Annotated in this window: 868 protein-coding genes, 14 tRNA genes, 3 rRNA genes, 1 other RNA gene, 2 pseudogenes and 2 riboswitches (2 of these 890 cut by a window edge); of the genes and pseudogenes, 360 read left to right on the forward strand and 528 right to left on the reverse strand. The window is 71.8% G+C overall.

What is annotated here, in order from left to right:
* Positions 1-47, reverse strand: partial view of a hypothetical protein gene (locus I8920_RS10170; protein WP_198656246.1) — the beginning only. It extends 2,443 nt beyond the left edge of the window; the window shows 47 of its 2,490 coding nt (coding positions 1-47); the start codon lies at positions 45-47; its stop codon lies beyond the left edge, outside the window.
* Between the two features lie 50 nt (positions 48-97).
* Positions 98-679, reverse strand: coding sequence for a hypothetical protein (locus I8920_RS10175; RefSeq protein WP_198656247.1), 582 nt, complete (start codon positions 677-679; stop codon positions 98-100).
* A 189-nt stretch (positions 680-868) separates the two neighbouring features.
* Here I8920_RS10175 and I8920_RS10180 point away from each other — a divergent pair, with 189 nt between their 5' ends.
* The 5 genes from I8920_RS10180 to I8920_RS10200 are packed head-to-tail and all read left to right on the forward strand — an operon-like array spanning position 869 to position 6,139.
* Positions 869-1,771, forward strand: coding sequence for an ABC transporter permease (locus tag I8920_RS10180; protein WP_198656248.1), 903 nt, complete (start codon positions 869-871; stop codon positions 1,769-1,771).
* Positions 1,772-1,774: 3 nt separating this feature from the next.
* On the forward strand, positions 1,775-3,004 hold the full coding sequence (locus I8920_RS10185; RefSeq protein ID WP_198656249.1) for an ABC transporter ATP-binding protein: 1,230 nt from the start codon (positions 1,775-1,777) through the stop codon (positions 3,002-3,004).
* On the forward strand, positions 2,923-4,062 hold the full coding sequence (locus I8920_RS10190) for a glycosyltransferase family 2 protein (protein ID WP_198656250.1): 1,140 nt from the start codon (positions 2,923-2,925) through the stop codon (positions 4,060-4,062). The genes I8920_RS10185 and I8920_RS10190 overlap by 82 nt, the downstream gene beginning before the upstream one ends.
* Positions 4,059-5,288: a glycosyltransferase family 4 protein gene (locus I8920_RS10195; protein ID WP_198656251.1), complete on the forward strand. Its 1,230-nt coding sequence runs from the start codon at positions 4,059-4,061 to the stop codon at positions 5,286-5,288. The genes I8920_RS10190 and I8920_RS10195 overlap by 4 nt, the downstream gene beginning before the upstream one ends.
* Positions 5,285-6,139, forward strand: coding sequence for a glycosyltransferase family 2 protein (locus I8920_RS10200; protein WP_198656252.1), 855 nt, complete (start codon positions 5,285-5,287; stop codon positions 6,137-6,139). Before I8920_RS10195 ends, I8920_RS10200 begins: the two co-directional genes overlap by 4 nt.
* A gap of 429 nt (positions 6,140-6,568) precedes the next feature.
* Here the strand turns inward: I8920_RS10200 and I8920_RS10205 are convergent, their stop codons facing one another.
* The 3 genes from I8920_RS10205 to I8920_RS10215 form a co-directional block, all read right to left on the reverse strand.
* On the reverse strand, positions 6,569-8,269 hold the full coding sequence (locus tag I8920_RS10205) for a glycosyltransferase family protein (protein WP_198656253.1): 1,701 nt from the start codon (positions 8,267-8,269) through the stop codon (positions 6,569-6,571).
* A gap of 109 nt (positions 8,270-8,378) precedes the next feature.
* The gene (rfbA, locus tag I8920_RS10210; protein ID WP_198656254.1) at positions 8,379-9,242 is read right to left on the reverse strand and encodes a glucose-1-phosphate thymidylyltransferase RfbA; all 864 of its coding nucleotides are present in this window, start codon (positions 9,240-9,242) and stop codon (positions 8,379-8,381) included.
* A 10-nt stretch (positions 9,243-9,252) separates the two neighbouring features.
* Positions 9,253-9,861, reverse strand: coding sequence for a dTDP-4-dehydrorhamnose 3,5-epimerase family protein (locus tag I8920_RS10215; RefSeq protein ID WP_198656255.1), 609 nt, complete (start codon positions 9,859-9,861; stop codon positions 9,253-9,255).
* An 87-nt stretch (positions 9,862-9,948) separates the two neighbouring features.
* Between I8920_RS10215 and I8920_RS10220 the strand changes: the two genes are divergently transcribed.
* The 6 genes from I8920_RS10220 (at position 9,949) to I8920_RS10245 (ending at position 17,451) form a co-directional block, all read left to right on the forward strand.
* On the forward strand, positions 9,949-10,890 hold the full coding sequence (locus I8920_RS10220) for a glycosyltransferase family 2 protein (RefSeq protein ID WP_198656256.1): 942 nt from the start codon (positions 9,949-9,951) through the stop codon (positions 10,888-10,890).
* Positions 10,880-12,505, forward strand: a complete 1,626-nt coding sequence (locus tag I8920_RS10225; protein ID WP_198656257.1) for a glycosyltransferase family 39 protein — start codon at positions 10,880-10,882, stop codon at positions 12,503-12,505. Before I8920_RS10220 ends, I8920_RS10225 begins: the two co-directional genes overlap by 11 nt.
* Positions 12,502-14,271 (forward strand): glycosyltransferase family 39 protein, encoded by a 1,770-nt coding sequence (locus tag I8920_RS10230; RefSeq protein ID WP_198656258.1) that lies wholly within the window; start codon positions 12,502-12,504, stop codon positions 14,269-14,271. Before I8920_RS10225 ends, I8920_RS10230 begins: the two co-directional genes overlap by 4 nt.
* Positions 14,268-15,254 (forward strand): dTDP-glucose 4,6-dehydratase, encoded by a 987-nt coding sequence (gene rfbB / locus I8920_RS10235; RefSeq protein WP_198656259.1) that lies wholly within the window; start codon positions 14,268-14,270, stop codon positions 15,252-15,254. Before I8920_RS10230 ends, rfbB begins: the two co-directional genes overlap by 4 nt.
* 11 nt (positions 15,255-15,265) lie before the next feature.
* Positions 15,266-16,117 (forward strand): dTDP-4-dehydrorhamnose reductase, encoded by an 852-nt coding sequence (rfbD, locus tag I8920_RS10240; protein WP_198656260.1) that lies wholly within the window; start codon positions 15,266-15,268, stop codon positions 16,115-16,117.
* 191 nt (positions 16,118-16,308) lie between these two features.
* Positions 16,309-17,451, forward strand: coding sequence for a glycosyltransferase family 4 protein (locus I8920_RS10245; RefSeq protein WP_198656261.1), 1,143 nt, complete (start codon positions 16,309-16,311; stop codon positions 17,449-17,451).
* Between the two features lie 15 nt (positions 17,452-17,466).
* Here I8920_RS10245 and I8920_RS10250 read toward each other — a convergent pair whose 3' ends face one another.
* The 6 genes from I8920_RS10250 to I8920_RS10275 form a co-directional block, all read right to left on the reverse strand.
* On the reverse strand, positions 17,467-18,222 hold the full coding sequence (locus tag I8920_RS10250) for a glycoside hydrolase family 16 protein (RefSeq protein ID WP_225558296.1): 756 nt from the start codon (positions 18,220-18,222) through the stop codon (positions 17,467-17,469).
* A gap of 183 nt (positions 18,223-18,405) precedes the next feature.
* Positions 18,406-18,762 carry a hypothetical protein gene (locus I8920_RS10255; protein ID WP_198656263.1) on the reverse strand — a complete coding sequence of 119 codons (357 nt, stop codon included), beginning with the start codon at positions 18,760-18,762 and terminating at the stop codon, positions 18,406-18,408.
* On the reverse strand, positions 18,759-19,226 hold the full coding sequence (gene purE, locus I8920_RS10260) for a 5-(carboxyamino)imidazole ribonucleotide mutase (protein ID WP_198658713.1): 468 nt from the start codon (positions 19,224-19,226) through the stop codon (positions 18,759-18,761). The genes I8920_RS10255 and purE overlap by 4 nt, the downstream gene beginning before the upstream one ends.
* Before the next feature lie 54 nt (positions 19,227-19,280).
* Positions 19,281-20,378: a glycosyltransferase gene (locus I8920_RS10265; protein WP_198656264.1), complete on the reverse strand. Its 1,098-nt coding sequence runs from the start codon at positions 20,376-20,378 to the stop codon at positions 19,281-19,283.
* A 57-nt stretch (positions 20,379-20,435) separates the two neighbouring features.
* Positions 20,436-22,121, reverse strand: a complete 1,686-nt coding sequence (locus I8920_RS10270) for a glycoside hydrolase family 6 protein (protein ID WP_198656265.1) — start codon at positions 22,119-22,121, stop codon at positions 20,436-20,438.
* Between the two features lie 248 nt (positions 22,122-22,369).
* On the reverse strand, positions 22,370-23,506 hold the full coding sequence (locus I8920_RS10275) for a 5-(carboxyamino)imidazole ribonucleotide synthase (RefSeq protein ID WP_198656266.1): 1,137 nt from the start codon (positions 23,504-23,506) through the stop codon (positions 22,370-22,372).
* A 112-nt stretch (positions 23,507-23,618) separates the two neighbouring features.
* On the opposite strand from I8920_RS10275, the gene I8920_RS10280 reads away from it, so the two are divergent.
* Both I8920_RS10280 and I8920_RS10285 read left to right on the forward strand, forming a co-directional pair.
* Positions 23,619-24,122 carry a GtrA family protein gene (locus I8920_RS10280; RefSeq protein ID WP_198656267.1) on the forward strand — a complete coding sequence of 168 codons (504 nt, stop codon included), beginning with the start codon at positions 23,619-23,621 and terminating at the stop codon, positions 24,120-24,122.
* 15 nt (positions 24,123-24,137) lie between these two features.
* Positions 24,138-25,700 (forward strand): DUF2142 domain-containing protein, encoded by a 1,563-nt coding sequence (locus I8920_RS10285; protein WP_198656268.1) that lies wholly within the window; start codon positions 24,138-24,140, stop codon positions 25,698-25,700.
* Positions 25,701-25,849: 149 nt separating this feature from the next.
* On the opposite strand, the gene I8920_RS10290 is transcribed toward I8920_RS10285, so the two are convergent.
* Together I8920_RS10290 and I8920_RS10295 are read right to left on the reverse strand one after the other, a co-directional pair.
* A complete protein-coding gene (locus tag I8920_RS10290; protein ID WP_198656269.1) occupies positions 25,850-26,956 on the reverse strand; it encodes a lysylphosphatidylglycerol synthase domain-containing protein in 1,107 nt (368 codons plus the stop codon).
* A gap of 9 nt (positions 26,957-26,965) precedes the next feature.
* Positions 26,966-28,837, reverse strand: a complete 1,872-nt coding sequence (locus I8920_RS10295; protein ID WP_198656270.1) for an ArnT family glycosyltransferase — start codon at positions 28,835-28,837, stop codon at positions 26,966-26,968.
* Between the two features lie 107 nt (positions 28,838-28,944).
* Here I8920_RS10295 and I8920_RS10300 point away from each other — a divergent pair, with 107 nt between their 5' ends.
* Complete coding sequence (locus I8920_RS10300; protein ID WP_198656271.1) at positions 28,945-30,297, forward strand: acyltransferase family protein; 1,353 nt, start codon at positions 28,945-28,947, stop codon at positions 30,295-30,297.
* A gap of 102 nt (positions 30,298-30,399) precedes the next feature.
* Positions 30,400-31,488 carry a GH25 family lysozyme gene (locus I8920_RS10305; RefSeq protein ID WP_198656272.1) on the forward strand — a complete coding sequence of 363 codons (1,089 nt, stop codon included), beginning with the start codon at positions 30,400-30,402 and terminating at the stop codon, positions 31,486-31,488.
* Between the two features lie 167 nt (positions 31,489-31,655).
* On the opposite strand, the gene I8920_RS10310 is transcribed toward I8920_RS10305, so the two are convergent.
* Complete coding sequence (locus tag I8920_RS10310) at positions 31,656-32,879, reverse strand: polysaccharide pyruvyl transferase family protein (protein WP_198656273.1); 1,224 nt, start codon at positions 32,877-32,879, stop codon at positions 31,656-31,658.
* Between the two features lie 48 nt (positions 32,880-32,927).
* Here I8920_RS10310 and I8920_RS10315 point away from each other — a divergent pair, with 48 nt between their 5' ends.
* On the forward strand, positions 32,928-34,130 hold the full coding sequence (locus I8920_RS10315; RefSeq protein ID WP_198656274.1) for a glycosyltransferase: 1,203 nt from the start codon (positions 32,928-32,930) through the stop codon (positions 34,128-34,130).
* On the opposite strand, the gene I8920_RS10320 is transcribed toward I8920_RS10315, so the two are convergent.
* From I8920_RS10320 to I8920_RS10335, 4 genes are all read right to left on the reverse strand, one after another.
* The gene (locus tag I8920_RS10320) at positions 34,097-35,617 is read right to left on the reverse strand and encodes a hypothetical protein (protein WP_198656275.1); all 1,521 of its coding nucleotides are present in this window, start codon (positions 35,615-35,617) and stop codon (positions 34,097-34,099) included. The genes I8920_RS10315 and I8920_RS10320 overlap by 34 nt on opposite strands.
* An 8-nt stretch (positions 35,618-35,625) precedes the next feature.
* Positions 35,626-36,933 (reverse strand): UDP-glucose dehydrogenase family protein, encoded by a 1,308-nt coding sequence (locus I8920_RS10325; RefSeq protein WP_198656276.1) that lies wholly within the window; start codon positions 36,931-36,933, stop codon positions 35,626-35,628.
* Between the two features lie 70 nt (positions 36,934-37,003).
* The gene (locus tag I8920_RS10330) at positions 37,004-37,549 is read right to left on the reverse strand and encodes a PH domain-containing protein (RefSeq protein ID WP_198656277.1); all 546 of its coding nucleotides are present in this window, start codon (positions 37,547-37,549) and stop codon (positions 37,004-37,006) included.
* A 4-nt stretch (positions 37,550-37,553) separates the two neighbouring features.
* The gene (locus I8920_RS10335; protein ID WP_198656278.1) at positions 37,554-38,354 is read right to left on the reverse strand and encodes a biotin--[acetyl-CoA-carboxylase] ligase; all 801 of its coding nucleotides are present in this window, start codon (positions 38,352-38,354) and stop codon (positions 37,554-37,556) included.
* A 74-nt stretch (positions 38,355-38,428) separates the two neighbouring features.
* On the opposite strand from I8920_RS10335, the gene I8920_RS10340 reads away from it, so the two are divergent.
* Together I8920_RS10340 and I8920_RS10345 are read left to right on the forward strand one after the other, a co-directional pair.
* On the forward strand, positions 38,429-40,024 hold the full coding sequence (locus tag I8920_RS10340; RefSeq protein ID WP_198656279.1) for an acyl-CoA carboxylase subunit beta: 1,596 nt from the start codon (positions 38,429-38,431) through the stop codon (positions 40,022-40,024).
* A 28-nt stretch (positions 40,025-40,052) separates the two neighbouring features.
* Complete coding sequence (locus tag I8920_RS10345) at positions 40,053-40,307, forward strand: acyl-CoA carboxylase subunit epsilon (protein ID WP_198656280.1); 255 nt, start codon at positions 40,053-40,055, stop codon at positions 40,305-40,307.
* A gap of 714 nt (positions 40,308-41,021) precedes the next feature.
* On the opposite strand, the gene I8920_RS10350 is transcribed toward I8920_RS10345, so the two are convergent.
* The 4 genes from I8920_RS10350 to I8920_RS10365 all read right to left on the reverse strand — a co-directional run bounded on the left by I8920_RS10350 (position 41,022) and on the right by I8920_RS10365 (position 45,526).
* Complete coding sequence (locus I8920_RS10350; protein ID WP_198656281.1) at positions 41,022-42,071, reverse strand: hypothetical protein; 1,050 nt, start codon at positions 42,069-42,071, stop codon at positions 41,022-41,024.
* Positions 42,068-43,321, reverse strand: coding sequence for a sensor histidine kinase (locus I8920_RS10355; RefSeq protein WP_198656282.1), 1,254 nt, complete (start codon positions 43,319-43,321; stop codon positions 42,068-42,070). The genes I8920_RS10350 and I8920_RS10355 overlap by 4 nt, the downstream gene beginning before the upstream one ends.
* Before the next feature lie 5 nt (positions 43,322-43,326).
* Positions 43,327-44,046 carry a response regulator transcription factor gene (locus tag I8920_RS10360; RefSeq protein ID WP_198656283.1) on the reverse strand — a complete coding sequence of 240 codons (720 nt, stop codon included), beginning with the start codon at positions 44,044-44,046 and terminating at the stop codon, positions 43,327-43,329.
* Between the two features lie 220 nt (positions 44,047-44,266).
* Positions 44,267-45,526 carry a class I SAM-dependent RNA methyltransferase gene (locus I8920_RS10365; RefSeq protein ID WP_198656284.1) on the reverse strand — a complete coding sequence of 420 codons (1,260 nt, stop codon included), beginning with the start codon at positions 45,524-45,526 and terminating at the stop codon, positions 44,267-44,269.
* Between the two features lie 14 nt (positions 45,527-45,540).
* Here I8920_RS10365 and I8920_RS10370 point away from each other — a divergent pair, with 14 nt between their 5' ends.
* Positions 45,541-46,347 carry a Maf family protein gene (locus I8920_RS10370; RefSeq protein ID WP_198656285.1) on the forward strand — a complete coding sequence of 269 codons (807 nt, stop codon included), beginning with the start codon at positions 45,541-45,543 and terminating at the stop codon, positions 46,345-46,347.
* A 79-nt stretch (positions 46,348-46,426) separates the two neighbouring features.
* A complete protein-coding gene (locus I8920_RS10375; RefSeq protein ID WP_198656286.1) occupies positions 46,427-48,208 on the forward strand; it encodes an acetyl/propionyl/methylcrotonyl-CoA carboxylase subunit alpha in 1,782 nt (593 codons plus the stop codon).
* A gap of 251 nt (positions 48,209-48,459) precedes the next feature.
* Here I8920_RS10375 and I8920_RS10380 read toward each other — a convergent pair whose 3' ends face one another.
* The 13 genes from I8920_RS10380 to I8920_RS10440 form a co-directional block, all read right to left on the reverse strand.
* A complete protein-coding gene (locus tag I8920_RS10380; RefSeq protein ID WP_198656287.1) occupies positions 48,460-49,275 on the reverse strand; it encodes a hypothetical protein in 816 nt (271 codons plus the stop codon).
* A 191-nt stretch (positions 49,276-49,466) separates the two neighbouring features.
* Positions 49,467-51,140 carry a phospho-sugar mutase gene (locus I8920_RS10385; protein WP_198658714.1) on the reverse strand — a complete coding sequence of 558 codons (1,674 nt, stop codon included), beginning with the start codon at positions 51,138-51,140 and terminating at the stop codon, positions 49,467-49,469.
* Between the two features lie 95 nt (positions 51,141-51,235).
* Complete coding sequence (locus I8920_RS10390; RefSeq protein ID WP_198656288.1) at positions 51,236-52,063, reverse strand: purine-nucleoside phosphorylase; 828 nt, start codon at positions 52,061-52,063, stop codon at positions 51,236-51,238.
* Between the two features lie 53 nt (positions 52,064-52,116).
* A complete protein-coding gene (locus tag I8920_RS10395) occupies positions 52,117-52,395 on the reverse strand; it encodes a PTS sugar transporter subunit IIB (RefSeq protein WP_198656289.1) in 279 nt (92 codons plus the stop codon).
* Complete coding sequence (locus I8920_RS10400) at positions 52,392-52,838, reverse strand: PTS sugar transporter subunit IIA (RefSeq protein WP_198656290.1); 447 nt, start codon at positions 52,836-52,838, stop codon at positions 52,392-52,394. The genes I8920_RS10395 and I8920_RS10400 overlap by 4 nt, the downstream gene beginning before the upstream one ends.
* A gap of 3 nt (positions 52,839-52,841) precedes the next feature.
* On the reverse strand, positions 52,842-53,954 hold the full coding sequence (locus I8920_RS10405; RefSeq protein ID WP_198656291.1) for an adenosine deaminase: 1,113 nt from the start codon (positions 53,952-53,954) through the stop codon (positions 52,842-52,844).
* A 288-nt stretch (positions 53,955-54,242) separates the two neighbouring features.
* Positions 54,243-55,538: a thymidine phosphorylase gene (locus I8920_RS10410; protein ID WP_198656292.1), complete on the reverse strand. Its 1,296-nt coding sequence runs from the start codon at positions 55,536-55,538 to the stop codon at positions 54,243-54,245.
* 1 nt (position 55,539) lies between these two features.
* A complete protein-coding gene (locus tag I8920_RS10415; RefSeq protein WP_225558344.1) occupies positions 55,540-55,962 on the reverse strand; it encodes a cytidine deaminase in 423 nt (140 codons plus the stop codon).
* Between the two features lie 130 nt (positions 55,963-56,092).
* A complete protein-coding gene (locus tag I8920_RS10420; RefSeq protein ID WP_198656293.1) occupies positions 56,093-57,385 on the reverse strand; it encodes an ABC transporter permease in 1,293 nt (430 codons plus the stop codon).
* The gene (locus I8920_RS10425) at positions 57,382-58,737 is read right to left on the reverse strand and encodes an ABC transporter permease (RefSeq protein WP_198656294.1); all 1,356 of its coding nucleotides are present in this window, start codon (positions 58,735-58,737) and stop codon (positions 57,382-57,384) included. The genes I8920_RS10420 and I8920_RS10425 overlap by 4 nt, the downstream gene beginning before the upstream one ends.
* Positions 58,734-60,254, reverse strand: a complete 1,521-nt coding sequence (locus I8920_RS10430) for an ABC transporter ATP-binding protein (RefSeq protein WP_198656295.1) — start codon at positions 60,252-60,254, stop codon at positions 58,734-58,736. The genes I8920_RS10425 and I8920_RS10430 overlap by 4 nt, the downstream gene beginning before the upstream one ends.
* A gap of 87 nt (positions 60,255-60,341) precedes the next feature.
* Positions 60,342-61,406, reverse strand: a complete 1,065-nt coding sequence (locus I8920_RS10435) for a BMP family lipoprotein (RefSeq protein WP_198656296.1) — start codon at positions 61,404-61,406, stop codon at positions 60,342-60,344.
* Between the two features lie 201 nt (positions 61,407-61,607).
* Positions 61,608-62,723 (reverse strand): mannose-1-phosphate guanylyltransferase, encoded by a 1,116-nt coding sequence (locus tag I8920_RS10440; protein WP_198656297.1) that lies wholly within the window; start codon positions 62,721-62,723, stop codon positions 61,608-61,610.
* A 226-nt stretch (positions 62,724-62,949) separates the two neighbouring features.
* Between I8920_RS10440 and I8920_RS10445 the strand changes: the two genes are divergently transcribed.
* The 6 genes from I8920_RS10445 to I8920_RS10470 all read left to right on the forward strand — a co-directional run bounded on the left by I8920_RS10445 (position 62,950) and on the right by I8920_RS10470 (position 68,494).
* A complete protein-coding gene (locus tag I8920_RS10445) occupies positions 62,950-64,197 on the forward strand; it encodes a glycosyltransferase family 4 protein (protein ID WP_198656298.1) in 1,248 nt (415 codons plus the stop codon).
* Between the two features lie 78 nt (positions 64,198-64,275).
* On the forward strand, positions 64,276-64,725 hold the full coding sequence (sdhC, locus tag I8920_RS10450; protein ID WP_269802227.1) for a succinate dehydrogenase, cytochrome b556 subunit: 450 nt from the start codon (positions 64,276-64,278) through the stop codon (positions 64,723-64,725).
* An 11-nt stretch (positions 64,726-64,736) separates the two neighbouring features.
* Positions 64,737-65,183 (forward strand): succinate dehydrogenase, hydrophobic membrane anchor protein, encoded by a 447-nt coding sequence (gene sdhD, locus I8920_RS10455; RefSeq protein ID WP_198656299.1) that lies wholly within the window; start codon positions 64,737-64,739, stop codon positions 65,181-65,183.
* Positions 65,184-65,232: 49 nt separating this feature from the next.
* Positions 65,233-67,026, forward strand: coding sequence for a succinate dehydrogenase flavoprotein subunit (gene sdhA, locus I8920_RS10460; RefSeq protein WP_198656300.1), 1,794 nt, complete (start codon positions 65,233-65,235; stop codon positions 67,024-67,026).
* Between the two features lies 1 nt (position 67,027).
* The gene (locus I8920_RS10465) at positions 67,028-67,801 is read left to right on the forward strand and encodes a succinate dehydrogenase iron-sulfur subunit (RefSeq protein ID WP_198656301.1); all 774 of its coding nucleotides are present in this window, start codon (positions 67,028-67,030) and stop codon (positions 67,799-67,801) included.
* A 51-nt stretch (positions 67,802-67,852) separates the two neighbouring features.
* Positions 67,853-68,494, forward strand: coding sequence for a TNT domain-containing protein (locus I8920_RS10470; protein WP_198656302.1), 642 nt, complete (start codon positions 67,853-67,855; stop codon positions 68,492-68,494).
* 69 nt (positions 68,495-68,563) lie between these two features.
* On the opposite strand, the gene I8920_RS16325 is transcribed toward I8920_RS10470, so the two are convergent.
* The 8 genes from I8920_RS16325 to ptsP form a co-directional block, all read right to left on the reverse strand.
* On the reverse strand, positions 68,564-69,343 hold the full coding sequence (locus tag I8920_RS16325; RefSeq protein ID WP_198656303.1) for a DUF805 domain-containing protein: 780 nt from the start codon (positions 69,341-69,343) through the stop codon (positions 68,564-68,566).
* 43 nt (positions 69,344-69,386) lie between these two features.
* On the reverse strand, positions 69,387-69,944 hold the full coding sequence (locus tag I8920_RS10480; RefSeq protein ID WP_198656304.1) for a DUF805 domain-containing protein: 558 nt from the start codon (positions 69,942-69,944) through the stop codon (positions 69,387-69,389).
* An 83-nt stretch (positions 69,945-70,027) separates the two neighbouring features.
* Positions 70,028-70,678 carry a DUF805 domain-containing protein gene (locus I8920_RS10485; protein WP_198656305.1) on the reverse strand — a complete coding sequence of 217 codons (651 nt, stop codon included), beginning with the start codon at positions 70,676-70,678 and terminating at the stop codon, positions 70,028-70,030.
* 103 nt (positions 70,679-70,781) lie between these two features.
* Complete coding sequence (locus I8920_RS10490) at positions 70,782-71,726, reverse strand: NADP-dependent oxidoreductase (RefSeq protein ID WP_198656306.1); 945 nt, start codon at positions 71,724-71,726, stop codon at positions 70,782-70,784.
* Between the two features lie 147 nt (positions 71,727-71,873).
* On the reverse strand, positions 71,874-73,037 hold the full coding sequence (locus I8920_RS10495) for a mannitol-1-phosphate 5-dehydrogenase (protein WP_198656307.1): 1,164 nt from the start codon (positions 73,035-73,037) through the stop codon (positions 71,874-71,876).
* Positions 73,034-73,471, reverse strand: coding sequence for a PTS sugar transporter subunit IIA (locus tag I8920_RS10500; RefSeq protein ID WP_198656308.1), 438 nt, complete (start codon positions 73,469-73,471; stop codon positions 73,034-73,036). Before I8920_RS10500 ends, I8920_RS10495 begins: the two co-directional genes overlap by 4 nt.
* An 89-nt stretch (positions 73,472-73,560) precedes the next feature.
* Positions 73,561-75,120, reverse strand: coding sequence for a PTS mannitol transporter subunit IICB (locus I8920_RS10505; protein ID WP_198656309.1), 1,560 nt, complete (start codon positions 75,118-75,120; stop codon positions 73,561-73,563).
* Between the two features lie 68 nt (positions 75,121-75,188).
* Complete coding sequence (gene ptsP, locus I8920_RS10510; protein WP_198656310.1) at positions 75,189-76,844, reverse strand: phosphoenolpyruvate--protein phosphotransferase; 1,656 nt, start codon at positions 76,842-76,844, stop codon at positions 75,189-75,191.
* 251 nt (positions 76,845-77,095) lie between these two features.
* On the opposite strand from ptsP, the gene I8920_RS10515 reads away from it, so the two are divergent.
* From I8920_RS10515 to I8920_RS10560, 10 genes and pseudogenes are all read left to right on the forward strand, one after another.
* The gene (locus tag I8920_RS10515) at positions 77,096-77,866 is read left to right on the forward strand and encodes a DeoR/GlpR family DNA-binding transcription regulator (RefSeq protein ID WP_198656311.1); all 771 of its coding nucleotides are present in this window, start codon (positions 77,096-77,098) and stop codon (positions 77,864-77,866) included.
* 69 nt (positions 77,867-77,935) lie between these two features.
* Complete coding sequence (locus I8920_RS10520) at positions 77,936-78,208, forward strand: HPr family phosphocarrier protein (RefSeq protein ID WP_017888725.1); 273 nt, start codon at positions 77,936-77,938, stop codon at positions 78,206-78,208.
* A gap of 126 nt (positions 78,209-78,334) precedes the next feature.
* Positions 78,335-79,177 (forward strand): exodeoxyribonuclease III, encoded by an 843-nt coding sequence (locus I8920_RS10525; protein ID WP_198656312.1) that lies wholly within the window; start codon positions 78,335-78,337, stop codon positions 79,175-79,177.
* Between the two features lie 40 nt (positions 79,178-79,217).
* Positions 79,218-80,228: a tryptophan--tRNA ligase gene (gene trpS / locus I8920_RS10530; protein WP_198656313.1), complete on the forward strand. Its 1,011-nt coding sequence runs from the start codon at positions 79,218-79,220 to the stop codon at positions 80,226-80,228.
* A 2-nt stretch (positions 80,229-80,230) separates the two neighbouring features.
* Positions 80,231-80,788: a GNAT family N-acetyltransferase gene (locus I8920_RS10535; RefSeq protein WP_198656314.1), complete on the forward strand. Its 558-nt coding sequence runs from the start codon at positions 80,231-80,233 to the stop codon at positions 80,786-80,788.
* Between the two features lie 92 nt (positions 80,789-80,880).
* Positions 80,881-81,978, forward strand: a complete 1,098-nt coding sequence (gene ribD / locus I8920_RS10540) for a bifunctional diaminohydroxyphosphoribosylaminopyrimidine deaminase/5-amino-6-(5-phosphoribosylamino)uracil reductase RibD (protein ID WP_198658717.1) — start codon at positions 80,881-80,883, stop codon at positions 81,976-81,978.
* A gap of 29 nt (positions 81,979-82,007) precedes the next feature.
* Positions 82,008-82,631 (forward strand): annotated as a pseudogene (ribA, locus tag I8920_RS10545) (GTP cyclohydrolase II); the annotation flags it as partial.
* A 206-nt stretch (positions 82,632-82,837) separates the two neighbouring features.
* On the forward strand, positions 82,838-84,220 hold the full coding sequence (locus I8920_RS10550) for an MFS transporter (RefSeq protein WP_198658718.1): 1,383 nt from the start codon (positions 82,838-82,840) through the stop codon (positions 84,218-84,220).
* Between the two features lie 277 nt (positions 84,221-84,497).
* Positions 84,498-84,713: a helix-turn-helix domain-containing protein gene (locus I8920_RS10555; protein WP_017888718.1), complete on the forward strand. Its 216-nt coding sequence runs from the start codon at positions 84,498-84,500 to the stop codon at positions 84,711-84,713.
* Positions 84,714-84,720: 7 nt separating this feature from the next.
* Positions 84,721-86,574, forward strand: coding sequence for an ABC transporter ATP-binding protein (locus I8920_RS10560; protein ID WP_198656316.1), 1,854 nt, complete (start codon positions 84,721-84,723; stop codon positions 86,572-86,574).
* 22 nt (positions 86,575-86,596) lie between these two features.
* Here I8920_RS10560 and I8920_RS10565 read toward each other — a convergent pair whose 3' ends face one another.
* The 16 genes from I8920_RS10565 to I8920_RS10640 form a co-directional block, all read right to left on the reverse strand.
* Positions 86,597-88,075, reverse strand: a complete 1,479-nt coding sequence (locus tag I8920_RS10565) for an NAD-dependent succinate-semialdehyde dehydrogenase (protein WP_198658719.1) — start codon at positions 88,073-88,075, stop codon at positions 86,597-86,599.
* A 95-nt stretch (positions 88,076-88,170) separates the two neighbouring features.
* Complete coding sequence (locus I8920_RS10570; protein ID WP_198656317.1) at positions 88,171-88,791, reverse strand: isochorismatase family protein; 621 nt, start codon at positions 88,789-88,791, stop codon at positions 88,171-88,173.
* Positions 88,792-88,814: 23 nt separating this feature from the next.
* Positions 88,815-90,320, reverse strand: coding sequence for a D-alanyl-D-alanine carboxypeptidase/D-alanyl-D-alanine-endopeptidase (locus tag I8920_RS10575; protein WP_198656318.1), 1,506 nt, complete (start codon positions 90,318-90,320; stop codon positions 88,815-88,817).
* 73 nt (positions 90,321-90,393) lie between these two features.
* Positions 90,394-91,389, reverse strand: coding sequence for a Gfo/Idh/MocA family protein (locus I8920_RS10580; protein ID WP_198656319.1), 996 nt, complete (start codon positions 91,387-91,389; stop codon positions 90,394-90,396).
* 40 nt (positions 91,390-91,429) lie between these two features.
* A complete protein-coding gene (locus I8920_RS10585; RefSeq protein WP_198656320.1) occupies positions 91,430-91,870 on the reverse strand; it encodes a BLUF domain-containing protein in 441 nt (146 codons plus the stop codon).
* 129 nt (positions 91,871-91,999) lie between these two features.
* Complete coding sequence (locus tag I8920_RS10590; RefSeq protein ID WP_232832717.1) at positions 92,000-92,764, reverse strand: glycoside hydrolase family 16 protein; 765 nt, start codon at positions 92,762-92,764, stop codon at positions 92,000-92,002.
* 226 nt (positions 92,765-92,990) lie between these two features.
* Positions 92,991-93,063: transfer RNA gene (locus tag I8920_RS10595), tRNA-Thr, on the reverse strand.
* Positions 93,064-93,107: 44 nt separating this feature from the next.
* The gene (locus I8920_RS10600) at positions 93,108-93,743 is read right to left on the reverse strand and encodes a TetR/AcrR family transcriptional regulator (RefSeq protein WP_198656322.1); all 636 of its coding nucleotides are present in this window, start codon (positions 93,741-93,743) and stop codon (positions 93,108-93,110) included.
* 82 nt (positions 93,744-93,825) lie between these two features.
* Complete coding sequence (locus I8920_RS10605; RefSeq protein ID WP_198656323.1) at positions 93,826-94,968, reverse strand: DNA polymerase III subunit delta'; 1,143 nt, start codon at positions 94,966-94,968, stop codon at positions 93,826-93,828.
* A 25-nt stretch (positions 94,969-94,993) separates the two neighbouring features.
* Positions 94,994-95,629, reverse strand: coding sequence for a dTMP kinase (gene tmk, locus I8920_RS10610; RefSeq protein WP_198656324.1), 636 nt, complete (start codon positions 95,627-95,629; stop codon positions 94,994-94,996).
* The gene (gene topA, locus I8920_RS10615) at positions 95,626-98,448 is read right to left on the reverse strand and encodes a type I DNA topoisomerase (protein ID WP_198656325.1); all 2,823 of its coding nucleotides are present in this window, start codon (positions 98,446-98,448) and stop codon (positions 95,626-95,628) included. Before topA ends, tmk begins: the two co-directional genes overlap by 4 nt.
* Positions 98,424-98,900: a hypothetical protein gene (locus I8920_RS10620; protein WP_198656326.1), complete on the reverse strand. Its 477-nt coding sequence runs from the start codon at positions 98,898-98,900 to the stop codon at positions 98,424-98,426. The genes topA and I8920_RS10620 overlap by 25 nt, the downstream gene beginning before the upstream one ends.
* A 1-nt stretch (position 98,901) precedes the next feature.
* Positions 98,902-99,204 carry a TadE family type IV pilus minor pilin gene (locus tag I8920_RS10625; protein ID WP_198656327.1) on the reverse strand — a complete coding sequence of 101 codons (303 nt, stop codon included), beginning with the start codon at positions 99,202-99,204 and terminating at the stop codon, positions 98,902-98,904.
* 10 nt (positions 99,205-99,214) lie between these two features.
* Positions 99,215-99,442 carry a DUF4244 domain-containing protein gene (locus I8920_RS10630; RefSeq protein WP_232832718.1) on the reverse strand — a complete coding sequence of 76 codons (228 nt, stop codon included), beginning with the start codon at positions 99,440-99,442 and terminating at the stop codon, positions 99,215-99,217.
* A gap of 85 nt (positions 99,443-99,527) precedes the next feature.
* Positions 99,528-100,544 carry a type II secretion system F family protein gene (locus I8920_RS10635; protein WP_269802228.1) on the reverse strand — a complete coding sequence of 339 codons (1,017 nt, stop codon included), beginning with the start codon at positions 100,542-100,544 and terminating at the stop codon, positions 99,528-99,530.
* The gene (locus I8920_RS10640; RefSeq protein ID WP_442873558.1) at positions 100,541-101,620 is read right to left on the reverse strand and encodes a CpaF family protein; all 1,080 of its coding nucleotides are present in this window, start codon (positions 101,618-101,620) and stop codon (positions 100,541-100,543) included. Before I8920_RS10640 ends, I8920_RS10635 begins: the two co-directional genes overlap by 4 nt.
* A gap of 558 nt (positions 101,621-102,178) precedes the next feature.
* On the opposite strand from I8920_RS10640, the gene acs reads away from it, so the two are divergent.
* Positions 102,179-104,131, forward strand: a complete 1,953-nt coding sequence (acs, locus tag I8920_RS10645) for an acetate--CoA ligase (RefSeq protein WP_198656329.1) — start codon at positions 102,179-102,181, stop codon at positions 104,129-104,131.
* Positions 104,132-104,210: 79 nt separating this feature from the next.
* Here the strand turns inward: acs and I8920_RS10650 are convergent, their stop codons facing one another.
* Both I8920_RS10650 and I8920_RS10655 read right to left on the reverse strand, forming a co-directional pair.
* A complete protein-coding gene (locus tag I8920_RS10650) occupies positions 104,211-104,672 on the reverse strand; it encodes a RidA family protein (RefSeq protein ID WP_198656330.1) in 462 nt (153 codons plus the stop codon).
* Entirely contained in the window at positions 104,669-104,827 is a 159-nt protein-coding gene (locus I8920_RS10655; protein ID WP_017888699.1) for a DUF4177 domain-containing protein, read from the reverse strand. The genes I8920_RS10650 and I8920_RS10655 overlap by 4 nt, the downstream gene beginning before the upstream one ends.
* Positions 104,828-104,877: 50 nt before the next feature.
* Here I8920_RS10655 and I8920_RS10660 point away from each other — a divergent pair, with 50 nt between their 5' ends.
* The 5 genes from I8920_RS10660 (at position 104,878) to I8920_RS10680 (ending at position 110,364) form a co-directional block, all read left to right on the forward strand.
* Positions 104,878-107,439, forward strand: a complete 2,562-nt coding sequence (locus I8920_RS10660) for a transglycosylase domain-containing protein (protein WP_198656331.1) — start codon at positions 104,878-104,880, stop codon at positions 107,437-107,439.
* Entirely contained in the window at positions 107,436-108,392 is a 957-nt protein-coding gene (locus I8920_RS10665; RefSeq protein WP_198656332.1) for a metallophosphoesterase, read from the forward strand. Before I8920_RS10660 ends, I8920_RS10665 begins: the two co-directional genes overlap by 4 nt.
* A gap of 93 nt (positions 108,393-108,485) precedes the next feature.
* Positions 108,486-108,559, forward strand: a tRNA-Pro gene (locus tag I8920_RS10670).
* A gap of 156 nt (positions 108,560-108,715) precedes the next feature.
* Positions 108,716-109,750: a sensor histidine kinase gene (locus I8920_RS10675; RefSeq protein ID WP_198656333.1), complete on the forward strand. Its 1,035-nt coding sequence runs from the start codon at positions 108,716-108,718 to the stop codon at positions 109,748-109,750.
* Entirely contained in the window at positions 109,747-110,364 is a 618-nt protein-coding gene (locus I8920_RS10680) for a response regulator transcription factor (RefSeq protein WP_232832720.1), read from the forward strand. The genes I8920_RS10675 and I8920_RS10680 overlap by 4 nt, the downstream gene beginning before the upstream one ends.
* 100 nt (positions 110,365-110,464) lie before the next feature.
* Here the strand turns inward: I8920_RS10680 and I8920_RS10685 are convergent, their stop codons facing one another.
* The 13 genes from I8920_RS10685 to ffs all read right to left on the reverse strand — a co-directional run bounded on the left by I8920_RS10685 (position 110,465) and on the right by ffs (position 132,464).
* Positions 110,465-111,508 carry an LLM class flavin-dependent oxidoreductase gene (locus I8920_RS10685; protein ID WP_198656334.1) on the reverse strand — a complete coding sequence of 348 codons (1,044 nt, stop codon included), beginning with the start codon at positions 111,506-111,508 and terminating at the stop codon, positions 110,465-110,467.
* A gap of 363 nt (positions 111,509-111,871) precedes the next feature.
* Positions 111,872-112,498 carry a thymidine kinase gene (locus I8920_RS10690; RefSeq protein WP_198656335.1) on the reverse strand — a complete coding sequence of 209 codons (627 nt, stop codon included), beginning with the start codon at positions 112,496-112,498 and terminating at the stop codon, positions 111,872-111,874.
* Positions 112,498-113,199, reverse strand: a complete 702-nt coding sequence (locus I8920_RS10695) for a response regulator transcription factor (RefSeq protein ID WP_225559162.1) — start codon at positions 113,197-113,199, stop codon at positions 112,498-112,500. Before I8920_RS10695 ends, I8920_RS10690 begins: the two co-directional genes overlap by 1 nt.
* The gene (locus I8920_RS10700; protein ID WP_198656336.1) at positions 113,186-114,352 is read right to left on the reverse strand and encodes a hypothetical protein; all 1,167 of its coding nucleotides are present in this window, start codon (positions 114,350-114,352) and stop codon (positions 113,186-113,188) included. The genes I8920_RS10695 and I8920_RS10700 overlap by 14 nt, the downstream gene beginning before the upstream one ends.
* On the reverse strand, positions 114,349-115,572 hold the full coding sequence (locus tag I8920_RS10705; protein ID WP_198656337.1) for a sensor histidine kinase: 1,224 nt from the start codon (positions 115,570-115,572) through the stop codon (positions 114,349-114,351). The genes I8920_RS10700 and I8920_RS10705 overlap by 4 nt, the downstream gene beginning before the upstream one ends.
* 153 nt (positions 115,573-115,725) lie before the next feature.
* A complete protein-coding gene (locus tag I8920_RS10710) occupies positions 115,726-116,832 on the reverse strand; it encodes an Rv2578c family radical SAM protein (RefSeq protein ID WP_198656338.1) in 1,107 nt (368 codons plus the stop codon).
* Positions 116,833-116,890: 58 nt separating this feature from the next.
* Positions 116,891-118,378, reverse strand: coding sequence for a malate:quinone oxidoreductase (locus tag I8920_RS10715; protein WP_198656339.1), 1,488 nt, complete (start codon positions 118,376-118,378; stop codon positions 116,891-116,893).
* Between the two features lie 147 nt (positions 118,379-118,525).
* Complete coding sequence (locus I8920_RS10720) at positions 118,526-119,578, reverse strand: aspartate-semialdehyde dehydrogenase (protein WP_198656340.1); 1,053 nt, start codon at positions 119,576-119,578, stop codon at positions 118,526-118,528.
* A gap of 25 nt (positions 119,579-119,603) precedes the next feature.
* The gene (locus tag I8920_RS10725; protein WP_198656341.1) at positions 119,604-120,869 is read right to left on the reverse strand and encodes an aspartate kinase; all 1,266 of its coding nucleotides are present in this window, start codon (positions 120,867-120,869) and stop codon (positions 119,604-119,606) included.
* Positions 120,870-120,985: 116 nt separating this feature from the next.
* Entirely contained in the window at positions 120,986-121,585 is a 600-nt protein-coding gene (gene recR / locus I8920_RS10730; RefSeq protein ID WP_198656342.1) for a recombination mediator RecR, read from the reverse strand.
* Complete coding sequence (locus I8920_RS10735; RefSeq protein ID WP_198656343.1) at positions 121,585-124,434, reverse strand: DNA polymerase III subunit gamma and tau; 2,850 nt, start codon at positions 124,432-124,434, stop codon at positions 121,585-121,587. Before I8920_RS10735 ends, recR begins: the two co-directional genes overlap by 1 nt.
* Positions 124,435-124,597: 163 nt before the next feature.
* Positions 124,598-132,136, reverse strand: a complete 7,539-nt coding sequence (locus I8920_RS10740; RefSeq protein ID WP_198656344.1) for a choice-of-anchor G family protein — start codon at positions 132,134-132,136, stop codon at positions 124,598-124,600.
* 231 nt (positions 132,137-132,367) lie between these two features.
* Positions 132,368-132,464: signal recognition particle sRNA small type (ffs, locus tag I8920_RS10745), an RNA gene on the reverse strand.
* A 37-nt stretch (positions 132,465-132,501) separates the two neighbouring features.
* Here ffs and I8920_RS10750 point away from each other — a divergent pair.
* Entirely contained in the window at positions 132,502-133,176 is a 675-nt protein-coding gene (locus I8920_RS10750) for an SDR family oxidoreductase (protein WP_198656345.1), read from the forward strand.
* Positions 133,177-133,301: 125 nt separating this feature from the next.
* Here I8920_RS10750 and I8920_RS10755 read toward each other — a convergent pair whose 3' ends face one another.
* Together I8920_RS10755 and pta are read right to left on the reverse strand one after the other, a co-directional pair.
* Positions 133,302-134,498, reverse strand: coding sequence for an acetate/propionate family kinase (locus tag I8920_RS10755; protein ID WP_198656346.1), 1,197 nt, complete (start codon positions 134,496-134,498; stop codon positions 133,302-133,304).
* 95 nt (positions 134,499-134,593) lie between these two features.
* Positions 134,594-136,699, reverse strand: a complete 2,106-nt coding sequence (gene pta / locus I8920_RS10760; RefSeq protein WP_198656347.1) for a phosphate acetyltransferase — start codon at positions 136,697-136,699, stop codon at positions 134,594-134,596.
* A 121-nt stretch (positions 136,700-136,820) separates the two neighbouring features.
* Here pta and I8920_RS10765 point away from each other — a divergent pair.
* Together I8920_RS10765 and I8920_RS10770 are read left to right on the forward strand one after the other, a co-directional pair.
* Positions 136,821-136,908, forward strand: a tRNA-Ser gene (locus I8920_RS10765).
* A 281-nt stretch (positions 136,909-137,189) separates the two neighbouring features.
* Complete coding sequence (locus I8920_RS10770) at positions 137,190-137,834, forward strand: hypothetical protein (protein ID WP_198656348.1); 645 nt, start codon at positions 137,190-137,192, stop codon at positions 137,832-137,834.
* A gap of 13 nt (positions 137,835-137,847) precedes the next feature.
* Here the strand turns inward: I8920_RS10770 and I8920_RS10775 are convergent, their stop codons facing one another.
* Entirely contained in the window at positions 137,848-139,104 is a 1,257-nt protein-coding gene (locus I8920_RS10775; RefSeq protein WP_198656349.1) for a multidrug effflux MFS transporter, read from the reverse strand.
* 224 nt (positions 139,105-139,328) lie between these two features.
* On the opposite strand from I8920_RS10775, the gene I8920_RS10780 reads away from it, so the two are divergent.
* Complete coding sequence (locus I8920_RS10780; RefSeq protein WP_198656350.1) at positions 139,329-139,910, forward strand: TetR/AcrR family transcriptional regulator; 582 nt, start codon at positions 139,329-139,331, stop codon at positions 139,908-139,910.
* 91 nt (positions 139,911-140,001) lie between these two features.
* Here the strand turns inward: I8920_RS10780 and I8920_RS10785 are convergent, their stop codons facing one another.
* The 5 genes from I8920_RS10785 to I8920_RS10805 all read right to left on the reverse strand — a co-directional run bounded on the left by I8920_RS10785 (position 140,002) and on the right by I8920_RS10805 (position 146,715).
* Positions 140,002-140,574, reverse strand: a complete 573-nt coding sequence (locus tag I8920_RS10785; RefSeq protein ID WP_198656351.1) for a substrate-binding domain-containing protein — start codon at positions 140,572-140,574, stop codon at positions 140,002-140,004.
* A 31-nt stretch (positions 140,575-140,605) separates the two neighbouring features.
* Entirely contained in the window at positions 140,606-142,012 is a 1,407-nt protein-coding gene (locus I8920_RS10790) for an MFS transporter (protein ID WP_198656352.1), read from the reverse strand.
* Positions 142,013-142,135: 123 nt separating this feature from the next.
* Positions 142,136-143,281 (reverse strand): cystathionine gamma-synthase, encoded by a 1,146-nt coding sequence (locus tag I8920_RS10795; protein ID WP_198656353.1) that lies wholly within the window; start codon positions 143,279-143,281, stop codon positions 142,136-142,138.
* Positions 143,282-143,293: 12 nt separating this feature from the next.
* Positions 143,294-144,658 (reverse strand): cystathionine beta-synthase, encoded by a 1,365-nt coding sequence (locus tag I8920_RS10800; protein ID WP_198656354.1) that lies wholly within the window; start codon positions 144,656-144,658, stop codon positions 143,294-143,296.
* A 185-nt stretch (positions 144,659-144,843) separates the two neighbouring features.
* Complete coding sequence (locus I8920_RS10805) at positions 144,844-146,715, reverse strand: ABC transporter ATP-binding protein (protein WP_198658723.1); 1,872 nt, start codon at positions 146,713-146,715, stop codon at positions 144,844-144,846.
* Between the two features lie 125 nt (positions 146,716-146,840).
* On the opposite strand from I8920_RS10805, the gene I8920_RS10810 reads away from it, so the two are divergent.
* On the forward strand, positions 146,841-148,265 hold the full coding sequence (locus I8920_RS10810; protein WP_198656355.1) for an APC family permease: 1,425 nt from the start codon (positions 146,841-146,843) through the stop codon (positions 148,263-148,265).
* 170 nt (positions 148,266-148,435) lie between these two features.
* Here I8920_RS10810 and I8920_RS10815 read toward each other — a convergent pair whose 3' ends face one another.
* From I8920_RS10815 to I8920_RS10835, 5 genes are all read right to left on the reverse strand, one after another.
* The gene (locus tag I8920_RS10815; RefSeq protein ID WP_198656356.1) at positions 148,436-149,353 is read right to left on the reverse strand and encodes a hypothetical protein; all 918 of its coding nucleotides are present in this window, start codon (positions 149,351-149,353) and stop codon (positions 148,436-148,438) included.
* 320 nt (positions 149,354-149,673) lie between these two features.
* Positions 149,674-150,057, reverse strand: coding sequence for a 50S ribosomal protein L7/L12 (rplL, locus tag I8920_RS10820; RefSeq protein WP_027466380.1), 384 nt, complete (start codon positions 150,055-150,057; stop codon positions 149,674-149,676).
* A gap of 51 nt (positions 150,058-150,108) precedes the next feature.
* Positions 150,109-150,624: a 50S ribosomal protein L10 gene (rplJ, locus tag I8920_RS10825; protein WP_198656357.1), complete on the reverse strand. Its 516-nt coding sequence runs from the start codon at positions 150,622-150,624 to the stop codon at positions 150,109-150,111.
* A gap of 266 nt (positions 150,625-150,890) precedes the next feature.
* Entirely contained in the window at positions 150,891-152,327 is a 1,437-nt protein-coding gene (locus tag I8920_RS10830) for a sensor histidine kinase (RefSeq protein ID WP_198656358.1), read from the reverse strand.
* A complete protein-coding gene (locus I8920_RS10835) occupies positions 152,324-153,064 on the reverse strand; it encodes a response regulator transcription factor (protein ID WP_198656359.1) in 741 nt (246 codons plus the stop codon). The genes I8920_RS10830 and I8920_RS10835 overlap by 4 nt, the downstream gene beginning before the upstream one ends.
* 103 nt (positions 153,065-153,167) lie before the next feature.
* Between I8920_RS10835 and I8920_RS10840 the strand changes: the two genes are divergently transcribed.
* The 5 genes from I8920_RS10840 (at position 153,168) to I8920_RS10860 (ending at position 158,773) form a co-directional block, all read left to right on the forward strand.
* Entirely contained in the window at positions 153,168-154,202 is a 1,035-nt protein-coding gene (locus I8920_RS10840) for an acyl-CoA dehydrogenase (RefSeq protein ID WP_198656360.1), read from the forward strand.
* Positions 154,199-155,569 carry a bifunctional PIG-L family deacetylase/class I SAM-dependent methyltransferase gene (locus I8920_RS10845; RefSeq protein WP_232832721.1) on the forward strand — a complete coding sequence of 457 codons (1,371 nt, stop codon included), beginning with the start codon at positions 154,199-154,201 and terminating at the stop codon, positions 155,567-155,569. Before I8920_RS10840 ends, I8920_RS10845 begins: the two co-directional genes overlap by 4 nt.
* Complete coding sequence (locus I8920_RS10850) at positions 155,566-156,276, forward strand: glycosyltransferase (RefSeq protein ID WP_198656362.1); 711 nt, start codon at positions 155,566-155,568, stop codon at positions 156,274-156,276. Before I8920_RS10845 ends, I8920_RS10850 begins: the two co-directional genes overlap by 4 nt.
* A 128-nt stretch (positions 156,277-156,404) precedes the next feature.
* Positions 156,405-157,961, forward strand: a complete 1,557-nt coding sequence (locus I8920_RS10855; protein ID WP_198656363.1) for an ABC transporter permease — start codon at positions 156,405-156,407, stop codon at positions 157,959-157,961.
* A gap of 134 nt (positions 157,962-158,095) precedes the next feature.
* Positions 158,096-158,773, forward strand: a complete 678-nt coding sequence (locus I8920_RS10860) for an ABC transporter ATP-binding protein (protein WP_198658724.1) — start codon at positions 158,096-158,098, stop codon at positions 158,771-158,773.
* A gap of 93 nt (positions 158,774-158,866) precedes the next feature.
* Here I8920_RS10860 and I8920_RS10865 read toward each other — a convergent pair whose 3' ends face one another.
* The 6 genes from I8920_RS10865 to I8920_RS10890 form a co-directional block, all read right to left on the reverse strand.
* Positions 158,867-159,793 carry a biopolymer transporter Tol gene (locus I8920_RS10865; RefSeq protein WP_198656364.1) on the reverse strand — a complete coding sequence of 309 codons (927 nt, stop codon included), beginning with the start codon at positions 159,791-159,793 and terminating at the stop codon, positions 158,867-158,869.
* 106 nt (positions 159,794-159,899) lie between these two features.
* Positions 159,900-160,739 (reverse strand): carbohydrate ABC transporter permease, encoded by an 840-nt coding sequence (locus I8920_RS10870; RefSeq protein WP_198656365.1) that lies wholly within the window; start codon positions 160,737-160,739, stop codon positions 159,900-159,902.
* Positions 160,732-161,727, reverse strand: a complete 996-nt coding sequence (locus tag I8920_RS10875) for a carbohydrate ABC transporter permease (protein ID WP_198656366.1) — start codon at positions 161,725-161,727, stop codon at positions 160,732-160,734. The genes I8920_RS10870 and I8920_RS10875 overlap by 8 nt, the downstream gene beginning before the upstream one ends.
* Positions 161,728-161,904: 177 nt before the next feature.
* Positions 161,905-163,206, reverse strand: a complete 1,302-nt coding sequence (locus I8920_RS10880; protein WP_198656367.1) for an ABC transporter substrate-binding protein — start codon at positions 163,204-163,206, stop codon at positions 161,905-161,907.
* A gap of 81 nt (positions 163,207-163,287) precedes the next feature.
* A complete protein-coding gene (locus I8920_RS10885) occupies positions 163,288-164,439 on the reverse strand; it encodes a Gfo/Idh/MocA family protein (protein ID WP_198656368.1) in 1,152 nt (383 codons plus the stop codon).
* Positions 164,436-165,182, reverse strand: a complete 747-nt coding sequence (locus I8920_RS10890; protein WP_198656369.1) for a sugar phosphate isomerase/epimerase family protein — start codon at positions 165,180-165,182, stop codon at positions 164,436-164,438. The genes I8920_RS10885 and I8920_RS10890 overlap by 4 nt, the downstream gene beginning before the upstream one ends.
* A gap of 143 nt (positions 165,183-165,325) precedes the next feature.
* Here I8920_RS10890 and I8920_RS10895 point away from each other — a divergent pair, with 143 nt between their 5' ends.
* On the forward strand, positions 165,326-166,537 hold the full coding sequence (locus tag I8920_RS10895) for an ROK family transcriptional regulator (protein ID WP_198656370.1): 1,212 nt from the start codon (positions 165,326-165,328) through the stop codon (positions 166,535-166,537).
* Positions 166,538-166,603: 66 nt separating this feature from the next.
* On the forward strand, positions 166,604-167,290 hold the full coding sequence (locus tag I8920_RS10900; RefSeq protein ID WP_198656371.1) for a YqaJ viral recombinase family protein: 687 nt from the start codon (positions 166,604-166,606) through the stop codon (positions 167,288-167,290).
* Between the two features lie 13 nt (positions 167,291-167,303).
* On the opposite strand, the gene I8920_RS10905 is transcribed toward I8920_RS10900, so the two are convergent.
* The 6 genes from I8920_RS10905 to I8920_RS10930 all read right to left on the reverse strand — a co-directional run bounded on the left by I8920_RS10905 (position 167,304) and on the right by I8920_RS10930 (position 170,937).
* Positions 167,304-167,912 (reverse strand): Pr6Pr family membrane protein, encoded by a 609-nt coding sequence (locus I8920_RS10905; RefSeq protein ID WP_198656372.1) that lies wholly within the window; start codon positions 167,910-167,912, stop codon positions 167,304-167,306.
* A gap of 102 nt (positions 167,913-168,014) precedes the next feature.
* Positions 168,015-168,704, reverse strand: a complete 690-nt coding sequence (gene rplA, locus I8920_RS10910; protein ID WP_071261187.1) for a 50S ribosomal protein L1 — start codon at positions 168,702-168,704, stop codon at positions 168,015-168,017.
* A gap of 90 nt (positions 168,705-168,794) precedes the next feature.
* Positions 168,795-169,226 (reverse strand): 50S ribosomal protein L11, encoded by a 432-nt coding sequence (rplK, locus tag I8920_RS10915; RefSeq protein WP_017888638.1) that lies wholly within the window; start codon positions 169,224-169,226, stop codon positions 168,795-168,797.
* Positions 169,227-169,384: 158 nt separating this feature from the next.
* Positions 169,385-170,425 carry a transcription termination/antitermination protein NusG gene (nusG, locus tag I8920_RS10920; RefSeq protein WP_198656373.1) on the reverse strand — a complete coding sequence of 347 codons (1,041 nt, stop codon included), beginning with the start codon at positions 170,423-170,425 and terminating at the stop codon, positions 169,385-169,387.
* 134 nt (positions 170,426-170,559) lie between these two features.
* Complete coding sequence (gene secE / locus I8920_RS10925) at positions 170,560-170,829, reverse strand: preprotein translocase subunit SecE (protein WP_372454465.1); 270 nt, start codon at positions 170,827-170,829, stop codon at positions 170,560-170,562.
* Positions 170,830-170,864: 35 nt separating this feature from the next.
* Positions 170,865-170,937 (reverse strand) — tRNA-Trp (locus tag I8920_RS10930).
* Positions 170,938-171,134: 197 nt separating this feature from the next.
* On the opposite strand from I8920_RS10930, the gene I8920_RS10935 reads away from it, so the two are divergent.
* A complete protein-coding gene (locus tag I8920_RS10935; protein ID WP_198658725.1) occupies positions 171,135-172,316 on the forward strand; it encodes a pyridoxal phosphate-dependent aminotransferase in 1,182 nt (393 codons plus the stop codon).
* 102 nt (positions 172,317-172,418) lie between these two features.
* Here the strand turns inward: I8920_RS10935 and I8920_RS10940 are convergent, their stop codons facing one another.
* The 3 genes from I8920_RS10940 to I8920_RS10950 are packed head-to-tail and all read right to left on the reverse strand — an operon-like array spanning position 172,419 to position 174,321.
* Positions 172,419-173,435 carry a UDP-N-acetylmuramate dehydrogenase gene (locus tag I8920_RS10940; protein ID WP_232832722.1) on the reverse strand — a complete coding sequence of 339 codons (1,017 nt, stop codon included), beginning with the start codon at positions 173,433-173,435 and terminating at the stop codon, positions 172,419-172,421.
* 14 nt (positions 173,436-173,449) lie between these two features.
* Positions 173,450-173,875 carry a MaoC/PaaZ C-terminal domain-containing protein gene (locus I8920_RS10945; protein WP_198656376.1) on the reverse strand — a complete coding sequence of 142 codons (426 nt, stop codon included), beginning with the start codon at positions 173,873-173,875 and terminating at the stop codon, positions 173,450-173,452.
* Positions 173,872-174,321 carry an FAS1-like dehydratase domain-containing protein gene (locus tag I8920_RS10950; RefSeq protein WP_198656377.1) on the reverse strand — a complete coding sequence of 150 codons (450 nt, stop codon included), beginning with the start codon at positions 174,319-174,321 and terminating at the stop codon, positions 173,872-173,874. The genes I8920_RS10945 and I8920_RS10950 overlap by 4 nt, the downstream gene beginning before the upstream one ends.
* 125 nt (positions 174,322-174,446) lie before the next feature.
* Here I8920_RS10950 and I8920_RS10955 point away from each other — a divergent pair, with 125 nt between their 5' ends.
* On the forward strand, positions 174,447-174,845 hold the full coding sequence (locus I8920_RS10955) for a hypothetical protein (RefSeq protein ID WP_198656378.1): 399 nt from the start codon (positions 174,447-174,449) through the stop codon (positions 174,843-174,845).
* A gap of 232 nt (positions 174,846-175,077) precedes the next feature.
* On the opposite strand, the gene I8920_RS10960 is transcribed toward I8920_RS10955, so the two are convergent.
* From I8920_RS10960 to I8920_RS10980, 5 genes are all read right to left on the reverse strand, one after another.
* A tRNA-Met gene (locus I8920_RS10960) sits at positions 175,078-175,154 on the reverse strand.
* A 32-nt stretch (positions 175,155-175,186) separates the two neighbouring features.
* Positions 175,187-175,258, reverse strand: a tRNA-Thr gene (locus I8920_RS10965).
* Between the two features lie 93 nt (positions 175,259-175,351).
* Positions 175,352-176,491, reverse strand: coding sequence for a M23 family metallopeptidase (locus I8920_RS10970; protein WP_198656379.1), 1,140 nt, complete (start codon positions 176,489-176,491; stop codon positions 175,352-175,354).
* Positions 176,492-176,640: 149 nt separating this feature from the next.
* On the reverse strand, positions 176,641-177,471 hold the full coding sequence (locus I8920_RS10975) for an inositol monophosphatase family protein (RefSeq protein WP_198656380.1): 831 nt from the start codon (positions 177,469-177,471) through the stop codon (positions 176,641-176,643).
* A gap of 107 nt (positions 177,472-177,578) precedes the next feature.
* Positions 177,579-177,663, reverse strand: a tRNA-Tyr gene (locus I8920_RS10980).
* A gap of 137 nt (positions 177,664-177,800) precedes the next feature.
* On the opposite strand from I8920_RS10980, the gene I8920_RS10985 reads away from it, so the two are divergent.
* Complete coding sequence (locus I8920_RS10985; protein WP_198656381.1) at positions 177,801-178,289, forward strand: YajQ family cyclic di-GMP-binding protein; 489 nt, start codon at positions 177,801-177,803, stop codon at positions 178,287-178,289.
* 44 nt (positions 178,290-178,333) lie between these two features.
* Positions 178,334-179,794, forward strand: a complete 1,461-nt coding sequence (gene cls, locus I8920_RS10990; protein WP_198656382.1) for a cardiolipin synthase — start codon at positions 178,334-178,336, stop codon at positions 179,792-179,794.
* Between the two features lie 36 nt (positions 179,795-179,830).
* On the opposite strand, the gene I8920_RS10995 is transcribed toward cls, so the two are convergent.
* The 4 genes from I8920_RS10995 to I8920_RS11010 form a co-directional block, all read right to left on the reverse strand.
* Positions 179,831-180,946: a heparan-alpha-glucosaminide N-acetyltransferase domain-containing protein gene (locus I8920_RS10995; RefSeq protein WP_198656383.1), complete on the reverse strand. Its 1,116-nt coding sequence runs from the start codon at positions 180,944-180,946 to the stop codon at positions 179,831-179,833.
* 7 nt (positions 180,947-180,953) lie between these two features.
* Entirely contained in the window at positions 180,954-182,327 is a 1,374-nt protein-coding gene (locus I8920_RS11000) for an FAD-dependent oxidoreductase (RefSeq protein ID WP_198656384.1), read from the reverse strand.
* A gap of 80 nt (positions 182,328-182,407) precedes the next feature.
* On the reverse strand, positions 182,408-183,484 hold the full coding sequence (locus I8920_RS11005; protein WP_198656385.1) for a polyprenyl synthetase family protein: 1,077 nt from the start codon (positions 183,482-183,484) through the stop codon (positions 182,408-182,410).
* Positions 183,485-183,515: 31 nt separating this feature from the next.
* Complete coding sequence (locus I8920_RS11010) at positions 183,516-184,304, reverse strand: demethylmenaquinone methyltransferase (protein WP_198656386.1); 789 nt, start codon at positions 184,302-184,304, stop codon at positions 183,516-183,518.
* A gap of 140 nt (positions 184,305-184,444) precedes the next feature.
* On the opposite strand from I8920_RS11010, the gene I8920_RS11015 reads away from it, so the two are divergent.
* Positions 184,445-185,704 carry an isochorismate synthase gene (locus I8920_RS11015; protein ID WP_198656387.1) on the forward strand — a complete coding sequence of 420 codons (1,260 nt, stop codon included), beginning with the start codon at positions 184,445-184,447 and terminating at the stop codon, positions 185,702-185,704.
* Positions 185,705-185,906: 202 nt separating this feature from the next.
* Here the strand turns inward: I8920_RS11015 and menD are convergent, their stop codons facing one another.
* Complete coding sequence (menD, locus tag I8920_RS11020) at positions 185,907-187,652, reverse strand: 2-succinyl-5-enolpyruvyl-6-hydroxy-3-cyclohexene-1-carboxylic-acid synthase (protein ID WP_198658726.1); 1,746 nt, start codon at positions 187,650-187,652, stop codon at positions 185,907-185,909.
* The gene (locus tag I8920_RS11025) at positions 187,645-188,001 is read right to left on the reverse strand and encodes a PLDc N-terminal domain-containing protein (RefSeq protein ID WP_198656388.1); all 357 of its coding nucleotides are present in this window, start codon (positions 187,999-188,001) and stop codon (positions 187,645-187,647) included. The genes menD and I8920_RS11025 overlap by 8 nt, the downstream gene beginning before the upstream one ends.
* A gap of 64 nt (positions 188,002-188,065) precedes the next feature.
* On the opposite strand from I8920_RS11025, the gene I8920_RS11030 reads away from it, so the two are divergent.
* Positions 188,066-188,332 (forward strand): DUF4229 domain-containing protein, encoded by a 267-nt coding sequence (locus I8920_RS11030; RefSeq protein WP_198656389.1) that lies wholly within the window; start codon positions 188,066-188,068, stop codon positions 188,330-188,332.
* 43 nt (positions 188,333-188,375) lie between these two features.
* Here I8920_RS11030 and I8920_RS11035 read toward each other — a convergent pair whose 3' ends face one another.
* From I8920_RS11035 to I8920_RS11050, 4 genes are read right to left on the reverse strand one after another with little or no spacing between them, the layout of a single operon-like run.
* Positions 188,376-189,377, reverse strand: coding sequence for a 1,4-dihydroxy-2-naphthoate polyprenyltransferase (locus I8920_RS11035; RefSeq protein WP_198656390.1), 1,002 nt, complete (start codon positions 189,375-189,377; stop codon positions 188,376-188,378).
* A 39-nt stretch (positions 189,378-189,416) separates the two neighbouring features.
* Positions 189,417-190,553 (reverse strand): AMP-binding protein, encoded by a 1,137-nt coding sequence (locus I8920_RS11040; RefSeq protein WP_198656391.1) that lies wholly within the window; start codon positions 190,551-190,553, stop codon positions 189,417-189,419.
* Positions 190,553-191,482, reverse strand: a complete 930-nt coding sequence (locus I8920_RS11045; protein ID WP_198656392.1) for a 1,4-dihydroxy-2-naphthoyl-CoA synthase — start codon at positions 191,480-191,482, stop codon at positions 190,553-190,555. The genes I8920_RS11040 and I8920_RS11045 overlap by 1 nt, the downstream gene beginning before the upstream one ends.
* 44 nt (positions 191,483-191,526) lie before the next feature.
* A complete protein-coding gene (locus I8920_RS11050; RefSeq protein WP_198656393.1) occupies positions 191,527-192,012 on the reverse strand; it encodes a hypothetical protein in 486 nt (161 codons plus the stop codon).
* A 127-nt stretch (positions 192,013-192,139) separates the two neighbouring features.
* On the opposite strand from I8920_RS11050, the gene I8920_RS11055 reads away from it, so the two are divergent.
* Positions 192,140-193,123 carry an o-succinylbenzoate synthase gene (locus tag I8920_RS11055; protein ID WP_198656394.1) on the forward strand — a complete coding sequence of 328 codons (984 nt, stop codon included), beginning with the start codon at positions 192,140-192,142 and terminating at the stop codon, positions 193,121-193,123.
* 198 nt (positions 193,124-193,321) lie between these two features.
* Here I8920_RS11055 and ccsB read toward each other — a convergent pair whose 3' ends face one another.
* From ccsB to I8920_RS11085, 6 genes are all read right to left on the reverse strand, one after another.
* Positions 193,322-194,338, reverse strand: coding sequence for a c-type cytochrome biogenesis protein CcsB (gene ccsB / locus I8920_RS11060; protein WP_198658727.1), 1,017 nt, complete (start codon positions 194,336-194,338; stop codon positions 193,322-193,324).
* 5 nt (positions 194,339-194,343) lie between these two features.
* On the reverse strand, positions 194,344-196,068 hold the full coding sequence (resB, locus tag I8920_RS11065) for a cytochrome c biogenesis protein ResB (protein ID WP_198656395.1): 1,725 nt from the start codon (positions 196,066-196,068) through the stop codon (positions 194,344-194,346).
* Positions 196,052-196,750, reverse strand: coding sequence for a cytochrome c biogenesis CcdA family protein (locus I8920_RS11070; RefSeq protein ID WP_198658728.1), 699 nt, complete (start codon positions 196,748-196,750; stop codon positions 196,052-196,054). The genes resB and I8920_RS11070 overlap by 17 nt, the downstream gene beginning before the upstream one ends.
* Before the next feature lie 45 nt (positions 196,751-196,795).
* Positions 196,796-197,488 carry a TlpA family protein disulfide reductase gene (locus I8920_RS11075; protein ID WP_332873159.1) on the reverse strand — a complete coding sequence of 231 codons (693 nt, stop codon included), beginning with the start codon at positions 197,486-197,488 and terminating at the stop codon, positions 196,796-196,798.
* Positions 197,485-198,141 (reverse strand): histidine phosphatase family protein, encoded by a 657-nt coding sequence (locus tag I8920_RS11080; protein WP_198656396.1) that lies wholly within the window; start codon positions 198,139-198,141, stop codon positions 197,485-197,487. Before I8920_RS11080 ends, I8920_RS11075 begins: the two co-directional genes overlap by 4 nt.
* Positions 198,142-198,209: 68 nt before the next feature.
* A complete protein-coding gene (locus I8920_RS11085) occupies positions 198,210-199,703 on the reverse strand; it encodes a SulP family inorganic anion transporter (protein ID WP_198656397.1) in 1,494 nt (497 codons plus the stop codon).
* A gap of 69 nt (positions 199,704-199,772) precedes the next feature.
* On the opposite strand from I8920_RS11085, the gene I8920_RS11090 reads away from it, so the two are divergent.
* A complete protein-coding gene (locus I8920_RS11090; protein ID WP_198658730.1) occupies positions 199,773-200,147 on the forward strand; it encodes a MerR family transcriptional regulator in 375 nt (124 codons plus the stop codon).
* Here I8920_RS11090 and I8920_RS11095 read toward each other — a convergent pair.
* Both I8920_RS11095 and I8920_RS11100 read right to left on the reverse strand, forming a co-directional pair.
* On the reverse strand, positions 200,124-200,351 hold the full coding sequence (locus tag I8920_RS11095; protein WP_198656398.1) for a hypothetical protein: 228 nt from the start codon (positions 200,349-200,351) through the stop codon (positions 200,124-200,126). The genes I8920_RS11090 and I8920_RS11095 overlap by 24 nt on opposite strands.
* Positions 200,348-200,686 (reverse strand): hypothetical protein, encoded by a 339-nt coding sequence (locus tag I8920_RS11100; protein ID WP_198656399.1) that lies wholly within the window; start codon positions 200,684-200,686, stop codon positions 200,348-200,350. The genes I8920_RS11095 and I8920_RS11100 overlap by 4 nt, the downstream gene beginning before the upstream one ends.
* A 172-nt stretch (positions 200,687-200,858) precedes the next feature.
* On the opposite strand from I8920_RS11100, the gene aspS reads away from it, so the two are divergent.
* A complete protein-coding gene (gene aspS / locus I8920_RS11105) occupies positions 200,859-202,199 on the forward strand; it encodes an aspartate--tRNA(Asn) ligase (RefSeq protein WP_198656400.1) in 1,341 nt (446 codons plus the stop codon).
* 86 nt (positions 202,200-202,285) lie between these two features.
* Here aspS and I8920_RS11110 read toward each other — a convergent pair whose 3' ends face one another.
* From I8920_RS11110 to I8920_RS11130, 5 genes are all read right to left on the reverse strand, one after another.
* Positions 202,286-202,579 (reverse strand): Dabb family protein, encoded by a 294-nt coding sequence (locus I8920_RS11110; protein ID WP_198656401.1) that lies wholly within the window; start codon positions 202,577-202,579, stop codon positions 202,286-202,288.
* On the reverse strand, positions 202,576-202,830 hold the full coding sequence (locus tag I8920_RS11115; RefSeq protein ID WP_198656402.1) for a glutaredoxin family protein: 255 nt from the start codon (positions 202,828-202,830) through the stop codon (positions 202,576-202,578). The genes I8920_RS11110 and I8920_RS11115 overlap by 4 nt, the downstream gene beginning before the upstream one ends.
* Positions 202,831-202,935: 105 nt before the next feature.
* Complete coding sequence (locus I8920_RS11120; RefSeq protein WP_003792170.1) at positions 202,936-203,034, reverse strand: 30S ribosomal protein bS22; 99 nt, start codon at positions 203,032-203,034, stop codon at positions 202,936-202,938.
* A gap of 109 nt (positions 203,035-203,143) precedes the next feature.
* Positions 203,144-203,338: a helix-turn-helix domain-containing protein gene (locus I8920_RS11125; protein ID WP_022902482.1), complete on the reverse strand. Its 195-nt coding sequence runs from the start codon at positions 203,336-203,338 to the stop codon at positions 203,144-203,146.
* A gap of 100 nt (positions 203,339-203,438) precedes the next feature.
* Positions 203,439-203,990: an ArsR/SmtB family transcription factor gene (locus I8920_RS11130; protein ID WP_198656403.1), complete on the reverse strand. Its 552-nt coding sequence runs from the start codon at positions 203,988-203,990 to the stop codon at positions 203,439-203,441.
* 75 nt (positions 203,991-204,065) lie between these two features.
* Between I8920_RS11130 and I8920_RS11135 the strand changes: the two genes are divergently transcribed.
* Positions 204,066-205,499: a TrkH family potassium uptake protein gene (locus I8920_RS11135; protein WP_198656404.1), complete on the forward strand. Its 1,434-nt coding sequence runs from the start codon at positions 204,066-204,068 to the stop codon at positions 205,497-205,499.
* Entirely contained in the window at positions 205,492-206,187 is a 696-nt protein-coding gene (locus I8920_RS11140; protein WP_225559035.1) for a potassium channel family protein, read from the forward strand. Before I8920_RS11135 ends, I8920_RS11140 begins: the two co-directional genes overlap by 8 nt.
* Positions 206,188-206,272: 85 nt before the next feature.
* Here the strand turns inward: I8920_RS11140 and proC are convergent, their stop codons facing one another.
* Positions 206,273-207,103, reverse strand: coding sequence for a pyrroline-5-carboxylate reductase (proC, locus tag I8920_RS11145; RefSeq protein WP_198656405.1), 831 nt, complete (start codon positions 207,101-207,103; stop codon positions 206,273-206,275).
* Positions 207,104-207,166: 63 nt separating this feature from the next.
* On the opposite strand from proC, the gene I8920_RS11150 reads away from it, so the two are divergent.
* On the forward strand, positions 207,167-208,123 hold the full coding sequence (locus tag I8920_RS11150) for a cation diffusion facilitator family transporter (RefSeq protein ID WP_198656406.1): 957 nt from the start codon (positions 207,167-207,169) through the stop codon (positions 208,121-208,123).
* Here I8920_RS11150 and I8920_RS11155 read toward each other — a convergent pair.
* Positions 208,104-208,538, reverse strand: a complete 435-nt coding sequence (locus I8920_RS11155; RefSeq protein ID WP_198658732.1) for a nucleoside deaminase — start codon at positions 208,536-208,538, stop codon at positions 208,104-208,106. The genes I8920_RS11150 and I8920_RS11155 overlap by 20 nt on opposite strands.
* Positions 208,539-208,614: 76 nt before the next feature.
* Between I8920_RS11155 and upp the strand changes: the two genes are divergently transcribed.
* The 5 genes from upp to I8920_RS11180 all read left to right on the forward strand — a co-directional run bounded on the left by upp (position 208,615) and on the right by I8920_RS11180 (position 214,070).
* A complete protein-coding gene (gene upp / locus I8920_RS11160) occupies positions 208,615-209,250 on the forward strand; it encodes a uracil phosphoribosyltransferase (protein WP_111041054.1) in 636 nt (211 codons plus the stop codon).
* A gap of 504 nt (positions 209,251-209,754) precedes the next feature.
* Positions 209,755-210,522 carry a winged helix-turn-helix domain-containing protein gene (locus tag I8920_RS11165; RefSeq protein ID WP_198656407.1) on the forward strand — a complete coding sequence of 256 codons (768 nt, stop codon included), beginning with the start codon at positions 209,755-209,757 and terminating at the stop codon, positions 210,520-210,522.
* A 256-nt stretch (positions 210,523-210,778) separates the two neighbouring features.
* A complete protein-coding gene (locus tag I8920_RS11170) occupies positions 210,779-211,291 on the forward strand; it encodes a MarR family winged helix-turn-helix transcriptional regulator (RefSeq protein WP_225559036.1) in 513 nt (170 codons plus the stop codon).
* On the forward strand, positions 211,288-212,637 hold the full coding sequence (locus I8920_RS11175; protein ID WP_198656408.1) for a cryptochrome/photolyase family protein: 1,350 nt from the start codon (positions 211,288-211,290) through the stop codon (positions 212,635-212,637). Before I8920_RS11170 ends, I8920_RS11175 begins: the two co-directional genes overlap by 4 nt.
* Positions 212,634-214,070 (forward strand): serine hydrolase domain-containing protein, encoded by a 1,437-nt coding sequence (locus I8920_RS11180; protein WP_198656409.1) that lies wholly within the window; start codon positions 212,634-212,636, stop codon positions 214,068-214,070. Before I8920_RS11175 ends, I8920_RS11180 begins: the two co-directional genes overlap by 4 nt.
* 34 nt (positions 214,071-214,104) lie before the next feature.
* Here I8920_RS11180 and I8920_RS11185 read toward each other — a convergent pair whose 3' ends face one another.
* Positions 214,105-215,076: a carbohydrate kinase family protein gene (locus tag I8920_RS11185; RefSeq protein WP_198656410.1), complete on the reverse strand. Its 972-nt coding sequence runs from the start codon at positions 215,074-215,076 to the stop codon at positions 214,105-214,107.
* 142 nt (positions 215,077-215,218) lie between these two features.
* Here I8920_RS11185 and I8920_RS11190 point away from each other — a divergent pair, with 142 nt between their 5' ends.
* Positions 215,219-215,794 (forward strand): TetR/AcrR family transcriptional regulator, encoded by a 576-nt coding sequence (locus I8920_RS11190; RefSeq protein ID WP_198656411.1) that lies wholly within the window; start codon positions 215,219-215,221, stop codon positions 215,792-215,794.
* A gap of 131 nt (positions 215,795-215,925) precedes the next feature.
* On the opposite strand, the gene I8920_RS11195 is transcribed toward I8920_RS11190, so the two are convergent.
* The 5 genes from I8920_RS11195 to I8920_RS11215 form a co-directional block, all read right to left on the reverse strand.
* On the reverse strand, positions 215,926-216,540 hold the full coding sequence (locus I8920_RS11195) for a superoxide dismutase (RefSeq protein WP_198656412.1): 615 nt from the start codon (positions 216,538-216,540) through the stop codon (positions 215,926-215,928).
* Between the two features lie 44 nt (positions 216,541-216,584).
* Positions 216,585-217,094: a flavin reductase family protein gene (locus I8920_RS11200; protein ID WP_198656413.1), complete on the reverse strand. Its 510-nt coding sequence runs from the start codon at positions 217,092-217,094 to the stop codon at positions 216,585-216,587.
* 143 nt (positions 217,095-217,237) lie between these two features.
* Positions 217,238-218,761 carry an MFS transporter gene (locus I8920_RS11205; RefSeq protein WP_198656414.1) on the reverse strand — a complete coding sequence of 508 codons (1,524 nt, stop codon included), beginning with the start codon at positions 218,759-218,761 and terminating at the stop codon, positions 217,238-217,240.
* 256 nt (positions 218,762-219,017) lie between these two features.
* Positions 219,018-220,025, reverse strand: a complete 1,008-nt coding sequence (locus I8920_RS11210) for a LacI family DNA-binding transcriptional regulator (RefSeq protein WP_198656415.1) — start codon at positions 220,023-220,025, stop codon at positions 219,018-219,020.
* Positions 220,004-222,040 carry an aldo/keto reductase gene (locus I8920_RS11215; protein ID WP_198656416.1) on the reverse strand — a complete coding sequence of 679 codons (2,037 nt, stop codon included), beginning with the start codon at positions 222,038-222,040 and terminating at the stop codon, positions 220,004-220,006. The genes I8920_RS11210 and I8920_RS11215 overlap by 22 nt, the downstream gene beginning before the upstream one ends.
* A 155-nt stretch (positions 222,041-222,195) precedes the next feature.
* Here I8920_RS11215 and I8920_RS11220 point away from each other — a divergent pair, with 155 nt between their 5' ends.
* Complete coding sequence (locus I8920_RS11220) at positions 222,196-222,744, forward strand: TetR/AcrR family transcriptional regulator (RefSeq protein ID WP_198656417.1); 549 nt, start codon at positions 222,196-222,198, stop codon at positions 222,742-222,744.
* Between the two features lie 66 nt (positions 222,745-222,810).
* Positions 222,811-222,981: a hypothetical protein gene (locus I8920_RS11225; protein WP_017888559.1), complete on the forward strand. Its 171-nt coding sequence runs from the start codon at positions 222,811-222,813 to the stop codon at positions 222,979-222,981.
* 254 nt (positions 222,982-223,235) lie between these two features.
* Here the strand turns inward: I8920_RS11225 and ribH are convergent, their stop codons facing one another.
* The 5 genes from ribH to I8920_RS11250 form a co-directional block, all read right to left on the reverse strand.
* On the reverse strand, positions 223,236-223,715 hold the full coding sequence (gene ribH, locus I8920_RS11230) for a 6,7-dimethyl-8-ribityllumazine synthase (RefSeq protein WP_198656418.1): 480 nt from the start codon (positions 223,713-223,715) through the stop codon (positions 223,236-223,238).
* Complete coding sequence (gene ribB / locus I8920_RS11235; RefSeq protein ID WP_332873160.1) at positions 223,712-224,428, reverse strand: 3,4-dihydroxy-2-butanone-4-phosphate synthase; 717 nt, start codon at positions 224,426-224,428, stop codon at positions 223,712-223,714. The genes ribH and ribB overlap by 4 nt, the downstream gene beginning before the upstream one ends.
* Complete coding sequence (locus I8920_RS11240) at positions 224,428-225,066, reverse strand: riboflavin synthase (RefSeq protein ID WP_198656419.1); 639 nt, start codon at positions 225,064-225,066, stop codon at positions 224,428-224,430. Before I8920_RS11240 ends, ribB begins: the two co-directional genes overlap by 1 nt.
* Before the next feature lie 94 nt (positions 225,067-225,160).
* Positions 225,161-225,295: riboswitch (FMN riboswitch) on the reverse strand.
* Positions 225,296-225,567: 272 nt separating this feature from the next.
* Complete coding sequence (locus tag I8920_RS11245; protein ID WP_198656420.1) at positions 225,568-227,562, reverse strand: beta strand repeat-containing protein; 1,995 nt, start codon at positions 227,560-227,562, stop codon at positions 225,568-225,570.
* Positions 227,563-227,649: 87 nt separating this feature from the next.
* Positions 227,650-228,909 (reverse strand): hypothetical protein, encoded by a 1,260-nt coding sequence (locus tag I8920_RS11250; RefSeq protein ID WP_198658801.1) that lies wholly within the window; start codon positions 228,907-228,909, stop codon positions 227,650-227,652.
* A gap of 111 nt (positions 228,910-229,020) precedes the next feature.
* On the opposite strand from I8920_RS11250, the gene I8920_RS11255 reads away from it, so the two are divergent.
* Positions 229,021-229,452 carry a GNAT family N-acetyltransferase gene (locus I8920_RS11255; RefSeq protein ID WP_198656421.1) on the forward strand — a complete coding sequence of 144 codons (432 nt, stop codon included), beginning with the start codon at positions 229,021-229,023 and terminating at the stop codon, positions 229,450-229,452.
* Positions 229,453-229,497: 45 nt separating this feature from the next.
* Here the strand turns inward: I8920_RS11255 and I8920_RS11260 are convergent, their stop codons facing one another.
* A complete protein-coding gene (locus tag I8920_RS11260) occupies positions 229,498-230,034 on the reverse strand; it encodes an Lrp/AsnC family transcriptional regulator (protein WP_198656422.1) in 537 nt (178 codons plus the stop codon).
* A 99-nt stretch (positions 230,035-230,133) separates the two neighbouring features.
* On the opposite strand from I8920_RS11260, the gene I8920_RS11265 reads away from it, so the two are divergent.
* Positions 230,134-230,583, forward strand: coding sequence for a phage holin family protein (locus I8920_RS11265; RefSeq protein ID WP_198656423.1), 450 nt, complete (start codon positions 230,134-230,136; stop codon positions 230,581-230,583).
* A 55-nt stretch (positions 230,584-230,638) separates the two neighbouring features.
* On the opposite strand, the gene I8920_RS11270 is transcribed toward I8920_RS11265, so the two are convergent.
* Entirely contained in the window at positions 230,639-231,145 is a 507-nt protein-coding gene (locus I8920_RS11270) for a hypothetical protein (RefSeq protein WP_198656424.1), read from the reverse strand.
* Positions 231,146-231,178: 33 nt separating this feature from the next.
* Positions 231,179-231,568: a DUF5997 family protein gene (locus tag I8920_RS11275; RefSeq protein WP_225559051.1), complete on the reverse strand. Its 390-nt coding sequence runs from the start codon at positions 231,566-231,568 to the stop codon at positions 231,179-231,181.
* A gap of 33 nt (positions 231,569-231,601) precedes the next feature.
* Between I8920_RS11275 and I8920_RS11280 the strand changes: the two genes are divergently transcribed.
* Together I8920_RS11280 and I8920_RS11285 are read left to right on the forward strand one after the other, a co-directional pair.
* A complete protein-coding gene (locus I8920_RS11280) occupies positions 231,602-232,384 on the forward strand; it encodes a LysR family transcriptional regulator substrate-binding protein (RefSeq protein ID WP_198656425.1) in 783 nt (260 codons plus the stop codon).
* The gene (locus tag I8920_RS11285) at positions 232,381-232,851 is read left to right on the forward strand and encodes a GNAT family N-acetyltransferase (RefSeq protein WP_198656426.1); all 471 of its coding nucleotides are present in this window, start codon (positions 232,381-232,383) and stop codon (positions 232,849-232,851) included. Before I8920_RS11280 ends, I8920_RS11285 begins: the two co-directional genes overlap by 4 nt.
* A 40-nt stretch (positions 232,852-232,891) precedes the next feature.
* Here the strand turns inward: I8920_RS11285 and I8920_RS11290 are convergent, their stop codons facing one another.
* Both I8920_RS11290 and I8920_RS11295 read right to left on the reverse strand, forming a co-directional pair.
* A complete protein-coding gene (locus I8920_RS11290; RefSeq protein WP_198656427.1) occupies positions 232,892-233,521 on the reverse strand; it encodes a DNA-3-methyladenine glycosylase I in 630 nt (209 codons plus the stop codon).
* 37 nt (positions 233,522-233,558) lie between these two features.
* A complete protein-coding gene (locus I8920_RS11295; protein ID WP_198656428.1) occupies positions 233,559-233,975 on the reverse strand; it encodes a VOC family protein in 417 nt (138 codons plus the stop codon).
* Positions 233,976-234,070: 95 nt separating this feature from the next.
* On the opposite strand from I8920_RS11295, the gene I8920_RS11300 reads away from it, so the two are divergent.
* Positions 234,071-234,604: a DUF3800 domain-containing protein gene (locus tag I8920_RS11300; RefSeq protein ID WP_198656429.1), complete on the forward strand. Its 534-nt coding sequence runs from the start codon at positions 234,071-234,073 to the stop codon at positions 234,602-234,604.
* 194 nt (positions 234,605-234,798) lie between these two features.
* Positions 234,799-235,254, forward strand: coding sequence for a type II 3-dehydroquinate dehydratase (gene aroQ, locus I8920_RS11305; RefSeq protein WP_198656430.1), 456 nt, complete (start codon positions 234,799-234,801; stop codon positions 235,252-235,254).
* Between the two features lie 51 nt (positions 235,255-235,305).
* On the opposite strand, the gene I8920_RS11310 is transcribed toward aroQ, so the two are convergent.
* The gene (locus I8920_RS11310; RefSeq protein WP_198656431.1) at positions 235,306-235,902 is read right to left on the reverse strand and encodes an NAD(P)H-dependent oxidoreductase; all 597 of its coding nucleotides are present in this window, start codon (positions 235,900-235,902) and stop codon (positions 235,306-235,308) included.
* 88 nt (positions 235,903-235,990) lie between these two features.
* Between I8920_RS11310 and I8920_RS11315 the strand changes: the two genes are divergently transcribed.
* Positions 235,991-236,458, forward strand: a complete 468-nt coding sequence (locus I8920_RS11315; RefSeq protein WP_198656432.1) for an MSMEG_6728 family protein — start codon at positions 235,991-235,993, stop codon at positions 236,456-236,458.
* Positions 236,459-236,684: 226 nt separating this feature from the next.
* On the opposite strand, the gene I8920_RS11320 is transcribed toward I8920_RS11315, so the two are convergent.
* The 6 genes from I8920_RS11320 to I8920_RS11345 form a co-directional block, all read right to left on the reverse strand.
* Complete coding sequence (locus I8920_RS11320) at positions 236,685-236,951, reverse strand: hypothetical protein (RefSeq protein WP_198656433.1); 267 nt, start codon at positions 236,949-236,951, stop codon at positions 236,685-236,687.
* 79 nt (positions 236,952-237,030) lie between these two features.
* Entirely contained in the window at positions 237,031-238,170 is a 1,140-nt protein-coding gene (locus I8920_RS11325; protein WP_198656434.1) for a cysteine desulfurase family protein, read from the reverse strand.
* Between the two features lies 1 nt (position 238,171).
* A complete protein-coding gene (gene nadC / locus I8920_RS11330) occupies positions 238,172-239,056 on the reverse strand; it encodes a carboxylating nicotinate-nucleotide diphosphorylase (RefSeq protein WP_198656435.1) in 885 nt (294 codons plus the stop codon).
* Entirely contained in the window at positions 239,053-240,720 is a 1,668-nt protein-coding gene (locus tag I8920_RS11335) for an L-aspartate oxidase (RefSeq protein WP_198656436.1), read from the reverse strand. The genes nadC and I8920_RS11335 overlap by 4 nt, the downstream gene beginning before the upstream one ends.
* Positions 240,721-240,751: 31 nt before the next feature.
* The gene (nadA, locus tag I8920_RS11340) at positions 240,752-242,023 is read right to left on the reverse strand and encodes a quinolinate synthase NadA (protein ID WP_198656437.1); all 1,272 of its coding nucleotides are present in this window, start codon (positions 242,021-242,023) and stop codon (positions 240,752-240,754) included.
* 8 nt (positions 242,024-242,031) lie between these two features.
* Positions 242,032-242,739, reverse strand: coding sequence for an NUDIX hydrolase (locus I8920_RS11345; RefSeq protein WP_198656438.1), 708 nt, complete (start codon positions 242,737-242,739; stop codon positions 242,032-242,034).
* Between the two features lie 138 nt (positions 242,740-242,877).
* Here I8920_RS11345 and I8920_RS11350 point away from each other — a divergent pair, with 138 nt between their 5' ends.
* From I8920_RS11350 to I8920_RS11360, 3 genes are all read left to right on the forward strand, one after another.
* Positions 242,878-243,159: an acylphosphatase gene (locus tag I8920_RS11350; protein ID WP_198656439.1), complete on the forward strand. Its 282-nt coding sequence runs from the start codon at positions 242,878-242,880 to the stop codon at positions 243,157-243,159.
* 180 nt (positions 243,160-243,339) lie between these two features.
* Positions 243,340-244,821, forward strand: a complete 1,482-nt coding sequence (locus tag I8920_RS11355) for an MDR family MFS transporter (RefSeq protein ID WP_198656440.1) — start codon at positions 243,340-243,342, stop codon at positions 244,819-244,821.
* Positions 244,822-244,941: 120 nt separating this feature from the next.
* Complete coding sequence (locus I8920_RS11360; RefSeq protein WP_198656441.1) at positions 244,942-246,189, forward strand: D-arabinono-1,4-lactone oxidase; 1,248 nt, start codon at positions 244,942-244,944, stop codon at positions 246,187-246,189.
* 87 nt (positions 246,190-246,276) lie between these two features.
* Here I8920_RS11360 and I8920_RS11365 read toward each other — a convergent pair whose 3' ends face one another.
* On the reverse strand, positions 246,277-246,768 hold the full coding sequence (locus tag I8920_RS11365; protein WP_198656442.1) for a 2'-5' RNA ligase family protein: 492 nt from the start codon (positions 246,766-246,768) through the stop codon (positions 246,277-246,279).
* A gap of 193 nt (positions 246,769-246,961) precedes the next feature.
* Here I8920_RS11365 and I8920_RS11370 point away from each other — a divergent pair, with 193 nt between their 5' ends.
* Genes I8920_RS11370 through I8920_RS11380 form a run of 3 tightly spaced genes read left to right on the forward strand, consistent with a single transcriptional unit; the run spans position 246,962 to position 249,620 of the window.
* Complete coding sequence (locus I8920_RS11370; protein ID WP_198656443.1) at positions 246,962-247,912, forward strand: MetQ/NlpA family ABC transporter substrate-binding protein; 951 nt, start codon at positions 246,962-246,964, stop codon at positions 247,910-247,912.
* Entirely contained in the window at positions 247,912-248,952 is a 1,041-nt protein-coding gene (locus tag I8920_RS11375; RefSeq protein ID WP_198656444.1) for a methionine ABC transporter ATP-binding protein, read from the forward strand. The genes I8920_RS11370 and I8920_RS11375 overlap by 1 nt, the downstream gene beginning before the upstream one ends.
* A complete protein-coding gene (locus tag I8920_RS11380; RefSeq protein WP_232832724.1) occupies positions 248,949-249,620 on the forward strand; it encodes a methionine ABC transporter permease in 672 nt (223 codons plus the stop codon). Before I8920_RS11375 ends, I8920_RS11380 begins: the two co-directional genes overlap by 4 nt.
* Before the next feature lie 182 nt (positions 249,621-249,802).
* Here I8920_RS11380 and I8920_RS11385 read toward each other — a convergent pair whose 3' ends face one another.
* Together I8920_RS11385 and I8920_RS11390 are read right to left on the reverse strand one after the other, a co-directional pair.
* Positions 249,803-250,579, reverse strand: coding sequence for an endonuclease/exonuclease/phosphatase family protein (locus tag I8920_RS11385; RefSeq protein WP_198656445.1), 777 nt, complete (start codon positions 250,577-250,579; stop codon positions 249,803-249,805).
* Between the two features lie 133 nt (positions 250,580-250,712).
* Positions 250,713-252,122 carry an MFS transporter gene (locus tag I8920_RS11390; RefSeq protein ID WP_198656446.1) on the reverse strand — a complete coding sequence of 470 codons (1,410 nt, stop codon included), beginning with the start codon at positions 252,120-252,122 and terminating at the stop codon, positions 250,713-250,715.
* 139 nt (positions 252,123-252,261) lie between these two features.
* On the opposite strand from I8920_RS11390, the gene I8920_RS11395 reads away from it, so the two are divergent.
* The 5 genes from I8920_RS11395 (at position 252,262) to I8920_RS11415 (ending at position 257,729) form a co-directional block, all read left to right on the forward strand.
* Complete coding sequence (locus I8920_RS11395; RefSeq protein ID WP_198656447.1) at positions 252,262-253,467, forward strand: alanine racemase; 1,206 nt, start codon at positions 252,262-252,264, stop codon at positions 253,465-253,467.
* Positions 253,467-254,312, forward strand: coding sequence for an IclR family transcriptional regulator (locus tag I8920_RS11400; RefSeq protein ID WP_232832883.1), 846 nt, complete (start codon positions 253,467-253,469; stop codon positions 254,310-254,312). Before I8920_RS11395 ends, I8920_RS11400 begins: the two co-directional genes overlap by 1 nt.
* Complete coding sequence (locus tag I8920_RS11405; RefSeq protein WP_198656449.1) at positions 254,309-255,283, forward strand: sugar kinase; 975 nt, start codon at positions 254,309-254,311, stop codon at positions 255,281-255,283. Before I8920_RS11400 ends, I8920_RS11405 begins: the two co-directional genes overlap by 4 nt.
* A 173-nt stretch (positions 255,284-255,456) precedes the next feature.
* Positions 255,457-256,134, forward strand: coding sequence for a bifunctional 4-hydroxy-2-oxoglutarate aldolase/2-dehydro-3-deoxy-phosphogluconate aldolase (locus tag I8920_RS11410; RefSeq protein ID WP_198656450.1), 678 nt, complete (start codon positions 255,457-255,459; stop codon positions 256,132-256,134).
* Entirely contained in the window at positions 256,131-257,729 is a 1,599-nt protein-coding gene (locus I8920_RS11415) for an N-acyl-D-amino-acid deacylase family protein (protein WP_198656451.1), read from the forward strand. The genes I8920_RS11410 and I8920_RS11415 overlap by 4 nt, the downstream gene beginning before the upstream one ends.
* Positions 257,730-257,744: 15 nt before the next feature.
* Here I8920_RS11415 and I8920_RS11420 read toward each other — a convergent pair whose 3' ends face one another.
* Positions 257,745-258,131, reverse strand: coding sequence for a RidA family protein (locus tag I8920_RS11420; protein WP_198656452.1), 387 nt, complete (start codon positions 258,129-258,131; stop codon positions 257,745-257,747).
* A gap of 320 nt (positions 258,132-258,451) precedes the next feature.
* Between I8920_RS11420 and I8920_RS11425 the strand changes: the two genes are divergently transcribed.
* A complete protein-coding gene (locus I8920_RS11425) occupies positions 258,452-259,702 on the forward strand; it encodes a hypothetical protein (RefSeq protein ID WP_198656453.1) in 1,251 nt (416 codons plus the stop codon).
* Between the two features lie 90 nt (positions 259,703-259,792).
* On the opposite strand, the gene I8920_RS11430 is transcribed toward I8920_RS11425, so the two are convergent.
* The 3 genes from I8920_RS11430 to I8920_RS11440 form a co-directional block, all read right to left on the reverse strand.
* Positions 259,793-260,284 carry a pyridoxamine 5'-phosphate oxidase family protein gene (locus tag I8920_RS11430; RefSeq protein ID WP_198656454.1) on the reverse strand — a complete coding sequence of 164 codons (492 nt, stop codon included), beginning with the start codon at positions 260,282-260,284 and terminating at the stop codon, positions 259,793-259,795.
* A gap of 358 nt (positions 260,285-260,642) precedes the next feature.
* The gene (locus tag I8920_RS11435) at positions 260,643-261,272 is read right to left on the reverse strand and encodes a hypothetical protein (RefSeq protein WP_198656455.1); all 630 of its coding nucleotides are present in this window, start codon (positions 261,270-261,272) and stop codon (positions 260,643-260,645) included.
* 82 nt (positions 261,273-261,354) lie between these two features.
* Positions 261,355-262,464 carry an LLM class flavin-dependent oxidoreductase gene (locus tag I8920_RS11440; RefSeq protein ID WP_198656456.1) on the reverse strand — a complete coding sequence of 370 codons (1,110 nt, stop codon included), beginning with the start codon at positions 262,462-262,464 and terminating at the stop codon, positions 261,355-261,357.
* 131 nt (positions 262,465-262,595) lie between these two features.
* Here I8920_RS11440 and I8920_RS11445 point away from each other — a divergent pair, with 131 nt between their 5' ends.
* Positions 262,596-263,504 carry an SDR family oxidoreductase gene (locus I8920_RS11445; protein WP_198656457.1) on the forward strand — a complete coding sequence of 303 codons (909 nt, stop codon included), beginning with the start codon at positions 262,596-262,598 and terminating at the stop codon, positions 263,502-263,504.
* Between the two features lie 71 nt (positions 263,505-263,575).
* Here the strand turns inward: I8920_RS11445 and I8920_RS11450 are convergent, their stop codons facing one another.
* On the reverse strand, positions 263,576-264,367 hold the full coding sequence (locus tag I8920_RS11450; RefSeq protein ID WP_198656458.1) for an NRDE family protein: 792 nt from the start codon (positions 264,365-264,367) through the stop codon (positions 263,576-263,578).
* 64 nt (positions 264,368-264,431) lie between these two features.
* Here I8920_RS11450 and I8920_RS11455 point away from each other — a divergent pair, with 64 nt between their 5' ends.
* From I8920_RS11455 to I8920_RS11485, 7 genes are all read left to right on the forward strand, one after another.
* A complete protein-coding gene (locus I8920_RS11455) occupies positions 264,432-265,700 on the forward strand; it encodes a bifunctional phosphopantothenoylcysteine decarboxylase/phosphopantothenate synthase (RefSeq protein WP_198658736.1) in 1,269 nt (422 codons plus the stop codon).
* Positions 265,701-265,768: 68 nt separating this feature from the next.
* Positions 265,769-266,167: a DoxX family protein gene (locus I8920_RS11460; RefSeq protein ID WP_198656459.1), complete on the forward strand. Its 399-nt coding sequence runs from the start codon at positions 265,769-265,771 to the stop codon at positions 266,165-266,167.
* Positions 266,164-266,955 (forward strand): YqjF family protein, encoded by a 792-nt coding sequence (locus I8920_RS11465; protein WP_198656460.1) that lies wholly within the window; start codon positions 266,164-266,166, stop codon positions 266,953-266,955. The genes I8920_RS11460 and I8920_RS11465 overlap by 4 nt, the downstream gene beginning before the upstream one ends.
* Entirely contained in the window at positions 266,952-267,404 is a 453-nt protein-coding gene (locus tag I8920_RS11470; protein WP_198656461.1) for a DUF1810 domain-containing protein, read from the forward strand. The genes I8920_RS11465 and I8920_RS11470 overlap by 4 nt, the downstream gene beginning before the upstream one ends.
* Before the next feature lie 130 nt (positions 267,405-267,534).
* Positions 267,535-268,185, forward strand: a complete 651-nt coding sequence (locus I8920_RS11475; protein WP_198656462.1) for a GntR family transcriptional regulator — start codon at positions 267,535-267,537, stop codon at positions 268,183-268,185.
* 175 nt (positions 268,186-268,360) lie between these two features.
* Positions 268,361-268,816 (forward strand): MarR family winged helix-turn-helix transcriptional regulator, encoded by a 456-nt coding sequence (locus I8920_RS11480; protein ID WP_198656463.1) that lies wholly within the window; start codon positions 268,361-268,363, stop codon positions 268,814-268,816.
* A 286-nt stretch (positions 268,817-269,102) separates the two neighbouring features.
* Positions 269,103-269,975 carry a phospholipase gene (locus tag I8920_RS11485; RefSeq protein ID WP_198656464.1) on the forward strand — a complete coding sequence of 291 codons (873 nt, stop codon included), beginning with the start codon at positions 269,103-269,105 and terminating at the stop codon, positions 269,973-269,975.
* Positions 269,976-270,062: 87 nt separating this feature from the next.
* On the opposite strand, the gene I8920_RS11490 is transcribed toward I8920_RS11485, so the two are convergent.
* The 5 genes from I8920_RS11490 to I8920_RS11510 all read right to left on the reverse strand — a co-directional run bounded on the left by I8920_RS11490 (position 270,063) and on the right by I8920_RS11510 (position 272,343).
* Positions 270,063-270,377, reverse strand: coding sequence for a hypothetical protein (locus I8920_RS11490; RefSeq protein WP_198656465.1), 315 nt, complete (start codon positions 270,375-270,377; stop codon positions 270,063-270,065).
* Positions 270,374-271,105 (reverse strand): hypothetical protein, encoded by a 732-nt coding sequence (locus tag I8920_RS11495; protein ID WP_198656466.1) that lies wholly within the window; start codon positions 271,103-271,105, stop codon positions 270,374-270,376. Before I8920_RS11495 ends, I8920_RS11490 begins: the two co-directional genes overlap by 4 nt.
* Positions 271,102-271,656 (reverse strand): RNA polymerase sigma factor, encoded by a 555-nt coding sequence (locus I8920_RS11500; RefSeq protein ID WP_198656467.1) that lies wholly within the window; start codon positions 271,654-271,656, stop codon positions 271,102-271,104. Before I8920_RS11500 ends, I8920_RS11495 begins: the two co-directional genes overlap by 4 nt.
* Before the next feature lie 9 nt (positions 271,657-271,665).
* A complete protein-coding gene (locus I8920_RS11505; RefSeq protein WP_198656468.1) occupies positions 271,666-271,815 on the reverse strand; it encodes a hypothetical protein in 150 nt (49 codons plus the stop codon).
* 132 nt (positions 271,816-271,947) lie between these two features.
* Positions 271,948-272,343 carry an MmcQ/YjbR family DNA-binding protein gene (locus I8920_RS11510; protein ID WP_198656469.1) on the reverse strand — a complete coding sequence of 132 codons (396 nt, stop codon included), beginning with the start codon at positions 272,341-272,343 and terminating at the stop codon, positions 271,948-271,950.
* A gap of 139 nt (positions 272,344-272,482) precedes the next feature.
* Here I8920_RS11510 and I8920_RS11515 point away from each other — a divergent pair, with 139 nt between their 5' ends.
* A complete protein-coding gene (locus I8920_RS11515) occupies positions 272,483-272,782 on the forward strand; it encodes an excalibur calcium-binding domain-containing protein (protein WP_198656470.1) in 300 nt (99 codons plus the stop codon).
* 298 nt (positions 272,783-273,080) lie between these two features.
* Here I8920_RS11515 and epsC read toward each other — a convergent pair whose 3' ends face one another.
* From epsC to I8920_RS11535, 4 genes are all read right to left on the reverse strand, one after another.
* A complete protein-coding gene (epsC, locus tag I8920_RS11520) occupies positions 273,081-273,665 on the reverse strand; it encodes a serine O-acetyltransferase EpsC (protein ID WP_232832725.1) in 585 nt (194 codons plus the stop codon).
* The gene (gene cysK, locus I8920_RS11525; protein WP_198656471.1) at positions 273,662-274,600 is read right to left on the reverse strand and encodes a cysteine synthase A; all 939 of its coding nucleotides are present in this window, start codon (positions 274,598-274,600) and stop codon (positions 273,662-273,664) included. The genes epsC and cysK overlap by 4 nt, the downstream gene beginning before the upstream one ends.
* A 142-nt stretch (positions 274,601-274,742) precedes the next feature.
* Entirely contained in the window at positions 274,743-275,759 is a 1,017-nt protein-coding gene (locus tag I8920_RS11530; protein WP_198656472.1) for a PDDEXK nuclease domain-containing protein, read from the reverse strand.
* Positions 275,760-275,840: 81 nt separating this feature from the next.
* A complete protein-coding gene (locus I8920_RS11535; protein WP_198656473.1) occupies positions 275,841-276,878 on the reverse strand; it encodes a dipeptidase in 1,038 nt (345 codons plus the stop codon).
* A 74-nt stretch (positions 276,879-276,952) separates the two neighbouring features.
* Between I8920_RS11535 and I8920_RS11540 the strand changes: the two genes are divergently transcribed.
* From I8920_RS11540 to I8920_RS11550, 3 genes are all read left to right on the forward strand, one after another.
* Positions 276,953-277,474: an SRPBCC family protein gene (locus tag I8920_RS11540; RefSeq protein WP_198656474.1), complete on the forward strand. Its 522-nt coding sequence runs from the start codon at positions 276,953-276,955 to the stop codon at positions 277,472-277,474.
* Between the two features lie 96 nt (positions 277,475-277,570).
* The gene (locus I8920_RS11545) at positions 277,571-278,134 is read left to right on the forward strand and encodes a VOC family protein (protein ID WP_225557346.1); all 564 of its coding nucleotides are present in this window, start codon (positions 277,571-277,573) and stop codon (positions 278,132-278,134) included.
* A 128-nt stretch (positions 278,135-278,262) separates the two neighbouring features.
* On the forward strand, positions 278,263-279,066 hold the full coding sequence (locus tag I8920_RS11550; RefSeq protein ID WP_232832726.1) for an SGNH/GDSL hydrolase family protein: 804 nt from the start codon (positions 278,263-278,265) through the stop codon (positions 279,064-279,066).
* Here I8920_RS11550 and I8920_RS11555 read toward each other — a convergent pair.
* The 3 genes from I8920_RS11555 to I8920_RS11565 all read right to left on the reverse strand — a co-directional run bounded on the left by I8920_RS11555 (position 279,051) and on the right by I8920_RS11565 (position 281,599).
* Positions 279,051-279,542, reverse strand: a complete 492-nt coding sequence (locus tag I8920_RS11555; protein ID WP_198656475.1) for a GNAT family N-acetyltransferase — start codon at positions 279,540-279,542, stop codon at positions 279,051-279,053. The two genes, I8920_RS11550 and I8920_RS11555, sit on opposite strands and share 16 nt — an antisense overlap.
* Positions 279,543-279,546: 4 nt before the next feature.
* Positions 279,547-280,950, reverse strand: a complete 1,404-nt coding sequence (locus I8920_RS11560; RefSeq protein WP_198656476.1) for an LLM class flavin-dependent oxidoreductase — start codon at positions 280,948-280,950, stop codon at positions 279,547-279,549.
* 280 nt (positions 280,951-281,230) lie between these two features.
* Positions 281,231-281,599, reverse strand: a complete 369-nt coding sequence (locus I8920_RS11565) for a VOC family protein (RefSeq protein ID WP_198656477.1) — start codon at positions 281,597-281,599, stop codon at positions 281,231-281,233.
* 61 nt (positions 281,600-281,660) lie between these two features.
* Between I8920_RS11565 and I8920_RS11570 the strand changes: the two genes are divergently transcribed.
* From I8920_RS11570 to I8920_RS11580, 3 genes are all read left to right on the forward strand, one after another.
* The gene (locus I8920_RS11570; protein ID WP_198656478.1) at positions 281,661-282,110 is read left to right on the forward strand and encodes a MarR family winged helix-turn-helix transcriptional regulator; all 450 of its coding nucleotides are present in this window, start codon (positions 281,661-281,663) and stop codon (positions 282,108-282,110) included.
* 102 nt (positions 282,111-282,212) lie between these two features.
* The gene (locus I8920_RS11575) at positions 282,213-282,668 is read left to right on the forward strand and encodes a GNAT family N-acetyltransferase (protein WP_198656479.1); all 456 of its coding nucleotides are present in this window, start codon (positions 282,213-282,215) and stop codon (positions 282,666-282,668) included.
* 78 nt (positions 282,669-282,746) lie between these two features.
* Positions 282,747-283,562 (forward strand): hypothetical protein, encoded by an 816-nt coding sequence (locus tag I8920_RS11580; protein WP_198656480.1) that lies wholly within the window; start codon positions 282,747-282,749, stop codon positions 283,560-283,562.
* On the opposite strand, the gene I8920_RS11585 is transcribed toward I8920_RS11580, so the two are convergent.
* The 5 genes from I8920_RS11585 to I8920_RS11605 all read right to left on the reverse strand — a co-directional run bounded on the left by I8920_RS11585 (position 283,555) and on the right by I8920_RS11605 (position 287,623).
* Positions 283,555-284,025 (reverse strand): GNAT family N-acetyltransferase, encoded by a 471-nt coding sequence (locus I8920_RS11585; protein WP_198656481.1) that lies wholly within the window; start codon positions 284,023-284,025, stop codon positions 283,555-283,557. The two genes, I8920_RS11580 and I8920_RS11585, sit on opposite strands and share 8 nt — an antisense overlap.
* Positions 284,026-284,150: 125 nt before the next feature.
* Positions 284,151-284,600: a Fe-S cluster assembly sulfur transfer protein SufU gene (sufU, locus tag I8920_RS11590; protein ID WP_198656482.1), complete on the reverse strand. Its 450-nt coding sequence runs from the start codon at positions 284,598-284,600 to the stop codon at positions 284,151-284,153.
* Positions 284,597-285,889 (reverse strand): aminotransferase class V-fold PLP-dependent enzyme, encoded by a 1,293-nt coding sequence (locus tag I8920_RS11595; protein ID WP_198658740.1) that lies wholly within the window; start codon positions 285,887-285,889, stop codon positions 284,597-284,599. Before I8920_RS11595 ends, sufU begins: the two co-directional genes overlap by 4 nt.
* A 143-nt stretch (positions 285,890-286,032) precedes the next feature.
* Positions 286,033-286,245: an Rv0909 family putative TA system antitoxin gene (locus I8920_RS11600; protein ID WP_198656483.1), complete on the reverse strand. Its 213-nt coding sequence runs from the start codon at positions 286,243-286,245 to the stop codon at positions 286,033-286,035.
* 94 nt (positions 286,246-286,339) lie between these two features.
* Positions 286,340-287,623: a chloride channel protein gene (locus tag I8920_RS11605; protein WP_198656484.1), complete on the reverse strand. Its 1,284-nt coding sequence runs from the start codon at positions 287,621-287,623 to the stop codon at positions 286,340-286,342.
* Positions 287,624-287,787: 164 nt separating this feature from the next.
* Here I8920_RS11605 and I8920_RS11610 point away from each other — a divergent pair, with 164 nt between their 5' ends.
* Positions 287,788-288,606: a helix-turn-helix domain-containing protein gene (locus I8920_RS11610; protein WP_198656485.1), complete on the forward strand. Its 819-nt coding sequence runs from the start codon at positions 287,788-287,790 to the stop codon at positions 288,604-288,606.
* 104 nt (positions 288,607-288,710) lie between these two features.
* Here the strand turns inward: I8920_RS11610 and I8920_RS11615 are convergent, their stop codons facing one another.
* Both I8920_RS11615 and I8920_RS11620 read right to left on the reverse strand, forming a co-directional pair.
* A complete protein-coding gene (locus tag I8920_RS11615; protein WP_198656486.1) occupies positions 288,711-290,822 on the reverse strand; it encodes an alpha-galactosidase in 2,112 nt (703 codons plus the stop codon).
* Positions 290,823-290,899: 77 nt separating this feature from the next.
* Positions 290,900-291,883 carry a magnesium and cobalt transport protein CorA gene (locus I8920_RS11620; protein ID WP_198656487.1) on the reverse strand — a complete coding sequence of 328 codons (984 nt, stop codon included), beginning with the start codon at positions 291,881-291,883 and terminating at the stop codon, positions 290,900-290,902.
* A gap of 164 nt (positions 291,884-292,047) precedes the next feature.
* On the opposite strand from I8920_RS11620, the gene I8920_RS11625 reads away from it, so the two are divergent.
* Entirely contained in the window at positions 292,048-292,824 is a 777-nt protein-coding gene (locus tag I8920_RS11625) for a tryptophan-rich sensory protein (RefSeq protein WP_198656488.1), read from the forward strand.
* 104 nt (positions 292,825-292,928) lie between these two features.
* Here the strand turns inward: I8920_RS11625 and ald are convergent, their stop codons facing one another.
* From ald to I8920_RS11640, 3 genes are all read right to left on the reverse strand, one after another.
* Complete coding sequence (ald, locus tag I8920_RS11630) at positions 292,929-294,029, reverse strand: alanine dehydrogenase (RefSeq protein ID WP_198656489.1); 1,101 nt, start codon at positions 294,027-294,029, stop codon at positions 292,929-292,931.
* Between the two features lie 126 nt (positions 294,030-294,155).
* Complete coding sequence (locus I8920_RS11635; protein ID WP_198656490.1) at positions 294,156-295,115, reverse strand: helix-turn-helix transcriptional regulator; 960 nt, start codon at positions 295,113-295,115, stop codon at positions 294,156-294,158.
* 48 nt (positions 295,116-295,163) lie between these two features.
* A complete protein-coding gene (locus I8920_RS11640; RefSeq protein ID WP_198656491.1) occupies positions 295,164-296,105 on the reverse strand; it encodes a sugar-binding transcriptional regulator in 942 nt (313 codons plus the stop codon).
* Positions 296,106-296,317: 212 nt separating this feature from the next.
* Here I8920_RS11640 and I8920_RS11645 point away from each other — a divergent pair, with 212 nt between their 5' ends.
* Positions 296,318-298,057, forward strand: coding sequence for a glycerol-3-phosphate dehydrogenase/oxidase (locus tag I8920_RS11645; RefSeq protein ID WP_198656492.1), 1,740 nt, complete (start codon positions 296,318-296,320; stop codon positions 298,055-298,057).
* 80 nt (positions 298,058-298,137) lie between these two features.
* On the opposite strand, the gene I8920_RS11650 is transcribed toward I8920_RS11645, so the two are convergent.
* Positions 298,138-298,794: a histidine phosphatase family protein gene (locus I8920_RS11650; protein WP_198656493.1), complete on the reverse strand. Its 657-nt coding sequence runs from the start codon at positions 298,792-298,794 to the stop codon at positions 298,138-298,140.
* Positions 298,795-298,822: 28 nt separating this feature from the next.
* The gene (gene ykgO / locus I8920_RS11655) at positions 298,823-298,945 is read right to left on the reverse strand and encodes a type B 50S ribosomal protein L36 (protein WP_056224971.1); all 123 of its coding nucleotides are present in this window, start codon (positions 298,943-298,945) and stop codon (positions 298,823-298,825) included.
* A gap of 45 nt (positions 298,946-298,990) precedes the next feature.
* Here ykgO and I8920_RS11660 point away from each other — a divergent pair, with 45 nt between their 5' ends.
* A complete protein-coding gene (locus I8920_RS11660; protein ID WP_198656494.1) occupies positions 298,991-300,019 on the forward strand; it encodes a GTP-binding protein in 1,029 nt (342 codons plus the stop codon).
* A 22-nt stretch (positions 300,020-300,041) separates the two neighbouring features.
* A complete protein-coding gene (locus tag I8920_RS11665) occupies positions 300,042-300,566 on the forward strand; it encodes a DinB family protein (protein WP_198656495.1) in 525 nt (174 codons plus the stop codon).
* Positions 300,567-300,662: 96 nt separating this feature from the next.
* Here the strand turns inward: I8920_RS11665 and I8920_RS11670 are convergent, their stop codons facing one another.
* Positions 300,663-301,625 (reverse strand): sugar-binding transcriptional regulator, encoded by a 963-nt coding sequence (locus I8920_RS11670; RefSeq protein ID WP_198656496.1) that lies wholly within the window; start codon positions 301,623-301,625, stop codon positions 300,663-300,665.
* A gap of 111 nt (positions 301,626-301,736) precedes the next feature.
* Here I8920_RS11670 and I8920_RS11675 point away from each other — a divergent pair, with 111 nt between their 5' ends.
* The 4 genes from I8920_RS11675 (at position 301,737) to I8920_RS11690 (ending at position 305,272) form a co-directional block, all read left to right on the forward strand.
* Positions 301,737-302,219, forward strand: a complete 483-nt coding sequence (locus I8920_RS11675; protein WP_198656497.1) for a ribose-5-phosphate isomerase — start codon at positions 301,737-301,739, stop codon at positions 302,217-302,219.
* Between the two features lie 143 nt (positions 302,220-302,362).
* Positions 302,363-303,439, forward strand: coding sequence for a LolA family protein (locus I8920_RS11680; RefSeq protein WP_198656498.1), 1,077 nt, complete (start codon positions 302,363-302,365; stop codon positions 303,437-303,439).
* Positions 303,440-303,456: 17 nt separating this feature from the next.
* Entirely contained in the window at positions 303,457-304,434 is a 978-nt protein-coding gene (locus tag I8920_RS11685; protein WP_198656499.1) for an ABC transporter ATP-binding protein, read from the forward strand.
* Positions 304,421-305,272 (forward strand): ABC transporter permease, encoded by an 852-nt coding sequence (locus I8920_RS11690; protein ID WP_198656500.1) that lies wholly within the window; start codon positions 304,421-304,423, stop codon positions 305,270-305,272. Before I8920_RS11685 ends, I8920_RS11690 begins: the two co-directional genes overlap by 14 nt.
* Before the next feature lie 41 nt (positions 305,273-305,313).
* Here I8920_RS11690 and I8920_RS11695 read toward each other — a convergent pair whose 3' ends face one another.
* Positions 305,314-306,375, reverse strand: coding sequence for an NADP-dependent oxidoreductase (locus I8920_RS11695; RefSeq protein WP_198656501.1), 1,062 nt, complete (start codon positions 306,373-306,375; stop codon positions 305,314-305,316).
* Between the two features lie 172 nt (positions 306,376-306,547).
* Positions 306,548-307,462, reverse strand: a complete 915-nt coding sequence (locus I8920_RS11700; RefSeq protein WP_198656502.1) for a metallophosphoesterase family protein — start codon at positions 307,460-307,462, stop codon at positions 306,548-306,550.
* Between the two features lie 59 nt (positions 307,463-307,521).
* On the opposite strand from I8920_RS11700, the gene I8920_RS11705 reads away from it, so the two are divergent.
* Entirely contained in the window at positions 307,522-308,532 is a 1,011-nt protein-coding gene (locus tag I8920_RS11705) for a threonine aldolase family protein (protein WP_198656503.1), read from the forward strand.
* 28 nt (positions 308,533-308,560) lie between these two features.
* On the opposite strand, the gene I8920_RS11710 is transcribed toward I8920_RS11705, so the two are convergent.
* Positions 308,561-308,839, reverse strand: coding sequence for a hypothetical protein (locus I8920_RS11710; protein WP_198656504.1), 279 nt, complete (start codon positions 308,837-308,839; stop codon positions 308,561-308,563).
* 311 nt (positions 308,840-309,150) lie between these two features.
* Between I8920_RS11710 and I8920_RS11715 the strand changes: the two genes are divergently transcribed.
* Together I8920_RS11715 and I8920_RS11720 are read left to right on the forward strand one after the other, a co-directional pair.
* Positions 309,151-310,344, forward strand: a complete 1,194-nt coding sequence (locus I8920_RS11715; RefSeq protein ID WP_232832885.1) for an alpha-hydroxy acid oxidase — start codon at positions 309,151-309,153, stop codon at positions 310,342-310,344.
* Positions 310,345-310,574: 230 nt separating this feature from the next.
* On the forward strand, positions 310,575-311,558 hold the full coding sequence (locus tag I8920_RS11720; protein WP_198656506.1) for a glycoside hydrolase family 16 protein: 984 nt from the start codon (positions 310,575-310,577) through the stop codon (positions 311,556-311,558).
* Between the two features lie 92 nt (positions 311,559-311,650).
* Here I8920_RS11720 and I8920_RS11725 read toward each other — a convergent pair whose 3' ends face one another.
* Complete coding sequence (locus I8920_RS11725; protein ID WP_198656507.1) at positions 311,651-312,013, reverse strand: hypothetical protein; 363 nt, start codon at positions 312,011-312,013, stop codon at positions 311,651-311,653.
* Positions 312,014-312,113: 100 nt separating this feature from the next.
* Between I8920_RS11725 and I8920_RS11730 the strand changes: the two genes are divergently transcribed.
* Positions 312,114-312,509, forward strand: a complete 396-nt coding sequence (locus I8920_RS11730) for a hypothetical protein (protein WP_198656508.1) — start codon at positions 312,114-312,116, stop codon at positions 312,507-312,509.
* A 40-nt stretch (positions 312,510-312,549) separates the two neighbouring features.
* On the opposite strand, the gene I8920_RS11735 is transcribed toward I8920_RS11730, so the two are convergent.
* Positions 312,550-313,014: a hypothetical protein gene (locus tag I8920_RS11735; protein ID WP_198656509.1), complete on the reverse strand. Its 465-nt coding sequence runs from the start codon at positions 313,012-313,014 to the stop codon at positions 312,550-312,552.
* Between the two features lie 104 nt (positions 313,015-313,118).
* Positions 313,119-313,685: a hypothetical protein gene (locus tag I8920_RS11740; RefSeq protein WP_198656510.1), complete on the reverse strand. Its 567-nt coding sequence runs from the start codon at positions 313,683-313,685 to the stop codon at positions 313,119-313,121.
* A gap of 118 nt (positions 313,686-313,803) precedes the next feature.
* Between I8920_RS11740 and I8920_RS11745 the strand changes: the two genes are divergently transcribed.
* On the forward strand, positions 313,804-314,496 hold the full coding sequence (locus tag I8920_RS11745) for an NUDIX hydrolase (protein ID WP_442873559.1): 693 nt from the start codon (positions 313,804-313,806) through the stop codon (positions 314,494-314,496).
* Here I8920_RS11745 and I8920_RS11750 read toward each other — a convergent pair.
* Positions 314,408-315,637, reverse strand: coding sequence for an ROK family protein (locus I8920_RS11750; protein WP_198656511.1), 1,230 nt, complete (start codon positions 315,635-315,637; stop codon positions 314,408-314,410). The genes I8920_RS11745 and I8920_RS11750 overlap by 89 nt on opposite strands.
* 132 nt (positions 315,638-315,769) lie before the next feature.
* On the opposite strand from I8920_RS11750, the gene I8920_RS11755 reads away from it, so the two are divergent.
* The 6 genes from I8920_RS11755 (at position 315,770) to I8920_RS11780 (ending at position 322,958) form a co-directional block, all read left to right on the forward strand.
* Complete coding sequence (locus I8920_RS11755; protein WP_198656512.1) at positions 315,770-317,068, forward strand: ABC transporter substrate-binding protein; 1,299 nt, start codon at positions 315,770-315,772, stop codon at positions 317,066-317,068.
* Positions 317,069-317,079: 11 nt separating this feature from the next.
* Positions 317,080-318,048 (forward strand): carbohydrate ABC transporter permease, encoded by a 969-nt coding sequence (locus tag I8920_RS11760; protein ID WP_198656513.1) that lies wholly within the window; start codon positions 317,080-317,082, stop codon positions 318,046-318,048.
* The gene (locus I8920_RS11765) at positions 318,048-318,965 is read left to right on the forward strand and encodes a carbohydrate ABC transporter permease (protein WP_198656514.1); all 918 of its coding nucleotides are present in this window, start codon (positions 318,048-318,050) and stop codon (positions 318,963-318,965) included. The genes I8920_RS11760 and I8920_RS11765 overlap by 1 nt, the downstream gene beginning before the upstream one ends.
* A gap of 62 nt (positions 318,966-319,027) precedes the next feature.
* Positions 319,028-320,686, forward strand: a complete 1,659-nt coding sequence (locus I8920_RS11770) for a glycoside hydrolase family 13 protein (protein ID WP_198656515.1) — start codon at positions 319,028-319,030, stop codon at positions 320,684-320,686.
* A 125-nt stretch (positions 320,687-320,811) separates the two neighbouring features.
* Positions 320,812-321,741 carry an ABC transporter ATP-binding protein gene (locus tag I8920_RS11775; protein ID WP_198656516.1) on the forward strand — a complete coding sequence of 310 codons (930 nt, stop codon included), beginning with the start codon at positions 320,812-320,814 and terminating at the stop codon, positions 321,739-321,741.
* Entirely contained in the window at positions 321,738-322,958 is a 1,221-nt protein-coding gene (locus tag I8920_RS11780) for an ABC transporter permease (protein WP_198656517.1), read from the forward strand. Before I8920_RS11775 ends, I8920_RS11780 begins: the two co-directional genes overlap by 4 nt.
* Positions 322,959-322,980: 22 nt before the next feature.
* Here the strand turns inward: I8920_RS11780 and I8920_RS11785 are convergent, their stop codons facing one another.
* On the reverse strand, positions 322,981-323,613 hold the full coding sequence (locus I8920_RS11785; protein ID WP_198656518.1) for a TetR/AcrR family transcriptional regulator: 633 nt from the start codon (positions 323,611-323,613) through the stop codon (positions 322,981-322,983).
* Between the two features lie 142 nt (positions 323,614-323,755).
* Positions 323,756-324,421: a nicotinamide riboside transporter PnuC gene (gene pnuC, locus I8920_RS11790; RefSeq protein ID WP_198656519.1), complete on the reverse strand. Its 666-nt coding sequence runs from the start codon at positions 324,419-324,421 to the stop codon at positions 323,756-323,758.
* Between the two features lie 393 nt (positions 324,422-324,814).
* Here pnuC and I8920_RS11795 point away from each other — a divergent pair, with 393 nt between their 5' ends.
* The 7 genes from I8920_RS11795 to I8920_RS11825 are packed head-to-tail and all read left to right on the forward strand — an operon-like array spanning position 324,815 to position 330,923.
* Positions 324,815-325,369: an alternate-type signal peptide domain-containing protein gene (locus I8920_RS11795; RefSeq protein ID WP_198656520.1), complete on the forward strand. Its 555-nt coding sequence runs from the start codon at positions 324,815-324,817 to the stop codon at positions 325,367-325,369.
* A gap of 45 nt (positions 325,370-325,414) precedes the next feature.
* Positions 325,415-325,993: a hypothetical protein gene (locus I8920_RS11800; RefSeq protein ID WP_198656521.1), complete on the forward strand. Its 579-nt coding sequence runs from the start codon at positions 325,415-325,417 to the stop codon at positions 325,991-325,993.
* Positions 325,990-326,883: a hypothetical protein gene (locus I8920_RS11805; RefSeq protein ID WP_198656522.1), complete on the forward strand. Its 894-nt coding sequence runs from the start codon at positions 325,990-325,992 to the stop codon at positions 326,881-326,883. The genes I8920_RS11800 and I8920_RS11805 overlap by 4 nt, the downstream gene beginning before the upstream one ends.
* Entirely contained in the window at positions 326,871-327,653 is a 783-nt protein-coding gene (locus I8920_RS11810) for a signal peptidase I (protein WP_198656523.1), read from the forward strand. The genes I8920_RS11805 and I8920_RS11810 overlap by 13 nt, the downstream gene beginning before the upstream one ends.
* Positions 327,592-328,050, forward strand: coding sequence for a hypothetical protein (locus I8920_RS11815; protein ID WP_198656524.1), 459 nt, complete (start codon positions 327,592-327,594; stop codon positions 328,048-328,050). The genes I8920_RS11810 and I8920_RS11815 overlap by 62 nt, the downstream gene beginning before the upstream one ends.
* A gap of 49 nt (positions 328,051-328,099) precedes the next feature.
* Entirely contained in the window at positions 328,100-329,575 is a 1,476-nt protein-coding gene (locus tag I8920_RS11820; protein WP_198656525.1) for a cryptochrome/photolyase family protein, read from the forward strand.
* A gap of 28 nt (positions 329,576-329,603) precedes the next feature.
* On the forward strand, positions 329,604-330,923 hold the full coding sequence (locus tag I8920_RS11825; protein WP_198656526.1) for a GNAT family N-acetyltransferase: 1,320 nt from the start codon (positions 329,604-329,606) through the stop codon (positions 330,921-330,923).
* Between the two features lie 108 nt (positions 330,924-331,031).
* On the opposite strand, the gene I8920_RS11830 is transcribed toward I8920_RS11825, so the two are convergent.
* The 10 genes from I8920_RS11830 to I8920_RS11875 all read right to left on the reverse strand — a co-directional run bounded on the left by I8920_RS11830 (position 331,032) and on the right by I8920_RS11875 (position 344,506).
* Complete coding sequence (locus tag I8920_RS11830; protein WP_198656527.1) at positions 331,032-332,036, reverse strand: ABC transporter permease; 1,005 nt, start codon at positions 332,034-332,036, stop codon at positions 331,032-331,034.
* Entirely contained in the window at positions 332,033-332,968 is a 936-nt protein-coding gene (locus I8920_RS11835; RefSeq protein WP_198656528.1) for an ABC transporter permease, read from the reverse strand. The genes I8920_RS11830 and I8920_RS11835 overlap by 4 nt, the downstream gene beginning before the upstream one ends.
* Positions 332,965-334,686 carry a dipeptide ABC transporter ATP-binding protein gene (locus I8920_RS11840; RefSeq protein ID WP_198656529.1) on the reverse strand — a complete coding sequence of 574 codons (1,722 nt, stop codon included), beginning with the start codon at positions 334,684-334,686 and terminating at the stop codon, positions 332,965-332,967. Before I8920_RS11840 ends, I8920_RS11835 begins: the two co-directional genes overlap by 4 nt.
* Positions 334,683-336,350: an ABC transporter substrate-binding protein gene (locus tag I8920_RS11845; protein WP_198656530.1), complete on the reverse strand. Its 1,668-nt coding sequence runs from the start codon at positions 336,348-336,350 to the stop codon at positions 334,683-334,685. The genes I8920_RS11840 and I8920_RS11845 overlap by 4 nt, the downstream gene beginning before the upstream one ends.
* A gap of 204 nt (positions 336,351-336,554) precedes the next feature.
* On the reverse strand, positions 336,555-337,463 hold the full coding sequence (locus tag I8920_RS11850; RefSeq protein WP_198656531.1) for a cation-transporting ATPase: 909 nt from the start codon (positions 337,461-337,463) through the stop codon (positions 336,555-336,557).
* A gap of 118 nt (positions 337,464-337,581) precedes the next feature.
* Positions 337,582-338,856, reverse strand: coding sequence for an FAD-binding protein (locus I8920_RS11855; RefSeq protein WP_198656532.1), 1,275 nt, complete (start codon positions 338,854-338,856; stop codon positions 337,582-337,584).
* Positions 338,857-338,873: 17 nt separating this feature from the next.
* Entirely contained in the window at positions 338,874-340,409 is a 1,536-nt protein-coding gene (gene araA, locus I8920_RS11860) for an L-arabinose isomerase (protein WP_198656533.1), read from the reverse strand.
* Positions 340,406-341,116, reverse strand: coding sequence for an L-ribulose-5-phosphate 4-epimerase (locus I8920_RS11865; protein WP_198656534.1), 711 nt, complete (start codon positions 341,114-341,116; stop codon positions 340,406-340,408). The genes araA and I8920_RS11865 overlap by 4 nt, the downstream gene beginning before the upstream one ends.
* On the reverse strand, positions 341,113-342,816 hold the full coding sequence (locus I8920_RS11870; RefSeq protein ID WP_198656535.1) for a xylulokinase: 1,704 nt from the start codon (positions 342,814-342,816) through the stop codon (positions 341,113-341,115). The genes I8920_RS11865 and I8920_RS11870 overlap by 4 nt, the downstream gene beginning before the upstream one ends.
* 691 nt (positions 342,817-343,507) lie before the next feature.
* A complete protein-coding gene (locus I8920_RS11875; protein WP_198656536.1) occupies positions 343,508-344,506 on the reverse strand; it encodes a LacI family DNA-binding transcriptional regulator in 999 nt (332 codons plus the stop codon).
* A 173-nt stretch (positions 344,507-344,679) separates the two neighbouring features.
* Here I8920_RS11875 and I8920_RS11880 point away from each other — a divergent pair, with 173 nt between their 5' ends.
* Complete coding sequence (locus tag I8920_RS11880) at positions 344,680-346,689, forward strand: glycoside hydrolase family 127 protein (protein WP_198656537.1); 2,010 nt, start codon at positions 344,680-344,682, stop codon at positions 346,687-346,689.
* A 198-nt stretch (positions 346,690-346,887) separates the two neighbouring features.
* Here the strand turns inward: I8920_RS11880 and I8920_RS11885 are convergent, their stop codons facing one another.
* Positions 346,888-347,937, reverse strand: a complete 1,050-nt coding sequence (locus I8920_RS11885; RefSeq protein WP_198656538.1) for a LacI family DNA-binding transcriptional regulator — start codon at positions 347,935-347,937, stop codon at positions 346,888-346,890.
* 181 nt (positions 347,938-348,118) lie between these two features.
* On the opposite strand from I8920_RS11885, the gene chvE reads away from it, so the two are divergent.
* From chvE to mmsB, 3 genes are all read left to right on the forward strand, one after another.
* On the forward strand, positions 348,119-349,252 hold the full coding sequence (gene chvE, locus I8920_RS11890) for a multiple monosaccharide ABC transporter substrate-binding protein (protein WP_198656539.1): 1,134 nt from the start codon (positions 348,119-348,121) through the stop codon (positions 349,250-349,252).
* 104 nt (positions 349,253-349,356) lie between these two features.
* Complete coding sequence (gene mmsA, locus I8920_RS11895) at positions 349,357-350,907, forward strand: multiple monosaccharide ABC transporter ATP-binding protein (RefSeq protein WP_198656540.1); 1,551 nt, start codon at positions 349,357-349,359, stop codon at positions 350,905-350,907.
* Entirely contained in the window at positions 350,894-352,075 is a 1,182-nt protein-coding gene (gene mmsB / locus I8920_RS11900) for a multiple monosaccharide ABC transporter permease (protein WP_198656541.1), read from the forward strand. Before mmsA ends, mmsB begins: the two co-directional genes overlap by 14 nt.
* Before the next feature lie 72 nt (positions 352,076-352,147).
* On the opposite strand, the gene I8920_RS11905 is transcribed toward mmsB, so the two are convergent.
* Positions 352,148-353,485: an alpha-amylase family glycosyl hydrolase gene (locus I8920_RS11905; RefSeq protein WP_232832727.1), complete on the reverse strand. Its 1,338-nt coding sequence runs from the start codon at positions 353,483-353,485 to the stop codon at positions 352,148-352,150.
* A gap of 81 nt (positions 353,486-353,566) precedes the next feature.
* On the opposite strand from I8920_RS11905, the gene I8920_RS11910 reads away from it, so the two are divergent.
* The 3 genes from I8920_RS11910 (at position 353,567) to I8920_RS11920 (ending at position 355,398) form a co-directional block, all read left to right on the forward strand.
* Entirely contained in the window at positions 353,567-353,965 is a 399-nt protein-coding gene (locus I8920_RS11910) for a DUF3253 domain-containing protein (protein WP_198656542.1), read from the forward strand.
* A gap of 37 nt (positions 353,966-354,002) precedes the next feature.
* Positions 354,003-355,103, forward strand: a complete 1,101-nt coding sequence (locus I8920_RS11915; RefSeq protein ID WP_198656543.1) for an SDR family oxidoreductase — start codon at positions 354,003-354,005, stop codon at positions 355,101-355,103.
* A 118-nt stretch (positions 355,104-355,221) separates the two neighbouring features.
* Entirely contained in the window at positions 355,222-355,398 is a 177-nt protein-coding gene (locus tag I8920_RS11920; RefSeq protein ID WP_198656544.1) for a CsbD family protein, read from the forward strand.
* Between the two features lie 66 nt (positions 355,399-355,464).
* Here the strand turns inward: I8920_RS11920 and I8920_RS11925 are convergent, their stop codons facing one another.
* Complete coding sequence (locus I8920_RS11925) at positions 355,465-356,538, reverse strand: spore photoproduct lyase family protein (protein WP_232832728.1); 1,074 nt, start codon at positions 356,536-356,538, stop codon at positions 355,465-355,467.
* 44 nt (positions 356,539-356,582) lie between these two features.
* Between I8920_RS11925 and I8920_RS11930 the strand changes: the two genes are divergently transcribed.
* Entirely contained in the window at positions 356,583-356,915 is a 333-nt protein-coding gene (locus I8920_RS11930; protein ID WP_198656545.1) for a biopolymer transporter Tol, read from the forward strand.
* An 85-nt stretch (positions 356,916-357,000) separates the two neighbouring features.
* Here I8920_RS11930 and I8920_RS11935 read toward each other — a convergent pair whose 3' ends face one another.
* The 4 genes from I8920_RS11935 to I8920_RS11950 form a co-directional block, all read right to left on the reverse strand.
* Complete coding sequence (locus tag I8920_RS11935; protein ID WP_198656546.1) at positions 357,001-358,830, reverse strand: glycoside hydrolase family 35 protein; 1,830 nt, start codon at positions 358,828-358,830, stop codon at positions 357,001-357,003.
* Between the two features lie 87 nt (positions 358,831-358,917).
* Positions 358,918-360,252 carry an ABC transporter substrate-binding protein gene (locus I8920_RS11940; RefSeq protein WP_198656547.1) on the reverse strand — a complete coding sequence of 445 codons (1,335 nt, stop codon included), beginning with the start codon at positions 360,250-360,252 and terminating at the stop codon, positions 358,918-358,920.
* Positions 360,253-360,350: 98 nt separating this feature from the next.
* A complete protein-coding gene (locus tag I8920_RS11945) occupies positions 360,351-361,334 on the reverse strand; it encodes a carbohydrate ABC transporter permease (RefSeq protein WP_198656548.1) in 984 nt (327 codons plus the stop codon).
* The gene (locus tag I8920_RS11950) at positions 361,331-362,266 is read right to left on the reverse strand and encodes a carbohydrate ABC transporter permease (protein ID WP_198656549.1); all 936 of its coding nucleotides are present in this window, start codon (positions 362,264-362,266) and stop codon (positions 361,331-361,333) included. The genes I8920_RS11945 and I8920_RS11950 overlap by 4 nt, the downstream gene beginning before the upstream one ends.
* Before the next feature lie 226 nt (positions 362,267-362,492).
* On the opposite strand from I8920_RS11950, the gene I8920_RS11955 reads away from it, so the two are divergent.
* Positions 362,493-363,482, forward strand: a complete 990-nt coding sequence (locus I8920_RS11955; protein WP_198658744.1) for a LacI family DNA-binding transcriptional regulator — start codon at positions 362,493-362,495, stop codon at positions 363,480-363,482.
* A 320-nt stretch (positions 363,483-363,802) separates the two neighbouring features.
* Here the strand turns inward: I8920_RS11955 and arfA are convergent, their stop codons facing one another.
* Entirely contained in the window at positions 363,803-365,308 is a 1,506-nt protein-coding gene (arfA, locus tag I8920_RS11960) for an arabinosylfuranosidase ArfA (RefSeq protein WP_198656550.1), read from the reverse strand.
* Between the two features lie 302 nt (positions 365,309-365,610).
* Between arfA and I8920_RS11965 the strand changes: the two genes are divergently transcribed.
* From I8920_RS11965 to I8920_RS11975, 3 genes are all read left to right on the forward strand, one after another.
* Positions 365,611-366,966, forward strand: coding sequence for an extracellular solute-binding protein (locus I8920_RS11965; protein ID WP_198656551.1), 1,356 nt, complete (start codon positions 365,611-365,613; stop codon positions 366,964-366,966).
* An 81-nt stretch (positions 366,967-367,047) separates the two neighbouring features.
* Positions 367,048-368,019 carry a carbohydrate ABC transporter permease gene (locus tag I8920_RS11970; RefSeq protein WP_198656552.1) on the forward strand — a complete coding sequence of 324 codons (972 nt, stop codon included), beginning with the start codon at positions 367,048-367,050 and terminating at the stop codon, positions 368,017-368,019.
* A gap of 1 nt (position 368,020) precedes the next feature.
* Positions 368,021-368,932, forward strand: coding sequence for a carbohydrate ABC transporter permease (locus tag I8920_RS11975; RefSeq protein WP_198656553.1), 912 nt, complete (start codon positions 368,021-368,023; stop codon positions 368,930-368,932).
* 84 nt (positions 368,933-369,016) lie between these two features.
* Here I8920_RS11975 and I8920_RS11980 read toward each other — a convergent pair whose 3' ends face one another.
* Positions 369,017-369,847 (reverse strand): siderophore-interacting protein, encoded by an 831-nt coding sequence (locus I8920_RS11980; protein WP_198656554.1) that lies wholly within the window; start codon positions 369,845-369,847, stop codon positions 369,017-369,019.
* 19 nt (positions 369,848-369,866) lie between these two features.
* On the opposite strand from I8920_RS11980, the gene I8920_RS11985 reads away from it, so the two are divergent.
* Genes I8920_RS11985 through I8920_RS12000 form a run of 4 tightly spaced genes read left to right on the forward strand, consistent with a single transcriptional unit; the run spans position 369,867 to position 373,928 of the window.
* A complete protein-coding gene (locus I8920_RS11985) occupies positions 369,867-370,955 on the forward strand; it encodes a FecCD family ABC transporter permease (RefSeq protein ID WP_198656555.1) in 1,089 nt (362 codons plus the stop codon).
* On the forward strand, positions 370,952-372,034 hold the full coding sequence (locus I8920_RS11990) for a FecCD family ABC transporter permease (RefSeq protein ID WP_225557278.1): 1,083 nt from the start codon (positions 370,952-370,954) through the stop codon (positions 372,032-372,034). Before I8920_RS11985 ends, I8920_RS11990 begins: the two co-directional genes overlap by 4 nt.
* Positions 372,031-372,897, forward strand: a complete 867-nt coding sequence (locus I8920_RS11995) for an ABC transporter ATP-binding protein (protein ID WP_198656556.1) — start codon at positions 372,031-372,033, stop codon at positions 372,895-372,897. The genes I8920_RS11990 and I8920_RS11995 overlap by 4 nt, the downstream gene beginning before the upstream one ends.
* Positions 372,898-372,908: 11 nt before the next feature.
* Positions 372,909-373,928, forward strand: coding sequence for an ABC transporter substrate-binding protein (locus I8920_RS12000; RefSeq protein ID WP_198656557.1), 1,020 nt, complete (start codon positions 372,909-372,911; stop codon positions 373,926-373,928).
* An 81-nt stretch (positions 373,929-374,009) separates the two neighbouring features.
* Here the strand turns inward: I8920_RS12000 and I8920_RS12005 are convergent, their stop codons facing one another.
* Positions 374,010-376,064, reverse strand: a complete 2,055-nt coding sequence (locus tag I8920_RS12005) for a transglycosylase domain-containing protein (RefSeq protein ID WP_232832729.1) — start codon at positions 376,062-376,064, stop codon at positions 374,010-374,012.
* A 166-nt stretch (positions 376,065-376,230) separates the two neighbouring features.
* Between I8920_RS12005 and I8920_RS12010 the strand changes: the two genes are divergently transcribed.
* The gene (locus tag I8920_RS12010) at positions 376,231-376,410 is read left to right on the forward strand and encodes a hypothetical protein (protein WP_198656558.1); all 180 of its coding nucleotides are present in this window, start codon (positions 376,231-376,233) and stop codon (positions 376,408-376,410) included.
* Positions 376,411-376,540: 130 nt separating this feature from the next.
* Positions 376,541-378,307: a hypothetical protein gene (locus tag I8920_RS12015; RefSeq protein WP_198656559.1), complete on the forward strand. Its 1,767-nt coding sequence runs from the start codon at positions 376,541-376,543 to the stop codon at positions 378,305-378,307.
* Between the two features lie 78 nt (positions 378,308-378,385).
* On the opposite strand, the gene I8920_RS12020 is transcribed toward I8920_RS12015, so the two are convergent.
* The gene (locus tag I8920_RS12020; RefSeq protein WP_198656560.1) at positions 378,386-378,880 is read right to left on the reverse strand and encodes a MarR family winged helix-turn-helix transcriptional regulator; all 495 of its coding nucleotides are present in this window, start codon (positions 378,878-378,880) and stop codon (positions 378,386-378,388) included.
* A gap of 104 nt (positions 378,881-378,984) precedes the next feature.
* Between I8920_RS12020 and I8920_RS12025 the strand changes: the two genes are divergently transcribed.
* Together I8920_RS12025 and I8920_RS12030 are read left to right on the forward strand one after the other, a co-directional pair.
* Positions 378,985-379,917, forward strand: a complete 933-nt coding sequence (locus I8920_RS12025) for an NADP-dependent oxidoreductase (protein WP_198658746.1) — start codon at positions 378,985-378,987, stop codon at positions 379,915-379,917.
* A gap of 40 nt (positions 379,918-379,957) precedes the next feature.
* Positions 379,958-380,947 carry an alpha/beta hydrolase gene (locus I8920_RS12030; protein ID WP_198656561.1) on the forward strand — a complete coding sequence of 330 codons (990 nt, stop codon included), beginning with the start codon at positions 379,958-379,960 and terminating at the stop codon, positions 380,945-380,947.
* Between the two features lie 27 nt (positions 380,948-380,974).
* On the opposite strand, the gene bla is transcribed toward I8920_RS12030, so the two are convergent.
* The gene (gene bla / locus I8920_RS12035; protein WP_232832730.1) at positions 380,975-381,898 is read right to left on the reverse strand and encodes a class A beta-lactamase; all 924 of its coding nucleotides are present in this window, start codon (positions 381,896-381,898) and stop codon (positions 380,975-380,977) included.
* 429 nt (positions 381,899-382,327) lie between these two features.
* Here bla and I8920_RS12040 point away from each other — a divergent pair, with 429 nt between their 5' ends.
* The 5 genes from I8920_RS12040 (at position 382,328) to I8920_RS12060 (ending at position 387,791) form a co-directional block, all read left to right on the forward strand.
* A complete protein-coding gene (locus tag I8920_RS12040; RefSeq protein ID WP_198656563.1) occupies positions 382,328-382,987 on the forward strand; it encodes a TetR/AcrR family transcriptional regulator in 660 nt (219 codons plus the stop codon).
* Between the two features lie 83 nt (positions 382,988-383,070).
* A complete protein-coding gene (locus I8920_RS12045; protein WP_198656564.1) occupies positions 383,071-385,728 on the forward strand; it encodes an MMPL family transporter in 2,658 nt (885 codons plus the stop codon).
* Positions 385,729-385,924: 196 nt separating this feature from the next.
* Positions 385,925-386,368, forward strand: coding sequence for a MarR family winged helix-turn-helix transcriptional regulator (locus I8920_RS12050; RefSeq protein ID WP_198656565.1), 444 nt, complete (start codon positions 385,925-385,927; stop codon positions 386,366-386,368).
* 57 nt (positions 386,369-386,425) lie between these two features.
* Entirely contained in the window at positions 386,426-386,638 is a 213-nt protein-coding gene (locus tag I8920_RS12055; RefSeq protein ID WP_110892521.1) for a hypothetical protein, read from the forward strand.
* Between the two features lie 58 nt (positions 386,639-386,696).
* Complete coding sequence (locus tag I8920_RS12060; protein WP_198656566.1) at positions 386,697-387,791, forward strand: alkene reductase; 1,095 nt, start codon at positions 386,697-386,699, stop codon at positions 387,789-387,791.
* 60 nt (positions 387,792-387,851) lie between these two features.
* Here I8920_RS12060 and I8920_RS12065 read toward each other — a convergent pair whose 3' ends face one another.
* The gene (locus I8920_RS12065) at positions 387,852-388,934 is read right to left on the reverse strand and encodes a hypothetical protein (RefSeq protein ID WP_198656567.1); all 1,083 of its coding nucleotides are present in this window, start codon (positions 388,932-388,934) and stop codon (positions 387,852-387,854) included.
* Positions 388,935-389,018: 84 nt separating this feature from the next.
* Here I8920_RS12065 and I8920_RS12070 point away from each other — a divergent pair, with 84 nt between their 5' ends.
* Positions 389,019-391,136 carry an acyltransferase family protein gene (locus tag I8920_RS12070; RefSeq protein ID WP_198656568.1) on the forward strand — a complete coding sequence of 706 codons (2,118 nt, stop codon included), beginning with the start codon at positions 389,019-389,021 and terminating at the stop codon, positions 391,134-391,136.
* Between the two features lie 259 nt (positions 391,137-391,395).
* Here the strand turns inward: I8920_RS12070 and I8920_RS12075 are convergent.
* The 3 genes from I8920_RS12075 to I8920_RS12085 all read right to left on the reverse strand — a co-directional run bounded on the left by I8920_RS12075 (position 391,396) and on the right by I8920_RS12085 (position 393,818).
* A tRNA-Arg gene (locus tag I8920_RS12075) sits at positions 391,396-391,468 on the reverse strand.
* Between the two features lie 114 nt (positions 391,469-391,582).
* Positions 391,583-392,368, reverse strand: a complete 786-nt coding sequence (locus I8920_RS12080) for a dienelactone hydrolase family protein (protein WP_198656569.1) — start codon at positions 392,366-392,368, stop codon at positions 391,583-391,585.
* Positions 392,369-392,396: 28 nt separating this feature from the next.
* A complete protein-coding gene (locus I8920_RS12085; protein WP_198656570.1) occupies positions 392,397-393,818 on the reverse strand; it encodes a glucose-6-phosphate dehydrogenase in 1,422 nt (473 codons plus the stop codon).
* A gap of 75 nt (positions 393,819-393,893) precedes the next feature.
* On the opposite strand from I8920_RS12085, the gene I8920_RS12090 reads away from it, so the two are divergent.
* Both I8920_RS12090 and I8920_RS12095 read left to right on the forward strand, forming a co-directional pair.
* Positions 393,894-395,048: a Gfo/Idh/MocA family protein gene (locus tag I8920_RS12090; protein ID WP_232832731.1), complete on the forward strand. Its 1,155-nt coding sequence runs from the start codon at positions 393,894-393,896 to the stop codon at positions 395,046-395,048.
* 82 nt (positions 395,049-395,130) lie between these two features.
* The gene (locus tag I8920_RS12095) at positions 395,131-397,494 is read left to right on the forward strand and encodes a bifunctional metallophosphatase/5'-nucleotidase (RefSeq protein WP_198656571.1); all 2,364 of its coding nucleotides are present in this window, start codon (positions 395,131-395,133) and stop codon (positions 397,492-397,494) included.
* A 307-nt stretch (positions 397,495-397,801) separates the two neighbouring features.
* On the opposite strand, the gene I8920_RS12100 is transcribed toward I8920_RS12095, so the two are convergent.
* From I8920_RS12100 to efeU, 3 genes are read right to left on the reverse strand one after another with little or no spacing between them, the layout of a single operon-like run.
* Positions 397,802-399,250: a Dyp-type peroxidase gene (locus I8920_RS12100; RefSeq protein WP_232832732.1), complete on the reverse strand. Its 1,449-nt coding sequence runs from the start codon at positions 399,248-399,250 to the stop codon at positions 397,802-397,804.
* The gene (efeO, locus tag I8920_RS12105; RefSeq protein ID WP_198656572.1) at positions 399,247-400,473 is read right to left on the reverse strand and encodes an iron uptake system protein EfeO; all 1,227 of its coding nucleotides are present in this window, start codon (positions 400,471-400,473) and stop codon (positions 399,247-399,249) included. Before efeO ends, I8920_RS12100 begins: the two co-directional genes overlap by 4 nt.
* The gene (gene efeU, locus I8920_RS12110) at positions 400,460-402,064 is read right to left on the reverse strand and encodes an iron uptake transporter permease EfeU (protein WP_198656573.1); all 1,605 of its coding nucleotides are present in this window, start codon (positions 402,062-402,064) and stop codon (positions 400,460-400,462) included. Before efeU ends, efeO begins: the two co-directional genes overlap by 14 nt.
* A gap of 69 nt (positions 402,065-402,133) precedes the next feature.
* Here efeU and I8920_RS12115 point away from each other — a divergent pair, with 69 nt between their 5' ends.
* Positions 402,134-402,907 carry a trimeric intracellular cation channel family protein gene (locus tag I8920_RS12115; protein ID WP_198656574.1) on the forward strand — a complete coding sequence of 258 codons (774 nt, stop codon included), beginning with the start codon at positions 402,134-402,136 and terminating at the stop codon, positions 402,905-402,907.
* 223 nt (positions 402,908-403,130) lie between these two features.
* Positions 403,131-403,730: a TetR/AcrR family transcriptional regulator gene (locus I8920_RS12120; protein WP_198656575.1), complete on the forward strand. Its 600-nt coding sequence runs from the start codon at positions 403,131-403,133 to the stop codon at positions 403,728-403,730.
* A 46-nt stretch (positions 403,731-403,776) separates the two neighbouring features.
* Here the strand turns inward: I8920_RS12120 and I8920_RS12125 are convergent, their stop codons facing one another.
* From I8920_RS12125 to I8920_RS12155, 7 genes are all read right to left on the reverse strand, one after another.
* Positions 403,777-406,134, reverse strand: a complete 2,358-nt coding sequence (locus I8920_RS12125; protein ID WP_198656576.1) for a transglutaminase family protein — start codon at positions 406,132-406,134, stop codon at positions 403,777-403,779.
* Positions 406,131-407,414: a DUF58 domain-containing protein gene (locus tag I8920_RS12130; RefSeq protein WP_198656577.1), complete on the reverse strand. Its 1,284-nt coding sequence runs from the start codon at positions 407,412-407,414 to the stop codon at positions 406,131-406,133. Before I8920_RS12130 ends, I8920_RS12125 begins: the two co-directional genes overlap by 4 nt.
* Before the next feature lie 47 nt (positions 407,415-407,461).
* Positions 407,462-408,466, reverse strand: a complete 1,005-nt coding sequence (locus I8920_RS12135; RefSeq protein WP_198658748.1) for an AAA family ATPase — start codon at positions 408,464-408,466, stop codon at positions 407,462-407,464.
* A 203-nt stretch (positions 408,467-408,669) separates the two neighbouring features.
* A tRNA-Ser gene (locus I8920_RS12140) sits at positions 408,670-408,759 on the reverse strand.
* Positions 408,760-409,112: 353 nt separating this feature from the next.
* Positions 409,113-410,423, reverse strand: coding sequence for an LCP family protein (locus I8920_RS12145; protein WP_232832733.1), 1,311 nt, complete (start codon positions 410,421-410,423; stop codon positions 409,113-409,115).
* Between the two features lie 239 nt (positions 410,424-410,662).
* Positions 410,663-411,343: a GntR family transcriptional regulator gene (locus I8920_RS12150; protein WP_198656579.1), complete on the reverse strand. Its 681-nt coding sequence runs from the start codon at positions 411,341-411,343 to the stop codon at positions 410,663-410,665.
* 162 nt (positions 411,344-411,505) lie between these two features.
* Positions 411,506-412,960, reverse strand: a complete 1,455-nt coding sequence (locus tag I8920_RS12155; RefSeq protein WP_332873162.1) for an MFS transporter — start codon at positions 412,958-412,960, stop codon at positions 411,506-411,508.
* A gap of 226 nt (positions 412,961-413,186) precedes the next feature.
* On the opposite strand from I8920_RS12155, the gene I8920_RS12160 reads away from it, so the two are divergent.
* Together I8920_RS12160 and I8920_RS12165 are read left to right on the forward strand one after the other, a co-directional pair.
* The gene (locus I8920_RS12160) at positions 413,187-414,572 is read left to right on the forward strand and encodes an AAA family ATPase (protein ID WP_198656580.1); all 1,386 of its coding nucleotides are present in this window, start codon (positions 413,187-413,189) and stop codon (positions 414,570-414,572) included.
* Positions 414,565-416,586 carry a vWA domain-containing protein gene (locus I8920_RS12165; RefSeq protein WP_198656581.1) on the forward strand — a complete coding sequence of 674 codons (2,022 nt, stop codon included), beginning with the start codon at positions 414,565-414,567 and terminating at the stop codon, positions 416,584-416,586. The genes I8920_RS12160 and I8920_RS12165 overlap by 8 nt, the downstream gene beginning before the upstream one ends.
* 71 nt (positions 416,587-416,657) lie before the next feature.
* Here I8920_RS12165 and I8920_RS12170 read toward each other — a convergent pair whose 3' ends face one another.
* The 3 genes from I8920_RS12170 to I8920_RS12180 are packed head-to-tail and all read right to left on the reverse strand — an operon-like array spanning position 416,658 to position 418,738.
* A complete protein-coding gene (locus I8920_RS12170) occupies positions 416,658-417,416 on the reverse strand; it encodes an SCO1664 family protein (RefSeq protein ID WP_198656582.1) in 759 nt (252 codons plus the stop codon).
* The gene (locus I8920_RS12175; protein ID WP_198656583.1) at positions 417,413-417,958 is read right to left on the reverse strand and encodes a DUF3090 domain-containing protein; all 546 of its coding nucleotides are present in this window, start codon (positions 417,956-417,958) and stop codon (positions 417,413-417,415) included. The genes I8920_RS12170 and I8920_RS12175 overlap by 4 nt, the downstream gene beginning before the upstream one ends.
* A 33-nt stretch (positions 417,959-417,991) precedes the next feature.
* Positions 417,992-418,738 carry an MSMEG_4193 family putative phosphomutase gene (locus I8920_RS12180; RefSeq protein ID WP_198656584.1) on the reverse strand — a complete coding sequence of 249 codons (747 nt, stop codon included), beginning with the start codon at positions 418,736-418,738 and terminating at the stop codon, positions 417,992-417,994.
* A 68-nt stretch (positions 418,739-418,806) separates the two neighbouring features.
* Here I8920_RS12180 and I8920_RS12185 point away from each other — a divergent pair, with 68 nt between their 5' ends.
* From I8920_RS12185 to I8920_RS12195, 3 genes are all read left to right on the forward strand, one after another.
* Positions 418,807-420,024 carry an MFS transporter gene (locus I8920_RS12185; protein ID WP_182066772.1) on the forward strand — a complete coding sequence of 406 codons (1,218 nt, stop codon included), beginning with the start codon at positions 418,807-418,809 and terminating at the stop codon, positions 420,022-420,024.
* A gap of 10 nt (positions 420,025-420,034) precedes the next feature.
* Complete coding sequence (locus I8920_RS12190; RefSeq protein WP_198656585.1) at positions 420,035-421,189, forward strand: AI-2E family transporter; 1,155 nt, start codon at positions 420,035-420,037, stop codon at positions 421,187-421,189.
* Between the two features lie 76 nt (positions 421,190-421,265).
* Positions 421,266-421,697 carry a BLUF domain-containing protein gene (locus I8920_RS12195; RefSeq protein ID WP_198656586.1) on the forward strand — a complete coding sequence of 144 codons (432 nt, stop codon included), beginning with the start codon at positions 421,266-421,268 and terminating at the stop codon, positions 421,695-421,697.
* Positions 421,698-421,731: 34 nt separating this feature from the next.
* Here I8920_RS12195 and I8920_RS12200 read toward each other — a convergent pair whose 3' ends face one another.
* From I8920_RS12200 to I8920_RS12220, 5 genes are all read right to left on the reverse strand, one after another.
* Positions 421,732-422,340: a ScbR family autoregulator-binding transcription factor gene (locus I8920_RS12200; RefSeq protein ID WP_198656587.1), complete on the reverse strand. Its 609-nt coding sequence runs from the start codon at positions 422,338-422,340 to the stop codon at positions 421,732-421,734.
* Positions 422,341-422,437: 97 nt separating this feature from the next.
* Positions 422,438-422,908 carry a BLUF domain-containing protein gene (locus I8920_RS12205; RefSeq protein ID WP_198656588.1) on the reverse strand — a complete coding sequence of 157 codons (471 nt, stop codon included), beginning with the start codon at positions 422,906-422,908 and terminating at the stop codon, positions 422,438-422,440.
* Positions 422,909-423,041: 133 nt separating this feature from the next.
* A complete protein-coding gene (locus I8920_RS12210) occupies positions 423,042-424,418 on the reverse strand; it encodes an ABC transporter substrate-binding protein (protein WP_198656589.1) in 1,377 nt (458 codons plus the stop codon).
* 25 nt (positions 424,419-424,443) lie between these two features.
* Positions 424,444-425,385, reverse strand: coding sequence for a carbohydrate ABC transporter permease (locus I8920_RS12215; protein WP_198656590.1), 942 nt, complete (start codon positions 425,383-425,385; stop codon positions 424,444-424,446).
* An 11-nt stretch (positions 425,386-425,396) separates the two neighbouring features.
* Positions 425,397-426,371: a carbohydrate ABC transporter permease gene (locus I8920_RS12220; protein ID WP_225557245.1), complete on the reverse strand. Its 975-nt coding sequence runs from the start codon at positions 426,369-426,371 to the stop codon at positions 425,397-425,399.
* Positions 426,372-426,570: 199 nt separating this feature from the next.
* Here I8920_RS12220 and I8920_RS12225 point away from each other — a divergent pair, with 199 nt between their 5' ends.
* Complete coding sequence (locus I8920_RS12225; RefSeq protein ID WP_442873560.1) at positions 426,571-427,857, forward strand: Gfo/Idh/MocA family protein; 1,287 nt, start codon at positions 426,571-426,573, stop codon at positions 427,855-427,857.
* Positions 427,858-427,921: 64 nt separating this feature from the next.
* A complete protein-coding gene (locus tag I8920_RS12230; RefSeq protein ID WP_198656591.1) occupies positions 427,922-428,944 on the forward strand; it encodes a LacI family DNA-binding transcriptional regulator in 1,023 nt (340 codons plus the stop codon).
* A 110-nt stretch (positions 428,945-429,054) separates the two neighbouring features.
* On the opposite strand, the gene I8920_RS12235 is transcribed toward I8920_RS12230, so the two are convergent.
* The 6 genes from I8920_RS12235 to melA are packed head-to-tail and all read right to left on the reverse strand — an operon-like array spanning position 429,055 to position 435,835.
* Positions 429,055-430,068, reverse strand: a complete 1,014-nt coding sequence (locus I8920_RS12235; protein WP_198656592.1) for an N-acetylglucosamine kinase — start codon at positions 430,066-430,068, stop codon at positions 429,055-429,057.
* On the reverse strand, positions 430,065-431,216 hold the full coding sequence (locus I8920_RS12240; protein WP_198656593.1) for an SIS domain-containing protein: 1,152 nt from the start codon (positions 431,214-431,216) through the stop codon (positions 430,065-430,067). Before I8920_RS12240 ends, I8920_RS12235 begins: the two co-directional genes overlap by 4 nt.
* Positions 431,217-431,258: 42 nt before the next feature.
* Positions 431,259-432,161, reverse strand: a complete 903-nt coding sequence (locus I8920_RS12245; protein ID WP_198656594.1) for a carbohydrate ABC transporter permease — start codon at positions 432,159-432,161, stop codon at positions 431,259-431,261.
* Entirely contained in the window at positions 432,161-433,117 is a 957-nt protein-coding gene (locus I8920_RS12250; RefSeq protein WP_198656595.1) for a carbohydrate ABC transporter permease, read from the reverse strand. Before I8920_RS12250 ends, I8920_RS12245 begins: the two co-directional genes overlap by 1 nt.
* Positions 433,118-433,125: 8 nt before the next feature.
* Positions 433,126-434,472 (reverse strand): ABC transporter substrate-binding protein, encoded by a 1,347-nt coding sequence (locus I8920_RS12255; protein WP_198656596.1) that lies wholly within the window; start codon positions 434,470-434,472, stop codon positions 433,126-433,128.
* A gap of 46 nt (positions 434,473-434,518) precedes the next feature.
* The gene (gene melA / locus I8920_RS12260) at positions 434,519-435,835 is read right to left on the reverse strand and encodes an alpha-galactosidase (protein WP_198656597.1); all 1,317 of its coding nucleotides are present in this window, start codon (positions 435,833-435,835) and stop codon (positions 434,519-434,521) included.
* Positions 435,836-435,919: 84 nt separating this feature from the next.
* Between melA and I8920_RS12265 the strand changes: the two genes are divergently transcribed.
* Positions 435,920-436,759, forward strand: a complete 840-nt coding sequence (locus tag I8920_RS12265) for a DeoR/GlpR family DNA-binding transcription regulator (protein ID WP_232832734.1) — start codon at positions 435,920-435,922, stop codon at positions 436,757-436,759.
* A gap of 197 nt (positions 436,760-436,956) precedes the next feature.
* Positions 436,957-438,525, forward strand: coding sequence for a glycoside hydrolase family 36 protein (locus I8920_RS12270; protein WP_198656598.1), 1,569 nt, complete (start codon positions 436,957-436,959; stop codon positions 438,523-438,525).
* Positions 438,526-438,808: 283 nt separating this feature from the next.
* On the opposite strand, the gene I8920_RS12275 is transcribed toward I8920_RS12270, so the two are convergent.
* From I8920_RS12275 to serS, 5 genes are all read right to left on the reverse strand, one after another.
* Complete coding sequence (locus tag I8920_RS12275; RefSeq protein WP_198656599.1) at positions 438,809-439,372, reverse strand: GrpB family protein; 564 nt, start codon at positions 439,370-439,372, stop codon at positions 438,809-438,811.
* Positions 439,373-439,382: 10 nt separating this feature from the next.
* On the reverse strand, positions 439,383-439,901 hold the full coding sequence (locus I8920_RS12280) for a GNAT family N-acetyltransferase (protein WP_198656600.1): 519 nt from the start codon (positions 439,899-439,901) through the stop codon (positions 439,383-439,385).
* A gap of 2 nt (positions 439,902-439,903) precedes the next feature.
* A tRNA-Ser gene (locus tag I8920_RS12285) sits at positions 439,904-439,988 on the reverse strand.
* 72 nt (positions 439,989-440,060) lie between these two features.
* Positions 440,061-440,924 (reverse strand): HAD family hydrolase, encoded by an 864-nt coding sequence (locus tag I8920_RS12290; RefSeq protein ID WP_198656601.1) that lies wholly within the window; start codon positions 440,922-440,924, stop codon positions 440,061-440,063.
* Positions 440,921-442,189, reverse strand: a complete 1,269-nt coding sequence (serS, locus tag I8920_RS12295) for a serine--tRNA ligase (RefSeq protein ID WP_198656602.1) — start codon at positions 442,187-442,189, stop codon at positions 440,921-440,923. The genes I8920_RS12290 and serS overlap by 4 nt, the downstream gene beginning before the upstream one ends.
* Before the next feature lie 142 nt (positions 442,190-442,331).
* On the opposite strand from serS, the gene I8920_RS12300 reads away from it, so the two are divergent.
* A complete protein-coding gene (locus I8920_RS12300) occupies positions 442,332-443,417 on the forward strand; it encodes a diacylglycerol/lipid kinase family protein (protein ID WP_198656603.1) in 1,086 nt (361 codons plus the stop codon).
* A gap of 66 nt (positions 443,418-443,483) precedes the next feature.
* Here I8920_RS12300 and pheA read toward each other — a convergent pair whose 3' ends face one another.
* The 4 genes from pheA to I8920_RS12320 form a co-directional block, all read right to left on the reverse strand.
* Positions 443,484-444,440, reverse strand: a complete 957-nt coding sequence (pheA, locus tag I8920_RS12305; RefSeq protein WP_198656604.1) for a prephenate dehydratase — start codon at positions 444,438-444,440, stop codon at positions 443,484-443,486.
* Between the two features lie 88 nt (positions 444,441-444,528).
* Positions 444,529-445,074: a MarR family winged helix-turn-helix transcriptional regulator gene (locus I8920_RS12310; protein WP_198656605.1), complete on the reverse strand. Its 546-nt coding sequence runs from the start codon at positions 445,072-445,074 to the stop codon at positions 444,529-444,531.
* 29 nt (positions 445,075-445,103) lie between these two features.
* On the reverse strand, positions 445,104-445,556 hold the full coding sequence (locus I8920_RS12315) for a hypothetical protein (RefSeq protein WP_198656606.1): 453 nt from the start codon (positions 445,554-445,556) through the stop codon (positions 445,104-445,106).
* Entirely contained in the window at positions 445,553-447,058 is a 1,506-nt protein-coding gene (locus I8920_RS12320; RefSeq protein WP_198656607.1) for a molybdopterin-dependent oxidoreductase, read from the reverse strand. The genes I8920_RS12315 and I8920_RS12320 overlap by 4 nt, the downstream gene beginning before the upstream one ends.
* Before the next feature lie 63 nt (positions 447,059-447,121).
* Between I8920_RS12320 and I8920_RS12325 the strand changes: the two genes are divergently transcribed.
* The 3 genes from I8920_RS12325 to I8920_RS12335 are packed head-to-tail and all read left to right on the forward strand — an operon-like array spanning position 447,122 to position 449,705.
* Entirely contained in the window at positions 447,122-448,375 is a 1,254-nt protein-coding gene (locus I8920_RS12325) for a glycosyltransferase family 87 protein (RefSeq protein WP_198656608.1), read from the forward strand.
* 1 nt (position 448,376) lies between these two features.
* The gene (moaA, locus tag I8920_RS12330) at positions 448,377-449,462 is read left to right on the forward strand and encodes a GTP 3',8-cyclase MoaA (RefSeq protein WP_198656609.1); all 1,086 of its coding nucleotides are present in this window, start codon (positions 448,377-448,379) and stop codon (positions 449,460-449,462) included.
* A gap of 3 nt (positions 449,463-449,465) precedes the next feature.
* The gene (locus I8920_RS12335; RefSeq protein ID WP_198656610.1) at positions 449,466-449,705 is read left to right on the forward strand and encodes a MoaD/ThiS family protein; all 240 of its coding nucleotides are present in this window, start codon (positions 449,466-449,468) and stop codon (positions 449,703-449,705) included.
* 91 nt (positions 449,706-449,796) lie between these two features.
* On the opposite strand, the gene I8920_RS12340 is transcribed toward I8920_RS12335, so the two are convergent.
* The 6 genes from I8920_RS12340 to I8920_RS12365 all read right to left on the reverse strand — a co-directional run bounded on the left by I8920_RS12340 (position 449,797) and on the right by I8920_RS12365 (position 455,132).
* Positions 449,797-450,897 carry a calcium:proton antiporter gene (locus I8920_RS12340; RefSeq protein ID WP_198656611.1) on the reverse strand — a complete coding sequence of 367 codons (1,101 nt, stop codon included), beginning with the start codon at positions 450,895-450,897 and terminating at the stop codon, positions 449,797-449,799.
* 12 nt (positions 450,898-450,909) lie between these two features.
* Complete coding sequence (locus I8920_RS12345; RefSeq protein ID WP_232832735.1) at positions 450,910-451,992, reverse strand: ABC transporter ATP-binding protein; 1,083 nt, start codon at positions 451,990-451,992, stop codon at positions 450,910-450,912.
* Complete coding sequence (locus tag I8920_RS12350) at positions 451,989-452,795, reverse strand: ABC transporter permease (RefSeq protein ID WP_198656612.1); 807 nt, start codon at positions 452,793-452,795, stop codon at positions 451,989-451,991. The genes I8920_RS12345 and I8920_RS12350 overlap by 4 nt, the downstream gene beginning before the upstream one ends.
* Positions 452,792-453,598 (reverse strand): molybdate ABC transporter substrate-binding protein, encoded by an 807-nt coding sequence (gene modA, locus I8920_RS12355; protein ID WP_198656613.1) that lies wholly within the window; start codon positions 453,596-453,598, stop codon positions 452,792-452,794. The genes I8920_RS12350 and modA overlap by 4 nt, the downstream gene beginning before the upstream one ends.
* Positions 453,595-454,011, reverse strand: a complete 417-nt coding sequence (locus tag I8920_RS12360) for a TOBE domain-containing protein (protein ID WP_198656614.1) — start codon at positions 454,009-454,011, stop codon at positions 453,595-453,597. The genes modA and I8920_RS12360 overlap by 4 nt, the downstream gene beginning before the upstream one ends.
* 65 nt (positions 454,012-454,076) lie before the next feature.
* On the reverse strand, positions 454,077-455,132 hold the full coding sequence (locus I8920_RS12365; RefSeq protein WP_198656615.1) for a HesA/MoeB/ThiF family protein: 1,056 nt from the start codon (positions 455,130-455,132) through the stop codon (positions 454,077-454,079).
* Between the two features lie 95 nt (positions 455,133-455,227).
* Here I8920_RS12365 and I8920_RS12370 point away from each other — a divergent pair, with 95 nt between their 5' ends.
* Positions 455,228-456,880, forward strand: a complete 1,653-nt coding sequence (locus I8920_RS12370; RefSeq protein WP_198656616.1) for a glycosyltransferase family 39 protein — start codon at positions 455,228-455,230, stop codon at positions 456,878-456,880.
* Between the two features lie 42 nt (positions 456,881-456,922).
* Here the strand turns inward: I8920_RS12370 and I8920_RS12375 are convergent, their stop codons facing one another.
* The 5 genes from I8920_RS12375 to I8920_RS12395 form a co-directional block, all read right to left on the reverse strand.
* On the reverse strand, positions 456,923-457,855 hold the full coding sequence (locus I8920_RS12375) for a 4-(cytidine 5'-diphospho)-2-C-methyl-D-erythritol kinase (protein WP_198656617.1): 933 nt from the start codon (positions 457,853-457,855) through the stop codon (positions 456,923-456,925).
* Between the two features lie 9 nt (positions 457,856-457,864).
* Positions 457,865-459,169, reverse strand: coding sequence for an O-acetylhomoserine aminocarboxypropyltransferase/cysteine synthase family protein (locus I8920_RS12380; protein ID WP_198656618.1), 1,305 nt, complete (start codon positions 459,167-459,169; stop codon positions 457,865-457,867).
* The gene (locus I8920_RS12385; protein ID WP_198656619.1) at positions 459,169-460,215 is read right to left on the reverse strand and encodes an LLM class flavin-dependent oxidoreductase; all 1,047 of its coding nucleotides are present in this window, start codon (positions 460,213-460,215) and stop codon (positions 459,169-459,171) included. The genes I8920_RS12380 and I8920_RS12385 overlap by 1 nt, the downstream gene beginning before the upstream one ends.
* Before the next feature lie 86 nt (positions 460,216-460,301).
* Entirely contained in the window at positions 460,302-461,300 is a 999-nt protein-coding gene (locus I8920_RS12390) for an ATP-grasp domain-containing protein (protein ID WP_198656620.1), read from the reverse strand.
* 106 nt (positions 461,301-461,406) lie between these two features.
* Entirely contained in the window at positions 461,407-462,249 is an 843-nt protein-coding gene (locus I8920_RS12395) for a helix-turn-helix transcriptional regulator (RefSeq protein ID WP_182065106.1), read from the reverse strand.
* 101 nt (positions 462,250-462,350) lie between these two features.
* Between I8920_RS12395 and I8920_RS12400 the strand changes: the two genes are divergently transcribed.
* Positions 462,351-463,091, forward strand: coding sequence for an SDR family oxidoreductase (locus I8920_RS12400; protein WP_198658754.1), 741 nt, complete (start codon positions 462,351-462,353; stop codon positions 463,089-463,091).
* 15 nt (positions 463,092-463,106) lie between these two features.
* Here I8920_RS12400 and I8920_RS12405 read toward each other — a convergent pair whose 3' ends face one another.
* From I8920_RS12405 to rsmI, 7 genes are all read right to left on the reverse strand, one after another.
* Positions 463,107-463,598 carry a hypothetical protein gene (locus I8920_RS12405; RefSeq protein WP_198656621.1) on the reverse strand — a complete coding sequence of 164 codons (492 nt, stop codon included), beginning with the start codon at positions 463,596-463,598 and terminating at the stop codon, positions 463,107-463,109.
* 53 nt (positions 463,599-463,651) lie between these two features.
* Positions 463,652-464,191 carry a hypothetical protein gene (locus I8920_RS12410; RefSeq protein WP_182065109.1) on the reverse strand — a complete coding sequence of 180 codons (540 nt, stop codon included), beginning with the start codon at positions 464,189-464,191 and terminating at the stop codon, positions 463,652-463,654.
* 41 nt (positions 464,192-464,232) lie between these two features.
* Positions 464,233-464,769: a type II toxin-antitoxin system VapC family toxin gene (locus tag I8920_RS12415; protein ID WP_198656622.1), complete on the reverse strand. Its 537-nt coding sequence runs from the start codon at positions 464,767-464,769 to the stop codon at positions 464,233-464,235.
* A gap of 367 nt (positions 464,770-465,136) precedes the next feature.
* On the reverse strand, positions 465,137-465,988 hold the full coding sequence (rsmA, locus tag I8920_RS12420; RefSeq protein ID WP_198656623.1) for a 16S rRNA (adenine(1518)-N(6)/adenine(1519)-N(6))-dimethyltransferase RsmA: 852 nt from the start codon (positions 465,986-465,988) through the stop codon (positions 465,137-465,139).
* 2 nt (positions 465,989-465,990) lie between these two features.
* Positions 465,991-466,923 carry a TatD family hydrolase gene (locus tag I8920_RS12425; protein ID WP_198656624.1) on the reverse strand — a complete coding sequence of 311 codons (933 nt, stop codon included), beginning with the start codon at positions 466,921-466,923 and terminating at the stop codon, positions 465,991-465,993.
* Positions 466,920-468,488 carry a methionine--tRNA ligase gene (gene metG, locus I8920_RS12430; protein WP_198656625.1) on the reverse strand — a complete coding sequence of 523 codons (1,569 nt, stop codon included), beginning with the start codon at positions 468,486-468,488 and terminating at the stop codon, positions 466,920-466,922. Before metG ends, I8920_RS12425 begins: the two co-directional genes overlap by 4 nt.
* Positions 468,489-468,610: 122 nt before the next feature.
* Entirely contained in the window at positions 468,611-469,432 is an 822-nt protein-coding gene (rsmI, locus tag I8920_RS12435; RefSeq protein ID WP_198656626.1) for a 16S rRNA (cytidine(1402)-2'-O)-methyltransferase, read from the reverse strand.
* Between the two features lie 65 nt (positions 469,433-469,497).
* Here rsmI and I8920_RS12440 point away from each other — a divergent pair, with 65 nt between their 5' ends.
* Complete coding sequence (locus I8920_RS12440; protein ID WP_198656627.1) at positions 469,498-471,129, forward strand: dolichyl-phosphate-mannose--protein mannosyltransferase; 1,632 nt, start codon at positions 469,498-469,500, stop codon at positions 471,127-471,129.
* Positions 471,130-471,254: 125 nt separating this feature from the next.
* Here the strand turns inward: I8920_RS12440 and I8920_RS12445 are convergent, their stop codons facing one another.
* Positions 471,255-471,914, reverse strand: coding sequence for a TetR/AcrR family transcriptional regulator (locus tag I8920_RS12445; RefSeq protein ID WP_198656628.1), 660 nt, complete (start codon positions 471,912-471,914; stop codon positions 471,255-471,257).
* 168 nt (positions 471,915-472,082) lie between these two features.
* Here I8920_RS12445 and I8920_RS12450 point away from each other — a divergent pair, with 168 nt between their 5' ends.
* The 7 genes from I8920_RS12450 to I8920_RS12480 all read left to right on the forward strand — a co-directional run bounded on the left by I8920_RS12450 (position 472,083) and on the right by I8920_RS12480 (position 482,731).
* Positions 472,083-473,624, forward strand: coding sequence for an MFS transporter (locus tag I8920_RS12450; RefSeq protein ID WP_198656629.1), 1,542 nt, complete (start codon positions 472,083-472,085; stop codon positions 473,622-473,624).
* Positions 473,625-473,937: 313 nt separating this feature from the next.
* Positions 473,938-474,804 (forward strand): sulfurtransferase, encoded by an 867-nt coding sequence (locus I8920_RS12455; protein ID WP_198656630.1) that lies wholly within the window; start codon positions 473,938-473,940, stop codon positions 474,802-474,804.
* A 124-nt stretch (positions 474,805-474,928) separates the two neighbouring features.
* Positions 474,929-475,996, forward strand: coding sequence for an NAD-dependent epimerase/dehydratase family protein (locus tag I8920_RS12460; protein ID WP_198656631.1), 1,068 nt, complete (start codon positions 474,929-474,931; stop codon positions 475,994-475,996).
* A gap of 4 nt (positions 475,997-476,000) precedes the next feature.
* Positions 476,001-476,528 carry an ATPase gene (locus I8920_RS12465; protein ID WP_198656632.1) on the forward strand — a complete coding sequence of 176 codons (528 nt, stop codon included), beginning with the start codon at positions 476,001-476,003 and terminating at the stop codon, positions 476,526-476,528.
* Positions 476,529-476,619: 91 nt separating this feature from the next.
* On the forward strand, positions 476,620-478,452 hold the full coding sequence (locus tag I8920_RS12470; protein WP_198656633.1) for a thioredoxin domain-containing protein: 1,833 nt from the start codon (positions 476,620-476,622) through the stop codon (positions 478,450-478,452).
* A 39-nt stretch (positions 478,453-478,491) separates the two neighbouring features.
* Complete coding sequence (gene hrpA / locus I8920_RS12475; RefSeq protein WP_198656634.1) at positions 478,492-482,343, forward strand: ATP-dependent RNA helicase HrpA; 3,852 nt, start codon at positions 478,492-478,494, stop codon at positions 482,341-482,343.
* Positions 482,344-482,362: 19 nt separating this feature from the next.
* Positions 482,363-482,731 carry a VOC family protein gene (locus tag I8920_RS12480; protein WP_198656635.1) on the forward strand — a complete coding sequence of 123 codons (369 nt, stop codon included), beginning with the start codon at positions 482,363-482,365 and terminating at the stop codon, positions 482,729-482,731.
* Here the strand turns inward: I8920_RS12480 and I8920_RS12485 are convergent.
* On the reverse strand, positions 482,712-483,269 hold the full coding sequence (locus I8920_RS12485; protein ID WP_198656636.1) for a YbaK/EbsC family protein: 558 nt from the start codon (positions 483,267-483,269) through the stop codon (positions 482,712-482,714). The two genes, I8920_RS12480 and I8920_RS12485, sit on opposite strands and share 20 nt — an antisense overlap.
* A 41-nt stretch (positions 483,270-483,310) precedes the next feature.
* On the opposite strand from I8920_RS12485, the gene I8920_RS12490 reads away from it, so the two are divergent.
* The 6 genes and pseudogenes from I8920_RS12490 (at position 483,311) to I8920_RS12510 (ending at position 487,506) form a co-directional block, all read left to right on the forward strand.
* On the forward strand, positions 483,311-483,964 hold the full coding sequence (locus tag I8920_RS12490; RefSeq protein ID WP_198656637.1) for a CatA-like O-acetyltransferase: 654 nt from the start codon (positions 483,311-483,313) through the stop codon (positions 483,962-483,964).
* 32 nt (positions 483,965-483,996) lie between these two features.
* The gene (locus I8920_RS12495; RefSeq protein ID WP_198656638.1) at positions 483,997-484,377 is read left to right on the forward strand and encodes a VOC family protein; all 381 of its coding nucleotides are present in this window, start codon (positions 483,997-483,999) and stop codon (positions 484,375-484,377) included.
* 39 nt (positions 484,378-484,416) lie between these two features.
* Positions 484,417-485,439 (forward strand): Gfo/Idh/MocA family protein, encoded by a 1,023-nt coding sequence (locus tag I8920_RS12500; protein WP_198656639.1) that lies wholly within the window; start codon positions 484,417-484,419, stop codon positions 485,437-485,439.
* A gap of 68 nt (positions 485,440-485,507) precedes the next feature.
* A pseudogene (locus I8920_RS16330) lies at positions 485,508-485,690 on the forward strand (Gfo/Idh/MocA family protein); the annotation flags it as partial.
* A gap of 106 nt (positions 485,691-485,796) precedes the next feature.
* The gene (locus I8920_RS16335) at positions 485,797-486,450 is read left to right on the forward strand and encodes a Gfo/Idh/MocA family protein (RefSeq protein ID WP_332873163.1); all 654 of its coding nucleotides are present in this window, start codon (positions 485,797-485,799) and stop codon (positions 486,448-486,450) included.
* Between the two features lie 42 nt (positions 486,451-486,492).
* On the forward strand, positions 486,493-487,506 hold the full coding sequence (locus I8920_RS12510) for a LacI family DNA-binding transcriptional regulator (RefSeq protein ID WP_198656640.1): 1,014 nt from the start codon (positions 486,493-486,495) through the stop codon (positions 487,504-487,506).
* A 62-nt stretch (positions 487,507-487,568) separates the two neighbouring features.
* Here I8920_RS12510 and I8920_RS12515 read toward each other — a convergent pair whose 3' ends face one another.
* On the reverse strand, positions 487,569-488,369 hold the full coding sequence (locus I8920_RS12515; RefSeq protein WP_332873164.1) for an esterase/lipase family protein: 801 nt from the start codon (positions 488,367-488,369) through the stop codon (positions 487,569-487,571).
* Positions 488,366-489,139 (reverse strand): alpha/beta fold hydrolase, encoded by a 774-nt coding sequence (locus I8920_RS12520; protein WP_198656641.1) that lies wholly within the window; start codon positions 489,137-489,139, stop codon positions 488,366-488,368. The genes I8920_RS12515 and I8920_RS12520 overlap by 4 nt, the downstream gene beginning before the upstream one ends.
* A gap of 119 nt (positions 489,140-489,258) precedes the next feature.
* Between I8920_RS12520 and I8920_RS12525 the strand changes: the two genes are divergently transcribed.
* Complete coding sequence (locus I8920_RS12525) at positions 489,259-489,807, forward strand: dihydrofolate reductase family protein (protein ID WP_198656642.1); 549 nt, start codon at positions 489,259-489,261, stop codon at positions 489,805-489,807.
* Between the two features lie 107 nt (positions 489,808-489,914).
* Positions 489,915-491,213 carry an NAD(P)/FAD-dependent oxidoreductase gene (locus tag I8920_RS12530; RefSeq protein ID WP_198656643.1) on the forward strand — a complete coding sequence of 433 codons (1,299 nt, stop codon included), beginning with the start codon at positions 489,915-489,917 and terminating at the stop codon, positions 491,211-491,213.
* Positions 491,214-491,478: 265 nt separating this feature from the next.
* Here I8920_RS12530 and I8920_RS12535 read toward each other — a convergent pair whose 3' ends face one another.
* On the reverse strand, positions 491,479-492,399 hold the full coding sequence (locus I8920_RS12535; protein ID WP_198656644.1) for an SDR family oxidoreductase: 921 nt from the start codon (positions 492,397-492,399) through the stop codon (positions 491,479-491,481).
* A gap of 94 nt (positions 492,400-492,493) precedes the next feature.
* Between I8920_RS12535 and I8920_RS12540 the strand changes: the two genes are divergently transcribed.
* From I8920_RS12540 to I8920_RS12550, 3 genes are all read left to right on the forward strand, one after another.
* Complete coding sequence (locus I8920_RS12540) at positions 492,494-493,066, forward strand: TetR/AcrR family transcriptional regulator (protein ID WP_198656645.1); 573 nt, start codon at positions 492,494-492,496, stop codon at positions 493,064-493,066.
* Between the two features lie 64 nt (positions 493,067-493,130).
* Complete coding sequence (locus I8920_RS12545; RefSeq protein WP_198656646.1) at positions 493,131-494,321, forward strand: acyltransferase family protein; 1,191 nt, start codon at positions 493,131-493,133, stop codon at positions 494,319-494,321.
* A gap of 155 nt (positions 494,322-494,476) precedes the next feature.
* Positions 494,477-495,670 carry an FAD-dependent oxidoreductase gene (locus tag I8920_RS12550; protein ID WP_232832736.1) on the forward strand — a complete coding sequence of 398 codons (1,194 nt, stop codon included), beginning with the start codon at positions 494,477-494,479 and terminating at the stop codon, positions 495,668-495,670.
* Positions 495,671-495,698: 28 nt separating this feature from the next.
* Here the strand turns inward: I8920_RS12550 and I8920_RS12555 are convergent, their stop codons facing one another.
* From I8920_RS12555 to I8920_RS12565, 3 genes are all read right to left on the reverse strand, one after another.
* On the reverse strand, positions 495,699-496,568 hold the full coding sequence (locus I8920_RS12555) for a UbiA family prenyltransferase (protein WP_198656648.1): 870 nt from the start codon (positions 496,566-496,568) through the stop codon (positions 495,699-495,701).
* Between the two features lie 64 nt (positions 496,569-496,632).
* Complete coding sequence (locus I8920_RS12560; protein WP_198656649.1) at positions 496,633-498,216, reverse strand: long-chain-fatty-acid--CoA ligase; 1,584 nt, start codon at positions 498,214-498,216, stop codon at positions 496,633-496,635.
* A gap of 58 nt (positions 498,217-498,274) precedes the next feature.
* Positions 498,275-499,207 carry a DMT family transporter gene (locus I8920_RS12565; RefSeq protein WP_198656650.1) on the reverse strand — a complete coding sequence of 311 codons (933 nt, stop codon included), beginning with the start codon at positions 499,205-499,207 and terminating at the stop codon, positions 498,275-498,277.
* 70 nt (positions 499,208-499,277) lie between these two features.
* Between I8920_RS12565 and I8920_RS12570 the strand changes: the two genes are divergently transcribed.
* From I8920_RS12570 to I8920_RS12595, 6 genes are all read left to right on the forward strand, one after another.
* Positions 499,278-500,126, forward strand: coding sequence for a LysR family transcriptional regulator (locus tag I8920_RS12570; protein WP_198656651.1), 849 nt, complete (start codon positions 499,278-499,280; stop codon positions 500,124-500,126).
* Positions 500,127-500,204: 78 nt separating this feature from the next.
* A complete protein-coding gene (locus tag I8920_RS12575) occupies positions 500,205-501,428 on the forward strand; it encodes a sensor histidine kinase (RefSeq protein ID WP_198656652.1) in 1,224 nt (407 codons plus the stop codon).
* Entirely contained in the window at positions 501,416-502,111 is a 696-nt protein-coding gene (locus I8920_RS12580) for a response regulator transcription factor (protein ID WP_198656653.1), read from the forward strand. The genes I8920_RS12575 and I8920_RS12580 overlap by 13 nt, the downstream gene beginning before the upstream one ends.
* 45 nt (positions 502,112-502,156) lie before the next feature.
* A complete protein-coding gene (locus tag I8920_RS12585; RefSeq protein WP_198656654.1) occupies positions 502,157-502,969 on the forward strand; it encodes a fructosamine kinase family protein in 813 nt (270 codons plus the stop codon).
* Between the two features lie 169 nt (positions 502,970-503,138).
* Positions 503,139-503,405, forward strand: coding sequence for a hypothetical protein (locus tag I8920_RS12590; protein WP_198656655.1), 267 nt, complete (start codon positions 503,139-503,141; stop codon positions 503,403-503,405).
* Positions 503,406-503,636: 231 nt separating this feature from the next.
* Positions 503,637-504,128 carry a hypothetical protein gene (locus I8920_RS12595; protein ID WP_198656656.1) on the forward strand — a complete coding sequence of 164 codons (492 nt, stop codon included), beginning with the start codon at positions 503,637-503,639 and terminating at the stop codon, positions 504,126-504,128.
* Positions 504,129-504,167: 39 nt separating this feature from the next.
* On the opposite strand, the gene I8920_RS12600 is transcribed toward I8920_RS12595, so the two are convergent.
* Positions 504,168-504,986, reverse strand: a complete 819-nt coding sequence (locus I8920_RS12600) for a helix-turn-helix transcriptional regulator (RefSeq protein WP_198656657.1) — start codon at positions 504,984-504,986, stop codon at positions 504,168-504,170.
* Positions 504,987-505,297: 311 nt separating this feature from the next.
* Here I8920_RS12600 and I8920_RS12605 point away from each other — a divergent pair, with 311 nt between their 5' ends.
* Together I8920_RS12605 and I8920_RS12610 are read left to right on the forward strand one after the other, a co-directional pair.
* A complete protein-coding gene (locus I8920_RS12605; protein ID WP_198656658.1) occupies positions 505,298-510,880 on the forward strand; it encodes a glutamate synthase-related protein in 5,583 nt (1,860 codons plus the stop codon).
* Positions 510,877-512,667: a sulfite reductase subunit alpha gene (locus I8920_RS12610; RefSeq protein ID WP_198656659.1), complete on the forward strand. Its 1,791-nt coding sequence runs from the start codon at positions 510,877-510,879 to the stop codon at positions 512,665-512,667. The genes I8920_RS12605 and I8920_RS12610 overlap by 4 nt, the downstream gene beginning before the upstream one ends.
* Before the next feature lie 364 nt (positions 512,668-513,031).
* Here the strand turns inward: I8920_RS12610 and I8920_RS12615 are convergent, their stop codons facing one another.
* From I8920_RS12615 to mvk, 7 genes are all read right to left on the reverse strand, one after another.
* Positions 513,032-513,427, reverse strand: coding sequence for a DUF7882 family protein (locus I8920_RS12615; RefSeq protein WP_198656660.1), 396 nt, complete (start codon positions 513,425-513,427; stop codon positions 513,032-513,034).
* An 8-nt stretch (positions 513,428-513,435) separates the two neighbouring features.
* Positions 513,436-514,599, reverse strand: a complete 1,164-nt coding sequence (locus tag I8920_RS12620; RefSeq protein WP_198656661.1) for an alpha/beta hydrolase family protein — start codon at positions 514,597-514,599, stop codon at positions 513,436-513,438.
* Between the two features lie 375 nt (positions 514,600-514,974).
* Complete coding sequence (locus tag I8920_RS12625; RefSeq protein ID WP_198656662.1) at positions 514,975-516,138, reverse strand: hydroxymethylglutaryl-CoA synthase; 1,164 nt, start codon at positions 516,136-516,138, stop codon at positions 514,975-514,977.
* Positions 516,135-517,199: a hydroxymethylglutaryl-CoA reductase gene (locus tag I8920_RS12630; protein ID WP_198656663.1), complete on the reverse strand. Its 1,065-nt coding sequence runs from the start codon at positions 517,197-517,199 to the stop codon at positions 516,135-516,137. The genes I8920_RS12625 and I8920_RS12630 overlap by 4 nt, the downstream gene beginning before the upstream one ends.
* Positions 517,192-518,274, reverse strand: coding sequence for a phosphomevalonate kinase (locus I8920_RS12635; protein ID WP_198656664.1), 1,083 nt, complete (start codon positions 518,272-518,274; stop codon positions 517,192-517,194). The genes I8920_RS12630 and I8920_RS12635 overlap by 8 nt, the downstream gene beginning before the upstream one ends.
* Entirely contained in the window at positions 518,271-519,269 is a 999-nt protein-coding gene (gene mvaD / locus I8920_RS12640; protein WP_232832737.1) for a diphosphomevalonate decarboxylase, read from the reverse strand. Before mvaD ends, I8920_RS12635 begins: the two co-directional genes overlap by 4 nt.
* Positions 519,269-520,249 carry a mevalonate kinase gene (mvk, locus tag I8920_RS12645; protein WP_198656666.1) on the reverse strand — a complete coding sequence of 327 codons (981 nt, stop codon included), beginning with the start codon at positions 520,247-520,249 and terminating at the stop codon, positions 519,269-519,271. The genes mvaD and mvk overlap by 1 nt, the downstream gene beginning before the upstream one ends.
* Positions 520,250-520,405: 156 nt before the next feature.
* Between mvk and I8920_RS12650 the strand changes: the two genes are divergently transcribed.
* The 4 genes from I8920_RS12650 (at position 520,406) to I8920_RS12665 (ending at position 524,003) form a co-directional block, all read left to right on the forward strand.
* Positions 520,406-521,962: a Mur ligase family protein gene (locus I8920_RS12650; RefSeq protein WP_198656667.1), complete on the forward strand. Its 1,557-nt coding sequence runs from the start codon at positions 520,406-520,408 to the stop codon at positions 521,960-521,962.
* 36 nt (positions 521,963-521,998) lie between these two features.
* Positions 521,999-522,463, forward strand: coding sequence for a MarR family winged helix-turn-helix transcriptional regulator (locus tag I8920_RS12655; RefSeq protein ID WP_198656668.1), 465 nt, complete (start codon positions 521,999-522,001; stop codon positions 522,461-522,463).
* 115 nt (positions 522,464-522,578) lie between these two features.
* Positions 522,579-523,001, forward strand: coding sequence for an organic hydroperoxide resistance protein (locus tag I8920_RS12660; protein ID WP_198656669.1), 423 nt, complete (start codon positions 522,579-522,581; stop codon positions 522,999-523,001).
* A 27-nt stretch (positions 523,002-523,028) separates the two neighbouring features.
* Positions 523,029-524,003 (forward strand): zinc-binding dehydrogenase, encoded by a 975-nt coding sequence (locus tag I8920_RS12665; protein ID WP_198658756.1) that lies wholly within the window; start codon positions 523,029-523,031, stop codon positions 524,001-524,003.
* Between the two features lie 158 nt (positions 524,004-524,161).
* Here I8920_RS12665 and I8920_RS12670 read toward each other — a convergent pair whose 3' ends face one another.
* The 7 genes from I8920_RS12670 to I8920_RS12700 form a co-directional block, all read right to left on the reverse strand.
* A complete protein-coding gene (locus tag I8920_RS12670; protein WP_198656670.1) occupies positions 524,162-524,902 on the reverse strand; it encodes a ZIP family metal transporter in 741 nt (246 codons plus the stop codon).
* Positions 524,903-524,972: 70 nt separating this feature from the next.
* The gene (locus tag I8920_RS12675; RefSeq protein ID WP_198656671.1) at positions 524,973-526,403 is read right to left on the reverse strand and encodes a sugar porter family MFS transporter; all 1,431 of its coding nucleotides are present in this window, start codon (positions 526,401-526,403) and stop codon (positions 524,973-524,975) included.
* A gap of 10 nt (positions 526,404-526,413) precedes the next feature.
* Positions 526,414-526,914 (reverse strand): hypothetical protein, encoded by a 501-nt coding sequence (locus I8920_RS12680; RefSeq protein ID WP_198656672.1) that lies wholly within the window; start codon positions 526,912-526,914, stop codon positions 526,414-526,416.
* A gap of 212 nt (positions 526,915-527,126) precedes the next feature.
* Positions 527,127-528,848 (reverse strand): glucose-6-phosphate isomerase, encoded by a 1,722-nt coding sequence (pgi, locus tag I8920_RS12685; protein WP_198656673.1) that lies wholly within the window; start codon positions 528,846-528,848, stop codon positions 527,127-527,129.
* 164 nt (positions 528,849-529,012) lie between these two features.
* Positions 529,013-531,250, reverse strand: coding sequence for a heavy metal translocating P-type ATPase (locus tag I8920_RS12690; RefSeq protein ID WP_198656674.1), 2,238 nt, complete (start codon positions 531,248-531,250; stop codon positions 529,013-529,015).
* A complete protein-coding gene (locus I8920_RS12695; protein ID WP_198656675.1) occupies positions 531,247-531,465 on the reverse strand; it encodes a heavy-metal-associated domain-containing protein in 219 nt (72 codons plus the stop codon). The genes I8920_RS12690 and I8920_RS12695 overlap by 4 nt, the downstream gene beginning before the upstream one ends.
* A 44-nt stretch (positions 531,466-531,509) precedes the next feature.
* A complete protein-coding gene (locus tag I8920_RS12700; protein ID WP_198656676.1) occupies positions 531,510-531,800 on the reverse strand; it encodes a metal-sensitive transcriptional regulator in 291 nt (96 codons plus the stop codon).
* A gap of 81 nt (positions 531,801-531,881) precedes the next feature.
* On the opposite strand from I8920_RS12700, the gene I8920_RS12705 reads away from it, so the two are divergent.
* The 10 genes from I8920_RS12705 (at position 531,882) to I8920_RS16205 (ending at position 537,820) form a co-directional block, all read left to right on the forward strand.
* Positions 531,882-533,111, forward strand: a complete 1,230-nt coding sequence (locus I8920_RS12705) for an AraC family transcriptional regulator (protein ID WP_198656677.1) — start codon at positions 531,882-531,884, stop codon at positions 533,109-533,111.
* 162 nt (positions 533,112-533,273) lie between these two features.
* Complete coding sequence (locus tag I8920_RS12710) at positions 533,274-533,744, forward strand: Asp23/Gls24 family envelope stress response protein (protein WP_198656678.1); 471 nt, start codon at positions 533,274-533,276, stop codon at positions 533,742-533,744.
* Positions 533,741-533,932: a DUF2273 domain-containing protein gene (locus I8920_RS12715; RefSeq protein WP_198656679.1), complete on the forward strand. Its 192-nt coding sequence runs from the start codon at positions 533,741-533,743 to the stop codon at positions 533,930-533,932. The genes I8920_RS12710 and I8920_RS12715 overlap by 4 nt, the downstream gene beginning before the upstream one ends.
* Positions 533,929-534,243: a hypothetical protein gene (locus I8920_RS12720; RefSeq protein ID WP_198656680.1), complete on the forward strand. Its 315-nt coding sequence runs from the start codon at positions 533,929-533,931 to the stop codon at positions 534,241-534,243. The genes I8920_RS12715 and I8920_RS12720 overlap by 4 nt, the downstream gene beginning before the upstream one ends.
* A gap of 9 nt (positions 534,244-534,252) precedes the next feature.
* The gene (locus I8920_RS12725; RefSeq protein ID WP_198656681.1) at positions 534,253-534,828 is read left to right on the forward strand and encodes a DUF6286 domain-containing protein; all 576 of its coding nucleotides are present in this window, start codon (positions 534,253-534,255) and stop codon (positions 534,826-534,828) included.
* Positions 534,825-535,388: a hypothetical protein gene (locus I8920_RS12730; RefSeq protein WP_198656682.1), complete on the forward strand. Its 564-nt coding sequence runs from the start codon at positions 534,825-534,827 to the stop codon at positions 535,386-535,388. The genes I8920_RS12725 and I8920_RS12730 overlap by 4 nt, the downstream gene beginning before the upstream one ends.
* An 83-nt stretch (positions 535,389-535,471) precedes the next feature.
* Complete coding sequence (locus I8920_RS12735) at positions 535,472-535,645, forward strand: CsbD family protein (RefSeq protein ID WP_198656683.1); 174 nt, start codon at positions 535,472-535,474, stop codon at positions 535,643-535,645.
* 72 nt (positions 535,646-535,717) lie between these two features.
* Positions 535,718-536,680 (forward strand): Asp23/Gls24 family envelope stress response protein, encoded by a 963-nt coding sequence (locus I8920_RS12740; RefSeq protein ID WP_198656684.1) that lies wholly within the window; start codon positions 535,718-535,720, stop codon positions 536,678-536,680.
* Entirely contained in the window at positions 536,677-537,093 is a 417-nt protein-coding gene (locus tag I8920_RS12745) for an MFS transporter permease (RefSeq protein WP_198656685.1), read from the forward strand. The genes I8920_RS12740 and I8920_RS12745 overlap by 4 nt, the downstream gene beginning before the upstream one ends.
* Positions 537,094-537,166: 73 nt before the next feature.
* Positions 537,167-537,820, forward strand: coding sequence for a gamma-glutamylcyclotransferase family protein (locus tag I8920_RS16205; protein WP_232832738.1), 654 nt, complete (start codon positions 537,167-537,169; stop codon positions 537,818-537,820).
* 129 nt (positions 537,821-537,949) lie between these two features.
* On the opposite strand, the gene I8920_RS12755 is transcribed toward I8920_RS16205, so the two are convergent.
* The 4 genes from I8920_RS12755 to I8920_RS12770 all read right to left on the reverse strand — a co-directional run bounded on the left by I8920_RS12755 (position 537,950) and on the right by I8920_RS12770 (position 544,102).
* The gene (locus I8920_RS12755) at positions 537,950-538,942 is read right to left on the reverse strand and encodes an NAD-dependent epimerase/dehydratase family protein (protein WP_198656686.1); all 993 of its coding nucleotides are present in this window, start codon (positions 538,940-538,942) and stop codon (positions 537,950-537,952) included.
* A gap of 133 nt (positions 538,943-539,075) precedes the next feature.
* Positions 539,076-541,784, reverse strand: a complete 2,709-nt coding sequence (locus I8920_RS12760; RefSeq protein ID WP_232832739.1) for an alpha/beta fold hydrolase — start codon at positions 541,782-541,784, stop codon at positions 539,076-539,078.
* Entirely contained in the window at positions 541,781-542,827 is a 1,047-nt protein-coding gene (locus I8920_RS12765) for a 3-oxoacyl-ACP synthase III (RefSeq protein ID WP_198656687.1), read from the reverse strand. Before I8920_RS12765 ends, I8920_RS12760 begins: the two co-directional genes overlap by 4 nt.
* A 96-nt stretch (positions 542,828-542,923) precedes the next feature.
* A complete protein-coding gene (locus I8920_RS12770) occupies positions 542,924-544,102 on the reverse strand; it encodes a RimK family alpha-L-glutamate ligase (protein ID WP_198656688.1) in 1,179 nt (392 codons plus the stop codon).
* Between the two features lie 87 nt (positions 544,103-544,189).
* On the opposite strand from I8920_RS12770, the gene I8920_RS12775 reads away from it, so the two are divergent.
* Positions 544,190-544,672, forward strand: a complete 483-nt coding sequence (locus I8920_RS12775; RefSeq protein WP_198656689.1) for an ATP-dependent zinc protease family protein — start codon at positions 544,190-544,192, stop codon at positions 544,670-544,672.
* Positions 544,673-544,732: 60 nt separating this feature from the next.
* Here I8920_RS12775 and I8920_RS12780 read toward each other — a convergent pair whose 3' ends face one another.
* Entirely contained in the window at positions 544,733-545,290 is a 558-nt protein-coding gene (locus tag I8920_RS12780) for a TetR/AcrR family transcriptional regulator (RefSeq protein ID WP_198656690.1), read from the reverse strand.
* A 53-nt stretch (positions 545,291-545,343) separates the two neighbouring features.
* On the opposite strand from I8920_RS12780, the gene I8920_RS12785 reads away from it, so the two are divergent.
* From I8920_RS12785 to I8920_RS12805, 5 genes are all read left to right on the forward strand, one after another.
* Positions 545,344-546,504: an MFS transporter gene (locus I8920_RS12785; protein WP_198656691.1), complete on the forward strand. Its 1,161-nt coding sequence runs from the start codon at positions 545,344-545,346 to the stop codon at positions 546,502-546,504.
* 10 nt (positions 546,505-546,514) lie between these two features.
* On the forward strand, positions 546,515-547,786 hold the full coding sequence (locus I8920_RS12790) for a sensor histidine kinase (protein ID WP_232832740.1): 1,272 nt from the start codon (positions 546,515-546,517) through the stop codon (positions 547,784-547,786).
* On the forward strand, positions 547,768-548,472 hold the full coding sequence (locus I8920_RS12795; RefSeq protein WP_198656692.1) for a response regulator: 705 nt from the start codon (positions 547,768-547,770) through the stop codon (positions 548,470-548,472). Before I8920_RS12790 ends, I8920_RS12795 begins: the two co-directional genes overlap by 19 nt.
* 208 nt (positions 548,473-548,680) lie before the next feature.
* Positions 548,681-549,562, forward strand: coding sequence for an ABC transporter ATP-binding protein (locus tag I8920_RS12800; protein ID WP_198656693.1), 882 nt, complete (start codon positions 548,681-548,683; stop codon positions 549,560-549,562).
* On the forward strand, positions 549,559-550,635 hold the full coding sequence (locus I8920_RS12805) for an ABC transporter permease (RefSeq protein ID WP_198656694.1): 1,077 nt from the start codon (positions 549,559-549,561) through the stop codon (positions 550,633-550,635). Before I8920_RS12800 ends, I8920_RS12805 begins: the two co-directional genes overlap by 4 nt.
* Before the next feature lie 79 nt (positions 550,636-550,714).
* Here the strand turns inward: I8920_RS12805 and I8920_RS12810 are convergent, their stop codons facing one another.
* The 3 genes from I8920_RS12810 to I8920_RS12820 form a co-directional block, all read right to left on the reverse strand.
* On the reverse strand, positions 550,715-550,942 hold the full coding sequence (locus tag I8920_RS12810) for a helix-turn-helix domain-containing protein (RefSeq protein WP_198656695.1): 228 nt from the start codon (positions 550,940-550,942) through the stop codon (positions 550,715-550,717).
* On the reverse strand, positions 550,942-551,553 hold the full coding sequence (locus tag I8920_RS12815) for a hypothetical protein (RefSeq protein WP_198656696.1): 612 nt from the start codon (positions 551,551-551,553) through the stop codon (positions 550,942-550,944). The genes I8920_RS12810 and I8920_RS12815 overlap by 1 nt, the downstream gene beginning before the upstream one ends.
* Before the next feature lie 77 nt (positions 551,554-551,630).
* Positions 551,631-552,662, reverse strand: a complete 1,032-nt coding sequence (locus I8920_RS12820; protein WP_198656697.1) for a YeiH family protein — start codon at positions 552,660-552,662, stop codon at positions 551,631-551,633.
* Positions 552,663-552,719: 57 nt separating this feature from the next.
* On the opposite strand from I8920_RS12820, the gene I8920_RS12825 reads away from it, so the two are divergent.
* The 4 genes from I8920_RS12825 (at position 552,720) to I8920_RS12840 (ending at position 555,480) form a co-directional block, all read left to right on the forward strand.
* Positions 552,720-553,385, forward strand: a complete 666-nt coding sequence (locus I8920_RS12825; RefSeq protein WP_198656698.1) for a hypothetical protein — start codon at positions 552,720-552,722, stop codon at positions 553,383-553,385.
* A 16-nt stretch (positions 553,386-553,401) separates the two neighbouring features.
* Entirely contained in the window at positions 553,402-554,067 is a 666-nt protein-coding gene (locus I8920_RS12830; RefSeq protein WP_198656699.1) for a hypothetical protein, read from the forward strand.
* Positions 554,068-554,164: 97 nt separating this feature from the next.
* Positions 554,165-554,992: an alpha/beta hydrolase gene (locus I8920_RS12835; RefSeq protein WP_198656700.1), complete on the forward strand. Its 828-nt coding sequence runs from the start codon at positions 554,165-554,167 to the stop codon at positions 554,990-554,992.
* Between the two features lie 146 nt (positions 554,993-555,138).
* The gene (locus I8920_RS12840) at positions 555,139-555,480 is read left to right on the forward strand and encodes a hypothetical protein (RefSeq protein WP_198656701.1); all 342 of its coding nucleotides are present in this window, start codon (positions 555,139-555,141) and stop codon (positions 555,478-555,480) included.
* Between the two features lie 61 nt (positions 555,481-555,541).
* On the opposite strand, the gene I8920_RS12845 is transcribed toward I8920_RS12840, so the two are convergent.
* The 4 genes from I8920_RS12845 to I8920_RS12860 all read right to left on the reverse strand — a co-directional run bounded on the left by I8920_RS12845 (position 555,542) and on the right by I8920_RS12860 (position 559,396).
* Entirely contained in the window at positions 555,542-556,678 is a 1,137-nt protein-coding gene (locus I8920_RS12845; RefSeq protein ID WP_198656702.1) for a Gfo/Idh/MocA family protein, read from the reverse strand.
* Positions 556,675-557,496 carry a sugar phosphate isomerase/epimerase family protein gene (locus I8920_RS12850; RefSeq protein ID WP_198656703.1) on the reverse strand — a complete coding sequence of 274 codons (822 nt, stop codon included), beginning with the start codon at positions 557,494-557,496 and terminating at the stop codon, positions 556,675-556,677. The genes I8920_RS12845 and I8920_RS12850 overlap by 4 nt, the downstream gene beginning before the upstream one ends.
* 109 nt (positions 557,497-557,605) lie before the next feature.
* The gene (locus I8920_RS12855; protein ID WP_198656704.1) at positions 557,606-558,985 is read right to left on the reverse strand and encodes an MFS transporter; all 1,380 of its coding nucleotides are present in this window, start codon (positions 558,983-558,985) and stop codon (positions 557,606-557,608) included.
* A 240-nt stretch (positions 558,986-559,225) separates the two neighbouring features.
* Entirely contained in the window at positions 559,226-559,396 is a 171-nt protein-coding gene (locus I8920_RS12860; RefSeq protein ID WP_198656705.1) for a hypothetical protein, read from the reverse strand.
* Positions 559,397-559,589: 193 nt separating this feature from the next.
* Between I8920_RS12860 and I8920_RS12865 the strand changes: the two genes are divergently transcribed.
* The 4 genes from I8920_RS12865 (at position 559,590) to I8920_RS12880 (ending at position 562,237) form a co-directional block, all read left to right on the forward strand.
* Positions 559,590-560,360 carry a LamB/YcsF family protein gene (locus I8920_RS12865; protein WP_198656706.1) on the forward strand — a complete coding sequence of 257 codons (771 nt, stop codon included), beginning with the start codon at positions 559,590-559,592 and terminating at the stop codon, positions 560,358-560,360.
* Entirely contained in the window at positions 560,357-560,989 is a 633-nt protein-coding gene (locus tag I8920_RS12870) for a 5-oxoprolinase subunit B family protein (protein ID WP_198656707.1), read from the forward strand. The genes I8920_RS12865 and I8920_RS12870 overlap by 4 nt, the downstream gene beginning before the upstream one ends.
* Positions 560,986-561,870 carry a biotin-dependent carboxyltransferase family protein gene (locus I8920_RS12875; protein WP_198656708.1) on the forward strand — a complete coding sequence of 295 codons (885 nt, stop codon included), beginning with the start codon at positions 560,986-560,988 and terminating at the stop codon, positions 561,868-561,870. Before I8920_RS12870 ends, I8920_RS12875 begins: the two co-directional genes overlap by 4 nt.
* Before the next feature lie 64 nt (positions 561,871-561,934).
* The gene (locus tag I8920_RS12880) at positions 561,935-562,237 is read left to right on the forward strand and encodes a putative quinol monooxygenase (RefSeq protein WP_198656709.1); all 303 of its coding nucleotides are present in this window, start codon (positions 561,935-561,937) and stop codon (positions 562,235-562,237) included.
* Positions 562,238-562,274: 37 nt separating this feature from the next.
* Here I8920_RS12880 and I8920_RS12885 read toward each other — a convergent pair whose 3' ends face one another.
* Genes I8920_RS12885 through I8920_RS12900 form a run of 4 tightly spaced genes read right to left on the reverse strand, consistent with a single transcriptional unit; the run spans position 562,275 to position 565,352 of the window.
* Positions 562,275-562,457: a hypothetical protein gene (locus tag I8920_RS12885; protein WP_198656710.1), complete on the reverse strand. Its 183-nt coding sequence runs from the start codon at positions 562,455-562,457 to the stop codon at positions 562,275-562,277.
* Between the two features lie 60 nt (positions 562,458-562,517).
* Complete coding sequence (locus I8920_RS12890; RefSeq protein ID WP_198656711.1) at positions 562,518-563,582, reverse strand: DUF2891 family protein; 1,065 nt, start codon at positions 563,580-563,582, stop codon at positions 562,518-562,520.
* The gene (locus I8920_RS12895; RefSeq protein WP_198656712.1) at positions 563,569-564,648 is read right to left on the reverse strand and encodes a DUF979 domain-containing protein; all 1,080 of its coding nucleotides are present in this window, start codon (positions 564,646-564,648) and stop codon (positions 563,569-563,571) included. Before I8920_RS12895 ends, I8920_RS12890 begins: the two co-directional genes overlap by 14 nt.
* Positions 564,645-565,352 (reverse strand): DUF969 domain-containing protein, encoded by a 708-nt coding sequence (locus tag I8920_RS12900; RefSeq protein WP_198656713.1) that lies wholly within the window; start codon positions 565,350-565,352, stop codon positions 564,645-564,647. Before I8920_RS12900 ends, I8920_RS12895 begins: the two co-directional genes overlap by 4 nt.
* A 96-nt stretch (positions 565,353-565,448) precedes the next feature.
* On the opposite strand from I8920_RS12900, the gene I8920_RS12905 reads away from it, so the two are divergent.
* Positions 565,449-566,093, forward strand: a complete 645-nt coding sequence (locus I8920_RS12905) for a GntR family transcriptional regulator (RefSeq protein WP_198656714.1) — start codon at positions 565,449-565,451, stop codon at positions 566,091-566,093.
* Positions 566,094-566,163: 70 nt separating this feature from the next.
* Here the strand turns inward: I8920_RS12905 and I8920_RS12910 are convergent, their stop codons facing one another.
* Positions 566,164-566,742: a TetR family transcriptional regulator gene (locus tag I8920_RS12910; RefSeq protein ID WP_198656715.1), complete on the reverse strand. Its 579-nt coding sequence runs from the start codon at positions 566,740-566,742 to the stop codon at positions 566,164-566,166.
* Positions 566,743-566,795: 53 nt separating this feature from the next.
* Complete coding sequence (locus I8920_RS12915; RefSeq protein WP_198656716.1) at positions 566,796-567,335, reverse strand: hypothetical protein; 540 nt, start codon at positions 567,333-567,335, stop codon at positions 566,796-566,798.
* Between the two features lie 142 nt (positions 567,336-567,477).
* Here I8920_RS12915 and I8920_RS12920 point away from each other — a divergent pair, with 142 nt between their 5' ends.
* Positions 567,478-567,999: a hypothetical protein gene (locus tag I8920_RS12920; RefSeq protein ID WP_198656717.1), complete on the forward strand. Its 522-nt coding sequence runs from the start codon at positions 567,478-567,480 to the stop codon at positions 567,997-567,999.
* A gap of 445 nt (positions 568,000-568,444) precedes the next feature.
* On the opposite strand, the gene I8920_RS12925 is transcribed toward I8920_RS12920, so the two are convergent.
* The 8 genes from I8920_RS12925 to I8920_RS12960 all read right to left on the reverse strand — a co-directional run bounded on the left by I8920_RS12925 (position 568,445) and on the right by I8920_RS12960 (position 581,066).
* On the reverse strand, positions 568,445-569,221 hold the full coding sequence (locus tag I8920_RS12925) for a phosphate ABC transporter ATP-binding protein (RefSeq protein ID WP_232832890.1): 777 nt from the start codon (positions 569,219-569,221) through the stop codon (positions 568,445-568,447).
* A gap of 98 nt (positions 569,222-569,319) precedes the next feature.
* Complete coding sequence (locus I8920_RS12930; protein ID WP_198656719.1) at positions 569,320-570,366, reverse strand: sortase; 1,047 nt, start codon at positions 570,364-570,366, stop codon at positions 569,320-569,322.
* Between the two features lie 92 nt (positions 570,367-570,458).
* On the reverse strand, positions 570,459-572,525 hold the full coding sequence (locus I8920_RS12935) for an Ig-like domain repeat protein (protein WP_198656720.1): 2,067 nt from the start codon (positions 572,523-572,525) through the stop codon (positions 570,459-570,461).
* Positions 572,526-572,590: 65 nt separating this feature from the next.
* Positions 572,591-575,194 (reverse strand): hypothetical protein, encoded by a 2,604-nt coding sequence (locus I8920_RS12940; protein ID WP_198656721.1) that lies wholly within the window; start codon positions 575,192-575,194, stop codon positions 572,591-572,593.
* Complete coding sequence (pstS, locus tag I8920_RS12945) at positions 575,191-576,924, reverse strand: phosphate ABC transporter substrate-binding protein PstS (RefSeq protein ID WP_232832741.1); 1,734 nt, start codon at positions 576,922-576,924, stop codon at positions 575,191-575,193. The genes I8920_RS12940 and pstS overlap by 4 nt, the downstream gene beginning before the upstream one ends.
* Positions 576,921-578,285 (reverse strand): phosphate ABC transporter permease PstA, encoded by a 1,365-nt coding sequence (gene pstA / locus I8920_RS12950; protein WP_198656722.1) that lies wholly within the window; start codon positions 578,283-578,285, stop codon positions 576,921-576,923. The genes pstS and pstA (I8920_RS12950) overlap by 4 nt, the downstream gene beginning before the upstream one ends.
* A gap of 2 nt (positions 578,286-578,287) precedes the next feature.
* On the reverse strand, positions 578,288-579,271 hold the full coding sequence (gene pstC / locus I8920_RS12955; RefSeq protein ID WP_198656723.1) for a phosphate ABC transporter permease subunit PstC: 984 nt from the start codon (positions 579,269-579,271) through the stop codon (positions 578,288-578,290).
* Between the two features lie 301 nt (positions 579,272-579,572).
* Positions 579,573-581,066, reverse strand: coding sequence for a CitMHS family transporter (locus tag I8920_RS12960; protein ID WP_198656724.1), 1,494 nt, complete (start codon positions 581,064-581,066; stop codon positions 579,573-579,575).
* 153 nt (positions 581,067-581,219) lie between these two features.
* On the opposite strand from I8920_RS12960, the gene I8920_RS12965 reads away from it, so the two are divergent.
* Complete coding sequence (locus tag I8920_RS12965; protein WP_198656725.1) at positions 581,220-582,929, forward strand: sensor histidine kinase; 1,710 nt, start codon at positions 581,220-581,222, stop codon at positions 582,927-582,929.
* Positions 582,926-583,582 (forward strand): response regulator, encoded by a 657-nt coding sequence (locus I8920_RS12970; RefSeq protein WP_198656726.1) that lies wholly within the window; start codon positions 582,926-582,928, stop codon positions 583,580-583,582. Before I8920_RS12965 ends, I8920_RS12970 begins: the two co-directional genes overlap by 4 nt.
* 77 nt (positions 583,583-583,659) lie before the next feature.
* Here I8920_RS12970 and I8920_RS12975 read toward each other — a convergent pair whose 3' ends face one another.
* Positions 583,660-584,925, reverse strand: a complete 1,266-nt coding sequence (locus tag I8920_RS12975; RefSeq protein WP_198656727.1) for an endo-1,4-beta-xylanase — start codon at positions 584,923-584,925, stop codon at positions 583,660-583,662.
* Positions 584,926-585,105: 180 nt separating this feature from the next.
* On the opposite strand from I8920_RS12975, the gene I8920_RS12980 reads away from it, so the two are divergent.
* Entirely contained in the window at positions 585,106-585,726 is a 621-nt protein-coding gene (locus I8920_RS12980) for a hypothetical protein (protein ID WP_198656728.1), read from the forward strand.
* Between the two features lie 38 nt (positions 585,727-585,764).
* Here the strand turns inward: I8920_RS12980 and I8920_RS12985 are convergent, their stop codons facing one another.
* Positions 585,765-586,310, reverse strand: a complete 546-nt coding sequence (locus I8920_RS12985; RefSeq protein WP_198656729.1) for a GNAT family N-acetyltransferase — start codon at positions 586,308-586,310, stop codon at positions 585,765-585,767.
* 70 nt (positions 586,311-586,380) lie between these two features.
* Positions 586,381-587,691, reverse strand: a complete 1,311-nt coding sequence (locus I8920_RS12990) for a fibronectin type III domain-containing protein (protein ID WP_232832891.1) — start codon at positions 587,689-587,691, stop codon at positions 586,381-586,383.
* A 152-nt stretch (positions 587,692-587,843) separates the two neighbouring features.
* Between I8920_RS12990 and I8920_RS12995 the strand changes: the two genes are divergently transcribed.
* Positions 587,844-588,248 carry a hypothetical protein gene (locus I8920_RS12995; RefSeq protein ID WP_198656731.1) on the forward strand — a complete coding sequence of 135 codons (405 nt, stop codon included), beginning with the start codon at positions 587,844-587,846 and terminating at the stop codon, positions 588,246-588,248.
* A 39-nt stretch (positions 588,249-588,287) separates the two neighbouring features.
* On the opposite strand, the gene I8920_RS13000 is transcribed toward I8920_RS12995, so the two are convergent.
* Both I8920_RS13000 and I8920_RS13005 read right to left on the reverse strand, forming a co-directional pair.
* Positions 588,288-588,923 carry a class F sortase gene (locus I8920_RS13000; RefSeq protein WP_198656732.1) on the reverse strand — a complete coding sequence of 212 codons (636 nt, stop codon included), beginning with the start codon at positions 588,921-588,923 and terminating at the stop codon, positions 588,288-588,290.
* Complete coding sequence (locus I8920_RS13005) at positions 588,916-591,678, reverse strand: DUF7927 domain-containing protein (protein WP_198656733.1); 2,763 nt, start codon at positions 591,676-591,678, stop codon at positions 588,916-588,918. Before I8920_RS13005 ends, I8920_RS13000 begins: the two co-directional genes overlap by 8 nt.
* Before the next feature lie 387 nt (positions 591,679-592,065).
* On the opposite strand from I8920_RS13005, the gene I8920_RS13010 reads away from it, so the two are divergent.
* Positions 592,066-592,926, forward strand: a complete 861-nt coding sequence (locus I8920_RS13010; protein WP_198656734.1) for a helix-turn-helix domain-containing protein — start codon at positions 592,066-592,068, stop codon at positions 592,924-592,926.
* A gap of 48 nt (positions 592,927-592,974) precedes the next feature.
* Here the strand turns inward: I8920_RS13010 and I8920_RS13015 are convergent, their stop codons facing one another.
* A complete protein-coding gene (locus tag I8920_RS13015) occupies positions 592,975-593,286 on the reverse strand; it encodes a putative quinol monooxygenase (RefSeq protein WP_198656735.1) in 312 nt (103 codons plus the stop codon).
* A 98-nt stretch (positions 593,287-593,384) separates the two neighbouring features.
* On the opposite strand from I8920_RS13015, the gene I8920_RS13020 reads away from it, so the two are divergent.
* From I8920_RS13020 to I8920_RS13035, 4 genes are all read left to right on the forward strand, one after another.
* Entirely contained in the window at positions 593,385-594,056 is a 672-nt protein-coding gene (locus I8920_RS13020) for a TetR/AcrR family transcriptional regulator (protein WP_198656736.1), read from the forward strand.
* Positions 594,057-594,082: 26 nt separating this feature from the next.
* On the forward strand, positions 594,083-594,748 hold the full coding sequence (locus tag I8920_RS13025; RefSeq protein WP_198656737.1) for a response regulator transcription factor: 666 nt from the start codon (positions 594,083-594,085) through the stop codon (positions 594,746-594,748).
* Complete coding sequence (locus tag I8920_RS13030; protein ID WP_198656738.1) at positions 594,745-596,043, forward strand: sensor histidine kinase; 1,299 nt, start codon at positions 594,745-594,747, stop codon at positions 596,041-596,043. Before I8920_RS13025 ends, I8920_RS13030 begins: the two co-directional genes overlap by 4 nt.
* An 89-nt stretch (positions 596,044-596,132) precedes the next feature.
* Positions 596,133-597,110, forward strand: coding sequence for a glycoside hydrolase family 26 protein (locus tag I8920_RS13035; protein WP_198656739.1), 978 nt, complete (start codon positions 596,133-596,135; stop codon positions 597,108-597,110).
* Between the two features lie 131 nt (positions 597,111-597,241).
* On the opposite strand, the gene I8920_RS13040 is transcribed toward I8920_RS13035, so the two are convergent.
* Positions 597,242-598,183, reverse strand: a complete 942-nt coding sequence (locus I8920_RS13040) for a LysR family transcriptional regulator (protein WP_198656740.1) — start codon at positions 598,181-598,183, stop codon at positions 597,242-597,244.
* Positions 598,184-598,302: 119 nt separating this feature from the next.
* Between I8920_RS13040 and I8920_RS13045 the strand changes: the two genes are divergently transcribed.
* Both I8920_RS13045 and I8920_RS13050 read left to right on the forward strand, forming a co-directional pair.
* Complete coding sequence (locus I8920_RS13045) at positions 598,303-599,280, forward strand: putative oxygenase MesX (protein ID WP_198656741.1); 978 nt, start codon at positions 598,303-598,305, stop codon at positions 599,278-599,280.
* Positions 599,281-599,300: 20 nt separating this feature from the next.
* Positions 599,301-600,350 carry a methionine synthase gene (locus I8920_RS13050; protein ID WP_198656742.1) on the forward strand — a complete coding sequence of 350 codons (1,050 nt, stop codon included), beginning with the start codon at positions 599,301-599,303 and terminating at the stop codon, positions 600,348-600,350.
* 160 nt (positions 600,351-600,510) lie between these two features.
* Here I8920_RS13050 and I8920_RS13055 read toward each other — a convergent pair whose 3' ends face one another.
* Positions 600,511-600,750, reverse strand: a complete 240-nt coding sequence (locus I8920_RS13055; RefSeq protein ID WP_198656743.1) for a PLDc N-terminal domain-containing protein — start codon at positions 600,748-600,750, stop codon at positions 600,511-600,513.
* A gap of 445 nt (positions 600,751-601,195) precedes the next feature.
* On the opposite strand from I8920_RS13055, the gene I8920_RS13060 reads away from it, so the two are divergent.
* Positions 601,196-601,933 (forward strand): carboxypeptidase-like regulatory domain-containing protein, encoded by a 738-nt coding sequence (locus tag I8920_RS13060; RefSeq protein WP_198656744.1) that lies wholly within the window; start codon positions 601,196-601,198, stop codon positions 601,931-601,933.
* Between the two features lie 76 nt (positions 601,934-602,009).
* Complete coding sequence (locus I8920_RS13065) at positions 602,010-602,435, forward strand: hypothetical protein (protein WP_198656745.1); 426 nt, start codon at positions 602,010-602,012, stop codon at positions 602,433-602,435.
* A 25-nt stretch (positions 602,436-602,460) separates the two neighbouring features.
* Here I8920_RS13065 and I8920_RS13070 read toward each other — a convergent pair whose 3' ends face one another.
* Positions 602,461-602,715, reverse strand: a complete 255-nt coding sequence (locus I8920_RS13070; RefSeq protein WP_198656746.1) for a hypothetical protein — start codon at positions 602,713-602,715, stop codon at positions 602,461-602,463.
* Between the two features lie 548 nt (positions 602,716-603,263).
* Between I8920_RS13070 and I8920_RS13075 the strand changes: the two genes are divergently transcribed.
* The gene (locus tag I8920_RS13075) at positions 603,264-604,367 is read left to right on the forward strand and encodes an ImmA/IrrE family metallo-endopeptidase (protein ID WP_198656747.1); all 1,104 of its coding nucleotides are present in this window, start codon (positions 603,264-603,266) and stop codon (positions 604,365-604,367) included.
* Here the strand turns inward: I8920_RS13075 and I8920_RS13080 are convergent.
* Positions 604,351-605,289 carry an alpha-glutamyl/putrescinyl thymine pyrophosphorylase clade 3 protein gene (locus tag I8920_RS13080; RefSeq protein WP_198656748.1) on the reverse strand — a complete coding sequence of 313 codons (939 nt, stop codon included), beginning with the start codon at positions 605,287-605,289 and terminating at the stop codon, positions 604,351-604,353. The genes I8920_RS13075 and I8920_RS13080 overlap by 17 nt on opposite strands.
* Complete coding sequence (locus I8920_RS13085) at positions 605,279-606,247, reverse strand: thymidylate synthase (RefSeq protein ID WP_198656749.1); 969 nt, start codon at positions 606,245-606,247, stop codon at positions 605,279-605,281. Before I8920_RS13085 ends, I8920_RS13080 begins: the two co-directional genes overlap by 11 nt.
* 713 nt (positions 606,248-606,960) lie before the next feature.
* Between I8920_RS13085 and I8920_RS13090 the strand changes: the two genes are divergently transcribed.
* Positions 606,961-607,431, forward strand: a complete 471-nt coding sequence (locus I8920_RS13090; RefSeq protein WP_198656750.1) for a GNAT family N-acetyltransferase — start codon at positions 606,961-606,963, stop codon at positions 607,429-607,431.
* Positions 607,432-607,467: 36 nt separating this feature from the next.
* Here the strand turns inward: I8920_RS13090 and I8920_RS13095 are convergent, their stop codons facing one another.
* Entirely contained in the window at positions 607,468-608,550 is a 1,083-nt protein-coding gene (locus tag I8920_RS13095) for a hypothetical protein (protein ID WP_198656751.1), read from the reverse strand.
* Between the two features lie 30 nt (positions 608,551-608,580).
* Between I8920_RS13095 and I8920_RS13100 the strand changes: the two genes are divergently transcribed.
* Entirely contained in the window at positions 608,581-609,087 is a 507-nt protein-coding gene (locus I8920_RS13100) for a hypothetical protein (RefSeq protein ID WP_198656752.1), read from the forward strand.
* Positions 609,088-609,355: 268 nt separating this feature from the next.
* The gene (locus I8920_RS16380; RefSeq protein ID WP_198656753.1) at positions 609,356-609,589 is read left to right on the forward strand and encodes a transposase; all 234 of its coding nucleotides are present in this window, start codon (positions 609,356-609,358) and stop codon (positions 609,587-609,589) included.
* Between the two features lie 612 nt (positions 609,590-610,201).
* Here the strand turns inward: I8920_RS16380 and nrdF are convergent.
* The 4 genes from nrdF to nrdH form a co-directional block, all read right to left on the reverse strand.
* Complete coding sequence (nrdF, locus tag I8920_RS13110) at positions 610,202-611,203, reverse strand: class 1b ribonucleoside-diphosphate reductase subunit beta (protein WP_232832744.1); 1,002 nt, start codon at positions 611,201-611,203, stop codon at positions 610,202-610,204.
* Positions 611,204-611,300: 97 nt separating this feature from the next.
* Entirely contained in the window at positions 611,301-613,406 is a 2,106-nt protein-coding gene (gene nrdE, locus I8920_RS13115) for a class 1b ribonucleoside-diphosphate reductase subunit alpha (protein WP_198656754.1), read from the reverse strand.
* Positions 613,407-613,423: 17 nt separating this feature from the next.
* Entirely contained in the window at positions 613,424-613,840 is a 417-nt protein-coding gene (gene nrdI, locus I8920_RS13120) for a class Ib ribonucleoside-diphosphate reductase assembly flavoprotein NrdI (RefSeq protein WP_132100952.1), read from the reverse strand.
* A 112-nt stretch (positions 613,841-613,952) separates the two neighbouring features.
* Entirely contained in the window at positions 613,953-614,186 is a 234-nt protein-coding gene (gene nrdH / locus I8920_RS13125; protein ID WP_017886897.1) for a glutaredoxin-like protein NrdH, read from the reverse strand.
* A 401-nt stretch (positions 614,187-614,587) separates the two neighbouring features.
* On the opposite strand from nrdH, the gene I8920_RS13130 reads away from it, so the two are divergent.
* From I8920_RS13130 to I8920_RS13140, 3 genes are all read left to right on the forward strand, one after another.
* Positions 614,588-615,793, forward strand: coding sequence for an MFS transporter (locus tag I8920_RS13130; protein WP_198656755.1), 1,206 nt, complete (start codon positions 614,588-614,590; stop codon positions 615,791-615,793).
* A 233-nt stretch (positions 615,794-616,026) separates the two neighbouring features.
* Positions 616,027-616,845 (forward strand): aldo/keto reductase, encoded by an 819-nt coding sequence (locus I8920_RS13135; RefSeq protein ID WP_198656756.1) that lies wholly within the window; start codon positions 616,027-616,029, stop codon positions 616,843-616,845.
* A 54-nt stretch (positions 616,846-616,899) separates the two neighbouring features.
* Positions 616,900-617,472, forward strand: a complete 573-nt coding sequence (locus tag I8920_RS13140; protein ID WP_198656757.1) for a hypothetical protein — start codon at positions 616,900-616,902, stop codon at positions 617,470-617,472.
* Positions 617,473-617,477: 5 nt separating this feature from the next.
* Here I8920_RS13140 and I8920_RS13145 read toward each other — a convergent pair whose 3' ends face one another.
* Positions 617,478-617,816 (reverse strand): hypothetical protein, encoded by a 339-nt coding sequence (locus I8920_RS13145; protein ID WP_198656758.1) that lies wholly within the window; start codon positions 617,814-617,816, stop codon positions 617,478-617,480.
* A gap of 118 nt (positions 617,817-617,934) precedes the next feature.
* On the opposite strand from I8920_RS13145, the gene I8920_RS13150 reads away from it, so the two are divergent.
* The 3 genes from I8920_RS13150 to I8920_RS13160 all read left to right on the forward strand — a co-directional run bounded on the left by I8920_RS13150 (position 617,935) and on the right by I8920_RS13160 (position 620,188).
* Positions 617,935-618,759, forward strand: a complete 825-nt coding sequence (locus I8920_RS13150; protein ID WP_198656759.1) for a LysM peptidoglycan-binding domain-containing protein — start codon at positions 617,935-617,937, stop codon at positions 618,757-618,759.
* A complete protein-coding gene (locus tag I8920_RS13155; protein WP_198656760.1) occupies positions 618,759-619,580 on the forward strand; it encodes a hypothetical protein in 822 nt (273 codons plus the stop codon). Before I8920_RS13150 ends, I8920_RS13155 begins: the two co-directional genes overlap by 1 nt.
* Positions 619,581-619,666: 86 nt before the next feature.
* Positions 619,667-620,188, forward strand: coding sequence for a ribonuclease H family protein (locus I8920_RS13160; RefSeq protein WP_198656761.1), 522 nt, complete (start codon positions 619,667-619,669; stop codon positions 620,186-620,188).
* 28 nt (positions 620,189-620,216) lie between these two features.
* Here I8920_RS13160 and I8920_RS13165 read toward each other — a convergent pair whose 3' ends face one another.
* A complete protein-coding gene (locus I8920_RS13165) occupies positions 620,217-620,468 on the reverse strand; it encodes a DUF6458 family protein (protein WP_182064916.1) in 252 nt (83 codons plus the stop codon).
* 138 nt (positions 620,469-620,606) lie between these two features.
* Positions 620,607-623,177 carry a DEAD/DEAH box helicase gene (locus I8920_RS13170; protein ID WP_198656762.1) on the reverse strand — a complete coding sequence of 857 codons (2,571 nt, stop codon included), beginning with the start codon at positions 623,175-623,177 and terminating at the stop codon, positions 620,607-620,609.
* 122 nt (positions 623,178-623,299) lie between these two features.
* On the opposite strand from I8920_RS13170, the gene I8920_RS13175 reads away from it, so the two are divergent.
* The gene (locus I8920_RS13175; RefSeq protein WP_198656763.1) at positions 623,300-624,313 is read left to right on the forward strand and encodes an LLM class flavin-dependent oxidoreductase; all 1,014 of its coding nucleotides are present in this window, start codon (positions 623,300-623,302) and stop codon (positions 624,311-624,313) included.
* 436 nt (positions 624,314-624,749) lie between these two features.
* Here the strand turns inward: I8920_RS13175 and I8920_RS13180 are convergent, their stop codons facing one another.
* The gene (locus I8920_RS13180) at positions 624,750-627,233 is read right to left on the reverse strand and encodes a beta-glucosidase (RefSeq protein ID WP_198656764.1); all 2,484 of its coding nucleotides are present in this window, start codon (positions 627,231-627,233) and stop codon (positions 624,750-624,752) included.
* A gap of 145 nt (positions 627,234-627,378) precedes the next feature.
* Between I8920_RS13180 and I8920_RS13185 the strand changes: the two genes are divergently transcribed.
* Both I8920_RS13185 and I8920_RS13190 read left to right on the forward strand, forming a co-directional pair.
* Entirely contained in the window at positions 627,379-627,981 is a 603-nt protein-coding gene (locus tag I8920_RS13185; RefSeq protein WP_198656765.1) for a TetR/AcrR family transcriptional regulator, read from the forward strand.
* 120 nt (positions 627,982-628,101) lie between these two features.
* On the forward strand, positions 628,102-628,965 hold the full coding sequence (locus tag I8920_RS13190; RefSeq protein ID WP_198656766.1) for an NAD-dependent epimerase/dehydratase family protein: 864 nt from the start codon (positions 628,102-628,104) through the stop codon (positions 628,963-628,965).
* 3 nt (positions 628,966-628,968) lie between these two features.
* On the opposite strand, the gene I8920_RS13195 is transcribed toward I8920_RS13190, so the two are convergent.
* The 3 genes from I8920_RS13195 to I8920_RS13205 form a co-directional block, all read right to left on the reverse strand.
* Positions 628,969-630,528: a DUF7059 domain-containing protein gene (locus tag I8920_RS13195; protein ID WP_198656767.1), complete on the reverse strand. Its 1,560-nt coding sequence runs from the start codon at positions 630,526-630,528 to the stop codon at positions 628,969-628,971.
* Positions 630,529-630,573: 45 nt separating this feature from the next.
* A complete protein-coding gene (locus tag I8920_RS13200; RefSeq protein WP_232832745.1) occupies positions 630,574-631,017 on the reverse strand; it encodes a TIGR02611 family protein in 444 nt (147 codons plus the stop codon).
* A gap of 131 nt (positions 631,018-631,148) precedes the next feature.
* Positions 631,149-631,481 carry a TraR/DksA family transcriptional regulator gene (locus tag I8920_RS13205; protein ID WP_198656768.1) on the reverse strand — a complete coding sequence of 111 codons (333 nt, stop codon included), beginning with the start codon at positions 631,479-631,481 and terminating at the stop codon, positions 631,149-631,151.
* 56 nt (positions 631,482-631,537) lie between these two features.
* Here I8920_RS13205 and I8920_RS13210 point away from each other — a divergent pair, with 56 nt between their 5' ends.
* Both I8920_RS13210 and I8920_RS13215 read left to right on the forward strand, forming a co-directional pair.
* The gene (locus tag I8920_RS13210; protein ID WP_442873561.1) at positions 631,538-632,569 is read left to right on the forward strand and encodes an LLM class flavin-dependent oxidoreductase; all 1,032 of its coding nucleotides are present in this window, start codon (positions 631,538-631,540) and stop codon (positions 632,567-632,569) included.
* 128 nt (positions 632,570-632,697) lie between these two features.
* Positions 632,698-633,144 carry a DUF2510 domain-containing protein gene (locus tag I8920_RS13215; RefSeq protein WP_198656769.1) on the forward strand — a complete coding sequence of 149 codons (447 nt, stop codon included), beginning with the start codon at positions 632,698-632,700 and terminating at the stop codon, positions 633,142-633,144.
* A gap of 95 nt (positions 633,145-633,239) precedes the next feature.
* Here the strand turns inward: I8920_RS13215 and I8920_RS13220 are convergent, their stop codons facing one another.
* The 29 genes from I8920_RS13220 to infC form a co-directional block, all read right to left on the reverse strand.
* Positions 633,240-634,250, reverse strand: coding sequence for a site-specific tyrosine recombinase XerD (locus I8920_RS13220; protein WP_198658763.1), 1,011 nt, complete (start codon positions 634,248-634,250; stop codon positions 633,240-633,242).
* A 38-nt stretch (positions 634,251-634,288) separates the two neighbouring features.
* Positions 634,289-634,885, reverse strand: a complete 597-nt coding sequence (locus I8920_RS13225) for a DUF1349 domain-containing protein (protein ID WP_198656770.1) — start codon at positions 634,883-634,885, stop codon at positions 634,289-634,291.
* Positions 634,882-635,457: an NUDIX domain-containing protein gene (locus I8920_RS13230; RefSeq protein WP_071245128.1), complete on the reverse strand. Its 576-nt coding sequence runs from the start codon at positions 635,455-635,457 to the stop codon at positions 634,882-634,884. Before I8920_RS13230 ends, I8920_RS13225 begins: the two co-directional genes overlap by 4 nt.
* A 100-nt stretch (positions 635,458-635,557) precedes the next feature.
* Positions 635,558-637,273, reverse strand: coding sequence for a CTP synthase (locus I8920_RS13235; RefSeq protein ID WP_225558630.1), 1,716 nt, complete (start codon positions 637,271-637,273; stop codon positions 635,558-635,560).
* Between the two features lie 200 nt (positions 637,274-637,473).
* A complete protein-coding gene (gene recN, locus I8920_RS13240; RefSeq protein WP_198656771.1) occupies positions 637,474-639,168 on the reverse strand; it encodes a DNA repair protein RecN in 1,695 nt (564 codons plus the stop codon).
* A 97-nt stretch (positions 639,169-639,265) separates the two neighbouring features.
* Positions 639,266-640,189: an NAD kinase gene (locus I8920_RS13245; protein ID WP_198656772.1), complete on the reverse strand. Its 924-nt coding sequence runs from the start codon at positions 640,187-640,189 to the stop codon at positions 639,266-639,268.
* Complete coding sequence (locus I8920_RS13250; RefSeq protein ID WP_232832746.1) at positions 640,186-641,019, reverse strand: TlyA family RNA methyltransferase; 834 nt, start codon at positions 641,017-641,019, stop codon at positions 640,186-640,188. The genes I8920_RS13245 and I8920_RS13250 overlap by 4 nt, the downstream gene beginning before the upstream one ends.
* Complete coding sequence (locus tag I8920_RS13255) at positions 641,012-641,179, reverse strand: hypothetical protein (protein ID WP_198656774.1); 168 nt, start codon at positions 641,177-641,179, stop codon at positions 641,012-641,014. The genes I8920_RS13250 and I8920_RS13255 overlap by 8 nt, the downstream gene beginning before the upstream one ends.
* A 10-nt stretch (positions 641,180-641,189) precedes the next feature.
* On the reverse strand, positions 641,190-642,236 hold the full coding sequence (locus I8920_RS13260; protein ID WP_198656775.1) for an HAD-IIA family hydrolase: 1,047 nt from the start codon (positions 642,234-642,236) through the stop codon (positions 641,190-641,192).
* Positions 642,193-643,041 (reverse strand): hypothetical protein, encoded by an 849-nt coding sequence (locus I8920_RS13265; protein ID WP_198656776.1) that lies wholly within the window; start codon positions 643,039-643,041, stop codon positions 642,193-642,195. The genes I8920_RS13260 and I8920_RS13265 overlap by 44 nt, the downstream gene beginning before the upstream one ends.
* A complete protein-coding gene (locus I8920_RS13270; RefSeq protein WP_198656777.1) occupies positions 642,930-644,174 on the reverse strand; it encodes a hypothetical protein in 1,245 nt (414 codons plus the stop codon). The genes I8920_RS13265 and I8920_RS13270 overlap by 112 nt, the downstream gene beginning before the upstream one ends.
* 139 nt (positions 644,175-644,313) lie before the next feature.
* Positions 644,314-644,430, reverse strand: a 5S ribosomal RNA gene (gene rrf / locus I8920_RS13275).
* A gap of 156 nt (positions 644,431-644,586) precedes the next feature.
* A 23S ribosomal RNA gene (locus I8920_RS13280) occupies positions 644,587-647,712 on the reverse strand.
* A 427-nt stretch (positions 647,713-648,139) separates the two neighbouring features.
* A 16S ribosomal RNA gene (locus tag I8920_RS13285) occupies positions 648,140-649,661 on the reverse strand.
* Together the 16S, 23S and 5S rRNA genes form the textbook arrangement of a ribosomal RNA operon.
* A 570-nt stretch (positions 649,662-650,231) precedes the next feature.
* A complete protein-coding gene (gene tyrS, locus I8920_RS13290; protein WP_198656778.1) occupies positions 650,232-651,545 on the reverse strand; it encodes a tyrosine--tRNA ligase in 1,314 nt (437 codons plus the stop codon).
* Between the two features lie 64 nt (positions 651,546-651,609).
* Positions 651,610-652,308, reverse strand: coding sequence for a DNA-3-methyladenine glycosylase (locus I8920_RS13295; RefSeq protein WP_198656779.1), 699 nt, complete (start codon positions 652,306-652,308; stop codon positions 651,610-651,612).
* Positions 652,305-653,741 carry an argininosuccinate lyase gene (gene argH / locus I8920_RS13300; RefSeq protein WP_198656780.1) on the reverse strand — a complete coding sequence of 479 codons (1,437 nt, stop codon included), beginning with the start codon at positions 653,739-653,741 and terminating at the stop codon, positions 652,305-652,307. The genes I8920_RS13295 and argH overlap by 4 nt, the downstream gene beginning before the upstream one ends.
* A 73-nt stretch (positions 653,742-653,814) precedes the next feature.
* The gene (locus I8920_RS13305; RefSeq protein WP_198656781.1) at positions 653,815-655,008 is read right to left on the reverse strand and encodes an argininosuccinate synthase; all 1,194 of its coding nucleotides are present in this window, start codon (positions 655,006-655,008) and stop codon (positions 653,815-653,817) included.
* A 17-nt stretch (positions 655,009-655,025) separates the two neighbouring features.
* The gene (gene argF / locus I8920_RS13310; protein WP_198656782.1) at positions 655,026-655,949 is read right to left on the reverse strand and encodes an ornithine carbamoyltransferase; all 924 of its coding nucleotides are present in this window, start codon (positions 655,947-655,949) and stop codon (positions 655,026-655,028) included.
* Positions 655,946-657,184, reverse strand: a complete 1,239-nt coding sequence (locus I8920_RS13315) for an acetylornithine transaminase (protein WP_198656783.1) — start codon at positions 657,182-657,184, stop codon at positions 655,946-655,948. Before I8920_RS13315 ends, argF begins: the two co-directional genes overlap by 4 nt.
* Positions 657,181-658,209: an acetylglutamate kinase gene (gene argB, locus I8920_RS13320; RefSeq protein ID WP_198656784.1), complete on the reverse strand. Its 1,029-nt coding sequence runs from the start codon at positions 658,207-658,209 to the stop codon at positions 657,181-657,183. Before argB ends, I8920_RS13315 begins: the two co-directional genes overlap by 4 nt.
* Entirely contained in the window at positions 658,209-659,408 is a 1,200-nt protein-coding gene (gene argJ, locus I8920_RS13325) for a bifunctional glutamate N-acetyltransferase/amino-acid acetyltransferase ArgJ (protein WP_198656785.1), read from the reverse strand. Before argJ ends, argB begins: the two co-directional genes overlap by 1 nt.
* Positions 659,405-660,502, reverse strand: a complete 1,098-nt coding sequence (locus I8920_RS13330; protein WP_198656786.1) for an N-acetyl-gamma-glutamyl-phosphate reductase — start codon at positions 660,500-660,502, stop codon at positions 659,405-659,407. The genes argJ and I8920_RS13330 overlap by 4 nt, the downstream gene beginning before the upstream one ends.
* Before the next feature lie 77 nt (positions 660,503-660,579).
* Complete coding sequence (gene pheT / locus I8920_RS13335) at positions 660,580-663,072, reverse strand: phenylalanine--tRNA ligase subunit beta (RefSeq protein WP_198656787.1); 2,493 nt, start codon at positions 663,070-663,072, stop codon at positions 660,580-660,582.
* Positions 663,072-664,112 (reverse strand): phenylalanine--tRNA ligase subunit alpha, encoded by a 1,041-nt coding sequence (pheS, locus tag I8920_RS13340; protein WP_198656788.1) that lies wholly within the window; start codon positions 664,110-664,112, stop codon positions 663,072-663,074. Before pheS ends, pheT begins: the two co-directional genes overlap by 1 nt.
* Before the next feature lie 54 nt (positions 664,113-664,166).
* Positions 664,167-665,024, reverse strand: coding sequence for a TrmH family RNA methyltransferase (locus I8920_RS13345; protein ID WP_198656789.1), 858 nt, complete (start codon positions 665,022-665,024; stop codon positions 664,167-664,169).
* 65 nt (positions 665,025-665,089) lie between these two features.
* Positions 665,090-665,473: a 50S ribosomal protein L20 gene (rplT, locus tag I8920_RS13350; protein ID WP_017887975.1), complete on the reverse strand. Its 384-nt coding sequence runs from the start codon at positions 665,471-665,473 to the stop codon at positions 665,090-665,092.
* Positions 665,474-665,500: 27 nt separating this feature from the next.
* Positions 665,501-665,695: a 50S ribosomal protein L35 gene (gene rpmI, locus I8920_RS13355; RefSeq protein ID WP_056120818.1), complete on the reverse strand. Its 195-nt coding sequence runs from the start codon at positions 665,693-665,695 to the stop codon at positions 665,501-665,503.
* 61 nt (positions 665,696-665,756) lie between these two features.
* Positions 665,757-666,413, reverse strand: coding sequence for a translation initiation factor IF-3 (infC, locus tag I8920_RS13360; RefSeq protein ID WP_198656790.1), 657 nt, complete (start codon positions 666,411-666,413; stop codon positions 665,757-665,759).
* A 285-nt stretch (positions 666,414-666,698) separates the two neighbouring features.
* Between infC and I8920_RS13365 the strand changes: the two genes are divergently transcribed.
* Positions 666,699-667,055 (forward strand): DUF1844 domain-containing protein, encoded by a 357-nt coding sequence (locus tag I8920_RS13365; protein WP_198656791.1) that lies wholly within the window; start codon positions 666,699-666,701, stop codon positions 667,053-667,055.
* A gap of 125 nt (positions 667,056-667,180) precedes the next feature.
* Here the strand turns inward: I8920_RS13365 and I8920_RS13370 are convergent, their stop codons facing one another.
* Positions 667,181-668,497, reverse strand: a complete 1,317-nt coding sequence (locus tag I8920_RS13370; protein WP_232832747.1) for a phosphotransferase — start codon at positions 668,495-668,497, stop codon at positions 667,181-667,183.
* Positions 668,498-668,611: 114 nt separating this feature from the next.
* Here I8920_RS13370 and I8920_RS13375 point away from each other — a divergent pair, with 114 nt between their 5' ends.
* Positions 668,612-670,474: a glycoside hydrolase family 2 TIM barrel-domain containing protein gene (locus I8920_RS13375; protein WP_198656792.1), complete on the forward strand. Its 1,863-nt coding sequence runs from the start codon at positions 668,612-668,614 to the stop codon at positions 670,472-670,474.
* 125 nt (positions 670,475-670,599) lie between these two features.
* On the forward strand, positions 670,600-671,829 hold the full coding sequence (locus I8920_RS13380) for a hypothetical protein (RefSeq protein ID WP_198656793.1): 1,230 nt from the start codon (positions 670,600-670,602) through the stop codon (positions 671,827-671,829).
* 68 nt (positions 671,830-671,897) lie between these two features.
* Here I8920_RS13380 and I8920_RS13385 read toward each other — a convergent pair whose 3' ends face one another.
* Positions 671,898-672,938, reverse strand: a complete 1,041-nt coding sequence (locus I8920_RS13385) for an amidase domain-containing protein (RefSeq protein WP_198656794.1) — start codon at positions 672,936-672,938, stop codon at positions 671,898-671,900.
* Positions 672,939-673,059: 121 nt separating this feature from the next.
* On the opposite strand from I8920_RS13385, the gene I8920_RS13390 reads away from it, so the two are divergent.
* Positions 673,060-673,443, forward strand: coding sequence for a hypothetical protein (locus tag I8920_RS13390; RefSeq protein ID WP_198656795.1), 384 nt, complete (start codon positions 673,060-673,062; stop codon positions 673,441-673,443).
* A 73-nt stretch (positions 673,444-673,516) separates the two neighbouring features.
* On the opposite strand, the gene I8920_RS13395 is transcribed toward I8920_RS13390, so the two are convergent.
* The 5 genes from I8920_RS13395 to galU all read right to left on the reverse strand — a co-directional run bounded on the left by I8920_RS13395 (position 673,517) and on the right by galU (position 677,563).
* Positions 673,517-674,344 carry a hypothetical protein gene (locus I8920_RS13395; protein ID WP_198656796.1) on the reverse strand — a complete coding sequence of 276 codons (828 nt, stop codon included), beginning with the start codon at positions 674,342-674,344 and terminating at the stop codon, positions 673,517-673,519.
* 239 nt (positions 674,345-674,583) lie between these two features.
* Positions 674,584-674,659, reverse strand: a tRNA-Ala gene (locus I8920_RS13400).
* Positions 674,660-674,731: 72 nt separating this feature from the next.
* A complete protein-coding gene (locus I8920_RS13405) occupies positions 674,732-675,826 on the reverse strand; it encodes a hypothetical protein (RefSeq protein WP_198656797.1) in 1,095 nt (364 codons plus the stop codon).
* Positions 675,827-675,925: 99 nt separating this feature from the next.
* Positions 675,926-676,585, reverse strand: a complete 660-nt coding sequence (locus I8920_RS13410) for a GNAT family N-acetyltransferase (RefSeq protein WP_198656798.1) — start codon at positions 676,583-676,585, stop codon at positions 675,926-675,928.
* An 87-nt stretch (positions 676,586-676,672) separates the two neighbouring features.
* On the reverse strand, positions 676,673-677,563 hold the full coding sequence (gene galU / locus I8920_RS13415) for a UTP--glucose-1-phosphate uridylyltransferase GalU (protein WP_198656799.1): 891 nt from the start codon (positions 677,561-677,563) through the stop codon (positions 676,673-676,675).
* Positions 677,564-677,676: 113 nt separating this feature from the next.
* Here galU and I8920_RS13420 point away from each other — a divergent pair, with 113 nt between their 5' ends.
* The 3 genes from I8920_RS13420 (at position 677,677) to mscL (ending at position 679,138) form a co-directional block, all read left to right on the forward strand.
* A complete protein-coding gene (locus I8920_RS13420) occupies positions 677,677-678,261 on the forward strand; it encodes a 5-formyltetrahydrofolate cyclo-ligase (protein ID WP_198656800.1) in 585 nt (194 codons plus the stop codon).
* A gap of 1 nt (position 678,262) precedes the next feature.
* Complete coding sequence (locus I8920_RS13425) at positions 678,263-678,562, forward strand: FmdB family zinc ribbon protein (RefSeq protein ID WP_198656801.1); 300 nt, start codon at positions 678,263-678,265, stop codon at positions 678,560-678,562.
* Between the two features lie 75 nt (positions 678,563-678,637).
* The gene (mscL, locus tag I8920_RS13430) at positions 678,638-679,138 is read left to right on the forward strand and encodes a large conductance mechanosensitive channel protein MscL (protein WP_198656802.1); all 501 of its coding nucleotides are present in this window, start codon (positions 678,638-678,640) and stop codon (positions 679,136-679,138) included.
* 158 nt (positions 679,139-679,296) lie between these two features.
* Here mscL and I8920_RS13435 read toward each other — a convergent pair whose 3' ends face one another.
* Positions 679,297-679,884: a CDP-alcohol phosphatidyltransferase family protein gene (locus I8920_RS13435; RefSeq protein ID WP_198656803.1), complete on the reverse strand. Its 588-nt coding sequence runs from the start codon at positions 679,882-679,884 to the stop codon at positions 679,297-679,299.
* Between the two features lie 420 nt (positions 679,885-680,304).
* Complete coding sequence (locus I8920_RS13440; RefSeq protein ID WP_198656804.1) at positions 680,305-684,162, reverse strand: AAA family ATPase; 3,858 nt, start codon at positions 684,160-684,162, stop codon at positions 680,305-680,307.
* Between the two features lie 108 nt (positions 684,163-684,270).
* Here I8920_RS13440 and I8920_RS13445 point away from each other — a divergent pair, with 108 nt between their 5' ends.
* The 3 genes from I8920_RS13445 to I8920_RS13455 are packed head-to-tail and all read left to right on the forward strand — an operon-like array spanning position 684,271 to position 686,560.
* Entirely contained in the window at positions 684,271-685,143 is an 873-nt protein-coding gene (locus I8920_RS13445) for an HpcH/HpaI aldolase/citrate lyase family protein (protein ID WP_198656805.1), read from the forward strand.
* A 10-nt stretch (positions 685,144-685,153) separates the two neighbouring features.
* Entirely contained in the window at positions 685,154-685,627 is a 474-nt protein-coding gene (locus I8920_RS13450; protein WP_198656806.1) for a DUF6264 family protein, read from the forward strand.
* A 54-nt stretch (positions 685,628-685,681) separates the two neighbouring features.
* Positions 685,682-686,560: an aldo/keto reductase gene (locus I8920_RS13455; protein ID WP_198656807.1), complete on the forward strand. Its 879-nt coding sequence runs from the start codon at positions 685,682-685,684 to the stop codon at positions 686,558-686,560.
* A 100-nt stretch (positions 686,561-686,660) separates the two neighbouring features.
* On the opposite strand, the gene I8920_RS13460 is transcribed toward I8920_RS13455, so the two are convergent.
* Together I8920_RS13460 and I8920_RS13465 are read right to left on the reverse strand one after the other, a co-directional pair.
* The gene (locus tag I8920_RS13460) at positions 686,661-687,131 is read right to left on the reverse strand and encodes a hypothetical protein (protein ID WP_198656808.1); all 471 of its coding nucleotides are present in this window, start codon (positions 687,129-687,131) and stop codon (positions 686,661-686,663) included.
* Positions 687,131-687,538 (reverse strand): hypothetical protein, encoded by a 408-nt coding sequence (locus I8920_RS13465; protein ID WP_198656809.1) that lies wholly within the window; start codon positions 687,536-687,538, stop codon positions 687,131-687,133. The genes I8920_RS13460 and I8920_RS13465 overlap by 1 nt, the downstream gene beginning before the upstream one ends.
* Before the next feature lie 112 nt (positions 687,539-687,650).
* Here I8920_RS13465 and I8920_RS13470 point away from each other — a divergent pair, with 112 nt between their 5' ends.
* Entirely contained in the window at positions 687,651-688,616 is a 966-nt protein-coding gene (locus tag I8920_RS13470) for an NAD(P)H-quinone oxidoreductase (RefSeq protein WP_198656810.1), read from the forward strand.
* On the opposite strand, the gene I8920_RS13475 is transcribed toward I8920_RS13470, so the two are convergent.
* The 6 genes from I8920_RS13475 to I8920_RS13500 all read right to left on the reverse strand — a co-directional run bounded on the left by I8920_RS13475 (position 688,613) and on the right by I8920_RS13500 (position 694,880).
* Complete coding sequence (locus tag I8920_RS13475; RefSeq protein WP_198658766.1) at positions 688,613-689,374, reverse strand: amino acid ABC transporter ATP-binding protein; 762 nt, start codon at positions 689,372-689,374, stop codon at positions 688,613-688,615. The genes I8920_RS13470 and I8920_RS13475 overlap by 4 nt on opposite strands.
* 50 nt (positions 689,375-689,424) lie before the next feature.
* On the reverse strand, positions 689,425-690,303 hold the full coding sequence (locus tag I8920_RS13480; protein WP_198656811.1) for an amino acid ABC transporter permease: 879 nt from the start codon (positions 690,301-690,303) through the stop codon (positions 689,425-689,427).
* 4 nt (positions 690,304-690,307) lie between these two features.
* Positions 690,308-691,135 carry an ABC transporter substrate-binding protein gene (locus tag I8920_RS13485; RefSeq protein WP_198656812.1) on the reverse strand — a complete coding sequence of 276 codons (828 nt, stop codon included), beginning with the start codon at positions 691,133-691,135 and terminating at the stop codon, positions 690,308-690,310.
* Between the two features lie 81 nt (positions 691,136-691,216).
* Positions 691,217-691,735 (reverse strand): cupin domain-containing protein, encoded by a 519-nt coding sequence (locus I8920_RS13490; protein ID WP_232832748.1) that lies wholly within the window; start codon positions 691,733-691,735, stop codon positions 691,217-691,219.
* A complete protein-coding gene (locus I8920_RS13495; protein ID WP_225559138.1) occupies positions 691,732-693,117 on the reverse strand; it encodes an amidohydrolase family protein in 1,386 nt (461 codons plus the stop codon). Before I8920_RS13495 ends, I8920_RS13490 begins: the two co-directional genes overlap by 4 nt.
* Positions 693,114-694,880, reverse strand: a complete 1,767-nt coding sequence (locus tag I8920_RS13500) for an adenosylhomocysteinase (protein ID WP_198656813.1) — start codon at positions 694,878-694,880, stop codon at positions 693,114-693,116. Before I8920_RS13500 ends, I8920_RS13495 begins: the two co-directional genes overlap by 4 nt.
* 49 nt (positions 694,881-694,929) lie before the next feature.
* On the opposite strand from I8920_RS13500, the gene I8920_RS13505 reads away from it, so the two are divergent.
* The 6 genes from I8920_RS13505 (at position 694,930) to I8920_RS13530 (ending at position 699,046) form a co-directional block, all read left to right on the forward strand.
* Entirely contained in the window at positions 694,930-695,202 is a 273-nt protein-coding gene (locus I8920_RS13505; RefSeq protein WP_198656814.1) for a glutaredoxin family protein, read from the forward strand.
* 125 nt (positions 695,203-695,327) lie between these two features.
* Entirely contained in the window at positions 695,328-696,182 is an 855-nt protein-coding gene (locus tag I8920_RS13510) for an amidohydrolase family protein (RefSeq protein WP_198656815.1), read from the forward strand.
* A 42-nt stretch (positions 696,183-696,224) separates the two neighbouring features.
* Positions 696,225-697,088 carry a fumarylacetoacetate hydrolase family protein gene (locus I8920_RS13515; RefSeq protein WP_198656816.1) on the forward strand — a complete coding sequence of 288 codons (864 nt, stop codon included), beginning with the start codon at positions 696,225-696,227 and terminating at the stop codon, positions 697,086-697,088.
* Positions 697,088-697,897, forward strand: a complete 810-nt coding sequence (locus I8920_RS13520; protein ID WP_198656817.1) for an SDR family NAD(P)-dependent oxidoreductase — start codon at positions 697,088-697,090, stop codon at positions 697,895-697,897. Before I8920_RS13515 ends, I8920_RS13520 begins: the two co-directional genes overlap by 1 nt.
* A 100-nt stretch (positions 697,898-697,997) precedes the next feature.
* Positions 697,998-698,675 carry a FadR/GntR family transcriptional regulator gene (locus I8920_RS13525; RefSeq protein ID WP_198656818.1) on the forward strand — a complete coding sequence of 226 codons (678 nt, stop codon included), beginning with the start codon at positions 697,998-698,000 and terminating at the stop codon, positions 698,673-698,675.
* Between the two features lie 95 nt (positions 698,676-698,770).
* Positions 698,771-699,046, forward strand: coding sequence for a GlsB/YeaQ/YmgE family stress response membrane protein (locus I8920_RS13530; protein WP_056071734.1), 276 nt, complete (start codon positions 698,771-698,773; stop codon positions 699,044-699,046).
* A gap of 92 nt (positions 699,047-699,138) precedes the next feature.
* On the opposite strand, the gene I8920_RS13535 is transcribed toward I8920_RS13530, so the two are convergent.
* From I8920_RS13535 to I8920_RS13570, 8 genes are all read right to left on the reverse strand, one after another.
* A complete protein-coding gene (locus I8920_RS13535) occupies positions 699,139-700,101 on the reverse strand; it encodes an aldo/keto reductase (protein ID WP_198656819.1) in 963 nt (320 codons plus the stop codon).
* The gene (locus I8920_RS13540) at positions 700,098-700,418 is read right to left on the reverse strand and encodes an L-rhamnose mutarotase (protein ID WP_198656820.1); all 321 of its coding nucleotides are present in this window, start codon (positions 700,416-700,418) and stop codon (positions 700,098-700,100) included. The genes I8920_RS13535 and I8920_RS13540 overlap by 4 nt, the downstream gene beginning before the upstream one ends.
* Positions 700,418-701,743: an alpha-L-fucosidase gene (locus I8920_RS13545; protein WP_198656821.1), complete on the reverse strand. Its 1,326-nt coding sequence runs from the start codon at positions 701,741-701,743 to the stop codon at positions 700,418-700,420. The genes I8920_RS13540 and I8920_RS13545 overlap by 1 nt, the downstream gene beginning before the upstream one ends.
* 121 nt (positions 701,744-701,864) lie before the next feature.
* Positions 701,865-702,380: a carbohydrate ABC transporter permease gene (locus I8920_RS13550; RefSeq protein WP_198656822.1), complete on the reverse strand. Its 516-nt coding sequence runs from the start codon at positions 702,378-702,380 to the stop codon at positions 701,865-701,867.
* Positions 702,353-702,766 carry a carbohydrate ABC transporter permease gene (locus tag I8920_RS13555; protein ID WP_198656823.1) on the reverse strand — a complete coding sequence of 138 codons (414 nt, stop codon included), beginning with the start codon at positions 702,764-702,766 and terminating at the stop codon, positions 702,353-702,355. Before I8920_RS13555 ends, I8920_RS13550 begins: the two co-directional genes overlap by 28 nt.
* Complete coding sequence (locus I8920_RS13560) at positions 702,759-703,727, reverse strand: carbohydrate ABC transporter permease (RefSeq protein WP_198656824.1); 969 nt, start codon at positions 703,725-703,727, stop codon at positions 702,759-702,761. The genes I8920_RS13555 and I8920_RS13560 overlap by 8 nt, the downstream gene beginning before the upstream one ends.
* A 90-nt stretch (positions 703,728-703,817) precedes the next feature.
* Positions 703,818-705,053, reverse strand: a complete 1,236-nt coding sequence (locus I8920_RS13565) for an ABC transporter substrate-binding protein (RefSeq protein WP_232832749.1) — start codon at positions 705,051-705,053, stop codon at positions 703,818-703,820.
* Positions 705,054-705,122: 69 nt separating this feature from the next.
* The gene (locus I8920_RS13570; protein WP_198656826.1) at positions 705,123-706,460 is read right to left on the reverse strand and encodes an enolase C-terminal domain-like protein; all 1,338 of its coding nucleotides are present in this window, start codon (positions 706,458-706,460) and stop codon (positions 705,123-705,125) included.
* Between the two features lie 193 nt (positions 706,461-706,653).
* On the opposite strand from I8920_RS13570, the gene I8920_RS13575 reads away from it, so the two are divergent.
* On the forward strand, positions 706,654-707,115 hold the full coding sequence (locus I8920_RS13575) for a hypothetical protein (protein WP_198656827.1): 462 nt from the start codon (positions 706,654-706,656) through the stop codon (positions 707,113-707,115).
* Between the two features lie 33 nt (positions 707,116-707,148).
* Here the strand turns inward: I8920_RS13575 and I8920_RS13580 are convergent, their stop codons facing one another.
* Positions 707,149-708,594 (reverse strand): SPFH domain-containing protein, encoded by a 1,446-nt coding sequence (locus I8920_RS13580; protein ID WP_198656828.1) that lies wholly within the window; start codon positions 708,592-708,594, stop codon positions 707,149-707,151.
* A gap of 118 nt (positions 708,595-708,712) precedes the next feature.
* Complete coding sequence (nadE, locus tag I8920_RS13585) at positions 708,713-709,540, reverse strand: ammonia-dependent NAD(+) synthetase (RefSeq protein WP_198656829.1); 828 nt, start codon at positions 709,538-709,540, stop codon at positions 708,713-708,715.
* Positions 709,541-709,646: 106 nt separating this feature from the next.
* Between nadE and I8920_RS13590 the strand changes: the two genes are divergently transcribed.
* Positions 709,647-710,084 (forward strand): MarR family winged helix-turn-helix transcriptional regulator, encoded by a 438-nt coding sequence (locus I8920_RS13590; protein ID WP_198656830.1) that lies wholly within the window; start codon positions 709,647-709,649, stop codon positions 710,082-710,084.
* 301 nt (positions 710,085-710,385) lie between these two features.
* Positions 710,386-711,828 carry an MATE family efflux transporter gene (locus I8920_RS13595; protein ID WP_198656831.1) on the forward strand — a complete coding sequence of 481 codons (1,443 nt, stop codon included), beginning with the start codon at positions 710,386-710,388 and terminating at the stop codon, positions 711,826-711,828.
* A gap of 98 nt (positions 711,829-711,926) precedes the next feature.
* Here I8920_RS13595 and I8920_RS13600 read toward each other — a convergent pair whose 3' ends face one another.
* From I8920_RS13600 to argG, 3 genes are all read right to left on the reverse strand, one after another.
* Positions 711,927-712,526, reverse strand: a complete 600-nt coding sequence (locus I8920_RS13600; RefSeq protein WP_198656832.1) for a copper resistance CopC family protein — start codon at positions 712,524-712,526, stop codon at positions 711,927-711,929.
* A gap of 41 nt (positions 712,527-712,567) precedes the next feature.
* Complete coding sequence (locus I8920_RS13605) at positions 712,568-712,735, reverse strand: hypothetical protein (protein ID WP_198656833.1); 168 nt, start codon at positions 712,733-712,735, stop codon at positions 712,568-712,570.
* Between the two features lie 266 nt (positions 712,736-713,001).
* Positions 713,002-714,444: an argininosuccinate synthase gene (gene argG / locus I8920_RS13610; protein ID WP_198656834.1), complete on the reverse strand. Its 1,443-nt coding sequence runs from the start codon at positions 714,442-714,444 to the stop codon at positions 713,002-713,004.
* A gap of 225 nt (positions 714,445-714,669) precedes the next feature.
* Here argG and I8920_RS13615 point away from each other — a divergent pair, with 225 nt between their 5' ends.
* The gene (locus I8920_RS13615; protein WP_198656835.1) at positions 714,670-714,954 is read left to right on the forward strand and encodes a hypothetical protein; all 285 of its coding nucleotides are present in this window, start codon (positions 714,670-714,672) and stop codon (positions 714,952-714,954) included.
* Between the two features lie 114 nt (positions 714,955-715,068).
* On the opposite strand, the gene I8920_RS13620 is transcribed toward I8920_RS13615, so the two are convergent.
* From I8920_RS13620 to I8920_RS13635, 4 genes are all read right to left on the reverse strand, one after another.
* Positions 715,069-715,140, reverse strand: a tRNA-Arg gene (locus tag I8920_RS13620).
* A 162-nt stretch (positions 715,141-715,302) separates the two neighbouring features.
* Positions 715,303-715,797, reverse strand: a complete 495-nt coding sequence (locus tag I8920_RS13625; protein ID WP_198656836.1) for an HNH endonuclease — start codon at positions 715,795-715,797, stop codon at positions 715,303-715,305.
* Between the two features lie 352 nt (positions 715,798-716,149).
* A complete protein-coding gene (locus tag I8920_RS16300) occupies positions 716,150-717,187 on the reverse strand; it encodes a C40 family peptidase (RefSeq protein ID WP_198656837.1) in 1,038 nt (345 codons plus the stop codon).
* Between the two features lie 177 nt (positions 717,188-717,364).
* Complete coding sequence (locus I8920_RS13635; RefSeq protein ID WP_198656838.1) at positions 717,365-718,060, reverse strand: metal-dependent transcriptional regulator; 696 nt, start codon at positions 718,058-718,060, stop codon at positions 717,365-717,367.
* Positions 718,061-718,267: 207 nt separating this feature from the next.
* On the opposite strand from I8920_RS13635, the gene serC reads away from it, so the two are divergent.
* Positions 718,268-719,386, forward strand: a complete 1,119-nt coding sequence (gene serC / locus I8920_RS13640) for a phosphoserine transaminase (RefSeq protein WP_198656839.1) — start codon at positions 718,268-718,270, stop codon at positions 719,384-719,386.
* A gap of 99 nt (positions 719,387-719,485) precedes the next feature.
* Here the strand turns inward: serC and I8920_RS13645 are convergent, their stop codons facing one another.
* Positions 719,486-720,247 carry a DUF3027 domain-containing protein gene (locus I8920_RS13645; RefSeq protein ID WP_198656840.1) on the reverse strand — a complete coding sequence of 254 codons (762 nt, stop codon included), beginning with the start codon at positions 720,245-720,247 and terminating at the stop codon, positions 719,486-719,488.
* A gap of 4 nt (positions 720,248-720,251) precedes the next feature.
* The gene (locus I8920_RS13650; RefSeq protein ID WP_198656841.1) at positions 720,252-720,629 is read right to left on the reverse strand and encodes a cold-shock protein; all 378 of its coding nucleotides are present in this window, start codon (positions 720,627-720,629) and stop codon (positions 720,252-720,254) included.
* A gap of 55 nt (positions 720,630-720,684) precedes the next feature.
* On the opposite strand from I8920_RS13650, the gene I8920_RS13655 reads away from it, so the two are divergent.
* From I8920_RS13655 to I8920_RS13680, 6 genes are all read left to right on the forward strand, one after another.
* Entirely contained in the window at positions 720,685-720,984 is a 300-nt protein-coding gene (locus I8920_RS13655) for a hypothetical protein (RefSeq protein WP_198656842.1), read from the forward strand.
* Between the two features lie 28 nt (positions 720,985-721,012).
* A complete protein-coding gene (locus I8920_RS13660; RefSeq protein ID WP_198656843.1) occupies positions 721,013-722,776 on the forward strand; it encodes a helicase-associated domain-containing protein in 1,764 nt (587 codons plus the stop codon).
* Between the two features lie 46 nt (positions 722,777-722,822).
* Positions 722,823-724,517 (forward strand): DNA repair helicase XPB, encoded by a 1,695-nt coding sequence (locus I8920_RS13665; RefSeq protein WP_198656844.1) that lies wholly within the window; start codon positions 722,823-722,825, stop codon positions 724,515-724,517.
* Positions 724,518-724,679: 162 nt separating this feature from the next.
* A complete protein-coding gene (locus I8920_RS13670) occupies positions 724,680-725,375 on the forward strand; it encodes a response regulator transcription factor (RefSeq protein ID WP_079237230.1) in 696 nt (231 codons plus the stop codon).
* A gap of 66 nt (positions 725,376-725,441) precedes the next feature.
* Positions 725,442-727,139 carry a sensor histidine kinase gene (locus I8920_RS13675; RefSeq protein WP_198656845.1) on the forward strand — a complete coding sequence of 566 codons (1,698 nt, stop codon included), beginning with the start codon at positions 725,442-725,444 and terminating at the stop codon, positions 727,137-727,139.
* Between the two features lie 202 nt (positions 727,140-727,341).
* Positions 727,342-728,295, forward strand: coding sequence for a hypothetical protein (locus tag I8920_RS13680; protein WP_198656846.1), 954 nt, complete (start codon positions 727,342-727,344; stop codon positions 728,293-728,295).
* A gap of 94 nt (positions 728,296-728,389) precedes the next feature.
* Here the strand turns inward: I8920_RS13680 and groL are convergent, their stop codons facing one another.
* The 6 genes from groL to I8920_RS13710 all read right to left on the reverse strand — a co-directional run bounded on the left by groL (position 728,390) and on the right by I8920_RS13710 (position 733,266).
* Entirely contained in the window at positions 728,390-730,012 is a 1,623-nt protein-coding gene (groL, locus tag I8920_RS13685) for a chaperonin GroEL (RefSeq protein WP_198656847.1), read from the reverse strand.
* Positions 730,013-730,302: 290 nt separating this feature from the next.
* Positions 730,303-730,506 carry a cold-shock protein gene (locus I8920_RS13690; protein ID WP_017888049.1) on the reverse strand — a complete coding sequence of 68 codons (204 nt, stop codon included), beginning with the start codon at positions 730,504-730,506 and terminating at the stop codon, positions 730,303-730,305.
* A gap of 182 nt (positions 730,507-730,688) precedes the next feature.
* A complete protein-coding gene (locus I8920_RS13695; RefSeq protein WP_198656848.1) occupies positions 730,689-731,306 on the reverse strand; it encodes a LytR C-terminal domain-containing protein in 618 nt (205 codons plus the stop codon).
* Positions 731,303-731,617, reverse strand: a complete 315-nt coding sequence (locus I8920_RS13700; RefSeq protein WP_225557913.1) for a DUF3263 domain-containing protein — start codon at positions 731,615-731,617, stop codon at positions 731,303-731,305. The genes I8920_RS13695 and I8920_RS13700 overlap by 4 nt, the downstream gene beginning before the upstream one ends.
* Before the next feature lie 96 nt (positions 731,618-731,713).
* Positions 731,714-732,793, reverse strand: coding sequence for a DUF2332 family protein (locus I8920_RS13705; protein WP_198656850.1), 1,080 nt, complete (start codon positions 732,791-732,793; stop codon positions 731,714-731,716).
* Positions 732,793-733,266 (reverse strand): GNAT family N-acetyltransferase, encoded by a 474-nt coding sequence (locus I8920_RS13710; protein ID WP_198656851.1) that lies wholly within the window; start codon positions 733,264-733,266, stop codon positions 732,793-732,795. Before I8920_RS13710 ends, I8920_RS13705 begins: the two co-directional genes overlap by 1 nt.
* 65 nt (positions 733,267-733,331) lie before the next feature.
* Here I8920_RS13710 and msrB point away from each other — a divergent pair, with 65 nt between their 5' ends.
* Both msrB and I8920_RS13720 read left to right on the forward strand, forming a co-directional pair.
* Positions 733,332-733,739 (forward strand): peptide-methionine (R)-S-oxide reductase MsrB, encoded by a 408-nt coding sequence (gene msrB / locus I8920_RS13715; protein WP_198656852.1) that lies wholly within the window; start codon positions 733,332-733,334, stop codon positions 733,737-733,739.
* Between the two features lie 45 nt (positions 733,740-733,784).
* A tRNA-Thr gene (locus tag I8920_RS13720) sits at positions 733,785-733,860 on the forward strand.
* 182 nt (positions 733,861-734,042) lie between these two features.
* On the opposite strand, the gene I8920_RS13725 is transcribed toward I8920_RS13720, so the two are convergent.
* Together I8920_RS13725 and I8920_RS13730 are read right to left on the reverse strand one after the other, a co-directional pair.
* Positions 734,043-735,074 (reverse strand): aldo/keto reductase, encoded by a 1,032-nt coding sequence (locus I8920_RS13725; protein ID WP_198656853.1) that lies wholly within the window; start codon positions 735,072-735,074, stop codon positions 734,043-734,045.
* A gap of 53 nt (positions 735,075-735,127) precedes the next feature.
* A complete protein-coding gene (locus I8920_RS13730; protein ID WP_198656854.1) occupies positions 735,128-735,913 on the reverse strand; it encodes an alpha/beta fold hydrolase in 786 nt (261 codons plus the stop codon).
* On the opposite strand from I8920_RS13730, the gene I8920_RS13735 reads away from it, so the two are divergent.
* Complete coding sequence (locus I8920_RS13735) at positions 735,912-736,709, forward strand: NAD(P)H-hydrate epimerase (RefSeq protein ID WP_232832750.1); 798 nt, start codon at positions 735,912-735,914, stop codon at positions 736,707-736,709. The genes I8920_RS13730 and I8920_RS13735 overlap by 2 nt on opposite strands.
* 26 nt (positions 736,710-736,735) lie before the next feature.
* Here the strand turns inward: I8920_RS13735 and I8920_RS13740 are convergent, their stop codons facing one another.
* Positions 736,736-737,878, reverse strand: coding sequence for a glycerol dehydrogenase (locus I8920_RS13740; RefSeq protein WP_198656855.1), 1,143 nt, complete (start codon positions 737,876-737,878; stop codon positions 736,736-736,738).
* 100 nt (positions 737,879-737,978) lie between these two features.
* Here I8920_RS13740 and ypfJ point away from each other — a divergent pair, with 100 nt between their 5' ends.
* A complete protein-coding gene (ypfJ, locus tag I8920_RS13745; protein ID WP_198656856.1) occupies positions 737,979-738,869 on the forward strand; it encodes a KPN_02809 family neutral zinc metallopeptidase in 891 nt (296 codons plus the stop codon).
* A gap of 65 nt (positions 738,870-738,934) precedes the next feature.
* Here the strand turns inward: ypfJ and I8920_RS13750 are convergent, their stop codons facing one another.
* Positions 738,935-739,855, reverse strand: a complete 921-nt coding sequence (locus tag I8920_RS13750; protein ID WP_198656857.1) for a DsbA family protein — start codon at positions 739,853-739,855, stop codon at positions 738,935-738,937.
* Between the two features lie 242 nt (positions 739,856-740,097).
* Here I8920_RS13750 and I8920_RS13755 point away from each other — a divergent pair, with 242 nt between their 5' ends.
* Both I8920_RS13755 and I8920_RS13760 read left to right on the forward strand, forming a co-directional pair.
* Positions 740,098-741,198, forward strand: a complete 1,101-nt coding sequence (locus I8920_RS13755; RefSeq protein ID WP_198656858.1) for an ABC transporter ATP-binding protein — start codon at positions 740,098-740,100, stop codon at positions 741,196-741,198.
* A gap of 84 nt (positions 741,199-741,282) precedes the next feature.
* A complete protein-coding gene (locus I8920_RS13760; protein WP_198656859.1) occupies positions 741,283-742,587 on the forward strand; it encodes a DUF4032 domain-containing protein in 1,305 nt (434 codons plus the stop codon).
* 287 nt (positions 742,588-742,874) lie between these two features.
* Here I8920_RS13760 and rlmB read toward each other — a convergent pair whose 3' ends face one another.
* The 4 genes from rlmB to I8920_RS13780 form a co-directional block, all read right to left on the reverse strand.
* Positions 742,875-743,885 carry a 23S rRNA (guanosine(2251)-2'-O)-methyltransferase RlmB gene (gene rlmB / locus I8920_RS13765; protein WP_198656860.1) on the reverse strand — a complete coding sequence of 337 codons (1,011 nt, stop codon included), beginning with the start codon at positions 743,883-743,885 and terminating at the stop codon, positions 742,875-742,877.
* 28 nt (positions 743,886-743,913) lie between these two features.
* A complete protein-coding gene (gene cysS / locus I8920_RS13770; RefSeq protein WP_198656861.1) occupies positions 743,914-745,323 on the reverse strand; it encodes a cysteine--tRNA ligase in 1,410 nt (469 codons plus the stop codon).
* A gap of 17 nt (positions 745,324-745,340) precedes the next feature.
* Entirely contained in the window at positions 745,341-746,510 is a 1,170-nt protein-coding gene (ispD, locus tag I8920_RS13775) for a 2-C-methyl-D-erythritol 4-phosphate cytidylyltransferase (protein WP_198656862.1), read from the reverse strand.
* 61 nt (positions 746,511-746,571) lie between these two features.
* A complete protein-coding gene (locus I8920_RS13780) occupies positions 746,572-747,054 on the reverse strand; it encodes a CarD family transcriptional regulator (protein WP_017888066.1) in 483 nt (160 codons plus the stop codon).
* A 157-nt stretch (positions 747,055-747,211) separates the two neighbouring features.
* Here I8920_RS13780 and I8920_RS13785 point away from each other — a divergent pair, with 157 nt between their 5' ends.
* Positions 747,212-747,850, forward strand: a complete 639-nt coding sequence (locus I8920_RS13785) for a hypothetical protein (RefSeq protein ID WP_198656863.1) — start codon at positions 747,212-747,214, stop codon at positions 747,848-747,850.
* A 100-nt stretch (positions 747,851-747,950) separates the two neighbouring features.
* On the opposite strand, the gene I8920_RS13790 is transcribed toward I8920_RS13785, so the two are convergent.
* Both I8920_RS13790 and I8920_RS13795 read right to left on the reverse strand, forming a co-directional pair.
* On the reverse strand, positions 747,951-748,631 hold the full coding sequence (locus I8920_RS13790) for a response regulator transcription factor (protein WP_198656864.1): 681 nt from the start codon (positions 748,629-748,631) through the stop codon (positions 747,951-747,953).
* Positions 748,628-749,794: a sensor histidine kinase gene (locus I8920_RS13795; RefSeq protein WP_198656865.1), complete on the reverse strand. Its 1,167-nt coding sequence runs from the start codon at positions 749,792-749,794 to the stop codon at positions 748,628-748,630. The genes I8920_RS13790 and I8920_RS13795 overlap by 4 nt, the downstream gene beginning before the upstream one ends.
* A 147-nt stretch (positions 749,795-749,941) precedes the next feature.
* Here I8920_RS13795 and phoU point away from each other — a divergent pair, with 147 nt between their 5' ends.
* Complete coding sequence (gene phoU / locus I8920_RS13800) at positions 749,942-750,610, forward strand: phosphate signaling complex protein PhoU (RefSeq protein ID WP_198656866.1); 669 nt, start codon at positions 749,942-749,944, stop codon at positions 750,608-750,610.
* Positions 750,611-750,749: 139 nt separating this feature from the next.
* Complete coding sequence (locus I8920_RS13805; protein WP_198656867.1) at positions 750,750-751,298, forward strand: AAA family ATPase; 549 nt, start codon at positions 750,750-750,752, stop codon at positions 751,296-751,298.
* Between the two features lie 62 nt (positions 751,299-751,360).
* On the opposite strand, the gene I8920_RS13810 is transcribed toward I8920_RS13805, so the two are convergent.
* Positions 751,361-752,107, reverse strand: coding sequence for a phosphoglyceromutase (locus tag I8920_RS13810; protein ID WP_198656868.1), 747 nt, complete (start codon positions 752,105-752,107; stop codon positions 751,361-751,363).
* Between the two features lie 44 nt (positions 752,108-752,151).
* Between I8920_RS13810 and I8920_RS13815 the strand changes: the two genes are divergently transcribed.
* Complete coding sequence (locus I8920_RS13815; RefSeq protein ID WP_198656869.1) at positions 752,152-752,925, forward strand: class I SAM-dependent methyltransferase; 774 nt, start codon at positions 752,152-752,154, stop codon at positions 752,923-752,925.
* 25 nt (positions 752,926-752,950) lie between these two features.
* Here I8920_RS13815 and ygfZ read toward each other — a convergent pair whose 3' ends face one another.
* From ygfZ to I8920_RS13830, 3 genes are all read right to left on the reverse strand, one after another.
* The gene (ygfZ, locus tag I8920_RS13820) at positions 752,951-754,033 is read right to left on the reverse strand and encodes a CAF17-like 4Fe-4S cluster assembly/insertion protein YgfZ (protein ID WP_198656870.1); all 1,083 of its coding nucleotides are present in this window, start codon (positions 754,031-754,033) and stop codon (positions 752,951-752,953) included.
* Entirely contained in the window at positions 754,033-754,635 is a 603-nt protein-coding gene (locus I8920_RS13825; protein ID WP_198656871.1) for an FABP family protein, read from the reverse strand. The genes ygfZ and I8920_RS13825 overlap by 1 nt, the downstream gene beginning before the upstream one ends.
* A gap of 137 nt (positions 754,636-754,772) precedes the next feature.
* A complete protein-coding gene (locus I8920_RS13830) occupies positions 754,773-755,054 on the reverse strand; it encodes a hypothetical protein (RefSeq protein ID WP_198656872.1) in 282 nt (93 codons plus the stop codon).
* 202 nt (positions 755,055-755,256) lie between these two features.
* Between I8920_RS13830 and I8920_RS13835 the strand changes: the two genes are divergently transcribed.
* The 9 genes from I8920_RS13835 to pstB all read left to right on the forward strand — a co-directional run bounded on the left by I8920_RS13835 (position 755,257) and on the right by pstB (position 765,247).
* Positions 755,257-755,940: a response regulator transcription factor gene (locus tag I8920_RS13835; protein WP_198656873.1), complete on the forward strand. Its 684-nt coding sequence runs from the start codon at positions 755,257-755,259 to the stop codon at positions 755,938-755,940.
* Positions 755,940-756,773, forward strand: coding sequence for a mycothiol synthase (gene mshD / locus I8920_RS13840; protein WP_198656874.1), 834 nt, complete (start codon positions 755,940-755,942; stop codon positions 756,771-756,773). The genes I8920_RS13835 and mshD overlap by 1 nt, the downstream gene beginning before the upstream one ends.
* A gap of 145 nt (positions 756,774-756,918) precedes the next feature.
* On the forward strand, positions 756,919-757,512 hold the full coding sequence (locus I8920_RS13845; RefSeq protein WP_198656875.1) for a hypothetical protein: 594 nt from the start codon (positions 756,919-756,921) through the stop codon (positions 757,510-757,512).
* A 108-nt stretch (positions 757,513-757,620) separates the two neighbouring features.
* Positions 757,621-759,786 carry an RNA degradosome polyphosphate kinase gene (locus I8920_RS13850; RefSeq protein WP_198656876.1) on the forward strand — a complete coding sequence of 722 codons (2,166 nt, stop codon included), beginning with the start codon at positions 757,621-757,623 and terminating at the stop codon, positions 759,784-759,786.
* Positions 759,783-760,730 carry an NUDIX hydrolase gene (locus I8920_RS13855; protein WP_198656877.1) on the forward strand — a complete coding sequence of 316 codons (948 nt, stop codon included), beginning with the start codon at positions 759,783-759,785 and terminating at the stop codon, positions 760,728-760,730. The genes I8920_RS13850 and I8920_RS13855 overlap by 4 nt, the downstream gene beginning before the upstream one ends.
* 365 nt (positions 760,731-761,095) lie before the next feature.
* Positions 761,096-762,196, forward strand: coding sequence for a phosphate ABC transporter substrate-binding protein PstS (locus tag I8920_RS13860; RefSeq protein ID WP_198656878.1), 1,101 nt, complete (start codon positions 761,096-761,098; stop codon positions 762,194-762,196).
* Positions 762,197-762,367: 171 nt separating this feature from the next.
* Positions 762,368-763,318, forward strand: a complete 951-nt coding sequence (gene pstC, locus I8920_RS13865) for a phosphate ABC transporter permease subunit PstC (RefSeq protein ID WP_198656879.1) — start codon at positions 762,368-762,370, stop codon at positions 763,316-763,318.
* Between the two features lie 14 nt (positions 763,319-763,332).
* Complete coding sequence (gene pstA, locus I8920_RS13870; RefSeq protein ID WP_198656880.1) at positions 763,333-764,418, forward strand: phosphate ABC transporter permease PstA; 1,086 nt, start codon at positions 763,333-763,335, stop codon at positions 764,416-764,418.
* Positions 764,419-764,467: 49 nt separating this feature from the next.
* Positions 764,468-765,247 carry a phosphate ABC transporter ATP-binding protein PstB gene (gene pstB, locus I8920_RS13875; RefSeq protein WP_198656881.1) on the forward strand — a complete coding sequence of 260 codons (780 nt, stop codon included), beginning with the start codon at positions 764,468-764,470 and terminating at the stop codon, positions 765,245-765,247.
* A 205-nt stretch (positions 765,248-765,452) separates the two neighbouring features.
* Here pstB and I8920_RS13880 read toward each other — a convergent pair whose 3' ends face one another.
* The 3 genes from I8920_RS13880 to I8920_RS13890 form a co-directional block, all read right to left on the reverse strand.
* Positions 765,453-766,316: an anti-sigma factor gene (locus I8920_RS13880; protein ID WP_198656882.1), complete on the reverse strand. Its 864-nt coding sequence runs from the start codon at positions 766,314-766,316 to the stop codon at positions 765,453-765,455.
* Positions 766,313-766,912, reverse strand: a complete 600-nt coding sequence (gene sigK / locus I8920_RS13885; RefSeq protein ID WP_198656883.1) for an ECF RNA polymerase sigma factor SigK — start codon at positions 766,910-766,912, stop codon at positions 766,313-766,315. The genes I8920_RS13880 and sigK overlap by 4 nt, the downstream gene beginning before the upstream one ends.
* A gap of 701 nt (positions 766,913-767,613) precedes the next feature.
* The gene (locus I8920_RS13890) at positions 767,614-768,243 is read right to left on the reverse strand and encodes a DNA-directed RNA polymerase subunit beta (protein ID WP_198656884.1); all 630 of its coding nucleotides are present in this window, start codon (positions 768,241-768,243) and stop codon (positions 767,614-767,616) included.
* 126 nt (positions 768,244-768,369) lie between these two features.
* On the opposite strand from I8920_RS13890, the gene I8920_RS13895 reads away from it, so the two are divergent.
* Positions 768,370-768,531, forward strand: a complete 162-nt coding sequence (locus tag I8920_RS13895; protein WP_146249745.1) for a DUF2207 domain-containing protein — start codon at positions 768,370-768,372, stop codon at positions 768,529-768,531.
* Positions 768,532-768,584: 53 nt separating this feature from the next.
* A tRNA-Lys gene (locus I8920_RS13900) sits at positions 768,585-768,657 on the forward strand.
* A 1,086-nt stretch (positions 768,658-769,743) separates the two neighbouring features.
* On the opposite strand, the gene I8920_RS13905 is transcribed toward I8920_RS13900, so the two are convergent.
* Positions 769,744-770,259 (reverse strand): ImmA/IrrE family metallo-endopeptidase, encoded by a 516-nt coding sequence (locus tag I8920_RS13905; RefSeq protein ID WP_198656885.1) that lies wholly within the window; start codon positions 770,257-770,259, stop codon positions 769,744-769,746.
* A 130-nt stretch (positions 770,260-770,389) separates the two neighbouring features.
* On the opposite strand from I8920_RS13905, the gene I8920_RS13910 reads away from it, so the two are divergent.
* The 5 genes from I8920_RS13910 (at position 770,390) to I8920_RS13930 (ending at position 773,709) form a co-directional block, all read left to right on the forward strand.
* On the forward strand, positions 770,390-770,953 hold the full coding sequence (locus I8920_RS13910; RefSeq protein ID WP_198656886.1) for a hypothetical protein: 564 nt from the start codon (positions 770,390-770,392) through the stop codon (positions 770,951-770,953).
* Between the two features lie 37 nt (positions 770,954-770,990).
* Positions 770,991-771,305, forward strand: coding sequence for a hypothetical protein (locus tag I8920_RS13915; RefSeq protein ID WP_198656887.1), 315 nt, complete (start codon positions 770,991-770,993; stop codon positions 771,303-771,305).
* 102 nt (positions 771,306-771,407) lie between these two features.
* Entirely contained in the window at positions 771,408-772,115 is a 708-nt protein-coding gene (locus tag I8920_RS13920; RefSeq protein ID WP_198656888.1) for an SGNH/GDSL hydrolase family protein, read from the forward strand.
* Between the two features lie 259 nt (positions 772,116-772,374).
* On the forward strand, positions 772,375-773,208 hold the full coding sequence (locus I8920_RS13925; protein WP_198656889.1) for an SGNH/GDSL hydrolase family protein: 834 nt from the start codon (positions 772,375-772,377) through the stop codon (positions 773,206-773,208).
* Between the two features lie 180 nt (positions 773,209-773,388).
* Positions 773,389-773,709, forward strand: coding sequence for a hypothetical protein (locus tag I8920_RS13930; RefSeq protein WP_198656890.1), 321 nt, complete (start codon positions 773,389-773,391; stop codon positions 773,707-773,709).
* 91 nt (positions 773,710-773,800) lie between these two features.
* On the opposite strand, the gene I8920_RS13935 is transcribed toward I8920_RS13930, so the two are convergent.
* Both I8920_RS13935 and I8920_RS13940 read right to left on the reverse strand, forming a co-directional pair.
* A complete protein-coding gene (locus I8920_RS13935) occupies positions 773,801-774,733 on the reverse strand; it encodes an aldose 1-epimerase family protein (RefSeq protein WP_198656891.1) in 933 nt (310 codons plus the stop codon).
* On the reverse strand, positions 774,730-775,575 hold the full coding sequence (locus I8920_RS13940; protein WP_198656892.1) for a DeoR/GlpR family DNA-binding transcription regulator: 846 nt from the start codon (positions 775,573-775,575) through the stop codon (positions 774,730-774,732). Before I8920_RS13940 ends, I8920_RS13935 begins: the two co-directional genes overlap by 4 nt.
* 64 nt (positions 775,576-775,639) lie before the next feature.
* Between I8920_RS13940 and galT the strand changes: the two genes are divergently transcribed.
* Positions 775,640-776,737: a galactose-1-phosphate uridylyltransferase gene (galT, locus tag I8920_RS13945; protein WP_198656893.1), complete on the forward strand. Its 1,098-nt coding sequence runs from the start codon at positions 775,640-775,642 to the stop codon at positions 776,735-776,737.
* On the forward strand, positions 776,734-777,873 hold the full coding sequence (gene galK, locus I8920_RS13950; protein ID WP_198656894.1) for a galactokinase: 1,140 nt from the start codon (positions 776,734-776,736) through the stop codon (positions 777,871-777,873). The genes galT and galK overlap by 4 nt, the downstream gene beginning before the upstream one ends.
* Before the next feature lie 14 nt (positions 777,874-777,887).
* Here galK and I8920_RS13955 read toward each other — a convergent pair whose 3' ends face one another.
* The 4 genes from I8920_RS13955 to glyA form a co-directional block, all read right to left on the reverse strand.
* Complete coding sequence (locus I8920_RS13955; protein WP_198656895.1) at positions 777,888-778,424, reverse strand: hypothetical protein; 537 nt, start codon at positions 778,422-778,424, stop codon at positions 777,888-777,890.
* On the reverse strand, positions 778,421-778,873 hold the full coding sequence (locus tag I8920_RS13960; protein ID WP_198656896.1) for a hypothetical protein: 453 nt from the start codon (positions 778,871-778,873) through the stop codon (positions 778,421-778,423). Before I8920_RS13960 ends, I8920_RS13955 begins: the two co-directional genes overlap by 4 nt.
* A 223-nt stretch (positions 778,874-779,096) precedes the next feature.
* Positions 779,097-780,008: a tetrahydrofolate dehydrogenase/cyclohydrolase catalytic domain-containing protein gene (locus tag I8920_RS13965; protein ID WP_182066614.1), complete on the reverse strand. Its 912-nt coding sequence runs from the start codon at positions 780,006-780,008 to the stop codon at positions 779,097-779,099.
* A gap of 23 nt (positions 780,009-780,031) precedes the next feature.
* Complete coding sequence (glyA, locus tag I8920_RS13970; protein WP_198658769.1) at positions 780,032-781,339, reverse strand: serine hydroxymethyltransferase; 1,308 nt, start codon at positions 781,337-781,339, stop codon at positions 780,032-780,034.
* 78 nt (positions 781,340-781,417) lie between these two features.
* Positions 781,418-781,503, reverse strand: a riboswitch (ZMP/ZTP riboswitch).
* 38 nt (positions 781,504-781,541) lie between these two features.
* Between glyA and clpS the strand changes: the two genes are divergently transcribed.
* Both clpS and I8920_RS13980 read left to right on the forward strand, forming a co-directional pair.
* The gene (gene clpS, locus I8920_RS13975; protein ID WP_198656897.1) at positions 781,542-781,829 is read left to right on the forward strand and encodes an ATP-dependent Clp protease adapter ClpS; all 288 of its coding nucleotides are present in this window, start codon (positions 781,542-781,544) and stop codon (positions 781,827-781,829) included.
* Complete coding sequence (locus tag I8920_RS13980; RefSeq protein ID WP_198656898.1) at positions 781,826-782,299, forward strand: DUF2017 family protein; 474 nt, start codon at positions 781,826-781,828, stop codon at positions 782,297-782,299. The genes clpS and I8920_RS13980 overlap by 4 nt, the downstream gene beginning before the upstream one ends.
* Positions 782,300-782,398: 99 nt before the next feature.
* Here I8920_RS13980 and I8920_RS13985 read toward each other — a convergent pair whose 3' ends face one another.
* The gene (locus tag I8920_RS13985; protein WP_198656899.1) at positions 782,399-783,271 is read right to left on the reverse strand and encodes an NAD(P)H-binding protein; all 873 of its coding nucleotides are present in this window, start codon (positions 783,269-783,271) and stop codon (positions 782,399-782,401) included.
* A gap of 73 nt (positions 783,272-783,344) precedes the next feature.
* On the opposite strand from I8920_RS13985, the gene I8920_RS13990 reads away from it, so the two are divergent.
* From I8920_RS13990 to nagA, 4 genes are all read left to right on the forward strand, one after another.
* Positions 783,345-783,803, forward strand: coding sequence for a MarR family winged helix-turn-helix transcriptional regulator (locus I8920_RS13990; RefSeq protein ID WP_198656900.1), 459 nt, complete (start codon positions 783,345-783,347; stop codon positions 783,801-783,803).
* A gap of 77 nt (positions 783,804-783,880) precedes the next feature.
* On the forward strand, positions 783,881-784,741 hold the full coding sequence (purU, locus tag I8920_RS13995; protein WP_232832751.1) for a formyltetrahydrofolate deformylase: 861 nt from the start codon (positions 783,881-783,883) through the stop codon (positions 784,739-784,741).
* Between the two features lie 8 nt (positions 784,742-784,749).
* On the forward strand, positions 784,750-785,157 hold the full coding sequence (locus I8920_RS14000) for a YrdB family protein (protein WP_198656901.1): 408 nt from the start codon (positions 784,750-784,752) through the stop codon (positions 785,155-785,157).
* Complete coding sequence (gene nagA / locus I8920_RS14005; protein ID WP_198656902.1) at positions 785,154-786,320, forward strand: N-acetylglucosamine-6-phosphate deacetylase; 1,167 nt, start codon at positions 785,154-785,156, stop codon at positions 786,318-786,320. Before I8920_RS14000 ends, nagA begins: the two co-directional genes overlap by 4 nt.
* Before the next feature lie 65 nt (positions 786,321-786,385).
* Here the strand turns inward: nagA and I8920_RS14010 are convergent, their stop codons facing one another.
* From I8920_RS14010 to I8920_RS14020, 3 genes are all read right to left on the reverse strand, one after another.
* The gene (locus tag I8920_RS14010) at positions 786,386-786,844 is read right to left on the reverse strand and encodes a hypothetical protein (RefSeq protein ID WP_198656903.1); all 459 of its coding nucleotides are present in this window, start codon (positions 786,842-786,844) and stop codon (positions 786,386-786,388) included.
* Positions 786,845-786,918: 74 nt separating this feature from the next.
* A complete protein-coding gene (locus I8920_RS14015) occupies positions 786,919-789,366 on the reverse strand; it encodes a GH92 family glycosyl hydrolase (protein ID WP_232832752.1) in 2,448 nt (815 codons plus the stop codon).
* Between the two features lie 101 nt (positions 789,367-789,467).
* The gene (locus I8920_RS14020) at positions 789,468-790,358 is read right to left on the reverse strand and encodes an SDR family NAD(P)-dependent oxidoreductase (RefSeq protein WP_198656904.1); all 891 of its coding nucleotides are present in this window, start codon (positions 790,356-790,358) and stop codon (positions 789,468-789,470) included.
* Between the two features lie 77 nt (positions 790,359-790,435).
* On the opposite strand from I8920_RS14020, the gene I8920_RS14025 reads away from it, so the two are divergent.
* Both I8920_RS14025 and I8920_RS14030 read left to right on the forward strand, forming a co-directional pair.
* On the forward strand, positions 790,436-791,008 hold the full coding sequence (locus I8920_RS14025) for a TetR/AcrR family transcriptional regulator (protein WP_198656905.1): 573 nt from the start codon (positions 790,436-790,438) through the stop codon (positions 791,006-791,008).
* 44 nt (positions 791,009-791,052) lie between these two features.
* Complete coding sequence (locus tag I8920_RS14030; protein ID WP_198656906.1) at positions 791,053-792,228, forward strand: MalY/PatB family protein; 1,176 nt, start codon at positions 791,053-791,055, stop codon at positions 792,226-792,228.
* A 15-nt stretch (positions 792,229-792,243) separates the two neighbouring features.
* On the opposite strand, the gene nagB is transcribed toward I8920_RS14030, so the two are convergent.
* The gene (gene nagB, locus I8920_RS14035) at positions 792,244-793,029 is read right to left on the reverse strand and encodes a glucosamine-6-phosphate deaminase (RefSeq protein WP_198656907.1); all 786 of its coding nucleotides are present in this window, start codon (positions 793,027-793,029) and stop codon (positions 792,244-792,246) included.
* Between the two features lie 59 nt (positions 793,030-793,088).
* On the opposite strand from nagB, the gene I8920_RS14040 reads away from it, so the two are divergent.
* Entirely contained in the window at positions 793,089-793,568 is a 480-nt protein-coding gene (locus I8920_RS14040) for an NUDIX hydrolase (RefSeq protein WP_198656908.1), read from the forward strand.
* 127 nt (positions 793,569-793,695) lie between these two features.
* Here the strand turns inward: I8920_RS14040 and I8920_RS14045 are convergent, their stop codons facing one another.
* The 6 genes from I8920_RS14045 to I8920_RS14070 form a co-directional block, all read right to left on the reverse strand.
* The gene (locus I8920_RS14045; RefSeq protein ID WP_198656909.1) at positions 793,696-794,559 is read right to left on the reverse strand and encodes an NAD(P)H-hydrate dehydratase; all 864 of its coding nucleotides are present in this window, start codon (positions 794,557-794,559) and stop codon (positions 793,696-793,698) included.
* The gene (locus I8920_RS14050) at positions 794,549-795,289 is read right to left on the reverse strand and encodes a histidine phosphatase family protein (RefSeq protein WP_198656910.1); all 741 of its coding nucleotides are present in this window, start codon (positions 795,287-795,289) and stop codon (positions 794,549-794,551) included. The genes I8920_RS14045 and I8920_RS14050 overlap by 11 nt, the downstream gene beginning before the upstream one ends.
* A gap of 220 nt (positions 795,290-795,509) precedes the next feature.
* Entirely contained in the window at positions 795,510-798,554 is a 3,045-nt protein-coding gene (locus I8920_RS14055) for an alpha-mannosidase (protein ID WP_198656911.1), read from the reverse strand.
* Between the two features lie 37 nt (positions 798,555-798,591).
* Positions 798,592-799,485, reverse strand: a complete 894-nt coding sequence (locus I8920_RS14060) for a carbohydrate ABC transporter permease (RefSeq protein WP_372454434.1) — start codon at positions 799,483-799,485, stop codon at positions 798,592-798,594.
* Positions 799,486-799,492: 7 nt separating this feature from the next.
* Positions 799,493-800,443, reverse strand: a complete 951-nt coding sequence (locus I8920_RS14065) for a carbohydrate ABC transporter permease (RefSeq protein WP_198656912.1) — start codon at positions 800,441-800,443, stop codon at positions 799,493-799,495.
* A 110-nt stretch (positions 800,444-800,553) separates the two neighbouring features.
* Positions 800,554-801,912 carry an extracellular solute-binding protein gene (locus tag I8920_RS14070; protein WP_198656913.1) on the reverse strand — a complete coding sequence of 453 codons (1,359 nt, stop codon included), beginning with the start codon at positions 801,910-801,912 and terminating at the stop codon, positions 800,554-800,556.
* A 239-nt stretch (positions 801,913-802,151) separates the two neighbouring features.
* Here I8920_RS14070 and I8920_RS14075 point away from each other — a divergent pair, with 239 nt between their 5' ends.
* On the forward strand, positions 802,152-802,664 hold the full coding sequence (locus I8920_RS14075) for a hypothetical protein (RefSeq protein WP_198656914.1): 513 nt from the start codon (positions 802,152-802,154) through the stop codon (positions 802,662-802,664).
* 99 nt (positions 802,665-802,763) lie between these two features.
* Here the strand turns inward: I8920_RS14075 and I8920_RS14080 are convergent, their stop codons facing one another.
* The gene (locus I8920_RS14080; protein ID WP_198656915.1) at positions 802,764-805,214 is read right to left on the reverse strand and encodes a lamin tail domain-containing protein; all 2,451 of its coding nucleotides are present in this window, start codon (positions 805,212-805,214) and stop codon (positions 802,764-802,766) included.
* A gap of 269 nt (positions 805,215-805,483) precedes the next feature.
* Positions 805,484-806,734, reverse strand: a complete 1,251-nt coding sequence (locus tag I8920_RS14085; protein ID WP_198656916.1) for an ROK family transcriptional regulator — start codon at positions 806,732-806,734, stop codon at positions 805,484-805,486.
* An 85-nt stretch (positions 806,735-806,819) separates the two neighbouring features.
* Here I8920_RS14085 and I8920_RS14090 point away from each other — a divergent pair, with 85 nt between their 5' ends.
* Both I8920_RS14090 and I8920_RS14095 read left to right on the forward strand, forming a co-directional pair.
* Positions 806,820-807,275, forward strand: a complete 456-nt coding sequence (locus I8920_RS14090) for a GNAT family N-acetyltransferase (protein ID WP_198656917.1) — start codon at positions 806,820-806,822, stop codon at positions 807,273-807,275.
* 14 nt (positions 807,276-807,289) lie between these two features.
* Positions 807,290-807,667 (forward strand): MGMT family protein, encoded by a 378-nt coding sequence (locus I8920_RS14095; protein WP_232832753.1) that lies wholly within the window; start codon positions 807,290-807,292, stop codon positions 807,665-807,667.
* A gap of 55 nt (positions 807,668-807,722) precedes the next feature.
* On the opposite strand, the gene I8920_RS14100 is transcribed toward I8920_RS14095, so the two are convergent.
* Entirely contained in the window at positions 807,723-808,148 is a 426-nt protein-coding gene (locus I8920_RS14100; RefSeq protein WP_198656918.1) for a DUF805 domain-containing protein, read from the reverse strand.
* Between I8920_RS14100 and I8920_RS14105 the strand changes: the two genes are divergently transcribed.
* Both I8920_RS14105 and I8920_RS14110 read left to right on the forward strand, forming a co-directional pair.
* Positions 808,147-808,770 carry a helix-turn-helix domain-containing protein gene (locus tag I8920_RS14105; RefSeq protein ID WP_232832754.1) on the forward strand — a complete coding sequence of 208 codons (624 nt, stop codon included), beginning with the start codon at positions 808,147-808,149 and terminating at the stop codon, positions 808,768-808,770. The genes I8920_RS14100 and I8920_RS14105 overlap by 2 nt on opposite strands.
* Before the next feature lie 26 nt (positions 808,771-808,796).
* Entirely contained in the window at positions 808,797-809,387 is a 591-nt protein-coding gene (locus tag I8920_RS14110; RefSeq protein ID WP_198656919.1) for a PIN domain-containing protein, read from the forward strand.
* Positions 809,388-809,435: 48 nt separating this feature from the next.
* On the opposite strand, the gene I8920_RS14115 is transcribed toward I8920_RS14110, so the two are convergent.
* The 8 genes from I8920_RS14115 to sucC all read right to left on the reverse strand — a co-directional run bounded on the left by I8920_RS14115 (position 809,436) and on the right by sucC (position 823,379).
* Entirely contained in the window at positions 809,436-811,340 is a 1,905-nt protein-coding gene (locus I8920_RS14115; protein ID WP_232832755.1) for an ABC transporter ATP-binding protein, read from the reverse strand.
* Positions 811,337-813,145: an ABC transporter ATP-binding protein gene (locus I8920_RS14120; protein WP_198656920.1), complete on the reverse strand. Its 1,809-nt coding sequence runs from the start codon at positions 813,143-813,145 to the stop codon at positions 811,337-811,339. The genes I8920_RS14115 and I8920_RS14120 overlap by 4 nt, the downstream gene beginning before the upstream one ends.
* Positions 813,146-813,663: 518 nt before the next feature.
* Positions 813,664-815,301, reverse strand: a complete 1,638-nt coding sequence (gene purH, locus I8920_RS14125; RefSeq protein WP_198656921.1) for a bifunctional phosphoribosylaminoimidazolecarboxamide formyltransferase/IMP cyclohydrolase — start codon at positions 815,299-815,301, stop codon at positions 813,664-813,666.
* Entirely contained in the window at positions 815,298-815,891 is a 594-nt protein-coding gene (gene purN, locus I8920_RS14130; RefSeq protein ID WP_198656922.1) for a phosphoribosylglycinamide formyltransferase, read from the reverse strand. The genes purH and purN overlap by 4 nt, the downstream gene beginning before the upstream one ends.
* Before the next feature lie 41 nt (positions 815,892-815,932).
* Positions 815,933-817,987, reverse strand: coding sequence for a cell division protein PerM (locus tag I8920_RS14135; protein WP_198656923.1), 2,055 nt, complete (start codon positions 817,985-817,987; stop codon positions 815,933-815,935).
* A 208-nt stretch (positions 817,988-818,195) separates the two neighbouring features.
* Positions 818,196-821,114 (reverse strand): IPT/TIG domain-containing protein, encoded by a 2,919-nt coding sequence (locus I8920_RS14140; RefSeq protein WP_198656924.1) that lies wholly within the window; start codon positions 821,112-821,114, stop codon positions 818,196-818,198.
* Between the two features lie 196 nt (positions 821,115-821,310).
* Positions 821,311-822,198, reverse strand: a complete 888-nt coding sequence (gene sucD / locus I8920_RS14145; protein ID WP_198656925.1) for a succinate--CoA ligase subunit alpha — start codon at positions 822,196-822,198, stop codon at positions 821,311-821,313.
* Positions 822,199-822,209: 11 nt separating this feature from the next.
* A complete protein-coding gene (gene sucC, locus I8920_RS14150) occupies positions 822,210-823,379 on the reverse strand; it encodes an ADP-forming succinate--CoA ligase subunit beta (RefSeq protein WP_198656926.1) in 1,170 nt (389 codons plus the stop codon).
* Positions 823,380-823,604: 225 nt separating this feature from the next.
* Between sucC and I8920_RS14155 the strand changes: the two genes are divergently transcribed.
* From I8920_RS14155 to I8920_RS14180, 6 genes are all read left to right on the forward strand, one after another.
* Positions 823,605-825,236, forward strand: coding sequence for a RecQ family ATP-dependent DNA helicase (locus tag I8920_RS14155; protein WP_198656927.1), 1,632 nt, complete (start codon positions 823,605-823,607; stop codon positions 825,234-825,236).
* A 207-nt stretch (positions 825,237-825,443) separates the two neighbouring features.
* The gene (locus I8920_RS14160) at positions 825,444-825,731 is read left to right on the forward strand and encodes a hypothetical protein (protein ID WP_198658802.1); all 288 of its coding nucleotides are present in this window, start codon (positions 825,444-825,446) and stop codon (positions 825,729-825,731) included.
* Between the two features lie 50 nt (positions 825,732-825,781).
* Positions 825,782-826,147 (forward strand): hypothetical protein, encoded by a 366-nt coding sequence (locus I8920_RS14165; RefSeq protein WP_198656928.1) that lies wholly within the window; start codon positions 825,782-825,784, stop codon positions 826,145-826,147.
* A gap of 65 nt (positions 826,148-826,212) precedes the next feature.
* A complete protein-coding gene (locus I8920_RS14170) occupies positions 826,213-826,983 on the forward strand; it encodes an oxygenase MpaB family protein (RefSeq protein ID WP_198656929.1) in 771 nt (256 codons plus the stop codon).
* Between the two features lie 5 nt (positions 826,984-826,988).
* The gene (locus tag I8920_RS14175; RefSeq protein ID WP_198656930.1) at positions 826,989-827,597 is read left to right on the forward strand and encodes a hypothetical protein; all 609 of its coding nucleotides are present in this window, start codon (positions 826,989-826,991) and stop codon (positions 827,595-827,597) included.
* Positions 827,597-828,205, forward strand: coding sequence for an FHA domain-containing protein (locus I8920_RS14180; protein WP_198656931.1), 609 nt, complete (start codon positions 827,597-827,599; stop codon positions 828,203-828,205). Before I8920_RS14175 ends, I8920_RS14180 begins: the two co-directional genes overlap by 1 nt.
* A 32-nt stretch (positions 828,206-828,237) precedes the next feature.
* Here I8920_RS14180 and I8920_RS14185 read toward each other — a convergent pair whose 3' ends face one another.
* Positions 828,238-832,653 (reverse strand): FtsK/SpoIIIE domain-containing protein, encoded by a 4,416-nt coding sequence (locus I8920_RS14185; protein ID WP_198656932.1) that lies wholly within the window; start codon positions 832,651-832,653, stop codon positions 828,238-828,240.
* A gap of 104 nt (positions 832,654-832,757) precedes the next feature.
* On the opposite strand from I8920_RS14185, the gene I8920_RS14190 reads away from it, so the two are divergent.
* From I8920_RS14190 to I8920_RS14230, 9 genes are all read left to right on the forward strand, one after another.
* Positions 832,758-833,054 carry a WXG100 family type VII secretion target gene (locus I8920_RS14190; protein ID WP_071404660.1) on the forward strand — a complete coding sequence of 99 codons (297 nt, stop codon included), beginning with the start codon at positions 832,758-832,760 and terminating at the stop codon, positions 833,052-833,054.
* A 105-nt stretch (positions 833,055-833,159) separates the two neighbouring features.
* Complete coding sequence (locus tag I8920_RS14195; protein WP_198656933.1) at positions 833,160-833,489, forward strand: hypothetical protein; 330 nt, start codon at positions 833,160-833,162, stop codon at positions 833,487-833,489.
* A gap of 2 nt (positions 833,490-833,491) precedes the next feature.
* Positions 833,492-835,378, forward strand: a complete 1,887-nt coding sequence (locus tag I8920_RS14200) for a WXG100 family type VII secretion target (RefSeq protein ID WP_332873165.1) — start codon at positions 833,492-833,494, stop codon at positions 835,376-835,378.
* A complete protein-coding gene (locus tag I8920_RS14205; protein ID WP_198656935.1) occupies positions 835,375-836,238 on the forward strand; it encodes a hypothetical protein in 864 nt (287 codons plus the stop codon). Before I8920_RS14200 ends, I8920_RS14205 begins: the two co-directional genes overlap by 4 nt.
* Complete coding sequence (locus I8920_RS14210; RefSeq protein ID WP_198656936.1) at positions 836,238-836,918, forward strand: hypothetical protein; 681 nt, start codon at positions 836,238-836,240, stop codon at positions 836,916-836,918. The genes I8920_RS14205 and I8920_RS14210 overlap by 1 nt, the downstream gene beginning before the upstream one ends.
* A 160-nt stretch (positions 836,919-837,078) precedes the next feature.
* Positions 837,079-837,741 carry a hypothetical protein gene (locus I8920_RS14215; RefSeq protein ID WP_198656937.1) on the forward strand — a complete coding sequence of 221 codons (663 nt, stop codon included), beginning with the start codon at positions 837,079-837,081 and terminating at the stop codon, positions 837,739-837,741.
* 424 nt (positions 837,742-838,165) lie between these two features.
* Positions 838,166-838,909 carry a hypothetical protein gene (locus I8920_RS14220; RefSeq protein WP_198656938.1) on the forward strand — a complete coding sequence of 248 codons (744 nt, stop codon included), beginning with the start codon at positions 838,166-838,168 and terminating at the stop codon, positions 838,907-838,909.
* Complete coding sequence (locus I8920_RS14225; protein ID WP_198656939.1) at positions 838,902-839,321, forward strand: hypothetical protein; 420 nt, start codon at positions 838,902-838,904, stop codon at positions 839,319-839,321. The genes I8920_RS14220 and I8920_RS14225 overlap by 8 nt, the downstream gene beginning before the upstream one ends.
* Positions 839,322-839,389: 68 nt before the next feature.
* Complete coding sequence (locus I8920_RS14230; protein ID WP_198656940.1) at positions 839,390-840,028, forward strand: pyridoxine/pyridoxamine 5'-phosphate oxidase; 639 nt, start codon at positions 839,390-839,392, stop codon at positions 840,026-840,028.
* A gap of 194 nt (positions 840,029-840,222) precedes the next feature.
* Here I8920_RS14230 and I8920_RS14235 read toward each other — a convergent pair whose 3' ends face one another.
* Genes I8920_RS14235 through I8920_RS14245 form a run of 3 tightly spaced genes read right to left on the reverse strand, consistent with a single transcriptional unit; the run spans position 840,223 to position 845,452 of the window.
* A complete protein-coding gene (locus tag I8920_RS14235) occupies positions 840,223-842,616 on the reverse strand; it encodes a GNAT family N-acetyltransferase (RefSeq protein ID WP_198656941.1) in 2,394 nt (797 codons plus the stop codon).
* Positions 842,613-844,034, reverse strand: coding sequence for a lysine N(6)-hydroxylase/L-ornithine N(5)-oxygenase family protein (locus tag I8920_RS14240; RefSeq protein ID WP_198656942.1), 1,422 nt, complete (start codon positions 844,032-844,034; stop codon positions 842,613-842,615). Before I8920_RS14240 ends, I8920_RS14235 begins: the two co-directional genes overlap by 4 nt.
* Entirely contained in the window at positions 844,031-845,452 is a 1,422-nt protein-coding gene (locus I8920_RS14245) for a pyridoxal phosphate-dependent decarboxylase family protein (RefSeq protein ID WP_198656943.1), read from the reverse strand. Before I8920_RS14245 ends, I8920_RS14240 begins: the two co-directional genes overlap by 4 nt.
* 110 nt (positions 845,453-845,562) lie before the next feature.
* Here I8920_RS14245 and I8920_RS14250 point away from each other — a divergent pair, with 110 nt between their 5' ends.
* Entirely contained in the window at positions 845,563-846,057 is a 495-nt protein-coding gene (locus tag I8920_RS14250; RefSeq protein ID WP_198656944.1) for a GNAT family N-acetyltransferase, read from the forward strand.
* 8 nt (positions 846,058-846,065) lie between these two features.
* Here the strand turns inward: I8920_RS14250 and I8920_RS14255 are convergent, their stop codons facing one another.
* Entirely contained in the window at positions 846,066-848,513 is a 2,448-nt protein-coding gene (locus I8920_RS14255; RefSeq protein ID WP_198656945.1) for an ATP-dependent helicase, read from the reverse strand.
* A 12-nt stretch (positions 848,514-848,525) separates the two neighbouring features.
* Positions 848,526-849,536: a glycerophosphodiester phosphodiesterase family protein gene (locus I8920_RS14260; RefSeq protein ID WP_198656946.1), complete on the reverse strand. Its 1,011-nt coding sequence runs from the start codon at positions 849,534-849,536 to the stop codon at positions 848,526-848,528.
* Positions 849,537-849,642: 106 nt separating this feature from the next.
* Between I8920_RS14260 and I8920_RS14265 the strand changes: the two genes are divergently transcribed.
* Together I8920_RS14265 and I8920_RS14270 are read left to right on the forward strand one after the other, a co-directional pair.
* The gene (locus tag I8920_RS14265; protein ID WP_198656947.1) at positions 849,643-850,623 is read left to right on the forward strand and encodes a DUF817 domain-containing protein; all 981 of its coding nucleotides are present in this window, start codon (positions 849,643-849,645) and stop codon (positions 850,621-850,623) included.
* A 36-nt stretch (positions 850,624-850,659) separates the two neighbouring features.
* Positions 850,660-851,526, forward strand: a complete 867-nt coding sequence (locus tag I8920_RS14270) for a Bax inhibitor-1/YccA family protein (protein WP_198656948.1) — start codon at positions 850,660-850,662, stop codon at positions 851,524-851,526.
* A gap of 352 nt (positions 851,527-851,878) precedes the next feature.
* Here the strand turns inward: I8920_RS14270 and guaA are convergent, their stop codons facing one another.
* Genes guaA through I8920_RS14295 form a run of 5 tightly spaced genes read right to left on the reverse strand, consistent with a single transcriptional unit; the run spans position 851,879 to position 856,659 of the window.
* On the reverse strand, positions 851,879-853,459 hold the full coding sequence (guaA, locus tag I8920_RS14275; RefSeq protein WP_198656949.1) for a glutamine-hydrolyzing GMP synthase: 1,581 nt from the start codon (positions 853,457-853,459) through the stop codon (positions 851,879-851,881).
* Positions 853,456-853,902: a DUF3817 domain-containing protein gene (locus I8920_RS14280; RefSeq protein WP_198656950.1), complete on the reverse strand. Its 447-nt coding sequence runs from the start codon at positions 853,900-853,902 to the stop codon at positions 853,456-853,458. The genes guaA and I8920_RS14280 overlap by 4 nt, the downstream gene beginning before the upstream one ends.
* A 10-nt stretch (positions 853,903-853,912) precedes the next feature.
* Positions 853,913-854,689, reverse strand: coding sequence for an SURF1 family cytochrome oxidase biogenesis protein (locus I8920_RS14285; RefSeq protein WP_198656951.1), 777 nt, complete (start codon positions 854,687-854,689; stop codon positions 853,913-853,915).
* Positions 854,690-854,694: 5 nt separating this feature from the next.
* Entirely contained in the window at positions 854,695-856,125 is a 1,431-nt protein-coding gene (locus tag I8920_RS14290; RefSeq protein ID WP_198656952.1) for a cation:proton antiporter, read from the reverse strand.
* 3 nt (positions 856,126-856,128) lie between these two features.
* Entirely contained in the window at positions 856,129-856,659 is a 531-nt protein-coding gene (locus I8920_RS14295; protein ID WP_198656953.1) for a cation:proton antiporter regulatory subunit, read from the reverse strand.
* Positions 856,660-856,734: 75 nt separating this feature from the next.
* Between I8920_RS14295 and I8920_RS14300 the strand changes: the two genes are divergently transcribed.
* A complete protein-coding gene (locus I8920_RS14300) occupies positions 856,735-857,238 on the forward strand; it encodes a hypothetical protein (RefSeq protein WP_198656954.1) in 504 nt (167 codons plus the stop codon).
* A 275-nt stretch (positions 857,239-857,513) separates the two neighbouring features.
* Here the strand turns inward: I8920_RS14300 and I8920_RS14305 are convergent, their stop codons facing one another.
* The 10 genes from I8920_RS14305 to I8920_RS14350 all read right to left on the reverse strand — a co-directional run bounded on the left by I8920_RS14305 (position 857,514) and on the right by I8920_RS14350 (position 867,873).
* Positions 857,514-859,400, reverse strand: a complete 1,887-nt coding sequence (locus tag I8920_RS14305) for a glycerol-3-phosphate dehydrogenase/oxidase (RefSeq protein ID WP_198656955.1) — start codon at positions 859,398-859,400, stop codon at positions 857,514-857,516.
* 62 nt (positions 859,401-859,462) lie between these two features.
* Complete coding sequence (locus tag I8920_RS14310) at positions 859,463-860,581, reverse strand: GuaB3 family IMP dehydrogenase-related protein (protein ID WP_198656956.1); 1,119 nt, start codon at positions 860,579-860,581, stop codon at positions 859,463-859,465.
* A 9-nt stretch (positions 860,582-860,590) separates the two neighbouring features.
* Complete coding sequence (locus tag I8920_RS14315) at positions 860,591-861,628, reverse strand: D-alanine--D-alanine ligase family protein (protein ID WP_198656957.1); 1,038 nt, start codon at positions 861,626-861,628, stop codon at positions 860,591-860,593.
* Complete coding sequence (alr, locus tag I8920_RS14320; RefSeq protein ID WP_232832756.1) at positions 861,625-862,809, reverse strand: alanine racemase; 1,185 nt, start codon at positions 862,807-862,809, stop codon at positions 861,625-861,627. Before alr (I8920_RS14320) ends, I8920_RS14315 begins: the two co-directional genes overlap by 4 nt.
* On the reverse strand, positions 862,806-863,429 hold the full coding sequence (locus tag I8920_RS14325) for a M15 family metallopeptidase (protein ID WP_198656958.1): 624 nt from the start codon (positions 863,427-863,429) through the stop codon (positions 862,806-862,808). Before I8920_RS14325 ends, alr (I8920_RS14320) begins: the two co-directional genes overlap by 4 nt.
* 79 nt (positions 863,430-863,508) lie before the next feature.
* Positions 863,509-863,688 carry a hypothetical protein gene (locus tag I8920_RS14330; RefSeq protein ID WP_198656959.1) on the reverse strand — a complete coding sequence of 60 codons (180 nt, stop codon included), beginning with the start codon at positions 863,686-863,688 and terminating at the stop codon, positions 863,509-863,511.
* Positions 863,689-863,874: 186 nt separating this feature from the next.
* Positions 863,875-864,687: an ABC transporter ATP-binding protein gene (locus tag I8920_RS14335; protein WP_225558661.1), complete on the reverse strand. Its 813-nt coding sequence runs from the start codon at positions 864,685-864,687 to the stop codon at positions 863,875-863,877.
* Positions 864,684-865,571 carry an ABC transporter ATP-binding protein gene (locus I8920_RS14340; RefSeq protein WP_198656960.1) on the reverse strand — a complete coding sequence of 296 codons (888 nt, stop codon included), beginning with the start codon at positions 865,569-865,571 and terminating at the stop codon, positions 864,684-864,686. The genes I8920_RS14335 and I8920_RS14340 overlap by 4 nt, the downstream gene beginning before the upstream one ends.
* The gene (locus I8920_RS14345) at positions 865,564-866,550 is read right to left on the reverse strand and encodes a branched-chain amino acid ABC transporter permease (RefSeq protein WP_198656961.1); all 987 of its coding nucleotides are present in this window, start codon (positions 866,548-866,550) and stop codon (positions 865,564-865,566) included. Before I8920_RS14345 ends, I8920_RS14340 begins: the two co-directional genes overlap by 8 nt.
* Positions 866,551-866,562: 12 nt before the next feature.
* The gene (locus I8920_RS14350; protein WP_198658778.1) at positions 866,563-867,873 is read right to left on the reverse strand and encodes a branched-chain amino acid ABC transporter permease; all 1,311 of its coding nucleotides are present in this window, start codon (positions 867,871-867,873) and stop codon (positions 866,563-866,565) included.
* A gap of 326 nt (positions 867,874-868,199) precedes the next feature.
* Here I8920_RS14350 and guaB point away from each other — a divergent pair, with 326 nt between their 5' ends.
* Positions 868,200-869,702 (forward strand): IMP dehydrogenase, encoded by a 1,503-nt coding sequence (gene guaB / locus I8920_RS14355; protein WP_198656962.1) that lies wholly within the window; start codon positions 868,200-868,202, stop codon positions 869,700-869,702.
* A 72-nt stretch (positions 869,703-869,774) separates the two neighbouring features.
* Here guaB and I8920_RS14360 read toward each other — a convergent pair whose 3' ends face one another.
* Positions 869,775-870,575, reverse strand: a complete 801-nt coding sequence (locus I8920_RS14360) for an SDR family oxidoreductase (protein ID WP_198656963.1) — start codon at positions 870,573-870,575, stop codon at positions 869,775-869,777.
* A gap of 237 nt (positions 870,576-870,812) precedes the next feature.
* Here I8920_RS14360 and I8920_RS14365 point away from each other — a divergent pair, with 237 nt between their 5' ends.
* Complete coding sequence (locus I8920_RS14365) at positions 870,813-872,141, forward strand: ABC transporter substrate-binding protein (protein WP_198656964.1); 1,329 nt, start codon at positions 870,813-870,815, stop codon at positions 872,139-872,141.
* A gap of 123 nt (positions 872,142-872,264) precedes the next feature.
* Here I8920_RS14365 and rarD read toward each other — a convergent pair whose 3' ends face one another.
* The gene (rarD, locus tag I8920_RS14370) at positions 872,265-873,227 is read right to left on the reverse strand and encodes an EamA family transporter RarD (RefSeq protein WP_198656965.1); all 963 of its coding nucleotides are present in this window, start codon (positions 873,225-873,227) and stop codon (positions 872,265-872,267) included.
* A 131-nt stretch (positions 873,228-873,358) separates the two neighbouring features.
* Positions 873,359-873,655, reverse strand: a complete 297-nt coding sequence (gene groES, locus I8920_RS14375) for a co-chaperone GroES (protein WP_017885484.1) — start codon at positions 873,653-873,655, stop codon at positions 873,359-873,361.
* 160 nt (positions 873,656-873,815) lie between these two features.
* Between groES and I8920_RS14380 the strand changes: the two genes are divergently transcribed.
* Entirely contained in the window at positions 873,816-875,018 is a 1,203-nt protein-coding gene (locus I8920_RS14380) for a class I SAM-dependent methyltransferase (protein ID WP_198656966.1), read from the forward strand.
* Between the two features lie 27 nt (positions 875,019-875,045).
* Here the strand turns inward: I8920_RS14380 and I8920_RS14385 are convergent, their stop codons facing one another.
* The 10 genes from I8920_RS14385 to glmS all read right to left on the reverse strand — a co-directional run bounded on the left by I8920_RS14385 (position 875,046) and on the right by glmS (position 883,841).
* Positions 875,046-875,795, reverse strand: coding sequence for a DUF4190 domain-containing protein (locus I8920_RS14385; RefSeq protein WP_198656967.1), 750 nt, complete (start codon positions 875,793-875,795; stop codon positions 875,046-875,048).
* Between the two features lie 113 nt (positions 875,796-875,908).
* Complete coding sequence (gene tsaD, locus I8920_RS14390; RefSeq protein ID WP_198656968.1) at positions 875,909-876,964, reverse strand: tRNA (adenosine(37)-N6)-threonylcarbamoyltransferase complex transferase subunit TsaD; 1,056 nt, start codon at positions 876,962-876,964, stop codon at positions 875,909-875,911.
* On the reverse strand, positions 876,951-877,496 hold the full coding sequence (gene rimI / locus I8920_RS14395) for a ribosomal protein S18-alanine N-acetyltransferase (protein WP_198656969.1): 546 nt from the start codon (positions 877,494-877,496) through the stop codon (positions 876,951-876,953). The genes tsaD and rimI overlap by 14 nt, the downstream gene beginning before the upstream one ends.
* Positions 877,493-878,128 carry a tRNA (adenosine(37)-N6)-threonylcarbamoyltransferase complex dimerization subunit type 1 TsaB gene (gene tsaB, locus I8920_RS14400; RefSeq protein WP_198656970.1) on the reverse strand — a complete coding sequence of 212 codons (636 nt, stop codon included), beginning with the start codon at positions 878,126-878,128 and terminating at the stop codon, positions 877,493-877,495. Before tsaB ends, rimI begins: the two co-directional genes overlap by 4 nt.
* A 40-nt stretch (positions 878,129-878,168) precedes the next feature.
* Positions 878,169-878,768: an NAD(P)H-dependent oxidoreductase gene (locus I8920_RS14405; protein ID WP_198656971.1), complete on the reverse strand. Its 600-nt coding sequence runs from the start codon at positions 878,766-878,768 to the stop codon at positions 878,169-878,171.
* A gap of 69 nt (positions 878,769-878,837) precedes the next feature.
* Positions 878,838-879,299, reverse strand: a complete 462-nt coding sequence (tsaE, locus tag I8920_RS14410) for a tRNA (adenosine(37)-N6)-threonylcarbamoyltransferase complex ATPase subunit type 1 TsaE (RefSeq protein WP_198658779.1) — start codon at positions 879,297-879,299, stop codon at positions 878,838-878,840.
* A 50-nt stretch (positions 879,300-879,349) separates the two neighbouring features.
* On the reverse strand, positions 879,350-880,516 hold the full coding sequence (gene alr, locus I8920_RS14415; RefSeq protein WP_198656972.1) for an alanine racemase: 1,167 nt from the start codon (positions 880,514-880,516) through the stop codon (positions 879,350-879,352).
* Positions 880,513-881,616: an alanine racemase gene (gene alr, locus I8920_RS14420; protein ID WP_198656973.1), complete on the reverse strand. Its 1,104-nt coding sequence runs from the start codon at positions 881,614-881,616 to the stop codon at positions 880,513-880,515. The genes alr (I8920_RS14415) and alr (I8920_RS14420) overlap by 4 nt, the downstream gene beginning before the upstream one ends.
* Positions 881,613-881,987 carry a holo-ACP synthase gene (locus tag I8920_RS14425; protein WP_198656974.1) on the reverse strand — a complete coding sequence of 125 codons (375 nt, stop codon included), beginning with the start codon at positions 881,985-881,987 and terminating at the stop codon, positions 881,613-881,615. The genes alr (I8920_RS14420) and I8920_RS14425 overlap by 4 nt, the downstream gene beginning before the upstream one ends.
* Before the next feature lie 6 nt (positions 881,988-881,993).
* Entirely contained in the window at positions 881,994-883,841 is a 1,848-nt protein-coding gene (glmS, locus tag I8920_RS14430) for a glutamine--fructose-6-phosphate transaminase (isomerizing) (protein ID WP_198656975.1), read from the reverse strand.
* Positions 883,842-883,911: 70 nt separating this feature from the next.
* Here glmS and I8920_RS14435 point away from each other — a divergent pair, with 70 nt between their 5' ends.
* Together I8920_RS14435 and coaA are read left to right on the forward strand one after the other, a co-directional pair.
* The gene (locus I8920_RS14435) at positions 883,912-884,397 is read left to right on the forward strand and encodes a glutathione peroxidase (RefSeq protein WP_198656976.1); all 486 of its coding nucleotides are present in this window, start codon (positions 883,912-883,914) and stop codon (positions 884,395-884,397) included.
* 101 nt (positions 884,398-884,498) lie between these two features.
* Positions 884,499-885,443 (forward strand): type I pantothenate kinase, encoded by a 945-nt coding sequence (gene coaA / locus I8920_RS14440; RefSeq protein ID WP_198656977.1) that lies wholly within the window; start codon positions 884,499-884,501, stop codon positions 885,441-885,443.
* A gap of 178 nt (positions 885,444-885,621) precedes the next feature.
* Here the strand turns inward: coaA and glmM are convergent, their stop codons facing one another.
* The 12 genes from glmM to infA form a co-directional block, all read right to left on the reverse strand.
* Complete coding sequence (gene glmM, locus I8920_RS14445; protein WP_198656978.1) at positions 885,622-886,995, reverse strand: phosphoglucosamine mutase; 1,374 nt, start codon at positions 886,993-886,995, stop codon at positions 885,622-885,624.
* Positions 886,996-887,017: 22 nt separating this feature from the next.
* On the reverse strand, positions 887,018-887,503 hold the full coding sequence (gene rpsI / locus I8920_RS14450) for a 30S ribosomal protein S9 (protein ID WP_111083442.1): 486 nt from the start codon (positions 887,501-887,503) through the stop codon (positions 887,018-887,020).
* Between the two features lie 38 nt (positions 887,504-887,541).
* Complete coding sequence (rplM, locus tag I8920_RS14455) at positions 887,542-887,988, reverse strand: 50S ribosomal protein L13 (protein WP_017885500.1); 447 nt, start codon at positions 887,986-887,988, stop codon at positions 887,542-887,544.
* Positions 887,989-888,309: 321 nt separating this feature from the next.
* Positions 888,310-891,426 (reverse strand): ExeM/NucH family extracellular endonuclease, encoded by a 3,117-nt coding sequence (locus tag I8920_RS14460; protein WP_198656980.1) that lies wholly within the window; start codon positions 891,424-891,426, stop codon positions 888,310-888,312.
* Between the two features lie 111 nt (positions 891,427-891,537).
* Positions 891,538-892,449 carry a tRNA pseudouridine(38-40) synthase TruA gene (truA, locus tag I8920_RS14465; protein WP_442873563.1) on the reverse strand — a complete coding sequence of 304 codons (912 nt, stop codon included), beginning with the start codon at positions 892,447-892,449 and terminating at the stop codon, positions 891,538-891,540.
* Between the two features lie 70 nt (positions 892,450-892,519).
* Positions 892,520-893,638 (reverse strand): FUSC family protein, encoded by a 1,119-nt coding sequence (locus I8920_RS14470; RefSeq protein ID WP_198656981.1) that lies wholly within the window; start codon positions 893,636-893,638, stop codon positions 892,520-892,522.
* Between the two features lie 141 nt (positions 893,639-893,779).
* Positions 893,780-894,352, reverse strand: coding sequence for a 50S ribosomal protein L17 (rplQ, locus tag I8920_RS14475; RefSeq protein ID WP_198656982.1), 573 nt, complete (start codon positions 894,350-894,352; stop codon positions 893,780-893,782).
* A gap of 63 nt (positions 894,353-894,415) precedes the next feature.
* Entirely contained in the window at positions 894,416-895,411 is a 996-nt protein-coding gene (locus I8920_RS14480; RefSeq protein ID WP_198656983.1) for a DNA-directed RNA polymerase subunit alpha, read from the reverse strand.
* A 190-nt stretch (positions 895,412-895,601) separates the two neighbouring features.
* Positions 895,602-896,000, reverse strand: coding sequence for a 30S ribosomal protein S11 (rpsK, locus tag I8920_RS14485; protein ID WP_017885507.1), 399 nt, complete (start codon positions 895,998-896,000; stop codon positions 895,602-895,604).
* A 9-nt stretch (positions 896,001-896,009) separates the two neighbouring features.
* Positions 896,010-896,384: a 30S ribosomal protein S13 gene (rpsM, locus tag I8920_RS14490; protein ID WP_058728274.1), complete on the reverse strand. Its 375-nt coding sequence runs from the start codon at positions 896,382-896,384 to the stop codon at positions 896,010-896,012.
* A gap of 186 nt (positions 896,385-896,570) precedes the next feature.
* Positions 896,571-896,687 carry a 50S ribosomal protein L36 gene (gene rpmJ, locus I8920_RS14495; RefSeq protein WP_022903266.1) on the reverse strand — a complete coding sequence of 39 codons (117 nt, stop codon included), beginning with the start codon at positions 896,685-896,687 and terminating at the stop codon, positions 896,571-896,573.
* Between the two features lie 70 nt (positions 896,688-896,757).
* Positions 896,758-896,979, reverse strand: coding sequence for a translation initiation factor IF-1 (gene infA / locus I8920_RS14500; protein ID WP_017885509.1), 222 nt, complete (start codon positions 896,977-896,979; stop codon positions 896,758-896,760).
* Between the two features lie 291 nt (positions 896,980-897,270).
* On the opposite strand from infA, the gene I8920_RS14505 reads away from it, so the two are divergent.
* A complete protein-coding gene (locus I8920_RS14505; RefSeq protein ID WP_198656984.1) occupies positions 897,271-898,569 on the forward strand; it encodes an LCP family protein in 1,299 nt (432 codons plus the stop codon).
* A 401-nt stretch (positions 898,570-898,970) separates the two neighbouring features.
* Here the strand turns inward: I8920_RS14505 and map are convergent, their stop codons facing one another.
* The 19 genes from map to rplB form a co-directional block, all read right to left on the reverse strand.
* A complete protein-coding gene (gene map / locus I8920_RS14510) occupies positions 898,971-899,750 on the reverse strand; it encodes a type I methionyl aminopeptidase (protein ID WP_232832898.1) in 780 nt (259 codons plus the stop codon).
* Between the two features lie 58 nt (positions 899,751-899,808).
* Positions 899,809-900,399, reverse strand: coding sequence for an adenylate kinase (locus I8920_RS14515; RefSeq protein WP_198656985.1), 591 nt, complete (start codon positions 900,397-900,399; stop codon positions 899,809-899,811).
* On the reverse strand, positions 900,396-901,718 hold the full coding sequence (secY, locus tag I8920_RS14520; protein WP_198656986.1) for a preprotein translocase subunit SecY: 1,323 nt from the start codon (positions 901,716-901,718) through the stop codon (positions 900,396-900,398). Before secY ends, I8920_RS14515 begins: the two co-directional genes overlap by 4 nt.
* 147 nt (positions 901,719-901,865) lie before the next feature.
* Positions 901,866-902,330: a 50S ribosomal protein L15 gene (gene rplO, locus I8920_RS14525; protein WP_110893938.1), complete on the reverse strand. Its 465-nt coding sequence runs from the start codon at positions 902,328-902,330 to the stop codon at positions 901,866-901,868.
* Positions 902,327-902,512, reverse strand: coding sequence for a 50S ribosomal protein L30 (rpmD, locus tag I8920_RS14530; protein ID WP_173168934.1), 186 nt, complete (start codon positions 902,510-902,512; stop codon positions 902,327-902,329). The genes rplO and rpmD overlap by 4 nt, the downstream gene beginning before the upstream one ends.
* Positions 902,512-903,300, reverse strand: coding sequence for a 30S ribosomal protein S5 (rpsE, locus tag I8920_RS14535; RefSeq protein ID WP_198656987.1), 789 nt, complete (start codon positions 903,298-903,300; stop codon positions 902,512-902,514). The genes rpmD and rpsE overlap by 1 nt, the downstream gene beginning before the upstream one ends.
* Positions 903,297-903,671, reverse strand: coding sequence for a 50S ribosomal protein L18 (gene rplR, locus I8920_RS14540; RefSeq protein ID WP_031259041.1), 375 nt, complete (start codon positions 903,669-903,671; stop codon positions 903,297-903,299). The genes rpsE and rplR overlap by 4 nt, the downstream gene beginning before the upstream one ends.
* Positions 903,672-903,673: 2 nt before the next feature.
* Positions 903,674-904,210 carry a 50S ribosomal protein L6 gene (gene rplF, locus I8920_RS14545; protein WP_198656988.1) on the reverse strand — a complete coding sequence of 179 codons (537 nt, stop codon included), beginning with the start codon at positions 904,208-904,210 and terminating at the stop codon, positions 903,674-903,676.
* A gap of 6 nt (positions 904,211-904,216) precedes the next feature.
* A complete protein-coding gene (rpsH, locus tag I8920_RS14550) occupies positions 904,217-904,615 on the reverse strand; it encodes a 30S ribosomal protein S8 (RefSeq protein WP_017885519.1) in 399 nt (132 codons plus the stop codon).
* 179 nt (positions 904,616-904,794) lie between these two features.
* Complete coding sequence (rplE, locus tag I8920_RS14555) at positions 904,795-905,385, reverse strand: 50S ribosomal protein L5 (RefSeq protein WP_198656989.1); 591 nt, start codon at positions 905,383-905,385, stop codon at positions 904,795-904,797.
* Complete coding sequence (gene rplX, locus I8920_RS14560; protein ID WP_198656990.1) at positions 905,385-905,744, reverse strand: 50S ribosomal protein L24; 360 nt, start codon at positions 905,742-905,744, stop codon at positions 905,385-905,387. The genes rplE and rplX overlap by 1 nt, the downstream gene beginning before the upstream one ends.
* Before the next feature lie 3 nt (positions 905,745-905,747).
* Positions 905,748-906,116 (reverse strand): 50S ribosomal protein L14, encoded by a 369-nt coding sequence (gene rplN, locus I8920_RS14565; protein ID WP_017885523.1) that lies wholly within the window; start codon positions 906,114-906,116, stop codon positions 905,748-905,750.
* A gap of 31 nt (positions 906,117-906,147) precedes the next feature.
* Complete coding sequence (gene rpsQ / locus I8920_RS14570; RefSeq protein WP_017885524.1) at positions 906,148-906,432, reverse strand: 30S ribosomal protein S17; 285 nt, start codon at positions 906,430-906,432, stop codon at positions 906,148-906,150.
* Positions 906,432-906,752 (reverse strand): 50S ribosomal protein L29, encoded by a 321-nt coding sequence (gene rpmC / locus I8920_RS16305; RefSeq protein ID WP_017885525.1) that lies wholly within the window; start codon positions 906,750-906,752, stop codon positions 906,432-906,434. Before rpmC ends, rpsQ begins: the two co-directional genes overlap by 1 nt.
* Positions 906,752-907,171, reverse strand: a complete 420-nt coding sequence (rplP, locus tag I8920_RS14580; RefSeq protein WP_198656991.1) for a 50S ribosomal protein L16 — start codon at positions 907,169-907,171, stop codon at positions 906,752-906,754. The genes rpmC and rplP overlap by 1 nt, the downstream gene beginning before the upstream one ends.
* 2 nt (positions 907,172-907,173) lie before the next feature.
* Positions 907,174-907,986: a 30S ribosomal protein S3 gene (rpsC, locus tag I8920_RS14585; RefSeq protein WP_198656992.1), complete on the reverse strand. Its 813-nt coding sequence runs from the start codon at positions 907,984-907,986 to the stop codon at positions 907,174-907,176.
* Positions 907,986-908,378 (reverse strand): 50S ribosomal protein L22, encoded by a 393-nt coding sequence (gene rplV / locus I8920_RS14590; protein ID WP_198656993.1) that lies wholly within the window; start codon positions 908,376-908,378, stop codon positions 907,986-907,988. Before rplV ends, rpsC begins: the two co-directional genes overlap by 1 nt.
* 25 nt (positions 908,379-908,403) lie before the next feature.
* A complete protein-coding gene (gene rpsS / locus I8920_RS14595; protein WP_071276761.1) occupies positions 908,404-908,685 on the reverse strand; it encodes a 30S ribosomal protein S19 in 282 nt (93 codons plus the stop codon).
* Between the two features lie 11 nt (positions 908,686-908,696).
* Positions 908,697-908,840 carry the end of a 50S ribosomal protein L2 gene (rplB, locus tag I8920_RS14600; RefSeq protein WP_027466728.1) on the reverse strand. Its footprint extends 696 nt past the window's final position, so 144 of the gene's 840 nt are visible here — the last part of the coding sequence; its start codon lies beyond the right edge, outside the window; it ends in the stop codon at positions 908,697-908,699.

Genomic DNA, 908,840 nt, shown 5'->3' on the forward strand with positions numbered 1-908,840 from the left:
ACGGTGCCGAAGGTCAGCCCGCTCGCCGCCACGGCGAGGGACGCCACCAGGGCGAGGGAACTCCGGAGTCCCCTGCGGGGAGAACGGGTCGAGCGCATCACGGCACCTCCGCCGGAAGGGGGTCGGACGTCGTCGACGCGGAGCCGACGGCGTAGGTCAGGGTGACGTCCCAGGTGCCACTGCGCATCTGCGACGCGGGGAACGCGACCTGCGCGCAGTTCACCGAGGACGCGCTCGCCTCGGCGGAGCTCGTCGCGGTGCGGGAGACTCCGCCCTGCTCCGCGGTGAAGGTGCACGTGCCGCTGGTGTCCGTCGTGCCGGAGACGAGGCCGCCGGCCTGCAGGGTCTTCGAGCCGGTGTCCCAGCCGGCGTAGGTGACGACCGCGGTCGCCGGGAAGTCGGACGGGTCGGCGTCCGGCTCGTTCGTCGCGCCGGATCCGGGGAACGGACCGGGGGTGTCGTCGTCGTCCGGCTCGGCGGCGCCGTCGTCGGACGTCGGTGCCGAGGCGCTCGGCTCGGCGGTCGCGGCGTCGTCGGTCGGTGCCGGGCTCGCGGTGCGCGAGGTCGACGCGGACGGCGTCGGGGTGGCGTCGTCGCCACCACCGGAGCAGCCGGCCACGAGGAGACTGAGTGCACCGACCACCGCGAACGCAGCGATCGGCCTGGATGCGAGGAGCATGCTGACGGGCCGTCCTGTGGGAGTTGACAAGGGTCCGGGTTGCGACAACGGTAACTCGAAAGTCAAGGTTGAGGGTTGGATCGACCGGAATCACCCCCACTCGGGGTGCACGACGGCCGTCGTCCAACCCCGTCGCGCGGGCCCGGTGAGTATGCTGTTCCGGTCCTGCCCCCACGAACGAAGAGACACATGGTCGATCAAGCCCGCATGACGGCGCTCGCCAAGGAACCCCTCGTCGTGATCGGCGCCCCGACGAGCGCCTTCCGAGGAACCTGGCGAGAGCTGCGCGACGTCTTCCGGCAGCGCGAGATGCTCGGCATGCTCGTCCGCCGCGACCTGAAGGCGCGGTACAAGGACTCGGCACTCGGGTTCGTGTGGACGCTCGTGCGCCCGCTGACCCAGCTGCTCATCTACTACTTCGTGATGGGCCAGGTGCTCGGCGCCGCGAAGGGCATCGACAACTTCGCGATCTACGTCTTCACCGGACTGACCGCGTACACGCTGTTCAGCGAGATCGTGGCCGGGTCGACCAGCTCGATCGTCGGCAACAGCGGCCTGATCAAGAAGGTCTACGTGCCGCGCGAGGTGTTCCCGCTCGCGAGCGTCGGCGCCGCGCTGGTCAACTTCACCATCCAGTTCGCCATCCTGCTCGCGGCGACCGTGGTCATCGGGGTGTTCCCGTTCCACGAGGGGCTGCTCTACCTGATCCCGTCGCTCGCCGTGATCCTGGTGTACGGCGCGGCCATCGGCCTGGTGCTCTCGGCGCTCAACGTCTACCTGCGCGACGTGCAGTTCGTCATCGACGTCGGCCTCATGGTGCTGCTGTGGGCGTCGCCGATCGTCTACTCGTACTCGATGGTCGTCGCGCGCCTGAACGTCGACTGGCTGCTCGCGATCTACACGAACAACCCGCTCACCCTGGCCGTGCTCGGCATGCAGAACGCGATCTGGCTGCACGACCCGGCCGACGTGGCGTACCCGTCGCACCTGCTGCTGCGGCTCGCGATCGCGTTCGTGATCGGGGTCCTGCTCCTCATCGGGGCGCAGCGGATCTTCTCCCGCCTGCAGGGCAACTTCGCGCAGGAGCTCTAGACCATGGCCATCAGCACCCCCGTCGCACCGGCGACCACCGACGGCACCGCGGACCGACCCGACGTCATCGTCGTCGACCACGTGCGCAAGCGCTTCACCGTCCGCAAGGACAACACGCTGCGCGAGCGCATCGTCACCCTGGGCCGCGCGGGCCGCAAGCACCGGCAGGACTTCTGGGCCCTGAACGACGTCACCGTGTCGATCCAGGCCGGCTCGACCGTCGGGCTCATCGGCCAGAACGGCTCCGGCAAGTCGACGCTGCTCAAGGCGATCGGCGGCATCATCCAGCCGACGTCCGGCACCGTCTCGCGCCGTGGCCGCCTGGCCGCCCTGCTCGAGCTCGGCGCCGGGTTCCACCCGGACCTGTCCGGCCGCGAGAACGTCTACCTGAACGCAGCCCTGCTCGGCCTGAGCCGGAAGCAGACCGACGAGAAGTTCGCCGACATCCTGGCGTTCTCGGGCATCGGCGACTTCATCGACACCCAGGTGAAGTTCTACTCGTCGGGCATGTACGTGCGACTCGCCTTCGCCGTCGCCGTGCACACCGACCCCGACGTCCTGCTCGTCGACGAGGTGCTGGCCGTCGGCGACGAGGCCTTCCAGCGCAAGTGCCTCGACCGCATCCGCACCTTCCAGGAGGCCGGGAAGACGATCATCATCGTCACGCACTCGCTCAGCCAGGTGCAGGAGATGTGCGACCGCGTGGTCCTGCTCAACAAGGGCACGGTGCTGCACGACGGCGACCCGGTGGCCGCGGTGAGCAAGTTCCGCGAGGTCCTCGAGGAACGCCGGCTCGGCGAGTCGAGCACCGACGTCGCCGTGGGCCGCGGCAAGGTCCTCGGCGCCAGCGTCCACGTCGACGGCAAGGCCCCCCGCGCCGAGGTCCTGCCCGGCGACGACCTGGTGGTCGAGATGGAGTTCGAGCACCTGGACGGCATCACCGACTGGGAGGCCGCGGTCCAGATCAACAACGCGTCCGGCCAGGTCGTGTACGGCACCACCACCGGCATCATGGAGCAGACCCTCCAGCCCCTGCACGGGCGCCGGAAGCTGCGGATGCGGATCGCCGACACCGCGTTCGGCACCGGCAAGTACTTCATCAACGTCTCGATGATGGACTCCGCCGGACGCCACCTGCACGACATGCCGGAGTGCGACTCGTTCGAGGTCCCCTCGTTCGGCAACGCCGTCGGCACCGTGTACGCCCAGCCCTCGATCGAGGAGCTCGACTGAACCCGGCCGACGGCGCCACCGGCAGCGCGGCCGACGGCACGCCGCGCACCGCGGTCGTCGTCGTCAACTGGGAGCGCGCCGACCTGACGACCGCCGCCGTCCGCGCGGTGCTCGCCGAGGGCACCGCCGACGAGGTCGTGGTCGTCGACAACGGCTCGTCCGACGACTCGGTCGCCGTGCTGCGCCGGGAGCTGCCCGAGGCGACCGTCCTGACGCGGCAGCACAACGGTGGGTTCGCCGCGGGCGCCAACACGGGCATCCGGCACACCGACGCCGACGTCGTCGTGCTCCTCAACAACGACGCGGTGCCCGCACCGGGCTTCGTCCGGGCGCTCCGTGACCACCTGGCGCGCGCCGCGCCCGAGGTGGCCGCGGTGACGGGCCGCATCGTGCTCGCCGGACGCTGGACGGGCCTCCCGGCCGGTGCGACGCCGGTACCCGGCCGACGCGTGCTGCGCGACCACGACGGCCACCTGTGGACGCCGTCCGCGGACGGCGAGGTCCGGCTCAACTCGACCGGCGTCCGCGTCGACCGCGACGGCAACGGCATGGACCGCGACTGGTTCGCCCCCGCCGACCGGGTCGCCGACGTCGACGTCTTCGGGTTCTCGGGCGGCGCGTCCGCGTTGCGACGTGCAGCGCTCGACGACGTCGGTCTGCTCGACGAGTCGCTCTTCATGTACTACGAGGACACCGAGCTCGCCTGGCGGCTCCGCCGGCGCGGGTGGCGCGTCGAGCACGCCGCGGACGCCGTGGTCGAGCACGACCACTCGGCGTCGTCCGGCGTGCAGAGCGACCTGTTCGTCTTCCGCAACGCGCGCAACCGGATGGTCGTCGCGCTCTGGCACGCGCCCTGGCCGACCGCGCTGCGGGCGAGCGCCCGCACCCTGCTCCGCGGCCTGGTGGGACTGCGTTCCGGTTCCACCCGACGGGAGGCCCGGCTCGTCCTGGCAGCGTTCGCCGACGTCGTCGGGACCCTCCCGGCGCACCTCGCGCGCCGGCTCCACGAGACGCGTCGCGCGTCCGTCCCGCGCCGGACCGTGGACCCGGGCGCATGAGCGCCGCGGGCTATCCTGGACACTCCCCCGTCGACGAACCCGGTCTCGACGTCCCCGCCCGGAAGGACCACCGCGTGCCGCAGCTCACCGTCCTGGTCGACGGCACCGCGGTCCCGCAGGCGCTCGGCGGCGTCGGGCGCTACGTCGAGGGGGTCGTGTCGCACCTGACGGACCCGACGCTCGACGTGCACCTGGTCGTCCGTCCCGTGCACGCCGCGCACTTCCGCGCCCTCGCACCGCACGCCACCGTGCACACCGCGCCGGGCTGGACCGACTCGGTGCCGCTGCGCTTCCTGTGGGAGCAGACCGGGCTGCCGGCGCTCGGGCGTCGACTCGGCGCCGCGGTGCTGCACTCGCCGCACTACACGTTCCCGTTCGGCTGGCGCGGCGGATCCGTCGTCACGCTGCACGACGCCACGTTCTTCTCGAACCCGGAGTGGCACTCGCGCCTGAAGCGCACGTTCTTCACCTGGTGGAGCCGTCGGTCGCTGCGCACCCGGCCCGTCGTCGTCGTGCCCAGCGAGGCGACCGCGACCGAGGCCGCACGGGTCGTCAGCGGCATCCGCGCCGAGGTGCGGGTCGCGCCGCTCGGGGTGGACCGGGCCGTGTTCCACGAGCCGACGACGGCCGAGGTCGAGGACGCCCGGATCGCCGCGACCCTGCCCGAGGGCGCGCCGTGGATCGCGTTCCTCGGCACGATCGAACCGCGCAAGAACGTCACGGCGCTGCTCGACGCGTACGCCTCGGTGCGCGCCGCGCGTGCGGCCGCCGGCGCGGAGACCCCGTGGCTCGTGCTGTCCGGGGCCCGCGGCTGGGACGAGTCGGCCGTCGCACGCCTCGACGCCCTGCAGCCCGACGACCACGTGATCGAGGCCGGGTACCTGCCCCTCGAGGACCTCGCCGGCTACCTCGGCGGTGCGGAGTTCGTCGTGTACCCGTCGCTCGGCGAGGGCTTCGGCCTGCCGGTCGTCGAGGCGATGGCGTCCGGCGCGTGCGTGCTGACCACCCGGCGGCTGTCGCTGCCCGAGGTCGGTGGCGACGCGGCCGTCTACAGCGAGCCGTCCGCCACCGCGCTGGCCGCGGCGATGACGACGCTGCTCGACGACCCGTCGCTCGTGACGTCGCACCGTGCGGCGGCGCTGACCCGGGCGTCCTCGTTCACCTGGGAGGCCACCGCCGCCGTGCACGTCGCGGCGTACGAGTCCGTCGGTCGGGGTGTGCGGTGACCCGGGTCGCGGTGCTGACGGTCACCTACAACACCGGCGAGACCATCCGGCCCTTCCTGGCGAGCATCGCGGCGGCGTCCACCGAGCCCGTCGCCGTCGTCATCGCCGACAACGGTTCGACCGACATCGACGCACTCCGGGCGATCGGTGAGTCGTACGGCGCCGTCGTGGTGTCCTCCGGCGGCAACCGTGGGTACGGCGGCGGCATCGATGCGGCACTCGCGGCACTCGACGACGTCCTGCCCGACGTCCGCCCGGAGTTCCTGCTCGTCACCAACCCCGACGTCGTGCTCGCGCCCGGGTCGATCGACGAACTCGTGGCCGCTGCCGACCGGTTGCCGTCCGGCGGGTCGTTCGGACCCCGGATCCTCGACGAACACGGCGAGACCTACCCGTCCGCCCGACAGCTCCCCTCGCTGCGCACCGGGCTCGGGCACGCGGCGTTCTCGCGGTTCTGGCCCGCGAACCCGTGGAGCCAGCGGTACTGGTCGACCACGCGTGTCGTCGAGCGCGAGGCCGGTTGGCTCTCCGGCGCGTGCTTCCTCATCCGCACGTCGTTGTTCCGCGAGCTCGACGGCTTCGACGAGTCGTACTTCATGTACTTCGAGGACGTCGACCTCGGGCAGCGCGTCGGCCGCTCGGGTCGGGCGAACGTGTACGTGCCGACCGCCGTGGTGACGCACACCGGGGCGCACTCGACGTCGTCGAACCGGCGCCGGATGGAGATCGAGCACCACCGCAGCGCCTACCGGTTCCTGTCGCGGAAGTACCGGGCGTGGTGGCTCTGGCCCCTCCGGGTGGCCCTGCACGCCGGCCTGTCGCTCCGCGCCCGCTGGGTGACGCGGAAGTAGCCCGGGGGCGCGGGGGCGCGGAGGCGCGGGTTTGCGGTGCGCATCTGCCGTTGCGCCCGCGCACGGTCATCGCGCCCCGACTCTTCGGGGCGCAACGACTGTGGCGGGGCGCGCGCGTCGGGCGTGGTGCGGAGGCCCCGGTGCGATCGCGCTCCGCACAACCGAAGTGCACGCGAACCGCGGGATCGCGCGGCTCGGACGCACTCCGATTGTGCGATGCAGCGGCGGCTCCTCCGCGTCGCGCCCCCGAACGGGCATCGCGCCCCGACCCCTCGGGGCGCAACGACCGCAGCGGGGCGCGCGTCGGGCGTGGCTTCGAAAGCCCCGGATCGATCGCGTCCCGCACAACCGGAGTGCACGCGAACCGCGGGATCGCGCGGCTCGGATGCACTCCGGTTGTGCGGCGGGCGCGGGCGGGCGGGCAGCGGGTCAGCGGTGCAGGCGGGCGCGCTCGGCACGGGCCGCCGCGACGAGCACGGCGGCCCGGGCGTCGAAGGAGTGCTCGGCGGCGATGCGTGCAGCCACCGACGCCCGCTCGGCAGCGGTGGGCCACGGGTGCGAAGGGTCAAGCAGGACACCGAGCTCGTCGCGGGACCCCGCCACCGCCAGCGTCGGGACGTCGAGCACGTCGGACAGCCCGGCGACCGGGTCCGTCACGACGACGCCCCCGGACGCCAGCACGTCGAACACCCGGTTCGACACGAAGCCCCCGTCGGCCATGTCCGGCCAGTGGTCGTTCAGCACCACCCGAGCCGAGGCGTACGCCTGCGCGACGGCGTCCCGCGAGAGCGACGCTCCGCCGAGCGACTCCGGCGGCACGAGCTGCTCCCACCCGGGACCGTGCACCCGCAGGTCCGCGCCGAGTGCGACCGCGTCCGCCACCACCGGCCGTCGGGCACCCCGGGTCGAGCCGACGAACACGACGCGGTCCGCATCGGCACTCGTGGCCGAGCGCGCCCCCGGGTGGAACACCGCGGGGTCGGTCGCCTGCAGCAGGGGACGTACGGGAACGCCCGCGCGCGCAGCAGCGGCGTCCGCCCACACCGGTCCGGCCGCGAACGCCGCGTCGAAGGACCGCAGTTCGGTGTCGGACACGTCGTCGGGGTGGCTGATCACCCAGAGCAGGTTCACCGACGCGGGGTTCGGCGGCACCCGGTCGAGCCCGCGGATCACGAGCGTCACGTCGTCGGCGGCGTCGTCCCCCCGCACGTGGGCGTCCCGCCGATCGATTCGCACGCGCTGCCCGAGCCGCTCGAGTGCCCCGGCGAGCTCCGCGGCGAAGTGCACGTCGCCCCAGCCGTCGCCCTCTGCCCCGGCGGGCGCGGCGATCTTGAGCGACCAGGTGAGGTGGTCGTCCGTCGCAGCCGACCGGCGCGCGGGCCGCACCGGACGGGCGCCCCACGGTGGCAGGGGCGCGCCGGCGTCGACCCCGTCCCCGTCCGACTCGCGATCACGCCAGGCCGCGAACGCGTCGACGGTCGCGGCGTCGACCGTGCGCCCGGCCTCGACCGAGCGGGTCGCCTCGCCGACCACGCGCACCGGTCCGCCGTCGACGTCGGCGACCGCGCGGCTCCAGGCCGTCAGGGTCATGCGTTCGTCCGGGAGGCCCGGTGCCGGCACCAGCGCCGCCCCCGGCACCGAGAGCACCGGCTGGTCCGCCGCGAAGACGATGGCACCGTCGGTCGCAGTGTCCGCGCGGTCGTCCGACCACGGCAGGGCGCCGGGGCGCAGCAGCCGGGCACCGCCCCGCAGCGTGCCGTCCGGCATCCGGACCCGGGCCTGCGCGACCGAGCCGGCCGCCGCGAGGGCGTGCAGCGTCGGTACCTCGACCGACACCGAGGTGTCGAGCACGACCAGCGTCCGGCCGACGCCGCCGGCGACACCGGCGTTGATCGCCGGGCCGAGGCCGTCGACGGGTTCGGGGCGGACCCAGGGCAGCCGCCGGCCGAACGGGTCGATCGGCGAGGCGTCCGCCACGTAGCTCACCGCGCGGACGTCGACGGCACGGCCGAAGGCGCCGCGGGCGACCGACACGAGCCGAGCGACCTCGGCGTGCCGGTCCGACCGGGTCGTGACGAGCACCGTGACGTCGTGGTCCAGCCGCGGCAGCGGGTCCGCGGACCCGGTCACGGGGACGACCGACGTCGACGTCGGGGACGCGGGGCGGGCCTCCCGGGCGACGTCGGGACCGGCCGTGTCGACACGGCGACGGCCACGACGGAAGAGGGCCACCGGCGGGTCAGGCGCCGAGGAGTCGCTGCAGGTAGACGCCGTAGCCGCCCTTGACCAGCGGCGCGGCGAGCTCGGCGAGCTGCGCGTCGTCGATCCAGCCGTTCCGCCAGGCGATCTCCTCGATGCAGCCGATCTTGAAGCCCTGTCGGTCCTCGATCACCTTGACGTACTCCGACGCCTGCATCATCGACTCGAACGTGCCGGTGTCGAGCCAGGCGGTGCCGCGGTCGAGGACCTGGACGCCGAGTTCGCCGGCCTCGAGGTAACGCTCGTTGACCGTGGAGATCTCGAGCTCGCCGCGGGCGCTCGGCTCGATGGTCTTGGCGATCTCGATGACCTTGTTGTCGTAGAAGTACAGGCCCGGGACGGCGTAGTTCGACTTCGGCTCGGCCGGCTTCTCCTCGATGGAGACGGCGGTGAAGTCGTCGTCGAACTCCACGACGCCGTACGCCTTCGGGTCGGCCACGTGGTACGCGAAGATCGTGGCGCCCTGCACGTCGGTGTTCTTCCGCAGGTTCGTGCCGAGGCCCGTGCCGTGGAAGATGTTGTCGCCGAGGACGAGTGCGACGCTGTCGTCGCCGATGAAGTCCTCACCGATGACGAAGGCCTGCGCCAGGCCGTCCGGCGAGGGCTGCACGGCGTACTGGATCTCCATGCCGAGCGCGGAGCCGTCGCCGAGCAGGGCCTTGAACTGCTCGTTGTACTCCGGCGTCGTGATGACGAGGACCTCGCGGATGCCGGCCATCATGAGCGTCGACAGCGGGTAGTAGACCATCGGCTTGTCGTAGATCGGCATGAGCTGCTTGCTGATGCCCTTGGTGATGGGCCAGAGGCGCGTGCCGGAACCGCCGGCGAGGATGATGCCCTTCATCGCTTTCCCCTTACTTCTTCGTCCGGAGCGACTCGGTGTACGCGATGCACTCCTCGTAGGTCGGCAACAGGCCCTGGGCCGCAGCTTCCTCGAGGGTCGGCGCGGTCGTGTCCTTCTCGGACAGCACCGGCTCGCCGATGCCCTCGGGGAGCTCGAGGCCGACGGTCGGGTCGAGGATCGTGATCCCCTTCTCACGCTCGGGGTCGTAGTGCGCGCTGACCAGGTAGCTCACGGTCGACCGGTCCTCGAGCGCGACGATCGCGTGCCCGAGCCCCTCGGACAGGTAGACGGCCTTGCGGTCGACGTCGTCGATGCGGACCGAGTCCCACTGGCCGAACGTGGGCGAGCCGACGCGGATGTCGACGATGTAGTCGATGAAGGCCCCGCGCACGGCGGTGACGTACTTCGCCTGGCTCGGCGCGACGAGGGCGTAGTGGATGCCGCGCGCGACTCCGGCGGCGGAGATCGACATGTTGACCTGGCGGAGGTCGAGCGGGTGCCCGACGGTCTCCTCGACCACGTCGGCGCGGTACGACTCGAGGAACGCTCCTCGTGCGTCGCCGTGCTGGACGGGCGTGAACTCCCACGCGCCAGGGATCTTCAGTTCGCGGATCTGCACCGGGGAATCCTAGCAAGGCACGAGTTCGCATAGGCTGTCATGGTTCTGCGCACAGCCGACTCCTGAACCGAGAGACCAAGCGAGCCCGTGAAGCTATTCGTCCAGATCCCCTGCCTCAACGAGGAGAACACCCTCGCCAGCGTCATCGACTCCATCCCGCGGGAGATCGACGGCATCGACGAGATCGAGATCCTGGTGATCAACGACGGCAGCACCGACCGCACCGTCGAGGTCGCCAAGGAGCACGGCGTCAAGCACTTCGTGCACCACAGCACGAACATGGGGCTCGCCCGCTCGTTCCGCGACGGCGTCGACTACGCCCTGCTGCACGGTGCCGACATCGTCGTGAACACCGACGGCGACAACCAGTACCCGCAGGCGCAGATCGCCGAGCTGGTCCAGCCGATCCTGCGCAAGGAAGCCGAGATCGTCATCGGCGACCGGCAGACCCGGACGATCGAGCACTTCTCCGGCTTCAAGAAGCTCATGCAGCGCTTCGGCTCGTGGGTCGCCAGCCGTGCGGCCGGGCTCGACCTGCCGGACGCCGCGAGTGGTTTCCGCGCGTACTCGAAGTACTCGCTCATCCGGCTGAACATCGTGACGCGCTTCAGCTACTGCATGGAGACCATCGTGCAGGCCGGCTACAAGCGCCTGGCCATCGCCTCGGTGCCGATCACGACGAACCCGAAGACCCGCGAGTCGCGGCTGTTCAACAACATCTTCCAGCACATGTTCGAGTCCGGGTCGGCCATCGCCCGCGTCTACCTGATGTACCGCCCGATGGCGCTGTTCCTCTGGGTCGCCGCGGTGCTCGGCGCGCTCGGGCTCTGGCCGCTGGTGCGCTACCTGGTGCTGCTCGCCATGGACACCGGCGGCAACCACCTGCAGTCGATCATCCTCGGGGTGGTCCTGCTCATCACGGCGGTGCTCTCGATCGTCATCGGGGTCGTGGCCGACCTGACCCGTCTGAACCGCACGCTGGCCGAGGAGCAGCTCGACCTGCAGAAACTGCAGCGGTATGGCGACTGACACGGCCCCGGCCGTGTCGCGCTCCGCCGTCCACCCCCGGGTCGGACGCGCGGAGCGTTCCGTCGTGATCGCGCTGACGATCGCGTTCGCCGCCGTGCTGGCCGTGTGGGCCGTGGTCACCACGACCTACAAGGCGCCGGACGAGCCGACCCACGTCGACGCCGTGCTGCACCTGGCGATCGGCAACGAGTGGGCCGCGCCCGGCGAGATGCACTACCTCGCCGCGACGCAGGCCTCGCTCGACGCGAACCTCGCCGAGCCCGCGTCCCGCCACCAGACGTGGGGCGCGCTCCTCGAGCAGTTCCCCGGGCTCACGGCGACGAGCATCGACCAGATGTCGCAGCACCCGCCGACGTACTACGCCATCGCGGCCGGGGTGCTGCACCTGGTGCACTTCGAGGACCTGCGGTGGGACCTCGGCGTCCTGGTGCTCCGACTCTTCGACGCCCTGCTCGTGCTGCCGATGCCGTTCCTGGCGTGGGCGACCGTGCGACGACTGACCGGGTCCCCGCGGGCCGCCCTGGTCGGCGGCGCGGCGATCATCGGGATCCCCGAGGTCGCCGCCATCGGTGCCTCGGTCACGAACGACGCCCTGATGCTGCCGCTCGCCGGCACCCTGGTGTACCTGGTCGTCCGGCTGCTCACCGGTGACCGCCGCGTGCGCACCACGATCTGGATCGGACTGCTGCTCGGCGCGATGCTCCTGGTGAAGGGCACCGCCCTGCCTGCCGTGCCCTTCGTCGGCATCGCCGTGCTGGCCGCCGGGTTGACCCGCGCCACCGCCCTGCGGAACGCGCTCCGCGCCCTGTGGACCCTGGCGATCGCCGCGGTCGTCGGCGGGTGGTGGTGGCTGCGCAACCTGATCGTGTACCACGACATCCAGCCGGACGGCCTGGCGAAGTACGCCCGTCCCCCGAAGCCGTTCCCGGCCGACACGGCTGCGAACCCCGAGGTCTTCCTCCGCGACTACTGGAACGGCGTCAGCCGGACGTTCTGGGGCAGCGTCGGTGGGCTGACGCAGTTCCAGATCGCACAGGTGCTCATCGACGGGCTCACCGTGGTGTGCCTGCTCGGGATCATCGTGTGGGCGTTCCGCCGCGGACCGTCCCTGCGCCCCGCGATCGTGCTCGCGTCGTTCCCGGTCATCCTGATCGCCCTGCACATGCAGAGCGGCTGGAGCGGGTACATGAAGAACACGATCGTCGCGGGTACCCAGGGTCGCTACTACTACCCGACCCTGCTCGTCCTCATCGCGTTGAGCGCCCTGGCCTGGCGACGGGTGACGGTGACCGCCGCCGGCACGACCCGGTTGGCCGTGGGCATGTCGGTCGCGGCGACGGCGATGGGGCTCTACGGGGTCGTCTACGCGCTGCGGGCGTTCGGACAGGACGCCGCGTTCTGGATCGACGACGCCGTCGTGCAGCAGTTCGACCAGACCGGAGCGCTGGCGGCAGGGGGTGCGTTCACCCTGGCGTCCGTCGCGGCCGTGGCGCTCGTCGGCACCGCGGTCCTGCTCGTGCGGTTCATGCGGCGTCCCGAGTTCACCGCGGCCCGACCGACGGTCGACGAGTCCCAGCCACCGGCCGCCGCGCCCCGACCGGGGGTGGAGGCATGAGCCGCCGTCCCGCCGCCGGCCGCCCCGCAGCCCGCCGCCCCGCGGCCCGCCGCCTCGCGGTGCCGCGCTCCGAGTGGGTCCTGCTCGGCACCGTGACCCTCGCCTGGTTCGCCTTCCTGCTCACCTTCGCCCTGGTCACCCCGGCCTTCGGCGCCCCCGACGAGCCGGCCCACGTCGACGCGGCGTTCCGGCTCGCCCTCGGTCTCGGCTGGCCCCAGGCCGGCGAGATGCACTACCTCGCCGCGGTCCGGCAGATCGTCGAGCACCCCGTGCCGAGCGTGGACCGTCCGACGGTCGACGCGCTCCTCGCCGCGGTGCCCGGTGACTCCCCCGCCGTCGACCCGATGTCCCAGAACCCGCCGACGTACTGGCTGGTCGCTGCGGGCATCCTGCGCCTCGTCCGGTTCGGCACGCACGACTGGGCGACCTCGGTGCTGGTGCTCCGCATCGCGGACGTCGTCGTCGTGACGGCCCTGCCGGTGCTCGTGTGGGCAACCGTCCGACGGGTGACCCGGTCGCCGCGGACGGCACTCGTCGCCCCGCTGCTCCTGTTCGCGGTGCCGCAGCTGGCACAGGTGACCTCGGGCGTGACCGTGTGGTCGCCGGTCGTCCTGCTCGGCGCGGTCCTGGTCTGGCTGAGCACCCGCGTGCTCACCGGCGACCGGTCCTGGTGGACCACCGCGGGCATCGCCGTCGCGGTGACCGGGATGTGCGCGCTGAACGCCGTCGGCCTGCTCGCGGTGCCGTTCGCCGTGCTCGTGCTGGCCCTGGCCCCCGGTCGACCCTGGACGGGACGGGCCCTGCACGCGGGCGTCGTCGTCGTCGCGGCCGCTGCGGCGACCGGCTGGTGGTGGGTCCGCACGCTGCTGGCCAGCGGGACGCTCCTGCCGGACGCCCTGCGCGCGGTCACGACGGTGCAGCCGTACCCGGAGGGCGGCGCGAACCCCGGTGCGTTCGCCGGCCGGCAGTGGGACGGCCTGACGGCGTCGTTCTTCGGCGCGCTCGGCGCCAACCAGTGGCCGCTCCCGCCGACGGTGATCGACACGCTCGCCGTGGTCGGGCTCGCCGTGGTCGCGTGGTCCTCCGCCCGCCGTGCACCGGGGCGGCGCGTGATGGTGGTCACGCTCGTCTGGCCGGCGCTCGTGCTGGTCGCCACGCTCGCGTACAACTGGCGGAACTACCTCGGCACGCACCAGGGGAACGGGCTGCAGGGCCGGTTCCTGTTCGTGGCGGTCGTCGCCCTCGTGCTGGCTCAGGCCGTCGCCTGGCGAGCGCTCGTGGTCCGTCCGGAGCTGCGCCGCCGACTCGCGCGATTCGCCACGATCGGTGCACTCGTGATCGGTGCGTACGGCCTCGGTCTGACGTACCGCGGCGGGTGGGAGAACGCCCAGTTCCGGGTGACCCCCGGAGGCCTGTCCGCGATGGCGGGTGCCGCGGTGGCCGGTCCGCGTCCGATCCTGGCCGCCGTGGCGCTGTTCGCCGTCACGGCCGTCGCGACGGTGGTGCTGGTCTGGCGCGCCACGACGACCGCGACGGCGACCCCCACTGCGACCGCGCCCGCGACGGCGACCGCCACTGCGACCGCGACCGCGACCGCCCACGACGCCGACCCCGGGACCGGTACCGCGACCGCGCCCCCGACCGCCGCCGACACCGACGCCACCGCCGCCCTCCACAGGAGCGCGCGCCCCGGCCCCGACGACACCGGGGTCCCGCTAGAATCGCCGCCGACCCACGAACCGACCGTCAGGAAAGAGAACTCGTGAAGATCCTCGTCACCGGAGGGGCCGGCTTCATCGGCTCGAACTTCGTCCGCCGCACCCTGGAGGACGCGTACCCCGGCCTCGAGGGCGCCGAGGTCGTCGTCTACGACGCGCTGACCTACTCGGGCAACGAGGCGAACCTCGCTCCGGTCGCGGATTCGCCGCGCTACTCCTTCGTGCACGGCGACATCCGCGACGCCGCCAAGCTCGACGAGGTCGTCCCGACGGTCGACGCGATCGTGCACTTCGCCGCCGAGTCCCACGTCGACCGCTCGGTCCGCGACTCCGGCATCTTCGTCGAGACCAACGTCGTCGGCACCCAGCGCCTGCTCGACGCGGCCCTGCGCCACGGCACCGAGCGCTTCGTGCACGTCTCCACCGACGAGGTCTACGGCTCCATCAGCGAGGGCTCGTGGGACGAGGAGCGACCGCTCGAGCCGAACTCGCCGTACTCGGCGTCGAAGGCCGGCAGCGACCTGCTCGCGCGCAGCTACCACCGCACGCACGGGCTGAACCTGTCGATCACCCGCTGCTCGAACAACTACGGGCCGTACCACTTCCCCGAGAAGGTCATCCCGCTGTTCGTCACGAACCTGATCGACGACGTGCACGTACCGCTGTACGGCGAGGGCAACAACATCCGTGACTGGCTGCACGTCGACGACCACACCCGCGGCATCGCGATGGTCCTGACCCGTGGCCGCGCCGGCGAGATCTACAACATCGGCGGCGGCACCGAGCTGACCAACAAGGAGCTCACGCAGCTGCTGCTCGACGCCACCGGCAAGGACTGGTCGTACGTCGACCGCGTCGCCGACCGCCTCGGCCACGACCTGCGCTACTCGGTCGACATCTCGAAGATCCAGGCGGAGCTCGGCTACGAGCCGCTCGTGCCGTTCGAGCAGGGCCTGGCCGACGTCGTGCAGTGGTACCGCGACAACCGTTCCTGGTGGGAGCCGCTCAAGCAGCGTGCGGCCTTGAGCTGAGCGCGCACACCGTGACCAGGTACCTCATCACCGGCGCCGCCGGCATGCTCGGCCGTGACCTGCAGGCCGCGCTGGCCGGCCGCGACGTCACCGCGCTGTCGCGTGCCGACCTCGACATCACCGACCCGGCCGCTGTGGACGCCGCCGTCGCCGGGCACGACGTCGTCATCAACTCGGCCGCGTACACGAAGGTCGACGACGCCGAGGACCACGAGGACGACGCCTACGCGGTCAACGCGACCGGGCCGAAACTCCTGGCCGAGGCCGCGGTCCGCCACGGGGCGAAGCTCGTGACCGTGTCGACGGACTACGTGTTCGACGGCAACGGCACCGCCCCGTACGCGGAGGACGCCCCGACCGACCCGATCAACGCCTACGGCCGCACCAAGGCCGCCGGCGAGGCGTTCGTCCGTGCGATCGCCCCGGACACCTCGTACGTCGTCCGCACCGCGTGGATCTACGGCGCGCACGGGCCGAACTTCGCCGCGACGATGCTCCGCCTGGCCGGGTCGCACGACACCGTCAGCGTCGTCACCGACCAGGTCGGGCAGCCGACCTGGACCGGCGACCTCGCCGCCCGGATCGTCGAGCTCGTCGACGGGGATGCCCCCGCCGGCACCTACCACGGCACGAACGCCGGCCAGGGTTCCTGGTTCGACTTCACGCAGGCGATCTACCGCGAACTCGGGCTCGACCCGGAGCGCGTGCTGCCCACCGACAGCGCCGCCTTCGTCCGCCCGGCGCCGCGTCCGGCCTACAGCGTGCTCGGCCACGACGGCTGGTCGCGCGCCGGCCTCGCGCCGATGCGTGACTGGCGCGACGCGCTGCACGCCGCCGTCGCCGCGGGTGCGCTGACCGCGTAGCCACCGCAGTCGGCCTGGAGGCGCGGGTCGGGTCACCGACGTCGGGAACCCGACCCGCGCCTCCCGGCCCGCGCCTGGCGACCCGCGCCTCCCGGTCCGCCCAGGGGGCGCCCCGATCGCCCTGCTAGGGTCGGGCAGCCGGGCGCCGGGCCGGCCCTCGGCCCCATCACCACGACGAGGAGACCAGCACCATGACCACCCTCCACGTCGTCGTCGACCAGATCGTCGCACCGGTGCCGGGTGGCATCGGTCGGTACGCCGAGGAACTGGCACGCCACCTGGTCGAGCAGGCCCCGAACGGCTGCGACGTCGTCGGCGTGGTCTCCGCCGTCGGCTCCGAGGACATGGCTCGCCTGCGCACCCTGCTGCCCGGACTGGCCGAGCTGCAGCGGCTCCCGCTCCCCCGTCGTGAGCTGTCGCTCGCATGGCAGGGCGGGATCGTCGGCGGGATCGCGAAGGGCATGGTGCACGCGCCGAGCGTGCTCGCGCCGCTCGTCAAGCACGACCGCTTCCAGGACCCCGGTCGGCAGACCGTCGTGACCGTGCACGACGTGGTGCCGTGGACCAACCCGGAGACGCTGACGCCGCGCGGTGTGCACTTCCACAAGGCGATGGTGAAGCGGGCGTGGAAGCACGCCGACGCCGTCGTGGTGCCGACGCACGCCGTCGCGAGCGCGCTGAACGAGATCCACCGCTTCGACGACCGGATCCGCGTGATCGGAGGCGCGCCGAGCGGACGGCTCCGGCTGCCCGTCGACGCCGACCTGCGCGCCGAGCGGCTCGGTCTGCCGGACCGCTACGTGCTCGCGGTCGGCACGCTCGAGCCCCGCAAGGCGCTGTCGTCCCTGATCGAGGCGATGGCCCACCCGGACGCCCCCGCCGACATCCCGCTCGTGATCTCGGGGCCCGACGGCTGGGGCGACGTCGACGTGTACGGCACCGCGGAACGCGCCGGTCTGTCGCGCGAGCGGGTGAAGGTGCTCGGACGCATCGACGACGCCGACCTCGCGGTGGTCTACGACCGCGCGACGGTGTTCGTGTTCCCGAGCCTGGCCGAGGGGTTCGGCCTGCCGGTGATCGAGGCGATGAGCTTCGGCACCCCGGTGATCCACTCCGACGACCCCGCCGTGTCCGAGGTGGCGTCGGACGCCGGGGTCACCGTGGCTCGCGGCCCGCGCGAGTCCTACCCCGAACGGATCGCCCAGGCGGTGTACCAGGTCGTGAACGACCCGCTGCTGGCCTCCCAGCTGGCGGTGGCGGGGCCGGACCGTGCCCGCATGTACGACTGGTCCGACTCCGCCGCCGAGACCTGGCAGCTGCACGCCGACCTCTGACGGGCGGCGCCGGCGTCAGGGCCGGTACGCGTAGGTGCTGACCCAGTCGATGTACAGGTGGCCGGTCGCGCCCCAGTCGCCGACCTGGAACATGTAGCGGTGCGCCGTCTTCGGCACGTCCCAGGTCACGGTCTTGATGATCCGGCCGTCCACGCGGTACCGCACCGACTTGCCGGGGATCCACTCGATCGAGTACGTGTGCCACTGGCGCCACGAGACACCGGTGCCCATGCTCGTCGCGTTCGCTTCACGGCCGGGGGTCATCGAGTGGTGGTGGAGCATCGGCTCCTGGTCGAAGTTCGCCTCGGGGTAGTCGATCTCACCGTCCGCCCATCGGTCCGACGAGGGCCAGAGCATGAAGGCGGCGCCGTTGCCGGCACCACCGGTCGCCTTGGCGCGGACGATGAACTTGCCGCCCTTGTGGCCCCAGGCACCGGTCGGGGTCCCGAAGGTGCCGGCCGCGCCGTGCTTGCCGTCGAGTCGCACGTCCATGTACCCGTCGTGCGAGCTGATCTGCGAGCCGGAGTAGTACATGCCGCCGGTGCCGTCCGGGTACGGCTGCCACGACTTCGCGTAGGTCTTGGCGAACTGGCCCTTGGCCGACGCGGCGGTGCTGAACTGCTCGCGGTACGTCTGCTTGAACGCGCCGACGTCACCCCGTGGTGCGGAGGTGGCGGATGCGGTGGTTCCCTGCCCGAACGGCCCGGCGACGAGTGCAGCTCCGAGGAGCACGACGGCGAGCGCTGCCCTCCTGGTGGAACGTTTCTGCATGGGGTCGGTCACTCCCTGACGTGACGGTTCGCGCCCGTCGGGTCGGGCGCCGGGCGACCGGATCTCGGTGGCCCGGCGTTCACGGTAGTTGCTGTCCGCAATTCCCGCGCGGGGGTTGACAAGACCTCGCACCCCCACTTCTCGGGGGTTGCGGGCCGGCGCTCCGGCTGCAGGAAGCCCCGGTCAGACCGAGTGTCGCGGTGTGTCGGCACCCGGGACGACGTGACCGTCGGGCCGGGCGCGCCGGCGGGCGCCGAGCACGACGGCGACGATCGAGACCACCGCCGCGACGGCTGCGGTCACCGCCGAGACCACGATGCGCGAACGCGCCGCGAGCATCGTCTCGTACTGGGACTTCGTGGACACGAAGCCGCCGGTCGGACTCCCCTGCCCCGGCAGCCGGGGCGCGAGCGGGCCCGCCTGCTGGAAGGCGAGGACGCAGACGACGGTCGCGGCGACGACCACGACGGCGGCGACCACGGCGACGACGACCAGCAGCCCGCCCGGGATCGCCCGCCCGCGACGCGGTGCGTGGTTCACAGCGAGTCGCGCAGCCGCGCGGCCTTCTCGTCGACCAGGCGCTCGAGCCCCTCGGCGTACTCGACGAGGCGCGCCGCGACGGCGGGCTCGGAGGACCCGATGATCCGTGCGGCGAGCAGCCCGGCGTTCGCGGCGCCGTTGATCGCCATCGTCGCCACCGGGATCCCCGCCGGCATCTGCACGATCGACAGCAGCGAGTCGAGCCCGTCCAGGCGGGCGAGCTGCACCGGGACGCCGATCACCGGCAACGTCGTCATCGAGGCCACCATGCCCGGCAGGTGCGCCGCGCCACCGGCACCGGCGATCACGACGCGCACGCCGCGGTCGGCTGCTCCGCGGGCGAACCGCGTCATCTTGTCGGGGGTGCGGTGCGCCGACACGACGTCGGCCTCGAACGGGATGCCGAGTTCGGCGAGGATGTCCGCCGCGGCCCGCATCGTCGGCCAGTCGGAGTCCGACCCCATGATGATCGAGACGAGCGGCTGTGCGGGCGCGGCGGAGTCGGTCACGGGACGAGCCTAGCCGAGCAGCACGCGGCGCCAGGCGTCGCCGTCCCGACCGATGGTGCGTTCCTCTGCGACCCAGCGCGCGGCTCGTGCGTCTGGCGCTCCCCGGTCGACGGCGGCCCGGACGGCCGTGCGCCAGGCGTCGGTGTCGTCGGGCACCGCGACCGCACCGTGCGTCCGGGCCACCGCGTACGACGGGCGGTCGGAGACCACGGCGGGCAGGCCGAGCGCGGTGTACTCCAGGAACTTCAGGTCGCTCTTCGCGTGGTTGAACGGCTCGTCGCGCAGCGGGGCGACCCCGGCGCTCCAGCGCTCGCGGTGTGCCACGAGCCACCGGGAGAACGCCGGGTAGTGCCCGTCCGGCACCTCGACGCGGCGGAACCAGTCGGACTCGCCGTCCTCGGTGACGCCGATCACCTCGAGCCGGATCGGCGTGCCGTCCTCGGCGGTGAGGTCGACGAAGACGTCGTGCAGCAGCTCGAGGTCCGCCGCGTGGGTGAGCGTGCCCATGTACAGCACGCGGTGCTCGTCACGGGGTCGCTCGTCGTCGTCCTCGGTGGCGCCGGCGGTCCAGAGCGCGGGGTCCAGGGCGTTCGGCACGATCGTCACGGCCCGCGCGACCGGTCGGACGACGTCGGCGAGCTCGGGCGTGCTCACCACCACGGTGTCGGCGCCGCGCACCAGCGCGTCGATCGAGGCGAGCCGGTCCGGGTCGTACTCGGCGCGGGCCAGTCTGCTGCGACCCGACTCGGTGAAGAAGTCGTCGTCGACCTCGGCCACCACGCGGATCCCCCGGGCCGCAGCGGCGTCGAGGAACGGCTGCACGGCGTCGAGCGGCAGGATGTCGCGCTGCACCAGGAGTGCCGCGTACGGGGTCGTGTCGGTGCCGTCCAGGAACGCCGCGGGGTCGACCTGACGCGCCTCGGCCACACCGCTCGCTGCCAGGTGCTCGGTCCGGCGCACGACGCGGACGTGCGCCGAGGCGGGGTGCGCTCCCCCGGCACCGGCGACGACGTACCCGAGGACGGGAAGGGGCGCCGGCTGCGGAGGGGTGCCCGCGACCGTCCGGCGCAGGCGGCTGGCGGCACGGCGGAGGAGATCACGCGGCATGCGCCCATCCTCTCGCACCGCCCGGCGCACCGCGGCGTGCCCGCCCGGCCCGGTGCGTCAGCGCCGAGCGACCGTCACCGTCCGGCAGGGACTCGCCTTCCGGTCCGTCCCGGCCCCGGCGTTCCGGGCGACGGCGCAGACGGTGTGCTCGCCGGCGCGCACCCGCACCGTGGCCGCGAAGCCGTGCGTCGCACCGGACCCCCAGGTCTCGTCGACGTCGGCACGCTTCCGGTCGGCGGACACCGTCGTCACCCGCTTGCCGTCCACCGTCACCGCCACGCGGCTCGCCGATCCCGCGGCGTCGCCGTCGAACGCCCAGCCGCGCACGCGGATGCCACCGGTGGTGGCCGTCGCCGAGTCGAGGCGCACGTAGGGATCGTGCCGGTAGGAGCGGACGGTCGCGCACCCGAGCAGCCGGTCCGAGCCGGCGCCGATGTTCTCCGCGGTGACGCACACGCGTCGGGGTCCGGCCGAGGCTGCCAGCACGGCGTCGAATCCGTGGGTCGCGCCGACCCCGGCCGCGCGGTCCACGTCGGGCCGGTCGAGCACGGCGGGCGCGCTGCCCGCGGACCGTCCGTCGACCGTGGCGCGCACCCGCACCGCCTGGGTCGGGTCGTCCTCGTCGTACGCCCACCCGGACACCCGGACGCCGCCGCCGGTCCCGGCGACGACCTCGAGCAAGCCGCGGGGCGCCGCGTCGACGGCCGGGGCGCCGAGCTGCGCGTTGGCGACCAGCGCGCGGGCGTAGGGGGACCACCACTTGCCGGCAGCCGGTGCGCCGTCGCAGGTGCCGTCGCTCGCCCCGGGGGTCTTCACCCAGAGCAGCGCGTCGAGCGCGGTGCCGTCCGACACCACGCGGGGCGACGTGCCCAGTCCGGCGCCGGGGCCGTTGCACCAGGTGCCCCGCCAGCCCTGCCCGTTCCGCGAGGTGTCGATGACGTAGTGCGAGCCGCCGGTCGCGGCGGACACCTTCTGCGCGTACGCCTGCTCCTGGGCGGTCGGGTAGTAGTTGGCCACGTTCGTGAAGAAGCCGCGCGCCTGCCGGACGCCCGCGCGGTCGAGCCGCTGCGCCATGACCGCGGGCTGCACCCAGTTCGAGTTGCCGGCGTCGAGGTACGACGGCACCCCCGCCGCGGTCAGGCCGGAGACGGTGCGCGACAGGATGCGGAAGCGCTGCTCGTCGAGGCTGTCGCTGCACTTCGCGTTGCTGAGCATCGCGAGCGAGTCCGGTTCGACGACCACGGCCGCACGGTGCCCGGCGAGTGCCGCGGTCACCTGGTCGACCCAGGCGTCGTACGAGCGTTCGTCGAACCCGCCCGCCGAGTAGCCGCCGCAGTCACGGTCCGGGATCGCGTAGAGCACGAACACCGGGGTGGTACCGGCCTGCTCGGCGCCGCTCAGGGCGGTGGTGATGGTCTTGGAGAGCTGCGTGCCCTGCGTCCAGTCGCCGAGCCAGGTCGCGACCGGGTAGCGGGCGATGGTGCCCGCGGCGGTCGCCCCCGCGGGGTCGGTGGCGGCGAGTGCGGCCTGGGCCTTCGCCGCCTCGCTCGTGGGCGACCGGTACGGCCCCGCCCCGTACAGCGAGGCGGACGTCGCGGACCGGATCCCCGTCGCCGTCGTTGCCGTCGTGGTCGACGGCGCCGCCTCCGCAGCGGTCGCCGCGGTCGCGGGCAGCAGCCCGACGACGGAGGCGACGAGGACGACGGCAGCACAGACGGCGGCACGGCGCTGGCGGCGGCGCATGGGGGCTCCCCTGGTCGATCGGCACGGAAGGTCCCAGGGGAACACGCGCTGTGCCGCCGCGACCAGTCTCCCGACCGGGTGCCACCCGAGGGGGTGTCGGCGGTCCGGCGGACACGCGACGCCGGTGGCGCCGGTGGCGCGGTGGCGGACGGGAGGCCCGTGGCGGCGTCTCCACGGGCCTCCCGTCCGACTCGACCGGACCGGCACCGGCGCACCGGGCCGTCACCCGTCGCGTCGGGCGCGCGGGGTCAGTCGTCGAAGTGCGCGGCGGCGGCGCGGGCGCGGTAGACGACGTCGTCGACGTCCTCGCCGAGCACCGTGACGTGGCCGATCTTGCGGCCGGGTCGCGGCGACTTGCCGTAGAAGTGGTACTTCGCCTCGGGGAACGCCTCGAGCGCCGCGGGGTACCGGGCCGCGAGGTCGCCGTCCGCGGGCCCTCCGAGCACGTTGACCATGACCGCGGCCGGGGCGAAGGCGCCCGTCGCACCGAGGGGCAGGTCGAGCACGGCACGCAGGTGCTGCTCGAACTGGCTCGTGGTCGCACCGTCGATGGTCCAGTGCCCGGTGTTGTGCGGGCGCATCGCGAGCTCGTTGATGAGGATGCGCTCGTCGTCGGTCTGGAACAGCTCGACCGCCAGGACCCCCGTGACGCCGAGCTCCTCGCCGATCCGGACCGCGATCGACTCGGCCAGGTCGGCGATGCGGCCCGCGCTGGCCGGGGCCGGCGCGATGACCTCGGCGCACACGCCGTCACGCTGCACGGTCTCGACGAGCGGCCAGGCGACGACCTGCCCGGAGGGGCGACGCGCCACGGACTGCGCGAGCTCGCGGGTGAAGGGGACGAGTTCCTCGACCAGGAGCGCCTGGTCGCCGCCCGCCTCGGCCACCGCGATGAACCAGTCGTCGACGTCCGAGGCGTCCGAGACGACCCGGACCCCCTTGCCGTCGTAGCCGCCTCGGGGCGTCTTCACGACGGCACGGCCACCGTGGTCGTCCAGGAACGCGCGGAGTTCGTCGGCGTCGTGCACCGCGGCCCAGTCCGGCACCGGCAGGCCGAGCTCGCTGAGCCGCGAGCGCATCGTCAGCTTGTCCTGGGCGACGGCGAGCGCGTCGGGGCCGGGATGGACCGCCACCCCGGCCTCGACCAGGGCGCGCAGGACGTCCTGCGGCACGTGCTCGTGGTCGAAGGTCACGACGTCGACCTGGCGGGCGAACTCGAGCACCGTGGCGGCGTCGTGGTAGTCGCCCTCGGCGGTCGCGGCGATGGCGGCGGACATGTCCGGCCCCTCGGCGAGGACCCGGATGTCGATCCCCAGCTCGATCGCCGCCGGCACCATCATCCGTGCCAGCTGTCCCCCACCGACGACCCCGACGCGCAACGTCATGCTGTGTGATCCTTCCGGCGTTCACACCGGGCGGTGCGGACGCGTTGTCTAGAATGGCTGATCGGTCGCGTGGTGCGCGGCCGTTCCCAACTCTACGGATCCTGGAGGCCACGTGCGGCGCCTCATCGCCCAGCTGGCACGCTTCGGCGTCGTCGGCGCCGTGGGCTTCGTCGTGGACACCACGGTGTTCAACCTGCTGCGGCTCACCGTCCTCGACCCCGAGCAGATCCACTCGGGGCCGTTCTGGGCGAAGGTCGTCTCGACGGCGGTGGCGATCTTCGTCAACTGGATGGGCAACCGGTACTGGACCTTCCGCGAGCAGCGTCGGTCGGTCGCGACGCGCGAGGGCATCGAGTTCGTCATCGTGTCGATCGGCGGCATGGTCATCGCGCTCGCCTGCCTCGGGGTGTCGCACTACGCGCTGGGGTTGACCTCCGTGCTCGCCGACAACGTCGCGAACATCGTCGGCCTCGTGCTCGGTGCCGTGTTCCGCTTCTGGCTGTACAAGGTGTGGGTGTACCACCCGGAACGGACCGCCGCGCGGACGGACCCCGCCGAGGACCCGGCGTCCGGCCGACCGACGTCCGGCCAGCCCCGGGTCCGCCACGACGCCTGACCTAGGATCGGTGGCGTGACGGCCCACGAGACCACCACCCCCGCTCCGCTCCGCGCCGCCCGCTGGGAACGTGTCGCGATCGCGGTGATCACGGCGACCTTCGGCCTGTGGTTGGTGGCGTGGGCGTTCATCGTGCCGGCGTTCGAGGCGCCGGACGAGACCGCGCACGTCGACGCCGCCGTCCATCTGGCCCTCGGCGATCCGTGGGCAGATCCCGGCGAGCTCTTCGTCACGAACGCCGTGCAGGCCGCGAAGGTCGAGCAGGCCACGAAGCCGTCCGACGAGTGGTCGACGGTGAGCGCGCTGCTGCAGGACGCTCCGGGTCCCTCGGCGACGGTCAACCAGATGACCCAGCACCCGCCGACCGCGTACCTGGCCGGTGCGGCCGTCCTGCGCGCGGTCGACTACGGCGACCTGCGCTGGGACCACGCCGTCGTCGCACTGCGCCTGGCCGACGTCCTCGCGGTGACCGCCCTGCCGCTGCTCGCCTGGGCGTCGGTGCGTCGGGTGACCCGGAGTCCGCGCGCCGCGCTGGTCGGTGGGCTCGCCGTCTTCGCGACGCCGGAGCTCGCGTCGATCGGGTCGTCGTTCTCGAACGACGCCCCGGTGCTGCTGGTCGCCGGTGTCGTCGTCTGGCTCGCGACCCGGCTGCTCACCGGCGACACCCGATGGCGGACGACCATCGCACTCGCGGTGACGCTCGGGGCCCTGGTCTGGATCAAGGGGACCGGGCTGCCCGCGGTGCCGTTCGTGGCGGTCGTCGTGCTGTTCGCCGGCGCGGGTCTGCTGACCCTGCGGCAGCGGATCCTCCGCACCGTCGTCGCGATGGCGGTCTCGGGCGGCATCGGCGCCTGGTGGTGGCTGCACAACGTCGTCGCCTACGGCCGGGTCCAGCCGAACGGTTACACGGCGATGCGCCCACCCAAGGACTTCCCGCCGGGCGAGGAACCGACCCTCGGGCACTTCCTCGACGTCAGCTGGGGCACGCTCGCCCGCACCTTCTGGGGCAGCTTCGGCGGTCGCGCGCAGGTCAGCATGGGCGACCTGCTCACCGCCGTCCTGACGGTGATCGTGCTCGTCGTGCTCGTCGGCTGGGCGTTCCGTCGCGGCCCCGACCTGCGTGTCGCGCTGTGCCTGGCGGTGTTCCCGGCCCTGCTCATCGGCATCCAGAACCGCACGAGCGCGCACTCGTACCTCACCACCACCGAGGTCGCCGCGACCCAGGGCCGCTACTACTTCCCGGCGATCGTCTGCCTCATCGTGCTCAGTGCGATGGCGTGGCGACGCCTGGTGCCTGCTGGCCGTACCCGGCGCTGGGCGGCCGTCGCCCTGGCCGTGCTGCTGCCGGCCGTCGGTGTGTACGGGTTCGCGGTGGCGTCGGCGTGGTTCTGGAACGCCGCGGTCTTCCCGGTGACCGGCCGCGGACTGCTGCGGTACTCCGAGATCGGGCCCGTGCCGCCCGCGGTGCTCGTGGTCGTCGTGGCGCTGGTCGCGGTGGGCCTCGTGGTGTCCGTCGTGCAGGTCGCGCGCGCCGACCGGCACGCGGCGCGACTCCCCGCGACGGTCCCCGTCCCCTGACCCGCCCGGCCGCACGACGGACGGGAGGCCCGGTGCCAGCTGGCACCGGGCCTCCCGTCCGTCTGCGGGGGCGTCACGCGCCCCCACCGTGAGCAGGAATGGTCGAGTCCGGCATCCGGACCCGACCATTCCTGCTCACGAAGGGCGGGTCAGGCGGCGGGGACGCCACCCTCGACCGCGGCGGGGTCGTCCGTCGGGCGGTTGCGCCGGAACCACGTCGGGACGGCGGCGCAGAGCAGGAAGAGGCCGTCGACCGCCAGGCTCCAGACGCGGGTGACGACGACCACCACGAGGGCGATCGGCGCCGGCATCACGATCGCGAGCAGCAGGGCCTGCACGCCCTCGCGCACGCCGAGCCCGCCGGGGGCGAAGACGGCGAGCATGCTGATCGCCGAGGCCATGCTCGCGGCGCCGATCACGAAGGCTGCGTCGGTGATCTCCAGCGACGGGTACACGGCCAGCGTGATGAAGTAATACGCCGTCCCGGAGAGCACCGCACCGGCGACGTACAGGCCCGCGCCGCCGAGCACCGTGCCGAGGTTCGGGCGGACGTCGGCCTCGAGCGGCTTGCGGCGCAGGATCTTCAGCGCGATGCCGATCAGGAACACGAACACGCGCGGGATCAGGCACACGACGCAGCCGACGAACGCCGCGATCATGAGCACGATGAGCCACGGGTCGAGCTCGTGCGTCCGCGGGTCGATGAGCAGCAGCACGAGGGCCAGGGCGAGCGTCGCCGCGATCTGCAGGGCGCCTTCGAGCAGGCCGCTCACGCCGAGCCGGGCCTTGGAGACCCCGTGCTTCGAGGCGAAGTACACCTTGCCGATGATCCAGGTGGCGGCCCCCGGGATGTAGCGGCCCATCCAGGACTTCGCGTACACGTAGGTCAGGGTCACGCCGCTGCCCTTGAGCCCCGTCGCACCCAGTCGGCGCAGCAGGTAGAACCAGATGCCGACGCCCCAGTACCGGAAGCCCAGGCTGATCAGCGTCGCGACGACGACCCACGACCACTGCCAGTCGAGCCCGGCGAGCTGCCCCCAGTCGACGCTGCGCACGTACAGCACGAGGAAGACGGCGAGCAGGACGTAGAAGACGATCGGGATCGCCTTGCCCAGGAACCGTCGCCAGGTGAACGGACGCTTCCCCTCGGCTGCGGGGCGGTCGGTGGCGCTGTCGGACAAACGGGACTCCTGCTCGGGTGACGGGCTCAGGTCATGGTAGACGGTGGTCCGCGCCGCTCCCTGCGGCACGGTCACCGCCCGCCGCTACCGGGCGAGCCGGACGATCTGGACGCGGCAGGGGACCTCCGGGTCGGTGGACCGGTCGGCGCTGCAGGCGATCGTCGCGTTGTACGTGCCGACGAGCTTGCCGGCGACGGAGTAGTCGCGTGCCGGCGCGTTCGCGGGGTCGAACTGCACGAAGTACTGCACGCCCTGGTCGATGAACAGGTTGCGCATCGCGTCGGAGTGGTACGTGTAGCCCTGACCTGAGCGACCGTACACACGGGTGTCCGTCAGGAACGCGAGCGAGGACAGCGACCGGTAGTTCGAGCCGATCACCGTGGCGTCCTCGGGCAGCGCGCCGCTCGCCCGGATCTGGTCGGCGAGCCGGACGATCTCCGGTACCTCGGTGGGGCCGAACACCCGCAGGGGCTCGGTGCGGTTCACCGAGGGGTAGAACGGCGCCGGCGAACCGAGCCAGTTCTGCGTGTACGACGCCACCGGCACGACCGCGATCGCCAGGCAGGCCACCACGGTGCGCACCACACCGCGGCGACGCACGAGCCGCCAGATCGCCGGCAGCATCAGTGCGCCGATCATCGCCGTCAGGTAGAAGAGCGGCCAGTAGTAGCGGGCGTTGCCACCGCCGCTCGACGACGACGTGATCATGCCGTAGCCGACGAAGTACACCAGGGTGGTCGCGGCGACGATGCAGGTGAACGCGTAGCGGCGGAACCGCACGACGCCGATGACGAGTGCGGCCGCGAAGAGCAGGGCGATCGGCGCGGCGAACGGCGCGAACGTGCTGATCTTCTGCAGGTAGTACGGCAGGGCGAGCATGCGCTCGTGCAGGTAGTAGCCGGCGCGGGCCGCGATGCCCGACTCCTTCGTGACCCTCGGGGCGGTGTCCTCGGTCGTCGACGCCGCGGGCGGCGGGACGACCTCGGGGTCCGGGTTCTCCATCGGGCCCTGCTTGTAGACCGACGGGGTGAAGTCCTCGTTCGGCGAGAACGCGTGGTCGTTCGGCGGCACCGGCAGGAACGGCCAGTCCGTGGCGCGCCCGCCGTCGTCGAACTTCGAGCCGATGTTCACGGACAGCGACGAACCGAGGGTGACCGTGCCGTACTTGACGGTCAGGGCGCCGACCCACGGGGCGATGACGACGGCGAACACGACGATCGTCGCGACCGGGGCCGTCCACCAGTGCCGCACGGGCTCACCGCGGCGGCGGGCGGACCAGACGCGCAGCAGCAGCCAGAGGATCACGGCGCCGACGGCGACCGGCAGCAGGAAGAGCTTGGTGAAGTAGCCGAGGGCGGCCACGACGCCGAGCACCGCCCCGGAGACGAGCCGGGCACGCCTCGAGCCGTGCAGCGCCTGGTCGGCCCAGCGGAGTGCCCACAGGAACCCGACGACCCACGCGACGACCAGCAGGTCCGGGGTCTGCACCGAGACCGCGCTCATCAACGCGGGGATCGCGGTGACCATGAAGAGCACGGCGGGGACGATGCGGTGGTTCTGCGACCAGACGAGCCAACCGCCGATGCCGAGCACCACGGCCACGGCGAAGCAGTTCACGATCGCGAAGGCCGTCTGCAGGCCGAGGCCCGCCGCGACGAACGGCGCCATCATCCACGACACCATCGGCGACCAGTAGGCGTTGATCGCGTCGGGCAGCCAGCCGTTGGCGTACTCGCGGGCGATGCCCATGTACGAGATGCCGTCGACGTTCGTCACGCCGAGGCGGTTGTGGTACGCCACGGCGGCGCTCAGGGCGACACCGACGACCACGAGCACGGCGAGGATCAACGGCGCGATGACGTGCCGGTACCCGCGCGGGACCACCCGTGCGTGCCGTCGCGGGACGTCGTGGGCGATCTGCGGTGCTTCGGGCGTCGTCACGGTCACGTGCTTCATCATGACATCCGTTCGCGTGTCGGACCGCACCGACGAGGATCGCGTGCCCCCGCTCGGCGTGTGGGAGACTGCCGGGGACCCCGCTCCGACCACCTCGAGGACGTTCGTTGGCCACCGAAACCCGCGCAGCCGAATCCGCAGCCGAACCGACGGCCGCCGCTCCCCGCGCCGGGGGCCGGATCGAGTTCCCGTACCTCGACGGGCTCCGCGGCCTCGCTGCCCTGGCGGTCGTGCTCTACCACGCCTACCTGTTCACCGGGATGCGCGGCACCGGCCCGGCCGAGCTGCCGTGGCTCCGTCCGATCGTCGGGTGGGGCTACCTCGGTGTCCCGCTGTTCATCGTGCTGTCCGGGTACGTGCTCATGCTGCCCGTCGTCACCCGCTTCGACCGCTACCGGTTGCCCGGTGGCTTCTGGAAGTTCATCTGGCGCCGTGCCCGACGGATCCTGCCGCCGTACTGGGCGTCGCTCATCGTCTTCGCCCTGGTCATCCTGTTCGTGCCGGTCATGGCGCAGCCGGGCGGCACCCAGTGGGACACCAAGCTCCCGATGGGCTGGGGCACGTTCCTGACCCACCTGTTCCTGGTGCACGACTTCTTCCCGCAGTACATCGGCAAGATCAACGGACCGATGTGGACGGTCGCCGTCGAGTGGCAGATCTACTTCCTCATGCCGCTGGTCATCCTGCCGCTGTGGAAGGTCTTCGGCGGCTGGGCGACGGCGTCGTCGCTGGTCCTCATCGGCATGTGGATGGGCGCCGAGAGCCGGTACTCGTGGATGCACCCGTGGTTCGTCGGCCTGTTCGCGGTGGGCATGCTCGCCGCCGAGCTCACGGTCAAGGCGCGCGACGAGCACCTGACCGGCACGCTGAACGCCTCGAAGCTGGGCGGGTCGCGCCGACAGGGGGGCATCTTCGTCGCCGCGTTGTTCATCGGCATGCTCCTGGTGTTCTTCCGCAACCGCGACTACTGGCAGCACCAGACCTGGCCGTCCGAGGTCGTGCTCGGGATCTTCGCGGGCGTCCTGCTGACGTGGATGGGCCGTCGCGCCGTCACCGGACAGCACACCTGGCTCGCCCGGTTCTTCGCCTGGAAGCCCTTCGTGCTCGCGGGGTTGGTCTCGTACACGATCTACCTGTTCCACAGCCCCCTGCTCGGACTCGGCAACCTGCTGCTCCTGCCGATGGGGCTGACCCCGAAGTACCAGTTCCTGATGATGGTGTTCGTCGTGATCCCGGTCACCCTGGCGATCTGCGTCGGCTTCTGGTGGCTCGTGGAACGCAACTTCCTGAACCGCCGGCAGAAGCACGCCACCCGCGAGGTCTCCTCGCGCGGCCGCCTGCCCGAGGTCGAGACGGTCGACGCCCCGGTCGCCACGACGAGCGCCGCAGACCCGCGGGCCGCGGCGGACAGGGACGAGGACGCACCGGGCACGGAGACGCGGCGGCGCACCCGGCGTTGATGCTGCGCCTGGCGGACATCGGCGTCTCTGCCGGTTAGCATGCTCGGACCGCGGCGTGGGAGATCAGGCCCCACGGCATCTCGACAGGGAAGACGAGACCACATGCGCGCACCCATCAGCAGGCTCCTCGGACTCGGCACCGCTGCCGTCGTCGCCGGGGCGATCACCTTCGGCAGCGGCCCGGCGGTCGGCGTGACCGCGACCGACCCGGGCACCGCGACACCGACCCCGTCGGCCCCGGCGCCGTCGTCCCCGACCCAGCCGGCGACGACGGCCACCACCGCACCGGGCACCACGGCACCGGAGACCGCCGCGGAGCCGCCCGCTCCCGAGTCGACGGACCCCGCTGCGGCCCCGTCCGGTGTCGACCAGCTCTCCATCGCCGAGATGGACCGAACCGGCAACCACACCATGGGTGCCGGGATCGCCGCCCACGCCGGCGCCTCGCACGTCACCACCGCCTCGCCCGACGCCCTGGCCGTCGGCGGCGCGAGCGCACAGGCCTTCAGCGCCGCCTCCGCAGCACGGGCCGGTGGCCCGCCCCCCGGACGCGTGCAGGGCTTCGACATCAGCGCTTGGCAGCCCAGCGTCAACTTCCTGCAGGCGTACCGCAACGGCGCCCGCTTCGTGTACGTCAAGGCCACCGAGGGCACGTCGTACGTCAGCTCGACGTACAAGCAGCAGTACGCCACCGCGAAGCAGCGCAACCTGTACCGCGGCGGCTACGTCTACGCCCAGCCGAGCCAGGCCAGCGGCGCCGCGACGGCGAACTACTTCTTCAAGCACGGCGGCCAGTGGAGCAAGGACGGCAAGACCCTGCCCCCGCTGCTCGACATCGAGTACGGCAGCGCCGCCCAGGGCACCTGCTACGGCAAGTCGTGGTCGTCCATGCGCAGCTGGATCAAGGACTTCAACCGGACCGTCGTCGCCAAGACCGGGCGGTACCCCGCGATCTACACCACGACCGACTGGTGGAAGCGCTGCACGAACAACAGCAACCAGTTCTCGAAGAACCCGCTGTTCGTCGCGATCTACCCGGTGAAGAACTTCACCACCCCCGGCACCCTCGGACGCAGCTGGTCGAAGTGGACCTTCTGGCAGTGGGCGGCCAGCGGCACGCTCCCCGGCGACCAGGACGTCTACCGCAACGACATCACGTACCTGAAGCGCTTCGCGTCCCGGACGAGCTGACGCCGTCCAGAGATGCCGCCGGCGATGGAGGGGGCCCGACCTTCGGTCACGGCGTGAGCCTCCCACAGGGCGTCACCACGAACGGACGGGAGGCCCGTGGCGGCGTCGCCACGGGCCTCCCGTCCGTCAGGGGCGAGCGTCCGCGCCCGCCGTGTCGGTCTCCGACGTCAGCGCACGTCGCGCACGGCCTCGGCGAAGTCGGCGTCGAGCGCCGTCGCCATCGTCGCGACACCAGCGGCCAGCTGCGCGCGGACCGCGTCGCGGTCCGCGTCGAGCGCCTCGAGCTGCGCCGTGACGTCGTCGACGAAGGTGGGCTCGAGTGCCGCCTCGATCGGCTTCGAGTAGGCCTGCTGGCCCATCTGCTCGAAGAACAGCCGACCCTTGTCGACGTAGTAGAGCACTGCGGCGGGGACCCCGGCGATGGTCGCGACGATCGCGGAGTGCAGGCGGCTCGCCAGGAACAGGCGGCTGCGGGACATCAGCCCGGCGTACTCGGAGGGCGAGAACTCGTCGGCCTCGACCACGTGGGTGCGGTCGGCGTGCCGCATCAGGGCGATGACCTCGCGGGCGAACGCGGCGTCGCCCTCGGACGCCTCCATGTGCATCGGGTAGAACACCACGTCGGCGTCCCAACGGTCGATGACCCGGTCGGCCAGGTCGGCGACGGCCTGTCGGTACGTCACGAGCTTGTCGCTGTCGACACCCGTCTGGCGGAAGCGCTTCGGCAAGAACCGGAACGGGATCCAGCCGCTGCGCTTGTAGTGGAACCAGCGGCGGACGCCGAAGCCGATCGAGCCCTCGAGCCGCTCGGCGGTCAGGCCCGTGGTGCGCTCGAGCCGCTCGAGCACGTCGGCGTCGGGCGCGGTGACCGTCCCGACGACGGCGGGGTCGAAGGACGACACGACCGGCGTCCTGACCCCCCACGACAGGAGCTTGTCGCGGGACTCGTCGTCACGGACCGCGAAGGAGCGGCACAGGTCGACGGTGGCGCGGATGAGGCGCTTGCTGACCCCGGCGGTGGTCGGGCCGATGCCCTGGAACGCCCCGACGAGGTTCTTGTTGACCGCGCGGACGAGCAGCATCTTGCCGAACCAGTACACGAGGCCGAGCTTGTTCGTGTAGTCCTTGAGGATCTCGCCGCCGCCCCAAAGCACCACGTCGGCGCCCCGCGCGGCACGGAGCAGGGCGAACAGGTCGCCGATCCCGGTGCTGTACGGCGACACGGGCAGGAAGCGGATCCCGAACCACGCGGCGTCCCGCTCGGGGTACTGCGACAGGGACACGATCTCGGCGTCCGGCCACCGCCGGCGGACGAGCTCGATGTTGCCGGCGAGGATCGCCCGGTCCCCGCGGTTGTGGGGGGAATCGCTATTGTGGATCAGTACGCGCACGGGTGGAGAGCCTACCGGACCGTCCACCGCCAGCCCCGGAAAGGCACGATGTCCCGCAGCACCCGCTCCGCCCGTCCCCACGCTCCCCGGCCCCGCCTGCTGGTGCTCGGATCGACCTTCCCGGCCCGTCCGGACGACGGTGTGCCCGCGTTCGTGCTCGACCTCGCCCACCAGGAGGCGACCGAGTTCGACACGATGGTGCTGACCCCGCGTGTGCCGGGCGGCGCCACCACGGAGCGCATCGGCGAGGTCGGCGTCCGGCGGTTCCCGTACTTCCCGAAGGCGTTCGAGGACCTGGCCGACGGCGCGATCCTCGACAACCTCAAGGAGAAGCGCTCCCGCATCGTGCAGGTGCCGGCGCTCGTCCTCGCGCAGTACCTGGCCGTCCGACGCGTGGTCCGCTCCGCCCGACCGGACGTCATCCACGCACACTGGGCGATCCCGCAGGCCCTGGTCGCCACGCTCGCCGCCCCCGGGGTGCCGATCGTGGTCACCACGCACGGCGGCGACATCTACGCCCTCCGAGCCGCACCGCTCGTGCGGCTCAAGCGATGGGTCTTCGGGCGGTCCGCCCACGTCACCACCGTCAACTCCGAGATGCGCGAACGCCTGACGGAGTGGGGCGTGCCCGAGTCGCGGTCGACGGTGATCCCGATGGGCGTCGACCTCGGCCCCGCGCGCGACACCCGCTCCCGCGTACCCGCGCAGGAGCACCACGTGGTGGCCGTGGGCCGCCTGGTCGAGAAGAAGGGCTTCGGCAACCTGATCGAGGCGCTGCGCGGACTCGGCGACGACGTGCCGTGGCGCCTGACGGTGGTCGGCGACGGTCCGTACCGCGCCCAGCTGGAACAGCAGGCGTCCGGTCTGCCGGTGACCTTCCTGGGGCAGCGCGGTCGCACCGAGGTGCTCGAGACCCTCGCGTCGGCCACGGTCGTCGCGGTGCCGTCCATCCCCGCGGCGAACGGCGACCAGGAGGGCCTGCCGGTCACCCTGCTCGAGGCCGCCGCGGTCGGTGCCGCCATCGTGGCGAGCGACCTGCCCGGCATCCGCGACGTCGTGCAGGACGACGTGTCCGGCGTGCTCGTGCCCCCGGGTGACGTCCCGGCGCTCCGTGCGGCGCTCCGGCGGGTGCTCACCGACGACGCGGCACGGACGCGCTACCAGGAGCAGGCCGTCGTCTCGGCGGCGGAGTTCTCCACCGAGCGGATCGGCGCGCGCTACCGCTCGGTGCTGCGCGCAGCGATCGGCTGATCCTCGGCGGGGTCCGCCGCCGGCTCGACGTCGCGGCGGCGGATCGCGCGGACCTCGCCGAGCACGAACAGCACGAGCGTCACGAGCGTCAGCAGTCCGGCCACGATCATCGCGCCGAGCACCAGGGTCGCCGCGTGCGGGACCAGCGTCGCCCCCTCGGCGTGCACCAGGGTCGACATCGGCACGAGTGCCAGGAGCACCCACGCCGGCACGAGCACGACGGCGGCGTACCGCGACACCCGGAGCCCGGCGGCGATCGCCAGCGCGAGCGGGACCCAGACGGTCAGCGTGTACCGGTTGATCGGCGCACCGCCGCCCGCCATGTAGCGGATCTCGACGAGGACGAACAGCACGGTGACCGTGGCGAGCATCGCGACGACGAGCGCCCGCGGCCAGGCCTCGGACGGTCCGACCGGCTCGACCGGGGCCGCTCCGGACCGACGCCGGACGACGCCACGGCCGACGAGCACCAGGGCGAACACCACCGCGAGCAGCAGCGGCACCAGGAACAGGGTCCACGGCACGGGGTCGCGCAGGTCGAGCGCCCCGCGGTACAGGGCGAACAGCTGCTTCCAGAACGACGGCATCGTGACGACCTCGCCGTCGGTGAAGTGGGGACGGGGCACCCACCCCGGCCACGGCTTCGGACGACCGCTGAACGAACCGGCGACGATCGAGTTGCGGATCCAGAACCACCCGGAGGCCGCGGCGGCCGCGACCACCGGCACGAGGGCGACGAGCAGGCGTGCCCCCACCCCGTGGAGCCGACCGACCCGCACCGTCCGGGCCAGCAGGAAGGCGACCGCGATCGCGACGAGCCACAGGGCGAACGACAGGCGCGTCGTCATGCCGGCCGCGGCGACGAGTGCTCCGCCGACGAGCAGACGCGGACCGACCCCGGTCCGCAGTGCGGCACCGGCGACGCCGCAGGCCAGGGCACCGAGCAGCGCCGCGAGGGAGTCGTTGTACACGACGCCGGCCTGCACGACGAGGACGGCGGTGAACGCGGACACGACCGCCACGGTCGCGGGCAGCCGGCGTGCCTCGGGGAAGCAGCGCGAGGCCGCCCACGCCGCGGCGGGCACGATGCCCGCGACGACGACCGCGTTCACCAGCCGCGCGGCGACGACCGCCTGCACCGGGTGCCCGGAGTCGACGAGCGGCCCGACGAGCGGCGCGAGCAGGACGTAGTAGAGCGGCGGGTGCTGCGCCACCCACTGCACGGGCGGGGTGTGCCCGAAGCCGGGCCGGAAGCGGACGCCGTCCAGCAGCACGGGCAGCTGGCCGTGCCACACCCGGAGCGCGTAGTCCACGTGCGCGGACTCGTCGGTGCTGCTCAGCGGCTCCGTCGAGGCAATCCGTGCGACCGCGGCGACGAGCAGGAAGAGCGTGGCGGCGAGGACGACCGGGGTCGCCCACGACCGACCCCGGATGCCGCCGAGGTCGCGGAGGCTGTCGAGCAGCCGCTGTCCGGGTCGGTCCGCCACCGTCGGGGTCAGCGCCCCATGCCCCGGTACGTGAAGCCGGCGGCCGTCCAGGCGTCGCGGTCCAGGCAGTTGCGACCGTCGATGACGACCGGCGACGCCACGAGTGCGGAGGCCGCCGCTGCGTCGAGCTCGCGGAACTCGGTCCACTCGGTGAGCACGAGCACCAGCTCGGCGCCGCCCAGTGCCTCGGCGGCGCTCTCGACGTAGTCGAGCTCCGGGTGCACGCGGCGCGCGGTCACGACGGCCTCGGGGTCGTACGCCGACACCACGGCACCGAGCTCGTGCAGACGGGCCGCGATGTCGAGGGCCGGCGAGTCGCGGACGTCGTCGGAGTTCGGCTTGAAGGCCAGGCCGAGCACCGCGACGCGCTTGCCGCTGACGACGCCGTCGAGCAGCTCCTGCGCCAGCTCGACCACGTGCGCGCGGCGCCGCAGGTTCGTGGCGTCGACGTCGGCCAGGAACGCCAGGGACTCCCCCACGCCCAGCTCGTTCGCGCGGGCCTGGAAGGCACGGATGTCCTTCGGCAGGCAGCCGCCGCCGAAGCCGAGCCCGGCGTTCAGGAACCGGCGGCCGATGCGGGCGTCGTGGCCGATCGCGTCGGCGAGCGCGGTGACGTCGGCACCGGCGACCTCGGCGATCTCGGCCATCGAGTTGATGAACGAGATCTTCGTGGCGAGGAACGCGTTCGCGCTGATCTTCACGAGCTCGGCGGTGGGCAGGTTGACCACGAGCCGGGGCGTGCCGGTGGCGAGTGCCTCCGCGTAGACCTCGTCGAGCACCGCGACGGCCTGCTCGCCGGCGTCGCCGTCCGGGACGCCGTAGACGAAGCGGTCCGGCGCGATGGTGTCCTGCACGGCGAAGCCCTCGCGCAGGAACTCGGGGTTCCAGACGAGCGTGGCACCGGGGACGGCCTCGCTGACCTCGGCGGCCAGACGTGCGGCGGTACCGACGGGCACGGTCGACTTGCCGACGACGAACTCGCCGGCGGACAGGTGCGGGGTGAGCGCGGCGACGGCGGCGTCCACGTAGGTCAGGTCCGCGGCACCGGTGGGCCCCTGCGGGGTGCCGACGGCGAGGAAGTGCACGCGGGACCCGGCCACCTCGGCCATGTCGGTGGTGAAGCGGATCCGACCGGACTCCAGGGCCTCGGTCAGGATCTCGGGCAGCCCGGGCTCGAAGAAGGGGGCCTCGCCCGCGGCGAGCCGCTCGATCTTGGCAGGGTCGACGTCCACAGCGACGACCTCGTGTCCGAGTTTGGCCATGGAGGCGGCGTGCACGGCACCGAGGTAGCCGCAGCCGATGACAGAGATACGCACGGGACGACGGTACCGGTTTCTCGCCGAAGTCTCACGACGGCCCCCGCAGGGGGTGTCGCGGCGGCCGTCGTCAGGCCCGCACGTCGCCCCACGGCGGGCGGTCCGGGCCGCCCACGATCTCGTCCCAGTCGGGCTCGCGGTGTCGGCGTCGGGCCTCGTACGCCTCGACCAGGTCGTGCAGCACGGCCACCACGAGGTCGGCGTGCGCCACGTCGGCGAGCACCACGGCCGGGTCGTCGCCGGGGAACACGAGCACGTCGCCGGAGCGGAACAGTCCCTGCAGGCCGCGGCGTCGCACCGTGACGTCGTACCCCCGGGAGTGCAGGAGCTCGCGCCGGGTCCGGGTGCCGAGGCCGTGCACCACCACCAGGCGCCGGGTCGTGACGACGTAGCGCTCGGACATCCACCGGAACAGCGGGACCGCCCCGCCGAGCACGACGAGCACCACGACGACGAGCGCGACGACGGCGTTCAACCAGGCGAGCTGTGCCCGGAACACCCCGAAGCCGAAGCCGCCGGCCGCCGTGACGAGCACGACGAAGACCGCCGGCCGCACCAGCCGACGCGCGTGCGGCCGCAGCCGTGCGACGACGCGTTCGGGCGGGGGCTCGGTCATGCCGTCATGCATACCGCAGGTGGGTGACGTCCCCCACCGCGACGCCCCTGGTGGTGCCCGCTCGGTCCCGGATCGTGATGCGACCGGCGTCGTCGATCCCGGTGGCGTCGGCCTCTTCGACGGTGCCGTCGGGGAGTTCGAGCCGGATGCGGCGACCGATCGTGCCGCACGCCGTCCGGACGTGGGACCGGACCGTCTCGGCGGCGGGACCACCAGCGACCAGGCCGGCCACGGCCTCCAGGACGGCGGCGTGGAAGACCGACAGCACCGCGTCGGCCAGGGCGGGTGCGTCGTCGGCTGCGCCGGCGAGCAGCAGCGAGGTGGACGTCGGGGTGGGCAGTCGGTCGGCGGGGACGGTGAGGTTCACGCCGGCGCCGACCACGACGCTGCCGTCGGCGGCGACCTGGCACAGGATGCCGCACACCTTGTCGCCGGCGACCTGCACGTCGTTCGGCCACTTCACGGTGACGTCGGCGCCTCCGGGCAGCACCGTGACGATCGCGTCGCGCATCGCGGCGCCGGCGACCAGGGGCAGCCAGCCGCGGTCCCGGTCGTCCAGGTCGGTGCGGACGAGCATGCTCGCGGCGAGGGCCTGCCCGCTCGGGGCGGTCCAGGTGCGGTCGAGGCGGCCTCGCCCGGCGGTCTGGTGCAGGGTCGCGACGACGCTGCCGTGCTCCTGCCCGGGGGCCACGGCGAGCAGGTCGGCGTTCGTCGAGCCCGTCTCGGCCGGGGTGGTGATCGTCGCGCCCGCCGCCGCGACCGCTGCGCTGGTGGCGGGGAACGACGGCGACGGGGATGTGGACATGCACGCAAATGTACGGGCAGGAACCGTGGGGGTCCTCCAACCGGCCCCGTCGTGCCCGCCGGTAGGGTGAGCGGGTGACTTCAGGAGACACCCCCGATCTGTCGACGACGGCCGGCCGCCTGGCCGACCTCCGCGACCGGTACCACGAGGCCGTGACCGCCGCGGGCGAATCCGCGATCGCCAAGCAGCACGCGAAGGGCAAGGGCACCGCGCGCGAACGCATCGAGCAGCTGCTCGACGAGAACTCCTTCGTGGAGTTCGACGAGTTCGTGCGGCACCGCACCACGTCGTTCGGCATGGACGCCAAGCGGCCCTACGGCGACGCGGTCGTCACCGGCGTGGGCACGATCCACGGTCGGAACGTCGCCGTGTACGCGCAGGACTTCACCGTGTTCGGCGGGTCCCTCGGCGAGGTCGCCGGCGAGAAGATCATCAAGGTCATGCAGCACGCGCTGAAGACGGGCGTGCCGATCATCGGCATCCTCGACTCGGGCGGCGCCCGCATCCAGGAGGGCGTGGTCGCGCTCGGCAAGTACGGCGAGATCTTCCGCCTGAACACCCAGGCCTCCGGCGTCATCCCGCAGCTCTCCATCGTCATGGGCCCGGCGGCCGGCGGCGCGGTGTACTCCCCCGCCCTGACCGACTTCGTGATCATGGTCGACAAGACCAGCCACATGTTCGTCACCGGCCCCGACGTCATCAAGACCGTCACCGGCGAGGACGTCGGCTTCGAGGAGCTCGGCGGCGCCCAGACCCACAACGCGGTCTCCGGCGTGGCCCACTACCTGGCCGAGGACGAGACCGACGCGCTCGACTACGCGCGCTCGCTCATCGGGTTCCTGCCGGACAACAACCTGTCCGACCCGCCCGCGTACGACGTCGCACCCGAGCTCGAGACCACCGACGCCGACCACGAGCTCGACGTCGTGATCCCGGACTCGACGAACCAGCCCTACGACGTCACCACGATCATCGAGCACATCGTCGACGACGGCGAGTTCCTCGAGGTCCAGCCGCTGTTCGCGCCGAACATCCTGATCGGGTTCGGTCGGGTCGAGGGCCGCACGGTCGGCATCATCGCGAACCAGCCGCAGGCGATGGCCGGCACGCTGAACATCGACGCCGGCGAGAAGGCCGCGCGCTTCGTGCGGTTCTGCGACGCCTTCGGCATCCCGATCCTGACCCTCGTCGACGTGCCCGGGTACCTGCCCGGCACCGACCAGGAGTGGACCGGCGTCATCCGCCGTGGCGCGAAGCTGCTCTACGCCTACGCCGAGGCCACCGTGCCGCTCGTCACCGTCATCACGCGCAAGGCCTACGGCGGTGCGTACATCGTCATGGGCTCGAAGCAGCTCGGTGCCGACATCAACCTGGCCTGGCCGACCGCCGAGATCGCGGTCATGGGCGGCCAGGGCGCCGTGAACATCCTGTACCGCGCCGAGATCAAGCGCGCCGAGGAGTCCGGCGAGGACGTCGCCGCGGTCCGGACGAAGCTCGCGAACGAGTACACGTACAACGTCGCGTCGCCGTACCTGGCGGCCGAGCGCGGTGAGCTCGACGGCATCATCCAGCCGCACGCCACCCGCGTGGCCGTGATCAAGTCGCTCCGCTCGCTGCGGGGCAAGCGCGCCTCGCTGCCGCCGAAGAAGCACGGGAACATCCCGCTGTGACCGGACACGCACCGACGGGCGGCCGCTGATGGGTCGCCACGCCGCCCCCGTGCCGGCCGACGAGCCGACCGCGGTGGCCGACGTCCGGGTCGTCTCCGGCGAGCCGACGCCCGAGGAGCTCGCGGCCGTCGTCGCCGTGCTGCAGCGCCAGGCCGACGAGGCCGCCGCTGCCGGACGCGCCGAGGTCGTCGACCAGCCACGCGCCGGCTGGGACGCATCGGCGCGCGGCGTGCGTCGCCCGCTCGAGCACGGGCCGGGAGCCTGGGGCCGCTCGCTGCGCTGATGTACCCCTGCCCGGACGACGTCCCGGGTGGGTGCAGCGGGCACATCCCGGTCGGTATCCCCCTGAACGGGGGGCCAAGAAGTGCGCGTCCCCAGCGGAACTGCCAGGATTGTCCCCCATAATGACGACTGACACGCCACACGTGCCTCGGCATAGTTGTTGGTGTTCGGTGTCCTTCGACAGAAGACATCGCAGGTCGGTGGCCGACTAGGGTACGACGCCACCGTCCGGAGCGAGGCAGGGCGACATTCGGGTTGCCGCTCAGCCTCGGGTCGTGAACGGGCCGGTCGCATCGACCGGCCCGTTCCCCCGTTTCCGGGGTGTGGTCGGCCGGCGGTGCGGGGAGGCGCGTGCCACTCGCACGACTATGTCGACGTCGTACGACACCGACATCGTCGCCCCGGCAGACGCGTTCCGCTCGCACGACGATGTCGACGTCGTGCGACACCGACATCGTCGCCGCGGCACGCGCGCGCCAGCCCGACGCGACCACGCGGCGGCCGGGAGGCCCGTGGGGACGCCGCCACGCGCCTCCCGTCCGTCCCCCGGCGCGTGTCGATGCCGGACGACACCGTCGCTGTCGCACGACACCGACATCGTCGCCCCGGCACGCGCGCGCCAGCCCGACGCGACCACGCGGCGGCCGGGAGGCCCGTGGAGACGCCGCCACGCGCCTCCCGTCCGTCCCCCGCCGCGCCGCGCGCGGCGCGGGCGTCAGGCGGGCTCGTGCCGCGGGATCTCGAGCCAGAGGGCGACCGAGTCGTCCTCGTCGCCGTCGTCGTCGTCCAGCCCCGCCCCGAGGGCGGCGGACTCGCTCGCAGCGCCGTCCAGCCGCAGGCCCACGACGGTCACGGCGGAGTCGGAGCCCTCGGCGACGGTCCGCACGATCACGTTGTCGGCGTCCCGGGCCTGCCGGAGGGCATCAGCGACGTGCGCGTGGATCCGGCGGATGTCCGGTGCGTCGAGTTCGTCGAGCCCGCCGTCGTCGTGCAGCTGCACGGTGGCGCCCCGGCGACGCAGGCGCATGACCTCGTCGCGGACGTCGTCCGACAGCAGCGAACGGCCGCGGATCTCGTCGCGGATGGCCTGTTCCAGGTGCAGGCACTCGGCACGGTCGGCCTCGTCGAGGTCGCCGCACGAGTCGATGATCCGCTGCAGCATCGGCAGGGCCATCCGCGTCGTCTGGCTCAGGCGGAACTGGCGCTCGAACACGTGCGCGTCCTGGGCAGCCTGCCAGTCGGCGGTCTCCTGCTCGGCACGCACGAGTTCGCGGGTGTTCCGGATCGCGCGGCTCATCGCCGCCGCGAACACCGTGGCGATGGCGACCCAGGCGACACTGCCGAGCACACCGAGTTCACCGAGCGCGCCGAGCCCGGCCCAGGCGACCGTGTAGACGGCGAGGAACAGCACGCCCGCCCAGGCGAACAGCCCGCGCCCGCGCACGACGAGCACCACCATGAGCGTGCCGACCGCGGCGATCCACCACGTGGAGGAGCCGGGGCCGGTACCGGTCTCGACGACCGGAGCGGCGATCACCGGCATCACCACCGCGGTCGCGAGCGCGAAGCAGGCGGTCCACACCGGGACGACCCGACCGGGCACGAACAGCGCGAGACCGGTCGCCGCCGCGTAGAGCACCATGCACGCGACGATCGGGGCGACCTGGTCCACGCGCGGCAGCGTCGCGACGGCGAGCACCAGGTGGTAGACGGAGAACAGCGAGGCCAGTCCGACGGCGATGCTGGCCGGCAGCGAGACCTTCACGCGCTCGTCTCCGTCGTCGGCGTCCAGGTCAGCACCACGCGGGTGCCCTCGCCGGGTGCGGTGCGGACCTGCGCCTCGCCACCGACGGTCGCGACGCGCTCGACGATGGAGCGTCGGACGCCCAGCCGCTCGGCGGGGATCGCGGCCACGTCGAAGCCGCGGCCGTCGTCACCCACCTCGACGAGCACGCCGTCGTCCTGCTGCTCGACACGCACCCACCGGGTGACGTCGGGCCCGCCCGCGTGCTGGACGCTGTTCACGGCGGCCTGCAGCGCCGCCGAGGCCAGCGCGTCGGCGACGGCCGCGGGCAGCCGTGCCGGTCCGTCCGGGGCCGGGACGAGCCGGACCGGTGCGGTCAGTGCGCCGACGGCGTCGCCGATCCGGGTCCGGAGCTCCGCGAGGGACACCGGGGTCCGGTCACCGGGGCCGTCCGACGCCGCGGCCTCGAGGTGGTCGATCGCGTTCCGGGCCATCCGTGCCGCCAGCGTCTTCGCCTCGAGCGTGTCCGCCCGCGCGGCGGAGAGAAGCGTGGTGAGGACGCTGTCGTGCACGATGGCGTCGACCTGCACGCGCTCGACCTCGGTGGCGTGCTCGCGGATGGCGAGCGAGTACCGGCGGACCGCGGTGGCCTGTGCTGTGTCGACCGCCGTGGCCGCCCGCCGCAGGACCACCGCGATGACGAGCACCGCGCCGCTGAGCAGCGCCGTGTACACCCCGTCCAGCAGCGCCCGCACGAGCCCGACGTCGCCGCCGACCGGGCTGAGCCGGACGACCACGTACACGGCGGGCACGAGCGCGGTGTAGACCGTCGCACGCCACGCCGCGAAGCCCATCGCCGCAGCGGTGCAGCCGACGGTGCAGAACCACCACGGCCACGGCTGCTGCGTGTCCGGGATCGCGTCCTGCACCGTCACCGGCCAGGTCACGAGCGCGACGAGGAAGAGCAGCGCGCACACGATCTGCGCGAGCTGGGCGATCCGCTGCACGAACGCCGAGACGCCGACGAGCACGAACGACGCCGCGAGCGCGAGCGCCACGACCGGCCCCCAGAACGGGTGCAGGTACGGCAGCTGCTGCAGCACCGCCGGAGCGTCCACGATGCCGAGCCCGACCGCGGCCATCGCGAGGAGGATCGCGAAGGCACGCTCGACCGAGGCCTGCGTGATCGAGGTGCGGACGCTCCGCGCGGGGTCGGCGCCGAACGGGGTCGGCTCGACGGCCGTCCGCACCGACTCAGCCGCGGTCGCCATCCGTGTCAGCGACCGTCGCCGTCGGGGTCGATGCCCGAGTCGAGCCCGGGCAGGATGCCGTCCTCGACCGCACGACGCAGCAGGTCGACCTTCGTCGGCGCCGGGCGACCGACCTCGACGTACTTGACCCGGATGCGGTCGAGGTACTCGCGGGCGGTGGAGTAGCCGATGCCGAGCTGCTGAGCGGCGAGCTTGAGCGGCAGCCCCGACGCGTACAGGTGCAGGATCTCGCGCTCGCGTCGGCCGAGCTGCGCCTTGGCGAAGTCACGGTCGGCGTCGATGGCGCTCGCCCACTCGAGGTTGTTGAGGACGTCACCGCGGGCGACGGTCGCGACCGCCGCCATCACGGTCTTGGTGGCGGAGGACTTCGGGATGACGCCGGCAGCCCCTGCTGCGAGCGCCTCGCGGACGTTGGCGACGCGGTCGGCGATCGAGTGCACGAGCACCGCGGATCCGGTGCCCTGGACGCCCTTGACGTTCTCGGTCACGGTCGAGCCGTCACCGAGGGACAGGTCGAGGACGACGACGTCGACCTCACGCCCGTCGAGGTGCTGGACGTACTCGGGGACGCTGGCGGCGGTGAGCACCACCTCGAACCCCTCGTTCTGGCACGCCGCCTGGATCCCGAGTCGGACGGACTCGTGGTCGTCGACGATCGCGACCCGGACGGGCCTCGCGGCCGCCCCGGACGTCTCGGTGCTGGTGGTTGTCGTTCCTGCTGCCACAGTGGCCTCTCGTTCCGATGTGCGACGCCGGCCCCTGAAACCGGTGTGCCATCAACGACTCAGGATACCCAGCCCGGACTCAGGTGCGGGGGTTCTCGGCCACGGCGCGCAGACGGGTCCACCGAAGAGCGGACACGGCTGCGCACGGGCCGGTCCACCGAAGCGCGGACACGTCGACACGACGGCCCCGTCGGGCGTGCGCCGACGGGGCCGCGTGCGGTCAGCGCGCGGGCACCAGGCGAGCGACGGCCTCCATGTGGTGCGTGTGCGGGAACAGGTCGAACGCGCGCAGCGCCTCGAGCCGGTACCCGAGGTCGGCGAAGGTCGCGACATCGCGGGCGAGCGCGACCGGGTCGCACGCCACGTAGACGACCTGCTCCGGCTGCAGCGCCGCGATCTGCACGACCACGTCACGACCGGCACCGGCGCGCGGCGGGTCGAGGACGATCGTGCCGGCCCGGAAGCGGTCCTTCTCGGCCCGCGAGGCGTTCGCCACCGTGTTCGTCAGCCAGCGGTCGACCCGTCCGGTCTCGGCGCGCGCACCGATCCACTCGGACAGGTTCTCCTGCGCATGCTCGGTGGCGCGGCCGGCGCTCTCGACGCTCGTGATGCGCGCCTTCGGGCCGACCAGGTCGCCGAGCGCCGCTGCGAGCAGGCCGACGCCGCCGTACAGGTCCAGGTGCGTGCCCTCGGGGTCGAGCCGGTCGCGGTCGACCAGGTCCTGCACGGCCTCGGTCAGCACGGAGGCCGCCGCCCGGTGCACCTGCCAGAAGCCGTTGTCGTCGACCTGGAACGTCCGCTCCCCCACGACCTCGGTGACGACGGTGGGCTTCTGGTCGTCGATGACGAGCCGCGCCCCCTCGGAGCCGCTCGGCGCGAGGACGTCGATCACCGACGACCCGGGCACCGCGCCCCGGCCGAGCGGGGCGCTCTGCTGCACGACCGCGGTCGCGAGCGGCAGGCCGGTGACCGGGATGACCGAGTGCGAGCGGGCCGCGAACGGACCGGCGGTGCCCTGCTCGTCGACGTGCAGGCGAACGCGGGTGCGCCAGCCGAGACCGTTCGCCGCGTCGTCCCCGGGAGCGGGCTCGACGACGACGTCGTGTCCGAGCACCTCGGCGAGGTCGGTGCGCGCGAACCGCGCGAACGAGTCGACGAGGACGTCGTGCTTGAGCGTGCGCTGGTGCGGCAGGGCGATGTGCCCGAACTCGGCACCACCCGGGCGCGTCTCGGGATCGCGGTCGAGCGCGGCCTCGGCCCAGACGTGGTCCACGCGGTGCTCGCTCGGCGTGAGGACGCTGACCGTGTCGGCGCGCCAGAAGGACTTCTTGCGGTCCTCGGTCACCCGGGCGACGACGCGCTCACCGGGGATCGCGTCCGAGACGAACACCACCCGCCCTTCGTGCCGTGCCACCGAGATGCCGCCGTGGGCGATCCCGGTGACGTCGAGTTCGAGCAGCGTGCCGACGGATTCACCCATGGTGAGATGGTCCCATGCGTCTGTACCTCGCGAGTACATCCCCCGCCCGCCGCGCACTCCTCGCCCAGTCCGGGATCGAACCCGTGCTCGTCGCGCCCGGGGTGGACGAGGACGCCGTCGGCGCCGCCGCGGCCGCGTCCCTCGGCCGCGCCCTGGCCGGCCCGGAGCTGGTCTCGCTGCTCGCCGTCGCCAAGGCGTCGGCCGTCGCGGACTCGGCGGTCGCCGGCGCTCCCGTGGACGGCGTGGTGTTCGGCGGCGACTCCGCGTTCGAGGTCGACGGGCAGCTGTACGGCAAGCCGCACGACCCGGTGGTCGCCCGCGAGCGCTGGCGGCAGATGCTCGCCGCCGGCGGCGGCACGCTGTGGAGCGGGCACTGCGTCGTCGACCGGCGCCGGGACCCGGACCCGGCCACGGATCGGACGGGAGGCGCGGCTGCGGCCCGCCCCGCGCCTCCCGTCCGACCGGTGGACGCGCCGGGCGGCGGGCCGCTGGGGCTGGCCGGGTCGCTCGCCGACGTCGCGCCCGGCGGGTCGGCCATCGTCGTCGACGGCGACCGCGTGGTCGCGGTCGACAGCGCGGTGCTGACCTTCGCCGACGACGTGTCCGTCGACGAGATCGACGCGTACGTCGCGACGGGCGAGCCCCTCGAGGTCGCGGGGGCCTTCACGATCGACGGGCGGGCCGCGGCCTACATCACGCGCATCGACGGCGCACCGTCCGCGGTGATCGGGATGTCGCTCCCGATGCTCCGGACGATGCTCCTCCGGGGCTTCGGCATCGCGTGGCACGACCTCTGGGGACACCAGACGCGCGCACTGTAGACATCCGCACCTGTTGGACACAGTTCTTTGTGGATGCCGGTCAATTCCCGGCCCCGTGGCGCGAATACGCTGACTTACCATGCCCCGTATCAGCAAGGTCCTCATCGCGAACCGCGGCGAGATCGCCGTCCGCATCATCCGCGCGGCCCGCGACGCAGGCAAGGCATCGGTCGCCGTCTACGCCGACCAGGACCGTGACGCCCTCCACGCCCGCCTCGCTGACGAGGCCTACGCGCTGAACGGCACCACGAGCGCCGACACCTACCTCGTCATCGACAAGATCATCTCGGTCGCCCGCCGCTCCGGCGCGGACGCCGTGCACCCGGGCTACGGGTTCCTCGCCGAGAACGCCGACTTCGCCCGTGCCGTCATCGACGCCGGGCTCGTCTGGATCGGCCCCTCGCCGGAGTCGATCGAGCGCCTCGGCGACAAGGTCTCCGCGCGGCACGTCGCCGAGAAGGTCGGCGCACCCCTCGCCCCCGGCACGATCGAGCCCGTCTCGGACGCGGCAGAGGTCATCGCGTTCGCCGACGAGGTCGGGCTCCCGGTCGCCATCAAGGCGGCGTTCGGCGGCGGTGGGCGTGGCCTGAAGGTCGCTCGCACGCGCGACGAGGTCGCCGCGCAGTTCGAGTCGGCGACGCGCGAGGCGATCGCCGCCTTCGGTCGCGGCGAGTGCTTCGTCGAGAAGTACCTGGACAAGCCGCGCCACGTCGAGACCCAGTGCCTCGCCGACGAGCACGGCAACGTGGTCGTCGTCTCGACGCGCGACTGCTCGCTGCAGCGTCGACACCAGAAGCTCGTCGAGGAGGCGCCCGCGCCGTACCTGTCCGACGCGCAGCAGGAGCGCCTGTACGAGTCGTCGAAGGCGATCCTGCGCGAGGTCGGCTACGTCGGCGCCGGCACGTGCGAGTTCCTCATCGGAGCCGACGGCACCGTGTCGTTCCTCGAGGTGAACACCCGTCTGCAGGTCGAGCACTGCGTCTCGGAGGAGGTCACCGGCATCGACCTCGTACGCGAGCAGTTCCGCATCGCCGAGGGTGGCGTGCTCGACTACTCCGACCCGGAGCCGCGCGGGCACTCGTTCGAGTTCCGCATCAACGGCGAGGACCCGGGCCGCAACTTCTTCCCCGCGCCCGGCCCCGTGCACGCGTTCAACGCGCCGTCCGGCCCCGGTGTCCGTGTCGACTCGGGTGTCGTCTCCGGCGACGTCGTGTCCGGTTCGTTCGACTCGATGCTCGCGAAGCTCGTCGTCACCGGTGCCACGCGCTCCGAGGCCCTGGAACGTTCGCGTCGGGCACTCGCCGAGTTCGAGGTCACCGGCCTGCCGACCGTGCTGCCGTTCCACCGTGCGGTCGTGTCGGACCCGGCGTTCGCCACCCCCGACGACGAGCCGTTCAGCATCTACACGCAGTGGATCGAGACCGACTTCGTCAACGACATCCCGGCGTGGAGCGGCTCCCCCGAGGAACTGCCGGCGCCGACCTCGCGCGACACCGTCGTGGTCGAGGTGCAGGGCAAGCGCATCGAGGTCACCATGCCGTCGATCGTCGGCGGCGGGTCCGTCGGCGCCGCGGGTCGTCGTCCGGCCGGTCCCTCCGCTCCTCCGAAGCGCCGCTCGTCGGCGGTGCGCGGGGGCATGGCGAAGTCGGGCGGAGCCGTCGCGTCGCCGATGCAGGCCACCGTCGTCAAGCTCGCCGTCGCCGAGGGTGACACCGTGGTGAAGGGCGACCTGCTCGTCGTGCTCGAGGCCATGAAGATGGAGCAGCCCGTGCAGGCGCACAAGGACGGCGTCGTGACCGGCCTGAACGCCCCGGTCGGCCAGACGATCTCCTCCGGCCACGTCCTGCTCGAGCTCGCGTAGGCGCGCGCGGCGTGTGCGGTCGCGCGGCTCGCGCCGCGTGCGGTCGCGCGGCCGTTCCGGATTGCGCCCCGCTGTGGTCATCGCGCCCCGACTCTTCGGGGCGCGATGACCGTCAGAGGGCGCGGTTCGCAGCCTGACGCCAAGCCGTGCCCCAGTTCGGTCCGAGCGGCACCCCGGCGTCGTGCAGGATCCGCGGGAGCTGCCCCGCGGGCATCGCGTCCGACCACATCACCCGTGCGAAGCCGTTGACGTCACGGCGGCGGCGGAGACGGTCCTCCCGGCGCTTCTCGTCGATCAAGGCGGCGGTCGGTGTCCGCCCCCGCAGTGGGTCGTCGTACTTCACCCGCCCGTCGAACTCGACGATCACACCAGCTTCCGCGAACCACAGGTCGACCCGGGTCGCGGAGCAGGCCGTCGTGCGTGAACTCCTGCTGCAGGACCGGGTCGGGAGCGCCGAGCACGTGCGCACCCCACCGTGTGATGCTCTCCCCCGGTGACTCGGCGAGTGGATCCGCGTACTCGACCAGTTCCCGCGCGCGTCGTTGCCCCCGAGCACGGCGGCTCCGGAGCGCTTCGAGGATCGTCGCCCGCTCCACGCCGCGCCGCAGGACCGCGTCGAGCACGACGATGGCCCGCCACGGGTGTTCGCGGAGGGCGACGTCGACCGCGGTCTCGGTCAACGTCGTGACGGGCACCCCGTCGACCTCGACGGAGGATGGCTGACGGCCGGCGCCGCCGATCCGCTGGATGCTCCGCTTGACCTGGCCTCGGTCCCGCATCGGGTCGGTCACCGTGACGCGCTCGCCGAACGCCCCGATCCACGGGAGCCCGAGCACGGCGACCGCCGACCCGTGCGACACCACGACGGAGTCGGACCCGCCGGCGAGCACACTCCGCACGAGCACGCGATGTCGTTCGCGTCCCGTCATCGACGCCCACTCGTCCGACCCGACGTACGTGCCACGGCGCACCCGGACGAGGGTGCCGGCGTCCGCTGCGCGACGGATCGCCGACGCGCGTCCGGGCTCCTGCGCGAGGCCGACGGTCGAGATGGGGACGTGTTCCATGCTCCGATGATCGCGTCGCACCAGTGATTGAGGGCCGGGCGTGCATGATCTGTGGACGGACCACGCGCATCGCGCCCCGCTGCGGGCGTTGCGCCCCGGAGAGTCGGGGCGCGTTGCCCGCAGCGGGGCGCAGCACGAACCAGCGGCGCGTTCCGGCGGACCGGCGGAACGGCGGACCGCGCATCGCGCCCCTAGGACACCAGGGGGCGCACGGACTCGGCGAGGGCGTCGACCAGGCGCCGGGCCTCGGTCGGGGTGTCGGCGACGGTGTCGATGTAGACCTTCACCTTGGGCTCGGTGCCGCTCGGCCGCACGATGACCCGGGCGTCGCCGGCCAGGTCGTAGCGCAGGATGTCCGAGGGCGGGAAGCCGTCGACGCCGTCCACGTAGTCGGTCACGTTCTGCACGGTCAACCCACCGAGCGACGTCGGCGGCGTGGAACGCAGTGCCGCCATGACCTCGCCGATGCGCGACAGGTCGTCCACGCGGGTCGCGACCTGGCCCGAAGCGAAGGCCCCGAACTCGGCGGCGAAGGCCTCGAGCTGGCCCGCGATCGACGAGCCCGACGCCGCGAGCTCGTCGGCAAGGGACAGCAGTTCGAGCGCGGCGGAGATGCCGTCCTTGTCGCGGACGACCGTCGGATCGACCAGGTAGCCGAGTGCTTCCTCGTAGCCGAACAGCAGCCCGGGTACCCGTGAGACCCACTTGAAGCCGGTCAGGGTGTCGCGGTACTCCAGGCCGTGCCGGGCGGCGACACGGGCCAGGGCGGGCGACGAGACGATCGACGCGGCGAGCGTACCGGTCGTCCCCGCGGCGGCGGCCCGTGCGGCGGCACGCCACCCGAGCAGCCAGCCGACCTCGTTGCCGGACAGCCGACGGTAGCCGGGAGCACCCGCGTCGGCGACGACCGGGATCGCGAGCGCGAGCCGGTCGGCGTCGGGGTCGTTCGCGATCACCAGGTCCGCGCCGACCTCGAGCCCGCGGGCGATCGCCAGGTCCATGGCGCCCGGCTCCTCCGGGTTCGGGAACGACACCGTCGGGAACGCCCCGTCCGGTTCGATCTGCTCCGGCACGACGGCCGGCTCCGCGAAGCCGGCTGCGGCGAAGACCGCGCGTGCCGTCTCCCACCCCACGCCGTGCATGGCCGTGTAGACGACGGTCGGCTGGTCGTCGACCGGGAGGCCCGGGGCCGGCACCGTCGCGGCCGTCGCGGCCACGTACGCCTCGACCAGGTCGGACCCCGCCACCGTGTAGTCCGTCGCGCGGACGAGGTCGCGCACGTCGCCGGCGGCGACGGCGTCGATCGCCGCGGCGATCTCGCCGTCGACCGGCGGCACGATCTGCGACCCGTCGTCGTCCTGGCCGAGGTAGACCTTGTAGCCGTTGTCCCGCGGCGGGTTGTGGCTCGCGGTGACCATGACCCCGGCGCCGACGTCGAGGTGCCGGACGGCGAACGCGAGCACAGGCGTCGGCAGGGCCGAGGGCAACAGCGTGACCTCGAGCCCGAGACCGCGCATGACCTCGGCGGAGTCCCGCGCGAAGACGTCCGAGTTGACCCGGCCGTCGTAGCCGATCACGACGCTGCGCGCGCGCCCGGTGTCGATGAGGAAGCGGGCCAGCCCGGCGGCTGCCTGCGTCACGACGACGCGGTTCATCCGCTGTGGTCCGGCGCCGAGCTCGGCGCGGAGACCGGCGGTGCCGAAGGTCAGACGGCCGGAGAAGCGCTCGCGCAGCGAGGCGACCGCGTCCCCCGACTCGGCGGACGCGCCCGAGGCGGCGGCGACGAGCGCGTCGAGCTCGGCGCGGGTCTCGTCGTCGGGATCCTGGGCCGACCAGGACCTGGCGGCGGCGAGCAGCGCCTCCAGACCGGTGTCCTGCGCCGTGCCGGCGTCCTGCGCAGCGCCGCCGTCGCCCAGGTCGCCGTCCGCGATCGCGCCGTCGGACGCGCCCTCGTGCCGGGTCACAGCGCCGCCACCACGCGGGCCAGCAGGTCCGCGATCACCGGCTCGGCCTGCTTGCCGGCCTCGAGGACCTCGGTGTGCGACAGCGGCGTCGTCTGGATGCCCGCGGCGAGGTTGGTGATGAGCGAGAAGCCGAGCACCTCCATGCCCGCCTGCCGCGCCGCGATCGCCTCGAGCGCGGTGGACATGCCGACGATGTGCCCGCCGATGGTCTTGGCCATCTGGACCTCGGCCGGGGTCTCGTAGTGCGGCCCGCGGAACTGCGTGTAGACGCCCTCGTCGAGCGACGGGTCGACGGACTTCGCCACGGCGCGCAGTCGGGCCGAGTACAGGTCGGTCAGGTCGATGAAGGTCGCGCCCTCGAGCGGGCTGTCGGCCGTCAGGTTGATGTGGTCGCTGATGAGCACGGGGGTGCCGGGCGTCCAGTGCTCCTTGATGCCACCGGCACCGTTCGTCAGGACCATGACCGTCGCGCCGGTCGCCGCGGCGGTGCGGACGCTGTGCACGACGCGACGGACGCCGTGGCCCTCGTAGTAGTGCGTGCGGGCGCCGATGACGAGCGCGTGCCGACCGTCGGGCAGCCGGATCGACCGGATCGTGCCGGAGTGCCCGGGCACGGCCGAGGCGCTGAAGCCGGGGACCTGGTCCGCGGGGATCTCGGACACGGTCTCGCCGATGATGTCGGCGGCCTTCCCCCAGCCGGACCCGAGGGTCAGGGCGATGTCGTGCCGGTCGATCCCGGACTTCGACGCGATGACGGCGGCGGCGTCCCGCGCGACCTCGAACGGGTCGGCAGCGGGGTCGTTCAGCGGGTTCTCGGTGCTCATGTCCCCATGCTAGAGCGCACAGCCGACGCACCGTGCGACGCGCGCGACCCGCCTCAGTGCTCGCCGAGCGCCCGGTCGACGGCGGCCGTGATCTCGCCCTGGTCGAAGTGGTTCCGGATGACGATGACCTCGGCGTAGGTGTCCCCGATCGCCTCGACGAACTCCTGACTCGTCAGGATCACGTTCGCGTCGTCGGAGACGTCACGGACCGAGGCGACGTCGGCCGCCACCACCTCTGCCGAGAGCCCGAGGGCGACGAGCGCCTTCTCGGCGTTCACCTTGAGGATCCCGCTCGCGCCGATGCCCGCGCCGCAGATCGTCACGATCTTCACGCGGAGACCCCCGTGATCGCCCGGACCTCGTCCGCCGTGGTCGCCGCCGCGATCCGCCCGGTCACCGTCGCGTCGTCGAACAGGTTCGCGATCTCGCCGATGGACTCCAGGTGCGTGCCGACCTCGGCCACCGCGAGTCCGAGCACCACGCGCACGGGGTCGTTGTGCGGGTGCCCGAACGCCACCGGGGACGCGAGGGTCACGATCGCCAGGCCGTCGCGCAGGACCGCACCGCCGGGCCGGGCGTGCGCGAACGCCAGCCCGGGCGAGATGACGATGTACGGCCCGTGCTCCTCGACCATGCCGATCATGGCGTCGGTGTAGTCGTCGGTGGTGGCGCCGGACGCGACGAGCGCTCCGCCGACCAGCCGCATCGCGTCACGCCACGTGGGCGCGTCCGCTCCGAGGAGGACGGCGGTGTCCGGCAGCGGTGGGAGTGGCATGCGTCAGGCCTCCTGGTACCCGGCCGTGATGGTGGCGATGATCTCCTCGCGGTCCTCGAGCGGCAGGAAGGACCCGAGCGCGGCGTTGATCTGGAACGCTGCCAGGTCGTCGAGGTCGTAGCCGAAGGTGCCGGCGAGCAGCGCGAGCTCGCGCGACAGCGAGGTCCCGCTCATCAGGCGGTTGTCGGTGTTCACCGTGACGCGGAACCCGAGCTGGTAGAGCACGTCGAAGGGGTGGTCGGCCAGGTCGTCGCCCCACGCGGCGATCGCCCCGGTCTGCAGGTTCGACGACGGCGCGACCTCGAGCGGGATCTCGCGGTCCCGCACCCACGACGCGACCTCTCCCAGGCTGGCGAGGGTCGAGCCGTCACCGGCGTCGGAGAGGGCGACGTCCTCGAAGATGCGCACGCCGTGCCCGAGGCGGAGCGCCCGACCGTCGACCAGCGCGGAGCGGATCGAGGCGAGCCCGTCGGCCTCGCCGGCGTGCACGGTGACGGGGAACAGCTCGGACGCCAGGTACTCGAACGCCGCCCGGTGGTTCGCGGGCGGGAACCCGGCCTCGGCCCCGGCGATGTCGAACCCGACGACCCCGGCGTCACGGTGTCGCACGGCGAGCTCCGCGATCTCGAGCGACCGGTCCGCGTGGCGCATCGCCGTGACGAGCTGGCCGACGCGGATGCGCCCACCGGCGGCGTCGACGGCTTCCTCGATGCCGGCCTGCACGGCCTCCACCGCCTGGTCGAGCGTGAGCCCGCCCTGCAGGTGCTGCTCCGGGGCCCAGCGGATCTCGCCGTACACGACGCCGTCGGCGACGAGGTCCTCGACGAACTCCTTCGCGACGCGGTGCAGCTGCGGCGCCGTCTGCATGACCGACGTCGTGACGTCGAACGTCTTCAGGTACTCGACGAGCGACCCGGAGTTCGACTGGTCGGCGAACCACTGGCCGAGCTCCGCCGGGTCGGTGGTCGGGAGCGACACACCGGCCTCGGCCGCGAGCTCCACGATCGTCGCGGGACGCAGCCCACCGTCCAGGTGGTCGTGCAGCGAGACCTTCGGCAGGTCGTTGATGACCGCTCCGGCGTCGGGCAGGCGGTAGGTCGGGGCGTCGGCGCTCATGCGCACCAGGTTATCGGTGGTCACCGACGACGCGCAGGCACCTGTGCACGACACACCGCGAGGCGGGCGGGAGGCTCCCCCTGGCCCGACGACGCGCGTCGGCCCCTCCAGGTGGCGGTCCGTGTGCACGTGCGAGCGCCGGCCACGCCAGCTGACGGTCCGCGCCCGCGTACGGGCATCGCGCCCCGGTGTGTCGGGGTGCGATGCCCGTACGGGGGCGCGCAACGCAGACGCGAGCACGAACCACGCAACGCACGAGCAACGCGCGCCCGTGCCCCGCCCCGGACGTCAGCCCGTGATGCGCTCCCGCACGATCGGCCCGCGGTCGACCACGGCGTCGGGAGCGCCGATCGCCCAGGCCCCCTCGAGCGACTCGAGCGCCCGGTCGAACCGCGCCGGCTCGTCGGTGTGCAGCGTCCAGAGGGGCTGTCCCTCGGTCACGGTGTCGCCCGGCTTGACGTGCAGCTCGATGCCGGCGCCCGCCTGCACCGGGTCCTGCGCGCGCGCACGACCGGCACCGAGGCGCCAGGCGGACACGCCGAACGGCAGCGCGTCCTGCTGCACGAGCACCCCGGACGACGGCGCGGTGACGACGTGCTGCTCCCTGGCGACCGGCAGTGCGGCGGACGGGTCACCGCCCTGCGCCTCGATCATCCGGCGCCAGGTGTCCATCGCGCGGCCGTCGGCCAGTGCCGCGGCCGGGTCGGCGTCGGGCAGGCCGGCGAGCGTGAGCATCTCGGTCGCCAGCGCCACGGTCAGTGCGACGACGTCGGCGGGCCCGCCGCCCTCGAGGACCGCAACCGACTCCCGCACCTCGAGCGCGTTGCCGATCGTCAGCCCGAGCGGGACCTCCATGTCGGTCAGCAGTGCCGAGGTCGCGACCCCGGCGTCGTTGCCGAGGTCGACCATGGTCTGCGCGAGCTCCCGGGACGCCTCGTAGGTCGGCATGAACGCGCCGGACCCGAACTTCACGTCGAGCACGAGTGCGCCGGTGCCCTCGGCGATCTTCTTCGACATGATGCTCGACGCGATGAGCGGGATGCACTCCACCGTGCCGGTGATGTCGCGCAGGGCGTAGAGCTTCTTGTCCGCGGGGGCCAGGCCGGAACCCGCCGCGCAGATGACCGCGCCGACGTCCTGCAGCACCTGCATCATGCGGTCGTTCGAGATGGACGCCTGCCACCCCGGGATCGACTCGAGCTTGTCGAGCGTGCCGCCGGTGTGGCCGAGACCGCGGCCGGACAGCTGCGGCACGGCGACCCCGAACGAGGCGACCAACGGCGCGAGCGGCAGCGTGATCTTGTCGCCGACCCCGCCGGTGGAGTGCTTGTCGACGGTCGTCTTGCCGAGCGAGCCGAACGACATCCGCTCCCCCGACGCGATCATCGCGAGCGTGAGGTCCTTGATCTCCCGCCGTTCCATCCCGTTCAGGAAGATCGCCATCGCCATCGCCGCCATCTGCGGGTCCTCGACGTACCCGCGCGTGTAGGCGTCGACGAGCCAGTCGACCTCGGCGGTGCTCAGGACTCCGCCGGAGCGCTTGGTGCGGATGAGGTCGACGGTGTCGAACGGCTCGACGGCCATGTCAGTGCTCCTGCTGGTAGGTGGCGAGGGTGCGCGGTCCGAAGGCGTCCGGCAGGACCTCGTCCATGGTGCGGATGCCCGAGACCGTCTCGAGCAGCATGCCCTCGGACGAGTGCTCGAACAGCAGCTGGCGGCAGCGCCCGCACGGCATCAGGGTCGCCCCGTCGCCGTCGACGCACGTGAAGGCCACGAGCTTGCCGCCGCCGGTCATGTGCAGCTGCGACACGAGCGAGCACTCGGCGCAGAGCGTCACGCCGTAGGACGCGTTCTCGACGTTGCAGCCGGAGACGATCCGACCGTCGTCGGTGAGCGCAGCGGCCCCCACCGGGAACGACGAGTACGGCACGTAGGCGTGCCGCATCGCGGCCGTGGCGGCGTCCCGCAGGGCGCTCCAGTCCACGTCGTCGGTCGGGAGGCTCCCCACCGGCACGGCCGGAGCGACGCCGGTCGCGCCCAGGGCCGTGGCCGGGTCCGTCCAGGCCGTCGCGTCGGTGGTCGCGGGGGTCTCGTCGCCCGCAGCGTGCGTGTCGGTCATGTGCCGTGCCTCCTGGCCGTCAGCTCTTGATGTAGGGCTTGCCGGACGCGGCGGGACCGCGCGACTGACCGACCAGGCCGGCCACGGCGAGGATCGTCACCACGTACGGCAGCATGAGCAGGAACTCGCTCGGCACCGGCGAGTTCGGGATCACGCCGAGCGCGTTCTGCAGGTTCGACGCGAAGCCGAACAGCAGCGCCGCGAGCGTCGCCTTGATCGGGTCCCAGCGGCCGAAGATCACGGCGGCCAGGGCGATGTAGCCCGCGCCGGCGGTCATGTCCTTGGTGAACGGCCCGACCGCGTCGAGCGTGAAGTACGCACCGCCCAGACCGGCGATCGCCCCGGCGAGCGAGACGTTCCAGAACCGCGTGCTCGTGACGTTGATGCCCACCGTGTCGGCGGCCTGCGGGTGCTCGCCGACCGCGCGGAGGCGCAGGCCCCAGCGGGTCTTGAACAGACCGAAGGTGACGACCGCGACGGCCACGTAGGCCAGGTAGACCACGACCGTCTGCTCGAACAGCACCGGTCCGATGATCGGGATCTGGTGCAGCAGCGGGATCTCGAGCCGCGGGAAGCGCACGCCGATGTTCAGCGTCTGCTCGTTCGGTGACAGCACCTGCGAGTACAGGAAGCCGGTCAGGCCGGAGACGAACGCGTTGATGACGACACCGACGATGACCTGGTCGACCAGGTACTTGATGCTGAAGGCCGCGAGGATGAACGACACGAGCACACCCGCGACGAGCGCACCGACCAGGCCGACCCACGGCGACCCGGTGATCGAGGCGATGAGTGCCGAGGTGAACGCCCCGGCGAGGAACTGGCCCTCGATGGCGATGTTCACGACGCCGACGCGCTCCGAGATGACGCCGCCCAGGGCACCGAACACGAGCGGGACGCTCAGGCTCAGCGCGCCGAGGAGCAGACCCGGGATGGCCAGCGACGCACCCGCGGCGGACCACGCGAGGAAGCCGATCACGAACACCACGGCGAAGGCCGTCGTGACCCAGAGCGGGACCCGGCGGTACGAGCGGGTCTCGACCACGGCGTAGACCGTCAGCATCGCGAGCAGCACGATGACGACGATGCCGGTGGCCGTCGCCGGCAGCGGGACGTCCGGCAGCGCGAAGAAGTCACCGCCGTTCGCGAGGCGGAACGTGGTCGTCCCGGAGCGCGGCAGCAGGCCGAACAGGACGATCGCGACGAGCGTGAACACGCCGTACCCGATCGCGAGCTTCCAGCTGCGGGTGGTCTCGACCGGACGACCGGCGAGCGGCGACGCGGGGGCCGCGGTGGGGCTGAGGGTGCTCATGCTGCGACCGCCTTCTTGCTGTTCTTGCTCGTCTTCGCGCGACCGCGGGCACCCGGCTGCGGGATCCGGAAGATCGCGCGGACGAGCGGCGGCGCCGCGATGAAGAGGACGATGAGGGCCTGGATCACGCCGACGATGTCGATCGGGATGCCGTTGGCGGCCTGCATGGCGTAGCCGCCGTTCTTCAGCACGCCGAACAGGATCGCCGCCCAGAACACGCCGAACGGCTTCGACCGGCCGAGGAGCGCGACCGTGATCGCGTCGAAGCCGATGCCGGCGTCGATGCCCGACGTGAAGCCGGAGGTCACCGCGCCCTGCACCTGGTACGCCCCGGCGATGCCGACGAGCGCACCGGAGATGACGAGCACCCAGATGGTCAGGGACGGCACGCTCATGCCCGCGACGCGGGCCGCGCGGGGGTTCTCGCCGATGGTGCGGAACCGGAAGCCGAGCGACGACTTGTTGACGAGCCACCACACCACGACGACGGCGATGATCGCCACGACGAAGCCGAGGTCGACGCCGTACCGCGGACCGAACAGCGCCGGGAGCAGGGCGCTGTCCTTCGTCGCCGGCGAGATCGGGTTGCTGCTGCCCGGGGCCTGCAGCAGGCCGGGGGTGCGGAGCAGGTAGCTCACCAGGTACAGCGCGATGTAGTTGAGCATGATCGTGACGATCACCTCGTGCGCACCGGTGCGGGCCTTGAGCACGCCGACGATGCCGCCCCAGACCGCGCCGCCGACGATGCCGGCGACGATGGTCAGGGGGATGTGGACCGCGGCGGGCAGGTCGAACGAGAACCCGACCCACCCGGCGGCCGCGGCGCCGATCAGGATCTGTCCCTGACCGCCGATGTTGAACAGGCCGGCGCGGAACGCGAGCGCGACACCGAGGCCGGCCGCGACGAGCGGGACCGCGTAGTCGACCGAACGCGTGAGCGGGGCGATCGCCTGCTGGAACGAGTCGGCGCCGAAGTTGACGACCGAGCCCTGGAACAGCGAGGAGTACGCGCCGCCGACCGCGGTGCCGACGGCCTGCAGCATGTCCGTCGGTCGGGCGAAGAAGTACCCGGCCGTGGTGCGGACGGTCTCGTCCGTCAGGGCGATCAGCACGCCGCACGCCACGAGGGCGAGCACGACGGCGAGGACGGTGACGAGCACCGAGCCGTTCAGCACGCTGTGCAGGGCCGCCTGCCAGCGGTCGCTGCCGTCGGCGCCGTCGCGACGCTCGGAGTCGTCGGCCGAGTCGGTCATCAGGTGCGGGGTGGACTCGACCTCCTGCAGGCGGTCGTCGGTGACGGGCGCCTCGGGGGTCGCGGGCTGCTGCGCGTCGTCTGGCCGTGGGGTGGTCACGCTGCCAGCTCCGTTCCTTCTGGGACCTCCCCGGCCATCATGAGGCCGAGGACGTCGCGGGGGGTGGTCGCGGGGACGATGCCGACGATGCCGCCGCGGTACATCACCGCGATGCGGTCGGCCAGCGCCACGACCTCGTCGAGCTCGGTGGAGACGACGATGACGGGCACACCGGTGTCGCGGGTGGCGACGATGCGCTTGTGCACGAACTCGATCGAGCCGACGTCGATGCCACGCGTGGGCTGGGCGGCGACGAAGAGCCGCAGGTCACGGCTCAGCTCGCGGGCGAGCACGATCTTCTGCTGGTTGCCGCCGGACAGCCGACCGGCAGCGGTCGTGCGGGCCGGCGTGCGGATGTCGAACTCGGCGATCTTCTCGTCGGCGAAGGCGTCGCGCTCGGCCGGCCGGATCGTGCCGGCGCGGACGAACTCGGCGTGGTCGGCGCGGTCGAGCATGAGGTTCTCGGCGATCGTGAACTCGCCGACCAGGCCGTCCTCCTTGCGGTCCTCGGGCACGAACCCGACGCCGGCGTCGAGCACCTGCTTGACGCTGCGACCGGTGAGCTCCTTGCCGTCGAGCGTGATCCGGCCGGCGTGTGCGGGTTCGAGGCCGATGATCGCCTCGGTGAGCTCGGTCTGGCCGTTGCCCTGCACCCCGGCGATCGCGAGCACCTCGCCGCGGCGCACCGTGAACGAGACGTCGTCGACGAGCACGATGCCGGACGGGTCGGTCACCGTCAGGTTCTCGACGACCAGGGCGTCCGCCCCGCCCGTCGACGGCTCCTTGTCGACCACCAGGGACACCGCGCGGCCGACCATGAGCGCGGCGAGCTCGTTGTTCGTCGCGGTCGGTGCGGCCTCGCCGACGACCTTGCCCAGGCGGATGACCGTGATGCGGTCGGCGACCTCGCGGACCTCGCGCAGCTTGTGGGTGATGAAGACGATCGCGGTGCCGGCTTCGCGGAGCTGGCGCATGATGCCCATCAGCTCGTCGGTCTCCTGCGGCGTGAGGACGGCCGTCGGCTCGTCGAACACCAGCACGGAGGCGTCACGGGACAGCGCCTTGATGATCTCGACGCGCTGCTGCACGCCGACGGGCAGGTCCTCGACCTTGGCGTCGGGGTCGACGTCGAACCCGAAACGGTCGGAGATCTCCTGCACGCGGCGGCGGGCGCCGGCCAGGTCGAGGCGACCGCCGAAGGTGGTCTGCTCCTGGCCGAGCATGACGTTCTCGGCCACCGTGAACACGGGCACGAGCATGAAGTGCTGGTGCACCATGCCGATCCCGGCGCGCATGGCGTCACCGGGGCCACCGAAGTCCTGCACCACGTCGTCGAGGAGGATCTCGCCCTCGTCGGCCTCGTACAGGCCGTAGAGGACGTTCATCAGGGTGGACTTGCCGGCACCGTTCTCGCCCAGCAGGCAGTGGACCTCACCCGGCTCGACGGTGAGCGAGATGTGGTCGTTGGCCACGAGGGCGCCGAACCGCTTGGTGATGCCGCGGAGTTCGAGCTTCATGTCGGGAGTCTATTTCTGTCTCGCGTGCGCCACGCGGGCACACGAGAACGCGGGCGAGGGATTCCTCCCCCGCCCGCGTCCAACGGGTTAGGACTGCGTCTTGACCTTGATCGAGCCGTCGATGATGCCGGCCTTCACGTCGTCGAGCTCGCCCTGCAGGCCCTTGTCGACCTTGGACTCGAAGTCGTGGAACGGGGCGATGCCGACGCCGTCGTTCTCGAGGGTGCCCACGTACGGGTCCTTCGAGAACTTGTCGTCAGCCGCCTGCTCGACGACGTCCTTCACGGCCGGGCGCATGCCCTTCTCGACCGAGGTGAAGGCGATGTCCTTGTAGCGGGGGTCGGCCTCGTAGAGGTCGCTGTCCGCACCGATCAGCACGGAGCCGTTGTCGGCGTCCTTGATGGCCTCGGCAGCGGACTGGTAGATCGGACCACCGACGGGCAGGATCACGTCGGCGTCCTGGTCGAGGAGCGTCTGCGCGACCGACTTGGCCTGCGTGCCGGCCTCGAAGCCACCGGTGAAGGAACCCTTGCCGGTGTCGACGTTCCAGCCGACGACCTTGACGTCCTCGTCCTTCTGCTCGTTGTAGTACTTCACACCGTCCGCGAAGCCGTCCATGAAGATGGTGACGGTCGGGATCTGCATGCCACCGAAGGTGCCGACGACGCCGGTCTTCGAGTAGGACGCCGCCGCGTAGCCGGCGAGGAACGCCGCCTGCGAGGTGTCGAACGTGATCGGCTTGACGTTGTCCGCGTCGATCGAGTTGTCGTCGATGATCGCGAAGTTCGTGTCGGGGTTCGCCGCGGCCTGCTTCTTCGTGGCGTCGGCCAGGTTGAAGCCGACGGTCACGACGAGGTTGCAGTTCTGGCTGATGAGCTGCTCGATGTTGGCGTCGTAGACGGTCGCGTCCTTCGACTCGGCCTCCTTGACGGTCGCGCCGATCTCCTCGGCGGCGTCCTTCATGCCCTCGTAGCCGAGCTGGTTGAACGACTTGTCGTCGAAGCCTCCGGCGTCGGAGACCATGCAGGGCTGGAAGTCGGTCTTCTTGGCGGTCGTCGACTCGGAAGGCGCCGATGCGCATCCAGCGAGGACGGCGACGGTGCCGGCGAGCGCGAGGCCGCTGAGGACGACCTGTCGGGTACGAGATGTCACGGGTGTGTTCCTCCGGGGAGCGGTGCCCGGACCACGTGCGTTCCGGGCGATCGTGGCGACAGTACACGACCGTCGAGCCGGTACAGGACCCGTTGCGGGGGTCCCGGACATCGGTTACGGGATCGCGACCCCGCCGAAACGCGCCCGTAACGCAGGGTCACCCACGGACCCCCAGTTCGAGGGGGGGGTGTCGATGGAGCGCTACAGGACGTCGCCGCGGCCGCTGATCTTCAGTGCGTCCACCACACCCTTGACCCGCTGCGCGTTCGCGCTGGTGGTCACGAGCAGGGCGTCCGGGGTGTCGACGACCACGATGTCCTCGACGCCGATGAGCGAGATGAGGCGCTGGCTGTGCGACACCACGATGCCGCTCGACGAGTCGGCGAGGATGCGGGCACCGTCCCCCAGCACGGCGAGGTTGTTCGGCCGACCGCCGGACTGCAGCTTGGCGAGCGAGGCGAAGTCGCCGACGTCGTCCCAGTCGAAGTCGCCCGGGACGACCGCCATGCGCCCGGCGGCCGCGGCGGGTTCCGCCACGGTGTAGTCGATCGCGATCTTCTCGAGCCCGGGCCAGACGGCGTCGACGACGGCGCCACGGGCCGAGGTGTCCCAGGCGTCGGCCAGTTCCTCGATGCCGGCGAGCAGCTCCGGCTTGGTCCGGCCGATCTCGGCGAGCAGCACGTCGGCGCGGGCGATGAACATGCCCGCGTTCCACAGGTAGGTGCCCTGCTCGACGTAGGACCGCGCGGTGTCCAGGTCGGGCTTCTCGACGAAGGAGCGGACGGCGTGCGCGGTCGGTGCGCCCTCGATGCCGAGCGTGTCGCCGTGCGCGTGGATGTAGCCGAAGCCGATGGCCGGCTCGGTCGGCGTGATGCCGATGGTGGTGACGTAGCCGGCCCGGGCGGCGGCGACCGCCTCGCGCACCGACCGACGGAAGCCCCTGGCGTCGCCGATGACGTGGTCGGCGGCGAACGACCCGATCACGACGTCGGGTTCGCGCCGCACGAGGATCGCCGCGGCGAGGCCGATGGCGGCGGTGGAGTCCTTCGGCTCGCTCTCGAGCACGACGTTGTGGTCCTCGACGCCGGGCAGCTGCGACTCGACGGCCACCCGGTGCGCGCGTCCGGTCACGACCATGATGCGTTGGTCGCCGGCGAGCGGCGCGAGGCGGTCCCACGTCTGCCGCAGCAGCGAGGTGCCGGAGCCGGTCAGGTCGTGCAGGAACTTGGGTGCGTCGGCGCGCGACAACGGCCACAGTCGCGATCCGATGCCCCCGGCGGGGATGATCGCGTAGAAGTCCTCGAGTGCGTCTGCCACGTGCTCACCGTACCGGTGCCGCCGGGCGGCACCTGGGTGCTTCCCGCACGCTTCCCGCACGTGCGGTGCGGGAGCCCGCACACGTGCGCCGTGACCCGCCCGCCGGGCGCGCACCGTGCCTCCAGTGCGCCCACCGACCGCCTGCCCGTCCGCCGCCCGCTTGTTCACCGCCTGCGTGCTCGGCGTTCACGTCGGCGGCCCCACGACGACACACCGTGCGCGGAACATGGCCATCGCCATGAACGCACGCAGCGTGGAGCGCGGCACGTCCCCCCGGACCGTCGCCGTCGTGACCGAGAGCTTCCTGCCCACCCTCAACGGCGTGACCACCAGCGTCCTGGCGGTCCTCGACCACCTGGAACGACGTGGTCACCGCGCGGTCGTCATCGCGCCGGACACCCCCGGACTCGCGCAGTTCCGGTCCCGCAGCGCCGTCGAGCGCTACCGCTCCTTCGACGTCCACCGCGTCCCCGCGGTCGCGTACCGGCAGTTCCCGGTGGCGCTCCCCCACCCGGTGCTCGACACGATCCTCGCCGCCTCCGGCGCCGACGTGCTGCACGCGGCGAGTCCGTTCCTGTTGGGTGGGCGCGCCATCACGGCGGCCGGGAGGCTCGGCATCCCCTCCGTCGCCGTCTTCCAGACCGACGTGGCCGGGTTCGCCCGCCGCAACGGTCTGACCGCGACCGTCCCGTTGGTGCGGAAGATCCTCGGCCGCATCCACGCCGGCGCCTCGCTGACGCTCGCGCCGTCGAGCGCGACCGCCGCGATGCTCGCCGAGGACGGCGTGCCCCGCGTCGCCCGCTGGGGCCGCGGGGTCGACACCGAACTGTTCCACCCCGCACGCCGCACGTCCGGGCACGTCCGGGCGCTCCGTCGCCGTCTCGCCCCGAACGGCGAGACCATCGTCGGCTACGTCGGCCGCCTGGCACCGGAGAAGGAGGTCGAGCGGCTGGCCGGACTCGGCGGCATCCCGGGCATCCGCGTGGTGGTCGCCGGCGGTGGACCGTCGCGGGCGGTGCTCGAACGCCGCCTCCGGCACCTCGACGTGACGTTCACCGGTCCGCTGCGCGGTGCCGCGCTGGCCGACGCGTACGCGGCGCTCGACGTCTTCGTGCACACCGGTCCCGCCGAGACCTTCGGACAGACGCTGCAGGAGGCGCACGCCTCGGGGCTCCCGGTCGTCGCCCCGGCGTCCGGTGGTCCGCTCGACCTCGTCGCGCCCGGACTCGACGGCGAGCTCTACGACGCCGACGAGCCCCAGGGGTTGCGGCAGGCGGTCCTGCGGCTGCACCACGACCGCGGCCTCGCCGAGCGCATGGGGTCCGCGGGTCGACTGCGCGTCGAGGACACCACCTGGGAGGCCGTCGGCGACCAGCTCCTGGCGCACCACGACACGGCACGGACCATCGGCGCGCCGCCCGTCGGACGGGGCCTGCGGACCGGTCGGGACGAGAAGGTCAGCGCCCGCGCATAGGATGGGTCGTGTTCCACACGAACACGAACGGCAAGGGCTCGCCGATCGGGCGAGCCCGTCCTATGGAAGGACGAGCTCATGGCTGAGCACTCCGGCGGTGGCACGGCGACCGCGGTGCCCGACGTCTCGATCGAAGCCCCGCGGGCTTCTCGGACGCCGCAGGGCACGCTGTACCGCGGTTCCACGGGCATGTGGTCCTGGGTCCTGCACCGGATCACCGGTGTCGCGATCTACTTCTTCCTGCTCGTGCACATCCTCGACACCGCGCTGGTGCGCGTGTCCCCCGAGGCGTACAACGCGGTGATCGGCACCTACAAGACCCCGATCATGAACCTCGGCGAGATCGCCCTCGTCATGGCGATCGTGTTCCACGCGCTGAACGGACTGCGGATCATCCTGGTCGACTTCTGGTCGAAGGGCCCCAGGTACCAGCGCGCCATGTTCTGGATCGTGATGGTCGTGTGGGCGATCCTCATCGCGGGCTTCCTCCCGCGCCAGCTCATGAACCTCGTCGCGGACTTCAACTGAGGGGCACGAAGATGACCACACAGATCGTCGAACCTCCCCGCTCGGCAGCAGCAGCCCGACGCACCACCAACTGGGAGAAGTGGGGCTGGATCTACATGCGCGCCTCGGGCGTCCTGCTCGTCGTGCTGATCTTCGGCCACCTCTTCGTCAACATGGTGGCGGGCGAGGGCGTCAAGCAGATCGACTTCGCCTTCGTCGCCGGCAAGTGGGCCGACCCGTTCTGGAAGGTCTGGGACTCGCTCATGCTGGTCCTCGCCCTGATCCACGGGTCGAACGGCATGCGCACGATCGTCAACGACTACGTGTCGAAGCCGGGCGTCCGCAAGACCCTGCTCGGCGCGATCCTCGCCGCGTGCACCGTGCTGATCGTCCTCGGACTGCTCGTCTGCTGGACCTTCGACCCGTGCCCCGCCGGCGCCGCCGCTGCAGACCTGCCGTCCTTCTGCCCGGCGCAGTAGCACCACCACCGCTGCTGACCGCCCGCCCACCGTCTACGGAAAGACCCCTGTGACCGAGACCACCGTGCACCACCACCAGTTCGACATCGTCATCATCGGCGCCGGAGGCGCGGGCATGCGTGCCGCGATCGAAGCCGGCCCGAAGGCGAAGACCGCCGTCATCTCGAAGCTCTACCCCACGCGCTCCCACACGGGTGCCGCGCAGGGCGGGATGGCCGCGGCCCTGGCGAACGTCGAAGAGGACTCGTGGGAGTGGCACACCTTCGACACGATCAAGGGCGGCGACTACCTGGTCGACCAGGACGCCGCCGAGATCCTGGCGAAGGAGGCGATCGACGCCGTCATCGACCTCGAGAACATGGGCCTGCCGTTCAACCGCACGCCCGAGGGCAAGATCGACCAGCGGCGCTTCGGCGGCCACACCCGCGACCACGGCAAGTCGCCGGTGCGTCGTGCCTGCTACGCCGCCGACCGCACCGGCCACATGATCCTGCAGACGCTGTTCCAGAACTGCGTCAAGCTCGGCGTCGAGTTCTACAACGAGTTCTACGCGCTCGACCTCATCATGGTCGACGTCGTGGGCGAGGACGGCGTGACCCGGAAGCAGCCGGCCGGTGTCGTCGCCTTCGAGCTGGCCACCGGCGAGCTGCACGTCTTCCACGCCAAGGCGATGATCTTCGCCACCGGCGGCTTCGGCAAGATGTACAAGACCACGTCGAACGCCCACACCCTGACCGGGGACGGCGTCGGCATCGTCTGGCGCACGGGTCTGCCGCTCGAGGACATGGAGTTCTTCCAGTTCCACCCGACCGGGCTCGCCGGGCTGGGCATCCTGCTCACCGAGGGTGCCCGCGGTGAGGGCGCGATCCTGCGCAACGCCTCGGGTGAGCGCTTCATGGAGCGCTACGCGCCCACCATCAAGGACCTCGCGCCCCGCGACATCGTCGCCCGGTGCATGGTGCAGGAGGTCGCGGAGGGCCGCGGCGCCGGCCCGAACAAGGACTACGTGCTGCTCGACTGCACGCACCTGGGTGCCGAGGTGCTCGAGACGAAGCTGCCGGACATCACCGAGTTCGCCCGCACCTACCTCGGTGTGGACCCCGTCGTCGAGCCCGTGCCGGTCATGCCGACCGCCCACTACGCGATGGGCGGCATCCCGACCAACACCGACGCCCAGGTGCTCTACGACAACACCACCGTCGTGCCCGGCCTGTACGCCGCCGGCGAGTGCGCCTGCGTGTCCGTGCACGGTTCGAACCGCCTCGGCACGAACTCGCTGCTCGACATCAACGTCTTCGGCAAGCGGTCCGGCAACAACGCGGCCGAGTGGGTCAAGACCGCCGAGTTCCTCCCCCTGCCCGAGGACCCGGCAGCGAACGTGCGCGGCATGCTCGACCAGCTCCGCGCCTCCACCGGCACCGAGCGCGTCGCCGCCCTGCGCAAGGAGCTGCAGGACGAGATGGACCGCAACGCGCAGGTGTTCCGCACCGACGAGTCGCTCGCCCGTGTCACCGAGACCATCCACACGCTCCGCAACCGCTTCATGCAGGTCTCGGTGCAGGACAAGGGCAAGCGCTTCAACACCGACCTGCTCGAGGCGGTCGAGCTCGGGTTCCTGCTCGACCTCGCCGAGGTCGTGGTCTACTCCGCGCGCAACCGCAAGGAGAGCCGTGGCGGGCACATGCGCGACGACTACCCCAAGCGCGACGACGAGAACTACATGCAGCACACCATGGCGTACCTGACGGGTGACCCGCACTCGTCGCTCGCCGACGACCACATCACGCTCGACTGGAAGCCCGTCGTCGTGACGCGCTACGAGCCGATGGAGAGGAAGTACTGAGATGACCGACACCCTGGTCTCCGACGCACCCCGCACCGACACCGTGCAGGACGCCCCTCCCGGATCGTTCCCCGTCACGGTGATCATCCGCCGCTTCGACCCGGACGTCGACGACGAGCCGCGCTGGCAGGACTTCGACGTCATGATGCTGCCGACCGACCGCATCCTCGACGCCCTGCACAAGATCAAGTGGGAGCAGGACGGCTCGCTCACCTTCCGTCGTTCCTGCGCACACGGCGTGTGCGGCTCCGACGCGATGCGCATCAACGGGCGCAACCGCCTGGCGTGCAAGACCCTCATCAAGGACCTCGACGTCTCGAAGCCGGTCTACGTCGAGGCGATCAAGGGCCTGCCGCTCGAGAAGGACCTGGTCGTCGACATGGAGCCCTTCTTCCAGTCGTACCGCGAGGTCCAGCCGTTCCTGCAGTCGTCGTCGGCGCCCACCCCGGGCAAGGAGCGCGTGCAGTCCGTGGCCGACCGCGCCCGCTTCGACGACACCACGAAGTGCATCCTCTGCGCGGCGTGCACCTCGTCGTGCCCGGTCTTCTGGACGGACGGGCAGTACTTCGGCCCCGCCGCGATCGTCAACGCGCACCGGTTCATCTTCGACTCCCGCGACGACCAGGCGAACGTCCGCCTCGACATCCTCAACGACAAGGAGGGCGTCTGGCGCTGCCGGACGACCTTCAACTGCACCGACGCATGCCCCCGCGGGATCCAGGTGACGAAGGCGATCTCCGAGGTCAAGCAGGCCATCATGCGGGGTCGGGCGTAGTCCCGGCCCGGTCCGGGGTCCGGCTGCGGGTCGACCGGTAGGCTCCCGTCCATGACGTTCGCGGACACCCGCCCCATCCTGGACCAGCTCGGCTACACGATCCGGTACGTGCAGCTCCCCGGCGAGACCCTCCACGAGCCGCCGGTCGAGGGGGCGCTCCGCGTCGTCCAGACGGACGCCACCGGCTACGCCCTGGAAGTCGTCGACTACGGCACCGCCCGCCGGCTGGCCCAGGCCACCGGCGAGGAGGACGCCGTCGAGATGCTGCGTCGGTTCCTCAACCGGCCGTTCCCGGAGCCGCGGGACATCCGGCGGCACGAGCTCGACGGGCTGCGCGACCGTGCGGCGAGCACCTACCCGCAGCTCGCCCAGCAGGTGGCCCAGGCGGGCGCACAGGGTTTGACGATCCAGATCCCGGCCGGCGTGCCCGTCGACCGCATCGGCGGTCCCGACGGCTACCTGCTGCACCCGCTCGACACCCCGCTGCCGAGTCGCTCGCTGCCGCCGCACGTGGCGCAGTCCCCGGAGACCCACCGCTACGTGGTCGACCGCCCGTTCCTGGTGGTCGTCCGGTTCGTGCAGCCCTGGTTCGAGCAGCCGGGCGGCGCGCTCCGCTTCGAGGTCGCCGACCCGTCGACCACCGTGCGCGACCTGGTGGTCGACGGCTCGCTCGTCCGCCTCCGCGTGGTCTGACCCCTCCGACACACGAGGACAGCCCGCTCCACGCTCGACGCGTGGGGCGGGCTGTCCTCGTTCCGGCAGCTACTGCTGGTCGGGGCGGTCGTACTGGGCGCCAGCCGGGTTGGACGGCAGGCAGCCGAAGACGATGGCGGCGGCGCCGACGAACAGCGCGATGAGCCAGAACGGACCGGCCAGGTTCGCGTCGTGCACACGTCGCCACCCGAGGGCGATGCTCGGCACCAGGGTCGCCAGGGACCACAGCACGAACAGCCCGAGCAGGACGAACGCGAACGGCGACGGCGCGGCGCTGCCCGAGGGGTTGCCGTACTCGTCGACGGTGGAGCTCGACACCAGCGACGCGATGAGGATCGCGTAGAAGCCGCCGAACAGCACGATGGTCACGATCGCGTTGGCGAGGATCCAGTACCAGAACTCGCTCCGGCTGGCGCGGCCGTCGAACCGGGCGTACTTCTTGAAGAACCGGACGAACGCGTCGAGGAACCCGATGCCGTACCACGGGGCCCAGAGCGGCGGTGCGCCGTCCGGGCCGACCGGGATCGGCTGCTGGAACTGCGGGTACGGGTCGGCGTAGGGCTGCGCGTACGGCTGCTGCGCGTAGGGCTGCTGGCCGTACCCGGGCTGCTGCTGCCCGTAGCCAGGCTGTTGCCCGTACCCGGGCTGCTGGCCGTACTCGGGCTGCTGGCCGTACTCGGGCTGCTGGCCGTACTCGGGCTGCTGCTGGCCGTAACCGGGCTGCTGCCCGTAGGGCTGCCCGTACCCGGGCGGCGGACCCTGCGGCTGCCGGTCGTCCTGCGGCTGCTCGTCCGGACGCTCCTGCCCGGGCGTCCCGGCGGTGCTCATCGGCTGCTCCCCTGGCGCGTCGGCGTCGCGTTCCTGGCTCCACTCATCGCGAGCCGGCGGGACGGTCGAACCGCGCGCCCTCGGGAGCCGACGGCAGGAACATCATCACGAACACGGCCAGCGGTCCGAGGACCGGGATGAGCAGGAGCAGCGCGAGGAAGCCGCTGAAGTTCGCATCGTGCAACCGACGCACGATGAGCGCGAGGGTCGGGATCAGCAGGACGAGACCGACGATCCAGATGGGCACGCCCGCTGCGGGGTTCGACGAAGTCGACGAGAACCCGGCGTAGGTGGACGACGTGGTGGTGGTCGTCGTCCCGGTCGCGGCGATGAGGATCCCGGAGAGGACGGAGACGACGACACCGATGATCGCGCTCCACAGGTACCACCACCAGTACTCGCTGCGGCTGGCACGGCCGCTGAACGTCGCGTACTTCTTGAAGAACCGCACGAACGCCTTGCCGAACGAGATCCCGTACCACGGCGCCCAGAGCGGCGGTTCGCCGTTCGGACCGGTCGGCGGCTGCTGGCCGTACTGCGGTGCGCCGCCGAACTGGGCGTTCGGCTGGTTGTTCGGATCCTGCGGGTACTGATCGCTCACCTGGTCCCCCTCGAGTGTTGGCTGATGTTCACGTTCGAGTCAACCAGAACCCCTGAGCGGCCGTCAGGACCGTTCCGACGACGTCACCGCTGCAGCGGACGGTCGTACTGCTGCCCCTGCGGGTTCGAGGACATCAGCCCGATGATCAGCGAGAACAGGATGCCGATCGGCGGGATGATGAAGAACAAGGCGAACAAGCCGCTGAGGTTCACATCGTGCAGCCGTCGCACGGTCAGCGCGATGAACCCGAGGGCGCACGCGAGGCTCCAGAGGCTGCCGAGCCCGTCCGAACCGTCGTCGACGAACGGCAGCACGTCGAAGCCACTGCCGAAGATGCCGGCGGCCGCCGAACCGATGAGGTACCAGAGCGCCCAGAACCAGTACTCCGACTGGCTGGCCCGACCGTCGAAGCGCACGTACTTCTTCCAGAACCGCACGAACGCCTGAGGGAAGGGGATGCCGTACCAGGGCGCCCAGAGCGGTGGCCCGGCCTTCCCACCACTCGGCTGTCCCGGCACGGGCTGCGCGGACTGCCCGGACGGGCCCGGAGGCTGCTGGCCCCACGGCTGCTGGCCGTACGGACCCGGCTGCTGGCCGTACGGACCCGGCTGCTGGCCGTACGGACCCGGCTGCTGGCCGTACGGGCCCGGCTGCTGGCCGTACGGGCCCGGCTGCTGCCCGTACGGATCCGGCCGCTGGCCGTACGGGTCCCGGGGCGGGTACTGGTCACTCATCGGGCGTTCCTTCCGGCGCGGGTTGTCGGTCCACACAGAGTGTGGCACTCCCCCGGCCCGCAGAGCGTCATCCGCCCGGACGACACCTGACCCGACCGCCCGGTCAGGGCAGGAGCGCGAGCTTGCCTCCGGGGTGCCCGGACTCCAACAGCGCCGCCGCTGCCTTCGCCTCGGACAGGGGGAACGTCCGCGCCACCGGGACCTCGAGGTGCCCGGCACCCGCGAGGTCGATGAGCCGCTGCCGAACGGAGTCACGGAACGCCTTGCTCTCCGGCTGTGCGCCGCCGATCGCCCGGATGCCGTCGGACTCCGCCCGGCCGGGTGCCGCGATGGTCACGATGCGCGAGCGGTCTGCGACGAGCGCGAGGGAGACGTCCACCGCCTCGTCGGTGCCGACGCAGTCGAGCGCCACGTCGACGCCGTCGCCCGTGCCGTCCGCGACCAACGCTCGGACCCGCTCCTCGAGCCCGTCCCCGTAGGCGATCCACTCCCCGCCGAAGTCCGCGACCACGTCGGCGTTCCGTTCGGACGCGGTCCCGATCACCCGGGCACCGAGCAGGCGAAGCTGCTGGAGCAGGCTGACCCCAACGGCTCCGGCGGCGCCGTGCACGAGGACGGTGTCGTTCCCGGAGGCCTGGGTGACCCGGAGCATGTCGGCTGCGGTGGTCCCGGCGAGGAGGAGGTTCGCGGCCTCGGGGAAGCCGAGCGACGCGGGCTTCGCGAACACGTCGCGCGCGGGCACCGTCAGTTCCTCGGCCCACCCGCCCTGGACGCGGAACGCGAGGACCTCGTCACCGACGGCTCCCCCTCCGGAGGCGATCTCCGTGTCGGGCCCGATCGCGCTGACGGTGCCGGCGATCTCGTAGCCGACGGCGATCGGCAGGTCGGACGGGTCACCCTGGCGGGTGTGCTTCGTGTCGGCGGGGTTCATGCCGGCGGCGCGGACCCGGATGGTGACCTCGCCGGGACCGGGCGCGGGGACCGCTGTGTCGGTGTACTCGAGGACCTCGCTGCCGCCGAACCGCGGTGCCACCCAGTGCTTCGTCATGCACCGGACGGTACGCGCCGCCTCCCGCGGACTCTCGGGGTGCGCCCCACCCGCGGCACCGCGGATGGGTGTGTCGCGACCCCGTGACGGACTGGAGGCCCGTCACCAGCTGGTGACGGGCCTCCAGTCCGTGGAACGCGGACGTCGTCAGGCGCGCGCCTGGCGCACCCGGTCGGCGAACGCCGCGTGCAGCGGGTGCTGCGCGTCGAGCCCGGTGATCTGGGTGACCACGTCGGCATCGGATGCGTCCGAGGCCAGCAGTGCCTGCAGTTCGACGCTCTGCTCGTCGTCCGCGACGTCGAAGCGGAGTGCCGCACCCATCGCGTCCAACAGCGCAGTCGGTTCCGTGCCGTCCTCGGCCAGCGCGGCGGCGGGCGAGACGAAGCGCTCGTCGCGCGACAGCTTGCGGAGCGGCTGTCGGCCGACGCGCGTCACGGTGTCGGGTAGGTGCTCGTTCTCGAACCGCGCGATGATCGCCCGCACGTAGGCGCGGTGCACCTCGGGGTCGAGCTCGTGCCGGCGGACGAGCAGGTCGCTCGTCTCGGCGAGCACGGACTCGAGCGCGGAACGCACCGCCGGGATCGCGATGGCGTCCGAGATCTTGTCCGCCCCAGCGAGGAACCCGTGGTACGCGACGGTGGCGTGCCCGGTGTTCACCGTGAAGAGCTTGCGCTCGATCGACGCGGCGAGCCCGTCGACGTAGTGCGCACCCGGGATCGCCGGCTCGTTGCCACCGAAGGGGGTGCGGTCGATGGCCCACTCGAAGTAGGTCTCGACGGTGACGTCGAGTCCGCCGCCCTCGGGCTGCGCGGGCACGATGCGGTCGACGGCGGTGTTCGCGAAGACGGCCTTGGCCAGGGCGGCGTCGCGGCCGTCCTCGGGCAGGGCGTCGACGATGAACTCACGCAGCCGGTCCGTGGCGTTCAGGGCGTTCTCGCACGCCATGACGGCGATGGGCGCGGCGTCGGCGTCGCGTGCGACGAGCGCACGGGCGATGACGGGCGCGATGAAGCGCAGGACGTTCGGGCCGACGGCACACGTGACGACGTCGGCGGCGGCGATCTCCGCCACGACGCCGTCCTCGTCCTGCGCGCTGTTCAGGGCGCGGAAGCCGGTGACCTCGTGGTCCTGGGCACCGGCGCCGACCTCGTGCACGGTGTACGAGTCGGCGGCGGCCAGGGCGTCGATGAGCGGAGCGGCGACGTCGGCGAAGACGACCTCGTACCCCGCCTGGTGCAGCAGGAGCCCGACGAAGCCACGACCGATGTTGCCCGCGCCGAAGTGGACCGCGGTGCCGTGTTCCGCGCTCACTCGTTGACCTCGCCGAGGATCGACAGGATGGCGCTCGTGTCGGCGGCGTCGGTGAGCTTCTGGACCTCGTCCTCGTCGGAGAACACGATCGCGATCTTGGACAGGATGTCGAGGTGCTCGTTGTTCACGCCGGCGATGCCGACGACGAACCGCACGGGGTTGCCGTCCCAGTCGATGGGGGTGGCGTAGCGGATGAACGACAGGGCGGACGACTTGATGGCGTCCTTCGCGTCGTTGGTGCCGTGCGGGATGGCGAGGAAGTTGCCCATGTAGGTGGACACGCTCTTCTCGCGCTCGAGCATCGCCGGGTAGTAGTCCGCCGTGACCGCGCCCGCAGCCTCGAGGATCTCGGCCGCCTCCTTCATCGCTTCCGACTTGGTCGGAGCGGTGTCCTCGGTGTGGATGCGGATCTGGCTCTCCTGCAGGACGGGCATCGGGGGTTCTCCTTGTGTTCGAGGACGTGATGGAGGGGACGGGTCAGACCCGTCCCCTCCGATACTGCACTTCGTTACTGGTTGTGGCGTTACTGGTTCTTCAGCTGCTCGACGACCTGGTCGTACTGCGGCGCGTTCATGAAGTTGCCGACCGACACGTGCTGCGCGTTCGGGTTCTTCTGCTTGGCGCGCTCGGTGAGCTCCTCCTGCGTGATGATCAGGTCCTCGTCACCGGACAGGTTCGCGATCGCCTTGTTGGAGACCGTCACCCCTTCGATGCCCGCCTTCTTGATCTTGTTGCGCAGGACGCTGGCACCCATGGCGCTCGAGCCCATGCCGGCGTCGCAGGCGAAGACCAGGTTCTGGACCTTCGTCGCGGTCGCCGTGCTCGCCGAGCCGACGCCACCGAGGGAGGCCTCGGCCTCTTCCTCGTTGGCCGGCGAGTTGTTGCCGAGCAGGCCGGCGGTCGCGGCGTTGGCCTCGCGGCCCTTGTTCGCCTGGAGCTTCGCCATCGCGGCGCTCATGTCGCCACCGTTGCCCGACGCCAGGTCACGCTTGCGGCTGGCGAGCAGGAAGAAGGACGCGACCGCGAAGGTGACCGCGGCGGACAGGACGACCGACAGGATGACGCCGACGTAGCTGTCCTTCGACGTCGCGGTCAGCACCGCGAAGATCGAACCGGGCGACGCCGGGGCGACGAGACCGGAGTTGAAGAGCACGTTGGTGCCGACGCCCGTGGCGCCACCGAGGATGACGGCGACGAACAGGATCGGCTTCTGCAGCACGTACGGGAAGTAGATCTCGTGGATGCCACCGAAGAACTGGATGAGGATCGCGCCGGGAGCGGTCGAGCGGGCGATGCCGACACCGAAGAAGGTGAATGCGAGCAGCAGACCGAGACCGGGGCCGGGGTTCGCCTCGAGCAGGAACAGGATGGACTTGCCCGACTCCTCGACCTGCTGCGCACCGAGCTGGGACAGCACGCCGTGGTTGATGGCGTTGTTGAGGAAGAACACCTTCGCCGGCTCGATGATGACGCTCGCGAGCGGCAGCAGGGAGTTGTTCACCAGGAACTCGACGGCGACGCCCAGGCCCTCGGCGATGGCCTTGAAGACCGGCGCGAGCCAGAAGAAGCCGAGGAGCGCGAGGCCGAAGCCCAGGATGCCGGCCGAGTAGTTGTTGACGAGCATCTCGAAGCCGGGCTTGATCTTGCCGTCCCAGATCTTGTCGATCTGCTTGATGAGCCATGCACCGAGGGGGCCGCAGATCATCGCGCCGAGGATCATCACCGTGCCGGCGGCACCGAGGATGACACCCATCGCCATGATGGCGCCGACGACGGCACCGCGGGTCTCGTAGACCATGCGGCCGCCCTGGAAGGCGATCGCGAGCGGGATGAGGTAGGTCAGGATCGGGCCGACGAGGCCGACGTTCGCGACGCCGTCCGTCTCTCCGAACCCGCCGAGGATGCCGACGGGGGTCCAACCGGTCTCGATGAAGAAGGCCGTGATCAGACCCCACGCGATGAAGATCGCGATGTTGGGCATGACCATGCCGGAGAGGAACGTGCCGAACTTCTGAACGGCGACGCGTGCGCCGCCCCGCGACTTCGCGGGAGCGTCGGGCGCTGCAACGGACGACGTTGTCATGTGCGGTGACTTTCTGTGTGGTGGAGCTGCTGCGTGGTGATGGGAGGGGTGGTGCCGGGGGTGGTGGGTCAGGCGGCGTGCGCTGCGGCCGCGGCGGACCTGGCGGCCGCCGCCGTGCTCGCGGCGAGTGCCGCCGTCGCCATCTCGCGGGCCTGCTCGAGCGTGTGACGACCGAGTTCGGCGCGCACGTCGGCCAGGGCCGCGGGGGTCATGGACAGGGTGGTGGCGCCGAGACCGACCAGGACGACGGCGAGCAGCGGGTCCGCTGCCGCCTCGCCGCAGATCCCGACGGCCTTGCCGGCGGTGGCCCCGGCGGTGCCGAGCTGCGCGACGAGGCGCAGGACGGCCGGGTGCCACGGGTCCTGGTAGGACGCGACGCTGCCGAGCATGCGGTCGGCGGCCATCGTGTACTGGGTCAGGTCGTTCGTGCCGATGGACACGAAGTCCGCGTTCTGGAACACCTGCTCGGCCATCAGGGCGAGCGACGGCACCTCGGCCATGACGCCGGCGGTGCGGATGCCGAGCTCGCGGGCCAGGGTGACGAAGTACTCGGTCTCCTCGGCGTCGGCGACCATCGGGGCCATGACCCACAGGTCGGCCTCGGTCGCGGCGTCGGCCTGGGCGAGCGCGGTGAGCTGGTCGCGCAGCACCTCGGGGTGGTTCCGCAGGGCACGGAGGCCACGACGACCGAGCGCCGGGTTCTCCTCGTCCTTGTCGGTGAGGAACGGCAGCGGCTTGTCGGCACCGGCGTCGAGCGCGCGGACGACGACCTTCTTGCCGGGGAACGCCGCGAGGAGCTGGCGGTACGACTCGGTCTGCTGCTCGACCGTGGGGGCCGTCGGCGAGTCGAGGAAGAGGAACTCGGTGCGGAAGAGCCCCACGCCCTCCGCACCGAGAGCAACGGCGCCGGCGGCGTCGGCGGGGCTGCCGAGGTTCGCGAGCAGCGGCACGACGTGGCCGTCGGCGAGGGCGCCGGCGGTGAGCGGGGCGGCAGCGGCGGCGAGCCGGTCCGCGATCCGCTGGTCGACCTCGGCCACGAGCGACTCGGACGGGTCGGTGACGACCGTCCCGGCGGCGGCGTCGACGACGACGTGGACGCCCTCGGCGAGCTCGTCGGCGCCGGTCACGCCGACGATGGCGGTGATGCCCTTGGCGCGGGCGAGGATCGCGGTGTGCGAGGTCGGACCGCCGTCACGGGTGACGAGCGCCAGCACCTTGTCGAGGTCGAGCAGCGCGGTGTCGGCGGGAGCGAGGTCACGTGCGACGAGGACGAAGGGGGTGTCCGACTCGGGCACACCGGGAGCGGGGACGCCCCGGAGCTTCGCGATGATGCGCTGGGCGACGTCGTCCAGGTCGGCCGCGCGCTCCCCCATGTAGCCGCCCATGCCGACGAGCAGGTCGCGGAACTGGGCGAAGGCCTCGAACACCGCGCGCTCGGCGTTGGTGCCGCCGGCGATGCGGGTGTGGACGTCGTCGAGCAGCGTCGGGTCCTGCGCCATGAGCGCCTGCGCCTCGAGCACGGCCTGGGCGTCGCCACCGGCGAGCTGTCCGCGCTTGTTGAGGTCGTCCGCCACCGCGGCGAGCGCGTCGTGCACGGCCTGCTTGGCGTCGTCCGCCGACCCTGCGAGCGCGTCCTTCGACGGTTCGCCGAGCGGGTCAGCCATCCGGAGCACGGGGCCGTGGGCGACGCCACGGCCGACGCCGGTGCCGAGCAGTTCGGACATTCGAGACTCCTTCATCTCACACGCGCTTGCGGTGGGGTGGTTCGTTCGGTGCGCAGCGGCACGGAAGCGGACCACGCCCGTGCGGCTGAGAGCACACTACCCCGATCCGCGTTGACAAACAAACACATCCGGGGATAAAAATGCAGAAACAGATGCCCGTTTGCGTCTGGCGGATCGACCGCGGCCGTCGTCGTCGCCGACCACGTGCCCGAGCATGTCCGTTCCGTTCCGACCCGAGACGACGAGGTCCGATGTACGCACCAGAGCGCCACCAGCGCATCGTCGAACAGGCGCGCGCGCACGGGCGGGTCGACGTCAAGGACCTGGCCGAGCTGTTGGCCGTGACGCCGGAGACCATCCGGCGCGACCTGACCAGCCTCGAACGCCGCGGACTCGTCCGCCGTGCCCACGGTGGGGCGATCCCGGTGGAGCGCATCACCCTGCACCCGGGCGTCGGCGACCGCGGCGGCATCAACCAGACCGAGAAGATGGTCATCGCCGAGGCCGCGCTCGAGGAGCTGCCGGAGAACGGCTCGGTGATGATCGACGCCGGCACGTCGACCATCTGCCTGGCCGAGATGCTGCCCACCGACCGCGGGCTCACCGTGGTCACGCACTCGCTCCCCGTGGCCTCGGCGGTCGCGAACCGTCCGGGCATCGACCTGCACCTGCTCGGCGGGAACATCCGCAGCGACTCGCTGGCCGGCGTCGGCACCTGGACGCACCAGCTCATCGGGATGGTGAGCGTCGACGTGGCCTTCATCAGCATCAACGGGATCACCCCGGAGCGCGGACTGACGACGCACAACATGGCCGAGGCCGCCGTGAAGTCCGCCATGATCAAGTCCGCTCGCCGGAGCATCCTGCTCGCCGACCACACCAAGTTCGGGCGCGAGGAGTTCGGCCGCGTCGCCCCGCTCGCGGCGATCGACACGATCATCACCGACCCCGCCGTCAACCTCGACCTCGTGCGCGAGGTCGAGGCCGCCGGCACCGAGGTCTTCTGGCCCGGTCGACCCTGACCGCGCGCCGGACCCGTCCACCACGCGCTCGCTAGCATGAGCGCACCACCCATCGACAGGAGTTCATCGATGTCCGAAGCCACCCGCACCGTGACCGTCGCCAGCGCATCCGGCCTGCACGCTCGCCCCGCCTCCCTCTTCGTCCAGACCGTGACGGCGTCCGGGCACCAGGTCACGATCGCCAAGGGCGACAAGTCCGGGAACGCCGGCAGCATCCTCGCCCTGCTCGGGCTCGGCATCGAGCACGGCGACGAGGTCACCCTCACCGTCTCGGGCGACGACGCCGAGACCACCGCGGACAGCCTGGTCGAGTTCCTCGGGACGGACCACGACGCGGCCTGATCGCGCAGGTCGCGTCCGGGACGCGACCACCGGACGCACGGGAGGCACGGTGCCGGCTGGCACCGTGCCTCCCGTGCGTCCTGGGGGCGTCCAGGGCTGTCGGCACCCGCCGATAAGGTGTTCTGCATGACACGCCTGCGCCTCGCATCCGTCAACGTGAACGGCGTCCGCGCCGCCTTCCGCAAGGGAATGGGCGACTGGCTCGCCACCCGTGACGTCGACGTGCTGGCCCTGCAGGAAGTGCGCGCGTCGAGCGACGACCTGGCGGCGCTGCTCGGCGACGAGTGGGACATCGTGCACGACCCGGCGACCGCGAAGGGTCGGGCCGGCGTCGCGATCGCCTCACGTCACAGCGCACACGTGCACCGTGTCGCGCTGGGTGCGGACGACTTCGACTCCGCCGGGCGCTGGCTCGAGGCCGACTACGAGATCGGCGGCACGACGGTCACCGTGGTCTCCACCTACGTGCACTCGGGCGAGGTCGACACCCCCAAGCAGGACGAGAAGTGGACGTTCCTCGACGCGATGACCGAGCGGCTGCCCGCGCTCCGCGAGCACAACCCGCTCGCCGTCGTCGTGGGCGACCTCAACGTCGGCCACGACCAGCGCGACATCAAGAACTGGAAGGGCAACGTCAAGCGAGCCGGCTTCCTGCCGCGCGAGCGTGCCTACTTCTCCCGCTTCTTCGGCGAGCAGGGCACCGAGGTCGAGGGTGCCGACGGTTCCACCGGCCCCGGGCTCGGGTGGGTCGACGTGGGCCGCGCCCAGGCCGGTGACGTCGAGGGCCCGTACACGTGGTGGTCGTGGCGCGGTCAGGCCTTCGACAACGACACCGGCTGGCGCATCGACTACCAGATGGCCACACCCGACCTCGCCGCGAAGGTCACGGAGTACACGGTCGACCGCGCTGCGGCGTACGACCAGCGATGGTCCGACCACGCCCCCGTGGTCGTCGACTACGAACTCTGACCCTCTTCTCTCGCTTCACCTGACGCACCGGAGCACCACCATGACCACCACCCGCATCTTCTCGGGCATCCAGCCGTCCGCCGGCTCGCTGCACCTCGGCAACTACGTCGGGGCGCTCATGCAGTGGAGGACGCTGCTCGACGACCACGACGCCATCTACTGCGTCGTCGACATGCACGCGATCACCTCGCCGCAGGACCCGGCCGAGCTCCGGGCGAACACCCGGGCGACCGCCGCGCAGTACATCGCGTCCGGCATCGACCCCAGCCGGGCGACGCTCTTCGTGCAGTCGCACGTGCCCGCGCACGCCGAGCTCGCCTGGGTGCTGAACACCCTGACGGGCTTCGGCGAGGCCAGCCGGATGACCCAGTTCAAGGACAAGTCGGCGCGTCAGGGCGCGGAGACCGCGTCCGTCGGGCTCTTCACGTACCCGATCCTGATGGCCGCGGACATCCTGCTCTACGACACCAAGGTGGTGCCGGTCGGCGACGACCAGCGCCAGCACGTCGAGCTGACCCGCGACCTGGCCGGCCGCTTCAACTCGCGGTTCGGCGAGACCTTCGTCGTGCCCGAGGCGCGGATCCTCACCGACACCGCGCGCATCTACGACCTGCAGGACCCGACCAGCAAGATGAGCAAGTCGGCCGCGTCCGACAACGGCCTCATCCGTCTGCTCGACGACCCGAAGCGCACCGCGAAGAAGATCCGGTCGGCCGTGACCGACACCGAGCGCGAGATCCGGGCGGACCGGCAGGCGAAGCCCGGCATCACGAACCTGCTCTCGATCCTGTCCGCGTTCACCGGTACGTCCGTCGCCGACCTCGAGACGTCGTTCCAGGGCAAGGGCTACGGCGACCTGAAGGGCGAGGTCGCCGACGCCGTCGTGGCCGAGCTCGAACCCGTGCGCGCACGGACCCTCGAGCTGCTCGACGACCCGGCCGAGCTCGACCGGCTGCTCGCCGTGGGCGCCGACCGCGCCGAGTCGATCGCCCGCGAGACCCTCGCCCGGGTCTACGACCGCATCGGCTTCGTGCCCCGGGCGCGCGGCTGACGATGCAGCCCGTCACGCTGGAGTCCGCGCGGGTGCGGCTCGACGTCCCCACCCGCGCGGACACCACCGCGATCACCGACGCCTGCCAGGACCCGGACGTGGTCCGCTGGACCACGGTGCCGACGCCGTACCGCGAACAGGACGCCCGCACGTTCGTCGACGCCCTCGTCGGTCCGGGTTGGGCGTCCGACCGCGAGTACACCTGGGCGATCCGTCGCGCCGGCTCGACCTGGCTCGAGGGGGTCATCAGCTACCGCACGGCCGGGCGCGACCTCGGCTTCTGGTTGGCGCCGTCCGCCCGCGGCGCCGGTCTGATGCACGACGCCGTCGAACTCGTCGTCCAGTGGGCCTTCGCGGGTGGGGCACCCGACGTCTACTGGGAGTGCTACGCGGGCAACACCGCATCGGCCGCCGTGGCCCGTGCCGCCGGGTTCTCGTTCACGGGGACCGGCACGGCCCGCATCCCCGACCGCGACGGCGGCCCGACGACCGCGTGGACCGGACTCCGTCGCAGCGACGGCGCTCCGGCGTCGGACCTCCCCTGGCCGTCCGCGTCCTGAGGGTGCCCGCAGGCCGTGGTGACACGTCACCCTTCCCCCGCCGGTAGGCTCGGCCCGTGAGCGACACGGCACGACCCTCCGAGGTCCGGGCGATGCGCCGCGGGCTCGAACTCGCGGCCCTCGGGCCCGCCGTCGGTGACCACGCGCGCGTCGGTGCGGTGCTCCTCTCCCCCGACGGCGACGTCCTCGCCGAGGGGTGGCACAAGGGTGCCGGCACACCGCACGCCGAGGTGGACGCGATGGCGAAGGTCGACCCGGAACGCCTCCGCGGCGCGACCGCCGTCGTGACGCTCGAACCCTGCAACCACACCGGCCGGACCGGGCCGTGCGCGCTCGCCCTGCTCGAGGCCGGGGTCGCCCGCGTCGTGTACGCGATCGACGATCCCGGTGCCGAGGTGCACGGCGGTGCCGATCGCCTGCGCGCCGGCGGCGTCGACGTCGTGTCCGGGGTGCTCGCCGACCAGGCAGAGTCGTTCCTGGAACGCTGGCTGCTGTCGGTGCGGCTCGGGCGTCCGTGGGTGACGGTGAAGTGGGCGTCGAGCCTCGACGGTCGGGCCGCCGCGCCGGACGGCACGAGCAAGTGGATCACCGGGGCGGCCGCTCGGCAGCACGTCCACGAACAGCGCGCCGCGCACGACGCGATCCTGGTCGGCACCGGGACCGTGCTCGCCGACGACCCGAGCCTGACCGCCCGCGGGGACGCCGGTGAGCTCCTCGCCGACCAGCCCCTCGCCGTCGTGCTCGGCGACCGGCCCGTCCCGGCCGACGCCGCCGTGCGTCGACACCCACGCGGACTCGTCACCCTGCGCGGCCACGACCTCGGTGCCTCGCTCGCCGCCCTGCGTGGGTACGGCGTGCACTCGGTGTTCGTCGAGGGCGGCCCCACCGTCGCCTCGGCGCTCATCGCCGCCGGGCTCGTCGACGAGTACCTGGTGTACGTGGCCCCGGTCCTGCTCGGCGGACCCCGAGTGGCCCTCGGTGACCTCGGGGTGGGAAGCATGCCGGACCGTCGTCGGTTGGACGTACTATCGACCACCGCCCTGGGCCCCGACCTGCTGGTCCGTGCTCGACCGCAGGGCGACCCGCACCACCGGCTCCCGCACGAGCCGAGCCAGCAGCAGCAGCAGCAGCAGCACCACGCGACACCCGGGTCGGCAGACGGCCCCACGAACGACCGGAGCACCACATGAGCGACGCGCTGACCTCCCCCACGCCCGGCAGCCCGGTCCACTTCGAGGTGTCGACGAACGTGCCGACCACCCACGGCACGTTCGAGATGCGCGCCTACCGCGACCTCGTCACCAGCGCCGAGCACGTCGCGATCATCGCGCCCCTACCCGACGGGTCGCTCCCCGCCGACGGCACCCTCGTCCGGGTGCACTCCGAGTGCCTGACCGGCGAGGCCTTCGGATCGCTGAAGTGCGAGTGCGGTCCGCAGCTCGACGCGGCGCTCGACACCATCGCGGCGGAGGGCGGCGTGGTCGTCTACCTGCGCGGCCACGAGGGGCGCGGCATCGGCCTGATCAACAAGCTCAAGGCCTACCGCCTGCAGGAGGACGGTCTCGACACCCTCGACGCGAACCTCGCGCTCGGGCTGCCCGCCGACTCCCGTGCCTACGGCGGTGCGGCCGGCATCCTCGCCGACCTCGGGATCACGAGCGTCCGGCTGCTGTCGAACAACCCGGAGAAGCGCCGGCAGCTCGAGGAGCACGGCATCGCGGTGGAGTCGCTCGTGCCCCTCGTCGTCGGCGTCCAGGCGCAGAACGCCGGGTACCTCGACACCAAGCGCGACCGGATGGGGCACCAGCTGCCGGCGCACCTCGAAGCGGGTGCCGGCGCCTGAGTCCCGACCACCAGGCGACTCCGGGCTGATTCGCAGCCATCCGGCATCTGCCGTATGATCGGGTCTCCCGTCACGAGCGGGTCCCTCCCCACCGAACGCACCCGACCGGTGTCCGCGCCACCCCGCGCGAACTGGTCGGTGTCCGCCGTTCCGGCCCCCTGCGCTCCCGTCCGGGAGTGCGCAGCACGGAAGACCGCACCGCACCCATGACCGCCGCACCGGCACCAGCACACCCCACCCCCGACGGCCAGGCACCGGCCGGCAACCCCCGTTCCCGCGTCGTCATCGCCAGCCTGGTCGGCACCTCGATCGAGTTCTACGACTTCTACGTCTACGCGACGGCCGCGGTCCTCGTCTTCCCCACTCTGTTCTTCCCGAACGAGGACCCGACGGCCTCGCAGCTGTCGTCCTTCGTCACCTTCGCGCTGGCCTTCTTCGCCCGCCCGATCGGTTCGGTCGTCTTCGGCCACTTCGGCGACCGCGTCGGCCGCAAGACCACGCTGGTCGCGTCCCTGCTCGTCATGGGCACCGCCACGTTCCTGATCGGCTGCCTGCCGACCTTCGACTCGATCGGCATCTGGGCCCCGGTCCTGCTCGCCGTGATGCGCTTCGCCCAGGGTGTCGGGCTCGGTGGCGAGTGGTCCGGCGCGGCCCTGCTCGCGACCGAGAACGCGCCGAAGGGCAAGCGCGGCGTGTTCGGCTCGATGCCGCAGCTCGGCGCCCCGATCGGCTTCCTGCTCGCCAACGGCCTGTTCATCGCGATCAACGCGGCGATGCCGGCCGCTGCCGACGGCACCCCGAACGCCGACTTCCAGGCGTGGGGCTGGCGCATCCCGTTCCTGCTCTCCGCCGTGCTCGTCGTGGTCGGCCTGTACGTGCGCTTCAAGCTCGTGGAGTCCCCCGTGTTCCGCGGTGTGCAGGAGTCCGGCACGGTCGCGAAGGTCCCGCTCGGCCGGGTGTTCCGCACCTCGTGGAAGGCGCTCATCGTCGGCACCTTCGGCATGGTCGCCACCTACGTGCTCTTCTACTTCATGACGACGTTCACGCTGTCCTACGGCACCACCGGCGCCGAGGCCGGCCCGCTGGTCCCGAAGGTCGGCCTCGGCTACACGCGCGGCGAGTTCCTGACGCTGCTCATGATCGGCGTGGTGTTCTTCGGCATCTTCACCCCGATCGCGGGCATGCTGGCCGACCGCTTCGGCCGCCGCCGGACCCTCATCCCGACCACGATCGGCATCGCGCTGTTCGGCCTGACGTTCCAGATCTGGTTCGCCGCCTCGACCGGTCCGCTCACCGTGGTGACGTTCCTCATCGTCGGCCTGTCGCTGATGGGGCTCACGTTCGGCCCGATGGGCGCACTGCTGCCCGAGCTGTTCCCGACCAACGTGCGCTACACCGGGTCGGCGATCGCGTACAACGTGGCGTCCATCCTCGGCGCCTCGCTCGCGCCGACGATCGCGCTGGCGCTCTGGCAGCCCGACGGCACGATCTTCCTGGTCGGTCTGTACCTGACGATCGCCGCGGTCGTGACCCTGGTCGCGCTGCTGTTCGTGCGCGAGACGAAGTCGCAGGAGTTCACCGACGCCTGAGGCGTCACCACCTGACGGACGGGAGGCCCGGTGCCAGCTGGCACCGGGCCTCCCGTCCGTCGCGGCGCACGTCCACCCCCGCCCCGCGCAACACGCCGTCGTGTCAGCGAGACGCCGCGGGCCCGCCGGGACGCCGCCGAGTTCGGCGGCGTCTCGCGCGCGTGGCGGCGTCGAGCGGAGACGCCGGCGTCTACCAACCCCGCCACACCCCGCCACCGACCCGACGCGCGTCAACGCAGGTTGACAGATGTCAGCGCGTCAATGTACGTTGACACCCATGGACCGACCGACCATCACGAGCCTGGCGGCCGGCGCATCCGGGGACGACCCGTTCTCGGCGCTCGCCAGCGTGCGCGAGCTGCGCCGCGAGCTCGACCGCGCCGAGGAGCTCGCCGCCCGCCGGGCCCGCACCGCCGGCGCGTCGTGGCAGGAGATCGCGACCCTGCTCGGCGTCAGCCGACAGGCAGTGCACAAGAAGTACGGCAGAAACTAGGAGCACGATGAGCTTCCCCTTCGCACGCCCGAAGACCACCGACGGCCCCCGCGCCACGTTCGGTCGGCTGCTGTCCTACCTGTTCGAGAACAAGCCCGCGATGGTCGTCATCATCGTGCTGAGCGTCCTGGGCGCGGGGGCGTCGCTCGCCCAACCCCTGTTGGTCAACCAGGTCATCACCGCCGTGCAGCAAGGGGACACGCTCAGCACGCTCGTGTGGCTGCTGGTGGGGCTCGTCATCGTGGCCGGCGTCCTCAACGGCGTGCAGCACTTCCTGCTCCAGCGCGCCGGCGAGGGCGTGGTGCTCTCCACCCGCCGCAAGCTCATCGGCCGCATCCTCAACCTGCCGATCTCGGAGTTCGACACCCGCCGCACCGGCGACCTCGTGTCGCGCGTGGGCAGCGACACCACCCTGCTGCGCGCCGTCCTGACCCAGGGCCTCATCGAGTCGATCGGCGGCGCGCTGACCTTCGTCGGTGCGATCGTCGCGATGGCGGTCATCGACCCGCTGCTGCTCGGCATCGTCGTGATCATCGTCGTCGTCGCCATCGTCGTCGTCGGCGGGCTCAGCCGTCGCATCCGCGTGGCGTCGAAGCGCGCGCAGGAGAAGGTCGGTGACCTCACCGCCGCGGTCGAGCGCGGCATCGGCGCCGTCCGCACCATCCGCGCGGCGGGCGCGACCGACCGCGAGGTGCGCGAGGTCGACGGCCACGCGACCGAGGCGTACCGCCGCGGCCTCGACATCGCCCGGATGTCGGCACTCGTCGTCCCCGTCGCGAGCATCGTCATGCAGGTCGCGTTCATCGTCGTGCTCGGGGTCGGCGGGGCGCAGGTCGCCGCGGGCACGATCACGATCGCCACGCTCATCACGTTCATCCTGCTGCTCTTCATGATGATCATGCCGCTCGGCCAGGCGATGGGGGCGGTCGTCGCCGTCGCGCAGGCGCTCGGTGCCCTCGGGCGCATCGAGGAGATCCTGCACCTGCCCACCGAGTCGCAGGACGACAAGTCGGTCCGGCCCGCAGCAGCGGTGGCCAGCGACGACGCCATCACGTTCGAGCACGTGTCGTTCCGGTACAACGCCCAGGCGGACGCATCGGGCGCCGACGGCGCCGTCGCGTCCGACCCCGCAGATCGTCCGGGAGGCCCGGATCGCGTCGACGACGCGCGTCCGGCCGACGACGTGGTGCTGCAGGACGTCTCGTTCCGGGTGCCCCGCGGGTCGCGCGTCGCGCTCGTCGGCCCGTCGGGTGCGGGCAAGTCCACGACCCTCGCGCTCATCGAGCGGTTCTACGACCCCACCGAGGGCGTGATCCGCCTCGGTGGCATCGACGTCCGCGGCATGGACCGGCAGGAGCTCCGCGCCCAGATCGGCTACGTCGAGCAGGACGCACCGGTGCTCGCCGGCACGATCCGCGCCAACCTGCTGCTCGGCTCGCCGGACGCCACCGAGGACGACTGCGTCCGGGTGCTCGAGGCCGTCAACCTCGGCGAGGTGCTGCACCGCGATCCCCGCGGGCTCGACGCCCAGGTCGGCGAGGACGGCGTGATGCTCTCCGGCGGGGAACGGCAGCGTCTGGCCATCGCCCGCGCCCTGCTCGCCGCTCCCCCGATCCTGCTGCTCGACGAGTCGACGTCGTCGCTCGACGGGGTCAACGAGCAGAAGATGCGGCTCGCCATCGACGCCGTCGCCGAGGACCGCACGCTGCTCGTGATCGCGCACCGGCTGTCGACGGTGGTCGACTCGGACGTCATCGTCGTGCTCGAGCACGGCCGGGTGGTCGGTGCCGGCACGCACTCCGAGCTCGTCGAGTCGACGCCGCTCTACCGCGACCTGGCGAAGCACCAGCTGCTGGTGTGAGGCAGGCCCGTCCTCCGCGGGGTCAGGCGGCGAACGGGTCCGGGGTCAGCACGTAGACCGACTCGAGGTACTCCTCGATGCCCTCGTGCGAGCCCTCGCGGCCGAGGCCGGACGCCTTCACCCCGCCGAACGGGAAGGCCGCGTTCGACACGACGCCGGTGTTCAGCCCGAGCATGCCCGTCTCGAGCCGCTCGGCCAGCCGCTGCCCCCGGCGGAAGTCGGACGTGAAGGCGTAGGCGACGAGCCCGTACTCGGTGTCGTTCGCCAGCCGGATGCCCTCGTCCTCGGTGCCGAAGCGCGTGATCGAGGCGACCGGCCCGAAGATCTCGGTCGTCAGGATGTCCGACCCGGGCTGCACGTCGTCGACGACCGTCGCCTCGTAGAACGTGCCCGGGCGGTCGATGCGGTGCCCGCCGGTGACGAGCCGGGCGCCGCGCAACAGGGCGTCGTCGACCAGACCGGCAGCCTTGTCGACCGCGCGGTCGTCGATGAGCGGCCCGAGCGTCGTGCCGTCCTCGGTGCCCCGTCCGACCCGCAGGGCGTCGACCTTCGCGGTGAGCGCCGCGACGAACGCGTCGGCGATGCCGTCCTGCACGAAGAACCGGTTCGCCGCGGTGCACGCCTCGCCGACGTTCCGGAACTTCGCGAGCATGGCTGCGTCGACTGCGGTGTCCAGGTCGGCGTCGTCGAAGACCAGCAGCGGGGCGTTGCCGCCGAGCTCCATGCTCGTCTTCAGCACGTTGTCGGCGGCCTGCTTGAGCAGTGCCGAACCGACCGGGGTGGACCCGGTGAAGGTGAGCTTGCGCAGCCGTCGGTCGGCGATGATCGGCTCGGACAGGCCCTTTGCGTCACTCGACGGCACCACGTTGAGCACACCGTCCGGCAGCCCGGCGCGGCGGAACAGCTCCGCCAGGAACAGGGTCGTCAGCGGCGTCAGGTCGGCGGGCTTCAGCACGACCGTGCAGCCGGCGGCGAGCGCGGGTCCGACCTTGCGGGTGGCCATCGCGAGCGGGAAGTTCCAGGGCGTGATCGCGTAGACGGGGCCGACGGGGCGCTTGAGCACGATGCCGCGACCGGTGCCCTCCGGGTTGGTGCGGTAGTCGCCGCCGATCCGCACGGCCTCCTCCGAGAACCAGCGGAGGAACTCGCCGCCGTACACGACCTCGCCGCGGGCCTCGGCCAGGGGCTTGCCCATCTCCAGCGACATCAGGGCTGCGAGGTCGTCGGTGTGCTCGCGGACGAGGTCGAACGCCCGCCGCAGCACGTCGGACCGTTCGCGGGGAGCCGTGGCCGCCCAGGACGACTGCGCGGCGACGGCGGCGTCGAGCGCGGCCGTGCCGTCCTCGGGGCTCGCGTCGGCGACCTCGGCCAGGACCGCCCCCGTGGAGGGGTCACGCACCGCGAAGGTCGCACCGGTCGACGCCGCACGCCAGACGCCGCCGATGGACAGCCCCGTGGGGACGCCCACGACGCTGACGTGCTCGTCGGCGACGGTCGTCACGAGGGCGGGGTCGGTCGCCGCGTCGGACGTGGCGGTGGCGTCCGTGCTGGTCGTGCTGGTCGTGCTGGTCGTGCTGGTCGTGCTGGTCGTGCTGTTCACAGTTGTGCTCCTCCGGGGTTGGCGAGCCCCTCGTCCATGTCGCTGCGATCGACGTGGCCGCCGACCGCCCGGATCTCGTCGAGTGCTCGTGCGCTGCGCTCGGCGTCGACCCCGGCCACCAGGTCCTCGTAGACGGCGACGTCGAATCCGGCCGCACGCGCGTCGAGCGCCGATGCCCGGACGCAGTGGTCCGTGGCGATGCCGACGACGTCGACCGTCGTCACCCGACGCTCCGCCAGCAGCTCGGGCAGCGGGACGCCGTCCTCGGTCCGGGCCTGGAACGCCGAGTAGTCGGGGGTCCCCTGTCCCTTCAGGACGCCGACGTCGATCATCGCCGTGTCGAGCTTCGGGTGGTAGTCGGCGCCCGGGGTGCCGGCCACGCAGTGCACGGGCCAGGTGTCCACGAAGTCGGGGCCGTCCGGACCGGCGAAGTGGCCGCCGTTGTCGTCGTCGCCGTGGTGCCAGTCACGGGACGCCACGATGAGGTCGTACTCGTCCCCGTGTCTGCCGAGGAACGCGGTGATGCGCTCCGCGAGCGCCGCACCCCCGGTGACCGCGAGCGCACCGCCCTCGGTGAAGTCGTTCTGGACGTCCACGACGAGCAGTGCTCTTGCCATGGGTCCATCCAACACCCGGTGGCTCAGGACCCGGTGAGCCTGCCCCCGCACGAGTAGGTCGCGGCGGTCACGGCGTCGAGTGCCGGCAGCGCTGCGGCGCGCTGCGAGCCGATGGCGTAGAACGCGAAGGTCAGACGGGTGCCGTCGGCCGCGTCGATCCAGCCACCCAGGGTGTTCGCGCTGTCGATCCAGCCGGTCTTCGCGTGCACCTTGCCCCGGGCCACCGCGTTCGCGCCGGTGAACCGGCTGGCGAGGGTGCCGGACTGTCCCGACACCGGCAGGGCGTTCCCCAGCGTCCCGAGTCCGTCCGCGCCGGAGGCGACCTGCACCATGAGGTGCGCGACGAACTCCGGCGACACCGCGTTCGCGGCGCTCTCGCCCGAGCCGTCCTTGATCACGATGCCGACCGGGTCGAGGCCGTACGAGCGCAGCGCCGACTGGTACACCGACGTCAGCGATGCCGCCGAGCCGTTCGACCCGGACTCCTTCGAGGACACCCGCGCGAGCATCTCCGCCAGGGTGTTGTCCGAGTTCGGGATCATCTGCCCGATGAGCGCCGAGACCGGCTGCGAGGACACCGTCGCGATCGTCTCGGTCCCCGTGGTCGCCCGCTGGACGATCTGCGCCGACGCCGCTCCCGCGACCCCCGCGTTCGCCAGCGCCGTCCGGAAGGCGGTGCCGGCGCGTCCGACGGGGTCCTCGGACCGGGGCGACGTCGCCGCGGCGGGGTCCGCACGGTCGCCGTCGACCATCAGGGCGGTGACCTTGGGCTGGTACCCGATGGTCCGCTCCGACACCGGCCACGTGGGGTCCCAGGCGTCGGCGGAGCTCCAGTAGGTGCCGTCGGCCACGATCGTGGTGATCGGGGTGCTGCCGACCTTCGTCTTCACCTGCTCCGCCAGCTGCGCCAGGGTGGGGGCGCCGGGGTAGACCGTGCCGCCACCGGCGGACAGCGTGGCGTCCCCGTGGCCGACGAGCGCCACGGTGTCCGGCGACTCCCGCGTGACGGTCGTCGGGATGCGGTGGTCCCCGCCGAGGACGGAGAGCGCGGTCGCCGACGTGAGCGTCTTCATCACGCTGCCGGTCTGCGCGGCACGCTCGCCGTGCTCCGAGAACAGGACCTTGCCCGTCTTCGCGTCCATCACGTACCCCTCGAAGTCGCCGAGGCCGCTCGCCGAGGCGGCCGTGGCGATCGAGCAGGTCCGGAGCGCGGACGGTCCGGCGAGGTCCTCCGGTACCGCGCGGGCAGCGGGGGTCGGCGTCGGCGTCGCCGTCGGACGCTTCGTGGTGGTCGTCCGCTCGGGAGCCGAGGACGCACTCCGGGTCGGGCCCGGTGCGGCGGCCGTCCGGGTGTCCGGGGTCGTGGCCGCGGCGACCGCCACCGCACCGCCGGATCCGAGCACGAGCAGCCCCACGAGTCCGCCGGCGATCCACGGCACCGGTCGTCGAGCGGCCGAGGCGCGCGCCGCGGCGACGGCGGCGCGGAGTCGCGCGGAGACGGGACGCGGGGTGGGCTGCGGCTCGGACATCGTGACCGATCCTACGGAACCGCGGCAGGAGCCTCCAGGCCGGATCGGTGACCCGTGCGTGCGGCGGGCCCGCTCAGGGAGCCGTGGCGGGGCCGTCGGCCAGGTACCGGACGCCCACCTGGCGGCGTGCCTCGTCCATCACCGCCATGATCGCGACGGTCTCGTCCGGGTCCATCGGGCCGCCGTCGCGGTGGCCCGACGTGATCATGGCCTCGAAGGCGCGGGCCTCGTGCGCGTAGCCGGCGAGCTCCTCGCGGCCGTCGAACTCCTCGACCACGGCGCCGTCGCGGTCGCGGATCCGCCAGGTGGTCGGCGTGTACCAGGTCGTGTCGAGGTCGATGCGGCCGGTCTCGCCGATGATCGATGCCGTGTTCGGGCTCCGCAGGTCCATCCCGAAGTGGATCACCGACTGCGCACCGCCCTCGTGCGTCATGACGAGCCCCATCTGCTCGTCGACGCCCTGCTCGCTCAGCGTGCCCGCGGCCACCAGCGAGGTCGGCACCCCGAGCACGTCCACCGCGAACGACACCGGGTAGACCCCGAGGTCGAGCATCGCTCCCCCGCCCAGCGCGGGATCGCGGAGCCGGTGGTCGGGGTCGGTGGGCAGGGCCTGGTGGTGCGTGGCCTCGACGACCATCGGCCGTCCGATGCGGCCCTCGGCGAGGACCTCGCGGATCATCGCCATCTGCGGCAGGAAGCGCGTCCACATCGCCTCCATCACCGCCACGCCGGCCTGCCGGGCTGCGTCGACGACGGTGCGGGCCTCGTCCGCGGTGATGGTGAACGCCTTCTCGACCAGGACGTGCTTGCCGGCGCGGATCGCGAGCAGGGCGTCCTCGGCGTGCCGGACGTGCGGCGTCGCGATGTACACGGCGTCGACGTGGTCGTCGGCGACGAGGTCCTCGTAGGAGCCGTGGGCCCGCGGGATGCCGAACTCGGACGCGAACGCCTCGGCGTGCTCGAGCGTGCGGCTGCCCACCGCGCTGAACGCGATGCCCGCGGCAGTGCAGTCGCTCACGAAGGACCGGGCGATGCCGCCCGTGCCGATGACTCCCCAGCGAACCGTCATGGCCCCTGTCTACCAGGGCGGGGTCGGCTCCGGCCCGGCGTCAGCGGCGGTGCTTGCCGAGGGCCGCGTCCGGTGCCGCCATCGGGTGGTTGCGGAACCAGCGCAGGAGCTCGCGCGCCCGGCTGCTGTCCGCGCTGGCATCCCCGTCGGTCAGGAAGGCGTCGAACCCGTCGGGCAGTTCCGCGTCGGCTTCGCGGTGGAACGCCATCGTCCACTCGCCGAACCGCGGCGTGTGGATGCGCTCCTCGACCAGCAGGCCGACGTCGGTGTGACGCGGGTCCTCGATGATGCGCTGGTAGGTCTCGAGCACGGCGGACTCGGGTCCCTCGAGCAGCTGCATGAAGCGGCCGTCCTTGTAGACGAGCATCCCCGACAGGCCGGCGGCACCGTTGCGCTGCCGCGAGTACTCCAGGAGCGCGTCGAGGCGTTCCTGGTCGAACACCTGGTTCGCGGCGCTCATGTAGACCAGGGACAGCAGCATGACGACCTCTCCTCGTGACGCGACGGGACCGTCCCACGCGACGGGAGCGGGACCGCCTCCCATCGTGGCGTGCGCCGTTCGACCGCGGCATCCCCAGAACGGGGATCGCCGACCGAGCGGGCCGCCGGGTCACTCCGGGTCGTAGGTGCGGACCCAGTCGATCTGCAGGTGGCCAGGGTCGCCCCAGTTGCCGACCTGGAACATGTAGCGGTGCGGCGTGGTCGGGACGTTCCGCGGCACGGTGAAGACGAGCTTGCCGTCCAGGTAGTACCGGATGATCTTCCCCGGGACCCACTCGGTCGTGTAGGTGTGCCAGTCCTGCCACGACACGCGCGTGTTGTAGTGCTCGGTGTCACGCTCGGACCCGGGGGTCATCGAGTGGTGGAACACCCGAGGCGATCCCTCGAACTGTCCCTCCGGGTAGTTGAGCTCGCCGTCCACCCACGCGTCGGAGGTCGGCCAGAGCATCACGGCCACCCCGTTGCCCTCGCCACCGGTCGCCCGGGCCCGGATGCTGAACGTGCCCCCGACGTGCGACCACGCCCCGGTCGGCGTGCCGAAGGTTCCGGCGGCGCCGTGCTCGCCGTCCATCGCCACGTCCATGTACCCGTCGTGCGCGCTGATGAGCTTGCCCGACCAGTACTTGCCGCCGGTGCCGTCCGGGTAGGGCTGCCACGAGTCGCGGTAGGTGGCTGCGAACGGCCCACCTGCCGACGCCGGGGTGTCGAAGTCCTCGGAGAACGTCGGCTCGCGGTCCGACAGGTACGACGGCATGGTCGGGGCCGGGGTCGGACTCGCCGTCGTCACACCGGCGTCCAGGTCCGTCGCCGAGGTCGCACGGTCGCCGGGCACCGCGGCCGCTGTCACCGCGAGGGCTCCGGCGGCGGCTGCCACGACGACGACCGTCAGGACCCGCCTCAGCACGACGGCACCGCCGGTGTCCTGCCGACTGCGGCGTCGCTGGGCTGGTGCTCGGTCACGTGGTCCCCCGTATCGCGGACAAGGGTAGCCCCTCGGACGAGCCGGCGTCTGTCCCTCGGTCGAGGGGCGTCCGTTCCGTCCGGAATGCGAAAACCCCGGTCAGCGCCGTGTTGCACGGAGCTGACCGGGGTGTTGTCCGAGCCGCCTGTCGGAATCGAACCGACGACCTATTCATTACGAGTGAATCGCTCTACCGACTGAGCTAAGGCGGCGCGCGCTCCGGTTCCGGAGCGGCACGAGCAATGACTATACAGGTTCACACGAGCGAACGCGAAACCAGCGCGTCGAGCTCCGCGAAGGAGCGTTCGAGCTCGTCGACGAGCTCCCCACCGGCATCGGAGGCCGACCACTCCCACCACGCGTGCCGCAGTGCGGCGAGGGCGATGACCGCCGCGAGACCGGCCCGGCGTCGGAGCCCCTCGGGGTCCGCGGCGAGCACCGGGTCCGCGCGTTCGAGACGTCGTGCGACGGCGGCCTGCACCTCCGCCTGGAACTCCTGCATCGACGCCATCCGGCGGCTGAACAGTTCCGGGTTGGCGCGGAGCACCTGCTGCCGCTCCGCGACCAGGCCGCGTTCCGTGAAGAACGCCTGCGCCGAGTGCACCAGCAGGGCGCCGATGTCGGGCACCAGCTCACCGCTCGGCCCACCGTCCACGAAGGCCTGCAGTGCGGCGTCGTCGGGCAACCGAGGGTCGTCGCCGAGGATCGCCTGTTCCTTGTTCGCGAAGTAGTTGAAGAACGTGCGGGGCGACACGTCGGCGCGGCGGGAGATCTCGTCGACGGTGACGGCGCCGAGGCCGTCCTCGACGGCGATCCGGAGGGCGGCCTGCTGGATCGCGAGTCGGGTGGCGTGGCGCTTCCGTTCACGCAGACCGGGTTCGGGGTCGGGCATGCCGTGATTGTCGCATGCGGCCCCGTGGACGGGGGCGCCGGCCTGGAGGCACGGGTCGCCTCGCCCGGGTCGCCGCCGCCCGTCAGCGGCGCGCGCGGGCGATCGTGACGAGCAGGGCTTCCAGCGCCAGCAGCGCAGCGACGTTCGCAGCGATCCGCTGCCGGGCGAGGGCGACGGCGTCGAGCACCTCGAGCGCCGCGGCGGGCGGGACCGTCGGCAGCGCGTGGTCGAGTTGGTCCCGCATCGCGAGGTTCACCGGCTCGGCCGGGGCCCCGAGACCGAGCAGCAGCAGGTCGCGGTAGAGCGACGAGACGTCGACCAGGATGCGGTCCAGACCGTCGCGCAGGCTGCGGGTGGCCCGGCGCTTCTGGTCCTCCTCGAGGGCACGCAACTGGGAGCGGAGCGCCGGCGGGATGGTGCCACCGGGTTCGACGCCGAGCGACCGCAGGGCGGCGTCGCGCTCCTCGGAGTCGCGCTGCTCGGTGATCGACTTGGCGTCCTCGTCGGCGACCGCGAGCAGGTCGGCGGCAGCCATGACGGCGTCGCCGACGCTCCGCACGCCGAGCACCGTCGTCAGCGTGCGACGTCGGCGGTCGCGGGCGTCCTCGCTCGTGGCGAGTCGCTGGGCCATCCCGATGTGGCTCTGGGCCTGACGGGCCGCGTCCATCGCGAGCACCCGGTCGACACCGGTCCGTGCGACGAGGAGGTCGGCGACGGACTCGATGCCCGGCACCCGGAGACGCACCGAGCGGACGCGCGACCGGATCGTCGGCAGCAGGTCGGCCTCGCTCGGGGCGCAGAGGATCCACACCGTGCGCTCCGGCGGTTCCTCGAGCGCCTTGAGCAGCAGGTTCGAGGTGCGCTCGGTCATGCGGTCGGCGTCCTCGATGATGACGACGCGGTAGCGCCCGACCGACGGCGAGTAGTGCGACGAGGTGACGAGCTGCCGGATCTCGTCGATGGTGATGATGACGCGCTGCGTGGTGAGCACCGAGACGTCGGGGTGCGTCTTCGCGGTGATCTGCCGGAGGGTGTGGTCGTCGTCCGGGCCGTCACCCACGAGCGCCGCGGCGAAGGCCGTCGCGACGTTCGAGCGGCCCGATCCGGGCGGGCCGGTGATGAGCCACGAGTGGGTCATGCCCCCGGTGCCGTCGGTGGACTCCGCGGCGTTCCGGAGCGATGCGACCGCTTCTTCCTGTCCGGTCAGGCCGTCCCACACGCTCACGGGACCATCCTCGCAGCGACCACCGTCATGCGGGGTCGACCTCGACGAGCGGTGCGACCGCGGCACGGATGCGGCGCTGGACCTCGTCGGTGGACTCGGCGGCGTCGACCACCAGGAAGCGCCCGGGCTCGGCGTCGGCCATGGCGCGGAACGCATCGCGCACCGACTGGTGGAACGCCCCGGCCTCGGACTCCAGCCGGTCGAAGGTGTCGCCTCGGGCAGCGGCCACCCGCGCACGCCCGACCGTGACGTCGAGGTCGAGCAGGATCGTCAGGTCCGGGGCCAGACCGTCGGCCGCCCAGGTCGACACCGAGCGGATCTGGTCGGCACCGAGGCCGCGGCCGACGCCCTGGTACGCGACCGAGGAGTCGATGTAGCGGTCCTGCAGGACGACCTCGTCACGCGCGAGCGCCGGCCGGACGACCGTCTCGACGTGCTGCGCGCGGTCCGCCGCGTAGAGCAGCGCCTCGGCACGGGGCGCCACGTGGCCGCGCTCGTGCAGCACCATCTCGCGGATGCGGACCCCCAGGTCGGTGCCGCCGGGTTCACGGGTCCGCAGGACGGTGCGACCGTGTCCGACGAGCCACGCCGAGAGCAGTTCCGCCTGGGTCGTCTTGCCCGCGCCGTCGCCGCCCTCGAGCGTGATGAACCGCCCGGTCACTTCTTCTTGGCCGCCGTCCGGCGGGCCGGGGTCTTCTTCTTGACCGGCCCCTTGGCCCGCTTGTCCGCGATCAGCTGCACGGCACGCGCGTGGTCGACCGCCTCGACGTCCTCGCCCCGCGGGATCGTCGCGTTCGTCTCGCCGTCGGTGACGTAGGGGCCGAACCGGCCGTCCTTCATCTTGATCGGCTTGCCGGAGACCGGGTCGGCGTCGAACTCCTTGAGCGCGGCGCTGGCGGTCCGGTTGCCGCCGTACTTCGGCTGTGCGAAGAGCTCGAGCGCGCCCGGCAGGTCGATGTCGAAGATCGCGTCCTCGCTGGGGAGCGTCCGGGTGTCCGTCCCCTTCTTCAGGTACGGACCGTACCGGCCGTTCTGCGCGGTGATGTCGTTGCCCGTTTCCGGGTCCTGCCCGACGACGCGCGGCAGGTCGAGGAGCTTGAGCGCGGTCTCGAGGTCGACGGTCTGCGGGTCCATCGACTTGAAGAGCGACGCGGTGCGTTCCTTCGGAGCGGCGGCCTTCTTGGTCGTCTTCTTCGCCGGAGCCTTCTTCGCCGGAGCCTTCCCCGCCGTGGCGGTCGTGCCCGCGGCGGCCTCGGCCGTGGCAGAGGCGTCGGTCGTCTCCGCTGCCGCGGGGGCCGCCTCGATGACCTCGCCGGTCTTCGGGTCCACCGTCGGCTCGGGTTCGGGCGTGCGCTCCGTGACGTAGGGACCGAAGCGGCCGTCCTTCGCCAGGACCTCCTTGCCGGTCTCCGGGTTCACACCGACGACGCGGTCGCCGAGCACAGGGGCGTCGACGAGTTCCTTCGCCTTGTCCACGGTGAGCTCGTCGGGGGCCAGGTCCTCGGGCACGTTGACCCGACGGGGCTTCTCCGGGTCGTCGCTCGGCACCTCGATGTAGGGGCCGTAGCGACCGATCCGCAGGGTGAGGCCCGGCGCGAGTTCGACCGAGTTGATCTCACGCGCGTCGATCTCACCGAGGTTGTCGATGACCGTCCGGAGGCCGCGCTGGTCGTCGTCGCCGCCACCGAAGTAGAAGCCCTTCAACCAGTCGACTCGGTCTGCGTCACCGCGCGCGATGCGGTCGAGGTCCTCTTCCATCTCAGCGGTGAAGTCGTACTCCACCAGCTCGCCGAAGTACTCCTCGAGCAGACGCACCACGCTGAACGCGATCCAGTTCGGCACGAGCTGGGTGCCGCGGAGCGACACGTAGCCACGGTCGATGATCGTCGGGCTGATGGTGGGGTAGGTCGACGGGCGCCCGATCCCCAGCTCTTCCAGCGTCTTGATCAGGCTGGCCTCGGTGAAGCGCGGCGGCGGCGTGGTGTCGTGGCCCTTCGCCTCGACGTCCGTCACGGCGAGGTGCTCGCCCTCGGACACGTTCGGCAGGGCGACGTCCTGGCCCGCACGCTCGGAGGACTCGTGGCGGTCCTCGTCACGGCCCTCTTCGTACGCGCTGAGGAAGCCACGGAACGTGATGACCGTGCCGGAGGCGGTGAACTCGGCGTCCGTGCCGTTCGCGGTCGAGGCGATGCCCTCCACCGACTCGGTCGACGCGATGCCGAGCACGATCGACGCGGTCGATCCCTTGGCGTCCGCCATCTGCGACGCGATGGTGCGCTTCCAGATGAGGTCGTACAGGCGCCACTCGACACCGGTCAGGGTGCCCTGCAGGTCCTGCGGGGTGCGGAACGAGTCACCGGCGGGGCGGATGGCCTCGTGTGCCTCCTGCGCGTTCTTGCTCTTGCTGGCGTACAGCCGGGGCTTGTCCGGCACCGTCGCCGCACCGTACAGGTCGGCCGCCTGCTTGCGCGCCGCGTCGATCGCCTGCTTCGAGAGCGAGACGGAGTCGGTACGGATGTAGGTGATGTAGCCGTTCTCGTACAGGGTCTGCGCGGCACGGGCGGTCTGCCGCGGCGACAGCCGGAGCTTGCGCGCCGCCTCCTGCTGGAGGGTCGAGGTGGTGAACGGCGCCGCCGGGCGACGCGTGTACGGCTTCGAGTCGACGCTGCGGACCGTGGCGTCGCCGGCGCGCTCGAGGACGGTCGTCAGCGACGCCGCTGCGGCCTCGTCGAGACGGACGACGTCACCGCTGAGCGTGCCGCGGTCGTCGAAGTCACGGCCGGACGCGACCCGGGTGCCGTGGATCCGCGCGAGCCGGGCGGAGAAGGAGGACTCGCCGGCCTTCTCGAACCGGGCGGAGAGGTCCCAGTAGTTGGCGGAGACGAAGGCCAGACGCTCGCGCTCGCGGTCGACGACCAGACGCGTCGCCGCGGACTGCACGCGGCCGGCGGACAGGCCCGGGGCGACCTTGCGCCACAGCACCGGTGAGACCTCGTACCCGTACAGGCGGTCGAGGATGCGGCGGGTCTCCTGCGCGTCGACGAGGGAGGTGTCGAGCTCGCGGGTCGCCTCCTGCGCGCGCTGGATCGCCTCCTTGGTGATCTCGTGGAAGACCATCCGCTTGACGGGGACCTTCGGCTTGAGGACCTGCAGGAGGTGCCACGCGATGGCCTCACCCTCGCGGTCTTCATCTGTTGCGAGGTAGAGCTCGTCGGCGTCCTTCAGGGCACGCTTGAGTTCGGAGACCGTCTTCTTCTTGGCGTCGGACACGACGTAGTACGGCTCGAAGCCGTTGTCGACGTCCACCGAGAACTTGCCGAGCGAGCCCTTCTTGAGCTCGGCCGGGAGGTTCTTGGGCTCGACGAGGTCGCGGATGTGTCCGACCGAGGCCTGGACGTCGTATCCGTCACCGAGGTATTGCGCGATCGTCTTCGCCTTCGCAGGGCTCTCGACGATCACGAGCTTCTTCGTGCCTGGCACGTGTCTCCTTGATCGATGGTGCTGGTCGGCCCTGTCCACGAACGTGTCCGGGTCGACCGTGACATCGGTGACCGCGGGCCGACAGGCACACCATACACATAGTGTTCGGACGGGTCGCCCGCCGGACCGGCCACCGCGACCGCGCTGGGTGCGAACGGACCGCTGCCGATCCGGACGCGCACGCGGGCGGTCGTCGCGGCGACGTCGCAGGCGTCGAGGGTCGCTCCGTTCGCGCCGGCGACACGGGACGCGACGGCGCACGGCGCGCCGGGGACGAGCCCGATGGCGGTGGCCGCCGCCCCCGTCGCCGCTGCGTCCGCCGCGGCTGCTGCCCGCTCCGCGAGGACGCGGTGCCCGGCAGCGGCGAGCGCCGTCGAGGCGAGCAGGACCGCCACCCCGAGCACCGCCGCGAGCAGGACGGTCGCCGAACCGTCCTCGCCGCCGCGTGCCACGTCACCCTCCCCCGGCGGCCGCACAGCCGGTGGCGCGGAGCGTCAGCGCCGCGAACGGACCGGCACCCGTGCGAGCGGCGTCGACGCAGACCAACCCGCTCTCGCGGCGGACGCCGAGCGTGGCGCCGGGCGCGATCCGGGAGGCCACGGCGAGTCCGGTGTCGTCCCCGCGTCCGACCGCCCGGGCCGCGGTCGCCGCCGCCGTCGTGAGCCGCCCCTGCCCGTCGACGACGAGCACCGCCGCGACGAGCGTGGTGAGCACGACGGCCACCACGGGGAGCGCGACGGCGAACTCGACGGTCACGGAGCCGCGTTCACGACGAGAGGGCGCCACGGACGAGGTCGGTCAGGATGGTCTGCACCTCGCCGGAGCGCATCACGGCGACGAGGACCCCGGCGAAGGCGACGGCGGCGAGGATGACGACGGCGTACTCGGCCGTCGCCGATCCCTGCTCGTCCCGCATGCGTGACCGCCAGCGGGCGCTCCAGCCGTCGCGCCGGCTGCTCGGTGCGGGGTGGGTGCGGTCCGGTGTGCTGTTCATGGGTTCCGTCCTTCCTGTTGCGGTGCGACCAGCCTGTCCGGGGTACCGGGTCGGCCGCGTGCGCCGTGGGCGTTCTGTGGAGAGGTCACCCGGTGCCCACCGTGGTGGAGGACAGGACGCCCACCACGACGGGCACCACCCCCACCAGGACGAAGGCCGGCAGCACGCACACCCCGAGCGGCAGCACCAGTCGGACGGCGAGCCGCTCGGCGGCGGCCAGCCCGTCGGCGGCTGCCTCGTCCCGCACGTCCTCGGCGGCGCGTCGGAGCAGCCCGGCGGCGGGGACGCCGGCGCGGCGGGCCAGGTCGAGGACGTCGTGGAGCCGGGCGGCCTCCCCGGGTGGCGGTGCGGCACCGCCGGACGCCTCGGCGACGGCCGCGCCCGCGGTCGTCCACGATCCCCCTCCGGCGACGGCGACAGCCCACGCGTCGAGGAGCACGCCGGGCACGTGGCCGTCGGGGGTGGCAGACCGCACCAGTCGTGCCGTCCAGCTCCGGCCGACCGTGACCAGCACTGCGGCGAGCGCCGTGCACGCCCAGCCGGCCGGTGAGCCGACGAGCACCTCGATCGCTCCTGCGCCCCAGGCCGCCCCGAGCCCGAGGCCGAAGAGCGGCAGGGCGAGCACGACCCGCGCGCTCGTCCGCGGTCCGGCGAGCGCGACGCGGACCGCGCGGTCGGACGCCGCCGTGCGGCGCAGCGCCCCGGCGAGCGCGCGGAGCGTGTCGGCCACCGGCGCTCCGGTGCGGTCGGCGACCCGCAGCACGACGGCGATGTCCCGCTCGGCGGGACCGCCGTGCGTCGGGAGGCCCCCGACGAGCTGCCAGGCCCGCGGTGGCGGCACGCCGGCCGCGACCAGGGTCGCGACCCGATCGAGCGCCCCCGCGACGACCGACGCACCAGAGGGCCCCGAGGGCCCCGATGCAGCTGAGCGGGGCCGACGTCCCGCGGCGGCCGCGCGAGGCGCAACCGGTGCGCGGGGCGCGCGGGGCGCACCCGACGCGCGGGACGCGCGCACCGCACCACGCACCCGGCCCACGCCGCTCCCCCGAGCCCGAGCCCGAGCCCGAGCCCCAGCCTTAGCCCGACGCTCCCCGCCGCTCACCCGCGCCCGCCCGCCGGACGCACCTCGAGCCTCCCGTCCGCCCCCACGCGCAGCGTGCCCACGCCGCCGAGCACACGCCCGCCCTGCCGTCGCTCCACGTGCAGGACCAGGTCGAACGCGCTGACCGCCTGGCGCGCGAGTGCCTCGGCCCCGAGTCCGGCCAACGCACCGAGCGCCTCGAGCCGTGCCGCCACGTCTGCGATGCCGTTGGCGTGCACCGTCCCCGCGCCGCCGTCGTGACCGGTGTTCAGCGCCGACACGAGCTCCCGCACCTCGGCCCCGCGGCACTCCCCCACGACGATCCGGTCGGGACGCATGCGCAGCGCCTCGCGCACGAGCCGGTCGAGCCCGAGCGCACCGGCGCCCTCCGCGTTCGCCTGCCGTGCCTCGAGCGCGACGACGTGCGGGTGGGCGATGCGGAGCTCGGCGACGTCCTCGACGGTCACGATGCGCTCGTGGGTCGGCACCGCCCCGAGCATCGCCGCGAGCAGTGTCGTCTTGCCGCTGCCGGTCGCCCCCGTCACCAGGACGTTGCGGCGACGGTCGACGGCGTCCTTGACCACCGCACGCGACACCGTCGAGAACGTCCCGGACCGTTCCAGGGCGGCGAGGGTGGGGCGGTGCACCTGGGGCAGTCGGATCGACAGGGCCGTGCCGGCGACGGAGACCGGGGCGAGCACCACGTGCACCCGCACCCCGTCGCCGTGTCGGACGTCGGCACACGGTGTGGTCTCGTCGACGTGTCGGCCGCCGAGCGCGACCAGGCGGGTCGCGAGTTCGCGGACGCGCCCCTCGGTCAGCCGCGGCCGGACCGCCACGAGCCCGGCACCCCGGTCCACCCAGGTCCCGACCCCACCGACCACGAGCACGTCGGTGACGGAGGCGTCCGCGACGAGTGCGGCGAGCTCCTCGAACTCGACCAGGCGGTCGGTGCGTCGACGCCGCGAGGGCACCGCACCGGGCAGGAAGGGTCCGCTGGCGTCGTGGGCCGCGTGCGCCGGCCCCGGCGGAGTCGACGGCGGACCGGATCGGGACGGCGGGGATGGCGGGTTCGGCGGGGCGCGATGCAGGGGCACACGCCGACCGTACGGACGAACGGGATCCCACCAGCCGCCCCACACATGCGCGGTGGACAACTCCCTCCAGCCAGCACCAACGGTCCGATGTGTACCCCGAAACGGAAAGCCGTACCCCGGTCGGTGACGCGACACCAGGCACGACCGAGCGCGGCGGATCGAGCATCCCGGAGCCGCGGAAGAAGGGTTCAGCGCGCCACGCTCGCGCAACCGAGTTCATCCCTCGTCATGGACCGTTCTGTCCACGACGACCGCATACCCGCGCGGATCGTAGCGCGTCATCGGAGTCCGAACAGCGACGATCACTCGCATCAGACCCCGGGAAACAGAAGAGGCGGCACCGGTTGGGGGGAACAGGTGCCGCCTTGACATCGAGGGATTGGGGGGAATCCGATTCGATGCCGCCGGAAACGAGTCCAGCGGGATCTACTGTACCCCATGATCGGCCTCCCGGGGCAACCCCGGACACGACCGCCGGGCGTGCCGCCGTGCCACCGCCCGGTGGGGTGAGGGGTAGCATCCCGGTGCACCCCGCCGCAACGACGCGAAAGGACATCGATGTCCACTCCGACCCAGACCGACTCCCGTGGCGACGACGGAGCGACCTTCGCGCCGCCGCCCGAGTTCGTGGCCGACGCGATCGCCGGCGAGGACCTCCACCACGCCGCGACGGCCGACCGCGAGGCGTTCTGGGCCGGGCAGGCGCGGGACCTCGTCGACTGGCGCACGCCCTTCACGCAGACCCTCGACTGGTCGGGTGCCCCGTTCGCGAAGTGGTTCGCCGACGGCACCCTCAACGTCGCCGAGAACTGCCTCGACCGGCACGTCCGCGCGGGCAACGGCGACCGGGTCGCGATCCACTTCGAGGGAGCACCGGGCGACACCCGCCGCATCACCTACGCCGAGCTCACCGCCGAGGTGCAGCGCGCCGCGAACATGCTCACCGACCTGGGCGTCGGACAGGGCGACCGTGTCGTGGTCTACCTGCCGCTCATCCCCGAGGCCGTCGTCACGATGCTGGCCGTGGCCCGCATCGGCGCCGTGCACTCCGTCGTGTTCGGTGGGTTCAGCGCCGAGAGCCTCCGCGCCCGCATCGAGGACGCCGGCGCCAAGCTGGTCGTCACCGCCGACGGCGGCTGGCGTCGCGGTGCCGTGTCCGCGCTCAAGCCCGCCGTCGACGAAGCCCTGACCGGCGACGGCACGGACAGCGTCGAGCACGTGCTGGTCGTCAAGCGCGGCGGCAACGAGATCACCTGGAACGACCGCGACCTGTGGTGGCACGACGAGCTGGCGAAGGCCGCGCCCGAGCACGTGGCCCGGGCCTTCCCCGCCGAGACCCCGCTGTTCATCCTGTACACCTCGGGCACGACGGGGAAGCCGAAGGGCATCGTGCACACCTCCGGTGGGTACCTGACCCAGGCGGCGTACACGCACAAGAACGTGTTCGACATGCACCCCGAGAAGGACGTCTACTGGTGCACCGCCGACATCGGCTGGATCACCGGGCACTCCTACGTCGTGTACGGGCCCCTCGCGAACGGCGTCACCCAGGTGCTCTACGAGGGCACCCCGGACGAGCCGCAGCCGGGGCGCTGGTGGGACATCGTCGACTCCTACGGCGTCACCGTCCTGTACACGGCGCCCACCGCGGTGCGCGCCGCGATGAAGGCCGGCCGACAGATCCCCGAGGCGCGCAGCCTGCAGACCCTCCGCCTGCTCGGCAGCGTCGGTGAACCGATCAACCCCGAGGCGTGGCAGTGGTACCGGCAGGTCATCGGCCACGACCGCACCCCGATCGTCGACACCTGGTGGCAGACGGAGACCGGCGCGATCATGATCTCCGCGCTGCCCGGCGTCACGAAGCTCAAGCCCGGCGCTGCGCAGACACCGCTGCCCGGCATCGTCGCCGAGATCGTCGACGACGACGGCAACCGCGCCGACCCGGGCGAGAGCGGCTACCTCACGATCACCGAGCCCTGGCCGTCGATGGCGCGCGGCATCTGGAACGACCCCGACCGCTTCGTCGAGACGTACTGGTCACGGTTCCCGGGCCGCTACTTCGCGGGCGACGGCGCTCGGCTCGACGGCCAGGGCGACATCTGGATCCAGGGCCGCGTCGACGACGTCATGAACGTCTCCGGTCACCGGCTGTCGACCGCGGAGATCGAGTCCGCCCTGGTCGGGCACGAGGGCGTCGCCGAGGCGGCCGTCGTGGGCGCCGCCGACGAGACCACGGGCCAGGCTGTCGTCGCGTACGTGATCCTGACCGCCGAGGCCGCTGCGGACGTCGACCGTCAGGCCGTCGCCGCGGAGCTCCGGAACTGGGTCGGCAAGCGGATCGGCGCGATCGCGAAGCCCCGGCAGGTCGTCATCGTGCCCGAGCTGCCGAAGACGCGCTCCGGCAAGATCATGCGCCGTCTGCTCCGCGACGCGGCGGAGGGCCGCCGCATCGGCGACACGACCACGCTCGCCGACCCGACGATCATGGCGACCATCGCGGATCTCATGTAGCGGGAACGACGCGAGCCGCGCCTCCCGACCGGGTCGGACGGGAGGCGCGGCTCGCGTGACGTGTGCAGCTGACGGTCCGTCAGGCGGTGAGCTCAACCACCAGCTCGACCTCGACCGGTGCGTCCAGCGGGAGCACCGCGACGCCCACCGCGCTGCGCGCGTGGACGCCGGCGTCACCGAAGACCTCGCCGACCAGGGTCGACGCGCCGTTCGCGACACCGGGCTGGCCCGTGAAGGACGGGTCCGACGCCACGAACACCGTGACCTTCACGACACGGGCCACGCGATCGAGCGAGCCGGCGACCGACTGCACGGCGGCCAGGGCGTTCAGCGCGGCCACGCGCGCCTGGGCGGTGGCGGTCTCGGCGTCGACCGACGCCCCGACCTTGCCGGTGACGGGCAGCGCGCCGTCGACGAACGGCAACTGGCCCGCCGTGTAGACGTACTGGCCGGTGACGACTGCCGGGACGTAGGCGGCGACGGGCGCGGCGACCGGCGGGAGCGTCAACCCGAGCTCGGCGAGCCGGTCGGCGATGCTCATGCGTCGGCCTTGGGGCGCTTCAGGTAGGCGACGAGGCCGCCCTCGGGACCGGTGACGATCTGGACCAGCTCCCAGCCCTCGTCCCCGTAGTTGTTGAGGATCGCGGTGGTGTTGTGGATCATCAGGGGCGTGGTGAAGTACTCCCAGCGAGTCATGCGGTTCCTTGCCAGCCTTTCAGTCGTGGGTGTCGTTTAGGCTGCATCCTATGTCTGCCCAGAAGACGTCTGCATCGCGGACCAAGCCCGTCTCAGCAGTCGGCGCCTTCATCGGATTCGTCGGGTTCAGTGCCCTCGCCGGCCTGCTCGTGACGATCGGTGTCACCCCCGCGATCGCGGTCGCCGGCGTGACGACGACGTCCACGATCGGTGTGTTCGAGTCGCTGCCGGAGTACATCGAGATCGGTGACCTGCCGCAGCGCAACGAGATGTACGCGTACTCGGGCGGCAAGTCGGTGCACTTCGCCACGCTGTACGACCAGAACCGCCAGGAGCTGAAGTTCGACCAGATCAGCGACCAGCTGAAGAACGCGGCGATCGACGGCGAGGACAAGCGCTTCTACGACCACGGCGGCGTCGACATGACCTCGCTCATCCGCGCGGGTGTCGGCAGCATCGCCGGCGGGCTCGGCGAGTCGGGCGGTGGGTCGACCCTGACCATGCAGCTCGTCCGCAACATCAAGATGCAGCAGGCCCTCGAGCTCCCCACGAAGAAGGAGCAGGTCAAGGCCTACAACGAGGCCGTGGAGCAGACCATCCCCCGCAAGCTCGAGGAGATGAAGCTCGCGATCGGGCTGGCGAAGAAGTACTCCAAGAAGGAGATCCTCACCGCCTACCTGAACATCGCCTACTTCGGCGACCAGACCTACGGCGTGCAGGCCGCCGCGCAGCACTACTACAACAAGAGCGCGACCGACCTGACCCCGGCCGAGGCCGCGTCGCTCATCGCGATCGTGCAGTACCCCGAGGCGCGCAACCTGTCGAGCCCGAAGAAGTACGACGCGAACGTGGCCCGACGCAACGTGGTCCTGCGCTCGATGTACGCGCAGAAGAACCTGACCGAGGAGGAGTACCGCACGGCGCGCCAGTCGAAGCCGGCGGACTACGTGCACCTGACGCAGCCGTCGCAGGGCTGCCGGGCATCGGTCGGCGACGGTTCGCAGTTCTTCTGCGACTACGCCAAGAAGGTCGTGCTCGAGATGCCGCAGCTCGGCTCGTCGCAGAAGGCGCGTGACACCGCGTGGCGGAACGGCGGCTACAAGATCCAGACGTCGCTGAACATCGACCTGAACGCCGAGCAGAAGCGTCTGTTGAACACGTACGACAACAAGGCCGAGACGAACATGGCGCTCGGCGCGACCCTCAACTCCATCGAGGCCGGGTCGGGGCGCATCATCACGATGGCGCAGAACAAGGACTTCGACGAATCGCTGAAGTCCGCCCCCACGTCGACGTCGCTGAACTACAGCGTGGACGAGAAGTACGGGAGCTCGAAGGGCTTCCAGACGGGCTCCACGTACAAGCTCTTCACCCTGCTCGACTGGGTGAAGCAGGGGCACGGCCTGAACGAGACCGTCAGTGGAGCGGAGCGAACGGTCTCGCCGTGGACCATCTGCGGCCAGACGGACTACACCGCGTTCCCGGTGTCGAACGATGCTCCGGGTGAGGGCGGCAATTGGAGCGTCATGGGTGCCACCGCTGGTTCCATCAACGGCGCGTTCGCCTCGATGGCGCAGAAGCTCGACCTCTGCGACATCCGCGACGTCGCGAAGTCGCTCGGCGTCCACCGTGCGGACGGCGACGAGCTCCAGTACATGAACCCGTCCGCGATCCTCGGTACCAACGAGATCGCGCCGATGACGATGGCCTCCGCCTACGCCGCGGTCGCGAACAACGGTGTGTACTGCAAGCCGATCGCGATCGACCAGATCACCTCGCCGTCGGGCAAGAAGCTCGGCGGCCAGACGAAGGACTGCAAGCAGGCCGTCGACCCGGCCTTCGCGCAGGCCGCGGTCTACGCCATGAAGGGCACGATCAGGAGCGGTACTGCCCAGGGCGCGCAGACCCCCGACGGTACGCAGCTCTTCGCGAAGACGGGTACCACCGACGAGGCCGACCAGATCTGGCTCGTCGGCGCGAGCTCGCGTGTCGCCACCGCCTACTGGCAGGGCAACACCGACGGCCGGAAGATCAACCTCCGCCACTTCAGCAACGGCGTGAGCAACACCTACGCCGGCGCTCGCGCTGACGTCTGGCGTCAGGCCATGACCCCGATCAACGCCCTCTACCCGGCGGGCCCGTTCACCGATCCGCAGCAGTCGTCCATCCGTGGCAACGCCAAGTCGCTGCCGAACCTGCAGGGCAAGACCGCCGACGAGGCACGCTCGGCGATCTCCGGCGCCGGCTTCACCTACGTCGACGGCGGAGTTCGCCCGGGCACCGGCGAGCCCGGCCGTGTCTCGACGACCTCCCCGGCCGCCGGCGCGCTGCTCTCCAGCGGCGCGAGCGTCACGGTCTACACGTCGGACGGCAGCCAGGCGACGGTCCCCGACATCGGCGGTGCGTCCGTCGGCAGCGCCCGCTCGGCACTGAACGACGCCGGCTTCACCAACGTCAGCCTCACCGAGGACTACGCGAAGGGCGGCGGCGGCAAGACCTGCAAGGTCGCGGCCGTCGAGCCGGCCGCCAACACCGACGTGGCCAAGGACGCCGAACTCCGCGTCCAGCTCTACGGCGACAAGAACGGCAAGGCGCCGAAGGACTGCAAGTGACACGCGGTCGCGCCGCGCTGGGGGTCCTCGCAGCGGGCGCGGCCGTCGGTGCAGCTTCGGCGGCCTGGGGCTCGCTCGTCGAGCGCCGTCGCTTCGGGATCCGGTGGGAGACCATCCCGGTCCTCCCGCCGGGGTCGCGCGACGTCACGGTCCTGCACCTGTCGGACATCCACATGGCCCCGTGGCAGGCCGACAAGCAGCAGTGGATCCGCGACCTCAGCCTGGTCGAGCCCGACTTCGTCGTGAACACCGGCGACAACCTCGGCCACGCCACGGCCAACGCCGCCGTCGAGTACGCGCTCGAGCCGTTCCGCGGGGTGCCCGGCGTCTTCGCCTACGGGTCGAACGACTTCTTCGGCCCTTCCCCCCGCAACCCGCTGCGGTACTTCTCGGGCCCGAGCAGCACGCACGCCACCGCCACACCCGTGGAACTCGACATCGACCGCCAGACGGCGTTCTTCGAGTCCCTCGGCTGGCTCGACCTGAACGACAAGGCGCACGCCGTCGAACTGCGCGGCTCGCGCTTCGAGTTGTTCGGCACGTCGGACGCCCACCGCGACTGGGACCGGCTCGACCTGCTGCCGACGAACGTCGACGAGATGCGCAGCGACGTGTCCTGGTCCGACGACGAGGACGGCCCCGCCCCGGTGTCGATCGCGGTCACGCACGCGCCCTACCGGCGGGTGCTCGACGCCTTCGTCACGCAGGGTGCCGACGTCATCTTCGCGGGACACACGCACGGCGGCCAGGTCGCGGTGCCCGGGGTCGGTGCACTGCTCACGAACAGCGACCTCCCCCGCCGGTTCGCCAGCGGGCTGCACAAGTGGGAGCACCGCAACCACTGGTCGTGGCTCGAGGTCTCGGCCGGTCTCGGCACGTCGATCTACGCCCCGGTCCGGTTCGCGTGCCGTCCCGAGGCCGTCGTCGTCACCCTGACTGCACGGACCTCCTGATCCGACGCGCCCGGGAGTTCACCCGATGGTCGTGAGCATCCCCGAACATCGGATAGACTTCTGGGGTTGCTCCGACACGGAGTGACCACACCGCGGGGTGTGGCGCAGCTTGGTAGCGCGCCTCGTTCGGGACGAGGAGGTCGCAGGTTCAAATCCTGTCACCCCGACACTGTGTTGAGACAGTACGAAGAAGGCCCTGGTTCTCCGGAACCAGGGCCTTCTTCTTTGCCCCGGCGCGCTTCGACCGTCGGATGGGTCGCACGACCCATGCGCGACCTCCTCCCCCACCGCGAGCACGCCCTCCCGCTACGCTCGCAAGCGCCATGCAGAACGACCATCCCCTCGCCGCCGTGCTCACCACGATCGCCGCGGAGTTCCCCGACGTCGCGGACGACCCGGTCCTGACGCAGAACCTGGTCGACAACGTGACGTCGATGATCGCCGAGGCCCACGAGCGGTACGCGGCGGGCACCGACGGCAGCGTCGTGAGCCACGCGTTCCTCGACCCCGAACACCTGGCGACCGGGAGCCTGCACGCCGAGCACGCCCAACACCCGGCGGGTGCCATGCTCGCCGCCGAGATGCTGTTCGACGCCTACCTGCCGGTCTTCGTCGACGAGGTCGGTGCGACGTCCACCGTCGAGGTCCTGCGCGCCACCCGGGCCCTGCACGCCGGCATCTGGAGCCGGTTCCCCGCCGGGGCGGTCGCCTACACCGAGGCACTGCGCCAGCGCGTCACGACGGCGCACCTGGACTCCCGTACGCAGATCGCGCGGGACCTGCACGACCGCGTGGCACACGGCATCCTCGCCGGGTTGCAACGCCTCGACCTCGTCCTGTTGACGGACCCGCCGGCGGACGAACGAGCCGACCAGCTGGACGACGCCGCACGGCTGCTGCGCCGAGCCCTCGGCGACGTACAGGACCTGGCGGTCAGCCTGCACGCCCGGGTCGGGGACGCACTGCTCGACGACGCGCTCCGTCGGCACGTGCGGGACCTGTTCCCCGACGACGACCGGCTGTCGGTCGGGTCGACGGGCACGCCCGCTCCGCTGCCGAACTGGCAGGCCGAGGAAGCCCTGACGATCCTGCTCGAGGCGCTGACGAACCGCAGCAAGCACGCTCCCGGATCGACGACGTCGGTGCACTTCGACTGGTCGCCCGCTGCGGTGGTCGTGACCGTCTCCGACGACGGTCCGGGCTTCGACCCGAGCGCCGACGCCGACGGACGCCTCGGGCGACAGACGATGCGCGAGCGAGCCGCGGTCATCGGCGCCCGACTCGACGTCGAGAGCGTCGAGAGCGGTCCGGACACCGGCACCACCGTCCGGCTGACGATCCCGAGGGGCACGCTGTGACCGTCACGCACGTGGCCGTCGTCGATGACCACCGGCTGTTCCGCGAGGGGCTCGTCACGATCCTCGGTTCGGTGCCGACGGTCCGGGTGGTCGCACACGGGGAGCGGCCGTCCGACGTGCTCGACTCCCCCGAGGCCGCCGCGATCGACGTCCTGCTGCTCGACGTCGAACTCGACGGACCACCCGCACGCACGACGATCGCCACGGTCCGCCGCACCCGGCCGGACATCGCGGTCGTGGTGCTCACCATGCACCGGGACGCCGTGCTGCGCCGGACCCTGCTCGACGCCGGCGCGGTCGACTTCGTGACGAAGGACACCCCGAGCCGCGAACTCGTCGACCGCATCGCGCGCGCAGCCCACGCCGACGCCGCCTCCGTCACCTTCCCGGTCGACCTGGTGACCGAGGCCCGCGCGGGCTCACCGCTGAGCGACCGCGAACTCGAGGTCCTGCGACTGATCGCCGCCGCCCGAAGCAACGCCGAGATCGCCGCCGACCTGCAGCTCGCGATCGGCACGGTGAAGCGCCACGTCTACAACGTGTTCCGCAAGCTCGACGTCGGTTCCCGCGTCGGCGCGGTCGCCGCTGCGACGCGCCTGGGCTTGCTCCCCTGAGGCAGCGCCCCACTGGGTGAGCAGGAATGGTCGGGTGCCCAGCGGCGACCCGACCATTCCTGCTCACCAAGCACGAACGCTCGACCGTGCGAGCGAACGACTAGACCGCCGCGGCCGCCCCGGCCGGCACGAGCCGCCCCTCGCCGTGCAGCCGCGCCACGACCTCGAGGGCCTGGTGCCGGTACCTCGCCTGGGCGGCCCCGGGCGAGACGATCACACCGTCCGCCCCCGTCGACGCCACGAGCGCGTTGATCTTGTCGGCCACCTGGTCCGCGGTGCCGTAGGCCTGCCGCTCGGTGCGGGCGGCGATGAACCGACGCTCGAGGTCGGAGAACTCGTACGCCCGTGCCTCGTCCATCGACACCGGCTCGGGCTTGGCCCCCTGGCGCATCCGGATGAACGAGATCATGCCCGGGGCGCTCTGCTCGTCCACGACGGCCGGGTCCTCGTCGGTGACGACCTGCACGCCGATCAGCGCGTTCGGCGTCTGCCGGAAGCGCGACGGGCGGAACGAGTCGCGGTACAGCGCGAGCGCCGCCTCGGTGTTGTCGGACGCGAAGTGGTGCGCGAAGGCGAACGAGACGCCGAGCGCACCCGCGACCTGCGCGCTGTAGCCGGAGGACCCGAGCAGCCAGAACTCGGGCACGTCGCCGTACCCGGGCACCGCCTGGATGCGCGACAGCGGGTTCGCGGGGTCCATGCCGGTGAAGAACCCGATCAGGTCGGACAGGCGCTCCGGGAAGTCGTCGACGTCCAGTCGGTCGGTGCGACGCAGGGCCATCGCCGTGGCGCCGTCCGTGCCGGGGGCACGCCCGAGCCCGAGGTCGACGCGGTCGCCGTACAGCGCCCGCAGCGTGCCGAACTGCTCGGCGACGACGAGCGGCGCGTGGTTCGGCAGCATCACCCCGCCGGACCCGATGCGGATGGTCGAGGTGGCCGCGCCGACGGCGCTCAGCAGCACGGCGGGTGCCGAGGACGTGATGCCGGGCATGCCGTGGTGCTCGGCGACCCAGAAGCGCTCGTACCCGAGCTGCTCGGCGCGCACCGCCATGTCGATGGAGCCCTGCAGGGCCTCGGTGTTGGTCTGGCCGTACTCGCGGGTCGCCAGGTCGAGGACGGAGAGGTGCAGGGTGTCGTCGGTCATGTGGGCACCAACCCGTGCGTGCCGCCGCACATTCCAGCGGAGACCGGTCACGACGTGCCGTCGCCCGGTCGCCGGGCGGTCGCCGGGCGGTCGCCGGGCGCCCGCGGGGGCGACGCTTCGCGACCACTCGGCGGACGGGCGTGGCGCGCCCTGGAGAGGCGGCGCGGCGGCCGGGAGGCGCGGGGCGGGGCCGTGCCGCGCCTCCCGGCCGCCGTCCGGTCACGTCTCGGGCGCGCACGGTCACGACGTGCCGTGCGCACCTCGCGGACCGGTCACGTCCGGTCGCCTGACGGGCGCACCGCCGACGGAACGCGACCGCTCGCCGGACCCGGGCGGGGTGTCGTGACCGACCGCCCCGACCGCTCAGGCGCCGTCGAGGCGTCCGCCGGACTCCGTCAGGTAGCAGTTGGCGCAGAGCGACTCGTACGCGACGTCGACGCCGTCGATCGCGACCTGCGACCCGTCGAAGACGAACCGCCCGTCGACGGTCCGGGCGTTGAACACGGCCTTGCGACCGCAGCGGCAGATGGTCTTGAGCTCCTCGAGGGAGTGCGCGACCTCGAGCAGGCGGGCGCTGCCGGGGAACGCCTCGGTGCGGAAGTCGGTGCGGATGCCGTAGGTGATGACCGGGATCTCGTCGAGTACCGCGATCCGCAGCAGGTCGTCGACCTGGCGCGGGGTGAGGAACTGCGCCTCGTCGACGAGCACGCAGCTGACCGGACGCACCATGCCGTCCAGGCGGTCCGACTCCGGGTCGACGGCGCCCGCGGCGGTGACGGCCTGGCGGACGTCCGCGTCGGGGCCGAACACGATGTCGACGGTGCGCGTGACCCCGAGCCGCGAGACGATCTCACGGTCGCCCTTGGTGTCGATCGCCGGCTTGGCCAGGAGTACCCGGTGCCCGCGCTCCTCGTAGTTGTACGCCGCCTGCAGGAGTCCGGTGCTCTTCCCGCTGTTCATCGCGCCGTAGCGGAAGTAGAGCTTCGCCACTACGCGAGGAACCCGTCCTCGGCGGCCCGACGGATGAGGTCGGACTTCTTCGAGGCGGGTCGACCGACCTTGCTGTACTTCTCGCGCACCCGACGCAGGTAGGTCTTGGCGGTCTCGTACTGCACGTTCATCTGCGCGGCGACCTCGTTCGTCGAGTAGCCCGACACGTACAGGCGCAGCGCTTCCTCTTCGCCGGCGCTGAGCTTGGGCCGCTGGTGGGCGGCCGCTCCGGTCGGCAGCGGTCGCCACTCCCGCGGCTGCGGGGTCTCGCGGGCGACGCCCATGATCTCGCGAGCGACGTCCATGACCTCGCGCATCGGGAGCGACTTCGACAGGAACGCCGCAGCTCCGGCGGCCAGGGCACGGTCGCGGGACTCGCGGCTGTCGACGCTCGACAGGACGATCACCTTGGCGCCGGCAGCACGGCAGGTGCGCACGCGGGCCTCGATCGAGACCGGCTCCTTGAGCTGGAAGTCGAGGAACACCAGGTCGGTCGGGAAGCTGTCGCTGTGCACCATCTCGAGCCAGGTGTGCGCGGTCAGGGCGAGGTCGAAGTCGAATGCGTTGACGGCGATCCAGCTCGACAGGCTGTCCAGCAGCACCTCGTGGTCGTCGAGGATGGCCAGCCGCACACGTCGTGCTCCCGGGTTCGGGACGGCCGGGAGCCCCTCCGAGAGCCGGTTGGGGTCAGTGCTGGTCATACGAGAACCTTAGTGCGAGGGCGGACGGACGGACCGAGACGTCGAGGTCGGGGAACGTCACACGGAGGACGGCGAGGTAGGGGTCGAACGTGCGGTGGATGCCGATGTCGGAGTCGGCGACGACGAGGTCGAGCGCGACGACCACGCCGGCCGATCCGTCGTCTGCGCGGCGCACCGTCGCCCGGAACCCGGCCGGGTCGACGGTGACGGCACGGAACGCCGCGCGGACGAAGGTGCGCACGACGGTCCGCTGGTCGGTGTCGAGCGTCGCGATGAGTCCGTCGGGGTCGTCGACCACGGCGGCGGCACCGCCCTCGACCCGGACGGCGTACTCGAACCAGGTGCGGTCGGCGTCGGCGACCATGGACCGACGGATGCCGTCGGCGATCTCGCGGGCTCGCTCGCGGTCGGCGTCCGTGATGCCGTCGCGGGTGCGCAGCTCGGCGAAGAACGGTGCGACGTCACGGGACAGGATGGTCGATCGGTCCTGCTGCACGCTCGCCGCGATGCCGTCGCGTTCGGCCCGCGCCACCGAGTAGGAGCCGGCGCGGATCTGCACGCGTTCCGCCAGGCCGGCGAACGTGCGGGCGAAGACCGCCGACGCCGCGGTGAGCACCAGGGTGGGTGCCGCGGCCAGGAAGGCGGCGACCGCGACGGGGACCTCGTGCGGGAAGACCGCGGCCCCGATGCCCCACGTCACGGCGTTCACCACGGCGAGCACCACACCACCGACGGCCAGGTCGGTCCACGGGCGGTACGGCGCGACCATCACGATGCCGGTCGCCGTGATGAGCGACATGAAGTCGTTCAGGGCGCTGCGGTCCGGGCCCCACTGCGCGGCGACGCTCGTCATGGAGGCCAGGCCGAGCAGCCCGACGTGCGCGATGTACGCCCAGCGCGGGAACGGTGCACGGAAGGGGCTCGACGCGACGAAGACGACGGCGGCCGACGCGGCGACGAGCAGCACGGTCAGGGCGCTCAGCGTGGCGCTCCCCTCGACGTCGCGGTCGAACACCGACACGAGGAGCGCCCACACGATCCCGGCGGCGCCGAGCACGACGGCGAGCGGCCGGGAGCCCATGGCGCCGAGGGGGTCGTACTGCTGGGCCGTCCGACGGACCTCGGGCACCCGACGGCCGCGCACCGCGCTCACCGCCCGGCTCCCTGGCCGTCGCCGCTCCCGACCGGCACGGTGACCGCGCCGGTGACGGGTCCGTACGGGACGGTCATCATGACGCTGGTACCGGAACCCGGCGACGACCAGATCTGCACCTCGCCGCCGACCCGACCGATGCGGTCACGGACGGATCCGCGGAGCCCCATCCGGTCCGCCCCGGTGGCGTCCTCGTCGAACCCGCGGCCGTCGTCCACGACCATCACCGTGCACGAGGCGCTGTCGTCGAACACGCTGACCTCGGCGGCGTCGGTGCCGGCGTGCTTCCGGACGTTCGCCAGGCACTGTCCGACGGCGCGGACGAGCGCGGCGAGGGCTCGCTGGTCGAGTCGTTCGAGGGTCGAGGTGTCGCCGGAGACGGTGACGTCGAGCCCGAGTGCGCGGTGCTCGTCGACCATGGCGTCGAAGACCGCTGCCCCGGCGCCCGGCTGCGGTCGCACCACGGGGGCGAGCCACCCCTTGCCGGTGAGGACCGCGACGTCGGCGTCGACGGTCTCGGCCAGGTGCGGGTCCATCGGGCCGTCGGGCGCGACGGCGATCGCGCCGAGGTGGTTCAGGACGGTGTCGTGCAGGATCGCGGCGGCCTCGGCCTCGACCCCGGCGCGGTACGCCGAGACGTGCTCCTCGCGCGCCGACCGCAGGAGCTCCGGCTGCACCTGCTCGGAGCGGGTGGTGCTCCGGCTCGTGGCGAGCACGAGCGCCACCACGAAGCCGAGGGTGACCCAGGCGAGCACGAGCGGCCGCAGGGTCGCACCGGCCTGCTCGATCGCGATCCAGGTGGCGGCCCGGCCGACCACGAAGCCGACGAACGACCACAGGGCGACCCCGCGCGGCGCGGCACCGGCCCCGCCGACCAGGATGAGCGGGATGACGACCAGGGACAGCAGGTACGACGTCACCCAACCGGTCGGCACCTGCTCCTGCACCCCGAGGGCGAACCACCAGGCACACACGCCGCCGACCACCAGGAACGCGCCGGCCGACCGCGAGGTACCGAACTGCACGTGCACGCCGACCATCGCCAGCATCGGCAGGAGGGCCAGCACGGCGGGCAGGACCTGCACCTCCGGCTCGGACAGCCGGTAGAGCACCAGGGCGATCCCCGCGGCGACGATGGACCCGATCGCACCGGCGTGGAACGCACGCACCGTCGACCACGCGTTCACGCGCGGCGCGAGGTGCGTGGGGATGCCGAGCACGAGGTGGATCCTTCCGGGTGGCGTTGGCGCCGTCCACGATCCAACCACCGCGGCGGCGACCGTGTACCCCGAAAGCAGGGACTCTCGGCGACTGGCTCGATGATAGTCGCCCGCGCCGGGGGCCTGCTGTCCCCCGAAGACGGACCGCCGTGGTCAGAAGAGCGTCTGCGCCGCCACCGGGCGGAGGAGCCGTCGGTCGAACCCCGGATCGGCGCGTTTGAGCGGGGAGACCGTCGGTACGGACTGCTCCTGCGGGAGCGCCCGCGGCTCCGAGAACCCCATCGACCCGGTGGCCGGGTCGACGCGACCGATGCCGACCCCGTGCGCGGCCAGGATCGGCCGGATGCGCTCGGTCAGCCAGCGCCGGTAGTCCTTCGGCGCGTAGGTGTTGTCGAGGTACATCGCCCGGTAACGCTGCACCAGGTCCGGGTACTCGCGACCGAGCCACTCGAACCACCACGGCTTGACGCCCGGCCGCAGGTGCAGCGCCGAGTACGTGATGCTCGTCGCGCCGGCCGCGGTGGCCCGCCCGACCGCATCGTCGAGGTGCGCCGTGGTGTCGGTGATGTACGGCAGGACGGGCATCAGGAAGACCGTGCAGTCCAGCCCGGCGTCGCGGATGGCCCGCACGGTGGCGAGCCGCGCGGCCGTCGTCGGTGTCCCCGCCTCGACGGACTGCTGCAGGCCGTCGTCGTACACGGCGATCGACATCGCCAGGTCGACCGGCACGACCTTCGCCGCCTCGACCAGCAGGGGCAGGTCACGACGGAGCAGCGTGCCCTTCGTCAGGATGCTGAAGGGCGTGCGCGACTCGGCCAGTGCCTCGATCACGCCGGGCATCAGCCGGTACCGACCCTCGGCCCGCTGGTACGGGTCGGTGTTCGTGCCGAGCGCGACCGGGTGGCGGTCCCACGTGGGCTTGCCGAGCTCGCGGCGCAGGACCTCGGCGACGTTCGTCTTCACCACGATCTGCTGGTCGAAGTCGGCGCCGCCGTCGAACTCCAGGTAGGTGTGCGTCGGCCGGGCGAAGCAGTACACGCAGGCGTGGCTGCAGCCCCGGTACGGGTTGATCGTCCACCCGTAGGTGCCGGAGCCGTCGGCGCTGGGGACCCGGTTCAGGGCACTCTTCGCCAGGACCTCGTGGAACGTGACCCCGGCGAACTCCGGTGTCGTCACGCTCCGCACGAAGCCGCTGTTCGACTCCATGCCCGGGAGCGCGTCGTCCTGTGACGCGTCGATCGCCTGTCCACTCCACCGCATGCCGTCATTCGAACACATGTTCGAACGGGCCGCAAGCCGTGATCGGTCGTGGCGGCCGTCAGTGGTGCAGCCCGAGCACCTTCGCCGTGCGCTCGAGCGTAGCGTCCGCCAGGGCCGCGTCGTCGCCGAGGTCCTGCCCGTAGGTGGGGACCATCGCGCGGATGTCGTCCTGCCAGCCGTCCCAGCGGTCCGGGAAGCACCGGCGCAGCAGGCCGAGCATGATCGGCACGGCCGTCGACGCCCCCGGCGACGCGCCGAGCAGCCCGGCGATCGACCCGTCGGCCGAGGTGATGACCTCGGTGCCGAACTGCAGCACGCCGCCCTTGTCCTTGTCCGGCTTGATCACCTGGACGCGCTGCCCGGCGGTGATGCGGTGCCAGTGCTCCGGCTGCGCGCTCGGCATGAAGTCGCGGAGCGCGTCGAACTTCGTGCGCTTCGAGGCGAGCAGCTGCCCCACCAGGTACCGCACCAGATCGAAGTTCGAGAACGCGACGCTCAGCATCGGCCGCAGGTTGTGCGGCCGGATCGACCGGAACAGGTCGAGCAGCGAGCCCTGCTTGAGGAACTTCGGGCTGAACCCGGCGTACGGCCCGAACATGAGCGAGGCACTGCCGTCGACGATGCGGGTGTCGAGGTGCGGCACGGACATCGGCGGGGCGCCGACGCTCGCCTTGCCGTACACCTTGGCCGCGTGCTTCTGCACCACCTCGGGGTCGTCCGTGCGCAGGAACTCCCCCGAGACCGGGAAGCCGCCGTAGCCGCGGATCTCCGGGATGCCGGACTTCTGCAGCAGGTGCAGTGCCCCGCCGCCGGCGCCGACGAAGACGAACTTCGCGGCGATCCGCTGCGTGGAGCGACCGATCTCGTTGCGGACGTCGAGGACCCACCCCTCGGACACCTTGGACCGGCTGAGCTTCGTGACCTGGTGCGAGGGCTCGAACTCGACCCCGTCGATCTCGAGCTGGTCGAACAGCTGCCGGGTGAGCGAGCCGAAGTCGACGTCCGAACCGGCCGCCGAGTACGTCGCGGCGATCGGCTGGTCCTTCTTGCGACCGGGGATGAGCGCGGGGGCCCACTTCCGGATCTGCTGCGGGTCGTCGGAGAACTCGATGCCGGCGAAGAGCGGGTGGTCGCGCATGGCTTCGTACCGGGCACGCATGTACGCGACGTTCGCCTCGCCCCAGACGAACGAGATGTGCGGCGTGGGGTTGATGAAGTTCGACGGCTCCGGCAGCACACCGGTCTCGACCAGGTGCGCCCAGAACTGGCGGGACACCTGGAACTGCTCGTTGACCGTGACGGCCTTCGCGATGTCGACGCGGCCGTCGGGCAGCTCGGGTGTGTAGTTCAGCTCGCAGAGCGCGGAGTGACCGGTGCCGGCGTTGTTCCACGGGTTCGAGGACTCCTGCGCCACGGTGCCGAGCCGCTCGTACACCCGGATCTTCCAGCTCGGTTCGAGCCGGTGGATGATCGCGCCGAGGGTGGCGCTCATGATGCCACCGCCGATCAGGACGACGTCGATGGGGTCCACCTGCTTCTCTGCCACCCGTCGATCCTACCGACGTCGGCCGACAGGCCGGTCGGCGGACGCTCCGTCGCCCAGGCGGCGGAGCACGCGCAGCCGATGCGGGACGGACGGGAGGCCCGTGGCGGTGTCGCCACGGGCCTCCCGTCTGCTGGTCGCGTCGCTGCGCTACGCGGCGACCGAACGCCGCGCGACGATCGTCTCGGCGATCTGCACCGCGTTCAACGCGGCGCCCTTCCGCAGGTTGTCGTTGCTGACGAAGAGCACCAGGCCGCGGCCCTCGGGCGCGGACTGGTCGGCACGGATGCGACCGACGAACGCCGGGTCCTGACCGGCGGCCTGCAGCGGGGTGGGGACGTCGGAGAGCTCGACGCCGGGAGCGTCCGCCAGGATCTCGGTCGCTCGCTCGGGCGACAGCGGGCGCTCGAACTCGGCGTGCACCGAGATGGAGTGGCCGGTGAAGACGGGGACGCGCACGCACGTGCCCGCGACGAGCAGGTCGGGCAGCTCGAGGATCTTACGGCTCTCGTTGCGGAGCTTCTTCTCCTCGTCGGTCTCGCCCAGGCCGTCCTCGACGATGCTGCCCGCGAGCGGCACGACGTCGAACGCGATCGGGCGGATGTACTTGACGGGCTCGGGGAAGGTCACGGCCGACCCGTCGTGGGTGAGCGCCGCGGTGTCCTGCTCGAGCGCGGCCTTCGCCTGGCCGAGCAGTTCGTCGACCCCGGCGAGCCCGGAGCCCGACACGGCCTGGTAGGTCGTGGCGACCAGGCGGCGGAGTCCGGACTCGGTGTCCAGGACCTTGAGCACCGGCATGATCGCCATCGTCGTGCAGTTCGGGTTCGCGATGATCCCCTTCGGCGCCTGGTCGATGGCGTGCGGGTTCACCTCGCTCACCACGAGCGGCACCTCGGGGTCCATGCGCCAGGCGCTGGAGTTGTCGACGACGAGTGCCCCGGCGGCGGCGAACTTCGGCGCGAGCGCCCGCGAGGCGGTGGCCCCGGCGGAGAACAGCGCGATGTCGATGCCGGACGGGTCGGCGGTCTCGGAGTCCTCGACCACGATCTGCTCGCCGCGGAACGGCAGCGTCGTGCCGGCGGACCGTGCGCTGGCGAAGAAGCGGACCCGGTCGGCCGGGAACGCGCGTTCCTCGAGCAGACGGCGCATGACGGCGCCGACCTGGCCGGTGGCGCCGACGACGGCGACGGTGAGGGTGCTCATGCGGTGCTCCTGATCGGTGGTCGGGTCAGCGGCCGGTGCCGGCGTAGACGACGGCCTCGGCGTCGGCGTCCAGGTCGAACGCGCTGTGCACGACCCGCATCGCCTCGTTGAGGGTGTCGGCGCGCGTCACGACGGAGATCCGGATCTCCGACGTCGAGATCATCTCGATGTTGATCGACGCGTCGTGCAGGGCGCGGAAGAGCTTCGCGGAGACACCGGCGTTCGTGCGCATGCCCGCGCCGACCAGGGCGAGCTTGCCGATCTGGTCGTCGTACTGGATGCTCTCGTACCCGATGTCGGCCTTCGCGACCTCGAGCGCGGTGAGCACCGACTGTCCTTGGTCCTTCGGCAGCGTGAACGAGATGTCCGTCCGACCGGTCGACGCCGCCGACACGTTCTGGACGATCATGTCGATGTTCGCGCCGGCACGAGCGACGTTGGTGAAGATCTCGGCGGCCTTGCCCGGCTGGTCCGGGACCCCCACGACGGTGATCTTGCCCTCGGAGAGGTCTCCGGCGATCCCGGTGATGATCGGTTCTTCCACGGTTTCCCCCTCTGCAGGGTTGTAGACGATGGTGCCCTCGGCGTTGTTGAACGAGGACCGGACGTGCAGGGTGACGCCGTGCCGCCTGGCGTACTCGACGGCGCGGATGTACAGGACCTTGGCGCCCGAGGCGGCGAGCTCGAGCATCTCCTCGCTCGTGATGCGGTCGACCTTGCGGGCCTTCGACACCACGCGCGGGTCGGCCGTGAAGATGCCGTCGACGTCGGTGTAGATCTCGCACACGTCGGCGTCGAGGGCTGCGGCGAGGGCGACGGCGGTGGTGTCCGAGCCGCCGCGGCCGAGCGTGGTGATCTCGCCCGTGGTGCGGTTGAAGCCCTGGAAGCCGGCGACGATCGCGACGTGGCCGGAGTCGAGCGCCTCGCGCACGCGCTTCGGGGTGACGTCGACGATGCGCGCCTTGCCGTGCTGGGCGTCGGTGAGCATGCCCGCCTGGCTGCCCGTGTACGACGACGCCTCGACGCCCAGGCTCTTGATCGCCATCGCGAGCAGAGCCATCGAGATGCGCTCCCCCGCGGTCAGGAGCATGTCGAGCTCACGACCGGCGGGGATCGGCGTGACGGAGTGCGCCAGGTCGACGAGCTCGTCGGTGGTGTCGCCCATCGCCGACACCGCCACGACGACGTCGTTGCCGGCCTTCTTCGTCTCGACGATCCGCTTCGCCACGCGCTTGATGCTCTCGGCGTCCGCGACGGATGAACCACCGAACTTCTGCACGATCAAGGCCACTGGCTGGTACTCCCGGGGACGGCGACACCGCGCGGTCACGCGGTGTCCCAATCGTAGAGGGTGTTCCGGGGATGTTGCGTGCGAGCGGCCCCGGACGCAAGGAAGCTGCGCGGCGCTCAGCCGCCGACCACGCGCCGCCCCTCGAAGGCCCGGCCGAGCGTGACCTCGTCGGCGTACTCCAGGTCACCGCCGACGGGCAGCCCCGAGGCCAGTCGGGTCGTCCGGATCCCCATCGGCACGAGCAGCCGGCTGAGGTACGTCGCCGTGGCCTCGCCCTCGAGGTTCGGGTCGGTCGCGATGATGACCTCGTCGACCGTGCCGTCGGCCAGGCGCGTCATGAGCTGCTGGATGCGCAGGTCGTCCGGACCGATGCCGTCGATCGGGCTGATCGCGCCGCCGAGCACGTGGTACAGCCCACGGAACTCCCGGGTGCGCTCGATCGCTGCGACGTCCTTCGCCTCCTCGACCACGCAGATGACGGAGGGCGAGCGACGCGGGTCGCGGCAGATGCTGCAGCGCTCGGACTCGGTGACGTTGCCGCAGACCTCGCAGAACCGCACGCGCTCCTTGACGTCCGCGAGCAGTTCGGACAGGCGTGACGGGTCGAAGGACTCGGTCTGCAGGATGTGGAACGCGATGCGCTGCGCCGACTTCGGGCCGATGCCGGGCAGGCGGCCGAACTCGTCGATGAGGTCCTGGACGATGCCGTCGTACATCAGGCGCCGTCCTCGTGCAGGGCGGTCTCCTCGATGAACTGGGCGTTGAGGATCTCACGCACCACCGCCTCGCCGTAGCGACCGGCGACCGGGGCCCGGCGCGCGGGCGGTGCGGTCCGCGGGGCAGCGGCGGTTCGCTGCTGCTGCTGCGGTGCTGCCTGCTGCGGTGCCGTCTGCTGCGGTGCTGCCTGCGCGGGCTGTCGCGCCGCCGTGGGCGCTGCCGCCGGACCGCCGCGACCGGGATCGGGGAACGGGGCACCGTCGTCGTACGGTTCGTCGTCGAGCGGGTAGTCGTCGACGGGGACGCCCGGCGCGCCCGCTCCGACGCCGGGAGCGGCTGCCGTACCGGACGCCTGCGGTGCCGGCGTGGTGGGGCGGTCGTGCTCGGGTGCGGTCGGACCGTCCGCACCCGTGGCCGCGGGCTGGTCGGGCTGCTGGACGGTCTGCGCGGGTGCGACCGGGGCCGAGGCTGGAGCGGTGCCGAACGGGGCGGCCCAGCTCGGCTCGACGGACTCGGGCACGGCATCGGCGGTGGGGTCGCTGGCGGGGATCGTCGCGACTGCCCACTCCGTGACCGGCGCTCCCGGGGCAGCGGCGGCTGGCCTGTCGGACGCGGTGTCCGGCGTCGGCGCTGCGTCGGTGGCTGGCTTCGACGACGGTGCGGTCGCGGCCGGTGCCGATGCCGGCGCCGGTGCCGGTGCCGCCGGCTCCGACGCCGGTGCGGTCGCGGCCCGAGTCGCGGTCGGGGCGTCCGGCGTGGGGGCCGACGCCGGGGTGGGCGCGGCGCTGGCCGCGGGTGCGTCGACCGGCTGCCGGTCTGCGACGGGGGCAGTCCCACCCGACGGCGCTGCCGGGGCGGACGGACGCTGCGGCGCGGCGCTCGTCGGAGCCGGTGCCGGCGCCTGCGTCTGCTGCTGCTGCTGCTGCTGCCGCTGCTGTCCCGGCCCGCGGGCGACGAACTTCACCCGGATCCCGAGCACCTCGACGATCGCCGCGCGCAACAGCTCGCTGACGCTGGCCGACGGGTCGGACATCTCCTTGAACGAGGCGACGTCCTGCTGGCTCGGGAACGTCAGCGTCAGGACGTCGTCGCGCAGCGCGGTGACCTGCGCCGTGACGACGACCGACCAGGCGGAACGCTTGGCGTGCTGGACGTGCTCGACGATCTGCGGCCACGAGTCCCGCATCTGCTGGAACCCGACGGTGCTGACGCTCCGCACGGCCGGCTCGTCGCCGATCGTGGTGCCCTGCCCGGTCGACGATGCGCTGACCGGCTCGTCGGCGCTCGGGGTCGGGGTCGGGGTCGGGGCGCGCGTGGGCGCCGGCGCGGCGGACGTCGACGGAGGTACGGCCGGGGCGGCCGGCTCGCTCGGGGCGACGGCGGCCCAGGACGCAGCGGCGTCACGTGCCACGGCACCGGCGTCCGGCCGGGGCGCGGTGGACTGCTCGTCGGGCTGCTCCGGCGCTGCCGACGGCGCAGCGGCGGGAGCTACGGATGCCGCCTGCGGCACGGACTGCTCCGGTCGTGCGGAGCCGGCAGCCGTCGTCGGTGCTGCGGCCCCGGACGCCGCGGACCCGCGTGCGCCGGTCGCGGAGTCCCTGGGCGCGGCGGCCCTGGGCCCGGTGGACGCGGGTGCGGCAGCCGTCGGAGCGGCGTTGCCGTCGGCCTGGTGTCCGCCGGCGTCGCCGACACCGACGCGTCGCTCGAGCCGCTCGACGCGTGCGAGGGCGCCGCGCTGGGTGTCGTCGACCTCGGGCACGAGCATGCGCGCCGTCATGAGCTCGAGGTGCAGCCGGGGCGAGGTGGCTCCGGTCATCTCGGTGAGGGCACGGTTCGCGATGTCGGCCGCCCGGGACAGCCCGACAGCCCCGAACACGCCGGCCTGCCGGCTCATCGTGTCGAGTTCTTCGGGCGAGACGCCCCGCAGGACCGCCGCGGCGCTCTCGTTCGTCGCCGCGACGACGATCAGGTCGCGCAACCGCTCGAGCAGGTCCTCGACGAAGCGCCGGGGGTCCTGACCGGTCTGCACGATCCGGTCGATGGCCGCGAAGGCCGACGCGGGATCGGCGACGGCCAGGGCGTCCACGACGTCGTCGAGCAGCGCGGCATCGGTGTAGCCGAGCAGGGCGACCGCACGCTCGTAGGCGATCGCGCCGTCCTCGCTGCCGGCCATCAGCTGGTCGAGCAGGGACAGGGTGTCGCGGACGGAACCGCCGCCGGCACGGACGACCAGCGGCAGGACCCCCGGCGCCACCGACACCGACTCCTGCGTGCACAGCTGCTCGACGTACTCGAGCATCGCGGCCGGCGGCACCAGACGGAACGGGTAGTGGTGGGTGCGCGACCGGATGGTGCCGATGACCTTCTCGGGCTCGGTCGTCGCGAAGATGAACTTCACGTGCTCCGGCGGCTCCTCGACCAGTTTGAGCAGCGCGTTGAACCCCTGGGGCGTCACCATGTGCGCCTCGTCGAGGATGAAGATCTTGTAGCGGTCACGAGCGGGCGCGAAGACCGCCCGGTCGCGCAGGTCGCGCGCGTCGTCGACACCGTTGTGGCTGGCGGCGTCGATCTCGATCACGTCGAGCGACCCGCTGCCGTCGCGGGCGAGCTCCACGCAGCTCGGGCAGACACCGCACGGGGTGTCGGTCGGGCCCTCGGCACAGTTGAGGCAGCGCGCGAGGATGCGGGCCGACGTCGTCTTGCCGCAGCCGCGCGGGCCGCTGAACAGGTAGGCGTGGTTCACGCGGTTGGTCCGGAGCGCCGTGCGCAGCGGGTCGGTGACCTGCGACTGCCCGATCAGCTCGGCGAAGTTCTCGGGCCGGTAACGGCGATACAGGGCGGTGACCACGCGACAAGGGTAGCCGCCGCGACCGACAACCCGCGTGCCCGTCCACAGGGGGCACCGCCGGGCCGGACCGCCCGTCAGCGGCGAGCCGGGCGCACGGACGGCACCGCGCCTCCGGTCCGTCTCGACGACGGGCCGGAGGCGCGGTGCGTGACGCGCTGCGGACTCAGCCGCGCGTGCGGCGGCGGACCCCGCGGGCCAGGCGGGAGAGGCCCAGCAGCAGGAACCCGAGCACCACGAGCGCTCCCGCGGAGCCGGCGATCGGCGCGATGTCGGCGCCCGTGAAGGCGAGGTCACCGCTGCCCGGTCCCGTCACGGTGCCGTTGCCGGCCCCTGCCCCGCCGCCGACCCCCGGTGCACCGGGCGTTCCCGGCGTCCCCGGCAGGCCGGGCGCTCCCGGCGTACCGGGCGTGCCCGGCGCCTCCGGGTCGGCGGTGTCGGCCATGACGACGACGCGGACCATCTGCGCCCGTGAGGTCGCCCCGTCCACGGTCTGGGTCACCCGCAGCACGTGCTCGCCGACCGGCAGCCAGACCATGACGGACCACTCGCCGGACGCGTCGGCCGTGGTCACGACGCCGTCGCGACCCATCGGGACGACCGTGACGGTCGCTCCGGGCTCGGCGGTCCCCGTGATCATCCACTCGACCCCGCCGTCGTCGCCCGCCATCTGCCGCTCGCCCGGGGTGGGCGAGGTGACCGCGAGCGGTTCGACGGCGTCGACCACGATCGGCACCGCCGGTGCGTTCGAGGTCGTGCCGTTGACGGACTGGGTGGCGCGGATCGTCCACTCGCCCTCTGGCACGCGGTCGAAGGTGACGCTCCAGTCGCCCTCCGCGTCCGCGGTGGTGGTGCGCACCTGTCCGGTCGACAGCGTGACCGTGACGGTCGCCCCGGGGGTCGCCTGTCCCGTCACCGTGAACGAGCCGGTGTCACCGAAGCCGTCGGCCGGGATGAGCTCCCCGGCCTCGGGGCTGGTGATGGTGATGTCCGTCACGTCGGCCGCCACCACGGTGATGTCGGTGGTCACCGGGTCGGAGGTCCGCCCGCCGACCGTCTGCGTGACCGACACCGTGTGGTCGCCCACCGGGACGCCGCCGACCGTGACCGTCCACGAGCCGTCGTCGCCGGCCGTCGTCGTGGCCGTGCGGCCGTCGACGTCCACCCGCACCGCGGCGCCGGGCTCGGCCGTGCCGCTCACCGGCACCGACGTCGTCGATCCGGTGGTCGGGAAGCGCTGCCCGTCGGTCGGGGTGGTGACCGTGACCGGTGCGACGGCCTCGACCCGGAAGCCGACCTCCGGAGCCTCGGTCGTGTCACCCGCCACCGTCTGGCTGGCGGCGATGGTGTGGGCACCCTCGGCGACGTCCTCGACGGTCACGGCCCATGCGCCGTCGCCGTCCGCGGTCGTGGTGACCGCGCGGCCGCCGTCGATGCGGACGCTGACCGCTGCGTCGGGTGCGGCGGTGCCGACCACGCGCACGTCGGTCGTCCCGCCGAGCACCCGGTAGACCGTGCCGTCCGCCGGGGCGGTGACGACGATCGCATCCTCGGCGGCCACCGCGACGGTGACGTCGCGCTCGACCGGGTCGGACGTGGTGCCGTTCACCACCTGCTCGACGGTGAGCGTGTGCTCGCCCTCGGGAACGGTGACGCTGGTCTCCCACCGGCCGTCGGGGCCGACACGGACCGTGATCGGGTCGCCGTCGTCGACGACGACGCGGACGGTCGCGCCGGGCTGGCCCTCGCCGCCGACCGGCACCGTCGCGCTCGACTCGGTGCTCGGCACCGTGAAGGTGGTGTCGTCCGCCGGGGCGGTCACCGTCAGCGCTGCCCCCGGAGCCACGGTCACGGTCGTGCGGACCGGGCTCGAGGTCGAGCCGTCCACCGTCTGGGTGGCCCGGACGACGTGCTCGCCCACCGTGGTGCCCGGCAGGTCGACGCTCCAGGTGCCGGCGTCGGTCGCCGTCACGGTCACGGGGTCGCCCCCGTCGATCGTGACCCGGACCTCGGCACCCGGCTCCGCCGCACCAGCGGCGGTGAGCGTCAGGACCGAGTCGGCCTGCGCGACGCGCACCGTCGACCCGTCCGCCGGGGTGGCGATCGTGATCGGGTCGGCGACGAGGACGCGGACGCCCACGGTCACCGGCGCGGACTCGGTGTCACCGACGCGCTGCGTGACGCTCACCGTGGTGGTGCCCGCCGGGACGCCGGGGACGCTGACGTCCCAGTCGCCGCCGTCGTCCGCGGTGGTCGTCTCGGTGCGGCCGCCACCGAGGTCGACGACGATCGTCGCCCCGGGCTCCGCGGTGCCCGCCACGTCCACCGTCGTGGTGGCGTCGCGGTCGGCGACCGTGTACTGCTGGCCGGCCGTCGGCTCGGTGACCCGGACGGGCGCGCCCGCCTCGACCACGAACGTGGTCTCGGCCGGGACGGTCGAGGTCGACCCGTCGACCGTCTGCGTCACCTCGACCGTGTGCTCGCCGACGCCGAGGTCGGGGACCCGGACGCTCCACGAGCCGTCGTCACCGGCGGTCACCTCGACGGTGTCGCGGTCGTCGACCGTGACCGACACCGTGGCACCGGGCTGGGCGTCGCCGGCGACCGTCACGGTCGTCGTGGCGTCGTCGCCGGCGACCGTGATCGGGTCGTCGCCGGGCTCGCGGATCGTGAGCGCCGCGGCCGCCACCACCGACACCGGTCGCTCGACGGCTGCGCTCGTGGTGTCGTTCAGCGACTGCGTCACCGAGGCCGTCCACGAGCCGGTCGGCACGACCTCGACCGTCGTCGCCCAGCGGCCGTCGTCGTCCACCGTCGCCGTGGCGGTCCCGCCGTCGCCGAGGTCGACCGTGACGGTCGCGCCCGGCTCCGCGGTGCCCCGGAAGTCGACGTCGGTGGTGGCGTCGTCGTCCGCCACCGTGACGGTGGCGGTGCCCCGCGGGGTGGACACGACGAGCGGAGCGCCCGCGCGGACCGACACCGCAGCCGTGACCGGCGTCGACGGCTGGCCGTCGACGACCTGCGTCGCGGTGACGCGGTGGTCGCCGACCGGGACGTCCTGGAACGTGGTGGTCCACCGGCCGTCCTCGTCGGCCGTCACCGTCTCGGTCGCACCGGTCGAGAGCCGCACCGTCACCTCGGCGTCGGGCTGCGCCCGACCGCTCGCCACGACGTCGGCCGTGCCGGCCGTGTCCGCGACGGTCAGGACGTCGCCGTCCTCCGGGGTCGCGATGGTGAGCGCGTCCGCCGCCCGCACCGTGACGGTCTGCTCCGGACTGGAGGCGGTGGTCCCGCCGACCGTCTGGCTGGCGGTCAGCGTCGGGGTGCCGACACCGACCCCGCCGAACGTGACCGTCCAGTCACCCTCGGCGTCCGCGGTGGTGGTCAGCTCGTCGTCGCCGAGCCGCACCGTGACCGGGGCGCCCGGCTCCGCCGCGCCGGAGACCACGACGTCGCGCGTCGCGTCACCGTCCGGCACGAGCAGGACCACGTCGGCCTCGGGCGCCGTGATCGTCACGGCGTCGGCCGCCGCGATCGTGACGGTGCGCTCGACCGGGTCGGAGGTCCGCGGGTCGGAGACGGTGCCGGCCAGGGTCTGGGTGACCGCGATCTGGTGCACGTCGACCCCGAGGTCGGGGAACGTGACCGACCACGTGCCGTCCGCGCGGACCGTCGTCTCCTGGTCGTCGGCCCCGGCGAGGGTCGCGGTCACCGTGGCGCCGGGCTGGCCGGTGCCGGTGATGGTGAGATCGCGTTCGACGTCCGGGCCGGCGACCGTGATCGGGTCGGTGTCCGGGCCGGTGATCGTCAGGGCGTTCGCCACGACGACCTCGATGGCGACCGGGACGGCGCTCGTCACGACGTCCTCGACCTGCTGGCTCGCCGTCACCGTGTACACGCCGGTCGGGGCCAGGCCGGTCGCGTCGACCGCCCACTCCCCCTCGGCGTCCGCGGTGGTGGGGAACTGCGTACCGGGGCCGACCGAGACGCGCACGTCGGCGCCCGGTTCGGCGGTGCCGGTGATCCGGACCGTGGCGGTCGCGTCCTCGTCGACCACGACGAAGCGTGCGCCGCTCGCCGGGGTGTCGATGACGATCGCGTTGCCGGGCACCACGGTGAAGGCACGCGTGACGACCGGGCCGTCGGTGCCGTTCACGGTCTGCACGGCCTCGACGGTGTGCTCGCCGATGCCGAGCTGCGTGGTCGGCAGCTCCCAGTTGCCGGCGGTGTCCGCCGTCACGTCGACCGGGTCGGCGTCGTCGATGGTCACGGCGACGTCCGCACCGGGTTCCGCCGTGCCGCGGACGACCACGTTGGCCTGCCCACCGGTGCCCGCTGGCACCTCCTGCGCGTCGCCCGGGGCCACGATCACCAGGTCGTCGCCGGCTTCGACCGTGAAGTCGCGGTCGACCGGGGTCGAGGTCGCGCCGTCGACGGTCTGGGTCACGGTCGCCGTGTGCTCGCCGGTCCCGACGCCCTCGAGGACGACCGACCAGTTGCCCTGCGGGGTGACCGTCGTGGTGACCGCGTCGCCCTCGTCGAGGACGACCGCGACCTGCGCACCCGGCTCGGCGGTGCCACGCACGGTGACGTCGAGCGCGGAGTCGTCGGTCGCGACCGTGAGCGTGTCGTCCTGGTCCGGCGCGGTGACGGCGAGCGGTGCGCCCGCCTGCACCGTGACGACCTGGCGGACCGCCGGCGAGGTGGTCCCGCCGACCGTCTGCGTCGCGGTGATCGTGTACCGACCGACCGGGACGTCGGTGACGGTCAGCGTCCAGGTGCCGTCGGCGTCGGCCGTCGTGGTGGCGGTCAGCCCGTCGCCGAGCGAGACCCGCACCTCGGCGTCGGCTTCGGCCGTGCCGGCCAGGTCGAGGTCGGTGGCGGTGTCGGCATCGAGGACGGTGACCACGTCGCCGGCGTCGGGCGAGGTGATCGCGAGCGGGTCGCCCGCCTCGACGGTGAAGGTGGTCTCGACCGGGCCGGACGTGGTGCCGTCGACGCTCTGACGCGCCGTGACGGTGCGCTCCCCGACCGGGACGTCGGCGAAGGTCGTCGTCCAGGCGCCGTCCTCGTCGGCGGTCACCGCGGCGGCGAAGGAACCACCGATGTCGATGGTGACCCGGGCGTTCGGAGCGGCCGTCCCGGACACCGTCACCTGCGTCGTCGCGGTCTCGTCGGCGACGGTGATGGTGCTGCCGTCGGCCGGCTCGTCGATGATGAGCGCGGGGGCCGCGGTCACGGTGAGGTCCCGGGTGACCGGGGCGCTCGTGGTGCCGCCGACGGTCTGGGTGACGTCGGCCGAGTACTCGCCGGCCGGGACGTCCGTGACGCTGGTGGACCAGGTGCCGTCGGCGTTCGCCCGGGTGGTGGCCGTCAGCCCGTCACCGAGGTCGACGTCGACCCGCGCCCCGGGCTGGGCGCTGCCGGCGAAGGGCACGGAGCGCGTGTCCGCCGCGAGCGGGAAGTCCTGGTCGGCGGTGGGGGTGTCGACGGTGAGTCCTGCCGCTGCGACGACCCGGAAGTCCCGGGTCACGGGGGCGGAGGTCGAGTCACCGACGGTCTGCGTCACGCTGGCCGTCCGGTCGCCCAGGGGGACCTCCGGGACGGTGACGCTCCACGCACCGGTCTCGTCCGCGGTGCCCGTCGCGGTCACGCCGTCGCCGAGGTCGACGCTGATGGTCGCGTTCGCGGTCGCCGTGCCGGTCAGGGTGACCGGGGCGGTCTCCCCCGTCGTGGTGAAGGTCTGGCCGGTCGTGGGGCTGGTGACGGTCAGCGCACGCTGGGCGACGACGGAGAAGTCCTGCGTCGCGGTGCCGGCCGCGGTGCCGCCGACCGTCTGGGTCGCGGTCGCGGTGTACTCGCCGGTGGGGACGTCGGCGATGGTCGTCGTCCAGGTCCCGTCGGCGCCGACGGTCGCCGTGCCGGTCCGGTCGTCGCCGAGGCGCACGACGACGGTGGCGCCGGGCTCACCGGCACCGCGGACGACGATGCTGCGGGTGGCGTCGGCCGAGGGCACGGTGAACTGCTGCCCCGCCGTCGGCGCCGTGATGGTCGGGGCCGCGAAGGCCGTGGCCCGCACCGTCGAGGTCGCGAGGTCCACGGTGGCGACGTCCGCCCCGGGCAGCACCGAGAGTCGCAGGGCGTGCACGCTCCGCGATCCGGTGTCGGTCCCGCGGGGGTCACGGAAGCCGACGGTGTCCTGCGCATTGACGGTGAGGTCGATCACCTGGCGGAGCAGCAGGACCACCGGGCTGAGCAGCCTCGAGACCGCCGAGGTCGTGGCGGTCAGCGTCGTGCCGAGCTCCGTCAGCGCGGTCCCGGAGACGAGCGGCCGCACGGTGTCCTGCAGTGCCGGGATGACGATCGAGTTGACCGCCGGGGCGAGCAGCGTGCCCAGCGCGGCGAGTCCGAGCGGACCACCCGTCGCGGTGACGGTGGCGCGGGCCGGCGAGGTCCCGGCGAGGGCGCCGAGCGTGGTGTCCGCCCGGAGCGCGAGACCCGCGAGCGGCAGTCCGGCCGCGGTGACGTTCGCGGTCACGTTCACGCGCACGGCCGTCGAGTTCACCGTGTTGACGACCGCGGTCTGCAGTGCCGTCGGGAGCTGGGTGCCGAGGATCGTCGTGATGCTCCGGTTGATCGAGCTCACGGCTGCCTCGGTGAGCACCGGTGTGTTGGCCGGCTGACCGTTGAGCGTGGTGAGGCGGTCGAGGTCGACCGAGATCGCGCCCGTCGCCGGGGTGATCGTCACCGCTCCGTCCGTCAGCGGCTGCTGCAGCACACGGGTCAGCGTGTCGTCGAGGTTCAGGTCGACGGTGGCGGTGACGTTCGTCCCGTTGACGGTCACCAGACCGAGGCTCGTCGTCCGGAGCAGCCGCTGGATCTCGGCGGTCAACGCCGTGGTCGTGCCGGAGAGTGCGCCGTCCGCACCGACCGCCGAGTTCACGGTGCCCGAGAAGGTCCGGAGGTCGTTCCGCAGCGCGGTGGAGAGCCCGGCGACGGCGGGGCTCGTCAGGTCGAGCGTCGCACCTGCGATCCGGTAGTCGCTCGTCGTGCTGACCTCGGTGCCGCGCGTCGCCTGGATGCGGGACGCCAGTGCGCCGATGCGCAGCTGCGAGGTGGAGAGCACCGTGGCGTCGGCTCCGACCCGCGAGAACAGCGGGGCGAGGTCGAGCGTGGCGGCACCGGTGCCGGCCCCTGTGCCGACACCGATGCCGCCGTCGTTCGTCAGCAGCCCGGAGGACGCCGTCGCCCCGTTCGCCGAGGTCGTGGCGTACTGGCCGTCCACGCCCAGGGTGAGGATGCCGTTCGCCCCGAGCAGGTCGACGTCGTTGCCCAGGTCCACCCCCACCGTCTCGAGGGCCGTCAGGTTGAGCGGCTGGGAGGTGGTCCCGCCGCCCGAGGTCGTCCCGCGGGCCGAGTAGGCCCCGCCGAGTTGGGCGATCGCGTCGGCGTCGACGATGCCGGAACCGCTGAGCAGCAGCCCCTCGGCCTCGGCGACGTCGGTGGGGGCGGCCGCCGCGGGTTGGATCGCCACGGTGGCGGCGACGAGCGCCGTCACCGTGGCGACGACGCCGCCGCGCAGCAGGAGACGCCGTCCGTTCGGTGCTCGTCGTCGAGCTCCTCGGTCGGCACCGGTGGTCCGTCGTTCCTGGTCGTACGCTGCGGCGGGTACGCGGGTACCGAGCAGCGACGCAAGCCTGCGCATGCGCGTCTCTTTCCTGGCGGGCACGCCCGCCACCTGATCCTCGGAACTCCCCCGCTGGTGAGGCGGTGGAGGGTCGGGATCCTGGTTGGGGATCCCTGATGGTGATCTTTACACATGATCAGGATCGTGTCCGCAGGCGTCCGCAAAAAACCGACCTCCCCGAACGGGGGACAGCGACGGAGCGCAGACACGAGGTGCGTGGGCGAGGTCCTGGGACGACGGGCCGCAGACGAAGAAGACTCCCCACGCACCCGCCAGAGCCTGGTTACCCTTGCTGCGTTTCCGCCCTGGGGGAGTTGGCCTGGATGGCGTCACGTGAGGAGCCGCCGAGAAGTCTACCGGATGCGACGGGCAGGATCGGACACATGAAGATCGCCATCGCCGGAGGACACGGCCAGATCGCCCTGCTCCTCGCCCACCAGATCACCGAGGCCGGCCACGACGCCGTCGCCATCGTCCGCAACCCCGCCCACGTCTCCGACGTCGAGCAGCAGGGCGCCCGCGCGATCGTCGCCGACCTGGAACACCTGAGCGACGACGAACTGGCGCTGCGACTGCGCGGTGTCGACGCCGTGGTCTTCGCGGCCGGAGCGGGGCCGAACAGCGGCGCCGAACGCAAGCTGTCGGTCGACCGTGACGGGGCGATCCTGCTCGCCGACGCCGCCGAGCGAGCCGGCATCGAGCGCTACGTGATGATCTCGGCGATGGCCGCGGACACCTACGACCCGGAGCTCGCGGTCGTGCCGGCGCAGGACGACCGTGCGGTGTTCCAGGTGTACCTGCGCGCGAAGGCCGAGGCCGACGCCAACCTGCGCGCACGACGGCTCCGCTGGACCATCGTCCGCCCGGGGGCGCTGCTCGACACGCCGCCGCAGGGCACCGTCGACGTCGGCAGGACGGTCCCCCGCGGTTCGATCCCCCGCGCCGACGTGGCGACCGTGGTGCTGCACGCGCTGCTCGACGACGCAGCGGTCGGCGTGCAGTTCGAGGTCACGAGCGGGGACACCCCGATCCCGGCCGCACTCGACGCCCTGAGCTGATCACCGCCCGCGCCCCGCTGCGGTCATCGCGCCCCGGTGGGTCGGGGCGCGACGACCGCAGCGGGGCGCGGAGCGGCGGAGCGGAACGGCGGAGCGGCCGCCGCCGCGGGCCGACCGCCCGACGCTCAGAGCGCGACCGCAGCCGACTGCCGGGCGATCTCGAGCTCCTCGTTCGTCGGGATGACGAGCACCGCGACACGCGACGTGTCCGTGGAGACGAGCCGGGCCTCCCGGGAGGCCAGCTCGTTGCGGTCCGCGTCGATCTCGATGCCCAGGTGCTCGAGCCCGGCGAGCACGCGCCGGCGCAGCAGCGCGTTGTTCTCGCCGACCCCCGCGGTGAAGACGACGGCGTCGAGCCCGCCGAGCTGCGCCGTGTAGGCGCCGACGTAGCGGCGGATGCGGTGCCGGTAGACGGCGAGCGCCGCCTCGGCGACCTCGTCGCCGTTCAGGGCGGCGTCCTGCACGTCGCGCATGTCGCCGTTGCCGGTCAGGCCGAGCAGCCCGGACTGCTTGTTGAGCATGGTGTCGAGTTCGTCGAACGACAGCCCGGCCTCGCGGTGCAGGTGGACGAGCACGGCGGGGTCGAGGTCGCCGGAGCGGGTGCCCATGACGAGCCCCTCGAGCGGCGTGAGCCCCATCGAGGTCTCGATCGACCTGCCCCCGTCGATCGCGGCGGCCGACGCCCCGTTGCCCAGGTGCAGCACGATCGTCTTGAGCTCGGCCAACGGGCGTCCGAGGAACTCGGCGGCCTGCTCGGAGACGTACTTGTGGCTCGTGCCGTGCATGCCGTACCGGCGGATCCCGTACCGCTCGGCGAGGTCGGCGGGGATCGCGTAGGTGTACGCGTGCGGCGGCATCGTCTGGTGGAACGCGGTGTCGAACACCGCGACGTGCGGCACGGTGTCGAACACCTGCTGCGCGGCGCGGATCCCCTCGAGGTTGGCCGGGTTGTGCAGCGGCGCGAGGCTGCTGAGGTCGTCGATCTGCTGCGCGACCTCGTCGGTGACCACGGTCGCGCGGTCGAAGGTGGTGCCGCCGTGCACGACACGGTGGCCGACGACGGCCGGCGGGTGCTCGTCGAAGGACGGCCCGACCTTCGCGAACGCGTCGATCATCGCCTGGAACCCGGCGGCGTGGTCGGGCACGTCGGCCGCGTCGTTCGACGACGACTCCCCCGTCAGCGCGTTCGTGTGCTTCCACGCGCCGGCGGACTCGCCGATGCGCTCGACGAGTCCGGACGCGAGCGTCCGTTCGTCCTCGAGCTCGATGAGCTGGTACTTGAAGGAACTCGATCCGGAGTTCACGACGAGCGCTGCGGTCACTGCTGGGTCACTCTCTGTCGGCACTGCTGGTGGGTGGCTGGTCCGGCGACCACGTCGCCGTCGGCCTGGAGGCGCGGCGCGCGTCCGTCGGTCGGCTACGCGTCGGTCGCGGTGCCGGCCTGGATCGCGGTGATGGCGACGGTGTTCACGATGTCGCCGACGAGGGCGCCACGGGACAGGTCGTTGATCGGCTTGCGCAGGCCCTGCAGGACCGGGCCGATCGCGACGGCACCGGCCGAGCGCTGCACGGCCTTGTACGTGTTGTTGCCGGTGTTCAGGTCCGGGAAGATGAACACGGTCGCCTTGCCGGCCACCGGGGAGTCCGGCATCTTCGTGCGCGCGACGGTCGGGTCGGCGGCGGCGTCGTACTGGATCGGCCCCTCGACGAGCAGGTCGGGCCGGCGTTCGCGGACGAAGGCCGTGCCGGCCCGCACCTTGTCGACGTCGGCGCCGGAGCCGCTGTCGCCGGTGGAGTAGCTGAGCATCGCGACGCGCGGGTCGATGCCGAACTGCGTCGCGGTCTCGGCGGACGAGATCGCGATGTCGGCGAGCTGTTCGCTCGTCGGGTCCGGGATGACGGCGCAGTCGCCGTAGACGAGCACGCGGTCGGCGAGCGCCATCAGGAAGACGCTCGACACGATCGAGGTGTCGGGACGGGTCTTGATGATCTCGAACGACGGTCGGATGGTGTGCGCCGTGGTGTGCTTCGCACCCGAGACCATGCCGTCCGCGAGCCCGAGCTGCACCATCATCGTGCCGAAGTAGGACACGTCGGTGACGGTGTCGCGGGCGAGCTCGATCGACATCCCCTTGTGGGCGCGGAGCCGGGTGTACTCCTCGGCGAAGCGCTCCCGCAGCTCGGGGTCGAACGGCGAGACGAGCTGCGCGGCCTCGAGGTCGAGGCCGAGCTCGGTCGCGCGGGTGCGGATGGCGGCGGGGTCGCCGAGGATCGTCAGCTCGCAGACCTGGCGCTGCAGCAGGGTGGAGGCGGCACGGAGGATGCGGTCGTCCTCGCCCTCGGGCAGGACGATGCGCTTGCCGTAGCCGCGGGCCCGGTCGAGCAGCCCGTGCTCGAACATGAGCGGCGTGACGACCCCGGACGGGGCGAGCTGCAGGCGGTCGCGCAGGGCCTCGGCGTCGACGTGCTGCTCGAACAGCGCGAGCGCCAGGTCGGCCTTGCGGGGCGAGTCGGCGGCCAGGCGGCCACGCGTCTGGGTGATCCGGAGCGCGGTGTCGTACGTGCCGAGGTCGTTCTGCGCGATGGGCAGCGAGCTCGACAGGCCCTCGAGCAGCCGGGACACCGGCGGGGCGATCTCGAACCCGCCGTTCAGGATGACGCCGGCCAGGCTCGGGAAGGTCTCGGACTGGTTGGCGAGCAGGGTCGCGATGAGGACGTCGCTGCGGTCGCCGGGGACGACGACGATGCCGCCCTCGATCAGGCGGGGCAGGACGTTCTCCATGCTCATGCCGGCGACGACCGTGCCGAGGGCCTCGCGGTCGAGCAGGGCCTCGTCGCCGCGCACCAGGGTGGCACCGGTGGCCTGCAGCAGGGCGCGGACGGTCGGGGCGACGAGCACGCGGTCCTCAGGGATCGCCCACACCGGCACGTCGGGGTGGTCGTCGTGCACGGCCCGCTCGACGCTCGAGACGATGGTCGCGAGGGCGTCCGGGTCGGCGCGGTTCACGACGACGCCGAACAGCTGCGCGTGTGCCGCCCGCAGCTCGCTCGTCGTGACGTCCGCGACCTGTGCCATGCCCTCGGGGGTCCGGGCACCGCGCTCGGCGGTGTCCCGGCCGCCGAGGACCAGGAGCACCGGCGCACCGAGGTTCGCGGCGACCTTGGCGTTGAAGGAGAGCTCCGTGGGGCTGCCGACGTCGGTGTAGTCGGAGCCGAGCACCACGACGGCGTCGCACTGCCGCTCGACCTGCGCGAAGCGGGTGACGATGGTGCCGAGCGCCGCCTCGGGGTCGGCGTGCACGTCGTCGTAGGTCACGCCCACCGCGTCGTCGTACGAGATGCCGACCGCGGTGTGCTGCAGCAGCAGTTCGAGCACGTAGTCCGGCTCCACCACCGACCGGGCGACGGGGCGGAACACGCCCACGCGGCCGACCGACCGCGCGAGGGTCTCGAGGACACCGAGGGCGACGGTGCTCTTGCCCGTGTGCCCTTCTGCTGACGTGATGTAGATGCGGGTCGACACCTGGCCCAGGGTAGTCGCCGGACACGTCGTGCCGACTGGGAGCGGGCGGCTCCACGACACGCGGTCGTGAGCACCCCGGAGAACCTGTACCATTGGGTGTCGCCGTCGCGAGACGGTGCCAGGAGAATTCGCCTAGTGGCCTATGGCGCACGCTTGGAAAGCGTGTTGGGTGCAAGCCCTCGGGGGTTCGAATCCCCCATTCTCCGCCAGCAGGACGAAGGACCCGTACCGGATCGGTGCGGGTCCTTCGTCGTTCCACGGGCGTCCGGTCCCCCGGTCGGCGGACGAGCGCGTACCCGGCTGTGCGGCGCTGGCCGGGACACGCCGACGCGGGGTGGAACGGGCTGTCCTCGGCGCCGGTCGGTCACCTATGCTGTCCGAGCGAACGGCTCCGGGACGAGCCGACCGCGGTGCATCGAGCGGCAGGGGCGTCGCTCGGAGGGCGTGCCGATCGGCGTGCCCGGGTACCCGAGGGGACGAGGAGACGCGCATGGGGGATCGCTCTGCGCCCGCGACACCGGCCGCCCGCGCACCGGAGTACGACACGGTGCTCCGCCCGCGCCGGTCCCTGGTGCGGTCGACCGCGCTCAGCGTCGTGTTCTCGGCCGTGCCGTTGGCCGTCGCCCTGCTCTGGGTCTCGTTCCCGTTCCGGACGTGGGTCCTCGTCGCCGGCGCGGTCGTCGCGATCGCCGCGGCGCTCGGCGTCGTCTTCGTCCGCCTGCAGACGGCCTTCATCGGCATCGACGAGCACGGCATCACGGTGCGCAGCGTCCTGACCCGTCGTCGCCGCTTCCCGCGCGACCACGTGCACAGCCTGGTGCTCGCCACCACCTACGGGTCGTCGGTCGACCGGGCCGTGCGCGAACTGGTGGCCTTCGACGCGACGGGCGCCCACCTGTTCCGCGTGCGCGCCGACGTGTGGGGCGACGACGGGATCGACCGTGTGGCCGACGCCCTCGGCGCGCAGATCACCGAGGAGCCGCGGCCGGTCTCCGCACGGGCGTTCGTGAAGCGCTACCCGTCGAGCCGCGCGTGGTACGAGCGTCGGGTCGCGGTCGTGCTCGCCGCCGGGCTCGTCGTCGTGGTCGTCGGCGGGGTGCTCGCCGTCGAGCTCGCCGGGCTGCTCGGCCGCTGACCTCGCCGACCGGTCAGTGCGACAGGGCCGGGACCGTCCGGGGGCGCACCACGACCCAGAGCACGACGATCGCGACCGCGGCCGTCGACGCCATGACCATCGCCATCGGCGAGGCGGTCGTGATGCCGAGCCACCCGACGACGGGCGAGATGAGCCCGGCGACGCCGAAGTTCAGGGCGCCGAGCACCGAGGCGGCGGTGCCGGCCTCCTTGCCGTGCGCGGCGAGGCCGATGACCTGGACCAGCGGGAACGAGAACCCGCACGCCGCGATGAAGAACCACAGCGGCACGAGGACGCCGACCAGCCCGGCGCCCAGCTGGTCGAGGACGATGATCGCCACCGACGACAGCAGCAGGGTCCCCGTCGAGCAGGCCAGGATCCACTGCGGGCCGACGCGCTGGGCCAGCCGCGCCGAGATCTGCACCCCGAGCACCACGCCGACCGAGTTGACCGCGAAGAGCAACCCGTACTGCTGGGCGTCGAGCCCGTAGACCTGCTGGAACAGGAACGGTGACGCGCTGAGGTACGAGAACAGCCCGCTGAACACCATGGCGCCGATGAGTGCGACGCCGACGAAGATCCGGTCCGAGAACAGCGCCTTGTAGCGCTGCCCGATGGTGGAGTGCCCGGCCTCGCGGCGACGGGCCGGCGGCAGCGTCTCGACGATGAGCAGGATCGACGCGATCACCACGGCGAGGCCGTAGCAGGCCAGGAACACGAAGATGCCGCGCCAGCTGGTGAACTGCAGCATCTGCGAACCGATGAGCGGCGCCAGGATCGGCGCGAGCCCGTTCACCATCGCCAGACGGGACAGCATGCGCACCAGGGGCTTGCCACCGAACAGGTCGCGCACGGTGGCCATCGCGACGACACCACCGGCCGCAGCGCCCATGCCCTGCAGCACCCGGAAGACCGCGAGCAGCTCGATGTCCGGAGCCGTGGCGGCACCGATCGACGCCGCGATGTGCACCGTCGTGGCGATGATGAGCGGCAGCCGGCGCCCGACCTTGTCGCTCCACGGACCCACGAGCAGCTGGCCGATGGCGAACCCGAGCGTCGTCGCCGTGAGCGTCAGCTGGACCGCGCCGTCCGTCACGGCGAACTGGTCCTTGATCGCCGGGAACGCCGGCAGGTACAGGTCGATCGTGAACGGACCGAGCGCCGTCAGGGCGCCCAGGACGAAGACGTAGACGAGTCGCTGCCCACGGGAGAGCGAGTCTCCGGGGTGCAGCACGACCCGGAGCGAACCGGTGGTGGCGGGCGCGGTCACGAGGAAGGGGTCCTTCGGCGAGGGGTGGGAGCGGGCGGCGCGACGTCGATCGAATCGATTCGTGCGCGGAACCATCCTACGGCCGGGTGAGCGCTCTCACGGCCGGGCGTCCGGCGGGACCGCGTGTTGCGGCTCGTGCGACCGCCCGCCACGGGCACGCCATGGGGTAGCGTCGGACTGCTCGGGTGCTCCCGGGCGGACCGGACCAGAAGGGGGTGGGTGTCATGGTGGACGCCCGGATCCTGCACACGACCGCTGCGCTCCGCGAGGCGATCCTGCGCCTCGCGGCGGAACGTCCGGTCTCCGAGATCACCGTGGCGGACGTCACCCGCGCGGCCGGCATCAACCGGGCGACGTTCTACTCGCACGCGGTCTCCCCCGGCTCGCTGCTCGCCGACGTCCTGACGCCGGAGCTCGACCGCATCCGACAGGACGACGCCGACGAACGCCGTGCAGCCGCCGCCCGCGGGGCCGGTGCCGACGAGCTCGCGGCCGTCACGCGGCGAGGGATCAACGCCGTGGTCGAGCACGTCACCGCGCACCGCGACATCTACTGCCGGGCACTGCCCGACCCGAACGACGCCTCGCTGCACCGGTTGCTCGTGGAGCACTTCACGGTGTCCAGCGCCCTGCACATCCGCGAGCTCGGCGCCGAGCAGCGTCCGGAGCTGCTCGCCGACGTCGCCGCCGGTTTCGTGGCGCAGGGGTTCGTCGGCGCGATCGAGGCGTGGTTGGCGGGACCGCGACGGTCGCGCAGGGCGCTGGTCGAGACGATCACGCTCTCGTTCCCGGCCTGGTGGCGCTGAGCCGGATCGACGCGAGCGTCGACCGACGCTGAGCCAGACCGGATCGGACCGAGCCTGGGTCGGACCAACGCGCCCCGGTCCGTCCGTCCGCCTACTCGGCGTCCGTCGTGTCGCCGTCGGTCACGTCGGTCTCGGGCTTCTCGCCGCGCTGCAGCGACCGCACCATCTCGACCGCCGTCGCCGCCACGTCGGCGTCGTCCGCCCCCGCGGGCACCCGGTAGTCGGCGGACACCCCGTCCCCGCCGGTGCCGGCCGCGGGCAGCTGGTCGCCCAGGGACACCACGACGACCCCGGAGTCGTGGGCGGTCTGCACCACACCGGTGAGCGTCGACGGCCGTTCGGCGTGCACCAGGAGCGCCTTCGCCCCCTTCCGCACGAGCTGCGCGACCGCGGCCCGCTGCGACGAGGCCGCTCCGGACGCCGGCGCGACCCGCACGTCGGGACGGAACCCGGCGTCGGACAGGCCGGTCCGGAGTTCGTCCGCCAGCGCCGCGTCGTCGTGCACCAGGACGACGCCGATCACCGCCTGCTTGTCGAACCCGCCGTCCGAGCTGGTCAGGTCCGTGCTCTGGACGGGCGTCGGCGCGGCGGACGTCGTGCTCTGACACCCGGCGAGGGTCAGTGCCGCCGCCAGTGCGACGGTCACGGTGACGATGCGCAGCACGGTGTCTCCTCTCCGCTCCGGGACTGCCACGCTACCCGGCGTCCGCCCCGCGCGGCGACGATCCCGCCGTGGTGGGTGCCGGGACCGGACCGAGACGGCGCACCGCGGCGACCGCCAGCAGGGCGAAGCACACCATCGCCGCGAAGACGAGCGGGAACGACACCGCACCGTCGGCACCGCCCGTCGCGGTGAAGAGCAGTCCGGTCACCGCGAGCCCGACGACCGTGCCCGCCGCGTCCGCGATCGTCAGCGCCGAACTCGCGAAGCCGTCGTCCCCCTCGCCCGAGAACCGCAGCGTCAGCATCGAGGCACGCGGGTAGATCGCCCCCATGCCGGCACCGCCGACGAACCAGCCCGCCACGAGCACCCACCACGACAGGTCGAGCGTCGCCACGGCGAGCGCGGTGAGCAGGCTGACGAGCACGAGCGCCAGGCCCGCCCCGAAGGTGCGCCGGGCGGTCAACCGCTGCTCGCCCAACCGCCCGTGCGCCCAGCTCGACGCCGCCCAGCTCAGCGCGGCGACGGTCAGCGCGAGCCCGGCCGCCGACGCCGACAGGTCGTGCTCGGCCTGCAGCAGGAACGGCACGTAGGCCTCGCTCCCGAAGAACGACGCCGCCACCAGTCCCCGCAGCAGCACCACCGAGGGCAGTCCCGCGGCGGCGCGGAAGGTCCCGGCGGGCAGCAGCGGACGGAGCGCGGACCAGGTGCCGACCAGGCCGACGAGCACCGCTGCCACCATCCCCCACGGCGGCAGGTCGGGTGCGACGTTGAGGAGCAGGACGGACGCGGCCGCCGCCACCGACCACCCGATGCGCACCCGTTGCCACGGCGGACGGACGGCGACCGGCGGGGCGTGCAGGCGCCCGAGCGTCGGGACGAGCAGGGTGAAGGCGCCGACCGCGATGACGAGCGCCCCGGCGAACACCCAGTGCCAGTTCCACAGGTCGGTGACGATGCCGGCCAGTGCCGGGCCGATCAGCGCGGGCACGACCCACGCCGCGGCGAAGCCGGCGAACACCGGCCCGTGCAGGTCGGCGGGGAAGATCCGGGCGACGAGCACGTAGAGCACGACGTCGATCGCGCCGGCACCGAAGCCCTCGATCAGCCGCCCGGCCAGGAACACCTCCATGGTCGGTGCGAGCATCACCACGGCCGTCCCGACCGCGAACAGGGCCGCCGAGACCCAGGCGACGACCCGGCCGCCCGCGCGGTCGGACCAGTTGCCCGCGAGCACCATGCCCGGCACCCCGGCCGCGAGCGGGGCGGCGAACGCCAGCGCGTACAGGGTCTCGCCGTCGAGGTCGTGGCTGATCACCGGCATGATCGTCGTCATCGCCAGGTTCTGGAACGCCGCGACCCCGACGATCGCGACCATGCCGATCGTGGCGAGCGCGTACGGCCCGCTCAGCAGTCCCACCCGCGACGCCGTCGTCCTCACCCGTCCATCGTAGGGGCGGCCACCGACGCGACGGGCGACGGACGGGAGGCACGGTGCGGGCCCGCACCGTGCCTCCCGTTCCGTCGGCGCGTCAGCGCACCGACGTGTCAGCGCATCGATGTGTCAGCGCGCGAGCGCCTGTTCCAGGTCTGCGACCAGGTCGCCGGCGTCCTCGATGCCGACCGACAGGCGCACCACGTTCTCCGGCACGGCGAGCTCGGTGCCCTTGACCGAGGCGTGCGTCATCTCGCTCGGGTACCCGATGAGCGACTCGACACCGCCGAGCGACTCGGCGAGCAGGAACAGCTCCGTCGACTCGACGAACCGCTTTGCCGCCGCCGGGCCGCCCGTGAGCGCCACGGAGAGCATCCCGCCGAACCCGCGCATCTGGCGGGCGGCGACGTCGTGGCCCGGGTGGTCGGGCAGGCCCGGGTAGTAGACGCGCTCGACGCCCGGCGCGACGACGAGCGCCTCGGCGACGGCCTGCGCGTTCCGCGAGTGCCGCTCCATCCGCACCGCGAGCGTCTTGATGCCGCGGGTCGTCAGGTACGAGTCGAACGGCGACGAGATCGCGCCGGCACCGAACTGCAGGAACTGCACCTTCGCCGCGAGCTCCTCGTCCGCCACGATGATCGCACCGCCCACCACGTCGGAGTGCCCGCCGAGGTACTTCGTCGTCGAGTACGAGACGACGTCGGCCCCGAGCGCGAGCGGCTGCTGCAGCGCCGGCGACGCGAAGGTGTTGTCGACGACGACGAGTGCGCCGGACTCGTGCCCGAGGGCCGCGAGCGCCGCGATGTCGGCGATCTTCATGAGCGGGTTCGTCGGGGTCTCGACCCACAGGACGGTCTTCGCCGGGGCACCCTGCAGCGCCGCGCGCACCCGGTCGAGGTCGCTCATGTCGACCACGACGAGCTCGACACCCCACGGCACGTGCAGCCGGTCCACCAGGCGGTGCGTCCCGCCGTAGACGTCGTTGCCCATCACGACGCGGCCGCCGGGCTCCAGGTACGCCCGGAGCAGCGCGTCCTCGGCCGCCAGTCCCGACGCGAACGAGTACGCCGCGACGCCGCCGTCCAGGTCGGCCAGCAGCGTCTGCAGCGAGTCGCGGGTCGGGTTGCCGGCGCGGGAGTACTCGTACCCGTTGCGCATGCCGCCGACGCCGTCCTGCACGTACGTCGACGTCAGGTGGATCGGCGGGATGACGGCGCCGGTGGTCTCGTCGGGCTCCTGGCCGGCGTGGACGGCCCGGGTGCTGAACTCGGTCATGCTCGGTGTTCCTTACTCGGAGAGGGACGTCAGGAGGTCGTGCCGCGTCAGCACGGTGACGGGCTTGCCGTCCGCGACGACGAGCAGCGCGTCGGCTGTCTGCAGGGCACGTCGGGCCGCCGACACGGACTCGCCGACGCCGATGAGCGGCAGCGGATCACCGACCGCCCCGGACACGGCGTCGGACATCTTCGCCGCGCCGGTGAATACCAGCTCGAGCAACGCCTTCTCCTCGACGGCACCGACGACCTCGCCGATGACGACGGGCGGCTCGGCGCTGAGCACGGGCATCTGCGAGACGCCGTACTTCGACATGATGTCGACGACGTCCCGCACGGTGTCCGCGGGGTGGGCATGCACCAGGTCGGGCAGGCGGCCGTCCTTGCCGGCGACGAGCGAGCCGACGGTGCGCTCGTCGTCGGTCTCGGCGAAGCCGTAGGAGCGCATCCAGCGGTCGTTGAAGATCTTGCCGAGGTACCCGCGGCCGCCGTCGGGCAGCAGCACCACCACGACGTCGTCCTCGGTCAGGTCGCGGGCCGCGCGGAGCGCCGCGACGACGGCCATGCCGCTCGACCCGCCGACGAGCAGCCCCTCCTCGCGTGCGAGTCGTCGGGTCATGGCGAACGAGTCGGCGTCCGACACCGCGATGATCTCGTCCGGCACGCCGGCGTCGTACGCGCTCGGCCAGAAGTCCTCGCCGACGCCCTCGACCAGGTACGGGCGACCGGTCCCGCCGGAGTACACGGAGCCCTCGGGGTCGGCGCCCACGATGCGCACACGGCCGTCGGAGGCCTCCTTGAGGAACCGCCCGGTGCCCGAGATCGTGCCGCCGGTGCCGACGCCCGCGACGAAGTGCGTGATCTGCCCCTCGGTGTCGCGCCAGATCTCCGGACCCGTGGTCTCGTAGTGGCTGCGCGGACCGTTCGGGTTGGCGTACTGGTTCGGCTTGTAGGCGCCGGGGATCTCGCGCACGAGCCGGTCCGACACCGAGTAGTACGACTCCGGGTGCTCCGGTGCCACCGCGGTCGGGGTGACGACGATCTCGGCGCCGTAGGCCGTCAGGACGTTCCGCTTGTCCTCGCCGACCTTGTCCGGCAGCACGAACACGCACCGGTAGCCGCGCTGCTGCGCCACGAGGGCGAGCCCGACACCGGTGTTGCCCGAGGTCGGTTCGACGATGGTGCCGCCGGGGCCCAGGTCGCCGGACGCCTCGGCGGCGTCGATGATCCGCGTGGCGATGCGGTCCTTGGCCGATCCCCCGGGGTTCAGGTACTCGACCTTCACCAGGACGGTCGCCCGGACACCCTCGGTCACCCGGTTCAGCTTGACGAGCGGAGTGTCGCCGACGAGGTCGACGACGGAGTTCGCGTAACGCACGCGCCGATCCTAGGCGGCGCCACCGTCAGCGTGCTGGTGTGTGTCGTCCGCGGACATCGGGCGCTGCACGCGCCCGCGGTGGCGGACGCGCCGGCGGACGGACGGGAGGCCCGTGGCGGCGGCCCCACGCGCCTCCCGTCCGGTGTGCACCACGGCCACCGCGTGGCCGGGCCGCCGCCCTGGCGTCAGGACCGGACCGTGTCGGCCGAGGTGTTCTGCTGCCGGTGCAACTGCGCGTAGGTGCCGTCGAGCGCGAGGAGTTCGTCGTGCGTGCCCTGCTCGGTGATCCGACCGTGGTCGAGGACGAAGATGACGTCGGCGTCCCGGACGGTCGACAGCCGGTGCGCGATGGAGATCGTCGTGCGACCGGCCGCCGCCGTGTCGAGGGCCGTCTGCACCACGTGCTCCGAGATGGAGTCGAGGGCGCTCGTCGCCTCGTCGAGGACGAGCACGGGCGGGTCCTTCAGCATCACCCGGGCGATGGCGATGCGCTGCTTCTCGCCGCCGGACAGCCGGTACCCCCGCTCCCCCACCACGGTGTCGTAGCCGTCCGGGAACGACGCGATGGTGTCGTGGATGTTCGCCGCACGGGCCGCTCGCTCGAGTTCCTCGGCGGTGGCGTCGGGCTTGGCGTACCGCAGGTTCTCGGCGATGGTGGCGTGGAACAGGTACGTCTCCTGGCTGACGATGCCGACGTGCCGCATGAGGTCCTCGTGCACCAGGTCGCGGACGTCCTGTCCGGCGAACCGCACCGACCCGGCGGTCGCCTCGTACAGGCGGGGCACCAGGTAGGACACCGTGGTCTTCCCCGCGCCCGACGGCCCGACGAACGCCGCGAACTGTCCGGGCTGCAGCTCGAACGACACCCCGCGCAGGGTGGGCTTGTCGGGTTCGCCGTCCGGGTAGACGAACGTGACGTCCTCGAAGGCGACGTGGCCGACCTTCGATGCGTCGACCGGCTTCGCGGTGGGGGCGTCCGTGATGGCGGGCCGGAGGTCGAAGTACTCGAAGATGCGGGCGAACAGCGCGCCCGAGGTCTGCAGGTCGAGCACCACGCGCAGCAGCCCCACGGTCGGGAACAGCAGCCGCGACTGCACCGTCGTGAACGCGACGATCGTCCCGGCCGTGATGGGCACGTCGCCGATGATCAGGTACGCCGCGACGACGTAGATGATCGCCGGGATGATCGACAGGAAGATCTGCACGATCGCGAAGAACCACTGCCCGGACATCTGCTGCCGCACCTGCAGGGTGATCTGGTTGCGGTTCTCGTCGCCGTAGCGACGCGTCTCGCTGGCCTGCTGGTTGAAGCTCTTGGCGAGCAGGATGCCGGAGACGCTCAGGGCCTCCTGCGTGATCGCGGTCATGTCCGACAGCGACTCCTGGGTCTGGCCGGCGATCCGGGCGCGGACCTGGCCGACCCGGCGCTGCGCGATCACGAGGAGCGGCAGCAGGACGACCGCGACCAGGGTCATCTGCCAGCTCAGCAGGAGCATGGCGACGACGGCGGCGATCACGGTGACGGTGTTGCCGAGCACCGACGAGATCGTGTTGTTCAGCACGCTCGCCACGCCGCCGACGTCGTTCTGCAGGCGCGACTGGATGACACCCGTCTTGGTGCGCGTGAAGAACGCGAGCTCCATGCGCTGCAGGTGCGCGAACAGCCGCATCCGCATCGCGCCCATCACCTTGTTGCCCACCGTCGCGGTGAGGTACGTCTGCCAGACCCCCACTCCGGCGCTCGCGATCCACAGCAGCACCATCGCGCTCACGAGTTCGACGAGCACCGGCACGTCCGGACGCCCCGACGGCGGGAACAGCCCGCGGTCGAAGGCCTGCTGGGTGAGCAGCGGCGGCACGACCGAGATGGCGGCACCGACGAGCACGAGCACGACGGTCAGGGCGATCGCGTTCCGGTGCGGCCGGAAGAGTTCAGCGATCCGGCGGACCAGGTGCGGGATCTCCGGCGCCTCGGCGTTGGCGGCCTTCTGCGCGCGGACGTCACCGCTCGAGATGCGCCCACCGCCGCGGGGACCGCCCCGCACACCGTGTCCCATGCTCATGGAGCAACCGTAGCCCCGCCGTCGGACATCGCCGTGCCGCTGCCGCCGCGCCCGTATTTGACCCCGTTCAGGGGCCGTGCGAGCATGTGCCGTCCACGTCCCCGCACCACCGAGGTCCCATGTCGTCCGCGCCGTCACGTCCCACGTCCCTGGGGGCGCAGCTCGCCCGCCGCAAGCCCGTCGCCCAGCTGCAGGCCGAAGCCGGCACCGGCGTCGACGGCGCACCCCTCCGCCGGTCGCTCGGTGTCTGGCACCTGACGATGATCAGCGTCGGCGCGACGCTCGGCACCGGCATCCTCGTGGTGCTCGGGACCGCCGTGCCGCTCGCCGGTCCCGCCGTGTGGATCTCGTTCGTCGTCGCGGGGATCGCCGCGCTGCTGTCGGCGCTGTCCTACGCCGAGATGGCGGGGGCCGTCCCGACCTCGGGGTCGAGCTACTCGTACACCTACGCCACGATGGGCGAGGGCATCGCGTGGGTCTGCGGCTGGTGCCTCGTGCTCGAGTACGCCGTCTCGGTGGCCGCGGTCGCGGTGGGCGCGAGCGAGTACGTCGACGAGACCCTCCGCGTGTTCGGGCTGCACCTGCCCACCGCGCTGTCCGCTCCCCCGGGTGAGGGCGGCGTGGTCAACCTGCCGGCAGCGGTGCTCGTGCTCCTCGCCACCGTCGTGCTGCTGCCCGGCGCCCGCGAGAGCGCCTGGGTCAACACCGTCATGGTGATCGTGAAGATCGCCCTGCTGGTCTTCTTCGTCGTGGTCGCGTTCACCGCGTTCCAGGCGCAGAACTTCGAGCCGCTCGCCCCGATGGGTGCCGCCGGGGTCACCGCCGCGGCGTCCCGACTGTTCTTCTCGTACATCGGCTTCGACGCCGCGTCCACCGCCGGCGAGGAGGCGAAGGACCCCCGCCGCGACCTGCCCCGCGCGATCATCGGCTCGATCGTCATCATCACCGCGCTGTACATCCTGGTCGCCATCGCGGCGATCGGCGCCCGCTCGTGGACCGACTTCTCGTCGACCGAGGCCTCGCTCGTCCGCATCGTCGTCGACGTCACCGGCCAACCGGTCGTCGCGCTGGTGTTCTCCATCGGCGCGGTCGTCGCGATCGCGAGCGTCGTGCTCACCGTGCTGTACGGCCAGACCCGGATCCTGCTCACGATGTCCCGCGACGGGCTGGTGCCGAAGGTGTTCGGTCGGGTGTCCCGCCGCACCGGCACCCCGATCGCGAACACGCTCATCGTCGGCGTGGCCGTGACGGTGGTCGCCGCCCTCGTGCCCCTCGGCGAACTCGCCGACGCCACGAGCATCGGGACCCTGGTGGCCTTCGCCCTGGTGAACGTGTCCGTCATCGTGCTCCGTCGCTCGCAGCCCGACCTCGAGCGGTCCTACCGTGTGCCGCTGTTCCCCGTCGTCCCGGTCGTCGGCGCCCTGAGCTGCGCGCTCCTCGCGGTGTTCCTCGGCGCCACGACCTGGATCGCCTTCGGCATCTGGATGGTCGCCGGTGCCGCGCTCTACCTGGCCTACGGCCGCCGCCACAGCACCCTGCGCTGACGCGCTATCGCTCTGTCCGCTCCGGCCGGACAGCGCGGCTTGCGTCCGCGAAGACGACAGATTCCGACAGAAGGTTCGCGGAATCCTGTCGCTCTGCCATGAGGCTCCGCGCGGCCTCGGCGCACACCGTCGTCTTGGGCACACTCACCGTCCACTGCGCCCGGTCCGCATCATCGACACGGCACGCCGTGCTGGCGGAAGAGGGTCCTGAGCCGCTCCGGGTCCACGAGGTGCTGCCAGTACACACGGACGAAGCCGTTCACCTCTCGCTGACGTCGAACGCGGTCCTCTCGCTGTTTCTCGCGCCAGAGTGCCTCGCCGCCGCTCCGCCCCTGGAGCATCGCCGGGTCCTCGTACTTCTGGCGACCGTCGAACTCGATGACGATGCCCTGTCGAGGCAGCCAGAAATCCACGCGATCCACCCGCCCGTCCGGCGAGACGAACTCGTGCTGCGGCTCGACGTCCGGGCAGCCGAGCTCAGCAGCGCGTGCCGCTAGGTAGGACTCGCCTACCGACTCGTGACGCTCGTCCGAGATCTCGAGCGCGTGTTCGAGCTGCACCGATCCCCAGGGCCCGGCTCTCGAGGCGAACTGTTCGAGTTGCGACCGACCCACGCCACCGCGGAGTGCATGGTCCACCACGACGACAGCACCAGCGAGAGTCCCGCGGCGTGCCACCTCGACGGTGGTCTGCGGGAGCGACGTGTACCGGACACCATGGAAGAGGCGTTCCGCGTACTCCGGCTCACCGACATGCGTCGTCAGTCCGACCCGGTGCACATCGTGCTCGAGGGTGGGGTCGACCGCCTGGACGCGCTCCGGCCATCCGTTCAGCCTCGGGATCCCGAGGATCGCTGCGGCCGAGTCGAGGGCGAAGACCGCGGTGGGCCTGAGGAGCGGAGCGACCGCACGCATGCGAACGAGGTGCCGAGCGCGGCCGTCGAGCGCCTCCCAGGCTGCTCGTTCCGCATACACGCCGTGCCTGACACGCACGAGTTCGTCGGCTCGCTGACGGCGCTGCAGGTGACGTGCCGCCGCGCGGTCGAGGCTGGTCGTCCGGAAGAGGCTGATCGCGTTCGCGGGGTGCATGCCAGCACTCTGTCGCCAGAAGAGATCAACATGGACGGCAGGGATCGATCTGTGGACAACGCGCACGCCTACCGACCTTCGACCGTGCCCCTCGAAAGCGACAGTTCTGCGTGAACGGGCGGGAATTGTCCCGCGTCGCCGTCACTGTGCCACGAACAGTTGCCAGCACCTTGTCGCTTTGCCGGAGCCCGGCCGAGACTCGGCGAAGGCCGGCCCGCCCCGCCCGCCCCGCCGCCGCGCCAACCCCGCCCCCGCGACCCGCACACGACGAAGGCCGCCACCCCGAGGGGCAGCGGCCTCCGTGACCGGAACGGTCGAGACTACGCGAGCTCGATCGTGGCGCCAGCGGCCTCGAGGGTCGCCTTCGCCTTGTCGGCGGTCTCCTTGTTCGCACCCTCGAGGATCTTGGCGTCGGCGGTCTCGACGAGCGCCTTGGCCTCACCGAGGCCGAGCGACGTCAGGCCACGGACCTCCTTGATGACCTGGATCTTCTTGTCACCAGCGGACTTGAGGATGACGTCGAACTCGGTCTTCTCCTCAGCGGCCTCGGCCGGGGCAGCTGCGCCGGCGGGGGCGGCAGCGGCGACCGGGGCGGCCGCGGTGACCTCGAAGACCTCTTCGAACTTCTTCACGAAGTCCGAGAGCTCGATGAGCGTGAGCTCCTTGAAGGCCTCGATGAGCTCGTCCTGCGAAAGCTTCGCCATGATTTTCTCCTACTACTAGCTAGTACGTGTGGTTGATGAACGCGTGCCTGATCAGGCCGCGGACTCCTGCTTCTCGCGCAGGGCGTCCACGGTGCGGACGGCCTGCGAGAGGGGTGCCTGGAACAGGTACGCAGCACCGAACAGCGAGGCCTTGAGCGCGCCGGCGAGCTTGCCGAGCAGCACTTCACGGGACTCGAGGTCAGCGAGCTTGTCCACCTCGGTCGCGGTGAGCGGGTTACCGTCGAAGTAACCGCCCTTGACCACGAGCTGAGGGTTCGCCTTGGCGAATGCACGCAGCGACTTCGCGACGGCGACGGTGTCACCGTGCACGAAGGCGAGAGCGGACGGACCGGCGAGCTCGTCGTCGAACGACGTGATGCCGGCGTTGTTCGCCGCGATCTTGGTCAGCGTGTTCTTCACCACGGCGTACGTGGCGTGCTCACGGATCGAGTTGCGGAGCTCCTTGAGCTGCGCGACCGTGAGACCGCGGTACTCGGTGAGCAGAACGGCGTTCGAGCTACGGAAGGACTCCGTGAGCTCGGCGACCGCAGCTTCCTTGTTCGCCATGGTTCTCCTTGGGGGTCTTGCCGGCAGCCCCAGGCCCACGAACGAGAAAAGCTCCGGCGCAGAGGCTCGGAGCTGCTCCCCCGAGAACGGGAGGAGTGGTTCGGAACACCTGCGCTGGATGCCTCACCGAGTGAGGACCTTCGGTCACGCTGCGAGCAGCGCGACAACCGGCGGTCTTTGGCTTCGAGAACTGTACCAGACGCCGTGGCCGTCACCAAGCACCGGACGGGAGGCCCGTGACCGGCCCGCCCCGCGCCTCCCGTCCGTCACGGGCGTGCGCCCACCGCCGCCGCGGGATCCCGCGGCAGGTGCACCGTGAACACGGTGTCGCCCGGCTCGCTCGTCACGTCGACGCGACCGCCGTGCGCCTGCACGACCGCGTCGACGATCGCGAGCCCGAGCCCCGTCGACCCGACGGCGCGCGAGCGCGAGCCGTCGCCACGGGCGAAGCGCTCGAACAGCTTCGGCAGGAAGGCGGGGTCGATCCCCTGGCCGGTGTCCCGCACGGTCAGGTCCACGCCGCCGTCGACGGGTGCCAGCCCCACCGTGATGCGGGTCCCCTCGGGGGTGTGCGTCCGCGCGTTCGTGACCAGGTTCACGATGACCTGGTGCAGTCGAGCGGCGTCGCCGACGACCGCAACCGGCTCCGGGGGCACGTCGACCTCGATCACGTGGTCGGGCGAGGCGGCGTGCGCGTCGTTGACGGCGTCGAGCACCAGGCCGGTCAGGTCGACCTCGGCGAGCTGGATCTCGCGGCCCTCGTCCAGGCGGGCGAGCAGCAGCAGGTCCTCGACCATCGACGTCATCCGGATGGACTCGGACTCGATCCGACTCATCGCGTAGACGACGTCCGGCGGCAGGTCGCCACCCATCCTGCGGGTGAGTTCCGCGTAGCCGCGGACCGATGCCAGGGGTGTGCGGAGCTCGTGCGAGGCGTCGGCCACGAACTGCCGGACCTGCTGCTCCGATCGCTCGCGGGCCTGCATGGCGCCCCCGATGTGGCCGAGCATCCGGTTGAAGGCGCTGCCGACCCGGCCGACCTCGGTGCGGGGATCGGTGTCGGGGACCCGGACGCCGTCGAGCGCGTCGCTGCGGTCGAGGGGCATGCGTGCCACCGTCGACGCCGTCTCGGCGACGCGCTCGAGCGGACGGAGCGACCGCCGGACGACGACCGCGGCGACGATCGATCCGGTGAGCAGCGCACCCGCGAGCACGGAGACGACGACCCAGAAGAGCTTCCAGACGCTGTCGTACACCGGGGCCATCGGCAGGCCGACGACCAGGACGGCCGGGCCGACGGTCACGGCCGCGACGCGGTAGTCGCCGAGTCGCGACCCGAGGTCGACGGTCGCGGGGGCCGCCCCGACCCGCACGGTGCCCAGCGCGTCCGCACTCGTCCGGGTGATCGCGCTCGGGCGCCCGTAGTCGTCGAGCACGTTCGCGATCACGACCTGCCCGTCGATGAAGTACGCCGTGAGGGTGCCGACGGACTGGCCGGACGGCCGGGTCAGGTCGATGTCCGGCTGCCCGGACGGGTTCTGCTCCAGGTAGCGCTGCGCCCGGTTCGTGGCGCCGGTGATCTGCTCGTCGATCGCGCCCGTCTGGATCGAGGCCAGCGCGATGATGCTGCCTGCGCCGATCACCGCGCTGACGGCGACGACGAGGGCGACGATGCTCAGGACGAGGCGGCGCCGGAGCGTCACGACGTCGGCTTGATGACGTACCCGACCCCGCGCACCGTGTGGATCATCGGCGTCTCGCCGGCGTCGATCTTCTTGCGCAGGTAGGAGATGTAGATCTCGACCACCGAGGACTTGCCCCCGAAGTCGTACGACCACACCCGGTCGAGGATCTGCGCCTTCGAGAGCACGCGCCGCGGGTTGCGCATGAGGAAGCGCAGCAGTTCGAACTCGGTGGCGGTCAGCTCGATCGGCCGCCCCGCACGGTGCACCTCGTACGACTCCTCGTCGAGCACCAGGTCACCGACGACGATGCGCGAGTCGCCGGATTCCCGGGTGGCGATCTGCGACCGGCGGACCAGGCCCCGGAGTCGCGCGACCACCTCCTCCAGGGAGAACGGCTTCGTGACGTAGTCGTCGCCGCCCGCGGTGAGCCCGGTCACGCGGTCCTCGACGGAGTCCTTCGCGGTGAGGAACAGCACCGGGGTGTCGTCGTCGTTCTGTCGCAGCCGACGCAGCACCTGCAGCCCGTCGAGGTCGGGCATCATCACGTCGAGCACCATCGCGTCGGGCTGGAACTCGCGGGCCGTCGCCAGGGCGTCCTGCCCGCCGTTCGCGCTCTTGACGTCCCAGCCCTCGTAGCGGAGCGCCATGCACAGCAGGTCGGTGAGGCTCGCTTCGTCGTCGACGACGAGGATGCGCAACGGGGTGCCGTCGGCACGGGTGAGGCGCGGGGCCGGTGCGGGCTGGGAGATGGTCACGTCTTCGAGTATCGAGAAGTTCCTATGAGCGGTCTGTGGGGCAACCCGGTGCGTTCTGTGGATCGAGGACGCGTCCACACCTCCCCCTCCGTACGGTGGGGGCATGTTGCGATCTGCAGCCTGGCCCGCGTCGGCCCGGCACCTGGACACCGCGCGGATCGAACGGACGACCGGGAGGCCCGGGTCGGCACCGACGGACCGCCTCGCGGTCGCGCGAGCGGTCGCCGCCACCACCCCGCCCCTGTCCGCCGGCACGGCCGGCGGCTTCTTCGGCACGCTCGCCGCGCTCGCCGCGGCGGACGTCGCCACCGCCCGCACCGTCGAACCGCACCTGGACGCGCTCGGCATCCTGGCGCAGGCCGGGGTCGACGCTCCGGACGGCTCGACCTGGGGCGTCTTCGCGGCCGAGGGGCCGGGCCTCCGGCTCGACGCCGCGCCGCAGCACGACGGCTCGGTCCTGCTGCACGGCACGAAGCCGTGGTGCTCGCTCGCCTCGACGCTCTCGCACGCGCTGGTCACCGCGCACCTGGGCGACGAGCGGGTCCTCGTCGCCGTGGACCTGCGCCAGCCCGGGGTCACCGCGCACGACGAGGCCTGGGTCGCACGCGGCATGCCGGACGTGCCGAGCGGACCGGTCGACTTCGACGGGGTCCGGGCAGACCCCGTCGGCGCACCGGGTTGGTACCTGCGACGTCCGGGCTTCGCCTGGGGCGGCATCGGTGTCGCGGCCTGCTGGTGGGGCGGCGCGGTCGGGCTCGCCCGGGTGCTCCGGGACACCGCGGCAGCGCACCCGGAGTCCGAGCTGCTGCAGGCGGCACTCGGTGCCACCGTGGCCGACCTCGCCGACGCCGAGGACGCCCTCGCCGACGCCGCCGCCCGGATCGACGGGTCGGACCCGACCGCAGACGACACCGACTGGCGGCTGCTCGCCCAGACGACCCGCTCGCGGGTGCGCCGATCGGTCGACGCCGTGCGCGAGCGGGTGGTCGCGACGATCGGGCCGGCACCGCTGACCGCGGACCCCGCCGTCGCCGCGCGGGTCGCCGACCTCGAGCTCTACGTCCTGCAGGACCACGGCGCACGCGACCTCGCCCGCATCGGCCGGATGGTGCTCGAGCGGGGCGGCGTCGCGTGGTGAGCTTCGACCACCGCGAGCCGGGCACCGACCCCGACGCGTGGACCCGCTTCCTCGACCGCCAGGACGCTCCGGCGGTCGACCTGGCCGGCACCGGGTCGGTGGTGGTCGTTGCACCGCACCCCGACGACGAGACCCTCGGCGCCGGTGGCCTCATCGCGGCCGCTGGCCGGGCCGGCATCCCCGTGCACGTGCTGCTCCTCACCCGCGGCGAGCGCTCCCACCCGGACTCCCCCACGACGACCTCGGAGGCCCTCGCCGCCGCCCGTGACGACGAGTTCGTGGCAGCCCTGCGCAGCCTGCACCCCGGTGCCGCCTCGACCTCGGTGGGGATCCCGGACGGCGCGACCCGCGAGCACCGGGACCGGGTCGTCGAGACCCTCGATGCCGCGCTCGCCGGGGCTGCTCGCCCCGCACTGCTCGTCGCACCGTGGCGTGGGGACGGGCACCGCGACCACCGCATCGCCGGCGAGGTCGCCGAGGTCGCCGCGGCGAGGGCCCCCGACGTGGACCTGCTCGCGTACCCGATCTGGGCCTGGCACTGGGACGACCCGGACCACTCCGTCGCCCCCTGGGACGATGTCCGGGCCCTGTCGCTGCCCGACGACCTCGTCGCCCGGAAGCGTGCTGCCCTCGACGCCTACTCGTCGCAGACCCGCGCGCTCTCCCCGGCTCCGGGCGACGAGGCGATCATCGACGAGCGGCACGCCGCCCACCACCTGCGGACGACCGAGTGGTTCTTCGCGCCGGGTGCGGAGGCGGTGTCGGCGCCGTCCTCGCGGTCGCGGGAGTCGTTCGACGCGCACTACGACCGGAAGCCCGAGGGGTGGGACTTCGAGGGATCCTGGTACGAGCAGCGCAAGCGCGCGGTGACCCTGGCCGCACTCCCCCGCCGGCGGTTCCGGTCCGCACTCGAGCTCGGCTGCGCGACCGGGGTCCTGACCGCCGCCCTCGCCGAACGCGCGGACGACGTGCTCGGCACCGACATCTCGGCGGCGCCGTTGGAGCGTGCTGCCCACCGTGCGCCGACCGCGCGGTTCGTGCAGGCGGCGCTGCCGTCGGAGTGGCCGGACGGGCGCTGGGACCTGGTGGTGATGTCCGAGGTCGGGTACTACCTGTCGCCCGCCGACCTCGACGCGACGATCGACCGTGTGCTCGACAGCCTCGACGACGACGGCGTGCTCGTGGCCTGCCACTGGCGGCACCCGGACGACGAGGCGGTGTCGAGCGGCGACACGGTGGACGCGCGGCTGACCGAACGGTGGCCGCGGCCCGCCCTCCTCCGCCACGTGGAAGAGGACTTCGTCCTGAGCGTCCTGCCCGGCGCGGCGGTCACCTCGGTGGCCCGGGCCGAGGGGATCATCCGGTGACCCGACCGGAACCGCGTGCACGCATCGACGTGGTCGTCCCCGCGCACGACGAGGCGGACCGGATCGCCGCGTGCCTCGACGCGCTCCTGGTGGCCGTCGACCGGCTCGCCACGGAGCGACCCGGGGTCGACGCCGCGGTCACGGTGGTGCTCGACGGCTGCACGGACGGCACCGCTTCGGTGGTCGAGCGGTACCCGGTCGACGTGCTGACGACGGACCGTGTCGGGGTCGGCCGGGCACGGACCATCGGGGCGACGCACGCACTCCGTGCGCACGACGGCGCACCGGCAGCGCGGTGGCTCGCCCACACGGACGCCGATTCGCGTGTGCACGAACGGTGGCTCGTGCAACAGTCCGACGCCCTCGCCGCTGGTGCGCAGGTGCTCGTCGGCGCCGTCGTGCCCGATCCCGACGACCTCGAACCGGTCGTGCTCGAACGGTGGACCCGGGCGCACCCGCCCGGCGCCGCCCTGGGGCACGTGCACGGCGCGAACCTCGGCGTGCTCGCCGCGGCGTACGTCACGCTCGGCGGGTTCGACCCCGTTCCCGAGCACGAGGACGCGCGTCTGGTGGCCCGGGCGCGGGCGCTCGGCTTCCGGGTCGACGCCACCGTCGACCTGCCGGTGGTCACGAGCGGGCGGTTCGAGGGCCGGACGCCGGGCGGGTACGCCGAGCACCTGCGACAGCAGTACGGCGACGCGAGTTGACACCCTCACGCGCCTCATAGCGAGCAGCAATCCTGCGCAGAAGGTCGCTCCCTAGGTTCTCCTCCGTCGGCCCCGCCGCGTGCTCCACGCGATCGGTGACCCCAGCCGGCCACCACCCGAGGAGACCCATGTTCCTGACCTACCTCAGGCGCGAACTCACGAACCGCAAGAAGCAGACCGTCATCATCGCGATCGGCATGGCGCTGGCCATCGCCCTCGTCGTCATCGTGTCGTCGATCTCCGGCGGGGTGCAGGCTGCACAGAAGAGCGTCCTGCAGTCCGTGTACGGCGTCGGGACGGACATCACCGTGACCAAGACCGCGACGGCGTCCTCCGGCGGCGGACGACCGGCCTTCGACTTCGGCAGCCAGGGCGACAGCAGCGGGGACGACAGCGGCTCGACGGACCTGTCGCAGTCGCGGCTCGCGGTCGCGCGCGGCACGAGCACCCTCGACGCGTCGAACCTCTCGACGATCACCGGGACCGACGGGGTCGAGGCCGCGACGGGTGTGCTGACGCTCGAGAACAGCACGTTCTCCGGCCAGGTGCAGCAGCAGTCGACCGACGACAGCAGCACGGACAGCAGCAGCGACTCCAGCAGCGACAGCACGACTCAGCAGGGACCGCCGAGTGGGGACACCGGCGGCGGCTTCGGCGGTGGCTCGTTCAGCGTCGACTCGTTCACGGTCACCGGCATCCCGGTCTCCGGCGACACGGTCGGCCCGCTGACGAGCACCGAGCTCACGAAGGGGCGCACCTTCACCACGAAGGACGCCGGCAAGGACGTCGTCGTGCTCGACGCGTCGTACGCGAAGAGCGAGGACGAGGCGGTCGGCGACACGATCGACATCGGCGGCACCGACTTCACCGTCATCGGCATCGTCAGCTCCACCGGCTCGGCCTCGACCACGGGCTCGAACACCTACATCCCGCTCGACACCGCGCAGGCGCTGGCCGACCTCAACGGCAAGGTCACCTCGATCTCCGTCTCGGCCGGGTCGTCCTCCGACGTCAGCACCATCAAGGCCGCGCTGCAGGCGAAGCTGCCGAGCGCCACCGTCTCCACCGAGGCCGACCTGGCCTCGAGCGTCTCCGGGTCCCTCAGCACCGCGTCGAGCCTGGTCTCGAACCTCGGCAGGTGGCTGTCGATCGTCGTGCTCGCCGCGGCGTTCCTCATCGCGATCCTCTTCACGATCTCCGGCGTGACCCGCCGCACCCGCGAGTTCGGGACCCTCAAGGCGATCGGCTGGTCGAACGGCCGCATCACCCGGCAGGTTGCCGGTGAGTCCCTGGTGCAGGGCCTCATCGGTGGCGTGCTCGGCGCGGTGGCCGGACTCATCGGCATCCTCGTCGTCAACACCATCGCCCCGACCGTCTCGGCGAGCGCCTCGAGCACGACGGGCGGCGGCGCCGGCGGCGGTGGCGGTGGCGGTGGCGGGATGCCCGGCGGCGCGGCGACGGCAGCAGCGGGCAACGGCACGACGGGCGGCGCCCCGGCCGGCGGCTTCGGCGGCGGTGCGAGCACCGCGTCGACGACCGACGTGGTCCTGCATGCCCCGGTGACCGTCGAGATCATCCTGCTCGCGATCGGCCTCGCGATCCTCGGTGGCCTCATCGCCGGGGCGCTCGGCGGATGGCGTGCGAGCCGGCTCCGTCCGGCCGAGGCGCTCCGGAGCGTGGCCTGATGCCCGGCCCGTCCACCGGTGCGACACCGATCACCGGACCCGCACCGGCCCCGAGCACCCGACCAGGAGGACCCACCGTGACCACCACCGACACCGCGACCGGCGAGGCGGAGGCGACCCGTGCCTCCAGTCCGATGTACCGGCTGACGAACGTGAGCAAGACCTACCGGCAGAAGAACCGGACCGTCACCGCCCTGACGAACGTCGAACTGACGATCCCGCGGGGGCAGCTCGTGGCGATCCAGGGGCCGACCGGCGGCGGCAAGTCGACGCTGCTGCAGATGCTCGGCGCGCTGGACCGCCCGAGCGCCGGGTCCGTCCACCTCGGTGGGGACCGCGACGTGGCGGAGCTCGGCGACCGCGCGCTGACCGATCTGCGGGCGACCGAGATCGGCTTCGTGTTCCAGAGCTTCAACCTCATCCCGACCCTGACGGCGCTCGAGAACGTCGAGACGGCGTTCGCGGGGGCCCTGGCGGAGCGGTCGCGCGGTGCGGTCCGGCAGCGGGCGAAGGCGGCACTCGCCGAGGTCGGGCTGGCCGAGCGACTCGACCACCTGCCCGCGGAGCTCTCCGGTGGTCAGCAGCAGCGGGTGGCGATCGCCCGCGCGCTCGTGAAGGACCCGAGCGTGCTGCTCGCCGACGAACCGACCGGGGCACTCGACGAGGCGACGCGCGACGAGATCATGGGCCTCATCGAGAGGCAGTGGCGGGAGCGCGGGCTGACCGTCGTCATCGTCACGCACGACTCGTGGGTCGCGAAGCGTGCCGAGCGGCGCCTGCACATCGGGCAGGGGCGGGTCCGCGAGGCGTAGCCGGGCGGGCCGTCGACCCGCGTTCCGCGCCCAGCGACTGTCCACGCGTCCGGCGGCGCGTGGACTGTCGCTCAGCGCGTGAAGACGCCGCCGCTACCCCGCCACCGGGTAGTCGCAGTACGCGAACCACCGCGAGTCCGGCGACCACGGCGGCACGTTGACCGTCCCCTGCCCACCGTCGAGCGTCACGAGGGTCTCCGGCTGGACCGCGATCCGTGCGCCGCGGACGAGCGACCCCGGCAGCAGTCGGAGCTCCACGCGGTGGTCGGCGGGGTGGCCCTGCACACCGGGCTCGTACGACAGGTAGAGCAGGTGCGCACCGTCGGGCGAGACGTGCGGGAACCAGTTCACGCGGTCGTCGTTCGTGATCCGCACCGGGTCGGTCGCCCCCGGCCAGAGGGCGACGAGCTGCGCGGTGCCGGGGGTGAACCGCTCCGAGTTCCACACGAGCAGGTCGCCGGCGAACGAGACGCCGTCGTCCGGGTGCTCGTCGCGGGTCAGGAAGGTCGGGTCCCCGGTGGCGGGGTCGACGAGTGCGACGTCGGTGGTCCAGGTGCCGTCCTCGGCATGCTCCCCGACGATCGCCGCGAGGGTCTCGCCGTCGGGTGCGATGCCGTGCAGGTAGAACTTCCGGACGACCGGCAGCGCGGTGGTGACGTCGGTGAGCGTCGCCGCGGCTCCCCCGAGCGGCACCGGGACCCGGTACAGGTCGCCGTCCCGCCCGCTCACCACGACCGAGGTGCCCGAGGGGTCGAGCACGTGGTCGTTGTTGATCTCCGGCACGCCGGGCATCGGGACGGGCACCAACGCCGACTCGTCGACGGCCGTCCCGCCGTGCTCGAGCAGCCAGAGGTCACCACCGCCGTTCAGCAGGAGCCTGCCGTCGGGCAGCACGTTCGGCGCCTCGACGAGCAGCGTGCTCGACTCGAACACGAGCCGGCTCGTCCGGCGCTCGAGGTCGTACACGTGCACCCGGCTGGTCTGTCCCGGCAGCAGCTGCCGTCCGCGCGGTTCGTTCATGGGTCCCATCCTGTCGTGGTGTCGCTCACGTGCGCACCAGCGCACGCACGGACGGGAGGCGCGGTGCGGGTCCGACCCGCACCGCGCCTCCCGTCAGGGGGTCCGCCTACTTCACCGCGCCGGCGGTCAGGCCGGCCACGAACTGGCGCTGCACCACGAGGAACGCGGCCACGACCGGGATCGACACGACGAGCGACGCCGCCATGACCTGGTTCCAGTACACGTTCGTCTGCGTGGAGTACTGCTGCAGACCGACCGAGAGCGTCGAGCCGAGACCGTTCGTCATGACCGAGGCGAAGAGGACCTCGCCCCACGCCGTCATGAACGAGTAGATGCCGACCGCCACCAGACCCGGGCGGGCCGACGGCAGGATGACCCGGAACAGGGCACCCATCGGACCGGAACCGTCGACCATCGCGGCCTCGTCGAGCTCGCGCGGGATGGTCTCGAAGTAGCCCGCGAGCATCCAGATCGAGAACGGCAGCGTGAACGTGAGGTACGTGATGATCAGGCCGAGCCACGACCCGACGAGCTGGATGCCGAGGGTGTTCCCGAGGTTCGTGAAGATCAGGAACAGCGGGAGCAGGAACAGCACGCCGGGGAACATCTGGGTGGAGAGCACCGCGGTGGTGAAGGTGCTCTTGCCCTTGAAGTTCCAGCGCGAGACACCGTAGGCGGCGAACGTCGCGATGATGAGCGAGAAGACCGTCGCGACCGTGCACACGACCAGCGAGTTCACGAAGTACCGCGCGAGCGGCACCGTGGACCACATGTCGATGAACGGCTGGATCGTGACCGTCGACGGGATCCACGTGAAGTTGTCCTGCACGTCGCCGAGCGGCTTCATGGCCGTGGTGACCATGACGTAGAGGGGCACGATCGTGAACAGGGTCAGGACGACCAGGGTCACGATCTTGAAGGACTTGGCGCCAGCTGTCTCACGCACGGACGGACCTCCGGTTGGTCACGGCGAGGTAGATGCCGGTGACGACGAGCAGGAAGAGGAGGAGCAGGACGCTCATCGCGGCACCCGAACCGAAGTTCCAGGTGATGAACGACGCGTTGTAGATGTGGAAGCTCAACAGGTCGGCGGCCGGGGGCTGCGCGGTCGACCCGAACAGCACGAACGGCGTGTTGAAGTCGTTGAACGTCCACAGGAACATCACGAGCACGAGCGTCACGTTGACGGGGCGGACCATCGGCAGCGTGATGGAGCGCCACTGGCGGAACGGCTTGGCGCCGTCGACCGAGGCGGCCTCGTACACGTCGTTCGGCACGGACTGCAGTCCGGCCATGAGCATGAGGAAGGCGAAGGGCCAGGTCTTCCAGATGGCGACGACCACGACCGCGACGAAGGCGTTGTTGCCGATGAGCCAGAACGGGGCGTTCCCACCGAACAGCCCGAGCTGGTCGACCAGCAGGTGGTTGAGCGCACCGGTGTCGCGCTGGAACATGAACTTCCAGGTGATGACGCCGGCGTACATCGGCAGCGCGTACGGCACGAGGAACAGGGTGCGGAACAGCCCGCGGCCGGCGAACGGCTTCTGCAGGGCGACGGCCGCCGCCATGCCGAAGGTCCAGGACAGCCCGACCACCAGCACCGTGAAGGCGCAGGTGATGAGGAACGAGTTGAGGACCCCGCGGCCGATCGCCTGGTCGAAGTCGACGACGACGGCGTAGTTCCCGAACCCGGCGAACGGAGCGGCGCCCCAGTTGGCGATGAAGTACTTGGTGAGCTGGATGAACGAGATCCAGATGCCCACGAGCATCGGGACGATGTGGATGAGCAGCTCGAAGAGGATGGCCGGCGCGACGAGCGCGTACGGCAGCCAGTGGACCTTGCGCTTGCGACCCGGCGGACGGCCCGACATGGTCGGGGCCTTCGTGTGCGTCAGGTCGATGCGCTCCGAGTCGGGGAGGACCGAGGTGGACATGAACGGGGCCTTTCGGCAGGAGGGGCGTACGGGTGCGGTCCTCCGCGGCCGGGGCAGCGGCGGGGAGGCGCGGGGTGCGTGGGGCGGGAGCCTCACCGCCGACCCGTGGTCGGCTCTGGAGCGAGGGGCGGAGGCCCGGGCGCGTCCTGACGGACGCGACCCGGGCCTCCAGGCGGATCAACCGGCGGCCTGGGACACCTGGTCCTGGGCGGTCTGCAGAGCCGACTCGATGTCGGACTCGGAGACCGTGGAACCGGTCGCGATCTTGGCGAACATGTCGTTCATCGCCTTGCCGACCGTGGACTCGAACTGGTCCTCGGCGGGCACCAGCGGGAGCGGCTTCGCCTTGTTGTTGTAGATGTCGAGGAACGTCTTGGTCTGCTCGTCCTCGACGGATTCGGCAGCCTCGGCGAGCACCGGCAGGGCCGAGTACGGCTTGTCGAGCGTGGTCTGCGTGTCCATGCTCGTCATGTACTTGACGAACTCGAGCGCGCCGTCCTTGTTCTTCGTGTTCTTGAAGATCGACAGGTTGATGCCGGCCGGGAACGAGGCGATCTCCTCGCCGCCCTCGGGGGCGGGCAGGGCGACGACGCCGTACTCCGACGACTTCATGCCGAGCGACTCGATGGTCGCGTTCGCGTTGTTCTGGTTGAGGATGAACGCGGCCTTCTTCTTGGCGAAGTCCGTGGTGGACTGCGTCGCGTTGTCGTACTGCGCGTTCGACGGGTTCGCGACCTTCGCATCCTGCATGAGGTCGAGGTACCGCTTGATGCCGTCGACGTTCTCCTTCGACGTGAAGGTCGGCTTGCCGTCCTCGTCGAACCACTCGCCACCGTTCTGCGCCGAGTTGATGAACGCGAAGTGCGAGTTCTCGGTGTACGAACCGCCGGCCAGGCTGAAGCCGTACGTGTCGCCCTTGGTGAGCTTCTCGGCGGCGGAGACCATCTCCTCCCACGTGGTGGGCGGGGTGATGCCGGCGTCGGCGAGCATCTTCTTGTTGTAGTACAGGCCGTAGGCGAGACCGTAGAGCGGGACGCTGGTGACCGTCTTGTCCGGTGCACCACCGGTGGAGAGCGCGACCTTGCCGAACTTGTCCGCACCGCCGATCGCCTTCATCTCGGCGTCACCGAACTCCTGGAAGGCGCCGGTGGCCTGGAGCGAGGTCGCCCAGGTGTTGCCGATGTTGACGACGTCCGGGCCCTGGCCCGAGGTGACGGCGGTCTGGATCTTGTTCTGCAGGTCGTTCCAACCGATGACCTGGAGGTCGACCTTGATCCCGGTCTCCTTGGTGAACTTCTCGAGGACGGGGGTCAGCACCTCCTTGTCGTTCTCCAGGGACGTGCCCTGGTTCGACGCCCAGTAGGTGAGCGTCTTGGAGTCGCCGGCGTCGCCGGACGATCCGGAGGAGCAGGCTGCGAGGCCGGACACGGTGAGTGCGGCGGCCGCGGTGATGGCCAGTGCGCGGATGGCAGTGCGCATGACTCTCTACTTTCTCGTCGTTGAGGTGATGCAGGGATGGTGCTGGTCGGGTGCTGCTGTGGTGCGGAGCCGTCCGGGCCGTCAGGCCAGGGTGGACTCCGCGGGGTCCCAGCCCTCGGGGAGGGTCGGGGAGGGCGACACGGTGCTCTCGACGAGCACCGCCTCGCCACGTTCTGCGGACTCGGCGATGGAGACCATCACGTCGAGCACGTGGAAGGCGAGCGCACCGGGGACCCGGTTCTCGTCGCCGGCGCGGAGCGAGCGGGCCAGGTCGACCACGCCGGTGCCGCGCGAGTACGTGGAGCCGACCGCGGGGATCGTCTCGGGCTCCGTGGCGCCGAGCGTGTACAGCACGGTGTCGCCGTCGAACTCGTTCGGGTCGGGGAACACGACGGTGCCGGTCTCCCCCGCGATCTCGACGAAGCCGGTGCGCCCCCGGTCGGACTCGAACGAGAAGACGCTCTGCGCGCTCCCGCCGTTCTCGAACTCGATGAGCGCGGAGTGGTTCGTCGGCACCTCGACGGGGAACTCGGTGCCGGCCTTCGGACCGGAGCCGATGGTGCGCGTGGCGCGCGACCGCGACGCCGTCGCGGTGACCTTCTGCACCGGGCCGAACGCCTGCACCAGCGTGGTGATGTAGTACGGGCCGATGTCGAAGAGCGGGCCGGCGCCGTGCGCGAACAGGAACTCGGGGCTCGGGTGCCACGACTCGGGGCCGGGGCTCTGGAACAGCGTCAGGCCGTTGAGCGGCGTGCCGATGCGTCCCTCGCGGATGGTGCGCAGGGCGGTCTGCAGGCCGGCGCCGAGGAAGGTGTCCGGTGCCACGCTGACCGTCCTGCCCGCAGCGGCCGCGGCGTCACGCAGCTGCGCGGCACTCTCGCGGTCGAGCGCGTAGGGCTTCTCGCCCCAGACGTGCTTGCCGGCGGCCAGGGCCTGCACGGCGACCTCGACGTGGGCGGCCGGGATGGTCAGGTTGACGACGATCTCGACGTCGTCGGCGGCCAGGAGCTCCTCGACGGTGCCGGACCCGGGCACGCCCCACTTCTCGGCCTGCGACGCCGCGCGGGCCAGGTCGATGTCGGCGATGAAGCGGACCGAGACGTCGGGGAACACGGTGAGGTTCGACAGGTACTGGTCGGAGATGACCCCGGCGCCGATGACCCCGACGCCGACCGGGCCGGTGCGGGGGGCGCTGTCGGTCGCCGTCCCCGCGGCGGTGGTGGTGTCGGTCATGCGCGGACGCCCTGCAGGAACGTGTACGAGTCGGCGACGGCCTGGAACACGTCGCCCTCGTGGTCGTCGAGCTCGACGACGTGCTGGGCGTCGGGGGCCGCGGCGACGATGTCCCGGATCGGCATGATGCCGTTGCCGACGGCGACCTGCTGCTTGTCGTCGTGCGAGCCGTCGCCGTCCTTGACGTGCAGGAAGCGGACCTTGTCGCCGTACTTGCCGAGGATCGCGACCGGGTCGTCGCCGCCGACCGTCACCCAGTAGGTGTCGAGCTCGAGCACGACGTCGTCGGACAGGGCGTCGGCGAAGACCTCGTAGGCGCTGACGCCGTCGATGCGGTTCGAGAACTCGAACGCGTGGTTGTGGTAGCCGAGCACCAGGCCGTGGTCGGCGGCGCGGGGGGCGAGGGCGCTGAGTTCGCGGGCGATCGCCTCGACGTCCTCGCGGGTGGTCCAGCGGGCCTCGTCGATGTGCGGGTCGATGAGGGTGGTGAGGCCGACCGTGACGCTCGCGTGGAAGATGCGGTCGAGGTCCGGCGCTCCGGCGTCCAGCAGGCGCGCGTGGCCGCTCGGAGCGACGAGTCCGGCGCCGTCGAGCGCGTCGCGCAGGGCCTCGGGACCGTCGACGAAGCCGAAGGCCTCGACGTCCGTGTAGCCGATGTCCGCGATGCGGCGCAGCGTGCCGGGCAGGTCCGTCGCGAGCGCATCACGCACGGTGTAGAGCTGGACCGAGAGCGGTTGGGTCACCAGGGTTCTCCTCGTCGAGATGGTGCGGTCGTCACTGACCGAGCGTCACACTATGACCCCTTCTGTCGGCGGTCAAGCAGAAGTCCGAGGAATGTCGACGGACTTCGTTGCGTGCCGTGTTCGATGTGTGCTTCACTCCCCCCATGGTCGACTTGAACCGGACGGCAGCGTCGCCTCCGGTCGGGACGAGCGAGCTCTTCCAGATCCTCCGCGACGGCGTGCCGCGCACCAGGGCCGAGCTCGCCGCCCTGACGGGACTCGCACGCTCCACCATCGGCGTGCGCCTCGACTCCCTGATCGAGATCGGGCTCGTCGGCGCCGTCGACACCGCGGTCTCGACGGGTGGGCGTCCTCCCGCGCAGGTCGCACTGAAGCCGCGCTCCCGGCTCGTGGTCGCCGCCGACCTCGGTGCCTCGCACGGCCGCGTCGCCGTCACCGACCTCGTCGCCGCACCGCTCGCCACCCGCGAGGCCCGGATCGACATCGCCGCCGGACCGGTCCCGACGCTGACGTGGCTGGTCGAGACCGTCGACGAGCTGCTCGCCGAGGTCGGGCGCAGTCGGCAGGACGTCATCGCGATCGGCATCGGCGTCCCCGGGCCGGTCGAGTTCTCCACGGGCCGTCCCGCCAACCCGCCGATCATGCCCGGGTGGGACGGCTTCGACGTGCCCACCTGGCTCCGTCAGCACATCCCCGCCCACGTCCTGCTCGACAACGACGTGAACATCGCGGCCCTCGGCGAACGGGAGCACGGCTGGCCGGCCGTCGACCACCTGCTGTTCGTCAAGGTGGCCACCGGCATCGGGTCGGGCATCGTGTCCGAGGGTCGACTGCAGCGCGGCGCCCAGGGCACGGCGGGCGACATCGGTCACGTCCGGGTCGCGCGCGCCGGGGACGTGCCGTGCCCGTGCGGCAACACCGGCTGCCTCGAGGCCGTGGCCTCCGGTCCCGCCATCGCCCGCACGCTGCGTGCCAAGGGCCACGACGTGCACACCAGCGCCGAGGTCATCGACCTGGTGGACCGGTCCGACCTCGACGCCATCTACGCGGTGCGCCAGGCGGGCCGGGACATCGGCGAGGTCCTGGCCACCTGCATCTCGCTCATCAACCCGTCCGTGATCGCCCTCGGTGGATCGATCACGCAGGCCGGCGAACACCTGCTCGCCGGCGTCCGCGAGGTCGTCTACTCCCGCTCGATGCCCCTGGCCAGCGAGCACCTCGTCATCGTGCAGTCCCGCGCGGGATCGCTCGCGGCACTGCAGGGCGCCGCCGCCCTCGCGATCGGCTACGCGCTGTCCCCCGTCGGCGTCGACGAACTCGTCGCCTACGCCGAGGGGCGGCAGCTGGTCTCCTGACCGACGCCGCGCATCGGTGAGCGCGTCGGTTTCGGTTGTGCCGGTGGTCGGGGGGAGAATCGTCGGGTGACGATCGTGCAGCCCACCCTGTGGGGCGACCTGGACCCCGGCCTGGAGGCAGCGCCTGCCTCCGCCACGCCGGCTGCGGTCCCCGGTCGCGACGCGTTCACCGCCCTGCGCGGCCACACCGAGCGCATCGTCGCGCACTCCTCGGACCGCGTCGCGTGGCTCCGCGCTCGCGCCATGGGCATCACCGCCACCGACGTCGCCCGGCTGGCCTCGCTCCACGCGGTCGAGGCGGTCGTCGCCGACAAGCGCTACGGCTCCCGGTTCTCCGGCAACGCGTTCACCGAGCACGGCAAGGACCGCGAGCCGCACATCGCCGCGTGGGTGGCCGCGACCCACGGCATCCAGCCCTCGGCGCACCTGTTCCACGCCGCGTCGAACCGGGCGCACCTGGCCACCCCGGACGGCGTCGGCGTCGATGCGTCCTCCCGCGTCGTCCTCGCCGAGATCAAGACCACCGGCAAGGGGTGGCGGAGCATCCCCCGGCACTACCTGCGCCAGGTGTGGTGGCAGCAGTACGTGCTCGGGGCCGACCGCACCCTGTTCGTGTGGGAACGGCACGACGGGTTCGTGCCGGTCGCCGACGAGCCCGAGTGCCGGTGGGTCGACCGCGACGACGACCAGATCCGCGGGCTCGTGCAGCTCGCCGACCTCGTGCTCGACAAGCTGCGCGGCTTCCGCTCCTAGCCGTCGACCAGCGCTAGACCCGCACCAGACGCAGGCGGCTCATCGCGACGACGAGCACGCCGAGCAGGGCGATCGACACGGCGATGCCGACGACGTAGATCGCCACGACGCCGGAGCCCTGCGCCGGGTCGAGGAACGGGTAGGGCACCCACCCGTCGGTCGCACCCCGGATGAGCACGACGGTGGTCCACACCGCCGGGTACAGCAGGAACCACCACACGTGCCGGAACAGCAGCCGTGCGCGGTCGGAGAACAGCAGCCAGTCGAGCACGACGTACGCCGGGACGACCTTGTGCACGATGTCGTTCGACCACGGCACCGAGGCCGAGACGTTCGCGCCGGTGAGCAGGGTGTTGTAGACGATGCCGGTCGTGGCGATGTACACCGTCGCAGCACCGCGGAGCAGGCTCACCCGCAGGTCCGACCGCTTCCGGTTCGCCGCCGCGACGAGCGTCACCGCGAGGGCCACGGCGACGATCAGGTTCGACTGGATCGTGAAGTAGCCGAAGAAGTCCCAGGGCGAGTACGTCGGTGACCGAGCGCTCTCGAGCCACTGCGCGACGACCGCCACGACGACGGCGACGACGGCGATCAGTCGGAGCGAGTTCACGAGGGTGCGCACGGCCACAACGCTAGCTGCACCCTGGCCGGAGGTGCACGAAGGGCCCGTGCCGTTGCCGGCGCGGGCCCTTCGGTGAGTCCGGGGACTCGTGAGTCAGCGGACTCAGATGCTGTTGACGTCCAGCGGGATGCCGGGACCGAAGGTCGTCGAGACGGCGCCCTTCATGACGTACCGGCCCTTCGAGGACGACGGCTTGAGGCGGTTGATCTCCTCGAGCGCGGTCGAGATGTTCTCGTCGAGCTGCTCCGGCGTGAACGAGGCCTTGCCGACGACGAAGTGCACGTTGGCGTGCTTGTCGACGCGGAACTCGATCTTGCCGCCCTTGATGTCGTTGACGGCCTGCGCCACGTTCGGGGTCACGGTGCCGGTCTTCGGGTTGGGCATGAGGCCACGCGGGCCGAGCACCTTGCCGAGACGACCGACCTTGCCCATGAGCTCCGGGGTCGAGACGGCGGAGTCGAAGGCGGTGTAGCCCTCGGCGACCTTCGCGATGAGCTCGTCGCCACCGACCTCGTCGGCACCGGCGGCGATGGCGGCCTCAGCAGCCGCACCCGTCGCGAACACGATGACACGGGCGGTCTTGCCCGTGCCGTGCGGCAGGATGACCGTGCCGCGGACCATCTGGTCGGCCTTGCGGGGGTCGACGCCGAGCTTCAGCGCGACCTCGACCGTGGAGTCGGTCTTCGAGGAACCGGTCTCCTTGGCCAGGGCGACGGCCTCGGTCGGGGTGTAGAACTTGTCGGCCTCGATCTTCGCGGCCGCGGCCTGGTAGGCCTTGGACTTCTTCGCCATGGTGGTCTCCTTGCGAGATACGTGGTTGGCGAGCCGGCGAGGCTCTCCCACGGAAAGGTGTCTGGTGGTGGGCCGGAGCCCGATCGGTGCTTAGGCCTCGACCGTGATGCCCATCGAGCGTGCGGTGCCGGCGATGATCTTCGCGGCCTGCTCGATGTCGTTGGCGTTGAGGTCGGCCTGCTTGGTCTCGGCGATCTGACGGACCTGGTCCATCGAGATCTTCGCGACCTTGACCGTGTGCGGGGTCGAGGACCCCTTCTGCACACCAGCAGCCTTCTTGATGAGCTCGGCGGCCGGCGGGGTCTTCAGGACGAACGTGAACGAACGGTCCTCGTAGACGGTGATCTCGACCGGCACGACGTTGCCACGCTGCGACTCGGTCGCCGCGTTGTACGCCTTGCAGAACTCCATGATGTTGACGCCGTGCTGACCGAGCGCCGGACCGATCGGGGGGGCCGGGTTGGCGGCTCCCGCGTTGATCTGCAGCTTGATCAGGCCCGTGACCTTCTTCTTCGGTGCCATGACTTGTCTTCCTCCTGGAATCGAACGCACGGGGACCCGTGCACTCTCCCGCTGGCCCGGCGGTTCCGGACAGCGGTGAAGGCCCGCTCGCACGAGGCGCGCGGGCCCAAACCCGTTCAGTGTAGTCGATCTCGGTGATCGCTACAGGATCGTGGTCGCTAGAGCTTGGTGACCTGGTCGAAGCTGAGCTCGACCGGGGTCTCCCGCTCGAACAGCGAGACGAGCACGGTGAGCTTGCCGCTCTCCGGCTTGATCTCGGAGATCGAACCCGGCAGGCCCGCGAACGAGCCTTCCTTGATGGTGATCGTCTCGCCGATCTCGAAGTCGACCTCGGCCGCGGGCTGCGCCTGCAGCGAGCCGCCGGACTTCGCGCCACCCTTGGTCGGGGCGGCCTCGGCGACCTGCACGAGGGACTTGAGCATGCCGAACGCCTCGTCGAACCGGAGCGGCGTCGGGTTGTGGGCGTTGCCGACGAAGCCGGTCACACCCGGGGTGTGGCGGACGACCGACCACGAGTCCTCGTTGAGGTCCATGCGGACGAGCACGTACGAAGGGATCCGGACGCGCGTGACGAGCTTGCGCTGACCGTTCTTGATCTCGACGACGTCCTCCATCGGGACCTCGACCTGGTAGATGTAGTCCTCCATCGACATCGAGACCATGCGGTTCTCGATGTTCGACTTCACGCGGCGCTCGAAGCCCGCGTAGGAGTGGATGACGTACCACTTGCCCGGCTTCATCCGCAGCTCGGCCTTGAACGCCTCGTACGGGTCGACCTCGGCCGGCTCGTCGTCCTCGAGCGCCTCGTCGGCGGCGAGCGTCTCGTTCGCCTCGGCAGCGGTCTCCGCCTCGAGCTCGACTTCTTCCTCGTCCTCGACGGCCTCGACGGCGGCCTCGGCCTCGTCGGCGGAGTCGATCTCGAGCGCGTCGTCGACCACGGCGTCGGCCTCGGGGTCGCGGGCCTCCTGCAGCGCGGTCAGGGCCTCGTCGAGACCGACGTCGACGGTGCCGTCGTCGGGCTCGGAGCTGAGGCCGAGCGACTCGTCGTCCTCGCCCTCGATCGAGACGGCGCGCTCTTCAGCGGACTCGACGGAGCGTCCCTCGCCGGTCTCGACGTCGCCTTCCTGGTTCTCCTCGACCTCCGAGGACTGCTCGGCAGCCGTCGCGAGGTCGATGTCGTCGCGGGAGTTGTCAGACACAGTCGGTTCTTTCCGTTCGGTGGTGCTGGTCGGGGTGGCGTGCGGTCGTGGTCGTGATCGACGCCGTCACGATCGATGCCGTCTCGGGCGACCGTACTCCTCGGGCCGGCCACGAACGGCAGCCGACACCCGGGTCAGGCTGTGGGCGTGGGCCCGTTGCCGAAGACGTACCCGACGCCGAGACCGAACACGAAGTCGAGGATCGACACCAGGATCATCATCACGACGACGAACACGAGCACGACGCCCGTGTAGCTGAAGAGCTCCTTGCGGGTCGGCGTGACGACCTTGCGCAGTTCGCCGAGGACCTGGCGGATGAAGAGCACGATGGCGGCGATGGGACCGCGGCGCTCGGCCCGGTCCTGCTTCGCCTTGGCGACGACGTCGTCCGCCGTCGTCTCCATGTCTTTGCTCGCCAACTTCTACCCTTCCAGATGTGCAGGGCGGACAGGACTCGAACCTGCAACCTGCGGTTTTGGAGACCGCTGCTCTACCAATTGAGCCACCGCCCTTCGGGACACGGTTCGTCGCCGTCCCGTGTTCCGGTGGTCGAGTCTACGGGAGTCCGTCACACGGTGTCCACTTGACCGGCTCCCCGGCGTGCCGCGCCGGTAGGCTGGCCCCCGTGAGCACCGCAGCGCCCGGCCCCGAGTCCCCCGCCCACGAGTCCGTCGACGCCCTCGCCGACGCACCGACCGACCGTCCGCGCATCGCGTCCCGCATCGCCGCGATCGCCGAGTCCGCCACGCTCAAGGTCGATGCCAAGGCGAAGGCACTCAAGGCCGCCGGCCGCCCGGTCATCTCGTTCGCCGCCGGCGAGCCCGACTTCGCGACGCCGCAGCACGTCGTCGACGCCGCCGTCGCCGCGGCGCAGGACCCGAAGAACCACCGCTACACGCCCGCGACCGGGCTCCCCGAGCTGAAGCAGGCCATCGCCGACAAGACGGCGCGCGCGTCCGGCGTCACCGTCGACCCCTCGCAGGTCATCGTGACGAACGGCGGCAAGCAGGCGGTCTACCAGGCGTTCCAGACCGTCGTCGACGCCGGCGACGAGGTCCTGCTCCCCGCCCCGTACTGGACCACCTACCCCGAGGCCATCCGCCTGCCCGGTGGCGAGCCCGTCGAGGTCTTCGCCGGCAGCGACCAGGACTACCTGGTGACCGTCGAGCAGCTCGAGGCCGCACGCACGCCCAGGACGAAGGCGCTGCTGTTCTGCTCGCCCTCGAACCCGACGGGCGCCGTGTACTCCGCCGAGCAGACCCGGGCCATCGGCGAGTGGGCGCTCGAACACGGCATCTGGGTGATCAGCGACGAGATCTACCAGGACCTGGTCTACGACGGCATCGCCTTCACCGGGATCCTGCAGGCGGTCCCCGCCCTCGCCGACACCACGATCCTGGTGAACGGCGTCGCGAAGACCTACGCCATGACCGGCTGGCGCGTCGGGTGGTCCATCGGCCCGGTCGACGCCGTGAAGGCCGCGTCGAACCTGCAGTCGCACCTGTCGTCGAACGTCTCGAACGTCTCGCAGCGCGCCGCGATCGCCGCCCTGACCGGTCCGCAGGAGCCCGTCGCCGCGATGCGCGAGGCCTTCGACCGTCGCCGCCGGGCCATCGTGGACGGCCTCAACGCGATCCCGGGCTTCCGCACGCCCACGCCGCAGGGCGCCTTCTACGTGTACCCGGACGTCACCGCACTGCTCGGACGCGAGTGGGCGGGCTCGACCCCGACCACGACGCTCGAGCTCGCCGACCTGATCCTCGAACAGACCGAGGTCGCGGTCGTGCCCGGTGAGGCCTTCGGCCCGTCGGGCTACCTGCGCCTGTCGTACGCACTGGGTGACGACGACATCGCCGAGGGCGTCGCACGCCTGGCGGCGTTCTTCGCGTAGTCCTCGCGGATGCACGGAACGGGCCACCTCGTCGAGGTGGCCCGTTCGCTTGTCCTGGAGGCCCGTGGTGCGTCGTGCTCGTCCGTCCCGTCACGCGGACGATCAGCCGAGCAGGTCCCCCACCACGACGGGCTCCGGCACGAGTGAGACACCGAACCGGTTCAGCACGGTCACCTGCACGAACCGTGCGAGCTCGGCCACCTGCGCCGCCGTCGCGCCGCCCCGGTTCGTGAGCGCGAGGGTGTGCTTCGACGAGATCGCCGCGAGCGATCCCGGCACCCGGTACCCGCGGTGGACACCGGCGTGCTCGATGAGCCAGGCGGCACTGAGCTTGACGTCGTCGCCCGCAGGCCACCGGGGCGCGTCGGCGGGGAGCGTCTCGGCGAAGGCCGGCGACACGATCGGGTTGGTGAAGAACGAGCCGGCGCTCCAGGTGTCGGGGTCCTCGGCGTCGAGCACCATGCCCTTCGACCCGCGCAGCCGCAGGACCTCGGCACGGACGGTCGCCGGCGGCACGAGTGCGCCGAGCTCGACCCCGAGCGAACCGGCGAGCTGCGCGTACCGCACGGGCACGCCCTGCTCGCCCGCCAGGCCGAAGCGGAACTCGACCGTCAGCACGACCCCCCGCCGACCGTGCTTCAGCGTCGACGTGCGGTAGCCGAGCGCCAGCTCGGCCGCCGGGACCCACGCGCGCTCCCCCGTGGCGGCGTCGAGGAACTCGACCCGGGTGAGCACGTCGGCGAGTTCGACCCCGTAGGCGCCGATGTTCTGCACGGGGGACGCACCGACGGTGCCCGGGATGCCACTGAGGGCCTCCAGGCCGGTCCAGCCGTTCGCGACGGTGGTGGCGACGAACGCGTCCCAGGGTTCACCGGCCGCGACGCGGACGGTGACGCCGTCGGCGTCCTGGTCGGCGTCGACGCCGGTGGTGCGGACGAGCACGACGGCGCCGTCGAAGCCGCCGTCGGCGACCAGCAGGTTGCTGCCGCCGCCGAGGACGAGCCACTCGTCGTCGGCGAAGGCGTCGAGCGCGCGCGCCACGAGTTCGTCGGTGGTCGTGGCCGTGAGCAGCCGGGCGACGGGACCGCCGACGCGGAGCGTCGTGAGGTCGGCGAGCACCGGCTCGGACACGGTCAGCGGAACACCACCGTGACCTGCGCCTTGCCGAGCACGGTCTGCCCGGCGGCGGTCACGGTGAGGTCGATGCGCTTCGGCCGGCCGTCGTCGTCGACGGTGCCGACCTTCGCGACGATGCCGATGGTCGCGCCCTGCTCCGGGTCGACGACGACGGGGCGCGTGAAGCGGACGCCGTAGCCGGCGACCCAGCCGCTGTCGCCGAGCCACTCGGCGACCGGCTGCACCGCGATGCCCATCGTGAGCATGCCATGGGCGAGCACGCCCGGCAGGCCGACCGAGGCGGCGACGTCGTCGCGGTAGTGGATCGGGTTGAAGTCACCCGAGGCGCCGGCGTAGCGGACGAGCGAGTCACGGGTGACGTGCACCTCACGCTCGGCGACGACGGTACCGACCTCGAGCGCGGTGGCGGGTGCGGCGGTCATGCGTCGTCTCCTCGGACCACGAGGGTGGAGGTCGCCGTGACGACGTGCTCCCCCGTGGCGTCGTCCATCGTGCTCTGGGCGGTGACCATGGCGTTGCCGCCGAGGGTCTTCACGCTGGTGACCGTCAGGGTCGCGGTGAGCTCGTCACCGGCGACGATCGGCCGGTCGTAGGTGAAGGCCTGCTCGCCGTGGACGACGCGGGAGAAGTCGATCCCGGCGTCGGGCTCGTCCAGCAGCTGCGCGAGCGTGGCCTCCTGCACGACGACGGCGAAGGTCGGCGGGGCGACCACGTCGGCGTACCCGGCGGCGCGCGCGGCCTCGGGGTCGTGGTGGACCGGGTTGGTCGCGAACACCGCGCGCGAGAACTCACGCACCTTCTCACGACCGACCAGGTAGGGCTGGGCCGGCGGGAACGTCCTGCCGACGAGCTCGGGGTTCACTGACACCACGGCAGTCTACCGACGCCGGTCCGGGGTCTGTCGTCCTCGAGCACGCATCGGTTATGCTGCCGAGGACCGGTTCGGGGGAACCGGCGCGTGTTCCGACACGCGGTTCCGGGAGGGGAGGACCGATGCACACCACGACCGAGTTCGCCGTGCACACAGGAGACCGGTGCACGGCCATGGAGGTCGCGGGAGCGGCACTGCGGCGGAGCGGCCACCACGTCGAGTCGACCGGCGGAACGCTCACCGCGACGACCGGCAACCGGCTGCTGACCATCCTGCTCGGGGCGCTCGTGCACCCGTCGCGGGAGTTCCGCCGGTACGAGCTGTCGTCCATCGTCAGTGGCGCCTCGACGACCATCATGCTGCGGCACGCCGGGCACCCGACCGCCGTGTCCGGCGGCAGCATCGGAGCGAGCCGACGGCGGACCGCGTGGCGGGAGGTCACGGCCGGGCTCGAGCACGCGCTGCAGGCGGCCGGGGTGCTGCAGGCGCGGACGGACACGGGGCCGCTCCGCACGCATTGAGCGGCGGCTTGATCGTCGGCTTCGTCGGCCCCGTCGGCCCCGTCGGCCCCGTCGGCTTCGTCGGCCCCGTCGGCTTCGAGTGAGCAGAACACGTCGCCTTCGCGGAAGCGACCCGGCGTCTTCTGCTCACTCGAGCGCTCGGCGGCCGGAGGTCGGGCGTCCGGCGCTCGGTCGCCCGGTACTCGTGCGCCCCGGGAACGACGAAAGCCCGGCGATCAGATCGCCGGGCTCGTGGTAGCGAGGGCGGGACTTGAACCCGCGACCCCACGATTATGAGTCGTGTGCTCTAACCAACTGAGCTACCCCGCCAGAGATCCGGAGCGACACGCGCGCCGGGTCGGAGCCCCGAGTCAGGATTGAACTGACGACCCCTTCCTTACCATGGAAGTGCTCTACCACTGAGCTATCGGGGCGATGTGCCGCGAACGGCACCACACGAGGATAGCAGACCTCCGACGCTGCTCCGGAACCGGACGAGACGCCCGGGCGTGCCGCGCCGTCGACCGCTAGTTCGCGTTGGTCTCGAGCCAGGTCTGCGGGTCCACCGGGACCCCGTCGACGTGCACCTCGAGGTGCAGGTGCGGGCCGGTGGAGTTCCCCGTGCTGCCGACCAGACCGAGCTCGTCGCCGACCTCGACCTGCTGGCCGGTGACGACCTTGAAGGAGTTGTCCTCCATGTGGCCGTACACGCTGACGATGTCCTTGCCGTCGATCTCGTGCTGCACCCAGACGTCGTTGCCGAAGCCGCCGTCGCCCGCCTGCACCTTGATGACGGTGCCCGAGGCGATCACACGGATCGGGGTGCCCTCACCCGGGGCGAAGTCGACGCCCATGTGGTTCGTGGAGCAGAACGAGCACCCGGCGACCTGGCGCCCGCCGAAGCCCGAGGTGATGGGGACACCGGTCAGGAACGGCCACTGGATGGTGCCCGTCGGGTCGTTCGTGAAGCTCGAGGCGTCGACGTGGGCGTACTGGGTGGCGTCCGACACCGTGTACTGGTCGCGCGGGTCGGTCCCGTCGACCCCGGCGCCGACGCTCATCGACTGGGTCGCACCGCCCGCCGCCGTGGCACGTGCCGCGGTCGAGCCGGACTCCGGGACCCACAGGGCCTGTGCGGGGAGCGAGGTGGAGACGACCAGCCCGGCGGCGAACAGCAGCGCGCCGACGGCCGTGACGCGCGAGGCCGCGCGTCCGAACGACGTGCCCTGCTTCGGCGTCGCGGGGGTCCGGACGGTGCTCGCCGGGATGTGCCGGGTCGCGCGGTCGACGTGCAGGCTCGGAGCGGTCCGTGCGGGACCACCGGCACGGCGACGCGACGCGTGTGCCTGCGCTGCGACACGGGGCGAGCGGGCACTGCTGCCTGCGCCGGGCGCCACCTGGACGTCGGGCGACGTGGGGGCCGGCGGGGTCACGATCCGTTCCGCGGGCCGCACGGGCGAGGCCGGCGCGGCGTCGACGGGCGAGACGGGCGTCCCGGCTCCGACGACCTCGTCGAACGACGGGCGAGCCGCTCGTTCCGTCTGGACGGCGCCCTTCGCCGCTGCACGCTCCGCCTCGATCCGCGCTCGTCGGGTCAGGTGGACGGCCGGGGTGGCGGCGTCGACGGAACCGTCGGTGGGAGCGGACGACAGAAGGGGCTGCTGCATGCGTTCGGTGGCGATCCTGATCGAGGCGGGGCGCGCTCGTTGGTAACGAGCAGATAACGGGACCTGAGCACGCTAGCAAAGGTCGCCGTGGGTCGCCAGTCGTGCACGGCCGCACGGGGTGCCCCCAGACCGAGGGGACGCGTGCTGCGTCAGTCGCGCCGCGCGCCGAGCACCTCGGCCTCGAGCCGGCGCACCAGTGCCTCGAGCTCGTCGGCGACGGCGGGACTCGCGAACAGGAAGGACCGCGTCCCCCCGGCCTCCCAGATCCGGATCGTCGCGCCGGCCTCCTGCGCGACGAGGGCGCCACCCGCCATGTCCCACGGGTTGATGCCGCGCTCGTAGTAGGCGTCGACCACGCCGGCTCCGACCGCGCAGCAGTCGAGCGATGCCGCTCCCCCGCGTCGGATGTCCCGCACCTCGCCGATGAGCCCGGCCAGCACCGCGACCTGGTCACGGCGGCGGTCGGCCGTGTACCCGAACCCCGTGGCCACGAGCGTCTCGGCGAGCGAGGCCGGCGAGCCGACCGTCAACGGGACCCCGTCGCGGGTCGCACCCTGGCCGACGGCAGCGCGGAAGACCGTGCCGGTCGCGGGGGCGACGACGACGCCGGCGACGGGCTCCCACGTCATCGGGTCCGGGTCGCCACGGACGACACCGATGCTCACGCCGTAGTCGCTGCTGCCGTACAGGTAGTTGACCGTGCCGTCGATGGGGTCGACCACCCACGTGAAGCCCGAGGCACCACGGGCGGACCCGGACTCCTCGCCGTGGAAGGCGTCGTCGGGGCGGGTCTCGGCGATGCGGGCACGGATGAGCGCCTCGACCTCGCGGTCGGCGGCGGTGACCACGTCGACGATGCTCGACTTCCGGTCCGCGACCTCGACCCCCTCGGCCCGTCGCCGTGCGGCGAGGGCGGCGGCTTCGAGCGCGATCGACTCGGCGAGGTCGGCGAACTGTACGGGCGTGGGTTCGGTGGGCATGTGCCCATCCTCGCGGAAACGCGACGGCCCCGTCCCTGCGGAAACACGACGGCCCCGTCCCTGCGGAAACACGACGGCCCCGTCCGTGTGGACGGGGCCGTTCGATGTGGTGGCAAGTGAGGGATTCGAACCCCCGAAGGCTACGCCGGCTGATTTACAGTCAGATCCCTTTGGCCGCTTGGGTAACTTGCCATGCGCACCCAGCCGGTGTGATCACCAACCGAAGGCGCGCATGAAAGCATAGCGGATCGCAGACGATGGTCGTGACCACCGTGTGCCTGTCCACAGGACCGGAACCGGCCCTCCTGTCCGCCGTTAGGCTGTCCTGCATGGCAGACAGTTCCTTCGACGTGGTCAGCAAGGTCGACAAGATGGAGGCGGAGAACGCCCTCAACCAGGCCGCCAAGGAGATCGAGCAGCGGTACGACTTCAAGGGCGCGGGCGCCTCGGTGGCGTTCAGCGGCGAGGACGTCCTCATCAAGGCGAACTCCGAGGAGCGCGCGAAGGCCGTGCTCGACGTGCTGCAGAGCAAGGTCATCAAGCGGAACATCAGCCTGAAGAGCCTCGACGCCGGCGATCCCTACCCCTCGGGCAAGGAGTACCGCATCGAGGTCAAGTTCAAGAACGGCATCGAGCAGGACGTCGCGAAGAAGATCGGCGCGTTCCTCCGGGCGAACGCACCGAAGAGCGTGAAGAGCCAGATCCAGGGCGACGAGCTCCGTGTCTCGTCGAAGAGCCGGGACGATCTGCAGAACACGATCCAGCTCCTCAAGGGTGAAGAGTTCGACGTCCCGTTGCAGTTCATCAACTTCCGCTGACGCGCGGCCCACCCGACGTCCCCCGAACCCGACACCGGCACCCCGTGGAGCACTGGCTCAGCGTCGCGATCACCGTCCTGCTCGTCCTGCTGGACCTGGCGATCCGCGTCTTCTCGATCATCTACGTCCCGATCAACCGGAAGCCGCAGACCGCGACGGCCTGGCTGCTCGCGATCTTCCTCATCCCCTACATCGGCTTCATCGTCTTCCTGGTCATCGGGTCGACGAAGCTCCCCCGAGCCCGGCGTGAGAAGCAGACCGAGATCAACGCGTACATCCTCGAGCAGACCGAGGGCATCGAGCGGGTCCGCCGCGACCACCCCTGGCCGCTCTGGCTCGAGAGCATCACGAAGCTGAACCGTGAACTCGGCGCGATGCCCCTGGTCGGTGGGAACTCGGCCGAGCTCTACCCGGACACCGAGGAGTCCATCGCCGAGATGACCCGCGCGATCGACCAGTCGCGCCGGTTCGTGCACGTCGAGTTCTACATCGCGACGCTCGACGACACCACGCGGCCCTTCTTCGACGCCCTGGCCCGGGCGCAGGCACGGGGCGTCACGGTGCGGTTCCTGCTCGACCACTGGGCGAGCCGCGGCTACCCCGGGTACCAGGACACGCTGGCGTTCATGGACCAGGCGGGCATCGCGTGGCACCTCATGCTGCCGCTGCAGCCGCTGCAGGGGAAGTTCCAGCGCCCCGACCTGCGCAACCATCGCAAGATCATGGTCATCGACGGATCGGTGGCCTTCACCGGCTCGCAGAACCTGATCGACGCGTCGTACGACCTCAAGGCGCACGTCGAGAAGGGCATGGTCTACAAGGACCTGTTCGCCCGGTTCGAGGGTCCTGTCGTCGCCGGGCTCAACGCACTGTTCGTCACCGACTGGTACAGCGAGACCGACGAGCTGCTGCTGCGCGAGAGCGACCCGGTGCAGCGCGCCGACCGTGGTGACGCGCTCGACTGCCAGGTCGTGCCGTCCGGCCCCGGGTTCGACGGTGAGAACAACCTGCGCTTGTTCAACGCGCTGCTCTACTCGGCGCAGCAGAAGGTGTCGATCACCTCGCCGTACTTCGTGCCGGACGACTCCATGCTCTACGCCATCACCACGACGGCCCAGCGCGGCGTCGAGGTCGAGCTGTTCGTGGGCGAGATGGGCGACCACGCGATGACGTGGCACGCCCAGCGCTCGTACTACGAGGGACTCCTGCGCGCCGGCGTCAAGATCTGGCTGTACCGGGCGCCGACGATCCTGCACGCCAAGCACTTCACGATCGACGACGAGGTGTCGGTCATCGGGTCGAGCAACATGGACATGCGCTCGTTCAGCCTGAACCTCGAGGTGTCCGTCATGGTGCGTGGGCACCGCTTCGTCGACGCCCTGCGCGAGGTGCAGGACGCCTACAAGCAGCACAGCTTCGAGCTGACGCTCGACGCGTGGCTCGACCGACCGCGGCGGTCGCAGGTGCTCGACAACGTCGCGCGGCTCACGGCGGCGCTGCAGTAGCGGTCTGGAGGCGCGGCGCAGGCCCGCCAGGTGCGCTCAGCGCACCGGGACGAGCGACGCCAGGGCGCCGACCACCCGCTCGAGCGGGCCGCGGCCCAGGAACCGCCGCCACAGCATCGCGAAGACCACCGAGCCGAGGGCGAACCAGCCCCAGGCCTCCGCCGACTCGGGGTAGCCGGGCAGCAGCGCGATCACCACGAGGTGACCCGAGTAGATCGTCAACGGCATCGACCCGACCGCCGCGAGCGGGTACGCGACGCGTTCGGCGGTCCGACCGCGACCGTCGAACACGAGCGTGCAGAGGGCGATGACGGCGACGGCCACCCCCGCGGTGCCCGCGACGTCGACGACCGACGACGAGTGGTCCCGCGGGGACAGGAACAGCTGCGCGAGGGCCTGGCCGGGGGTCGAGGCCTCGCCCGCGTACGGGACCCCGGGGAACGCCAGGGCCGCGTCGTCGGGAAGCGGGGCGAGGACGGACCCGACGACGTACGCGGTGGCGGCGACCAGCGCGCCGGACGCGAGCAGCACGACCTGCCGGCTCCGTGCCTCCAGGCCGGCCCGGGCGACCGCGAGCCCGACCAGGACGTACGCCAGGAAGGTGACCACGGGGTAGACCAGGCCGAGCTGGACGCCCACCATGCCGGCGCCGGCGTAGGCCGGCGCGACGAACAGCGCGGCGACCGGTGACAGGACGGCGCACACGGCGGCGATCACGAGCAGGGGCACCGGGCGGAGCCGGAGCACCGGCACCACGAGCAGGAACAGCGCGCCGTAGGTCGGCAGGATCACGTACACGGGCGTGTCGAGGGCGATGAGGCCGAAGCCGATCACGACGACGACCACGGCGCGGATCGCCAGTCGCGCCCGGATGCGTCCGATCAGGGGTGGGCCGGGCGGGTCCGTGCGTCCGCTCGTCAGCCCGATGGACACCCCGGCGAGCACCGCGAACAGGGTCGACGGGCGTCCGTGGGCCACTGCGGACCAGCTGGTCGGGTCAGCCCAGTCGAGCTGCTCCGCGATGCCGCCGATGTGGGCGGCCATCATGCCGAGCAGGGCGAGCGCGCGGGCGACGTCGACGCCCTGCAACCGGACGCCGGACGCGGGCACGCCCCGCACCGCGGTCGGCGGGACGGGGCGCGTGCCGGTCATCGGTCGGTCAGTTCGACGGTGTGTCGACGCGGCCGAGCGACACGTCGATCATCTCGTCGCGCGGGACGACCTTGATGCGCTCGCGCCCGTCCGCCGCACCGAGCGCCTGCTCGTGGGTGTCGAGGGCGTGCCAGCCGTCGAGGTCCGTGTAGGCGACGCCACGTTCGCGGAGCAGGGCCGGGATCGCCTCGGCGGAGGGGTCCTCCGGGGTCCACCAGTTCGCCTGGTCGTTGACGATGTGCTGCACCGTCTCCATCGCGTCGGACTTGGTGTGCCCGATCAGGCCGACCGGACCGCGCTTGATCCACCCGGTGGCGTACACGCCGGGGACCTGCTGGTTGTCGTCGTCGAGCACCTGGCCCTCGTGGTTCGGGATGACGCCCCGGCGCTCGTCGAAGGGGACGCCGGGCAGCGGGGACCCGAAGTACCCGACCGCGCGGTAGGCGGCCTGGACCGGGATCTCGCGGATCTCGCCGGTGCCCTCGACGCCGCCCTCGCCGTTCGGGCGGGTGCGCTCGTAGCGGATGGCCGTGAGCTTGCCCTGCTCGTCACCGACGAACTCGACGGGCTTCGCGTAGAAGTGCAGGTGCAGGCGACGGCTCGCCTGTCCGACCTCGCGCGTGCGCCACTGCTCGAGCACGCGGTTGATGACCATGACCTGCTTGTTCGTCGCGATCGCGGTCTTCGACGCCTCGTCGTGGTCGAAGTCCTCGTCGTACACGACCATGTCGACGTCGCGCACCTCACCGAGCTCGCGGAGCTCGAGCGGCGTGAACTTGACCTGTGCCGGGCCGCGGCGGCCGAACACGTGCACGTCGGTGACGGGCGACGCCTTGAGGCCCTCGTACACGTTCGCCGGGATCTCGGTGGGCAGCAGGTCGTCGGCGTGCTTCGCCAGGATGCGCGACACGTCGAGTGCGACGTTGCCGACGCCGATCACCGCGACGCTCTCGGCGTCCAGCGGCCAGGTGCGCGGCACGTCGGGGTGGCCGTCGAACCAGCTCACGAAGTCGGCGGCGCCGTACGAGCCCTCGAGCTCGACGCCCGGGATGTCGAGGTCGGCGTCCTTGATGGCACCCGTCGAGAAGACGACGGCGTTGTAGTGCTTCTTGAGGTCCTCGAGGGTGATGTCCTCGCCGAAGCGCACGTTGCCGAACAGGCGCACCACGCCGCGGTCGAGGACGTCACGCAGCGCGTTGACGATCCCCTTGATGCGCGGGTGGTCGGGGGCGACGCCGTACCGGACCAGGCCGTACGGGGCGGGGAGCTGCTCGAACAGGTCGATCGCCACGTCGTGCCCGTGGGCCTCGCGCAGCAGGATGTCCGCGGCGTAGATGCCGGCGGGGCCGGCGCCGACGATGGCGAGTCGGAGGGTGGGCACTGATCGTCTCCAGTTCGTTCGGGTGGGGGTTCCCGGTGGCGTTCCGCGCGGCGGCCGTCCGGCCTCGTCGCGCGACGTGGTCAGCGGCTGCGGTCGACGACGGAGTCGGCGAACCGGGTGAGCGCCTTCTTCACCGTGCCGTCCGGCAGCGGAGCGAGGGCGTCGACGGCTTCGCGGGCCCAGGCGACGGCCACGGCACGGGTGGCCGCGGTGGCCTCGTGCTCGCGGAGCGCGGCGACGGCCGACTGGTACGGCGCGGAGTCGACCACGTCGTCGGGCGCACCGTTGACGTCGCGCTCGATGCGCTCCACCAGGTGCTGCGCCGACGGGTCGGTCGCGGCCATCCGGCGCAGCTGGAGCACCGGCAGTGTGTCGACGCCGGCGCGCAGGTCGTTGCCGGCGATCTTGCCGGTCTTGTCGGTCGCCGGGGCGAGGTCGATGACGTCGTCGACGAGCTGGAAGGCGACGCCCACCTTCTCGCCGAAGGTGCCGACGGCCTCGAGCCAGGAACGGTCGGCGCCGGAGAACATCACACCGGCACGCGCGGCCGTCGCGATGAGCGATCCGGTCTTGTCGCTGAGCACCTGGATGTAGTGCTCCACCGGGTCGTCGTCGGGCTGCGGGCCGGTGGTCTCGTGCAGCTGCCCCATGCAGAGCCGCTGGAAGGTCTCGGCCTGCATGCGGATCCCCTCGGTGCCGAGGTCGGCCGTGATCAGGCTCGCGCGGGCGAAGAGCAGGTCGCCGGTCAGGATCGCCACGTTGTTGCCGTAGGTGATCTGTGCGGCGGGCACCCCGCGGCGGACCGGAGCCTCGTCCATCACGTCGTCGTGGTACAGCGATGCCAGGTGCGTCGTCTCGATGCTCACCGCTGCCTTGACCACGGCGTCGGTCACGCCGTCGCCGAGCTGCGCGATGAGCAGCGTGAGCGTCGGGCGGATCCGCTTGCCTCCCGCGGACAGCAGGTACCGGCTGGTCGTGTCGGCGAGGGTGTCCGTCGACCGCATGGCCTCCTCGAGGCCCTGTTCGACGAGCTCGAGCCCGTCGTCGACGGCGGCGATGAAGCGACGGTCTGCGGGCGTGGCGAACAGCCGCTCGCCGATGCCCAGCGAGGCGCGGAGGCTCGGCGCACGACGTGCGACCGGGACGCTCGGGTTCAAGTGCTGCTCCGTCTTCGGGGGTGGGGACCGGTCAGTCGGCCGGGTCGACGCGCGGCTGCTCGCCGGTGGTCTGGTGGTCGCGGCGGGCCTTCGCCCGGCGGGCGGCGGACTCGCGCACGGTGTCCGCGACGGGCTTGCGGCCACGGTGCAGTGCGACGATACCGGCCGTCAGGTTGCGGTAGGCGACGACCGAGAAGCCGACCCCGCGCAGCCACTGGGTCAGCACCTGCTGCTCCGGCCAGGCGTCGATCGACTCGGCGAGGTACCGGTAGGCGGCGGGGTTGCTGCTCGACAGTCGTGCGATGCCCGGCAGGACCCGCTTCAGGTAGGTGCCGTAGCCGACGCGCAGCAGGGCGCGGGGCGGCGTCGAGAACTCACAGATGACGACACGGCCACCGGGCTTGAGCACGCGCAGCATCTCGGCGAGCGCCTGCTTCGGGTCGTTGACGTTGCGCAGGCCGAACGAGATCGTCACGGCGTCGAACGAGTCGTCGTCGAAGGGCAGACGCTCGGCGTCGCCCTCGACGAAGGTGATCTCGGGGTGGCGCTCGCGGCCCACGGCGATCATGCCCGCGGACAGGTCGAGCGCGGTGACCTCGGCGCCCTTCTTGGCGAAGGCCGCCGCGCTGGTGCCGGTGCCGGCGGCGATGTCGAGGACCTTCTCGCCGGGCTGCGGGTCGACGGCCCGGACCGTGGCGACACGCCACAGCGGGGCGTTGCCCGCCGACAGGATGTCGTTCGTGAGGTCGTACTTGGCCGCGACGTCGTCGAACATCGCCGCAACCTCGTCCGGCCGCTTGTTCAGGTCCGCTCTGCTCACGCGCTCAATCCTAGAGGTCTCGACCGAGCGTTCACCGGACCCACAGCCACCCGGGTGGTGCGCGGCGGGTGCTGGACGACCGCGCGGGCGGGTACCGACGGCGCGCGGCCCGTCCACCGACCGCGCGTAGCATCGGGACCGTGACCCGAACCACCACGGCGGCGCCCCCGCTGACGGTCTCGACCCGGATCCTCGACGACCCGGGCACCGTCCTCCGCCACACCCTCCGCGACCGACCGCTGGCCTTCGTGCGGAACGGCGACGGCATCGTCGGCATGGGCGAGGCGCTGCGGTTCACGTTCACCGGGCCGGATCGGATGCGGGAGGCTGCGGCGGTGTGGCGCGGTGTCGTCGAGGCCGCCACGGTGGACGACCCGGTGCAGCTGCGCGGCTCGGGGCTCGTGGCGTTCGGGTCCTTCGCGTTCGCCGACGACTCCGCCGACGAGAGCGTGCTCATCGTCCCGCGCGTGGTGATCGGCCGGCGTCGGGGCAAGGCCTGGCTCACCGCCGTCGACACCACGGTCGGCGCCGAGCCCCTCGGGTTCACCCGGACATCGGTGCCGGTCCCCCACGTGGGCCCGCACGTCTCGGTCGTGCTCCGGCCCGGGCGCATCGACGAGACCGCCTACGCCGACGGCGTCACCGAGGCCGTCCGCCGCATCGTCGCCGGGTCCGCGCAGAAGGTCGTGCTGGCACGGGACCTGGTCGGGACGCTGCCCGACGGTGCCGACCGCCGCGCCGTGCTGCTCGACCTGGCCGCCGCGTACCCGCAGTGCGTCACGTTCGCCGTCGACGGGCTCGTCGGCGCCACCCCGGAGACCCTCGCACGCACGGACGGCACCCGGCTGAGCGCCCGGGTCCTGGCCGGCAGCGCGGCCCGGGGCACCGACGAGGTGTCCGACCGCGCCGCGGCGGAGGCCCTCGCGTCGAGCACGAAGGACGTCGAGGAGCACGCGTTCGCGATCGACAGCCTGCTCGCAGCCTTGCGTCCCCTGGCCACCGACCTGCGCGTCGACGCCGAGCCCTTCCGCCTGCAGCTGCCGAACCTGTGGCACCTGGCGACGGACGTGCAGGCCACGCTGCCACCGGACACCACCTCGCTCGACGTCGCCGACGCCCTGCACCCGACGGCCGCGGTGGCCGGGACCCCCACCGACGTGGCCGTCCGGCTGGTGGCCGAGCTCGAGGGCGTGGACCGCGGCCGCTACGCCGGACCGGTCGGCTGGATGGGGGCGACGGGCGACGGCGAGTGGATGCTCGCGCTCCGCAGTGCGCAGATCGACGACGACGGGACCGTCCGCGCCTGGGCCGGCGCGGGCATCGTGGCCGGGTCGGACCCGGCTCGCGAGGTCGCTGAGACCGCGCTGAAGTTCCGACCGGTCGTCGACGCGCTGGCCTGAGGCAGCGCCGGTCCGTCCGCTGGGACGGCGCCGGCTCCGGCGGCCGGACCGCGCCCCGGCACACGGATCGCGCCCCGACACCGTCGTCGCGCCCCGACTCCCCGGGGCGCGATGCCCGCAGCGGGGCGCGCGGCATCGAGAGCACCGGCAGCGCCCGCGAGACGGCAGCGCGCGCCCGGAACACGCGCCCGTCGGCATCCGCTCAGTCGGCCAGCGGGACCTCGATCACGACCCGTTCCGCGGGATCGGTGAGCACCTGCTCCAGGTCACCCCAAGTCGCGGCACGGCGGTACTCCCACCCGAGACCGGTGACGACGCGTTCGACGTCGACGTGCTGCGGGGTGGACATCATCCGGCGCATGTCGTGCGCGGGCGTGGTCGCCGCCACCTCGAGGCCGCGGAAGATCGCCCCGCCGTGGTCGTTGCCGACGACGACCTGCACCCGGTGGGTGCGTTCCTCGGTGCCGGTGACGAACGCGCCGAGGTCGTGCAGCAGCGTCAGGTCACCGAGGAGCACACGCGTGGTGCCCACCGACGCCGAGGACTGCTCGAGCGCCGCGGCGATGCCGAGCGCGGTCGAGACGGTGCCGTCGATGCCGGCGAGCCCCCGGTTCGCGTGCACCCGGATCTTCTTGCCGAGCACCCGGGCGTCGGCTTCGCGGATGAGCTGCGACGCGCCGAGCACGAGCCGGTCGTGCGGCCAGGTCACACCCCAGACGGCGTCGGCGAGCATGGCCCGGTCGACGGGGCGACGACGGAGCGCGACCTCGTCACGGAGGAACTTGTTCCGCTCCGCGCGGTCGGCCGAACGCTTCGCGTCGAGGTCCGGTCCGGCGTCGCCGTCCCCCGTGATCCGTCGGCTGGCGCCGACCCAGCGGCCCACCCACGCACGGTGCTCCGGGCGGGTGCGGCCCGTCACGCGGACGTCGGACACGAAGGTGGTGTCGGAGGGCCGGGAGGCGCGGGCCGGGTCGAAGGGGTCGGCCGCCGGTCCGCGGACCACGATCGTCTCGACCCCGTCGCGCTGCAGGAGCGCGGGGACCTCGCGACTGAGGGTGGGGTGGCCGAGGACGACGGCCCGTCGGACGGCGCCGCCGTGGCCCGGGTCGCGCAGGAGCTCGCGGTACGCCACCACCAGGTTGCGCCCGAAGCGCGCGCCACTCGAGACCTCGGCGAGGAGCGGCGCGCCGAGCTCCCACGCGATCCGCTCGGCGTCCTCGCCGGCGTCGTGCCCCGCGATGACGACGGTGCCCGGTTCGTCGTCCGGGCTGAGTTCGGCGACCGGCAACCCGGTGTGCGCGCGGCGGGTGGCGAACGCGAGGTCGATCTCGTCGTCGGGCACGCCGGTGACGTGCTCGTCCGACAGCCCTGCGGAGAGCGGCTCGCGGAACGCGACGTTGAGCTGCGCGGGTCCGGGCTGGCCGGAGTGGCCCGAGGCGGCTGCGACCGCCTGGCGCGCGAGGCTGCGGAGGGTGTCCCGGACGGTCGCGTCGACGCCGTGGGTCGACGGCGCCTCGACGTCCCGCACGAAGGCGACGGCCGGTCCGAACATGCCCGGCTGCACGGTCGTCTGGTTGCTGCCGATGCCGCGCAGTTCGTCGGGGCGATCGGCGCTGAGGACGATCATCGGCACACCGGAGTGGTGCGCCTCGAGCACGGCGGGGTGCAGGTTCGCGACGGCGGTGCCCGAGGTCGTGACCACGGCAGCCGGTCGGTGGGTCTCGACGGCCAGTCCGAGCGCGAAGAACCCGGCGGTCCGCTCGTCCAGCCGCACGTGCACCGTCAGCCCGCCGGCGCGTTCCAGGGCGGCCGCGGCCAGCGCCAGCGCCTGGGACCGCGAGCCGGGGCTGACGACCACGTCGGTCACACCGGCGCGGACGAGTTCCTGCAGCAGCGCGAGGGCGGTGTCCGTCGCCGGGCTGCCCGACCCGGCGGGGCCGTCAGCGATCGGTGCGGCCGTCGTCGTCGCGGTCGTGGAACTGGTCTTCGAGGTCTCGGAGGGTCGCGTCGTCCTGGTCCTTGTCCGTGAGGGTGTCGCCCGGCTCCGGCGTGGTACCGAGGAAGTCCGGGTCGTCTTCCGGTCCACGGTACCGGGCAGCGGGGGCCGGGGGCACCGGTGCGCGGCCGAGCAGGAACCACAGGACGCCGCCCAGGACGGGCAGGACGATGACGAGCAGGAGCCACACGCCGCGGCGCAGGGAACGGACGCGCTGACGGGGCATCGTGCCGCAGTCGATGGCGGCGTACACCGTGAAGGCGACGGCGGCCACGGCGACGATCAACCACAAGCGGACCATGCGGTGAAGTCTAGGTCGCGACCCTGTGATGCCCCTGCCGGTCGGCCGTCCGTAGACTCACCGTGTGAAAGCGTGGCTCCTGTACACCCTGGCCCGACTCGGCATCTTCGCCGCGGCGCTCGTGCTCCTGCTCGTCCTGACGCCGATGCGCTGGTACTGGGCGACGATCGTCGCGGCCCTGGTGGGTCTGCTCGTGTCGTACATCGCGCTGTCCGGCCTGCGCACCCAGGTCGCGCTGAGCCTGGCGAACCGCCGTGGTGTGCGGGACCGCGACGCCGACTCGGACTTCGAGGACGACTTCGTCGAACGCCGGGACACCGACGCCGCCTGAGCCGACCCGACGGCCCCTCCGGCCGGGAAGCCGGCCCGCGTGGCTACGGCTGGACGGCCAGCGTGATCCCGAGCACCACGCCGTACGCGAGCGATGCGAACGACGACAGCTGCAGGGCCGTGATGAGCTCCCGCGGCTTCCGCGACGAGACCCCGATCGCCAGGGCCGGCAGCGCCAGCAGCAGCGAGAAGTACGTCAGGCCGGTGCGGAAGTAGAGCAGCACGAACCACAGCAGCACGACGTACGGCAGCATCAGGAACAGGCCGAAGAGCACCCGTGCCACCGGACGGCCGACGACCACCGCGAGCGTGCGCTTGCCCGCCAGGTGGTCCTCGTCGATGTCGCGGATGTTGTTCACCATGAGGACGGCGCAGGCGAAGAACCCGGCGGCGACCGCGGCGGCCCATCCGCTGACGGTGACCGCGCGGATCTGCACGAACTGCGTGCCGAGCACGGCGACCAGCCCGAAGAACACGAAGACGAAGACCTCGCCGAGGGCGTTGTAGCCGTACGGCTTCTTGCCGCCGGTGTAGAACCAGGCGGCGACGATGGCCGCGGCGCCGACGAGCAGCAGCCACCACAGCTGGGTGAGCAGCACGATCACGAGCCCGGCGACCGCCGCCAGGCCGAAGAACGTCAGCGCGACGGTGAGCACCGTGCGGGGCTTGGCCAGACCGGCACCGGTGAGCCGCGCGGGGCCGACGCGGAACTCGTCGGTACCGCGCACGCCGTCGGAGTAGTCGTTGCTGTAGTTCACGCCGATCTGCAGGAACAGGGCCACGGCGAGGGCGAGCAGCGCGACGGCGAGGTGGCCGTCCTGCGCCAGGTAGTCGCCGAAGTCGCCGGGCTGCCCGCTGTCGACGAACGCGACGGCCGTGCCCAGCACGACCGGGACGACCCCGAGGGTCAGGGTCCGCAGGCGTGCGCCGCCGATCCAGTCGCGGGCGGTCGCCTTCCGCTTGCCGCGGGCGGGGGCAGCGGCCTTCGCCGGGTTGCCGGACCGGCCCTGCTTCTGCGTCGAGTTCTTCGTTCGTGCCACGAGCACCGATCCTATTGCCGCCGCGGCGCCGCGCGGCTCGCGGCCCTACCGGCCCGGGTCGACGAGGGCACGCACGGCCAGGCGGTCCGGCTTGCCCGACGCCAGCGCCGGCAGCCGCTCCACCAGGACCACCTCCGCGGGGCGGGCGGCACGTCCCAGGGCGTCCCCGACCACGGAGCGCACGGTGTCGAGGTCGAGCGGCTGCTCGGTCACGACGACCGGGACCTCGCCCCACTCCCCCGCCGTGCGACGCGTGACGACCGCGGCCTCCTGCCCGGGCATCCCCCGGACGATCCGCTCGACCGCACCGAGCTGCACCTTCTCGCCGCCGGAGATCACCACGTCGTCGAGGCGCCCGAGCACCTGCACCACGCCGTCGGTCAGCCGCGCGGCGTCACCGGTGCGGTACCAGCGCAGTCCGTCCCGCTCGACGAAGGTCGCCGCGGTGCGGTCGTCGTCGCCCAGGTACCCCTCGGCGAGCATCGGCCCGGCCAGCTGGAGTTCCCCGTCGACCAGTGCCGTGCGGACGGTGCCGAACGGGGTCCCGTCGTACACGCAGCCGCCGCTCGTCTCGCTGGCGCCGTACGTCGTCACGATCCGGACCCCGGCGTCGGCCGCCCGCTGTCGCAGCGGCGCGGGGGTGGCCTGGCCGCCGACGAGCACGGCGTCGAAGCGCGCGAGTGCCCGGGTGGCGTCGGGGTCGTCGAGCACCCGGGCGAGCTGCACCGGCACGAGCGATGTGTAGCGCCGGGGTGCTGCTGGACCGGTCACGAGCCGGTCGGCCGCGTCGGTGAACGCTCTCGCCGCGAAGTGCCCCGGGGCGACGACGACCGGGTCGGTCCCCGCGGTGATGGACCGGGTCAGGACGTTGAGCCCGGCGATGTAGTGCGTCGGCAGGGCGAGCACCCAGCGCCCCGGGCCGCCGAGCGCCGCGTCGGCAGCGGCCGCGCCGGCCAGGAGCGCCTCGGACGACAGCGCCACGCGCTTGCCGGTGCCGGTGGACCCGCTCGTCTCGACCACCAGGGCGACCGCCTGCCGGACCTCGGCCGGAGGTGGTGTCGGCAGCGCCGGGGCCCCCTCGGCGACGGGGAGCAGTGCGGGGCCGCCGCCGAGTGCCGCCTCCAGGCCGCGCAGGACGGCCGACGGGTCCGACGTGCCGGTCGCGACCAGCGGGCGGGGCATCAGTAGTGCCAGGGGAAGGCGGTCCACTCGGGAGCGCGCTTCTCGAGGAACGAGTCGCGACCCTCGACCGCCTCGTCGGTGCCGTAGGCCAGGCGCGTGGCCTCGCCGGCGAACACCTGCTGGCCGACCATGCCGTCGTCGACGGCGTTGAACGCGTACTTGAGCATCCGGATCGCCGTCGGGGACTTGCCGAGCACGATCTCGCCCCAGCGGATCGCCTCGCGCTCGAGGTCCGCGTGCGGGACGACGGCGTTCACGGCGCCCATCTCGTACGCGCGCTGGGCGGAGTACTCCTGGGCCAGGAAGAAGACCTCGCGGGCGAACTTCTGCCCGATCTGCTTGGCGTAGTAGGCGCTGCCGTAGCCGCCGTCGAACGAGCCGACGTCGGCGTCGGTCTGCTTGAACTTCCCGTGCTCGGCGCTCGCGATGGTGAGGTCGCAGATGGCGTGCAGCGAGTGCCCGCCACCGGCCGCCCAGCCGGGCACGACGGCGATGACGACCTTCGGCATCATCCGGATGAGGCGCTGGACCTCGAGGATGTGCAGGCGACCCATCGACGCCTGGGCCGCCGCGGGGTCGACGCCCTCCGGCGGTGCGCCCTCGTCGCCCACGTACTGGTACCCGCTGCGCCCGCGGATGCGCTGGTCGCCGCCGGAGCAGAAGGCCCAGCCGCCGTCCTTCGGGCTCGGGCCGTTGCCGGTGAGCAGGACCACGCCGACGCGGGGGTCCTGGCGGGCGTCGTCGAGGGCGCGGTACAGCTCGTCGACGGTGCGCGGGCGGAACGCGTTGCGGACCTCGGGACGGTCGAAGGCGACCCGGACGATCCCCTTCGAGACGTGCTTGTGGTACGTGATGTCCGTGAACTGCTCCGCGATCGGAGCCGCGGTCCAGACGTCGGGATCGAACAGGTCGGAGACGGGAGCAGCCATGCCCCCAACGTACCGCCGGCTGCACCGGCGGCGGTCGGGTCAGGTCAGGCGCCCATGCCCGTCAGGACCTCCGGCGCGACGAACACCAGGATCACGATCAGGATGACCGGGTTCGCGAAGAACGCCACCACGACCCCGACCGCGCCGTACCACCGGCCGAACGACCCCACCGCCGCGACGAAGCCGAGCACCGCCGCGATCAGGGTCAGGAACACGACGACGAAGCAGATGCCGAACGCGAAGTTCGTGTCCCCGCCCATGAACACCGCGAACGCGCTGGCGTCGACCGCGGCCGAGACCACGGCGAGCCCGAGGGCGATCTTGCCCACGACGGGGTTGCGGCGTCGGGGTGTACCGGTCTGCCGGACGTCGACGGTGTTGCGGTGCATGAGCCGGGCGAACTCGTCGGTACCGGACGCACCCGCCGCGGCCGGGCGAGCGGCACCGGACGGACGACCGCCACCACGGGACGGGTCGGACGGGCGTTGCGTCGCGCGCTGCGACGCGCGCTGCTGCGGATCCGCCGCCACCGAGCCTCCATCGTTCCGGGTCGTTCCCCTCGCCGACCGAGGCCGACCGGTGCATGCTAGTGCCCCGCCCTGGCGGTCCCCTCCGAGGAACCGGCAGGTCGACTGGGCGCGGTGGGAGGATGGCGACGTGCTCCCCGACCTCGCCGACCTGCTCGCCGACGCGCACGTGGTCGCCCTGCCCATGCGGGTGCGGTTCCGCGGCATCACCACGCGTGAGGCCGTCGTCCTCCGCGGCCCGTCCGGGTGGACCGAGTTCTCGCCGTTCGTCGAGTACGACGACGCCGAGGCCGCCGCGTGGCTCCGTGCGGCCGTCGACTTCGGCTGGACCGACCACGAGCCGACCGCCGGGTCCGTCCCGGTCAACGCCACCGTCCCGGCGATCGTGGCCGACGACGTCGCCGACCTGCTGCGCCGCTACCCCGGCTGCACCACCGCCAAGGTCAAGGTCGCCGAGCCCGGCACCACCGTCGACGACGACGTCGCCCGGGTGGCGGCGGTCCGGCGCGCGATGGGGCCGGACGCCGCCGTCCGCGTCGACGCCAACGGGCTGTGGAGCGTCGACCAGGCAGCGGCGGCCCTCGAGCGCCTGGCACCGTTCGACCTGCAGTACGCCGAGCAGCCCTGCGCGACGGTGCCGGAACTCGCCGCGCTGCGGGACCGGATCGACGGGCTCGGCGTACGGATCGCCGCCGACGAGAGCGTCCGCAAGGCCACCGATCCGCTGGCGGTCGCCCGCGCCGGTGCCGCGGACGTCCTCGTCGTCAAGGCGCAGCCCCTCGGTGGCGTCACCGCCGCCCGACGGGTGATCGCCGAGGCCGGGCTGCCCTGCGTGGTCTCCAGTGCGCTCGACACGTCGGTGGGACTCGGGATGGGGGCATTCCTCGCTGCGGCGGCGATGTCCCCCGGGTACGCGGCGGGGCTCGGCACCGCGGTGATGTTCACGGGTGACGTCACCACGGCGCCGCTGCTGCCGGTCGAAGGGCGGGTCCCGGTGCGTCGTGTCGAGGTGTCGCCGGAGTTGCTGGCGCGGTACGCGGCGTCGCCGGAGCGTTCGGCGTGGTGGCGTGAGCGGGTGGCCCGCGTGCACGCACTGCTCGCCGCCGCCGGGTAGCGCCGGCGTCTCCGTTCGACGCCGCCAGGTCAGCGAGACGCCGCCGGGATCAGCGGCGTCTCGCCGACGAGACGGCGTCCCACCGACACGACGGCGTCTTCCTGGCCTCGGACGCACCCGGACGACGGACGGGAGGCGCGGTGCCAGCTGGCACCGCGCCTCCCGTCCGATCGTGGTCGCGTCAGCGACCCACCCAGCTCACAGTCCGGAGTAGCTGTGCAGACCCTTGAAGAAGACGTTGACGACCGAGAAGTTGAACATCACCGCGGCGAAGCCGATCAGGGCCAGCCACGACGAGCGCGCTCCGCGCCAGCCGCGGGTCGCACGCGCGTGGATGTACCCGGCGTAGACGACCCAGATGATGAAGGTCCACACCTCCTTGGTGTCCCAGCCCCAGTAGCGGCCCCAGGCGCGCTCCGCCCAGATCGCACCGGCGATGAGCGTGAAGGTCCAGAGCACGAAGCCGACGAGCAGGACGCGGTAGGTCAGCACCTCGAGCCGGTCGGCGTCGGGCAGCGTCGCCATGAAGCGGAGCTTGCTCGACGGTCCGCGGCCCTGGCGGTACGTCTGCACGAGCTGCGCCACCGCCAAGCCTGCGCCGAGGGCGAAGAAGCCCGTGCCGGCGATCGCCACGAAGACGTGGATGACGAGCCAGTACGACTGCAGCGCCGGCTGCAGCGGGACGACGGGGACCCAGTAGTTCACCGTCGCGACGCCGAGCAGGATGATCGTGAGCCCGGTGATGAAGACGCCCAGGAACTTCAGGTTCTGCCAGAACTGCACGAGCAGGAAGATCAGCGTGATCAGTGCCGTGCCGGTGAGCGAGAACTCGAACATGTTGCCCCACGGCACCCGGTCGGCCGCGATCCCGCGGAACACGACCGAGGCGACGTGCAGCACCAGCGCCAGGATCGTCATGGCCATGCCGACGCGCTCGAACTTCGTGCCGCGCCCGGCGGAGCCGCCCGACGGAGGCGTCGCCACCTGCTCGAGGACGACGGTCCCGCCGCGGACGGTCGCGACCGTCTTCGCACCGCGGGCCGACGCCGCTGCGGAGCCCGCGGTGTCGCCGGCACCGGCACCGGCGGCAGCCGCCGCGGTGACCTCACCGGACCGTTTGGCCATGTCGAGGGCGAACGAGATGAACGCGATCACGTACACCGCCATCGCGGAGTACGTGAGCACGACCGAGTAGGTCGCCAGGTTCGTGGTCATGTCGTTCACTGGGGCATCCTAACTCCGAGGTCCGACGTGTGGCGCTGGGCGATGTCCGCGACGGCCCGCTCGAGGTTCGGGTCCTCGCCACGGGCGAGCCCGGCGTACTCGAGGTCGTACTCGCCGTGCTCCGCTCCCGTGCGCGGGACCACCTTCACCCACACGCGGCGGCGCGGGACGAACAGCGAGGTGAGCAGCCCGAGCGTCGACAGGAGCGCGAACCCGCCGACCCAGAGCTGCGAGGGGTCGTGGTGCACGTCGAGCGAGACGTACCGCTTCACCCCGTCGAAGGTGATCGACCCGGCGCCGTCGGGCAGCTGCTCGGTCTGTCCCGGCTTGAGCTCCAGGCTCTTCGTCGCCGCGTCCGTCCCGGCGATCTGCTGCAGGCCGCCGGTGTTCAGCGTGTAGACGCTCTGCGGGACCCCGTCGTCGAGGCCGAGGTCGCCGGTGTAGACCTGCAGCGTCAGGAGCGGGTTCTCGGCGTCCGGGTACGCCGAGGTGTACGCGCCGCGCTCGTTCTTGACCGCCGTGGGGTAGAAGAACCCGCGGATGCCGAGCTGGTCCGGCGAGGCGTCCGGCACCTTCACGACGCCCAGCGAGGTGTAGTTGTTGTCCTGTGGCAGGAACGGGACGACGTCCTGGAACGCCACGTCGCCCTTGCCGTCCCGCACCGTGAGCTGCATCGCGTAGCCGTTGCCGAGCAGGTAGACGTTCGTGCCGCCCACGTGCAGCGGCTCGTTCACGCCGAGCCGGCTGGTCTTCGGCTCGCCGCCCTTCTCGGTGCTCGTGACCGTCGCCGAGTAGTCGAGCGCCTGGCCGAGGGCGTCGAGGTTGCGCTCCTCGTAGGTCGTCGTGAACTCGTCGAGTCGCAGGTTGTAGCCCTTGAGGTCCGTCTGCTGGAACCACCGACCCGGGTTGAACGAGTCGTACGAGCCGAGCACGTTCGAGAAGGTCTGGCCCTCGACCAGCAGGCGCTGGCCGGTGAACCCGAACCCGCCGCCGACGCCGACCGCCAGCAGCACGCCGACGAGCGCCGAGTGGAACACCAGGTTGCCGGTCTCGCGCAGGTAGCCGCGCTCCGCGCTCACCGAGTCGCCGAACCGCTCGACGCGGTACCCGGACCGCTTGAGGATCGCGGTGGCGCGCTGGACCGCCTGCTCGGCGGACGGGAGGCCCGTGGTGACGTCGATCCCGGTGGTCCCGTCGATCATCGCGTCACGCTCGACCGCCACCCGGCGGAACCCCGCCAGTCGCGTCAGCCGCGCCGGCGTCCGGGGCGGACGCGTGCGGAGCGCCTGCCAGTGGTGCTTCGTGCGGGGCACGATGCAGCCGATGAGCGAGACGAAGAGGAGCAGGTAGATCGCCGAGAACCACACCGAGGTGTACGTGTCGAAGACCTGCAGGGCGTCGAGGACCGGGAACAGCTGCGGGTGGTCGGCCTTGTACTGCACCACGCCGTTCGGGTCGGCGGTGCGCTGCGGTACGAGCGAGCCCGGGATCGCCGCGAGGGCGAGCAGCATGAGCAGGAACAGCGCCGTGCGCATGCTCGTGAGCTGGCGCCAGAAGAACCGCAGGTACCCGACGAACCCGAGCTTCGGCTGGTTCGGGCCGCTGTCGACGGGGGCGGAGCCGTCGACGTGGTCGGACGGTCGCTGCGGATCGGCGGCCCGGTCGGTGCCGGCCGCCTCGGCACCGGTCGTCGTGTCGTCGGGGTCAGATCGCGGGGACAAAGCTCTGGATCACCGCCCCGACGCTCGACATGACGGCCGACCAGATACCGGTGACCATGAGCAGACCGATGACGATCAGGATCGCTCCTCCGATGATGTTGACGGTGCGCATGTGGCGCTTCAGGGCAGCGATGGCCCCGGTGGCCCAGCCGGCCCCCACCGCGACCAGGACGAACGGCAGGCCGAGTCCGATGCAGTACGCGACGCCGAGCCACATGCCCTGCCAGGCGCTGCCGGACTGCACGCTGAGCAGGTTGATCGCGGCGAGCGTCGGGCCGAGGCACGGCGTCCAGCCGAGGCCGAACACGATGCCGAGCAGCGGGGCGCCGACGAGCCCGGTCGCGGGTGTCCAACCGGGCTTGATCGTGCGCTGCAGGAAGGTGAACCGGCCGACGAAGACCAGGCCCATCAGGATGACGACGACCCCGAGCACCTGCGTGATGAGGTCACGCCACCGGACGAGCCAGAAACCGAGCGCACCGAACACCGTCGTGTACGCCACGAACACCGCGGTGAACCCAGCGACGAACAGCAGCACCCCGACCACCACACGACCGCGGCGCTGGCCGCCCTCGGCGATCCCGCCGACGTACCCGAGGTACCCCGGCACGAGCGGCAGCACGCACGGCGACAGGAACGACACGAGACCGGCGAGCGCCGCCACGGGCAGCGCGACGGCCATCTGGCCGCTCAGGATCGCGTCGGCGAAGGGGTTGGAGGCCACCGGTCAGGAGGCCTTGCCGGCGTCGAGCTCGTCGCTGACCAGGGTCTTCAGGATGCTCGTGCCGTCGATCGCACCGAGCACCCGGGCGGCGACGCGGCCCTTCGTGTCGAGGACGATCGTCGCGGGCACGGCGTTCGGGGCGATCTGGCCGGAGAGGGCGAGCTGCATGGTGCCCGTCCGCTGGTCGAGCACCGTCGGGTACTCGACACCGAAGGTGCGCTCGAACGCGGCGGCGGTCGCTGCCTCGTCGCGGACGTTGACCCCGATGAACGCGACGTCGTCGGAGTCGGCGTACGCGTCGTGCACCTGGTTGAGGTACTTCGCCTCGGCGCGGCACGGCGGGCAGCTGGCGTACCAGAAGTTCAGGACGACGACCTTGCCGCGCAGGTCCTCCGACGAGACGGTGTCGCCGTTCGCGTCCTCCGCCCGGAACGTGACCGGGTCGCGGCGGTCCTCCGCCGAGACCTCGGTCACGGCGCCGTCGCCGGAGATGTAGTTCTGGGTCGTGCCGTTGCCGTACTGCTTCGCGAGGTCGCCGCTGTCCGACGAGCAGCCGGACAGCACGAGTGCTGCGGCGATCGCCGTCGCCGCGAGGACCGCGAACCGCTTGCCGGTGCCGTGCACACTGCTCGTGCGCTCCACACCGCTCGTGCTGGCCTCACTGCTCGTGCTGGTCACACTGCTCGTGCTGGTCACACTGCTCCTTCGTCGACGGCGGTCGCGCGCAGGTCCTGCGCGGGGTCCGCGTACCCGACCTCGGTGAACCGACCGGTCGACGAGGCGGGTACCCGTTCGACGGTGGTGATGCTCGACAGGTCGCACCGACGCTTGCGCGGGTCGTGCCACAGGGGCTCCCCCGCGAGCCTGCGGTGCACCATCCAGATCGGCAGCTGGTGGCTGACCAGGACGACGTCCCCGCCGTCGACGCTCTCCCACGCCGTGGTCATCGCCGCGAGCATGCGGTTCGCGATCGACTCGTAGGCCTCGCCCCAGCTCGGACGGAGCGGGTTGGCGATCCACGGCCACTCCGCCGGACGGCCGAGCGAGCGCTTCGTGAACCCCGGGGGCTGCCCCTCGTACCGGTTCGTCGGCTCGATCAGCCGCTCGTCGAGGCGCACGTCGAGCCCGAAGGCCTCGGACCAGGGAGCGGCAGACTCCTGCGTGCGCTGCAACGGCGAGGCCACGATCCGACGGACGTCGACGCCGGCGTCCTTCCAGGCGGTCGCGGAGGCCTGGGCCATCCGCGTGCCGAGGTCGCTCAGTCCGAAGCCCGGCAGCCGACCGTAGAGGACGCGGTCGGGGTTGTGCACCTCACCGTGCCGGACGAGGTGGAGTCGGGTGGCGGGCATGGGTTCCAGTCTAGGTCGCTCGTGCGTTCCCACCGCCCCCTCAGGGGATTCACCGGATGCGGAAGCGCTCAGCCGCCGAGCTCACCGGAGAGCCGCCCGTGGATGGCCACCGAACCGGTGTTGAGGTTGACCACCTCGACGGTGGAGCCGTGCCTGGCGAAGCGCTGCTCCACGCCGTCGAGCGCGGCGACGGTCGAGGCGTCGAAGACGTGCGCGTCGGACATGTCGATGACCACGTGCTCCGGGTCGTCGGCGTACGAGAACCGGGTGACGAGGTCGTTCGACGAGGCGAAGAACAGGGCGCCGCGGACGCGGTACCGCACGGTCCGGTCGTCGACCGGCTCGCGGACGACCTCGACGACGTGCGCCACGCGGCGGGCGAAGACCAGGGCCGCCACGACCACGCCGACCAGCACCCCGGTCGCGAGGTTCTCGGTGACGACGACCACCACGACGGTGATGAGCATCACCGCGGTCTCGCCGAGGGGCATCCGGCGCAGGGTGCGCGGTCGGACGCTGTGCCAGTCGAACGTCGCGACGCAGACCATGAGCATCACGGCCGTCAGGGCGGCCATGGGGATCTGGGCGACGAGGTCGTGCAGGACGATCGTGAGCACGAGCACCGAGGCGCCGGCCACGAAGGTCGACACCCGGGTGCGGGCTCCGGCGGTCTTCACGTTGATGACCGTCTGGCCGATCATCGCGCAGCCGCCGGTGCCGCCGAAGAACGCCGACGCGATGTTCGCGACGCCCTGCCCCCACGACTCCCGCCACTTGCTCGACCCGGTGTCGGTGAGCGAGTCGACGAGCTGCGCGGTCAGCAGCGTCTCGATGAGTCCGACGATCGCGACGCCGAAGGCGTACGGCGCGATGATCTGCAGGGTCTCGAGCGAGAACGGCGTCACGATCGGGTTGAACCCGGGCAGCGCGGTGGGCAGCTCGCCCTCGTCACCCACCGTCGGGACGACGATGCTGAAGAGCATCGTGATCCCCGTGATGACGACCACCGCGACGAGCGGCGCCGGGACCGCCTTCGTCAGGAACGGGAACCCGACGATGATCGCGATGCCGAGGGCGGTGAGCGGCCAGACGACGAACGGGACGTCGTCGCCGAGCAGGTTCGGCAGCTGCGCGGTGAAGATGAGGATCGCCAACGCGTTGACGAAGGCGACGTTCACGCTCCGCGGGATGAACCGCATGAGCCGCGCGACACCGAGGAACCCGAGCACGAGCTGGAACACCCCGCCGAGCACGACCGCGGGGACCAGGTACTCGATGCCGTGCTCGCGGACGAGCGGTGCGATGACGAGCGCGACGGACCCGGCTGCCGCGGACACCATCGCCGGTCGGCCGCCGACGATCGAGATGACGATCGCGATGATCACGCTCGAGAAGAGCCCGACGGCCGGGTCGACGCCGGCCACGACCGAGAACGAGATGGCCTCGGGGATGAGGGCGAGCGCGGTGACGACACCGGCCAGGACCTCGCGGGTGAGCATGCGGGGAGAGCGGAGGGCGGCGAGGACGCTCGGGGCCGTCGGCGCGTGGGTGATCACGGACATCGTCGTGAACTCTACCCTCACGTGAGAGTAGAGTTGCGCACCGTGAGCACCAGCGACGTCCCCGACACGATGCACATCGGCGAACTCGCCGACCGCGCCGGCATGTCCCTGCGCACCATCCGGCACTACGACGAGGTCGGGTTGCTCGTACCGAGCGGCCGGACCACGGGCGGGTTCCGGGTGTACACGGCGCAGGACCTCGAACGCCTGCTCGTCATCCGCCGCATGAAGCCGCTCGGGTTCACGCTCGACGAGATGGCCGAGCTGCTCCGGGTCGTGGACGCCCTCGCCACGAAGGACCCCGACGGCGCTCCGGCCCTGGCGGCACGTCTCGACGAGTGGCTCGCCGACGCCCGGGCCCGGCACGCGAAGCTCGTCGAGCGGGCCGGGATGGCCGAGGAGTTCATCGGCACCCTGGGGTCACTCCGCGCGTCGCTCCCCTGAGCCGTCGAGCACGCCGGCCGCGACGAGGCGACTGCGTTCCCGCTTGGCCTCGGCCATCTCCGCCATCATCTCGCGCAGCCGATCGTGCTCGGCGATCACCCGACGTGCCCGCCACGGCCGGAACCGGTGCCGCCGACGCACGTTCGCCTTCCACTCCTCGTCCCGCCGCGCGAACAAGGCCTTCACCGGGTCCTGTTGCGTCATGTCTGCTCCTCTTCCGTCACCAGTTCCAGCACGAGCTTGCCGATGACCTCGTCGGCCTCGCGAAGGATCTGCATGTTGTACATCGCTGCCGCGACGAGTCTCCCGATCTCGGCGCGACCCACGTCCGCGTCCGTGACGTGGTCGACCGTCCAGACGAACCGCGCCCAGGCCCGATCGCGCTGTTCCCGCGCGACGTCCCGACGCCACCGGACGACCGCCCACAGCCCACCGACGACCGCCACCAGCACCGTGAAGCACGCCGTGCACAACGCGGCGACGACCACCGCCACCGCCGCCGGCGGCCAGGCCGCGAGCTCCCCCGTCCCCGTCCCCACCCGGTCCCCCTCTCGTCCCGCGACCCGGCCACGTCGAGAACGCTACGGAGCCCGAGCACGCCGCCACGGGCCTCCCGGCCAGCCGGTGGACGACACGACAGGCGAGCCGCCCTGTGGAGGGATGAGGAGACGGACCGACGCCGCCGGACGCAGGCCGGTAGACTCGACCACCGTGATCGAACGCACCCGCATCGCCGACCTGGCAGCCCTCCCCGACGGCCCCGTCTCCGTGGCCGGATGGGTCGAGACCGTCCGAGACCAGAAGAAGGTGCAGTTCGTCGTGCTGCGCGACGAGTCCGGCGCCGTCCAGCTCGTGAACCCGGCGACGCGCGAGGCCGAGGACGGCGACGACGCCGCACAGGTCGCGCTCGCGACGACCAACGAGATCTCCGGCCTGGCGCACGGCACCTTCGTGCACGCCACCGGCACGCTCAAGCACGACGAGCGCGTCAAGCTCGGCGGGCTCGAGGTCAAGATCGGCTCGCTCCAGGTCGTCAGCGCGGCGATCCCGGAGACCCCGATCGCCGACGACTCCTCGCTCGACAAGCGCCTCGACTGGCGCTTCCTCGACCTGCGCAACCGCAAGCAGAACCTCATCTTCCGCATCCAGACCACGCTGGAGCACGCGTTCCGCACGTACTGGGTCGACCGCGACTACATCGAGATCCACACCCCGAAGCTCATGGCCTCGGCGTCGGAGTCCCGTGCCGAGCTCTTCCAGCTCGAGTACTTCGAGACGACCGCCTACCTGGCGCAGTCGCCGCAGAACTTCAAGCAGATGGCGCAGCCGGCCGGCTTCGGTGCCGTCTTCGAGATCGCCGACGCGTTCCGTGCCGACCCCTCCTTCACGAGCCGTCACGCGACCGAGTTCACGAGCGTCGACGCCGAGTTCTCGTGGATCGAGTCCCACGAGGACGTCATGGCGATGCACGAAGAGGTCCTGGTCGCCGGCATCACCGCCGTCAAGGAGAAGTACGGCAAGGACATCGAGGAGGTCTTCGGCTTCGAGCTGCAGGTCCCCGCGACGCCGTTCCCCCGCGTGACCCTGGCCGACGCCCGCAAGATCGTGGCGGACAGCGGCTACGACGTCGTCCGTGCCGACGGCGACCTGGACCCCGAGGGTGAGCGCCGCGTCGCCGCCTGGGCCAAGGAGACGCACGGCTCGGAGTTCGTCTTCGTCACCGAGTACGACGCCTCGATCCGGCCGTACTACCACATGCGCAAGCCGGGCGACCCGTCGGTCACCAACAGCTACGACCTCATCTTCAACGGCGCCGAGATCTCCACGGGTGCCCAGCGCGAGCACCGCGTCGACGTGCTCGAGGCGCAGGCCGTCGAGAAGGGCCTCGACCCGGAGGAGCTCGGCTGGTACCTCGACTTCTTCCGCTACGGCGTCCCGCCGCACGGTGGCTTCGGCATGGGCCTGGCTCGCGTGCTGATGCTCATGCTCGGTGAGCCGTCGATCCGCGAGGTCACGTACCTGTTCCGCGGCCCGACGCGCCTGACCCCGTAGTCACCGGCGAACGAGCAGAAGACGCCGCCTCCGAGTTCCGGAGGCGGCGTCTTCTGCTCACGGAGCGACGGGACAGGAGGCCCGGCTCAGCTCCGCCAGTCGATGGCGGCCCGCGCCGTGACCAACTCGCGGATCTCCGCTGCCGCGGCCTGGTGGTCCGGGTGCACCTGGTACGCGTCGAGCCCCGCGAGGTCGTCGAACGTCGCGACGACGGCGACGTCGTGGTTCTTGTCGGGGTAGGCGACGTTCTCGACGACCTCGAGCGTGCGGATCGCGTCGATCGTGCCGACCAGGCCGGTCAGCAGCTCGCGGATGCGCGCGATCGACGCGGCGCGGTCGAGGTCCTCGCGCAGGGACCAGGAGACGACGTGCGAGATCATGCGCGGGCCTCCGCCTGCTCGAGTGCGCGGGCGAGTCGGTCGGCGTCGACGTGCCAGGTGCTGTGGACGCGCCCGTCGACCAGCACGACGGGGATGTCCTCCGCGTACTCGAGGCGGAGGGCGTCGTCGTCCAGGATCGAGCGCTCCTCGATCGTGACGCCGGGGTGGTCGGCCACGACGCGTTCCACGACGGGGCGGGCGTCGTCGCAGAGGTGGCATCCGGGCTTCGTCAGGAAGGTCACTGCTGGCATGCCCCCAGCGTAGCCCGGTGCCGTCCGACGCCCGGGAACGGAAAAAGCCCCGGCGGACCGGGGCTTCTCGTGCAGGTCCTCCGACCTGCGTAGACCGTGTTCGGTCTACTTCTTGTTGCGGCGCTGGTGACGCGTCTTGCGAAGGAGCTTGCGGTGCTTCTTCTTCGCCATGCGCTTGCGACGCTTCTTGATGACAGAACCCATGTGGACCTCGCTCGGACTGATGCTGATGTACGGACACCGGGCCGAAGAGACCGCGGAAAATCAACCTGCCCGATCCTACCGGCTGCCCGCTGCGATGTCGAACGCGCGGTCAGCCGACGTCGGCGATCCCGCCGCGCAGCACGTCGGCGACGGCCGACTCCGGCACGCGGAACGACCGCCCGAACCGGATCGCGGGGAGCTCACCGGCGTGCACCATGCGGTAGACGGTCATCTTCGAGACGCGCATCATCTCGGCAACCTCCGCGACGGTGAGGAAGCGCACGTCGTCGAAACTGCCGGTCATGATCCGCCTTCGCCGAGCTCGCACGCGCCTGCGTACGGGAGTGGTGTGACCCGTGTGGTCTGTGGCAACTGTAGATGGGCGCGCGAGCCGGTGTCCAGGATCAGTCCGTGCCCTGCGCCCGGTCCGCGTCGCGGGGTCCGTCCTCGTCGCCACGACGCGTGAACCGCTTGCGGCTGCGGTCGACCACGCGCTCCCACCCCTGCTGCGCGCCGGAGATCGCGGCGGTCGCCCGGAAGGACGCCTCGGCCATCACCCGGCCGAGCTCCGTGCCGACCTCGACCGTGGTCGTGCCCGCCGCGCCCGAGCGTCGGACCGACACCGGCTGCCCGTCCGGCGTCCAGGCGGTCGTGGCCGGTCGGCCGTCGGCGTCGACCGCGGTCGTGAACGGCAGCACCCACTCCTCCAGCTGGACGAGCGGTTCCGGGTCGAGCCGGTAGAAGCGGTGCTGGCCCTCCTCGCGACTCGTCACGAGCCCGATGTCGCGCAGGACCCGCAGGTGCTTCGACACCGTCGGTTGGCTCACCCCGAGGCGCGCGACCAGCTGGCCGACGCTGAGTTCGCCGCCCGTGACGTCCGATCCGTAGGCGGCGAGCAGGGTCCCGAGCAGCTCACGCCGGGTGGGGTCCGCCACGACGGAGAAGATGTCGGCCATGGTGGCAAGGCTAGCCGGGGCACCACGGATGTACCATGTCGAACCGTCCCGGCCCCTGTCCTCGGAGGCATCCGCATGCTCGACCGAACCGAGCCGCCCGCGCACCGCGTGAGCGCCAGCCGCCGACGGGTCGGACGCGTCGCCACCGTGCTCCGATCGTCGCCGTCACGACTGGCGATCCTGGTGTTCATCGCCCTGATCTTCCTGTTCACCGTGCTGTTCATGACCCCGTGGGCCTCGGCCGACGGGTCCGGCACCCACTTCTCGGACGCCCTGTTCACCGCCGCGTCGGTGGTCTGCGTCACCGGGCTGGCGACGGTGGACATGGCCACGCACTGGTCGGTGTTCGGCAAGACCCTCGTGGTGATCGGCACGCAGATCGGCGCGGTCGGCGTCCTGACCTTCGCGTCGATCCTCGGGCTCTTCGTCACGCGCCGCCTCGGGCTCCGGGCGAAGCTGATGGCGGCCGGCGACTCGAACCCGCTCCGGACGCACCACGGTGCCGTGCCGGAGGGGCAGGCGGTGCGCCTCGGCGAGGTCGGCACGCTGCTCGCGACGGTCGCGGTGAGCACGCTGACGATCGAGATCGTGCTCGGGCTGCTCCTCCTGCCGTCGGTCCTGCTGGCGGGCATCCCGTTCTGGACCGCCGTCGGCGACTCGTTCTACTACGCGGCCATGGCGTTCACGAACACCGGCTTCTCGCCGAACGCCGACGGGCTCGACCCCTTCGCGCACGACTACTGGTTCCTCTCGCTGCTCATGGTGGGCGTCGTCGCGGGGTCGATCGGCTTCCCGGTGATCCGCGCCGTGACGAAGCAGTTCCGGACGCCCCGACGGTGGCCGATCCACGTCAAGCTCACCCTGGCCACCAGCGCCGTGCTGCTGCTCGGCGGGATGGCCGCCTACATCGCGCTCGAGGCGTCGAACCCGACGACGTTCGGCGAGGAAGGAGCGGGCCGCACGGCGTTCCAGGCCCTGTTCCTGTCGACGATGACGCGGTCCGGCGGCTTCTCGCTCGTCGACTTCGACCAACTGAACGGTTCGAGCCTGCTCGTCACGGACATGCTCATGTTCATCGGTGGTGGCTCGGCGTCGACCGCCGGCGGCATCAAGGTGACGACGCTCGCGGTGCTGTTCCTCGCGGCGGTCGCCGAGGCCCGCGGACGCCAGAGCATGGAGGCCTTCGGCCGTCGGGTCCCGAGCGACGTCCTGCGCGTCGCCGTCGCGGTCGTGCTGTGGGGCGCCACGATCGTCGCCGTCGCGACCGTCGTGCTCCTGCAGATCACCGACGACTCGCTCGACCGCGTGCTGTTCGAGGTGATCTCGGCGTTCGCGACGTGCGGCCTGTCGTCCGGCGTCTCCGCGGACCTGCCGGAGTCCGGCAAGTACGTGCTCGCCGCGACCATGTTCCTCGGCCGGGTCGGTACAGTGACCATCGCCGCTGCACTGGCCGCCAGCCAGAGCCGGCAACTGTTCCGTCGTCCCGAGGAGAGGCCGATCGTTGGCTGACCGCACCCGTCCGCCGCACCCGCTCGGTGCGATCAGTCACGACGCCCCGGTGCTGGTGATCGGCCTCGGTCGGTTCGGCGCGGCGACCGCCGGGCAGCTCGAGCGGCAGGACCGCGAGGTCCTGGTCGTCGACACCGACCCCGGTCTCGTGCAGAAGTGGTCCGACCGCGTCACCCACGCGGTGCAGGCCGACGCGACCGACATCGACGCGCTCCGGCAGATCGGCGCGCAGGACTTCGCGATCGCGGTGGTCGGCACGGGCAGCGACCTGGAGTCCAGCGTGCTCATCACCGCCAACCTGGTCGACCTCGGCATCCCGCAGATCTGGGCGAAGGCCATCAGCCGGTCGCACGGCACGATCCTGTCCCGCATCGGGGCGAACCACGTCGTGTACCCGGAGCGCGAGGCCGGCGAGCGGACGGCCCACCTGGTGTCCGGTCGGATGCTCGACTTCATCGAGTTCGACGACGACTTCGCCGTGGTCAAGATGTTCCCGCCGCGGGCGGTACGCGGGAAGGACCTGGCGACGACGGTGATCCGCACGCGCTTCGGCCTCACGGTGCTCGGCATCAAGCCGCCCGGCAGCCCGTTCGTGCCGGCTACCCCGGAGAGCATCATCGGCGAGGACGACGTCATCATCGTCTCGGGGTCGGAGACCGACCTGGAGCGCTTCGCCGCCTACGAGTAGCGAGCGCGGCCCGGGTCGCGACCAGGGCCGGACAGGAGGCCCGTGGCAGCGTCGCCACGGGCCTCCTGTCCGCCTCGGGGTGCGTCTACGACGCGGCGATCTCCTCGGCACGCGCGATCGCGGCGCGCGACGCGCGCAACAGCGTGTCCGCCAGGTCGGCGTCCTGCAGCACCGCGACGGCACGCTCCGTCGTGCCCTTCGGGCTCGTCACTGCACGGCGGAGGTCGGCGGGCGCACGGCCGGACCGCTCCAGCAGCTCGACCGCGCCGCGCACGGTGCCCTGCACCATCGTCGCCGCCTGGTCGGGCGTGAAGCCGAGTTCCTCGGCGGCGCGCTGCCACTGCTCGACGAGCAGGAAGACGTACGCGGGGCCGGAGCCCGAGACGGCCGAGAGCGCGTCGAGCTGCGACTCGGGCACCTCGATGACCTCACCCGAGGCGGTGAACACCGACGACGCGAGCGCGACGGCCTCGGCGTCGGCCGAGGCGCCGGCACTGATGCCGGTGACACCGTGCCCGACGCCGATCGGGGTGTTCGGCAGTGCGCGGACGACACGGACGCCCTCCGGCAGCCGTGCCTCCATGCTCGCGGTGGTGGTGCCGACGGCCACGCTGACCAGGACGGCACCGGGCTCCAGGTCACCGGCGACCTCGTCGAGCAGGTCCGCGATCACGTACGGCTTCACGCCGAGCACCACGAGTGCCGCCCCACGGACCGCCGCCCGGTTGGCGTCGGGGTCGGTGTCGCTCGCGGTGGCGGTGAGCGCGCGGTCGCGGAGGGCCGCCGCGGACTGCTCCGACTTCGTGGTCAGGGTCACGGTGGCCGGGTCGAGTCCGGCGGCGAGCAGGCCGTCGAGGACCGCGCCGGACATGGAGCCGACCCCGAGCAGGGCGGTGCGGGGCAGGTCGATCGTCATGCTCCCGACCCTACCGACGCCGCCCGCCTAGGATCGTGTCGCAGACCACGAGGAGGGACACCTGTGAGCGCTTCGGGAGGCACGAAGGCGATCTTCGCCGCACTCGGTGCCAACATCGGCATCGCGATCGTGAAGTTCATCGCGGCGGCGATCAGCGGATCCGCGTCGATGCTGGCCGAGGGCGTGCACTCCCTGGCCGACTCCGCGAACCAGCTCCTGCTCCTGCTCGGTGGCCGGAAGGCCCGACGCGCGGCGGACCAGGAGCACCCGTTCGGCTACGGCCGGGAGCGCTACGTGTACGCCTTCGTGGTGTCGATCATCCTGTTCTCGGTCGGCGGCGTCTTCTCGCTGTACGAGGGCATCGAGAAGCTCACCCACCCGCACCCCCTCGAGAACTGGTGGCTGCCCCTCACCGTGCTCGTCATCGCGATCGGCCTCGAGGGCTTCTCGCTCCGGACCGCGTTGCGTGAGGCCCGACCGCAGAAGGGCTCGCAGAGCTGGGTGCAGTTCGTCCGCCGGGCGAAGGCCCCCGAGCTCCCCGTCGTCATGCTCGAGGACACCGCGGCCCTGCTCGGCCTCGTCTTCGCCCTGTTCGGCGTCGGGCTGACGGCCCTGACCGGCAACGGCGTGTTCGACGCCGTCGGCACGATGTTCATCGCGGCGCTGCTCATCGCCGTCGCCGTGGTGCTCGGCATCGAGACGAAGAGCCTGCTCGTCGGCGAGGGAGCGAGCGCGGCCGACGTCGAACGGATCAAGCGCGCCGTGCTCGACGGTCCCGAGGTCGACGAGATCATCCACCTGAAGACCCTGTACCTGGGCCCCGACGAGCTGATGGTCGGCGTGAAGGTCGCGGTCGACGGCGACCGCCGTCTCGGTGACGTCGCCGCCGGCATCGACACCGTCGAAGAGCGTGTCCGGAGTGCCGTGCCGATCGCCCGCGTGATCTACGTCGAGCCGGACGTCCTGCGCACCGGGCCGCAGCCGCCGACCGAGGCGATCGTCATCCTCGCCGCTGACTGAAGAAGTCGTCGAGCAGTTCGGCGCACGCGGCCTCGAGCACGCCGCCGACGACCTCGGACCGGTGCGGCAGCCGGCGGTCCCTGGCGATGTCGTAGACGCTGCCGCTGGCACCGGCCTTCGGGTCCCACGCGCCGAACACGACCCGGGGCACCCGTGCGGCCATGACGGCGCCGGCGCACATCGGGCACGGTTCGAGCGTGACCACGAGCGTGTGCTCCTCGAGGTGCCAGTCCCCCGTCACGGCCGCCGCGGCCCGCAGCGCGAGCACCTCGGCGTGGGCCGTCGGGTCCTGGCGGGCCTCGCGCTCGTTCCGGCCGGTGGCGACGACGACGCCGTCACGGTCGAGCACCACCGCGCCGACCGGGACGTCGTCGGTGTCCAGGCACCGCCGGGCCTCGTCGAGTGCACGCTCCATCGCCGGGACGAACGGGCGGGCTGCGGGCTCCTCCACGGGACCTCCTGACGGTCGGCGGCACGCTAGGCTCGACCCTATGCGAGTCCACGTCGCCGACCACCCGCTCATCACCCACAAGCTCTCGGTGCTCCGCGACCGGACCACACCCTCCCCCACGTTCCGCGCCCTCACCGAGGAGCTCGTCACGCTGCTGGCCTACGAGGCCACCCGCAACGTCCGCGTGACCGCCACGCCGATCGACACGCCCGTCGCGCACACCATGGGCGTCGCGATCGCGAAGCCGCGTCCGCTCGTCGTGCCGATCCTGCGTGCCGGCCTCGGCATGCTCGAGGGCATGGTCAAGCTCGTCCCCACGGCCGAGGTCGGGTTCCTGGGCATGGCCCGCAACGAGGAGACCCTCGAGCCGCAGACCTACGCCGAGCGCCTGCCCGACGACCTGTCCGGCCGCCAGTGCTTCGTGCTCGACCCGATGCTGGCCACGGGTGGCACCCTCGCCGCCGCGATCGACTTCCTGTTCGCCCGTGGGGCCGAAGAGGTCACGTGCGTGTGCATCCTCGGCGCACCCGAGGGGCTCGCCATGGTCGAGGAGGCCGTGGGCGACCGCAACGTCTCGATCGTGCTCGGGGCCCTCGACGAGAAGCTCGACGAGAACGGGTACATCGTGCCCGGTCTGGGCGACGCCGGCGACCGCCTGTACGGCCTGGCCGAGTAGCCGGCCCGGGTCGCGTCAGCGACCACCTGACGAACGGGAGGCACGGTGCCAGCTGGCACCGTGCCTCCCGTCGGTCCCAGGGCACTGTCCGGAACCCGGCGCGCTGTGCCCGACCGTCCGTGCGGACGGTTGACACCGCGCTGGTATCCCACCCATACTCGTGCCATGACTGCAACCGTGTCCGCCCGCGTCCTCACCGAGGCACAGGGGACTGCCGGCATGATGATGCCGGTCGCCGTCATGCGTTGTCGAATGTGTGCCTGATCGGCACCCGTTCCAGCCGGATCCCCCGCGACACCATCCCCGTCGCGAGCGCGTGATCCCCGGGTGACGGACACCGTCGGCGACGCGCACCACGTCACGAGGTCTGTCTCCCGTTCCCCCGGGTCGGCCCCGGTCCGCAGCAGGACCGCAGGGCATCGGCGTACCGCCGTACCCGGGATGACGCATTCGACACCGACCGCCCGCGCCACCCCGCGCCCGGTCACCGCCCGGAGGACCACCATGTCGCTCACCATCGCCCAGCCCCGCACCGTGCTCCGCAGCGCAGCCCCCGTCTCCACCGACCTCGGGACGGTCACCCCGATCCGTCCGCGTCCGACCACGCCGGCGGCCGGTCCGTCCACCGTGCCGACGAGCCCCGTCGTGGCCCCGCAGCGCAACCGCGGGCTGCCCGAGGGCACCGAGGCGCGCGGCTTCGCGCTCTACGTCGGGCTCGACGAGGCCAAGGCCGCGGCAGCCGGCACGACCCTGGCAGCCGTCGTCGAGCAGCTGAAGGCGCTCACGGCGCAGCTCGTGCCGTCCGCCGAGACGTACGCCGCCGTCGCGGTCGCCGCCGAGCAGTCCGGTGGGCGCGACGTCGACGTCGTCCGGCTCGCCCTGCAGGACCGCTCCGCCGTCGCCGCCCGCAAGCAGGCGGACAAGCCCGAGCCCGAGGAGACCGGGGTCGTCATCGACATCTCCCGCAAGCGCGTGACGCTCGACGGCGAGGCCGCCCCGCTGACCTTCAAGGAGTTCGAGCTCCTGCAGTTCCTGGTGCTCCGCGAGGGGCAGACCGTCGACCGGTCCGCGATCATCGAGGGGCTGTGGTCGGACGGCGAGGACGAGACCCCGAACGAGCGCACGATCGACGTGCACGTGCGGCGGCTCCGTTCGAAGCTCGGTGCCTTCGAGGAGATCGTGCGCACGGTCCGGGGCGTCGGCTACCGGTTCGACCGGCACGCCGACGTCGCGGTCCGCTACGCGTCCACCCCGTCACCCGACCTGTTCTGACGGTCAGCGCGGTCTCGGCGAACTCGCAGCGAACAGCAGCGGGAGAGGCTGGCGCGCCGTTACCCGCTCGTTATACAGTCGGCGGTGCAGACGGTGTTTGCTGTGGCACCGGCTGCGGAATGTGATTGCAGGAAACTCTTGGTGCAAGGGAGAGGGCCGGTCGCCGTCAGGTGACCGGCCCTCGTGCATGTCGGCAGCCCCTGTCGGACCCCCGTCGGTAGTGTGGACAGACCGTACGACCGGAGGGATCGCGACCGTGACCGAGACACGCCGCAGTGACAAGGCGACCGCCGTCGCCGCCTGGGAAGCGCTGTTCCGCGCCCAGGTCGCCGTGATGCGGAGTCTCAACGCCGACTTCCCCGGCGACGAGATCTCGTTCAACGAGTACGACGTCTGCTTCAACCTGTCGACCCAGCCCGGCCGTCGGTGCCGCATGCGCGACCTGACCGGCCACCTGCTCCTGACCCAGCCGAGCGTCAGCCGCCTGGTCGACCGTCTGCAGGCCCGCGGGATCGTCGAGAAGCAGCCGGACCCGACTGACGCCCGCGGGGTGATCGTCGCGCTGACCCCGCACGGCTTCGACGTCTACCGCCAGGTCGCGGTGCAGCACGCCGCGAGCATCGCCCGACAGGTGGGTGCCGGCCTGTCCGACCCCGAGCTGCGGACCCTGACCGAACTCTGCACGAAGCTCCGCCTGGCGGCCGGTGCCGACCAGGGGCGCCGTCCGGCCGCACGCGCGGTCGCCGAGCGGGACACGGCCGCGGTGTGACCGGCGCACTGGTCTGGTTCCGCGACGACCTGCGGCTCGCGGACAACCCGGCGCTCCGGGCGGCGATCGACCACGGCGGCGACGTCACGGTGGTCTACGTCCTCGACGACGAGTCCCCCGGCGTCCGACCGGCCGGTGCGGCCAGCCGGTGGTGGCTCCACCACTCGCTGACGTCGCTCGACGCCGGACTGCGCGAGCGCGGGTCCCGCCTGGTGCTCCGCCGTGGCCCGGCCGCACAGGCGATCGATGCCCTCGTCGCCGACACCGATGCCGACGCGGTGTTCTGGAACCGTCGGTACGGACCGGCGGAGCGCACGGTCGACGCCGGCATCAAGAGCGCGCTGCACGACCGCGGGATCGAGGCCCACAGCTTCGCCGCCACGTTGCTCTGGGAACCGTGGACCGTGCTCACCGGGCAGGGCGAACCGTTCAAGGTCTTCACCCCGTTCTGGCGCGCGGCGCAGGCGATGCCCGAGCCACGGCACCCGCTGCCGGACCCCGACGAGCTCCCTGCCCCGGCGAGCGTCGCGAGTGACGACCTCGACGCCTGGGACCTGCTGCCGACGCACCCCGACTGGGCCGGTGGCCTGCGCGAGGCATGGCGACCGGGCGAGCAGGGCGCCCACGAGCGACTCGAACACTTCGTGACCCACGCGCTCGAGGACTACGACCAGCGGGACGAACCCGCCATGGCGGCCACGAGCGACCTGTCCCCGCACCTGCGCTGGGGCGAGGTCAGCCCGTACCAGGTGTGGCACCGACTGCACGGGCAGCTCGAACCGGAGCAGCGGCGGAACGCCGCCGCGTTCCTGCGCCAGCTCGCCTGGCGCGAGTTCAACTGGAACGAGTACTTCCACTGCGAGGACATCACCACGGTGAACGTGCGCCGCCAGTTCGACGCGTTCCCGTGGCGGGACGCACCGGACGCCGAGGTCGACCGCTGGCGCACCGGCACCACCGGGTTCGACCTGGTCGATGCCGGGATGCGCGAGCTGTGGCACTCCGGCGCGATGCACAACCGGGTCCGCCTGGCGACCGCGAGCTTCCTCGTCAAGAACATGCTCGTCGACTGGCGGGTGGGCGAGCAGTGGTTCTGGGACACCCTGGTGGACGCCGACTCCGCGAACAACGCCGCGAACTGGCAGTGGGTCGCCGGGTCCGGGTTCGACGCCGCCCCGTACTTCCGGGTGTTCAACCCGGACCGGCAGCTCGAGCGCTTCGATCCGCACCGTGAGTACGTGCGCCGGTGGGTGCCCGCCGACGAGGACCGCCCGGAGCCCATGCTCGACCTCAAGGCCACGCGGCAGCGAGCGCTCGACGCCTACGAGACGATGCGCCGGTCGTGACCGCCGGATCCGCCTTCCCCACCGCGGTCGTCGAGCAGGTCGAGGCCGTCTTCCGCGAGCGCGTCGAACGCGGCGTCGCACCGAGCAGCGCGTGGGGTGTGTTCGACCGGAGCGGCCTGGTGGCGTCGGGCGGCCACGGCGATCGCGGTGACGGCCGCAGCCCCGACGCCGACACGGTCTACCGGATCGCCTCGTGCACGAAGAGCGTGACCGCCGCGACCCTGATGACACTCGTCGCCGACGGCGCGCTCGACCTCGACGCCCCCGTCACCGACTTCGTGCCGGCCTTCCGCGCCGTGCCCCTGCCGACGCCGGACTCCCCCGTACCGACGGTGCGCATGCTGCTGACGATGTCGGCGGGCTTCCCGACGGACGACGCGTGGGCCGATCGGCAGGAGTCGATCACCGACGACGAGCTCGACGACGTGCTGCGCGGTGGACTGCTGTTCGACTCCGTCCCCGGCACGCGGTTCGCGTACTCGAACCTGGCGTACGCGCTGCTCGGGCGGGTGGTCGCCGTGGTGACGGGACGCCCCTACACCCAGGTCGCCAGCGAGACCGTGCTCCGACCACTCGGACTGACGGACACCGTGTTCCGCGCCGACGAGGCCCGCGGACACGTCGTCACCGGGTTCCGCCCGTACGACGGCACCTGGGAGCCGCTCCCGCTGACCGGACCGGGCGCCTTCTCACCGATCGGCGGCCTGTTCTCGACGGTCCGCGACCTCGCGCGGTGGGCGACGCACCTGGCGTCGGCGTTCACGGCGTCGCCGGAGCCCGGCCCGGTGTCCCCGGCCGACCGGCGTCTGCTGCAGCAGGCGATGCGGGTGGTGCCGACCACCGTGGTCCCGGGTTCGACCCGGCCGACGGCGTACGGGTTCGGGGTGTTCGTGGAGCAGGACGACCGCTTCGGCGAACTCGTGTCGCACTCCGGCGGCTACCCGGGCTTCTCGGCCCACATGCGGTGGTCGGTCCGTGACGGCATCGGGGTCGTCGCGTTCGAGAACGCCACGCAGGCGAAGGTGTCCGTCGCCGCGCAGCAGGCCCACGACCTCGTGCTCGACTCCGCGACGGGCTCGACCGGGGTCCTCGGCGGCCCGGCGACGACGGTGTCCGCGACGCGTGCGGCGCAGGCGGCGGTGACCGGCCTGCTGCGGGACTGGCGTGACGACCTGGCCGACGCGATCTGCACGCCGAACGTCGCGATGGACGTGCCCTACGAGCGCCGTCGCCGGGCGGTGGCGCAGGCCGTCGCGGCCGTCGGCGCCGACCTCGGTGCCGACCCGGTCGCCGAGTCCTCCTCGGCGCCGTCGCACCTGCGCTGGTGGGTGCCGGGCTCGTGCGGCCGACTGCGGGTCGAGATCCGGCTGGCTCCGTCGGCGGCGGGGCTCGTGCAGACCCTGACCGTCGAGCCCGAGCCGACCGAGCGCTGAGCGCGGGCTCGTCCCCGGCACCCGCGGCAGCGGTTCAGACCGGCGGCCGACCGCCCACGACCCCGAGTGCGCGCGCGGCGACCCGGGTGCCCTCCTGCGCGGCGGCCCCGACCCGCACCGGATCGGTCGCCCAGGCCCGCACGAAGCCGGCGGCGAAGGCGTCACCCGCGCCGACGGTGTCCACGACGGCCGCCGGGGTGGCCGGCACGCGGTGCACGCTCCTCCCCCGTCGCCCGATGAGCGCACCGTCGGCCCCGGCCGTCACCACGACGAGCGGCACGACCTGCGTCAGGCGGCGGACCGCGGTGTCCAGGTCGGTCTCGCCCGTCAGTGCGAGCGCTTCGGGACGGTTCGGGAGCAGCACGTCGACACCGGCGAGGGCGTCGAGGAACCGCGCGGCGCCGACGGCGTCGACCGCCACGGCGGAAGACGGGTCGACCGACACCCGCGCCGGACCGGACCGAGCGCAGGCCACCAGCTCGGCGAGCCGATCGGCACCCGCACCGAGCATCGCCGCCCCGGTCAGGTGGACGATGTCGGCACGGGCGACGAGCGACGGCGGGACGTCCTCGGCGCTGATCCGTCCGCTCGCGGCCGGATCCGTCATCGCGGTCAGGCCGTCGTCGTTCCGGACCGACACCACGACCCCGGTCGAGGTCATCGCGTCGTACCGCAGGTGGGCACGGACGCCGGCGTCCTCGAGGGCACGCTCGTGACGGTAGACGTCGTCCACCCCGACCCGTGCGACGACGTCCACCTCGGCGCCGAGCCACCCGAGCCACGCGGCCGTGTCGCCACCGCCGCCGGTCGGACGGTGCCGGATCACCGCGGTCGGGTCGTGCACGCCGATCCGGTGCGCGGCGGTGTGCACGAGCACCCCGTCCAGCACGTCGCCGACCACCAGGAAGCGCTTGCCGGCGCCACGACGACGCCCCGCGACCGCCCGTCCGGCACGGGCGTCCCCGGGACCTGGCGCGGGCACGGAGCCCCCCTGCGGCGTGGACATCCCGGACAGTCTAGTCGGATCCGAGTATTGCTCCGTTTTGAGCCACTCGAACGGCCCCGGCTCCGTGCACAGTCGGTGCTGAGCTGATATTCCTGCTGCTAACATACGGAGACTGATCGCCGACCGACGACGCGGAGATGCCATGCCCAGGAAGCCCGATCCGACGATCAAGCCCGCGATCCTCGAGAAGGTCACCGCGCACCTCGCGACCACCCGCATCGAGGACGTGTCGGTCCGGAGCCTCGGCCGGGTGCTCGGGACGAGCGCGTACCCGATCGTCTACCACTTCGGCTCGCGGGACGGCCTCATCGAGGCCGTCGTCGAGCACCTCGCGGCGTGCTGGCCCGCGTCCGCGCTGGACCCGTCGGCGGACGGCGCAGCGCTCGCCGACCACCTCGTCGCGACGTTCGGCGGGCTCGACGACCCACAGCGTGCACTGTCCGCCCGGCTCGCCTTCGAGCTGGGGTCGGTCGAGGCGCTGGGCGGCCGCGACCGGCAGCGCCGCTTCCACCGCGCACACGTCGCGGCGCTCACCGCCTGGTGCCGCGCGCACGGCTACGACGGCCCGGCAGCCGACCGCGCGGCACGGTTCGCCGTGATGACGGCCAGGGGCGCGCAGTGGAACGCCGTCGTCGACGGAGCGCACGCCGACACGGACGCCGCGCTGCGACGGATCGCGCACGACCTGGCGGCGCGCTCCGCGTTCGCCGCGGCCTGACCCGGGCGCGCGCGTCCCGGCCGGGCACACGGCGCCGTCGACCGCCCCCACGACGAACGGGAGGCACGGTGCCAGCTGGCACCGTGCCTCCCGTTCGTCAGGTGGTCACCGTGGCGACCCGCCCGCGTCGATCAGAGCGTGACGAACTGCTGCGACTTCGCGTTGGCGAAGCGCGCGGCCACGTTCTCCCAGTCGACGATGTTCCACACGGCCTTGACGTAGTCCGCCTTGACGTTGAGGTAGTCGAGGTAGAAGGCGTGCTCCCACATGTCGAGCATGAAGATCGGCACCAGGCCGAACGGGATGTTGCCCTGCTGGTCGAAGAGCTGGAACGTGGTCAGCTTCTGGCCGACGACGTCCCAGGCCAGCACGGACCAGCCGGAGCCCTGGATGCCGTTGGCGACGGCGGCGAACTGCGCCTGGAACTTCTCGAACGAGCCGAAGAACTCGTCGATCGCGGCGGCGAGCTCGCCCTCCGGGACCTTCGTGTCCGGGCCGAGGTTGGTCCAGAAGATCGAGTGGTTGACGTGGCCACCGAGGTGGAACGCGAGGTCCTTCTCGAGCTTGTTGATCGCACCGAAGTTGCCCGACTCGCGCGCTTCGCCGAGCTGCTGCAGCGCGGTGTTCGCACCGGTGACGTAGGCCTGGTGGTGCTTGTCGTGGTGCAGCTGCATGATCTTGCCGCTGATGTGCGGCTCGAGTGCGGCGTAGTCGTACGGCAGCTCCGGCAGGGTGTACTCAGCCATGTGAGGTCCTTTCGATCAGTGGGTTGGGCGGCGGGCTCCGCGGCTCACGAGAGCCGGGAACGATCGGTGAGGGAGTGGAATTCCCGGTTGTGGTAGACCAGCGGCTCGCCCCGGTCGGCGCCGACGACGATGTCGAGCACCTCGGCGACGACGACGGTCGAGCTGCCGATGGGGGTCGTCGACAGCGGACGGCAGCGCAGGGCGCTGGCGGCGCTGGGCAGGTAGCGGTCTCCCGACGGGAGCGTCCCCCAGATCGGGTCGTCGGCGGCGGGGCTGCCGGTGCTCGCGAAGCGCTTCGCGAGACCGACGCCGAGCGAGTCGACCAGGTGCACGACGAACAGCGGCGCACCGAGCACGACGCCGGCCGACCCGGAGTTGGTCGACAGCGAGAAGACCAGCACCGGCGGGTCGACCGCGACGCTGGCCACGCTCGACGCGGTGAGGCCGGTCGGGCCGTCCGGGCCCTCGGCGGTGATGACGGCGACACCGGCAGGGTGCGCGCGGAACGCGGACTTGTACGCGTCGGCGATGGTCGCCGGTGCTTCGTCGGGCATGGTGATGGTGGTCGTTCCTTCGGGAGGGGTCGCCGTCACTCGGCGGCTGCCACCCAACGTATGACCTGAACCCTGGTTGAGGTCAACGATTCACAGGTTCGGACGCGGCCGGGCGTGCCGTGGGACGGCTCCGCGCGCGGCGCTCAGCGGCGCTTGAGCATGACGACGGCACCAGCGGCCGCCACGACCATGAGCACCGCGGCGACCCCGGCGGTGATGGTGACGCCCGAGTCGAACGCGGCCCGCGCCGACTCCAGGAGCGCCTGCCCGGCGCCGCCGCCGAGCTGACCGGCGGCCGTCACGGCACCGCCGAGGGTCTCCTGCGCCGCGACGTGCGCCGCCGAGGACAACCCGTCGGGCACCACCACGTGCGACCGGTAGGCCGTCGCCAGGATGGTGCCGAGGACCGCCGTGCCGAGGACGGCGCCGATCTCGTACGCCGTCTCCGACATCGCCGAGGCCGCGCCGGCCTTGTCCGCCGGTGCCGTCGAGATGATGAGGTCGTTCGTCACCGTCTCCGACGCACCGATGCCGATGCCGAGCAGGACGAACGCGAAGGCGAGCGCCGCGATCGACGCGTGGTGGCCGAGCACCGCGACGAGTGCGTAGGCCGCCGCCGAGAACAGCAGCGCCACCGACACGACCCAGCGCGGGGCCACCCGGGCGACGACCGGCACGACCGCCAGACCGGCGACGATCGTCAGCACCGAGCCGGGGATGAGTACGACACCCGAGGCGAACGGGTCCAGGCCGGCGACGAGCTGCAGGTGCTGCGCGATGAAGAACAGGAACCCGGTGAGCGAGAACATCGCGGCCAGGTTCATGAGCACACTGCCGGTGAAGGCCGTGCTGCGGAACAGCCGCAGGTCGAGCATCGGCGTCCGGGACCGCAACTGCCGACGCACGAACGCGATGCCGCAGACCACGCCGACGGCGAGCAGCGCGATCGCGAGGCCGCGCTCCTCCGGGTGCACGACGGACTTGATCGCCCACACGGTCGGGGCGAGGGCGCCGAGGGACAGCACCATGCTCGGCACGTCGACCGGCCCGGGCATCGGGTCACGCGACTCCGGCACGCAGAACGGCACAGCGACGAGCATGAGCACGAGGATCGGCACCGCCACCATGAAGACGCTGCCCCAGTGGAAGTGCGCGAGCAGGGTGCCGCCGACGAGCGGGCCGAGCGCGTTGCCGGCGGCGAACATCGTCGACCAGACGGCGAGCGCCATCCGCCGCTCCCCCGCGTCGACGAACACGTTGCGGATGATCGACAGGGTCGCCGGCATGAGCATCGCGCCGAACACGCCCATCGCGACCCGGGCGGCGACGAGCATCCACGCGTCGGTCGCGAAGGCAGCGGCGACCGAGAACAGGGCGAAGCCGGTCGCGCCGATCACCAGGATCCGGCGCCGACCGATGCGGTCACCGATGCTGCCCATCACGACGAGCAGGCCAGCGAGCACGAGCGGGTAGGCGTCGACGATCCAGAGCTGGGTCGTGGCGTCCGGCCGGAGCGCCCGGGCGATCGAGGGCAGCGCGAAGCTCAGCACGGTGTTGTCCACCGAGATGAGCAGGACCGGCAGCATGAGCACGGCGAGCGCGAGGAAGCGTCGGGCGCGGCTGCCCGTGACGCGGGTGGCGACGGGGCTGGTGAGCAGTGCGGACACAGCGGACTCCTGGGACTTCGAGCCGGACCGGGTCGACGGCGGTGGTACGTGGGGCAGACGAGACGGGACGCGGAGTGGACACGCGTCCCGTCAGGACTCCGTAAGTGTACCGTCTGGACGGTTTTGGTTGCAACTGCAACCACGCCGGTCCCGCCTGGTCACCCGTTCCCGTCGCTGACGGTCCGGACGCACCACGTGACGGACGGGAGGCGCGGTGCGGGCCGGCACCGCGCCTCCCGTCCGCCGGTGGGTGCGGCTAGGCCGACTCCCGCACCAGCAGGCGGTGGCGCACCACGCGCTCGACCGCGCCGCCGGAGCGCGGCAGCTCCCCCGCGAGCATCCCGAGGGCCAGGTCGAGCGCCTGTCGGGCGACCTCGTCCAGGTCGACCGCGAGGGTCGTCAGGGTCGGGGCGACGAGCTCCCCGAGCGCCAGGCCGTCCACACCGACGACCCGGACGTCGCCGGGCACGTCGACGCCGGCACGGCGGCAGGCCGAGAGCACGCCGAGCGCGAGCACGTCGTTGAACGCCAGGACGGCGTCGACCCGCCGGTGCTCCGCCAGGATCCGGGTGGTGTGCTCCGCACCGGCCTCGGCGGTGGGTGCTGCCGCGACGACCAGCTCCGGCAGGTACCCGCGGCGTCGGAGCGACTCGACCATGCGGGCACCACGGTGACTCGGCGTGCCGTCCGCGGCCGCGTCGAGGACCACGGGGTGCTTCACCCCGACGGCGACCAGGTGGTCGGCGAGCTCCTCGATCGCCGCGGTCGGGTCGATCCGGACGGCGGCACGGGTGACGGGGCCGGACGGGTCGAGTTCCACCACCGGCACCGAGCCGAGGCGCTCGATCCACTCCGGTGCGCGGGCGCCGAGGTAGCCGATGACGACGTCCGTCTGCGCGCCGAGCGACTCGACCATCCGGTCCGAGTCGCTCGCCAGGCCGACGTCGGCGAGCATGACGTTCCACCCGCGCCCCGCCGCCAGCCCGAGCACCGCCGACGCGAGTGCCGGCGAGTACGGGTTCCGCAGGTCGTTGACGACGAGCCCGAGCTGGTGGTCACCACCGGTCACGAGCCCGCGCCCGAAGCGGGACGGTCGGTAGTCGAGCGCGGCGGCGGCGGCCAGTACCCGCTCCTTGGTCGCCGCGCTGATGCCGGGCATGCCGTTCATGGCCCGGGTGACGGTCTGCCGGGACACCCCGGCGGCCGCGGCGACGTCGATGATCGTCGCGCGGCCGCCCGGGGTCAGGCTCGGAGGTCCAGCCATGCCACCTGCTCGGGCGTGAGGTCGACGGAGAGCCCCAACATCGAGGACCGGGCCTCGCCGATGGTGCGCGGTCCGAACAGCGGGAAGGTCGGGAAGGGCTGGTTGAGCACGTACGCCAGGGCGATCGCGGTGGCCGGCACGCCGAACTGCTCGCCGAGCTCCCGCGCGCGACGGAGCCGCTCGAAGTTCTCGTCGCTGTAGTAGCAGCGGACGAGTTCGGCGTCGCTCGTGTCGTCCGGCCGGGCCCGACCGGTGAAGAACCCGCGGGCCTGCGACGACCACGGCAGCAGCGGGACCTGGCGCTCCTCGAGCCAGGCCTTCGACGCGGCGTCGGTGGCGTGCTCGCAGCCGTCCCACGGCACGTCGTACGCCTCGGCCAGGCCGAAGTGGTTGCTGAGGACCTCGAACCCGTGCTTGCCGTTGGCGCGGGCGTAGGCGTTCGCCTCGTCGAAGCGGGCGGGGGTCCAGTTCGATCCGCCGTACACCCGGATGCGGCCGGCGCGACGATGCTCGTCGAGGACGTCGACGAACTCCCCCACCGGGATGTCGGGGTTGTCGCGGTGCATCATGTAGATGTCCGCGTAGTCGGTGCCCTGGCGCTCCAGGCTCTCGAGCAGCTGGCGCGACAGCGACTCCGGGTCGCAGTACGGGGTGTGAGCGCCCTTGGTGATGACGACGACGTCCTTTCGGATGCCGCGGTTCTGGATCCACCTGCCGAGTCGGCCCTCGAGCACACCCCCGCCGTAGACGTACCCGGTGTCGAAGACGTTGCCGCCCTGCTCGACGAACAGGTCGAAGATCGCGCTGGCGTGCGCCAGGTCGGGCTGGTTGTCGACGCCCATCACCAGGCGGGACATCCGCTTGCCCACACCGGGCACCTCGCCGTACCGCATCGGGTTGCCGTCCTGCACGGTGACCGGCCGGCCGGACACCGTGGGGATGTCGGCGGTCTCGGCCTCGAACGGGTAGCGCAGGCCGATCGCGGCGCGCCAGCGGTCGAGGGTGCGGGCGGTGGCGAGCGTCTCCTCCAGGGTCATCTGCGACGCCTCGACCGTACCGGCCCGCAGTGCGTCGGTGGTGGCGTCGGCCTCACGCGCGTAGGGGTGTTCACCGGCGAAGGACAGCGTGCGCGGGTCCTCGTCCACGGTGCGGACCTCGATGGTCGGGTCGTCACCGAGCGTCCACGGGTCGGTGAGGACGATGCGCCCGCGCGTGCCGTGCACGGTGACGGCGTTGTCGTCCTGCACCCTGACCCCGGTGCGGACGGACGCCGTGATGCCGCCCCGGTAGGTGAGCTGCGCGACGGTCCACTCGTCGACGCCGGTCGGGCCGAGGGTGCCCGTGGCGGTGAGGTCGACGGGTTCGGCGACCGCGACCCCGGTGGCCGCCTGCACGATCGCGGCCGTCATGGTCACCGGGTAGCCGCCGACGTCGAGGATGCCGCCGCCGGCGGTGTCGACGTCGAACAGCCGCCCGGTGCGCTCGCCCGCCCGGAAGGCGAAGGACGCGTCGACGTGGGTGACGTCGCCGACGGCACCGTCGCGCACCAGGTCGAGCAGGGCCGCGGTCTGGGGGTGGAAGCGGTACATGAACGCCTCGACGAGCGGCAGCCCGGCCTGGCGCGCTGCGTCGGCGAGCGCCATCGCCGTCCCGTGGTTCACGGCGAGCGGCTTCTCGCACAGCACGGCCTTGCCGGCCTCGAGCGCGGCGAGCACGAGCCGGGCGTGCCCGGTGTGCACGGTCGACACGTAGACGGCGTCCACCCGCGGGTCGGCGAGGGCCTCGTCGTAGGTGCCCGCCGTGACCCCGGTGGTGCCGGACGCAGCGGCCTCGTCGGCGAACGCCCGGGCACGCTCGGGCGCCGAGCTGCCCGCCGCGACGAGCACCCCGTTGCTCGCCGGGAGCTGGGACAGGAACCGTCGGGCGATGCTGCCGGGGCCGAGGACCGCCCATCCGGGACGGTCCGTGGTGGGGGAGGTCGTGGTGGTGGCGGTGTTCGCCGTCTGCGCTGACATGCGGATCCTTGTCGTCTCGTGAACCTTCACGGTCGCGTCGACGCTAGCGTGCACCAGCGGGGAGGGCAATGGTCGGGCAGCGGTCCGTGAGCGTTCACGGTGCGGCGCGTCGTCACGGGGGCCGCGGCGTCCGGAAGTGCTCCTAGACTCTCCGCATGGCCAGTGCCCGCGACCGTGTCCTCGACAGCTTCGTCGCCATCGTGTGCGAGGAGGGCGAGCGTCCCGCCACCCTCGACGCCGTCGCCGCGCGCGCCGGTGTCTCGAAGGGTGGCCTGCTGTACCACTTCGGGTCGAAGGCGGCCCTGGTCGAGGGACTCTGCGAGCGGCTCTCCGACCTGTCCGCGATCGACGTCGAGCGCATGCGCGAGGCCGAGGACGGCGCAGCGCGCTACTTCGTCCGCAACTGCCTGTTCGTCGGCAGCGAGCTCGACCTCGCCCTGCTGGCGGCGAGCCGACTGCAGCAGGCCGGGCACGAGGAGGCCGGTCGGACGCTCGACGACACCGAGAACGCGTGGCTCGCGACCCTCGTCGACGCCCTCGGTGACGAGCCGACCGCACAGGCCGTCAAGCTGCTCGGTGACGGGCTCTACCACCAGGCCTCGCTCGGTGCCGCCAGCGAGGTCCGACCCAAGCGCGGGACCGTCGACATGGAGGCGCTGCTCGCCGTCGTCGACCGGTTGATCGCGACCCGACCGGGCGCGTGAACCGCTGCCCCCGCTCCTGGGGATAGACTGGGCGACGATCCACTCGTCGACACCCGGAGGTATCCCGTGGGCCGCGTCATCGCCGCTGTTTTCTCGATCCTGCTGCTGCTGGTGTCGATGTACCTGTTCGGGTTCGCCTTCCAGGTCGAGTCGGGCCAGGCCTTCGTCTTCATGGCCGGCGTGCTCCTGATGAGCCTCTCGTTCTTCCTGCCGATCCACGTGTTCGGCAAGCGCTGACCGTCACGCACCACGAACGGCCCCGTACCTCGTCGAGGTGCGGGGCCGTTCTGCGTCGTCAGTCGGGTGTCGTGCGCCGGGTGTCGTGCGTCGTGCGTGGGTCCGCGCTCCCCGAGGACGCGGGAGACCGCGCGTGGACGACCGCGCCCCCTGGCGGTCGTTGCGCCCCGGAGCACTGGGGCGCAACGACCGCACAGGGGCGCGATCCGGGCTGCCCGGGCGACCCGAGCGACTCGGGCAGCCCGGATGACCGACTAGAGCAGGACGCGCAGCTTCCGCAGCGTCACCGCGGTGCTGATCGCGGCGTGTGCGGCCTCGGCACCCTTGTCCTCCTTGGAGTCCGGCAGGCCGGCGCGGTCGAGGCCCTGCTGCTCGTCGTCCAGCGTGAGCACGCCGAACCCGACGGGCTTGCCGGCCTCGACCGCCACGCGGGTCAGGCCGCTGGTGGCCGCGTCGGAGACGTACTCGAAGTGGGGCGTCCCGCCGCGGATGATCACGCCGAGCGCCACCACCGCGTCGAACCCGGCCTCGAGCGCGGTCTTCGCGACCACCGGCAGTTCGAAGCTGCCCGGCACCGGGAAGACGTCGGCCGTGGCCCCGAGCCGTTCGACCTCGCGCTGGGCGCCGGCGAGCAGCCCGCCGGCGATCGTGTCGTGCCACTGCCCCGCGATGATGGCCACCCGGATCCCGGTGCCGTCCACGTGGTCGCGGTCCGCCGCGCCTGCTCCGCTCATCGTGTCGTTCCTTCCGTGGGCCCGGCATCCGCTGCCGCCGCCCGGTCTGCCGCGTCCAGCCAGTCGGCGAGCGCGGCGATGGTGATGACGGGCACGCCCTCGCGCGCCCCGAGTGCGACGAGCGCCGGCAGCCGCATCATGCTGCCGTCCTCGTCGACGATCTCGCAGATCGCCGCGGCGGGCCGGAGTCCGGCCGCGGTGACGAGCTCGATCGCAGCTTCGGTGTGTCCTGCGCGTTCGCGGACGCCGCCCGGACGGGCCCGCAACGGCACCACGTGCCCGGGGCGGTGCAGGTCGTCGCGCACCGATGTCGGGTCGGCGAGGACCCGGAGCGTGCGTGCCCGGTCGTGGGCGCTGATGCCCGTGGTCACGCCGACCGCCGCGTCGACCGTCACCGTGTAGGCGGTCCCCCGGACGTCCTCGTTGTGCGCCACCATCGGCGGCAGGTCGAGCGCGTCCGCGATCTCGACGCTCACCGGGGCGCAGATGAACCCGGACGAGTGCGCAACGGTCCACGCGATCCACTCCGGGCTCGCCAGCTCGGCGGACAGGATGACGTCCCCCTCGTTCTCGCGGTCCTCGTCGTCGACCACGATCACCGGTCGCCCCGCCGCGATGGCGGCGACCGCGGCGTCGACGGTGGCCAGACCCGCGTCGGCGGGTCCGGCGGCGGTCGCGACCACGTCGGGGCGGTGACCGGTCCCGGCGACCATCACCGGGCCTCCAGGACGGACGCCGCAGCGTCAAGCCGCAGCATCCGCCGCACGTGGCGGGCGAGCACGTCGGTCTCGACGTTGACCCGGTCCCCCGGCACGCGGGAGCCGAGGGTCGTCGCCTCGAGCGTCTCGGGGATCAGGCTGACCTCGAACCAGGCCGCGTTGGGTGCGGTGTCCTCGGCCGAGACGGCGCTGACCGTCAGGGAGACGCCGTCGAGGGCGATCGACCCCTTGTCGACCACGAGCGGGCTGAGCGCCGGGCTGAGCGAGAAGCGCACGCGGCGCCAGCCGTCGCCGTCGGCGGTCTCGAGCACGGTCGCCGTTCCGTCGATGTGGCCCTGGACGATGTGGCCGCCCAGGCGGTCGCCGACCGAGGCGGCGCGCTCGAGGTTCAGGCGGTCCCCCACCCGGAGCGAACCGTGGGCGCTCATGTCGAGGGTCTGCTTCATGACGAAGGCGGTGAAGGTCTCGGGGGTCTGCTCGACGACGGTCAGGCAGACGCCGCTCGTCGCGATCGAGTCGCCGTGACGGGCGTCCTGCACGACGACGGGGCCGTGCACGGTGAGCGCGACGGAGTCGCCCTGCTGCTCGACGGCGGTGACGGTGCCGAGTTCCTCGATGATGCCGGTGAACACTGGTGTCCTCTCAACGGGACTCCGGGGGCGTTCGACGATCGTCGGCATCGGCGGACGGGCCGCACCCCACGGGTCGTGGGGTCGTCCTGTCCGCCAAGCGCGCCTCCCATCCGGACTCTCACCGTCGGTCCCGGAATCCCACCGGGTCAACATCAGTCGGGTTCGCACCCGTCATCAGTTCGTGGACTGTCACCACCGGCTCGGATTTCCACCGACCCCGGAGCGCTTGCGTAGTCGGAACGATACCCCAGGCCGCTGACGGCCGCGCTGCGGGAGCCGTCACGGGGCGTCACGGGTGCGGTCGTGGGGCGCGCGTGCTCCACGACGATCCACGCGGCGATCGACGCGTGCCCTGTCGGAAGGTGCACACGCATCCGGTGCGCCGGCATGTTCCGACAGCGCACCGGTCGATCGACCGGTGTGCTGTCGGACGGTGCGGACGCACCACCGGGCACGGGGACGAGGGGCGCCACCACGGTGACGCCCCTCGTCCCCCCGCTGTCAGTGCCGACGTCGGAGCACGAGTGTGCCCGCTCCGGCGAGGAGCAGCAGGAGCGCGAACCCGGCCGGCAGGATCGGCGAGGGCGCCCCGGTGTAGGCGAGCTCCGACTGTCCGTCGGCCGCCGCGGTGGTCGCCGCGACGGTGCTCGTGGTCGCCGTGGTCCCGCTGGTGACCGCTGCCGCGGTGGTCACGACACCCGCCGTGGAGGCCCGGGTCGGCTCGACCGTGTCGGCCTGCTCGACCGGGGTGGTCACGATCGCGGGCGTGGTGCCGGTGCCGGTGTCGGTCCCGGCTCCGGGCGTGGTGCCGGGGTCGGTGCCGTCGCCGGGAGTGGTGCCCGGGGTGGTGCCGGGGTCCGTGCCGTCACCGGGGGTGGTGCCGGGCTCGGTGCCGGGGTCCGTGCCGTCACCAGGGGTGGTGCCCGGCTCGGTGCCGGTCCCCGGGGTCGCGGAGGTGCCGTCGCCGACGATGCCGATCCCGTTGCCGCCGATGGTCACGGGCAGCGAGATCACCGGGGTGATCTGGGTTCCGGAGAGCAGACCGTCGTCACCGGAGGTCGTCCCACCCGTCGCCGGGGTCGAGGTCCCCGGGGTGGTCGAACCCGTGCCGGTGCTGGTGCCGTCACCGAGGACGCCGACCCCGTTGCCGCCGACCGTCACCGGGACGTCGATCACCGGAGTGACCTGCGTGCCCGAGGCCGTGCCGTCCTCGCCGGAGGTCGTCCCACCAGCCGCCGGGGTCGAGGCCCCAGGGATGGTCGAACCCGTGCCGGCGCTGGTGCCCTCACCGAGGACACCGATCCCGTTGCCACCGACCGTCACCGGGACGTCGATCACCGGAGTGACCTGCGTGCCCGAGGCCGTGCCGTCCTCGCCGGAGGTCGTCCCACCAGCCGCCGGGGTCGAGGCCCCAGGGATGGTCGAACCCGTGCCGGCGCTGGTGCCCTCACCGAGGACACCGATCCCGTTGCCACCGACCGTCACCGGGACGTCGATCACCGGAGTGACCTGCGTGCCCGAGGCCGTGCCGTCGTCACCGGAGGTCGTGTCACCCGCCGCCGGGGTCGAAGTCCCCGGTGTGGTCGAACCGGTGCCGGCGCTGGTGCCGTCACCGAGGACACCGATCCCGTTGCCACCGACCGTCACCGGCACGTCGATCACCGGGGACACCTGCGTCCCCGAGGCCGTGCCCTCCTCGCCGGAGGTCGTCCCAGCCGTCACCGGAGTCGAGGCCCCCGGTGTGGTCGAACCGGTGCCGGTGCTGGTGCTGGTGCCCTCACCGAGGACGCCGATCCCGTTGCCACCGACCGTCACCGGCACCGAGAGCACCGGGGACACCTGCGTCCCCGAGGCCGTGCCGTCCTCGCCGGAGGTCGTCCCACCGGCCGCCGGAGTGGTGCTGCCCGACGTGCCCGCGGCCGGAGCCGTCGAGCCGGAGCTGGTGCCCTCACCGAGGACGCCGATCCCGTTGCCGGACACCGTCACCGGCGCCGTCACGGTCGGGGCGACCTGCGTGCCGGACGCCGTGCCGTCCTCGCCCGAGGTGCTGGGTGCGGCAGCCGGAGCAGCCGGAGCCGGAGCCGGAGCCGCAGCCGGCGCCGGAGCAGGTGCCGAGGTCGACACCGCGTCCCCACCCACCGCGACGGCGTTGCCGCCGACGGTGACCGGTGCGGAGACGTCCGGCACCACCTGCGTGCCGGAGGCCGTGCCGTCCGCGCCCGACGTCGTCGGTGCGGACGCCGGGGCAGGTGCCGGAGCAGGTGCAGGAGCGGCCGCCGGCGTCGCTGCCGTCGCCGCCGAGGTCGCACCACCGAGCACCGCGATCGCGTTGTCGGTGAGGGTCACCGGAGCGTCCGCAGCCGCGGCCACCTGGGTGCCGGACAGGACGCCGTCGGCGCCCGAGGTCGTGGCTGCGTTCGCCGCAGCCGTGCCGCCGAGCGTGAGCCCGCCGACGAAGAGGGTGAACCAGAGCCCTCTCGAGACGTACTTGTTCATGGTCGTACTCCCTGATCGAGATCGTCACCGACCGCGGTCGCGGTCGGGATGTGTGCGTTCCTGCCGTGTCGGACAGGTGCACCGATCTCAGTCGGGGGCGACGTCGTGCTCGCCGACGACGGATGCGGGGACCGCGTCGTCGGAGAGCGTGCCGCGTGACCCCGCGGCGAGGGAGGTGGTGCCGTCGGTCGAGCCGACGATGCCGACGGCTGCGACGCCGCCGGTGGTCGAGGAGCCGCCACCCAGGGCGCCGGTGTGCTGTGCGGGGAACGGGGTGCGGTGACCGTCACGGTCGGCGGGCACGAGCGACGCCCGCTCCACGAGGGTCGCGTCCTGCACGCCGTCGACGGCGGCGACCGGGCCCGTGGTCGAGGCCACGCTGGTCCGGGCCGCCGGAGCGCCCGTGACCGAGCGGTCACCCGCGCTGGACGGGCCGGCGGACGCGGCCTCCTGGCCGCTGTGCGCCGGACCGGCGGCGGGCCGTGCGGGCGCGACCGGAGTGGACGGGACGGGCCCGGTGGACGGGTCCGTGCCGCCGCCCACCGGGAGTGCGGGGACGTCGACGACGGGAGCCGTGCCTCCAGGCAGGGTGCCGCCCACCGACGGGACGACGCCGGTGACGACGTCCGGGACGCTCCCGACGGTCGTGCCGACCGGGCCGAGCGTGTCGTCGACCAGGTCCGTCACCGGTCCGGTGACGGTGCTCAGGGTGTCGTCGCCCAGGACGGTACCGACGACCGGGACGGCGCCGACCACGTGGTCGACGGTCTCCACGACGGTCGTGGTCGGGCGAGCGTCGGTGACGCGCTCGACGGTCTCGGTGACGGGGCGCACCACCGTCGCGACGGTGTCCGTCACCGGCCGGGAGGCGGTGCTCACCGTGTCGACGACGCCCTGCGTCGGACGAGTGGCCGGTCCCGGAGCGGGGCTGGTGGCGACCGGAGCGGAGCTCGACGGCGCAGGTGCTGCTGCGGGGGCCGGGGCCGGGGCTGCTGGAGCAGGCGCGGGAGCCGCCGGGGCGGGCGCCGGGGCTGCCGGAGCAGGTGCCTGCGGTGCGGGTGCCGGTGCCGGTGCCGGTGCCGGTGCGACTGCCTTGCGGACGGGTTCGACGACGCCGCCGACGACCTTCCCGACCTCGCCGGTCGCGCCCTGCACGGTCCCACCGACCCCGTCGACCACGTTGCCGACCAGGCCGCGCGGTTCGCTCGCGAGCGGTGCCGCCGGCGCAGCCGAGGCCGGCCGCGCACCGAGCAGCAGGGACAGCAGCACGAGGGCAGCGAGGGTCCCGACGCCCAGCAGGACGATCCGGAGTGCGGCGCGCCAGGGTGCGCGCAACGCCTTGTCCATGCGCTCACCTCCTGATCTCGGCCGCGCACGTAGAGTGGTTGACCGGCAATGTACGCCGGTCCGGTCCGGGACACACCCTGTTTCGGAAGATATTCTCAGGAAAGGCCGCCCGTGGTCTCGATCTTCAACGCTCCGACCCGCAACCTGGACATCGTCACGCTGCACGAGATCCTCCGACTCCGGCAGGACGTGTTCGTCGTCGAGCAGGAGTGCGCGTACGGCGACATCGACGGACGCGACCTCGAGCCGGGCACCGTGCAGTTCTGGGCCGGCAACGGTTCGGTGGACGCCACCCTGCGCCTGCTCCGCGAGCCCGACGGCACCGAGCGCATCGGTCGGGTCGCGACGGCGAAGCACGCCCGTGGGCAGGGTCTCGCCGGGCAGCTCATGGAGGCGGCGATCGGCGAGGCCCGTTCGCGCAGCATCGCCCTCGGCGCCCAGGCCCACCTGGAGCAGTGGTACGCGCGCTTCGGGTTCGTGCGCTCCGGTGACGAGTACGTCGAGGACCGGATCCTCCACGTCCCGATGACCCGCACGCGCTGAGCGGTCGGCCGCACGCCCGGGTCCGGGGCACTGCTCGGACCGGGCTCAGGCCCGCCAGCGGCGCAGTTCGTCGAACGACCGGCCCTGCGCCGCACGGTCGGCGACCAGGCGTTCGAACACGATGTTCGTCTGCGTGGTCGCCACGGACGGGTCGCCGCTGAGCTCGTCGGCGACGAAGTCGCGCAGCTGCTCGGTCGACTCGCACGCGATGTGCACGAGGAAGTCCTTGTCGCCCGCCAGGAACGACACGTCCTGCACGACGGGCACCCGGAGCAGTCGCTTCGCGAAGTCACGCAGTTCGTGCCGGGCGGCGGCGTGGACGCGCACGGACACCATCGCCTCGATCGAGAACCCGAGCCGGGCGACGTCCACCTCGGCGCGGTAGCCCCGGATCACGCCCGCGTCCTCCAGGGCACGCACCCGCGCCAGACAGGTGGACGGCGCGATGCCGACCGCTGCCGCCAGCCGGTTGTTCGGGATCCGGGCATCGGCGGCGAGCGTCCACAGGATGCGTTCGTCGACCTCGTCGAGGCGCGGAGCGGGGTCGGGGCGACGGACGGGGCGGTCGGCACGGTCGGACACGGCCCCGACGCTACCGTGACCGCTCCCGGGCGGACGCGACGATCATCCAAGAGACCGTGTCCGGCAGGGACACGACCGCCGTCCCCGACGAGGAGCCCCATGAGCAGCACCGACCACGACGACGCCACCCCGCACGCCCGACCGTCCTTCCGCGACGGCATGGCCGCCGGGCTCGTGCAGAAGGTGGTCGAACCGCTGCTCCGTGCCGTGCGCGAGGAGATCGCGTCGGCACGGCGGGAGATCGGCGCCCGCGCCCGCAGTGCCAGGACCGGCCTGCTGCTCACGGGTGCGGCCGTGGCCTTCGCACTGACCACCCTCGTCGCGCTCGCGGGCTTCGTCGTGGTGCTGCTCGCACTGGTGCTGCCGCTCTGGGCGGCGGCCGGGATCACCGTCGCCGTGTTCGCGATCGTGACCGCGGTGCTGTTCGTCGTCGGGCTGCGCGGGATCCGGCGCGGTGTGCCGCCGGTGCCGAAGGACACGATCCAGGCCGCGAAGCAGCGGGTGTCGCACGCGTCGGACGCACCGTCGGACGGCGCGGCGCGCGGCTGACGGAGCCGACGGGACGACACCGGGGTCGCGACGGCCGGCGGCAGACCGGGGTCCGCTACATCGCCAGGGTCATGCCGACCACGGCCACCGTCATCGCGAACACCTCGCCGCTCCGGACCGCGCGCCGGTCCTCGCGCGCCCACTCGTACCGGAGCAGCCAACCGCTGAAGGCGCAGTAGCCGATCACGCCGGCACCGAGCACCGCCGACAGGGCGATCCCGTGCCCGGCGTGCGGGTCGGCGACCCCCGTCGCGTGCCCCATCAGCAGCATCCCCGCCATCACGACAGCGGAGAGCGCACGGTGCACGTCCATCGGTTCACCCCGGCGGCCGTCGGCTCGACGGCGGCGCATCACGGGCAGGGGCGCCAGGAGCAGTAGCAGGGTCGCGGCGAACAGGGTCCACACCGCTCCGGCATCGACGACGGGCATGAGCATCGCGACGAGCATCACTCCCGCCGGCACGATCACACCGGGCCGCGGGCGGTAGCGGTCGCCGACGATGCAGCACACCGACGCGAACTGCGGCACGACGAGCATGGCGTCGGCGACGGTCTCGTGCACGGCGGGTACTCGGCGCGGGCGGTGCGGCTCGGGTCAGTCCTCGGCGCGGGCAGCGGCCTTGGCGGCGCGCTCCTGCTTCACGCGGGCGTTCTCCGCGTGCACGGCGGCCTGCGTCGCGCGCTCGCGGACGAGCCACTCCGGCTTCTGCTCGAGCAGCGTCTTGATCTCGGCGGTGGTGAGGGCGTCGTCGATCCCCGCGCGGGACAGGCCCGAGATGGAGACGCCGAGCTTCTGTGCCACGACGGGTCGCGGGTGCGGGCCGTCGCGACGGAGGTCCTCGAGCCAGGTCGGCGGGTCGGTCCGGAGCTCGTCGAAGGCGGTCCGCGTGAGGGGAGCGCTCTGGAAGGACTCCGGAGCGGCCGCCAGCAAGATGCCGAGCTTCTTCGCAGCCGTCTCGGGCTTCATGGTCTGTTCCTGCGCCATGGTGACAAGGGTACGGCCCCTATGCTCGTCTGCATGACCGCGGCACTGACCATCGCCTTCGTCCCCGGGGTCTCCCCCGCGAAGTGGGCCCGTGTCTGGCGGGAACGGTTCCCCGGGATCGAGCTCCGCCTGCGCCCCATCGGGCCCGACGACGTCGACGCCGCCCTGGCGGACGAGGCCGACATGGCCTTCGCCCGGATGCCCGTCTCCACGCAGCACAACGCCATCCCGCTCTGGACCGAGACCGCGGTCGTCGCGATGCCGAAGGACTCCCCCCTCGCCGAGCTGGCCGAGGTGGACCTCGCCGACGCCGAGGTGCACGTCGTCGACGCCGGTCCGGTGCCGGCGGACATCGACGGCTCGCTCGACCTGGTCGAGGCGAACGTCGGCGTGGTCGTCCTGCCCCAGTCCCTGTTCCGGGCCGCGAGCCGTAAGGACCTCGTCGCCCGCCCCCTGGTCGGCGCCGCCGGAACCCGGGTCGCGCTGGTCTGGCGCGACGCCGACGCCAGCGACACGACCGAGGAGTTCATCGGCGTGGTGCGCGGACGCACCGCCAACAGCTCGCGCAGTCAGCCGGACCGGCCGGGAGGCACCGATCGCGACGGGACCGACGGCGCGCGTCCGCCTCGTGGCGGCGCCAAGACCGGGGGCGGCTCCGGCGGGGCCGCCGGCTCCGGCGGCGGCAAGGCGAAGGCGAAGTCGCCCGGCAGCGGCAAGTCCGGCGGCGGCAAGAAGTCGAACACCGGCAAGGGCCCCACGCCGGGGCGGGGGAAGATGCGCGGCAAGCCGAGCCGCGGCTCGAAGGGCAACCGGTGACGGACACGCGGCTGGTCGCGATGCCGGCCACGCGCCTCCCGGCCTGGCTCGACCGCACGATGACCGAGTACGTGGCGTCGCGGATGCAGGCGGGTGAGACCCGCGAGCAGGCCGAGGCGAATGCGCAGGCAACGCGCGACCGGTGGTTCCCCGGCGGCACCCCGGCCGCGGGGCACCTCGTGTGGGACGTCGTCGACCAGGACGACACCGTCGTCGGGTACCTGTGGATCGGGCCGTTCGAGCCGGGCAGCACCGCCTGGTGGGTGTTCGACGTCGAGATCGACGACGCACACCGTCGCCGGGGGCACGCGCGGCGTGCACTCGAGGCGGGCGAGCGGGCTGCGGCGGACCACGGCGCGACCAGCATCGGCCTGAACGTGTTCGGCTACAACACGGGTGCCCAGGAGCTCTACGCGTCGCTCGGGTACGGGGTCACCGCGACGCAGATGCGCAAGGCCCTGGCCTGATCGGGGCCCGTCGTCGCAGGACCACCGCGACGATCGGCGGTCACTGCCAGACGCCGGAGGTACCGCGGCGGTGACTGCCGACCAGGTGGGTGTCGACGACGCCGAGTGCCTCCATCAGGGCGTGCATCGTGGTCGGGCCGACGAACGCGAACCCGCGCTTCCGCAGCGCCTTCGACAGGGCGGTCGACTCGTCGGAGGTCGTCGGGACCTCGGCGGCCGAGCGCGGCTCCGGCGTGGACGCAGGACGGAACGACCACACGAGGTCGGCGAGCCCGCCGTCCGCGCGCAGGGCGACGGTGGCCCGGGCGTTCGTGATGGTGGCGAGGATCTTCGCCCGGTTCCGGACGATCCCGACGTCGGTCATCAGCCGGGCGACGTCGTCCTCGCCGAAGGTCGCCACGGTGTCCGGGTCGAAGTCGGCGAACGCCGCACGGAACGCCGGCCGCTTGGCCAGGATCGTGCGCCACGACAGGCCGGACTGGAACGCCTCGAGCGAGAGCCGCTCGAACACACCACGCTCGTCCCGCACGGGCACGCCCCACTCGGTGTCGTAGTACTTCCGCAGCATCGGGTCGGCGGACGCCCACACCGGCCGGGCCAGGCCGTCGTCGCCGATGACGAGGTCGGCGTCGGCGGGCGTGGTGCTGGTGGGCGCGGCGTCGGTCGTCATCGGTCCATCTTGACGGCCGGCGCCGACACCCGCCAGGTCACTCGACGGGCGGACCGTCCTGCATCGCCTGCTCGTCCATCCACACGTACTCCCAGCGGTGTCCGTCCGGATCGGTGAAGCTGCGCTGGTACATGGAACCGAGGTCCATCTCCGGACGGTCCTCGGTGCCACCGGCGGCGACGGCTGCGTCGACGATGCGGTGGACCTCGTCCTTCGACGGCGCCGAGAGGGAGTTGATCACCTCGATGGTCTCCGCGTCGGCGATGGTCTTGTCGGTGAACTCGGCGAACTTCGGCAGGGTGAGGACCATGACGAAGATCGTGTCGCTGACGACGACGCACGCGGCGGTGTCGTCGCTGAACATCGGGTTGATCGTGTACCCGAGGGCTTCGTAGAACGCCTTCGAGCGCTCGAGGTCGGCGACGGGCAGGTTGATGAAGACCATCGTTTCCATGAGGGGTTCCTTTCGTCGTGCTCAACCTGGCCCGAGGGCGGGCCGAGCGCAACTGTTCCTCGGTGGAAGCAACTGGAACACAATGTGCTGGTCCGATGCGGACCGCCTACGTCGACGAGTCGGAACCCGGTGGAGGCCTCGACCACACCGTGTACGTCCTTGCGGCAGTGGTCATCGCGACGGGTGCGAGCGAGATCGCCCGTGACGCTGTGCGATCGGCGACTCCGAAGCGGATGAGGAAGCTGCACTGGTACGAGGCACTCCCGGCGCAACGCATCTCGTGGCTCGACCTCCTGCGACACGCAGTCGACGTCGTCGTGGTCCGGTACGAGGGCGCGGCGGCGAGGGCAGAGCGGCGACGACGACGCTGCATCGAGCGGCTCGTGCACGAGCTCACGCTGCGCGACGTCCACCACGTGGTCCTCGAGACGCGCGGAGCGGCGCGGGACAAGGACGACCGAGCGATGTTCGACGCCCTGCGAGACCGAGGGGCCGCACGCGGGATGCACTTCGTGCACGTCACGCCGTCCGAGGAGCCGCTCCTGGCCCTCGCCGACATCGCATGTGGCGCACACGTCGCCGGCCTCGAGGGCGAGCACGCGCCGACGACGCCGGTCCAGGTCTCCTGATCCGGCCCTGGAAAGCGCGAATCCCCGGGCCCGCGCTGGCTGCAGGACATCCAAGGATCACTTCCGACCGAGCAGCACGCGATCGACATATCAATGCTACGGAGCACCGTCCCCCTCCGTCAAGCCCGGTGCAGGACCTCGCTGGTGCGACCCTGGCGAGGCCCCGCCATCCACCGGTTCACTAGGATCAGGCCATGACCGAGCCGTCGCGCATCCTCGTCCTCAACGGACCGAACCTCGACATCCTCGGGCGTCGCGACCCGGAGCAGTACGGCACCGTGACGCTCGCCGAGATCGAGGCGATCGTGCACACCGAGGCGGCGGTGCACGGTCTCGAGGCGGACTTCCGGCAGACCAACCGCGAGGGCGAACTGGTCGAGTGGCTGCACGAGGCGCTCGACGCCTTCGTCGCGGTCGTCATCAACCCGGCCGCGTACGCGCACACCTCCGTCGCACTGCACGACGCCGTCGAGGCACTGTCCGTCCCCGTCGTCGAGGTCCACCTGTCGAACACGTGGAAGCGCGAGCCGTTCCGGCACGTGGACCACGTCGCCACCGCCGCGACCGCGGTCATCGCCGGCGCGGGTGCCGACGGGTACCGCCTGGCGGTCGCGCACGTGGCGTCGTTGGTGACGGACGTCACCGACTGACGGGAGGCCCGTGGCGGATCCTCGCCGCGGCGCCGTGACCCGGGGTGGCGGCTAGAACTCGTCGGGGCGCCGCACCTCGGCGAGCCCTGCGGAGACGAAGCCGCCGCGGACGATCGGGACGGCTCGGCGGACGGCCTGGTCGATGCGGAGCTCGAGGTCGACGCTGCCGATGTCGTAGCCGCCCTCACGCTTGACGAAGTCCCGCTCGTTGCCGAAGACCCCGAGCGGCAGCGTCGTCGACTGGAAGAAGCCGAACAGCGGTCGCATCTGGTGCTCGACGAGCAGGGCGTGCCGGTCGCTGCCGCCGGTCGCGGTCAGGAGCACCGGAGTGTCGACGAGGTCGTACTGCCCGACCCAGTCGAAGAACAACTTGAACGCGCCCGAGTACGCGGCGCGGAACGCCGGGCTGCCGACCACGAGCACGTCGGCGGCCTCGACCGTCTCGAGCGCGCGTCGGGTGCGCTCGGACATCCCCGCCCGACTCGTCGCGGCCCCGAGGTCGGCCAGGAGCGGCCCGATCTCGATCGTCTCGGTGCGGGCGCCGTCGATCTCGTCGGCCATCCGCGCGACGGTGGCGGCCACCAACGTCGACGTGCGTGATGGGTCCGATGGGCTGCCGCTGACGCCGACGACCAGTGCTCCGCTCATGCGGTCGATGCTCACACGGCCCTGGGTGGCGCCGCGCGTTCGTGACGACATGTGTCGGGTGCCAGCGCCGGCGGGTACGGTCCGGCGCATGCAGACGTTCCTGCCGTACGCCGACTTCCGGGCCTCAGCCGAGGTGCTCGACGACCGGCGGCTCGGCAAGCAACGTGTCGAGACCCTGCAGGTGATGCGGGCACTGACGCTCCCCGACTACGGCTGGCAGCACCACCCGGTCACGGCGATGTGGCGCGGCTACCGCCCGGCGCTGATGGCGTACCAGGAGGCCACGTGCCGGGTCTGGACCGAGCGGGGTCACGCGGACACCTGCCTCGAGAAGACGCTGCTCGACCTCGCACGGGTGCCCGAGGACCTGGCGGCGTACGAGCGCGGTGACGTGCCGATCCCGCCGTGGAACGACGACGAGGCGCTGCACGAGTCGCACCGCTCGAAGCTCGTGCAGAAGGCGCCCGAGCACTACCGCGGGCTGTTCCCGGACGTGCCGGACGACCTCGCGTACCTGTGGCCGGGCACGCCGGAACCGGCTCCGCACCGGGTCTGACGTGCACCGCGTCGGAGCACCAGGGAGGACCGGAGCCCGCCGTGGGCTGCAGGGGAACCGACGCCGCTGACAGGGGGTGCGGACGTCGACCCACGGCGGGATCGCGGTGTACGGCGGGACACGACGACAGGGGACGTCGCGCCCCGCGCCGGGTGCCGATCAGGGGTCGACGCCCGGTCTGGGGCACCACGCGGTCCGGTTCAGGAGAACCGCGGGGTGGTGGACCTCAAGGGTGTTCGGTGTCCTCTCGGTACCGGTCCGTCTCGGTCGGTGCGGGCATCGACCGGTGGGCTGCGGCAGGGCGGACCATCGGGAGCAGGGCACTCCCGGCGGTCGCGAGCGCACCGACGACGGCGATGAACCCGAGCGGGGCCGTGCCGAGATCGTGCTGCGCTGCCAGGGCGAGCGCGACGAGGGTCGCCGGCGCGGGCAGGAGCTGGATCGCTCGGAAGCGGTCGTCCTGTCGCGTCGGGGACACCATCACGTTGGCCATGCCCCCACTCTGACGCAGAACGGTTGTCCGCAGAAGGGGGGACACGTACCCAGAGATGGAGTAGAACGTCTAGTACACCTCAGCCGAGGGCGCGGACGGTCGCCACGGATTCGGTCACGGCCCGCACGACGACCGGGACGTCGTCGGCCGTGAGCGTCGCGTCGAACGTCAGACGGAGCGCAGTCCTGGCCACGTCGTCGGGGATCCCGAGCGCCGTGAGCACGTGCGAGGCCTCGGTGCTGCCCGCGGCGCACGCGCTGCCCGAGGACGACACCACGTCACGCTGCTCGAGCTCGAGCAGCACGGTCTCGCCGTTGACACCCGGGAAGCAGAACGACGCGTGCCCGGGGAGCCGGTGTTCCCGCGACCCGGTGACGAACGCACCGGGGACCGCGGCGAGCACGCCGTCGAGCACCGCGTCGCGCACGGTGGTCGCCGTGCCCTCCCCCGACCGAACCGTCTCCGCAGCCAGTCCGAGCGCGGTCGCCACCGCGACGGCCCCGGCGACGTCCTCGGTACCGGACCGACGACCGCGCTCCTGTCCCCCGCCGTGCAGCAGCGGTTCGAGCGGGACCCCGGACCGGATCGCGAGCACCCCGGTGCCCTTCGGGGCGCCGAGCTTGTGCCCGGACAACGACAGCGCGTCGACCCCGAGCACGTCGAGGCCGATCGGCAGCCAGGGCGCGGACTGCACGGCGTCGGTGTGGAACCGGGCTCCGACCTCGTGCGCCACCGCCGCGAGCGCCGGCAGGTCCTGCACGGTGCCGATCTCGTTGTCGGCGTGCGCGATCGACACGAGCGTGGTGTCGGGCCGGAGCGCTGCCCGCAGCACGGCCGGGTCGACGCGCCCGTCCGGGTCGACGGGCAGCACGGTGACGTCGAAACCGTGGAAGCGGGCGAGGTACGCACAGCTCTCCAGCACGGCCTCGTGCTCGACGGCGCTCGTGACGACGTGCCGGCCGCGGGGCGTGGCGAGGGCGATCCCCTTGACGGCGGTGTTCGCCCCCTCGGTGCCGCCGGTGGTGAAGACGACCTCGGCGGGTCGGCAGCCGAGCACCCGTGCGACGGTGGCCCGGGCGGCGGCGAGCCCCCGAGCAGCCTCGTCCCCGACCCCGTGCGTCGACGACGGGTTGCCGAACACGCCGGTCAGGTACGGCCACATCGCCTCGAGCACCTCGCGTCGGACCGGGGTGGTCGCAGCGCGGTCCAGGTAGAACACGTCAGTCCCGCACCGGCGCCGCGACGTCGATGTCGAGCCCGAGGTCGAGCGCCCGTGCCGAGTGGGTCAACGCCCCGACCGAGATGACGTCGACGCCGGTCGCCGCGATGGCCGCGACGGTGTCGAGCGACACCCCGCCCGAGGCCTCGACGAGCGCGCGACCGGCGACGATGCCGACCCCGGTCACGAGTTCGTCCGGCGTGAAGTTGTCGAGCATGATCGTGTCCACCCCGGCCGCGACGACGGGCTCGATCTGGTCGATGCGGTCCACCTCGACCTCCACGTGCACGGTGTGCCCGAGCCGCTGGCGCGCCTGGACGATCGCCTCGCCGATGCCGGTGCCGCCGGCCAGCAGCACCGCCAGGTGGTTGTCCTTGGCGAGCACGGCGTCGGACAGCGAGGTGCGGTGGTTGTGCCCGCCGCCGCACCGCACCGCGTAGCGCTCGAGCGCGCGGAGGCCCGGCGTCGTCTTGCGGGTGTCGACGATCCGCGCGGACGTGCCGGCGGCCGCCGCGACGTGGGCTGCGGTGGTCGTCGCGATGCCCGACATCCGCTGCACCAGGTTCAGGGCGACCCGTTCGGCCCGCAGTACGGCCCGCGCCGACCCGGTGACGGTCGCGAGGACGTCGCCCGCCACGAAGTGCGTGCCGTCCTCTACGTGCACGACGGCCTCGATCGACGGGTCGACGGCGTGCATCACCGCGACGAACACCGGACCGCCGCTCAGCACGCCGGGCTCACGCGCGCCGAGGGTGGCGGTCGCGGTCGCCTCGGCGGGGATCAGCGTCTCGCTGGTGACGTCGCCCCAGGGCGCGTCCTCCTCGAGCGCGGTCTCGATCACGCGACGCAGCGCGTGCGGCGGGATGGTTCCGGGGTCGGTGGTCATGCGGGTACCTCCTGCGGGACGACGGCGGGGTCGTCGGTGTGTTCGCCCGTGCGTTCGGCGGGGCGTGCGTCGGTGTGGTCGGCGACCCAGGCGTACGAGGCCGGGGCGGCTGGGTCGGTGTCGGGGTGGTCCGTGCGGGCGTGCGCGCCGCGGGACTCGGTGCGGGTCTCGGCGGCGAGCGCGACGAGTCGGGCCAGGTCGAGCAGCGCGCGGTCCTCGTGCTCGCGCACGCCGCCGCCGGCCGGCGCGGTCAGCGCGTCGAGGTCGCGGCGCGCGCTCGCCAGTCCCGCGGCGTCGCGGAGCAGCCCGACGCGGTCCGTCATGACGGACTGGACCGCCTGCCGGACCGTCCCTGCGTCGTCGGGGTGGGTCGCGCCTCCCGGCAGGGTCGGGTGGGAGGCGCGGATCGCGTCGGCCGCTCGGGGCACGCTGGTGACGTGGAGATCGGCGTCGCCGCGCAGGCGGAGCAGGCCGGGTCGCGGTCCGGCGACCGCGTCCGCTGCGCGGACCGCGAAGACGAGGCCCTCGAGCAGCGAGTTCGATGCGAGCCGGTTGGCGCCGTGGACGCCGGTGCAGGCGGCCTCACCGACGGCGAGCAGGCCGGGCAGGCTCGTCCGTCCTTCGGCGTCGGTCGCGATGCCGCCCATCGAGTAGTGCGCCGCCGGTGCGACCGGGACGCCCTGGCGGGTCCAGTCGTAGCCGGCGTCGCGTGTGGCCCGGGTGAGTCCGGGGAACCGCCCGACCAGGAAGTCGGCGTCGAGGCCGGTGGCGTCGAGCAGGACGGGTGCGCCGCCCTGGTCGCGCACGGCGGCGGCGATGCCACGGGCGACGACGTCGCGCGGAGCGAGCTCGGCGTCCGGGTGCACGGCGGTCATGAAGCGGTGTCCGGCGGCGTCGCGGAGGACGGCGCCCTCGCCGCGGACCGCCTCGGAGACGAGCCCGCCGCCGGGGACCGCGAGTCGGGTCGGGTGGAACTGCACGAACTCCAGGTCGGCGAGGACGGCGCCGGCCCGCCAGGCGGCGGCCACCCCGTCGCCGGTCGCGACCAGGGGGTTGGTGGTCTCGCGGTACAGGTGTCCCGCTCCCCCGGACGCGATGAGGACGGCGTCCGCGTCGATCCGCCGGGGTTCGCCGAGCAGGTCGAGGACGTCGACGCCGACGACCGTGCCGTCGCGGACCACGAGGTCGGTCAGGCTGGTGCGCTCGAGGATCGTCACGTGCCGTCGGTGCAACGCCGCGATGAGCGTGCGTTCGATGGCGGCACCGGTCGCGTCGCCGTCGGCGTGCAGGACCCGCCACCGCCCGTGCGCGGCCTCGCGACCACGGGCCAGGTCGTCGCCGTACCGGTCGAGGGCCGTCAGGTCGGACGACCGGTCGAAGGGCACCCCGAGGGCGAGCAGGTCGCGCACGCGTGCCGGGCCGTCGGTGCACAGGACCTCGACCGCACGGGCGTCGGCGCTGCCGGCCGCGGCGACGTGGGTGTCGGCCTGGTGCAGCGCCGCGGAGTCGTCGGCACCGAGCGCCACCGCGATGCCGCCCTGGGCGTACGCGGTGGCGCTGTCGGTGAGCGCCCCCTTCGTCACGAGGGTGACGTCGTGCAGGGTGCTCGCGCGGATCGCTGCGGTCAGGCCGGCGATGCCGGACCCGACGATGACGACGTGCACGGTGGTCTCCTCGAACGCTCGGAGTCGGCGGTCAGCCGCGCGGCTTGGCGGCGAGCATGCGCTCGAGCGCGACCTTGGCGTCGGCCTGCACGTCGGCGGGGACGACGATCTCGTTGAGGACCTCGCCGCGCACGAGCGCCTCGAGCACCCACGCCAGGTAGCCCGGGTGGATCCGGTACATCGTCGAGCACGGGCAGACCACGGGGTCCAGGCAGAAGATCGTGTGCTGCGGGTACTCGGCGGCGAGCCGGTTCACCATGTTGATCTCGGTGCCGATCGCGAAGGTGGTCGGCTCGGTGGCGGCCGCGACGGTCTTCCGGATCAGGTCGGTGCTGCCGGCGTGGTCGGCGGCGTCGACGACGGCCATGGGGCACTCCGGGTGCACGATGACCTGCACGCCGGGGTGCTCGCGGCGGGCCTGGTCGATCTGGTCGACGGTGAAGCGTCGGTGCACGGAGCAGAAGCCGTGCCAGAGGATGACCTTCGCCTCGAGCAGGTCGGTGGCGGTGTTGCCCCCGCCCGGCAAGCGCGGGTTCCACATGGGCATCACGTCGGTGCTGATGCCCATCGCCTTCGCGGTGTTGCGGCCGAGGTGCTGGTCGGGGAAGAACAGGACCCGCTGCCCGCGCTCGAACGCCCACTCGAGCACCGTCGCGGCGTTCGACGAGGTGCAGACGATGCCGCCGTTGCGACCGCAGAAGGCCTTGAGGTCGGCGGCGGAGTTCATGTAGGTCACCGGGATCACCGGGACACGGCCGTCGGCGTCGGGCTCCGTGCCGTACACGGCGGTCAGTTCGGCCCAGGCAGCCTCGACGCTGTCGATGTCGGCCATGTCCGCCATCGAGCATCCGGCGGCCAGGTTCGGCAGGATCACGCGCTGGTCGTCGCGGGCCAGGATGTCCGCGGTCTCGGCCATGAAGTGGACACCGCAGAACACGATCGCCTCGGCATCGGGCTTCGTCAGGGCGGCGTTCGCCAACTGGAACGAGTCGCCGAGGAAGTCCGCGTGCCGCACGACCTCGTCGCGCTGGTAGAAGTGGCCGAGCACGACGACGCGGTCGCCCAGGGTGGCCTTGGCCCGCTCGATGCGCTCGTGCAGTTCCTCGGTCGGGGCCGTCTTGTACTCGTCGGGCAGCACGCCCTGGCGCGGGGCGCTCGTCGGGATGACGTCGGACATCGACGATCCGGGACCGTACCCGGGGCGGGCGTCGAAGTCCCACGTCGGCATGGCGAGGTCCGGCGTGCAGGTGCTGCCGCCGGCCTGGCCGTTGGAGATGAGCTCGATGGTCGTGGCGATGGACACGGGGTTTCCTATCGGTTCCGCTGCTGGTGCTGATCGGCCCCGGTCTGCAGCGGGCCGTTGTCCGCGTAGGCCAGGTCGGGGTTCGAGCGGTACAGCCGAGCCGGACGGTGCCGGCCCCCGCTCGTGGTCTCGTCGGTCGGCAGGACCGCGTCGGTCTTCTCGACCTGCCGACGGAAGTTCGCGGGGTCGAGCGCCCGCCCGAGCACCGCCTCGTAGACCCCGCGGAGCTCGGCGAGGGTGAACCGGTCGCCGAGGAACGCCTGCGCGATCCGCGAGTAGGACATCTTGTTGCGCAGCCGCCACAGGGCGTACTCGACGATGCGGTCGTGGTCGAAGGCGAGCGGCGGGTGCTCGTCGGCCAGGAACCACCGGACGTTCCAGTCGTCGGGCACGACGTTCGCCTCGTCCGGGTGCACGAGCGCCCAGTACACGATCGACACCACGCGGCTCGGGGAGCGTCCGACGTCACCGAACGCGTAGAGCTGCTCCAGGTACCGCGGCTGGACGTTCGTCGTCTCGCGCAAGCGGGCGGCTGCCGAGTCCTCGAGGCCCTCGTCCACGCCGACCCACCCGCCGGGCAGCGCCCAGGACCCCTCGAAGGGTTCCGCGACGCGACGGACGAGCGGCATCCACAGCGCCGGGGCCCCGGTGTCCGGGTGCGGACGGAGCGCGACGATCACCGTGGAGACGGCGACGCGGATGTCGGGTTCGCTCACGTTAGTGTCATCCTGACTCGAAGTGTTCGGGTTGCGATGACACTATCACTGCTGCCGCGGTCCGCTCGTCACGAGTCGGAAACAAACCGTCACGGGGACGAAAACTGCCGAGCGGGTGACGCCGTTACCGTGGACGACATGACGACGGTGACGAGGGTGCACGCCGTGGTGTCGGGGACCGTCCAGGGTGTCGGCTTCCGGTACTGGACCGCCACGAAGGCCGACGGGCTCGACCTGGTCGGCTACGCCAGGAACCTCTGGGACGGCACGGTCGAGGTCGAGGCCGAGGGGCCGTCGGACGCCGTCGACTCGCTGGTCGCGTGCCTGCGGACCGGCCCGCCGTCGGCGACCGTGACCGACGTGACGCTCCGCAGCGTCGCACCGCGGGTCGACGCCGACGAGTTCGCCGTCCTGCGCTGACCGACAGGCCCAGCACGCCCGGCCCGGCACCCTCGGCACCGCTCGCTCCGACCGGCACCGATCGTTCACCTGCGGATGTCGGCACGAAGCGGAATAATCGCATCCACTCAGGCGGTTGCCCTGTCTGCGCGACCTGCGCCACCCCAGTTCCACCAGTCGTGAACCACCAGGAGCCCCCGCATGACCCAGGCCGTCGATTCCGCCCCCCGCACGGGAAGCGTCTCGCAGCCGTCCGCTGCCGAGACCCGACTCGTGATCGGGCTGCTGCTCGTGTCCGCGTTCGTCGTCATCCTCAACGAGACGATCATGGGTGTGGCACTGCCCCGCCTGATGCAGGACCTCGGGATCAGCGCCGCCACCGGGCAGTGGCTGACCACGGGCTTCCTGCTCACCATGGCCGTCGTGATCCCCATCACCGGCTTCCTGCTGCAGCGCTTCAACACCCGGCCCGTCTTCCTCTGGGCGATGGGGCTGTTCTCCGCAGGCACGCTCATCGCCCTGCTCGCCCCCGGCTTCACGCTGCTGCTGGTCGGCCGCATCGTGCAGGCCAGCGGGACCGCGATCATGATGCCGCTGCTCATGACGACCGTCCTGACGCTCATCGACCCGGCGCACCGCGGCCGCATCATGGGCAACATCTCGATCGTCATCTCGGTCGCCCCCGCGATCGGTCCGACCATCTCCGGCCTCATCCTCAACGCGTTCTCGTGGCGCTGGCTGTTCGGCTTCGTGCTCCCGATCGCGATCGCCGCGCTGATCCTCGGCCTGGTCAAGGTGCAGAACGTCTCGACCCCGCGCCGTGCCCCGATCGACGTGCTCTCGGTCGTGCTGTCCGCCTTCGCGTTCGGCGGCATCGTCTACGGGCTCTCGAGCCTGGGCGAAGCCGGCACCACCGGCCCGCTCGTCCCGATCACCGCCCTGGTCGTCGGCGCCGTCGCACTCGCGGTCTTCATCGTCCGCCAGACGCGGCTGCAGCGTGCCGACCGCGCCCTGCTCGACCTCCGCACCTTCCGCACCCGCGGCTTCACGGTGCCGATCGTCGCGATGGGCCTGAGCTTCATGGCGATGTTCGGCACGCTGATCCTGCTGCCGATCTACCTCGAGCGGGTCCTCGGGCTCGAGGTGCTCCAGGTCGGCCTGCTCCTGCTGCCCGGCGGTCTGCTCATGGGGCTGCTCTCCCCCATCGTCGGGCGCATCTACGACCGCCACGGCCCGCGCGTGCTCCTGATCCCCGGATCGATCATCGTGAGCGGCGTGCTCTGGGCCCTCTCCACGGTCGGTGTCGACACCAGCGTCGGGTTCGTGCTCGCCGCGCACGTCGTGCTGAGCGTCGGCCTGGCACTGACCTTCACCCCGCTGTTCACCGCGGCGCTCGGCGGCCTGCCCCCGAAGCTGTACTCGCACGGCAGTGCGGTGCTCGGCACGGCGCAGCAGCTGGCGGGTGCGGCCGGCACCGCCCTGTTCGTCACGCTCCTGACCATCGGCGCCGCGACCGCGGTCGAGGGTTCGGGTGCCGAGGGCGCCGCCGTGGCCACCGCGTCCGGCGTGCAGACGGCGTTCCTGGTCGGTGCGGTGATCTCGCTGTTCGGCATCCTGGCGTCGGTGTTCGTCCGCCGCCCGGCCGTCGCCGAGGGTGCACCCACGCCGCCGCCCGTGCACTAGCGGACGCGCACCAGCGGACGCGCACACCGAGTGCGTAGGAGACGTCGGGTCGGCAGCCGCCACCCGGCGTCTTCTGCGTCCTCCCGTCCCGTCCCGTCGGCGGCGTGGCAGGCTGACGGCATGCGGTCGACGGCGCGCGAGCTGAACTGGTCCGGCACGGTCACCTACACGGCCGAGCACGTGGCACGTCCGGGGTCCGTCGACGAGGCCGCCGAGCTCGTCGCACGCTCCCGACGGGTGCACGGCCTCGGCACCCGGCACTCGTTCAACGACGTCGCCGACGCCCCGGGGGTCCTGCTCGACCTCACCGCGATCCCCACGGACCTGGTCGTCGACCCCGACCGGCAGACCGCGACCCTCGGCGCCGGTACCCGGTACGGCGTCGTCGCGCCTGACCTCGACCGCGCCGGCGCCGCCCTGCACAACATGGGGTCGCTGCCGCACATCTCCGTGGGCGGGGCGGTCGCGACGGGCACACACGGCTCCGGCACCGCCCTCGGTTCCCTGAGCACGGCGGTGCGCGCGTTCGAGGTGATCGGCCCCGACGGATCGGTGCGGACCGTCGACCGCGACGACCCCGCCTTCGACGGCGCGGTGCTGCACCTGGGCCTGCTCGGGATCGTCACCCGGGTCACGCTCGACGTCGAGCCCGCCTACCGCATGCGACAGGACGCCTACGGTTCGATCCCGTGGGACACCTTCACCGCCCTCGTCGCCGAGGTGCACGCCGCAGCGGACTCGGTGTGCTCGTACACGGTGTTCGGCGACGAGGTCAGCGAGGTCCTGCTCAAGACGCGCGTCCCCGTCGACGCCGACGACGTGCCGGTGCCCGAGGAGCTCTTCGGCGCGCCCCGGCTGCCGGGAGCGCCCGGTGACGACCACCGCACGGCCCGCGACGGCAGCGTCGGTCCGTGGTGGGACCGCCTGCCGCACTTCCCCATCGGCTCGGTGCCGAGCCACGGTTCCGAGGTGCAGAGCGAGCACTTCGTCCCGCTCCGGCACGCGGCCTCCGCGCTCGACGCCCTGCGCGGCCTGGCCGACCGGATCCAGCCGCACCTGCACGTGTCCGAGCTGCGGACGATGGCCGCCGACGACCTGTGGCTGAGCCCGAGCCAGGGCGAGGACGTGCTCTGCATCGCCTTCACCTGGAAGAAGCACCCGGCGGAGGTCGCCGCGCTCCTGCCCGACCTCGAGGCCCGGTTGGCACCGTTCGGCGGCCGACCGCACTGGGGCAAGATGAGCTCCCTCGACGGGGCCGCCATCGCCGCGCTCTACCCGCGCCTGGCGGACTTCCGCGACCTCGTGGCCCGCGCGGACCCGGAGCGGACGTTCGCATCCGCGTTCGGCGAGCGGGTGCTCGGGACCTGACCCGGGCCTCCAGGCAGAGCCGCGTGGACCGGCGCAGCTGCGCGCCGCGCGCCGGCCGGGAGGCCCGCCACCCGCCGGCCCCGACGGTCACGCCACGGGCGTGACCGTCTTCGACACCCCGTCCCAGTGGCGCACGCCGCCCACGGTCAGCACCTCGGGCAGCGGCGCGCCGCGGAGCGCGGCCACCGCGGCGCCCAGGTCCTGGTCGCGCACCCGGCGGGCGAACGAGACGTGCGGCGACCACGCGCCGGGCAGCGAGGTGTCGACCCCACCCGGCGCGGTGCGGTGCACGGCACGGTGGAAGTCCGCGAGCGCCGGATCGACGACCACGGCCCGCACCAGCACCGATCGGTCCGGTCCGGCCGGGAACAGCAGGACCCCGCCGAGCCGCAGGGTCGTGGGGACCGGGACGTCGAAGCCGCTCGGGACCGGCAGGCCGTCGCCGGCGGCCAGCGTGACGTGCGGGCTGTTCGTGGCGGACCGCCCCAGGCTCGGCAGGTCGGCGTCGACCAGTGCCTGCCACGCCGTCCGCACGGCGGCGTCCGACTCCTGGTCGAGGACGAGTTCGATGCTGCGCACGGACCGAGTCAACCAAGCTGCGCCGTGACGCGGACGCATCCCGTCGTGGCTGCGTCCGTGACGGGATGCGTCCGTGCCGCGGATGTAACACAGCGGAACGGAACTCGCACCGTCGCCGGGCGCGCGTCACACTCGACTCCACGCCGCGGACCACCGCGGCTCCCCCACCGCACGGCCCACGAGGAGCACCAGCATGTCCGCAGCCCCCACACTGCCCGAGAAGCCGAAGGGCAAGCGCCCGATCGGCTGGATCGTCGCCGCCGCGATCGTCGTGGTGGCGATCGTCGTCGCCGTCGTCGTCGGAGCGCTCCGCTCCGGAGGCAGCAGCGGTGCGGCCGCCGGGGACGGTGCCGGCAAGACCGTCACGATCGGCGTCGCGGACAAGTCGCTCGGCTACTGGGACACCTACACGGAGCTCGCGAAGGAGCGACTGGGCGTCACGGTGAAGCTGACGAACTTCTCCGACTACTCGCTGCCGAACCCGGCGCTGAAGGACGGCCAGCTGGACATCAACCAGTTCCAGCACATCCAGTACCTCGCGGACTACAACGTCACCTCGAACGACGACCTGCAGCCGATCGGCTCCACCGCCGTGTACCCGCTGCCCCTCTACTCGACGAAGTACGACGAGCCGTCGGAACTGCCCGAGAACGCGAAGGTCGCGATCCCGAACGACTCGATCAACCAGGCCCGCGCGCTGCTCATCCTGCAGGCGGCCGACCTCATCACGCTCGAGGACGGCGGCTCGGCGTTCTCGACCACCGACGACATCGAGACGAAGCAGGTCGACGTGCAGACCCTCGACGCCTCGCAGACCGCGAACGCCCTGCAGCAGGGGTCGGTCGACGCGGCCGTCGTGAACAACAACTTCGCCACCGCCGCCGGCCTGCCGATCTCGGACGCGATCTACCAGGACGACCCCTCGAGCGCGAGCGCTGCCCCGTACGTCAACGTGTTCGCCGTCCGTGACGAGGACAAGGACGACGAGACCTACCTGGACCTGGCGGAGCTGTTCCAGGACGACGCCGTGCAGCAGGCCTTCGCGAAGGACCTGCCCGAGGCCGTCGCCCGCGACGAGAGCGCGGAGACCCTGCAGGACGAGCTCGCCGAGGTCGAGCAGGACGCGAAGGCGGCCAAGCAGTAGTGCCGGTCCTCGTCGAACTCCGCGGCGTCTCGAAGCACTACCGCCGCGCCGACACCGGCGAGAGCGTGGTGGCCGTCGAGGACGTCTCCCTGGACGTGCACCAGGGCGAGGTCCTCGGCGTCATCGGGTACTCCGGCGCCGGCAAGTCCACCCTGGTCCGCCTGGTCAACGCGCTCGAGCTGCCGAGCGCCGGCACGGTGACCGTCGCGGGCCGCGAGCTGACGGCGATCCCGGAGCGGGACCGCCGTCTGGCGCGTCGCAACATCGGGATGATCTTCCAGCAGTTCAACCTGTTCCGGTCCCGCACGATCGCCGGCAACGTGGCGTACCCGCTCAAGGTCGCCGGCGTGCCGAAGGAGGAGCGGAACCGTCGCGTGGCGGAACTGCTCGACTTCGTCGGCCTGCTCGAACGTGCCCACGCGTACCCGGAGCAGCTGTCCGGTGGGCAGAAGCAGCGTGTCGGCATCGCCCGTGCGCTCGCGGCGTCGCCCGACCTGCTCCTGGCCGACGAGGCGACCAGCGCCCTGGACCCCGAGACGACGTCCGAGGTGCTCGGGCTGCTCCGTCGGGTGAACCGGGAGCTCGGCGTCACCATCATCGTCATCACGCACGAGATGGACGCCGTCCGGCAGATCGCCGACCGCGTCGCCGTGATGGAGCAGGGCCGGGTGGTCGAGGTCGGCGACGTGTACGACGTGTTCGCGAACCCGCAGACCGGTGCCGCACAGCGCTTCGTCCGCACGGCGCTGCACGACCGCCCGTCCGCCGAGACGCTCCGACGCCTGCGCGACCGCCACCCGGGTCGCCTCGTCACCGTGCAGATCACCGACGAGGCCGGCCTGCAGAACCGCGTCGACGCGGCCTTCCGCGACGCCGGCGTCACCGCCGAGCTCGTGTACGGCGGGGTGGGCGAGATCCGGGAGCGCCGGATCGGCTCGCTCACCTACGAACTGACCGCACCCGACCCCGCAGCCGCCGACCGTGCGGTCGGGGCCCTGCGGTCCGGCGGCATCACCGTCGACGAGGAGGTGGCAGCGTGAACGACGGCTTCCAGAGCGTGATCGACACGTCCGACGTGTTCTTCGCCGCGATCCGTGACACCCTCGTGATGACGCTGGTCTCCCTCGTCGTCGCCGGGGTCGTGGGCCTCGCACTCGGCCTGGTCCTGTACGCCACCCGGCCGGGCAACCTGCTGGGCAACCGGGCGGTCTACACGATCGTCAACGTGCTCGTGAACATCGTCCGGCCGATCCCGTTCGTGATCTTCCTCGCCGCGATCGCGCCCCTGTCCCGCGTGGCCGTGCAGACCACCATCGGCGTGCCGGCGGTGACCTTCGCGATCTCGTTGGCGGCATCGTTCGCGGTGTCCCGCATCGTCGAGCAGAACCTGCTCGCGGTCGACCCGGGCGTGGTCGAGGCGGCGCGGGCGTCGGGCGCACACCCGCTCTCCATCCTGCTGACGGTGCTCATCCCGGAGGGCGTCGGACCGCTCATCCTCGGGTACACGTTCATCTTCGTGGGGATCGTGGACATGACGGCGCAGGGGGCGCTCATCGGCGGCGGTGGCCTCGGCGAGTACGCGATCGTGTACGGCTCGCAGCGGTACGACTGGTGGATCGTCTACGTCTCGGTGGCGGCGATCGTGGTCATCGTGCAGCTCGGCCAGTTCATCGGCAACCGTCTGGCCCGGGCGACCCTGCGTCGTTGACGCCGGGGCGGGGCGACCGCCTGGAGGCCCGGTGCCGGTCCACGAGACCGGCACCGGGCCTCCCGTGCGTGCGTCGGGCGCGGGGCGCCGGGTAGTCGAGATCGCAGTTCGTCCCGGCTCACCGGCCGGGAGACCGGCCGAAGTGCGATCTCGCGGGCGCCGCGGCGCCCGCGCCGTGCGCGTCAGGCGGCCGGGGCCTCGACGGTGGTGACGGCGCCGGTCTCGCCCGGGTGCTCGTAGTGGGCTCGCACCAGGATCGGGCGGTGGTCGGAGATGCCGGCCGGCAGGGTCTCGACGCCGGCGATGTGCAAACCGACACTCGTCGCGAAGTCGAAGTGCCCCGTGAACTTGCGGTAGCGCAGGTACGTCGGCTGGTCCGACAGCGAGAGCGCGAAGCCGTGCTGCTCGATCTTGCGCCGCAGGTTCGTCTGGAACCACGGGTAGTTGAAGTCGCCGACCATGATCGCCGGCACGTCCTTCGCCAGGTCGCGCAGGAACTGGTGCGCCGCCTCGATCTGCTTGCGGCGGAGCGAGTTGGTGGCGGTCAGCGGCGAGGCGTGGAACGAGGCCACGACGACCTCGGCGTCGGCCTCGGTGTCGCGCAGGTGCATCGCGATGAGCCGCTCGTGCGCGGGGGCGAGCACCCGGTCGTGCAGGGACTTCTGCAGCGAGTGGATGCTGAAGTCCTGCACCTCGAAGCGGTCGTCGCGCTTGTAGATCGCGAGCCCGAGGCGGTTGGTGCGGGTGGAGGCGGCGAGCGAGAGGCCACCGATCGACGGCGCCAGGTCGTTGCTGTCGCACTCCTGCACGCACAGGACGTCGGCGTCCGACGCCTCGGCCAGGGCGGCGAGCTCGCCGTTGGCGGTGTGCTCGCGGAGGTTGTAGCTGACGACACGGAGCTGGATGGGCTGCACGGACTGGTCCGTCGCGATCGTGCTCTGCTGCTCTGGCGCGGCCATGCTGCCTTCCTGTCCGGGCGGTCCGGTCACCCTGCCGCGGTCACCGTACTCGGCGTTCGCAAGCGGATGCTGAGACTGTAACGCCTGGCGGGTCCCCTCCGTGTGACCGTGACGAGAACGGACAGCGCCCCGGTCAGGCGCGGACACGGCGTGCCGGGCGGATCGTCTCGCCCGCTGTACGGCTCATCAGGACGCCCTCGAGGCAGGCGACCGCGAGCAGGGCGGCGATGACCCAGAACGCGACCGCGTACGGTCCGTCGCCGCCCAACCCGGAGGCCGCGCGGATGACGACGGCGGCGACGGCGACGCCGAACCCGGCGGCGGTCTGCTGCAGCGTCGAGGACAGCGTGTTGGCCGGCGTCATGTCCGCCTGCTCGACGTCGGCGAAGGCGATGGTGTTGTAGGCCGTGAACCCCACCGACCGGGCGGCACCACTGACGACGAGCAGCACCGCGAGCACCCAGAACGGCGTCTCACGGGTCATGAACGCCATCGCGACGACACTGAGCGCTGCGACCGCCGACGACACGATGATCACCGGGCGGTAGCCGAACCACCGCAGGAACGGCGTGGTCATCGGCTTGATGCCGAGGTTGCCGACGAAGACCCAGAGCACGGCGGACCCGGCGAGCACCGCGCTCCAGCCCCAGGCGTCCTGGAACAGCAGCGGCAGCACGAACGGCACGGCCGACACGGCCAGACGGAACAGGCTGCCGCCGGCGTGCGACACCCGGAAGGTCTCGAGGCGGAACGCGTCCAGTCCCATGATCGGGTGCGGTGCGCGGCGGAAGTGCCGGACGGCGAACCAGCAGCACACCGCGCCGAGGACACCGGAGACGACCACGGCGACGACCGGCACGACGTCGAGCGCGAGCAGCGACGCCATCACCACGAGCGACCCGAGCCCCACGCAGGCGAGCAGCGACCCGAACCAGTCGAAGGGCACGCGCTGGGCGGCGCGTTCCTGCGGCACGAGCACCAGGGCCGCGACGAAGGCGACGACCCCGAGCGGGATGTTGATGAGGAAGATCCAGTGCCACGTCAGGGTCTCGACGAGCACACCGCCGAGGAACGGGGCGATGATCGGGGCGGCGAGGGCCGGCCACGTCAGGATCGCGATGGCGGTGACGAGCTGTTCGCGTCCGGCGCTCCGGAGCACGACGAGCCGGCCGACGGGCACCATGAGTGCGCCACCGAGCCCCTGCAGGATGCGCCACAGCGTCAGCTCGACCAGGCCGGTCGACATCGCGCACAGGGCGGACGCGATGGTGAACAGGGCGATCGCGCCGGCGAAGACCGTGCGGGAGCCGATCCGGTCGGTCAGCCAGCCGGACACCGGGATGAAGACCGCGAGGGTGACGAGGTACGCGGTGATCGCGACCCCGACCGCGGCGGAGTCGACCCCGAGGTCACGTCCCATCGCCGGGGCCGCGGTCGCCAGGATCGTGCCGTCCAGGAGCTCCATGAAGAAGGTCCCGGCGACGAGCACGGCGACCGCCGTGCTGCCCGTCCGCCGTCTGGGTGTCGTCGCCGTCGTCGTCATCGCTGTACGAGCCTATGCCCGTGCGGCAGCCCACCCTGGCAGCCGGTCCTTCTGCATTGCAGAATGAGCGCGACGGAGCCGTTGCCCCGCGACCCGTCGGGGCGGGAGCGTGGTGGCACCACGACGACCAGGAGGACCGATGCCGATCGCACCCGCCACGGTGACCGCCAAGGGCGCGTGGTCCCCGGCGGCCCCGACGCCGCACCATGTGCTCGACGACGCCCACCTGCCCGTGATGACCCTGCGTGCCTCCGCGCTCGCGCACAACACCGCGGTCATGCAGGCCTACGTCGACCGACACGGCCTGCTCTTCGCGCCGCACATGAAGACGCACATGGCGCCGGAGCTCGCCGCGGACCAGATCGCCGCGGGCGCCTGGGGCGTCACGGTCGCCTCCGTGCAGCAAGCGATGGTCGCCTGGGAGCACGGCGTGCACCGGATCCTGGTCGCGAACGAGGTCCTCGATCCCGCGGGGCTCGCCTGGCTGGCGTCGCGCCGGTCGGTCGACCCCGGTGCCGACGTCCTCTGCTGCGTCGACTCGACGGCCGGCGTCGCCGCCGGTGTCGCTGCGCAGGAGGCCGTCGACGGCGAACTGCACGTCCTGGTCGAGGTCGGGTTCCCCGGCGGACGCACCGGGGTCCGCTCCCCCGCCGAGGCACGCGACCTGGCCGAGCGCGCTCACGCCGCCGGGCTCGTGCTCCGCGGCGTCTCCGGCTACGAGGGCGGGCTCCCCGGCGTCGACGCCGCCCGCACGTACGTCGCCGGTGTGCTCGCCGTCGCCCTCGCCGTCCGCCCCTTGGTCCCCGGCCCCCGCGCCCTGCTGAGCATGGGCGGCAGCGCCTGGTTCGACGCCGTCGTCGACGCGGTCACCGCCCGTCCGGACGACCTCGACGTGCTGCTGCGCTCCGGTGCGTCACTGGTCCACGACGACGGCTTCTACGCCGAACGCACACCCTTCGGGCGGCAACCCGCCGAGGGCTCGCTGCGCGCCGCCATCGAGGTCTGGGGGCGTGTCACCAGTTGCCCGGAACCCGGGCTCGCCTTCGTCGCCGTCGGCAAGCGCGACATCTCGTTCGACGAGGGACTGCCGGTGGTCCGACAGGTCCGGCCGGGAGGCACGGCTGCAGCCGCGCCGGTCGTCCCACCACCCGGGGCGGTCACCGTCACCCGCCTCGACGACCAGCACTGCTACCTGGCGTCCGGCGACGGGGCACCGACCCTCACGCCCGGGGACGTCGTCGTGTTCGGGATCTCGCACCCCTGCACGGTGTTCGACAAGTGGCGGCAGGTGCACGTGCTCGACGACGACGACACCGTGGTCCGGACGATCGCGACGTGGTTCTGATGGGTGCCGCACCCGGGTCCGCCGAGCCCCTCGACGGCGGGACGCCGGTCCGGAACGCCGCGCTGTCGCTGCGGCGGGCGCTCCGGTTGCTCGACTGCATCGCCGAACGCACCCGTACGGGGGAACCGTCGGTGAGCCTGACCGAACTGGCCGCGGAGCTCGGCACGGCGAAGTCGACCGTGCTCCGGCTGACGGCTCCGATGCTCGAGAACGACCTGCTGCGCCGCACGCCGGACGCCGGGTTCACGCTGGGGCTCGGAGCCCTGCTGCTCGGCCAGAGCTACCTGGAGGGCATCGACCTGCGCTCGGCCGCCGCGCCGTTCCTGCGGCGGACCGCCGAGCAGACCGGCCTCACCTGCCACCTGGTCGTGCCCGACGGCACCGACATCGTGTACGTCGACAAGGTCGAGACCCGCGGCACCGTGCGGATGGGGTCGAGGATCGGCAACCGCCTGCCGATGCGCAACACCGCCTCGGGCAAGGCGATCGTGGCGTTCGGCGAGCCGGAGCTGCTCGGCCGCGTGCTCGCGGAGCCGGCACGGGCCGTGACCGAGCACACCATCACCGACGACGACCGCTGGCGGACCGAGGTCGACCGCACCCACGGTCGGGGCTACGGCATCGACGACCGCGAGAACGAACCGGACATCCGCTGCGTCGCGGCGCCGGTGTTCGACCACGCGAACCAGGTCGTCGGCGCGATGAGCATCTCGGGGCTCGCCTCGCGCTTCCCCGCAGCGGCGGTCCGCGAACTCGGCGACGGGGTCGTCCGGACGGCCCGCGAGATCTCGGTGGCGCTCGGGTCCTCGTCGGCGCAGCTCGCCCTCGCCCGGGGTGCCCGATGACCGGTTCGGTGTTCACCTTCGGCGAGACCATGCTGCTCCTGACCGGTCAGGACGTCGGTGCCGTGCCCGACCTGCGACAGATGCGGGTCGACACGGGTGGGGCGGAGAGCAACGTCGCGATCGGACTCGTCCGGGCCGGCGTGCCCACCACCTGGTTGGGACGTGTCGGCACCGACCCGGCCGGCGACCGTGTGGCGGGCGACATCGGCGGCGAGGGCGTGGACGTCGTCGCGGTGCCCGACCCGGAGCGGTCGACCGGGATCATGATGAAGGAGCGGCTGCACGACGGCCGCACCCGCGTGACCTACCACCGCCGGGGGTCGGCAGGCGCGGCACTGACACCGGACGACCTGCCCGCCAGCATCGTCGAGTCGGCGGCGCTCCTGCACCTGACCGGCATCACGCTCGCGCTCTCCGACTCCGCGCGGGAGACCGTGGCCGCGGCGGTCGACCGCGCGACGGCAGCAGGTGTCCCGGTGTCGTTCGACGTCAACCACCGTCCGAAGCTCATCGACGCGGAGGCGGCCCGCACCCACTACCGACGGGTGGCGAGCCGTGCCGCCGTGGTGTTCGCCGGCGACGACGAAGCCCGGCTCGTGCTCGGGCGCGACGAGCACGACGGTGACGACGAGGCACTCGCGCACGGGCTCGCGGAAGTCGCCGGCGGCCGAGCGATCGTGAAGCTCGGGTCGCGCGGCGCGGTGGCCTCGATCGACGGCGTGCTCCTGCGCCGCCCAGCGACCCCGGTGCACGTGGTCGACCCCGTCGGTGCCGGCGACGCGTTCGTCGCGGGGTGGCTCGCCGCGACCCTCGCCGGAGTCAGCCCGGCCGAGGCGCTCGACCGCGCCGCCGACACCGGGGCGCTCGCCTGCACGGTCGCGGGTGACTGGGAGCGGCCGGACGCCGGTGCCCTGCACCGCGGGGCGCCTCCGGGCAGCGACCACGCCGTGCACGACCGGGTCGACCGCTGAACCGCCGCACCGCACCGCACACCCCCTCACCGCCGCACCACCGCCACCACCACCACCACCACCACCACTACCGCCCGCCACCGCCACCGCCACCGCCACCGCCACCACCACCACCGCACCACCCACACGCCGTCCGGGCACCCGCCCGTCGTCCCACGAGAGGGAGCGTCCCGATGACCGACCGCACCACGACCAGCGACAGCACCGGGGTCCCCGGGCCGCGGGACGACGCCCGCCACCGCCACCAGGCCGGCCCGGCCGTCGCGATCCTGCGCGGCGGCACCGGTCCGCACGTGCACGACGTCGTCGACACCCTGGTCGGGTGCGGCGTGACCGCCATCGAGATCACGACGAACACCCCCGGCTGGCGCGACGGCATCGAGCGCGCGGTCAGCCAGCACGGCAGCGCGGTGTCGGTCGGGGTGGGCACGGTGCTGGACGTCCGGCAGATCGACGAGGCCGCCGCAGCCGGGGCGAGCTTCGCGGTGAGCCCGCACCTGGACCCCGACCTCGCGGAACGGGCTCACGAACGCGGCCTCGGGTGGTACCCGGGCGCCGCGACACCGACCGAGATCGTCCGCGCCTGGCGCCTCGGGGCCCGCGCCGTCAAGGTCTTCCCGGCGGCACAGCTCGGTGGCCCGGCGTTCCTGCGGCAGGTGCTCGCCCCGCTCGACTTCGTGGACGTCGTCCCCACCGGCGGGATCGGTGTCGACGACGCCGCCGACTACCTGGCAGCCGGCGCCGTCGCGGTGGGACTCGGCTCGCCGTTGGTCGGTGACGCGCTGTCCACCGGCGACCTCGACGCCCTCCGCAGCCGCGCGGAACGCCTCACCGCGGCGCTCCGCCGATGACCACCGCCGTCCTGCTGCACGGCGGCGCGGTGCTCGGCCCCGACGACGAGCGGGTCCGGGCGGACGTGCTCGTCGTCGACGGCGTGGTGCGAGCGGTCGGCACCGGACTCGACGTCCCCGTCGGGGCACAGCGGGTGCGGTGCGACGGTCGGTTCGTCATGCCCGGGTTCGTCGATGCGCACTCGCACGCCGGGTCGTCGGTGTCCGACCCTGCGGTGCAGCTCGCGCTCCTGCGCCAGGGCGTCACCACCGTCGTCACCGGGCAGGACGGCGTCGGACCGGCACCGGGCGACGGCAGCTACGCCGACCGGTACTTCGCCGCGATCGACGGCCCGCACCCGACGTACCGGGGCGGTGGCATCGGCGCGCTGCTCGACGGGTACGACGGCACGACACCGATCAACGTCGCGACCCTCGTGCCGGCCGGCACGGTCCGGCACGAGGTCATGGGCGACGACCCGGCACCGGCGAGCGCCGACCAGATCGACGCCATGCGCGGCCTCGTGCGCGACGGACTCGCCGCCGGGGCGGTCGGCCTCTCGACCGGGCTCGACTACGTCCCTGGGCTGTTCGCCGACACCGACGAGATCGCCGCCCTGTGCACCGAGGTGGCTGCCGTCGACGCCGTCGCCGTCTCGCACATGCGGGGCGGGTACGAGGGGAACGCCCGCGCCGGCCTCGACGAACTGGCCGAGGTCGCTCGGCGAACGGGCGTCCGGACCCACGTCTCCCACCTGCACGCGCCCGTCGACCTCGCCGTGGCGGCACTCGCCGACCTGGCAGCAGACGGTGCGCCGATGACGTTCGACGCCTACCCGTACTCGCGGGGGTGCACGATCCTGTCGATGCTGCTCCTGCCGGCGGCCCTCGCCCGCCCCGGCACCGACGACCTCGCACGAGCGCTCGCGGACGCCGGTGGCCGTGACCGAGTCCGGGCCGAGGTGCTCGCCCGCGTGACGTCCCGCGCGGACCTCGGGACCGACTGGGCCGAGCAGGTCACGCTCTCGCACGTGCCCGCGGCCGCCTTCCACGCCTTGCAGGGCCGGACCCTCGCGGCCGCCGCCGCCGCGACCGGACGCGCCCCCGTCGACCTGGCCCTGGACGTGCTCGTCGCCGCGCGGTCGCAGGTCACCGCGGTGATGCGCGTGCCGCGTCCCCGCACGGCCGACGAGCTCGCGCCGCTGTTCCGGCTGCCGGCGCACACAGCCGGGTCGGACGGCATCTTCGTCGGGACGCACCCGCACCCGCGGGCGTACGGCACCTTCGCGCGGTACCTCGAGCAGTACGCCGTGACCGGCCGGTCCACGTGGGCGCAGGCACAGCGGCACCTGTCGACGTCGGCGGTCGAGCACCTGCGGCTCGGTCGTCGGGGCTCGGTCGCGGTCGGCGCGGTGGCCGACCTCGTGGTGGTCGACCCGGGTCGGGTCCGGGCGAACGCGACGTACGAGCACCCGATGCAGCTGGCCGACGGCATCGACGACGTGCTGGTCGCAGGCGTCCCGGTCCTGGCGGACGGCGCCCTGACGCACGCGACCCCCGGCGCCGGGATCCGTCGCGACCGAGGTCACGTCGGGTCGGGCACCGGGGGCCGGTGAGCCGGCGGCCGCCGGTCACTCCGTCCCGGGCAGCACCGCCACGACGTCGATCTCGACCAGGATGCCCGCCAGGTGCGACTGCACCGTCGTGCGGACCGGGTACGGCTGGGTGAAGTGCTTCGCGTACTCCTCGTTGAACGCCGCGAAGTCACGGTCGGAGTGCTCGAGGTGCACGGTGGCCTTGACGACGTCGTCGAGGGTGGCCCCGTGCTCGGCGAGCACCGCGGCCACGTTCGCCAGCACCTGCGCCGTCTGCCCGGCGACGTCGTCGGCCATGGCCCCGGTCGTCGGGTCCTGCGGGCCGAACCCGGCGGTGTAGATGAACCCGTTCGCCACGATGCCCTGGCTGTAGGGCCCGGCGGGCTTGGGGGCGTTGTCGGTCACGATGGCGGTCTTCGGCACGGTGGCTCCTCGCGGTGTCGGTGGGTGGGCCTCCAGGCTAGGCGGCACGCACCGGGTGGACCCGGGCACCCGCGCGAGGCGTTGCGGCCTGCACAACGCACGCCGCGCCTCCAGACCGTGCCCGAACCGTTGCGGTCCGCAGGACGCACGCCGCGCCTCCAGACCGTGCCCGAACCGTCGCGGCCTGCAGGACGCACGCCGCGCCCCGACGCCGTCCGCCGCGTGACGCGGTCGGTGGCCCACCGGGCGGGTTCCCAAGCCGGGGACGACTACCCTGGGCGGGTGTCGACCCGCCTGCCCGAGCGCCGAGGAGCCCACGCGTGAGCCGGCTCGACGACGCCGGCGTGGTCGTCGGCGCCGGCACCGCCTCGGCTCGCCGACGGGCGATCGACCTCGCCACCTCGCTGCCCGCGTGGGCCGCGGTCCTGCTCGTCTGGGCCGGCGGACGGGTGTTGTCGACGTTCTGGCTCCTCATCGCGTTCCCGCTCGCCGCCCGTGCGATGCCCGAGAACGGGGTCTGGGGCGACGGCCACGGCTTCGGGGCGTTCCTGGTGGCGTGGGACGGGCAGTACTACGAGCAGATCTCGTTGCACGGGTACCCCGACACGCTCCCCCTCGACGCCGCAGGCAACGTCGCGCAGAACGCGTGGGCCTTCCTGCCCGCGTTCCCCTTCGCCATCCGCCTGCTGACCATCTCGACCGGGCTGCCGTTCGAGGTCGGCGCGCCGATCGTCGCCACGGTCGCCGGCCTGGTGGCGACCGCCCTGCTGTACCGCCTGGTGCGCGATCGGACGGGGCACGCGGCGGCGATGTGGGCGGTCTTCTTCTTCGCGTGCGGTCCGCTGTCGTTCCTGCTGCAGGTCGGCTACGCCGAGAGCACCTTCCTCGCGCTGACGTTCGGTGCGCTGCTCGCCCTGGAGCGACGGCGGTACGGACTCGTCACCGTGCTCGGGGTCGTCGCCGCGTTCACCCGTCCCGGTGCGTTGGCGATCCCCCTCGTGCTCGGCGTCGTCGCACTCGTCCGCTGGATCCGTGCCCGGCGTGCTGACGGTCGGGTGCTCGAGACGTTCCCGCTGCGGGAACAGGTCCGGGTCGTGGCCGCCGGTCTGACGATGGTCGCCGCCGGGCTCGCCTGGCCGGTGATCGCCTCGCACGTGACCGGGACGCCGGACGCCTACCTGGAGACCGAGATGTCCTGGTGGGTGAACTTCATCGGTCGGGTGGAGTTCGTGCCGATGACCCCGTGGTTCCTGATCGCCGTACGCTGGCTCGGGGTGGGCGGCGTCCTCATCGTGGTGTTCCTGCTCGTGGCCTACCCGGTCTGGCTGCTGCGGCGGTCGACGCTGCGGCTCGGGTCCACCACGGTGCTGTACTCGGCGGCCTACGCGCTGTACATCTTCGCGGTGTCGCTCCCGATGGCGTCGACCCCGCGGCTGCTCATGCCGCTGGCACCCCTGTTCGGCTCGCCCGAGCTGGTGGCGAAGCCGTGGATGCGCCGGACCTTCGTGACGGCGGCGCTCGCCGGGCAGCCGGTGCTCGTGGCGGTGCTGTGGTTGCTCGGCCCGCCGTAGGGCGACGGGCGCGGGACGCGTGCAGACGCGGGACGACGGAGCCGGTGTCGTGCGACACCGGCTCCGTCGTTCCGCGTCAGCGGCTGGCGGTCAGAGCTCGACCGTGCCGTGGTCGCCGGTGTCCGGCTGGCTCTGCTTGCCGATCGCGGCCTTGAACATCTGCACCAGGCTGCCGACCGGTCCGGTGTCCTGGGTCCAGTACTCGACCGACACCCCCTCGACCGTCAGGAGTCGGATCGACGGGTCCTGACGTCCCTGGGGGAACCAGGCCTCGGCGAACGGGGACCACAGTTCGTCGACCACGGAGTCGTCCCGGGTCACGGTGGCCGTGCCGGCGATCGACAGGTACCCGCCCTGCGACTCGATGGCGACGTTGACGTGCGGGTTCCGCGCGATGTCCTCGACCTTCTCGCTGCCGTCCTGCACCAGGAACCGCAGGGTCCCGTGGAAGGTCTTGTCCTGCACGGCGAGGGGTCTGGCGTGCAGGTTGCCGTCCTCGCTCACGGTGGTGAGCAGTGCCGTGCGGGCGCCGTGGACGATGTCCGAGATGGCGGCGCGCTGGTCGGTCTGGGTGTCGGTCATGGTGCTCCTTTGCGTCATGCGCCCCGCTCCGCCGACGTGCGACCGTCGGTGCACGGGGCCGTACCGTTCCGACCAGTCTGCCCCTCGAGCGCTGGACGCGTCAGCCCGGCGTGGCGAGCGGGTCGGTCTGGAGGCCCGGCGCACGTCCGCCGGTCGGCTCCCGCCCGGCGCGCGCCGGCTCCCGAGCCCGCACGCTGCCGATGCGTGTGCACCGGGCGACGATCCACGCGTCGATCGCCGGGTGGATCGTCGATGCATGCACCCGCACCGGATGCAGGTGCACGGAGCGACGGGACACGAGACGTTCGACGCGTCGATCGTCGGGACATGCGCGCGCACGCACCCGGCGCGACCGGGGTCAGGCGGGCTCGCGGATCGTGGTCTCGACGTCGACGACCTGCGGGATCCGGGGCATCGAGGCGAAGCCGAACGCCACGGGTGGGTCGAGCGGCGCGAGTTCCCCGAGCGGCTCCCCCGCCCAGCTGCCGCGCACACCGGTGACGTCGTGCGCCCCGGTCACGCCGTAGTACTCGCGGCGGCCGTTGCCCGCCGAGCCCGCGGTGCCGGAACCGGGCGCGACCAGACGCGCGACGGGGTCGATCGCGGCGAGCCAGCGCGGGTCCCGCGCGACGGGCTTCGGCACGATGCGCAGGATCCGGCCGAGCGGCGAGATGCCGCCGACGTCGATCGACGCCTCCAGTGCCCCGGCCGACAGTTCGAGGCCGCTGGCGGTCCGGCGGGCACGGACGTCGACGACCGAGACGGTGTCGAAGCGGTAGGTGCCGGAGACGTACGCGGCGACGATCTCGTCGGGGGCGAGCAGCACACTCGTGCCGTCGGGCAGCTCGAGGAACACGTCCGTGAACGCGCCGAACGGCGACTGCTCCCACATGCCGACGACGATCCGCACGCCCGAGGTCGTGCCGACGCCCATGATCCGGCCGCGGAACCGACGCTCGACGTGGGAGGTGCTGGGACGTGAGGGCATGCCGTGGACCGTACCCGGCGCCGCCGTGAGGCGATCACGGCGGGCCGGTGCGGGCCTCCCGGCTGGCGCGCCCGCCGCGCGGCTAGGCGACGGGGACGGGCTGCGCCAGCAGCTCGCGCACCCGCGGCGCGACCTGCGTGCCGTAGAGCTCGATCGAGCGCATCATGTCGGCGTGCGGCAGACGCCCCGTGGCGTACCGCATGTCGAAGCGCGAGGCGCCGAGGATCCGCATGTTGCGCGCGATCTTGCGGGCGACCGTCTCCGGAGACCCGACGTAGAGCGACCCGCCGGCCGACAGGCTCGCGCGGTAGCCGGCGACGTCGAGGGGCGGCCAGCCGCGCTCCCGGCCGAGCTGGTCGGTGACGGCCTTGTGGTACGGCCAGTAGCGCTCGGCGGCCTCTTCGTCGGTGGCGGCCACGAAGCCCGGCGAGTGCATCGCGATGGGCTGCTGCGGAAGCTCGAGCTGTGCCAGTGCCTGGCGGTACAGGCGCGAGAACGGGGCGAACTGCGCGGGCTGCCCGCCGATGATGGCGAGGAACAACGGCAGGCCGTACGAGGCCGCACGGATGACCGACTGCGGGGATCCGCCGACGCCGATCCAGGTGGGGATGGCGCCGTGCTCGAGCTTCGGGAAGACGTCCTGGTCGACCAGGCTCGCGCGCTTCGTGCCGGACCACGTGACGGCGTCGCCGCCGCGCAGCGCTGCCCAGAGCTGGAGCTTCTCCTCGAACAGGACCTCGTAGTCGCTCAGCTCGTAGCCGAACAGGGGGAACGACTCGGTGAAGGAGCCACGACCCAGGATGACCTCGGCGCGGCCGTTCGACAGGGCGTCGACGGTGGCGAACCGCTCGTACACGCGGACCGGGTCATCGGAGGACAGTACGGTGACCGCCGATCCCATGCGGATCTTCGAGGTCGACGCGGCGATCGCGGCGAGGACGACCTCGGGCGCGCTCACCACGAAGTCGGCGCGGTGGTGCTCCCCGACGCCGATGAAGTCGACGCCCACCTGGTCGGCGAGGACGGCCTGGTCGACGACGTCGCGGATGCTCTGCGCGTCGGACTGCAGGCTGCCGTCGGCACGCTCGGTGACGTCGCCGAAGGTGTCGAGCCCGAGCTGCAGGGGGCCGACCCGGTCGGGTGCGGGCGGCGGCACGTCCGAGGGGCGGTCGGTACCGAATGCGTTGCTCATGGTCTCCTCCTGGTCGCACTTCCATGCGTTTGCATCAAACTACCACGGACGCGGCCGCGGCGCACGCACCAGCGGCCGCACCCCGCAGCCCGCGCGGCTGCGACGCACGTGGCGCGTGTACGGTCACCGACATGCCGATCCTCCCTGACCAGACCGGACGCCGCATCGTCGTGACCGGCGCCAACAGCGGCACCGGCCGAGAAGCCGCGCTCCGCCTGGCGACCGCCGGCGCGAGCGTCGTGCTCGCGGTGCGCGACACCGGGAAGGGCGACGCCGCCGCGGCCGACATCCGCGCGGCCCACCCCGACGCCGACCTCGAGGTCCGTGAACTCGACCTCGCCGACCTCGCGAGCGTGCGGCGCTTCGCCGCCGGCATCGCCGACGAGGACCGCCCGGTCGACGTCCTGGTGAACAACGCCGGCGTGATGGCCCCGCCGCGCCGCATCGAGACCGTCGACGGCTTCGAGCTGCAGCTCGCGACGAACTTCCTCGGGCCGTTCGCGCTGACGAACCTGCTGCTGCCCGCACTGCTCCGCGCCGAGGCCCCGCGGGTCACGACGATGTCGAGCCTGGCGGCGATGGGCGGCAGCATCCGGTTCCGCGACCTGCAGTGGGAGCGCGGCTACAACGGCTGGCGTGCCTACGGGCAGTCGAAGCTCGCCGACCTGCTCCTCGCGCTGCACCTGCACCGCCTGACCGTCGAGGCCGACGTCCCCTTGCTCAGCACCGCCGCGCACCCCGGCATCACCCGCACGAACCTCATGGCGAACGGCCGGTCGCTCGGACGGTCCGGGTCGGGTCGCTCCGGTGACCGGCAGATGCCCTTCGCGCAGAGCGTGGAGCAGGGCACCGAGCCGCTGCTCTACGCCGCCGTCGGACCGAACGCGGTGGGCGGCGCCTACTACGGTCCGTCCGGCGCGTTCGGCATGTCCGGCCCCGCCACCACCGTGTCGATCCCCGGCTCGGCCCGCAGCGCCGACCTCGCCCGCTCCCTGTGGGCGGTCGCCGAGGACCTCACCGGGACGCGCGCGCCGTTCTGACCCCTCGCGCCGCCGGGACGGTGCGGTCGCGCGGACGGGAGGCCCGGCCCGGCTCCGCCCCGCGGCGCCCGTCAGGCCCGGTGCAGCTCCACCGACCCGTCGAGCCGACCGGGGTCGGCCAGCCGGGCGTGCTGCAGCACGGTGCGGTCGGGACCGATCGCCGCGGCGACGATCGACAGGGTCGTCATGTGTCCCTCGGCCTCGTGCGCGTCGCGCAGGATGGCGTCGGGGTGGTCGGTGGGCAGCGCGGCCGAATCCGCCAGCACCCCGAACCAGCCGCTCCAGCCGTCCCCCGCGTCGGTGCCGGCATCGGCGGCCCGCAGCTCGTCGAACGGGCCGAGCTCGGGCGGACCGACGGGCGCGTCGACCGCGCGGAAGGCACCGAGCCACCGGCCGATCCGCGGAGCCGCCGGGTCGTCGGCCTCGCCGTGCGTGACCATGTGGACGCCGGGTCCGAGCTCGGTGGTGCGCACCCGTTCGCCGTCCCAGGTCAGGACCGACGCGCCCTCGGCCGTCGCGCGCACGAGGTTGAACGCCCGGGTGGTCGGCAGCACGCCGTCGTCACCCGGCAGGTGGTCGTCGGCGAGGGCGTCGACCGGCAGCACGCCCCGGGTCGTCCACGTGCCGTCGTCGCTCGGCACCGCCTCCGACCGGTTGAGCACCACCGCCAGGCCGGCCCGGTCGGACGCCGCGAGCCACGCGCCGCCCGCGGAACGGTCACGGACACCGCGCACGCTCGGGTCGCGGTCCGGCCACCAGGCCGCCGGCGGGTCCCAGGGACGCTCGGGCGACTCGTCCCGCAGGGCGAGCACGGTGACGGGCCACGCGGCCCCGGGGTCGACGCGGACGACGACGGTGCACATGCCCTCGATCCTCGCACGTGGTCCCGGTAGCGTGAGCCGGGTGAACGCACCAGCTGAGCGCGCCCTGACCGTCATCGTGGGGATCACCGGGGGCATCGCCGCCTACAAGGCCGTCGGGGTCGTCCGCGACCTCGTCAAGCGCGGCCACGACGTGCACGTCGTCCCGACCGAGGGCGCCCTGCGCTTCGTCGGCCTGCCGACGCTCGAGGCCCTCAGCCGCAACCCGGTCACCACGAGCGTCTGGGACGACGTCGCCGAGGTCCGGCACGTCGCACTCGGCCGCCGCGCCGACCTCGTCGTCATCGCCCCGGCCACCGCCGACTCGCTGGCGCGGATGGCGGGCGGCCTGGCGAGCGACCTGCTCGGCACGACGCTGCTCGCCACCGAGGCCCCCGTCGTCGTCGCGCCGGCGATGCACCCGCAGATGTGGGAGCACCCGGCCACCCGGGCGAACGTCGCCACCCTGCGCGAGCGCGGCGTGCACCTGGTCGGGCCGGTCGTCGGTGCGCTCACGGGCGACGACGCCGGCATCGGTCGGATGGCGGAGCCGGAGGACATCGTCGCCGCGGCACTCGCGGTGCTCGACCACCCGACCGACGGGGGCCGACGCGCCGGGGTCGACCCGGGCCTCCAGGCCGGCACCGGTGCCCGCGGCGAGCAGGGCGACCTGGCGGGCGTCCGCGTCGTCGTCAGCGCCGGCGGCACGCGGGAACCCGTCGACCCGGTGCGCTTCGTCGGCAACCGGTCGAGCGGACGGCAGGGCCTGGCGATCGCAGCCGACGCCGTCCGTCGCGGCGCAGCCGTGACCCTCGTGGCGGCGAACATCGACGCCGCGACCACCGACGCGCTGGACGCCACCGTCGTGCCGGTGGGATCGGCGCTCGAGCTCGCCGAGGCCGTGCACCGCGCGGCGGAGCAGGCCGACGTGGTGGTGATGACGGCCGCCGTGGCGGACTACCGGCCGGCCGAGGTGCACGCCGAGAAGCTCAAGAAGGACGCGCAGGGCGAGCACATGACGCTCGAGCTCGTGCGGAACCCGGACGTCCTGGCCGAGCTGGTCGCGGCGCGGCGGACGGGGCAGATCATCGTCGGGTTCGCCGCCGAGACCGAGCCCGACCGCGCCGCCCGGATCGAGCTCGGCCGCGCCAAGATCGCCCGCAAGCCGGCCGACCTGCTCGTCGTGAACCACGTCGGCTGGTCGGCGGGGTTCGAGCGCGAGGAGAACGCCATCGAGGTCCTCGTGCCCGGTGGCGAGGTGGTGCGGGAGACCTCCGGCACCAAGGCCGAGGTGGCGACGGCGGTCCTCGACCTGGTGGCGACCGCCCTCACCTGAGCCCGACGCGCCCGCCGCACCCGCGACACCTCCGGCCGCTCCCGAGCAGGGGCGAGCACGATGGGGCCATGCGACGACGTGAGCGGGCCCGGCGTGCCGACCGCACGGCCACCATCCTCGCGGTGATCCTCGGCGGGGCCGGCGTCACCCACTTCCTGCGCCCGCGCGGCTACGACCGGATCGTCCCCGACGCCCTGCCGCCGCGCCTGACGACCCTGGCCTCGGGCGTCGCCGAGCTCGCCATCGCCACCGGTCTGGTGGTCCCGGCCGCGCGACGGACCTCGGGGTGGGCGGCCGCTGCACTGTTCGCGGCGGTGTTCCCGGCCAACCTCAAGATGGCGAGCGACCTGCTCGACCACCCCCGGTCGAGCCGGACGATGCGGATCGTCTCGGTGCTCCGGCTCCCCCTGCAGGCGCCTCTCGTGCTGTGGGCCGTGCGCGTCGCCCGCCACGCCTCGAAGCCGTGAACCAGCCGTCGTGGACCCGTGCGGCGGTGCCGTTGCTGCACCGGCCGGTCACGCAGCACGCCTGGGAGGACATCGTCTTCGCGCACTGGCGGTCCGACCCGGCGGCGCTGCAGCGGCTCGTCCCGCGCGGGACGCGGCCGGACGTGGTCGACGGCAGTGCGTGGGTCGGCCTGTCCGCCTACGTGTTCCGCGAGACCCGGGTGCCGCCGTTCCCGTCCGCCGGCCGGCTCGGCACGATGAGCGAGGTGACGATCGAGGTCCTGACGGTGGACGACGACGGCCGTCGCGGAGTGACCTACCGCACCGTGGACACGGCGAACGTCCCCGCCATCGTCGCGGCGCACGCGCTGCTCGGCGTGCCGTACACGTTCTCGCACGCCCGGTCCGGCCGCCGCGGTGACACCGTGGCGCACCGGTCCGTCCGGCACCCGGCCCGCGCACTGCACCCGGTCCGGTGGGCACGCTCCCTGCGCCCGGGCCGGACGACCGGGACGGCACGACCCCGGCACGCGGCGACCGTCCGGGTGACCGCGGGCGAGGTCGTCGACACCCCGCTGGCCGCCGAGCTCACCACGCGCGCGGGCATCCACGCCCGGTACCTGACGCAGACGCTGTTCTGGCAGCGCCAGCACCCGCCGCTGACCACGCGGGCCGGTCGCCTGGACCGGCTCGAGGGCGACCTGCCCGACGCGGTCGGGATGCCCGGCCTGTTCGACCGCGAGCCGGACTCGCTGCTCGTGGTCGACGGCACCACGGTGCGGTACGGCTGGGGCGGGGTGGTCCGGTGACCGACCCGTTCGACCTGGAGCGCTTCGTCCGGGCGCAGGACGGGGTGCACGAGGTCGCACTCGACGAGCTCCGCCGCGGCCGCAAGACGTCCCACTGGATGTGGTTCGTGTTCCCCCAGCTCGCCGGACTCGGGCGGAGTGCGACCGCCGAGCGGTACGGGATCTCGGGTGCCGACGAGGCTCGGGCGTACCTGGCGCACCCCGTGCTCGGCACCCGGTTGCGGACCGCCGCCGAGGTCGTCGCGGCGGCGCCTGGACGGTCGGCGGACGCGGTGCTCGGCGGCACCGACGCGGTGAAGCTGCGGTCGTCGGCGACCCTGTTCGCCGCGGTCGCCGACGACCCGCGGCCGTTCTCCGCGGTGCTCGACCGCTGGTACGGCGGCGCCGTCGACCCGGCGACGACGCGACTGCTCGGCGGGTCGTCCCAGGCGGCGGACGACGACCGCTGAACCGCGGCCGGACCAGGCGCCGGAGCGAGCGCTGGGTCGAGGGCACGGCGGGCCTCGAGCCGAGCGCAAGACCGGTCCCATATCAGGTACGGTGAGGCGGGCAGCCCGCCCCGTCCCCGAAGGAGAACGCATGCCGGTCCCCCGCAGCGCCCCGACCGAGCACCAGCTGCTCCGCGACACCGTGCGGCACAAGATCCACGCGGCGATCATGGACGGCACGCTGCTGCCCGGTGAGCGGCTCAACGACGACGAGCTCATCTCGTGGCTCGGCGTCTCGCGCACCCCCATCCGCGAGGCCCTGAGCCAGCTGTCCCGGGCCGGCCTGATCGAGATGGCACCGAACCGGTACACCCGCGTCACCACACCGGACCCGGCCGAGGTCGTCGAGGCGATGCAGACGCTCGGCGTGCTGTTCGGCGGCGTCGTCCGCCTGGCGGTCCCCCGTCTCGGCGCAGCGGCCCGGAAGAAGATCCTGGCGCAGCTCGACACCACCATCGCCGAGCTCGAGGCGCACGACGTCCCGGCCGTCAACCACGACGCCCTCGACGTCTTCGCGCTCTACGTCGCCGAGTGCGGCAACGAGAACCTGCAGCGCGTCTGCCGCGACACGATGGACGGTCTGGCCTTCCGGCTGCGCCTGCCGAACCTCGACGAGCTGGTCGACTGGGACCGGATGACCGAGGACTTCCGCCGCCTGCGCGCGGCGACCGAGTCGGGCGACAACGTGGCGGCCGAGCTGGCGACCGAGGCGATCCACCAGCTGCCGGGCGAGAAGCGCTGAACGTTCCTGTACCGCCGTACAGGAACAGGCGCTCCGAGGGCGTTGGACGCCGCGGAGCCCGGTGCGCGGCGACCGGCCGGACCCGGCGCACCACGACCGCGACGCTCCCAGACTGGGGCGCTCGGGAGCCGATAGCATCGCGAGCGACCACCCGAACCCCCACCCGGAGCCACACATGAGCACCCGCCCGACGGACCGCACCGAGGTCGCCGCACGCCTGGCCGCCGCGGTCGGACGGATCAACCGTCGGGCACGCACCGACTCGGCGTCGCTCGGCTACGGGATCGTGTCGGCGCTCGCGTCGATCCAGCGTCACGGTCCCCTGCGCCCCGGCGACCTGTCGCGGATCGAGGTCGTCACGAAGCCGACCATGACCCGCATCCTGACCGAGCTCGAGCAGCGGGGGTTCATCGAGCGCGAGGCCGACCCGCGCGACGGCCGGGCGTTCATGGTCTCGGCCACACCGGAGGGCATCGCGGCGGTCGAACGCGCCCGCGCGAACCGCACCGGCATCGTCGCCGAGCTGATCGGCGAACTCGACGACGACGACGTCGAGGCCATCGCGAGTGCGCTCGGCGCCCTCGAGCGCGTCGCGCAGGGTGAGCACGCCCAGGAACCTCACACCTTCTGACGCCTCTCCGGCCGTTACCGAACCGTTACCAAGCAGGTGGACGGACCGTTCTGCCAGTGTTCCTGGACGGGCCGCCCAGGCTGCCCGGTCATGGTGTCCGCTCCGCCTGACGGCGACCACCCCACGGTCGCCCGGCGGACGGACGGGCCCCACCCCACCGTCCGGTCCCCACCGGCCCGCGGCCTCCCCCGATGACGACGTCACCGACGCCCGTCACGCCCGCACGATCGACCACCCCCGACGTGTCCCGGAGCGCCACCCGCGAGCCGCCGACCCACCGGAACCGATGCGACACACCCCCGAGCTCCCCAGCACCACCGCCTCGACCCGACGTCAGGCGCTGAACACCCCGTCCCGGCGGCTGCGCCGTGCCCTGCGGCACCGGGCGACCCTGGTCGCCGGCGGCGTGGCCGTCCTGGCCGTCGCCGGCGGTGCGCTGACCGTCGGCACCCAGCCCGCCATCGGCGAGGCCCTCGGCGTCCCGTCCGGCACCGCGAGCGCGTCGTCGACCCCGCAGCCGGCGCTGCACGGCACCGCACTCGACCGCGCGCAGGCCGCCGCGACGATCACCACGGCGAAGACCGTCATGCAGACCGCGAACGACAAGGTCGACACCTCGGCGCTCGAGCGCCGCGTCGACGCCCTGCGGGACTACCCGGAGCTGTCCGGTGCCGCCCTGACCACGCGGATCTCGACGACGGTCGCCTCCACGACGCACGTCGCCCAGGCGAGCGCCACCCAGGACAAGCGGGACGTCGATGCGAAGGCCGCGGCGGCAGCGAAGGCCGCCGCCGACGAGCGCGCAGCAGCCGAGGCCGCCGAGGCCGCGCGCAAGCTCGCCGCGGGCAACACCGTGGCCGGCGCGAAGGCGACGGCGACCTCGATGGCGTCCGCCGAGTACGGCTGGGGGGCCGACCAGTTCCAGTGCCTCGACAACCTGTGGACCAAGGAGTCCGGGTGGGACTACCAGGCCGTCAACGCGAACGGCGGCGCGACCGGCATCCCGCAGGCGCTCCCCGGCTCGAAGATGGCGACCGCCGGCTCGGACTGGCGCACGAACGCGACCACCCAGATCACCTGGGGCCTGCAGTACATCAGCGCCGCGTACGGCACCCCGTGCGCCGCGTGGGCGCACTCGCAGGCGAACAACTTCTACTGATCCCCGCGGTCGCGACCGCGACCGGTGACGGACGGGAGGCCCGTGGCGGATCCGCCGCGGGCCTCCCGTCCGTCGGTGTGGTCCGGTTCACCCCACCCGCGCGACGCGCACGTCGACGCGGCTGAGGGACAGGCCGAGGGCCGTCGCGGTCGCGAGGGCGGCGTCGTGCACGGCGCGGGCGACCTCGGGGGCCGGGCGGACGCCGTCGGTGCCGATGACCACGCGCAGGACGCCGTCGTCGTCCACGACGGTACGGAGGAGCGGGCCGGCGTTCGTGGCGATGCTGCGGACGGCCTGCACGGCGCTCGCGACCGTCGGGCGGGCGCGGTACAGGTCGGTGACGCCCGGGACCTCGGTGACGGCGGCCTCGATCGCGGCGAGGGTCTCGTCGGTGGCGCTCATCGGGCCTCCTCCTGATCGCTTCCGTGGGTCGTCTCGTGGTCGTGCTCGGCTCGCTGGTGGGCCTGGTGCTCGTGCTCGGCCGGGTGCTCCGGCAGCAGGTCGCGCACGACCACGTCGATCGCCTCGACGAGCAGGTCGGTCTGCTCCGCCAGGGTGCCGGCGACCGCGGTCCGCACGAGCTCGGCGGTCGCGGGGATCGACGGGCCGGTGGCGATGGCGATCTCGACGACCACCCGGACCGGCGAGGCCAACTCGGTGACGTCGCCGTCCAGGTGGCACCGGGCCACGAGCACACCGGGCACGCCGTCACCCGTGCGCCGGATGAGCGAACGGATGGCACCCTCGGTCATCACGGGGTGCTCGGTCTCCGACAGCGGCCGCAGCGGCACGTCACGACCGGAGCGGGACTCGATCGAGATGTTCGCCAGGACGTTGCCGATCCACGACTCGTCGGCCGGGGCCTCGTCGCGAGCCGCCGCCTCGAGCGATCGGAGCGAGGCGTGCCGGACGCGGATGATCGCCGCGAGGGCGTTCTGACAGGCCGGCGAATCGTCGATGCTGGGGTCGGCCGGCTGCATGCCGGCGTCGAGGTAGTCGGCGAGCTCGTCGATCGAGTGGCCGTCCAGGTCGCCGGGCTCGAGCGCGTCGAGTGCCTCGGGGCTGTCGGGCAGGTCCGTCGTGTCGGAGGCGTCGGGGCCGTCCGGTCGGATGCCGTCGTGGTCGCTCATCGCCATCCCTCCATGAGTCGGATCATGTTCTTCCTCGCTCGGGACAGCAGGCCCCGGACCGTCGACGGTGGCAGGTCGAGTTCGGCGGCGATCTCGTCGTACCGGTACTCGAGCACCTCCTTCATGATCCAGCACCGTCGCTGCGCTTCCGGGAGTTCGGCCAGCGCCCGCTCGGCGGCCTCTTCGCGGGAGCGCGCCTCGGCGACCCGCTCCGGGGCGTCGTTTGCCGGCGCGGCGACCTCGAGCTCCGTGACGTCGTCGTGGACGCGGCGGGCACGGATGCGGTCGAGGCACTTCCGGCTGAGGATGCGCATCAGCCAAGCCTTCACGCGCGCCGGGTCGTCGAGGCCGTCCAGCCGGTCCCAGGCGGTGATGAAGGTCTCCTGCACCACGTCGTCGAGCTCGTCGGTCGAACCGAGTGTGCGACGGGCGTAGGCGCGGAGCAGCGGGGTGTGGCGGCGGATCAGGACCTCGAAGGCCCGGACGTCGCCGTCGGACGACCGGCCGGCGAGGACCGCGTCGTCGAGCTCGGCGAGGGACTGCTGGTGCACGCGTTCCTTCTACTGGTGACGGGTGGTGATCGGCTGGGTGCGCCCGGCGGCCGGGACCACGCGCAGCGGACCGACGGGCCGCGCGGCGAGGGACCGGACACGGGTCTGCGCCAGCGGGTGGGAGCGCGTGCTCCTGGTGACGGGGTCGGTGCGTGCCATGTGGTCTCCTCGGTCGGGTGGTCCGGTACCGATGAGACGGAGGCCGCGGCCCGTTCGTCACACGCGCGTTCGGGATCTGCTGTCGGACGGCCGCTCGGGGCTTCCGGCCGGTCAGCCGCTCGGGGCTTCCGGTCAGTCGGTCGCTCGGGCCGGCGGCGTGCCCCGGGACGGGTCGATCGGACGCTTCGCCACGGGCAGCCCGGCGACCACCAGGTCGTACGCGTTGGCGACGAGGTCCTCGACCAGGGTCTCGTCGATCCCGTCGCCCGGCGACAGCGTGATCCAGTGCCGCTTGTTCATGTGCCAGCCGGGGGTTATCTCGGCGTGGTCGCGCACCAGGGCGGCTCCGTGCGGCGGCGCGCACTTGAGGTTGACGATCGGGACGCCGCGGACCTCGGTGACCATCACGAACATCTTGCCGACGACCTTGTGCACGATCGCCCCCTCGCCGAAGGGCTGGGTCTCGACGGCCGCCGGCAGCCCCGCCGCCGTGCGGATCGCGACCTCGTGCAGCTGCTCGCCGTCCATGCGCACAGCCTGCCGCAGGCCGCCGACACCCACCCGTTCGGGGGCGGGTCGTGAGGACCGATCACGTCGTAGGATTCCCACGCCGCGCACCCGACGCGGCGGTCGCCCCGGCGATCACCACCAGTTCCAGGGGGAACCCGTGCGCATCACCCGAACCCTCGGCCTCGCCGCCGCCACCGCTGTCCTCGCGACCTCCGTCGTCGTCGGCGGCGCCACGACCGCGCAGGCGGCCCCGAAGGCGTACGCCAACTGCTCCGCCGTCCACAAGGTCTACTCGGGCGGCATCGCGAAGAAGTCCGTCAAGAAGAACAAGGTCGTCTCCGGCGGCAAGGCCACCTACCGCGCGCTCAAGGGCACGGTGAAGAAGGACGACGCGCTGTACAAGGCGAACACGAAGCTCGACCGCGACAAGGACGGCATCGCCTGCGAGAAGAGCTGACCCGCTCTCCACCGCACATGACGCCGTCGTGGGCGTGAGACGCCGTCGTCGTCGTGTGACCGAGACGCCGTCGTCGTCGTGTGACCGAGACGCCGTCGTCGTCGTGTGACCGAGACGCCGTCATGCGCTCGAGACGCCGTCAGAACCGGCGGCGTCTCGGGCCTTCGGCGGCGTCGATCCGAGACACCGGCGTCATCTCGACGCGACGGACGGCCACGACGCCGGCGTCATCTCGACGAGACGTTCGTCGCGCTGACACGACGGCGTGACGCTGCCACGACGGCGTCTCCCGGACCACTCAGAGCGACGGAACGCCCTCGTGCCCCGTCCGCGGCCGCGCGGTACCAGCCACCCCGGTGACCACCGACCCTGCCGGCACGTCCTTCGTCACGACGGTGTTCGCTCCGACGACGGAGTCCGACCCCACGGTGATCGCCCCGATGAGCGAGGACCCGGCACCGAGCACCACGCGGTCCCCCACCACGGGGTGCCGTCGTGTTCCCGGACCGTGCTCCAACCCGCGACCGCCGAGCGTCACGCCGTGGAACACGAGCACGTCGTCGCCGACCACTGCGGTCTCGCCGATCACGACACCCATCCCGTGGTCGATGAAGCAGCGGCGACCGATGCGTGCCCCGGGGTGGATCTCGATCCCCGTCACCGCCCGGGCGACCTGCCCGAGCAGCCGCGCGACGAAGCGTGCTCCGGGCAGCCCCTCGGCGATCCACAACCGGTGCGTGAGCCGGTGCGTCCAGACGGCGTGCAGGCCCGGGTACAGGAGCGCGTTCTCCAGGTCGCCCCGGGCAGCGGGGTCGCCGCGGCGTGCTGCGGCCAGGTCCTCGCGGACCGTCCGCAGCACACCCCGGCGCCCGGTTCGACTCACGCAGTGAGCCCCTCGAAGAGCACCGTCGACAGGTAGCGCTCCCCGGTGTCGCACACGATGGCGACGATCCGCTTGCCGGCGTTCTCGGGGCGGGCCGCGATCTCGAGCGCAGCGTGGATGATCGCGCCGGACGAGATGCCGGACAGGATCCCCTCCTCCGTCGCCAGGGCGCGGGCCACGCGGAGCGCGTCATCGAGCTCGACGTCGAACACCTCGTCGATGACGCTGCGGTCGAGCACCTCGGGCACGAAGTTCGCGCCGATGCCCTGGATCTTGTGCGGCCCGGCCTTGCCCTCGGTGAGCAGGGGCGAGTCCTTCGGCTCGACCGCGACGATCTGCACGCCGGGCACCCGCTCCTTCAGCACCTGGCCGACACCCGTGATCGTGCCGCCGGTGCCGACGCCCGCGACGAACACGTCGACGTGCTCCTCGGTGTCGCGGAGGATCTCCTCCGCCGTCGTCTTCCGGTGGATCGCGGCGTTCGCTGCCGTCTCGAACTGGTGGGCGAGGATCGCGCCCGGCGTCTCGGCGACGATCGACTCGGCCTTCGCCACCGCACCCTTCATGCCCTCCGGCCCGGGGGTCAGGACGATCTCGGCACCGTAGGCGCGGATGACCGCACGGCGCTCGACGCTCATCGTCTCGGGCATCGTGATGACGACGCGGTAGCCGCGGGCGGCACCGACCAGGGCGAGCGCGATGCCGGTGTTGCCCGACGAGCCCTCGACGATGGTGCCACCGGCCTGCAGTTCGCCGGACTCCTCGGCCGCGTCGATGATCGCGACGCCCAGACGGTCCTTGACGCTCGCGCCGGGGTTGTAGAACTCGAGCTTGGCGAGGACCTCTGCACCGCCGGCCTTCGGCAGGCGGTTCAGCTTGACGAGGGGGGTGTTGCCGAACGCCTGGGAGATGTTCTCGTAGATGGTGCCGCTCATCCGGTCCGTCCTCTGCGGGTCAGTCGCGCATCGCTCTTCCTGGAGGCGCGGTGTGCGCCCGATCCTAGCGACCGGACCCAGCGTGGTCCTGTCCGTGACGGGCGCTCCGCGCCGGACGCGGGTCGCGCCTCCAGGCCGGGTCTCACGCGCGTCCGCGCAGCGCACGCTGCAGCTGCGCCTCGGTCGGCAGCGCCTGCCGGATCTCGGGTGGAAGGAGGTCGTACGACGCGACGCCGACCGGCGCGTTCGAGGCGCCGAGCGAGTACCGGACCACCGCGTCGTTCTTGCCGGCGACGAGCAGGAGCCCGACGGTCTCGGCGTGCCGCGCTCGGCGCAGTCGTGCGTCCACGAGGGCGACGGAGAAGGAGAGCTGACCCACGTGATCGGGGCGGAACTCCCCCCTCTTGAGTTCGACGACCACGTAGCGCAGTTGCTCCACGTGGAAGAAGAGCAGGTCCACGAAGAAGTCGCTCCCGTCGACGTCGAAGTGCACCTGGCGGCCGACGAAGGCGAACCCCGAGCCGAGCTCGCGGAGGGTGTCCGCGATGCGGTCCACCATCGCGGACTCGATGGCGCGCTCGTCGCGGTCGCCGTCCACGGCCAGGAAGTCGAGGACGTACGGGTCGCGGGTGATCTGCTGCGCGAGCGTCGCGTCGTCCTCATCGAGGAGACGACTGAAGTTCGTCGTCTGCACCCCCGACCGCTCGAGCGCTTGGGACCGGAGGTTGTGGACCAGGACGTTCCGCGACCAGCCGTTCTCGACGGCAGCCTCGACGTACCGAGCGCGTCGGTCGGGGTCAGTCTCCGGGAGGAGCGCTCGGATGTGCCCCCAGGGCAATTGGTCCACACGCTGTGGACCGATTGCCGCTTCGTCAGGCCACGTCGCCGCGAACTGCCGCATGTACTTCAGGTTGGTCGCCGAGAGCCCCTTCATCGAGGGGAACTCGGTGCGCAGGTCCGCAGCCAGCCGGTTGAGCACCCCGCTCCCCCAACGTCCGGCCCTCGACCGCTCGAGCAACACCGAACCGATCGACCAGTACAGGTGGACGAGGTGAGCGTTCGCCGCGAGCTGCACCCGCCCTCTCGTCGCCGTCACGCGGTCTCGGATCGACCGGAGGGTCTCGGCGTACTCGTTCGGCAGTGCGGCGTCATCGGTCATCCGCCGATGGTGGACGGGCGACAGGCTGGCTGTCCACGAATCGGTATGGACGACGGATGCGAGGCATTCGCCCGGTCCGGGTCAGCGCGCGAGCGACGTCCGCACGAACCGCTCGTCCGTCGCCTCGAGCACCCGCAGCACGTTGCCCCCGGCGAGCGCCCGCAGGTCGGACCCGCCCCAGCCACGTCGTTCGAGCTCCGCCGCGAGCACCGGGTACCGCGACACGTCCCGCAGGTCCGGCGGCAGCACCGGGGTGCCGTCGTAGTCGCCGCCGAGACCGATGTGCGCCGCACCGGCGACGTCGCGGGCGTGCTCCACGTGGTCCGCGACGTCGGAAACGGTCACCAGGGGCGGTTCCCCGACCGAGCCGCCTTCCTCCCAGTCCGCCCACGCCCGCGACACGAACTTCGGCACGAAGGTGATCATGACCACGCCGCCGTTGTCGGCCAGCCGGGCGAGCACGTCGTCGGGGACGTTCCGCGGGTGGTCGTCGATCGCGACCGTGGACGAATGGCTGAAGACGACCGGCTGGGTCGCCACGTCGAGTGTGTCCCGCATGGTCGTCGGCGCCGTGTGCGACAGGTCGACGAGCATGCCGATCCGCTCCATCTCGGCGACGACCTGGCGTCCGCGGTCGGTGAGGCCGCCGTGCGCGCGCTCCCCCGTCGCGGAGTCCGCCCACGGGGTGTCGTCGTTGTGGGTGAGCGTCATGTACCGGACGCCGAGCCGGGCGAGGGTGCGGAGCACGGCCAGGTCGTCACCGATGGAGTGCCCGCCCTCGGCTCCGAGCAACGACGCGATGCGACCGGTGTCGATTGCGGCACGCACCTCGGCGGCGGTCCGGGCGAACGCGAGGTCGTCGGGGTACCGCTCGATGATCCGGTGGGCAAGGTCCACCTGTTGCAGGGTCGTGCGCACCGGGTCGGGGTCGTCGGCGGGGACGAACACCGACCAGAACTGGCCCGCGACGCCACCGGCGCGGAGCTTCGGGATGTCGGTGTGCAGCGAGTCGGCCTCGGTGTCGATGCCCTCCACGCCGGAGTCGTGGGACTCGCGGCGCTCCCACGGCAGGTCGTTGTGGCCGTCGATGACCGGGAACGGGAGCGCGTCGAACGTCATGCCTGCGACGCTACCGCCCGTCGCTACGATCTCCGGGTGACCTCCACGAACACGTCGACGGACCGGCCGGTCCGGTGACGGTCTCGTTCCGGTGCGAGACGGAGCTCGCCTGCTCCCCCGAGCGCGCCTTCGCGCTGTCGCTCGACGTCGGCGCGCACGAGCGGTCGATGGCCGCGAGCGGTGAGCGCGCCGTGGCCGGCACGACCTCCGGGACGATCGGCCTGGGCGAGACCGTGACGTGGCGTGCGCGGCACTTCGGGGTCGTCTGGCGGATGACGAGCCGGATCACCGCCCTGGAGGCCCCACACCGGTTCGTCGACGAACAGGTCCGTGGTCCGTTCGCCCGCTTCCACCACGAGCACCGGTTCGAGCCGTCGGCCGGCGGCACGCGCATGGTCGACACGATCACGTTCCGCGCTCCGCTCGGCCCGTTGGGTCGCCTGGCCGAGGTGCTCGCACTCGGTCGGTACATGCCACGGCTGATCGCCGACCGGAACGCCTCGCTCGCTGCCGAGCTCCGCGCCGACGGCCACGGTGGTGCCAGTGGCTCGGACGGCTCGGGGGGCTCCGGCGGCCCGGGCAGCTCCGGTCAGTAGCCGCCAGACCGTTGCTCGCTGCGGCTTGCCGCACCGATGACGCACGCCCACCGGACCGAGCGGATCGCGAGCCCGCCGCGATGGTAGGAATCGACCATGAGCAGGGGAATCAGGATCGACCACGTGGGCGTCACGGTGCCGGACATCGACGCGGCCACGGCGTTCTTCGAGGCGGCGTTCGACGCCGTCGTCCTGTACGACATGCGGCGTCGTGACGAGGCTCCGAACGGCACGGCCGAGGCGCACGGCTACCTCGGCATCCCGAGCACGATGGCGCAGGGGGCCATGCGGATGCTCGCGCTGCCCGAGGGCCCGGGCCTGGAGCTGTTCGAGTACCTCGGCCCGGAGCAGCGGACCGCGGCGCACCCGTCGGACCTCGGCTGGCAGCACCTAGCGGTGTACGCCGACGACCTGGACGAGACCCTCGCCCGGGTCGAGGCAGCCGGAGGGACCAGGAACTCCGACCCGCGTGACCTGCGCGGCGACGAGGCCGGCACCGGCAACCGCTTCGTCTACACGCGGACGCCGTGGGGGTCGACCCTCGAGCTGGTGAGCTACCCGACGCCGCAGCCGTACCTGCTGTACGCACCGCGCCCGAAGTGGGCACCGTGGCCGATGTCGGACGACGTCTTCCCGGTGCCGGCCCCCGCCGTGCACTGACGCGACGCAAAGACGAGCCCTTCGTGAGCAGAAATGGTCGGGTGCCGAACGGCGACCCGACCATTCCTGCTCACGAAGCTCGCGGCGACACAGAGAACGTGCACAGCCATGTGCACGATGATGCACCCATGCACGAGACCATCCGCTACGTCGCGATCGGCGACAGCTTCTCGGAGGGCATCGGCGACGCCGGTCCCGCTCCGCTCCCCGGCTGGACCGGACGACTCGCGAGCGGGATGGCCGCGGCGCCGGACACCGGCGTCTCGTACGCCAACCTCGCCGTGCGCGGGCGGTTGCTCGCGGGCGTCATCGACGGGCAGCTCGAGGCCGCGCTCGCGCTCGACCCCGCGCCGACGCTCATCACGTTCTGCGCCGGCGGCAACGACATGCTGCGCCCCGGCTACGACGTCCCCGCGCTCCTCGCCCTCGTCGAGGCAGCGGCCGACCGGGTCGCCGCCACCGGTGCCCGCCTGGCACTCCTCAGCCCGGCCGACCCGAGCGCTCGACTGCCGCTCGGGTCCCTCATCAACCGCCGTGGCAACGCCTGGGCCGAGGCGCTCGGCACGCTCGCCCGGCGTCGTGGCCTGCCGTTCGTCGACGTCTCGCGCGACCCGCACCTGCGGCGGGCGGAGTTCTGGTCGGACGACCGGCTGCACATGAACGCCACCGGCCACCAGCGCGTCGCCGAACTCGCCCTGCACGCCGTCACCGACGCGCCCGCACCGGTCGAACCGACCGACGACGGCAGGTCCCGGGCGAGGCTCGGCGAGGAGCTGCGCTACTACCGGGAGCACGTCCTGCCGTGGGTCCGACGCCGGGTCACGCGGCGGTCGTCCGGCGACGGCCGCTCCGCCACCTTCCCCACCTGGACCCCGGTCGGACAGCCCGCAGGACCGCAGTCGGGCGGCCGCCGGGATCAGCCCGCGACGTAGACCCGGGTCGTGACGCCGCTCAGGGCGTGTGCGAACTCGTCGCCCGTCGCGACGAAGCCACCCGCCTCGTACAGGCGCACCGCCCGGTCGTTGTCGCCGAGCACGTGCAGCACCACGCGCGGGTGACCGGCAGCTCGCGCGTCGTGCACCGCCTCGGACAGCAGGGACCGCCCGAGCCCCCGCGCCTGCACGCCGGGTCGCACCGCGAGCAACGACAGGTAGGCGGCGTCCGTCGGGTCCGTCGAACGCCCGGTGCCCGGCGCCGTCACGAGCACGAAGCCGTCGACCGTGCCGTCGTCACCGGGCGCCACCAGCCAGGCGACGTGCTCCGCCGCGAACTTCTGCCGGGCGCGCTCCCGCACCGCGGGGTCCTCGCCGACGCCGTCCCGTGCGGCGACCGCGGCAGCCCACAGGTCGATGCAGGCGTCCGTCTCGTCGGGGCTCGCAGGACGCACGACCACGGACGATTCGATCATCCGTTCAGCCTACGGCGGCGCGGCTCCCGATCCTGAACGAGGCCCCACGGTGCTCCTCGGGCAGCCGGTCGCCCCGTCCGTGCAGCTTCTGCCGGAGCGAGCCCTGCGCGTACTCCTCCGGGTAGGCCCCGCGGGCACGGAGCTCCGGGATCACGAACTCGATGACGTCCTCCCACGTGCCCGGGGTCACCGCGTACGCCAGGTTGAAGCCGTCGACGTCGGTCAGCTCCTGGATCTCCTGCAGCCGGTCGGCGATGGTCGCTCCCCCGCCGACCGCCACCGGGCCGAGACCACCGATCGCCGTGTGACGGGCCAGGTCGCGGATCGTCCACGACGACCCGTCCTCGCCGGTGGCTGCCGCGATGTTCGCCGCGGCGGACTGGATCGCGTTCGACTCGACGTCGCCGAGGGGCTCGTCGAGGTCCCACTGCGACAGGTCGACGCCCATCCACCCCGAGTTGAGCACCAGGGCGCCGAGCTCCGAGGCGTACGACAGGTAGTCCTCGTACTTCGCCTGGGCCAGCTCGTCGGTGGCGTCCGTGATCACGGTGAGCAGTGTGTAGACGCGGGCGGCGTACCGGTCGCGACCAGCTGCCTCCAGGGCGTCACGGACCTTCGCGACGGTCGACGCGAGTTGCTCGACGGTCGGTGCGCCCACGAAGACCGCTTCGGCGTTCTCGGCGGCGAAGCGGATGCCGCGCGGTGACGCGCCCGCCTGGTAGATGACGGGCGTGCGCTGCACGGACGGCTCGGACAGGTGGATCCCGGGGACGTCGAAGTGCGTGCCGTGGTGCTCGATCGGGTGCACCTTCGCGGGGTCCGTGAAGATCCCGGCGTCGCGGTCCGCGACGACGGCGTCGTCCTCCCACGAGCCCTCCCACAGCTTGTAGAGGACCTCGAGGTACTCGTCGGCCACGTCGTAGCGGTCGTCGTGCGACAACTGGTCGGCCTGCCCCATGTTCCGCGCCGCGCTCGGCAGGTACCCGGTGACGACGTTCCAGCCGACCCGGCCCTTCGTCAGGTGGTCGAGCGTCGACATCCGTCGGGCGAACGGGTACGGGTGCTCGTACGCGGTGCCGGCCGTGATGCCGAAGCCCAGGTGCTCGGTGACCGAGGCCATCGCCGACACGAGCAGCACCGGGTCGTTCACGGGCACCTGCGACCCGGTGCGGAGCGCGGCCTCGTTCGACCCGCCGTACACGTCGTAGGTGCCCAGGACGTCGGCGATGAAGATGCCGTCGAACGCCCCACGCTCGAGCGTCTTCGCCAGGTCCGTCCAGTAGCTCAGGTCGCGGTAGTCCCGCGAGCGGTCGCGCGGGTGCCGCCACAGCCCGGAGGACTGGTGCGCCACGCAGTTCATGTCGAACGCGTTGAAGCGGATCTGCCGGTGCTCGCTGCTGCTGCTCACGGGTCGAGACGCTACGTCGGTCGCGCGCGTCCGTCACGGACCGTGACGAAGCGTGACGGGCCGGCTCCGGCACCGGCCTGGAGGCCCGCCCCGCCTCCGCCCCGCCGCCCCGGCCGGGCGGGTGGCCGGCCGCGCCGGTCGCCGGGTCCCCGGCGCGGTGCGGGTGTCTCCGCCGGCCCCCCGGCGCGGATGCGCGTCGCACAACCGAAGTGCTCCGGAACCGCGCGATCGCACGGCGCGAGCGCACTTCGGTTGTGCGACGTGACATCGCTCCCGCGGCTCAGGCCCGGTCGTGGAGCGTGACGTGGTAGCCGTCGGGGTCGGCGAACGTGAAGGTCCGACCGAAGGGGCCGTCGATCGGCGCCGAGACGATGCGGTGACCGTCGGCTGCCAGGGCGTCGTGGATCGCCTGCACATCGGTCGCGTGCATCCAGATCGCGGCACCGATGCCCGGCTGCGACACGTCGTCGAGATCGGTCCCGGGCACCAGGTCGCGCAGGGCGAACGCGATCGGCGAGGTCTCGAACACGACGGCGTGCGGCGGCCCGGCCTGGGCGCGGACGAGACCGAGGTACTGCTCGTAGAACGCCTGCGACGCGGCGAGGTCGCGGCTCTGCAGGGAGATGAAGTCGGGGCCGGTGACGGGCATGTGGTGCTCCTTCGGTTGTGTCAGTCTTCTGACACACACCAACGTATGTCAGACTACTGACATGCGTCAAGACGGAGACGGCATCGACCTCGAGACGTCGATCGGTTACCTGCTCAAGGAGACGGCGAGCGCCCTGCGCGCATCCATGGAAGCCGTCCTGCGACCACTGGGCATGACGATCACGCACTACTCCTGCCTCGAGCTGCTGGCGCAGCGCCCCGGTTTGTCGAACTCCGAGCTCGCCCGCGGCACCTTCGTCACCCGGCAGTCGATGAACGTCCTGCTGCAAGCACTGGAGCGGGACGGCTTCGTCACGCGAGCCAGTGAGCCGTCCGTCGGCAAGGCGCTGCCGACGCAGCTGACCGCGAGCGGGCGTCGGAGCCTGGAGCAGGCGAGCGCCGCGGTCCGCGGTGTCGAGCAGCGGATGCTCGAGGGGCTGACCGAGCAGCAGCAGGCGGACGCCCGTCAGGTCCTCCGGAGCATGGTCACGGCACTCCGCCGGCAGGACTGACCCACGGGTAGGCACGCATGCGGAACCGTTCCGCCTGGGCCTGGCCCTGCTCGCCGGCCCGTGGGCCAGACCGTGGGCGGACGTGGTCCCTAGGCTGATCGGATGGACGTCGCACTGCGGGACAGCACCACCGAGGACCTCGAGTGGCTCGTCGAGCTCCGGGCCGTGGTGCTGCGCGACGACCTGACACGCCTCGGTGTCTTCGACGAGACGCGCGTCCGGCAGCGACTCCGCAACGCGTTCCAGCCGCAGCTGACCCGCATCGTCGTGGTCGACGGCCGCGACGTCGGGTCGATCACCGTCCGGGTCGAGGGCGACGTCCGCTGGGTCGAGCACTTCTACCTCGCGCCCGACGTCCAGGGGCGAGGGGTCGGATCGAGAGTGCTGCGCACCGTCCTCGACCAACTGCACGACGGCCCGACGCGCCTCAACGTGCTGGTGGGCAGCCCCGCTCGCCGACTCTACGAACGCCACGGCTTCGTGCTCGACACCGACGACGGCGTCGACGTGTTCATGACGCTGCGGGCCGCCGATCGAGCATGCCAGGGAGCGCACTGAGCTGCTCGTCGACGACCTCGGCCGTCCGGCGCGCGGAGGCTCGTCGCCACGCTCCCCTGAGCCGGTAGCGTCAGCGACGTGACCGAGACCGGCGAACACGACGACGAGACCTTCAGCTTCACGATGTCGAGCGGCGGCACGCCCCGCGGCCACCTGCAGGACCCGAGCGCGGTCACACTGCACCTGGACCCCCGGCTCCTCGGTGACACCGCCCGGGGCAAGGAGATGTTCGCCGGGGCGGTCGACAAGCAGCACACCGCGCTGTCCGGCTACGCCAGGGCGCTCGACGACGCGGACGGCGACGTGACCGCCCCAGCGGTGCAGGACGCCGCCACCGCACTCCACGAGGCGCTCCAGTTCCTGCCGATCGCCCACACCGTCTACGCCGGGGTCGGTTTCCCGTCGGCGCGGGTCAGCGACGACCCGCGTGCGACGTCGTCGACGCCGGACCGGGGCGAGCGCGGCTTCGGAGTCCACCCGGACATGCTCACGGCGATCCAGGGCGACACGAGCCAGCGCTGGGAACTCGCCGGCACCGAGGACCTCCCGCTGGCCGTCGAGATCGCCCTCGCGACAGACCCCGACGCGAACGTCCGGTCGGTGTTCCTGTCCGGGACGACCCGGTCCCGGACCGTCGTGCTGCTCATGGAGGCCCGTGAGACCGACCCGGACGTGCTCGAGCAGCTCGCCCAGCAGGGCTACGCCAGCCCCGATCGGAAGTTCCCCCTACCGCTCGCGGACCTGGTTCCCCGAGAACTCGACGGCCTGTACGAGCTCCTCGGCCTCGACGCCGCCACCGTCCGCCTCGCACACGAGCGGTGGGCGCGGGCGCAGGAACACGACGAGCGCATCACCGTCGGCGACGCGCTCCGCGACATCGGCGCGGTCAGCTGAGCCGCTTGGCGTACCAGCGGTCGGAGTACGGATCGTCGTTGAACGGCGCCACCCGGACGAACCCGAGCCGTTCGTAGAGCGCACAGGCCTCGGCGAGCTCGGCGCGGGTGTCCAGGCGCAACGACGCGAACCCGCGTTCTCGGCAGACGCCCTCGACGTGCCGCAGCAGCGCCGAACCGATGCCTCGGCCACGGTGCTCCGGCAGCGTGAACACCTTCGTCAGCTCGCCGATGCCACCCACGAAGCGCACGCCGGCACAGGCGACTGCCGCTCCCCCGTCCGAGACGACGACGAACGCCCCGGTGTCCCCCTGCAGGTCGTCGTACGGCTCCTCGGCGTGTGCCTGGTCGATCTCGGCCGACGTCGCCGCCCGCCCATACCACCTCGACGCGACCTCGGTCAGGTAGGCCCGCACGATCGCGTCGGCGCGCGCTGCGCCGGGTCGCTCCGTCTCGAAGATCATCACGCCCCCTGCGTGGTCGTCCTGTCCGAGCCCTGCGGGCGACCAGCTGCTGACGGGAGGCGCGGGGCGGACCCGCACCGGGCCTCCCGTCCGTCAGGTGGTCGCGATCGCGAGCCGCACCTGGCTCAGCGGGACGCGGTCGCCTCGCGCGCGGCGGCTTCCGCCGCCACCCAGGCGAGCATGCCGCACTTGACGCGCATGACGAACTTCGAGACGCCGTGGAAGGCGACGAGGTCCTCGAGGACGTCCTCGTCGGGCTCGCCGACGCCGCGCGAGCGCATCATGGTGCGGAACTCGTCGGTGAGCGCGAGGAGCTCCGGGACGGTCCGGCCCACGGCCATGTCGGTGAGGACGGACGCCGAGGCCATCGAGATCGAGCAGCCGTCGCCCTGCCAGGCGAGCCCGGCGATGCGGTCCGTGCCGGGCTCGAGCCGCAGGCTGACGGTGATCTCGTCGCCGCACGTGGGGTTGCGCTCGAAGTGCGAGGCGTCGGCGTCGGGCAGTTCGCCGTCACCGTGCCGGGCCTTCGCGTGGTCGAGGATGACCTGCTGGTACAGGGAGTCGAGGGTGTTCACGCGGATGCTCCGAAGTAGTCGCGGACCTCGGCGACGGCTGCGATGAACCGGTCGACGTCGTGCTCGGTCGTGTAGACGTAGGTGCTCGCGCGGCTCGTGGCGGTCAGGCCGAGGCGTCGGTGCAGGGGCTGGGCGCAGTGGTGCCCGGACCGGACGGCGATGCCCTGCGCGTCCAGGTACTGGGAGACGTCGTGGGCGTGCACGCCCTCGACGTCGAACGCCGCCAGGCCGGACCGTGGCACGCCGGCGGGCGGGCCGACGACGCGGATGCCCGGGACGGCGGCGAGACCGTCGAGCATGCGACGGGCGAGGTGCTCCTCGTGGGCGCGGACACGTTCCATGCCGATGCCCTGCAGGTAGCGGACGGCCTCGGCGAGGGCGACGGCCTGGGACACGGGCTGCGTGCCGGCCTCGAACCGCTCGGGCGCGGGCATGAACTCCGAGCCCTCCATCGTCACGGTGGTGATCATCGAACCGCCGGTGCGGAACGGTGGCAGGGCGTTCAGCAGGTCGCCGCGACCCCACAGCACCCCGATCCCGTTCGGGCCGAGCATCTTGTGCCCGGAGAACGCGGCGAAGTCGACGCCGAGCTGCTGCACGTCGAGGGGACGGTGCGGGGCGGACTGGCAGGCGTCGAGCACGACGAGGGCACCGCGGGCGTGCGCGAGCCCGACGATCTGCTCGACGGGCGCGACCATGCCCGTGACGTTCGAGACGTGCGAGAACGCGACGACCTTCGTGCGGTCGGTGATGAGCGCGGCGGCGTCGTCCGCGGTCCACGTGCCGTCGTCGGCGACCGGGATCCAGCGCAGCGTCGCACCGGTCAGCGCGGCGAGCTCCTGCCACGGCACGAGGTTGGCGTGGTGCTCCGCCTCGGTGACCAGGATCTCGTCGCCCGCACCCAGGCGGAAGCGCGCGGCGTCCGGCCCGCCGCGGCCGGCACTGGCGCTCGCCATGCCGTGGGCGACGAGGTTCAGGGCATCGGTGGCGTTCGCCGTCCACACGACCTCGGTCGGGGCGGCGGCACCGATGAACCCGGCGACGGTGGCACGGGCGTCCTCGTAGGCGTCGGTGCTGAGCGCCGCGAGCGTGTGGGCCCCACGGTGCACGGCCGCGTTGTCGTGTTCGAGGAACCGACGCTCGGCGTCGAGGACCTGGCGCGGGCGCTCAGCCGTCGCGCCGGAGTCCAGGTACGCCAGCGGCTGCCCGTTCACGTCCTGCGCGAGGATCGGGAAGTCCCGCTTGATCGCTGCGACCTCGGTCTCGGTGAGCGGCTGGTTCGGCGCCACGACTGTCACGTCTCGTCCTCCTGGTGTTGCCGTCCACGACAACCCGTCAATGGTGGCCGTTGTTCCCGACGCCGTCCAGTCGGCACGGCGCAGCCCCGGGCCGGAGCGGTCCGGGGCAGCGCGCGTCGACGGTGGGCCGTCGGCTACTCGTTGCCGAGCTTCTTGTCCGCTGCGTCGCGGGCGCCGTCGATCTTCTCGTCGTACTTGCCGCCGGTCGCCTTCTTGACGGCGTCGGCCACGCCGCCGAGCACCTTGTCGCTGACGCCCTCGGCGCGCTCGCTCTTCAGGGCGTCCTGGACCTTGCCGTCCTGCAGGAACGCCTGCGCCTTCTTGGTGATGTCATCGAACGCCGCCATCGCTGCTCCTCGTGTCGGTGCGGAGCCCGTCGCTCCGTCGTGCCGCCGAGCGTAGGCCGAGCCCACGACGCGCGTACCGGAACGTTCGGGGTCTTCACACCATCTGGGCGCTGCGGCGGCGGGCCAGGACGTGGCCGACGGCGACGGCACCGGAGATCGCCAGCAACGAGGGCACCAGGATGTCGACGCCCTGCTGCGTGAACTCGACGACGAGCACGAGCGCCGTGAAGGGTGCGCGCATCGTCGTGGCGAGGAACGCCGCAGCACCGACGAAGGCGAATGCCGCCAAGCTCGGACCGTCGGCGGGCCAGAGCAGCAGCCAGGCACCGCCCAGCCCGCCGCCGATCGCCGCGCCGATCGCGATCGAGGGCGTCAGGGTGCCGCCCACCGCGCCCCCGCCGATGGTGGCCGTGGTCGTCACGGTGCGCAGCACACCGAGCAGCAGGAGCAGGACGATCGGCGAGAGCCCGGCGAACGGGTCGTCGTCGAGCGCGGTGTTCATCGCCACGAGCCCGAGCGCGCGGCCGTTGCCGAGGATCTCCGGGAACGGGATGGCGATGAGCCCGACCAGCGCGAAGACGACGGGCAGCACGACGAGCAGGTGCCAGCCCTTCGGCGCGATCCCCTGCAGCCGGTTCGTCAGCTTGACGAACCCGACCCCGGCCAGCCCGAGCACGGGGCCGACGACGATCGCCCACACCAGCAGCGACGGGGTCAGGTGCATCGTCGGGACGTCGTAGAGCACCTCGTCCGGGATCACGAGTCGGGCGACGATCGCCGCGACCGCACTCGTCGCGAACGCGGGCAGCGCGGTCGCCAGGCTGATCTCGCCGAGCAGGACCTCCACCGCGAACAGGGCGCCGCCGAGGGGCACGTCGTAGACCGCCGCGAGACCGGCGGCCGCTCCGCACGCCACGAGGATCCGGGTCTCGCGTGGCGTGAGGCCGGCGCGGCGCGTGACGAGCTGGGCGAGCCAGGCCCCGACCTCGCGCGGCGCGACCTCCTTGCCGATGGACGCGCCGAGCCCCACGGCGAGGATCTGGATGCCCGCGTTGGCGAGCGTTGCGAGTGCCGGCATCCGGGCCCCGTCGACCGCGGCGGTCACCGAGACGATCGACCGCCCCCAGCGTCGGAGTGCCCACCACGCGACCCCCGTCAGCACACCGGCGGCGGTGATCGCCAGGAACCGGTTCAGGCCGGACGGCGCGTCGGCGGCCTCGAGGTGCCCGCCGAAGCCGTACCCGAACGCGACGAACTGGATGAGCTGCAGGGCGAGCCAGACCGCGATCCCCGCGATGCCGCCCGAGATGCCGACCAGGGCGGTGATGACCGCGAGCTTGACCGCCCAGACAGGGGTCGCGAGACCGGAGTGCGGCATGCCGGAAGCCTAGTGGGTGGGCTCACCGGGGAGCGCCGGAGGCCACCGCGTCGGCGCTCGGACACGCCGACGGCCCGCGGACCCGCGCCCTGTCGGGTGGATTTCGGCTCTCTGTCGGGTCGCGAGCGTGGGGCCGGACGCGCGTCGCTCGTACTGTGGGCGACATGAGCGAGACACGGATCGTCGGGCTGCGGACCGAGCGGGGCTGGACACAGGAACGCCTGGCCGAGGTCAGCGGGGTGACGGTCCGGACCGTCCAGCGGCTCGAGGCGGGGAACGACGTGAGCCTCGACACCCTGTCGCGTCTGGCCGGGGCACTCGAGGTCCCGCTCCGTGACCTCGTCGCGGAACGCGCCGAGCGCGACGACACCGGCAACGCTGGCAGCACCGACGACATCGACGACACCGGCGGTCCGGCCGCCGGGGACGACGCTGCTGCTCGGCACTTCGCCGACGCAGCGCGGAGTGCCTGGCGCGACATCGCCCTCGGGGTGGCCCTGCTCGTGACGTCGCCGGCCCCGGTCGTGCTGCTGATCGCGGGGGCCGACGCCGGCCTCGTCCCCACGAGCGTCGAGGTCGCCATCGCGATCGGGCTCGGGGCGCTGCTCGCGATCGCCCTGGTCGCGACGCTCCACCTCGTCCGGGCGTCCGGCCGGCTGTCCCCGTTCCTGCCGATCCGCCAGGAACGGGTGCGGTTCGGCGCGCGGGCGCTGCGGTGGGCCGAGCGCCTCGAGGGCGTCCACCGACGGCAGCGCACCCGGGCGACGGCGGTCGCCTGCGCGATGTGGGTGTCCTCGCCGCTGCCGCTCATCGTCGTCGCGCTGATCGAACCCGGCCGGGGTCAGGGCCTCTGGATCGCCGCCGCGACCGCCGTCCTGCTCGTCGTCGTCGCCGCGGGGGCGTTCACCGCGCTGCGGACCGCGTGGGCCCCGTACGTGCAGGCGAAGCTGGCCCCGGCAGTCGAAGCTCGCGCGACCGTCTGAGGAGGGGCCGCCACAGCCGAGCCGTCGACCGGGCCGCCCACCCGGCCCGAGCGGTCCCCGCGGAGCCGCACCGTGCCTCCAGACCGCGCACCGACCGCCCGCGGTCAGACGGCCGTCACCCGGAACGGGACCACGCAGTCGGCCGGCATGAGCGGCGGCTGCAGACCGACGGTGCCGAGCACCCGTCCGCGGAACACCCGCTCGCCGGACCACCACGGCGGTCGGACCAGCCCGTGACCGTCACCGATGACGACCGGGTCGACGCGGTACTCGGCGTCCGGGTCGAGGTCGCGGAACGTGACCCGGCCCGTGCCCGACACGTCGGAGCGGCCGGTGCTCGCCAGGAAGAACACCGCGCTCCGTCGGTCGGGGGCGACGGAGCCGTACACCAGTCGGGACGGGTCGGTCTCGTCCGAGCGCACCAGGTCGCCGCCGTGCAGCAGACCGCGGACCTCGCGGTACAGCGCGATCCACTCGGCGAGCTCCGCGGACTCGGCCGGGCTCGCCCGGGCCAGGTCCCACTCGATGCCGAGGTGCCCGACCAGGGCGGTGCCGGCACGGAACGCGAGGTCGTGGACGCGGCCGGTGGTGTGGTTCCGCCCGCTCGCGACGTGCGCGCCGAGCATCTCCGGCGGCAGGAGCTGCTGCGTCCACCGGTGCATGTGCTGCCGCTCCAGGGGGTCGATGTCGTCGGACACCCACACCCGGCTGGTGTGCTCGATGACACCCAGGTCGACGCGGGCACCACCGGACGAGCACGACTCGATCTCGAGCGACGGGAACCGCTGTCCGAGCGTCGCCATGAGGCGGTAGGTGGCGAGCGTCTGCTCGTGCACGGCGGCGCCGCCCCCGGGGAACCCGGCGTCGACGAGGTCACGGTTGTGGTCCCACTTGACGGCGTCGACGCCGTACTCGCCGATGATCGCGGTCATGCGTTCGAGCACGTACTCGTACGCCTCGGGGATCGCGAGGTCGAGCACCTGCTGGTCGCGCGACCGGACGGGCAACCGGCCGTCCGCCTGCATGAACCACTCGGGGTGGGCGCGGGCGAGGTCGCTGTCCTCGTTGACCATCTCGGGCTCGAACCACAGCCCGAACTGCATGCCGAGTGCGCGGACGCGGTCGACCAGGGGGCCGAGGCCGTCCGGCCAGACGTCCTCGTCGACGTACCAGTCGCCGAGGCCCGCGTGGTCGTCGCGCCGACCGCGGAACCAGCCGTCGTCGAGCACGTACCGCTCCACGCCGAGTGCCGCAGCCCGCTCGGCGAGGTCGACCAGCCGGGCGAGGTCGTGGTCGAAGTAGACGGCTTCCCACACGTTGATCGTGACGGGGCGCGGGGAGCTGGGGTGCTGCGGACGGCTGCGCAGCCAGCGGTGGAAGCGCCGCGCCTGGTCGTCGAGGCCGTCGCCGTGCGCGAAGTACACCCACGGCCCCTCGTACGACTCGTCGCGTCCGAGCCGCACCTCGCCGGGCAGCAGGAGCTCGCCGCCGCCCACGACCTGCCGACCGGTGCTGAGCCGCTCGGCGTGGTGGCGGTGGTTGCCGCTCCACGCCGTGTGTACGCCCCACACCCGGCCGTGGGCGAACCCGAAGCCGGGCTCCCCGACCGTCAGCACCGTGGCGGCGTCCGCACCGGTCCGGCCCTTCCGTCCCTCGCGCTGGTGGGTGCCGACGACGAGTTCGCGGCGCTGCGGCGTCCGTTCCTTGCCCCAGCGCCCGGCGAAGTCCAGGATCTCGCGCGCACCGGACGGGATCGGCATCGCCACGGTGAGGTCGTCGACGGTGTAGACGCCCGCGGCGGTGTTCGTCACGGCGGCCCGGGCGCGGACGAGTCCGGAGTCGAGCATCTCGACCGTCAGCCGGACGGCCAGCCCGGCGGTGGTGTCGACGGCGTGAGCGGTGAGCGTGGTGTCGGTCACGTCGAGCGCGGTCACGGTGAACGCCGGTGCCCAGTCGTGGCCGTCACGGTGTCCGGCGAGACCCGGTCGGCCCGTCCAGCCGCGGTGCGGTTCCGGCAGCAGCGCCAGGCGGACGGGCTCGTCCATCTCGTTCGGGGCGACCGGGGCGACGTCGGCGTCGGCGAGCGCGGTGAGGGCCGCCTCGTCGAGTGGTCCGAGCGCAGCGCCCCAGTGCACGACGGCGGGCAGGGCGGCACCGCGGCAGTCGAGGACCAGGGACACGCCCCCGGCGGTCAGGTGGACGAGGTCGTGCGGCATGCGGGCTCCAGTCGGCGTCGTTGCACCCCGAGCCTCGCCGGTCGGGGTGCCCGTCGCAACTCCGCGGGCGGCGCGGCTCAGAACCAGCGCTTGACCTTGAACACCACGTACAGGATCGCCGCGAACAGGATCATCGCCAGGATCGACAGCGGGTAGCCCCACGTCCACCCGAGCTCGGGCATGTGGGTGAAGTTCATGCCGTAGATCGCGGCGATCAGGGTCGGTGCGAACAGGATCGCCGCCCAGCCCGAGATCCGCTTGGTGTCGTCGTTCTGCTTCTGCGCCGCCAGGGTGGAGTCGACCGTCAGCGCGTTCTGCAGCAGCTGCCGGAAGGTGTCGAGCCGCTCCACGGTCCGGATGGCGTGGTCGAGGACGTCGCGGAACCGGCGTTGCATCTCGACCGGTAGGTGGTACTTCTCGGCGCCGCGGTGCAGGTTCTCGATGATGTGGATGAGCGGTCGGGCGGCCCGCTGGAAGTCGACGACCTCGCCGAACAGCTCGTACACCCGGCGGGACACCCCGGCCTCACCGGAGAACAGCTGGTCCTCGATCTGGTTGATGTCCTCCTCGAGCCCGTCGATGACCGGGACGTACCCGTCGACGATCGAGTCCATGAGTGCCCAGAGCTGCGCCTGCGGCCCCACCGTCACCAGCCCCGGCTTGCCGCTCATCCGCTGCAGCGCCCGCGGCACGGTCTGCGGGCCACGGGGGTCGGCCTTGACGACGGCCAGGAAGAAGCGCTCCCCCACGAAGGCGTGCACCTCGCCGAAGGCCACTTCTTCCTGCCGGTCGTTGTACAGCGCCGGCTTCAGCACGACGAACAGCGTCGAGCCGTAGCGCTCGAGCTTGGGGCGCTGGTGGCCCTCGGCGGAGTCCTCGACGGCCAGTTCGTGCAGGCCGAGGGCGACCGCGACGTCGCCGAGCTCCTGGGCGTCCGGCTCGTGCAGCACGATGCACGCGCTGGCGCCCTGCTCGTCGAGCATCCGGAAGGTGTCGTCGAGGGACGGGCTCGCGATCGGGGCGATCCGGTCGATGTAGACGGTGTTCAGTTCGACGCTCACGCGACCACCGTACGCAGCACATCGCGTGGACGGACGGGAGGCGCGGCGCGGGCCCGCCCCGCCGCCTGCGGCCCGTCCCCCGCTCCGCTGGACGCGCGGTGCGCGCGGTCCCCCGGCCGGCGTCTACCGTGCAGGTCATCAGCATGCTGACGAAAGGGAGTGTCATGAAGCGCATCTGGAAGCGGATCGCCGTCGCGGTGAGCGCGGTCGTCGCCGTCGTCGGGGCGTACATCGGCTCGGGAGCCGCCGGTGGGACGCCGATCGCCGACGCCGCCGGAGGCGCACTCTCCGCGTCGTCGACCGCGATCGCCCCGGGCGGCCCGGCCTTCTCGATCTGGAGCGTGATCTACGCCGGACTCATCGGCTACGCGGTCCTGCAGCTCGTCCGCACCGCGAACGACGAGCGACACGACCGCCTGGTGCTGCCGGCCGTGCTGTCCCTGCTGCTCAACGCGGCGTGGATCCTGTCGGTGCAGTTCGGGCTGCTGTGGGCCAGCGAGCCGATCATCGTCGCGCTGCTCGTCGTGCTGGTCTGGACGTTCTCGATCCTGCGCCGGACCCGCTCGCGAGGCGTCGTCGAGGCGATCCTGGTCGACGGCACGTTCGGCCTCTACCTGGGGTGGGTGTGCGTCGCGACGGCGGCGAACACGGCCGCGGTGCTGACGGCGGCAGGTTTCCGGGGCTTCGGCCTCGGGCAGGACGTCTGGGGTGTGGTGGTCGCGGCCGTGGCCGGGCTCGTCGGGGTGCTGCTGGCGTCCTGGGGGCGCGGTCGCCTCGCCCCGGCGGCCTCGCTCGCGTGGGGCCTGGCGTGGGTGGCGGTCGCCCGGTTCGAGGGACCGCTCGTCTCCGTGCCGACGGCGGTCACGGCCGTGGTGGCCGCGGCGGCGGTGGTCGTCGTGACCGTGGTCGTGCGGGCGCGCGCCGGGTGGGTGGCTGCCTGACGCACGAGCCCCGGCACGTCGTTTCGTGCTGAGCGACACCTCACGCAGCCGCTGGGCCGTGAGGTGTCGCTCAGCGCGAAGACTCGGGGGGCGTCAGCGCGGCCTCAGCGCGCGGCGGCCACCAGGTCGTGGGCGGCGGCGACCGCGGCGTTCGTGACCGCTCCCCCGTGCACGTTCAGGCCGGCGGCGAGCGCGGGATCGGCCTCGAGCGCGGCCTGCCACCCGCGGTCGGCGATCGCGACGGCGTAGGGCAGCGTGGCGTTCGTCAGCGAGATCGTGCTCGTGCGCGGCACGGCCCCCGGCATGTTCGCCACGCAGTAGTACACGGTGTCGTGCACGGCGAAGGTCGGGTCGTCGTGGGTGGTCGGGTGCGACCCCTCGAAGCAGCCGCCCTGGTCGATCGCGATGTCGACGAGCACCGACCCCGGTCGCATGTCCGCGACCATGGCGTCGGTCACGAGCTTCGGCGCCGACGCCCCGGGGATCAGGACCGAACCGATCACCAGGTCGGCGTCGCGCAGTGCCTCGCCGATGGCGTGGGCCGACGACCGCAGGGTCGTGATGCGGCCGTCGAACCGGGCGTCGAGTGCGCGCAGCCGCGGCAGGCTGATGTCGAACACGGTGACGTCGGCACCCATGCCGAGCGCCATCGTCGCGGCGTGCTCGCCCGCGACGCCGCCGCCGATCACGACGACCCGTCCCTTCGGTGCGCCGGGGACCCCGCCGAGCAGCAGCCCCCGCCCGCCGTTCGCGCGCATCAGGTGGTGGGCGCCGACCTGGGCGGACAGGCGGCCGGCGACCTCGGACATCGGCGACAGCAGCGGGAGCGAGCGGTCCGGCAGCTGCACGGTCTCGTAGGCGATCGCGGTGGCCCCGGAGTCGACGAGCGCGTCGGTCAACGGGCGGTCGGCGGCCAGGTGCAGGTAGGTGAAGAGCACCTGGCCCGGTCGGATCATCGGGTACTCCGACGCCACGGGCTCCTTGACCTTCAGCACGAGTTCCGCGCGGTCCCAGACCTCGGCGGCGGAGTCGACGATCGTGGCACCGGCAGCGCGGTACTCGTCGTCGGTGAAGGCCGAACCCACACCGGCCCCGGCCTGCACCAGGACCTCGTGCCCGTGGGCGCTCAGCTCGGCAGCCCCCGCCGGCGTGGCCGCCACGCGGTACTCGTTGTTCTTGATCTCGGTCGGGACGCCGATGCGCATGCGGACTCCTTCGTGGGCGGTGCGTTCGTCTCCACCATTGAGCCGCGGATTCGCTCCGAGCACCGTCCCACCGAAGATCCGAGCAGGATCAGCCGGATCCGTGCGACGTGATTCGGCGGAGCGCCGTCAGCTGCCGCGCAGGGACTCGCTCGGCAGCTCACCGAACCGGGTGCGGTACGTCGCCGAGAAGCGGCCGAGGTGTCCGAACCCCCAGGTGCGCGCGACCTCGGCCACCGTCGTCTCGTCGAAGCCGCTGCTCACCAGGTCGGTGCGCGCGCCGTCGAGCCGCACGCCGCGCAGCAGCTCGCCCGGCGTCTGGTCGAGGTGCCGCCGGAGCGACTGCTGCAGGCCGCGCGGACTCAGTCCCGCGGCACTCGCGATCTCCGGCGTGCCGATCGACTCGCGGGCGTGCTCGTGCACGAACTCCAGGGCACGGCGCAGCCGCTCGTGCTCGGGACCGCTGCCGGACACCGCGGCGCGCCAGCGGTCGCGGCGGGGGAACGCCCGGATCGCCGCGGTCGCGAACGCCTCGGCGATGTCGCGCTGCTCGATCGGACTCATCGGACGCTCGACGTCGAGCCAGGTCGACGAGTGCCGGCGCACCACCGACTGCCAGAGCGCCGCGCCCTCGGACGTCGGCCGCCGCATCGTGTCGAAGGCGAAGTCGTCGTCCCCGGCGATCGCCCGGACGAAGTCGCGGTCCAGGTGCACCAGGTTCAGGGCGATGTCGCGGTGGTGCAGCTCGTAGGGCTCGGCGAAGGGCAGCACGACGGGCACGCCCGCCTGCAGCTCGTGTTCCTCGCCCCCGGAGGTGATCCGGCTCGAGCCGTGCCGCAGCCAGGCCACCAGGAACTGGTCGTCGACGCGGCTCTCGCTCCGCAGGTCCACCAGGAACCGCGAGGAGCGGAGCGACATGCGCTCGTCACCGACCCCGGCGAAGTCCCAGTACGCGTTCTCGTGGGTGCGCCGGACGACCGGGGCCCGGAAGTCGTAGTCGCCCGTGAAGAACGCGAGCGCCTCGTCCACGTCGTTGCCGACGAGCCGGCGGCGGTACCGCTCGGAGGGCAGTTCGAGAGAAGGCAGCATGGTCCTGAACTTATTGGTACCCACCGACAATCTGCTTCAGATGCTGACTCAGGGCTGCAGGATGGCCTGTCCGACGCTCTCGTCCAGGATCAGGTCGGTCACGAGTCCCGAGGCCAGTGCCCCGCGCAACGATGCGGCCTTCGAGCGACCGGCGACGACGCACACCCGTCGTGGCGCACGCTTGATCGTGTCCAGGTCGGGTCCGCCCGCGCGGGCGTTCACACCGATGTCCCGCCACGACCCGTCGGCCCGGTAGAACACCGTCGACACGTCGCCGACGACCTGTGCCCGGGTGAGCTCCTCGCGGTCCGCCGGGTCGAGGTACCCGCCGGAGTACACGTGCGAGGGCACCGGCGCCTGCGGGGCACCCACACCGAACACGACCAGGTCCATCCGCTCGTGCATGTCGAGCAAACGGCGGATCGAACGCTCGCGGAACAGGGCCTCCTTGGTGGCGGGGTCGTCGAAGAAGGCCGGCACGGGGAACTGCTGCACGAAGGCGCCGTACGCCTCGCCGAACCGCCGCAGGATCTCCGAGGCGTACACGATGCCCGTCGTGCGGGTGTTCGCGGCCCCGTTGATCTGCACGATCGTCGACCCGTGCGTGGTCTTCGGCACGAGGTACCGGCTCACCGCGCTCACCGTCGAGCCCCACGACAGCCCGATCACCATGTTCGACTCGACGTACTGCGTCAGGATCCGGGCGGCCGACAGCGCGACCCGTTCGAGCCGGTCGACGTCGCTCGTGTGGTCGGGCACCGGCACGACGTGCGCGTGCACCCCGAACCGCGACCGGATCGACCGGCTGAGCGCCGCGGCCTGGTCCAGGGGCGACCGGATCTGGATGTCGACCAGGCCGGTGTCGCGCGCGTACTTGAGCAGGCGGGACACCGACGAGCGCGACGTGCCGAGCTCGTCGGCGATGGCGTCCATCGTCAGGTCCTGCAGGTAGTACAGGTGCGCAGCGCGCAGCGCCTGCTGGGTGCGCATGGGCTGACCCGCATCGCTCATGGTGCTCCGATCTGTCGAACGCAACCATGCACGGACGTGCAGGGCGTCTGCAACCCCGGCCGAGCCTCCAGACCGCCCGTTCGCACTGCGCGACACCTGTTCTGCACGTTCGTGCACCCAGGTTGCCCGCAGTGCGCGACGAGCGCACGATCGTTGGTGACCCCACGAACGGACGAAGGAAGCGACGAACCATGTCGAAGAAGACACAGCCCCGGAACACGGTGACCGCCCTCACCGAGCGCCCGAATGCACAGGTCCTCGTCGTCGGCGGCGGCATCAACGGCATCGCCACCTTCCGCGACCTCGCGCTGCAGGGTGTCGACGTCGCCCTGGTCGAGCGCGGCGACTACGCCTCCGGCGCCTCCGCGGCATCGAGCCACATGATCCACGGCGGCATCCGCTACCTGGAGAACGGCGAGTTCCGCCTGGTGCGCGAGAGCGTGCAGGAGCGCAACGGCCTGATCCGCATCGCGCCGCACTACGTCAAGCCGCTGCAGACGACGATGCCGATCTTCTCGACGTTCTCCGGCATCATGAACGCCCCGCTGCGCATGCTGACGCACAAGCAGCGCTCCACCAAGGAGCGCGGCGCGATGCTCATCAAGATCGGCATGACGATCTACGACTCCTTCTCGCGCGACGGCGGCTCCGTCCCGAAGCACGTCTTCCGCACCAAGAAGGCGGCGCTCGAGGACATGCCAGCCCTCAACAAGGACCTGAAGTACACGGGCACCTACTACGACGCGAGCGTGCACGAGCCGGAGCGTCTGGCCCTCGACGTCCTGAAGGACGGCCTGACCGCCGGCACCGGGACCGGCTCCGCGGCGACCGCCCGCGCGACCAACTACGTCGAGGCCGCCGGCACCCGTGACGGCGGCGTGCTGCTGCGCGACCGCGAGACCGGCGATGAGTTCGTGTTCACCGCCGACGTCGTGATCAACGCATCGGGCCCCTGGACCGACCTGACGAACGAGGCGTTCGGCGGCGAGACGAAGTTCATGGGCGGCACGAAGGGCTCGCACATCGTCGTCCACAACGACGAGCTGCTCGAGGCCACCAAGGGCCGTGAGCTGTTCTTCGAGAACGACGACGGCCGCATCGTCCTCATCTACCCGCTCAAGGGCCGGGTGCTCATCGGCACGACCGACATCGACGCCGACCCCGCGAAGCCGGTCACGACGACCGACGAGGAGATCGACTACTTCTTCGGGCTCGTCAAGCACGTGTTCCCGCAGATCGAGGTCACCCGCGACCACATCGTCTACAGCTACTCCGGCATCCGCCCGCTCCCCCGCCACGAGGACACCGCCCCCGGCTTCGTGTCCCGCGACTACCGGATCGTGGACACCCAGATCGCCGGCCTGCCGGAGTCGACCGTGCTGTCGCTCGTCGGTGGCAAGTGGACGACCTTCCGCGCCCTCGCCGCACACCTGTCCACCGAGGCGACGACCAAGCTCGGCATCACCCGCAAGGTCGACACCACCGGCATGCCGATCGGCGGCGGCAAGGACTTCCCGGCCACCGACGCGCAGCGCGCCCTGTGGATCAAGTCCCACCGCGACGGCCTGGACGAGTCCCTCGTCGAGGGCCTGCTCGAGCGCTACGGCACCCGTGCCGCCGAGGTCGTGGACGTCCTGACCGACGGCCCCGTCGAGGCCCTGGAGTCGGACCCGTCGCTCACCCGCGCCGAGGTCGCGTACTTCGCCCGCCACGAGCAGGCCGTCCACCTGGTCGACGTCGTCCTGCGCCGCACGAACCTGGCGTTCGTCGGCGGCGTCACGATCGAGCTGCTCGACGAGCTGGCCGACGTGCTCGCCGGTGCGCTCGACTGGACGACCGAGGAGCGCGCGGACGAGGTGCAGCGCACGCTCGACGTGCTGCGCGAGTCGCACGGCGTGATCGTGCCGCTGACGTCGGCGCAGCTCGCGTAGTCGACGCGACAGACGGGAGGCGCGGTGCCAGCTGGCACCGCGCCTCCCGTCCGTCTGCTGGTCGCGTCAGCGCCCGCGCGTCAGAACCGCTCGCCGGTGGGGTCGAGCGCCGTGCGGTCGATGAGCTGGTCGCCGCCGACCGGCTCGCCCTCCCAGTCGACCAGGCGCCAGCCGTCGGCCGAGGAGCCCTCGAGCTCGACGATGCCGGTGTTCTCCAGGTTCCGCTTCGTGCCGAAGTGGTCCGGCGTGTTCTGCGCCGCGGCGCTCGCCCAGGTGCGGATGGCGGCACCGTGGCTCACGGCAGCGGCGACCGCGACCCCGGAGGCCTCGATCTGGCGCACGGCGTCGTCGTACCGCTCGAAGAACTCGGTGCCGCTCTCGCCGCCCGGCATCCGGGTGGTCCGGTCGCCGCCGGACCAGCCGTGCACGGTGGAGATGTAGGTCTGCACCGACACCGTGTCGTTCTTGCCCTGGGTGTCGCCCGCCTCGATCTCGCGGAGCCCGGGCAGGACGACGGGTTCGAGCCCGAGCGCGGTCGCCAGCGGTGCCGCCGTGATCTGCGTCCGGACCATGGTCGACGCGAACAGGCGCTCGATCCCCCGGTCGGCGAGCGCCGCCGGCAGGGCGTCGGCCTGCTGCTGCCCGAGCTCGGTCAGCCCGGGTCCGGGCACCACGGCATCGAGGATGCCGTGCACGTTCGCGGGGGTCTGGCCGTGGCGGATGAGCAGCAGTCGCATGCCGCCACCCTACGGACCGCCGCCGACGTCAGCCCTGACGCGTGTTCCAGCGGGGGTCCTTCTTGTTGATGACGTAGACGCGGCCCCGGCGCCGGACCACCTGCGAGCCGGGGATCTTCTTGAGTGCCTTGAGCGAGTTGCGGACCTTCACGTCGAGCCTCCTTGTTGAGAACGGTTGTCAGTTACAGTAGCCCACATGCGTGCTGCTGCCATCACCCTCGTCACCGCCCTGCACCAGGTCGACACCGACCGTCTCGCCGCCCGGATCACCACCGGGCACCGCATGCTCGCCGGGGGCAGTGCCCTCGCCGCGGCACGGGCGATCGCCGACCGTGCGGACCGACTCGACCAGGTGTGCGGACCGACGGCGGACCACGGCCTCGTCGTCACCATGACCCCCGGCGCCGACGCACGAGCGGTCGGCATGATGCTCGCGAACGCCGCCCGTTCCGAGACCGGAGACGACCGGGTGCTCCGCCACGTCGTCGGGGTGTTGCGCGCGGACGACGTCGCGCACCTGCTCTGGTCGGACGTCGACGACGCGTTCGTGGCCGCCGACCGGGTGACGGCACTGGTGGAGTACGCGACCGTCATCGCCCTCGACCGGGTCGAACCGCTGTCCGGACGCCGCCGTCGCGCCCTCGTCTCGCTGCTCCACCGCCTGGCTCCCCAGGCCGTGATCGTCGCACTGCCCGCGATCCGGAGCGCCGCCGACCTGCCGGCGTCGAACGGCGGCGCGGCACGGGTGCTCGCCACCGGAGCGGGTTGGATGCGGGCCCTGTCGAGCGGTGCCGACGCCGGTCGCGAGGCCCGCGACGACCTGGTGTCGATGCGCTACCGCGAGCCCCTGCCGTTCCACCCCGTGCGGCTGGCGACCGCCGTCGAACGGGACCTGGCTGCCGGGGCGAACGGTCGCGTACTGCGGTCGAAGGGGTTCTTCCGCCTGGCGTCACGCCCCGACCACGTCGGCTCGTGGTCGAGCTTCGGCGCGATGCTGGCGCTCGACCCGACCGCGAACCCGTCGTGGGACGCCGACGCCCCGATCGGTCAGGCGCTGTGGTTCGTCGGTGAGCGGTTGGACGTCCGGGCGATCGAGCGGGCACTGGACCACGCACTGCTCAGACCGTCGGAGCTGCTGGCCGGGCCCGACGTCTGGCGCGGCTGGGCCGACCCGTTCCCGGTGTGGCCCGCGGCGGACCCGGCGCCCGGGCACCGGCACGAGTGACCGAGGCCCTACCATCGGCAGCGTGGCGATCGAACCCGAGACGAAGAACTGGACGTGGGTCATCGAGTCCGCGTGTCCCGAGTGCGGCTACGACGGCAGCGTGGTGACCGTCCGCGACGTGCCGGGCATCATCGACGAGAACACCGCCGCGTGGCCGGAGGTCCTCCGGCGCGACGACGTGCGCGACCGTCCGGACGACCACACCTGGTCGCCGCTCGAGTACGGCGCCCACGTGCGGGACGTGCACCGGAAGATGGCCGAGCGCCTCGAGCTCATGCTCACCCAGGACACCCCGACCTTCGCGAACTGGGACCAGGACGCCACCGCCGTCGAGGACCGCTACTCCGAGCAGGACCCCGCGGTCGTCGCCGAGGAGCTGCGCGAGTCGGCCGACCGCGCGGCCCGGGCCTTCGCGGCGGTCCCCGACGCGGTGCTCGAGCGCACCGGGCTCCGGTCCGACGGCAGCGCCTTCACCGTCGCGACGCTCGCCACCTACTACGCGCACGACCCGGTGCACCACCTGTGGGACGTGCGGCGCACGCCCTAGACGCGGGGATAAAGGGCCGGGAGGCGCGGCGCGGCCCCGCACCGCGCCTCCCGTCCGGCGACGGTCACCACCGGATCCGGCACCGACCGGGGTCGGTCAGGCGAGGGCGTCGAGCACGGCCCGCGCGGTCGCGGCGTCCGTGACGAGCTCGTTCACGAGCCCGCCGTGCACCGCGCCGATGATGCTCGGGACCTTCGCGCTGCCGACGGCGACCCCCACGGCGTGCGGCACCGACGCCAGGATCTCGCGCGAGGTCCGCACCATCCGGTCGCTGCCGGGGAACTCGATGGCCGAACCGTCGGCGGCGTAGAAGTTCAGGCAGACGTCACCCGCGGCGTGGTCGAACACGGCGTCGTCGGTCGGGATGCCCCTCGCCAGGGCGTCGCGGGTGGGGGTGGGTGCGCCGATCCCGAGGATCGCACCCTTCGCGCGGCTCCAGAGTCCGACGACGTGCTGGAACGCCGGGTCCTCGTCGAGGGTCGACCGCATCGCGGGCGAGGGCAGCGCCTGCGCGAACAGGAACGCCGGGATGGCGCCCGAGTGCTCGGCGGCGGTGCGCGTGATCTCGTTCGTCTGGAACCACGGCATCGGGTCGGTCTGCCCGCCCACGGTCGGCACGAGCTGGACGCCCGGCATCGTCGGCATGCCGGACCGGGCGACGTCGTGGACGGTGCGACCGGACGACATCAGGACGGCGTCGCCGGGGACCAGGCCCATGCCCTCCACCGCCGCAGCGATCGGACCGGCCAGGTCGGCGCCGAGCGTCGCGGCGTGGGTGACCGCGGCGAGGTGCACCGCGCGCAGGCCGAGCACGACCTGCAGGCGTTCGGCGAGCGCCACCGTCTCGTCCTGGAACGGGTCGACGACCTCGATGCGGACGAGTCCGGCCTTGCGGGCCTCGGCGACGAGCCGCGAGACGGTCGGCCGCGAGACCCCCAGGCGGGCCGCGATCTCGACCTGCGTGGCGTCCTCGAGGTAGTACATGCGCGCCGCCTGGTAGACGGTGTCGAGCGGGAAGCGGGTCCGGGCAGCCTCGGCGGTGGGGACGTCGGCGGACATGGGGCGATGCTACCGCCTCTGCTCGGGCAGAAATTGTGTGCTGGACAGATGTCCAGGTGCCGCGCACACTGGGACGGGGCCCGGTGCCACGGGCCGGGAAGGAACACACGCATGACGTACCGTCTCGTGATCGGGTCCGACGACGCCGGGTTCGACTACAAGGAGATCATCAAGGCCGACCTGCTCGCCGACGAGCGCGTGTCGGACGTCACCGACGTCGGGGTGGACGCCGACGGGCACACCGCGTACCCGCACGTCGCGGTGGACGCCGCACGACTCGTGGCGAACGGCGAGGCCGACCGCGCGATCCTGGTCTGCGGCACGGGTCTCGGCGTCGCGATCAGCGCCAACAAGGTGCCCGGCATCCGCGCGGTCACGGCCCACGACTCGTACAGCGTGGAGCGCTCGGTGCTGTCGAACGACGCCCAGGTGCTCTGCATGGGGCAGCGCGTCGTCGGCATCGAGCTCGCGCGCCGCCTGGCGAAGGAGTGGCTCGGCTACGAATTCGACCGCACCAGCGCGAGCGCGTCGAAGGTCCAGGCGATCTGCGAGTACGACGGCAGCGCGCCCGCCGGCGTCGACGCGCAGGGCTAGCCCCGCGTCCGCAGATCATCCTCCGGGTGGATGGTGGTGCTGCGCGGCGGGGAGCACTGTGGGAACAGGTGGGACGCCCAGCTGCCTGTCGGCGGGCGGACGTACCGTGCTCACGTCTCTGATGCTCCACGATGGGAATCCCGATGAAGAAGTCAGCCTGGCTGCCAGCCGTCATCGCACCGGTCGTCGTCGCCGGCGCCGTTGCCGCCCCGATGATCGCGAACGCCGCGAACGACCCGATCGCGGGGAAGAACCCCACCGCCGCTGACGTCATCGCGAGCATCGCCGAGTCGTCGGACGCCCAGTACTCCGGCAAGCTCGCGCAGACGAGCGCACTCGGGCTCCCCGAGCTCCCGACCGGCTCCGGTGGTTCGTCGCTCGAGGGCGACGCGTCGGACGTCCTCGGTCTGCTCACGTCGTCGCACACCGCCCGGGTGTACGTCGACGGCCCGGACAAGCAGCGCTTCCAGCTGACGCAGCAGCTCGCCGAGCAGGACGTCGTCCGCAACGGGTCGGACGTCTGGACGTGGGACTCGAAGGACCGCACGGCCACGCACGTTACCCTGCCGAGCGACGCGCCCGAGGACCTGCGGGACGGCACGACCACCCCCGCCGACGTCGCGCGGCAGGCCGTCGACGCGATCACCCCGACCACCGCTGTGTCGGGGCCGACCGCGGTGCGCGTCGCCGGGCACGACGCCTGGCAGATCACCCTGACGCCGAAGTCGTCGGACACCCTCGTCGGTGCCGTGCGCCTGGCCGTCGACCAGCAGACCGGACTCCCGCTCCGGGCGACCGTCGAGGCCGCCGGCTCCGACGACCCCGCGGTGCAGGTCGGCTTCACGAGCCTCGACTACGGCGCTCCGGCCGCTCGACTGTTCGACTTCACCCCGCCGTCCAACGCAGAGGTGACCGAGAAGGACCTGTCCGACGCCGGCACGCACGAGCAGCGCGGACACGGCGGCCACGACCGTGCACGCAGCGGCGACGAGCCGACGTTCTCCGGCACGGGCTGGGGCACCATCGCCGAGCTGCCCGCCGGCACGGTCGACCGGTCCGATCTCGAGGGCGATGCCTCGGGTCTGCTCGACCAGCTGACGAAGCCGGTCGACGGCGGACGCGCCGTGCAGACCGCCCTGGTGTCCGTCTACCTGACCGACGACGGCCGCGTGCTCGCGGGTGCGGTGCCAGTGTCCTCCCTGGTCGCCGCCGCGAAGTGAGCACGGACGACCCGAGCGTGGGGACGGCCGTCCCCGACGCACCCACGACCCCGACCGCATCTGACCTCGCGATCCGCACCACGGGCCTCCAGAAGGTCTTCCGCAGGCAACGCGCGGTCGACGGCATCGACCTGGCGGTGCCGCGCGGGGCCGTCTTCGGGTTCCTCGGACCGAACGGTTCCGGCAAGACCACCACGATCCGGATGCTCCTGGGCCTGTCGAGCGCGACGGGCGGCACGATCGAGGTGCTCGGCCGCTCGATGCCGAAGGCGCTGCACGACGTCCTGCCGCGGGTCGGAGCACTGGTCGAGGGGCCGGCGTTCTACCCGTACCTGTCCGGCCGGGCGAACCTGCAGCGCTTCGACGCCGCCGACCCCACCTCGGACCCGCGCACCCGGAAGGCTCGCGTGGCGAGCGCCCTCGACCGCGTCGGACTGACCCACGCCGCCGACAAGAAGGCGCACGCGTACTCGCTCGGCATGAAGCAGCGGCTCGGGCTCGCGAACGCCCTGCTCTCGCCGCGGGACCTGCTGGTGCTCGACGAGCCGACGAACGGCCTCGACCCGCAGGGCACCCGCGAGGTCCGCAACCTCATCCGGTCCCTGGCGGACGACGGCACGACGGTGTTCGTGTCGAGCCACCTGCTCGCCGAGATCGAGCAGGTGTGCACGCACGCCGCGGTGATGCGGACGGGTCGGATCGTGGCCCAGGGTCCGCTCGACGAACTCCGGGCCGCCGGAGCCCGCACCGTGACCGTCCGCACGCCGGACGTCGGGCAGGCCGCCACGGTGCTGACCCGGCTCGGACTCGCACCCCGGCACGACGGCGGGGCCGACGTCCTGGTCGCCGACCTGCCGCACGAGCTGCTGCCGGAGACCATCACCGCCGAACTCGTCCGCGCCGACGTGCGGGTGCGTGGCGTGGCGGTGGGCGGCGGCACCCTCGAGGACCTGTTCGTCGCGCTCACCGGAGAGGGATTCGATGTCGCAGCCTGACGCCGCCGTGCCGACCGCACGCCGGCAGCGCCCGTTCGCCCTGCTCGGATCCGAACTCGCCCTGGTCTTCCGACGCCGGCGCACCTGGGCGATGCTCGGGGCGCTCGCGCTCGTGCCGATCCTGATCGCCGTCGCCGTCAAGCTGACGACCGACGGCGACGACGGCGGGCCGGCGTTCCTCGGCGACATCACCAACAACGGCCTGTTCGTGGCCTTCACCGCCCTGACGGTGTCGATCCCGCTGTTCCTGCCGCTCACGGTGGGCGTGGTGGCCGGTGACACCGTCGCGGGCGAGGCGAGCCACGGCACCATCCGCTACCTGCTCGTCGCACCGACGGGCCGGCTGCGGTTCGTGCTCGTGAAGTTCGCCGGGGCGGTGGCGTTCTGCCTCGCCGCCACGCTGCTCGTCGTGCTGGTCGGGGCCGCGATCGGCGCGGTCCTCTTCCCGATCGGCCCGGTGACGCTGCTGTCCGGCACGCAGGTGGGCGGCTGGTCGTACGCCGGGCGCGCGCTGCTGCTGGCGCTGTACGTGGCGATGTCGATGCTCGGACTCGTGGCGATCGGCATGTTCGCCTCGACCCTGACGAACGTGCCGGTCGGGGCGATGGCCGCGACCGTCGTGCTCGCCGGGGCGTCGCAGGTGCTCGACCAGCTCCCCCAGCTCGACTGGCTGCACCCGTTCCTGTTCTCGCACCAGTGGCTCGGGTTCGGCGACCTGCTGCGTGACCCGATCGCGTTCGACTCGTTCGGCGCGAACGCCGTCCTGCAGCTCGGGTACGTCGTGGTCTTCGGGGCGCTCGCGTTCAGCCGGTTCGCCTCGAAGGACATCCTGAGCTGACGCAGCGCGGCCGGCACCGTGGTGCCGACCGCGCCCACACCTCAGCTCGCGGGCGTCGCCGATCCACCGGCCATCGTCTCCGTGTCGGTCCCCCGCGCCTCGGCGTACCGGTCGCGCAGGTCACGGGCCTTCTCGGAGCGGTACCAGTCCAGCCGCGCCCCGGTCTCGACCGTCTGCATGCCGATCACGACCTTGCCGCGGGACTTCATCTCGGCCAGGTCCTCGTACGCCTCGACGATGTACTCGAACGGGTAGAAGCCCGAGATGAGCACCTGCACGCGTCGGTCCTGCACGGCCTTCGTCAGCAGCGTCAGGAGTTCCCGGGTCTCCTCGTCCTCGGCGGGGGCGCGGAGGAACCGCACCTCGATGTCGCGGCGCTCCTCGGATGACACGAACCGCTTCTCGCTGACGCCGAGTCGCTCGGCCAGCAGTTCCGCGTTGCTCTCGCCGTGGTTGTCGATGAAGGCCGTGATCGGGCGCCCGCCGGCGATGGCGCGGATGCGGTCCTCCTCGCCCTCGCCGTACACGACGGGCAGCGTCCCGATCTGGCGCAGGTAGTCGTGGTTGCGTGCGCTGCCGAGGGCGATCACGGTCGCTCCGGCGTCGTGCGCCAGCTGGCACTCGATGTGACCGACCCCGCCGGCGGCCGCGGTGACGACGACGGTGTCCTCGGGCCCCAGGCGGAGCGATCGCACGACCGACACCGCGGTGCACCCCGCCAGGTACAGGCCGCCGGCGACCTCCCAACCGACGTGTTCCGGCTTCTTGATGACGGCGCCGCGCGGCACGACGATCCAGGTGGCGTGCGCTCCGCCGTTCGGCGCGTGGCCCATCACCTCGTCACCGACCCGCAGGTCCTTCACCCCGTCGCCCTTGGCGCGCACGATGCCGGCGAAGTCCACACCCTGGCGGGCGGGGAACTCGAGGTCGACGTGGTCGCGCAGCTTCCCCTCGCGCAGGAACCGCTCGATGTGGTTCAGGCCGGCGGCGACGATCTCGACGACGATCTCTCCGGGGCCGGCCGACGGCTTCTCCTGGGGGACGAGTTCGACGACGTCGAAGTCGCCGTACCGGTCGTACTGGACTGCACTGCCGATCCGCATGGCTGCTCCTCTGCTCCGTGTCGCTCCGGCCTACTCGGTGTTCCCGCGTGCAACCCGAACAGGCGGGGTACCGACACGGGGACGGGACCCGGTGACGGACGGGAGGCCCGTGGCGGACACGGCCCCGGGCCTCCCGTCCGTCACGGCGCACGTCCGGCGCGCAGGCGTGCGCTCAGTGTTTGCCGGCCGCCGCGATGACCGACGCGACCGTGGCGGCGTCGATGTGGAACGCGAGCGGTTCGCCCTCGGGACGCGGTGCGCGCACCGGTGTCGACCAGACGGAGCCGTCCGCGGCGACGTCCACGACGAGCGCGCCGCTGTCCAGGGTCGCCGACTCCTCGTCGTGGGCGCCGGTGACGTCCGTGTCGTTCGCGACCCCGGGTGCGACCAGGACCGGCACGCCGGCCAGTGATCCCGCGAAGTGGTGGTGGTAGTGGCCGCCGAGCACGACGCGGACGTCCGAGCCGCGCAGAGCGTCGGCGAGCGCGTCGGGGTTCTGCAGCCGCAGGGCCTCGTGCAGCTCGGTCGGAGCCGGCAGGGGCGGGTGGTGGAGGACGACGACGGTGCCGTGCGGAGCGGGTTCCGCGCCCAGCGCCGCGCGGAGCCGCTCGAGCGACGTCCCGTCGATCTCGCCGTACCCGGCGCCGGGGACGCTCGTGTCGACGGTCACGATGCGGCGGCCGGCGACGACCGACTGCCCGGACACCGGGACCTCGGGCGGCAGGTACTCCATCGTGTGCGCCAGCGGCTGACCGCCCTCGCCCAGCACGTGACCGTTCGCGAGCACCTGCCGGAAGCCCTCGCGCAGGTCGTGGTTGCCCGGCACGGCGACGAGGGCCGCTCCGTGTCGCTCGGCCCAGCCACCGATCCGCTCGCGCACCGCGGTGTACGAGGCCGGGCTGCCGTCCTCGGACACGTCGCCCGACACCACGACGAGCCCGACGCCGGGCAGGTCGTCGAGGTGGCCGAGCAGGCGGTCGAGCGCGGCGGTGGTGTCGACCGATCCCTGGTGCAGGGCTCCGTCGCCAGTCAGGTGGGTGTCGGACAGGTGGAGGATCCGGAGGGTCCCGGCGGCGGGCGGCTGCATGTCCACCACGGTAGCCACGGCGGTCGTGCGCCGCACCGGTCGCGGGTTAGCGTTGCCTGGTGACCGACGCGTTCATCGACCTCCGCTCCGACACCGTCACCCGTCCGACCGCCGCGATGCGCGCAGCGATGCTCGACGCCGAGGTCGGCGACGACGTCTTCGGCGAGGACCCGACGACGAACCTGCTCGAACAGGACGTCGCGGCACTGCTCGGGCACGAGGCCGGCCTGTTCACTCCGACCGGTTCGATGGCGAACCAGCTCGGGCTGCGGCTGCTGGTCGGCCCCGGCGAGGAACTCGTCGCCGACCAGCAGGCCCACGTGGTGCGGGCCGAGCTCGGCGCCGCCGCGGTGTTCTCCGGCATCACCACCCGCACCTGGGCGTCGGATCGCGGGCGGCTCGTCGCCTCGGCCGTGCGGGACATCGCCGAGCCGAACGCCGGCGCCTACTCGGTGTCGACCACCGCCATCGCGGTCGAGAACACGCACAACTTCGGCGGCGGCACGGTGCAGCCCGCGTCCGAGGTCTCCGCCGTGCAGGCCTTCGCTCGGGAGCACGGGATCGCGGTGCACCTGGACGGCGCCCGGCTGTGGAACGCGCACGTCGCCTCGGCCACCCCGCTGCACGATCTGGCCGCCGGGTTCGACACCGTGTCCGTCTGCCTGTCCAAGGGCCTCGGCGCACCGGTCGGCTCGGTGCTCGTCGGGTCGACGGAACGCATCGCGGCGGCGCGGATCTGGCGGAAGCGGTACGGCGGCGGCATGCGGCAGACCGGGTTCCTCGCGGCGGCGGCGCGGTTCGCGCTGACGCACCACGTCGAGCGGCTGGCCGAGGACCACGCGAACGCCCGGGTGCTCGCCGCGGCACTCGACGTCGATCCGGACACCGTCGAGACGAACATCGTGTTCGCCGAGGTGTCCGATCCGCCGGCGTTCGTGGCCGCTGCGGCCGCCGCCGGGGTCCGGGTGATGCAGCTCGGTCCGCGTCGGGTGCGGTTGGTGACGCACCTCGACGTCTCCGGCGACGACGCTGCCCGCGCGGCGGAGGTGCTGGGCCGCCTGCCGCGGTGACGCGCGGTACGACGACCTGTGCAGGGCCTCAGTCGGCCGTCGTGTCGGTATCCGGGGTCCGGCGCGGGCCCCACAGGAGTGCCCCGACCACGAGCCACGCGATGGTCGCCAGCACCGCCATGAACCCGAACAACGCCACCAGCGTCGATGCTCCTGACGCGTACCCGCCCGCGACGTACGCGTAACCGGAGTCCGACGGTGGCGCGACCATCTGCACCAGGACGTTCAGCACGATGAGCGCACCGCCCACCACGGCGATGGCGCCGAGGGTGAACTGGTAGGGGTTCCGGCCACGCAGGTGTCGCATGCGTCCACCGTAGGGTTCCGGACGCCGCCGGCCCATCCCCCGATGGCGGGGCGGGTGGTGGTGGTGGACGACAGCAGCCGACGGCAGCGACGACCGGGAGAGGTCCGACCGCCTGCTCGCTCTGACGGGACGGCGGGTGGTCCTTCCTCGTCCAGCCAGCCGAGACGTAGGATGTCTCCATGGCCTCGAGCGACGACCAGCACCGCGTCGACCCCGCCACCGGTGCCCCGGCACCGACGACGGGTCCGGCCTCGACCGCCCGGACGCGGGTCCGACGCCAGCTGCCGACCGTCCGCGACCTCGCGCCGTTGATGCAGTTCAAGAAGCCCTCGCTGCCGGGTCGGCGCCAGCGGCTCGAGTCCGCGCTCACCATCTGGGACCTCCGCCGGATCGCAGCCCGCCGCACCCCGAAGGCGGCGTTCGACTACACCGAGGGTGCCGCCGAGGCGGAGATCTCCCTCGCCCGTGCCCGGCAGGCGTTCGAGGACATCGAGTTCACCCCGGCGATCCTCCGCGACGTGTCGACGGTCGACACCTCCCGCGACGTGCTCGGCGCGCCCACAGCTCTGCCGTTCGGGATCGCCCCGACGGGCTTCACCCGGATGATGCAGACCGAGGGCGAACGCGCCGGGGCGCGGGCTGCGGGGAGGGCGGGCATCCCGTTCTCGCTCTCCACGATGGGCACCACCGCGATCGAGGACGTCCAGGGCGCGAACCCGCACGGCCGGAACTGGTTCCAGCTGTACATGTGGAAGGACCGCGACAAGTCGATGGCGCTCGTCGACCGGGCCGCGCGCGCCGGCTTCGACACGCTGCTCGTCACGGTCGACGTCCCAGTCGCGGGTGCACGCCTGCGGGACAAGCGGAACGGGTTCTCGATCCCGCCGCAGCTCACGCCGAAGACGGTGATCAACGCGATCCCGCGGCCGTGGTGGTGGTTCGACTTCCTCACCACCGAACCCCTCGCGTTCGCGTCGCTCGACCGGTGGTCGGGGACGGTCGGGGAGCTCCTCGACCACATGTTCGACCCGACCGTCACCTACGAGGACCTCGCGTGGATCCGCGACCAGTGGCCCGGCAAGGTCGTCGTGAAGGGCGTGCAGTCCCTCGCCGACGCGAAGCGGCTGGCGTCGATGGGTGTCGACGGGATCACCCTGTCGAACCACGGTGGCCGGCAGCTCGACCGCGCCCCCGTCCCGTTCCACCTGCTCCCGACGGTCGTCAAGGAGGTCGGCGGGGACACCGAGGTGCACCTGGACACCGGCATCATGTCCGGCGCCGACATCGTCGCCGCGGTCGCCCTCGGCGCACGGTTCACGATGGTCGGCCGCGCCTACCTCTACGGGCTCATGGCCGGCGGCGAGGCCGGCGTCGACCGGGTGATCCAGATCCTCACCGAGCAGATCGAGCGCACCATGCGCCTGCTCGGCGTCTCCACGCTCGACGAGCTCGAACCGGGACACGTCACCCAGCTGCAGCGGTTGCAGCCGATCCCCCGCCCCTGAGGACACCGGACCCCGTCCTCCGATTTCCGTGACACCCCCCGAACGGGGCACGCATGGTGCAAGATGTCCGTGGACGCGTCAACGATCCCCTCGGCACCCGGCCGGCTGACGCGCCGTCCCTCCCCGCATCCTGCGCCCGAAGCACCCGAGGAGCCCGTCATCACGACCCGAAGCACGTGCACGCCCACGCGCGGCACGACCCCAGACACCCGTCCCTGCCGGAGCCCGCGGTGAACCGCCGGCGTCGCGCCGTCCTGGTGGCAGCCGCCGTCAGCGCCCTGGTCATCGGCGTCCCCACCGCCGCCGCCGCCCACCCGTGGTGCGACTGGCGCGACGGCGGACACCGACCGCCGAGCGCCACCCCGGTCCCCGCACCGACGGACTCCCCGGAGCCTGCAGACGAGTCGACCGCGACCGCCGAGCCCGCTCCGCCCGCCGACGAACCGACGCCCGTCGACGACGCCGCCTCGGCGCCGGTCGAGGACACCGTGCAGCCCGACGAGGAGCCCGCACCCGACGAGGCCGAACCCGCCGCCGACGCCCCCGAGGCCGACCCGGCCCCGGAACCCGCGTCGCTCGCCGACCTCGCGGCGATCGCCCCCGACGTCTCGTTCGTCGAGGACTTCGACGTGCCGGCAGCGACCGGTCTCGTCACCGCGGCCTACCCGCAGTCGTGGCAGCCCTACCCCGACGGCACCTCCGGCATCTACGCCCCGAGCCGGACCGTCTCCGTGCACGACGGCGTCCTCGACGTCGCGCTCGGCACCGGTGCCGGTGCGGCGGGCACGTTCGGCTCCGCCGACGGAGCGTGGGACCACGTCGGCGGCTCGTTCTCCGTGCGCGCGAAGGCGACCGGCGGCGACGGCAACGGTGCGGCGTTCATGCTGTGGCCGACGTCGAACGTGTGGTCCGACGGCGAGATCGACTTCCCCGAGGGCAACTTCGAGTCGAACCCGTCCGTGTTCCACCACTCGATGACGCCGGGGCGGGAAGCCGAGCGCGTCCAGGTCGACACCGGGGTCTCGTGGCGCGACTGGCACACCTACACGGTGAACTGGGTGCCCGGCGAGTCGGTCACGTACAGCGTCGACGGCACCGAGTTGCGGACCATCACCGAGGACGTGCCCACCACGCCGCACCGGTTCATGTTCCAGGTCGGCAACTGGGGCGACGAGGGCAACCTGCTCATCGACTGGGTCTCGACGACCGAGTAGCGTCCGCAGGTCCGCACGTCCGCACGTCACGGACGGGAGGCCCGGTGCCAGCTGGCACCGGGCCTCCCGTCCGTCACGTGGTCGCGACCGGCTCAGCGACGCTCGTCGACGAGGGCGACGAAGCGGCTGCCGATGCCCTCGACCTCGCGCCGGGTCAGCCCGGCGGTCGGCTCGGGCGCCTGGTACGGCGCGTGGTAGTCGCACATCAGGTGGTCCCAGTCCGGCCACCACTTCTTCGGCCGCGCGGTCTCGGCGTAGTGGCAGACCACGCATTCCAGGCGCACCCAGACCTTCTTGGTGCCGGTGCGGTTCGCGCGCGACTGCACGAGCCAGGCGGGCGGGTCCTGCTCGATCGCCTCGAGCTCGGCTTCGCTGAGGCGGACGGGCAGGCCGTGGTGGGTCGCCATCTCGAGGGGGATGTCGAGCCGGATGGCGGCGTCGCGGCGGGAGAGCATCCGTCCAGGGTAGGTCCTGCGCGGCTCTCGCCACGGCGGCGGTCGACCGGATCGGCTCGACGTCCTGGGTCCCGCCCGCGCCGCCGCCTAGGCTGCGACGGTGACCAGGCGGCGGACGACCACCCGACGAGCGATCGTCGCGACCGTCCTCATCGTCGGCGCCGCGGCCCTGTTCTTCGGTCTGCGCGCCGCCGTCGTGTTCGCGGGCGCGACCGAAGGCGACGTCCCGGCGACCTCGTCGATCCCCCTGCCGGCAGGGAGCACGGTGGTCGACGAGGACGAGGGGTGCGCCTCCGGCGGGTGTTGGGTACTCGTGTCCGTGCAGCCGCCAGCGGGCACGACCCCGGCCGAGCTGTCGACGAGGTTGGGCACCGAGCCGTTCGCGAGGCTGCCCGGGACGCTGTGGGATCCGCGCGTCGTCAACCTGACGTCGGAGGTCCAGGGCGAGCTCCTCGTGATCCGAGCGGACTACTGGTCCCGCGACGCCCCGCCCTGATCCGCGGGCGGTCCGCCGCACGCGCCGCCACCGACGGTGGTCAGTGGCTGTCGGTCATCCCGCTGCTGACGTACGAGGAGTCGACCGTGTCGTCGGTGAGCGTGCAGTTGTAGATGGCGTACGGGTCGGTGTGCCCGTCGTCGAAGGTGAAGGGGTAGATGAGCTGGTAGGTCCCGTCGCTGCCCGTGTACCCCGACGGGTCCTCCGTGAACGTCAGGGTGACCCCGGCGTCCGCGGCCCCCTTGCTGCACTCGTCGTGGATGTGCTGCGCGAGCGCCGGTGTCCCGGACCCCTGCGACGGAGACGACGACGGAGTCGACGGGGTCTCGGGAGTGGGGGCGTCCGTCGCGGTCGGAGACGTGGACGGGACCGGGGTCTCGTCCCCGGCGATCGCCGTGGTGGCGGACGGCGACGGAGTCGGGGCGCTCGCTGCGCAACCGGTGAGGGCGGCGACCGTGACGCAGGCAGCCAGTACGGTGACGCTGAGGCGGGTTCGGGTGTTCATGGGTGTCTCTCCTTCGGTCGGAGCAGGGCGCGCTCACTGAGAGATGTCGTGCGACGGCCGATCCTGACACGGTGCCCCACAGCGGGGCGACGGCCGGGCTCGGATCAGCCCGCCTGGTTCGCCGGCGAGTCGGTCCGGGAAGCGTCGGGCTGGTCGATGGTCCAACTGCCGCGCAGTGCCGTCAACAGGTGCTCGATGTTCCGCAGTGCCCGTCGGGTCTCCCACACCGAGTAGGCGCACGCCCCGACGAACAGCACCAGGATGAGCCACCAGAACGGGCTGACGGTGGCCGCCGCCCAGACGGAGAACACCGCGAACAGCACCACCATGACCGGCACGACGACCCGGTTGTTGCGGTACCGCTTGCGCGTCGACTCGAGCTCGCGCGTCCACACGACGTGGTCGACGTGCTCGGGCAGCTCGCCGCTCCGGACCGCACGCTGGATCGCCGCCGCCGTCTCCGTCCCGCCTGCGCGACGGCGCCGGTGTGCGATGAGGAACCCGAAGAAGGTCGTCATGACGAGGGCGTAGAAGAAGGAGCCGACGGCCCGCGCGACCGGGGAGTCGGTGTCCTGGTCCGACACGAGACCGATGGCGAAGTACAGGCCACCGACCAGGACGAACAGGATCGGCAGCAGCGCCGGGAGGGGCAGTGAGCGGAAGCGGTCCATCGTGTCTCTCCTGGTTGTCCGAGTGATCCTCGCTCTGCTCAGCCTGCCCACGCTGCCCGGGAGCACCCTGGGCGGGTGCACCGACCGGAGGGCTCAGCGGCACGCCTAGGGTGAACGGGTGGCGCAGGACGGATCAGCACGGGCAGCACTCGCGGCGGTGGCAGCGGCCGGCTGGGGCGACGCCGCACCACCCTCCGAGCCGGGCGACACCGTCTCGCCCCGACGAGCGGCCGTGCTCATGCTCTTCGGCACGCTCGACCACACCCCGAGCGATCACCCGGCGCTGGCCTCCGCGGTCCCCCGCGAGCTCGACGTCCTGCTGCTCGCCCGTGCCGCGACCCTCCGCTCGCACGCGGGCGAGGTGGCCTTCCCGGGCGGCCGCGTCGACCCGGGTGATGCCGATGCCGTCGCTGCTGCGCTCCGCGAGGCGCAGGAGGAGACAGGCCTCGACCCGAGGGGCGTCGAGGTGCTCGGCACGCTGCCGTCGGTACCGCTGGCGTTCTCGAACCACCTGGTGCGACCCGTCATCGGTTGGTGGCGGGACCCGTCACCGATCCGGGTCGTCGACGACCAGGAGTCGGCCGCGGTGTTCCGGGTACCGGTCGCCGACCTGCTCGACCCGGCGCACCGGGGCGTCACCGTGATCCGGCGCAGTGGTCAGGAGTGGCGCGGCCCGGCGTTCACCATCGAGGCCGACGGCGACGAGCACCTGGTGTGGGGCTTCACCGCGATGCTGCTGGATGCGCTGTTCGACCGGCTCGGCTGGACGGAGCCGTGGGACCGCGATCGGGAGATCCCGCTGCCCGGCTGAGCAGGGGGAACGACAGCGGGTCGGCCCGCACCGCGTCGACCGCGTGGGCCACGGCCCCGATGACGACGACGTCAGCCCCGAGCGAGGACGCGACGAGTTCGGGGACCGGGTCGAAGTGCCCCTCGGCGAGCAGGTCGCGTGCGCGGTCGATGACGGCGACGGCGGGCTGGGCGATCGCCCCGGCGACCACCACGCGGTCGATGTCGAGCAGGCTCGCGAGCAGGATGCAGACCCGGGCCAGGCGGTCGCCCAACCGGTCGACGATCGTGCGGGCGACCGGATCACCGCTCCGTGCGGCCGCGAACACCAGGGCGGCGTCGGCGGCGAGCGCGGTGTCGGCGGGGATGTGCCCGGCGGCGACGGCGTCGGCCACGAACGTGCGGGCGACGGCACCGATGCCGTCGGACGAGCCGACGCCCTCGACGAGTTCGAGCACCCGCATCTCCCCCGCGCCGCCGTGGGCACCGCGCAGCAGGACCCCGTCGACGACGAGCCCGGCTCCGAAGCGTTCGCCGGACAGCAGCGCGGCGAACGAGGCGTCTCCCGAGGACGGCCGTTCGGCGAGCGCTGCGAGGTTCGCGTCGTTCTCCACCAGCACCCGCCCGTCCGGGACCGCGTCGGCGAACCCCGGGTTCATCCGGACCCAGAAGCCGCCGTCGTCGGGTGACGCCCCGGCCGCGTCGACCGGTGCGGGGATGCCCACGACCGTGACCAGGACCCGGGCGCGGTCGACGTCGGCCGAGGCGAGTGCGGCGGCCACGGTGTCGGCCAGGACCCCGAGCCGCACGGGCACGTCGAGGCCCGATTCGCCGAGCGCCCCCTCGGCACGACCCAGCACGGCGCCGCGCAGGTCGGCGACGAACGCCGTCACCCGGTGCTGCCCGGCGTCCACGCCGACGACGACGCCGGCGACCGTGTCGAGCGCGTAGCGGCGTGCCGGGCGCCCCATCCGGTACTCCCCCGCGGCGCGGGCGTCGTCGAGCTCGCACAGCCAGCCGAGCCGGACGAGTTCCTCGGCCGCGCTCAGCACGGTGGACCGGGTCAGGCCGGTGGCGTCGATCGCCTCGGTCGCGGTGAACGCCGACGAGTCGAAGGCGTACGCGAGCAGCGTCTCTGCGCTCGTTCCACGGGGTGGCGGCATGCCGCGACCCTATCGCGCGACGAGTTCCTTGCGGAATTAGATTTTCTCGCTATATTTAGTCATGCGAGCGACAGCGGAGCCGTTCGCAGGTCGGAACGGCAGGGACGCCGGGTCCGGACGGACGGAGACGACGTGCAAGCACACGCCACCGCCAGGAGCACGGCATCGGTGAGCCGACGCGGGTTCCTGCTCGGAGCGGGCGGCATCGGGGCGGGCCTCGCGCTCGCCGGGTGCGCCCCGATCGGGTCCTCGAGCGCCAAGCCGGAGACCATCACGTTCTACGTGTCGAAGCCCGAGGTCATCGGCTACTTCGACGACGTCATCGCGCGGTTCCACCAGACCCAGTCGAAGGTCCGGGTCGTCCGCGACTCGACCTCGAGCATGTCCGCGAACTTCGTCCGGAACCGGCCGCCGGACCTCGGCTGCTGGAACTACAACTTCTCGGTGGTGCCCTTCGTGGAGCACGGCGCACTGTCGGACCTGTCCGACATGCCCCAGGCCGACACCATCAACCCCGACCTGTGGCCGCTCATGGAGCAGACCGCGGACTACCCCGGCCGGAAGAGCGCGCTGCCGTACTCGGTGACCGCCGCGTCGGTGATCTACAACAAGGCGCTCTTCGCGGAGCAGGGACTGGACGTCCCGACGACGTGGAGCGAGTTCGCCGACGTGTGCGAGCGCCTGACCAAGGCCGGCATCGCGCCGATCTACGGCACGTTCAAGGACAACTGGACGATCGCCCAGGGCATGTTCGACTACTCGATCGGCGGCATGATCGACACCCCGCAGGTGTTCGAGGCGCTGCGACGCGAGGGCACGAGCGTGGGGAAGGACTCGTCGGTGTCGTTCGCGCGGGACTTCCGGGAGCCGATGGAACGCATGGTGCAGCTCCGCGCCTGGCACCAGGACGGGGCCGCGAGCCGCGGGTACGGCGACGGCAACCTCGCCTTCGCGCAGGGCAAGGCCGCGATGTACCTGCAGGGGCCGTGGGCCCTCGGCGAGATCGCCAAGACCACGAAGGACATGGACCTCGGCACGTTCCCGCTGCCCGTCACCGACGACCCGGCCGACCGCAAGGTGCGCGTGAACGTCGACCTGGCGCTCTGGATCCCCGAGGCGTCGCGCAAGCAGGAGGCCGCCCGCGAGTTCCTGTCGTTCCTGATGAGCACGAAGGTCAACGACCGGTACAACGCCGACAACAACGGCTTCGGGGTCCGCAAGGACGCTCCCCCGGCGTCGAACCCCGCCCTGCGCGGCATGCAGTCGTACTACGACGACGCCGCCTTCTACCTCGGCGCCTCGCAGCTCATCCCCGCCGAGATCCCGGTCGCGAACTACGCGCAGTCGATCGCCTTCGGCGGCGATCCGCAGCGCCAGCTCCGCACCCTCGACGCCGACTGGGCGCGTCTCGCGCTCCGTACGGCCGCGTAAGGAGACGTCCCATGGCAACCACGACCACCGAAGCCGTCACGACGGCGGGCCGCCGCCGACGGGGCGGAGCCGCGCCGGGCCTCCAGGCCGGACGACGGGACGGACTGCGGGACGGACGCCGCAAGCCCCGCGTCGACCCGCTCTTCCTCGCCTTCCTGCTCCCCACCCTGCTGTTGTTCACCCTCGCGATCACGCTGCCCGCGGTGATGGGCATCGTGCTGAGCTTCACGAACTCCGTCGGCTTCGGCGAGTTCCGGTTCATCGGCCTGACGAACTACGTGGCGGTGTTCTCCGACCCCGCGATCCTGCAGGCCTACCTGTTCACGCTCGGGTTCTCGCTCGTCACCGTGATCGTCGTGAACGCCGTCGCGTTCCTGCTCGCCATCGCGCTGACGTCGAAGATCCGCGGCAAGATCGCGCTGCGCGCGGTGTTCGTCCTGCCGATGGTGATCTCCGGCATCGTCATCGCGTACGTGTTCTCGTTCCTGTTCGCGAACAGCCTGCCGGCCTTCGCGACGGCGATCGGGTTCGGGCCGCTCGAGCAGAGCATCCTGGCGGACCCCGACCTCGCCTGGATCGCGATCGTGATCGTCACCGCGTGGCAGGCGATCCCGTCGACCCTGCTCATCTACATCGCCGGGGTGCTCTCGATCCCCGGAGAGGTGTACGAGGCAGCGGCCCTCGACGGCGCGAGCGCGTGGCGGCAGCTCGTCTCGATCACCGCGCCGCTGACGGCGGGCTACATCCTGATCAACCTGGTCATCGGGTTCAAGAACTTCCTGAACTCGTACGACATCATCGTCGGCCTGACCGACGGCGGCCCCGGCACCTCGACCACCAGCGTCGCGATGAGCATCTTCAAGGGCTTCAACGGCGGCGACTACGCCTACCAGATGGCGAACGCCACGATCTTCTTCGTCATCGCGGTCGTCATCGCCGTGATCCAGCTGCGGGCCACCCGCGGGAAGGCAGCGCTCTGATGTCCCTGCAAGCACCCCTGCGCCCCGGTACGACCGCCACCGGCAGCATCCGCTCCGTCGACGCCGACCGCTCCGCCGGCGGGTCCGGCGGATCCGGGCGCGGCCGTTCCAACTGGCCCGTCACCGTCGTCCTCGTCCTGTGCGCCCTGTCCGTCCTGGTGCCGCTGTACGTGACGCTGACCATGGCGTTCAAGACCACCGGACAGGCCGTGGACGGCAACGCGTTCTCGCTGCCGGCACCGTTCAGCGTCGACGGCTTCGTGCAGGCGTGGGAGCTGACGGACTTCCCGCGGGCGTTCGCGGTGTCGGTGTTCGTCGCGGCGATCACCGTCGTCGGCACGATCCTGCTCGCCTCGTTCACGGCGTACGCCATCGCCCGCAACTGGGACCGCCGGCTGTTCCGCTGGTCGTTCTTCTACCTGCTCGCCGCGATGTTCCTGCCGTTCCCGGTGCTCGCGCTGTCGCAGGTGAAGCTCACCGGGCTCGCGCACCTGGACAACCCGCTCGGCGTCGCGATCCTGCACGTCATGTTCCAGCTGTCCTTCAGCGTGCTGCTCTTCACGGCCTTCCTGCGGTCGATCCCGGCCGAGCTGGAGGAGAGTGCACGCATCGACGGTGCGAGCACGGGGCAGGTGTTCTGGCGACTCGTGTTCCCGCTGCTGGCACCGATGAGCGCCACCGTCGGCATCTTCGCGTTCCTGGCGTCGTGGAACGACTTCGTGATGCCGTCGCTCATCACCTCGGACCCGGCACTGCAGACCCTGCCGGTGCTGCAGCAGATGTTCCAGACCCAGTTCAGCAACAACTACAACGTGTCGTTCGCCTCGTACCTGATGGCGATGGCCCCGGCGATCATCGTCTACCTCGTCACCCAGCGGTGGGTGATGGCCGGCGTGACCCAGGGCGCCATCAAGTGACCGCCGCCGGCACCGCCACCACCGACACCGCCACGCATCCCACGATCAACGAAAGGCCCGACGTGACCGACACCCTCGCCCAGACCGCCACCACCACGAACGACGAGACCTGGTGGCGCCAGGCCAGCGTCTACCAGATCTACCCCCGCTCGTTCGGCGACGCGAACGGCGACGGCATCGGCGACCTGCCCGGCATCACCGAGCGGGTGCCGTACCTGGCCTCGCTCGGCGTCGAGGCCGTCTGGCTCAGCCCCTTCTACCCGTCCGCCCTGGCCGACGGCGGCTACGACGTCGACGACTACCGCGACGTCGACCCGCGCCTGGGCACCCTGGACGACTTCGACCGGATGGTCCAGGCGCTGCACGCCGCCGGCATCCGGGTGATCGTCGACGTCGTCCCGAACCACACGAGCGACCGGCACGAGTGGTTCCGCGAGGCCCTCGCCGCCCCCAAGGGCTCACCGGCCCGCGACCGGTACGTGTTCCGCGACGGCAGCGGGCCGTCCGGCGAGGACGCCCCCGCCGACTGGGTCTCGATCTTCGGCGGCCCGGCCTGGACCGCGGTCGGCGACGGTCAGTGGTACCTGCACAGCTTCGCGAAGGAGCAGCCCGACCTGAACTGGGCGAACCGGCAGGTGCGCGACGACTTCCTGCACACCCTGCGGTTCTGGTCGGACCGCGGCGTCGACGGGTTCCGCATCGACGTCGCCCACGGTCTGGCGAAGGACCTGGGCGAGACGCTGCCGACCTGGGCCGAGCTCGCCGAGATGCCCAAGGACGGCACGCACCCGCTGTGGGACCGTGACGACGTGCACGAGATCTACGCCGAGTGGCGGACCGTCTTCGACGAGTACACGCCGGCCCGCACCGCGGTCGCCGAGGCCTGGGTCCCCGCCGACCGACGCGCCCGCTACGCCAGCGCCGAGGGGCTCGGACAGGCGTTCAACTTCGACCTGCTCGAGGCCGACTTCGACGCAGGCCAGTTCCGCACCATCATCGAGTTCAACCTCGGCCTCGCCGAGCAGTCCGGCTCGTCGACCACGTGGGTGTTCTCGAACCACGACGTCGTCCGGCACGCCACCCGCTACGCGCTCCCCGCCCGGAACGGCGACGAGCAGAAGCAGGGCGCCGCGTGGCTGCTCGCCGGCGGCTCGCAGGACGCGCTCGACCGGTCGCTCGGACTCCGTCGCGCGCAGGCCGCCACGCTGCTCGAGCTCGCCCTGCCCGGCTCGGCGTACCTGTACCAGGGCGAGGAGCTCGGTCTGCACGAGGTCGGCGACGTCCCGGACGCCGAGCGGCAGGACCCGGCGTTCTTCCGCAACCCGGGCGTCGACGTGGGCCGCGACGGCTGCCGCGTGCCGATCCCGTGGACCCGCTCCGGCCCGTCGTTCGGGTTCGGGCCCGCGGGCTCGCACCTGCCGCAGCCGGCGTGGTTCGCCGACTCGAGCGTCGAGGCCGAGGACGCCGACCCCGACTCGACCCTGAACCTGTACCGCACGGCGCTCGGCCTGCGCGGCCAGCTGCAGTCCGAGGAGCACCTCGAGTGGCTCGAGACCGGGCGCGACGACGTGCTCGCGTTCCGGCGGCCGAACGGCTGGACGAGCGTGACGGTGTTCGGCGACGAGTCGTACGTGCTGCCGGCCGGCGAGCTGCTGCTCGCCTCCGCCCCCGTGGTCGACGGCGCCCTGTCGGGCGTGGGGACGGCCTGGTTGCGTTCCTGACGGAACCGGGTGACGGACTGGAGGCGCGGTGCGGGCAGGTACCGCGCCTCCCGTCCGTCGTGGCGGTACCGTACCGGGCCGCGACCGACAACCGCGACGTCGCCCGGTCCCGGTAGGGTCGCCCCATGAGCGGGGCGAGCATCGACGTGCAGGACTTCGTGATGCGGTTCGGGGACCGCACCGTCGTCGACGGGTTGTCGTTCGACGTCGCCCCCGGTGAGACCTTCGGCCTGCTCGGCAGCAACGGGTCCGGCAAGACCACCACGATCCGCGCCCTGCTCGGCATCACCACCCCGACGGCGGGGACCCTGACGATCGACGGCGAACCGTACCGGCCCGCCACCGGCGGCATCGGCTACCTGCCCGAGGAGCGCGGGCTGTACCGCAAGGAGTCCGTCATCGACGTGATGACCTACTTCGGGCGGCTCCGTGGTCTCGGCCGAGCCGAGGCGACCGCGTGGAGCACGGACTACCTGGCCCGCGTCGGGCTGGCCGACCGGGCGAAGCTGCGCGTCGACAAGCTCTCCGGCGGGCAGCAGCAGAAGGTGCAGCTCGGCATCACGATCATGGACCGGCCCCGGCTGCTCATCCTCGACGAACCGACGAAGGGCCTCGACCCCGTCAACCGTCGGCTGCTGCTCGACCTGGTCGACGAACGGAAGGCCGACGGCGCCACGGTGATCCTGGTCACGCACCACATGGACGAGGTCGAGCGGCTGTGCGACCGCATCCTGCTGCTCAAGGACGGCGCCGCCGCCGCGTACGGCACGGTGCCCGACGTACAGGACGCCTTCGGCGGCGCCGTCGCCCGGGTCGGCCTCGTCGGCGCCGTGCCGCCGTCGCCGCTGTACCGGCTCGCCCGGCACGAGGGGCACGTCGCCCACCTCGTGCCGACCCCGGCCGCCACGCCCGACGGCGCCGACATCCTGGCGTCGCTCGTCGCCGCAGGTGTGCACGTCACCGCGTTCGAGATGCGGCGGATCCCGCTCGACGAGATCTTCGTGCAGGTCTACGGGCACGACGCCCTCGCCGCCGCCGAGGGGGTCGCCGCGTGAGCACCCTCGGCACCGTGGTGCGCTTCGAGTTCGTCCGCGCCGTGAAGAAGCCCGCCTTCTGGATCGGCACGCTCGCACTGCCCGTCGTGATCGTCGTGGTGTCGCTGCTCGTCGGCATCGGCCAGGCGGCCGGCACCGACTCGGTGGTGTCCGGGTCCTCGGCGACGAAGACCCCGTTCCACTACGTCGACGAGTCCGGGCTCGTGTCCGAGTCGGTCGCCGCACGGTGGGGCGGGTCACCGTCCGACGACGTCGCGGCCGACCGGGCGGCGGTGCGCGACGGCGAGCTCGACGCCGTCATCGTGTTCCCGTCGTCGCCGTCGAGCACGGCGATCCGCATCGACGCCGCCGACCGCGGCCTGTTCGCCAACGGGGTGTACTCGTCGCTCGCCGAACGGGTGCTGGAACAGAGCGTCGCGGCGTCGGTCGACGACGCCGAGACGGTGAAGCTGCTCCGCACTCCCCCGGACACCGACCTCACGACCTACGCCGACGGCCGGGTGGCACCGGGCTGGCTGTCCGTCGTCCCGCCGTTCCTGTTCGTGGCGGCATTCTTCGGCCTCGTGGTCCTGTTGGCCGCTCGCATGGTCACGGTCGTGGTCGAGGAGAAGGAGAACCGCATCTCCGAGATGATCCTGACCGCGGTCACCGCCGGCGACCTGATCCGCGGCAAGGTCGTCGCGATGCTGCTGGTCGGCCTGGTGCAGGTCGGGGTCTTCCTCCTGCCCGGCCTGGTCGGCCTGCTCGTCGCGCTGCCCTTCATCGCGTCGCGCCTGGGTGGCGTCACCGTCGATCCGTGGCGGATGGTCACCGGCGCCCTGCTGCTCGTCGGCGGGGTGCTCCTGGCATCGGGACTCTTCGTCACCGTCGGCGCCGCGGTGCCGTCGATCAAGGACGCCTCGGCGCTGCAGTCCGCGGCGATCTTCGCGCTGATCATCCCGCTCTACGCGGCGTTCTTCGTGGCGACCAGCCCGTCGTCGCCCGTGGCGCAGTTCTTCACGTACTTCCCGACGTTCACGCCCGTGTCGGCCATGGTCCGGAACGCGGTCGGGGCGCTGACGGTGACGGAGTCGGTGATCTGCATCGTCGAGGTGTTCGTCGTCGCCGGGCTGCTGCTCTGGTTCGCCGAGTACCTGTTCCGGCACTCGGTCGCGCAGTACGGGTCGAAGGTCACCGTGCGGCAGGTCCTGTCGTGGCGGCGGGGGCGTCGGGGCTGAGACCGCCGGACACCGTGCGGCGTCAGACGCGGACCGGCACCTCGTCGAGGTCCCACGAGGGGACGTCGTGCCGCTTCCACCCCTGCCGCAGCGTGCCGACCGCCCGGTCGAACTCCACCAAGACGTCGATGTAGGGCCGGACGAGCATCTGGATCTGCATGCCCTCGTACACGGCCAGCAGCTGCGTGGCCGCCTGGTACGCGGGGATGGACGACTCCTCGACGCCGCGGTCGAAGTCACGCTGCAGGCCGACGGTCAGCTCCTCGACGTACTCCTCGAAGCGCTTGCGGAACAGGTCCGAGAACCGGGACTCCGAGCTGGCGATCGTGACCACACCGGCGAGCACCCGGACGAGCCCCGGATCGGCGACGTCCTCGGCCAGGGTGAGCCGGACGTGGTCGATGGTGCAGGACGGCTCGGTCACGCGCCGTGACCCCCGCAGCTGCGCCCACCGGTCGTAGGTGACCAGGAGCAGGGCGTCCCACGTGGGGAAGAGCCGTTCGACGGTCTCGAGCGGCACACCGGCCACCTCGGCCACGACCGAGGCGTCGACGGCGTCGAACGGGTGCAAGCGGTACGCACGGATCGCCGCGCGCACGGTACGTTCCGCGAGGGACTCGTCGTCCGCCACGCGCTCGCCCTGCAGGGGTTCCATCCCCCAACTACACCGCATGTGCGCCGGTTTGTCTCGTCCCAGACCGGGGGCCGTGCGCCGTCGGGCTCCTGGGATCCTCCTCGGGTCCTCCTCGGGTCCTCCTCGGGTCCTGCTCGGCTCCTCCGGACGGCGGGTGCGACCGTCAGCCGACGGTCACCGGAGCCGCGGACGGGCGGACCCGCTGGCGCATCCAGACGAAGAACCCGGCGAGCGTGAAGACGCCGTAGAACACGTACATCAGGCCGGACGCGTAGTAGCCGGCCGAGAACAGCAGCGGCACGCCCACCAGGTCGACCGCGACCCAGATGAGCCAGAACTCCACCCACCCCTTCGCCATGCCGTAGGTGGCGAGCAGGGAGCCGACGAAGATCCACGCGTCGCTCCACACCGGCTCGTACGAACCGAGCGCACGGAACAGCGGGGTCAGGGCGGCGGTGCCGCCCACCATCCCCAGGACCAGCAGTCCGCGGGTCCGCCAGGAGGCCCAGTGCGGGTCGATCACGGTGGTCGCGTCGTCGGGACGGTGCGTCCAGCGGTACCAGCCGTAGATGCTCACGATGATGAACATGACCTGACGCCCGGCCTGCCCGAGCAGGTTCACCGGGTTCGGGGTGTCGAACAGGGCACCCATGAAGACCGTGAAGAGCAGGGCGTTGCCGACCAGGCCCACGGGCCAGGCCCACACCTTCCGGCGCATGCCGCCCAGCGCGCTGAGCAGGCCGAAGACGTTGCCGATCACCTCGCGCCAGAGCACCGTCTGGTCGCCGATGACGATCTGCGCGTCGAACAACCAGCGCACGATGTCCATGGGTCCTCCTCGTTCCGGGACAGTGCAACGACGCATCACCGACCGGCATTCCTGCTGGACGACCATCGATCATGCTCGCCGGCACCGTGAAAACGGGGTACAAACTGTGTCCTCCTTCTCGGGGACTGAAATGACCCCCGTTCTGGGGCCGTGGTGAACGCTCGTTCTCGCTTGTCCGCACTTTGGGGGACAGCTAACGTCGAAGCCAGAGCGAGTCCAGCCCGCCCGAGCAGCAGCACATGCGCTCCGAGGCCCGGCGACCGTTCTCGGCACCGGTCAGCCGCGACCCCCTCCAACCCCTGGGTCGATGACGAAGTCCCCCACCGGACACGACGCCCGAATGTCCCCGGTGGGCTTCAGCGTGCCACGAGCACGCAGGAACGGATCAACCCCATGCACAAGATCGTCACCGGCGCCATCGCCGGCGCAGCAGGCGTCGCACTCCTCCTCGGCGGTGCGGGCACCTTCGCCCTCTGGAACGCGAGCGCCTCGAGCGCCGCGTCGTCGGTCAACTCGGGCACCCTGACGCTGAGCGCCAACAACGACGGCGCCTGGACCGACATCACGAACGGTCGTTCCACCGCGATCGACCCGACGAAGGCCCTGATGGTCCCGGGCAACACCTTCCAGTTCACGCAGACGCTGACGATCGGCGCGACCGGGCAGGACCTCAAGGCCAACCTGACCTACGCGAACCAGAGCATCACCGGCGACGCCGCCCTGCTCGCCGCCACCACGAAGACGCTGGCCGTCACGTCGACGAGCGCCTCGGTCGTGCAGTCCTCGTCCGCCGCGAACACCTTCGTGGTCTCGCCGTCGTCGTCCACCTCGACCGTCAAGGTCGTCTTCACCGTGACGCTGCCCGCCTCGGCGACCACCGGTCAGGGCGGCTCGATCAACCTCAGCGCGCTCGCCTTCACGCTGACCCAGACCGCGATCGGTTCCTGATCCACCGATCGCCACGAGCCGACCACGACGACCAGGAGCACACGCATGACCGCCACACCGCGGACGACGGGACGCCACCGCGCAACCCGACGACACCGCTGGGTGTGGCCGGTCGCGCTCGGCCTGGTCGTCGCGGTCGGCACCGCCCTCCTCGGGACCGGTGGGACCTACGCCCTCTGGAACGGGACCGCGAGCACCGCGGCCACCAGCGTGCGCTCCGCGACCGCGACGATCACCGTCGGCACGCTCTCCTCGATGAACACCACCGTGCTCGGACCGGGGACCAGCACCAGGGGCACCTTCACGGTCCGGAACACCGGGTCGATCCCCCTGTCGATGCGCGTCGCCACGACGTCCGCGACGTCGTCGTCCACGGCCGCACTCGGTGAGCTGACCCTCCGACTGGCGACCGTGTCGTCGGCCGCGGACTGCGCCGCCGGTCTCGCCGGTGCGAGCGGCCGTCTCGCGACCTTCGACACGGGCAGCAGCTCGTTCACCCTGCCGGCCGGCGCGAGCGGTGTCGGCTGCGTCGAGGTCGTCCTCGACGCCGACGCCCCGCAGAGCGTCGCCGGTGCCACCACCGACTTCACCCTCACCGTCACGGGAACGCAGGTCTCCGCATGAACCGCCGCCTCCGGCTCGTCGTCGCCGTGCTCCTGGCCGCCGTCTTCGTCGGTGGCGGGTCGAGCGCCGCGTGGGCACTGTGGAGCGCGTCCGGCACCACCACCGCGACCACCCGGGTCGGCACGGTCGCGGGCACGATCAGCGGTACCAACGCACTGACCACGACGTTCTCGTCGGGCGTCACGGCGATCACGAAGCCCCTCACGCTGACCGACTCGGGCACCCTCGGCGGAACGACCACCACCACGGTCTCCGTCGCGGCCGGCAGCTCGACCGCCCTGGCGCGAGCCGTCACCGTCGTCGCCTGGCCCGTCGTCTCGACCGCTGCGTGCACCACGAGCACGGCCGTCGGCGGCGGCTCCGTCACCGGGACGTGGGCGTCGCTGCCGAGCATGAGCTCGAAGCTCGCCGCCGGTGCCTCCGCCGTCTGGTGCACCCGCAGCACCCTGCAGTCGTCGGCCCCCGCGGGTTCGACCGCGAAGGTGGTCGTCGCCCTGACCGTCACGAGCGGGACCTGGACCTCCGCCGTCGTGTCGGGCGGGTTCACCCTGACCACGCCGGCAGCGGTGGCCGACACGCCGTCACTGGTCTGCACCGACCACGGCGGCTGGTACGTCGACGTCCGGTGGGACGCCGCGAACCGTCCGCAGGACACCTGGTACGGGGCCTTCGTCGGCTCGACGCCGGTCGGGCAGAAGGCGCAGGACTACTCCGCGTTCATCACCATCTCGCCCGCGGACATCCCCGCGAGCGCCGGCACCTCGGGCACGCTGACCGTCACCGTCAAGGTGCTCGACAGCACCGGTACGCCCACGACGACCGTCGCGGGCACCGGCAAGGTGACGCTCTTCACGCAGGACAACGGGGCGGCGATCCGATGCGGCGTCTGACCCCCACGACGCCCAGGACCGGCTGGCGTGCGGTCGTCCACGCGGTCGCGTTCGGACTCAGCACCGGACTGCTGCTCATCGTCGCGGGCCTGGCCGTCGTGCTGATCGTCGTGCCGAAGGCCACGGGCTCGATGCCGCTCACCGTCCTGACGCGCTCGATGGAGCCGACCTTGCCCCCGGGCACCCTGCTCGTCGTCCGGCCGGTCCCCGTCGAGGACATCCGCGTCGGCGACGTCGTGACCTACCAGATCGTCTCCGGACAGCCGGCGGTGATCAGCCACCGCGTCGTGTCGGTGGCCTCGTCGTCGGACGGCGAACGGACCTTCGTGCTCAAGGGCGACGCCAACGCGAAGGCCGACCCGGCCCCCGTCACCGCGGTGCAGATCCGCGGTGTGGTCTGGTACTCCCTGCCGGAGATCGGCATCGTCAACCAGGTCGTGAACGGGTCGCGCAGCTGGCTCATCCCCGCGGTCGCGGGCGTGCTGCTGACGTACGGCGCCGTCATGATCACCGCTGGCGTCGTCAGCACCGCTCGACGCCGACGGGCCAGGACCGGGCACGGACGCCGGAGCGCGGCGCACCGGGTCGCACACAGCAGCACCGAGACCACGGACACGAGCCGGTCTAGGCTCGGTGGACGTGACGGACGGCGTGCAGCGGGCGCAGGAGCTCCTCGACGAGGCGACTCGACGGCTCCGCGCGGCAGACGTGCCGGACGAGGCACTCGGCGAGTACGTGCAACCGAAGGCCGTCCTGGGGATCCGTCGTGACCCGACGATGCGACCGCTCGGCCGGGTCTGGCGGGTCGGCGCGCTGCTGATCGGGTCGTCGCCCGAGACCACCGGCCGGGTCTGGGCCACGGGAGCGATCACCCGGGTGACGGAACCCGGCCGGGCGCAGTACCAGTCGGTCTCGGCCGAGGTGCGCCGCGCCTACCGTGCCGCGGCGGCCAAGGGGCACTTCGCCCCCGGCGACACCGTCAACCACGGTGCCGTGCCGATCCCCGTCGACGACACCCTGGTCGGCGGCGACGGGGTGCTCTTCGTCGCCGACGACGTGCCGTCCGTCCGCTGGTCCCCCGCCGCAGGCACCGCCGTCCCGCTCGCCGACTACCTGGCCGACCGCGTCGGGCTCCTCGTCGACCCGCCGCGGGGCGCGACCGACTGAGCCCGCGGGCTCCCAGCTGTCGCCGCACCGCCTCGGTAGGTTCTGCGGCATGCACGCCGAACGCCGCCGCATCGTCCTGCCCGGGCAGTACGGCCCCGCGTTCGACGACGGCGGGCCGGCCCTGGTGGTCGAGTCGCGCGAGTTCTTCACGGCGCGACCGGTGCACCGTGCGAAGGCCCACCTGTGGCTCAGCGCGCTGCGCCACCGCGTCCGCGAACTCGGCGACCGGGCCGAGCACGTCCAGGTCGACACCCTGCGCGAGGCGCTGGACGGGCGGGCCGGGCTCGACGTGGTCGATCCCCCGTCGAGCACGCTGCGGGCACAGGTCCGGCACTGGGGCCAGGACGTCCTCGTCCTGCCGAGTCGCGGCTTCGTGACCGACGAAGCCGAGTTCGCCGAGTGGGCGGCGCAAGGCACCGGGCGCTTCCGGATGGAGCAGCACTACGAGCGGGTCCGGCGGCGCGAGGGCTGGCTCATGGAGCAGGGGGCACCGCTCGGCGGCGCGTTCAGCCTCGACGCCCAGAACCGCCAGCCACCGCCGAAGGGTGCGACGACCCTCGGGCTGCCCGAACCGTGGTGGCCGGTCGAGGACGACATCGACGAACAGGTCCGACACGATCTGGACCGGTGGGAGCGGGACGGCGTCGCCCGGTTCGTCGGGCGCGACGACCGACGCCGCTTCGCGGTGACCGCCGACGAGGCCCGCCGCGCCCTCGACGACTTCGTCGCGGTGCGGCTCGGCGACTTCGGCCCGTTCGAGGACGCGACGCTCACCGACGACTGGACGATGGCGCACTCGCTGCTGAGCGTGCCGATGAACCTGGGTGTGCTCGACCCCGTCGAGGCGATCGACGCCGCGCTCGAGGCACACCGGACCCAGGCGGCACCGCTGGCCAGCGTCGAGGGTTTCGTCCGGCAGATCGCCGGGTGGCGCGACTACGTCTGGCACCTCTACTGGTGGTTCGGCGACGACTACGGTGCCTCCGAGAACGCGCTCGGGGCCCACGAGCTCCTGCCCGACTGGTGGCGGGAGCTGGACGCCAGCGAGATCGACGCCGTCTGCCTGCGGACCGCGGTCCAGGGCCTGCACGACCACGGGTGGCTGCACCACATCCAGCGCCTGATGGTCCTCGGCAACTGGGCGCTCCAGCGCGGGTACGACCCGGTCCGGCTCACGGAGTGGTTCACCGACGTGTTCGTGGACGGCACCGACTGGGTGATGCCGGCGAACATCATCGGCATGTCGCAGCACGCCGACGGGGGCATGGTCGCCACGAAGCCGTACGCCTCGGGCGGTCGGTACATCGACCGCATGTCGGACCACTGCGGTGGGTGCCGGTTCGACCCGACCAAGCGCACCGGGGACGACGCCTGCCCGTTCACCGCCGGCTACTGGGCCTTCCTGTCCCGCGCCGAACCGGCACTCCGCGACAACCACCGGATGGTCCGCCCCCTGCAGCAGATGCGGCGGCTGCCGGACCTCGACCAGGTCGTCGCCCAGGAAGCCGCCCGCCACTCGCCGTGACGGCACCTGGTCCCGGTAGTGTCGGAACGTGAGCAACGAGGCATTCGACGACCGCTACGAGCTGCGCGAGTTCGCGCCCGGGACGGACGACAAGGGGGCACCGAACGCCGAGACGGCAGCGTGGATGCAGGCCGTGGGGATGGGGTTCCACGAAGCCGACCCCGACGCCGAGGGCGCGGCCCGCATGGTGTCGCACTTCATCGCCGACGACGAGACGTTCCTCGGCGTGTACGTGCGCCAGCCGTTCCCGGGCTCCGTCGACGAGACGTGGCCGGCGGGCACCTTCACCTGGTTCCGCAAGGCGCTGAGCTGGGGCGACGGGTCCGCGATCGACACACAGGCGATCTCGGCCGTGACCGTCCGCCCGACCGAGCGTCGCCGCGGCATCCTGCGCCGGATGATGACGCACGCGCTCGAGCGCGGTGTCGCCGAGGGGTACGCCGTCGCGTCGCTCACGGCGTCCGAGGGCACCATCTACCGCCGGTTCGGCTTCGGCTGCGCCATCCGTGAGCGCGCGGTGCACGTCCGCCGCGAGCGCGCACTCCCCCTGCTCGCACCGACCTCGGGCACCGTGTCGGTCGTCACGCCGCAGTGGCTCGCCGACGGCCCGGGCAAGGCGCTGTTCGAGCGCTTCCACGCCCGCACGCCGGGCTCCATGGTCCGCAACACCGGGACCTGGCCGATCGTGTTCGGCCTGGTCGGTCCCGACGACAAGCCCGCAAAGGACGTCCGTGCCGCCGTGCACCGCCCCGACGGCTCGGACGAGCTCGACGGGTACGTCACGTGGCGGATCAAGGAGTCGAACGGCGCCGACACCGCGCTCGAGATCGTCGACCTGGTCTACGCCGACGACGCCGCCTACACCGCGCTGTGGGAGTTCCTGCTGTCGATCGACCTCAACGACGTCGTGAAGTACAACCGCTCCCGCCTCGACGACCCGATCGTCGCGGCGCTCGGCGACAACCGTGCGTACGACGTCGACCACGAGGAGGACCACGTCTGGCTGCGCGTGCTCGACGTGACCGCGGTGCTCGAATCGCGCCCGTTCGCCGTCGACGGGTCGCTGACCCTCGCGGTCACCGATGCGCTCGGCTTCACCACCGGCACGTACCGGCTCGACGTCCAGGAGGCCCGTGGCACGGTCACGCGGATCGCCGACGACGTCGACGTGGCCGGGTCCGACATCCAGCTCGACGTCGCGGAGCTCGGCGCGCTGCTCATCGGCTCGGTCTCCCCCGGCACGCTGGCCGCGGCCGGACTCGTCCGTGCCGCGGACCCGACGTCGGTGCAGCAGCTCGGGGCGATGCTGACGCCGCCGCGGACGCCGCACGGCATCACGTACTTCTGATGACGGTCGCCGACACGCTCGGTCGGGCGCGCCAGGTCCTGTCGGTCCTGGCGTCCCCGACCCTGTGTGACCGGTCGGCGGCCGGGCGCTCCTGACCGGCCCCGTGCCCTACGCCCGGCGCCGCACCCGGGGGTCGACGATCGCCGAGACCATGTCGACGATCACGTTGGCGGTGACGATGAGCAGCGCCGAGAACACCGTGAACCCGACGACCACCTGCAGGTCGAGCGTGTGCACCGCGTCGATCAGCAGCGCTCCGAGTCCCTGCATCGAGAACACCTTCTCGGTGATCACCGCACCGCCGAGCAGCGACCCGAGGTCGAGCCCGAACAGCGTCACCACGGGCAGGATCGCGGTCCGCAGACCGTGCCGTACGACGACCTGGCGCTCCTTCAGGCCCTTCGCGCGGGCCGTCCGCACGAAGTCCTGCGACATCGACTCGAGCATCTCGCCGCGGGTGAGCCGGGCGTAGATCGCCGCGCTGATGAACGCGAGCACGCTCCACGGCAGGATCAGGTGCGTGAACCAGCCGACCGGGTCGTCGGAGAACTCCACGTAGCCACTCGTCGGCAGGATCCCGAGCACGAAGCCGAACAGCAGGATGCCGAGCAGCCCGACCAGGTACGCCGGCGAGGACACCCCGGCGACCGCGACCGTCATGACCGCCCGGTCGACGAACGTGCCACGCCGCAGGGCCGACACCGCGCCGCCGAGGACCCCGGCGACGAGCCAGAGCACGGCGGCCCCGACGGCGATCGACGCCGTCACGGGCAGGCGCGACAGGATCAGGTCGGTGACGCTCTCGTGCAGCTGGAACGAGTAGCCGAAGCAGGGTGCCGCGCACTCGATCACGCTGTTGCCGCTGCCGAACGTGCGTCCGGCGAAGATGCCGGCCAGGTAGGCGCCGAACTGGGCGATCCACGGCTTGTCGGTGCCCAGGAACGCCTGGACCTCGCGCAGCCGGTCGGGCGTGCAGGGCTTGTCGCAGATCGCGCGCGCCGGGTTCGTCGGCAGCAGCATGAACAGCGCGTAGGTGATCGCCGCGACGACGAGCAGCACGACGGCGGCCCCGAGCAGGCGGATCGCCAGGAACCGGAGGGTGGCGGCGTTCACCTGGTGCCCCCTCGCGGGTCGAGGGCGTCGCGCAGGGCGTCGCCGAGCACGTTGAAGGCGAGGGTGATGAGGAACAGTGCGGCTCCGGGGAACACGAGGTACATGGGGTCGGTCTGCACCCAGCCGATGGCGTCGCCGATGCTGCGGCCCCACGACGGCGTCGGCGGGTTCACCCCGACGGCGAGGAAGGACAGCGCAGCCTCGGCCCCGATCATCGAGGGGATCGAGATCGTGGCGTAGACGGTGATCGTCGCGGCCAGGTTCGGCAGCAGCTGCGTGCGGATGACGTGCCAGCGACCGGCCCCCATCGCCGTGGACGCCACGACGTAGTTCCGGCTGACGAGCGACAGCGTCTGCCCGCGGACCACGCGCGCCACGGCCGGCCAGCCGAAGAACCCGATGACGAGCACGACGAGCAGGGGCTTGGGGAACGAGGTCGGCACGATCGCGGTGAGGGCGATCATGAACACGAGCGACGGGAACCCGAAGATCACGTCGACGACCCGGGACAGCACCCGGTCGTACCAGCCGCCGAAGAACCCGGTCGTGACGCCGACGAGCACGCCGATGACGATCGACAGCAGGGTGGCCGCCAGTCCGATGCCCAGCGAGGTCCGTGCGCCGTAGGTGACGATCGAGAACAGGTCGCGGCCGGTCAACGGCTCGACCCCGAACCAGTGCTCACCGCTGATGCCACCGCCGGCGCCACGCGGCGCACCGAAGTCGTTCAGCGCGTCGATGTCGTACGCGTACGGGTCCTGCCCGGACAGCTTCGCGATGAGCGGAGCGGCGACCGCCACCACGATGAACACCGCGATGACGACGGCGGCACCGACGGCCCAGCGGTCCTGCCGGACCCGACGCACGACGGCGCGGAACCCGGTGGCGCGGCCGGACGGTGCGACCGGTCGGTCGACGACGTTGGCGGTCACGAGGCCGCTCCTTCCCACGCACGCCACGCTTCGCGGCGGGCGGCCTGTCGCTCGGGGTCGGCGACGGGCGCTGCCGCGAGGAGCATGCGCGTGTAGTCCTGTTGCGGGTCGTCGAGCACGGCGTCGGTGTCGCCCCGCTCGACCACGCGGCCGTCGTGCAGCACGATCACCTGGTCGGCGAGCTGGCGGACGACGGCGAGGTCGTGGCTGATGAGCAGCATGCCGAACCCGAGGTCCTGCTGCAGCTCGGCGAGCAGGTCGAGCACGGCGGCCTGCACCGTGACGTCGAGCGCCGAGGTCGGTTCGTCGGCGATCACGAGCGCGGGCCGGAGCGCGAGTGCCCGGGCGACGGCGACGCGCTGCCGCTGCCCGCCCGAGAGCTGGTGCGGGAAGCGCTCGGCCCACGACGGGTCGAGCTGCACGGCGGTCAGGAGCTCGCGCACCCGCTCGGCGCGGTCGGCGGCGGAATCCGTGCCGTGCACGAGCAGCGGTTCCGCGATGCTCCAGCCGATGGTCTGCCGTGGGTTGAGCGACGACGCTGGGTCCTGGAACACGATGCCGACCCGGCTGCGCAGCTCGCGCAGGCGTCGGCCGCGTGCGGTGCGCAGGTCGCTGCCGTCCACCTCGACCGAACCGGCGACGACGGGCACCAGGCCCGCGAGCGCACGTCCGATCGTCGACTTGCCGGAACCCGACTCCCCCACCAGGCCGACGGTCTCGCCGGCGTGCAGGTCGAGGTCGATCCCGGACACCGTCGGTCCGCCCCGGCGCGAGTACCGCACCGCGACGTCACGCAGGCGCGCGACGAGCGGACTGGAGGCGCGGTTCCCGTCCGCCCCGTCGGTCACCGCAGCCGTGTTCGCGCTGGGCGACACCGCACGCGCCCCCGCAGACGTGAGGTGTCGCTGGGCGCGTGAGCCGGGCTCGCCGGCCCGCGCCTCCAGGCTGGGGACGGCGGCGAGGAGCTCGCGTGTGTAGTCGGCGGTCGGGTGGGCGAAGACCTCGGCGACGGTGCCGTGCTCGACCGGGTCGCCGCGGCGCAGCACGAGCAGGTCGTCCGCGACGTCCGCCACCACACCCATGTCGTGCGTGATGAGCAGGACGGCCAGGGAGCGCTCGCGGCACAACCGGCGCAGCAGGTCGAGGATGCCGGCCTGCACCGTCACGTCGAGGGCGGTCGTCGGCTCGTCGGCGAAGAGCGCGACCGGGTCGCCGGCCAGGGCCATCGCGATCATGGCGCGCTGGAGCTGGCCGCCGGAGAGTTCGTGCGGGTACGCCTTCCGGATGCGCTCCGGGTCGGGCAGCCCGGCATCGCGCAGCAGCTCGTCGACGCGCGTCCTGACCCCGGAGCGGTCGATCCCGGACGGGTGCGCGCGGACGGCCTCGGCGATCTGGGTGCCGATCGACAACACCGGTGTGAACGAGTTCATCGGCTCCTGGAACACCACGCCGATACCAGCACCCCGCACGGCGCGGACGGCCTCTGCGGGGGCACCGACGAGCTCCTCGCCGCGGAAGCGGGCGCTGCCCGACACCGTGGCCTGCGGCGGGAGGAGCCCGAGCACGCTCATGGCGCTGACGGACTTGCCCGAGCCGGACTCGCCCACCAGGGCCAGGACGCGGCCGGGTGTCAGGTCGAAGGAGACGTCACGGACGACGGGCTCCGCGTCACCGAACGCGACGCGGAGCCCCTCGACCTGCAGGATGGGATCGGTCACTGCTCGAGCGAGACCTTGAGGTAGTTCGGGTACGCGGGGAAGTCGGCGATCTGGAAGTTCTGCACGTTCGAACCCGCCAGGAACGACTGCTTCGCGTAGATCAGCGGCACGACCGGTGCGTCGGCCATGATCTTCTGGTCGGCCTCGGCCCACAGCTCCTGCGCGTCGTCCTGGTCGACCGTGGAGCTCGCCTTCGCGATGAGGGCGTCGACCTCGGCGTTGCGGTACTTCGAGATGTTGTAGCCGCCGCCACCGATCTGCGACGAGTCGTACAGGGGCTGCAGGTTGGCGTTCGCGCTCGGGAAGTCGGGCTGCCAGCTCGACAGCGACAGGTCGAAGTCGGTGCCGTTCGTGGTCGCCTGGGTGAACGAGTCGTAGTCGAGCGGCTTGAGCGTCACGGCGATGCCGGCACGCTTCAGTCCGGACTGCAGCGCCTGCGCCTGTGCGAGGTAGGTCGGGTCGTTCTGCGTCACGAGGGTCAGCTTCAGGTTGCTGACGCCGGCCTCCTCGAGGAGCTGCTTCGCCTTGTCGACGTCACCGGTGGGCTTCGTCTCGTACAGGTCGTAGTCCTGGCGACCGGCGATGCCCGGGGTGATCAGCGTCGAGGCGTACGACCCGGCGATGGCACCACCGGCGGCGATCCGGAAGGACTTGCGGTCGACGGCGTACTGCAGCGCCTGGCGGACCTTGAGGTCCTTGAGTTCCCCGCGCTGGGTGTTGATCGCCATGTACGAGATCGGGCCGGCCTTCGAGGTCGCCAGACGCTCCTGCGCCGCCGGGTTGCTGCGGACCTGGTTGAGCTCGGCGGCACCGAGGTAGATCGCGCCGAACGAGTTCTTCGCGTCGCCGTTGTCGGCGATGAGCGTCTGCGTCACCGTGGACTGGTCCTGGCTCTCCTTGAAGACGATCTTCGAGGGGCCGGCCGTGCGGACCTCGTCGGTCTTCGCGCTCCAGTTCTTGTTCCGGACCAGGGTGACCTGCGAGCCCTGGGTGTTCGACTGCACCTGGTACGGCCCGGAGGCGACGGGCTCGAGGTCGTAGGCACCGGTGTCCTTGCCCTCGCCCTCGGGGACGGGGGTGAACGCCGGCATCGACGCGAGCCACGGCCAGTCGCCGTACGCGTCGTTCAGCTTGAAGACGATGGTCTTGTCGTCGGGGGTCTCGATGCTGTCGAGCGACTTCCCCTCGAACGGACCCTTGTAGTCACCGCCGCCCACCAGGAGCGACTTGTGGTAGCTCAGGCCACCGCTCAGCGTCGGCGCGAACGAGCGCTCGATGCCCCACTTGATGTCCTTGGTGGTGATGGGCGTGCCGTCCTGGAACTCGACGCCGTCCTTGAGCGTGTAGGTCCAGGTCTTGCCGCCGTCGCTGGACGTCCCGGTGTCCGTCGCCAGGTCGGGGACGACCTTCGCGGTCTTGCCCGGCTCGACGTCCCACGTGGTGAGTCGGCGGGCGACGAGGCCCATCGAGGTGATCCCGAGGCTCTGGCTGGTCGCCGGGTCGAGGTGGAACGAGGTCTGCGGCGTCAGGATGTTGAGCGTGCCGCCCTTGGCCGTGCCCTCGGCGCCGTCGCCCGATGCGTCCCCGCCCGAGCAGCCGGTCAGCACCAGGGCTGCTGCTGCGGCGACGGCCGCGGTGATCGTCAGGCGGTTGGGGCGTCTCATGACGGTGCTGCTCCTCGGGAGGGGTGGTGGTGACCGGGGTGGCGGTCACTCCGACGACGGAACGGTCCGGTCGCCGGGCGGCGTCCATCCTGACACCGCGACGGTGACCCGTCCGAATCTCGCGCGTCCGGGACGACGCACGACGAAACATTGCAAGCGTCGGACGCCGTCCCGCTATTCCCGGTGCAGCAACACCGCGTGCCCTCAGCGGTCGAAGAGCCCGCCCAGGAAGTCGTTGCCGAGGTTCGACGCCTGCTCGCCGAGGCCGGACGCCTGCTCGCCGAACCCGGCGGCCTGCTCACCGAACCCGCCGAGCAGCTGCTCGCCCTCGCCGACCAGCCCCTCGACACCGCCGCCGAGGTCGCTCAGCCCGAGGTCGCCCATGCCGGACGCGATCCCCTCGAAGTCGACGCCGAGGTCGGCGGCACCGGCCAGCACCGGACCGGCGGCGGCGCTGAGCACCGCTCCCCCGGCGACCGCTGCGGCGAGCCCGCCGAACGCCATCGCGCCCGCACCGACCGCGGCACCGCCGGCGAAGGCCCCGCCGCGGCCACGTCCGCCGCCCGGACGGCCGGAGCCGCCGAGGACCCGGCGGATCAGACCCGGACGCGACATCTCGCCGCGGGTCATCGCACGCGCCATGCTGCCCGCCGAGTCGTCGCGCAGGTGCTCGTGGGGCGGGAGCTCCGAGTTCAGGCGGTCGCGGACCTGCTGGCGCTGCGCCGGGGTGAGCCGGGCGAAGGCGTCGTGGTGGACCTGCTCGAGCTGCTCCGGCGACGAGGTCTTGAGCAGGTAGTCGTACTTGGCGATGGCCACCTTGTCGGCGTCCGCCTGGCCGCGCTGGGGCTGACCGGTGTGCTGCTGCGGCTGCGCGTACCGGGGCGGCTGCGGCTGGCCGTACTGCTGCTGGCCGTACTGCGGCGGCTGCCCGGCCTGGGGCGGCCGCTGCTGCTGGCCACGGTCGTCGCCGGTCAGCTTGTCCGCGGCCGTCCGCACGATGTCCCGCCAGTCGGTGCCGCCGTGCTGCTGCGAACCGCCCTGACCCCCGCGCTTCTGCATCTGCTTGTCGATCGCCTTCGAGGCCATGCCCAGGATCCGGTTGAAGTTCGCCATGCCCCCACCTTTGCGTTCTCACATGTGCAGGCCCGGCGACCACCCAGCGCGTCTCCCGCACGTTCGGTGGGCATCGCCTGAGAGCGGTCCCTGACAGTGAGCGTGCCGACGGTGCGCGTCAGGACAGGATGCGCGCGAGGAACGCGTTGCGGAACCGACCCGTGGGGTCGAGGTCACGGGCGAGCGCCGCGAAGTCGGACAGCCGCGGGTACGCCTCGTGCAGCCGCTCGGCGCTCGCGGCGGACACCTTGCCCCAGTGCGGCCGCGGGTCGAACGGCGCGAGCACCTCCTCGATCCGCTCGACGGCGGCCGTCACCGCGGCGGCGTCCCGGCGGAACGTGAAGTGCAGGCCGACCGACTGCCGGCCTGCCGAGGGTGCGAGCCACGCGGTGTCGGCGGCGATGGTGCGGACCTCGGAGGCGATGAGGATCGGGGCGAACAGCGACGCCAGCGGGCGGAGGGCCTCGAGCGCGGGCACCGCCGAGGCTGCGGGGATCAGGTACTCCGCCTGGATCTCGGCCCCGGTCGACGGGGTGAACGAGGACCGGAAGTGCGGCAGCCGTTCGGACCACGGTCCGGGCACGCCACCCTGCTCGGTCACGCCAGCGGGGTCGTTCTCGCCCGGGTGCACGGGTCCGGTCGCGGGGCGCGCTCCGAGTCCGACGAGGTCGACCGCGGGTGCGGCCTCGTCGACACGGTGCTTCACCCAGACCTGCCGGGCACCGCGGTCGTCGAACGCGGTGAACATCGACACCGAGTAGGCGTCGGACATCACCTGGTCGAACCGCGACGCGACCGCGTCCCAGGGCAGGTCGAGGTGCACCGTCGTCGCGACCTGGAACGTCGGCTCGATCGCGAGCTCCACGGCGGTGACGACGCCGAGGGCGCCGATCCCCACCCGGTGGGCGTCGAGCAGGCCGTCGGGCGACGCGGCGTCCACCCGCACGAGCGAGCCGTCGGCGCGGACGACGTCCAGACCGACCACCGCCTGCGCGAGCGACGGGTTCCGCACGCCGGAGCCGTGCGTGCCGGTGGCGACGGCCCCGGCCGTGGAGATGTGCGGCAGGGACGCGAGGTTCCCGAGTGCCCAGCCACGGGCCTCCAGGCCGGCGGCCACCTGGCTGTGCGTCATCCCGGCGGCGACCCGGACGACACGACGCGCGGTGTCGATGTCGAGCACGGGCGGCAGGTCGGCCAGCGACACCTGCACGGCGTCGGTGTCGGCGATGGTGTTGAACGAGTGTCGCGAGCCGAGCGCCGTCAGGCGCGGCGTCGAGGCGACGAGCTGCTGGAGCTCGTCCACCGACGTCGGCCGGGCCAGCGCCGAGGCGCGGTAGGTGACGTTGCCCGCCCAGTTGGTGCGGGTGCGCTCGGCCGCGATCACGTCGTCCATCGTGGGTCCTGACTCCCCTAGAAGCCGCGGTCGAGACGGTGCCACGTCTGCTGGAGACGCAGCTCGTCGCGGAAGCCGCGGGAGGTGGTGTGCTCGTCGATGACCAGGAACTCCGTGCCGACCATCGTCGCGAAGTCCTCGACGACCTGCAGGCCGACCGCGGTCGTCATGACGGTGTGGTGGGCGGCACCGGCGGTGAGCCAGGCCTCCGCGGCGACCGGGAACGACGGACGCGGCTCCCAGACCGCGCGACCCACGGGCAGCTTCGGCAGGGCCTCGGTCGGCGGCACGACGTCGACGACGTTCGCGGTGAGGCGGAAGCCGTCGCGGGTGTCGGACAGCGCGACCACCACGGCCTCGCCGGCGTCGGCCGTGAAGACCAGGCGGACCGGGTCGTCCTTGCCGCCGATGCCGAGCGGGTGGATCTCGAGCGTCGGCTTCGTCGACGTGAGCGTCGGCGAGACCTCGAGCATGTGCGCGCCGAGGATCTTCTCGGCACCCGGGGTGAGGTCGTACGTGTAGTCCTCCATCAGGGAGGCACCACCGGGCAGCCCCGCGCCGGCGACGGCCATCGCGCGGACCAGGACGGCGGTCTTCCAGTCACCCTCGGCACCGAAGCCGTAGCCGTCGGCCATCAGGCGCTGGACCGCCAGGCCGGGCAGATGCTTGAGCGTGCCGAGGTCCTCGAAGTTCGTGGTGAACGCGGCGCTGCCGTTCTGCTGCAGGAGCGTGCGGAGGCCGAGCTCGATGGCGGCGCCGTCGCGGAGCGCGGTGTGCCGCTCGCCGCCGTCGCTGCGGAGCGACGGGTCCACGTCGTAGTCGCGCTCGTACGTCGCCACGAGCGCGTCGACCGCTGCCGTGTCCGCTGCTGCGGCGTCCACCGCTGCCGCGAGCTCGTTGACCGCCCACGTGTTGACCTGCACGCCGAGCTCGATCTCGGCCTCGGTCTTGTCGCCCTCGGTGACGGCGACGTAGCGCATGTTGTCACCGAAGCGGGTCAGCTTCAGCTCACGGACGGCCGCGGCGCCGGCGGCGGCACGGGTCCAGTCGGCGACGCGCTGCTGCACCCGGGGATCGGACACGTGCCCGATCGCCGTGGCGTGCCGGACGCCGAGGCGGGCGAGCATGTACCCGAACTCGCGGTCGCCGTGCGCGGCCTGGTTGAGGTTCATGAAGTCGAAGTCGATGTCCGCCCAGGGCAGCGCGACGTTCGCCTGCGTGTGCAGGTGCAGCAGCGGCTTCGTCAGCGCGGTGAGCCCGCCGATCCACATCTTGGCCGGGCTGAACGTGTGCATCCACGTGGTCACACCGATGACCTTGTCGTCGGCGCTCGCCTCGATGAGGGCACGACGGATGCCGTCGGCGTCCTTGAGGACGGGCTTCCACACGAGCTTCACCGGCAGGTGCCCGGCGAGTTCCGCGTGGACCGCCCTGCTCTGCTCCTCGACCTGGCGCAGGGTCTCCTCGCCGTAGAGGCCCTGGGAGCCGGTGAGGAACCAGACCTCGTGGCCGTCGAGTGTGGCCTGGGGGTCGACGGTGGTCTCCTGCGTCATCGCATGGCTCCTTCGGGGTTCTGTCCGTAGACGTTCTGGTAGCGATCGAACAGTCGATCGATGTTCTCGGGGGCGATCGGGACGACCTCGCCGCCCTGCTTGGCGATGTGCACGGTGCGCGCGACGTCCTCGCACATCACGGCGGCCTTGACGGCGTCCTTCGCGTCCTTGCCGATCGTGAACACGCCGTGGTTCTGCATGAGGACCGCGCGGCTGCGGTGGCCGCTCAGCGTCTCGACGATGCCGTGGCCGATCGAGTCGTCGCCGATGATCGCGAACGGGCCGACCGGGATCGGTCCGCCGAACTCGTCCGCCATCGCCGTGATGACGCAGGGGATCTCCTCGGCGCGTGCGGCCCAGGCCGTCGCGTAGGTCGAGTGGGTGTGCACGACGCCGCCGACCTCGGGCATGTTCCGGTACACGTAGGCGTGCGCGGCCGTGTCGGAGGACGGGCCGTGCTCGTTGCCCCAGCCTTCGGCGGGGACCCCGTCGAGGGTGCACACGACCTGGTTCTCCGGCGTCAGGTCGTCGCTGGACACGCCGCTCGGCTTGATGACGAACAGGTCCGTGCCGGGCACGCGCTCGGAGACGTTGCCGCCGGTCCAGATCACCAGGCCGTAGCGGACGAGCTCGCCGTGCAGGCGTGCGACGCGCTCCCGCGTCGCCGCCACAGCCTGGCGGGTGGTCTCGTCGATCGCGTCCGTCATCGGGTCACTTCCTCTGTCTGGAGGCGCGGGTCGGCGCCGTCGGTCTGCTCGGTCGGTCCGGTGGTCGCGCTGGGGCGGGTCGCCGCCGCGGCGACGTCCTGCACGGGCAGAGCGGCCCGGTAGCGCTCCAGGTACGTCTGGAACCCGGCGACGTCCGTCGGCTCGGGTTCGGCCACGTGCACGGCGTCCCCGCCGAACACGGTGTCCGACAGGTAGTCGGCGAGCTGCTGGTCGGTGTGCTCGAGGTACGCGGCCAGCACGGCGATCCCCCACGCGCCGCCCTCGCCCGCGGTCTCCTCGAGCGCGATCGGCACGCGCAGGGCCGCCGCGAGCAGCCGCTGCGGGGCACCCGGCGTGCGGAAGAGCCCACCGTGCGCGGTCATCCGGTCGACCTGCACCTGTTCGCCGTGCAGGACGTCCATGCCGATGGCCAGGGTCGCGAAGGCGCCGTGCACCTCGGAGCGCACCAGGTTGCCGAGCGTGAACCGTGCGCCGGGGGTGCGGAGCAGCAGGGGTCGGCCGTCCTCGACGCGGGTGACGGGTTCGCCGGCCAGGTAGTTGAAGGACAGCAGGCCACCGGCGTCGGGGTCGGTGTCGTCCGCGACGGCCTCGGCGAGCAGGGTGGCGTACACGTCGTCGATGCCGATCGCGGCCGTGCCCGATCGCGCACTCGAGGCCTCGGCGAACCGCCCGAACACGCGGGCCCAGCTCGCGATCTCGCTCGCGCCGTTGTTGCAGTGCACCATCGCCACGGCGTCGCCGGCCGGGGTGGTGACGACGTCGAGTTCCTCGTGCGCGGTGGTGAGCGGCTGCTCGAGCACGACCATCGCGAAGATGCTCGTGCCGACGCTCACGTTGCCGGTGCGCGGGGCGACGGCGTTCGTCGCGACCATGCCGGTGCCGGCGTCGCCCTCGGGCGGGCAGAGCGGGACGCCGGGTTCGAGCGTGCCGGTCGGGTCGAGCCAGGCCGCACCCTCGGGCGTCAGCGCACCGGCGTCGGCACCCGCGACGAGGACCTCGGGCAGCAGGGACCGCAGGTCCGGCAGCCCGATCAGGTCCTGGGCGGTGGCGAGCATGGCGTGGTCGAAGTCCTTGGTGCCCGGGTCGCCGGGGCCGCTGTCGACGGGGCCGCCCTCGATCGGGAACACCCCGGAGGCATCGCCCACACCGAGCACGTCCCGACCGGTGAGGCGTCGGTGCACGTACCCCGCGAGCGTCGTGACGCCGGCGAGCTCGGCCACGTGCGGCTCGTCGTCGAGGACCGCCTGGTACAGGTGCGCGATCGACCAGCGGAGCGGGATGTTGAACCCGAGGGCCTCGCTGAGCCGTTCGGCCGCGGGACCCGTCGAGGTGTTGCGCCACGTGCGGAACGGCACGAGCAGCTCGCCCGACGCGTCGAACGCCAGGTAGCCGTGCATCATCGCGCTGACGCCCGCCGCCCGGAAGGTGGTCGGGCGGACGCCGTACTGCGACTCGACGTCGGCCACGAGGGCGGCGTACGCGGCACGGAGTCCGGTCTCGACGGCCTCGAGCGAGTAGGTCCAGCGGCCGTCGACGAACTCGTTCTCCCACTCGTGTGAGCCGGCGGCGATCGGCACGAGGGCCTCGTCCACCAAGCAGGCCTTGATGCGGGTGGAGCCGAGCTCGATCCCGAGCGTGGTGCGGCCGTCCACGACCTGCTGTCGGCGGTCGTCGCCCATGCGTTCCTCCAGAACCTCGTCGTCCTCAGTGAGCGCTCACATCCTGGCACGTGAGCGCTCACACGTGCAACGTGCGGCGCGCCGGGGGCCGCGCGTCCCACTCGTCCGCCCGCCTCCCCCAGCGGTCGGAACACCCCGCTCACTTCCCCCGACCGGTCACCAACCGTCGTCCGGTACATCCGCAGTCGACCGTTCCCGACCACTCGACGTCCCACCCACGGCAGGTCGTGACCGCTCGACGGATGAGAGTGACGACGTCGATCGGCCGCCGGGCGCCCCACACCCGCGCGAGTCCCGCCCACCCGACGCCCGCACCCGCGCGAGTCCCGACCACTCGACGCCCCACCCACGGCAGGTCGTGACCGCTCGACGGAAGAGAGTGACGACATGGATCGACCGCCGGGCGCCCCACACCCGCGCGAGTCCCGACCACCCGACGCCCCACACCCGCGCGAGTCCCGACCACCCGACGCCACACACCCTCGCGAGTCCCGATCCTCCGCACCACGACACGCCCAACGACCGCACCCCGGACGGTCACGACGCCCCGCTGCCGCACCGTCGAGCGGTCAGGACCTGTCGGCTGGGGGTGCGCCGAGCGACGAGTCGTGACCGCTCGGCCGCTGGTGGCGGGGAGTCGTGACCGCTCGGGAGCAGACGCACCGCCACCGGCACCCGCCGACACCGCGCGCTACGCGCCGACGGTGCTCTCGCGGATGACGAGCGACGGGGTGACCGACGCCGACGAAGCCGTCCCGCCGTCGATGAGCGCGAGCAGCGCCTGCCCCGCCACACGCCCGAGCTCCTCGAGCCGCAGGTCGACAGTGGTCAACGGCGGCCGGCTCGCCAGCGCCATCACGTCCCAGTCGTCGAACCCGGTCACCGCGACGTCCCCGGGGACCGTGCGACCGAGCTCCCGCAACCGATCACACACACCCCGCGCGATCTGGTCGCTGCCGCACACGATCGCGTCGACGTCGAGCGACTGCCGCGTCAGCACGTCCACGGCCTGTCGTCCCCACCGCTCGGACCACTCGCCGTACAGCGGTTCGCCGACCAACCGGCTCCCGAGCACGGCCGTGGCGCCCTCGACCCGTCGGACCGCGGACCGAGCCCGGGCCGGACCGGTCACGATCGCCACCCGCGACCGCCCGAGCGACAGCACGTGCGACGCCACCGCCGCCGAGCCCGCGGCGTCGTCGAGCGTGACGGAGACGTCCTGCGCCGAGGTCGAGGGGGTGAACGCGTAGACGACCGGGATCGACACGTCGATCGGCGGCCGGGCGTCGGCGGAGCGGCCCGTCACGATGATGCCGTCGACCCCGCGGGCCGCCAGGGAGCGCAGGTAGTGGGCCTCACGCACGTGGTCGTCGCGGGTGTCGCACAGCAGCACGGCCATCTGCCCGGCGGACAGGGCGTCCTCGGCACCGAGCAGCACCGGGATCGAGAACCGGCCGAACGAGTCGGTGGTGATCATGCCGACCGTGTAGGTCCGGCCGGACGACAGGGCGCGGGCCCGAGCGTCGCCGACGAACCCGAGGCGCTCGGCGGCGTCCTTCACCCGCTGCCGGGTCGAGTCCCGGAGCTGCCCCGTCCCGTTGAGCGCCTTCGACGCGGTGCCGATCGACACCCCGGCGAGCGCCGCGACGTCGGTGATCCGGACGGGCTGCCCGGTGCGCTCCAGGGTCACGGCAAACCCCTTTCCGGTGATCGAGAAGTGACCACGATCCTACGGAACCGGTGCGACGGAGCCCTTGCGCGCCTCCTGGCCGTGTCGTACCGTCAGTGCAGAAACCGTTTTCCGCAGCGCGGCCCACCGGGTCCGGCGTCGGAGGCGGCGCCGTCACATCGCAAGGAGGCGACATGACCACCACGCTCGCGACCGACCGCGGGGCGCGCACCGCGACGCCGGTCCTGCCGACCGCCGAGGCGCACCTGGCGCTCCGCCCGCTGCCGGCCGGCGACGCCCGGATCACGGGCGGGTTCTGGGCGCTGCGGCAGGAGCGCAACGGTCGCGACGCCGTCCGCAGCGGCTACCAGCAGCTCGACGCGGCCGGCAACTTCCGGAACCTCCGCATCGCCGCGGGGGTCGAGGAGGGCGAGGCCGTCGGCCCGATCTTCATGGACTCCGACGTGACGAAGTGGCTCGAGGCCGTGGCCTGGGAGTACGGCCGCGCCCCGGCGCAGGACCTGCTCGACCTGCAGCGCGAGGTCACCGCCCTGGTCGCGCAGGCGCAGGCGGACGACGGGTACCTCGACTCCGTGCAGCAGGTGCGCGGTGGCGGCGAGCGCTACACGGACCTCAAGTGGAGCCACGAGATGTACTGCGCCGGGCACCTGTACCAGGCGGCCGTCGCGCAGCACCGTGCCACCGGTGACACCGGACTGCTCGACGTCGCGGTCCGGAACGCCGACCACCTGGTCCGCACGTTCGGCCCCGGTGCCGACCGGACGCAGGACATCGACGGGCACCCCGTCGTCGAGATGGGTCTGGTGGAGCTGTACCGCGAGACGGGGACCCGCGCCTACCTCGACCTGGCGCACTGGTTCGTCGACGCCCGCGGGCACGGCATCATCGAGCGCGCGGGTGGCGAGCCGACGTACTTCTCCGACCGGGTGCCGGCCCGGCAGGCCACCACCGTCGAGGGGCACGCCGTCCGCGCGGTCTACCTGGCCGCGGGTGCGGTCGACGTGGCGATCGAGACCGGCGACACCGAGCTCCTGGCCGCGAGCGAGCGCCAGTTCGCCGACATGATGGCGACGAAGGCGTTCATCACCGGGGGCCTCGGGGCGCGCTGGGACTGGGAGGCCTTCGGCGACCCGTACGAGCTGCCGACCGACCGCGGCTACGCCGAGACCTGTGCGGCCATCGGCGGGGTGCAGTGGGCCTGGCGCCTGCTCCTCGCGACCGGCGAGCCCGGCTACGCCGACGCGATCGAGCGCCTGCTGTACAACGCGTTCCTCGCGGGCGTGAGCCTGGCGGGCACCGAGTACTTCTACGTCAACCCGCTGCAGCAGCGTGATCACGCGCACCAGGACGAGAACCGCTCCCCCGCGCACGGCCGCCGAGGCTGGTTCGACTGCGCCTGCTGCCCGCCGAACATCATGCGGACGTTCGCGAGCCTCGACGGGTACCTGGCCACCGCGACCGACGGCGGGCTGCAGGTCCACCAGTACGCCACCGCCGACCTCGGCCCGGTGCGGGTCGAGACCGACTACCCGCACGACGGTCGCGTCGTGGTCACCGTGACCGAGGACGGGCCGCTCGCCCTGGGCCTGCGGATCCCGGCGTGGTCGGACACCACGACCGTCACGGGACCGGACGGGTCCGCGAACCCTGCGGCGGGCACGCTGCACGTCGTCGACCGCGAGTGGTCGGCGGGCGACACGGTCGAGCTCGTCTTCGACACGACGCCGCACCGGTACGTCGCCGACGCCCGCATCGACGCGGCCCGCGGGCAGGTCGCCATCGAGCGCGGTCCCCTGGTGTACGCTGTGGAGCAGGCAGACCAGCAGGGCTTCACGGTCGACGACCTGACGGTCGACGCGACCGCGACGATCACCGAGGAACGCCGCGACGACCTGCTCGACGGCGTCGTCACGCTGCGCGTGCCCGGGTTCGCCCCGTCGGCACACGAGCAGCCGGCGTGGCCGTACCGACGGCTCGAGGCAACCCGGGAGGAAGGCGCGGCTCCCGCCGTGCACGCGACCAGCGTCGACGACGTGGCCGGCTCCGGCAGGGCGGCCACGGGCCTCCGGTCCGGCGCGGGTGCGGAGGCTGCGTCACCCGTGACGGCGGTCGCCGTGCCGTACTACGCGTGGGCGAACCGGGGTGCGGCGCCGATGCGGGTCTGGTTGCCGCTGGCGCGTTAGCCGGCGTCGCGCTGAGGCGAGTCGACGGCCGGGAGGTTCGGTCAGGTCGCAGGACACCCCGCTCACGTCCGTCGAGGTCGCACGAACCGTCGGCCGCGGGCGTCCGGGGCGACAGGACGTGCGACCTCGGCGACTGGCAGGCGGCGCGTCGTGCCCCTTCGGCCGCGCGCGTCAGCCACGACCGGCGTCCGCGCGGCGCTACGCGCTCCGGCGCACCACGAGCTCGGGCGCGAGCAGGGTCTCGTCGCGGGGCTCCCCCTCGACCAGCGCCCGCACGGCGTCGAGCACCCGCTCCCCCATCGCCCGGAAGTCCTGCCGCACCGTGGTCAACGGCGGGGTGAAGTGCGCGGCCTCGGGGACGTCGTCGAACCCCACCACCGCGATGTCGTCGGGGACGCGCAGCCCCTCGTCGGCGAAGGCGTGCAGCACCCCGAGCGCCATCTGGTCGTTGCCGGCGAACACCGCGTCGACCGTCGTCACGTCGATGTGCCGTGCGGCCGCGAACCCGCTCGCGGGGGTCCAGTCGCCCTCGAGCACGACCGGCTCGAGCCCGGCGTCCTGCATGATCCGCACGTAGGTGGCACGGCGCACCTCGGACTCCTGCGACACGTGCGGCCCGGCGATGTGCACGATGCGTCGGTGCCCGGAGTCGAACAGGTGCTGCATCACGAGCGAGGTGCCCGCCGCCTGGTCGATCGCGACGGCTGCGACGCTCGGCGCGACCGGGGCCCGGGCGGCGTCCCGCTGCACGGCGTTCGCCACCACGACGGGCACCGTGACCGGCACGGTGAGCGAGGCCAGGGCGTCGAGCACCCGGTTGTCGGCGGCGACCAGGACGATCGCGGCGACGTCCTGCGCGAGCAGTGTCGTCAACGCGCCGGACAGGTCGGACGGCGTCGGCTCCTCCGGCAGGGTGGAGAGCAGCACGTGGTACCCGGCCGACCGCGCGGCCCGCTCGAACCCGATCGCGGTGCTCGACGGCCCGTACAGGGCGTCGCCCGCGGTGATGATCCCGAGCGCGCGGCTCCGACCACCGGCGAGCGCCCGGGCGGCGGCGCGGGGCCGGTACCCCAGCGCGGTGACGGCGTCGGCGACCTGGCTGCGGAACTGCTCCCGCACCGTCGGGTCGCCGTTGATCACCCGCGACACGGTCTGGTGGGACACGCCGGCCCGTTCGGCGACGTCGAAGATCGTCGGCGCCTTCCGGCGCTTGCCGCCCTTGCCCCCGGGGGCGGTCGTGGTGGTCACGTCGCCAACCGTACCGCCCGGCCCCGCCGACGCGACACGACCGCGGTTCGGGTACGCGAGTTGACACCCCGGTACGGAACCCGCAGTATGTGAGCGCTCACACGAGCGCATCCCGCGGGGCACAGCAGCCCCGGCACCCGAGCGCGTCGAGGACGACGCGAGAGGAAACAGAGGTACTTCGATGATGAAGCGCAGGATCATCGCGGGGGTCGCGGCCCTCGGCATCGCGTTCTCCCTGGCAGCGTGCTCGGCCGGTGGCCGTGCATCCACCGAGGGCGGCGGTGACGGCGGCGGCGCCAACAAGGGCGCCCTCGTCGGCGTCGCGATGCCGACCAAGGTCTCCGAGCGGTGGATCAAGGACGGCGACGCCGTCAAGAGCGACCTCGAGAAGGCCGGCTACAAGGTCGACCTCGAGTACGCGGACAACAAGATCCCGCAGCAGGTCCAGCAGGTCAGCAACATGATCACGAAGGGCGCGAAGGTCCTGATCGTCGCGTCGATCGACGGTGGTTCGCTGTCCGACCAGCTCGACGCCGCCGCCAAGGCCGGCATCAAGGTGATCTCGTACGACCGCCTGCTCACCGGCAACAAGAACGTCGACTACTACGTGTCGTTCGACAACGAGAAGGTCGGCGTCGACCAGGCGAACAGCCTGCTCACCGGCCTCGGCGTGCTCGACGACAAGGGCGAGAAGACCGACGAGAAGGGTCCGTTCAACATCGAGGTGTTCGCCGGTTCGCCCGACGACAACAACGCCACGTTCTTCTTCAACGGCGCGATGAAGACCCTCAAGCCCTACATCGAGGACGGCACGATCACGATCGGCTCCGGCCAGGACGGCTTCACCCAGGCCGCCACGCAGCAGTGGGACCCGGCGACCGCCAAGGCCCGCATGCAGAACCTCGTCGCCAAGTCGTACTCCGGCGGCACGAAGCTCGACGGCGTGCTCTCGCCCTACGACGGCATGTCCATCGGCATCATCTCGGCACTGCAGGGCGCCGGCTACGGCACCGACAGCCGTCCGCTCCCGGTCATCACCGGGCAGGACGCCGAGGCGGCCAGCGTCAAGTCGATCATCAAGGGTCAGCAGTACTCGACGATCTACAAGGACACCCGCCAGCTCGCCGAGAAGTCGGCGCAGATGGCCGAGGACCTGCTCGCCGGCAAGGAGCCGGAGGTGAACGACACCGAGACCTACGACAACAAGGTCAAGGTCGTCCCCACCTTCCTCTTCCAGCCCACCGTGGTCACGAAGGACAACTACCAGAAGGTCCTCGTCGACTCGGGCTACTACACCGACGCCGACCTGAAGTAGGTCGCAACCCATCTGTCGGACAGGAGGCGCGGTGCCGGACCGCACCGCGCCTCCCGTCCGTCCCCACCTGCGCGCCCTGGCGCGCACTACGGAAGGCGGTCGACGTGACGGACACCATCCTCGAGATGCGTGACATCACCAAGACGTTCCCCGGCGTCAAGGCGCTCCAGGGGGTCTCCATCGAGGTCGAGCGTGGCCAGGTCCACGCGATCTGCGGTGAGAACGGCGCCGGCAAGTCGACGCTCATGAAGGTGCTGTCGGGCGTCTACCCGGCCGGCTCCTTCGAGGGCGAGATCCTGCTCGACGGCCAGCCCGTCCGGTTCTCGGACATCAACGACTCCGAGGCAGCCGGTGTCGTCATCATCCACCAGGAGCTGGCGCTCAGCCCGTTCCTGTCGATCGCCGAGAACATCTTCCTCGGCAACGAGCGCTCCACGGGCGGCTTCATCGACTGGAACAAGACGAACCTCGCCGCCGCCGAGCTCCTGCAGCGCGTCGGGCTCAAGGACAACCCGGTCACCAAGATCGTGGACATCGGTGTCGGCAAGCAGCAGCTCGTCGAGATCGCGAAGGCGCTGTCGAAGCAGGTGAAGCTCCTCATCCTCGACGAGCCCACCGCCGCGCTGAACGACGACGACTCCGCGCACCTGCTCGAGCTCATCCGCTCGCTGCAGGCCGAGGGCATGACGGCGATCATCATCAGCCACAAGCTCAACGAGATCAAGGCGATCGCGGACAAGGTCACGATCATCCGCGACGGCAAGACGATCGAGACCCTCGACATGCACGCCGACGACGTCTCCGAGGACCGCATCATCCGCGGCATGGTCGGTCGCGACCTGTCCACGCGCTACCCGGAGCACGAGTCGAAGGTCGGCGAGGAGCTCCTGCGGATCGAGGACTGGACCGTCCACCACCCGCTCGACGCCTCGCGCGAGATCATCCACCAGGCGAACCTGACCGTCCGTGCCGGCGAGATCGTCGGCATCGCGGGACTCATGGGTGCCGGACGCACCGAGCTCGCGATGAGCGTGTTCGGGCAGTCGTACGGCACCGGCATCAGCGGCACCGTCTACAAGCGGGGCACCCCGATCAAGACGAACACGGTGACGCAGGCCATCGACAACGGCATCGCCTACGTCACCGAGGACCGCAAGCGCTACGGCCTGAACCTGATCGACGACATCAAGCGGAACGTGTCCGGCTCGGCGCTCGGCAAGCTCGCCAAGTGGGGCTTCGTGAACGCGTCCCACGAGACGACCGTCGCCGGCAAGTTCCTGCGGGACCTCAACATCAAGGCCCCGAACGTCGACGTGCTGACCGGCAAGCTGTCCGGCGGCAACCAGCAGAAGGTCGTGCTGTCGAAGTGGATGTACGCCGACCCCGACGTGCTCATCCTCGACGAACCCACCCGCGGCATCGACGTCGGCGCGAAGTACGAGATCTACACGATCATCAACCAGCTCGCCGACCAGGGGAAGGCGATCATCGTGATCTCCTCCGAGCTTCCCGAACTGCTCGGCATCTGTGACCGCATCTACACGCTCTCCGAGGGCACCATCACGGCTGATGTGCCCCGCTCCGAGGCCACACCCGAGGTCCTCATGCAGTACATGACCCAGGAACGGGAGACCCCTGTCAATGAACGCGCTTAAGTCCGCCGCCGGCTACCTCACCGGGCAGCTCCGACAGATCGGCCTGTTCATCGCGCTGATCGTCATCGTCATCTTCTTCCAGGTGACGACGAGCGGCATCACGCTGGCACCGATCAACGTCACGAACCTGGTCGTCCAGAACAGCTACATCCTGATCCTCGCCATCGGCATGGTGATGGTCATCATCGCCGGGCACATCGACCTGTCCGTCGGGTCGGTCGTCGCCTTCACCGGCGCCATGGCCGGCGTGATGATCACGCAGTGGGGTCTGCCCTGGCCCGTCGCGGTGGTCCTCTGCCTGGTCCTCGGCGCCCTGGTCGGCGCCTGGCAGGGCTTCTGGATCGCCTACTTCGGGATCCCGGCGTTCATCGTGACCCTGGCCGGCATGCTCGCCTTCCGCGGTGCCGCGCAGATCGCCCTGCAGAACCAGCAGATCTCGCCGTTCCCGGACGGGTTCCGCTCGCTCGGCTCCGGCTTCCTGCCCTCGTTCGGTACCTCGGGCTACGAGCCGCTCACGATGATCCTCGGCATCGCCGCGGCGGCCATCATGGTCGGCGTCGCCTTCCGTGGCCGTGCGACCCGTCGCAAGTACCAGCTCGAGAGCGAGCCGTTCGTCTGGTTCATCGTCAAGCTCGCGTTCGGCGTCGCGCTCGTCATCTACGTCGCGCTGCTGCTCGCCAGCTACAACGGCACCCCGATCGTGCTCGTCATCCTCGGCCTGCTCGTCGTCGTGTACTCGGTGATCATGCGGAGCGCCGTGTTCGGCCGCCACATCTACGCGATCGGTGGCAACGCCCTGGCCGCGCAGCTGTCCGGTGTGAAGACGAAGCGCGTGACGTTCCTGCTGTTCGTCAACATGGGCGTCATCTCGGCGCTGGCCGGCGTGGTCTTCACCGGCCAGCTCAACCTGGCCTCGCCGAGCGCGGGCAACGGGTTCGAGCTCGACGCCATCGCCGCGGTGTTCATCGGTGGTGCGGCCGTCACCGGCGGTATCGGCACCGTGCCGGGCGCCATCATCGGTGGTCTCATCATCGGCATCCTGAACAACGGCATGTCGATCCTCGGTGTCGGCACCGAGTTCCAGTCCCTGATCAAGGGCCTGGTGCTGCTCGCCGCCGTCGCGTTCGACGTGTTCAACAAGCGCCGGGCGGCGTCCGCGCGCAAGTAACGCGTCGGAGTCACCCCCGCCGAAGCGACAGAAGTGCACGGAACAGCCGTGCACTTCTGTCGCTTTCGCGTTTCAGCGGGACAGGACGGCCCAACCCCCGGCCGGGAGGCGCACGGTCCCGTCCCCGAGATCGGCCCCGCCCGCCTCCACCTGCGTCGCGTCGGCCGCGGGCACCTCGACGGGGTCGTCCGACAGGTTCAGGGCGGTCACCACGGCGGCGTCTGCCGTCGCGGTGCGCAGGACCACGGCGGCGTTGGTCAGGTGCACGACGTCGGTGTGCGCCCGGTGCAGCCAGGGGTTCCGGCGGCGCAGGGCGACGAGGGCCTCGTACACGTGGGTCAGGTCCGTCGGTGCCGGCGGCTCGGCCGGGAACTCCGGACGGACCGCGTCGTCGCCGCCCTCGCGTTCCTCCTTCACCGCGGTCCAGCCGTACTCATCGCCGGCGTAGACCACGGGCGTGCCCGCCACGGTGAACAGCACGGCGGCGGCGTGACCGGCGAACCGCTCCCCCACCGCGCTCGCGATGCGGGTGACGTCGTGGTTCCCGACGAAGGTGGTCGGGGCGAAGGTGGCGAGCAGGGCGTCGTGCCGCTCGATGGCGTGCGCGAGTTCGTGGCCGTTCCGGTCGGCGATGCCGTGCCAGATGCCCTGCCACAGCTCGTACTGGGTCAGCGAGTCCATCGTCGACTCCTGCGCGATCGCCGCCGCGTCGCCGTGGATGACCTCGCCGCTGAACCAGGCCTCCGGGAACCGTTCGCGCACCCGTGGCAGGACCCGCGCCCAGAACGCCGGCGCCACCGCGTACGCCGCGTCGAGCCGCCAGCCGTCGACCCCTCTGGCCAGCCAGTGCGTCATCACCTCGACCACCAGGTCCTCGGTCGCCCGGCTGTCGTGGTCGAGCGCGACGAGGATGTCGTGCCCCTCGAACAGCCCGACGGGCACGGGCTGCCCCGGCTGCCACCCGGACCAGTCGATCGAGAACAGGTCGGCGGTGGGTGCGTCGGGACCCTGCTCCGCGAGCGCCCGGAACGCGGGGTGCTCGCGGCCGACGTGGTTGAACACGCCGTCGAGCAGCACCCGCACGCCACGCTCGTGCGCGGCGGCCACCAGGGCGTCGAAGTCGGCGTCGTCGCCGAGTCGCGGGTCGATCCGGAAGTGGTCGACCGTGTCGTAGCCGTGCGACGAGCTGGCGAACACCGGACCGAGCAGCAGGCCGTTCAGGCCGAGGTCGACCACGTGGTCGAGCCAGCCGGTCAGACGGTCGAGGCGGTGCTCGACCGGGCGCTCCCCCACCGGGGTGGCCGGCCGGACCTCGGCGCCGACGAAGCCGAGCGGGTAGACGTGCCACCACATGACGTGCTCGACCCAGGCGGGCTCGGACGGACGGGCGGGGGCGGTGTCGGGGTTCACCACCCCGATGCTGCCAGTCGGACCTGGGCCGCGCGCCGCCGACCTGGGGACGGCCGTGGTCGGCAGGACCAGGATGGACACATGGGACGGGCGATCAGGACGCAGGCGGACGCGACGGCGTCGGAGTCGGCGCACGCGGAACGCACCTGCGCCTCGTGCGGACGGCGGATGCCGTCGTCGGCGGCACCCGAGGCGAAGTGGTGCTCCGGTGCCTGCCGCAAGCACGGCCTGGACGACACCGACCGGGCACTCGAGCAGCGGATCGACGAGTTGCTCGCCGCCCGGGCGCGGACTTCGAGCATCTGCCCGTCCGAGGTGGCCCGCTCGATCGCCCCCGACGACTGGCGACCCCTGATGGAACCGACAAGGCGAGCCGCGCGGCGCATGGTGGCCCGGGGCGAGGTCGAGATCACCCAGGGTGGGTCCGTGGTCGACCCGTCGACGGCGAAGGGGCCGATCCGCATCCGCCGTCCGCGGTGAGGGAACACCTGTCGCGCATCGTCGGTTGCAGCCACGGATGACCTCCACCGGATCGACCCCATCGACCCCTGCCCGCCGCGAAGCCCTGGTCGTGGGAGCCAGCGGCATCACCGGCTCCGCGCTGGTGACCCACCTGCTCGACCTCGGCTGGGACGTGACCGCACTGTCCCGTCGACCGCTCGCACAGCAGGGGGTCCGCACCGTCGCGGCAGACCTCCGCGACCCGGAGGGCGTGGCGACGGCACTCGCCGACGAACGCCCCACGCACGTCTTCTTCACGGCGTGGCAGCGCCAGGAGACCGAGGCCGAGAACATCCGCGTCAACGGCGGCATGGTGCGTGACCTGCTCGCCGCACTCGCCCCGGCGCCGCTGGACCACGTCGCCCTCGTCACCGGGCTCAAGCACTACCTCGGCCCGTTCGAGGCGTACGCCGCCGGCGAGATGCCCGACACGCCCTTCCACGAGGAGGAGCCGCGGCTCGACACCCCGAACTTCTACTACGCCCAGGAGGACGAGCTCGTCGCCGCCGCCGAGCGCCAGGGGTTCACCTGGTCCGTGCACCGCTCGCACACCGTGATCGGCCACGCGGTCGGCAACGCCATGAACATGGGCCTCACGATCGCCGTGCAGGCCACGCTGGCGAAGGAGCTCGACCTGGACTTCGTGTTCCCGGGCAGCGAGGCGCAGTGGAACGGCCTGACCGACATGACCGACGCCGGGATCCTCGCCGAGCACATGGTGTGGGCCGCGACGTCACCCGAGGGAGCGGACGAGCCGTTCAACATCGTCAACGGCGACGTCTTCCGCTGGCGCTGGATGTGGCCGCGCCTGGCGGCACACCTCGGCGTCGACCCGGCGCGGGTGGTCGGGTACCAGGACGCGCCCCGTCCGCTCGAGCAGCAGATGGCCCCGTACGAGTCCGCGTGGGCCGGCATCGCCGAACGGCACGGGCTGGTCGAGCCGGACATCACGCGGCTCGCCTCGTGGTGGCACACCGACGCCGATCTGGGCCGCGCGATGGAGGTCGTCACCGACATGGGCAAGAGCCGCGAGGCCGGGTTCACGGCCTTCCGACGCACCGAGCGGGCCTTCGCCGACCTGTTCGCCCGGTACCGCGCGGACCGCCTGGTCCCCTAGCGGGCGACCGGGGTACGTGGTTCCTCGGACCCGGCCGCGAGCGTCGACGACCCGCGTGGTTGTCTCGTGGGCACACACGCCGGGAGCCCTCGGCGGTTCCCGGAGGAAGGAAGACACCATGTCGCTCGGAGACAAGGCCAAGGACGTCACGCAGAAGGTCGCCGGCAAGGCCGAGGAGACCGTCGGCAAGCACACGGACGACGCCGAGCTCACGCACCAGGGCCAGAAGGACCAGGTCATGGGCGAGGGACGCCTCGACAAGGAGAAGGCGAAGGACGCCCTCGACGGCAAGTAGGTCGACCTGCGGAACGGCCCCGACGCGGACACGCGTCGGGGCCGTTCCGCGTCGTGGAGCGCCGTGTCAGAACGCGTACCGGATGCGGCAGCTCGGCAGGTGTTCGGCCACGAGCTCACGGAAGCGCTCGACGAGCTGCCCCTTCATCCCGGACCGGTAGCGCACGTTGACGGCACCGTTCTGCGACACCTTCTGCTCCTGCAGGTCCGGCCGCCACAGCAGGTCCTCGGCCTTGGGGTGCCACCCGAGGTTGACCTCGTGCAGCGGCTGGTTGTGGGTGAGGAAGATCACCTCGGCCGCGAGCTGCGCCTTGGCGGCCGGGGACAGCACGTCGTCGACCTGGCGCAGCAGCTCGGCCCAGTCGGACTCCCACGTGGGCGTGAGGATGACCGGCGAGAAGTTGAGGTGGACCTCGTACCCGGCGTCGACGAAGTCGTTCACCGCGGCGATCCGCTCGGCGATCGGGCTGGTGCGGATGTCGGTGACCTTGGCGGTCTCGTGCGGCATGAGCGAGAAGCGGATGCGCGTGCGGCCCATCGGGTCCCAGTCGAGCAGGTCGCGGTTGACGTACTTCGTCGCGAACGAGGCCTTGGCCGTCGGGGTCATCCGGAACAGGTCGCAGAGGTCGCGCACGTTGTCGCTGATCATCGCGTCGACCGAGCAGTCGCTGTTCTCGCCGATGTCGTAGACCCAGGACTCCGGGTCGCACTGGTTCGGTTCGGTCTTCGGCCCCTGCTTCGCGATGTTCCGAGCCACGTGCTTCGTGATCTGGTCGATGTTGGCGAACACGGTGACCGGGTTGCTGTAGCCCTTGCGCCGGGGCACGTAGCAGTAGGCGCAGGCCATCGCGCACCCGTTCGCCGTCGACGGGGCGATGAAGTCGGCGGAGCGGCCGTTCGGTCGGGTGACGAGCGACTTCTTCACCCCGAGCACGAGCGCCTCGGTCTTGATCCGGACCCAGCGCTGCACGTTGCGTTCGTCGCCGTGCACCTCGGGGATGTTCCAGTGCGAGTCGACCGGGACGATCTCGGCGTCGGGCCAGCGCCCGACGATCTCCTGCCCGCGCTGCAGCTCGAGGGCGGCGGGCTCGGCGTAGATGCGGTGGACGTCGAGCATCGGGCGGACACGTGCGTTGCTCATCGACACCTGTCTACCGGTGACCACCGACGGTGCAGACTCGGGGCATGACCGCAGAGCCCGACGACCACTTCTTCGTCGTGGACGGACGACGCTGGCGCCGCACCGACCCGGCGCTGCCCGAGGACCTAGCGGCCGCCCTCCGCTCCCACCTGGGCCGCGGTCGCAACGCCGTCAAGCAGGCGAAGCGTGCGGGCGACGACGCTGCCCTCGAGGCCGCGCGACACCGCAACGGTCTCGCCAAGCACGGCCTCGGCGAACGGGGTCCGGAGTGGTGGACCCGCCCCGAGGCCGACCGGATCGCCGACGCCGAGCGCGCCCTGGCCGAGCTCGACGGCCTCGACGAGGTCTCGACGCCGGCCCCGCAGCACACCGAGTGAGCAGAAGACGTCGGGTGGGTGGGGCGCGCTCGACGTCTTCTGCTCAGTCGGCGCCGAACCGCAGCGGCCGAGCGCTCCGCCCCAGCTACGCCTCGGTGTGGCCCAGGTCGGGCTCGACGAGCAGGTGCGCCGTCCGGGACGCCGACGCGTGCAGCTCCAGCACGACGAGCTCGTTCCGCCCGGCACGCAGCACCGGCCCCGGGATCGCCAGGGTCCGCTGCGGCCCGCGTGACCAGTACCGGCCGAGGCAGAACCCGTTGACCCAGGCGACCCCCTTGCGGAAGCCGTCGAGGGACAGGTACCGGTCGTCCGCCGAGTCGAGGTCGAACGTCCCCGCGGCGAACGTCGGACCCGCGAGCACGTCACCGCCGGTGGAAGCGACCTCGGCCAGCGCCCGCACGGCCGCCGGGGCGATCGGGTCGAGCGCGAGCGGGGACGCCGTCCAGCGGGCGACCGGAGCGCCGTCGATCGACACGCCCCCGATCAGGCCCTTCGGTTCACCGATGCGGACGCCGTAGTCGACGCGACCCTGGTCCTCGACGAGCAGCTCGAGCGTGCCGGTCACGGGCGGCAGGGCGATGGCGCGGTCGTGGTGCTCGCGCTCCAGGACCCCGACGACGACGCCGTCGACGGCCACGATCGCGCGGTCGCGCACCTCGGTGCCGACGGTCAGCACCCCGCCGGTGGGCAGGTCGACCTCGGCGCGGTGGACGACGAAGCCGCTCGCGGCCCCGAGCGCGTCGAAGGTCGGCGGCTCGTCGTGCGCCGTCCACGTCGTCAGCGTGGGCAGCAGGGAGCGGAGCGACGCGACGCGGTCCAGACGGACGGCAAGGTCCGTGGCGGTGGCGATCCGGGCCTCCAGGCCGACCCCGTCCGTCGCACCGGACGCGAGTCGACCGGACCCACCCGGCTCCATCGACGCGGGCAGCGGCGGGACGGGCGCGTAGCGCGCGATCACCGAGCGGAACGCGTGGAACTTCTCCGTCGGGCGGCCGGCCTCGTCGAGCGGGGCGTCGTAGTCGTACGACGTCGCGATCGGCCGGTAGACGCCCTTGTCGTTCGCGCCGTTCGTGAAGCCGAAGTTCGTGCCGCCGTGGAACATGTAGATGTTCACCGACCCTCCGGCCGCGAGCAGGTCGTCGAGGTCCGACGCCGAGGCAGCCGCAGGGGTGGTGTGGTGGTGCTCGCCCCAGCTGTCGAACCAGCCGTCCCAGAACTCCGAGCACATGAGCGGACCCGTCGGCTGCGCCTGGCGCAGGCGGGCGAGGCGTTCGGTGGAGCGCGACCCGAACGAGCCGGTCTTGTGCAGCGAGGGCAGGGAGCCGTCCTCGAGCATCGTGCCCATCGGCTGGTCGACGCTCGTGAACGGGACGGTGAGCCCGATCGACCGGTGCATCGCCTCGAGCTCCCGCAGGTACTCCGGATCGGAGCCGTAGGCGCCGTACTCGTTCTCGACCTGCACGAGCACGATGGGTCCGCCGTGGTCGATCTGCCGCGGGACCAGAACCGGCGCCAACGCCTGCAAGTACGAGGTAACCGCGGCGAGGAACCCCGGCTCGTTGCGCCGGACACCCACGGTGCCGTCGGCGAAGAGCCAGTACGGCAGGCCGCCGTTGGTCCACTCGGCACAGATGTAGGGGCCGGGTCGGACGATGGCGTGCATGCCCTCGGCCGCGACCAGGTCGAGGAACCGGCCGAGGTCCAAGCCGCCGGTCAGGTCGAAGACGTCGGGCGACGGCGCGTGCGCGTTCCAGGCGACGTAGGTCTCGATGGTGTTGAGGCCCATGAGCTTGGCCTTGCGGATCCGGTCGGCCCACAGGTCGGGGTGCACGCGGAAGTAGTGGATCGCGCCGGACAGGATCCGGTGCGGCTCACCGTCGAGCAGGAAGTCGGTGTCGCCGATGGCGAAGCGCATGGTGTGACCTTCTCGTTGCCGGCCGGAGCCGGGCGTGGAGCGGGGCCGTGCGGAGGTGTCCGCACGGCCCCGCGGGGGTACCGGGAACTACTTCGACGTGACCGTGAAGCCCTGGTCCTCGCCGTACTTCACGAGGGCCTTCTGCCAGGCCTCGAGACCGGCGTCGAGCGAGGTGCCGTTCTCGTACGCCTGACCGACGGTGTCGGCGTAGACGCTGTTCGCGTACACCTGGTACGGCAGGTAGGTGAAGTCGTTGTCCGAGGACTTCGACGCGTCGACGAGCACCTCGTTGATCTGCTGGCCGCCGAAGTACTCCGGCTTCTCCTGCAGGAACGCGCTCGACTCGAGGTCGGCGGTGGTGGAGGGGAAGCCGCCGGACTCCATGAAGACCTTCGTCGACTCCTTCGACGAGTTGAGCCACTTGAGGAAGCCCGCGGCGAGTGCCTTGTTCTTCGACTGCTCCATGACGACCTGGGCGCTGCCGCCGTTGTTCGCGGTCTGCGCGGCGCCACCGTCGTAGGTCGGCATCGGGGCGACGCGCCAGTCACCGGACGCGTCGGCGACGCTCGCCTCGAGGTTGCCGGGCATCCAGGCGCCGGTGATCAGCGTGGCGATCTGGCCGTTGCCGAGCTGCTTGTACCAGTCGTCGCTCCAGCCGACCGTCTTCGACAGCAGGCCCTGCTCGACGAGCTCGTCCCAGGTGCTCGTCCACTTCTTCGAGCCCTCGTCCTGCAGGTCGATCGTGACCTTGTCACCCTCGGTGGTGAACGGGGTGCCACCGGCCTGGGCGATCATGCTCGTGGTGAAGCCGGCGTCGCCGGAGTCCGCGGCGATGTAGGCGTCCGGGTCGGCCTCGTGCAGCTTCTTCGCGGCGGTGACGTACTCGTCCCACGTCTTCGGCACCTCGATGCCGTGCTCGTCGAAGACCTTCTTGTTGTAGAACAGCGCCATGGGGCCGGAGTCCTGCGGCAGGCCGTAGACCTTGTCGTCGATGGTGACCGAGTTCCAGGTGCTCGTCGCGAAGTCCTTCTCGAGCGAGTCGAAGCCGTAGCCCGACAGGTCGAGCAGCGACTCGGACAGGGCGAACTGCGGCAGGGCGTAGTACTCGACCTGGGCGACGTCGGGGGCACCCGAGCCGGCCTTGATGGTGTTCTGCAGCTTGGTGTACTGGTCGGCGCCGGTGCCGGCGTTGACGATCTTGACCTTCACCTTGGGGTACTGGTCCTCGAAGGCCGCGACCTGCGCCTTGGCGGACGGGGTCCACGACCAGTAGGTCAGGGTGCCGCCCTCCTTGAGGGCCTTGTCGATGTCGTCGGCCGATCCGCCGGCGGACGAGCCACCGGAGGCGCAGGCGGCGAGGGCGATCGTGGCGGTGACGCCGATCGCGAGGGCGCTGAGCCCGCGCCGGAGACGCTTGTGCATGGGAGTGCCTTTCACTTCTTCGTGGAGGGGGTGGTGGTGCTGCCGTGTGTCGGACGGGAGGCGCGTGGCGGGGTCGCCCCGTGCCTCCCGTCCGCAGGTCACGCCTTGACCGACCCGGCCGCGAGGCCGGACTGCCAGAAGCGCTGGAGGAAGAGGAACGCGACCACGATCGGGATGATCGTGAGGAGCGAACCGGTGACGACGAGGTTGTAGATCGGCTCCGCGCCGGACCCGGTGGCCTGCGCGTTCCACTGGTTCAGGCCGACGGTGAGCGGGTACCACTTCGGGTCGCTCAGCATGATGAGCGGCAGGAAGTAGTTGTTCCAGGTGGCGACGACCGCGAACAGCAGGACCGTGACGACACCCGGCGCGAGCAGGCGGAGCGCGATGGTGAAGAAGATGCGGAACTCGCCGGCGCCGTCCATGCGGGCGGCCTCGAGGAGCTCGGCGGGGATGGCGTCGACCGCGTAGGTCCAGATGAGGTACATGCCGAACGGGCTGATGAGCGAGGGCAGGATGATCGCCCAGGGGGTGTTGGTGAGCCCGGCCTGCGAGAACAGCAGGAACGTCGGGACCGCCAGGGCCGTGCCGGGCACGGCGATCGCACCGAGCACGACGGCGAACACCGCGCGACGGCCGGGGAACTGGAACTTCGCCATGCCGTAGCCCGCGATCGTGGCGAGCAGGGTGGCGCCGCCGGCTCCGACGACCACGTAGAGCAGCGTGTTGCCGAGCCACTGCACGAAGATGCCGTCGTTGTAGGTCAGCGTGTCGACGATGTTCTGCCAGAGCGTGAACTCCCCGCCGAACCACAGGCCGAAGGTGGACAGCAGGGACGCCTGCGTCTTCGTGCTGTTCACGAGCAGGTAGAACAGCGGCGCGAACGAGTACACGACGAAGACGACCATGACCGCGGTCAGCAGGCCGGAGCGCTTGACCTTGCGTCCGTCGACCGGCTTGCGGGTCCGGGCCGACCGGGAGGCTCGGCTCGCGCGGTCGCGCGGATCGCGCTGGGTCGTGGTCGCCTCGGTGCCGGTGGCCGGCCCGGTGGGGCCGGCGGCGGGGTGCTGCAGGGTGCTCATCGGTTCTCCTGGCGGGTTCCGCGGACCTGGACGACGTACGCGATCACGGCGGTGATGACACCCATGACGATGGCGACGGTGGCGGAGTAGTTGAACTGCTGACCGCTGAAGGACAGCGAGTAGGCGTACATGTTCGGGGTGAAGGCGCTGCCGATGACGTTCGGGGCGAGCGTCTTGAGCAGGTTCGGCTCGTTGAAGAGCTGGAAGCTGCCGATGATCGAGAAGATCGTCGCGATGACCATCGGGCCGCGCAGGGCGGGGAGCTTGATCGAGAACACGGTGCGCATCGGACCGGCGCCGTCGAGCTCGGCGGCCTCGTACAGCTCGCCGGGGACGGTGCGGAGTGCCGCGTAGAAGATCAGCATGTTGTAGCCGAGGAACTCCCACGTGACCACGTTGCCGATCGACGTGAGGACCCAGGTCGGGCTGAACGGCTGCAGCAGGTCGATGCCGAGCGCGTCGTTCGCGGCGCCGGTCAGGCCGAACTGGTTGCCGTAGATGAAGCCCCAGATGAGGGCGGCGACGACACCGGGGACGGCGTACGGCAGGAAGACCGCGATGCGGAAGAACGACGTGCCCCAGAGCCGGGCGCTGTCCAGGGCCAGCGCGGCGACGAGGGCCAGGCCGAGCATGATCGGCACCTGCACGACGAGGAACAGCGTGACGCGGAGCAGGCCCTCCCAGAACTCGGCGTCCTGGAACAGCTGCACGTAGTTGGCGAACCAGACGAACTGGTTGCCGCCGATGAGCTGGTCGCGGAACAGGCTGAGCCAGAGCGCGTAGCCGATCGGCACGATGAGCATCGCGATCAGCACGACGACGAAGGGACCGACGAAGAGCCAGCCGGTGTACCGCCCTCGGGGCTTCCGACGGCGAGCGGTCGGCCGCGAGGCGGGGGCCGCCTCGGCCGGACGCGCTGCGAGCGTGCTCATGTGACTCCCTTGTCTGCTGCGTTCGGGTTCCGGACCGGGCGCCTGACAGCACCCGCGGGTCGTGCCCTGCCTGCGCTGGCACGGATCCGGAAACGTCGATGTTGACGTCAACATCGAACGACGTCACCGTAGCATGGCAACGTCAACATGCACTAGCGTTCGGTGAAGTCGAACGGAGGGAACAGCGTTGTCAACCGATCTGACCGCACCGCGTCGTGCGCCGTCGATGGCTGCCGTGGCCGATGCCGCCGGCGTCTCGATGCAGACCGTGTCCCGCGTCGCCCGCGGCTTCGACAACGTCAGCCCGGACACCCGCGACCGGGTCCAGCGCGCGATGGACGACATGGGCTACCGGCCGAACCGTGCTGCGCGGGCCCTGCGGTCCGGGCGCTTCCGGACCATCGGCGTGGTCATGTTCACGCTCGCGTCGTTCGGCAACATGCGCACGCTCGAGGCGATCGCCGACGCCGCCGGAGCCGCCGACTTCACGATCACCCTGCTGCCGATGGCCTCGCGCACCGAGGAGGGCGTCCGGTCGGCGATCTCCCGCCTCGACGAGCAGGCCGTCGACGGGGTCGTCATCATCATCGAGTCGCACATCATCGACACCGCCGAGGTCGCGCTCCCCGACGGCGTCCCGATGGTCGTCGTCGACTCGACCGGCACCACCGAGCACCCGGCGATCGACACCGACCAGGCCGACGGCGCCCGCCAGGCCACGCAGCACCTGCTCGACCTCGGGCACGAGACCGTCTGGCACGTCGCCGGGCCCGAGTCGTCGTACTCCGCCGCCCGGCGGCTCGCCGCGTGGCAGGACACCCTCGAGCGGGCGGGACGGGTCGTGCCGCCGGTGTTCCACGGCGGGTGGACGACGGAGCACGGCTACGACGCCGGCCTGGAGATCGCCGCCCGGCCGGAGGTCACCGCCGTGTTCGCCGCGAACGACCAGACGGCGCTCGGGGTCCTCCGCGCCGCACACGAGTCCGGACGCCCGGTGCCGTCGTCGCTGAGCGTCGTGGGCTTCGACGACTCCCCCGAGTCCGACTCGTTCTGGCCGCCGCTCACGACCGTGCACCAGTCGTTCGACGAGGTCGGTCGGCGCGCGGTCGCCAACCTGCTCGACCAGATCGAGGGCTCCCCGGTCCGCACCACGACCGACCTCGTGCCGGTGCGCCTGGTCGAGCGCGCGAGCACGGCGCCGCCGCCCGCGCGCTGAGGCGGCGCGGCGCGCCGCGGCTTTTCGCGCTGAGCGACAGCTCACGCGCGCGCGTTCCCGTGAACTGTCGCCCAGCCCGTGGAGTCGCCACGCGCCGGACGGGAGGCCCGGTGCCAGGCCGCCACGGGCCTCCCGGCCGCCGCGCGGCGCAGGTTTCGTGCCCGGCGACACCTCACGCGCGCCGCGCCCCGTGAGGTGTCGCCCAGCGCGTGGAGTCGCGCCCGCCCCGCGCCCGCAACGAGCAGAGGACGTCGGGCGCGAGCGCCCGACGTCCTCTGTGCTCACTCGACGCCCGCCGTGGCGTGCGCCGAGGCGTCTTCTCAGCCGATCGAGACGGCGGTCCAGGAGACCGGAGGGAGCTCGATGGTGATCGTGTCACCCTCGCGGCGGACCGACTCGTTCGTCCGCAGGCCCACGCGCGAGGTGTTCTGCAGGTCGTTCACGGCGTGCAGGTCGTCGTCCCACACACCCTCGGCGTGGACGTCGCCGGTCGCACCGATGCCGGCCAGGTCGATCGTCACCGTCGTCGGCTCGGACGGGTGGCGGTTCACCAGGAACACCGCGGCCTTGCCGTCCTCGGACACCGTCGCGGCCGAGTCGACCACCGGGACCTCGCCGTGCTTGCCGCCGTCGACCGTGTCACCGGAGGCCTTGACCTGCAGCGACGTGCCCTGCGCCAGGCGCGAGGTGACCGAGAACGGGAAGAACGTGGTCTGGCGCCAGGCCGGACCGCCGGGTTCGGTCATGATCGGGCCGATCACGTTGACGAGCTGGGCGAGCGAGGCCGAGGCGACACGGTCGGCGTGGCGGAGCAGCGAGATGAGCAGGCCGCCCACGACGACGGCGTCCGCCACCGTGTAGACGTCCTCGAGCAGACGCGGGGCGACGGGCCACTCGTCGAGCGTGAAGGTCTTGGCCTTCGCCTCCCACTTCTTGATCGACCAGACGTTCCACTCGTCGAACGAGATGTCGATGCGCTTGTCGGACTTCTTCTGCGCCTGGACGTGGTCGGCGGCCGTGGTGACCGTCTTGATGAAGTGGTCCATGTTGACGCCCGAGGCCAGGAACGACGGCAGGTCGTCGTCCTCCTCGTAGTAGGCGTGCGCGGAGATGTAGTCGACGTCGTCGTAGGTGTGCTCGAGGACGGTGCGCTCCCACTCACCGAACGTCGGCATCGACGCCCCGGACGAACCGCAGGCGACGAGCTCGAGGTCGGGCTGGATCTGCCGCATGGCCTTCGCGGTCATGGCGGCGAGCTTGCCGTAGTCCTCGGCGTTCTTGTGGCCGAGCTGCCACGGGCCGTCCATCTCGTTGCCGAGGCACCACATCTGGATGGCGAAGGGCTCCTGGCGGCCGTTCGACCGGCGGTACTCGCTCAGGGCGGTGCCGGCGTCGATGTTGGCGTACTCGAGCAGGTCGAGCGCCTCCTGCGTGCCGCGGGTGCCGAGGTTCACGGCGAGCATCAGCTCGGAGCCGACCTTGTCGAGCCAGTGCTGGAACTCGTGCAGGCCGACCTCGTTCGTCTCGGTCGAGTGCCAGGCCAGGTCGAGGCGACGGGGGCGCTGCTCGACGGGGCCGACGCCGTCCTCCCACTTGTAGCCGGAGACGAAGTTGCCGCCCGGGTAGCGGATGGCGGAGACGCCGAGTTCCTTGACGAGCTCGACGACGTCCTCGCGGAAGCCGTGCTCGTCGGCGGTCTCGTGCGCGGGCTCGTGGATGCCGTCGTAGACGTGGCGACCGAGGTGCTCGACGAACCCACCGAAGAGGCGACGTCGCACCGGCCCCACGGTGAACGCGGCGTCGAGGACGAGGTGTGTGCGGGGCATGGATCTCCTTCGATCGTTGCAGTGCGGTTCGTGGGGGCGAGCTGGTCGGGCCGTCACGGGCGCTCCGGGTAGTGGAGCGGGCCGTCACGAAAGTGAGCGCTCACCTACGGGAAACGCTACCCGGTTCGACGGCGACGCGGAAGGGGTGGTGGATCATCGGACCGAGCGCTAATGTGAGCGCTCACGGGGCACCCGCAAGCCGCCCCGTGACGGAGCGATCCCTGCTCCGCCCGGGGCAGAGCTGCCCCGGCGGGAACACCGACCCTGTTCCCGAGTCCGGCCCATCCCGATGGAGTGATGCCATGCCGACCCCACCCGCAACCTCCGCGTCGCGTCTCTCGCGCCGCGGCTTCCTCGCCGCCGGTGCCGCGGCCGCGACGGTCCTGCCGCTCGCCGCCTGCTCCAGCCCCCTGGCTGCCGGTCTCGCCGGCAGCGCGCTCAACCCCGAGACGCTCGTCTTCTGGAACCTGTTCGGCGGCGGCGACGGCGTCCGCATGCAGGCGATGGAGGACGGCTACGCCGCGCAGCACGGCGGTTCGAGCGCCCTGCAGGGCACCACGTTCGCGTGGGGCAACCCGTACTACTCGAAGCTGACACTGGCCACCGTCGGGAACAAGCCGCCGGACGTCGCGGTCGCCCACCTGACCCGGGCGAAGCCGCTCTGGGACGGCGACCTGCTCGACCCGATCACCTCGGACGACCTGGCGAGCGTCGGACTGAGCGCAGCCGACTTCAACCAGAAGGCCTGGGCGGCGCAGAAGACCGACGGCAAGAACATCGCGATCCCGCTGGACACCCACCCGTTCGTGCTGTTCTACAACGTCGACGTCTGCAAGAAGGCGGGTCTGATCGACGGCGACGGCAAGCTCAAGGACCTGTCCGGCATGGACAACTTCGAGAAGGCCCTCGCCGCGGTCGCCAAGGTCACCGGCGGCACCGCGCTCAACGTCGCGAACGTCGTGCCCGAGACCGCGACCCCGTGGCGCTTCTTCTGGACGATGTACAACCAGCTGGACGGTGCCACCCCGTTCCTCAGCAAGGGCGGCGCTGAGCTCACCCTCAACGAGGACGCCTACACCGAGGTCACGAGCCGGACCCAGAAGTGGGTGAAGGAGGGCTGGCTGAACAAGGCCCTCGACTACGCCACCGCGCAGTCGCTCATGTTCGACGGCAAGGCCGGCTTCTTCATGCAGGGCGAGTGGGAGATCAGCACGGCGCAGTCGATCAAGGGGCTGGAGTTCGGCATGGTCCCGATCCCCCAGCTCTACGACAAGCCCGCGACGCAGGCCGACTCGCACACCTTCGTCCTGCCGAAGAAGGCGCGCACGCCGGAGCAGCGCAAGCAGCACATGCTCTTCATCAAGCAGATGCTCGAGCAGAGCCTGACGTGGGCCGAGGGCGGGCACGTGCCGGCCTACATGCCGACGTTCGACAGCACCGCCTACAAGGAGCTCAAGCCGCAGTCGAACTACGCGGCCGCAGCCGAGACCGCCGTGTTCGACGACGCCGCCTGGTACGGCGGTTCCGGGTCGACCTTCGAGGGCACGGTCGGCGCCCAGCTCGCCCTGGTACAGCAGGGCAGCTCGACGCCGGCGCAGGCGCTCCGGGCGATCAAGAGCCAGCTGTCCACCTACCTCAACACCCCGAGCCCGCTGTGACCGGGCAGGCGCACGCCGAGGACGCACGCTCCCGGCAGACGACACCCGCGATCGTGAACACCGCGCGAAAGGCACGATGACGTGACCACAGCACCTGTCCTCGACCGGCCGACGGACGCGACGACCGCGCCGCGTCCCCGCCGGACACGCTCCTACCGGACCAGCCTGACGAGCGGCCAGGGCCGCAGCGGCTGGTTGTTCCTCGCCCCCTTCGGCCTGTTCTACGTGGCCTTCCTGCTCGGCCCGACGGTCTGGATGCTCGTCACGAGCTTCTTCAACACCTCGACCGTCCGCACCGGACTCGGCAGCTTCGCCGGGTTCGCGAACTACGCCGAGATGCTCGGGCGCTCGGACTTCTGGTCCTCGCTCTGGCACACGCTGCAGTTCACGCTCTACACGACCCCGCCGCTCGTCATCCTGGCGTTCGTGTTCGCGGTGCTGACGAACCGGATGAACCGCGGCCAGTGGTTCTTCCGTCTGGCGTTCTTCCTGCCGTTCATCCTGCCGTCGGCGACGATCTCGCTCATCTGGGTGTTCATCTTCACGCCGTCGACCGGTCTGTGGGCGAGCCTGCAGTCCGCGATCGGCATGACGCCCGGCTCGGGCATGCTGTCCAGCCCGAACACGGCCATGATCGGCGTCGCGATCGCCACGGTGTGGTGGACGCTCGGCTTCAACTTCGTGCTGTACCTGGCCGGCCTGCAGGAGATCCCGCGGGAGCTGTACGAGGCCGCGGCCGTCGACGGTGCCTCGAACTGGCAGCAGATCAAGTCGATCACGCTCCCCCTGCTCGCCCGCACGACGACCCTGGTCATCCTGCTGCAGATCATCGCGAGCCTGAAGATCTTCGACCAGGTCTACCTGATGACGAACGGCGGACCGGGCATCTCGACCCAGGTCTCGCTGCAGCTCATCACCGGCGTCGGCTTCACCGACAACCGACTCGGTGCCGCATCGGCCGCGTCGGTGCTCCTGTTCATCGTGATCGTGGCGATCGCGGTCATCCGGCAGCTCGTCGAGCGCGCTGCCGCCAAGCGAGAGATCGGGGCCTGACATGACCGCCACCGAGAGCATCACCACCGGCCGCAAGCTCCGCACCGGCGTCTCGTCGGCCGCTCCCACGAGCGCCGCGAAGATCGGCGTCTCCGGTAAGGGGTTCAACCTGGTCGCCGGCATCGTGCTGGGCGTCTTCGCCGTCATCTGGCTCATCCCGAGCCTGTTCGCCCTGAAGACGTCGCTGTCCGACAACGGTGTCGCCGCCCTCGGCGCGAACGCCATCCTGTCGAACTGGAACCCGACGCTGCACTCGTACGCGTCGTTGTTCCAGGCCGGCGACATCTGGAACTGGTACCTGGCCAGCGCCATCACGAGCGTCGTCACGGCGGTGCTGACGGTGCTGTTCGCGTCGATGGCGGCGTTCGCGCTGTCCCGCCTGGTGTTCCGCGGTCGGAACGTCGCGTTCCTGCTCATCATCCTGGGGATCATGATCCCGACGCAGGTGCTGATCATCCCGATCTTCCAGGAGCTCAACGCCGTCGGCCTGCTCAACACCTACTGGTCGGTCATCTTCCCGCAGGTGCCCGCCGTGATCGCGGTGTTCATCTTCAAGCAGTTCTTCGACGGCATCCCGAAGGAGCTGGAAGAGGCCGCGCGCATCGACGGCGCCGGCATCTGGAAGGTCTACTGGTCGGTCATCCTGCCGCTGTCGCGTCCGGTGATCGCGGCGGTGACGATCCTGACCTTCGTCGGGGTGTGGAACAACCTGCTGCTGCCGCTGTTCGTGCTGTCGAACCCGGACCTCATGACGATCCCGGTCGGGCTCGCCACGGTGCAGGGCAGCTTCGGTCAGCGCTACGCCGACATCCAGGCGGGTGCGATCCTGGCGGCGCTGCCGCTGATCATCCTCTACCTGATCTTCCAGCGGCAGATCGTGGAGGGCGTGACCGGGTCCGGCCTCAAGGGCTGACGCGACCCCACCACGGACGGGAGGCCCGGTGCCAGCTGGCACCGGGCCTCCCGTCCTGCGTGTGGTCGCGACCACCGGTGTCGATCAGGCGTGCGCGTGCTGCCGGACGTCGTGCTTCCAGAAGCCGGAGAACGTGATGCGCGACTTCGGCAGCCCCGCGCGGTGCAGGTGGCGTCGGCCCTCGGTGGCGAGTCGCGACTCCCCCACGACGAATGCGTAGCCCCGGTCGTCGGACGGCACGTGGCGCTGCAGCTCGGCGAGCGCCGCACTGCCGGGCACGGCACCCGGCTGCCGGACGAGCCACGTCACCTGCACGCCGGTCGGGGCGTCGAGGTCGCGGATGTCGGCGGCGGTCGGGACCTCCTGGATGATCCGGCCGACGGTGTCCCGCGGCAGCGAGGCGGCGATGCCGACGACGCCGGGCAGACCGGTCTCCTCGGCGGCGACGACGACCTCGCTCGTGCCGGCCGGGACGTCGAAGATGCAGCCCTGGTCGAGCATCGCGAGCTCGTCACCGGGGCGGGCGGCACAGGCCCAGATCGCGGCGCGGCCCTCGAGCTGCCCGCGGGGGTCCAGGTGCACGACGAAGTCGATGTCGATCTCCGCGGTGCCGTCGGCGAGCAGGCGGTACGCGGCGACGGTGTAGTTCGCGCAGTGCGGTCGGACGTCCTCGGGGATGGCGAGGAACGTCGGCCACCACTTCGTGCCGTCCAGGTCGGGCATCCGGAAGCGGTCCTGGTCGGGGCGCTGGACGAACAGGCGGAACCAGTGGTCGAAGCCGAGGTACCCGAACTCGTGCAGGTCGTCGCCGGTCACCGTCACGCGGTGCATCGACGGGGTCACCCGCTCGGTCCGCAGGACCCGGGCACGGAAGAGCCGGGGGTTCGTGGGCAGGAGCCGCGGGGTCTTCGCCATGAGGCAAGGCTAACCTAAGATGATCTCCGTGCCACCCCCTGCCCCCACCCTGGCCCCCACGCCGGACGCCCGTCCGACCGACGCCTCCCGCGCCCTCGGCGTGCACCGGAGCGCCCTCCGTCGGCGCACCGCCGTCGTCGTGGTGCTCGTCGTCGCGCTGGTGCTCGTGGCGGTCGCGAGCATGCTGCTAGGCAGCAACCGCATCGGTGTCGACCACGTCTGGGCCGGCCTGACGCGCACCGGGACGACCACCGACGAGGCCATCGTCTGGGGCTCCCGCGTCCCGCGCACGCTCATCGGCGCGGCCGTCGGCGCAGCGCTCGGCATCGCCGGACTGCTCATGCAGGGGCACACCCGCAACCCCCTCGCCGACCCCGGTCTGTTCGGCGTCTCGTCCGGCGCCGGCCTGGCCGTCGTGCTCGGTGTCTACGTGTTCGGGGTGACGAGCACGGGCGCGACCGTGTGGTTCGCCCTGGTCGGCGCCCTGGTGGCGAGCGTCGTCGTGTTCTCGGTGACCATCGCCGGCAGCGGGACGGCCAGCCCGGTCCCCCTCGCCCTCGCGGGTGCCGCGGTCTCGGCGCTGCTCGCGGCACTGACGTCCTTCGTCGTGCTCACCGACCAGGAGTCGCTCGACGCGTACCGCCTGTGGGTCGTCGGGTCGCTCGCCGCGCGACAGCTCGACGTCCTCGCGGCGGTGTGGCCGTTCCTGGTGGCCGGGCTCGTGCTCGCCGTCCTGAACGTCCGCGCCCTCGACGCCCTCGGCCTGGGGTCCGACTTGGCGAAGGGCCTGGGCGAGAACGTGCTCGTCGCGCGGCTCGTGGGCCTCGGCGGGATCACGCTCCTCGCCGCCGGGGCCACGGCGGCCGCCGGCCCGATCGGCTTCGTCGGCCTGACCGTGCCGCACGTCGCCCGGGCCCTCGTCGGCACCGGGCACCGTTGGACCGTGCCCGTCTCCGGGCTCGTCGGTGCGGCGCTCGTGCTGCTCGCCGACGTCGTCGGACGCCTGGTCGGCGGGTTCGCCGAGGTCGAGGTCGGCATCGTCCTCGCCGTCATCGGCGGACCGGTGTTCGTCGCCGTGGCCCGTCGCCGATCGCTGGTGTCGCTGTGAGCGGCGCAGCGGTCCAGAGCCGCGCGCCCGGTCGTGCCGGCGTCCGCATCGGGCCGATCGGACTCGCCTGGCGTCCCCGGGTGTTCTGGTACACCGCCGCCTCGCTCGGTGCCGTCCTGGTGCTCGTCGTCATCGGGGTCGCGGTCGGCTCGACCTTCATCCCGCCCGTCGTCGTCGTGCGCTCGCTGCTCGGCCTGGAGTCCGGCCCCGACGCCTTCATCATCACCACGCTCCGGCTGCCCCGGGTCCTGACCGGCGCACTCGTCGGGCTGACCCTCGGCGTCGCCGGGGCGCTCACGCAGACCTTCACGCGCAACCCGCTCGGCACCCCGGACATCATCGGGGTCACCGCGGGGGCGAGCGTCGGTGCGGTCGCCGCGATCGTCCTGGGCGGCGGGACCTACTCGGTGTCCTCGATCGCCCTCGGCGGCGGCATCCCGGTGGCGGCCACGATCGGTGCACTCGTCGCGGCGGTGCTGGTCTACGGCCTCGGGTGGCGCGGCGGCGTGCAGAGCTACCGCCTGGTGCTCGTGGGCATCGGCGTCGGCGCGACGCTCGACGCCGTCACGAGCTACCTGCTGGTCCGCGCGAAGATCACGGTCGCCGCGGCCGCGTCGCAGTGGCTCGTCGGCAGCCTGTCGAGCACGTCGTGGGCCAGCGTCTGGCCGCTGCTGGTCGTGGCGGCCGTCGCGGTGCCCATCGCGCTCGCGACGAGCGCCGCCCTGGGCATCGGACAGCTCGGCGACGAGGTCGCGACCGGCGTCGGACTCGGCGTCCAGCGCCACCGCCTGCTCGTCATCGGGCTCGCGGTCGTGCTGACCGCCGCCGCCGTGGCCGCCGCAGGGCCGGTCGGCTTCGTGGCGTTCGTGGTGCCGCAGGTCGGACTCCGGCTGGCGGGCACGAACCGTCCACCCCTGCTGCTCGCCGGTGCCCTCGGTGCCGCGCTCGTGCTCGCCGCCGACCTGCTGTCCCGCTCGGCGTTCCCGTGGCAGGTGCCGGTCGGCATCATCACCACCGTGATCGGGGCGCCGTACCTGATCTGGCTCCTCGTCCGTCACCGCAAGGAGATGTCCCGATGACGACCCACCACACGAACGACACCCCCGTCCTCGAAGCCAGGGCCCTGTCCGTCGGCTACGACCGGCACCCGGTGCTGCGGGACCTGGACCTGCGCGTCGAGCGCGGCACCGTCACGACGTTCCTCGGGGCGAACGGCTGCGGCAAGTCGACCCTGCTCAAGGCGTTCGGCCGCGTGCTCAAGCCGCAGTCGGGCGAGGTCCTGCTGGACGGCGTGCCGATCCGCCGGGAACCGAACCGGCAGGTGGCCCGGAAGCTCGCGATCCTGCCGCAGTCCCCCGTCGCCCCGGCCGGCACGAGCGTGCTCGACCTGGTGATGCGGGGCCGGAACCCGCACCAGTCGTGGGCGAAGCCCTGGACCGCCGAGGACGCCGCCGTCGCCGAGGAGGCGATCGCCGCGACCGGCCTGACCGAGGTCGCGCACCGCGACGTCGCCAGCCTGTCCGGCGGGCAGCGCCAGCGCGCCTGGATCGCCCTCGTCGTCGCGCAGCAGGCCGAGACGCTCCTGCTCGACGAGCCGACGACCTACCTCGACCTCGCCCACCAGCTCGAGGTGCTGCGCCTGGTCCGCCGCCTGAACCGCGAGCAGGGATCGACCGTCGTCATGGTCCTGCACGACCTGTCCCTGGCCGCGCGGTACTCCGACCGGCTCGTCGTGCTGCACGACGGCGGGATCGCTGCCGACGGCGCACCGGACGAGGTCCTGACCCCGGCCCTGCTGGAGCACGCGTTCGGGCTGCACGCCCGCGTGGTGCCCGACCCGGTCACCGGCGCTCCGATGATCGTGCCCGAGGCCGACGAGCACGACCGGCTGCTGCACACCGATCGGCACGACGCACTGGCGCCGGCCGGGAACTTAGGTTAGCCTCTCCTAACGTGAAGCACTCCCGACGTGGCCACCTGCGCGCCGCCCTCCTGACATCCGTGACCGTCTCGGCCCTCCTGCTCACCGGCTGCTCGAGCACCGGCGGCACGGACGACTCCGACACCGACGGCGGCGCCGCCGCGTCGAAGGCCTGGTCCTACGAGGACGCCACCGGCACGACCGTCAAGGTCGACCACACGCCGGAGCGCGTCGTCGTCCTCAACGACATCGCGCTGTCGTTCATCGAGTACGGCCTCAAGCCCGTCGGCACCTTCGGGCAGCTGACCATGGCGAAGGACGCCCGGTTCGACGACCTCGACACCGACGGCATCACCCAGCTCGGTACCGCCTACGGCGACATCGACCTCGAGCAGCTCGCCGCACTCAAGCCCGACCTCGTCGTGACCTCGGTCTACCCCAAGGACGAGAAGGGCACGCTCGACACCACGCAGCCCGGCTACGGGTTCAAGGACAAGGACCAGCAGGCGCAGATCGAGGCCATCGCGCCGGTCGCCCAGGTCAAGTGGGGCGGCAAGGGCGAGGACGTCATCGAGGAGATCGCGGACCTGTCCGAGTCCCTCGGTGCGAAGGAGTCGACGATCGACGCCGCCGAGCAGCGCTTCGACACCGCCTCGGAGGAGCTCGAGCAGGTCACGAAGGACAAGGACCTGTCGGTCGTCTCGATGTTCGCCGACGGCAGCGGTGCCTACGTGACCCGCCCGAGCGACGAGCCGTCGCTGCAGATGTACTCGTCGTTCGGCGTCGACTTCGTGGACCCGAAGCCGAAGGGCTTCTACTGGGGCATCTACTCGTGGGAGAACGCCGGCCAGATCACCGGTGACGTCCTGCTGCTGTCGCAGCAGGGCTACCAGGTCGCCGACCTCGAGAAGCAGCCGACCTTCGCCGACAACGCGGCGCTCGAGGCCGGTCAGGTCCACAGCTGGACGTTCCCGGCCCTCGACTACGCGTCGCAGGCCGACTACATGACGAAGATGGCGGGCTGGCTCGAGGACAGCAAGAAGCTGTCCTAGGACGCACCCGACGAACGGACGGGAGGCACGGTGTCAGCTGGCACCGTGCCTCCCGTCCGTTCGTGGTCACCTGCCGGACCGTCAGCCGACCGGCAGCGCGGCGTTCACCGCCGTCTGCGCCTGGCGCCACACGGCGGCGCGCGATCCCGCGTAGGTGCCGCCCTGGCCGTTGGAGAACGACCGCAGGTTGTGCTTCGCACCGTCCGTGTTGCCCTGCCAGTAGGCGGTGACGGCCCGCGAGGTCCCGCCCACCAACCACACCTGGTCGGCCGCGTCCGTGGTGCCGGTCTTGCCGAACAGGGTCGCCCCGTCCGGGGTCTGCCCGCCGTCCGCCGTGCCACCACGGAAGGCGCCCTGCATGACGTCGAACGCGGTGGCCGCGGTCTGCGGCGACACCGCCTGCGTGCAGTGCTGCGGTTGCCCGCCGAGCTCCTCGCCGTCGGGGGCGGTGACCTGGTCGATGACGATCGGGGAACAGAAGCGCCCGCCGTTCGCGATGCCGGCGTAGGCCGACGCCATGGTGAGCGGCGCGATGCTCTCGGTGCCGAGCAGCGACGCCGGGTTCCACGGCAGCTCGCCGCCCGTGGCCAGGTGCACGCCGAGTCGCTGCGCCACGTCGCGGATGTCGCACAGGTCGAGCTGCTCCGCCATCGACTGGTACGCCGCGTTGACCGACTGCGCCGTCGCCGCGCGGACGGTGTACGGGCCGCGCTGGCCGGGTGAGTCGTTCTTCGGCTGCCAGAACGCCGAGGCGGGTGCGCCGCACGCGGTCCACTCGCTGTGCGGGTGGGGCGTGCCGTCCACCACGGTGTCCGGACTCCGGCCCGCCTCGATCCAGGCGAGCAGCGTGAACATCTTGTACGTCGACCCGGTCTGGAACCCGGTCGAGCTGCCGTCCGCCTCGTCGGTGGCGTAGTTCAGCGAGGTGGCGGTGTGGGGTGCCTGGGGCGACCGGTCGTGGTCGGTGTTCTGGGCCATCGTCAGCACGCGGCCGGTCCGGGCCTCGACCGTGTCGAACGTGGCGCCGAGCGCCAGCCGGGTCTCGGTCTTCGGGTCGTACTGGTCGAGCAGCCGCTTCTGCTCGGCGTTCAGGTCGAGGTCGAGCGTGGTCTGGATCCGGTAGCCGCCGGTGCGCCACGCGTCCGCACGCTGCTGCTCCGTCGCGCCGAGCTGCGGGAGCCGCTGGGCGATGGTCACCGCGTGGTCGCAGAAGAACTCGGCGCCGAGCTCGACCGCCTGGCACCCCTGCTGCGGAGCCGTCAGGTGGACGGCGTCGGCGACGCGGGACTGCCGCGCGGTGCGGTACTCCGCCGTCGACAGGTGCCCCTGCTCGTGCATCGAGCGCAGGATCACGTTCCGCCGGGCGGCGTTGTCGCGGTGGTGGTCCGGCGTCGACAGGTCCCGACGCTCCGGCCACTGCACGATCGCGATGAGGGACGCCGCCTCGGCCGGGGTCAGGTCGGACGCCGACCTGCCGTAGTAGTGCTGCGCCGCCGACTGCACGCCGTAGGTCTGGTCGCCGAAGTAGGCGATGTTCAGGTACGCCGCCAGGATCTCCTGCTTGCTGTACTGCTCCGCCAGGCTGATCGCGAGCTTCATCTCGGCGAGCTTGCGCTGCGGTGTCCGCCGGGTCGCGTCCTCGTACGCGGCCTCGCGCTCCTCGGCGGTGGGCAGTTCGCTCGCCTGCTGGATCTTGATGTTCCGCACGAGCTGCATCGTCAGGGTCGAACCACCCGACCCGCCCTCGCCCCGAGAGGCAGCGATGCTCACGAGCGACCGGACGACGGACGTGGCGTCCACACCGCCGGTCTCGAAGAAGCGCTTGTCCTCGCCGTCGACCGCCGCGTGCTCCAGGTCGTCGTCGATCTGCTCGAGCGTGAGCTCCTGCCGGTCCTGGGCCCAGACGTCCGCCAGGTGCACCGGTTCACCGCCGCGGTACGCCCAGATCTGGTTGCGCTGCGGCAGTTCGCCGATCTCGATGTCCTCCGGCAGCGACTCGAACAGCCCGATGGCCGAGGTCGTGCCCACGCCGGCGACCGCGATGACCGGTGTCACCCCGACGCTCACCAGCAACCCGGCGAGCACGCTGCCGCCCACGAAGCCGAGCGCGGCTCCCCCTGCACGTCGCATCCTCATGTCGTCCTCCCCCTCGGCCGCACCCCCACGGGTCCGGCTCGAGGAGCGTCCCAGCACTGCTCGGACGTCTGCCGGGACTCCCCCGCGGAACACCGCCACGTCCGCTGGGAAAGTGCCGGTGCGCGCGCGACAGGAGGCCCAGGGCCGGGCCTGTACCGTGGCAGCGGTGACACGCTCCCCGCACCGACTCGCGCTCCTCGGCGCCGCGATCGCCCTGGTCGCCGGTGTCGGCCTGCTGTTCACCCCGTGGGACGGCCCCGTGATCGTCGTGGCGTGGGTGCTCATCGTCGGCGCGGCCGTGCTCGGCGCGATCACGCTGTTCCTGGTGCGCGCGCCCCGGAGCTGATGCCGCGGCGCCGGCCGTCCGCCGCTTGTCCGCCGTTCGTCCGACTGTCCGGACGCTCGATCGGGGCTAGCGTCGCTCGCGTGCGGCAACGACGCCGCACGATGACGAATCGAGCATCATGCAACGACGGATGAACCGGATCCTCGCGCTCGCGCTGAGCGTCGGTGTCGTGGGGGCACTGGCACCGGCGGTCTCGGCCCAGGCGGTCGCCACGAGCGACACCCCGGACTTCGGCAGCAACGTGAAGATCTACGACCCCTCGGTCCCCGCCTCGACCATCCAGGCCGACGTCGACGCCGCGTTCACCAGCCAGCTCCGCAGCACCACCGCGCAGTTCGGCACGCAGCGGCACGCCTTCCTGTTCAAGCCCGGCAACTACGGGCGGGTCTGGGCGAACCTCGGCTTCTACACCTCCATCGCCGGGCTCGGGAAGAACCCCGACGACGTGACCATCAACGGCGCCGTGAACGTCGACTCCGGGTGGAACGCCGGCGACGAGAAGAACGCGACGCAGAACTTCTGGCGGTCGGTCGAGAACGTCGCCATCGCACCGGAGAGCGGCACCGACCGGTGGGCCGTGTCCCAGGCGGCACCGATGCGCCGCGTGCACGTCAAGGGCAACCTGACGATGGGTCCCTCGAACCAGGACGGCGGCCAGGGCTACTCCTCCGGGGGCTACATCGCCGACAGCAAGGTCGACGGGACGGTCACCTCCGGGTCCCAGCAGCAGTGGTACACGCGCAACTCGACGATCGGCTCGTGGCAGGGCGGCAACTGGAACATGACGTTCTCCGGCGTGCAGGGCGCACCGGCGAACGACTTCTCGAAGAGCTACACGACGCTCAGTACCACCCCGACCACGCGCGAGAAGCCGTACCTGTACGTGGACTCGTCGAACAAGTACCACGTGTTCGTCCCGTCGCTGCGGCAGGACTCGAGCGGCGTCACCTGGCCGAACACCGCCGGCACCGACATCCCGATGCGGAACTTCTACGTCGCCCACCCGGGTGACTCCGCGGCGACGATCAACAGCGCGCTGGCCCAGGGTCTGAACCTGTTCTTCACGCCGGGCACGTACCAGCTCGACGCGGCGATCACCGTCACCCGACCGGACACCGTCGTCACGGGCATCGGGTTCCCGACCCTGGTGCCCACCAGGGGCAACGCGGTGCTCACCTCGACGGACGTCGCCGGTGTGAACGTGTCGAACCTCGTCGTCGACGCGGGCACGCAGAACAGCGCGCAGCTCGTCCGCCTCGGCACGTCCGGGTCGCACGTCGACCACGCCGGTGACCCGCAGAGCATCCAGGACGTGTTCTTCCGCGTCGGCTCGAGCGTGCAGGGCAGGGCGACGACCACGCTCCAGGTCAACGCCGACGACACCCTCGTCGACCACATCTGGGCCTGGCGCGCCGACCACGGCGGGGCACCGACCGGGTGGACCGTCAACACCGGCGCGACCGGCGTCGAGGTGAACGGCAACGACGTGCTGGCGACCGGGCTCTTCGTCGAGCACTACCAGCAGTACGAGGTGCTCTGGAACGGCAACAACGGGCGGACGATCTTCTTCCAGAACGAGATGCCGTACGACGTGCCGGACAACGCCTCGTGGCGGAGCCCGACGGGCGACGGATGGGCCGCGTACAAGGTCGCGTCGAACGTCACGAAGCACGAGATCTGGGGCGGCGGCGTCTACTCGTTCTTCAACGTCAACCCGAGTGTCCACGCCGACCGCGCGTTCGAGGTCCCGCAGACCGCGGGCGTCCGGGCGCACAACCTGGTCACCGTCTCGCTCGGTGACACCGGCACGATCTCGAGCATCATCAACGGCGTGGGCGGTGCGGTGCCGACGCCGGCCGGCAACACCGCGCCGAACCGACTGACCGCGTACAACTGATCGGCGCCCGTGGGAGCGACCGCTCCTGACGGCGTGACGGCCGACCGCTCCCCCGAGCGGTCGGCCGTCGTGCCGTGGTCAGCTGCGCCGTCGGGTGCCCGCCGACCGCGGGGGGTCGGCCCGGAGGTGCTCCGCCGCCCTGCCGAGGATCCGCGCGAGGTCGTCGACGTCGGCGTCCGACATCGTCGCGAACAGCAGCTCGTGCACGGCGGCGATGTGCCCGGGGAACACGTCCGCGAGCACGGCCCTGCCGGCGTCGGTGACGGTGACGACGGTGCTGCGTTCGTCGTCCGGTGACGGCGCCCGGGTGACCAGACCACGCTTCTCGAGCAGCTGCGCCTGGTAGGTCAGCCCGCTCCGGCTGTAGACGACGCCGTCGGCCAGGTCCGTCATGCGCTGTCGCCCGTCCGGGGAGTCGCCGAGCCGGGCGAGCAGCTGGAACTGCACGGAGCTCAGGCCCCCGGCGTCGCGCAGCTGCTGCTCGACCGCGTGGCGCAGCAGGTTGCTCACCTCGGTGAAGGCGAAGTACGCCCCGAGCTGCGTCGGGGACAGGGACGTCGGCGCTTCCGTCATGTCTCCATCCTACCTGTTGCTTCGAGTTCGAAGCAGTGGTAGCGTCCTCACCAGTTGCTTCGAACTCGAAGCACACGATGCACCACACGACGAAGGGCACGATCATGCAGGCAGTACGGTTCCACGAGGTCGGCGGTCCCGAGGTGCTCCGCACCGAGGACGTCGACCAGCCCACCCCGGCCGCCGGGCAGGTGCGACTCCGCATCGCCGCTTCGGCCTTCAACGCCGCCGACGACGGGATGCGCGGCGGGTTCCTGCCGATCCCGGTCCAGCTGCCGCACGTCCCCGGCTACGACGTCTCCGGCACCGTCGACGCGCTCGGCGAGGGCGTCGACGGGATCGCCGTCGGTGACGCGGTCATCGCGTTCCTGCCGATGGAGCGCGACGGCGGCGCCGCCGAGTACGTGGTCGCTCCGGCGGACGCGGTCGTCCCGGCACCGACGACCATCCCGCTCACCGACGCCGCGGCGCTGCCGTCCGTGGCACTCACCGCCTGGCAGGCACTGTTCGACGACGGGCAGCTGCAGGCCGGCCAGCGCGTCCTGGTCATGGGCGCCGGCGGCGTCGTCGGGAAGTACGCGATCCAGCTCGCCGTCCGCGCGGGCGTCCACGTGATCGCGACGGCCAGTCCCCGCAGCATCGACGCCGTCCGGGCCGCCGGTGCGGACGAGGTGGTCGACCACACCACCACCGACGTGCGCGAGGTGGTGTCCGAGCCGGTGGACGTGCTGCTCAACCTCGCCCCGATCGACCCGGAGGAGTTCGCCGCCCTCGTCCCGCTCGTCCGCGACGGCGGCGCGGTCGTCAGCACCACGGCGTTCATGGCGACGCCGAGCGACGAGTCCCGCGGGGTCCGAGCGGCGACCGTCTTCGTGCTGCGGAACCGCGAGCGACTGGCGGAGCTCGTGTCGCTGGTCGACGCCGGCGCCCTGACCGTCGAGGTCACCCGACGGATCCCCCTCGCCGAGCTCCCGGCACTGCACGCCGAGGCCAGCGAGGGACGCATCGCCGGCAAGGTCGTGGTGACCGTCGCGTGACACCGCACCCGGCGCCGCCCGCCGCGGATACGCTCGGGGCATGACGGACCGGGGGTGGCACGAGGACGTGCTCGGCGCACCGTTCGAGCGCCTCGAACTGCCGCTCGGCTCCGACGCCGAGGGGCCGGTCGTCGCCACCCTGGTCCGCCGCCGGCACACCCCGACGGACCTGCTGCTGCACGGCCGCGGTCCGCTGCACGGCGTCGACGTGCTGTACGTGCACGGCTGGTCGGACTACTTCTTCCAGATCGAGCTGGCCGAACGGCTCGAACGGCTCGGTGCCCGGTTCCACGCCCTCGACCTGCGCAAGTACGGCCGGAGCCTGCGGCCACGCCAGACACCGGGCAACGTGGACGACCTGGCCGTGTACGACGAGGACATCGCCGCCGCCCTCGACGCGATCTCCGCCGAACACCCCGGCCCGGGGTCCCGCCGGCTCGTCCCGATGGGCCACTCCACCGGCGGGCTGACCCTGTCGCTCTGGGCGGCCCGGCACCCGGAGCTCGTCGACGGCCTGATCCTGAACAGCCCGTGGCTCGAGTTCCAGGCCACCGCGGTCGGGCGGGCCGTCGTGGCTCCGGTCATCAAGCTCGGTGCGCGACGGAACCCGCTCGCACCGATGCCCGCGGTCGACCCCGGCTTCTACACCCGCACGGTCTCGGCCGAGGGCGAGGGGTCGTGGACGTACGACCAGCGGTGGCGCCCGGAGCGGGGCTTCCCGCTGCACCCCGGGTGGCTCGCCGCGGTGTTCGACGGTCAAGCACGGGTCGAGAAGGGGCTCGGCATCCGGGTGCCGACCCTCGTGATGCTGAGCGACAAGAGCATGCTCCAGCCCCGGTGGGACCCGGGGATGGCCCACGCCGACGTCGCGCTGAACGTCGACACGGTGGCGCACCGGGCGCTGTCGCTCGGCGACGAGGTCACGGTCCGGCGTCTCACCGGGGCCCTGCACGACGTGGTGCTGTCCGCGCCGGACGTGCGGGAACGGGCGTACGACACGATCGGGCGCTGGGCCACGACGCTCCGCTGAGCGCCCGCTGGGCCGCCGGCAGGCGCGTCAGCCGGACAGCCCCGCCACGGCGGCCCGGGTCGCCGCTGCCACGAGGGCGTCCGACGGTTCGTCGTCGGGGCCGGACCGGCTCGTCATGACCACGAGCACGATGGGCTCCCGGCCGGGCGGCGTGACGATCGCGATGTCGTCCCGGACCCCGTACGACGCCGTCCCCGTCTTGTCGGCCACCCGCCACGACGGGTCCACCCCGGCGCGGATCGTGTCGTCGCCGGTGGTGTTGCCGAGCATCGCGTCGCGGAGCACCCGCCGGTCGTCCGCGTCCAGTGCGTCGCCGAGCAGCACGGCCCGGAGGTCCGCCGCCGACTGCTCGGGCGTCGTCGTGTCCCGCGGGTCGCCGGGCGTCGCTTCGTTCAGGTCGGGTTCGACCCGGTCGACGTGGGTCGTCCGGTCCCCGGTGCCGCGCAGCCACCGCTCGACGGCGTCCGGCCCGCCGAGCCGTTCCACCAGCAGGTTCGCCGCGGTGTTGTCGCTGTACCGCAGTGCCGCGTCGACCAGCTCGCGCACCGTCATCCCGGAGTCGACGTGCTCGCTCGTCACGGGGGCGTACTCGAGCAGGTCGTCGCGGTCGTAGCGCACGACGGTCGACAGGTCCGCCGTCGAGGACGCGTCGAGCACGGCCGCCGCGATGGCCACCTTGATCGTCGAGGCGAACGCGAACCGCTCGGACGCACGGTGCGCGACCGTCCGACCGCTCCCGGTGTCGATCGCCGTGACCCCGAGCCGCGCGTCGTACCGCCGCTCGAGCGCGTCGAACGCCCGGGTCGTCGCCGTGTCGTCACCGGCCGGCACCGCCGACCGGGTCGCGGAGGCCGAGGTCCCTGCCCCACTCGCGGTCGCCGGCCCGCCGTCGGGCGTCCCCGAACACGCGGTCAGTCCGGCCAGCACCACGGCCACCAGGGCCGCCGTCATCGTCCTCGTCCCACCTCGCACACCCCGAGCCTGCCCGACCACTGTGCGATCACCCTGAGCGGCACGTCCCTGCCAGCCGCCCGACCCACCCGCCCGGCGTGGCCCGTCGACGGTGGCCCCGCTGTCGGGGCGGTCGGCTCCGGCGTGCTCCGCCGCGACCGGGAGACGGGCGAGACCACCCCGCTGCCGTGGGACGACGTCGCGCGCTGAGCGCTTGACGGTCCTGGTTCACGATCCTCGGGGTCCACGAACCGGAACCGACAGCGCGCGGAGACCGAACCGTCGTCCCGCGCCCGTCACGTGCGCAGACGACGGACGGGAGGCCCGTGGCGGCGCCCGCACGGGCCTCCCGTCCGCCACCCGGCCCGGTGCACCGCACCGGGGGACGAACCTGGGGAAGTCCCCTGTCTCGTTGCACCGAGTGCATCGATGCACCTAGTGTTCGACACCGTGACCATCGTGACCGACCGCCGTGCTGCCCTGAAGGCGAAGCACCGTGCGGCGATCCTGCAGGCGGCACGCGACCTGATCGACGAGCGCGGCGGGCGTGACTTCGGCGTCGACGACCTGGCCGCCCGCGCGGACATCGCCCGGCGCACGGTCTTCAACCACTTCGCCTCGCTCGACGAGGTCCTGCTGGCCGTCTGCGAGCAGGAACTGTCGGTGATCATCGACCGGTTCCTCGCCGACATGAGCAGGACCCCGGTCGGTGACGGCAGTCGCGCGTCGATGTTCGACGAGCTCGAGTCGGCGGCCCGCGGCGCCGACCTGGCCCCGGCGATCGCCAGCATGTACCGGATCCTCGGCGCGCCCGGCAAGGACGACCCGAAGGCGGCGGTCCTGACCCAGACCGCGTTCTCGCGCGTGACGGAACGGCTCCGCGCGGAGGTCGCGCGACGCTACCCGGCCGCCGACCCCCTGGACGCCGCACTGCTCGTCGAGTCGCTCATGAGCGGCATCGTCGTCATCGCGGACCACTGGCTCGCGACGTCCGGCCCCGAGCTCGACCGACCGGCGCTCGACGCGTGGGACCACCTGCTCGCCCGACTCGTGCACAGCGTCCGCAGCGGCTACATGGCCGACGGCTGACCCTGCCGCCTCCTCATCCCCAGGGGTCCACCGGCGCACCCCGCACCACCAGCACCTGACAGCGAAAGGACGCAGACCACAGCATGGCCGGTCTCCTCTACCGTCTCGGACGGTTCTCCGCACGACGCCACTGGCTCGTGATCATCACCTGGGTCGTGATCATGGCCGTCGCCGGCGTGACGTACACGCTCTTCGCCGGCACGATCTCGTCGTCGATCACGATCCCGAACACCAAGACCAGTCAGGTGCAGGACCAGCTCGCCGACAAGTTCCCGTCGGCGAACGGCGGCAACGGGACGCTCGTCTTCGAGACGACGGACGGCAAGCGGTTCTCGTCGGCGCAGCAGTCCGAGATCGACGACTTCCTGACCGGCCTCGAGGACCTGGACGGCGTCAAGGGCGCCACGAGCGGCTTCGACACCCAGCGGCAGCTCGACGACCAGCGGCAGGAGATCACCGACGGCCGCGAGCAGATCGAGTCCGGCCGGGCGAAGATCGAGCGCGGCCAGGAACAGCTCGACGCCCGGAAGGCAGAGGCGGAGTCCGGCAAGGAGCAGATCGCCGCGGCGCAGGCACAGCTCGACGCGCAGAAGGCCCAGGCCGAGGCGGCCGGTGCCGCCGGCGCAGCCACCCCCACCGCCCAGGCGCAGGCAGCGGCTGCCCAGCTGCAGCAGGCCCAGGCGCAGATCGACGCACAGCGGGAGCAGCTCGAGGCGGGCGAGCAGCAGCTCGCCGACGCACAGAAGACGATCGACACGAACAAGCAGAAGCTCGACAACAGCGAGCAGGAGCTGGAGCAGGGCTCGGAGCTCCTCGACCTGTCGAAGGACATCCGCTTCGTGTCCCAGGACGGCAACGCCGCGATCGGCACCGTCCAGTTCACCACCTCGACGTACGAGGTCCCCGCGGACACCAAGACCGCGATCGCCGACGACGCCGAGTCGGCCGACATCGAGGGCGTCGAGGTCTCCGTCTCGAACGACATCGCGCAGGGCGTGCCGTCGATCCTGGGCCCGGGCGAGATCGCCGGTGTCATCATCGCCGCGATCGTGCTGCTGCTCATGCTCCGCACCGTCATCGGCGCCGCGATCCCGCTCATCAGCGCCGTGCTCGGCGTCGGGGTGGCCTCGCTCGCGGCGCTGTCGTTCTCGAGCCTGGTCGAGTTCATCTCGGTCACGCCCGTGCTGGGGGTGATGCTGGGCCTGGCGGTCGGCATCGACTACTCGCTCTTCATCCTGAACCGGCACCGCACCCAGCTCAAGCAGGGCATGCAGGTGCACGAGTCGATCGGCCTGGCGAACGGCACCTCGGGTAACGCCGTGGTCTTCGCCGGTGCGACGGTCATCGTCGCGCTCCTCGCCCTGAACATCACGGGCATCCCGTTCCTCGGCCTGATGGGCTCGGTCGGTGCGGTCGCGGTGCTCTTCGCGATCCTCATCGCCACGTCCTTCACCCCGGCGCTGCTGTCGATCATCGGCATGCGGATCCTGCGGAAGAAGGAGCGCACCTCCATCGGTGACACGGGCGCCACGCGCGTCCCGGACAAGCCGATGTCGACCTGGCGCGCGGTCATCACGCTCGTCGCCGGCGTCGCGGTGCTCGGCACCATCGCCCTGCCCGCGACCCAGATGCGCCTCGGCCTGCCGAGCGGTTCGTCCGAGGCGGTCGAGTCGACGCAGTACCAGGCGTACAAGACGCTCGAGCAGGAGTTCGGTGCCGGCCAGAACGGCCCGCTGCTCGTCGTCGCGACCCTGCCCGAGTCGATCAGCAAGAGCGACGTCACCGCCACCGAGGTCACCATCGGCCAGGCCATCGCGAAGAACGACGACGTCGAGGCCGTGCTGCCCATCGGTGCATCGAAGGACCGCGACATCATCGCGTTCCAGGTGAAGCCCGCCGGCGGCCCGGACAGCGTCTCGACCGAGGAGCTCGTCAAGGACCTGCGCGAGCAGCGCGTGTCCACCGACGACGGCTCGGTCTCGCTCGGTGTGGCCGGCAACGCGTCGGCGAACATCGACGTCTCCGAGAAGCTGTCGAACGTCCTGCCGCTCTACCTGGTGGTCGTCGTCGGCCTGTCGCTGATCATCCTGATCATCGTGTTCCGCTCGTTCCTCGTGCCGATCACCGCGACCGCGGGCTTCATCCTGTCGGTCCTGGCGTCGTTCGGTGGGCTGACCGCGATCTACCAGTTCGGCTGGCTCGGTTCGGTGTTCGGGGTGCACGACCCCGCGCCGATCCTGAGCTTCCTGCCCATCATCGAGATCGGCATCCTGTTCGGTCTGGCGATGGACTACCAGCTGTTCCTGGTGTCCGGCATGCGTGAGGCCTACGCCCACGGCGCGAGCGCGAAGGTCGCGGTCCAGCGCGGATTGCACGCCGGTCGTGCCGTGGTGACGGCCGCGGCGATCATCATGATCTCCGTGTTCGCGGGCTTCATCTTCTCGGAGTCGTCCACCATCAAGCCGATCGGGTTCGGGCTGGCGTTCGGTGTGCTCGTCGACGCCTTCGTCGTCCGCATGCTGCTCATCCCCGCTGCGATGCACCTGCTCGGCAAGAGCGCCTGGTGGTTCCCGAAGTGGCTCGACCGGATCGTGCCGGACGTCGACGTGGAGGGCGCGAAGCTCGAGCGCACCCACCCGACCTCGGGCCACGAGGACACGCACACCGGGGCGCACGCGCTCCCGGTGCAGCCCGACGCGAACCCGCACGACGCGGGCCACCCGCCCGCGCACCGCGCGTAGTCGACGCACCCGGCCTGGAGGCGCGGGTCGGCCCACACGGGTCGGCCCGCGCCTCCAGGCCGTTGCGTTCCGGTGCGTGCGCGGGATCCGACAGAGCACGCGTCGATCGACGCGTGTGCTGTCGGACGACGCATGTGCATTCGAAGCGATGGACCGGCCCCTGCGACACTTCGTGCACGAACGGTACGCTGGGCGCATGACCGAGACCGCACCGGACCCGCTCGCGCTCGACCGGCAGCTCTGCTTCGCGCTGGCCGCGACGAGCCGCAGCGTCATCGGCCTGTACCGCGACCTGCTCGAGCCGATGGGCCTGACGCACCCGCAGTACCTCGTCATGCTCGCCCTGTGGGAGCGCGACCCGCGGTCGGTGCGCGAGATCGCCCGCGAACTGCGACTCGACTCCGCGACCCTGAGCCCGCTGCTCAAGCGTCTCGAGGCCTCCGGCTACGTCCGCCGCACCCGCAGCGCGGCCGACGAACGCCAGCTCGAGGTCTCCCTGACGACCGCCGGGCACGCCCTGCGCGACCGCGCCCAGGCCGTGCCGCTCGCCGTCGCCGACCGACTCGGGTGGCCGCTCGCCCGCCTGGAGTCGCTGAAGGACGAGCTCACCGAACTGCTGGAGCGCGTCGACCAGGTGTGATCCGCCGCGATCGGTGGCACAATGGTTCGTGCACGAACGAATCGAGAGGACGGACCCGTGGGACGCTTCGGCCAGTGGTACGAACGGTGGAACACGACGCTCATCGACAAGATGGGCCCCTCGCAGATCGGCGCCGGGCGACCCGAGGGCATCGACGACCGCACGATCGACCGCGGCTGCCCCCTGTGCGGCAAGCCGCTCTCCCTGCACCAGGTGATCCGCCCCGAGGGCCAGGTCCGCTCGTCGACGCTGGTCTGCCCGCGCGACTGACGCTGAGGAACTCCTCCGAGTCGGAATTGCGCCGCGCAACACGTGGTTCAACGGACACGTGAAGCTCTTCGAACCCGCCACCCTCGGCGCCCTGTCCCTGTCGAACCGCATCGTGATGGCCCCGCTCACGCGGACCCGCGCCGGCGAGCACGGCATCCCGAACGACCTGCTCGTCGAGCACTACCGCCAGCGCGCGAGCCTCGGCATGATCATCACCGAGGGCACCTGGCCCGTGCAGGAGGGCCGCTCGTACCCCGGGCAGCCCGGCATCGAGACCGACGAGCAGATCGCCGGCTGGCGCCGCGTCACCGACGCCGTGCACGCCGACGGCGGCACCATCGTGATGCAGCTCATGCACGGCGGCCGGGTCTCGCACACCGACATCTCGCAGACCCCGCGCATCGTCGGCCCCTCGGCCGTCGCGGCGCCCGGGCAGACCCACCTGGCCGACGGCTCGAAGGCCGACATGCCGGTGCCGCACGAGCTCACCACCGCCGAGGTGCAGGAGGCCGTGCAGGGCTTCGCGCAGGCCGCCCGCAACGCGATCGCCGCCGGGCTCGACGGCGTCGAGGTCCACGGCGCGAACGGCTACCTGGTGCACGAGTTCCTGTCCCCGGTGTCGAACACCCGCACCGACCAGTACGGCGGCTCCCCCGAGAACCGCGCACGCTTCGCGATCGAGGTCACCACGGCCGTCGCCGAGGCGATCGGCGCCGACCGCACCGGCATCCGCCTGTCGCCGCAGCACAACATCCAGGGCGTGCTCGAGGAGGACGACGCCGACGTGCGCGCCACCTACACCGCGGTCGCCGAGGGGCTCGCACCGCTCGGCCTGGCCTTCGTCGACGTCCTGCACGCCGAGCCGACCGGCTCGCTGGTGCAGCACATCCGCACCGTCGCGGCGGCTCCGTTCGTCGTGAACTCGGGCTTCTCGTCGCTGACCACCCGCGACGAGGCCATCGCCATCGTCGAGGGCGGCCACGCCGACGCCGTCGCGGTGGGCCGTGCGGCCATCGCCAACCCGGACCTCGCTGCGCGCTGGGAGCAGGACGCCGAGCTCAACGAGCCGCGCCCCGAGCTGTTCTACGGCGCCACGGCCGAGGGCTACACCGACTACCCGACGCTGGCCGACGCGCGCGCGTCGGTCGCGTAGTCGACGCACCCACCGGGGAACGGGAGGCCCGTGGCGACACCGCCACGGGCCTCCCGTCCGTCAGTGGTCGACGACCGAGCTCGAGCCGACGACCGCGACGGCGAGCGGACCGCTGTAGGACACGCAGACCACGCCCATCCACGCGATGCCGGCCCACGTCGAACGCACGCGGCTCTTCCGCCGGTCGCGCAGCACCAGGCGGCGGCCGGCGGCCGCGATGGCGTCCGCCCGGCCGTCCTCGAGCAGCGAACGGTCGTCCTGGTACCGGGCGGCGGCGCGCACGATCCGGGGCACGACCTCGGTCAGCACGGCCTCGACGCGGATCCACGGCCCCGGACGCGACCAGTCCGCGGTCCCGGGCGCCGAGAACACCACCCGGTCGTCGATCATCTCGACGTTCCAGCCGGGGGCGTGGTCGACGAGCGCGGCCATCACGTCCGGGGTGAGCACGTACAGGGCGTCCTGCCCGTAGTCCTCCGGCGCCCACACGCGGAAGTGCCGGTCGAAGTCGCCCTCCAGCGACATCCGCTGCCGGTGACGGAGCACCACCGGCAGGTCACTGCGGCGGCCGTCGTTCGCCGTCGCGTCGAGGAGCAGGTGCGGCAGCGTGCCGGGCAGCCGCACGACCACGTAGGTCCAGTCCCGCGAGACCATCCACCGGCGCAGGACCGAGCCGAACTCGACGTCCGGGACGCCGTCGGCGTGCACGGGCGCGGAGCCGAAGCGCGGCCACGCACGGATCCCCGAGTACCGCGGCGTGACCATCGAGTCGAGGGGCTTCGGGCGGACGGGCAGCAGGGGGTAGCCGCTGGCCGCCCCCGTCAGGACGGCACGCGCCTCGTCCGGATGCAGTGCCTGCGGGCGGTCGCTTCGGACCAGGAACACGACGAGCCCGACGACGCCACCGACGAGCACCACGAGCCAGACCACCCAGCGCACGACGTCGCCGACCCCGCCGCCGTCGTGCACGAGGGCGGTCCCCCACACGACGAGTGCGGACGCGAGCCAGGCGAGCGGGACCTCGATCGCCAGGAGCAGCACGGTCCACCAGCGTCCGTGCGGACGCCGACCGTGCGGCAGCGGCAGGTCCGCCGTCCTCGCCGCGAGCTCGTCGTCGGACGCGGTCAGCCAGCGCAGGTCCATCGGTCCCCCTCCCGTCGAGGATCGTAGCGGCCGGCCGACGAGCGCGCGCCCGCCGGCGGGACGCGGTCTCCTAGGATCGACGCAGTGAGTACAGCAACGCCGGGCGAGCGGGGCCCCGCGCACCGAGCGCGCGAAACGACACGGTGGGACATCCAGGGCCTCCGCGCGTTCGCCGTCCTCGCCGTGGTGGTCTACCACCTGTGGCCGGGCGCCCTGCCCGGCGGGTTCGTCGGGGTCGACGTGTTCTTCGTCATCTCCGGGTTCCTGATCACCGGCCTGCTGGTGCGTGAACAGGTCGAGACCGGCACCGTCCGACTCGGCCGGTTCTGGTCACGCCGGGCCAAGCGTCTGCTGCCCGCCGCGTTCCTGACGATCGTCGTGACGGGCACCGCGGTGCTCGTCGCCGTGCCGAGCGCGCTGTGGGGGCAGTACGGGCGCGAACTCATTGCCTCGACGATCTACCTGCAGAACTGGGAGCTGGCGGCGAACGCCGTCGACTACCTGGGGTCCGCCGAGGGGCCGTCCCCGTTCCAGCACTTCTGGTCCCTGTCGGTCGAGGAGCAGTTCTACATCACCCTGCCGCTGCTGCTGGTCGGGGTCGCCACGGTGGCGCGGGGGCGGTTCGCTCCCCTGACCACCGCGCGCCTGCTGCTCGGCGCCGTCGTCGTGCTGTCGCTGGTGTGGAGCGTCGTGCAGACCGCCACGAACCCCGGGGTCGCCTACTTCTCCACGGGCACCCGCGCGTGGGAGTTCGCACTCGGCGGACTCGCCGCCACCGTCCGCCTGCCCGAGGTCCGGACCGAGGTCGCGGCGCGCGTCCGGCTCGTCGGCACGTCGATCGGTGTCGTGGCGCTCGCGCTGTCCCTCGTGGTGATCACCCCGGAGACGGCGTTCCCCGGAGCCGCGGCGCTGCTCCCCGTGGCGGGCGCGGCCCTGGTGGTGCTGTTCGGCGGCGGGACCGTGTTCGAGACGGTCGGCGCGCTCGGCCCGGTGTCGTTCGTCGGGCGGATCTCGTACGCGCTGTACCTGTGGCACTGGCCGCTCGTCGTCATCCTGCCGATCGTGCTCGGCCACCCGCTCGACGGGGCGACGAGCACCGCGGCGCTCCTGGTCGCCGTCGGCCTGGCCACCGCGTCGACCCTGTGGTTCGAGGAACCGGTGCGGTTCTCGACCTGGCTGCGGCACCTCCGGCCGCGCGGGGTCGCCTCCCTCGCGGTCATCTGCTCGTTCACCGTCCTGACCCTCGGCGCCGGCACCCTGACCGCCGTCGACGTGCAGCAGGTCGAGGCCGCGAAGACGGCGCAGCGGATCACCACCGAGCAGCAGGACGAGGACGACGAGTCCTGCTTCGGGGCCGCGGCGCGGATCGGCTTCGAGGACGCCTGCACCGACCCCGAGCTCGCCGACGTCCGCGTACCCGCGCCCGCAGCCGCCGCGGACGACGACGACAACCGCGCCGAGTGCTGGCACGGTCGGTTCCGTACCTGCGTGCTCGGCAAGGAGACCGGGTGGTCGAAGCGCCTCATCGTGCTCGGTGATTCGCACAGCAACGCACTGCTCGGGGCGTACGAGCAGATCGCCGACGACAACGGGTGGCGGATCGACCTGGCCGGGGTCGGCGGCTGCTACCTGACGACGGCGCAGCAGGACGCCGTGACCCTGCGGGCCATGCGCGGCTGCAACGCGTGGAAGCACGCCGCGATCGACTACGTCCGCGAGCACCGCGACGCCGACGCCCTGGTCGTGACCCACGCGACGAACCAGATGCCCGTCAGCCTGCCCGCCGGTCCCCGCCGCGACGCCGCGACCCGCAACGGCATGGTCGACGCGTGGGAGCAGGCCGCCGGTGACGAGCTGCCCGTCATCGCGATCCGCGACAACCCGATCCCCCAGCGCGACGTGATCGCCTGCCTCAGCCGGATGTCCGGGCCGACGACCGACGCGTGCGACCGTCCCCGCTCCGAGGCCCTCGGCACCACCGACTCGACGGTCGAGGCGGTCGCCGCGTTCCGCGAGGGCGGTGGCCGTGCGGCGGCGATCGACCTGAGCGACCACTACTGCACGGCGACGAGCTGCCCCGCGGTCGTCGGGGGCGTCGTGGTCTACCGGGACACCTCGCACATCACGGCCACGTGGGCGACGTCGCTCGAGCCGTACCTGGAGCGGGCGTTGCAGCGCCGGCTCGCCGCGTTCGAGCGCTGACGCGGGGCGCGCGCGTGGCGTGCGGCGCGGGCGCTCGGGGGTGCGGAGCGTGCGCGTGTGATCGCTGCGCGTGCACTTGGTGAGCAGAAGATGTCGGGTCACGGCGGCCGACCCGACATCTTCTGCTCACCAAGTGGCGCGGGGCGGGACGCGTCGAAGTCGCGCGGGGCGGGAGAGCAGCGCGGCGGCCTGCGCGAGAACGTCCCCGCCCGGGAACGACGAAGGCCCCGGCGATGTCGCCGGGGCCTTCGTCTCACTGTGCGCTCGAAGGGACTCGAACCCCCAACCTTCTGATCCGTAGTCAGATGCTCTATCCATTGAGCTACGAGCGCGTGGCCTTGCGGCCGTGGAAGACTCTACAACAGCTGCGGCGCGGGCGCCAATCGAGGCCCTCCGACCCCCCGCTCTCGGCGTGTCGCGGGGAGCCCGGTCGCCGGACGAGCGCGTCACAGTCCGGCCGGCTCCTCGTCGAAGACCTCGGCCAGGAACACCCGCAGCGCCTGCCACGACCGACGGTCCGCCTGCGCCTGGTACTGCGCGCCGTGGTCGGGCGCGTCCGTGCCGGGCACCGCGAACGCGTGCATCGCGCCCGAGTACGTCACGACCTGCCAGTCGACCTGTGGTGCGGCGCGCATCTCGTCCTGCCACGCGTGCACGGCCTCGTCCGGCACCATCGGGTCCGCTCCCCCGGTGAGCACGAGGACCCTGGCCCGGATCGCCGCGGCGTCCGACGGCTCGTGCACGATGAGGCCGCCGTGGAACGACACGGCACCCACCAGGTCGGCCCCGGTCCGGGCGAGCTCGAGCGCGGTGGACCCGCCGAAGCAGTACCCCATCACGACGACCCGGGCGGGATCAACGTCGGGGTCGGCGAGCAGCCGCTCGAGACCGGCGGTCGCCCGGGCACGGAGCAGCGGCAGGTCGCGGTAGAACCCGCCCGCCACCTCCCCGGCGGTGTCGTCGCCCGGGCGCACCCCGGCGCCGTAGACGTCCGCGCCGAACGCCACGTACCCGAGCCGCGCGAGCATCGTGACGCGCGCCTCGACGTGCTCGTTGACCCCGTGCCAGTCGTGCACGACCAGGACGGCGGGCCGCCGGCCGGCGATCGCGGCGTCCTTCGCGAGCACGCCGAGCAACTCGGTGCCCTCGTGGTCGTACCGGAGGGGCTCGACACGGATGTCGGCCCCGGCGGGCTCGGGAACGGTCTGCAGGACGTCGTCGGTGGTGGTCACGTCACCCGACGCTACGCCGCCCGTCGGCTCAGGCCTCGATGTTGTCCCAGTCGTCCGGGCCGTTCGAGCCCGCCGCGTACTCGTCGAGCGGAGCCTTGCCGCTCCCCCACGCGTCGAGGAACGGCGCGACGACCTTCCAGCCCTGCACGGCGCTGTCCCCGCGCACCGACAGCGTCGCGTCGCCCTCGAGCACACCGGCGAGCACCTCGCCGTAGGCGCTCAGCCGCCCCGGGTTGAAGGTCACGTCGAGGCTCGTGTGGTCGATCGCGTACGGGTCGCCCGCACCGTTGACGTTGAGCTCGAGCTGCATCTCGTCGGGCGCGATCCAGATGCGCAGCCGGTCGGGCAGCACCGCACCCGTCAGCCCGAGCGGCACGTGCGGCGAGTCCTTGAACGTGATCACGATCTCGCGGCGCTGCTGCGCGAGCGCCTTGCCCGACCGCAGGGTGAAGGGCACCCCGGCCCAGCGCCAGTTCGCGATCTCCAGGGTGAGCTGCGCGAGCGTCTCGGTGCCGAGCGACGGGTCGACGCCGTCCTCGTCGACGTACGACGGCAGCTGCCGGTCACCGACCGTGCCGGCGGTGTACCGGGCGCGCTTGCCGGCGGTGACCGGGTCGCCACCCCAGGGCCGGACGGCGCGCAGCACGAGCTCCTTCTGCGTGCGCAGGTCGTCGGCGTCGATCGAGGCGGGTGCCTCCATCGCGACGACGGCCATCACCTGCAGCAGGTGGCTCTGGATCATGTCGGTGAGCGCGCCGGCCTTGTCGTAGTAGCGGGCGCGTCCCTCGAGCCCGAGGGTCTCGTCGTACACGATGTCGACGCGCTCGACGTGCTGCGACGACAGCAGCGGTTCGATGATGCGGTTCGCGAAGCGCAGCCCGAGCAGGTTGAGCACGGTCGAGCGGCCCAGGAAGTGGTCGACGCGGTGGATGCGCTCCTCGGGGATGAACGAGTGCAGCAGGTCGTTCAGGTGCGCGGCGCTGTCGGCGTCGGTGCCGAAGGGCTTCTCGAGCGCCAGACGGGTCCCGGCGGGCAGGTCGATGTGGGCGAGCTGCTCGCAGCTCTTCTCGGTGACGGCCGGCGGCAGCGCGAAGTAGACGGCCGGGTCGTGGTCGCACGCGGCGAGCAGCGCCCGCAGGTCGTCCGGGTCGGTGACGTCGGCCTTCCGGTACGTCGAGGCGTCGACGACGGCGCGCAGCCGCTCCGACAGCGTGGCGTCACCGGAGGCGCCCTCGTCCTCCTCGTTCTTCGACGCCTGCGCGTTCTCGAAGGACTCGCGCACCTGCGCCTTCCACGCGTCGTCGGACAGGTCCTCGACGCCGGCGCCGACGAGCTGGACGTCCCAGTCGTCCTTGACCTCGAGCAGGGTGGCGAGGCCGGGCAGGAGCAGGCGCTTGGACAGGTCGCCGCTCGCTCCGAGGATGAGCAGGCTGGTCTGGAGGCTCGACATGCCCTCGACCGTACTCACCGAGCCCGGCGCACGACCGGTCGGTACGGTGGTGGCAGTCGGGCGCGAGGGAGCACCATGAGCAGTGGGTACGAAGGACGGCGCCTCCGTGTCGCCGTGGTCGGGACGGGCATGATCGCCGGCGTCCACGCCCGTGCCGCCCGGGCCTCGGGTGCGGACGTGCTCGGTGTCCTCGGACGCACCGCCGCGCGGTCCGAGCAGGCCGCCGAGCAGCTCGGGCTGCCCCGCGGGTACGCCTCGCTCGACGAGGTCCTGGCGGACGCCCCCGACGTCGTGCACGTCTGCACGCCCAACGACCAGCACCACCCCCAGGCGCTCGCGGTGATGGCCGCGGGCGTCCACGTGGTGTGCGAGAAGCCGCTGGCGATCGACCCGGCGCAGGCCGCCGAGCTCGTCCGCGCCGCGGCGGACGCCGGCGTCGTCGCCACGGTGCCGTTCGTCTACCGGTACCACCCGATGGTCCGCGAGGTCCGCGCACGCATCGCCGACGGCGACCTCGGCCGGTTGCTCGCCGTGCACGGGCACTACCTGCAGGACTGGATGCTCGACGAGGACGCCTCGAGCTGGCGGGTCGACCCGACCTCGAGCGGGCTGTCCCGGGCCTTCGCCGACATCGGTTCGCACTGGTGCGACCTGGTCGAGTTCGTCACGGGCGAGCGGTTCGCCTCGGTCTCGGCCGCGACCGACATCGTCTACCCGACCCGCCCTGCCGCCTCGGGTCCGTCGTTCTCCGGTTCGCCCGACCCGGACCCCGTCGCGAACGCCGGCGACCGTGCCGAGGTCACCACCGAGGACACCGCCGTCGCCACGTTCCGCACCACCACCGGCCGCATCGGCAACGTCGTGATCTCGCAGGTCGCCGCCGGCCGGAAGAACCGTCTGTGGTTCGAGGTCGACGGCACCCGCGGCTCGGCGGCCTTCGACCAGGAGCAGCCCGAGTCCGCCTGGTTCGGCAACGAGCGCGGCGCACAGATCGTCGTCCGCGACCCGTCCCAGGGGCACCTCGACCAGCGTCGGCTCGCCGTCGTGCCGTCCGGCCACCCGCAGGGCTACCTCGACGCGTTCGCAGCCTTCGTCGCCGACACCTACGCGGCGGTGCGGGGCGGGACGCCGGAGGGCCTGCCGACCTTCGCCGACGGTGCCCGTGCCGCCGAGGTGGTGCACGCCGTCGTGACGAGCGCCGCGACCGACGCGTGGCAGGAGATCCGCTGACGCCGGCGTCGTGTGAACTCCGCGTGACGACTTCGCAGCACCTCTGGCGCGTCTCCTGTGCATCCTCGTAGATTCCCCGTCGATGAACCTCCACTCCTCCATGCGCCGGCGACGGCGTGCCGCCGGCGGTGCAGCACTCGCGACCGCCGGCGTCCTCGTCGCCCTGTCCCTCCCGTCCGCCGCGGTCGCCGCACCGGGCGACACGACGATCGACCTGTACAACGTGAACGACTTCCACGGTCGCATCGCCCAGTCCATCTCCAAGCCGGTGCCGCGTGACGGCGACGCCGCCGGAGCCGCCGTCCTCGCCGGGGCCCTGCAGCAGCTCCGCGGAGCCGACACGTCGACCTCGGCGTTCGTCAGCTCGGGCGACAACATCGGTGGCTCGACGTTCGAGTCCTTCATCGCGAAGGACCAGCCCACCATCGACGTGCTCAACCAGATGGACCTGTCGGTCAGCGCCATCGGCAACCACGAGCTCGACCGCGGCCAGGACGACCTGCGCGACCGCGTCATCGGCGCACCGGAGGCGCGCAACGCGAAGTGGGACTACGTCTCCGCGAACATCCTCGACGCGGCCACCGGCAAGCCCGCGTTCGACCCCTACGCGATCGAGGAGATCAGCGGCAAGCGCGTCGGCTTCATCGGCGCGACCGTGGACCTCGTCGGCCAGGGACTCGTCAGCCCGGACGGCATCGCCGGCCTGCGGATGGGCGACATCACGACCGAGGTCAACAAGGTCGCCGCGCAGCTCTCCGACGGTGACGACACCAACGACGAGGCCGACGTCCTGGTCCTCCTGGTGCACGACGGCGCCGAGACGTCGGCCGCGGCGGACCTGAACGGCAGCGGCGACTTCGCCCGCGCCGTGCGCGGGGTGTCGCCCGAGGTCTCCGCGATCCTCTCCGCGCACACCCACCAGACGTACGTGCACTCGGTCGTGCCGACCGGCGGCACCGTCGCCCGCCCGGTCATCCAGACCGGTTCGTACGGCTTCAACCTCGGGCACGTGCAGCTGACCGTCGCGGCCGACGGCACCGTCACGCCGACGACGGCCGAGAACATCCGGCTCGTCGACGGCACGTACCCGGCGGACACCACCGTGAAGACCACCGTCGACGCCGCCCTCGCCGCGGCCGAGGAGGCCGGCAAGGTCGAGCTCGGGACCGTCGACCGCGACCTGCGTCGCGCCGTGCAGACGGACCGGTCCGAGAACCGCGGCGGTGAGTCGACCCTGGGCAACTTCGTCGCCGAGGTCCAGCGCACCGCGACGAAGCGCCAGGGGTCGCAGCTCGCCTTCATGAACCCGGGCGGGCTCCGCGCGGACGTCCTGTCCGGCTCGGTCACCTACAAGGAGGCCGCGGTCGTCCAGCCGTTCGCGAACACGCTGGTGGTCCTCGACCTGACCGGCGCGCAGATCCGGCAGGCGCTCGAGCAGCAGTGGCAGCCGTCGACCGCGGGCCGTCCCTTCCTGAAGCTCGGCGCGTCCCAGGGCTTCACCTACACCTACGACCCGGAGGCCGACGCCGGCTCCCGCATCACGTCCATGACGCTCGCCGGCGAACCGATCGTCGACGCCACCACCTACAAGGTCACCGTCAACTCGTTCCTCGCCAGCGGTGGAGACAACTTCGGCGCGTTCAAGGCCGCCGCCGCCAAGCAGGACAGCGGCAAGGTCGACCTCGAGGCCCAGGTCGAGTACTTCGAGGCGAACCGTGCCGTCGAGGTCGACCAGGCCCAGCGCGCGGTCGGCGTCCGGGTCACGCCGACCCCGGCCGGTGGCTTCCAGCCCGGCGACGAGATCGACCTCGACCTGTCGTCGCTGGTGTTCAGCAGCGACGACGCCACCGAGGCCGGCACCGTGTCGGTCAGCGCCGACGGCGAGGTGCTCGCCTCGTCCGTGATCGACCGGACGATCGTCGACACGACCGACGAGCAGGGCCGCGCGTCCCTGACCGTGACGGTCCCGGAGATCGAGGCGCCCGCCGCCCGGGCCGCCGCCCGCACCGCCGGCTCGGTCTCCCTGGCCGCCGCCGCGGAGCCGGTCGCCACCACGGACGCCCCGCTCGTCGTGACCCTGCCCGGCGGGCAGCGGGTCACCCTCGCGGTGACGATCCCGGTCGCGGCCGCGGTCGACCCGACGGACCCCACGGACCCGACGGACCCGACCGACCCCACGGACCCGGCAGACCCGACCCCGGGCACGGGCGGCGGGGTCACCCCCGGGCCCGGCACGGGTGCCGGCGGCGACGCCGGGACCGGTGACGGCACCGGCATCGGCGACGCGGACGACGCACCGCGTGCCGGTGGCGACCTCGCCTTCACGGGCGCCGACCTGGCCGCTCCGGCCATCGCCGCCGGGCTCCTGCTGCTCGCCGGGATGACGGCACTCGTGGTCGCCCGCCGCAAGCGGGCTCGACGTGACGCGACGGTCCTGACGGACTGAAGCCGAGCCTCCAGGCACACGCCGGAACGGGCCGTCTCACCCTGGTGAGGCGGCCCGTTCCGCGTCGATCTGGAGGCCCGGTGCACGTCCGGCACGTCGCGCTCGTGGTCCTGCGGGCACGCCGACTGTGCATTCTTCGTCCAGCCCTGCTGTTCCGCGGATCCGCGCGCTATCCTCAGCCCTGTCGCTCCGCGACGCGTCGCGCCGGGTCGCCTTCAGCAAGTCGACGGTGGTTCCGTTCGGCGAGACTCCGCGACGCGGGCGTCCTCCGCCTCCAGGGAAACGGCGGAGGACGCCCACTCCCGTCTCAGCGGAAGAGCTGCTCACCGATGTACGACCCCTTGCGCGGTGCCGGCGGTACGGCGAACACGGCCGAGCCGATGTGCGAGACGTACTCGTTCAGCCGGTCCGAGGCGCCGAGCCTCCGCTGCAGCCGGGTGAAGTGCTCCGGGTCGTTGACGTAGGCGATGAAGAGCAGCCCGGCGTCGAGCTGTCCGTACTCGTCGATCCCGTCGGTGTAGTTGTACGGCCGCCGCAGGATCTTCACCCCGCCGTTCGCCTCGTGCGCGGCCAGGGCGATGTGCGACCGCGGGTCGATCCTCGTCGCGCCGTCGGCGTCCCGCGCGTGGAAGTCCGGGGTGGCGTGCTCGCCGCCCCCGGACAGCGGCCCGCCCTCGATCTTGGTGCGGCCGAACACCCGCTGCTGGTCACTGACGACGTCGGCGTCCCAGGTCTCGATGTTCATCCGGATCTTCCGCACGACCTGGTAGGTGCCGCCGGCCATCCACCCGGCGTCGCGGTCGAGCAGGACGAACCGCTCGTGGTCGGCGTCCGTCGTGATGTTCCGGGTGCCGTCCTTGAAGCCCATCAGGTTGCGGGGCGTGCGCTGGTGCGGCCCGGCCGACGCGCGTCCGAACCCGATGACCGTCCAGCGCACCGTCGCGGTGCCCCGGGCCATCCGCGCCAGGTCCCGCACCGCGTGGTACGCCACCTGCGGGTCGTCGGCGCAGGCCTGTAGGGACAGGTCACCGCCGGTGAGACCCGGCTGCAGCTCGTCGCTCGGCAGCGTCGGGATGTCGGCGAGCGCGGCGGGACGCCGGTCGGCCAGACCGAAGCGCTCGTCGAACACGCCGGGTCCCAGCCCCACCGTCACGGTCAGGGAGGCCGGACCGAGGTCGAGCGCCTCGCCCGTGTCGGCGCCGACCCCGTTGCCGTGGGCCGGTTCGACGCTGCCGACGGTCTCGCCTGCCTGCAGCTGTGCGATCGCGGCCGACCAGCGGGCGAGGAGCACCTGCAGCTCGGTCGTCACGGTCGTCGACAGGTCGAACGTCATGTACACGCAGTGCCGCTGCGGGGTGGTGCGGATCCCGCCCTGCGGTGTGCGGGCCGCCGTCGCGTAGAAGGGGTACGACTGCGACAGGTCGATCGACTCGTCGCCGTTCGTCGCCGCGGTGAACGGGTCCACCCCGGTCGCCGCCGTGGCACCGCCGATGCCCGCGGCGGCACCGACGCCGGCGCCCGCGGCGGCGAGCCCGGCGCCGAAGAGCCCGCGTCGCGAGACCCGTCCGGAGCCGCGTCCCGGATCGCGTCCGGAACCGCGCCCCGCTGCGGTCGTCGCGCCCCGTTGCTCCGGGGCGCGACGACCGTCAGGGGGTGCGACGTGCGCGACAGGCGCAGCGTCGGGCGCAGTGCGCGCAGCGTCGGCCGGCGCAGTGTCGGCCGGCTCGGTCCGACCGGCGTCATCGGGCCCGGTCACGCGGTGGCGACCTTCTCGGCCAGACGGGACAGCGGGTCCTGCAGCGCCTGGATCTGCTGCGAGATCGTGTTCGCGTCGGACCGCTTGGTCGCGGCGTCCCACGTGGCGAAGCCACCCAGGTCGTCGGCGTCGCGGTGGCCGTCCATCAGGGTGTTCGTGGCGTCGAACTGCTCCGCGATCTGCTTCGTCAGGGTCGGGTCGAGCTTGGTCAGCCCCGGCTTGAGGTACGCGAAGGCCTGGCGGGCGCCCTCGACGTTGGCGGCCAGGTCGACGAGGTCGATGTGGCTGTAGGCCTCTTCCTCGCCGGTGACCTTGTTCGACTGCACCTCTTCGAGCAGGCCGGCGGCACCGTTGGCCAGGTCCTCCGGCTTGTAGTCCAGGGTCGGCACGAGCTTCGCGAGCAGGCGCACGTTCTCGGTCAGGTCCGCCGCGGTCCGCTTGGTCGACGCGGTGATCCTCCCGGCCTGGAACAGGTCCTTCTCGACGGCGTGGAACCCGCTCCAGCCGACCGCCGGGTCGAGGTTCGACGCGCGCATGTCGATCAGGTAGTCGAGGTTGCCGGCGTTGTCGGTGGCGTCGAAGCCCTTCTTGACGAACCCGTCGACGTCGCTCTCGACGTGCTCGTAGAACGGGCGGGCGTTCGCGTAGTCGGTCTTCGCCGCGTCCAGGTCGCCGGCGTCGATGTCCTGCTGCAGCTGCTCGACCGCGGCGACCATGTCGGTGACCTGGCCGTCGACGTAGGTCGCGTAGCCCGTCGCCCCGCCACGGAGCAGGGTCGCGGCGCTGCTGTCCGCGGTCGACGCGGCCTTGCCGGTGACGGTGAAGTCCGTCAGCTCGGTCTCGGCGCCGGGGCAGTACACCTGGTACTCGCCACCGGTCAGCGTGGCGGTGAAGCGGACGGCGTCGAGCCCGGGCGCCAGGTTCTCCTTCTCGCCCAGGATCCGCTGGTCCTGCAGCAGCTCGACCTCGGTGATCGCGGTCGACGACTCGTTCTCGACGGTGAAGGTGACCGGGCCCGCGGGAACCTTCGTGGTGGACACCGCGCAGGCGTCCTGCCCGTCGTTCGTGAGTGTGATGGTGACGCGGGAGACCTTCGCCTCGTCGCCGGAGCCGGAGCCACCGGCCTCGGCGGACCCGCCGGCGCAGCCGGTGAGCGCGAGGGCAGCGGCGGCGCCGAGGGCGCCGAGGGTGATCAGGGGTCGGACGGGCTTACCGAAGGACATGGTCGGTGCTCCTTGCAGGGTCCGCGGCCGGAGGGCCACGAGCTGGTACGGGTTCGGGGGTGGGGACGGTGGGGAGGCGCCGGCGACGGCGGTCACGGAGGGCAAGCAGCGCCTGCACGGCGGCCGCGGCGCCGAGGGCGATCGGCAGCCAGGCCTTCCAGAGCAGCAGGTCGGCTGATCGGGAGTCCGCAGCGGCCACCGAGGCGGCCGACCGCTCGACGCTGGCGTCGGGGACGGACCAGACGGTGCGGTCCAGGGTCGTGGTGCGCGCGGACGGGAGGCCCCCACCGCTCAGCGTCAGCACCTCGCGTTCGTCGCGGGTCGCGTCCAGGACCCCACCACGGACCGTCCACAGGGTCACCGTGTCGCGCACGGCCCAGCGGGCCGCGAACGGACCGGGGTTCGTCGACGGGGAGACTCCGACGGGCAGGCGGCCGAACAGGGTGACGAGGTCGTCCAGGGTCAGCGTCGACGGACGGTCGGCACCGCTCCCCTGAGCACCGGTGCCGGCCTGCACGACGCGCCACCGGTCGGCGGCCACGCCCGCGCGCGTCACGCAGCGGTGGGCCGACGCCGACAACCGCAGCCGGGCCTCCCGGTCGTCGCCGGCCACGCGGAGGACGCCGGACGCGCCGTCGACGTCCACCGAGACCGACGTGGCGTCTCCGCGTACCGCGACCGTGTGCGGCAGCTGTGCACTGCCGGACGGCACGGCGACCGCCAGCACGGCGGCGGCGACGGCGAGCGCCCCGGCGACCACCAGGCGGACCGCGGGCACGCGCGCCGCGGACGGACGCCACCGCCGCGGCCACAGCGTCAGGGCCAGCACCGGGACGACGTACAGGACCCAGCCGAGCACCTCGACGACCCGCGGGTCCGGCGGGATGCCGAGCACTCCCGTGACCAGCGCCCCCTGCACGGAGCCGTTCGGGGCGAGCCAGGTCAGGTCGACGGTGCGCTGCTGGCCGATGACGATCCAGCCGGCCTCGTGCGCGCGGCGGAGGACGGTGAGCACCAGACCGCCGGCGACGAAGACCAGGAAGACGCCGGTGCCGGTGAAGAACTTCGACAGGTCCAGGCGGACGCCGCCGGTGTAGATCCCGTACCCGACGACGACCGCTGCGGCGATGCCGACCACGGCGCCGAGGGCGGCGAGTCCGGTGTCGGACGACGCCTGGAACGTGGCGAGCAGGAAGACCGAGGTCTCGAAGCCCTCCTTGAGGACGGCGAGGAACGCCATGCCGGCGAGTGCCCACGCGGCGCCACGGCCGAGCGCCGCGGTCGCGCTCGCCTCGAGGTCCTTCGCCAGGGTGCGCGCGTGGGTGCGCATCCAGACGATCATGCCGGTGACGAAGACGACGGCGACGACGCCGACGACCGCCTCCATGCCCTCCTGCTGGGCCTGCGGCAGCGCCTGCTCGACGGCCTGCAGCCCGAAGCCGACGGCGATGCTGAGCAGCACCGCGAGCCCGACGCCCGACCACATGGGGACGAGCGGGACGCGGTTGCGTCGCAGGAACGCCGCGATGATGCCGACGATGAGGGTCGCTTCGAGGCCTTCGCGGAGGCCGATGACGAGGGTGGCGAGCATGACGAAGGTGAGGCTAACCTAACCCCGGAGCGGCTCGCCACTCCTGCGGCGTGAGGTTTGATGGTTCTCATGAACCTGCTGTCCGTCGACGGTCTGGCGTCGGTCACGAACGTGCTCGACCTGGCCGGGGTCTTCGCGTCCGCCCTGCTCGGCGGGTCCATCGCCCGCGCGATGGACCTCGACCTGTTCGGGTTCGTGGTCGTCGGCTTCGTCTCCGGGCTCGGCGGCGGCATGCTCCGGGACACGCTGCTGCAGAACGGCCCGCCCGTCGCGCTCGTCGACCCGCTGTACGTGCCGGTCGCCGTCGCCGGAGCGCTCGTCGCGTTCCTCGTGTCGTTCTCCGAGCTGACGTGGGACCGGCTGTTCACGGTGCTCGACGCCGCGGTCATCGGCTTCTGGGCCGTCGTCGGCGTCCAACGCACGTACGACGCCGGACTCGACTGGCCCGCGGCCATCATCATGGGCACCATCACCGCGGTCGGCGGCGGCGCCATGCGCGACCTGCTGCTCCGCCGCGTGCCCGCGGTGTTCGGCGGGAACGCGCTCTACGCCACCGTCGCCGTCGCCGCGTCGGCCGTGATGGTCGTCGCGTCGGCCCTGGGATCACCGTCGATCGGGATCCTGCTCGCGATCACGCTGTCGCTCGGGCTGCGCTGGGGTGCGGTCCGCCGAGGCTGGGGGCTGCCGAACGGCCGCGACTGGCAGCCGAAGTCCACGCTCGGGTCCCTGCTCCGCCGCGGTCGCAGTCTGCGGCCCGACGCCCTGCGCCTGCTGCGTCGCCCCGGACGTCGGACCGGGGCCGGCAGTGTCCGAGAAGAGCACGACACGGGCGACGAGCACTGAAGGGCTGTCCTCCCTCGACGTCCGGCGCTACCATCAGTACCGCCGGGTATCGTCCCGGTACACGCTGTCCGCACAGCACCGACGCGACCCGAACGCGCCGGTTCCGAGCAGACGTGGGGATGGGGGCTTCGCTGATGCCGCGCGGGATCAGACGCGCGGCGCGGCAGGTCTCCCCCACGCTGCACCACCCGGCGGCCTCCGGGCCAGGTCGAAGCAGGAACCGATGAGCGACGATGCCCCCACCCCGCGCACCCCGCGTGCGGAGGTCCGTGAACGCCTGCTGGTCGCCGGTGCCGCGGTGTTCGCGGAGCAGGGCGTGTACGGTGCCCGGCTCGACGACGTCGCCGCCCGCGCGGGCTTCAGCAAGGGCGCGGTCTACTCGAACTTCTCGAGCAAGGAGGACCTGCTCGCGCAGGTCATGCAGCGGTCGACGAACGTGGTGCTCGCGTCGCTGCAGGAACTCGTGCACGCCGACGTCGCCGCCGCCGACCTGGGCGACGTCGTGCGCGCGGCCTTCGGACGGCACGACCAGGGCGAGCAGTTCGCGCTGCTGTCGGCCTTCCGCGGGTACGCCGTGCGGCACCCGGAGTTCCTGCCCGAGTTCGTCCGACAGCGACGGGCCCTGCAGGACGGGGTACTCGGGCTCGTCCGGATGTGGTTCGACGCCCACCCCGAGGTCGACGCGGGCCTGTCGCCGGAGATGCTCGCGAGCGCGCTCATCGCCGTGAACGTCGGCCTGGTGTTCGACACCCCGGCGTTCCCGGGGGTGGACCCCGGCGAGGTCGTGGCCGCCCTGGTCGAGGCGATCGTCCGCCCCCGCTGAGCGCGGTCAGCGCGGCGCAGGCCGTGCGGCGGTCCCGCCCGCGGCGTCAGGCCGTGCGGCGGTCCCGCCCGCGGCGGCGCGGCCCGTCGTGGGACCAGGCCGACGACGGCAGCAGGCTCGGCGGCAGCAGACGCGACCGCACCACCCGCGCGGCCGACACCGACGCATCCAGGGCAGACCGGGCCTCCCGGAGGTGGCGGGTCAACGCAGCCGTGTCGACGGATGCCGCCCCGTCGGCGGCGAACCGTTCGCGGTCGACCGCGTCCACCACGGCCTCCAGGTGCGGCAGCACCGCGGCCGGCAGCGTCGGCCGCAGGCGCCCGAGCACCGCTCGGGCCGTGCGCGCGACCGCGGCGGCATCACCGGTCGGCGCGACCCCGGGTGCGTACCCGTGGTCGGCGACGTCGTCGAGCACCTCGCGCCAGGCCTGCACGGCGGGCGACCGTCCGGCCGCCACCGCCGCCGATCGGGAACGCCTCCGGGCGGCACGCACCGCAGCGGGCGCGACCAGGACGGCGAGGACGAGCAGCAGCCCGACCAGCAGCCCGGCGGGGCCACCGCCACCGCTGCCCGATGCCCCCGCGGCACCCGGAGCGGACGTCGCCGACGGGGTCGGGGACGCCGAGGGGTCGGCCGGGGTGGTCTGCTCGGGAGCCGGCAGCGGCGTCTCCGGGGTGACGGCCGTCGGGGACGCCGAGGGCTCCTCGCTGGGAGCGGCCTCGTCGGAGTCGGGCGTCGGCTCGAACGCCACCCAGCCGGCCCCCTCGATGTACAGCTCGGGCCAGGAGTGCAACTGCCGGTTCGACACGGCGTACTCGCCGTCGGGCTGGGGTGATCCCGCCCGGTAGCCGACCGCGATGCGCGAGGGGATGCCGAGCGAGCGGGCCATCACGGCCATCGCCGACGAGTAGTGCACGCAGTACCCCTCGCGCACGCGCAGGAACGTCGAGACGACGTCCATGCTGTCGCCGTCGTAGCCCTGTTCCACCGGCGCGGTCTCGGAGTACGTGAACAGGTCGCTCCGGAACCACTGTTCGAGGGCGCGCGCCCGCCCGTAGTCGTCGGTGGCGGCGGCGGACACGTCGGCGGCCTCGGCCGAGATGTTCTCCGGCAGGTCGTCCGGCAGGGTCAGGTCGGTGCGGAGCTGCTCGTCGCTCGGTGCGCGGAAGCCCCGCCCGTCGGTCCGACCGAGGGCACCGGAGGCGGCGACCGCGTCGAGGTACTCGTTCGCGAAGGTGGAGGCGCCGTAGACCTCGTACATCGCGCCCCGGGCCGTCGCCGCCCCCGTCGACCGGACGGTGCTCGAGTTCCCCATCCAGCGCCACTGCGACAGGTCGAGGTTGGTGGACTGCGACTCGATCGACACCGCACCCGACGGCACCGGCAGGTAGGTGCTCGACAGGCCGGTGATCCGCACGGTCACGTCGCCGCGGGTCGCCAGGCGCGGGTTCACGCCCTCGGCCCACTGCTGCTGGTCGGCGGTCTCCGCCTCGGCGGCGTTCGTGACCGTCGGCACCCAGTCGCCCGTGCCGAACTCGTCGAGGTCGGCGAGCTTGAGGTACTCGGGCTGGCCGTCCGACGACCGGTACCGGAACACCTCGAGCTCGTTCGGGCGGCGCAGGTCGTCACCGAGCTCGAGCAGGGTGCCGGGCCGGCCGGGCTGGATCGGCGACTGGATCGCGCCCGTCACGCCGGACAGCCAGCCCGCGTTGAGCGGGACGACCGCGGGCAGGCCGACGGCGACGACCAGGCCGATCGCCCCGACGACGGCGGCCGGTACCGCTCGCTGCACCGGGCGGACCGACAGCCAGAGCAGCACCAGGAACGCCACCGCCGTGCCGACCACCAGCGGGGTGCTCGCCGGCTGACCGGTGATGATGCCGGGCACGACGAGGATGACCAGGGCGGGCGCCGCGGCGAGCGACGGGATCCGCGCGACGGCGGCGACGAACAGCGAGACCGCCGCCACCCAGCCGATCGACACGGTCACGATCAGCCGGATCGCATCGGTCTGCGGCAGCGGCGCGGGGTTGAGCCGGATCGCGGCCAGGGTCTCCCCCAGTGCCCCGTCGGCGTCGAGCCACCCGAGCGGTTGGACGTCGTTGACCAGTGCGGCGGCGCAGGAGCACGCGACCACGGCGGCGACCAGGGCCACGAACCGGACCCCGGGCGCACGGCGCCGCACGGCCAGCACCACGCCGACGAGCACGGCGACGACCACGACCCCGGAGACCCACCACGCGGTGCCCTGCACGAGCGGACGGATGGCGAGCGCGGCGATCAGGACCGGCACGGGGGCGAGCGCGACCACCCACGTGCTCGGGACGTCGCGGAGGTCGTCGTCGCGGTCGAGGATCTCGCGCACGTCGGTCCGCCCGCGCGTCGGCACAGCGGCGCCGCTCACCGGGCGGCTCCGGACGGTGTGGCACCGGCGACGGGCACCACGAGGGTGCGCCAGCCGGCACGGTCGAGGATCCCCCGGACCACCGGGTCCGGCGGCACGATGGTCGCCATGATGCCCCGGCTCGACCCGCTCGTCGCGCTGACGAGCTGAGCGGCCTGTTCCACCGAGCAGGCACCGGTGACCACGGCCGTCATGCCGTGGACGTCGCGACCGCGGACCTCGGGCAGGACGTCGGTGACCTCGCGGGCGTCGGTGCGCAGTCGGACGTCCGCCAGGCCCACCAGGACGTCGGTCAGGCCGCCGACGTCACCGGTGTGCCGGGTGCTCCCGTCGGGACCGTCACTGACCAGGACGACGCGCGAGGTCCGCGCCGCGAGGGCCCGGGCGACGCTCGCGGCCACCACGACGGCGTGCTCGAACGCCTGGTCGCCGCCGAGGTCCGAGATCTCGGCGAGGTCTTCGCGGCCGAGGCGCTGGTACGACTCGCGGCGGACGTCGAGCGCGATCACGGCCTCGGGAGGCTGGGCCTGCGTCGTCTGCCGGACGTGCAGTTCGCCCCGACGTGCGCTCTGCGCCCAGTGCACCCGGCGGATCGGGTCGCCCGGCCGGTACGGACGGAGCTCGCTGTCGTCGGCGGACCCACCCTGACCGACCCGTCCCTCGTCGGCGGAGACGGCACCGGCGAGGGCACCGGCGTCGATGGCACCGATGGGGGCCGAGGCGGGGACGACGACGACCTCCTCGGCGGCGACCACGGGACGATCGATGCGGAGCAGCCCGAAGGGGTCCTCGACGCGGATGGTGACGGGGCCGACCAGGGAGCGCCCCCGGTGCACGGCGAGCGCCTCGACGTCGAGCACCGCCGGGGGCAGGCCCGGGCCCACCTGGGCGTACGTCTCGGCGTCCGAGGCACTCGCGAAGGCGTCGTCGAGCTGTTCCCGGACGAGCAGCGTCGCCCGCGGGCCGATCGGCAGGCTGGTGCCGCCGAGGGTGATGCGCTCGCGGTACACCTCACCGACCTGCACGATCGCCCGTGCGGTGCTCCGTGTCCCGCGGAGCGGTGCCGCGACGACGAACGCCGTGACGATGCCGAGCACGACGAGCACGAGCAGCAGGAGCCCGGCCGAGACCGCCACGCTCGTGGTGCCGACGAGTCCGCCGCCGACCAGGCCGATCCCGACGGCGATCACCGTCCATCCCCGCACCGTCGGTCGGGGGAACGGGGTGCGGCGCAGCAGGGCGAACCCGCGGCGGGCGTACCGGCGCGACGTCGAGCGCACGGCTCCCGCTCGTCGCAGGACCGACGACGACGCCGACCGGCCGGCCATCAGGAGCGGACGGGGGTCGCCGTGAACGGGATCGCGGTGTCCGAGACGATGCGGACGACGATCTCGCGCACGGTGTCCTCGGCGGCGCCGCCGAGGCCGCGGGCGACCGGCACGAGCCGGTGCGCCAGCACGATCGGCGCCAGCGCGGCGACGTCGTCCGGCGTGACGAACGGACGACCGAGCAGGGCCGCGTGCGCACGGGCCGCCTGCGCCAGGTGCAGGGTCGCACGCGGGCTGGCGCCGAGCACGAGGTCGGGGTGGGTCCGGGTCGCGCGGACGATCGCGACGATGTAGGCCTCGACGTCGGGAGCGATGTGCACCCGCGCGACGGTCTCGATGACCTGCCGCAGCGTGCCGACGTCGACGATCGGCCGCAGGCGCGACAACGGGTCGCTGCCGCCGCGGTTCGCGAGCATCTGCCGTTCGGCGTCGACGCTCGGGTACCCCATCGCGATGCGGGCCATGAAGCGGTCGCGCTGGGCCTCGGGCAGCGGGTACGTGCCCTCCATGTCGATCGGGTTCTGCGTCGCGACGATCATGAACGGCCGGTCGAGCTGCCGGGTGACGCCGTCGACGGTGACCTGGGACTCGGCCATCGCCTCGAGCAGGGCCGACTGGGTCTTCGGGCTGGTGCGGTTGATCTCGTCGCCGATGACGACGTTGGCGAAGACCGGCCCGGGCGAGAACCGGAACGTGCCGGACGACTGGTCGAAGATGTTCACGCCGGTGACGTCCGACGGCAGCATGTCCGACGTGAACTGGATACGGTTCACGGACCCACCGACCGAGGCGCCGAGCGCCCGGGCGAGCACCGTCTTGCCGACCCCGGGGACGTCCTCGACCAGCAGGTGCCCCTCGGCGAGCATCACGGTGAGCGCGGTGCGGATGGCGTCCGTCTTGCCGTCGATCACCGTGGAGACGGAGGCCACGATGTCGTCACCCACCGCTCGGATGTGTTCGAGCGGGAAGGTGGGGTCGGTCGGCTCCGGCACGCAGGGCTCCATCGTCGCGGGACAGGTGTCGTGCATGCTACATCGGCCCGGTGACAGGCAGACGCTCCGTGCGCCGCAGTGCGCAGCGGACGGGAGGCCCGGATCACGTGAGCGGGTCTGCCCGCGCGGTCCGGGCCTCCCGTCCGGCGCGCCGACCGTGGCCGCGAGCGGAACGACGAAACCCCGGTCCTGACGGACCGGGGTTTCGTGTGGTGCGGAGACGGAGGGATTTGAACCCTCGGTCCCCTCAAAGGGGACTCCACCTTAGCAGGGTGGTGCACTCGGCCGGACTATGCGACGTCTCCAAGCACTCTCGCGAGCGCTGCGACCACCATACAGGAGGACCGGACGACTCTCGACCCGACGCCGCACCCGCGCGTGGCACGGGCCGGGGAGCGCAGTCCCCTGAAGTGGGGACACCAGGGGGTTGTCGCGGTGTACCCCGCTGCATAGCATCGTCGGGACGCGGCAATCACGTTCCGGGGCTCGTCCCCGTCGTCGCGACACAGCACCCGACGTCGCTCTCCGAGTCGGCCCGGCGCGCCCGATCGCCCGGCGCCGCTCGGGGAGCGACTTCCACGGGGGCGCGGCCCACCACCGCGCCCCCGTTCCTGCGTTCAGGGGCGGGTCGACGCGCGGCGGCCCCGCCGGCCCGCCGTCAGTACCCGAACGCCTTGGAGCAGGTCCGCTGGTCGGCCGACTGGCCCTCGAGCCCGTCGATGGTCTCGGGCGTGGCCGAGGGGGTGCGGGGAGCGCCCGACGACGCGGTGCCGCCGGACGGCGCAGCGGCGGGCGACGACGGCGCAGCCGGTGCGGACGGGGCAGCGGGCGACGACGGCGCAGCGGGTGCGGACGGGGCCGCGCTCGGCTGCGACGGACTCGTCTCGGACCCGATGCCCGTGCTGTCGGCACCGAGCGAGAACGACTCGTCGGCCTTGATCTTGGCGAACAACCGGTCGGCCAGGTACGTCGTCGGCTCGACCTTGCCCTCGTAGACCCCGGTGCCGCCGGTCGTGCCCGGGTACTGCACGAAGTTCACCTGCGCCAGCGGCAGACTGCGCAGCGCCAGGCCCATCTGCACCATGGTCGGGATGTCGTTCAGGCTCTGGGACAGCTGCATGTTCGACGCCGCCGCCCGCGCCAGCTTGTACAGCCGGGCCGGCGAGCCGAGCGTGTCGTTCGACTTCACGGTGCGGAGCAGCGACGACAGGAAGACCTGCTGACTCGAGATGCGCCCGAGGTCGGAGCCGTCGCCGACGCCGTGTCGGGTCCGCAGGAACGCGAGTGCCTCGTCCCCCTGCAGCGTCGAGGTGCCCGCCGGCAGGTCGAGCCCGGTGTACGGGTCGCGGACCGGCTGCGCGACGCACACGGGCACGCCGCCGATCGCGTTCGACATCTCGATGACCCCCTTGAAGGACACCGCCGCCGAGTACTGGATGTCCAGCCCGGTCAGCCCCTGCACCGTCTGCGTGACGCAGTTCAGGCCGCCCTCGCCGAAGGAGGTGTTGATCGGCTGCGCCGCCATCGCCGGGGCCGTGCCGGAGCCGTCGGTCTTCCTGCACGCGGGGATCGGCGTCACCAGGTCGCGCGGGATGCTCACCGCGGTCGCGTTGGTGTGGTCGGCGGAGACGTGCAGCAGGATGTTGACGTCGTTCAGGGTGGCGTCCCGCTCCCCGAACGCGGCGCTCTGCTCCGGGTCGTTGTCGGTGCCCACGACGAGCATGTTGAAGCCGCCCTCGTACGCGTCGAGCGACGGCGCCCTGGTGCCGTTCGACCGGGGCGCGGGCTGCCCTTCGATCGCGACGCCGTCGCCGAGGTCGTCCGACACCTGCTTCGCGGCGATGGCGCCGACGGACGCCGTGCTCACGAGCGCCACCGCGACGACCCCCGAGACGAGCTTGGCGGCGGCGCCGAAGGGGGACGACCGCGGCAGACGTCCGTGCCGTGCGATCCCGTCCGCTCGGTTCATGCGGTGGGATCGATCGCGGACGTCGGGCACGGGCACTCCTGTCGTCGGTGGACACGCCGCACACGCTCCGTCGACGGACAAGACGGGGCAGCCCCGTCGACGGGCACGACGGGCGCACCCGTCGATGGACACGACGGGACGGCAACCGGTCCAGCGTGCCACGCGGCTCCCTGACGATCCAGTGCGAAGGTCCCGCGGAGCACCCGCGACCGGCGACAGGCCGGCCGCGACCCCGACCGTCAGGCCGGGACGACCGTGCGGAAGCGACCGGGCAGCCCGATCAGGGTCGCCGCCAGGTCGAGCAGCGCCGCCGCGCAGTCGTCGAGGGCGTCGCGCTGGGCAGCCTCGGCCGCCCGCTCCACGAGTTCGACCCGTCGCCGACGGTCGACCGCGGCGTCGATGCCGTTCGCCAGGGCGACGTCGTCGGTGAAGAACATGTCGAGCACGATGCGCTGCGACAGCACCCACTCCGCACTCACCGACGAGCCACGCCGCCGCAGGTACCAGGCGCCGAGCTCGACGAAGGCGCCGGCCTCGGTCCAGCAGCCGCGCAGGCACGCGGTGTCGAACCGGTCGTCCGTCGCCGGGGTGCTCGAGGGTGGGTCGGCGAGCATCGTCCGCGCGATCCGGACGCGCTCGACCATCTGCTCGACGGACCACTGCGAGATGACGACCCCGACGTACCGCTGCACCGTGAGGAGCTGCAGGGACTCGAGGGTGACCAGGGCTTCGCGCACGGGCGTCCGCGAGACCCGCATGTCCGACGCCAGGGTGTCGAGACGCAGACGCTGACCGCGGCGGTACTCCCCCCGCAGGACGTTGTCGAGCAGGCGGAGGAAGACCGCGTCGCGGAGCAGGCTGCGGCGCAGACCGTGCGGGTCGAGGTCACCGACCGAGGCCCGGAGGGGTGTGTACTCCATCACGCCAGGCTCACGCACGGACGGACCGCCCGAGGGGAGCGTCACCGCCGCCGTGGATCGGGGCCGCCGAGGTCGCGCTGTGGAGGAGTGCCATGGACGAACGATGACAGCGCCGCGTCGACGCCGCTAAACACTCCGGATACGAAATGTCAGCGCGCCGCCTCAGCGTCGCCCGCGCTCCGCCTCCCCGGTGAGCACCGACAGGGGTTGCGTCACGTCCTCCAGGCCCTTGCGCGCCGCGTCGACACCGAACACGAGCGCGACGACCCCGCCCGCGATCATCACCGCCGATCCGAGCAGGTACCCCCAGAACAGCGGTTCACGCGAGGACCCGTCACCGATGAACGCGCCGTAGATCGCGGGGGCGACGGCACCGAAGATCTGCGCGAGGGCGAAGAAGTACGAGATGGCCTGCGACCGCAGCTCGAGCGGGAAGATCTCGCTGACGGTCAGGTACGCGCTCGACGCCCCGGCCGAGGCGAAGAAGAACGACACGCACCAGAACACGACCTGCACGGTGGCCGAGATGGCGTCGGCCCGGAACAGGAACGCCGAGGTCGCGAGCACGAGCCCCGACACCAGGTAGGTCAGGAAGATCATCTGGCGCCGACCCCAGGTGTCGAAGAACCGACCGAGGATGATCGGCCCGAGCAGGTTCCCGATCGCGAACGGGAAGAAGTAGACCGCCGTCTCCGCGGTCTTCAGCCCGAAGAAGTTCGTGAGCACGAGCGCGTAGGTGAAGAAGATCGCGTTGTACAGGAACGCCTGCGTGATCATCATGGTCGCGCCGACCAGGGTGCGGGTCGGGTACTGCCGCAGCAGCACGCGCGCGATGGTCAGGAAGCCCACGCGGTCGGTGGGCGTGACCGTCATCGCCTTCGACCGGTCGACCTCCGGCAGGCGCTGGCCGGTCGCCTGCTCCACCGACGCCTCGATCCGGGCGACGGTCGCCTCGGCCTCCTCCTCGCGCCCGTGCGTCATGAGCCAGCGCGGACTCTCCGGGATGTGCCGGCGCAGGAAGATGATCGCGATGCCGAGCACCGGGCCGAGGAAGAAACCGATGCGCCAGCCGACGCTCTCGGCGAAGTACGACGTGTCGAGCAGGTAGATGTTCGCGAAGGCCCCGAGCGCGGCACCGCCCCAGTACGTCCCGTTGATGGCGATGTCGACGTGCCCGCGGTACTTCGCCGGGATGAGCTCGTCGATCGCGGAGTTGATCGCCGCGTACTCGCCGCCGATGCCGAGCCCGGCGACGAACCGGAAGGCCGCCAGGAACCAGAAGTCCTGCGCGAGGCCGGCGATGCCGGAGCCGATCAGGTAGATCGCCAGCGTCAGGATGAAGAGCTTCCGGCGCCCCAGCCGGTCGGACATGCGCCCGAACACCAGTGCACCGACGACCTGGCCGACCAGGTAGATGGTGCCGAGCAGGGTCACCTGCTGCGTCGACAGGTCCAGGTCGGCCTGGAACCCGGCGTTCGACACGATCTGGATCTCCAGACCGTCGAGGATCCACGACACCCCCAGACCCACCACCACGCTCCAGTGGAACCGGGTCCACGGCAGTCTGTCCATCCTGGCGGGCACCAGGCTCGTGATCGTTCCGTTCGCGCTGCTCACGGGGCGGACCGTACGCCGCAGACGCCGATCTGGTTCAGATGCTGAACCACGTCGACCGGCGCCGGAGCCGGATCCCGCATCACCGCGTCCGGTTCCCTCGCCGAGATCCCGGCGATCGCGCGTGCTGTGAGAACTCACAAGCAGGACCGGAGGCACGGGGCGGGCCCGCACCGTGCCTCCGGTCCGCCTCTGGTCGCCGTCGCGAACGCGGCGTAGCGTCGGATCGGTGACCCGACCTGACATCCGCACGGTCGGCGAGCTCCGCACCTCTGGTCACGTCCAGAAGACGGTCCGCGCCGAGATCCGCGACAACCTGCTCACCGCCCTGCGCCAGGGCACCGATCCGTGGCCCGGCCTGCACGGCTTCGAGACCACCGTCGTCCCCCAGCTCGAACGCGCCCTCATCGCCGGACACGACGTGGTCCTGCTCGGCGAGCGCGGCCAGGGCAAGACCCGTCTGCTCCGCACCCTGCAGGGCCTGCTCGACGAGTGGACACCGGTCATCACCGGCTCCGAGCTCGGCGAGCACCCGTACGAACCGATCACCACCGCGAGCATCGGGCGGGCCGAGGACCTCGGCGACGCCCTGCCGATCAGCTGGCGGCACCGGGACGACCGCTACGTCGAGAAGCTGGCGACGCCGGACACGAGCGTGGCCGACCTGATCGGCGACGTCGACCCGATGAAGGTCGCCGAGGGCCGCAGTCTGGGCGACCCGGAGACCATCCACTTCGGGCTCGTCCCCCGCGGCCACCGTGGCATCGTCGCGATCAACGAGCTGCCCGACCTGGCCGAACGCATCCAGGTCGCGATGCTCAACGTGATGGAGGAGCGCGACGTGCAGATCCGCGGCTACGTGCTGCGCCTGCCGCTCGACGTCCTGGTGGTGGCGAGCGCGAACCCCGAGGACTACACGAACCGCGGCCGGATCATCACGCCGCTGAAGGACCGCTTCGGCGCCGAGATCCGCACGCACTACCCGATCGAGCTCGACGACGAGATCGCCGTCATCCGGCAGGAGGCCCAGCTGACGGCCGCGGTGCCCGACGCCCTGGTCGAGATCCTCGCCCGCTTCACCCGGGCCCTCCGTTCGTCGAGCGCCGTCGACCAGCGCAGCGGGGTCAGCGCCCGGTTCGCGATCGCCGGCGCCGAGACCGTGTCCGCCGCCGCGGTGCACCGGGCCGCACGCCAGGGCGAGGACGAGGCCGTGGCACGGCCGATCGACCTCGAGACCGCGGTCGACGTGCTCGGCGGCAAGATCGAGTTCGAGAACGGCGAGGAGGACCGGGCCGACGAGGTGCTCGAGCACCTGCTCCGCACCGCGACCGCCGAGACCGTCCGCGCACGGTTCCGCGGGCTCGACCTCACCGTGCTCGTCGACGCGCTCGACGGGGGCACGATGGTGACCACGGGCGAACAGGTGAGTGCTCGCGCGTTCCTCGAGGGGCTGCCCTCGGTCGGCGAGTCGGACGTCTACGACCAGGTGTGCGAGCGGATGGGTGCGACGAACGACGGCGAACGGGCCGGCGCGATCGAGCTCGCCCTCGAGGCACTGTTCCTGGCCCGACGGATCAGCAAGGAGTCCGGCGGGGGCGAAGCCGTCTATGGCTAGGCAGAACCGCCGCCTGACCCGCGACGCGCGCTACGGCCGCTACGACGGCGGTCCCGACCCGCTCGCCGCACCGGTCGACCTGGCCGAGGCGCTCGACGCGATCGGGCAGGACGTGATGGGCGGCACCTCGCCGGAGCGCGCGATGCGGGAGTTCCTGCGCCGTGGCGGTCGGACGCAGCGCGGCCTCGACGACCTGGCCCGCCGGGTGGCCGAGCGGCGCCGGGAGCTGACGAGCACGAACAACCTCGACGGCACCCTGCAGCAGGTGCGCGAGCTGCTCGACCAGGCCCTGCGTGCCGAGCGGGGTGAGCTCGCCCGGAACGTCGACCTCGACGACGGCGACCGTGCCCTGGCCGAGCTGCAGCTCGACAGCCTGTCGCCCTCCCCCGCCGCCGCCGTGCAGGAACTCGGCGACTACGACTGGACGAGCCGCGAGGCCCGCCAGAAGTACGACGAGATCAAGGACGTGCTCGGCCGCGAGGTGCTGGACCAGCGCTTCGCCGGCATGAAGCAGGCGCTCGAGGGTGCCACCGACCAGGACCGCGCGGCGGTGAGCGCGATGATGCAGGACCTCAACGCCCTGCTCGAGGCGCACGCCCGCGGCGAGGACACCCGGCAGCAGTTCGACGACTTCATGGACCAGCACGGGGAGTACTTCCCGTCGGACCCCGCGAACGTCGACGAGCTGCTCGACGACCTGGCGGCCCGCGCGGCGGCGGCGCAGCGCATGCGGAACTCGATGACCCAGGAGCAGCGGGACGAACTCGACTCCCTCGCGCAGCAGGCGTTCGGCTCCCCCGACCTGATGGGACAGCTGTCGCAGCTCGACGGCACCCTGCGCGCGCTGCGGCCCGGCGAGGACTGGGGCGGGTCGGAGCGGATGGACGGGCAGCAGGGCCTCGGACTCGGCGACGGCACGGGGGTCTTCCAGGACATCGCCGACCTCGACGCCCTCGCCGACCAGCTCGCGCAGTCCGGCCCCGGGTCGGAGCTCGACGACCTCGACCTCGACGCCCTGTCACGGCAGCTCGGTGACGAGGCGGCGGTCGACGCGAGGACCCTGCAACGCCTCGAGCGGGCCCTGCGGGACTCCGGGGCCGTCCGCCGCGGTGCCGACGGCCAGCTCCGGCTCACCCCGAAGGCGATGCGGCAGCTCGGCAGGAGCCTGCTCAAGGACGTCGCGCAGCGGATGTCCGGGCGGCAGGGAACCCGCGACCTGCGCAGATCGGGTGCCGCCGGTGACCTCTCGGGGGCGACCCGGCCGTGGGTGTTCGGCGACACCGAACCGTGGGACATCCCGCGCTCCGTCACGAACGCCCTGACCCGGACTGCCGGTGCGGGCGGCCGGACGGGTCCGGGGGTCCGCCTGACCATCGACGACGTCGAGGTGCAGGAGACCGAGGCCCGCACGCAGGCCTGCGTCGCGCTGCTCGTCGACACGTCGTTCTCGATGGCGATGGAGGACCGCTGGGTCCCGATGAAGCGTACGGCCCTCGCGCTGCACACCCTGGTGTCGACCCGGTTCCGCGGCGACGACCTGCAGCTCATCGCGTTCGGTCGCGAGGCCGAGGTGATGGACGTCGACCAGCTCGTCGGGCTCGACGCCCAGTGGGACAAGGGCACGAACCTGCACCACGCGCTGCTGCTCGCGAACCGGCACTTCCGGAAGCACCCGACCGCGCAGCCGGTGCTCCTCGTCGTCACCGACGGGGAGCCGACGTCGCACCTCGAGCCGAACGGGCAGGTCTGGTTCGACTACCCGCCCGACCCGGTCACGATCGCCCTGACCGTCCGGGAACTCGAGAACGCCGGACGGCTCGGCGCCCAGACGACGTTCTTCCGGCTCGGCGAGGACCCGGGGCTCGCCCGGTTCATCGATGCGATGGCGAAGCGGGTCGACGGCAGCGTCGTGGCGCCGGAGAACGACGACCTCGGGGTCGCCGTCGTCGGCTCCTACCTCGGCTCCCGTCGCCGAGGCGGCGACGCGCTCCCCCGCGACGACCGGGGGCGCTGAAGCCAGCCAGGGACGGCCTGGAGGCTCGTAGCGGGCCCGCCCCACGCCTCCAGTCCGTCCGTCGGGTGCGTCTAGAACAGCGGCCAGGGCACGGCGGGGCCGTGACCAGGCGGCGGCGGGAAGATCCCGACGGCACGCAGGGCCGCGCAGCGCGCCCGCAGCGTGTCGATCTCCTCGTCGGTCAGGTGCTCGGCGAGCGCGTCGCCCAGTCCACCGCGCAGCGCCTCGGACACCCGGTCCAGCCCTTCCAGCTCGTCCGGGTTCAGCGGCTCCCCGATCCAGCCCCACAGCACCGTCCGCAGCTTGTGCTCGACGTGGAAGGTCAGGCCGTGGTCCACGCCGTGGCGGTGCCCGTCGGGCATGGCGAGCACGTGTCCACCCTTGCGGTCGGCGTTGTTCACGACGACGTCGAAGACGGCCATCCGGCGCAGGGCCTCGGAGTCCTCGTGCACGAGCGTCACGGGCCGGTCGTGCTCGTCGATGGCCTCGAGCACGGGCAGCCAGGGCGATCCGTCCGCCTCGGCCGTCTCCGGGTCGACCAGGTCGACGGCGTCCTGCTCGGGGTCGACGTCCTGCCACCGCTGCACCATGCCCGGGCCGAACGGACCGTCGCCGATCCAGGTGGGCGGGACCACGCCCCAGCCGAACGCCTCGGACACCAGGTGCGCCGCGACCTCGCGGCCGGCCAGCGTGCCGTCCGGGAAGTCCCACAGCGGGCGCTCGCCCTCGACGGGTTTGTAGACGACGGACGCACCGTCGAGCTCGGCGAGGAAGGTGGCGTTCGACGCCTCGCGGATGCGTGCCCGGATGGACACCGATCCGTCGGTCATGCGTCGCCGGACGGTCGCCCGGTGCCGGGCGGACGACCCGCGGCGACGACCTCGCGCGTGCGCTGGACGAAGGCCCGGGCGGTGCCGACCGGGATCTTCACCTGGAAGAGCTCGGCGGGTTCGGGGATCTCGACCACGGCCTCGATCTCCAGGCCGTCCTCGCTCTCCTCGGACACGATCTCGACGTCGTCGTCGATCGGGTACGCCTCGATGACGACCTGGGCGGTGGACGGGTCGAAGCCCAGGCTCAGGGCCCCGGCACGGAACTCGGCCTCGACCGGCTGGTCCAGCGGTTCCGGGTCGCGCAGTTCGGCGGGCACCGTCGGCGGGACGCTGAAGCGGTTGTCGTCGACGGTGGCGACCTCGTCGAGGAGCTCGTCGATCTTGTCGGCGAGCACCGCGGTCTGCTCCTTCTCGAGCGCGACGCTGGTCACCCGCCTGCCGGAGCGGGCCTGGATGTAGAAGGCGCGCTCACCCGGACGGCCGATGGTGCCGACGACGAGGCGGTCCGGCCAGTCGAAGCCGTGGACGATGGTGGGCATACCCGCATTGTAGGAGCGAGCGGCTCCGCCCGTTCAGGGTCCGACGGGGCCGGTCCCGGCGGTCGGCTCCGCGTGCCCGGCTCCGCCACCGACGGCGGCGTCCCCGCTCGGCGCGGGGGCGGTGCGCAGCCAGGACAGGTCGCCCGACTCGGTGTTCGTCGCGACCACCTCGGGCCGGTGCTCGCCGTAGCGCACGACGGACACCGAGGCCGGTCCGACCCCGATGCGCTGGAACAGGTCGAGGTGCATGCCGAACGCGTCGGCGAGCACGCTCTTGATGATGTCGCCGTGGCTCACCGCGACCCAGACGGCTCCGGGTCCGTGCTCGGCCTCGACCTCGGCGTCGATCCGCCGCACGGCCGCGACGGCGCGGGACTGCATGGTCTGCATCGACTCGCCGCCGGGGAACACGACGGCGCTCGGGTTCGCCTGCACCGTGCGCCAGAGGGGTTCCTTCGCCAGGTCGGCGAGCGTCCGGCCCTGCCACTGCCCGTAGTCGGCTTCGGTGATGGCCCGCTCGATCAACGAGGCGGGCGGCCCGGCCGGTCGGTCGGTCTGCCGGTCGGTCTGCCGGTCGAGGATCGCGCGGGCGGTCTGCCGGCAGCGCTCGAGCGGACTCGACACCACGGCGACGACGGGCACCGCGGCGATGCGCTCCGCGGTCCGCTCGGCCTGGGTGCGGCCGACGGCGTCGAGCCGCACGCCGGCGGTGCGTCCGGCCAGGACGCCGGTGGCGTTCGCGGTGGTGCGTCCGTGACGGACGAGGAGGACGGTCGCCATGGGCCCGATCCTAGGCGCGTGACGCGGTCGCCCTTGACGGGCTGCCCGCGGACCGATCAGATGGGGGCATGGCCGGGCGGCATCGACTCGCACTCTTCGCCACGTCGACGGTGACCGGGTTCGGGATCGCGACGTGGATCACCCGGACGCCCGCGATCCGCGACGAGCTCGGGGCGTCCATCGAGGCGATGGGCCTGGTCCTGCTCGGGCTGTCGATCGGGTCGATGATCGGGATCCTCGGCGCCGGGGCGCTGGTGCGACGGACCGGCAACCGCCCGCTCATCCTGCTCGGGGGCGCGCTGCCCGTCGTCGGCATGGTGCTCGTCGCGCTGCTCGCCCCGGCGCAGGTCGCCGCCGGGGTCTGGGCCGGGCTGTTCCTGATCGGCTTCGGGGCGGGCGTCGCCGAGATCGGGCTGAACGTCGAGGCCGCCGCGGTCGAACGGCAGATCGGGCGACCGGTCGTGCCGGTGCTGCACGCCTGCTTCAGCCTGGGCAGCGTGGTCGGCGGGGTCGTCGGCATCGCCGTCACGGCGGTGCGGACCCCGGTCGGGGCGCACCTGCTCGTCGGTGCCGCGGTGATGGCCGCACTGGCGGGGTTCGCGGCGCTGAACCTGCGGCCGGTGCCCCGTGACACACCGGCCGACACGCCTGCCGATGCCCCCGGCGCCCGCCGGGGAGCCCGCCGCTCCGTCCTCACCGTGCAGCTCGCCATGATCGCCGTCATCACGCTGGCGATGGCCTTCGCCGAGGGTGCCGCGAGCGACTGGCTCCCGCTGCTGATGACCACCGACCACGACGCCCCCGAATCGGTCGGGTCCCTCGTGTTCACCGGGTTCGCCCTCGCCATGCTCATCGGTCGAGCGGCCGGCACCCCGCTCGTCGCCCGGTTCGGTCGCGCCCCGGTCGTCCGGGTCTGTGCCGCGGTCGGTGCCGTCGGGGTCCTGCTCGTCGTGCTGTCGCCGAGTCCGGTCGTCACCGCGGCGGCCGCCGGCGTCTGGGGGCTGGGCATCGCCCTCGGGTTCCCCCTGTCGATCTCGGCCGCGGGCGACCACCCCACCGACGGCGACCGCCGTGTGTCGGTGGTGGCCACGGCCGGGTACATCGCCTTCCTGGTGGGGCCGCCGCTGCTCGGGTTCGTCGGGGAGCACCTCGGCCTGCAGACGGCGATGCTCGTGCCCCTCGTCCTGCTGGTCGCGGCGTTCCTCGTCGCCCCGGCGACGCGGGGACAGGACACCCCACCCACGATCGAACCGGCGGAACCGGCGCGTCGGCCGTCCGGTCGGTAGCGTCTCGGGCATGCCGTTCTTCCGCGACGCTCCGCGCCCGACCACCACGCCCACTCCGTCGAGGGTCCAGGCGGCCTGGTCCGACTCCGCGGGGCACCTCGCGACCCGGTGCCTGCAGCTCATCATCGTCGTGGTGGTCATCGCCGGCATCGTCTGGGCGAGCAACATCCTGAGCGTCGTCACGATCCCCGTGCTCCTCGCGCTCATCATCGCGTCGGCCATGCACCCCGTGGTGTCGTGGCTCCGCAAGCACCGGGTGCCGTCGGTGCTGGCCACCCTCGCGGTGCTCATCGGCGTCCTCGCGGTCCTGGGGCTGATCGGCTGGCTCATCGTCGTCGCGGTCGAGAACCAGTGGGCACAGCTGCAGAAGTCCGCCGTCGACGGGTTCCAGCAGCTGCAGACGTTCGCGAAGACCCTGCCGTTCTCGATCTCGGACAAGCAGATCGACGACGCCGTCGCGGGTGCCTCCGACTTCGTGACGAGCGCGCAGTTCGGCTCCGGTGCCCTCGCCGGTGCCTCGGCCACGGCAAACTTCCTGACCGGGCTCGTCCTGATGATCGTCGTGCTGTTCTTCTTCCTGAAGGACGGCCCGAGCATCTGGGAGTTCCTGCTCCGGCCCTTCACCGGTGAGCGCTACGCCCGTGCACGCCGCGTCGGCGACCGTGTGGTCTCGACCCTCGGCGGGTACGTCCGCGGTACGGCCACCGTCGCTGCCGTCGACGCGATCGGCATCGGTGTCAGCATCGCGATCGTCGGCGTCCCGCTCGCCCTGCCGCTGGCCGTCATCGTCTTCATCACGGCGTTCATCCCGATCGTCGGTGCCACCGCCGCCGGCATCCTCGCCGCCCTCGTCGCGCTCGTGGCCCTCGGTCCCGTGCAGGCGCTCATCGTGATCGGCATCGTGATCGTCGTGAACCAGCTCGAGGGCAACTTCCTGCAGCCGGTCCTGATGGGTCGCACCCTCAAGCTGCACGGCCTCGTCATCCTGATCGGGCTGACCGCCGGCACCGTCCTCGCCGGCATCACCGGCGCGATCATCTCCGTGCCGCTGATCGCCGCGGCCTGGGGCGCGATCCTCGTCTGGGACGGCCCGAACACGCCCGCCCGCCCGTGGCGGAAGAAGCGCAACGAGGACGTCACCGCGCACGAGCTGCCGCAGGGCTGACCCGCAGCGCCGCCCCAGCGGGCGCGTTGCGGACATCCACTTCGCGCAACGGGCCCGCACCCAGCAGGATGGAGGAGTGCTCGTCTCCATCGTCTACATGAGTCGCGCCGTCGTCCCCTTCGACGACGACGCGCTGGCGGTGCTGCTCGCCGAGTCGCGGCTCCGCAACGAGGCGCTCGGGGTCTCCGGGCTCCTGCTCGCCAAGGGCGGCCGGTTCATGCAGCTGCTCGAGGGGCCGGCGTGGAGCGTCGACGACCGGTTCGCCGTGATCGCGAAGGACCCCCGCCACGGCGAGGTGAAGTCGCTCGTGCGCGAGGACATCGAGCGACGGCGCTTCGACGGCTGGTCGATGGCCTACCGCGCACTCGACGACGCCGACGTGCGGTCCGAGGAGGGCTTCAGTCCCTTCCTGTCCGGCACCATGGACTTCCCGCGGTCGTTCGACCGCACCAGCGCCGCCTGGCTGCTGAAGTGGTTCCGCGACCGCGAGCTGCACGACCTCCCCTGACGCCGGCTCGACCCAGCGGCCGGATCCCCCGGCGTCAGTCGGTGCCGAACGCCTCGTCGACCACGGCGAGCAGCCGGTCGCGGTGCCTCGGGTCCGCCGTCGCCGCGATCACCACACGCCACATCGTCGCGACCGCCGGGAACAGGTCGGTGCGCCGCGTCCGGACGTCGGACACCAGCTGCACGCCCGTGAAGTACGGCACCACGGTCGACCCGAGCTGTTCGGCGGTCAGGTCGGTGCGGAGCTCCCCGCTCGCGCCCGCCAGGCGGAAGACGTCGACGATCCCGCCGATCCACTGCTCGTAGAAGCTCAGCGTCGCGGTCTGGAACTCCCCGCGCTCCAGCGACAGCCGGATGCCCGCGCGCACGATCGGGTCGGTGCGGAGCAGCAGCGCGATGCCGTGCGACGCCCCGATCAGCGCGGCGACGGGCGAGCTGTCGGTGTGGCTGACGACGTCGAAGGTGCGGGCGTTCTGCTCGCCGATGACGCCGAGCGCCAGGGCGGTCTTCGTCGGGAAGTGGAAGTGCAGCGCTCCCTGCGACACACCCGCCGCGCGGGCGATCGCCGCGATCGTCGCGGCGGCGAAGCCGACGCGGTCGAACTCCTCGGCCGCGGCCACCAGGATCTGCTCACGTCGTTCCACGCGACCAGTCTGCCGGTCGGGAGGCGCGGGGCGGCGCCGCACCGCGCCTCCCGACCGGAACGGCCGGTCGCGTCGGCCCAGAACGCCGGTGGTGGCGTCAGGCCGCGTGGCGGCCCAGCGAGATCCGCTCCTCGGGCAGGTCCTGCAGGTCGCGACCACGGAACCAGCGGAGCAGCCAGTCGGCCGGCGTGCCGGCGAGGCCCGTCGGCAGGCCGCTGCGCTCGCTCAGGAAGGTGCTGAAGCCGGGCTCGTCCTGGATCTCGGCCGCGGTCGGGTTGCCGAAGGCCATCGCCCAGCCGTCGAAGCGGCGTGCGCTGATGGTCTCGCGGGACAGCGACTTCACGTCACGGTGACGCGGGTCGCGTTCGATGGCGGCGAAGCGGTCCTCGACGCTCCACGCCGGTCCCTCGAGCACCTGCATGAACCGGCCGCCCTTGGCGAGCAGGAGCCCCGAGACCCCCAGGGCGTCGTTGCGGAGCCGCGCTTCACGCAGCATGGCGACCAGCTGGTCGTCGGTCAGGTCGTCGACGGCGACGGACATGTACACGAGTGAGGTGAGAGCTGTCATCGGCCCCAGTCTCGGTCCGGTCGGCGGAGCGGTCAACGCGTCGTCCGCACACCGCACTGGCCGGTGCGGTGTGCGGACGACCAGGGCCACCGGGCGCGGCGCGTCCGGTCCGTGCTCGCGGGGTCGGCTCGGGTCACGTCAGCGCGAGCAGGGTGTTCACCTGCTCGTTGACGCCGGTGAGCGTCGAGATCGGCTCGCCGTTGGCGTAGACGCCGTCGAAGGCGGGCTGCAGGAGCGCCTGCACGTCGGCCGGGTTCTTCGTCACCGGGAACAGGAACGTCGTGCCCTCCTCGACCTGGCGGGTGAAGGCCGACACGTCGAGCCCGCGCTCGCGGAAGGACGCGACCGCGGCCTCGGTGCCGGCGGGTCGGGCGGGGAACACGATCCCGCGCTCGCCGACGATCCGCTGCGCCTCGTCACTGCCGAGGAACGCGACCCACTCCGCCGCGGCCTCGGGGTCCTTCGCCTGCTTCGTGATCGAGTCGCCGAGCCCGTTGAACATCGACGCCCGGTGGCCGCTCGGACCGATCGGGGTCGGGGCGACCGCGATGTCCAGGTCCTCCATGCCGAGGTACGAGCCGATCATCCACGAGCCGTTGAACGACAGCGCGCACTTGCCCGCGCCGAGCTGGACCTCGGGCCCGGTCGTGGTGGAGAACACCCCGTACTTCGCCATGTAGCCCTTGTCGGCCAGCCGGTAGTACCAGGCGAGGGTGTCCTGCACGACCCGCTCGTCGTAGCGGAACCGGTCGCCCCAGGGGTTCTCGTTCGTGTAGGACCAGTCGACCGAACCGGTGAAGGGCGACCACTGGGTCTGCCCGAAGCCGTCACCGCCCGACCCGTTCGACGAGATGCCGTAGACGGCGACGTCGTCCTTGTCGAAGCCGTCCTCGTCGCCGCGCCGCCCCTTCGTGTCCACGGTCAGCCGCGCGAGCATCCGCTCGAACGTGCCGCCGTCGTCCGGGTTCCACGCGAGCGACCCGAGCTCCTCGGCGGAGACCCCGGCCGTCGCCATGGCCTTCCGGTCGTAGAACATCGCGACGGTGTCCCAGTCCTTCGGTGATCCGTAGCGGTGTCCGTCCCGGCCCGTCCACAGTGCGGCGAGCCCGGACTGGTAGTCGTCGTCGCGGATCCCCTTCGTCGCCTCGAGCTCGTCGAGCCCGTACAGCACGTCGAGGTCGGCGTACTGCGGGAACTTCGTCAGGTGGTCGGTGAAGACGTCCGGCGCGGTGCCGGCGATGAACCCCGCCGTGAGCTTGGTCCAGTAGTCGTTCCAGCCGAGCTGGGTGATCTGCACGGTGATGTCGGGGTGCTCGCGGTGGAAGGCGTCGGCGACGGCCTGGTAGGCGGGCTGCTGGTTGGCGTCCCACAGCCAGTAGCTCACGGTGCGGGTGCCCGAGCGGGCCGGGGTCCGGCGGTCGCCCGGTGACGAGCAGGCGGCGAGCGCGCCGAGGGCGAGGGCGGAGGCGCCGCCGGCGAGCAGGGCACGGCGGGTCAGGTGGTTCGTCATGGTGTCTGTCCTGTCCGGAGCCGGGTCACTTGATCCCGGAGAAGCCGATGGAGTTGACGATCCGCTTGGCGAAGACGCCGAACAGCAGGATCATCGGGAGCGCCGCCACCAGGGTCGCGGCCATCAGCCCCGCCCAGTCGGTGCCGGACTGCGGGGTCTGCGACTTGAAGACGCCGAGCGCGACGGTGAGCACCCGCGAGCTGTCGGTGTACGACACCATGAGCGGCCAGAAGTAGTCGTTCCAGCTCGTGATGTAGGTGAGCACGGCGAGGGTGGCGATGGGTGCCGCGGCCATCGGGATGACCAGTCGGAAGAACACGCGGACCTTGCCGGCGCCGTCGATGAGCGCTGCCTCTTCGACCTCCTTCGAGATGCCCAGGAAGAACTGCCGCAGGAAGAACACCGCGAACGGGGTCATGAACATCGTCGGCAGGGCGATGCCGAGCAGGTTGTCGACGAGGCCGAGCTGCTTGATGAGCGTGAAGTTCGGCAGCAGCGTGAAGATCGCGGGGACCATGAGCCCGGCCAGGAACACCGCGAACACCCGGTCGCGGCCGGGCCAGCGCAGGCGGGCGAACGCGTAGGCGGCCGCTGCCGAGAAGAACACCTGGCCGACCGTGACGAGCGTCGACACCAGGATCGAGTTGCCCAGGTACCGCCAGAAGTCGAGCGCGGCACCGGAGCCACCCTGCGCCAGCGCTTCCTCGGTGGACTGCAGGCCGAACACGCGCTCGAACCCGCCCGTGCTGAACCCGACGGGCAGCAGCGAGGTGGGGTCGGCGTTGATCGCGGTGTTCGACGACAGCGCGGTGCGCAGGATCCAGTAGAACGGGAACAGGGTGACGACGATGACCAGGATCATCGCGGCCCAGGCGAGGACCCGGCCGACCGAGGGGCGACTGCGGTGGCCTGCTCCCATCCGGGGCGGACGGGACGTGGTGACGGAACGGGTGAGTGTCGTGGTCATGGCGCTTCCGTTCAGTCCAGGTCGGACTCGCCCGAGCGGGTGAGTCGGTACTGGATGATCGTGATGATGCTGAGGACGATGAGGAGCGCGACCGAGACCGCGGACGCGTAGCCGAACTGGAACCGGCCGAACGCCAGGTTGTAGATGTAGTTCTGCACGACGTTCGTGGCGTTCGCGGGCCCGCCCTGTGTGGTGACGGCGACGGTGTCGAACACCTGGAACGAGCCGATGACGGTGATGATGAGCACCAGGGACAGGATCGGGCGGAGCAGCGGCACCGTGATGCGCCAGAACATCTTCCACTCGCTCGCGCCGTCGATGCGCCCGGCCTCGTACACGGTCTCGGGCAGGGACTGCAGGCCCGCGAAGATGAGCAGGGCCGTGTACCCGACGTGCCGCCAGACGTTGATGAGCGCGATCGAGGGGATGCCCCAGACGTCGCTCTGCAGGAACGGGACCCGGTCGAGCCCGATCGCGGCGAGCAGCTCGTTGCCGATGCCGAGCTGGGTGTCGAGGATCCACAGCCAGACGAGGGCGGCGACGACGTTCGACACCAGGTAGGGCGCCAGGACGATGCCCCGCACGAACGTCGACTTCGTCAGGCGGTGCATCATCACGGCGATGAACAGCGCCACGACGGTCTGGATGACGATGTTGATCGCGACGTACTCGATCGTCACCACCATCGAGTGCCAGAAGATCGAGTCCTGCACCAGCCGGGCGTAGTTCTGCAGGCCGGTGAACTCGGGTTCGGTCAGCAGGTTGTACGAGGTGAAGCTCAGCCAGATGCCCCGGACCGTCGGCCAGGCGAGGAACACCACGAAGCCGAGGGCGGCCGGGGCGATGAAGGCGAGCGCGAGCCACAGGTCGTTCCTGGGGCGGCGCCGCGGTGCGCTGGTGCGTGCACGGGCGAGGTCGGCCGGCCGACTCCTCCGTCTCGTGCTGGCGGTCGTCAGGGCTGACGACACGGGGCTCTCGGTGGCCATCGCGACTCCTTCGTCTGCGGTGGACTGACGTGCAGCAGTCCGTGAGCCGGGAATCTACACGTGGGGACACACAGTGGCAAGGGCTGTTCCAGCAGCGGGAAAGCCGGTTGTCACGTGTAGACAGCGTGTGACAGGATGACCGCGTTCGCATCGGGGCGACCCGCCCGGCGACACATCCCTCACCTCGGAAAGGTCACTGATGATCTCTGTCGGCATGGTCGGCGCGGGCCAGTTCGCCCCCCAGTTCGCCAAGTTGTTCAAGCTCCACCCCGACGTCGACCGGGTCTTCGTCACCGACCTCGTCGACGAGCGCGCGTCCGAACTCGTCGAGGCCCAGGGCCTGGACGGCACGTTCCCCGACTTCGACGCCGTGCTCGCGTCGGACGTCGATGCCGTCGCGATCTTCACGCAACGCTGGACCCACGGCCCGCTCGTGGTCCGGGCACTGCGGGCCGGCAAGCACGTGTACTCCGCGGTGCCGATGGCGATCTCGGTCGACGAGATCCGCGACATCATCGACGCCGTGCGCGAGACCGGCCTCACCTACATGATGGGCGAGACGAGCTACTACAACCCGGCGACGGTCTTCGCCCGACAGCAGGTCGCCGCCGGCGCCTTCGGCCGGGTGTTCTACGCCGAGGGTGACTACGTGCACGACATGGACCTCGGGTTCTACGCCGCGTACCAGTACAGCGGCGGCGACGAGTGGAAGCGCACCGCCAGCTACCCGCCGATGCTCTACCCCACCCACTCGGTCGGCGGGGTGCTCGGCGCGATCCCGGGGCACGCGGTGAGCGTCAGCTGCATCGGCGTCCGCGACGACCGCGGCGACGGCGTCTTCGACAAGGACGTCAGCCAGTTCGACAACGACTTCTCGAACGCCACGGCACTGTTCGAGCTCGACAACGGCGGCGTCGTGCGCATCAACGAGATGCGCCGCGTCGGCTACCCGTCGCACATCCGCGAGTCCCGCTTCCGGTACTTCGGCACCGAAGCGAGCTTCGAGCAGCTGGCGAAGGTCAGCGTCTGGCAGGACAAGCAGGACTCGGTCGACATCAGCGACAAGATCGACACCAAGGCCACGATGTCGCTCGACGACCCGCGCCTGGCCGACGTCGACCCGTCCCTGCGCGAGGCGTTCGTGTCCGGCTACGCCGAGGTGCACGACACCGACCGCCTGCCGGCCGAGTACGACGGCGTGCCGACCGGGCACGAGGGCAGCCACCAGTTCCTGGCCGACGACTTCGTCCGTGCCGTCGTCGACCGGACGCTGCCGCCGGTGAACGCCTGGACGGCCGCCCGGTTCACGCTGCCCGGCATCGTCGCCCACCAGTCCGCCCTGCAGGGGGGCGTCCGTCTGGAGGTGCCGGACTTCGGCGACGTTCCCGAGACCGCGAGCACCGCGGCGTCGACCAGCACCGCGGGGTCGACGAACGCACCGGCGTCGGCGGGGGCCACGGCGTCGACTACGATCGCGTCCGAGTAACACGTCGTCCGGGTGTCGGTCCTGCGGGGCCGGCACCCGGACGCCGTACCCGGACCCGACGAAGGTGGCTGCCGTGACCGTCCCGACGAACCCGAGGGCGGTCACCCGCGCGGACGTCGCCCGCTACGCCGGCGTCAGCACCTCGGTGGTCAGCTACGTCGTGCACGACGGTCCCCGCCCGGTCGCGGCCGCCACCGCCGCCCGCGTGCGCGAGGCCATCCGCGTGCTCGGCTACCGCCCGAACGCCAGCGCCCAGGCCCTGCGCACGGGGTCGTCGAAGATGCTCGGCCTGATCGTCCCGGAGCTCGAGAACCCGTTCTGGTCCGAACTCGCGGTCGAGGTCACCCACGCCGCGGCCGCCCGCGGGTACGACGTCCTGCTCGCCAACAGCGACGGCGACGCGCGGCAGGAACGCGAGCGGCTCCGCAGTCTCTCCGCCCGCCAGGTCGACGGCGTCATCGTGACGAGCATCCTGACAAGGCCGGACCTGTCCACGGTGACCGACCCGGGACTGCCGATGGTGCTGCTCAACACGTTCTTCGAGGTTCCCGAGTACGCCAGCATCGGCGTCGACGCACTCGGCGGCGCCCTCGACGGCACCCGGCACCTGATCGAGCACGGGTACCGCTCCGTGGGCCTGGTGATGGGCCACACCGGCTCGATGGAGCTGCGCGAGCAGGGCTGGATGCGCGCCCTGCGCCAGGCGGACCTGCCCGACGGCCCCATCGTCCGCACCGACTTCACGCGACGCGGCGGCTACGAGGCCGGCCTGCGGATGTTCGCCGACGGTTCCGGACCGCGGTCGGTGTTCGTCAGCTCGGACATGCAGGCCATCGGCGTCATGCGGGCGCTGTGGGAGCTCGGCCTGCGCGTCCCCGAGGACGTCGCGATCGTGTCGTTCGACGGCACGGCCGAGGCGGACTACACGAACCCGCAGCTCACCACGGTCCGGCAGCCGACCGGCGCGATGGCCGTCGCCGCTGTCGACCGGGTGCTCGGCCTCGACGCCGACAACCAGTGGCACCGCGACCTGGTGCCCGCCGAGTTGGTCGTCGGCGCGAGTTGCGGGTGCGACGTGCGTCGCTGACGCACCCCGCGACGGTCTGGAGGCCCGGGGCGGGGCCCGCCACGGGCCTCCAGACCGACACGGGTCCCGTCGGCGCGACCGGCCCGCACCGGACGGCACGGGCCGACGTGTCAGCCGGTCGCGCGCTGGCGCGCCGGGTCCTCAACCGCGGTCCACGTGGCGGGGACGGCGTGTCCGACGACGCGCATCGCGTAGACGACCGCGCCCAGGTCGGGCGGCAGCACCGGCTCGACCAGGGCGAAGCGCGGGCCTGCACCGCTCCCCTGTCCGCTCCCCCGTCCGGCCACCACGCGGCTCGCGAACCGGGCGCGGAATCCGTCGTCGGAGAACACCCCGCCCGAGGTCGACACCGCGGTCGGCTGTCCGTCCGGGTCGTCGCCGATGCGGTCCGCGACCACCCGGACCTGCTCGACGAGTTCGTCGGCGGCGGCGTCCAGGACGGCTCCGGCGGCCGGGTCCCCCGCGGCGGCCGCGGCCGTGACGACCCGGGAGAGCGTCGCGACCTCGGTCCGGCCGGCCTGCCAGTCGTGCATCACCAGGCCGACCAGGTCGAGGTCGTCCGAGATCCCGGTCCGCGCCCGCAGCAGGTCGTACAGGGGCGTCCGCGGCAGGCGGCCGTCGGCCATGCGGCTGAAGGCGTTGAGGCCGCGGCGGGCGATCCAGTGCGCCGACCCCTCGTCGCCGATCAGCTCGCTCCAGCCGCCGACCCGGTGCGTCCGCGAGCCCCGTTCGCCGTAGGCCATCGAGCCCGTGCCCGCGATGACGTTGATGCCGTCGCGACCACCGAGTGACCCCGCCCACCCGGCGAGCATGTCGTTGCCGACCGTGTACCGGCGGTGGCCGAGCGCCTGAGCGGCCAGCGCGTCCAGCCGGTCGTCGGTGCCCGAGGACTCGCCGTGACCGGGGACCCCGAAGAACGCGTGCGTGACCTCGGCGGTCGAGCGCCCCGCCTCGGCGAGCACCGCGTGCGTCCCGCGAGCGACCACGTCCGCCACCACGGCGACGCCGCCGTCCAGCCACGAGCACGCCGGACCGCGCCACCGGGCGAGCACCCGGCCGTCGCCCTCGGCGAGGACCACGGCGGTCTTCGTGCCGCCGCCGTCCAGGCCCAGGAACAGCGTCATGCCCGTCCCGCTCCCGCGTCCGTCGCGTCGAGCGGGTGGATGGTGACGCCGCGGACGACACGGTTGACCGACCCGTCCGGGAACGGGTTGTCCGGGGTGCAGCCGAGCCGCACCGAGGCGTGCAGCGCGAGCAGCTGCGCGACGGCGACGAGCCCGACGGCGCGCAGGCCGTCGTCGAGTCCCTCGGCCTCGGGGAAGACGAGGTCGAGGCCCCCGGCCCCCTGCTGGTCGGCGTCCGCGCCGACCACGACGACCTGGTCGGGGCGGTCCGAGCGGATCTCGCGGACGATGTCGTCGTCGTACCGCCGCACCCGCGGGTCCGCCGACCGGAGCACGACCACCACGGTCTCGTCGTCGAGCACCGCCTTCGGACCGTGCCGGAAGCCGAGCGGGGTGTCGTGGAACGCCGCGACCGTGCCCGCGGTCAGCTCCAGCGTCTTCAGCGCGCACTCCTCGGCGAGCCCGGCGAGCGCACCCCCGCCCAGGAACACCATGCGGCGCGGTGCGCGGTCGAGGATCCGGTCGAGACCGTCCTCGGCGGCGAGCGCCCGCTCCCCCGACGCCACGATCCGGTCGAGCGCCGCGGCGTCCGTCGGCACGAAGGCCAGCAGGGCGGCGAGCAGCATGCTCGAGAAGCTCGACGTCATCGCGAAGCCGGTGTCGTTCGTCTGCGGCGGCATCGTCAGCACGAAGGAGTCCTCGCGGTCCCCGTGCCCGACGGCCAGCGCACCCGTCGGGTCGCAGGTCACGACCAGGTGGTGGGCGGTGGGGGCGAGTGCGTCGACGAGTTCCGTCGCGGCGATGCTCTCGGGGCTGTTGCCCGACCGGGCGAACGAGACGAGCAGCACGGGGACGCCCTCGGCGAGCACCGTGCGGGGCGCCGCGACGAGGTCGGTGCTCGACACGGCGTCGAACCGCCGGTGCAGGCGACCGCGCAGCGACTCGGCCACGATGCGGCCGACGAACGCCGAGGTACCGGCGCCGGTCAGCACGACGCGGGTGCGGGGGTCCTCGAGCGCTCGACCGAGGAAGGCGTCGAGCGGCTCCCGTGCCTGGTCGAGGAGCACGGCGAGGTCACGCCAGGCCCGGGGCTGCTGGTGGATCTCGCCGAGGGTGGCGCTTGCGGGGGTGGTGACGTCGGTGGTCACGGTGTTCCTTTCCGGGGGTGCGACGGGGACGCGGGTGGGCGGTCAGCCCTTGAGGCCCGCCGACGCCATCGTCGCGACGAACTGCTTCTGGGCGACCAGGAACAGCAGGATGAGCGGGAGCGTGGCGACCACGTTCCCCGCCATGAGCAACGACCAGTCGGTCCGACGGAACCCCTGGAAGTTGGTCAGGCCGAGCTGCAGCGTGAAGGCGTCGTCGTCGTTGATCGCGACGAGCGGCCACACCAGGTCGTTCCACGAACCGAGCAGGGTGAAGATCGCCAGCGTCGCCAGGGCGGGCCTGGCGAGCGGCAGCACGATGCGGAAGAACACCTGCAGCCGGTTGCAGCCGTCGATCATGCCGGCCTCCTCGAGCTCGGCCGGCAGCGACAGGAAGAACTGACGCATGAGGAAGATGCCGAAGGCCGAGGCGAGCCAGGGCACGATGGCGGCGCCGAGGTGGTCGACCAGGTGCAGCCGGGCGAACATCACGTACGTCGGGATCATCAGCAGCTGCGACGGGATCATGATCGTCGCCAGGACGGCGAGGAACCCGAGGGTGCGGCCCGGGAACCGCAGCCGCGCGAAGCCGTAGCCCGCCAGGGAGCACAGCACCAGGTGCGACACGATCGCCGACGACGAGACGATGACGGTGTTGAGCAGCCAGTGCAGGATGTCCGAGTCGGCGAACAGCCGGGCGTAGCCGCCCAGGGTGAACTGCGTCGGGAAGAACGACGGCGGGAACTTGTTGATCTCCGACGCCGGTTCGATCGACGTGAGGAACATCTCGACGAACGGCAGCAGGAACAGGACGGACACCGGCAGCAGGAGCAGGTGCCACGGGCTGAACGGCAGGCGGCGACGGCGTCGGACGGCCCCGGTCGGGCGGGACGCGGCACCGACCCGCACGCGGGACGGGGACTCGAGGACCTGGGTCTCGGTGGACATCAGAGCGAGCTCCTTCCCGCGCGCCGCTGCACGAGCGTGACGACGACGGTGGCGACGAGGGTGACGAAGAACATGCCGTAGGCGATCGCCGACCCGTACCCGAACTGCAGGTTCTGGAACGCGGTCTTCCACAGGTAGTAGACGATGGTCTGCGTGGCGTCGAGCGGGCCGCCGCGCGTGGTGGCGTACACGAGGTCGAACAACTGCACCGCCTGCAGCGTCTGGTAGATCGCGACGAACGCCGTGACCGGGGCCAGGTGCGGCCACACGACGCGCCAGAAGGTCTGCCAGGCGTTCGCGCCGTCGATGCGGGCGGCCTCGATCACGTCGGCGGGGACGTCCTGCAGCGCCGCCAGGTAGATCACCGTCGTGAAGGCCGCCTGCCCCCAGAGCGACATGATGACGATGACGAGCATCGCCTCGCTCCGGTCCTCCAGCCAGCCCTGCTGCGGCAGGTGCAGGACCCGCAGCACGTTGTTCACGATGCCGAACTGCGGGCTGAACAGGTAGGTCGTCAGGATGCCGGTGGCCGCGGCGGACGCGACGAAGGGCACGAAGATCGCCGTGCGGTACAGCCCGATGAAGCGGATCCGCCGGTTCAGGGCGACCGCCAGGGCGAGACCGAGCAGCAGCGAGGCGGGCACGAACAGCACCGTGTAGAGCACGGTGTGCACGACCGCCGCGCGGACGCCGTCGTCGGTCACCAGGTCGGCGTAGTTCTGTCCGCCCACGAAGGTCGCGGGGCTGAACCCGTCCCAGCTCTGGAACGACAGGACGAGTGCCCAGGCGCCGGGGAACAGGGTGAGCCCGAGCACGACGACGAGTGCGGGGGCGACGAAGCCCCAGCCGGCCAGGCCCTCGCGGACGGCCGCGGCGGATCGACGACGACGGCGGGGCCGCTCGGGGTCGTCCGGGTGGTCTGCGTGCTCGGCGGGGCGGAGTGCGAAGGTGGTCATGGGGGCTCCTAGCCTTGGCGGAGTGCCTTGTCGGCGGCGTCGCTCGCCTGCCGGAGTGCGGTCTTCGGGTCGCCCTCGCCCTGCAGCACGTGCGCGACCGCGTTGCCGAAGGCCTCGGACAGGCCGTTGTAGCCGGGGACGGTCGGGCGGGTCTGCTTCGCGTTCGCGGAGTTCTCCTGCATGACGTCGAGGCCCGGGAGCGCCTTCGCCTGCTCCCGGAACGCCGGGCTCGACGCCTCGCTCGAGCGCAGCGGCAGGTTGCCGACCGCGACGTTGAACCGCTCGTCCTGTTCCTTCGCCGTCAACCACTTGGTGAAGTCCGTCGCCCAGTAGGCACGGTTGACGTCCTTGTTGTCGAACAGGGTCCACAGGTCCGGGCCGGACACCGTCTGGTGGTCGCCGTCGGTCCCCGGCAACTGGACGACCCCGTACGAGGTCCCCGCGGTCTTCAGGGCGGACAGCTCCCACGGGCCCGAGGTGATCATGCCGATGCGGTCGCTCTCGAACAGCTGCGCGAACTTCGTGTCGGTCTGGTCGAGGTACACGCTTTCGTCCTCGACGGCCATGTCGCGCAGGAACGAGAGCGCCTCGACGCCGGCCTCGGAGTCGAACGCCGCCTGCTTGCCGTCGGCACTCAGGATCTCGCCGCCGTTCTGCCACAGGTGCGGCCACATCTGCCAGGTCGTCTCCTCGCTGCCGGACACCGAGTAGCCGTACCCGAAGGTGTTGCTGTCCTCGTCGGTGAGCTGCTCCGCGGCCTCCCGGAAGTCCTCCCACGTCCAGTCGGCCGTCGGGTACGCGACGCCCGCGCGGTCGAACACCGTCGTGTTGTAGAGCAGCGAGATGTTGTCCACCACCGCGGGGAACCCGATTACCTTGCCACCGGTCGGCTGGGCGGTGTCACGCGCCGCCTGGGTGAACTCGTCCCACGCGACCTCCGGCTCGGCGACGGTGTCCCGCAGGTCGAGCGTGCGGTCCGATCGCTCGAGCTGGCTCGCCCACGAGCCGAACGTGTACGAGATGTCCGGCGAGTCGTTCCCGGCGAACGAGGCCGCGAGCTTCTGCAGCAGTTCGTCCGTCGACGACGCCCCTGGTGACATGTCGATCGTCACGTTGGGGTGGTCGTCCTCGTACTCGTCGACGAGTCGCTGCAGCAGCTTCTCGGCCTCGTCGCTCTGCCCCGACCACATGGTCAGGCGCACGGGGGCGTCGGTGTCGAGTTCCGTGGCGCCCTGGGTGGCGCAGCCGGCGAGGGCCGAGGCCGTCACCGCCAGGACGGCCGCCGCCGCGGTCCAGCGGGCACGGCGGCGACGGCCGGACCGGGCCGGGGTCGCGCGGGGTCGTGTTCGGGTCACTGGGGACTCCTTCGTCGTCAGTGTCGGGTGGTCGCTCGGGAGCGGATCAGATCGCGGCCGGGTCGAGCTGCACGCGGAGCGGCTCCGGCAGCAGGTCGCCGTGGGCCGCGACGAGCTCGTTGCACAGGTCCCAGATCTGCGCGGGGGTGAGCGTGGACGACGCGTTCGGGTCGACGAGCACGGCCTGGCGGACGGCCAGCGGGTCGCCGTCGCGCGCGGCACGGATCGTGAGTTCGTTCACCGAGACGTACGAGCGGTTCAGCGCCGCCGCGGCCGTCGGCAGCGAGCCCATCGGCTGCGGTACGACACCGCCGGCGCCGACGCTCGTCGGGACCTCGACCACGCACCCGGCCGGCAGGTTGTCGATGAGTCCGTCGTTGACGACGTTGGCGTGGATCTCGCGCTCGGTGCCGGTGACCAGGGAGTGGATCACCTGCGGGGCGTACTCCGCGGCCCCCTGCTCGAGTTCGAGCGGCTCGCCGTTCGCCAGGGCGCGCTCGGCGGCCGCGAACTCGGCGAGGTTCTCCTCGGAGATCCCGACGTACTCCAGCGGCTGCAGCCGAAACCGCTCGATCTGCTCGGCGGACCGCAGGAACCACGGCAGGTACTCCGACGAGTGCTCGCTCGTCTCGGTCGGGTAGAAGCCGATGCGGCGGAACACCTCGACGCGCACCCGGCGCTCGAGCTCGGGGTCCTGCCGGATGCGCTCGCGCAGTCGCGGGTACAGGTCCTGGCCGTCGTGGGTCCAGTCGAGGAGCCAAGCCTGGTGGTTGACGCCGGCGGCCCGGAACCGGGTGTCGTCGACGTGCAGGCCGACCAGCTCGGCCAGGTCGTTCGCCGTCCAGTAGACGCTGTGGCACAGCCCCAGGGTCGTGATGTCCGGTGCCACGACGTTCGCCCACCAGACGTTCATCGCCATCGGGTTCGTGTAGTTCAGCAGCACCGCGCCGGGTGCCACGGCCCGCATGTCCTCGAGCAGACCGGTCAGGAACGGGAAGGTCCGCAGCGCACGGAAGACGCCGCCGACGCCGGTGGTGTCACCGATCGTCTGCTGCAGGCCGTGCCGGGCCGGGATCTCGAGGTCGAGGCGCGTGGCGTCCACCCCACCGATCTGCACCATGTTCACGACGAAGTCGACGTCGGCGAGGGCGCGACGCCGGTCGGTCGTCGCCGTCACCTGCAGGGGGCGGCCGAGGCGCTCGCTCACCTGGTGGGCGGTGCCCTCGGCGACGGCGAGACGGCGCTCGTCGACGTCGTGGAGTCGGAGGTCGAGCTGGGGCAGGTCCTCGAAGCCGAGGAGGTCGGCGAGCAGCTGTCGGGTGAAGACGACACTGCCGGCACCGATGAACGCAACACGGGTCATGCTCAGGAATGATGCTGCGGATCGATCGTCCGGCCAACATTCCGAGCGAAACGATCAGAATGACTGACCGCTACGATCGCCCTCGTGATCGACGACCGCTCCACCGCCCTCGGCCAGACCTCGCCCGCATCCGGCTCGGGCAAGCGGTCCCGGCGCATGCTCGCGATGCTCGAACTCCTGTCCGAGCAGGGTGCGGTGTCGCTGCAGGAACTCGTCGACACCCTCGGGGTCTCCGCGGCGACCGCCCGGCGGGACCTCGCCGACCTCGAGCAGCAGGGACTGCTGGCCCGCACGCACGGGGGTGCGCGGATCGCGGTCCCGACGTCCGAGATCCCCGTCCGGCTGCGTGAGGGCCGGTCGCGCGGGGTGAAGCAGCGCATCGGGCGAGCCGCTGCCGCGCTCCTGCCGGACGGCCCCCTGGCGGTGGCGATCGGCGGCGGCACCACCGCGGCGACGGTCGCGCGGTCGCTGGTGTTCCGCAGCGGGCTCACGATCGTCACGAACTCCCTGACCACCGCCGGCGAGATCGGGGCGCGGCCGAACCTGCGCGTCGTCATGACCGGCGGCACGATCCGACCACACTCGTTCGAACTCGTCGGCGTCCTGGCCGAGAACGCGTTCGCGGCGATGAACGTCGGCGCCGCCTTCGTCGGGATGGACGGGGTGAGCGCCGCCGGCGGTGCCACCACGCACGACGAGACCGAGGCCAGGACGAACGCCGCGATGCTCCGCAACGCCCAGCGCACGATCGTCGTCGCCGACTCGTCGAAGATCGGGCGGACGACGCTCGCGCCCGTGGTCGGGATGCGCGGCGTGCACGACCTGGTCACCGACGACGGCGCGGACCCCGCCGAGCTCGGCCGCATCGCGGACCTGGGCGTGCGGGTGCACGTCGTCGCGAGTCGCTCCCCCGAGCCCCGCTGACGCCGGTGCGGCGTGCCGGCCGCCGCGCGCCAGGTCGAGCGGCAGCACGGTCGCGCCCCGCTGCCGTCGTCGCGCCCCGACTCCCCGGGGCGCGATGCCCGTTCGGGGGCGCGATCGTGCACGGACCGCGCAGACCGACTGCGCACCTCCCTGCCCGCACTGGTCGTGCCACGACCGTGGACGGCAGACTGCCGACCGTGCACCGCGACGACGACGTGAACCGGACGCCCCCGACGACCGGACGGACGGTCCGCCTGCGCGGGACCGGACCGGACGACCCGGGCGCGCACGCGGTGCCGGGTGGTTGGCTGCTGCCGTCCGGGCCCCTCACGGTGGAGCACGCCGGAGCGGCCGTCGAGGTGTACCGCCACGGCTGGACCTCGTGGTCGCCAACCGGCTGGACCCCGATCGGCGATGCACCCCTGCGCATCTCGGGCGACCCGGAGCGGACCGTGACCGCCGACGACGCCGCGAACGACACCCCGGACCGGCACGAGGGCAACGGCGCCGTCGCGGTCGCCCTGGCCGACGGCCGGGTGGTGCTGCTCGGCGCCGTCGGACTCGGCGTCCCGCGTGCGGGAGCGGACGGCGGTTCGCTGTGGGGCCGGCCCGAGCACGACGGCGGGCAGTGGTTCCTCGGGGTCGGCGACGAGTCCGCCGTGTTCGACGCCTACGCCGCGCAGCTCGCCGCCCACTTCGGCACCTCGCCGGACGCCGGTTCGGTGTCGACCGTCTGGTGCAGCTGGTACTCGTTCTTCGAGGACATCGACGCCGAGCGCATCGAGCGCGCCGTCGAGGCCCTCGGCGCCCTGCCGTTCGACGTCGTCCAGGTCGACGACGGCTGGGAGGAGATCGTCGGCGACTGGCAGCCGAACGACCGGTTCCCCGACGGACTCGCGCCGATCGCGGGACGGATCACGGCCCGCGGCTCCCGCCCGGGGCTCTGGCTCGCGCCGTTCATCTGCCTGCCCGACTCCCGCACCGCCCGCGAGCACCCGGACTGGCTCGTCCAGCGCGAGGACGGCGACGGTCCGATCATCGCCGGGTACAACTGGGACACGCACTACTGGGCGCTCGACACCACGCTGCCGGCGGTGCAGGAGCACCTGACGGCGGTCTTCCGCGCCGTCGTCGACTGGGGCTTCCGCTACCTGAAGCTCGACTTCCTGTCCGCCGCCGCACTCCGGGGCGTCCGCCACCGGGACGGCGACCGGGAGCAGGTCTACCGCGACGCGATCGCGCTCATCCGCCGGGTCGTCGGTGACGACGTGCACCTGCTCGGGTGCGGCGCGCCGATGCTGGCGTCCGTCGGGGTCCTCGACGCGATGCGCGCCGGCCCCGACACGGCGTCGTTCTGGAAGAGCGACGCCACCGTGCCCGACCCCAGCCACGAGGGCGGCCTGAACGGCCTGATCGGCCCGCTCGAACGCGTCTGGATGCACTCGCTGTACCGGATCGACCCCGACGTCGTCTCGTTCCGCGCCGGCGACGGGACCGCCGACGACGGAACCGCCGACGACGAGGCACTGACCGCCGACCAGCGCGCCCTGCTCGCCGACCTCGCGCGGGTGTGCGGCTTCCGCTCCACGTCGGACCCGGTGCAGCGGCTCACGCCGGAGGAACACGACGACCTCGCGTCGTTCCTGGGCCACGACCCGCAGGTCCGTCGGCTCGGTCGGTACCGGTTCGCGATCGACGACCGCGTCGTCGACTTCGGCCCGGCGGCCGCCGAGGCCCGCACCGGCCGGGAGGCCCTGGGGCGCTGAGCGCGCTGCGTGCGCTGCGTGCGCTGCGTGCGCTGAAGCCGCTGCGGACGCAGCGGCTCACCCGCGTGTGCCGGTGGCCTCCCGTCTCCCGCTCCCCGATGCTCGCCACCGCCCGAGGCGTGTTCTCGTCAGCGCGATGACGGTCCTGGTCCGCGAACAGCCGGGTTCGCGGACCAGATCCGTCAGCCGCCCCGGACAACTCCCCGTCCCCCCGCCGGACGGCGCCCGATCACGGCCGGCGACGGAAGCGTCCGGGCGACGGCGCCGCGGGGCGATCCGCGGGTCAGCTGCCGGCGCCTCGGCCGGTGATCCGACGGTTCACGGCGTCGATCGCGGCGCGTTCCTCGTCGGACAGGCCGCCGGCACGCAGGATCCGCCCCAGCACCGCGCTCTTGCGCTGGATGTAGTCGTCGATGTCCTGCGCCGCCGCAGCCGCCCGTCGTTTCACCGCGGCGTACTCGTCGCGGAGCGCCGCATCGGACCGCAGCACGTCGCGGACGGCGAGGTGGTTCCGCAGCGCCACCGAACCGGCTGTGGCGACGTACGTGTTGCTGGGCGCGAACCGCTCCGGCGTGTGGAACGCCTGCCGCCCCGGCACGCCGAGCTCACCGCGCGGGACGAACCCGATCGACTCGAGTGCGACGACGGCGGCGGGGACGTCCTCGGCGTCGACCACGACGTCGACGTCGATGACGGGCTTGGCGGCGAGGCCCGGCACGGCGGTGCTGCCGACGTGCTCGATGCTCCGGAACCGCGCGCCCGCGTCGACGAGGGCTGCGGCGTAGGCGGCACGCAGCTCGGCGAAGCGCTCGGGCCACGACGACCGGTACCCGACGACCTCGATCACCGCGGTGCCGTCACGGTGCGATCCGCTGGAACATGACGTGGTCGCGCCAGACGCCGTCGATCCGGATGTACTCCGGGGCGAAGCCGTACCGGACGAACCCCGCGGACGTCAGCGCGCGCTGCGAACCGACGTTCTCGGGCAGGGTCTCGGCCTGCACGCGGTGGAGGCGGAGCACGTCGAACGCGTGGTCGACGGCGGCTCGGACCGCGCGTGAAGCATGGCCCTGACGGGTGCGGTCAGCCCGGATCCAGTACCCCATCGCGCAGGACTGCAGGGCCCCGCGCGTGATGCCGCTCAGGGTGATCCGACCGAGCAGTTCGCCGTCCGTCGACTCGACGACGAACGGCACCGCGTTGCCCGACCGCTGCGCCGCGAGGGCCTGCGTGATGACGTCGAGCTGCCCGGACTCCGTGTAGTACGACGGCGCCCGCGTGGGTTCCCACGGCCGCAGGTGGTCGGCGCTCGCGGTGATGACGGCAGCGAGCACGGCCGCGTCGTCGAGGCGGAGGGGGCGCAGCCGGGTGTCCATCGCGGAGGGTGTGGGATTCGAACCCACGAGACATCTCTGCCCACCTGTTTTCAAGACAGGCTCCATCGGCCGCTCGGACAACCCTCCAGTGACGCGACCACGTGGCGAGACGTGACCGCGTCCCGGGAAGTCTACCCGGGCCTCCCGTCCGGATGCGCGTCAGCGCGGCAGGGAGTCGAGCGCCGCAGCCAGCCCGTCGTCCGTCACGCCGCCCGTCAGCTCGTTGCCGGCGTCGACGACGTCGTCGGGGGCCTGCCCCATGACCACGCCGCGACCGGAGGTCGACGCCCAGCGGAGCATGTCGATGTCGTTCCGGCCGTCGCCGGCGGCGAAGACGCGGGACCGCGGGATGTCGAGCCACTCCCGCACGCGCTCCATCGCGGTGGCCTTCGTCACGCCCTCGGGGGCGATGTCGAGCCACGACGTCCAGCCGACCGAGTACGAGACCTTGTGCAGGCCCATCCGCTCGACGACCTGCAGGAAGTCCTCGGTGTCGTGCCCGGGCGAGATGACGACGACGCGGGTGGCCTCGACGCCGAGCAGCTGTTCGAAGGGCACGTGCTCGCCGGCGACGGTCATCGTGTCGTCGGGGAAGTTGCCGGAGAGCAGGAAGTGTCCGGTCTCGTCCTCGACGCCGAACGCCGCGTTCTCCAGGGCACCGTGGATGGTCTGCAGCACCTCGGACGGGTCGAAGCGCTCGACGTGCCGGCGCTCGTACGAGCCGTCGGCACGACGGGCCAGGGTGAGCGCCCCGTTGGCGCAGACCAGGAACTTCGGTTCGATGCCGAGCGTCTCGAGCAGGGGCACGGTCATGCCCTCGCTGCGGCCGGTGGAGAGCATGACCTCGTGCCCGGCGGCCTCGGCGTCCCGCACCGCGGCGACGACCGCCTCGGTGACGACGCCGTCCTCGCGCATGGTGGTGCCGTCGACGTCGAGCGCGACCAGCCACCGCTTGGTGCGGGCGGGCGCGTCCGGACCGCCCCCCTGCGAGGAGCCGTCGACGAACCGGTCGCGGGTGCTCATCGGGGCTCGATCACCTCGACGCCGCCCAGGTACGGGCGGAGCACCTCGGGCACGACGACCGAGCCGTCGGCCTGCTGGTGCGTCTCGAGGATCGCGACGATCCACCGGGTGGTGGCGAGGGTGCCGTTCAGGGTCGCGACCGGGGCAGTCTTGCCGCTCTCGGTGCGGTAGCGGATGTCGAGGCGGCGGGCCTGGAACGTCGTGCAGTTCGACGTCGAGGTGAGCTCGCGGAAGGTGCCCTGCGTCGGGACCCAGGCCTCGATGTCGTACTTCTTCGCCGCGCTCGTGCCGAGGTCGCCCGCCGCGACGTCGATCACGCGGTAGTGCAGCCCGAGGTCCTGGAGCATCTGCTCCTGGTGCGCGACGAGCCGCTCGTGCTCGGCCTCGGCCTGGTCCGGGTGGACGTAGGCGAACATCTCGAGCTTGTTGAACTGGTGCACGCGCAGGATGCCGCGGTTGTCCTTGCCCGCCGAACCGGCCTCGCGCCGGTAGCAGGTCGACCAGCCGGCGTAGCGGTGGGCGGCGGACGGGTCGGCGAGGTCGAGGATCTCGTCGGCGTGGAACCCGGCCAGGGCGACCTCGCTCGTGCCGGTCAGGTACAGGTCGTCGGCTTCGAGCCGGTAGACCTCGGCGGCGTGCTCGCCGAGGAACCCGGTGCCCGCCATGGTCTCGGGGCGCACGAGCGTCGGCGTGATGAGGGGTTCGAACCCGGCGGCGACCGCACGGTCGAGCCCGAGCGACATCAGCGCGATCTCGAGGCGGGCGCCCATGCCGCGCAGGAAGTAGAAGCGCGAGCCGGAGACCTTCACCCCGCGCGGGATGTCGATGATGCCGAGGTGCTCGCCGAGGTCGGCGTGGTCCTTCGGCTCGAAGTCGAACGCGGGCTTGGTGCCGACGGTGCGGAGCGTGACGAAGTCGTCCTCGCCGCCCTCGGGCACACCGGGCAGCACGACGTTCGGGATGCCGCGGACGACGGTGTTGAACGTGTCCTCGGCGGCGGTGACGGTGGCCTGGGCCTCCTTGACCTGCGCGGCGAGGGCCTGTGCCTGCTGCACGAGCGCGGCCTTCTCGTCCTTCGGGGCCTTGGCGACCGTCTTGCCGAAGGCGTTCTGCTCGGCGCGGAGCGACTCGAACGAGGTGATCGCGCTCCGCCGTGCGGAGTCGGCGGCGACGGCCTCGTCGACGACGGCCACCGAGGCACCACGCGCCTGCTGTGAGGCCTTGATGACGTCGGGGTTGTCACGCAGCAGCTGGGGATCGATCACCGGTTCATCCTAGCCAGCGCCGGTTGCGCACCGGGTGCGCGTCGACGGCCTGGAGGCGCGGGGCGGGGCCCGCCACGGGCCTCCCGTCCGACCGTGGCCGGGACGGGCGCGCTGCACAGGACTCCGCCGGTACGTTCGGAGCATGTCATCACCCTCGGAGACCGCGCCTGCGCAGCCGGACGCGCCCACGCCGGACCCCCGCACCGCCGCCGTCGTCTACAACCCGGTCAAGGTGGACCTCGCCTCGCTCAAGGAGACGGTGGAGCGGTACCGGCGCGAGGCCGGGTGGAACGAGACGCTGTGGTTCGAGACCTCCGAGGAGGATCCGGGTGGCGGGATGGCCCGCGAGGCGGTCGCGGCGGGTGCCGACGTCATCGCGGCGGCCGGCGGCGACGGCACCGTCCGCGCGGTCGCCGAGGTCGTGTGGGAGTCCGAGGCCGCGCTGGCCCTGCTGCCGAGCGGTACCGGCAACCTGCTCGCCCGGAACATCCCGGCGCCGATCGACGACCTGGAGGCGAGCGTCCGCACGATCTTCCGCGGCGAGGACCGCACGATCGACATCGGCACGGTCGGTGTCGAGCGTCCGGACGGCTCCCGCGAGCGGTTCGGCTTCCTGGTGATGGCCGGTCTGGGCCTGGACGCCCGGATGCTCGCGAACACCAAGCCCGAGCTGAAGAAGAAGGTCGGGTGGCTCGCCTACGTCGACTCGCTGGTCCGGTCGCTGCGGGACGCCGACGCCTTCGACTTCCGGTACCGCGTGGACGGCGGGAGCACCCACACGGTGCGCGCGCACTCCCTGATCGTCGGCAACTGCGGCACGCTGCAGGCCGGCGCGACGCTGCTGCCCGACGCCGAGATCGACGACGGCGTGTTCGACGTCGTCGTGATGCGCCCCCGCGGGTTCTTCGGCTGGGTCCGCATCGCCGCCCGCATGCTGTGGGAGAACGCGATCCTGCGCTCGTTCCGCCGCTCGGCCCTGGGGCGGACCGCGGTCGGCAGGCGCATCACCTCGCTCGCCCGCGAGGAACGTCCGCTGCGCTACCTGCGCGGCCAGGAGTTCACGGCGCGCCTCGAGCGGCCGGACGAGTTCGAGATCGACGGCGACCCCGTGGGCGAGGTCTCGGCGTTCAAGGCGGAGATCCACGAGGGCGGGCTGCGTGTCCGCGTCGCCGGGCCGCGCGACGAGACGCGGTCGACGCGGCAGGTCCGGGCAGCGCACCGCGGCTGACCGCCGACCCCGACCCGGGTCTGCGGCCACCGCAGGCCCGGGGCCGACCCGGCCCCGGGTCTGCGGTCAGCGCGCGTCCGGCTCGCCCGACACGATCGCGCGCAGCCAGTCCCGTGCCTCGACGAAGGCGGCGTCCGAGTACCGTGCGGGCACCTCGGGCCGGGCGCCGTCGGCCCGCGGGTACGAGCCGAGGAACGTCACGCGCGGGCTGAAGCGCCGCAGGCCGAGCAGTGCGTCGGCCACCCGCTCGTCGCGCACGTGCCCGTCGAGGTCGATGACGAACCGGTAGCGGCCGAGCTCGTCGCCGATCGGTCGCGACGACAGCAGCCCCATGTTGATGCCCCGCGTCGCGAACTGCTCGAGCATGTCGACCAGGGCGCCGGGGTGGTCGGCGGGGAGCTCGACGATGACGCTCGTCTTGTCGGCGCCGGTGGGTTCGGGCAGTGCGAGGGTCTTCGACACCAGCACGAACCGGGTGACGGCCGACGCGTTGTCGCCGATGGACGACGCGAGCACCGTGACGTCGTGGTGGTCGGTGATGCCGGGCGGGGCGACGGCCGCGTCCGCGGTGGGTCGTTCGTCGAGCAGGGCCAGGGCGGCGGCGACGTTCGACGACGCCGGGATGTGCCCGTGGCCGGGCAGGTTCACCTCGAGCCAGTTGTGGGTCTGCGCGTAGGCGACCGGGTGCGCGTTCACGGTGCGGACCTGGTCGAGCGTGGTGCCGGGGCGGGCGACGAGCACGAAGTCGACGGGGACGAGGTACTCCCCCACGATGCGGACCCCGGGGATCCGGGCCAGCGCGTCCTGCGTGGCGCTGACCCCACCGTCGACGCTGTTCTCGATCGCGATGACCGCACCGACGGAGCGGCCGGAGACGACGTCGTCCAGAGCCTCGCCGACGTTGTTGACGCTGCGCCAGGGCTTGCCGGCGGCGGCCTCGACGAGCTTCAGGGCGGCCTCGGTGAACGTGCCGGCGGGCCCGAGGTAGGAGTACGTGTCGGACGGCGCGACGGGCTCGGTCATGCGGCGAGCCTATTGCAGGCGTCGAGCCGACCGGCGAGCGTGACGCCGGGGCCGGCCGGGGGCGGGGCGCGTCCGTCCGTCGCCCGCGTCAGTCGGTCGCGGCGCCCGTCAGCCGTTCCTCGCAGATGGCGACGTCGTCGTCCTCGCGCGGGTAGGTCAGCGCGGCGAACCGCCCCTCGGGGTCGAGCCGGGTGAGCAGCGACGCGGCGATGCCGTCGAGCTGCGCGACCTGCTCGTCGCTCAGTGCGTCGATCACCATCCGTCGCGCGGTGCGGACGTGGTCCGGTGCCGCCTCGACGATGGTGGCGTACCCGGCGTCGGTGAGCCGGACGTCGGTGGCCCGACGGTCGGACGTCGACGGGCAGCGGGTGACGAGCCCACGCTTCTCGAGCCGCGAGACCACGTGCGACAGCCGCGGCAGGGACGCGTTCGTCGCCGAGGCGAGTGCCGACATGCGGAGCGTGCGGGTGTCGGTCTCCGAGAGCATCGCGACGACCATGTAGTCGAAGTGCGTCAGGTCGGCGTCGCGCTGCAGCTGCTGGTCGAGCGCGGCGGGCAGGAGCTCCATGACCGCCACGAGCTTCATCCACGCGCGCAGCTGCTCGCGGGTGAGCCACGGGGTGTCGTCGGACATGCTGTCCATCCTACCGAGAGGTTGTTCCTTCAACCAGTAGTGCGCGCGGTGGACGAACGCCCGGGTCGCCGGCTCCGCACCACCCCGATCACGAGCACCGCCACGACCACGAGCAGCAGCGCACCCTCGACCAGCAGCAGCCGCGTGCCGTAGTCGAACGGCAGCACCGTGGGGTTCTTCGGCCCCTGGTCCTTCGCCTCGATCTCCGGTAGCACGACCAGGGCGAGGACGCTCCCGAGCACGATCGCCGCCTGCACGACCACGAGCACCGACGCCCGCAGCGTCCGACCGGCCCGGCGCAGCAGCAGTCCCGCCCCGACCACGAACGGCGACAGGACCGCGTCGTGCAGCACCACCGCGCCGAGCAGCCACACCGCGAGCCCACCGATGCGGTTCGGCGACACCGACGTCACCAGCACGAAGGCACCGAAGGCGATGACCAGCACGCCGATCACCGCGAGCACGATCCGCGCGGCCCTCACCGGAGCACCTCGATCCGCTCGATCCACTTGGTCTGCAGCACACCCGGCCGCCCGGGAGCGATGATCCGCGCCGGGAACCCGTGGTCCAGGTCGAGTGTCGCGCCGTTGAGCTCGAGCGCGACGAGGGTCGTCGGGTCCTCGGCGTACTCCGGGCCCATGTCCATGATCCGGTAGCCGCCGTGCCGTTCCAGGCTCGTCACCCGCACGTGCGACCCCTGCGGCGCCTGCACCGCGTCGAGCAGGTCACGCATCCGGACGCCCTTCCACGTCGCCACCTGGCTCCACCCCTCCACGCACGAGATCGGCAGGTCGACCTGGGTGGTGCCGAGCGCGACGAGTTCCGCGCGGACGAAGGTCCGGCTCACGTCGTGGCCGACGACCGTCAGCGTCCAGTCGGCCGCGGTCGCGGTCGCGAGCACCCCGGCCGCACGCGCGGTGCGGTTCACCGGCAGTCCGTTCGAGCCGATGCCCCGGCCGCGGGCGCCGAACACGTTGAACGGTTCGGCGAGCTTCGACGACTGGCCCGCGGTGAGCGCGACGACGCCGACCGTCGCGGCCGTCACGCCGGCGAAGAACCCGCGTCGGGCGATCCGCTCGCGTCGTCCGGTGGCTGCCTCCGGCGTCGGCCTGGAGGCCCGGCTCGCCGTGTCCGGGTCGGCCGCCGGTCCGGCGGGGCGAGCCTCGGCGCCGCCTCCGGCGGCGTCGACCCCGTCGATCCACCGGAAGACGCGGCCGACCAGGCCGTGCGGGGCGGACGCGGGCCGGGCCTCCTGAGCGGCAGGGAGCAGTTCACTGCCGGACGCGGGGTCCGCGATGAACCGGCCGTGCTCGTCGTAGGAGTCGCGCTTCCGCCAGTACCGCGCGATGACCGGCAGCTTCGCCGCGACGTGGATCACGAGCGACCCGATGATCACGTAGGCCAGCGCGTTGTGCACCTGGCGGAACGGGAACGGCCACGGGTACCACTGGTACGTGTTGAGCAAACCCGTGACCACCTGGATGATCGACGCGGACACGAGCACCGCGATCGACACCCGCTCGAGCAGGTGCAGGACTCCGCGCACCGGGGGCGTCTGCACGAGTGCGGGCATGACGGTGTTCAGCTTGGCGAGCAGCAGCGGGATGATCGCGATGCCGGTGGTGATGTGCAGGCCCTGCGTGAACTGGTACAGCTGCGTCGGCCGGGTCGGGAACCGCATCCAGCCGAGCGGCTCCTGCAGCAGGTGGCTGTAGATCCCGGTGCCGAAGCAGACCAGGAACGCGATGCCGAGCAGGCGACCGAGCACCACCGCCGAGCGGGCGTTGCGGTTGGGGGACGCCAGCGCTGCTCGTCCGTCGTGCAGCAGGGTCCGGACGCCGGATAGCCTCGACGGACCATGAGCGACCGACTGCGTGCCCTCCGACCGTCCCTGGCCGACGGCACCGCCGCGCGGATCGGCACCGTGGTGGCGGTCGTCGGAGTACTGGCCCTCGCGGGCGTCATCGCCGTCGGCGTCACGCATCTGGGGTTCCTCCGGTCGGGCCATCGTTCTGCATTCGTTGCGTGGACGCTGATCGCTTGGACCGTGTTCGTCGTCGCCGTGTTCGCGGTGCGGTTCGTGCCCGTCCGGTGGATGACCACGATGGTCGTCGGTGGAGCGGTCGTGATCGGCGTCGCGGCACTCGTCGGCCCGCCGAACACGAGCACCGACTCGGCCCGGTACGCCTGGGACGGCATCGTGCAGCACGCCGGCATCTCACCGTACGCGCACACGCCGCAGTCTTCCGCACTGTCCGGCCTGCGACCCGACTGGTTGTTCCCCGACAAGGTCGACGGCACCTGCGAGCCCTTGAAGCCCCGCTTCCGGGGCCTGGGCGACGGGGCCGACGGGCACTGCGTCGCGATCAACCGTCCGGACGTCGTGACGATCTACCCGCCGATGGCCCAGCTCTGGTTCGCCGGCGTGCGCGCGTTCGTCCCGGCGACCGCCCAGTACCTGCCGTTCCAGGTCGCCGGGCTGCTCGTCTCGCTCGGCGTGACGATCGGCCTGGTCGCGGTGCTCCGCCGCACGGGCCGGCCGACCTGGTGGGCGGCGCTGTGGGCGTGGTCGCCCCTGGTGGCGTCCGAGGCGGTCACCAACTCGCACGTCGACGTCGTCGGTGCCGCGCTGGCCACCGCGGGCGTCGTGCTCGTGACGTTCGGGCGACCGATCTGGGGCGGGATCGCGCTCGGTGCGGCCACCGCGACGAAGCTCATCCCGGCGATCGTGTACCCGCCGCTGCTCGGGCGGCGCGGCGGCTGGTGGGCGATCCCGGTCGGCATCGCCGTGTTCGGCCTGCTCTACGTGCCCTACGTGCTCACGACCGGCATCGACGTGCTCGGCTACCTGCCCGGGTACCTGAGCGAGGAGGGCTACGAGGACGGGTCCCGGTTCGCCCTGGTCTCGCTGCTGTTCCCCGGGGACGCCGGGACCGTCGTGGTGGGGCTGCTCGTGCTGCTCGCCGCGTTCGTGGCCTGGCGCCTGGTCGACCCGTCGCGACCGTGGTCGGGCGAGGTCCTGATGATCGGCGTCACGTTCCTCGCCGTGACCCCCCGCTACCCCTGGTACGCGCTGCTGCTCATCCCGTTCGTGGTGCTGTCCGGCCGGTGGGAGTGGCTGTCGATCGGGCTGGCGATCGCCCTGCGCGGGGTGTGGCCCTCGGTGGACGCCTACCGGTGGTGGCTGCTGGCGGCGATCGTCGTCATCGTGGTCGTGACCCTGGTGCGCACGGACCGGTCGGACTGGCGGCGGTGGTGGGAGCGGCTGTCGTTCCGACGGGTCCCCACGTACGCTGACTGACATGGCACCCGCGATCCTGCTCGGCACCACCGGTGGTCCGGGCGGCGCGACCGGCGCGGCCGACGCTCCCGTCGGCACGGCCGGTGCCGGGCTGGTGGACCGGTTCGGTCGCCGGGCGATCGACCTGCGGGTGTCGCTGACCGAGCGCTGCAACCTGCGCTGCACGTACTGCATGCCCGCGGCCGGCCTGCCCTTCGCCCCCGACGACGCCCTGATGACCGCGGCGGAGATCGAGCGGCTGGTGCGCCTCGGGACGTCGCGGTTCGGCGTCCGCAAGGTCCGGTTCACCGGCGGCGAGCCGATGCTCCGGCACGACCTGGTCGACGTGATCGCCCGCTGCGCCGCACTGCCTGATGCCCCGGAGCTGTCCCTCACGACGAACGCGATCGGGCTGGCCCACCGCGCCCGGGCCCTGTCCGACGCCGGGCTGCGCCGGGTGAACGTGTCGCTCGACACCGTCGACCCCGACGTCTTCACCACCGTGACCCGCCGCCCGTTCCTCGACAAGGTGATCGCCGGGCTGACGGCCGCGCACGATGCCGGACTCGACATCAAGGTCAACGCGGTGCTGCTGCGCGGGGTCAACGACGAGGCCGCGCCCGAGCTGCTCCGCTGGTGCCTGGAGCGCGGCTACGAGCTGCGGTTCATCGAGCAGATGCCGCTCGACCCGGACCACACCTGGGACCGCACGTCGATGGTCACCGCTGCCGAGACCCGCGCCCTGCTGTCGTCGTCGTTCGTGCTGACGCCCGACGACGCTCCGCGCGACGGCGCCCCGGCCGAGCGGTACCGCGTGCAGGACGCCCGCACAGGCGAGGCGCTCGGCACGGTCGGCATCATCGCCAGCATCACCGAGTCGTTCTGCGCCGACTGCACCCGCACCCGTCTGACCGCCGACGGGCACGTGCGCAGCTGCCTGTTCTCCGACGACGAGACCGACGTGCTCGGTCCGATGCGTGCGGGCGCCTCCGACGACGAGGTCGCCGAGGCCTGGCGGCGGGCGATGTGGGCGAAGCCGCGCGACCACGGCGACGACAGCGACGAGCTCGTGCACCCGGCCCGGGGCATGAGCGCGATCGGGGGCTAGGACGTGGCCACGATCCGGTTCTTCGCCGCCGCCCGGGCCGCCGTCGGCGTGGACACGCTCGACACCTCGGCGCCCACGGTCGACGCAGCCCTCGCCGCGGTCGAGGCGGCCGACCCCGAGCGGTGGACCGCGTTGCAGGAGCGCTGCTCGTACCTGGTCGACGGCGTGACCACGCGCGACCGGGGCACCGCACTCGACGGCGTCGCGGTGGTCGACGTCATGCCGCCCTTCGCCGGCGGCTGAGCGGCGCTCCGCAGCGGTCCGACGGTCGGACCAGTCCCGGTCCCGGCGCCTGCGTCTGCGCCTGCGCCTGCGCCTGCGCCTGCGCCTGCGCCTACGGCGAGACGGACAGCACGATGAACGCGGCGAAGATCACCAGGTGCACCCCACCCTGCAGCCGTGTCGCCCGTCCGGGCAGCACCGTGAGCACCGCCGCGACGATCGTCAGCGCGAGCAGCACGATCTGACTCGACCCGAGCCCCAGCAGCAGGGTGCCCGGCATGAACAGCGAGGCGACGGCGATCGACGGGATCGTCAGACCGATCGACGCCATCGCCGAGCCCATCGCCAGGTTCAGGCTCGTCTGGATCCGGTTCCGCGCCGCGGCCTTCGAGGCGGCGATGCCCTCGGGCAGCAGGATGAGCAGCGCGATCACGACACCGACGAACGACGGCGGGAACCCGACCGCGGCGACCCCGGCCTCGATCGCCGGCGACTCCACCTTGGCGAGTCCGACGACCGCCACCAGGGCGACGACGAGCAGCCCGAGCGACACCATCGTCGCCCGCACGGTCGGTCGGGCCGCGTGGACGTCCTCCGACTCGGCGAGCACGCCGCCGGCGCGGTTGACGGGCAGGAAGAAGTCGCGGTGCGCCACGGTCTGCGTCACGACGAACAGCCCGTACAGCACGAGGGACGCCAGGGCCACGAACACGAGCTGCGTCCCGGTGAACGACGCGTCGTCGGTGCCGGTGGTGAACGTCGGCAGCACCAGGGTCAGCACGGCGAGCGCGGCGACCGTCATCGTCGCGGCGCTCGCGCCCTCCTGGTTGAACCGCACGGTGCCGTGCCGCAGGGTCCCGATCAGGATCGCCAGACCGACCAGGCCGTTCATCGTGATCATCACCGCCGAGAACACGGTGTCGCGGGCCAGGGTCTCGGCCTGCGCCCCGCCGGAGCTCGACAGCGAGATGATGAGCGCCACCTCGATGACGGTCACCGCCACGGCGAGCACGAGCGACCCGAACGGTTCACCGACCCGGTGCGCGACGACCTCGGCGTGGTGCACCGCCGCCAGGATCGTGACCGCCAGCACGACGGCCACGAGCACGACCACCACCGTGCCGAGCCCGTACCGTCCGTACGACAGCGCGAGCACGACGGCCGCCACGAGCGGGGTGGCCACGGGCCACACCTTGGGGAACCAGGAGGTCATCCGACCATTGTCTCAACCGCGCGGCGCGTACACCGACACCTCGGCGGCGGCGACGCCGACGTGCACCCGGTCGCCGGGTCGCACGCCCATCGCCGTCAGCGCCGGGAGCGTCAGGTCGGCCACCAGCTCCCCGGCGTGCACGCGCACCAGGCCGTCCCGCGCCTCGAGCGCGGTGACGGTGCGCGCCGGACCGCCTCCGTCCCGCGTCAGGACGGCGGCCGTCGGGTGGAACGCGGCGAGGGCGGGACGGCCGGGAGGCACGGTGTGCGTCCCCGACGTGAGCTCGCCCCCGCCGTCCAGCGCGATCCCACCGGCGGTGGCGGTCCCCCGCACCAGCGCCAACCCGGAGAACGTGGCGGCGAACGCGCTGGTCGGGCGGCCGAGCACGGTGGCGGGGGTGCCCTCCTCGACCACCCGTCCGGCCTCGAGGACGACGACGCGGTCGGCCAGGGCGACGACCTCGACCGGGTCGTGCGTGACGAGCACGGCGGGGCGACCGGCGACCGCGGTCCGCAGTGCCGCGCGGACCTCGTCTCGCGTACCGACGTCGAGTGCCGAGGTCGGTTCGTCGAGCAGCAGGACCGTCGGGTCGGTGGCCAGCGCGCGGGCGATCGCGACGCGCTGCGCCTGCCCGCCCGAGAGCGTGCGCGGGTCACGTCCGGCGAGGTCCGCGACACCGACCGCGTCGAGTGCGTGCCGTGCCCGTCGCCGGGCAGTGGCGCGACCGGCTCCGGCGGCCCGGGGTCCGAAGGCGACGTTCCCGAGGACGTCGAGGAACGGGAACAGGTCGGGGCGCTGGGCGACGAGTCCGATCCGTCGGCGGTGCGCGGGGACCGTGCGGCGGGGCCCGGACGCCTCGACGCCGCCGAGCACGACCCGGCCGGCGTCGATCGGCAGCAGTCCGGCCAGCGCCTCGACGAGGGTCGACTTGCCGGCGCCGTTCGGCCCGACGACCGCCAGGCACTCCCCCGCTGCGACGGCGATCGACACGTCGACGGCGCGGTGGTCCACGACGACGTGCGCCAGGACGCCTGCGGCGCTCGACGCGGCGAGGCGGGCGCCCGGCGCCGTCGAGCGGGAGCGCGACGCCGTCACGTGAACGCTCCCCGGGTCCGGAACGACGAGGCCCCGATCACGACCACGGCCACCACGACGAGCACGACGGCCAGGGCCACCGCGGTGTCCGGGTCGACCTCGCGCTGCAGGTAGACCTCGAGCGGCAGCGTGCGGGTGACCCCCTGCAGGCTGCCGGCGAACGTCAGGGTCGCGCCGAACTCACCGAGGGCCCGCGCGAAGCAGAGCACGAGTCCGGACAGGATGCCGGGCAGCACGCGCGGGGTCGTCACGGTCAGCAGGGTCCGGGTCGGCCCGGCCCCGAGCGTGGCGGCGACCCGTTCGAAGCGGTCCCCCTCGACCCGGAGCGCCCCCTCGACCGAGGACACCAGGAACGGCATCGCCACGAAGGTCTGGGCGACGACCACGGCCGTCGTGGTGAAGGCGATGCGCAGCCCGTGCTCGTCGAGGAACGCACCGACCACGCCGAGCCGTCCGAACGCCGCGAGCAGCGCGAGGCCGCCGACCACGGGCGGCAGCACGAGCGGCAGGAGCACGACGGCCCGGGCGACGCCGACCCACCGTGACCGTGACCGCGCGAACAGCACGGCGAGCGGGTAGCCGAGGACGAACGCGATCGCGGTGGCGGCGAGCGCGGTGCCGAGGCTCAGGCCGAGCGCGGTGAGCGACGCGGTCGAGGTGACGAGGGCGACGAACGACGACCACTCCACCCGGCCGAGCATCGCGAGCACCGGCACGACGACGAACAGCCCGCCGAGTGCCGCGGGCAGCGGCAGCCACCACGCGACCGGTGGCCGTCCGTCGGCGCGCGGTGCACGGCTCACGGCGTCCCGAAGCCGGCCGCCGACAGCACGCGCTGCCCGACGGCGGAACGGACGGCGGCGGCGAACGCCCGCGCGAGCTCCGGGTCGGCGGACTCGCGCAGCACCCCGATCGAGTACGTGTTGACGGCGTCGGCGGCCTGGCTGACCGGCACACCGTCGACCCGGCCGTCCGCACCCCGCACGTCGGTGACGTAGACGAGTCCGGCGTCGGCCTGCCCGGACTCGACCTTGCCCAGGACGTCGGTGACGGACTGCTCCTCGCTGACCGGCCGCAGGTCGACGCCGGCCGCGTCCGCGGCGGCGGCCGCCGCGGCGCCGCACGGCACCGGACGGGCGCAGGTGACGAGCTGCACGTCCGGGTCGGTCAGGTCGTCGAGGCCGGCGATCCGGAGGGGGTTGCCCGGGGCGACCGCGATCTCGATCGTGTTCGTGGCGAAGTCCCGCGGCGACCCGTCGGCCAGGTCGGCGGACGACAGCTCCGCCATGGTCGCGGTGTCGGCCGCGGCGAAGACGTCGGCGGGGGCACCGTTGCGGATCTGGGTGACGAGGTCGCTCGACCCGGCGAACGAGAACGCGACCGAGGCCCCCGGGTGCGCGGACTCGAACTGCCCGGCGATCGTGGTGAAGGGCTGCTGGAGCGACGCCGCCGCGAAGACGGTGATCGACCCGGTCACGTCCGACTCGGGGTCCGACGGTCCGGACTGCGACGACGAGCCCACCGGCGTGTCCGTGCCGGAGCAGGCGGTCAGCACGAGGGCGGCGACCGCGACGAGCCCGGCCACCACGGATCGACGAGCGGTCATCGGGGGTCCTCCTGGGGCGTCGGCGCCTCGACGGCGACCATCGTGGCCTTGACGGACGCCACGGCGACGGACCCGACCTCGAGCCCGAGGTCCCGCACCGCCTCGGCGCTCATGAGCGAGACGACGCGGTGCGGACCGCACTGCAGCTCGACCTGCGCCATCACCGTGTCGACGACGAGGTCGGTGACGATGCCGACGAAGCGGTTGCGGGCCGAGCTCCGCACGCCGGTGGACGGTCCGGCGAGCTCGGTGCTCCGTGCGCGGGCGTGCTCGGCGACCTCGCGACCGTCGACGACCGCGCGCCCGGCGTCGTCGACCGCACGGGTGAGGGTCCCACCGTCGACGAGCCGCCGGACGGTGTCGTCGCTCACCCCGAGGAAGACCGCTGCATCCCTGATCCGCAGTTGCGTCATGATGCCCCGATGCTAGCCGCACCTGCGGCTCGTGGGTGGAGCGAGGTGGTGCCGACCGCCCCGGGTCAGGGCGTGTGCTCGTGCGCCACGGGCAACCCCTCGCGTCGCCAGGCCTCGAACCCGCCGTCCAGGACCGCCACGCGCCTCCCGGCCGGCTGCCGTGCCGCCCAGGCGTCGGCGCGCGGACCGCGGGCGCAGTACACGACCACGTCGTCCGCCGCGGTGTCCTCCGTCACCGCGCCGCTGACCACGCCGGCAGCGCGCTCCTCGTCGGTCCGCACGTCGACCACCACCAGGGGGTCGGCCGGGTCGGCGAGCCGGGCGGCGAGCGCGGCGGGGGCGATGCGTGGGACCGTCGACGCGGGGACGGGCACGGGACGCTGCGAAGCCGGGCCGCGACGGAGCGGGCTCTCGGTCCAGCGCCACCGGCGGGCGTCGACCGTCAGGACACGGCCGAGCAGCGGGTCGCCGGCACCGGTGACCAGCGCGGACACCTGCCCGGCCATCACCGCACCGACGGCGCCGCAGAGCGCGGGGAGCACGCCGTCCAGGGCGCAGGACCCCTCGTCGGGCAGGGCCTCCGGGTGCAGGTCGTGGAAGTCCACGCCGTCGGGACCGGCGTCGCGGAAGACGCTGACCTGTCCGTCGTGCCCGAGCACCGTCCCCCACACGAAGGGCACCCCGGCTGCGGCACAAGCGTCCGAGACCTCGCGTGTGACCACGACCGAGTCGGCCGCGTCGACCACGACGTCGTGGCCCGGCACCAGGTCCGGCGTGAACGACCCGACGACCGCGACCGCGTCGAGTTCCGGGTCGACGGCGTGGGCCCGGGCGACCGCGACCTGCGCCTTGGACGACCCGACGTCCGCCGCCGTGAACAGGGTCTGCCGCGCCAGGTTCGAGGCGTCGACGACGTCCGGGTCGACCACCGTCAGCCGCCCGATGCCGGCCAGGTGGGCGACGACCGGTGCGCCGAGACCACCGGCCCCGACCACCAGCACGCGGGCACCGGCCAGGCGACGCAGACCGGTCAGGCCGACGTCGGCGAGCGCCGCGGTGCGGGATCCGAGCTGCGTCCGCCACGGCGACAGGACGGCGACGGGCTCGACGAGGGGCTGCATCCCGTCATTCTGGCCCGTGGCACCGAACTCCTGCACGTGGACCCCCTCCGGCCGGACGCGGCAGATCCCCAGTGCGGGCCGGTACGGTCGCGCTCGTGAGTTCCCCGCGCACCGGTACCGTCCCGGTCCGACGCACGACGTCGGACGGCTCGGTGCGCGCACGACTCCTCGGCGTCGCCCGTGCGGTCACGCACACGCTCGCCCGGACGCCGGAGATCAGCGTGGGCGCGCTCGGCGTCCTCGTCGCGGCGGCCTTCACCTGGGTGCCGTCGGTCTGGTACGACGAAGCCGCCACCGTCGCGAGCGCGCAGCGGAGCTGGCCGGCGCTCTGGGCGGAGCTGCAGAACGTCGACGCCGTGCACGGCCTGTACTACGCGGTCATGCACGTCTGGTTCGCCCTGGTCGGCTACTCCCCGTTCGCGCTGCGGTTCCCGAGTGCCCTGGCGATCGGCGTCGCCGCCGGTCTGGTCGTCGCACTCGGTCGGCGCCTGGGCGGGGTCCGCCTGGGGGTCGTCTCGGGCATCGTGTTCCTGGTGCTGCCCCGCGTCGCCTGGGCCGGCACCGAGGGCCGTCCGTACGCCGCCGTCACCACCTTCGCCGCAGCCCTGACGCTCGTCGGGCTGACCGCCGTCCGACGTACCCGCGCTCGGCACCACGCGACCCGGTGGTGGGTCGTCTACGGCGTGCTCGCGGCCGTCGCGGTCCTGTTCAACGTCTACCTGTCGCTGGCCGTCGTCGCGCACGGGGTGGTGCTCGTCTGGACGGGTGCGGCCGACCGCGCTGCGCGCCGACGTTCGGCCCTGTCGGAGCGCACCGGCCCGGTGTCCGAGGCGATGGTCGACCGCCGGGTGCTCGTGCACTGGGCCGTCGCGGCCGTCGGCGCCGCGGTCGTGGTGTCGCCGTTCGTCCTGCTGGCCGCCGGTCAGACGCAGCAGGTCGGCTGGATCACCGGCGTCGGCTGGGCGACCGTGCGCCAGGTCGTCGCGACGGCCTGGTTCGGTGCCCGTTGGCCCTACGCCGTGCTCGGGTGGACGCTCATGGTCGTCGGCGTGGTGCTCGCGCTCCGTGCGGCCCGCCGCCCCTCCCCCGCTGCTCGCGACGTGCTGCGCGCCCAGGCGGTCCGCGTCGCCGTGCCCCTGACGGTCCTGCCCACGGCCGTGCTGGTCGGTGCGACCGCAGCGGGCGAGCACCTGTACTCCCCCAAGTACGCCAGCCTGAGCCTGCCGTTCGTCGCACTGCTGATCGGTCTGGCCCTCACCGCCGTCCGTCCCCGACGCTGGCTCGCCCTCACGGTGGTCGCGATGCTGCTGGTGTCGGCGCCGACGAGCACCACGGTGCGGCTGCCGCACGCCAAGCAGGACTCGCACTGGGCGAACGCGGCGGCGATCATCGAGCGCGAACGCGACCGGCGCACCGACCAGGGCGAGGGCGTGGTCTTCGGCAGCGTCTGGGGTCACCCCACGACGACCGCGCAGGTCATCGCCGACACCTACCCCGACGCCTTCACGGGCATGCGGGACCTCGCCGTCGCCGAGACCGGTGCCGAGCGCGGCCAGCTCTGGGACGTCAACGGCGACGTCGCGACGACCGTGCCCGCCCGGTTGTCCGGCATCGACACGGTGTGGTTCGTCGGCGGCAAGTCGCGGAACATCCGCCCGCAGGTCACCGAGACGCTCGAGGGCCAGGGGTTCCACGTCGTGCGGTACTGGCACACCGGCACCGTGATCCTGTGGAAGTACAGCCGCTGACCGTTCCCCGGTCGGTCGGCCCTGCCGTCCCCGCCCGCGGGGTCAGTGCAGGACGCGCGCGCCGTGCACGGGACCGGTCGCGCGGAGCGCCACGAGACCGGCGGCACTGAGCTCGACCTGCAGCTCGAGCGCGGCGTCGCGGTCACCCACCAGGAACGCCACGGTCGGGCCGCTGCCGGACACCAGGCCCGCGAGCGCACCGGACTTCTCACCGAGCTCCAGCGTCGCCGCGAGCCGGGGCTGCAGGCGCATCGCGGGGGCCTGCAGGTCGTTGTGCACGCAGTCGGCGAGCAGGTCGGGGTCGCCCGCCCGCAGGGCCTGCAGCACGTTCGCCTCGACCACCGGGTGCGACGGGGCCGGCGCGATGTCCGCACGGTACCGCTCCCGGTGCTCGTCGAGCGCGCGGTAGACGGCGGGGGTGCTCAGGCCGTCGTCGCTCAGGGCGAGGACCCAGTGGAACTCCCCCTTCGCCAGGGCCGGGCTGAGCTCGTCGCCGCGACCGGTGCCGACGGCGGTGCCGCCGGCGAAGGCGAAGGGCACGTCGGCGCCGAGCTGCGCGGCGAGCCGGAGCAGTTCCTCGCGCCCGAGCGCGGTGCCCCAGAGCGTGTCGACGGCGAGCAGGGTGGCCGCGGCGTCCGCCGAGCCACCGCCCATGCCGCCGGCGACCGGCACCTGCTTGTCGATGGTCAGCCGGACCCCGCCCCGGTGCCCCGCGGCGTCGGCCACCAGCCGGGCCGCGCGGATCGCCAGGTTCGACTCGTCCACCGGCACGGCGCTCGTGTCGATCGGCCCGGTGAAGGTCACCGAGAAGTCGTCGGCGACCTCGGCCGTGACGTCCTCGTACAGCGACACCGCCTGGTACGCGGTGGCGACGTCGTGGTACCCGTCGTCCTGCAGCGCCCCGACGGACAGGAACACGTTGATCTTGCCGGGGGCGCGCGTCCGCACGCGGGTCGGGGCGGCCAACGTGGTCATGCCCCCAACCTATCCCGCTGCGGCTGCCGCGAAGCCCCGGACCAGGTCGGCCGTGATGTCGTCGATGTGCTCGAGCCCGATCGACAACCGGATGAGCCCGTCACCGACACCGGCGGCGGCCCGCTCCGACGACGTCATCTGCACGTGGGTCGTCGACGCCGGGTGCACGACGAGCGAGCGGACGTCACCGATGTTCGAGACGTGGTCGAACAGCTCGAGGGCGGCCACGAACCGCCGTCCGGCGTCGACCCCGCCGTCCAGGTCGAACGCCAGGACCGCCGAGGGACCGGCGGGCACGTACCGCTGCTGCAGGTGGTGCCACGGCGACGACGGCAGCCCGGCGTAGTGCACGCCGAGCACCTGGTCGTGTGCGTCCAACCACGCCGCGACGGCGGCCGCGTTCGACACGTGCCGGTCCATGCGGAGCGACAGCGTCTGGATGCCCTGCAGCACCAGGAACGCGTTGAACGGCGCGATCGCCGGGCCGAGGTCGGCGGACAGCTTCGAGCGGGTGCGCTGGATGAACGCGCGCCGCCCGAACTTCGACGCGAAGTTCGTGTTCGCGAACCCGGACTGCTCGGTCGTCGCCAGCTGCGGGTAGGCGTCGGCGTGCGCCGCCCAGTCGAAGTTCCCGCTGTCGACGATGAGTCCGGCGATGGCGCTGCCGTGCCCGGCCAGGTACTTCGTCGCCGAGTGCACGACGATGTCGGCGCCGTGCTCGATCGGCCGGACCAGGTACGGCGTCGCGATGGTGTTGTCGACGATGAGCGGCACGCCGGCCTCGTGTGCGACCCCGGCCACCCCGGCGAAGTCCAGGACGTCACCGCGGGGGTTCGGGATGGACTCGCCGAAGAACGCCTTGGTCTCCGGGCGCACCGCCGCGGCCCACTCCGACAGGTCGGTCGGGTCCTGCACGAACGTGAACGCGATGCCGAGGTCGCGGAGCGTCGACGCGAACAACGTGTACGTCGCCCCGTACAGCGAGGCGCTCGACACGACGTGGTCGCCGGCACGCGCGACCCCGAGCACGGCCAGCGACGTCGCCGCCTGCCCGGACGCCAGGGCCAGGGCACCGATCCCGCCCTCCAGGTCGGCGATCCGGCGCTCGAGCGCCGCGGCCGACGGGTTGTTCACCCGCGAGTAGGTGTGACCGGGCGCGTCGAGCAGGAACCGGGCCGCGGCGTCCTCCCCCGAGGGGTACACGAACGCGGCGGTCTGCGCGATCGGCGGCACGTTGCCGCCGAAGCCCGGGTCGGCCGTGAAGCCGGCGCGGATCTGCCGGGTCTCGAAGGCCCAGTCGTCCTCGGCGGCCATCAGGACGCCGCCTCGGCGGGGACCGACGCGCGGACGAGCGGGATGACCTGCTCGCCGAAGCGCTCCATCTCCTCGAGCTGCGGCGAGAACTGCAGCAGCAGCGTGTCGACCCCGGCGTCCTCGAACGCGCGGATGCGTTCGGCCACCTGCTCCGGCGTCCCGACGAACCCGGGGCGCAGCCCACGGTTCGACACCGAGTAGTCCTCGAGCGAGGGCACGTGCTCGAGCTGCGACTTCGAGATGAAGTCCTGGTACGACTCGTACGCCCGGCCGTGCTGCACGTCGGTGATGCGGGCGAGCTCGGCCTGTGCCGCTTCCTCGGTCTCGCGCACGATGACGTAGGCGGCCATGCCGAACGCCTCGAACGGCGGCAGTCCGGCGTCGACACGGCGCTGCTTCATGCCGTCGATCTTCGCGCGGAGCTCGTCGACGGTGCCGCCGTGCGTCACGTACGCGTCGGCGTACCCGGTGATCGCGGCCTTGCCGGCCTCGCTCTCGCCGCCGGCGTAGATCCGCGGCGTCACGCGGGGCTTCGGCTCGAGGTGCGCGTTCTCGATGTCGTAGTACTCGCCCGAGAACGAGTACGGCGTCTCCCGCCACATCCCCTTCATGATCTCGACGAACTCGGCGGTGCGCTTGTAGCGGTCGTCGTGCTCCGAGAAGATGCCGCCGTACTGCTTCGCCTCCTCGGCCCACCACGCGCTCACGACGTTGAAGGTGAACCGGCCGCACGAGATGTCGTCGATCGTCGCGGCCTGCTTCGCCGTCACCGCGGGCAGGTGGTACCCGGGACGCATGGCCGCCATGATCTCGAGCCGCTCGGTCGTCGCCGCGATCGCCGCCGCGAGCGACCACGCCTCGAGCGAGGGCGCCGCCGTGCCCTTGATGTCGTTGAGGTTCAGCTCCGGCACGAGCGTCAGGTCGAAGCCGATCCGCTCGGCGCGCTGCGCCAGCCGCTTCACGTAGTCGAAGGTGACCGGCATGTTCTCGTTGTCGACGTTGCGCAGCCAGCCGCCGAAGAGCGGGGTCCAGTATCCGAATCGCACGTGTGTTCCTTGGGGGTGTGGGGAAGGCGGACTGGAGGCCCGTGGCGGGCCCGCCACGGGCCTCCAGTCCGGTGGGTCTTGCGTGCTCAGGCCGTGAGCTGCGCCGCGTACTCGTCGGTCAGGAGACCGCCGAGGTACCGGGCGATCGAGCGCGGGCCGGAGGCCGGCGCGGACTCCTCGACCGCGGGGTTGTAGTTCGTGTTCGTGTTGATGTCGTAGACGACGGTGCGGCCGTCCGTGGTCTCCATGAACTCGACGCCCGCGATGGTGATGCGCTGGTCGGCGAGGAACGTGCGCAGCTGCTGGACCAGCGGGTGCTCGGCGGTGATCTCCGTGCGGACGCTGAACGCCGGGGGTGCCCCGGCGGTCTCGGTGCCGGGCACGTCGCAGACCGCTCCCGCGATGGTCTGCGGGACCTCGCACGCGTCGGCGGGGCAGAGCTCGAAGCTGCCGGCGCTGGTGTCGACGCGGACGGCGTAGACGAACTCGCCGCCGACGAACTCGACGCGGGTGATGAACGGCTCGCGCGCGGTCAGGTACTCCTGCAGCAGCGTGATGCCGTCGACCGGCGCCTCGAACTCGGGGCTGTCGACGTAGGCGTCGAACTCGGCGAGCGAGTCGAAGCGGCGGACGCCCAGGCCCTTGCCGCCCTGGTTGTGCTTCGTGATGAAGGGGACGTCCTGCCCGTCGGTGAAGGTGCGGGCGGCGTCCTTGAGCGTCGTCGTGCCGAACACGGCGGTGGTGCCGGGCACGTCGAAGCCGGCCTGCTGCAGGAGCCCGTGCTGGGCGACCTTCGACACCTCGAGCTCGAGCACGTGGCTGCCACCGACGACCTGGCGGCCGGCACGCTCGAGCCAACCGAGGACCGCCCGGGTGTACTCCTTGCTGTGCTCGTGGCCGCGGGTGTGGGAGCTCGCCGACATCCGGGACCAGTACACGCCCGGCTCCGGCTCGGCCCCGAGGTCGATCTGTCCGTCGGTCAGCAGGACCTCCTGCACCGGCACGCCCTCGGCCTCGAAGGCGGCGGCGAGCGGCGGGAACCACTCGGGGTTCTCGTGGATGACGTACACGCGCGGAGAGCTCACGGCCCCACCCTAGGCACGGTGTCGGTGCGGGAGCCAGGTGTGTGACGCGGCGTTGCTCCGCGGTGCGGCGACGAGGTGTCCGCCTGCGGGTCTGTCGCTGCGCCGGTCAGCCGGCGAAGGTCTGCTGACCGACGACGCCGAGGAGCTCGAGCTTCTGCGCGTCCTCCGACCCCGGAGGTGCCGTGAACAGCAGGAGTGCCTGCGCCTGGTCGTCGGTGTGCAGCACCTGGCAGTCGACGGTGATGCGGCCGAGCTCCGGTTGCACGATCGTCTTGTTGTCCGACCAGCGCGTGGCGACCTCGTGCTTCGCCCAGAGCTCGCGGAACTCGGGGCTGCGGGCCTCCAGCTCGGCGATGAGCTCGGCGGCACGGCGGTCGCCGGGCCCGGCCAGGCCGACGGTCGCGCGGAGCGACGCGACGACGGTCCGCCCCAGTCGTCCGTGCTGCTCGGGTGCGTACTTGGCGCGTTCCTCGCCGGTCACGAACCACCGCCACGCCTGGTACCGCTGGTTGCCGGCCAGGCCGACCGAGCTGCCGAGGAGTGCCGCAGCGAGCCGGTTCTCGACCAGGGTCTCGCCCAGGTGGCTCACGACGATCGCCGGGGTGTCCTCGAGCCGGTCGAGCACGCGCAGGATCGCCGGGTCGACGTGGTCGGCGCGGTGCATGCGGGTCGGGGCGTTCTGCCCGGCGAGGTGGAACAGGTGGTCGCGCTCGTCGAGGCTGCAGCGCAGGGCGCGGGCGATCGCCGCGATCATCTGCTCGGACGGCTGCGGACCGCGCTGCTGTTCGAGCCGCGTGTAGTAGTCGACGGACATCCCGGCGAGGGCGGCGACCTCCTCACGGCGGAGTCCCGGGGTCCGGCGCCGCGGGCCCTGCCCGAGGCCCACGTCCTCGGGGCGCAGCAGCTCGCGGCGACGACGGAGGAAGTCAGCGAGTGCGGCGCGGTCCATGGCTCGATCATGGTCCGGTTCGTCGGCGGATGCCAGGGATCGCCGATCCCCCGATGTCCGCGCTCTGGTTGCCGCTGCGACCGCCGGGCATCGTCGTCGTCATGGACATCACGAACTCCACCGTCTTCATCCCCGGCGCGACCTCCGGCATCGGTCTCGCCCTCGCGCAGCGCCTGCAGGCCGCCGGCAGCACCGTGGTCATCGGCGGGCGTCGTCAGGCGCTGCTCGACTCCCTCGCCGCCGAGCACGGCTTCGGCGCCGTGCAGATCGACGTCGCCGACGCGGCCTCCATCGCAGCGGCCGCCGCCACGGTGCTCGACGCGTACCCGTCGTTGGACGCACTCATCACCATGTCCGGGATCATGCGCAACGAGGACCTGCGCTCCTCCGACCACATGGCCGACGCGATCGAGACCATCCAGACGAACCTGGTCGGGACGATCCGGCTCATCGACGCGTTCCTGCCGCACCTGCTCACCCGCCCCGCGGCGACGGTGATGACCGTCACCTCCGGGTTGGCCTTCGTGCCGCTCACCGCGACGCCGACCTACAACGCGACGAAGGCCGCGGTGCACTCCTACACGCAGTCGCTCCGCCAGCAGCTCGTCGGCTCGCCGGTCGAGGTGCTCGAGCTCGCGCCGCCGGCCGTCATGACCGACCTGATGGGTGGCGCGGACTTCGGCGGCATGCCGCTCGACGCCTTCGCCGACGAGGTCATCGAGCTGGTGGCCTCGGGAACCGACACCGAGATCCTGGTGGAGAACGTGCAGCCGCTCCGGTTCGCCGAGCGGAACGGCAACCACCAGCAGATCCTCGAGATGATGGCCGGCGCGGGGCACTGAGCCCGGCGAGCAGGTTCAGCCGGCGGCGTGCTCCGGACCGGGGGCGTCGCCGGCCTCGCGTCGGGCGATGACCCGGTCGAGGAACTGGTTCAGCACGGGGAGGCCGCACACCACGACGAGGCCGAGCGCGGAACCCCACACGGTCCATCCGAACCACGACCGGAGGACCTCGTAGGCCCACGCCGCGATCGCGGTCCACATGAACGCCGTGGCCGCTCGCTGGACCGGACGAACGGGCGTGGAGCCGAGCGCGACGGCGTCGTCGGCGCCGCGCGAGTCGGCGGCGTCGTCGTCGTCGTCGTCGGCATTCGCGTCATACCGGCCGAGCATGCTGAAGGCGACGCCCCAGCCGATGATCGCTGCACCTGCCAGCAGTCGCACCCAGACCACGTCGTCGGTCGGACGCTGCACGAGGTCACGCACCGAGAGCACGATGATCGCGATGCCACCGATGACGGCGATCAGGGTGATGGCGATGGCGAGGCGGCTGACGGGTCGACGGGGCACGGAGTCGATCGTAGGGGCGTCCGCGCTCGGCCCGCGCACCCCCGTTCGCGGTGTCAGAGTCCGGCGAGGAGCCGCTGCAGTTCGGCCTTGGCGTCGGGCATCCGCTCGGGGCCGGTGAGCCGCTCCCGCTGCACCGAGATGCGGACGGTGTCCGGCCGGGGACCGTCCTCGGTGGTGAGCAGCACGGACTCGCGGTCGGGGAAGGTCCACCGTGCCGACGGGCGCTTGCCGCCGCGGCGTCCGGACGTCGGCGCCGACCCGAGTGCGGCCGTGAACACCGGCACGATCCGGTCGAGCACCGCCTCGCGTTCACCCGGGACCTGTCGTGACGCCGACACCGCGAAGGTGCCGTCCGTGCGCTGACCGGGGATGCGGAGTCCGCGGGCCTGCTCGTAGCCGATGGTGATGCCCTGCGCCCACCACGGTTCGACGCCCTGGTCGATCAGCCAGGACGCGATCGCCGCGTGCCCGATGGTGGTTCCGTCTGCGCCGTCGATCAGGGCGTGCCACTCGTCCGGTGACCTGCCCGTCGCGGCGAGGACGCGGTCGGGCGCCATCCCCTGTGCGTGCGAGCGAACCGTGCCGTCGGTCATGCCGTCATCGTAGGGCGCAGAGCGTGCGGAGCACCGTCAGGTCAGCTCGTGGAGGCTCTTGCCCGCACACGTCGCGCCAGCTGAGCACCCTCGGAGTCGATGATCAACGGGAGCCGAGCCTTGTCCACCACGCCGAACGAGGGATCAACCGTCACGAAGCCGTCGACCTCCCAGTGGGCAGCCGTCGCGACGTGCACGGCACCTGCAGCGGTCAGGCCGAACTCCTCCATGAGATCGGGAACGTCATCGGCGACCGCATCGATACTGGCCCAGTGCAGTCGGGTCGAACGCAACAGGTCCTGCCACGCCGATCTGTGGTGACGCCCCGCCTGGGACCCCTTGCGCTGAGCTGCTTCGAAGAGCTCGAACTCTGTGAACCCGCTGTACACGATGCTCGTGTCGGCAAGATTGAGGTGATCCCAGAACGCTGCCGCACGGGCGTGGTTCGGCTCCGCACGATGCAGGACGCACTGGATGAAACTCGTCTCCACGAGGACCGCGCCCGGTCGGCCCGAGCATCGGTCGAACTCCAGAACCCGATGCTCGTCGAAGTCATCGGATCCGAGCGGCTCGAACACGGTCAGGACGCCCGGAGCAGGCGCTGGATCGGCTCGACCCGGCAATCCGGATCGATCGACGCGATCGCGCGCTGCCGTCGCGCGCGGCGTTCTTCGAAGGTCCCGGCCGGCCGTGGCGTCCGGGCGAACAACGCCTGGCGCTCGGCCTCGGTGGCGACTCTCGGCCCAGGCGGCCCAGCAGGATCCGCGCTGAGGACGGCGGGACGATGTCCCGCAGCGAGCCGTTCCTCGGTCGGGACACGGCGGAGCGGGTGGGGTGTTTCGGCTGGTCGCACGGTGCCTCCTTGGTCGATGGAGTCAACCGTAGGAGCGCCGAACGGACGCCACCGAACATTCCGTATTTCGCTGCGTGTCCGTCGACCAGACGTCACTCGGCAGCCGCGAGGACCGTCCGCCCGAGCCGCACGAAGTCGTCGACACCGATCGCCTCGCCCCGAGCAGTCGGGTCGATGCCCGCCGCTGCCAGGACCTCGGACGCGTGCGCGCTGCCGCCGAGCACCCCGGACAGGCTCTGCCGCAGCATCTTGCGGCGCTGCTGGAACGCCGCGTCGACCAGGGCGAACACCTGCGACCGCAGGGCCTCGTCGCCCGGGGGCTCGTGCCGGTCGAACGCCACCAGCACGCTGTCGACGTTCGGCACCGGCCAGAAGACCTGGCGGCTGACGAGTCCCGCGGTGCTCCACGCGCCGTACCAGGCGGCCTTGACGCTCGGCGACCCGTAGACCTTGCTGCCGGGGGTGGCGGCGAGCCGGTACCCGACCTCGGCCTGCACCATGACGAGTGACCGCTCGATCGACGGGAAGGTCGCGAGCAGGTGCAGCAGCACGGGGACGGAGATGTTGTAGGGCAGGTTCGCGACCAGGTGCGTGGGTGCGGTGTCGAGGTCCGACGCGGCGACGGTCATGGCGTCCTGCTGCACGACGGTGAGCGTCGCGTCCGGCTGCATGGTGCTGACGGTCGACGGCAGCTTGGCGGCCAGGCGCTTGTCGATCTCGACCGCGGTGACGGGTGCGCCGGTCTCGGTGAGCCCGAGCGTCAGCGACCCCAGGCCGGGCCCGATCTCGAGCACCCGTGCCGTCGGGGTGACGCCGGCGACGGCCACGATGCGTCGCACGGTGTTGGCGTCGTGCACGAAGTTCTGGCCGAGCTTCTTCGTCGGGGTGACGTCGAGTTCGGCCGCGAGTTCCCGGATCTCCGCCGGGCCGAGCAGCGCGCCCACGCCTACTCGTCCACCGTGACGGGCTCGGCGTCCCACGCGCCGTACACGAGCTCGGTGTTCGACGCGATCTGCGCCGCGAGCATCGACGCGTCGGTGCCGAGGGTCTCGGCCATCGACCGCAGCGTGAGCGGGATGAGGTACGGCGCGTTCGGACGGCCGCGGAACGGTGTCGGCGTGAGGAACGGGGCGTCCGTCTCGACCATGATCAGGTGCCGCGGCGCGACCCGGAGGGCTTCGCGCAGGGACTCCGCGTTCTTGAACGTGACGGTGCCGGCGAACGACATGTACCAGCCGCGCTCGGCACACAGGCGGGCGAGGTCCGGGCCGCCGGAGAAGCAGTGGAAGACGGTGCGCTCGGGGGCGCCGACGCGGTCGAGCACCTCGACCACGGCGTCGTGCGCGTCGCGGTCGTGGATGGTCAGCGCCAGGTCGTGCTCCTTGGCGATGCGGATGTGCTCCTCGAACGACCGGACCTGGGCGTCGCGGCCGTCCTCGCCGGTGCGGAAGAAGTCGAGGCCGGTCTCACCGATCGCCCGGACCCGCGGCAGCCCCGCGAGCCGTTCGATGCCGGCGAGGTGCTCGTCGAGCAGCCCCTGCTCCTGCAGCACGGGGGCTTCGTTCGGGTGCAGCGCGACGGCGGCCAGGACGCGGGGCTCCCGGGCGGCGATCGCGGCGGACCACTCCGAGGTGGCGAGGTCGGTGCCGACCTGCACGACCCCGCGCACCCCGACGCTCGACGCGCGGTCGAGGTGCGCGCGGTACTCCAGGGGTCCGTCGCCGCCGTCGCCCACGCCGTCGGCGATCTCCATGTGGGTGTGGTTGTCGTACACCGGCACGACGAGCGCCTGGGGCAGCGGCGGGTAGGTCAGGTCGCGCTTCGACCCGCCGGACGACCCGTCACCACGTGCCCGGACGTGCGGTTCCGCGTCGGTCACGCGGAGACCTGCTCGATGCGCGGGAACAGCCCGCTCTCGAGCGGCACGACGTTCGCTGCGCCCTGCCACTCGTACGCGCGGTCGACGCGCTGCTCGGTGACGGAGCCGCCGGCACCGATCGAGGCCCAGAGCTTCTCGGTCGCCTTCGGCGTGACCGGGGAGAGCAGGACGGTGACGGTGCCCAGGCCGCGGAGTGCCGTGGTCAGGACCGTGCCGAGCCGCTCGCGGTCGGCGTCGTCCTTCGCCAGGGTCCACGGCGCCTGCTCGGTGATGTAGCCGTTCAGGGCGTCGACGAGCTCCCAGACGGTGGCGATCGCGTCGTGCGGGGCGAAGGCGGCGACCGCGGCGTCGGCACGCTCGGTGACCGAGATCGCCAGGTCGTCGATCGCCTGGTCGGACTCGGTCAGCGCACCCCGGGTCGGGACCGCGCCGTCGAAGTACTTCTGCAGCATCGCGACCAGGCGGGAGGCCAGGTTGCCGTACCCGTTGGCGAGTTCCGCCTGGTACCGGGCCGAGATGTCCTCCCAGCTGAAGTTGCCGTCCTGCCCGAAGGTGATGGCGCGCAGGAAGTAGTAGCGGAACGCGTCGGACCCGAACGTGTCGGTGATCTCGGACGGCGCGATGCCGGTCAGCTTCGACTTCGACATCTTCTCGCCGCCGACGAGCAGCCAGCCGTGGCCGAAGACGCGCTCGGGCACCGGCAGCCCCGCGGCCATGAGCATCGCGGGCCAGATCACGGCGTGGAAGCGGGCGATGTCCTTGCCGACGATGTGCACGCTCGGCCACAGGCGGCGGAACGCTTCGTCGTCGTCCGTGCCGTAGCCGAGCGCCGTGACGTAGTTGAGCAGCGCGTCGAACCACACGTACAGCACGTGGTCGTGGTCCCACGGGATCGTGATGCCCCAGTCGAAGCTCGACCGCGAGATCGACAGGTCGCGCAGCCCCTGCTTGACGAACGAGATGATCTCGTTGCGGACGCTCTCGGGCTGGATGAACAGCGGGTTCGACTCGTACAGGTCGAGCAGGCGTTGCTCGAAGTCGGACATCCGGAAGAAGTAGTTGCGCTCGGACAGCACCTCGACCGGGATCGAGTGGATCGCGCAGACCTGCTGCCCCTCGTACGCGCCGGTGCCGGGGACCAGGTCGCTCGGCTGCTTGTACTCCTCGCAGCCCACGCAGTAGAAGCCCTCGAACTCGCCCGCGTAGATGAAGCCGTCGTCGTAGAGCTTCTGCAGGAACGCGGTCACGCCCCGCTCGTGCCGCTCGTCGGTGGTGCGGATGAAGTCGTCGTTCGCGACGTCGACGGTGTCGAGCAACGGCTTCCACGACTCGGTGACCAGCCGGTCCGCCCACTCCTGCGGGGTGACGTCGTTCGCCGAGGCGGTGCGCAGGATCTTCTGCCCGTGCTCGTCGGTGCCGGTGAGCAGCCAGGCGTCGTCACCGCGCTGCCGGTGCCAGCGTGCGAGGAAGTCCGCGGCGACCTCGGTGTACGCGTGCCCGATGTGGGGCACGTCGTTCACGTAGAAGATCGGCGTGGTGATGCTGAACGAGGACCCGTCGGACATGCCGACCATCCTACGGGCGGGCAGGACCAGCATGACGCGCCCCGCGCGCAACCTGTGGAGAAACGGGACGGGAGGCCCGTAACGGGCCCGTCCCGCGCCTCCAGACCGCGGGCCCGGGCGGTCTACCGCGCCGCGAGCGCGCCCTCGTACAGGTCCCGTTTCGACAGCCCGGTCGCGTCGGCGACCGCCGCGGCGGCCTCCTTCATGCGCATGCCTGCGGCCACCCGCTCGAGCACCAGCCGGACGCCGTCGTCGAGCGTCGCCTCCTCGGTCGCCTCGGCCGCGCCGGCCACGACGACGCAGATCTCGCCCCGGACACCGTCGGACGCCCACGCGACCAGCTCGTCCAGGGGTCCGCGACGCACCTCCTCGTACAGCTTCGTCAGCTCGCGGCAGACCGCAGCGCGGCGGTCGCCACCGAACCCGACGGCCATGTCGGCCAGGGTCTCGGCCAGTCGGTGCGGCGACTCGAAGAACACCATCGTCCGCTGCTCCCCTGCCAGCGCCTGGAACGCCCGGCGGCGCTCCCCGGCCTTGCGGGTCGGGAAGCCCTCGAACGTGAAGCGGTCGGTGGGCAGGCCCGAGACGGCGAGCGCCATGAGCACCGCCGACGGTCCGGGCAGGGCGGTGACGGTGACCCCGGCCGCGGCAGCGGCCTCGACGAGGGGGAAGCCCGGGTCGCTGATCGCGGGCATGCCGGCGTCGGTCAGCACCACGACGTCCTCGTCGCGGGCGAGCTCGACCACCTCGGACGCCTTCGCCCGCTCGTTGTGCTCGTGCAGGGCGATGAGCCGCGGACGGTTCTCGATGCCCAGCGCGCGCATCAGGTGCACGGCGGTCCTGGTGTCCTCCGCAGCGACCACGGTGGCGTTGGAGAGGGTCTCGACGAGACGGCGCGAGGCGTCCCCGAGGTTGCCGATGGGCGTTGCAGCGAGGACGATCACGCACCCATTGTCGTCGCAGCACCCGGCCAGCGCGGACATGACCGCGATCCGTAGGATGCTCAGCGATGACCAGCGAGCTGACCGACGACCGCACGGCCGTGCCCGAGGGGCCCGTCGGCTCGCGTCTCGACGACTGGTGGGGGCGGGTGCTCTCCTCGTCACGGCGCGTCGCGGTGTGGCGCTGGACGGGACCGCTCGCGGTGACGCTGCTCGCCGCGGTCCTGCGCCTGGTGCACCTCGGCACCCCGCACGCCCTGGTGTTCGACGAGACGTACTACGTGAAGGACGGCTGGTCGATCGTCCACCTGGGGTACGAGGGCACCTGGCCGGCGAACCCGAGCAGCGACTCGGCCCCGACGACGGACGACCGCTTCGTCCGCGGCGAGACCGACGTCTTCACGAGCGCGGCGGAGTTCATCGCCCACCCGCCGCTCGGCAAGTACCTGATCGGCCTCGGCATGCTGCTGTTCGGGGCGGACAACGCCTTCGGCTGGCGCTTCACGGTCGCCGTCCTGGGCATCGCGACGGTGTTCCTGACGGCCGTCATCGCCCGCTCGCTGTTCCGCTCGACCATGATCGGCACGCTCGCCGGGTTCCTGCTCGCGATCGACGGGCAGGCCATCGTGATGTCCCGGGTCACGCTGCTCGACGGCATCCTGACGTTCTTCGTCGTGCTCGGTGCCGGCGCGCTGCTGCTCGACCGCCGGCGGACGCGGCGGAAGCTCGACGAGTGGGTGGCCGCGCGGGCCGCCGCGGGCCGGGACACCCTGTGGGGGCCGGTGCTGTGGTGGCGGCCGTGGCTGTTCGCGATGGGGCTGACCCTGGGGCTCGCGGCGGCGACGAAGTGGTCGGGGCTGTACTTCCTGGCGTTCTTCGCCCTGTACTCGGTGCTGAGCGACATGCTGATGCGGCGTCGTGCCGGTGTGGAGTTCTGGGCGTCGAGCGCGCTGCTGCAGCAGGCACCGGTGTCGTTCCTGCTGACGGTGCCGATCGCGGCCGTCACGTACGTCGCGTCGTGGACCGGTTGGTTCGTCTCGGAGGACGGCTGGGACCGCAACTGGCTGGCCTCCGGCGGCGAGCGGTGGACCGGCGTACTCGCCTGGGTGCCGGACAGCCTGCAGAACTGGTGGCACTACCAGTCCGAGATCTACGCCTTCAACATCGGGCTGCACACCCCGCACTCGTACCAGGCGAACCCGCTGCTCTGGCTCCTGATGCAGCGACCCACGTCGATGTACTACGTCGGCACCGACGCCGGCCAGGACGGCTGCTGGGCCTCGCGCTGCGGCGAGGCGATCACCGGCGTCGCGAACCCGTTCATCTGGTACGCCTCGGTCGTCGCCGTCGTGGCCCTGCTCGTGCTCTGGGTCCTGCGCCGGCGGTGGGAGTACGGCTTCGTCCTGCTCGGCGTCGCTGCGGGGTACCTGCCCTGGCTGGGCTACCTGGACCGCACGGTGTTCCAGTTCTACACGATCGCCTTCGAGCCCTTCATGGTGATGGCGCTGGCGGCCGCGATCGGCCTGGTGCTCGGGTCACGCGACGACGACCGCCGACGACGGACGCGCGCGATCGTGTGGGTGGGCGTGTACCTCGGGGTCGTCGTGCTCGCGACGGTGTACTGGTACCCGATGTGGACGGCGGTGCAGGTGCCGTGGGACTTCGTCCGGTCCCACTACTGGCTGCCGAGCTGGTTGTAGGCCGACCGGCGCGACCGCGCGCCGGGTGCGGTGGTCACGACCCGGCGCGGACGGGAGGCCCGTGGCGGGCCCGCCACGGGCCTCCCGTCCGCCGCTCGGTCCGTGTGCCGGCGTGACGCCCCGCGTCAGGACTGCGCGTGCAGGGCCCGTTCGATCGACTCGCGGTCCAGGGGCTCCCCGAGCATCGGGGCGGTCGTCCCGCCGGGCAGCACGCCCTCGATCAGGACCTCGGCGTACCGGCGCCAGGCGTCGGGGTCGTGCGCGCGCGTGGTGTCGGCGACCGCTCCGACCATCGACGTGAGCATGGGGAGGTCTCGGGAGTCGAACCCGCTGCGGACCACCCCGGCGTCGCGCGCCCGTCGGATGATCTCGGACACCTGGGTCTCGAGGCGGTCGCGCTCGTGCACGACCGACGGGCGTGCCCTGCCGGCCCGGACGATCGCGTCGGCCAGGGCGCGGTCGCGCGCGCGGAACTCGAACACCCCCATCAGGTAGACCCGGAGTGACTCGCGGGGGTCGATCTCGTCGGCGGCGCGGGCGGCGGCGTCGTTCAGGGCCTCGAACTTGGTGGCGAGCAGCGCCTCGATCAGGGAATCCTTGTCGGCGAACCGGCGGTAGACCGTCCCGACACCGACGCCCGCCTCGTGCGCGATGTCGTTCAGGGTGACCGAGAGCCCGCGTTCGGCGAAGCACTTGCGAGCCGTCTGCAGGATGAGCTCGCGGTTCCGAGCGGCGTCGGCGCGCAGCGGTCGGTCGAGGTCGGACGCGGAGTCGGTGCTGCTCACGATCCGAATCTAGTTGAACCTTCTGGGAACAAGTGGATGCGGTTCTTCCGTTTCGGTCTACACTGGTGCGAACCGGATGCCACGCATCCGGTTCCGGAACACCGCTCTCCGGAGGGCTCGACGGCGCGCCCTCCACCTCCCCCTCCAACCTTCTCGAAGGAGGCTGCCGTGACGGCAGAACACACCGCGCCGACTCCCACCGGGGCGGCGCCCACGACTCCCGGCACCACGCCCGCCCCGAGCAACCGTCGCTGGATCGCCCTGGCGGTCATCGCCCTCGCGCAGCTGATGGTCGTGCTCGACGCCACCATCGTCAACATCGCGCTGCCCTCGGCCCAGGCCGACCTCGACTTCGGCACCGACCAGCGGCAGTGGATCGTCACCGCGTACTCGCTGGCGTTCGGGTCCCTGCTGCTGCTCGGCGGGCGCCTCGGCGACCTGTTCGGTCGGAAGAACACGTTCATCGTCGGGCTCGTCGGCTTCGCCGTGGCCTCGGTGCTCGGCGGCCTCGCCGACTCGTTCGGCCTGCTCGTCGCCGCACGTGCGCTGCAGGGCGTGTTCGGTGCCCTGCTCGCACCGTCCGCGCTCGGCATGCTGACCACGACGTTCCGCGACCCGAAGGAACGCGGTCGGGCCTTCGGCATCTTCGGGTCCATCGCCGGATCGGGTGCGGCCATCGGTCTGCTGCTCGGCGGCGTGCTGACCGAGTACGCCTCGTGGCGCTGGTGCCTCTACGTCAACGTCGTGTTCGCCGTGCTCGGCGTGATCGGCGCCCTCGTCTTCATGGAGCGTCCGCCGAAGGTCGAGCGTCCGCGCATCGACGTCCTGGGCGTCATCACCATCACCGCGGGTCTGGTCGGGGTCGTCTACGGGTTCTCGAACGCGGAGACGAACGGCTGGGACTCCCCCGTCACGATCGCCATGCTCGCCGCCGGGGTCGTCCTGATCGCCGCCTTCGTGGTCATCGAGACGCGGGTGGCCCACCCGCTCCTGCCGCTCCGGGTCGTGCTCGACCGTGACCGCGGCGGATCGTTCATCGCCATCGGCCTGGTCGCGATCGGGATGTTCGGCATCTTCCTGTTCCTGACCTACTACCTCGAGCAGACCCTCGGGTTCAGCTCGCTGCAGACCGGTCTGGCGTTCCTGCCGATGCCGCTGTCGATCATGATCTCGGCGACGCAGATCGGTGGACGTCTGCTGCCCCGCGTCGGCCCGAAGGTCCTGATCTTCGCCGGTGGCATGGTCGCCGCGACCGGACTGCTCCTGCTCCTCCGCACCGACCTCGACAGCTCCTACGCGGGGACCGTCATGCCGGCGCTGATCGTGATCGGGCTCGGCATGGGCACGATCTTCTCGTCCGCGATGAACACCGCGACGACGGGGGTCGCCCGAGCCGACGCCGGCGTGGCCTCGGCGACGGTCAACACGATGCAGCAGATCGGCGGTTCGATCGGCACGGCGCTGCTGTCGACGATCTTCGCCGACGTCGTGTCGAGCAGCCTGTCCGCATCGTCCGGCGCGCCCACGAAGCTGCAGCAGGCCCAGGCGGTGCTCGACGGGTACCACGCGGCGTTCGCGATCTCGGCCGGCGTGCTCGTGCTCGTCGCCCTCGCCGGCGGGCTCCTCATCAACCGGCAGTCGGTGCGGCTCGAGCGGCTCGCCCGTGCCGGTTCCGCGACGACCGGGAGCATCCCCGCCGCGGCGCACTGACCCCCGGCGCACCCGGCCCGTCCCCGTTCTGTGGGGGCGGGCCGTTGTGCGTGCGGGTGGGTGGACGCATGCCCGGCGCACGCGTTCTGCGACGATCCACGCGTCGAACACGCTGTGCACGGTCGATGCATGCACACGCAACCCCTGCGTGTGCATGTACCGACGATCCACGTGTCGAAGATCAAGTGCACGGTCGACGGATGCACACGTATGCGACGGCCCCAACCGCACGCCAGCCACTTCCCACCGCCCTGTTTGCGCCGTGTGTCGCCCCTCCTGGCCCACGTCAGGGGCTCGGTTTATGGTGTCCGGCATGGCCCCCGTCCTGACCTCACCACTCGTGTCGACGCAGTGGCTCGCAGACCACCTCGGTGCTGACGAGCTCGTCGTGCTCGACGCCTCGGTGCACACGGCGGGGACCGGCTTCCAGACCGCGTGGCACTCAGGGCAGGACGCCCACGAGCAGCGCGGTCACGTTCCCGGAGCGCGCTTCGCCGACCTGATCGACGCGTTCTCGACGCCGGACGCCCCCGTCCCGTTCACCCGCCCGGGCGCGGAGCGGTTCGAAGCCGCCGCCGGGCAGCTCGGCGTTACGAACACGTCGACCGTCGTGGTCTACGACGACGGCGACGGCGAGTGGTCGGCGCGGCTGTGGTGGATCTTCCGCTCGTTCGGGTTCGACTCGGTGGCCGTGCTCGACGGCGGCTTCACGAAGTGGCGCGACGAGGGCCGACCGGTCCGCGTCGGGGCGCTCAACACCCCGCCGGCGGCGACCAGGCCCGACACCGGAGCGTTCCTGGCGGGCGAGGAACGCGCGCTGTGGGCCGATCACGACCGCGTCACCCGCGCCGTCTCGGGCGAGGAACCCGCCTCGCTCGTGTTCGCCGCGCCGTGGTCCGCGCTCGGCAACGACCACCCGCCGATCGTGCCCGGCAGCACCCCGATCACGGCGGACACCCTGCTGGACCCCGAGACGAACACGTTCCTGCGCGGTGCCGAGCTCGAGCGGGCCTTCGCCGAGGTCATCGGAGCGGACGAGATCGTCACGTACTGCGGCGTGGGCAGCGCGGCGTGCGTCGACGCCCTGGCGCTCACGGTGCTCGGGCACGACCGGGTCAAGGTGTACGACGGCTCCCTGGCCGACTGGTGGCGGCACGACGACCGGGCACTGACGTCCTGACCTCACCGACCACCGGACGTCGGCGTCCGGCCGCACCGGCCACCGCACCTCGGCGTCCAGCCGCACCGACCATCGGCCGCCGGCGTCCGGCCGCACCGGCTCGCAGCACGACTACCGTTGCACCATGAGCACCAGACGCGCGGTCATCCTCGGCGGTACCGGCGGGATCGGCTCAGCCGTCGCTCGTGCGTTCTTCGACGCATCGGGCCGGGGCGGTGACGACTGGCAGGTCGACGTCGTTGCCCGCACCGGCGGACCCGTCGCCGACGCACTCGCCGCGGCCGGAGCCTCGTTCGTGCCAGGCGACCGACGGGACCGCTCCGTCCTGCGCGACCTGCTGCGCCCCGGTGCGGACCTGCTGGTCGACACCGTCGGCGTGACGCGCGACGACGCCCTGCAGCTCCAGCCCTTCCTCGACGACGTCGGCTCCACGGTCTTCGTCTCGTCCAAGGCCGTCTACGCCGACGAGCAGGGCCGCCACGCCAACTCGCTCGACAAGCCGGTCTTCGGCGGCGCGGTCACCGAACTGCAGCCGACCGTCACCGCGGGCGACGGCGACCCGACGAGTCGGGACGGCTACGGCGCCGCGAAGGTCGCGGCCGAGCAGGTCCTGCTCGACCACGGCGCCCCGGTCACCGTGCTCCGCCCGTCGAAGGTGTACGGCGTCGGGATCGGTCGCCCGCGGGAGTGGTTCGTCGTCCGCCGCGTGCTCGACGGCCGGGAGCGCGTGCTCCTCGCCGACCACGGCCGGGGCGTCGACCACACCACCGCGGCGAGCGGCATCGGCTCGCTCGTGCGCCTGGTGGCGGACGCACCCGATCGCCGGATCCTCAACGTCGCGGACGCCACCGCCCCGACCGTCCTCGAGATCGTGCGCACCATCGGCGCGCACCTGGGTCACCGCTTCGACGAGGTCCTGCTCGACGAGGACGCCCCCGCCTTCGTCGGCACGACGCCGTGGTCGACGCCGTCGCCGTTCGTGCTCGACACCGCCGCGGCGCGCGCGCTCGGCTGGGAATCCCCGGCGTTCGCCACCGCGGTCGTCCCGGAGCTCGACTGGCTGGTCGAGACCGCGCACGCGGTCCCGGCCGGCGGCGACGTCCCGTGGGCCGACGACCCGTTCTGGGACCGCATGTTCGACTACGGCCCGGAGGACGCCGCACTGGCGCTCCTGTCACTCGGTCTCGGCTGACGCCGTGCGCTCGGAGGTCCTGTTCATCGGCGGGCGCTCCGGCGTCGGCAAGTCGACCGCAGCGCTGGCCCTGCACGACCTGCTGGTCGCCGCCGACGTCCGCCATGCCGTGATCGAGGGCGACCTGCTCGACCTGGCCCACCCTGCCCCGCACGTCGAGCACCCCGACGTGCACCTGGCCGAGCGGAACCTCGCGACGATGTGGTCCGGCTTCCGGGGACTCGGGCACCGACGGCTCGTGTACACGAACACCGTGTCGGTGCTCGAACACCGCCGCCTCGCAGCCGCGATGGGCGACGACCCACTCGTCACGGCCGTCCTGCTCCGCGCCGACGACCGCACCACCGCCGACCGGTTGGCGCGTCGGGCGGGCGGCGCCCTCCCGCAGGCGCAGCTCGCGCACAGCACGCGGACGGCCGGGAGGCTCGACGCGGCTTCCCCGGACACGGTCACCCGGGTGGACACGGCGGGTCTGACCCCCGCACAGGTCGCCGCGCAGCTCGCGTCGATCACGGGGCGGCTCCCGGGCTGATCGCCCCACGGCGCCTGTGCACAGTGGTCCTCCCGTCCACAATCGCCCCCGGGCGGTGGTCCGTCCAGTCGCCCGGGGGCACGCTGGGGGCATGGACGACAACCGCCTCGGCACCTCGGTCAGCCCCTACCTGCGGCTGCACGCCGACAACCCGGTCGACTGGCGCGAGTGGGGGCCCGAGGCGTTCGCCGAGGCCCGCGAGCGCGACGTCCCCGTCCTGGTGTCGGTCGGCTACGCCACGTGCCACTGGTGCCACGTGATGGCGCGCGAGAGCTTCGCGGACCCAGAGATCGGCGAGCTGCTCCGTCGGGACTTCGTGTCGGTGAAGGTCGACCGCGAAGAACGTCCGGACGTCGACGCCAGCCTGATGGCCTCGGCGAGCGCCTTCACGCAGCAGCTCGGTTGGCCGCTGACGACGTTCCTCACGCCGGACGGGCACGTGTTCTTCGCGGGGACGTACTTCCCGCCCTCCCCGGTCGGCCAGGTCCCGGCGTTCCGGCAGATCCTCGCGGCGGTGCTCGACGCCTGGACGGAGCGGCGGCACGAGGTGGACGCGAACGCGTCGGCCATCGCGACGGCGATCCGGCAGGGCGCGGTGGCGGACGCGACCGCTCGCTCCGGCGAGGACGGCGGCGGGGCCGACCCGGGCCTCCCGTCCGTCGATGCCATCCGCGCCGTCACGGGCCAGCTGGCCGCGGCTGAGGACACCACCCACGGCGGTTTCGGCGGTGCGCCGAAGTTCCCGAGCACCCCGTTGCTCGAGTTCCTCGCCGATGCGGCAGCCGACGGCGACGCCGAGGCCGACGGGCTGCTCGACCGGTCGTTGCACGCGATCCGTGCGTCGGAGCTGACCGACGCCGACGGCGGGGTCTTCCGGTACGCCACCCGGCGCGACTGGAGCGTGCCGCACTACGAGCGCATGCTGTACGACAACGCCGGACTGCTCGCGGTGGCGGGGGCCGAGCAGGCACGCGGCATCGCAGAGTTCCTGCGCGACACGTTGCGCCGCGCCGACGGCGCCTTCGTCGCCGCCCAGGACAGCGAGTCGACGATCGACGGCCGCCGGGTCGAGGGCGAGTGGTACCGGCGACCCCTCGCAGAACGTTCCCGGCTCGACCCGCCGCCGCTCGACGACCAGGTCCTGACCGGCTGGAACGGGCTCGCGATCCGGGGGCTCGCGATCGCGGGGGCGCGGCACGGCGATCCCGAACTCGTGGCCCTGGCTCGTGGTGCGGCCGATGCCGTCCTCGCCGCGCACGTGCAGGACGGACACGTGACGGTCCGCTCCAGCACACCCGCCGGAGTGTCCTCGGCACCGGCCACCATCGAGGACGTCGGCCTGCTCGCCGAAGGGCTGCTGGAACTCGCGCTCGCGACGGGCGAGGTGTCGTACGCCACCGTCGCTCGTTCGCTCGTCGACGACGGGCTGGCCGAGCGCTTCCAGGTCGACCCCGTGCTGGCCTCGGCGGGGACGGCCACGGGCGAACAGCCGCAGACCGCGATGCGCTCCGGCACGGTCGGGCTGGCATCGGCGGCGGCGATCCTCGCGGCCCTGACCGGTGACGGTGCACTCCGTGACGCCGCGGCCCGGCTCGTCGCGGCACGCGCGCTGACCGGTACCGAACGACCACTCGGCCACGCGGACGCCCTCGGGGTGGCGCTCGCACTGCAGCGTCCGTCCCGCGAGGTCGTCGTCGTCACGCGCGACGCCGACGACCCACTGCGCGCCGTCGCGCGGAGCGCACGGCAGCCGGGCACCGTCGTCGCCCTGGTCACGCCCGAGCAGGCCCGTGCGTGGAGCGACGTCGGCTTCTCACTGTTCGCGGGGCGTGACGGCCTGGACCCCGCCGCCTACGTCTGCCACGACCGGGTGTGCGCACTGCCGGCCCGCACGGCGGACGCGTTCGCCGAGCAGATCGCCTGACCACCGCTCGCTCCGCGCAGCCTGTATCCTGGAATGCTCATGTCTCCCACGCTGCCCGCCATCACCTACCCGCCCGAGCTGCCGGTCTCACAGCGGCGGGACGACATCGCGGCCGCCATCCGGGACAACCAGGTGGTGATCGTCGCCGGCGCCACCGGTTCCGGCAAGACGACCCAGCTGCCCAAGATCTGCCTCGAGCTCGGGCGTGAGCACATCGGGCACACGCAGCCCCGTCGGATCGCGGCGCGCACGATCGCCGAGCGGGTGGCCGAGGAGCTCGGCGGCGGCGAGCTCGGCGGACTCGTCGGCTACCAGGTGCGCTTCACCGACAAGGTCAGCTCCGAGACCCGCGTGAAGCTGATGACCGACGGCATCCTGCTCAACGAGATCCACTTCGACCGCGACCTGAAGCGGTACGACACGATCATCATCGACGAGGCGCACGAGCGGTCGCTGACCATCGACTTCCTGCTCGGCTACCTCAAGCGACTGCTCCCCCGACGCCCCGACCTCAAGCTCATCATCACGAGTGCGACGATCGATCCGGAGTCCTTCTCGAAGCACTTCGGGGGCGCGCCGATCATCGAGGTGTCCGGCCGCACCTACCCGGTCGAGGTCCGGTACCGTCCGCTCGTCGCCGAGGACCAGGGCGACGACGCCGACGACGAGTCCGACTCCCGGACCGGCGACAGCGGGAACGCCGCCGACGACCGCGACACCCTGCAGGGGATCACCGACGCCCTCGACGAGCTGGCGCAGGAGGACCCGGGCGACGTCCTGGTGTTCCTGTCCGGCGAGAACGAGATCCGCGACGCGCAGGACGCCATCGAGGGCAAGCGCTACCCGGGCACCGAGGTCCTGCCGCTGTACGGGCGGTTGTCCGCCGCCGACCAGCACCGGGTCTTCGAGCGCCGCAGCACGCCGGGCATCCGCAGGCGTGTGGTCCTGGCGACCAACGTCGCCGAGACCTCGCTCACCGTGCCGGGGATCAAGTACGTCGTCGACACCGGCACGGCGCGCATCTCGCGGTACTCCCCGCGCGCCAAGGTGCAGCGCCTGCCGATCGAGGCGATCTCGCAGGCCAGTGCGAACCAGCGCTCCGGGCGCGCGGGACGCACCAGCGCCGGCATCGCCATCCGGCTCTACTCCGAGGACGACTTCGGCCGCCGCCCCGAGTACACCGACCCCGAGATCCTCCGCACGAACCTCGCCGCGGTGATCCTGCAGATGATCTCCCTCGGCTTCGGCGACATCGAGTCGTTCCCGTTCCTGCAGCCGCCGGACAGCCGGGGCGTGAAGGACGGCCTCGACCTGCTCCGCGAACTCCGTGCCGTCGACAAGGACGGCCGCATCACGAAGTCCGGGCGGCAGCTCACCCGGCTGCCCATCGACCCGCGACTCGGGCGGATGGTGCTCGAGGCCGGTCGGCAGGGCGTCGGGCGCGAGGTCGTGGCGATCGTCAGCGCCCTGAGCATCCAGGACCCGCGGGAGCGCCCCCTCGAGAAGCGCACCCACGCCGACCAGCTCCACGCCCGGTTCGCCGATCCCACGAGCGACTTCCTCACCCTGCTCAACCTCTGGAACCACCTCGAGGACAAGCAGGAGGAACTGTCGTCGAGCGCGTTCCGCCGGTTGTGCAAGGCGGAGTTCCTCAACCACCTGCGCATCCGCGAGTGGCAGGACCTGTACCGGCAGCTCTCCCGCGCCGCCAAGCAGGTCGACGTGCGGGTCGGGCAGTCCCGCTCCGACGACGGCGACGCCGTGCACCGGTCACTCCTGTCCGGGCTCCTCAGCCAGATCGGTCTGCGCGACCGCGAGAAGCGCGACTACCTCGGTTCCCGCAACACCCGGTTCGTGGTGTTCCCGGGCAGCGTCCTGGCCAAGAAGCAGCCCGACGCCGTGATGGCCGCCGAACTCGTCGAGACGAGCCGGCTGTTCGCGCGGACGGTGGGCCGCATCGACCCCGCGTGGGTGGAGCCGCTCGCCGGCGACCTGCTCAAGCGCACCTACGGTGAGCCGCACTGGGAGAAGAAGCAGGGCGCCGTCGTCGCCTACGAGCGGGTGACCCTGTTCGGCGTCCCGATCGTGGAGCGCCGCCGCGTGCAGTACAAGCGCGTCGACCCCGAGCACTCCCGCGAGCTCTTCATCCGGCACGCCCTCGTCGAGGGCGAGTGGGACTCGCAGCAGGCGTTCGACCGCGACAACCGTCGACTCCGGCGCGAACTCGAACAGCTCGAGGAACGCACACGCCGCCGCGACATCCTGTTCGACGACGAGCGCGTCTTCGACTTCTACGACGCCCGCATCCCGGCGGACATCACGACGACCCGCGACTTCGAGGGCTGGTGGCGAGCCACCCGTCGTGAGCAGCCGGACCTGCTCACCATGCGCCGGTCGGACCTGCTGGACGAGGACGCGGCAGAGGCGGCGCAGGACCAGCAGGAGTACCCGACCCAGTGGCGGAGCGGCGACCAGCGGCTGGCGATCAAGTACCGCTTCGAGCCGGGCGCCCAGGACGACGGCGTCAGCGTGCAGGTGCCCCTCGCGCTCCTCCCCCGCATGCGCGAAGAGGGGTTCGACTGGCAGGTCCGCGGGCTGCGCAAGGAGCTCGTCACCGCGCTCATCAAGTCGCTGCCGAAGCAGATCCGCAAGAACGTCGTGCCCGCCGCCGACTGGGCCGAGAAGATCGTCGCCGAGCTGCCCGACGATGCCCCGACCGAGCCGACCGAGTCGTTCCGCGCCACCCTCGCCAAGGCGATCCAGCGCATGACCTACGTCCCGGTCACCGAGTCCGACTTCGACCTGTCCCGCGTCCCCGCGCACCTGCTGCCGACGTGGGCCGTGGTCGACGAGCGCGGCCGCCGGGTCGAGACCGGCAAGGACCTGTCGGCCCTGCAGACCAAGCTCAAGGACCGGACCCGGCAGAGCGTCGCCTCCGCGACGACGAAGGGCGCGGGCCGGCCAGGAGGCGCGGCTCGCGTCGCGTCCGCCGGCGTCGGTCGTCCCCTGGAGCAGTCCGGCCTCAGCGCCTGGCCCGACCAGGACCTGCCGCAGACCCTCGACACCAGGCAGGCGGGCGGCGTCATCCGCGCGTACCCGTCCCTGGTCGAGGAGGGCTCTGGTCCGAAGGCGACCGTCGGCGTGCATCTCCTCGCCACCCCGTCGGACCGGGCGGTGACGATGCCGGCCGGAGTGCGTCGCCTGGTGATGCACGCGGTGCCCTCCCCCGTGTCGTACATCCAGTCGCACCTGACCGCGCAGGAGAAGCTCGCGCTCGCCGCCAGCCCGTACCCGTCGACCGCCGCCCTGTTCGACGACGTCCTGGCCGCCGTGGTCGATTCGGGCATCCGCCGCGCCCACCCCGACGGTCTGGTCTTCACGAAGGCCGAGTTCGAGTCCGTCCGCGACGCCGTGTCGGCCACCGTCGTCGACACGATGTTCACCGCGGTGTCCGAGGTCGCAGCGGTCCTGGCCGCCCAACGGTCGGCCGAGCGTGCACTGAAGCAGGCGAACTCCATGTCCCTGCTCGCCGCGCTGACGGACATGCGCCAGCAGACGGAGCGCCTCGTGTTCCCCGGGTTCGTCGCCGTGGCGGGACTCGATCGACTCCGCCGCATCCGCGTGTACCTGCAAGGCATCGAGGCACGCGTGCAGAAGCTCCTGCAGAACCCCGGGCGCGACGCCACCTGGATGCGCGAGGTCACCGTGGCGACCGACCGCTACACCGATGCCGGCGGCACCTTCCCGCCCGCGGTCGGGGCGCACCCGGAGCTCGTGCACGCACGGTGGATGCTCGAGGAGTTCCGGCTCAGCCTGTTCGCGCAGGAGCTCGGGACCGCCGAGACCGTCTCGCTGCAGCGGATCACGAAGGCCCTGGCGGCGGCTCGCTGATCGGTCTACCGTATCGGCCATGATCGGCACACTCGACGTCGTCGTCCTGGACTGCTCGGACACCCGCGCCCTCGCCCGCTTCTACGCCGAGCTGCTCGGCGGCGAGATCGTCGGCTTCGACGAGGACTGGGCCGAGATCGCCCTCCCGTTCACCGACCACCGTCCGATCCTGGCGTTCCAGCAGGTCGACGACTACCGCGCACCGGAGTGGCCGGGCCAGACCGTGCCGCAGCAGAGCCACCTCGACGTCAAGGTCGACGACCTCGATGACGGCGAGGCCGCGGTGCTGGCGATCGGAGCGACGGCCACGGGATCGGGGACGGACACGTTCCGCGTCTACCTCGACCCGGCCGGGCACCCGTTCTGCCTCATCCGGCCGTCGGACTGACCGCCTCGGTCGCCAGGCCCTCGACGACCGTCACGTTCGGCAGGGCCGTGAGCGCCCGCCCGGGGAGGAACAGCTTGGCGGCACGCCGCCCGGCCCCGATGACGACCTCGGGTGCGTCGAGCACACGCGCGTCGATGTAGAGCGGCCACGACGACGGCAGTCCGATCGGGGTGATGCCGCCGTACTCCATGCCGGTCAGTTCAACGGCCTGGTCCATCGGGGCGAAGCTCGCCTTGCGCACGTCGAGCAGCTGCTTCACGACGCGGTTGACGTCGAGCTTGGTCGATGCCAGGACGACGCACGCGGCGTAGCGGAGCTCGTCGCCCCGCTTGCCGGCGACGACGATGCAGTTCGCGCCGCCCGCCAGCGGGTAGCCGTAGGCCTCCGAGAAGGCGGCAGTGTCGGCCAGGTCGGCGTCGATCGGCGCGCCCTCGATCGTCGAGAGCACGTCGCTGGGCAGCGCGACCAGGGCTTCGGCGACGGGGATGGCGAGGAAGCCGGTGGCGACCAGGGCAGGAACACGTTCGAGCGTCGGCATGGCTCCACCGTAGGCAAGCGATCCCGCACGAGGGTGGAGCCATGACCGAACTCCGGGCGATCGACGTCGACCAGTGGGCCCGTCGGGAACACTTCGAGCACTACCGGCGCCGGGTGCCGTGCGCGTACGAGGTGACCGTCGAGCTCGACGTCACCGCCTTCGTCGAGCGCGTCCGCGCGACCGGCCGGCGGACGTACCCGTCGCAGCTCTGGGCCATCGCGACCGTGGTGAACCGGCACGACGAGTTCCGCATGCAGCTGCTGGACGACGGCTCGCCCGCCGTGTGGGACCGCGTCCACCCGATGTTCACCGTGTTCCACCCGGACACCGAGACGTTCTCCGCCCTCGTCGTGCCCTACGACGACGACTTCGGCGCGTTCCACGACGCCGCGGTGTCGACGATGGCGGAGCACCGCGACGACACCCGGATGTTCCCGCAGGACGACCGACCCCGGAACGTGTTCGACGTCTCGACCCTGCCGCGGGCGTCCTTCACCGGGTTCTCGTTGCAGGTGCGCGACGGCTGGGACCACCTGCTGCCGATCATCACGCTCGGCGGGTACCGGACCGCCGGCGAACGGACGCTGCTGCCGCTGGCGTTGCACGTCAACCACGCCGCCGCCGACGGCTTCCACACGACCCGGCTGCTCGGCGAGCTCGACGAGCTGTTCGCCGACCCGTCGTGGCTCGGTTGACCGCAGGGTCGCGTGCGAGTAGAACGGCGCGCATGACGAACGCCGTGGTGCACGTCGAACTCATCGGCCCCGATCCGGATCGGCTCCGGGCCTTCTACGCCGCGCTCTTCGGGTGGGACTCCCCCGCGGGCGCTCCGGTCGCCGCAGCCGTCTCGGACCGGTCCTCGTACTCGTTCCTCGACCCGGCGCCGGGTGCCGGACCGGTCGCAGGCGGCATCGGCGGCGGCCCGGGGTTCACCGCCCACGCGGTCTTCTACGTCGGCGTCGAGGACGTCGCTGCGGCGCTCGAGCGCGTCGAGGAGCTCGGCGGCAGCGTCGTCCTGCCGCCGCAGCGCAACGAGGGCGGCGGTGTGACGGTCGGGCACTTCCACGACCCGGCGGGCAACCTGGTCGGCGTGGCAGGGCCCCGCTGACCCGCCCCGCCGTCCCACCGCATCTCCTACGCTGAACCCATGACGTCGCAGTCGACACCGGGCCCTCGCAGACGCATCGGGCTCGTCGGCGCGGGTGGGATCTCCGTCGCGCACCTGCCCGGGCTGCTCCGCCTGGGCGATGTCGTGGTGCACTCGCACGACGGTACGCACGAGCTCGCCGCCGCGTTCGCCGACACCGCACTGGCCCAGGGCAGCACGATCACCGTGGCGGACAGCCTCGACGACCTCCTCGCCGCGGTCGACGTCGTCGACGTGGTGGTCCCGACGCACGCCCATGCCGAGGTCGTGCGGGCGGCGATCGCGGCCGGCAAGGACGTCGTCTGCGAGAAGCCCCTGGCCCGCACCGACGCGGACGCGGCGGACCTGGCCGCCCGCGCTGCGGACGCAGGCGTGCAGCTCTTCCCGGCCCAGGTGGTGCGCTGGTTCCCCGCATACGCGCGCCTGCACGAGGCCGCGACCACGGGCCTCCTGGGCGACCTGGCGGTGTTGCGGTTCTCGCGGTCCGGCGCCTTCCCTGCCCACGTCCCGTGGTTCGGCGACCGCGCACTGTCCGGCGGGATCGTGATGGACCAGATGATCCACGACCTCGACATCGCGCGCTGGGTGGCCGGCGAGGTGACACGGGTGTCGGCGGTGAGCGTGCGAGCGGGGTCCGAGGCCGAGCCGGTCGAGGCCGCGCACGTCCTGCTCACGCACGCATCCGGCGCGATCAGTCACGTGGCCGGGCTGTGGGGGCCGCAGCACCTCGCGTTCACGACGGAGTACTCGGTGACGGGGACGCTCGGCAGCCTGTCGCACTCCTCACGAGCCGAGGAGGACACCCGGAGCGATCTCGCGGCACCGGCCTCCGTCGACGGCTTCCTGCCGTCGGTGGACCCGGCGGACGATCCGTACGCGCTGGAGCTCGCCGACTTCCTGGCGGCGTTCGACGGCGGGACGCCGCCCCGGGTCACCGCAGCAGACGGTGTCGCCGCGGTGCGGATCGCGAACGCGGCCATCGCGTCCATCGAGTCCGGCCAGCCGGTGGAGCTGGGGTCGTGACGCTCCGGGTCGGGGTGCTCTCGTTCGCCCACACGCACGCCATCAGCTACCTCGGCGCCCTGGTGGCGATGCCCGACGTCGAGGTGCGCGGGACGGATCCAGGCGCGGTCTCGACGGGGACGGGACTCGGCGACCTGCGCGGAGCCGAGCTGGCCCACGCGCTCGGAGCCGGGTACGCGGACTCCGTCGACGACCTGCTCGCCTGGGGCCCGGACGCCGTCGTCGTGACGAGCGAGAACGCCCGGCACCGCGAGTTCGTGGAGCTCGCCGCGGCGGCCGGGGCGCACGTGCTCTGCGAGAAGCCGCTCGCGTGGGCTCGCCATCCGCGATGCGGTGGACCGCGCCGGGGTACGGCTGATGATGGCGTTCCCGGTGCGCTTCGCCTCGGCATTCGACCGGCTACGGGCGACGCGGGACTCGGGCGCACTCGGCACGGTGTTCTCGGTGCGGGGCGCGAACAACGGCATGCTCCCGCTCGCCCGTGACTGGTTCACCGACGTCCGGCTGAGCGGCGGCGGCGCGCTCGTCGACCACGTCGTGCACGTCGCCGACCTGGTCGACGGGCTGACCGGAGCGACTCCGGTGGCCGTCACGGCCGTCGCGAACCGGGTGCTGCACGCCGACCGGGCGAACGCCGAGACCGCCGGCCTGGTGACCGTCACCTACGACGACGGCATGGTCGCGGCGATCGACTGCTCGTGGAGCCGGCCGGACACGTCACCGGTGTGGGGCGGGCTGACGCTCGACGTCGCAGGCACCGGAGGCACGGTGTCGGTGGACTTCTTCGGCGCGGCTGCTCGTGGGCTCGACGCGGTGAGCGGTCGGCCGATCGAGCTGCGGTACGGGCCGGACCACGACCTGCCGATGCTCCGGACGTTCCTGGCGGCCGTGCGGTCCGGCGAGCAGCCACAGCCGGACGTCCACGTGGGGCTGCGGACGCTGTCGATCGTGCTCGCCGCGCAGGAGTCGGTCCGGACGGGCAGGACGGTGCCGGTGCCGCTCGCGGGCTGAGCCCCCGCCCGCGACGCCCTGCCCCGCGCTACGCTCGACTCGATGCGCGCGACCGTGCGGGACGTGGCGGCCCTGGCCGGGGTGTCGCCGAAGACCGTCTCCAACGTCATCAACGGCGGGGTGGTCGTGCGCCCGGAGACCAGGGAGCGTGTCGAGCAGGCGGTCGCCGAACTCGACTACGTGCCGAACCTGTCGGCACGCGGCCTGCGGAACGGGCGGTCCGGCGCGATCGCCTTGACCCTGCCGGAGATGGGCAGCGCGTACTCCGCCGAGCTCGCGCAGTCCTTCGTCGAGCTCGCCCGCGAACGCGGCTGGGTGGTGCAGCTCGAGCAGACCGGCAACGACCCCGCCCGCGAACGCGAACTGGTGTCCCGCGCCCGCGCCCACCTGGTGGACGGGCTCATCCTCAACCCGGTGTCCCTGAGCGCGAGTGTCCTGGCCGGAGCCGAGGGACTGCCCCCGACGGTCGTCATCGGCGAGGTCGAACCGGAGCACGTCGATCAGGTGCACGTCGACAGCCGCGCGGCGGCACAGCAGGTCACCGCGCACCTGATCGCCCGCGGGCACCGGCGCATCGCGGTCGTCGGGGCGTCGCTGCCGGACGCGGCGACCGCGACGAGCGAACTGCGCGAGCGCGGGTACGGCGCAGCGCTGGCGGCGGCGGGCATCGCGCTCGACCCCGCGCTGCGCGTCCCGCTGCCGGCGTGGACGACCAGTGCCGCCGCGACGACCTTCGCCGCCTGGCTCGACGAGCACCCGCTGCCCGACGCCGTGTTCGCGTTCACCGACTCGATCGCGTTCGGGGTGCTGCACGTCCTCGCCGCACGCGGTGTCCGTGTGCCGGAGCAGGTGAGCGTCGTCGGGTTCGACGACGTCGACGCGGCCGCCTACGCGATCCCGTCGCTCAGCACGGTGTCGTTCGACCGTCGGGCGTTCGCCACCGCCGCCCTCGACCTGCTGACCCGGCGCATCGCGGACCGGACGGCGCCACCCGAGACCGTCGTGGTGCCGCACCGCATCGTCGAGCGCGCGAGCGTCGCCGACCGCGCGCGCTGACGCTGCCGCGCCGTTTCGCGCTGACCGACACCTCACGCGGTCGCGCGCCCACGAAGTGTCGCTCAGCGCGAAAGACCGCCGGCCGGTCCAGCCGGTTCGCCGCCGGGCCCGCCGCCGCCCGGGTCCGCGGCCGCCAGCACCGCGGACCGCGTCCGCGCATCGCCGAGGATCCGGAAGTGCCCGCCGACCGGCAGCCGCACGTTCGTCGCCCCGGCGAGCTCGCTGCCCTCCGGGATGAGCGTGTCGAAGACGCCGTACACCGACGTGATCCGCGCGTTGGCGCCGAGTTCCCGCGCGAGCCCTGCCAGCACCGGGTCGGCCGCCCGGAAGGCACGCAGGTGCGGCACCGGCGCGAGCCGCGCGTACACCGAGCCGGCGAAGGGCGTCGACACCGCTACCATCCGATCGATGCGCCCGTCGGCGTCGAGCTGGCTCATCGCGTACTTGCCGATCAACCCGCCCTTGCTGTGTGCGAGGACCAGGACGTTCCGTAGGTCGTGCTCGTGCAGGTACGCCACGACGTCGCGCGCCGACGCCGGCACCGGCCGCAGGTTGTGCCGGAGCACGGGCAGCACGTGCACCGGGTGACCGCGGTCGTGCAGGGCGTCCATCAGCGGGCGCATGAAGTGCCAGGTCTCGTAGACCCCGGGGATCACGACGACGGGCTGACCGCTGCCGGTCCGGTAGTCGTCGGCGGTGGTCGGGCCCAGGCTCCGCACCTGCCAGCGGGCGGCGTACGCCCAGTCGAGTGCGGCCCACCACGCCCGACGCACCAGCGGCACACGGCCCGGGTCCACGCCGCCCGCACCGGACGGACGCTCCAGCGGTGGTCCGGCCGCGCCGGCGGGGAGCGACCCGGTCACGGTGACGCCTGCGGGGTGTGAGCGCGGTCGAAGGCGTCGACGAGCCGGGCGAACGTCTCCGGCTGACGCTCCTGCACGTGGTGCGGGCCGGCCAGCTCGACGAAGGTGCCGTCGGGCGCCGCCGCGGCGACGCGCTCGGACCACTCGCGCCGTGCGATCGGGTCCCGGTCGCCGCGGACGACGAGCACCGGCTGCGCGACCTTGGCGACGGTGTCCTCGGTGCGGTAGCGGAGCATGGGGCGGAGCTCGTGCAGGTACTGCCGCATGCTCCGCAGGTAGTCGGTCACGAGCACGGCGTTCATCCGGACGCGTTCGACCAGTCCGTCGCGTGCCAGGTCGAACGCCTGCTGCCGGAGGGTCCGACGACCGGCCGCGATGACCGGTCCGACCATGACCACCGAACGCACCACCGACGGGTGCCGGCGGGCCGACTCGACCACGACCTGCGACCCCATCGACTGACCGACGAGCACCAGGTCGTCGTGGCCCCGCGACCGGACGGCACGCACCACCAGGTCGCCGAGTTCCTCGATCGACAGTCGCCGTCCAGCAGCGGGCAGCCACCCGAAGCCGGGCAGGTCGACGCTGACGGTGCGGTGCGTGGTGGCGAGGGCACGCTGCGACCGGGCGAAGGACCGGTGCGACATCCCGATGCCGTGCACCAGCACGACGGTCGGACTGCCGTCCTGGCCGAGCCGCCCGGCCGGTGCGGCGGAGTACAGGCGCACCGGCAGGCCATCGATCCGGACGGTCTCCACCTTGGCGCGCACGAACCGAGGCTACGCGGCGCTCCGCAGCACGACGTCAGCATGCCGCGCCCCAGCGCAGCAACGGCACATCCGCACCACGAGAGCACCACGACCGCACCACCCGCGGGTACGATCCCGACATGCGGAAGACCACTGCCGGTCTGTTCACGTCGGTCGACGGCGTCGTGCAGGACCCCTACGAGTTCCAGTACGACAGCTTCGACGACGAGCTCGGCGCGGCGATGGGCGCATGGATGGCCCGGACCGACACCGTGCTGCTCGGCCGCACGAGCTACCTCGAGTGGTCCGAGTGGTGGCCCGCCCACGCCGACGACCCGTTCGGCCAGTGGATCAACCCGATCGAGAAGCACGTGGCCTCGACCACCCTCGGCGACGACCTGGCGTGGCAGAACAGCACCCGGATCCGCGGCGACGTCCCCACGTTCGTCCGCGAGCTGCAGCAGCGCGACGGCGCCGACATCGCCGTGTGCGGGAGCGTCACGCTCGTCCGCAGCCTGTTGTTCGCCGGGGTGCTCGACGAGCTCCAGCTGATGATCCACCCCGCGATCGCGGGCTCCGGCCGGCGGCTCTTCGAGCCGACGGACCCGGCCACGCGGCTGCGGCTGGTCGACAGCACCGTGACGAGCCGGGGGAACGTGCTGAACACCTACGGGCGGTTCGCGGACTGACGGAGGCGATCCGGGCCTCCCGGCCGGCGCTGTGCAGGTGGACGGCGGCGTCCCGTGATCGGCGTACCCTTCTGGGTGGCCCAGACCGCACGAACCCGGAGCTCACCATGCCGCAGGACACCCGCCCGCACGTCGTCATCGTCGGCGGTGGATTCGCCGGTGTCGCAGCCATGCGCGAACTCGCCGACGCACCGGTGCGGGTGACCCTGGTCGACCGCCACGTCTACAACATGTTCCAGCCGCTCATGTACCAGGTCGCGACCGGTGGCCTGAACGCGGGTGACGTGACCTACTTCCTGCGCTCGCTGCGGGCACGGCAGGCCAACGCCGAGTTCCGCCACGGCCTGCTCACCGGCATCCGCACCGACGAGCGCATCGCCGAGATGTCCGACGGCGAGCACCTGCACTACGACTACCTGATCCTCGCCAACGGCGTGAACACGAGCTACTTCGGTACCCCGGGGGCGTACGAGTACGCGTACTCGATGTACTCCCGCTCGCAGGCGCTCCGCATCCGCGACGAGCTGTTCACCCGCCTCGAGGAGGCGGCGGCGAACCAGGGCCCCGACGAGATCCGGATCGTCATCGTCGGCGGTGGAGCGACCGGCGTCGAGATGGCCGGGGCGCTCGCCGAGCTCCGCGACCAGGCACTCGTCGGCGCCTACCCCGAGATCGAGCGCGGCAACATCTCGATCACCCTCGTGCACCGCAGCGGCGAACTGCTCAAGCCCTTCGCCCCGCGCCTGCGCCGCTACGCCGCCAAGGTCCTGCGCAAGCGCGGCGTCGTGCTCCGGCTGAACACGGGCGTCGCCGAGGTCAAGCCCGACGGCGTCGTGACGGCGGACGGCGAGTTCATCCCGGCGTCGCAGGTGGTCTGGGCGACCGGTGTCGCCGCGCACAAGGAGGTCGCCGGCTGGGGCCTGCCGCAGACCTCCGGCGGTCGCATCCAGGTGAACGACGACCTGAGCGTGAAGGGTGCGGAGCGCATCTTCTCGGCCGGTGACATCGCCGCGCAGGACGACGCCCTCGCCCAGCTCGCACAGCCCGCGCTGCAGGGCGGCAAGCACGTCGCCGCGCAGGTCAAGCGACTGGTGGCGGGCAAGGCCACCGAGCGCTTCAAGTACTTCGACAAGGGCACGATGGCGACGATCGGCACGAACGCCGCGGTCGCCCAGCTGCGCGGCGGGATCACGATGGTCGGGCCGGTCGCCTGGCTCGCGTGGGTGTTCGTGCACATCACGAGCCTGCTCGGCTCCGGCAACCGGATGTCGACCCTGACCCACTTCTTCGTGCGCTACGTGTGGTTCATGCGGAAGCGCTCGATCCCGATCGTCGGGGACGTCCGTCCGGTGCGACCGAACGGCGACCGCGAGCCGGAGCCGTGGCAGATGCAGAAGGCCGAGTAGCGGCTGCGCTGCGCAGGAACGGTCGGGTCCGCACGTCGGACCCGACCGTTCCTGCGTTGCGGGTGGGTGCGGTGGGCGCGGGGCGCGCCGGCCGGGAGGCCCGGGGCGGGGCCGCCACGGGCCTCCCGTCCGGCGGGTGGTGGCGCAGGCGGGGTGTCCTGCCCGTCACCGACGCGGCACGACGATGTCGCTGTCGTACGACGGCGACATCGTCGTCCCGCACCCGGCGCGGGGTCCCACCTGCGCACAGGACGACGGACGACCGTCAGCGGCGGCGCTCCCCCGCGCTCCCCGCCGTCGTGTACGCACCGGCGGCGATGTCCTCGAACAGGGTGGGGCCGGTCGGCTCCCAGCCGAGGAGTCCGCGCGTCGCGTCCGAGCTGCCCGACATCTCCATGCCCCAGAACGTCGCGATGAACCCGAAGTGCGCGGGTGCGTCCGCGGGGTCGATCGACGTGACGGGCAGCCCGAGCGCGGCACCGATGGCCTCGGCGATCGCCCGCGTGGACAGGCCGGACTCGGCGACCGCGTGCAGCCTGGCGCCGGCCGGGGCCTGCTCGAGCCCGAGTCGCACCAGGCGTGCGGCATCAGTGACGTGCACGGCGGCCCAGCGGTTCGTGCCCTCGCCGACGTAGCCGGAAACGCCGTGCTGTCGGGCGACCTCGGTCAGGTACGCGATGAACCCGTGGTCCCCCGTGCCGTGCGTGGTGGGGCTGAACCGTGCGGCGACGGTGCGGACACCCTGCTCGACGAAGTCGAACCCGCGGTTCTCGCTCCCGCCCCGAGCGCTGTCGGGGCCGGTGAACGGCGACGGGTCCTGCTCGGTCGCAGCACGGTCCGGCGCGAGTGCCGCGATGCCGGAGGCCAGGACGAACGGCCGCCCGGACCCGACGAGCGCCGACCCGATCGTCTCGACGACCGCCCGCTCGGTGGCGTTCGTCGCCGCGGCGTTCGCCCAGTCGTGCTTGTTGGCCAGGTGCAGGACACCCTCGGCCTCGTCGGCGCCGCGGCGGATGGTGTCGAGGTCGTCCAGGTCGCCACGGAGGACGGTCACGCCCTTCGACCCGAGTGCGGCGGCCGAGGCGTCGGAGCGGGCCAGCCCGGTCACGGTGTGTCCGGCGGCGAGGAGGTCGTCGACGGTGTGGGAGCCGATCCAGCCGGAGGCCCCGGTGACGAAGACGTGCATGTGCGTTCCTTTCACGTGGTCCACGACGGTGATGTCATGGACTGACGTCACCGTAGCACTCGATGTCAGTCGCTGTCATCAGTAGACTGCGGACATGGTTCGTTGGCAACCCGGCACCCGAGAACGACTGCAGGCCGTCGCCCTGCAGCGCTTCGCGTCGCACGGCTACGACCAGACCACCGTCGCCGAGATCGCCGCAGCCGCCGAGGTCACCGAGCGGACGTTCTTCCGGCACTTCGCCGACAAGGCCGAGGTGCTGTTCGCGGGACAGGACGGGTTCCTCGCGATGTTCACCGACCCGATCGTGGCCGCTCCCGAGGGCACACCGCCGTTCGACCTGGTCCGTCTCGCGCTCGACGCCAGCGCCGCGTTCTTCCCCGAGGAGCGGCGGGCGTGGTCCCGCGCGCGGCAGGAGATCATCGACGGGAACGCGGCACTCGGCGAGCGGGAGCTCGGCAAGCTCGCCACCCTGAAAGCTCGCCTCGGCGAGGTCCTGCGCGGCCGCGCGGTGCCCGAGCCGGTCGCGACGATGGCCGCCGAGACCGCCGTCACCGTGTTCCACCTGTCGTTCGCCCGGTGGATCGCCGCCGACGAGGACCGGCCCTTCGCCGAGATCGCGCACGAGCGGGTCGACGCCCTGACGAACCTGGTGCACCCCGCTCGTTGAGACGGCTCTTACCCGCGAGGAGCAGCCTGGGTCCACACGATCCGAGCACCGCGGGGAAGGGGCCATGGCCACGACCACGCTGACACACGCGCAGCCGCAGCACCGGCCGCAGCTCCGCACCGCCACCACCACGGGACGCGCAGACCACGCGTCGCCGGCTACACCGCCCCCGCTGACGCACCGCGCGCCGGCGCTCGACGGCCTGCGCACCGTGGCCATCCTGGCCGTCGTGCTGTACCACCTGCACGTGCCGCAGTTCGAGGGCGGCTTCACCGGCGTGACGGTGTTCTTCGTGCTGTCCGGGTTCCTCATCACCACGCTGCTGCTCGGTGAACGACGGCGGACCGGACGCGTGCGCCTCGGGTCGTTCTGGGTGAAGCGCCTGCTGCGCCTGTACCCGGCGCTGCTCGCGTTCGTCGTCGTCGGGCTCCTGCTCTGGAACTGGGTCGGCGACTACAAGGGGGCGTCGTTCTCGGCGGGTGAGGCGGCGTTCATCGCGCTGACCTACACGGGCAACCTGTTCCGCGCGTTCTGGGACACCACGCAGGGCGTCTTCGCGCACACGTGGAGCCTGTCGATGGAGGAGCAGTTCTACCTGGTGTGGCCGCCCGTCCTGGTGCTGCTGGCGGCGCTCCGGGTCCGGCGGCGCTGGCTCCTGACCGGGCTCGGCGTGCTGGTCGTGGGCGCCTCCGCGCTGTCGTGGGCGAGCTACCGCACGCCGAGCGGCGGTGCCACCCCGGACGTCTACTTCTCGCCGGTGCTGGGCGTCGTGCCGCTCGCGATCGGCTGCGCCCTGGCGCTGCTGCTGGACGACGAGCGGGTGCGGGTCCTCGCCGCGGGTGTGCTGGGGCGCGTGGCCACCTGGCTCGGCCTCGGGTTGCTGGTGGGGGTGCTGCTCTGGATCGACGACGACTGGACCCGGCACGCGTCGACGTTCGGCGTCGTGCTGCCGCTGACCGGGCTCGTGTCCGCGGTCCTGATCGGCGGGCTGGTCTCGGTCCGCTCCCCCGTGTCCGCCGTGCTCGCGTGGACGCCGGTGTCGTGGTTCGGCCGCCGGGTGTCGTACTCGGCGTACCTGTGGCACCCGCTCGTCATCGCGCTGCTCGGCACCTTCGCGATCGGGCCGTGGGGCACGGTCGGGCTGGTCGCGGCCGTGCTGGTCGTGTCCGTCGGAGCGGCGTACGCCGTCGAGGTGCCGGTCGAACGGTTCCGTGCCCGGGCCCGAGCGGCACGCTCCGCGCAGCGCACCGAGTGAGCAGACGACGCCGGGTCGACCGACCGCACCCGTCGTCTCCTGCTCACTCGATGCCTCGCGGCTCGTTGAGCGCCACGCGGCTCGGCGCCACGCGGCTCGGTACCACGCGACACTCACTGAGTGCCACGACGCCCGCCGACCGTAGGCTCACCGGAGTGCACACGGAACGGACGGACGTCCTGGTCGTCGGTGGCGGCCCGGTGGGGCTGTTCCTGGCGGCACTGCTCGCCGAACGCGGGATCGACGTCCGGGTCTGGGAACGCCGCACCGATCCGCCCGTCGGTTCACGTGCCATCGGCATCCACCCGCCGTCGCTCGACGCCTTCGCCGCGATCGGCCTGGACACCGCCGTCCTGGCCGAGTCCACCCTCGTCCGTGCCGGTGTGGCCCGCAGCCGCGGCCGGACCCTCGGCACCCTGACGTTCGACCGGGCGTCGACGACCCACCCCTACGTCGCCACGCTCGACCAGCACCGCACCGAGACCCTGCTGCGCGAGCGGCTCAAGGCGTCCGTCCCCGGCGCGCTGCGCCCCGGCACCGCACTGACCGGGCTGACGCGTGACCCCGACCACGTGGAGGCGAGCGGCACCGGCCCGGACGGCGCACCCGTCGCGCTCCGGGCCGCCTTCGTGGTGGGTGCCGACGGCGCACGCAGCGTCGTCCGCGACCTGCTCGGCATCGGCACGACCGGCCGCGACTACCCGGACCGCTACGTCATGGGCGACTTCGCCGACCCCGAGCACGCCTCGGCCCGGTCGGAGGCACTCGTCGACGTCGGCCCGGACGGCGTGGTGGAGTCGTTCCCCCTGCCGGGTGCACGCCGACGGTACGTCGCCCTGGTGCCGGACGACGCCGGGTTCGCCGCGGCCGAGGGCACCGCGACGAGCGAGCCCGACCCCACGGTCGCACACCGCCTGGCCGCACTCGTCGCCGCCCGCACCGGGGTCTCACCCGACCCGGCGAGCTGCACCATGCTGAGCGGGTTCCGCGTGCGTCGACGCCAGGCGGACCGGGTCGGCAGCGGCCGGGTCGTGCTCGTCGGGGACGCCGCGCACGAGATCAGCCCGATCGGGGGGCAGGGCATGAACCTCGGGTGGCTCGACGCCGCCGAGCTCGCCCCGCTGCTCGCCGGCGCGGTCCGGACCGGCGTCGCCGGCCCCTGGCCCGGCTACGCGGCACGACGACAGGGCGCGGCCCGCCGCGCCGCACGCCAGGCCGAGGTGAACATGGCGATGGGCCGTCCGCTCGGCCCCGTCACGGCGACCGGCCGGGAGGCGCTGCTCCGGACCGCCCTGGCCCTGCCGACCGCGCACGGCCTGGCCCGCCTCTACGCGATGCGCTGGGCCTGACGGCGCACGTCGAGCGGGTGGCCGGATCTCACGCGACCAGGCGCGCGCCGGCGAAGCCGAGCTCGACGACGAGCACGAGCGACGAGGCGATGACCAAGCGGAACAGGGTGCGCGACGCCCGCCCGGCCAGCACGAGCCGGACCCCGACGACCGCGAGCACCAGCACCACGACGGCACCGAGGACCGCGAGCACGACCCCGGCCCCGCGCACCGGGTCGTCGCCGAGCACCTGCCCGCCGAGCACCAGGGCGGCAGCGACCACGAGCGAGGCGAACGCGACGAAGCCGGCGCCGCGGAGCCCGAGTCGGTGCGGGAACCCGCGGACCCCGGTCGCGGCGTCGTCGACCAGGTCGGGCAGCACGTTGGTGCAGTGGATGGCGACACCGAACACCGCACCGGTGGCGATCGCCCACCACGCTGGCCACTGCCCCTGGGCCCCTGCGGACACGGACACCACGGGCAGCAGACCGAAGGCCACGACGAACGGCACCACCGACCACACCGTGCGCTTGAGACCGGCGTCGTAGGCCCAGCCGGCGGCGACCAGCACCAGGTGCGCGACGGCGGCCACCGGTCCGAGGAACACCGACAGCACCACGGCGGCACCGGCGGTCACGAACGCCGCGGTCCGGACGGTGCCGACCGGCACGAGTCCGCGTGCGACCGGCTTGTCGCTCCGTCCGACGGCGCGGTCCCGGTCGGCGTCGATCCAGTCGTTCGCCAGGCCGATCGACAGCTGCCCGGCGACGACCGTCAGTGCCACCATCATGACGAGCCACACCGGGTGCCCGACGGCGGCGGCGATCACCGCGGCCAGGACGGTGACGGTGACCGTGGGACCCGGGTGCGACGAGGCGAACAGCAGGCGTGCGGTGGAGGGCCTGCGGGTGTCGTTCACCCCGTCAGCGTACGGATGCACCCCTGCACGGTCCGGTCAGCGGTCGGTGGTCAGCGGTCAGCCGTCAGCGGACCGCCGACGCCTCGGCCCCGAAGCGCTCGACGAGTTCGCGCTTGAGCACCTTGCCGCTCGGGCCGAGGGGCAGTGCCTCGAGCACGTGCACGACGCGCGGGTACTTGTAGGCGGCGATCTCCGCGGCGACGAAGTCGACGAGCACCTGCGGCTCGACCACCGCGCCGGACCGCAGCACCACGGCCGCCGCGACCTCTTGCCCGTGCACCTCGTGCGGCACGCCGAACACGGCTGCCATCGCGACGTCGGGGTGGGTGGCGAGGACCTCCTCCACCTGCCGCGGGTACACGTTGTAGCCGTTGCGGATGATCATGTCCTTGGTGCGGTCGACGATCGTCAGGTACCCGTCGTCGTCCTTCGTCCCGAGGTCGCCCGTGCGGAACCAACCGTCCACGATCGCCGCCGCGGTGTCCTCGGGACGATCGAGGTACCCGTTCATCAGGTTGTGCCCGCGGATCACGAGTTCACCGATCTCGCCGTGCGGCAGCATCACGATCGCGTCGTGGGTCTCCGGGTCGGCGATCTCGACGTCGACGCCCCACACCGGCGTGCCGATCGTGCCGGGGCGTGGCGCTCGCCCGACGTGGTTGAAGGTCGCCACCGGTGAGGTCTCGGTCAGGCCGTACCCCTCGTGGATCGGCGCGTCGAAGACCTGCTCGAAGCGTTCGAGCACCGCGAGCGGGAGCGACGCACCACCCGAGATCGCGTAGCGCAGGGTCGGTCGGGCCTCGGAGCGCGTGGCCGCGTCGAGCAATGCCATGTACATCGTCGGCACGCCCATGAAGATCCCGCAGTCGTGCTCGACCATCGCGGCGAGCGCCGAGTCGCCGTCGAACTTCGGCAGCATGACGAGGGTCGCGCCGACCCGGAACCCGGTGTTCATCGTGCAGGTCTGCCCGAAGGTGTGGAACAGCGGCAGCGCGCCGAGCAGGACGTCCCCGCGGTGCATGTCGAACGTGGTCATGAGGTTGGTGTTGACCTGTTCGAGCAGCGAGAAGTGCGACCCCTCGGCGCCCTTGGGCTGGCCGGTGGTCCCGCTCGTGTACAGGATCGTCGCGGTGTCGAACGGGTGCCGCGGCACGTAGGTGTCGAGCGGTTCGCTCTGCGCCGCCAGGGCCTCGAGCCGGTCGGGGCCGACCGCGGACCCGTCGTCGGTCGTCGGCGCGAGCACGGTCACGACGTCGACCCCGGCCAGTTCGGCCCCGGCAGCCCCCTCGCCGAGCAGCGGTGCCGCGCAGACGAGCAGGGTGGCACCACTGTCCCGCAGGACGTACTCGATCTCGCGGCGCTTCAGCAGTGCGTGCACGGGCACGGCGACCGCGCCGAGCGCGAGCGTGGCGTAGTAGACGCGGGGGAAGTCGGCGACGTTCGGGACGAGCATCGCGACCTTCGCGCCCTCGGTGACACCCCGGGCACGGAGCGCCCCGGCGTACGCGAGGGTCTGCGACCACAGCTCGGCGTAGGTGGTCCGCTGGTCGCCGACGATCACGGCGACGTCGTCCGGGTACCGCGATGCGGACTCGGCGAGGATCGCGGCGACCGAGGCGGTCGCGCGGGTGTCGTGGCTGTCGGTCATGCCGGTCTCCGTGTCTCCTCGACGACGTCATCGTCGCCGTCGTCGTCGTGCGCCGATCCTACGACGCGGCGCGGGACGCCGTCCGGGCTGCCGTGTCCCCCGTCCTGGTGCGCCGACGGACCAGCACCCCGGACGCCAGGGCGATCCCGAGCAGCACGACGAGACCGCCGACGGGCTCGTTCCACCGCACCCGCTCCCCCAGGACGAGCACGCCGAGCGCCACCCCGACGACCGGCGTCAGGTAGGTGACGGTGGAGGCGCGTCCGGCGCCCCACGCCTGCACCAGCCGCGTGTTCCACGCGTAGGCCAGCCCCGTGCCGACGCACCCCAGCGCGACCATCGCGCCCACGATCCTCCCGTCCAGCTGCACCGGACCGGTCGCGATGACGGGGGCGACCAGCAGGAGCATCCCGGAGGCCAGCGTCAGCTGGACCGTCGCCAGCGTCACAGGGTCGTACGCGCTCGCCACGGCGACGCGGCGCAGGTAGGCGAGCCCGATGCCGTAGGACGCCGTCATGCCGAGCAGCGCGACCTGGCCCGGCACGCTCGCGAGCACGGCGGGGTCGGTCAGCACGTCCCACGGGCCGACGAGCACGAGCACCCCGACGATGCCGAGCACGATCCCGACGACCTGTCGGCCGCGCAACCGCTCGGACGGCACGAGCACCGCGAGGGCGGCCAGCGTCATGATCGGGGTCGTCGCGTTGTAGATGCTCGCGAGCCCCGACGGCACGGTCTGCTCGGCCCACGCCATGAGCGACGACGGCAGGGCGTTGAGGAACACGGCGACGACCGCCAGGTGCGCCCACACGCGCGGCTCCCGCGGCCAGCGGCGTCGGGTCGCGAGCAGCAGGACGACGAGCGTCACGCCACCCAGGACCGTGCGCACGGTGGCGACCTGCTGCGGGGCCATCCCGTCGAGTCCGATCTTCGCGAACAGGAAGCTCGAACCCCAGGTGAGGGCGACGAGGACGTAGAGGAGGGCGTTCACGAGGTACAGTCTCGGCAACCGCACGTCATGTGGCGAACGCATGTCGTTCATGGACCCATGAGGAGGACGCATGGCCGTCTCGCTCCAGCAACTGCGCGCGTTCGTCGCTACGGTCGACGCCGGCTCCTTCACGGCCGCGGCCGCCACCCTGGGCGTCGGGCAGTCCGCGGTGTCCCACGCCGTCGCCGGGCTCGAACGCGAGGTCGGCGGCCCCGTGGTGCTCCGTGGCACGGTCGCCGCCGCCACACCGCTCGGCGACCGCATGCTGGCCCACGCCCGCAGCGTGCTCGCCTCGGTCGACGCCCTGGAGGCGGTGGTCCGGCCCGCCTCGGCGCGCGGCACCGTGCGCCTCGCCGCCGTCCCCACCGTCTGCCAGGGCCTGCTGCCACGGCTCCGCGAGGTGTGGGCGGTGACCCTGCCGGACGTCGACGTGCAGGTCTACGAGGGGGACGACGACGAGATGCCGGAGTGGCTCGAGGCCGGCACCGTCGACGCCGCCGTGCTCGTCGACCCGTCACCGGTCCCCGACGGGGGCGTGGTCGTGGCGCGGGACGAGATGGCCGCCGTGATCCGCCGTGACCACCCCCTCGCCGAGCTGCCCGCACTCACCCTCGACGACCTGCACGAGGACGGCCTGGTCGCAGGCGGCGGCGGGTGCGAGTACCAGGTCCAGAAGCTCCACGAACTCGACGGTCGCCCGTTCCGCTACGCCCACCGTGTGCGGGAGATGAGCACGATGTTCGGCATGATCCAGCGGGGCGAGGGGGTCTCGATCGTGCCGACCCTGGGCCGCGGGATGCTGCCGCCGGACCTCGTGATGGTGCCGATGGCCCGACGGCTCGAGCGGACCCTGGTGCTGAGCGGACCGTCGTCGCGCGCGTGGCACCCGTTGGCGACCGCCCTGGTCGACGCGGTCTGAGGCGCCGGCGGCTCCGCCCTCCGGCAGCTCCGACCTTCGGCGGATCCGCCCGGCCCTGCTGCTCCCTAGGCTCGGAGCATGACCTCGACCGCGCTCCCCGCCGTCCCCCTCGGCCAGCGTGTGTGGGCGCAGACGTGGCGCGTGATCGTCGCGACGCTGACCGGCCTGGTCACCTTCGCGCTCGTGTGGCCGACGATGGACACGCACGGCTGGAGCGACCTGCGCATCGGCGCCCTGCTCCTGGCCGACGTCAGCGCCGGACTGGTCGCCCTCGTCCTCCTGCCGTTCCGGCACCGCGCACCGCTCGTCATCACGGTCGTCATCGTCGCCATCAGCTCGGTGTCGACGCTGGCGGTCGGCGCGGCCGCGATCGCGTTGGTGTCGCTCGCCACGCGGCGGCGGGCCGTCGAACTCGCCGTCGCCGGCGCGGTGATGCTCGGCGCCACGATGCTCTACGACGTCGTCCTGGCGCCCGACGAGACCATGCCGCTCTGGCAGATCGTGGTCGCCGGTGTCGTCGGCATCGCGCTCCTCATCGCGATCGGCATCGGGATCGGCCAGCGCCGGGCACTGCTGCTGTCGCTCCGTGAGCGGGCCGCGCTGCTCGAACGCGACCAACAGCAGCGCGAGGACCGGGCGCGCGAGCAGGAACGCGCCCACATCGCCCGCGAGATGCACGACGTGCTCGGCCACCGACTGTCGCTGGTCGCCCTGCACGCCGGCGCGCTCGAGTACCGCGGTCGGGGGCTCTCCCCCGACGAGACCGCCGCAGCGGCCGCGGTCGTCCGGTCCGAGGCGCACACGGCGCTGACCGACCTGCGGGACGTGCTCGGGGTCCTGCGCGACCCCGGGGAACCGGGCACCGACGAGGTCACCGGCACCGCGCCTCCGCAGCCGACGCTCGTCGACCTGCCCGCCCTGGTCGCCGCGGCCCGCGCCGCCGGCACGACGATCCACACCCGGGTCGACCCGCGGATCGACGCGGGCTCGGTGGAGGTCCCCACCGCCATCGGTCGGCACGGCTACCGGATCGTGCAGGAGGCGCTGACGAACGCCCGCCGGCACGCGACCGGACAGCCCGTCGACGTCGTGGTCGAGGTCCTCGACGGTCCCGCACTCCGGGTGCTCGTCACGAACGGCGTGCCGGACGGACCACCGCCACGGCCCGGTGCGGGAGCCGTCGCCGGACACGGGCTGCAGGGCCTGGCCGAGCGCGCCCGGCTGGTCGGCGGGACCTTCCGCGCCGGTGTCGACGCCGACCGCGTGCACGTCGTCGAGGCGGTGCTCCCGTGGACGGTGTGACCGCCCCCGTGCGCGTCGTACTGGTCGACGACGACCAGCTCGTGCGCGTCGGTCTCCGGCTCCTGCTGAGCGGTGACGACGGCATCGAGGTGGTGGGTGAGGCCGGCGACGGCCTCGAGGCCGAGGGCGTCATCGCCACCACCGCACCCGACGTGGTGCTCATGGACATCCGGATGCCCCGCTGCGACGGGCTCGTCGCGACCGAGCGGGAGCTGCGCCGCCGACCGGACCTGGCCGTGCTCGTGCTGACGACCTTCGAGGGCGACGACCTCGTCCTCGGGGCGCTGCAGGCCGGTGCCCGGGGCTTCCTGCTCAAGGACACCCCGCCGCACGAACTCGTGCAGGCCGTGCGGTCGGTCGCCGCGGGCCGGTCCATCCTGTCGCCGTCGGTGCTGGACCGCGTGATCGCGTTCGCGGCCCGCCCGGGCGGCGCACGTGCGACGGAGCACGACGACGGCGCGGAAGAGCGCCGGCTGCTCGGGTTGCTCACCGAGCGGGAGACCGAGGTCGCGCTCGCCGTGGCCAACGGTGCGTCGAACGCGCAGATCGCCGCGCAGCTGTACGTCGGCCTGGCGACCGTGAAGACGCACGTCGGACACGTGTACGAGAAGTTCGGCGTCGACAACCGGGTGCAGCTGGCCCTGGTGGTGCACGCGGCACGGCGCGGACGATCGACCGGGTGACCGCGCGCTGAACGCCGCGGCGGGGTCGGTCGGCAGGATGGACCGATGGCCGAGACGCACGTGAAGACCTTCACCACCGCGGACGAAGCGGCAGCCGAAGCGGCCGGGCTCACCTGGCTCGCCGAGGCCGAGGACGCCGGCGGCACCCGCATCGCCCGCGTGCTCGGGCGTCCGAGCCCGACCGTGCTCGACCTCGAGCGGATCTCCGACGGCTCCCCCACCGCCGCCCAGGCCGAACGGTTCGGTCGATCCCTCGCGCACACGCACGCGGCCGGTGCCGACCACTGGGGCGCGCCGCCCGCCGGGTGGACCCGCGGTGCGGCGCTGCGGATGGGGCGGTCGCGCACCCCGTTCGTCGACGCCGCGCACGCCCCGTCGACGTGGGGCGAGTTCTTCGCCGAGTACCGCATCCGCGACTTCGTCCGCCGCATCGTGGACGCCGGTGGGTTCGACCGCGACCAGGCGGCCGTGTTCGACCGGGTCGCGGACCGCGTGCAGGACGGCACGCTCGGATCACCGCAGCCGGCACTGGTCGGCGACCGGCCCGCGCGGCTGCACGGCGACCTGTGGGCGGGCAACGTGCTGTGGCCTGTGGACACGTCCGAGCCGACCGGTGCCGTGCTCATCGACCCGATCGCGCACGGCGGGCACGCGGAGACCGACCTGGCGCTGCTCGGGCTGTTCGGGCTGCCCCGGTTGGAGATGGTGCTCGCCGCCTACGACCGGGAGTCACGCCTGGCCGACGGGTGGCAGGAGCGCGTCGAGCTCCACCAGCTCGCACCGCTGCTGCTGCACGTGTTCCTGTTCGGCGGTTCGTACACCGGCGCGGCACTGCAGGCCGCCCAGCGGTACGTCTGACCTGAGGTCCTGAGCGGCGCTGCGTGCGCGCTCCCGGCACTGCGCGGGCGCGCGCTGCCATGGAGTGAGCAGAAGACGTCGAGTGGCCTGGCCGTACTCGACGTCTTCTGCTCACCGAGTGGACGCCGGGTGCAGACTGGTGCGAGGACACCGGATGCGGAGGCCCGTGATGAACGCGTACGACAAGCTCCCGGGCCGCCCGGACCCCGCCGACCTGGTCGTCGAGGTCCCGGCCTTCGAGGACGACCGACCGCAACCCGAACCCGCACCGCCCGCCGCAGCGCCGGAACTCGTGGCCGCGACCGAGTTCGCGCGTTCGTCGCACGCACCGCCCACGATCCGTCGGACGCAGATGCGGGCGGGTGCGTGGATCGCGGGCGTCCCGATCGCAGCGCTCGTGATCGTCGCGGTCGTGCAGATCCTGTTGCCTCGCTGACCGAGAGGGCCGCGGAACGACTGCGGGGACCGTGAGCACGGAGCAGCTGCGCCGCGCCACCCGCCAGGACCGACGGACGATGGCACGGCGACGGGACCTCGTCCGGATCGTCAGACGATCGACCAACGTCGAACCCCGTCGCGTGCATCCGCAGCGGAGCGCCCGCAGGCTGGGTCCTGTCCGAGCAAGACGACCCGAACGGGTCACCACTGCAGAGATGGGAACACGATCATGAACTCGTTCAAGCGCAAGTCCGTGAAGCTCCTCGCCGGCACCGCCCTGGGCGGCGCCGTCATCGCCGGGGCGTTCGTCGCAGCCCCCGCGCAGGCCGCCGAGCCCGCGCCCAGCACGTCGTCGTCGTCCGTCGGCGGCAGCGTCAACGTCAACCTCGACCCGGTCGCGATCGTCAACGCGATCAAGGAGGCGGTCAACGACCAGGGCGACCGCGGCGGAGCCGTGCAGGCGGCGCTCGACGTCGGCTACTGGAACGCCGGCAACCCCGACCGCCTCACCGTCGCGGTGGTCAACAAGAACCAGGACATCACCGTCGAGGGCGACGTCGCGGACGCCCAGTCGATCGACATCAAGGGCGGCAACTACGTCATCTACTGGTTCAAGGGCCCCGGCAAGGTCACGAACAACGGTGACGGCGGGTGGCTGAACTGGGGCGCCTTCGGCAACATCGAGCGCGTCGACAACGTCATCCACGTCAACGGCGGCTGATCGACCGGCCCGCCGTCGACGCCCCCTGGGACCTCGGTCTCAGGGGGCGTCGCCGTTGCCCGGTGGCGCTTCGATCGCCGCTGGGCGGGGTCGCTCCGCGAGTCGGACCGCGCGTCGCGACCGGATCCAGCCCCGGACGAAGGCAACGGACACCAACGCGGTCCGGTTCGGTGCGTTCCACGACCGCATCAGCCGGCCGAGGTGCCACGCGACGGCCTGCCTGCTGTAGGCGGTCTCCTTCGCGATCGCGTCGTTCGAGAGGCCGCGTGCGGCGAGTGCCAGCATCCGTTCCTCGGTCTCGTCCAGGCCCGGAGCGTGGGCGACGAGGTCGATGTCCTCGGCAGCGACCGACGCCGCGGGGTCCTCGAGCGGGCGTTCTCGGCGCTGCGCCCACGCCTCGGCCCAGCACGAGCCGAGTTCGTGGGCCACGAGGGATGCCCGGCTCATCGCGAGCATCGTCCGGCCGGCGTGGTCGATCGTCGTCGCGTGCTCTCGGGTCGCGGTGTGCATGACCAGGGCGAAGACGCGGATCGCGGGCAGGGCGCCGCGGAGCACGACCGAGACGTCGACGTGGGGGTCGCCGGCGCTGGTGGCGGCGACCTCGCGCAACCGCACGAGGCAGTCCGGGTCCACTGGTTCACCGTGCTCGACGGCGCGCAGCGCGGCCGGCAGCACGAGCGGGACGATCTCCTCGTAGCGCCGCCGCAGCCAGTCGTGTCCGTCGGGTCGGATGCCGTGCAGCGGTGGCGCGAGCAGCAGCTCCGTGAACTCCGCACACCGCTCGTCGAGCGCCAGGCCCAGCCGCTCGCCGGGCAGCAGCACGGCCGTCCGTCGTGCGTCGTCGCGCTCGGTCGTCATCGTGCATCGACCGTATCCGGACGACAGGTGTCGTGTCCGCCGCGTTCACGTGGTGTTCGTCTCGGACCCGGGCGACCGGAGACCGCGGCGCTGGCGCCCGCCGACGCGCTGGTACCCCGCCGACCACTGACGCGTGCCGACCCGCTGGCGCCCACCGACCGTGTTGCACGGTCGGTATACCAAGCCGTAGCATCGCCCTACCGCACCACAACCCCACAGGGCCCGACTGCCACCACCGGTCTGCCCGCGGCGAGCGCTCCATCGATGCAGCCTGGCCGTCCGCTGCCGGCAACGCCCCACTGGACCCGCACGTGAACCCCACCTCCTCCGGTCTCTACGACCCTGCCCGCGAATCGAGCGACTGCGGCGTCGGTTTCATCACCCGCCTGGACGGGACGCCGAGCCACGACGTCATCCGCAAGGGCGACGAAGCGCTGTGCTCCATCCCGCACCGCGGCGGCAAGTCCGCCGAGGGTGTCGGTGACGGTGCGGGCGTCAGCATCGACCTGTCGGTGGAGTTCTTCAGCGCCGTCACGGGCCAGCAGCTGCGCGCCGGGCACTTCGGCGTCGCGAACTGCTTCGTGCCGCGCGACACCACGCCGGACGGTGCCACCGACCGCGCCCGCGCGCTGGAGACCGTCACCGCCGCCATCGCGGCCGAGGGCTTCGAGCTCCTGGTCGTCCGTGACGTGCCGGTGGACCACTCCGTCGCCCGCCCCGAGGCCGAGCAGTACCAGCTGCCGATCGTGCAGTGGGTCTTCCGCGCGCCGGAGTCGTGGGAGCGGACCGAGGTGGACGCCGCCGCGAACCGCGCCCTGCTCGCGATCGAGGCGGTGTCCTACGGTCAGGCGGCCGCCGACCGCGCCGAGCACGCCGCCCTGTACCCGCTGTCGCTCAGCGCCCGGACCCAGATCCTGAAGGGCCGCCTGAACTCCGGCGAGGTGATCGGGTACTTCACCGACCTGCGCGACCCACGGCACTCGGTCCGGACGCTGTACTTCCACACCCGGTTCTCGACGAACACCGAGCCGCACCCGACGATGGCGCAGCCGTTCCGCCTGATGGCACACAACGGCGAGCTGAACACCGACCGCAAGAACCGGCTGTCCGACGACGCCCTGGCCCGTGCCCGCACCCGCAGCATCGTCCGCCCGCCCGGGCAGTCGGACTCGAGCCGGCTCGACCAGACACTGCAGAGCCGCGTGTTCGACGACGGGCTCGAGATCGTCGAGGCCGTCGTGTCGCTCATGCCGCCGGCGTGGGAGAACGACCGCACCCTGACGCCCGACGTGCGCGACATGCTCGAGTACTTCTCGCTGTACGAGGAGAAGAACGACGGCCCCGCGGCCGTCATCTTCAGCGACGGTGACGTCGTGGGCGCGCGGCTCGACCGCCTGGGCCTCCGCCCGCTGCGCACCGTCGAGACCGCCGAGTACCTGATGGTGGCGTCGGAGGCCGGCCAGGTCGAGTTCCCTGCGGACGAGGTCGTGCACCGCGGGCGCATCGAGGCCGGCGGCATGCTCGTCGTCGACCACCGCACCGGCACCCGGATGCGCACGGGCGAGGTGCTGTCGATGCTCGCGGCCCGCCGCGACTACGGCACCCTGCTCGACGCCGCCCGCGTGAACCTCGACGACCTGCCCGCACCCGCGTACGACCGCACCAACACCACGCTGGGTTACGACGGCGACCTGTCGCTCGCGGGGCGCTACGTGGCGTACTCGCTGAACCAGGAGAGCTTCCGGTTCATGCTCGACCCGATGCTGCAGAACGGGTCGGAGCGCATCTCGGCGATGGGCTACGGCAACGCGATCAACGCCCTGAGCGACACCGAGGGCGGCATGGCGAAGTACTTCTCGCAGCGCTTCGCCCAGGTCACGAACCCGCCGCTCGACTCGATCCGCGAGGCCGACGGCATGTCGATGCGCGTCACGCTCGGCGCGAAGCTGGACAGCGCCGCGCCCGACGGCACGGGCGCCCCGACGCGGCAGCTCGTCGTGCAGTCCCCCGTCCTCGGCCACCTGGACATGGTGCGGCTGCGCGACCAGGACGTCGTGCCGCTCGAGCGCTTCGACATGCTCTACGTGCCGGTGCCCGGCGACGAGCAGGCGAACGCGGACGCCGTCCGGACCGCGGTCGAGCAGCTCGCCGACGCGGTCGCGTCCTTCGCGGCGACGACCGGCGGCATCGCCGTGGTCACCGACCGTGCGGTGTCGTCGACCCATGCGCCCCTCCCCGTGATCCTGGCCGTGGCCGCCGTCAACCAGCGGCTCATCGAGACCGGTCTGCGCCTGCGGGTGTCAGTCGTGGCGGAGAGCGGTCAGCTGCCATCGTCACACCACGTCGCGACCGCGCTCGGCTTCGGCGCCGCCGCCGTGTACAGCCTGAGCGCGCGCCTGCGTGCGGAGGAGAAGTACCCCGCCGCCCCCGCACCCGCCGGCGAGCTCACCGCGACCGACCTCGCACTCAAGCGCTTCCGCAAGGCCGCCGAGAAGGCCCTGGCGAAGACCATGGGCCGCGTCGGCCTGTGCACCGCCGAGAGCTACATCGGCGGCGAGTTCTTCGAGCCGAACTACCTGGACACCGGCGACGACGTGCTCGCGCGGATCTTCCCGCACATGCAGGCCCCGGTCGGCGGCGTCGGCTTCGCGCGGATCGCCCAGGCGGCGACGGACTGGCACGAGCGTGCCCGCTCGGTCGCGTCCGAGGGCCAGGTCCCGCTGCTCGGCCTGTTCAAGGAGCGCTCGGACGGTGCCGGCCACTCGTTCGGCGTCGCGAGCGTCCGCGGCTTCGGCGGCATGACCGAGGAGCGTCCGGCCTTCGAGCGCTCCGGCGACTCGGACGCGCTGCGCCTGCTCACGCTCGGGCAGCTCGACGACTCGTTCGGCATCAGCGACGCCGCGTACCGGAACACCGGGTACGACCGGCTGAGCGACGCCGAGATCGACGCGCACCGCATCACGCCGGGCTACGTCACGTTCCTGCAGACGACCCACGACGAGCGGTCGCGCCGTCCCGCCGCGCTCCGCGACGTGCTCGCCCTGCCCGCCGACGTCACCGGCATCGACGAGGCCGAGGACTTCGCCCGCGAGCTCGGGCGGTTCTCGACGAGCGGCAACGCCAGCGTCACCGTGCGCGGGCTCTCCGGCTCGCGTCCGGCGTCCCCCGACGGTCTCCCGGGAGGGACGGAGCGGTTCCGCCTGGAGCTCACGTCGACGGGGACCACGGGTGCACTGCGCCACGCGGCCCTGGCGGACGGCCTCGCGCTGCTGCACCCGGGACAGATCGACGTCGACGCCGTCGACGACACCCAGGTGACGCTCCGCGCCACCGGTGCGGCCGTCGCCCTGCTCGCCCTGCTGCAGAGCGCCCCGGCGAGCGTCGAGCTGACCGAGGTCCAGCCGGCCCACGAGATCACCCGGACCCTGGCGTCCGGTGCGATGAGCCACGGCGCCCTCGTCGCCACCGCCCACGAGGCCGTCGCGCACGGCACGAACATGGTCGGCGGCATGTCGAACAGCGGTGAGGGCGGCGAGCACCACTCCCGCTACGGCACGATCCGCGGCTCCCGCATCAAGCAGTTCGCCTCGGGCCGGTTCGGCATCTGGGCGGGCTACCTGGCCGACCCGATGCTCGAGGAGCTCGAGATCAAGATCGGCCAGGGCGCGAAGCCCGGCGAGGGTGGCCAGCTGCCCGCACCCAAGGTCACGGTGGACATCGCCGCGGCCCGTGGTGGCACGCCCGGCGTCGAGCTCATCTCGCCGCCGCCGCACCACGACACGTACTCGATCGAGGACCTCGCGCAGCTCATCCACGACTGCAAGGCCGCCCGCGTCCGGGTCATCGTGAAGCTCGTGTCCTCCGAGGGCATCGGCACCATCGCGGTCGGCGTCGCCAAGGCCGGCGCCGACGTCATCAACGTCGCCGGGAACACCGGCGGCACCGGAGCCGCTGCGGTCACCAGCCTGAAGTACGCCGGCCGCTCCGCGGAGATCGGCGTGGCCGAGGTGCACCAGGCCCTGGTCGCGAACGGCCTGCGCCAGAAGGTCACGCTCCGCTGCTCCGGCGCGCACCAGACCGGCAGCGACGTCGTCACGAGCGCCCTGCTCGGCGGCGACAGCTTCGAGTTCGGCACGACCGCGCTCATGATGCTCGGTTGCGTCATGGCGAAGAACTGCAACGTGAAGTGCCCGGCCGGCCTCACCACGAACGCCGAGGCCTTCGAGGGCGACCCCCGTGCGCTCGCGCAGTACCTGCTCAACATCGCCCACGACGTGCGGCAGATCCTGGCCCGCCTCGGCCTGCGCTCCCTGCGCGAGGCCCGCGGTCGCACCGACCTGCTGCAGCTCCTGGACCACCCGGCGAGCGTCGGCCGGCTCGACGCCCGTGCCCTGCTCGCCCAGGTGCCCGAGAAGGTCGTCACCGACCCGGAGTACCTGGAGAAGGACTACCGCACCGACGACGCGCTCATCGAGCGTGTCCGCGCCGCGCTGGTCGACGGACACGAGCACGCCGTGCAGATCGACGACGTGGTGCTCGGCAACGCCGACAAGTCGGTGGGCGGCCAGCTCGGCATCGACCTCGAGCGCCTGCTCAACCACGAGCTGCGCGACGCCGACCTGTCGGCACACCCCGCCGTCGCCACCGACGACCGCGGACGCCGCCGCCTGGTGGACGGCGCGGTCACGATCCGCACGCACGGGTCGGCCGGGCAGTCGTACGGCGTCTTCAACAACGACGGCGTCCTGCTCGAGCACACCGGCACCGCGAACGACGGCGTCGGCAAGAGCCAGAGCGGCGGACGGATCGTCGTCCGCGCCCCGGGCGGCGGCAGCGCCGAGCAGGGCGGCAACGTGCTGGTCGGCAACTTCGCGCTGTTCGGCGCCACCGGCGGACGCACCTTCGTCGAGGGCGAGGCCGGCGACCGGTTCGCCGTGCGGAACTCCGGCGCGACGGCCGTGGTCGAGGGGCTCGGCGACTTCGGCTGCGAGTACATGACCGGCGGCGCCGTGTTCAACCTCGGGTCGTACGGCAAGGGGCTCGGCAACGGCATGTCCGGCGGGTTCCTGTACCAGTACGACCCCTCCGGCCGGGTCGCCGAGCGTGCCAGCACCGACTCGCTCCTGGTGTTCCCCGTCACCGACGGCGAGCGCGGCACGTTCCACGAGGACGCCGCCCGCCTGCTGCTCGAGTGGCACCTCGAGGCCACGGGTTCGGCCCTGGCCGAGCGCCTGCTCGCCGCGTGGGAGACCACCCGCGAGCACGTGTACGTCGGCATGCCGCGGGCGCTCCTGCTCAGCCAGGACGCCGACGCGATCCTCGCCGCCGCCACCCGACCGGAGCTGCTCGACGAACTCGCGGCCTCCGTCGCGACCGACAAGTTGCGCGCCTTCAAGGTCGACTACCGCGACCAGCGGACCGTGCTCGACGGCCGTGCCCCGGCGCTCGGTGACCAGGGCGAGGACATGTTCTCGCTCCTGTCGTCGTACACCGTGCTCGGCGTCGCCCAGGACGTGGCGCAGGAGCGCGTGCCGGGCGCCGCCGCCGGTGACCCGCGGGTGACCGAGGCGGTGCGGAACCTGATCCTGACCGAGGACTTCGCCGTCAAGCAGCGCGTCGTGAAGTACCTGCGCAGCACGTTCGACCGGTTCGCCGACGACGAGCTGGCGACGCTCATCGCCGTGAAGCGGCTCGACGACTCCAAGCGCGCCCTCACGCAGCGGAACAACCGCAGCATGGACGCGCCCGGCACGACGGGGTGGATCATGCACCAGAACGCGAAGAACGCCGGGCGGCTGCGTGCCGCGCGCTTCGACGAGCTGCTCGCGACCGCGGCGCTCGAGGACATCGCCCGCCGCGCCCCGCAGGCCCCGACCGAGGCGGTGACCGCGTGACCACGCTCCCACCGACCGGGTCGCTGATCCCCGTCGACGCACCGTTCTCGGCCGCCCAGGAGTCCTGGCTCGCCGGGTTCATCGCGGGCATCGCCGCCGCCGGCAAGAAGGTCGCGGCGAGTGCGCCCACGACGACGGTCGACGTGCTCTTCGGCACCCAGACCGGCAGCGCGGAGTTCCTGGCCGACGAGCTCGTCACCGGGGCGCGGGCCCGTGGACTCGGCGGTCGCGCCACCGCGCTCGACGCCGTCACCCCCGAGCAGCTCGCCGAGATGTCGCACGTGCTCGTCGTCACCTCGACCTACGGCGAGGGCGAGATGCCCGACAACGCCGGGCTGTTCTGGGACGCGATCCAGGCGAGCACCGTCCCGCGGCTCGAGGGCCTGCAGTACGCCGTGCTCGGGCTCGGCGACACGAGCTACGACGAGTTCTGCCAGGCCGGCAAGCTCATCGACACCCGCTTCGAGCAGCTCGGCGCGACCCGCATCCACGACCGCGTCGACTGCGACGTCGACTTCGAGGACCCGGCGGCGCTCTGGACCGCCGCCGTCCTCGACCGCCTCGCCGCCGAGGCCGGCGCGACGGCTGCACCCGGCGCGACCACGGGCGGTGGAGCCGGCGACGGCGCCACCGCGACCGGCGGGGCGGGCGCGAGCCGTGCCTCCCGACCGGGGTCGCAGTGGAACAAGCGCAACCCGTACCCGTCGCGGCTGGTCGAGAACCGGCTGCTGTCGTCGCCGCGCAGCGCGAAGGAGATCCGCCACTACGAGTTCGACCTCGGCGACTCCGGCATCGAGTACGCGGCGGGCGACGCCCTGGCGGTGGTGCCGGTCAACGACGAGGTCTTCGTGGCGAGCCTGCTCGAGCAGGTCGGTGCGACCGGCGGCGAGCAGCTCGACGGCCGGCCGATCACCGACGTGCTGCGGACCGACCGCGAGATCCGGACGCCCTCGAAGGACCTCATCGCCGACCTGGTGCAGCGCGCACCCGGCAGCGAACTCGCGGCCGTCGTGGCGCACGGCGACAAGCACGAGCTCGACCGCTGGCTCTGGGGCCGCGACGTCCTCGACCTGCTCCGCGATGCCGGACCGGCCGCCCCGGGCCTCGACGAGCTGCTGCCGAACCTGCGCCCCCTGCAGGCACGCCAGTACTCGATCTCGTCGAGCCCGCTCGCGCACCCGGACCGCATCCACCTGACCATCGCGTCGGTGCGCTACGGCGACCCGCACCGGATGCACGCCGGGGTCGCGTCGACGTTCCTGGCCGACCGGGTCGACCCCGACGGCGCGGTGGACGTCTACCTGCAGCCGAACACCGCGTTCGGGGTGCCGGCGGACGACTCCGCCCCGATGATCATGATCGGACCCGGGACCGGCATCGCACCGTTCCGCGGCTTCCTGCACGAGCGTGCCGCCTCCGGGGCGACGGGGCCCAACTGGCTGTTCTTCGGCGACCAGCACCGCGACACCGACTTCGTGTACCAGGACGAGCTCACCGAGCTGCAGGAGCAGGGCGTGCTCGACCGCCTCGACCTGGCGTTCTCGCGCGACCAGGCCGAGAAGGTCTACGTGCAGACGCGGATGCTCGAGCGGTCGGCGGAGCTGTTCGCCTGGCTCGAGGACGGCGGCCACGTGTACGTGTGCGGCGACGCATCACGGATGGCGAAGGACGTCGAGGCGGCCCTGCTGCGGGTCATCCGCACCGGTCGTGGGCGCGGCGAGGACGACGCGCAGGCGTACCTGGCCGACCTGCGCCGGGCGAAGCGGTACGTCCGCGACGTCTACTGACCGACGGAGGTGGGGAGACCGCCCCGGCCACGGAACCCGAATCCGTTGGCCGGGGCGATCCCGGAGGGGTGCCGGTCGAGGGGACGGACCGGCAGGAACAGCGGCGTGACGCGACCGGTCGGACGCGGTGTCCCGGTCTCTCGGGCGTCGAGTCCCCTGATCCGGGACTCCCGCCGTGCACGCTCTTCCGGCACCGGTGGTTGGTCGGTGCCCGGCGCGCACTGCGTCACGGCCATTCGGGTTCCCCTCCTGCCGCGGGTCCTGCCTGCACCGGTGCCTCGCGGCAGGTGCGGGGGGACGACAGTGAACCGCGGTGAGGAAACGGTATGTTCTGAGCGATTCGAACGGAACCCGTTGACCCGAACTACCGGGCCGTGGTAACGCCGTTTGTCCCCGAAGCGTCGTCCGCGTCCCCCGGTGCCACGGCGCGGGACCACGCGGAGTCGGCGGCCGTGCTCGTGTCCAGGGGTTCGGGCACCAGGACGAGGCCCGACCCGGAGGTCGCCGAGCGGTACAGCTCCTCGAGCCAGCTGCGGTTGATCGCGGGGACCCGGCTGCCCGAGAACTTGAAGTGCAGGCTGACGCTCGGATGCAGCCAGATCGTGCTCCGACCGTTGCCGTGCACCACGTCGTCCTTCCACGAGAACGCGAAGCGGTGGTCGCGGCGGAGCATGTTGACGATGACGATCTGCAGGTGCGTGAGCGCTCGGTCGTCGACCCGCAGGTCGAGCGGTCGGCCGTCGTAGATGAGCTGCCCCATGGGTCCTTCTACACCTGTGCACCGGTGTGCGGGAGCCGGTTCGCCCACGTCGTGATCGTCCGGTCGAACCAGACCGCGTCGACGTTGCGCTCCCACGCGTGCGCGGCGGGCTCGCTGACCGCCAGGATGACCCGGTCCGGATGTGCCGCCGCGAACCGCTCGCTGACCGCGAAGGGCACGGTGGCGTCGCCGGAGGAGTGCACGAGCAGGGTCGGCGGCAGCGGGCGCGGTGTCCGCGACCAGGACAGCGCCCGGACGTCCACCGGCGACCGCAGGCCGACGAGCCGGCAGACCAGGGGCAGTGCCATCGCCCCGAGCGCGGCGGACACGACCGGACCCGGCACGCCGGCCCGGGCGGCCTGGGTCCGGATCGCGGCCTCCCAGTCGAGCGCCGGCGCGACGAGCACGAGTCCGGCGATCCGGTCGCGGTGGGCGGAACGGGCGAGCAGCTCGTGCGCGATCGTCGCGCCCATCGACCACCCCACCAGGACGAGCCGCTCGGCGCCGTCCGCCACCGCGTGGTCGAGCGCCGCCTCGACGTCCGCCCACTCGCGGGTGCCGAGGTGCGATGCACGCCCCTGCCACGGAGCCTCGCCGTCGCCACGGAACGACGGGACGATCGACGTCCAACCGAGCGCGAGCGCCGCGGGGACCGTCCGGAGCGCCGTGACGCGGGTGGTGCGGATGCCGTGCACGTGGACGGCCCAGGTGCGCGCGGCGTCGCCGTCGGCAGCGCCGGCGTCGTCAGCGTCCGCGTCCGGGCGGACCACCCACGCCGGGGCCGGCCCGACCGGGGTCGGCACGGACACCTCGGACCAGTCGACCCGCATCGCCGCCGGGTCGGGGTGCACGTGCCCGCTCCAGCGGATCCGGGACGGCACGCCTCCGGTCGTCCGCACCACGGCCCGACGCACCACGCCGGCCGCCTCGTCGATCTCGAGCACCGGGCCGACCGTGGTGTGGCCGTCACCGTCGTGCCACAGGCCGTACTCACCCGGGCGCACGGTGTCCTCGGTGATCGGCAGCGCGATCGCGTCCGTCGTCGCCTCGAGCACCGGCGTCCACCGGTCGACACCGGGCAGCACGATCCTGCCGACGATCTTCCGCAGCACCACCAGCGCCGCCGCCGGCACCGCCAGTGCGCCGAGCGCCCACCACCACCTGGTCGTCATCGGGTCGTCCTCCAGGGTCACGGGTCGAGGTGCACCGCGGCCCGCACCCGGTGCCAGCCGACGATGCGCCGGACCCCATCGTGGTGCACACGGGCCGCGGGCGCCCCGCCCACGTCGCTGTCGCGGGTCAGACTACCGGGACGCCAGCGCATCGGCCGAGGAGCCGTCGTCGCCGTCCGGCGGTGCCGTCCGATGGCGCCGCTGGAGCGGCCGCAGCGCTGCCCCGAGGGCCGACGTCCGCAACGGAGCCACCGACCGGACGGGAGGCACGCGCCGGGCCCGCCACAGGCCTCCCGTCCGTCCCGCGCAGCGGTCCCGGACCGTGGCGCGGACGCGGCCGATCCCGCCGGTCCGCCCCGGACGGGTCCGCGGGGGCTACGCCTGCTGCGCGGTCGACTCGTAGTGCCGCGCGCCGCCACGCACACCGGCGAACCGGTACGGCGCGGCCGTGACGCGGGGGCGCTCGACGTCCTCGCTGGTGGCCGCCCCGGCAGCGTGGAGCTCCCGGTAGGCGTCGACCGTCAGCGGGACCCGTGCCCCGAGCAGTGACCGCACGCGACCCCGCCGGCGGTGCTCCTGGTAGTCCGGTCGCACGACGCCGGTGATGAGCTCGCCGACGCTGCCCGACCCGTAGCTGAACAGGCCCAGTCGCTCGCCGGCCAGGTCGTCGTCCAGGTCGAGCAGTGCCGCCAGCCCGATCCAGAGCGACGCCGTGTACGTGTTGCCCGTCTGCCGGTTGTAGGTGAAGCCGACCGCCAGGTCCGACTCGTCGAACGGCTGGTCGAGGTGCTGCGTGAGCTTCCGGTGCGCCTTGATCGCCATCTTCGTGAACGGCTGGTGGTGCACGAACCGGGCGATGTCGGTGAACGCCGGGCCGCCCTGCGACACCAGGTCGTCCCAGGCGCCGACGAAGGCGTCCACGTACGCGCTGACCGACAACCGACCGTCGACGAGCGCCGTGGAGCGGTCGTTCGGTCGCCAGAAGTCGTCGACGTCGGCCGTGTAGACGCCGGCCGCCGGCTCGATCTCGATCAGGTCCGGGTCGGCGGAGATCAGCATCGCCGCGGCACCGGCACCCTGGGTGGGCTCGGCCGGGGTGTCGACGTCGTACCGTGCGACGTCGGCGGCGATGACGAGCACGCGTTCGTGCGGGGCGCGGGCGACGATCCCGAGGGCGAGCTGCACCGCGGCCGTGCCGCCGTAGCAGGCCTGCTTCAGCTCGACCACGCGGACGGCCTTCGGCAGCCCGAGCAGCCCGTGCACGTACACGCCGGCGGCCTTCGACTGGTCGACGCCCGACTCGGTGGCGAACAGCACCGTGCGGATGCCCTCGACGCCGTGGCGGTCGATGATCTCCTTCGCGGCGGCGGCGCCCATCGTGACGATGTCCTCGTCGGGGGCGGGCACGCTGAAGGCGTCCTGGCCGATGCCGACGTGGTACTTCGCCGGGTCGACGCCCAGGCGCTCGGCCAGGTCGTCGAGCTCGAGCACGTGGTGCCCGGTCGCGATCGCGATGTCGTGGATGCCGACGCCGGTCATGCTGCGCCTCCCGCCGGCTTCGTGCCACGGCGTTCCATCGCGACGTGGGCGGCCATCAGCTCCCCCGGGTTGGTCTGCGCGGCCAGGAGCGAGAGCTCCCCGCACAGGACCGTCGCGGCGCACAGGGCGGCGAGACGGCGGGCGTTGGCGCCGGGCTCACGGTCCTCGCGGCACCCGAGCCGCACCAGGGCGTCCTCGACGACGGGCAGGTCCCCGCCCTTGCCGTTGCCGACCGTGCCGACGATCAGGTGCGGCAGCGAGGTCGAGAAGTACAGGTCGCCGTCGCGGTCCTCGGCACTGGTGATGCCCTGGGAACCCTCGACGATGTTCGCGGCGTCCTGCCCGGTCGCCAGGTAGAAGCCGAGCAGCATGTTCGCGTAGTGCGCGTTCGCCGAGCGGATGGCCCCGGCGATGGTCGACCCGATCAGGTTCTTCGCGATGTTCAGCTCGACGATCTTGGCCGTCGACGACCGCAGACGCTTCTCGACGACCTCGCCCGGGATCACGATCTCGGCGATGGTGTTCCGACCGCGGCCGCGGATGCCGTTCACCGCGGTGGCCTTCTTGTCCGTGCAGAAGTTGCCCGAGACCGAGACGTACCGCAGGCCCGGCTGCCAGTCCAGGATCGCCGGCAGCAGCTTGTCGGCCGCCTGCGTGACCATGTTGTGGCCGGAGGCGTCACCGGTGGTGAACGCGAAGCGCAGGAACAGCAGGTCGCCGACGATCTCGGGGTGCACCTCGATGAGCTTGGCGAAGCGGCTCTGACCGGACACGATCGCGGCGAGCTCGTCCTGGCGCGCGAGGATCTGCCCCGCGGCCACGTGCGCGGCGGCGGCGCTGTCGGCCCGGACCACCACGGAACGGGTCATCCGCTCGTCGACGACGGTCGCGACGATGCCGTCCTCGACCATGCGCGAGATGCGGGCGCCGCGGCCGACCGACGGCCAGAGCGGCGACTCGTACGTCGCCAGGGGCACCTCGTGCTCACCGGTGACGGCGTTGCCGCTGACGCGGATCGGGCCGACCCACTTGGTCGGGATCGGTGTGAGCAGGTCACTCATCGAGGGCTCCTTCTGGTGCTCGCACCGCGACGCTGAGGTGTCTGATGTCGCGCGCCTCCCAGGCGCGGTGGATGCCGGCGGGGTCGGTGTCCGCCGGGACGAGCGCGATGCCGCAGTCGCCGCCGCCGGCGCCGGACGGCTTCGCCGCCCCGCCGGCCGCCTCGACGACGTCGCACAGGGTCGCGAGTCGCTCGGTCTCGATCTGCGAGCCGACGGACGCGCCGAGGCGCTGCAGCAGCCCGCGGGCGCGTCGCAGGGCACCGAGCGTGCGCTCGGCGTCACCGGTCTGGAGGCCCGTGGTCAGGTCGTCGACGGCGCTGCGGCTCTCGTCGAGGAACGCCTGGTACCCGCCGTTGCGGTGCCGACGCACCACGTCGACGAGCTTCGTGGTGGACGCGGGCGAACCGGTCCAGCCGACCAGGAGCTGCAGGTTCTCGGGGGCGGGCAGGCGCTGCACGTCGAAGCCCTGCCAGGCGTCCGGGTCGGTCAGGATGTCGGAGACCGTGCGGTCGTCGAGCAGCGAGGTCAGTCGTTCGCGGTCCGGGGCGCTGTAGCGCAGCCAGCCGCCGAAGGTGCTCGCGGCGAGGTCGCCGCCCGAGGCGCGGGGGTTCACCCGGATGGTCGCGAGCAGCGCGACCTGGAACCGCTGACGCTGCGTCAGGCCGATCTTGTAGAAGCGGTCGAGGGCGCCGACGGTCGCGACGGTGACGGCCGCCGAGGACCCGAGGCCGAACTTCCGCCCGCTGGCGTCGTCGAGCTGGCTCTCGATCCGCAGGTCGTGGAACCGCGGCTCGATGCCGTGCTCGGCGCGCAGCTTCTCGACCAGGTCGATCGTCGCCATCACGTAGTCGTACGGGTGGTGCTCCCGGTCGAGCGCGAGCCCGTCGGTCCCGCGGGTCCACGTGAGCGGCAGGTGGCCGTACTCCTCGGAGTGCACGCTGCCCGCGCCGTGCCCCTCGGACACCTTCGCCGTGATGGCACGGTCGAGGGCGATCAGGACGGACGGCTGACCGGGCTCGACGACGGCGTACTCGCCGGCGACGAACAGCTTGCCGTGGGCACGGAACTCGATCACTGCACGGACTCCTTCTGCTCGGGATCGCTCCCGGTGTGTTCGGAGCGGAGCACCCGCGCGGCTGGTCCGGTGCCGGACTCGATGACGTCGCCGAAGGACGCCAGGGCGGTCGCGACCGCACCCCGGTCCTGCGGCGTCGTCAGCACGACGACGTTCGGGCCGGCGTCGGCCGTGGCGTACGCCTCGGTCCCACCGGCACGCAGCTCGGCGACGGCGTCGAACACGGCGACACTGCGTGCGTTGAGGTAGCGGATGGGCGGGAAGGCGCCCTCGATCGTCGCGTGCATGCGCAGGGCGTTGCTCTCGGTGATCTCCCCGATGCGGGTGAAGTCCCCCGCGGCACACGCGGCGAGCATGTCGCCGACCGTCTCGGTGGTCGAGGTGACCCACGCCGGGTAGAACGGCGAGGTCGCGATCGTGCGGCGCATCGCCTCGCGCGAACCGATCGGCTTCGGACCGGCGTCGATCGTCACGACCACCATCGCCATCGGCGGGGCGGGGATCGTCTCGGCGAACGAGCCCTGGTCGTCGCCGGCGTGCCAGACGGACACCCCGCCGGGGATCGACCGGGTGGCCGAGCCGGAACCGCGTCGGGCCAGGCGGGACAGGTCGCGCTGGGACAGGTCGAGGCCGTACGCGGCAGCGGCAGCCGTGGCGAGCGCCGCGAACCCCGAGGCGCTCGAGGCGAGGCCGGCGCCGGTCGGCACGGTGTTCTCGGACACGACGGAGGCGTACTCGGTGGACCCGGCGAGCTCGCGCACGAGGTCGAGGAACTGCTGCACCCGCACCAGCGCACCGTCGTCGACGACGTGCCCGTTCAGCGAGAACGCATCACGCGCCTCCTGTCCGCCGTCCACCGTGACGGTGGTCGTCGTCGGGAACACGTCGAGCCCCATCGAGACGCTGCCCGTGGCGGGCAGCGCGAGCTGCGCGTCCGCCTTCCCCCAGTACTTGACGAGGGCGATGTTGGGGTGCGCGACGGCGGTGGCGGTCATCAAGCGCGGGCTCCGATCGTGGTGGTCCAGGTGGCTGCGGCCCCTGCGCCGCGGAGTGCGGCCGCGATGCGGTCCGCGTGGTCGTCGTCCGCGGCGAGCGCGAGGACGCACCCGCCCCGCCCGCCGCCGGTGAGCTTCGCGCCGAGGGCGTCCGCAGCACGTGCGGCGTCGACGAGCCGGTCCAGGTCGGCACTCGACACGTCGAGTTCGCTGAGCAGCCCGTGCGCGGCGTCCATCGTGACACCCAACGCCTGGGCGTCGCCGACCTCGAGTGTCCCCCGCGCGCGACGGGCGAGCGCGCCGATCCGGTCGATCACGGCGCCGACGCCCTCGGGATCGGCGTCGTGGTGCGCGCGGACGGCCGACACGGCCTCGCGGGTGTGACCGGGGACCCCGGTGTCCGCGACGACGAAGGTGAACCGCGCCCCGAGCGTGACGGGCTCGATCCGCCCGCTCTCGAACCAGACCGGCGCGGACGCGACGACGCCCCGGGCATCGAGACCGGACGGCCGCCCGTGGGCGACGCGCTCGCACGCCTGGATGAGCTCGTGGTGGGTCTCGACGTCGAGCGTCTCGCCCAGGGCGTCGGCGACCGCCGCGGTCACGGCGGCGGCGACCGCGGCGCTCGACCCCATGCCCCTGGCGGTCGGCACCTCGCTGTCGACCCGGACGTGGACGTGCCGGTCGCTGACCCCGAAGTGCTGCAGGGTCGCCGTGACGGCCGTGACGGTCGGCATGACGGCCGCGGGGGCCAGGTCGAGCGGCCCGGTGTGCACCGTCGACTCCAGGCTGTGGCCGGCTCCGACCGCGTCTGCGGGCACCGGGGTGATCGTCGCGACGACCCGGGCGTCGAGCACCGGCAGCACGAGTGCGGGTGCGCCGTAGACCACGGCGTGCTCACCGATCAGGATCGTCTTGCCGTGGGACGACGCCGATCCGCTGCCGGGGGTCGTGGTGGAGGTGTGGTCGCTGCTGGTCATCGTGGGTCACGTCAGCCTAACCGTCCGGGCCCGCGGCGTGTTCGCGGTGCGCCCTGGGCGGACGGTCGTCACCGGGGTCGTCCGCCCCACGTGGTCCTGGGACCGCGCCCCGGGGGCGCGGCGCACCATCGGGGTCCCCCACCACGAGGAGCCGTGATGCCGCACGCGTCCTGCCAGACCCGCACCCGCCCGGTGCGACTCGACGAGCTCGCGTCGGCGCTCGGCGTCGACAGCCCGGGTGACGGCGTGGTGACCGGCATGGCGCTCGCGACCCACCAGCTCCGCCCCGGCATGCTGTTCGCCGCGCTGCCGGGTCGCACCGTGCACGGCGCGGAGTACTCCGGCGCGGCGAGCGTCGCCGGAGCGGCCGCGGTCCTGACCGACGCGGAGGGGCAGGCGGCAGCACGGCGCAGCGGACTCCCGGTGCTGGTCGTCGCGGACGTGCGGGGACACCTGGGCGCGGTCGCCCGCATCGTCGCCGGCACCGAGACCCTGCCGTTCCCGCTGTTCGGGGTGACCGGCACGAACGGCAAGACCTCGACGGTGCACCTGCTGCACGCCCTGATGCGCCGCCTCGGCTGGCGGACGGCGATCAGCTCGACGGTCGAACGCCGGATCGACGACGACGCGGAGCCCAGCGCGCTGACGACACCCGAGGCGCCCGAGCTGCACGCCTTCCTGGCGCGGGCGGCCGACCGCGGGGTCGACGGCGTCGCGCTCGAGGTGAGCGCGCAGGGGTTGTCCCGGCACCGCACCGACGGCGTCGTGCTGGACGTCGCGGGCTTCACCAACCTGTCCCACGACCACCTCGACGACTACCCGGACATGGCGGCGTACCTGGCCGCCAAGGCGGTGCTCTTCACGCCCGCGCGCTCGCGTGCCGGCGTGGTGTCGCTGGACTCCCCGGCCGGCCACCGGATCGTCGCGCAGGCCACGATCCCGGTGACGACGATCTCGACCGACCCCGCGGCCGGCGCGGACTGGACCGTCCGGGTGACGGAGCAGCGGCCGGACGGGACCCGTTCGACGCTCACGGCGCCGGACGGCACGACGCTCGACCTCGACGTCCCGCTGCTCGGGGTGCACATGGCGGCGGACGCCGGCCTGGCCGTCGCGATGCTCGCCACGTCCGGGGTGCCGCTGTCCGCGCTGCGCGACGCGACCCGCGGGCGCCTGGACGTCGTGGTGCCCGGACGGATGGCGGACGCGTCGGCGGCGACCGGCCCGCGGGTCTTCGTGGACTTCGCGCACACGCCCGACGCCTTCGCCAAGAGCCTGGCCGCCGTGCGCGCCTTCGCACCCGGTCGGGTGGCCATCGTCGTGGGGGCGGACGGCGACCGTGACCGCAGCAAGCGGGCGGCGATGGGAGTGGTGGCGGCCGAGGCAGCCGACGTGGTCGTCGTCACCGACCACCACCCGCGGTTCGAGGCCCCCGCACCGATCCGTGCGGCGATCCTCGCCGGGGCGCGGTCGAGCGGGCACGACGCGCTCGTGGTCGAGGAGCCGGACCCCGCGCGGGCGATCCGCCGGGCCCTGGCGGAGGTCGGTGACGACGGGGTCGTGTACTGGGCGGGTCCGGGACTGACCGACTACCGCGACGTCCGCGGGTCGCACGTGCCGTACTCGTCGTTCCGGGATGCCCGGACCGCGCTCGCCGAGGCGGGGCACCTGCCGGGCACTCGCTGCGAGTTCGTCGGCGAGCCGTCGATCTAGGTTGCGCACAACTCGGTTGCGTGCCACTGTGGATGCATGCCCGTGACCGACGAGATGGTGTGCTTCTCCCTCTACGCGGCGTCCCGCGCCACGACGCAGGCGTACCGCACGATGCTCGAGCCCTGGGGCCTGACGTACCCGCAGTACCTGGTGCTCGTCACCCTGTGGGTCGAGGGCGACCAGACCGTCTCGAGCCTGGGCGAACACCTGCAGCTCGACTCGGGCACCCTCTCGCCGCTGCTCCGCCGGATGGAGCAGCACGACCTGGTGCGCCGCGAACGCCGCAGTGCCGACGAGCGCGTCGTCACCGTGACCGCCGGCGACCGGGGCCGTGCACTGCGGTCCGAGCTGAGCGGCATCCCCGCCCGCATCGCCGCCGGCACGGGTCTGACGGACGACGGTGCCGCCGCCGAGCTCATCGCGACGCTGCACCGGCTGACCGAGACCATGCACGCCGCGGCCGACCCCGCTGGCGCTGGCGCCGGCGCCGTTTCGCGCTGAGCGACACCTCACGCCCACGGGCGCCCGTGAACTGTCGCTCAGCGCGAAAGCACACGACGCACCACGCCGCACCCGCACCCTGACTGCACGATCCGCCCCACAAGGAAGGAACCCCATGGAAGCCCTCTACACCGCCGAGGCCCTGGCCACCGGCGAAGGCCGCAACGGCCACGTCGCCACGAGCGACGGCACGGTCGAGTTCGACCTCGCCATCCCGAAGGAGATGGGTGGCTCGGGCAACGGCGCGAACCCCGAGCAGCTCTTCGCCGCCGGCTACGCCGCCTGCTTCCACTCCGCGCTGCAGGGCGTCGCCCGCAGCCAGAAGGTCAAGATCACCGACTCGTCCGTCGGCGGCCGCGTGCAGATCGGCCCGAACGGCAACGGCGGCTACCAGCTCGCCGTCATGCTCGAGGTCGTCATCCCCGGCATGGAGCACGACCAGGCCCAGGCCCTCGCGGACGCAGCCCACCAGGTGTGCCCGTACTCGAACGCCACCCGCGGCAACATCGACGTCACCATCGTCGTCTCGGAGGACTGACCCATGAGCACCACCACCCCCACCACCATGCGCGCCGTCGTCCACGAGACGTTCGCCGAGCCCGCCGACGTCCTCGAGGTGCAGGAGCGCCCCGTGCCGACGCCCGGCGCCGGCGAGGTCCTCGTCCGCACGGTCCTCTCCCCCATCCACAACCACGACCTGTGGACCGTCCGCGGCACCTACGGCTTCAAGCCGGAACTCCCCGCACCCTCGGGCACCGAGGCGCTGGGCGTCGTCGAGGCCCTCGGCGAGGGCGTCACGGAGCTGCAGGTCGGCCAGCGCGTCGCCGGTGGCGCCTTCGGCGTCTGGGCCGAGTACTACACCGCGAACGCCGCCGGACTCGTGCCCGTGCCGGACGCCATGACCGACGAGGCCGCCGCCCAGCTCGTCTCGATGCCGTTCAGCGCCATCAGCCTGCTGCACTCGCTCGACCTGCACGAGGGCGACTGGATCATCCAGAACGCCGCGAACGGTGCGGTCGGCCGCATGGTCGCCCAGCTCGGTGCCGCCCGCGGCATCAACGTCATCGGCCTCGTCCGTCGTGCCGAGGGTGTCGAGGAGCTCCGCGCCCAGGGCGTCGAGCGCATCGTCGCCACCGACGCCGACGACTGGAAGGACCAGGTCGCCGCGATCACCGGTGGCGCCCCCATCGTCGCCGGCGTCGAGTCCGTCGGTGGCAAGGCCGCCGGCGACATCGCCTCGGTGCTCGGCGAGGACGCCACCCTCGTCGTCTTCGGCGCGATGGCGTCGCCGACGCTCGAGATCCCGTCGGGCAAGGTCATCTTCGGCCAGCTGACCGTCAAGGGCTTCTGGGGCTCCGTCGTCAGCAGGACGATGCCGGCCGAGACGAAGGGGCAGCTCTTCGGTGAGCTCATCACCCGCGTGCTCGACGGCTCGCTGACGCTCCCCGTCGCCGAGACGTTCGTGTTCGAGGACGTCCGCGACGCGGTGCGCGCGAGCGACACCGCCGGCCGCGTCGGCAAGGTGCTGCTGCGCCCGTAGCGCGACCAGCGGACGGACGGGAGGCCCGGTGCCAGCTGGCACCGGGCCTCCCGTCCGTCCGTGGCGCGTCCGCCACCCCGTGCGCGACGATCCACGCGTCGAACGACGCGTGCACTGTCGGAACATGCGCCCGCACCAGACGCCGGCGCGCGCGCTCGTCAGCCGCCGATGACGTGGATGCCGTACGCGGCGAAGAAGCCGATCACCGCGATGAGCCCGGTCCACGGCCCGGTCTTCCGGAACGCCTCGGGCAGCATCGTGTCCGCGAGCATCGCCAGGATCGCACCGGCGGCGACCGCGGTCACGGCGCTCTGCACACCCTCGGGAGCCTGCCCGAGGATCGCGTAGCCGCCCAGCGCCGACAGGGCGCAGGCCAGGGCGATCGCGCCCCAGACCGTGAAGACGTACCGGGCTCCGCGGCCGTTCGCCTTCATGTCCGACGTGCTGGACAGCCCCTCCGGCAGGTTCGAGATGACGACCGCCGCAACGACCGCGATCGACAGCGAGCCGCCCGATGCCAGACCGACGCCCTGCACGGCGGTCTCCGGGATGCCGTCGAGCAGCGCGCCGAGCGCGATCCCGAGGCCCGTGCCGGACGCGGCCGACGACCCTGAGCTGCGCTTCTTGCGCGCACCGCGGCGTTCCAGCAGCACGTCGAGTCCGACGTAGACGACGGCACCGCCCAGGAACCCCGCCATCGCCGTCCAGAAGGTGCCGGAGCGGGTGGCCTCGGCGACCAGGTCGAACGACAGCGCCGAGATGAGCACGCCGGCGCCGAAGGCCGTGATGGTGGCGACGAGGGTGCGGGGGACGTGGACGAACCACGCGACGGCGGCACCGACGACGAGTGCCAGCCCCGAGGCGAGACCGGCCCCGGTGGCGAGGAGGAGGGGATGCACGGGGTCGAGTGTAGGAAGCGGGTGGTCCGCGCGTCCCAAGGTGCGCCGGGCGCGCGGTACCGGGCGCCCGTCAGGCGTCGCGGCCGGCGGTGAGGCTCTCCTCGACCTGTTCGAGGGTGCGCCCGCGGCTCTCCGGCACGAACCGCCGGACGAACACCAGGGCGAGGAGCCCGACCACCCCGAAGCCGAAGAACGTGCCGGTGATCCCGACCGTGGCGACGACGGTCGGGAACCAGAGCCCGATCAGGGCGTTCGCGGTCCACAGGCAGAACACCGCGATCCCCATGCCGAGGGCGCGGATCTGCGTCGGGAAGATCTCGGACAGGATCACCCACGTGGCGATGTTGAGGAACGTCTGCATCGACCCGACGAACGCGACGACGAGGAACAGGATCACCCACGGACGCGCCGGGTTGCCCGGGACCAGCACCATCGACGCGGTGCCGATCAGGAAGTGGCAGACCGTCGTGAGCGAGTACCCCAGGACGAGCGTCGTCCGGCGGTCCATCCGCTCCATCGTCGAGAGGGCGACGATCCCGCCGATGACGGCGATGACACCGGGCGCGATGGTCGCGACGAGCGCAGCGGACCGCTCGAAGCCCGACTCGACGAGCACGATCTGGCCGTAGTACATGATCGAGTTGATGCCGGTCAGCTGCTGGGCGACCCCGATGCCCGCGCCGACGAGCACGATGCGGACGAGCCAGCGGTTGCCGAGCAGGGTGCGCCAGCCGCTGGTCCGCTGCCGGGTCGACTCGCGGTCGTGCGCACGCTCGACGTCGGCGAGTTCGGCGCGCGCACGCTCCGCCGTCCGGACCTGGCCGAGGACCGCGAGCGCCTCGTCGTGCCGGCCCCTGGACGCCAGCCAGCGCGGCGACTCCGGCACGCGGAGCATGCCGACGAACAGTGCGACGGCGGGAAGCGCGCAGACCGCCAGCATCACGCGCCAGACGCCGTCGTGTTCGCCCCACACGGTGCCGATGACCGCGTTGACCAGGAACGCGGCGAGCTGTCCGATCACGATCATGAGCTCGTTCCGCCCGGACAGGGACCCCCGGACCTCGTACGGCGCGAGCTCGGCGAGGAACACCGGGACGACCGTCGACGCCCCGCCGACCGCCAGGCCGAGCAGCACACGGCCCACCACGATGACCGCGAAGGTCGGCGCGGCGACGCAGACGAGCGTGCCGACGAAGAACGTCACCGCGAGCAGCAGGATGGTCCGACGACGCCCCCAGCCGTCCGCGATCCGTCCGCCGAGCACGGCACCGAACGCGGCCCCGAACAGCAGGGAGCTCGTGACGACGCCCTCGGTGAGCTTCGTCAGCCCGAGCTCCTGCTGCATCGGGAGCAGCGCACCGTTGATCACGCCGGTGTCGTACCCGAAGAGCAGACCGCCGAAGGTGGCGACCAGGGCCAGCACGCCGAGACGCCGGCGGTGCGGCCCGGTGCCGAGCGGGGGGAGTTCGACGGCGGAGGCCGTCGGGCGCACGTCGACCACCGTCGGCGCGTCAGTCGTCGCCGGGCGTCGAGCCGTCGCCGAGGACGTCACCGAGGGACGCCATGTCGGCTCCGTGGTCGGTGTAGCGGCGGACGGTGCGTCGGGCCGCGGCGCTTGCGGCGCCGGACAGCGCGGGGTTCCGACGTGCGGCGTCCGCCACGCGGCCGGCGTGCCCCGCGGTCGACAGCAGCACGTTGGCGAGCGCACGGGCGTCGCCGCTGTCGGGAACCCCGGCCACGCTCCACGCCGTGCGGACCTGGGCGTCGGGCGTGATCCCCCGGCGCGTGCCCATCCGGTGCCAGTCCGACAGGGCGCCCTCGGTGCGCGACGCCGCTCGGTCCGACTCGCCGGAGCGACGACGCTCCATGGCGCGGATGGCTTCGTCCGCCAAGGAGTCGCGATCACGCACGGACGCAGCGCGTTCCCGTGCCGCGGTGTCGTCGCCGCCGGACTCCGCGATGCGGGCGGCGTGGGCGGCGGCAGCGGCGGCGAGGATGTCCGATCGGTCCATGCCTCGACGGTAGCCGGTCCGGCCGACACCCGCGGACCGGCGGCGGGCCGGCAGAGCGGCGTTTCGGGCTGAGCGACACGTCACGGGCCGCAGCGCGCGTGACGTGTCGGTGCGCGCGGAACGGCACCCGAGCCCGCAGCGCGACCACGAACGGACGGGAGGCCCGTGGCGGATCCGCCACGGGCCTCCCGTCCGTCGGGTGGGGACGTGCGCTACCCGCGCAGCTCCAGGTACTTCGCGATGAGCGCCTTGGTCGACGGGTCCTGCGCGTCGAGCGCGGCCTGGTCGCCCTCGACGGCAGGCGTGACCTGCAGCGCCAGCTGCTTGCCGAGCTCCACGCCCCACTGGTCGAACGAGTCGATGCCCCAGATCGTGCCCTCGGTGAACACGATGTGCTCGTACAGGGCGATGAGCTGGCCGAGCACGCTCGGGGTGAGCTCCGGCGCGATGATCGACGTCGTCGGCTTGTTGCCGGGGAACGTGCGCGCCGCGACGATGCCCTCGTCGGTGGTGCCCTCGGCGCGGACCTCCTCGGCGCTCTTGCCGAACGCGAGCGCCTTGGTCTGTGCGAAGAAGTTCGCCAGGAACAGCGTGTGCACGTCGGTGCCGGGTGCGACGCCCTTGCCGTCGCCGGTCTCGTCCTTGAGCGGACGGGCCGGGTTGGCGACCGTGATGAAGTCGGCCGGGATCAGGCGGGTGCCCTGGTGGATGAGCTGGTAGAACGCGTGCTGGCCGTTCGTGCCGGGCTCACCCCAGAAGACTTCGCCGGTCTCGGTGGTGACGGGCGAGCCGTCCCAGCGGACGCGCTTGCCGTTCGACTCCATCGTGAGCTGCTGCAGGTACGCGGCGAAGCGGTGCAGGTACTGCGTGTACGGCAGGACCGCGTGGCTCTGCGCACCGAGGAAGTTCGTGTACCAGACGTTGAGCAGGCCCATCAGGACGGGGACGTTCTGCTCGAGCGGCGTGGTGCGGACGTGCTCGTCGATGGCGTGGAAGCCGGCGAGGAACTGCTCCCAGTTCTCCTTGCCGATCGCGATGACGACGCTCGTGCCGATGGCCGAGTCGACCGAGTACCGGCCGCCCACCCAGTCCCAGAAACCGAAGGCGTTCTCGGGGTCGATGCCGAACGCCTCGACCTTGTCGAGCGCGGTGGACACGGCGACGAAGTGCTTCGCGACGGCGTCCTTCTTCTCGTCGTCGGCGGCGTCGGTCAGGCCCAGCTTCTCCCACAGCCACTGGCGGGCCAGGCGGGCGTTCGTCAGGGTCTCGAGCGTGCCGAAGGTCTTCGACGCGACGATGAACAGCGTGGTCTCGGGGTCGAGGTCCGCCGTCTTCTCGTAGATGTCCGCCGGGTCGATGTTCGAGACGAAGCGGGCCTCGAGGCCGGGCTGCACGTAGGGCTTGAGGGCCTCGTAGACCATGACGGGACCGAGGTCCGAGCCACCGATGCCGATGTTGACGACGGTCTCGATGCGCTTGCCGGTGACGCCGGTCCAGGCGCCCGAACGCACCTGCTCCGCGAAGCCGTAGACCTTGTCGAGCGTGGCGTGCACGTCGGCGTCGACGTCCTGGCCGTCGACGGTCAGGGGTGCGGCGGGGACCAGGCCCTCGGTCGACTTCGGACGACGGAGCGCGGTGTGCAGCACGGCGCGGTCCTCGGTGACGTTGATGTGCTCACCCGCGAGCATCGCCTGGAAGCGCTCGGCGACGCCGGTGTCCTCGGCGACCTGCAGCAGCGCGGCGAGGATCTCGTCGGTCACCAGGCCCTTGGACAGGTCGACGGTCAGGTCGGCCGCCTGGAACGTGTACTGCTCGGCACGACCGGGGTCGCTGTCGAACCACCCTCGCAGGTCCGGGGTGAAGCCGTCGGCGATGCCGGCCAGCTTCTTCCAGCCGTCGGTCGATGTGGGGTCGACGGGAGCGGATTCGGTCACTTCGGTCCTCCTGAACCTTGAAGACGTACAAGCCCGCGGGTCACCGCAGCGCTGCGTCGCGGACCGTCTCCGAGCGTAGTGCGCTCCGGCAGGTGGCGTGCACAGACGGCCGGGAGGCGCGGCTCGCGTTCGCTGCGCGCGTCACGCCCCCGGACTGGTCGCCCTCAGGGCTGCGGTGCGAAGCGGCGGAGCCGCAGGCTGTTCGCCACCACGAAGACCGACGAGAACGCCATGGCCGCACCGGCGAGCACCGGGTTGAGCAGCCCCGCCATCGCGAGCGGGATCGCCGCGACGTTGTACGCGAACGCCCAGAACAGGTTGCTCGTGATGACCCGGAGCGTGGCCCGCGACAAGCGCACAGCGTCGGCCACCACGGTGAGCCGACCGCTCACGACCGTGATGTCGCTCGCTGCGATGGCCGCGTCGGTGCCGGCACCCATGGCGATGCCGAGGTCGGCGGAGGTGAGCGCCGCGGCGTCGTTCACGCCGTCCCCGACCATCGCGACGGTGCGCCCGTCGGCCTGCAGGCGCCGGACCGTCTCGAGCTTCGACGCCGGCGTCGCACGGGCGTGCACCTCGTCGATGCCCACGCGAGCGGCCACCGCGCGTGCGGCGCCGTCGTTGTCGCCCGTGAGCAGGACCGGGTGCAGGCCGAGCGCTCGGAAGCGTGCGACCGCCTCGGCGGCCTCGGGCTTGACGGTGTCGCCGACGACGACCACGCCCAGGGCGATGCCGTCGCGGGCGACGACGACCGCGGTGGCCCCGTCGGCCTCGGCGGACTCGACCGCGGCGGCGACGGCGGCGGGCAGCGCGACCGACCACGACTCGGCGAGCCACCGGGCGGTCCCGACCAGCACGACGCCGCCGTCGACCACGGCCTGCACACCGGCACCGGGCGTTGCCGTGAACTGCGCGGCGACGGGCACGTCGAGTCGCCGGGTGCGGGCGGCGTCGACGACCGCGCGCGCGACGGGGTGCTCGGAGCCGTCCTCGACCGCGGCGGCGAGGCGCAGGACGGTGTCCTCGTCCGTGTCGGCGGTCCCGGTGACCGACCGCAGGGTCATCGCGCCGGTCGTGACGGTGCCGGTCTTGTCGAGCACGACGGTGTCGACGCGGCGGGTGCGCTCGAGCACCTGCGGGCCGCCGATCAGGATGCCGAGCTGCGAACCGCGGCCGGTCCCGACGAGCAGCGCGGTGGGGGTCGCGAGCCCGAGGGCGCACGGGCAGGCGATGATGAGCGTCGCGACGGCTGCGGTGAACGCCGCGGTGACCGATCCGCCGGCCACCAGCCAGCCGACGAAGGCCAGCACGGCGAGCGCGATGACGACGGGGACGAAGACCCCGGACACGCGGTCGGCCAGTCGCTGCACGTCGGCCTTGCCGGTCTGGGCGTCCTCGACGAGCCGCCCCATCCGGGCGAGCTCGGTGTCGGCACCCACGCGGGTGATGCCGACGACGAGCCGGCCGCCGACGTTGACGGTCGCACCGGTCACGCGGTCCCCCGGCCGGACCTCGACCGGCACGGACTCCCCCGTGAGCATGCTCTCGTCGACCGCCGACGAGCCGTCCTGCACCAGGCCGTCGCTGGGGATCCGCTCGCCCGGGCGCACGACGACGACGTCGCCGACGACGAGGGTCGACGCCGGCACGTGGTGCTCGACGCCGTCGCGGAGCACGGTGGCGTCCTTGGCGCCGAGTTCGAGCAGTGCCCGGAGCGCCGCACCGGACTGCGTCTTCGCGCGGGCCTCCATGTACCGGCCGGCGAGGACGAAGACGGGCACCGCTGCCGCGACCTCGAGGTACAGGTCGGTGGCCTCGGGGTCGGTCGCGAACCACGAGAACGTCATGTGCATGCCGGTCGTGCCGGCGTCGCCGAGGAACAGGGCGTACAGCGACCAGCCGAAGGCGGCGAGCACCCCGACGCTCACCAGGGTGTCCATGGTGGCGGCGCCGTGCCGGGCGTTGACCCACGCGGCGCGGTGGAACGGGAGCGCGCCCCAGACGGCGACGGGCGCGGCGAGGGTCAGGGCGAGCCACTGCCAGTCCGGGAACTGCAGGGCCGGCACCATCGAGAGCAGGACGACGGGCACCGCGAGCACGGCGGACACCACGAGGCGCCGGCGGATCGGGTCGGCCGGGTCGGCCTGAGCCGGGGCCGTGTCGTCGTCGGCAGCGACGGGCGGGGCCGGCACCGCGGCACCGTACCCGGCGGACTCCACCGCGGCGATCAGCACCCCGTCGTCGGTGGCGCCCGCGTCGGCGACCTGCACCTGCGCCTTCTCGGTGGCGTAGTTCACCGTGGCGGTGACGCCGGGCAGCTTGCCGAGCTTCCGTTCGATGCGGTTCGCGCACGAGGCGCAGGTCATCCCCGTGATGTCGAGCTCGACGACGCGGTCGGTCACGACCGCACGACCTGGTACCCCGCCTCGACGACGGCGCCGTGCAGCGCATCCGCCGCGACCAGCGCGGTGGAGGTGACGGTGACCTCGGACGCCCCGCCGGGGACGAGTCGGACGTCCACCCCGGACACCCCGTCGAGCTCGGAGAGCTCCTCGGTGACGCTCATCACGCAGTGGTCGCAGGTCATGCCCTCGACGAGCAGCTTCTCGGTGGTCATGGTGGCCCTCCCTGGGTCGGTGTCGGTGTCGGTGGCGGTGGCGGTCACGAGCGGACGAGCCGGGCGATCGCGTCGCTCGCCTCGCGCACCTTGGCGTCGGCGGCGTCGCCACCCTCGGCGACGGCCTCGGCCACGCAGTGGCGCAGGTGGTCCTCGAGCAGCGACAGCGCGACGCGTTCGAGCGCCCGGTTCGCCGCCGAGATCTGCGTCAGGACGTCGATGCAGTACGTCTCGTCCTCGACCATCCGGGCGATGCCCCGCACCTGCCCCTCGGCGCGACGGAGCCGCTTGAGCAGGTCGTCCTTGTCGCCGATGTACCCGACGTGTCCGTGCACGGCCGCCTCCGCTCCTCGTGATTGATACCCCCCTAGGGTATACCCGAACGCCGGTGGCGCAACCGGTGGCATGATCTGCGCATGGACGACTCGGCTGTGAACGGCTTCCGCAGACTGCGGTTCACCGACGGCGCCGACTCCGACTACTCGGCGATCTTCCGGTCCGAGTACGGCGGATCGGACTTCGCGAGCGACACCTTCGCCACGGACGACGCCCGCTACGAGTACACGGTCGTGGGCGACGACGACCTGACGCTCCGCACCATGCGCGCCGAGGGCGGACGACGCGGCGGCGTCATCGGTCCACGCGAGGACCACGTCGTGTTCTGGCTGACGACGGGCCGTCTCGAGATGCACTTCGCCGACCGCACGCGCGTGGTCGAGCCCGGCAGCCCGTACATCGCGTCGGCGTCCGAGGCGTACCGGTTCGAGTCCGAGAGCACCGCGTACAACGGCGTCCACGTCGCCGACCGCTTCCTGCGCTCGGTCGGCCGCGACCTCGGCTTCCGACTGCCCGAGGGTCCGCTGCTGTTCGAGCAGCAGGACGCGGCCGTCGCCCGCCACGAACCCCTGCGGCACCTGATCCGCACCCTCGGTCCCGCACTGGTGGACCCCCGGGTGCTCGGTCCGATGCGCACCGCCCTGAACCGCCGCCTCGCGGTCGTCATCCTCGACACCTTCCCGATCCGGAACCGCGGCGACGACGTCCCGGTGGCGAACCGCCTGCGCGACGCCATCCGGTTCATCGAGGCGCACGCCGCCGAACGCCCGGCCGTCCCCACCATCGCCGAGGCGTGCGGCCTGAGCCAACGCGGACTGCAGGACGTCTTCGCCCGCACCCTGGGCACCTCACCGCACCGGTTCCTGCGCGACCACCGACTCGACCGCGTGCGCGAGGAGCTCCTCCGCGGCGATCCCGGCAGGTCCGCGGACCGAGCGGCCGGTCCCGGGGCCGCCGCCGACATCGCCTCGATCGCCCGACACTGGGGCTTCACCAACCCGGGCCGCTTTGCCGAGGCGTACCGCGAGCGGTTCGGCGAGGGGCCGGCGGCGACGAAGCGCGCATCCCTGGGGGCACGACCGGACACCGGCAGGGCGTCCTGGCGGGTCCGGCGCGCGGTCGCGTACATCGAGGAGCACCTGGACGACGACCTCGCGCTGGGCGACATCGCGGCCGCTGCTGGTGTCCTGCCCCGCCGGTTGCAACAGCTCTTCCGAGCCGAACGCGGCGAGTCCCCGATGGCCTGCGTGCGGGCGCTGCGGGCCGCTGCAGAGCGCAACGCGTCGGCCGGAAACGGCGACGCCGCCTGACCGGACGTCACCGGGGTACACGCGGATCCGCGGATGTGCGCCCGTTCCTGGAATCTCTCCGGGACACGGAGACCCGTGTGTGACGAATCTCGTCCGCAGCCCGTCTCATCCGTGAACAGCAACCGCTGGGAACCTCCGGCGGGCCAACGGAAGGAACGAACCATGGCCGACACCACGTCCACCCCCACCCCGACCACCTCGGCGCCCCGCGCGACCACGCGGAGCAGCACCTCCGGCATCACCGGCATCACCGGCAAGACCGTCATCGACGACACCGTCGTGTCGAAGGTCGCCGGCATCGCCGCCCGCGAGGTCGACGGCGTGCACTCGCTCGGCAACGGCGCCGCCCGCGCCATCGGCGCCATCCGCGACGCCATCGGCCAGCGCGACCACGGCCAGGGCGTCAAGGTCGAGGTCGGCGAGAAGCAGGTGGCCGCCGACATCGTGATCGTCGCCGAGTACCCGGTCGCGCTCCAGCACGTCGCCGACGGCGTCCGTGCCAGCGTCGCCCGTGCCCTCGAGCAGATCGTCGGCATGGAGGTCGCCGAGGTCAACGTCACCGTCCAGGACGTCTTCATCCCGGGTGACGACGACGACAACGAGGACGAGAAGAAGGAAGCGCGAGTCGCATGAGCAACACACTGATCGGCGCCCTCATCGGCGCAGTCCTGGCCGTCGTGGCACTGCAGTTCGGGTTCTGGGGCTTCGTGCTCGTCGTCGTGTTCGGTGCGGTCGGCGCCCTCGTGGCCGCCCTGGCCACCGGACGCATCGACCGGAACGCCCTCGCCGACGTGCTGACCGGACGCCGGAGCTCCCGGTGACCGCCGGCCCGGACGTCCCGGGCCGTGTCGAGATCACCGCGCGCGCGCTCACCTCGCTGGCGCGGGCCGTCGCAGCCGAAGGGCTCGGCGCCCCCGCCAAGCGGGTGCGCGTCGGCCTCGGCGACGCGTCGGGAGCGCTCTCGCTCGACATCACCGGCCCGATCGCCGCGGGGGACGACATCGTCGCCCGCACGAGCCGGATCGCCGACCAGGTGAAGGGCCGCGTGGGCGAACTCACCGGCCGCCGGGTCGGCAGCGCCCACATCGAACTCACCGGGATCGTGCGCGAGCACGAGTCCCGAACCCGCTAGGAGACCAACATGAGCAACGGTTCCGTCGAACGACGCATCCGTCGCCGGAGCGTGCACCGCTCCCGCTCCACCGCGGTCGCGGTGGCGCTGGTGGTGCTCGCCCTGGTCGCCGCCTGGATCGGCACCGAGTCGGTCCTGCGGGCGATCGGGCAGCCGGCACTCCTCGCCGACCCGCAGACCGTCGTCGACACGGCTCTCCGCCCCGACGCGGCGTTCGTCACGATCGTCGAGGTCGTCGCGGGTGTCCTGGTGGTCCTCGGCGTCGTGCTGGTCGTCCTGGCGCTCAAGCCCGGCCGACAGCACCGGTCCGTCGTCGAGCACGAGCGCGGTGCGGTGGTCATCGACACCCGCATCGTCGCCTCCACGGCGGCCAACGCCGCCGGCTCGGCAGCCGGCGTCCCCGAGGGCAACGCGTCGGCCACCGCCCGCGGTCGGCGCACCGACGTCCGGATCGTCCCGGTCACCGGCGTCCCGGTCGACGAGCAGGCCGTGCAGTCCGCCGTGCGTGAGCGGCTCAGCGCACTCGACGAGCGGTTCGGGCGCAGCATCCGCGTCCGGGTCGAGGAGAAGGGAACCCTGGCATGACCAAGAGCAACCGGACCCTCAACCGCATCATCCTGCTCGTCCTCGGCCTCGTCGCCGTGGTCGTCGGGGTCACCATCGGCGCGGGTGTCCTGCCCGCCGTGCAGGACGCCGTGCAACCGTACGTCGACCTGCCGAGCAGCCTCGACGTGCCCGCGTCCGCGCTGTGGATCGTCGCCGGTGCCTGCGCCGTCGTGATCGTCCTGTCGCTGGTCTGGGCGTCCACCCGTGGTGGCGGCGGCACGTCCGTCGCCGTGCGGGAGCGCTCGGGCGACGACGCCGTCACCGTCAACGTCGCCCTGGTGCGGGACGTCGTCGAGCACGAACTCGCCGGTGTCCGTGACGTCGTCGGCTCCCGCGTCGACACCTACCTCGTCCGTCGGCAGCGCGCCGCGCGGATCCGGGTCGCGGTCCGCCGCGGCGGGGACGCCGTCACCGTGCTCGACGCCGTCGACCGGGCAGTCGCGACACTCGACCGCACCCTCGGCCGTCAGGTGCCGGTGCTCGTGCACCTGACCGGCGGGACCCGCTCCGCGTTCGCGAAGCCGACCCGCGTCCACTGACACCCGTCCGCCGGACGCACCCCGGGCCTCCCGGCCCACCCCACCCACCACGGGCGCACGCCCACACACGGAAAGGACCCGACATGGGACTCGACGACAAGATCAAGAACGCCGCACAGGACCTCGCCGGCAAGGCGAAGGAAGCGATCGGCAACGCCACGAACGACGACTCCGAGGTCGCCGAGGGCAAGAAGGACCAGGCCGCCGCGAGCGCCAAGCAGACCGGCGAGGACGTCAAGGACGTCTTCAAGAACTAGGTCGCACCACGTCGGGGCACCCGTGCAACGGGTGCCCCGACGTGTCCCCGCCGATCCGATCGAGGAGGAACGATGCAGCACGACCCCCACGCGCAGACACCGGTGACCGAGGTGCCCCTGCCCGCAGAGCTCACGGCGCCGCTGCCCGACGACGCGAACACCGCCACCGTCGTGGCGCGCACCGCGGCCGAGACCGCGCTCGCCGTCCCCGGCGTCCACCACCTCGGTGGGATCGCCTCCCGTGCCGCCGACCAGCTGCGCCGACAGCTCGGGCGCTCCGCCGGCACCGCCGGTGTCCAGGTCGACGACGAGGACGGAACCTTCGCGGTGCACGTCTCCGTGATCGTCACCTACCCGCGGAACGTCCGCGATGTCGCCGACGAGGTGCGCCGACAGGTGACCGCCGCCGCTGGCCAGGTGACGACCGCGCCGACGACGGTGGACGTCCGCGTCCTCGACGTGCACGGGCCGTTCGACGACGAACCCGCGTCCGTCGAACGCGCTGCGACCGCCGTCGGCGACGCCGTCCAGGACGCCGCGGAGGCGACCGTCGACGCCACGAGGCAGGCGGCGGACGCCACCGCCGAGGCGACGAAGCGTGCCGCCGACGCGACGGCCGACGTGACGAAACAGGCCGCGGAGGCCACTGCGGACGCGACCAAGCGTGCAGCCGATGCCACGGCCGACACCGCGCGACGCGCAGCCGACGCCACCGCCGACACGGCTGGCCGTGTGCACGACGCCGCATCGGATGCACTCGCCCGGGCGTCGGAGGGTGCCCGCGACGCCGCGGACACCGCGCGCGACGCGGCCGGCCGCGCCCGTACGGCCGTCGCCGACGAGGACCGTACCGGCTCGACCGCCGCAGACGTCGCAGCGACCGAGACGGCTGCCGACGCGGCGGTGCGTGCCGCCGACTCCGCCGAGGACGCCGCGCAGGACGCCGCCGACGCTGCGGCCGACGCCAGTGCGGCAGCGCGGGCCGCCGCCCACGACGCCGACCGACCGAGCACCCCGACCACGGACCGCCCGTGACCACCGCCTGGTCCGGCGGTCGTCGGCCCCGCGACCGACGACCCCGGCCACGCGGCGTGTGGATCGCGGGTGGTGTCGGCGTGGTGCTGGTCGCCGGGGTCGTGCTCGGGGCGTTCCTGCCCCTGGTCGGCTTCCTCGGCGGCGTCACCGCCACCACCGCTGGCCTCGTGCCCTTCCCGTTCGTGCGGGTCACGGTGGTCGCGGTGCTCGGGCTGGTCGTCGTGTCGGCGCTCCTCGCGCTTGCGTTCACCCGGCGGCACACCACCACGGCGACGATCGCCGTGGTGCTCGCCGTGCTCGTGTCGATCGCGGTCACCGCCGTCCCCGTCGTCCTGGTCGCCGTCGGCTCGGCCGACCGCGCCGGCGACGTCTGGCCGATCGTGATCGAGCTCTGGGAGCGCTTCACCGGTTGACGCACCGGGTCGCAGGCCGACACCGCCGGTATGGAGGCGCGGCCCACCTCCGCCGGTCCGCTACGGTCGCAGCGTGCACCGTTACTCCCCCGCCCAGCGCTGGGTCCTCGCCCTCGCCGTGTTCGCGTTCCTCTGCGTCGCCGTCGGCATCGTCGCGATCGCCGTCGGGATCACCAACGGTGGCGCGACCTGTGTCGACCTCGAGGAGGAGGGCGCGACGTACCCGTGCCCCGGCGACACCTCCAGCGTGCTCTGGGGCAGCGTGCTCGCCGTGGTGGGACTGCTCCACCTCGGGCTGACCGGGCTCGCCGGTGCGATCGTCTGGACCTCGTCCCCGACCCTGGCCCCGCGCCGCCCGCAGCGACGTGCCCCGCTGCCCGGCGAGACCATCCGGGTCTTCTCCTACGGCACGCTCCGGCAGCCCCTGGTGCAGGAGTCCCTGTTCGGCGGACACGTCCCGACCACCGCCGACTCCCTGCCCGGCTGGCGGCTCGACCAGGTGACGATCACCGACCCCGAGGTCGTCCGCACGAGCGGTTCCGACCGGCACCCGATCCTGCGCCGCGGGACCGCCACCGACGCGGTCGAGGGCGTGGTCCTGACCCTGGGGTACGAGTGGCAGCTCGGCGCGGTCGACCGGTACGAGGTCGCCGACTACCACCGCGTCCGGGTCACCCTGGCCTCCGGCTGGACCGCCTGGGTCTACGTGGCGGCCGACGAGGTCTGAGCGGCGGCGGCCAGGCGCGCGTCAGCGCGAGCGTCAGCGCGAGCGTCAGCGCGAGCGTCAGCGCGAGCGTCAGCGAGCAGTTTCGGGCTCAGCGACATTCCTCGGGGCGAGGCGTCCGTGAAGTGTCGCTCAGCGCGAAGACTCCGGCGCCAGGCGAGCGGCGGCGGTCAGACGCTCGAGCCCCTGGTCGATCGACACCGACGGGCTCCATCGCAGGTCGGACCGGGTGCGACGCTGGTCGAACCAGTGCGCGGTGGACAGCTGCTCGGCCAGGAACCGGGTCATCGGCGGCTCGTCCTCGCCGGGCCGGACCCGCCAGACGGACTCGACCACCGAACCCGCGGCCCGGGCGACCGCAGCCGGCACGTGCCACTGCGGCGGACGGACGCCCGACGCCGTGCAGATGCCGGCGAGCAGGTCGGCCACCGGCCGGGGTTCGCCGTTCGTGACGACGTACGCGTTGCCGTGCACGCCGTCGTCGGCGGCACGGTCGAGCGCGGCGACCATCGCGGACGCGGCGTTGTCGACGTACAGGGTGTCGATGAGCGCGGCACCGGAGTCGAGCAGCGGGAGCCGTCCGGTCCGGGCGCGCTCGACGATCCGCCCGACGAGCTGCGTGTCACCAGGGCCCCACACCAGGTGCGGCCGCACCGCCACGACCGCGAACCCCGGGGCGTCCGCGGCGAGCGCGAGCAGTTCCGCCGCCGCCTTCGTGCGGGCGTAGTCGCCGCGGGCTCGGGACGGTTCGGCCGGACCGGCGTCGGCGCCGACCAGGGACGAGCCGGTGTGCGCCACCGACGGCGACGACACGAAGACGAAGCGCCCGACCCCGGCGTCCCGCGCGGCCTGCAGCAGGGCGCGCGTGCCCTCGACGTTGACCCGGGCGAAGTCGGCGGGGTCCCCGGCGAGCGAGACCTTCGCGGCCAGGTGGACGACCGCGTCGACCCCGGCCACGGCACGGTCGAGCGCAGCGGGGTCGGTCATGCTGCCGGCGACGTCCTGCACACCGTCCACACCCGAGGGTCGCCGCTGGAACGTCCGGACCTCGTGCCCGGCGTCCCGGACGGCGGCGGCGGTCGCCTGCCCGAGGAACCCGCTCGCGCCGGTGACCAGGACCCTCACGGTCGGACCATCCGTCCGCCGGACAGCACCGTGGCGGGTCGGAGTTCCGTGCTCACCGACACCTCACGCGCGCGACGGCCCGTGACGTGTCGCTGAGCGCGTGAGGTCATCCCGCCCGCGCCGCCCGCGCCGATCACGGCCGGATCATCCGTCCGCCGGACAGCACCGACCCAGCCCAGCGGGACAGTCGGCTGCGGTCGACCTTGGAGTTGTGGCGGATGTCGGTCGGCAGCACGGGCACGACGAGCACCGCGGCGAGCGGGACCCCGGCGGCGGCACGGACCGCGGCCGCGAGCTGCGGCGGGGCCAGTCCGGGACGCCGCACGGCGGGGACGGTCTCGACGACGGCGACGACCTGCTGCGTGCCCACCGGCCCGGTGCCCGCGACGCCGGCCCGTCCGACGCCGTCGACGCCCTCGATCCGCTGCTCGGGACCCACCGGCGTGACGACACCGTCGGGGGTGGTCAGCACGTGCTGCAGCCGCCCCTCGACCCACAGCCGTCCCGCGGCGTCCAGGTGCCCGACGTCACCGGTGCGGTGCCCGCGCGGGTCTTCGACGCCGAGCCGCGAGACCCGGTCGGTGCGCCACAGCCGGTCGTAGTGGTCGCGCACGTGCGGCGCCGCGACGACGATCTCGCCGGTGATCCCGGGCTCGTCCGTCAGCACGCCGGTCGGACGACCGGAACCGTCGAGCGGCGCGACGCGGACGCGGACGTTCGCGGCTGGCACCCCGACGCAGATCCCCTCGTCGGCGGAGCGCCCGGCGGCACGGACCCCGTCGAGGTCGACGTCGGTCATGAGCAGCCCCTCGGTCATGCCGTAGGGGGTGTGCGCGGTGGCGTTCGGCATGAGCTCGGTCGCCGCGGTGAGCAGCGCGGCCGACACCGGAGCCCCGGCCGACAGGAACAGCCGCACGCCCCGCAGCGCGGCACGGTCGGCGTCGGTGAGCTCCGACGCGGTCGCGACGACGTTCGCCAGGGCGGCCGGCGACAGGAACACCACGGTGGCGTCGGCCGCGGCGACCGACGCAGCGACCGCCGTCGCCGTCAGGGTCCGGGGTGCCGTGACGTCCATGTCGGGTGCGACCGACCGGGCGCCGAGGGCCGGGCCGAGCAGCGCGAACGGGGCGAAGCCCGCCACGAGCCCGGTGCCGACGCCGATGTCGTACTGGGTCGCCAGGGCGTCACGGACGGCACTGAGCTGCCCGTGCGTGTACACGACGCCCTTCGCCGGCCCGGTCGACCCCGAGGTGAACAGCACGGCAGCGGGGGCATCCGACGACGGCGCGGCCGGCAGTGCCGCACTGTAGGCCAGCCGGCGGGCACCGCGTCGGGCGACGTCGACCAGGGTGTGCTCCACCCGCAGCGCCGCCCGTGCCGGTGCGGGCAGCGAGACCGTCGCGATGCGTCGCCCCGGCCACCCGAGCGCTCGTGCGGCGCCGAGCCCGGGCAGCGCACCGATGATCCAGTCCGGTCGGGCTCCGCGGACCGCGCGGGTCAGGCCACCGAGTCCGAGCCCGGCGTCCGCGACGACGACGACCGCGCCGATCCGCACGCACGCGTACAGCACGGCGGTCAGGTCGGCGCCGGGGGTCACCAGGAGCGAGACGCGGTCGCCGCTCCGGACGCCCAGGTCCTCCAGCCCGGCGGCGATCTCGTCGACGCGTCGGGCGAGCAGCCGCCACGTGATCGTGCGGGGGCCGCCGGGAGCGGCCATCTCCACCAGCGCGGGGTCGTCGCTCCCGCGCAGTTCGTCGAGTCGCGCCCAGAGCGGGCGGCTCGCGTCATCCGTGTCCACCGGTGCGGCCGGGAGGCCCGGGGCTGCGTCCGCCGGGACGCGACCGCCCGGCAGACGGTCACCCAGCCAGTCGAACACCGCCCCGGCGACGTCCGCGTCGTCCGGCAGCAGGTGTCCCGCGCCCTCGAACCGGTGGACGTCGGCGTGCGGCACGCGTTCGACCAGGTCGTCCAGGTACCGCTCGAGGAACACCGGGTCGCGCGGACCCCAGAGCAGGAGCACCGGCACGTCGAGCGCGGCGACCCCGGCGGCGATGCGGTCGAGCTCGGGGGCGCTGCGGTGGTCGGCGTCGACGGGGATGTCCGCGACGAAACCGCCGATCCCCCCGCGGCGGGCCGCCCCACGGTACGGGGCGCGGTAGCCGTCGGCCACGGCGCGGTCGAGCTTCGGGTGCGCGATGGCCAGGGTGGTCTCGAGGAACGCCGGGGTCACGACGGTCGCGCGGCCGAGCATCCCCGGGCCGAGCGCCAGGCGCAGCGGTGCCGGGATCGGGGCGTCGTCGGGCTGGTGCACGGCGGTGTTGCACGTCATCGCGGCGGCCAGCACGTCGGGGTGGTCGACCGCCCAGCCGAGCGACACCACACCGCCCCAGTCGTGCCCGAGGGTGACGACCGGACCGGTCAGCCCGAGTTCGTCGGTCAGGGCGCCGAGGTCCGCGACGCGCTGTTCCAGGCCTCGCTCGACGCCGGTGCGCTCGGAGTACCCCATGTCGAGCTGGTCGACGGCGACCACGCGCCAGGCCGGACCGCCGTCGCGGGCGACCTCGAGCGAGGTGCGGAGCACCGACCGCCACAGGTACGACCACGTCGGGTTGCCGTGCACGCACAGGATCGTGCCGACCGGTTCCACGCCGAGCGCGGCCAGGGACCCGGCCGTGTCGAGGAGGTGCCAGGTGCGCGCGGCGTGATCCGTTCCTCCCGAACGGCGTTCGGACCGCGCGGGGACCGTGACCAGACGCGACCAGGCCGGGTCGAGACCGGGCAGGGAGGGCGGCTGCGTCGCCGGAGCCGTGCTCGCGGCGACGCGGGGCAACCGCGACGTCACCAGTGCAGTTCCATCATCGCCGTGTTGATGCCGGAGCCGACGCCGCCCAGGAACACCCGGTCGCCGCGACGGATGCCGCCCGTGGCGACCTCGTCGGCCAGGGTGATCGGGATCGACGCGGGGCCGACATTGCCGAAGCGCTGGTACGTGGTGGGCACCTTGTCGCGCGGGATGCCGATGGCCTCGACGAAGGCGTTCGTGTGCACGTCGGAGACCTGGTGCAGCACGTAGCGGTCCATGTTCGCCCAGTCGAAGTGGGCACGGGCCTCGGTCCACGCGGCGACGACGAGCTCCATGCCGCCCTTGAGCAGCATCTTGGCGTCGGTGAACATGCCGTCGACGCTGCCGACGCACAGGTCGTACCACTGGGTCGCCGCGCGGGTGACGCCGCCGACGATCCGGTGCCCCTCGGGGTGCAGGTCCGCCGGGCCGAGCACCGCGGCCGCCGCGCCGGATCCCAGGGTCAGGCTGGCGAACTCGCTCATGAAGTCCTTGCGGTTCCGGCCGCCCTGGTTCAGGCGGTCGATGGTGTTGAGCTGCACCTGGTCGGCGTCCTCGCCGTCGACCACGAGCGCGTACTTGATCTGCCCGGAGTCGATCATGCCCGCGGCGACGCTCATGGCGTTGACGAACCCGAGGCAGGCGTTCGCGATGTCGAAGTTGATCGCCGACGACGGCAGCCCCAGCCCGTGGTGCATGCGCACGGCGACCGAGGGCTCCAGGTGCGGCCGGGTCACCGACGTGTTGATGAGCAGGCCGATCTCGTCCGGACGGACCCCGGCCTCGGCCATCGCCCGACGGCCGGCGTCGATCGCGGCGTCCTGGAACGTCTGGCCCTCGCCCCAGTTGCGGCGCTCGACGACACCGGCGACCCGCTCGAGCAGACCGGTGGGCAGACGGAGTCGGCGGAGAGCCCCGCGCAGGCGGGCCTCGATGTCGGCAGAGGTCGTCACGCGTTCGGCCGTCGTCGTCGCCACGGACAGCAGCGACACGTTGTGGTGCTTCGCCGTGGCGTTGCCGGGCTGCTCCGGTTCGGTGCTCATCGCCTGGTCTACCGGCCGTTCCGTCATGATCGTCACCGACACATACTTCCGCATCTGGCCTGAGTACGCGATCCGGATGCGGTTCCGCGCACGCGGTCAGACGTCCTTCGGCAGCTTCCGCACCTTCGCGCGCCGCTTGCGGCGCTCCGGGATCATCGACCGCATCTCCTCGAGCTTGCCGAAGCAGAGCAGGCGGTCACCGGGTTCGAGGGCGACGCCGCTGCGCGGGTTCGGGATGACGTTCGAGCCGCGGTGCAGGGTCAGGACCGTGATGTCGCGGTCCCAGAGCCCGGACTCCTTGATGGTCTTGCCCACCAGGTCGGCGTTGGTGTGCACGAGCAGTTCGGCGACGCCGTACCCGGTCGACACCGACAGGCGCTGCCGGACGTCGATCTCGGGGAACGCGACCTGGTTGGCGATGAAGTCGACGATCGCGCCCGCGATGTCGAGTCCGGTGGCGCGTTCGACGCCCTCGAGCCCCGGGGACGAGTTGACCTCCATGACGAGCGGGCCGTCGTTGCCCTCGAGCATGTCCACGCCCGCGACCTTCAGGCCCATGATCTGTGCGGAGCGGACCGCGACGGCCTCGTACTCCGGCGACAGGGTGACCTTCTCGACGGTGCCACCGCGGTGCACGTTCGACCGGAACTCGTCGCCGGACGCGGTCCGGCGCATCGCGGCCACGACCCGGTCGCCGACCACGAGCGCGCGGATGTCGCGACCGCGGCTCTCCGAGATGAACGACTGGATGAGCACGTTCTGCTTGGTGGAGTGCAGGGTCTCGACGATCGACTCGGCGACCTTCGCCTCGGGCGCCAGGATCACGCCGATGCCCTGCGTGCCCTCGAGGAGCTTGATCACGACCGGGGCACCACCGACCCGTTCGATCGCACCGCGCACGTCGTTCCGGCCGGCCACGAACGTCGTCGCCGGCATGCCGATGTCGTGCCGGGACAGGATCTGGTTCGCCCGCAGCTTGTCCCGCGAGTTCGTGATGCCGTTGGCCGTGTTCGGCGTGTAGACGTCCATCTGCTCGAACTGCCGCACGACGGCGGTGCCGTAGTAGGTGATCGAGTTCCCGATGCGCGGCAGCACGGCGTCGTAGTCGCTCAGCAGCTTGCCGCGGTAGAGCAGGTCCGGGTCCTCGCCGGACAGGTCGATCGCGAAGCGCAGGGTGTTGAGCACCTTCACCTCGTGCCCACGGTCGAGGGCCGCCGCGCGCAGGCGCTGGGTCGAGTACGCCTGGGGCGCGCGCGACAGGATGGCGAGTTTCATCGAGGGGTTCTCCGCGGGGTCGGATCGACGGCGACGCTCCATCAAAGCATGCGGACGGGGCTGCGGAGCATGCGACAGGATGGGGGCATGGCCCGTGCTCCGAAGTCCTCCGACCGGGGGCTCGTCGTCGCCGGGTGGCGCGAGTGGGCGGGCCTGCCGGACCTCGGGATCCCGTGGATCAAGGTGAAGCTCGACACGGGTGCGCGCACCTCTGCCCTGCACGCGTTCGACCTCGAGGAACTCCCCGGCGAACGGGTCCGGTTCTCGCTGCACCCCTGGCAGGACACCGATGCCGACGCCTCCACCATCGAGTGCGACGTGCACGACCGGCGCATCGTCCGTAGCTCGACCGGGCACACCCAGGAGCGCATCGTCGTGCGCACCCCGATCGCGTTGGCCGGCCGCGTGGTCGAGTCCGAGGTCACGCTGAGCAACCGCGACCAGATGGGCTTCCGGATGCTCGTCGGGCGCGAGGCGCTGCGGCAGGGGTTCCTCGTCGACCCCGCCCGGTCCTTCATGGCCGGTCGCGCGCCGAAGGAGATCCGACGCCGCAACCGCGGTCGCGCCTGAGTCGCCGTCCGGCGGTCGGCCTCCCGGCTGATCGCGCCCGCCGGACCGCCCCGGACCCGCTCAGGCGAGCATGCCGACGACGAGCGCGCGCGCCGTGGTGGTGGTGTCGGCTGCGGGGTCGCGCAGCCGCATGGCGAGGGCGCCCGACACGACGAGCAGCAGCTGTTCGGCGAACACCGGCGCCCGGTCCCCCACGAGCGGCCGGGCCGTCTCGGTCAGCCGTCGCCGCAGGGTCGCCGTCTCGTGGTCGAGCACGACACGCAGCTCGTCCGGGGCGTCCACGTACTCGGCGGCACTCCCGAGGAAGGCGCACCACCGCGAGCCGCCGGCCGTCGCTCGGTAGGCGTCGAGTGCGTCGAACACGGCGAGCAGCCGACCGCGGTCGTCCGACGCGGCGTCGACCATGCGGTCCCACGTCGCGATCCAGTCCGCGTGCCGCCGGGTCAGGGCCGCCGCCACGAGCGACTCCTTGCTCGCGTAGCCGCGGTAGAGCGTGGCCGTGGACACCCCGGCCCGTTCCAGGACGGCGTCGATCGGGGTGGCGGCGATGCCCTGCGAGAAGAAGAGCTCCTCGGCGGCGTCGAGCAGCCGTTGCTCGGTCCCTGGGCGCATCACCATGACAGCACCCTAGGCTCTGCAAAGTGAAACGATCGTTTTCGTTACGGCAGCGCGTGCTGCTGGCCTCAGGCCTCGCCCTCATCGCCGCGACGTACGGCCTGGTGCGCCTGGCGTACGGCCTGTTCCTGCCCGACGTGCAGCGCGACACCGGCCTGCAGTCGGGGGCGGCCGGGTGGGTGTCCTCCGGCGCCTCGGCGCTCTACTGCGTCGGTGCCGTCGCCGGGTTCCTGCTGGCCGCACGACTCCCCCGGGTGCTCGCCGCCCTCGCCGCGGCGGTGGCCGGCGGTGGTGCCGTCGCCATGGCACTGTCCGACGGCCCGCTGGGGTTCGGTGTGAGCGCCGTCGTCGCCTCGGCGGGCGCAGGACTCGCCTCGCCGGCGCTCGTCCGGATCGTCGCCGAGCAGGTCCCGACGGCCCTGCAGTCGCGGGCGCAGGCGGTCGTCAACGCCGGGACCGGGCCGGGCCTGGTGGTGGCCGGCGTCCTGGCACTCGTGCTGCTGCCCGACTGGCGCACGGCGTGGGCGCTCTCCGGGGTCTTCGCGCTCGTCGTCGGTGGTGTGCTGCTCGTCTCGGCGCGCGGCGGCGGAGACGCCGGGGCACACGCTGCCCTGCCCGGCCGGTCGTGGTTCGCGGCACACCGGGCGGTGTTCGCGCTCGCACTGCTCTTCGGTGCCGGGTCGGCCGTGGTCTGGACGTTCGGGCGCTCCGCGCTCGTGGCGGCGGGAGCGTCCGCCGCGGTGTCGGTCGGCGCGTGGATCGCACTGGGGTTGGGCGGAGCGGCGGTCGTGGTCACCACGCGGTGGACGAGCGGCATGCGGGCGCGCACGCTCTGGACGGTCACCGCGGGTTCCGTGGCCGTCGCCGTGGTCGTCCTGGGGGTCGCACCGGCGGCGGTCCTCGTGGCGCTGCTGGCCTGCGCGGTCTTCGGGTGGGGGTACACGGCGGCCACCGGTGCGCTCATCGCGTGGACGACCGAGATCGACGCCGAGCGGTCGTCGGCGGGGACGTCGATGCTCTTCGTGGCGCTCGTGCTCGGGCAGGCCGTGGGTGCAGCGGGAGCCGGGGCGCTGGTCGGCCCGACGGGCCACGCCGTGACGTTCGTGGTCGGGGCCGTGGTGACCGCGGCGAGCGCCGTGCTCGCACCGGTTGCCCGACGCGGACGGCGGGCAGCGGCGGACCCACTCGGTTCCCCGCCGACCGGAGCCACACGCTAGCGTTCCGTGCATGGGGATGACGGCGGAGTGGTCGCGGCTGCCGGTGGGGCGGCAGGAGTACCGACGGGACGCGCTGCTCGCCGTCGCGGTCGGCGGCGGGCTCACCGTGACGACGTTCCTGTACGGCTCGACGGGGACCTACGGCGACGACCAGGCCGCCTGGTGGGTCTCGGCGCTGATGATCGTCGCGAACGCCGCGCCGCTCGCGTTCCGCCGCCGGTTCCCGATGACGGTGGCGGTGCTGGTCGCCCTGGCGTTCGCCGCGACGCAGATCCTCCGGGTACCCGAGGTCTTCCTCGTCAACTTCACGCTGTTCCTCGCCCTGTACACGGTCGGCGCCTGGTGCTCCGACCGCGTCCGCGCCGAGGCGGTGCGCTGGGTCATCATCGGCGGCATGTTCGCGTGGCTGTTCATCGCGATCTCGTTCGGGTGGGCGTCACCGACCCGCCTGCCGAACGAGTCGGACTCGCTGCTCCCGCCGGCCATCGCCTTCGCGCTGCTCAACATCCTGATCAACGTGCTGTACTTCGGCGCCGCCTGGTACGCCGGCAACCGCGCGTGGGCGTCGGCCGTCGCCCGGCACGAGCTCGCCGAGCGGACCGCCGAGCTCGCCGCGGAACGGGAGCGGTCCGCCGCACAGGCCGTCACGATCGAGCGCGTGCGGATCGCCCGCGAGCTGCACGACGTGGTCGCGCACCACGTGTCGCTGATGGGCGTGCAGGCCGGAGCCGCACGCCGGGTCATCGACCGCGACCCCGCGCAGGCGACCGCGTCGCTCGGGGTGGTCGAGGACAGCGCCCGCACCGCGGTGGAGGAACTCCGCCGGATGCTCGGGACCCTGCGCTCCGACGACGACGCAGACCCCCGCCGGACCGCCACCGACGCCCCGAGCACCGAGGGCATCGCCCGCATCGCCGAGCTCGCCGAGTCGGCCCGCGCGGCCGGTCACCCGACCGAGTACGTGGTGGTCGGCGACGAGCGCCCGGTCCCGCCGACGGTCGCCACCGTGGCGTTCCGGATCGTGCAGGAGGCCGTGACGAACATCCTCAAGCACGCCGGACCGGCGGCGCGGGCCGACGTCCGGCTGCGCTACCTCGACGACGGGGTCGAGGTCGAGGTCGCCGACGACGGCCTCGGTGCTCGCTCCGCACGCTCCGCCGCCGGCAGCGGGCTGGGACACGTCGGGATGCGGGAACGGATCGCCGCCGTCGACGGTCGGATCGAGATCGGGCCTCGCGCCCGGGGAGGGTACCTGGTGCGCGCGTGGCTGCCGACGACCTGACGATCGTGCTCGCCGACGACCAGGACCTGGTGCGGGCGGGCTTCCGCGTGATCCTGGAGTCCGAGCCGGGCTTCCGGGTGGTCGGCGAGGCACCCGACGGGGAGCGCGCCGTGCAGGCCGTGCAGGCCCTGACCCCGGACGTGGTCTGCCTGGACGTGCAGATGCCGGGCGTGGACGGGCTCGAGGCCGCTCGGCGGATCGCGGCGCTGCCGGACCCGCCGGCCGTCCTCATGCTCACCACCTTCGACAGCGACGACGCCCTGTTCCAGGCGCTCGAGGCCGGGGCCAGCGGGTTCCTGCTGAAGAACGCCTCCCCCGAACGGCTGATCGACGCCGTGCGGACCGTCGCCGCCGGGGACGCCCTGCTCGCGCCGGACGTCACGCGGCGCGTCATCAGCCGCGCGACCGCCGCGCTGTCGACGCCGGCCACGTCGCCGACGACCCCGGACGCCGACGCGGGTGCGGGTGCGGGCGCGGGTGCCCTCGCAGCCGCCGGCCTGACCGAGCGGGAGTCCGAGGTCCTGCGGCTGCTCGCCCGGGGCCTGAGCAACGCCGAGATCGCCGCCGAGCTGTACGTCGGTGACGCCACGGTGAAGACGCACGTGTCGAACGTGCTGCAGAAGCTCGCGCTGCGCGACCGGATCCAGGCGGTCGTGTGGGCGTTCGAGCACGGCGTCGCCGGCTGACCCGTCCGACACGCGCCCCGCGCCCAGCCGTCACGCGCCACCCGTCCGTCGCGCGCCACCCACCCGGCCGAGCCGGTGCGCCGTCCTCCCCCGCGCGGTGGAGCCGGCCACCCACCGGAGTCCCGTCTGGCGGCGGAGGCGGGCCGTGCCTCCCGGCCAATAGCGTCGGGGACAGCGACGACGAGCGTCGCGACGAAGGGGAACGAACATGCTCACCATCGAAGGGGTGACCAAGCACTTCGGCGATCGCCGGGTGCTCGACGACGTCGGGTTCACGGTCGGCAGCGGCCGCCTGACGGGCTTCGTCGGCGGCAACGGCGCCGGCAAGACCACGACCATGCGCATCATGCTCGGCGTGCTGCAGGCCGACGCCGGCACCGTGTCGATCGACGGCACCGAGGTGCGCCCCGCGGACCGGCGCCGCTTCGGCTACATGCCCGAGGAGCGCGGTCTGTACCCGAAGATGCCGGTGGCCGAGCAGATCACCTACCTGGCACGGCTGCACGGCGTCGACAAGCGCACCGCCTCGACTCGGACGGGCGAGCTGCTCGAGCGCCTCGAGCTCACCGGGCACGCGACCGACGCCGTCGAGAAGCTCTCGCTCGGCAACCAGCAGCGCGTGCAGATCGCCGCGGCACTGGCCCACGACCCCGAGGTGCTCGTGCTCGACGAGCCGTTCTCGGGCCTCGACCCGATGGCCGTCGACACGGTGCTCGGTGTGCTGCGCGAGACGGCGGCCCACGGTGTGCCCGTCCTGTTCTCCAGCCACCAGCTCGACGTGGTCGAGCGGCTCTGCGACGACGTCGTCGTGATCGCCGGGGGCACGATCCGCGCCGCCGGCCCGCAGGAGGAGCTCCGCAAGCAGGCGGGCCCCGCCGCGTGGGAGCTGCTCGTCGACGGTGACGTCGCCTGGCTCCGCGACGAGCCCGGAGTGGTCGTGCGCGAGTTCGACGGCGGGTACGCCGTGTTCGAGGCCGAGCACGCGACGGCCCAGCGCGTCCTGCAGCGCGCGGTCCAGCACGGCACCGTCGGCTCGTTCGCACCGCGGGTCCCGCGGCTCAGTGAGGTCTTCCGGGAGGTCGTCCGATGAACCACTCGTTCGTGCAGTCCGTGCGGCTCGTCGCCGCGCGTGAGATCCAGGCGCGTCTGCGCAGCAAGGCCTTCGTGGTCTCGGCACTCATCCTGGTCGGCATGGTCGTCGCCTCGATCGTCGTCGGCGGCATCGTGGGGAAGGCCACGGCGGACGACACCACGCCGGTCGCGGTCGTCGACGGCGTCACGTTGCCGACGACCACGGGGCTCGACGTCACCTCGTCGCCGTCGGTGGACGCGGCCGAACGGCTCGTGACCGAGGGCGAGGTCGACGCCGCGATCGTGCCGTCCGACGACACGCTCGGCTACACGGTCGTCGGGCTCGACGACGCCCCCGCCGAGGTCGTCTCGGCGCTCAGCGTGACGCCCCGCATCGAGCTGCTCGACCCGGACGCGCTGCCCGGCGGGCTGGTGTACCTGATCGCCATCGCGTTCGGCGTCGTGTACTTCGCGTCCGCGGTGACGTTCGGGCAGTCGATCGCCCAGAGCGTCGTCGAGGAGAAGTCGACGCGGGTGGTCGAGATCCTGATGTCCGCGATCCCGGCCAGGGCCCTGCTCGCGGGCAAGGTGCTCGGCAACAGCGTCATGGCGTTCGCACAGATCGTCGCCGTGGCGGTGGCCGCGATCGTCACGTTGGCGGTGACCGGGCAGGACAACATGTTCGCGATGCTCGGCCCGAGCATCCTGTGGTTCATCGGGTTCTTCGCGATCGGGTTCGTGCTCATCGCGTCGCTGTTCGCGGCGGCCGCCGTGCTGGTGTCCCGTCAGGAGGACGTCGGCAGCGTGACGACCCCGGTGATGATGCTCGTGATGATCCCGTACTTCCTGATCATCTTCGCCTACGACAACCCGCTGGTGCTCGGCATCATGTCGTACGTCCCGTTCAGCGCCCCGATCGGGATGCCGATGCGGATCTTCCTGGGCACGGCCGAGTGGTGGGAGCCGGTCCTGTCGCTCGTCATCGTGGCCGCCTCGGTCGTCGCGGTCGTGCTCATCGGTGCCCGCGTCTACGAGAACGCGCTGCTCCGCACCGGCAGCCGCGTGAAGCTGTCGGAGGCGCTGCGCGGCTGACGCCGCTGACCCGCCGGGTACAGCCTGGAGGCCCGCCCCACGTGAGCAGATCCGCTCACGTCGGGCGGGCCTCCCGTCGTCAGTCGGTGCGCACCGAGAAGACGTCGCCCGGTTGGCAACCGAGCACCTCGCACAGCCGGGTGAGGGTGGAGAACCGGATCGCCCGGGCGCGGTTGTTCTTGAGCACCGACAGGTTGACGACGGTCACACCGACGCGGTCGGCGAGTTCGGTCAGGGTCATCCCCCGCGCGGCGAGCAGGTCGTCGAGGTGGCAGACGACGGCGTGACCGTCCTCCTCCGGGGGCATCAGACCAGTCCGGACTGGTCGCGGACCATCCGCTGCGACGCGGTGAGCGCGAACCGGAAGCACAGGACCACGAGCAGGCCGAGGTACACGGCCACCCACTGGTGGTCCACCACCGGCGTCGGCAGGTACCCGTCCCAGCCGAGACCCGACACCACCCAGTTCCAGCCCATCCGGCGGACGAACGACGGCACGAACCCGGCCACCACAACGGCTCCGGCCAGCCAGTCGAGGATCCGGGTGGTCGATCGGTCGAAGAGCCCGCCGCGCGAGATCTTCCACGCGACCGCGGCGACCAGGGCGATGAGCGCACTGACGAAGACGGCCTCCAGGGCGTCGCCGACGCGGATGTACCCGATCGCACCGCCCGGCACCTCGGCGATCGGCGCCCGGAGCACCAGCTGGTCGGAGGTGACCGTCGCGCCTCCGGGCGGCTGCGGGACGTCGGCGGTCGCGCGCATCCGGACCGGGACCGACACCGTGCCGGCGCTGATCGAGCGGATGAGCAGGTCGACGTACCGCCAGACGACGATGCCGATCCCCACCGCGCAGGCGACGACGTAGGCGAGGTAGGAGTTCCGCCCGCGGGGCGGCTCGTAGACGGGTGTGGTCATGGCTGGTTCCCCTGTCGATCATCGATACCATCGATTGTCGATGCAACGATAAACGATGGGTGTGGTCGCAGCAACCCCTACAGCAGACCGAAGGCCGCCTGCACGCCGAGGCTCGTGCCGGCCACCAGTGCCCAGAGCGCGATGCCCAACAGCATCGGGCGGAAGCCGGCCCGACGCAGGGCCGCGAAGTCCGTCGAGCAGCCGATCGCGGCGAGCGCCACCGTGATGAGGAACGAAGCCGTCGTCGCGAACCCCGGTGCCACGGACGCCGGCAGGACCCCGACGGTGCGGAGCAGCACCACCACGAGGAACCCGATCAGGAACCACGGCACCAACCGGAGGACGCGGAACCCGCGACCCGACCCCGGGGCGGCGGCGGGCTGCTCGCGGGAGGCGCGGCGGGCCTCCAGACCGGCCAGCCCGATGACGATCGGGATGATCATCAGGGTGCGCACCAGCTTCACGACGACCGCGGTGTCGGTCGCCTGGCGGCCGTAGACCGAGGCCGTCGCGACGACGGACGAGGTGTCGTTGACGGCGGTGCCGGCGAAGACGCCGAAGGCGTGCTGGCTGAGACCGAGCGCGTGCCCGAGCAGCGGGAACGCGAAGACCGCGGCGATGTTGCAGAGGAAGATCGTCGACATCGCGTAGGCGACGTCGGTGCTCACCGCACCGATCACGGGCGTGACGGCCGCGATCGCCGAGGCCCCGCAGATGCCGGTGCCGACCCCGATCAGGGTGCGGAGCGCGCTCGACACCCGGAGCAGTCGGCCGATGCCCCACGCCGCCACGAGGCAGACGACGAGCGTCGTGAGCAGCACCGGCAGGGTCTCGCCGCCGATGCGCAGGACCTCGCCGATCGACAGCTGGGCACCGAGCAGCACGACCGCGAACTGCAGCACGCGGCTGGACGAGAACTTCACCCCGGGGGCCAGTGCGGCGAGCGTGCCGTCGGAGCGTCGACGGACGAGCCAGCCGAGCACCGCGCCGATCAGGACCGCGGGGACGGGACCGCCGACGACCGGCACGGCACGGCCGACGAGCGTGGCGACGAGGCCGATCGCGACGGCGACGGCGACACCCGGGGCGACGGCGCGGACGGACTGCATGCGACCAGCATCGCGCACCCGCGGACCCGGCGCGGCCGGGACGGGCAGGATGGGTCGGTGGAGTACGCGGGTGAGCGGTGGGTGCAGCGGCTGCGCGACGGGAGGACGCCGGGGCGGTGGCCGTTCCTGGTCGGGCTGGCGATCGTGACGATCGTGGGTGCGGCGGGGCTGGTCCTGACCGTCGTCGACCTCGATGAGATCGCGCACTCGGATGCCCGACGGCCGTGGTCCGGGCCGCTGCTGGCGCTGTTCTTGTTCGCGCTCGGACCGGTCTCGGCGGTGCTCTCGTGGCTGCAGGGCCGGCGTGACCGGAGGATCCTCGAGCGGATCCGTGCGCACGGGACCACACCGGCGTTCCACGTGCCTGTCCTGCGGTCGGGACTCGGCGCGGTCGACGACTTCCCCGAGCCCCGCCCCGAGCTCTGGACAGTCGACGCCGCCGGGCTCGACGCCTGGTCGGCGGAGCGGGACGAGGCCGTGTTCCACCTGCCGTGGCAGGACGTCGAGACGATCGAACTGGCATCGCAGGACGTGCGCGGGCAGCGGACCGACGTCGGCATCTGGATCGTCACGAAGGACGTCGGTCGGTTCACGTTGCGGCCACGGCCGACCATCGGACGCCCGTTCGGCGCGGGTGCGACGAAGCTCCACATCGTCATGCGGGTGCTCCGGTCGCTCCAGCGGGAGTCCGCGCCGCAGCGGTCCGCCGGCCGTGATCGCTGACCGGCGGGAGGGCGCCGTGACGACCTCGACGGAGCCGTGGGTGCAGCGACTGCGGGACGGAGCGACGGCGGACCGGAGACCGGTGCTGCTCGGAGCGGGGATCACGACGGCGGTCGGGGTGCTCGTGCTCGTCGCCGAGTTCGCCTTCGCGGACTTCCTGCGTGGTGTCGAGTCGGCCCGCACGCAGACGTCGCTGGTCTTCTGGCCGGTGGTCCTGGTCGCGATCGGCGGACTGCTGGCGCTGTCCATGTGGAGTGCGGGACGGAGCGACCGCCGGACGATGGCCCGGATCCGGCGACACCGGGCGCCGCGGCTCCACCTCCCCGTCTTCGCCTCGGGGCTGCGGACGACCGACGACTTCCCGGAGCCTCGCCCGGAGATCTGGACCGTCGACGAGGCCGGACTGCACGCGTGGGCGCCGTCCCGGGACGAGCCGGTGTTCGACCTGCCGTGGTCGGGCGTCCGCGACGTCGACGTGGCGACGAAGGACCAAAAGGGGCAACGGGTCGACTTCGGCATCTGGATCAGCACGACGGATCGTCGGGACGTGGTGCTGCAGCCCCGGCAGGCGATCGGCCACGGGATCGAGGCCGGGCCCGCGAAGCTCGCGGTGCTGGTCGACGAGCTCCGCTCGCTCCGGCGCGAGCTCGACCCCGGGTACGGGGAGCGCGGGCGGCGCTGAGCTGCCCGGCCCCCGGCGGGTCACCGGGCGGGTGCGGGGCGCCTACCTGTCCGAGCGCCGGGGACGCGCGTCGCCGCCGTCCTGCCACACTGCTCCCATGCGGGGGAAGCGCCAGGGGACGATCGAGGTCGCGGACGAGCGGGTCGACGGCCCACACGGACCGGTGCCCATCCGGCGGTACCGACCAGCGGGACCGGACGCCGGTCCGGGATCGCCGACGCTGGTCTGGGTGCACGGTGGTGGCTTCTTCCGCGGCGACCTCGAGCTGCCGGAGTCGGACGCGGTCGCGCGCACCCTGGCGGATCGCGGGGTGCCGGTCGTCACCGTCGACTACCGGCTCGGGCCGCTGCCCGGCCTGCCGTGGGTCGGGCGGAGCGGACCGCGTGGCCGACGTCGGGCACCGCACGCCCGGGACGAGATCGTGGCCGTCCTGGAGCACCTGCACGACAGCGCACCGGCGGGGCTGCTCCTCGGTGGCGCCAGCGCGGGCGCGTGCCTGGCGGCGACGGCGGTCGCGGTTACTCCCCCGCTGCAGGGACTGGTGCTCGCCTACGGGTTCTTCCACGCGCGCATCCCCCGCGATCGTGCGGTGCAGCGGCTCGTGCGCGGGCACCGTCGGATCACGCACGCGCCGCTCCTGCTCGACCTGAGCAGCCGTGGCTACGCGGGACCCGCCCGCGGGTCGACGTTCCCGGCGGCCGAGCACCTCGGGGCCTTCCCGCGCACCCTGTTCGTCGACGCCGATCGCGACGTGATGCGGGCCTCCGGTGAGCGCTTCGCCACGGAGCTCGCGGGCGCCGGGGTGGACGTCGAACGGCACGTCCTGCCCGGCAGCCGGCACGCCTTCCTGAACCGTCCGGGCACGGCGGACTCCGACGCCGCACTCGCCCTGGTCACCGCCTGGGCGGCGCGTCCAGTCCGCTGAACGCTGCCCGTCGTGCGAACGGCGGACATCCGGGAACGGTCTGCGCAGCCCGGACGTACGCTGACATCGGAAGCAACGGCGGTTCCGAATCCCCTTCGCCACGTTCCCTGTCGTGGCGCCTCACCACCGTGACGAAGAGTTCCATCGTGACCGAACACCTGATCGAGTACGTCGCCCGTGACCGCACCGGCATCACCGCCGTCGTGACGCCCACGGGTGTCATCGACGTGGACACCGTGATCCAGCACATCCGGGCCGGCCACGCGGGGTACTACGTGGCCGCCGACTCCTGGCGGCGCACGCCGGTCCGGAGCATGTCCTTCATCGGCGGCACCTACCTGTTCGCGAACTGGGACGGGTCGAAGCGCAACATGCTGCACGACCTGGCGTTCCGCGCACCCACCCGGACGGTCGAGGTGCCGCAGACCGACCCGTGGTTCACCCGGGTCGTCGGCGCCCTGTTCGGCCGCCGACCCGTGCGGCACTGACCTCGACGGCACTGCCGCGCACGGGCCGGCGGGACCGCGGCACCCCGCGGACCGGTACCGCTCAGAGCGTCGCCGCGAGCGGGTCGAACCCCTCGGGCAGCGACGGGACCGGGGCGACGGTGGACTCGACGTCGACGAACGCCCGCCGCTCGATCGACTCCTCCACCGCCACCATCGTGTCGAGCACGTGGTACCCGACCTGTCCGGTGGCGATGTGCTGCCCGCTGCCGCGGATCGCCCGTGCCATGTCGAGCACGCCGAGGCCGCGACCGACCGTGGGCTCCTCGTCGAGCAGCACGTCGAAGTCCTGCGAGAACGGGAACGTCGCGTCGGCACCGATCGGGCGGGCGATGCGGATCGGGTGACCGCCGCCGAAGGTGTTCGGGTCGGGCAGGACGATGGTGCCCTCGGTGCCGTTCACCTCGAACACCCCGTGGCGGAACAGCGGGGTGTCGAACGACAGCAGCGACTGCGCGTTGCCGCCCTGCTCGAAGGACGTCAGCACGGACAGGTGCGTCGGGACCTCCACGGGGAAGCTGTCGCCGGCGTTCGGCCCCACCACGAGCTGCCGCGTGTCGCGCGACCGCGTGCCGGTCGCGACGACCGACGCCACCGGGCCGAGCAGGTGCACGAGGGCGGTGAAGTAGTACGGGCCCATGTCGAACAGCGGGCCCGCGCCCTTGGCGTACAGGAACGACGCGTTCGGGTGGAACACGTCCGGCCCCTGCCACTGGAAGCTCGTGACGGCGGTCAGCGGCGTGCCGATCGCGCCCGACTCGATCGCCCGCTTGGCGGTCTGCCACCCGGTACCGAGCACGGTATCGGGCGCGATGCCGAGCTTGAGTCCGAGGTCGTCGGCGAGCGCGACCAGACCGGCTGCGGACTCCCGGTCGACCCCGATCGGCTTCTCGCTCCACACGTGCTTGCCGGCACGCAACGCCGACTCGGAGACCGACACGTGCGTGGCGGGCAGCGTGAGGTTGATCACGATCTCGACGTCGGGGTCCGCGAGGACCTCGTCGCCGGTGCCCGAGGCGGGGACGCCCCACTTCGCGGCCGAGGCGGCGGCACGCTCGGTGTCGATGTCGCCGATGCGGACGACCTCGACGTCGGGGAACGTCGTCAGGTTCGTCAGGTACTGCTCGCTGATCATGCCGGCACCGATGAACCCGATGCCGATCCGGCCCGTGCGGGTCACGCGGACACCTCCGACGTGGTCGGGGCGAGCTGCGCGGCGAGCCACTCGTACGACTGCCGGACGCCGTCGAAGACGTCCCCGTCGTACCCGTCGAACTCGATGACGGCGTACTCGAGCGCGGTCGCGGCAGCGAGGGCCTCGGCCAAGCGGACGTCGCCCTGACCGGCGGGGGTCTGGTCGGTCGGCACCGAGGCGGTCGAGATGTCCGGACGCATCGGCCCGTCCTTGACGTGCACGGCGACGATCCGGTCGCCGAGCTCCCGCACGAACGGCACGAGGTCGATGCCCGCGGCGGATGCCCAGTACAGGTCGAGCTCGAGCACGACGCGGGGGTCGAGCAGCTCGGCGAGCACCTGCAGCGCCGGCTTGCCGTCGATGTGCGGACGCAGCTCGTGGTCGTGGTTGTGGTAGCCGACGCGCAGCCCGTGGGCCGCGGCCTCGTCAGCCGCCGCGTTGAGCCGCTCGGCGACGCGCTCCACGCCCTCGCGGGTCGTCCACGAGTCCGGGCCGACGAACGGGTCGATCACGATCTCGATGCCGAGCTCGCGCGCCGCGGCGAAGGTGTCGGCGTGCGAGGGCGCGGTCATCACGGTGCCGTCGGGCAGCGGGATGGTCTGCTCGACCAGGAACGCGTGCCCGGTCCTCGCGCGGATGCCGTGGGCGTCGAACGCCGACCGCAGCTGCGCTGCCCGGTCGACGAAGGCGAACGCCTCGACGGTGTCGAAGCCGATGGCGGCCAGGCGGGCGACGCCGGCGTCGAGGTCGGGCTCCAGTTCGGCGTTCACCGTGTAGAGCTGCAGGGAGATGGCGGGGGGCATGGTTGGTCCTTCCGACTTGCGTGGTGTGCGTCAGGGGTGGCCACACGGGAGGCGCGACCCGCGTCACGGACGCAGGTCGCGCCTCCCGTGTGCCCGCGCGGAGACCGCGCTACTTGACCGACTTGATGGGCAGGATCACGAGTGCGCCGAGGAGCACGGCGACGCCGGCGCCCCAGAGCATGAGCGTGTAGTTGCCGCCGCCGCCGATGCCGAGCAGGAACAGGCCCACGGCGGGTGCGAGCGACTGCGGCAGGGCGTTGGCGATGTTGATGACACCGAGGTCCTTGCCGGGGCGCTCCGGGTCGGGCAGCACGTCGACGATCAGGGCGGTGTCGATGGCCGCGTAGATGCCGAACGCGAAGCCGAGGACGATCTCGGCGAAGTAGAACCCGCCGACCGTGTCGACGTGCGCCAGGATGACGAGGCCGACGGCGGTCAGCGCAGTCGAGCCCCAGACGAAGACCTTGCGGCGACGGATCCGGTCCGACACCCAGCCGGACAGTGCGGCGCTGACGAGCAGGGCGATCGTGTACAGGAGCACGCCGAACGCGACGACACCGACGGCCTCCGACTGCGGGAGACCGATCTGGTCCTCCATGTAGAGCAGGCGGTACGTCGTGAACATGAACGTGCCGAAGGTGATGAGGAAGCGGCCCCACCAGGCGAGCCCGAAGTCGGGGTGCTTGATCGGGTTCGTCCAGAACGAGCTGATCAGGTTGATCCAGCTGAACGGCTTGAACGGGGTCGTGGGCACCTCGTCACGGGCGATGAACGAGTAGACGAGGATCGCGACGATCGCCAGGACACCGGGTGCGATGAAGAGCAGCGGGAGGTTGCCGACCAGGTAGACGGCCAGGTACAGACCGGCGAGGATCGCGATGTTCTGCGCGAGGGCGATCGCGCTCGACGCCTTGCCGCGCTGGAACTCGGGCACGTTGTCGGCGAAGCTCGCGGTCAGCGTCGCGAGGACCGCGTTCGCCGAGACCTGGGCGAGCACCCACGCGATGGTGAGCTGCATGACGTCCGGCGCGAAGGCGAGCCAGGCGAGGGCGACGACGAAGACGACGACACCGCCGACCATCCACGGGCGACGGCGGCCCCACCGCGTGCGGGTGCGGTCGGAGATCGCGCCGAACAGCGGGTTGGCGAACAAGGCGCCGAGGGCACCGAACGGCAGGACCGACCCGACGACGGTCTCCGGGCTCGACGGGTTGAGCTCCGTCGCCTTGATCGACATGCTCACGAACACCGGGGTGAGCAGGGCGAAGAACAGACCGAACTGGCCGAGGCTGAGCGCCCAGAGGTAGCCCTTGCCGACCCGCATGGTGGAGACGGACTGGGTGATGCCCTCGACCGAGAACGCGCGGGACGCGGCGGCTTCGGACGTGGTCGCTCCCGAGGTGGCCGTCGCCGGCGGGACCGCGGTGGCGCCGAGGCCTCCCAGGGGTTCCTTCGGTCCGGGTTCGTTGTTCGACGTCGGTGTCGGCATGACTCCTCCTCGAGTCATCGGGGGCTGCCGCCCTCTGAATCCCTAGTGCTACTAGGTGATGGGGACAGTAACACCAGAAACCGCAGAGCGGAAGGTTTTCATCCGATTGTTGCGTGCCGACGCCGCGGTCCGGGTCGCCGCGGACGTGCCGACGCAGGACGACGCCCCCGCTGTCGTGTGACAACGGGGGCGTCGTTCGGGGTCGACCGGCGTGCGGCCGGCGATCCGTGGGCGGAGGAGCTACTGCTCGCCGTCCTCTTCCGGGTTGAAGTGGGAGTCGTCGCCGACGTGCCCGGCCGCGAGACCGTCCGGCTCGTTCGGGATGGTGTTGTCGTCGCCGAGGCCGCCCGGCTTCTCGGTGCCCTCCGGGTCGTTCTTCGGGGCTCCGTGCGTGGTGTCACTGTCGGTCATGATCTGCTCCAGTGCGGTGATCGGTCCGGAGGCGCTGCCCCCGGTGGTACTGAGGAGTCGGACAGTACGTGGCCAGCCTCGGAAACCGCCGTCCGCGCCGGACCGGACCGGCGAGCGCCGACGGAGCGGACGGGTGACACACGACCGCCCGCTCGGTAGATTGTTCAACAACCCGCGAGGACAGGGAGCACCCGTGACGACGATCGACCTCAACAGCGACCTCGGCGAGGGCTTCGGCGCCTGGGCCATGGGCGACGACACCGCGATGCTCGACGTCGTGTCGAGTGCCAACGTCGCCTGCGGGTTCCACGCCGGCGACCCGACGATCATGCTCGCCACGGCCCGCGCCGCTGCCGAGCGCGGGGTCGCGATCGGCGCCCACGTGGCCTACCGCGACCTGATCGGCTTCGGCCGTCGGCCCGTGCACGTCACACCGGACGAGCTCCACGCCGACGTCGTCCACCAGCTCGGCGCGATGGCGGCCACCGCCCGCGTCGCCGGCACCGTCGTCACCTACGTCAAGCCGCACGGCGCCCTGTACAACACCGCCTGCGCCGACCCGGTGCAGGCCGAGGCCGTCGTCCGCGCGGTCGCCGACGTCGACCCGTCCCTCGCCGTGCTCGCGCTGCCCGGGTCGGAGCTGCTGCTGGCCGCCGAACGGCACGGACTCCGCGCGGTGAGCGAGTCCTTCGCCGACCGCGCCTACGAGCCCGACGGGTCGCTGGTGTCCCGCAGGCAGCCGGGGTCGGTGCTGCACGACCCGGACGAGGTCGCCGCCCGGGTGCTCCGCATGGTCACCGAGGGCGTCGCGACCGCGGTCGACGGGTCCGACATCGCGGTGCGCGCCGACTCGGTCTGCGTGCACGGCGACTCCCCCGACGCCGTCGCGATGGCCCGTGCGATCCGAGCGCTCCTGACCGAGCACGGCGTCACGATCGCGCCGTTCGCGCCAGCCGCGCCGTGACCGTCCCGACGCTCCGCTCCGCAGGCGGCACCGCGCTCCTCGCGACCTTCGACTCCCTCGCCGACGTCGTCGCCTTCCGGGCCGGGCTGGCACGGGACGCACCTGCGGGGCTCACCGAGGTCGTCTCCGGCGCCCGGACCCTGCTGCTGCGGTTCGACCCGGCGACGACGGACGCGGCCCGGCTGCGCACCCGGCTCGCCGACGTCGTCCCCGTCGCCGGTTCCGACCACCGCTCCGGCGACGACCCGCTCGTCATCCCCGTCACCTACGACGGCGAGGACCTCGACACCGTCTGCGGGCTGACCGGCATGACCCGCGACGACCTCGTGGCGTGGCACACCGGCCAGCTGTGGACGAGTGCGTTCTGCGGGTTCGCCCCCGGCTTCAGCTACCTGACCGGCACCGAGCGGCCCCTCGACCTGCCCCGCCGTGCCACCGCGCGCACCGCCGTCCCGAGCGGCGCCGTCGCCCTGGCCGGCGAGTTCAGCGCCGTCTACCCGCGCACCTCGCCCGGCGGGTGGCAGCTCGTCGGCCGGACCGACGTGCCGATGTGGTCGCTCGAGCGCACACCGCCCGCGCTCGCACCGGCCGGCACGCTCGTGCGCTTCGTCGAGGTGGGGGCGGCATGAGCACGCTGACCGTCGTGCAGGTCGGCTTCGGCGCGACCACGCAGGACCTCGGCCGCCCCGGGCTGAGCGACACGGGACTCGGTGCCGCGGGAGCCGCCGACCGCGGTGCCGCGGCGCTCGCCAACCGACTGGTCGGCAACCGTCCGGACGCGGCCGTCCTGGAGGCCGTGCTCGGCTCCGTCACGCTCCGCGCTGACGCGCACGTGGTCGCGGCCACCGCCGGTGCGGCCTGTCCCGTCGAGGTCGAGCGGGCGGACGGCTCGGTCCGCGGTGCGGCGTCGCACGAGGTCCTGCTGCTCACGCCCGGGGACACGCTCCGGATCGGCACCGCCACCGTGGGACTGCGTGCCTACGTCGCCGTGCTCGGCGGGTTCGACGTCGAGCCGGTGCTCGGCAGCCGCTCGTGGGACTCCCTGGCACGGCTCGGACCACCACCGCTGACGGCCGGCGACGTCCTGCCCGTCGGGGACGCCCGGGTCTCGTGGCCGGTCGTCGACGCCGTCCCGCAGCCCGAGCAGCGGTGGCCCGGCGAGCCCGTCGTGCTCGACGTCACGGCCGGCCCCCGCGACGACTGGTTCACCGACGACTGGCGCGCGATCCTGACCGGCCAGGACCACCTGGTCAGCGCGGACAGCGACCGCGTGGGCGTGCGGACGACCGCGGCGACGCCGTTGGTCCGCGCCGTCACGACGGAGCTGCCGAGCGAGGGTGTGGAGACCGGTTCGCTGCAGGTGCCGCCCGAGGGCTTCCCCGTGCTGTTCCTCGCCGACCACCCGGTCACCGGCGGCTACCCCGTCGTGGCGGTCCTGACACCGCGGTCGGTCGACCGGGCCGCGCAGCTGCGCCCGGGCGACACGGTCCGGTTCCGCATCGTCGACTGACCGACCCGGAACAAGCGCGAGGGGTCGGGGGTTGGCCTGGACACCGCTGACGAAAGGTGCCCCCATGTCGATGACCGTCCTGCTCGAGGTCGAGTTCCAGAACGACGCCCCCGCCGATGCCGTCGAGGCGGCGATCCAGCAGACCCTGGCGCAGACCGCGTCGTTCCACGGGCTCGAGTCGCTCGAGGTCCTGGTGGACGATGCCGACCCGAACCGGATGGTCGTCGTGGAGTCGTGGACGACCGCCGCCGACCACGACACCTACGTCGCATGGCGCGCGACGCCCGAGGGTGCACCGGCCATCGGCCCGCACCTGGCCGCAGCCCCGGTCACCCGGACGTTCGGGCGGACGATCCCGCTCGGCTGAGCCGATCGGACGCGGCCGACACGGTCGGCGCGGCCGGTCAGACCGCGTCGTCGTCGGTGTCGAGCGGCACCGGGCGGTCGTCGTCCGGCAGCAGTTCGTCGTCCGGGTCGTCGACCACGGGCAGGTCGTCCTGGTCGGCCACCAGCGGCTCCGGCTGGTGGTCGGTCTCCTGCGCCTCGTGGAAGTCGTCGAGGGTCTCGTCGTCCGTCGGATCGCTCATGGCCCCGACGGTACCTCCGGATCCTCGCCGTGTCCGCGACGATCAGCGGCCCGACAGGGGTCAGCGAGCAGCGTGCTCCCTGGCCTCCATGGCGTCCCACGCGAAGCTCGCGAGCCAGTGCGTGGAGTAGTACTCCTCGCCCACGCTCGCGGCGAGCCCGGCGGCCAGCAGTCGGTCGGCTGCATCGTCCAGCAGGTCGGCGATCCCGGTGCCGCCCGTGCCCGCGGCGCGCAGGGCGTCCGCGATCCGTCGCGCCGATCCCGCTCGCGACAGGTCGAGCCCGAACAGGTGGACCTGCTGCGGGTCGTTCTCGTCACGGACCACCGTCGACCGCAGGATCGCGTCACCGGGCTGGACCTGGGCGAAGAAGCCCTGCGCCCACGTCGCGAACTCCGGGGCCGGCAGCACGGCACGCATCAGGTCGGCCTCGGCCAGGCCGGCGGACAGGAAGTCGTGCCCGCTCCGCTCCCAGGCGAACGGCCACCCGGCGTCGGCACCGAACCAGTCCCGCGCAGCCCCCTCGACCGCAGCCGCCAGGGCCGGACGGTCGAGGGACCGGGCGGCCTCGAGCACGAGCAGCAGCCCGAACGCCGAGTTCGAGTGGACCCCGTGCCGGACCGGGTGGGCGGCGCCGTCGATCCACCGGACGACCAGGTCCTCGAGGACGTCGACGACGGGCGCGAACGCCGGGGCGAGCGCTCGGACGGACGGCGACTCGGACGCCGACACCTCGGCGGCGAGCCGGGCGAGCCAGGCCCAGCCGTAGGGGCGCTCGTAGTGCGGGGTCTCGCGCAGGTACGCGGCCTCGGTCGCGAGGTGATCCGTCGTGAGGTGCGCCTGCAGGATCGCGGTGAGCCGTGCCTCCAGGTCGGCCGGCAGGCCGTGCGCGACCAGGCGCGCCGCGAGCCAGTGCATGTGCACCGACGAGTGCCAGTCGTACGACGTGGCGAAGGCGGGGTGGAGCTCGACGGGCAGCGCCCGGTCGTCCGGGCCGGAGGTCGCGTGGTGCGCGGCGTACGGGTACTCGCGGGTGGTGTTGTCGGCGGCGACGGCCGCGAAGCGGTCGGCCCAGGCGGCCCGGGTCAGGTCGGTCGGGGCGGTCGGGGCGGCATCAGAATGCGACAAGGTACATGACTCCCATGTTGACGACGAGCAGGATGGCGGCGGTCGGCAGCTGCGCCTTGATCGGGCCGTACTTGTCCCGCATCTCGAGCAGGGCGGCCGGCACCAGGTTGAAGTTCGCGGCCATCGGCGTGACGAGCGTGCCGCAGAAGCCGGCGAGCATGCCGATCGCGAAGATCGCGGCGGGGTTGCCGTCGAAGCCCTGCACCAGGACGGGCCAGCCGATCGCGGCCGTCATGATCGGGAAGGCGGCGAACGCGTTGCCCATGATCACCGTGAACAGGGCCATGCCGAGGCAGTAGACGACCACGGCGGCGAACAGCGATCCGTCGGGCAGGACCGACTTGATGATCGTGCCGACCGCGTCGCCGACGCCGGCCTGCGTGAACACGATGCCGAGGGTGGAGAGCATCTGCGGCAGCAGTGCCGCCCAGCCGATCGCCTGCAGCAGGCGGCCGCCCTCGCGGACGGGGGTGGCGATCCTCGGCGGACGCAGGACGAACACGGCGACGACCACGGCGAGCACCGAGCCGATGCCGAGCCCGGTCAGGGTCGCGCTGCCCTCGGCCAGCAGCGGTTCGCCGCCGATGGACACGAGCGGGCCGAGCGTGGCGACCAGGACGGCGACCACCGGGATCACGAGCGCGGGGATGAAGAGCCGGTTGCCGAACCGCGTCGCGAACGCGGCGCGCTCGTCCGGGCTGGTGGTGGCGAGCACGCTCGTGCTGCTGCTGCCGCCGGCGATCCGCTGCGTCACGCCGGTCGGTTCCGCCGGACCGGTCTCCGCTCCGGTGCCCGCGCCGGGGATGCTCGCGACCCGGGTGCGGCTGGTGGTCCCGGTGAACCCGAGACCGGCGAGCGCGACCATCACGAGCACGGCGACCCCGAGGATCCAGGCGGGCAGTGCCCCTGCGGCGACGAAGGAGCCGGCGAAGAAGGACAGGCCGAGGATCCCCCAGAACGCCGCGTTGCCGATGCGCTTCGCGTGTGCGGTGTCCGTGACGATCAGGACCGCCACGGCGATGAAGAACGCGCCGATGAGCCAGTAGAGCCATTCGCTGGTGATCACGCTGCCGCTCCCGTGGTCGGGGCGTCGGCACGGACGTCCGCCGCCATCTTGTCGAGTCGGCGGTCGAACAGCAGCAGCCGTGCGCCGTGCACGATGAGCGCCGCGATGCCGGTGGGGATCGCCCAGAGGGCCAGGTCGATCGGTTCGAGCGACAGGCCGTAGGTCGCGTCGACGAACGTGGTGATGAGCAGGATCGACCCCACGGCGACGAAGACGTCCTCGCCGAAGAACACGCCGACGGTGTCGGACGACGCCGAGTAGCCCTTGATCTTCTCGCGCATCCGCTCGTCGATCCGGCCGTACTTCTTCGTCGCCGCCCCCTCGGCCATCGGGTACACGAGCGGACGCACGGTCTGCGCGGGGCCACCGATGCTGGTCAGGCCGACCGCCGCGGTGACCTGCCGGATGAGCAGGTAGCCGGTGAGCAGCCGCCCCGTCGTGAGCTTGTCGAGCTTCGCGATGAGGCGCTTCGCCTGGTCCTGCAGGCCGTAGCGCTCGATCAGGCCGATGACGGGCAGGACGAGCGCGAAGGTCGTGACGGACCGGCTCGAGGCGAACCCGTTGCCGAACGCTTCCAGGATGCCGACGGGGCCGATCCCGCCGATGGCCGCGGTCACGATGCCCGCGACCGTGACGACGAGGAGCGCGTTGATGCGCAGCGCGAAGCCGACGATGACGACGGCGACGCCGATGAGGACGAACATGCGGGCCAGTCTGGTGCGCATTGTTCAACAATCGCAAGGGGGCGGCACGGTCTGTAACACGCCTGTCACGAACGACGCCCGTGCCAGGATCGGTCCATGACCCGAACCGTCGGTGGCGCTGACTCCACGGCCGCGCGGCTCCGGACCATGATCGCGTCGGGGCACTTCACCCCCGGGGCGCAGCTGTCCGAGGAGCGGTTGAGCGACCAGCTGGGGGTGTCGCGCAACACCCTGCGCGAGGCGTTCCGGCTGCTCGCCCGTGACCGCCTGGTCGAGCACGTGTTCAACCGCGGGGTGTTCGTCCGACGGCTCTCAGCCACCGACGTCGCCGATCTCTATGCGGCTCGACGGGTGCTCGAGGAAGCCGGCGTGCGCGCCTGCGGCCCCGACGCACCCGCGCTCACCGCGGCCGCAGCAGCCGTCGCGGACGCCCGGACCGCAGCGCTCGTCGGCGACTGGGGCGCGGTCGGCACCGCCGACATCCGGTTCCACGCCGAGCTCGTGCGCGCCGTGCCGAGCGAGCGGATCCACGCCCTGATGGACGGTCTGCTCGCCGAGATGCGGCTCGCCTTCCTGACCACCGCCGACCCGGCCTCGTTCCACGCCGACTTCGTCGAACGCAACCACGCGATCGTGTCCGCGTTGCGCGGCGGCGACCAGGATGCCGCCTCGGCACTGCTCGCCGACTACCTGGACGACGCGGAGCGGACGCTGCGGGTGGCGGCCGGCGCGGCCGACTGAGGGACGGCCAGGAGGCCCGGCGCGGCTCCGTCGGACGCGCTCGGTCCCAGCAGGCTCGCGCTGGTACCGGTCAGGCCTTCCCGCCGAGCAGCGCCGTGACCGCGTCGACCACGACCTGGCGACGCCGCGGCGGGGTCACCGCCTGCACCAGGGGCTCGTACTCGGGAGCGGTCGTGCTCCAGAGCTCCGCGGTGTGCAGGACGAGCCCGAGCAGCACGGCCGGCCGGAACGCCCGCGGCAGGACCCCCGCACGCTGGGCGTGCTCGACCTCGGCCACCGCGTCGGCGTAGCTCGTCGCGACCGACTCGAGCGGCGTGCCCGCTCGCTCGAGCCGGTGCCAGGTCGCCAGACGCGGCGCCCACGGGCGGCGCTGGTACGACTCGGCCAGTCGACCGGCCCAGGCGGCGAGGTCGGAGGTGTCCACCGGGACCTCGGTGAACGTGTCGGTCACGGTCTCGGCGACGAGGGCGTCGAACAGGCCCTCCTTGCTGCCGAAGTAGTGGAAGACCTGCGCCTTGTTGCTCGACGCCGCCGCCGTGATCCGCTCGAGCTTGCCGCCGACGAGTCCCGCCGACGCGAACTCGTCCCGCGCGGCGTCCAGGAGCCGTTCGCGCATCGCATCGGCGGCAGGGGGCGTGAATCGGGCCATGGCGACCACCGTACCGATCACGCAGCCCGCGGAGCTGGAGTGCCGCAGCAGCTTCAGGCCCGCTGTCTCCGCACAGCGCTCCTGAGCACCAGCGCGAGCGTCGACAGGACGCCGGCGACCACGCACCCCTGGACGAGGTCGGCGAAGCCGCGCTGTAGATCGTCCCCCGTGACGAGGATCGCAACGACCAACGCCGCCGTCATCCCGAGCACGGTCGACCGTTGGCGCGCGCTCCCGTCGGAACGGCTCACGGCGGCGTCGATCGCCACGAGCGGGACCGGGAAGAGCGCGGCGAAGGCACCCGAGCCGTTCACGAGGAGCAGCCCGAGGAGCAACCCGATGCCGAGACCGGAGGACATCGCCACCCACTCCGACGCGGCGACCCGGGTCCGCGAGGCACCTCTGCGCCAGCCCGGACCGTGCCAGTACATCGCGGCGCAGACGGCGCCGCCGAAGAGCAGGACCGAGCCGGGATCCCACAGCGCGCGGTCCGGAGCGGTCGCCATCGACGCCCCGAGCGCCGTGCAAGCGACCAGGATCGTCAGGACGCTGCTCCGCCCCGGGCGCTCGACCGTCTGCAACTGATGTTCCACATTCTGATCGTACCCGGCTGTCGGGATTCCGAGGCGTCGAAGAGGCGAAGTCGGCCTGGAGCACCCCTGGCGTTGCACATTTCACCGGATACCGGCAGATTGGTACCCGGTCGGCGAGGGACGCCGATCGGGAGGGAAGCCAATGTCGTCGTTCACCGTCTCCACGAGCAAGATCGCAACTGCCGCGCTGCTGACAGCGGGATTGTGCGCGTCCATGTTCGCCGCTCCGCCGGCTCACGCCACGACAGGAGCACCTGCGGCACCCGTCGCCTCGATCGTCGAGGATCTCGATCTCCAGGCCGCCGACGTCGAGCGCGGGCTGGCGCTGATCGAGAGCGTTCCCGAAGCCGTCCTGCTCCAGGGGCAGACCGCGTACGAGGAATGGGCAGCTGACAACCCGTTGGTCCAGCGAGCCACTCGTGCGAGCGTCCTCGAGTGCACGGGCGCGATCGCGCTCGTGATCGCATCAACGGCCTTCCCGGTCGCGAAGATCTTGAAGATCAAACGTCTGATCAACGCACTCGGCGGTGTCACGAAGGCAGTCCGGATCATGTGGGGCGCGTCCTTCAGTTGGGAGAAGATCCGCGCCCTCGGCGGGGCTGCGGCCGCGTTGGGGGCTGAGCTCCTCGGCATCGCAGCAGTGAAGCGAGGGTGCTTCCGATGAGGCGCCGGGCGCCGGCCCTGATCATCCTCTGCGGCATCGTGTCGACCGCCTGCGCTTGGATCGCACTCGATCTGCTCTACGCGTGCTTGGCCGCGCTCGCGACGATCACGTACGCTGCCTTCGCTCCGAGCGTCGTCGGGAGTACTCCGATCCGCCCAGGGTCGACACCAGACCCGGCACAGGTGCGGCGCTGGCGTGAGACACATCCGGGCTCGACGGTGAGCGAAGCGATCGATGCCGTCGACAACCGTGCGGACGTCGATCCCGGATCCCGTGGGGGCACCGGCTCCAGGTTGACTCCCCGGCACCGCTGACTCCGGACACGCTGACCTGCCGATCGTGCACATCCACGCCGACGGTGCTGGAACGCCCGAACACGTCGCCGGGATCCAGCCCCACCGGACGGGAGGCGCGGGGCGGGCCCGCCCCGCGCCTCCCGTCCGGCTCACCCGAAGCGACCGTTCACGTAGTCGGACGTGCGCGGATCCTGCGGCGTCTCGAACATGGCGTCGGTCGGGCCGTGCTCGACGATCGCGCCGGGGGTCCCGGCCTCGGCCAGGAAGAACGCGCAGCGGTCGGAGACGCGCTGCGCCTGCTGCATGTTGTGCGTGACGATGACGATCGTCACGTCGGTGGCGAGCTCCGTGATCGTCTGCTCGATGCGTCGGGTCGACGTGGGGTCGAGGGCCGAGCAGGGCTCGTCCATCAGGAGGACCCGCGGCCGCACGGCGAGCGACCGCGCGATGCAGAGCCGCTGCTGCTGCCCACCGGACAGGCCGCCGCCGGGTTGCCGGAGCCGGTCCTTGACCTCGTTCCACAGGCCCGCCTTGGTCAGGGTCTCCTCGACGAGCGCTGCCTTGGCGCTCTTGTCGAGCCGGACGCCGGTCAGCGCGAGCCCGGCGAGCACGTTGTCCTGGATGCTCATCGCGGGGAACGGGTTCGGCTTCTGGAACACCATCCCGATCTGCCGCCGGGCCTCGGTGATGCGACGGGACGCGTCGTAGATGTCGACCTCGTCGAGCAGCACCTCGCCCGCGAGCGAGGCGGTGGGGACGAGCTCGTGCATCCGGTTCAGCGTGCGGAGGAAGGTGCTCTTGCCGCAGCCGGACGGCCCGATCAGGGCGGTGACCTGGCCGGCCGGCATGGTCAGCGAGACGCGGTCGAGCACCTTGTGGTCCCCGAACCAGGCGGAGACGGATCGGGCGTCGAGCGTCGCGGGCAGCGTCGACGGGTCCGGTGCCGGCGGCACGCGGTCGAACCAGCTGTCGAACTCGGCGAGGAGGGTTTCGGTTTCTGTTCCGGGCATCGTGGTCTCTTCGGTCACATCAGGTTGGGCAGGAGGACGGTGAGCTGGGACGCCGCGGAGAGCCCGACGGCGAGCACCACCGGGACGGCGACGACGAGTGTCTGCCGGCGGCCCCAGAAGCGCATCCCGACCGCGAACAGCGCGACCATCCCGGCCAGGACGATGAGGCCGAGCACCAGGAACGGCCACACCGAGCCGTCACCGGCCATGGTGAGTTCGGCGGGGGCGAGTGCGGCGTAGCCGAACGAGGGCGTCGGGGTGGGAGCGGCCTTCGAGACGAGTTCGGCGTCGACACGGACGACGGAGTCGGGCAGGAACGGCAGCCCGGCGGAGGAGACCAGGGTGAGTCGACCGTCGCCGGCCTCGAGCGGTGCCGGGACGTGGTCGCCGGTGCGGCGGACGTCGACGACCCGGTACTTCGCGGTCCCCTGCCCGGTCGTCGTGGTGATGACGGCGCCCTTGTCGAGCTGGTCGATGCGCCCGAAGGGGCCGCCGTAGGCGGTCTGGCGTCCGTAGACGACGCTCGCCCCGACCTGACCGGGCAGCGGGGTGTCCCGACGGTGGCCGACGCCGGAACGCGTGGTCTCCGACGTGGTGCCCTGGAGCACGACCGTGTCGAGGCCGAGCGCGGGGACCTGGACGATGGCGACGGGCGTGCCCTCGGGGACCAGGCGGCCGTCGGTGCCGGTCTGGCCGACGGGGGCGGTGGCGTTCGCGAGCTGGTAGCGGAACGCGTCGCGGGCGAGCTGCTGGTCGCGCGAGTACGTGACCTGCGACACGGCGGTGAACTGCAGTGCGAAGCCGACGAGCAGCAGTCCGACGACGACGATCGCCGACCCGCTGAACCGCCAGCGGTCGGGGGCGCCGAGGACCGGGATCGCGCGCGCGGCGGGCCCGGCGGACTCGTGGGACCAGCCGGTGACCGGACGGGTCGGACGCTTGCTGCGGGACGGTCGGAGCGCGCGGATCGGTCGCCACGGCCCGGCGGCCCGGCGGCGTCCGCTCGCGTCCTGCTCGCCGGTGGGTCGCCGGCCCGGCAACCAGGAGGTGAAGCTCGTCATCGATCCGTCCGTCGTGGGGTTCGGGGGGGGGTGGGGTCTTCGCGGGTGGGGTGCCCGGCCGGTCCTGGTGGACCGGCCGGGCTGGGGTGTGACTAGCGGGTGATCTTCACCGAGGACGAGGTCCGCGCGGTGTTCCAGAGGGAGTCACCGCTGTAGACGACGGTCAGCTTGTGCGTGCCGGCCTTGAGGCGCGGGAGCGAGACGGTGCCGCGCCCGGTGCTCGACAGCGACACCGAGGCGAGCGTCTTGCTGCCCTCCTTGACGGTGACCTTGCCGGTCGGGGTCACGCCGGCGCCGCTCACGGCGACGGTGACCTTGGCGTGGGACTTCGCGGAGACCGACTTGACCTTGCCGGCCTTCACGGTCGGCGCGCCCTTGGCGACCTTCACCGTCGACACGGCGCTCGTGGCGACCGTCCCGCCGGCCGTGGCCGGGGTGTAGGTGGCGACGAGGCTGTACGACGTGCGCTTCGGGACGAAGGAGACCGACGCGGTGGTGGCCCCGGCGGCGACCTTGGCGGTGCCGACGGTCTCCGTGCCGTTCTTGATCGTGACGGTGCCGCCCGTGGCGTTCCCGCCCGTGATCGTCGTGGTCACCTTGGCGGTCTTCCCGACCGTGAGACGCGGGACCGTCATCGTGACGCCGGTCGCTGCGGAGACCGTGACCGTGGACGCCGCCGAGGTGCTCGACGCGACGCCGGCGAGCGCCGGGATGAACAGCGCGTTGACCGAGGCCGTGCCGCTGGGCAGGGTCACCGGGGCGGTGACGCTCTTCGCGCCCTTGGCGATGGTGCCGGTCCCGACGACCGTGGAGCCGTTGAGGAACCGGACCGTGCCGCCGCCCGTGCCGAACGAGTCGACGGCGACGGTGGCGCTGACGGGCTTGCCGGCGACGGCCTTCGCCGGGATCGACAGCGTGGTGGTGCTCAGCGACGCCGAGAAGGCACGCAGCTGGGCGTACCCGCAGGTGGTGGCGGCGTTGGTCGCCGGCTCCGGCAGGAACCCGTAGGCGGCGATGGTCGCGGTCTGCTTGCAGACGAGCGAGTCCTTCCCGACGAACGTCTTCGCGATCGCGCTGGACGGGTCGTCGGCCAGACGCGACGGGACGATGTTGTAGACGTCCCGGACGAAGCCGGCGAAGGCCGGGTTGGTCGCGTAGGCCTTGCCGCTGCCGGTGGTGGCCGGGGTCTGGCTGCCGGCCGTCTTGCCGAGGTCGGCGAGCGTCACGCCGTGGCGACGGTCGGTGACCCCGCCGACGCCGTTGGCCTGCGCGACCCACTGGCTGACCGAGAACGGGGCGATCGCGAGCGTCGAGCCCGTGTCGGCCGCGACCACGGCGGTGCCGTCGTGCTCCTCGATCGGCTTGCCGGCCGAGGTGTCGGACACGAAGGAGTTCGTGCTGGTGAAGCCCGAGGCGTCGGTCAGACCGAGCTGGCCGAGGAAGTAGCTGCGGGTGCCGGAACCGAACTTCGGCAGGAGCGGCTGGATCTTGGCGGCCTTGGTGCCGTCCGGGCCGGTCGCGGTGCTGCCGACCGAGTTGTAGGTGCCGTCGGCGTTGAAGTACGCGTACGACACGTCGCCGCGGTAGACGTTCCAGAGCGTCGGGGCCGTCTTGGCCTGCGACCCGTCACCGACGTAGAAGGGCACCTTCGCCAGCGCGCTGCCCGGTGCGTAGGCGACGTCGACGGCGTCGCGGGCGAACGGCACGTAGGCCAGGACACCGTCGGCCGACTGGTCCTTGGCGGCGGGGCCGCTCGACGACCGGGCGAAGTCGAGCTGTCCGACGACGGATTCGTCGATGGTCGTGCTCGTGCCGTCGGCCAGGGCCACGCCCGACTTGTTGGCGACCGCACCGATCGAGACGAGCAGCTCGTCACGGCCGGCACCGGAACCGGAGACGCGCGGGATGGCCGCGCCGCCGGAGCGGGTGACGACGGTGGGGCCGGCGTTCGTCGCGTCGTACGAGGCGATCTGGTTGCCCCCGACCGCTGCCGCGACGCCGTTCATGACGTCCTGCGTCGTGTCCGAGCCGAGACCGACGAGCTTGCCGAACGCGTTCCCCGCGGGGTCGGCCTGGGCCGCCGGCACGGAGAGGGCACCGACGATCAGCGCGGCTGCACCGAACGTGACTGCCGTCTTGCAGAAGGTGTTGACCTTCATGGCTGGTGTTTCCTTTCGTGGGTTCGACGCTGCCCAGGTGGCAGCGGTCGTGGGGTGGAACTCGGTCACACGTGGGCGGCGGCCAGCATCGCCAGCCTCCGGCCACGGCGGATCAGGAACGGCCCCACGCCGAGCGCCGGCAGGCCGGCTCCGAGCGCCGCGGCGAGACCCAGGCGGGTCGCCGCGAGCGGCTGGTCGTGGGTGCGTTGGGTGGGTCCGGACGCCTCGTCGACGTCGTTGGTCGACACGGGAGGCGCGGCGTCGGCCACCGGGTCGACGGTCGCCTCCGGCACGGTGTCGGTCGACGTCCCCGGGTCGACGACGGGATCGGTGGCGGTCTCCGTCGTGTCGGTGGGCGGCGGCACCGCCCCGTCGGTGCCGGACGCCGTCGGCTCGGTCGGAGCCGACGTCGCCGGTGGCTCCGGGCACGCGGCGGCGACCGTGCGTGCGTCGGTCAGTCCGGTGGCGACCTGCCCGGCCGCCGCGCGCATGCTGCTCGTCAGCGGGACGTAGCCGGCGGGGAGCTGGCCCTGCTCCTCCCCCGACACCTGACCGGCACCGCTGGCGTACCGGATGAAGCGGGCGTAGTCCCCACGCTCCGCGGGGCTCGAGGCGCAGACGTTCACGGCCGCGTAGCTCAGCAGGGCCAGCGGGTACGCCCCCGCGTCGCGGTTCGCCGGGTCCGCGACGACGACACCGGGGACGGTCGACGGCCGCATGGTCGCGATGCCCTTCGTGATCGACTCGGTGGTCGGGGCGACCGCCTCGCCCGCGGCGTTCACCAGCTTCGCGGTGGGGAGCGCGTAGCGGGCGGCCGAGGCCGTGTCGGTGATCGACAGCAGGAACCGGCTCCCCGGCACCTGGGCGCCGAGCGAGGTGTAGCCCTTCGGCTGCCCGAACGGGTTCCAGGAGTCCTTCTGGTTGGGGTCCGCCTTGAGCGTCCGGTAGGCGCCCTCGTGCATGTCGTTCATGTAGGGGCGCATGTCGAGGGTGCCGTAGCCGGTCTCGTCCGGGTCGCCGCCCTTCGCGATGGTCAGGTCGGCCTTCGGGAAGCTGTCGATCGTCGTGTCGGTCGCCAGTGACAGTGGGCGGTACGCGGGGTTGATCCGCATCCCCCACTCGTCCGGGCGCCCGTCCAGGAACGCCGCCGCGACGGGGTCGGCCCGCAGCCACGCCCAGACGCGGGCGTTCGCGTTCGTGTCGCCGAGCGCGACCATGAGGCCGGCCGGCGCGGTGTCGCTCTTCGAGCCGACGAAGGTGGGGTTGAGCGCGAGGAACTCGGGGTCCGTCACGATGCTCGACGGGTTCGCCGCCACCGTGGGGTCGCCCGCGCCGCGGCCGGGCACGTCGGCCTGGTACGACTGCGTGAGCAGCTTCGCGACGAGCCGCGCGTCGAGGGTGAGCTCCTGCGCCTGCAGGCCGTTCCGTGCCCTGGCCGGGGCGTCCGGGTACAGGCGGTAGTCGATGGAGAAGCCGATCACGATCGCCGACTGCGCGACCGGGGCGTACCGGATGGTCGTGTCCGGGGCGGTGGCTGGGTCGAGCGGCGTGTTCACGAGGGCGAGCCGCGATGCCCCGCCGGTCGTCGAGACGATCTGGTGCTGTGCTTCCTCGTCACCGATCTGCGAGTAGCCGTAGGTCGTACCGAGTCCGCACAGCGCGGGCTGCCAGGCGGTGACCGCCTCGGTGGCCGGCTCCGACCCGACCAGGCGCTGCTCGGCGTTGCCGATCGGGCAGGACTGGGCCACGGACTGGAACCCGAGGGGGAACACGACGCGGTTGCGCCAGGCGGACGCCGACAGCGGTGAGCCGGTGACGCGACCCGCGGCGGTCGACGCAGCGGCGCCACCGTCGAGGTTGTGGCTGCCGCGCGGCACGATCACCAGCCAGCAGTCCCGCGGTGTCGCCGTGCCGGCCACCACCCGGTCCTGGCCACAGCCGAGCTGCGGCGCCTCGAGCCCCGACTGGGTCTCGAAGGTGACCTGTCCGGTCCCGTCGCTCGCGGTGCGGGCGGCGGTGACCTCGTTCGTGGTCGTCGCGTCGAACTGCTTCGACAGCGCGGTCGTGCTCTTCGCCAGCGTGCCGTCGACGGCGCGGAACGGTACGCGGTAGGCGCGGAGGAAGGGGTTCTCGACGGGCGGGTCGAGCAGCAGGTCGGGGTCCGCGTCCGCTCCGGTCAGGGTCGGGTCCTGCAGCGGGTCGTCCCCGTTCACGAGGTCGCGCTTGGCGGCGCCGACACCGGTCAGCGCCGCGATGGTCGACGACGGAGCGCCCCACTGGCACTGCTCGGGGGACGGTCCGGCCGCCTCGTCGCCCCAGCACTGCATGAGCTGGACGTAGTCGGTGGCGTACTCGCTCGGCGAGGTCGGCTTCGCACCGGTCCAGCTCACCGTGATGCCCTGGTCGGTGAGGTCCTCGGTCTGGCTGACCGTGAAGGACATCTTCGAGAAGTCGTCGGCGTCCGGGTCGGGCGCGGTGGTCGCTCCCCCGGCGCCGAGGGCGGCCTGCGCGTCGACCCACGACTTCGTCACCGCGGACGAGGGCGTGGCCGACGGCGCGGTGGCCGACGCCGGGATCGTCGCGACGAGCAGCGATCCGGCGATGGTCGACGTGACGGCACCGAAGACCAGGGCCGCGGAACCGAGTCGGACGAGGTGCTGGTTCTTCACTTCTGGGCCCTCCGTCGGGACACGAGCACGCCGATGAGCGGGGGCAGCAGGACCACGCCCAGCAGGGCGGCCACGGCGCAGAGCATCAGGGTGCGGGTCGGCGTCCAGCCGTCGGCCGCGTCGACCTCGACCGGCAGGGCGGCCACGTTCTGGCACACACCGCTGTCGGCGTCGCACTGCACCGGCGACCCGTTGTTCAGTGCCGGCACCGCGCCGGCGCCACCGTTGTCGGCGCTGCCGCCGGAGAGCTCCTCCGTCGGACCGCTCCCCGATCCCCGGCCGGATCCGCCGGAGCCGGAACCCGAGCCTCCGGAACCGCCCCGCTCGGCGCCGGAGCCCGAGCCACCACCGGACCCCGCACCACCGGACGAACCGGCTCCGCCGGACGCGTCCCCGCCACCGCCGGCTCCCCCACCGCTCCCGGTCGGCGTCGCGGTGCCCTTCGCCCCGCCGGTCCCCGTGTTGCACTGGGTCGCACCGAGCTTGTCGCACGCGGGCGGCTGCGGTGCCTTGACGGCGAGGGTGTTCTTGCCGTCGGCGGAGAACGTCGGGTTGTTGCACTTGCGGATGTCGATCTTCTTCGCCTCGACCCCGGGGATCCGACGCACCTGGTCGAGCCCGGCCTGCACCAGGTTGATCGGCAGCGGCGAGTACCCGAGCACCTCGGCCTGCTGCTGCCCCTCGCAGAGGAAGTAGTAGTCGAACGCCCCGAGCGTCTTGCCCTTCGCCGGGGTCAGGCTCGCGTCCGTGGTCGTCGGGACCACCATGTAGGAGTACGACGACAGCGGGTAGGTGCGGGCGTCGGGGTTGTCGTAGACGCCGTCGAGGATCTGCGTCAGGTACGACGACGACCGCTTGTCCTGGTTGATCTTCGCGCCGAGCAGGCCCACCGCGACGTTCGAGGCGGTCGGTTCGACGTAGTAGCCCGCCTTGTTCAGCACCTTCGCCACCGGGTACCCGGTCTTCAGCGCGTAGGAGTACTCGACGTACGTGATGGTGCCGACGTTGGCCTTCTGGGCGACGTACCCGGACACCCCCTGCGAGTTCGGCTGGGCGATGAACCCCTTGCCGGCGACCGTCGGGTAGTTCGACGTGATGCCGCAGGGCAGCGGCCGGCCCGCCTGCTTGCAGTACGCGTTCCACTCGGACGGGTACTTCTTGCTCATCCAGGTCGTGAACTGCGCCGTCGACCCGGAACCGTCGGACCGGACGACCGGCACGACGCGACGCTTCGGCAGGTCGAGCCCGGGGTTGTCCGCCTTGACCTTCGGGTCGTCCCAGCTCGTGATCTTGCCGGTGAAGATGCCCGCCAGCACCGGGCCGGACAGCCGCAGGTTGGTGATCTGCTTGCCACCGGCGCTGAGGTTGTACATGAACGACGTGCCACCGGCGACGATCGGCATGTAGGCGTAGCCGACGGTCGGCGGGACGTCGGTGACCCCGCCGTCCTTGATGCCGTACGGGATCTCGGAGACGGCGAAGTCGACCGTGCCGGCCTTGAACTGGTTGCGGCCGTCGGAGGACCCGGTGCTGGCGTACCGGACCTTCATCCCGTACTGCTGCACGTTCACGGCCCACTGCTGGATCGCGACGGAGCTCCAGGACGAGCCCGCGCCCGAGATGGGCACGTACGACTCACCGGCATCGGCAGCGGTGGCGGGGAGGATCGACAGGGCCAGTGCGGCGGCGGCCAGGACCGCGCCCATCAGGCGTGTTCTGCGGGATCTCACGAGTGGTCCTCCTGGGAGGCATCGGCGGGGAACGGGTGGACGTAGCGGCGGGCGTGCCGGCGGACCCAGCCGCCCACGGGGCGCCAGACCGGACCGGCGGCGGCGACACCGCGCAGGACGAGGCGACGGAGCGCCCGGAGGCGTTCGTTGCGGCGCTCGCGGGTCGCGACGGTCTGCGAGCCGATCACGCGGGCGATGACGAAGAGCACCAGCACGAGGAACATCAGGACCGCGGCCGCACCGAAGCCGCGGGCGATCATGTTCGGCTCGGGTGACTTCACGAACTCGAAGATCGCCAGGGGCAGCGAGATCATCGGACCGCTCGTCGGGTCGAGGTTCAGGTCGGGTGCGAAGCCGGCGGTCAGGAGCACCGGACTCGTCTCGCCGATGCCGCGCGCGGTGGCCAGGATGATCGCCGTCACCAGGCCGGAGCGGGACGTCGGCAGCACGACCCGCCACACCGTCTGCCACTGGCCGGCGCCGAGCCCGATCGACGCTTCCTTCAGGGTCGACGGCACCAGGCGGAGCACGACGTCGGCCGACCGGATCATGATCGGCAGCATCATCACGCTGATCGCCAGGGACGCGGCGAACCCGGACTTGTCGAAGCCGAGCCCGACGATGACGCTCGCGTAGATGAAGAGCCCCGCGACGATCGAGGGCAGCGCGGTCATCGCCTCGACGATGGTGCGGACGAACCGGGCGAACGGCCCGGGCACCTCGGTCAGGAACAGCGCCGTGGTCACGCCGAGCGGCACGGTGATCACGAGCGCGATCGAGATCTGGATGAGCGACCCCGCGATGGCGTGCAGCACCCCGCCGGAGGTCATCGGGTCGAGGGGCCCGGTGAGCGCCATGTCCTGCGTGATGAAGTTCCAGTGCGGCAGCGCCTTCGTGGCCCGGATCACGCTGAACGAGACGACGAACACCAGCGTGGCGACCACGACGAACGCGAGCGAGTGCACCGCGGCCGAGACGACCCGGTCGCGCACCACCGCGGCGCTCTCGTTGGTGGCGACGAGCAGCGCGTAGAAGACCAGGAACATCACGTAGGCGACGGCGGCGAACGCGATCGGGCCGGAGACCGGGGCGAGTTCGGTGAACACGATCGACGTGACCGACACCGAGGCGACCGCGGCACCGACGACGCAGAGCACGTCGCTGATCCGGGTGCCGCCGAACCGGCGTTCCTCGGGCCCGCGGGCCGGCTCGGACTCGCGCTCGAGCCGCGGCAGGACGGTGCCGGAGCCGGAGCCGGCGGGCGTCGACCCCGTCACCGGGCTGGCCGGGACGGGGGTCGACAGGGGGACGGTGGGCAGGGGTGACGTGACGCCCGACGGCGCCTGGGTGGTGTCGGTCATGGCTAGCTGCTCGCTCCCGAACGCGATCGGGCCACCACGGCGGACGCGGCGAAGTTGATGCACAGCGTCATCAGGAACAGCGTCAGACCCGCTGCCATGAGTGCCGACATGCCGAAGGGTGTCGCGTCGCCGTACCGCAGGGCGATGAGCGAGGAGACCGAGCTCGCACCGGCCTGCAGGATGTGCGGCTGGATGACGAACACCGGCGAGATGATCATGTAGACCGCGATGGTCTCGCCCAGCGCCCGGCCCAGACCGAGCATGGTCCCGCCGATGATGCCGCCGCGGCCGAACGGCAGCACGACCGAGCGGATCATCCCCCACCGCGTCGACCCGAGGGCGAGCGCCCCCTCGCGCTCACCGAGCGGGGCCTGCGAGAACACCTCGCGCATGATCGAGGTGACGATCGGCGTGATCATCAGCCCGACCACGATCCCCGCGATGAACGTCGAGGCCGTGTAGGCGGTCGGCGACGCGAGCGGGTCGTCCAGGTCGACGCCCGACACCGAGAAGAGCGGGATCCAGCCGAACCACTGCGAGATCCACCGCGACACCGGCGTGATCTGCGACTGCAGGAAGAAGAAGCCCCAGAGCCCGTAGACGACGCTCGGGATCGCGGCCATCAGGTCCACCAGGCCGATGAACGCCTTGCGGATCCGCAGGGGCGCGTACTCGGTGATGTACAGCGCGGTGCCGAGCGAGAGCGGCAGGGCGAACGCGATCGCGACGGCGGCGATCAGGACCGTGCCGACCAGCACGGCGGCGATGCCGAACCGGTGGGCGTCGGGGTCCCAGGCCTGCGTGGTGAGGAACCCGAACCCGGCGACGCGCAGGGCCTCGGAGGCCCGGACGGCCAGGAAGAGCCCGACGAGCAGCATGATCGCGAGGACGGTGACACCGCCGGCACGGGCGATGTTCCGGAACCTGACGTCCGACGGGTCCCGCACGACCGTGAGCAGGCGGGGCAGATCTGTGGACAACGGCATCCTTCGGGGAATCCGGGGCAGCAGATCGGGTGCGCCGGAGGATGCTGCGCTCCCGTTCCGGCGGGCATCACATTGGCAGTCGCTCGACCAACGAAGGCCCCTCAGCCGGCGTCCAGGAAACGGCTCGAAGGTGAACAGACGGGTTTCCTGAGCGGATCACCAGGTCCGTGTGCTCGCTACGCCCTCCGTTCGGGGGCGGACCGAGCGGTCCGGGGTACAGCGGTCGGGGCACACGCCGCGCGGCCCGGAAAACCCCCGATCGGACGGTGGTTCGTTCCCGGAACCAACCATTCCACGCGGTTCACCCGAACGGGATCACCCGCACCACGATCGCCACCACGAGCATCGCCATCGCGACCACGGCCGCCCGCCACAGCACCTTCCGGTGGTGATCCCCGAGGTTCACGTTCGCCAGCGACACCAGCAGCAGGATCGCGGGCACGAGGGGGCTCTGCATGTGCACGGGCTGCCCGACGACCGAGGCGCGCGCCATCTCCGCCGGCGTGATCCCGTACGCCGCGGCGCTCTCGGACAGCACCGGCAGGATGCCGAAGTAGAACGCGTCGTTGCTCATGAAGAAGGTCAGCGGCATGCTCAGCACCCCGGTGATCCCGGCCAGGTACGGCCCCATCGAGTCCGGGATCACCGCGACGAGCCAGTCGGCCATCGCCGCGACCATCCCGGTGCCGTCGAGCACCCCGATGAGCACCCCGGCGGCGAACACCATCGAGACGACTCCCACGATGCTCGGGGCGTGCGCGACGATCTGCGCGGTCTGCTGCCCGAGCTGCGGGAAGTTCACGAGCAGGGCGATCGCCGTGCCGATCATGAACACGAAGTGCAGCGGCAGGAGCCCCATCACGAGCGCCACCATCACGGCGACGGTCAGCGCCAGGTTGAACCAGATCCGCCCCGGCCGCAGCGTCGGGCGGTCCGGGTCGAGCATCGTCTCGGCCATGGTGCCGGTGCCGACCCCCTCGGCGTCCCCCACCGATCCGTCGACGCCCTCGCCGTCGGCACGTCGACCGTCGGCCTTCCCGCCGCGCAGGCCGAGCGCGACCGTGGGGCTGGTGAACATCCCGCCACCGGTCCCGCCCACCGCCGCGAGCACGCGGGACCCGGCCCGGGCGGTCGTCCGCTCCGGCACCCGCGCACCCCGCGACGCCTCGGTGAACTCGATCAGGCCGAGCCGCTTGCGCTCCCGCAGCCCCATCGTCCACGCGAACGTGAAGCAGAGCAGCAGCCCCACCACGAGCGACGGCACGAGCGGCACGAAGATGTCGGTCGGGTCGATCTTCAGTGCGGCCGCGGCACGGGCGGTGGGACCGCCCCAGGGCACGATGTTGAGCGTCCCGTTCGTCAGGCCGGCGACGCAGGTCATCACGACCGGGCTCATCCCGAGCTTCAGGTAGATCGGCAGCATCGCCGCCGTGACCACGATGAACGTCGTCGAGCCGTCCCCGTCGAGCGACACCGCCCCGGCCAGCAGCGCCGTGCCGAGCACGATCTTCGCCGGGTCGTTGCCGGTCACCCGCAGGATGAAGCGCACGAGCGGGTCGAACAGGCCGACGTCGATCATCAGCCCGAAGTACATGATCGCGAACATCAGCAACGCAGCAGTCGGCGCCAGCGTGCCGATCGCCTCGGTCACCATGTCGCCGAGCCCCAGGCCCGCCCCCGCGAAGAGCCCGAACACGGTCGGCACGATGATCAGCGCGAGCATGGGCGACATGCGCTTGGTCATGATCAGGACCATGAAGGTCAGGACCATCGCGTACCCGAGGATGACGAGCATCAGGACTCCTTCGTCCGTGTCTGGCAGTCCGGGCACGCTACGACCCGGCCGGGAGGCACGGCGCGCTTCTGCACATTGGCGCACCATCGCGCGTTGCCCGCATTCTGCGCATTGTGCGCAGGCACGTCGGCTCGCCCTCCGTACGCTGGGGTCGTGACCGACGACCGCTCACGGCGCCCCAGGCTCCGCTTCGCCACCGAGGTGCTGGTGCTGCAGCTCGCCGTCGTCGTCGCGGTCGTCGCCCTGACCAGCGCCGTGTTCGTCCGGATCGAGGTCACCCGGCTCGAGCGGGCCGCCGAGGGGACCGCGCTCGCGATCGCGCAGAGCGTCGCCGGACAGTCCGACGTCCGGGCCCGGGTCGCTCGCCTCAGCGTCGACGGCACCGACCTCGACCGAGCGACCCTCGCTCGCGGTCCCGTCCAGCGTGCTGCCGTGGCGGCGCAGCGACAGACGGGCGCGCTCTTCGTCGTGGTCACCGACGACCGGGGCATCCGTCTGGCGCATCCCGACGCCGACCGGATCGGCGAGATGGTGAGCACCTCGCCCGAGGCCGCGTTGCAGGGCCGTGAGACCGTGTCGTGGGCGCGCGGCACGCTCGGCGAGTCGGCGCGGGCGAAGGTGCCCGTCTTCGCACCCGCAGCCGGCGGGACGGACGCGAGCCGGGCCTCCCGGCAGTCCCGGGTCGTCGGCGAGGTGAGCGTCGGGTTCACCCGGGCACGCGTCTACGACACCCTGGTCGAGGACAGCCTGCCCGTGCTCGGTGCCGGGCTGGCGGCGGTCCTGCTCGCGCTCGTCGCGTCGGTGCTCATCCGGCGGCGGCTGGTGCGGCTGACGCTCGGCCTGCAGCCGGAGGAGCTCGTGACGCTCGTGCAGAACCAGCAGGCCGTGCTCGGCGGCGTCGGCGAGGGGGTGATCGCGATCGCGCCCTCGGGCGTCGTGACCGTGTGCAACCCCGAGGCCGTGCGGCTGCTCGGTCTGTCCGACCCGGTCGGGCACCCGGTGGCGTCGCTCGACCTGCCGTCGGCGCTGCGTTCGATGGTCGACCGGTCGTCACCCGCCCCGGCGAGCGCCACCGTCGTCGCGGGGCACCGGGTGCTGCTGGTCGACGTCCGCACCGTGACCCGCGACGGGCGTGACCTGGGCCGGGTCGCGGTGCTGCGCGACCGCACCGACGTCGAGGCCCTGACCCGGCGACTCGACGCGGTCGGCGCGATGAGCACGGCGCTCCGCGCGCAGCGCCACGAGTTCGCGAACCGGCTGCACGCGATCTCGGGGCTGCTCGACATCGGCGAGACCGCGCGGGCTCGGGCGTACCTGGCGGACGTGCAGGAGCGCGGACCGCTGCGCTACCCGGTGCAGCACGCCGACCGGCTGACCGAGCCGTACCTGCAGGCGTTCCTCGGGGCGAAGGGCGTCGAGGCGGCCGAGCGGGGCGTGCTGCTGCGGATCGGGGCGGAGACACTCGTGCAGGGGACGATCTCGGATCCCGGCGACGTCACGACCGTGCTCGGGAACCTGGTGGACAACGCGGTGGTGGCGGCGCTCGGCGGCGACGAGCGGTCGCGGGACGGCGGCTCCCCGTGGGTGGAGGTCGAGGTGCTCGACGACGGATCGACCCTGCACCTGTCGGTGATGGACTCGGGGCCGGGGGTGCCGGCCGACGCCGAGGACTCGCTGTTCGCCCGGGACACGGACACGCTCGCGTCGCCGCCCGACGTCGAACGGGTGCACGGGCTCGGGATCGGGCTGCCGCTGTCGCGCGAGATCGCGCGGCGGCACGGCGGGGACGTGTGGCTCGCCTCCCCCGGCGGCGACGACCACGGCGCGGTGTTCTGCGCCCGACTGGAAGGAGTGGTGTCGTGAGTGCCGTGTTCACCGTGCTGGTGGTCGACGACGACTTCCACGTCGCCGACCTGCACCGGCGGCAGGTCGACGAGGTCCCCGGGTTCCGGGCGCTCGAGCCCGTCGGCACGCTCGCTGCCGCCCGGTCCGCCCTGTCGAGCACGGTCGTCGACCTGGTGCTCGTTGACGTGTACCTGCCCGACGGCAGCGGCCTCGACCTGCTGCGCTCGATCGACACCGACGCCTTCGTGCTGAGCGCCGCCTCGGACTCGGGTACCGTGCGGCGGGCGATGCGGAGCGGGGCACTCGCCTACCTGATCAAGCCGTTCGGAGCGGGCGTGCTCGCGGAACGGCTGCAGGCGTACGCGCGGTCGCGGAACGTGCTCGACGAGCGGTCGACGCTCGACCAGGAGGCCGTCGAGCGGGCCTTCCGGATCCTGCACGCCGGCGACAGTGGTGGGGCCTCGCCGTCCCGCGCGGCCACGGCGGCGCTGGTGCTCGAGCAGCTCGTGCCGGGACAGGAACGGTCGGCCGCCGAGGTCGCCACGGCGATCGGGGTGTCCCGAGCGACCGCGCAGCGGTACCTGGCACAGCTCGCGGCGGACGGGACCGTCGCGATGCAGCTGCGGTACGGGGCCGCGGGGCGGCCGGAGCACCGGTACGTGCGGCGGTGAGCGGGTCGGTGTGACCGACCCGTGACGGCCCGGAGGCGCGGGGCGGGGCCGCACCGGGCCTCCCGTCCGTCAGGTGGTCACGTGGCGATCCGCACCTGCGTGGGCACGTCGGTGACGGCGAACGCCGTCGACGTGCCACGCACGTCGACGCGGTAGTCGCCGCGGAACCCGCGGACCGGCACCTGGCCGCGGTCGTCGGTGCGCAGCACCGTCGGGCCGAGCCACCACTCCTGCTTGACCAGGCGCCGGAGTGCGTCGTACGACGGCTTCGGCGTGCCGTCGGCGCGGACGAGTCCGATCGGGGCACCGAGCCACGCGCCGGCGTCGGTGATGCCCCAGTAGGTGATCGCCTCGACCGCGGGATGCCCCACCAGGCTCCGGTAGTGCCGCTCGAGGTCGTCGGCCTGACGCTGCTCCCCCTCGGGCGTCGACGGCCACGAGTCCACCTGGTGGTCGTTGAGGTCGACGATGTGCGCGGGCATGAGGTCTCCGGAGACGAGCGAGGTCTCGGTCAGGTGCAGCGGCAGGCCGTACCGGGCGAACCGGTCGACCATCGCGAGCATCGTGTCCTCGCCCCAGTAGCCCTGGTGCATGTGGGTCTGCAGTCCGATGGCGTCGATCTGCACGCCGGCCTCGAGCACCCCCTCGATCAGGCACTCGTAGGCGCTCGACAGGTCGAAGTCGTTGAGCAGCAGGGTGGCGTCCGGGTTCGCGGCGCGGGCCTCCTCGAAGGCCATCCGGATCATCGGGATGCGGCCCTTCGCCCGGGCGAGCGGCGTGATCGCGTTGTCGCCGTTGTCGAAGACCGGCATGATGACGACCTCGTTGATGGCGTCCCAGGTGTCGATGGCCCCCGCGAAGCCGGAGACCTCGCGGCGGATGCGCTCGCGCTGCAGCTGCTCGACCTCGTCGAGCGGGAGCCCGAGCAGCCAGTCGGGCTGGACCGTGTGCCAGACGAGGGGGTGCCCCTTGAGCGCGATGCCGCGGGCGCGGAACCACTCGGCGGTCTTGCGGAGTCTCGCGGTGTCGGGGGCGCCGCGCTCGGGTTCGAAGCGACCCCAGTAGAACGGGAGCGTCGCGGTGTTGAAGACGTCGGTGTACAGGGCGGCGAGGTGTTCGGTGCCCGGGTCGGCCGGAGTGCCGTCGGCGTCGGCGCCGTGCGCTTCGTCGGCGCCGTGCGCTTCGCCGTTGGCGAGGCCGATGAAGTCGAAGCCGATGTTGCCGAAGGCGAAGGCGTGCCGGGTCTGCTCGACCGTCACGTCGGTGTCCGGCATCGGGTGACCGTCGGCGTCGACGATCGTCAGGGTCGTCTCGCCGTGGCGGTGCTCTGGTGCGTGCGTCATCGCGTGTCCTCCGACGTCGTCGTCCGGGGTTTGTTGTGCGCGCAAACATAGCACCGAGGGGCGGCGGCGGCACCGGTAGGTTGTCGCTGTGCAGGGATCAGGATCGGCGGGGCCGTCGTCCCCGGTGCTCGCCGCGATGCCGGCCGTCATCGCGGCGACGAGTCGATCGGTCGAAGGACCGTGATCGATCCGGACCTGCCGGGCGCACCGGTCTTCCGCGCGCCGGACGGCCGGCTGTACGTCGACCGCCAAGCGCCCGCCGTCGACACCCTGACCCGGTGGCGTCGGCTGTACGACCCCATCGCCGTGCGACGACGTGCTCGGATCGTGGGCACCCTCCCCCTGCTCGCGATGGTCGTCGGGTACGTGGTGGGCGGAGCACTCGGCGTCGTGGTCGCCCCGCTGCTGATGCCCGGGGACGACCGAGCGGTGGCCCAGCTCACGGGCGTGGTCGTGGGTGGAGGCGTCCTCGCCGTCCCAGCGTTGTTCGTCGTCGCCGGCCGTGACCTGCGTCCGGACCGCCGGGTGGTCGTGGTGCCCGACGAGGTGGTGGAGCGCGCACCACAGGGAGCGTCCGCCGCGGCGATCTGGCGCTGGTCCACCGCGATCGCCGACGAGGCGGCCGAGCGTCCGACCATCGGCTACGAGACGTACGTCGAGCGTCCGCCCGACCTGGCCCGCGCAGCCCGCGCGACCGAGCGGTACAGCCGGGTCTACCGCGACTACCGCGCGGCCGCTGCCGAGCTCGGGTTGCCGGCTCGGGAACCGGCGATCGAGCTCCCCGCGGAGGAGGCCCAGTAGGGCCGTCCCACGCCGATGCAGCGGACGCGCGAGCACGGTCAGCGTGGGTCGGCGTCCCCCACCGGCCGCTCGAGCTCGACCAGCCGGAGGGTCGGGCTCCCCGGCCCCTCGCCGAGCACCCGGAAGTCGCGGGTCCGACCGCTCGCACGGAACCCTCGGCGGGCGTAGAAGCGACGGGCCGGCACGGCCCGGACGTACACCTCGAGGCGCAGGCGATCGCCGTGTCCGGCCGCCCAACCGATGACGTGGTCGAGCAACGCGTCCGCCACTCCGTGCGCACGACCGCGGAACGCCGGCGTGACGTAGACGCCGGTGAGCACGGGCTCCGCGCCGTGGTCGTCGCCGACCTGACCGCTCATCATCCCGATCCACCGGCCGTCGGCGTCGATCGCAGCGACGCTCGTCGCGTCGGAGGCCTCGCCGCGTCGCGCGCGGAGTCGCCAGTCGTCTTCGGTCATCAGCAGCGTGTGCCCGAGGGTCGCGCCGTACGAGACCGGGTTGTCGGTCGCGTTCTCGACGCGCAGTTCGCGAACCCGTTCCCAGTCGCGCTCGGTCGTGGTGCGGATCGAGAAGCTGCCCGGCATGGCGGCAGCGTACCGGGGCGCAGACGGCGCCGCCCCGCAACGTCGAGGACGCTGCGGGGCGGCGGTCGTGTCAGTTCACGGAAAGGCGGGAGTACGGAGCGGTCGCGAGCTGCTGCGCCTGGCCGCCGCCCGCGGGGATCCGCCACAGACCCGGCGTCGGCCCGTCCGGGATGCTCGCGAACACCGCACCGGCGTCGTCGGTGACGCCAGCGTTGAGGCCGCGGTCCGTGGCCGTGATGCCCGACACCGCGTACGTCGTCGTCGTGGTGCCGGAACGGACGATCTCGTCGGAGAACGAGCGGTCGATGGCGCAGGGCTTCGGGACGTCAGCCGGGTACGCGCACCACTGCTTCGACTCGAGGAGTACGAAGCCGTCGTCGGTCGTCGCCCCGATCTCGAACGCGAGCCGGTCGGCGATCCGTGTCGCGTCGTCGGAGCCGTTCGGCACGACGTACCAGGCCGAGTAGCCCGCAGCGCCGACGGTCCACGCATGCACGTAGACGTTGCCGAGCGCGTCCGACCGGAACGAGTCGATCCTGCCGGACGGGAACGGACCCGAGGCGGTGAGGTTGCGGATCGACACCGCTCCCGAGACGGTCCGCTGGAAGAGCGTCGTGACGGTCGCCGCCGGCCGGAGGGTCGAGACCGTGCCGTTCGGCGCCACCGACCACATGAGTCCGGGGACGCCGACGTCCGGCACGACGGTCGCGGTGCGCGCCCCCACGGGCAGTCGGGTCACCGCACGGCTCACCGAGTCGGTCCAGTACAGGGTGCCGGCGTCGTCGATCCGCAGGTCGGGGGTCACGTGCAGGCCGGAGGCGACGGTCCGGACAGTCCCCTTCGGCGAGCGCTCGGTGATCCGGGTCCCGTCTGCGGACGGGATGAACACGTTGCCGCGGCGGTCGACGACGTAGCCGGTGCCGTTCGGCGCGACGACCTCGGCCGTGCCCGCTCCCTGTGCCGGGAACCGGACGACGTTGTTCGCGGCGTCGAGGGCGTAGAGCGCCTGCGCGACCGGCTGCGGTGCCGGTGGTGTGTAGGTGACGGTCGTCGAATGACCGGTGCCGCGAGCGTTCTTCGCGCGGACGCCGAACGTGTACGTCGTCCCCGGGTGCAGGTCGCGGAACGTCGCCGATCGTGCGGTGGCCCGGAGCTTCGTGATGCCGCGGTCGGGCTGGTGCTCGCGCGGCTTCACCCAGACGAGCCAGCCCGTGATCGTGCCGCTGTGGCGGGGCGGACGCCACGACAGTGTGGCGGAGTCGTCCGTGCCGGCGACGGTCACGTGGGTCGGTGTTCCCGGGACGGGCACCCTGGGTGCGGCGTCTGCGGGAGCGACGCCCCCGAAGACGATCGCCGTCACGGAGACGGCGACGAGGAGCATGTTCTTCACGATGGTTCCCCTCTGCCCGGGGCCGGTCGGCGGCAGGCAGCTCATCGAAGCACCGGCCACCACCGGGCGGGAAGGGACTGCGGTGGACCATGCGGCAAGCCGCAGCGGGCCGGGCGGGGAACGGCCTCCACTACGGTGGCCGGATGGAGAGCAAGCGTCATGCCGAGCTGATCGCGGAGCTCGAGGCCGCCGCGTCCGAGGAGTGGGGTCCACGCGCCCTGCTCGCATGCCTGCAGAAGCTCCGCGACGGTGGTCCGACCGAGGCCGCGATCGTGGTCGTCCACGACGCCTGGGTGACCCCGGACGGCTTCCGTGTCGTCTACGGCTCCCCCTGGGGTCCCCGCGTCGGCATCATCCGCGAACGACACACCACCATCGACTGGGTCGACGCTTACACCACCGGGGACGAGCCGACGCCGGAGGAGTTCGGCCACGAGGTGGCTGACTTCAACATCGGGGAGCCGCTCGGCAGCTACCTGGAGATCCTCGACCACGACGCGGACGGTCTGGGCTGGTGGGGACACATCCCGTTGCGGAGGCGGGGCTGACCATCTCGGCCGGATCCGGTCCACGGGTCCGGAGCGCGCTCAGGACCGGACGGCCTCGATGACGACGTTCTGCTGCGAGCGCCCGCCGTCGGGTCGTTGCAGACAGGTGATGACGACCAGTCGTCCTGGCTCGTCCTCCCAGATCGCGGATGCGTGGGCGATGTCGGGCTTGTCGATCTCCTGGGTGCCGGTGACCGTGTAGGTCGTGTCGTCGACCTGGATCTCCGCGCCGATGCCGACCTTCGATGTCCGACGGTCCACGTCGATGAGGTAGTTCCCCGGACCGGTGGCGCCGTTCCGCAGCGAGTGCATGACGACGAAGACGGTGCCCTTCCGGGCCTGCTCCGGCGGAACGCCCTCGTTGCGGACCCAGTAGGCAGAGGTGAAGCCCGGGGGTTCGATCACACCGTCCACCGCGTTCAACGCTCCCAGGGGCACGTCGAGGCCGACGGACTCCACCACGAACCGGTCGTCGCCGATGGCCGGCACGGCGGACGACTCCGAGGTCGGGGGTACGGCGTCCTCGGCCTGCACGCGGTTGCCCTGCATGTCGACGGGCCCGTTGAAGGAGCGGACGATCTCGGTCCCGGTGAGGGCGAGGGTGACGACCGCGGCGGCGCCGACGGCGAGCAGAACCCACCGTCGACGCCGCCCCGTGCTGTCGGAACTAGACACTGTCACCGTTCCGTCGGCGGACGAGCGCCGTGCCGAGCAGTGCCATCAGCACGGCCAGCGCGGTGCCGGCGCCCGCGAACATCGGCCACAGCGGCGCGGCCGTGGTCCCACCGGTCGAGACGACCGGCCCGGACGGGGACGGGGTCACGGTCTGCGCGGTCACGGTCGAGTTCGTGACGCACGAGTCGTCCGTGGCGCAGACTCCGGTGCCGGGACCGGGGTCCACGACGTTGCGGAGCTGCTCGTCGCCCGGGTTCGGGTCCTTCACCGTGAACGAGTAGGTCACCGTCGTGGTGTCGCCCACCGCGAGCGGGCCGGCCCAGGTCAGGGTGTTCCCGTCGACCTTCGCACCGTTGGTGGCGTCACCGTTGTAGGTGGCGTCGTCGGTGACCTGGGTCAGGTCGTCGGTGAACTTCGCCGGCTTCTCGGCCGTGTAGTCGACCTTGCCGGTGTTCGTGACCGTGATGGTCCACGTGACGGTCTCGCCGGGGACGACGCTGGTCTTGTCGACCGCCTTCGACACCGTGTACCCGGGGACGAGGGTCGTGGTCTGGCAGGCGCCCACGCACTCCCCGGAGTCACCGGGGACAACCGCGTTGCCGAGCACGTGGTCACCGGTGTCCGGCGTGTTCACCGTGAACGAGTACGTCACCTTGATCGTCTCGCCGACCGCGAGCGGCCCGGCCCAGGACAGCTCGTTGCCGTCGACCTTCGCGCCGTTCGAGGCGTCCTTGTTGTACGTCGCGTCGTCGGTGACCTTCGACAGGTCGTCCGTGAACGACGCAGGCACATCGGCCGTGTACGCATCCTTGCCGGTGTTCTTCACCGTCACCGTGTAGGTCACCTTCTGGCCGGGCACCGCCGTGTCCGCGTCGACGGACTTCGTCACGGTGAACGAGCGCACCAGCGTCTCGGTCTCGCAAGCGTTCGGTGCGCAGACGCCCGGGGTGGTCACCACGTTGCCCAGGTTCTGGTCGCCGGTGAGCGGGTCGTTGACGATGAACGAGTACGTCACCGTCGTCGACTCACCGACCGCGAGCGGGCCGGACCAGGACAGCGTGGTGCCGTCCACCGTCGCACCGTTGCTGGCGTCATCGTTGTAGGTCGCGTCGTCTGCGACACCGGAGAAGTCGTCGGCGAAGGTCGCCGGGTTCTCGGCGGTGTAGTCAGCCTCGCCGGTGTTCTTCACCGTCACCGTGTAGGTGACCTTCTCACCGGGAGCGGCGCTGGTCTTGTCGACGGACTTGGCGACGGTGAAGTCCCGAACGCGGACCGGGGGCGGCTCGCAACCCTCCGGGTCCGGCTCACAGACGCTCCCCGGCGGCGGGGTGACCACGTTGCGCAGCAGGTGGTCACCGGTGTCCGGTGTGTTGACGGTGAAGGAGTACGTCACCGTGGCAGTCGCGCCGACCGCGAGCGGACCCGCCCAGGACAACGTGTTCCCGTTGATCGTGGAGCCGGTGCTCGCGTCGTTGTTGTACGTGGCGTCGTCGGTGACCCCGGAGAAGCTGTCCGTGAAGGTGGCCGGCTTGTCAGCGGTGTAGGCGACGTTGCCGGTGTTGCGCACGGTGACCGTGTACGTCACCGTGTCCCCCGGGTTCGCGGTCTCCTTGTCGACCGTCTTCGACACTGCGAGCGAGGGGTCGGCCGCGGTGTTCGTCACGTCGCACAGGTACGGGTTGGCGCCCGGCACCCGGAACGTCCACGTGCCGGCTTCACCACCGACGGTCTGCTCGGCGCCGGTGACGGTGTCCGTGCAGACGATCGTCGGCGTGTACGCAGCGATCGTGTTCGTGGAACCAGCCGCCATCACGTCGGTGACCGTGTACGTACGGCCCTCGCTGACCGGCCACTCCTCCTCCGACTTCGCGGTGGTGGCGGTCCCGGTCGTCGTCGCAGAGGTCAGCGTCGACGAGTCCGTGTCCCGCAGCGCGACCGTGAACTGGTCGGCCGTCGCGGCACGACCATCGACGGTCTTCTGCACGCTGATCGTCGGGATGCCCGCCGCCGAGCACCGAGCGCCGTCGTTGCCACCCGAGATCGGCCCGGTCGACAGGTCGATGGTGCTGCCGTCCTCGGGGTTGATGCGGTAGATCTCGCCCGTGGTGTTGTTCGAGAAGTACAGGAACCCTCGGGCATCCGCGTACCCTGCGCCGTAGGCGTTGTTGGCGAGATCGGGCAGGTTCGCAACCCGCGTCACCCGGTTCGCGGCGGGGTCGAACTCCACGAGCGACGGGCCCGTGCCCACCCCGTACAGAGAACCGTCGACGTAGACCCAGTCGCGCACCGAGCCGAAGCCCGCTGCTGCAGCCCCGGCAGCAGTGCCGCTGTCGACGACCTGACCGTAGGTGGGAGACCCGGCGGCGTAGTCGATCTCGTACCACTGACCGCTCGAGAGGGTGAGCCAGTAGTGCCCGTTCGGGTCGACGTCACCGACCACGAAGTTGGTGTCTGCGGGCAGACCTGCCGGCCTGTCGAGCTGCGTGAGCGTGCCGTCGGACGCGACGATGACGGGCTGACCGGTGGTGGTGTCCCATCCGTACATGTAGTTGTCGGTCTGGTTGTAGCCGGTCGCGTTGACGCCGTTCACCATCGACGCGATCTCCGTCGACTCACCGCTGACGAGGTCGACCTGGTAGATCGTGTTCGTGCCGTCACCGGGCGACTGGAACAGGTACCCGTTCGCGCTGCACGTCCATGCGGGACCATCCGCCGCAGATGCCGGCGCTGCCGGCAGCACCGTGGTGCTGAACACGGCAGCCAGTCCAGACGTCAGCAGGGCGCCTGTGGTCAGCGCTGCGGTCGCTCGGAAGCGTCGAGATCGCGGGTGCGTTGGTGCCCCCTTCCGCGTTCCGGTGTTCTCGGCGCGGTGACGCACCCCTGGCAAGCGAAGCTTCAAGACGATCCCCAACTTTCATGCACGCACCTCGACGTGTCGGTGCTCCAACTGATCCGGCGGACCGAAGGGACGATCCGCGGACTCAGTTTCCGGTCAGGTTGAGCGGCTTCACAGTGGATGCAGTCAAGTCAGCACGAACTGACGTTTGCCGTTGCAGGAAATGGCCGGAATTGCAGGTTCTGGTGGCAACATGCAGAACTCGTTCGCATTCCGCTGGGCATTCGTGTTACATCGGACGTCGTGGTGACATCGACGACAATGGGCGTTTCCGCGGCGGAACGCTGCAATGACTTCGGATGGCACCCGCGAGGACGAATAGATCCCCTCCTGGTCGCCGAGACCGGCGAGTACACGCGTTTCGGTGTCGGTCACGCGTGGTCACAATCCGCCGGGTACACCCTGACCAGCGACCCGCGTCGGATCTACCTCGTCCTCACCATCGAAGGCGGTTTCGAGTTCGACGTCAGCGGCACCGTCGTCCCCACCGAGCCCGGCTCCCTGGTGCTCTTCGACGGTGAAGCACCGACCACAGCCCGCACGATCACCGACACAGCCCGCTACGTCGGGTACCTCGAGCCCACGGTCCTCAAGGAAGGAGTGTCCCGGTTCCAGTTCGGGGAACCGATCGCGACCGGCGGCTCGACCGTGCAGGCGCTCACGTCGATGACGAACACGCTCCTCGGGACCCCTGTCACCCCGGCGACCCACACCGCACGTCGGCATCTCGCACTGTCGTTCGAGCACCTCCTCGGCAGCGTCCTCGACGACACCAACGCGCGGGAGACCCGTGACGCTGCCGCGCACCGGGACAGCGCCTTCACGGCAGCGCTGGCATCGATCGAGGGACACTTCCGCGACCCGGCGTTCAGCGTCACCCGGCTCGCCGTCGACCTCGCGGTCAGCCCCCGCACGCTGCACAACACGTTCGCCAGTCTCGGTACGACACCCCGCCGCGAGATCGAGCGTCGCCGCATCACGGAAGCCAACCAGCTCGCCGACCTCGGAGCCGTCAGCCTCGCAGACCTCGCCGCCCGTTCGGGTTTCACCTCGACCAGACAACTCACACGAGCGCTCAACCGAACCCCAGGTCAGCAGGGCCGGTAGGGCCGCTCGCCGCGGCCCGCGAGCTCGAACAACGCAGCTCGAACGACGTCAGCTCGACGCGACCGGCCGCACCAGCACCCGCGTCGGCGGCTCCGCCAGGAGCGCGATGAGGTCCTCGTGCCGCTGCTCGACCTCCTCGTTCGTCTCGGCGTAGTGCCGGTCGAACGAGTCCTGGTCGCGGGAGAACTCGGTGACCCAGATCACCTCGGGGTCGTCGTCGTCGCGCAGGACGATCCAGTCGACGGGACCGTCCGGGTCGTCGACGTGGTGCACGTCCGTGAGCACCTTCGCCAGCGCGTCACCTCCGCCGGGCTGCGCGCGCATCTGCAACAGGACACCGGGCTTCGTCGTGTCGATCACTGGATCCTCCTCCGTGTCGGGTGGAGCGCGGACGCTCCGTTGGAACGACGTTCCACGCAGAGTATGGAACGACATTCCAGAACGTGTCAAGATGGGGCATGCCCTCGGTCGAGTCCCGCGCCACGCGCCGCACGGACCCGCTCTCCAGGGACCGGCTGGTGCAGACGGCGATCGAGATCCTCGACACCGACGGCGAGGACGCCCTCACCTTCCGCTCGCTCGCCGCACGGCTGACGACCGGGCCGGGGGCGATCTACCACCACGTCGCGAGCAAGAGGGAGCTGCTCCGCGCGGCGACCACCGTCGTCGTCAGCAGCGCGGTGGACGGGGCTCGGACCCCCGGAGAGCCGCTGGACACGGTCCGAGCGCTGGCCCTGGCGGTCTTCGACGCCATCGATGCCCACCCGTGGGTCGGCACGCAGCTCACCAGGGAGCCGTGGCAGTTCGCCGTCGTCCAGCTCTTCGAAGCCGTGGGCGTGTGCCTGCAGGAGTACGGGCTACCGAAGCACGCGCGGTTCGACGCGGTGTCCGCACTCGTCAACTGCGTCCTCGGGTCGGCCGGGCAGTACGCCGCCGCCGCCCGGCACCTGCCCCGCGACACGGACCGGGGCCTCGTCCTCCGCAGCATCGCCCGCGAGTGGGAACGCCTGGACCCGTCCGACTTCCCGTTCATGCACGCCATCGCCGCCGGACTCGACGAGCACGACGACCGTGAGCAGTTCCTCGCGGGTGTCGACCTCGTCCTCGCCGGCATCCGCACCATCCGTTGATCGACCAGTCCTCCCCGAAGGTGCCGATGCGCGTTCTCCTGCTCGAAGACGACGACGTCGTCCGCGGACTCGTCGCGGACGGACTCCGCCGCCAGGGCATCTCCGTCGACGAGACCACCACCCTCGCGGACGCCGACGTCGCACTGACCGTCAACCGCTACGACTGCGTCGTCGCCGACCGCGGCCTGCCCGACGGCGACGCGGTACGGCTGGTGGCGACCATCCGCGCCGCGGGGACGACCGTGCCGGTCCTGCTACTGACCGCCCTCGGCACGGTGCAGGACCGCGTCGACGGATTCGAACACGGGGCCGACGACTACCTGCCGAAACCGTTCGCGATGTCCGAACTCGTGGTCCGGGTCCGGGCGTTGGCACGTCGCGTCCAGCCACCGCGGTCCCCGATCGTCCGCGTCGGCGACCTCGAGCTCGACCTCGCCCGACGCCGCGTCACGCGCGCCGGGGTGCTCCTCACGCTCACGGCGAAGGAGTTCGCGGTCCTCGACGTCCTCGCCGAGCGTCCGGGCGCGGTCGTCACCCGGACGGAGCTCATCGAGCGCTGCTGGGACGAGCACACCGAACCGATGTCGAACGTCGTCGACGTGCTCATCGGCCAGCTCCGACGTCGGCTCGGCACCCCGGACCCGATCGAGACGGTCCGCGGTGTCGGGTACCGCCTGCGAGAAGCCGCATGAGCGCACTCCCGGCCGGTGGCGCGGCTCGCCGGCTCCGGCGGACGCGTCTGCTCATGACCGTCTCGTTCGCCGCCGTCATCGCGGTGTGCCTCGCGCTCCTCGCCGCGCTCGCCCTGTCGATCGACGCCACCTCGCAGCGGGGAGCGGTCACCGACGACGTCACCGAACGCGCCGGCGGTCTCGCTCGCGCGGTGTACTTCGACGGCGGCACCCTGCACCTCGAGCCGCTGCGCGAGGACGAACTCGCGGTCGGCACGTCGTTCCTGGCGGTGTACCGGATCGACGCCTCCGGGCGCGTGACCGCGACGCCCGCGCACCTCCCCCGATCCGCCGAGCTCCCGGCCGTCCGACGCGACGCGCTGATCGACGCGGTGCTCGAGGAGCAGGGTGCATCGGACGAGCGCGGCGCCGACACCGCCGGTCGGGCAGCGTGGTGGGCTGCCGCACCCGTGTGGGACGACGACGCGATCGGTGCGGTCGTGGTCGTCGGGCAGGACGTCGCCGCGGGCACGGCCGCGCACGACCGCCTCGCCACGGGGCTCGCGATCGGTTGCCTCGTCCTGCTCGCCGCCGCCGTCGTCGCTGGCCACATCCTGTCGGGGCGCGCCATGCGTCCGGCGGTCGCGGCACTCGACCGCCAGGAGCAGTTCCTCCGCGAGGCGGGCCACGAGCTCCGCACCCCGCTCACCGCCCTCCGGCTCTCGATCGAGGGGACGCCGACCCCGACGTCGGCGGCCCGTGAACAGGCGTTGACGACGGTGGACCGCCTCGACCACCTGCTCGCGGCGCTCCTCACCCGAGCGCGGATCGACGCCGGCACGTTCACACCCGAACGCGTCCCGCTCCGGCTCGACCAGATCGTCGAACAGGTCGTGGACGACGTGCGGCAGACATCCCGCGTCCGTGTCGCCACCGAGCCGACCGTCGTCGTGGGTGATCCGGTCCTGCTCGCCCAGGCCGTCCGGAACCTCGTCGACAACGCCGAACGGCACGCGCGCGGACGCGTCCTCGTCACGGTCGAGCCGCACCAGGTCCGTGTCGTCGACGACGGCCCGGGGGTGCCGGCCGAACGGCGCGAGCACGTCCTGCGACGAGGCACGACCGGAACCGGCACGAGCACGAGCACGGGCACGGGCACGGGCACGGGCACGGGCACGGGCACGGGCACGGGCACGGGGACCGGCCTCGCCATCGTCGCGTGGGTCGCAGAACTGCACGGAGGCGCGGTCCGGCTCGACGACGCCCCCGGCGGCGGGCTCGTGGTGACGGTGACCCTGCCCGCTCCGACGGCCTGAGACAGCGCCCGACCGGCGCTTCATCATCGGCTCATGTCCGTTCTGTGAGGCTGCGACCGACCACCGCCCCTCCCGGAAGCAGGACCCACATGCGCACCATCGGCCGGATCACCGCCGCCGTCGCCAGCCTCGCCGTCGTCACGACCGTGGCAGCCGGCTGTGCGGCCCACACCACGTCGACGAGCCACGACGCCGCCCGCGTCAGCACGTCCAGCGCGCACATCGCGCTCGGCATGTACTACGGCGACCGCTCGCTCGCCGCCACGAACAAGGCACTCGGCACCACCCCCGCCATCCACCTGACGTACTTCGACTGGGCGTCGGACTGGAGCGCCGACCCCGTCCTCGCCGCCGACGCCCGGCGTGGTCAGACCTCGCTCGTCAACTGGGAGCCCTTCGACGTCGACTTCCACGACATCGTCGCCGGCGAGTACGACGACGTCATCACGGAGCAGGCCGAGGGAGCCGCCGCGCTGACCAACCCCGTCCTGCTCGACTTCGCCGCGGAGATGAACGAGGAGGAAGGCTGGGGCGGACACGACCCCGAGCTCTACATCGCGGCCTGGCGCCACGTGCACGACATCTTCGCGGAGAAGGCGGCCGGCAAGGTGCAGTGGGTCTGGGCGCCGAACAACACCGACAGCGAGGGCGCCCCCACCGCGATCGAGTACTACCCCGGCAGCCACTACGTCGACTGGACCGGCATCGACGGCTACAACTGGGGCACCTCCGACGACGACTTCGACTGGCAGTCCTTCACCTCGGTGTTCCGGGACACCTACCGGGTCCTCCACGAGCTCGGCAAGCCGATCATCATCGGCGAGACGGCGTCGGACGAGGTCGGCGGTGACAAGGCGAAGTGGATCAGGGAAATCATCCCGACCCTCGAGACCACGTTCCCCGACATCGAGGCCGTCGTCTGGTTCGACGTCGAGAAGGAACGCGACTGGCGGATCCGCTCGTCGTCCCGCGCCTTCGCCGCCTTCCGCCAGCTCGCCAACGACCCGTCCGTCGTCCCCGCGGACCGCCGCCATCCGCTGCTGACCGAACGCGCCTCCGGTCGCTGACGACCGCCCGGACGGACCGGGTCGCGACCGCGGCAGCCTGGAGGCGCGACCCGCCTGACGGGCGCGGGTCGCGCCTCCAGACGGGTCACCGCGCACGCGGTGCGACCGCAGGTCCGTCGGCTGCGGCCCGCCTAGCCGAGCGGCTCGACGCCGTAGCCGGCGACCACCGCCCGCAGCTCGTCCAGGTACGTCCGCGCCTGCACGGTGAGCGGCACCGAGGCGTGGGCGATCCACCCGATCTCGATGCGTTCGTCGACGTCGAGGGGGATGGCGACGATCTCGGGGTCGAGGTCGTCGCTGATGAGCCCCGTCGAGATCGTGTAGCCGCCCAGGCCGATCATGAGGTTGAAGATCGTCGCTCGGTCCGAGACCCGGATCTCCCGCTTGCTCGACATCGTCGACAGGATCTCCTCCGCCAAGTAGAAGGAGTTGTTCGCGCCCTGGTCGAAGGTCAGCCGGGGCAGGTCGGCGAGGTCGTCGAGGGTCGCGCGCCCCCGTGATGCGAGCGGGTTCCGCCGGGCCACGAAGATGTGCGGCTGGGCGACGAACAGCGGCGTGAACACGACGCCCGCGTCCCGCATCAGCTTGCCGAGCACCTGCTTGTTGAAGTCGTTGCGGTAGAGGATGCCCACCTCGCTGCGGAGCGTGCGGACGTCCTCGATGATGTCCCAGGTGCGCGTCTCGCGGAGCGAGAACTCGTACTCGTCAGCGGCCGCTGCTTCGACCATCCGGACGAAGGCCTCCACCGCGAACGAGTAGTGCTGGGCCGACACCCCGAGCAGGCGGCGCGACGGCTGCCCGCCGACGTAGCGCTGCTCGAGCAGGGAGACCTGCTCGACCACCTGTCGGGCGTAGCCGAGGAACTCGACGCCGTCGACGGTGAGCACGACCCCCCGGGCCGATCGGGTGAACAGGGGACGTCCGATCCGCGTCTCCAGGTCCTTCATCGCCGCGGACAGGGTCGGCTGCGCGACGTAGAGCAGATCGGCAGCCGCGCTGATCGACCCCTCCGACGCGACCTCGATGAAGTACCGGAGTTGCTGCAGCGTGATGTCGTTCGAGACCCGGGCCATAGGCGCAGGCTATACCGCCGCATAGCGTCTGCGTATTACCTGATGGCCCGGAGATCCCGCCATGATCGAGGGACACTTCCCACAGTGCCTCCGGGCGCTCGACGCACGGACTGCGGAGCATGGCGAACGACCTCACCTTCAGCACCACCAGGACCCGGTTCGACGAGGACTACTCCCCCGCGGACAGCTCCCGGCTGACCACGAACTTCGCCAACCTGGCGCGCGGCGAGCGCCGGCAGGAGAACCTGCGTGCTGCGCTGGCGATGATCGACGGGCGCACGAACGACCTCGCGGGGGCTTCTGCTGGCGGTGCCGGTGACCGCTACCGTCTGGAGCTCGACATCGTCTCGGTGGCGCTGCAGTTCTCCGACGGCGGGGCGGACGCAGAGTTCCCGCTGCTCGAGATGCTCGACGTCACGATCGTCGACCAGCACACCGGCGAGCGCCACCAGGGGATCCTCGGCAACAACTTCTCGTCGTACCTGCGCGACTACGACTTCTCCGTCCTGCTGCCCTCGTCGTCGTCCGGTGTCCCGTCCGACTTCGGACAGCTGCACGGGGCGCTCTTCCAGCGCTTCCTGGAGTCCGACGCCTTCCGTTCGCAGTTCGGTGCCGAGCCCGTCGTGTGCATCAGCGTCTCGACGAGCCAGACCTACCGGCAGAACGGGTACGTCCACCCGGTCCTCGGCGCCGAGTACGAGCACGAGCACTCCTCGCTCACCGACGACTACTTCGGCCGGATGGGCATGCGGGTCCGGTACTTCCAGCCCGCCGGCGCGGCCGCTCCGCTCGCGTTCTACACGCGCGGCGACCTGACCGGCGACTACACGGACCTCCAGCTCATCGGCACGATCGCCACCATGGAGACGTTCCAGAAGATCTACCGTCCGGAGATCTACGCCGCGAACACCCCGGCCGGCAGCACCTACCGCCCCACCCTCGACCACACCGACTTCACCCCCACCCCGGTGACCTACGACCGCGAGGAGCGGAGCCGCCTCGGTGTCACCCAGGGCCGGTGGACCGAAGAACACCTCGTGACGCCGCACGGTGCGCTCCTGTCCCGTTTCGCTGCCGAACCCGTCCCCGCCCGCTGACCGTCTGGACCGCCACTTCCATGAGCTCTCTCCTCCCCACCTCGATCGTCGGCAGCCTGCCGAAGCCGTCCTGGCTCGCCGAGCCCGAGCGACTCTGGTCCCCCTGGCTGCTCGAGGGTGCCGCCCTGACCGAGGGCAAGCAGGACGCCCTGCGCTCCGCCGTCCACGAGCAGGAGCACCGCGGCATCGACATCGTCAGCGACGGCGAGCAGACCCGCCAGCACTTCGTCACGACGTTCATCGAGCACCTGGACGGCATCGACCAGGAGCGGAAGGAGACCGTCCGGATCCGCGACCGCTACGACGCCGCCGTCCCCACGGTCGTCGGCGCCGTGAGTCGTCCCGCCCCGGTCTTCGTCGACGACGCCCGGTTCCTCCGCGCACAGACCGACCGACCGATCAAGTGGGCGCTCCCCGGCCCGATGACGATGATCGACACCCTCTCCGACCAGCACTACAAGAGCCGCGAGAAGCTGGCGTGGGAGTTCGCCACGATCCTGAACGAAGAGGCCCGCGAGCTCCAGGACGCCGGCGTCGACGTCATCCAGTTCGACGAGCCCGCCTTCACCGTCTTCCATGACGAGGTGCAGGACTGGGGCGTCGCCGCACTCGAACGCGCGACCGAGGGCCTGCGCGCCGAGACCGCCGTGCACATCTGTTACGGCTACGGCATCGAGGCGAACAACAAGTGGAAGGAGACGCTCGGGGCCGAGTGGCGGCAGTACGAGCAGTCCTTCCCGCTGCTGCAGCAGTCGTCGATCGACATCGTGTCGCTCGAGTGCATCCACTCGCACGTGCCGCTCGAGCTCGTCGAGCTCATCCGGGGCAAGAAGGTGATGCTCGGTGCGGTCGACGTCGCGACCGAGACGGTCGAGACGCCGGACGAGGTCGCCGAGGTCCTGCGTCGGGCGCTCGAGTTCGTCGATGCGGACAAGCTCATCCCGAGCTCGAACTGCGGGATGGCGCCCTTGGCACGAGGTGCAGCGCTGGACAAGCTCAGTGCGCTGTCGGCCGGCGCGGACATCGTGCGGGCCGAGCTCGTCGGCGCGGCGGTCCCGTCGGCGCACTGACCAACGGCGAGACACCACGGCGGCTCTCCTCGCTCAGGAGGAGAGCCGCCGTTCGTGTCGCGTCCGCAGCGTGCGTGACTGTCGTCCCCACGCTGGAGGCGCGGCTCGCGTCCGACCGCTGCGTCGCGTTGGTGCAGCGCTCAGATCACGACGCCGTCTCCTACGATCTGACAGCGCCGGACCCAGAATCGACAGACCGTTCGCGATGCCGGCCGAGGAACCACGCCGCCGGCCCGATGATCGGGACGAAGAGGACGACGAGGGCCCATCCGAGCAGACGCCAGCCAGAGGGCGACGCGGATCGGATCAGCGAGATGAACGCTGCGAGGGCGAGGAGCAGCGCGACGAGGGACACAGCCATCAGCACACCGTCCAGTCCTGTCGGAACGAGTGGGTTCATGGTCCGAAGTCGACCACGTGATACTTCAGATGCGCAACTCGAGCCTTCAATCGGGCATGTCGTTACCGAGCGTGGCCATCTCGCCCGGCGCGGACCACCTCAGCATCACCTTCGCCACGTTGCGCCGTCCCCATGATCCGCCAGCCGCGTACAGTCCCAGCCAACGCACCACTGGCGCAAGAGCGGGGAACGCGATGCGACTGATCACGGGGACGGCACTGGTCGTCGCACTGGCCTTCGGAGGGCTGATCGGTCTCGCGCCACCAGCGGCTGCGGCCGGATCGGGAACGATCACCGTGCAGCTCGCGACGCCGGACGGCACCGCGATCCGCCTGGCGGACGTCGAACTCGCAGCGATCGGCACCGACGCGGTCGTCGGAACGCCACCACCGACGACGACGGCACCGCGACGTTCACCGGCATCCCCGCGCCGGACACCGTCACGGTGGCGACACGGCAGCTCCCGCCGCACGGTGCCGAGACCTACACCCCCGGGCTCCGCTCGGACGTCGAGGTCCGCAGTGGTTCGACGGTTGCGGTCACCCTGCCGCTCGTGATCGGCGCCACCGTTCAGGGCGAGGTCGTCGGCCCCACCGGACCCGCTGCCGGACGCCTCATGTACGCATGGAACGAGGACACCTCGCAGGTGTTCCGGACGACCTCGGACAGCGCGGGCATGTACCAGTTCGTCGGGTTGAGCACGGGGAAGTACCGCATCGAGGCGTACGCCAGCGGGACCGCTTCGCCCGCGGTCTGGAAGACCCGGGTGTACCAGCAGCGCGGGACGCTCCCGGCCTCGCAGGTGACGCTGTCGCGGCACTACGCACACAGCGACTACGACCTGATCGTCTACGCCGCCTCGGCTTCCCGCACCCCGTCGGCGCAGCTCAGCGGCGCGACTGTCACGGTGACGAACGCGACGACCGGTGCGTCGTTCTCCACCCGGTTCTCCACGCTGCTCGACAACGAGCAGACGGCACAGTTCCAGATCCCCTCCGGGCAGTACGTGGTGGAGCTGCGCACGGCGGCGACATCCGCAACGCCCGCACGGGTGCTGTGGCTCGCACGTCCCGGTGGCGTCTCCCGGTACGTCACCGACCGGACACAGGCCGTCCCGGTGAAGGTCGTGTTCGGCGGTCACACCTTCTCGGGCGGGTCGTTCTCGGAGACGGCCTCGCGCTGAGTGCACCGTGGAGCCCTCGGACTCACCGCGGAACCGCTGACACGATCGGATCAGGCATGGAGCGTTGACTACGCCCATGATTACCAAGAGCACGATCCACGAGGTCGAGAACGCGACCGTGAAGGACCGCGACGGCGCATCGGTCGGCAGGGTCGCACAGGTGTTCCCCTCCGACGAGGACGGCAGCGCCGCGTTCGTCAGCGTCACGACCGGACTCCTCGGGGGTCACGCCGCGCTCGTCCCGGTCGAGGACGCCACCTTCGACGGCACGGACCTGCACGTCGGGTACAGGAAGAGCACGATCAAGGGCGCACCTTCCCCCGGAGCCGGGAACACCTTGTCCGTCACCGAGGCGAACGCCGTCCGCAAGCACTTCGGGCTGTCGCCCGCAGGCAAGGCGACCGGCGACATGGGCGACCCGCACGAGAACCTCGACCAGGCCGGCACCGGCCCGGCTGGCGCAGACGACACCGAGGGCGCGGGAACGACGCCGCTGGCCTGAGCGGCTCGGGCCGGCACCTCGGCCCTCAGTCCCAGGGGCCGTCCGCGGTCCCGAGGTGCTCCTCACCGAGCGGGGTGATTGGCAGGGCAGCGAGGCTCGCGATCCCCACCCGCAGGAGTGCCGCTCGCGAGGTCCCGACGCGCCCGATCGCCCCCATCCCCTCGATGACCGCGCAGAAGTAGGTGCCGAGCGCATCGGCGTCGGCATCGGCCTCGACCTCGCCGGCCGCCTGCGCATCCACGATGCAGGCCGTGTAGCCCGGCGTGAGAGAGCCGAGCATCGATTTGAGGACAGGACATACGCGCTTCATGCGTGACAGGCGGGTCGAGTAGCCCCCCCCACCCCCGGGCTCTGGCTCATCTCTGGCGCCGTGATGCAAGCTCGGGCCTTGACTGTCCAGTCATCTTCACCGGATCGGCGCGTCACTCTCGTCTGACAATTGCTCGCGATCGTAGGGTTGGCACGGAGCCTCACAGTGCGTGCAGGTGAGGCGGCAGCGGGGCAGGCAAATGGAACTGAGCTTCAACGGGAAGACGCTACGGCGTCAGCTGTTGGAGCCGAAAGCCGCCGAATGGCCCTCAGGCGAAGCTCTGGAGGTGACGCAGGCGTTGATCGCAGACCTCCTCGCGGCCTCTACGCTGTTGGATGTGCCAGTTGGCGTACCGGATCTGAGCCAGGTGGAGCCGGGCAACTTCGAGTTGTCGGCCGGCTTAGGTGTCGTCCTTCGATGTTCCGTGAGTCATGTCCGGCTGCCTCTGACAGCCGACGGCCTCCCGGACTGGCCGCATGTACATCGTTTGAAGATCCAGAGCCGGGAGGTCCGTTCACATGACCGATAACACAGTCCTTGACGTTGACCCCCGTTGGGCGTCCGCGCCCGGTGTGACGATCCGGCGCTCGCTCGCGGCGCGAGGTCTGGACGCCGAGGATCTTGCGGACAAACTTGGAGTGAGCGATCCGGATGCGCGACGCCTACTCACTGGGGAGACATCAATCACCGCCGACGTGGCCGCCCTCTTGGCGGAACTTCTCGGTTCAACTGCCGCGTTTTGGCAGACCCGCGAGGCTCAGTACCGCGAGTCACTGCATCTCCTGGACGCGGACGACCTGGCGAGTCGTGCACCGCTGAAGGACATGGTGAAGCAGGGCTGGTTGCCGGAAGCATCCTCCTGGAAAGACACGGCGACGTCTGTGCTGAGTTTCTTCGATGTCGAAGACTCCGCGGAGTGGGAACGCAAATGGGGGTCGCGTCTCCGCGAGACGGACTTCCGCGGATCTCCGACCTACGAATCCCAGGACGTATCTGTCGCCGCCTGGCTCCGTCAAGCTGAACTCTCAACGCGAAACATCCGCACCGAGACCTGGTCCCCGGCCGAACTTCGGAAGGCGGCCTCCGAGCTTCGCGGTCTCAGCCGAGTCGGGAACCCGGAAGTGTTCCTCCCGCGCGCCCAGCGCCTGCTCGCCGAGGCGGGGGTAGCGCTCGTGCTTATCAAGGCGGCGGCGGGGAACAGGTTGAGTGGCGCCGCTTTGCGACTCGAGGACGGACGGCGAGCGATCGCACTGACTGGGCGGCACCTCGCAGAGGATCACCTCTGGTTCACGCTCTTCCATGAGGTTGGGCACCTGCTCCTCCACGGCGCGCGCGACGATTTCCTCGACTCACTCGACGCGGATGACATCGGCGACTCGGCCGTTGAAGACCAAGCCAATGACTGGGCGCGAGCGGCCCTCATTCCCACGGGCATCGATTCCCTCGGCAACGGTCGTGCCCAAGGGCCGACTCGACGCGAGATTCTTGGGTTTGCTTCCGACATAGGAATCGCCCCCGGCATAGTCGTGGGACAGCTGCATCACGCCGGCAAGCTGCAGCCGAATCAGCATCGACCACTCATCCGCCATTACCGATGGGTTGGCACTAGCCTTGGAATCTGATGTACCGATCCATAGACTTTTGCCAGTTGCAAACCGCGTCTTCAAGAACGTCTGGCGTAATTTGTGTTTCGGCCGCCAGCAGCGTCAACGCATTTTGTAGCTCACGCGCGGCGCCCGCCGTCGGGTCATTGTTCACCAGTTGGCGAGCGCCGGTCAGCGGGCCGGTCGCTCCGACCAGGTAGGTATGCGGCGGCCGAACATCGGCCAGCGACAGCTTTCCAAGCATAGTGAGGTAGTCGAAGCGAGCGATACGCCCAAACTGCCGAACTGCGCTCAGCGACCTGTACATCGCATCGAAAGTGTCTTCCGGCGTCGCGGCGGACAACGATGCGAACCGTTGTCCGTGGTCGCCGCCGGCCGCTAGAACCCATTGAACGTAACTCTCGAAAGCGGCCCCGGTTCCTTGCTCCGACCAGGCGGCAAGGCTCCCGTACTTGTGGTGGTTACCGAAACCATGCCTCCCCGGAGCCACACGGTAGTCGGCCTGGTGCTCGTCCAACCAGAAGCGAAACGATGTCGGGTCGCCCGCGGTGCGCTGCCAGGTCCACCACTGCAACTCGGATGATCCGAACGCGCTGTAAGTGTCTCGGATGTACCGCCAGCCGGCGATCCGGTGCCGGCCGAAGTGGACGTAGAGGTACACCATCCACACCGCCTCATCGAGTTCGCCCGCTCTGTGGTGGAGCACTGCCGCCTTAAGCGGGTGGAAGGCGGGCGAGAGTGGGTTAGTCGCCTCGGGATCGAGGTCGCGAGTCTGCAGGGTGGTGGTGAAGTTGACTCGCTGCTCCGAGTCGATGATCTGCTCGATGAGTGTCTCGCGTCGTTGCGGATCCACAATTCCCGGCAGTGATCCGTGCGTCCGTTCGTACGCGGAGAACGCCGCATCGAGTTCGGCTGCACGTCGTATGTAGTTATTGCGCACCCGGAGTCCTTTCAAGTTCGATCTGTTTGTCGGTGAAGTACACCTCGTAGAACGTACCGGCGAGCCGCGCCCGAGCGTCCCGCATTGCCGCCGCGTCGCGTTTCCTCCATGCCGCGAAACCGACAAGAACCGTGACCAGTTCCTGCCAGTACTTGTCGAGATGCGACACGTCCGGTACTGGCCGACCCTGACGCAGTGCCGCTTCGGCGGCGAGGAAGGTCCGGATGCTGGGCCACGGATCTCCCGGCGGCATGGCCGGCATCTCCCGACCGGCCATGAGCCCTTCTCCCAGGTATGCACGCGCCTCCTCAAGGTCGGTGTCGACCTCGTAGAGGTGCAGACTCCCGACCATGTGCGTATACGTCCCCAGACTGCAGTCGAGGCTGCGGGCGATGATCTCGGCGATCATGGTGAACGCGAATACGTCATGCGGGAGCCCCTTCATGATGTCGTTCGAGCGCATGAACACCACTGTGTGCAGTTCATTGTCGCGAGCCAAGAATTGGAGAGTGCACGTGCATGGCACGTCAGATTGACTACCACGGAGATCCTCGACTTTCAGGATCGGGGCGACCGCCTGCCTCGTCGTCGGATTCTCGCGAAGCGCAGCGATGAGTGTTTCGATTTGCGCGTCCATCGCATCGCCGAACAGCCGCGGCCCGTACGCACCGCTGAAGTCTTTGACGAGCTTGCTATACCCCGGGATGTAGTACTCGATGTGGGCGGGGTCCGCGGACCCGGTGAGATACCAGGAGAGCTCTCCCAGTGCGCTGAAGAGGCGACCACGTGTGGCGCTGCGGCTCACGCGAGCGCGCGGCGCCGTTAGTTCGAGCATCACTGAGCGGACTTCTCGGGTAGATCCTCGCCGCGCGACGACGACCTCACCGGTGTCGAACACCGAAGGCAGCGCCGTCGCCAGCAGGTCGTCGAGACTTGACTCTGTCCAGAACTGCGCCACTGACCCACCCATATCCTTAGTTGCGCCGCGACAGACATCTCAGGCGGCAATCCGACCCTAGATGCTCACGACACATCTGCGAGAGAGGTTCAGGTATCGGTTTCGCCACATCGGGTCACCCAGCCGGCCTGCTATCAATGACGCGGTCGGCATACCAAGGCTCCGGCGCAAGGTTGGTCACCTTCTTCGCACCCAGAGCCTGAGGAGAAGTGCCTCCGCTTGTTGGCATGCGTCCAAGGAAGGACACCGCAGCCGGTAGCCGAGAGTGCTCCCAACAATTCTCGCCTCAACACCTCGGACCTACCGTTTCCCCGAGGCAGTACAGCTAGAGCTGCTGCTGCTGGTCGTCGGTCAACCACCTCGGAGTGCTCGTCATCGGGGCGTACCCCAGCTCTCCTGGACTTGCCCACGCAACTCAGGATCGCCAATCTGACATGCGAAGGCAGCACGGAGACACGACTCTCCGACGTCCTCGACAGCACGGTGTTCCACGCCGGGGCCGACCGCCGCCCTCGACTTTGAGCGGGATGCCGGCAGCTCGCAATCACGCAAGAATAACCGTCACACGCCGATCGGGGTGCCCTCGGACAGCGGTCAGGTCCTAAGGTGGAACAAGAAGGCGTCAGCGTCAGCGTCAGCGTCAGGGGCTGGCGTTAGGCTGCCATCGCGGTCGGCACGCTGTCGGCGGATGCGCGTTAGTTGGAGGAGATCTCATGGGCGCTGCGGAGATTCGTACCCGCTCGCCGCTGCCGCTGCATCGAGAACTCAGCACCCTTCTCGATTTTCTCCCGGTGCTGTACCCCAGCGGAGACGTCTGGTTGCGTCGTGTCCTCGAGGAGGTTGCAGCTGGTCGCGCGGATGCAACCGTCGTGTACGACGACGCCAGGGTCGTCGGCGTTTTTCTCGGCTCCCCGAAGCCGGATGGTCGATACAAGATTCGGACGCTTTTCGTCGATGAGACTCGCCGCCGTCTCGGAGTCGGCGACGAGTTGCTGCGCCGTGCCCAAAGGGCCGCGGCTGCTGCGGGCGCGAAAGAGATATATGTAACAGCAGCGACCACGATTCGGCCGCAGTTCGAACCGTTCGTCGCCGGAAACGAATTCGTGAGATTGGCGACAATGCCCGATCGGTATGGTCCCGGGCGCCACGAGGACGTGTACATCGCCGCTGTCCACCGCGCGTAGATCACCTGCGTCACGAGAAGTTGGCCAGGTCGTGGCTTACCGAGAGATGTGGCCCTTGCCATAGCGCCACTCGTCTAGCTTTCGGTAGACGCGGCGAACCACGCCAAATATCTTGCCCAGCCTGGGGACGTGCCTGAGAGCCGTTGTTGCCCATCCGAGCAAGGCTGCGCCGCTGATGGCGAGCAGCGGTGCGACAAGTTTCGCCTGAATGAAGGCGATCACGTGGGCGGTGGCGGGTTGCAAGGGAAGCTGAAAAACGGTGCCGAGGAGCAGGGTGAGGACGAGGATCGCGCCGAACGCGGTCCACCACGGGTGAGCTCGTCGACCCATGACGTAGTCGATGTAGACCCGGAGTGGTGCGCCGTTTTGGCTTCGCCAGTACGAGACAACCAGCTGCCTGGCGTTGTACTCGCTCTTCCGGTCGAGGTAGCGGTGCCAATGCGTGGTCTCCAGCACGCGCGCGTACCGCAGGGCCGGGTACACCGTCCTGCCATGGAGCCACGCGGGTGTCATGACGAACAGGTAGGTGGTCGCCATTGGCAGCGTGCGTGACCGGAGTTCGTCCCCGTGTTCCAAGAAGGCGGCACTTCGCTGGTCATTGACTCTGAAGTCCAGGATCGCGCCCGAATGGCGGGCGGTGCGCGGTTGCCAGTGCCAGATGCGTCCGGGGTTGGTCACTCGGAATCGAACCCGGAGGTACCCGAGCTGATTAGCGGCGAGAGGTTCGTTGAATTCCAACTTCCAGACCGTCAGGTCGGCTCCAGTGAGGCGCTCGTCCGGCTTCAGACCGCCTCGCAATGAGATTGCGCGCATGCTTTTGCCGTCAACCGTGATGGTGTCCCCTGCGACGTCGACGGGCGAGTCGAAGATCAGCTCACTGGACTTCTGTTCCTTCACATACGGCGACAGATCCGCGTAGGCGTCAGCTGCGACCGGCAGCGAGAGCCCGACGCTGTGGAGCGACTCGGAGCCAGCCTCGATTCGAAGACCGACGTCGAGGTAGAAGGCGCGGCGTCGCGGAGGAAGGGTGGCGAGACACCATAGATTGATGTGGCACTCTTGGATCGTGTATCGCGCGGGGTTATGCCCCTGGTCTTGCAAAATAGCGAAGTACGACATGGATCGACGCCCTCCACTCCCAGGTCCCTCATGCACAGTAACGCATCAGCAAGCAACATCGGCACTGAGTCCGGCGCCGATTGCCGTTCTGCCCCCGAAGCCACCGCCCCCGAGGCGCGCGCGCTTCTGCTTGCCGTGCAACCGCAATTCGCCGCCATGCTGATGGCCGGGACGAAGCCGATCGAGCTGCGCAAGCGCTTCCCGTCCCAGCCCCGCGGGACCGTCGTTTTCGTCTACGCCTCGACGCCGGTCAAATCCGTGGTCGGCACGATGTTTCTCGACCAGGTTGAGTCATGTGCTATCGACCGGGTCTGGCGCGAGCTTATTCCGTTGATCGGCGCCACCGAGCAGTACATCCGCGACTATGCGGCAGACCGTGAGGAGATGACGTTGCTGCACCTTCGCTCCCCGAGACCATTCGCTGCGGCGATCCCGCTTCGCGACCTTCGGACGCACGTTGGAGTCGAGCCGCCGCAAAGTTTCCGCTACCTGAATCCAACGGCGCAAGCCGTGATGCACCGTCTCGCAGGACCCTGATCTCGGCGAAGGCTGGTCCCCGACGAGCCGGGAGGAAAATGCACACGGCGACAACGACCATCACCACCGGGACTAGCAAGTGCAGCGCCATATTGCCATCCCTATCGATCGGTCGCCTCATTCTGAACACAGGCACGGTGGGAGCTGCGGCAGATTTGGTCGACTAGTCCGTTCTGGCGGTGAGCGCGACGCGTGGGTTGGGACTGCTGCAGGTTTAGTTGACTCCTGACAGGTAGGGCCATGAGCTCCTGCTGGAAGGACGTGCGCCATGGTGAGGGCGTATTCGGGAGAGTTCCGGCGTGACGTAATCGCGATCGCCCGGAAGGGTGAAGCGTCGGTGCGGCAGGTCGCGAGGGACTTCGGGGTATCGGAGTCCTGCCTGGCCCGCTGGCCGCGGCTCGCGGACCGCGGACCACAGCATCAGCGTGGCCGCGGCGCCGCCGGCCAAAGCGGGCGAGCAGGCGGAGCTGCGGGACGCGCAGAACCGGACCCGGCTCCTTGAGCAGGAGAACGAGATCCTCCGCCGGGCAGCGGCGTACTTCGCTCAGTCGCAACTCCCAAAACAACCTACCCGCCGATCCTCGATCTCGCCGCAGACCGGATCTCGGCCGCGGTGGCTTGCCGGGTGCCGGGGTTCTCGAAGCAGGCGTTCTACGCTGGCGGGGTGACCCGGCCTCTCAACGGGACTGGGACGACGCGCACCTCACCAACGCCGCGATCGACGCGCATTGAGACGACCCGACGTTCGGGTACCGGTTCCTCGCAGACGACCTCGCCGCCGGCGCCAACTTGGTCTCGGCAAGTCGACCCCAATCGAGTACGAGACAATCATCAACCCACAGGTCGCACTCGCGGCCTAGACAAACGAGTCAACGAAACCTGCAGCAGTCCCGACCCACGTCGACTCCAATACGGCGGTCACCACGAGCAAAGCTGAAGGTCCGGGTCCGGGTCCGGCCCAGTCCGCCACAGAAGCTTCCCCGGAGGGAAGGTGTCCAACTGCACTGCGCATCGGCCAACAGACGAGGCCGCCTGGCCAGGACTAACGCTGCTTTGGCCAAGAAGCTCGGTTCGAGTCACCGAAGCCAGCGGGGCGCCACGAGTCACACCAGATTCAGAAGTCCCAGTCCTCGTCCTCAGTCTTCTCCGCCTTGCCGATGACGTACGACGAGCCCGACCCCGAGAAGAAGTCGTGGTTCTCGTCCGCGTTCGGCGACAGCGCCGACAGGATCGCCGGGTTCACGTCCGTCGTCTCCTTGGGGAACATCGGCTCGTAGCCCAGGTTCATCAGCGCCTTGTTGGCGTTGTAGTGCAGGAACTTCTTGACGTCCTCGGTCAGCCCGACACCGTCGTACAGGTCCTGCGTGTACTGCACCTCGTTCTCGTAGAGCTCGAACAGCAGGTTGAACGTGTAGTCCTTGATCTCCTGCTTGCGCTCTTCCGAGGCGCCCTCGAGGCCCTTCTGGAACTTGTACCCGATGTAGTACCCGTGCACGGCCTCGTCGCGGATGATCAGGCGGATCAGGTCAGCGGTGTTGGTGAGCTTCGCGCGCGAGGACCAGTACATCGGCAGGTAGAAGCCGGAGTAGAACAGGAACGACTCGAGCAGCGTCGAGGCGACCTTGCGCTTCAGGGGGTCGTCACCGGTGTAGTAGTCGAGGACGATCTGGGCCTTCTTCTGCAGGTTCACGTTTTCGGTGGACCAGCGGAAGGCATCGTCGATCTCGGGCGTCGAGGCCAGCGTCGAGAAGATCGACGAGTAGCTCTTCGCGTGCACCGACTCCATGAACGCGATGTTCGTGTAGACGGCTTCTTCGTGCGGGGTGATCGCATCGGGGATCAGGCTGATCGCGCCGACGGTGCCCTGGATGGTGTCGAGCAGCGTCAGGCCGGTGAAGACCCGCATGGTCAGCTGCTGCTCCTCCGGCGTCAGCGTGTTCCACGACTGCACGTCGTTCGACAGCGGCACCTTCTCGGGCAGCCAGAAGTTGTTGACCAGCCGGTTCCAGACCTCGACATCCTTGTCGTCCTGGATGCGGTTCCAGTTGATGGCACTGACCGCGCTGATCAGCGGGATGGACTTGCCCGTGGCGTGGACCGGGTCGGTGAGGGTCATGGCTTTCTTCCGGGTGGTGGTGGTGGACAGAACGATCGAACGGACTGGAGGCGCGGGGCGGGGCCCGCCCCGCGCCTCCAGGAAGAGAGCAGCAGCTCTACAGCATGCAGCTGACGCAGCCCTCGACCTCGGTGCCCTCGAGGGCGAGCTGGCGCAGACGGATGTAGTAGATCGTCTTGATGCCCTTGCGCCATGCGTAGATCTGCGCCTTGTTGATGTCGCGCGTGGTGGCGGTGTCCTTGAAGAACAGCGTCAGGGACAGGCCCTGGTCCACGTGCTGCGTCGCCGCGGCGTACGTGTCGATGATCTTCTCCGGGCCGATCTCGTACGCGTCCTGGTAGTAGTCCAGGTTGTCGTTCGTCATGAACGGCGCCGGGTAGTAGACGCGGCCGAGCTTGCCTTCCTTGCGGATCTCGATCTTCGACGCGATCGGGTGGATCGACGACGTCGAGTGGTTGATGTACGAGATCGAGCCGGTCGGCGGGACGGCCTGCAGGTTCTGGTTGTAGATGCCGTGCTCCTGGATGGACGCCTTCAGCGCCTTCCAGTCGTCCTGCGTCGGGATCGTGATGTTCGCGTTGTCGAACAGCGAGGCGACGCGCTGGGTGGCCGGCGTCCAGGCCTGGTCGGTGTACTTGTCGAAGAACTCACCCGACGCGTACTTCGAGTCGCGGAAGCCGTCGAAGGTCTCTCCCGTCTCGATCGCGATGTTGTTCGAGGCGCGCAGGGCGTGGAACAGCACCGTGTAGAAGTAGATGTTCGTGAAGTCGATGCCCTCTTCGGAGCCGTAGAAGACACGCTCACGAGCCAGGTAGCCGTGCAGGTTCATCTGGCCGAGGCCGATGGCGTGCGACTTGTCGTTGCCGTCCTCGACGGAACGCACCGAGGTGATGTGCGACATCTGCGAGACCGAGGTCAGGCCGCGGATGGCCGTCTCGATGGTCTTGCCGAAGTCCGGCGAGTCCATGGTCAGCGCGATGTTCAGCGAGCCCAGGTTGCAGGAGATGTCCTTGCCGATCTCCTTGTAGGACAGGTCCTCGTTGAAGGTCGTCGGGGTGTTGACCTGCAGGATCTCCGAGCACAGGTTGGACATGTTGATCCGACCCTTGATCGGGTTGGCCTTGTTCACCGTGTCCTCGAACACGATGTACGGGTAGCCCGACTCGAACTGGATCTCGGCGATGGTCGTGAAGAAGTCACGCGCCTTGATCTTCGTCTTCTTGATGCGCGAGTCGTCGACCATCGCGCGGTAGTTCTCGGAGATCGGGACGTCACCGAAGGGCACGCCGTAGACCTTTTCGACGTCGTACGGCGAGAACAGGTACATGTCCTCGTTGTTCTTCGCGAGCTCGAACGTGATGTCCGGCACGACGACGCCGAGCGACAGCGTCTTGATGCGGATCTTCTCGTCGGCGTTCTCGCGCTTGGTGTCGAGGAACTTCATGATGTCCGGGTGGTGCGCCGACAGGTAGACGGCACCGGCACCCTGACGCGCACCGAGCTGGTTCGCGTACGAGAAGGAGTCTTCCAGCAGCTTCATCACGGGGATGATGCCCGACGACTGGTTCTCGATCTGCTTGATCGGGGCACCGGCCTCGCGGATGTTCGACAGCAGCAGGGCCACGCCGCCGCCGCGCTTCGAGAGCTGCAGCGAGGAGTTGATGCCGCGCGAGATCGACTCCATGTTGTCCTCGATGCGGAGGAGGAAGCAGGAGACGAGCTCGCCGCGCTGGGCCTTCGCCGTGTTGAGGAACGTGGGGGTCGCGGGCTGGAAGCGGCCGGCGATGATCTCTTCGACCAGGTCGATCGCGAGCTGCTCGTTGCCCTGGGCCAGGCCGAGGGCGGTCATGACGACGCGGTCCTCGAAGCGCTCCAGGTACCGCTTGCCGTCGAACGTCTTGAGCGTGTAGCTCGTGTAGTACTTGAACGCACCGAGGAACGTCTGGAACCGGAACTTCTTCGAGTACGCCAGGTCGTTGAGCTGCTGGATGAAGTCCAGCGAGTACATGTCGATCGTCTCGCGCTCGTAGTACTCGTTGTCGACCAGGTAGTCGAGCCGCTCCTTCAGGTTGTGGAAGAAGACGGTGTTCTGGTTGACGTGCTGCAGGAAGAACTGCTTGGCCGCCTCACGATCCTTGTCGAACTGGATGTTCCCGTCCGCGTCGTAGAGGTTGAGCATCGCGTTGAGGGAGTGGTAGTCCATCCCCGTCTGCGGCGACGTCAGATCGACGTCTGCAACTGCTGCGTCCAAAATGCATCCAATCCTGAGTTGACCGCCGACACGTCGTCAGGGGTCCCGAAGAGTTCGAATCGATAGAGAAGGGGGACGTTGCACTTGCGTGCGATGACGTCCCCTGCCAGGCCGTAGGCCTCGCCGAAGTTCGTGTTGCCGCCCACGACCACGCCGCGGATGAGCGAGCGGTTGTGCGCGTCGTTGAGGAACTTGATGACCTGCTTGGGCACGGCCCCCTCGCCGTTGCCGCCACCGTAGGTGGGCAGCACCAGGACGTAGGGCTCGTCGACGTGCAGGAAGGGTTCGCTCGGGTAGAGCGGGATCCGGTCCGCGTCGCGGCCGAGCTTCTCGACGAAGCGTGCGGTGTACCCGGACACGCTCGAGAAGTAGACCAATCGGCTCATGGTGCGCTCCTCTGGAAAGGTGCGGACGGACGGACCGGGGCGACCTGACAGAGGCGGGTCGCGCCTCCAGGCCGGCGGTGGGTGGTGCGGGTCCGACGGGACCCGCACCGACTCACGCGAGTTCGGCGCTGAGCGTCGCGATCTTGTCGGGACGGAAGCCCGACCAGTGGTCGTCGTCGGTCACGACGACGGGGGCCTGCATGTAGCCCAGGCTCTTGACGTGCTCGAGCGCTGCCTCGTCGGTGGAGACGTCGTGCACTTCGTACTCGATGCCCTTGTTGTCGAGGGCCCGGTACGTCGCGGTGCACTGGACGCAGGACGGCTTGGTGTAGACGGTGACGGCCATGTTCTCCCCTGGTTTCTTGCTGGTTGGTGCTGGCTGTGGAGTGGTGCTGGTGCCAGGCGTTGCGGGTGCTGTGCAGCCGGTTCCGGGAGGGGCCGCTGCGATGCCTCCACACTACATCTAGTGGCTGGCCGCGTCAGCGACCACTAGAGGAAGTGTTACAGGCGTGTAGTTCTCCACAAGCCCTTCCACAGTGTGAACAGCTCGGCGAGGCCCGTGATTCCGCCAGTCTCCGGCACACCACCGACACTTCCCCACACCGGTGGACAGGTTCGATCCACATGTGTGGAATCGGCGAGTCGGCGTGTCGCGGAGGCCCTCCACAGGACGCTCCGGATGCCTCCCTGCCCACAGCACCCCCGGACGGGTGACAGCCCGATCCGTCCGGTCCGTACACTCGTCTCGTGAGTACGTACGGCCCCCTCCTGAAGACCCCCGGCGTGGGTCGAGTCATCGCTGCACAGCTCACCGCGCGGTTCCCGTTCGGGATGCTGTCGCTGGCCTACCTGCTGCACGTCGAGCACGTCTTCGACTCGTACGGCGCCGCCGGTCTCGTGCTCGCGACGACGAGCATCGGCCAGGCGATCGCGGGTCCGCTCACCAGCCGGTGGATGGGCAGCTGGGGCATGCGCCCGGTCCTGGTGCTGACGAGCATCGTCGCGCTGCTCAGCATGGCCGTCATCGCCTTCTCCACCATGCCCCTGTGGGCGTACGTGGTGGTCGGGTTCCTGGGCGGCCTGGCGGTGCCACCCGTGCAGCCAGCGGTGCGCACCATCTACCCCAAGATGGTGACGTCGTCGCAGCTCACACCCCTGTTCTCGCTCGACGCCAGCGCGCAGGAGCTCATCTGGGTCGCCGGCCCGGTCATCACCACGTTCGTCGCGACGCAGATCGGCACGGTCGAGGCGATCGTCGTCGCCATGGTCTTCCTGGTGATCGGCGGCGTCTGGTTCATCGCCTCGCCGGAACTCGGCCGCGTCCGCATCCCCCGGTCGAAGCGGGCGTTCGGTGTCGTGCTCAAGCGCCCCTCGGTCGTCGTCGCCACCCTGACCGGCCTGCTGCTCATCGGCGCCTGCTCCGCGGTCGAGGCGAGCGTGACGAGCGTCTTCGGCGAGGGCAGCCCGAACGCCGGCATCGTGCTGGCCGTGTTCGCGGTCGGCTCGCTCGTCGGCGGACTGGCGTTCGGCCACCGGCCGATCTCGCGCAACACGCTCTGGACGCGCATGGCCGTCGTCTTCGTCGGCCTCACGCTGGCCCTCGGCGGCACGGACTTCTGGTGGCTCTGCCTGGCCCTCGTCATCGCGGGTGTGGGCATCGCGCCGGCCCTCGCGGTGATGTTCGGGTCGGTGTCGGCGACGGTCAAGTTCTCCGACACCGCCGAGGCCTACGGCTGGATGGGCACCGGACAGCTGATCGGCGCGGCCGGCGGTTCCGCGGTGGCGGGCTTCCTGATCGACAGCAACGGCCCGGTCGGCGGCTTCACCGTCGGCGCGGTCATGGCCGGCCTCGGTGTGGTGCTCCCCCTGGCGATGCGGAGCTGGCTGCCCGACCTGCGCGGTCGTGACGCGAGCCCCCTGCCCGACACCGAGCCGGTCACCCTCCCCACCTGAGGCACGCCCTCCGGTCCGCGGTGCCGCGCGACGTGTCGGCGTTCCGCCGGGTCGCGCGCGGTCCGACGCGTGGCGCGACGATGTCGACGTCGTACGACACCGACTTCGTCGCGCCGACCGCACAGCCCGTCCCTCCACGGCCCGTCCCTCCACAGCCCGCCATGCGGCTCACGTCCTCCACGGACGGCCTGGAGGCTCGGCGCACCCCCGCCGGGTACCGGCAGGATGGGTGCATGGTCACTCCAGTCTCCCTCCGCGACGGGCGGTCGATCCCCGCGATCGGCTTCGGCGTCTACAAGGTCGACGACGCCGGAGCCGAGACGGCCGTCGGTCTCGCGCTCGACGCCGGCTACCGACACGTCGACACCGCCGAGATGTACGGCAACGAGACCGGCGTCGGCAACGCGATCCGGGCCTCCGCGCTGGACCGTGACGACGTCTTCGTGACGACGAAGGTGTGGAACGACCACCAGGGGCGCGACGCGACCCTGCGCGCGTTCGACGGCAGCCTGCAGCGGTTGGGGCTCGACGCCGTCGACCTCTACCTGATCCACTGGCCGGCGGCGGCGAACGACCGCTACGTCGAGACCTGGCAGACCCTGGTCGAACTGCGCGAGTCGGGGAGGGCACGGAGCATCGGCGTCTCGAACTTCCAGGTGCCGCACCTGCAGCGGCTCATCGACGAGACCGGCGAGGTCCCGGCGCTCAACCAGGTCGAACGGCACCCCTGGCTGCCCCAGCACGAGCTCATCGCCTTCCACCGCGAGCACGGCATCGCGACCGGGGCCTGGTCACCACTCGGACGCGGACGCCTGGTCGACGACCCTGTGCTGACCGGCATCGCGGACGCGCACGGGGTGAGCGTGGCGCAGGTGCTCGTGCGCTGGAACGTGCAACAGGGCGTCGTGGTGCTGCCGAAGTCGGTGACGCCGTCGCGGATCCGGTCCAACCTCGACGTGCAGGGGTTCACGCTCTCCGACGACGACCTGGCGGCGATCGCGACGCTCGAGTCCGGGCAGCGGACGGGCTCGCACCCCGACTCGGTGTCGTAGCGGCGGGGTACGCACCGTCCAGCCGCTCCGGCGACCGGCCCGTACTGTCGAGGGGTGATCGATCCTCAGCAGACCGCCCGTGAGCACCTCCGACCCGACGAGCAGCTGTACTGGGCGGGCACCGGTGATCCCGCGAAGCTCTTCACGGGCCGCGACGGGTTCCTCGTGCCGTTCTCACTGCTCTGGACCGGATTCGTCCTGACCTCGCTGGTCCAGATACCGCTGAGTGGCGCCCCGGTCCCGGTCGTGATCATCCCGCTGGCCCTGTCGCTCGTCGGCCTGCACCTCGTGTTCGGCCGCTTCTTCGTCAAGGTGCACCGCAAGCGCACGACGGTCTACGCCGTGACGTCCCGCCGGGCCGTGATCATCACGCGCCGCGGCTCCCGCGATGTCCCCGTCGAACGCACCGATCGCACGATCACGTGGACCGGGGGCCGGCGCCACTGTTCGGTGGAGTGGAACTCCGGAGAAGCACGCGGTGCGACGGGGTTCCTCGGGGGCGGTGCGACTGGCCGCATCTACGCGAACACCGGGCTCGACGGATTGTTCGGCCAGCAGGTGTTCGCGTTCTGGGACGTCCGCGACGGCGAGGAACTCGTACGAGCCCTCGACCGCGCGGCGCACTAGGCGGGTCAGCCCCGCCGGTCCTCCTCGGACTGCCACGGCAGGTGCAGGTCGCCGGGCGCGGGCTCGACGTCACCCGCGTCGTCCGCGCCACCGGTCCCGGGGGCCGCGATGACCTTCGACGGGTCGATGCCGTCCTCGCGCAGGTCGGCGTCGTCACGCTGCTGCGTCTGGGACGCGTCCGTCTCGCGCTCGCTCGACGGGCTGTACGCGGTGTCGGCGGCACGTTGCTCGCGCTCGCTCACCCCGTCGACGTCGTCGCTGTGTGCGGCGTCGCGGAGTGCGTCGGTGCGCGCGCGGTCGTCAGACGGCTCGGGGCCGCGGACGTCGGGGATGTTGTCGCTCATGGTGTGTCCTCCTGCACCGGACGGTAGTCCTGCGTCCCGGGGAACGAGTCGGACACGGTTGCGTCACGACGCTCGGCGGCGATCGGCACCCCCGCTACGATCGCGGCGAGGGGGAACGATGGCACACACACGCACCGCGACGACTGCGGTGATCGGCTCGGCACTGGTGGGACTGCTGCTGAGCGGCTGCACGGCGTTCGGCGGGGACGACACGATCCCGGCGCCGACGCGACAGTCGAGCCAGCGCACGGCTGAGCCCGCCCCCGCTCCGACCGCCACGACCCGCCCCGTCGCGGTCGAGCAGGCCGTGCCCGCCGGCACGGTCGCCGCCGAGACCGACGTCGTCTCGCCGAGCGGTGACACGTCCCTGCACGTGCGGATCGTGGCGAACGACCGCGGGACCTTCGACGCGCAGCTGTCCGACTACCGCACGACCAACCCGCAGCAGATGAGCGTGGAGTTCCGACACCGGCACGCGAGCCCACTCGACGGCGCCGATGCAGTCGCGCGCGACGTGCGGGAGTGGACCGCCGCGAGTGGCCCGCCGCGGTCCTTCACCATGACCGAGTCCGGTGGGCGCCCGGACTACCTGCGCAGCGTGGTGCTGGTCCCGACCTCCGTGCCCGACGAGGACCCGGCGGAACGCCCGTGGGTCGGCTCCGTCCTGGCCGCCGCGGACCTCGAGTGGAACCTGCCGGACCCGTACCCCGACCTGCGGGTGACCGTCGGCAAGGACCGGCCGGGCGCGTACGGCACGGTCGCCGACGTCGAGGGTCGGCCGGCCGACTACCGGGTGGCGCACGGCGACGAGCTGTCCACCGTCGCCGAGCGCTTCGGCATCACGCAGGAGCAGGTCCTCTGGCTCAACCCGTACGCGGACCCCCGCGACGACGACTGGCTGCTCGAGGGCAGCCTCCTCAATATCGATCCGGCGCGCCGCTGATGCCGGCGAGACGGACCCTGGCATCGGCGGCGATCGGGTCGGCGTTGGTGGGGCTGCTGCTGGCGGGGTGCTCGGTGTCGGGCGACGAGGCCGTCCCGGCCCCGACCCGGCAGACGTCGGTCGACGGCGCCGGACGGACCTCGGGCACGAGCCCGGCGCCCACCGGCGAACAGGCGCAGACGCCGCAGGTCCTGCCCGTCGGCGCGGTCGCCGCGGAGACCGACGTCGTGTCGGCGGACGGCGGCACCCGCATGCACGTCCGGGTCGTCGCGAACCGTCAGGGCACGTTCGACGCCGAACTGTCCGGCTACCGGACCACGACCGACGAGTGGCTCCGCCTCGAGTTCCGCCGCAGCGACGCTGACGGCGGCGGCGACAGCAGCGGCTACGTCGCCGGGGTCGCCCGGTGGGACCCCGCGACCAGCGCACCGGCCTCGGTCGGGCTGTCCGAGGCGGGCCCCACCCCCGATTATTTGCACAGCGTCGCGCTCGTGCCGTCGTCGGACGACGGGGACGCCGGTCTCACCGGCGACGTCCCGGTCCTCGCGGTCGCACCGCTTCGCTGGACGATCCCGGACCCCTACCCTGCGCTGCGTGTCGTCGTGGGCGAGGCTCGACCGGGGGCCCACGGCTGGGTGCACGACCGCGACGGCGTCCCGGTCTCGTACCAGGTCGCGACCGACGATGCGCAGGCGACGGTGGCCGATCGCCTCGGTCTGACGGTGGCGCAGCTCCGATGGCTCAACCCGACGCTGCCGACGGACGCGGGCGCGCAACTCATCACGGACACCGACCTCAACCTGGACCCCGACGAGCGCTGAACCGCAGCGGACGCTGGAGCCGTCGGTGCGGTCCGTTACGGTGGACCAGCACCACCGCGCACCCGGCACCACCAGGAGGTCCCACCGTGACGATCGTCGCCGCAGCAGACGGCTCAGCCCTCGGCAACCCCGGCCCCGCCGGCTGGGCCTGGTACGTCGACGACGACCGCTGGGCCGCTGGCGGTTGGCCCCGCGCGACGAACAACATCGGCGAGCTCACGGCCGTGCTGCAGCTGCTCCGTGCCACGAAGGACTCCGGTGAACCGCTGCACATCCTGTGCGACAGCCAGTACGCCATCAAGGCCTGCACCGAGTGGTTGGCCGGCTGGAAGCGCAAGAACTGGCGCAAGGCCGACGGCAAGCCGGTGCTCAACGTCGAGATCATCAAGGAGCTCGACGCCGAGCTCCAGGGCCGCAAGGTCACGTTCGAGTGGGTGCGCGGCCACGTCGGCCACGAGATGAACGAGGCCGCGGACGTCCGCGCCCGCGGTGCTGCGACCGCATTCCAGAACGGTACCGAGGTTCCGCACGGTCCGGGCTGGCCCGGCGTCGAGGTCCCCGAGCCGCAGGCCCTGCCCGAGGCGACCCCGCCCGCGACGCTCTTCTGACGAACGGGGCGAGGAGCCCCGTCGCGGCTCAGTAGGTGCCGTCGCGGCGGTCCTGCTGGGTGATCTGCTCCCCCGATGCCGGGTCGACGCCGGTGCGGGTGGTCGTCGTGGTGCGTCGACCGCCGAACGCGACGGCCAGGCTGATGATGAGCAGCACGACACCGGCGGCCATCAGGATGTAGCCGATCAGGCGGAGGTCGATGCCGGCGAGCTGGATGTTCAGCGCGAAGGCGACGATCGCGCCGATGACGATCAGGGCGATGCTGGATCCGATGCGCATGACGCAGTCCTCTCGGGTGGGGGTGGTGCCGGAGACGGTACACGTCCGCCGACACCCGCGCCGCAGCGTCCCCGGGCCCAGAGCCGAGGCCCGACGCCCGACCACCGACGACGCCCGACGCCCGACGCCCGACGCCCCTCAGTCCACGTCCACCTCTGCCCAGCCGTCGAACCGCCCGATCTCGGTGACCCGCACGACGGCTTCCCCGACCTCGTCCGACGCGTCGAGGTCGATCGTCGCCGAGAACCCGAAGTCCTTGTCGCCCTCCGGGTCGGCGAAGATCTGCCGGACCTTCCACACCCGGGGTGAGGCGGTGGCACCGGCCTCGTCCACCACCAGGTACTGCATCGAGCGCGCGTCGGCATCGGTGCCGATGGTGTCGTGCTCCTCGTAGTACTCCTCGAGCACGGCGTCCCACGCGGACCGGTCGAACCCGGCGGTCGCGTCGAGCTCCCCGAGTCCGTCGATGTCGTCGGCGGCGGCGAGCAGCACCCGCTGGAACAGGGCGTTGCGCACGAGCACCCGGAAGGCCCGCGGGTTGCCGGTGAGCCGGGCGGGCTGCGGCGGGGCGATCTCCTCGTGCTCCTCGGACGCCAGCAGCACGTCACCGTTGAGCAGCGCCTCCCACTCGTCGACGAGCGACGAGTCCGTCTGCCGCACGACCTCGCCGAGCCACTCGATCAGGTCGTCGAGCTCCTGGGTCCGCTGCTCCTCGGTGATGGTCTGCCGCATGGTGCGGTAGGCGTCCGACAGGTACCGCAGGACGAGCCCCTCGGACCGGGTGAGCTGGTAGAAGCGCACGAAGTCGCCGAAGGTCATCGCCCGTTCGTACATGTCGCGCACGACGGCCTTGGGCGAGAGCGTGAAGTCGAGGACCCACGGCTGTTCCGCCGCGTAGGCCTCGTACGCCGCCTCCAGCAGCTCGGACAGCGGGCGCGGCCAGGTGACCTCCTCGAGCAGCTCCATCCGCTCCTCGTACTCGATGCCCTCCTGCTTCATGCGGGCGACCGCCTCGCCGCGCTCCTTGAACTGCTGCTGCGACAGGATCGCCCGCGGGTCGTCGAGCGTGGCCTCGACGACGGACACCATGTCCAGCGCGTAGGTGGGAGACGACGGGTCGAGCAGCTCGAACGCGGCGAGCGCGAAGGGTGACAGCGGCTGGTTGAGCGCGAAGTTCGGCGCGACGTCGACCGTCAGGCGGTAGGCGCCGTCGACCTTCTCGATCACCCGCGCGTTGATGAGCGTCCGGGCGATGACGAGCGCGCGCCGGGCCATGGCGAGCTGACGAGACCGGGGCTCGTGGTTGTCGAACACCAGTGCCCGGACGTCCTCGAACGCGTCACCACCGCGGGCCACCACCGACAGCACCATCGCGTGCGTGATGCGCATGCGCGACACCATCGGCTCGGGCTCGGCGGCGATCAGGCGCTCGAACGACGCCTGACCCCAGGACACGAAGCCCTCCGGTGCCTTCTTCCGCTTGATCTTGTTCTTCTTCTTCGGGTCGTCCCCGGCCTTGGCGACGGCCCGCGCGTTCTCGATGTCGTGCTCGGGTGCCTCGGCGACGACGTCACCCTCGGTGTCGTACCCGGCGCGTCCGGCACGACCGGCGATCTGGTGGAACTCACGGGCGGACAGCTGCCGCATCTTCGTGCCGTCGAACTTCGTCAGCCCGGTGAACAGCACCGACCGGATCGGCACGTTGATGCCGACGCCCAGGGTGTCGGTGCCGCAGATCACGGGCAGCAGACCGCGCTGGGCGAGCTGCTCGACGAGCCGTCGGTACTTCGGCAGCATGCCGGCGTGGTGTACGCCGATGCCGGCGCGGATGAGTCGTGACAGCGTCTGCCCGAACCCGGCGCTGAAGCGGAAGCCCGCGATCGCTTCCGCGATCTGGTCCCGACGCGCGCGATCAGCGACGCGAGCCGACATCAGAGACTGCGCACGCTCCAGGGCCGCGGCCTGGGCGAAGTGCACGATGTAGATCGGCGCCTTGCCCTCCTCGAGCAGCCGTTCGACGGCCTCCTGCACGGGCGTCATCACGTAGTCGTACTCGAGCGGCACCGGTCGCGAGACCCCGGTGACGCGGGCGGTCGGTCGCCCGGTCCGGCGGGACAGGTCGTCGGCGATGGTGGTGACGTCGCCCAGGGTCGCGGACATCAGCAGGAACTGCGCGCGTTCGAGCACGAGCAGCGGCACCTGCCACGCCCATCCGCGGTCGGGGTCTCCGTAGAAGTGGAACTCGTCCATCACCACGACGTCGACGTCGGCGTCCGGCCCCTGGCGGAGGGCCAGGTTGGCCAGGATCTCGGCGGTGCAGCAGACGATCGGGGCGTCGGCGTTCACGCTCGAGTCACCGGTGACCATGCCGACGTTCTGCGCGCCGAACAGGTCGACGAGCTGGAAGAACTTCTCGGACACCAGCGCCTTGATCGGCGCCGTGTAGTAGCTCCGCTTACCCTCGGCGAGTGCGGCGAAGTGCGCGCCGGCCGCCACGAGCGACTTCCCGGTGCCGGTCGGGGTGCTCAGCACGACGTTGGCGCCGGACACGAGTTCGATGACCGCTTCGTCCTGCGCCGGGTACAGCGGCCGGCCGCCCTCGGCGGCCCAGGCCGCGAAGGACTCGTAGACCTCGTCGGGGTCGACGACGCCGTCCACCGCCGCCGGGATCGCGGCGACGAGCGGGGGCACGGTGGTGGCGTCGGTCATGTGCCCATCCTCCCAGGTGCGCACGTGTCGGAGGGGAGGCCCGGGGCGGCGTCGCCACGGGCCTCCCGTCCGCCACGTCACGGACCCGAGCGCGTTTCGATACGTGCGCATAGACTCGCGTCATGCGCGAACTCGGCTTCCTCTCCTTCGTCCCGAACCACGGTGGCACCGCCGGCGCCGCCGGCGCCCTGGAGGACGGGCTGCGCCTGTTCGAGACCGCCGAGTCGCTCGGCTACGGCACGGGGTGGGTGCGCGGACGGCACTTCGAGCCGTACCTGACGAGCCCGATGACGTTCTTCGCGGCCGCCGCCCAGCGCACGAGCACGATCGGGTTCGGCACCGCGGTGCTCGGCATGCGGTACGAGGACCCGGTGCGCCTGGCCGAGGACGCCAGCACGGCCGACCTGCTCAGCGGCGGTCGGGTGCAGCTCGGCGTCAGCACGGGCATCGCCGGGTACGGCCCCATCCTCGACCCGGTGTTCGGCACCGTCGACCGCAGCTTCCGCGACGAGGCCGAGGCCCGCGCCGCCCGTCTGCTCGAGGTCCTGCAGGGCGACCCCCTCGGCAGTGCCGGCTCGGGCTACGAGAGCATCCCCGCCGGTGCCGACCTGACCCTGCAGCCGCTCAGCCCGGGCCTGCGCGACCGCGTCTGGTGGGGCGGCGGCAGCATGGGCACGGCGGTCCGCACGGCCGAGAAGGGCCTGCTGCTGCACTGCTCGACCCTGAACACCGAGGACACCGGAGCCCCGTTCGCCCAGGCACAGGCCGACCAGATCGCCGCGTACCGGGAGCGCTTCGCCGAGCTCCACCCGCAGCGCGAGTCCAAGGTCGCCGTCGGCCGGATCGTCGTCCCGCTGCTCGACGACCACGACCGTGCGGTGCACGAGGAGTTCCTGACCGGGTACGCGTCCGGCATGGACGACGAGGGGCGCCCGCTGTCCGGCACGCCGCCGTTCCGGTTCAGCAAGGTGGTGTCCGGCGAGCCGGCGGCGATCGTCGACGCCCTGCTCGCCGACCCGGCGGTGACCGCGACCGATGAACTCGTCATCACCCTGCCGGCGAACGGCGACCGGGCGGCACACGAGCGGATCCTGCGCATCGTCGCCGAAGCGGTCGCGCCGGCGCTGCAGGCCTGACCCTCCGCGGACACGGGGCACCCGGCAGGACCGTGCCGAGCTGGTGAGGCTCACGAGTCCTGCCGGGTGACCATCTCGTCCCTGATCCGCACGAGATGGTCCGCCCATCGTTCCACCTCGACGACGTTTTGTCACAGGCAGCCGCGCGTTCGGGACGAACAACATGATCAAAGGTCACGCGTTCCGTCCACCGTGGAGAAAGTCACTCCCGATGCTCCGGCGATCGGGGGCGGAACGACGAATGCGCCCCCGCGCGGACGCGGGGACGCATTCTGGACGCACCGGGGTAGCCGGGGCAACAACGGCCGGATCAGGAGACCGAGTCGCTCACCCGGCGACCCCATGGTCGGTGCGGGCGCCGTCGGTAACCAGCCGACTGGCGCAGGACGATGTTACTGAATGAAACCGAGCGTTGCGCGGAAACCGGACGAACCCGTCACTCCAGTTCGAGGGTCGTCGTGCCGGCCTCGTCGGCGACCGACGCGCCGACGTGCAGCGTGAAGGTGCCGGGCTCGTACCGCCACGAGCCGTCCCAGTGCGCGAACGCCCGGGCCGGGACCTCGATCGACACCTCGGTCGACTCCCCCGCGGCCAGGCGCACCGGGGCGAACCCGACGAGCCAGCGGACCGGACGGTCCACGGCCGACTCCGCGCGCGAGGCGTAGACCTGCACGACGTGCTTGCCGGCCCGGTCCCCGGTGTTCGCGACGGTCGCGGTGACGATGACGGCATCACCCTCGCGCACCGTCGGCGTCGCGGTGACGCCCTCGATCGACCAGGTCGTGTAGCCGAGGCCGTGCCCGAACGGGTACGCCGGCTCGGTCCCGGCGCGGAGCCACGCCCGGTACCCGATGTGCACACCCTCGTCGTACGACACCTTGCCGTCCGCGGGGGTGACGTCGAGCACGGGGACGTCGGCCATCGCGACCGGCCACGTGGTCGGCAGGCGCCCACCCGGCTCGCGCGCTCCGGTGAGCACGTCGGCGACGGCGTTGCCGTACTCCTGGCCGCCGAACCACGTGAGGAGCACCGCGGCGACGTCGTTCCGCCACGGCATCTCCACCGGCGATCCGGCGTTGACGACCACGACCGTGTTCGGGTTGGCGGCGGCGACGGCGCGGACCAGGTCGTCCTGGTGGCCGGGCAGCGCGAGCGAGGACCGGTCGTAGCCCTCGGACTCCACCTTGCTGTTCGTGCCGACGACCACCACGGCGACGTCCGCGCCGGTGGCGGTGCGGACGGCCTCCTCGATGAGGACCGCCGGGTCCTCGTCGCTCGGCTCCGTGCCGAACTGGTAGGCCAGCACGCCGCCGAGTGCCTCGTCCTGGACGACGTCGTACTCGATCCGGACGGCGACCTGCTGACCGGCCTCCACGGACACCGGCACCGAGCGCGCCGGCGGGTTGAGGAACGCGGCGCCGAGCTGGTCGCCCTCGTACGGCACGTCCTCGTCGAGGACGAGCTCGTCGTCGATCCACATGCGCGAGCGGCCGGCGGCACCGATGCCGATCCGGACGGTGCCGGTCGACTCCGCCGTGTAGGTCGTCGTGATGTCGAGCCGGTCGGCCTCGCGGGTCGGGGCGTCGCCGCCGAACCAGAACAGCGCGGTGGCACGACGGTCCTCGACGTACAGCTCCTCGCCGCCCTTGACGAACGCCACCCGGGCGCCGGGCTCCCCCGTCACCGGGTTCGTGATCGTCGACAGCGGGAACTCGGCGATGCCCTCCTGCACGACCGCGCCGATCGCGTACTCGACGGTCGCGTCGGGGAACGCCGAACGGATGCCGTCGAGCGGCGCCACCACGTGCGACGGCACGACGGTGGCCGAACCGCCGCCCTGCGAACGCGCCTGGTCGGCGTTGTGGCCGATGACCGCGATGCGCGCGACCCCGGGGGCCTCGAGCGGCAGGACACCGGTGTTGCGCACGAGCACGACACCCTCGGCCTCGGCCTCGCGGACGAAGGCCACGCCGTCCTCGACGTGCACGGGCTGCGCGGCGACGGGCTCGAAGCCCTCGAGCGCACCCACCCGGGCGGCGAGCGTCAGGATCCGGCGCACCTTCCGGTCGATCGCGTCCATCGGCACGTCGCCGGCCTGCACGGCGGCGAGCAGCGGGCCCTCACTCCACCACGGGTTCGGTCCGGGCATCGCGACGTCCTGCGACGCCTTCGCCGAGTCCACCGAGCGCACGCCCGTCCAGTCCGACACGACGATCCCGTCGAAGCCCCACTCCGAGCTGAGCGGGGTCTCGAGCAGGTCGTGCTCGGACGCCGTCACGCCGTTGATCGCGTTGTAGGACGACATGATCGCCCAGGCGTGCGCCTCGGTCACGGCCTTCTCGAACGCGAGCAGGTACAGCTCACGCAGTGCCCGGTCGGACACCTCGGTCGACGCGGTGAAGCGGTCGGTCTCGTAGTCGTTCGCGATGTAGTGCTTCGGCGTCGCGGCGACACCGTTCTCCTGCACACCCTCGACGTACGACGCAGCGAGGTCGCCCGTGAGCACGGGGTCCTCGCTGAACGCCTCGAAGTGCCGACCGCCCAGCGGCGAGCGGTGCAGGTTGATGGTCGGGCCGAGCACGACGTCGACGCCCTTCCGACGGGCCTCCACCGCGGCGGCGGCGCCGTAGCGCTTCGCGATCGCACGGTCCCACGATGCCGACAGAGCGGTGGCGGACGGCAGGTTCAGCGACGGGTCGCGCTCGTCCCACACCTCGCCGCGGACGCCGGAGGGGCCGTCGGACATCAGGATGCGACGCAGCCCGATCTTCTCGATCGGCCAGGTCGTCCAGAAGTCACGTCCGGTCAGCAACTGGACCTTCTCGTCGGTGGTCAGCTGGTCCAGCAGCGCGTCGATGCGCTCGGTCAGCGGCGTCGTCGCCGCACTGGAGGCAGTGCTCGCGTCGTTCACGGTGGTCACGTGGTCGGTCCTCTCGTCCAGAGCCGAAGCCGGGTCGCCGACGCACCGTGCGCATGCGCCCTCGTCGGCGACGTCCTCACGGTAACACTGAAAACCTAACCCGGGTCGGTTTCTCCCAGCACATCGGGAGCGGTACTCTCTCGCCATGACACGACGGGGTTCGTACGCGAAGGGCATCGCGAAGCGTGGGGAGATCCTCACGGTCGCCCTCGACCTCGTCGCCGCACGGGGCTTCCGGCGCACGAGCATCAAGGACATCGCCGACGCCGTCGGGCTCACCCAGGCCGGCCTGCTGCACTACTTCGACTCCAAGGACGACCTCTGGGTCGAGATCCTCCGCCGCCGCGACGAGGTCGACCTCGCCCACGACTGGGGGATCTCGGCGGCCGACCCCGGCGCGTTCCTGGCCGCCATCGTCCGGCACAACACCGAGGTCCCCGGCCTGGTGCAGATGTTCGTGAACCTGTCGGCCGCCGCCGCGACGGACCCCGAGCACCCCGCGCACGAGTACTTCCGCGAGCGCTACGAACGCAGCCGTGGGGACTTCACGCGGGACTTCCGGGTCATGCAGCAGGACGGTCGTCTGCGTCCCGACGTCGATCCGGAGCAGCTGGCGAGCGTGCTCCTGGCGATCTCCGACGGCATGCAGATCCAGTGGCTGTACGACACGTCGCGCGACATGGCCGAGCACGTCGAGCTCGTCGCCCGGCTCGCCATCGCCCAGGCAGCCCCGACCCCCATCGCCTGAACCCCACCGCCGGGGGCTGCCGCCGCGGGGTACGGACAGGGCCTGGTCGGGTCAGGCCGACCGGGGCAGGATGGTCGGTGCCCGCCAGGGTGTGTTCCGACGACGATGTGGAGTGACGCGATGACGCGTGTAGTGGTGACCGGTGGCAGCGGCAAGCTCGGACGAGCGGTGGTGCGCGACCTCGATGCCCACGGGTACGACGTGGTCCTGCTCGACCGGGTCCCCTCGCCCGACAAGCCCGAGCGGGTGCCCTTCGTCCGGATCGACCTGACCGACCACGGCCAGGTCCTCAACGCCCTGCTCGGCATCGACGACCGGTACGACTCCGTCGACGCGGTCGTGCACCTGGCCGCGGTGCCGGCTCCCGGGCAGGTCCCCGACGTCGCGCTCATCACGAACAACGTGACCTCGTCGATCAACGTCTTCCACGCGGCGCGCGCCGCGAAGATCAAGAACGTCGTGTGGGCGTCGAGCGAGACGCTGCTCGGCATCCCGATGGGCGAGCACCACCCGCCGTACCTGCCGGTGGACGAGGAGTTCGCCGTCCGCCCGCAGTCGTCGTACTCGCTCGGCAAGGCCGTCGAAGAAGAGATGGCCCGGCACTTCACGCGCTGGGACCCGGAGCTGAAGATGATCGGCCTGCGGTTCTCGAACGTCATGGACGAGACCGACTACCCCGCGTTCCCGTGGGACGCCACTCCGGAGGCGAAGACCTTCAACCTGTGGTCGTACATCGACTCCCGCGACGGCGCCCAGGCGGTCCGCAAGTCGCTCGAGGCCGACCTGACCGGCTTCGAGGCGTTCGTCATCGCGAGCCCCGACACCGTGATGGACACCCCGACCATCGAGCTCGTCGAGCGCTACGTGCCGGACATCGAGCGTCGTGCGGACATCGACGGCGTCAGCTCGCTGCTGTCGTCGGAGAAGGCCCGTGAGCTCCTCGGGTACGCCCCCGAGCACAGCTGGCGCGACCACCGCGCCTGAGCGTCAGCTCGTCGGCAGCAGCATCCCGTCGAGCACCAGGTCGCGCGCCGCCGGCAGCAGGTCGGCGGCGAGCGCCTGCTCGTCCACTCCGGTGATCTGGGCCAGGGCGCCGATGATCGCCGCGACGGACAGGTCGCCGTCGCACGCACCGACGAATGCCGCGAGCGCGGTGTCGGCGTCCACCCGGCGTCCGAGCCCGCCGCCCTGCACCAGGGTCATCACCGTGGGGTCGTCGTTGCCGGGCCAGTAGTACCGCTCCTCGGTGACGTCGCCGGCCACCGACAGGTGGGCGGCGGCGAGCGCGGCGTCGTCGTGCGCTGCCAGCCAGGCGGCGGCGTCGAGGACGCGAGCGACCGTCGCGCCGAGCCCCGCGGGGTTGGAGCCGAGCGTCTCGGGGACGCGCTCGAAGCGCCGGAGGGCGGACGGGCCTCCCCCCAGGGGGCGACGCACCACGACGTAGCCGAAGCCGACCCCGGTGACGCGGCGGTCCGCGAAGTCGTCGAGCCAGGCGCCCATCAGGGCGTCGTACTCGGCCGAGCCGGGCTTCGTCCCGCCGTCGCGGATCCAGGTCTCGGCGTAGGACGTCGGGTCCTGCCGCTCGCGCTCGATCACCCACGCGTCGAGGTCGGTGTCCGCGAACCACGAGCGCACGCGGTCCAGCCCGTCCACGCCCCAGTGGTACTCCCAGTTGCCGAGGAGCTGTGCCGTCCCGCCGGGCTCCAGGTGCTCGGACAGGCCGCGCAGCACGGTCTCGACCAAGGCGTCGCCGACCATGCCGCCGTCGCGGTACTCGTACGAGGGGACGCCCTCGCGGCGGGGCGTGATGACGAACGGCGGGTTCGAGACGATCCGGTCGAACCGCTCCCCCGTGACGGGCTCGAACAGCGAGCCGAACCGGAAGTCGATGCCGTCGATGCCGTTGAGCTGGGCGTTGAACCGGGCGATGTCGAGGGCACGGCGGGAGATGTCCGTGGCGACCACCTGCTCGGCGAAGCGGCGGGCGTGCATGGCCTGGATGCCGCACCCGGTGCCGAGATCGAGCACGCGCCGGACGGGCACGGGCACCTGCAGGCCGCTCAGCGTGGTGGTCGCACCGCCGATGCCGAGGACGTGCTCCTCGCTGATCGCGTGGCCGAGGGCGAGTTCGCCGAGGTCGGACACGATCCACCAGCTGCCGGCGCCGAGGTCGTCGACGAAGGCGTAGGGGCGCAGGTCGACGGTCGGGTGGACGCGGTCGTCCCCGCCGGCACCGTCGGTCCGCAGCAGACCCGCGGCCACCACGGCGTCGAGACCCGCGGACGGGAACGCCGCTGCCGCCTCGACCCGTGCGACGGGCAGGCCCAGCACGAACAGCGTCGCCAGTGTGCCGAGCGGAGAGGACTCCCGAGCGGCGAGGGCGCGGAGTGCGGCGACGCGCGAGCCACGGTGCAGCGACGCCGCGGCCTCGGTGCCCCACAGGGCGTCGAGCCGGTCGACGGCGAACCCGGCGGCAGCGAGGTCCGCGGCGAGCGCCGTCGTCACCGCGGGGTCGGCGACGATCGCGGGCAAGGTGTGCTCGGGCATGGACGGGACGCTACCAGTGCCGGGCGGCACGACCGGCGCGTGGTGTCAGTGGCCGGGTCGCGCCGGGCCTGCCCCGCGTCGAGGCACCCCGACGGTCCGGGCCGCTCCGGTGTGGGCGGCGTCGACGTCGGCCTTGCCCCGGTCGGCAGCGTCACGCAGGCGCTTCGGCCCGTGCCGCTTGGCCCAGTCCCAGAAGCGGTGCAGCTGCGCCTTGAGCCACGTGATGATCCTGTGGAAGAAGTGGAACTCGCTCGCCAGCACGGTCAGGCCGACGAACACCACGAGCCACCCGGGCCCGGGCAGCGGTACCAGGATGAGACCGATCACGACGACGAGGCCACCCACCAGCCCGACGAGCACCTTGTAGAACAGGTGGACGTGCGGCCGCGCGTGGATCCAGGTGCGCATGCGGTGGAACCACTGGAAGCGCTGGCGCTGCTGACCGTCGACCTGCGGCTCGGCAGGTCCGGCCTTCGGGTCGGCGTCCATGTCGAAAACGTAGGGCGCGTGGCTGGGAAACAGCGGCGCGAGCGGTGGACGCGGGGTGCGCATGCCTGCGGGCGCGGGGCGGGGCCGAGCCGCGCCTCCCGTCGCTCAGGCTTCGTCGTCCTGGAGGCCCGTCACGCGTGGGCGACGCACGTCGCGGCCCACGGGACGGCGGCCAGACGGGCCTCCGGGACGGGCTCGCCGCCGACCGTGCAGCGTCCGTAGGTGCCGGCGTCGAGTCGCGCCAGCGCGGCGTCGACCTGCTCGATCCGCCGGCGGGCGTCGTCACGGACGGCACCGAGTGACCCGCGCTCCCAGGCCAGGGTCGCGCCCTCGGGGTCGTGCTCGTCGTCGGAGTTCGCGTCCTGCCGCGCATCGCTGACGTCGCGCATGCTCCGCTCGACCTGGAGCAGCAGGCGTTCGTTGCGGGCGCGTTCGCTGTCGAGCGCGGGGCGGGGGTCCTCCATGCGGGCCACGGTAGTCGCGGCGGAATGCGACCGATGCCGGATGCGTTCGCATCGACATGACGAAGATCGGGTTCCTGTCGTTCGGACACTGGCGTGACGTGCCGGGGTCGAAGGTGCGCAGCGGGCGGGAGGCCCTGGTGCAAGCGATCGACCTCGCGGTCGCCGCCGAGGAAGCCGGCGTCGACGGCGCCTACTTCCGCGTGCACCACTTCGCCCCGCAGCAGGCTGCCCCGTTCCCGCTGCTCTCCGCCATCGCCGCGAAGACCAGCCGGATCGAGATCGGCACCGGCGTGATCGACATGCGCTACGAGAACCCGCTCTACATGGCCGAAGAGGCCGCCGCCACCGACCTCATCTCCGGCGGCCGACTGCAGCTCGGCGTCTCGCGGGGATCACCCGAGACCGCCCTCGCCGGGTACCAGCAGTTCGGCTACGTGCCCGACGCCTCCGACGAGAACGGCGGCGACATGGCCCGGGCCCACACCGACGTGTTCCGTCGCGCGATCGCCGGCGAGCCGATGGCGAATGCCAACCCGCAGATGACGGGGTCGGTCGGGTCGCTGCCGATCTTCCCGCTCTCCGACTCCCTAGACGACCGCATCTGGTGGGGTGCCGGCACGCGTGCCACGGCCGAGTGGACCGCTGAGCAGGGCATGAACCTGATGTCGTCGACCCTGCTGACGGAGGACACCGGCGTGCCCTTCGACCAGCTGCAGGCCGAGCAGATCGAACGCTTCCGCAGCACCTGGGAGACCATGGGCTGGGGCCGTGAGCCGCGCGTCTCCGTGTCGCGCAGCATCATCCCGATCGTCGACGACGAGTCGCGGCACTACTTCGGCGTCCGCGCGCAGGTCGAGGGCCAGGACCAGGTCGGGCACCTGGACGGCGGGCTGGCACGGTTCGGCCGGTCGTACATCGGTGAGCCCGAGCAGCTCGTCGCGGAACTCGCCGCCGACGCCGCGGTCCGTGCAGCCGACACCGTGCTCGTCACCGTGCCGAACCAGCTCGGCGTGGACTTCAACGCCCGGCTGCTCGCCGCCGTGAAGGACGTCTTCACCGAGGTCGACGCCGCGCCGGTGCCCGCCTGACGCGGCGGCGGAGTCGGAGTCGGAAGGGTGGGTCCTCCTTTGTGCTGACACCCGCCCTGGGACTGGGACGGCAGCCGTCGCGACCGTAGCCTCGACGAGCACCGTCCACCGCACCCCGAGGAGTCCCCGTGACACTGCCGGCCGCAGGCTGGTTCCCGGACCCGCAGAACGCCGATCGTCTGCGCTGGTGGGACGGGCGCACCTGGGGAGACGAGACACGGGTCACGGCGGCCCGCGTCGAGGCCGTCGTGCCGATGGCCGTCGCACCGGCGGGACCGTCGTTCTCGGTGCAGACAGCGCCGCTGCGGGCGGACGCGTGGTCGTCAGGAGACACGAGTGATCGGCGCCTCTGCGTGCTCACGGTCATCGCGGTGCTGCTCGCCGCGGTGTCGCTCGTGGTCAACCCGTGGGGCGTCACGAGTCTGCTGGCCCTGGCGGCGGGCGTCCTCGGTGTCGCTCGGCCGGGCGTGGTCGGTGCCTGGGCGGTCGTCGCCAGGAGCGCGGCGGCGAGCGCCGTCGTCATCGCGGTCACCACGGCGATCATCGCCGCGTCGGGGCAGTTCCACCTCTTCTGATCACACGTCGTGAGCACCGATGGTCGGGTGCACCGGCACGACCCGACCATTCCTGCTCACGGAGCACGACCCCGCGCGAACGCGACGCCCCCGCCCTACCGCCGCGCCCGCGGGTGCGCCGTCTGGTACACGTCCCGCAGCATGTCCGCCGTCACCATCGTGTAGATCTGCGTCGTCGCGACGCTCGCGTGCCCGAGCAGCTCCTGCACGACCCGCACGTCCGCGCCGCCCTCGAGCAGGTGCGTCGCGAACGAGTGCCGGAAGGTGTGCGGTGACACGTGCGCCTCCAGGTCGGCGGCAGCAGCGGCGGCCTGGATCACGAGCCAGGCGCTCTGGCGGGACAACCGGGCCCCACGGGCACCGAGGAACAGCGCCGGCGTCGACGACCCCCGAGCGGCGAACACCGGCCGCGCCCGCACCAGGTAGGCGTCGATCGCAGCCCGGGCGAAGCTGCCGAGCGGCACGATCCGCTGCTTGTTCCCCTTGCCGGTGACCTTCACGACGGCCAGCCCGTCCGCACCGGGGCCCGGACCGGACGCGTCAGCAGCGGCGTCGGACAGCGTCGTCACGTCGTCGACGGACAGCCCGACCGCCTCGGAGATCCGCGCGCCGGTGGCGTAGAGCAGCTCGAGCAACGCCCGGTCCCGCAACTGCACCGGGTCGTCGGCGTCGGCGGAGACCGCGCCGAGCAGCCGTTCCATGTCCTCGACCGAGATCGCCTTCGGCAGCCGCATCGGAGCCTTCGGCGGCCGGACCGCGGTGCCGGGGTCGAGCGGCAGCCAGCCCTCCCCCGCGGCGAAGGCTGTGAACGACCGCACCGAACTGAGCATGCGCGCGATGGACCGCGGGGCAAGTGCACCTTCAGCCCGGGTCGCGAGGTGCGTGACGAAGCCCGAGACGTCCGCACGCGCCAGCCGGGCGAGGTCCTGCAGCACCGAGGCACCGCCGGCTCGGTCGGCACCGTCCGACTCGGTCACCGGCGCGGTGGCGAGCCAGTCGGCGAACACCGTGAGGTCACGCCGGTAGGCCGACAGCGTGTGCTGCGACAGCCCGCGCTCGATCGCGACGTGCCGCAGGTAGGTCTCCACGGCACGGTCGAGCGTCATCACGTCAGCAGGCTAACCGGCGGGAGGCCGCCCGCCCGTCAGTGCAACGCCTCGTCCTGCGCACCCACGCGTAACCCCGTGAACGACACGGTGAGCCCCGCCCGCGTCGGCCCGGCGCACAGCAGCCCGGCCGACACGACGGCCTCCGGATCGAGGTAGGCGACCCGGACCAGCCGGGGCTCCTCGCCGTCCGCCCACGCTCGCACGGTCACCGCGTCGCCGTCCCGGCTCGCGCGGACCGTGACGACCCGTCCGGCCCACTCCGGCACGGGTGCCACCGACCAGTCCGAGACGTCGCGCGTGACCACGGCACCGAGCTGCGGCGTTCCGTCCGAGTACTCGACGCCGGCCTTGACCCAGGTCCGCTCGTCGACGCGCAGGAACACCCCGGCCTGGTCGAACTGCTCGGCGTAGTCGAGGACGAACGACGCCTCGACCGAGAACGACCCGTCCGTCGGCCGCAACAGCGCGTGCTCGGAGTCGTGCACGAACCCGTACGAGGTGGTCCAGGCATCGCTGCCCTCGACCGCGGTGACGCGGAACACATCGCCGTCGAACCCGGCGGCCTGCGGCTCGTGCGTCCAGGTACCCGTTGCGACCAGGTCGCGCAGACCCTCGACCGCGGACCCGCTCACTTGCCGCGCTGTTCGATGGCCTCCACCGCGAGCGTCGCGACGACGAGGGCCGAGTTGTTGAGCCGACCGCCCAGGATCCCCTCGAGCAGCTCCGCACGCGGCACCCACCGCGTCACGATGTCGGCTTCCTCGGCCTCACGCTCGAACGCCGACTCGGTCGACCGCACCCCGCGGGCGCGGTAGATCTGGATGAACTCGTCGCTCCCGCCGGACGAGGTGTTGTACCGCACCAGCGGCTCCCACGTGTCGGCCTCGAGGTCGGCTTCCTCGCCCAGCTCGCGCTTCGCGGCGGTCAGGTGGTCCTCGCCCTCCATGTCGAGCAGCCCGGCGGGCAGCTCCCAGTCGCGCAGCCGCACCGGGTGACGGTACTGCTGGATGACCAGCACCCGGCCCTCATCGTCCTCGGCGTACACGGCGACGGCGCCGGTGTGGTCGATGTACTCGCGGACCATCGAGTCGCCGTTGTAGGCGACGGTGTCGCGGCGCACGTCCCAGACGGCGCCCTCGTACACGACGGTGGATTCGGTGACCTCGAAGGAGGCGGACTCGTCAGCGATCGGTGCGTCAGTCACGCCACCATCCAAGCACGCGCCCCTGACGCGACGACCGACGGACGGGAGGCGCGGTGCCCGCTGGCACCGCGCCTCCCGTCCGAGCGTGGGGACCCTGCGCTTACGCGACCTGCTCCTCGGTCTCCGGGTCGAACAGGCTCGACGCCTCGTGGCGCTCGATCGCGGCAGCGACGAGCCCCGCGAACAGCGGGTGCGCGTCGGTCGGACGCGAGCGCAGCTCCGGGTGCGCCTGCGTGGCGATGTAGAACGGGTGCACCTCGCGCGGCAGCTCGACGTACTCCACCAGCGTGCCGTCGGGCGAGGTGCCCGAGAACACCAGGCCGGCGTCGGCGATCTGCTGGCGGTACGTGTTGTTCACCTCGTAGCGGTGACGGTGCCGCTCGGAGGCCTCCGGCGCACCGTACAGCTCCGCCGCCAGCGAGCCCTCGCTGAACGACGCCGGGTACAGGCCCAGGCGCATCGTGCCGCCCAGGTCGCCCCCGGCGATGATGTCGACCTGCTCGGCCATGGTCGCGATGACCGGGGTCGAGGTCTCCGGGTCGAACTCGGTGCTCGACGCGTCGGTCAGGCCGGCCTCGTGCCGCGCGTACTCGATGACCATGCACTGCAGGCCGAGGCACAGGCCGAGCGTCGGGATGCCCTGCTCACGCGCGAACCGCAGCGCGCCGAGCTTGCCCTCGATGCCGCGCACGCCGAACCCACCGGGGATGCAGATGCCGTCGACGTCGCCGAGCTGCTTCGCCGCGCCCTCGGGCGTGGTGCAGTCGTCGGACACGACCCACTTCAGCGTGACCTTGGCGTCGTGGGCGAAGCCACCCGCACGGAGCGCCTCGGTGACGGACAAGTAGGCGTCCGGCAGATCGATGTACTTGCCGACCAACGCGATGGTGACGTGCTTCTTCGGCTCGTGCACGGCGCGCAGGACCGGGGTCCACGCCGTCCAGTCGACCGTGCCCGCGTCGAGCTTGAGCGCGTCGACGATGACCTGGTCGAGGCCCTGGTTGTTGAGCAGCGTCGGCAGGTCGTAGATCGAGGGGACGTCCACCGCGTTCACCACGGCGTCCTCGTCCACGTCGCACATGAGCGCGATCTTGCGCTTGTTCGACTCCGACACCGGACGGTCGGAGCGGAGCACGAGGGCGTCGGGCTGGATGCCGATCGAGCGGAGCGCGGCGACGGAGTGCTGCGTCGGCTTGGTCTTCTGCTCGCCCGACGCGTTCATGAACGGCACCAGCGAGACGTGCACGAAGAACACGTTGTTGCGGCCGAGCTCGTGCCGCACCTGACGTGCCGACTCGATGAACGGCTGCGACTCGATGTCACCGACCGTGCCACCGACCTCGGTGATGATGACGTCGGGCTGCGGGTCGCTCTGGGCCTGCTCACGCATCCGGCGCTTGATCTCGTCGGTGATGTGCGGGATGACCTGCACGGTGTCGCCGAGGTACTCGCCACGACGCTCCTTGGCGATGACCGTCGAGTACACCTGACCGGTCGTGACGTTCGCGGCCTGCGACAGGTTGATGTCGAGGAAGCGCTCGTAGTGCCCGATGTCCAGGTCCGTCTCCGCACCGTCGTCGGTCACGAAGACCTCGCCGTGCTGGAACGGGTTCATGGTGCCCGGGTCCACGTTGAGGTACGGGTCGAGCTTCTGCATGACGACCTTGAGGCCGCGAGCCGTGAGCAGGTTGCCGAGGCTGGCCGCCGTCAGGCCCTTGCCGAGAGACGAGACGACCCCGCCGGTCACGAAGATCTGCTTCGTCACCTTCGGGGTCGAGATCGAAGAATTGGTACCGCCGCTGAGAGTGTCCGCCACGGGATTCCATCGTACGTCAGAACTGCCGGGAGGCGCGACCTCGATTCGCCACGGGCGTTGCGCGGGTGGGTGGCCGTCTCCTCAGGCCGTGGTCGCGCTCGGGACCGCGTGGTGCGCGGGTGGGTCGCCGGCGCCACCGGGCACCGGCGCCGCCGGGGCGCCGGCCGCTCCGGAGGCCGAGGTCGTGTGCGGCCCGGTGGTCACGTCCGCTGGCCGGCCACGTCGAGCAGCTCGCGGGCGTGCTCGATGCCGCTGGCGCTGTCCCCGAGCCCCGAGAGCAACCGGGCCATCTCCTGCAGGCGGTCCTCGCCCTCGAGCCGTCGCACGCTCGACGAGGTCACCGCACCGCTGGCGTCCTTCACGACGTTGAGGTGGTTGTTCGCGAACGCCGCAACCTGCGCCAGGTGCGTCACGACGATGACCTGTGTGCGCTCGGCCAGCTTCGCCAGGCGTCGTCCGATCTCGATCGCCGCCGCGCCACCCACGCCCGCGTCGACCTCGTCGAAGACGAACGTCGGCACCGTCGTACTGCCCGCCATGACGACCTCGATCGCGAGCATGACCCGCGACAGCTCACCGCCCGAGGCACCCTTGCCGATCGGACGTGGGTCGGTGCCGGAGTGCGGCTGGAGCAGGATCGTCACCTGGTCCCGGCCGTGCCGGCGGTACTCCCCCGCATCGGTGACCTCGACGACGAGCGTCGCGCCGCCCATGGCCAGGGTCTTCAGCTCGGCGGTCACGCGCTTCGCCAGGTCGGCGGCGGCCTTGGTGCGCGCCGCGGTCAGCGTGGCGGCGGCGGACTCCAGCGCCTGTTCGTCCTGTTCGACCGCCTGCTGCAGGGCCGTGATCCGGTCGTCGTCGCCGTCGAGCTCGAGGAGTCGGTCGCTCGCACGCTGCCCGTACGCGATGACGTCGTCGACGGTCTCGCCGTACTTGCGGGTGAGGCCCGCCAGCAGGGCGCGGCGCTCGTTGATGAGTTCGAGGTCGTGCCCGGCCTCGGGCTCCAACGAGCCGAGGTAGCTGGAGATGCTCGCCGAGGCCTCGGCCGCCTGGATCCCGAGCTCCGTGAGCTGCTCGAGCACCGGCTGCAGCGCGGCGTCGGAGGTGACGACGCGCTCGACCGCTCGGCGGGCGGACTCGACCAGGCCGACCACGTCGGAGACGCCGTCCAGCGACTCGCTCGACAGCGCCTCGTGCGCCAGGGCCGCGGACAGCCGGAGCTCCTCGAGGTTACCGAGCCGCTCGGCTCGTTCCGCCAGCTCGACGTCCTCGCCCGGCTGCGGGTCGGCCGCCTCGATCTCGTCGGAGGCCGCCCGGATCCGTTCGGCCTCGGCGACGCGGTCGTCGCGGTCGCGCACCAGGGTCTCGAGTTCGCCGGCGTGCTGCTGCCAGGCGTCGTACGCCGCCACGTACCGGGCCAGGGCCTTCTCGAGCGCGGCACCGCCGAACCCGTCGAGGGCAGCGCGCTGCGCCGTGGCCGAGGTCAGTCGGATCTGGTCGGACTGACCGTGCACCGTCACGAGCTGGTCGGAGAGCTCCCCGAGCACCGCGACCGGAGCGCTGCGTCCGCCGACCGTCGCGCGGCTGCGCCCCTCGGCGGAGACCGTGCGGGTCAGGATGAGTTCGCCGTCCTCGACGGCGCCACCCGCGTCCTCGACGCGCTCGGCGACCGCTGCCTGCTCGGGCACGTGCCACCGGCCCTCGACGACCGCACTCGTGGCGCCCCGACGCACCGAGCCGGCGTCCGCGCGAGCGCCGAGCAGCAGGCCGAGCGCCGTGACGATCATGGTCTTGCCCGCACCGGTCTCGCCGGTGACGACCGTGAAGCCGGGTCCGAGCTCGAGCGTGGTCTCGCCGATCACGCCGAGGTCACGGATCGCGATCTCCTCGATCATGCTCGACCTCCCTCGACCGGTCGCTGCGAGCAGGTCGTCCCGGCGACGAGCGCGGCTCGGACGTGGATGCCGCTGCTGATGCGTCGTCCCACGCCGATCACAGGTCGTCCTCGTCGGTCTGGGGGCCACGCCACCCGGCGACGGGCAGCTGGAACTTCGCGACCAGTCGGTCGGTGAACGGGGCGTCCTTGAGCCGTGCGACACGCACCGGGTCGGGCGAACGCCGGACCTCGACGCGGGCTCCCGGCGGCAGGTCGTGGGTTCGTCGTCCGTCGCACCACAGCACGCCGACGCCACTCGTGCGCCGGAGCACCTCGATCGCCAGGGTGCAGTCGGGCCCGACCACGATCGGTCGCGAGAAGAGCGCGTGGGCGCTGAGCGGCACCATGAGCAGGGCGTCGACGTCCGGCCACACGATGGGTCCGCCGCCCGAGAACGAGTACGCCGTCGAGCCGGTCGGTGTGGACACGACGACGCCGTCACACCCGAACGACGACAGCGGGCGGCCGTCGACCTCGGTCACGACCTCGAGCATCCGCTCGCGCGAGGCCTTCTCGATGGTGGCCTCGTTGAGCGCCCAGCTCGAGTAGACGATCTGGTTGCCGACGACGACGTCGACCTGCAGGGTGACGCGCTCTTCGACGTTGTACTCGCCGGACAGGGCACGCTCGACGGTCTCCGCCAACCCGTCGCGTTCGCTCTCCGCCAGGAACCCGACGTGGCCCAGGTTCACGCCGATCAGCGGGGCACCGGTGTTCCGCGCGAGTTCGGCGGCTCGCAGGATCGTTCCGTCGCCGCCGAGCACGATGACGATCTCGAGCTGGGCCGCCTGGACGTCGACGCCGAGGATGTCGACCTTGCCGACCGAGGCCTCGGCTCGCCGGATGTCGGCGTACTCGTCGAAGGGCATCACGGGCGTGACCCCGGCCGCGTGCAGCAGGTCGCACACCTCGACCGCAGCGTCGATCGAGTCACGGCGGCCCGTGTGGGACACGAGCAGGATGTGCCGTTCGTCGCTCATGAAGACCCTTCCGTGAGTTCGGTCGCCCGGACTCTCCATTCTGTCGGATTGCCCCCGACACCGCGCTGGAAGCGGGCGAGGTACTCGTGGTTCCCGTGCGTCCCGACGATCGGCGACGCCGCCAGGCCGGTGGTGCCGAGACCGAGGTCCCACGCTGCCCAGAGGACGTTCATGAGGGCGTCGTTCCGCAGCCCGGGGTCGTGCACGATCCCCTCGCGGACGCCGCCGCGTCCGACCTCGAACTGCGGCTTGACCAGCAGGACGAAGTCGTCGGCCGGCACGGCCTCGGCCAGGGCCGGCAGGACGAGCCGGAGCGAGATGAACGACAGGTCCCCCACCACCAGGCTCGTCTCGCTCGCAGCCGGATCGAGGGCCAGGTACTCCGTCCGGGTCAGGTTCCGCGCGTTCGTCCCCTCGACCACGGCGACCCGTTCGTCGAGCGCGACCGTCGGGTGCAGCTGCCCGTGCCCGACGTCGAGCGCGACGACCCGGCGCGCTCCCCGTGCGAGCAGCACCTGGGTGAAGCCACCGGTGCTCGCTCCGACGTCGAGCACGACACGGTCGGTGGGGTCGACCGCGAACGCGTCGAGGGCACCGACGAGCTTGCGTGCGGCACGCGAGACCCATTCGTCCTCGGCGTCGACGACGATGTCCGCCGAGGGGGCGGTCGGCGTCGACGGCTTCACCACCGCACGCCCGTCGACCGTGACCCGGCCGTCGTGGATCAGTCTCGTGGCAACGCCCCGCGACCGGGCCAGCCCGCGGGCGGCCAGGAGCACGTCCAGCCGGACCGGCGTCGCGTCGGGCACGGCTCCGTCCGGTTCAGGCACTCGCGGAGCCACCGCTCTCGAGCCGCGTCCGCAGCTCGTCGTGGAGCGCCGAGAAGGCATCGGCACGCTCGCCGAGCGGCAGGCCCTCGGCCGCGTCGGTGCGTGCGGCGAAGGTGTCCGGCTGGTCCGGTCCTGCGGTCGACTGCTCGGGGTCTGGCACGCCCGCCACGCTACTCGCCGCCGTAGAGCTGCGGGTCGACGTCGAGGCCGTAGATCGCCAGGCCCGACTCCCAGATGATCGTCGATCCGGCGCGCAGCCGGTCGATGGCCGAACCCGCGTCGAGCACCCGCACGACGTGCCCGCGCATCGCCACGGTGGCGGTCCCGACCGTCGCGTACCGGGTGCCGTCCGGGTCCTCACGCCGCACCGTCACCGGGTACGGCTCGGACAGCCCGCGCAGGTCCTCGAGCACGAACGACGGACGCGAGCGCTGGTCGGCCGCGAGGACCTGCTTCGCCTGGTCGATGCCGGTGAGCACGAGCACGCTGGGGATGCCGGCGTCGTTCGCGCCCTTGATGTCGGTGTCGAGCCGGTCGCCGATGAAGAGCGTGCGGCCGCCGCCGAACCGCTCGATCGCGGTGTCGAAGATCGGGCGTTCGGGCTTGCCCGCCACCACGGGCATCCGACCGACGGCCTGGTGCACCGCGGACACGAGCGTGCCGTTGCCGGGTGCGATGCCGCGCTCGACCGGGATCGACCAGTCCATGTTCGTGGCCACCCACGGCACGTCCGGGTCGGCCAGCGCGAACGAGGCCTCGGCCAGCTCCGTCCACCCGAGGTCCGGCGAGAACCCCTGGATGACCGCCGCCGGAGCATCATCAGCACTGGCCGTCACCGTGAACCCCGCGGCCTCGACGATGCTCGACAGGCCGAGCCCGCCCGTCACCAGCACGGTCGAACCGGCCGGCACCAGGGTCGCGAGCAGTTGCACGCCGGCCTGCGACGACGTGACGACATCGCCCTCGGACACCTCGAGCCCGTAGCCCTCGAGGTGCTCGGCGACGTCGACCGGCCGCCGTGAGGCGTTGTTCGTGATGTACCCGACGCGTGCCGTGCGCGAGGCCCGCGTCAGGGCGTCGACCGCGTGCGGGATCGCCTTGCGGCCCCGGTAGACGACGCCGTCGAGGTCGGTGAGGACCACGTCGACGCCGTCGATCGGTGCCGACGGGGTCTCAGCCGGCTGCGGAGCCGTCGATGTCCCGGGGGTTGTCGTCATCGATCTCGCCGGGCTCGTCGGCTGCGGAGGTGTCGTCGTCGAGGTCGTCGAGGGCTGGCTCGTCGTCGACGACTGGCTCGTCATCGACGGCGTCGGCTGTGTCGCCGAGCTCGTCGGCCGAGCCACCGTCGGCCCCGCGGTCGTCGGCGCCGTCGACTCCGGCGTCTCCGTGTTCTTCGACTTCGAGCGTTTCCTCGACCACATCAACTGTCTCCCAAGCGTTCTCGTCCGCGATCTCGGCCAGCGCCGCTACCGCACGGTCGACACGGGCCCACCACTCGTCGGCCTCGTCCTGACGACCGAGCTCCTCGAGCGTTGCCGCGTAAGCACTGTAGAGCGCCGGCGACCACGTGTAGGCCGTCGACGGGTCGAGCTGTGGAATCTCCAGCTCGCCGAGGGCAGCTGTGGGATTCCCGAGGTCGAGGCGCGCACCGGACATGGCGATGGCGAGTTCGACCTGCACCGGCGTCTCGAGCGCGGACCGCTCCACCGAACGGCCGAGTTCCAGCGCCCGCTCCGGCCGACCGAGCCCGCGCTCGCAGTCCACCATCATCGGCAGCTGGTCGTTGCGACCCGAGATCCGCCGGTAGGTGCGGAGCTCGCGCAGCGCCGTCGCGAAGTCACCGAGTCGGTACGCGGTGATCGCGGCGGTCTCACGGACGACGCCGACGCGGCCCGCACGGCGGGCGGCGCTCAGGGCGTGCTGGTTCGCCGTCTCCGGGTCGTCGTCGACGAACAGCGCAGCAGCCACCAGGTGTCGGGCGACCCAGTCCGCGTTGTCCTTGCTGAGGGTCTTGAGCTCCATGCGCGCCGCCGGGTCGAGGTCACGCGCCTGGATCTCCTCGGGGATCTCCGGGTCGTCGTGGCGCGGGCGGATCGACTTCGTGCCGTAGGGGTCGCGGTCCTCCCAGTCGTCGCGGGCAGCCTCGCCGAAGCGAGCACCTGCGTGGCGGGTGCCGTCACCGAAGCGGCGACGCTCCTCTCCTCCGTCACGGCGCGGGCGGTCGGAGCCGCCGCGGAAGGGTCGGTCCGAGCCACCGCGAGCGGGGCGGTCGCCGTCACGACGCGGACGGTCGGAACCGCCACGGTACGGACGATCAGCATCACGAGCCGGACGGTCGGAACCACCCCGGTACGGGCGATCCCCATCACGAACCGGACGGTCAGAACCACCACGGAAGGGACGGTCGGAACCACCGCGGAAGGGACGGTCCCCGTCACGAGCCGAACGGTCAGAACCACCCCGGTACGGACGATCCCCATCACGAGCCGAACGGTCAGAACCACCCCGGTACGGACGATCCCCATCACGAGCCGGACGGTCAGAACCACCCCGGTACGGACGATCCCCATCACGAGCCGGACGGTCAGAACCACCCCGGTACGGACGATCCCCATCACGAGCCGGACGGTCAGAACCCCCACGGTACGGACGATCACCATCACGAGCCGGACGGTCGGAACCCCCACGGAAGGGACGGTTCCCGTCCGGGCCCGGACGCGTGTCACCGCGGGGCCCATCGCCGCGCGGCGGACGACCAGCGTCGCCACGGTCACGCTGCCAGGAGGGCCGGTCGTTCCGATCACTCGACGACCGGAAGGGACGATCCCCGTCGCGACGCGGAGCGCTGTCGCGACGTGCATCGCCGTCCCGGCTCGGACGGCCACCCTGCGGACGGTCACGACGTTCGCCTTCGCGGCGTTCGAAGTCACGCGGCCCGGACGACCAGCGTCCGCTGCCCTGTCCGTCCCGACGCGGAGCTCCGTCGCGGCGGGGGAACCGATCGCCGTCGCGCCGTGGTCGATCTCCGCGGTCGCCGTCGTTCCGCCGCTGATCGTCGTCGTTCGCCACCGTTGCTCCTCATCGCGTGCCCGAGCGATGGCTCGAGCGTTCGTCCGCTGTGTCGTTGTGTTGTGTGTCGGTCGCACCGGCGCCACCACTCCAGTCCATCACGAACCGGAGCCGGCGTCGAGCGGCATCCAGAAAACAGAAATGGCCACCGGCCCCGACCGAGAACGCGGGTCTCCCCTGCGAGTTCTCGATGGAGGGCCGATGGCCACATCTTTCTTACGTTAAGTCCGGCGGCGTCCTACTCTCCCACAAGGTCCCCCTTGCAGTACCATCGGCGCTGAGAGGCTTAGCTTCCGGGTTCGGAATGTGACCGGGCGTTTCCCTCTCGCTATGACCACCGGAACACTCTCGACCATGATGATGCTTGGTCTCAAAGCTGTCCCGGCTACCACCCACACAAAAGTGGGTGGAGCGGTGTATTCAGTTTGATTCCCGATCGTCTGTCGGGAACCACAAAGTGGACGCGAGCCCCGCACACAAGGTGCGGGAAATCAGTGTGTTATCAAGTCTTCGGCTTATTAGTACCGGTCAGCTCCACGGGTCGTTAGTCCCCGCTTCCACATCCGGCCTATCAACCCAGTAGTCTGCTGGGAGCCTCTCACACTCAAGGTGCATGGAAATCTCATCTCGAAGACGGCTTCCCGCTTAGATGCTTTCAGCGGTTATCCGGTCCGAACGTAGCTAATCAGCGGTGCCCTTGGCAGAACAACTGACACACCAGAGGTTCGTCCATCCCGGTCCTCTCGTACTAGGGATAGATCTTCTCAAATTTCCAACGCGCGCAGCGGATAGGGACCGAACTGTCTCACGACGTTCTAAACCCAGCTCGCGTACCGCTTTAATGGGCGAACAGCCCAACCCTTGGGACCTACTCCAGCCCCAGGATGCGACGAGCCGACATCGAGGTGCCAAACCATGCCGTCGATATGGACTCTTGGGCAAGATCAGCCTGTTATCCCCGAGGTACCTTTTATCCGTTGAGCGACAGCGCTTCCACAAGCCACTGCCGGATCACTAGTCCCGACTTTCGTCCCTGCTCGACCTGTCAGTCTCACAGTCAAGCTCCCTTGTGCACTTACACTCGCCACCTGATTGCCAACCAGGTTGAGGGAACCTTTGGGCGCCTCCGTTACTCTTTGGGAGGCAACCGCCCCAGTTAAACTACCCATCAGGCACTGTCCATGAACCCGATCAGGGTCCTACGTTAGACATCCAAAGTGACCAGAGTGGTATTTCAACAATGACTCCACGAACACTAGCGTGCCCGCTTCACAGTCTCCCACCTATCCTACACAAGCCACTCCGAACACCAATACCAAACTGTAGTAAAGGTCACGGGGTCTTTCCGTCCTGCTGCGCGTAACGAGCATCTTTACTCGTAGTGCAATTTCGCCGAGTTCGCGGTTGAGACAGCTGGGAAGTCGTTACGCCATTCGTGCAGGTCGGAACTTACCCGACAAGGAATTTCGCTACCTTAGGATGGTTATAGTTACCACCGCCGTTTACTGGGGCTTAAATTCAGAGCTTCGCCCAAAGGCTAACCCTTCCTCTTAACCTTCCAGCACCGGGCAGGCGTCAGTCCGTATACATCGTCTTGCGACTTCGCACGGACCTGTGTTTTTAGTAAACAGTCGCTTCCCACTGGTCTCTGCGGCCTTCAACGCTCACGGAGCAAGTCCGGTCACGCGTCCGGCCCCCCTTCTCCCGAAGTTACGGGGGCATTTTGCCGAGTTCCTTAACCACGATTCTCTCGATCTCCTTGGTATTCTCTACCTGACCACCTGAGTCGGTTTCGGGTACGGGCGGCTGCAACCTCGCGTCGATGCTTTTCTCGGCAGCATAGGATCACTGATTTCCCCTTACGGGTACGCGTCGGATCTCAGGCACACAGACGACGGATTTGCCTATCGTCAGCCCTACATCCTTACACCAGGATCACCTTACGGATACCATCGCCTGGCTCAGCTACCTTCCTGCGTCACACCTGTTCATACGCTAACCGCACCAGCATGGGGTCGAGCGTTAGACCGGACACCATCACCCCGAAGGGATCCGGTGAGCCGGGTTAGGACTCTTAGCACCACTGGATTAGCTTGGGCGGTTGTTCGCCGGTACGGGAATATCAACCCGTTGTCCATCGACTACGCCTGTCGGCCTCGCCTTAGGTCCCGACTTACCCAGGGCGGATTAACCTGGCCCTGGAACCCTTGGTCTTTCGGAGGACGGGTTTCTCACCCGTCTTTCGCTACTCATGCCTGCATTCTCACTCGTGTAGCGTCCACGGCTGGATCACTCCGCCGCTTCACTCGCCACACGACGCTCTCCTACCACTCCGCACGACTGAACCACGAAGGCTTGTCGAATGTGCGAAATCTACAACTTCGGTGGTGTGCTTGAGCCCCGTTACATTGTCGGCGCGGAATCACTTGACCAGTGAGCTATTACGCACTCTTTCAAGGGTGGCTGCTTCTAAGCCAACCTCCTGGTTGTCTGTGCAACTCCACATCCTTTCCCACTTAGCACACGCTTAGGGACCTTAGTTGGTAGTCTGGGTTGTTTCCCTCTCGACGATGAAGCTTATCCCCCACCGTCTCACTGCTGCGCTCTCACTCACCGGCATTCGGAGTTTGGCTGACGTCAGTAACCTGTTGAGGCCCATCGGCCATCCAGTAGCTCTACCTCCGGCGAGAAACACGCAACGCTGCACCTAAATGCATTTCGGAGAGAACCAGCTATCACGAAGTTTGATTGGCCTTTCACCCCTATCCACAGCTCATCCCCTCCATTTTCAACTGAAGTGGGTTCGGTCCTCCACGACGTCTTACCGTCGCTTCAACCTGGCCATGGATAGATCACTTCGCTTCGGGTCTAGAACATGCGACTCAAACGCCCTATTCAGACTCGCTTTCGCTACGGCTGCCCCACACGGGTTAACCTCGCCACATATCACTAACTCGCAGGCTCATTCTTCAAAAGGCACGCCGTCACCCCTACAAGGAGGCTCCGACGGTTTGTAAGCAAACGGTTTCAGGTACTATTTCACTCCCCTCCCGGGGTACTTTTCACCTTTCCCTCACGGTACTTGTCCGCTATCGGTCATCTGGGAGTATTTAGGCTTATCAGGTGGTCCTGACAGATTCACACGGGATTTCTCGGGCCCCGTGCTACTTGGGATACACATCCGGCCATAACACCATTTCGTCTACGGGGCTGGCACCCACTACGGCCCGGCTTTCAAACCGGTTCGACTATGATGCGCTGTAACCGCCCCAGTCCGGCAGAACTGAGCGACGTGTCCCACAACCCCGACCATGCAACGCCCGCCGGCTATCACACATGATCGGTTTAGCCTCATCCGCTTTCGCTCGCCACTACTCACGGAATCACATGTTGTTTTCTCTTCCTGTGGGTACTGAGATGTTTCACTTCCCCACGTTCCCTCTACCCGCCCTATATATTCAGGCGGGAGTCACCAGGTCGCAGAACGCCTGGCGGGGTTTCCCCATTCGGAAATCCTCGGATCAAAGCTCGATTATCAGCTCCCCGAGGCTTATCGCAGATTTCTACGTCCTTCTTCGGCTCCAGATGCCAAGGCATCCACCGTTTGCTCTTAGAAACTTGACCACAAAGATTAAAATTGCGATCCAACGTCACCAATCAACAACCCGAAGGCTGATCATGGATGACGCGAATCAAAGATGCTCGCGTCCACTGTGTAGTTCTCAACATACGATCGGCACCAGCACTCCCCCACCCACAGGTAGGATCACACCGGCCCGACGAAGAACCAGCAACCAGAACGAACCCGTCCCAGTCACGGCTCAACCCTCAGTCCATCACAGACCGAGAAGCCTGGTCCCTCAGGACCCAACAACGTGCACCAGCCAGCAGCTCCACCCCAACCCGTTCCAACCCTGCAAGCAGGACGTACTGAGACCGGAAGCATCACTCCCAACTGCACTGTCAATGTTCCACCCATGAGCTACCCGTCGGACACGTTCGGTCCGAATCGGGCGCCTGGACACCGCAAGCGATGCCAGATGCTCCTTAGAAAGGAGGTGATCCAGCCGCACCTTCCGGTACGGCTACCTTGTTACGACTTAGTCCTAATCACCGATCCCACCTTCGACGGCTCCTTCCACAAGGGTTAGGCCACCGGCTTCGGGTGTTACCGACTTTCATGACTTGACGGGCGGTGTGTACAAGGCCCGGGAACGTATTCACCGCAGCGTTGCTGATCTGCGATTACTAGCGACTCCGACTTCATGAGGTCGAGTTGCAGACCTCAATCCGAACTGAGACCGGCTTTTTGGGATTCGCTCCACCTTACGGTATCGCAGCCCTTTGTACCGGCCATTGTAGCATGCGTGAAGCCCAAGACATAAGGGGCATGATGATTTGACGTCATCCCCACCTTCCTCCGAGTTGACCCCGGCAGTCTCCTATGAGTCCCCGGCATAACCCGCTGGCAACATAGAACGAGGGTTGCGCTCGTTGCGGGACTTAACCCAACATCTCACGACACGAGCTGACGACAACCATGCACCACCTGTACACCGACCACAAGGGGGCGACCATCTCTGGCCGTTTCCGGTGTATGTCAAGCCTTGGTAAGGTTCTTCGCGTTGCATCGAATTAATCCGCATGCTCCGCCGCTTGTGCGGGCCCCCGTCAATTCCTTTGAGTTTTAGCCTTGCGGCCGTACTCCCCAGGCGGGGCGCTTAATGCGTTAGCTACGACACAGAAACCGTGGAAAGGTCCCTACATCTAGCGCCCAACGTTTACGGCATGGACTACCAGGGTATCTAATCCTGTTCGCTCCCCATGCTTTCGCTCCTCAGCGTCAGTTACGGCCCAGAGATCTGCCTTCGCCATCGGTGTTCCTCCTGATATCTGCGCATTCCACCGCTACACCAGGAATTCCAATCTCCCCTACCGCACTCTAGTCTGCCCGTACCCACTGCAAGCCCGAGGTTGAGCCTCGGGATTTCACAGCAGACGCGACAAACCGCCTACGAGCTCTTTACGCCCAATAATTCCGGACAACGCTTGCACCCTACGTATTACCGCGGCTGCTGGCACGTAGTTAGCCGGTGCTTTTTCTGCAGGTACCGTCACTTTCGCTTCTTCCCTACTAAAAGAGGTTTACAACCCGAAGGCCGTCATCCCTCACGCGGCGTTGCTGCATCAGGCTTTCGCCCATTGTGCAATATTCCCCACTGCTGCCTCCCGTAGGAGTCTGGGCCGTGTCTCAGTCCCAGTGTGGCCGGTCACCCTCTCAGGCCGGCTACCCGTCGTCGCCTTGGTGAGCCATTACCTCACCAACAAGCTGATAGGCCGCGAGTCCATCCCCAACCAAAAAATCTTTCCACCACCAGACCATGCGGCCGGCAGTCGTATCCAGTATTAGACGTCGTTTCCAACGCTTATCCCAGAGTCAGGGGCAGGTTACTCACGTGTTACTCACCCGTTCGCCACTAATCCACCCAGCAAGCTGGGCATCATCGTTCGACTTGCATGTGTTAAGCACGCCGCCAGCGTTCGTCCTGAGCCAGGATCAAACTCTCCGTAAAAAATTACAACCAACACCCGAAAGCGTCAGCGAGTTGATTCTGACTGTCGACTGTCTACTGACAATCTTCAATCCAAAAGGAATTGTCTCAAACCCAGCCAAAAGGCCAGGCACGAGGTCAATAAAATTGGCATTGACAATGTGCACGCTGTTGAGTTCTCAAGGACCAGACGCACTTGCTCCTCGGCTCGAGTTCGAGCGTCAGCCACAAGGCTTGTGTACTTGGCTTGCCACCGGTCGTTCGTCGGACCCGGAGGTCCAGTGGCTCATCCCGATGGGAGAGAACCGGTGGGCTTGTCATCCTAAGCGTCGAAGCGATCCAGCGCAAGGCCCGATCTGAACTTCAGTGGAGGATGGTCCCGCTTGAGGGCCGGCGTGCTCTGGGCTTTCGCTCCAGCCGCTCCGCCGCACCTTTGGGGTGACGAGTAAGAACTATACGCAGCCCTGAGCGAGTGCGCCAAGCCTGCCCCCATCCCGGGCGTGTCGCGTTGTGCAACACGCGTCGCCCGCACGCAGCGATGCCCGGTTCCACAGGGGAACCGGGCATCGCGAGGGATCGAGGAAACGGCGATCAGCCGAGCGTCACACCGGCCAGGGTCTTCTTGCCCCGGCGCAGCACGAGCACTCCCCCGGGCAGGGCGAGGTCGGACAGCGGGGCGGCCGGATCGTCGGCTCGGACGTTGTTGACGTACACGCCGCCCTGGTCGATCGCACGACGGGCCTCGCCGAGGGACTTCACGAGTTCGGTCTCCACGAGCGCCCGCGCCACGTCGGCACCGGGATCGAGCGTCGCCGAACCGGGCAGCTCCGCGATCGCGGACCGCAGGGTGTCCGGGTCGAGCGCACCGAGGTCTCCGTTGCCGAACAGCGCCGCCGCGGCATCGATCGCCGCCTGCGTCGCGGCGACCCCGTGCACGAGCGAGGTGACCTCGAACGCCAGGGTCCGCTGGGCCTCCCGTCGGAAGGGCTCGTCGGCGACGGCCTGCTCGAGCCGTTCGATCTCGGCCCGGGTCAGGAACGTGAACTCACGGAGACGTGCGACCACGTCGGCGTCCGCCGTGTTGAGCCAGAACTGGTAGAGCGCGTACGGCGACGTCATCTCGGCGTCGAGCCAGATCGCGTTGCCCTCGCTCTTGCCGAACTTCGTGCCGTCGGCGTTGGTGATCAGGGGCGTGCCGAGGGCGTGGACCGTCGCCCCCTCGGAACGACGGATGAGCTCGGTGCCCGAGGTCAGGTTGCCCCACTGGTCCGACCCGCCGGTCTGCAGCGTGCACCCGTACTGCCGGAAGAGCTCGCGGTAGTCGAGCCCCTGCAGGATCTGGTAGCTGAACTCGGTGTAGCTGATCCCGGCGTCGGAGCTCAGTCGGGCCGCGACCGCGTCCTTCTTGAGCATCGAGTTGACGCGGAAGTACTTGCCGACGTCACGCAGGAAGTCGATCGCCGACATCGGTGCGGTCCAGTCGAGGTTGTTCACCAGGCGGACGCCGTTGTCGCCGTCGGGGCTGAGGAACCGGGACACCTGGGCCTGCAGCCGGGACACCCACTCGGCCACGGTCTCCGGGGTGTTCAGCGTCCGCTCCGCCGTGGGGCGGGGATCGCCGATGAGCCCGGTCGACCCGCCCACCAGCGCGAGTGGCTTGTGTCCGGCGAGCTGCAGCCGGCGCATGGTCAGGAGCTGCAGGAGGTTGCCGCAGTGCAGCGACGGCGCGGTCGGGTCGAAGCCGCAGTAGTACGTGATCGGATCACCGTCGAGGGCCGCCTGCAGCGCGGCCTCGTCGGTCGAGACCTGCACCAGGCCACGCCACCGCAGTTCGTCCCACACCGAGTCGAAGGTGGGATCGTTCTGCTGGCGCGTCAGGACGTCGTGGGCGGGAGCACTGGACACCCCGCCATCGTAGCGGCGACGGACGTCCGGCAGGCGCGCTCGGCCGGGAGGCCCGTGGTCGCGTTCATGAGTCGACGGCGCCCTTGTGCCGTCGGTACGCCGAGACCGTCGGGTCGCCCGTCAACCAGAAGCGCCAGGGGTACCGCACCCCGCCGGCGATGCCGCCGACGCCGGTGCGCGGCCCGCGCGAGATCCGCGGCACCGGACCGCCCCCGCCGGGGGCGGGAACGGTCTCGGACAGGAGCGCGTCGATCACGGGAGCCGGACCGGCGGAGGCGATCCGCGCCTCCAGACCAGGTGCCAGGGTGAGCACGAACGGGCCGGAGCCGTCGAGCAGTGACGTGCCGTCGTCCTCGCCGAGGACGGCACCGAGGGCGCCGCCGAGGTTGCCGGGCCCCCGCGCCAACGCGACGTCGTCGACGGCCGGGCCACGACGCGCTCGTGCCACGTCGAGGCCGTCGACCACCTCCGCACCGCGGAGCAGCGATCCCGACGACGTCCCCACTGGTCCGCTCACCACGTTGACGCACGTGTGGATGCCGTACGACCGGTAGGCGTACAGGGTCCCGGGCGGTCCGAACAGGTGGCGGTTGCGCGGTGTCGGACCGCGGTGCCCGTGCGAGCCGGGGTCGGTGGGGCCGGAGTAGGCCTCGACCTCGGTGATGCGCAGCGTCACGCCCCGGCCGGCGATCGTCGCACCGAGCAGGGCCGGCGCGGCGATCGGGGCCACCTCGGCGAGGAGGGCGTCGATCCCGGCGGTCATCGGGAGAAGGGCGCGCCCTCGGCCAGGTCGTGCACACGCCGCGTGAACGCGGCGAGCTGATCGGCCACCCGGTCGGGAGCCGTGCCACCGACGCCGGAACGCGACGCGACGCTGCCCTCGATCGTCAGGACGCCCCGCACCTGCGGGGTGAGGTGCTCGGACACCGCGCGGTACTCGTCGTCGGTGGGCTGGTCGAGCTCGAGCCCGCGCTCCTCGCAGTACCGGACCAGTGCGCCGGAGACCTCGTGGGCGTCGCGGAACGGCACGCCCTGGCGGACCAGCCACTCGGCGACGTCCGTGGCGAGCGAGAAGCCCTGCGGGGCGAGCTCGGCCATCCGCTCGGTGTCGAAGGTCAGTGTCGCGATCATGCCGGTGAAGGCGGGCAGCAGCACCTCGAGCGTGGCGACCGAGTCGAAGACCGGCTCCTTGTCCTCCTGCAGGTCGCGGTTGTAGGCGAGCGGCAGCCCCTTGAGGGTCGCGAGCAGGCCCGTCAGGTTGCCGATGAGCCGACCGGACTTGCCGCGCGCGAGCTCGGCGATGTCCGGGTTCTTCTTCTGCGGCATGATGCTCGAGCCGGTCGAGAACGCGTCGTGGAGCCGGACGAAGCCGAACTCCTTCGTGTTCCAGAGGATGACCTCCTCCGACAGTCGCGAGACGTCGATGCCGATCTGCGCCAGGACGAACGCGAACTCGGCGACGACGTCACGGGCGGCGGTCGCGTCGATCGAGTTGTCGGCCGGGCGGTCGAACCCGAGCTCGGCAGCGATGGCGGACGGGTCGAGACCGAGCGAGCTGCCGGCCAGGGCACCGGCACCGTACGGGCTGACGCTCGCGCGTCCTGCCCAGTCGCGAAGCCGCTCGAGGTCGCGGACCAGGGGCCATGCGTGCGCGAGCAGGTGGTGCGCGAGGAGGACGGGCTGTGCGTGCTGCAGGTGCGTGCGCCCGGGCATGATCGCGTCGGGGTGCTCGGTCGCCTGCTGGGTGATCGCGTCGACGAGGTCGATCACGAGCCGGCCGATGCGCCGCCCGTGGTCGAGCATGTGCATGCGACCGAGGGTGGCGATCTGGTCGTTGCGGCTGCGGCCGGCGCGGAGCTTGCCGCCGAGCTCGGGGCCGAGGTCGGCGATGAGCAGGCGTTCCAGTGCGCCGTGGACGTCCTCGTCGGTGTCGTCGGGCTGCAGCGTGCCGTCGGCGTGCGCGGCCTCGAGCCGGTCGAGGCCGGCGAGCATGCGCTCGAGTTCGTCGGCCGTCAGGTAGCCGGCGGTGTGGAGCGCGCGGGCGTGGGCACGGGAGCCGGCGATGTCGTAGGGGGCGAGCTGCCAGTCGAAGTGCGTCGACTTCGAGAGCGCGGCGAGGGCGGCGCTCGGGCCGTCGGCGAAGCGGCCGCCCCACAGGGCACCGGTGTTGGTGGCGTCGGTCTTGTCGTCGGTCATGTCGTCCTGCGTCGTTCGGTGGTGCTGGATGAGGGTCAGTTCTGTGCCGCGTCGCCGCGGGTGGCGATGGGGGTCAGTTCGCGGCGTCGCGGCGGGCGGTGATCCTGCCGGGCAGCGACCAGAGCTCGGTGAAGCCCCTGGCCGGGGACCGGTCGGGCTCGTCGCCGGCCTCGGACGTCGCCAGGTCGAAGTCGTACAGGCTCTGCTCCGAGCGGCGGCCCGTCACGGTGGCACGACCACCCTGCAGCCGCAGCCGGACGTCGCCGGAGACGTGCTGCTGGGTGTGCTCGAGGAAGGCGTCGAGACCGCGCTTCAGGCCGCCGAACCACAGCCCGTCGTAGACCAGGCCGGCCCACTCCGCCTCGACACCGCGCTTGTAGCGGAGGACGTCGCGCTCCAGGGTCAGGCTCTCGAGCTCCTCGTGGGCGGTGATGAGTGCGATGGCCGCCGGGGCCTCGTAGACCTCGCGCGACTTCGTGCCGGTGAGGCGGTCCTCGACGACGTCGATGCGTCCGACGCCGTGCTTGCCCGCGACGGCGTCGAGCTCCTGCACGAGCCGCAGGACGCTGAAGCGCTGGCCGTCGAGCGCCACGGGGACGCCGCGGTCGAAGGTGATCGTCACCTCGTCGGCCTGCTGCGGGACGGCCGGGTCGTGCGTGGAGGCGTAGAGCGCTTCGGCGGGGGCGGTCCACGGGTCCTCGAGCGCCACGGACTGCACCGAGCGGCCCCACAGGTTCTGGTCGACCGAGTGGTGCGAGGACTCGACGTGCGGGACCGGGAGCCCGCGCTCCTGTGCGGCGGCGATCGCCCGGTCGCGGTGCAGCCCGAGGTCGCGCACCGGCGCCAGGGTCCGGAGGTCCGGGGCGATCGCGGCGACGGCGGCCGCGAAGCGGACCTGGTCGTTGCCGACGCCGGTGCACCCGTGCGCGACGCTGTCGGCACCGAGCTGCTTCGCCGTCAGGGCGAGGTGCTTGGCGATGAGCGGTCGGCTCAGCGCGGACACCAGGGGGTACCGCTTCTGGTGGAGCGCGTTGGCCCGGAGCGCCGGCACGACGTACTCGTCGGCGAACTCGTCCTTGGCGTCGACGACGAGCGACTCGACGGCACCGCAGTCGAGTGCCCGCTGCCGCACCACGTCGAGGTCGTCGCCCTGGCCCACGTCCACCGCGAGGGCCACCACGTCCTTGCCGGTGGCGTCACGCAGCCAGCCGATCCCGACGGAGGTCTCGAGACCGCCGGAGGAGGCGAGGACGACGCGGTCAGCCACTGGTGTTCCCCGGTCCGCTAGTCGTTGGCGAGCAGCCAGGCCAGCAGTGCCTTCTGGGCGTGCAGACGGTTCTCCGCCTCGTCCCAGATGATGCTGCGCGGCCCGTCGATGACGTCGGCGGTCACCTCGTAGCCACGGTCGGCCGGCAGGCAGTGCATGAAGACGGCGTCGTCGGCGGCGTGCGCCATGAGCGCGTCGTCGACCCGGTACCCCGCGAAGGTGTCCAGGCGCGACTGCTTCTCGGCCTCCTTGCCCATCGACACCCAGGTGTCCGTCACGACGACGTCGGCACCGGCGACCGCCGCGACCGGGTCGGTGACGACGAGGACGGACCCACCGGTCACGGCGGCACGGTCCTCGGCGTCGGTGACGACCTGCGCCGACGGGGCGAACTCGGCCGGGGCCGCGACGCGGACGTGCATGCCCGCCGTCGCACCGGCGAGCAGGTAGGACTGCGCCATGTTGCTCGCGCCGTCACCGATGAACGCCACCGTCTGACCCGCGAGGGTGCCGCGGTGCTCACGGATGGTGAGCAGGTCCGCCAGCAGCTGGCAGGGGTGGAAGTCGTCGGACAGCGCGTTGACCACGGGGACCGTCGTGCCGGCGGCCATCTCCTCGAGCCCGGCCTGCCCGTAGGTGCGCCAGACGATCGCGGAGACCATGCGCTCGAGCACGCGGGCGGTGTCGGAGGGGGTCTCCTTGCCGCCGAGCTGGCTGTTGGCGGTCGAGATGATGAGCGGGCTGCCGCCGAGGTCCGAGATGCCGACGTGGAAGGACACCCGGGTGCGGGTCGACGACTTGTCGAAGATGACCGCGACGCTCTGCGGCCCGGCCAGGGGCTGCTCGGCCCAGCGGTCGGCCTTCATGCGGTCCGCGATGTCGAGGATCGCGGACTGCTCGGCCTGGCTGAGGTCGTCGTCCCGGAGGAAGTGGCGGGTCATGCGGAGGTCTCCTGGCTGGTGGTGCCCTGCTCGGCGGCGACCGCGGCCAGGCTCTGCCCGAGGATCGACAGGAACTCGTCGATCTCGGCGTCGGACACGATGAGCGGCGGCGCGATGCGCAGGCTCGACTCGTTGGGGGCGTTGATGATGAGGCCGCGTTCGAGTGCCGCGGCGTTGACGAGGGGGCCGACCGGGCCGGTCAGACCGACCCCGATGAGCAGGCCGGTGCCGCGGACCTCCTCGACCAGGGGGGAGCCGATCGCGCGGATGCCCTCACGGATCCGTTCGCCCTTGACCACGGCGCCCGCCACCAGGTCGGCGCGCTCGATCTCCTCGAGCACGGCATTGGCGACGCGGGTGCCGAGCGGGTTGCCACCGAAGGTCGAGCCGTGCTGGCCGGCTGAGAACAGGTCGGACGCCCACCCGAAGGTCACGAGGGCGCCGATCGGGAAGCCGCCGGCGATGCCCTTGGCGACCGTGATGGCGTCCGGGGTGATCCCGTGGCCCTGGAACGCGAACCAGTTGCCCGTCCGGCCGACACCCGTCTGGATCTCGTCGAGGATGAGCAGTGCGCCGTGCTCCGCGGTCAGTCGGCGTGCCGCCAGCAGGAAGCCCTCGGGCAGGTCGACCACGCCGGCCTCGCCCTTGATGGGTTCGAGGATCAGGGCGGCGACGGAGTCGTCGATCGACGCTTCGAGCGCCTCGACCGAGGTGTCGATGTGCTCGACGCCGGGCACCATCGGCAGGAAGTCCTGCTGCAGCGCGGGCTTGCCGGTGAGCGCGAGGGCACCCATCGTCCGGCCGTGGAAGCCCTGCTTGAGCGCGACGATCCGCGTCTTCGTGCCGTCTGCGCCCTTGTTGAGGCGGGCCAGCTTGAACGCGGCCTCGTTCGCCTCGGCGCCGGAGTTGCCGAAGTACACGCGACCGGCGTCGCCCGCACCGGTGATGCGCTTGAGGCGTTCGGCGAGCTCGAGCTGCGGCGGGGTGGCGAAGTAGTTCGACACGTGCACGAGCTTGGCCGCCTGGTCGGCGACGGCCTCGACCAGGGCGGGGTGCGCGTGCCCGAGGGAGTTCACGGCGATGCCGGCGAGGAAGTCGAGGTACCCGTTGCCCTCGACGTCCCAGACGCGACAGCCCTGGCCGCGCTCGAGCATGATCTTCGGCGGGGTCAGGGATCGCATGAGCGACGCCCCGAACCGGTCGTTCCAGGTCTGGGTCTGCGTCTCGGTGCTCACTGCTGCTGTCCCTTCTCGGTCGCGCCGGCCACGTGCTGGCCGGTGCTGCTGTCGATCGACGGCGACGCCACGCGTCGGCCGATCTCGGCGTGGGTCATCTGGTTCTCGGTGCGACGGCTCGGGTCCGGGATCACCTCGGTGCCCGCACCCCGCAGGGTGAAGACCTCGAGCAGGATCGAGTGCGGGATCCGGCCGTCGATGATGGTCGCACCGCCGACGCCGCCGACCACGGCGTCGAGGCACGCGGTCATCTTCGGGATCATGCCGGACTCGAGGGTCGGCAGGAGCTCGCGGAGTTCGTCGACGGCGATGAGGTCGACGATCGAGTCGCGGTCCGGCCAGTTGCGGTACAGCCCGGGGACGTCGGTGAGCATCATGAGCTTCGACGCACGGAGCGCGATCGCCAGCGCACCGGCCGCGGCGTCGGCGTTCACGTTGAGCGCCTGGTCCGGGTGGGCGTCGTCGATCGCGATGCTCGAGACCACCGGGATCCGGCCGGCCTCGATCGCGGCGAGCACCCCGGACGGGTCGACGTGGGTGATGTCCCCGACGTGCCCGAGGTCGTACTCCTGCCCGTCGACGACCACGCCCTTCTGCTCGCCGGTGAACAGCGAACCGCCGTCGCCGAACACGCCGACGGCCAGGCCCTCGCCGTGCTCGTTCACCAGGTCGACGATCTCGCGGTTCACCTCGCCGGCCAGGACGTCGCGGACGACCGTGATGGCCTCGGTCGTGGTGACGCGGTAGCCGCCGCGGAACTCGGACTCGATGCCCTGTTCCTTGAGCGCGGCGGAGATCTGCGGCCCGCCACCGTGCACGACGACCGGGTGCAGACCGGCGTAGCGCAGGTAGACCATGTCCTCGGCGAACGCGCGCTTGAGGTCGTCGTTCACCATGGCGTTGCCGCCGAACTTGACGACGACGATCTTGCCCGAGAACCGCTTCAGCCAGGGCAGCGACTCGATGAGCGTCGCGGCCTTGACGGCGGCGAGCTCGTGCTCTTCCTGCTTGCTCAGGTCGCCCATCAGCTGGAGTACGCGCTGTTCTCGTGCACGTAGTCGTGCGTGAGGTCGTTCGTCAGGATCGTCGCCGCGTGCGTGCCGACCCCGAGGTCGATGCGGACGTGGGTGTCACGCGGGGTCAGGTCGACGGTGTCGCTCGGCTCGTCCGGCGCGCCCGCGTGGCAGACCCGGACGCCGTTCATGCTGACGTCCACCTGGTACGGGTCGAACTCGGCGTCGGTCGTGCCGATCGCCGCGAGCACCCGACCCCAGTTCGGGTCGTTGCCGAAGACCGCGGCCTTGAACAGGTTGTTCCGGGCGACGCTGCGCCCGACCGTGACGGCCTCGTCCTCGGACACCGCGCCGGTGACCTCGATCGTGATGTCGTGGCTCGCGCCCTCGGCGTCCTGCTGGAGCTGCCGGGCGAGGTCCGCGCACACCGCGGTCAGCGCCTCCTGGAAGTCGCCGACCTCGGGGGTCACCCCGCTCGCACCGGAGGACAGCAGCACGACGGTGTCGTTGGTCGACATGCAGCCGTCCGAGTCGACGCGGTCGAAGGTCACGCGGGTCGCCGCGCGGAGCGCCTGGTCGAGCTGCTCCGCGGTCTGCACGGCGTCGGTCGTGATCACGACGAGCATCGTCGCGAGCCCGGGGGCCAGCATGCCGGCGCCCTTGGCCATGCCGCCGACCGTCCAGCCGTCCTCGGTCACGACGGACTGCTTCGGCGTCGTGTCCGTGGTCATGATCGCGACCGCAGCGTCGGGGCCGCCGTCGGCCGCCAGCGCGGCGCTGGCCAGGTCGACACCGCGCAGCACGCCGTCACGGAACGTCTGGTCACCGCGGCCGATCAGGCCCGTCGAGCAGACGACGACGTCGCCGGCACCGATGCCGAGGGCGTCGCCGACCGCTTCGGCCGTCATGTGCGTGGTCTGGAACCCGAAGGGTCCGGTGAAGCAGTTCGCACCGCCGGAGTTCAGGACGACGGCGCGCGCGACGCCGTCACCGACGACCTGGCGGGACCAGATCACCGGGTGCGCCTGGGCGCGGTTGCTGGTGAAGACCGCGGCCGCCGCGGCGTCCGGTCCGTCGTTCACGACGAGTGCGACGTCGGGCTTGCCGCTCGCCTTCAGGCCGGCGGTCACGCCCGCAGCGCGGAAGCCCGCTGCCGCGGTGACGCCCTGGAGGCCCGGCTTGGTCTGGGTGGTCGTTCCTGCGTCGGTCACGGTGCGACTCCGTCCACGCTGAGGCCCGTGGTCTCGGGGAGACCGAGGGCGATGTTCGCCGACTGCACGGCGGCGCCCGCCGTGCCCTTGGCGAGGTTGTCGAGGGCACTCACCGCGACGACACGACCGGCGGCCTCGTCGACGGCGATGCCGACGAGTGCGGTGTTCGCGCCGATGGTGTCCGCGACGCGCGGGAACTCCCCCTCGGGCAGCAGGTGCACGAAGGGCTCGTCGGCGTAGGCCTGCTCCCAGGCGAGTCGCACGTCGCGCGCGCTCACGCCGGGCGAGAGCTTGGCGGTGGTGGTTGCCAGGATGCCGCGCGCCATCGGCACGAGCACGGGCGTGAACGAGATCGTCACGTCCGCTGCGCCGGCGACCTGCAGGTTCTGCTGGATCTCGGGGACGTGCCGGTGGGTACCGCCGACGGCGTACGCACTCGCCGACCCCATGATCTCCGCCGCCAGGTAGGTGTTCGCGAGCTTCTTGCCGGCACCGCTCGGGCCGACGCTGAGCACCGCGACGAGGTCGTCCGACTCGACCAGGCCGGCCTGGACACCGGGCTGGATGCCGAGCGTCACCGCGGTGACGTTGCACCCGGGAACCGCGATGCGCTTCGTGCCGACCAGGGCGGAACGCTGCTTGCCCTGGGAGACGATGTCGTCGACGTCCCGCCACTCCTCGGCGGAGCCGGGCGTGGGCGCCGCGAGCAGGAGTTCGGGCAGCCCGTACGTCCAGGCGCCGAAGTACTCGCCGCCGTAGAACCGCTCCCACGCCGCCGGGTCCGTCAGCCGGTGGTCCGCGCCGCAGTCGACGACGAGGGTGTCGTCCCCGAGCTCGGCGGTGATCGCCCCCGACTGTCCGTGCGGCAGCGCCAGGAACACCACGTCGTGTCCGCGGAGGGTCTCGGCCGTGGTCTCGACGAGCGTCAGGTGCGACAGCGAGCGGAGGTGCGGCTGCGTCGCGATCAGGGGCTGTCCGGCGTTCGAGAACGCCGTCACCGTCCTGACGTCGAACTCGGGGTGGGCGGAGAGCACGCGCAGGAGCTCGCCGCCCGCGTAGCCGGACGCTCCCGCCACGGCGACGGATACGGACATGGGATTCCACCTTTGGTCGGACTGGTCGTCGAGGAGTCGGAGGCGGCGACCCCGGGCGGTGCTGATCCCGTCGTGGGTCAGTCGCGCAGGGTCGCCCCGAATCGCTCGCCGGCACGTCGGACTGCGCCGTCGCGGGCCTCGGTGGCCTCGGCAGCGGTCAGCGTGCGGTCCGTGGCGCGGAACCGCAGGGCGAACGTCAGGGACTTCTGTCCCTCGTCCACGCCCGTGCCCCGGTAGTCGTCCACGAGCCGAGCATACTCCAACAGGTCTCCCGCGCCAGAGCGCACGGCGTCCAGGACGTCACCGGCCGGCACCTCCGTCGCGACGACGAGCGAGAGGTCCTGGGTGGCCGCGGGGTAGGACACGATCGGTCCGACGGCGACGAGCTCCGGAGCGGCTCCGACCAGGGCGTCGAGGTCGAGTTCGACGACGGCCACCACGCGGGGCAGCACGGCGGCCTCGGCCAGCTCGGGCAGGAGTTCGCCGGCGACGCCCACGACGGTGCCGTCCACGAGCAGCGACGCGGCGCGGCCCGGGTGCAGCGACGGGTGGGTGGTCTGGGCGACGGTCAGCTCGACGCCGACGGCCCACGCGATCTGGTGCGCGGCGTCGATCGCGTCGGCGATGCCGTAGGGCACGGCCGTCACGCCCGGCTGCTTCACGACGCGGTTGCCCGTCAGGAGCGCGGCGACGTGGAAGGGCTGCGCGGGCAGTGACGCGTCGAGTGCCTCGAGCGTGGCGCGGTCGGGGCGGACCGCACCGGCGGGGACGGTGTCGGTGCCGAGGGTCGCGTCGGTCTCCGGCAGGAACACCCGTGACGTCTCGTAGAGCGCGACGTCGACCAGCCCGCGGGCCACGTTGCGGCGCGCGGCGTCGACCAGCGCGGGGACACCGCTGCGGCGGAGCAGGTTCTGCTCGCTGTCCAGGGCGTTCGCGAGCACGACGCTCGGACCACCCTGCGGGTCGATGCCGGGGTAGGCGGCCTGGGTGGCGGCGGACACGAACGGCGCCGTCACCACCTCGACCAGACCGGACGCGGCGAGGGCCGCTGCGACCCGGCGGCGGGCGCGCTGGTGCACGGTGAGGCCGCGGCCGGGCGGGGCGACGGGCAGCACGCTCGGGATCCGGTCGTAGCCGACGATGCGCGCGACCTCCTCGACGAGGGTGGTGTCGTCGGTCAGGTCGGGGCGCCAGGTGGGCGGGGTGACCGCGAGCTGTTCGCCGTCGACCTCGACCGCCGCACCGATCGCCCGGAGCGTCTCGATGACCTCGGCGTCGGTGTACTCGACGCCGACGAGCTCGGCCGGACGGGACAGGCGCATCGGGACGGTCGACCGCGGCTCGGTGTCGACGAGCGTCGACCCGAGGGCGTCCGCCGTACCGCCGGCGAGCTCGACGAGGAGCTCGACGGCACGGTTCGCCGCGGCCTCGGCCACCTGCGGGTCGACTCCGCGCTCGAAGCGACGGGATGCCTCGCTGGGGAGCTTGTGGCGCCGAGCGGTGCGGGCGATCGAGACCTGGTCGAAGCCAGCGGCCTCGATGAGGACGTCGGTCGTGCTCGCCGAGATCTCGGTGCGGGCTCCGCCCATCACGCCGGCGAGGCCGACGGGACCGTCGTCGTCGGTGATGACGAGGTCTTCGGGGTCGAGCGTCCGGACGGTCCCGTCGAGTGTCTCGAGGGTCTCGCCGGCAGCTGCGCGGCGGACACCGAGCCCACCGCGGACGGTCTGCAGGTCGTAGCCGTGCAGGGGCTGGCCCAGCTCGAACATGACGTAGTTCGTGATGTCGACGGGCAGCGAGATCGACCGCACACCGGCGAGTGCGAGACGCGACACCATCCAGGACGGTGTCTTCGCAGCCGGGTCGATCCCCCGCACGACGCGCGTGACGAACGTGGAGGCGCCCACCCGACCGCGGGTCGGGGCCTGGTCGTCGATCGTGACCCGGAAACCCTCGGCGGTGCGGGGCGCGACGCGGTCGACCGGGTCGCGGAAGCTGGCGCCGGTGGCGTGGGCGTACTCGCGCGCGACGCCGCGCATGCTGAGGACGTAGCCGCGGTCCGGGGTCACGTTGATCTCGACGGCGGCGTCGTCGAGGCCGAGGAGCGCGATGGCGTCCTGCCCGACCTCCGGCTCCATGCCGAGGTCGGCGAAGCGCAGGATGCCGTCGTGCTCGTCGCCCAGGCCGAGCTCGCGGGCCGAGGCGATCATGCCGTCGGACACGTGCCCGTAGGTCTTGCGGGCGGCGATCGGGAACGGACCGGGCAGCACGGCGCCGGGCAGCGTGACGACGACGAGGTCGCCGACGTCGAAGTTGTGCGCGCCGCAGACGATGCCGCGCGGCTCGGCCTCGCCGACGTCCACCTGGCACCAGTTGATGGTCTTGCCGTTCTTCTGCGGCTCGGGCACGCGCTCGAGCACCCGGCCGACCACGACGGGTCCGGTCAGGTCGAACGTGTGCACGGCTTCTTCCTCGAAGCCGACCGACACGAGTGCCGCGTGGACGTGCTCGAGGGTGACGTCCTCGGGCAGGTCGACGGACTCACCGAGCCAACGGAGTGGGACGCGCATCAGACCACCGTTCCGAACTGCTGCGAGAAGCGGATGTCGCCCTCGAGGAAGTCACGCATGTCGTTCAGGCCGTTGCGGAACTGCAGCGTCCGCTCGATGCCCATGCCGAAGGCGAAGCCCTGGTACTCGTCCGGGTCGATGCCGGCGGCACGCAGGACGTTCGGGTTGACCATGCCGCAGCCACCCCACTCGACCCACCGCGCGCCACCCTTGGCGTTCGGCTGCCAGACGTCCATCTCGGCGCTCGGCTCGGTGAAGGGGAAGTAGTTGGGGCGGAGACGGATCTGCGCCTCGGCGCCGAACATCTGGCGCGCGAAGTGCTCGAGCGTGCCACGCAGGTGCGCCATCGTCAGCCCCTTGTCGATCGCGATGCCCTCGACCTGGGTGAAGACCGGCAGGTGCGTGGCGTCGAGCTCGTCGGCACGGTAGACGCGCCCCGGGGCGATGACGTAGAGCGGGAGCTCACGGGACAGCAGCGACCGCACCTGCACCGGGGACGTGTGCGTGCGCATGACCAGGTGCCGGTCGACCGGCTCGACGAAGATCGTGTCGGCCATCGCCCGGGCCGGGTGGTCGGGATCGAAGTTCAGGGCGTCGAAGTTGAACCACTCGTGCTCGAGCTCGGGCCCCTCTGCGACCTCCCACCCCATGCCGACGAAGATGTCGGCGACGTCCTCGTTGAGGAGCGACAGCGGGTGGCGCGACCCGGTCGGGCGGTGCGTCGGCAGTGCCGTGACGTCGACCCGCTCGGCCTCGAGCCGGGCGCGTTCCTCGGCCACGGCGAGGACGGCTTCCTGTTCGGCGATCGCCCCGTTCACCCGGCCACGGGCCTGACCGACGAGCTTGCCGGCCGCGGCCTTCTGCTCCGGCGGCACGCTGCGCATCGACGCGTTCATCCGGGCCAACGGCGACTGCTCACCGGTGTGCTCGGACCGGGCCTGCTTCAGTTCGGCGACCGTCGTCGTGGCACGGACGGCAGCGAGGGCCGCGTCCACCGCGTCGGCGACGGCCGATTCGCTGATCTCGAGAGGTTCTGACACGAGACCCAAGCCTACCGGCCCCTGGGATACCGCCGTCCTGTACCGGACGGACGCCTACGCCGTGCGGAGCGCGAACGCCGACTCGTACAGGCACACCGACGCAGCGGTCGCGAGGTTCATCGACTCCGCCTGCCCGTAGATCGGCACCTTCACGGCCCGGTCGACGAGGGCGAGGTCCTCGGCGGTGAGCCCGCGGGCCTCGTTGCCGAAGACCCACGCGGTCGGACCGTCGAGCATGCCCTCGGCCCGGACGACCGGCAGGTCGTCGCCGGAGACGTCGGCCGCGAGCACCGTGTAGCCCAGGGCCTTCGCCCGCCCGATCGTGTCGGCGAGGGTGACGCCGACCGACACCGACACGTGGAACAGCGAGCCCGTGGTGGACCGGACGACCTTCGGGTTGTACGGGTCGACCGAGCGCCCGGTCAGCACGACCGCGTCGGCGCCGGCGGAGTCGGCGGCGCGGATGATCGTGCCGGCGTTCCCCGGGTCCCGCACCTCCTCGAGGATGGCGACCAGTCCCGGCAACGCGTCGGGCTCGTCGGACGCACCCCGGGCCTCCAGGCCGGCGTCGTCGCCAGCGCGACGGTCGGGGAAGACGTCCTTGACGGAGGTCGGGAACTGCTGGCAGACGGCGACCACGCCCTGCGGGGTGACGGTGTCGGCCATCGCGTCCAGCACCTGCTCCGTCACGAACCAGGTGTCCACCGGGGCGTCGTCGAGGCCGTAGCGGGCGGCGGCCGTCGGGGTGACGTAGAGCTCCCGGAGCAGCTCCGGGCCGTACTCCAGCGCTTCACGGACCGCCTGCGGGCCCTCCAGCAGGAACAGGCCGGTCTCGGCCCGCACGTCCTTCTTGGCCAGGGCCGCGACGGCCTTCACGCGTCCGGCACGGGGGTTCTCGAGGAGATCGCTCACGACCCAAGTCTAGGAACGACGAAACCCCCGCCGTGCGGCGGGGGTTTCGCGAGCAGGAGATCCGACTACGCGGCCTTCGGGGCCGAGGTGTCGGCCGGGAGGGCCTTCTTCGCGGTCTCGACGAGCGCGGTGAAGGTCTCCGGGTTGTTCACGGCGAGGTCGGCGAGGATGCGACGGTCGACCTCGACGCCGGCCAGGTTCAGACCCTGGATGAGGCGGTTGTAGGTCAGGCCGTTCGCACGGGACGCAGCGTTGATGCGCTGGATCCAGAGGCGACGGAACTCGCCCTTCTTCGCGTGACGGTCGCGGTACGCGTAGACGAGGGAGTGGGTGACCTGCTCCTTGGCCTTGCGGTACAGGCGCGAACGCTGGCCGCGGTAGCCCTCGGCGCGCTCGAGGATGACGCGGCGCTTCTTGGCGGCGTTGACCGCTCTCTTTACTCGTGCCATTGCACTATTCCTTTACGTTCCGGGGGCTCAGTGGCCGAGGAGCTTCTTGACGTTCTTCGCGTCAGCCTTGGAGAGGACCTGGTCCTCGTTCAGGCGGGCCTTGCGCTTGGCGCTCTTGACCTCGAGGTTGTGACGCATACCGGCCTGCTGCTTCATGATCTTGCCGGTACCGGTGACCTTGAAGCGCTTCTTCGACCCGGAGTGGGTCTTCTGCTTGGGCATGGTGGTGCCTTTCCGTGGGATGGATGGGGGGCCGCGTCGTTGCGGGGTCGGTCCGGGGGACCTACTCGGCCGGGGCGTCCGTGGACGTGGCTGCGGCCTCGCCCTCCGGCTTGCCCTTGGCGGCGTGCTCGGAAGCGCGGCGCTCGGCCTTCTGTGCAGCACGCTTGGCGTTCTGCTCGCCCTTGACGTCGGACTTGTTCTTGAGCGGGGCGATGATCATCGTCATGTTGCGGCCGTCCTGGGTAGGACGCGACTCGACGACACCGAACTCGGCGATCTCCTCCGCGAACTTCTGGAGGAGACGCACACCCTGCTCCGGACGCGACTGCTCGCGGCCACGGAAGAGGATCATCGCCTTCACCTTGTCGCCGCCGAGGAGGAACCCCTCGGCGCGCTTGCGCTTCGTCTCGTAGTCGTGCACGTCGATCTTCAGGCGGAAACGGACCTCTTTCAGGTCCGTGTTCACCTGGTTGCGACGGGCTTCCTTGGCCTTCTGAGCGGCCTCGTACTTGAACTTGCCGTAGTCCATGATCTTGGCCACGGGCGGCTTCGAGTTCGGCGCGACCTCGACCAGATCCAGTTCGGCTTCCTGCGCGAGACGCAGTGCCATGGCGATCGGGACGACGCCGACCTGCTCACCCTGCGGACCGACGAGTCGGACTTCGGGAACGCGGATTCGGTCGTTGGTACGGGGATCGGTGATGCGGAGCTCCTTCAATCAGGTGGTGGCCGTCCGGGGCGTATGCCCTGGACGACAGCACGAGAGAGGAGATCTGACGCACGGGATGTCGACCCGTTCGGCAGCCGCCCTGCATCGGGCCCGTCGGACCCGACCGACGAGTGCAGCACGTGCACCCGCGGAGCGGTGGTGACCCGGTAGCCTGGTGGAACGCGGCCGCGGGTGGGAGAGACTCCTCTTTCGTGACACCGTCCGGACGCTCTCAGGAAGACCTGGGGGCACACGGACAGCATCTGCCGCGGGACAGCCTAGCAGAGGAGCACCGTGAGCGACACCCCGACCGACGAGGACAGCATCGGCATCGACGCCGCCAGGGACATCGCGGAGGTGCCGGCCGTCGAGCTCATCAACACCGTCGCGGTGCACCTGCTCAGTGCCGCCGCCGTGAAGGTCGGCCTGGCCGACGACCCGCAGGAGCAGACCGACCTGGACGAGGCGCGGAAGCTCATCACCGCACTCGCCGGCCTGGTGACGGCCGCCGCGACCGAGATCGGCGACCATCACGCCCGCCCGCTCCGCGACGGGCTGCGGTCGTTGCAGCTCGCCTTCCGCGAGGCGTCGGCGATCCCCGACGCCCCCGGCAAGGGCCCGGGCGAGAAGTACACCGGTCCCGTCAACTGACGGGCGTCACCACCTGACGGACGGGAGGCACGGTGCCGGCTGGCACCGTGCCTCCCGTCCGTCAGGTGGGTCGGGTCGGTCAGGACGCGCCGGTCGCGTCAGTCAGGACCCACCGGTCGCGCCGGTCAGGATGCGCCGCCGACCAGGCGTCCGACCGCGGCCGACGGGATGCCGACCCAGTCCGGGCGGTTCCGGGTCTCGTAGACGACCTCGTAGACGGCCTTGTCGAGTTCGAACGCGTCGAGCAGGGCACGGTGGTCGGCGAGGTCGACGCCCGTGCCGCGCTGGTACCCCTGGAGGAACCGCGCCCGTGCGTCGGCCGCCCAGGCCGCCGCGTCGACCGGCTCGGCCTCGTGCGCCAGGGCTCCGGCCACGTAGTCGAACGACCGGAGCATGCCGGCGAGGTCGCGCAGGGTGACGTCCGGCAGGGAGCGCTCGTCGAGGGGACGCAGGGGCTCGCCCTCGAAGTCCAGGAACACCCAGCCGCGCGGGTCCGGTGCGGCGAGGACCTGGCCGAGGTGCAGGTCGCCGTGGACGCGCTGCAGGTCGGGCCAGACGGCGTCGGCGGCTCGCGCGTAGACGGCACGGATCGCGTCGGCGTGCTCCGCGACGGCCGGGGCCTCGCGCGTGGCCGTCTCGAGCCGGTCGTGCATGGTGGCGACGGCGGCGTCACGACGGGCGGCGTCCGCGGGTTCCGTCGGCAGGGCGGTCGCGAGGGTGCGGTGGACGTCCGCCAGGGCGGTACCGAGCTGCTCGGCGCGGTCGCCGAAGGGCGTGCCGGCCTGCGCCTCCCGCAGGGCCACGCGCCAGGCGTCGTCGAGGCCGGGCAGGAACTCCTGCGCGAATGCCAGGTGGCCGCTCGCGGTGCCGTCCGGTCGGCCGACGTCGGGCCACTCGGCACGGAGGGCGCCGTACACCCGGGGCACGCGGGTGCTGCCCGCCGCGGTCAGTGCGAGCTGCATGGTGACGTCCGGGTTGTCGCCGTGGTGCAGGACCCGGAAGACCTTGATGATCACGCGCTCGCCGGACTCGGTGTCGCAGATGACCGAGGTGTTCGACTGCTCGCCGGTGAGCACCCGCGCGGCCACGACCCGGCCGATCGGGGTGAGGCTGTCGGTCGAGGCGTCGATACGTGCGGCGAGCGCCGACACCCACCCGAGGTCGGTCGTGGCGTCGACGAGCGAGCCGTCGGCGTCGGTCGTCACCGGCGACTGGTACAGGACGGGGACCGCGGGGGCGTCGTCGATCACCAGTCGGGTCCCGGCGTCCGTCGAGACGGTGCGGAGCCGCGGCACCGATCCCTTCGAGGCGTACCACCGACGGTCGGCGATCCAGGTGCCGAGGTCGTGGTCGCTCGGTGCGCCGGCGTCGGGGGCGTCGATGCCGGGGGCTCGGGTGTCGGGGGCTCGGGTCTCGGGGGCGCTGCGTGCTCCGTCGCTCATGCAGCGGAAGGTACGCGCCGGGTGCTGTCGAGGTGCCGAGTGCGCCACCGGACGCGGTCCGGCAATCGCCGGTGAGCTCTTTACAACGATGTACCAGCACGCGAGCATGGGGGCATGAGCACGCTCGACGGCACCGTGGCCGCACCTGACTCCGCTTCCGCTCCGGCCCTCCCCCTCGCCTCACGGCAGGACGGCACCCACCCCCGGCCGCAGATGCTCCGCTCGGCCTGGGCCGACCTCGACGGCACGTGGTCGTTCCGCAACGACGGCGACGACGTGGCCTGGCGCACGGGCTTCCCCGACGCGCGCGACATCGTGGTGCCGTTCCCGCCCGAGTCCACCGCGTCGGGCATCGACGAGCCCGGCTTCCACCCCGTCGTCTGGTACTCCCGTGCCGTCACGCGGGCCGAGCTGGACGCCGCCGGCTTCGGCGAGGGGGCCCCGCGACTCGTCCTGCACTTCGGAGCCGTCGACCACCGCGCCCGGGTCTGGGTGGACGGGCAGTTCGTCGGCGAGCACGAGGGCGGTCACACCCCGTTCTCGTTCGACGTGACCGAGGTGCTCGCCACCGACCCCGACGCCGTGCACACGCTCGTGGTCCGGGCCGAGGACGACCCGCACGACCTGACCCAGCCCCGCGGCAAGCAGGACTGGCACGAGGACCCGCACGCCATCTGGTACCGCCGGACGACGGGGATCTGGCAGACGGTGTGGCTCGAGGCCGTGCCGACCGCGTCGATCGCGTCCCTGCGGTGGACGAACGTCGACCACGCGACGATGCGACTGACCGTCCGGGTCGACGGCGTCCGCACCGGCGGCGAGCGCCTGCGGGTCGAGGCCCGCTGGGACGACCGCGACGAGCACCTCGCCACGGTCGAGACCACGCTGGGCGAGACCGGCGACGAGTTCGACGTCGTGGTGCCGATCGCGCGCCAGACGAACGGGCAGGCCGAGGACGAACTGCACTGGACGCCCGAGACGCCCCGCCTGGTCGACACCACCGTCACGCTCCTCCCCCGCGCCGGGTCGGCCGCCGTCGACGCGGTGGCGAGCTACTTCGGCATCCGCACGGTCGGCGTCGACGGCGGTGCCTTCCTGCTCAACGGTCGCCCGCACGACGTCCGCAGCGTCCTGAACCAGGGCTACTGGCCGGAGTCGCACATCGCCGCACCGTCGCGCGAGGCCTTGCGCCGCGAGGTCGAGCTCATCAAGGAGCTCGGCTTCAACGCCGCCCGCAACCACCAGAAGATCGAGGACCCGCGCTTCCTGTACTGGGCCGACCGGCTCGGCCTGATGGTGTGGGGCGAGGCCCCCGGTGCCTACGCGTTCTCGCCCCGTGCGGTCCAGCGCCTGGTGCGCGAGTGGATGGACGCCGTGGAGCGGGACGCCTCGCACCCGTCGATCGTCACCTGGGTGCCGGTCAACGAGAGCTGGGGGGTGCAGCACATCGCCACGGACCCGGCGCAGCAGGCCTACGCCCGCGCGCTCGCCGACGTCACGCGGGCGATCGACCCGACGCGTCCGGTCATCTCGAACGACGGCTGGGAGCACACGAACTCCGACATCGTCACGATCCACGACTACGAGGGCGCCGGCCCGGCCCTCGCCCGCACCTACGCCGACGCGGCGGCGCGCACCGCCCTGTTCGAACGCTTCGGTCCGGCCGGGCGCTGGGTGCTCGTCGGCGGCGCGCAGGACCTGGGGCAGCCGGTCATGCTCACCGAGTTCGGCGGCGTGAACTACCAGCCGGGTGCGCAGCGCGAGGACGGCTGGGGGTACACCTCGGCGACGGACGGCGACGACTGGGTCGCGCGCATCACCGCGCTGTACGACGCCGTCCGGGCGAGCTCGTTCCTGGCGGGCTCCTGCTGGACGCAGCTCACCGACACCATGCAGGAGACGAACGGCCTGCTCAACGCCGACCGCAGCCCGAAGGTGCCGATCGAGCAGATCCGTCGCGCGGTCACGGGGCACTAGCCGGGAGGCCCGCCCTCCGTCCGCGGCGGTGGTCGGGTCCGGCAGACGGACCCGACCACCGCTGCTGGTCATCCGAGCGCGCCCGCGTGCGCGAGCGGGGGCCGTGGTCTGGGAGGATCGGGCGGGTGACGAGCGTGGCGGGAGCGACCCGGGCCTCCAGGGCGGGGGTCGGGCGGGTGCTGACCGGACCCCGCAGCGCGTGGACCGCGCCCCTGGTCATCTGGGCGGCCTCGCGGATGCTGAGCACCGCGCTGCTGGCAGCGGTGTACCTGCTCGCGACGGCGAACGGCTGGACCTTCGCCTCGCACCGCCAGGACCCGTCGTTCTTCACCTTCTCGGGTTCGTGGGACGCGTCGTTCTACCGGGCCATCGCCGAGCACGGCTACCCGGGCACGCTGCCGACCGACGACGCGGGACACGTGCAGCCGAACGCGTGGGCGTTCCTGCCGGTGTTCCCCGCGGTGGTGCGGGTCGTCATGACGCTGACGGGTGCGTCGTTCTGGGTCGCCGGGGTGGTCGTCGCCTCGATCGCCGGCGCGGTGGCCTGCGTGCTGCTGTACCGACTCGTGCTCGCCGTCGGGTCACCACGTCGGGCGCGGTGGGCGACCGTGCTGTTCGCGTTCGCCCCGACCGGGTTCCTGCTGCAGGTCGCCTACGCCGAGAGCCTGCTGCTCGCGCTGCTCTTCGGCGCGCTGCTCGCCCTGGTGCGGCGGCGGTACTGGTGGATCGCCCCGCTCGGCATCGTCGCGGCCTTCACGAAACCGGGGGTGCTGGCCCTGGCGCTCGCGCTCGCCGTGCACCTGGTCGTGCGGTGGGTCGAGGCCCAGCGCTCGGGGCGGAGCGTCGAGGTCTTCCCGTGGCGAGAGCGCGTGGTGATCGTGGTCTCGGGGCTCGTCGTGGCGGCGGCGGGGCTCGCGTGGCCGGTCGTCGCATCGACGGTGACCGGACGGCCGGACGCCTACCTGGAGACCGAGCTGTCGTGGTGGGTGGGGTTCGTCGGCCGTCAGCACTTCGCGCCGTTGACCCCGTGGTTCACGATGGCGTCGACCTGGCTCGGACCGCTCGGCGTCGTGCTGGTGCTCGCCGTGCTGGCCGGCGCGGTGTGGTTCTGGACGCGTCGGGGCGTGCGGGCGCTGGGGACGGACGTGCTCGCGTTCACGGCGTCGTACGGGCTGTACCTGGTCGCGGTGTTCCTGCCGCAGCAGTCGCTGCCGCGGCTGCTCATGCCGATGGCGCCGCTGCTCGGGTCGGACCCGTTCGTCGGCACGCGGCGCCGAGCCGTGACGTGGTCGGTCGTCGGCGTGTGCCTGCAGCCGGTGGCGATCGTGCTGCTCTGGTTCCTCGGGTACCCCTGAGCCGGGTCTGCGCGATCGGGGCGCGGCGAGCCGGGACGTCGTCGGGGTGCCGGGGCGTCGGGGCTGCGCTACGCGTCGAAGGTGTGGAACCAGGCCGAGCCGCCCGGGTGCTGCACCGTGATCATCTCGTCGAGGTCCCGGTACGGGCCGTCCTGGTTGTGGCTCGCCGACTTGATGCGGATGGTGCCGTCGGGCTCGGTGAAGACCTCGGACACGATCGTGGTGTGGTCCGGTGAACCGTTCGCGTTCCAGTCGAAGAACACGATGTCACCGACCTTGACCTTGTCGCGCTCGTCCGACGACCGCCGGGTGAGCCCGAACTCGGCCGCGTTGTCCGCGAGCCAAGGGTCCATCGTCGGGCAGTAGGTCCACGTCGCGCTGTGCTCGGCCCCGGCTGCCCGGTTGTACCAGTCGGACCGCTGCTCCCACCCGCGGGCGATGAGGGTCTGGCTGACGTAGTTCGCGCAGTCCCCGCCGATCGGGTTCATGGTGCCGTACTCGGCGAGGTTGTAGTCCTTCCAGTACCGCATCGCGTAGGCGAGCTGCCGGTCGACGTCGGTCAGCGCCGCGTACGCCAGGCTCGTCGTCGCGACGGCGTCGCCCGCGGCCGGTGCCGGGGCGGCGGTCGGCGTGGGTGTGGCCGTCGCCGTGTCCTGCGTCGCGCCGGTCTGACCGTCGTTCGCGGCGCTGCCGTTGCCGTCGGAGGACTGGTTCGCCGATGGGGTCGGTTCGATCGCCGAGGTGAACAGTGCGACCTCGGCGTCGCCCGCGGTGTACATCGCCTGGTGCGGGGCCGTGAAGGTCACCTTCGACGCGGTGGCCTGCACGTCGCGTGCGGCGACGCCGCCGACGGTGACGCCCTTGACCGCGGCGAGCCCCGCACCCGTCACGGTGACCGTGACGCCACCGGCCAGCGGGACCTGCGCCGGGCTGAGGGCCTTCGCCACGGGCTCCGCCGTCGGGGTGGCCTGCGGGTCCGTCCCCCCGCCCGCACCCTTGCGACCGGTGCTGCGGTCGTCGCCCCCGGACGAGCACGCCGCGACGGCGAGGCCGATCCCGGCGACGCCGGCGAGGGACAGGAGGGCACGGCGGTTCATCGAGGCAGTCATGACACGACCAGCGTATGCGACGCCGCCGTCCCTCCCACAGGGCATGATCGTCGTCCGGGGGCGGATCGCTCCCGTCCCCGAGCCCGACCGGGCCGGACCGCCCCGAGAGGATCAGCACACCATGCCCGAGAGCCACGACTTCTTCGTCGCCACCGACCCCGGGACCGCCCGCGCCCAGGCGCGCGACGCCCTCGTCCGAGAGGGCTACACGGTCGACGACGCCGAGCAGGGGGCACTCCGCGCGACGCGGGGCAGCTTCGGCCTGACGCTGCTCCTGGGCGGTCTCGCGAACGACCGCACGTTCCACACCCGGCTCGACGTGCAGATCATGGTCACCCCGGACGGCCGCACGGTCGCCCGGCTGCTGCGCGGCTCCGGCAGGTCGGTGGTGATGGGCGGCGCACTCGGCGCGACCAGGGGCAACCGGGCGTTCGAGCAGGCCGCCAACGCCGTGCACGCCACGTTCGCCCGCGCCGGGGTGCTGACCGACAGCATCCCGGGCTGAGCGACCGCCCTGCAGACGAAGAGCGGGCCCGGCACCGTCCGGTGCCGGGCCCGCTCGCCGTCTGGTGGTCAGCTCAGGAGCACGAGACGTTCCGGTCGATGGTGCCGGAGCCGTAGGGCACCTCGACCTGCACCATGGCGATCGTGCCGCCGGGCAGCGGGGTGCCGGAGCAGGCCTTGCGTGCCTTCGTGACGGTGCTCCTGCCGAGCGCGATCCAGTTCGAGCGGCCGTAGAGCGGGCTGTTCGACTTGACCGTGCCCGCGATGGTCTTCCACTGCGAAGTGGTCGAGTAGAGGCCGATCCGCTTCACGCCGGCCGTCTTGAGCCCGACGATCATGCCCTGCATCGCCGCCCGGTTCTGAGCGGTGTCGCGCTGGTACGACAGGCCGATCTCGACGTCGAGCCACCAGCGGTACGCGGACGGGTTCGAGACGCCACGGCTCTGCACGTCGTCGTACCCGCGTGCGTAGCCGTACATGAACGAGCACGGCAGGGAGACCTGCTTCTTGCCGCCCTTCGTCACGCACTTGCCGAACGGGTTGGTGGGCGTCGTGCCCTCGTAGCGGTTCGACGTGGGCCAGACCGACGCCTTCAGGCCCGGGTTTGCGAACAGCACGTACAGCTGGGTCTTCGGCTGGGTGGACCCCCCGACGGACTGCGCCGCCCAGGCGAGCTGGTCGTCGAGACACCGGTTCGTCTGGTTGCCGAGCGAGCCGTTCACGCCGACGATCGCGAAGGCCTGGCCGGTCGGTACCTGGCTGTCGCACTGCGGCCAAGAGATGTCGACGCCGAGCGGCGTGACCGCTGCCGAGGCGGTCGACGTCGGGCCGGCCACGACGACCCCCGCTGCGACGACGACGGCGGCCGCGAGCGTCGCGACGAGACGAGTGAGACGGTGCATGCTTTCCCCCCTGGACGGACCCGGTACGGGTCGGCGGCCCTCGGCCGCGCACGGGGAGTCTAGGGTGATGCGCGCTGCACCACACCCCCTCGCCCGCGAGCCTGTGTCGAACGACCCACCACCGGCTGCCTGTGCAGGACGGTGCCCGACCACAACGGTACGGAACGGCCCGGATCGACCCCGCAACGACGGAACGGCCCGGAACCTGTCGGTTCCGGGCCGTTCTCGTGGTTGCCACCTGGTGGAGCTAAGGGGATTCGAACCCCTGACCTTCTCATTGCGAACGAGACGCGCTACCAACTGCGCCATAGCCCCAAGTGCTCGACCACACTAGCACCCCCGGTCCGCCGATCCGAAATCGCCCGGGGGCCGTCGGGCGTGCCGTGGTCAGACCGCGCGACGACGCCGCATGATCGCGTCGAGGTCGGCCTGCTGGTACGCGTCGTCGTCGAGGACACCCATGCCGGCCCACTTGCTCGGCGGAGCGGCGGGCTCGTCGGCGGGAGCGGGAGCAGCGGGGGCGGCGGCGGTCGGCGCCGCCGGAGCCCTGAGCCCGAGCCGCTCGGCCAGACGCCCCTGGTCGTGCGCGGACAGCGACGCGGCGGCCTCCTCGAGCTCGGGCCGCATCCGTGACACGCGTGCCAGCGACGGGTCGGACTCCCCCGCACGGATGGCTGCCGCTTCGGCCTCGGCCTCGGCCTTGGCGGCGGCGACGCGCTCCTTCAGACGGGCGGCGAGCTCGGCGGACGACTCCGGCGAGGCAGCCGGTGCCGTGGGGCGCTCGACGTACAGAGGCTTCGGCACGCGGTTCGGCGTCCAGGTGCGGTCCGCCGTCGGCGCGGCGGGCTGGTCGGTGGAGAGCGGCGGGGCCGGATCCGTCCAGGTGGTCGTCGGCCGGGAGGCGCGGCTCGCGCCCGCCTCGGACGCCGCGATCCGCTGCTTCCGCGCCGTCGCCACCTGGTGCAGCTGCGCGAGGACCGCTGCGGATCCCCCCGCGGCGACCAGGCCCGCGACGCCGATGAGCCAGAGCGACGGTGCCACGACGAAGGTGACGAGCGCGACGACGACACCGAGGGTGCCGAACAGGGTCGCTCCGAGCCGGGACCGGCGCATCCGCATCGCGGTCAGTGCGGGTACCGAGGACGCCCGCTCGAGCACGGGCGCCTGCTCGGCGAGGCGACGGGTGATCTCCCGCTGGCGAGCGGCCTCGTGCGCGCGGACGATCGCGGTGCGCTTCGCCTCTTCGGACCGGGCGACGCGCTGCGCCTCGGCCAGGGACTTCGCGTTGAGCTCGACGCGGACCTCGTCGGGCAGCTCGGCCGTCTGCGCGAGGATCCGCAGGGTCTGCTGCAACCGGATCGCGTTCCGCTCGGTGGCGAGGTACTGGCGACGGGCGGCCCACGACGGCATCAGGTAGACGAGCCAGAGCACGGCCGCGACGAGCAGGACGATGCCGCCACCCCACGAGCCGATACCTGCCATGCGAACACGGTAGGGGCGGGCACTTCCCTGTCGCGTGATTGCCGGACGCGTGTTGCGCGTGTCGCGGCGGAATCCGTGGGACGTGCCCCGGGCCTCCCGTCAGAGCCGCGGTGTCGTGTGGATCGGCAGCGACGCCTCGCCACGCGCACTGCGCGGGACCGAACCGACCCCGGGCGGTACGCGGCCCTGCACCCAGCGGTCGAGCACGCCCTCGCGGACCTCCTCGGCGACGAGGGCGAAGCAGAAGTGGTCGCGCCAGTCGCCGTTGATGTGGATGTACCGGCGGCGCAGCCCCTCGTACCGGAAGCCGAGCTTCTCGACGACGCGCAGGCTCGGGGCGTTCTCGGGTCGGATGCAGATCTCGATCCGGTGCACGCCGAGCGACCGGAAGCAGTGGTCGACGGCGAGGGCGACCGAGATCGGGGTGACGTTGTGCCCGGCGGCGCCCTCGACCACCCAGTAGCCGATGGACGCGCTCGCGAGTGAGCCGTAGGTGATGCCGGAGACGTTGAGCTGGCCGACGAAGCGGCCGTCGAGCTCCATCGCGAACGGCAGACCGAGACCCGCGCGGGCGTTGGCCTGGAGCGCGCGGATGCTGCCGCGGACGTCGGTGGAGGCGTGCCCGGAGGGGTTCGTGGCCTCCCAGGTGCGGAGCCACGAGCGGTTGGTCGCGAGCGCCGCGTCGAGGTCGCGGGTGTCGCGGAGCCGGAGGGGGCGGATGGTGACCCGCCCGTGGGACAGGGTCGGGATCGTCGTCATCGCTTGCTTCCTCCGGGGTCCCGCCGCTGTGCGGGGCGGGGAGTCCCGCTCGGGTCCGGGTGCACCGGACCCGAGCGGGATGGCCGACTATTCGCCCGCGTTGAACTCCTTGAGCCACGACTTGAGGTCGGGGCCGAGGTCGTCGCGGTCCGAGGCGAGCTGCACGATCGCCTTGATGTAGTCCAGCTTGTCACCGGTGTCGTACCGGCGTCCACGGAAGACGACGCCGTACACGCCGCCGGTCCACTCCTCGGCGCTCGCCATCTTCATGAGCGCGTCGGTCAGCTGGATCTCGCCGCCCTTGCCCGGCTCCTGCTTCTCGAGGACGTCGAAGACCTCGGGACGGATGACGTACCGGCCGATGATGGCCAGGTTCGAGGGCGCCTCGCCCTGCGCCGGCTTCTCGACGAGACCGGTGATCTTCACGACGTCGTCGGTGTCGGTCTGCTCGACCGTGGCGATGCCGTACAGGTGGGTCTGCGACTCGGGGACCTCGAGCAGGGCCACGATGGTCGCGTTCTTCTCGCCCTGGACCTCGATCATGCGCTGGAGCAGCGGGTCGCGGGCGTCGATGATGTCGTCACCGAGGAGCACGGCGAACGGCTCGCGGCCGACGTGCATCTTGGCGCGGAGCACGGCGTGACCGAGGCCGAGCGGGTCGCCCTGGCGCACGTAGTGCATGTCGGCGAGGTCCGTGGACTGGTTCACCTTCTGCAGCTTCTCGTGGTCGCCCTTCTTCTTGAGGGTCTCCTCGAGTTCCGACACGTGGTCGAAGTGGTTCTCGAGCGCGTTCTTGTTGCGCCCGGTGATCATCAGCACGTCGGTGAGCCCGGCACCGACTGCCTCTTCCACCACGTACTGGATGGCCGGCTTGTCGACGACGGGGAGCATCTCCTTCGGCATCGCCTTGGTCGCGGGGAGGAAGCGGGTGCCCAGGCCAGCGGCCGGGATCACCGCCTTCGAAATCTGGAAGCCCATGCTCAGACCGTATCCGATCCCCCTTTCCAGGGCATGTCATCGCTCCTGGGGACACGCGTTCGGCGCGGTTCCCGGCGGGAAGCCGCAATGCGAGCCTCGGTAGACTCCTGCGCATGACCGCCGATCTCGGGAACGAGAAGCGCGCCCTGCGAGCCGAACTCCGGCAGCGGCGGCGCACCCGGACCACGACCGAACGCGACGCGGACACGCTCGCGCTCACCGAGACCCTGCAGCGCTTCGCCGAGGAGCGGCAGGTCGAGTCGATCGCGCTGTACCTGTCAGCGTCGGACGAACCGAACGTGCGGCCGTTCCTGAACTGGGCGTTCGAGCGGGGCATCCGTGTCCTGCTGCCGATCACCCGCGAGGACGGACTGCTGGACTGGGCGGTCGGCGACGGAGCCTCGGAGACGGAGAGCCTGCTCGGCCTGCCCGAGGTCGTCGGCGAGGTGCTGTCCCCCCTGGCGATCAACGGTGTCGACGCCATCCTGACCCCCGCCGCGGCGGTCGGACACGACGGCGTGCGGATGGGCTGGGGCCGCGGCTACTACGACAAGACCCTCGGGTCCATGGCGAACCGGCCGCCCGTCTATGCTGTGATCTTCGACGCGGAGTACCTCGACGAGGTCCCGCGCGAACCCCACGACGAACCCGTCGACGGCATCATCACGCCGTCACGCATCATCACGTTCCGGAGCTGACGTGCCCACCTACTCGTACCGTTGCACCGAGTGCGACAACGCGTTCGACATCAAGCAGTCGTTCTCCGACGCCACCCTGACGGAGTGCCCGGTGTGCGGCGGCGCGCTGCGGAAGGTGTTCTCCCCCGTCGGCGTGACGTTCAACGGCGGCGGCTTCTACCGCACCGACTCCCGCGCGACGCCGAAGACCGAGAGCTCGTCGTCGTCCGCTTCGGCATCCCCGTCCGACACGAAGTCGTCTGCGTCGACGCCCGCGAAGACCGAGTCGAAGCCGAGCACGCCGAAGCCCGCAGCGTCCTGACGAGGGCTGCGCTCCCCGGATAGGTTGGGCGCGTCGCCACCCGGCGGCCGTCCTCGACCCGGAAGGAGTCCCTGCATGAAGGGCTTCAAGGAGTTCCTGCTCCGCGGCAACGTCATCGATCTGGCGGTCGCCGTCGTCATCGGTGCGGCGTTCACCGCGATCGTCACCACGATCGTCAACGCGCTGATCAACCCGCTCATCGGCGCCGTGTTCAACGCGTCGAGCCTGGACCGGGCCCTGATCGTCAAGATCCCCACGGTGTCCGGCGGGAACGCCGAGATCCTGTTCGGCGCGATCATCGGTGCCGTGCTGAACTTCGTCATCGTCGCGGCCGTCGTGTACTTCGCGCTCGTCGTGCCCGTCAACCACCTGAAGAAGGCGGCGTTCGAGCAGGTCAAGAACGACGAGCAGCAGACCCCGCAGGACGTCCCGCCCACCGACGTCGAGGTGCTGCTCGAGATCCGCGACCTGCTCCGGCCGCAGACCGCCGGCAGCACGGGGACCGGTACGGGTGCGCACATCGCCCCGTCGACCGCGCCCGAGGGCCCCGGCATCGGCGGCTCGACGAAGCTCTAGCCGCGTCGTCCCCGGCGACGGCGCCGTGATCGCGCCCCGCCACGGGCATCGCGCCCCGACTCTCCGGGGCGCGATGCCCGTTCGGGGGCGCGATCATGTGCCACCGACCGCAGCCGGCGGCAGAGGCGGCAGCGACAGGGGCGCCAGCGCCGCCAGCGTCAGCGCGCGACGGGGGCGGCGCGGCGCTTCGCGAACATCGCCGCCGCGTACTGCACCCCCGCGAGCACGTGCCCCACGGTGCCGAGGTACACGAACACCAGGGCCACGACCCGGACCCACGGCGCGTTCTCGTCGACGGTGTGCACCGCCGAGAACAGCAGCACCGGCAGCCCGACGAACAGCAGGGCCGAGCGGATCTTGCCCGTCCACGTGACGTCGAGGTCCGGGTTGCCGTGGAACAGCACGCTCGACAGGACCACGAGCACCAGGTCGACCAGCACCACGACGGCGACGACCCACCAGGGCAGCAGCCCGACGAGCACCAGGGACAGCACGGTCGCGATGATCGCCAGGCGGTCCGCCACGGGGTCGATCGCCTTGCCGAGCTTCGACCCTTGGTCGAACCGGCGTGCGATGAAGCCGTCCGCCCAGTCGCTCACGCCGATGACGACGAGCGTCACGAGCGCCCAGCCCGGGTGGCCGGCGACGACGAGCCACACGAACACCGGGATCAGCAGCAGCCGGATCAGCGAGATCAGGTTCGGCCAGGTCTGCCAGTCGGGGCGCTGCCGCGCGGTGTCAGTCATCAGGGGTCAGGCTACCGGTTACCAGTGCGGGGGGACGTCGCGCCGGAGCTGGTCGTCGTTCTCGCCGTCGCGGTGCCGCGCCGGTTCCGGCGGCGGTGCCGGGTCGTAGCCCGCCACCGGCTGGGTCGTGACACGCCTGCGGCGCCGCACCGGGCCTCCCGACGGGGTGTCCGTCTCGCCCCCGTCAGCGGTGGGGCGAACGGGAGGCGCGGCTGACGACCCGTCGTCGGCCCGCGTCCACGACCCCACCAGCTGGTCGGTCTCCGGCGTCACCGGACCGGCGGGCCGCGAGGCCCGGCGGCTCGGCCGGGCCGTCACCGGCGTGCGGGGCCGATGACGGGCACGCGGGGATCGAGATCCTGCGTGGTCACCGGCGTGCGGGGCCGATGACGGGCACGCGGGGATCGAGGTCCTGCGTGGTCACCGGCGGGCGGGGATCGGGGGGATCGAGATCTCCTGCGTGGCACCGCGGTCGACACCGAGCACGGCGGCGACGGTGTTCGCGACGCGGTCCGGGTCGGAGAACAGCTGGAACGCGTGCACGCGCACGTAGTGCCAGCCGAGTCGGCGGAGCACCTCGGGGCGCAGGCGCAGCGACTCCCGCAGCGAGCCCTTCACCAGCGACGCGTCGGTCTCGATCGTCACGCAGACCCCGCCGTGCGCGGCGACCAGGCCGAGCTTGCCGCGGTGGCCGAGCGCGACCGGGATGCCGCGCATCTCGAGGCGCCGGGCCAGGTCGACGAGCAGCGGGTCGGAGTCGTCCGGCACGTACTCGGCGGTGGTGCGCGCACGCACCTCGGCCAGGATCTCGGCGAGGGCGACGGTGCCGTGGCCCATCCGCTCGGCCTCGATGTCCGACGGCTGGAAGCAGGTCACGATGACCATCGACCGGCGCGCACGGGTCATCGCGACCGCGAGCAGCCGCTCACCGCCGGGCTTGCCGAGCGGACCGAAGTCGCGCAGGACACGGCCGTGCGGGGTCCGGCCGTAGCCGATGGAGAACACGACGCGGTCGCGGCTCTGCGCCACCGACTGCTCGAGCGTCGCCACGATGAACGGCTCGGCGCGGTCGCCGATGACGAACTCGGTCAGGTCCTTGTGGCCCTGGGCGGCGGTGAGCACGGCCTGCTCGACGCGCACGGCGTGCTTCGCCGACGCGGTGATGACCATGAGGGACTCGGTCGGACGGGTGCGGGCGTGGTCGAGGACGAGCCGGACCACGCGGTCCACCTCGGCGTCGACGCTCTCCACCGCACCGGACTCGGGGTCGGGGACGGCCTTGCCGTCGCTGACGTAGTCGAGCGCGATCGAGCCGTGGCCCAGGAACGAACCGGCCCAGGGCAGCGACTCGATCCGGCCGCCGTAGAAGCGACGGTTGACGAGCTCGGCCAGGTCCTCGCCGCCGGCGCGGTAGGACCGCGTGAGCGACAGGGTCGGCAGCAGCGTCGACAGCTTGGCCAGTGCGGAGTCGGCGTGGAACGCGTCGAGCGTGCCCTCGTCGACCTGCAGGGCGCGGTGCTCGGGGTCGACCGCGATGCGGAACGGCGACGGGGTCTGCGTGACCGGGTCGCCGAACACGACGGTCTGCCGGGCCCGACGGACGGCGCCGACGGTCTCGGCGATCGTCACGGCACCGGCGTCCACCAGGATCACGGTGTCGAACGGCATCGTGTCGGCGATCTGCGAGACCTCGTACGGGCTCGCGAGCCAGACCGGTGCGATCGACCGGGACAGGTGCGGTGCGGAGTCCTGCAGCAGCCGTGAGGTGATCGCCCCCTCGCGCAGCTGCGTCTTGAGCGCCGTCGCCTCGTCCGGCCAGTCGACGAGACCGACCTTCCAGTTCTCGGCGAGCTGCCACGCCAGCCCCTGCGAGACGCCGGCGGCGTGGGCGTCGTCGACCAGGCGGAAGTCGGCCTCGACCCGGTCGAGCATGTCCGTGTTGGCGCCGAGCAGGGCGCGGTCGGACTCGAGCATCGTCTCGAGCGCGGACTGCCACCAGGCGAGTTCGAGTTCGGCGGGCACCTGCACGTCCGGCACGTGCCGGTTCGCCAGGTCGGTGATGAGCGGCTCGAGCTGCAGGTCGCGGAGCGTCTGCATGAGCTCGGTGCGCTCCTGCAGGTTGTGCAGGACGTCGGACTCGGCGGCGAGCTCGGCGACGGTCGGCACGAGCTGGTCGACGGGCGTGTTGGCGAGCTGGCGGTCGCGGTCGGTGCGGCCCAGCGGTTCGTCCAGGCGCGCGAGGTCCTCGGCGACGTTCGAGAACAGCACCTGCACGTCCGCGATGCCGGTGGGCACCTCGGGGTTCACGCCGGCGGCGACGTAGCGCTGCCACAGCACGCGCTGCTGCTGCACGCGGGTCAGGGCCTCGTGCAGGTCGGAGACGTGCACGCCCGGGCGGACGTACTCGCGGGCGAGCTTCTTGAGCCGGCGGCGGTTCGTCGACGACATCGGGGCGCCCTCGCCGCGGGGTGCGGTGGCGGCCACGAGCTCGGACACCGAGCGGTCGAACACCACCGGCAGGAACCGGTCGAGCGTGTCCCGGATCTCGGTGAGCAGGCGCAGGTAGATGCCGAGCTCGTTGATCGTCGTGAACTGCCGCATGTGGGTCGTCGCCACCAGGTCGTGGGCGCGGCGGAGCAGCGTGGGCAGGCCGTCGGCGTCCAGGTCCTTCGCGATGCGGTGGGCGCGCTGGGCGCCGTCGCTCGACGAGAACTTCGCGCCGTACCAGGGCGAGTCGTCGGGGCCGTAGCGGAACTCACCGAGGTTGGCGGCGCTGACCATGGTCTCGGCGACGCGGGAGCGACCCTCGACCATGCTCGCCACCGAGGTGCGTGACAGGCGCGCGGTCGTCGACGGCGGCACCGGCAGCAGGGACAGCCGCGAGAGCTCGACCAGGCAGTCGAGCACCGAGACGCCGAAGTCGGCGTCCTTGCGGGTGAGCGAACCGCGGTAGTCGGTGAGCACCTTGCGCAGGCGGACGAGGGCGTCGTCGACCTCGCGCAGGTTGGGTCGCGCGGCCTTCTCGTTGCGGGCGATGGCCCGGACGACGTCACGGCGCAGGGTCGACGGCGTCACCGCGACGCCGGGCAGCTGGACCTCGCCGAACCGGGCGGCGATCCCACGGAGGGTCGCGCGGCGCGGGCTGACGACGAGCACGCGCTTGTTCGCGGCGACGAGTCCGCCGAGGGCGTTCACGATGGTCTGCGTGCCGCCCGTGCCCGGCAGGGTCTTCACGACGATGGAGTTGCCGGCCGCGATCTGCGCGATCACGTTCTCCTGCTCGTCGTCGGCGTCGAGCAGCAGCGTGTCGGTCTCGGGGCTGCGCTCGTCCGACGGGGTCTGCTCGACCGGGTGGTACGACTGCTCGACCTGCCACTTCGCGCTCGGGTTGCCGGCCAGGGCGTCGAGCACGGGGTGCGACAGGTCGCCGGTGTCCTCGACCATGCCGGTCGCGACCTCGGCGAAGGTGGACACCACGAGGCGTGCGTGCACCGAGAATCCCGGGATGTGCGCGGTCAGGCCGCGCAGGCGGTCGATGACCGGGTTCGGCGTGAAGGAGCCGTCCTGCTGCGCGAGCGCCACGAAGGACTGCGCGTCGAGGATGACCCCGAACTGCTCGTGCAGCGCGTCGGCGAGGCCCGGGTTGAGCACCGGCTCGCCGAGCAGCCGGACCTCGAAGTCGCGGCCGTGCCGGCGGATCGCCAGGGGGCGCAGGAGCACCGGGCCGCGGAACTGCTCGTCGCCGTGCTGCCAGTCGGCCATGCCGATGCCGAGCTTCACGGCGTCGATCCCGCGCACGGTGGCGAGCTCGGTGCCCTTCGCCTCGACGTGTCCGGCGGCCACGCGGGCGGCGCGGAGCGCCACCTCGTCGCGGATCAGGCTGGACAGCAGGGTCGTCTTGCCGGTGATGAACTGCGCGAGGCCGCCGGGGTGCGTGGTCGACAGCTCGATGCGGGCCCGCGGGTGGTCGCTGAAGTGGGTGAGCGGGCTGGTGCCGCCGACCCCGGTCAGCTGGGTGCGCCAGCCGTCCCACGTCGGCTCCGCCGCGTTGCCGGCCTGGAGGCGCGGATCGCCCAGGCTGATCGCCTGCGGGCTCGTGAGCTGCAGCTCGGGTCGCAGGGTCCGGTCCGGTTCGTCCGTCACGGCGCGCTCTTCCTGCTGTCCCCGTCGGTCGTCCTGGTCCCCCTGGTCGTCGTCGGCGTGCTCCTGGGCACCCTCGACGGGGACGTCGTCGTTCACGTCGTCCTCACCGTCGGTCGCCCTGTCCGCTCGCCACACATCCGACACTGTAGGCGGAACCGGACGGCGTCTCTGGCAATGAACCGAGGTTTCGGGGTTTCCGCGTGCAGACGGCGCGCGTCGCGTCCGATGTGGTACCAACGGGGCATGGCCATCGACGACCGCACCACACCGTCCGCCCCCACGCCGAACCGGCGTCGATCGGTCCCCGCCGAGATCTCGCGCTCCTGGTTGCTCGTCTCCGGCACCGCGACCGACCGCTTCGAGAAGTCGCAGCGGTCCCGTGCCGACCAGATCATCCTGGACATCGAGGACGCCGTCGACCCGGCCGCGAAGCCCTCCGCCCGACAGGGGGTCGCCGCGTGGCTGGCCGGCGGCGGCGAGGCCTGGGTCCGGATCAACGACGTCACCACCGACTTCTGGGCCGACGACGTCGAGGAGCTCCGCGGCCTGCCGGGGCTGCAGGGCGTCATGCTCGCGAAGACCGAGTCCCCCGCGCAGGTCACCGACACCTGGCACCGGCTCGGCGGGCAGACCCCCGTGATCGCCCTGGTCGAGTCCGCGGTGGGCATCGAGGAGTCGGTCTCCATCGCGAAGGCGCAGGGTGCGTTCCGCCTGGCCTTCGGCTCCGGGGACTACCGCCGCGACACCGGCACGAGCGCGGACACCCTGGCGATGGCGTACCCGCGGTCGAGGCTCGTCGTCGCCTCGCGCGTGGGCGACCTGCCCGGCCCGATCGACGGCCCGACGGTGGGCTCGTCGCACCCCATCCTGCGCGAGCAGTCGCAGGTGGCGGTGTCGCTCGGCCTGACCGGCAAGCTCTGCCTGGACACCGAGCAGCTGCCGGTGATCAACGAGGTCATCTCGCCCACGCCGACCGACGTGGCCTGGGCGCAGGACTTCCTCGACGACTTCGACGCGCGCGGCGGGGTCATCCGCGACGGTTCCGATCTGCCGCGCCTGGGCCGGGCCCAGAAGATCCAGCGCCTCGCACAGGCGTTCGGGGTCGAGGCGCGGTAGGACTGCACCCATGACCTGGTCCAACGTCCCCGGCCGTCCGCCGCAGTCCTCCCCCGGCCCTTCCGACGCGCAGCGCGCCGAGTGGGAGCGCGGCGGCACCACGCTGTTCCCGCCGGCGAAGCTCGCCGACCGGATCTCCACGGTGCTGCTCCTGGTGTTCGGCGCGGTGATGACGGTCGTCACCGCGGTGGTCGGCATCGTCGCGGTGGCGTCGGTCACCGCCTCGTGCGACGCCGAGGCCGGGTGCACCCCCGGCGGGGCCATCGGGGGTGCGGCCATCGCGGTCGGCGGTGCGTTCGTGATCGGGGCCGCGACGATCGTGCTGTCGATCGGTGCGTGGATCCGTCGGAAGCCGTCCTGGTGGATCGCCGCGATCGGCTTCGTGCTCGCGATCGTCGTCATCGCCTGGGGTGGCGTCGTGTTCGCCGACGCCGTCGACAGCGGCGCCGGGTCGTCCTCGTCGGTGTCGGCGGCCAGCGCCTGAGCCCGGCCGACCCCGCCTGAGCGTGCGTGCGTGCACCCGGCGCATGCTGGGCCGATGAAGCAACGAGTCATCGGAGACGTGTCGGTCGGCGCCATCGGACTGGGCGGCATGCCCATGTCGATCGAGGGCCGGCCCGACGAACGACAGGCCATCGCGACCATCCACGCGGCGCTCGAAGCGGGCGTCACGCTCATCGACACCGCCGACGCGTACCACGTGGGCGGTGCCGACGAGGTCGGGCACAACGAGGAGCTCATCGCCCGTGCCGTGCGGGAGTACCACGACGACACCTCGTCAGTGCTCATCGCCACGAAGGGCGGCCACCTTCGCCCCGAGGCCGGCGGCTGGACGCAGAACGGCCACCCGGAGTACCTGAAGGAGGCTGCGAAGGCCTCGGCGAAGCGGCTCGGCGTCGAGTCGATCGGGCTGTACCAGTTCCACCGTCCGGACCCCGCGGTGCCATACGCCGACTCGGTCGGGGCGCTCGCGGAGCTGCTCGACGAGGGCGTCATCCGCATGGCCGGCATCTCGAACGCCGACCCGGATCAGATCCGCACCGCGAACGAGGAGCTCGGCGGGCGCCTGGCATCGGTGCAGAACCAGTACTCGCCGAAGTTCCGGTCGAGCGAACCGGAGCTCGAACTGTGCGACGAGCTCGGCATCGCGTTCCTGCCGTGGAGCCCGCTCGGTGGCATCGGCAGCGCGGCCGACCTCGGCACGGCGTTCGAGGACTTCGCGTACATCGCCCGTGACCGCGGCGTCACCCCGCAGGTGATCGCCCTCGCGTGGGAGCTGCAGAAGAGCGACGTGGTCGTGCCGATCCCCGGTGCGTCGCGCCCGCAGTCCATCCTCGACTCGGCGACGGCCCCGACCATCAAGCTCGGCCCGGACGACGTCGCCCGTCTCGACGCGGCCCGCGCGGCCGACGACTGACCCGACCGACGACCGGCCCGACCGACCGGGACGACGACGCCCCGCAGCTCCGAAGGGAGCGGCGGGGCGTCGTCGTCGTGCCCGGACGGGTGCGGGTCGCTCAGCCCTTCGCGGGGCAGACCGTCGAGACGCGGTCGAGCGTCTTCTCCACGTCGGCCTGTGCGTCCTGCACGGCGGTGTCGTCGGTCGACCCGCTGGCGCGCACGGCGGAGGCGTAGTCCTTCGCGGCACCGGTGAAGTCCTCGAACGTGTCGTGCACCTGCTCGTTCGTGACCTTCGGCAGCGCGGCGTCGAGCCGGTCGGTGAACTCGCCGATGAGCTCGGCGCGGGCGGCCGGCTCGGCGGGCGCCGACGACGAGCCCTGCTCCTTGAGGAACGACGCGAGTTCGTCCTCCAGGAACGTGCAGGCCTCGGTCTTGGTCTGGGCCGGGGCCGCCTCGGCGGTCTTCGTCGCCGACGGTGCGCTGGACGACCGGTCGGTGTCGTCGCCGGACGCGTCGCCGCCCGAGCAGCCGGCCAGCAGCGTCACGGCCACGAGCGCGGTCGTGACGGCGGTGATGGTGCGACGCATCAGGAGTTGCACTCCTTCTGGAACGCGTTCCCGGCGTCCTGCACCTTGGTGCTCGACTTCGTCAGACCCGAGACGTCCGCCGACTGCGGGTCGTCGGCGATGTCCTCGATGTCGTCGACGAGGTCGCCGTAGGCCTCCTCGAACGCCTCGCCCTTGTCCTGCAGGGCCTCGTCGGACAGGTCGTCGACGCCGTCCGAGATCTTGCCGTCGAGCTCCTTGAGCTTGGTGACGGCGGCGTCCGGGTCGGACTGCAGCTTGGTCGCCTCGGACTGCACGCCCTCGGCGGCGGTCTTGACGGTCTTCTCGAACTGCTCGCACTGCTCGGCCTTCGACGGCCCGGTCGAGCACCCGGCGAGCAGCGTGAGTGCGAGCCCGGCGGTGGCGAGCGCGATGAACTTCTTGGGCATGGTGGAGGGTCCCCTCGATCTGTCCGCACTCCCCCGGATGAGGTGCAGATCCGTCGCCGAGCGTACATGGGTCGCTCATCGGATGACCGGCCGCCGGGCGTACCGTCGAGGGATGCGCGCCATCACGTTCGACGACTCCACCATGTCCGTGACCGACCTGCCCGACCCGACGCCCGCCGCGGGCGAGGTGCTCATCGAGGTCGCCGCGGCCGGCGTGAACAACGCGGACCTGCAGCAGCGGGCGGGGAACTACCCGCCGCCGCCCGGTGCCTCCGAGATCCTCGGGCTCGAGGTGTCCGGCACGGTCGCGGCGCTCGGCGACGGCGTCACCGGGTTCGCCGTCGGTGACCGCGTGTGCGCCCTGCTGTCCGGAGGCGGGTACGCCTCGCTCGTCGTGGCCCCCGCGACCCAGGTCCTGCCCGTGCCCGACGCCGTCGACCTGGTCGAGGCGGCCGGACTGCCCGAGGCGGCCTGCACCGTCTACTCGAACATCGGCATGCTCGCCGGGCTCCGTCCCGGGCAGACGCTGCTGGTGCACGGCGGCACCGGCGGCATGGGCTCCCACGCGGTGCTGTGGGCGAAGGCCCTGGGCGCGACCGTCATCGCGACGAGCGGCGGCGAGCGGAAGGTCCGGGCCTCGCGCGACCTCGGTGCCGACGAGGTGATCGACCACCGCACCCAGGACTTCGTCGAACGGGTGCTCGCGGCCACCGGCGGCGTCGGGGCTGACGCCATCCTCGACGTCGTCGGGCCGTCGTACCTGGAGCGGAACCTGCAGGCCCTCGCCCCGAACGGCCACATCGCCGTGATCGCTGCCGGCAGCGGCTCGACCGCGGAACTCGACTTCGGTGCGCTCATGCGCAAGCGCGCCACGATCAGCGGCACGACGCTGCGCGCCCGTCCGGTGGACGAGAAGGCCGCCATCGTCGCCGCGGTCCGCGAGCACGTCTGGCCCTTCGTGGCCGACGGCAGCGTGCGCCCGGTCGTCGACGCCGTGCTGCCGCTCGCTCAGGCCGAGGAAGCCCACCGCCGGGTCCGCGACGGCGAGGTCGTCGGCAAGGTGCTGCTGACGCCCTAGGCGTGCACGCGGGACAGGAACTCGACGAGCGCGGGGTGCTGCGGTGCGTCGAGGACGTCGGCGGGGCTGCCCTGCTCGACGACCTCGCCGCGGTGCAGGAACACGATCCGGTCGGCCACGTTCCGCGCGAAGTGCATCTCGTGCGTGGTCATCAGGATCGTCGACCCCTGCCGCTTCAGCTCGGTGACCAGGTCGAGCACCTCGCCCACGAGCTGCGGGTCGAGCGCGCTCGTGACCTCGTCGAGCAGCAGGAGCTCCGGGTCCGACGCGATCGCCCGGACGATGGCGACACGCTGCTGCTGGCCGCCGGACAGCCGGTCGGGGTAGGCACCGGCGAACGACGCGAGGCCGATCCGGTCGAGCAGCCGGCGCGCGGTGTCCTCGGCCTGGGCTCGTGCGATGCCGTGCACCTGGCGGGAGGCGAGCGTGACGTTGTCGAGCACGCTCATGTGCGGGAACAGGTTGAACTGCTGGAACACCACGCCGATGCGTGCCCGTACCGCGTCGACCGGGATGCGCGGGTCGGCGATGTCCGTGCCCTGCAGCAGGATCTCGCCGTCGTCGATGCCCTCGAGCAGGTTCACCGTCTTGAGCAGCGTCGACTTGCCCGATCCCGATGCCCCGATGACGCAGATGACCTCGTGGCGGTGGACCGTCAGGTCGATCCCGCGCAGGACCTCGTGCTCGCCGAAGGCCTTGCGCAGGCCGCGCAGTTCGAGGACCGCAGCGTCCGGACCGGACGCACCACGGCCCTCCAGTCCGTCGGCCGGACGGGAGGCGCGGGTCGCGCCCGCCTCGGATCGCTCGCTCACACGGTCCCTCCGATCTGCTCACGCCGCTGCTGGCGACGCGCGATCGCGTCCGTGACGCGGATCAGCGGCAGGCTGATGAGCACGAACAGCAGCCCCGCGACGAAGTACGGGGTGAAGTTGTAGGTCTCCGCCTGCGCGATCTGGGCGGACCGGACCGCGTCGACGGCACCGAGGATCGACACCAGACCGACGTCCTTCTGCATCGACACGAAGTCGTTCATCAGGGCGGGCGTGACCTTGCGGATCGCCTGCGGCAGCACGACGAGCCGCAGGGTCTTGGCGTGCGAGAGCCCGAGCGACCGGGCGGCCAGGCGCTGCGAGGGGTGCACGGCCTCCATGCCGGCGCGGAGCACCTCGGCGATGTACGACGAGTAGGTCAGGGTGATCGCGATCGTGCCCCAGACCTCGGCGGGCAGGCGCGGGAAGACCCCGAGGCCCGGGATGCCGTAGCCGACCAGGTACAGCACGATGATCAGGGGCAGTCCCCGGAACAGGTCCGTGTAGCCGGTCGCGAGCATCCGCAGCGGGAAGAACACCGGGTTGCGCAGACCGCGCACGACCGCGAGCAGCGTGCCGAACACGGCGACCCCGATGGCGCTGAAGAACAGGATCCGCACGTTCAGCCAGAGCCCCAGCAGGATGTCCGGGAACGCGTCGATCGCGGTCTGCGGGTCGAAGAACGACTGCTGGACCGCGGCCCAGCCGGGGGTGTTCACGACGCCGAAGTACACGACCGCGAGCACGACGAGCGTCGACGCGACCGACACCACGACGGACCGCCGCCCGCGCTGCCGACGGTAGAGCCGACGCTCGAGCTCGACCTGGCTCGGCGCGGGAGCGGCCACCGGTGTGCCGGCGCCTGCTGGCACGGTCATCCGGTTACTTCAGGACCGGCGTACCGGTCTCCGACGAGAGCCACTTGGTCTGCAGGTCCTGCAGGGTGCCGTCGTCGTCGAGGGTCTTCAGGGCCTTGTCGACCTTGCTCGTGAGCTCCGAGCCCTTCGGCAGGACGAAGCCGAACTGGTCACCCTCGCCGTCGTCGGGGAACTGCGCGGACACGGTGCCGTCGTCGACCTGGGCCGAGGCCATGTAGAAGGCCGTCGGCAGGTCGGTGACGATCGCGTCGATCTGCCCGGACTTGAGTGCGAGCACGGCGTCGTCGTTGGAGTTGAACACCTGCGGCGTGACGCCGAGGACGTCCTTGACGCTCGCGATGCTCGTCGAACCGGTCGCGACGCCGATGGCGTCCTGCTTGAGCGCGGCGATCGTGGTGTCGCCGGCGGCCTTCGACCCGGACGTCGTCACGACCGCCTGGGTGGTCGTGTAGTACGCGGTCGACATGTCGACGGCCTTCTTGCGCTTCGCGTCGATCGAGAACTGCTGCACGTTGAGGTCCCAGTCCTTCGGGCCGGGGGCGATGGCGCTGTCGAAGGTGCTGCGCTTCCACACCACGTCGGACTCGCTGTAGCCCATCTCCTTCGCGACGGCGTACGCCACCGCGGACTCGAAGCCCTTGCCCGACTCCGGGTCGTTGTCCTCGATCCACGGCGAGTACGCCGGGTCGCCGGTGGCGATCGTGAGCTTGCCGTCGGTGACGGTGCCGTCGGCGTTGCTGCTGCTGCCGCCGCCGGCGGAGCACGCCGACAGGGCCAGGGCGGCCACCGCGGCGGAGGCGACGGCGAGGGTGAAGCGGAGGGAACGGGTCACGGTCGTGCCTTCGTGCGAGGGGTGGGGGCAGGTCGCAGTGTACTTCGCGGTGGGATACCAGCGCGAAACGGGGACAGCGGGCTACGCGGTGCCGTCGGCGCCCGCGTCGACCATCGTGAAGTCGTCGAACGAGAAGCCCGGCGACACCAGGCAGCTCAGCAGCACCTCGCCGTCGCCCGGGATCGTCCGCTGCCACACCCCACCGCGCACGAACGCCTGCGCGTCGTTCACCCGGTCGCGTCCGGCGTCGGGGCCCAGCGTGATCGTCGCACCGGGCTCGGGCTGCTCGCCGTCGCCACCGAGCTGCAGCTCGACGCTGTCCGGACCGTGCCACATCCAGATCTCGTCGTTCGTGACCCGGTGCCACGCGGATGCCTCGCCCGGGGGCAGCAGGAAGTGGATGAGGGTGGCGGCAGGCCGGTCCCCGGCGGGCGTCGTCACCGTGGCGGGCGACGTCCAGGTGCGGACGTACCAACCGCCTTCGGGGTGCGGTTCCATGCCGAGGGCGATCGCCCGCTTCGGCACGTCGAGCCACTCGATCAGCTCGCCGTCGACGGTGCGACGGGCGGCCATGCCGGGGCGGGGTGCGGTCTCGGTCATGATTCCTCCACAGGGATGAGGGGACGGTCGGGCGATGACGTGGGCACGCCGGTCAGCGCTCCGTCGACGGCGCGGACGATCCCGCGGATGACGGTCGCGGACGCACGGCCGGCGCCGTCCTCGACGAGTTCGGCGAGCGCGTCGGGCACGGTGCGGGCGTCGACGTCGAAGACGGCCAGGTCCGCGCGGGCCCCCACGGCGAGGTGCCCGATGCGGTCCGGTCCGACGGCGAGCCCCATCGCGTGGGCACCACCGAGGGTCGCCGCGGCGAGCAGCCGCTCGTGCAGGTCGCGGTGCCCGTAGCCCTGGGCTCGCGCGATGCGGTGCAGCGCGGTGACGTCGGCCATCAGGTCGAGGGACGGCGACGACGACAGCGAGTCGGTGCCGATCGCGATGGGGCTGCCCTCGCGCAGGTAGTCGGCGACCGGCGGCGGGTCGAGCCCGATGACGGCGTTCGACCGGGGGCAGAGCGCCACCGCGGTGCCGCGGGCACGCAGGAGCGCCCGGTCGGCGGCGGTCATGTAGACGCCGTGCGCGATGTGGCAGTCCGGCCCGAGCACGCCGAGGCGGTCGACGAACGCGGTCGCGCTGGCGCCGAAGCCGAGCGCTCGCATGGCCCGGAACGACGGCACGTTCGCCAGGTGCCAGTCGCTGGTGTGTCCGACCCCGTCGACGCCGTCGAGGCCCGGCACCGGAGCGAGTGCGATGCGTTCCCCCTCGAACGCGGCCTCGCCCAGGTGCAGGTGCAGCCGGAGCCCGCGTTGGCGGACGATGTCGGGCAGCTCGAGCAGCGGGGCGACGTCGAGCGAGTAGGGCGCGTGCGGCGAGAGGCCGGCACCGGGCGTGGTCGGGATCCGGGCGAGTTGGTCGAGCACCTGGTCGCGACCGTGCGTCTGCCAGGCGTCGTTCTCCCAGTCCATCACCTCCCAGTAGGCGATGCCGCCCAGGCCGGCGTCCTGCAGGGCGGTCGAGGCCTCGATGTCGGTGACGATGTCGGCGATGCTCGTCACGCCGGCCAGGATCGAGGCGCGGGCGCCGTCGGCGGCCTCGGCACGCCAGTCGTGCGGTTCGGCGTAGTCGACGTTGAACGCGGCGGCCCAGTCCTCGAAGCCGTCGTACTGGCGCTGGCCGACACCGGACATGCCGGTGTACTGCAGGTGCGAGTGGGCGTTCACGAGCCCGGGCAGGAGCGCCCCGCGCCACTGCCGCTCCGTGAACGGTGCACCCGACGCGGTCAGCTGGTCGACGACCCACGAGCGGTCGCCCACGTGCAGGATGCGGCCGTCCTGCACGGCGACCGCGCCGTCGGCGATCGGGGGTGCGGTCATCGGCACGACGACGCGCGCCGAGTGCACGACGACCGGGCGCGACCCGGCGCTCACGCCGGGTCCCCGAACCGGTGCGTCCGGACGTCGGGCTCGCGGTCCGCAGGCTGCTCAGGAAGGCGGACTGGGCCCACGCCGCCGGTTCCGGGCTGACGCGCCAGCGGCAGCCCGGCCGTGCCGGTGGGGAGAGGAACGGCTGGGCTCCCGAAGGCGGCGAGCGCCGCGCGGGCGGTCACCTCGTCCACCGCGGGGTCGATCGGCACGACGGCACGGTCCAGTTCGTCGCCGTGCTCGAGCAGCATCCGGACGGCCCCGAGCTGCACGGCGAACGACAGGTCCATGATCTCGACCGGGTTGCCCTCGGCCGCGGTGATGTTGATGCAGCCGCCACCGTCGAGCACGATCGGCCCGCCGTCGGCCTCCGGGAACACGAAGCGCTCGGCCTTCGGCCCCACGGGCCGGCGTTCGGCCCCGGCAGCGAGGGCGTCGTCGACGGCGACCTCCTGGTCGACCCCGCCGGCGACGGCGACCACGGCACCGTCCGCACAGGCACGGAGCACCGCGACGTCGATGGTGTCCGGCACCCCGGTGGCGCTCATCACGAGGTCGGCGTCTCGGACCGCCTCGACGAGCGGGGCCACGGCGTACCCGGCGAACCGCGCCTGCAGGGCGCGGACGGGGTCCACGTCGGCGACGGTCACCCGGAAGCCGAGGGCGGTGAGCACCAGGGCGACCCCCTCGCCGACGTGCCCGAACCCGGCGACCACCGCCGAGCCTCCCGGGACGACCCGGTGTGCACCGGACGTGAGCCCATCCACCAGGTCGAGCACCGCGAACACCGTCGACTGCCCGGTGCCGTACCGGTTGTCGAAGAACGTCTTGGTGCGGGCGTCGTTCACCGCGACCACCGGGATGCCGAGGTCACCACGCGCCGCCATGGTGCGCAGCGGGCGGAGGCCGCTCGTGGTCTCCTCGGCCGCACCGAGCATCGTCGGTAGCAGGTCCGGGCGTTCCTGGTGAGCGAGCCGGATGACGTGCGACCCGTCGTCGAGCAGGATGTGCGGCCGGGTGTCGAGCATCGCGAGGGCGAGCCGCTGCTGCTCGGGGAGCGTCGCGGTGCTGCTCGCGAACACCGTCAGACCCGCGGACCGCAGTGCGTCGGCGACGGCGTCGTCGGTCTCGTCGGCGTGGGCGTAGACGACGACCTCGGCGCCGGCGTCGCGGAGCAGCAGGCTGAGCACGGCGGTCTTCGGCTCGAGGAACATCGCGACGCCGACGCGCGTGCCGCGCAGGAGTCCGCCGTCGCGCAGTTCGGCGGCGACCGAACGGGCGACCGGCATCGAGCGGCGGGCCCAGCGCAGGCGGGCCTCGGCGGCGGGGTCGGCCTCGGGGTCCCGGCCGGTGGAGACGAGGAAGACGTCGTCGGACAGCACGGGCACGGCGAGGACGCCGGGGCGGGCGGGTGCGACGGGGCCGAAGGCGTCCTCGTCGACGGCGGGCAGGTGGCGGCCGGCGTCGACGACGACCAGGGTCGCGCCGCGGGGGCGGTCGGCGGCCTGCTCGACCGCGGCGGTCGACTCCTCCGGCGTGCCGAGGCACCAGAGCTGGTCGACGAGGTGGGGGCGGTCGGCGTGGCCGGGAGGCTCGGCGTCGTGTGCGCCGAGCGCGGTCAGCAGGTGTCGGAGGACGGCGGCGTCACGGGGGTCGCCACCGACGATGCGGAACCGCCGGGCGGCGACGAGCAGGTTCGTCGCGGCGGCGAAACGCCGGACGGCCGCCGAGGCCCACGCCAGCGTCTCGGTGTCGGGTGCTGGCGGCATGGGTCAATCGTAGGGAATACGACGAGGCCGTCCGACGTAGGGTCTGGGCATGAGCGATGCGACGACCGAGACGTTCGACAAGGTGACCATGTTCGGTGCCGACTGGTGCCGTGACTGCCGACGGTCCAAGGCGCTGCTCGACACCCTCGGCGTGGACTACGAGTACGTCGACGTCGAGCAGGACCTGTCCGCTGCCGACCGTGCCGAGGCGATCAGCGGGCGGAAGAACATCCCCGTCGTGGTGCTGCCGAACGGCAAGCACTTCGTCGAGCCGTCCGACGCCGAGCTGCGCGCCGAGCTCGAGGCCTCCGGCGCGGTCTGAGCGGCGAACGTTCGCGCCCCGCGACAGGTCACGCCGGCGACCGCCCGTGACGTGTCGCTCAGCGCGAAGAGTCGTCGAACACTCCGCCCCGGCCGGACATCGGATGAATCGGGCATGATGAGCGCGTGATCATCGACGCTCACCACCACCTGTGGGACCCCGCCGACCGGCCCTACCCCTGGATGGACGACTCGGTCGCCCCGATCCGCCGCCGGTTCGACGTGGACGACCTCCGCACCGCCACGGCGGGCACCGACGTGACGGGCACGATCGTCGTGCAGGCCGTGCACGACGCCGACGAGACGGCGTGGCTGCTCACCCAGCCCGCCCCCGTCCTCGGTGTGGTCGGGTGGGTCGACCTGACCGCGCCGGACGTCACCGAACGGATCGCCGCGGTCTCGGCGCTCCCCGGCGGCCACCGGCTGGTCGGCATCCGGCACCAGGCGCACGACGAACCGGACCCGGACTGGCTCGCCCGCGACGACGTCGCCCGCGGGGTCCGTGCACTCGCCGCGGCCGGGCTCGTGTTCGACCTGCTCGTCCGCGCCCGTGAGCACCGCGCGGCCCTCGTACTGGTCGACGCCGTGCCCGAGGCATCGTTCGTGCTCGACCACGCTGGCAAGCCCGACATCGACCACGGCGACCCCGGGTGGTCGGACCGGATGACCGACCTCGCGGCCCGACCGAACGTGGCGTGCAAGGTCTCCGGCCTGTTCACCGAGGCCGGGCCGGACTGGCGCCGCCGGCCCGTCGACCGGTACGTCCGCGCGGTGGTCGAGCACTTCGGTCCGGATCGGTCGATGGTCGGGTCGGACTGGCCGGTCTCCACCCTCGCCGCCCCGTACGACGACGTGCTGGCCCGTACGACGGCGGCGTTGGCGGACCTCGACGCGAGGGACCGGCAGGCCGCCCTGGCCGGGACCGCGCAGCGCGTGTACCTGGGTGGTCGGTCCCTTGCCGCAGGAGCACCGCAGACATAGGATGTCTGCGGCTGCAGTGGTGCGGCCGGAGAGCGAGGAACGATGAAGTTCGCACGACTCGGCCCGGTGGGCAGCGAGGTCCCCGTGGCCATAGACACCGACGGCGCGGTCCTCGACCTGCGCGGGCTCACGACCGACATCACGGGCGCGTTCCTGGCGTCCGAACCGGGGCCGGCGGCGCTCGTCCGGCAGGCCCGCGAGGCCGGCGACCTGCCCGTGCTCGACGGTGCCGAGGGACACGGTGCCGAGCGACACGGTGCTCCCGTCGCCCGCCCCGGCAAGGTCGTCTGCATCGGCCTGAACTACCGCGACCACGCGGCCGAGACCGGTGCCGAGATCCCCACCGAACCGATCGTCTTCATGAAGGACCCGATGACGGTGATCGGCCCCGACGACCAGGTGCTGATCCCCCGCGGCAGCACCAAGACCGACTGGGAGATCGAGCTGGCCGTGGTCATCGGCCGCACCGCCCGGTACTGCGCGACCGACGAGGACGCAGCAGCCTGCATCGCCGGGTACGCCATCGCCAACGACGTGTCCGAGCGTGCCTTCCAGCTCGAACGCGGCGGGCAGTGGGACAAGGGGAAGTCGTGCGAGACCTTCAACCCGCTCGGCCCGTGGCTGGTCACCCCGGACGAGGTCGACCCCGCCGCCATCCCGCTCCGCCTGACCGTCAACGGCGAGCACCGGCAGGACGGCACCACCGCCGACATGGTCTTCCGGCCGGCCGAGATCGTCCGGTACCTGTCGCAGTTCATGGTGCTGTACCCGGGCGACGTCATCAGCACCGGTACCCCGGCGGGCGTCGCCCTCGCCGGGCACGCCCCCTACCTGCGACCGGGCGACGTGGTCGAGCTCACCGCCGACGGCCTCGGATCCCAGCGCCAGACCGTCGGAGCTGCCTGATGACCGGAGCAGCCGACGCGGACCGTACGCCCGGCGCAGCGGACCCGACGACCGCACGCGCCGCCGCCAGCCACGCCGGCGTCCGCGCGATCGTCACCGGCGGCGCGTCCGGCATCGGAGCGGCGGTCGTCGCCGCCCTGCAGCAGCGCGGCGCCACGGTCGCCGCCCTCGACCTGCAGCCCGCGACCGCCGCCGGGGTCGTCTCCGTCACGTGCGACGTGGGCGACGACGCCTCGGTGCGCGCGGCCGTCGCGACCGCCGTCGACCGGCTCGGCGGCCTCGACGTGCTGGTCAACAACGCCGGCATCGGCGCGCAGGGCACCGTCGAGGACAACCCCGACGACGAGTGGCGCCGCGTGTACGAGGTCAACGTGCTCGGCGCCGTCCGGGTGTCCCGTGCCGCGCTCCCCCACCTGCGTGCCTCCGGCACCGCGAGCATCGTCAACACGTGCTCGATCGCCGCCACGGCCGGGCTCCCGCAGCGCGCGCTCTACTCCGCCACCAAAGGCGCGATCGCGGCCCTGACTCGCGCGATGGCCGCGGACCACCTGCGCGAGGGCGTCCGCGTCAACGCCGTCAACCCCGGCACCGCCGACACACCCTGGGTGGCGCGACTACTGTCGTCCGCCGACGACCCGGACGCCGAACGCGCAGCACTCGAGGCGCGACAGCCGCACGGCCGTCTGGTGCAGGCCGACGAGGTCGCCGAGGCGGTCGCGTACCTGACGAGTCCGCTCGCCCGGTCGACGACGGGTGTCGACCTGGCGGTCGACGGCGGGATGCAGGCGCTCCGGCTGCGGCCGGCCTGATGGTCGCGCACCGGCTCCGCCGCTCCGGTCCGGAGGCGCGACACCGGTATCGTCGGCACGTCCGGTCGCGCACGCGGCCGGCTCCCCAGGAGGTGGTGACGTGGCGTCGTTGACCGACGATGCGATCGCACGCATCCAGCAGATGATCGTGAGCGGCGAGCTCCAACCCGGGCAGCGCCTCCCACCCGAGAAGGAACTGAGCGAGTCGCTCGGCCTGTCGCGGAACAGCCTGCGCGAGGCGGTGAAGGCCCTCGAACTCATCCGTGTGCTCGACGTGCGACGCGGCGACGGCACCTACGTGACCTCGCTGGAGCCCGCGGTCCTGCTCGAAGCGGTGTCGTTCGTCGTCGACATGCACCACGACCGGTCGCTCGTCGACCTGCTCGAGGTCCGCCGCATCCTCGAACCGGCGTCCGCCGTGCTCGCGACCGCACGGGCCTCCGAACAGCAGATCGACGAGCTCGCCACCCTGATGCAGTCCGTCGGCGAGGACACCGGCGTCGAGGACCTCGTCGCCCACGACCTGCTGTTCCACTCCACGATCGCGGGCATCGGCGGGAACCAGTACCTGTCCGGGCTGCTCGACGCCCTGTCGAGCAAGACCGTGCGGGTACGGGTGTGGCGCGGCCTCACGCAGAACGGCTCGGTGCAGCGCACGCTCGACGAGCACGCCGCCATCGTCGAGGCGATCCGGCGTCGGGATCCGCAGCTCGTGCAGTCCCTCGTGGTGGCCCACGTCGAGGGTGTGGAGCGCTGGCTGCGGCGCTCGCTCGACTGAACCTGGCAACACGCTGAGGGGCACCGGGCAAGATCGGTGGTCGGCCCTGACTCCGGCAACCATGCCGCGGCAACCGCACCCACGAGGAGGACACCGTGCTCGGTCTCATCATCAGCTTGATCATCATCGGACTCATCGCCGGCGCCCTCGCCCGGCTCATCATCCCCGGCAAGCAGAACATCGGCATCCTCATGACGATCGTCCTGGGCATCGTCGGCTCGTTCGTCGGCGGGTTCCTCGGCTACCTGATCTTCAACCACGACGGCAACGACGGGTTCTTCCAGCCCGCCGGCATCATCGGCTCGATCATCGGTGCCGTCATCGTGCTGTTCATCTACACGCGCGTCGCCGGCCGCGGCTCGCGCCGCTAGGCACCACCGCTGCCGGTCCGACCGGCGCACCACCGGGGTCACCCCGGACCATGCATCCGCGTGGTCCGGGGTGACCTTCGTCGTGGGCGGGGTCAGCCGGCGAGCAGCTCCGCCGCGCGCAGGTCGTCCCACAGGGCGTCCGGCACCTCGGCGGCGGCCCGCGCGACGTTCGACCGCACCTGTTCCGCCGACTGGGCACCGAGCGCGATCGCGGCGACCGCCGGAGCGCGACGCGGGAACGCCAGCGCGGCCTCGGGCAGGGTGACCCCGTGCCGCTCGCAGACGTCCGCGACGGCGTTCGCCCGGGCGACGAGCGCCGCCGGTGCCGTGGCGTAGTCGTAGGTCGCGCCCGCCACGGGCCGCTCCTGGCCGAGCAGCCCCGAGTTGTAGACCCCGACGGCCACGACCGCGACGCCGAGCGATGCGCACCGCTCGACGAGCGCCGCAGCCGGCTGCTCGAGCAGCGTGTACCGGCCGGCGAGCATGACCACGTCGCAGAGCCCGGTCTCGACGGCTGCCGACAGCGCCTCGACCGAGTTCGATCCGACCCCGACCACCCGCACGACGCCCTCGTCCCGCAGCTCGGCGAGTGTCGGCAGCGCCTGGGTCAGGCCGTCCGTCAGCGAGTAGACGTCCGGGTCGTGCAGGTAGGCGACGTCGACGTGGTCGAACCCGAGGCGGCCGAGCGACTCGTCGAGCGAGCGCCGCACGCCCGACGGCGACGGGTCCCACTGCCGCACGGTGTCGTCCGGCACCGCGAACCCGCCGGAGGCCAGGTCGTCGCCGTCGCCACGACCCGGCACGAGCAGTCGTCCGACCTTGGTCGACACCAGGAACGACTCCCGCGGGCGCCCGGCGAGCGCCGCCCCGAGCCGCCGCTCGGACAGCCCGAGGCCGTAGTGCGGTGCCGTGTCGAAGCCGCGCACACCGGCGTCCCACGCTGCGTCCACCGTGGCCCGGGCGTCGTCGTCGGACACCGGCCGGAGCAGGTTGCCGATCCCGGCGCCGCCCAGCCAGAACGGCCCGCGGTCGAGCTCCTGGGCGAGGGTCGTCATGCCTGTCCTTCCAGGGTCCAGACGAGCGGGATCCCGTCGTCGTCGCCCGAGTAGTCGTCGTCCGCCTCGAGCAGGGGGTTGATCACCGCCTGCCAGTCCGCGTTGACCGGGTCGTCCGCCAGTGCGCGGCGCATCGCACGGTAGTCCTCGACCTCGATCAGGTGCACCAGGTCCTGCCCGTCGCGCCAGATGCTCCAGTTGGCCACCCCGGCTGACCGCAACCGGTCGGCCAGTGCCGGCGGGATCGCCGCGTGCGTCCGCTCGTATTCGGACTCCCGTCCGGCCCGCAGTCGGGTCCGCGAGAGGATCCGCTGCATCAGTCGCGCAGGAACAGCTCGACGACCGGCACGGCCACGTCGGGCCGCACGATCGGCAGCGTCAGGGTCAGCGTGCCGGCCGGCTGCCCGCCGAGCCCGGTGTTCTGCGCCCGGGTGCCCGGCGGGATCTCGCGGAAGTGGATCTCCGACGCGTCGTTGAGCAGCTGGGCGTAGGCGACGCGGCCGGCCAGGTCGGGCAGGTGGACGTGCTCGAACGGCCACGCGAACAGGTGCAGGTACAGCCGGTCGCCCCGCTGTGTGTACACGGTGTTCCGCGGCGCGACGAACTGCGACGGTCCGGCGCCGTACACCGAGCGGGCGTGCTGGTGCATCCACGTGCCGATGCCGTCGAGCGTCTGCCGCGAGACGCCGTCGAACTCGCCGCGGCCCGTCGGCCCGATGTTGAGCAGCATGTTCCCGTTGTTCGAGACCCCGTCGACGAGCATGCGGACGAGCATGTCGACCGGCTTCAGGTTCACGTTGTCGCGGTCGTAGCCCCACGACCCGTTCAGCGTCTGGCACGCCTCCCACGGCACGGGCGCCCCGTCGACCTCCATGGGCTTGTCCGGCTGGTACTGCTCGGGGGTGACCAGGTCGCCGGGGATGTCCAGGCGGTCGTTCACGATGATCCCCGGTTGCAGGCGCTTCGTCAGGGCGAGCAGTTCCTCGGACCCCCAGTCGTCGCGGCCCTTGCCGCCCCAGATGTCCTCGTGGTCGTTGTCCCGGTACGAGAAGTCGTAGAACAGGTAGTCGATCTGCCCGTAGCCGGTGAGCAGTTCCTCGACCTGGCCGTGCAGGTACTCGCGGTACCGGGCCATGTCCCGGCCCTCGTTGAACGCCGCGATCGCCTGCTCGCCGTCGTCGCGGCGCGGGTGCACGCCGTCGACGGTGAAGTCCGGGTGGTGCCAGTCGATGAGCGAGTGGTAGAAACCGACCCGCAGCCCCTCGGCGCGGACGGCGTCGACGAACTCGCGCACGATGTCGCGACCGAAGCGGGTGTTCGTGGACTTGTAGTCGGTGAGCGCGCTGTCCCACAGGCAGAAGCCCTCGTGGTGCTTGGTGGTGAGGACGACGTACTTCATCCCCGCCTGCCGTGCGCGTCGGGCCCAGTCGGCGGCGTCGAACAGGTCCGGGTCGAAGTGGTCGAAGTACTTCTGGTAGTCCTGATCGGTGATCCGCTCGCGGTTCTTCACCCACTCGTGCCGGGCCGGCAGGGCGTACAGGCCCCAGTGGATGAACATGCCGAACCGGTCGTGGGTGAACCAGGCGGGCAGGCCGCTCGCGTCGGTCGCGGTCTGCGGCTCTGCAGGTGCGGTGATGGTCATGAGGCGGGTTTCCTTTCGTACGGGAGGAACGGTGCGGGTGTCCGGGGCGGCCTCCGACCCGGCGTGGTCGCGACCAGGGCACGGTGTGGCCTGGTCGGCGCCGGTCGCGGGTCGGCGCCGGTCAGCGGCCGCCGAGGCCGCTGGTGACGATGCCCTTGACGAGGTGCTTCTGCAGCAGGACGAGCAGGACGACGGTCGGCAGCATCGAGATCACCGACGCGGCCATCACCAGGTTCCACTCGGACCCCTGCTGGCCGAAGAACTGCTGCAGGCCGAGCGGGATCGTGCCCCGGGCCTCGACGTCGTTGACGATGACCAGGGGCCAGAGGAACGAGTTCCAGTAGGAGATGAACGAGAAGACCGCCAGGACGGCCATCGTCGGTCGGGCGAGCGGCAGCATCACCGAGAAGAACGTGCGGATCGCGCCGGCGCCGTCCACCCGGGCCGCGTCGTCGAGCTCCTGCGGCACGGTCAGGAAGAACTGCCGCACCAGGAACGCGCCGAGTGCGGTGAACGCCCACGGGATGATGAGCGCCTGGAACGTGTCGACCCACCCGAAGCCCTGCATCATGACGTACATCGGGATCACCAGGACGTCCTGCGGGATCATCAGCGTCGCCAGGAACAGGATGAACACGGTGTTCCGCCCCGCCACCGCAGCCGTGAGAACGCGTACCCGGAGAGCACGGCGACCGCGACGTTGATCGCGGTGCCGGCCGCGGCGACGATGATCCCGTTGAGGATGAAGCGGGCGAACGGCAGGTACGTGAACGCCTGGGCGTAGTTGCCCCACTCGATCGACGACCCCCACAGCGTCGGCGGCGTCGTGAACACGTCGGCCGAGGGCTTCAGGCTCGTCGCCACCATGTAGACGAGCGGCGAGACGAACAGCAGTGCCACCAGGCAGAGCAGGACGTAGCCGATCGCGTGCCGGACGCGTCCGGTGCGCCGGTGCGGTGCGCCCGAGGTGCGGGGCAGTGCCCGCGGGTTGATCGTCCGGTTGGACGAGGTCAGCTCAGTCATAGTGCACCCACCGCTTCTGTCCGAGGAACTGGATGGCCGTGATGCCGAGGATGATCACGAACAGCACCCACGCGCCGGCCGACGCCAGTCCGAGCTGCTGCGTCTGGAAGCCGGTGTTGTAGATGTACTGCACGAGCGTCTCGGTCGCGGTGCCCGGCCCGCCCTTCGTCAGGACGAACGGTTGGACGAACACCTGGAACGACGTGATGAGCGTCATCATCGTGGCGAAGAAGATCGACGGCGAGATGAGCGGGAACTTGATCCGCCAGAACATCTGCCAGGCGTTCGCACCGTCGAGCTGCGCGGCCTCGAGCTGGTTCTCGGGCACCGAGTCGAGCGCGGCCGAGAAGATCAGCATGTTGTAGCCGAAGCCCTGCCAGACGCTCATCGCGACGACGGCGAGCATCGCCCAGTCGTCGTCCGCCAGGAAGTTCGGAGCGTTCACGCCGACCGTCGACTGCAGGGTCGCGTCGATCGCGCCCCCGGGCTGGTAGAGCATCCGCCAGACGACGACGTTCGCGACGATCGGCGTGATGGTCGGGATGAAGAACAGCACCCGGAACACGTGCCGGTGCCGGATCTTCGGCGTGAGCCAGGCGGCGAGCCCGAGCGACACGACCAGGTTGAGCGGCACGTAGAGCACGACGAACAGCACGGTGTTCAGCGTCACGGTGCGGAAGATCGGGTCGGAGAACAGCTGCGCGTAGTTCGACAGGCCGGCCCACGAACGCTCGCCGAGCATCGGCCAGTTCATGAAGCTCACGACGAGCGACGCGAGGATCGGGAACGCCGTGAAGACCACGAGTCCGATCGAGTGCGGGGCGGCGAACGCGGCGCCCCACCAGGAGCGGCGGCCGAGCTCGGCGTCGGTGCCGCCGCCCTTCCGGCGCGGCGCCGCGGCAGCGGCGACCGCGGGTGCGGCCACCGGGGCCTGTGCGGGTGGGTCCTGGATGGTGGTCATGCGACGACCTCCTCGTCGTTCGCGCGGTCCTGGTCAGGAGATGGGGCGAGGGGGAGGCACGGGGCGGGGCCGACCCGCGCCTCCCGTCCGTCACTGCGAACCGAGCTGGCTCGCGATGGACGACATGGTCTCCTTGCCCGAGGTCTGGCCGTTGACGGCCTGCAGGGCGTACTGCGCGAAGAGCTGGTTGAGCTGGTCGCTCTGCTTGTTGCCGGGCAGTGGGGTGGCGTCGTCCAGGGCGGTCTGCAGGGCGTCCTCCACCCCGTCGATGCCCGCGTTGTCGTACCAGGCCTGCTGCGCCGCGGTCCGTGCCGGGAAGGCACGGCCCTGCTCGGCGAGCGAGGTGAGCGTGGCCTCGTTCGTCATCGTGCTGATGGCCGCGAAGGCCTGCTCCGGGAACTCGCACTGCTTCGCGATGCCGAAGCCCGACCCGGCCGCGTACGAACTCGGTCCGTCGGTGCCGGACGGCATCGTCGTGATGCCGAGGTCGAACTGCACCTTGGCCTTCTGGCTGATGATCGACCACGGCCCGTCGCTGTACATCGCGACGTCGCCGGACACGAACGCGTTGTCGTCGGCCGACGGGTCGGTGCTCGCCTGCGTCGCGTAGCCGTCCTCGACCAGACCGCCGATCCAGTCGAGCCCCTCGGCGAAGTCGGCGTTCTCCGCGTCGAGTCCGCCGTCCTCGTCGATCACCCGGCCGCCGTTGTACCCGAGGATCATCGACTCGAGCGGGATGTCCTCGACGCTCGTGCCCCAGATCGGGGTGCCCGCGGCCTTGAGTTCCTCGGCGGCGGCCTCGAAGTCGTCGACCGTCCAGCCGGGCTCCGGCTCGGCGACACCGGCCTCCTCGAAGATGTCCTTGTTGTAGAACATGAGCATGGGGCCGGTGTCGTAGGGCAGCCCGTAGAGCTCGCCGTCGACCTTCATGCCGTCGAGTCCGGTCTGGTCGTACTCGCTCAGGTCGAGACCGGCCTTCTCCACCATGTCGTCGATCGGCACCAGCACGTCGGTGTAGTTCGCGGTGCGGAGCGACTGGATGCTCACGATGCACGGGGCGGTCCCCGTCGAGAGCTGGGTGCGGAGCTTCGTCCAGTAGTCGTTGAACGGTGAGCCCTGGATGGTGACGTCGACGTCGTCGTCCGTCTGCACGGTGTCGGCGACCTCCTGCCAGGCAGCCTTGTCCTCCTTGCCGGCGATCCACATCGCCCAGGTCAGGGAGTCTTCGGACTGACCGTCGCCGGCACTGCTGCCAGCGGAACAGCCGGTGAGCACGAGCGCCGCAGCTGCTGCTGCCGCGAACCCGGCGGTGAATCGTCGTTGCATCGGTGTCTCCACTTCGTCGTGGTGATCGGGATCGGGTGGGGTGTCGTACTGGTTCGGGGAACGAGCGGGTCAGGCGACGCGGACCGCGTCGGGGACCGTCTCGGTGTCGGCGGCGGCCCAGACCGGACCGTCGGGGAATGCGTGCGCGTCGAGCGACCCGGCGAGCATCTCGGTGCCGGCGCCGGGGGCGGTGGGCGGCCAGTACCGGCCGTCGTGCACGTCGACCGGTGTCACGAAGTGTTCGTGCAGGTGGTCGACGAACTCGATGCTGCGGGTGTCGAGGTCACCGGTGAGCGCGACCGCGTCGAACATCGACAGGTGCTGGACCGCCTCGCACAGGCCGACGCCGCCGGCGTGGGGGCAGACCCGGACACCGTGCTTGGCGGCGAGGAGCAATATCGCCAGGTTCTCGTTGACCCCGGCCACCCGGGTGGCGTCGATCTGCAGCACCGACGTCGCCCCGGCCTGGATGAGCTGCTTCGCGATGACGCGGTTCGCCATGTGCTCGCCCGTCGCGACCGGGATCGGGGCGATGCGCCGGGCGATCTCGGCGTGGGCGAGGATGTCGTCGGGGCTCGTCGGTTCCTCGACCCACGCGATGTCGAAGGGGCGGAGCCGGTCCACCCACGCGACCGCCTCGTCCACGTCCCACCGCTGGTTGGCGTCGATCGCGATGCGGATGTCGGGGCCCACCGTGGCGCGTGCGATGCCCATCCGGCGGACGTCCTCGTCGACGTCGCCACCGACCTTGAGCTTGATCTGCGCGAAGCCCTCGTCGACCGCCTCCCTGCAGAGCCGGGCGAGCTTGTCGTCGTCGTAGCCGAGCCAGCCCGGGGTGGTCGTGTAGGCACGGTAGCCCTCCCGCTCCAGGCGCTCGCGGCGTGCGGCACGCCGGGGTTCGGCGACGCGGAACAGCTCGAGCGCCTCGGCCGGAGTGATCGCGTCGGTCAGGTACCGGAAGTCGACCAGGTCGACGAGTTCCTCGGGGTCCAGGCCGGCGAGCAGCGCCCAGAGCGGCTGTCCCGCCCGCTTCGCGCGGAGGTCCCACAGGGCGTTCACCACGGCGCCGATCGCCATGTGCATGACACCCTTCTCGGGCCCGAGCCACCGGAGCTGCGAGTCGTGCACCATCGCACGCGACGTCCCGCCCATGTCCGCCAGGACCGCTTCGACGTCGGCACCGACCACGTGTCCGCGGAGGGCGGCGATCGCGGCCTCCTGCACCTCGTTGCCGCGGCCGATGGTGAAGACGAAGCCGGTGCCGACCAGGCCGTCCAGGGCGTCGGTGGTGATCTCGACGTAGGCGGCGGAGTAGTCGGGTGCGGGGTTCATGGCGTCGGATCCGTCGTGCTCCCGCGAGGTCGGGAACCGGATGTCGCGCACGTGCAGACCGGTGATGCGGCTCATTCGTGTCTCCTGCCGTCCGGTCTCCGTCGACCGAACGAGGCAATCAAAACATCGGATGTCTCCGCCGTCAAGAGCGCTCTGCATCCCGTTTCACCCATCTGGCCGCAGTATCCGTCCGATGAATGCGCTCGACCCGGTTCGGGTACCCCGTCCGTCCAGCGCGCGTGCCACAACGGGGCGTACGGTCCCCCGCATGACAGATGAGCACCGCACGGAGCGTCCCGAAGACGACGCAGCACGGCTCGGTCTCATCGTCGTCGGCGAGGCAGCAGCACTGCACTCCGGTGACGAGGCAGCACTGGACGCGAGCGAACAGAACATCCGCGACACCATCGACGAGCTGGTCGACGAGCCCCTGACCCCGCGTCAGGAGGAGGTCGTCGAACGACTCGCCGCGGCCGGCGGTACCCTGACCGCTGGCCTCAGTGGCGCGCTCGCCGCACAGAGCGGGCGACCCGTGGACGACGTCCTCGAGGGTGCGGCGCGCAGCGTGGTCTGGCAGCAGCGCCTGGCGAACGAACGTGACGACGCCGACGCCGACGCCGACTCAGCGCACCGCGAGGACGCCACGCAGCGCGAGGACGGCCCGCAGCGCGAGGACGCCGGTGGTCAGCAGCGCGATCGCCGCGACGAGAACGGGCGCGCCGAGGGCTGACCCCCGCCGCGCCCGCCAGGTCCGGCGGAGCGCCTACTCGGTCGCGTCCGCCTGCTCGCGCACGACCGCGCGGGCGGCAGCCTGCCCGGTCGTGGTGCTCTTCACGATGTCGCTCAGTGTGAAGCCCGCGGTGGTGCCGAGCAGCGCGTCGACCTCGCTGAACTGACTGACGACACTCTTCGACAGCGCGCCCGCACCGTCGGACGACACGACCGTGAGCTTGTCGATGTTGCCCATCGGGGCCGCGAGCTCGCGGGCGATGCTCGGCAGCGTCTCGATGGCCTTGACCCGCAGGACGGCCTCGGAGTGCTGGGCCAGGGCGTCCGCCTGGGCCTTCGTGGCGTCGGCCTCGGCCTGACCCTTCGCGCGGATCGCGTCGGCCGCGGCCTGCCCCTCGGCCCGTGAGGCGTCGGCGGCGAGCTTGCGGGCCTCGGACTCGGCCTGGGCCTCGGCGGCGATCGCCTCGGCGGAGATCCGCCGGGCTTCGGCCTGGGCGCGGGCGGTCTCGACCTGCGCTGCGGCGGCAGCCTCGGCCTCGACGCGGGTCTTGCGCGCCTGCGCCTCGGCCACGGCGGAGACCTCGGACTCCAGTTCGGCACGACGCAGTTCCGCACGCTTCTGCGCGGTCAGCTGCTCCTGCTCGACGACGCCCTGAGCGGCGCGGGCCTGGGCCAGCGGGCCGGCGGCGGCCGCCTCGGCGGAAGCGCGGTCGGCGTCGAGCTGCAGGGCCGCACGACGGATGGCCAGGGTGTTCTCGGCCTCGGCGATCGCCTGGTCGGCGGTCGCACGGGCCTCGCGGGCTTCGCGGTCGGCCTGCGCTTCGGCGTTCTCGGCCTCGAGCCGCACCCGCGCACGCTCGGCACGGCCGAGGTCGCTGATGTACTCGTTGCGGTCCGAGATGCCCTTGATCTCGAACGAGTCGACGTCGAGACCCTGGCTGTGCAGCGCGTCCTGCGCGACGGTGAGCACGGCGACGGTCAGCTGGTCGCGGTTCCGGATGATCGTCGACACGTCGGTCGCACCGATCGAGGCGCGGAGAGAACCGGACAGGACCTCGCGCGCGAAGTCGTCGATCTTCTTCTCCTGCCCGAGGAAGCGCTGCGCGGCGGCGCGGATCGACGAGTCGGCCTCGCCGACCTTGACGAGCGCCACCGCCTCGACGTCGATCGTCACGCCCCGGGAGTCCTGCGCGTTCACGTTGATGTCGATCGCGCGCGAGCTCAGCGACAGCTTCGCGACCTTCTCGAAGAACGGGCGCACGAGCACACCCGCCCCGAGCACGACCTTGATGCCGGACTCGACGGTCTCGGTGCCGTCCGCGTTCTTCACCTTGCGCGAGCGCTTGCCCGTGATGATGAGGGCTTCGTCGGCGCCGGCGTTGCGGTACACGACCTTGGCGTAGATGAGCGCCACCACGGCGAGGACGATGATCCCCACGATGATCAGCGGGACGGCTCCGAGCGCGAACAGGACTTCCATGACTCCCCCTTGCGGCCCAGGCGTCAGCCTGGATTCCGTATCTGTCGTACTGTCGCTCCCATCCTAGGAGAGCGCCCGGACAGACAGGAGGCCGGGGTCGCGTCACGCGCTCACGCGCTCACGCGCCGGCGCGCCACCAGTCGTCGGAGGGCGTCGCCGGCACCCGGCGCTTGTGCTCGGTCGCGCGGTACCGCGCCTCGATGGCCTCGGCGACCTCGACCGGCACGTCGTGCCCCTGCAGGTAGGCGTCGATCTCGGCATAGGTGAGCCCGAGGTTCGCCTCGTCGGTCTGGCCGGGCAGCTCGTCGAGCAGGTCGGCGGTCGGCGCCTTCTCGTACAGTCGGGCGGGCGCCCCGAGGTGCTCGAGCAGCTGGCGCCCCTGGCTCTTGGTGAGGCCGGTGAGCGGGGTGAGGTCGACGCCGCCGTCGCCGTACTTGGTGAAGAAGCCGGTGACCGCCTCGGCCGCGTGGTCGGTCCCCACGACGAGCAGGCCGCGCTGACCGGCCACGGCGTACTGCGCGACCATGCGCATGCGCGCCTTGACGTTGCCCTTGACGAAGTCGCTCAGCTCGACGCCCGACGCGGCGGTGTCCTGCACGACGCCGTCGACACCGTGCTCGATGTTCACGGTGATTCCGGGGTCGGCGGCGATGAACTGCAGGGCGAGCTGCGCGTCGTCCTCGTCGGCCTGCACCCGGTACGGCATGCGCACGGTGGTGAACTCGGCCGGGTGCCCCTCGGCGCGGAGCGACTCGACGGCGAGCTGCGTCAGCCGACCGGCGAGGGTGGAGTCCTGGCCGCCGCTGATGGCCAGGAGGTACCCCTTCGCGCCGGTCGTGCGCAGGTAGTCGCGGAGGAACCCGACACGACGGGCGACCTCCTGCTCCGGGTCGATGGTCGGCTGGACGTCGAGGTCCGCTGCGATGGCGGCTTGGAGTTCACGCACGATCCCAGTATCGCGCCGATCGGGCTCCCCTGACCGGAACCGGCCTGAACGGTCTCCTGCGGACTCGTCGTTGACAGTTTGATCTCTAACAGTTAGCGTTCTGATCATGCAGGCACCGGATCTCACCACCCCGCTCGAACTCATGAGGTGGATCGGCTGGGCACAGCGCAAGGCGGCCGACGAGTGGGTCCGGTCGCGCGACCTCACCCGCGAGCAGTCGTTCGTGCTCGGGTACCTGCAGCAGAACCCCGGCGCGATCCAACGGGACATCGCCGAGGTCACCCGGACCAGCGCGGCCAGCGTCTCGAGTCTCCTGCAGGGACTCGAGCGGCGTGGCCTGGTCGAACGACGGACGGACGCCGCGAACGGTCGGACGAAGACGGTGCACGCCACCCCGGCGGGCATCGACCTCATCGCCGGCTTCACCGACGCGATGGTCGCCCTCGACGACTCCCTGCTCGCGCCGCTCGACGCGGACGAGCGCGCCACCCTGCGGCGCCTGCTGCAGAAGGTGACCGCGGAACTCGCCCCGCCGAGCCGCTAAGGCACGACGACCGCACCACCCGCTCGACGTCCCCACACCACCCGCCAGCACCTCCCGCTCGACGCACCCGCACCACCCGCCAGCACCTCCCGCTCGACGCACCCGCACCACCCGCTCGACGCTCCACGCGCCCGCCAGCCCGATCCGCCGGCGCGCCCGCACGGGCCGGCAGCCGCCGACCGTGCCGCCCGCGACCCGCCCCGTCCGCCGCGCTCCCGCGTGGCCCCGCCGGTCGCGCGCTCCACCCTGCCGTGCCGGCGTCCGTCGGCGCGCCCACCGCCATGCCCGGAAGGGAACCGCCATGAGCACCACCAACGCCCCCACCCCCTCGACCGCCGCGGCGACGAACCGCTGGTACCTGTCCGCCGCCCCCATCGCCAGGGCGCTCGTGCACCTGTGCGTGCCGATGGCCGCCGCGATGGTGGTCAGCGCCCTGTACAACGTGATCAACGCGGGCTTCATCGGCGCGCAGCACGACACCTCCCTGCTCGCCGCCATCACCTTCGGCACGCCCCTGCTCGGTCTGGTCATGGCGGTCGGCGGCGTGTTCGGCGTGGGCGGCAGCGCCCTGATGTCCCGGTTGCTCGGGGCCTCCGAGCACGACCCCGACGCGGCACGGCAGATCAAGCACGTCGCCTCGTTCGCGCTCTGGGGAGCCGTCGTCACCGGCGCCGTGCTCGGGACCGTCGGGCTCGTGCTGCTGCGGCCGCTCGTCGCCGTCCTCGGGGCGGACACCGCCGCGGTCCCCGCCACCAGCGAGTACGTCGCCGTGATGCTCGCGTTCGTCCCCGTGCTCGCCGCGTCCTTCGCCCTCGAACAGATCGTGCGCTCCGAGGGGGCCGCCCGCCAGGCGATGATCGGCCTCGTCCTGTCCACGGTCGGCAACCTGGTGTTCGACGTCCTGTTCATCCTGGTGCTGCACTGGGGCGTCGGCGGCGCCGCCCTGGCCGTGGGGCTGGCGAACGTGGTCACGATCGCCTACTGGGTGACGTGGCTGCAGCGGCACAGCGAGAACGTCAGCTTCGCGCCGAGGTGGTTCACCCTGCGCCGGGACGTGCTCGGACCCGTGTTCGGCATCGGTGTCGGTGAACTGCTGCAGTCCGCGTTCCTCATCGTCACGACGCTCGTGCTCAACAACCTCGCCGCCGCCTACGGCGACGACCCGCTCGCCGCGATGGGTGTCGCGGTCCGCATCGCCCAGGTGCCCGAGTTCCTCGTGATGGGCGTGACCATCGGCGTGCTGCCCCTGCTGGCGTACGCGTTCGGCGCGGGGGACGCAGCCCGGCTCCGGGCGGCACTGCGGGCGGCGGCCGTCACCGTCGGAGCGATCGTGCTCCTGTTCTCCGGCACCGTGTTCGTCCTGCGCGAGCAGGTCTTCACGATCTTCTTCGGCGACCACGCGGTCCTCGCGGTCGGTCTGACGATCCTGACGGCACAGCTCGTGGCCACCGTGGTGAACGGCTTCACGGGGCTGCTCACCTCGCTGTTCCAGGCGACCGGGATGGTGCTGCCCGCCATGGTGCTGTCGCTGGCGCAGGGGGTGCTGTTCGTCCCGATCGTCATCGTCGGCAACGTGTGGTTCGGTCTCGCCGGGATCATCTGGGCGCTCACCGTCACCGAGGTCGTGGTCTTCGTCGCGGCCGTCACGCTCTGGCTGGCGACGCGTGGCAGGATCGCCCGCGGTCTGGCCGAGGGCAGCGAGGCCCGCGCCGACGCGGCACTCGAAGCCGCCCCCGCGGGGTGATCCCGGCCGCCTGGACGACCGGCGCTCCGTGAGCAGGAATGGTCGGGTCCGCCTGGGCGACCCGACCGTTCCTGCTCACGGAGTGCGCTGCGCCGGGGTCACGCGCTGCGGGCGCGGCGGACCAGGAGCACGACGACGGCGCCGGCCGCCAGGACGGCACCCACCCCGAGGGCCAGCCCCACGGCCGGGGCGATGCCCGACGACGACGGTGCCCCGTCGGATGCTCCGGTCGCGCTGGCCGTCGCCGTGGCGCTCGACGTGGGAGCGGTGCTCGGCGTCGGCATGGCCGTCGCGCTCGGAGATGGTGCGGCAGCAGCAGCAGGTCGGTAGTCGAACGCGAGCGTGCCCTCGATCGGGTGGCCGTCCGGCGAGACGTACCGCCAGAGCACCGAGTAGGCCCCGCGCTCCAGGTCGACCGCACGGCTCATGGTCGTGCCCGACACCGTCACGGCACCGGAGGCGACGTCGGTGCCGTCCGCGTCCGTCACCTGGATCCGCAGACCGGCGTCGAGCCCGGCGAGCGGCGCCTCGGAGAAGGTCAGGTCGACGCTGTCGAGCGGTTCGGTGAGGACCGCTCCGTCGGTGGGGCTGCTGCTCGTCAACGTCGAGTGGGCTGAGGCCGGCTGGACCCCGACGGACGTCAGCAGACCAGCCGCCACGATCGCCAGTGCCGCCGCGGTGGTCCGGGCTGTACGCATGGACAGAACCTACACGCGCCCCGGCATCGGCTGTCGGCGGGTCAGATCTGCTCGCCGAGGAAGTCGGCGTAGGACGGCTCGTACCGGGTGTCGCCCGCGCTGACGAGCTGCTGGTCGGAGCCCTCGAGGCGTTCGGCCACGAGCGCGGCGAGGTCTTCGGGTGAACGGAGTCCGTGGCGGTGCCAGTCGTTCGGCATTCTGGGGGTCATCGTGACCACCCCTTCATCGAGATGATGCGCATCTCGGTTCCGACCGGGTCGGCCCGCTGTGCCAGACCCCACAGGACGTGGGGAGCATCGTGACGACGGGACCGTGATCATCGACCCGGTGCTGCAACGCTATGGGCTGGACACCGCCGCGTCGAACGCAGTGCGCTTCTCGGCCGACCGGCCGACGACGGACGGGAGGCACGGCGCCAGCTGGCACCGTGCCTCCCGTCCGCAGGTGGTCGCGCCCAGGGCGCGCGCCCGTCCGCTCAGTCGGTGCCGGAGTCGAAGGCTGCGCCCTCGGACGCCAGGTCGGTCCGGCGGCCGAGCGCGTCCTCGGCGTCCGACGCGACGATCGCGCCGCCCAGGATCTCCTCGGCCTCGCCCGCCTCGAGCTGTCCGACGAGCTCGCCCGTCGCACCGCCGATGAGACCGGCCGCGTGGTACTGCTCGAGCCGCGAGCGGGAGTCGGCGATGTCGAGGTTCCGCATCGTGAGCTGCCCGATGCGGTCGTCGGGGCCGAACGCGGCGTCGCCGACGCGCTCCATCGACAGCTTGTCCGGGTGGTACGACAGTGCCGGGCCGGTGGTGTCGAGGATCGTGTAGTCGTCCCCGCGGCGCAGACGCAGCGTGACCTCGCCCGTGACGGCGGAGGCGACCCAGCGCTGCAGCGACTCGCGGAGCATGAGCGACTGCGGGTCGAGCCAGCGGCCCTCGTACATCAGGCGCCCGAGCCGGCGGCCCTCGTTGTGGTACGACGCCACCGTGTCCTCGTTGTGGATCGCGTTGAGCAGGCGCTCGTACGCGATGTGCAGCAGGGCCATGCCCGGTGCCTCGTAGATGCCGCGGCTCTTCGCCTCGATGATGCGGTTCTCGATCTGGTCGGACGCACCCAGGCCGTGGCGGCCGCCGATGGCGTTCGCCTCGTAGACCAGCGCGACGGCGTCGGTGTACTCGACGCCGTTGATCGCGACCGGACGGCCGGCCTCGAAGCGGACGCTCACGACCTCCGTCGCGACCTCGACGTCGTCACGCCAGGCGGCGACGCCCATGATCGGCTCGACGATGTCCAGGCCGCTCGACAGCTCTTCGAGACTCTTCGCCTCGTGCGTCGCGCCCCAGATGTTCGCGTCGGTCGAGTAGGCCTTCTCGGTGGAGTCGCGGTACGGGAACCCACGGGCGACGAGCCACTCGCTCATCTCCTTGCGGCCGCCGAGCTCCTCGACGAACTCCGCGTCGAGCCACGGCTTGTACACGCGCAGCCGCGGGTTCGCCATCAGGCCGTAGCGGTAGAACCGCTCGATGTCGTTGCCCTTGTAGGTGGAGCCGTCGCCCCAGATGTCGACGCCGTCCTCCTTCATGGCGCGCACGAGCATCGTGCCCGTGACCGCGCGGCCGAGCGGCGTCGTGTTGAAGTAGGTCTTGCCGCCGGAGCGGATGTGGAACGCACCGGTCTGCAGGGCGACCAGGCCCTCTTCCACCAGGGCGCTCTTCGCGTCGACCAAGCGGGCGATCTCGGCCCCGTACTCGTGTGCGCGGCTCGGGACGGCGTCGATGTCCGGCTCGTCGTACTGACCGATGTCGGCCGTGTACGTGCAGGGGATCGCCCCCTTCTCGCGCATCCAGGCAACGGCGCAGGAGGTGTCGAGACCCCCTGAGAACGCGATGCCGACTCGTTCGCCGACGGGGAGACTGCTCAGGACCTTGGACACGGGTCAATCGTACGGGGCCAGCGGGCCGCACTACCGTCCGGGTCGACGGTTGTGGAGAACCGGCGCTGACCGCCGCCCCGCCCTCTTCCGTTCTCGCACGCCGCGCCTATATACGCGGTTCCGCGGCGCGTCTAGCCCCGAACCGCAACTTGGCAATTCCTAAACGAATCCTGAGCGCATGCTTACGGCGCAGGCACTCGTCTGCACCAACAGGAAGAAGTCCACGTGACGAACGCACCGCACACCGCTCGAACCGTCGAGACCCGTCGCACCGTCTGGTCCGAGACGAAGTCGGCCCTCAAGACGACCGAGTTCTACGCCTGGCTCGTCGTGTCCATCGCGATCCTCATCGCCGCAGCCGTGACCGACGACGGCGAGGACGGCCAGCGCTTCGGTGCGGACCACGCCTGGATGTACGTCGCCATCGTGACCGCGGCCTACGTCATCAGCCGTGGCATCGCCAAGGCAGGCACCCGCCACGACGACCACCAGGACGACGACCGCTCGTAGTCCGGGCCCCATCGAGCCGCCACTGCCTCACGGGGCAGGGCGGCTTCTTGCTGTCCGCCCGCACCCGCTCGGCGACGGCTCCGCCGCCGAGGCGCGCGGGTCACACCGTCACGGTGCCCCTGGAGGGATTCGAACCCCCAACCGTTTCCTTAGGACGGAACTGCTCTTCCATTGAGCTACAGAGGCTGGCCCGTCCACTCTAGCGGCGCACGATCGCACCAGCGCGACCCCGCGACGGACGGGAGGCCCGGGAAGACGCCGCCAGGGGCCTCCAGTCCGCCACCGGGTGAGCAGAAGACGACGGGTCGCCATCCGCGACCCGTCGTCTTCTGCGCACTGGGTGCGCCGCTACGCGGCCACGAGGTACTCGTCCCACTCGGCCTGCGGGCGCTCGATGCCGCGCACGACCCACGAGGCGCCGTGCGGGACCTTCGGACGGAACCGGAGTCGCCACCCCATCTCCTGCGGGGTGCGGTCGCCCTTCGTGTTGTTGCACGCGAGGCAGCAGGCCACGAGGTTCTCCCACGAGTCCTGCCCGCCCCGCGACCGCGGCTGCACGTGGTCGATCGTGGTCGCGTGGCGGTCGCAGTACGCACAGTGGTTGCCGTCGCGGCGCAGGACGCCGCGGCGCGACACCGGCACGAGCCTCGAGTGCGGGATCCTGACGTAGCGGGTCAGGATGATGACGGACGGACGGTCGTAGGTCGACGTCGAACCGGTGACCGGGTGGTCGAGGTCGGCGGCGATGATGGCGGCCTTCTGGTTCATGACCAGCACGAGGGCCCGACGGTCCGAGATCACCGCGAGGGGCTCGTAACCGGCGTTGAGGACGAGAGTGCGCATGGGTTCCCTTTCCGTCGTGCCTGGACGGCTTCCAGGCGCTGCGGGTGCGTCGGCCGGCGACGACGAACGGGTGACCACGACCTGCGCACACCCCTGGAACCACGAAGAGCACCACCCGGATGGGCAGTGCTCTCGTCATGCAGGGGCGTGCTCGTGCACACAGGCTGTGGTCGACCAGCTGTCGACACGCGCGCGCCGACCCATGGTGCGGGTCGTGCGGAACGTCGACATCAGGTCTCCTGTTCGCGCCGGTACGGACCGGTGCAGCGTCAGGTTAACCCAAGAACCGGCCCGGCACGAGGGTGCGCGGGCCGGTTCGGGTGAAGTTCACACGCCGGAGGGACGGTGGTCGCTAGACCCCGAAACGGACGATGTGGTAGTCGCTGGTCCAGATCGGACGGATCTGCACCGAGCCACCGGGCTTCGGGGCGTCCATGATCATCCCGTCGCCCATGTAGAAGCCGTCGTGCGCCCCGTTGTTGAAGATGACGACGTCGCCGGGCTGCGCCTCGGACTCGGGGATCGTCGTGCCGGCCTGGTCCTGCAGCGGCACCGAGTGCGCCAGGTCGATGCCGTGCTGGGCGTACACGAACATGATGTAGCCCGAGCAGTCGAAGCCGGACGGGTCGGCGCCACCGAAGACGTACGGGGTGCCGATGTACTGCTTCGCGGTCGCGACCACGGCGGGCAGCGAGAACGGGGTGTCCGCGGCGCTGGAGCTCGCCGCGTACTCGGCGGCCGAGGGGCCGGAGTACGACGCGTACTGCTCGGCGGTCTCGGCACGGGCGGCTTCGGTCTGCGCAGCCCGCTCCTCGGCGCGGTCGGCGGCGGCGGCGCGGTCGGCTGCTGCCTGCTCGGCGGCCGCAGCGGCAGCCTTCTCGGCGTTCAGCGTGGCGGTCGAGGTCGCACCGTAGCCGTCGCGGCTCGTGTCGGCGAGGGCGACGGCGTCGGACACCGACAGCTCCTGGCTCTGCGCGGCACGGGCCTGCCGCTCGGTGGCGGCGTCCGCCTGGGTCGAGGCGGAGGTCGCCGCGAAGGCCGGGGCCACCGCGACGGTGCCGAACATGCCGGCGGCGACGGTGAGGACGACGGGTGCCAGGAACCTGCGCTTGCGCGAGGTCGAGCTGGCCTCCGCGGCACGTGCGGCGGCGGCCTGGGCGGCACGACGACCCCCGGGCAGCGGCGCGGTCTTCACGGGCACGACCGGGCGGGTCGCACGGCCGTCGGCTGCACGAGCGGCCCGCCGGGTGAGCGGGGCGTCGGTGGCGTTCACGGTGTTCGTCGGGTTCGCGGGCGTCTGGGCGTCCGCGGCGGAACCGGTCTGCGTCAAGAGGTGGATCTCCGGCGTCTCGTCGACGTCGCCGTGGGTGTCCGGCGCCGTTCGACCCATCCGTTCGTCATCGTTTCCGATCAGGCAGGAGACGGGTACGAGACGTCCTGCCACGGGTCACCGGCTCTGGGGCAGCGCGGCGACTCGGACGAGCCTACGGAGCCGTCGTTACCGTGTCGAGATGAAACGGCCTGTTGGTAACGAATCGGTAAACACTCTCAGGGAGCGCTCGGACTGTCAGGTCCGCTCGATGTAGACGTGCTGCGCGACCTCGGACGGCAGCTCGATCCCGGCGTCCTCGCCCTCGACGCGCACCGCGACGTAGGCTCCCGCGCGCTGCACGCTGGCGACCCGGCCGGGCATGACGCCGGCGGTCCGGAGCTGGTGCAGGAGCTCGGGCTCGAACTGCACGGGCTCACCCAGCCGACGCACGACACCGGTGGCGACGGCGTCGGTGCCCTCGGTCGCGGCGACGATGTTGTGCACGCCGTCGAGGAACCCGGCGGCAGCGGGGCCACCGATCTCGGCCAGACCCGGGATCGGGTTGCCGTACGGCGACTCGGTCGGGTTGCCGAGCATCTCGAGCAGGCGGACCTCGACCTGCTCGCTCATCACGTGCTCCCACCGGCAGGCCTCGTCGTGGACGAACGCCCAGTCGAGTCCGATGACGTCGGCGAGCAGGCGCTCGGCCAGTCGGTGCTTGCGCATCACGTGCGTCGCGCGCGAGCGCCCTTCGTCGGTGAGTTCCAGGTGCCGGTCACCCGACACGACGACGAGCCCGTCGCGCTCCATCCGTGCGATGGTCTGCGAGACCGTGGGACCGGAGTGTCCGAGGCGCTCGGAGATGCGGGCACGCAGCGGCACGATCGCCTCCTCCTCGAGGTCGAGGATGGTGCGAAGGTACATCTCCGTGGTGTCGACGAGATCGGTCACGGTCCGCCTCTCATGTCTGGGCCCAGCGGCGACCACACTACTTGTTCGGACCGACGAACACCGACCGGGGCCCGCAGGACGTGGAGAACGGGCCGCTGCACGCGGTCCCGAGCCCGCCCCGTCCGGCCGATGCACGCGGTCCCACGCCCGTCCCGTCCGGCCGGTGCAGGGCACGGGCACCGAGGGCCCCGTCGGTAGGGTTGCTCCATGGCAGACATCGTCATCCCGGCCGAACTCCTCCCCACCGACGGTCGCTTCGGCTGCGGCCCGTCCAAGATCCGCGGCGCACAGCTCGAGTCCCTCGTGACCCGGGGCGCGACGCTCCTCGGCACGTCCCACCGGCAGAAGCCGGTGAAGGACCTGGTCGGCAGCGTCCGCGCCGGTCTCGCCGACCTGTTCCAGGTGCCCGACGGCTACGAGGTCGTGCTCGGCAACGGCGGCTCGACCGCGTTCTGGGACGCCGCGGCCTTCGGCCTCATCGAGCGCCGTGCCGAGAACCTGTCCTTCGGCGAGTTCGGGGCGAAGTTCGCCAAGGCCGCCGCCGCCCCGTGGCTCGAGGCACCGCACGTCGTCCAGGCCCCCGGCGGCTCGCTCGCCGCGCTCGAACCCGTCGAGGGCGTCGACGTCTACGCCTACCCGCACAACGAGACGTCGACCGGCGTCATGGCCCCCGTCGTCCGCGCAACCGGTGACGCCGGCGCACTCACCGTCGTCGACGCGACGAGTGCCGCCGGCGGTGCGCTGTTCGACGTCAGCGCCACCGACGTCTACTACTTCGCGCCGCAGAAGAACTTCGCGTCGGACGGCGGGCTGTGGCTCGCGCTGCTGTCCCCCGCGGCGATCGAGCGCGTCGAGCGCATCGCCGCCTCGGACCGCTACATCCCCGAGTTCCTGTCGCTCAAGAACGCCGTCGACAACTCGCGCTTGAACCAGACGCTGAACACCCCGGCGATCGCCACCCTGCTGCTCCTCGACGAGCAGGTGCGGTGGATGAACGAGTCGGGCGGCCTGGCCTGGGCGGACCTGCGCACGAAGACCTCGTCGTCGACCGTCTACGACTGGGCCGAGTCGGTCGACTACGCGACGCCGTTCGTCACCGACCCCGCCGCCCGGTCGCAGGTCGTCGCCACGGTCGACCTCGATGACTCGATCGACGCGAAGGCCGTGGCCGCGACGCTCCGCGCCAACGGCATCGTCGACACCGAGCCGTACCGCAAGCTCGGCCGGAACCAGCTGCGCATCGCGACCTTCACCGCGATCGACCCGGACGACGTCGCGAAGCTCGTGCGCGCGATCGCCTTCACCGTCGACGCCCTGCGCGGTTGACGGACTGACCCCGGACAGACGGGAGGCGCGGTGCCAGCTGGCACCGCGCCTCCCGTCCGTCATGGGGTCGCGTCGACGCCGTGGCGTCGCGCTGGTCCGTCAGGCCCGGTGGTGGTCGGGGTCGACCTCGCCCGGGTCGAGCCGGTCGACCTCGAGGTCGGCGTCCGGGTCGACGGGCCGGACCCGCTGCGCACGCCGGCGGGTGGTCCGTGCGGGCGGCGCCTCGACGGACTCGTCGGTGCCCGTCTCGTCGCTGTCGGTGTCGGTGTCGGTGTCGGCGTCGGCGAGCGCGTCGACGTCCACGCCCTCGATGTCGTCGTCGTCCGACTCGTCGAGGTCGTCCTCGTCGGCGTCGAAGTCCTCGTCGTCGTCGGACGCGTCGTCATCGGACTCGTCGTCGTCCGCGTCGTCGTAGTCGGCATCCTCGTCCGACTCGTCGTCGAAGTCGTCGTCGTCCTCGTCGTCCTCGTCGTCGTCATCGGACTCGTCGTCGTCGGACTCGTCCTCGTGCTCCTGCGCCGCGCGGTACTCGGCCAGCCGCTCGGACCACGGCACCCACTCCGGCGCGACGAGCGCTCCGTCGCCGGGCATGAGCTCGACCTCGAGCACGGTCGGGTCGTCGTCGCCGACCTTGGCGACGCTGACGGTCCACCGCCACCCGGGGTAGCCGGGCAGGCGGTTGGCGAACAGGACGGACACCACGCCGTCCCCTTCGTCCACGGTGCCGACGGGTGCGCCGACGGTCGACTCGGGGGTGACCTCGAGCAGCGCCGCGCGCGCCAGGTCGGTGTAGTCGGCCGCTGCGTCGGTGGACGCTGCCTCGGGGGCCGTCTCGGCCCCGGTCGTCTCGGACTCGCTCATGGGGTCACGCCTCCAACTGGTCTGCGACGTGCCGCAGGATGGCGGCGATGCGATCGCCGTTCTTCGGGTAGCGGCCGTGACGCAGGTCGCCACTGATCCGGTCGAGTTCCTTCACCAGGTCCTCGACGATCACCGCCATGTCGTCCGCCGAGCGCCGCGTCATCCGCGACAGCGACGGCTGGGGCTCCAGCAGCCGCACGGACAACGCCTGCGACCCCTTCTTCCCCTGCACGACGCCGTACTCGAGCCGCGTCCCTGCCTTGACGGTCACGACACCCTCGGGCAGCGAGGACGCGTGCAGGAACACCTGGTCGCCGTCGTCTCCGGTGATGAAGCCGAATCCCTTGTCGTCGTCGTAGAACTTGACCTTGCCGGTGGGCATGCGTGGACTCCTCGAGGTCGTGGTACGGCCGTGGTGCGTCGGATATCCTGGGTCGATGGCCAAGCCGACCCGGTCGACCGGGAACCCGCAGGACTCCGCCGAGATCCCGGTGACGTTCAATCGTACCGAACGTGCTCTGGCGTTCATGATCGGCGGGATCATCATCCTCGGGCTCCTGTGCTTCGTCGCGATGATCGTCATGTGGCTCACCGCCCCCGGCGCCCAGGGCTCGATGCCGTGGCCGGTGATCATGGCCATCCCGATGTTCGGGTTCCCGATCGCCATGGTGCTGGTCTTCACGCTCCTCGGCATCACCTGGACGCGTCGCGCACGGGCGAACCGGACGGCTCGCTGACGTCCCCCGCGGACGCTGGCACCGGACGATGACGACCACCGCCGACCTCGCCGCCCGGCTCCGGGCGATGCCGGACGACGCGCTCGAGCGCCTCGTCGCCGCCCGACGACTGCCCACCGCGGCACTCGCCGAGACCGGACCGCAGCACATCACCGACTTCTTCGACCTCGCCGAGGCGCTCCGCACCGACGACGCCGTCGACGCCGCGGTCGAGCACCTGCCGCGCGCCACGGTCCTGGCCCTGCGTGACGGCGGTGCCGTCGATGCGCTCGGCCCCGCGATCGAGCTCGGCCTCGCCGACGAGGACGGCGCCGTCGACGACGCGGTCGCCGCACGCGTGGCCGCCCACCCCGACCTCACCACGCTCGACCGCTCGGGAGGCCCGGACCGGCCCCGTCCCGCGGCACCCGGACCCGACGCGGCCGACCAGGACCGCGCCCGCGCCACGGGCGCCGAGCAGGCGTTCTCGACCATGACCGTGCTCGCCGAACTACTGCGCGCGGTGGACGCCGGCGACGTCCGCGAACTCGTCAAGGGCGGCATCGGCACGCCGCTCGCCCGCACCCTCGGCGAGCGCATCGGTGCCGACGCCGAGGTGGTGCCCGGCCGCCTGGAGCTGCTCGACCGGATCGGGTTCGCCGACCCGGACACCGGGCGGTGGGTGCTCACCGACGCCGGTCGCACCTGGTTGCTGGCGAGCTGGCCGGACCGCTGGGGCTCCCTGGTCTCGGCGTGGTCGGGCACCCTGCCGCCGGCCGTGCACGAGGTGCTCGCGCTGGCCGACCGCGACCTGCACGACCTCGTGCCGCTGGGGCGCTGGGCGTATCCGGCCGGTGCACGCTGGCTCGACGCGCTGCTGCTCGAGGTCGCCGGGGCCGCGGCCTCGCTCGGCCTGTCCGTCGACGGCGTGCTCACCGACACCGGACGCGCACTGCTCGACGGCGACACCGGGCCCGCCGCGCAGGACCTGCCCGGCACCGTCGACCGGGTCTACCTGCAGCACGACCTCACCGTGATCGCCCCCGGGCCGCTCGCCCCCGTGGACGACGACGCCCTGCGGACCGTGGCCGTGCTCGAGGCTCCGGGGCTCGCGGCCCGGTACCGCATCTCCGAGGACACCCTGCGGGCCGCCTTCCACGCCGGGAACTCCCGCGACGACCTGCTGGCGGTGCTCGAACGGCTGTCGGCCACCGGGATCCCCCAGCCGCTGGCGTACCTGATCGACCAGGTCGCCGGGCGGAACGGCAGCATCGTGGTCGACCGCGGCCCGGGCGGTGTCGGCACCGAGGTGCGCGGCAGTGCCGACCAGCTCGACCTCGTCGGGGTGGACGCGGAGCTCCGGCAGCTCGCGTGGGAACGACCCGACCTGACGACGCTCACCACCCGCTACCCACCGCACGTGGTGCACACCGCGCTCGAGGACCAGCGCTACCCGGCCGTGCTGACGACCGCGGCCCGCCCCGAGACGCACCACGGGCCTCCCGGCCGGCGCAGCCCTGCCGGACGCTCGCCGGAACAGGCGGCGCACGCACTCGTGGAACGACTCCGCCTGACGACCCAGCGCGGCGACGCCGAACCGGAGCAGGAGTGGTTGGGGCGGCAGATCGACCTCGCGGTGCGGGGTCGCACGCCGATCCGGGTCACGGTGCGCATGCCGGACGGCTCCGAACGGCCGTTCACGATCGTGCCGACGTCCGTCGCCGCCGGACGCGTACGCGGGCGCGACACCGGTGTCGACGTCGAACGCACCTTGCCGCTGTCGCTCGTGGTGTCCGTCGAGAGCGACGCCTGAGTCCGGGTCGCCCGCACGCAGGCATCGACGTCTAGGCTGGCAGGTCATGAACGGACCGCTGATCGTGCAGAGCGACCGCACCGTGCTCCTCGAGGTCGCGCACCCCGACGCCGAGGACGCACGCCACGAGCTCGCGGCCTTCGCCGAGCTCGAGCGCGCACCCGAGCACGTGCACACCTACCGCATCACCCGACTCGGCCTGTGGAACGCGCGCGCCGCGGGACACGACGCCGAGAGCATGATCGGCACCCTCGAACGCTTCGCGAAGTTCCCCGTGCCGCAGAGCGTGACGGTCGACATCCGCGACACCGTCTCGCGCTACGGCCGACTCGTGATCCGTCGCGAGGAACGCCCCGACGCGCCGGCCGTCGCGAACTCCCCCACCGAGGAGCTCGAGCGCCTGCCCGTCCTGCTGCTCACCGCCGAGGACCCCTCCGTGCTCGCCGAGGTCATCCGGTCGAAGCGCATCAAGCCGCTGCTCGGCGACATGCGGTCCCCGTCCGAGGTCGAGCTGCAGCCCTGGGCGCGGGGCCAGGTCAAGCAGGAGCTCGTCAAGCTCGGGTGGCCGGCGGAGGACCTGGCGGGCTACACGCCGGGACAGCCGCACCCGATCGACCTCGACACCGCCGAGTGGCACATGCGGCCGTACCAGGAGCAGGCCGTCGACACGTTCTTCGCGCAGGGCTCGGGCGTCGTCGTGCTCCCCTGCGGTGCCGGCAAGACCCTGGTCGGCGCGGGGGCGATGGCGACCGTCAAGGCGACCACGCTCATCCTCGTCACGAACACCGTCTCGGCACGGCAGTGGCGCAACGAGCTGCTCAAGCGCACCACCCTGGCCCCCGAGGACATCGGCGAGTACTCCGGCACCGTCAAGGAGATCCGGCCGGTCACCATCGCGACCTACCAGATCCTCACCGCGCGCCGGAAGGGCGAGTACACGCACCTGTCGCTGCTCGACGCGCTCGACTGGGGCCTCATCGTGTACGACGAGGTGCACCTGCTGCCGGCCCCGGTGTTCAAGCTCACCGCGGACCTGCAGGCCCGTCGTCGGCTCGGGCTGACGGCGACCCTGGTGCGCGAGGACGGCCGTGAGAGCGACGTGTTCTCGCTCATCGGCCCGAAGCGGTACGACGCCCCGTGGAAGGAGATCGAGGCCCAGGGCTACATCTCCCCCGCGGAGTGCTACGAGGTCCGCGTCGACCTGCCCCACGAGGACCGGCTCGAGTACGCGGCGTCCGGCGACGACGAGCGGTACCGCCTGGCCGCGACCTCACCGGCGAAGACCCCCGTCGTGCGGGAGCTCATCGAGAAGCACCGCGGCGAGCAGATCCTGGTGATCGGGCAGTACATCGACCAGCTCGACGAACTCGCCGCGTCGCTCGACGCCGCGGAGATCACCGGCGCGACCCCGGTCGACGAACGCGAGCGGCTGTACGACGCGTTCCGGTCCGGCGAGGTCGACGTGCTCGTCGTGTCGAAGGTCGCGAACTTCTCGATCGACCTGCCCGACGCGACCGTCGCCATCCAGGTGTCCGGGTCCTTCGGATCACGACAGGAAGAGGCGCAGCGCCTCGGCCGGTTGCTGCGACCGAACAAGGACGGCCTGCCCGCGTCCTTCTACACGCTCGTGGCGCGGGACACCGTCGACCAGGACTTCGCTCAGAACCGCCAGCGGTTCCTGGCGGAGCAGGGGTACTCCTACACGATCCTGGACGCCGACCAGGTGGCAGCGCCGGTCTGACCGGCGCGACCCACGGACGGACGGGAGGCGCGGGGCACGGCCGCCACGCGCCTCCTGTCCGGCTCATGGCCGCCGGTTCCGCTCATGGCCGCCGGTTCCGCTCATGGCCGCCGTACGAAAGGCTCCCAGACAACGACCAGGGAACCGTCAGAAGATGGAGCCATGAGCGATGGCCCCAAGATCCTGATCGTCGACGACGAGCCGAACATCCGCGACCTCCTGACGACCTCGCTGCGGTTCGCCGGGTTCGCCGTCCGCGCGGTGGGCAACGGCGCGCAGGCGATCTCCGCCGTGCTCGAGGAAGAGCCGGACCTCATCATCCTCGACGTCATGCTCCCCGACATGAACGGCTTCGGCGTCACCAAGCGCCTGCGCTCGTCGGGCTACACCTCGCCGATCCTGTTCCTCACCGCGAAGGACGACACCGAGGACAAGATCACGGGCCTGACCGTCGGCGGTGACGACTACGTCACGAAGCCGTTCTCGCTCGACGAGATCGTCGCCCGCATCAAGGCCATCCTCCGTCGCACCATGAACGACGAAGAGGACGCGATCATCCGCGCCGGCGAGCTCACGATGGACCAGGACACGCACGAGGTCACCATCGGCGACGCGCAGATCGAGCTCTCGCCCACCGAGTTCAAGCTGCTCCGCTACCTCATGCTCAACCCCAACCGGGTGCTGTCGAAGGCGCAGATCCTCGACCACGTGTGGGAGTACGACTTCAACGGCGACGCGGGCATCGTCGAGTCGTACATCTCGTACCTGCGCCGCAAGCTCGACCAGTACTCGGCCGAGCCGATCATCCAGACCAAGCGCGGCTTCGGCTACATGCTCAAGGCGACCAAGGCCTCGTAGCCTCGTCGGGTCTTCACGGCGGCCGTCCGGTTTCACCGGGCGGTCGCTGTCTATCGTTGGGGCAGCATGCACACGCGAATGAGTCACTGGTGGGACGGGATCTCCCTGCGCACCAAGATCACCGGGATCACGGTGCTCCTGGTCGCGCTCGGACTGCTCGTCGCCGGGCTCGGCACGATGACCGTGCTCTCCACCTACCTGATGCAGCAGCTCGACAACACGGTCAAGCAGACGACCGAGCAGCTCGAGGGCCAGAACATCAGCGACGGCGAGCAGTACTGCAAGCTCTCCGTCGTGGTGTCGCAGAGCGCCTACGTCGCCGCGTACGACGCCGACGGCGACCAGATCTGCGAGACGCCGGCGTCCAGCCGCCCCGACGTGCGCCAGGCGATGCTGGTCGACGCCGCCCGGACGAACCAGCGTGTCTCGCTCTACGACACCCAGCACAACCACGAGTGGCGTGCCCAGATCATCCCGGCGTCGCTGCAGAACCAGTCCGACGGCTCCACCGAGACCGGGTACGTGCTCATCGCCGTGTCGAGCGCCGGCACCGACGAGACCGTCGCCAAGTTCACCGCCATCTTCCTGGGCTTCGGCGCCTCGGTGATCCTGCTCGGGGCGATGCTCACCCGCCTGCTCGTCACGGCGACGTTCGACCCGCTGCGCGACGTCGAGGACACCGCCGCCCGGTTCGCCGCCGGTGACTTCAACCAGCGCCTCGAGGCCGACACCCCGAACACCGAGGTCGGGCGGCTGAACCGGTCGCTCAACGTCATGCTCGAGCGCATCGACTCGGCGTTCGAGGACCGCCAACGCACCATCGACCAGATGCGGCGGTTCGTCGGCGACGCCTCGCACGAACTGCGCACACCGCTCGTGTCCCTGCGCGGGTACGCCGAGCTCTACCGGATGGGCGCCCTGCGCAAGGAAGAGGACGTCGCGCAGGCGATGGAGCGCATCGAGAAGGAAGCGCAGCGGATGGGCCTGCTCGTGCAGGACCTGCTGCAGCTCGCCCGCATCGACGAGTCGAAGCCGCTCGAGCTCGGCCCGGTCGACCTCGTCGCCATCGCGCGCGACTCCGCGCTCGACACCATGGCCTCGAACCCGGACCGCGAGATCCAGGTCCTCGTCGAGGACGCCCTGACCGGCGAGAGCGTGCCCCAGGCCGTGCGGCCACCGGCATCGGCCTCATCCGTGTCCTCCGCCGACACCGGCGAGGTGCCCCCGGCTTCGCCCACCTCGGCGAACACGACGGGACCGATCGCGTTCTCGCGGCAGACGATCGCCCGTCTCCGGGCCCGTCGGACCCGCGCGATGAACATCGACGCGGGCGCGGCCCCCACCGACGAGACCACGCCGCTGCCCACGGTCGTGCTGCCGAAGCGCCCCCCGATCGTGCTGGCGGAGGAGAACAAGATCCGCCAGATCGTCACGAACCTGATGGGCAACGCCATGCGGTTCACGGAGCACGACGACCCGATCGAGATCGGCATCGGCGTGGACGACGAGCGCGGCATGGCCCACCTCGACGTGATCGACCACGGCGAGGGCATCCCCGCACAGCTGCGCGAGAAGATCTTCCAGCGGTTCTGGCGTGCGGACACCTCGCGTGCCCGTGACACCGGCGGCTCGGGCCTCGGGCTCGCGATCGTGTCGGGCATCGTCGCGGCGCACCACGGCTCCGTCGAGGTCTTCGACACCGAGGGCGGCGGCGCCACGTTCCGCGTCTGGCTCCCCCTGCTCCCCCGCGACTTCGCCGCCTGACGCCGCGCGGCGCGGTGCGGTGCCCGGCGCGCGCCGCGCTGCCGTGAAGTCGCACTTCGTCCCACATCTCGCCCGGCCATCGGGGTCGAAGTGCGATCTCACCGCCGGGGGTTCTCCTGCACCGGGGCGTGAGGAGGATCATCTGTCCACGGCGGGCGGTGGCGGCCCTCGCCGACGTCGGTCCCGGAACCAGGCTGCGGTCATGCCTCGTCGTCCTGCCCCGCTCCCCAGCCGCTTCTCGAACACACCGTTCCGCGTGGCCGACGCACTCGAAGCCGGAGTGGGGAAGAACCGGCTGGCGCGGGGCGATCTGACCATCCCCGCACGAGGGGTTCGACTGCCGTCGGGCCAGGACGAGTTCGTGCACCGGGTGATGGCGCTCAGCCTGCTGCTGCGACAGGACCAGCTCGTGAGCCACGTCTCTGCCGCGCAGCTCTGGAGCTGTCCGCTGCCCCGCTGGGCCACGATCGACTCAGCGCCGATCCACGTCGCGACCGTCGGACTCGGGCCGATCGAACGCCGTGTCGGCATCGTCGGGCACCGGATCGCGACCGATCGCGCGTCGACTGCCGTGATCTTCGGCGTACGGGTGAGTACTCCCGCGTCGGCTTGGTACGAGTGCCGGACACTCCTCTCGGTCCGGGAACTCGTCGTGCTCGGTGACCACATGGTCGGCGTCGGTCGTCTGACCACCCAGGCTCAGCTGCGCGCCACGATCCGTCGAGGTGACCGCGGTGTCACAGCGGCTCGCGCGGCGCTCGAGCAGATCAGGGTCGGCTCCGAGTCGCCGATGGAGACGATCCTGCGGCTGATCGTGACGGACGCAGGGTTCCCGGAGCCGGCGTTGAACGTCGACGTGCACGATGCCGAGGGTCGGTTCATCGGCAGGGCAGACATGGCATGGCCGGAACTCCGCATCGCGCTCGAGCACGACGGCGACCATCACCGGACCGATCCGGCCACCTTCCACCGCGATCGCCAGCGCAGCAACGCGTTCACGTCGTCGGGGTGGTCGGTCATCCGGACGACGGCGCCCGACATCCGCGCCCCTGCGGCCTTCCTCGAGGAACTCCGGCGCGCGTTCGCTCGAGCACACGACAAGGTGGATCGAGCATCGCGTGAGGTCGCACTCGGGCCCGGTAGAGGGGCGAGATGACATGCCGAAGTGCGACCTCGGCGCCCCCCGCCCCCCCGCACGCGGAAGGGCCCCCGCACGCGCAGCGTACGAGGGCCGTTACCGTCAGGACGGACTAGAAGTCCATGCCACCCGTCGGGTCGCCGGCCGGCATGGCCGGGGTCTTCTCCGGCTTGTCGGCGACGACGGCCTCGGTGGTCAGGAACAGACCGGCGATCGACGCAGCGTTCTGCAGCGCCGAGCGCGTGACCTTGGCGGGGTCGATGATGCCGGCGGCGATCAGGTCGACGTACTCGCCGGTCGCGGCGTTGAGGCCCCAACCCGACTCGAGCTCGCGGACCTTGGCGGCGACGACACCCGGCTCGAGACCGGCGTTCAGCGCGATCTGCTTGAGCGGTGCGTCGATCGCGACGCGGACGATGTTCGCACCGGTCGCCTCGTCACCCTCGAGCTCGAGGGACTCGAGCGCCACGGCACCGGCCTGGATGAGCGCGACGCCACCACCGGCGACGATGCCCTCCTCGACGGCAGCCTTCGCGTTGCGGACGGCGTCCTCGATGCGGTGCTTGCGCTCCTTGAGCTCGACCTCGGTCGCGGCACCCGCCTTGATGACGGCGACGCCACCGGCGAGCTTGGCGAGGCGCTCCTGGAGCTTCTCGCGGTCGTAGTCGGAGTCGGTCGCCTCGATCTCGGAACGGATCTGGCGGACACGGCCGGCGATCTGCTCGGCGTCGCCGGCACCCTCGACGATCGTGGTCTCGTCCTTGGTGATGACGACCTTGCGGGCACGACCGAGCAGGTCGAGCGTCGCGTTCTCGAGCTTGAGGCCGACCTCTTCCGAGATGACCTGGCCGCCGGTGAGGATCGCGATGTCCTGCAGCATGGCCTTGCGACGGTCACCGAAGCCCGGAGCCTTGACGGCGACGGACTTGAAGATGCCGCGGATCTTGTTCACGACGAGCGTGGCCAGGGCCTCGCCGTCGACGTCCTCGGCGATGATCAGGAGCTGCTTGCCCGCCTGGATCACCTTGTCGACGACCGGCAGGAGGTCCTTGATGTTCGAGATCTTCGAGTTGACGATCAGGATGTAGGCGTCCTCGAAGACGGCTTCCTGACGCTCGGGGTCGGTGACGAAGTACTGCGACAGGTAGCCCTTGTCGAAGCGCATGCCCTCGGTCAGCTCGAGCTCGGTGCCGAAGGTGTTCGACTCCTCGACGGTGACGACACCTTCCTTGCCGACCTTGTCGATGGCCTCGGCGATGAGCGCGCCGATGGTCGGGTCAGCGGCCGAGATCGACGCGGTCGCGGCGATCTGGTCCTTGGTCTCGATGTCCTTCGCGTTGGCGAGGAGCTGGTCGGAGACGGCGGCGACGGCCTTCTCGATGCCGCGCTTGAGCGACACGGGGTCGGCACCGGCGGCGACGTTGCGGAGGCCCTCGCGGACGAGCGCCTGAGCGAGCACGGTCGCGGTGGTCGTACCGTCACCGGCGACGTCGTCGGTCTTCTTGGCGACCTCCTTGACGAGCTCCGCACCGATCTTCTCGTACGGGTCGTCGAGCTCGATCTCCTTGGCGATGGAGACACCGTCGTTCGTGATCGTGGGGGCGCCCCACTTCTTCTCGAGGACGACGTTGCGGCCGCGCGGGCCGAGCGTCACCTTCACGGCGTCGGCCAGCTGGTTCAGGCCGCGCTCGAGGCCACGGCGGGCCTCCTCGTCGAAAGCAATGATCTTAGCCATGTGAGTTTTCGTCCCTCCCGGACGTCGTCATGGGGGTCGTGCTGGCACTCAGCGTGAGCGAGTGCCAACGCCGATTCTGGCACTCGCCGGGTGTGAGTGCAACACAGTCGGGAGGCTCGTGACGACTTCCCAGGACGCGTCACGCCCCGAGCACTGCGGCTCCACCACCCCACGCGGCGCACGCGGTCCCCGCGCACCGCAGGCGCGCCGCCGACGCACCACGGGCGCGCCGCCCGCACATGACGAACGCGCCGCCCCTCGGGGACGGCGCGTTCGCGAAGTGGTCGTGCTCAGGCGGGACGGACCGACTCGGCCTGCGGGCCCTTCGACCCGGTGCCGACGTCGAAGACGACCGCCTGGCCCTCCTCGAGGACCTTGTAACCCGACATGTCGATGGCCGAGTAGTGCACGAACACGTCCTGGCCTCCTCCATCCACGGTGATGAAGCCGAAGCCCTTTTCAGCGTTGAACCACTTCACGGTTCCGTTGGCCATGATCTCTTGCTCCCTGGTACTGCAGTGCGGAACGACGTGATCGTCGTCTGCATGGGACTCTGACCGAACACGACCGATCAGGCAAGAGGCGTGACGTTCTTTCACGTCGATTCCGACAGAAATCAACGAGATCGAAACACAGTCGTCACACAAACCGGCGCAGAGCCGGGCGCGACGACCGCTCAGCCGGTGTAGTCGGCGCCGAGGACGACGCTCACGTCAGCGTTCGGGAAGGCAGCCGACTGCTGCACCGCCGTGACACCGAGCTGCTTCGCGACGCCCTGCGCGACCGCTGCCTGCGAAGCCTGCTGGTAGTACACGATCGTCGAGGTCGACCCCGTCGTGCCGGCGTCCCCGGTCGAGGCGACCTGCCAGCCCGCACCGGTCAACGTGGCGCTCGCCCGCGCGGCGAGGCCCGAGGTGGTCGTGCCGTTCAGGACGACGACGGTGGTCGCCCCCTGCTGCTGCGGCGTCGCGGCTGCTGCTCCGCCGGCGTCCGCCGAACCGGAACCGGCGTCGGCACCACCCGACGAGGACCGCGACGGCTCCGAGCTCGCCGACGACGACGGCTTCGACGTGGCCGAGCTGCTGGCCGACGGGGAGTCCGACCCGGTGAACGAGTAGCTGCCGTTCAGCAGTGCGAGCACGAGCACGCCGATGCCGACGAGCACACCGGTGGCCAGGGCCGCCCACGCGAACGCGATCCAGCCACGCCCACGACGCTGGGCGCCGCGGTGTGCGCCGACCCGCGGCCCGTCGGTGACGTCGTCGAACCGGTCTCGGGGGAATCTCGTGCTCATCGTTCCTCTTCACGTCCTTCGGGTGCCGCTCCGGGCGCGACGAAGCTGCGCGTGGCCCGGGCGCTGGTGCGTGCGTGCCGCAGCCGCTGCAGCCGGGTGACGAGCTGCGGGTCGTACGCGAGCGCCGCCGGCGAGTCGATCACGCGGTTGAGCACCTGGTAGTAGCGCGCCGCCGACATCTCGAACTCGACCCGGATCTCCGCTTCCTTCGTCCGGTCGTGCCGCGCCCGGTCGTGCTCGAACGACAGCACGTGCTTGTCCAGCTCGGTCAGCTGGGCCGTGCCGTGCTCGTCGGTGGGGCTGGCGGTCACTGCGGTTCCGATCGCGGTCGGGGAACGGGTCTCGCACATCGTAGGGGCGGAGGCGAGCCGGACCCTGGCACGCCGCTGGACTGTCGCGAACACCGCTCAGCGGTCCGGGTCGCGCAGCCACCGCACCCGGGTGCCGAACGCGTCGGAGACCGCGGTCGCGACACCGTCGAGCGACGCGGTGGCGAACGCGTCCGGATCCGACGCGTCGACGTCGTCGGGCAGCGTCGCGGCGACCCCGGTCAGGATGCCGGTGCGTTCGAGCGCGATCCAGTGCACGCCGCGCTCGCGGATCCGGTCCACGACCCGCTGCCGGTCGGCACCCGGCACGTACACCAGGGTCCCGGTGGTCAGGACGACCGGCTCGACGCCGTCCGGCAGGGCGTCCAGCGCGCGGTCGAGGTCACCGGGCAGCGTGCCCCGGATCCGCAGGGGAGGCACGGCGAGCGTCGCACGCGCCGCCTCGCGCATCAGGGCGGTGCGGTCCGTCGCCTCGGGCGGGACGGCCTCGACCAACCGGTCGAACGCGCCCGGTGCGGCGAGGTCGATCGGGTTCGGGTCGAGCGCCACCCGCGCACCGATGGTGATCGGTGCGCTCGCCGGCGCGGGTACGGCCCCGGAGGCGTCGGCGACGAGTCGGATCGAGGGGCCCTCCGGCGCCGTGTGCATCCGGACGACCTCGACCTGCGCCCCGCTGCCGTCGTCGCGCCCGGCAGGGTCGGGGCGCGACGACCGCACCGGGGCGCGGTCCTGCACCATCCGCACGTCGGGCACCCTGTAGTCCAGGGTCACCCGGTCCGGGATCGAGCACAGCCCGGCGGCGGCGCCCGCGTCGACCAGGCCGAGCGGACGCGCGGAGCGTGCGGCGAGCGCCGCGAACAGCGGGACGACCGGGGCGAGCCGCCGCGGGTCGTTGGCCTGCACCGTGGCAGAGGCGAGGGCCGTGACCACCGCGGGGCGGGCCTCCCGGCCGAGCGCGCGCAGCGCTCCCGGGTCCGACGGGTCCGCGCCCAGCCGCCGCGCGACCGCGAAGAACAGTTCCGGCTGCCGCTGCTGCTCGGGGACCTCGGCGAGGAGCGCGACGAGGGCGTCGTCGAGCGACCGCGCCCAGGCCGCGTACGACGGCGAGACCGGTTCGATGCGGTCGGCGTAGGCGGCGTACCGGGTCCGGGTGTCCATCAGCGTCCGGGCCGGTGCATGCCGACGTGGCGGATGCCGGCCTCGTCGTACGGGTCCCCGAAGCGCACGAAGTCGTGCCGTTCGTACAGGGCGGCGACGTACTCCTGGGCGTGGAGCACGATCGGTTCGTGTCCGTGGGCCGCGAGCACCGCGGCGACGAGCCGACCGGCGATGCCCTGCCCGCGGTGGTCGGGGTGGGTCGCGACCCGTCCGACCACCCAGGCCGGGGGCGCGGAGCCGTCCGGGTGGACCTCGTCCGCTGCCGGCCGGATGAGGCGCAGGTACCCAACCGCTCGGGTGTCGGTGCCGAACCACCAGTGCTCGGTGTCGGGTTCGCGGTCGCGACCGTCGAAGTCCTCGGCGGTCACCCGCTGCTCGAGCGCGAAGACGCGGTTGCGGAGCACGACGATGCCGTACAGTTCGTCCGTCGTCAGACGGGTCCAGCGGGCGTGGCGCACGGAATGCTCGGACATCGCGGCGAGTTTACTGAAGTGGTCGGGAGTGCCCGGAAGAGCCCGGCCGGAAGCAGGAGGAAGCAATGGCATACAACGTCGACAAGTCCGACGCCCAGTGGCGCGAGGAGCTCTCCCCGGACCAGTACGCCGTCCTCCGCCAGGCGGGGACCGAACGGCCGTGGACCGGTGAACTCCTCGACGAGGAGCGCGCCGGCGTCTACACCTGTGCGGCCTGCGGTGCGGAGCTGTTCAAGAGCGGCACGAAGTTCGACTCCGGCTGCGGCTGGCCGTCGTTCTACGAGTCGGTCGACCCGGACGCGGTGCAGCTGCTCGAGGACAACTCCCTCGGCATGGCCCGCACCGAGGTCCGGTGCGCGAACTGCGGCTCGCACCTGGGCCACGTGTTCCCCGACGGGTTCGGCACCCCGACCGGTGACCGGTACTGCATGAACTCGATCTCGCTGAACTTCTCGGAGAAGACCGCCGAGTAGTCCGGCTGGGCCCCGACGCCCTCACCGGTAGGATGAGCGGCGTCAGCCGGCATGGCGCAATTGGTAGCGCACCGTACTTGTAATACGGGGGTTGCGGGTTCGAGTCCCGCTGCCGGCCCCACACGGAGCGATGCCCCGGGCGAGATCTCGCCCGGGGCATCGGCACACGGAACGCGGATCAGGGAGCGTTCCGGGCGCTGGACACGGTAACCAGCCGGTCGTGCGTCGAGGATGACACCTCACCGACCGCGCGTCCACACCCGGACCCCAGATCCGCGGGAATCCGCACGATCTGCATGAACGTCAGCGTCCGCCGGTGATCTTCCGCTCCCGCTGCGCCACCCCGGCGGTGCCGTAGGGGTAGTCGTCGATGCGCGGTGCGCTGGCGTCGGTCAGGCGTGCGAGCTCGTCGTCGGTGAGCACGAGGTCGGCGGCGCCGAGGTTGTCCTCGAGCTGCGACAGCGTGCGGACGCCCAGGATGACGCTCGTCACCGCGGGCCGGGCGAGCAGCCAGGCGAGGGCGACCTGCGACTTCGAGGCGCCGTGCGCGTCGGCGACCTCGGAGACCGCGTCGAGCACCTCCCACGTGCGCTCGTCGCCGTTGCGGGCCTCCCACGCCTCCATGCCGCGCTGCGGGTTCTCGCCCAGGCGGGTCGCGCCGGTCGGGGCCTCGTCGCGCTGGTACTTGCCGGAGAGCCAGCCGCCGGCCAGGGGCGACCAGGGCAGCAGGCCGATCCCGGCGTCCAGGCAGGCGGGCACGACCTCGTGCTCGATGTCGCGGACGAGCAGGTTGTACTGCGGCTGCAGGGTGACGGGCGGTGCCCAGCCGTGCGCCTTCGCCTCGTACACGGCCTTCGTGACCTGGTAGCCCAGGTAGTTGGAGAACCCGTAGGTGCCGATCTTGCCGGCGGAGACGGCGTCGTCGAGGAACCGCAGGGTCTCGTCGATCGGGGTCAGGGCGTCCCACGCGTGCATCTGGTACAGGTCGATGTGGTCGACACCGAGCCGCTCGAGCGAGGCGTCGAGGGCGACCCGCAGGTGGCGCCGCGACAGCCCGAGGTCGTTCGGGCCGTCGCCCTGGGGGAACCGGCCCTTGGTGGCGAGGACGACCTGCGCCGCCTCGGTGGGGTGTGCCGCGAGCCAGCGGCCGATGATCCGCTCGGACTCGTTGCCGGAGTACACGTCCGCCGTGTCGACGAGCGTGCCACCGGCTGCCACGAAGGCGTCGAGGATCGCGTGTGAGGTGGGTTCGTCGGCTTCGCTGCCGAACGTCATGGTGCCGAGGGTCAGCGTCGACACCGATGTCCCGCTGTTGCCGAGGAGTCTGTAGTCCATGGCCGGGACGGTACGCGCGACCGCCCGGGACAACGAGGACCCAGCAGTACCCGTCAGCGTGCGGCGGACAGGAACCGCAGCGCCTCCTGCCGGAAGGCCCGGGAGGTCGGCGCGTTGAAGTGGTTGCGCGCGGGGATCTCGAAGAACGTGGCGTCCGGTGCCGCCTCGGCGAGCCGGACCGCGCTGTCGCGGATGCCGTCCTCGCTGCCGGCGGCCATCAGGAGCGGTTGCGCCGGGGCGTTCTGCGGCGTGGGTTCGATGCTGTCCCGCATGCCCTCGACCATCGCCACGAGCGCGCCGAGGTCGTTGCCCTCGACGTTCGCCGCCATCGTCAGGTAGCCGTTCGTGACACGGTCCTCGACGGGCGTGCCGTCGGCGATGTACGCCTTCGCCTGGTCGACGCGGACCCGGCGCATCGGGTCGGCGTCCGGGATCCCGCCGAGCACCGCCCGCGAGATGCGTCCGGGCAGCTGTTCGGCGGTGTGCCAGCCGACGCGGGCGCCGAGCGAGTACCCGAGGAACGCGGCGTCGTCGAGCAGGTAGGTGTCGATGACCGTCGTCACGTCGGCGACGAGCAGCTCCATCGAGTACGCACCCGGGTCGTGCGGCTTCGCGCTCGCCCCGTGGCCGCGCTGGTCGAGGGCCAGCACCCGGTAGCCGGCGCGGACGAGGTCACGGGTCCAGCCCGAGGCGTGCCAGTTGAGCACCGCGCCGGAGGCGAAGCCGTGCACCGCGACCACGGCCGGGGCGTCCGGGTCACCGAAGTCGTAGGTGGCGAGTCGCAGCCCGTCGGGCGACATCACGAACCGGGGGCGCGGCGCTTCGGGGACGAGTGACATGTCCTCTCCAGCGTACCGGGGCACTGTGGTCGGCATGGACGGCTACGGCGGCGATCAGATCCGGGCGGCGGAACGCCCCCACCTCGATGCGGGAGAACCGCTCATGCAGCGGGCCGCGGACGGCCTCGCCCGCATCGTCGGCGACCTGCTCGACGACCCGGCCGTGCGGCCGGGCGACGGCCCCGGGTCCGTGCTCGTGCTGGCCGGCAGCGGCGACAACGGTGGTGACGCCCTGTTCGCGGCTGCGCGCCTGGCGGCGGCCGGGAGGCACGTGGCGGTGGTCCGCGTCGGCTCGCGTGTCCACGAGGCGGGCCTGGCAGCGGCGCTGGACGCCGGGGCGCGCCTCCTGGGCGGACCGTCCGACGCAGCCGGGCCGGGCGGGGCGGCCGACATCCTGCGGGCCGCGGGCCGGAGCGACGGCGAGCGCCTGGCGGACCTGACGACCGAGGCGGCGCTCGAGGCCGACCTGGTGCTCGACGGGATCCTCGGGATCGGCGTCCGGGGTGCGGCCGCGCTGCGGTCCCCCGCACGTGAGGTCGTCGACGCGATCCGCGAGCTCGCGCGGGACCAGCGGGCGCCGTTCGTCGTCGCGGTGGACGTGCCGAGCGGCATCGACGTCGACACCGGCGGCGTCGCGGACGACCACGTGCTGCACGCCGACGTCACCGTCACGTTCGGCGGGGTGAAGGCCGGCCTGCTGACCGGACCGGCCGCCACCCTCGCCGGACGCATCGAGCTCGTCGACGTGGGGATCGGTGCGGACCTGGCGACGACGGAGCCGCTGATCCGCACCTGACCCGCACGCGTCGGGGCGCCGTCCGGTCAGTGGTGCTCGTACCGCACCGGCTCCGGCAGGCCGTGCTCGGCACGGATGCTGCGCGCGATGCCCTCGATGGCGACGAGTGCGTCGACCACGGCCTCGGGCGTCACCGGGAACGGCATGTTGTGGATGGTCTCGCCCTCGACCGTCGCCGCCTCGGCCACGGCACGGAGCACGTCGCGGTCGTCGACCGTCAGGCCGATCTCGGTGAGCGTGTTCGGCAGACCGACCTTGGTGGTGAAGACGACGAAGTCCTCGATCTCCTCGGCGGTGGCGCCCTCGAGCACGAGCTGCGCGATCGTGCCGATGTTCACCTTCTGCCCGTGTGCCAGGCCGTGCGCCTGCGGGGCCGCGGTCAGACCGTTGTGGATGGCGTGCGCGGCGGCGAGTCCACCGGACTCGAAGCCCAGCCCGGACAGCAGCGTGTTCGCCTCGACGACCTTCTCGAGCGCCGGCGTGACGACCTTGGCCTTGACGGACTCGATGGCCTGCAGGGCGTTCTCGTGCAGGAGTCGCCACGACAGCTCGGCGAGCGCGACGCCGGTCTCGGTCTGCAGCCCGCCCGCCATGGTGTCGGCGTTCGCACGCTTCGCGGCACGGGCCTCGACCCAGGTGGCCAGGGCGTCGCCGATGCCCGCGACCAGGAACTGCACGGGCGCGTTCGCGACGAGCTTCGTGTCGATGAGCACCAGGTCGGGGTTGTGCGGGAAGAAGCGGTACTCCAGGAACTCGCCCTCGGCGGAGTAGATCACGGCGAGCGCGGACGTCGGGGCGTCGGTCGAGGCCGCGGTCGGCACGCTGACCCAGCGGATGCCGGCCAGGTGGCCGGAGGCCTTCGCCGCGTCGATGGCCGAACCGCCACCGAGCCCGACGATGACGTCGGCGTCCGTCGCGCGGATGTGCTCGACGAGCTCGTCGACGGCCTCCGGCGTGGCGAACCGGCCGAACCCGACGCGCTCGACGGGCAGGTCGGCGGCACGGAAGCTCTCGGACACGGCGGCCTCGACGATGCCCCAGACGACGTCGTCGGCGACGATCAGGGGCCGCTTGCCGATCGGGGCGACGAACTCGCCGACGCGGGTGATCGCGTCCTTGCCCTGGACGTAGCGCGCGGGGCTCATCACGGTGCTGATGGGGGTGGCCATGGTGCGGTTCCTTCCGGTTGTCCGACAGGTGTACGACAGGTGTCGGGGTGGTCGACGCCCCCGACGGTACGCGCGGCCGCTGGTCGGTAGGTTCGAGGGCATGACGTTCAACGAGGACTCGCGGCTGGGCGGCGGCAAGGTCAAGCGGCGCGGACGGGCCGCCGCGGTCGGCGGCGGCGCGGTGGGGGTGGGCGCCATCGTGGTGTTCCTGATCGCGGAGTTCACCGGGGTCGACCTGAGCGGGATCGTCGGCGGCGGCGACCTGACGCAGATCACGCAGCGGGACGAGGCCGTCGACGCGGCTCCCGAGTGCCGGACCGGCCGCGACGCGAACCAGCGGGTCGAGTGCCGCATGGAGGGTGCCGCCGAGTCGCTCGACCAGTACTGGACCTCCGAGTCGCGGTCGCTCGGCATCGCCTACACGACGCCGGACTTCTACCTGTTCCAGGACTCGACCGACACCTCGTGCGGCCAGGCCTCGGCGGCGACCGGCCCGTTCTACTGCCCGCCGGACCGGGCGATCTACCTGGACACCGCGTTCTACGACGACCTGCAGGCGCAGTACGGGTCGTCCGGCGGCCCGCTGGCGCAGATGTACGTCGTCGCGCACGAGTGGGGTCACCACGTGCAGCAGCTGCAGGGCGCCTTCGCGCAGACCGACCGGTCCGGCACCGGTGCGGACTCGGGCAGTGTCCGGGTCGAGCTGCAGGCCGACTGCTACGCCGGCGCCTGGGTCGGTGACGCGGCGACCACCGAGGACGCGGACGGACAGACGTTCTTCGAGCCGATCACCCGGGCCGAGATCGCCGACGCGCTCTCGGCCGCGAGCGCCGTCGGCGACGACAGCATCCAGGAGCGTGCGACCGGCCGCGCCGACCCGGACTCCTTCACCCACGGGTCGAGCGAGCAGCGCCAGCGGTGGTTCCTGCGCGGCTACCAGCAGGGTGCGACCAGCTGCGACACCCTGAGCATCCCCGGCTCGGCCCTGTAGCCGGCGGAGACGACGGGAGGCCCGGTGCCAGCCGGCACCGGGCCTCCCGTCAGCGCATCAGCGCATCAGCGCTTCGTCGGTCGGGGCGACGGGGTCGCGCTCGGGGTCGGCGTCGGCGTGGCCTCGGTGGCGCCGGCCGCCGACACCACGAAGGTGCGGAAGTCGTCGTTCGTGACGGGCTCGGTCAGCTCGTAGCGCTGCCCGTTGACGAGCACCAGCGGGGTGCCGGGGAACTCGTCGAGCGACGAACCGGGGATGTCGCCCTCCGTCACGGCGGTCGTCTGCTCGTCGACCCACTTGGCGTAGTCCTGGTCGGCGATGCACTCCCGGATCGCGCTGCGGTCCTGCAGCCCGTCCACGCCGGTCACGACGTCGGTGAGCTCGGCGTCCGTCAGGCCCGGCGTGCCCTCCTCCGGCTGGGCCGCGAAGAGCGCGCGGTTCACCGCGTAGAACTGGTTCGGCGAGTGCTCGGCGACGCAGGCCGCGGCGTTCGCGGCACGGAGCGCGTACTTCGTGCCCTGCGAGCGGTTCGACAGGATCGCGATGGGGTGGATGTCGACGGTGGCGGCGCCGGAGTCGACGAGGTCCTGGATGTACTCGCCGTTCGCCTCCTCGAAGGCGCGGCAGCCCGGGCAGAGGTAGTCGACGTACAGCGAGATCCGGACGGTGCCGGCGCCGTCGGTCGCCCCGGCAGTCGGCGTCGCGGACGCCCCGGCCGTCACCGGCTCCAGGTCCTGCCCGATGGTGATGCCGCCCTGCGACATGGAGGTCGGACCAGGGCCGGCGGGCTTCACGGAGTCGACCAGCACGAGCGTGACGATCGTCGCCGCCGCCAGCAGCACGACCCCCAGTCCGATCTGCAGGCCGAGCCGGACGCCGCGCTGGCGTCGCTTCTGCTGGGTGCGGGCCCGCTGGGCTCGTCGGCGGGCGGCTTCGCGGCGCTCGTTCCGCGCGGCGCGGGCGTCACCCTCGGGGCGGTTGGTCATCGGTGCGTCGTCCTCCTGATCGGTGTCCGCTCGGCGCTCCCCCGCTCCGCGGACGGACCCGCCGATTGTACTGGGCCGCTCTGGGAGGCTGCCGACCAGGTGGGGAAACACTGGCGCACCGGGGTGAACTCGTGTTGTATGAACCCCGACGGTCGACGGCGACCGTCCGGGGCCCGTACGGGCAACCGCTTCACTCGGATCGTCCGGCACGTACCTGCCGGTGAAGGAAGGACCGAACGCTCATGGCGTCCGTCACCTATGACAAGGCAACCCGTCTCTACCCCGGCGGCAACCGCCCCGCGGTCGACTCCCTCGACCTGGACGTCGCCGACGGCGAGTTCCTCGTCCTCGTCGGCCCCTCGGGCTGCGGCAAGTCCACCTCGCTCCGCATGCTGGCCGGCCTCGAAGAGGTCAACTCCGGCCAGATCCGCATCGGCGACCGCGACGTCACGGACGTCCCGCCGAAGGACCGCGACATCGCGATGGTGTTCCAGAACTACGCGCTGTACCCGCACATGACCGTCGCCGAGAACATGGGCTTCGCGCTCAAGATCGCCGGCGTCGGCAAGGAGGAGCGCGCCACCCGCGTGCAGGAGGCCGCCAAGCTCCTCGACCTCGAGCAGTACCTCGGCCGCAAGCCGAAGGCGCTCTCCGGTGGTCAGCGTCAGCGCGTCGCGATGGGCCGCGCGATCGTCCGTCAGCCGCAGGTGTTCCTCATGGACGAGCCGCTGTCGAACCTCGACGCCAAGCTCCGCGTCCAGACCCGCACCCAGATCGCCTCGCTGCAGCGTCGCCTCGGTGTCACCACGGTCTACGTCACGCACGACCAGACCGAGGCCCTCACCATGGGTGACCGCATCGCGGTGCTCAAGGACGGCATCCTGCAGCAGGTCGGCACGCCGCGCGACCTGTACGAGAAGCCGAACAACGTGTTCGTCGCCGGCTTCATCGGCTCGCCGGCCATGAACCTGCTGCCCGCCGACGTCATCGAGGGCGGCATCAAGTTCGGCACGCTCAACCACCCGCTCGACCGCGACACGCTGTCGAACGCCCGCGCCGCGCAGATCACGGTCGGCATCCGCCCCGAGGACGTCGTCGTCGCCCAGACGGGCGAGGGCCTGCCCGTCACGGTCGACGTGGTCGAGGAGCTCGGCGCCGACGGCTACCTCTACGGTCACGCCGACGTCAACGGCTCGCGCGTCGACATCGTCGCCCGCGTCGACGGTCGTTCGCACCCGTCGATCGGTGACACGATCGTCGTCACCCCCAAGCAGGGCCACGTGCACGCCTTCGACACCGAGTCGGGCGAGCGCCTCGACGACAAGGCCGTCGTCAGCGCGTAGCGCGAGCACAGGCAGACAGGAGGCGCGGTGCCAGCTGGCACCGCGCCTCCCGTCTGTGAGACCACCGCACCACAGGAGCCCACCGTGTCCGACTCCCTCTCCATCACCGCCGCGACCGTCGACCCCGGCCTGCTCGACCTGCCGTGGGACCTGCCCCTCGAGGACTGGCCCGACGACGCGATCGTCGCGCTGCCGAAGGGCATCTCCCGCCACCTCGTGCGCTTCGTGCACCTGAGCGGGTACGTCGCCGCCGTGAAGGAGACGGGCGAGGAGGTCGCGCGGGCCGAGTACGACATGCTCCGCACCCTGCAGCGGATGGACGTGCCCTGCGTCGACCCGGTCGCGGTCATCACGAACCGGGTGAGCGCCGACGGCGAGCCCCTGCACCCCGTGCTCGTGACGCGCCACCTGCGCTTCTCGCTGCCCTACCGCGCGCTGTACTCGCAGACGCTGCGGCCCGAGACGGCCACGCGTCTGGTCGACGCGCTCGCGCTGCTGCTCGTCCGTCTGCACGTCATCGGGTTCTACTGGGGCGACGTCTCGCTCTCGAACACGCTGTTCCGCCGCGACGCCGGTGCCTTCGCCGCCTACCTGGTCGACGCCGAGACGGGCAAGCTCTACCCGGGCGGCCTGTCGAACGGCCAGCGCGAGAACGACCTCGAGGTCGCGCGCGTGAACATCGCCGGTGAGCTGCTCGACCTCGAAGCGGGCGGCCGACTCGACGAGAACGCCGACCCGGTGGACGTCTCGAACCGCATCGTCGCCCAGTACCGCACGCTCTGGAAGGAGCTCACGGGCACCGAGCAGTTCGACGTCAAGGAGCGCTGGCGGATCAACGACCGCGTCGAACGGCTCAACGCGCTCGGCTTCGACATCGAGGAGCTGTCGATCCACACGACCGAGGGCGGCTCGCAGGTGCGGATCCAGCCGAAGGTCGTCGACGCCGGGCACCACCAGCGTCGCCTGCTCCGGCTCACCGGGCTCGACGCCGGCGAGAACCAGGCCCGTCGTCTGCTCAACGACCTCGACGCCTACCGCGCGCGGAACGGCCGCGACGAACTCGACGAGGAGATGGTGGCGCACGAGTGGGTGTCGCGCGTCTTCGAGCCCGTCGTCCGCTCGATCCCCCGTGACCTGCGCGGCCGACTCGAACCCGCCGAGGTGTTCCACGAGCTCCTGGAGCACCGCTGGTTCATGTCCCAGCAGGAGGAGCGCTCGGTCTCGCTGCCCGAGGCCACCACCGCGTACATCAACGACGTGCTGCGGCACCGTCGTGACGAGCGCCTGCTCATCAACCCGCCGACCTCGTCGATGACGCTGCCGATCCCGGTCGTCGACGACGACGCGGACGAGTCCGACGACGTCGAGGACTGGCGCGCCGGCGTCTGACCCATCGGCCGGCCGGTCACGACACCCCGCCGGGTGGACGTCGACCGGTCGCAGACCGTCGCCAGGGGCGTCGCGCAGCGACGGCTCGTGACCAGTCGGCGGACACCATCCGACGTGTCCTGACCGTTCGGGGGTCGAGAACGCGACGGCCTGGAGGCGCGGCGCGTGTCCCGGAGACCCGCGCCGGTCCTCCAGACCGTCACGGCCCGACCCGTCCGGCGCCGTGAGCAGGAATGGTCGCCTCCCGAGTGGGGAGGCGACCATTCCTGCTCACGATGTGCGTGCGGCTAGGCGGAGCGACGGCGCCGCGCGACCTCCCACAGGGTGACGCTCGCGGCGATGCCGGCGTTCAACGACTCGGTGGCGCTCGAGATCGGGATCGACACGATGGCGTCGCAGGTCTCGGTCACCAGGCGCGACAGGCCCTTGCCCTCGGAGCCGACGACGATCACGATCGGGCGGTCGGCCAGCTCGAGGCCGTCGAGCTCGACGTCGCCGTCGCCGTCCAGGCCGAGGACGAACAGGCCCATCGACTTGAGCGACTTGAGCGTCTGCGTCAGGTTCGGGGCCATCGCGACGGGCGTGCGGGCCGCGGCACCGGCCGAGGTCTTCCACGCCGACGCCGTCACACCGACCGAGCGGCGCTGCGGCACGATGACGCCGTGTCCACCGAAGGCCGCGGTCGAGCGGATGATCGCACCGAGGTTGCGCGGGTCGGTGATGCCGTCGAGCGCGACGAGCAGCGGCACCTGGTCGCGCGAGAACGCCTGCTCGACGATGTCCTCGGCGACGGCGTACTGGTACGCGGGCACCTTGAGCGCGACGCCCTGGTGCACGCTGTCGTGGCCGGTGATCCGATCGAGCTCGGGACGCATCAGCTCGATGATCGGCACACCGCGGTGGTTCGCGAGCGCCAGGATCTCCTTGACGCGGTCGTCCACCTCGATGCGCGACGCGATGTAGAGCGTCGACGAGGGGGTCTTCGTGCGGAGCGCCTCGAGCACCGAGTTGCGCCCGGTCACGAGCTCACTGTCGTCGGTCTTGCGCTGCGGCGGCCGACCGGTGCGCGACTGCGGCGTCGACGAGGCACCGTGGCGCCCCTTGGCCGCCTCGAAGCGGTCCTTCGCTGCCTTGCGCTTGCCGGCGGGGTGGTACGGACGGTCTTCGGCCTTCGGGGTCGGCTTGCGACCCTCGAGGGCCTGTGCGCCCTGGCCGCCGGAGCCGACCTGCTTGTTGCCCTTCCGACCGGAACGGACGGCGCCGGGCCGGCCCTTCTTGCTTCCCGAGACGTTCTTCATGCGTAGCTCCTGTTCGGCACTGCCGTGTTCAGGCGATGCTCCAGCGTGTTCCGGACGGGGTGTCCTCGATCGTGATGCCCGCTGCGGCGAGGTCGTCGCGCACACGGTCTGCCGCCCCGAAGTCCCGGGCGGCCCTGGCGTCCGCGCGCTCCTGCACGAGGCGTTCGACGAGGGTGGCGAGCGGACCCGCCGAGGCGTCCTGGCCACCGCCCGACCAGTGGGCGGCCCGCGGGTCGATGCCGAGCACCTCCACCATCGCGGCCACCTGATGGTACGCGGTCCCGAGGGATTCCGCATCGTCGGCGTCGAGCGCGGCGTTCCCGGCGCGCACCGTCTCGTGCAGCACGGCGAGGGCCTGGGGCACCGAGAGGTCGTCGTCCATCGCCTCGGCGAACGCGTCGGGCACCCGCGGGGCGTCGGTCAGGTGCACGCCCTGCAGCCGTTCGACGGCGCGGTCCAGGAACCCGGCGATGCGGTCGTACGCAGCCTCGGCCTCGGCCAGCGAACCCTCGTGGTGGTCGATCGCCGAGCGGTAGTGCGCGGCGCCGAGGAAGTACCGCACGACGGCGGGGCGAGCGGCGCCGAGGAAGTCCGCGGCGAAGATCGAGTTGCCGAGGGACTTCGACATCTTCTGCCCCTCGACCGTCACCAGCCCGTTGTGCAGCCAGTACGACGCGAAGGGGTCACCGGCGGCGGTGGACTGCGCGAGCTCGTTCTCGTGGTGCGGGAAGCGCAGGTCGAGTCCGCCGCCGTGGATGTCGAACGCGGGTCCGAGGTAGCGCCGGGACATGGCGGAGCACTCGATGTGCCACCCCGGGCGCCCGGCGCCCCACGGGGAGTCCCAGTTCGCGGTCGGCGGTTCGCCGGGCTTCGCACCCTTCCACAGGGCGAAGTCGCGGGGATCGCGCTTGCCCCGCGGGTCGGCGTCGGTGGCCTCGGCCATGTCCTCGCGGCGCTGGCGGGTCAGTGCGCCGTACTCCGCCCAGCTGCCGGTGTCGAAGTAGACGTCGCCCGAGCCGTCGTCGGCCGCGTACGCGTGTCCGCGGTCGATCAGCCGCTGGATGATCTCGTGCATCTGCGGCACGCTCGCGGTCGCACGGGGCTCGTACGTCGGGGGCAGGATGCCGAGGGCGTTGTACGCGGCGGTGAACTCGAGCTCGACGCGGTAGGCGCGCGCGAACCACTCCTCGTCGGTGCCGGCGGCCAGGTCGAGGACCTTGTCGTCGATGTCGGTGACGTTCCGCACCAGGGTCACCCGGTACCCGCGGTGGGTCAGCCAGCGACGCCAGATGTCGTAGACCAGCGCGGACCGCAGGTGGCCGATGTGCGGCGACGACTGCACCGTCGGACCGCACACGTACATGCTCACGTGTCCGTCGACCAGCGGGACGAGGTCGACGACGGCTGCGGCGCGGGAGTCGTGGAGGCGTACGGTCACGCCCCAAGCCTAGGACGTCAGGCCGGACGGACGACGGCCGTCGCGATCGCGGCGAGCCCCTCGCCCCGGCCGGTGAACCCGAGGCCGTCGGTCGTCGTGCCGGACACGGCCACCGGGGCACCGACGACGGCGGCCAGGGCGTCCTGCATCTCCTGCCGCCGGCCGCCGATGCGCGGGCGGTTGCCGATGACCTGCACGGTGACGGAGACGGGGACGAGCCCGGCGTCGGCGAGCAGCGCGACGGCCCCGCGGACGAAGACGTCCCCGGTGGCCCCGGCGTACCGCGGGTCAGCGGTGCCGAAGCGTCCGCCGATGTCGCCGAGGCCCCCGGCGGAGAGCAGGGCGTCGCACACGGCGTGGGCCACCGCGTCGCCGTCGCTGTGTCCGGAGAGACCGGCCTCGCCCGCGAAGTCGAGCAGTCCGACGCGGCAGGCAGCGGCGTCGTCGAACGCGTGCACGTCGACGCCGAGGCCGAACCGCACGGGCGGACCGGCCGCCGCACCGGACCGCGCCCGGACGATCGACTCCGCGCGACCGAGGTCCCACGGGGTCGTGATCTTGAACGCGTCGGCGTCGCCCGGGACGGAACGGACGGTCCCGCCGGCGGCCTGGAACACCCCGGCGTCGTCCGTCTCGGACCGCGACGACGCGGCGTACGCCCGCCGGAGCGCCGCGAGCGGGAACCCCTGGGGCGTCTGAACGCCGACGAGGGCCGCTCGGTCGACGGTCTCGACGACGACGTCGCCGTCCACGCGCTTGACGGTGTCGGTGACGGGGAGCGCCGGCACGAACCCGGCGCCGTCACCCGCCGCGACAGCCTCGAACACCCGCGCGAACTGCGCGGCGGGCGTCAGGCACCGCGCCGCGTCGTGCACGAGCACCGCGGTGACGGAGTCCGGCAGGACGGCCAGGCCGGCCTCGACCGACGCGTGGCGATCCGCGCCTCCCGGCACGACGGCCGTGTACGCGACCGCAGCCCCGGCGACGGCGGCGACCAGCTGCCGGCACTCGTCGAGGTGCGACGTCGGCGCGACCACCACGACGAGCGCGGGCGTCGGCAGGGCGAAGAGCGGCTCGAGCGCCCGCGCGAGCATGAGCGAACCGGCGACGGGCACGAACGCCTTGGCGGTGCCGGTGCCGAGCCGGGTGCCGGAGCCGGCCGCAACGACGACGACCGCCCGGTCCACCCCGTCGGGGAACCGTGCGGTCGTCGTCCGTGCTGTCGTGCTCAGTGCGATGCTGTCCGGCTCAGGAGGCCAGGACCTCGTCGAGGACGGTCGATGCCTTGTCCTCGTCGGTCTTCTCGGCGAGCGCGAGCTCGGAGATCAGGATCTGGCGGGCCTTGGCCAGCATCCGCTTCTCACCCGCGGAGAGCCCGCGGTCCTGGTCGCGACGCCAGAGGTCGCGGACGACCTCGGACACCTTGATGACGTCACCGGAAGCGAGCTTCTCGAGGTTCGCCTTGTACCGGCGGGACCAGTTGGTGGGCTCCTCGGTGAACGGCGCCCGGAGGACCTCGAACACCTTGTCGAGCCCTTCCTTGCCGATCACGTCGCGGACGCCGACCAGGTCGACGTTGTCCGCCGGGACCTCGATCGTCAGGTCACCCTGGGTGACCCGCAGCTTCAGGTAGACCTTTTCCTCGCCCTTGATGACGCGAGTCTTGACTTCAGAGATGGTTGCCGCCCCGTGATGGGGGTAGACGACGGTCTCGCCGACCTCGAATTGCATGTATCAGGCTCCGTTCCCAGACCTCCAGTTTACCACAAGGGGTGATCCGGTAAGGGGACCCTCAACGCTCCCCCTCCCCGGTGATCGCTAGGATGGACCGGGACCGTCCGGTCCTCATCGTGACTTACGGAGGAATCTCTTGCGACCTCGGGTACTCGTGTCCGTCGCCGTTGCGGCAACCATCGCGCTCGGCGCCACCGGGTGCGAGTTCATGTCGCCGGCCCACACCGTCGACATCAAGCAGATCACCGACGGCGTGAACGTCTCGACCGGCAAGGTCGACGTGCGGAACGCCCTCCTGATCTCGGACGACGGGGACGGCGCACGCTTCGTCGGCACCCTCGTGAACAACGACGACGAGGACGACTACACCGTCTCGATCGAGGTCGGCGGCGACACCCAGACCGTGGACGTCCCGGCGAACACGCACGTCGACCTCGCGATGACCTCGGGTCCCGCCAGCGACGACGAGTCGAGCGTGCAGGAGGGCGACACCACGCAGGGCACCGCCGGCGGCGACGCCGAAGAGGTCCTGTTCGACAACGCCGACGCCGTGCCCGGCTCGCTCGTCAAGGTGTACTTCTCCTACCCCGACGCCGAGGGCGTCTCGGCGAACGTCCCCGTGCTCACCAGCGCGCTCGAGGAGTACCAGACCCTCGCACCGAGCCCGACCCCGACGTCCACCTCGACCTCGCCGTCCGAGAGCGGCTCGCAGTCGACCGGCCAGGCCGTGCCCGGCACCCAGCCCGACGACTCGCAGACGGATTCGTCCGAGGGCGACAACGGCACCAACTGACGCCGACGGGCGCGGCTGACACCGCGCCAGGAGCGTTCGCACAGGAGGCCCGGTGCGAGTCCCACGGACTCGCACCGGGCCTCCTGTGCGTGCGTGCGCCTCAGGCCTCGATGCGGTACCCGAGACCGCGCACCGTCACCAGGATCTCGGGCGTCGACGGGACCCGCTCGATCTTCGAGCGGATGCGCTTGATGTGCACGTCGAGGGTCTTCGTGTCGCCGAAGTAGTCCGACCCCCACACCCGGTCGATGAGCTGCCCGCGGGTGAGCACGCGCCCGGCGTTGCGGAGCAGGAGCTCGAGCAGCTCGAACTCCTTGAGCGGCATCGGGGTCTCCGACCCGTCCACCGACACCGTGTGGCGCTCGACGTCCATCCGGATGCCGCCCACCTGCAGGATGCCGCTGTCGGCCGGGTCGTCCTCGGTGCGGCGCCGGAGCACCGCGCGCATCCGGGCCAGGAGCTCGCGGGTGGAGTACGGCTTCGTCACGTAGTCGTCCGCGCCGAGCTCCAGCCCGACGACGATGTCCACCTCGGAGTCCTTGGCCGTCAGCATGATGATCGGGGCGTTGGACCGGGTGCGGATCTGCCGGCACACCTCGGTGCCGCTCAGGCCCGGCAGCATGAGGTCGAGGAGCACCAGGTCGGGGTTCTCCGCGTCGAACTTGGACAGCGCGGTCACGCCGTCGGCAGCGACGGAGGTGTCGTACCCCTCACGCTGCAGCAGGAACTCCAGGGGCTCGCTCAGGGCCGGCTCGTCGTCGACGATGAGGATCTTGGTCACGATGGCTGCTCTTCCAGTTGCTCTTCGAGTGCTGTGGTCAGTTCGGGATCCGCCTCGGGCAGACGGATCGTGAAGGTCGAGCCCTTGCCGGGCTGCGACCAGACGCGCACGTCACCGCCGTGGTTGCCGACGACGTGCTTCACGATCGCGAGCCCGAGGCCGGTGCCCCCGGTGGCGCGCGACCGCGCGGGATCGACGCGGTAGAACCGCTCGAACACGCGGTCCAGGTCGGACTCGGGGATCCCCACGCCCTGGTCGGTCACCGCGATCTCGACGAAGCCCTTGGTGCTGCGGACGCCGACACCGACACGGGTGTTGTCGGGCGAGTACTTCACCGCGTTGGCGATCAGGTTCGACACCGCGACCTGCAGCAGGCCGGGGTCGCCCATCACGCGCAGCTTCGACTTCTTGGCGCGGACGATCTCGATCGACCGGGCCCGTGCGACGACCTCGTTCGCGTCGATCGCCGCCTGGACGATCTTGTCGATGCCGGTCTCCTCGCTGTTCTCGAGGGCGTCCACCGACTGCAGCCGGGACAGTTCGATGATGTCCTTCGTCAGCGCGCCGAGTCGCTCGGACTCGCTGACGAGCTGCGCGGCGAACTTCTTGACGTGCTCCGGGTCGTCCGCGGCGAGCACGAGCGTCTCGGACAACAGGCCGATCGCGCCGATCGGGGTCTTCAGCTCGTGCGAGATGTTGGCGACGAAGTCGCGGCGGACCTCGTCGATCCGCCGGCTCTCGGTCAGGTCGTCGGCGGTCAGGAGCACGTACCGGTTGCCGAGCTGGGCGGCGCGGAAGCTGAGGTAGCCGACCAGCTCGCCGTGGTGCCCCCTGGGCAGTTCGAGGTCCTCCGAGGCCATCTCGCCGCTCCGGCGCACGCGGTCGATCAGCTCGAGGAGCTCGCGGTGCACGAGTCGGCGCCGCACCACCAGGCCGGCCGTGAGCGCCTGCGGCGACGCGGCGACGACGGTGTTCGACGGGTCGATCACGACCGCCGGGTTGTGCATCGTCGCGATGACCGCTGCGACGCCGTCCGGCAGGGTCCGTTCCGCCACGTCGGCAGCACGAGCCGTGCGCTCGGCGGTGATGATCAGCACCACGACGCCCGCGCCGAAGACCCCGCCGAGGAGCATCGACAGTGGCACGAGCCACGCGTTGTCCATGCCGCCAGTGTAGGGATGGTCACGCGGGGTTCCGGTACCGTTCACCCGCACCGGAAGGCCGGAACGCGAAGCGTTCAGCCGCGCGTCACCGTTCGTTCACCTGGGCTGACGACACTCGACCGGTACGCATCAGAGAGGCACTCCCCCATGCGCGAAGTCTTCCAGCAGGAACTCCAGGACGTCCAGGAGCGATTGACCGAGATCGCCGGGCTCGTCGAGTCCGCCATCACCCGGGCCACCCAGGCCTTCAGCGACTCCGACGTCGCCCTGGCCGACGAGGTCATCGCCGACGACGTGAAGATCGACGAGGCGGCGAACAGCCTCGACGAGATCGCGATCGACATCCTCGCCCGTCAGGCCCCCGTCGCCCGCGACCTGCGCGTCGTGGTCACCGCCCTGCGCGTCAGCTCCTCGCTCGAGCGCATGGGCGACATGGCCGAGCACATCGCGCAGCTCGCCCGCCAGCGCTTCCCCGAGAAGGTCGTGCCGAAGGGCCTCCGCCCCACCTTCAAGGAGATGGGCCGGCACGACGTCGCGATGGCGCAGAAGCTCACGCGCCTGCTCGCCACCGAGGACATCGCCCTGTCGGCCGAGATCCGCGACGAGGACGACGCGGTCGACGAGCTGCACGCCAGCGTCTTCGACTTCGTGCTCGGCGAGACCTGGAAGGGCAACCCGATCGACACCGTCGACGCGACCCTGGCCTCCCGCTACCACGAGCGCTTCGCCGACCACGCGGTGTCGATCGCGAAGAAGGTCGAGTACCTGGCGACCGGCGACTGGACCGGCGCGTCGAGCTCGGCCGTCACCGTCTGACCCGGTTCGGCGTCGTTCCGCACAACCGAAGTCGCCCCGCACCACGGATCGCCGTGGCGCGGGGCGACTTCCGTTGCGCGGCGCGCGCTCGACCGGTCCGGCGCGGGTCCGCACCGCCACGGTCTGCGAGGATCGACGCATGGCCCAGGTCGCGATCATCGTCAACGGCATGCCCGGTTCCGGCAAGAGCACGATCGGTGCCGCCCTCGCCGAGGTGCTCGGTTGCCCGTTCCTGTCGAAGGACCGCATCAAGGAGCCCCTGGCCGACGTCGTCGGCCCGATGATCGCGTCCCGCCCGCTGGGCGGCATCGCGATGGACACGATGTGGGCGATGGCCGGAGCGGTCGAGAACGGCGTGGTCCTCGACGCCGTCTGGCTGCCGTCCCGTGACCGGGACCGCCTGGAGGCCGGGCTCGCCTCCGCCGGGTCGCCGCGCGCCGTCGAGGTGTGGTGCGACACGGACCGCGCCACCGCCGCGGACCGGCTGCGCGACCGGTACGAGCCGGGCACCGTGCCGGTGCGGCACGACGTGCACGGCGACCTGGCCGGCGTGCTGTCGTTCTGGGACGAGCACGGCGACGACGCACGACCGGTCGGGTTGCCCGGCGTCCCGGTGATCCGCGTCGACACGACGGCGCAGTACGACGTCGGGGTCCTGGTGCAGGAGATCGCGTCGCACTTCGTCTGAGCGCTGCGACCGGTACGACGAACGCCCCGCCTGACGACCAGGCGGGGCGTTCGTGTGTCGTGCTACTTCTTGGCGCCCTGGGCGGCCACGGCGGCGGCGCCGGCGGCGGCGGCCTCGGGGTCCAGGTAGTACGCCGGCTTGGTCGGACGGAAGTCGTCGTCGAGCTCGTACACCAGCGGGATGCCCGTCGGGATGTTCAGGCCGGCGATGTCGTCGTCGGAGATGTCGTCGAGGTGCTTCACGAGGGCGCGGAGCGAGTTGCCGTGCGCCGTGACGAGCACGGTCTTGCCCGCGCCGAGGTCCTTGGTGATGTCGGACTCCCAGTACGGCAGCAGCCGGTCGATCACGAGCTTGAGCGACTCGGTGCGGGGCAGCTGGTCGCCGAGGTCGGCGTAGCGGCGGTCACCGGCCTGCGAGTACTCGGCGTCGTCGGCGATGGGGGGCGGCGGGACGTCGAACGAACGGCGCCACTCCATGAACTGCTGCTCGCCGTACTGCTCGAGCGTCTGCGCCTTGTCCTTGCCCTGCAGGTCGCCGTAGTGCCGCTCGTTGAGGCGCCAGTCGCGCTTGACCGGCAGCCAGGCCAGGTCGGCCTGGAGCAGCGCGATGTTCGCGGTCTGGATCGCGCGGGTGAGGAGCGAGGTGTACAGGACGTCGGGGACGATGCCGGACTCGGCGATCAGGTCGCCGGCGCGCTTCGCCTCCTTCTCGCCCAGCTCGCTGAGCCGGACGTCGACCCAACCGGTGAACAGGTTCTTCTGGTTCCAGTCACTGTTGCCGTGACGGAGCAGGACGAGCGTGGAGGTCATGCGCCCGAGTCTACCGAGCGGCACGCGGCCCGTACCCTGGACGCATGCCCATCGGGAACGTGACGCGCGGGACGACCGGGTACAACCGGCTCCGCCGTGTCGACCGGTGGATCGCGACGTTGCCGGTGCTCCGCCGCACCGACGATCCCCTGGTCGCCGACGTCGGGTACGGGGCGTCGCCGACGACGACGCTCGAGCTGCGGGACCGGCTGGCCGCGGTCCGCCCGGACGTCGAGGTGACCGGCATCGAGATCGAACCCTCGCGGGTCGCGCTCGCGAACGCGGGCACCCGCGACGGCGTGACGTTCCGCCTGGGCGGCTTCGAGACCCCGACGCCCGGTGGTCGACGCCCAGCCGTGATCCGGGCGTTCAACGTGCTGCGGCAGTACGACGAATCAGCGGTGGTCGGCTCCTGGCGGATCATGCAGGACCGGCTGCAGCCCGGCGGTGCGCTGGTCGAGGGGACGTGCAACGAGGTCGGGCGGGTGGCCTCGTGGGTGACGCTCGACGAGGTCGCGCCGCAGACGTTCACGGTGTCGCTCCGGCTCGCCGGGCTCGACGTGCCGAGCATCGTGGCGGAACGGCTGCCGAAGGCCCTCATCCACCGGAACGTGCCCGGCGAGCGGGTGCACGCGTTCCTGCGGGACCTCGACCTGGCGTGGGCGGTCGCCGCGCCGCTCGGCACGTACGGCCCGCGGCAGCGGTGGATCGCCACCGTGCGGGGCATGCGCGACCGGGGGTGGCCGGTGCTGCACGGGGCGACGCGCTGGCGGCTCGGCGAGCTGTCCGTGCCGTGGTCGGCGGTGCAGCCCGCCTGACCGGGCACGGCCCGGGCAGCGCGGACTACGAGCGGCGGACGGCGCCGAGGCGGGGCAGGCGCGGGACGTTCGCCGTGGCGCCGGCCTCCGGCGGGACGATGGTCTCCTGCGCGGCCGTGACCACGACGTCGTCGGCCTCGAGCCGCAGCGTCGCCGTGGGGTCGAGCGAGCGCTTCACGACGGCGAGCCCGATCGGACCGAGCTCGTGGTGGATCGCCGAGGCCGACAGCCGACCGACCTGCTTGTCGTCGAGCAGCACGGGTGTGCCCGGCGCCGGCAGCACCCCGTCGGAGCCGTCGAGGTGCAGCAGCACGGCCCGACGCGGCGGGTGGCCGAGGTTGTGGACCTTGGCGACGGTCTCCTGCCCCCGGTAGCAGCCCTTGGACAGGTGCACGGCGGAACGGAGCCAGTCGAGCTCGTGCGGGATCGTCCGCTCGTCGACGTCGGACAGCGTCGGGCGCCAGGCGGCGATCCGCAGGGCTTCGACCGCGAGCAGTCCCGCGACGGGGACGTCCGACGCGGCGATCGCGGCCGCGGTGCCGGGGGTGACCACGGCGATGCGGAGGGTCCAGTCGGAGCCGGGGTGGGCCTCCGGGGCGGCGTAGCCCCACCCACCGGGCGCGACCGTTCCCCAGGGGTCGACCCACTCGGCGACGGGCGGTTCCGGCAGATCCACGGACGCGAACGGGGCGTCCGCGCCGAACCAGCCGAGGGTGACGACGTCAGCGGAGCGGTCGGCGACCTCGACCCGGAGCATGAACCGCATCGAGTCGAGCCAGGCGGCGAGCGGGGCGGCGTCAGCGCGCTCGGTGAGCAGCCAGGCGACCGAGCCGTCGTCGACGACGCGAGCGGCGTGCTCGACGCGGCCGGCCTGGTCGAGCACGAGCGTCTCGGTGCTGACGCCCGTCGGCAACCCGGTGAGCTGCTGCGACGTGATCGAGTTGAGCCACGACAGGCGGTCGGGTCCGGAGACCGTGACGACCCCCAGTCCGAGCTCGACGACGGCACGGCCGCGGGTCAGCAGGCGCTGCTCCCCGATCGGGTTGCCGAAGTGCGCGGCGACCCCGTCGGCCTCGACGAACCCGTCGCGTGCCGCGAACGCCGCCATCACTCGACCTTCGCGAGCTGCCCCGAGGCGTGCGAGGTGAGTTCCCGACCGAGCGCGGCGATGTCCCACGCCCAGAACAGCTTGCCCTCGACCAGCCCGTACAGCCGGGTGGCGGCGGAGTAGTCCTTGGCGTTCGGCGAGCGCATCACGGCGTCGGTCGACAGGTCGATCCGGCCCTTCGCGACACGGCCGACGTAGAGCTCGTTGACGCCCGTCGGGTGGATGATCGCGGCTTCGACGTCGAAGCCGTCGGTCGTGTTCCGGAGCGCCTCGACGCTCTCCACCGTGCTGAACGGGGTGGGCCCCTCGCCCAGGAGCATCGCGGGACCGCGGTCGCCCGGCTCGGTGGGCCGGTCGATCCGCCAGTAGCCCATCTCGGCGGCGAGCGGGGTGCGGTCTTCGTCGAGGAGCCAGGTGGTGGACGAGTAGTTCAGGTAGGGCAGGCCGTCGTGGCTGAAGCTGACGCGCTGGCCGAACTCGTACTTGCGGACCTCGTCGTCGTCACCGACCGGGTACTCGACGACGCCGGTGCCCTCCCAGACGCCCACGAGCCACGACAGCGGGACCAGTTCGGGTGCGAGGCCCTCGGGCAGGTCGATCAACGCTGGCCCTTGAACAGCTTCACGACGACGACCACCGAGATGAACGCGATCGCGAGCGACGCCAGGCCGAGGAGGCCCACGTAGAAGAGCTCGAGCGCAAGCAGCGAATCCATGCTGCGGAGTCTACGCGGCTCCGCTCAACGCGCCAGGAGCACCACGGCGGTGACCAGGACGACGACGAAGGCCCCGGACGACGCGATGCTGATCCGCTCGACCAGGCCGTCCTTCGTCGCGGTGATGAGCTGCAGCACGAAGCTCACCATCACGCAGGCGACGAAGACGAGCAGCAGCCAGGCGAACGCGTCGCGCTGCGCCAGCGCCAGCACGAGCACCGCTCCCACGACCGCGAGCACCCAGACCGGCAGGACGGACGTCAGCTGGAGGCGACGCTGGTCGGTGGGGTGCGCGGGCTCGGTCACGCGTCCCATCATGGCAGGCGGGCGCGGCGGGACGGAGCAGGCCGCGTGCTCGGTGCCGAGCGCGTGGCGGCGGCGGCGGTCGTGGCACGGCGCCGTGCGGTGCTGCGCATCGGGCGCCGCACGCGCGGTCCGTCCGGCCGGGTGGGCCGTTCCCGCACATCACTAGGATGTCTCCACGACGTCATCCACCTCCGGAGGTCCTGTGGCACAGCTCCTGGTACTCACCTCGACCGCGCCCGGAGACGTCCTGCCGAGCCTGGGCCTCCTGAGCCACCGGATCCGCCACGTGCCCGCCGAGGCCGCGCAGCTGGTGAACGCCCCGCAGAGCGACCTGTTGTTCGTCGACGCCCGCACCGACCTGGTGAGCGCGAAGGCCCTGTGCAAGATCCTCGCCTCGTCGGGGTCGACCACCCCGATCGTGCTCGTCGTCACCGAGGGCGGGTTGACCGCGGTCACCAGCGACTGGAACGTCGACGACGTCGTGCTCGAGAGCGCCGGTCCCGCCGAGATCGACGCCCGCATCCGCCTGTCGGCCGGCCGTGGGGCGAAGGGCCAGACGAGTTCGAAGATCCAGGCGTCCGGCGTCGTCATCGACGAGGCCAGCTACTCGGCCAAGGTGCGCGGCCGGCCGCTCGACCTGACGTTCAAGGAGTTCGAGCTCCTGCGCTTCTTCGCGACGCACCCGTCCCGCGTCTTCACCCGCGAGCAGCTGCTCAGCGAGGTCTGGGGCTACGACTACTTCGGCGGCACGCGCACGGTCGACGTGCACGTCCGGCGACTCCGCGCGAAGCTCGGCGACCTCGAGTCGCTCATCGGCACGGTCCGCAACGTCGGGTACCGCTTCAACGTCCACGACGACGAGGCCGAGCGCCTGGCGGGCCAGTAGTGGCCGACCTCACGCGGTTCGTCGTGCCCGGCGAGGCACCGCCGTTCTCCGACCAGACGCTGGTCGACGTGCGCGCGGGGCGCGCGACCGTGCTCGAGCACGGCGACGGCGTCGCGGTCGTCCGCGACGGCGAGCTGGAACTCGTGGTGGCCCGGGAGGCCCGTGGGCGTGGCACCGGCACCGCGCTCGTGACGCAGGCGCTCGCCCTGGGCGGCGGGGCCGCTCCCCGGCTCGCCTGGGCGCACGGCGACCACCCGGCAGCCCGGGCGCTGGCCGACCGGTTCGGCTGGCACGCCGTCCGGACCCTGCTGCAGCTGCGCGCACCGATCGCCGAGGCCGCTCCCGACGTCCGACTGCCCGACGGGTACGACCTGTCGGCGTTCCGACCGGGCACCGACGACGAGACCGAGTGGCTCGCCCTGAACGCCGCCGCCTTCGCACACCACCCCGAGCAGGGGCGGATGACCCTGGACGACCTGCACGCCCGCGAAGCCGACGCCTGGTTCTCCGGCGAGGACCTGCTGCTGCTCCGCGACGCCGCAGGGACGCTGGCCGGCTCGTGCTGGCTCAAGGTCGAGGACGGCGTCGGCGAGTTCTACGCCGTCGCCATGCGTCCGGACCTGCAGGGACAGGGGCTCGGCGGGGTGCTCATGCGTGCCGGGACCGCTCGACTGACCGGACGTGGGCTCACCGCCGCCGCGCTGTACGTCGAGGGGGACAACGAGCCGGCGCTCGCGCTCTACCGGCGGTCGGGCTTCACGCAGTACGCGATCGACGTGCAGTACGCGGCCGCCCCGGTTCCTCCGACCCGGTCGACGGGGACGACCGAGTAGACCTCCGGGCTCGTCGTCCCCCGCACGCCTCGAACCCACCGTCGCCCGGGTCCGGGACCTTGTACCCTGCACGCATGATCCAGGGGGACCAGGGCAGGACGCCCACCGCACGACGACGTCCGGCGACGGGATCGGGGGTCGAGCGGTGAACCTCAACCCCTCGCCGGTGTTCCTCGCGCTGTTCGCGATGGCCGTCATCCCGGCCGTCGTCTCGGCGTTGGTGCGCAGCAGCGACCGGAAGCGGCCGCCGTCGACCGTGGTCGGCGACGAGGCGTCCGGCGTGCTCTTCACCGTCCGTGCGCGCCCGTGGAACCACCTGGTGTTCCGGATCCTCGGGATCGTCTTCGTCGTGGTCGGCGTGCTCTTCGTCCTCGCCACCCTGACGGTGCTCGACGACCCCGACGCGATCGGCATGCTGCTGACCGGTGTCGGCATCGGCCTGGGCGGGATCCTGTTCCTGTACCTCGGCGTCGGGCAGGAGCGCCGCCGGGTCGAGGGGTACGACACCCGTCTGCTCGTGACGCCGATGTTCCGCGCCGCCCACACCGTCGAACCCGGTGACATCGCCCGGATCCGCCCCACCACGAACCGCTTCGGCGGCCTCGACGTCAAGGTGACCGGCCGCCGCGGGGTCGTCACCGTCCTGGCGATCGACGCCGCCTACCCCGAGCTGTGCGCCTGGCTCGAGCAGCGCGCGCCGGGGCCGTGGAACGAGTTCGTGCAGGCCTTCGCGCGCTGAACCGGGACGGCCGCCCGCCGCGGTCCACACACCGACGGTTCACCACGGGTTTCCACAGCGGCCACCGGGGCCCCTCCGACCGCACGAGCCGGGTGGCAGGATGTGGGGATGGACACCGAACCGCAGCTCGACGGCGAATCCGTCGCCCCCGACCTCGACGACTTCGACGAGGTCGTCGAGATCGAGCACGAGTCGCTGCCGACGGACCGCTACTTCGACCGCGAGCTCAGCTGGCTGCGGTTCAACCAGCGCGTGCTCGAACTGGGCGAGGACCGCACGCAGCCCCTGCTGGAGCGGGCGAACTTCCTGGCGATCTTCGCGTCCAACCTCGACGAGTTCTTCATGGTCCGCGTCGCCGGCCTGAAGCGCCGCATCGACACCGGCATCGCCGTGCCGACCAACGTCGGTCGCGCCCCCAGCGACGTGCTGCGCGACATCGCGAAGAAGGCCCACGAGCTGCAGGACCGGCACGCGCAGGCGTTCATCGAGTCCCTGAAGCCCGACCTCGACGCCGCGGGCATCCACGTCGAGCACTGGTCCGACCTCGACGAGGCCGACCGCCTGCGGATGCGCGAGTACTTCAACGAGCAGATCTTCCCGGTGCTCATGCCGCTCGCCGTCGACCCGGCGCACCCGTTCCCGTACATCTCCGGACTCTCGCTCAACCTGGCGGTCCGGGTCCGCAACCCGAAGTCGCAGCGCCAGGAGTTCGCGCGCCTCAAGGTGCCGCAGAACTTCTCGCGCTTCATCACGTTGCCGGACGACAACTCTGGCCGGATGCGCTTCATCCCCCTCGAGGACCTCATCGCGAACCACCTCGACGACCTGTTCCCCGGCATGGAGGTCCTCGAGCACCACGTGTTCCGCGTGACCCGCAACGAGGACGTCGAGATCGAGGAGGACGAGGCCGAGAACCTCATCCAGGCCCTCGAGCGCGAACTCCTGCGTCGCCGGTTCGGCCCGCCGATCCGCCTGGAGATCACCGAGGACATGGACCCGGTGACCCTCGACCTGCTCGTCCGCGAGCTCGACATCACCGAGGAAGAGGTCTTCCGGCTGCCGTCGCCGCTCGACCTCGGCGGCCTGTTCGAGATCGCGAAGATCAACCGGCCCGACCTGCACTACCCGAAGCACGTGCCGACGACGCCGGTGCAGTTCCAGCCGGGCGAGCCGAACACGAAGCCCGACCTGTTCCGCGCGATCAAGGCCCGCGACGTCCTGGTGCACCACCCGTACGAGTCCTTCGCGACGAGCGTGCAGGCGTTCCTCGAGCAGGCGGCGGCCGACCCGAACGTGCTCGCGATCAAGCAGACGCTGTACCGCACGTCGGGCGACAGCCCCATCGTCGAAGCGCTCATCGACGCCGCCGCGGCGGGCAAGCAGGTCCTGGCCCTGGTGGAGATCAAGGCCCGCTTCGACGAGCAGAACAACATCACGTGGGCGCGCAAGCTCGAGAAGGCCGGCGTGCACGTCGTCTACGGCCTGGTCGGGTTGAAGACGCACTCCAAGCTGGTGCTCGTCATCCGGCAGGAGGGCGGGACGCTCAAGCACTACAGCCACATCGGCACGGGCAACTACAACCCGAAGACCTCGCGCATCTACGAGGACATGGGCCTGTTCACGTCGGACGACACCGTGGGCAAGGACCTCACGCGCCTGTTCAACGAGCTGTCCGGGTACGCCATCGAGAAGAAGTTCAAGCGACTGCTCGTCGCACCGCTCCACCTGCGCAAGGGCCTGCTCAAGCGCATCCAGACCGAGGCGGCGAACGCCCGCGCGGGCAAGCCGTCCGGCATCCGGATCAAGGTCAACTCGATGGTCGACGAGCAGATCATCGACGCGCTCTACCTGGCCAGCCAGGCGGGGGTGCCGATCGACGTCTGGGTCCGCGGCATCTGCTCGCTCAAGCCCGGCATGGAAGGCGTCAGCGACACCATCCGCGTGCGCAGCATCGTCGGCCGGTACCTGGAGCACTCGCGGGCGTTCGCGTTCCACAACGACGGTGACCCGGCGGTGTTCATCGGCAGCGCCGACATGATGCACCGGAACCTCGACCGTCGGGTCGAGGCACTGGTCCGCCTCACCGCCCCCGACCACATCGCGGAGGTGCAGGAGATGTTCGACCTCGCGATGGCCGACACCGCGAGTTCGTGGCACCTGGAGTCCGACGGCGAGTGGACACGGCACTCCACCGACGATGCGGGCCGCCCGCTCGAGGACGTGCAGAATGTGACCATGCGGAAGATCTCGGCCCGGAAGCGCTCCACTCGGTGAGCGGCGGTCCCACGGGCCCCGTCGTCGCCGCGGGCGCGGTCGTCTGGCGTGAGCAAGACGGCACGCCCCTGGTGCTGCTCATCCACCGCGACCACCACAAGGACGTCTCCCTGCCGAAGGGCAAGGTGGACCCGGGTGAGGCCGTGCCGACGACCGCCGTCCGCGAGATCGACGAGGAGACCGGGTACCGCGTGCACCTCGGCGCTCCGCTCGGCACCGCCGAGTACGTCCTGCCGAACGGCCGCGACAAGGTCGTGCACTACTGGGCGGCCAAGGTCTCGGCCAAGGAGTACGCCCGCGCCGGCGCCTTCACCCCGAACCACGAGGTCGCGGCGCTCGAGTGGGTCACCATCGACGACGCCCGCAACCGCCTGACGTACGAGCGCGACGTCGCGATCCTCGAGCGGTTCGCCGAGCGCGCCGCAGCCGGGCAGCACCGCACGTTCGCACTGATCACCCTGCGGCACGCGAAGACGGTGCCCGGTTCCGACTGGGACGGCCCCGACGCCACCCGGCCGCTGCTGCCCGTCGGCCGGTCGCAGGCGCGGGCCGCTGCGGCACCCATCGCGGCCTTCGGGCCGAAGAAGATCGTCAGCAGCACGGCGGCGCGCTGCCTGGCGACCGTCGAACCGCTCTCCGCGCGCACCAAGCTCGGCGTCTCGAGCACCCCCGACATCAGCCAGGACGCCCACGACCGCGGTGCCGCCGACGTCAAGGGTGCCGTGCGCCGCCGCATCGACAAGGGCAAGACGGCGGTGCTCTGCTCGCACGGGCCGGTCCTGCCCGACATCATCGCGCGCATCGCCACCGCGACGGCCGACGACTCCGCCCGGTTCGACCTGCGCCGTGCCGCGATGCTGTCCGTCGGCGACTTCTCCGTCATGCACATCGCCGGCGGCACGCTCGTCGCGGTGGAGACCCACCGCAACACGATCTCGGCGTAAGCCGCGGCGGCCGACGCGGGCCAGCGGTACGACGACCCGACCACACGCCGGGACCGCACCGATCCCGAGAACGCGCCCGAGCCTCCCGGCCGCCCCGCCGCACCGGAGACGCGTCCGGAGTCTCCCGGCCGCCCCGCCGCGCCCATGCGTGCGCATCTTCCGAACGCACGCACATCGCCCCCGATCCTGCTCCCCGCGCGGGCACCGCGTCCGGCGCCCCGACGGCGACAACCCCTCGTTCACCTCCCGTTCACCAACGCGGGTGATCCCGGTCACCTCACGTCCCTACAGTCGCTCCCGGGTCAGCACCGGCCCACGGGACCAGCAGCGGTCCCACCTGCAATGACATTCCCGAAGGGACCCCTGTGAACATCAAGCGAATCGGTTCGGTCGCAGCAATCGCGATCGCCGGCGCCGTCGTGCTCTCCTCCTGCGCGGCGAACGAGGGCGCGGGCAACACCGCTTCCTCCGGCTCGAACGCCAGCTCCGACCTCACCGGCACCCTCACCGCCTCCGGCTCGTCGGCGCAGGGCACCGCGCAGGCGACCTGGGCCGCTGGCTTCCAGGACATGGCCTCCGGCGTGACGGTCAACTACTCCCCGGACGGCTCCGGCGCGGGCCGCGAGAACTTCATGTCGGGCGCATCGGACTTCGCCGGCTCGGACGCCGCGCTGAAGGACGAGGAGCTCTCGGGCACGTTCGAGGCCTGCGCCGCGGACACCAAGGGCATCGACATCCCGGTCTACATCTCCCCGATCGCCATCGCCTACAAGGTCGACGGCGTCAGCGACCTGACCCTCGACGCGAAGACCATCGCGGGCATCTTCTCGGGCAAGATCACCAAGTGGGACGACTCGCAGATCGCCGACCTGAACAAGGACGCGAAGCTGCCGAGCGAGAACATCACGGTCGTGCACCGCTCGGATGACTCCGGCACCACGCAGAACTTCTCGGAGTACGTCTCCGCGAACGCCGGTGACGTCTGGACCGAAGAGCCCAGCCAGACCTTCCCGTACTCGGTCGGCGACGCAGCCAAGGGCACCTCGGGTGTCGCCTCCGCCATGGGCGGCGCCTCGAACGCCATCACCTACATCGATGACTCCGGCGCCGGTGACCTGGACAAGGCCAAGCTGATGGTCGGCGACAAGGCCACCGAGCTCTCGGCCGAGGGCGCCGCGCAGGTCGTCGCCGACTCCGACATCGCGTCGGGCCGCGAGGAGAACGACCTCGCCATCGACATCGACCGCAAGGACACCGCCGAGGGCGCCTGGCCGCTGGTCCTCGTCTCCTACGCCATCGCGTGCCAGGAGTACAAGGACGCCGACAAGGGCGAGCTCGTGAAGGGCTACCTCGACTACGTCGTCAGCAGCGAGGCGCAGGACGCCGCCGCCAAGGAGGCCAAGTCGGCCCCGCTGTCGGACGACCTCGCCGAGAAGGCCAAGGCCGCGGTCGAGTCCATCAAGTAACACCCCTCGAGCGCCCGGACGCCGGTCCCACCCATCGACCGGCGTCCGGGCACTCAGCCGTCCGGGCGGGCGCACCGGAGCACATCCCGCGCCACCCCGGACGTCACCCAGCACGACCACCACCACCCTGAACCCGTCGCCTCCCCCGGCGTTCCTCCGACAGGAGTACCCATGACGACCGCACCGGCCCAGCCAGGGGCCACCGTCACCCCGACCAAGCCGAAGGCCGTCGTCCGCGTCGGCGACCGCGTCTTCTCCGCCGCCTCGGTCATCGCCGGCGGCCTCATCCTCTTCGTGCTCGTGCTCGTCGCCGCCTTCCTGGTCTGGCAGAGCATCCCGGCGTTCTCCGCCAAGGTCGGCGAACTGCCGGGCAGCGCGACCAACTTCTGGGACTACGTCGGCCCCCTGGTCTTCGGCACCGTCTGGTCCGCGCTCATCGCGCTCGTGATCGCCGTGCCGCTGTCGGTCGGGATCGCCCTCTTCATCTCGCACTTCGCACCGCGGCGGCTCGCCCCGGTGCTCGGCTACGTCATCGACCTGCTGGCCGCCGTGCCGTCGGTGGTCTACGGCCTCTGGGGCATCGCGGTGCTGGCGCCGCTGGTGAAGCCGTTCTACGTGTTCCTCAACGAGTACATCGGGTGGTTCCCGCTGTTCTCCGGGCAGGTGTCCGGCACCGGCCGCACGATCCTCACCGCGTCGATCGTCCTCGCCGTCATGGCCATCCCGATCATGACCGCCGTCATGCGCGAGATCTTCCTGCAGGCCCCGACCCTCAACGAAGAGGCAGCCCTGGCACTCGGTGCGACGCGCTGGGAGATGATCCGCCTGTCGGTCCTGCCGTTCGCCAAGTCCGGCATCGTGTCCGCGATCATGCTCGGCCTCGGTCGAGCACTCGGCGAGACGATGGCGATCGCACTCGTGCTCTCCGTGTCGACGAACGTCACGTTCCAGATGCTCACGTCGCAGAACCCCTCGACGATCGCGGCGAACATCGCACTGCAGTTCGCCGAGGCATCGGGCACGGCCCTCAACGCCCTCATCGCGTCCGGCCTGATCCTCTTCGTCATCACCCTGGTCATCAACATGCTGGCGCGGTACATCGTCCGCAGCCGGGTCAGCTGAGAGGTCGCACCCCGATGTCCCTCGCCCTCCGTCAGACCGGCACCGCCGGCAACGTCTACGCCAACGGCAAGCTCCACCGGTCCGTGCCGTGGCTGCTGCTCGTCGGCAGCTGGGTCGCCCTCGTCCTGGTCTTCGCCCTGCTCAACGCCGGCGGCGCCGTCGAGGACTTCAACGTCGTCGCGGCCCTGTTCCTCGGCACGGTCCTGTTCGACGTGCTCATCGTCGTCGTCTCGCGCATCGTCGAGGGCGGCCGCAAGGCGGTCGACCGGCTCGTCACGTCGCTCGTCGTCACGGCGTTCGTCATCGCGGTGCTGCCGCTGGTGTCGCTGCTCTGGACCGTCATCGCGAAGGGCGTTGCCCGCTTCGACGCGAACTTCTTCTCGTACTCGATGCGCGGCGTCATCTCCGAGGGCGGCGGCGCCGTCCACGCGCTGATCGGCACGCTCGAGATCACGCTCTTCGCGGCGCTCATCTCGGTGCCGATCGGGCTCCTCACCTCGATCTACCTGGTCGAGTACGGCCGCGGCGCGCTGGCGCGGGGCATCACGTTCTTCGTCGACGTGATGACCGGCATCCCGTCGATCGTCGCCGGTCTGTTCGCCTACTCGCTCTTCGCGCTGCTGCTCGGCCCGGGTGCCCGCTTCGGCCTCGTCGGCTCCGTCGCCCTGTCGGTGCTGATGATCCCGATCGTCGTGCGCTCCACCGAAGAGGTGCTGAAGATCGTGCCGATGGAACTCCGCGAGGCCTCGTACGCCCTCGGTGTGCCGAAGTACCTCACCATCCTCAAGGTCGTGCTCCCCACCAGCCTCGCCGGCATCACCACCGGCGTCATGCTCTCGATCGCCCGCGTCATCGGTGAGACCGCGCCGCTGCTGGTCACGGCCGGCTTCACCGCGAGCATGAACTACGACCTGTTCAAGGACCCGATGATGACGCTGCCGGTGTACGCGTACACGCAGTACTCGCAGCAGGGCGCCAACCCGGTGCCGTTCGTCGACCGGGCGTGGACCGCGGCCCTGCTGCTCATCCTGATCGTGATGCTGCTCAACCTGCTGGCCCGCTTCATCACCCGTCTCTTCGCCCCCAAGCTCAGCCGCTGACGTCCCGCGTCCGCGAACCCGGCAACACCACCCACCCAGAAGGATCAACGTGTCCAAGCGCATCGAGGTCGACGGCCTCAACGTCTACTACTCGAAGTTCAAGGCGGTCGAGGGTGTCGACATCACCATCGAACCCCGCACCGTCACCGCGTTCATCGGCCCGTCGGGCTGCGGCAAGTCCACGTTCCTGCGGACCCTGAACCGCATGCACGAGGTCATCCCCGGTGCATGGGTCGAGGGCTCGGTCAAGATCGACGGCGACGACCTGTACGGCGCCGGCGTCGACCCGGTGCTCGTCCGTCGGCAGGTCGGCATGGTCTTCCAGCGTCCGAACCCGTTCCCCACGATGTCCATCCGCGACAACGTGCTGGCCGGCGTGAAGCTCAACAACAAGCGCATGTCCCGCTCCGAGTCCGACGACATCGTCGAGCGCTCCCTGCAGGGCGCGAACCTGTGGAACGAGGTCAAGGACCGCCTCGACAAGCCCGGCATGGGCCTGTCCGGTGGACAGCAGCAGCGTCTGTGCATCGCTCGCGCCATCGCGGTCCAGCCGGACGTGCTCCTGATGGACGAGCCCTGCTCGGCGCTCGACCCGATCTCGACCCTGGCCATCGAGGACCTGATCGAGGAGCTCAAGAAGGAGTTCACGATCGTGATCGTCACGCACAACATGCAGCAGGCGTCGCGCGTCAGCGACAAGACCGCCTTCTTCAACATCGCGGGCACCGGCCAGCCGGGCAAGCTCATCGAGTTCGACGACACCGCGACGATGTTCTCGAACCCGTCGGTCAAGGCCACCGAGGACTACGTGTCGGGTCGCTTCGGTTGATCCGCAGCTGACACCGCCTGGAGGCCCGGTGCACGTCCGCCACGGACGCGCACCGGGCCTCCGTGGTTGCGCCGGGCACCACGGGCACGCCCACGTCTCGCCGGCGTGCAGGCGGGCAGGCGCGCAGGAACGACGAAGCCGCTGTCGTTGTGACAGCGGCTTCGTCGTTCTGCGTCGGTCGCGGCCCGGCAGGACCACCCGGTGATCAGACGGCGGTGGTGGGGACCGCCATGATCGGCGTCGTCGTGGGCTGGTCGGAACCGCCCTCGGGCTCGACCGTCATGCCGATGGTCGCACCCTCGGACATCGAGCCCTCGAGCACGGCCGAGTGCACGCCGTCGGCCGCTCCCTGGACCAGGCCGGCGGGCTCGATGGCGCCGCCCTGCTCCTCGGAGCCGATGTACCAGAGCTCGTACGTCTTGCCCTTCGGCGCCTGCTCGACGCCGTCGAGGATCACCGCGGACTTGCCGAGGTCCTCCGACCACACGACCGTCGCGGATCCCCCGCCCTCGACCTTGGTCGTGGTGCGCTGGAAGTCCGAGGCGGCGTAGATGCGGTCGAGTCCGCTCGACGCCTGCGTGGTCCCGCCACCCTGGCCGTCCGACGGGTTGAGCACCGAGTCGACGCCGAGCCCACCGAAGAACAGCGCGGCAGCGGCAGCAGCGGTCGTCAGCATGACCGCCGGACGCTGGAACCAGCGGCGGTGCGCCGCCGAGGTGGCGCGACCACCGGCGGTGGGGCCGTCGGCGATCGAGGTGACCTGCGCGGCGGGCGCGGGCCGGGCCTCCTGGGCGGTGGTGGTCTCGTCGACCGTCGCCGCGGGGAGCGGCGCGGCCTGCGGGGTCGTGGCGATCTGGGCCAGCAGCGAGGCGCGGAGCGACGCGGGCGGCTCGACCGGTGCGACGGCGTAGGCGAGCTGCAGCGCGGTCTCGCGCAGCGAGTCGTCCTCGGCCTGCAGCTCCGGGGACGCCAGGAGTGCGTCCTCGAGGAGTGCGCGCTCGTCGTCGGACAGCGCATCGAGTGCGTGGGAACCGGTCAACAGGGCCGGGTCGTCGTGGCGTTCGGTCATGAGGTCACCCCCATCTCGTCTCGGAGTCGGATCATCCCGTCACGGAGACGGGTCTTGACGGTGCCGATGGGGACACCGAGGTGTGCGGCCATCTCGCTGTGCGAGTAGCCGCCGTAGTACGCGAGTTGCACGGCCTGCCGTTGGAACTCGGTGAGCTTCGCGAGCGCCCGGCCGACACGTTCGTGCTCGATGCGGATCTCGACGGACTCGGAGACCTCGTCGAACCCGGCCTCGAGATCGCGGATGCCGATCTTGGTGTCACGGTCGTGCGAGGACTGCGAGGCCCGGACCCGGTCGACCGCTCGGCGGTGCGCCATGGTGAGGACCCAGCTCGCAGCCGTGCCGCGCTTCCGGTCGAAGCGGGTCGCCTGCTGCCAGACCTCCAGGAAGACCTCCTGGGTGACCTCTTCCGACTGCGCGCGGTCCCGGAGGAGCCGCGTGACCAGACCGAGGACGCGTCCGGAGAGGGCGTCGTACAGGTCGGCGAAGGCGGCTTGGTCGCCAGTGGCGACGCGGGCGAGGAGGTCGTCCGGCGAAGCCTGCGCTGGCTCGGCTGCGCTCCAGCGTTCGGTATCGCTATCCACGAGGGCAAGCATTGCAGGTTTCCCTCCTCTCGGTTGCTTCGGTGGCCCATTGCGGCCGGTCGGCTGCGGTTCGCCAGGGATGTGGCTGACGTTCCCGGCGCTCCGCTTGCGGGGAGCACGAAGCATCCGCGAACGGCGGTCGAGACGAGAGGTCGGCGTGACCCACAGGGAATTGACCGGCGGTGCCGGCCCGGGTCACGCCGGACCCCTCGCTTCGTGACGGGCATTCCGTCCGTCACGCTGATGATTCGGCGCGGTGCCCGGGGTGGATTGGATCGGGTGTGGGGATTTCTCGACGCGGGTGTGGTCGCCGCTCGGTGGGTCACGGCGCGGGGTGTTGTCGCGGCTGCTGGGCGGGCTGCTGTCGGGGCACGCCCGAGTTCCGTCCTGTCCACCCTGAGTGAACACGGTCGAGGGTTCAGCCGACGTCTCGTAGACTCGTCCTCGCCGGGCCGCAGCAAGCCCCGGGCTCCAAAATTCGCCGCTTCGAGCGGCCTCGCGCCGAGAGGCGCTTCTGCGGCCCGGTCTCTCTCTGCCCGGACGGGTGCGCTGTTCGCGTTCGTGCGTGTGCGGGTGCGTGCGTGCGCGTTCGCTCTTCGTGAGCAGGAATGGTCGGGTCGGTCGCGACCACCCGACATCTTCTGCTCACCATGTGCCGCGGCCGGTTCGGCGTCCGGCCTGGAGGCGCGCCTCGGGTCCGCCCCGCCGGTCGCTCAGTCCAGGCTGTCGCGACGCCAGAGCGCCGCCGCCTCGGTGAGATCAGCCGCCAGCTCCGTCAGGCGGAGCGCCCGCGTCGTCAACTCGCTCGCGCGCTCGGTCGCCACCAGGTCGGCCTCGTCCGCCACGGCCGTCGCACCGGCAGCCGCCAGACGGCAGAACGAGGCGCCACGGTCCAGCGCCACCGCGAAGTCGCCCGTGTACAGCCCGTGCAGGATCCGGTCGGCGAGGGTCAGGATCTCCGCCGGGCCCGTCGGTTCCTCGGCACCTGCGACGGCCTGGTCGATCGTGCCGATGCGCTCGGCGCCCCGCTCGAACAGGTAGGCGATCTCGTCCGGGTTCTGCCGGATGACCACGCGCACCAGGTACACGCGCCACAGGGCTCCGGGCAGGGTGTGCGCACCGACCCGTGCCCACAGTTCCGCGATGGCGTCGATGCCGTGCGTGTCCGTGTAGGTCACCAGCCGTTCGACCACCGCCGGGTCCGGGTCCTCGCGCACCCGGTGCAGCAGCGCGTTCGCCGTCTCGTGCGCGACGCGGTTCACCAGCGCCGGGTCCTCACCGCCCTGGATGGCGGCGAACTCGGCGTCGGTGAAGTGGACGGGACGGTGGTGATCGCGAGGCACCGCAGCAGTGTAGGCGCGACCAGGGACACGCCCGCGGTCGTTCGCCCAGAACGCAACGACGCCCCGACGCGTACCGTGATCGGGCAGGGAGGCGACCCCTCCTGGACGTGACGGAAGGACTCCCCCATGAACCCCCTGCTCATCATCCTGGCCGTGATCGCGGTCATCCTGCTGTTCGTCGGTGGCTTCACCGCGAGCCTGAAGTTCCTGCTCTGGGTCGGCATCGTCCTGCTCATCGTCGCGGTGGTCCTGTGGCTGCTGCGGACGCTCACCGGACGTCGCGGCTGACCCGGTCCCACGGTTCCGCTCTGGAGGCCCTCACCCGCTAGCCTTGCGGGTGAGGGCCTCTAGCTCAGTTGGTAGAGCACCGGACTTTTAATCCGAGGGTCGTGGGTTCGAGCCCCACGGGGCCCACAGAGCAAATCGCCGGTCAGGTCTTGTGCAGACCTGACGGAGGTTCTGTCGATAACTCGGGCCGAGGGGCAGACGAGGGGCAGCTGCCGCCTCGCACCGTCGATACTGGGTGTGACGACTGTGCGTGGGACCATCCGCACGACCGAGACCAGCGAAGCGGAGGCGAGCGGCACCTCTGCCGGCGAGGCCCGCGCTACCGCGATCGGTGAGCTCGACCTCGCGGCTCCGAGCTGCTGCAGGGGACAACCGTCACGAGCAAGGCCACCGGCGAGGCGACGATCCGCGGCGTCGCTGGCTCGCTCGCCGCCCGACCGCACGAGGCCATCGGCCCGAACTACGAGGCCGCGCGCCAGTCGTCCCTAATGTCGGTGCCCGAGGGTTGGCAGGCGCAGGACCTCCGCGCCCGGGTTTGACAGCAGCGCCCGCCAGGCGGTCAACTGCCGGGCGTCATCATGGTGCTGAAGTCAGAGGCCGAGGAGTTGATCCGGGTGAAATGAACCCGTGCGGGTTGAGAAGGATCGCGAGGGCGCGAGCGCGCGCCGGCGCCGGTTGCCCTGCTCGCGTGCACGCTTCGCGGCCGTATGCGGCGTGTTCCTTCGGTGAGCTCGTCGCATGCGCACGTCCACTTCCGCTACGTGCTCGCAGGCGGGAACAGGTCGAAGAAGAACGTTCTCCAGACGAACCCCCATGCAACTGCCGTCAAGGTCACTGTCACGAGAATGAGCAGGCCTGCGCGAGCCGTGAGATCGAGAAGGCGACAGACTCGGTAGAAGCGGGGATGGTCCGCGACGAGCCGAGCCACGCGCTCCTGCGAAGTCTGGTCAAGGTAGCGGAGGCGCGCGTGGTACACGAAGTAGTCCGTGAACAGCGTCGCCTTCATTAGACTCTGCAGGACCTTCAGACCAGGAACTTCTGGCTCTCCTGCGGGATTCCCCCGTGGACGAGCGACGCTGTCCTCGGAAGTCTCCATCTCTTCCGCATCTTGGCTGATCGCGCGGACCTCTTGCATGTCCTTCGCCGTCGGGGCCCGAGCAACCCCGTCGCCTATGTAGGACCCCACCGAGTCGCCGTCTGCCCCGCCTTGGCTCATGCGGCCAGGCGAAGATTCTTGAGCCGGAAGTTCATCGCGTCGTACGAGACGTTGAAACGGCGGGCCAGCTCGAGCGCGTCAAGCCCCAGGGCGCGCAGACGCCTCACCTCGGTCTCCGGCATCAAGAGCTCTGCCGCGAACTGGTTCGCGAAGATCTCCTCCGAGTTGGTGCCACACGATGACTGCGAGTCACGGCGATGCACGAAGACCTTCTGCTCGCCGCCGGCATGCTCCTCGACTGCGAAGTAGTGACCCAGCTCGTGCGCGGTCGTGAAGCGCTGACGAACAGGGGCGTGCTCGCTGTTGAGGTAGATGTCCGTCCCGGCCTCGGGGTCGAATCGGGAGATCATGCCGGACAGCGTCGGGACCAAGCGAGCGGAGTACACGTTGATCCCGAGGGAGCGCGCGATCTGCACCGGGTCGACAGGGATCATCGGCGCGCTTGGGCGCGACTCGAGGTATGTCTCCAGGACACGACGTGCAGCGTCGTTCGGGTTCATACGGTTGCTCATGGTCGCCTCCCTCCCGATCACGTGCGCCGAGCACGGTCGGCGCATTCTATCCAGCGGCAACGACGCTCGTTCACCCCCGCTCCCATACAATGCTCCACTTGCGCCCGCTATTTCCGCAGAACCGCCGACTATGTCGACCGTCGAAGTCGCCAAGTTGAGCATGCGTGAGCACCGATGGGCGCCGGCCGAACTCCGCGACGTCCCCGTTCACGCAGTCGACGGCTTCCCCCTCGACCGCGTTAGCGACCCGCAGCCGCTCGACGCCCCCGCGCCCGTCTGGGTCGATCCCTTCGAGCACATCGGCCCGCTCCGCGGGAAGGCGTTCGCGGTCGCTCAGTACGACGTCCCCGTGTACGTGGAGATCTCCTGGCAGGGGCGTCTGCAACGGACGTGGGCCCCGCGCGGCCGGCACACGCCGCACCGTCGCACCCCGTCGCGACTAATGGCCCGCCGGCGCCGAGACCGCTGGGCACTCGGGCCCGCGTTCTCTCTCCTAGAAGCAGCCGGCGACGGTCCCGACTACGACATGGCCCCACTCGACCCCGTGCTCGCCTGGGTACATTTCCCCGATCGCATCCTCGAAGTGGAGGCGCACGTCATCGAGTACAAGGAGCGCGCCGTGCTCGTCGAGTGGGAGCACGCACGGGAGGCCGAGCGCGCCTGGATCTGGCGGGACGCTGTGCAACGTCGATGACCACCAGTTGTCGCCGTTCGATCCGATAGTAGGAAGTATGGATATCTCGATTGCCGGAGCAACGCTCCTTGCCACCCTCTTCCCCATCAGTCTCCTGATCCTCACCGTTGAAGCGCGCAGCGCCGGTCCCTACCGTGGTACCCCTGCGGCCCGCCGCACCTGGGAAACCATCCACGAGCTCGGCGTTGTTGGAGCTATTTTGGGCACCGTCATCTGCGCCGTTGCCGTCTGCAGTGACGAAACGGTCAACAACCCGTGGGCTCAGGTTGTGTTCGGCTGCGGTCTCTACCAGCTGGCTGCCGTCGCGATCGTCTCCACCCGCCTGCTCCGAAACATCGAGCGCGGGGCGTAGACGACGAAAGATCCCCTCGAACTCTCGAATGAACCCGAGGGGGCCTGACGCATCCCGGACTGGGGGCGAAGCCCAAGTAGCACTCAACTTAGGATTGGACGCATGGGGAGCTTCATCAGCTGGTTCGAGCGCAGCTACAAGGCGATCATCATTGTGCTCGTCGCGATCATGGCCGTCACGCTCGTCATCCTCGCCCTCCAGCAGGTCAACGCGTCGAAACCCGCTGCCGGCTCCGTGCCCGGACCGATCCCGACTTTCGCGAGCGACGACGAGGAGGTGGTGGGGTTCGCCGTCGTCGGCGACAGCGTCACCGCTGCGAACAGCCCCAGCCTGGATACCGGCGTCGCAGGGGATGGGTCCTGGGCGTTCTACGCCGACGGCGACGGTGCCGACCTCGTCGGCGGCTGGGCTGAAGGTGGGGCCACCACTGAGGCGATGGACACCAACGTCAAGAAGTACGACGCAGACGTGCTCGTGGTCCTGGCCGGCACTAATGACACGGGCCTGGCCGTGCCCTTCGATGAGACCGCCGCGAACCTGCAGCGCATTGTGAAGAAGGCCGGCATCAGCAAGGTGATAGTGTCCTCGATCCCGCCCCGCGACTCCGACATCGACCTGCCCGTCGATTACAACGACCAGCTGCGCAACCTCGCCACCGACAAGGGCTGGATCTTTGTCGATGCCGCAGCCGCCCTCCGGTCAGACGACCGCTACAAGGACGGCTATACCGCCGACGGCATCCACCCTACCCCCAGGGGCGCGAAGGCCCTCGGGGAGGCGCTGCACGACGCGATCGTCGAGGCGCGTTGATGACCATGAACGAGCGCACCACGGCGTTGCTCGAGCTGATCGGTGAGTACGTGCGTGAGCAAGACCGATAGTGCTCGCTCTCGGCATCGGCGGCGAAGCGGAAGCTTCCTCGCTGGACGAGATCGCTCGCCGCTTCGCCACCGAGTTCAACCGCGAGCAGTAGCGCGTCGTCAGACAGCGATGTCCATCCGCGTCAGGTTCGAGCCCCACGGGGCCCACCTCCCAGCCTCTCGTCACGCTGTTGTCTAGAATCTGACGGATGGGCCGACGATCGCAGCGCGCGCGGCCGGGCACCCCCACCGGCCCGGCGACGACGCGTCGACGCCACCGCCGCCTCGTCCCGGGGCTCGCCCTCGGTGCCATGACCCTCGGCGTGACGGGCCTCCTGCTCATCCTCCCCACGGTGTCGAGTGCCTGCCAGCCGGTCTCCTCGTCGACGGCCGCGTCCGTGACCAGCGCCGGCGTCTCCGGCGAACAGGTCGCGGCAGCGATCGCCCCCGGCTCCCGGGTCCTCATCGTCGGTGATTCCTACACGGCGGGCCGCGGTTCGACGAGCGGCACCCAGGGCTGGGCGCAGGACCTCGCCGCCGACCGCGACTGGGACGCCAAGATCGACGGGTACTCCGGCACCGGCTACGTCGACACCGGGCGGACGGGCTCGTCCCACTACACGTACGGCCCCCGGCTCGAACGCCACGCGCCGTTCGACCCGCAGCTCGTCATCGTGCAGGGCAGCCAGAACGACTGGCTCGTCGACGCGGACACCCTGCAGGCCACCGTCGAGCGGACACTCCGCACGGCTCAGCAGACCTGGCCGGACGCCGTGGTGGTCGCACTCGGCCCGTCCGCCCCGCAGCCGTGGGCGGAGTCAACCGTCGGACTGTCCGCCTCGGTCGCCGCCGGAGCCGCGGCCGAGGGCGTGCCGTACATCGACGCCCTGGCCGGCCGGTGGTTCACGCCGGAGAACAGCCCGGCCTACTCGGCGATCGACGGCGGCCACCCGAACGACGCCGGCTACCAGTACCTGGCAGATCGTGTCGGTGAGTCGCTGGACGCCCTCGCCGGGTCGGCCGACGGCGCTCGGTGCGCGTGACGCACACGACTCGTTCCTGAACGGGGTACACGCTCTCCCCAGGGCCCTCATGGCAGGTCCCCTGCGCACACTGGCCTGCACACAGCGGACTGTTGGGCCAGCGCCGATATCGTCGTTCCCGGATCCGATCACCGGATCCTGCAGCACCGCACCACCACGAACGAACGAACGGGGTACACCGTGATCGAGCCCATCGAAGCCACGCAGACCAGCACCACCGGTGACGCGCGCCGCATCGTCGAGCTCGCAGCAGCGACCGGCACGACGATGAGCAACGAGCTGCTGCTCGACACGCTCCGCCGTGGCGCGAAGGTCACGACGCGGCACATCCGCACGGACTTCATCGAGGTCGCGACGGCCACCGCGGTGCTCGGGTACGTCTGCCGCCAGCGTGAGGACTTCGTCGCCCTCCGCGGTGACGACCCGGCATGGGCGCACGAGGTCGGCCGGTACGCGACGGAGTCCCTCGCGGTCGAGGCGCTCCGCATGCGCCGCGGCTGACGCTCCCGGCGTCCCGAAGCGACACGAGGAAGGCCCCGCCGGACAGCCGGCGGGGCCTTCCTCGCGTCAGCGGTGGTACCGACCGGGGCCCTCAGGACCAGACGCGCCGGATCCCCCACGATCCGGTCCAGGTCTCGTCGGGCTCGAGCCAGCGCAGGCCCTCGCCGGAGTTCAGCGCGTTCGCGGGCGCCGTCATCGGTTCGACCGCGACGGCCAGGCCCTTCCCGCCGCCCCGCGGGTACTCGCGCGAGGTGAACACCTGCACGTAGGGGAACGAGGCGTCCTGCCACAGCTCGACGCCGTCGCCCTCCGGCCCGTGCATCGTGGTGCGGCGGACCCCGTCGGCGTCCGGGGTGATGTCCTTGTACGCGGTGTCCAGATCGGCATCGCCGGCTCGGACCCCCTGGCGCAGGTCGTACGGCGTGCCCTCGACCGGCACCGTCCCGTTCGGCACCTTCTGCTCGTCCACGGTGAAGGCGGTGTCGGCGTCGAGCGTGACCACGAGGTCCTCGGCGGGGGTGTCACCGGCGCGCAGGTACGGGTGGGCACCGACGGCGACGGGCGCGCGGACGCCGGAGCGGTTCGTGATCTCGTGCGTGACCCGGATGCCGTCGTCGACGAGCTCGTGGAGCACGCGGGTCTCGAGCGTGAACGGCCAGCCGTGCTGCGGGTGGATCGTGGCCTCCTGCTGCACGGCGGTCTCGGTCTGCGACACCACGCGGTACGGGGCGAAGCGGAGCAGGCCGTGCGAGGCGTTGCCGTACTTCGGCTCGGAGACGTCGAGCTGCTGGCGCGCGCCGTCGAGCTCCCACACCCCACCGGCGACCCGGTTCGGCCACGGCACCAGGACGATGCCGTTCGCCCCGGGCGGCTGCTCGGTCACCGGGAACGGCTCGGTGATGTCGAAGCCGGCGACGCGGAGTTCGCGGATGCCGGCGGCGACCTCGGTGATCACGGCCTCGACGACGCCGTCCGGTCCGGCGTGGTGGAGGCGGTACTGGCCACCCGTGGGTGCTGCGGTCATGGTGTCTGGTCCCTTCCGACTGTGTCCGACCCGTCCGCGACGACGACCTGGACCCCGGCAGCCCGGATCGGGCCCACCGCGTCCGCCGTCGTCCCGGCGGTGACGACGACGTCGATGTCCTCGAGCGCACGGACGACCCCGATGTGGGCCCGGCCGAACTTCGACCCGTCCGCGACCACGACCGTACGCCGAGCCACGGCGGCGAGCATCCGTTTCGCCTCGGTCTCGGGCAGGTTGACGTTGGTCAGGCCGTGGTCGACGTCGAGTCCGGTCCCGCCGAGGAACACGACGTCGGCGGCGATCATCGGCAGGACGGCCCCGTTGAAGGGGGCGACGAGCGAGTGCTGCAGGGGCCGGAGCGTCCCGCCGGTGACGATGACGGTGAAGCGCGGGACGGCTCGTTCGAGCGCGAGGGCCGTGGTGAGCGAGTTCGTGACCACGGTCACCCCGGTCAGCTCCGTCCGGGCCACCAGGGCCTCGGCGACGGCCGCGGGGGTCGTGCCGACGTCGAGCACGACGCACTGCCCGGGACGCACGAGCTCCGCGGCCGCCCGTCCGATGGCCGCCTTCGCCACCTGGTGCTCGACGGCGGTCTCCTCGAACGGCCGCTCGGTCGACGCGACCCCGAGGCGGACCGCACCGCCGCGCACCCGGCGGATCCGCGCCTCCTGGTCGAGGACGGCGAGGTCCTGGCGGACCGTCACCTCGCTGGTGCCGAGCGACGCGGCCAACGCGGCGGTCCGGACCAGACCCGGTGCGCCGTCGACGATCGAGACGATGCGGTCCTGGCGCAGCGGCGCGGGCAGCGCGCCGGCGAGGAAGGAGAGGTCGTCGTCGCTCATGCCCCCAGTTTCGCCCGCTTCCGGTGTCTTTCGCAACGCTTCGGATGCGCGCTAGGCTGGGCCGGTGATCACCAAGCGCTCGACGAAGCTCGCTGACGGACGCGACCTGTTCTACTTCGACGACGCGGACAGCACGCTGCCCGCCGAGCGGAACGTGGACGAGCGCGTGCTCGACCCGCGTCCGGACACGGCCCGCATGCGGCAGGACGTGCTGACCGGCGAGTGGGTGTCCATCGCGGCGTCCCGGCAGAACCGTGCGTTCCTGCCGCCGGCCGACCAGGACCCGCTCGCGCCGCAGACCCCGGCGAACCCGTCCGAGATCCCGAGCACCTACGACGTCGCGGTCTTCGAGAACCGGTCGCCGTCGTTCGGCCCCCTGCTCGAGGCCGACGACGCCCCCGAGTCGCTGGCGTCCCTGTCCGACGTCGGCCTGAACCGGCAGCTCCGCAGCGTCGGCCGGTGCGAGGTCGTGTGCTTCTCCCCCGCGACCGAGGGCTCGTTCGCGTCGATCACCGAGTCGCGCGCCCGCACCGTGGTCGAGGCCTGGGCGGACCGCACCGCCGCGCTCTCCGCGATGCCCGGCATCCAGCAGGTGTTCCCGTTCGAGAACCGCGGCCAGGCGATCGGCGTCACGCTGCACCACCCGCACGGCCAGATCTACTCGTACCCGTACATCACGCCCCGCACGCAGCGGCTGCTGGCGAGCATCGAGCGGTTCGGCCCGGACCTGTTCGAGCAGCACCTGGCGAACGAGCGGGCGTCGGAGCGCGTGGTGCTGCAGGGCGAGCACTTCACGGCCTTCGTGCCGTTCGCCGCGCGCTGGCCCATCGAGATCCACATGTTGCCGCACCGACACGTCCCCGACTTCGCCGGCCTGACCGACGCCGAGAAGGACGAGCTGGCGCACATGCACCTGCGGCTCACCCGCGGGCTCGACGCGCTCTACGGCGACCCGACCCCGTACATCGCCGCGTGGCACCAGGCCCCGGTGCACACCGCCCGGGACACCGTGCGGCTGATGCTGCAGATCACCTCGCCGCGACGTGCGGCGGACAAGTTGAAGTTCCTGGCCGGCAGCGAAGCCGCCATGGGTGCCTGGATCGGGGACCTCGTGCCCGAGCAGGCCGCCGAGTTCATCCGAGGAGGGATCGAGCGCGCATGACGTTCCAGCAGGTCTACGGGTACGAGCCGACGGTGCGGTACTCCGCGCCCGGCCGCGTCAACCTGATCGGTGAGCACACCGACTACAACGACGGCTACGTGCTGCCGTTCGCCATCGACCGGCGCACGACCGCGGCGATCGCCCGCCGCGACGACCGGGTCATCCGGGTCGCGTCCGCCTTCGACGAGGCCGGCGGTCCGGTGTCGCTCGGCCTCGACGACCTGGCACCGGACGCCATGGACGGGTGGTCGGCGTACGTCTTCGGTATCGCCTGGGCGCTGCGCGAGCACGCCGGCGTCGACCTGTCGGACGCGACCGGCTTCGACGTCTTCATCGACTCGGACGTGCCCGTCGGCGCCGGCCTGTCGTCGAGTGCGGCGATCGAGTGCGGCGTCGCGCTGGCGTTCAACGACCTGTGGGAGCTCGGACTCGACCGCAAGACGCTGGCACGGGTCGGGCAGTACTCCGAGAACCACGCGGTCGGTGCGCCCACGGGGATCATGGACCAGTCCGCGTCGCTGCTCGGCGAGCAGGACGCCGTCGTGTTCCTGGACTGCCGCACACTCGACACCGCGGTCGTCGACCTCGCGCTCGAGGCGAACGGCCTCGAGGTCCTGGTCATCGACACCCGCGTCGAGCACGCCCACGCAACCGGCGGGTACAAGGCCCGCCGCGAGTCGTGCGAGCGCGGCGCGCAGGTCCTCGGGGTCGAGGCGCTGCGCGACGTCAGCGTCGACGACCTGCCCCGCGCCCAGGAGCTCCTGGACGACGAGACCTTCCGCCGTGTTCGCCACATCGTGACCGAGGACCAGCGCGTCCTCGACACCGTGCGCACGCTGCGCGAGCAGGGTCCGCGGGCGATCGGCTCGCTGCTCGTCGCCTCGCACGAGTCGATGCGCGACGACTTCGAGATCTCCGTGCCGGAGCTCGACCTGGCCGTCGCGACGGCCGTCGCCCACGGCGCGGTCGGTGCACGCATGACCGGCGGCGGCTTCGGCGGTGCGGCGATCGCGTTGGTCGACCGGGAGGCCCGTGCCGGCATCGCCACGGCCGTCACCGCCGCCTTCGCCGACGCCGGGTACCGCGAACCGACCGTCTTCACGGTGCACGCCGCGCAGGGCGCCCGCCGCGACTGACAGCGGGCGACCGGTCAGCGGGTCATGTGCCCCGTCGTGACCGAGACCCCGCCCCACGGGAACCCGTGTGGGCGCAGGACCTCGTGCTGCACCTGGTCCATCACGACGTGACCCTGCCACACCGTGTAGACGAGCACACCGACCACGACGACCACCGGGACGGCGAGGTACGCCGCGTACCGGACGACGTCGCCGATGGCTCGCTGGCCGTGCCGCTCGAGCGTCGGCGGCAGGAACACGCCGACCACCACGACGAGCAGCAGGACCGCGAGCGCGACGGGCGCCGTGTGCCCCTCGACCTGCACGGTGGGCGGCGCGCTGGCGACCCGGTTGCCGGCGTTGTCGATCCAGTTGCCGGCGGTGTCCGTCCCGCCGTAGTCGGCCGAGATCGACCACGTGGTGATGCTCGGCCACAGCGCGACGGCGACGATGCCGACGACCGCCAGTCCCCACCCGCGCGGGCGGAGCCGTCGACCGGTCGGCGCCATCACGGGCGCGGTCTGCACGGTGTCCTCCGTGGTCGGGACGCCAGCACCTCGCGGGGCGCTCACGGCTGGTACCCCGGACGCTCGATCGACGACGAGACGTCCCCGATGGTGAACGGGTGCAGGTTGCCGTGCGCGACCGCCCAGTACACCCACTCGTACTGCACGATGAACAGCACCCACACCAGCACGGTCACGCCGACGACCCCGGCCAGACCGAGGGCGAGCACACGGTCCTGGTCCCAGCGCGCAGCACCGCGTCGAGCGACGCCGACGACGAAGCCGGCGACGGCGAAGCCGAGCGTGAGCACGACCCAGCCGATCCACGGCCGCGCCTGGAACTCGACGGTGCCCACGGTCGCCTCATCGGTGCTCCCCGGCAGCAGCGGAGCAGCCGACCAGTTCTGACCGATCGCCTGCAGGAACAGGCAGATCAGGGTGATCCAGACGAGCTTCCGGGCGTCCTTCGTGAACAGCGTCTCGCGGCCCTGTGGCTCCGCGGCGGTCGTGGTCATGCTCGAACCGTAGCGCGGCACGGCCCGCAGCAGAACCGCCCGTCCGAGGGGCGGTCCCGGACCCGGCCGTCCCCGCGACCGGACCGACGGGGCGGGGGCGAGCCGCGCCTCCTGGCCGCCCTCGTGAGCAGGAATGGTCGAGTCGCACACCGGGACCCGACCGTTCCTGCTCACGAAGCGGGGCGAGGGAGCGCCCGCGCCGCGCCCGCGCCGCCCGCAGCGCCTAGTGCAGGTGGCGCTCGGCGGCCTCGACCACGTTCTTCATGAGCATCGCGCGGGTCATCGGCCCGACGCCGCCCGGGGTCGGCGACAGGAAGCCCGCGACCGACGCCACCGCGGGGTCGACGTCGCCGTGCAGCTTCGCCTTGCCGGTCTCCTCGTTCACCACGCGGGTGATGCCGACGTCGATCACGGCCGCGCCGGGCTGCACCCAGTCCGGCTCGACGAGCCCGGCGACCCCGGCCGCGGCGACGATGATGTCGGCGCGACGGCACTCCGCGGCGACGTCCGCGGTCAGCGAGTGCGTCAGGGTCGCGGTCGCCTCGAGGCGGGTGAGCAGCAGGCCGAGCGGGCGCCCGACGGTCAGGCCCTGCCCGATGATCGTCACGTGGGCACCCCGGATCGGGACCTCGTAGGCCTCGAGCATCGCGACGATGCCCCGGGGCGTGCACGGCAGCGGGGCGTCGATCGTGCCCGCGCCGCCCGGTACGGCGAGGACGAGCTCACCGAGGTTGGTCGGGTGCAGGCCGTCGGCGTCCTTCGCCGGGTCCATCAGCTCGAGCATCGGGATCGGGTCGATGCCCTGCGGCAGCGGGAGCTGCACGATGAACGCGGTGACCCGGGGGTCGTCGTTCATCTGCAGGATCGCCGCTCGGATGTCGGCAGCACTCGCCGACGACGGCAGGTCGATGCGGACCGAGTCGAGCCCGATCTGCGCCGAGTCCTTGTGCTTGCCGGCGACGTAGGACACCGAGCCCGGGTTCTCACCGACCATGATCGTGCCGAGCCCGGGGCGGAAGCCGTGGTCGTGCAGCCGGTCGATGCGGGTCTTCAGGTCGTCGAGCGTGCGGGCGGCGAGGGCGGTGCCGTCGATGCGGACGGCACTGCCCTCGCCCGCCCAGCGCTCACGCGGCATCGGCGCGAGCGAGGACGTGGCGGTCACGCGTACAGGGGGAACGCGTCGGTGAGGGCCGTGACCCGGGCCGAGAGCGCGTCGATGTCGGGGTTCGGCATGAGCGTCAGCGCGATGATGTCCGCCACCTCGGCGAACTCGGCGTCGCCGAAGCCGCGGGTCGCCAGCGCCGAGGTGCCGATGCGGACACCCGAGGTGACCATCGGCGGGCGCGGGTCGAACGGCACGGAGTTGCGGTTCACGGTGATGCCGACCTCGTGCAGCAGGTCCTCTGCCTGCTTGCCGTCGACCTCGGACTCGCGCAGGTCGACGAGCACCAGGTGCACGTCGGTGCCACCGGTCAGGACGTCGATGCCCGCGGCCGTGGCGTCGTCCTGCGTGAGCCGGTCGGCCAGCGCCTTCGCCCCGCGGAGCGTGCGCTCCTGGCGGTCCTTGAACTCCGGCTGGCCGGCGAGCAGGAACGCGGTGGCCTTGGCGGCGATCACGTGCATGAGCGGGCCGCCCTGCTGGCCCGGGAACACCGCGGAGTTCAGCTTCTTGAAGAGCGACTCCTCGTTCGACAGGATGATGCCCGAACGCGGACCGGCGAGCGTCTTGTGCACCGTCGACGACACGACGTGGGCGTGCGGCAGCGGCGACGGGTGCAGGCCCGCGGCGACGAGCCCGGCGAAGTGCGCCATGTCGACCCAGAGCGTCGCGCCGACCTCGTCCGCGATCTCGCGGAACTTCGCGAAGTCGAGCTGGCGCGGGTAGGCGGACCAGCCGGCGATGAGGACCTTCGGCTGGTGCTCGATCGCCTTCGCGCGGATGTCGTCGTAGTCGACCTCGAAGGTCTCCGGGTCGACGCCGTACGACACGGCGTTGTAGATGCGGCCGGAGAAGTTGAGCTTCATGCCGTGGGTCAGGTGACCACCGTGGGCGAGCTCGAGGCCGAGGATGGTGTCGCCGGCAGAGGCGATGGCGTGCAGGACCGCGGCGTTCGCGCTGGCGCCGGAGTGCGGCTGGACGTTGGCGTAGGCGGCACCGAACAGGGCCTTCGCCCGGTCGATGGCGAGCTGCTCGGCGACGTCGACGAACTCGCAGCCGCCGTAGTAGCGCTTGCCCGGGTAGCCCTCGGCGTACTTGTTGGTGAGCACGGAGCCCTGCGACTCGAGGACGGCGCGCGGCACGAAGTTCTCGGACGCGATCATCTCGAGGGTGTCGCGCTGGCGGCCGAGCTCCTGCTGCAGGACGGCGGCGATCTCGGGGTCGACCTCGCTGAGCGGGGCGTTGAAGGCGGCACGGGCCGCGGCCTGGTCGACGGCACCGGCGGGGGCCTCCGCCGACTCGGACACGAACGGGGGCAGATCGGCAATGGACACGGGACTCCTACGGTGTGCGGACGACCAGCTGGTCGCACTCGGACGGTCGGTCGGTGCAGCCCAGGCGTACGGCCGCGCACCGTGTCGGTTGTCGCTCCCCGATGGTGACCCATCCAACGCCAGTCGCGACGTGACGATCGTACCGAGCGACCCCGCCCTGTGTCACCCTGGGTGCATGAGCCTGCTGTCGCCTGACGTGGACGAACGCACGCGTGCCCGGACGGACTCGCCGTGGGTCACCGTCGTGTGGGACGACCCGGTGAACCTGATGTCCTACGTGACCTACGTCTTCCAGCAGCACTTCGGGTTCTCCCGCGAGCGGGCCGAGCGCCTCATGCACCAGGTCGACGCCGAGGGACGGGCGATCGTCGCCACGGGGCACCGCGAGGCGATGGAGGCCCACGTGCAGTCGATGCACGGCTACGGCCTGCAGGCGACGGTCGACCGGGCGCCCGAGGCGTGATCCCCTTCGTCCGCCGGGCCGACGGCGTGCACCTCGGCATGTCCTCCGGCGAGCGCGCCCTGCTCACCTCGCTGACCGAGCAGCTGCGGCAGGTGCTCGACGGCGACCTGACGGACGACCCCGTCGCCGAGCGGATGTTCCCGGACGCCTACCCCGGTGACGACGACGCGAGTGCGGAGTTCCGGGAGTACACGCAGTCCGACCTGCTGACGCAGAAGACGACGAACGCGACCATCGTGCACGAGTGGCTGACGGGCGTGCGTGACGGTCCGTTCGACACCGAGGACGAGCAGGCCTGGCTCCGCACCCTGACCGACCTGCGGCTGACCATCGCCGAGCGGCTCGGCATCGCCGACGCCGACGACGAACAGCGCTCGGTCGAGGCGGACGCGGGCGTCGGCCTCCGCGACGTCTACGACTGGCTCGGGTACGTGCAGGAGCACCTGGTCACGACGCTCACGTCGCACTGACCGAGCGCCGCTGACCGAGCGCGGCCGAGCGAGCGCGGCCGGACCGCGCGGCCGGACCGCGCCCAGCCTGGAGGCCCGGCTCGCCCCCGGCGCCACCGCTCACCCCAGCAGGTCCTCGCGGTGGGCTCGCGCCCAGTCGGCCAGGCTCCGGGGCGCGGTGCCGGTGATGCGCCGTACGTCGTCGCTCATCACGTCGGCCCCGTCCAGCCCGCGGCGCACGACCCGACCGAACTGCTGCCGCAGCCCCTCCGCCTGCCACGCCGGCACCCCGCTCAGGCGGAGCGCGCCCGCGTAGACCCGACTCGGCAGGTGCAGGGGGCGCACCGGCCGCCCGAGTCCGGCGGCGAGCGCGGCGGCGACACCCCGTGCGTCGAGCAGGTCCGGACCGGTGAGCACGGGCTCGGTGCCGTCGTGCCCGTCCTCGGTGAGCACGCGGACGGCGGCGCGGGCGATGTCCTCGGTGTCGATCCACCCGATGACCCCGCGACCCGTGGTGTGCGGGAACCACCCCCGTCGGATCGCCGGCGCCGATGGCTGCACGTTCGTCATGAACGACGAGGGGTGCAGGATCGTCCACGCCAGGCCGCTCTCGCGCACCGCACGGTCGATGTGCCAGGCAGCACGCGCCCACGACATCGGGGAGTGCTCGGCGGCGTCACCGCCGGACAGCTGCACGATCCGACCGACCCCGGCCCGCTGGGCGGCGCGCACGGCGGTGGTCCCCTGCTCGCGCTGCCGCTGGCTCACCGGCGTCACGAGGAAGAACCGGTCGGCCCCCTCGAACGCCGCCGTCAGCGCGTCCTCGTCGCCCAGGTCGGCCAGTCGGGCGTCGATGCCCCGTTCGCGGAGCGTGTCGACCTGCTCGGGTCGGCGGACGAGCGCCCGCACCGACGTCCCCGCTGCCCGCAGCAGTTCCGCCGTCTTCCCACCGACGTCCCCGGTCACGCCGGTGACCGCCACGATCGCACCCATGTCTGCTCCTGTCTCGGTCCGTCCGTCAGTATCAGTTACCTGATACCAGACCGTACGCCGGTACGATCGCCCCGTGCCCCAGGAACTCCCAGCCCCGCACCACGACGTCGACGGGGTGCTCGCGTGGACCGTCATCCGCGCGGCCCGGGCGCTCTCCCGGCGCCTGGCGGTCGAGCTGGCACCGCTCGGGCTGACGCCCGTCGAGTTCGGCGTGCTCGTCCAGCTCGGCGCAGCCGGTGAGCTCAGTCAGGCCGACCTGGCGCGGGCCGTCGGCGTACGGCCGCAGAGCATGACGACGCTCGCGCGCGGGCTGACGACGCGGGGACTCGTCGAGCGGGGCGCCGCGCCGGGGCGGGGACGGGCCTCCCGGATGCGGCTCACCGACCAGGGCGAGGCGCTGCTGGCACGCGCCCACCCGGTCGTCCGCGCGAGCAACGCGTGGTTCGGCGACGGCGCCGAGCCCGTCGCGGCGACCCTGCTCCCACTGCTCGGGTCCGACGACCCGTCGGACGACACCGCCGCGGTCCCCTGACCGGCAACGCGGGCGGGAGCACCGGCCGCCGCCGCTGACGGCCCCGCGGGCGCCCGCACGGCCGGTACCCTGAACCGGTGACCGACCCGATCCCCACGCACTGGACCCTGACGCTCGTCTGCGACGATCAGCCCGGGATCGTGCACGCCGTCTCCGGAGCGGTCGTCGCGGCCCAGGGCAACATCACCGAGTCGCAGCAGTTCTCGAGCGCCGACACGAACACGTTCTTCATGCGCCTGCAGGTGATGGCGCCGGTCGACCGCGAGACCTTCGAGGCCGCGCTCGCCCCCGTGGTCGCCCGCTACGAAGCCCGCGTCCAGCTCGACGTCGTCGGCCGCCCGCTGCGCACCCTGGTGCTCGTGTCGAAGGCCGGGCACTGCCTGAACGACCTGCTCTACCGGCAGCGCGGCGGGCAGCTGCCGATCGAGGTCCCCCTCGTGCTGTCCAACCACCCGGACCTGTCCGAGCTGGCAGCCTTCTACTCCGTGCCGTTCGAGCACCGGCCCGTCACCGACGCCGGCTCGAAGGAGCAGATGGAGCGCCGCGTGCTGCAGGCCGTCGAGGAGCACGACATCGAGCTCGTCGTCCTCGCCCGCTACATGCAGATCCTGTCGCCCGAACTCTGCGCCGCACTCGAGGGCCGCGCGGTCAACATCCACCACTCGTTCCTGCCCGGCTTCAAGGGCGCGAACCCCTACCGGCAGGCGCACGCCCGCGGCGTGAAACTCATCGGTGCGACCGCGCACTACGTGACGAGCGACCTCGACGAGGGTCCGATCATCGAGCAGAACGTCGTCCGCGTCGACCACACCAAGGAACCGTCCGAGCTGGTGTCGATCGGTCAGGACGAGGAGTCCCGCACGCTCACACAGGCGGTGCGCTGGATCGCGGAGGACCGCGTCCTGCTCGACGGCGCCCGCACCATCATCTTCAAGTAGGCAGCACCATGACCAACGTCCCGCAGTCCCCCGTCGACTGGGAACCGGACCCCGATCCGGCAGCCGCCCGGCAGCCGCGACGGCAGGTCGACGCCTGGACGGTGCTGCGGATCGCGGTGATGGTGTTCGGGCTCCTGTCCCTGGCCTTCTGGGGCTACTGGTCGTGGCAGCTCCCGCTGCCCGGCTACCTGTTCATGGTCGGCGCCCCGCTGTTCGCCGCGGTGGTCTGGTACCTCTTCCGCTCGCCGCGCTCCCCCATCGAGACGGACATCGTCGGCAAGACCATCGTCGAGGTCGCACTGGTGGTCGCCGCAGGCGCCACCTGGATCTCCATCGGCCACCCGGTCGTGGGCCTCGTCTTCATCGTGGTCGCCGCCCTGAGCGGCGTGGTCGCGTTCCGCAGGGAGACCGCATGAGCGCCACGGGCCTCCCGACCGGCCAGGAGGCGCGGCGCACCCTGGTGCGCGCAGCCCGCGTCGTCGACGCGGCCGGCTCCACGGCGGACGGCTGGGTCCTGGTCGACGGCGACACCATCGCCGCGGTCGGCACCGGCCCCGAGGCTCCGGCGGCCGACCGGGTCGTCGACCTGGGCGACGCGACCCTGACGCCCGGGTTCGTCGACCTGCACGGACACGGCGGTGCGACCGAGGCCTACGAGGACGACTCGTTCGCGGCCGCACTGGCCGTCCACCGGGCGCACGGCACGACCCGCTCCGTCCTGTCGCTCGTCGCCGACCCGATCCCGTCGCTCGCGGCCTCGATGGCACGCGTCCGCACGGTGATGGCCGACGACCCGCTCGTGCTCGGCGTGCACCTGGAGGGGCCGTTCCTGTCCCCGCACAACAAGGGCGCCCACAACGAGTCGTTCCTGGTCGACCCGACGCCCGCCGCGGTGGACGCCCTGCTCGAAGCGGGCGAGGGCGTCCTGCGCCAGGTCACCATCGCGCCCGAGCTGCCGGGTGCCGTCGACGCCGTCCGGCGCTTCGTCGACGCCGGCGTCACGGTCGCCGTCGGCCACACCGTCGGCACGTACGACCAGGCCCGAGCCTCGTTCGACGCCGGCGCGACGATCCTGACCCACGCCTTCAACGCGATGCCGGGGCTGCACCACCGGGCACCGGGGCCGATCGGTGCCGCCGTCGCCGACGAGCGCGTGACGCTCGAACTCATCCTCGACGGCGTGCACGTGCACCCCGTCGTCGCGGAGACCCTGTTCCGCGCCGCTCCTGGTCGCGTCGCGCTCATCACCGACGCGATGGGGGCAGCCGGCGCTGCCGACGGCGCCTACCGGCTGGGGTCGCTCGACGTCACGGTCACCGACGGGGTCGCGCACGTGGCGGGGACCGACACCATCGCGGGCTCGACGCTCACGCAGGACGCGGCGCTGCGCAACGCGATCCTGCTTGCCGGGCGCACCCTGCCCGAGGCCGTCGCCGCGCTGACGAGCGTGCCGGCCGGAGCGCTCGGACTCGGCGACCGACTGGGTCGGATCGCGCCGGGCTCCGCCGCGGACCTGGTGGCGCTGTCACCGGCGCTCGAGGTGCAGCGGGTGTGGGGCGGCGGGCGCGAGCTGCGCTGAGCCGCCGCGGTCACTCGCACGCCGGTGTGCGCCTCGGATCACCGACGGCGGCCAGGTCCGCAGGGTCAGCGCGCGCGACGGGCGCGCGCCCGCAGGGCCAGGGCGACGCCCGCGAACCCGCCAGCGCTCGCGACCAGGAGCCCCGCGCCGGTCCACCCGATCGCCGCGGGGGCGTCGCGGATCAGCACGCTGAGGACCAGGCCGAGTCCCACGGAGACCCCGGTCCAGACGAGGGTGAGCGCCGGCTCGCTCCACCGCGGAGCCGTCAGCGCTGCTCGGTCGATCGGGAGCCCGCGATCGGAACGGCTCCGGGCCGACTCGGCGCGGTCGCGGATCGTCAAGCCGATCAGCGGCCCCCAGACGGCGACCGCTCCGGTGCTGCCCTCGGGGACGACGACGAGGATGACGGCGAACGACGCGACCATCCCGGCGAGGTACCACCACGGGAACAGGTCGCGGAGCGGTGCCGGCCAGCGGTCGGAGCGTCCAGGCTGCCGCACGCGCCCCTCGTCGGTGTCGTTCACCACGGCCCCTCTCCCCACACGGGCTTCCCACATCGTGCTGGACGGCCCGGCGGTGGCCGTCCCACGGCGGGGGCTCACCGGTCGATCGGTCGCCCACGCTCCCCGCTCGCCCAGCCCGTGTCTGCCGTGTCCCCGACGTGGAGCGCCAGCGTCCCGCCACGCGTGACGAACGACGCCGGCACCCACGACCGCTCGTGCGTCCACCCGTTCAACCGGGCTCCCTGCACGTACTGCTCGGTGCCGGAGGACCGGATGACGATCCGCTCCCCGCTCGACCGCCGGATCTCGACCGTGCTGAAGGTCGGGCTGCCGATGAGCATCTCCGCCCGCCCCGGCGTCTGCGGGAACAGTCCGATCGAGGCGAAGACGTACCAGGCGCTCATCGTGCCGAGGTCGTCGTTGCCCGGCAGCCCGTCCGGCCCGGTCGAGTAGGCGTCGTCGACGACCCGTCGCACGGTCTCCTGCGTCTTCCACGGCTTGCCGAGCGCGTTGTACATCCACGGCGTGTGGATGTCGGGCTCGTTCGTCGGGTCGAACCTGGTGGCGTCGCGACCGGTGACGGCCCAGTTGCCCGAGGCGTCGTGGAAGAAGGCGTCGAGGCGGGTGACGGCGGCGGCGTCACCACCGAGCGCGGACGACAGCCCCCGCACGTCCTGCGGCACGAGCCACGTGTACTGGGCGCTGGTGCCCTGCGCGAAGCCGGTCCCGGTGGACGGCGACCAGCCCGGCGTCCACGACCCGTCGGCCTGGCGTGCGGCCTGGTGTCCGACAGCGGCGTTGAAGGTGTTCTCCCAGTACGTGCCACGCTCGGCGAACATCCGGGCGTCGGAGCGCAGGCCCATCGACCCCGCCCAGTACCCGAGGGCACTGTCGGAGATCGAGTTCTCGAGGGTCTCGGCGGCCCCGCCCCAGCACGAGCAGTCGTCGTTCGCGGCGTACTGCCGTTCCAGGTACTCGTCGAGCGCCGGCCGCTGCGCCAGGCACTGGCCCGGGCACCCGATGTCGCTCTCGGCGTCGGTGTTCTCGACGGTCGCCTGCCGCTTCAGCGAGGCGTAGGCGGCTCGGACGTCGAAGTTCCGGACACCCATCGCGTACCAGGTGGCCAGCGTCGCGGCAGAGGGATCGCCGGTCATCACGTGCGTCGGCGCGCCGAGGTGCAGCCACCGGTCCCACACGCCGCCGTTCTGCTCGGCGAACCGCAGCATCGACTGCGCCATGTCCCCGGCGACGTCCGGCCGCAGCAGCGCGAGCAGCTGGATCTGCGCCCGGTACTGGTCCCACCCCGAGTACGTGCCGTAGACGGCCCGGTGGCCCCGGTCCTTCCGGTGGACCTGCAGGTCCGGTCCCAGGTACCGCCCGTCGCGATCGTTCAGCGTGTTCGGCTGCATGAGTGCGTGGTAGACGGACGTGTACAGCTGGGTGGTCCGGTCCGCCGTGCCGCCGCCGACCCGCAGGCGCGACAGCTCTCGGTTCCAGGAGGCCCGGGTGCCGGCCGCCACGCTGGCGACGGTCGACCGCTTGGTCACCTCAGCGTCGCGGTTCGCGACCGCACCGGCTGCACTCACGTACGAGATCCCGATGCGCGCGGTGACGGTCGCGCCGCGACGCGCGTCGAACCCGACCCACGCGCCGGAGCCGCGTCCGGCGCGGTCGGCGCCGGTCAGGTACCCCTCCCCACCGGAGGAGGCCGTGCCTCCCGGCCGGACCTCGCCGTCCTTCCAGGTGCCGGTACTCGCGAAGGCCGTGTCGAAGGTCGCCGTGAAGTAGATGCGGTAGTAGCTGCGCCGGTCGGGGTTCGTGGCGCCGCCGCCGTTGGCGCGGCGGCTGCAGAAGCCGCCGGTCAGGACGCTGCCGCTGACCGTGCGGGTGCGCGGGTCGACCCGGGTGGTCGCGGCCTCGCTGCCGTTGATCGAGTTCGACGTGCGGAAGAGCAGGTTCGCGTCCTTGCCAGCGGGGAACGTGAACGCGCCCACGCCGGCACGGGTCGTCACGGCGAGGTCGGTGCGGACACCGTTGTCGAGCGCGACGCCGTACCGGCCGGGGCTCGCGTGCTCGTCGTCGTGCGAGTAGCCGGCCGCGTAGACGGCGTCCTTCGAGTCGGCGGACGGCGAGGTCGTGACCGGGGTGGTGACCGGCATGATCGGGACGTCCCCGGCCGCACCCGGCGCGCACCCGGCACCGTTCAGGTGGGTCAGGCTGAAGCCACGCAGCCGGTTCACGTCGTACGAGTAGCCGTTCGCGACCGGGGTCGAGGTCTGGTCGCCCGCGGTGCCGGTCGGGCTCCACTGCATCATGCCGAACGGCGCGGTGGCGCCGGGCCACGTGTTGCCGTCGCCGCTCGTGCCGATGAAGGGGTCGACGTACCGGGCGGGGTCCGTGACCGGTCGGCCGACGTGCGCGGCGGGCGAGGCCTCTGCGGGGGCCGCGACGACCCCGGTGCCGAGGAGGGCGGCGATCGCGGCCACCGCGACGAGCGGCAGGGGGCGGACGAGCGGGCGGCGGTGCACGCGAGATCGGTTCACGTCCGTGACGCTAGACCCCTCGGACGGGGGACGCGCGAACGGACACCGAGCGCTCTCCCGCTGTTCACGTCGGGTTCGGCGGCGGGCCCGGCCCCGCCCGGTCAGACGACGGTACGCGCGGCGACCTCGTCGACGAAGGTGCGGACCCGCTGCCGGAACACCGGGTCGGCGGCGGCCCCGCGGACGGGCACGACGTGCAGCCGCCGGTCCCCCCGGCGCAGCGCCGGCCCGACGAACACCCCCTCGGCGACGTCCGACGCGGTGGCCGACCAGAGCGTCGAGCGAGCGCCGTCCTCCGCGGTCCGGGCCATGCTGCGGGCGATCACGCCGCCGAGGCGCTGCGTGAGGGTCTCGGCCTGGTCGTTCATCCCCGTCGCCGCGATGCCGGGGTGTGCGATGACCGAGCGGACGTCCGAGCCGGCCGCGCGGAGCCGCTCACCGAGGTCGACCGCGAGCGCCGTCGCCGCCGTCTTCGAGTCGGTGTACACGGCGAGCTGGGAGTAGTCGCTCGGATCGTCCACCCCGCCCGGCGCGGGCACGCGGCGGATGCGCTGCGACAGGTTCGACCCGACGAGGACGACCCGGGGCGACGGTCCGCCGAGCACCGGGAGCATCGCGTCGGCGAGCACCGCCGGGCCGACGACGTTGGTGGCCCAGGTGCGCTCGATGCCCTCGTCCGTCAACCCGAACGCGCCCAACGTCGCGCCGGCGTTGTTGACGAGGGCGTCCACGCCGATGCCGTCCGCCACGAGCTGCCGGGCGAACGCCGTGACCGAGGCGACCGATGCGGTGTCGACGAGCCGCGCCTCCAGGCCGACGGGCAGGACGCGAGCCGCCTTGTCGGTATTGCGGACCGCCGCGATGACGCGCGCTCCGGCGGCTGCGAGCCGGGTCGCGACCACCAGCCCGAGTCCACCGGTCGCGCCGGTGACCACCACGGTCCGGCCGCGCTGGTCGGGCATCGCGGACGGTTCCCACTCGAAGGTGTCCATCGTCGTCTCCTGCTCACTCGTCGTCTGTAATCGGATGATCCATCCGGAACGCTAGCACAAGCGGATAGAGTGTCCGTATGACGATCGCGATGGCTCGACCCGAAGCGCTGCGCTCCGATGCGCAGCGCAACCGGACCGCGCTGCTCGACGTCGCCCGGTCGTACCTCGATCGGGGCGAGCAGCCGCTCCTCAACGCCGTCGCGCACGAGGCCGGCGTGGGTGTCGGGACCGCCTACCGGCACTTCCCGTCGCAGCAGCACCTGCTCGAGGCACTCGCGATCGACGCGCTCGAGGACATGCTCGACCTCGTCCGCGTCGCCGTCGCACTGCCCCACGCGGCGGACGCGCTCCGGGGGGTCGTGACGGCTGCGTTCCGGAGCATGGTCGACGATGCCGCCCTCGGCGACCTGCTGACCAACGGCGGGTTCTCGTGCGCCGACACCGCGGCGCTCGCGGGCGACCTGGTCGAGTCCGTCGACGCGCTGCTCGCACGGGCGCGGGCCGAGGGGCTCGTCCGTGCCGACGTCGACGCGGACGACCTGCGACGCCTGCTGTGCGGGATGCGGGCGGCCGCCGTGGCGGGCGGCTCCCGGGTGCACGACGCCGAGCGCTACGTCGAGGTGCTGCTGGCGGGCCTCCGCCCGCCCTGACCACCGCCCTCGCGCCCCGCGTGCCTCGCTGTCAGGATGGGCGCATGAGCGTCATGGTCTCCGTCTTCGATGCACAGCGCGTCCGCACGAGCGAGAAGTACACGGCCTACCCGCCCGACGTCCTGCCGATGTTCGTCGCGGAGATGGACTCGGTGCCGGCCGAGCCGGTGCGCGAGGCCCTCGTCGCCGCCGTCACGAACGGCGACACCGGGTACGTCGGGCACGGCCGTGCGCTGCCGGAGGCCTTCGCCGACTTCGCGGGGAGCCGGTGGTCGTGGCGGGTCGACCCCGACCTGGTCCGCACCACCACGGACGTCTCGGTCGCGGCGGTCGAGGTGCTGCGACGGGTCATCGAGCCCGGCGACCAGGTCGTGATCATGCCGCCCGTCTACCCGCCGTTCTGGGAGTACGTGTCCGAGGCCGGCGGCACGGTCACCGAGGTCCCGCTGCTGGCGCCGGAGGGCCCCGCGGACCCGTTCGACACGACGGCCGGGTGGCGGATGGACCTGGACGGGATCGCGCAGGCCTTCGCCGACGGTGCTCGCACGGTGCTCCTCTGCAACCCGCACAACCCGCTCGGCCTCGTGCACGACCGGGCATCGCTCACCGCGCTCGCGCAGCTGGCCGCCGAGTGGGACGCGGTCGTGGTGTCGGACGAGATCCACGCACCGCTCGTGCACGCCGACGCCGTGTTCATCCCGTTCCTCGACTCCTGCCCGGAGGCCGCGGCGCTCGGCGTCGCACTGACGAGTGCCAGCAAGGCGTGGAACCTGGCCGGCACCAAGTGCGCCCTGATGGTCGGCGCCTCGGAGCGGGCACGCGGGTGGTTCGACGGACTGCCCGGTGAGGTCGTCGAGCGCACCGGCATCCTCGGCTACACCGCGAGCATCGCCGCGTTCCGCGAGGGCGAGCCGTGGTTGGCGTCGCTGCTGACCGAGCTCGCGGCGAACCGGCGCACCCTGGCCGAGCGCATCGGCGAGGCACTGCCCGGCGCCGGGTACCGGCAGCCGCAGGCGTCCTACCTGGCGTGGCTCGACCTCCGTGCGCTGCCGTGGGGCGACGACCCCGCGGTGGCGCTGGTCGAGCAGGCGAAGGTGGCACTCGCCTCCGGCCCGGCGTTCGGGCGGCAGGGCCGGGGCTTCGCGCGGCTGAACTTCGGCTGCTCGGCGGAGACCCTCGACGAGGGGCTCAGCCGGCTCGCCGCAGCAGCCCGGGCCTGAACTCGGACCCGGGGCCTACTCGAAGCGCTGCCAGGCCGGCTTGTTCGCGTACGTGTACCGGTAGTAGTCAGCGAGCTGCAGGCCAGCTGCCGCTTCCTCGTCGACCACGACGGTCGCGTGCTCGTGCAGCTGCAGCGCGGAGCCGGGCACGAACGACGACAGCGGCCCCTCGACCGCGGCGGCGACCGCGGCGGCCTTCGAGGAGCCCTGGGCGACGAGCACGAGCTCGCGCGCTTCGAGGATGGTGCCGAGCCCCTGCGTCATGCAGTGCGTCGGGACCTGCTCCGGGGCGTCGAAGAATCGCGCGTTGGCGTCGCGCGTCGACGGTGCGAGGGTCTTGATGCGGGTACGCGAGGCGAACGACGACGTCGGCTCGTTGAAGCCGATGTGCCCGTTGGCACCGATGCCGAGGATCTGCACGTCGATGCCACCTGCTGCGCGGATCGCGGCGTCGTACTCCTTCGCGGCGAACTCCAGGTCGGCGGCGCGGCCGTCCGGCACCCGCACGCGCGAGGCGTCGAAGCCGAGGGGCGCCACGACGTCACGCGCGATGACGCTCGCGTAGGACTCCGGGTGCTCGAGCGGGATCCCGACGTACTCGTCGAGCGCGAACCCGCGTGCCTCGGCGAACGAGATCTCGCCGGCGGCGACGCGACGCTGCAGGTCGGCGTAGATGCCCTGCGGGCTGGACCCGGTGGCGAGACCGATGACGGCGGACGGCTTCTTGGCGACGACGGACGCGATCTTGGCCGCAGCGACGCGACCGACCTCGTCCGGCGTGGGCAGGATGATGATCTCCACGCTGTCATGCTACTGGTCATGACCAGTCCGCGACAGGGGTGGATCGGTAGCGTGGGGGCATGCCGACCCCCGACTTCGTCCTGGCCCTCCGCGAGCAGATCGGCACCGCCCCGCTCTGGCTGACCGGCGTGACGGCCGTGGTGACGCGCGGCTCCGGCCCCGACCGGGAACTGCTCGTGGTCCGACGCGCCGACTCCGGCGCCTGCACGCCCGTGACGGGCATCGTCGACCCCGGGGAGGAACCCGCCGTCGCCGCCGAACGCGAGGTCCTGGAGGAAGCCGACGTCGTCGCCGTCGCGGAACGGCTGGCGTGGGTGCAGGTCCTGCCGGAGATGACGTACCCGAACGGCGACCGCGCGCAGTACCTCGACCTGGTGTTCGCCTGCCGCTGGGTCTCGGGGACGCCGTTCCCCGCCGACGGCGAGAACACCGAGGCGTTCTGGGCCCGGCTCGACGACCTGCCCGAGATGCCGGCGACCATGACGGCACGCATCGAGGCCGTCCTGGCCGACGAACCCGCCGCACGCTTCCAGCGCTGAGCAGCCCCGCGCCTCCCGTCGGTCCGTCCGACCTCTCGGGCACAGCGACAGTTCACGCGCCTCGTCACGCGTGGAGTGTCGCTCAGCGCGAAAACACGCCGCCGCGGCGGGGCTGACCCGGGCTGCGTCAGGCGCCGAGCTCCACGAGCACCCGCGGGATCTCCGTCACGAGCTCGCTCGCCAGGTAGCCGAGCGGTCCGACCTGCACCGCGAGCCGGTCGCCCGCGGCAGCGTGCACGTACGACGCCCACGCCACCGCCTGTGCCGGGTCCGCGCCACGGGCCAGGAGCCCGGTCACCGCGCCGGAGAGCACGTCACCGCTCCCGCTCGTGCCGAGCCCGCCGGAGCCGGTGCCCTTGAGCCAGCCCCGACCCTGCGGCGTCGCGATCGCGTCACCGAGGGCGACGACCGCGCCGAACCGCTGGGCGATCGCCGAGGCGTCGGCCATGTCGTCGTCACCGCACTCCCGACCGAGCAGCCGTTCGGCCTCGCCGGAGTTCGGCGTCATCACCAGGCGGCCCCGCAGCGGCTCCAGCCGGTCGCGCACGTCGGCGGCGACACCGAGGGCGAAGGCGTCGAGCACCACCAGGGTCTGCGGGCCGACGACGTCCGCCAGTCCGGCGACCAGGTCGCGGCTGCCGTCCGGTTCGTCGAGCCCGGGCCCGACCAGCACGGCGTCGGCACTCGCCGCGGCGGCCGCGATGCCCTCGATGGCGCCCTGCGCGATGTGCCCGTCCTGGTCCTCGTCGAGCGGCTCGACGCCGGACTCGGGTACCGTGACCGCGACCTCGTTCGCCACGCTCCGCCCCACCGCCAGGGTGAGCCGTCCGGCGCCGACCCGCAGCGCGGCGAGCGCCGAGAGCACCGCCGCCCCGGGGGTACGGGCGGCACCGCCGACGACGAGGACCTGGCCGCGGCCGTACTTGCCGGCACCGGCGTCCGGCAGGGGCCAGTCGCGCAGGAAGTTCGGGGAGATCGTGTCAACGGACATGGGCGTCGTCCTTCCGGCCGGTGTGCTGCGTGATCTCGTCGTCGTCGAGGTGCCCGACGGACGAGAACTCCTCGAGCGTCCAGGGCGAACCGGCCCCGTCGCGTCGGAGTCGGGTGAGCGAGGCGTTCGCGACGGCGTGGGTCCGCGCGAACTCCATGAGGGTCGGCTCGTCGAGGTCGAGGCAGACCGCGACGGTCAGCGTGACGACGGCGTCGTGTGCGGCGATCACCAGTCGTTCCGGACCCTCGAGCCGGTCGACGTCGACCATGGCGGACCGCAGGCGGAGCATCACGTCGGCCCAGGACTCCCCGCCGGCCGGACGGTGGTAGTACTTGCCGAGCCACTGCCGACGACGCTCCTCGTCGGGGTGGCGGTTCCGGACCCCCTGCAGGGTGAGCAGGTCGAGGACGCCGAGCTCGCGGTCCCGGAGCCGCTCGTCCACCCGCCGGTCCGGTTCTGTCAGGCCGGCGGCGTCGAGTGCGATCGCGATGGTCTGCTGCGCCCGCAGGTACGGCGACACCCACAGCGCGACGGGTACGTCGTCGAAGCCCCGTTCGGCGAGTTCCGCGCCGAGCGCCCGCGACTGCTCCTGGCCGAGGTCGCTGAGCGGCACGTCCGCGTCGCGGTGGTCGATCGCGATCACGTCGTCCCCCGCGGCCTCCGCCCGGGCTGCTGCGACGTTCGCGACCGATTCACCGTGGCGGACGAGCCAGATCTCCTGCACTGCCATGCCGCCACGCTAGTCAGACGCCGCTGGGCCGGTTCACCGTCCGCGACGGACCGCACCCGCGACACGGCGCCCGACGGGCCGCCACGCGGCGCCTGACGGGCCGCAAGCCGCACGGCGCCCGACGGGCCGCACACACGACACGGCGCCGGACGGGACGCACCCGTGTCCCGTCCGGCGCCGCGGTCGTTCCCCCACCGGGGGGGGCGGCGGGCCCGCTGCCTCAGGCCCGACGCACGCGCACCGTCACGAGCTCGAACGGACGGAGCGTCAACGAGACCGGCGTGCCCGCGTCCCAGCTGGCCCCCACGGGCCGCTCGAGCAGGTCGACCACGGTGACCGACGCGTCGTCGAACCCGAAGTCCACCGCCACGTCACTCGCCCGGCCGCCGAGTCCCTCGTACAGCCGCACGACGACGTCGCCGGAGCGGTCTTCGGCGAGCTTCACGGCCTCGACGAACACCTGCGGCGACGACACCGTCACGAGCGGTGCGACCGGCGCCGACCCCTCGACGCTCCGCACCGGCAGGTTCAGCCGGTAGCCGGAGTCGGCGGCGTCGAGCACCGAGGCGCCCACCCGCAGCACCGTGCGGAACACGTGGTGCCCCTGGTCGGCGTCCGGGTCCGGGAACGTCGGACCGCGCAGCAGCGACTCGCGCACGAGCGTCGTGGTGCCGCCGTCGGCGCGGGTCTCGCGGGTGATGTCGTGCCCGTAGGTCGAGTCGTTCGCGACCGCGACCCCGAAGCCCGGCTCGGCCACGTGCACCCACCGGTGCGCCGAGGTCTCGAAGCGGGCGTGGTCCCACGAGGTGTTCTGGTGCGTGGGCCGGTCGATGTGCCCGAACTGGATCTCGCTCGAGGCCGTGGGGGCGAGCAAGTCGATGGGGAACGCGAGCTTGAGCAGCTTCTGGTGCTCGTGCCAGTCGACCTCGGTCTCGACGGTGAGTTCGGGTTCGCCCTCGACGGCGGAGTAGCGCGTGGTGAGCGTCGACGACCCGAAGGACCGCTCGACCACGAGCGTGTCCCCGTTCACCGCGACCGACGAGGCCGTCAGCACCGTGCCGTTGCGCTGGTAGGCGCGGTCGATGTCCCACGCCTCCCACTGGTTCGGGGTGTCCCGGAACACGGTGTACTCGGCCGCGGCCGCGCCGGGCGCGACGGCGTCGCGACCGCTCGCACGGTCGACGAGCGACACGACGTGGCCGGCCGCGTCGATGGTCGCCGTGACCACGCCGGTGTCGAACACGAAGCCGTCACCGGAACGGACGGGAGGCACGGGTCGCGGTGCCACGCCGAGCGAGCCTCCCAGGGCGGTCGCGTCCCCCGCCGCGACGGGCGCGGCGTTGAAGCGCACGACCGTCCCGGGGGCACCGGCGGCGGCGCCGGTTGCGTCGGCCCCCGCGGTCCCGCCCGCGGCGAGCGCCGTCGTCGCGGTGCCGATGAGCCCCTCGAGCACCTCGGCGACCCGGGCGTACTCGGCCTCGGCGTTCTCGTACACCCAGGCGATGGACGACCCCGGCAGGATGTCGTGGAACTGCTGCAGCAGGACGGTGTGCCAGGCCTGCTCGAGCTCGGCGTACGGGTACTCCGCGCCGAGGCGGACGGCGGCGGTCGCTGCCCAGAGCTCGGCCTCGCGCAGCAGGTGCTCGGACCGGCGGTTGCCCTGCTTCGTGCGGATCTGCGACGTGTACGTGCCGCGGTGGAACTCGAGGTACATCTCGCCCGACCAGACCCCCGGGGTCGGCAGGTCCTGCTCGATCTGCTCGAACACCTGCGCCGGGGTGCCGAGCGTCACGCGGGGCGACCCGTCCAGGTCGTGCTGGCGGTGCGCGGCGCCGACCATCTCGCGGGTGGGTCCGCCGCCGCCGTCGCCGAAGCCGTAGAGCAGCATCGAGGTGTTCGCGGTGCCGCGCTCCTTGTTGTTCCGTTCGCCGCGGTGCAGGTCGGCGGGCGAGACGTCGGAGTTGTAGGTGTCGGCCGGGGGCAGGTGCGTCAGGACGCGGGAGCCGTCGATGCCCTCCCAGTGGAACGAGGTGTGCGGGATGACGTTCGTCTCGTTCCACGACGGCTTCTGCGTGACGAACCACTTCGAGCCGGCGGCACGGACGATCTGCGGCAGGGCGCCCGAGTAGCCGAACGAGTCGGGCAGCCAGGCCTCGGGGGTGTCGACGCCGAACTCCTCCAGGAAGAACCGCTTGCCGGCGACGAACTGCCGGGCCAGGGCCTCGCCACCGGGCAGGTTCGTGTCCGACTCCACCCACATGCCGCCGACCGGGATCCACCGGCCCTCGGCCACCCGCTGCTTGATCCGGCCGAAGATCTCCGGGTACTCGTCGCGGATCCACGCGTACTGCTGCGCGGACGAGCAGGCGAAGGTGAAGTCGGGGTCGCGGTCCATCAGGTCGAGCACGTTCGAGAACGTCCTGGCGCACTTGCGCTTCGTCTCGCGCACCGGCCACAGCCAGGCGGAGTCGATGTGGGCGTGGCCGACCGCGACGGCACGGTGGGCGGCTGCGCTCGCCGGCACGGCCAGCGCCGGGGCGAGGGCGGCGCGGGCGTCTGCCGCGGTGCCCGGCACGTCGTCGGGGTCCAGCGCGTCCGCCGCCCGCTCGAGCGCGCGCAGGATGTCGGCGCCGCGGGTGCCGTCGGTCGGCAGCTCGGCCATCAGCCCGCGGAGCACCCACAGGTCCTGCTGCAGTTCCCACACGGTGTCGTCACGCTCGACGACCTCGAGCGCCCGCAGCCGGTAGATCGGGCGGTCACCGGCGGTGGAGCGCGACCCGAGCGGCGTCGCGCCCTGGAACGAGTCACCGCCGATGTCCGGGTTCGCGCCGGCCTCGACGTAGAGCTCGAACGGCTCGCCGGGGCCGACGGCGAGCGGCACGGCGTTGTTCCGCGGTTCGACGGCCTTGATGGTGGACCCGTCCGGGCGGAACGCGAGCCCCTCGGCCTGGAACCCCGGGTGCCGCTTGGTGAAGCCGAGGTCGACGAACAGCTCGGCCGTGGTCCCCGGCGCGGTGCCGAAGTCGGACGGCACCGTCCCGGTCACCCGGAACCAGGTCGTGCCCCACGGCCGCCCACCCCACGAGGAGCCGACCGTGAACGGTTCGTACGTCTCGCGCACGGCGGTGTCGAACGGCACCGGTTCGCCCGGCACCTCCCACGCCTCGATCATCACCGGCGCCGAGCGGCGGTGGACGGCGGGGTCGACGCGGTCGCGGACGAGGCGGGCGATGCGGGCCTCGACGAGCGGTTCGTCCTGGTGCATGTGGTTCCTTTCGAGTGGGCCGGCCGGGGCCGGCGGATCAGCCCTTGATGCCGCCGGCGAGGGCGTTGCCGCCGCCGAGGCCTCGGGACACGATCACGTAGAGGGCGATGACGGGGACGGAGTAGACGATCGAGAACGCGGCGAGCTGGCCGTACGCCACCGCCCCGTTCTGCCCGAAGAAGTTGAAGATGCTCACCGCGGCGGGCACCTGGTCGGGCGAGAGCAGCAGGACGAAGGGGACGAAGAAGTTCCCCCACGCCTGGATGAACACGAAGATGAACACGACGGCGATGCCCGGGCGCATGAGCGGCACGACGATCCGCGTCAGCGTCGTGAGCATCGAGGCACCGTCGGTCCAGGCGGCTTCTTCCAGCGAGATCGGCACCGAGTCCATGAAGTTCTTCGCCATCCAGATGGCCATGGGCAGCGAGGTCGCGGCGAGGAAGAAGATGCAGCCCCACACGTTGTCGATCAGGTTGAGCGACACGAACAGCGCGTAGACCGGCACCATCATCGCGGTGATCGGGAGGCCGGTGCCGAACAGGATGCTGTACAGGAACGGCTTGTTGACGCGCATCTTGTAGCGGGACAGCGGGTACGCGGCCAGCAGGGCGAAGACCACCGTGACGACCGCGGTGCCGCCGGACAGCAGCAGGCTGTTCGCGAGCGGGATGAACGACAGCTCCGGCGTGAGCACCTGGGTGAAGTTGTCGAGCGTGAACTGCGACGGCAGCTTCACCGACAGCGACGCCTGCGCGTCGACCGAGGCGAGCAGCAGCCAGAGCAGGGGCACCGCGAAGCAGACCGCGATGACGAGCAGCACGACGTTCGCGACCCACCGCATGGTGCGACCCCGCGGCGAGGTCATGTGCATCGAACCCGGCGCCGTGACGGCCCGGGTCGAGGTCGTGTCGTGGCGAGCGGCGGTCATGGCCATGTCAGTCCACCTCCGGCTTGAGCGCCCGGATGTAGATGACCGAGAACACCGCACCGACGATCAGCAGGATCGTCGCGATGGCGGTCCCGAATCCGAGCTGCGAGAACTTGAACGCCTCCTGGTACGCCAGGATCGGCAGGGTCGACGAGTTCGTGCCCGGTCCGCCGCCCGTCATCACGAAGATGAGGGTGAAGACCGACAGCGTCTGCAGCGTCGTGAGCATGAGGTTCGTCGAGATCGACCGGCGGATGACCGGCAGCGTGATGTAGACGAGCCGCTGCCAGCCGGTCGCGCCGTCCACCTCGGCCGACTCGGTGATCTCCTCGGGGACCTCCTGCACGGCCGCGGAGTACACGAGCATCGAGAACGCGGTGCCGCGCCAGATGTTCGCCAGGATGACGGCGAGCATCGGGTACGTGTAGAGCCAGTTCGCGCCCGTGATGCCGATGGACGCGAGGAACGCGTTGAGCGTGCCCTCGTCGTTGAAGAACGCGTACGCGGCGAACGACGCCACGATCTCGGGCAGGACCCACGCGGCCACGACGAAGGTGCCGACGACGGCCCGGACGACCTTGTTCGCCGAGCGCATGAGCAGTGCCAGGCCGAGCCCGAGCACGTTCTGCCCGACCACGGCCGAGGCCAGCAGGAACACGACGGTCAGGACGACCGACTTGGGGAAGTCCGGGTCCTGGAACAGCTCGACGTAGTTCTGGAACCCGACGAACTGCTGGTCGGCGGCGTTGGCACCGGTCAGTGCCGAGTTGGTGAACGACCCGTAGAACGACGAGATGACGGGGCCGAGCAGGAAGACGACGAGCAGGACGAGCGCGGGCAGGAGCGGGACGGCCCGGCCGACGTTGCGCAGTGGTCGCCGTCTGCGGGGGACGGGTGGATCGGTGCGCTTCGGCGCACCGGGCGCCGACAGCGTCGGCGCGAGGGGGGTGCTGGACACGGGGGTTGCCTTCCGGGTGCGGAGAGGGGTTCCGAAGGTGGGGAAGGACGGACCGGGAGGCGCGGTGCGGGACCGCGCCGCGCCTCCAGGCCGTCAGGGGGTGACGTCCGTCACCCCGCGGAGACCGTGTTCTCCTCGCCGACCACCTGCGTGACGGCCTCGTCGTAGGCGTCTGCCGCCTCCTTCGGCGACTGCTGGCCGGTCATCACCGACTCCATCGCGACCTGGATCGCGTTGGACACCTGCGAGTAGTCACTCGTCGCCGGACGGAAGTTGGTGTTCTCGACCAGACCGGAGAAGAACTCGAAGGTCGGGTTCGCGCCGGTGTACTCCGGGTCCGAGGCGACGTCCTTCCGGACGGCGATCTGGCTGTTCTCGGAGTCGTACTTGAGCGATCCGTCCTTGTCGAGGAAGGTCGTGATGAAGTCGAACGCCCCCTTCGGGTCCTTCGACTTCGCGCCGACCGCGAGCGTCCACCCGCCGGACATCGAGTTGTAGCCGGGCTCCTGGCCGTTCTGCGTCGGCATCGGCGCCTGCCCCATCACGTCGTTCCACTCGGGCCACGGCGCGGTACCGGTCTCCAGCCAGGTGCCGGACTGCCACGACCCGTCGAGGTCGATGGCGAGCTTGCCCTCCGGCAGCCACGACTGCGTGATCGTCGTACCGATGTTCGTGTCGAGCGCCTGCTGCGGGGTGGGACCGAGGTCGCCCTGGTACACGTCCTCGATGAACTGCAGCGAGTCCTCGAACTGCTCCGACCCGGTGACCCACTTCTTGTCCTGGTAGAGCGTGTTGCCGGGGCCGTCCGCGCCGTACAGCAGCATCTCGAAGCCCTGCATGGTGGACGCCTCGCCCTGGGCCTTGCCGGAGTAGATGTTGAACGGGATGACGTCCGGCTGCTGCTCCTTGATGGTCTTCGCCGCCGCGAGGACGTCGTCCCAGGTCTTCGGCTTCCACGGGACGTCGAGGCCGGCCTCCTCGAAGATGTCCTTGTTGTACCAGAGGGCACGGGTGTCGGTGCCCATCGGGATGCCGTAGGTCTTGCCGTCCTCGCCCTCGCCCGCCTGCTTGGCGTTGTCGAAGAACTGGTCCCACTCGTCCCACTTCGCGGTGTACTCGTCGAGGGGCAGCAGGTAGCCCGCCTCGGCGTCGGCCTTGATGAGGAAGGTGTCCTCGTAGATGACGTCGGGGGCGGTGGCCGGCGCCTTGTTCATGAGCGCGAGCTTGGTGGCGTAGTCGTTCTCCTGCGCCTGGATGGGCACGAGTTCGACCTTCTTGCCCGGGTGGTCCTTCTCGTACTGCTTCTTGACGACCTTCAACTGGGCGTCGAGCTGCTGGAAGGCACCGAACTTCTGGTACGCGATCTTGATCGTGTCGCTCGAGGCGGACCCCGAGCTCGAGCAGCCAGCCAGACCGACCGCGGCCACGGCCACGGCTGCGAATCCGGCGATGATGCGGGTGCGTTTCATCGGTGCTCCTTTGCACGGGTGATGTCCGCGGGCTCCATCACCCGCGCGCAAGATTAGTCCAGCGTATGGACATAACCGTGTCAAGGAGTATCTGGCGGACGGCGCGATGCGGCCTGTCCACTGCGCCCGGTCGGGGTCCGCGCTGGCTGCGACCGAGCTCCGCAGGTGGGGGTAACCCCCGGCCCGGTCCGGGTGCGCACGTGCTGTTCCGGCGCCGGCGCCGTCGCGACACTGGATCCATGACCACCGCCACGCGCCCCACCACCGCCCGCCGCTCCCTGCGGATCGCCCTCGCCTCCACCGCCGCGCTGTCCGCGCTGCTGCTGACCGCCGGCTGCAGCGTGGTCGCGGACATCGTGCCGAACAAGACCCCGACGAAGCACTTCGACACGTACGCCGACGCGCCGCGCTCCGGGGAGTCGGAGGACCTGGCGTTCTTCATGCCGGAGTGGGTGCCGGAGGACGCGGAGGACATCGACGTCCGCCTCCACGTCTCGCAGCCCGGCTACGTCATCGGGTTCTCGTCGGCGAAGGGTGTCGACGTCGGCGACTGCACGAAGCTCGACGAGCCCTACGGCGGCCCGGCGATGACCGCGGACTTCCTGCCGTCGGACCTGCCCACCACGGGACTGGTCGGCTGCGGCGACGGTCGTGCGGTCGCCGAGATCGACGGCCGCTGGTACGGCTGGACCACCGAGGAGCCGATCCCCGGTCAGGACGACACGCAGACCATGCACGGCGCGGAGCACTGAGCGCTCGCGCACCCCACCGAGTGAGCAGAAGACGCCGGGTCCGCGACGGGAACCCGGCGTCTTCTGCTCACTCAGCGCCCGACCGGGGCGCGGCGGGGGCTACTCCGCGGTCGCGGCCTTCCGACGGCGGCGGACGATCAGCACGCCCGCGCCCGCCGCGAGCAGCAGGAACGCCACCAGCGCACCAGCACCCATGCCCTCGGCACCCGTGAACGCCAACTGCCCGTCCGTCGTGATCGTGATCGGGGTCCACCCGATCAACGCCCCGTCCGCAGCGGTCACCGCCAACCGGTGCGCACCCGGCACCGTGTCCGCCGGGATCGTCACCCGCAGCGTGCCGTCCGCCGCGACCACGGCCGTGCCGATCAGTGTCGGCGACGAGTACAACCACACACGCACCGTGTCACCGGCCGACGCGGTGCCGACCGTCACCGTGATCGTCTCCCCCGCACGAGCCGTCGCCGGCGCCGAGACACCACCACGGTTCGCCTCCGTCAGAGCAGACTCCGACGGCGCCACCGGCACGACCGGCACGACCGGCTCGACCGGAGCGGTCGGAGCGGTCGGGGTCGGGGCGGTGGTCGGCGTCGGGGTCGGCTTGCCGCCACCCGGACCCGGGGTCGGCTCAGGCGTCGGGCCGGGCGTCGGACCCGGCGTCGGGCCGGGCGTCGGACCCGGCGTCGGGTCGGTGCCGGGGTCCGTGTCGCCGCCCTCGCACGGGTACGTCCCGGTGCGCAGCGAGAACCCGTCCGTGTCGTTGTCGTCGGCGTAGAACGTCGCGCGCTCCCCGTCGGTGCAGACACCCGAGATCGCGAAGCCCTCGTTGGCGAGCGTGCGGTCGGCGCTCGACGGCGCCTCGTACAGCGTCGTGGCGGTGAAGGCGCCGTCGGCGACCTCGTACAGCGCGGTCCGACCGGCGCACACCTCGTCGCAGACCACCCAGAGCGCGTCGAGCGTCGGGTCGAACTGCACGTCGGCGACGACGGCGAGCGAGGTCGCGATCGTGGCGACCCGCTGCGCCGAGCCGTCGTCCATCAGGGCGTAGGCGTACACGCTCGCGGTGCCCTCGACCCCGACGAAGAACAGGCCCTCGCCGTGCCCGGCGTAGGTCGACGGGGCGTACGCCGCACCGGTGCGCTCGTCGACGAAGCCGTGCTCGGTGAGCCAGGTGTCCGGGATCCAGGTGACGCCCTCGAGCCCGGCGTTCGCGCCCAGGCCCGGGAAGTCCGCGGCCAGGTTCCACTCGTCGGTCGCCCGGAGTGTGGCCTCGGAGCCGTCGGTCGTGGCGTAGCGCAGCACCGACGGGCGGCTCGTCTTCGACACGTCGTTGTCACGCTCGGTCGACACGTAGACGGCACCGGGGTCGTCGCTCGTGACGGTCACGCCCTCGGCGTCCGGGGTACCGGTGCCGTCGGCGTACCGCAGGTCGGTGCCCGCGGCGTTCGACGGCGCCCAGCCGCCCTCGCCGTCCGAGGTCAGGTGGTAGAGCAGCCCGTCGCCGTTCTGCACGGCCCAGAGCTGCCCGTCCCGCGACGCCGTCGAGGTCGTCCAGTCCAGGCCGCTCAGGTCACCGGCGAAGGTGCCCTCGTCGTCGAGCACGGTCTCGTCCGCGCCGCCGGGCCAGGCCTCGGCGGTCACGACGCCCGCGAACCGGTTGGCCGCACCCTTCGTCGGCTCCGCGGTCTCCGCGAAGTCGCCGGTGCCGTCGGGGTTCCGGCCGGTCGTCGTGGCGGCGTGCGCCGTCCACGAGGTCGAGTCGACGACCACGCCCCGGGTGTCGGACAGCCGCACGGCGTCCGCCCCGCCGAGCCCGAAACCGAAGTCCGCCTCGTCGAGCACGGTGAAGCCCCCGGCCGCGACGGTCGTGCCGGCGGGGATCGTCCACGTGTGGTCGTCCTCGCTGTCGCGCAGCACGTACCCGCCCAGGTCGACGGTCACGCTGCCGATGTTGGTCAGCTCCACCCAGTCACCCGGGGTGCCGCCCTGCGACTCGACCTCGTTGATCCGGACGGGCGAGGAGCAGTCGTTCGCCGCCCCCTTGGTCGAGGCCGTGGTGTCCACGAGCGGTCCGACGCCGTCGGCGCAGCGGCCGTACGTGACACCCGCGTGGGTCGTCCACGCGTACCGGAGCACCAGGGTGCCGGCGGGGTCGTACAGGCGCACCGCATCGGCACCGCCGAGCCCGAAGTCGAATCCGGGCGCCGTGGCCGAGACCTGATCGACGACGACGTGCCCGCCGGGCGCGATGGTCGAGCCGCTCGGCAGGACGTACGCCTCGTGCGAGCTGTCGGAGTCGAGGAACGCGTACCCGGACAGGTCGATCGCAGTGCCCGAGGTGTTCGCGAGCTCCACCCAGTCGGTGTCGTCGCCGTTCGACTCGACCTCGTTCACGACGAGGCCGTTCGGTGCGGCGGCGCCGATGGTCGGGTCGTCGTCACCGACGGCGGCGAGGGCCGGGGTCGCCGTGACGACGCCGCCGGCGACGACCATCGCGGTCGCGATGGCCGCACCGATCCGCAGCGTGGGCGGGCGCAGGGCAGGAACGCGCATGCAGGGTCCTTCTCGGGGAGGGCGGGGAGGGAGACCTGCACGACTGTTCAGCACCTGGGCGTCCGGGCGGTGGCGTCGAGGTGAACGGACGGTGTCCCGGGTCGCGCCCGCGCTCTGGACGCGCGGTGCGCGGACGGGAGGCGCGGGGCGGCCCCGCACCGCGCCTCCCGTCCGTCCCGCGGTCGCACGCACGGCACCCGGTCAGCAGAAGACGTCGGGTCGCCATCGCTGGCCCGGCGTCTTCTGCTCACTCGACGCGCGCGCCCCCGTCAGCGGCGGATGAGCAGGGCGCTCGCGCGGGGCGACAGCGACGCGTCGAGCACCAGGCACGCGGCCCCGACCGCTGCGACGTCGGCGCCGCGGTCGCTCTCGACCACCTGCACGTCGTGCTTGGGCACGAGCAGGGGCGACCCCGCGATGGCCGTCCGTGCCGCCGGCAGCGCGGCCGGTGCGATGCGCGACCAGAACGGTCCGCCGAACACCACGCGGTCGACGTCGAGCAGGTTCACGATGAGCACGACCGCGCGCCCCATCACGGTGCCGGCCTCGGCAGCGAGCCCGGTCGCCGTCTCGTCCCCGCGGGCGATGGCGTCCGCCAGCTCGTCCCACGCGGCGTCGATCGCACTGGCCGGGTCGGCGGCGCCGCCGACGGCAAGGGTCAGCCCCCGCGACCGCGCGATCTGCACGAGCCGGTCGGGGGCGACGGCCGCACCGACCTCGCCGCGGGTCCCGGCACCGTCCGGGGTGCCCGCGAGCGACCCCTGGTCGACCATGATGTGGCCGGCGTCGCCCGCGTTCGAACCGACGCCGCGCACGGGCTCGTGGTCGATGACGAGTCCGACGCCGAAGCCCGTGCCGAAGTACACGAAGGCGAAGTTCCGCGCCGAGGACTCCCCCGCCAGGAACATCTCGCCGACCACCGCCGCCGTGACGTCCTTCTCGAGCAGCACCGGGTAGCCGGTGGCCTCGGCGAGCGCGTCGCGCAGCGGGACGTCCCGCCAGCGCGGCAGGAACGGCGGGTCGACGACGATGCCGGCTTCGACGTCGATGGGCCCGGGGCTGGCGATGCCGACCCCGAGCACGCTGTCGACCGACACCCCGGCGTCGGCGACGAGCCGTTCGACGGCGGTCGCCATGGTCCGCACGACCTGGGACGGGTCGTCGGCGGTGGGGGTGGACGTGGTGGTGGCGGCGACCACGGTGCCCGCGAGGTCGAGCAGGACGTAGGTGACGACGGCCGGGTCGACGTGCACCCCGACGGCGTAGCGGCTGCCGGGCTCGAGCCGCAGGATCGTGCGGGGCTTGCCGCGACCGGCGACGACGGTGCCGGACTCGACGATCATGCCGGCTTCGATGAGGAACCGGGTGACGTTCGACACGGTCTGTGCGCTCAGGCCCGTGCGGGCGGCGAGCTCGACGCGGCTCAGCCCGTCGGGCGACCGACGGACGGCGTCCAGGATCACCGTGCGGTTGAACCCACCGATCGACGGCAGGTTCGCCCCACGCCGGTGTTCTGCCATGTCGCGACCATACCGCGGCAACGGTGCGGTCTCGGTCGGTCACGAGCGCTGGCCCCGAGCCGGGTCGCACCGTTAGCCTGGCCGCATGTCCGACCTGCGCCTGGAAGAACTCTCCGCGAAGACCGCTGCGGCGGCGAACTCCCTGACGCTCAAGCCGGGCCAGGAACAGTTCGTGCAGCCGACGACCTACGGCGTCGCCGAGTCCGACGTCAAGCCGAGCTCGGCCTGGACCCGCGTGGTGCTGGACGACGACGAGGTCCTCGGGCTGATCATCGGGTCCTTCGACGCCGACAACGCGCAGGAAGAACTGCGCAGCTGCATCTGGCGCGTCAACGTCGCGGCGAGCGCGCAGGGTCGCGGCGTCGGTCGCTTCGCCGTGCACGGTCTGGCAGAGGAAGCACGCAGCCGTGGGTTCGAGCGCCTGACGGTCGTGTACGAGCCGGGTGGCGACGACAGCCCCGAGGCGTTCTTCCGCGCCGTCGGCTTCGAGGTCGTGCGCGAGACCCGGTACGGCGACCACTTCGCGGTCCTGACGCTCTAGTGCCGTCCGACGCGGTGCCGGCCGATGCGGTGCCGTCCGACGCGGTGCTCTCCGACGGTGTGCCGACGGACGGCGTCGACTTCGGGGCTGCCGTCGCCGAGGTGGTGCGGCTCATCCCGCCCGGTCACGTCATGACCTACGGGGACGTCGCCGCCGCGCTCGGCTCACGCGCCTCGCGCGCGGTCGGCAAGGTGATGGCGCACGAGGGTGCCGGCCTGCCGTGGTGGCGGGTGGTGCGCGCGGGCGGACACCCACCCCTGCACCACGAGGCCCGGGCGCTCGAGCACTACCGCGCCGAGGGGACCCCGCTCGTGCAGGGGGCCTCGACCTGGAGGCTCGACATGCGTCGTGCGCGCTGGTCGCCCACGACGGACGGCGACGACCCGTACTGATCCCCGAGCCGGGCAGGTCAGCGACCGGTCCGCCGCGCTGGTCAGCGGTCAGCGGTCAGCGGTCGAACCGCGCACCCTTCGGGTTCGCGGGCAGCAGGCACAGCACGTACAGGACGAGCGAGCCGATGCCCGGCAGCACGTGCAGGAACTGCCAGAAGCCGGACAGGTTCGCATCGTGCAGCCGTCGGGCGCCGACAGCGAGTGAACCGACGAGCGTCACGAGCCCCCACAGCACGAACAGGTAGGAGCCGACCGGGTTCTCGAACAGCGGGGTGTCCGGCGTGAAGGCCTGCGGGACGAGCTGCAGCACGAGGCCGATCGCGAACGACGTCAGCCACCACCACCAGAACTCGGCGCGGGACGCCCGCCCGGTGAACACGGTGTACTTCCGCCAGAACCGGCGCACGGCCTCGACGAAGGGGGCGCCGTAGAAGGGTTCGTGGAGGGCGACGCCGCCGGGCTGCACGCTGTCGTTGGTCATGGAGCAAGCCAATCACGTCGAGGAGCGCGACATCCGGGCGCCTGATTCGAAAGGAACGAAACCTGTTACGGTTGCTGCGGAGGAGATGACGATGCCAGCACACGCGCATGCACTGCAGCAGGAGACGTACGAGGCTTCCGATGCCGGAGCGGTCGCGCAGGTCCACGACTTCCTCGCCGCCCGTGCTGCAGCAGGCGGGGATGCGATCGAAGCCCGCTACTTCCTCGCCGGAGCCGAGGCGGGAGACCACGTCGAACTCCCGGCCGAGGTCCATCGAGTGCTCCTGCAGGTGGTCGAAGCGATGCAGCTCGGCCTGGCCGTCACGGTCTCCCCGCAGTCCCGCACGCTGACGACCCAGCAGGTTGCGGAGTTGCTCAACGTGAGTCGACCAACGGTCGTCAAGATGCTCGACCGGGGAGACATCCCGTTCGAGAAGATCAGCACGCATCGACGGATCAAGCTCGCGGACGCGCTTGCGTACCGGAAGCGACGCCGAGCTGAGCAGTACGAAGCACTGGCGGCCCTGTACTCCACGGAGTACGACGAAGCCGACGATGTCGACGCGACGCTGGCGGACCTCCGGCTCGCACGGAGACAGCTCCGAGCAGGCCGACGAGACTGAACAGCGACACGTGACATACTACGCTCGTGTTCACGGCGCTCCTCGACACGTGTGTGCTCTGGCCCAGCCTCCAGCGGGATCTCCTGCTGTCGCTCGCCATCGAGGGCGTGTACCGCCCGATCTGGAGCACGGCGATCCTCGATGAGCTCGAGTACCACGAGGCCGCGAAACTGGTCGCTCGCGGTACGGACGAGGCCGGCGCCGCGGAGCGAGCACACCGGCTGGTCGAGACGATGCGCCTGACGTTCGACGACGCCATCGTCACAGGATGGGAGCGCCTGGACGGTTCCTACGGGCTCCCGGACCCTGACGACGAACACGTGGTCGCCGCTGCGGAGCTGGGCGGAGCCGGCGCCATCGTCACCCTCAACGGCAAGGACTTCCCGGGCGACAGGATCCCGAGCAGCATCGACGTCCTCGCACCGGCCTCGTTCGTCCACGACCAGGTCTCGCTCCGTCCGGAGGCTGCGACCCGGGCGGTCCTCGAACTCGCGTCCAGGACCGGACGGCACGGCCCCGAGCTGTCGCCGGTCCAGGTCGTCGACGTCCTGGAGAGCCGCTACGCGATGCAGGAAGCCGCGGCGCTCCTCCGACACCAGCTGGCAGACCCTGCGTGATGTCGGCGATGACGCTCCGCGGAGCGTCATCGCCGACATCACGACTCGTCACACGAGCGAGTCGCGCCAGGCCGCGTGCAGCTGGGCGAACCGCCCGGTGCCACCGATGAGGTCGGCGGGGGTGCCGTCCTCGACGATCCGGCCGTGCTCCATGACGAGCACCCGGTGGGCGATCGCGACGGTGGACAGGCGGTGCGCGATGATCACCGCGGTGCGGTCGGCGAGCAGGGTCTCCAGGCCCTCCTGCACGAGTCGCTCCGAGGGGATGTCGAGCGACGCCGTCGCCTCGTCGAGGATGAGCACCTTCGGGTCGGCGATGAATGCCCGGGCGAACGAGAGCAGCTGTCGCTGACCCGCAGAGACACGACCACCGCGCTTGTTCACGTCGGTGTCGTACCCGTCGGGCAGCGCCATGATGAACTCGTGCGCGCCGACGGCCTTGGCCGACGCCTCGATCTCCTCGCGCGACGCACCGGGCTTGCCGAGCGCGATGTTGTCCGCGACGGTGCCGGAGAACAGGTACGCCTCCTGCGTGACCATGACGATCGCGCGGCGCATGTCCTTCGTGTCGAGCTCGCGCAGGTCCACGCCGTCGAGCTTCACCGAGCCCTGGGTCGGGTCGTAGAAGCGCGCCATGAGCTTGGCGAGCGTCGACTTGCCGGCACCGGTGGACCCGACCAGGGCGATGGTCTGCCCCGACGGGATGTGCAGGTCGAACTCGGGCAGCACGACCTTGCCCTGGTTGTAGGCGAAGACGACGTCGTCGAAGTCCATCTTGCCGGTGGCGTCCGCCAGCCGGGTGGGCTTCACGGGGTCCGGCACGCTCGGCCGTTCCTCGAGGACGCCGGAGATCTTCTCCATCGCCGCCGAGGCCGACTGGTACCCGTTGTAGAACATGGCCAGTTCCTGCGCCGGGTCGAAGAAGCGCTTGGCGTACAGCGCGACCGCGAGCAGCGCACCGACCTCGAGCGTCCCACCGACGATCCGGAACCCACCGACGATGACGACCGCGGCGAGCGTGGCGTTGCCGATGAGCACGAGCACCGGGTCGAAGGTGCCGAACAGGTTGAACACCTTCGTGTTCGCCACCCGGTAGTCCTCGACGAAGCCGCCGTACTCGTCACGGTTGCGGGACTCCTTGCGGAACGCCTGCACCGCGCGGATGCCCGTCATCGTCTCGACGAAGTGCACGATCACGCGCGCCGAGGTGACGCGGGTGGCGCGGAACAGCGTCTGCGAGTTCGTCTGGAACCAGCGGATCAGGAACCAGAGCGGCACGAGCGACACCGCGAGGACCAGGCCGGACGTCGGGTCGAGCAGCACCAGCGCCACGGCGGTGAACACCATGTAGAGCACGCCCTGGATGAGCTGGTTCAGCCCGGAGTCGAGCAGCTCGCGGATCGAGTCGAGGTCACTCGTCTGGCGCGAGATGATCCGCCCCGACGTGTACGTCTCGTGGAACTCGAGCGACAGCCGCTGCGTGTGCAGGAACACCCGCTTGCGCAGGTCGAACAGGATCGCCTGGCTGATCCGCGCCGCGAGCACCGTGTACCAGGCGGTGAGCACCGCGCCGAGGACGGCCACGACGATGTACGTCGAGACGACCCCGAACGCCGGCACCCAGTCGTCCTGGTCGAGCACGGCGGGCAGGGCGTTGTCGATGCCCCACGCGATGAGCGCCGGGCCCGCGACGGTGCCCGCGGTCGAGACCACGACCACGATGCCGAGCAGCACCAGCCGGAGCTTCAGCGGTGCGGCGAGCGAGCCGAGCAGGGCGAGGGACCGGCGCCGCAGGCGCTTGCTCTCGGCCTTGGTGAAGTCCTCACGCTCCTCGCCGCGCACGCCCAGCGTGGTGATCGAGGCGGTGACGGGTGCGGCAGACTGCTCGTCCGCAGCCTCCTGCGGGACGGAAGCCGTTCCTCCCGGCAGCTCCTGGTCGGTCTGCTGGCTCATGCCATCGCCTCCTGTCGTGCCGTCGCATCGTCGTCGTCGAGCGACGAGATGACGTAGCGGTAGTGCTCGTTGGTGGCCATCAGGTCGTGGTGGGTCCCGACGGCCGTGACGACGCCGTTCTCCATCAGGGCGACCCGGTCGGCCAGCGTCACCGTCGACGGACGGTGCGCCACGATGAGCGAGGTGGTCTCGGCGAGCACACGGCGCAGACCGGCCTCCACCCGCGCCTCGGTGTCGACGTCGAGCGCCGACAGCGGGTCGTCGAGCACCAGGACCGACGGCCGCGCAGCGATCGCTCGCGCGAGTGCCAGGCGCTGGCGCTGCCCACCGGACAGCGACAGGCCCTCCTCGCCCACGCGGGTGTCGACGCCGTCGGGCAGGTCGTCGACGAAGGACGCCTGCGCGATGTCGAGGGCCTCGCGCATGAGCGCCTCGGCCTCGTCACCGTGCACGTCGGGCCGTCCGAGCAGGACGTTCTCGCGCACGGTCGACGAGAACAGGGTGGCGTCCTCGAAGGCGACGCCGACGTGTCGGCGCAGCTCTTCGCGGGTGAGGTCGCGGATGTCGACCCCGTCGATCGTCACGGACCCCCCGGTCACGTCGTACAGGCGCGGCACGAGCGAGAGCAGCGTCGTCTTGCCGCAGCCGGTCAGCCCGACGAGCGCCATGGTCTCGCCGGGCTGCAGCTGCAGCTCGACGCCGTTGATCAGGTCCGGGTACTGCGGTGCGGAGTCCTGGTACCGGAAGTGCACGCCGTTGAACGACAGGGCACCGTGCGGCTCCGCGATCGTCTTCGGGTGTTCCGGGTCCGTGATGGTGTTCTCGGAGTCCATCACCTCGAAGAACCGGTCGACCGCCGTGCGGGTGTCGAAGGTCATCGAGAGCAGGAAGCCGATCGACTCGATCGGGAACCGCAGCACCGTCGCCGTCGCGAAGAACGCGAACAGCTGGCCGACGCTGAGCTCGCCCTGCGACGCCAGCCAGATGCCGGCGAGCAGGCACAGCGCGAACGCGACGTCCGGCACGAGCAGCAGCCACAGCCAGATGCCCGCGATGGCCTTCGCCTTCTTGATCTCGGTGCCGCGCAGGGCCTCCGCCTGCTCGCTGAACTCCTGGAGCTTCGCGCCGCCGCGGCCGAAGGCCTTGAGGACGCGGATGCCGTGCACCGACTGCTCGACGCTCGTGGCGAGGTCGCCGACCTGGTCCTGGCTGCGACGCGCGACGACGGAGTACCGGCGTTCGAAGAGCAGCCCGCTGATCCAGAGCGGGATCGACGCGATCAGGAAGATCAGGCCGAGCAGCCACCCGAAGGTGAACAGCACGACGAAGCCCACGACGATCGTGACGATGTTCACGACGAGCAGGACGACGCCGAACGCCAGCCAGCGGCGGATCAGGGACAGGTCCGACACGGAACGGGACAGCAGCTGCCCGGACTCCCACCGGTCGTGGAACGCGACCGGCAGGTCCTGCAGCTTCGCGTACAGGGCGTTCCGCATGCTCGTCTCGATGCGGGTGGACGGGCGCATCACCAGACGACGGCGCGAGGCGATGAAGAACGCCTCGAGCGCGCCGAGGGCGAGCACCCCGAGTCCGGCCGGCCAGATCTGCGCGGAGTCGCGCGACGACAGCGGACCGTCGACGAGCCACTGCAGCACGTAGGGGATTGCGAGCGCCACCAGGGAGGCTCCCATCGCTGCGGCCATGCCGCCGATGATGCGCCCCTGGTAGGGCTTCACGTAGGGGTGGATCCGCGCGATCGCGCGGAAGGTGGACGGGCGCGCCGTGGTGGGCGACTTGGACATGCGTTGCGTCCTCATGCGTCTGCCGGGTCCCCGGGTCGCGCCGCCGCTCGCGTGCGTGCTTACGCGGCTTCGGCCTGGAGGCTCGGTGTGGCGTTGCGTGGTGATCATCGGCCGGGCGCGTGGTCGCGTCTCCGCCGTCACTCGCGTGACGTCGGTCGGGCCGGAGGCACCGGGGGACGGTCGTCCCCCGGGTTCAGGCGGGTGGTTCGCGGACGCCGGTGGTGCTGCGCCGCGGGGCCGTGGGAACGGCCCGACTAGACGGCGGCCGCGGCGCGGGGTCGCGGTGCGGTCGTGGACCGCCGTGCGGGAGCGGTCCCCACGACGGACACGAGACCTGCGCGGGCGGCCGTCGCCACGGTTCCGGTCATGTTGTCCATCGTCACTCCAGTCGTCGTCTTCGTCACCGTTGTGTCCGCGGTGCCGCCGGTCCCGAGGGATCGTCGGCTGCCTGCCGCGGAGCCTTACAGACTATTCACAGTGAGTCGCGGCGCGCAATGGTTCGCCACCGATTGTTCACATCAGTGGAAGAAGTGCCGCTCGCCCGTGAAGTACATCGTCACGCCGGCCGCTGTGGCCGCCGCGATGACCTCGTCGTCGCGGACGCTGCCACCGGGCTGTGCGACGGCACGGACCCCGGCGTCGAGCAGCACCTGCAGGCCGTCGGCGAACGGGAAGAAGGCGTCCGACGCCGCGACACTGCCGGCTGCCCGGTCACCGGCGCGGTCCACCGCGAGGTGGCACGAGTCGACCCGGTTGACCTGGCCCATGCCGACGCCGACGCTCGCGCCCTGGTTCGCGAGCAGGATCGCGTTCGACTTGACGGAGCGGCTCGCCCGCCAGGCGAACGCCAGGTCGGCCAGGGTCTGCTCGTCGGCGGGCTCCCCCGCGACGAGGGTCCAGGTGGTCTGGTCGAAGCCGGTGAAGCGGTCGGCGTCCTGCACCAGGAAGCCTCCGGACACCTGCTTGACCTCGCGGTCGGCGAGCGCGAAGTCGGCCGGCAGCGTGAGCAGGCGGATGTTCTTCTTGCGCGACAGGATCTCGAGCGCCTCGGGGTCGAAGCCCGGTGCGACGACGACCTCGGTGAAGATGTCCTTGACGGTCTCGGCCATGGCGACGGTGACCGGACGGTTCGCCGCGATGACCCCGCCGAACGCCGACAGCGGGTCGCAGGCGTGCGCCGCCGCGTGGGCCGACGCGATCGGGTCGACGGCGTCGGACGGGGCGATCGCGATGCCGCACGGGTTGGCGTGCTTGATGATCGCGACGGCGGGCTCGTCGAAGTCGAAGGCCGCGCGGACCGCTGCGTCGGCGTCGACGTAGTTGTTGTACGACATCGCCTTGCCGTGCAGGAGCGTCGCCTGGGCGATGCCGGCTGCGTCGCGGGCCGTGTACAGGGCGGCCCGCTGGTGCGCGTTCTCGCCGTAGCGGAGGGTGTCGGCCAGCTCCGCGTCGATCGTGAGGGACGTCGGGAAGGCGTCCCGGGCCTCCACGTCGGCGTCGTCGGCCGCGGCGGACCCACCGGCGGCGACCACGTCGGATGCGAAGTAGGACGCCACCGCGCTGTCATAGGCGGCGGTGTGGGCGAAGGCCTGGGCGGCGAGGCGCTTGCGGAGCTCGAGCGTGGTACCGCCGGCGCGGACGGCCTCGACGACCTCGGCGTAGGACGACGGCGAGACGACGATCGCCACGTTCGGGTGGTTCTTCGCCGAGGCGCGGACCATCGCCGGGCCGCCGATGTCCACGTTCTCGACCACGGTCGCGGCGTCGGCGCCCGACGCCACCGTCTCGACGAACGGGTACAGGTTCACGATGACCAGCTCGAACGGCGCGATGCCGAGGTCGGCGAGCTGCTGCTCGTGCGACTCGAGGCGCAGGTCGGCGAGCAGGCCGGCGTGCACCGCCGGGTGCAGGGTCTTCACGCGGCCGTCGAGGGATTCCGGGAACCCGGTGACGCTCTCGACGCCCGTCACCGCGTAGCCGGCGTCGCGGATGGTCTGCGCGGTGGACCCGGTCGACACGATCTCGACGCCGGACTCGGCGAGCGCTCCAGCGAGCTCGAGCAGGCCGGACTTGTCGCTCACCGAGACGAGTGCGCGGCGGACCGGCACCACGTCGCGGTCACGGTAGAGGCTGGGGTCGGCTGCGTGCACGCTCATGCGCTCGGGGTGCCCTTCAGGTCGGTGGTGCCGTTGGCGATGTCGAGGATGGTCTGGATGAGCAGGCGGCGCTCGACCGGCTTGATGCGGTCGTGCAGCGTCGACTCGGTGTCACCAGGCAGCACCGGGATGCGCTCCTGGGCGAGGATCGGGCCGGTGTCGACGCCGTCGTCCACCGCGATGACGCTCGCGCCGGTCTCGGTGACACCGGCAGCCAGGGCGTCCCGCACGCCGTGGGCGCCGGGGAAATCGGGCAGGTACGCCGGGTGGGTGTTGATGATGCCGGGGGCGAACTCGGACACCACGGCCGGGGGCAGCAGCCGCATCAGCCCGGAGAGCACGAGCAGGTCGGGCGACCACGGACGGATCTGCTCGGCCAGGGCCTGCCCCCACTCGGCACGCGACCCGTACCGGGTGAACGGCACGGTGAAGGTCGGGATCGAGAACTCCTCGCCCAGGCCCAGGCCCTCGGCGTCACGGTCGGCACCGATGGCGACGACGCGGGCGGGGTACTCGGCGTCGAAGGTCGCTTCGAGCAGGGCTCGGAGGTTCGACCCGGTACCGGAGATCAGGACGACCAGTTCGAGCACGGCACCAACCCTACCGGGAGGCACGGCGTCGACGGGTGCCCTCAGCGGTCGTCCTTGGGCTGACGCCACCAGGGCAGTTCGTCCTCGGGGATCTGGTCGGTGGTGTCCCAGTTCGTCGGGCGACCCTGCGGCGCCGGCGTCGGCCGCTGCGACGGCGCGGACGGCCGGGGCGCGGACGCGGCGGGCTCGTCGGCCTCGTCGGCCTCGTCGGCCTCGTCGTGGTCAGCGTCGACGTCGTCCCGGCCGGCGACGAACTCCTCGGTGCTCCACGGGAACGCGGGCTGGGCGTCGGTCGGCACGGGTGCCGGCGCCGCAGGCCGCTCGGGGGCGGGAGCAGGCCGCTGCGGCTCCGGGTCGGATCGCGTCACACGGTCGCGCAGCTCGCCGGCCCGGCCGCGGACCCCCTCGGCCGCACCCACGACCCGGTCGCGGAGCCCACCGAGCACCGCGCGCCCGGCGCCCCGGCGCTGCGGTTCCGGCTCGGCGGCCAGACGGTCGGCGGCCACCGCGTCGGTCTTCGCCCAGTCGGGGAGCTCGACGTCGTGGTCGGTGTCGACGGGGCGCGATGGGACGGACGGCGGCGTCGACACGGACGGCGTCGTCGACACGGACGGCTCGTCGGTGATCGGTCCGCTGCCGACCGGTCCGCTGCCGACCGGCTCGCTGCCGATCGGCTCGGTCGCCTGCTCTATCGTCGCGCGGGACCGTGCGGCGGTGGACCCGTCGTGGGACTCCTCGACCACGAAGCGGTGCACGTCGGTGGTACGACCGGCGCCGGCCTGGTCGAGTGCGGCGAGGAGCGAGCCCTCACCGGCGTCGGCCACCGCTGCGTCGTCGTCGGCCTCGGTCCACCGCTCGCGCGTCCACCCGCGGTCCGGCAGGCGGACGAGGTCGCTGCCCGCGGCGAGCGCGATGATCGCCGGCAGTCCGACCTCGAGCGCGGCGAAGCCACCGACCGCGAAGGCGTCCGGCCCGACGTCGGTCAGGCGCCCCGGGCCGAGCGAGCCGGACGACAACCAGGCGATGAGCCCGGTGGAGACCCCGGCGACGAGCCCGACGGCCACCCCGCCGAGCGCACGGTACAGCGCGGAGTCGTCCTGGCCGAGGGCACGGACCAGGCGCGGTCGCATCGCACCGCCGACCGCGAACCCGGCGACGACCGGCACGAGGATCCAGACCAGGCCGAAGGTGTGCCCGGCGGTCGGCAGCGCGCCGAAGACGGGCAGGCCGGGGATCGGGCCGAGGGTGGTGGCGATCGGGGACACGCTCGACCCGGCGCCGATGGCGAAGCCGGGGCCGACGAGCCACGCCGTGGCCCAGCCGACCAGGTCCGGCAGGAAGGCGAGCTGCCCGACCGTGAGCGCGACACCGCCGATGACGCCGGCGTGCGACTGCTCGTACAGGGTGATGACCTCGGCGAACGAGGTGAAGAGGAGCAGGCCGACCAGGACGGCGGCGACGCCGACCACCGCGGCGGTCGCGGCGGTCCCGGCGCGCAGTCCGAACGCAGCGACGGCGCGCCACACGGCGGGGACGCGGTCGACCGTCTCGACGACCCGCTGCGTCACCGCATCGGCGGGCAGGCCGCGACGACGACGGCAGACCTCGGACGTCACGAGTGCCGGGATCCCGAACCACAGCGCGGGCAGGACCACCGCCTGCCAGATCGTCGGCCGGGTGGCGGCGGAGGCCGAGGACAGCGCGACGCCCAGGCCCAGGAGCGCGACGACGGCCGTCCCGACGAGCAGCCCGGTGGTGCGGTGCTCGGTCTCGGCGAACCGACGTCCGGCGCGACCGCCGAGCCACGCGGTGACGACCGCGAAGCCGAGCGCCGCGAGCGTCACGTGGATGGGGTCGGCGGCACCGCTGACCCCGGTGCTCTTCGCGAGCGCGGACCCGAGCAGGAAGGAGACGTCGACGCCGTGGCCGACGAGCCAGACGCTGCCGGTGGCCTTCCAGAAGACGTCCCAGTCGACCTGCAGGCCGTACTCGAACCCCCACAGCAGCGTCAGCGGGACCAGGGCGACGCCGATCCCGACGCCGACCGTCACGACCGCCTCGATCGCGGCGAGCAGAGCGGTTCCCAGGCGGTTCATCGCAGTGAGGATACGGGCGTCGCGCGTCCGTCCGGCCCCGGCGCGCGGCCTCCCCGGCAAAACACCGGCGATCGCGGGACGGGCACGGGCACGAGGTGGTCCGGCGGACGGACACCGGCGTGCCGCGGGTGCGGAGCCGGCCCTGCGGACGACGGGAGGCTCCCCACCAGCTGGTGGGGAGCCTCCCGTCCGTGCTCGGTGACGACCGTCAGCGCGCCTCGCGGCGGCGACGGGCGACGAGCGCCGTGCCGAGACCGGCGAGGACCAGCACGGCGGCGGCCAGGAGCGGCCCCCGCACGTCGGCACCCGTCCAGGCGAGTTCGCCGTCGTCGCCCCGAGCGGGCACCGCACCGGGGGTCGCCGACGGTGCCGTGGCACCGGGCTCCGCCGGGACGGTCGGGTCGGTCGGCTCGACGGCGGGCTCCTCGGTGTCGACCGGCGCGACCGGGCCCGAGGCGGAGATCCCGGTCACCGTGCCGTCCGCGTCGACCGCGAACCAGAGACGGGCCGTCTGCGCACCGGCGGTGACGACGAGCTCGTGGCTGCCGGCCTCGAGCGCCGGCAGCGCGGCGGTCGCGTCGAGCGTGCCGTCCTCGGCGGTCGTGCCGGTGTACACCGTGGTCGGCGTGGAGTACACGACGGCCTCGACGTCCTGGCCGGCGGCGAAGCCCGAGGCGTGGATCGCGAAGCTCGCACCGTCGACGGCGTCACCCGTCCGGAACCCGGCGTCGATGGTCAGGTCCGGCGTGGTCACGTAGGTGAACGCACCGGCGGACCGGGCGGTCCCCCAGGCGGTCGTCACGATGACGTCGACGGCGTCGTCCGCGGCACGCGGCTCCGACTCCGGCGCGAGCACGGTGAGCGAGGTCGACGTGTTCGTCGCCGTCGTGTCGACCTGCGCCTCGACGCCGCCGATGGTGACGGTGGCGCCGTCGAGGTCGGTGCCCGTGATCGTCACGGCGTCACCGGCGTCACCCGTCGCCGGCGAGACCGCCGTGATGACCGGCACCGAGGACGCGATGACCAGCGTGTGGTCCACGCGGCCCGTGAAGCCGTCGCCGCCCGTCGCCGTGACGGTGAACGCGGAGGAGCCGGACCCGGTCGGGATCCCGGTGAGCGTGCCGTCGGCATCCAGCTCGATGCCCGCCGGCAGGGCGCCGTCGGTCACCGCGAAGGTGTAGGTGTCGCTCCGGTCGCCCGATGCCGTCAGGGTCTGCGCGTACGGGACCCCTTGCTTGCCGTCGGGCAGCTCGGTCGGACTGACCGTGACGACGGGCGCGGTGAAGCGGAATCGGCCCGCCTCGCTCGTCGCGCTGGTGCCGCCGGCCGTGGTGACGGTCACGTCGACGACGCCCTCCGCGGACGCCGGGGTGACGGCGGTGATCTCGGTGGCGGAGTCGACCGTGTACGACGCGGCCGCCGCGTCACCGAACGAGACGGCGGTGGCGCCGGTGAACCCGGTGCCGCGGATCGTCACCGTCGTGCCGCCGTAGACCACGCCCGACGCGGGCGAGACCTCGGAGACCGTCGGGACGGCCACGCGCACCTCGGGGCTGTAGGCGCGGGAGCCCGTGTCGCCGTTGGCGTCGGTGGCCGTGACGGTGAACACCGTCGTCGTGGCCTCGGTCGGGGTGCCGCTCAGCGCACCACCCTCGCTCAGCGTCAAGCCTGCGGGGAGCACCCCGGCCGTGACCGCGAACCGGTACGGCGCGTTGCCACCCGAGGCGCTGAGCTGCTGCGAGTAGGCGACGCCGACCTGGGCCGCCGGGAGCGTGGCGGGTGCGACCACGACGGTCGCTGCGGTGACGACGAGCCGGTCCGCATCGCCGGTCGCGCTCGTGCCGCTCGGGTTCGTGACGGTCGTGTCGACCGTGCCCACGGGGATGTCGGCCGGGACGACCGCGGTGAGCCTCGTGTCGGAGACGACCACGAACGACACGGCGGGCGTGGCGCCGAAGCGGACGGCGGACGCACCCGTGAAGCCGGAGCCGGTGATCGTGACCGTGCGCTGCGCGCCGCGCTGGACCGTGCCCGGCGTGACGGCGGAGACGTTGGGTGCCGGGGTGTACGTGAAGGCCCCGACGACGGGGTAGGTCACACCGCTGGCCGTGGTGACCTCGACGCGCTGCGGCCCGCCGGGCAGGCGCTGCTGCTCCGGGACGGTGGCCACGACCTCGGTGTCGGTCGAGGAGCGCACGGGTGCCGCGACGCCCGCGACGCGGACGGTCGAGCCGGCGAGACCGGAGCCGGTGATGACGACGCGGTCGCCCGGGAACCCGTTGGCGGGCGACACGAGCGTGAGCTTCGACGGCCACGCGATGGTCACGGAGCCGTTGCCACCGTGGTTCGCGATCGCGCCGGAGAGCTCTCCGGCGAAGTAGGAGCTGCCGCCACCGCCGCCGCCGGCACCGCCGTTGACGAACGCCCCGGCGCCACCGCCGCTGTAGCCGCCGCCGCCGCCGGCCGCGGACCCGTTGGAACCGCCACCGCCGCCGAAGCCGCCGCTGCGCCCGGCGCTGCCGCCGGCACCGCCGGCCGCGACCGAGCGCCCGGCTCCGCTGCCGGCGCCGTTGCCGAGGAGACCGCCGCCACCGCCGGCGTTCGAGCCGCCGCCACCGCCGCCACCGGCCGTGCCACCGGCGCCGCCGCCGTTGTCGCCCGGGTTCGCGGTCGTCGTCGTGGTCGCCGGGTAGCCGTACCGGTTCGAGCCGGTGCCGCCGCCACCGCCGGCCGCGGCGAGGATGCCGGCCTGGTCGGGCGTGGTGTAGATGAACGAGCCACCGCCACCACCGCCGCCGGTCGAGTACTGGCGACCGTTCGCGCCCATCGTGCCGACGAGGACGTTGAGCTGCTGGCCGGGTGTCACCGGCAGCGTGCCGGTGAGCTCGGCGCCGGCGGCACCGCCGTCGTAGCCGGCACCGCCCTGGGCGCCGGCGATGTCGACGTAGATGCGGTCGACGCCCGCCGGGACGGTCCAGGTCTGGACGGCACCGGTGGCCGAGAACGTGACGGATGAATCGGTGGTCGCGGCGGAAGCCGGGACGGCCGTGGCGACGGCAGCGGCAGCAGCGAACGTGCTGACCACGATGCCGACCGCGAGCGCGCGTGCGCGCAGTGCGTTGTGCATGGGGACGAGAGTGCCTTCGTTCGGGTCGGAGGGGCTGGCTCATCAAAGCAGTCCCGCCACCCCCCGCAGGGGCCGCACGCACCCCCAGAACGGGGCGACACGCCGGCGCGCGACCATCCGGACGACGAGAGGCCCGGTGCGGAACCCGCACCGGGCCTCCCGGCGATCGACCGACCGTGCGTCGGACGGTCGGCCGCTAGCGGGCGGCGACCACCTCGCGCAGCAGCGCGGCCGTCTCGGAGGGCGTCTTGCCGACCTTGACGCCGGCCGCCTCGAGCGCTTCCTTCTTCGCCTCGGCGGTGCCGGCCGAGCCGGACACGATCGCGCCGGCGTGACCCATCGTCTTGCCCTCGGGCGCGGTGAAGCCCGCGACGTAGCCGACGACCGGCTTGGTGACGTGCGCCTTGATGTACTCGGCCGCGCGCTCCTCGGCGTCGCCGCCGATCTCACCGATCATCACGATGGCCTCGGTCTCGGGGTCCGCCTCGAACGCGGCGAGCGCGTCGATGTGCGTCGTGCCGATGACCGGGTCGCCGCCGATGCCGATGGCGGTCGAGAAGCCCAGGTCGCGCAGCTCGTACATCATCTGGTAGGTCAGCGTGCCCGACTTCGACACGAGACCGATCGGCCCCTTGCCGGTGATCGTCGCCGGGGTGATGCCGACGAGCGACTCCCCAGGGGTGATGATGCCGGGGCAGTTCGGACCGATGATGCGGGTCGTGCCGCCCTTCGCCTTGGCGTGCGCCCAGAACTCCGCGGCGTCCTGCACCGGGATGCCCTCGGTGATGACGACCACGAGCGGGATGGCGGCGTCGATGGCCTCGAGCACGGCGTCCTTCGCGAAGGCCGGCGGGACGAAGACGATGGAGACGTCGGCACCGGTGGTGTCCATTGCCTCGCGGACGGTGCCGAAGACGGGCAGGGACACGTCGCCGTGGGTGACGGTCGTGCCGGCCTTGCGTGCGTTGACACCACCGACCACCTGCGTGCCGGCCTTGAGCATCAGCGCGGTGTGCTTGGTGCCCTCGCCGCCGGTGATGCCCTGGACGATGACCTTGGAGTCCTTGTTGAGGAAGATCGACATGGTCAGTCCCTTCAGGCCGCTGCGGCGGCGAGTTCGGCGGCCTGCTCGGCCGCGTCGTCCATGGTCGCGGCGACGGTGACGAGCGGGTGCGCCGCCTCCGCCAGGATCCGACGACCCTCTTCCACGTTGTTGCCGTCGAGTCGCACGACGAGCGGCTTGGTGGCCGCGTCGCCGAGGATGCCGAGCGCGGCGACGATGCCGTTCGCGACGGCGTCGCAGGCGGTGATGCCACCGAAGACGTTGACGAACACGCTCTTCACCTGCGGGTCGCCGAGGATCACGTCGAGGCCGTTGGCCATCACCTCGGCCGAGGCGCCGCCACCGATGTCGAGGAAGTTCGCGGGCTTCACGCCGCCGTGGCGCTCACCGGCGTAGGCGACGACGTCGAGCGTCGACATGACGAGCCCCGCGCCGTTGCCGATGACGCCGACCTGGCCGTCGAGCTTGACGTAGTTCAGGCCGTGGGCCTTCGCCTTGGCCTCGAGCGGGTCCTCGCTCGCGGTGTCCTCGAGCTGCTTGTGGCCCTCGTGCCGGAAGTCGGCGTTCTCGTCGAGCGAGACCTTGCCGTCGAGTGCCAGGATCTGGCCGTCGCCGGTGCGGACGAGGGGGTTCACCTCGACCAGGGTCGCGTCCTCGCCCTTGTAGACGTCGTAGAGCTTGACGAAGACGTCGGCGACGGCGTCCTGCAGCTCCGGTGGGAAGTTCGCCTGCCGAGCGATCTCGAGCGCGGCGGCCTCGTCGATGCCGGTGAGCGGGTCGACCTCGACCCGGGCGAGCGCCTCGGGCTTCTCGACCGCGAGCTGCTCGATCTCCATGCCGCCCTCGACGCTGGTCAGGGAGAGGTAGGAGCGGTTGGCCCGGTCGAGCAGCACGGAGAAGTAGAACTCCTCGGCGATGTCGGCGCCCTGGGCGACCATGACGCGCTGGACGGTGTGGCCCTTGATGTCGAGGCCGAGGATCGCCTGCGCGTGCTCGAACGCCTCGTCCGGGGTCTTCGCGACCTTCACGCCGCCGGCCTTGCCACGACCGCCGACCTTCACCTGCGCCTTGACGACGACCACGCCGCCGATGCGCTCGGCCGCTGCTCTCGCCTCCTCGGGGGTGTCGGCGGTGATCCCCTGCAACACGGGAACGCCGTAGGACTCGAAGAGGTCCCTGGCCTGGTACTCGAAAAGATCCACGCTGTTCTTCTTCCCGCACGTTCCGTGCGATCGGCATCGGTTACCCGGTCGCCACACTCACCATCGAGGGTCGCTCGATGTCGAGACAACGGCCGCCACGCAGCCTAGCGCTGCTGGGTGGACGGCCGGTGCGCGGCCGGGAGGCACGGGTCGCCTCCGCCACGCGTGAGCCGCTGGGCGCACCCCTGGGACCACCCCCCAGCGTGCGCCCGGCAGTGTGGATCGGTGAACGAAGCACTCCGCACCCGCGCCACCGACGTGTTCGGCTGGCGCCTCCGCCCCGACCAGGAATCCGTCATCGACGCGGTGCTCGACGGGCGCGACGCACTCGCCGTGATGCCGACCGGATCCGGCAAGTCCGCGATCTACCAGGTCGCCGGCCTCGAGCTGGACGGCATCGTCGTCGTGGTCTCCCCCCTCGTGGCGCTGCAGGAGGACCAGGTCGTCGGACTCGAGCACCACGAGGGCGCTCCCCGGGCCGTCGCGATGAACGCCACGCGGAAGGCGCGTGACGTCGCCGAGGCCTGGGACGCCGTCGCCGCGGGCGAGGTCGGCTACGTGTTCCTGGCCCCCGAACAGCTCGCGAAGGACGACGTGCTCGAGCGGCTGCACGACGCCGGCGTCGCCCTGGTCACCGTCGACGAGGCCCACTGCATCTCGTCCTGGGGCCACGACTTCCGCCCGGACTACCTGGCACTCGGCGAGGTCGTGGAGCGCCTCGGCCGTCCCCCCGTCCTGGCACTGACCGCCACCGGCTCCGCCCCCGTGCGGGACGACGTGGTCGCACGGCTCCACATGCGCGACCCGTTCGTGCTCGCGTCGGGCTTCGACCGCCCCGGCATCCGGCTCGAGGTCGTCCGGCACGCCGAGGACGCCGAGAAGCGCCAGGCCGTGGTCGACCAGGTCGCCGAGCTCGACGGCGCCACCGTCGTCTACGTCGCCACCCGTGCGGCGACCACGGAGTACGCCGACGCCCTGGCGGCCCGCGGTCGTCGCGCGCAGCCGTACCACGCGGGCATGCGGATCGCGGAGCGCGAGGCCGTCCACACCGGGTTCCTCGACGGCGACGTCGACGTGGTGGTCGCGACGAGCGCCTTCGGCATGGGCATCGACAAGCCCGACGTCCGGTACGTCGTGCACGCCGACGTCCCCGAGTCGATCGACTCGTACTACCAGGAGATCGGCCGCGCCGGGCGCGACGCCGAGCCCGCCGGCGCCACCCTGCACTACCGCTCCGAGGACTTCGGCCTGCGCACCTTCTTCGCCTCCGGCTCGCCCCGACCCGCTTCGGTGCGGGCCGTCTTCGACGCGGTCCCGACGACCGGCTCGATCGCCCGCTCGGCGCTCGTCGAGGCCTCGGACCTGTCCGCCCGCACCGCCGGGCGCGCGCTGAACGCCCTGCTCGACGCCGGAGCCCTGCGCGACGACGTCGACGGCGTCTCCCGGGTGCCCGACGGCCCGGACACGGCCGACCGCGCGGCCCGTGCCACCGCGGACCGTGCGGCGGAGCGCGAGCGCGTCGAGGAGTCCCGGATCGCGATGATGCGCCAGCTCGCCGAGACCACCGGCTGCCGACGCCAGTTCCTGCTCGGGTACTTCGGTGACGAGCTGTCGGAACCGTGCGGCAACTGCGACACCTGCTCGTCGGGCACGGCGCTCGAGGCGGCGGCCCACGTGGCCGACGGGTCGAACGACGGCGCCTGGCCGCCGGACGCCCGCGTCGAGCACGCCGAGTGGGGCACCGGCGTCGTCATGAGCACCGAGGAGGACCGCATCACGGTGTTCTTCGAGTCGGCGGGGTACCGCACGCTCGGGCTGGCCGACGTCGAGGAACGCGAGCTGCTCGTCAAGCTCTGACCGGCGTCACGTGCCCGATCGGGCACGGCGGGGGAAGGCGCGGTCGCTCGACCACCCGTCGGCGACCGCGCTCCACTCCCCCGAGCATCCGCGATGCTGCCCTGGCGGCGTGACCGACAGGTGACGCCCGGGTGAACACGACACGAACCCGGACGCCCGCCAGGCGCCGCCGGGTATGCAGGAAGCCCGCAACGGAAAGGAACCACCATGAGCGACCCCGGCATCAGCCCCGTCGACGACTTCGACGCCCAGCAGCGACGCGACGACGACATCGACCGCGAGCACGTCGGCCCCTACGAGGTGGACGAGGCCGAGGAGCCCCTGGAGACCGTCACGAACGACGCGGTCGCCGGCGAGACGGTGGAGCCGCAGCCCGGTGACGGCACCGACGACGGCCCCACCGGCGGCGCCCCGCGCGAGGGTTCGCCCGACCTGACGGAGCAGGGCGAGGACCGCCCCGACCTCGGCGGCGACCTCGGCACGAAGCCGCTCTGACCCGGCCCACCACCAGGCGATCCCGGAACACGGCTCGGTAGCATCGGGCCGTGTTCCGTCGTGTCCGCACCGGTGTCCGCCGCTCGCCCGTGGCCGCGCGCCTGCTGGCGATCGCCGCGATGCTCCTGGTCGCCGCCGCGGCGCACCTCGCCACGACCGCTGAGCCCGTCGGCCGGTGGGTCCCGCTCCTGGTCGTCGGGGTGGTCGGCGCCGTGGTCACCGGCGCGCCGGCCCGTCTCTGGCCGCTCCCCGCGATCTGGCTCGTCGCGACGCTCCTCGCCCTGACCCGCGACGCCCCGGTCGACTCCTCGGCCGCCGTGGTCGCGCTGGTCGTCGGTGCGGCTGCACTCCTCGCGGCGATCGCCGTCGACCTGCGCCCCGTCCTGCGGGCGCGACGCCGACGGGGTGCAGCGTGACCGCCCCACGGCACGGAGGCGCGACCCACGAGCCGCACCGTGCCTCCCGTCCGTCTGCTGGCCGCGTGCACGACCGTCACCTGCGTCGGTTCCTCGCCGACAGCACACCCGTGGCCGCGGGCGGCCGCGCCATCCTGCTGCAGATCGCCGACCCCGTCGTCGCGGCCGGTGTCCGACAGCACTCGGACTTCGCCCGGCGACCCCAGCAGCGGCTCGCCCACACCCTGATGTTCGTGTACGCCGTCATCGTGGGCACCGAGGCCGACTCGGCGACCGCGGCGGGCTTCGTCAACCGTGCGCACCGGCCCGTCGCCGGCGCCGACGACGTCGACCGGCAGCTCTGGGTCGCCGCGACCCTGTTCGACTCCGCCCGGCAGGCGCACGACCTGTTCGGCACGCACGTCTCCGCGGCCCGCGCCGAGGAAGTCCTGGCCGCCTACGCCCCGATCGCCACCGCGCTGCGGGTGCCGGCGGACCGCTGGCCGACCTCGGTGGCCGCGTTCGACCGGTACTGGCAGCAGACGTTGGCCGGGCTCGAGGTCACCGACGACGCCCGAGGGGTCGTGCGCGCCCTGCTGCACCCCCGGTTCGCGCCGCTGTGGGTGCGGGCCGTGATGCCCCTCGTGCGCATCGTGACCGTCGGGATGCTGCCCGATGCGCTCCGGTCGCAGTACGGGTTCGCGTGGGGGCCGCGCGAGGAACGGCGGTTCCGCCGGACCGTCCGGGCGGTGGCCGGGGTGCGGGCGCTCGTGCCGGGGGCGCTGCTGCGGCTGCCGGGGCCGTTGCTGCTGCGGGCGATGCGGCGGACGGCGCGGCGACACGCCGCGGTACGGTAGCGGGCATGTCGGTCGACCACTTCGCCATCACGGTCCCGCGTTCCTGGTTCGAGCTCCCGGTCGAACCGGAACGCCGCGACGACCGGATCAGCGCCCTCGTCAACGAGCGCATCGAGGACCACCGGGAGCTGTGGGACCACCGCACCGAGATCGTCCGGGTGCTCCGGCGGTTCGCCCGGTCGGCCTGGGACAGCGGCGCGCGGTACTGCGCAGCATTCGCCGAGCCGAGCGAGGACGGCATCGTCTCCGGGGCGCTCACCGTGACGGTCCTGCCCGCACCGGAGGCCGGCGGCGACCCGCTCGCCGCGCTCACCGACCACGTCGCCGCGCTCGGCGGGGACGACGACGGCATGCACGTCGACGTGCACGAGGTCCCCCGCGTCGGCCGGGTGCCGCGCGTCTGGGGCGTCTCCACCGTGCAGGCGCCCGACGGGCGCGGCTCGTTCGACGTCGTGCTCATGCAGACCTTCGTGCCGGCCGGCGACCAGGTGGCGCTGGTGAGCGTGTCCTCGCCTGCCACCGACCTGGCCGAGCCGCTCTACGAACTGTTCGAGACGGTCACCGACACGTTCGAGCTCATCGACTCCGCCAGCGTCGCCGGCAGCGACGTCTGATGCGGATCTGGCCGTTCCGGAAGCGCCGGAAGCCCGTCGAACCCGTCGTCGAGCGGGTCACCGCCGACGACCTGACGCGGATGGGGCAGCGCGGCGAGCTCGCGCGTGCGGTGGTGACGCCGCCACCGGCCCCGCGTGCGAGCGCCGACCGCGTGCGGGCGACCGTCGCGCAGCTGCCGGGGCGTCCCCTCGGCGGCGCCGGCGCGGGCGCCCGCACGACCGCGGCTCCGGCCCGCCAGACCGCGGCCGCCGTGCTCGTCCTCGACGGTGTGCAGCGCGTGACCGTGTCCGGCGGTGGACTCATCGGCCGTGATCCCGCGAGCGCGCACCCCGGCGGCGGGTACGGCCACGTGATCGCCCTGGAGGACCCCGAGAAGCTGCTCAGCCGGACGCACCTGGAGTTCGGGTTCGGTGCCGAGGGGACGCTCTGGGTGCTCGACGCCGCATCGGCGAACGGCGTCGAGCTGCAGCGCCCTGGTCACCCCGCGGCGGTGCTCGTGCCGTCGCAGCGCACGACCGTCCACCCAGGTGACACCGTCGTGTTCGGCGGGCACACGCTCCGCACGGAGCCGGCCGTCGGCCTGGTCGGCGAATCGCCGCTCGGCTGACCCGACCGCCGAGCTGACCGTGCGCCGACGGCCTAGTCGCCGGCGGGCACCTGGACGAGCCGCAGCACCTGGTCGGCGTCGTGCAGCAGCGCCCTCCCCGCGACGCGGTCCTGCGTCACCAGGCTCTTCGAGAGCTTCGTGCCGATCAGGTCGCCGTCCACGGTGCTCAGCGGCGCGAGGAGCATGCCCCGACGGGCCTTCTTCGCATCGACCTGCCAGCCGCGGAACCCGCTCGCCACGCCCTCGACGTCACCCGCGATGACGAGCCCGACGGAACGGCCTCGGTCGGAGCCCATGATCGCTCGGAACACCGGCTCGGCCGGCGACTCCTTGAGCGTCTCGGCGTCGTCGACGAGCACGAGGGTGAAGCCGTCCGACCCGGTGTCGATCGCCGCAGAGAGCCCCTCGGCACCGATCGCACCGTCGGTCACCACGGTGGCCCGGGGCGCGCCCTCGATCGCGCGGAGCGGGGACTCGCGCGGCGTCACCGCGACCACCGATCCGCCGGCCGACAGCACGTGGCGGGCCATCGCGACGAGCGCCGTGCTCTTCCCCGACCGCGCACTGCCGCCGACGATGAACACCGGGGTGTCCTGCACGAAGTCGTGCGTGAAGAGGCGCAGTTCGTCACCGCCCACGCCGAGCGCGACCCGGCCGACCGACGCCTCGGCCGACGGCAGGTACCGCACGGCGTCCGCGAAGGTGATCGAGCGCGGGAGCACGTCGATGCGGAACGGCTTCGGGGCGTCGGCCGGCAGGTGCGCGCGGACCTCGTCCCCGATGCCACGGAGCGCCGCAGCCTGGTCGCGGCCGCCGAGCCCGCCGGGCAGCACGGCGACCTGGGTCTCCGTCGCCGTGGCGTTGCGGAACCCACGCCCCGGCGGGATCGACTCCGGCAGCTTCTTGCCGTTGATGCCCTCGTAGTTGTAGTCGCCGCGGTCGGCCAGGGCGAGCAGCAGCTTCCGCTCCACCTGGCTCGACATCCGGCCGGACGTCAGGGTGCGGTCGCCGGAGACGACCAGGTGCACGCCGACGCCGACGCCCTCGCGCAGCAGGGTCTGGACGGCGTCGTGCAGCGCACCGTTCTCGGCGTCGGCCAGGGTCGCCATGAAGCTCTCCCACTGGTCCAGGAACACGACCACGTGCGGCATCGGCACCGTGCCCGCGTCGGTCCGCTGTTCGGCGATCGACGAGTAGCCGCCGGCGGCGAAGGCGGCCTGTCGCTCCTGCACCGTGCGGAGCAGGATGCCGAGCAGCCGCGAGACCCGGTCGGGTTCGTGCCGCTGCACCACGGCACCGCAGTGCGGCAGCGCACCGAGTGCCAGCAGCGCACCGTTGCCGCAGTCGATCCCGTACATGTGCACGTCCCCGATGCCGAGGCGCAGGGCCATCGCGCCCGCCAGGGTGCGGAGCGTCTGACTGCGACCCGAGCGTGGCGAGCCGATCACGAAGAGGTGACCGTCCACGTCGAGGTCGAACACCGCCGGGCGCTGCCGCTGGTCACCCGGGTGGTCCTCGACGCCCCAGGCGACCGCCAGGGGGGCCAGGTCAGCGGCGCCGGTCGCCTCGACGTCGTCGAGCCCGACGACCTCGCCGAGCGGCGGCAGCCAGGGCTTCCGCTGCTCGGGGGTGCCGAGGGCGCGGGTGGCGTCGTCGATCGACGCGACGAGGACGCTCAGGTCGGTGACCTCCACGTCACTGGCGGCGACCTCGACGGCGGCCGGACGGGGAGCCGGATCGCTGTACGAGGCGAACGTGAGCTCGCGGACCAGGGCGGGCCGGGCCTCCTGGTCGTCCGTGCCGGGCCGGCGGCCACCCACACGACCGGACTGGAACGGCAGCAGCGAGGCGGCGCCGAGCCGCACGTACGCACGGCCCGGCGTGGACTTGGCGATCCGCGCGGCGTCGTTCGCACCGATGACGTCCTGGCTCTCCGACTGGTCGGTGACGCGCAGCGCGATCCGCAGGTTCGTGTTCGCGCGGATCTCGGGCGACACCACACCACCCGGGCGCTGGGTGGCGAGGATCAGGTGGATGCCGAGGGAGCGGCCGCGCTGGGCGATGTTCACCAGGCCCTTGACGAAGTCGGGCAGCTCGCGGGCGAGCGAGGCGAACTCGTCGATCACGATGAGCAACCGCGGCAGGCTCGGGATCGTCTCCCCGCTCGCCGCGCGCTTGGCCTGCAGGTCCTGGTAGTCCTCCAGGTCCTTCGCCCCGACCTCGGCGAGGGCGTGCTCGCGGGTGCGGAGCTCGGCACCGAGCGACTCGAGCGCACGCTCCACCTGGTGCGTGTCGAGGTCGGTGACCATGCCGACCGTGTGCGGCAGGTCGACGCAGTCCTTGAAGGCCGCGCCGCCCTTGTAGTCGACGAGGACGAAGTTCATCTCGTCCGGCCGGTTCGCCACGGCGAGGGACGCGACGATCGTCTGCAGCAGCTCGGACTTGCCCGAACCGGTGGTGCCGGCGACCAGGCCGTGCGGCCCGTCGTTGCGCAGGTCGATCGCGAACGGCCCGTCGATCGAGGCACCGACCACGGCCGTGGTGCTCCGTCCGCCGAGGAGCCACCGGGCCTGGACGGCCTCGGAGGTCGGCGGTTCCAGCTGCAGCACGTCGAGCAGGCGTGCCGACGACGGGATCGCACCGTCCTGCACGTCGGGACTCGCGTCGACGATCGGCGACAGCGACCGTGCGACCCACTCGAGCCAGTCCTGGTCGACCAGGTCGGGGCGCGCGTCGTCGATGCGCTCGCTGCGCTGCTGGGTGACCCGCAGGCGGTCGTCCCGGACGACCACCACGGCGTCGCACTCCTCGGGCAGGAGCCGTTCGTCCAGGTCGAGGCAGATGCTGAACACCCCGACCGACGGCCCCTCCTTGAGCACCTGCACCAGCGAGGGCATCGCGCGGAGTCGGCGGGCGCCGTCCATCACGACGACGATCTCGTCGGCCGGCGGGGTCTTCTTGCCGATCCCCGCCTCCTTCCGAGCGTCGATGACCGCGGCCAGTTCGGCGATCGCCCGCGCGGTCGAGGCGGCGCTCGAGGCGATGCTCGTCATCGGCTGGTCGGCACCGTCGCGCCGGACGTGCGGCAGCCACGACATCCACTCCCACAGCGACGTGCGCGTGGTGTCGGTGAGCAGCGTGAAGGTGACGTCCTTCGGACTCTGCAGCGTCGCGAGCTGCGCGACCACCCAGTTCGCCAGGCGACGAGCGTCGTCGTCCGGACCGGCGATGCCGATCACCCCGCGCTCGGCCAGGCGGATGCGGACCGGCACGTCGGTCGCGTCCCACGCGACCGTGCGCTTGTGGGAGAGCTGCTCCGGGTCCTCGATGGTCACCTCGGACCGTTGCGTGGCGGTGCCGACGCGGACGAGCAGGTGGTCGGGGTCGGTTCGGCGCCGCTCCCACAGCCGGGGCAGGGGCGTGACCGCGGTCTCGTAGACGGCGGCCGGGTCCGGCGCACTCGCGATCCAGCGCGCGCGTTCGGACTGGAGGCTCTCGGTCGCGTCCGCCTCGATGCGCGCCTTGGTGTCCTCGTACTCCGCGACCCGCTGGCGGTACGTCTTCTTGCCCTGTCGTCGCCCCTGGAGGCCCGTGATGATCATCAGGATCGGCGACAGCAGGGCGATGAGCAGGTAGATCCACCGCCCGGTGGTCGACACGAACATCACGGCCATGCCCATCGGCGCGAGCGCCATCAGGATGGGCAGGGCGCGCGCCGGCGGCTCGGTCGGCGGGGCGGGGAGCTGGTAGCGGGTGTGCTCGTCCGGCGGCAGGATCCGCGGCGGCCGGTTGTACTCGAGCGACATGCCGTCGTCGGCCAGGGACAGGTGCGCGCCACGGTCGGGTGCGTGACCGAAGCCGAGCAGGACGCCGCCGACGGCGAGTTGCGCGGTCTCCGGCCAGTCGGTCTCCTCGGTGACCGGCTCCCCGTCGAGGACGGCCCCCGCGTAGCCGTTCGCCGGGCGCACCTTGGCGCCGTCCGCCGTGACCGTGACCAGCAGGGCGACGTCGGGCACGGTCTCGGTGCCGGCTGCCTCGGCTTCGAGCTCGTCGGTGGTGCTGACCGGCACGCGGACGTGGGCTCCGGGTGCGGTGCCGATCGTCACCGTCCCGGTGCTCACCCGCACGATCGTCCCCGCGTGGAGACCCGAGACGATCCGGATCTCGGCATCGGCCAACGGGCGGAGCGGTTGCGGCGGCACCTGCTCGGCACTCCGGCTCACCACCACGCCGTCGCGGACGCCGGACGCGGCGATCGGGAGCGACAGGTCGAGCGGCTGCGCCCCGACGAAGTAGACCGGTGTCCGCCCCGAGGCGACGACGTCCGTCGCGATGAGCCGCTCGGCCTCGGCGACGACCTCGCGCACCGGCCTGCCTTCGTCGCCGTCCACGTAGACGTTCGCCGTCTGACCGCTCTCGCGGTCGACCATCGTGAACGTGAAGGTCATGGCGTTCCCCCGTAGCGTTGACTCCGTGCAGGACGATGGTAGTGTCCCGTGCAACACGCCCCGTAGGGGGGACAGACGAAACTCCGGGGAAAGGGAGTCACACCGTGGCGAACATCAACGTCTCGTACGCAGACCTCGAGGCAGCAGCCTCCGACCTCAAGGCGGGTCAGGCGGACATCGAAGACCGTCTGTCGGCGCTGCAGCGCAAGATCCAGCAGCTCATCTCGGACGGCTACGTCACCGACAAGTCGTCGGTCGCGTTCGGCGAGTCCTACGACGAGTTCAACCGTGGCGTGACCCAGACGGTCCAGGGGCTCGAGGGCCTCTCCACGTTCCTCTCCAAGGCCTCGCAGACCCTGTCCGAGACGGACGAGTCGCTGGCCTCCGGCCTCAAGGGCTGACACCGACGTCGACCCCGTGCCCCGCGATCGCGTGGGGCACGGGGTCGTCGCGGTCCTGTGGCGCCGTCCTGACGGCGTCGGTTCGTATCGGGGAGGGATTGTTCCGTGGCAGGCAAGCTGCTGGTTGACCTGATGGGGCTCGGGGAGCTCCAGAACGACCTGACGACCGTGCACAGCACGCTCGAGCAGGCACACAAGCGTGTCGACGCGTCCGACGACGCCATCGGCTCGAGCACCGTGCAGGACGCCCTGCACGACTTCGACCACCGCTGGGGCGACAAGCGGGACAAGATCAGCGAGTCGACGAAGGCGTTGGCGGACATGTTGAGCTCGTCCATCGAGACCTACACCGAGACCGACGAGCAGCTGGCCCACGCCCTGCAGGTCAACGACGAGAACGGCGGCGGCGGACCCGCTGCCTCGAGGGCGCAGTAGTCATGGGGCGGCCGTCGGGGTGGGATGTCGTCGATCAGGGTGATGATCCGGTCAAGGGTGATCCGTCGACGTTGCGGATGATGGCGCGGGAGTACCAGCGCATCTCCGACGCCGCTGATGATGCCTCGACGCGGCTGCAGTCGGTGCAGGGGTCGGGGTGGCTGACCGACTGGGAGGGTGAAGCGGCCGACGTGTTCGTCGACGCGATCGAGGACACCCCGTCGGACCTGACCAAGCTCGTCGACTCGTACGAGCTCGCGGCGACGGCGTTGTCGGGGTGGGCGGACACGGTCGATGACACCCAGTACCGGGCGGATGGTGCGTTGGCGGACGCGAAGGACGCCACCGGGGACCTCGCCGCGGCGCAGGACCGGTTGGCGGATGCGCAGTCGACCCTGTCGCACTACCAGTCGGCGTCGAAGGACCTGGCGAAGGTCGCTGACGAGTACCCGGCGGGTTCCGACGTGCCGGACGGGGTGGAGGTGCCGTCGCCGGCGCAGTTGCGTGCGGCGTCCGACAACGCTTCCGTCGCACAGGGGTCGGTCAGCTCGGCGCAGGGGGACATCGCGGCGGCGCAGTCGCGGATCGACGCGGCGAAGCGGCTCGTCGCGGATGCGAAGGGCGACTGGGAGGACGCAGAACGGCGGACCGCCACGAAGATCGGTGAAGCAGCCGATGCGGGGTTGGGGAAGCAGTCCACGTGGGACAAGATCTTCGGCTCCGAGGCGTGGGAGACCATCGTCTCCATCGCGAAGGTCGTCGTGGCCGTGGGCGGCATCATCGTCATGATCATCGGCGGGCCGCTCGCATGGATCGTGCTCGGTGCGGCGTTGCTCGTGCTCGCCGACACCTTGTACAAGATGTCGAAGGGCACGGCCGACGGGTGGGACCTCGCGTTCGCGTTGCTCGATTGCATCCCCGGGATGAAGGGCATCACCACCGCGGCGAAGATCGGTGAGGAGTTCGCGAAGGGCGCCTCACTCGCCGCCAAGTTCAGCGCCGCCGGTCGACACGTCGCATCGGAGAGCCGACAACTGTTCGCGCCGGGCCTGCACCTGGTCAACAACCTGCGCCACGGTGCCGCTCTGCGTTCGGTCGAGTCGCTCCGCGCTCTCGCCGTCCACGGTGGATCGGCGGCGGTCGGTTCCCTCCGGCGCCCTGGGGACGGCTTCATTGCCTCGATCCGCTCGATGCCGGAGATCGCGAACAAAGCCACGCAGGCGTACTGGGACAACGGCGGCTCGTCGCTCGCAGAACTCGCCCGGCACTGGCAGGGCGGCAAGGGCGGCTTCCGGAGCGGCTACCTGGGTGTCGACCGCTGGGCGAACGGCGACGCCGACTCGCTCGTGGGGCAGACCCTCCAGATCAGCGGTCCTGGCCACGGCAACTTCTACGTCCCCGACGGCACCATGCACGCCGGCGGCAGCGCCTCCGACTACAGCGAGTCGGTACAAGTGGGCGTGCAGTCCCACGCCGGTCACGACGGCGTCCCCGCAGGGGCGCAGACGCACCCCGACTACCGCAACACCGGCGACAGCTACCTGGTGAACCAACCGCTGCCGCATGCCGAGGGCATCGCGCAGGCGAACACCCAGTTCGGCGGTGGCGGGCAGCACCAGCTCTTCACGGACAAGTCGACGAACGCCCTCGTGAACGCCGGCGTACTCAGCCCTGTCGACCAAGCAGGGAACGTCGTCCCCGACGGGATGAACCAGGTGCTGATGGACCCAGCGACGCGGAGCCCGCAGCCGGGGGTGCTCACGACACACCAGTACGCGAACGCGCTGCAGGACCTGGGCTCCCGCGGGCCAGTGGTCGCGGCGGGCATCGTGACGGCACCGTGGGACATCAGCGAGGCGACGCAGTCCGTCCAGGACCGACTGCGGTGACCCGGAGCGGCGTCACCCGGGCGGGCCACGAGCTCCTGGACCGATCACCGTCCTGGAATGCCCTGCCCGAGCGCGCCGCGGACGGCCGGTGGACCATCACCGAGACCGTCGACCCGCTGTGGCCGGAGTACGGCGCGAGCCTGCGATTGCTCAATGCCCTGTCGACCGACGGGCACGAGGTCGAGGACCTCGACGGCACGCTGTTCGAGCGCGGGCGTCAGGTCGTCGTCCCACGCGCGGCACTCGTCCACACGACGTCCGCACCCGCGGTCCTCGAGTCGGTGGCCCTGGCGGACTCGTTCCACGTCGCATCGTTCGCGGTCGACGGCCGGACCGACGTCAACATCGAGGACGGCTGGCGGAACGAGTACGAAGCGCGCCGCTTCCGCACGACGTTGAGCCCGGACCGAGCAGCGATCGACCGCCACGAACCCGGCGTGGTCCCCACGACGGTCTCACGCATCGAGAAAACCGTGGAACCCCTGGCGATCGACGCGCGCGGAACGTACACCGTGCCGTCCACCGGCCCGTACGAACAGGGATGGGGCAGGCTCGCGCCGGTCGTCCGCACGATCACCGAACTGGGGCTCGAGGTCCGTCCCGATCTCGGTGCGTACAAGACGCTGTCCGGTGTCGTCCGCCCGACGTGGGGTACCGAGATCCGTGGATCAGACGACTGGACAGAGCTGCTCGCGCGATTCGTGTTCCCGCAGGGGGTCCACGCGGAGGTACTCTGCGATGGGTACGCGATCATCCGCGACATTCCCCACCCCGGCGACCCGCTGCACCCGACGTTCGCGCTCGTGTTCACACCCCCGTCCACGGCACGACCGAGCTTGTTCGCGAGGATCTTCTCCTGATGAGCACCACCACGAATCTCACCTCCGCACAGCGGCGCGCCCTGATGGTGCGCTCACGATTCGCGTTCGCGGCAGCCGAGGTCGTCGCACTCCGGCATGACGAGCAGGGAATCCCGCTCGGAGTCGTCAGTCCTGAAGGCACCCCGCTCGCGCTTGCCTTCACCGATCCTGCAGCCGCCGTCGCTCGCATCCCGGCCGGGGTCGCAGCGACGCCGCTGTCACTGCCGATGTCGCGCCTGGTCGCCGGTCTCCCAGCTGATTGGGGTCTCGTGCTCGACATCGACCAGCCGTACCCGCAGGTCGTGCAGCCCGACGAGAAGCAGACGGTCATCGCCGCGGGCGGCCCCTTCCCCGCCGGCGCCGCGGTCACGCTCCGCCCGGCACCGTCCGCGTCCAAAGAGTTCTCCGAGGCGCTCGCCGAGCGAGCCCAGCCCACGCCGGGCGTGGTCCGGGTGTGGCTGTTCCGCCACGGTGTCGACATCGTGCCCGAGGACTTGATGGTCGTCGTGTCGACGGCTGACCGTGACTCTGCGATCGCCTTCGCCGAGATCGTGTTCGAACTCGCTCGTGCACACGACGTTCCGGTACCGGTCATCACTGCCTGGATAGACGAGCTTCCTGTCGAACACGCCACCTGGGTTCGACAGCAGCCGCCACTCGCGCACGTCGCACCGCGCTGATGCCAGGTCGATGAGGACGGGGGTCACGAGGGCGGGCAGATCCCTGCTGCCGACATCGAGGTCGTGGCGAGCGAGGCCGGAGCCACAACCCGATGGTCGTCTCCGCACGATGACGTCCCCGGACCCGCTCTGGCCGGAGTACGGTCGTCTGCTCACCTTCATGAACTGGCTCGAGGACCGCTCTTTCACGATCGCCGAGCATCGAGGACCATTCCGGCAACGCGGCAATGAACTCCTCGTTGACAGGCGATTCACCGCCGTCGGACGGCCGTGTTCGATCGCCGACCTCGAGAAGGAGTGGTCCTTCGGCGAAGGGATTGAACTCGTCGAACGCCCTGGCGGCCCTGGGACGCCGATCGCTCGAATTCGAGACGGAGTACGAGCGGGTGACCACCGGTACTCGGTCGATCTGCGGATGGCGGTCAACGGAGACACGCTCGTGAACGACGACCGAGACACAGCCTTTCGTGCACTGATCCGTCTCGGTCCCGCGCTCGCCGCCACCCCCACATGGAACGGTCGCGACGTCCCCGCTGAGCACCCCGCCGAGGCCGGATGGGGACGTCTGCCGTACATCGTCCAATCAATCCAACAGGAAGGCGGTCGGCTCTCGACTCGACCTTCGAACCAGCGCCTTTCGAAGGCTGTGGAACACTCCGCGACCGTCCTCTGGCGGGGCCACTCCACTCTGGACGACCTTCGACTTCCCGACGGCATGGCGGCGGAACGCCTCGATGACGGAACGACACTGGTCCGGGACTTCCCCGGCGGGTTCGCGAGTGAGCGGGCGCGTTTTGCACTCGCCGTCCTGTCCGATGGTTGACGTCCTCACGTGGCGCTCTCCCGTGACGAGCATGCTCCTGGAGTGGTGAACGTGCGCCTCACTGCTGTCCCCGTACCCGATGAGTTGCACCTCGCGATCGACGACCATGGCCGACCCGCCACGTTGCCGTACGACCGTGGCGTCGTCGTCGAGTTCGCGTACTCCGTCACCGGGAATCGCCCGACCACTCGTGGCACGGGTTCACGGTGGGTGAGCCACCTCCACGTCGGGTACGGGCGGTGCTCCGCGGGAAGCCAAGCCTGCAGCTGCTCAGCGATCGCGCCGTGTTGCCCGAGGAAGACCGGTACCATCGCCCACCCAGTCCGGCCGCCCATCGCTCGGACTCAGCGGGCACCCTCCTCGCCATCGGACCGGGCGTGACCGCGCCCACAGCGCTCCCGTTCAACCGAGTGGTGATCGATCGATGACGATGCCGAGCGCGGATCCGACGGCGATCGAGCCGGGGTGTTCGGTCTGCACCGCTGCAGTGGCACGCCACGGCAGGGCCGAGATATCGATCGGCGTCAGCCGCCGGCAACAGACCTCGTACTTCCGGTGCGTCGCCTGCGACACGTACTGGGGACTGGACGAGCGCTCGCTCCGCGTCGTCGGGGAAGACGACGTCCCGGTCGACCTGACGAGCGACTGGCGCGACGGCGACGGCAACCTCCGAGCGGCACCGCTTCCGCCGTACCGCCTGTTCGCGCGGCACGCCGATCTCCCGACGGAGATCACCACGACGGCCTTCGGTGACCAGGAGTACCCGCCTGCCGTCATCGACATCCCGTTCGCCCACGAGCTCCTCAACTCGGTCCCGGATGGCCCCCTCGCCGCGCGGCTTGCCGTCTGCCGACAGCTCGCGCGGTTGGCGGAAGCCGTCTCGCCGTCTCCGTGCCCGGCGGAACGGGCGTGGACCTTCCGCCGCGTCGAGTACACCGACTCGCTCGGGCACCGTCACGTGGGCTACGGCTTGGAGCTCGATCGGGTCGCGACGTTCGACGAGATCGCGTCGCGCGTCAGGTTCCCCGGGTTCGGACCGAGCGTCTTCTCGGCGACTCCGCGGAACGCCACGATGCACGAGTCAGGAACCGTGATGACCATCGGTCCGGGAGGCGCAATCGCGCACCCGGGCATCCCGTTCTTCAATGCTCTGCGGCTCGGTGAGTGACATGACGACCTACGAACGAACCGCTCACCGCAACGGCACGAGCGCTCCGGCGAGCGTGACCGTCGAGATGGACCTGACGAACTCCGACCATCAGGTGCGGTACACCGTGACCGTGTTGCTGTCGGGCGTCGAGCACTCGGCCACGGCCGATGACGCCTTCGAGGCGCTGAGCCTGGTGCGGGAATCGCTCGACGTCGACAGCTGGCTCCTGGGCGTGCAGGGGGCGCGCGTGGACGTGTGGCCGAGCGCGATGGCACGACAGCAGGGTGGTGGCCTGCGTGCCTACCGACTCAGCCGCGGTCGTCGCCCCCGGCTCAAGGACCTCGTCGATGTGTTCGCCCCGGCCGACGAACACCTCGGCACCGTGCAGGCGCAACGCGCGTTCGTCGCAGCGAAGTTCCCTGACGCCTGACCGGGCACCGGCGGCGACCGTCCCCGACTCCCTGAACGCCGAACCCCCGCGCACGGTTGGCTGGGTCCATGTCCTCTGCCCCGCTCTCCGGTGACGACTCCCTGCACCTGCCCGAGTTCGACAACCCGCCAACATCTCCGCTCGACCTCGCCCGCGAGTGGTTGTCCGCGGCGGAGGACCGAGAGGTCTCCGAGCCGTTGTCGATGACCCTCGCCACGGCCGGGGCGGACGGTCGTGTGTCGGCGCGCACCGTCGACGTGAAGCGCATCGAGGCGGACGGACTGGTCTTCGGCACATCGGAGGACAGCCCGAAGGGCCGCCAACTCGCCGAGAACCCGCACGCGGCTCTGCAGGCGTACTGGCGCGAGACGATGCAGCAGCTCCGGTTCGAGGGGCGCGTCGTGCGGCTGTCGGACGACGAGTCCGATGCCCTGTTCGCGGACCGCTCCCCGAAGTCACGCGCCGCGACGGCCATCGCCGATCAGTCGGCCGTGCTCGAACCGCGCACCCTGCAGGACCTGATCGACGACGCGAACGACCTGCTCGCCGACTCGGGCGACGATGTCCCCCGGCCGGCGGGCTGGGTCGCCTGGCGTCTCGAGCCGGACATCGTGGAGTTCTGGCACGGCAGCCGCGACCGGATGCACCGACGACTGCAGTACGCACTTGCCGAAGGCGCCTGGACGGCCACCCGCCTCCAGCCCTGAGACGCCCCGCCACACCCCGCACAACCGAAGTGCGTCCGCGCCACGGCAAGGCGCGGCGTGAACGCACTTCGGTTGTGCGAACGGCAACGGAACCGGCGACCGCCAGCCGCCGCCGGCAACGGAACCGCCGACCAGCGGCACCAGCCGCCAGCCGCCCGCCGCCGCCAGCCAGCACCACCGACCGACAGACCCCCCTACCGCCCGATCGGGTTCCCCATCGCCCCCGCCCGGATGAGCGACGCCGACTGGTCCGCCAGGTCCACCATCGACAGGGTGTTCCGCAGCTGCAACCGGTTCAGGCACGAGTGCTCGAACGTCCGTACCCGCAGGTCCAGCGGCCGACGACGGTCCGGGTGTGCAGCGGCGTGGGCGTCGATGCACTCCCCCACGACCTGCCAGAACCGAGCCTCCGGCAGCACCCCGTCGTCGTCCAGGATCGCGGCGACGAACCGCAGCACCCCGTCGAACACGTCGGTGAACACGGCGAGCGCCGCTTCGTCGTCGGAGACCGGGTGCACGATCCGCTCGATGTCGGCGGGGACCGGGTGGTCGGCGTCGCGCCCGAGCACCACGACCTCCTCGCCGATGTCCTTCATCACGGCACGGACCACGACGCCGTCCCGCACGACGAGCACCAGGTTCTCGCCGTGGGGCATGAAGGCCAGCTCGTGCACGGTCAGGCAGTGCACGACGGGCAGCAGGTACGCGTCGAGCCAGCGCCGCACCCACTCGTCGGCGGGCAGCCCGGAGGCCGAGATCAGCGCCGAGACCACGGCCGCCCCCGAGGCGTCGCGGTGCAGCAGTGCCGCCATCGTCAGCAGTCGCTCGCCGTCCGTCACCCGCGGCAGCGGGCTCTCCCGCCAGAGTGCCGCGAGCATCTTCCGCTGCGGCGAGGACACGTCCACCCGGTGGTACGCGTCGCCGGTGTACCCGATCGATGCGTGCTCCCGCAGGACCGAGAAGCCGGCGGCGGTGAGCGTGGGATCGGCGGCGACGATCCCGGCGACCCAGTCGTTCACCGCCGGGGTGTTCCGCATGTACGCGGGCGACATCCCCCGCAGGAACCCCATGTTCTGCACGGCGAGCGCCGTCTTGATGTACGAGCGTGCCGGGTCGGTGCGGTTGAACGCGGTGCGGATCGACTGCTGCGGCTGGTACTCGTCCGGACCCTCGCCCAGGTCGACCAGGTCCTGCCGGCCCAGGTCGGGCGCGAAGGTCACGGCGATCCGGTGCTGCCACTGCCAGGGGTGCACGGGCAGCCACACGTAGTCGTCGGGGTCGAGCCCGCGACGCTCCAGCGTGGCCCGGAAGTCGGCCACGACGTCCGCCGACAGCTCCGACTCCCAGTGCGCCTGCTCGGTGCGGTCCGCGGCGAGCGCCAGGTGCGTGTGCTCGCGTCGGGCGGCGAGCCACCGGTACCGGAACCGGCCGCCGGACTCCGGCGCGAAGGCCCGGTACTCGTCGAGCCCGAACCCGATCCGTCCGTTGGCGGCGACGAAGGCCGGGTGCCCCTCGGTCATCGCCGCCTCGACGTCCTGGAACGACGCGACGACGTCCTCGACGGACCCGGTCTCCCCGGACGCCTGGGTCGTCCCGGCCCCGGACCGCCCGCGCGCGAGCTGCGCCGCCGACGGCCCGCCCCGCCGGTGCTTCGCCGCCGCGCTCGCCAGGGTCGAGGCGATCTCCTCCAGGTACGTCCCCAGCAGCTCGTCGGGGATTCCGAGCACCTCCCGCAGCTCCAGCACGAGGTCCTGCGCGCTGAGCGGCGCCGGCTCCCCGGCACGGGTCCGCGCCAACGAGGCCTCGTCGATCGACCAGTGCTCGAGCACGTGCTGCCGCGCCCGGAACCGGTAGGTCGACGCCCCCGCGTCGAGCCGCCACCCGTCCCCGTCTGCCTCGGGAGCGGTCAGCCGTTCGTGCGTGAACTCCGCGATCGTCTTCGCGACGAGGTGCCGTTCCGCGGGCTCCAGGTGCTCGGGCCGCAGGTGCGCGGCCGGCCCGTCGTCGTCCGGCACACCGATGCGGTCGGTGTCGAGCACCGACAGGAGCGCCCGCTTCCCGCCGACGTCCACCGGTCGCAGCGCGCGGAACCCGACCGCGGCGTTCTTCGCCTGCACGGCCGTGTTCCGCACGTCAGGTTCGACGACGACCCGACGCGCGCCGAGGGCGTCCCGGCAGTGCTCGACGACGGCGCGCATCACCGCGCTCGTCAGGCCGTGCACGCGGCCCGCGGCAGGCGGCGGCGCGACGAGCAGGTGCATGCCGACGTCGCCCGGCTCCGCCGCCCACACGTTGGTGAGCAGGACGGCGGCGGGGTCGTACGTCTCGGCCAGGAAGCACGGGTCGCCGTCGCGACGACCGAGCCACGCGGCCTGCGCCGGGTCCGCCTGCACGCCGGCCAGGTAGGCGCGGACGCCGTCCACGTCGAGGTCGCCCATCTCCCACCAGGACGACGCCGGGTGCGCGAGCCACGACTGCACGACGGCGGCGTCGCGTTCCGGGTCCACGGGTTCGACGGTCAGGAGGCCCGGCCCGGCTCCCACGGGCACCGTCGCGTCCGGCGCGGTGGTCGTCACGGTCGTGCTCATGCGGACACCTCCGCACGCTCGGTCGCGTGCCGGGCCGGCGCGCGCTCCGCGGCGCCGGGGTGGGTGGCGGACGACGCTGCTGTCGACTGCCCCGAGGCGGGCAGGCCGAATTCCTGGAAGGCGATCCGGGCCTCCAGGCCGTACACGGGGCGACCCGTGACGGACCGGATGATCGACGCGTTCCGCCACGCCCCCATGCCGAGGTCGGGCGCGGTCAGGCCGTGTGTGTGCTCCTCGGCGTTCTGCACCCAGATGCGTCCGCCCAGGGTGTCGACGTGGTGGTCGCGGGCGACGGCCAGGCGACCACGGGAGTCGCGGGCGACGAGGTGCTCGACCGGATCGAGGAACCGCGGCACCCGCGGGGTGTACCCGGTCGCCAGCACCAGCTGCTCGACCTCGTGCTCGTACGTCCGGTCGAGCTGCTCGTGGCGCAGCGTCAGCCGGTACGTGCCGCGGTCGGCGAGCCAGGTGGCGTCGACCACGCTCGTCTCGGTGCGGAGCGTCGTCGGGACCGGCCCCCGCGCACTGATCCGGTAGAGCTGGTCGTACAGGTCGTCGACCAGGTCGGCGCTGATCCCCTTGTACAGGCCACGCTGCTCCCGGCCGAGGCGGTCGCGGACGGCCTCGGGCAGGGCGTGGAAGTGGTCCGTGTACTCCGGGCTCGTCATCTCGAGGGTGAGCTTGGTGTCCTCCATCGGGAAGAACCGCGGCGAGCGCGTGATCCAGTCGAGGCGGTAGCCGTCCCGGCGGATGTCCTCGAGCAGCTCGCGGTAGACCTCGGCGGCGGACTGCCCGCTGCCGACGACGGCGATCGATCCGGCGTCGCGCAGGGCGTCGCGGTTCGGCAGGAACGCAGCGGAGTGGATCGCCGGGCCGCCGATGCCGCGGAGCGGGGCGGGGACGGCGGGCTCGGTACCGATGCCCACGACGACGTGGCGGGCGCGGTACGTCTCGAGACCCTGGTCGGTCTCGGCGTGCACCGTGAACGTGTCGGTGCCGGGATCGTGCTCGACGGCGGTCACCCGGCAGCCCCACCGCAGGGTGTCGAGCCGGTCGGCTGCCCAGCGGCAGTAGGCGTCGTACTCGCTGCGCAGGGGGTGGAAGTCCTCGCGGATGTAGAACGGGTACAGGCGCCCGGTCTCCTTGAGCCAGGCGAGGAACGAGAACGGCGAGGTCGGGTCGGCCATCGTCACCAGGTCGGCCAGGAACGGCACCTGGATCGTGGCGTCGTCGAGCATCATGCCGTGGTGCCAGGCGAAGCCGTCGGCGGCGTCGAGGAACACCGCGTCGAGGTCGTCGAGGGGATCGGCCAGGCAGGCGAGGCCGAGGTTGAACGGGCCGATGCCGATGCCGACGACGTCGTGGACGGTGGCGGCGGTGCGGTCTGCGGTGCGGTCTGCGGTGCGGTCGGTCGTCATCGGATCGCTCCCTCGGGCGTGGTGGTGGTCGCGCGGACACGCTCAGCCGTCGCGACGACGTGCTCCAGCGCGGCGCGCATCTGCTCCGGGGTGGTCTCGGGGTTGAGCAGCGTGAGCTTGTTGCAGGGGCGGCCGTCGATCACCGTCTTGGCGATGAGCACCCGCCCCTCGGCGAGCAGGGCCGCGCGGATCGGGGCGACCAGCGCGTCGGCGTCCTCGTCGGTCATGCCGACGGGCTGCCAGCGGAACAGCACGGTGCTGAGCTGCGTCGGCGCGACGAGCACCAGGTCGGGGTGCTCGTCGACCATCCGGTGGGTGGCCGCCGCGAGGTCGATGACGGCGTCGAACGCGGTGCCGATCGCCTCGGCTCCGGTTGCCCGCAGGGTCGCCCAGAGCTTGAGGGCGTCGAACCGGCGGGTGGTCTGCAGCGACTTGTCGACCTGGTTGGGCTCGTCGGCATCCTCCGGGTTGAGGTAGTCGGCGTACCAGGCGGTGCGACGCAGGTCCTCCGGGTGCCGCACGAGCAGCGCGCTCGACGACACCGGCTGGAAGAACGACTTGTGCAGGTCGGCGGTCAGGCTCCGGGCGCGCTCGATGCCGGCGAGCAGGTGCCGTCGGGTCGGTGAGACGAGCAGACCGCATCCGTAGGCGGCGTCCACGTGCAGCCAGACGTCCTCGAGGTCGCAGACGTCGGCGATCGGCTCGACGGGGTCGATCACCCCGCGGTCGGTGGTGCCGGCGGTCGCGACGACGGCCATCGGCGTCTGCTCGGCCGCGCGGGCGGCGGCGATCGCCTCGGCGAGGGCAGCGGGCACCATCCGGCCGGCTTCGTCGGTGGCGACGGCGACCACGGCCTCGAGCCCGAGCAGCCGGGCGGACTTCGCGATGCTGAAGTGGGTCTCGGCGGTCGTGAAGACGGTGCCGCTCACCCCGAGGGCCTCGCGCGCCAGCAGCAGTGCCTGCAGGTTCGACTGCGAGCCGCCGGAGGTGAAGATGCCGTCGCCCGCGGCGAACCCGATCCGCCGTGCGAGCCAGTCGACCACGGCGCGCTCGATGTCCGTACCGATGCGCGACTGGTCCCACGTGTCGACGGAGGGGTTCACGGCGGCGAGCACGGCCTCGGCGGCGACCGCGGGCAGGGCGACCGGGCAGTTCAGGTGCGCCAGGTAGCCGGGCGCGTGGAACCAGACGGCTTCGCGGACGAACAGCTCGTCGAGCTCGGCGAGCGCGCGGTCCGTCCCGATCGCCGGAGCGTCGAGGTCCACGGCGGCCACACGCCCGCGCAGGACGGATGCCGCCGAGTCGGTCGTGGGCCGGTCGGCGACGGCGATGCGGTCGGCGAGCCGGTCGACCGTGGAACCGACTGCCTGCCGGTAGCGCTGGGCGGTCGTGGGGCTGATCAGGTCGAGCGATTTCATGTTAGGTGAGGCTAACCTCACCTGGCATTCCTGTCACCCGAACGGGGCACCGGGCGTGGCGGACGCGAGCCTCGCTCGAGGGCGGTCGGTCGTGCCGATACGGTCGGGGCATGGGGAACGCGCCATCGATCACCGTCCGGGCCGCCGACGATCGCGACGCCCCGGGGATCGCCGACGTCCACGTGCAGGCCTGGCGCGAGGCCTACGCCCACCTGCTGCCCGCGGCGTTCCTCGCCTCGCTCGACCCGGTCGCCCGCACGTCCCGCTGGCGGCGCATCATCGCCGACCCCGCGATCACCGTCCTCGTCGCGGAGCACGACGGTCGGATCGTCGGCTGGGCCACCGCCGGGCCCGGACGCGACGTGCCACCCGTCCGGGACCGCGAGCTCGAGGGCATCTACGTCCTCGCGACGATGCACGGGACGGGTGCGGGACAGGCGCTCCTCGACCAGGCGATCGGCGACCGGCCGGCGTTCCTGTGGGTCGCCGACGACAACCCGCGCGCCGAGGCCTTCTACCGCCGCAACGGGTTCCGCCGTGACGGCACGACCAAGACGGAGCGCCTCGGCGACGTCGATCTCGTCGCGACCCGGATGGTGCGCTGACCCGTCGGCTAGAGCTTCTCGATCGGCGCGATCTTGATGAGCAGCTTCTTGCGGCCCGCCGAGTCGAAGGCGATCTCGGCGATGCGCTTGGCACCCTGCCCCGTGACCGCGGACACCGTGCCCTCGCCGAAGTCGACGTGCTTGATGCGGTCGCCGGCTGCGAGCTCCATGTCCCCGTTGTCGCGGACCTGCCCGGACACCCGGTTCGCCCACTCGGTCTTCGGGCGGGTCTTCGACGCCGCCGCCGCACGGTCGTACGAGCCGCCGCCCCAGCCTCCGCCGCCGCGGTACCCGCCGCCACCGCCACCGCCGCCGAAGCCGCCCTCGCGCTTCGCGTTGAGTGCACGGGGTTGCGTGCCGCCGCGGCTGTTCGCCATGCCCGGCGACTGCTTCCACTCGATCAGGCCCTCGGGGATCTCCTGCAGGAACCGCGACGGCATCGCGACGTTGACGTCGCCGAACTGCGCGCGGGTCATCGCCAGCGACAGGAACAGGGACTTCTTGGCACGGGTGATGCCGACGTAGAACAGCCGGCGCTCCTCCGAGGGGCCACCCGGCTCGTTGGCGCTCATCCGGTGCGGCAGCAGGTCTTCCTCGACGCCGGTCAGGAACACCGCGTCGTACTCCAGCCCCTTCGCGGTGTGCAGGGTCATGAGCGACACCGTGCCCGACGAGTCGTCGAGCTCGTCCGCCGCCGCGACCAGCGAGACCTCGGTCAGGAAGTCCGACAGGGTGCCCTCGGGGTTGTTTTTCTGGAACTCCCGCGTGACGGCGACGAGTTCGTCGATGTTGTCGGCCCGGGCGGCGTCCTGCGCGTCGGGCGACTTCCGCAGGTTCTCGAGCAGGCCGGAGCCGTCGAGCAGCTGCGTCAGGGTGTCCACCACCGGCTGGGTCGGTGCCTTCTCGGACACGGAGTCGAGCAAACCGGCGAACTCGGTGATGGCGTTCCGCACCTTCGGCCCGAACCCGAGCTCTCCGGCGTGCCGCAGGGCGTCACGCATCGTCGTCTCGTGCTCGTCGGCGTAGCGCTGCAGAGTGGTCTCGGTGACGGCGCCGATGCCCCGCTTCGGCACGTTGAGGATGCGGCGGAGCGCCATCGGGTCGGCCGGGTTCGCGACCGTGATCAGGTACGCCATGGCGTCCTTGATCTCGGCACGCTCGTAGAACTTGGTGCCGCCGAGCACGCGGTACGGGATCGCGGCGCGGATGAAGATCTCCTCCAGCGCGCGGGTCTGCGAGTTCGTCCGGTAGAACACCGCCATGTCGCGGTAGTCCGTGCCGTCCTCGCGCAGACGCTGGATCTCGTCGGCGACGAACTGGGCTTCGTCGTGGCCGGTGTACCCGGTGAACCCGACGATCTTCTCGCCGGCGCCGACGTCGGTGAACAGGTTCTTCGCCTGACGGTCGAAGTTGTTCGCGATGACGGCGTTCGCGGCGTCGAGGATGTTCTGCGTCGAGCGGTAGTTCTGTTCGAGCAGGATCACCTTGGAGTTCGGGAAGTCCCGCTCGAACTCGACGATGTTGCGGATGTCGGCCCCGCGGAACGCGTAGATCGACTGGTCCGAGTCGCCGACCACGGTCAGGGACGCCGGCGCGATGGAACCGTCGGCCTCGCGCATCCGGGCGACGTGCTGGCCGGAGTCCTCGAGCTTGTCGACCTGGTCGACCGGGACCGCGCGGGTGAGCTCACGGATCAGGGCGTACTGGGCGTGGTTCGTGTCCTGGTACTCGTCGACCAGGATGAAGCGGAAGCGCCGCTGGTACAGGGCGGCGACGTCGGGGAAGGCCCGGAACAGGAAGACCGTCTGTCCGATGAGGTCGTCGAAGTCGAACGCGTTCGCCCGGCGCAGCTCGTTCGTGTACCGCCGGAACACCTCGGTGAACATGACCTCTTGCGGGTCGTTCACGTTGATGTTCCGCGCGTAGGTGTCGATGTCCTGCAGCTCGTTCTTGAGCTTGGAGATCTTCGACGCCGCGGCGCCGACCGTCAGCCCGAGGGAGTCGGCCTCGAGCTCCTTGACGATCCGCTTGAGCAGCGCCTTGGAGTCGGCGGAGTCGTAGATGGTGAACGACTGCGGGAACCCGAACCGCTCGGCCTCGCGCCGGAGGATCCGCACGCACGCGGAGTGGAACGTCGAGATCCACATGCCCTCGGCCTCGCCGCCGACCAGGGCACGCACCCGCTCGCGCATCTCGGCGGCGGCCTTGTTCGTGAACGTGATCGCCAGGATCTGCGACGGCCAGGCCTCGCGGTTGGCGAGCAGCAGCGCGATACGGCGGGTGAGCACGCTCGTCTTGCCGGAACCGGCACCGGCGACGATCAGCAGGGACTCGCCGCGGTACTCGACGGCTTCCTTCTGCTGGGGGTTCAGACCCGCGGTGAACGGGTCTTCGTACGCGCGGGCACCGGCGCCCGGCTCGGGCGTCGATTCGAAGGGGTCGAGCACGATCGTCATGTCCGGGACAGTCTAGGCGGCGCCCCCGACAGCGGACCGCGCGAGCACCGCCAGGTCTGGGTGGTCGGCGAACACACCGTCGACGCCCGTCCGGAGGATCGACGTGTACCAACGCTCCCAGTCACCGAACGCCGCGACGTCGCCGCCACGCCGGAGCGGCGAGGGCAGGAACCGGTTCTCCGGCCGGAGCGTCCACGTGTAGACGGCGAGCCCGACGGCGTGCGCGCGGTCGACGATCCCGCTCCGCACCGGTGACGGGTCGTCGAGTGCGACGGTGTCGACCCCGGCCATCAGGGTCCCGAGGTCGACGCTGATGCCCTGGAACTCGGTGGCGAACGACGCGAGCGCGTCGTCGGAACGCTCGGCGGCGTACGTGGGAGCCAGCGACCCGTGGGACGCGACCTCGTCCGGGGCGCTGCCCCGGGCCTCCTGGAGGTACACGAGCCGTCCGCCCGTGCCGCGCTCGCGCAGGTCACGGAGCACGCCCTTCTCGAAGCTCTCGACGGTCAGGCGGTCGTCGTGCCGCCACCCGGCCCCGCCGAGGGCGGCATCGACCAGTTCGCCCATCGGGAACCCGGCGCGCTCGAAGTACGCGGCGTGCTTGACCTCGGCGACGAGCCCCACGGGGCGGGGTGCGGCGTCGAGGATCACGAGCAGGTCCTCGAGGCGCAGGACCGGCTGCTCGCCGTCGTGCGCGGCCGAGTCGGGTCGCAGGACCGGCAGGCGTTCGCGGGTCCGGAGCGTCCGGAGCTCGGCCCAGGTGAAGTCCTCGGTGAACCACCCCGTCACCGTCTGACCGTCGACGGTCTTCGTCGTGCGCAGGTGCCGGAACTCGGGGTGGTCGGCGACGTCCGTGGTGCCGGAGACCTCGTTCTCGTGGCGGAGCACCAGCACGCCGTCCTTCGTCGGCACGAGATCCGGTTCGATCGCGTCCGCACCGAGTTCGATCGCGAGCTCGTACGCGCTCCGGGAGTGCTCGGGGCGGTAGCCGGGTGCACCGCGGTGGGCGATCACGAGGGTCATGGCGCGACCCTACTTGCCGCGGGTGACCGGTGGACCGGCTGTGTCGCGGGACACACGCGTCCGGCGGCGGGCCGTCGTTCCCAGGCTGCGGTCCGAGCATCGCCGCATGACCGTCCGATCCCTGTCCACCGCCGTCGAGGCCCGGATCGACCGAGCCGCCCGGCGGGTGCTCGACGCCGGACACCAGCCGCACCGCCCCGTGCGGGTGTCCGTGACCGAGTTCCTGGTGTTCGGCGCGAAGCAGGCCTGGGCGTGCGCGTTCGGGGCGCTGCTGCTCGTGACGATGTCCGTGGCGCACCTGACCGTGCCAGCCGCGATGCGGAACGACGTGCTCACCGTCGCGGCCGTGCTCCTGCAGGTCGGCATGCTCGTGTGCGGGCTCGAGACCGTCCGTGAACTCCGGGTCGTGCTCCTGTTCCACGTCGTCGGGACCGCGATGGAGGTGTTCAAGACGCACATGGGCTCGTGGACGTACGAACCGGGCGGGCTGCTCGTCGTCGCCGGGGTCCCGCTCTTCTCGGGGTTCATGTACGGCGCCGTCGGCTCGTACATGGTGCGGGTGTACCGCCTGTTCGACCTGCGGTTCGACCGGTACCCACGGCAGTGGCTGCTGGCGGTGGTGGCGGCCGGGATCTACCTGAACTTCTTCGCGCACCACTTCGTCGCCGATGCCCGGTTCCCGTTGCTCGCCCTCGTGCTGCTGCTGTTCGCCCGGACCACCATGCACGTCCGGGTCCACCGGGCGACGGTGCGGATGCCCGTGCTCGTCGCGATGGCCCTCGTCGCGGTGTTCATCTGGGCAGCCGAGAACGTGGCCACCTGGGCCGGGGCGTGGAGCTACCCGGCGCAGCTCGCGGTGTGGCAGCCGGTGTCCGCGACGAAGATCGTGGCGTGGTTCCTGCTCATGACGATCTCGGTCGCCCTGGTCACCTGGCTGTACCCGGCGGTGCCGTCAGGGTCGGCAGCGGACTCTCGACGTGTTCGGGGCAGCCGTGCAGAGGACGCCCCTAGGCTTCCGGCGGCGGGGCCCCCGAGCCCGCGTCCGCTTGCCGCGAATCCTCAGCCTTCCGCGACCCAGCGCACCTAGGCTGAGAGGACTCCAATCTCCTAGGAAGAGGACACCATGGCCTTCAAGCCCGGTTTCGACCAGTCCCCCGCCTTCAACGACCAGGGACGCAACGCCTGGGGCGGCGGCGCTGGTCAGCAGCAGGCCGGCTGGGGACAGACCCCGCGGCAGGCTCAGGGCGGCATGACCCCCGAGCAGCTGCAGTACATGTACGACCGTCCCGCGGCCTCCACGGTCGACACGGACCGCATGTCGTACGAGGACACCATCGTCAAGACGCTGCTCGCCTTCGGCGTGCTCCTCGTCGGTGCGGTGGCCGGCTGGAACCTGCCCCCGATCGTCTGGGTCGTCGGCGCGCTCGTCGGGTTCGTCCTGGCGCTCGTCAACACCTTCAAGAAGAAGCCGTCGCCGGGCCTGATCCTGACGTACGCGTTCTTCGAGGGACTGTTCGTCGGTGGCATCTCGAACTTCTTCCAGACCGCGATCCCACAGGCTGACGGCATCGTCGCGCAGGCCGTGTTCGGCACCCTGGGCGTGTTCTTCGTCACCCTGCTGCTGTTCCGGTCCGGCAAGATCCGCGCGACGCCGAAGGCCACCCGCTTCTTCATCATCGCGGGCGTCGGCTACCTGGCGTTCTCGCTCGTGAACATGGTCCTGATGCTCACCGGCGTCACCGACTCGGCGTTCGGTCTCCGTGGCATCACGATCTTCGGCATCCCGCTCGGCGTCCTCATCGGCATCTTCGTCGTCGTGATGGCCGCGTACTCGCTGGTCCTGGACTTCGACCAGATCAAGACCGGTGTCGAGCGCGGCGCACCCCGCATCTACGCCTGGACCGCGGCGTTCGGCCTCATCGTGACGGTCGTCTGGCTGTACATCGAGATCCTGCGCATCCTCGCGATCCTGGCGAGCAACCGCGAGTAGGTCTCGCCAGCACGACACGAAGGGCCCCGGCACACGCCGGGGCCCTTCGTCGTTCCCGGGTGGACGACCGGCGGGTGGGCGGCCCCGCGGGTGGGTCCGGGTCGGCTCGGGGCCGGTCTCGGTCGCCGCGGGGCCGGCCGCAGTCGCGCGAAACTCCGCCCGCACTCGGGTGACCGGTCACGCGCCGTCGCCCCGCGCTCCCCCGAACGACTCTGCGTGACCGCTCGACGTCATCGGCGCGGGGCGTCGTGACCGATCACCACGCCGCACGCCGCCCACGCCCGCGCGCACCCGGACGCACGAGGGCCCGGCGCGCATACTGCGCACCGGGCCCTCGGGACTCAGGGGAGCATCACTCCCACTCGATCGTTCCCGGCGGCTTCGACGTGACGTCGAGCACGACCCGGTTGACGTCGGGCACCTCGTTCGTGATGCGGTTCGAGATCTTCGCCAGGGTGTCGTACGGCAGACGCGTCCAGTCGGCGGTCATGGCGTCCTCGGAGGAGACCGGACGGAGCACGATCGGGTGCCCGTAGGTCCGGCCGTCACCCTGCACGCCCACGGAGCGGACGTCGGCGAGCAGCACGACCGGGCACTGCCAGATCTCCTCGTCGAGGCCGGCCGCGGTGAGCTCCTCGCGGGCGATCTTGTCGGCGGCGCGGAGCAGCTCGAGGCGGTCCTTCGTGACCTCGCCGACGATGCGGATGCCGAGCCCCGGGCCGGGGAACGGCTGGCGACCGACGATGACCTCGGGCAGCCCGAGCTCGCGACCCACGGCACGGACCTCGTCCTTGAACAGGGTGCGCAGCGGCTCGACGAGCTCGAACGTCATGTCCTCGGGCAGGCCGCCGACGTTGTGGTGCGACTTGATGTTCGCGGTGCCCGCTCCGCCGCCGGACTCGACGACGTCGGGGTAGAGGGTGCCCTGCACGAGGAACTTGACCTCGCCCGCCTCGTCGTCACCGCGGGCTTCGAGCACGAGCGCCTCGGCAGCCCCTTCGAAGGTGCGGATGAACTCGCGGCCGATGATCTTGCGCTTCTGCTCCGGGTCGCTCACGCCGGCGAGCGCGTCGAGGAACTGCTGCTCGGCGTCGACCGTGATGAGCCGCACACCGGTGGAGGCGACGTAGTCCTCTTCCACCTGCTTGCGCTCGTCGGCGCGGAGGAGACCGTGGTCGACGAAGACACAGGTCAGCTGGTCGCCGACGGCCTTGTGCACCAGGGCAGCGGCGACGGCGGAGTCGACACCGCCGGACAACCCGGCGATGACCCGGGCGGAGCCGACCTGCTCGCGGATGCGGGCGACCTGCTCCTCGATGACGTTGCTCGAGTTCCAGTCGCCGGGCAGGCCCGCGGCACGGTGCAGGAAGTTCTCGAGCACGGCCTGGCCGAACACGGAGTGCTTGACCTCGGGGTGCCACTGCACGCCGTAGAGCTTGCGCTCGTCGGAGGCGAACGCCGCCACGGGCGTCGAGGCGCTCGAGGCGAGGACCTCGAAGCCCTCCGGGGCCTTCGCCACGGAGTCGCCGTGCGACATCCACGTGACCTGCGACCCGGGCTGTCCGCCGAGCAGGACGCTGTCGGTCCCGGTGACATCGACCGCGGTCGCGCCGTACTCACGCAGTCCGGTGTTCGCGACCTCGCCGCCCAGGGCGGTCGCCATGGCCTGGAAGCCGTAGCAGATGCCGAGCACGGGGACGCCGAGCTCCAGGATCTCGCCGTCGAGCGACGGTGCGCCGTCCTCGTACACGGACGACGGCCCGCCGGACAGCACGATCGCGGCCGGGTCCTTCGCGCGGATCTCGTCCGCGGTGACGGAGTGCGGCACGATCTCGCTGTAGACGTTCGCCTCACGCACGCGACGTGCGATCAGTTGCGCGTACTGGGCGCCGAAGTCGACGACGAGGACGGGGCGCTGTTCGGTCTCGCTCACCGAGCGGCCTCCTTCTCACGCTGCTGCGCAGCGATCAGCTCGTGGTAGGTGTCCATGGCCTTCTGCTGCATGCGGTGTTCGACGACGAAGGACATGAACGGGATGATGCCCCCGAGGGCGATGAGCAGGAAGCGCGTCGGCCTCCAGCGCATGATGCTCCACAGCCGGAAGTCCGTGAAGAGGTAGAGCACGTACAGCCAGCCGTGGGCGATCAGGATCGCCGTCGACAGGTTGAACGTGCCGGGGGTCTCGCCCGCGGTGCCGTTCGGCACGAAGAACGGGCCGTTGCCGAGCTGCATCTCGAGCTGCAGCGGCGTGTACTTGATGACCATCTCGACCGCCAGCGCCAGCAGCAGCACACCGGTGATGTACGCCGAGACGCGGTACCACTTCACCGCCCCCGGGATCTTGGGGATGTCGCGGGGTCGGACGGTCAGGGCCATGTCGGCAATCCTACCGTCGGAGCGCGTCGGCTTCGGTGGCGAGCGCTGCCTCGCGCTCGTCCTCCTGCTCGCGCTCCCAGGCGTCCTTCACGAAGCGGTACCAGAGGAACACGGCGAAGCCGGCGAAGACGACCCACTCGATCGCGTAGAACAGGTTGAGCCAGTCGAACTGCACCTCGCGCGACGGGGCTCGGTCGGCGATGGTGCCGAGGTCGGCGGCCTCCGCGGTGGTGCCGTCGGCGACGACGTACCCGAGGTACATCCGGTCGTCGAACGCCTGCCAGGTGTTGACGAGCCGTGCCGGTGCGACGGCCGAGAACTCGGCCTCCTTGTAGGCGTCCTGGTCGGGCGACTCGGCCGGGTAGTAGCGGCCCTGGACGGTCAGCGTCTGCCCGTCCGCCAGGCGCTCGCCCCCGGCGACGGCGTCCGCCCGTCGGTCGGACCAGCCGATGACGACCGGGAGGCTCGCCCCGCCATCCGAGTCCACCAGGTGCCCGACGGTCTGGTAGGTCCCACCCCCGGTGCGGCCGGTCAGGACGGTGGTGTCACCAGCGACGAAGGTGCCGGTGACGGTCACCTTCTGGCCGGCGAGGCTCTCGCTGACCGGCCGTTCCGGCGTCGTCACGGCCTCGAGGGTCCTGCGCGTCTCGGTGGTCGCCGGCAGGGGCTTGCCGTTGGCGATGCTCCGCTCGAGCTGCCACTTGCCCAGCCCCGCGAACACCCCCGCCAGCACGAGCGCCAGCAGCAGCAGCGCGATCCACCTCGGTCGTCGGGCAACGGCCCACATCTGTATCAGTACTCCGGATCGCGCTGTCGGACCGGGCGTTCGGGGCGCTCGGTGGGGATCTCGACCGGCGACGTCACGGGATCGGACGTCGGCTCGGGCCCCTCATTCTCTCGGTCGTCCCTGCCAGCGGCCTCCACGAGGGCGAACTCCTCGGCGAACTGGCGGTCCCGCTCGGCCCGGCGTGCGGCTGCCGCGTCCTCGCTCTCGACCTCGGCTGCGTCGGCGGCCGCGGTCGCGGCGGCCGAGCGGCGGCCGCGCAGGCGGACGAGCCGGGCCGGCCGGACCACGAGGCGGCCGATCCGCTCGGAGTTGACGGCGAGCAGCGGGCCGAGCACGGCCATGCACAGGACGTAGAGGCCCGCGAAGGCGGTGATCCGCGCCTCCAGGCCGGCGGCAGCCGACAGGGTGGCGAGGATCAGCGCGAACTCGCCGCGGTTCACCAGGATGACGGCGGTGTTGATGCCCTGCTGCAGGTTGAAGCCGTTCATCCGCGCCACGATCTGCCCGGCGACCGCGTTGAGCACGACCGTCATGCCGATGGCGCCGAGGACGGGCCAGAGGACCTCGCCGAAGGTCGACAGGTCGAGGCCGAGTCCGAAGTTCACGAAGAAGAACGCGGCGAAGACGTCACGCATCGGCAGGGCGAGCTGCTCGATGCGGTCGCGGTACCTGGTCGCTCCGCAGAGCAGGCCGATGACGAACGCACCGATGGCGTCGGTCACGCCGAGCAGGTCGCCGATGCCGCCGAACATGACGGCGAGGCCGAAGAACAGCACCGTGAACAGCTCGTCGTCGCGGGTGGCGAAGATCTTCGAGACCCACTTGCCCGCGAAGCGCGCGAGCGTGAACATCACGATGAGGAAGCCGAACGCGAGTGCGAGCTTGCCGACGACGGCCCAGACGTTGGTGTCGCCGGACAGCACCACGGAGACGACCGCCAGGTAGACGGCGATGAAGACGTCCTCGATGACGGTGACGCCGAGGATCATCGGGGTCTCGTCATTGGCCAGACGCCGGAGCTCGATGAGGAGCTTCGTCACGATGGCGCTCGACGACGTGGCCGTCATGCCGGCGATGATCAGGGCTTCGCGGGTGCCCCAACCGAGCGAGAAACCGAAGGCGAACCCGACGCCCATGTTGATGAGGACGTACGTGCCGCCGGAGGCCAGGAGCTTGCCGGCGTTGCCGTAGAACTCCTCTTGGTCGAACTCCAGGCCGAGGTTGAACAGCAGCAGGATGAGCCCGAACGTCGCGATGAGCTCGATCGTGTGCGACTCGACGCTGAGGCCGATCCACGGGGTGTGCGGACTCGCGATGAGTCCGACCACCATGTAGATCGGGATGGCGGGCAGCCCGATGGTCTTGCCGAGGCGCCCCAGGACGTAGGCGATGACGAAGAGCACACCGATGGTGAGCAGTTCACCACCCAGGTGCATGCGCTAGCTCTTCCGCGGGGCCTCGGCCGAGGCGGCCGCAAGCTCTCCGCTGCGGTAGAAGGAGAACGCCTTGCTGACCTTCTCGGGCGCACCGGCGACGACGATCGTGTCGCCCGGGAACACCACGAAGTCCGACGAGGGCGCAGGGTTGGCACTGTCGCCGCGGACGACGGCCACGACGGTCAGGCCGATGAAGCCCGAGTCGTGCAGGTCGCCCAGTGGCTTGCCGGCGATGGCGTCGTCGTAGTCGACCGAGAACCAGTCGATGGACAGTCCGGGGATCTCGTCGAGCTTGTCGAGGCCCTCGGTGATCCGGGTGCCACCGAGCAGTTCGGCGAGGGTGTGCGCTTCGTCTTCACTGAGGCGCAGCGAGACCTTCTCAGACTTGTCCGCCCCGTCGGAGACGTCGGCGAACGAGATGAGGTCGGAATGACCCGACCGGTGCGTGATGACACCGCACTTGCCACCGTCGTCGGTGTAGAAGCTGTGCAGCACGCCGACTCCGGGGAGTTTGACGCGATGGACGTCGACCATGGTGGCTCCCTCTTCGAGTACTCCCATGCTAACCACCAGGACCCCCCGCGCATTCCGCCCGCTACTGTTCTGTGGATGGGGAGAGCTCGGATCGTCGTGGCCGTCGTCGGGGTGCTGGTCGTCGCGCTGTACGCGGCACTGCTGGCACTGAACGCGCTGGTGCTCGACCCACTCGCTGCCGTGCCGGGCTCGACGCTGCCGGAGATCCACGCCGAGCTCACGCGACAGGGCTTCTCGGTCGGCACGGACATCGTGGTCGTGATCGCCCTCGCCGCGGTCGGGGTCGTGCTCGCCGCCGGGCTGTCGGTGCTGCTCATCGTCACCCGCGCCACGGCGCACGTCATCGCCGCCGTCCTGCTCGCCGTGGTCGTGCTGGGCGGCCCGGCGTCGTTCTGGAGCGGGTTCGCGCTCGGCATGGACGTGGCCGACGGCTACGGGGTCGGCGGCGGTGACCACTCGATCTGGGCCGGCGTGCTGTACGTGACGAGCCTGCTCGCGCTCATCGCGATCCCGGTCGTGCTCGTGGTCGGCCAGGCGGCGCACGTGCGCCGCACCGCCGTGCGGGCGCACGCCGCCTGACGGACGCGCCCCGGGCCTCCAGTCCGGTCCGGTCCGCCGTCCTTCCGGCCTGGAGGCGCGGCTGGGCTCCGCAACACGCCGTCGTCTCGTCGAGACGCCCCGTCCACCGCGAGACGCCGCCGGATCTGGAGGCGTCCTGACGGCCAGGCGGCGTCAGCGCAACACGACGGCGTCACACCAGGGCGGCAGACGCCGGCGTCCCAGCGACACGACGGCGTCACACCGGAACGGCAGACGCCGGCGTCTCGGTGACACGACGGCGTCTGCCGGGCGCGCTACTCCGGCTCGCTCGTCTTCTCGCCGATGACCTGCTCGTCGGAGGCCTTCGCGCCCTCGGCACCGTCCGAGCGACCGCCACCCACGACCACGTCGTCCTCGTCGAAGCCGAACGCGATGTCCGGGGCCTCGAGCCGCACGCGGTCCGCGCTCTCGTCGTCGGGCTGCAGCTGCGACTCCCGTTCGGCGGCGACGCGCTTCAGGTAGTTCGCGACCTCGTGCTCGGTCGTCTCCTGGTCCCAGCCGAGCACGTCCGCCATGAGCTTCGCGGCGACGGGCGCTGCCGACTCGCCGCGGTCCCAGGCCTCGATCGAGATGCGGGTGCGGCGGGCGAGGACGTCCTCCAGGTGCAGGGCGCCCTCGTGCGACGCGGCGTACACGACCTCGGCGCCGATGTAGTCGTCGGCCCCCGGCAGCGGTTCGGCGAGCGCGGGGTCCTGCTCGACGAGCTGCAGCACCTCGGTCGCGAGCGTGCCGTACCGGTTGAGCAGGTGCTCGATGCGGACCTTGTGCACGTTGAAGCTCCGTGCGGTGCGGGCACGTCGGTTCCACGCGGCGGGGTAGCCCTCGGCGCCGAGGAGCGGGATGTCCTCCGTCGTCGACTCCGGGATCCTGCCGTCCATGGCCGCGACGGCCTCGTCGATGGCGTCCTTGCCCATCACGCGGTAGGTGGTCCACTTGCCGCCGGCGACGACGACGAGGCCCGGGACGGTGTGCGCGACGACGTGCTCCCGGCTGAGCTGCGAGGTCTGGTCGGACTCCCCCGCGAGGAGCGGCCGGAGTCCGGCGTAGACGCCCTCGACGTCCTCGCGGGTGAGCGGGACGGCGAGCACCTTGTTGACGTGCTCGAGGATGTAGTCGATGTCCGCCGCGGTCGCCGCCGGGTGCGCCTTGTCGAGGTACCAGTCGGTGTCGGTCGTGCCGACGAGCCAGTGCCGGCCCCACGGGATGACGAACAGCACGCTCTTCTCGGTGCGCAGGATCATCCCCGTGTTCGACTGGAAGCGGTCCCGCGGGATCACGAGGTGGACGCCCTTCGACGCCCGCACCTTGAACTGACCGCGGGTGCCGATCATCGCCTGGGTGTCGTCGGTCCAGACACCGGTGGCGTTGACGACCTGCTTCGCGCGGATCTCGAACCGTTCGCCGGTCTGGATGTCGTGGGCCTGTGCGCCGACCACGCGCTCCCCGACCTTGATGAACCCCTCGATGCGGACGCGGCTCGCCGCCTCGGCACCGTACGAGGCCGCGGTGCGCACGAGCGAGGCGACGTAGCGCGCGTCGTCGACCTGGGCGTCGTAGTACGTCATGCCGCCGACGAAGGCGTCCTTCTTGAGCCCGGGCATGTTCCTGAGCACCTGCTTGCGGCTGAGGTGCCGGTGGTGCGGGACGCCGGGCGGACGGCCGCCGGACCAGCTGAACACGTCGTACATCGCCATGCCGATGCCGATGTAGAAGCGCTCCCACACCCGGTGGTTGAGCGGGTAGAGGAAGCGCACGGGCTTCACCAGGTGCGGGGCGATGCGCTGGAGCAGCAGGCCGCGCTCGATGAGGGCCTCGCGGACGAGGGCGAAGTTGAGCTGCTCGAGGTAGCGGATGCCACCGTGCACGAGCTTCGACGAGCGGCTCGAGGTGCCGGAGCCCCAGTCGCGGGCCTCGACGATGCCGACGCTCAGGCCGCGGGTCACCGCGTCGAGCGCGCTGCCCGCTCCGACGATGCCGCCACCGACGACCAGGACGTCGAGTTCCTTGGTCTTCAGTGTCTCGATCGCAGCCGCGCGTTCGTCCGGTCCGAGCTTCGCCGCGGGGTCGAACCCCACGCCGGGCGCGACGTCACGCGGACGTCCGGCCGTGCTGGTCTGCTTCGTCGTGCTGGACTTCGCCATCGTCGCCTCCGGGTCACGGTCGGCGCCGTGGCGTCACCCGTGCTGCTGCACGGGTGCCACCGTCACTGGTGGTACGGCGCCACGACCACTTCTACTCGCTGGAACTCCTTGACGTCGGAGTATCCGGTCGTGGCCATCGATCGGCGCAGCGCACCGACGAGGTTGGCGCGGCCGTCGAAGGTCGGCGTCGGGCCGTTCAGGACGTTCTCGAGCGGGGCGATCGTGCCCACCTGCACCCGGCGGCCGCGGGGCAGCTCGGGGTGGTGCGCCTCGGCGCCCCAGTGGAAGCCACCACCCGGGGCCTCGGTCGCACGGGCGAGTGCCGTGCCGAGCATGACGGCGTCGGCACCGACGGCGATCGCCTTGACGATGTCGCCCGCGGTGTCGAGCCCGCCGTCGGCGATGACGTGCACGTAGCGCCCACCGGACTCGTCCAGGTAGTCACGCCGGGCACCGGCGACGTCGGCGACGGCCGTGGCCATCGGCGCGTGGATGCCGAGCGCGGCACGGGTGGTCGACGCCGCGCCGCCACCGAAGCCGACGAGCACGCCGGCGGCACCGGTGCGCATGAGGTGCAGCGCCGACGTGTAGGTCGAGGCGCCGCCCACGATCACCGGGACGTCGAGCTCGTAGATGAACTTCTTGAGGTTGAGGGGCTCCTCGGTCACCGAGACGTGCTCGGCGGAGACCGTGGTGCCGCGGATGACGAACAGGTCGACACCGGCGTCGACGACGGTCTGCGAGAACTCCTGGGTGCGCTGCGGGCTGAGCGACCCGGCGACCGGCACACCCGCAGCCCGGATCTCGGCCAGGCGCGCGGTGATCAGCTCGGCCTTGATCGGCTCGGAGTAGATCTCCTGCATGCGCTTCGTGACGTTGCCGTCGGTGAGCGAGCGGATCTCGTCGTAGTACGGGGTCGGGTCCTCGTAGCGGGTCCACAGCCCCTCGAGGTCGAGGACCCCGAGGATGCCGAGCTTGCCCATCTGGATGACCGTCGCCGGCGAGGACACGGAGTCCATCGGTGCCGACAGGATCGGCGACGCGAACGTGAACGCGTCGATCGACCACTGCACGCTGACGTCGCGCGGGTCGCGCGTCCGTCGCGAAGGGACCACCGCGATGTCGTCGAACGCGTACGCCCGACGTCCGCGCTTGCCTGCACCGATCTCGACTTCACTCACCCGGCAAGCCTAGCGGTCGTGTCCCCCGGGTGACACGGTGTCCTCGGCCGACACGGTGTCCTCCGAGCGGCTCGGCGCCGAGGCGAGCGCGGTCTCCACCAGGATCCCGAGCAGCTCCGGGTAGTCGACACCGACCGCGGCGAACATCTTCGGCACCTGCGACTGCGCGGTGAGGCCCGGCATCGTGTTGACCTCGTTGAGCACGACCTCGCCGTCCGGCGTGACGAAGCAGTCGACACGGGCGATGCCGGTGCACCCGAGGCGGGTGAACACCGCGCGGGCGACGGCGTCGAGCCGGTCCGCGACGGCGGCGTCGAGCCGGGCGGGCAGGACGAAGCGCGCGCTGCCGTCGTACTTGGTGTCGGCGTCGAAGAACCCGGCCGCGTCGTTCACGACCTCGAGCGGTGGTCCGACGACCAGCTCGCCCGGGGTGCGCTCGAGCACGGCGACGTCGACCTCGCGCCCGACCACCATGCGCTCCACCAGGATCCTCCGGTCGTGGGCGAAGGCCTCGCCGAGTGCGTCGGTCAGCTGGCCGGGCTCGTCCACGCGGCTCACCCCGAAGCTCGACCCGCCAGCGACCGGCTTGACGATCCACGGCATCGGTCCGACGGTCGACCGCAGCCAGTCGGCGTCGGCGTCGTCCGTCAGCAGGACCCCGGCGGCCACGGCGACGCCGGACGCCCGTGCGACCAGCTTCGTCACCCACTTGTCCATCGCGACCGCGCCAGCACCGACCGGCGACCCGACCACCGGCACGCCGGCGAGCGCTGCGAGGGCGGCGAGCGACCCGTCCTCGCCACCCGGCCCGTGCACGACCGGGAACACCACGTCCGAACGGCTGATCACCGCGGCCACCTCGGCGAACGAGCACGGTTCCCCTCCGGACCGCCACCCGCCGTCGCGGTCGATCGTCAGTGGCAGGACCTCGTACCGGCTCGGGTCGAGTGCCGCGGCGACGGAGGCCGCGCTCGCCAGCCCGACCTCGTGCTCGCTGTTGGCTCCGCCGCCGATGACGACGACGCGGACGGACTCGGTGGGGGTCATGTGGTGCTCCTGGTGGTGGTGGGCGTGGTGGTGGCGGGTGCGACGGTGCGCCCGATGCGCCCGCCGATGCCCGTGACGATCTCGTGCGCGTTGGTGCCCGCCCACCGCGCCCAGTCGCCGGGCGTGAGACCGGCGCCACCGAGCAGGGTGACGGTCTCGCCGCGGGCGACGGGCAGCCCGGTGACGTCGAGCACGACCTGGTCCATGTTGATCCGGCCGACGACGGGGACGATGCGACCCCGGACCCGTGCCCGCGCGGACCCGGACGCCGCACGGGGCACCCCGTCGGCGTACCCGACGGGCAGGACCGCGAGGACGGCGTCCGTCGGTGCGGTCCACGTGCCGTCGTACCCGACGGGCGTGCCCGCGCGGACGGTCCGCACGGCGACGACGGGCGCCGTGACGGTCATCGCTCCGACGAGGCCGGCGTCGGCGGGACCGATGCCGACCAGTGCCGCACCGACGCGGACCGCGATGCCGCGCAGGTCCGCTCCCGCGAAGGCGGCCGGGGTGCCGCCCAGGTGCAGGTCGACGGGGTGGCCCAGGGTGCGGTCGGCGGCGAGGGCGGCGAGCCGGAGCAGCGTGGCGGCGCGGGCGGCCGATGCACGGTCGGCGCCGGGCACGTGGCCCATGACGGCCACCGTCCGCACGTGACCGGACCGCTCGGCGGCCGCGGCGGCGTCGAGCAGGGCCTGCCAGTGGTCGGGTTCCGCCCCCTCGCGCGCCATGCCGGTGTCGATGTGCAGGTGCACCGCGACGGGGGTGCCGGTCCGGCGTCCCGCGGCGGTGACCGCCGTCAGGGTGGCCAGGTCGCCCACGGCGATCTCGATCCGCTCGAGCGCGGCCGCGTCGAAGTCCGCCCCGGGCAGGTGCAGCCAGCACAGCACCCGTGCGTCGATGCCGGCGTCGCGGAGCGCGAGGGCCTCGGGCAGCGTCGCTGTGCCGAGCGCGGAGGCCCCCGCGGCGAGCGCCGTCCGCGCGACGGTCACGCTGCCGTGCCCGTAGCCGTCCGCCTTCACGACGGCGATGAGGTCGTGGCCACGGGCGGTCACGCGGCGCACGTTCGCGGCGATCGCGTCGGGGTGCACGGTGCGGAGCGGACCGACCGGCGCGGCCGGCGAACCGGTGGCACCAGAAGCGGCCGTCCAGGCATCGGCACGGGGCACCGTCGACGCGGTCACGCCCCGACCGCCGCGTACCGGGCGGCCGTGGCACCCGTCCGGCAGGCCCAGTACCGGTCGCCGTGACTCCAGTGCCACCACTCGGTCTCGTAGTTCACCATGCCGACCGGCTCCAGGACGGAGGCCATCAGCGCTCGGTTGTCGCGGGCGACGTCGTCGATGTCCGGGGACGCCGTGAAGCACCGCCCGCCGCTCTGCTCCGGGGTGTCGTCGATGGCGGTGCCCATCCAGAGCGGTCGCCCGTCGTCGTCCACCACGGTGCAGTCGACGGCGGCACCGGCGACGTGCGGTGCCGCGTCTGCGGGGGCGACGAACCGGGACACGAGGTCGTCGAGCTCGGCCGCTCCGGCGTCGGGGTGGAGCGGCACGAGCGAGGCCCGGTAGTCGTCGATGATCGCCCGCTGCGCGTCGATCGTCCGGTAGCCCTCGACGACGAGCAGGTGGAGCCCGGCAGGGAGCGCACGGTCGGCCCGGACGAGGCGCTCGGCGACACCGAGTCGGACCAGTCCACCCGGGCCGGCCGGAGCGCGGAGCCCGAGGTCGGTCAGCCGGACCAGCGGTTCGCGGGACGGCCGGACGGGGACCGCGAGCACGCGGGCGTCGTTGATGAGGGTGATCACGTCATCAGCGTGACGGGGGCGCGCGCCCGGCGGATCGGGGCAGCGGTTGATGGCGGTCGTCCTGCGGGATGAAGCAGGATCAGCCGCGAGACCGACGCTTCCTCAGCATCCGGAGCACGAGACCGAGCAGGAGTGCCAGCACCACGAACACGACGAGCAGCACGGCCGCGACCTTGACGAGCAGGGCCGCCCCGACGAACACCGCGATGAAGACCACCCACACCAGGGCGTCCATCGCGCCCGCCGACAGTCTCCGCACCTGCGGAACGATACCGACCCGGCGGGGGTGCGCCGTGCCTCCAGGCCGTCGACCGGCCACGGACGGGAGCGGGGTCGTGCGGCGCGAAGCGACCACGCACGACCCCACCCGTCGCGGATACCACCCCCACAGCGGTACCCGCAGTCGACGCCGCAGAGCGGTGTCGACGTCTTCGACGACCCGGCGCTAGCGCGCCGCGTCGACGTCCTTGGCGAGCGTCCCCAGGTACAACTCGATGACCTTGGGGTCGTCCGCGAGTTCCTTCCCCGTGCCCGAGTACGCGTTCTTCCCCTGGTCGAGCACGTACCCACGATCGCAGATCTGCAGACAGCGTCGCGCGTTCTGCTCCACCATGATGATCGACACACCGGCCTTGTTGATCCGGCGGGTGCGCAGGAACGTTTCGTCCTGCCGCACCGGGGACAGTCCGGCGCTCGGCTCGTCGAGCAGCAGCACCTTCGGGTCCATCATCAGGGCTCGGGCCATCGCGACCGACTGCCGCTCACCGCCCGACAGCGAACCGGCCCGCTGGTTCCGCCGCTGCGCCAGCACCGGGAACAGGTCGTAGATCACCTCGAGCCGCTCGGCGAACTTCTTCGGCCGCAGGTACAGGCCCATCTGCAGGTTCTCCTCGATGGACAGCGAGGGGAAGACGTTGTTCGTCTGCGGGACGAAGCCGACGCCGGCCTGCACGAGCTTGTTCGCCTTGAGGTTCGTGATGTCGTCGCCCTGCAGGGTCACCGACCCCTCACGGATCGACACGAGCCCGAACAGCGCCTTGAGCAGGGTCGACTTGCCGGCGCCGTTCGGCCCGATGATGCCGATGAGCTCGCCCGGGTAGCAGTCCAGGTCGCAGCCGTTCAGGATGTTCACGCCCGGCAGGTACCCGGCGACGAGGTTCTTCGCGCTGAGCACCGGCTCGCGGTCCAGCGTGGCCGCCGGGGCGGCGGTCGGACTGGAGGCACTGCTCGCGTTCGTGGGGTCCGTTGCGTCCGTCATCGGGTCGCCTCCTGCTCGTCTTCTTCCTTGACTTCCTCGGCCAGCTCCTCGAACGTCTCCTCGGTGAGGAGCGCGTCGTCGCCCAGGTCGGTGTCGTGGTGCGCACCGAGGTACGCGTCGATGACGGCCTGGTCGTCCATCACCGTGTCCGCGGGGCCCTCGGCGACGACCTTGCCCTCGGCCATCACGACCACCCAGTCCGAGATGTGCCGGACCATGTGCATGTCGTGCTCGACGAACAGCACGGTCATGCCGTCGTCGCGCAGGGACTGGATGTGCCCGAGCAGCGACTGGGTGAGCGCGGGGTTCACGCCGGCCATCGGCTCGTCGAGCATGATCATCGTCGGGTCGGACATGAGCGCCCGGGCCATCTCGAGCAGCTTCCGCTGGCCGCCGGACAGCGAGCCGGCGTAGTCGTCCGCCTTCGTGTCGAGCTTGAAGCGGGCGAGCAGGTCCTCGGCCTTGGCCGTGATCTCGCGCTCCCGCTTCGCCCAGACCGGCTTGACCAGGGCGGCGAAGAAGTTCTCACCCGGCTGGTCGCGTGCACCGAGCAGCATGTTCTGCATCACGGTGAGCCGCGACAGCGCCTTGGTCAGCTGGAAGGTGCGGACCATGCCCTTGTTGGCGATGTGCGTCGCGCTGGTCTTCTGCAGCGTGGCGCCGTCGAACCGCGTCTTCGCACCGGGGCTCGGCTTGTCGAACCCAGTGAGCAGGTTGAAGAACGTGGTCTTGCCGGCGCCGTTCGGGCCGATGAGGGCCGTGATGGAGCCGCGCTGGACCTCGAGGTGGTCGACGTCGACCGCCGTCATGCCGCCGAAGTGCCGGGTGACGCCGTCGACGGTGAGGATCGGGTCGGCCTTGGGGTGGCCGTAGGTGTCAGACACTGAACGTCAGCTCCTTCTTGTTGCCGAGCAGGCCCTGTGGACGGAACACGATGAGCAGCATGAGCGCGACGCCGACGAGCACGTACGAGAACTGCTCGGCCTGCTGCGCGTTCATGATCGAGTCGGGGATGAAGTCGCCGGCCAGGGTGCGGATGAACAGCCGGACGACGAAGAACAGCACCGCTCCGAGCACCGGTCCGAACACCGTCGCCGCACCGCCGAGGATGAGCGCCGTCCAGATGAAGAACGTCATCGAGCGGCCCATGGCGTCGGGCTGCACGGAACTCGGCAGGACGTAGATGATGCCCGCGATCGCGCCGAGCGCCCCACCGAACACGAGCGCCTGCATCTTGTACGAGTAGACGTTCTTGCCGAGCGAGCGGACGGCGTCCTCGTCCTCGCGGATGGCCTTCACCACGCGACCCCAGGGGCTGCGCATGAGCAGGAACAGCACGAGCGTGAACAGGGCGACGAGTCCCCACGCCGCGATGCGGATCCACCAGCCGTTGACGCCGTTGTTCGCGTACGTGAACCACAGGATCGTGGTGGTGCCGTCGGGCAGCGGGCTGAGGGCGTTGAACGGGTCGCGGTAGCTCGACCCGGTGATGCCGTTCGACCCGCCCGTCGTCGAGGTGAGCAGACTCGAGCGTCCCACCATGCGGATGATCTCGGCGCCGGAGATCGTGACGATCGCCAGGTAGTCGCCGCGCAGCCGCAGGGTCGGGATGCCGAGGATGATCGCGAACACGATCGCGACGAGCAACGCGATCAGCACGGCCATCACGAACGGCAGCCCGTTGGTGATCGAGATCGCGAAGCCGTAGGCGCCGAGCAGCAGGAACGCCGCCTGGCCCATGTTCACGAGGCCGGTGAGCCCGAAGTGCACGTTCAGGCCGATCGCGGCCAGGGCGAACGCCGCCGTGGTCGGGGCGAGTGCCTCCTGGGTGAGCGAGGACAGCAGGTTGAGGATGTAGTCCATGCGCGTGCTCCCTTAGCCGATCCGCTCGGCGCGGCCGAAGATGCCCTGCGGCCGGAACAGCAGGATGAGGATGAGGATGACGAGGGCGGTCGCGTACTTGAAGTCGCCGGGGAGCACCAGGTTCGTCAGCTCGACGACGACGCCGATGATCATCGAACCGACCAGCGCGCCGTAGGCGGTCCCGAGCCCACCGAGCGTGACCGAGGCGAACATGAGCAGCAGCAGCTGGAGACCGGTCTGCCAGTTCACGCCGTTCAGCACCAGGCCGAGCATCACGCCGGACAGGCCGGCGAGCCCGGCGGCGAGCGTCCACACGAACCGGATGACCCGGTCGACGTCGATGCCGGACGCCGCGGCGAGCGCCGGGTTGTCCGAGACGGCGCGGGTGGCCCGACCGAACCGGGTCTTCGCCAGGAAGAGCCCGGTGGCGACGAGGACGACGAGCGCGATGCCCATGGCGACGTAGGACTGCACCGTCAGGGTGACCCCGGCGAACCGGATGGTGTCCGGGTTGCCCTGCTGGATGCGCACGGTCGAGGCGCCGAAGAAGTACTGGAACGCGTACTGGGCGGCGATCGACAGGCCGATCGTCACGATCATGAGCTGCGTCAGGCTGATGCGCCTGCGACGGAGTGGCCGCCAGATCGCGGCGTCCTGCAGGTAGCCCGTCGCCGCGCACAACAGCGTGACCACGATGCCGGTGACCCAGATGTTCCAGCCGAGCTGGTTCGCGAAGACGTACGCCAGCAGACCGCCGAGCGTGACCTGCTCGCCGTGCGAGAAGCTCGACAGGCCCGTCGTGCCGTAGATGAGCGAGAGCCCGATGGACGCCAGGGCGATGAGGAGCCCGAGCCGGAGGCCCGACGCGAACTGCTGCCAGGCGCGCTGGGGGCTGACGCTCGACGAGTCCGTGGAGGTCGTGACGCCCTGCTGGTCGGACAGCTGGAAGATCTGCCCGACGTTGGCGTTCAGCGTCGCCTGCACCTTGCGCTCGGCGTCGGCGGCGTTCGTCAGGTACTGCCCCTTCGGCAGGGTGCCCTGGTCGACGCTCACCGTGTACTCGCCGGCCGTGTCGACGCTGACGGACCAGCGGCCCTCGGTGTTCGTCGTGGCGGTCTCGTCGAAGCCGGATGGACCGGTGACGTCGACGTCGACGCCCTCGGCCGGCTTCCGCTCGGAGTCGGTGATCGTGCCCTGGATGCACCCGTTGTCCGGGCTGACGGTGCACGCCTGGCTGGTGGCCGGTGCCGAGGTGGCGCTGAAGGCCGGCAGGGTGACCGCCCAGTCGATCAGGAAGGTCGCCAGGAAGGCGGCGACGAGCACGGCCGCCAGGACCGGTCGACGCCGAGCCTGGCGGAGGCGGAACAGGCGCGGCTGCGCCCGTCCCGGCGGAGTGATGGATCCCACGGAAGAGCCTCTCGTTCGGATGCCGAGGACGTTATGAGAATTGTGTGACACCCGTGTTTCCAACAGGTTCCCTGTGTGATTCGTACTCGAAATGTGACGTTGTGGAGGAGGCTCCCTGCCGGACGGGGCCGCGCCTCCCGTCGGAATGCGGCGACAGCCGCCCGCGTTACCATGTCCTATCCGGAACCCGCCGACGCGTTCCCGGTGTCTCGACCACTTCACCTCGCCCACGAAGGGGACCCATGGACCAGCCGGATCCGTTCGGATTCATCGGACTCACGTACGACGACGTCATGCTCCTGCCCGGGCACACCGACGTCATCCCGAGCGAGGCGTCCACCGCGTCCCGGCTCACCAAGCGGATCTCCGTGAACGTCCCACTGCTCTCCGCGGCGATGGACACCGTCACCGAGGCGCGCATGGCCATCGCCATGGCACGACAGGGCGGCATCGGGATCCTGCACCGCAACCTGTCCATCGAGGACCAGGCCGCCTACGTCGACAAGGTCAAGCGCTCCGAGTCGGGCATGATCACCAACCCGGTGACCACCACCCCCGACGCCACCGTGGCCGAGGTGGACGCCCTGTGCGGCCAGTTCCGCGTCTCCGGCCTGCCGGTCGTCGAGGACGACGGCACGCTCGTCGGCATCATCACCAACCGCGACATGCGGTTCGTGGCCGCGTTCGAGCAGGCCACCACGTACGTGCGCGACGTCATGACGAAGGCCCCGCTGATCACCGCGATGGAGGGCATCGACCCCGAAGAGGCGATCGCCATCTTCGCGCAGCACAAGATCGAGAAGCTGCCGCTGGTCGACGCCGACGGCAAGCTCCGCGGTCTGATCACCGTCAAGGACTTCGACAAGAGCGAGCAGTACCCCGACGCCACCAAGGACGACGAGGGCCGACTCCGCGTGGGCGCCGCGATCGGCTTCTTCGGCGATGCCTGGCAGCGCGCCGAGGCCCTGCGTGACGCCGGCGTCGACGTGCTCGTCGTCGACACCGCCAACGGCGAGAGCGAGGGCGTGCTCGACATGGTCCGTCGCATCAAGGCCGACCCGTCGTTCGCCGCCATCGACGTCATCGGCGGGAACGTCGCCACCCGCGCGGGCGCCCAGGCGCTCATCGACGCCGGTGTGGACGCCGTCAAGGTCGGCGTCGGCCCGGGCTCGATCTGCACCACCCGCGTGGTCGCCGGCGTCGGTGTCCCCCAGGTCACCGCCGTGTACGAGGCCTCCCTCGCCGCGCGCGAGGCCGGCGTGCCGATCATCGCCGACGGTGGTCTGCAGTACTCGGGCGACATCGCGAAGGCCCTGGTCGCCGGTGCCGACACCGTCATGCTCGGGTCGCTGCTGGCCGGGACCGACGAGTCCCCCGGTGACCTGGTGTTCGTGGGCGGCAAGCAGTTCAAGGCCTACCGCGGCATGGGTTCGCTCGGCGCGCTGCAGACCCGCGGCAAGAAGACCTCGTACTCGAAGGACCGCTACTTCCAGGCGGACGTGCCGAACGACGACAAGCTCATCCCCGAGGGCATCGAGGGCCAGGTGCCCTACCGCGGCTCGGTCGGCAACGTCGTCTACCAGCTCACCGGCGGGCTCCGGCAGTCGATGTTCTACGTCGGCGGTCGGACGATCCCCGAGCTGAAGACCCGCGGCAAGTTCGTCCGGATCACCGCGGCGGGGCTCAAGGAGTCCCACCCGCACGACGTCCAGATGGTCGTCGAGGCGCCGAACTACCGCAGCTAGCGTCGATCGCTCGTCGAGACGCCCCCGCTCCGGACGGAGCGGGGGCGTCCTGCGTCCGTGTCCGTCGACGCGTCAGGCCGACCGCCAGTCGTCCGACGTGATGTGCGACCCGCCGTGCGGCCCCATCTGCAGCATCCCGCCGTCCACCGGCAGGGACACCCCCGTGATGTACGACGACGCACGGGACGACAGGAACGCCACCGCCGCCGCGATCTCCCACGCGTTGCCCGGACGACCGAGCGGCACGCCGGGACGGCTGATCGTGTGCGGGTCCTCGTCCTCGGCGCCGGTCATCCGCGTCGCGATCTCACCGGGAGCCACGGCGTTGACGGTGATGCCGTGCTCGGCGAGTTCGATCGCCATCGTCTTCAGCAGTCCGCCGAGCCCGTGCTTGGCAGCGTCGTACGCGCTCGAGCCGTACCGCGGCTGGTGCTCGTGCACGCTCGTGATGCCGATGATCCGTCCGCCGTGGCCAGCGCGGACCATGTGCTTGGCGGCGGCCTGCATGGTGACGAAGGCGCCGTCGAGGTCGGTCGACACCGTGTGCCGCCACTGGTCGAGGGTCATCTCGAGGAACGGGGCGTTGTCACCCGTGCCGGCGTCGGCGACGAAGACGTCCACGCCGCCGAGCTGCTCGACCAGCCGGTCGACGACCTGCGCCGCGGCGGGCAGGTCGGCGACGTCGATCTGCTCGACGAAGGCACGCCGGCCGAGTGCGCGGACTTCGTCGGCGGTGGACTCGGCACGGTCGGGCTCGGACAGGTAGGTGATACCGATGTCCATGCCGGCCTCGGCGAGTGCGACGGCGGTCGCGCGGCCGATCCCGGACTCGGAGCCGGTCACGATGGCGGTGGTGGGCTGGAAGTCGCTCATGCGGCGGAACGTACGCCGCGCCTCCCGGCCGTCGTGCCGGACCATCCGCCAGGCGCAGGACGGAGCCCAGCACGGGACCGCCAGGGGGCGCAACGTCACGGCTCGGTAACGAAACATGATTGCGTACCGCCCCGTCACACGGGCGAAACACCCGGACCCTAGCTTTCTCGTCATCCAGTGGAGGCGCCGCATTCACCCGAAGCGACAGAGCCTCCGCGCAGAGAAAGGGCTCCACGGATGATCAGAACCACCCGTGCCACCGCGGCACTGGCGTTGGCGGGCGCAGCAGCCGTCCTCCTCGCCGCGTGTTCCACCACCGGCAGTGCTTCCCCCTCGAGCTCCGCGTCGAGCGACGCGAAGAAGGATCCCGCCGCCAGCTGCAAGGCCCCCGACTCCCCCGGCACGGATCCGCTGAAGATCGGCACGATCCTGCCGCTGACCGGTTCGCTGGCCTACCTCAACCCGCCCGCCGAGTCCGGTGTGGGCCTCGCCGTGCAGGACATCAACGCGGCGGGCGGTGTCCTCGACGAGGACGTCACCATCGACCCCGCGACCGACTCCGGCGACAGCAACGACATGACCGTGTCGAGCTCGGCCGCGACCAAGCTCGTCAACGCCAAGGTGCCCGTGGTCATCGGCGCCGAGTCGTCGTCGGTCACGCTCAACGTCATCGACCAGCTCACCAGCAACTGCATGGTGCAGATCTCGCCGGCGAACACGGCGACCGACCTGTCGGGCTACTCGTCGCACTACTTCCGGACCGCTCCGCCGGACTCGGTGCAGGGTTCGGCGCTCGGCCAGCTCGTCACCGGTGACGGCAACGCGAAGGTCGCCTTCCTGGTCTTCAACGACACCTACGGCACCGGCCTCCGCAACTCGGTGCAGGCTGCGGTCGAGGCATCCGGCGGCCAGGTCGTCTACGGCGGCAAGGGCAAGGGCCAGGAGTTCCCGCCCGGCCAGACCACGTTCTCGTCCGAGGTGACGGCGGCGCTCGCTGAGAAGCCCGACGCGATCGTCGTCCTGTCCTTCGACGAGACGAAGTCGATCATCCCGGAGCTCGTCTCGCAGGGGAACACCGCGAAGATCTACATGTCCGACGGCAACACGGCGGACTACTCGAAGGACTTCGACAAGGGCACGCTGTCCGGCGCCCAGGGCACCATCCCCGGCGCCTCGCCGAAGGACGACTTCAAGAAGGAGCTCGCCGCGTTCTACAAGGAGTCGTCGGGCAAGACCCTCGCCGACTACTCGTACGCGGCCGAGTCGTACGACGCGACGATCCTCGCCGCCCTCGCCGCGGTGAAGGGCAAGGGCACCGACTCGGCCACCATCCAGGCCAACATGGCGGCGGTGTCGGGTGCCGACGGTGGTACCGAGTGCGCGACGTTCGAGGAGTGCAAGGACCTGCTCGACAAGGGCGAGGACGTGCACTACACCGGCCCGTCGGGCATCGGTCCGTTCGACGAGAACAACGACCCGTCGAGCGCCTACATCGGCATCTACAAGTTCGACGGCGACAACAAGCCCGTGTACCAGAGCGCCATCCAGGGTGCGGTGAAGAAGTAGGGCACCGCTCCGGCGATCGACAGTCCCCCCGCGGAACTCCCGCGGGGGGACTGTCGCGTTCGCGATGGTGGTCGGTCCGGCAGACAGACGCGACGAGCGACCTGGAGGCCCGTGGGGCCTCCGTCAGGCGGGCTCGGCCGGGGTGGGTGCGCCGGTTCCGCGACGGGACGCGCGCGCCGCGGCGAACGAGTCGGCCGTCAGCACCACGAGCGCCAGCCACACGATGCCGAAGCCGAACCAGCGTCCGGCCGACATCTCCTCGTGCTGCACGAGCACCCCGACGAGCAGCTGCATCACCGGGGCGAGGTACTGCGTCAGCCCGAGGGTCGACAGGCTCACCCGGCGCGCCGACGAGGCGAACAGCAGCAGGGGCACCGCGGTCGCCGGCCCGGTCAGCACCGTGATGACGGTGTGGCCCCAGCCCTCGGTCGTGAACGTCACGCCGCCGCCGAGGCCGGTGACCCCGAGCACCACCAGCGCGACGACCGCGATCGGCAGCAGCCACGCGGTCTCGATGGTCAGGCCGCTCAGGGCGTCCACCGTGCCGCCGACCCGCTTCTTCACCAGGCCGTACAGCCCGAACGAGAACGCCAGGGCGAGGGAGATCCACGGCATGCGGCCGTAGCCCACCGCGATGACGACGACCGCGACGACGCTCAGGCCGACGGCCACCCACTGCGCCGGACGCAGGCGCTCGCGGAGGACCACGACGCCGAGCGCGATCGTGACGAGCGGGTTGATGAAGTAGCCGAGCGCCGCCTCGACGGTGTGGCCGGTGGTCGTCGCGAGGACGTACACCGTCCAGTTCACCAGGATGAGGACGGCCGCGAGCCCCATCACGAGCATCACCCGGCGCTGGGCGACCAGGGTGCGGGTCCGGAGCCACGAGCGCGTCACGGCGATCGCGACCGCGCAGAACACCAGGCCGAAGACGATCCGCCAGGCGACGATCTCGAACGCCGCCGCGGGGGCCATCGCTGCGAAGAGCAGCGGCATGAGGCCCCAGAGCCCGTAGGCCACGACGGCCTGCACCACGCCGACGGACGCCTCGCTGCGGGCGGGTCGCGCCCGACTCGGTTCACTCACGGAACCATCCTAGGAAGGTCGGCGGACCACCGGGGCCGCACCGGGCCTCCAGGCAGGGCGGACTGGGCCGGAACGCACGGACGCCCCGCCGGCCGCAGGGCCGGACGGGGCGTCCGAGAGGAGTACTGGACTCAGTGCACGATCACCGCGAGGACGTCGCGGGCCGACAGGACCAGCAGGTCCTCGCCCGAGTACTTGACCTCGGTGCCGCCGTACTTGGAGTAGATGACCTTGTCGCCGACGGCGACGTCGAGCGGGACGCGGTTGCCGTTGTCGTCGATACGACCCGGACCCACGGCGACGACCTCGCCCTCCTGGGGCTTCTCCTTCGCGGTGTCGGGGATGACCAGACCGGAAGCGGTGGTCTGCTCCGCCTCGACCTGGCGGATGACGATGCGATCCTCGAGCGGCTTGATGCTGACGGCCACGGTGACCTCTTCTTTCTCGGTACGGACTCGGTACAGATGAAAACCGGGTTGGCACTACGCACAGGAGAGTGCCAACGCCAACTCTAGGGGGCCTCTGGCACTCGGTCAATCCGAGTGCCAGCACATCCAGAGGACACGCAGCACCTGCGAGGATCGACGCATGGACGCCGCCGAACTCGCCGCACTGCTGACCCCCGACGGGATGGCCCTGCTCGACCGTACCCCCGGCGTCTCCGACAGCGGCGAGATCGTCCGCGTCGTGTCACGACTCCGGGCCGAGGGGCACGATCCCCGGCTGGTCGCCGCGGTGCTGACCCAGGCGAAGCTGCGGCTGAAGGCCCGCGGCAAGTTCGGCGACTTCGCGTCCCGCATGCTCTTCACCGAGGCCGGGCTCGAACAGGCCACACGCCTGCAGGTGGCGGCACAGCACGCCGGACGCTTCGCCGCCGCCGGCATCACGCGCGTCGCCGACCTGGGCTGCGGCATCGGCGGGGACGCGATGGCGATGGCCGCGCTCGACCTCGACGTCACCGCCGTCGACCGCGACGAGGTCACCGCCGCCGTCGCCACGCACAACCTGGCCGTCTGGCCGAACGCCCGGGTCGAGCTCGGCGACGCCGCCACCTTCGACGTCAGCTCGGTCGACGGCGTGTGGATGGACCCGGCGCGACGGACGAGCGGCCACTCCGACACCCGACGACTGGCCGATCCGGACGACTGGTCCCCCTCGCTCGACACCGTCTTCGCCGCCGCGACGACCACCCCGACGGGCGTCAAGCTCGGCCCGGGCATCGACCGCGACCTGATCCCGGACACCGCCGAGGCGCAGTGGACCTCGGTCGACCGCGAGGTCGTCGAGCTCGCCCTGTGGTTCGGCCCCCTCGCCCGACCCGGCATCCGACGGGCGGCCACCGTGATCGGTGCGCACGGCATCGCCGAGATGACCGGACCGGCCGATGCCGAGGACGCCGAGGTCGGGCCACTCGGCACCCACCTGTACGAGCCGGACGGCGCCGTGATCCGGGCGCGGCTGATCGGTGACCTGGCACGCGGGCTCGACGGGCACATGCTGTCCGACGGGATCGCCTACGTGACGTCGGACCGCGCCGTCTCGACCCCGTTCGCGCAGGGGTTCCGGGTGCTCGACACGATGCCGCTCGACGTCAAGCGCCTGTCCGCGCGGCTCGCCGCCGACGGCATCGGGACCGTCGAGATCAAGAAGCGGGGCGTCGACGTCGACCCGGCGCAGTTCCGCAAGCGGTTGCGGTTGCGCGGATCGGGTCGCGTCACGCTCGTGCTCACCCGCCTGGAGGGACGCCACACGGCGATCCTGTGCGAGCGGCTCGGCGACGTGGCCGGGTGACGGCCGGGGGCCGCGTGTGGCGCTGGGTCAGCCGATGAAGGCGCCGGTCGACGAGTCGTAGTCGTAGGTGGAGTACGAGTCTTGCCCGGCGGCGGCCAGGAAGATGATGAAGGCGACCCAGATGAGCCAGATGCCGGTCATCACCCATCCCGAGATGATGCCGGTCAGCGCGAGCCCACGGCCCGCTTCGCCGTTCTGCTTGATCTTGCCGAGTGCGACGTGGCCCAGGATCGCACCGGCCGGCCCGAGGAGGATGGCGAGGAACCACATCGGGATCGCGGCGAGGCCGAACACGATCGACAGGATCGCCAGCGTGTTCGTCTTCGGCCGCTGCGCGTACGGCTGGTAGGCCGCGGGGTCGGCGGCGTACTGCTGCTGGGCGTACGGGTTGTGCGGGGCGGCGTAGGGGTTCTGCTGCTGCGCGTACGGGTTCTGCTGCTGCCCGTAGGAGTTCTGCTGCTGCGCGTACGGGTTCTGCTGCTGCTGCTGTCCGTACGGCTGCTGCGGTGCGGCGTACGGCTGGTGCTGCTGCTGGTGGCCGTACTGCGGCTGGGCGTAGGGGTTCTGCGGGTGGGGAGCGCCGTACGGGTTCTGCGGCTGCTGCGGTGCGGCGTAGGGGTCCTGCTGCTGCTGTCCGAACGGGTGCTGCGGTGCCCCGGGGGCCTCCGGTGCCGACGGGGCCTGCGGTGCGTCCGGGGCGGGTGCGCCGTCCGGCTGCCCGTTCGCTGCGCCGCTCGGCGTCTCGCCCGGCTTCGGCCACTCGTTCTGATCGGACACCGTCCACCCCTCTCGGGCGCCCGGTCTCTCCGACGCCCGTGAGGATCCTCCCACAAGCGACCGTCAGACGACCGGGAGCGGGTGGCCCCCAGCAGCGACGTCGCCGGACCGACTCAGACCTGGACGGTCGTCACCGGCAGGGTCGAGTCGGCGGCGATGCCGAGGTCGCTCGGCGCGTGCCCCTCGGCGACCAGACGCGCCCCGACCGCAGCGATCATCGCGCCGTTGTCGGTGCACAGGTCGAACGGCGGGATCCGCAGGCGCACCCCGGCGGCAGCACAGCGTTCCTCGGCGACCTGTCGCAGCCGGGCGTTCGCCACCACCCCGCCACCGAGCAGCAACCGGTCCACACCGGTGTCGCGGCAGGCGTTCAGGGCCTTGGTGAGCAGGACGTCGACGACGGCCTCGCGGAAGCTCGCGGCGACGTCGGCCACGGGCACCTCGCGACCCTCGTCGCGGCACCGCTCGACCCACCGCGCGACGGCGGTCTTGAGTCCGGAGAACGAGAAGTCGTAGCGGTGCGCGGCCATGTCCTTCGGCAACGTCAGGCCACGGGGGAACCGGATGGCCGTCGGGTCGCCGTCCGCCGCCGCCCGGTCGATCTGCGGACCGCCCGGGTACGGCAGTCCGAGCAACCGGGCGACCTTGTCGAAGGCCTCGCCCGCGGCGTCGTCGATGGTCTCGCCGAGCAGCTCGACGTCGCCGACCAGGTCCTTCACCAGGAGCAGGGAGGTGTGCCCGCCGGACACCAGCAGCGCCACCGTCGGCAGCTCGATGTCGCTACCGTCCTCGCGCAGCACGTCGGCGCCGACGTGCCCGACCAGGTGGTTCACGCCGTACAGCGGCTTGCCGGTGGCCACGGCGAGCGCCTTCGCTGCCCCCACCCCGACCATGAGCGCCCCCGCCAGCCCGGGCCCCGCGGTGACGGCGACGGCGTCGAGCTCGTCGAGCGTCACCCCGGCGCGGTCGAGCGCCTCGTGCAGGGTCGGGGTCATGGCTTCGAGGTGGGCCCGCGCGGCGACCTCGGGCACGACCCCGCCGTAGCGCGCGTGCTCGTCCATGCTCGACGCGATGACGTTGGCGAGCAGGGTGTTCCCCCGCACGATGCCGACGCCCGTCTCGTCGCAGCTCGTCTCGATGCCGAGCACCAGTGGTTCAGTCGCGCTCACCGAGGGCCTCCTGTCCGATGGGTCCGACGCCCGACGACCGCTCGGCGTCCGGGCCGGGCAGCTCCGCCCGCATCACCCACGCGTCGACGCCGTCCGGCTGGTAGTAGCGGGGGCGGGTCGCGATGTGCGCGAACCCGAACGCGGTGTACATCGCCTGCGCCACGGGGTTGTCCGCGCGCACCTCGAGGAACACCTCGCGCACGCCGCGACGCCGCGCCTCGTCGAGCAGTTCCGTGAACAGCACCCGGCCCAGGCCCTTGCCGCGCTGGTCGGCTGCGACCGCGATGGTCTGCACGTCGGCCACCGGGTTACCCGCCAGTGACGAGAGTCCGGCGTACCCGACGACGAGCGGCGCTGCCGTGTCGTCGACGGTCTCGATCACGACGTAGTACCCGTGCGGCGAGTACAGCTCGCCCGACATCTGCGACGCCGACCAGGCGTCCGTCGGGAACGAGACGTGCTCGAGCCACATGATGTCGTCGAGGTCCTGCGGGTGTGCTCGCCGCAGGCGGAGCCCGTCCGGCAGGGTCACTGCTTCACCCGCTTGGGCGCACCCGGCACGGTGACGTCGGGATCACGCAGGTACAGGGCCGTGTCCGGGTCGAACGCCGCGCCGGACGCGAGCCGGTCCGCGGCGAGCGAGCCGAGCCTCCAGGCCGGGATGGACGCGACCGTCACGCGGTCCCAGCCCACCGCGTCGGGCCGGGAGGCCCGGATCGCCTCGTCGAGGTCGGCGGGCCTGGCGAGTCCCGGGCCCGCGACACGCGCGCCCGCCTGGTCGTAGGCGCTCCAGTAGACCTCGCGGCGGCGGGCGTCCGTCAGGACGACGAACGGGCCGTCCCGCCGGCCGTCGCGCTCGTCGGCGGCGACCGCGTCGTGGCTGACGAGGGGCAGGACGGGGACGCCGCGTGCGGCGGCGAAGGTGCGTGCGGCGGCGATGCCGACGCGCAGGCCGGTGAAGGGGCCGGGGCCCGTGCCGGCGACGACGCCCGTGACGTCCGCGCCGGTGATGCCGGCCTCGGCGAGCACCTCGGCGAGGAACGGGCCGATCACCTCGGCGTGCCGACGGCTGTCCTCGGTGTCGCGGGTCGCGAGCGGCCGGCCGGTGGCCGGGTCGACGACGGCGACGGAGGTCCCGGCGGAGGTGTCGATCGCGAGCAGCACCCGTCCATCGTAGGCGGGGTGGGGCTCCCGCACCGCCGGATCAGTCGACGGCGTCCGCAGCGATCGCGCGCCGGACCCGGTCGACCGCGACGGCCACCGCACCCTCGCGGACCGCCGCGTCGTCGTGCTCGGACTCGTGCACGAACGCGGTCACGCCGCGGTCGGCCCCGCAGAAGTCGACGATGCCGTGCTCGATCTGCGTCCGGAGCGCTTCCGCGTAGCCGTGGCGCTCGTAGACGCCGGCGTCGTCACCGGCGATCGGGACGAGGTGCACGGTGAGCCGGCCGAGGTTCCGACGCATCCCGCCCTCGGGTTCGACCTCGAAGGCCCACCCGTTGACGAACACGCGGTCGACCCAGCCCTTGAGCAGTGCGGGCATCGACCACCACCAGACCGGGAACACGAGCACCAGGTCGGTGGCGCGGTCGATCCGCTGCTGCTCGGCGACGACCTCGGGTGGGGCGTCCGTGCCGGTGCGGTACGTGTGCCGGTCGGCCAGGGTGAAGCGCGGGTCGAAACCCTCGGCGGCGAGGTCGGCGGTCTCGACCGTGCCCTCCGGCAGCGCGGCCCGCAGCCGGTCGGCGACGTGGTGGGTCAGCGAGTCGGGGTCGGGGTGGGCGGTCACGATGAGCGTCGGCACGCCCTGATCCTCTCGACCGCGGCTGTGCGGCACCAGGGCGTGCGGGTACGCCGCGGATCCGTCACCGGGTCAGAGGACGACGTCCGTCCAGCGCGGACCGGTGGCGGTGACGACGACGCGACGCGGCTCGTCGGGCACGTCGTCGGGGTCGAGGTCGTCGTCGCCGTGCTCGACCGCGTCCGCGCCGGTCGCCCGGGTGATCTCGACGTCGAGCACGCTCTCGCTGATGCCGTCGACCATCCCGCGACCCCACTCGACCACGACGATCGCGGCGTCCCAGTCGAGGTCGAGGTCGTCGAGCTCCACGGGGTCGGACAGCCGGTAGGCGTCCACGTGCACCAGGTCCGGCCCGGCCGTGGTCGGGTGCGTCCGGGCGAGGACGAAGGTCGGGCTGGAGACCTGCCCCCGTGCGCCGAGCGCCGCACCGAGTCCGCGGGTCAGCGTGGTCTTGCCGGCACCGAGCGGCCCGGTCAGCACGACCAGGTCGCCGGCACGCAGGACCGCAGCCAGCCGGGCGCCGAGCTCCCCCATCGCCTCGGTGCTGTCGACGGTCGTGTCGAGCAGCCACCGTGCCGGTTCGGTCACGGCCGCTCTCCCCGCAGGTAGGCGCCGACCCGCCCCTCGACCTCGTGGCCCTCGTAGACCCGGGGGACCCGGCTGCCGATGCGGCAGACGATCTCCTCGCCGATGGTCTCCAGCGCCGCGCCCCACTCGAGCACGGTCAGCTCGTCGTGTCCACCGGTGCCGAAGAGCACGACCGTGTCTCCGGTCTGCACGTCGTCGTCACCGACGTCCACCAGGAACTGGTCCATCGCCACGCGGCCGGCGATCGGGTACCGCTTGCCACCGATCGCGACCTCGATGCGTCCCTGCGCCAGGCGCGGGACGCCGTCGGCGTACCCGACGGGGACGAGCGCGAGGGTGGTCTCCGTCGCGGTGCGGTACGTGTAGTCGTACGAGACGCCGGTGTCGACCGGGACGCGCTTGGTCTTCGCGACCGAGGCGGTCAGTGTCATCACGGGCTCGAGGCCGAGGTCGGCTGCCGACACACCGTCGGCCCCGGGGATCCCGAACAGGTTCGCGCCCATCCGGACCATGTCCTTGCGGAACTCCTTGCGTTCCAGCCCGGCGAGCGACGCGGCGACGTGCTCCGTCGGGATGTCGAGCCCGAGGTCCTCGGCGATCTCGACCGCGGCGTCGAACACCGCGACCGCGGCGCTGTCGTCGCTGTCGGACGACTCCGCCAGGTGTGTGTAGGCGGCGACGACCTCGATGCGGCCGTCGCGCTGCGCGTCCCGCGCGAGCTCGACCAGGGCCGGCCAGTCCGACGCGGTCGCACCGTCGCGGTGCAGGCCGGAGTCGACGCCCAGGTGCACGCGTGCGGGCCGCTGGTCGACGGCGTCCACGATGCGCTGCAGCTCCGTGGCGTTCGAGACCCCGAGGTCGACGGCGGAGTCGATGGCGTCGCGGAAGTCCAGGTCGGGCGCGTGCTGCCACGTGAACAGGTGGACGTCCTCGCCCACGCCGATGGACCGCAGACGCAGCGCCGCGGGGACCGTCAGCACGCCGATCCACCGGATGCCGGCGTCGACCGCGGCGAGCGCGATCGGTTCGAGACCGTGCCCGTAGGCGTCGGCCTTCATGATCGCCATCACCTCGACGGGGTCCATCCACTCGCGGACCAGGTCGAGGTTCGCACGGTAGGCGTCGAGGTCGATGCGCGCCTGCCGGAGCGGTGCCGAGCTCACGTCGTCCTCCGTTCCACGCTGCGGCCGATCCGGGCGACCACCTCGTAGTTGATCGTGCCGATGGCGTCGGCCCAGTCCTCGACGGCGGGGTCGCCGTCGGCGGGGTCGCCCCACAGCACGGCCTCGTCGCCGACCTGCACGTCGGCGTCTCCGATGTCGACGTGCATGGCGTTCATCGCGACGCGACCGACCACGGGGAACGTGCGGTCCCCGATGCGCACCGAGACACGGTTGCCGAGGTCGCGGTCGAAGCCGTCCGCGTACCCGAGACCGATCACGGCCAGGCGGGTGTCGGCCTCGGCTCGCCACGTGTACCCGTAGGAGACGCCGTCGCCCGCACGGACCGGCACGGTGCGGAGCACGGCGGCGGTCACCCGCATCGCGGGGCGCAGCCCCAGGTCGGCCGAGGTGCGGTCGTCGAACGGGCTCAGCCCGTACAGGGCGAGTCCGACGCGGGACAGGTCGTGACGGGTCTCCGGCACGGCGATGCTCGCGGCACTCGCGGCCAGGTGCACCACGTCGGGCACGATGCCGTTCGCCGCGAGGCCGTCGAGTGCCCGCTGCAACGCGGCGTCCTGGTCGAGGTCGTCGGAGCGCGACGCGTTCGCCAGGTGCGACATGAGTCCCTCGACCCGGGTGCGGTTGCCGCCGCGGGCCAGGGCCCCGGCGGTCGCGAAGAGCTCGGCCCACTCGGACTCCACCGCACCGTTGCGGCTCAGCCCGGTGTCGACGCACAGGTGCACGGCGCGGACGTCGGAGTCGGCGGCGGCGGACAGCTGCTCGACGCTCGACACCGCCGGGGTGACGTCGTACTGCGCCGCACGGCGGAAGTCCTCGTCGGGGGCGTGCAGCCACGCCAGGATCCGCACGCCCTCGTCGATGCCGCCCTGCCGGAGGGCGACGGCCTCGTCGATGTCGGCGACCCCGAGCCACTCGGCGCCCGCGTCGACGAACGCCTGCGCGGCGGCCAGTGCCCCGTGTCCGTAGGCGTTCGCCTTGACGACGGCGATGACCCCGGCCGGGGCGACCCGCTCGGCGATCGTCGCGTAGTTCTCGATCAGGGCTCCACGGTCGACCGTGATGCCGGTGAACGCACTCACTGCTCTGTCCCCTCCAGGACCACGAACGCGGTCGCGATCCCTCCATCATGCGAGAGCGACAGGTGCACCGAGGTCACGCCACGCGCATCGGCCACCCGCCGCGCACCCTGGTGCAGCGTCAGCGACGGGTTCCGCTGGTCGTCCGAGACGACCTCGAGGTCCTGCCAGCTCAGCCCCGCGCTCGACCCGAAGGCCTTGATCAGTGCTTCCTTCGCCGCGAAGCGTGCCGCGAGCGACGCGATCGGCCGGGGTTCGCCGTCCCGGACCTGCTCGGACGGCGTGAACAGCCGCGCCCGCATCGCCGGCGTGCGCGACAGCACCCGTCCGAACCGCTCCAGGTCGACCACGTCGACCCCGATGCCGATGATCACGTTCGACTACTCGACGGTGACCGACTTCGCGAGGTTGCGCGGCTGGTCGACGTCCAGGCCCTTGGCCGCGGCGAGCTCCATGCCGAACATGTGCAGCGGTGCCACGGCGAGCAGGGGCTCGAACAGCGGGGTCGCGAGCGGGATGCGCAGGACCTCGTCGGCGAAGGGCAGCACGGCGGCGTCGCCCTCTTCGGCGATGGCGATCACCCGGGCACCGCGGGCGCGGATCTCCTGGATGTTCGAGACGACCTTCGGGTGCAACGACCGCGGGTCGCGGGGCGACGGCACGATGACGAACACGATCTGGCCCGGCTCGATGAGCGCGATCGGACCGTGCTTGAGCTCACCGGCGGCGAAGCCCTCGGCGTGGATGTACGCGAGCTCCTTGAGCTTGAGCGCGCCCTCGAGCGCGATCGGGTACCCGACGTGACGACCGAGGAACAGGACGCTGCGGGTGTCCGCCATCCAGCGGGCCAGGTCCTTGATGCCGGCGGCGTCCTCGATGGTCTGCTGCAGCTTCGGCGCGAGCCCCTCGAGCTCGGCGACCTGCTCGGCGATCTGCTCGGTGGTGAGCGTGCCGCGCAGCGTGGCCAGGTGCAGCCCGAGCAGGTAGAGCGCGACGCCCTGGGCGATGAACGCCTTGGTCGACGCGACCGCGACCTCGGGCCCGGCGTGCGTGTAGATCACGGCGTCGGACTCGCGCGGGATCGTGGCGCCCTGCGTGTTGCAGATCGACAGGACCTGGGCGCCCTGCTCGCGGGCGTACTTGACGGCCATGAGCGTGTCCATGGTCTCACCGGACTGGCTGATCGAGACGACGAGCGTGCGGTCGTCGAGCACCGGGTCGCGGTAGCGGAACTCGTGGGCGAGCTCGACCTCGACGGGCACGCGGGCCCACTGCTCGATGGCGTACTTGCCGAGGATGCCGGCGTACGCGGCCGTGCCGCAGGCGATCACGATGACGCGGTCGACGGTCGCCAGGCGCTCGGCGATCGGGTCGAGGTCGGTCAGGGTGACGGCGCCGTCGTGCACGCGACCGAGGATCGTCTTCGCGACGGCCTCGGGCTCCTCGCTGATCTCCTTCGCCATGAAGGAGCTCCAGCCGCCCTTGTCGGCGGCGGAGGCGTCCCAGTTGACCTCGAACTCGGCCGGCTCGGCCGGGGTGCCGTCGAAGTGGATGACGTCGACGCCGTCGGGGCGGATCGTGGCGATCTCGTCCTGCCCGATCGACAGCGCCCGCTGCGTGTGGGCGACGAACGCGGCGACGTCGGAGCCCATGAAGTTCTCGCCGTCGCCGAGCCCGACCACCAGGGGCGAGTTGCGACGGGCACCGACCACGACGCCGGGCTGGTCGGCGTGCACGACGAGGAGCGTGAACGCGCCCTCGAGTCGCTGCACGGTCTGCTGCATGGCGGCGGTCAGGTCACCGGTCTCGCGGAACGCCCGTCCGACCAGGTGCGCGGCGACCTCGGAGTCGGTCTCGCTGCGGAACTCGGTGCCCTCGGCCTGCAGTTCGGCGCGGAGCTCGGAGAAGTTCTCGATGATGCCGTTGTGGATGAGGGCGAGCTTGTCGCCGTCGGCCAGGTGCGGGTGGGCGTTGCCGTCGGTCGGGCCACCGTGCGTCGCCCAGCGGGTGTGCCCGATGCCGGTCGCGCCGTCCGGGATCGGCGACGACTCGAGCTCGTCGACCAGGGCCTGGAGCTTGCCGGCCTTCTTGGCCGACACGAGGTCTCCGGCAGGGTCGACCACGGCGATGCCCGCCGAGTCGTAGCCGCGGTACTCGAGGCGACGGAGGCCACCGAGGAGGACGTCCTGGCTGCTGTTGCTGCCGACGTAGCCGACGATTCCACACATGGGATCGATCCTACGGTCTGGCTGGGACCGGCCGCTGCATGCCCGCCACAAGAGGGATACCGTTTCGACCATGGGACGCTTCGACGACATCGCCATCACCACCCTGCACGGCGAGCAGACCACGTTCGGCGCCTACGCCGACAAGGCCGTGCTGGTCGTGAACGTCGCCTCCCGGTGCGGCCTCGCCCCGCAGTACGAGCAGCTCGAAGCCCTGCAGAAGGAGTACGGCCCGCGCGGCTTCACCGTCCTGGGGTTCCCGAGCAACCAGTTCCTGCAGGAGCTCGGCTCGTCCGAGGCCATCGACGAGTACTGCTCGACCACCTGGGGCGTGACCTTCCCGATGTCCGAGAAGGTCAAGGTCAACGGCAGGGGCGCGCACCCGCTGTACCAGGCACTCAAGGAGACCCCGGACGCGTCGGGCAAGGCCGGCCGCGTCAGCTGGAACTTCGAGAAGTTCCTCGTCGGTCCGGACGGCACCGTCACCCGCTTCCGTCCCGCGACCACGCCGGACGCCCCCGAGGTCGTCGCCGCCATCGAGGCGGCCCTGCCCGCCTGAGCGCGCCCGTCGCGCGCAGCGCGGGTGTCGGACGGGAGGCCCGCACCGCGTGAGCCGGTCGGCTCACGTGCTGCGGGCCTCCCGTCTGTACGCTCGATCCCATGCCGCTCTCGGAGACCGCCGTCGCGCACCCGACCCCCTTCGTCGAGATCCCCCGCGACGACTGGTCGCAGCTCGCGCCGAAGGAGCACCTGTCGCTCACGGAGACCGAGATCGTGCAGCTGCGCGGCCTCGGCGACCGACTGGACATGCAGGAGGTGCAGGAGGTCTACCTGCCCCTGTCCCGCCTGCTGACGCTGTACGCCGCCGGAGCACGGGACCTGCACGCGTCGACGTCGGCGTTCCTGGGCGACCGCGCCGGACGCACGCCGTTCGTCATCGGCGTCGCCGGGTCGGTCGCCGTCGGCAAGTCGACGGTCGCGCGACTGCTGCGGGAGCTGACGAAGCGCTGGCCGGACACCCCGCGCGTGGAGCTCGTCACGACCGACGGGTTCCTGTACCCGAACGCCGAGCTCGAACGGCGCGGGATCATGGACCGCAAGGGTTTCCCGGAGTCGTACGACCGCCGCTCCCTGCTGCGCTTCGTGAGCCAGGTGAAGAGCGGGGCGACCGAGGTGCGCGCGCCGTACTACTCGCACCTGGTCTACGACATCGTGCCGGACGCCGAGATCGTCGTGCGCCAGCCGGACGTCCTCATCGTCGAGGGCCTGAACGTGCTCGCACCGCCGGTGCACGGGCGGCTGGCGCTGTCCGACCTGTTCGACTTCACGATCTACGTCGACGCGAAGACCAAGGACATCGAGTCCTGGTACGTCGACCGGTTCCTGGCCCTGCAGGAGGAGGCGTTCTCGAGCCCGGACTCGTTCTTCCACCGGTTCGCCTCGCTCTCACGCGAGGACGCGGTCGAGACGGCGACCCAGGTGTGGCGGGCGATCAACGAGCCGAACCTGATCGAGAACGTGCTGCCCACCCGCTCCCGCGCGACCCTGGTGCTCAAGAAGGGCGCGAACCACAAGGTGAACTCGGTCCTGCTCCGCAAGATCTAGCCCAGGCGGGGGTGCGCGCTGGCGCGGGCGCGGGCGCGGGCGCGAACGCGGGCTCGCGGGCGCGGAGTCGCGCCCCGGCACGGTCATCGCGCCCCGAAGAGCCGGGGCGCAACGACCGCAGCGGGGCGCGGGCGCGGCGCGGGGCCGGTTCGGATGCGCCCCGCAGTGCGGCTGCGCCCTACGCGGCGTCGAGCGCCAGGCGCTCGCTGACCACGGCGGCGAGCTCCTCGGCGATGCGCTGGGCGTCGTCCTGCGAGGCGGCCTCGACCATGACCCGCACGACGGGCTCGGTGCCCGACGGCCGGAGCAGCACGCGGCCGCTGTCGCCGAGCGCCTCGGTGGCTGCGGCGATGGCGTCCTGCACGCCCTGGTCGGCCAGCCCGTGCCGGTCGACCCCGCGGACGTTGAGCAGCACCTGCGGGAACACCGTCATGCACGAGGCGAGCTCCTGCAGGGACTTCCCGGTCCGCGCCATCTCGGCGACCAGGTGCAGCCCGGTCAGGATGCCGTCGCCGGTGGTGGCGAACTCGTTGAAGATGATGTGGCCGGACTGCTCGCCACCGATGGAGTAGTCGCCCTCGGTCATCTTCTCGAGCACGTAGCGGTCGCCCACGCCGGCCTCGATCACGGTGATGCCAGCGTCGGCCATGGCACGCTTCAGCCCGAGGTTCGACATGACCGTCGCGACGAGGGTGTCGTCCTGCAGGCGGCCGCGCTCCTGCAGCGACAGCGCGAGGATCGCCATGATCTGGTCGCCGTCGATCGCGTTGCCCGCGGCGTCGACGGCCAGGCAGCGGTCGGCGTCACCGTCGTGCGCGATGCCGACGTCGGCACCGTGCTCGAGCACCGCGCGGGCGAGGTTGTCGATGTGGGTCGAACCGACGCCGTCGTTGATGTTCCAGCCGTCGGGGTCGGCGCCGATGAGCGTCACGCGGGCCCCCGCGTTGACGAAGACCTCGGGCGAGACGCCGGCGGCGGCACCGTTGGCGCAGTCGAGCACCACGTGGATGCCGTCGAGCCGGTGCGGCAGCGTGCCGAGCAGGTGCACGACGTAGCGGTCCTCGGCGTCGGCGAACCGCGAGATGCGCCCGACGTCGATGCCGGTGGGCGTCGGTGCGGAGTGGTCGTGCATGGCCGCTTCGATGCGGTCCTCGACCTCGTCCGGCAGCTTGCGACCACCCGTGGCGAAGAACTTGATCCCGTTGTCCGGCGCGGGGTTGTGCGACGCGGAGATCATCACGCCGAAGTCGGCGTCGATGTCCGCGACGAGGAACGCCGCAGCGGGGGTGGGGATGACCCCGGCGTCGAGCACGTCGACGCCGGCAGAGGCGAGCCCGGCCGCGACCGCGGCACCGAGGAACTCACCGGAGACGCGCGGGTCGCGCGCCAGGACCGCGCGGGGGCGCGGTCGGCCGGACGCCCGGCGGGCGTCCGCATGGTGTCCGTGCGTGAGCACGGCCGCGCTGGCCTGGGCGAGACCCAGAGCCAGCGCGGCCGTCAGCTCGCCGTTGGCGAGTCCACGAACACCGTCGGTACCGAACAGACGCGGCATTGCGATCGGGTTCGCTGAGCGACTAGCGCTTCGAGAACTGCGACGCCTTGCGGGCCTTCTTGAGACCGGCCTTCTTGCGCTCGATGACGCGGGCGTCACGGGTGAGGAAGCCGGCCTTCTTGAGGGTCGCGCGGTTGTTCTCGCGGTCGATCTCGTTCAGGGTGCGGGCGATGGCGAGACGGAGCGCGCCGGCCTGACCCGAGGGGCCGCCGCCGGTGATGCGGGCGACGACGTCGTACGAGCCGAGGAGCTCGAGCACCTTGAACGGGTCGTTGATGAGCTGCTGGTGCAGCTTGTTGGGGAAGTAGTCCTCGAGCGAGCGGCCGTTCACGACGAACGTGCCCGAGCCGGGGACCAGGCGGACGCGCGCGATGGCCTCCTTGCGGCGCCCGACGGCACCGCCGGAGACGTTGAGGATCTGACGGGGAGCGGCCTCGGCAGCGGCGGGTGCGCTCTCCGTGGTGAAGCTCTCCGGGGTCTGGTCGAGGGAGTCAGCGATCTGAGCCATGAGTTTTGTCTGTGTCCTTGAAGTCGTCGTGGCCGGAACTACTGTGCGACCTGGTCGAAGATGTACGCCTTGGGCTGCTGCGCTGCGTGCGGGTGCTCCGCGCCGGCGTAGACCTTCAGCTTCTTGAGCTGCTCGCGGCCGAGGGTGTTCTTCGGCAGCATGCCGCGGATCGCCTTCTCGACGGCGCGGGTGGGGTGCTTCTCGAGCATCTCCGGGTAGGAGGTCGCCGTGAGGCCGCCCGGGTAGCCCGAGTGGCGGTAGTAGACCTTCTTGGCGAGCTTGGAGCCGGTGAGGGCGACCTTGTCCGCGTTCACGATGATGACGTAGTCACCCATGTCCATGTGCTGGGCGAAGGTGGCCTTGTGCTTGCCGCGCAGGAGCGCCGCGGCGTGGGTGGCGAGACGGCCGAGGACGACGTCGGTCGCGTCGATGACGATCCAGTCGTGCTGGACGTCTGCCGGCTTCGGTGAGAACGTGCGAGTCACAGGAGTGCTGCTTTCGTGTCGAGGTGAGGAGTCCGTGAATCCCACTCCGGTCGGACGTTCCCCCTGCAGAAGCAGGCGGAACACCTCGGTTGGAGGGCTCATCTGACTGTCCGGCGCACGGGGCGCACAGACCAAGGTGAGAGCCTAGCCGACGCGGCTCGCGTTGTCGAACGTGACCGCCTGTCGGCCGGGAGGCGCGGTGCGGTCCCGCCCCGCGCCTCCCGGCCGTCCTCCGCTCGCCACCACCGCACGTGGTGAGCAGGAATGGTCGGGTCGCACACGGCGACCCGACCATTCCTGCTCACGAAACGCGCGCGGGGGCTACTCCGCGGTCGCGGCCTTCCGACGACGGCGGACGATCAGCACGCCCGCACCCGCCGCGAGCAGCAGGAACGCCACCAGCGCACCAGCACCCATGCCCTCGGCACCCGTGAACGCCAACTGCCCGTCCGTCGTGATCGTGATCGGGGTCCACCCGATCACCGACCCGTCCGCAGCCGTCACCGCCAACCGGTGCGCACCCGGCACCGTGTCCGCCGGGATCGTCACCCGGACCGTGCCGTCCGCCGCGACCACGGCCGTGCCGATCAGTGTCGGCGACGAGTACAACCACACACGCACCGTGTCACCGGCCGACGCGGTGCCGACCGTCACCGTGATCGTCTCCCCCGCACGAGCCGTCGCCGGCGCCGAGACACCACCACGGTTCGCCTCCGTCAACGACGACTCCGACGGCGCCACCGGAACCGACGGGGTCCCACCGGTGACCGGGGGCGTGATCGGGGTCGTCGGGGTGATCCCGTCGCCCGGCGGGACCGGCGTCGGCGCAGGCGTCGGGTCCGTCCCCGGACCCGGGGTCGGACCAGGCGTCGGGTCCGTGCCCGGGCCCGGCGTCTCGGCGTCGTCCACGTCGAAGCCGACCAGGATCGGGTCGTGGTCGCTCGCCCGGTACACGTCGTCGGTGTACAGGTCGGAGACGTTCGAGTTGTGCCGGCTGTACTCCAGGCCCACCGACTCGACCGAGTTGATGTTCCAGATGTCCACGCCCGTGACCGTCTCGAGCGCGGAGGGCGACGCGAGGACGTGGTCGAGCGAGCCGCTCAGCCCGGAGAACACGTACGAGTACTCGGTACCGTCCAGCGCCGGGCCGAGGTCCGTGTAGCCGGCGTCGTCGAGGACCACCATCGGATCCTCCTTGCTGTAGGCGTTGAAGTCGCCGAGCATGAACACCTTGTCGGTGCCGTACTGCTCCTGCATGTCGGCGGAGAAGGTCACGAGGGCCTCCGCCTGCGCCACGCGGGATGCGTTCGACGCGCCCTGGCCGTCGCCCTGGTCCGCGTTCTCGCCGGTGCCGGACCCCTTCGACTTGAAGTGGTTCGCGATCACCAGGAAGTCGTCGTCCGCCGTGCCGCCGACCGGACGGAAGGCGTCGGCGACGGGCTGGCGGGCGTTCGTGAACGCGTCGTCGAGCAGGATCGTGGATTCGCCGACGGGTGCGACGCGGTCCCGCTTGTAGATGAGCGCGAGGCGGATGACGTCCTCGCTCGCCGGCACGACGGCCGGGGACTCCGCGTACGCCCAGGTGTCCTCGCCGGTCGCGGCGTTCAGGGCCTCGACGAGCGTCGCCACGGCGGCGTCGCGGTCCTGGCCGAAGCGGGCCGAGTTCTCGATCTCCTCGAGCGAGACGACGTCGGCGTCCAGGCCGTTGATCGCCTTGACGATCTTGACCTGCTGGCGCAGGAAGTCCTCTTCCTCGGCGGCACCGCGGGCGTCGCAGCCGGAGTTCACGGTGACGGGGTCGCCGGCGCGGTCGGTGTAGTACGTGCAGCCGGTCAGCTGGTCGCCCGTGGTCGGGAAGTAGTTGAGCACGTTGAACCCGGCGAGCTTCAGGTCACCGCCGACGTCCTGCGGCAGCGGCTGCCGCACGTTCGAGAACGACGCGGGCAGGTCCGCCGCCGGGGTGGCGCCCGTGATCGGCGCGGTCGGCTGGAGCTTCCACCCGTTGTTGCGGTAGTCCAGGACGACGGGCTCCGAGAACGTGGCCCCGGCACCGACGGTGACCGGGCCCTGCGTCAGCCAGGACACCGGGATGCCCTTGTTCGCCTGGCTCAGGAAGTTCGTGCTCGCACCGTCGTCGAGCGTGACCTTGCGTGCGGCGTTGTCGGCCTCGACGGCCTTCGCCTCGGCGCTGCCCGGTCGGCCGACCTCGGTCGGCTGGATCAGCCGCTTCGTCCCGCTGGCCAGCACGACCTCGCCGTACTGGTTCGTCGTGTAGTTGTCGGCGACCGTGTAGGCGCCCTGGGGTGCGACGAGCATGCTCTCGAGCGACTCGCGCTGCGCGTCGGACGACGGGAACGCGACCGCGGCGGGCTGCGGGGCGACGACGGCGCCGGGGAGCTGCTCGAGCGATGCCGCGTCCGGGACCGTGAGCTCGGTCAGGCCGAAGTACTCGGACACGGCACCGGTGACGCGGACGTGGTCGCCCTGCTGCACCAGGCCGGCCGTCGCCGACGAGAAGACGAACACGGCGTCGGACGCTGTGCGGGACCCGAGGTCGATCGCACCGCCGGTGCCCGGGGTCTGGATCGTGTAGCCGTTGAGGCCACCGGTGGCGTAGACCGCGGTCACGACACCGTCGGTGGTCACGGTCTTCCCCGCGTACGGCGAGGTGTCGGTGGCGCCCTGCAGCTGCGCGATCGTCACGGTCTCGGCCGGGGTGCCGGGCGCGGGGCTCTCGCCGTCGCCCGGATCGGTCGGCTCCGTGGGCCCGGTCGGCGCCGTCGTCTCACCCGCGGCGTTGCGCGGCGTGAGCGTCGTCGTCACCGAGAAGTCGGCGGCGTTGTCGTCGGTGTCCGTGGTGCCCTGGCGCACCAGCCCGTTCGGCACGGCGTTCCCGCCCTCGACGGTGCGGACCGCGCCCTCGGAGGTGTTCGAGGCGCCGTACCCGAGCAGGTCGACGACACCTTCGGTACCGGTGGCGACCGGGCCGGCGGCGAGCGCGAGCGGCGCGGTGGCGTCGGAGAGCACGAGCGTGCCGGTGGTGCCGGAGGGGTTGAGCGACGCGGTGTCGTCGGCGGTCGGCAGGTCGGCGCCGACCGCGTTCGCTCCCCCGTTGCCCGCCATCGACACCAGGAAGGTGCCCTTCGCAGGCACGGTGCCCTCGAGCGCGCTGGCTGCGAAGGTGCCGGTGCCCGTCGCCGAGCGGTACTGCAGCGACCACCCGTCGAGCGAGACCGGGGCGTCGGTCGGGTTGCCGATCTCGACGAACTTCTGGTCGTAGAAGGCCCCCGTGCTCCCCGCCTTCAGGTAGGCCTCCTGGATGACGAGGTCGGTGCCCTGCGGGTTCGCGGTGGCTGCGGTGACGGTGACGAGTGGTGCGGCGAGGAGTGTCGCGGCGACCGTGGCGCACAGCACAGTGCGTCCGTGGAGCTTGGGCATGCTGACCTTCGGTGAGGGACGGGTGACCCTCGAACGCTAGCGACCTGCGCGGTCGCTCAGGTTTCCGGCGGGTGAACGATCCGTTCCACCCGCGTTCGGGGTGCGTCGCGGTCAGGACCCGACGGCACCGTCCTCCGTGCGGCGGGCCCGGGTCTGCTCAGCGCGACCCGCGAGTTCATCGTCGGCCGGGTACCCCACCTCGGTCAGGGTCAGCCCCCTGGCCGGTGCCGTCTTGAACGCACTCGTCCGCGTCCGGGCGACGCGCAGCTCCTCGAGACGGTCCGGCCCGAAGCGGCCCTCGCCGACCGCGATGGTCGCGCCGACCATCGCACGCACCATGGAGTGGCAGAAGGCGTCGGCCTGGAGGCGCGCCACCAGCACGCCGTCCGGCTCGCGGTCCCAGCGGAACTGCTGCAACGTCCGGATGGTCGTCGCCCCCTCGCGCGGCTTGCAGAAGGTCGCGAAGTCGTGCAGCCCGAGCAGCGTCAGCGCACCGCGCTCCATCGCTGCCGGGTCGAGCCGCGCCGCGTGCCAGACCGTGTGCCCACGCCGACGCGGATCGCGCGGGGCGTCGGCGTCCGCGATCCGGTACTCGTACCGTCGCCAGAGCGGGGAGAACCGTGCGTCGAACCCCTCGGGCGCGAGCGAGGCGCCGGTGACGACGACGTCGCCCTCCGGTCCGGCGATGCCGTTCACCCGCTTGACCAACCCGTCGAGCGGTGCGCGCCCCGCCCCACGCTTGGCCGTCAGCGCACCCCACTGCTCCGCGCTGAGGTCGAGGTGCGCGACCTGTCCCGTGGCGTGCACGCCGGCGTCGGTGCGCCCGGCGACGGTGAGCAGCGGCGGTTCCCCCCAGCGGGTGAACACCGTCGCCAGTGCACTCTCGAGCGCCCCCTGGACCGTCCGGAGCCCGGGCTGCCGGGCCCACCCCGAGAACGCGGCGCCGTCGTAGGCGATGTCGAGCCGCAGCCGCACGCCGGGGTCGGCGCCGTCGTCGTCCTGCACCGCGACCGTCTCGTCCACGCGACCACCGTACCGGCGACGACCCGCGCCTCCAGACCGGCGACCGGTGCGGTGACCGGGCGCTGCGTCGTCAGCCGCGCGGGCGACCGAACGCCGACGGTCCGGTGCGGGTGTCGAGGTCGTCCGTGGCACGCCGTTCGGACTCCACGATCCCCCGCAGCGCCACGAGGGCCGCGGCCGTCACGGCGACGTGCGAGGGGTTCTCGCGCGAGGCGTCGAGCGCCTGCTCGAGGTCCGCGATGGCGGCGTCCGCTTCCTCCTCGGGCGACTCACCCCGGATGGTCGCGGCGATCTGGCGCAGCGCCGTCGCGATCGGGGATGCGAACGCCGGGTCGGGCCGGCCGAGCCCCTCGGACACCGGGCCCGATCGGGCGACCAGCTCGGTCAGGTCGGTCGTGTACCAGGCGACCCGCTCGAGCGCACGGAACCGCGCACCGTCCTTCTGCAGCCGTGCCCGCGACCCGCGGAGCGCTCCGCGCGGGTTGAGGCGTCGGCTCTCGTGGGCGATCGCCACGCGCGACCGCACGTCGGCGATCGCCTGGTCGAGCCGGTCCTGCTGGTGGTCCCACGCCTTCTCGTCCCGCTTGCCCTCCTCGAGCACCGAGGCGAGCCCCTGCAGGTGGTCGGCGAGCACGCCGTTGACCGCGTCGATGCGGTGCTCGGCGTCCCAGAAGTGCAGCGGCGGGAACACCAGGAAGTTGACGAGCAGCCCGACCACGACACCGACGGCCATCTGCACGAGGTACCCGAACGAGTAGCCCTCGGCGTGCGCGCCGCCGACGAGCAGGACGAACAGCGCCGCGGTGGACACCCACGAGCTGCCCTCGCCGAGCACCCGGAACCCGCCCACCAGGACCCCGACGCCCACGGCCAGGGCGATCGCGAGGAACCCGGGGTCGCCGACCCACATCGTGAAGCCCGCGATCAGGATGCCGAGCGCGATGCCGATGAGGGTCTGGACCCCGCTCCGGATGCCCGCGATGACGGTCGCCTGCATCGCGACCACCGCGCCGAGCGGGGCGTAGTAGGGGTACTCCGCCGCCACCCCTGGCATGTACTGCGCGACGTACCACGCGATCACCGCGGCGGTCGCGGCCTTGGCGGCGTGCAGCAGACGCGGTTGCGTGCCGGACGTCCGGCTCCACCGCCACAGACGGGTGCCGAGCCCTGCCACGTGCTGGAACGCCATGCTTTCCTTCCCTGTGCCCCGCCCGGTCACGGTACCCGTGGGCCGAGCCGACCGGTGTCAGCTGTGGAACGCGAGGAAGCCCCCGCGACGCTGGGTCGCGGGGGCTTCCTCGTGGTGGTGCGGTGCCCGTCCGGGCAGCGACTACTTGGTGTCGTCGGCCTTCTCGGCGGCGTCGGCCTCGACCTCGGCGGCAGCCTCGGTCTCGGTCTCCGACTCGACCGGAGCGGACTCCTCGGTGGTCTCGGTCTCCTCGACCGGGGCCTCCTCGGTGGTCTCGTCGGCGGTCGGCTCCTCGACCGGAGCGGCAGCAGCAGCCGGAGCCGCGTTGCGCTTCACCGGCGCGGGGGTGCTCGAGACCGGCTCGAGGACGAGCTCGATCGACGCCAGCGGGGCGTTGTCGCCCTTGCGGAAGCCGAGCTTCGTGATGCGGGTGTAGCCGCCCTGGCGGTCCTCGACCTGCGGGGCGATCTCGGTGAACAGCGTGTGCACGACGGACTTGTCGCGCAGGATGCTGATCACGCGACGACGCGCGTGCAGGTCGCCACGCTTCGCGAACGTCACGAGACGCTCGGCGACGGGACGCAGGCGCTTAGCCTTCGTCTCGGTGGTCGTGATGCGACCGTGCGTGAAGAGGGCGTTGGCGAGGTTGCTCAGGAGCAGGCGCTCGTGGGCGGGACCGCCACCGAGGCGGGGGCCCTTGGTGGGCTTCGGCATGTCAGTTCTCCAGTGGTGATGGTGGTGCGCACTCTGTCAGTGCGCGTGCGCGTGAGCGCGAGGTCAGTTGTTGGACTCGTCCTCGTCGTACCCGCTGTAGAAGTGGGCGCCGTCGAATCCGGGGACGGTGTCCTTGAGGGACAGGCCGAGCTCGGTGAGCTTGTCCTTGACCTCGTCCACCGACTTCTGACCGAAGTTGCGGATGTTCATGAGCTGCGTCTCCGACAGGGCGACGAGCTCGGACACCGTGTTGATGCCCTCCCGCTTCAGGCAGTTGTAGCTGCGGACCGACAGGTCGAGGTCCTCGATCGGGGTCTGCAGCTCGTTCGAGAGCACCGCGTCGACCGGCGCGGGGCCGATCTCGATGCCCTCGGCAGCCGTGTTGAGCTCGCGGGCGAGCCCGAACAGCTCGACCAGCGTGCGGCCGGCCGACGCGATGGCGTCGCGCGGCGTGATGGCCGGCTTCGACTCGACGTCGACGACCAGGCGGTCGAAGTCCGTGCGCTCACCGGCACGCGTCGCCTCGACGCGGTAGGTGACCTTGAGGACCGGCGAGTAGATCGAGTCGATCGGGATCTGCCCGGCCTCGCTGAACTCGGAACGGTTCTGCGTTGCCGAGACGTAGCCGCGGCCACGCTCGATCGTGAGCTCGAGCTCGAAGCGCGCGGTGTCGTTCAGGGTCGCGATGACGAGGTCCGGGTTGTGGATCTCGACGCCGGCCGGCGCGGAGATGTCCGCGGCGGTCACCTGACCGGCACCCTGCTTGCGCAGGTACGCCGTGATGGGCTCGTCGTGCTCGCTGGAGACGACCAGGCTCTTGATGTTGAGGATGATCTCGGTGACGTCTTCCTTGACACCGGGAACGGTGCTGAACTCGTGGAGGACGCCGTCGATGCGGATGCTGGTGACAGCCGCGCCGGGGATCGAGGAGAGGAGCGTGCGGCGCAGCGAGTTGCCGAGGGTGTACCCGAAGCCCGGCTCGAGCGGCTCGATGACGAAGCGCGAGCGGTGCTCGGAGATCGGCTCCTCGGTCAGGGTGGGGCGCTGTGCAATGAGCACTGTGGGATTCCTTTCGGCGAAGTGTCCGCTATATGACACTTGGCGGTACGACGGGGCCGCGTGGGCCCCGACGGGTCTGTTGAGTTGTGATCACGCGCACACACGTGCGCGATCGAACGACCAGGAATGGCCGCGGGCCCTGCCCGGCCCCGTCAGGGGACGAGCAGGGCGCGGCCGGTTGCTCCTCGCGTCAGACGCGGCGGCGCTTGGGCGGGCGGCACCCGTTGTGCGCCTGCGGCGTGACGTCGTTGATCGAGCCGACCTCGAGGCCAGCGGCCTGGAGGGAGCGGATCGCGGTCTCGCGACCCGAGCCCGGGCCCTTCACGAAGACGTCGACCTTCTTGACGCCGTGCTCCTGCGCCTGACGCGCAGCGGACTCGGCGGCGAGCTGCGCCGCGAACGGCGTCGACTTGCGCGAACCCTTGAAGCCGACGGCACCCGAGGACGCCCAGCTGAGGACGGCACCGGACGGGTCGGTGATGCTGACGATGGTGTTGTTGAACGTGCTCTTGATGTGGGCCTGGCCCACGGCGACGTTCTTCTTCTCCTTGCGGCGCGGCTTGCGCGCGGCAGTCTTGGGGGTAGCCATGATGATCTCCTATCGGGCCTTCTTCTTGCCTGCCACGGTGCGCTTCGGTCCCTTGCGGGTACGCGCGTTGGTCTTGGTGCGCTGACCGCGCACCGGGAGACCACGACGGTGGCGGAGACCCTCGTAGCTACCGATCTCGACCTTGCGTCGGATGTCGGCGGCCACCTCGCGGCGGAGGTCACCCTCGACCTTGAAGTTGCCCTCGATGAAGTCGCGGAGGGCGACGAGCTGGTCGTCGGTCAGGTCCTTGACGCGGATGTCGCCGGAGATACCGGTCTCCGCGAGTGCCTGGACGGCGCGGGTACGGCCGACGCCGTAGATGTACGTGAGTGCGATCTCCACGCGCTTCTCGCGCGGGATGTCGACGCCTGCTAGACGTGCCATGTGCTGGCTGCTCCTGTTGTCGATGGAGGTGTGGCGCAGTACCGGTGCCCGGGCCTCCGCCCCGAGGTGTCCCCCGGCCGTCGTGCGACCGGGTTCTGGTACTGCGTTGTCGATCTTCAGTTGTGGGTCGTGCTCGAGCAGCCGGGTGTCCGATGGACAGGGCCGGAGCCGGTCACGCGCCGGGGACTAGCCCTGGCGCTGCTTGTGACGCGGGTTGCTCTTGCAGATCACCATGACGCGGCCCTTGCGACGGATCACTCGGCAGTGCTCGCAGATGGGCTTGACGCTGGGGTTGACCTTCATGATTCTTTCCTCGTGCTCGCTGGCTTCGTGCTCGGCAGGATTGCCGTGCCGTTCCTTTCCAGCTCGCGGATCACTTGTAGCGGTAGACGATCCGGCCGCGGGTCAGGTCGTACGGGCTCAGCTCCACGATCACGCGGTCCTCGGGGAGGATGCGGATGTAGTGCTGGCGCATCTTCCCGGAGATGTGCGCGAGGACCTTGTGTCCGTTCGTCAGCTCAACGCGGAACATCGCGTTGGGCAGAGCTTCGAGCACCGAGCCTTCGATCTCGATGACGCCGTCTTTCTTGGCCATAGCCTCACTGTCGCTTGGTTGTGGAACTGGTGTGATCCCCGAACCGGTCTGCGGGTCGGTCGCCACACCCGAGAGGGCATGACACACCAAAGATCGATCTTATGTGGTAAACCCGCAATTGCCAAGTGCGGGCGCGGACGGCCCCACGTCTGGGGCTGCCCGACCGGCTCCGAGCGGTCCAGAGTGGTGTGACGGTGCGCTCGGGGCGTGCACGCGCGCGGAGGCTGGAGTCAGCCACGCACCCACGTCCGCCGCGACGCAACGCGCGCCGGACCACCGAACGGAGACCACGTGCCCGACGCCACCCGACGCCCCTTCGCGCGACACGGCAAGCAGGCCCGGCGGCGGAGCTGGACCACGCTCGTGACCGTCGTGGCATCGGCACTGGCCGTCCTGCTCGTCAGCGGCACGAGCGTCGCCGCGATCGCGGGTGCACAGCTCGCAGCGGCTCCGGAGACCGTCGAGCTGAGCACCGACGACCAGAGCACCGCGCGGACCGCCGACATCACCGCCATCGACGGCGGGGCGAACATCCTGCTGATCGGGAGCGACACCCGCGTCGGGCAGTTCGACTCCGACGAGGACGTCGAGGGCGCCCGCAACGACGTCACGATGCTCGTCCACATCTCGCAGGACCACCAGCAGCTCACGGCCGTCAGCTTCCCCCGCGACCTCATGGTGCCGATCCCGGCGTGCACGAACCCCGCCACCGGCACCACCTACCCCGCCGCGACCGCCGCGATGTTCAACACCGCACTCGGCAACGGCGGGGTCTCGTGCGTCGTGGACACGGTCGAGAACCTGACCGGCCTGAGCATCCCCTACGCCGGCCTGATCACCTTCGACGGCGTCATCGAGATGTCGAACGCGCTCGGCGGCGTCGACGTCTGCGTGGCCGAGCCGATCGACGACACCTTCACCGGGCTGCACCTGACCGCCGGTTCGCACTCGCTCGAGGGGGCCGACGCCCTCGCCTTCCTGCGCACCCGGCACGGCGTCGGTGACGGCAGCGACCTCGCGCGCATCAGTTCCCAGCAGGTGTTCCTGTCCGCGCTGCTCCGCAAGGTCACCGCGGAGGGCACGCTGTCGGAGCCGGTCACGCTCTACAAGCTGGCCGGGGCCGCCCTGTCGAACATGACGCTGTCCGACGGACTCGCACGACCCCGCACGCTCGTCGCGCTCGCCTCGGCGTTGCGGGGCATGAGCACGGCGAACATGCTCTTCGTGCAGTACCCGGTCGCCGACGACCCCGCCGACAAGGCGCGGGTGATCGTCGACCAGGAGACCGCGCACACGCTCAACGTCGCCCTGCAGAACGATGTGCGGTCATCGTTGAGCGACTCGAGCACCGGTCGCGCGTCCGAGGAGTCGCCGTCGCGTGGCGGGACGTCCTCGGGGAGCTCCGGGGCAGCCGGATCGTCCGGGGGCACGGAAGCGCCGTCCGCGGATCCGAGCACCCCCGGTGCGGCGACGGGCAGCACGGCCCCGACGCCGAGCACCACCAGGACCCCGACCGCCACGGCGACCCCGCTCCCGTCCTCGATCACCGGGCAGAGCGCGTCCGAGCGGACCTGCTCCGTCGGCAACTGACGGCGGCCGCCGGCGTCCCGGCGACACGCCACCGCCTTGGCGTGGCTCGTTCGGGCAACACGCCGGCGTCTTGGCGGGGCTCGTCCGGGCAACACGCCGGCGTCTTGGCGTGGCTCGTCCAGCAACACGCCGGCGTCACCCCTCGACGCCGTGATCCGCGTGAGACGCCGCCGATTTCGAAGGCGTCTCGCCGTCGTCACGGCGTCAGGGGAACACGACGGCGTCTCCCGTCACCCGTCACCCGACGTCAGGGGGACACGACGGCGTCGCGCCGTCATCGGGGCGTCACGACGGCGTCTCCCGGACCGTCGATCGGCGTGCGCTGCGAGGCGGGGGCGAGCCGCGCCTCCAGGCCGTCCGCGAGCGGCGCGCGCACTGCGGAACCGGACCGGAGGCGCGTCCTACGGGATCGGGACCGGCGTCACACCCAGCGGCGCGAGCGCCCCGGCGCCGCCGTCGGCGGCCGTGAGCACCCAGATGCCGTCCGCGTGCACCGCGACGCTGTGCTCCCAGTGGGCCGCGTCCGAACCGTCCAGCGTCCGCACCGTCCAGTCGTCGTCGTCCGTCGAGCTGTCGATCGTGCCCGCCGTGACCATGGGCTCGATCGCCACGACCAAGCCGGGCTTGACCGCCGGGCCGGCACCGCGGACGCGGTAGTTGAAGACGGGCGGGTCCTCGTGCATGGACCGGCCGATGCCGTGCCCCGTGAAGTCCTCGACGATGCCCCAGGCACCCGTCTCCTCGATGGCGTCCTCGACGGCAGCACCGACCTCGTGCAGGTTCTTCGCCGTGGCGAGCGCCGCGATCCCGTGCCAGAGCGACCGCTCCGTCGTGTCGCAGAGCGTCTGTCGAGCGGTAGTGACAGACGCGTCGCCACCGGGGACCACCACGGTGAAGGCGCTGTCGCCGTTCCACCCGTCCACCTCGGCGCCGGCGTCCACCGAGACGATGTCACCCGGAGCGAGGACGCGGTCCCCGGGGATGCCGTGCACGATCTCGTCGTTGACGGACACGCACAGCGTGTGGCGGTAGCCGGGCACGAGCTGGAAGTTCGGGATCCCGCCGCCGTCGCGGATCGTCCGCTCGGCGATCGCGTCGAGCTCACCGGTCGTGATGCCGGGGCGGACCGCGGCACGGACGGCGTCGAGCGCCTCGGCCGTCAGGAGCCCCGGACGCACCATGGCGCGGAGCTCGTCGGGCGTCTTGTAGATCGAGGGCTTGCGGAACCGCACCACGGCGTCAGACGGCTGCGGTGAGCCCGCGACCCGCCAGGGCGGACTGGATGCGGTCGCCGACCTCGTCGATGCCACCGAGTCCGTCGACGTCGACCACCAGGCCGCGCTCGCCGTAGGCGGCCACGATGGGCGCCGTCTGCTCGGCGTAGACCTGCTGACGACGACGGATCGTCTCCTCGTTGTCGTCGCTGCGGCCCTGGTCTTCGGCGCGCTTGAGCAGACGACCGACGAGCTCGTCCTGGTCGGCGACCAGCTGCACGACCGCGTCGATGCCGGTGCCCTGCTCGGCGAGCAGGGCGTCGAGGTACTCGACCTGTCCGACCGTGCGGGGGTAGCCGTCGAGCAGGAAGCCGTGCTCGGCGTCGGCCTCGGCCAGACGCGATTTGACGAGCTCGTTCGTCAGCGAGTCCGGCACGTACTCGCCGGCGTCCATGAGCGCCTTGGCCTGCACCCCGAGCGGCGTCCCCTCGGCGACGTTCTTGCGGAAGATGTCGCCGGTCGAGATCGCGGGGATCCCGAACGACTCTGCGATCCGGCCTGCCTGGGTGCCCTTCCCGGCTCCGGGAGGTCCGACGATGATGAGACGTGCGCTCAACGGAGAAGCCCTTCGTAGTGACGCTGCTGCAGCTGCGAGTCGATCTGTTTCACGGTCTCGAGACCGACACCCACGATGATCAGGATGCTCGCGCCACCGAACGGGAAGTTCTGGTTCGCGCCGAACAGCGCCAGTGCTGCCAGCGGGATGAGCGCGATGAGACCGAGGTAGAGCGAACCGGGCAGCGTCACCCGGGTGAGGACGTAGTCGAGGTACTCGGCGGTCGGGCGGCCGGCACGGATGCCGGGGATGAACCCGCCGTACTTCTTCATGTTGTCGGCGACCTCTTCGGGGTTGAAGGTGATCGCCACGTAGAAGTACGTGAACCCGACGATGAGCAGGAAGTACAGGACCATGTAGAACCAGTTGTCACCCGAGGTCAGGTTGTTCTGGATCCAGGTGACCCACGCCGCCGGCTCGGAGCCGTCGGAGGGCTGGTTGAACTGCGCGACCAGGGCCGGCAGGTACAGCAGCGACGACGCGAAGATGACGGGCACGACGCCGGCCATGTTCACCTTGATCGGGATGTACGTGTTGTTGCCGCCGTACGTCCGTCGTCCGACCATGCGCTTGGCGTACTGCACGGGAATCCGCCGCTGCGACTGCTCGACGAACACGACGGCCATCATGATGACCAGCCCGACGAGGATGACGAAGAGGAAGAGCTCGAAGGACTGCGACTGCTCGATGGCCCACAGCGCCGACGGGAACTGCGCCGCGATCGACGTGAAGATGAGCAGCGACATGCCGTTGCCGATGCCGCGCTCGGTGACGAGCTCGCCCATCCACATGATGAGGCCGGTACCGGCGGTCAGCGTGACGACCATGAGCATGATCGCGTACCAGCTGTCGTTCGAGATGATCGACGTGCAGGAAGGCGACGCGTTGGTGCCGAAGAGCGCTCCGGAGCGGGCGACCGTGATGAGGGTCGTCGACTGCAGCACACCGAGCGCGATGGTGAGGTAGCGCGTGTACTGCGTCAGCTTCGCCTGGCCGGACTGCCCTTCCTTGTAGAGGGAGTCGAAGTGCGGGATCACCACGCGCAGCAGCTGCACGATGATCGACGACGTGATGTACGGCATGATGCCGAGCGCGAAGACCGAGAGCTTCAGCAGCGCTCCGCCGGAGAAGAGGTTGATGAGGTCGTAGAGACCGCCGGACGACGACGCGCTGGCGAGACAGCTCTGCACGGCGGTGTAGTCGACGAACGGTGCCGGGATGTACGACCCGAGACGGAACAGCGCGATGATCGCGAGGGTGAAGCCGATCTTCTTGCGAAGATCAGGGGTGCGCATGATGCGCGCGACCGCTCTGAACACGAGGACTCCGAACTTCTGGGACCGGGGCCGTCAGACGCGGCCGTTCCGGTGTCGGTCGGCAGGGCCGACCCGGCTGGCGGATGCCGGCCACTGTCAAGGAAACCGTAACGGCGGCCCGTGCGCAAACGCACGGGCCGCCGACGGGGGTTACTGGGAGACGGTGCCGCCAGCAGCCACGATCTTCTCGGCGGCGGACGCCGAGACCTTGTCGACCGTGACCGTGATCTTCACGTTGATGTCACCCTGACCGAGAACCTTGACCTTCTCGTTCTTGCGGACGGCGCCCTTGGCGACCAGGCCCGCAACGGTGACGTCGCCACCGTCGGGGTAGAGCTCCGAGATCTTGTCCAGGTTCACGACCTGGTACTCGACCCGGAACGGGTTCTTGAACCCGCGGAGCTTCGGGGTGCGCATGTGCAGCGGCATCTGCCCACCCTCGAAGCCGACGCGGACCTGGTAACGGGCCTTCGTGCCCTTAGTACCGCGGCCCGCGGTCTTGCCCTTCGAGCCCTCACCGCGACCCACACGGGTGCGGTCCTTCTTGGCGCCCTCGGCGGGGCGGAGGTGGTGCAGCTTCAGCACCTGCACGCGCTCGTTCTTCTCGTCGCTCATGCGTCGACCTCCTCGACCTTCACGAGGTGCGCCACCGTCGCGATGTACCCGCGGTTCTGGGCGTTGTCCTCACGCTCGACCGTACGGCCGATGCGCTTGAGGCCCAGGCTGCGCAGGGTGTCGCGCTGGTACTGCTTCTCGCTGATAACGGACTTGATCTGCGTGATCTTCAGCGTTGCCATCACGCACCTGCCTTCTCGGTCGCGGCACGCAGGGCTGCGGCCTCGGCCTGGAGCAGACGAGCCGGGACGACCCGGTCGACGTCGAGGCCACGACGGCTCGCGACGGCGCGGGGCTCCTCGAGCTGCTTGAGGGCCTCGACGGTCGCGTGCACGATGTTGATGGTGTTCGACGAACCGAGCGACTTGCTCAGGACGTCGTGGATGCCGGCGCACTCGAGCACGGCGCGGACCGGACCACCGGCGATGACACCGGTACCGGCAGCGGCCGGACGGAGCAGCACGACGCCGGCAGCGGCCTCGCCCTGCACCGGGTGCGGGATCGTGTTGCCGACGCGCGGGACGCGGAAGAAGTTCTTCTTCGCCTCCTCGACGCCCTTGGAGATCGCCGTGGGGACCTCCTTGGCCTTGCCGTAGCCGACGCCCACGAGGCCGTTGCCGTCACCCACGACGACGAGCGCCGTGAAGCTGAAGCGACGACCACCCTTGACGACCTTCGAGACGCGGTTGATGGTCACCACACGCTCGAGGAACTGGCTGTCGCCACCGCGGTTGTTGCGGTCGCGGCCCTGCTGACGGTCACGCCCGCCACCACGACGGCCACGGTTGTCGGCCGAGTCGCGGTTGTTGGACGCGGATCCCGCGGCCGTCTCGACCGGGCGCTCGGCGACGGCAGGTGCCTCCGCCTCCTTGCCGGTCGTCGCGGCAGCCGTGCTCGTCGCAGCGGCGTCGTCCGTGGCCGGGGTGGCCTCGGTGTTGGCGTCTTCGTTGGTGTTCGCGATGTCGCTCACAGGTTCAGCCCTCCTTCACGGGCACCATCGGCGATCGCGGCAACGCGACCGGCGTACTTGCTGCCACCGCGGTCGAAGACCACGGCCTCGACGCCAGCCGACTTCGCGCGCTCGGCGAGGAGCTCACCGACGCGACGGGCCTTGGCGGTCTTGTCGCCGTCGAACGAGCGGAGGTCGGCCTCCATCGTCGAGGCGCTGGCGAGGGTGTGACCCTTCGCGTCGTCGATGACCTGCACGAACACGTGACGCGACGAGCGGGTGACGGCGAGACGGGGACGTGCCTCGGTGCCGGTGATCTTCTTGCGGAGACGGTTGTGGCGGCGGGCCTTGGCGGCTGCCTTGCTCTTGCCTCGTGTCTTGAGGAGTCCCATGATCACTTACCTGACTTTCCGGCCTTGCGGCGCACGTTCTCGCCGGCGTAACGGACACCCTTGCCCTTGTAGGGCTCGGGCTTCCGGAGCTTCCGGATGTTCGCGGCGACCTCACCGACGGTCTGCTTGTCGATACCGGCAACGGTGACCTTGTTGTTGCCCTCGACCGCGAAGCTGATGCCTGCCGGCGGCTCGACCGTGATCGAGTGCGAGTACCCGAGCGCGAACTCGAGGTTCGAGCCCTTGGCCTGCACGCGGTAACCGGTGCCGACGACCTCGAGGCCCTTGGTGTAGCCCTGGGTCACGCCGATGATGTTGTTGGCGATGAGGGTCCGGGTCAGGCCGTGGAGCGAACGCGACTCGCGCTCGTCGTCGGGACGCGTGACGAGGACCTGGTTCTCTTCGACCTTGGCCTGGATGGGGGCCGCGACGACGAGCGCGAGCTCGCCCTTGGGCCCCTTGACCGCGACGTTCTGACCGTCAACGGAGACGGTGACGCCGGCGGGGATGTCGATGGGGAGACGTCCGATTCGTGACATTGTCGATCACCACACGTAGGCGAGGACTTCCCCACCCACGCCCTTCTGCTCGGCTTCGCGGTCGGTCAGGAGGCCCGACGAGGTCGAGAGGATCGCCACGCCGAGGCCACCGAGGACCTGGGGGATCTCCGTCGACTTCGCGTAGACCCGGAGGCCCGGCTTCGACACGCGCTTGATGCCGGCGATCGAACGCTCGCGCTCGGGGCCGTACTTCAGGTCGATGGTGAGGGTCTGCCCGACGCGGGCGTCCTCCACCTTCCACTCGCTGATGTAGCCCTCACGCTTGAGGATGTCGGCGATGTTCTTCTTGAGCTTGGAGCTCGGGAGCGCGACGGCGTCGTGGTGCGCGGAGTTCGCGTTCCGCAATCTGGTCAGCATGTCTGCGACCGGATCGGTCATCGTCATGATGTTCGTCCATTTCTCGCCTGGTTTCGACACCCGTTCCACGAATGCCGACCTGAGCGATCGGGGTGGTCTCCGGGCGGTTCCCGGAGACCTGGGGCCGACGGCTGACGCCGACGACCGGTGTTCGTGCGTGCGGGCCGGAGGACGTGAATCCTCCGGCCCGCAGCGCCCGGACTATCTTAGACCGTCTGCTCGCTCGAGCGGAACGGGAAGCCGAGCTGACGGAGCAGCGCGCGTCCCTCGTCGTCCGTCTTCGCGGTGGTGACGACAGTGATGTCGAAGCCGCGGACACGGTCGATGCGGTCCTGGTCGATCTCGTGGAACACGGACTGCTCCGTGAGACCGAACGTGTAGTTGCCGTTCCCGTCGAACTGCTTGTCGCTGAGACCGCGGAAGTCGCGGATGCGGGGCAGTGCGAGCGAGATCAGCCGGTCGAGGAACTCCCACGCGCGGTCACCACGGAGGGTGACGTGCGCGCCGATGGCCTGACCCTCGCGCAGCTTGAACTGTGCGATGGACTTGCGGGCGATGTTGACCTGAGGCTTCTGACCCGTGATCGCCGTGAGGTCCTTGATGGCCCCCTCGATGATCTTCGAGTCACGAGCCGCCTCGCCGACGCCGGTGTTCACGACGACCTTGACCAGGCCGGGGACCTGGTTGACGTTCGCGTACCCGAACTGCTCGGTGAGGGCCGACTTGATCTCGGCGAGGTACTTCTGCTTGAGGCGCGGCTGGATCTTGCCAGCGGGCGCGGCAGTGGTGTCAGTCATCAGAGCTTCTCACCAGACTTCTTGGCGTAGCGGACGCGGACGGTCTTCTTGACGCCGTCCTTCTCCACCTCTTCGGTGCGGAAGCCGACGCGGGTCGGCTTCTTCGTCTTGGGGTCGACGATCGCGACGTTCGACACGTGGATCGGGGCCTCGTGCTGCTCGATGCCGCCGGTCTTCGAGCCGCGCTGCGTCTGGCCGACGCGGACGTGCTTCGTGATGAAGTTCACGCCCTCGACGACGACGCGGTTCTTGTCCTTGAGGACCTCGATGACCTTGCCCTGCTTGCCACGGTCGCCGCCACGCTCCTGCTTGGCTCCCGTGATGACCTGGACGAGGTCACCCTTCTTGATGTTCGCCATGGCTTACAGCACCTCCGGCGCGAGCGAGATGATCTTCATGAACTTCTTGTCACGGAGCTCGCGACCGACCGGACCGAAGATGCGCGTACCGCGCGGGTCGCCGTCGGCCTTGAGGATCACTGCCGCGTTCTCGTCGAACTTGATGTAGGAGCCGTCCTGACGACGGGTCTCCTTCTTGGTGCGAACGATGACCGCCTTGACGACGTCACCCTTCTTCACGTTGCCGCCGGGGATGGCGTCCTTCACCGTGGCGACGATGACGTCACCGAGACCGGCGTAGCGACGACCCGAGCCACCGAGCACGCGGATGGTCAAGATCTCCTTGGCACCCGTGTTGTCTGCGACCTTCAGGCGGGATTCCTGCTGAATCACTGCTGTCTCCTATTCCGAAGCAGGCCGGGGCCTACTTGGCCTTCTCGAGGATCTCGACCAGGCGCCAGCGCTTGGAGGCGCTGAGGGGACGGGTCTCGCTGATCACGACGAGGTCGCCGACACCAGCGGTGCCGAGCTCGTCGTGGGCCTTCACCTTGGACGTGCGGCGGATGATCTTGCCGTAGAGCGCGTGCTTCACGCGGTCCTCGACCTCGACCACGATGGTCTTGTCCATCTTGTCGCTCGTCACGTAGCCGCGACGCGTCTTGCGGTAGCCGCGAGTGAGGGCGGCGGAGTTCTTCTCTTCGTTCGCCATTACTTCTCCTCGGCGGTCTCGGCCTCGGTCGACTCGGCCGGCTTGTCAGCCTTCTTCGTCGTCTTCTTGGCCTTGGGGGCGGTCTCGACGGGCGCGGGGGTGGCACGGATGCCGAGCTCGCGCTCGCGGAGGACGGTGTAGATGCGGGCGATGTCGCGCTTGACGGCACGGAGACGACCGTGGCTCTCCAGCTGGCCGGTGGCCGACTGGAAGCGGAGGTTGAAGAGTTCCTCCTTGGCCTTCTTCAGCTCGTCAGCGAGACGCTCGTTCTCGAACGTGTCGAGCTCCGTCGGACGGAGCTCCTTGGAACCGATCGCCATTATGCGTCGCCCTCCTCGCGCTTGATGATGCGTGCCTTGAGGGGCAGCTTGTGGATTGCACGAGTCAACGCCTCGCGGGCGATCTCCTCGCTGACGCCGGAGAGCTCGAAGAGCACCCGGCCCGGCTTCACGTTCGCGACCCACCACTCGGGCGAACCCTTACCGGAACCCATGCGGGTCTCGGCGGGCTTCTTGGTCAGCGGACGGTCCGGGTAGATGTTGATCCAGACCTTGCCACCACGCTTGATGTGACGCGTCATGGCGATACGAGCGGACTCGATCTGACGGTTGGTCACGTACGCCGGGGTGAGGGCCTGGATACCGAAGTCGCCGAAGCTGACCTTGGTGCCACCGGTGGCCTGGCCCGAACGCTTCGGGTGGTGCTGCTTGCGGTGCTTGACTCGACGGGGAATAAGCATGGTTACGCCTCAACTCCTGCGCCGGCCGGCGCGTCCTGCGGGGCCTGCTGCGTGCGACGGTCACCGCGGTCGCCGCCACGACGGTCGCCGCCACGGTCGCCACGCTCACCGCGCGGGCCGCCACGGCGCTCGGGGCGCGACGAGCGCTGGTTCGCCTGCTCGCGAGCGAGCTCCTTGTTCGTGATGTCGCCCTTGTAGATCCAGACCTTCACGCCGATGCGGCCGAACGTGGTCCGGGCCTCGTAGAAGCCGTAGTCGATGTTCGCGCGGAGCGTGTGCAGCGGCACACGGCCCTCACGGTAGAACTCCGAACGCGACATCTCGGCGCCGCCGAGACGACCCGACACCTGGATGCGGACACCCTTGGCACCGGCGCGCTGGGCACCCTGCAGGCCCTTGCGCATGGCGCGACGGAACGCGACACGAGCGGAGAGCTGCTCGGCGATGCCCTGCGCGACGAGCTGGGCCTCGGTCTCGGGGTTCTTGACCTCGAGGATGTTGAGCTGGATCTGCTTCTTGGTGAGCTTCTCGAGCTCACCGCGGACGCGCTCCGCCTCGGCGCCGCGGCGGCCGATGACGATGCCCGGACGCGCCGTGTGGATGTCCACGCGGACACGGTCACGGGTGCGCTCGAGCTCGATGCGGGCGACGCCGGCGCGGTCGAGGGTCTTCTTCAGGTACTCGCGCACCTTGATGTCCTCGGCCACGTAGTCGGCGTAGCGCTGACCGGCCTTCTTGCTGTCCGTGAACCAGTGCGAGACGTGGTCCGTCGTGATCCCGAGACGGAAGCCGTACGGGTTGACCTTCTGGCCCATTACTTGCTCGCCTTCTTGCTCGTCGCGGCGACCTCGGCCTCTTCCGGCGTCGCGAGGACGACCGTGATGTGGCTGGTGCGCTTGTTGATGCGGAAGGCGCGGCCCTGGGCACGCGGCTGGAACCGCTTCAGGGTCGTGCCCTCGTCGACGAAGACGCGGCTCACGTAGAGGTCGCGCTCGTCGAGGAAGCTGTTCGTCGAGTCCGCCTTCACCCGCGCGTTGGCGATCGCCGAGGCGACCAGCTTGTACACGGGCTCCGAAGCGCCCTGGGGCGCGAACTTCAGGATGGCAAGGGCCTCGTGGGCCTGCTTGCCGCGGATCAGCTCGATGACGCGACGGGCCTTCTGAGGCGTGACGCGGATGTGTCGCACGCGTGCGATCGACTCCACCATTTCGTTCCTCCTCTGCGTCGCCGCCTCAGCGGCGACGGCCCTTCTTGTCGTCCTTCACGTGACCACGGAAGGTGCGGGTCGGCGCGAACTCGCCGAGCTTGTGACCGACCATCGACTCGGTGACGAACACCGGGATGTGCTTGCGGCCGTCGTGGACGGCGATGGTGTGCCCGAGCATGTTCGGGACGATCATCGACCGGCGCGACCACGTGCGGATCACGTTCTTGGTGCTGGCCTCGTTCTGCGTGACGACCTTGCGGAGCAGGTGCTCGTCGACGAAGGGGCCCTTCTTCAGACTGCGTGGCATCTTCTGAACTCCTACTTGCGCTTCTTGCCGGCGTTACGGCGACGGACGATGAGCTTGTCGCTCGGCTTGTTCGGCTTGCGCGTACGGCCCTCGGACTGACCCCAGGGGCTGACCGGGTGGCGACCACCGGAGGTCTTGCCCTCACCACCACCGTG

The sequence above is a fragment of the Curtobacterium sp. YC1 genome (assembly GCF_016267665.1).
Taxonomy (GTDB): Bacteria; Actinomycetota; Actinomycetes; order Actinomycetales; family Microbacteriaceae; genus Curtobacterium.

Excerpts from the sequence above, each read along its gene's own strand:
- I8920_RS10175 (WP_198656247.1), bottom strand. The coding sequence starts at position 679 with ATGCTCCTCGCATCCAGGCCGATCGCTGCGTTCGCGGTGGTCGGTGCA.
- I8920_RS10180 (WP_198656248.1), top strand. The coding sequence starts at position 869 with ATGGTCGATCAAGCCCGCATGACGGCGCTCGCCAAGGAACCCCTCGTC.
- I8920_RS10185 (WP_198656249.1), top strand. The coding sequence starts at position 1,775 with ATGGCCATCAGCACCCCCGTCGCACCGGCGACCACCGACGGCACCGCG.
- I8920_RS10195 (WP_198656251.1), top strand. The coding sequence starts at position 4,059 with ATGAGCGCCGCGGGCTATCCTGGACACTCCCCCGTCGACGAACCCGGT.
- rfbA (WP_198656254.1), bottom strand. The coding sequence starts at position 9,242 with ATGAAGGGCATCATCCTCGCCGGCGGTTCCGGCACGCGCCTCTGGCCC.
- I8920_RS10225 (WP_198656257.1), top strand. The coding sequence starts at position 10,880 with ATGGCGACTGACACGGCCCCGGCCGTGTCGCGCTCCGCCGTCCACCCC.
- I8920_RS10230 (WP_198656258.1), top strand. The coding sequence starts at position 12,502 with ATGAGCCGCCGTCCCGCCGCCGGCCGCCCCGCAGCCCGCCGCCCCGCG.
- I8920_RS10245 (WP_198656261.1), top strand. The coding sequence starts at position 16,309 with ATGACCACCCTCCACGTCGTCGTCGACCAGATCGTCGCACCGGTGCCG.
- I8920_RS10250 (WP_225558296.1), bottom strand. The coding sequence starts at position 18,222 with ATGCAGAAACGTTCCACCAGGAGGGCAGCGCTCGCCGTCGTGCTCCTC.
- purE (WP_198658713.1), bottom strand. The coding sequence starts at position 19,226 with ATGGGGTCGGACTCCGACTGGCCGACGATGCGGGCCGCGGCGGACATC.
- I8920_RS10265 (WP_198656264.1), bottom strand. The coding sequence starts at position 20,378 with ATGCCGCGTGATCTCCTCCGCCGTGCCGCCAGCCGCCTGCGCCGGACG.
- I8920_RS10270 (WP_198656265.1), bottom strand. The coding sequence starts at position 22,121 with ATGCGCCGCCGCCAGCGCCGTGCCGCCGTCTGTGCTGCCGTCGTCCTC.
- I8920_RS10275 (WP_198656266.1), bottom strand. The coding sequence starts at position 23,506 with ATGACGTTGCGCGTCGGGGTCGTCGGTGGGGGACAGCTGGCACGGATG.
- I8920_RS10295 (WP_198656270.1), bottom strand. The coding sequence starts at position 28,837 with ATGAAGCACGTGACCGTGACGACGCCCGAAGCACCGCAGATCGCCCAC.
- I8920_RS10305 (WP_198656272.1), top strand. The coding sequence starts at position 30,400 with ATGCGCGCACCCATCAGCAGGCTCCTCGGACTCGGCACCGCTGCCGTC.
- I8920_RS10315 (WP_198656274.1), top strand. The coding sequence starts at position 32,928 with ATGTCCCGCAGCACCCGCTCCGCCCGTCCCCACGCTCCCCGGCCCCGC.
- I8920_RS10330 (WP_198656277.1), bottom strand. The coding sequence starts at position 37,549 with ATGACCGAGCCCCCGCCCGAACGCGTCGTCGCACGGCTGCGGCCGCAC.
- I8920_RS10335 (WP_198656278.1), bottom strand. The coding sequence starts at position 38,354 with ATGTCCACATCCCCGTCGCCGTCGTTCCCCGCCACCAGCGCAGCGGTC.
- I8920_RS10345 (WP_198656280.1), top strand. The coding sequence starts at position 40,053 with ATGGGTCGCCACGCCGCCCCCGTGCCGGCCGACGAGCCGACCGCGGTG.
- I8920_RS10355 (WP_198656282.1), bottom strand. The coding sequence starts at position 43,321 with ATGGCGACCGCGGCTGAGTCGGTGCGGACGGCCGTCGAGCCGACCCCG.
- I8920_RS10365 (WP_198656284.1), bottom strand. The coding sequence starts at position 45,526 with ATGGGTGAATCCGTCGGCACGCTGCTCGAACTCGACGTCACCGGGATC.
- I8920_RS10370 (WP_198656285.1), top strand. The coding sequence starts at position 45,541 with ATGCGTCTGTACCTCGCGAGTACATCCCCCGCCCGCCGCGCACTCCTC.
- I8920_RS10375 (WP_198656286.1), top strand. The coding sequence starts at position 46,427 with ATGCCCCGTATCAGCAAGGTCCTCATCGCGAACCGCGGCGAGATCGCC.
- I8920_RS10380 (WP_198656287.1), bottom strand. The coding sequence starts at position 49,275 with ATGGAACACGTCCCCATCTCGACCGTCGGCCTCGCGCAGGAGCCCGGA.
- I8920_RS10390 (WP_198656288.1), bottom strand. The coding sequence starts at position 52,063 with ATGAGCACCGAGAACCCGCTGAACGACCCCGCTGCCGACCCGTTCGAG.
- I8920_RS10400 (WP_198656290.1), bottom strand. The coding sequence starts at position 52,838 with ATGCCACTCCCACCGCTGCCGGACACCGCCGTCCTCCTCGGAGCGGAC.
- I8920_RS10405 (WP_198656291.1), bottom strand. The coding sequence starts at position 53,954 with ATGAGCGCCGACGCCCCGACCTACCGCCTGCCCGACGCCGGAGCGGTC.
- I8920_RS10410 (WP_198656292.1), bottom strand. The coding sequence starts at position 55,538 with ATGGCCGTCGAGCCGTTCGACACCGTCGACCTCATCCGCACCAAGCGC.
- I8920_RS10420 (WP_198656293.1), bottom strand. The coding sequence starts at position 57,385 with ATGAGCACCCTCAGCCCCACCGCGGCCCCCGCGTCGCCGCTCGCCGGT.
- I8920_RS10430 (WP_198656295.1), bottom strand. The coding sequence starts at position 60,254 with ATGAAGCTCGAACTCCGCGGCATCACCAAGCGGTTCGGCGCCCTCGTG.
- I8920_RS10445 (WP_198656298.1), top strand. The coding sequence starts at position 62,950 with ATGGCCATCGCCATGAACGCACGCAGCGTGGAGCGCGGCACGTCCCCC.
- sdhC (WP_269802227.1), top strand. The coding sequence starts at position 64,276 with ATGGCTGAGCACTCCGGCGGTGGCACGGCGACCGCGGTGCCCGACGTC.
- sdhD (WP_198656299.1), top strand. The coding sequence starts at position 64,737 with ATGACCACACAGATCGTCGAACCTCCCCGCTCGGCAGCAGCAGCCCGA.
- I8920_RS10465 (WP_198656301.1), top strand. The coding sequence starts at position 67,028 with ATGACCGACACCCTGGTCTCCGACGCACCCCGCACCGACACCGTGCAG.
- I8920_RS10470 (WP_198656302.1), top strand. The coding sequence starts at position 67,853 with ATGACGTTCGCGGACACCCGCCCCATCCTGGACCAGCTCGGCTACACG.
- I8920_RS16325 (WP_198656303.1), bottom strand. The coding sequence starts at position 69,343 with ATGAGCACCGCCGGGACGCCCGGGCAGGAGCGTCCGGACGAGCAGCCG.
- I8920_RS10485 (WP_198656305.1), bottom strand. The coding sequence starts at position 70,678 with ATGAGTGACCAGTACCCGCCCCGGGACCCGTACGGCCAGCGGCCGGAT.
- I8920_RS10490 (WP_198656306.1), bottom strand. The coding sequence starts at position 71,726 with ATGACGAAGCACTGGGTGGCACCGCGGTTCGGCGGCAGCGAGGTCCTC.
- I8920_RS10500 (WP_198656308.1), bottom strand. The coding sequence starts at position 73,471 with ATGCCCGTCCTGCAGGAGAGCCAGATCCGCATCCACACCGAGGACACC.
- I8920_RS10505 (WP_198656309.1), bottom strand. The coding sequence starts at position 75,120 with ATGACAACGTCGTCCGTTGCAGCGCCCGACGCTCCCGCGAAGTCGCGG.
- ptsP (WP_198656310.1), bottom strand. The coding sequence starts at position 76,844 with ATGTCCGAACTGCTCGGCACCGGCGTCGGCCGTGGCGTCGCCCACGGC.
- I8920_RS10515 (WP_198656311.1), top strand. The coding sequence starts at position 77,096 with ATGTACGCACCAGAGCGCCACCAGCGCATCGTCGAACAGGCGCGCGCG.
- I8920_RS10520 (WP_017888725.1), top strand. The coding sequence starts at position 77,936 with ATGTCCGAAGCCACCCGCACCGTGACCGTCGCCAGCGCATCCGGCCTG.
- I8920_RS10525 (WP_198656312.1), top strand. The coding sequence starts at position 78,335 with ATGACACGCCTGCGCCTCGCATCCGTCAACGTGAACGGCGTCCGCGCC.
- trpS (WP_198656313.1), top strand. The coding sequence starts at position 79,218 with ATGACCACCACCCGCATCTTCTCGGGCATCCAGCCGTCCGCCGGCTCG.
- I8920_RS10535 (WP_198656314.1), top strand. The coding sequence starts at position 80,231 with ATGCAGCCCGTCACGCTGGAGTCCGCGCGGGTGCGGCTCGACGTCCCC.
- ribD (WP_198658717.1), top strand. The coding sequence starts at position 80,881 with ATGCGCCGCGGGCTCGAACTCGCGGCCCTCGGGCCCGCCGTCGGTGAC.
- I8920_RS10550 (WP_198658718.1), top strand. The coding sequence starts at position 82,838 with ATGACCGCCGCACCGGCACCAGCACACCCCACCCCCGACGGCCAGGCA.
- I8920_RS10555 (WP_017888718.1), top strand. The coding sequence starts at position 84,498 with ATGGACCGACCGACCATCACGAGCCTGGCGGCCGGCGCATCCGGGGAC.
- I8920_RS10560 (WP_198656316.1), top strand. The coding sequence starts at position 84,721 with ATGAGCTTCCCCTTCGCACGCCCGAAGACCACCGACGGCCCCCGCGCC.
- I8920_RS10570 (WP_198656317.1), bottom strand. The coding sequence starts at position 88,791 with ATGGCAAGAGCACTGCTCGTCGTGGACGTCCAGAACGACTTCACCGAG.
- I8920_RS10575 (WP_198656318.1), bottom strand. The coding sequence starts at position 90,320 with ATGTCCGAGCCGCAGCCCACCCCGCGTCCCGTCTCCGCGCGACTCCGC.
- I8920_RS10580 (WP_198656319.1), bottom strand. The coding sequence starts at position 91,389 with ATGACGGTTCGCTGGGGAGTCATCGGCACGGGCGGCATCGCCCGGTCC.
- I8920_RS10585 (WP_198656320.1), bottom strand. The coding sequence starts at position 91,870 with ATGCTGCTGTCCCTGGTCTACATGAGCGCCGCGAACCAGGTGTTCGAC.
- I8920_RS10600 (WP_198656322.1), bottom strand. The coding sequence starts at position 93,743 with ATGCCCGACCCCGAACCCGGTCTGCGTGAACGGAAGCGCCACGCCACC.
- I8920_RS10630 (WP_232832718.1), bottom strand. The coding sequence starts at position 99,442 with ATGAACAGCACACCGGACCGCACCCACCCCGCACCGAGCAGCCGGCGC.
- acs (WP_198656329.1), top strand. The coding sequence starts at position 102,179 with ATGTCCACTCCGACCCAGACCGACTCCCGTGGCGACGACGGAGCGACC.
- I8920_RS10650 (WP_198656330.1), bottom strand. The coding sequence starts at position 104,672 with ATGAGCATCGCCGACCGGCTCGCCGAGCTCGGGTTGACGCTCCCGCCG.
- I8920_RS10655 (WP_017888699.1), bottom strand. The coding sequence starts at position 104,827 with ATGACTCGCTGGGAGTACTTCACCACGCCCCTGATGATCCACAACACC.
- I8920_RS10660 (WP_198656331.1), top strand. The coding sequence starts at position 104,878 with ATGTCTGCCCAGAAGACGTCTGCATCGCGGACCAAGCCCGTCTCAGCA.
- I8920_RS10675 (WP_198656333.1), top strand. The coding sequence starts at position 108,716 with ATGCAGAACGACCATCCCCTCGCCGCCGTGCTCACCACGATCGCCGCG.
- I8920_RS10685 (WP_198656334.1), bottom strand. The coding sequence starts at position 111,508 with ATGACCGACGACACCCTGCACCTCTCCGTCCTCGACCTGGCGACCCGC.
- I8920_RS10695 (WP_225559162.1), bottom strand. The coding sequence starts at position 113,199 with ATGACCAGCACTGACCCCAACCGGCTCTCGGAGGGGCTCCCGGCCGTC.
- I8920_RS10710 (WP_198656338.1), bottom strand. The coding sequence starts at position 116,832 with ATGCGGTGGAGTGGACAGGCGATCGACGCGTCACAGGACGACGCGCTC.
- I8920_RS10720 (WP_198656340.1), bottom strand. The coding sequence starts at position 119,578 with ATGAGCACCCTCACCGTCGCCGTCGTCGGCGCCACCGGCCAGGTCGGC.
- recR (WP_198656342.1), bottom strand. The coding sequence starts at position 121,585 with ATGTACGACGGCATCGTCCAGGACCTCATCGACGAGTTCGGCCGCCTG.
- I8920_RS10740 (WP_198656344.1), bottom strand. The coding sequence starts at position 132,136 with ATGCGCAGGCTTGCGTCGCTGCTCGGTACCCGCGTACCCGCCGCAGCG.
- I8920_RS10750 (WP_198656345.1), top strand. The coding sequence starts at position 132,502 with ATGAAGATCGCCATCGCCGGAGGACACGGCCAGATCGCCCTGCTCCTC.
- I8920_RS10770 (WP_198656348.1), top strand. The coding sequence starts at position 137,190 with ATGGGGGATCGCTCTGCGCCCGCGACACCGGCCGCCCGCGCACCGGAG.
- I8920_RS10780 (WP_198656350.1), top strand. The coding sequence starts at position 139,329 with ATGGTGGACGCCCGGATCCTGCACACGACCGCTGCGCTCCGCGAGGCG.
- I8920_RS10795 (WP_198656353.1), bottom strand. The coding sequence starts at position 143,281 with ATGACCGAGTTCAGCACCCGGGCCGTCCACGCCGGCCAGGAGCCCGAC.
- I8920_RS10805 (WP_198658723.1), bottom strand. The coding sequence starts at position 146,715 with ATGGGACACGGTGTGCGGGGCGGTCCCCGCGGCGGTGGGCGCATCTCG.
- I8920_RS10810 (WP_198656355.1), top strand. The coding sequence starts at position 146,841 with ATGTCGTCCGCGCCGTCACGTCCCACGTCCCTGGGGGCGCAGCTCGCC.
- I8920_RS10815 (WP_198656356.1), bottom strand. The coding sequence starts at position 149,353 with ATGCACCCCGCGAACGCGATCAGCCTCTTCCGGACGACCAGCCTCGAC.
- rplL (WP_027466380.1), bottom strand. The coding sequence starts at position 150,057 with ATGGCGAAGCTTTCGCAGGACGAGCTCATCGAGGCCTTCAAGGAGCTC.
- rplJ (WP_198656357.1), bottom strand. The coding sequence starts at position 150,624 with ATGGCGAACAAGGAAGCTGCGGTCGCCGAGCTCACGGAGTCCTTCCGT.
- I8920_RS10840 (WP_198656360.1), top strand. The coding sequence starts at position 153,168 with ATGTTGCGATCTGCAGCCTGGCCCGCGTCGGCCCGGCACCTGGACACC.
- I8920_RS10855 (WP_198656363.1), top strand. The coding sequence starts at position 156,405 with ATGTTCCTGACCTACCTCAGGCGCGAACTCACGAACCGCAAGAAGCAG.
- I8920_RS10860 (WP_198658724.1), top strand. The coding sequence starts at position 158,096 with ATGTACCGGCTGACGAACGTGAGCAAGACCTACCGGCAGAAGAACCGG.
- I8920_RS10865 (WP_198656364.1), bottom strand. The coding sequence starts at position 159,793 with ATGAACGAACCGCGCGGACGGCAGCTGCTGCCGGGACAGACCAGCCGG.
- I8920_RS10875 (WP_198656366.1), bottom strand. The coding sequence starts at position 161,727 with ATGTCCACCTCGGTCCTCCCCGACTCGGAGCGCATCGACCTGACGCAC.
- I8920_RS10880 (WP_198656367.1), bottom strand. The coding sequence starts at position 163,206 with ATGCGCACTGCCATCCGCGCACTGGCCATCACCGCGGCCGCCGCACTC.
- I8920_RS10885 (WP_198656368.1), bottom strand. The coding sequence starts at position 164,439 with ATGACCGACACCACCACCGCCGCGGGGACGGCGACCGACAGCGCCCCC.
- I8920_RS10895 (WP_198656370.1), top strand. The coding sequence starts at position 165,326 with ATGGTCGACTTGAACCGGACGGCAGCGTCGCCTCCGGTCGGGACGAGC.
- rplA (WP_071261187.1), bottom strand. The coding sequence starts at position 168,704 with ATGGCGAAGAAGTCCAAGGCCTACCAGGCCGCGGCCGCGAAGATCGAG.
- rplK (WP_017888638.1), bottom strand. The coding sequence starts at position 169,226 with ATGGCACCGAAGAAGAAGGTCACGGGCCTGATCAAGCTGCAGATCAAC.
- secE (WP_372454465.1), bottom strand. The coding sequence starts at position 170,829 with ATGGAGACGACGGCGGACGACGTCGTCGCCAAGGCGAAGCAGGACCGG.
- I8920_RS10945 (WP_198656376.1), bottom strand. The coding sequence starts at position 173,875 with ATGACCGCCGCACCCGCCACCGCGCTCGAGGTCGGTACCGTCGTCGCC.
- I8920_RS10955 (WP_198656378.1), top strand. The coding sequence starts at position 174,447 with ATGCACACCACGACCGAGTTCGCCGTGCACACAGGAGACCGGTGCACG.
- I8920_RS10970 (WP_198656379.1), bottom strand. The coding sequence starts at position 176,491 with ATGCAGCAGCCCCTTCTGTCGTCCGCTCCCACCGACGGTTCCGTCGAC.
- I8920_RS10975 (WP_198656380.1), bottom strand. The coding sequence starts at position 177,471 with ATGCCCACCGAACCCACGCCCGTACAGTTCGCCGACCTCGCCGAGTCG.
- I8920_RS10985 (WP_198656381.1), top strand. The coding sequence starts at position 177,801 with ATGGCAGACAGTTCCTTCGACGTGGTCAGCAAGGTCGACAAGATGGAG.
- I8920_RS10995 (WP_198656383.1), bottom strand. The coding sequence starts at position 180,946 with ATGACCGGCACGCGCCCCGTCCCGCCGACCGCGGTGCGGGGCGTGCCC.
- I8920_RS11025 (WP_198656388.1), bottom strand. The coding sequence starts at position 188,001 with ATGGTCCGCTTGTGGTTGATCGTCGCCGTGGCCGCCGTCGCCTTCACG.
- I8920_RS11040 (WP_198656391.1), bottom strand. The coding sequence starts at position 190,553 with ATGCCCCGCCCGCTGGTCGCGACCGGCACGTCGGACCCGTCGGCCGTC.
- I8920_RS11045 (WP_198656392.1), bottom strand. The coding sequence starts at position 191,482 with ATGGCTGCTCCCGTCTCCGACCTGTTCGATCCCGACGTCTGGACCGCG.
- ccsB (WP_198658727.1), bottom strand. The coding sequence starts at position 194,338 with ATGACCACGAACCTGGCGACCTACTCGGTCGTGCTCACGTACTCCGCG.
- I8920_RS11070 (WP_198658728.1), bottom strand. The coding sequence starts at position 196,750 with ATGGCCGTCGCGCTGCCCGTGGCGGCGCTCGCCGGTCTCGTGTCGTTC.
- I8920_RS11080 (WP_198656396.1), bottom strand. The coding sequence starts at position 198,141 with ATGCCCGCCACCCGACTCCACCTCGTCCGGCACGGTGAGGTGCACAAC.
- I8920_RS11085 (WP_198656397.1), bottom strand. The coding sequence starts at position 199,703 with ATGTCCGTGATCACCCACGCGCCGACGGCCCCGAGCGTCCTCGCCGCC.
- I8920_RS11090 (WP_198658730.1), top strand. The coding sequence starts at position 199,773 with ATGCACATCGGCGAACTCGCCGACCGCGCCGGCATGTCCCTGCGCACC.
- I8920_RS11095 (WP_198656398.1), bottom strand. The coding sequence starts at position 200,351 with ATGACGCAACAGGACCCGGTGAAGGCCTTGTTCGCGCGGCGGGACGAG.
- I8920_RS11110 (WP_198656401.1), bottom strand. The coding sequence starts at position 202,579 with ATGATCTCGCACGTCGTCTCCTGGTCCCTGCGCGAGGACCTCGACCGC.
- I8920_RS11115 (WP_198656402.1), bottom strand. The coding sequence starts at position 202,830 with ATGCCAGCAGTGACCTTCCTGACGAAGCCCGGATGCCACCTCTGCGAC.
- I8920_RS11120 (WP_003792170.1), bottom strand. The coding sequence starts at position 203,034 with ATGGGTTCTGTCATCAAGAAGCGTCGCAAGCGCATGGCGAAGAAGAAG.
- I8920_RS11125 (WP_022902482.1), bottom strand. The coding sequence starts at position 203,338 with ATGACCGGCAGTTTCGACGACGTGCGCTTCCTCACCGTCGCGGAGGTT.
- I8920_RS11130 (WP_198656403.1), bottom strand. The coding sequence starts at position 203,990 with ATGGCCGACATCTTCTCCGTCGTGGCGGACCCCACCCGGCGTGAGCTG.
- I8920_RS11135 (WP_198656404.1), top strand. The coding sequence starts at position 204,066 with ATGCTCGACCGAACCGAGCCGCCCGCGCACCGCGTGAGCGCCAGCCGC.
- proC (WP_198656405.1), bottom strand. The coding sequence starts at position 207,103 with ATGACGATCGACCTGCCCCGCACCGCCCTGCTCGGGGTCGGCTCCATG.
- I8920_RS11155 (WP_198658732.1), bottom strand. The coding sequence starts at position 208,538 with ATGGAGCGTGCACTCGACGAGGCCCGGCGGTGCCTGGACACCGACGAC.
- upp (WP_111041054.1), top strand. The coding sequence starts at position 208,615 with ATGCGAGTCCACGTCGCCGACCACCCGCTCATCACCCACAAGCTCTCG.
- I8920_RS11165 (WP_198656407.1), top strand. The coding sequence starts at position 209,755 with ATGTCGCTCACCATCGCCCAGCCCCGCACCGTGCTCCGCAGCGCAGCC.
- I8920_RS11185 (WP_198656410.1), bottom strand. The coding sequence starts at position 215,076 with ATGTCCACGCCGCAGGGGGGCTCCGTGCCCGCGCCAGGTCCCGGGGAC.
- I8920_RS11190 (WP_198656411.1), top strand. The coding sequence starts at position 215,219 with ATGCCCAGGAAGCCCGATCCGACGATCAAGCCCGCGATCCTCGAGAAG.
- I8920_RS11195 (WP_198656412.1), bottom strand. The coding sequence starts at position 216,540 with ATGGCTGAGTACACCCTGCCGGAGCTGCCGTACGACTACGCCGCACTC.
- I8920_RS11200 (WP_198656413.1), bottom strand. The coding sequence starts at position 217,094 with ATGCCCGACGAAGCACCGGCGACCATCGCCGACGCGTACAAGTCCGCG.
- I8920_RS11210 (WP_198656415.1), bottom strand. The coding sequence starts at position 220,025 with ATGGCTGGACCTCCGAGCCTGACCCCGGGCGGCCGCGCGACGATCATC.
- I8920_RS11215 (WP_198656416.1), bottom strand. The coding sequence starts at position 222,040 with ATGTCAGCGCAGACGGCGAACACCGCCACCACCACGACCTCCCCCACC.
- I8920_RS11220 (WP_198656417.1), top strand. The coding sequence starts at position 222,196 with ATGGCCAGTGCCCGCGACCGTGTCCTCGACAGCTTCGTCGCCATCGTG.
- ribH (WP_198656418.1), bottom strand. The coding sequence starts at position 223,715 with ATGAGCGGAGCAGGCGCGGCGGACCGCGACCACGTGGACGGCACCGGG.
- ribB (WP_332873160.1), bottom strand. The coding sequence starts at position 224,428 with ATGGTCGCCGGGACCGGTCACCGCCCCGACGTGGTCGCGACCGCCGCC.
- I8920_RS11245 (WP_198656420.1), bottom strand. The coding sequence starts at position 227,562 with ATGAACAAGTACGTCTCGAGAGGGCTCTGGTTCACCCTCTTCGTCGGC.
- I8920_RS11250 (WP_198658801.1), bottom strand. The coding sequence starts at position 228,909 with ATGGACAAGGCGTTGCGCGCACCCTGGCGCGCCGCACTCCGGATCGTC.
- I8920_RS11265 (WP_198656423.1), top strand. The coding sequence starts at position 230,134 with ATGAGCAGCACCGACCACGACGACGCCACCCCGCACGCCCGACCGTCC.
- I8920_RS11275 (WP_225559051.1), bottom strand. The coding sequence starts at position 231,568 with ATGGCGCAGGAACAGACCATGAAGCCCGAGACGGCTGCGAAGAAGCTC.
- I8920_RS11280 (WP_198656425.1), top strand. The coding sequence starts at position 231,602 with ATGACCGCGGCACTGACCATCGCCTTCGTCCCCGGGGTCTCCCCCGCG.
- I8920_RS11290 (WP_198656427.1), bottom strand. The coding sequence starts at position 233,521 with ATGACGACCGACGCCGCGCCCACCAGCACCACGCCCGCCGACGCCGAC.
- I8920_RS11295 (WP_198656428.1), bottom strand. The coding sequence starts at position 233,975 with ATGGAAACGATGGTCTTCATCAACCTGCCCGTCGCCGACCTCGAGCGC.
- I8920_RS11300 (WP_198656429.1), top strand. The coding sequence starts at position 234,071 with ATGCGGACCGCCTACGTCGACGAGTCGGAACCCGGTGGAGGCCTCGAC.
- aroQ (WP_198656430.1), top strand. The coding sequence starts at position 234,799 with ATGACCGAGCCGTCGCGCATCCTCGTCCTCAACGGACCGAACCTCGAC.
- I8920_RS11310 (WP_198656431.1), bottom strand. The coding sequence starts at position 235,902 with ATGAGCGGAGCACTGGTCGTCGGCGTCAGCGGCAGCCCATCGGACCCA.
- I8920_RS11315 (WP_198656432.1), top strand. The coding sequence starts at position 235,991 with ATGCAGACGTTCCTGCCGTACGCCGACTTCCGGGCCTCAGCCGAGGTG.
- I8920_RS11320 (WP_198656433.1), bottom strand. The coding sequence starts at position 236,951 with ATGGCCAACGTGATGGTGTCCCCGACGCGACAGGACGACCGCTTCCGA.
- nadC (WP_198656435.1), bottom strand. The coding sequence starts at position 239,056 with ATGACCACCGACCCCGGAACCATCCCGCCGCACGCGCTGCGTCGCGTG.
- I8920_RS11350 (WP_198656439.1), top strand. The coding sequence starts at position 242,878 with ATGACGACGGTGACGAGGGTGCACGCCGTGGTGTCGGGGACCGTCCAG.
- I8920_RS11355 (WP_198656440.1), top strand. The coding sequence starts at position 243,340 with ATGACCCAGGCCGTCGATTCCGCCCCCCGCACGGGAAGCGTCTCGCAG.
- I8920_RS11360 (WP_198656441.1), top strand. The coding sequence starts at position 244,942 with ATGCGGTCGACGGCGCGCGAGCTGAACTGGTCCGGCACGGTCACCTAC.
- I8920_RS11370 (WP_198656443.1), top strand. The coding sequence starts at position 246,962 with ATGTCCGCAGCCCCCACACTGCCCGAGAAGCCGAAGGGCAAGCGCCCG.
- I8920_RS11385 (WP_198656445.1), bottom strand. The coding sequence starts at position 250,579 with ATGGCCGCGCCAGAGCAGCAGAGCACGATCGCGACGGACCAGTCCGTG.
- I8920_RS11390 (WP_198656446.1), bottom strand. The coding sequence starts at position 252,122 with ATGACGACGACGGCGACGACACCCAGACGGCGGACGGGCAGCACGGCG.
- I8920_RS11395 (WP_198656447.1), top strand. The coding sequence starts at position 252,262 with ATGCCGATCGCACCCGCCACGGTGACCGCCAAGGGCGCGTGGTCCCCG.
- I8920_RS11400 (WP_232832883.1), top strand. The coding sequence starts at position 253,467 with ATGGGTGCCGCACCCGGGTCCGCCGAGCCCCTCGACGGCGGGACGCCG.
- I8920_RS11405 (WP_198656449.1), top strand. The coding sequence starts at position 254,309 with ATGACCGGTTCGGTGTTCACCTTCGGCGAGACCATGCTGCTCCTGACC.
- I8920_RS11410 (WP_198656450.1), top strand. The coding sequence starts at position 255,457 with ATGACCGACCGCACCACGACCAGCGACAGCACCGGGGTCCCCGGGCCG.
- I8920_RS11415 (WP_198656451.1), top strand. The coding sequence starts at position 256,131 with ATGACCACCGCCGTCCTGCTGCACGGCGGCGCGGTGCTCGGCCCCGAC.
- I8920_RS11430 (WP_198656454.1), bottom strand. The coding sequence starts at position 260,284 with ATGACCGACACCCAGACCGACCAGCGCGCCGCCATCTCGGACATCGTC.
- I8920_RS11435 (WP_198656455.1), bottom strand. The coding sequence starts at position 261,272 with ATGCCCTCACGTCCCAGCACCTCCCACGTCGAGCGTCGGTTCCGCGGC.
- I8920_RS11440 (WP_198656456.1), bottom strand. The coding sequence starts at position 262,464 with ATGAGCAACGCATTCGGTACCGACCGCCCCTCGGACGTGCCGCCGCCC.
- I8920_RS11445 (WP_198656457.1), top strand. The coding sequence starts at position 262,596 with ATGCCGATCCTCCCTGACCAGACCGGACGCCGCATCGTCGTGACCGGC.
- I8920_RS11450 (WP_198656458.1), bottom strand. The coding sequence starts at position 264,367 with ATGTGCACCGTCGTCGTCCGCGTCGACCCCGGGGCCGCGTGGCCCGTC.
- I8920_RS11460 (WP_198656459.1), top strand. The coding sequence starts at position 265,769 with ATGCGACGACGTGAGCGGGCCCGGCGTGCCGACCGCACGGCCACCATC.
- I8920_RS11475 (WP_198656462.1), top strand. The coding sequence starts at position 267,535 with ATGCCGGTCCCCCGCAGCGCCCCGACCGAGCACCAGCTGCTCCGCGAC.
- I8920_RS11480 (WP_198656463.1), top strand. The coding sequence starts at position 268,361 with ATGAGCACCCGCCCGACGGACCGCACCGAGGTCGCCGCACGCCTGGCC.
- I8920_RS11485 (WP_198656464.1), top strand. The coding sequence starts at position 269,103 with ATGCGACACACCCCCGAGCTCCCCAGCACCACCGCCTCGACCCGACGT.
- I8920_RS11490 (WP_198656465.1), bottom strand. The coding sequence starts at position 270,377 with ATGAGCGCCACCGACGAGACCCTCGCCGCGATCGAGGCCGCCGTCACC.
- I8920_RS11495 (WP_198656466.1), bottom strand. The coding sequence starts at position 271,105 with ATGAGCGACCACGACGGCATCCGACCGGACGGCCCCGACGCCTCCGAC.
- I8920_RS11505 (WP_198656468.1), bottom strand. The coding sequence starts at position 271,815 with ATGGCACGCACCGACCCCGTCACCAGGAGCACGCGCTCCCACCCGCTG.
- I8920_RS11510 (WP_198656469.1), bottom strand. The coding sequence starts at position 272,343 with ATGGACGGCGAGCAGCTGCACGAGGTCGCGATCCGCACGGCGGCGGGG.
- cysK (WP_198656471.1), bottom strand. The coding sequence starts at position 274,600 with ATGAGCGGCACCATCTACGAGAACATCTCCCAGGCGTTCGGCAACACC.
- I8920_RS11530 (WP_198656472.1), bottom strand. The coding sequence starts at position 275,759 with ATGACCGATGACGCCGCACTGCCGAACGAGTACGCCGAGACCCTCCGG.
- I8920_RS11535 (WP_198656473.1), bottom strand. The coding sequence starts at position 276,878 with ATGACGTTCGACGCGCTCCCGTTCCCGGTCATCGACGGCCACAACGAC.
- I8920_RS11545 (WP_225557346.1), top strand. The coding sequence starts at position 277,571 with ATGAGCAGGGGAATCAGGATCGACCACGTGGGCGTCACGGTGCCGGAC.
- I8920_RS11550 (WP_232832726.1), top strand. The coding sequence starts at position 278,263 with ATGCACGAGACCATCCGCTACGTCGCGATCGGCGACAGCTTCTCGGAG.
- I8920_RS11555 (WP_198656475.1), bottom strand. The coding sequence starts at position 279,542 with ATGATCGAATCGTCCGTGGTCGTGCGTCCTGCGAGCCCCGACGAGACG.
- I8920_RS11565 (WP_198656477.1), bottom strand. The coding sequence starts at position 281,599 with ATGCCCGTCACCGGCCCCGACTTCATCTCCCTGCAGAGCCGCGACCTC.
- I8920_RS11570 (WP_198656478.1), top strand. The coding sequence starts at position 281,661 with ATGCGTCAAGACGGAGACGGCATCGACCTCGAGACGTCGATCGGTTAC.
- I8920_RS11575 (WP_198656479.1), top strand. The coding sequence starts at position 282,213 with ATGGACGTCGCACTGCGGGACAGCACCACCGAGGACCTCGAGTGGCTC.
- I8920_RS11585 (WP_198656481.1), bottom strand. The coding sequence starts at position 284,025 with ATGATCTTCGAGACGGAGCGACCCGGCGCAGCGCGCGCCGACGCGATC.
- I8920_RS11600 (WP_198656483.1), bottom strand. The coding sequence starts at position 286,245 with ATGGCGGCGTTCGATGACATCACCAAGAAGGCGCAGGCGTTCCTGCAG.
- I8920_RS11605 (WP_198656484.1), bottom strand. The coding sequence starts at position 287,623 with ATGCCGCACTCCGGTCTCGCGACCCCTGTCTGGGCGGTCAAGCTCGCG.
- I8920_RS11610 (WP_198656485.1), top strand. The coding sequence starts at position 287,788 with ATGAGCGAGACACGGATCGTCGGGCTGCGGACCGAGCGGGGCTGGACA.
- I8920_RS11615 (WP_198656486.1), bottom strand. The coding sequence starts at position 290,822 with ATGCCGCACGACCTCGTCCACCTGACCGCCGGGGGCGTGTCCCTGGTC.
- I8920_RS11625 (WP_198656488.1), top strand. The coding sequence starts at position 292,048 with ATGAAGCGCATCTGGAAGCGGATCGCCGTCGCGGTGAGCGCGGTCGTC.
- ald (WP_198656489.1), bottom strand. The coding sequence starts at position 294,029 with ATGCGCATCGGCGTCCCGACCGAGATCAAGAACAACGAGTACCGCGTG.
- I8920_RS11635 (WP_198656490.1), bottom strand. The coding sequence starts at position 295,115 with ATGCTGCCTTCTCTCGAACTGCCCTCCGAGCGGTACCGCCGCCGGCTC.
- I8920_RS11640 (WP_198656491.1), bottom strand. The coding sequence starts at position 296,105 with ATGCGCACCCAGCAGGCGCTGCGCGCTGCGCACCTGTACTACCTGCAG.
- I8920_RS11645 (WP_198656492.1), top strand. The coding sequence starts at position 296,318 with ATGTCGAAGAAGACACAGCCCCGGAACACGGTGACCGCCCTCACCGAG.
- I8920_RS11650 (WP_198656493.1), bottom strand. The coding sequence starts at position 298,794 with ATGCGACTGCTGCTCATCCGCCACGGCCAGACCCCCGCGAACGTGCAC.
- I8920_RS11660 (WP_198656494.1), top strand. The coding sequence starts at position 298,991 with ATGCGTGCTGCTGCCATCACCCTCGTCACCGCCCTGCACCAGGTCGAC.
- I8920_RS11670 (WP_198656496.1), bottom strand. The coding sequence starts at position 301,625 with ATGTCCGCCGACGTCCCCACCGCCGAGGCTGCCCGGACCCGCTTCCCG.
- I8920_RS11675 (WP_198656497.1), top strand. The coding sequence starts at position 301,737 with ATGACGTACCGTCTCGTGATCGGGTCCGACGACGCCGGGTTCGACTAC.
- I8920_RS11680 (WP_198656498.1), top strand. The coding sequence starts at position 302,363 with ATGAAGAAGTCAGCCTGGCTGCCAGCCGTCATCGCACCGGTCGTCGTC.
- I8920_RS11690 (WP_198656500.1), top strand. The coding sequence starts at position 304,421 with ATGTCGCAGCCTGACGCCGCCGTGCCGACCGCACGCCGGCAGCGCCCG.
- I8920_RS11695 (WP_198656501.1), bottom strand. The coding sequence starts at position 306,375 with ATGCGGATCGGCAGTGCAGTCCAGTACGACCGGTACGGCGACTTCGAC.
- I8920_RS11700 (WP_198656502.1), bottom strand. The coding sequence starts at position 307,462 with ATGCAGCCGCCCGCCGCCGGGACCCTCCGGATCCTCCACCTGTCCGAC.
- I8920_RS11710 (WP_198656504.1), bottom strand. The coding sequence starts at position 308,839 with ATGCGACACCTGCGTGGCCGGAACCCCTACCAGTTCACCCTCGGCGCC.
- I8920_RS11715 (WP_232832885.1), top strand. The coding sequence starts at position 309,151 with ATGCAGTTCAAGAAGCCCTCGCTGCCGGGTCGGCGCCAGCGGCTCGAG.
- I8920_RS11725 (WP_198656507.1), bottom strand. The coding sequence starts at position 312,013 with ATGCTCTCCCGCCGCGACGCCGCCATCCGGCTCGACATCCCCCTCGAG.
- I8920_RS11735 (WP_198656509.1), bottom strand. The coding sequence starts at position 313,014 with ATGAACACCCGAACCCGCCTCAGCGTCACCGTACTGGCTGCCTGCGTC.
- I8920_RS11740 (WP_198656510.1), bottom strand. The coding sequence starts at position 313,685 with ATGGACCGCTTCCGCTCACTGCCCCTCCCGGCGCTGCTGCCGATCCTG.
- I8920_RS11750 (WP_198656511.1), bottom strand. The coding sequence starts at position 315,637 with ATGCCGCCACCCCGTGGAACGAGCGCAGAGACGCTGCTCGCGTACGCC.
- I8920_RS11760 (WP_198656513.1), top strand. The coding sequence starts at position 317,080 with ATGGCAACCACGACCACCGAAGCCGTCACGACGGCGGGCCGCCGCCGA.
- I8920_RS11765 (WP_198656514.1), top strand. The coding sequence starts at position 318,048 with ATGTCCCTGCAAGCACCCCTGCGCCCCGGTACGACCGCCACCGGCAGC.
- I8920_RS11775 (WP_198656516.1), top strand. The coding sequence starts at position 320,812 with ATGAGCGGGGCGAGCATCGACGTGCAGGACTTCGTGATGCGGTTCGGG.
- I8920_RS11785 (WP_198656518.1), bottom strand. The coding sequence starts at position 323,613 with ATGGAACCCCTGCAGGGCGAGCGCGTGGCGGACGACGAGTCCCTCGCG.
- pnuC (WP_198656519.1), bottom strand. The coding sequence starts at position 324,421 with ATGGACATCGTGCGCTGGTTGTTCGACGCGCAGATCGTCATCGGCGAC.
- I8920_RS11795 (WP_198656520.1), top strand. The coding sequence starts at position 324,815 with ATGCACAAGATCGTCACCGGCGCCATCGCCGGCGCAGCAGGCGTCGCA.
- I8920_RS11800 (WP_198656521.1), top strand. The coding sequence starts at position 325,415 with ATGACCGCCACACCGCGGACGACGGGACGCCACCGCGCAACCCGACGA.
- I8920_RS11805 (WP_198656522.1), top strand. The coding sequence starts at position 325,990 with ATGAACCGCCGCCTCCGGCTCGTCGTCGCCGTGCTCCTGGCCGCCGTC.
- I8920_RS11810 (WP_198656523.1), top strand. The coding sequence starts at position 326,871 with ATGCGGCGTCTGACCCCCACGACGCCCAGGACCGGCTGGCGTGCGGTC.
- I8920_RS11820 (WP_198656525.1), top strand. The coding sequence starts at position 328,100 with ATGCACGCCGAACGCCGCCGCATCGTCCTGCCCGGGCAGTACGGCCCC.
- I8920_RS11845 (WP_198656530.1), bottom strand. The coding sequence starts at position 336,350 with ATGAGACGCCCCAACCGCCTGACGATCACCGCGGCCGTCGCCGCAGCA.
- I8920_RS11850 (WP_198656531.1), bottom strand. The coding sequence starts at position 337,463 with ATGGCGAACTTCAACCGGATCCTGGGCATGGCCTCGAAGGCGATCGAC.
- I8920_RS11855 (WP_198656532.1), bottom strand. The coding sequence starts at position 338,856 with ATGGACGACGTGATCGCGGCCGAGCGCACCCGCACCAACTGGGCGGGC.
- araA (WP_198656533.1), bottom strand. The coding sequence starts at position 340,409 with ATGACGCAGGAGACCACCGTCGACCCCCAGGCCACACTCGACGGCCAC.
- I8920_RS11865 (WP_198656534.1), bottom strand. The coding sequence starts at position 341,116 with ATGACGGACGCGATCGACGAGACCACCCGCCAGGCTGTGGCGGCGACG.
- I8920_RS11870 (WP_198656535.1), bottom strand. The coding sequence starts at position 342,816 with ATGGGCGACGACCGCCGACAGCAGGTCGTGGACGGCCGCACCACGCTC.
- I8920_RS11880 (WP_198656537.1), top strand. The coding sequence starts at position 344,680 with ATGACCACCACGCTCGCGACCGACCGCGGGGCGCGCACCGCGACGCCG.
- chvE (WP_198656539.1), top strand. The coding sequence starts at position 348,119 with ATGATGAAGCGCAGGATCATCGCGGGGGTCGCGGCCCTCGGCATCGCG.
- mmsB (WP_198656541.1), top strand. The coding sequence starts at position 350,894 with ATGAACGCGCTTAAGTCCGCCGCCGGCTACCTCACCGGGCAGCTCCGA.
- I8920_RS11910 (WP_198656542.1), top strand. The coding sequence starts at position 353,567 with ATGGGACGGGCGATCAGGACGCAGGCGGACGCGACGGCGTCGGAGTCG.
- I8920_RS11915 (WP_198656543.1), top strand. The coding sequence starts at position 354,003 with ATGACCTCCACCGGATCGACCCCATCGACCCCTGCCCGCCGCGAAGCC.
- I8920_RS11920 (WP_198656544.1), top strand. The coding sequence starts at position 355,222 with ATGTCGCTCGGAGACAAGGCCAAGGACGTCACGCAGAAGGTCGCCGGC.
- I8920_RS11925 (WP_232832728.1), bottom strand. The coding sequence starts at position 356,538 with ATGAGCAACGCACGTGTCCGCCCGATGCTCGACGTCCACCGCATCTAC.
- I8920_RS11930 (WP_198656545.1), top strand. The coding sequence starts at position 356,583 with ATGACCGCAGAGCCCGACGACCACTTCTTCGTCGTGGACGGACGACGC.
- I8920_RS11935 (WP_198656546.1), bottom strand. The coding sequence starts at position 358,830 with ATGCGCTTCGCCATCGGCGACACCGACTTCCTGCTCGACGGTGAGCCG.
- I8920_RS11940 (WP_198656547.1), bottom strand. The coding sequence starts at position 360,252 with ATGCACAAGCGTCTCCGGCGCGGGCTCAGCGCCCTCGCGATCGGCGTC.
- I8920_RS11945 (WP_198656548.1), bottom strand. The coding sequence starts at position 361,334 with ATGAGCACCCTGCAGCACCCCGCCGCCGGCCCCACCGGGCCGGCCACC.
- I8920_RS11950 (WP_198656549.1), bottom strand. The coding sequence starts at position 362,266 with ATGAGCACGCTCGCAGCGCGTCCGGCCGAGGCGGCCCCCGCCTCGCGG.
- I8920_RS11955 (WP_198658744.1), top strand. The coding sequence starts at position 362,493 with ATGGCTGCCGTGGCCGATGCCGCCGGCGTCTCGATGCAGACCGTGTCC.
- arfA (WP_198656550.1), bottom strand. The coding sequence starts at position 365,308 with ATGCCCCGCACACACCTCGTCCTCGACGCCGCGTTCACCGTGGGGCCG.
- I8920_RS11965 (WP_198656551.1), top strand. The coding sequence starts at position 365,611 with ATGCCGACCCCACCCGCAACCTCCGCGTCGCGTCTCTCGCGCCGCGGC.
- I8920_RS11975 (WP_198656553.1), top strand. The coding sequence starts at position 368,021 with ATGACCGCCACCGAGAGCATCACCACCGGCCGCAAGCTCCGCACCGGC.
- I8920_RS11980 (WP_198656554.1), bottom strand. The coding sequence starts at position 369,847 with ATGGCGAAGACCCCGCGGCTCCTGCCCACGAACCCCCGGCTCTTCCGT.
- I8920_RS11985 (WP_198656555.1), top strand. The coding sequence starts at position 369,867 with ATGATCTCCGTGCCACCCCCTGCCCCCACCCTGGCCCCCACGCCGGAC.
- I8920_RS11995 (WP_198656556.1), top strand. The coding sequence starts at position 372,031 with ATGACGACCCACCACACGAACGACACCCCCGTCCTCGAAGCCAGGGCC.
- I8920_RS12005 (WP_232832729.1), bottom strand. The coding sequence starts at position 376,064 with ATGAGGATGCGACGTGCAGGGGGAGCCGCGCTCGGCTTCGTGGGCGGC.
- I8920_RS12015 (WP_198656559.1), top strand. The coding sequence starts at position 376,541 with ATGAACCGGATCCTCGCGCTCGCGCTGAGCGTCGGTGTCGTGGGGGCA.
- I8920_RS12020 (WP_198656560.1), bottom strand. The coding sequence starts at position 378,880 with ATGACGGAAGCGCCGACGTCCCTGTCCCCGACGCAGCTCGGGGCGTAC.
- I8920_RS12025 (WP_198658746.1), top strand. The coding sequence starts at position 378,985 with ATGCAGGCAGTACGGTTCCACGAGGTCGGCGGTCCCGAGGTGCTCCGC.
- I8920_RS12030 (WP_198656561.1), top strand. The coding sequence starts at position 379,958 with ATGACGGACCGGGGGTGGCACGAGGACGTGCTCGGCGCACCGTTCGAG.
- bla (WP_232832730.1), bottom strand. The coding sequence starts at position 381,898 with ATGACGGCGGCCCTGGTGGCCGTGGTGCTGGCCGGACTGACCGCGTGT.
- I8920_RS12040 (WP_198656563.1), top strand. The coding sequence starts at position 382,328 with ATGCACCTAGTGTTCGACACCGTGACCATCGTGACCGACCGCCGTGCT.
- I8920_RS12045 (WP_198656564.1), top strand. The coding sequence starts at position 383,071 with ATGGCCGGTCTCCTCTACCGTCTCGGACGGTTCTCCGCACGACGCCAC.
- I8920_RS12050 (WP_198656565.1), top strand. The coding sequence starts at position 385,925 with ATGACCGAGACCGCACCGGACCCGCTCGCGCTCGACCGGCAGCTCTGC.
- I8920_RS12065 (WP_198656567.1), bottom strand. The coding sequence starts at position 388,934 with ATGGACCTGCGCTGGCTGACCGCGTCCGACGACGAGCTCGCGGCGAGG.
- I8920_RS12085 (WP_198656570.1), bottom strand. The coding sequence starts at position 393,818 with ATGTCGAGCCTCCAGACCAGCCTGCTCATCCTCGGAGCGAGCGGCGAC.
- I8920_RS12090 (WP_232832731.1), top strand. The coding sequence starts at position 393,894 with ATGAGCAGTGGGTACGAAGGACGGCGCCTCCGTGTCGCCGTGGTCGGG.
- I8920_RS12095 (WP_198656571.1), top strand. The coding sequence starts at position 395,131 with ATGAACCTCCACTCCTCCATGCGCCGGCGACGGCGTGCCGCCGGCGGT.
- efeO (WP_198656572.1), bottom strand. The coding sequence starts at position 400,473 with ATGTCCTTCGGTAAGCCCGTCCGACCCCTGATCACCCTCGGCGCCCTC.
- efeU (WP_198656573.1), bottom strand. The coding sequence starts at position 402,064 with ATGCTCGCCACCCTCGTCATCGGCCTCCGCGAAGGCCTCGAAGCGACC.
- I8920_RS12115 (WP_198656574.1), top strand. The coding sequence starts at position 402,134 with ATGAACCTGCTGTCCGTCGACGGTCTGGCGTCGGTCACGAACGTGCTC.
- I8920_RS12120 (WP_198656575.1), top strand. The coding sequence starts at position 403,131 with ATGAGCGACGATGCCCCCACCCCGCGCACCCCGCGTGCGGAGGTCCGT.
- I8920_RS12135 (WP_198658748.1), bottom strand. The coding sequence starts at position 408,466 with ATGGAGCCCTGCGTGCCGGAGCCGACCGACCCCACCTTCCCGCTCGAA.
- I8920_RS12145 (WP_232832733.1), bottom strand. The coding sequence starts at position 410,423 with ATGAACCGAGCGGACGGGATCGCACGGCACGGACGTCTGCCGCGGTCG.
- I8920_RS12150 (WP_198656579.1), bottom strand. The coding sequence starts at position 411,343 with ATGGAGTACACACCCCTCCGGGCCTCGGTCGGTGACCTCGACCCGCAC.
- I8920_RS12165 (WP_198656581.1), top strand. The coding sequence starts at position 414,565 with ATGGCTAGGCAGAACCGCCGCCTGACCCGCGACGCGCGCTACGGCCGC.
- I8920_RS12170 (WP_198656582.1), bottom strand. The coding sequence starts at position 417,416 with ATGACCGACGGATCGGTGTCCATCCGGGCACGCATCCGCGAGGCGTCG.
- I8920_RS12175 (WP_198656583.1), bottom strand. The coding sequence starts at position 417,958 with ATGCCCACCATCGTCCACGGCTTCGACTGGCCGGACCGCCTCGTCGTC.
- I8920_RS12180 (WP_198656584.1), bottom strand. The coding sequence starts at position 418,738 with ATGGCGACCGTCCTCCTCGTCCGTCACGGACGCACCACCGCGAACGCC.
- I8920_RS12185 (WP_182066772.1), top strand. The coding sequence starts at position 418,807 with ATGGCCGGGCGGCATCGACTCGCACTCTTCGCCACGTCGACGGTGACC.
- I8920_RS12190 (WP_198656585.1), top strand. The coding sequence starts at position 420,035 with ATGCCGTTCTTCCGCGACGCTCCGCGCCCGACCACCACGCCCACTCCG.
- I8920_RS12205 (WP_198656588.1), bottom strand. The coding sequence starts at position 422,908 with ATGACAGCTCTCACCTCACTCGTGTACATGTCCGTCGCCGTCGACGAC.
- I8920_RS12210 (WP_198656589.1), bottom strand. The coding sequence starts at position 424,418 with ATGACGAACCACCTGACCCGCCGTGCCCTGCTCGCCGGCGGCGCCTCC.
- I8920_RS12215 (WP_198656590.1), bottom strand. The coding sequence starts at position 425,385 with ATGACCACGACACTCACCCGTTCCGTCACCACGTCCCGTCCGCCCCGG.
- I8920_RS12220 (WP_225557245.1), bottom strand. The coding sequence starts at position 426,371 with ATGGCCACCGAGAGCCCCGTGTCGTCAGCCCTGACGACCGCCAGCACG.
- I8920_RS12225 (WP_442873560.1), top strand. The coding sequence starts at position 426,571 with ATGATCTCTGTCGGCATGGTCGGCGCGGGCCAGTTCGCCCCCCAGTTC.
- I8920_RS12235 (WP_198656592.1), bottom strand. The coding sequence starts at position 430,068 with ATGACGCTGTTCCTGGGCCTGGACGGCGGCGGCACGAAGACCGCCGTG.
- I8920_RS12245 (WP_198656594.1), bottom strand. The coding sequence starts at position 432,161 with ATGTCCACCGAGACCCAGGTCCTCGAGTCCCCGTCCCGCGTGCGGGTC.
- I8920_RS12250 (WP_198656595.1), bottom strand. The coding sequence starts at position 433,117 with ATGACCACCTTCGCACTCCGCCCCGCCGAGCACGCAGACCACCCGGAC.
- melA (WP_198656597.1), bottom strand. The coding sequence starts at position 435,835 with ATGACCCGTGTTGCGTTCATCGGTGCCGGCAGTGTCGTCTTCACCCGA.
- I8920_RS12280 (WP_198656600.1), bottom strand. The coding sequence starts at position 439,901 with ATGGACACCCGGCTGCGCCCCCTCCGCCTCGACGACGCGGCCGTGCTC.
- I8920_RS12290 (WP_198656601.1), bottom strand. The coding sequence starts at position 440,924 with ATGAGCACCCGCGACCGGTTCGTCGACGGCTCCTCGCAGGGGGGCGGT.
- I8920_RS12300 (WP_198656603.1), top strand. The coding sequence starts at position 442,332 with ATGTCATCACCCTCGGAGACCGCGCCTGCGCAGCCGGACGCGCCCACG.
- pheA (WP_198656604.1), bottom strand. The coding sequence starts at position 444,440 with ATGACCGAGCCCGTCGCGCCGTCCGACACGTACTCCTACCTCGGGCCC.
- I8920_RS12310 (WP_198656605.1), bottom strand. The coding sequence starts at position 445,074 with ATGTCCGACGACACCCCGTGGCTCACCCGCGAGCAGCTGCGCGCGTGG.
- I8920_RS12320 (WP_198656607.1), bottom strand. The coding sequence starts at position 447,058 with ATGCGTGACGCCGACGGCGATGACGCCCGCGAGGGCCAGTACTCCGAC.
- moaA (WP_198656609.1), top strand. The coding sequence starts at position 448,377 with ATGGCACCCGCGATCCTGCTCGGCACCACCGGTGGTCCGGGCGGCGCG.
- I8920_RS12340 (WP_198656611.1), bottom strand. The coding sequence starts at position 450,897 with ATGACCTCCTGGTTCCCCAAGGTGTGGCCCGTGGCCACCCCGCTCGTG.
- modA (WP_198656613.1), bottom strand. The coding sequence starts at position 453,598 with ATGACCGCTCGTCGATCCGTGGTGGCCGGGCTCGTCGCGGTCGCCGCC.
- I8920_RS12360 (WP_198656614.1), bottom strand. The coding sequence starts at position 454,011 with ATGACGCAACTGCGGATCAGGGATGCAGCGGTCTTCCTCGGGGTGAGC.
- I8920_RS12365 (WP_198656615.1), bottom strand. The coding sequence starts at position 455,132 with ATGCAGCCCCTCGTCGAGCCCGTCGCCGTCCTGTCGCCGTGGCGGACG.
- I8920_RS12375 (WP_198656617.1), bottom strand. The coding sequence starts at position 457,855 with ATGACCACGTTGGCCGCCCCGACCCGCGTGCGGACGCGCGCCCCCGGC.
- I8920_RS12380 (WP_198656618.1), bottom strand. The coding sequence starts at position 459,169 with ATGGCCGCCGAGGACGACTGGGCCTTCGAGACCCGGCAGATCCGCGCC.
- I8920_RS12395 (WP_182065106.1), bottom strand. The coding sequence starts at position 462,249 with ATGGACCGCGCCGCACTCGCTGACTTCCTCCGTCGTCGCCGCGAGCTG.
- I8920_RS12400 (WP_198658754.1), top strand. The coding sequence starts at position 462,351 with ATGGACATCACGAACTCCACCGTCTTCATCCCCGGCGCGACCTCCGGC.
- I8920_RS12410 (WP_182065109.1), bottom strand. The coding sequence starts at position 464,191 with ATGACCGACGGCACGGTTCGCTCGCACGCACAGGGGATGGCGCCCGAC.
- metG (WP_198656625.1), bottom strand. The coding sequence starts at position 468,488 with ATGTCCGACGGGTCCTCGTTCAGCATCACCACGCCGATCTTCTACGTG.
- I8920_RS12440 (WP_198656627.1), top strand. The coding sequence starts at position 469,498 with ATGACCAGCGAGCTGACCGACGACCGCACGGCCGTGCCCGAGGGGCCC.
- I8920_RS12455 (WP_198656630.1), top strand. The coding sequence starts at position 473,938 with ATGGCCCCCGTCCTGACCTCACCACTCGTGTCGACGCAGTGGCTCGCA.
- I8920_RS12460 (WP_198656631.1), top strand. The coding sequence starts at position 474,929 with ATGAGCACCAGACGCGCGGTCATCCTCGGCGGTACCGGCGGGATCGGC.
- I8920_RS12470 (WP_198656633.1), top strand. The coding sequence starts at position 476,620 with ATGGACGACAACCGCCTCGGCACCTCGGTCAGCCCCTACCTGCGGCTG.
- hrpA (WP_198656634.1), top strand. The coding sequence starts at position 478,492 with ATGTCTCCCACGCTGCCCGCCATCACCTACCCGCCCGAGCTGCCGGTC.
- I8920_RS12480 (WP_198656635.1), top strand. The coding sequence starts at position 482,363 with ATGATCGGCACACTCGACGTCGTCGTCCTGGACTGCTCGGACACCCGC.
- I8920_RS12485 (WP_198656636.1), bottom strand. The coding sequence starts at position 483,269 with ATGCCGACGCTCGAACGTGTTCCTGCCCTGGTCGCCACCGGCTTCCTC.
- I8920_RS12490 (WP_198656637.1), top strand. The coding sequence starts at position 483,311 with ATGACCGAACTCCGGGCGATCGACGTCGACCAGTGGGCCCGTCGGGAA.
- I8920_RS12495 (WP_198656638.1), top strand. The coding sequence starts at position 483,997 with ATGACGAACGCCGTGGTGCACGTCGAACTCATCGGCCCCGATCCGGAT.
- I8920_RS12500 (WP_198656639.1), top strand. The coding sequence starts at position 484,417 with ATGACGTCGCAGTCGACACCGGGCCCTCGCAGACGCATCGGGCTCGTC.
- I8920_RS16335 (WP_332873163.1), top strand. The coding sequence starts at position 485,797 with ATGATGGCGTTCCCGGTGCGCTTCGCCTCGGCATTCGACCGGCTACGG.
- I8920_RS12510 (WP_198656640.1), top strand. The coding sequence starts at position 486,493 with ATGCGCGCGACCGTGCGGGACGTGGCGGCCCTGGCCGGGGTGTCGCCG.
- I8920_RS12525 (WP_198656642.1), top strand. The coding sequence starts at position 489,259 with ATGCGGAAGACCACTGCCGGTCTGTTCACGTCGGTCGACGGCGTCGTG.
- I8920_RS12530 (WP_198656643.1), top strand. The coding sequence starts at position 489,915 with ATGCCGCAGGACACCCGCCCGCACGTCGTCATCGTCGGCGGTGGATTC.
- I8920_RS12535 (WP_198656644.1), bottom strand. The coding sequence starts at position 492,399 with ATGCACGTCTTCGTCACCGGGGCCTCCGGCTGGATCGGCTCCCACACC.
- I8920_RS12540 (WP_198656645.1), top strand. The coding sequence starts at position 492,494 with ATGGTTCGTTGGCAACCCGGCACCCGAGAACGACTGCAGGCCGTCGCC.
- I8920_RS12545 (WP_198656646.1), top strand. The coding sequence starts at position 493,131 with ATGGCCACGACCACGCTGACACACGCGCAGCCGCAGCACCGGCCGCAG.
- I8920_RS12560 (WP_198656649.1), bottom strand. The coding sequence starts at position 498,216 with ATGACCGACAGCCACGACACCCGCGCGACCGCCTCGGTCGCCGCGATC.
- I8920_RS12570 (WP_198656651.1), top strand. The coding sequence starts at position 499,278 with ATGGCCGTCTCGCTCCAGCAACTGCGCGCGTTCGTCGCTACGGTCGAC.
- I8920_RS12575 (WP_198656652.1), top strand. The coding sequence starts at position 500,205 with ATGACCTCGACCGCGCTCCCCGCCGTCCCCCTCGGCCAGCGTGTGTGG.
- I8920_RS12585 (WP_198656654.1), top strand. The coding sequence starts at position 502,157 with ATGGCCGAGACGCACGTGAAGACCTTCACCACCGCGGACGAAGCGGCA.
- I8920_RS12590 (WP_198656655.1), top strand. The coding sequence starts at position 503,139 with ATGAACGCGTACGACAAGCTCCCGGGCCGCCCGGACCCCGCCGACCTG.
- I8920_RS12595 (WP_198656656.1), top strand. The coding sequence starts at position 503,637 with ATGAACTCGTTCAAGCGCAAGTCCGTGAAGCTCCTCGCCGGCACCGCC.
- I8920_RS12600 (WP_198656657.1), bottom strand. The coding sequence starts at position 504,986 with ATGACGACCGAGCGCGACGACGCACGACGGACGGCCGTGCTGCTGCCC.
- I8920_RS12615 (WP_198656660.1), bottom strand. The coding sequence starts at position 513,427 with ATGGGGCAGCTCATCTACGACGGCCGACCGCTCGACCTGCGGGTCGAC.
- I8920_RS12620 (WP_198656661.1), bottom strand. The coding sequence starts at position 514,599 with ATGACGACCAGGTGGTGGTGGGCGCTCGGCGCACTGGCGGTGCCGGCG.
- I8920_RS12625 (WP_198656662.1), bottom strand. The coding sequence starts at position 516,138 with ATGACCGGCGTCGGCATCCACGACATCGCGATCGCGACCGGGCACCAC.
- I8920_RS12630 (WP_198656663.1), bottom strand. The coding sequence starts at position 517,199 with ATGAGTGACCTGCTCACACCGATCCCGACCAAGTGGGTCGGCCCGATC.
- mvaD (WP_232832737.1), bottom strand. The coding sequence starts at position 519,269 with ATGACCGCCACCGCCGTCGCGCACCCCAACATCGCCCTCGTCAAGTAC.
- mvk (WP_198656666.1), bottom strand. The coding sequence starts at position 520,249 with ATGACCAGCAGCGACCACACCTCCACCACGACCCCCGGCAGCGGATCG.
- I8920_RS12650 (WP_198656667.1), top strand. The coding sequence starts at position 520,406 with ATGCCGCACGCGTCCTGCCAGACCCGCACCCGCCCGGTGCGACTCGAC.
- I8920_RS12655 (WP_198656668.1), top strand. The coding sequence starts at position 521,999 with ATGCCCGTGACCGACGAGATGGTGTGCTTCTCCCTCTACGCGGCGTCC.
- I8920_RS12660 (WP_198656669.1), top strand. The coding sequence starts at position 522,579 with ATGGAAGCCCTCTACACCGCCGAGGCCCTGGCCACCGGCGAAGGCCGC.
- I8920_RS12665 (WP_198658756.1), top strand. The coding sequence starts at position 523,029 with ATGCGCGCCGTCGTCCACGAGACGTTCGCCGAGCCCGCCGACGTCCTC.
- I8920_RS12680 (WP_198656672.1), bottom strand. The coding sequence starts at position 526,914 with ATGGACCGATCGGACATCCTCGCCGCCGCTGCCGCCGCCCACGCCGCC.
- I8920_RS12695 (WP_198656675.1), bottom strand. The coding sequence starts at position 531,465 with ATGACCACCGAGAAGCTGCTCGTCGAGGGCATGACCTGCGACCACTGC.
- I8920_RS12705 (WP_198656677.1), top strand. The coding sequence starts at position 531,882 with ATGGACGACTCGGCTGTGAACGGCTTCCGCAGACTGCGGTTCACCGAC.
- I8920_RS12710 (WP_198656678.1), top strand. The coding sequence starts at position 533,274 with ATGGCCGACACCACGTCCACCCCCACCCCGACCACCTCGGCGCCCCGC.
- I8920_RS12715 (WP_198656679.1), top strand. The coding sequence starts at position 533,741 with ATGAGCAACACACTGATCGGCGCCCTCATCGGCGCAGTCCTGGCCGTC.
- I8920_RS12725 (WP_198656681.1), top strand. The coding sequence starts at position 534,253 with ATGAGCAACGGTTCCGTCGAACGACGCATCCGTCGCCGGAGCGTGCAC.
- I8920_RS12730 (WP_198656682.1), top strand. The coding sequence starts at position 534,825 with ATGACCAAGAGCAACCGGACCCTCAACCGCATCATCCTGCTCGTCCTC.
- I8920_RS12735 (WP_198656683.1), top strand. The coding sequence starts at position 535,472 with ATGGGACTCGACGACAAGATCAAGAACGCCGCACAGGACCTCGCCGGC.
- I8920_RS12740 (WP_198656684.1), top strand. The coding sequence starts at position 535,718 with ATGCAGCACGACCCCCACGCGCAGACACCGGTGACCGAGGTGCCCCTG.
- I8920_RS12765 (WP_198656687.1), bottom strand. The coding sequence starts at position 542,827 with ATGAGCACCGAACCGGAGCAGCCCGGCAACGCCACGGCGAAGCACCAC.
- I8920_RS12770 (WP_198656688.1), bottom strand. The coding sequence starts at position 544,102 with ATGAAACTCGCCATCCTGTCGCGCGCGCCCCAGGCGTACTCGACCCAG.
- I8920_RS12775 (WP_198656689.1), top strand. The coding sequence starts at position 544,190 with ATGGCCCGTGCTCCGAAGTCCTCCGACCGGGGGCTCGTCGTCGCCGGG.
- I8920_RS12780 (WP_198656690.1), bottom strand. The coding sequence starts at position 545,290 with ATGGTGATGCGCCCAGGGACCGAGCAACGGCTGCTCGACGCCGCCGAG.
- I8920_RS12790 (WP_232832740.1), top strand. The coding sequence starts at position 546,515 with ATGGGGATGACGGCGGAGTGGTCGCGGCTGCCGGTGGGGCGGCAGGAG.
- I8920_RS12800 (WP_198656693.1), top strand. The coding sequence starts at position 548,681 with ATGCTCACCATCGAAGGGGTGACCAAGCACTTCGGCGATCGCCGGGTG.
- I8920_RS12805 (WP_198656694.1), top strand. The coding sequence starts at position 549,559 with ATGAACCACTCGTTCGTGCAGTCCGTGCGGCTCGTCGCCGCGCGTGAG.
- I8920_RS12810 (WP_198656695.1), bottom strand. The coding sequence starts at position 550,942 with ATGCCCCCGGAGGAGGACGGTCACGCCGTCGTCTGCCACCTCGACGAC.
- I8920_RS12815 (WP_198656696.1), bottom strand. The coding sequence starts at position 551,553 with ATGACCACACCCGTCTACGAGCCGCCCCGCGGGCGGAACTCCTACCTC.
- I8920_RS12820 (WP_198656697.1), bottom strand. The coding sequence starts at position 552,662 with ATGCAGTCCGTCCGCGCCGTCGCCCCGGGTGTCGCCGTCGCCGTCGCG.
- I8920_RS12835 (WP_198656700.1), top strand. The coding sequence starts at position 554,165 with ATGCGGGGGAAGCGCCAGGGGACGATCGAGGTCGCGGACGAGCGGGTC.
- I8920_RS12850 (WP_198656703.1), bottom strand. The coding sequence starts at position 557,496 with ATGCCCCCCGCCATCTCCCTGCAGCTCTACACGGTGAACGCCGAACTG.
- I8920_RS12855 (WP_198656704.1), bottom strand. The coding sequence starts at position 558,985 with ATGCCGACACCGACGTCGAACAACGAACCCGGACCGAAGGAACCCCTG.
- I8920_RS12860 (WP_198656705.1), bottom strand. The coding sequence starts at position 559,396 with ATGACCGACAGTGACACCACGCACGGAGCCCCGAAGAACGACCCGGAG.
- I8920_RS12875 (WP_198656708.1), top strand. The coding sequence starts at position 560,986 with ATGAGCACGCTGACCGTCGTGCAGGTCGGCTTCGGCGCGACCACGCAG.
- I8920_RS12880 (WP_198656709.1), top strand. The coding sequence starts at position 561,935 with ATGTCGATGACCGTCCTGCTCGAGGTCGAGTTCCAGAACGACGCCCCC.
- I8920_RS12885 (WP_198656710.1), bottom strand. The coding sequence starts at position 562,457 with ATGAGCGATCCGACGGACGACGAGACCCTCGACGACTTCCACGAGGCG.
- I8920_RS12900 (WP_198656713.1), bottom strand. The coding sequence starts at position 565,352 with ATGTTCGTCCTCATCGGCGTCGCCGTCGTCATCGTCGGCTTCGCGCTG.
- I8920_RS12905 (WP_198656714.1), top strand. The coding sequence starts at position 565,449 with ATGACCCGAACCGTCGGTGGCGCTGACTCCACGGCCGCGCGGCTCCGG.
- I8920_RS12910 (WP_198656715.1), bottom strand. The coding sequence starts at position 566,742 with ATGGCCCGATTCACGCCCCCTGCCGCCGATGCGATGCGCGAACGGCTC.
- I8920_RS12920 (WP_198656717.1), top strand. The coding sequence starts at position 567,478 with ATGTCGTCGTTCACCGTCTCCACGAGCAAGATCGCAACTGCCGCGCTG.
- I8920_RS12930 (WP_198656719.1), bottom strand. The coding sequence starts at position 570,366 with ATGACGAGCTTCACCTCCTGGTTGCCGGGCCGGCGACCCACCGGCGAG.
- I8920_RS12935 (WP_198656720.1), bottom strand. The coding sequence starts at position 572,525 with ATGAAGGTCAACACCTTCTGCAAGACGGCAGTCACGTTCGGTGCAGCC.
- pstA (WP_198656722.1), bottom strand. The coding sequence starts at position 578,285 with ATGACCGACACCACCCAGGCGCCGTCGGGCGTCACGTCACCCCTGCCC.
- pstC (WP_198656723.1), bottom strand. The coding sequence starts at position 579,271 with ATGCCGTTGTCCACAGATCTGCCCCGCCTGCTCACGGTCGTGCGGGAC.
- I8920_RS12960 (WP_198656724.1), bottom strand. The coding sequence starts at position 581,066 with ATGCTCGTCATCCTCGGGTACGCGATGGTCCTGACCTTCATGGTCCTG.
- I8920_RS12975 (WP_198656727.1), bottom strand. The coding sequence starts at position 584,925 with ATGACGCACGCACCAGAGCACCGCCACGGCGAGACGACCCTGACGATC.
- I8920_RS12985 (WP_198656729.1), bottom strand. The coding sequence starts at position 586,310 with ATGCCGGGCAGCTTCTCGATCCGCACCACGACCGAGCGCGACTGGGAA.
- I8920_RS12990 (WP_232832891.1), bottom strand. The coding sequence starts at position 587,691 with ATGCTCCTCGTCGCCGTCTCCGTGACGGCGATCGTCTTCGGGGGCGTC.
- I8920_RS12995 (WP_198656731.1), top strand. The coding sequence starts at position 587,844 with ATGGAGAGCAAGCGTCATGCCGAGCTGATCGCGGAGCTCGAGGCCGCC.
- I8920_RS13020 (WP_198656736.1), top strand. The coding sequence starts at position 593,385 with ATGCCCTCGGTCGAGTCCCGCGCCACGCGCCGCACGGACCCGCTCTCC.
- I8920_RS13025 (WP_198656737.1), top strand. The coding sequence starts at position 594,083 with ATGCGCGTTCTCCTGCTCGAAGACGACGACGTCGTCCGCGGACTCGTC.
- I8920_RS13030 (WP_198656738.1), top strand. The coding sequence starts at position 594,745 with ATGAGCGCACTCCCGGCCGGTGGCGCGGCTCGCCGGCTCCGGCGGACG.
- I8920_RS13035 (WP_198656739.1), top strand. The coding sequence starts at position 596,133 with ATGCGCACCATCGGCCGGATCACCGCCGCCGTCGCCAGCCTCGCCGTC.
- I8920_RS13040 (WP_198656740.1), bottom strand. The coding sequence starts at position 598,183 with ATGGCCCGGGTCTCGAACGACATCACGCTGCAGCAACTCCGGTACTTC.
- I8920_RS13045 (WP_198656741.1), top strand. The coding sequence starts at position 598,303 with ATGGCGAACGACCTCACCTTCAGCACCACCAGGACCCGGTTCGACGAG.
- I8920_RS13050 (WP_198656742.1), top strand. The coding sequence starts at position 599,301 with ATGAGCTCTCTCCTCCCCACCTCGATCGTCGGCAGCCTGCCGAAGCCG.
- I8920_RS13055 (WP_198656743.1), bottom strand. The coding sequence starts at position 600,750 with ATGAACCCACTCGTTCCGACAGGACTGGACGGTGTGCTGATGGCTGTG.
- I8920_RS13065 (WP_198656745.1), top strand. The coding sequence starts at position 602,010 with ATGATTACCAAGAGCACGATCCACGAGGTCGAGAACGCGACCGTGAAG.
- I8920_RS13070 (WP_198656746.1), bottom strand. The coding sequence starts at position 602,715 with ATGCTCGGCTCTCTCACGCCGGGCTACACGGCCTGCATCGTGGATGCG.
- I8920_RS13075 (WP_198656747.1), top strand. The coding sequence starts at position 603,264 with ATGACCGATAACACAGTCCTTGACGTTGACCCCCGTTGGGCGTCCGCG.
- I8920_RS13090 (WP_198656750.1), top strand. The coding sequence starts at position 606,961 with ATGGGCGCTGCGGAGATTCGTACCCGCTCGCCGCTGCCGCTGCATCGA.
- I8920_RS13095 (WP_198656751.1), bottom strand. The coding sequence starts at position 608,550 with ATGTCGTACTTCGCTATTTTGCAAGACCAGGGGCATAACCCCGCGCGA.
- I8920_RS13100 (WP_198656752.1), top strand. The coding sequence starts at position 608,581 with ATGCACAGTAACGCATCAGCAAGCAACATCGGCACTGAGTCCGGCGCC.
- I8920_RS16380 (WP_198656753.1), top strand. The coding sequence starts at position 609,356 with ATGGTGAGGGCGTATTCGGGAGAGTTCCGGCGTGACGTAATCGCGATC.
- nrdF (WP_232832744.1), bottom strand. The coding sequence starts at position 611,203 with ATGACCCTCACCGACCCGGTCCACGCCACGGGCAAGTCCATCCCGCTG.
- nrdE (WP_198656754.1), bottom strand. The coding sequence starts at position 613,406 with ATGGACTACCACTCCCTCAACGCGATGCTCAACCTCTACGACGCGGAC.
- nrdI (WP_132100952.1), bottom strand. The coding sequence starts at position 613,840 with ATGAGCCGATTGGTCTACTTCTCGAGCGTGTCCGGGTACACCGCACGC.
- nrdH (WP_017886897.1), bottom strand. The coding sequence starts at position 614,186 with ATGGCCGTCACCGTCTACACCAAGCCGTCCTGCGTCCAGTGCACCGCG.
- I8920_RS13135 (WP_198656756.1), top strand. The coding sequence starts at position 616,027 with ATGGTCACTCCAGTCTCCCTCCGCGACGGGCGGTCGATCCCCGCGATC.
- I8920_RS13145 (WP_198656758.1), bottom strand. The coding sequence starts at position 617,816 with ATGAGCGACAACATCCCCGACGTCCGCGGCCCCGAGCCGTCTGACGAC.
- I8920_RS13150 (WP_198656759.1), top strand. The coding sequence starts at position 617,935 with ATGGCACACACACGCACCGCGACGACTGCGGTGATCGGCTCGGCACTG.
- I8920_RS13155 (WP_198656760.1), top strand. The coding sequence starts at position 618,759 with ATGCCGGCGAGACGGACCCTGGCATCGGCGGCGATCGGGTCGGCGTTG.
- I8920_RS13165 (WP_182064916.1), bottom strand. The coding sequence starts at position 620,468 with ATGCGCATCGGATCCAGCATCGCCCTGATCGTCATCGGCGCGATCGTC.
- I8920_RS13170 (WP_198656762.1), bottom strand. The coding sequence starts at position 623,177 with ATGACCGACGCCACCACCGTGCCCCCGCTCGTCGCCGCGATCCCGGCG.
- I8920_RS13175 (WP_198656763.1), top strand. The coding sequence starts at position 623,300 with ATGCGCGAACTCGGCTTCCTCTCCTTCGTCCCGAACCACGGTGGCACC.
- I8920_RS13185 (WP_198656765.1), top strand. The coding sequence starts at position 627,379 with ATGACACGACGGGGTTCGTACGCGAAGGGCATCGCGAAGCGTGGGGAG.
- I8920_RS13190 (WP_198656766.1), top strand. The coding sequence starts at position 628,102 with ATGACGCGTGTAGTGGTGACCGGTGGCAGCGGCAAGCTCGGACGAGCG.
- I8920_RS13195 (WP_198656767.1), bottom strand. The coding sequence starts at position 630,528 with ATGCCCGAGCACACCTTGCCCGCGATCGTCGCCGACCCCGCGGTGACG.
- I8920_RS13200 (WP_232832745.1), bottom strand. The coding sequence starts at position 631,017 with ATGGACGCCGACCCGAAGGCCGGACCTGCCGAGCCGCAGGTCGACGGT.
- I8920_RS13205 (WP_198656768.1), bottom strand. The coding sequence starts at position 631,481 with ATGGAGGACCCCCGCCCCGCGCTCGACAGCGAACGCGCCCGCAACGAA.
- I8920_RS13210 (WP_442873561.1), top strand. The coding sequence starts at position 631,538 with ATGACGAAGATCGGGTTCCTGTCGTTCGGACACTGGCGTGACGTGCCG.
- I8920_RS13220 (WP_198658763.1), bottom strand. The coding sequence starts at position 634,250 with ATGACGCTCGACCGTGCCGTGGAGACCTACCTGCGGCACGTCGCGATC.
- recN (WP_198656771.1), bottom strand. The coding sequence starts at position 639,168 with ATGATCGAGGAGATCGCGATCCGTGACCTCGGCGTGATCGGCGAGACC.
- I8920_RS13245 (WP_198656772.1), bottom strand. The coding sequence starts at position 640,189 with ATGAGCGACGAACGGCACATCCTGCTCGTGTCCCACACGGGCCGCCGT.
- I8920_RS13260 (WP_198656775.1), bottom strand. The coding sequence starts at position 642,236 with ATGACGACAACCCCCGGGACATCGACGGCTCCGCAGCCGGCTGAGACC.
- I8920_RS13265 (WP_198656776.1), bottom strand. The coding sequence starts at position 643,041 with ATGGAGCTCAAGACCCTCAGCAAGGACAACGCGGACTGGGTCGCCCGA.
- I8920_RS13295 (WP_198656779.1), bottom strand. The coding sequence starts at position 652,308 with ATGACCGCCGGGATCGACGCCCTCCTCGCCGAGGTGGCCCCGATCGCC.
- argH (WP_198656780.1), bottom strand. The coding sequence starts at position 653,741 with ATGACCGACGACAAGACCGACGCCACCAACACCGGTGCCCTGTGGGGC.
- argF (WP_198656782.1), bottom strand. The coding sequence starts at position 655,949 with ATGACCCGCCACTTCCTCCGGGACGACGACCTCAGCCAGGCCGAGCAG.
- argB (WP_198656784.1), bottom strand. The coding sequence starts at position 658,209 with ATGGGCGACCTGAGCAAGCAGGAAGAGCACGAGCTCGCCGCCGTCAAG.
- I8920_RS13330 (WP_198656786.1), bottom strand. The coding sequence starts at position 660,502 with ATGTCCGTATCCGTCGCCGTGGCGGGAGCGTCCGGCTACGCGGGCGGC.
- pheT (WP_198656787.1), bottom strand. The coding sequence starts at position 663,072 with ATGCGCGTCCCACTCCGTTGGCTCGGTGAGTCCGTCGACCTGCCCGAG.
- rplT (WP_017887975.1), bottom strand. The coding sequence starts at position 665,473 with ATGGCACGAGTAAAGAGAGCGGTCAACGCCGCCAAGAAGCGCCGCGTC.
- rpmI (WP_056120818.1), bottom strand. The coding sequence starts at position 665,695 with ATGCCCAAGCAGAAGACCCACTCCGGGTCGAAGAAGCGCTTCAAGGTC.
- I8920_RS13370 (WP_232832747.1), bottom strand. The coding sequence starts at position 668,497 with ATGAGCGACGGAGCACGCAGCGCCCCCGAGACCCGAGCCCCCGACACC.
- I8920_RS13375 (WP_198656792.1), top strand. The coding sequence starts at position 668,612 with ATGAGCACGCTCGACGGCACCGTGGCCGCACCTGACTCCGCTTCCGCT.
- I8920_RS13385 (WP_198656794.1), bottom strand. The coding sequence starts at position 672,938 with ATGACTGCCTCGATGAACCGCCGTGCCCTCCTGTCCCTCGCCGGCGTC.
- I8920_RS13390 (WP_198656795.1), top strand. The coding sequence starts at position 673,060 with ATGCCCGAGAGCCACGACTTCTTCGTCGCCACCGACCCCGGGACCGCC.
- I8920_RS13395 (WP_198656796.1), bottom strand. The coding sequence starts at position 674,344 with ATGCACCGTCTCACTCGTCTCGTCGCGACGCTCGCGGCCGCCGTCGTC.
- I8920_RS13405 (WP_198656797.1), bottom strand. The coding sequence starts at position 675,826 with ATGGCAGGTATCGGCTCGTGGGGTGGCGGCATCGTCCTGCTCGTCGCG.
- I8920_RS13410 (WP_198656798.1), bottom strand. The coding sequence starts at position 676,585 with ATGACGACGATCCCGACCCTGTCCCACGGGCGGGTCACCATCCGCCCC.
- galU (WP_198656799.1), bottom strand. The coding sequence starts at position 677,563 with ATGGGCTTCCAGATTTCGAAGGCGGTGATCCCGGCCGCTGGCCTGGGC.
- I8920_RS13420 (WP_198656800.1), top strand. The coding sequence starts at position 677,677 with ATGACCGCCGATCTCGGGAACGAGAAGCGCGCCCTGCGAGCCGAACTC.
- mscL (WP_198656802.1), top strand. The coding sequence starts at position 678,638 with ATGAAGGGCTTCAAGGAGTTCCTGCTCCGCGGCAACGTCATCGATCTG.
- I8920_RS13435 (WP_198656803.1), bottom strand. The coding sequence starts at position 679,884 with ATGACTGACACCGCGCGGCAGCGCCCCGACTGGCAGACCTGGCCGAAC.
- I8920_RS13445 (WP_198656805.1), top strand. The coding sequence starts at position 684,271 with ATGGCCATCGACGACCGCACCACACCGTCCGCCCCCACGCCGAACCGG.
- I8920_RS13450 (WP_198656806.1), top strand. The coding sequence starts at position 685,154 with ATGACCTGGTCCAACGTCCCCGGCCGTCCGCCGCAGTCCTCCCCCGGC.
- I8920_RS13455 (WP_198656807.1), top strand. The coding sequence starts at position 685,682 with ATGAAGCAACGAGTCATCGGAGACGTGTCGGTCGGCGCCATCGGACTG.
- I8920_RS13460 (WP_198656808.1), bottom strand. The coding sequence starts at position 687,131 with ATGCGTCGCACCATCACCGCCGTCACGACCGCGCTCGTGGCCGTGACG.
- I8920_RS13465 (WP_198656809.1), bottom strand. The coding sequence starts at position 687,538 with ATGCCCAAGAAGTTCATCGCGCTCGCCACCGCCGGGCTCGCACTCACG.
- I8920_RS13470 (WP_198656810.1), top strand. The coding sequence starts at position 687,651 with ATGCGCGCCATCACGTTCGACGACTCCACCATGTCCGTGACCGACCTG.
- I8920_RS13480 (WP_198656811.1), bottom strand. The coding sequence starts at position 690,303 with ATGACCGTGCCAGCAGGCGCCGGCACACCGGTGGCCGCTCCCGCGCCG.
- I8920_RS13490 (WP_232832748.1), bottom strand. The coding sequence starts at position 691,735 with ATGACCGAGACCGCACCCCGCCCCGGCATGGCCGCCCGTCGCACCGTC.
- I8920_RS13500 (WP_198656813.1), bottom strand. The coding sequence starts at position 694,880 with ATGCCGCCAGCACCCGACACCGAGACGCTGGCGTGGGCCTCGGCGGCC.
- I8920_RS13505 (WP_198656814.1), top strand. The coding sequence starts at position 694,930 with ATGAGCGATGCGACGACCGAGACGTTCGACAAGGTGACCATGTTCGGT.
- I8920_RS13515 (WP_198656816.1), top strand. The coding sequence starts at position 696,225 with ATGAAGTTCGCACGACTCGGCCCGGTGGGCAGCGAGGTCCCCGTGGCC.
- I8920_RS13520 (WP_198656817.1), top strand. The coding sequence starts at position 697,088 with ATGACCGGAGCAGCCGACGCGGACCGTACGCCCGGCGCAGCGGACCCG.
- I8920_RS13535 (WP_198656819.1), bottom strand. The coding sequence starts at position 700,101 with ATGACGACCCTCGCCCAGGAGCTCGACCGCGGGCCGTTCTGGCTGGGC.
- I8920_RS13540 (WP_198656820.1), bottom strand. The coding sequence starts at position 700,418 with ATGCAGCGGATCCTCTCGCGGACCCGACTGCGGGCCGGACGGGAGTCC.
- I8920_RS13545 (WP_198656821.1), bottom strand. The coding sequence starts at position 701,743 with ATGACCATCACCGCACCTGCAGAGCCGCAGACCGCGACCGACGCGAGC.
- I8920_RS13555 (WP_198656823.1), bottom strand. The coding sequence starts at position 702,766 with ATGACTGAGCTGACCTCGTCCAACCGGACGATCAACCCGCGGGCACTG.
- I8920_RS13560 (WP_198656824.1), bottom strand. The coding sequence starts at position 703,727 with ATGACCACCATCCAGGACCCACCCGCACAGGCCCCGGTGGCCGCACCC.
- I8920_RS13565 (WP_232832749.1), bottom strand. The coding sequence starts at position 705,053 with ATGCAACGACGATTCACCGCCGGGTTCGCGGCAGCAGCAGCTGCGGCG.
- I8920_RS13570 (WP_198656826.1), bottom strand. The coding sequence starts at position 706,460 with ATGAGCCGCATCACCGGTCTGCACGTGCGCGACATCCGGTTCCCGACC.
- I8920_RS13575 (WP_198656827.1), top strand. The coding sequence starts at position 706,654 with ATGACAGATGAGCACCGCACGGAGCGTCCCGAAGACGACGCAGCACGG.
- I8920_RS13580 (WP_198656828.1), bottom strand. The coding sequence starts at position 708,594 with ATGGAAGTCCTGTTCGCGCTCGGAGCCGTCCCGCTGATCATCGTGGGG.
- I8920_RS13590 (WP_198656830.1), top strand. The coding sequence starts at position 709,647 with ATGCAGGCACCGGATCTCACCACCCCGCTCGAACTCATGAGGTGGATC.
- I8920_RS13595 (WP_198656831.1), top strand. The coding sequence starts at position 710,386 with ATGAGCACCACCAACGCCCCCACCCCCTCGACCGCCGCGGCGACGAAC.
- I8920_RS13600 (WP_198656832.1), bottom strand. The coding sequence starts at position 712,526 with ATGCGTACAGCCCGGACCACCGCGGCGGCACTGGCGATCGTGGCGGCT.
- I8920_RS13605 (WP_198656833.1), bottom strand. The coding sequence starts at position 712,735 with ATGACCCCCAGAATGCCGAACGACTGGCACCGCCACGGACTCCGTTCA.
- I8920_RS13625 (WP_198656836.1), bottom strand. The coding sequence starts at position 715,797 with ATGCGCACTCTCGTCCTCAACGCCGGTTACGAGCCCCTCGCGGTGATC.
- I8920_RS16300 (WP_198656837.1), bottom strand. The coding sequence starts at position 717,187 with ATGGGTCGAACGGCGCCGGACACCCACGGCGACGTCGACGAGACGCCG.
- serC (WP_198656839.1), top strand. The coding sequence starts at position 718,268 with ATGGCAGACATCGTCATCCCGGCCGAACTCCTCCCCACCGACGGTCGC.
- I8920_RS13645 (WP_198656840.1), bottom strand. The coding sequence starts at position 720,247 with ATGAGCGAGTCCGAGACGACCGGGGCCGAGACGGCCCCCGAGGCAGCG.
- I8920_RS13650 (WP_198656841.1), bottom strand. The coding sequence starts at position 720,629 with ATGCCCACCGGCAAGGTCAAGTTCTACGACGACGACAAGGGATTCGGC.
- I8920_RS13655 (WP_198656842.1), top strand. The coding sequence starts at position 720,685 with ATGGCCAAGCCGACCCGGTCGACCGGGAACCCGCAGGACTCCGCCGAG.
- I8920_RS13660 (WP_198656843.1), top strand. The coding sequence starts at position 721,013 with ATGACGACCACCGCCGACCTCGCCGCCCGGCTCCGGGCGATGCCGGAC.
- I8920_RS13665 (WP_198656844.1), top strand. The coding sequence starts at position 722,823 with ATGAACGGACCGCTGATCGTGCAGAGCGACCGCACCGTGCTCCTCGAG.
- I8920_RS13670 (WP_079237230.1), top strand. The coding sequence starts at position 724,680 with ATGAGCGATGGCCCCAAGATCCTGATCGTCGACGACGAGCCGAACATC.
- I8920_RS13675 (WP_198656845.1), top strand. The coding sequence starts at position 725,442 with ATGCACACGCGAATGAGTCACTGGTGGGACGGGATCTCCCTGCGCACC.
- I8920_RS13680 (WP_198656846.1), top strand. The coding sequence starts at position 727,342 with ATGCCTCGTCGTCCTGCCCCGCTCCCCAGCCGCTTCTCGAACACACCG.
- groL (WP_198656847.1), bottom strand. The coding sequence starts at position 730,012 with ATGGCTAAGATCATTGCTTTCGACGAGGAGGCCCGCCGTGGCCTCGAG.
- I8920_RS13690 (WP_017888049.1), bottom strand. The coding sequence starts at position 730,506 with ATGGCCAACGGAACCGTGAAGTGGTTCAACGCTGAAAAGGGCTTCGGC.
- I8920_RS13695 (WP_198656848.1), bottom strand. The coding sequence starts at position 731,306 with ATGAGCACGAGATTCCCCCGAGACCGGTTCGACGACGTCACCGACGGG.
- I8920_RS13705 (WP_198656850.1), bottom strand. The coding sequence starts at position 732,793 with ATGGACACCCGGACCCGGTACGCCGCCTACGCCGACCGCATCGAACCG.
- I8920_RS13710 (WP_198656851.1), bottom strand. The coding sequence starts at position 733,266 with ATGTCCGAGCATTCCGTGCGCCACGCCCGCTGGACCCGTCTGACGACG.
- msrB (WP_198656852.1), top strand. The coding sequence starts at position 733,332 with ATGGCATACAACGTCGACAAGTCCGACGCCCAGTGGCGCGAGGAGCTC.
- I8920_RS13725 (WP_198656853.1), bottom strand. The coding sequence starts at position 735,074 with ATGGACTACAGACTCCTCGGCAACAGCGGGACATCGGTGTCGACGCTG.
- I8920_RS13735 (WP_232832750.1), top strand. The coding sequence starts at position 735,912 with ATGTCCTCTCCAGCGTACCGGGGCACTGTGGTCGGCATGGACGGCTAC.
- I8920_RS13730 (WP_198656854.1), bottom strand. The coding sequence starts at position 735,913 with ATGTCACTCGTCCCCGAAGCGCCGCGCCCCCGGTTCGTGATGTCGCCC.
- I8920_RS13740 (WP_198656855.1), bottom strand. The coding sequence starts at position 737,878 with ATGGCCACCCCCATCAGCACCGTGATGAGCCCCGCGCGCTACGTCCAG.
- ypfJ (WP_198656856.1), top strand. The coding sequence starts at position 737,979 with ATGACGTTCAACGAGGACTCGCGGCTGGGCGGCGGCAAGGTCAAGCGG.
- I8920_RS13750 (WP_198656857.1), bottom strand. The coding sequence starts at position 739,855 with ATGACCAACCGCCCCGAGGGTGACGCCCGCGCCGCGCGGAACGAGCGC.
- I8920_RS13755 (WP_198656858.1), top strand. The coding sequence starts at position 740,098 with ATGGCGTCCGTCACCTATGACAAGGCAACCCGTCTCTACCCCGGCGGC.
- rlmB (WP_198656860.1), bottom strand. The coding sequence starts at position 743,885 with ATGAAGAACGTCTCGGGAAGCAAGAAGGGCCGGCCCGGCGCCGTCCGT.
- I8920_RS13780 (WP_017888066.1), bottom strand. The coding sequence starts at position 747,054 with ATGCAATTCGAGGTCGGCGAGACCGTCGTCTACCCCCATCACGGGGCG.
- I8920_RS13795 (WP_198656865.1), bottom strand. The coding sequence starts at position 749,794 with ATGGACAACGCGTGGCTCGTGCCACTGTCGATGCTCCTCGGCGGGGTC.
- phoU (WP_198656866.1), top strand. The coding sequence starts at position 749,942 with ATGCGCGAAGTCTTCCAGCAGGAACTCCAGGACGTCCAGGAGCGATTG.
- I8920_RS13805 (WP_198656867.1), top strand. The coding sequence starts at position 750,750 with ATGGCCCAGGTCGCGATCATCGTCAACGGCATGCCCGGTTCCGGCAAG.
- I8920_RS13810 (WP_198656868.1), bottom strand. The coding sequence starts at position 752,107 with ATGACCTCCACGCTCGTCCTGCTCCGTCACGGCAACAGTGACTGGAAC.
- I8920_RS13815 (WP_198656869.1), top strand. The coding sequence starts at position 752,152 with ATGCCCATCGGGAACGTGACGCGCGGGACGACCGGGTACAACCGGCTC.
- ygfZ (WP_198656870.1), bottom strand. The coding sequence starts at position 754,033 with ATGGCGGCGTTCGCGGCACGCGACGGGTTCGTCGAGGCCGACGGGGTC.
- I8920_RS13850 (WP_198656876.1), top strand. The coding sequence starts at position 757,621 with ATGGACACCGAACCGCAGCTCGACGGCGAATCCGTCGCCCCCGACCTC.
- pstC (WP_198656879.1), top strand. The coding sequence starts at position 762,368 with ATGACGACCGCACCGGCCCAGCCAGGGGCCACCGTCACCCCGACCAAG.
- pstA (WP_198656880.1), top strand. The coding sequence starts at position 763,333 with ATGTCCCTCGCCCTCCGTCAGACCGGCACCGCCGGCAACGTCTACGCC.
- I8920_RS13880 (WP_198656882.1), bottom strand. The coding sequence starts at position 766,316 with ATGACCGAACGCCACGACGACCCGGCCCTGTTGACCGGTTCCCACGCA.
- sigK (WP_198656883.1), bottom strand. The coding sequence starts at position 766,912 with ATGCTTGCCCTCGTGGATAGCGATACCGAACGCTGGAGCGCAGCCGAG.
- I8920_RS13895 (WP_146249745.1), top strand. The coding sequence starts at position 768,370 with ATGAACCCCCTGCTCATCATCCTGGCCGTGATCGCGGTCATCCTGCTG.
- I8920_RS13905 (WP_198656885.1), bottom strand. The coding sequence starts at position 770,259 with ATGAGCAACCGTATGAACCCGAACGACGCTGCACGTCGTGTCCTGGAG.
- I8920_RS13910 (WP_198656886.1), top strand. The coding sequence starts at position 770,390 with ATGTCGACCGTCGAAGTCGCCAAGTTGAGCATGCGTGAGCACCGATGG.
- I8920_RS13915 (WP_198656887.1), top strand. The coding sequence starts at position 770,991 with ATGGATATCTCGATTGCCGGAGCAACGCTCCTTGCCACCCTCTTCCCC.
- I8920_RS13920 (WP_198656888.1), top strand. The coding sequence starts at position 771,408 with ATGGGGAGCTTCATCAGCTGGTTCGAGCGCAGCTACAAGGCGATCATC.
- I8920_RS13925 (WP_198656889.1), top strand. The coding sequence starts at position 772,375 with ATGGGCCGACGATCGCAGCGCGCGCGGCCGGGCACCCCCACCGGCCCG.
- I8920_RS13935 (WP_198656891.1), bottom strand. The coding sequence starts at position 774,733 with ATGACCGCAGCACCCACGGGTGGCCAGTACCGCCTCCACCACGCCGGA.
- I8920_RS13940 (WP_198656892.1), bottom strand. The coding sequence starts at position 775,575 with ATGAGCGACGACGACCTCTCCTTCCTCGCCGGCGCGCTGCCCGCGCCG.
- galK (WP_198656894.1), top strand. The coding sequence starts at position 776,734 with ATGACGTTCCAGCAGGTCTACGGGTACGAGCCGACGGTGCGGTACTCC.
- I8920_RS13960 (WP_198656896.1), bottom strand. The coding sequence starts at position 778,873 with ATGACCACGACCGCCGCGGAGCCACAGGGCCGCGAGACGCTGTTCACG.
- I8920_RS13965 (WP_182066614.1), bottom strand. The coding sequence starts at position 780,008 with ATGCCGCGTGAGCGCTGGGCGGGCGAGGGCAGTGCCGTCCGCATCGAC.
- clpS (WP_198656897.1), top strand. The coding sequence starts at position 781,542 with ATGAGCCTGCTGTCGCCTGACGTGGACGAACGCACGCGTGCCCGGACG.
- I8920_RS13985 (WP_198656899.1), bottom strand. The coding sequence starts at position 783,271 with ATGGGTGCGATCGTGGCGGTCACCGGCGTGACCGGGGACGTCGGTGGG.
- I8920_RS14000 (WP_198656901.1), top strand. The coding sequence starts at position 784,750 with ATGACCAACGTCCCGCAGTCCCCCGTCGACTGGGAACCGGACCCCGAT.
- nagA (WP_198656902.1), top strand. The coding sequence starts at position 785,154 with ATGAGCGCCACGGGCCTCCCGACCGGCCAGGAGGCGCGGCGCACCCTG.
- I8920_RS14020 (WP_198656904.1), bottom strand. The coding sequence starts at position 790,358 with ATGGACACCTTCGAGTGGGAACCGTCCGCGATGCCCGACCAGCGCGGC.
- I8920_RS14025 (WP_198656905.1), top strand. The coding sequence starts at position 790,436 with ATGACGATCGCGATGGCTCGACCCGAAGCGCTGCGCTCCGATGCGCAG.
- I8920_RS14030 (WP_198656906.1), top strand. The coding sequence starts at position 791,053 with ATGAGCGTCATGGTCTCCGTCTTCGATGCACAGCGCGTCCGCACGAGC.
- I8920_RS14040 (WP_198656908.1), top strand. The coding sequence starts at position 793,089 with ATGCCGACCCCCGACTTCGTCCTGGCCCTCCGCGAGCAGATCGGCACC.
- I8920_RS14045 (WP_198656909.1), bottom strand. The coding sequence starts at position 794,559 with ATGTCCGTTGACACGATCTCCCCGAACTTCCTGCGCGACTGGCCCCTG.
- I8920_RS14050 (WP_198656910.1), bottom strand. The coding sequence starts at position 795,289 with ATGGCAGTGCAGGAGATCTGGCTCGTCCGCCACGGTGAATCGGTCGCG.
- I8920_RS14055 (WP_198656911.1), bottom strand. The coding sequence starts at position 798,554 with ATGCACCAGGACGAACCGCTCGTCGAGGCCCGCATCGCCCGCCTCGTC.
- I8920_RS14060 (WP_372454434.1), bottom strand. The coding sequence starts at position 799,485 with ATGACCGCCGCTCGCCACGACACGACCTCGACCCGGGCCGTCACGGCG.
- I8920_RS14070 (WP_198656913.1), bottom strand. The coding sequence starts at position 801,912 with ATGAAACGCACCCGCATCATCGCCGGATTCGCAGCCGTGGCCGTGGCC.
- I8920_RS14075 (WP_198656914.1), top strand. The coding sequence starts at position 802,152 with ATGACCACCGCCACGCGCCCCACCACCGCCCGCCGCTCCCTGCGGATC.
- I8920_RS14080 (WP_198656915.1), bottom strand. The coding sequence starts at position 805,214 with ATGCGCGTTCCTGCCCTGCGCCCGCCCACGCTGCGGATCGGTGCGGCC.
- I8920_RS14085 (WP_198656916.1), bottom strand. The coding sequence starts at position 806,734 with ATGGCAGAACACCGGCGTGGGGCGAACCTGCCGTCGATCGGTGGGTTC.
- I8920_RS14090 (WP_198656917.1), top strand. The coding sequence starts at position 806,820 with ATGTCCGACCTGCGCCTGGAAGAACTCTCCGCGAAGACCGCTGCGGCG.
- I8920_RS14105 (WP_232832754.1), top strand. The coding sequence starts at position 808,147 with ATGGAGCAAGCCAATCACGTCGAGGAGCGCGACATCCGGGCGCCTGAT.
- I8920_RS14100 (WP_198656918.1), bottom strand. The coding sequence starts at position 808,148 with ATGACCAACGACAGCGTGCAGCCCGGCGGCGTCGCCCTCCACGAACCC.
- I8920_RS14115 (WP_232832755.1), bottom strand. The coding sequence starts at position 811,340 with ATGAGCCAGCAGACCGACCAGGAGCTGCCGGGAGGAACGGCTTCCGTC.
- I8920_RS14120 (WP_198656920.1), bottom strand. The coding sequence starts at position 813,145 with ATGTCCAAGTCGCCCACCACGGCGCGCCCGTCCACCTTCCGCGCGATC.
- purH (WP_198656921.1), bottom strand. The coding sequence starts at position 815,301 with ATGAGCGTGCACGCAGCCGACCCCAGCCTCTACCGTGACCGCGACGTG.
- I8920_RS14135 (WP_198656923.1), bottom strand. The coding sequence starts at position 817,987 with ATGAACCGCCTGGGAACCGCTCTGCTCGCCGCGATCGAGGCGGTCGTG.
- I8920_RS14140 (WP_198656924.1), bottom strand. The coding sequence starts at position 821,114 with ATGCACAACGCACTGCGCGCACGCGCGCTCGCGGTCGGCATCGTGGTC.
- sucD (WP_198656925.1), bottom strand. The coding sequence starts at position 822,198 with ATGTCGATCTTCCTCAACAAGGACTCCAAGGTCATCGTCCAGGGCATC.
- I8920_RS14160 (WP_198658802.1), top strand. The coding sequence starts at position 825,444 with ATGAGCGACCCCGGCATCAGCCCCGTCGACGACTTCGACGCCCAGCAG.
- I8920_RS14175 (WP_198656930.1), top strand. The coding sequence starts at position 826,989 with ATGTCGGTCGACCACTTCGCCATCACGGTCCCGCGTTCCTGGTTCGAG.
- I8920_RS14180 (WP_198656931.1), top strand. The coding sequence starts at position 827,597 with ATGCGGATCTGGCCGTTCCGGAAGCGCCGGAAGCCCGTCGAACCCGTC.
- I8920_RS14185 (WP_198656932.1), bottom strand. The coding sequence starts at position 832,653 with ATGACCTTCACGTTCACGATGGTCGACCGCGAGAGCGGTCAGACGGCG.
- I8920_RS14200 (WP_332873165.1), top strand. The coding sequence starts at position 833,492 with ATGGGGCGGCCGTCGGGGTGGGATGTCGTCGATCAGGGTGATGATCCG.
- I8920_RS14210 (WP_198656936.1), top strand. The coding sequence starts at position 836,238 with ATGAGCACCACCACGAATCTCACCTCCGCACAGCGGCGCGCCCTGATG.
- I8920_RS14215 (WP_198656937.1), top strand. The coding sequence starts at position 837,079 with ATGAACTGGCTCGAGGACCGCTCTTTCACGATCGCCGAGCATCGAGGA.
- I8920_RS14220 (WP_198656938.1), top strand. The coding sequence starts at position 838,166 with ATGACGATGCCGAGCGCGGATCCGACGGCGATCGAGCCGGGGTGTTCG.
- I8920_RS14230 (WP_198656940.1), top strand. The coding sequence starts at position 839,390 with ATGTCCTCTGCCCCGCTCTCCGGTGACGACTCCCTGCACCTGCCCGAG.
- I8920_RS14235 (WP_198656941.1), bottom strand. The coding sequence starts at position 842,616 with ATGAGCACGACCGTGACGACCACCGCGCCGGACGCGACGGTGCCCGTG.
- I8920_RS14240 (WP_198656942.1), bottom strand. The coding sequence starts at position 844,034 with ATGACGACCGACCGCACCGCAGACCGCACCGCAGACCGCACCGCCGCC.
- I8920_RS14245 (WP_198656943.1), bottom strand. The coding sequence starts at position 845,452 with ATGAAATCGCTCGACCTGATCAGCCCCACGACCGCCCAGCGCTACCGG.
- I8920_RS14250 (WP_198656944.1), top strand. The coding sequence starts at position 845,563 with ATGGGGAACGCGCCATCGATCACCGTCCGGGCCGCCGACGATCGCGAC.
- I8920_RS14255 (WP_198656945.1), bottom strand. The coding sequence starts at position 848,513 with ATGACGATCGTGCTCGACCCCTTCGAATCGACGCCCGAGCCGGGCGCC.
- I8920_RS14260 (WP_198656946.1), bottom strand. The coding sequence starts at position 849,536 with ATGACCCTCGTGATCGCCCACCGCGGTGCACCCGGCTACCGCCCCGAG.
- I8920_RS14265 (WP_198656947.1), top strand. The coding sequence starts at position 849,643 with ATGACCGTCCGATCCCTGTCCACCGCCGTCGAGGCCCGGATCGACCGA.
- I8920_RS14270 (WP_198656948.1), top strand. The coding sequence starts at position 850,660 with ATGGCCTTCAAGCCCGGTTTCGACCAGTCCCCCGCCTTCAACGACCAG.
- I8920_RS14280 (WP_198656950.1), bottom strand. The coding sequence starts at position 853,902 with ATGGCCCTGACCGTCCGACCCCGCGACATCCCCAAGATCCCGGGGGCG.
- I8920_RS14285 (WP_198656951.1), bottom strand. The coding sequence starts at position 854,689 with ATGTGGGCCGTTGCCCGACGACCGAGGTGGATCGCGCTGCTGCTGCTG.
- I8920_RS14290 (WP_198656952.1), bottom strand. The coding sequence starts at position 856,125 with ATGCACCTGGGTGGTGAACTGCTCACCATCGGTGTGCTCTTCGTCATC.
- I8920_RS14295 (WP_198656953.1), bottom strand. The coding sequence starts at position 856,659 with ATGGTCGACGTCCATCGCGTCAAACTCCCCGGAGTCGGCGTGCTGCAC.
- I8920_RS14300 (WP_198656954.1), top strand. The coding sequence starts at position 856,735 with ATGGGGAGAGCTCGGATCGTCGTGGCCGTCGTCGGGGTGCTGGTCGTC.
- I8920_RS14305 (WP_198656955.1), bottom strand. The coding sequence starts at position 859,400 with ATGGCGAAGTCCAGCACGACGAAGCAGACCAGCACGGCCGGACGTCCG.
- I8920_RS14315 (WP_198656957.1), bottom strand. The coding sequence starts at position 861,628 with ATGACCCCCACCGAGTCCGTCCGCGTCGTCGTCATCGGCGGCGGAGCC.
- I8920_RS14335 (WP_225558661.1), bottom strand. The coding sequence starts at position 864,687 with ATGACGGACGCAACGGACCCCACGAACGCGAGCAGTGCCTCCAGTCCG.
- I8920_RS14345 (WP_198656961.1), bottom strand. The coding sequence starts at position 866,550 with ATGGACTACATCCTCAACCTGCTGTCCTCGCTCACCCAGGAGGCACTC.
- guaB (WP_198656962.1), top strand. The coding sequence starts at position 868,200 with ATGGACCAGCCGGATCCGTTCGGATTCATCGGACTCACGTACGACGAC.
- I8920_RS14360 (WP_198656963.1), bottom strand. The coding sequence starts at position 870,575 with ATGAGCGACTTCCAGCCCACCACCGCCATCGTGACCGGCTCCGAGTCC.
- I8920_RS14365 (WP_198656964.1), top strand. The coding sequence starts at position 870,813 with ATGATCAGAACCACCCGTGCCACCGCGGCACTGGCGTTGGCGGGCGCA.
- I8920_RS14380 (WP_198656966.1), top strand. The coding sequence starts at position 873,816 with ATGGACGCCGCCGAACTCGCCGCACTGCTGACCCCCGACGGGATGGCC.
- tsaE (WP_198658779.1), bottom strand. The coding sequence starts at position 879,299 with ATGGGGGAGCTCGGCGCCCGGCTGGCTGCGGTCCTGCGTGCCGGCGAC.
- glmS (WP_198656975.1), bottom strand. The coding sequence starts at position 883,841 with ATGTGTGGAATCGTCGGCTACGTCGGCAGCAACAGCAGCCAGGACGTC.
- I8920_RS14435 (WP_198656976.1), top strand. The coding sequence starts at position 883,912 with ATGGGACGCTTCGACGACATCGCCATCACCACCCTGCACGGCGAGCAG.
- coaA (WP_198656977.1), top strand. The coding sequence starts at position 884,499 with ATGCCGCTCTCGGAGACCGCCGTCGCGCACCCGACCCCCTTCGTCGAG.
- glmM (WP_198656978.1), bottom strand. The coding sequence starts at position 886,995 with ATGCCGCGTCTGTTCGGTACCGACGGTGTTCGTGGACTCGCCAACGGC.
- rpsI (WP_111083442.1), bottom strand. The coding sequence starts at position 887,503 with ATGGCTCAGATCGCTGACTCCCTCGACCAGACCCCGGAGAGCTTCACC.
- I8920_RS14460 (WP_198656980.1), bottom strand. The coding sequence starts at position 891,426 with ATGCCCAAGCTCCACGGACGCACTGTGCTGTGCGCCACGGTCGCCGCG.
- I8920_RS14470 (WP_198656981.1), bottom strand. The coding sequence starts at position 893,638 with ATGGCGTTCCAGCACGTGGCAGGGCTCGGCACCCGTCTGTGGCGGTGG.
- rplQ (WP_198656982.1), bottom strand. The coding sequence starts at position 894,352 with ATGCCGAAGCCCACCAAGGGCCCCCGCCTCGGTGGCGGTCCCGCCCAC.
- rpsK (WP_017885507.1), bottom strand. The coding sequence starts at position 896,000 with ATGGCTACCCCCAAGACTGCCGCGCGCAAGCCGCGCCGCAAGGAGAAG.
- rpsM (WP_058728274.1), bottom strand. The coding sequence starts at position 896,384 with ATGGCACGTCTAGCAGGCGTCGACATCCCGCGCGAGAAGCGCGTGGAG.
- rpmJ (WP_022903266.1), bottom strand. The coding sequence starts at position 896,687 with ATGAAGGTCAACCCCAGCGTCAAGCCCATCTGCGAGCACTGCCGAGTG.
- infA (WP_017885509.1), bottom strand. The coding sequence starts at position 896,979 with ATGGCCAAGAAAGACGGCGTCATCGAGATCGAAGGCTCGGTGCTCGAA.
- map (WP_232832898.1), bottom strand. The coding sequence starts at position 899,750 with ATGGTGCGTCCGGGGCTCCTGACGGCCGAGGCGCTCGACGCCGTCCGT.
- rplO (WP_110893938.1), bottom strand. The coding sequence starts at position 902,330 with ATGAGCGACGAGAAGAACGAGCGCGTGCAGGTGCTGAAGCTGCACCAC.
- rpmD (WP_173168934.1), bottom strand. The coding sequence starts at position 902,512 with ATGGCAACGCTGAAGATCACGCAGATCAAGTCCGTTATCAGCGAGAAG.
- rplR (WP_031259041.1), bottom strand. The coding sequence starts at position 903,671 with ATGGGACTCCTCAAGACACGAGGCAAGAGCAAGGCAGCCGCCAAGGCC.
- rplF (WP_198656988.1), bottom strand. The coding sequence starts at position 904,210 with ATGTCACGAATCGGACGTCTCCCCATCGACATCCCCGCCGGCGTCACC.
- rpsH (WP_017885519.1), bottom strand. The coding sequence starts at position 904,615 with ATGACGATGACCGATCCGGTCGCAGACATGCTGACCAGATTGCGGAAC.
- rplE (WP_198656989.1), bottom strand. The coding sequence starts at position 905,385 with ATGACTGACACCACTGCCGCGCCCGCTGGCAAGATCCAGCCGCGCCTC.
- rplX (WP_198656990.1), bottom strand. The coding sequence starts at position 905,744 with ATGGCGAACATCAAGAAGGGTGACCTCGTCCAGGTCATCACGGGAGCC.
- rpsQ (WP_017885524.1), bottom strand. The coding sequence starts at position 906,432 with ATGGCGAACGAAGAGAAGAACTCCGCCGCCCTCACTCGCGGCTACCGC.
- rpmC (WP_017885525.1), bottom strand. The coding sequence starts at position 906,752 with ATGGCGATCGGTTCCAAGGAGCTCCGTCCGACGGAGCTCGACACGTTC.
- rplP (WP_198656991.1), bottom strand. The coding sequence starts at position 907,171 with ATGCTTATTCCCCGTCGAGTCAAGCACCGCAAGCAGCACCACCCGAAG.
- rpsC (WP_198656992.1), bottom strand. The coding sequence starts at position 907,986 with ATGGGCCAGAAGGTCAACCCGTACGGCTTCCGTCTCGGGATCACGACG.
- rplV (WP_198656993.1), bottom strand. The coding sequence starts at position 908,378 with ATGGTGGAGTCGATCGCACGCGTGCGACACATCCGCGTCACGCCTCAG.
- rpsS (WP_071276761.1), bottom strand. The coding sequence starts at position 908,685 with ATGCCACGCAGTCTGAAGAAGGGCCCCTTCGTCGACGAGCACCTGCTC.